Below are 892839 nucleotides of genomic sequence, written 5' to 3'. Positions count from 1 at the left end.
CTGCCGCACCCCCGACCCCGTGCGCAGCGCCGGCGCGGCCGCTACCCGCTTCCGTGAGGCCGGGGTCGAACCCCGGGGTCCGCTCGAAGCCGTGCTGCTCTTCCATCGCCCCGATCCCCGCACCCTCGACTGCCCAGGCGACGAAGAGGCCCTGCTCGTTCCTTACTGGAGCGACGGTCGCTACGCCCTGAACGGGCAGAGCGGCAACCTCTACCGCATCCTGCCCGAGGGCCTCAACTACCTGACCCAGGCGCCCGAACCGTACGCGTGGATCGAGCGGTCGGACGGGGACGGGGGCGGCCTGGAGTTCTTGGTCTTCTACCTGCCCGTACGGCTCGAGCCCGTCCACTGCGCTTCGGAGAGGGTGCGGTGATGCGGCTCCGCACCGCCCTGCTGGGCGCCGTGCTCGGAGCGCTGCTCGCCCCGGCCTCCGCCTTCGGGCCGCCACCGGCGCGCCTGGACGACCTCGCCCGCATCAACGCCGCCGGCCTGCGCCCGGTTTCCGAGGCCTACGTGCTGGGTGAGGCGCAATTCTTCTTGGAAACGACGAGCGTAAGCGAGTTCGTCCGGCTCTACGAAGACGGCCCGGAGCCGGCGGGCGACCGCTTCGCCGGACTCGAGGGCTCGAGCCCGGCCGGCGAAGCCTTTCGTGTCGCCAAACCGCTCCGCGTCGACGCGCCCTTCGGCCCCGACACCCCCATGCCCGCAGACGGTCCGCTGGCCGGCGCCCTCGAGCGCCTGGCGGAGCGCAAACTGCGCGAATGGAAGATCGAGGCGAGCGACCCCGAGCGCGGCCGCTGGCTCGAGCAGATCAAACGGTGGTACTGGCAGGACGCTCTGCGGCAGGCCGGCCCGTGGTTCCTGGTTCCCTTCGTGAACCAAGCCGGCGCGTGCGTGGCCCTGTTCGAATACCCGGCGTGGTGGCACGAGGGCGGGACGAGCTTTTCCCTGACCGCCTGCCCCGAACGGGGCTACCTGACGCGGGCCGCCGCGCAGCGGCTGCTGGAACGCTTCGGTCTAGGCCCCGCGGGCCCGCTGCGGCCGCTGCGCGGCCTGGGCATACCCCGCGGGGGCGTGATGCCGCGCACGTGCTACGAACGCGCGTTTGCCCTCGACCCCGACAAGGGCGTTTGGACCGACGGGCGGTACGCGGTGGACCTGCGCTACGGAACGGCCTACCGCGTCCGGCCCCGCTTCGACCCGGAGCCCGCGGCCGAGCCGCCGGTGGCGGCCCCGCACTACCGCAGTGGAGACGATCCGCTCCGGATCGTCGCGCCCTACGCGCTCGAGCCGCTACTCTGCACCGACGCGGTTCCGGACGCCCCCCTCGAGCCCGTCGCCGCACCCGGCGAGCCGCCGCCGCTCGAAGGCGCCGTCGCCTGGCTGCCGCGCCAAGCAGAAAAGCTGGAAGCCATCACCGAGGAGGACCTCCTGCCCTGGCTGCGCCAGCTGTGGGGTTCGTCGCTCACGATCCAGAACCTGCGCGACGTCGTCCAGGGTGCCGAGAACCGTGCCCGGCTCGACCGCTACGACCCCGAAACGCCCGCGCTCGACGCGCTCGAAGTGTACCCGCTGCTGCGCGTGGGCTCACTGGTGCGCCTGCCCGAACGTCCGCCCGAAAGGGGCCTCGACCGGCTGCTCTCGGACCAGGCCGCCACGAGCCTCCAGCGGCTCTTTGCCCGCTACGGGGTGGAGCTTTCGCATGATCAGGCGCGTGCGCAGGTGTGGACCGCACTGCGCATCCAGACCGGCCCGGAGTTCTACGTTCCGCTGCGCGATCCCGAGAGCGGGCGTTGCCTGGCCCTGCTCGCCGTTCCGGCGCTGCGCGAATCCGAAAGCGTGGGCGGGGGATACGCCCTGATGGAATGCCCCTCGCCGGCCGGACCGCTCGACGAGGAAGAAGCGCGCGCCCGCCTGAGCGAACTGGGAGCCTCCCCGGCCCACCGCCTGGAACTCGTGCGCCTGCCCACCCGTCAGGACGGCCGCTACCGCAGCTGCGACGCGCTCCTCTTCGACGGGCCCTTCTGGAGCGACGGGCGCTGGGCGGTCCACGCCTTCAGCGGCCACGTCTACCGCATCCTGCCGCGGGGCAAGGATTGGCTGCGCGACCCGCCGCCGCCCTACCTGCAGGCGGCCGACGTGGTCATGGACGGCGAGGTGGAAACCTACCTGGGAGCCCTTCTCCCGCTCAGGCTCGAGCCCGAGAACTGCCCCCCGCCAGCGCCGCCTGGGCCGCAGCCAGGCGTGCGGTGAGCACCCGGAAGGGCGAGGCCGAGACGTAGTCGAGCCCCAGCCGCTGGGCCAGGTGCACCGACTGCGCCTCGCCGCCGTGTTCGCCGCAGAGGCCCAGCTTGAGGTTCGGGTTGGCGGCGCGCCCCTCGCGCACCGCGATCTCGAGGAGCCGGCCCACCGCCGCGGCGTCGAGGCGCTCGGTGGGGTCGTGGGCGAAGGTGCGGGCGTCGAGGTAGCGGGGCAGGAAGTGGCCGGCGTCGTCGCGGCTGATGCCGAAGGTGAGCTGGGTCAGGTCGTTGGTGCCGAAGCTGAAGAAGTCGACGAGCGGCGCGATCGCCCCCGCCACCAGCGCCGCGCGCGGGGTCTCGACCATCGTGCCCACGGGCAGCACCAGATCGAACTCGGCGAAGACCTCGCGCACCACCGCGAGCGCCTGCTCCACCTCCTCGGGGGTGGAGACCAGCGGGATCATCAGCTCGGGGCGCGGATCCCTCCCCTGCTCCATGAGCGCGCGGGTGGCGCTGAGGAGCGCGGCCGTCTGCATGCGCAGGATCTCCGGCCGCACCAGCAGGAGCCGCACCCCGCGGAAGCCGAGCATGGGGTTCACCTCGTGCAGCTGGCGCACCTGGGCCAGCACCTTGGCCTCGCCGGGGGCGAGCGCCCCCGCGGCCTCCTTGCGCTCGAGCTCCACCAGCGGCGGCAGGAACTCGTGCAGCGGCGGGTCGAGCAGGCGCACGGTCACCGGCAGGCCGTCCATGGCCTCCAAAAGCCCCATGAAGTCGGCCCGCTGGAAGGCGAAGAGCCGGTCGAGGGCCTCGCGTTCTTCCTTCTCGGTCTCGGCGAGGATCAGCGCCCGCACCCAGGGAATGCGCTCGGGGTCAAAGAACATGTGCTCGGTGCGCACCAACCCGATGCCCTCGGCCCCAAGCTCGCGGGCGCGCCGGGCGTCCGCCGGGGTGTCGGCGTTGGCGCGCACGCCCAGCTCGCGGTGGGGTTCGGCCCACTCGAGCAGCCGCTGCAGGTAGGCGCCGCTGCCCCCTTCGCTTAGGGCGACCTCGCCGGCGAAGACCTTGCCGGTGGTGCCGTCCAGGCTGATCACGTCGCCTTCCTTGAAGCTGCGGTCGCCGAGGCGGAAGCTGCGCTCCTCGAGGTTGAGCGAGAGCGCGGCCACCCCCACCACCGCGGGCACGCCCATGCCCCGGGCCACCACCGCGGCGTGGCTGGTCATGCCGCCGCGGGCGGTGAGGATGCCGCGGGCGATGTACATGCCCGAGATGTCCTCGGGAGTGGTCTCGGGGCGCACCAGGATGACGGGCAGCCCCCGCCCCGCCCAGCTCTCGGCGGTCTCGGCGTCGAGGACGGCGTGGCCCACCGCCGCCCCCGGCGAGGCGGGCAGCCCTTCGGCCACCGGCTCGGGGGCGCGGTCGGGGTCGATCCGCGCCCGCAGCAGGCTGGGGAGGGTGTTGGCGTCGACGCGCGAGAGGGCCTCCTCGCGGGAAATCGCCCCTTCCTCGGCCATCTCCACGGCGATCCGCACCGCGGCCTCGGGGGTGCGCTTGCCGGTGCGTGTCTGCAGCAGGTAGAGGCGGCCGCGCTCGACGGTGAACTCGAAGTCCTGCATGTCGCGGAAGTGGGTCTCGAGCCTTGCGGCCACGTCGGCGATCTCTTCGTAAAGCCCGGGGTCGCTTTCGCGCAGGCGCTCGAGCGGCTGGGGGGTGCGCACGCCCGCGACCACGTCCTCGCCCTGGGCGTTCTTCAGGTACTCGCCGTAGAGGCCGCGCTCACCGGTGGCGGGGTTGCGCGAAAAGCCCACGCCCGTGCCCGAGTCGTCGCCCAGGTTGCCGAAGACCATCGCCTGGACGTTGACCGCCGTCCCCAGGTCGTCGGGGATCTCGTAGAGCCGGCGGTAGGTGCGCGCCCGCGGGTTGTTCCAGCTTTCGAAGACCGCGCGCACCGCGCCCTCGAGCTGCCGCCAGGGATCGTCGGGGAAGGCCTGACCCTGGGCCTCGATATGTTCCTGGTACGCCGCCACCAGCCGCTCGAGGTCGGCCGCGGAGAGGTCCACGTCGCGCTCGGCCCCGGCCAGCACCTTGGCGCGGTCGAGGAGGCGCTCGAAGCCCTCGGCCGCGAGCCCCAGCACCACCTCGCCGTACATCTGCACCAGCCGGCGGTAGCTGTCCCAGGCGAAACGCGGGTTGCCCGACGCCTCGGCCAGCGCCGCCACGCCCGCGCGGGTGAGGCCCAGGTTGAGGATCGTGTCCATCATCCCCGGCATGCTCACCGGCGCGCCCGAGCGCACCGACACCAGCAGCGGCAGGCCGCCGGCGCCCCCGAAGCGCTTCCCGGTCGCCGCCTCCAGCCGCGCGACCTGCTGGCGCACCCCTTCCCACAACCCCTCGGGAAACGCGCCGTGCTCCAGATAGGCGCGGCAGGCCTCGGTGGTCAGCGTGAACCCCGGCGGCACCGGAAAGCCCAGCCGCGTCATCTCGGCCAGCGCGAAGCCCTTGCCGCCCAACAGCTCCTTGCCCAAACCCTCGGTTTCGGTGAACGCGTAGACCCAGCCCATCGTCCCCTCCCGTACCAATGCTCGCCCCTGCCGTCCCTCACGCGCGCGGGCGTGGTTTCATCTTACCCGCAACGAAGCCGCCGCCCCGGTGCGGGGCGGCGGGAAAACGGCCGGAAACGGAGCTACGAGGCCGCGGCGTGCATCTTGCGCTTGGCTTCGATCAGGCGCCGTTCGTCGATGAGGTGCTGCAGGTTGGTGCTGCCCAGCACCTCGCGGATGGCCAGGTCCACGCGCCGCCAGAGCAGCTCGGTGGAGCACTGCCCCTCGTGTTCGCAGCTGCCCGGGTCTTCGATGCAGCCCACGGGCGAGAGCGAACCCTCCATCGTCTCGACGACCTCGAGCGCGTTGATCTCTTCAGGGGGCCGCGCCAGCCGGTAGCCGCCGCGCGCCCCGCGGACGCTGCGGATGAAACCGGCACGCCGCAGCGCCGCCGCGATCTGCTCGAGGTAGTGCTGGCTGATCCCCTGCGCCTCGGCCACCTCCTTGAGCGGCACCGGATCGGGGCCGCGCAGGCCGATCTCCACCAGCGCGCGCAGCCCGTACTGCGCCTTCGTCGATACCCACATACGTACAGTTTAATGTCTTGTATTCCTACTGTAAATAGCGGGTTTACGAGGCCCTGCGAAACACCAGCGCCGCGGCGGTGAAGACGAAGGCCTGCAGCAGCACCACCGTGGCGCCGCTGGGCAGGTCGTAGCCGTACGAGATCAGGAGGCCGGCGAAGACGCTGAAGGTGCCCACGAGGACCGCCCCCACGACCATCCCCAGGAAGGTGCGCGCCCACTGCCGCGCCGCCGCCGCGGGGATGACCAGGAAGGCCGCGACGAGCAGGAGCCCCACGAGCTTCATGGCCACGACCACGACGAGCGCGACCAGGAAGGCGAGCAGGTAGTCGTCGAGGGCGACGGGCACCCGGTCGGCCGCGGCCAGCTCGCGGTCGAAGGTGGCGTAGGCCCAGCGCCCCCACAGCGGCAGGGTCAGGGCGGTGAGGGCGAGCAGCGCCAGGCTGGCCCAGAGGTCGGCCGGGGCGACCGCCAGGATGGAGCCGAAGAGGTAGGTGAAGGCCTCGGCGGTGTACTCGCGCTTCAGGGAAAGGAAGACGATGCCCAGCGCCATGGAGAAGGCGAAGAAGATGCCCACGGCGGTGTCGCCGCGGATGTGGGTGCGCTCGCGCACCCAGGTGATGCCGAGGGCCACCGCCGCGGTGAAGGGCACGGCCACCCAGAGGGGCTCGAGCCCCAGCAGCAACCCCAGCGCCACGCCGCCGAAGGCCGCGTGGGCCAGGCCCGAACCGAGGAAGCTGAGGCCCCGCTGCACCACGAAGGGCCCGTAGTATCCGGCGAGCAGGGCCATGACCAGGCCCGCGAGCAGCGCCCGCTGCATGAAGGGCAGGCTCCACACCTCAAGCACGGCGTTCTCCTTCCAGCGCCATCGAGAACCCGTGCGCGTGCCCCACGTGCCCGAAGGCCTCGCGCAGGCAGCGCTCCGAAAGGGCGCGCTCGGGCGGTCCGAAGCCGATGAGCCGGCGGTTGAGCACGATCACGTGGGTCGCGTGGTGGTAGGCCGCCTCCCAGTCGTGGGTGATCATCAGCAGGGTGGCGCCCGTCTCCCGCTGGTAGTCCTCGAGCAGCCGGTACATGTCGGCCTCGCCCAGCACGTCGATGCCGGTCGCGGGTTCGTCGAGCATCACCAGCTGGGGACGGCGCACGAAGGCCCGGGCCAGGTAGACCCGCTGCAGCTCTCCCCCGCTGAAACGGCTCACGGGGCGGCCGATCAGCTGCCCCGCGCCCACCCGCTCCAGCGCGGCGCGCACCTGCGCGCGTTCCGCGGGCGTGAGCCGGCCCGGCCAGGCGCGCCGCAGGCCGCTGGCCACCAGCTCCTCCGCGAGCGCCGGAAAAGTGCGGTCCAGGGTCTTGAACTGCGGCACGTAACCGATGCGCCGCGGATCGACCCCGTCGGTGGGGCGGCCCAGGACCCGGACCCGGCCGCCGCTCGGGGGAACGAGCCCGAGGAACACCTTGAGCAAGGTGGACTTGCCCGCGCCGTTGGGACCGACGATGGCCACGAAGGCCCCCGCGGGAACCGTCAGGGTGACGTCCTCCAGGGCGAGGTGGTCGCCGAAACGCACCGTCAGGTGCTCGACTTCCACGGCCGGTGGGCCTTTCTGGGGGGTAGCGTTCATGGCGACTCCTGACATTCGGGGCAGAGCCCGTAGACGATCAACGTGTGGCCGCGGACGCGGAAACGGCTGCGCCGGGCCAGCTCGGCTTCGTAGGCGCGCAGCCCGCACTCCTGGAGCGGTTCGACGTGGCCGCAGCGCTCGCAAACGAGCAGGTGCGCATGGTCCAGCACCGCGGCGAAGCGGACCTCCTCGTGCGGGGCGGCGAAGCGGACGATCAGGCCCGCCTCCTCGAGCGCGCGCACCGCCCGGTAGACGGTCGCCTGCCCGATCCCGGCCCGCTGCAGCCGCGCCGCGGCCTCGCGGATCGTGCTGCCGGGGTGGTCGGCGAAATCGCTCCACACCGCAACGCGCTGGGGCGTGCGCCGCAGGCCGCGCTCACGAAACCGCCGCTCGAGACCGGGCACCTCCATACCTGGTAAATCTTATCACTTCACGGCGCGCGCGTAAAGGCTACGGCTCACCCTGCGACGCTGCGGACCGCGGCTACTTCCCCTTCTTGAGCTGCTCGACCACGCTGCGGTCCTCGAGCGTGGAGATGTCGCCCGAGATCTCCTCCTGCCCCGCGGCGATCTGGCGCAGCAGCCGGCGCATGATCTTGCCCGAGCGCGTCTTGGGCAGGGCCGCGGCGAAGCGGATCTCCGCCGGACGGGCGATGGCGCCGATCACCTTGACCACGTGCGCCTTCAGCTCCTCGGCCAGCGCCTCGCTGGGCTCGACGTCGCCCACCGGCGTCACGAAGGCCACGATCGCCTCGCCCTTGATGGGGTCGGGCCGGGCCACCACCGCCGCCTCGGCCACCGCCGGGTGGCTCACCAGGGCGCTTTCAACCTCCATTGTGCCCAGGCGGTGGCCGCTGATGTTGATCACATCGTCCACCCGGCCCAGGATCAGGTAGTAGCCCTCGGCGTCGCGGCGCGCGCCGTCGCCGGTGAAGTACTTGCCCGGGTACTGGCTCCAGTACTGGTTCACGAAGCGCTCCGGATCGCCCCAGACGGTGCGCAGCATGCTGGGCCAGGGCTTGGTGATCACCAGGTAGCCGCCCTGGTCGGGCTCGCGGATGGGGTTCCCCTCGCCGTCCACGATCTCGGGGGCGATGCCGAAGAAGGGCTTGCCGGCAAAGCCGGGTTTCATCCGGTGGGCGCCGGGCAGCGTGGTGATCATGATGCCGCCGGTCTCGGTCTGCCACCAGGTGTCCACGATGGGGCAGCGCTCCTTGCCGATCACCCGGTAGTACCACAGCCAGGCCTCGGGGTTGATGGGCTCGCCCACCGTGCCCAGCAGCCTGAGCGAGTCGAGGCGGTGCTTCATCGGCCACTGCTCGCCCCATCGCATGAAGGCGCGGATGGCCGTGGGCGCGGTGTAGAGGACGGTCACCCCGTGCTTGTCGACGATCTCCCAGAAGCGGTCGGGTTCGGGGTGGTTGGGCGCGCCCTCGTACATCACCACCGTGGCCCCGTTGAGCAGGGGGCCGTAGACGATGTAGGAGTGGCCGGTGATCCAGCCCACGTCGGCGGTGCACCAGTAGGTGTCGTCGTCCTTCAGGTCGAAGACGGTGCGGGCGGTGTGGAAGGTGTAGGTCATGTAGCCGCCGGTGGTGTGGAGCACCCCCTTGGGCTTGCCGGTGGAACCGGAGGTGTAGAGGATGAAGAGCGGGTCCTCGCTGTCCATCGGCTCGGGCGGGGCTTCGCCTTCCACACCCTCGACCAGCTCGTGGTACCAGTGGTCGCGGCCCGGCTCCATGGGCACCTCCTGGCCGGTGCGCCGCACCACGACCACGTGCTTGACGATCCCGGTTTCGCGCACCGCCTCGTCGGCAGCCTCCTTGAGGGGCACGACCTGCCCCCGCCGCCAGCCGCCGTCGGCGGTGATGAGCACCTCGCTGCCGGCGTCCTTGATGCGCTCGGCCAGGGCGCTGGCCGAAAAGCCGCCGAAGACGACCGAGTGCACCGCCCCGATGCGGGCGCAGGCCAGCATGGCGACGGCCGCCTCCGGGATCATCGGCATGTAGAGGGTGACGCGGTCGCCCTTCTTCACCCCCAGACGCCGGAGCACGTTCGCGAAACGGCTCACCTCCCGGTGCAGCTCGTGGTAGGTGAGCGTGCGGGTGTCGCCCGGCTCGCCCTCCCAGACGATCGCGGCCTTGTTGCGCCGCCAAGTCGCCAGGTGCCGGTCGAGGGCGTTGTAGCTCACGTTGGTCTTGCCGCCGGTGAACCACTTGGCGTGGGGCGGGTTCCACTCGAGCACCTTCTGCCAGGGCTCGAACCACTCGAGCTCGCCGGCGATCTCGCCCCAGTAGCCTTCGGGGTCCTCGATCGAGCGCCGGTACTCGGCCTCGTATTCTTCTTCGCTCTTCACCCGGGCCCTCAGGCGAAACGCCTCGGGCGGTTCGAAGCTGCGCGTCTCCTTGAGTACGGCTTCAATGCGATCCTTGTCCACCGCTGGCCCCCTTCCCTAACTTGGGTTTTGAGCCAGCATACGGCCGGCCGCAGACCCGCGTCAAGGACGGCCGAAGCGGCGCTCGAACCAGAAGGCCGCCCCGCGGCGCGCCGCCGCACCGGCGCGGGGGAGGTAGGCGACGTCGCCCGGTTCACGCCGCAGCCAGGTGTACTGGCGCTTGATCAGCCGCCAGACCGCGCGCCGGTCGGCCTCGAGCGCTTCCTCGTAACTCCATTCGCCCCGCAGGTGGCGCACGACCTCCTTGTAGCCGATGGACTGGAGCGCCGTGGGCATCCGCGGGTAGCGCTCGAGCAGGGCCCGCACCTCGTCGATCAGGCCGTGCTCGAACTGCCAGCGCGCCCGCTCCCAGACTTTCTCTTTCAGCGCCGCCCGCTCGGGCCAGAGCACCAGCTTGGCGCAGCGCACCCGGGGCGCGCGCGGCGGGAAGTCGGCCGGCGGCCGTCCCGAGCGCCGGAGCACCTCCAGCGCCCGCACCAGCCGGCGCGGGTTGCCGGCCACCCGCGCCGCGTCGGCCGGGCTCGCGGCCGCCAGCTCGGCCAGCAGCGCCTCCGATCCCCGGCGCTCCAGCTCGGCCCAAATCGCCCGCTGGACCGCCTCGTCGGGCGGCGGGGTGGTGGGCAGCCCCTCGCACAGCCCGCGCAGGTAGTAGACCGTCCCCCCCACCACCAGCGGAATCCGCCCGCGGGCGCGCACCTCGGCGATCGCGCGCTCGGCCGCCTCCACCCAGCGCACCACGTCGTAAGCCTCGTCGGGCCGCGCGACGTCCACCAGGTGGTGGGGCACCCGGGCCCGCTCGGCGGCGGACGGCTTGTCGGTGCCCACGTCCAGCCCCCGGTAGACCATGGTGGCGTCCGCGCTCACGACCTCGAGCGGCCAGCGCTCCGCCAGCCACAGCGCCAGCGACGACTTCCCGCTCGCGCTGGGTCCCGTCAGCACGGGTACGGCGCGGTTCACGCCCCCATCCTAACGGCGCTAGACTGGGGGAAGGAGGCGGCCATGGAACTGGAACGAAGCGACCGCTGGGCGGCCATCGAAAAGCTGATCGAACTCAAGCGGCGTATCGAGGCGCTGGAGTCGCGCTTCGGGGCGGACGCCCTCGCCGACTGGGCTCCGCCCGTCGACGTTCTCGACGAGGGCGAGGCCTACCGAATCCTGGTGGACGTGCCCGGGGTCAAGCCCGAGGACCTCGAGCTGCAGGAAGAGGGGCGCACGATCACGATCGCCGGCGTGCGTCACGAACCCGAGGCGCGCTACGTCACCCGCACCCGCCCGCACGGTTACTTCCGCCGGGCCTTTACGCTGCCCGAGCCGATCGTCGAGGGCGCGGCCGAGGCCAGCCTGAAGCAGGGGGTGCTCGAGATCCGCATCCCCAAGGCGCAGGGGCGCGCGGTGCCCATCGAACCCAGCTAGTCGCGCAGTACGTGGCAGCCGCGGCAGCGCGGCTCGTAGGCCTCCTTGGCCCCGACGAGGATGACCGGGTCCTCGTAACGGGCGGGCTCCCCATCGATCAGGCGCTGCGTGCGCGTCGCCGAGCGGCCGCAACGCACGCAGACGGCGCTCAACTTCTCCACGAACTCGGCCCGAGCCAGAAGCTGGGGCATGGGCCCGAAGGGCTCGCCGCGGAAGTCGAGGTCGAGGCCGGCCACGATCACGCGGATGCCGCGGTCGGCCAGCCGCTCGAGCACTTCCGGCAGCGCGGCGTCGAAGAACTGCGCCTCGTCCACGGCCACGACCTGCAACGGCCCGTTCGCCTCCACCTGCGCCAGCAGTTCGGCGGCGCTGGCCACCGGCTCCGCCTCGACGCGCTGCCCGTCGTGGCTCACCACGTCGCGCTTGTGGTAGCGGTCGTCGAGCCGCGGCTTGAAGACGCGCACCTTCTGCCCGGCGATCATCACCCGCTTGACGCGGCGGATGAGCTCCTCCGACTTTCCCGAAAACATCGGCCCCGCGATCACTTCGATCCAACCGGTTTGATAGGGCAAGAACGGCACGGCCACCTCCGAAATCCGCCCTCCAGCTTACCCCAGCCTCATCCGGGCTTCGGGTATAACGGGGCATGGCGATCCAGAAGGTGCGCGAGGCCCTGACGAACGTCCTCTTCGGCCAGGAGGGCGTGGTGGACGCGCTGCTCGCCGCCGCGGCCAGCGGCGGCCACGTGCTCCTCGAAGGGCTTCCGGGTCTCGGCAAGACGCTGCTTGCCCGCGGCTTCGCCGCCGCCAGCGGCCTCAGCTACCGGCGCATCCAGTTCACCCCCGACCTGCTGCCCGCCGACGTGACCGGCACCGAGGTCTGGCAAGACGGGCGCTTCGAGTTCCGCCCCGGCCCCCTCTTCGCCCAGGTGGTGCTGGCCGACGAGATCAACCGCGCCACCCCCAAGACGCAGTCGGCCCTGCTCGAGGCCATGGAGGAAGGCGCGGTCACCGCCTATGGGGTGCGCCACGAGCTGCCCCGACCCTTCCTGGTGCTGGCCACCCAGAACCCCATCGAACTCGAGGGCACCTACCCCCTGCCCGAGGCCCAGGTGGACCGCTTCATGGCCAAGATCGAGATCACCGCGCCGAAGCGCGCCGTCTGGATGCGCATCCTCAACGAGACGCCGCGCGAACCCGAAGCCGTGGCCGAGCCCGAGGACTTCCTGGAACTGCGCCGCCGCGCGGACGCCGTGCGGGTCGCCTCGACGGGGATGGAGGCCGTCGTCAACCTGGCCCAGCTCGCCTCCGAGGAACCGCGCTTGCGCTTCGGCGTCAGCCCCCGCGGGGCCAAGGCCTGGCTCGCCCTCGCACGCGGCTTCGCGGTGCTCTCCGGCCGCGCCCACGTCGAGTGGGACGACCTGCGCGCCGCCGCCCGGCCGGCGCTCGTCCACCGCCTCTTCCTCACCGAGGAGGCGCGCTTCGAAGGGATCCGTGAGGCCCAGGTCCTCGAAGACCTGCTCGCCAAGGCCCTGCCCAAGTAGCCGTGTTCCGCTACCGCATCCGCACGAGCCTGCGCCGGCCGCTCCCGGGAGGGCGCAAGAGCCGCCGTGCCGGCGAGAGCCTCGACTTCATGGAGCTGCGCGGCTACACCCCGGGCGACGACCCGCGCTTCGTCGACTGGAAGGCCTACGCCCGCACCGGGCGGCTCTACACCCGGGTCTGGGAAGGCGAGGAGCGGGCCCGCTTCACCCTCTGGCTCGACGGCTCGCCCAGCATGGACCTCCACGGCAAGCGCGCCTACGCCCGCGAGGTGGCGCGGGTGCTGCTCGCCGCGGCGCTGCCCGACGAAACCTTCGCGCTCGACGAATCCGGGCCGCGCCGGCTGCGCGAACCCGCCGAACACGCCCGGCTGGCGCCCGATCCCCGTGGGCCGATGGCGGCGCTCGGCGAGCTGAGGCGCGCCCGCGGCCAGCTCGTCCTCGTCACCGACGCCCTCGACGAGGGCGACTGGGCCGGCTTCCTGCGCCAGCTGGCCCCCCGCCGGCCGATCCTTGTCCAGGTGCTCGCCCCCGAGGAGCTGGAACCCCCGCCCCACGAGGCCGAGTGGCGCGACGTCGAAACCGGAACGCGGGTTCGGGTGGACCGCGCCGCGCTCGCGGCCTGGCGGGTAGCGCTGGCCGCGCACCTCCGCGCCCTGCACCGAATGGCCGCGGAGCAGGGCGGCTATGCCCACCTGCGCGTGGGCGAAGCGATCGTGCCCGCGCTCAGGCGGCAGGGGGTGCTGGAGTGGCGCTAGCCGATTCGGGCGAACCCCAGACCACGTCGTAGACGCTGCGCAGCGCCGCGGCCACGATGGGAAGCCCGATCACCGTCGTCAGGAAGCCGCGCAGCGCCTCGGCGAAGAGGAAGCCGTAGAACTGCGGCTCGATCGCCCGGTCCAGATCGAGCTGCAACCCCACCCTGCCGAGCCACGAGGAAGCCAGCAACCACAGCGCGAGCACCGCGAACGCCGCCCAGTAGCCGGGGCGGATCAGGAGGCGGCCGTAGCCGGACGCCGACAGGGCCTCGCCCAGGCGGCCCAGCGCGTTCCGGAACCCGCGGGCGTGAACGGCGGCGTACACCATGGCCGGCAGCAGCAACGCCAGCGCGACCAGGCCGGCGACCTGGTAAGCCAGGTAGACGCCGACCGCGCTCGGGAAAGGCGCGAGCCAGAGCAAGAGCCCCAGCGCCAGCTGGACCGCCAGCAGCGGCAGGCCGGCCCCGAGCGCCGCGCCGACCGCGGCCGGGAACCCCGGTTTGCGGCCGGAGAGCGCCCGCTGCAGCCAGCCCACCACCAGGTAGGCCATCACCGCGACCGCAAACCACCCGACGAAGGTAGCCGTCCAGTTGAGCGGCGACGCCAGGGGCGCCAGCCCGCTCACGTCGGCGGACGAGGTCGAGGCGAGCCAGGACCAGATCATCGGCGTTCGGAGCGCGCGCGAGGCCGCGACAAGGAACCCCGCCAGCGCCAGACCGAAGGCCGCGTACCTCGCGAACGCGAGGGCATACCCCACCGTCCGTTCGAGAACTGCGCCTGCTTGTTTCATGTCCATAGTATACAACAGGAAGGGGTCCAATTTATGAGACACTCCGGTCCCGTTCCAGCGGGTCCTTCCCGGCCGTTCCGGGTCCAGGGAGCGCCGAGATCGAGGCGCTAACCCCGACGGCGCGCGTCCGGGGCGCCTGTGGCCCAGAACCTGCGGTAGACGAACACGAGAACGGCGACGGTCAAAGCCACGCGCAACGGCTCGACCAGGCTTCCAACCAAGACCGGCCCCACCCCGAGCGCCGGAGGAGGGTCGCCCCCCGGGGCCGCGGCAAGGGCCCCGGCCAGTTCCTCGAAGGCCGGGAGCAGCAACGCGGCCGACCAGAAGGGCACGGTCGCCCACGCGTCCATTCTTCTCCCCGCGAACAACCGCCCCCAGAACAGGGCCACGCCCTCACGAAACCCGCGCGCCTCCGCCCGCGCCGGCGCCTCGTAGAGCGCGGCCGCGCTCACGAACAGCACGCCGAGCCAGCGAACGGCCGTTCCGGACAGCCAAAACGCGAGCACGGCGGACAGCGCAGCCCAGACGAGAAAGACGAGGTTCGCCCCGAGGGCCACCCCCAGGTCGGGCCACCACCGGGGCCGGCTCCCGCGAAAGGCCGCCGCGTCGAGGCGCCCTGCGTTCGCGCCGGTGCGTACCCAGAAGACCGTAAGCGCTGCGGTGACCAGGGCGAAGGCCAGCAGGAGCGCCATCAGGATCAGGAAGCGGGCGTCGACGCGGCCGGCCGGCAGCACCCCGAGCTGGAAGTAGACGGAAAGCGCCCCCAACCCGGCCAGCGCTGCCATCCACCCCGGCTGGGAAGCGACGAGCTGCACCGCCAGCGCGAAGACTTCGCGCCACGTCCGGAAAGCGAGGTTCATGTAGTCATTTTAAGCAAAGAATCCGCGGGGGCGCCCCGGCACCACGGAAGTGCGCCCCGGACCCGATCCGGGGCCATGCTGACAGGAAGCCGAAATTACGTTGCCGGTGACGCGCCCACCGCCCAAGCCACGAACCACCCACCACAAGCCGCTTATCTGTATCCCCGAACCTGATCCAGGGTCCAGGCTGCACACAAGCCGGGGTCAAGTTACCTTCGGCGAGCTTACCGCAGGCCACTAGCTACCGGCCACTAGCTACCGGCCACAAGCTGCTCAGCTACCACGCACTAGGTACCACAAACCGCGTATCACGAACGGGGCACCGCACTAAGCCCACTGGTTCTTGTACATCTCCACCACTTCCTTCGTGGTGGTCGCCTCCTCGGGACTCTTGTCGTCGCGGTAACGGACGAAGCGGGGGAACCGCAGGGCCAGGCCGCGGCCTTCCTGGACCGCACCGAAGGCGCAGGTGTGGTTGGGGCTGAGCGTGATCTCCTGGGCCTCGACCTCGATGACCTGGACGGGCTCGAACCAGACGTCGGGCTCGAGCAGCGACCAGACGCGCGGGTGCCGCTCCCCGCGGCGGTAGGGGTCGAGCCGCCGGGGCAGCACCTCGTTCAGGTCCTCGTCGCTGAACCCCGAACCCACCTTGGTGAGGGTCTCGAAGCGGTCTTCATCGGGGTTGTAGGCCGCGGCCAGCAGCGAGCCGTAGGTGCCGGCGCGCCGCCCCCGCCCCAACCAGGCGCCGACGATGACCAGGTCGAGGGTGTCGGAGAGCTTGCCGGCGATGCCGCGCTTGTACTTGACCCACTTGAAGCCGCGCTTGCCGGCTTCGTAGTCGCCGTCGGGCTTCTTGCAGACCAGCCCCTCGCAACCGGCCTCGATGGAGGCGTCGAAGAACTGGACCAGCTCCTCGGTCGTCTCGACGAAGCGCTTGGTGGAAAGCTCGAGCCGCTCGTGGGGGCGGAACCAGCGCTCGAGCCGCTCGCGCCGTTCGCTGTAGGGGCGCTCGATCAAGACCTCGCCGTCCGCGTAGAGCAGCTCGAAGACGAAGCCCTTGATGGGGTACTTCTCCAGAAGCTCGGGCGTCAGGTGCTTAACCTTGCGGTTGAGCACGTTCTGGAATGGGCGCATCTCGCCGGTCACCGGGTCGGTGACCACCGCCTCGGCCTCGAGGATGAAGGGTCCGTGCTGCACCTCGCGCAGCGCCTCCAGCAGGTCGGGGTACTGGTGGGTAATGTTCTCGAGCCGGCGCGAGTAGACCCAGAAGCGCTCGCCGTCGAAGTGCACCTGCACCCGCTCGCCGTCGTACTTGTGCTCGGCGAAGTGGGGGCCCAGCTTCTCCATGATCTGCTCGGGGCCCGGCAGCCGTTCGGCCAGCATCATCCGCACCGGCTTGCCCACCTCGAGCTTCACCTGCCGCAATGCCTCTTCACCCTCCAGGGCCAGCCGCGCCACGTAGGCCAGGTCGGAGGTCAGGTTGTAGGCCCGCTCCAAGAGCGGCTTCTTGGCGCGGTCGCCCAGGAAGGCCAGCGCCAGGGCCTCCAGCACCGTGGCGTCGCCCACCCCCAGGCGCAGCCGCCCGGTCACGGTGCGCAGGATCACCGCCGCCTCCTCGGGGCTGGCCTCGGCGACGAGGCGCGACAGGCGCTCGCGCTTGCGCGCCTGGGAACCGGGACCGGCGTCCTCGGCGATGGCGCGCAGCTCGCCGTAGACGTGCCGCAAGGACAAACCTCCGGCCCTGCGGGGCAGCACCTCGAGCGCATAGGCGCCGATGTCGCCCTTCTCCTTGACGGCCTGGACGGTCTCCGCTTCGTCCCGCCCCAGCGCCAGCGCCAACGCCTTGGCCGCCTCCTTCTCAGCCACGCCGAACTCGAGCCCCTCGAATTCGGGGGCCACCCGACCTTGAAGGAGCAGCACCGCAAGCGGCACCTCCTCGGGCGGAAGCTCGCGGAAGGCTTCGGCCAGCATCTTCACCATGGCGATCCGCGAGCTCGCCCGTTCCACCTCGAGCAGCGTCGCGACGAACCGCTGGAAGGTCATCTTGCGCCTCCTTACCCTCAGTCTAGCGCGGGGGTACTAAACTGAAGTCCTGTGAACGTCCTGGCCATCGACACCGCCACCCCTTACCTGGTCCTCGGCACCCTCGACGCCGAACGCACGCTGCGGCGCGGCCGCCGCCACGCCGAGACGCTGATCGCCGACCTGGAGGCGTTCCTCTCCGGGATCGGGCTCGAGCCGGCGCGGCTCGACCTGATCGTGGTCGGCGAGGGGCCGGGTTCCTACACCGGCATCCGCGTCGCCGTCGCGACGGCGATGGGCCTGGCGCGCGGTCTGGACGTGCCGGTCGTGGGCGCGTCCTCCCTCGCCGCCGCCGCGGCGCGCGCGCGCGGCCGGGTGCGAGCGGCCTTCGAAGCCCGCAACCGCCAGGTTTACACCGCCGCGTACCGCGTCGAGGACCTTCCCGCGGAGCAGGAACCGCCGGCCAGGCTCGCGGCCGGGGCACTGCCCCGAGGCGACGCCTGCCTGCTCTGGAACGCGCCGCCCTCGGGGCGCGCGCTCGCCCGGCTGGGGCTCGCCCGCTGGAACCGCGGGGACGCGCGCCTCGTGCCCGTCTACCTTTGAGACGAAAACTATGCTGCGGTACGTTTTCTAATCCAGGGAGCTGGTAACCTAGGGCCATGCTGTATAAGAAACCCTACCTTTTCCTATTGGCGCTCGTCTTCGCCCTGCTGCCCGCGACCGCGCAGAGCCTGCCGGCGCTCACGCCCCCCGGCGCGACGGCCGGCTTCTATACCCGCAACCTCGCCATCAAGAAGGCGTTCTTCATCGACTTTCAAACCGAGTGGAACCGCCTCGGCTTCTTCGATTCGATCAAGGACCTGGCCGCCCAGGACGGCGAGGTGAACGCCGACGACCTGCAGCTCCTCAGCGAGATCCTCAACGTCGACCTGGTGGGTCGCGAGGGCCTCCTCGTCGTCTACCCCAGCGGCGACTTCTTCGCCCTGGCGCGCCCCTCGGCCAACCGGGTGGACACCCTGATCGCGCTGCTCAACAAGTCGATGGAAAACCCCGAAACCCGAAACGGCTGGAAGCTGGACCGCACCGAAGAAGGCGGCACCGCGGTCTATGCGGGCCACAACGGCGAGCTGATCCTGATCGGCTCCGAAGGCGCGGTGGAGCGCTTCCTGGCCGGTGAGCGCGGCCTGAAGCTCCCGGTGGAGGGCGACCTCGCCTTCTGGGTCGACGCCGAACCGCTCTGGCCCTTGCTCGAAACCCCGGATCTGGGTCTGCCGCCGCAGGTGATCCGCACCCTCAAGACCTTCGGCGGCTTCTCCTGGTCCCTGGAGATCCAGGACGGCGGGGTCTTCACGCGCTCGCGGCTTCCCCTCAACCCCGACCAGGACGCGGAACTGGCCCGCATTCTGATGCCCGCCGACCCGGCCTGGGCGCTCGACGAGCTGCCGCGCGGGGTCGGGGCCAGCAGCTTCGTGCTCGACCTGGCGGCGCTGGGCGACTACCTCACCGGCTACGCTCAGCAGTTCGGTCAGGACCTTCAGCTCGACTTCTCCGCCTTCGGCAACCACCTCGCCATGGTCGACGCCGGAAGCACCGATCCTCAGGAAATGCTGCAGAACCCGATGGGGAACCTGCTGATCGTCCTCGAAACCAGGGACACCCTCACCGCCGAGGTGACGCTCCTGAGCTGGATTCAGATGCTCGCGGGCTTCTCGACGCCCGAGGGCACCGGCGGCTTCACGGTCGAGGCCCTGGAGATCGCGGGGATGCCGGCCAAGAAGATCGGCGTGGGCATGTTGGGAACGCTCTACCTGGTCACCGGCGAGGACCGCCTCTACCTGGCCACCTCCGAACGCGCCGCGCGCCTGCTCGAAAGCCCGGATCGGATCGCCGACGACGCCGCTTACCGCCAGCTCGCCGAAACCTACCTGCCCGACGACTTCCACGGCGTGAGCTACACCAACAACCGCCGGTCGCTCGAGCAGATGGCGCAGATGCTGCCGATGATGATGATGCAGACGATCGACGACCCCGAAGCTCAGGCGCTGGTCTTCGAGCTCACGGACAAGTACGCGCAGTTCCTCAACTTCCTGGCGGAGCGGATCGGCTCGAGCATCAGCTACCAGCAGGTGCAGGACAACGACCTGGTCGGGTTCGGCTTCACGGAGGTGGCTTGGTAGGCTTCGGCCACCCCTACCTGCTGATCCTCCTGCCCCTGGTCCTGGGCTGGATCTACTGGACCTACGCCCGCCGCCGGCCCTTCGTGGTTCCGGCGGCGGGGGTCTGGCTGCTGCAGCGCGCATCGGCGCAGGGGCGGGCGCGGCGCCGGCTGGACCTGCGGCTCGTGTTGCTGCTCCTGGCGGGAGCGGCGATGCTGCTCGCCCTGGCCGCGCCGACGTGGCGTACGGGAAAACCGGAACGGCTCGTCGTCGTCCTCGACGCCAGCGCTTCGATGACCGCCACCGGTGTGGACGAGCGTACGCGTTTCGACCGCGCCCGCCAGCGCGCCGCCGTCTGGCTCGAGGGCGCATCCAAGGCGGTGCTGGTGCGCGCCGGACGGCAGCCGCAAGGCTTCGGTCCCGCCCGCGGGGACGGGCTGCTGGCTGCGCTGGAGACGCTGCGCGCGGGCGACGCCGGGGCCGACCTGGGGCGGGCGGTGGCGCTGGGGCGCGGCCTGCTGCCGGGCGCCGCGGTGCTGGTGATCGGCGACACGCCGCCCCCCGCGGAGCTGCGCGCCGCCTTCCTGGACGTGGCCGCAAACGAGCCCAACGCGGGCCTGACCGCGCTGGGGGCGCGCTTCGCCGCGGTCTACAACGCCGGACCCGGCACCTGGAACGGCCGCCTCAGCAGCTCCGGGCGCAGCTGGGAGCTGCACCTGCCGCCGGGGCGGTTCGCGGCCCTCGACCTCGAGACCACGGAGCCGCGACGAAGCGCCGTGCTGCGCCCCGACGACGCGATGGGGCTGGACCAGAAGGCCTACCTGCTCGAGCGCCCTCCCCGGGTCCGCCTGCAGGTCGATGCGCCCAGCGTGGCGCGCGCACTGGCCGCCCTGGGCGCACGGCGGGCCGGCGTCGCCGACGCCGAGGCCGAGGTGCGGCCGGGGCCGCCCCCGGAAAACCCCGCGCAACGGCCCACCCTCTACCTGGCCTCCGCCGATGCGGCCGCGCCCGACGTCGTCTACGACGTCGACCCCACGCACCCCTTCACGCGCGGGGTCGAGCTGGTGGGCTACCACCTGCCCGCACCCCCGCCGCCTCCGGGCGGCGGCTGGCGCATCCTGGCCACGCGCTCCGACGGGCTGGGGGTGGTCTACGCCCGCGGCGGCGAGCTCTACCTTCCGCGCCCCGAGGCGTTGCGCGACCTGCCCGCCTTCGTCGTGCTGCTGTACAACTGGCTCGAGCCCGTCGGCGCCTCCTACCGACCCCTGGGGTGGAACGGCGTCCTGGAACCGGGGATCCGGGACGGTTTCGCCGTCAACCTCCTCGACTACGCGGAGACCCGGCTGCCGCGTCCCTCGGGGGACCGGCTGGCCCCGGTCGACCGGCGGCGCCCCGTCGCCGCCTGGCTGGCGCTGCTGGCGGCGCTGCTGCTGGTTCTGCAGGCACCGCGGCGAAGGCCAGAGGCGGTAGGCTAGGGGCATGCACTTCCGCTTCCTCGAAGAACCCGACTTCGCCGAGCTGCAGGCGCTGGAGCGCCGCATCTTCCCGGGCCGCCCCGAGGCCTTCTACCGAACCGCCCCTGCGGCGCTGCGCTACTACGCGCGCAGCGGGCACAGCTTCGCGGCCGTCGATGGGGAACGCCTCCTGGGCTTCGTGCTCGCCCAGGCGGTCTGGCAGGGCGACCGCGCCACCGTGCTGGTCACCCGCATCGCCGCCGAAAGCGCCGAGGTCTACGCCGGCCTCCTGCGGGCGCTGATCAAGTCGGCCTACGACGCGAACGCCTACGAGGTGGCCCTCCTGGCCGAGCCCGGCGACCGCCCCGAGCTCGACCGCGCGCTCGCGGACGCGCAGCTCGCCGACAGCGGCCGCCGCCTGCATACCCGGGTGCTGGGCGGCCGCGGAGCCCGGGGGGAGACCGGGGGCGTCCTGGAGTAGGCTTCGCGTAGAATGAACCTATGATGAACCGGATCATGCTGGGCATTCAAGGGGTGCAGAGCGACGACCAGATGGAGAAGGTGGTGGCCGCGCTTGCGCGCCAGAAGGGCGTGCTCAAGACCGAGGTGCAGCAGCTGGGCCAGGTCACGGTCGAGTACGACCCCCACCGCCTCACCGTCATGGACCTGATCCGCGCCGTGCGCGAAGAGGGCTTCCTGGCCGGCATGCTATAGTAAGGGTTGCTGAGCGGGGCGCACCCGGTTCGGTACAACACCACCCCACAAACGAACCACCCGAAGACCGCGTGTTGCACGCGGGAAAGGAGCGCACATGGCGTACAAGGACCTGTTCGGAACGAAAAAGACTCTGGACACCGCAGCGGGCAAGGTGCAGTACTTCGACTTCACCGAGCTGGAGAAGCAGGGGCTCGGAGCGATCAGCAAGCTGCCCTTCTCGATCAAGATCCTGCTCGAAAGCGTACTGCGCAACGCCGGAACCTACGGCGTAAGCGAGGAGGACGTGAAGAACCTGGCGGCCTGGAAACCCGAGCCGGGCGAGATCACCGTGCCGCTGAAGCTGGCGCGGGTCGTGTTGCAAGACTTCACCGGCGTGCCCGCGGTGGTCGACCTGGCCGCGATGCGCAGCGCCATGGAGCGCTTCGGCAAGGATCCAGCCAAGATCAACCCCCAGGTTCGCTCCGACCTGATCATCGACCACTCGGTGCAGATCGATTTCTTCGGCACCTCCTACGCGCTCGCGGCCAACGTGGACAAGGAGTACGAGCGCAACACCGAACGCTACACCCTGCTCAAGTGGGGGCAGACCTCGCTCGACGGCTTCCACGTGGTGCCGCCGGGGCAGGGCATCATCCACCAGGTCAACCTCGAGTACCTGGGGCAGGTGGTCATGCGCCAGCAGGCGGGCGGCGAAACCTACGCCTTCCCCGACAGCCTGGTGGGCACCGACAGCCACACGGTGATGATCAACGGCCTCGGCATCCTCGGCTGGGGCGTCGGCGGCATCGAGGCCGAGGCGGTGATGCTGGGCCAGCCCTACTACATGCTCGCCCCCAAGGTGGTCGGCTTCAAGCTGACCGGTGAGCTGCCCGAGGGCGCCACGGCCACCGACCTGGTCCTCACGATCACCGAAAAGCTGCGCAAGCACGGCGTGGTGGGCAAGTTCGTCGAGTTCTACGGTCCCGGCGTGGGCAAGCTCAGCCTCGCCGACCGCGCCACCATCGCCAACATGGCGCCCGAATACGGCGCCACCATGGGCTTCTTCCCGGTGGACGAGGAGACCCTGACCTACCTGCGCCTCACCGGCCGCCCCGCGGACCTGGTGGACCTGGTGGAACGCTACACCCGCGCCGTGGGCCTCTTCCGCGAGGACGGGGTCGAACCCGAGTTCTCCGAGTACGTGGAACTCGACATGAGCACCGTCGAGCCCAGCCTCGCCGGCCCCAAGCGGCCCCAGGACCGCATTCCCCTGGGGCGGATGAAGACGCAGTTCGCCGAGGACCTGACCAAACCCGCTACCGAGCGCGGTTTCGGCCTCGAAGCGGACGAGCTCGACCGCAAGGTGGAGGTGAAGCGCGAGGACGAGGAGTTCGAGGTGGGGCACGGCTCGGTCGTCATCGCCTCGATCACTAGCTGCACCAACACCTCCAACCCCTCGGTGCTCATCGGCGCCGGCCTGCTCGCCAAGAAGGCCGTCGAGGCGGGGCTTTCCGTCGAGCCTTGGGTCAAGACCAGCCTGGCCCCGGGCAGCCGCGTGGTAACCGACTACCTCGAGGCTTCGGGGCTGATGCCCTTCCTGGAAGCGCTGCGCTTCCACGTGGTGGGCTACGGCTGCACCACCTGCATCGGCAACTCGGGCCCGTTGCCGCCCGACATCGCCGAGGCCATCGAGAAGGGCGACCTGGTGGCGGCGAGCGTCCTCTCGGGCAACCGCAACTTCGAGGGCCGGGTCAACCCCCACGTCAAGGCCAACTACCTGGCGAGCCCCATGCTGGTCGTCGCCTTCGCGCTCGCGGGCCGGGTCGACATCGACCTGAACAACGAACCCCTGGGCCACGACCCCAACGGCCGGCCCGTCTTCCTGCGCGACATCTGGCCCAGCCAGGAGGAGATCCAAAAGACCATTCGCGAGACCCTGGACCCCGAGATGTTCACCCGCGAGTACGCCGGCGTCTTCGAGGGCGACGAGCGCTGGCAGGCCCTGCCCGCGCCGGTCGGGAAGATCTACGCCTGGGATCCCGACTCCACCTACATCCAGGAGCCGCCCTTCTTCCAGGACATGCCGCTCGAGCCCGAGCCGCCGCGCGACATCAAGGGCGCCCGGGTGCTGCTCAAGCTGGGCGACAGCGTGACCACCGACCACATCTCCCCCGCCGGCGCCATCCCCGTGGACTCGCCCGCAGGCCGCTATCTGATCGAGCACGGCGTCGAGCCCAAGGACTTCAACTCCTACGGCTCCCGCCGCGGCAACCACGAGGTGATGATGCGCGGCACCTTCGCCAACATCCGCATCAAGAACCTGATGCTCGACGGCGTCGAGGGCGGCTACACCGTCAAGCTGCCCGAAGGCGAGCGGATGTTCGTCTTCGACGCGGCGATGAAGTACAAGGAAGAGGGCACCCCCCTGATCGTCCTCGGGGGCAAGGAGTACGGCACCGGCTCCAGCCGCGACTGGGCGGCCAAGGGCCCGGCGCTCCTGGGCGTGAAGGCCGTCATCGCCGAGAGCTTCGAGCGCATCCACCGCTCCAACCTGGTGGGGATGGGCGTGCTGCCGCTCGAGTTCACGGACGGCCAGAACGCGGACCGCCTGGGCCTGACCGGCTACGAGACCTACGACATCCTCGGCCTCGAGGAAGGGCTCGAACCCCACAAGATCCTGACCGTGCGCGCCACCCGCGAGGACGGCTCCACCGTCGAGTTCCAGGCCAAGGCCCGCCTGGACAGCGAGGTGGACGTGGACTACTACACCAACGGCGGCATCCTGCAGACGGTGCTGCGCAAGCTGGTGGCCGAGGGCTGACCCGCCCCCGGCCCGCCCGGCGGCCCTCGGGCCGCCGGCTTTCTTTTGTAAGCTGGGGAACGTGATCCTGCGCGCGTCCATGCTGCACGCGGTCGGCGAGGGGCCGCTCGCGGCCCGGCTCGAGGCCCTCGACGACGGCGGCCTCTACCTGGAAGGCGGCCGCATCGCCGACGCGGGCCCCTTCGCGGAGGTGCGCGCGCGCCACCCCGAGGCCCCCGTGCGGCGGCTCGAAGGGGGGCTGCTGCTGCCCGGCTTCGTGGACGCCCACGTCCACTACCCCCAGACCGGCGTCATCGGGGCGCTGGGGCTCGACCTACTCGACTGGCTCGAGCGGGTGACCCTGCCCGCCGAGGCGCGTTTCGCCGACGTCGCCCACGCCCGCCGCGAGGCGCGGACCTTCCTGCAGGCGCTCGTGCGCAGCGGCACCACCCGCGCCCTCGTCTTCGGCAGCCACTTCGCCCCGGCACAGGCCGCGCTCTTCGAGGAAGCGGCGGCGCTGGGCTTTCCGCTCACCAGCGGCCTCGCCACCGGCGACCGCAACCTGCGCGCCGAGCTGCACACCACTCCCGAGCGCGCCTACGAGGAAAACCGGGCGCTCATCGAACGCTTCCATGGAAAGAACGGCCTGCGTTACGCGGTGACGCCCCGCTTCGCCCTCGCCGCCGGCGAGGCGCTGTTGGAGGTGAGCGGGGCGCTGCTGCGGGAGCGGCCCGACCTGCACTTCCAGACCCACCTGAACGAGAACCCCCGCGAGATCGCGGCGGTGGCCCGGCTCTTCCCCGCGGCGCGCGACTACCTTGACGTCTACGACCGCTTCGGGCTGGTGGGGCCGCGGGCGGTCTTCGCCCACGACGTGCACCCGAACCCGCGCGAGCTCGAGCGCCTGGCCGCGGCCGCCGCTTGGGTGGCCCACTGCCCCAGCTCCAACGCCTTCCTGGGCTCGGGCCTCTTCCCCATGCGCGCCCACCTGGAGGCCGGCGTGCGCTTCGCCCTGGGCAGCGACGTGGGAGCCGGGACGCGCTTTTCGCTCCTCGGCGAGGCCATGGACGCCTACAAGACCCAGCGGCTGCGCGAGGACGGCGTGCACCTGCCGGCGGCGGCGCTCCTGTGGCTGGCCACCCGTGCGGGCGTGGCGGCGCTGGGGCAGGCGGACGAGGCCGGCGGCCTGGAAGCGGGCATGAGCGCCGACCTGGTCTGGTTGCGGCCGCCGCCGGGCTCGACGTTCGAAGCGGTGCTGGCCCACGCCGAGAGCGCCGAGCACGCCCTGGGCGCGGCCTTTGCCCTCGCCCGCGAGGACGCCGTGGCCGCGGTCTGGATCCGCGGGCGGCTCGTCTTCGCGCGCGGTATGCTGCAGGCGAAATGAAGACCTACGTCGGCGTCTTCACGGCGCGGCTCGAGACCCCCTGGGTCACGAGCCTGAAGGAGAAGCGCGCGGTCATCCGGCCGGTGATGGAGCGCATCAAGGCGCGCTTCCCGGTCTCGGCGGCGCGCGTCGCCGGTCTGGACGAACACGGCTGGGAACAGGTGGGCTTCAGCGTCGTCGGCGGGGACGCGGAGTGGGTGGACGGGGTGCTCGACGCCGTCGAGCGCTTCCTCTACGCCGCCGGCGAGTACCGCGTGGTCGTGCTCGCGCGCGAGGTCTTGGTGTTCGACGGCACCATGACCCCCGGCGCCGAACGGTAAGCTTGAAGGCATGGCGAATCTGGATCCCGAACTGCGCAAACGGGTGCTCCGCAAGGTTCTCAACGGCGTCTTCGTGATGACGACGCGCCAGGACGAGCGCTACAGCGCCGCGCTGGTGACCTTCGTGACCCAGGTCTCGATCGAACCCCCGCTCTACGCGGTGGGGGTGCGCAAGGACTCGGGGCTGTACGAGATCCTGCAGCTAAGCGGCCGCGCCGTCCTGCATCCGCTGGCGAAGAGCCAGCAGGACCTGGCTCCGGCGTTCTTCAAGGCCACCCGGGTGGAGGACGGTCGGCTCAACGGCCTGCCCTTCCGGATCGAGGACGGCCTGCCGGTGCTGGAGCCGCTGCCCTGGTACTTCGTCCTCGAGACCGAGGGCTGGCACCCCGGCGGCGACCACGCGGTCTGGATCGCCCGGGTCACGGGCGTGGGCGCGAACGACGTACCCGAGGCCGAAGAAGAGCCGCTGTGCATGCGCGACACCCCCTGGAGCTACGGCGGCTGAACGGCGGCGCGGGCCCCGATCGGGGCCCGCGCTTTGCTTGGCGAAAACCCAACCCCTAGACCAGCTCGACGGCCACCGCGGTGGCCCCGCCGGTGCCGTGGCAGAGGGCGGCGAGGCCGCGCCGACCGCCCTTGGCCTTCAGCGCGGTGATCAAGGTGCCGACGATGCGCGCGCCGCTCGCGCCGATGGGGTGGCCCAGGGCGATGGCGCCCCCCAACACGTTCATTTTCTCGTAGGGAAGGCCGAGCATGCGGTGGAAGAGGACGCTGTTGACCGCGAAGGCCTCGTTGTTCTCGATCAGGTCGAAGTCGTCCAGGCTCATGCCCAGCTTGTCCAGCAGCTTCTTCACCGCCGGGACCGGCGCTTCGGGGAAGCGCCAGGTGGGGCCGGCCGCCCAGCTACCGCCGAGGATGCGGGCTACGGGTTTCAGCCCGTGCTTTTCGACCGCGTCGGCGCTGGCGACGAGCAGGGCCGCCGCGCCGTCGGAGATCTGGCTGGAGTTGCCGGCGGTGAGGACGCCGTCCTTGGCGAAGGCAGGGCGCAGGGCCGCGAGCGAGTCGAGGGTCGTCTCCGGGCGAATGCCCTCGTCGGCCTCGAGGGTGAGCGTGCCCTTTCGGGTCTTGAGCTCGAAGGGGGCGATCTCCTGCTTGAAGACGCCCGCCTCGGTGGCCTCGGCCGCGCGCTTGTGCGACTGGTAGGCCACCTCGTCGAGCTCGCCGCGGGTGATCCCGTGCTCGGCGATGAGGCGCTCGGTCTCCTCGCCCATGGCCTCGCCGGTCACCGGATCGGTGAGCCCGTCGTAGAGGAGCAGGTCCTTGACCTCCTCGGGGTGGCCGAGCAGGAACTTGTACCCCCAGCGGGCCCGCGCCGAAAGCGCGAAGGCCGCCTGCGACATCGACTCCATCCCGCCGGCGAGGACCAGGTCGGCCTCGCCCGCGCGGATCGCCATGGCCGCGTTCATCACCGCCATCATGCCGCTCGAGCAGACCATGTCCACCGCGTAACCGTCGACCTGCTCGGGAATGCCCGCGGCCAGGGCCGCCTGACGCGGCAGCAACTGGCCGTGTCCGGCACGCAGGACGTTGCCGAAGACGTAGAGGTCGAGGTCGGCCCCCGAAACCCCGGCGCGTTCGAGCGCCGCTTTCATGGCGTGGGCCCCCAGCTGCGTGGGGGGCGTGTCCTTGAACGCGCCGCCGAAGCGGCCGATCGGGGTCCGCGCCCAGGATGCGATGTACACGTCTTGACTCATGTGCACCTCCGAACCCCATCCTAAACCCGCCCACCCTCCCCTACGCACCCCTGTGGTAGCCTGTGGCCTAGGTCATGGAGCTTCCCCCTGATTTGCAACCGTTCCATTCCATGGTGGCCGCGCTGCATGATGCGGAGGAGGCTTTCGTCGTCCTCAAGATGCACGACGACGACTTCGAGCTCGTTCACGCGAACCGGGCCTTCGTCCAGCGCACCGGCTTCGAGCCCCGCTTCGACCGGCCGCTGCCGGGCGGACGGGTCTACGCCGACCCGGACCACCGCAGCGCCATCGTGGCGCGCCTGCGCTCGGGGAAACGCTGCCAGCTGCGGCTGCCCCTGACCCTGGAGGGGCGGCCGCGCACGGTCCACAGCGTCTTCTTTCCCCTGAAACCGCCCTACTACGCGGGCCTGTTGCGGGAGCTGGCCCCGGAGCAGCAGATGGTGCAGGTCTTCCGCTCGCTCGAGCGGGTCAAGGAGGCGCTGGACCGCACGCCCGCCGAGTTCTACGCCGCGGTGCTGACATCGGCGCTCGAGTCCGTCCCCGGCGCCGACGCCGGCAGCCTCTGGATCCTCCAGGGCGACCGCTTCGTTTGCACCGCCCAGGTGGGGCACACCCCGGAGCTGATCGACTTCTCCGTATCTTTCGAAACCGAGCTGCGCTGGTACGGTCAGGGCGAGGCCGCGATGCGCCAGGGCACGCCCCGGATCATTACCCGACGCACGATCGAGGCGATCAACAGCGAGACGGAGATCGCCTTGCTGAACAGCGAAAGGCCCCTGCAGGCCAACCTGCTCATCCCCATCGTGCGCGGGGGCGAGGTCTACGGCACCTTCAACCTCGACAGCGTCCGCAGCGAAAACGCTTTCACCATCGAGTCGATCGAGGCGGGCCGGCTCTTCGCCGAGGAAATCCTGGGCTTCCTGGAGACCGAACGCCGCGAACAACGGCTGCGCGGACGGCTGGCCCTGCTCGAGCGCATCGTCGAGATCAACCGCATCGCTCGCCGCGCCCGCAGCCAGGGCCAGCTCTACCTGGAGACCCTCACCGCGCTGCGGCGCTACATCGGCTCCAGCCACGTCACCGTCTTTCTGCTCGAAGAAGACGGCCAGGTGCTGCGCGTCGTCGCCTCCACCACGCCCGACCTGACCGCCGGCATGCGCATCCCCCGCGACCGCGGGGCGAGCTGGATCGCGGTCGAGGAGCGGCGCGCGGTGCACATCCCCGACATCTACAAGGACCCGCGCGTCTTCCACTTCGGCGAGCGCCGCCAGGGCCCGGTGGCCCTGCTCGCCGCGCCCCTGATCGACGGCTCGGGCGAGGTGGTGGGGGTGATCAGCGCCAACAGCCGTCCCCACCAGGGGTTCGGGGAGGGCGAGCTCGCCTTCTTCGAGGCCTCCGCCGAGGCCATCGGCATGGCGACGGAGCGGCTCAAGGCCCTGGGCGAGGCCACCCGCCGCGCCGAGGCCTACCGCAAGTTGATCGTGCTCTCCACCGAGATCGAGGTCCTCGAGAACCCCGCCGAGATCGCCGAGCGCGCCCTGCGCACCATCCTCGAGCTCACCCCCTTCGAGGCCGGGGTCTTCTACACCCTCAGGGACGGCGAGCGGCTCGAGCCCGACGTGCTGGTCGGCGACTACCCCTCCCGCTTCCCGCGCATCTACGAGGACCACGCCGTCCGCCTGGGCGAAGGGCTGGTGGGCAGCGCGATCGCCGGCCGCAAGGGCGGCGCCGTCCACGACTACCGCGACTACCCCGGCGCGCTCGAGCCCTTCGTCGAGATCGGCACCCGCAGCATCCTCGTCGAGCCCCTCTGGGTCAAGGGCGTGCCCTACGGCGGGCTCGCGGTCCTCACCTTCGGCCACCCCGCCGCGCCGCCCCCCGAAGCGCGCTACCTGGTGCAGTTGACCGCCCGGCGCATCGAACGCGCCTTCGAGCGCATCGGCCACCTGACCACGCTCAAGGAGGCGCGCGAGGCCATGTTTCGCGCCTTCGGCGTGGCGCTGGAGCGGCGCGACTACGAAACCCGGGGCCACACCGAGCGGGTGGCGCAGCTCTCGACCCGGCTGGCCCGGGCGTTGGGGCTTCGGGGCGGCGAGCTCGAGGCCGTCCGCTGGGGCGCCTACCTCCACGACATCGGCAAGCTGGCCATCCCCGACCGCATCCTGCTCAAGGAAGGGCCCCTAAGCGAGGACGAGTGGGCGCTGATGCGCGAGCACACCGAGATCGGGTTCCAGATGCTCGAGCCGATCCCCTTCCTCCCCGATTCCACACGCAACATCGTCCGCTACCACCACGAGCGCTGGGACGGCAGCGGCTACCCCCGGGGCCTCTCAGGCACCGAGATTCCCCTGGAGGCGCGCCTCTTCGCCGTGGTCGACGTCTTCGACGCGCTCGCCAACGACCGTCCTTACAAGAAGCGCTGGAGCCCCCGCGAGGTCGCGCGCGAGCTGCGCGAGCTTTCGGGCCGCCACCTGGATCCGGTCATCGTCGACCGTTTCCTACAGTTGCACCGTCCGCTCCGCCGCGGCTGACCCCTTGGCCTGGCCCCCGGGCGCGGATATAATTAAATTGACAAGAGACGACGCAGGATTGTTAAAGGGGGGATGAAAATGTCGGCCACGGCACGGAAGTTCACCCGCAAGGTCCTGGCGCTGGCCCGCCTCGAAGGCCAGCACGACTACCTCGAGCGCACGGTCAAACTGATCCCCGACCTGGACGTGGACGCCCTCGTCCTCGTGGGCGATCTCGCCGGCCCCGGGGCGAAGGCGGACGACTACCGCAAAGCCTTCAAGATCCTGGGGCAGGCCCCGGTGCCCAGCTTCTACGTACCCGGGCCGCGCGACGCCCCCGTGGAGGAGTACCTGCGCGAGGCCTACAACATCGAGATCGTCTTCCCCTACCTGCACGGAGTCCACGGCAGCTTTGCCTTCGCCCCGGGCCACGTGGTGATCGCGGGCATGGGCGGCGAGATCGTGGACCGCGACCAGGGGCGCGAGGAGGTGACCCGGCTCGCCTACCCCGCCTGGGAGGTCGAGTACCGCCTCAAGGTGCTGCGCGAGCTCAAGGACTACCAGAAGGTCTTCCTCTTTGCGCGCATGCCTGCCCACAAGGGGCTCCACGAAGCCGGCAGCGAAGAGCTGGCCGAGCTCGTCAAGACGCACAACCCGCGGCTGGTCGTCGCCTACGACCCCGGCTTCACGGGCAGCGTGCTCAAGCACGAATGGCTGGGCAAGAGCCTGGTCGTCGCCCCCGGGTCGCTGGCCGAGGGCGATTTCACCGTCGTCGACCTGCACGAGGCCAAGATCGAGACGGGCAACGTCCGCTAGGCCGAGCGCTCCTCGCGTTCGGGTTCGAGTTCGATCCAGAGGTCGGCGTAGGGCCGCTTCTGGACGAGGCGCACCCGGCCGCGCCGCACCGCCTCCAAGAGCGCGGCGAAGGTCACGGTGCGCTCGCTCCAGGCCTCGAGCCCGAGGTGCGAGAACCAGGCGCGCCCCGCCTTGGCCAGCCGCCGCTGCAGCCAGGCCCAGGCCTCGGCGACCCCGAACCGTTCGACCGCGGGCAGCAACGCCGCCGGACGCACGAAACGGCGGGCGTAGCGGTAGAGCGAGGCCACGGCGATGGGCGCGACGCGCCGGTCGCGCGGCAGCGGGGCCGCGGGAACGGGCCAGACGTAGCTGCGCGCCTGCGCCCGCTCCATCAGGAACCGCACGGCCTCGTCCAGCTCCACGAGGAGGCCGACGAGCGCCTCCCCGTCGCTTTCCGCCTCCTCGTCATCCGCCTCCGCCTCCACCCGCAGCAGGGCGCGCAGCTTTCGCTCCAGCAGCTCCGCCAGGAGCGGAAGCAGCGCGCCGCGCTCTTGCAGCTCCAACGCCGCCACCTGGGCGAGGGCCTGCTCGATCAGGTCGAGCAGCGGCAGGGCGCGCGGCGCCACCCGTCCCGACCGCAACGCCCGTTGCAGCTCCTCCGGCGTGCCGGCGAAGCCCTCGAAGCTCAGGTGGATGGCCATAGCTAGTAGGGTTTGTAGAGCCCGATCTTGACGCGCACCTCGTGCATCGTCTCCTGGGCGATGGCGCGCGCCCGCCGCGCGCCGTCCTCGAGCGCCGCCTCCACCACCTCGGGGTTCTGGCGCAGCTCGGCGGCCCGCTCCTGGATGGGGCCAAGCACCTCCATCATGCGGTCGAAGAGCAGCTTCTTGCAGTCCACGCAGCCGATGCCCGCGGTGCGGCAACCCTCGGCCACGGCCTCTTGCACCTCGGGCGGCGAGAAGTAGGTGTGGTACTTGAAGATCAGGCAGCGGCTCGGGTCGCCCGGGTCGTTGCGGCGCACCCGCGCCGGGTCGGTGGGGGCGGCGCGCAGCTTCTCCCAGATCGACTTGGGCTCTTCCAGCAGCTCGATGGTGTTCCCCACCGACTTGCTCATCTTCGCCGCGCCGTCGATGCCCGGCACCCGCGGCGCCTTGGGGTTGAGCAGCGCCTTCGGCTCGGGGAAGGTGTCGCCGAAGGCGTGGTTGAAGCGGCGGGCGATCTCGCGGGTGAGCTCGAGGTGCTGCAGCTGGTCCTCGCCCACGGGCACGGTGTCGGCCTTGTAGATCAGGATGTCCGCCGCCTGCAGCACCGGGTACATGAGCAGGCCCGCGGGCACCGACTTGAGCTTGGCCGACTTGTCCTTGTACTGGGTCATGCGCGTCAGGTCGCCCACCGGGGTCTGGGTGGTGAAGATCCACGAGAGTTCGGTGTGCTCGGGTACGTGCGACTGCACGAAGAGGGTGATCTTCTCGGGGTCGAGGCCCGCGGCCATGTTGGCCAGCGCCGCTTCGAAGGTGCGCTGCGGCAGCCGCTCGGGGTCGTAGGCGTCGGGGTTGGTGAGGGCGTGGTAGTCGACGATGCAGAAGAGGGCGTCCTTGCCCAGCCGCTCGCCGATCTCGACCCACTGCTTGATCGCGCCCAGGTAGTTGCCGATGTGGATGGCGCCGGTAGGTTGAATGCCCGAGAGCACGCGCTTCATGGCCCGCATTCTAACCCGCCCGCCGCGCGCCGCCCAACGAAACCGGCCCCGCCGGAGCGGGGCCCTTCTGGTGCCGGGAGGGGGACTTGAACCCCCACGCCCTCGCGGGCACATGACCCTGAATCATGCGCGTCTACCAATTCCGCCATCCCGGCGCACGCGCAAGAATCATGGTATCCGCCTCCCTCCGGACTGTCAAGGGAAACGGCGCGCCCGCCGCCGCAAACCGCAGCAAGCACCGCAAGCCCCCAATGCCGGTGCCGGGCGTGGGGTGCGTAGCAAGCAATCCAGGACGCTGGCGTTTAACACTGGAAGCAGCAAATCCAGAAGCTACCGACAGGCTTTCTCAAACCCCCGCCTTTCGCTCTTCCCGTATCCCCGGACGATCGCGGCGCACGGCCCGGGAGAATCCGGGTCCACGCCGAGGAAAGGCCGAGATTCGGCGGCCGCTCACGAAGCAACGAGGCGACAGAGGACGGGCGCCGGAGCCGCAAACCCAACCGCGGTGCAACGGCGCGGCATGGGCCCTGAATCAAGCTCAGGGCGGGCCCTTGCGAAAGCTGGGGTCCATGCCGAACGCAACGTCGAGATTTCATTGTGGTTGACCGCCCTACCACGGGCCTCGGGCCGCGGGCTGCAAGCCTTTTCCACGCGCCAAGAACCTTGCACTAATCGGTTCATCCGCGATCCCCCTTCTAGCCTTCGAGCAGCTGCCGCTCTTCCCGCCGGACCCTTCGTTGTGATATGCTGTTTCGGCCCCTGATGGGGGATCGGTCGTGAAACGAGAAGAGGAGGGCACCCATGAAGCGCACCTGGCAACCCAACCGTCGCAAACGCGCCAAGACCCACGGGTTCCGCGCCCGCATGGCCACGCCGGGCGGCCGCAAGGTCCTGGCTCGGCGCCGCCGCAAAGGCCGCAAACGGCTCACCGTATAACTTCGCTCAAGACCGATGCGGCCTTTCGCCGTCTGCGCAAGGGCCGCACGGGAAGGGCGCGCACGCTGAGCGTGCGCTGGCTGCCTACCCGGAGGGGAGAAGTCCGGGTGGGCATCGTCGTTTCCAAGAAGGTCGGCAACGCCGTGGTGCGCAACCGGGTGCGGCGGCGCCTGCGCGAGATCCTCAGGCGCATGCACCTGCCCTCGGCCGACCTGATGGTCGTCGCCCGCCCCGAAGCGGCCGAGGCCGACTTCCACGAGCTGGCGCGGGACCTGATGCGCGCCCTCGACAAGAGCGGACTGCTCCGCCACCGCCCCGCGAAGGGACGCGCGGCGGGGCGTAGCATGTAGAATCAAGCGTGATGTCACGGCTCCTCATCGGTCTCATTCGTATTTACCAACGCTGGATCTCCCCGTTCAAGCCCAGAACCTGCCGCTTCTACCCCACCTGCTCGCACTACGCCGCCGAAGCGCTCGAGACGCACGGCGTCCTCTACGGCAGCTACCTGGCCACCCGGAGGATCCTGCGCTGTCACCCGCTGCACCCCGGGGGGTACGACCCGGTGCCGCCCAAGAAACCCCGCCTGCGCCTGGACGTCGAGCTGTCCGCGCCCGCAACGGAGGAATCATGAAACGCCTGCTCCTGCTCTTCGTCGTCCTGCTTTCCCCCGCTTTCGCCCTGACCGCCGAGTGGCAGTCGCTCGACACGAACGGCGACGGCAAGCCCGAGCACCTCGCGATCACCAACCTCGCCGACATCGCCTTCAACGACCAGGGCCAGATCGTCGGCTGGTACGTCAAGCAGATCAAGGGCCAGAACTTCAAGGGCAACTACGCCAAGGCCCCGAACCTGGTCAAGCAGGGCCTGCCGCTCCCGGGCACCCTCGTCGGTTACGCCGCCACGGAGGGCGCGGCCGCCGGCTCCGGCTTCAACGGCGACAACGCCCGCTTCTTCGAGGACGCCGGCGAGCTGGTGGCCGAGTTCCGGGCGCCGGGCGCGGTGATGCGTTACCGGATCAACCCCCGCCTCTACTCCCTGAAGCTCGAGGTGGAGCTGGACCGGCCCACGACGCTGATCTGGACGGGGATCAACCGCACCGACAACCCCATCACCAAGCTGCTGCTCGCGGGCAGCGACCAGCCGGTGCCTTCGGGCTCGGGAACCGCGCTCTACGCCGCGGTGCAGACCAAGGCGAACAAGGGCTACGCCTTCGTGCTGCGCGGCAAGGACCCGCTGGAGACGCAGCTGGAGGTGGGCGGGGGCGGCGCGACGGTCCAGGTCGCCCTGCCCGCGGGCACCACCGAGCTGAGCGTCTACGGCGGCCTCAACGAGCTCGTGCGCCTCTACGTCGAGGGGTTCTACGAGCTGCCCGGCCTCTTCAAACCCAACATCTGGGGGCAGCTCTCGCTGGGCCTCCTCTACGTAATGGAGCTGGCCTACAAGTACACCACCAACTGGGGGCTGGCCATCCTGCTGCTCACCGTCTTCGTGCGCCTGCTGCTCTGGCCGTTGATGCACCAGCAGTTCAAGTCCATGGCGGAGATGAACAAGATCAAGCCGCTGATGGACGAGATCAACAAGAAGTACAAGGACGACCCCGAGAAGAAGAACGAGGCGCTGATGAACCTCTACCGGGAACACAAGATCAACCCGGCCGCGGGCTGCCTGCCCATGTTCATCCAGATGCCGATTCTCTTCATGATGTGGCGCGTCATCGCCAACTACGAGTTCGACCAGGGCTTCCTCTGGATTCCGGACCTCTCGCTGCCCGACCCCTTCTACGTCCTCCCGGCCCTCTACGTCCTGGTCATGCTCGCCCAGACGATGCTGATGTCGCACGGCAACAAGGACGCGATGCGCCAGGGCATCATGATGAACCTGATCTTCATCTTCCTGGTGCTCAAGTTCCCCGCCGGGGTGACCCTGTACTGGGTCTTCTCCACCCTGATCGGGCTCGTGCAACAATGGATGATCAACAAGCAGCTGGGGATCGCGACGGCTGCCAGGAGCTGAGCCATGGAAGAGAAAAAGAATCTGGACGACCTGCTCGACGGGCTGGGCATCCACGAGGAAGAAGCCCCGCCCGCGCCGGTGCTCGAGGAAAAGGGCGCCGAAGAGACGGCGAGCGCCCCCCAGAGCCCCAGCGAGGTGGTGGAGCACTTTCTGGTGGGCCTCCTCCTCTACCTCGACCCGAGCTACTCCCTCGACCTGCGGCAGGAGGGGGAGCGCATCCACGTGGAGATCCTCGGGGGCGACGGCGGCCGCATCATCGGCCGCGAAGGGCGCACCCTCAAGGCCCTGGAGACGATCACCAACGCGGTGGTCGCGAAGCACTTCGGCTCCAGCTATCGGGTCAACCTGGACGCCGCCGGGTACCGCAAGCGCCAGGAGGACCGGGCGCGCAAGCGCGCCCTCGAGGCCGCCGACGTGGTGGCCGCGACCGGGGAGCCGCTCGAGCTTCCGCCCATGCGCCCGGCCGAGCGCCGCATCATCCACATGACCCTCAAGGACCACCCCCACGTCACCACCCACTCGGTGGGGCAGGGGGAGGAACGCCACGTCGTCGTGCTGCCCCGCACCGACGAGGTGACGGGCGAGGAGCCGGCCGCGGACGAGGGGGAGGCCCCGACCGAAGCATGACCCGGGCCCAGGCCCTGCGTTACGCCCGCGCCCGCCTCGAGGAGGCGGGTTTTCCCTCGCGGCAGGCCGAGGCCGAGGCGCGGCAGCTGCTCGAGCACGCGACCGGGGCGCAGGGGGCGCGCTTCTGGCGGGAAGCCCGGGCCGCGCTCGAGCCCGCACAGGAGCGGCTACTGGAGGAAGCGCTGGCTCGGCGGGCGGCGGGGGAACCGCTGCAGCTGATCCTGGGCACGGCCGTCTTCTGCGGCCTCGAGCTGGAGGTGCGGCCCGGGGTGCTGGTGCCGCGGCCCGAGACCGAACGCCTGGTCGAGCTGGCGCTCGAGCGGCTGCCCGAAAGCGGCCCGGCCCGGGTGCTCGACGTGGGCACCGGCGGCGGCGCGATCGCCCTGGCCCTCAAGCAGGCGCGCCCGGAACTCGACGTCTACGCCAGCGAGGTGAGCGAAGCCGCCCTCGAACTCGCACGCGCCAACGCCCGACGGCTGGGGCTGGCGGTGACCTTCCTGCATGCCCCGCTGACCGCGGGGCTTTGGGACCTGGACCTGATCGTGAGCAACCCCCCCTACCTGCCCGAGGCCTACCGCGAAGCGGCGCCCCCCGAGCTGGCCTGGGAGGCGGAAACCGCGCTCTACGCCGGCGCCGACGGCCTGGCGGTGGCCCGTCCGCTGCTGGCGGAAGCCGCGGGGGCGCTCGCCGCGGGGGGCTGGCTGCTGCTCGAGCTGGACCCGACGAACGTGCACGTGCTCGCCCGCGAGGCGGAACGGGCGGGCTACGGCGAGGTGGCCGTGCTGCCCGACCTCGCCGGAAGGGCGCGTTTCCTGCGCGCGCGGCGTTAAGGTAGGCGTATGGACGACCTGCTCGCTAGCGCCATCGCCGCCGCCCGCCTGGCCCGCGGCATCCACCTCTACTACCAGGAAAAGGGGTTCGCCGTGGACACCAAGACCGGCCCCACCGACCTGGTCACCCAGGCCGACCGCGAGGCCGAGGCGGCCGTCAAGGCCTTCCTCCTCGAGCGCTACCCCGACCACGCCTTCCTGGGCGAGGAGGGGGGACAGGACCACGAAGCCGCGTACCGCTGGATCGTAGACCCGCTCGACGGCACGGTCAACTTCGCCCACCGCTTCCCCTTCTTCGCCGTCTCCATCGGGCTGGAGGTGCGGGGACGGCTCGAGCTGGGGGTGGTGCTCGACAGCACCCGCGACGAACTCTTCTGGGCGGTGCGCGGCCGGGGGGCTTACCTCAACGGCCGCCCCCTGCGCGTCAGCGCCACCGACCGGCTGATCGGCAGCCTGCTCGCCACCGGCTTTCCCTACGACGTGAGCAAGGACCGTGAGAACCTGGTCTACTTCGAACGGGCGCTCGAGCACGGCCTCACCGTGCGCCGACCGGGCGCGGCGGCGCTCGACCTCTGCTACGTGGCCGCGGGCCGGCTCGACGGCTTCTGGGAGGTCAAGCTCAAGCCCTGGGACGTGGCCGCGGCGGTGGTCATCGTCGAGGAGGCCGGCGGCCGCGTCACCGGGCTCGCCGGCGAACCCTACGCGCTCGGCAACCGCTACATCGTCGCCAGCAACGGCCGCATCCACGCGGAGATGATCGAAGCGTTGTTCACGGAAGCGTCAGGGTAGGGGCTCGATCTCGCGCAGCATCTGGTTGAGCACCCGCGCCAGGATCAGGTGGCCGCGCTTGCCCAGGTGGTAGGCCTGGTCCCCGATGAGGAGGACCGGGGGGTTCCAGGTGATCGGCCCCGGGGCCCAGGGTTCGTTGCGCGCCAGCGCCTGGATGAGCCGCTCGACGCCCGCGGTCTTGAGGACCACCCCCTCGGAACCGCCCAGGCGGTAACGCCGCGGCTCCCAGCGCCACTCGACGAAGAGGATCCCGGCACGGGTTTCCAGCGGCGCGTACAGGCGCCAGATCTGGAGCTCCTCGTCGTTGTGGGGACGTTCCAGGTTCAAGCCTTCCTCCTAAACGAAGTATAACCGGCTTTAGGGAAGCACCTTGCCCGGGTTGAAGCGCCCCCCGGGGTCGAAGGCGCGTTTGATGCGGTGCAGCGCCGCGAGGGTCGCCCCGTCCAAGGCCTCGGCGAGGAAGGCGCGTTTGGTCAGGCCGATGCCGTGCTCGCCGGAGAGCACCCCGCCGTGCTCGAGCGCCACCCGCGCGATCGCGTGGGCGAGTTCGTGCACCCGCTCCTCCGGGGTCGTCTTCGGGTCGAAGAGGATGTTGGGGTGGAGGTTGCCGTCGCCGATGTGTCCGAACTGCGCCAGCGGCAGCCCGTAGGCCTTCCCCAGCTCCTGGATGCGCCGCACCACCGCGGGCAGGCGGCTGCGCGGCACGACGATGTCCTCGTTCATGCGGTGGGGGTGGATCCGCCCCAGCGCCGGGCTGACCGCCCGCCGCGCCTGCCACAGCCGTTCGGCCTCGACGGCATCCGCGGCGCGGTGCACCGCGCCGCCGGCTTCGCGGCAGGCTGCGGCCACCCGCTCCAGCTCCTCCTCGACCACCTCGAGGTCGTCGCCGTCGGTGTCGACGAGCAACAGCGCCGCGGCCTCGGTGGGCAGGCCCAGGTGGAAGGCGTCCTCCACCGCACGGATGCAGGCCGCGTCCATGAACTCGAGCTTCGCGGCCACCACGCCGTCGGCGATGGCCCGGCTGACCGCCTCGGCCGCCGCGCCCACCTCGGGGAAGTGGGCCATCAGGGTGCGGGTGTGGCGCGGTCGGGGCTCGAGGCGCAGCCAGGCGCGGGTGATCAGCGCCAGGGTGCCTTCGGAGCCCACGAGCAGCCCCGCGGCGTCGTAGGCCTCGCGCCAAGAGCGGTGCACCGCCCCCTCGGCGTCCACCCACTCGAGCCCGGCCACGTAGTCCCCGGTCACCCCCTTCTTGAAGCACTGGGGCCCGCCGGCGTTCTCGGCCAGGTTGCCCCCGATCGTGCTCTGCTTGTAGCTCGCGGGATCGGGCGGGTAGTAGAGGCCGTGGGGCCGGGCCGCCTCGCTGATCTCGTGGGTGACGACGCCCGGCTCGACCTCGGCGAGGCGGCGGGCGGCCTCGATGCGCAGCCGCCGCATCCGCGTGAACGCCACCACCACCCCGGGCTCCGTGGGCACCGCGCCTCCGGAAAGGCCGCTCGCGGCCCCGCGGGGGAAGAGCGGCACCCCCTCTTCGTTCGACCAGCGCACCACCCGCGCCACGTCCTCCGCCGTCTGCGGCAGGACCACCGCGAGCGGCACCGCCCCCTCGGCGATGGCGTCGTAACGGTAGAGCACCCGGTCGGGCCGATCGAGCAGGACCTTGTCGGGCCCCAGGTCGGAGACGAGTCGCCCAAGCTGCGGCATACCGCCAGTCTACCGCGCCCGGTATACTCGGGCCATGCGCTACTGGCTGATGAAATCCGAGCCCGAGGCCTATTCGATCGACGACCTCGAGCGAGACGGGCGCGAGATCTGGGACGGCGTGCGCAACTACCAGGCGCGCAACTACCTGCGCGAGATGAAAGAGGGCGACCTGGCCTTCTTCTACCACTCCAACGCCAAGCCCCCGGGCGTGGTGGGGCTGATGCGCATCGTGAAGAGCGGCGTGGTCGACCCCACCCAGTTCGACCCCGAAAGCTGCTACTACGACCCGAAGAGCACCCCGGAAAACCCGCGCTGGCAGACGGTGGAGGTCGAATTCGTGGAGAAGTTCCCGCGCATGGTGCCGCTCGCCGAGCTGCGCGAGCGCTTCACCGCCGAGGAGCTGCCGCTCCTCAAACGCGGCTTCCGCCTCAGCGTGATGCCGGTGGACGCGGCGGTGGCGGAGAATCTGCTCGAGCTCGCGAAAAACCGGACGTGAAGCCATCCCTTCGGTTTGTTATAATGAATAGGTGAGCGAAGGCCTGATTCCGAGCGGCTGCGCCACGGGGTGCAGCCCTCTTCTTGAAACCCACCCGTAAGGAGGAGCATGTCGCAGGTACTGCCCGTAGAAATCACCGAAGAGGTCAAGCAGAGCTTCATCAACTACGCCATGTCGGTCATCGTGAACCGGGCGCTGCCCGACGTTCGCGACGGCCTCAAACCCGTGCAGCGGCGCATCCTCTACGCCATGTACCAAGAGGGGCTGCTGCCCGGACGCAAGCACTCCAAGAGCGCCGGGGTCGTGGGCGAGGTCATCAAGAAGTACCACCCCCACGGCGACCAGGCGGTCTACGACGCCATGGTGCGCCTGGCCCAGGAGTGGAACCTGCGCTACCCGCTCATCGACGGCCAGGGCAACTTCGGCTCCATCGACGGCGACCCCGCGGCCGCCTACCGCTACACCGAGGCGCGGCTCTCCCCGATCGCGCTCGAGCTTTTGCGCGACATCGACAAGGACACCGTCGACTTCGTCGAGAACTTCGACGGCACCGCCGAGGAGCCCACCGTCCTGCCCGCGGGCTTCCCCAACCTGCTCGCCAACGGCTCGACGGGCATCGCCGTGGGGATGGCCACGAGCATCCCGCCCCACAACCTGGGGGAACTGATAAACGCCCTGGCGGCGATGATCGACGACCCCGAGATCACCCTCGACGGGGTGATGCAGCACCTGCCCGGCCCCGACTTCCCCACCGGCGGCCGCCTCAACCGCGTCGGCCTCAAGCGGGCCTACGAGACCGGCAAGGGGTCGCTGCGACTGCGCGCGCGGGTGCGCACCGAGGAGCGCGGCGGGCGCAAGATGCTCGTCGTCACCGAGATCCCCTATCAGGTCAACAAGGCCAGCCTGATCAGCCAGATCGCCAGCCTGGTGCGGGCCAAGAAGCTGGAGGACATCTCGGGCCTGCGCGACGAGTCGGACCGCCAGGGCATGCGCATCGTCATCGAGCTCAAGCGCGGGGCCAACCCCGACGTGGTGCTCAACCAGCTCTTCAAGCAGACGAACCTGCAGACCAGCTTCACGATCAACATGCTCGCGATCGTGAACGGAGAGCCGCGGGTGCTGCCGCTGCTCGCCATGATGCGCGCCTACCTCGACCACCGGCGCGAGGTCGTGGTGCGCCGCACCCGTTTCGACCTCAAGAAGGCCGAGGACCGCGCCCACGTGCTCGAAGGGCTGCTCATCGCCCTCGACCACCTCGACGAGGTCATCGCCCTGATCCGCGCCTCGCGCGACGGCGCCGAGGCCAAGGCGGGGCTGATGCAGCGCTTCGCGCTCAGCGAGGTGCAGGCCCAGGCCATCCTCGACATGCGGCTGCAGCGCCTCACCGGGCTCGAGCGCGAGAAGCTGCAGGCCGAGTACCGCGAGCTGCAGGAGACGATCGCCTACCTGCGGGCCATCCTGGCCGACGAAACGCGGCTGTGGGGCGTGGTCAAGGACGAGCTGCTCGCGATCCGGGAGAAGTTCGCCGACGAGCGCCGCACCCTGATCACCGAGTTCGCCGAGGGCTTCAACCCCGAGGACCTGATCGAGGACGAGCCGATGGTCATCACCATGACGGCCGCCGGCTTCCTCAAACGCACCCCGCTCGAAGACTACCGCGCCCAGGGCCGCGGCGGCATGGGGGCCAAGGCCGGCCGCACCAAGGACGAGGACGAGGCCACCCGCGTCTTCGTCGCCCAGATGCACGACGACCTGCTCTTCTTCACCAACCGCGGCCGCGTCTACCGCGAAAAGGTCTTCGAGCTGCCGGAGGCCCAGCGCACCGCCCGCGGCACCCACGTGAAGAGCTTCCTGCCGCTGGAGGAGGGCGAGGAGATCAAGGCGTTGCTCTCCCTGCGCAGCCTCACCGACCCCGGCTACTTCGTCTTCGCCACCCGCAAGGGCGTGGTCAAGAAGACGGCGATCCGCGACTACCAGAACCTCAACGCCAGCGGCCTCATCGCCATCAACCTGGTCGAGGGCGACGATCTGGTGGACGTCCGCATCGCCGGCAGCGGCGCCCAGGTGGTGATGGCCACCCGTGGCGGCAAGGCCATCCGCTTCCCCCTCGACGAGGTGCGCGCCACCGGCCGCGCCAGCCAGGGGGTGCGCGGCATCCGCCTCAAGGAGGGCGACGAGGTGGTCTCGCTGATCGTCGTCCCCAAGGACTGGGAGGGCGACCTCTTGGCCATCAGCAGCCACGGTTACGGCAAGCGCACGCCGCTCGAGGAGTACCCGCTTCAGGGCCGCGGCGGCCAGGGCGTGATCACCTTCAAGCTCAACGAGAAGGTGGGCCACCTCACCGCCCTGCTGGCCGTGGACGGCGACGAGGACCTGCTCGTGCTCTCGCGCGGCGGCCTGGCCATCCGCACCCGGGTGCGCACGATCTCGCAGTACTCGCGCCCCACGAGCGGCGTCAAGGTGATGAACCTGGCCGCCGGCGACGAGATCGCCTCGGCCTTCGTCATCAAACCGCACGACTGACCCCGGTCCGCCTCCCCGCGCGCCCGCCCGTCCGGCGGGCGCGTTAGACTGCAGGCATGGTGCGTCTGGTCCTGATCACGGTGCCCGACGAGGCCACGGCGCGAAAGCTCGCGCGCAGCCTGGTCGAAGAGCGTCTGGCCGCCTGCGTGAACGTCGTCGGTGGCCTGACCTCGATCTACCGCTGGGAAGGCGAGGTCCACGAGGACGCGGAGCTGCTGCTCCTGGTCAAGACGACCGCCGCCGCGCTGCCCGAGCTGGAAGCGCGGGTGCGGGCGCTGCACCCCTACAGCGTGCCAGAGCTGCTCGCCTTCGCGGTAGAAAGTGGCCTGGATCGCTATTTGTCCTGGGTGAAAGAAAACGTTAAATAAATTAATATCTTTATTTACTTAGTCGTGCGCACGTGCTACCCTGAAGGGGGAGGGAAATGTGACGCAAGGCAGCATCATCGATACGCTGGCGTTCCGCGCCGGGGAGATCATCCTCTATCCCGGCAGCCCCGGCCCGCGGGACCGCATCTACCGCGTCGAGTCCGGCCTGGTCCGCATCCAGAGCGTCGACGACGACGGCAACGCCCTGACCCTGCGCTTCGTGCGTCCCGGCGAGTACTTCGGCGAGGAGGCGCTCTCGGGCGGCGAGCGGCGCTACCACGCGGAAGCGGCGGCGGACACCCGCATTGCCCAGATCCACCCCGAGCGCATGGATCCGCAGGAGACGCTCAACCTCGCGGTCCGGCTCGCCCTCGCCCTGGGGCAGACCTACGACGCCATCCAGCGGCTGGTTTCCCAGCGCCTCAAGAACCGGATCGCGGCGGCGCTGCTCGAGTTCATGGACACGCCGCTGGCCGTCCACGACACCAAGGGCCGCGTGATGATCCACGTTACCCACGACGAGATCGCCTCGGCCGTGGGTTCGGTGCGCGAGACCGTCACCAAGGTGGTCGGCGAGCTGGCCCGCGACGGCCTCATCAAGTCCGGCTACGGCCGGGTGATGCTGCTCGACATCGAGGCCCTCGGCGAGCTTGCGCGCCAGAACGGCTGAGCGGGGGGCCCGGTGCCCAAGACCGACGTCATCATCATCGGAGCGGGGCCGAGCGGTCTGTTCGCGGCCTTCTACGTGGGAATGCGCGACCTCACCGCCCGCATCATCGATCCGATGGCCGAGGTCGGCGGGCAGCTCTCGGCGCTCTACCCGGACAAGTTCATCTACGACATCGCCGGCTTCCCCAAGATCCGCGCCAAGGAGCTGGTGCGCAACCTGGTCGAACAGGTGAAGCCCTTCGACCCCATCTACACCCTGGAGGAGCGCGCCGAGCGGCTCGAGCCGCTGGACGAGGACGGGTTCGCGGTGACCACCTCGAGCGGGCGCACCTACCTGAGCCGCGCGGTGATCATCACCGCCGGGGTGGGGGCGTTCGAACCGCGGCGCATCGAGGCCGAAGGGGTGGCGCGGCTCGAGCACAAGGGGCTGGAGTACGCCGTGCGCGACGCCCGCGCTTACGCGGGCCAGCGCCTGCTCATCATCGGCGGAGGCGACTCCGCCGTGGATTGGGCGTTGACGCTGAAGGACCTGGCGGACCAGGTCACGCTGATCCACCGGCGCGAGACCTTCCGCGCCCACGGCGCCACGGTCAACCGCTTGATCGCCGCCGCCGAGGCGGGCGAGCTTACGATCCTGACCCCCTACGAACTCCAGGCGGTGCTGGGCGAGGAACGGGTGCGCGAGGCGGTCATCGTCGACAAGAAGACCGGCAGGGTACGCAATCTCGACGTGGACGCGGTCCTCGTCCTCACAGGCTACGTCTCCAAGCTGGGCCCGATCGCGCACTGGGGCCTCGAGCTCGAGAAGAACCGCATCAAGGTCGACACCCGCATGGAGACGAACATCCCCGGGGTCTTCGCCGCCGGGGACATCACCACCTACCCGGGCAAGATCCGGCTGATCGCCGTGGGCTTCGGGGAGGCGGCCACCGCCGCCAACCACGCCGCGGCCTTCGCCCACCCGCGCCTGCGCGTCGATCCCGGGCACTCCTCCGACCACCCGCCCGAAGGCCGGCCTTCGGTGGCGCGCTCGAGCCTCGACGACTGAACCGCCGGTCTGGCGTGCCGCGGGCGGTTTGAGGATAGAATCAACGGTGGAGGTGATGCTATGAAGCTGTTGCGCAAAGGAATACTGTTGCTCGCGGCGCTGGCCATGGGTCTGGCTTTCGCCGCGAAACCCGATTTCACGCTCTTCCACTCGAACGACGTCTACGAGATCCAGCCCGTCAAACGGGGCAAGCTAGGCGGAGCCGCCCGGGTGGCCACCCTGATCAAGCAGCTCGACGACGGCAGCCTGATCGTCACGTTCGGGGGCGACGCCTTCAGCCCCTCGATCATGTCGAGCCTGCTCAAGGGCAAGCAGATGGTCGACGTCTTCAACAAGCTGGGCTTCGACTTCGCCGTCTACGGCAACCACGAGTTCGACTTCGGGCCCGCGGTCGCCGAGCAACGCGTGAAGGAGTCCAACTTCCCCTGGCTCAGCTCGAACCTGCTCGACAAGCGCACGGGTGAGCCGCTGGCCGGAGGGGTGCGCTTCGCCATCACCGAGGTGAACGGCGTCAAGGTCGGCTTCATCGGCCTGATCGACGACTGGCTCGAGCTCACCAGCCCCGGCGACAACGCGCAGTACCTCGACTTCGTCACCGTCGGGCGCGACCTCGCCCGCAAGCTGAAGGCCGAAGGCGCCGACGTCGTCGTCGCCCTCACCCACATGGACATGGTCCACGACGAAGAGCTGGCGGCCAAGGTGCCCGAGATCGACCTCATCCTCGGCGGCCACGACCACGGCGGCATGTTCAAGGTCGTGAACGGCACCCTGATCTTCAAGGCCAAGTCCGACTGGCGCGACGTCGGTTACCTCAAGGTCTACAACATCCCCGGCCTCAAGCCCGTCGTCTTCCTCGAGGTCATTCCGGTGACCAACAAGATCCCCGAGGATCCGGCGATGGCCAAGGTCGTGGACGGGTACGTGAAGATCCTCGACGAGAAGCTCAACGTCACCATCGGGGAAACCAAGGTGCCGCTCGACGCCCGGCGCAAGACCGTGCGCACCATGGAGTCGAACATCGGCAACCTGATCGCCGACGCCATGCGCGACTTCGCCCAGGCCGACGTGGCCATCGCCAACGGCGGCGGCATCCGCACCGACAGCATCTACGGCCCCGGTCCGCTGACCCGCAAGGACATCCTCGCCATCCTGCCTTTCGGCAACGTGGTGATCAGCGTCAAGGTCAGCGGCGCCGACCTCAAGGCGGCGCTCGAGAACGGCGTGAGCCAGGTCGAGCGCGTCAAGGGCCGCTTCCCGCAGGTTTCCGGCATCACCTTCACCTACGACCCCGCCGCCGAACCCGGCCAGCGGGTCAAGGAAGTCTACGTGAACGGCCAGCCGCTCGACCCCAACAAGACCTACGTGGTCGCCATCAACGACTACATGGGCCGCGGCGGCGACGGTTACAGCATGTTCAAGGACGCGCCCCGCGTCATCGACGAGCGCTCCGGCCTGCTGCTCGCCAACGTCGTCATGAACTACATCGAGGCGCACTCGCCCGTCGCCCCCAAGGTGGAAGGCCGCATCAAGACGGTCAAGTAACCCCGGCGGCACACCCCGCGAGGGCGGCCGGGTGGCCGCCCTCGTTTTCATGCGGTAGAAGATTTATTTTTATTCATTCTTCATGCAATTTCCTTCTTGCGGGCTGTACCGTATTTTCCTGCCAGCACGCCGGGTTTATTCGTACATCGAGCACCGTCCGGTGATGTTTCGATGCAATATACCCTGCATTGCCGCCATGTTGTAAGGTTCCCGCCCCTTCCCCATTCGCGCCACTTGTGTTTATAATGTTGCCGTATGGGACGGACGAAGAAGGATATCCTCCAAGCGATGGCCGAACACGACGTTCGGTTCCTCCGGCTCCAGTTCACCGACATCCTGGGCAAGAACAAGAACGTCGAGGTGCCGGCGTCGCAGTTTGAAAAGGCCCTGGACGGCGAGATGATGTTCGACGGTTCCTCGATCGAGGGGTTCACCCGCATCGAGGAGTCGGACATGCTCCTCAAGCCCGACTACGACACCTTCGTCATCTTTCCCGACGAGATCGAGGACGCCAGCCGCGGCCGCGTCGCCCGCTTGATCTGCGACGTCACCTACCCCGACGGTACCCCGTTCGAGGGCGACCCCCGCGGCGTCCTCAAGCGCCAGATCGAGCGGCTCCAGAAGCTGGGCTTCGACAGCATGTCGGCCGGCCCCGAGCCCGAGTTCTTCCTCTTCCTGCGCGACGAGGAAGGGCTGCCCACGATCGAGACCCACGACCAGGCGGGCTACTTCGACCTCGCCCCCATCGACAAGGGCGAAGAGGCCCGGCGCGACATGGTCAACGTCCTGGTGGAGATGGGCTTCGAAATCGAGGCCGCGCACCACGAGGTCGCCCCGGGCCAGCACGAGATCGACTTCAAGTACGCCGACGCGCTCAAGACCGCCGACAACATCGCCACCTTCAAGTTCGTGGTCAAGCGGGTGGCGCTCCTGCACGGACTGCACGCCACCTTCATGCCCAAGCCGATCGCCGGCATCAACGGCTCGGGGATGCACACCCACCTCTCGATCTTCAAGAACGGCGAGAACGCCTTCTACGACCCCGAGGCCGAGTACCAGCTCTCGCGCACCGCGCTCAACTTCATCGCCGGCCTGCTGGCGCACGCCCCGGGGATGGTGGCCATCACCAACCCGCTGGTCAACTCCTACAAACGCCTCACGCCCGGTTACGAGGCGCCCACCAACATCGCCTGGTCGGCCTCCAACCGCAGCGCCATGATCCGCATCCCCGCGCGCCGCGGCGTGGGCACGCGGGCCGAGCTGCGCATGCCCGACCCCAGCACCAACCCCTACCTAGCGCTCGCCGTGATGCTCGCGGCCGGCCTCGACGGCATCGAGAAGGACCTGCTGCCCCCGCCCTCGATCCAGCGCAACATCTTCTCGATGACCGTGCGCGAACGCCGCCGTCACAAGATCAAGGAGCTCCCCGGGACCCTGCGCGAAGCCATCGTGGCCCTGGAAAAGGACGAGGTGATCAAGGAAGCGCTCGGCGATCACATCTACCACCACTTCGTCCAGGCCAAGCGGCTGGAGTGGGAGGACTACCGCATCACCGTCCACGACTGGGAGCTGGACCACTACCTGAGCGAGTACTGAACCGCAGATCCGCCCTTGCAAATCCCCCACAGGGTTAACCCCGTGGGGGATTTCCCGTTAACGCACCCCGCGTGCACGTTTTTCGCTACGCAACGCCACGTTTGCTTGAACATTCAGTGGGTTCGCCGCCCCGTTGCCCGTTAAAACTTTCCCGGCCGCTGCGTCCGCTCGCGGTTTTTTCTGCACGCGGCAAGTTGACACCCGCGCGCAATTTGCATATAAAATACGGGTGCGAGTATAAAACACCAACGCTCGCGCAAGACGATTGGACACGCAGGAAAGGGAGGACGTATATGAGGAAAAGCCTTTTAGTAGCCGCGTTACTGCTTATCGCCGGCAGCCTCGGCCTGGCCCAGGTCAAGATCGGGATCAACCTCGAGCTCTCGGGCCGCTTCGCCGCCATCGGCAACCAGACCCTGAACGGGATCAAGGTGGCCAACCTGCAGACCCCCGAGGTGCTCGGGCAGAAGGTCGAACTGGTCATCTGCGACAACGAGACCACCCGCGAGGGCTCGATCGCCTGTGCGCAGCGCTTCGTCAACGAAGGCGTGATCGGCGTCCTGGGCGCGATCTCCAGCTCGATGTCGATCCCCGCCGCGGAGGTTCTGCAGGACGCGGGCATCATCATGATCTCCACCTCCTCCACCAACCCGCAGACCACGCAGATCGGTGACTTCATCTTCCGCATGGCCTACACCGACGACTTCCAGGGCAAGCTCGCCGCCGCCTACGTGGTCAAGGACCTGGGCGCCAAGAAGGTCGCGGTCTTCCGCCAGATCGACGACGACTACTCCTACGGCCTGGCCGGCTTCTTCGACGAAACCGCCAAGAAGCTGGGCGCGAAGACCCTGATCCAGGACTTCGTGGCCAACACCGTCGACTTCACCGCCCAGCTCAACAACATCCGCAGCTTCAAGCCCGACGCCATCTACTACTCGGGCTTCTGCGCCGAGGGCGCGCCCTTCATGAAGCAGCTCCGTGAGCAGGGCTTCACGCAGCAGGTCATCGGCGCCGACGCCTCCGACGACCCGCAGTGCCCCGAGGGCGCCGGCGCGGCGTTCGACGGCTACATCTTCACCGGCTTCGCCACCCCCAACCTGATCGCCGACCCCGCCGCCAAGAAGCGCGCCGAGGCCTTCAAGCAGAAGTACTTCGAGGTCATCAAGAACGCCAAGCCCGGTGACTTCAACGGCTTCGTGCTCGCCGGTGCGGACAGCTACAACGTCCTCGTCGCCGCCATCAAGGCCGCCGGCACCACCGACGTCAAGGCCGTGCGCGACGCCCTCGCCAACATGGAGCACTACCCCGGCGTCTCCGGCGACATCACCTACAAGGGCACCGACGGCACCCCGAAGGACCGCACCATCGGCTTCTACAAGTACGAGGTGAAGAGCGCCAGCGACTGGAAGAAGATCGAGCTCTTCGGTAAGTCGACCGCCGAAGTGCAGTAGTCGCTCGTCGCATTCCGGACCTGGGGCGGGCCTACGCGGCTCGCCCCAGTTAACGCCGGAACTTCGGAGGAACCCTGTGACCGCATCCAAACTCGCCTCGCGTTCAACGTTGTTCACCCTGCTCGCAGGCCTGCTGCTCGTCGTCCTGATCGGATGGCGCATCGCCATGCTGGGCGATTACACCTTCGCGCGCATCGTGCAGGACTTCCTCAACGCGCTCACGCTGGGAAGCCTGTACGCGCTCATCGCCCTGGGCTACACCATGGTCTACGGCATCATCCGCCTGATCAACTTTGCCCACGGCGAGATCTTCATGCTGGGGTCGTACTTCGCCTTCTACGCCATGACCCTGACCCCCATGCACTGGGGCCTGGCCCTGCTCATCACCGTCCTGCTTGGCGGCACCGTTTTGCTCGTCTTGCGCAGCCTTTTTAATCTCGAAGAACCAAAACGAACGGCGGCCCTGGCGCTGCTGATCTTTGCCGGAACCTTCTTCTTGCTGGCCTTCAGGAACATGGGCTGGATCGAGGCGCTGCTGCTCAGCATGCTCGCCACCGGCGTGGCCGGGGTGCTGCTCGAGGCCGTGGCCTACCGCCCGCTGCGCGGCGCCCCCCGCGAGAGCATGCTGATCACCGCCATCGCGGCCAGCTTCTTCCTGCAGAACATGGGCCAGCTGCTCTTCGGCCCGCGCGTGCAGGGGTTCAACGCCGAAACGATCCTCAACCGTCCGCTCAACTTCACCATCGGCGAGGAAACCGTCTACTACACGGGCATCCTCATCGTCGTCCCCACCGTCACCGCGGTGCTGCTCTTCGTGTTGAACCTCTTCGTTTCCCGCACGAAGCTGGGCAAGGCGATGCGAGCGACCGCCCAGGACGCCGAGGTGGCCCAGATGATGGGGGTCAACGTCAACCAGGTCATCGCCCTGACCTTCTTCATCGGCTCGATCCTGGCGGCCGCTGCGGGCGTCATGTACGCCATCCGCTTCGGGCAGATCCACCCGCTCATGGGCCTGATCCCGGGCATCAAGGCGTTCACCGCCGCGGTCATCGGCGGCATCGGGAGCCTGCCCGGCGCCGTGCTCGGCGGTCTCTTGCTCGGCTTTATCGAAATCTATGTGGTGAGCCTGTTCCCCACGCTGTCGGCCTATAAGGACGTCTTCGCCTTCGTGCTCCTCATCCTGATCCTCCTCTTCCGCCCCTCCGGGCTGGTCGGGGAAGACCTCACGGAGAAGGTATGATGCGCAACACTCTGCTCACCCTTGCGACCGTCGGGCTGGCGATCCTGGGCCTGTACCTGCTGACCCAGGCCGAGGGCAGCAGCGGCCTCCTCTCCGCCCTCACCCTCATCTTCATCTGGGGCATCGCCGCCGTCAGCCTCAACCTGATCAACGGTCAGCTCGGCATCCTCTCCCTCGGTCACCACGGCTTCATGCTCATCGGGGGGTACGTCACCGCGCTGCTGATGCTCCCCGAGAAGGAGCGCGCGCCGTTCCGCACCCGCCTGCTCTCCGACTGGGCCCGCAACCACCTGGACCTCGACAAGTGGCTGCGCGGCGCCGGCCTCGACTTCATCGCCAACTCGATCGACCTCAAGTTCGTCGTCGCCCTCTTCCTCGCGGGGCTGGCCGCGGCGGTGGTGGGCGTGATCGTGGGCGCGCCCTCGCTCCGGCTCAAGGGCGACTACCTGGCCATCGTCACCTTCGGCTTCGGCGAGATCATCCGCCTGCTCCCCAACGCCCCCGAGGTCGCCGCCCTGACCAACGGCCCCCTGGGCATCAAGGGCATCCCCGGCGACGCCGGCACGGTCTGGTGGACCTTCTTCGCCTTCCTCTTCGTGCTCTGGTTCCTCTCGCGGCTCAAGTTCTCCTCGTACGGGCGCGCCTTCGAGGGCATCCGCGAGGACGAGATCGCCGCCGAGGCCATGGGCGTGAACCTGGCCTACCACAAGGTGCTGGCCTTCACCATCAGCGCCTTCTTCGCGGGGGTGGCCGGCGGCCTCTACGCCAGCTACCTGCAGTCCGTGGACACCCAGACCTTCAACTTCTTCGTGACCTTCTTCCTGCTCGTGGCCATCAGCCTGGGCGGGCTCGGCTCGATCACCGGCGCGGTGCTGGGGACCGCCATCGTGGTGCTCGTGCGCATCTACGGCGGTTTCCTGGAGCAGCCCTACCCCGCCTACGTCGGCTACCTGGGCGGCGCGGTGGTGATGCTCAGCGCCTTCGCCTTCTCGGCGTACATCCGCAAGGCGCGCCGCCTGCGGCCGGTCGTCGAGACCAAGCACCTGATCTTCGGCGCCCTGGGGGTGGCCCTGTTGTTCGTCACCGTGCTCTTCCGCAACGAACCCTGGATGACGCAGACCGTGCAGTTCTTCGGGTTGCGCAAGATCCTGCTCGCGGTCATCCTGATCCTGATCATGATCTACCGCCGCGAGGGCATCATGGGCCGCGCCGAGTTCTCCTGGAAGCTCATCTTCGGCCCGCGCGAAGACATCCCCACGGAAGAGCAACGCAAGCAGGACGCCTGGCTCTCCAACCCCGACCTGAACCCCGACGCCGCCAAGAAGGAGGACGACGATGCCTCTGCTTGAGCTGCGCAACCTCTACAAGGCCTTCGGCGGCCTCCAGGCCATCAGCAACGTCAGCCTCACCGTCAACGAGGGCGAGATCGTCAGCATCATCGGGCCCAACGGCGCGGGCAAGTCCACCCTCTTCAACCTGATCACCGGGGTGTACCAACCCGACCGCGGCGACATCATCTTCGAAGGGGAGCGGATCAACGGGCTGACCCCGGACAAGGTGACGCGCAAGGGCATCGCCCGCACCTTCCAGAACCTGCGGCTGTTCACCCACCTGACCGTGCTGGAAAACGTATTGATTCCGCAGCACCACCGCCTCAAGTCGGGCTGGCTGGCGGCCGTCCTGCGCACCCCCGCCTACCTCAAGGAAGAAGAAGAGATGCGCAAGGTGGCGCTCGAGAAGCTCTCGTTCTTCGGGCCCCGCCTGATGAGCTTCCGCTTGCACCAGCCCGTTTACGTCCTCTCCTACGCCAACCGCCGCCGCACCGAGATGGCGCGCGCCATGGCGACGGGCGCGAAGCTGCTCCTCCTCGACGAGCCCAGCGCCGGGATGAACCCCAAGGAGACCAAGGAGATCACCCAGATCATCCGCCGTTTTCGCGACGAGGGGGGCTACACCATCGTGCTCGTGGAACACAAGATGAACCTCGTGGGCGAGATCTCCGACCGGGTCGTGGTGCTCGACTACGGCGAAAAGATCGCGGAAGGCGACTACAAGGACGTGGTGAACGATCCCAAGGTGATCGAGGCCTACCTGGGCCGGAGGGAGGAGTGATGCCGGAACCTCTTCTCGAACTCAAGAACGTCAGCGCCTACTACGGCCCCATCCGCGCCTTGAACCAGGTCAACATGGTCCTTTACCCCGGGGAGATGGTCTGCCTGCTCGGTGGCAACGCCTCGGGCAAGAGCACGACCCTCAAGACCATCCTCGGCTTGGTGCAGGTGGGCGAGGGCGAGGTCTACTTCCGCGGCGAGCGCATCGACCCCAAGCCCACCTCGTACCGCATCGAGAAGGGGATGGCCGTGGTGCCCGAGAACCGCCGCGTCTTCCCCAAGATGACGGTGCGCGAAAACCTGGAGATGGGGGCGTACCTGCGCAACGACGCCAAGGGAATCAAGGAAGATCTGGACTACGTCTTCTCGCTCTTCCCGCGGCTGGAGGAACGCCTCGGCCAGATGGCGGGCACGATGTCGGGCGGCGAACAGCAGATGCTCGCCATGGGGCGGGCGCTGATGAGCCGTCCGAAACTCATCCTCATGGACGAACCGTCGATGGGCCTCGCCCCCAAGCTGGTGGAGACGATCTTCAAGATCATCAAGACCGTCAACGAACGCGGCATCACCGTCTTCGTCGTCGAACAGAACGCCAACATCGCGCTTTCGATCGCCGACCGCGGCTACGTGCTGCAGACCGGCGAGGTGGTCTTGGAGGGCCCGGCGCAGGAACTCCTGCACAACGAGGCCATGCGCCGCGCCTACCTGGGCGAGGTCTGACCCGGCCGCGCCCCGCGACCGCCGCCCCTCGGGGCGGCGGTCCTTTATGCGACGGGCCGCCGCCGGAGCCCCTTGCGCGCTTTATCCAGGTGAGAAAGTTGAGTATACTTGCACTGTAGCGAATTTACAGCCGCGCACGCCGCGGACGAAAGGAGCAGCATATGAAGCGATGGATCATAGGACTCTTGGCCCTTAGCCTTGCGTTCGGTGTGGCTTCGGCGCAGACCCTCATTTACGGGCAGAGCGACCTGCCCAAGACCCTGGATTCTTCCGACGCGCAGGACGGGAACTCGCTCCGGGTGGCCTACCAGATCACCGAGACGCTGGTGGCCTTCAAACCGGGCACGGTCGACCCGATCCCCGGTCTGGCGCTTTCCTGGGAAGCCAGCAACAACGCCAAGGAGTGGACCTTCAAGCTGCGCCAGGGCGTCAAGTTCCACGACGGCACCCCCTTCAACGCGGAGGCCGTGAAGTTCAACATCGACCGCTGGAACGACCCGAACAACAAGTACCGCGGGAACAAGCAGTTCGTCCCCTTCACCTGGGTCTTCGGCGGCTTCAAGGGCGACGGCTCGATCATCGACCGCGTGGAGGTCGTCGACGAGTACACCGTCAAGTTCTACCTCACCGACTCGGTGGGCTTCTTCCCCAACATGCTCGGGGCCAGCTACTTCGGCATCGACTCGCCCAAGGCCGTGATGGCCAACCCCGAGAAGTACGGCACCCCCGAGGTGGGCGCGGTGGGGACCGGCCCCTTCAAGTTCGACAAGTGGGTGATCGGTGACAAGGTCGTGCTGAAGCGCAACGACGCCTACTGGGGTGAAAAGGCCAAGGTGGACACCCTCGTCTTCCGCGGCATCCCCGAGCCGGCCTCGCGCCTCGCCGAGCTGAAGGCGGGCGCCATCCACATCGCCAACAACCTCTCGCCCGAGGACAAGGTCACCATCGACGCCGATCCCAACCTCGAGGCCGTGGTCCAGAAGGGCCTGAACATCGGCTACCTGGCCTTCCACCAGAAGAACAAGCCGCTCGACGATATCCGCGTGCGCAAGGCCATCGCCGCTGCGGTGGACTGGGACGCGATCGTCGACGCCTTCTACGCCGGTTTGGGCGAGCGGGCGACCGAGTTCGTGCCGCCGGCCATGTGGGGCCGCGACGGCAACATCCCCGCCTACACCTACAACCCCGACCTGGCCAAGAAGCTGCTGGCCGAGGCGGGCTACCCGAACGGCTTCGAGACCGAGATCTGGTACATGCCGGTGAGCCGCCCCTACTTCCCCGCCCCGCAGCCGATCGCCGAGACGATCGCCACCTACCTGGCGGACGTGGGCATCAAGGCCACCCTCAAGACCGAGGACTGGGGCACCTACCTGTCGGACTACGACCAGGGCAAGTTCCCCATGTACATGCTGGGCTGGAGCCCCGACTACCCCGACCCCGACAACTACCTCTTCACCTTCTTCGGCCCCACCTCGATCAAGACCAACCTCGGTTGTGAAAGCGCCGCCTGCGAAGAGATCGGACAGATGCTCGTCGAAGCGCGCACCGCTCCCGACATGGCGACCCGCAAGGAGCTCTACGCCAAGGTGCAGCGGATGGTGCACGAGCTGACGCTCTCGATCCCCGTGGCCCACAACAACCCGCTGCACGCGGTGCGCAAGGGCGTGTCGGGCTGGGTGCCGAGCCCCCTGGGCAGCTCCGAGAACCTCAACCTGGTCACCGTCAAGTAACGCAACCTCACCGGGGCGCGGCCGCGGCCGCGCCCCCTTCCCTTTGGAGGCTCCGTGACCGCCTACGCCATCCGCCGTTTTTTGAGCCTTATCCCCGTTCTCTTCGGCGTCAGCCTGCTCGTCTTCACCTTCATCCACATGATCCCCGGCGATCCCGCGGTCGTCATGCTGGGCGAACGTGCGACGCCCGAATCGCTCGAAAAACTCAGAAAACAACTCAACCTCGACAAACCCCTCTTTTTCAACTTCGATGCGGCCGTGGAAAAGAAATCCCCCGCCGCACTTTTTGAAAGCCAGTACTTTACCTTCGTCACGCGCATCCTGCACGGCGACCTGGGCCAGTCGATCTTCACCAAGGTGGACGTGGCCACCGAGCTGCGGGCCCGCTTCCCCGCGACGTTCGAGCTTTCGGTGGGCGCGATGCTGATCGCGCTGATGCTGGCGATCCCGGCCGGCATCATGGCCGCGGTGCGCAAGAACAGCTGGCTCGACTTGAGCGTGATGACCGCGGCGCTGGTGGGCATCTCGATGCCGATCTTCTGGCTCGGCCTGCTGCTCATCTACCTCTTCGCCGTGAACCTGCACTGGCTGCCGCCCTCCGGGCGGCTCGACGTGGGCGTGCAACTCACCCCGGTCACTGGTTTTTACGTAATCGACGGGCTGATCACCGGAAACTTCGCGGCCACCCGCAACGCACTGCGCCACCTGATCCTGCCGGCGCTGGCGCTCGGCAGCATCCCCACCGCGGTCATCGCCCGGATGATGCGCGGGGCGATGCTCGAGGTGCTCAGCCAGGACTACATCCGCACCGCCCGTTCCAAGGGGCTCTCGGAACGCGTCGTCATCTGGAAGCACGCCCTGCGCAACGCCATGCTCCCGGTCATCACGGTGATCGGGCTGATGTTCGGGACGCTGCTCACCGGTGCGATCCTGACCGAGACGATCTTCAACTGGCCCGGCATCGGCAAGTGGCTCTACGACGGCATCGGCGCGCGCGACTACCCGATCGTGCAGGGCGGCACGCTCTTCATCGCCACCGTCTACGTCATCATCAACGCCCTCGTGGACCTTTCCTACGGGTTCTTCGACCCGCGGATCCAGTACCAATAGGAGACGCCATGGCAACCTCCGAAGCCTACATGCGCACGCCGACCCAGCAGGCCTGGCGACGCTTCATGCGCTCGAGCTCCGGCAAGGCCGGCCTCTTGATCGTGGGGTTCTTCGTCCTGCTCGCCCTGCTCGCCCCCCTGATCATGCCCTACGACGCGACCAAGGACCGCAACCTGCGCGAACGCCTCAAGCCTCCCTCCGCGGAGCACATCATGGGCACCGACGAGCTGGGGCGCGACATCTTCACCCGCGTCGTCCACGGTTCCCGCATCTCGCTCCGGGTGGGGGTCTTCGCCGTGGGCATCGCCGTCGTCGCCGGCACCTTCCTGGGGCTGCTCGCCGGCTACTTTGGCGGCCGCACCGACATGCTCATCAGCTGGCTCGTCGACATCATGCTCTCCTTCCCGTCGATCCTGCTCGCAATCGCCATCGTGGCCGTCATCGGTCCGGGAATATCCAACGCGATGATCGCGGTGGGGATCGTCCAGATTCCCATCTACGCCCGTCTTACCCGCAGCGTGGTGCTCTCGCTCAAGGAGCAGGACTTCGTCGCCGCCGCGGAAGGGCTCGGGGCGGGGCGGGCGCGCATCATCTTCCGCCACATCCTCCCCAACGGGCTCTCACCGCTGATCGTTCAGGCCACCCTCTCGATCGCGACGGCGATCCTGGATGCGGCGGGCCTGGGCTTCCTGGGGCTGGGCGCGCAGCCGCCGCAGCCCGAATGGGGTTTGATGATCTCCAAGGGTTTCCTCTACTTCACCCGGGCCCCCTGGATCAGCCTCTTCCCCGGCGTGGCCATCATGATCGCGGTGCTGGGGTTCAACCTCCTGGGCGACGGCCTGCGCGACGCCCTCGACCCGCGGACCTCACGTTAAGGCCGCGTTCATGCGACCTAATGCGGAAATAAGAAAGGTACTTTAGACTGTGCGTATGAAGCTCTGGAAACTGTCGCTGGGACTGCTCGCCCTGGGGCTGAGCGCCTGCGTGCCCGTACTGGTGGAAACCGGCCCGCGCTACAGCGTGACCGAGATCGAGTGGCTCACCCCCGAGGCCTCGGAACGCTGGACCTACTTCTTCGGCGATCCGCAGACGGTCTACCTCGACGGGCGACCGCTCGTTCTCGAGCCCGCCCCCGCCCGCGAGCACATCTGGTCGGTTCCCGGAGCCCTGTGGGTGGACGGCCAACCCAACCTGCGCGAGGTCCTCCCACCGCTGCGCCTTCCTGCGCAGACCGTCGAGGCCCTGCCCGGGTTCGACTACGTCGTCGAGACACGGGTGGACCTGGAGGGGGTCTGGCTCTACGACGGCACCTGGTTCCGCCTCGCCGGGAAGTTGAAGGCCGGCAGCCGCATCCGCAGCGACGGCGTCCCCGCCTACCCCGTGCTGCAGGGCTTGGAACGCGCAGAAACCAAGGTGGTCCTCAACGAGGCCCTGGCCCGCTCGGGCAACCGTCCGCTCGTCGTCTACCAGCTCAGCGACGCCGTTTACCCCGACTACCGCTTCGACCCCAAGCCCCGGACCTACCGCAAGGTCAGCCTCGCCGTGCAGTACGGCGTTCCAAAGGAGTTCGTCTTGGGTCCCGTCACCCCGCCGGCGCCCGCCTGGGAGGTCCTGGACAAGGGCCCCTTCAGCGCCTACGCGGACACCCAACCCTACGCGGTCCTGGCCGTCACCGAGAAAACCTTCCTGCAAAAGGTCTGGCCGTTGGCCGCGGGCCGCCGGGTTCCCCAACCGGCGCCCCCCGCGATCGACTTCCGGCGCGACAGCGTGGTCGCCTTCTTCTGGGGCACCAAACCGACCGGCGGCTACGCCCTCAAGGTGCTCCGCGTCCTCTTGAAGGACGACGTGCTCGTCGTGCAGCTGCAGCTGATCCAGCCCAAGCCGGGCAGCCTGGTCACCCAGGCGATCACGAGCCCCTACCTGCTCTTGCGCGTTCAGGGGAAACCGACCAAGGTGCGGTTCCTCGACGAAAAGGGGAACCTACTCAAGGAAGCCCGAGCCGAGTAGCCGACCGACCAGGTAGAGCGAGCCCGTGACCACCACGGGCTCGTCTTCGCGCGCCGACTCCGCAGCGAGCGCCAGGGCCGCGAGGGGGTCGGGTTCGTAGGCATACCCCCCCTGCGATCCGGGCAGGGGCCAGGTGAGCACGGTGCCGCCGGCGCGCGCCGCCAGGAGCTCGAGCATCGGGCCGACGCGCTTGTGCGGGTGGGCGCCGAAGACGAGGCGGTAGCGCCGGGGCAGCTCGGCGGCCAGCGCCCGGGCGGCGGGCGGGTTGTGGGCGCCGTCGAGCAGGACGGGCCGGCCGCGGAAGCGGCGCCGGTCGAGGCGGCCGGGCAGGCGGGCGTTTGCGAGGGCCGCCCGCACCACCGCCTCGCCGAAGCCCAGGAGCCGCAGCGCCGCCCCCGCCAGCGCCGCGTTCTCCCGCTGGAAGGCCCCCGCGAGCGCCGGCGGCGCCGGAAGCGCGAAGAGCGGGTCCTCGGGGTCGTAGACGTGGAGGGGCGCGCTCCGCGCACGGGCGACCTCGCGCAGGACGTCGAGCGCCCGGCCGCGGGCCGCGCTCACCACGGGCGTTCCCGGCCGCACCGCCTCCGCCTTGTCCCGCGCCAGCGCCTCGAGCGAACCGAAGCTTGCCAGGTGGTCCTCGCCCACGTTGGTGAGCACGGTCAGGGCCACCTGCTCGCGGACGAAGGACGTGGCGTCGCTCGCACCCCCCACCCCGGCCTCGAGCGCCGCCCAGGCCACTCTCTCGACCGCGAAGCGCTCGAGGGCGAAGGCGAGCATCCACTCGAAGAAGGCCGGGGGGTCGTCCAGGTCGAGCGCGCGGGCGCGCGCCGCGAATTCGATGAGCGCCTCGCGGCTTGCGGGTGCGCCATCCACCCGTACGCGCTCGCGCGGATCGACGAGGTGGGGGCTGGTGAACGCCCCGGCGCGCACCCCGGCGGCGAGGAAACCCTGCTCCAGGTAGGCGGCCACGCTGCCCTTGCCGTTCGTCCCCACGACGTGCACGAAGCGGGTCCGCGGCAGCGCGCCGCCCAGGCGCGCCCAGGCGGCGCGCAATCGGCGGGCGCCGCGCTCGCGGCCGGCGCGCCGCTGCGCCTCGAGCCAGCGAACCGCCTCGGCGTACACCGCCTACCCCAGCACCAGCGGCAGGGCCGCGCCCTCGGGCTCGGGCAGGGTGAGCGGGTCGCGCCAGCCCACCTCGGCGAGGGCGCGCTTCCAGCCGGCGAAGGACTCGCCCTCTTCCAGTCGCAGCGCCGCCAGCCCCACCTCGGGCCCGCCGCGGGCGATCACCGCCTCGATCCAGGCCCACTTGGCGCTGGTGGAGCGCACCTCGACGCGCGGCCGCAGCTTGCGCAGCTCCTTCTGGATGCGCTTGAGCCGGGCTTCGATCGTCTTGATCCCGGCGAAGCGGTCCCCCCAGTGGGGGGTGTGGCGCTTGGGCACGAAGGGCGAGATGCCCAGCGCCACCGGGGTGATCTCGGCGACCCGGCGGGTGAACGCGATCATCTCGCTAATGTCGTCGTCGGTCTCGGTAGGCAGGCCGATCATCTGGTAGAGCTTGTATCCCTTGAAGCCCAGGTCGCGGGCGATCTCGGCGGCCCTGAGCAGGTGGTCCTCGGTGATCTGCTTCTTGAGGAGGTCGCGCAGACGCTGGCTGGGGCCGTCGGAGGCGATGGTGAAGGTGCGCAGGCCGCCTTCCTTGAGGATGGCGGCGAGTTCGGCGTCCACCCGGTCGGCGCGGATGCTCGAGACCGAAAGCTTGACGCCGCGCTCGAGCAGCGCCCGCCCCACGCGCTTGATGTGGGGGTAGTCGGAGAGCGCCGCGCCCACCAGCCCCACCTTGGCCACGCCCTCGGGCACGACCTCGAGCACCCGCTCGGCGGGGACGTTGCGCGTGGGGCCGTACATCGTCCGCGCCAGGCAGAAGGTGCAGGGCCGCGGACAGCCGCGCTCGGCCTCGACCAGGAAGACGCCGGGAAACTCGGACTCCTCGGCGACGATCTGGGAATAGACGGGCAGCTCGTCGAGGGGCGCGGTGGCCCAGTGGGGTTCGCGGGCGTCGCGGTCCGGGAGGAAGACCCCCGGCATCCCCTCGATCAGGTCCAGGAACTCGGCCTTGCTCGCCGCCTGGCGGTAGGCCTCGGCCAGAAGGGGGACGGTCTGTTCGCCGTCGCCGATCAGGATCGCGTCGGCGAAGGGGGCGAGCGGCCAGGGGTTGGAGCTGGTGAGGGGACCCCCGACGAGGACGACGGGGTCGCGGGCGTCGCGTTCCTCGCGCAGCGGCTCGAGCCCCGCCGCCCGCAGCAGGCGCACGACGTTGACCAGGTCGAGCTCGAAGGCCACGGAGATGCCGAAGACGTGGGCGTCGCCGGCGTAGCGGCCCGACTCGTAGGTGACGAGCCGCCCCGGCGGGGCGAGCTCGGCGTCCTCCAGGAAGGCGCGCTCGGCGGCGAAGTCGGGCTCGGCGTTGAAGAGGCGGTAGACGGTCTGGAAGCCCAGCGAGGCCATGGCCACCGCGTAGGTGTTGGGGTAGGCCACGGTGACGCGGAAGGGGGCGTCCTTGAAGATCGTCCCCCGTTCGCCGGCGAGCCGGTGCTGGATGCGTTTGCGCAGTGCGTCGTTCATAGAAAAAGCCCGCCGCGCAGGCGCGGCCGCTGGGGCGGGAGCGTCGGGGCGTCGGTCACGCAGCGGTTTGGGGTTTGGAGAGGGCCCGCAGGATCAGGTAGAGCACCCCTGCGATGAGCAGCGCGGGGATCAGGAACTTCAGCAAGGCGACGATCAGCGCGGCGACGGCCAGGAACAGCTTGCCCAAGAAGACCATGACCCAGCCCGCGAGCCAGAGCGCCACCAGGACGCCCACGACGATCAGCAGCCCGATCACGATCCACTCGAGCAGGTCCTCCAGGGTGTAGCGGTCCAAGGCGTTCATCCACGTTTAGTCTAGCACACTCAGGGGCACGGCTATTCGAGCGGCCCCACCTCGGCCTCGACGACGCGCAGCAGCTCGCCGCTCCGGATCAGCTCGCGCAGCCGCGAAAGCTCCGGCTTCAGGTAGCGGTCGCGGTCCAGATGGGGCACCTCGGCCCGGATGCGCGCGTAGGCGGCGCGCACCCCCCGGCCGGGCTCGAGCGGGCGGTGGAAGTCGAGCGCCTGCGCCGCCGAGGCCAGCTCGATGGCCAGCACCCAGAGCGCGTTCTCGTAGATCTGCCGCGCCTGCCGGGCGGCCGTCGTGCCCATGGAGACGTGGTCCTCCTGATTGGCGCTGGTGGGGATCGAGTCCACCGAGGCCGGGTGGGCCAGCACCTTGTTCTCGCTCACCAGGCTGGCGGCGGTGTACTGGCTGATCATCAACCCCGAGTGGAGGCCGCCACGTTCGGCCAGGAACGCCGGCAGCCCCGAGAGCGCGGGGTTGAGCATCTGCTCCACCCGCCGCTCGGCGATGTTGGCGAGCTCCGCCAGGGCCACGGCGACCGCGTCGGCCGGCAGCGCCAGCGGCTGGCCGTGGAAGTTGCCGGCGCTGATCACCTCGCCGGTCTCGGGGACGACGAGCGGGTTGTCGGTCACGCTCGCCACCTCCACCTCGAGCGCCCGCTCCAGGTAAGCCAGCGCGTCGCGGCTGGCCCCGTGCACCTGGGGCACCGCCCGCAGCGAGTAGGCGTCCTGCACCTTGTCGCAGTCGGCGTGCGAGGCGGCGATCTCGGAGCCCGCGAGCAGCCGCCGCAGGTTCGCGGCCACGGCCTCGGCGCCCGGGTGGGGCCGGAGCCGGGTGACCCAGACGCCATAGGGACGGTGGCTGGCCTTCAGCGCCTCGACGCTCATCGCCGCGGCCACGTCGGCGGTGCGCGCCAGGATCCGGGCATCGTGCGAGAGCAGCACCAGCACCGCGCTCATCGCCTGGGTGCCGTTGACGAGCGCCAGGCCTTCCTTGGCCTCGAGGACGAGCGGCTCGAGCCCGAGCCGGGCCAGCGCCTCGGCCCCGGAAAGCACCTCGCCCGCGAGCTCGACCTCGCCCTCGCCGATCAGCGGCAGCGCCATGTGCGCCAGCGGCGCCAGGTCGCCCGAGGCGCCCACCGACCCCTGCGAGGGCACGACCGGGTGGGCCCCCGCGGCCAGCAGCGCGAGCAGACGCTCGACCACGAGCGGGCGCACCCCCGAGTAGCCGCGGGCCAGCGAGGCGGCGCGCAGCAGCATCATCGCCCGCACCACCTCGGTCGCAAAGGGCGGCCCCACCCCGATCGCGTGCGAGAGCAGCAGGTTGCGCTGCAGCTCGCGCACCGCATCGGGCTCGATGCGCACCCGCGCGAACTTGCCGAAGCCGGTCGTCACCCCGTAGACGACCGCCCCCGAGGCCAGCGCCCGCTCCACCACCTCGCGGCCCTGCTGCATGCGCGCGCGGGCGGCTTCGGAGAGGGTCCAGGCAAGGTCCCCGCGCGCCGTGGTCACGACCTGATCGAGGGTGGGCGCGGCGTCCAGTTCGGGCACGCCTTAACCTAACATGGAGGGGTGGAGCGCTACCGCACCCACGAGGGCGTCATCGTCGGCCGCCGACCGCTGCCCGGCGGCGACGTGCTGCTGCGCTTCGTCGGCCCCGAAGGGGCGCTCGACGCGGTGGCGCGCAAGGCCCAGCGCCCCGGCGGCCGCAGCGGCCGCCTGATGCTCTTCCACCACGTGCGCTTCCAGGCCTACCACAAACCCGACCGCGACCTGGCCACCCTCACCCAGGCCGAGCTGGTGGGGCGGCTCGAGCGCCTGAGCGAACCCGGCCGCTACGCCGCGGCCGCCTACCTGGGCGAGCTCGCCTACCGGCTCGCCGCCCCCGAGGTGGCCCCGGCCCTCTGGCCCGTCTTCACCAGCGGCCTCCGGGGCGTCGCCCGCCACGGCGAACCCGCGCTGCCGCTCGTCTGGGCCGGCTGGCGCATGCTCGCCGCAGGCGGCCTGGAACCCGGGCTCGAAAGCCGCTGCGGCCACCCGCCCGCCCGGCTGGAGCTCGAGGGCGCGCTCGCCTGTTCCGCCTGCGCCCGAAGCCCGGCGCTGCCGCTGGGCGCGGGCGGCGCGGAGGTCCTCGCCGTGCTGCTGCGCCGCCCCGGACGCGAGGCCATGACCCGGCTGGAAACCGCGGCCTGGCGGCCGTTGCTCGCTGCGCTGCTGGGCTACGTCGCTTACCAGCTCGAGCCCCTGCGCTCCGAAGCCGCGGTGCGCCAGGCCTTCCTGAACGGCGCCTAGGGCCAGATGCGGCCCCGGAACCCCAGCCCCCAACGCCCGCCGCGCAGGCCGTAGGCGAGGTCGAGGCCCCCCTGCACGGGCAGGAAACCGAAGAGCTGGGCCTCCACGCCGGCGCCGACGCCCAGCCCCACGGCCGCGCCCGCGAAGCGCGCGGGCGCGGCCCCCGCGTCCACGAAGCCCCAGAAGCTGGGCTTGACCAGCGCCGTCTCGAGCACCGGCGAACCGTGCGGCGGCGTCCAGGCCAGTTCCAGGTTGAGCACCCCCACCGCCGGCGCGGTCCAGGCGTCGGAGGGGTAGCCGCGCAGCAGGCTGCGCGACCCCAGGCTGAACAGGGCGTCCCGAGGCGCGCCCGCCCCCGCCATGGCGGCGTAGGCGCGTCCGCGCAACTCCCAGCCCCTCCCCAGCGGCCAGCGGGCGCGGGCGTCGAGGTCGACGGCGTCGAAGGACGGCGCCCACCCCCTGGTGTACCCGCCCGAAAGCGCGTAGGCGCCGCGGCGGCGCCACGCCGCCTCCAGCCGCACCCGGCCGCGGATCGGATCCAGGCGCAGGCCGATCTCGGTCTCCGGCAGGCCGTCGTAGCGCAGCGAAGGCTCCACCGACCAGCGCCCCCCGACGTCGCGCGCGAGCGCGATCCCGAGCAGCCAGTCGGGGCGCGGGTTCCAGGCGGCCGAAACCCCCGCCGCGCCCCCGGCCCCCTCCAGGTTGGTGGCGTACCAGGCCTCGACGTGGCCGCGCCCCAGCGGCCCCCCGCTGGCGCGCGCGCCCAGCTTGAAGAGGCTGAGCGCCGGGGTGGCGTCGGGGTGGCGCCCGCTGAGGTACGAGGACGGCGCGAGCCCCACGACCGGCAGCAAGCTGAAGCGGGGCGGCATGCGTTCCACCGCGACGCGGGCCCGCTCGAGCCGCTCCCGCCAGCCGCGGTTGATGGCGCGGTCCGCGTTGGGGTCGCCCGGCGGGCGGAGGGGGATGCCGTGCGCCTCGAGGACGCGGTAGATCTCGGGCAGGCGGGCCCGCGTCGCCGCGTAGCCCTTACCGATGAAGGCGCGCGCCTTGTCGAAGGACATGTACGACTCGAGCGCCAGCCCCGGGTCCACGATGGCGTCGGCCTGCTTCAGGTCCGCTTCGCTGTTGCGGCGGATGATGTCGATGACCAGCTGGGTGACGTTGTCGATCAGGCTCTCGGGCCGGAAGGGAACCTCGCGGGTGACGTTGACGACCAGAACCACCTCGGCGCCCAGCGCCCGCGCCATGCGCACGGGCACCGGCGCCTTGTAGGCGCCGTCGTAGTACCACTCGCCGTCCAACTCCACCGGCTCCATGAGCACCGGCATGGCCATCGAGGCGTGCACCGCGCGCGCCAGCGAACCCGAGGTGAAGAGGTGGGCTTCGCCGGTCCGCAGGTTGGAGGCCACCAGGTAGTAGGGCACGGGCGTCGAACCCACCTGCGCCCCTTCCGTGAGCACGTCCAGCGCCGTTTCCAGGGGCGAGGCGTCGAGGAGCCCCCCGCCTAAGGGGAAGTGAAAGCGCACGACCATGCCGGGGTCGATGCGCACGGCCAGCTCCTCGAGCACCTCGGTCGAGTAACCGGCGGCGTACATGGCGCCGATCACCGAGCCCATCGAGGTGCCCACGATCAGGTCGACGGGCACGCCGGCCTCGTTCAGGGCCCGCAGCACCCCGATGTGGGCCATGCCGCGCGCCGCGCCCCCGCCCAGGATGAGGGCCACTTTGGGCTGGGCCAGCGCGGCCGAGCCGAGCCCAAAGGCGATCACGATTCCAAGCCACAGCGTCCGCATTTCCACGATGCTAACACCCGGGCCTCGGGTCTCACGGTTTTTCGCCGGTCACACGGTGAACCGTTATAATACGGCCCAAGGAGGCCCCGATGCGCCCAAAGCACGCATGGATGCGCGAAACCTACCAAAAGAGCACGGAACGCGTGCCCGAGCGCCCGGTCGCGCACCGCACGCTCTCGAACATCGCCCCCGACCCCATCTACACCCCCGAAGACGTTCAGGGTTTCGACTACGACGAAAAGCTCGGCTACCCCGGCGAGTACCCCTACACCCGCGGCGTCTACGGCTCGATGTACCGTTCCAAGCTGTGGACGATGCGCATGTTCGCCGGCTTCGGCACCGCCGAGCAGACCAACGAGCGCTTCAAGAAGCTCCTTGCCGCCGGTCAGATGGGCCTCTCCACGGCCTTCGACCTGCCCACGCTGATGGGCTACGACTCCGATCACCCGCTCTCGGCGGGCGAGGTGGGCAAGTGCGGCGTGGCCGTGAGCAGCCTCGCCGACATGGAGATCCTCTTCGACGGCATCAACCTCGAAGAGGTCACCACCTCGATGACGATCAACTCACCCGCCAACGCCATCTGGGCGATGTACCTGGCGCTCGCCAAGAAGAAGGGCTACGACTGGAAGAAGCTCGGCGGCACGATCCAGAACGACATCCTCAAGGAGTTCATTGCCCAGAAGGAGTTCATCTTCCCGCCCGAGCCCAGCGTCAAGCTGGTGATCGACACCTTCGAGTGGGGGCCCGAGAACGTACCCCGCTGGAACTTCATCTCGGTCTCGGGCTATCACATCCGGGAGGCCGGGGCGACCGCGGTCCAGGAGCTGGCCTTCACCCTGGCCGACGGCTTCGAGTACGTGGAAAAGGCGCTCGAGCGCGGCCTGGACGTCGACGCCTTCGCCCCCCGCATCAGCTTCTTCTTCGACGTCCACAACGACTTCTTCGAGGAGATCGCCAAGTTCCGCGCCGCCCGTCGCATCTGGGCCACCCAGATGCGCGAGCGCTACGGCGCAAAGGACCCGCGCAGCTGGATGCTGCGCACCCACGCCCAGACCGCCGGGGTCAGCCTCACCGCCCAGCAGCCGCTCAACAACCTCACCCGCGTGGCCATCCAGGCGCTGGCGGCGGTCCTTGGCGGCACCAACAGCCTCCACACCGACGCCTACGACGAGGCCCTGGCCCTGCCCACCGAAGAGGCGGCCACGCTGGCGCTGCGGCAGCAGCAGATCATCGCCTACGAGTCGGGGGTGACCCACACCATCGACCCGCTCGCCGGCAGCTACTACGTGGAGTGGCTGACCGACAAGATCGAGGCCGAGGCCATGCGCTACATCGAGGAGATCCGGCGCTTGGGCGGGGTGGTCCGCGGCATCGAGCAGGGCTACTTCCTGCGCGAGATCGGCGACGCCTCCTACCGCTTCCAGCAGGAGGTCGAGTCGGGCGAGCGCATCATCGTGGGGGTCAACGCCTTCCAGGACGAGAAGGAGATCGAGGTGCCGATCCAGGAGATCGACCCCGAGATCGAACGCATCCAGGCCGAGCGGCTGGCTCGGGTGCGCCGCGAACGCGACCCCGAACGCGTTGAACAGGCGCTCGAGGGGTTGCGCCAGGCCGCCGCAGGTGGCCGGAACACCATGCCCCACTTCGTCGAGGCCGCCCTCGCCTACGCCACCCTGGGCGAGATGATGGACGTGCTGCGCGAGGTCTACGGGGTCTACGAGGAGCCGGTGATGGTCTAGTCGGTACGTGGTACGTGGTGCGTAGTACGTAGTACGTGGTACGTGGTAGCGGGGCTGGCCTGTGGACTGCAGTCAGAAAGCAGGATGTAGGAAGTGGGGTGTGGGAAGTAGGTTGTGTTTTTGAAAGCGCGCGAACGGGTTTGAGTACGGCACATAAGACATGGAGCTTGCTTTCCCTGCTTCCTGCTCCCTACACCCCACATCCCGGCGCAGCTCTAAGCTGCGCCGCAAATAATGCAAAAGCCGGCGGCCGGCTGCAGGCAGCCGGCCGCTTCCACAAGCCACTTGCCACGAGCTACTAGCCGATCTTGTTCCCCTTCTCGTCGTACTTGTAGAACCCCTGCCCGCTCTTGCGGCCCAGCAGACCCGCCTGGACCATCTTCTTGAGCAGCGGCGAGGGGCGGTACTTGCTGTCGCCAAAGCCCTCGTGCAGCACCTCCATGATGGCCAGCACGGTGTCGAGGCCGATGAAGTCGGCGAGCGTCAGCGGGCCCATGGGGTGGTTCATGCCCAGCTTCATCACGGTGTCGATGGCCTCGGGGGTGGCCACGCCCTCCATGACCGCTTGGATGGCCTCGTTGAGCATGGGGATGAGCACGCGGTTGGAGACGAAGCCGGGGTAGTCGTTGACCTCGACCGGCACCTTGCCCATCTTCTCGGCCGTCGCCATGACCACCCGGGTGACCTCGTCCGAGGTCTTGTAGCCGCGGATGACCTCGACGAGCTTCATCAGCGGCACCGGGTTCATGAAGTGCATGCCGATGAAACGCTCGGGGCGGGAGGTGTAGCTGGCCAGCTTGGTGATGGGAATCGAGGAGGTGTTGGAAGCGAAGACGGCCTCAGGCTTCACCACCTTGTCGAGCGTCTGGAAGAGCTTACCCTTGACCGACTCGTTCTCCACGATGGCCTCGACGACCAGGTCGCAGTCCGCGAAGTCGGCGGGGTTGAGCGTCGTCTTGATGCGGGCCAGGGCCTTTTCGGCCTCCTCCTGGGTGATCTTCTCCTTGCGCAGGAAGCGGTCGAGCGACCTTCGGATGGCCTCGAGCCCCTTCTTGAGGCTCAGCTCCTCGACGTCCATTAGCACGACCTCGTAACCCGACTGGGCCGCCACCTGGGCGATGCCCGACCCCATCTGCCCTGCGCCGATCACGCCGATCTTCCGAATCTCCATGGCTTTCCTCCTACTTGAACAAGGGCGGTTCGATGCCCTCGGCTTCCGCCTTGGTGTAGAGGCCGTACTCGATGCCGTCGAAGAGCGCCTGCCAGGTCGCCTGGATCAGGTCGCGGCTGATGCCGATCGTGCTCCAGGTGCGCGCGCCGTCGCTGAAGGTGACCGTGACCCGCGCCCGCAGCTCCTGCTTGCCGCGCGGGTAGAAGGTGCGCACCCGCACGGCGGCGAGCTTGATGCCGCAGACGTAGTCCTCGAGGGGGCCCAGCTCACTGCGCACCTCGCGCAACGCCCCCAGCAGCACTTCGAAGAGCGTGGTCACCGGGCCGGTGCCCTCGGCGGCCACGTACTCGTCGTGCGAGCCCAGCTGGATGCGCAGGCTGGCCTCGACGACCGGTTGGTGCTTGCCCCGGATCACCTCGAAGAGGCGCAGGCGCTCCACCGTCATCGCGGGGTGGAAACGCCCGGTCAGCTTGCCCAGCACCAGCTCGAGGCTGGCCTCGGCATCCTCGTAGGTGTAGCCGGCCTCCTCGAGCCGCAAGAGCTCCTCGCGGATACGCTGGTTGGCGGCCGAGTCGCCCGTCAGGTCCACCCCCAGGCGCTGCGCCAGCGACTCGAGGTAGCTGGCCCGGGCGATGCCGGGCAGCAGCAGCCGGCGCTCGTTGCCCACCGCCTCGGGCGGGATCGGCTCGTAGGTCTCGGGGTCGCTGAGCACGGCGGCGATGTGCGAGTGGGTGCGGTGGGCGAAGACCTTGTACCCCACGAAGGGGTGGTAGTCGAGGTCGCCCACCCCGATCTTGTTGACGATCGCCCGGGTGACCGGCGTCAGGTTCCGAAGCGCTTCGTCGGAGACGACGTCGATCCCCATCTTGAGCTTGAGGATGGGAATCAGCGTGGAAAGGTCGGTCATGCCGGTGCGCGCCCCGTAGCCGCCGATCGTGCCCTGCACGTGCTCGGCGCCCGCCTCCACCGCGGCGATGGCGTTGGCGACGGCGAGGCCCATGTCGTTGTGTCCGTGGAACCCCACCACCACGTCGGGGTGGGCCTCCTTGACCGAGCGGATCCCCTTGGCGACCTCGTGCATCAGCGAAGCCCCTACGGAATCGCCCAGCACCAGGATGTCGGCGCCGCCCTTCACGGCCGCCGCGGCCACCTCGAGCGAGTAGCCGCGGTCGTGCCGGCAGCCGTCGTAGAAGTGCTCGGCCGTGAAGATGACCTCTTTGCCCAGCTCCTTCAGGTAGGCGACGGTCTCGCGCACCATCGCCAGGTTCTCCTCCAGCGTGGTGCGCAGTACCTTCTCCACGTGCAGGCTCCAGGCCTTGCCGTAGATGTGCACGGTGTCGGTCTCGGCCTTGAGCAGCGCCCGCAGGTTCGGGTCACGGTCGGGGTCGGTCTCGGGGCGGCGCGTGGATCCGAAGGCCACGAGCCGGCCCTTCAGGTCCAGTTCGCGGGCGCGCTCGAAGACCTCCAGGTCTTCGGGCCACTGGTAGGGCCAGCCGGCCTCCAGGTAGGGGATCTCGAGCCGATCGAGGAGCTGCAGGATCTCGATCTTGTCCTCAGGGGTGAAGCTCACCCCTTCGGAGAGGGCTCCGTCGCGGAGCAGCGTGTCCAGAATCGTGACCCGTCCCATGCCCTCAGCTTATACCGCGCGAAGCGGGCGCACGTCCTGCGTACTGCGTCACCAGCACCCCCACGATGGCCACCGCACCGCCGACCACGGCCAGCAGGCTGGGCCATTCGCCCAGCCAGACCCAGGCGATGACGATGGCCAGCGCAGGCGAGAGGTAGAGGAAGCTGGTCACCCGCGAAGCCGGCGCGCGGCTGAGGGCGAAGGTCCAGGCGACGTAGGCCAGCGCCCCGGGGCCCACCCCCAGGTAGACGACGCTCCAGGTCGCCGCAGGGGGCGCCGCGGCCAGCTCGGCGGGCAGGCCGGGCAGCAGCGGCAGCATCCAGAGCGTACCCGCCCAGAGGGTGTAGGCGGTCACCTCGAGCGGCGTGTAGCGCCCGTGCAGGGGCTTCTGGAAGACGAAGTAGAGGCTCGTGGAGAAAGCGGCGAGGACGATCCAGAACGCGCCCGGACTGAAGCGCAGTCCGCCCCCCTCCCCCAAGGCGATCAGGGCCACGCCGGCGAAGCCCAGCCCGATGCCCGCCCATCCCAGGGGCGTGAGCCGCTCGCCGAGGAAGAAGACGGCGAGCAGGGCGGTGAAGATCGGGCCCGAGGCGATGAGCAGGCTCGCCGCGCCTGCGCTGACGGTGAGCTCGCCGTAGTTGAGGGCGACGTGGTAGACGGTGATCCCCAGGAAGCCCAGCAGGGCAATGCGGCCCAGGTCAGCGCGCCGGGGCGGCCGGACGCGCGCCAGCGCCGCGTAGACGACCAGGGTGGACGAGGCGACCAGGAAACGGAGCAGCGCCAGGTGCGCGGGACCGTACCCTTCCAGCCCCGCGCGGATGCCCGCGAAGGCCGAGGCCCACAGCACCAGGGTGAACGCAAGGGCGGAGAGGGTGGTGAGGTCCATCTCCGCCCAGTTTAGGCCTCCGCGACGGGACGCGCTAGAAGCGGTAGGAGAGGCTGACCGAGAAGGGGCTGAAGACCGAGAAGTCGCTGCGGTCGGTCACGACCGGCGCCACCAGGAAGACGCTGCCCTCGAACCCCAGGGTCAGGCGGTCGCTGAACACCGTAAGCGGTACGTTAATGCCCAGGGTGCCCCCGGGAAGGACTCCGTAGCGGTTGCAGACGAAGGGGTTGCCGTTCCTCTTGGTGCAAGCGTAGTAGAGCCGCCCGCGCGGTCCCATGTAGGCCGAACCGAACTCGGTGGGAACGGCGAAGTAGTAGGCGCCGTCAAAGGCCGCGCCCATCGTGCTCGTGGTCACCTCCACGTCGGTGTCGGGGATGCCGTCGTTGTTCGTGTCCACGTAGTCCCAGGTGGTGTAGCTGTTGTAGGCCATGTCCAGCGAGGCCCCGAACGAACCCTGCGACCAGGAGAGCCGGCCCGCGGCGCCGGTGTAGCCGCCGTAGAGAACGCCGCGCCAGGGGCCCTGCGCCACCTCGAGCCCCAGCCCTACGGGCCCGGCGCTGATGTAGAAACCGTCCTCGTCGAAGTGGCCGGCGCGCGTGGAGGGCGGGTAGGGCCCCGTGGCCATGCCGCCGCTGTCGTAGATCGGCGCAGGGGTAATGGCTCCGGGGGCGCAGCCGAAGAACAGGAAGACCAGCGAAAACCCCAGGGCGGGAAACCAACGGTGTAGCTTCACGGTCGAGCTCCTTTCTGCAGCGGTTCCGCGGTGCTTCCCAGAAGCGGAATCCTATGGGTATATTCTATCTTATCTTTTTGGGGCGTTCCCACCCATACGACCCGCCAGCTCAAGGGCACCTCGACCACCGCGTCGCCCTGCACGCGGCGGAAGAGCCGTGGCTCAGGACCGTAGGCCAGCCAGTGCTCGCCCGGCGGCAGCCCCAGCTGCAGCTTGACGCTCGCGACGGTCCGCTCCGTGTAGCGGGCGCTCCACTCGATGCGGGGGTGGCGGCACCCGGTCGCGGGAAGGGTGAACGCGCAGGCCAGCAGGTAGCGTCCGCCGTTCCAGAGGCCGAGGCTGACCTCGCTCTGCGGATCCACGTCCAGCTCCCCGCTCCAGCGGGGCGGTTGCAACGCCGTCACGAACGCGCCGTCCACGAACACCCCCACGGTCGCCCGGGCGCTTCCGCGGTAGCTGAGCCGCCCCTCGCGTTTTTGCGAGGGGGTCTGCCAGACCCAGACGCGGAAAGGGCGGGCGACGAAGTTCTGCACCACGGCGATGCGGTCGCCCTTCTGAACCAGGGCCAGCCCCAGGTGGGTGAACTCGGGTTTGAGCAGGTTCTTGCGGTGCGGCGGGCTGCGGAGCCAGTCGTCCACGACCACGCCTGCGGCGTACTCCGGGGTGTAGCCCTCGTAGTAGGCCAGGTTCTCCCCGACGGTGACCTCGAGCACCCCCGCGGCCCACATGCGCTCGGCGGGGCCCAGGCCGTCGGGGTTGACGTGGTCGAAGAAGCCGCGCTCGAGCATGTCGAGCGCGTGCGCGCGGGCCGCGCGGTAGGCGGCGTCGTCCCAGGCGAGCGCGCCGAGGCCGTGCGCCTTGCGGGCCTCGTTGGTGAGCCGGAAGGCTTCGAGCTCGAGCGGTGTCTGCGCCAGCGCCGCTCCCAACAGCACCAGCAGCGCCAGCCACCTAGCCATGGTCTGCGGGCACCAGCCAGTACTCGAGGGCGCGGCTGAAGGGGCGGGCCTCCAGGAGCTCGTTAAGGTGGTAGGGCTCCAGGTGCATCACCCAGCGCCGTACCGTGTCCAGCGCCTCGTACCGCCCGGTGTAGCTGTACCCGAGCCCGAGGTAGAAGAGCCGGCTGAGCGAGGTCTCGCCGGCGAAGACGAGCGAGGTGGCCGTCTTGAGCTTGGCGCGCTCCAGCTCCTCGCCGTCGACCCCGCCCTTCTCGAGGCGCACGAGCTCCTCGCGGATCCGCTCCGAGACCTCCTCCTCGTGGGCGGGGTCCCCCTGCGCGTAGACGAGGTAGACCCCGAGCTCCTCGAACTCGTGGTGGTAGGCCATCGCCGTCTCGGCCAGCCCCGGGTCGACGAGGCGCCAGAAGAGCCGGCCGTTGTCGGGATCGCCCAGGACGTCGGCCAGCACCCGCGCCGCATAGCGCTCTTCGGCGGCGGCCGCGTGCCCCGGCGCCATAAAGGCGGCGTAGGCCTGGCTGGCCTTGTCGTAAGGCGTGCGCAGGCGGCGCGGCTCGGGGGCGAAGCCCGGGTGGTTGCGCGGTGCGGGCCCCTGGGTCCAGCCGCGGGTCATCCGCTCGGCGAGCGCCAGCATCTCGTCCCAGTCCAGGTTGCCCGCGAAGGCGAGCGTCATGTTGTTCGGCACGTAGCGGCGCGCGTGGTAGGCCGCCATCTGCGCCCGGGTCATCGCCTCGATGCTCTCGGTCGTACCCAGCACCGGCTTGGCCAGCGGGTGGCGCCCGAAGTAGGCCTCCTGGGCGCGTTCGTAGAGCACGAAGTGCGGGCGGTCGCGGTAGAGGGCGATCTCCTCGAGGATCACCTTACGCTCGGTCTCGAACTCTTCCTCGCGCAGCGCCGGGCGCATCAGGTCGCTGAGAAGGTCGAGCAACCGGGGCGCGAACTCGGGCAGCACCGCTCCGTAGAAGACGGTGAGCTCTTCGTTGGTGAAGGCGTTGTACTTGGCGCCCATCTCGTCGAACTCGCGGTTGACGTCCCAAGCGCTGCGGCGCTCGGTGCCCTTGAAGACCATGTGCTCGAGAAAGTGGCTCACGCCCTCTTCGCCCGCCAGCTCGTCGCGGCTCCCGGTGCGCACGAAGTAGCCGAGGGCCGTGCTCTTGGCCTCGGGGTTGATCTCGGCGATCACGCGCAGGCCGTTGGGCAGCGTGGCTTCCCGGAACGTCAACAGGCTCATGCCCCCACCTCCACGGTGCCCAGGCTGCCGATCCAGGGGTCGCGGTAGGGCCGCCCTGCGAGGAAGGCGTTGAGGCGCTCGAGGGTGACGTCCATCACCTCGGCCTCCACCTCTTCCAGGCTGCGCGCCCGGTCGAGGATGAAGAGGTCGCGCGCCAGCGCGCCGGCGCGGGCCCGGCTCGACTCGCCCGAGAGCACCAGGTCGGCGCGCACGCCCACCTTGGCGCGGTCCAGCTCCTCCCGGGTCACCCCCTCGGCCAGCCGCTCGATCTCCTCCTCCATGACCTCCAGCGTGGCCTGCGCCCGCTCCGGCATGGTTCCGGCGTAGGCGGTCAGGTAGCCGAAGCCCTTGACCGAACCGGGGCTGGCGCTCACCGCGTAGACGAGGCCGCGCTTTTCGCGCACCTCGGTGAAGAGGCGGCTGCTCATGCCGCCCGAGAGCACGGCGACGGCAAGGCGCGAGGCGTAGAAGTCGTAGTGCCCCGGGGGCACGTCCTTGTAGAAGAGGCCGATCTGCACCTGCTCGGTCTCCTGGTCGATGTGGAAACGGTGCGGCACGGTTAGGCGGACGGCCGGAGGGGCCGGGGCGTCGCCGCTCCAGGCACCGAGGTGCTTCTCGGCGATCCGCAGGACCTCGTCGGGGTCGACCCCGCCCGAGACCGCGAGGACGGAGCCTCCGGCACCGTAACGGCGGCGGTACTCCTCGCGCAGCGCGTCCGGGGTCATCCGCTCGAGCGTCTCCCGCTCGCCCTCGACGGGCTGCCCGTGGGGGCTGGCGAAGGCTTCGCGCCTGAGCCGGCCCAGCAACTTGCGCGGGGGCTGGTCCTCCAGGGCGGCCAGCTCCTGCAACGCCAGGGCGCGCACCGACTCGAAGGCGTCGTCCGGCAGGTGCGGGCGCATCAACAGGTCGGCGTAGAGCTCGAGGGCAGCCGAAAAGCCCTCGGGCAGCAACGAGGCGGAGAAGGTGGTGTACTCCACCCCCGCCCCCGACTGCCGCCGCACGCCCAGCGCGTCGAGCGCGTCGGCGAAGGCGCGGGCCCCTCGGGGCCCGGCCCCCTTCCAGAGCCAGGTCTCCAGCATGCTGGCCGCGCCCAGCCGCTCCTCGGGGTCGCTCGTCGCCCCTACGGGCACCAAGATCGTAAAACTGAGTCCCGGGTTCCAGGGCTGCGGTTCCACCGCCACCCGGAGCCCGTTGTCCAGGGTATGCACAACAGGGGCCGCCACCCGAAGATTATACTTTCCGGTTTTGCCTGATCGGGTTCAGGAACCGACGTTTCCGTGCGGCGGGTAGAATGGCCGCGTGACGCGGCGGGAACTCATCCAGCGGCTGGCGCGGCCGCTCGAGCGCGAGCTGGCCACCGGCTGCCGGGACCGGGTCGTGGCCGGGGGACTGGAAAAGCTCGTCCACAACCTGGCGCGGCCCTTTCCCGAGGTGATCGAGTTGCTCGAGGGTTACGCCGCGCTCGAGCCTGACGCGCGCTGTGCCCGCCTGCGCGAAGCGCTCGCCCGGCTGGGCGTCGCGGCCGCCCCCGCCCGGGCCCCTGCGAAAACCCAAGCCCCCGTGGAGGAGCCGCCGGCGACGGAGCTGGACGCCCCGGTCGACGCAATCCCCCTAGGCCCCGGCGGCCCGCAGAAGATGCGCTCGCTGGGCGTGCGCACCCTGCGCGACCTGCTCTTCTACTATCCCCGCCGCCACGAGGACCGCCGCACCCTCCCCGGCTTCGCCGCCCTGGCCCCGGGCGCCAAGGCCACGGTGGTGGCCACCGTGCTCTCCAAGAGCCAGGTCAAGACGCCGCGCAAGAAGATGCTCATCACCCAGGCGCGCCTCGCCGACGACCGCGGCCACAAGCTCACCGCCGTCTGGTTCAACCAGCCCTGGGTAATGGGGCAGCTGCGCGAAGGCGAGAAGATCGTGGTCACCGGCCGCTACACCGTCCGCGGCCGGGTGCGCAACCTGGCGGTGGAGTACTTCGAGGCCGAGGGCGGCGAGCAGCTCTCCACCGGCCGCATCGTGCCCGTCTACAGCCTGGGCGAGCGGATGAGCCAGGCCTGGCTGCGCCGTAGCGTTTGGCGGGCGCTGGAGGCCATCAAAGAGGTCCCCGATCCCCTGCCGGAAGAACTGCGACAAGAGCTGGGCCTGGCCGACCTCGACTTCGCCCTGCGCCAGATTCACTTTCCCGAAAGCGAGCAGCACCTGGCCCGGGCGCTCGAGCGGCTGAAGTTCGACGAGTTCCTCTTCCTCGAGCTTCGGGTCCTGCTCACCTCGGGCGCCTCGGCGCTGGTGGGCCAGATCTTCGAGGTGCGCGAGGAGGACCTGTGCACCTTCCTCGATGCCCTCCCCTTCGAACCCACCGCCGCCCAGCGGCGGGTGCTGGACGAGATCCTGGCGGACATGCGAAGCGAGCGCCAGATGGCGCGGCTCTTGCAGGGCGACGTGGGATCGGGCAAGACCGCGGTGGCCGCCGCCGCCCTCTACGTCGCCGCCAGGAACCAAAAGCAGGGGGCGCTCATGGCCCCCACCGAGATCCTGGCCAAGCAGCACTTCGCCAACCTGACCCGCTACCTCTGGCCGCTGGGGGTGCGGGTGGAGCTGCTGACCGGCAGCATGAAGGCCGGCGAGAAGAAGCGGGTCTACGCGCGCATCGAATCCGGCGAGGTGGACGTGGTGGTGGGCACCCACGCCCTGATCCAGAAAGAGGTCCGGTTCCGCGAGCTGGGCCTGGCGGTGATCGACGAGGAGCACCGCTTCGGCGTCATGCAGCGCCGCGCCCTGCTGCAGGGCCGGCCCGACGTGCTGGTGATGACGGCCACCCCCATCCCCCGCTCGCTGGCGCTCACCCTCTACGGCGACCTGGAGGTAAGCGTAATCGACGAGATGCCGCCCGGCCGCAAGCCGGTGAAGACGCGGCTCCTCACCCAGAGGAGCCGCAAGGACGCCTACGCCTTCGCCCGCAAACTGATTGGCGAGGGGCACCAGGTCTTCGTCGTCGCCCCGCTGATCGAAGAGTCCGACGCCGAGGTGATGGCCGAGGTGCGCGCGGCCACCGAGCTGGCCGGCGAGGTGGCGGCGATGCTGCCCGAGGCACGGGTGGAGGTGCTGCACGGCCGCATGAAGGCCGAGGAGAAGGACGCGCTGATGGAGCGCTTCCGAAACCGCGACTTCGACGTGCTGGTGAGCACCACCGTCATCGAGGTGGGGGTGGACATCCCCGGGGCCAACCTGATGATCATCGAAAACGCCGAGCGCTTCGGCCTGGCCCAGCTGCACCAGCTGCGCGGCCGCGTGGGCCGCGGCGGCGAGCAGGCCTACTGCATCCTGATCGCCGGCGACACCAGCCGCAAGACGATGCAGCGCCTGCGGGTGATCGAAAAATCGACCGACGGCTTCTACGTCGCCGAGCAGGACCTGAAGCTGCGCGGGCCCGGAGAGCTCCGCGGCACTCGCCAGTCGGGCCTGCCCGACCTGCAGCTGGGCGACCTGACCAGCGACGTGGAGATCATCGAAAGCGCCCGCAGCACGGCCAAGCGCATCCTCGAGGCCGACCCCTACCTGACCGAGCCCGAACACCAGGCCCTCAAACGCGAGCTCCAGCTCCGCGGCGAGGCGGTGGGGCTAAGGGAGATTATCTAGTGCTCGCGTAGGGAGTGGGGTGTAGGAAGCGGGGAGTGGGGCCCTTGCGAGTGGAAAAGTGAACTCTAGGCTTCATCAGCGCCAACAACCCCCCATCCTCCCGAGAGGGAGGGAAAGCCTTCCACCGGCCACCGAAAACAGATGAAGGAACCTTTATTGGTTTCGGATTGAAAAGCAAAGCCAGCGGCGAGACGCCGAGAGTCGGCGCAAGCCTCCCCCTTGGGGGAGATGGCTGCGAAGCAGCCAGAGGGGGGTTGTTTGCTGGGATATCGGATGCGGGGTGTAGGGCCTGGGATGTGGGTTGGTCATGCATCGGCGACCAACTTTTGGGCTTCTACAACGCCAACAACCCCCACCCCGACCCTCCCCGAGGGGGAGGGTGTCTTATTTCGTCGCAACCCAACTGAGGGTTTTAACTGCCGCGAAGGGTCCCGATAAAACACTACATGCTACGAGCCACTAGCTAGGGGCATCGGCCACCACAAACCACGCACAACGAACTACGTACCCCTACAATGGAACCGTGCTCCGGATCCGCCCCGCCACCCCCGACGACGCCGCGGTCCTGGCGCGGTTCCGGGTGCAACTCTTCCGCGAGATGGGACGGCTCGAGGGGGACGAGGCCGAGTTCGCCCACGCCTCGGAAAACTACTTCGCCTGGGCGCTCTCCACCGAGCGTGAGGTCGCCTGGATCGCCGAGGACATGGGCGAGGCGGTGGCGGTGCTGGCGATGACCCTCGAGCCCATGCCGCCCAAACCCGGCCGCCCCCGGCTCGTCGAGGCCTTCATGCACAACGTCTACGTCCTGCCCGACCGCCGCATGCGCGGGCTGGCGGGCCGCCTGACCCGCACGGCCCTGGACTACGCGAAGGCCGAGGGCATCCGGAGGGTGCGGCTCTTCACCTCCGACGACGCCCGCTGGATGTACGAGCGGTTGGGCTTTCGCCCCCACGGCCGCTACCTGGAGTTCAAACCCTGACCGTGCTGAAGCGCCTGCCCCACCCCCACGTGCCCGCCGAGTACTCGCCCGGCAGCCGCCGGCGTGCGGCGGAGCTGCAGCGTTTCCTGGCGCGGCTCCACGACGCGCTCGAGCCGATACGCCCGGTGCCGCCGGTCACCCTCTACGTGCTCGACGAACACGACTGGCGGCGTTTCACCCGCCTCCCCTACGGTTACCCCTTCCAGCGCAGCAAGCCGGGCGAGAACAGCGGCGTCTTCGCACCGCTGCGCTACCCCGACCGGCTGCTCGAGCGCCTGACCCACGTCTTCGCCGAGGCCGCCCGCCGTGGCGGACGGCTGCCCGGGCCGCTGGCGGTCTTTCTGGACCTGATGATCGCCCACGAGTACGCCCACGCGGTGGCGGTGGCCTGGGGGCTGAGGGCGCGGGTGCGCTGGGTGGACGAGTTCTTGGCCAACTACCTCTACATGCTCGCCCTCTACCGCAGCGACCGCGACCTCTACGCCCAGGCGCGCGCCTGGGCCGAGCTGGCGCGCCGGCTCGAGCCCCAGCGCCGCAGCCTCGGGGGCTTCGAGCGCTACCCGCGCCGCCCCCTGGGCGAGCAGCTTTGGTTCCAGGGCGTCTTCACGCTCGAGGCCGCGCGCATGATCGAGGAGAGCGGGGACCGCTTCGTGCGGCGCCTGCTCGAGGCCGCCCCCCTCGCCCGCCGCGACCTGCACCGCAAGCTGCTCGCGGCCGAACCCGGCCTGCGGGCCTTCTTCCGCACCTTCGGCGAGAAGGTAACCTGAGGGCATGGAGCGCGTCTTCGTCACCCGCAGCCTTCCCGGAACCGCACTCGACGAACTGCGCCAGGCCGGCTACCAGGTGGACGTCTGGCCCGAGTTCCTGGCTCCGCCGCGCGCGGTCCTGCTCGAGCGCGTGCGCGGCGCCGCCGGACTGATCACGATGCTCGAGGACCGCGTGGACGCCGAGCTGATGGACGCCGCCGGCCCGGGCCTGAAGGTGATCGCCCAGTACGCCGTGGGCCTCGACAACGTCGACCTGGAAGCCGCCAGAGAGCGCGGCATCGTGGTCACCCACACCCCCGGCGTACTCACCGACGCCACCGCCGACCTGGCCTTCGCGCTGCTCGCGGCCGCCGCCCGCCGGGTCGTCGAGGGGCACGACTACGTCCGCCGGGGCGAGTGGAAGACCTGGCACCCCGAGCTGCTGCTGGGCCCCGAGCTGCACGGCGCGACCGTGGGCGTGGTCGGCTTCGGCCGCATCGGCCAGGCCTTCGCCCGCCGCGCCCGCGGCTTCGAGATGAAGGTGCTCTACACCAGCCGCCGCCCCAAGCCCGAGGCCGAGGCCGCGCTGGCCGCCGAGCGCGTGGAGCTGGACGAGCTGCTGGCACGCGCCGACTTCGTCAGCCTGCACACCCCGCTCACCCCCGAGACGCACCGGTTGATGAACGCCGAGCGGCTGGCGCGGATGAAGGAGGGCGCGGTGCTCGTCAACACCGCCCGCGGCAAGGTGGTGGACACCGAGGCGCTCCTGGACGCGCTCGAGCGCGGGCCCCTCTTCGCCGCCGGGCTCGACGTGACCGACCCCGAGCCGCTGCCGGCGGACCACCCGCTCCTCGGCCACCCCCGGGTGGTGGTCACCCCCCACATCGGCTCGGCCGGGCTGCGCACGCGGAGGCGCATGGCCGAGATGGTGGCCCACGACCTCCGGGCCGTGCTCGAAGGCCGCACCCCCAAGCACGCCGCCGTGCTCCCCTGAGCCGCTTCGCACTCGCTGGAACCGCTTAGGGTAAGATGTCTCCAGGTGTAGGTTTGAAAACCGGTACGCACCTGGGGACGGGAGCGCGGCATGGTCGTTTGGTACGCCCTTATTGGATTTCTCATCGGATGGGTGGTCGAGTGGCTGATCGACGTGGCCTACTGGCGGCCGCGCCTGCGGTCGGCGCGGGCCGAGCTGGAAACCTGCCGGCAGCAGCTGGATGACGAACGGGAGCGCGCCAAACTGCTCCAGGCCAAGATCGAAGCCCTGGAGGAGGAGGCCAAGGGGCTGCGCGCGCGGCTGCAACGGCTCGAGGGCGAACGCGACCGCTACCGTAACGAGCGCGACGCCGCGTTGGCGGAGCTGCGTTCGTTCGCCACCGAGGCCGACCGGCCCGGGGAGGCCGTCTCGCCCGGCGACGACCTGAAGCGGATCGAGGGCATCGGCCCCAAGATCGAGCGCCTGCTCCAGCGCGCCGGGGTGCGCACCTTCGAGGAGCTGGCGGCGACGCCGGTCGCACGCCTGAAGGAGCTGCTCGCGGCGGGAGGACGCCGTTTCCGCCTGGCGGACCCCGGGACCTGGCCGCAGCAGGCGCGGCTGGCTGCCGAGGGGCGCTGGGACGAACTCGCGGCCTACCAGAAGATGCTCAAAGGCGGGCGGGGGCGCTGACGCCGTGCCGGGCCCGAAAGGTCGTCCCGCCGGCCTCGACGCCTTCAAGGCCCTGGTGGTGCTGGCGTGGATCGCCCTGTTGATCGGGAGCCGCCCCCAGCCGCCGGGGCCCACCGTGGACGCCGCGGTGGACCCGAGCGGAATCGTCACCCTAAGCGGCACGGCCCCGCCGGGGCGGCCGGTCCTCGTTACGGTCACGGCCGCCGGGGGTGCGGTCCTGGAGCGCGAGGCCCGCGCCGACGACGCGGGGCGCTGGCTGGCCGCGCTCCCGCTCGCCCCCGGCCCCTACGCAGTGCGCGCGGCCATCGGCCCGAAGGCGTCCGTGCCGCTGCATTTCGTCGTGCCCGAACCGGCGCGGCTTGCGCCGCTGGTAATCGACTCCCCGCCTTCGCCCGCCGCGGGTTCCCTTACCCTCAGCGGCCGCGCCGAACCGGGCCGCGGGCTGCGGGTCTTCCTCGACGGACGGCCCCTCGACCTGCGGCCGCCCTTGGTCAGCGGGGACGACGGACGCTGGAGCCTGCGGCTCGAAGTCGGCGCGGGCGGGCACACGGTCCAGGTGGCCTACGCGGATGCGCCCCAGCGGATCAGCGACCCGTTGCTGCTGGAGGTCCGTGGGGCCGCGACCGCCACGCCCTTCCGGCCCGCGGCGCCCCGAGGGCGCGCCTACGTGGTGCAGGAGGGCGACTGGCTCAGCAAACTGGCCGAGACCTTTTTGGGCGACCCGGGGCGCTACCCGGAGATCCGCGCCGCCACCAACGCCAAGGCGGCGGTGGACGACGCCTTCACCCCCATCGCGGACGAGGGGCGGATCCGCCCCGGGGACCGGATCTGGATCCCCGCGCCCTGAACGTCAGCCTTCCGCGTCGCCGTCCGGCTCGATGCGGTAACGGCAGCAGGTGTCGCCCGCGGTCATGGAGCACTCACGCACCAGCGAAACCCCGAGCAGTTCGCTGAAGAAGTCCATCTCCACCTGGCAGAGCGCCTGGTAGTCCTTGGCCAGCGCCAGCTTGGGGCAGCGGCGCTGCTCGAGCACCAGGCCCGACGCCTCCCTGCGGCTCTCGGCCTGATAGCCGCGCTCGGTCAACCACTCCGCCAGGCGTCGGGCGCGCTCCTCGAGCGACAGGCCCTGGAAGCCCTGGCGCCAGGTTTCCAGCTCCTTCTTGTAGCGGGCGCGCAGCACCCGAACGCCCGCCCCCGGACCGTAGAGCTCCTCGATCTGCTCGAGCATCTCGCGGCACATCCGGGCGTAGGCGGTGGGTTCGTCGATCGCCTCGAACAACCGCAGCGGCCGGCCCCGCCCCTGTACGGGCCGGGTGCTCACCCGCACCAATCCGTCGCGCTTGAGGTCTTCAAGGTGGCGGTAGATCGCCACCTTGGACAAGCCCAGTTCGCCGGCCAGCTCGGCGGCGGAGGCCTTGCGTAGTCGTAGATGTTCGAGGATGCGCTGCTTCGTGGAACCGAGCCTCACGTACCCTACCTCCCCTTGCAGCATCGCACGCCCGCGCTCAGCGACGGTAGGTGCCCATCCATTCCGCCTCCGCCAGCACGGCGCCCTCCATCGCGCGGGCCACCTCCGCGGCCGTGGCGCCCGGCGGCAGATCGAGCGACGGGCGGTCCAGCGCGTAGAGCCGGAAGAAGTACCGGTGCGCCGGACCCGGCGGCGGGCACGGCCCTCCGTACCCAAGGGCGCCGTAGTCGTTGGTCCCCTCGGTCAGCTCGGGACTGCCGCTCGCCCCTTCGGGAAGGGCGTCGAGCGCGGCCGGCAGGTCGTAGACCAGCCAGTGGACGAAGGTGCCCGAAGGGGCGTCGGGGTCCGACATCACCAACGCGAAGCTCGCGGTGCCCGCCGGAGCGCCGGACCAGGACAGGGGCGGGCTGAGGTTCTGCGCCCCTTCGCCGCAGTAGGCGAAGCGGGCCGGCAGGGGTTCGCCGTATCCGAACGCAGGGCTGACCAGTTTCATGGTGGCCTCCTTCCCGAACCAAAGGGATACCGCAGCCGCAACCAAGACGGCGCCAAGGAGCAACGCGAACCCAAAGACGCGTCGTTTGAACACCTTGCACCCATTGTAACCCCGACAGGACATTCTTCCTAGTGATTCCTTGAGAAAATGTGGTAAGCGATCCGTTGCTGGAACCAACTTGGTGCAGGCTCCGCGCGATGACGTCGTCCACGGCTACGAGTTGTGAAAGGAGGAAGTATGCCACGCTGGAGGATGCTAGGGGTATGGATGGGGCTGTTGCTGGGCCTTGGCGGCCTGGCCATGGCCAAACAGTCGGACTCGGCCTGCGTGCAGTGCCATACGGACGTGACGCCGGGGGTGGTGCACCAGTTCCACGAGGGCCGCATGGGCACGAACGCCTACCTGCCGCTGGACTGCAGCACCTGCCACGGCAGCGCCCACACCACCGCCGAGGACTTCGCCAAGGCCACCTTCCCCACGCCCGACACCTGCATGGGCTGCCACGCCGACAAGGTGGAGCAGTTCAGGGCCGGCAAGCACGAGCTGGCGTGGTACGCCATGAAGACCCAGAGCGCCCTGCACGCACAGCCCAGCGCCATCGTGGGCGAGGGGTACCGCGGGTGTTCCGGCTGCCACAAGATCGGGCGCAAGGGCTACATCGGGGCCGAGGCCGGCAACACCGGGCCGCTGAAGTGGGACGGCGGTGAGGAGGCCTCGCAATACCGCTACGGCAACGCCCAGTGCGACGCCTGCCACACCCGCCACAGCTTCAAGAAGACCGAGGCCCAGGACCCGCGGGCGTGCTCGAACTGCCACATGGGCTTCGACCATCCCCAGTGGGAGATGTACATGTCGTCGAAGCACGGCATCACCTGGGACATCGACGGCAACCGCGGCTGGGACCAGGGCGGTCGGGCGCCCACCTGCCAGACCTGCCACATGCCGGGCGGCAACCACAACGTGGAAACGGCCTGGGGGTTCCTGGCGCTGCGGCTCCCCACCAAGGAGAACGTGGAAAAGCTGGCCGCGAGCGTGGACGACGCCGGCCTAAAGGCCAACCTGCAGAAGCTCGCCAAGCTGCTGCCCAGCGGCCACTACATCGACCTCGACGACGACGTGCAGTGGACGCTCGACCGGGCGCTGATCCTCCAGGTCAACGAGATCCTGGACCAGAACTTCCAGCCCACCGAACGCTTCTTCGAGATCGTGGCCCAGGCGCGCGCCGCCCGCGGTCCCGAGGAGTTCAACCGCCTGCGCCTGCAGATGAAGGCCACCTGCCAGCAGTGCCACAGCAAGGAGTACGTGGACGACTTCTTCCTCAACGCCGACAAGATCGTCAAACTCGCCGACCATGAGTTCGCCAAGGCCATCCAGGCCGTGCAGGGGCTCTACCGCGACGGCATCCTCAAGAAGCCGGAAGGCTGGAAGTGGGCCCCCTCGGTGGCGCAGTACTACGAGAACCTGACGCCCATCGAGCTGGACCTCTACCTGATCTACATGGAGTACCGCCAGCGCACCTTCCAGGGGGCCTTCCACATCAGCAACGACTACATGCACTGGTACGGCTGGGCGCCGCTCAAGGAGCACGTCAACCGCATCCTGGCCGAAGCCGAGCGCATGCGCGCCGAGCAGAAGAAGTAACCGCCGCAGGTCCGGGCCCCCCGCGTCCGCGGGGGGCCTTTGTTTACAATGCAGCCAGGAGGGAGAAGATGGCGGTAATGGAATCGCAGATGGTCCCGCTGGGAAGCCCGGCGCCCGGGTTCGACCTGCCCGACGTGGTGAGCGGGCGGAACGTAAGCCTGCACGACTTCACGGGCCGGCCGCTCCTGGTCGCCTTCATGAGCAACCACTGCCCCTACGCCCGCCATATCGAGGCCAAGCTGGCCGAGGTGGCGAACGCCTACGCCGGGCGCGGGGTGGCCACGGTCTGGATCTCGAGCAACGACGTGGAGAACTACCCCGCCGACGCCCCCGAGAAGCTGGCCGAGCAGGCGCGGCGCGTGGGCGCGCGCTTCCCCTACCTCTACGACGCCAGCCAGGAGGTGGCGAAGGCCTACAAGGCCGTGTGCACCCCCGACCTGTTCCTCTACGACGCCGAACACAAGCTCTTCTACCGCGGCCGGTTCGACGCCACCCGACCCGACAAGGGCACGCCCAGCGGCGAGGACCTGATCCGGGCCCTCGACGCGCTGCTGGCCGGTCAGGACCCGCCCGAGCCCCAGCACCCCAGCATGGGCTGCAACATCAAGTGGAAGCCGGGAAACGAACCCGACTACTTCGGCTAGGCGCCCCCATCAGCCCAGCGGCAGCGTGCGCCGCTGCCGCTGGGCTTCCCTGTCCACGAGTTCGTTCTCGCGGTGACCGGCGTGGCCGCGGGTCCAGTGCCAGTGGACCTCGTGGCGCGCCGTCTCCTCGAGCAGCGCCAGCCAGAGGTCCTTGTTCTTCACCGGCTGCCTGCTCGCCGTCTTCCAGCCGTTCTTCTGCCACTTCTCGAGCCAGCCGTCGGTGAAGGCCTTCTTGAGGTACTGCGAGTCGGTGTAGAGGTGCACCTCGCAGGGCTTCTTGAGCGCCCTGAGCGCCATCACCGCGGCGGTCAGCTCCATGCGGTTGTTGGTGGTGTTCGGCTCCGCGCCGCTGATGAGTTTTTCGTGCTTGTTGTACCTGAGCAGCGCCGCCCAACCGCCGCGCCGCTTGTCGTCGGCGGAGCCGTCGGTGAAGACTTCGACGGTGCAGGCCATCACTCCCACTCGATCGTCCCCGGGGGCTTGCTGGTGAGGTCGTAGACGACGCGGCCGATCTCGGGGATCCGCTGCGGAATCTTGCGCGCCACCTCGTCGAGGAAGTCGTGGGGCAGCCGCGCCCAGTCGGCGGTCATGCCGTCGACGCTGGTCACCGCCCGCAGCGCCAGGACGTAGCCGTAGCGGCGCTCGTCCCCGGTCACGCCGACGCTGCGCACGGGGGTGAGCACCGCGAGCGCCTGCCACACCTCGTCGTAGAGGCCGTGGTCCTTGAGGGCGCTGATGAAGAGGTCGTCGGCGCGGCGCAGGATGTCGAGCTTTTCTTCGTCGACCGGCCCCAGGATGCGGATGGCCAGGCCCGGCCCCGGGAAGGGGTGGCGCAGGCGGACGGTGTCGGGCAGGCCCAGCAAGAGTCCCAGCTCGCGCACCTCGTCCTTGAAGAGGTAGCGGAAGGGCTCGAGCAGCTCGAAACCCAGCTCGGCGGGCAGGCCGCCGACGTTGTGGTGGCTCTTGATGTTGGCCGCCCCGGTGCCCCCGGCGCTCTCGATGACGTCGGGGTAGAGGGTGCCCTGGGCCAGGAAGCGGAAGGGCCCGAGCCGCGCCGCCTGTTCCTTGAAGACCTCGACGAACTCGCGGCCGATGATCTTGCGCTTGGCCTCGGGGTCGCCGACCCCTTCGAGGGCCGCGAGGAAGCGTTCGCGCGCGTCCACCGTGACCAGGTTCACGCCGGCGGACGCCAGCGCCCGCTCCACCTCTTCGCGCTCGCCCAGGCGCAACAGGCCGTGGTCCACGAAGACGGCGGTGTGGTCCACCCCGGCGCGGGCCAGCAGCAGGGCCAGGGTGCTCGAGTCCACCCCGCCGCTGACCGCGAGCAGCACCCGCTCGCCGCCGGCCCGGCCGCGCACCTCTTCCAGCGCGGCGTCGAGGGCGTGGTCGGGCGTCCAGTCCCGCCGCACCCCGGCGACGCGCAGGAAGTTCTCGAGGATCGTCATCCCCTTGGGGGTGTGGGCCACCTCCGGGTGGAACTGCACGCCGAAGAAGCGGCCCGCGTCGTCCTGGATCGCCGCGACCGGGTTCTCCTCGGTGGCGGCGACCGCGCGCCAGCCCGGAGGCAGCTCGGTAACGGCGTCGGCGTGGCTCATCCAGACCTGCACCTCGCCCGAGAGCCCCTCGAAGAGCGGGCCCTCGAAGCGGGTCAGCCAGGCCTTGCCGTACTCGGCGCGGCCGCCGCGCTCGACCCGGCCGCCGAAGCGCTGCGCCAGGTACTGCATGCCATAGCAGATGCCCAGCACCGGCACGCCCAGCCCGAAGACGCCCTCGTCGGGCCGCATCGCCGCGGGGTCGAAGACCGAGCTGGGCCCGCCCGAGAGGACGACCGCCTCGGGCGCGTGCGCCCGCACCCGCTCGAGCGGCGCGGGGCCGGGCAGCACCACCGAATAGGCGTGCAGCTCGCGGATGCGGCGCGCGATCAGGTGGGTGTACTGGGAACCGAAGTCGAGGATGACGACGCTCATGGCCCCAGTCTACCCAGCTCAGGGACCCAGGCGGACCGTCACGGTGCGGGCGCTGGGCGGGACGTTCAGCAACTTTTCCTGCGGCAGGTAGCCTTCGGCGCGGATCTGGATGCGGTAGACCCCGGGCGCGTCGAAGTAGACCTTGCCCGGGATGATCGCCAGCACCCGGCCGCGGACCAGCTGCGAGGCCTCGGGCGCGTCGAGCAGCACCAGTTCGGCCCGGCCGTCGGGCGGCTCGACGCGAAACTCGACCGCGTAGCCTTCGGCCGCGCCCGTGGCCGGTGCGCGGCCCTTCCACCGGACGACCGCCACCGCCAGCAGCACGACGAGAACGAGCACGCCGGCACGCAAGAGCCAGCGCCGGTCGCCCGCGGTCGGCGCGCCCCGCGGCTCGATGACCTCGAACGCGGGCTCGCTGACCTCGTCGATGCGCACGACCCGGCTGGGGTCCGTGGGCCGGGGCTCCACGTGGCCCGCCGCTTCCCGCTCCTCGTCCGCGGCGCCGGCTGCGGTTGACGGCGGGGCGCGGTCGGGCTCGGGCGGGAAGAGCGGCGCCTCCTGAGGGGCGGGCTCCGGCGCGGGGGGCTCGGGCGGCGGGGTCGGCGCCGGGGGTTCGGGCGGTTCGGCCTCCTCCGCGGGCGCGGGCGGCGCCTCGGGACGGCCGAGGACGCGCACGGTGCCCGTCTCCGGAGGTTCGAGCGGGGCCTCGGGCTCCTCGTCGGCGTCTTCGGCAAGGGCCTCGAGCTCGGACAGCGAGCGCGGGTCGGCCAGGTACTCGGCGGCCTCGCGCAGGTCCACGGCCCCCTCGGCCAGCTGCTCCATGACGCGGTGGAAGGGCCAGCCCGGCCAGGTGTCGCCCGCCGCCTCGCGCAGCGCCTCGACCAGGGCCGTCTCGTCGGCGGCGCGCACCGGCACCGGCAGGCCCACGCCCTCGATCCAGACCTCGTCGCCCTTGACCCAGAGCCGTTCGGTGTCGAGGCGGCCGTGCTCGAGCCCCAGGGCCTTCATCTCCAGCAGCGCCCCGAGGAGGCGCCGGGTCCAGGCGGTGAGTTCGTGGGGGCTGACCTCGCCGCGCAGCTGCGTCAGCGGCACCGCGCCGAACGGCAGCTCGGCGATCCAGGCGTCGTCCTCGCGCCCCTGCCAGTTGAGGGTGCCCTGGATGCGAAAGCTCGGGGCCGCCCCTTCGAGCGGCCGGTAGACGAGCACCGGGGTGCCCGTCACGGTGTCCTGCCCCTCCCAAATTTCAATCGCGCCTTCGCGGGCGCGGATGCGGTTCAGCAAATACGGACCAATGTGGTTCACGTTTCGATTATACGGAGGGGGCGGTTAGGAACCTGTAAAGGTTTATTACATTTCGTTGACACTGCATTTTTCCACAGCCTATAATCGAGTAGATGAAACAGGCTTCGCCCCAAGACCTCCTCCGCCCGATCCCGATGGGCGGATTTTTGGTATGCGAAAGGAGCCGGGATGCAGTATAAGGTCACGCTATCCACCGAGGAAATCGTCCGTGGATTGAAGCACTACCGCCGCATCGCCAAGCAGGACGTACTGCGCGCCCCCGAGACCCCGAACCCCGAAGTCTTCCGCACGCATGCCGAAGCCCGCCGCGAGGTGTACACCCAGCTGGCCGAACTGGCCGAGAGCAAGGGCCCGGACGCGGTGGTCGAGTACGCGCTCGAGCTCTACCAGTCCTTGCCCTTCGTCACCGGCACCGCCGAGGACGCCTACCCCGAGATCAAGGGCAAGGAAAACGCCCTCGAGAACTTCTTCCTGATGATCGGCCTCGACCCCAAGGTTCGCCGCGAGGCCCGCAAGCAGCGCCGGCCGATGGAGTAGCGCCCGCGATGAGCCTGGAAGAGCTTGCCGCTCAGGCCGCCCACTGCACCGCCTGCCGGCTGCACGAAGGGCGCACCCACGTGGTCTTCGGCGAGGGCGACCCCGACGCCAAGCTGATGATCGTGGGCGAGGGGCCGGGGGCCGACGAGGACGCCCAGGGCCGCCCCTTCGTGGGCCGCGCCGGCCAGCTGCTCGACCGCATCCTCGAGGCCGCGGGCATCCCCCGCTCGAGCGTCTACATCACCAACATCGTCAAGTGCCGCCCTCCGGGCAACCGCAACCCCCTGCCCGACGAGGCCAAGATCTGCAGCTCGCTGTGGCTGCTCAAGCAGATCGAGCTGATCCGGCCGCAGATCATCGTGCCGCTCGGATCGGTGGCCACCCAGTTCTTCCTGGGCGAGAAGCTTCCCATCACCAAGGTGCGCGGGCAGTGGTTCGAGTGGAACGGCATCCAGGTCTTCCCGATGTTCCACCCCGCCTACCTGCTGCGCAACCCCTCGCGCGCCCCGGGCAGCCCCAAGGCGCTGACCTGGAAGGACATCCAGACGGTCAAGCAGACGCTCGACCGGCTCGGCCCCAAACCCGAACGCGAGATCAAGGCCTCCGCCCAGGACCCCCTCTTCTGAGATGAGCGCGCCGGCACGTCTGGGCCTGCTCGTGGTCGCCAACGCGCTGGTGGCCTGGGCCCTCTACGACAACTGGATCAGCCGCGCCTACCACTGGCTGCCCAACACCCTCGCGGCCCTGGCCGTGGCCGCGGTGGCCGTCGTCTATTGGGGCCGCCGCCGTTAGTGGCGGAAGACCCGCAGCCCGGTGAAGACCATGGCCATGCCGGCCGCGTCCGCCGCGGCGATCGAGTCGGCGTCGCGCTTCGAGCCCCCCGGCTGGATGACCGCGCGCACGCCGTAGTCGGCGGCGAGGCGGACCACGTCGTCAAAGGGGAAGAAGGCGTCGGAGGCCATCACCGCGCCGCGGGCGGCCTCGCCAGCCTGCTCGAGCGCGTGCCGCGCAGCGTCGATGCGGCTGGTCTGCCCCATGCCCAGTCCCACCGTCGCTCCGTCCCGCGCCAGCGCGATGGCGTTGGAGCGCAGCGCCCGCACCACCTTCCAGGCGAAGCGCAGGTCGGCCCATTCGGCCTCGCTGGGGGCGCTCCGGGTGACCACGCGCAGCTCCGCCTCCTCCAGCGGCGCCACGTCGGCGTCCTGGACCAGCAGGCCGCCGCGCAACCGCCTTAGGTCCAGGTAGCCGCCCCGCGCCGGCTCGGGCACCCGCAGGAGCCGCAGGTTCTTCTTGCGTGCGAGCCGCTCCAGGGCCTCGGGGGCAAACTCCGGCGCCAGCACCACCTCGAGGAAGATCGGCGCCAGCTTCTCGGCGGTGGCCGCGTCCACGGGGCGGTTGAGGGCGACGATGCCCCCGAAGATGCTCACCGGATCGGCGTCGTGGGCCTTCTGGAAGGCCTCGGCGAGCGTGGGCGCCACGGCCGCGCCGCAGGGGTTCTGGTGCTTCACGGCCACCGCCGCCGGCTCCTCGAAGGCGCTCACCAGGTTCCAGGCGGCCTCGGCGTCGCCGTAGTTGTTGAAGCTCATCGCCTTGCCCGAAAGCTGCTCGGCTTCCAGCAGCGGCCCGGTCTCGCCCCGCACCCGGTAGAGCGCCGCGGCCTGGTGGGGGTTCTCGCCGTATCGCAGGTCCCCGGCCTTGTCGAGGACGAGCAGCCTGCGTTCGGGGAAGGGTCCTTCCAGCCGATCCGAGAACCAGGCGGCGATCGCGGCGTCGTAGGCGGCGGTGTGGGCGAAGGCGCGCGCGGCCAGGCGCTCGCGCAGTCGCGCGGCGGCCTCGGCGTCGTCTGCGGCAAGCGCCGCGAGCACCGCGGGGTAGTCCTCGGGCCGCGCCACGACCCAGACCCGGGGGTGGTTCTTGGCCGCGGCGCGCAGCAGCGTGGGGCCGCCGATGTCGATCTGCTCGAGCGCCTCCGCCGCCCCCGCCCCCGCGGCCACGGTGCGCTCGAAGGGGTAGAGGTTGACGGCGACCAGGTCGAAGGGCGCGACGCCGAGCTCCCGGAGCTCGTCGAGCTGGTCGGCGCGCGCCAGCACCCCGGCGTGCACGTGGGGGTGCAAGGTCTTCACCCGCCCGGCCAGCACCTCGGGGAAACCGGTGACCCGCTCGACCGGCGTGACCGTGAGCCCGGCGTCCATGAGCGCGCGGGCCGTCCCTCCGGTGGAGACCAGCTCGAAGCCCAGCTCCGCGAGCCCCCGCGCGAACTCCAGCAAACCCGTCTTGTCCGATACCGAAAGCAAGGCGCGCATGGGGGCATTCTACCGCCGGCCGGCGCTTTGCATACCTATTCAGAAAGGACCGCGGCGCGGCGCTCGCCCGAGGAGGAGCAGCCCCAGGGCGAGCAGGAAGACCGGGGCCTCGCCCAGGCGCACGTAAGGGGTGCGCCCGTCCAGCAGGGCGTAGGCGCCCGCGAGCACGCCCGGCCGGCCGCGCTCGAGCCTGGCGGTCACGCGGCCGTAGGGGTCCACCACCGCGGTGATGCCGTCGTTGCCCGCGCGCAGGAGCCAGCGGCCCGTCTCCACCGCCCGCAAACGGCCCATGGCGAAGTGCTGCGCCGCGCCGAAGCTGGGGCCGAACCAGGCGTCGTTGCTGACGTTCACCAAAACCCGCGCCCCCTCGCGCACCAGCCTGCGGGCGATTCCGGGAAAGACCGACTCGTAGCAGACGTAGGCGCCGTAGGGCCCCAGGGGCTCGATGCGGGTGCCCGCGACGGTGTCCGCGAGCGGCCCCAGGCCGAAGGCGTCGAAGAAGTAGCCGTAGACCCAGCCCAGAACCGGCCGCCAGGGAAAGAACTCGCCGAAGGGCACCAGGCGGTGCTTGTCGTAGACCGCGCGCACCCCACCGTCCTGCCACCAGACGACCCGGTTGCGGTAGCCCCCCTCGTAGGCGGCGACGCCCGCGACGAGCGCGCGCGGACCCAGCCCGGCCTCGAGCCCGTCCGGCAGCTGCGGCACCGCGGTCTCGGGCCAGACCACCACCCTCGCCTCCGGGTTCGCCGCCAGGCCCGCTCGGGTCAGCTCCAGGTAGCGCCGTCCGGCGTCCAGCCCCTGCACCTTGGCCAGCGGGTCGATCGCACCCTGCACGAGCAGGGCCCGTTCCCCGCCCGCCGCCTGCGGCAGCGGCCACAACCACAACAGCGCCCAGGGCAGAAGCACCAGGTAACGCCCCCGCGCCAACGCGTAGGCCGTAAGCAAGACGACCAGGGTCAGCAGATGCACGCCCCCCAGCGCCGCCAGCATGCGCCCGGGGGCCTCGGTGAGGGCGTAGCCGAGGTCGCCCCAGGGGAAGGCCAGCACCCCCAGGTTGGCGCGCAGGTAGTCGAGGAGCAGCCAGCCCCCCACCAGCGCGAGGCCGCGCCCGCCCAGGAGGTAGACGAGCAGGGCCCAGAAACCCGCCTCGGCCGCGATCATGGGTACGAAGGGCAGGGCCCCGAGCCCGCCGAACATCGCGGTGAAGCTCTGGGGCAGCCAGATCAGGTGCACCCCCCAGAACCCAAGGCCCGCCAGAAAGGCCGCGCGCGTCCGGCGCGGCCCGGTCCAGATCCGCAGCAGCAGGGCGAGCGGCAGCGGCGCGAGCCAGCCCCAGGTGAACGGGGGCAGCGAGAGCGCCAGCGCCGCGCCCAGGAGAAAGGCCGCCATGGACCCAAGCTACCGCCCCTGGGTGAGAATTGCCCGACGCCGGGGTCCGCATCCCGTAAACTAGAGCCATGCGCCTCGGCCTGTTTTCGGACGTCCACGCCAACTTCCCGGCCCTGGAGGCCACGTTGGGGGCGCTGGACGACGAAGGCGTGGACTTCCTCCTCTGCCTCGGCGACGTGGTGGGCTACGGGCCGCACCCGCGCGAGGTGGTCCAGCTCCTGCGCCGGCGCAACATCGTCTGCACGCTCGGCTCCTCCGACGCCAACCTGGCCTTCCCCTTCGCCAAGACCGAGCGCGAGGGGGTGGCCGACGAGATCCTCAACTGGACCCGCGAACAACTAACCGACGAGGAGCTGCACTGGCTGCGCTACCTGCCCGTCACCTACCGCCTCCACACCCCTTTCGGCCGGCTGCGCGGTTTTCACGGCCTTCCCTACCAGCCGGAAAAGCGCTTTCCGCTCTCCAAGCCCACGGCCGAGCTGCTCCCCGTCTTCGAACGGCTGGCGAGCCGCATCGTCGTCACCGGCGGCAGCCACGTGCCCTTCCACCGGCAGGTGGGCGACTACTGGCTGATCGATCCCGGCTCGGTGGGCATGACGCTGGGCGGCGAGCCGGGGGCCGACGCCATGATCCTCACGATCGCGGAGGACGCCGTCGAGGTGGAAACGCTCAAGATCGACTACGACATCGGCCAGACCGTCTTCGACGTGCAGGCCTGGGGGCTTCCGGACGTGGTGGCCCAGGCGATCCGCAACGGCGGCCTAGCCGAAGAGCTCTAGCGCGCGGGCCACGTAGCTGCGCGCGGCCTCGCCCAACGAGCCGAGCGCGCGGGCGGCTTGGTCGGCCCTGCCGGTGCGCGCGGCGGCGGCGGCCGCAGTGGCCCGGACCCGCTCGCTGGGGTCATCCAGCGCCGCGGGCAGGAGGCCCGCGAGCGCCTCCGGGTCGCGGTTGGCGAGGACGATCAGGGCGTTGCGCGCCAGCGACGCCCGGCCGCTGCGAACGAAGGCGCTGCCGGCGTAGCGCCGCGCGAACGCCCGGCTGGAAAGCGAAAAGAAGGCGTTCAGGTCGGGCCAGGCCAGCTCCGGATCGGGAAGGGGATCCGCGGCGCGCGGCCTGCGGTTCCAGGGGCAGACCGTCTGGCAGTCGTCGCAGCCGAAGAGCCAGTCGCCGATGCCGGCCCAGCGTTCCAGGGGAACGAGGCCGCGGTGCTCGATCGTCCAGTAGCTGACGCAGCGGCGGGCGTCCACGACCCCGTCGGCGACGATCGCCCCGGTGGGGCAGCCCGCCACGCAGGCGGCGCAGCGGCCGCAGCGGTTCGGGTGCGGCTGTGCGGGCTCCACCGGCCAGGAGGTGAGGAGCACCGCCAGATGCTGGTAGCTGCCGCCGCTCTGGGTGAGCCACAGGCCGTTGCGCCCGATCCAGCCGCCGCCCGAGGCCGCGGCGTAGGCGCGCTCGAGCACCGGCCCGTAATCCACGTAGCCGCGGCACTGCCCTCCCAGGCGGGCGCAAAGGTCCTCGAGCGCGCACAGGTGGGGCTCGATCCGCAGGTGGTAGTCGCGCACCCAGGCGTAACGCGCCACCCGCCCCAGCCGCAGTCCGCCCGCCGGCCGGGGCGGCTCGGGGTAGGCGTAGGAAAGGCCGAGCACCAGCGCGCCGCGGAACCAGGGGAAGCGGCGCGCGGGATCGATGCGCGCGTGGGGGTCGCGCGCCAGGTAGTCCATGCCGGCGTGCCTTCCCGCCTCGAGCCAGTCCAGGTAGGCGCGGCCCCAGGCCTCGGGCAGGCGCGCCGGAGCGGGGTGCACGTCGAACCCACGCCGACGGGCGGCGTGGGCGAGTTCCTCGAGCGGGTTCATGGGGTCACTGCACGCGGTCGGGGTAGACCTCCGCGTCGGCGTGCGCCACCAGGTTCTTGACGAAGCGCTCGATGGCCAGGCCTTCGATCTTGGCGCGGATCTGCCCCCGCACCTCCTCGTAGGGGAGCACCCGCGCAGGCCGGCGGTCGTTCATGCGAATCACGTGCCAGCCGAACTGGGTCTGGACCGGTTCGGAGACCTGACCGGGCTGCAGCGCGAGGGCGGCCCGCTCAAACTCGGGCACGAAGCGGCCCAGGGCGACGCAGCCCAGGTCGCCTCCGCGCGGGGCGGAGCCCGGGTCCTGGGACACTTCCCGAGCCAACTCGGCGAAGTCGGCGCCGCCCTTGAGCCGGGCGATCACGTCCTCGGCCTCCTCACGGCTGGGCACCAGGATGTGCGCGGTGCAGATCTGCTCGGGCTCGGCGTAGGCCTCCCGGTCGAGCAGGTAGAGCATGCGGGTGGCGGCCTCCGAGATCCGCAGGCGCTGGCGGATCCAGCCGATCATGGCCTTGTAGGCCATGGCGTCGTAGGTCATGCGCCGGTAGGTGGCCACGTCGGGGATGCCGTACTGCTTGAGCGCGGCGAGGAAGGCGGCCTCGCCGGAAAGGCGCTGCTTGGCCTGCTCGACGCGGCGGTCGATCGTGGCCTCGTCGGGTGCGAGACCCAGCCGTTCGGCCGCCTGGACGACGACGGCGTCCTGCACCATGCGCTGGAGGTACTGCTTCTTGAGCGGCGCCAGCTGGGCCCGGGCCTCGTCGCTGAGCGCCGCGCCGCCGGTGCTCTGGCGCAGGAAGAGGTCGAACTGCAGGTCCAAGTCGGCCTGGGTGATGACGTGGTCGCCCACGCGGGCCACCACGGTCTCGGCGGCCGCCAGCGCCGGCGCGGCGAGCAGGGCGAGAATCAGCAGGATCGGAAAGGATCGTTTGTGCATGCGCCCATGCTACCCCATCGGGCGCACGTCGTACTGCGCCCAGGGCTGGGCGGGCAGGCCCGAGCCGATCAGGACCCGCACGATCCGGCTGGCTAGATCCTCGAGGCCCCGGCCCTCGAGGGCCGAGACCGCGACCCCGTCGAGCTGCTCCTCCAGCCGCATGCGGTCGAAGGGGTCGGCGCGGTCGATCTTGTTGACGACGACGAGCCGCGGCGCCTCGAGCCCCATCTCCACGAGCCGATCCTCGACCACGCGGTGGTGTTCGAGGGCGCCGTCCGCGGTCGCGTCCACCACGTGGAGCACCAAGTCGGCCTCGAAGAGCTCCTCGAGGGTGGCGCGGAAGGCCGTCACCAGCGCCGGGGGCATGTCGCGGATGAAGCCCACGGTGTCGGTGAAGAGGACCTCGCCGTAGCCGGGCAGGTAGCCGCGGCGGGTGAGCGGCCGCAGCGTGGCGAAGAGCTTGTTCTCGCCCGCGTCGCCCTTGCGGGTCAGGGCCCGGAGCAGCGTCGTCTTGCCGGCGTTGGTGTAACCGACGATGGCCACGACGGGCACGCGGTTGCGCTTGCGCGACTTGCGCGCCTCGCGGCGCTGCTTGGCGATGCGCTCGATCTCGCGGGTCAGGCGGTGGATGCGCTCGCCGATGCGCCGGCGGTCGACCTCGAGCTTGGTCTCGCCCGGCCCCCGGGTGCCGATGCCGCCGCCCAGGCGGCTGAGCTGCTTGCCCTTACCGACAAGCCGCGGCAGCAGGTAGCGCAGCTGGGCCAGCTCCACCTGGGCCTCGGCCTGGGGGGTGCGGGCGTGCCGCGCGAAGATGTCGAGGATCAGCTGGGTGCGGTCGAGCACCTTGAGCTGGGTCGCTTGCTCGATCGCCCCCGCCTGGGCCGGCGTGAGGTCGACGCCGAAGATCAGGGTGCCCGCGTTCTCGTGGTAGGCCACGCTGGTGAGTTCGTCGAGCTTGCCGCGGCCCACCGCGTAGCGCGGGTCCAGGGTGGGGCGGTAGACCAGCTCCCGGTGCACCACCACGCCCCCCGCGGTGCGCGCCAGCTCGGCCAGCTCGTCGAGGCGCAGTTCGGCCTCGGGGCCCTGCCCCTCGTCGATGCCAACGAGGATGACGCGCTCGCCCGAGCCGTCCTCGAGCTCGCGCAGGTCGGCCCGACGCGCCAGCTCCTCTTCGAGCGCGGCCAGCGCCGCGCCGTAGTCCCACTGCAGGTAGGCGTCCCAGGGGCGCGCGGGGTAGATGCGCCAGTCTTCCTCTTCGGCCTCGGGGGGCACCAGGTGGGCCAGGTGGGCCCGGGTGGGCCGCCCCTCCTCGACGTCGAGGGCGACGATCGAATCGTAGCGGTGCAGGAAGAGGGTGGAGAGGTCGGGGGCGCTCAGGCCGCCGCCGCCCAGGTGGGTGTGCACGATGCGGTAACCCGAGAGCCGCGACTCCAGGTAGGCGTGCTCGGGCACGGGCAGCGCCGCGGCGTCGCCGACGGCGACCGCGCGCATCTGACCGTTGCGGGCGAGCAGCAGGCTGACCGGTCGCCCCACCTCGGCGGAGAGCTGGGCCAGGGTGCGCGCCAGCTCCGCGGTGTAGAGCCGGTTCGCGGGAACCCGCCGGCGGTACAGGTTCCCGAGCTTCTTTTTCAGGGAAGGTTTGAGTCCTTGGACGTTTCCGTAGAGTTTGTTCATGTACGTTTCGCTGCGTCTTTTGCGCAGTTACATTCTACCACGAACTGGACATTCTCCGGCCGCGTGGGTAACGTGGGGCCGTGCGGGGATGGCGCGTGGGGCTCGCCGGGCTGGCGCTCTTGGGGGCGCTGGTGGCGGCCCGCGTGCCCGAGGCCGCGGCCGAACCCCGGCAAGCACTGGTGCTGGGCGCGGCCCAGTACGACGGCGTCCCCTCGCCCGTCTTCCGCGCCCGCCTGGACGCGGCGCTGGAACTCTACCGAAGCGGCCGGGCGGCGCGCATCGTGGTGAGCGGCGGCCGCGCCCCCGGCGACCGCTTCAGCGAGGGGGCGTCGGGCTGCCGCTACCTGGAGGCGCGCGGGGTGCCCGCCGCGGCGCTCGCCTGCGAGACCGAGAGCCACAGCACCTGGGAGAACCTGGTGCGGGCCCGGCCGCTGCTCGAGCCCGGCCCCGTCTGGATCGTCACCGACGAGCCCCACCTGCCGCGCGCGCTGCTGCTGGCGCGCCGGCTCGGCCTCGAGGCGCGCGGCTGGCCGGTGCAGGGGCACTTCTCCACGACCTACCGGTTGCGCGAGCGGCTGCTCTACGCGCTCGCGCGGCTGGGGTTCACCCACTGAGGCTTCAGTCGCCGCCGTTTTCGAGGGATTTGAGGTAGCCCTCGAGCAGGGCCCGGAACTGCTCCTTGAAGAGGTCGCGCTCGCGGCGCAGCACGTCCAGGTCGCGCTGGACCCGTTTCACGTGCTCCACCGCCTCGCGCAGGGTCTGCTCCTTGAGGCTCTGGGCCTCCTTGACGATCAGCTCGGCCTCCCGCTGCGCCTGCTGCTTGACGTCGCGGGCGATGCGCTCGGCGGCCACCACGGCACGCTTGAGCTCCTCCTCGTTCTGGCGGTGTTGCTGGAGGCTCTCCTCCAGCTCGGCCACCTGCTGCTCGAGGCGCTGCTTTTCCTCGACCAGCTCGGCGACGAAGTCGGCCAGCTGCGCCAGGTAGGCGCGCACTTCCTCGACCGCGTAACCGCGCAGGCCGCGCTTGAACTCCTGGTATCGGATGTCGAGCGAGTTGAACTCCATCGCTGACCAGTCTACCCTTCGAAGAGCGCCCGGCCCACCCGCACCAGGGTGGCCCCTTCCTCGACGGCCACCTCAAAGTCGCCGGACATCCCCATCGACAGCTCGGGCAGGCCCAGGTGGCGCGCCATCCGGGCCAGCTCGCGGAAGACCCAGCGCACCTCCTCGGGGTCTTCGGCGAGGGGGGCCATCGTCATCAGCCCCCGCAGCTCCAGGGGTTCCAGCTGGCGCACCGCCTGCACCGCCGCGTCCACCTCGTCCGGATCGAAGCCGTGCTTCTGCGGCTCCCGGGCCACGTTCACCTCGAGCAGGATCCGCGGCCGGTAGCCCTCGCGCTTCGCGCGCGCGGCCAGCGCCTCGGCGAGCCGCAGCGAGTCCACGGAGTGCACCAGCCGGAAGGGGCGCAGGTAGCGCACCTTGTTGCGCTGCAGGGGCCCGATGAAGTGCCACTCGCGCTCGGGCCAGGCGGCGATCTTGGCGCGCGCCTCCTGGATGCGGTTCTCGCCCAGGGGAAAGTCGCCGTAGCGCAGCACCTTGCGTTCGATTTCGGCCAGATCGCGGCCCTTGGTCACGGCCACCAGGCGCACGCTCGCCGGGTCACGCCCGGCGCGCCGGGCCGCGGCCTCGATGCGGGCGAGGACCTCGGGCAGCGGCATGGTTCAGGGCAGCTCGGCGACGATGCCGGTCACGAGCTTGCGGAAGACCGGGCTGCGCTCCTCGGCCACCCGGATCACCTCTTGCTCGTCGGCGTGGTGGGTGCTGTCGGCCAGCGCCATGTCGGTGATCGTCGAGAGCCCCAGCACCCGCGCCCCCAGGTGGCGCAGGGCGATCACCTCGGGCACCGTGGACATCCCGATGGCGTCGGCGTACATCCCGTAGCGGTAGACCCTCAGCTCACTGCGGCTGGCGTAGCTGGGGCCGCTGATGGCCAGGTAGACGCCCTCGCGCAGGCGCACGTCCTGGGCCCGGGCCACCCGCCGCGCCACCTCCAGGTACTCGGGGTCGTAGGCGTCGAAGGTCACGGGGAACCGGGGGCCGAGCCGGGGGTCGTTGGGGCCGCGCAGCGGGTTCTCCCCCATGGCGTTGATGAAGTCCAGGTGGAGCATGAAGTCGCCCGCCTGGAAGTTCGGGTTGAGCCCCCCGGCGGCCGAGGTGACGACGAAGCGCTCGGCGCCCAGGAAGTAGCCGACCCGCACCGGAAAGACCACCTGCTCCATGGGGTAGCCCTCGTAGAAGTGCACCCGGCCCTTGTAGGCCACCACGGGCCGCCCCGCGAGCCGGCCCAGGATCAGCTTGCCCTCGTGGCCCGGCGCGGTCGATACCGGGAAGCCCGGAACCTCGCCGTAGGGGATCTCGGCCACGGTGTCGATCTCGTCCGCGAGCGGGCCCAGGCCCGACCCCAGAACGAGGCCCAGTTCCGGTGAAAAATCGGTGCGCGCGCGCACCGCCTCCACCGCGTTCATGATCGCCTCGTAGCTCACGATATTACGTTACCACACGGGTCTCACGCCCACTTCACCCGTGGCGGTAGCATCAGGGTATGCGACGTTACCTGGTCCTCGTCCTCCTGCTCACCGGCTTCGCCCTGGCCGCCCCCCTCGCCGAGATCCGCATAGAGGGGGCGGACCCGGTGCTCACCGCGCTGGCGCGCGTGGCCCTGCCCGTGGAACCCGGGCAGGACACGGCCTCGATCGACCTCGAGGCCGTGCGCGCCGCACTCATGGAGAGCGGCTACTTCCGTAAGGTTGAGGTCGCCCTCGAGGGCGACGTGCTGCGCGTCCGGCTCGAGCCCAACCCCCCGATCGCAGGGGTGGAGGTGAAGGCCGAGGCCTTCGCCCCCGAGGAACTCGCGCAGCTCCTCGGGGACGAGCTCGCGCTCGGTCCCGGCGCCACCTACAACCCGGTGCGGGCGCGCGAGGGGGCGGACCGGCTGGCCTCGTTCTACCGCGAGCGCGGCTTCCCCTTCGTGCCCGAGGTGACGCTCGAGACCCGCGAGGGCGAGGGCGGCGTGCAGCTGGTCTATACGGTCAAGGAGACGCCGCCGGTCAAGAAGCTGGCGCTCGAAGGGGCGACCGTCTTCCCCGAGTCCGAGCTGCGCGCGGCCTTCAAGCCGCTGCTCGACCACGGAAGCTTCGCCTGGGACCTGTACCGCGCGGCCGTGGACCAGGTGAACCGCACTTACTTCGACGCCGGCTACCGCTTCTCGGGCGTCGACACCCGGCGTTCGCGGCTGGAGGACGGAGTGCTCACCGTCTTCGTGCGCGAGCTCAAGGTCGTGGAGGTGGACGCCTCGGCGCTGGGCGGGGTCCAGCCCCAGGTGCCGCTCGGCCAGGTGCTCAACTACGACCGGCTGCTCGACGAGATCGCCCGGCTGTCGCGGCAGCTCGAGCGAGAGGTCCGGCTGCAGCTCGAGCCCGTCGGCAGCGACGGGGTGCGCGTCGTCCTCACCCCGGGGGCGGTCCGCTACGGCAAGATCCGCGAGGTCCGCATCGAGGGCGCGACCGCGCTGGACCCGGAAACCCTGAAGTCGCTGCTGCGGCTGGAGCCGGGCGACCTCTTCTCGCCCGAGCTGGCCCAGGAGGACTTCCTGAGGATCCAGAAGGCCTACCGGGAGGCGGGGTACGAGATCCGCCCCCAACCCGATTTCGCCTTCAAGGACGGCGTCTACGTGCAGAAGGTACACGAGCTGCGCATCGAAGGCTACCGCCTCGAGTGGCAGGGGGCGCACAACACCCAGGACTTCGTCATCCTCCGCGAACTCCCCCGCCCCGGCGAGCTCTTCTCGGTTCCCGCGATCCGCAAGGGGATCAGCAACCTGCTGCGCTCGGGGCTGCTCGCCGAACCCCCTGCGGTCTCGACCGCCCCCGGAACGGCGCCCGACCGCGTGGTGCTGGTGCTCGGCCTCAAGGAGGCCAAGTCCACCGTCCTGGCGCCCGCAGTGGCCTGGTCCAGCATCGAAGGCTGGAGCGGCCAGGCCACGCTCGAGAGCAAGAACCTTTGGGGCCGCGCCCACCAGGCCAGCCTTAACCTGACCTTCGGCGAGAACGACGCGGGCGACAACCTGACCCTGCGCGCCAGCTACAACATCCCCTGGCTCTGGCTCGACGCGCTCGACTTCCAGCAGGTGCCCACCAGCCTCAGCCTCAGCATCTACACCTACCCCCAGGGCAACCTGCCGCTCGAGGACGCGAACGGGAACGACACCGGCTGGGAGTACACCGAGCGCCGCAGCGGCGGCAAGTTCTCCATCGGCCGCCCCTGGTCGGGCGAGCTCGAGAACCTGAAGGTCTTCGCCAACCTGGACGCGGAGTGGGTCTACCCCAAGCTGGAGGTCTACGACCCCAACAAACCCAGCACCCCCGACGAGGCCACCGCCCGCAGCCTGCTCCCCATCCCCTACCAGAGCTACTCGATCGGGGCCTCGGCCACCTACAGCACGGTCGAAAACCCCCAGTTCCCCAGCCAGGGCTTTACCCTCACCGGATCGCTCGCCTACGGCCTCAACCTGCCCTACGGCGGCGCGCTCAGCCAGTTCGTGCCGGGCTGGGTCAACTTCAAGACCTACACGATCGTCGAGGGCGACCCGCGCCAGGTCTTCGCCCTGCGGGCCTCGGCGGGCGCGGTCCTGGGGGATCCGCCGGCGAGCCGCGTCTTCTTCCTCGGTGGCAACCAGACCGAGATCGCCACCCTGCGCGGCTACAACCCCATGGAGCTCTCCGGCCGCTACCTGCTGGGCAGCTCGCTCGAGTACCGCTATGACTTCAACCTGCAGACCGCGATCAGCCAGACCGTGATCGGCATCCTCTTCGTGGACGTCGGCTCGGTCTGGAACCCCGGCGAGGCGCTCGACCTCAAGACCGGTTTCGGGGCCGGGGTGCAGCTGAACCTGGGTTACGGCTCGGTGCTGCTGCCGGCGCTGCGCTTCGACTACGGCTTCAGCGCCGCCCACCCCAGCGGGGTCTTCCACTTCCGCATCGGCCCCGTCTTCTAGCCTCCCCGCGGCGTACCCCCTTGACTGGGGGTACGCTTTTCGGGCAGGACCAATTTAAACTGTTCTCATGGCCTACGAAGAAGGGCCCGAAGCCTTCGCGGAACGGTTTGCGGAGTACGCGGTCGCGGTGGAGCTCTTGCCCCAGCCCTTCGGCTACCCGCTGCTGGAGGCGGTAACCCCCGTGGGCGTGCTCTACCCCTTCGACCGCGGGGCGCCGCCGTCGCCGAGCGGGCCCGTCGAGCTCGTGCTCCACGCCGTGGTGGCCTCGTTCCGCTACCGCAAGCAGCCCCCGGGCGTCCAGGCCCTCGCGGGCGGCCGCCACCGCCTTTGCGGACGCGTCCAGCGCGAGATCGCACCGGGCTTTTACCTGCTCGACTGCGGCCTGCCGCTGGTGCTGGCCTCGGACGAGCCCCTGGAGACGGGGATGGAGATCGAGGTCACCGCCGAACCGCCCCTGATGGCCTTCCGCAGCGAAGGGGGGCGCGTCTAGGTGCGCTGCTCCCGCTGCGGCGCGCGCAACCCCGAGGGCTTCCGTTTCTGCGGGCACTGCGGCCACCCGCTCAGCCCGGCCCCGCTGCCCCAGCGGCGCTGGGCGACGGCCCTGTTCTTCGACCTCACCAACTTCAGCCGCTACACCAGCGCCCACGACCTCGAGGAAACCCACCGCACCGTCCACCGCCTGCTCGAGCGCGCCCGCGACTGCGTGACCGCGCAGGGGGGCTACGTCGACAAGTTCTTCGGCGACGGCATGCTCGCGGTCTTCGGGCTGCAGAAGAGCCGGGAAAACGAACCCATGCGGGCGCTGCAGGCCGCCGCCTGCATGGTGGAGGCCACCCAGGAGGGCTCGCCGGAGCTGCTGCGCGGCCGCGTGGGGCTGGCCACCGGGCTGGTGCTGCTCGGCCCCCTGGGCAGCGAGCAGGGGCAGCACCAAACCGTGATCGGCAACCCCGTCAACCTGGCCCAGCGCCTGGCGGCGTCGGCCCCCGGCGGCGTCGTCTGGCTCGACCAGGTCACCGCGCAGCTGGTCCCCGAGGCCAACCTCGAACGCCTGAAACCGCGCCTCTTCAAGGGTTTCCGCGAACCGCAACCGGTCTGGGTCTTCCACGGTTGGGGTGCGCGCAACCACCCCCTTTTCGGCCGCGAGCGCGAGCTGGAGCAGGTAACCGCCTGGATCCTGGAAGCCGAGCAGGGCGGCGGCCGGGTCGCGGTCATCTCGGGGCCGATCGGCGCCGGGAAGACCTTTCTCGTCGAAGAGGCCCTGCGCCGCAGGTCGGGCCGGCTGCGCACCCTCCACGTGCCCGACCTCGAGCTGGGGGTCCCCCTGCGCGAGACCCTGCAACAGGTGCTCACGCGCGGGCTGGGGCTGCCCCCCGAGGCGATCCTGGAGCGCCTCCCCCTCGCGGACCTCGACCGGCGGGTCCTCGCCTACGCGCTGGGCCTGGAGCCGGAGCGGCCCGCACCGCCGGAAGACCTGGAAAGCACCCTGGTCCGCAGCTTCCGCCGCATCCTGCAGCACCTCGCCGACGAACGCCCGACCGTCGTGGTGGTGCGCAGCGGGCCGCGCGACCACGTGCTGCTCGAGCGCATGCTCCAGGGGCTGCGCCGCGAGCCGCTGCGCGGCTTGACCGTGCTGGTGCTGCGGCGCTCGCCGGCCTCCGGCGCGGATCTGGTGCTCGGGCCCCTCAAACCCAAGGACGCCGACGCCTACCTGCGCCACCTCAACCCCGAACTCTCGCCCGAAGAGCGCGCGGCGATCTACCGCGAAAGCGGCGGCCTGCCCCTGGCGCTGCGTTTCCTGGCGCTTTCGGGCGACCCCGGCACCTCGGTGATGGCGGCCTACCAGTCGCGCCTGGACACGCTGCAGCCGCTCCACCGCAAGGTCCTGCTCTACGCCGCGCTGGGCCAACCGGGAAGCTGGACGGGCCTGATCCAAGAGCTCCTCGGGGAGGACGCGCGCGACGCCGTGGACGATCTGGTGGCCGACGGGTACCTTCTGGCGGAGCCGGCGGCGCGCGATGACGAGACGATCCTGCGGGTGGCGGATCCGCTCCTGCAGCGCGCGGCCCGCCTCTTCCTCTCGCGCGAGGAACGCCGGCGTCTGCACGAAGCGTACTGGCGCTGGCTCGAACAGCGGCCCGGAGGCCGGCTGGCCGCGCTCGCGGCCGAGCACGCCCTGCTCGCAGGACGGGAACGCGAAGCCGCCCGCGCCTACCTGCGGGCCGGGGACGCGCAGAAGCGCGAGGGCATCTTCCGCGGGGCCGAGCAGCACTACCTGACGGCGCTGCCGCTCTTGCCCGAAGCGGAGCGGTCCGAGGCGCGGCTGCGCCTGGCGGCGCTGCACCTCGAAGGCGGCTCGCCGGAAACGGCCTTGCGCTGGCTCGAGCCGGAAACCTCGGAGGAGGCCGTGCGCCTGACGGGCCTCGCCCAGGCGCGCCTGGGCAGGGTGCGGGAGGCCCGCGTCAACCTGAGCCGCTACCTCAAACTTCGCCGCGGCGACCCGGAGGTGACGCTGGCGCTGCTGGCGCTGGAGCCGGCCGCGGAACGACTGCAGCGGCTGCGCGCCATGAGCATCGACGGCACCGTAGAGCAGCAGGCCGCCTACGAGCGCCTGCTCGCCGAAACGCTGGCGCAGCTGGGCCGGTTGGAGGAGGCCGCCGCGGCGATGCGCACGGCTTACCGCCTCTACCTGCAAAGCCACAACGAAAGCCGTGCGGCGGAGGCCGCCCTCGCGATCAGCGGCTTCGAGTGGATGGCGGAGCGGCTCAACGTCGCCGCGGAATGGGCGGACCGCGCGGTCGAACACGCGCGCAAGGCGCACCCCGGGCTGGCCACCACCGCCTGGAGCGTGCGTGCGGGCCTGTGGCTCGACCAGGGCCGCGCCGGGGCCGCGCGGGCGGCGCTCGATCAGGCGGAGCAGCACCTGGACCACGCCCGCACCCCCGACGAACGCGCCCGCATTCACGCCATCCGCATGCGCTTCCTCATCGAGACCGGCCGCCTGGCCGAGGCCGTCGCCCTGGGTGAGGAGGTCTACCGCTCCGAACCCCATCCCTGGCTGGCCGCCAACCTGGCGCTGGCCTACGCCCTGCGCGGAGGGCGGCGCGGCGAACGGCGCTTCCGCGAGCTGCAACGACGCCACGCCGCCGCGGCCACGCCGCCGGGCCGGCTCCTCTTCGCGCTTTCCGAGGCGCTGCGCACCTGGCGGAACGGCGGCGACCCGGTGCCGATCCTCAAGGCCGCGCGCAAGGAGGCCCGCGCCAGCGGGCCCTACCTGCACTACCTGACCCTGATCCTCTGGGGCCTCTACCTGATGCAGCGCCACCCTCAGAAGGCGCTGGCGCTCGCCCGCCACCTGCAACGGCGCGCCAGCGCCGGAGGCTTCGTCGTCGTCGGGGAGACCGCGCGGTTGCTGCGTGCGGAGGTGGCGCTGGCGCAGGGCGAGCCCATCGAACACCTGTTGCGCTTCGAGGCCTCGCTGGCGGCGCAGGAGACCTGGCGCCGCTCCCTCCTGCTGCAGCTGGAATCGCCCGCCCCCGGACCCGCCCGCGGGCTGGGCGGCTACGGTATCCTGGGGGCGTGGGCCCGCCTGCGTTGGCGCGAGGCCCGAACCCACGGAACCCATGGATCCTCGCGAAGAAATCCGTAGCCGCCTCGACTTCAAGGCCGTCGTCGAGCGCTACGTGCCCTTGAAGCCCGCGGGCAAGGGCCGATGGAAGGGGCTCTGTCCGTTCCACAACGAGAAGACGCCCTCGTTCTACGTCGACGAACAGAAGGGGATGTTCTACTGCTTCGGCTGCAAGGCCGGCGGCGACGCCTTCAAGTTCGTGCAGATGATCGAGGGCGTGGACTTCCGCGAAGCCCTGGAGAAGCTCGCACAGGAGACGGGGGTGGAGCTGCCCGAGCGCGGGCCGGCGCACCGGCCCAGCAAGGACCTGATCGAGGTCAACCGGCTGGCGCTCAGCTACTTCCGCAACCACCTCGAAGGCGCGGCCCTGGCGTACCTGCAGCGGCGCGGCCTCGAAGAGGCGACGATCGAGCGCTACGCCCTGGGTTTCGCCCCGAAACGGTGGGACGGGCTGGTGAACTTCCTGAAGCGGCACGACGTCCCTCTCAAGCTCGGGCTGGAGGCGGGCGTGCTCGCCGAAAAGGACGGACGCGTCTACGACCGCCTGCGCGCGCGGGTGGTCTTCCCCATCCGCGACCCCATGGGCCGCGTCGTCGCCTTCACCGGGCGGGCGCTCTCGGACGAGGATGCGCCCAAGTACCTGAACACTCCAGAAAGCGACGTTTTCAAGAAGAACCGCCTGCTCTACGGCTACCCGGAGGCGCGCAAGAGCATCCGCGATCGCAAGCGCGCGATCGTGGTCGAGGGCCTCTTCGACGTCCTCGCGCTGGCCCAGATGGGCTGGACCGAGACCGTGGCGGTGCTGGGCTCCGCGCTCTCGCCCGAGCAGGCGAAGCTTCTGGAACGCGCCGAGGCCGAACGCCTCTACCTGGCCTTCGACGCCGACGAGGCCGGGCGGCGGGCGACCCTCGCGGGGCTCGACGTCGGGGTGGCCCGCCGCTTCCTCACCTTCGCGGTGCTGCTGCCCGAAGGCCGCGATCCGGGCGATCTGCTCACCGACCCGGGGGGCAAGGCGGCCTTCGCACGGGCGCTCGACGACGCCCTGCCGGAGGTCGAATTCCGTTTCGCCGCGGCCGCCGAGGGCGCGGACCTGAACACGGCCGAGGGCAAGCGCCGGGTGCTCGAGCAGCTGCTGCCGCGCCTGACCGACGCCGAACCCTTCGACCCGGTGGCCGAGGCCCTTAAGGCGGTGATCGTGGACCGCCTGGGGCTCGATCCGCGGGCGCTCGAGGACCTCGTCCATAGCCAGCGCCGGCGCAAGCGCCCGGTCGTGGAGCGCGCCCAGGTGGCGGCGGCGACTCAGGACTCCGGCGACCGCCTGCTCCTCCTCGAGCTGGACGTGATCGCCCAGCTGCTTGCGGTCGAGCCGAACCAGCTCGCGGACTGGGTGCGCTACGTGGAAGACCACACCTGGCCTCCGGACGACGCGTTCCTGGCCGAGTTCATCCGCGTGGCCGAAGAAGAAGGGTACAAGCCCCGGCGCATCCTCGACCGCTTCGCGGGCCGCGGGGAGGGGGGACGGCTCTTCGAGCGGCTGATGCTCTCGGGCAGCGAACACCCCGCCGAGCACAAGGAACACCTCGACAAGAGCCTCGCCCGGCTGCGGGAGGGCTACCTGCGGCGCAAGCGCGCGCGGCTCACGGCGGCGTTGAAGGAAGACCCCGAACGCGCCCTCGAGATCCTCAAGGAGATCCAGGAGCTCGACCACGCCATCGAGGCCGAGCGCCGCCTCTACCGGGCGAACAACGGCGGCTGAGCCCGGCACGCCTCTTTCGAACGGCCCTGGTCCCTGCTTTTTCTTGTTAAAAACCAACCCGGGTTTTCGAGGTCTGAACCCCACGCGCCCCGCCAGAACCGGCGGCACCATTGGCGTCTTTGCCGCGGCCGCGAGCCATCCGCTCCGGTTCGTTCATGGCACCAAGTTGCGGCGGCCAGGTCGTGGCGCATCGGCGCGGCAGGGGCCCGATTGGTCGGCTTCGCCGGGGTGTGGGGTGAATCAGGATGTGGGATGTCGGGTGTGGGATGTGGGAAGATCTCCTTTTGTTATTAATATGCCGTTTACAGCCTCGTCAACGGGCTTTTCGAGAAGGCCCGTCTCCTACACCCCACCTCCTGCTTCCTGATTTTCTCGTATCCCCGGACGAGGCAACCGAAGGTTGCCGAGATCCGGGAGCCTGCCAGGAACTCGATTCAGGGCCTGCCCTGAACTTGATTCAGGGTCCATGCTGGGCAGTAAGTCAAGATTCAGTTGCCGTAGACGGACCAACCACAAGCTACGAACCGCGAGCCACGGGCCACGCCACACAGTCCCGCTACCACGTACTACGTACCACGTACTACGAACTACGCACCCCCTTCACACGATCACCATCGCGTCGCCCAGACTGAAGAAGCGGTAGTCGCGCGCGAGCGCCTCGCGGTAGGCGGCCATCGTGACCTCGTAGCCCGCGAAGGCGGCCACCAGCATCAGCAGGGTGCTGCGCGGCAGGTGGAAGTTCGTCACCAGCCCGCCGACCACCTGGAAGCGGTAGGGCGGGCGAATGAAGAGCCGCGTCTCCCCCGCCCCGGGGCGCACCCCTTCGCCGGGTGCGAAGGCCGCCTCGAGCGTGCGCACCACCGTGGTGCCCACCGCGACGACCCGCCGCCCCTCGGCGAGCGCGCGGTTCACCCGCGCCGCAGCCTCCGCGGGCACCTCGTAGCGCTCCGCGTGCATGCGGTGCTCCTCGATCGCCCCTTTCACCGGCTGGAAGGTGCCCGGCCCCACGTGCAGCACCACCCGCGCCTGCTCCACCCCCATGGCCGCAAGCTCCTCCAACAGCCGCGGGGTGAAGTGGAGTCCGGCCGTGGGCGCGGCCACCGACCCTTCGCGGCGCGCGTAGACCGTCTGGTAGCGCTCGGGGTCCACCGGGCGGTGGATGTAAGGCGGCAGGGGCGTCCGGCCCAGGCGTTCCAGAAGTGGGCGCACCGGCCCGGAGAAGACCAGGAGGCGCAGCCCCTCGTCGTCCACCGCCGCCACCTCGGCCGCAAGCTCTCCGAAACGCACCCGCGCCCCCGGCCGCAGCCGGCGTCCGGGGCGGACCATCGCCCACCAGCGCTCGGGCGCCTCCTCCCGCACGAGCAGCGCCTCGACGCGCGCGCCCCCCTCCTTGACGCCGAAGATCCGCGCCGGAATCACCTTGGTTTCGTTGAAAACGAGCAGGTCACCGGCGCGCAAAAAGCGCGGCAGCTCGAAGAAGCGGGCGTGCGCGCGCACGCCGCGGCCGCGCTCGACCACCATCAGGCGGCTGTGGTCGCGCGGCGAGGCCCCCTCCTGGGCGATGCGTTCTTCGGGCAGGGGGTAGTCGTAGTCCTCGATCCGCCGTCCGGGTTCGCTCACTTGGTGCCGGGGTAATTCTTCTCGCGCTGGGGCATGAAGGGCTCGTCGATCTCGGGCAGGTGGGTGAACTGGTCCACCGCGTCGATGAGCTTTTGCGCCGTCGTCTCCTTGAAGGCGATCACCTCGACGCGGATGCCCTTCTCCATGAGCACCTCGAGGATGTCCACGAAATCGCCGTCGCCCGAGCCCAGCACCACTACGTCGAGCGCGTCCATGAGCCGCACCATGTCGGCGGCGATGCCCATGTCCCAGTTGCCCTCGTAGATGGGCTTGCCCTCGTCGGTGGTGTGGTGCACGCTCAGGTTCATGCGCCGCACCCGGTAGCCCATGGTGGAGAGCTTGTAGATGAAGGGCCAGGCCGAGGTGTCGTTCTCGCGCTCGACCACGTAGGCGGTGGCGCGCACCAGCTGCCGGCCCTGCACCGCACGCTTGAGCAGGCTCTCGAAGTTGACGGTGCGCTCGTAGTAGTCGCGCGCGGAGTGGTAGAGGTTCTGCGTGTCCACGAACAAGCCCACGCGCTGCATGGCGTTCCAGCCCATCGGGTGCTTCATGCCGGCGTCCTCCGTTTCAGGGGGTGGTGCAGGGTGTCCTCGCTGCCGTCGTAGTACTTGTGGCGCACCGTGATGGCCTCGTCCGTCAGGTCGATGATGGCGAAGCTGGGCCGGCCCTTGCCGCGCAGGCGGTTGGTGGTGGCCGTTCCGGCGTTGACGATCAGCATCTCCTCGAAGCGCCAGACCCAGGGCACGTGCTTGTGGCCGTTGAGCACGAGTTCGACCCCGTGGTCGACGAGGACCTTGAGCAGGTCGCCGGCGTCCTGCAGGATGTTGCGCTCGCGGCCGGCGCCCGGCACCGGAAGCAGGTGGTGGTGGGTGACGAAGACCTTCAGGTCGCCCTCCGCCGCCGAATCCAGCGCCTCGTGCAGCCAGGGGTAGATGCTGCGGCCGATCCGGCCCTCGTCGAGGTCGGGCTCGCTCGAGTCGGCGGCCACGATGTGCACGCCCGGCAGGCGCACGACGCGGTAGCGCGAGCCGTAGAGCTCCTCGAAGTGCACGTAGCCGACGTTGCGCGAATCGTGGTTCCCCGGCGTGACCAGCATGGGAACCTCGAAGCGCCCGGTCCAGCGCGCGGCCTCTTCGTACTCGTACGCCAGGCCGCGATCCGTGAGGTCTCCGGAGATCACCAGCAGGTCGGGGCGCTCGCGGTTGACTTCGTCCACGAGCTGCTCCATCAACTGCGGCTGGAAGTACTTGGAGGCCACGTGGATGTCGGAGATGTGGTAGAGGCGCGTCATGGCTACGGGACCATTCTACCCGGCCGCCCTAGCCGGTATTGCGCATCCCCGCGGCGATGCCCAGGATGGTCGACAGCAACGCCCGCGTCGTCGATTCGCGGTCGGGGCTCTCGGGCGGCAGCCGGCGGTAGCGGTAGAGCAGCTCGATCTGCAGGTGGTTGATCGGGTCGAGGTAGGGGTTGCGCAGCTCCAGGCTGCGGGCGAGTCCCGGGGCGTCCGCGAGCAGGGGCCGGCCGCGGGCCTTCTCCAGAGTGGAAAGGGCGGCCTCGTGGGCCCGCTCGATCGCGGAGAAGAAGCGTCCGGCCAGCTCGGGATCGACCAGGCGGAGGTAGCCGCGGGTCACCTCGAGGTCGGTCTTCGCCAACGAGAGCTCCGCGCCCTCGAGCACGCTTCGAAAGAAGGGCCATCCGTCGTGCATCTCGCCGAGGAGGGCCGGGTCGATGGCCGACAGCCCCTCGCCCAGGCCGTACCACCCCGGAAGGTTGGCGCGCACCTGGGTCCAGGCCATGACCCAGGGAATGGCCCGCAGGTCGCGGATTTCCTGAATGCGGCCGTGGCGGTAGACCGGGCGCGAGGCGATCTTGAGCGCGGCGATCTCGCGGATGGGGGTGAGCTGCTCGAAAAAGGCGAGAAAACCCTCCGACCCCAGGAGTTCGCGGTAGACCTGCGCCGAGCGGGCGGCGGCGGCCTCGATGGCCGCGACCCAGGCCGGCTCTGGCGCAAAGGCGGCCTCGGGGCCGTACCCGGCGTCGCGCGCCGCGGCCAGCCAGAGGTGCGCGATCGTCTCTTCCAGGCTGCGCAACGCCAGGTCGGGGTGGGCGTACTTGTCGGCCAGGGCCTCCCCCTGCTCGGTGATGCGGATCTCGCGCCCCACCGTGCCCACCGGCAGCGCCGCGATGGCGCGCCCCGCGGGACCGCCGCCGCGCGCCGTGGAGGTGCCGCGACCGTGAAAGAAGCGGACGCTGACGCCGGCGGCCCGGGCGGCCTCGGCGATGCGCTGCTGGGCGGTGTAAAGGGCCCAGTTGGCCGCGAGGTAACCCGCGTCCTTGTTGGAGTCGGAGTAACCGATCATGACCTCGAGCGCCCCCCGCGCCTCGACCTGGCGGCGGAAGACCGGGTTGGCGAGCAAGCGCTCGACGGTGCGGCCCGCGGCGTCGAGGTCGGCCAGGGTCTCGAAGAGCGGCACCACGTCGAAGGGCGCGCCGCGGTCGGGGCGGTAACGGCCGGCTTCGCGCGCCAGCAGCAACACCTCGAGCAGGTCGGCGGGACTCTTGGTCATGCTCACCACGTAGGCCCCGCGGCCGTCCCAGACCTCGAGCGCGCCCAGCGCCCGCCGCAGGGCCTTCCCCCGAGGGCGGTAGCCCACGGGGGCGAGGGGGCGTGCCGATGCGAGCTCGCCGGTGAGCCAGGCCTCGCGGCGGTCGTCGGACCACTCGGGGTAGTCGTCCGCGAGCCCCGCGGCCGCGACCAGCTCGGCGACGGCCTCGCGGTGCTCGCTCGCCTCCTCGCGCAGGTCCAGGTCCGCGAAGCTGAGCCCGAAGGTGCGCGCCGCCTCTTCGAGGGGCCGCACGCCGCGCGCGGCGAAGGCCGAGAACCCCATCGCCTCGAGCGTCCGCCGCAGCCGCTCGAGGTCGCCGGCGAGCTCGCCGGCGTCGCCGTAGGCGCCGGGCCCCGAACCCAGGGTGTGCTCGAGCCGGTAGTAGACGCCCATGAGGTAGCGCCGGAGCGGCTCGCCCTCGAAGCGGGGCGCGCGCTCGATCAGCGCCAGCGCCCGCTCCGCCGCTTCGCGCAGCTCGCGCGGGACCGGCAGCCGGCGCTCGGAGACCGAAAGGTCGCGGACCAGCTCGTCGAGCTCGCGGCAGAAGTGCTCCACGTAGAGGCGGCGGGCGTGGTCCTGCGCCCAGGCCGTGACCTCGGGGGTGACGGCCGGGTTGCCGTCGCGGTCGCCGCCGATCCAGCTGCGGGTGCGCACCGGACTCTCCGCCTCGAAGCGCTTCCCGAAGGCCTGCTCGAGCGCGGCCTCGATCCGCTCCACCAGGCGCGCTTGCGCCGACCAGAGGCTTTCGGGTAGGTAGTAGAGCGCCCCCTTGACCTCGTCCTCCACGGTGGGCTGGGTGCGGCGCAGCTCCTCGGTGGCCCACAGCAGCTTGACCCGCTCGCGCACCGCCGCCCGGTCGCCGCGCGCGAGCGCGTCGCGCAGGCGCTCGAGGTGGTGGCGCACGGTGCGCCGGCGCGCTTCGGTGGGGTGCGCGGTAAAGGTCAGCCACAGCCGCATCGAGCGCGCCAGGCGCGCGGCCTCCTCCGGCGGAACGCCCCAGGAGGCCAGGGTACGGGCCGCGCGCGCAAACTCGCCTTTGGCGTCGGCGGCCGTGTGCACCCGGTGGTAGGACTCGGCCAGGTTGGCCAGGTAGAAGAAGCTCGTGAACGCCCGCGTCAGCCCTTCGGCGCGGTGGAGGTCGAGGCTGGCGACGAGGCGCACCAGCGCCGCGCGCTCGGCGTCGTCGGGCCGCTGCCGCAGCCGCTTGGTGCGCGCGCGCACCTCCTCGACCAGTTCGTAGAGGCGTTCGCCGCTGACCTCGCGGATCGCCTCCCCCAGCGCCCGGCCCAGCCGGTCCACGTCGCGCCGGAGCGCCTCGGGCAGCGTCACGGCTCCTCCCAGCGGTAGGGGCTGATCGCCTGCACCCGGGGCCCGTCGAAGACGAGCTCGGTGGCCACGAAGAGCGCCGGCCCTTCGGCGCTGCGGAAGGGCTGCGGCCGCGCGGTGAGGAAGCGGTCGAGGAAGGTCTTCACCTCGCCGCCGATGATCGAGCGGTAGGTTCCGGTCATGCCCACGTCGGCCTGGAAGGCCGTACCCCCGGGCAGGAAGCCGGCGTCGAGGGTGGGGACGTGGGTGTGGGTGCCCAGCACCGCGGCCACCCGGCCGTCGAGGTAGAAGCCGAGGGCGTACTTCTCGCTCGTCGCCTCGGCGTGGATCTCCACGATCGCGGCGTCGTGCTCCACCTCCTCGAGGAGGCGATCGACGGTGCGGAAGGGGTCGTCGAGGGCGTCCATGAAGACGCGGCCCATCACCTGGATCACGAGCAGGCGGAACCCGCCGCGTTCGAGCACCCACCAACCCCGCCCGGGCGTTCCCGGCGGGTAGTTGGCCGCGCGCACGATCGGCTCGCGCTCGATCAGGTCGTAGACGTCCTTCTTGTCCCAGGCGTGGTTGCCCAGGGTGATCAGGTCGGCCCCCGCCTCGCGCAGGATGCGGTAGCTCTTCTTGTCCAGCCCCTTGCCGCCGGCGGCGTTCTCGCCGTTGACGATGACCCAGTCGTAGCGGTCGCGCACGTCGGGCAGGTGCATGGCCACGGCCCGGAGCCCGGGCCGCGCCACCACGTCGCCGACGAAGAGTACCCGCATGCGCCGCCTAGACCGCCGCTTCCAGACCGGCCATCAGCAGGCCGATCTGTTCTTCGGTCACCTCGTCCGGGCGCACCTCCCCCACGATCCGCCCCTCGTACATCACCAGGATGCGGTCGGAGAGGCTCATGACCTCGTTGAGGTCGGCCGACACGAGGAGCACCGCCATGCCCTGATCGCGGGCCTCGATGATGTTCTGGTGGATGAACTCGATGGCGCCGATGTCGACGCCGCGGGTCGGCTGCGCGGCCACCAGCAGCTTGGGGTTGCGCGCCAGTTCGCGCCCGACGATGATCTTCTGCGCGTTGCCGCCCGAGTAGCGCCGGCCGATCAGGTGGATGCTGCGCGGCCGCACGTCGAAGCGCTCGACGACCTCTTCGGCGTAGGCGTTGATCACCCCGTCGTTGAAGAAACCCAGGAAGCCCGCGTAGGGTTCGCGGTAGTGGTCGCCGAGGATGATGTTGTAACGGGTGGGGAATTCGAGGATCAAGCCGCGGTCGTTGCGCTCCTCGGGGATGTGGCTCACGCCCCACTCGCGCACCTTGCGGGCGCTGGGGTGCACCGCCTCGCCGTTGTACCGCAGCGTGCCCTTGAAGGGCCGCAGGCCGGTGATCACCTCGACGAGCTCCGTCTGGCCGTTGCCCTCGACGCCGGCGATCCCCACGACCTCGCCGGCGTGCACCCGGAAGGAAACCCCGTCCAGGCGCGGGCGGTGGCCGGCCCCCTCGACCCGCAGGTCTTCGGCCTCGAGCACCACCTCGCCGGGCTCGGCGGGCTTCTTCTGCACGGTCAGGATCACCTCGCGCCCCACCATCATGCGCGCCAGCTCGGCCACGCTGGTCTCGGGGGTGTTCACCGTGCCCACCACCTTGCCGTCGCGGATGACCGTCACCCGGTCGGAAACCTCCATCACCTCGTCGAGCTTGTGGGTGATGAGGATGATGGCGTGGCCCTTCTCGGCGAACTCGCGCAGGAACTTGAACAGCTCCTCCACCTCCTGGGGGGTCAGCACCGCGGTGGGCTCGTCGAGGATGAGGATCTTGGCGTTGCGGTAGAGGGTCTTGAGGATCTCGACGCGCTGCTGCGCGCCTACCGGCAGGTCTTCGATGATCGCGTCGGGGTCGAGGTCGAAGCCCAGCTCCTCGATGAGCTCGACCACGCGCTTGCGGGCAGCGGCGTAGTCGATGGCGGGACCGGTTTTGGGTTCCATGCCCAGAATCACGTTGTCGAGCACGGAGAGCGTGTCCACGAGCATGAAGTGCTGGTGCACCATGCCGATCCCCAGGGCGATGGCGTCCGACGGGGTGTGGACCTCGACGCGCCGCCCGTCGACGAAGATCTCGCCCTCGTCGGGTCGGACCAGCCCGTAGACGATCTTCATCAGCGTGGACTTGCCCGCGCCGTTCTCGCCCACGAGCGCCAGCACCTCGCCCCACTTGACCCCGAGGCTGATGTGGTCGTTGGCGAGCACCAGCGGGTAGCGCTTGGTGATGTTTTTCAGCTCCAACGCGAATTCGCTCACGCACGCAGTATACCAACCGAAGGGGCCGCCCCCGAGGGAGCGGCCCGCGTGGTTTCGCTAAGACTTTAGCGCGAGGAAGGAACCTTGATCTCGCCGCTGAGGATCTTGCGCTTGATGATCTCGAGACGGGTCACGACCGCCTGCGGGATCAGGGCCTTGTTGTACTCGTCGAGGGCGTAGCCCACGCCGTTGTTCTCAAGCCCGAACTCGTGGATGCCGCCGCTGAAGGTGCCGTCCACGACGCTCTTGATGGTGTCGTAGGTGGCCACGTCCACGCGCTTCATCATCGAGGTGAGCACGAAGTTGAGGGTGGCGGGGTTGTTGTCGGTGTCGCCCAGGTAGTTCTGGTTGGCGTCGACGCCGATCAGGAAGATCGGACGCTGGTCCTTACCGCAGGGGTTGCCGGGCACGTTGCGGAAGGGGTCGCGGATGAACTTCTTGCCGCTGATGCACTGGGTCTGCTTGATGTAGTCGAGCACGCCCAGGCCCGAGCCGCCGGCCGCCGCGTAGATGATGTCGGCGCCCTGCGAAACCTGCGCCTGCGCGATCTCCTTCGCCTTGGCCGGGTCGTTCCAGGCGGTGGGGGTGTTGCCCACGTAGTTGATGATGACGTTGCAGTCGATGCCGTCCTCGGCGCAGGCGTACTCCACGCCGGCCTTGTAGCCCTGCTCGAACTTGTGGATCAGCGGGATGTCCATGCCACCCACGAAGCCGACGGTGCCGGTCTGGGTGAGCTTACCGGCGATGTAGCCGACCAGGAACGAACCCTCGTGCTCACGGAAGACCAGGCTGGCCACGTTGGGAAGGTCGACCACCGAGTCGATGATCGCGAAGTTGATGTCGGGGAACTCCTTGGCCACCGCCTCGATCGCGCCCTGGTTGGCGAAACCGACGGCGATGATCAGGTCGAAGTCCTCCTCTGCGAAGTTGCGGATGCCCTGGATCACCTGGCTGGGATCGGAGGGCTCGAAGTCGAACAGCTCGATGCCCAGGTCCTTGGCGGCCTTCTGCGCGCCTTCCCAGGCCGACTGGTTGAAGCTGCGGTCGTTCTTACCGCCCGCGTCGAACGCGATACCCACACGAACCTGCGCCATCGCCAGGCCCATGAAGGCCGCCAATACCATGCCCAACACTGCCCATCGTTTCATACTCGACCTCCTTCAAGGTTTGCGTTCCTATGGCTCATCGCCAGCGCCATTATATGCCAGGGATGCGTGAAGGTCATGTAGGCGGCCGGAGGGGCGGCCTCATCCGGGTCCGAAGCGGCTTCCTATACTGGAAACCGTGACGAGGGAAGAAGCCGCGCGGCGGGTGGCCGAGCTGACCTGGGCCATCCGGCGTCACAACCACCTCTACTACGTGCTCGACCGGCCCGAGATCTCCGACGCCGAGTACGACGCGCTGGTGCGGGAGCTGGCCGAGCTGGAGGCCGCCTTTCCCGAGCTGCGCTCGCCCGCCTCGCCCACGAACCAGGTGGGGGCGGGGGTGCTGGGCGCCAGCTTCGAGCCGGTCACGCACCCGACCCCGCTCTATTCGCTGGACAACGCCTTCGGCCCCGACGAGATCGCCGCCTTCGAGGAGCGCGTCGCCCGGGCGCTGGGAACCGAGCCGCCGCTGGAGTACGCGCTCGAATACAAGATCGACGGCCTCTCGATCAACCTGCTCTACGAAGGCGGCCGCCTCGTCTGGGGCGCCACCCGCGGCAACGGCCGGGTAGGCGAGGAGGTGACCCAGAACCTGCTGACCGTCCGGGACGTCCCCTCGCGGCTCGAGGGCGCCCCCCCGCGACTGGAGGTGCGCGGCGAGGTCTACATGCCGCGGGAGGTCTTCCTGGAGCTCAACCGCGCGCGCGAGGAGGCCGGGGAGCTGCCCTTCAAGAACCCCCGCAACGCCGCCGCCGGCGCGGTGCGGCAGAAGGACCCGCGCATCGCCGCCGAGCGCCGGCTCGCGGCCTACTTCTACGGCGTGGGCGAGGGGGCGGCGGAACTGAGGGCGCGCACGCAGCTCGAGCTGCTCGACCGCCTGGAGGCCCTGGGCCTGCCGGTAGAGCCCCACCGAAGGAGCGCCGTGGGCGCGGCCGGGGTCGAGGAGGCCTACCGGCAGATGCTCGCCCGCCGCGACGCGCTGCCCTTCGAAGCCGACGGGGCGACCGTCAAGGTGAACGACCTGGAGGCGCAGCGCCGCCTGGGTCACACGGCCAAGTCGCCGCGCTGGGCCGTCGCCTACAAGTTCCCGGCCGAGGAAAAGGAAACCCGTATCGAAGAGGTCGTCTTCCAGGTGGGCCGCACCGGCCGCATCACCCCGGTGGCCCACCTGACGCCGGTCCAGCTCGACGGCACCACCGTCAGCCGCGTCACCCTGCACAACAAGGCCTTCATCGAGGAGCTGGACGCCCGCGTGGGCGACGCCGTGCGCCTGCACAAGTCGGGCGGCATCATCCCCGAGATCTTGCGGGTAATCAAGGAAAAGCGAACTGGCAAGGAAGAGCCGATCGTCTTCCCCTATCATTGTCCCGAATGCGGTGCCAATCTAGTGGAAGACGGCAAGATCCACCGCTGCCCCAACCCCCTCTGCCCCGCCAAGGCCTTCCAGCAGCTGCGCCACTGGGCGAGCCGCCGGGCGATGGACGTTCAGGGCCTGGGCGAAAAGCTGATCGAGCAGCTGCTGGAAAAGGGGCTGGTGAAGGACGCCGCCGACCTCTACCGGCTCGGTAAGGAAGACCTGGCCGGCCTGGAGCGGATGGGCGAGAAGAGCGCGGAGAACCTGCTCGTGCAGCTCGAGGAGAGCAAGGGCCGGGGGCTGGAACGCGCCCTCTACGGCCTCGGCATCCCCCAGGTGGGCGAGGCGCTGGCGCGCACCCTTGCCCGGCGCTTCGGGACGATCGAGAAGCTGATGGAGGCCGGCGAGGAGGAGCTGGAGGCCGTGCCCGACGTCGGCCCGGTGACCGCCGCCGAGATCCGCCGGGCGCTCGCCGACGAGCGCATGCGCAGCCTGATCCGGCGGCTAAAGGAAGCCGGGGTCAGCTTCGAAGCCAAACAGGCCCAGCCCGCCGAGCAGCCGCTCGCCGGGCTGACGATCGTCCTCACCGGCGAGCTCAGCCGTCCGCGGAGCGAAGTGAAAGAGGAACTCGAGGCCCTGGGGGCCAAGGTGGCCGGCTCGGTGAGCCGCAAGACCAGCTACGTCGTCGCCGGCCCCGGCGCCGGCAGCAAGCTGAAAAAGGCCCGGGAGTTGGGGGTGCCGGTGCTCGACGAGGCGGGCCTCGCCGCCCTGCTCGCCGAACGGGGCGCGGCCGGGTAGACTGGGGCGCGATGCAGCGGAACCTGATCCTCGCCCTTCTGCTCCTCGCCGCGGTGGGCGCCGCCTGGGCGCTCTGGCCGCGCACGCGTCCGCTCGAGCTCTCGGGGACCGTCCTGAAGAACCCCCGCCCCGCCCCCGAGTTCCGGCTCGAAAGCGCCTCGGGCCCGGTCAGCCTCGCCGACTTCCGCGGCAAGGTCGTCCTCGTCTTCTTCGGCTACGCCCACTGCCCCGACGTCTGCCCCCTGACGCTCAACCACCTGGCCCACATCTACCGCGAGCTGGGTGAACCCGAGCAGCTCCAGGTGCTGGCCATCAGCATCGACCCGGAACGCGACACCCCCGAGGCGATGGACCGCTACGCCAAGATGTTCCACCCCAGCTTCGTCGGCCTCTCGGGGCCGCCCAAGGCGATCGCCAAGGTCGCGGCGGGGTTCTTCGTCTACGTCCGCAGCGACGCCTCCGGCTACATCGACCACACCTCGACGGTGACGCTGATCGACCCCGAGGGCCGCATCCGCGTCCTCTACGGTCAGCAGCTCGTCGAGGACGAGACCGCGATGCTGCGCGACCTGCGCGCCATCCTGGAGCGGAAGGGCCGGTTCTAGTGCGACGGACGGGGCTCGTGCTGCTGGCGTGGCTGGCCGCCGTGGCCGCGGCCCACGCCGGCGACTTCATGGTGGAGAAGCTGCGCATCGTACGGACGCCGGAGGGCGTCTTCCTGGAGGGTCGGATCGTCTACCCCGCCTGGGACGACCCGCTCGAGCTCGAGGTCGTGGCCACCGACCGCGGCGAGGGGGTGCTCGAGGTGCACGAGGGCGACGCCTGGCGGACCGTCCGCGCCGTACCCATCCCCTTCGGGGTCACCAACTTCGGCGCCGCCACCCCGATGCGCATCCGCCTGACCGGCGGCCCCTACCGCCCCGGGGAGCAGGTGCCCGTCACCTTCCTCTTCCCCGCCGGGGCGCTGATGACCGCGCGTGCGGTCGTCGAGGGGCGGCCGAACCACGCCCCCTGGTTCTCGGCCCTGGCGCTGGGGCTGGCGCTCATCGCCTACCTGCGCGTCAAAACCCGAAGGCGCGCAAGATCCGGCTGACCTGGTCGCTTTCGATCAGGAAGCCGTCGTGTCCGTGCGCGCTCGTGATCTCGGCGTATTCGGAGCGCGCCGCGGCGGCCGTGCGCCGCACCTCGGCGGCGGGGTAGAGCAGGTCGCTGTCGATGCCCACGAAGATCGCCGGAGCGCTGAGGCGGGCGAGGGCCGCCTCCAGCCCGCCGCGGCCCCGCCCCACGTCGTGGGCGTCCATCGCCCGCGTGAGCAGCGCATAGCTGGCGGCCGAGAACCGTCGGGTGAACTTCGCGCCCTGATGGTCGAGGTAGCGCTCGGCCTGAACCGGGTCGTCCGCCCAGCGCTGCTCGAAGCCGGCGGGGTGACGGTAGCTGAGCATCGACAGCGCCCGACCCAGCGCCAGGTCGCCGCGGCGCGCCGCGGTGCGCTGCAGGTGCTGCCAGGCGCGCGCCCAGGGGCCCTGCCGCGCGGGCGCGGCGAAGACGGCCAGCGCCTGGGTGCGCTCCGGGAAGGTGAGCGCAAACTCAAGCGCCAGCATGCCGCCCATGCTGCCCCCGACCACGCGCGCCGCCGGCACGCCCAGGTGGTCGAGCAGGGCGGCCTGGGCCCGCACCATGTCGCGCAGCGAAAGCTGGGGGAAGCCGGGGTCTTCGTGCGGCCCGCTCGAGCCGTAGCAGCTCCCGGGCACGTTCATGCTCACCACGAAGTAGCGGCCGGTGTCGAGCGCCCGCCCCGGCCCCACCACCTCGTTCCACCAGCCCCGCGCCCCGAAGGCGCGCTCGTAGGGCGAGAGGGCCGCCAGGGTCTCGGCCGCATAGACGCCGGCGGCGTGGGCCGAACCGGTGAGCGCGTGGAAGACGACGACCGCGTTGTCGCGGGCGGGGCTGAGGGCGCCGTAGGTTTCGTAGCGAAGCTGCAGCGCGGGCAACGAAGCGCCGCCCTCCAATGTGAACCGTCCCAGACGCGCCCGCCGCGGCCGCGGGCGCAGATCCCCCGCGGCCGGTTCCGGAAGCAGCGCCCGCACCTCGTGCTCCCCGATCTCCTCGTAGACGAGCGTCGCCACCCTACCCCTCCAGCGCCGCCGCCAGGTCGGCCTTGAGGTCGTCCGGGTCCTCGAGGCCGACGCTGAGGCGCAGCATCTCCGGCGCCACCCCGGCGGCCTCCAGCGCTTCGGGCGCGAGCTGGGCGTGGGTGGTGGAGGCGGGGTGGATGATCAGGGTGCGGGTGTCCCCCACGTTGGCCAGGTGGCTGACGAGCTCGAGGCGGCCGAGCAGGCGCACCGCCGCGTCGTAGCCGCCGCGGAGGCCAAAGGTGAGCACCGCCCCCGGACGGCCGCCGAAGTAGCGCTGGGCCCGCGCGTAGCTGGGGTGGTCCTCGAGCCCCGGGTAGTTGACCCAGTCCACCTCGGGCCGCGCCCGCAGCCAGTGCGCCAGCTCGAGGGTGTTCTGCACGTGCCGCTCGGCCCGGAGGGCCAGGGTCTCGACGCCGAGCAGGAGCAGGAAGGCGTCGTGGGGGCTGAGCGCCGGCCCCACGTCGCGCAACCCGCCCACCCGGGCCGCGGTGGCCAGCACCGCCGGCTGGAACGCCTCGGTGGGCACCAGGCCGTGGTAGCTGGACTGGGGGGTGTCGAGGAGCGGATAGCGGCCGTTCGCCCAGTCGAAGCGGCCGCCGTCGACCAGCGCGCCGGCGATCGCCGCCCCGTGGCCGCCGATCCACTTGGTGACCGAGTGCAGCACCGCCGCCGCTCCGTGCTCGAGCGGCCGGAAGAGGTAGCCGCCCATCCCGAAGGTGTTGTCCACGAAGACGGCCACCCCCGCTTCCTCGGCGGCCTCGGCGATGGCGTCGAAGTCGGGGACGTGGAGGGCCGGGTTGGCGAGGCTCTCCAGGTACCAGACCCGGGTCCTCCCGTCGGTGAGTGCCAGGAACTCCTCGGGGCGCGCCTCGGGGCTGGTGAAACGGGTCTCGATGCCCAGGCGGGCGAGGGTGACCTTGAACTGGTTGACCGTGCCCCCGTAGAGGCCGGGCAGGCTCACCAGGTTGTCGCCCGCCTGCAGCACCGCGGTGAGCGCCAGGAACTGGGCGGCGTGGCCCGAGGCCACGGCCAGCCCCGCCGCGCCCCCTTCGAGGGCGGCGAGCCGTTCCTCCAGCACCGCCACCGTGGGGTTGCCGATGCGGGTGTAGATGGGCCCCGCCTCCTCGAGCGCGAACAGCCGGGCGGCGTGTTCGGCGCTTTCGAAGACGAAGCTGGTGGACTGGGCCACCGGAACCTGCCGGGGGCCTCCGGGCTCGGGGTCGTAGCCTGCGTGCAGCGCTAGGGTTGCGTACCGGTACTCGGGCATACCTGCTCCTTTCCGGGGAAAGAAAACTCCCCTTTCCGTTCGCTCTCTCGAAGACATCAGGAAAGGGGTTGCCCTTTCCCTTATCTTTCCCGCTCGCGCGGGCCGGAATTGGCACCAAGGCGTGGGTTTCCCCACCGGTTGCCGCGGTTTCACAGGGCCGGTCCCTCCACCGCTCTGGATAAGAGAACGCACCGGATTTTGGCCGCGCTCGGCGCGGTTAGGGCGAAGTCTAGCGGCTGCGGCCGCCGCTGTCAAGCACGTCCGGCGCGGCCCCATCCGGCTCACGCCGGCGGCTGGTATAAAGGGGAACGGCATGGAACGATTCGTCATCGGCATCGCGGGCGGCACCGGCAGCGGCAAGACGACGGTCACCCGCCGGGTGATCGAGGTGGTGGGCAAGGACCGGGTGGCCCTGCTGCAAATGGACAACTACTACAAGAACCAGGACCACCTGACCTTCGAAGAACGCACCCGGATCAACTACGACCACCCCGACGCCTTCGACATGCCCCTGTTGATCGACCACCTGAGCCGGCTGGTGCGCGGCGAGCCGGTCGAGAGCCCGCTCTATTCCTTCGTCGAGCACACCCGCGCGCGCGAGACCAAGCCCGTGGGCCCGGCGCCGGTCGTGGTGCTCGAGGGCATCCTCGCCCTCTACGACGCCGAGCTGCGCCGCCGCATGCACCTCAAGGTCTTCGTCGACGCCGACCCCGACGTGCGCTTCATCCGCCGCCTGCGCCGCGACGTGGACGAGCGCGGACGCAGCCCCGAGTCGGTGATCGAGCAGTACCTGAACTTCGTCCGCCCCATGCACATCGCCTTCGTGGAACCCAGCAAGCGCTTCGCGGACGTGATCATCCCCCACGGCGGGCACAACGAACCGGCGCTCGAGATGCTGACGAGCCGGATCCACCGCATCCTGGGGGCCGCGTGAAGAAGTTCCTGCACCTGCTGATGGCGCTCGCGTTGCTGCCCTCGCTGGCGGCGCTCCACGCCCGCTGGCAGGTGGAGCGCCCCGGCCCGGTGGTGCTCACCCTCGACGGCCAGGCGGTGCGCGAGGAGGCGCGGCTGCGCGGCCTCGACCTGGACGACCTGCTCGACCGCTACCGCGACCTTGGGGTGCGCGGCCTGGGCGTCTACGAGCTGCGCACCCAGGACTGGGTCGAGCGCGGCAAGGCGATCTACGCCGACGGCAACCTGCTGCGGCTCATCCACCCGGGCGGCGGCTTCGAGCCCGGTTGGTTCTACCTCTCGCCGCGGGATCCGGAGGAGCTCGAGCGGATCGCAAAGGCCTGGACGCTGCCCCAGCACCGCGTCGCCTGGCTCGACCGGGTCTGGATCGGCTTCCCCAAGGACGTGCTCACGATGCCCTTGGGGCCGGACCGCGGCTTCATCCTCGAGCGTTACCGCAAGGGCAACTACATCGTCTACCGCCCCTACAACGACCGCCTGCGCAGCTGGCCGCCGCCGCTGCCCGAACCGGTCCAGGCCGTCGTCTTCGCCGGCGAGGAGGTGCTCGGCTACCCCGACCGCCTGGACGCGACGGCGCGGCTGATCACCGTTCCGGTGGGCTTCGTCGAGGGCGCGCAGCAAAAAGGGCTGCTGCGGATCGCGCTGGACCACCCGACGCTGCGCGTCTTCAGCCTGCAGGCCGAGTGGCAGCTCAAGCTCAGCCCTGAGGCCGCCGCCGAAAAGTACCTGCTGGCGGCGCGCGAACGCGGGCACCAGATCCTCTACTTCCGCCCCTGGCCCGACCCCGAGAAGACCGAGCGCTTCATCCGCCGCGTCGAGCAGGGGCTGAAGGCGAGCGGGATCGCGCTGGGCGAACCCGCGCCGCGCACCCTGGAACCCCCGGCCTACGCCCGGTTCGCCTGGGTGGGCGTCCTCGCGGGGCTGGGCCTCTTGGCCCTCGCCTTCCCGCAGCCCCTCGGGGCGCTGCTGGCGCTGGGCCTGCTGCTGGGCGGCTTCGCCTACGCCGGCGGAGCGGCGGGACCGCTGCTCGCGGCCCTCGTCTTCGCCCCGCTGGGCTTCGTGCAGTACCGCCGGGGGCTTGCGGCCTGGCTCGCGGCGCTGGGCTACGCCCTCGTCGGGGCGGCCTTCCTGGCGGCGCTGGGCTCGAACACCCAGACGATCACCGGCCTGGTGCCCTTCAAGGGGGTGCTGCTCACGCTGGTGGTGCCGCCGCTGCTGGTGGCGCTGGCGGGGCTGCCCAAGGACCGCGACCTGCGCGGGCTGATCGCCACGGCCTGGGAACACCGGGTGCGGCTCGGCGAGGTGGCCCTGGCGCTGGTGGCGCTGGTGGCGCTCGCGGTGGTGCTGCTGCGGCGCGGCAACACCGAGTGGGTGCCGGGGCTCGAGCTGCAGCTGCGGGCGCTGCTGCAGGACTGGATGGTGCGCCCCCGCTTCAAGGAGATCTTCGGCCACGCCGTCGCCGTGCTGGCGCTGACCCAGCCCTGGCCCCGCTGGGTGCACGCGGGCCTGCTCGCCTTCGCGGCGCTGGCCGAGGCCTCGATCCTCAACACCTTCAGCCACTACCACTCGCCGCTCTTCGTTTCGCTGGCGCGGACGGTGAACGGGGCGGTGGTGGGGCTGGTCCTCGGGCTCGCGCTGGCCGCGGGCGTCTGGGCGGTGCGCCGATGGTGGTCGCGCTAAGCGGCTACTACGGCTTCGCCAACGCCGGCGACGAGGCGATCCTGCTGGCGCTGGTGCGCGAGGCGCGCCGGCGGGGCGTGGAGCCCGTGGTGCTCTCGGCCGACCCCCAGGCCACCGCGGAACTGCACGGGGTGGAGGCCGTGCCCCGGACGAAGCCCGCGGCGCTCGCCGCCCTCGCCCGCGCCGAGGGGCTGCTCTCGGGCGGGGGCGGGCTGCTTCAGAACAGGACCTCGAACCGCAGCCTCGCCTACTACCTGGGCCTCGTCTACCTGGCCCAGGCCCTGAACAAGCCCACCTGGATCTTCGGCCAGTCGCTGGGGCCGCTCAGCCCCTGGGGCCGCCGCTTCACCGCACCGGCGCTGCGGCGCAGCCGCGCGGTCGTGGTGCGCGACCGCGCCTCGCTGGAGCTAGCCCGCAGTTTGGGCGCACCGCCCGACCGCCTGCGCCTCGGCGCCGACGCGGCGCTCTTGCTCGAGCCGCCGCGCGTGAGCCGCGAGGAGGGGCTGGTCGTCGTCGTCCCCCGCGCCCGGGTGCCGCACGAGGCCAACCTGCGCCTGCGCGAAGTGGCCGAGCGGCTCGCGGCGCTGGGCTACGAGGTGCTGGTGCTGGGCTTCCAGCCGGGTTTCGACGAGCCGGCGCTCGAACTCTTCGACGGCTTCACCCGCGAGCTCAGCGGCGACCCGCGGCGGGTGCTCTACTGGATCGCCCAGGCGGGCTACGTCCTCTCGCTCCGGCTCCACGGCCTCATCCTCGCCGCGGCCGCCGGCACCCCCTACGCCGGCGGCAGCTACGACCCCAAGGTGAAGGCCTTCTGCGAGGAGAGCGGCGCCCCCTACTGGGAGCTGCCCGGCGACCCGGAGGCGATGGTGCGGGTGGCGCTGCACCGCACCGGACCCGACAAGAGCGCCCTGCGCGACCTGCGGGTGCGCGCGGCCGAGGGGTTCAACCACGTCTGGGGGCGGCCGGAACCCGGAACGACGTAAGGGAGGGTGCGCACCCTCCCTTACGGGGTTTTTCGGAGCGTCAGTCGCCGGCGATGCGGGCCCGCAGCGAGAGCGCGTACTCGGCCAGGTGGGCCAGGTTGTCGGCCACCGGCTCGCGCAGCAGGTACTCGCCCGCGCCGCTCTTTTCCAGCAGCAGGAAGGGCGGGCCGGCCAGCGCCTCGAGGACGTTCCAGACCGTCTCGCGGTCCCAGCTGCCCTCGCCCAGGTTGGCGAGCACGTCCTCGGGGAAGAAGACCTGCTGCCGGGTGTACTCGGCGAGCGCCAGCAGCACCGCCGAGAAGGCGGCGCGCTCGCCTACCCAGCGCCGCACCTCGTCGGCCAGGCGGGTGACCGCGTCTGCGTCCACGCGCCCCTCGCGCAGGAGCCGCTCGAGCTCGACCGGCCCCACCGGGAAGAGCTTCTTGAGGGCCACCAGCTGCGAAAGCGCCTCGGGCGAGACGAGCGCCAGGCGCACGCCCCCCAGCTCTTCGGCCGCGGCGGCGAGGCGCGCTTCGGGCACCACCAGGCCGGCGAAGTCGGCGCGGCCGGTGCGCCGGAGCGCCAACAGGTCGGCGGGTTCGCTCTCGCCGAAGCGGCCCAGCGCCAAAGTGTACTCGCGGCGGCCCAGGTAGGCGCGGAAGAGGTCGTGCCCATCGGCCGGCACGTGCTTGAGCTCCAGCGCCTCCAGCGCCTGCACGAACGCGGGCTTGGCGGCCCGCTTCTTCTCGCCCACGTGCGGGGTGACGCGCACCCGTTTGGGCGGCTCCGGGACCGGGTCCGGGCTCTTCGGGGTGCGGGCCTCGACGGGAACGGCGACCTTCTTCTCCGCGGGCGGCCCCGCCTCGACGGGCCGCGCCGCCGGCCGCGGGCGCACCTTGCGCGCCGCGGCGGCCTCCAGGGCCAGCACCTCGCCGTCCAGGGTGAGCCAGATCACGTCGTTCACCTGCAGGCGGCGCTTTTCGAAGTAGGGCTCGAGGCCGTCGAGCACCCCGCGCACCCAGTCCACGGTGCAGTCGAGCCGTTCGCCGTCCTCGTCCTGGCAGGTCACCCGCTCGCGCCCCGAGAGCATCTGGCGCAGCGAAAGCGTGAGGCGGATCGTCCCCGATTGAATGCACGTACTGGTCACCACGTACCTGGCCCGCATCTATACCTCCAGCACCCGCCGCGGCTCGCCGGCGGTGAGGATGTAGTACATCTCCCGCGCCACCGTCCAGGTCGCCTCGACGTCCCCGAGCGCGCGGTGCCGCGCCCCGGTTTCAATGGAAACTTCAAACGCCCTGATCAAATGGTCCAACCCTCTTCGCCTCATTCGCGGCAGTGCGCGCCTGGCCCACTGCACGGTATCGATGACTTCGTTATGTATCTTAACACCCAGGCGGCAGGCGCGCGGGCGCAAAAAGCCCAGGTCGAAGGGGGCGTTCTGGATGACGAGGACCGCGCCCTCCAGGTACGGAAGCGCCTCCTCAAGCGCCGTGTAGACGTCGGGCGCGTCGGCCACGTCGGCGCTGGAGATCCCCGTGAGCCGGGTAATGAACGGCGGAATCGGCGACCCGGGGTTGACCAGACGGGCGAACCGTTCGACGCGGCCGGGCTCGACGCGCATCAGGGCGATCTCGATGATCTCGTTCTCGCTCGGGGAGAGCCCCGTCGTCTCCAGGTCGAGCACCACCAGCGCCTCGCCCTCCTGGGGGAAACCGTAGCGCCACTCCCAGAGCCCCAGGGCGTCTTCCTCCCGAAAGAAACGGCCGTCGAGGACCGGCTCGATGACGCGTTCCAGCTGGGCCGGGGCCGTCGAAGGCATGGCCAGGGCGCGGTAGGCGAGCTCGCGCGCGGGCCGGGGTTCGCCGGCTTCGCGCAGCGCGCGCGCCACCCGGGCGGCCATGCGGTACTCGACGGGCACCATGATCAGTCGAGCGGCGCCGTCTGCCGGTAGGCGCCGTCGGTCGCCCGCTCGAAGAGCGCCGCGAGGTCGAAGAGGCGGTCCTCGGCGAGCGCGGGGGCGATGAGCTGCACCCCCAGCGGCAACCCTTCCTCGAAACCCGCGGGGAGGGAGAGCGCGGGCAGCCCCGCGAGGTTGACCGCGACGGTGTCCACGTCGGAGAGGTACATTTCCAGCGGGTCGTCCAGCTTGGCCCCAAGCCGGAACGCCGGGGTCGGGGTCGTGGGGGTGACGAGCAGGTCCACCTCGTGGAAGGCCTGCGCGAACTCGGCGGCAATGCGGCGGCGCGCCTTGAGGGCGCGGCCGTAGTAGGCGTCGTAGTAACCCGAGGAGAGCGCGAAGGTGCCCATCAGGATGCGGCGCTTGACCTCGGCCCCGAACCCGCGTTCCCGCGTCCGGCGCATCAGCGCCCGCACGTCCCCGGCTTCGGCGCGGGCGCCGTAGTGGACTCCGTCGTAACGGGCCAGGTTGCTGCTCGCCTCGGCGGTGGCCACCAGGTAGTAGGCGGCGAGGGCGTGGCGCAGGCTGGGCAGGCCGACCTCCACGAAGCGCACCCCCTCGGCCTCGAGCACCGCCCGGAAGCGCTCGAGCGCGTCCAGCACCCCGGGGCTGTTCCCCTCCTGCAGGGTTTCGCGGACGACGCCGAGGGTGTAGCCGCGGCCGCGTTCGGGATCGGGCTCGAGGCGCGGCGGCGCCGCCGTCAGGCTGGTGGCGTCGCGGGGGTCGTGGCCCATGAGCACCCGGCTGATCCGCGCGAGGTCGGCCACGCTGCGGGCGAAGGTGCCGACCTGGTCGAGGCTGGAGGCGAAGGCGACGAGGCCGTAACGCGAGATGCGTCCGTAGGTGGGCTTGAAGCCCAGGGTTCCGGTGAAGGCCGCGGGCTGGCGCACCGAGCCCCCGGTGTCGGAGCCGACGGCCACGGGCACGTAACCGGCGGCGACGGCCGCGGCCGAACCCCCCGACGACCCTCCGGGAACGCGCTCGAGGTCCCAGGGGTTGCGGGTGGGGCCGAAATGCGAGTGTTCGGTGGACGAGCCCATGGCGAACTCGTCGAGGTTGGTCTTGCCCACGAGGACCGCGCCGGCGGCGCGCAGGCGCTCCACCGCCGCCGCGTCGTAGGGCGGCACGAAACCTTCGAGGACGCCGGAGGCGCAGGTCGTCTCCAGGCCGCGGGTCGTCAGGTTGTCCTTCACCGCCACGGGCACGCCCGCGAGCGGAAGGTCCTCACCGGCGGCGACGCGGCGCCGCACCGCCTCGGCCTCGGCCTCGGCCTCGGGGTTGAGGGTCAGGAAGGCGTGCACCTGGGCGTCGAAGCGCTCGATGCGCGCGAGCGTCTCGTTCAGGACGTCCCCGGGGTCGAGCTCCCCGGTGCGGACGCGGCGGGCGATCGTTACGGCGTCCATACCGCGCCCATCTTAACCCACGCAACGGCGAACGGCGCGCCGTGCGCGCCGTTCGCGGTCCCGCCGGATCGGGGGCTACCCCGCCGAAAGGGTGTTGATGATCTGGAAGAGCGGGAGGAACATGCCGGCCACGATCGTCCCCACGATGGCGCCCAGGAAGATGATCATGATCGGCTCGATCGCGGCGGTCAGGCTGGCCACGGCCTCGTCGACCTCGCGTTCGTAGAAGTCGGCGATCTTCTGCAGCATGGTGTCGAGGGCGCCCGTCTCCTCACCGATGGCGATCATCGAAGCCACCATCGGCGGGAAGACCTGCGGGTAACGCAGCAGCGTCGAGTGGATGGGCTCGCCCACCTGGATCGCCTCCTTGGTCTCCTCGAGGATGTCTTCGATGATGGCGTTGCCGGCGGTGCCGCGGGTGATGTCCATGGCCTCGATCACGTTGACGCCGCTCGAGACGAGCAGGCCGAAGGTGCGGCTGAAGCGCGCCAGCGCGCTCTTCTTGTTGAGGTTGCCGAAGACGGGCATGCGCAGCTTGATGCGGTCGACGACGCGCCGCCCGCGCTCGGTGCGGTAGTAGGCGCGGTAGGCGAAGCCCACGATCACCGCGACCACGATCAGGTAGAGCGTTCCGTTGCGGAGGATGTCGGAGACGGTGATGAGGAAACGGGTGAGCAGCGGCAGCTCCGAACCCAGGTCGGTGAGGATCTGGGCGAACTGAGGGACGATGCCGGTGAGCAGGAAGTAGGTGACGAGAAGCGCGAAGACGAGGACGATCACCGGGTAGGTCATCGCCGACTTGATCTTGCCGCGCAGCTCGAGGTCCTTTTCCAGGAAGGTGGCCAGGCGGTCGAGGACGCCGTCCAGGGTGCCCGAGGTCTCCCCCGCGCGCACCAGGTTGACGTAGAGGCGGCTGAAGACCTTGTGCTTCGTCAGCGCGTCGCTGAAGCTCGAGCCCCCTTCCACGTCGGTGCGGATCTCCTTGAGAAGCTTCTGGAAGGCCTTGTTCTCGGTCTGCCGCTCGAGGATGGCGATCGCCTGCACGATCGGCAGACCCGCCGAGAGCATGGTGGCCAGCTGGCGGCTGAAGATGGCCACGTCCTTGAGCCCCGGACCGCGCTCGAGGCCGGGGATCTTGATCTCGGCCTGGAGGCCCTTGCCGGGCTCCTTCAGCTCCGAGATGAAGTAGCCCTTCTCGCGCAGGATCTTGGCCGCGGTGCGGATGTCGTCGGCTTCGATCGTCGCGGCGATGGAGCGCCCTTGGCGGTCCTTGGCACGGTAGTGATACAGAGGCATCTTAACCGATAGTATACCTTAGGAAACGACGATGCCGTCCGAGTTTGACCTCAGCCTCCACACCCTTCGCCGCGGCGGCCTGCTCGCCTGGCCGACCGACACCACCTGGGGCCTGCTGGCCCGGGCCGACCGCCCCGAGGCGCTGGCCCGCATCTACCGGGTCAAGGGGCGCGACCCCGCGAAGCCGCTGCAGCTGCTGGTCGCGGACCTGGCCGCGGCGCGCCGGCTGCTGGACCCCGGCTGGGACGCGGCGCCGTTCGAACGCCTCGCCCGGGCGTTCTGGCCCGGGGCGCTCACCCTGGTCGTTCCCGCGGGGCCCGAGGCCCCCGAAGCCTGCGTGCACGAGGGCAAGGTCGGCCTGCGCCTGCCCGCCGACCCCGAGCTGCGGCGGCTGCTCGCGCGGGCAGGGGGTTACGCCGCCGCCACCAGCCTCAACCCCAGCGGCCGCCCGCCGGTCCTGCGCTACCGGGACGCCCTGCGGTACGCTGACTGGGTGGACCGGATTCACCCCGGCGAGGCGGGGGGCACCGAAGCGTCAACCGTGGTCGACCTGACCGTACCGCGCATCCTGCGCGAGGGAGCGGTGCCGGCGGCGGACGTGCGCCGGCTGCTGGAGGGGGCATGAACGCGGCGCTGGCGGAACTGCTGGCCGTCTTCTTCGCCGCCGGCAGGCCGCTTTCGAACCGCGAGCTGGCCCGTGGGCTGGAGCGCGGCGAAGAGGAAATCCGCCGCCTCGTCGGCGAGCTGGGCCGCCTTCTCGAAGACGGCGGCTACGGGGTGGCGCTCGAAGAGGTGGCGGGGGGCTGGCGGCTCATCGTCCACCCCCGCTTCGTCGACCGGGTGCAGCGGGTCCTGCGCCCGCGCGCTCCGCGGCTGAGCCCGGCGGCGCTCGAGGTGCTGGCCATCGTGGCCTACCACCAGCCGATCACCCGCCCCGAGATCGAGGCGATGCGGGGGAAGAGTTCGGACGGGGTGCTCGAGGGGCTGCTCGAGCGCGGCCTCGTCGAGGCCGTGGGCGAAAAACCCGTGGTGGGCCGCCCGCGGCTCTACGCCACCACCCAACGCTTCCTCGAGCTCTTCGGCCTCGCCAGCCTCGACGACCTGCCCCCGCTCGAAGAAGGGCCGGCGCTGCTGCTCCGCGACTGAGGCCCTCGGTTACAATCGCTAACGACATGCGCCTGCGCGTCGACCTGACCCCCAACCCCCCCTACGGCGACGAACCGATCGTGGTCGTGGACGTCCTGCGCGCCACCACCTCGATCGGCCTCCTGCTCGAGCGAGGCGCCCGCGAGGTCTGGGTGACCCGCCACGCCCGCGCGGTGCGCGAGGTCGCGCAACCGGACGACCTGCTCCTGGGCGAGAAGGAGGGGCTGCCGCCCGAGGGGTTCCACCACGGCACCTCGCCCGCCGCCCTCGCGCGGCTGGACGTCGCGGGGCGGCGGGTCTACTACACCAGCGACCACCTGCCGGCCGCTCTGGAGCGCATCGACCGCGGCGAGGGGGTCTGGCTGGGTTCGCTGCGCAACGCCCCGGCGCTCGTGGAGCGGCTGCGCACCCTCGACGCGGAACAGATCACCTTCGTCTGCGCCGGTTTCCGCGGCGCCGAAGCGCTCGACGACGCGCTGGCGGCGGGCCTGATGGTGCGGGCGCTCTCCGCCGGCCGGGAGACCTGCGAACTCGGCGACGCGGCGCGGCTGAGCGCCGCCCTGCTGGGCGCCGCCCCCGACCCGCTCGAGGCGCTGGTCGGCTCGGCCTCGGGCCGTTTCCTGCAAGGGATGGGGTTCGCCGATGACCTCGTCGTCGCCAGCTGGGTGGGGGCCGACCGCAGCCTGCCGGTGCTCCGGGGCACCGCGCGGGGCCGTTTCGGCCGCCTCTACCGCTTCGTTCCGGAACGATGAACGCCACCCGCGTCGAACTGCTCGGCCTGCCCCTGGACCCGGTCACGATGCCCCAGGCCGCGGCCTGGGTGCGCGCGCACCTCGAAGGCTCCCGGCCGGTGCAGGTGGTGACCCTCAACCCCGAGATCGTCGTCCGCAGCCGCCGCGACCCCGAACTGCGGCGGGCGCTGCGCGAGGCGGAGCTCGTGACCCCGGACGGCGTGGGCGTCCTCTGGGCCGCGCGGCGCCTGCTGGGGCTGCGCCTCGCCGAACGGGTGACCGGCATCGACCTCACGCTGCGGCTCTTCGAGGAGCTGGGCCCGCAGCTCAACGTCTTCCTGCTCGGCGGCCGTCCGGGGGTGGCCGAACGCGCCGCGGCCGCCGCGGAGGCGCACGGGGTCCGCGTCGCGGGGACGCACCACGGCTACTTCGATCGCGCGGATCCGGTGATTGAGGCGGTGGCGCGCAGCGGCGCCAACCTGCTGCTCGCGGGGATGGGCGAGCGCCAGGAGACCTTTCTGTGGCGCCACAAGCCGCGGCTCGGGGTTCCGGTGATGATCGGCGTGGGCGGCACCCTCGACGTGCTCGCCGGCGAGGCCCGCCGCACCCCGGTCTGGTCGCGCCGGCTCGGGATCGAGTGGCTGCTGCGCGTCGGGCTCGACCCCAAGCGCTGGCCGCGGGCGCTGCGCCTGCTGCGTTTCGTGATCGAGGTCGAGCGGGCGCGACGTTTGCCCCCTGCGAAAAGGTAAGAGGCTCCCTAAAATGAAAGTGACGTGGCTCACGGATGCCGGATCCTGCTGCTCGGCCCGCCCGAGCTGTGGTGCGGTGGGGCGCGGGTCCACCTGCCCACGGCGCGGGCAACGGCCCTGATCGCCTTCCTGGCGCTCCAGGAAGAGGCCGTGCCCCGCGGCCGCCTGGCGGCGCTGCTCTGGGACGCCCCCGAGGCCACGGCCCGGCACCGGCTGCGCCAGGAGCTCTACCGGCTCCAACGCGGCCCGCTGGGTTCCTTTCTGCAAAGCGACCGCAAAGCCGTGCGGCTGAAGGGGGTCGAGAGCGACGCGGCCCGCTTCCGCGCCGCGCTCGAGCGCGGCGCCTGGCCCGAGGCGCTGCGCCTTTGGCGGGGCCCCTTCATGGACGGCTTCGCGTTGAGCGGCGCCGAGGCCTTCGAGGACTGGCTGGCGCTCGAGCGCGAGGCCTGGACGGACCGCTACGTCCTGGCCTTATCGCGGAGGGCGCTCGAGCTGGAGGCGGAGGGGCGGCTCGAACCGGCGGCGCAGCTGTGGCGGACCGTCGTCGAGGCGGACGCCTTTCACGAAGAGGCCCACCGCCGCCTGCTCTGGCTGCTGGCGCGCTCGGGCCGCTGGCCCGAGGCGGACCGCCTCTACCGCCAGTACCGCGAGCGGCTCGAACGCGAGCTGGGGCTCGAGCCCGACCCCGAAACCGAACGGCTCTACCGCGAACTCGCCGAGCGCAAGACCCCCGCGCGCCCGGCCGCGGCTCCGGTGCCCGAGACCCTGGCCGATCCGCCGCTGGTGGGGCGCGAAGCGCTGTTGCGGGAGCTCCAGCGGCTGCACCCGCAGCCGGTCCTGCTGCTCGGCGAGGCGGGCAGCGGCAAGACGCGCCTCGCCGGCGAGCACCTCGCGCGCCTGGGCGGGCGGCTGATCATCGAACACCCCGCCTCCAGCCGCGCCCTTCCCTTCGCGGGCGTGGCCCGGGCGCTCGACCGCGCCCTGGAGCTGCAGGGCCTTCCCGAACTCGACCCCGTCTGGCTGCGCGAGGCCGGCCGCCTCCTGCCCCACCGCCTCCCCGCCCCCGGCCGACCGCTGCAGGGCGCCGCCGACCGCACCCGCTTCCTCGAGGGCCTGAGCCGGGTGCTCCTGGCTCTGGCCGGTCCGGTGCTCGTCTGGGACGACCTGCAGTGGACCGACCCCGCAGCCGTGGAGCTGCTCGCCTACCTGCTGCCGGCCGCTTCCCGTGCGGGCGTGCAGGCGGTGCTGACCGTGCGCCGCCCCATCCCCCCGGGCCCGGTTGCCGACTGGCTGGAACCCCTGGAGGACGACCTGGCGCGGCTGGAGGTGCCCCCGCTCGACGAGGCCGCGGTACACGAACTGATCCAGCGGCTCGCCCATCAGCGCTACGGCGCCCGCCTCTTCGCCCGCAGGCTGCACTCCGCCACCGGCGGCAACCCCTTCTTCGTCCTCGAGACGCTGCGCCACCTCTTCGCCCGCGGAGAGCTGCGGCTGCGCGGGGAGGGCTGGTCCACTCCTTACGACCGCACGACCGAGGACTACCGCGAACTGCCCATCCCCCGCAGCATCCGCGAAACCCTCTGGGCCCGGCTCCACGCCCTCGACGGTCCCCTGAAGCGGACGCTCGAGCTGGTCTGCGTCGCGCGCAGCCCCGTCGCCCCCGAAACCCTGGCGCAGGTGCTGGGGGTGCCCGAGCTGGAAGCGGCGCGGCACCTCGAAGAATTGCGCGAGCGCCAGCTCACCGTGGACCGTGCGCACGGCTACGCCCCCGCCCACGAGCACCTGCGCGCCCTCGTCCTGGAGACGCTGAACCCCTCGCTGGCCCGCACCTACCACCGCGCCTGGGCCCGCACGCTCGAGGCCCAAGGGCGCCACGCCCAGGCCGCGGAGCACTGGCAGGAGGCAGGCCTCGCGGAGCGCGCGGCCCAGGGCTTCATCGCCGCGGCGCGGCGCGCGCCCCACGACCCGCTTTCGGCCCGCGCCTACTACCTGCGGGCGCTGCACCTCGCCGAAGCCCTCGACCCCCGGCTGCGGCAGGAGCTCGAGCTCGACCTGCTGGAGCTGGACCTGCGGCTCGGCCGGCTGGACGAGGCGGGCCGCGAGCGGCTCGAGCAGCTCGCGGAAACCGTGGGCGCCCGCAGCCGCCTCCTGATCGCCGAGGCCCTGCTGCAGCGCGGCGACTACCCCCGGGCCCTGGCCTCCGCGCGCGCGGGGCTGGCGCGGGCGCTGCGCGAGGGCGACCGCGCCTGCCAGGCGCGCGCGCACTTCCTGCTCGCCTGGATCTACTACCGTCACGGCGACCCGGGAGCCCAGCTGGCGGAGCTGGAGCAGGCGCTCGACGCCTACCTGCAGATCGGGGATCACCAGGGCGCCGCGCGCACGCTGCGCAACCTGGCCGCCCTCTACTTCCGGTTGGGGGAGAAGGAAACCGGCGACGCCCTCCAGGCCCGCGCCCTCGAAGAGGCCCAGGCGGTGGGCGACGGCGTGCTCACCCTGCGCATCCGCGCCGACCGCGCCACCGGCCGCTGGCTGCGGGGCGAGTTCCCCTGGGTCCTGCGCGAAGCGCGGGCGCTGCGGCGGGCGGCGCGCCGGCTGGGCGACTACGGGGGCGAGCTCGACGCCCTCGAGCTCGAGGGCCTGGCGGCGCTGAAGCTCGGCGACCACGCCGGCGCCTACCGCGCCTTCGACGCCGCGGTCAGGCGCGCCGACGAACTGCACCTGGAAAAGGACGCCGCCCTCGCCCGTTCCGAGCGGGCCTGGGCCTCCATCGAGCTGGGATCCTTCGCCGAGGCGGAGTCCGATCTGCGGACGGCCCTCGCGGTGCAGCGCCGCATCGGCGACCAGGCCAAGCTGGGGCACACCTACCACACCTGGGGCTACCTGCACCTGCGCCGCGGCGACCACGAGGAGGCGCTGCGCTGGTTCAGGCGGGCCGCCCGGCACTGGCGCGCCCGCGGCGAACGCGGTCACCTGGCTCGCAGCCTCGCCTACGCGGCGCTGGCGGCCGCGGCGTCGGGGCGGACGCGGCTGGCGCAGCGGCTCAGCGGGGAGGCGCTGCGGGCCAGCCACGACTGGCCGGTCGGGGTGCCCGACCGGCCCCTGATCTGGGCCGTCTACGCGCGCTTTCACGCCCGCGGCGCGCCCTGGTCGCGGAAGGCCTGCGACGAGCTGCGCCGCCTGCGCGCCGGGCTCCGTCCGGCCGCGCGCCGGCGGCTGGCCGCCACCTTCGTCTACCGCACGGTCTGCGACGGGGCGGACTTGTGACGGGCTTGTGACGCAGGCCTCCTAGGCTGGGGCCATGAAGCGTCCGGACCCTCGTTCCCAAGAATGGCGGTTCGAGATCGAAGTCCACAAGGCCCCCGAGGCGCCGATCCGCATCCGCCTGCGCGAAGACGACCGCGGGGAACTGCAGTTCGACTCGTGGGAGGCCCTCTACCGCTACCTGTCCGAGCGCTTTCCCGAGTGGTTGGGGTACCTACGCTAGCCCCGCCCGCACGAGCGCGTAGGCGTAGCCGTCGCCCAGCGCCTTGAGCGAGGCCTCGATCACGTTGGCGCTGGCGCCGACCGTGCTCCAGCGCCCCTCGGAGCCCTTCATCTCGACGAGGACGCGGACCACGCTGGCCGTGCCGGCCTCCTGCCCCTCCAGCACCCGCACCTTGTAGTCGGCCAGCCCCACCGCCTCCAGCTCGGGGAAGAAGTTGAGCAGCGCCTTGCGCAGGGCGTTGTCGAGGGCGCCCACGGGGCCCTGACCCGTCGCCGCGGTGTGGACCGAACGGTCCGCAACGGTAAGCTGCACGGTGGCCTCCGCCTGCCAGCGGCCGTGGGCGTCCCCGCCCGTCCAACTGCGGAAGGCGTCGACGCGGAAGGGCTCGGGGGCGCCGCGCAGCCGGCGCGCCAGCAGGAAGAACGAGGCGTCCGCGCCCTCGAAGGCGTAGCCGTCGCGCTCGAGCGCCTTGACCTCCTCGAGCAGCGGCCCCGCCTCCTCCTTGGCGAGCTCGAGGCCCGCCTCGGCCAGCTTGGCCAGCAGGTTCGAACGCCCCGAGAGGTCGGAGACCAAGAAGCGCCGCCGGTTGCCCACCCGCTCGGGTTCGACGTGTTCGTAGGTGCGCGGGTTCTTGAGCACCGCCGAAACGTGCACGCCGCCCTTGTGCGCGAAGGCGGCGTCGCCCACGTAGGGGGCGCGGCGGTTCGGGGTCTGGTTGGCGCGCTCGTCCACGAAGTGGGCCAGCTCGCGCAGGCCCTCCAGCCGGTCCGCCGCCTTAAGCTCGGCCCCGTACTTGAGCACCAGGGTGGGGATCAGGCTCGTCAGGTTGGCGTTGCCGGCGCGCTCGCCGTAGCCGCCCACGGTGCCTTGCAGGTGCCGCGCGCCGGCGCGCAGCGCCGCCAGGCTGTTGGCCACGGCCAGTTCGGCGTCGTTGTGGGTGTGCACCCCCACGGTGCGCCCGGGAAAACGCCGCACCACCTCCGCCGCCGCCGCGAACACCTCTTCGGGCAGCCGCCCGCCGTTGGTGTCGGCGAGGACCAGCGTGTCCGCGCCCCCCTCGGCGGCCGCCTCCAGCGTGGCCAGGGCGTAGGCGGGGTCCTCGGCGTAGCCGTCGAAAAAGTGCTCGGCGTCGTAGACCACCCGCCGCCCCGCCGCCCGCAGAAAGGCGACCGATTCGCGAATCATCGCCAGGTTGGCCTCGAGGCTCACCCCCAAAGCCTCGCGCGCGTGCAGCGTCCACGACTTCCCGAAGAGCGTCACCACCGGCGTCTCGGCTTCCAGCAGAGCGGCCAGGGAGGGGTCGTCCTCGGGGGCGAGGTCGCGGCGGCGGGTGGCGCCGAAGGCGGTCAGCCGGGCGCCGCCGGGCAGCGTCCGCCCTTTCATCGCCTCGAAGAAGTCGGCGTCGCGCGGATTCGACCCCGGCCAACCGCCCTCGATCAGGTCGACGCCGAAAGCGGCCAGGGCCTCGGCCACGGCGATCTTGTCGCGCACCGAGAGGGTCACGCCCTCGGCCTGGGTGCCGTCGCGCAGGGTGGTGTCGAGAAGCTCGATCCGCGCCCCCGCCAGCGGTTTCGCCTCATTCACAGCCGCTGCGCCCCTCCTTTTGCAGCAGGAGCTCCTGCACCAGCATCAGCGCCGCCGCGCGCGAAAGCGCCGCGTCGCGGGGGTCGTCGAGGTCGCGGGCGAAGCAGCGGAGGACCCGGTGGTAGGCGGCGAAGATGCGCTGGGCGTCGGGCTCGACGGTGGCCCCCAGGCGCGCCTCGGTCTTGAGCACCCAGTCCTCGATCTCGCTCAAACGTGGCGGCATGGCGGTCCTACGGCGCCTCGATCGCTTCGCGCGCGCCCACGCCCGAGACCAGCTTGTTGAGCGCGTCCAGGTAGGCCCGCGCCGACGACTCGACGATGTCGGGGGCGATCCCGCGGCCGGTCACGACGACCGAACCCTGGCGCAGCCGCACCATCACCTCGCCCAGCGCTTCGGTGCCCCCGGTGGTGGCCTCGATGCGGTAGCGCTCGAGCGTCGGGGAAAGCCCCACCGCACGGCTGATCGCCTTGTAGACCGCGTCCACCGGACCGTCGCCGGTGGCCGCCTCGGTCACCTCGTCGTCCGGGGTCTTGACCTTGACCGTGGCCACCGGGGTGAGCGCCAGCCCCGAGTGCACCTGCAGGTCGAGCAGCTTGAACATCTCGGGTGCGCGGGTGCGCTCGTCCTCGACCAGGGCGATCAGGTCTTCGGTGGTGACCTGCTTCTTGCGGTCGGCGATCTCCTTGAAGCGCGCGAACAGCGGCTTCAGCTCCTCGTCGCCGATCTCGTACCCCAGCTCCGCGAGCGCCTTCTTGAAGGCGTGGCGGCCCGAGTGCTTGCCCAGCACCATCACCGCCGCCTCGCGCCCGACGATTTCGGCGTTCATGATCTCGTAGGTCTCGCGCGCCTTGAGGACGCCGTCCTGGTGGATGCCCGACTCGTGCGCGAAGGCGTTGCGCCCCACGATCGCCTTGTTGGGCGGCACCACCATGCCGGTCAGGCGGCTCACCAGCTGGCTGGTGCGGTAGAGCTCGCGGGTGTTCACGCCGGTCTCGGCCTCGAAGAAGTCGCGCCGGGTGTAGAGCGCCATCACCACCTCTTCCAGGCTGGCGTTGCCGGCGCGCTCGCCGATGCCGTTGATGGTGCACTCCACCTGGGTGGCCCCGGCGCGCACCGCCGCCAGGCTGTTGACCACGGCCATGCCCAGGTCGTCGTGGGTGTGGACCGACCAGTCCACCCCGTCGGCCCCCGGGGTGTTCTCGATGATGTAGCCCACCAGCTCGGCGAACTTCCAGGGCACCTGGTAGCCCACGGTGTCCGGGATGTTGATCGTCGTCGCCCCCGCGGCGATCGCCTCGCCGAAGATGCGCACCAAGAAGTCGGGGTCGCTGCGGCCGGCGTCCTCGGCCGAGAACTCCACGTCGTCCACGAAACCGCGTGCGAACTTCACCGCCCAGACGGCCTTCTCCACCACCTCGTCGGGCGTCATGCGCAGCTTCTTCTCCATGTGCACCGGGCTGGTGGCGATGAAGGTGTGGATCCGCCGCCTGGCCGCGGGCTCGATCGCCTCGGCGGCGCGTTCGATGTCGGCCTTGGCCGTGCGCGCCAGCGCCGCGATGGTGGGACCTTCCACCTCCTCGGCGATGCGGCGCACCGCCGCGAAGTCGCCGGGGCTGGCGATCGGGAAGCCGGCCTCGATCACGTCCACGCCCAGACGCGCGAGCTGCTTGGCGATGGCCACCTTCTCGTCGGGGCTCAGGGCCACCCCCGGCGACTGCTCGCCGTCGCGCAGCGTGGTGTCGAAGATCTTAATCCGTCGCATCGCCTACGTCCTCCTCGCTTACGTGGGCCTTGAGGAAGGGCATCATCGCCCGCAGCTTGGGGCCCACCTGTTCGATGGGGTGCTGGGCCCACTTGTGGCGTTTGGCCTCGAGCACCGCCTGGCCGGCCTGGTTCTCCAGCACCCATTCGCGCGCGAACTCGCCCTCCTGGATCTGGCGCAGCACCTCCTTCATGCGCTCCTTGACCTCGGGGCCGATGACGACCGGCCCGCGGGTGTAGTCGCCGTATTCGGCGGTGTTCGAGATCGAGTAGCGCATCCCCGCAAGCCCCGACTCGTACATCAGGTCGACGATCAGCTTGAGCTCGTGGAGCACCTCGAAGTAGGCGATCTCGGGCTTGTACCCCGCTTCGATCAGGGTCTCGAAGCCGTAGGCCACCAGCTGGCTGGCGCCGCCGCAAAGCACCGCCTGCTCGCCGAAGAGGTCGGTCTCGGTCTCCTCGGCGAAGGTGGTGGGGATCACCCCGGCCCGCGTCGCCCCGATGCCCTTGGCGTAGGCCAGCGCCGTGGGCAGCGCCGAACCCGAGGCGTCCTGGTGCACCGCCACGAGCGCCGGCACCCCGCGTCCCGCCTGGTACTCGCTGCGCACCAGGTGCCCGGGGCCCTTGGGGGCCACCATCCAGACGTCCAGGTCGGCCCGCGGCCGGATCTGGCCGAAGTGCACGTTGAAACCGTGCGCGAAGACGAGCGCCGCCCCCTCCTTGAGGTTGGGCTCGACGGCCTCGCGGTAGACCCGGGCCTGCACCTCGTCGGGCAGCAGGATCATGACCACGTCCGCCTGGGCCACGGCCTCGGCTACGGGGGCCACGGCGAGCCCCGCCGCCTCCGCCTGCTTCCAGCGCCGCGAACCCGGACGCAGACCGACGACGACCGGCACCCCCGACTCGTGCAGGTTGAGCGCATGGGCGTGGCCCTGGGACCCGTACCCCAGAACGGCCACCTTCTTGTCGCGAATGAAACCTAGGTCTGCGTCGTGGTCGTAGTAAACGTTCATACCGCCTCCTTTTTCAATCTGGGCTTCAGTATAGCTTCGCCCCTGCTCATGGCGATCGCGCCGGTGCGCATCACCTCGAGCACGCCGTAGGGTTCCAGCCCGGCGATGAACCCCTCGATCTTGCCGGGGTCGCCGGTCACCTCGTAGATCGAGCTCGAGCGCCCCACGTCCACCGGACGGGCGCGGAAGGCCTCGACGATCTCCTTGATCTGCAGCCGCTCCTCCACGCCTTCGGTGCGCACCTTGACCAGCGCCATCTCGCGCTCGACGTGGGGTTCGGTATGGTCGGTCACCTTGATGACCTCGACCAGCTTGTTCAGCTGCTTCTCCACCTGTTCGATCGTGCGGTCGTCCCCGAGCACCACGATCGAGATGCGGGAAAGCCCGGGCAGGTGGGTCTTCCCCACCGCCAGCGACTCGATGTTGAAGCCGCGCCGGGCGAAGAGCGAGGTGATGCGGGTGAGCACCCGCGGATGGTCCTCGACGAGCACGCTCACGATGTGCCTCACGACTGCACCTCCCGGGGGTTTTCGATGATCATGTCCTCGGCGCTTCCGCCCGCGGGGATCATCGGGAAGACGCCTTCCTCGTGGAAGACGCGGAACTCGGCCAGCACCGGTCCGTCGTGGGCCAGCGTCGCCTCCACCGCTTCCTTCAGGTCCTCGCGGCGCTCGACCGTGAAGCCCTTGACGCCGAAGGCCTCGGCCAGTTTGGCGAAGTCGGGGTTCGAGTCCTCGAGGTGCACCTCGGCGTAGCGCCTGTCGTTGAACAGGTCCTGCCACTGGCGCACCATGCCCAGGTATCCGTTGTTGAGCAGCACGGTCTTGACGGGCAGCCGGTACTTGACGAGGGTGGCCAGCTCCTGCAGCGTCATCTGGAAGGAGCCGTCGCCGTCGAAGTTGAGCACCGTGGCCCCGGGGTGGGCCACCTGCACCCCCACGGCCGCGGGCAGGCCGAACCCCATGGTGCCCAGTCCGCCGGAGGTGACGAAGCTGCGCGGACGCTGCGGCCGCCAGAACTGCGCGGCGAACATCTGGTGCTGCCCCACCCCCGTGGTCACGTAGGCGTCGCCGCCGGTGGCCTCCCAGAAGGCGCGGATGACCTCCTGCGAGGAAAGCCGTTCGCGGCGCGGCATGGGCAGCGGGTGCTTGCGCTGCCATTCGCGGATCCGCTCCCACCAGGGCTCGAGCGCCAGCGCCTCCGCGGCCTGGGCCAGCTTCTCCGCCACCCAGCGGGCGTCGCCCACGATGGGGACGTGCGTCTCCACCACCTTCCCGATCTCCGCCGGATCGATGTCCACGTGGATCAAGGTCTTGACGTTGGGAGCGAACTTGGCGATGTTGCCGGTGATGCGGTCGTCGAAGCGCAGGCCGATCGCCAGGATCAGATCGGCGTGCTGGATCGCGCGGTTGGCGGCCACGGTGCCATGCATGCCCGGCATGCCCAGCACCTGTGGATGGTCGCCGGGCAGCACGCCCAGCCCCTTGAGCGTGGTGATCACCGGGATCCCCGACTTCTCGGCGAACCGCCGCAGCGCCTCGGCCGCATTGTGCCCGCCGCCGCCGACCATCATGACCGGACGCTCGGCGTCGCGAAGCGCGGACAACGCCTTCTCCAGCTGGCGGGGGTGCCCCTTGGTCGTGGGCCGGTAGCCCGCGAGCCGCGGCTGCACGTCGAAACTGCCGGTGAACTCTTCGAGCTGAACGTCCTTGGGCACGTCGATCAGCACCGGGCCCGGCCGGCCCGTGGAAGCGATGAGGAAGGCTTCCTTGACGATGCGGGGGATCTCGTTCACGTCCTGCACCAGGTAGTTGTGCTTGGTGATGGGCATGGTCACGCCGGTCACGTCGGCCTCCTGGAAGGCGTCGGTGCCCACGGCCGCCCGGGCCACCTGGCCGGTGATGGCCACGATAGGCACCGAGTCCATGAGGGCGTCGGCCAGCCCGGTGACCAGGTTGAGCGCGCCCGGACCGCTGGTCGCGAAAACGACGCCGGTCCGCCCCGAGCTGCTCGCATAGCCTTCGGCCGCATGGATCGAACCTTGCTCGTGGCGACCCAGGACGTGCTTGAACTCGGGGCGGTCGTACATGGCGTCGTAGATGGGCATGTTCGCCCCGCCCGGCACCCCGAAGATCACCTCCACGCCTTCCCGCGCCAGGGCTTCGAGTATCGCTTCCGCTCCGTTCATTCCTCTTCCCCCTCCTGCCAAACGAACACCCCGCCATGAGCGGCGGGGTGCGGTTTGCTAAAAACGAACAGACGCTACGTCAGCAAGCCACCCCCGCCCCGACCTAGTACTAGGCCGAGCGCGGGGCGGAGAATAATGCTCGCAAACGCATGCATCTTGCCGCGATTGTATGCCCGGCCGCGCGGGCTGTCAAGCGGAGTCGGCGCAGTCGGCTGAATGTGGCGGAAGCGGACCGTGCACTACCGGGAGGCGTTTGGTGCATAGTGCGCGGTGCGTTGTTCGCGGTAGCGGGACTGCGCACCCTGTGGCGTTTAGCTTGTGGCTCGTGGTGGGCCAGTCAGCGGCAGCGAAACCTCGGCTGTTCGTACGGCATGGACCCCGGATCAAGTCCGGGGCAGGCCCTGAATCGAGTTCAGGGCGGGCTCCCGGATCTCCCCCCGGCTATCCGCCTCGGTCGTCCGGGGAACGGGAAAACGGGAGGTAGGAGGTGGGGTGTGGGATGTAGGTTTTTATTCGAAGAAGTTTGCCGACGAGGTCGTGGGGCAGTATGCCGGATACGAAGCTTGATTTTCCTACCTCCCACCCCCTACAACCCACTTCCCGGCGAAGCCGACTATCGGGCCCCATGCCGCGCCCAAACTACGCGGTTCGGTCACTGCGAAATAATGCTCCCTCCCCTGGGGGAGGGTTGGGGTGGGGGTTGTTGGCGCCAACGAAGCCATCGCCCATCATTCGAATCGTGGCCAACCCACATCCCACCCCCGACCCCCTGCATCCTCAAAAAACAACCCCCCTCCGGCCTGCGGCCACCTCCCCCAAGGGGGAGGTTTTCAAGAGTCGTCATCAGACAAAAACGAAGCGCTCACCGTGCTTTCCGCTCTGGATTCCAGCTCGCGCAGGCCAAGGGCCTGCTTGGCTGGAATGACGAATTACTCGCTGCGAAAAACCTCCCTCCCCTGGGGGAGGGCCGGGGTGGGGGTTGTTGGCTCAACGCACGCCAAGCGTCGATCGCCGATGCATAACCGGCCCACCTCCCACCCCCGACAACCCACACCCCGACTCGGCCCTGTTGACGCCGCCCGGGGCCGAACGTATACTCATGCGCAAGATGACGTACGCGCGCGCCCTAACGCTAATTCCGCCTCCACGGGGGTAGGTTGGCGTTTGGACTGCGCTCACCGCCCCCGCCGGGCGGTTTTTCGTTGTCGGAACGAGGAGGACACGTGGCCGGGAAAACGCTCTACGAAAAGGTCTGGGAAGCCCACGAGGTGCGCCGGCTCGCAAGCGGGCAGAGCCAGCTCTTCATCGACCTGCACCTCATCCACGAGGTCACCAGCCCGCAGGCCTTCGGAATGCTGCGGGAACTGGGGCTCGGGGTAGCCATGCCGCACCGCACCTTTGCGACGGTGGACCACATCGTCCCCACCGACGCCCGCAGCGAGCCCTTCGCCGATCCGCTGGCCCAGGCGATGATCGAGGAGTTGCGCAAGAATACCCGCGAGCACGGCATCGAACTCTTCGACGTGGGCAGCGGCAGGCAGGGCATCGTCCACGTGGTGGGACCGGAGCAGGGCCTGACCCAGCCGGGGTTCACCATCGTCTGCGGCGACAGCCACACCTCCACCCACGGCGCCTTTGGGGCCATCGCCTTCGGCATCGGCACCACCCAGGTGCGCGACGTGCTGGCCACCCAAACGGTGGCCATGCCCCGGCTCAAGGTGCGGCGCATCAACGTCAACGGCCGGCTGCGGCCCGGCGTGGGCGCGAAGGACGTGATCCTGCACGTCATCCGCACCCTGGGCGTGGGGGGCGGCCAGGGCTACGCCTACGAGTACGGCGGTGCGGTGATCGACGGGATGACCATGGAAGAACGCATGACCGTCTGCAACATGTCCATCGAGGGCGGGGCCCGCATCGGCTACGTCAACCCCGACGAGACCACCTTCGCCTTCCTGAAAGGCCGCCCCTACGCGCCCGCGGAAGACGAGTGGGAGGCGGCCGTGGCCCACTGGCGCGGCCTGGCCTCCGACCCCGACGCCGAGTACGACGACGTGGTGGAAATCGACGGCTCGCGGATCGCCCCCTACGTCACCTGGGGCATCAACCCCGGGCAGGCGATCACCGTGGAGGAACGGGTGCCGGATCCGGAAGGTGTCCCGGACGAGGAGGCGGCGCTGGTGCGCGAGGCGCTGGAATACATGAAGCTCGAGCCCGGCCGGCCCATCAAGGGGCAGAAGATCGACGTCGCCTTCGTGGGCAGCTGCACCAACGGCCGCCTGAGCGACCTGCGCGAGGCCGCGCGGGTGGTGCGCGCCGCGGGCGGCCGGGTGCCCGCGGGCGTGCGGGCCATCGTCGTGCCCGGCAGCGAGCAGGTGGCCCGCCAGGCCGAGGCCGAGGGGCTCGACCAAATCTTCCGCGACGCCGGCTTCGAGTGGCGCTACGCCGGCTGCAGCATGTGCCTGGCGATGAACCCCGACAAGCTGGTGGGCGACGAGATCTCGATCAGCAGCTCGAACCGCAACTTCAAGGGGCGGCAGGGCTCGCCCCAGGGTCGCACCCTGCTGGCCAGCCCGGCGATGGTCGCCGCAGCGGCCCTGACCGGCGAGGTCGTGGACGTGCGCGAGGTCTTGGGGGTGAAGGCCTGATGGAAGCCATCAAACAAGTACGCGGGCGCGCCGTGGTGATCCCCGGCGACGAGATCGACACCGACCGCATCGTCCCCGCGCGTTTCCTCAAGGCCGTCACCTTCGACGGGCTGGGCGAGGCGCTCTTCTACGACGAGCGCTACGACGAGGCCGGCAACCCCAAGGACCACCCCCTCAACCGCCCCGAGCGCCGGGGGGCGCGCGTCTTGGTGGTGGGGGCCGGCTTCGGCTCCGGCTCCAGCCGCGAGCACGCCCCCCAGGCCATCAAGCGGGCCGGCTTCCAAGCGATCATCGGCGAGAGCTTCGCCGAGATCTTCTTCGGCAACGCCACCCAGATCGGCCTGGTCTGCGTGACCCTCGACCCCGAAGACCTGGGGGTGCTGGCCGAGTGGGTGGAGGCCCATCCCGAGGGCGAGGTGGAGGTGGACCTGGAGGCGCGCGAGGTGCGCTTCGGCGGGCGGGTGGCGCCGCTGGCCATCCGCGAGGCGGCCCGCGAGGCCCTCGTCAGCGGGCGCTGGGACCCGCTGGCCGAGCTGCTGGAGGCGATGGACGAGATCAAGAAGCTTGACGCCGCTCGGCCGGGGCCGGGCAAACGCGGCGGTTACCGCGGCCGGGCCTGAGGCACGGAGAAAGGAAACGTCATGCACAAGATTGCGGTTCTCCCCGGCGACGGCATCGGCCCCGAGGTGACCGGGGCGGCGGTGCGGGTGCTCGAAAAGGTCGCCGACGTCTTCGGCCTGGAGCTGGGCTTCGACTACTTCGACTTCGGCGGCGCGGCCATCGACGCCGCCGGCGAACCCTACCCCGAGGCCACCCGGCGCGGCGTGGCCGCGGCCGACGCGGTGCTCCTGGGCGCGATCGGCGGGCCCAGGTGGGACGGCGTTCCCCGCGAGATCCGCCCCGAGACCGGCCTGCTGGCGCTGCGCAAAGACCAGGGGCTTTTCGCCAACCTGCGCCCGGCACGGGTGCTCGAGGGCCTCGAAGACCTCTCGCCGCTGAAGCCCGAGATCGCCCGCGGGGTGGACGTGCTGATCGTGCGCGAGCTCACGGGCGGCCTCTACTTCGGCGACCCGCGGGGCATGAGCGAGGCCGAGGCCTGGAACACCATGCGGTACTCGAAGCCCGAAGTGGAGCGGGTGGCGCGGGTGGCCTTCGAGGCCGCCGCCAAGCGCCGGAAGAAGCTCACCAGCGTGGAGAAGGCCAACGTGCTCGAGGTGGGCGAGTTCTGGCGCCGCACCGTGGAAGAGGTGGCGGAGGGCTGGCCCGAGGTGGCGCTCGAGCACCAGTACGTGGACGCCATGGCCATGCACCTGGTCACCCACCCCTCCGACTACGACGTGATCGTGACCGGCAACATCTTCGGCGACATCCTCTCGGACCTGGCCTCGGTGCTCCCCGGCTCGTTGGGGCTGCTCCCGTCGGCCTCGCTGGGCGAGGGCACGCCGCTCTTCGAGCCGGTGCACGGATCGGCCCCCGACATCGCCGGCCGCGGCGTGGCCAACCCCACCGCGGCCATCCTTTCGGCGGGAATGCTGGCCACCTACGCGCTGGGGCGGCCCGAGGCGGGCCGGGCGATCGAGCGGGCGGTGGCCGCGGCGCTGGCTCGCGCCCGCACCCCTGACCTGGGCGGGGACGCCTCCACCGCCGCATTCACCGAAGCGGTGCTCGCGAACCTGAGCGGGTAAACTGGAGTATGCCGAGCCTGAGAGGAAGAACCCTGATCCTGACCGGAGCCTCGCGCGGCATCGGCCGGGCCCTGGCGCTGGGGCTGGCCGAGCGCGGGGCCCACCTGGTGCTCACCGCCCGCGGCGAGGAGGCCCTGGCGGAAGTGGCGCGGGAAGTCGAAGCGAAGGGGGTGCAGGTGCGCCACCACGCGGGCGACGTGGCCGCCGCCGAAACCGCCCGCCGGCTGGTGGAGCTGGCGCGCGAGCTGGGCCGCTTCTACGGCTTCGTGCACAACGCCGGGGTGCTGCACGCGGGACCGCTCCTGTGGGAGCTTCCCGAGCGCCACTGGAACGAGGTGCTGGGGGCGAGCCTCACCGGCGCCTACCAGCTCACCCGATTCGCCCTGCCCGACCTGATCGCCGCTGGCGACGGCGTGGCCGTCTACGTCGGCTCGGGCGCGGCCGAGTACAACCTGCCCGGCATCGGCGCCTACGCCATCGCCAAAGCGGCCGAGGAGCACCTGGCGCGTCAGGTCGCAGCCGAAGCCCCGATGGTGGCCAGCTTCGCCTACCGCCCCGGGGTGGTGGACACCGGCATGCAGGAACAGGCCCGCAGCGCCACCGGCGGCGCGGCCGAGCAGCTGCACGAAATCTTTGGCGGTTACAAGGAAAAGGGGGTGCTGATCAGCCCCGAGCAGGCGGCGAACTACCTGGTTCGCGTCCTCGAGGCCGACCCCCACCGCTACACGGGAACGGTCTATGACTGGCGAAAAGAATAAGCGTCTTCGCAGCGACGTCATCAAGAAGGGGCTCGAACGCGCGCCCCACCGCTCGCTTTTGCGCGCCACCGGCGTGATCGAGCGCGAGTCCGACTTCGACAAACCCTTCATCGCGGTGGTCAACAGCTACGTGGACATCGTCCCGGGGCACGCCCACCTGCAGGAGTTCGTGCGCAGCATCAAACGCTACGTCCGCGAGGCCGGCGGGGTGCCCTTCGAGTTCAACACCATCGGCGTGGACGACGGCATCGCCATGGGCCACGAGGGCATGAAGTGGAGCCTGCCCAGCCGCGAGCTGATCGCCGACAGCGTGGAGACGATGCTGCGGGCCCACGCCTTCGACGGGGCGATCTTCATCCCCAACTGCGACAAGATCGTGCCCGGCATGCTGATGGCCGCGGTGCGGGTCAACCTGCCCAGCGTCTTCGTCTCGGGCGGACCGATGAAGGCGGGCTACCTCGACGGCGAGGCGCTGGACCTGATCAGCGTCTTCGAGGGCGTGGGGGCGGTCAAGGAGGGTACGATGAGCCCCGAGCGGCTCGAGCAGATCGAACAGCTCGCCTGCCCCAGCTGCGGGAGCTGCTCGGGCATGTTCACCGCCAACTCGATGAACTGCCTGCTCGAGGCCCTGGGCCTGGCCGTGCCCGGCAACGGCTCGATCCTGGCCACCGACCCGCGGCGCGAGGAGCTGAAGAAGACCGCGGTGAACTGGCTGATGCGCATGGTGGAGGAGGACGTGAAGCCGCTCGACTTCGTGAACGAGCAGAGCTTCGAAAACGCCTTCCGCCTCGACGTGGCCATGGGCGGCTCCACCAACACCGTGCTCCACACCCTGGCCGTGGCCGAGGAGGCGGGCATCCCCTTCGCGCTCGAAAAGCTCGACGCCATCGGCCGCACCACGCCCACGCTGTGCAAGATCGCGCCTTCGAGCGCCTACCACATGGAAGACCTCGACCGCGCCGGCGGCGTCTTCGCCATCCTGGGCGAGCTCGCCCGCGGCGGTTATCTGAACCTGGAGGCGCGCACCGCCAGCGGCCGCACCCTGGGCGAGCAGCTCGCGGAGGGCTACGAGATCCGCGACGAGCGCGTGATCCGCCGGCTGGAAAACCCCTACGACGCCCAGGGGGGGCTGCGGATCCTCTTCGGCAGCCTCGCCCCCGAAGGGGCGGTGGTCAAGACCGCGGGGGTGGTGCCCGAGATGATGCGCCACGAGGGCCCGGCCCGCGTCTTCGACAGCGAAGAGGAGGCCCAAGCGGCCATCGACGCCGGCCGGATCCGGCCGGGCGACGTGGTGGTGGTGCGCTACGAGGGCCCCAAGGGCGGCCCCGGCATGCGCGAGATGCTGGCCCCCACCAGCGCCATCGTCGGCCGCGGCCTGGGCGAGAGCGTGGCCCTGGTCACCGACGGCCGCTTCTCGGGGGGCACCCGGGGCGCCGCGGTGGGCCACGTCAGCCCCGAGGCCGCCGAGGGCGGGCCGATCGGCCTGGTTCAGGAAGGCGACGTCATCGCCCTGGACCTGATCGAAGGGCGGATCGAGCTGCGGGTGGACGAGGCCGAGCTCGCGCGCCGGCGCGCCCGCTTCAAACCCAAGGTCAAACCGGTGAACGGCTCCTGGCTCAAGCGCTACCGGGCGCTCGTCACCAACGCCGCCCACGGCGCGGTGCTGCGCGAACCCGAGTAGCCGCCGCCGTGCGCCGAACCGCAGGGTTGCGTCCCTGCGGTTCATATTTTTTATCCCCTATTGCTGGAAAATTGGTGCGTTGGAGGTGAACGATGCGGAGACTCGCAGGCTTCCTGTTGGCGTTGGCCGTAACGTTCGCACAAGGGCAGACCACCTACAAAGGACTCGTGCTCTCCACCCCCTACCCCGCGCTCACCGTCAAGGCGGGCGAGGTGGTCAACCTTCCCCTGACGCTGAGGAACTACGGCCTCCCACCCCAGCTCACGCGCTTGCGCGTCGAGGGCGCGCCCGCGGGCTGGACGGTCGCCTTCCTGGGCAGCGGAAGGGTGGTCGAGGCCGCTTTCCTGGCGCCCGACGCTACGCAGAACCTCACCCTCCGCGTCGAGGTGCCCAAGGAGGTCGGGGAAGGCCGCTACACGATGACCGTTCTCGCCGAGGGGGCGAGCGCCCGGGCCCGCCTCCCCCTCACCCTCACCGTAGGCAAGGTGCTGCCGCCTTCGCTGCGGCTCGAGGTGGAACTACCCGTGCTCAAGGGCACCCCCAAGACCACCTTCCGCTACCGGGCCACCCTCAAGAACGAATCGGATCAAGACCTTCTCGTCGGCCTCGAGGCCGACGCCCCCCAGGGCTTCGAAGTCGTGTTCAAGCCGCAGTTCTCGGGGCAGGAAGTGACCACACTGCCCATCAAGGCGGGCGAGACCAAGAACGTCGACATCGAGGTGAGCCCGCCCCCGCGGGTGCAGGCGGGCGAATACAAGATCGAGGTGGCCGCGAGGAGCGGAGCCGCCAGGGCGGGCCTGGAGCTGACCGCCGTGATCACCGGACGGCCCGAGCTGAGCCTCACCACCCCCGACGGGCGCCTTTCGGGCCGCGCCTACGCCGGGCGCACGTCGCCCCTGAAGATCGTCGTCAAGAACCGGGGCAGCGCCGAGGCCAAACAGGTGGAGTTCTCCTCGTACGAACCCTCCGGCTGGGAGCTAAGCTTCGAACCCAAACGCATCGACGCGATACCCGCCGGGGAACAGGCCGAGGTCACGGTCAAGATCAAGCCCTCGTCCAAGGCCATCGCCGGCGATTACATGGTCACCCTCACCGCACGCCCGAAGAACGGCACGCCCGAAAACGCCGACTTCCGCATCACGGTGCTGACCTCGACGGTCTGGGGCGTCGTGGGCGTCGGCCTGATCGCGGTGGCCCTGGGGGTCCTGGCGCTGGCGGTGGCGCGCTTCGGAAGGCGATGATGACGGCCATCGAAACCCAAGGCCTCAGCAAACGCTACGGCGACCTGGTCGCCGTCGACGGGCTCGACCTGCACGTCGAACAGGGGGAGGTCTTCGGTCTGCTGGGCCCCAACGGGTCCGGGAAGACGACGACGATCCTGATGCTCCTGGGCCTCACCGAGCCGACCTCGGGCCGCGTGCGGGTGCTGGGGCACGACCCCGTGCGCGAACCGCTCTCGGTCAAGCGGCGGGTCGGCTACCTGCCCGACACCGTGGGCTTCTACGACGACCTCTCGGGCCGGGAGAACCTGCGGTACACCGCGGCGCTCAACGGGATGCGCGGTCCCGGCGTCGACGCGCGCATCGACGAGGCGCTCGACTCGATGGGCCTGACCGACGCCGCCGACCGTCCGGTGCGCACCTACTCCCGGGGGATGAAGCAGCGGCTCGGCCTGGCCGACGTGCTGCTCAAGGAGCCGCAGCTGGTGATCCTCGACGAACCCACCCTGGGCCTCGACCCCCAGGCCGCGCACGAGTTCCTCGGCTTGATCCGTGCGCTGGGGGACCGGGGGCTGACGGTGCTGCTCTCCTCGCACCTGCTCCATCAGGTGCAGACGGTCACCGACCGTGTCGGCCTCTTCCGCAAGGGCCGCATGGCGCTCGTCGGCAGCGTTCCGGAGCTGGCCCGGCAGGTGCTGGGCGGCGCTTACCGGATTCATCTGGAAGCCGAGGGCGAGGACCTCGAGGCCGCCCTCGGCGGCCTGTCCGGCGTGCTGCGGGTGCGGCGCGACGGCGCCCGCTACCTGCTGGAGGCCGAGCGCGACCTGCGCGACGACGCCGCCCGCGCCGTGGTGCGGCGGGGAGGCCGGCTGCTGCGGCTGGATCTGGAAGAGCCCGATCTCGACGAGGTCTACCGCGCCTACTTCGAGGAGGTGTCCCATGGCGACGCGGCGTGAGGGTTCGGCGTTCGCCGGTCTGGGCCCGGTGTTTCTGAAGGAGTTCGCGGACCAGCTTTCGGGGGCCCGCATGCGGCTGCTCGAGCTCCTGATCGTGTTGACCGCGGCGGGGACGATCTACGCCGCCATCCAGACGATCAAGTCCACCGTCGGCGAGGACGTCTTCCTCTTCCTCCGGCTCTTTACCACGGCCAAGGACCCGCTTCCCTCGTTCGTCGCCTTCGCCGGTTTCCTGGTGCCGCTCCTGGCCATCGCGTTGGGTTTCGACGCGGTCAACGGCGAACACCAGCGGCGCACCCTGGGGCGGGTGCTCGCCCAGCCGATCTACCGCGACGCCCTCCTCTTCGGCAAGTACCTGGCGGGGCTCGCGACGCTGGGCCTGGTGCTGCTGGCGACCTGGCTGCTGATCACGGGGCTGGGCGTGCTGCTGACCGGCCTCGCCCCCTCGGGCGAGGAGGTGGCGCGCAGCCTCCTCTACCTGGCGGCGACCCTGGCCTACGGCGGCGTCTGGCTCGCGGTGGCCCTCTTCTTCTCGACGGTGTTCAAAAGCCCCACCACCAGCGCGCTGGCCGCGATCGGCCTCTGGCTCTTCCTCACCGTCTTCTGGGGGATGATCGCGGGGCTGCTCGCGCCGGCGCTGAGCCCCGTACGCTACGGCTTCCAAGAGGAGCTCTACCGGCAGGCGCAGACGGAGCTGATGCTCGCCCGGGTCGCCCCCAACACGCTCTACGCCGAGGCCACCCTGGCGTTGCTGCGGCCCGAGGTGCGCTCGCTCGGCCCCGTGCTTCCGGCGCAGCTCGAGGGCATGGTCCTCGGCACGCCGCTGCCGCTGGGCCAGTCGCTGCTGCTCGTCTGGCCGCAATTCGCCGGCCTCGTTGCGGCGAGCGTCCTCTTCTTCACCCTCGCCTACGTGTTCTTCCAGCGGGCCGAGATCCGGGCCTAGGGGGCCGCGTGCCCCCTAGGCCAACCACTCGGTCTCGTATTCCTTGGTCTTGGGGATCACGCAGATAAACTCGACGGCCTCATCGCCGCGGTTTTCGTACCAGTGGGCCACCCCCGCAGGGATGAAGACGGCGTCGCCGGGGCCGACCTCGCGCTCCTCGCCGTCCAGGCCGATCGTCATCCTGCCTTTCAGCACGAACTGCTCGTGCTCGATCGTCGGGTGACGGTGGGCGGGGATGCGGCCGCCGGGCTCGAGCGTGAAGCGCCGCAGGATGAAATTGGGCGCGCCGTCCTCGGGACCGATCAGTACCTGCAGAAAGGCCCCCTTCCCTTTGGCCACCGGTTTCTTTGGCGCCCCATCGGCGGGGCGCACCAACGCCTGGATCTCCATGGCGTTATTCTATCGCCCAGGCGGAGAGCAGCCGCACCACGTCCTCGTCGCTCACCTGGGGGAAGCGTCGGTAGTAGGCGCCCACGGCGACGAAGTCGGGCGGGGTGCTGAGCGCCACCACCTCGGCCCGGCGGCGCAGGCGTTCCACCGCCTCCGGCGGACCCACGGGCACGGCCACCACCACCCGCGCGGGCGCCTCGGCCAGCACCGCGGTGAGGGCGGCCTCCATGGTGCTGCCGGTGGCGATGCCGTCGTCGGTGAGGACCACGTCGCGGCCCGCGAGGGGCTCCTTGGGGCGCACGGCCCGGTAACGCCGCCGGCGCTCGCGGATCACCTGCATCTGCCGCCCGATCTCGGCCTTGAGGTAGCCCTCGTCGGCGATGCTCGAGGCGTAGGGCTGCAGGAAGACCTGGCCGTCCTCGCCCACGGCCCCAAGCGCGTACTCGGGGTTGCCGGGCGCGCCGATCTTGCGGGCCAGGACCACGTCCATCGTGCCCCCCAGCTCCCGCGCCAGCACGTCGGCCAGCACCACCCCGCCGCGGGGAATGCCCAGCACCACGGGCTTCCGTAGGTTCAGCGGGCGGAGCGCCTCGGCCAGCAACCCCGCGGCTTCCGTCCGGTCTTCGAAAAACAATACCGACATGGCTCACGTTTATTGTACTCCCAACGCTTAGGCTGAAGGCACGAAGGAGGCCGTATGTCGTGGTTCATCCCCCGGGCCGGGTTCCTCGAGCGGCTCAGCGAAGAGGAAAAGATGCGGCTGGGCCAGATCTGCCCGCCCCGCAGCTACCGCAAGGACGAGGCCGTCTTCATGAGCGGCGACGCCTGCGACGAACTGACCGTCGTCCTCGACGGTATGCTCAAGATCGTTCGCCAGGGCCCCTCGGGCAAGGAGCGCATCCTCCACCTCGCGGGGCCGGGCGACATCCTGGGCGCGGAGTTCCTGGAAGACGGCGCCGTCTACAAGGCCGACGCGGTCTGCACTTCGGACGGGGTGGTCACCTGCCCCATCAACCGCGAACAGTTCGTCCAGGTGGCGCGCGAGCTGCCGCGGGTGACCCTCAGCCTCGCGGGCAGCCTGGCGGCGCACCTTTCGCACCTGGAAGACCAGATCGAATCGGCGACCGCGCCGGTGATCGTGCGCCTGGGCCGGGTGCTCACCTGGACCGCGCGCCGTTTCGGAAAGCAGGAACCCGAGGGTTGGGTGCGCATCGAGAGCGAGCTGCGCCAGGAAGACCTCGCCGCCATGTCGGGGAGCACCCGGGTGACGATCACCCACACCCTGGGGCAGCTGCGCGACCTGGGCCTGGTGGAGGGGACCCGCGGACGGTACCGCGTCCGGCTCGAGCCCCTGGAACGCATGATCGAGGACCTGCTCTGGGAGAGCTAAGGGACGGTGCGCCGGGCCTGCCAGCGGTTGAGCCCGCGCAGGGCCGCCATCGTCGCCAGCCCCAGGGCGAACCAGGCCCAGAGCGGCCAGGCCAGCCAGGCGTGCACCCGCGGGTCGTGGGAGATGAGCTGCGCCCCGGCCCAGACGATGACGAGCGAACCCAGGAGGCTCAGCCAGGGCCAGCGGTTGAGCAGTTGCGCGATCGCGGCGGAGCCCAGCATCAGGATGGGAATCGAGAGCATCAGGCCGAAGACCAAGAGCCCCAGGTGCCCCCCCGCCGCCCCCGCCACGGCCAGCACGTTGTCGAGGCTCAGGGTGAAATCGGCGACGATGATCAGCGTCACCGCCTGCCAAAACGAGGCGGCGCTCCCCACCCGGGCCTCTTCTTCCTCGCCGCCCAGCAGCTTGGCGGCGATCCAAAACAACGCCACGCCGCCCAGGGCGCGCAGGAAGGGCACGGAAAGCAGCAACGCCGCCAGGATGGTAAAGGTGACGCGCAGGCCGATGGCGCCGAGCGTGCCCATCAGGATGGCCCGGCGCCGCAGGCGGCCGGGAAGGTCGCGCACGGCCATGCCGATCACCACCGCGTTGTCGCCCGAAAGCACGAGATCGATCAGGACGATGCTGAACAGGCCCAGGAGGGTGGCTTCGGCGGTCATTCCTCGAGCACGAAACGGTCTTCGCGGTCGTGCAGGCGAACCCGTTGGATGATGCGGTGGTCGTGGTCGTTGTTGGTGTCGGAGGTGGCCACCACGGTGACGTAGTCGCGGATGGGGCTGCGGAGCACCTTCTTCGTCAGGGTCTCCTCCACCTGGAAGATGCCGGCGGCGTTGTTCATGCGCACCCGGATCTCGATGGGAATGGCGTCGCCGCGCATGATGATCACCTCGTCCACCGCCAGCGCCGAGATCGAGTGGATGTCGATCGAGCCCAGGCTGAAGGCCTTGCGGCCGCGCCCCTTGGTGATGTCGGTGCCGTCGGCCACCGCGGTCACGCCCGCCTCGATGGTCAGCGGCTCGGGGTGCAGGTCGTGGCTGTAGATGGAGTGCAGCATCAGCGCCCGCAGCTCGATGCGCTGCTCGGGCTTGGGGTAGAGCTCGCCCAGGATGCGGTTCAGGATCGGCAGCGCCAGGGTGACGCCGAAGGCCTCGTGGTGCTCCCGGTGCACCTGGTTGCCGATGTCGTGCAGCATCGTGGAGAGGATGACGACGACGAAGGCGTCCTCGAGGTCCCCGACCCCCGACTCGACGGTGTCGGGGCGCACCCCGGCGTCGACGAGCAGCTGCAGGATGGCCACCGAGGCGGCCCCGGTGAGCAGCGCGTGCACGCGGCCGTGGTCGTTGTACCCCAGCTTGTGCATGGTGATGTAGTTGGCCATGTCCCAGTGGCCGCGCGCCTCCGGGTCCTTGGAAAGCATCTCGTAGGCGGCCAGAGCCTTGGGGTAGGGCTCGAGCCCCTTGCGGATCGACTGGTCCGCCTCGACGTAGAGCCGCGACTTGGGGCTCGCGATGTGGATGATGCGTTCCCTCTGGTCAGACAATGGCGACCTCCATGGGGACCGGCCCCAGAAAGCTCATTCTACCGCTTTTCCCGGCGGACGCGGACTACTCGCCCTTGAACTCGGGCGCCCGTTTTTCCAGGAAGGCCGCGGTGCCCTCGCGCATGTCGTGGGTGGTCACGGTCATGCCGAAGAGGTCGGCCTCGATCTCGAGCGCCTCGGGGAGGGGCACGTCGGCCCCGCGCGCCACCGCTTCCTTGGCCAGCGCCAGCGCCACCGGGCTGTTCTTCATGATCTGCTGCGCCAGCTCGCGGGCCGCGGCCGCCGCGTCGTCGGCCACGCGGTTGACCAGGCCGAGCGCGAGCGCCTCCTCCGCGGGGACGTGGCGACCGGTGAGGATGAGGTCGAAGGCGCGGCCCACGCCCACGAGCCGCGGCAGCCGCTGGGTGCCGCCGAATCCGGGGATGAGGCCCAGGCCCACTTCGGGCAGGCCCAGTTTGGCCTTCTTCGCGGCCACGCGCAGGTCGCAGGCCAGCGCCAGCTCGAGCCCACCGCCGAGCGCGTAGCCGTTGATCGCAGCGATCGTAGGCACCGGCAGCGCGGCGATGTGGTTCATGACCTCCTGACCCGCCAGGGCGAACTCGCGGCCGATAAAGACGTCCTTGAGGGCGTTGATCTCGCTGATGTCGGCCCCCGCCACGAAGGCCTTGCCCTCGCCGGTGAAGACGGCCACCTTGACCTCGGGGTCCTCGGCGATGACCTCGGTCACTTCGGCGATCTCGCGCAGCACGTCCGCCGCCAGGGCGTTGAGCGCTTTGGGTCGGGTGAAGGTCACCCAGGCGATCCCCTCCGCGACCTCGTAGCGCAGGAACTCGAACTCGGGCACTTCCAGCGCGAACGCGGGTACCTCTTCGTGCGAATGGTCGTGTTCGTGAGCCATGCCTACACCTCTCCTTCCAGAAGGACGAGCCCCTCCAGGGCGGTTTCGATCATGCGGTGCACGCCCCGCCGCAGCAGGCTCTCCTCGACGAACTCGGTGTCGCCGATCTGGTTCGAGACCGTCAGCAGCGCCCCGGCGTGGACGCCGCGCATCTTGGCGACGAGGAAGAGGGCCGCGGCCTCCATCTCGAAGGCCATGACGCCGTAGCGGTGCCAGGCGCGCGCGTTCTCGGGGTTGGTGGCGTAGAAGGCGTCCTCGGTGGCGACGAGCCCCACGTGGTAGGGCTCGCCCGAGGCGGCCGCCGCCCGCTCCAGCGCCTTCAAAACCGGCCAGCTGGGGATCGGCGCGTAGGGACGGTTCTCCAGGTACTGGCGGGTGGTGCCGTCGAGCGGCACCGCCCCCTGGACGACGAGCAGGTCGGCCGCCGACAATGCGGGGTCCACCGCGCCGCTGGTGCCGACCCGCACGAGGACGCGGGCGCCCAGCTGCACGAGCTCCTCGGCCACGATCGAAGCCGAGGGGCAGCCCATGCCGGTGGTCTGCACGCTGACCGGCAGCCCCTTGTAGGTGCCGGTGAAGCCGAGCAGCGATCGGTAGGTGTTGTAGGTGGTGACGTCTTCCAGGAAGGTCTCGGCGATGTACTCGGCCCGGCCGGGATCTCCGGGCAGGAGGACGAAGGGGGCGACCTCGCCGGTCTTGGCGCGAACGTGCAGTGGGCTCATACGCCCTTAGGATACACGGGCCGGAAACGCAGCGCCGCGCCCTCGCGGGCGGCGAGCTCGGGCACCAGCGCGAGCGCGTCGATGCGGGCGCAGGCCTCCACATCGGCGGCGAGGCCGACCGCCGCCAGCGCCTCGGCGGCGGCGCTGGCGGCCAGCAAGGGGCGCGGCTCGGGGTGGGCCAGGAAGAGGGCCTGCGCCAGCCTGGCCCCGTCGTCGAGCCGGACCCCGGGCTCGAGGACGCGGAAGCCCGCCACCAGCGCCCCCAGGACGTAGGCGTCGTCAAGCGCCGCCCGCCCCTCACGCCCCGCCGCCACCAGGACCAGGTCGCCTTCCCGGGCGGCGGCCCAGCGCACCGCCGCCCCGGCGTTGACCAGGGCCGCGAGCCCCACCCGCTGTGCGGCTCCGGCCGCGCGCAGCGCCGCCCGGGTGCCGTTCGTCGTCGTCATCACCACCGCACGGCCGCGCACCCGCTCGGGGTCGGCCTCGCGCGGGCTGTTGCCAAGGTCGAAGCCTTCGGGGGGCAGGCCGCCGCGTTCGCCGGCGAGGAGCGCGCCGCGCCGGCGGGCCTCGGCCCGGGCCTGCGCGACCTCCGCGGTAAGCACGAGTTCGCGCGCCCCCGCGGCCAGCAGGAAGGCCGCGGTCGTGGTCGCCCGGATCACGTCCACCACCAGCGCCGTCGCCACCGGCGGCAGCGCCTCGGCCGGCGAGAGGACGGCGCTAAGCCTGCGCGGCATCGCGGAGCGCGCTCAGGTTTTCGGCGACCGTGCCGTCGCCGCCGAAGACGGCCGAACCCGCGACCAGCACGTCGGCCCCCCGCCGCACCAACTCGGCGGCGTTGCCGGGGCCGACCCCGCCGTCCACCTCGATGCGCGCTTCGGGGTTGACGCGGTCGCGCAGCGCGGCCAGCCGCTCGAGCCGCTCGAGGCTGCGGGGGATGAACCTCTGCCCCCCGAAGCCGGGGTTGACGCTCATCAGAAGCGCCAGGTCGAGCTCGCCCAGCACGTCCTCGAACCAGTCGAGGGGCGTGGCGGGGTTCACGGCCAGCCCCGCCCGGGCGCCCGCGGAACGAATCAGCTGCAGCGTCCGGTGGACGTGCGCCGTCGCCTCGACGTGGACGGTCACCACGTCGGCGCCGGCGGCGACGAAGCGCTCGACGTAGCGCTCGGGCTCCACGATCATCAGGTGGACGTCCAGGGGCAGGCGGGTGACCGGGCGCAACGCTTCGACGACGACGAAGCCCATTGTGATGTTGGGCACGAAGCGCCCGTCCATCACGTCGACGTGGATCCAGTCGGCGCCGGCCGCCTCGGCCGCGCGAACCTGGTCGGCCAGACGGGCGAAGTCGGCGGATAGGATGGAAGGTGCGATAAGGGGCATTTCCTACAAATCGTACAGCACGTTCTCGAGGCCTGCCGGATCCCGCACCTCGATCAGGCGCGACTCGAAGGCGACGAGGCCGAGCTCCTGAAACTGCCCGAGGACGCGGGTGGCCGTCTCGCGGCTGGTGCCCGCCAGGTCGGCGAGCTCGCGGTGGGTGAGCGGCATGCTGCGCCCGCGCGGGGTCTCCTCGCCGTAGCGGTGGCGGTAGAGCTTGAGCAGGGCGTAAGCCACCTTGCCTCGCGCCTCTTCGAAGGTGAGCACCTCGACCTCGTGGTTCATCTCGCGCAGGCGGCGGGCGATGATGCGCGCCAGGTTGTGGGCCACCTGCGGGAAGCGCCGCACCAGCCCCCAGTACTCCTCCAGGTAGAGGGCGTGGATGACCGTGTCCTCGACGGCCGTGGCCGTGGCCGAACGGGGCTCGTCGTCCACCAGGCTCATCTCGCCGAAGATCTCGCCGGGGTTCAGGTAGGCGAGCACCTTCTCGCGGCCGTCCAGGTTGCGGTGCGAGATCTTAACCTTGCCGGAGCGGATCAGGTAGAGCGCGTGCCCGGGGTCCCCGGCCTCGAAGACGGTCTGCCGGGGGCGCAGCGCGATCGTGCGGAAGGCCTGCTCGGCGATCTCGTAGCCTTCGGGAGGAACGCCCTCGAACAACGGGGAGCGGCTGATGATGTCGGACACGTCGAGCTTCATTACCCCATAATCTATACGAAACCGGCCCTCCGGGCCTACCCCGGTTTGTGGGTAGGATGGTGGACGTGTGGGCGCTCAAAGCCGAGGGGCTGACCTTTCGCTACGCCGAGCTCGAGCTTTTCGAGGGCCTCGACCTGGAACTGGAGCCGGGCGCGGTGCGGGCGGTTCTGGGGCCCAGCGGCTCCGGCAAGACGACGCTGGTGCACCTGCTCGCGGGCATCCTGCCCCTGCCGTCGGGGCGGTTGTGGTGGGGCGAGGTCGAGGTCAGCCGGCGCAGCGAGGAGGAGCTGGCACGGCTGCGGCGGGACCGGGTGGGCCTGGTCTTCCAGCACCACTACCTGCTGGACGAGCTCACCGCCCTGGAGAACGTGCTGGTGCCCGGCATGATCGCCGGCCGGCCCGACCCCGAACGGGCGCGGCGCCTGATCGAACGGGTCGGCCTGGCGGGGCACGCCCACCAGCGGCCCGACACCCTCTCGGGCGGTGAGCGGCAACGGGTGGCCGTGGCCCGGGCCCTCTACCCACGGCCGCGGGTCGTCCTCGCCGACGAACCCACCGGCGCCCTCGACCGCGCCAACGCCCGCAAGGTCAAGGACCTGTTGCTCGAGCTGGCCGAAGAAAACGGGGCCGCCGTGCTGCTGGCGACCCACGACGAGGCCCTGGTGGAGGGGCTGCCGGCCTGGCGCCTCGAAGACGGGCGCCTGGTGGATGGCTAGAGCAGGGGCAGTTCGCCGGCCGTGAGGATGCCCTCGGCCCCGTTGCCCTGGTGGAAGCCGGCCATGCGCGCGGCCACCTTGCCCCCGGCCCGGTGCACCACGCGCTCGAGCGCGCGCATCGTCCCACCCGAAGCCACGACGTCCATGACCAGGACGATGTTCTTGTTGAGGATGTGCTCGGTGTAGCGGCGGTCGAGCCAAAGGACCTCGCCGGCCCCCAGGGTGAGCGACTCGACCTCCTGGATGATGGGGTCGACCATGTAGGGGCGGCGGCGCTTGCGCACCACGATGTAGTTCAGATCGCGCGCCGCGGCCAGTTCGTGCGCCAGCGGAATCGAGGAGGTTTCGACGGTCACGATCAGGTCGGCGTCGCCGGGCATCTTGGGCTCGAGCTCCCCCATCACCGCACGGACGAACTCGATGTCACCCAGGAAGTCGACGAGCGGGATGCGCACGCCCGGGAAGGGTTCGTGCAGGGGGACGTGCCGGGTCACGCCGCCGATCTGGATGGGGTAGGTGTCCATGGTCACCATGCTCCTCAGGCCTCCTCGGGGCTGAACAGAGGCAGATGGCCTAAGGCGATCACGTCGTCGCGGGGGGTGCCCTCGGTGAAGACGGCCATCACCGCGGCCACCTCGCCGCCGACGCTCTCGATCAGCTCGCGCAACCCCTTGAGGGTGCTGCCGGTCGAGACCACGTCGTCCACGATGGCCACCTTCTTGCCCTTGATCTTGGCGATGTCCGCGCCGTCGAGCACCAGCAGCTGCGGCTTGCCGGTGGTGATCGAGAGCACCTCGCGGGTGACCGGCTGGATCATGTAGGGTTTGGCGGTCTTGCGCGCGACGATGTACGGCAGACCCGTTCGGCGGGAAAGCGCGTGGGCCAGGGGGACCGCTTTGACCTCGGGGGTGACGAGCACCTCGACCTGTTCCGGCAGCCGTTTCGCCATCTCTTCGGCCACCGCTTCGGTCAGTTCGGTGTCCCCGAGCAGGTTGAGCAGGGCGACCGCCACGCCGTCGCCCACCTGCACCACGGGCAGTTCGCGCTTCACCCCGCCGATCTCGATGGGATAGCTCTTCATGGCTTTAGTGTACACCCCGAGCGCTATAATAAGGCCATGGTTAAGGCAAAACTAGAAAACCTGGGGGTCGAAGCCCAGAGCGGAAACGTGGTCGCTCTGCTGCGCGCCGAGACGGGCGAACTGCTGCCGATTTGGATCGGCCCGCTCGAGGCCCAGAACATCGCGGTCGCCCTGGCCGGCGAAAAGCCCCCCAGACCGCTGACGCCGGACCTGCTGCTCTCGGTGCTCGAGATGCTCGGCGGCAAACTCGAGCGCGTCGAGATCACCGAGCTGAAGGACGGCACCTACTTCGCCCGGCTGGTCATCGACCACCGCGGCATCGAATACGAGATCGACGCCCGCCCCTCCGACGCCATGGCGCTGGCCGTGCGCACCGGCGCCGAGATCCTCGTGGACGAGAAGGTGCTGGCGGAGGGGAAGATCGACGAGGCCAACTTCGAGCCCCACGGCCCCACGCCCGAAGCCTGACCCGCCCTCAAACCGCGTTGCTCATCACGTGCACGTGCACGTGGAAGATCTCCTGTCCGCCGCGCTCGCCCACGTGGGCCTGGATCTTGTAGTGCTCGAGCCCCAGGGCCCGGGTGGCCACGCGGTTGACGGTGCGGAAGAGCGCGCCCAGCTTGCGCTCGCCCTCCTCGCTGTCGGGGTAGTCGGAGAGCTTGGGCACGTGCTCGCGCGGCACCACCAGCACGTGCACCCTGGCCTTGGGCCGGATGTCGCGGAAGGCCACGAAGTGTTCGTCTTGGTAGACGATGTCGGCCGGCAGTTCCCCCGCGATGATGCGGCAGAAGACGCAGTCGCTCATGCCCTCGAGTCTACCGGTTCGGCCCGGCGCGCGGCCAGCGTGTAGCCCTCCACCCGCTCGATCACGGCCTGGACCTCCTCGCCCGCAGCGAGCCCTTCGCCACGGAGCTCGACCTCGTAGTAATCGGGGGTGTGACCGTAGGCCACACCCGAACGCACCCGCTCCACCAACACGGCGGTGCGGCGGCCCAGGAGCGGGCGCATGCGCGCCTCGGCCAGCTCCCCGGCCAGGGCGATGAGCTCGTGGGTGCGGCGCTTGCGCTCGGCGTGGGGCACCTGGGGCAGGCGCGCGGCGCGGGTGCCCGGCCGCGGAGTGTAGGTGAAGACGTGCACCCGGCTGGGGTGGACCTCGCGCAGGAAGGCCAGCGTGGCGCGGTGCTCGTCCTCGGTCTCGGTGGGCAGGCCGGCGATCACGTCGGTGGTGAGGGCGAAGCCGGGGATGCGCGCGCGGGCGGCGGCGACCAGCTCACGGTAGTAGGCGGTGTCGTAGCGCCGGCCCATGAGCGCGAGCAGCCGGTCGGCGCCCGTCTGCAGGCTCAGGTGCAGGTGGGGGCGGACGAAGGGGGCGTACCGGCCGATCACCTCGAGCAGCTCCGGACCGGTGTCCTCGGGCTCGATCGAGCTGAGCCTGAGGGGCACGCCGACGGCCGCGAGCTCCTCCAGCAGCCCCGCCACCCCGCGCGGGTGCCCGGCGTACGAGCCCAGCCGCACCCCGGTGAGCACCAGCTCGCGGTAACCCGCCGCCGCCAGGGCCTCGGCCTCCTCCAGCACGCTGCGCCAGTCGCGGTGGCGCTCGCGGCCGCGGGTGCGGGGGATGATGCAGTAGGCGCAGCCGGCGTTGCAGCCGTCCTGGATCTTGACGAAGGCCCGCACCCGGTCCGAGTAGAGCCCCCGCTCGCCCGCGCCCCAGAACTCGTTGGGCGGGGCGGTGACGGGGTCGGCGGGCAGGCCGAAGTGCTCGAGGATGACGCGAGGCAGCTCGGCCTTGCTGCGGTTGGGCACCACCGCGTCGGCCCCCAGCTCGGCGATCTGCTCGGGGGCGAGCTCGGCGTAGCAGCCGGTCACGACCACGAAGGCGTCCGGGTTGGCGCGGCGGGCGCGGCGGATCTCCTTGCGGGCGGTGGACTCGGCGGTCGTGGTCACGCTGCAGGTGTTGATCACCACGAGGTCGGCGCCCTCTTCGAGCGCGACCACCTCGGGCTCGAGCGCCGCCAGCATCCCCACCAGCGCATCCGACTCCACCTGGTTGACCTTGCACCCCAAAGTGCGCACCGCGATCCGCATCCGTACCATTCTGGCCGCCGCCCGGACCTCCGTCAAGGCGCGGGGTTGCATAGGGGGACGGTTGCCTGCATACCCAGGGATTAAGCTGGAGTCATGACCGACCTCGAAATCGCCCAGAAGGCGACTTTGCGTCCGATCCGCGAGATCGCCGGCGCCATCGGCATTCCCGAGGACAAGCTCTTCCACTACGGCCCCTACATGGCCAAGGTCGAAGGCGAGCCGCCCCCCAAGCGAGGGCGGCTCATCCTCGTCACCGCCCTCACGCCCACGCCCGCGGGCGAGGGCAAGACCACCGTCTCCATCGGCCTTACCCAGGGCCTCGGCAAACTTGGCAAAAGGGCCGCGGTGGCCCTGCGCGAACCCAGCCTGGGTCCGGTCTTCGGCGTCAAGGGCGGGGCCACCGGCGGCGGCTACAGCCAGGTGCTCCCCATGGAGGAGATTAACCTCCACTTCACCGGCGACTTCCACGCCGTCACCAGCGCGGTCAACCTGCTGGCGGCGATGGTCGACAACCACATCCACCAGGGCAACGCCCTGGGGATCGAGCCGCGCCGCGTCGAGTACAAGCGCGTCCTCGACATGAACGACCGCGCCCTGCGCCACGTGGTCACCGGGCTGGGCGGGCCCATAAACGGGGTGCCCGCCGAGTCGGGCTTCGAGATCACCGTGGCCTCCGAGGTAATGGCCGTCATGGCCCTGGCCCGCACCGTGCCCGAGCTCAAGGAGCGCCTGGGCCGGATCCGCATCGGCTACACCTTCGACCGCAAGCCCGTCTACGCCTACCAGCTGAAGGCCAACGGCGCCATGACCGCGCTGCTGGTCCAGGCGCTCAAGCCCAACCTGGTGCAGACGCTCGAGGGCCAGCCCGCCTTCGTGCACATGGGCCCCTTCGCCAACATCGCCCACGGCACCAACTCGGTGCGCGCCACCGAGATGGCGCTTGGCTACGCCGACTACGTGGTCACCGAGGCCGGATTCGGCTCCGACCTAGGCGCCGAGAAGTTCTTCAACGTGGTCAGCCGCGCCGCCGGCTTCGCGCCCGAGGCGGTGGTCCTCGTCGCCACCGTTCGCGCGCTGCGCTACCACGGCGGCGCCGACGACTACAACGTCCCCAACCCCGAGGCCGTCAAGCAGGGCCTCGCCAACCTGGCCCAGCACGCGGGCAACATCCGCCAGCATGGCTTCGACCCCGTGATCGCGCTCAACCACTTCGCGAGCGACACCGAAGAAGAAATCGAGCTGGTGCGCGCCTTCGCCCGCGAATACCGCCTGCGCTTCGCCGTGGCCGAGGTCTGGGCCAAGGGCGGCGAGGGCGGCCGGGCGCTGGCCGAGGAGGTGCTGGCGGCGCTCGAGACGCCGGGCCAGCTGCAGCCGCTCTACGACCCGAACGAAGAGCTCAAGGAGAAGATCCGCCGCATCGCCACCGAGGTCTACGGCGCCGCGGGCGTGACCTACACCAAGAAGGCCCGCAACGCGCTGCGCCGCATCGAGCGGGACGGCTGCGACCGGCTGCCCGTGGTCATGGCCAAGACGCCCGCCAGCCTCTCGGACGACCCCAAGCTGCGCGGCCGCCCCGGCGACTTCACCGTGACCGTGACCGATCTCAAGGCCCGCTGCGGAGCGGGGTTCGTGGTGGTCTACATGGGCGACGTGATGACGATGCCGGGCCTGCCCAAGGTGCCCGCGGCCGAGCGGGTGGACGTGACCGAGGACGGCCGGATCGTCGGGCTGTTCTGACGAAGGTGCCTTCCGGGCGCGGGGCCGGGCCCCGCGCCCTGGCTAGCCGGCGCCCAGCTTCACCACGAGGGCGCGCAGCACCGCCTCGCCGGTGTTCTCGAGCGCGTGCGGCACGCCGGCGGCGCAAGGGACCAGCAGATCGGGGCGGACCCGGGCCGACGCTTCGCCGACGTGCACCACGCCCTCGCCCTCCAACACGTAGATGAAGATGTCCACCGGCGCGGTGTGCCTCCGCAGCGTCTCCCCCGGCTTCAGCACCACCATGAGCGCCTGACCCTGCGGGTGGTCGTACACCTTGCGCGCCGGCGCGCCTGTGGCTTCGCTCGCATCGATGATTTCCATGGAGCCCTCCCCCACCAGTATCCCTTACCCGTAGCACGGCCACCAATGCGGGGATAGGAGGTGGGGGGCATGACGGGTACCAAGATTCCGTTGCCGTTGACTGCCCCACCACAAACCACAAGCCACGGGCTACAGGCCATAAACCATGCTGTTACTACGTACTACGTACTCTGCACCACGAACTGATCGGGCGGGCACACGGAGCCGCCCCTGCGGCGTACTGCGTACCGCCTACCGCTCACCGGCCGCCCGCCCCTTAGACCCCAAACGAATCCGTCCGCTGCTTCTCCACCGGCATCCCCACTTCGCCGTGGAAGGCGTCCACCTCGTCGAGGAAGCGTTTGAAGAGGTAGCGCGAGTCGTGGGGGCCGGGGCTGGCCTCGGGGTGGTACTGCACCGAGAAGACGGGGTAGCGCTCGTGGGCCATGCCCTCGAGCGTGCCGTCGTTGAGGTTGACGTGGGTGGGCTTGAACTCCCGCAGGCTGTCCAGGTCCACGGCGTACCCGTGGTTCTGGCTGGTGATTTCGATGCTGCCGTCGAGCAGGTTCTTGACCGGGTGGTTGGCTCCGCGGTGGCCGAACTTCATCTTGAAGGTCCTCCCGCCGGCGGCCAGGGCCAGGAGCTGATGCCCCAGGCAGATCCCGAAGGTGGGCAACAGGCCCATCAGTTTCCACAAGGATTCGTGCGCGTAGGTGGGCATCTCCGGGTCCCCCGGGCCGTTGGAAACGAGCAGACCGTGGGGCTGCAGGGCCATGATCTGGGCCGGCGAGCTCTTCCCCGGAACCACGATCACCTCGGCCCCGTGCGCCGCCAGTTGCTCGACGATGGCGTGCTTGATGCCGAAGTCCATGACCACGATGCGTTTGCCGCTCTTGAGCGTCGGGTAGGCGTAGGGGATGGGCGTGGTCACCTCGGGGGTCATGTCGCGGCCGTCGATGTCGATCCAGGCCCCCGCCTCGAAGGCCAGCCGCTCGATCTCCTCGGGCGTGAAGCGGTGATCGGGACCCGAGAACTGGCTGCCGTGGGCGATGACGCCCTTGATCACCCCGCCCTCGCGGATCTTGCGCACCAGCGCCCGGGTGTCGACGCCGTGAATCCCCACCACGCCGTAGTCCTTCATGAACTCGTCGAGGGTCTGGTGGGCCCGGTGGTTGGAAGCGATGCGGCTGAACTCGCGCGCCACGAAACCGCGCACCCAGGGCCGGTTCGATTGCATGTCGTACACATTGACCCCGTAGTTGCCGATCTGGGGGTAGGTCATGACCACGATCTGGCCGTGGTAGCTGGGATCGGTGAGGATCTCCTGGTAGCCCGTCATCGAGGTGTTGAAAACCACCTCGCCGGGCATCTTGCCGGTGTGGCCGAAGGCGTACCCCTCGTAGAAGGTGCCGTCTTCGAGAACCAGGATGGCGCGTTCGTGCATTGGCTACACGCTACCTTTTCCGTTCACTCCGGACAAGTGCTTGATCAGGGGGATTTCGTGGCAGTTGTCCTGGAAGGGGCAGTCGGCGCATTCGACCCAGACCTTGGGGGGCAGGTCCTCGCGGGGGATGTCCTGGTAGCCGAGCTTGCGAAAGAACCCGTCCTGCAAGGTAAAGGTAAAGACCTTGGGCACGTGCAGGTCGCGCGCCTCGCGCTCGCTGGCGAGCACCAGCCAGCGCCCCAGCCCCTGACCCTGGCGGGCGGGGTGCACCGCCAGGCTTCGGATCTCGGCCAGGTCGGCCCAGAGCACGTGCAGGGCCACGGTGCCGACGATGTGGCCCTCGACGTCCTCGACCACGTAGAAGTCGCGGATGTTCTCGTAGAGCTGGCTGCGGCTGCGCACCAGCATGAACCCCTGTTCGGCCCAGTACTTGATGAGTTCGAAGATCTGGTCCACGTCGCTGAGCCGCGCCTTACGCAGGTTGGTTTCGAGCGTCGGGTCCACCTCGGGCAACTCGGCGGACTTGAGCTCCAGCTTCATCATGACCCGTCCTCCTCCAACTCCTTCTTGGCTTCGGCGATCCGCGCCCGCACCTGCTCGGGCGCGGTGCCGCCGTAGACGTTTCGGCTGCTCACCGACCCCTCGACCGAGAGCAACGCCAGCGCGTCCTCGTCGAACAGTTCGCTGAAGGAACGCAGCTCGTCGAGGTCAAGGTCGTCGAGGTCGCGGCCCTCTTCCTGCAGCTTGCGGACGATCCGACCCACCACCGCGTGCGCCCGGCGGAAGGGCAGGCCCTTCCGGCTCAGGTAGTCGGCCAGGTCGGTGGCCAGGGCGAAGCCGCCCGTCGCCGCCCGCTTCGTAACCTCCGGGTGCCACGTGAGCCCCGGAAGCAGCGCCGCCATAAGCTTGAGGGACGATGTATAAGTATCCACCGCATCGAAGACCGGCTCCTTGTCCTCCTGCAGATCTTTGTTGTAGGCCAGCGGCAGGCCCTTGACCACCGTAAGCAGCGTCACCAGGTCGCCGATCGCCCGCCCCGCCTTGGCGCGGATCAGCTCGGGGATGTCGGGGTTCTTCTTTTGCGGCATGATCGAGCTGCCGGTAGCGAAAGCGTCGGGCAGGGTGACGAAGCCGAACTCGAAGCTCGAGTAGAGCACCAGCTCCTCGGCCAGGCGCGAGAGCGTCAGCTGGCCGATGGCAATCGCGGAAAGCGCCTCCAGTACGAAGTCGCGGCTGGCGACGGCGTCCAGGCTGTTGCGCATCGGCTCCAGGAAGCCCAGTTGCTCGGCGGTGTAGTGGCGGTCGATGGGGAAGCTCGTCCCCGCCAGCGCCGCCGCCCCCAGGGGCGATTCGTCCATGCGGAAGAGGGCGTCGAGCACCCGGGTGGTGTCGCGCGAAAGCATCTCGTAGTAGGCCATGAACCAGTGCGAGAGCAGCACCGGCTGCGCCCGCTGCAGGTGGGTGTAACCGGGCAGGACGACGGGCGGCTCCAGGTGGCGCTCCGCCTCGGCCACCAGCACCCGCGCCAGCTCCTGCTGCGCCTCCACGATCCCCGCCAGCGACCGCCTGAGCCAGAGCCGCAGGTCGGTGGCCACCTGGTCGTTGCGGCTGCGGGCGGTGTGCAGCTTGCCGCCGACCTCGCCCACCAGCTCAGTTAGCCGCGCCTCGACGTTCATGTGCACGTCTTCGTACTCGTCGCGCCAGGGGAAGGCGCCGGCCTCGATTTCTTTTTCGATCCGGTCGAGGCCCGCTAGAATCGCCCGGGCCTCCTCCTCGGTCAGGATGCCCTGCCTGGCCAGCATGCGGGCGTGGGCGCGGCTGCCGTCCAGATCCTCGCGCCAGAGCCGCCGGTCGAAGTCGAGCGAGTTGTTGAACGCCTCGGCCAGCTTGTCGGTCTCGCCGGCGAAGCGACCGCCCCAGAGCTTTTTCGAACCCTCCCCCGCCATCGCTAGCCTTTCTGCGCCCGCGCCCGGGCTTTGAGCCGCAGGGCGTTGAGTTTGATGAAGCCCTCGGCGTCGTGCTGGTCGTAGCCGCCTTCTTCGTCGAAGCTGACCAGCTTCTGGTCGTAGAGGCTGACCGGCGACTTGCGGCCGGCGACGGTCACGCCGCCCTTGTAGAGCTTGAGGCGGGCGGTTCCGGTGACCGACCGGGCCACCTCGTCGAAGAGGGCCTGGAGCGCCTCGCGCTCGGGCGAGAACCAGAAGCCGTTGTAGACGATCTCGGCGTACTTCGGCGAAAGCTGGTCGCACAGGTGCAGCGCCTCGCGGTCGAGCGTCAGGCTCTCCACCGCCCGGCGGCCGTGGTAGAGCAGGGTGCCGCCCGGGGTCTCGTAGACGCCGCGCGATTTCATGCCCACGAAGCGGTTCTCCACCAGGTCCACCCGGCCCACGCCGTGGCGGCCGGCGATCTCGTTGAGCCGGGTCAGCAGCGCCGCCGGCGAGAGCCGCTCGCCGTTCACCGCCACCGCGTCGCCGTTCTCGAACTCGATCTCGACGTATTCGGGCTCGTCGGGCGCCTCCTCCGGGTTCCGGGTGAAGAGGAACATGTCAGCCGGCGGCTCGGCCCAGGGGTCTTCGAGGATGCCGCCCTCGTAGGAAACGTGCAGCATGTTGGCGTCCATCGAGTAGGGCTTGGCGTGGGTCTGGACCACGGGGATGCCGTGCTTCTCGGCGAAGTCGATCATCTCGGTGCGGCCGGTGAACGCCCACTCGCGCCAGGGGGCGATGACCTTGATGTCGGGCTTGAGGGCGTAGGCGGACACCTCGAAGCGCACCTGGTCGTTGCCCTTCCCGGTGGCGCCGTGGCTGATGGCCTCGGCCCCCTCCTGTTCGGCGATCTGCACCAGGTACTTGGCGATCAGGGGTCGGGCGATCGAGGTGCCGAGCAGGTAGTAGCCCTCGTAGAGCGGGGCGGCGCGGAACATGGGAAATACGAAGTCACGCACGAACTCCTCGCGCAGGTCGAGGGCGATGGCCTTGCTCGCACCGGTGGCCAGGGCCTTTTCGCGGGCTTCCTCCACCTCGTCGCCCTGGCCGATGTCGGCCGTGAAAGCGATGACCTCGGCCCCGTATTCCTCGATGAGCCACTTCAGGATGATGCTGGTGTCCAAACCGCCGGAGTAGGCCAAAACAACTTTCATTCACGTCACCTCGATTCACGCCGCGCCCGCAGAAGAAAGGTGGGGCCAAGCCCCACCCAAAGGCGCTTGTCCCCGTTTACACTAGTGCAGTCGTCGAGCGCGGCGCTTCATCTCGTGCATAAGTATACGTGGGGGCCGGCAGCGCGTCAACCGCCGGCTCAGGAAGCCGCTTCCGGGGGCTCAGTCAGTAAAGCGCTGGTAGAGCAGGTTGATCATCGTCGCGGCCTTGAGGTCGCGCTCCGTGACCCCTCCGACGTCGTGGGTGGTGTAGGCCACCCCTACCTTTTTCCAGAGCACGCAGACCGCGTCGGGGTGGTGGTTCTGCTTCTCGGAAAGCAGGAAGATGCGGGTGGCGAAGGCCACCCCGTCGGCGTAGGTGGCGAACTCGAAGACGCGCTCGATCCGCCCGTCGTCGTACCGCCACCCTTCCAACCCCTCGAGGGCGTGGCGAATCTGTTCTTCCGACCAGCGCTTCTCCATGAGCACCATTGTACGCCCCCCGCGCCTGTGCTATACTGCTCGCTGGCATCCTGCAAGGGGGCCCCGCCCCGATCCCCCCTGTGCAGCGAATTCCGCAAGAGCCAATCTGGAGGAGAGGCGTGCACAAGACGTACGTACCCAAAGAAATCGAACCCAAGTGGGTTCTGGTCGATGCCCAGGGGAAAACGCTGGGGCGACTGGCCAGCGAGATCGCCAAGATTCTGCGCGGCAAGCACCGGCCGGAGTACACGCCCAACATGCTCAGCGGCGACTTCGTGGTCGTGATCAACGCCGAGAAGGTGCACCTCACCGGCAACAAGCTGCAGCAGAAGACCTACACCCGCTACTCGGGCTACCCCAGCGGCCTCAAGCGCATCCCGGTGGCGGAGATGCTGAAACGCCACCCCGAACGCGTGCTTCAGCACGCCGTCAAGGGCATGCTGCCCAAGGGCCCGCTGGGCCGCCGCATGCTCAAGAGGCTCAAGATCTACGCCGGCGCGCAGCATCCCCACGCGGCGCAGAAGCCCGAGCCCATCGAGTTGGAGGTTAAGTAATGGCGATCGAACAGTTCTACGGCACCGGTCGTCGCAAGACCGCCGTGGCCCGCGTCTTCCTGCGCCCGGGCAAGGGGCAGATCACCGTCAACGGCCAGCCCTTCGAGGACTACTTCAGCGGGCTGATCAAGGCCGCTTCCGCCCTCGACCCGCTGCGCCACGTGAACAAGGAGGGGCAGTTCGACCTGCTCATCACCGTCAAGGGCAGCGGCAAGTCGGCCCAGGTCGACGCCATCAAGATGGGCATCGCCCGCGCCCTCGTACAGTACGACGACGAGCTGCGCGTAAGCCTCAAGAAGGCCGGCTTCCTCACCCGCGACGCCCGCGAGGTCGAGCGGAAGAAGTACGGCAAGCACAAGGCCCGCAAGGCCCCGCAGTACTCCAAGCGCTAGACCGCTTACGCACACGAAAGGCCGCCCCACCGGGCGGCCTTCGCTTGTGGGCCAGGGCGCCGGGACCTGCGCTCCTGATAGACTGCGTGGGTATGGATCTTTTTCGCGCCATCGTCCTGGGCGTCGTGCAGGGGCTCACGGAGTTTCTTCCGGTCTCGAGCTCCGGCCATCTGGTGCTCGCGGACTACTACCTCTTCGGCGGCCAGGCCCTGCCCCTGTGGGTGGACATCGCCTCGAACACCGGCACCTTCCTGGCGGCGCTCCTGCTGATGCGCCGTGAGATCGCCCAAGCGCTCACCGGCTTTTTCGCGGGGCTGGTGCGGCGGGAAGCCCGGCGGCGCGAGGGGTGGAAGCTGGCGCTGCTCATTCTAGTGGCCAGCCTGCCGGCGCTGATCGTGGGCCTGGCACTCAAGGGCGTCTTCGAAAGCATCAACAACCCCGTCTTCGTCAGCTTCGGGCTCTTCCTGACCGGGTGGATCCTCTGGACGACGCCCCGCGGCGGAGCGAAGGACGTCGTGGGGCGCGTGACCTACAAGGACGCCTTTCTGGGCGGGCTGGCCCAGAGCCTGGCCATCCTGCCCGGCGTCTCCCGCAGCGGCAGCACGATCGCGGCCTTCCTGCACCTGGGCCTCTCGCCGGTCCTGGCCGCCAAGCTGAGCTTCTTGATGTACAGCGTGGCGAGCTTTGGGGTGATGCTGCTGGGCCTGAAGGACGGGCTGCCCGACGGCGTGCACGCGGGACCGGTACTGGCGATGATCGCCGCGGCCTTCGTAAGCGGCTACCTGGCCATGCTCTGGCTCTTCGGCATCCTGCGGCGCGGACAGTTCCGCTGGTTCGCGCCCTACGTCTGGGTGCTGGCCGCCTGGACGCTATTTACCCTGCGCTAGCCGAACGAGCCGCGTCCGTTCGCTTAAGGCGCGCGGCTAGCCGCGCGCCTTAAGCTTCTGTTCCATCTCGACGACGCGCTGCATCGTGCGCAGGACGGCGTCGGGGTTGAGGCTGATGCTGTCGATCCCCTTCTCCACCAGGAAAGCGGCGAACTCGGGGTAGTCGCTGGGCGCCTGGCCGCAGATGCCCACCTTGCGGCGCGGGGCGTGGGCGTGAGCCCGCTCGATCAGGTGGGCGACCGAGCGCTTGACTGCCTCGTTTCGCTCGTCGAAGAGGGCGGCGATGCGGTCGGAGTCGCGGTCCACCCCGAGGGTGAGCTGGGTCAGGTCGTTGGAGCCGATCGAGAAGCCGTCGAAGACGTCGGCATAGGTGTCGGCGAGCCAGATGTTCGAGGGGATCTCGGCCATCACGTAGACCTCGAGCCCGCCCTTGCCCGGCTCGAGCCCGCCTTCCTTCATCACCTCGAGCACCTGCCGGCCCTCCTCGGGGGTGCGGCAGAAGGGCACCATCACCTTGAGGTTCTCGAGGCCCATCACCTCCCGCACCCGCTTGACCGCCGCCAGCTCGAGGAGGAATCCCTCCTTGTAGTCGGGGTGGTAGTAGCGGCTTGCGCCGCGCCAGCCGAGCATCGGGTTTTCCTCGCGGGGCTCGAAGAGCTCGCCGCCGAGGAGGTGCGCGTACTCGTTGGTCTTGAAGTCGGAGAAGCGCAGGATCACCTCACGCGGGTAGAAGGCCGCGGCGATGACGGCGATCCCCTGGGCCAGCTTGTCGATGAAGTACTCCTCCTTGCTTGGGTAACCCCGCGTCAGCTCGTCCACCTGCCGCTTGACGCGGATGGGGAGCTGGTCGTAACGGGTCAGCGCCAGCGGGTGCACCCGGATCCAGGAAGCGAAGATGAACTCCATGCGCGCGAGCCCCACTCCGTCCACCGGATACTGGGCCAGCTTGAAGGCCAGCTCGGGGTTGCCAACGTTGAGCAGGATCCGCGTCCGCTCGGGCTTGGGCAGGGTCTCGGGGTCGACCTCGTGCACCTCGAAGGCGAGCCGGCCCTCGTAGACCCGGCCGTCCTCGCCCTCGGCGCAGGAGACGGTGACCTCCTGCCCGGTCCTGAGGATCCGGGTGGCGTTCTCGGAGCCGACGACCGCGGGAATCCCCAGCTCCCGGGCGACGATGGCGGCGTGCGAGGTGCGGCCGCCGCGGTCGGTGACGATCGCCGCGGCCTCCTTCATGATGGGTTCCCAGTCGGGGTCGGTGATCGTGGTGACCAGCACCTCGCCCGGCTGGAACTCGTCCATCTTGTTGGGGTCGGTGATGACGCGCACCTTGCCGCTGGCGATCTTCTCGCCCACGGCCAGACCGCGGACGAGCACCTTGCCCTTTTCCTTCAGCTCGTAGACGGTGAACTTGAGGCCCTTGCGCTGGCTGTGCACCGTCTCCGGCCGCGCCTGCACGATGAAGAGCTCACCGGAGAGGCCGTCCTTGGCCCATTCGATGTCCATCGGCGTGGGCGCCCCGTGGACCTTGGAGTAATGGTCCTCGATGGCCACGGCCCAGCGGGCGAGCTGCAGCACCTCGTCCGGCTCGAGCGAGAAGCGCTCCCGTTCGTCCCTGGGCGTTGGCTGGTTGCTGAGGCGCTGCTTCTGCTCGTCGTAGACGAGCTTGAACTCCTTGCCCCCCAGCTTCTTCCAAACGAGCGCGTCGAAGCCCTTGCGCAGCGTCGGCTTGTGGACGTAGAACTCGTCGGGGACCACGCGCCCCTGGACGATGTTCTCGCCCAGGCCCCAGATCGAGGTGACCAATACGACGTCGCGGAAGCCGGTCTCGGTGTCGAGGGTGAAGATCACGCCGCTCGAGGCCAGGTCGGAGCGCACCATCTTCTGCACCCCCACCGAGAGGGCCACCTTGAAGTGGTCGAAGCCCATGTCCTCGCGGTAGCTGATGGCGCGGGCGGTGAAAAGGCTGGCGAAGGCGCGGCGCACCGAGAGCAGCAGCTCGGCCTCACCGTGCACCATCAGGTAGGTGTCCTGCTGGCCGGCGAAGCTGGCCGTGGGCAGGTCCTCGGCGGTCGCGCTCGAGCGCACCGCGACGTCCACCTCGTCCGTGCCGTATTTGCGCGAGAGCTCCGCGTAGGCCTCGGCGATCTCCTGGCGCAGGTCTTCGGGACACTCGGCGCGCACGATCATGTTGCGAATGCGCCGGGCGCGCCGGATCAGGTCGGCGGGGTCGGAGCGGTCCCACCCGTCGAGCAGCGCCCGAATCTTGTCCTCGAGCCCGGCTTCGCGCAGGTAGTACCGGTACGCCTCCGCGGTGATGGCGAACCCGTCGGGGACGCGGACCCCCACCTCCCCCAGGGTGCGCAGCATCTCACCCAGCGAGGCGTTCTTGCCCCCAACGAGGGGCACGTCGTGGATGCCCACTTCGGAGAACCACTTGACCCATTTCATCTCGACCTCCACCCTAATTTTAGTAGGGCGCAAGCAAGAATAATGTCCTAAGCCGACTAAAGATCGGCGGGCGCGACCGGGGCGTGCCGCTCCGCGGAACGGTAGGCCGCCAGGACCACCCGCAGGGCCTCGTAACCGTCGCGCCAGGTCACCGGAGGCCGCGTTCCGTTGCGGACGCTGCTCACGAAGGCCTCGAGCATGCCCTGGTTGGGGTCGGGGTGGTAGCCCAGCCATTCGTAGGCCCGCTCCTGACCCCGGCGCCAGACGTGCAGGTGGCCCGCGAAGGCGTCGAGCACGACCGTGCCCTTCTCACCGACGATCTCCATCTTGAGGTGGCCCCAACGCGGGTAACTCGCCGGGCGGCTCCAGCTTGCGTCGATGCTCGCCGGCACGCCGTTTTCCAGCTTGAGCAACAGCAGCCCGGCGGTGTCCACGTCCACCTCGGGGTCGAAGGGGTTGGAGACCTCGGCCACCACCTCGGCCACCTCGACGCCGAAGATCCAGCGGTAGAGGTCGGCCAGGTGGACGGTGTGGTCGATCGTCGCCCCGCCCCCGGCCAGCGCCTTCTCGGCGAACCAGGCGCGGTGACGCTTGGGGTTTTCGCTATGGTTGACGCCCACGACGGCCAGGATCCGGCCGAGCGCCCCCTCCCCCACCATCGCCCGCGCGGCCTGGACGGCCGGCGAGAAGCGCATGGGGAAAGCGGTCATGAAGGTCACCCCGGCCGCCTCCACCGCCGCCTTCATCGCCAAGGCGTCTTCGGTGCGGGTGGCGATGGGCTTCTCGCAGAGCACGTGCGCCCCCGACCGGACCGCGAGCTCTACGAGCTCGCGGTGGCGCGCGTTCTCCGAGGTCACGATCACCGCGTCGGGGTGCTCGGCGAGCAGGTCCTCGTGGGTCCAGAACCAGCGCAGACCGTAGGCCTGGCTGAAGCGGCGGCCGCGCTCGGGGTCGGTATCGGAGAAACCGATCACCTCCACCCCCGAGATGCGCCGCAGGTTTTGCACGTACCCCTCGGCGTGCAGGTGCGCAAAACTCAGGATACCGATCCGCATCAGGCCACCTCCACCACGCGCCCGCTGTCCGCGCTCGCGCGCACCGCGAGCGCCAGCTCGAGCGCCGCCAGCGCGTCCTCCGGAGTCACGTCGAAGGGTTTGCCGCGCCCGAGGGCTTCGAGCGCGTGCCGCAGCTCGAGTTCGTAGGGATCCTCCTCGAGTCCCGCCATCGGCAGCCCCACCTCAGGCGCCGGCTCGTCCGCGGGGAACAGGGTGCCGAGCGGCGGCGACTGGTCCGAACTCCACTCCACCAGGCCGCGATCCCCCGCCAGGTCGAGGGCGGTGCGGAAGTACCCCGCGGGGTAGGCCCAGCCCCCCTCCACGATGGCCATGCGGCCGTCCGCGTAGCCCAGCACGGCCTGGACGTGCTCGAGGACCTCCCCCTCCACAGGCGGACTGCGGCGGGCGAAGACGCGCACCGGGTCACCGAGCAGCCAGCGAACGTAGTCGAGGTCGTGAATCATCAGGTCCACCGGCATGCCCCCCGATTTTTCGGGATCCCGGTACCAGCCGGGCCCCGGCGGAAAGAGCACCCGCTTCAGCCGCACCACCCCGACGCGGCCCAGCTGGCCGCTCTTCGCCAGCTCTGCGGCGCGGCGGTACTGCGGAAAGAAGCGCACCACCATGGCGACGAAGAGCCGACGGCCGCTCTTGCGCGCCGCCTCCAGGATCCGCCTCCCCGACGCCGCGTCGAGCGCCAGCGGTTTTTCCAGGATCACGTCCTTGCCCGCCTCCAGCGCCCGTACGGTCAGCTCCTCGTGCGCGAACGTCGGCGCGGTCACGTCCACCAGGTCCACGCGCAGGAGGAGCTCATCGTAACTTCGAAACGGGTCCACGGTGAACCGGGACACGAATTCGGCCAACTTCTCGGGGTTCGGGTCGTACGCGCCCACCAGCTCCGCGCCGATGCGCCGGTAGGCGTCCGCGTGCACCCGCCCCATGGTTCCCACGCCCACGATGCCAATCTTCACCGCTGCACCTCCTTACTTCACGGCACCCGCGGTCAGCCCGCGGATGAGCTGCTTGGAAAAGAGCATGTACAGGAGCACCGCCGGGATCATGGCCAGGCTGAGCGCCGCCAGCACCGCCTGCCAGTCGTTGAGGAACTGACCCAGGAAGACCTGCGCCCCCAGCACGATCGTCTTGGTCTCTTCCGACGGCGCCAGGATGAGCGGGAACCACAGGTCGTTCCAGACCGGGATCATGCTGATCGCCGCCACCGTGCCCAGCGCCGGCCGCACCAGCGGCAGCACCAGCGTGAAGATGCGGTACTCGCTGGCCCCGTCGATGCGGGCGGCGTCCTTGAAGTCGGGCGGCAGCTGCGCGAAGAAGCGGCTGAGGATGAAGACCGAGAGCGGCAGCCCCATCGCGGTATAGACGAAGATCAGCGCCGCCAGGGTGTTGACCAGGTTCCAGTCGGCCATGAGCCGCAAGATGCCCACCGTACCCAGCCGGATCGGCACCATGATGCCCAGCGCCAGGTAGATGGCCATGAAGGTGTTGAGCTTGAAGGTGTACTCGGCCAGGGCCCAACCCGCCATCGCGCCCAGGAAGACGATGAGCAGCAGCGAGATCACGGTGACGATCAGGCTGTTGAGGAAGTAGTGCTGGAAGTTGGCGATCTCGAACAGGGTCTTGTAGCCGTCCACCGAGAAGGTCGCGGGGGTGGGGGGCTTGAGCGGCTCGCCGAAGATGGCCATCTGGTCCTTGAACGAGTTCATGAAGACGAGCAGGATCGGGAAGAGCACGAGCGCGCTGTAGGCGAGCAGGGTGGCGTGGATGCCGCCCACCTTGAAGAAGCGGAGCCAGCGGTAGCGGGTGCCGGTCATCAGAACTGCACCTCCTCCATGCGCCGCTGCCAGCCGTAGAGGTAGAGGAGCACGCCGGCCAGGATGATGAGCAGCATCATCCCCGCGACCGTCGCCCCCATGTTGGGGTCGCCCGGGCGCAACTGGAAGCCGAAGAAGGTTCGGAAGAAGAAGGTGCCCATGATGTCGGTGGAGAAGTCGGGGCCCGCGAGCGCCCCCTGGGTGGCGTAGATCAGGTCGAAGGCGTTGAAGTTGCCGATGAAGGTGAGGATGGCGACGATGCCCACCGTGGGCACGATCAGGGGGAACTGGATGCGCCAGAAGATGCGCCAGCTGCCGGCGCCGTCCACCTGGGCGGCCTCGATGAGCTCGTGGGGGATGCGGATGAGCGCGGCCAGGAAGAGCATCATGGGAATGCCGATGTTCTGCCAGACCGAGATGAGCGAGAGCGTGATCAGCGCCGAGGACTCGTTGCCCAGGAGGGCGATGGCGACTTCGTTGTCCCCGAGGCCCAGCCGGTCGAGCAGCGGAAACCAGATGCCCCAGGTGGGGCTGAGGATCAGCTTCCAGGCAAAGCCGATCAGCACCACCGAGAGGATGGTGGGGGTGAAGATGATGGTGCGGTAGATCCAGGCCCCGCGGATGTTCGCGGCCAGCAGCACGGCCAGGAAGAGGCCGATCGGGTTTTGCAGCAGCATGTGGATGACGAAGAAGACGACGTTGTTCCAAAACGCGTTCCAAAAGGGTTCGTTCCAAATGGGGTCGGTGAGCAGGCGCACGTAGTTGCCCAGGCCCACGAAGACCTGCCGACCCCCTTCTGCGGTTTGGTAGAGCGAAAACTTCAGCGACGCCAGCATGGGGTAGATCATGAAGACGGTGTAGACGACGACCGCCGGGGCGAGAAAGACGGTGATGTGCCAGGGAAACGGTTTTCGCCTCATGCTCGGGGCTCCGAACCTTCGAAAAGGCGCGGGGAGGCCGAAGCCTCCCCGCCGCGTGGGTCTACTTGCAGTTCAGCTCGCTGGCGAAGTGCTTGTGCGGCCCGTACCAGGAGGCCAGGCGGCACTCCATCCACACCGCCGCTTCCTCCGGCTGCATCTTGCCGTTCAGGATGTTGACCGAGGCGGTCCAGAGGTCGGTCTCGGCGTCGGGCTTCTGGTCCGAGAGCTTGTAGTAGGTCATGCGGAAGGTGCCCTCGCTGGTCTGACGCCAGGAGAGGAACTCGTTGGCGACGGGGTCGCTGATCGTGATGTCGTAGTTGTGGAGCGGGAAGAAGCCGGGCAGGGCGTTGCCGTAGAGCTCGGCGAACTCGCGGGTGGTCAGCCACGAGAGGAACTTCCTGGCCGCCTCCGGGTTCTTGCTCGCGGGGTTGAGCCCCAGGGCGATGTCCTGGTGGTCGCTGATGTAGCTCTTGGTCGCGCCCGCGGGCGGCGGGGCCTTGAAGGCGCCCATGTTGAGCTTGGGGTTCATCTGGCGGAAGACGCCGATGTCCCAAGAACCCGCGGGGTAGATGAAGCCGCGGCCCTGGGTGAAGAGTTGCTGGGCGTCGGAGTAGCTAACGGCCTTGTAGCCGCGCGGCAGGTAGGGCGCCCACTGGGCCAGCGCCTTGTAAGCCTCGAGGAAGCCGTCGGTGTGAAAGCCTTCCTTGCCCTCCAGGAAGGCGCGGCGGCCGGCCTCGCCCCCGTAGTAGTTGGGCGCGATGTTGTGCCAGCCCATGGTGGCGGCCTCCCACTGGTCCTTGGTGCCCATCACCAGCGGCGCCAGCGCCGGGGCCTTCTTCTTCATCCGGGCCAGCAGGTCCATGAACTCTTCGTAGGTCTTAGGCGGCTGGAAGCCGTACTTGTCGAAGAGGTCCTTGTTGTAGAGGAAGCCGTGGATCACCGAGGCCATGGGCACGCAGTAGGTGGTCTTGCCGTCGTCGGTGGTCCAGGCCACCTTGGCGAAGTCGGTAAAGTTCTCCATGCCCGGCAGGTCGTTCAGCGGCGCCAGGTGGCCCTTGTTGAAGAGCTCGAGCGACTTGCCGAAGGGCCGGCAGGTGATCAGGTCGCCCGCGGTGCCCGCCTGCAATTTGCTGTCGAGCACGGCGTTGTATTCGGCCGGCGCGGTGGGCGCGAAGACGACCTCGATGTCCGGATAGTGTTTGTTGAACGCGGGGATGATCACGTCTTTCCAGAGCTTCAGGTCGTCGGTGCGCCAGCTCTCGATGACCAGTTTCTGCGCGAAGGCGCCCCCCAGGAGCGTGGCCGCCAGCAATGCGACGACCGCGAATACCTTGATCCAACGTTTCGACATGTAGAATCTCCTTTCCCCTGCCCGCACTACGGGAGAGCGGTCAATACGAACCGGGCTGGGTTGTTTAACAAAAATCAGCATAGCACGGCAAATCCCGCCGGCCGGGGCATTTTTCCGCCCCTGGACAGACGAATCCCGGCGCACCCCCTGGGCGACGCACCCGGACGGGCGGACCGCCCGCCGCCCCGACCGGCGGGCACCGGAGCATGCGGCGGCCTTGTAGAATACCTGCGGTATGGTCAAGACCCGCATCGCCCCCAGCCCCACCGGTTACCCGCACGTCGGCACCGCCTACATCGGCATCTTCAGCTACGTCTGGGCCCGCAAGAACGGCGGGAAGTTCATCGTGCGCATCGAAGACACCGACCAGAACCGCTACGTCGAGGGGGCCGAGGAGGGCATCTTGCGCGCCCTCAAATGGCTGGGTCTCGACTACGACGAGGGGCCCGACGTGGGCGGACCCAACGGCCCCTACCGCCAGTCGGAGCGGCTCGAGCTCTACCGCCGCTACGCCCAGCAGCTGCTCGACGAGGGGCTGGCCTACCGCGCCTTCGAGACCCCGGAGGAGCTGGCCGCCATCCGCGAGGAGCTGCAAAGGAAGGGCCTGGGCTACGGCTACGACGGCCGCGCCCGCAAGATTCCGCGCGAGGAGGCCGAGGCCCGCGCCACCGCCGGCGAACCCCACGTGATCCGGCTGAAGACGCCGGAGACCGGCGTGACCGTGGTCCACGACGTGCTGCGGGGGAACATCGAGTTCGACAACCGGGAGATCCCCGACGTGGTTCTGCTCAAGTCGGACGGCTTCCCCACCTACCACCTGGCGGTGGTGGTGGACGACCACCTGATGGAGGTCACCGACGTGATCCGCGGCGAGGACTGGCTGGTGAGCACGCCCATCCAGAAGCTGCTCTACCAGGCCTTCGGCTGGGACGAGCCCAAGTGGTACCACCTGCCGCTCTTGCGTGCGCCCGGCGGCGCCAAGCTCTCCAAGCGCACCGGCCACACCAGCATCGACTACTACCGCGAGGCCGGCTACCTGCCCGAGGCCCTGCGCAACTACCTCTCGACGATGGGCTTTTCCATGCCCGACGGGCGCGAGATCTTCACCATGGAGGAGATGATCGAAGCCTTCAGCTGGGACCGCGTCAGCCTGGGTGGGCCCGTCTTCGACGAGGAGAAGCTGCGCTGGATGAACGGCAAGTACATCCGCGAGGTGCTGAGCCTCGAGGAGGTCTGCGAGCGGCTGAAGCCCTTCCTGGAGGCCGCCGGCCTTTCCTGGGAGAGCGACGCCTACCTGTGCCAGGTGGTAGAGGCGATGCGCCCCCGCTTCGAGACGCTGGCCGAGTTCGTGGAGAAGGCGCGCTACTTCTTCACCGAGGACTACCCCTTCGAACCCAAAGCCGAAAAGGAGCTCAAAAAGGGGCTCGAGATTTTGCGCGAGCTGAAGGAGGTGCTCGCGGGGCTTTCCGACTTCGCCCCCGAGCGCACCGAGCCGGCGCTCGTGGGCTACGCCGAAGCGAAGGAGCTGAAGCTGCGCAAGGTGATGCAGCCCTTGCGGGCGGCGATCACCGGCACCCTGGCCACGCCGGGGATGTACGAGCTTTTGGAGATTCTGGGCAAGGAGCGCGTCCTGGCGCGGATCGAGCGTGCCCTGGCGCACGCCGAGGAGCGGGAAGGTAACGCATGAGCTGGTTCGACCGACTGAAGCAGGGGCTCAAGAAGACGAGCCAGACGCTCACCAAGGCGGTCCCCTGGGGCGGCGACCCGGAGGAGGTGCTCGAGGAGCTCGAGTTCGCCCTCATCGCCGCCGACGTGGGGCTCGAGGCCACCCAGGAAATCCTGAAGGAGGTGCGCGAGAGCGGCAAGCGCGACCTGCGCGAAGCGGTCAAGCAGGCGCTGGTGCTGCAGCTCGAGCCCGACGCCCGCCGCGCCAAGCTGCGCAAGCTGGGCTTCAAGCCCGACGCCAAGAAGAGCACCGTCGAGCCGAAGGGGCACGTCGTCCTGATGGTCGGCGTCAACGGCGTGGGCAAGACCACCACCATCGCCAAGCTGGGGCGGTACTACAAGGAGCGGGGCAAGAGCGTCCTCTTCGCCGCCGGCGACACCTTCCGGGCCGCCGGCGGGGCCCAGCTCGAGCTCTGGGGCGAGCGCACCGGCATCCCGGTGATCAGCGCCCCCGAGGGCTCCGACCCGGCCGCCCTGGCCTTCGACGCCGCCAAGGCCCGCGCCGCCCGCGGGATGGACCTGCTCTTCGTGGACACCGCCGGCCGCCTCCACACCAAGCACAACCTGATGGAAGAACTCAAGAAGGTGAAGCGCTCCATCGCTAAGGCCGATCCGGGCGAGCCGGGCGAGGTCTGGCTGGTGCTCGACGCCACCACCGGGCAGAACGGCCTGGAGCAGGCCAAGAAGTTCGACGAGGCGGTCGGGCTCACCGGCGTGATCGTCACCAAGCTCGACGGCACCGCCAAGGGCGGGGTGCTCGTGCCCATCGTGCGCGAGCTGGGGGTGCCCATCAGGTTCATCGGCGTGGGCGAGAGCGCCGAGGACCTGCAACCCTTTGACGCCGGCGAGTACGTGGAGGCGCTGCTGAGCGCGTAGGATGGAGCCATGAGCACGCGCGACCGCAACACGCTGCTGCTGGCCTTCGCCTGGTTGGTGGCCATCGCCGCCACCGCCGGAAGCCTGTACTACTCGCAGATCCGCCACTTCATCCCCTGCGAGCTCTGCTGGTACCAGCGCATCTTCATGTACCCGCTGGTGCTCATCCTGGGCATCGCCACCTTCTACGGCGACGCCCGCATCCGCCGCTACGCCCTGCCGATGGCGCTGGTGGGCGGTTCGATCAGCGTGCTCCACTACGCCGAGCAGAAGATCCCCGGCTTCGCCCCCACCAGCTGCGCCGCCACGCCGATCCCCTGCAACATCGAGTACGTCAACTACTTTGGTTTCGTCACCATCGCCTTCATGGCCCTCACGGCTTTCGTGCTCATCGCACTGGCACTCGCCGCCGTAAGGGAAGAGCGCCCCTGACGGGGCGCCCGCGCAAACCGACCTTTCGCGCTAAACCGCGGTCATCCAGTCGCGCCGCGCCTGGTCCAGCAGCGCGAAGAGTTTCGTCTTGTCGAGCTTGATGCCGCCGGAGAGCTCGAGCCCGCCCCCGTGCTCGTGCGCGTGCCAGTGCAGGTGGGCCCCCGGCGAACGCAGGCTGACGTGCTTCTGCTCGTCGGACGGCTGGGAAACCGAGGCGACGAAGAAGGGCTCGTCGTTCGCGCGCGAGAGCGAGACCGTCATCGTCCGCGTGGGCAGCTCCCAGGGCTTGTGCATGCGGTAGATGAACTCGGGGAAGTCGGCCTCGCGGTCGAAGACGAGGTCGTGCTCCGCTGCGTACTCTTCGAGCCAGCCCATCAGCTGGACCCAGGCGTCGTAGATCGCGTGGCTCATGGGCCCATAATAGCGCAGGGCCCGGGGCGAAAGTCATTGATCTGCGTAGCGCGGGGCGCGCAGTATCAGAGCCGACTTGTGGCCTGGGGCATGTGGAAAATCGGTACGTAGTACGTAGTAGGGGCGGACCAATGTGTCCGCCCGATCAGTTCGTGGCGCGTAGTTCGTAGTGCATGGTAACGGCAAGGCCTGTGGCAAGTAGCCTGCGGCCTGTGGCGGGGCCGTCAACGGCAACGAAACCTCGGCTGTTCGTACAGTATGGACCCCTGCTTTCGCAGGGGCAGGCCCTGAATCAAGTTCAGGGCGGGCACCCGGGTCTCGTTCGCTAATAGCTCGCCCGCCCGGGGATACAGGAAAGGCAGGATGTAGGGGGTGGGGTTTGTTTTTCAGAAGCACACGAACGGGCTTGGACGCAACGCATCAGAACACGATGTTGGGTTTTCCTGCCCCCTACACCCCGCATCCCACACCCCGGCGTAGCCGGCCCATCGGGCCCGTGCCGGGCTCAGAATCCACGGTTAAGTCGTCGTGTACAGGACCGTTGAGACAGCAGCGTAGCGCTCACCATGCTTTAGGCTCTGGATTCCAGCTCGCGCAGGCCAGGGGCCTGCTTGGCTGGAATGACGGGATTGATTGGAATGATAAAGTCGATTCGCAGTGCTCGCGATAACGAATTCATCGGTTCTCGACAAAACGCCCATGGCAAAAACACTCACGACGAAACCTCGTCACCCCAGCGGAAGCTGGGGTCCAGACCGGGTCGTCAAGCCGTGGCCGGTTTTATGTTGTCCGGCTGTTTTCTCGCCCTCCGGCCGGGACGGGGGTTGTTGGTGCGATGTGATACAAACGTCTATCGCCGATGCATGACCGGCCCACGCACCACCCCTACACCCCACATCCCGAATCTCAAGCAACCCGTGTTTCTGGCCTAGGGGCGCAGACCGCGAGGCCGGGTCTTGCATCCGTTTCATCCCCCCTCCGCATAAACTAGGGCCGTGAAGGCGAGCGACCTCCCCCGCCTGCCGTCCCGGCCCGGCGTCTACCTGTGGAAACGGGACGGGCGGGTGATCTACGTGGGCAAGGCCAAGAACCTGCGCGCGCGGGTGAACCACTACGCCCACGGCGAGGACAAGGCCGGGCGCATCTTCGCGGAAGCCGACGCGCTCGAGTTCATCGTCACCCGCGACGAGGTCGAGGCGCTCTTGCTCGAGGCCAACCTGATCAAGGCCCACCGGCCCGAGTTCAACGTCCTGATGAAGGACGACAAGCACTACCCCTTCCTCAAGCTGACGAACGAAACCTTCCCGACGCTCGTCGTCACCCGCCGGGTCGAGGACGACGGCGCCCGCTACTGGGGCCCCTTCCCCGACGCCGGGGCGGTGCGGCGGATCAAGCGGCTGGTGGACCGGGTCTTCCCGCTGCGCAAGAACTCGGGCGTGCCCATGAAGAAACGGCGGCGTCCCTGCCTGAACCACGCCATGGGCCGCTGCCTCGCCCCCTGCGTAGGCCGGGCCGACCCCGAGGCATACGCCCGGGTGGTGCGGCGGGTGGAGCAGCTGCTCGACGGCCGGGTGGACGACCTGCTGGAGGAGCTGGCGGTGCGCATGGAGGAGGCGGCGCGGGCGCAGCACTTCGAGCTGGCCGCCGAGCTGCGCGACCAGATCCGGGCGCTCGAGCGCTTCTTCGCCTCCGGCCAGCAGGCCTACGCCGTCGGGCTGGGCGATCTGGACGCGGTGGGGCTGGCCCGCAGCGGGGCCTACGCCATGGTCCAGCTCTTCCAGATCCGCGGCGGCCGCATGTTGGGGCGCACCAGCCGTTTCGTCGAAAACGCCGGCGAGGCCACGGACGCCGAGGTACTCGAGGCCTTCCTGCGCGACTACTACCTGGTGGCCTCGCCGCTGCCGCCGCTGGTGCTGCTGCCGCTGGCGACCGAGGGGCAGGAGGTCTTCGCCCGGGCGCTGGCGGAGCGCGCCGGGCGCAAGGTGGAATTGCGGGTCCCCAAACGCGGCGAGAAAGTGCGGCTGGTGCAGTTCGCCAGCGAGAACGCCCGCGCCGGGCTCGAGGTGGAGCTGGCGCGGCTGGAGAAGCGCGGCGACCACCCGGCGCTCGCCAGCCTGCAGCGGGCCCTGGGGCTCGCCCGCCGGCCCTGGCGGATCGAAGGCTACGACGTCTCCAACCTCTTCGGAACCGCGGTGGTGGCGGCGATCGCGGTCTTCGAAGGCGGCCGGCCCAAGAAGAGCCAGTACCGGCGGATGCGCATCCGCGGCCTGGCGGGCAAGCCGGACGACTACAAGGCCATGGAGGAGGCCGTCTACCGCCGCTTCACCGGCAGCCTCCAGACCAAGATGGAAAGCCCCGACCTGCTGCTCATCGACGGCGGCTTGGGTCAGGTGCGCGCCGCCCAGAAGGCGCTCGAGCGCGCCGGCGTCAGCCTGCCGCTGGTGGGGCTGGCCAAGCGCGAGGAGGTGCTGGTGCTGCCCAGCGGCGAGCGGGTGATGCGGCCGCTCGACGACCCGGGGCTGCGTCTGCTGATCCACCTGCGCGACGAGACCCACCGTTTCGGCCTCGCCTACAACCGCCAGCTGCGGGGAAAGAAAACGCTGAAGAGCGTCTTCGACGACATTCCCGGCATCGGCCCGGCGCGCAAGAAGGTGCTGCTCGAACGCTTCTCCACCCTGGAAGAGCTGCGGGCCACCCCCCCGGAGCGGCTCGCTGAACTTCCGGGCATGAACCGCCGCGCCGCGGAGGCGGTGCTGCGCCACCTGAACGAGGCCGCCGCCCGCTCCTAGGCGGCTGCTACAATGGGGGCAATGGAACGTCGAATCCGCGTACTCATCGCCAAACCCGGCCTGGACGGGCACGACCGCGGCGCCAAGGTGGTGGCCCGGGCGCTGCGCGACGCCGGGATGGAGGTCATCTACACCGGCCTGCGGCAAACCCCCGAGATGATCGTGAGCGCCGCGCTCCAGGAAGACGTCGACGCCATCGGCCTTTCGGTGCTCTCGGGCGCGCACATGCACTACTTCCGCGAGGTCAAGCGGCTGCTCGACGAGCAGGGCGCGGGGGACGTGCTCCTCTTCGGCGGCGGCATCATCCCCGACGAGGACGTGCCCAAGCTCAAAGAGATCGGGGTGGCCGAGGTCTTCGGCCCCGGAACGCCCACCGGCGAGATCGTCGCGTTCATCCGCAAGGCCACCGAGGCCCGCTGGGCCGCCCAGTAACCTTGGACGTCCTCTACGCCGTGGCCGTGGGCTACCTTCTGGGCAGCCTGCCCTTTGCGGTGTGGTTCGGCTGGATCCAGAAGAAGAACCTGCTCGCCGAGGGCTCGGGCAACCCCGGCGCGATCAACGCCATCCGGGTGCTGGGCGTGGTGCCCGGCCTGATGGTGTTGCTGCTCGACGTCTTCAAGGGGTTCCTGGCCGTCTTCTACGGGGCGCTCCTGGGCGGCACCGCCGGCGCGCTGGCCGGGGGCGTGGCCGCGGTGGCGGGCCACCTTTGCTCGATCTGGATCCGCTGCCGCGGCGGCAAGGGGGTGGCCACCGCCGCTGGCGTCTGGCTGGCCGTGCAACCCGGCGCGGTGTTCGTCCTTGCCCTGGCCTGGGCCGGGGGCTGGCTCCTGAGCCGCGACGCCTACAAGAGCTTCGCCGTGGCGGCGCTCTTCCTGGCGCCGGTGGCCTTCTGGCTCACGGGCGACGCCGAGGTCACGCTCGCGGCGCTGGCCACCGGCGGCCTGCTGTTTTTCGCGCACCTGAAGTATCTACGCGCCTGAGGGCCCCGCGCGCCGCTCGAGCGAGCGGGCGTGCGCCTCCAGCTCCTCCTCGCGCGCCAACCGCGCCCCCAACGCCGAAAGCTCGGCGGCGGCCCGGGCGCTGAGCGCCACCACCGGCACGATCTTGAGGAAGTCGCGCACCGCCAGAGCGCCCGTCCAGCGGGCCGAACCCGAGGTGGGCATCACGTGGCTGGGCCCGGCCAGGTAGTCGCCGATGGCCTCGCCCGAATGCTCCCCCAGGAAGACGCCGCCGGCGTTGTTGACCTGTCCCAGCCAGTCGGTGGGGCGTTCCACCGAAAGGCAGAGGTGCTCGGGGGCGTACAGGTCGGCGAGCTCGAGGGCGCTGCTCAGGTCGCGCACCTGGACCAGCCCGCCGTTCTGCAAGGCCGCGCGCGCGATCTCCGCGCGCGGCAGGGTTTCGAGCTGGCGCTCGAGCTCCGCCGCCACCGCGTCGAGCAGCCCGGCGTCGGGCGAGAGCAGCCAGGGCTCGGCCGCGGGGTCGTGCTCGGCCTGGGCCAGCAGGTCGGCGGCCACGGTGGCGGGGTCGGCGCTGGCGTCGGCGACGATCAGGGTCTCGGTGGGCCCGGCCAGGCCGTCGATGCCGACCACCCCGTAGACCTCCTTCTTGGCGAGCGTGACGAAGAGGTTGCCCGGCCCCACGATCTTGTCCACCCGCGGCACCTGCTCCGTCCCGTAGGCCAGCGCGGCGACGGCCTGGGCCCCGCCCATGGCGAAGAGGCGGTCGGCGCCTGCGGCCCAGGCGGCGGCCATAACCCCCGGGTGCACCGGGGGCGGCGTCGCCACGATCACCTCCTGCACCCCGGCCACGCGCGCGAGCACCACGGTGTGGAGCACCGTCGAGAGCAGCGGCGCGCTGCCTCCGGGCACATAGGCCCCCACGCGGCGGATGGGGCGCACGATCTGCGCCAGCATGCCCCCCGAGGTGGCGGCCAGGAAACCGCCCTTCGGTTCCTTGCGGTGAAACTTCTCCAGGCGCTCGCGGGCGATGCCCAGGGCCTCGCGCAGCTCGGTGCTCAGGTCGTCGTAGGCCTCCCGCCACTCGCGTTTGGGCACCTCGTAGGTGGCGTGGCGGTCGAGCTTCAGGCTCCATTCGTCGAGCGCCTTCTGCCCGCCGGCGGCCACGTCGCCGACGATGCGGCGCACGGCCTCCTCGGCGCTGAGCTCCTCGCCAAAGGCGCTCCGAATGCCCGCACGCACCCGCTCGCTGAGGGCGAACTGCAACCGGCGGGCCGCAAAGCGCCCGCGCACCTCCTTGGCCTCGTACCTGGGGATCTCCACGTTCACCTCCGGCGGCGCCGGCGGCGACCGCCGCGGCGGCGCGACTTCTTCTTCTTTTCGGGGCGCTCTTCGGGTTCGGGCTCGTGCACGACCTCGGTGAGCTCGGCTTCGAAGACGTGCCCGCCCACCTGCTGCGAGAACCGCAGCGGGTAACCCTCGGGGTCGTAGTAGATCAGGCTCACGCCCGGGCGCAGCCGCCAGGCGCGCGCCTGGACCTCGCCCCAGGGCAGCGCGAGCGTCTCCTCGCCCACGCGCTCGGCGTGCACCCGCCCGCCCAAAAGCGGCAGGGTGACCACCGCAGCTTCGCTCTGGCCCAGGGCCAGGATGAGCGAGAGCGGATCGTGGTAATCGACCGTGTAGGGCAGCACGAACTCGGGCTCGCCCCGCGTGACGACGACGCCGTCCTCGCGCAGGAACTCCACCTCGTAGACCTTGTTCTGGCGGCCCTCGACGCGTTCGCTGAACTTCAGGGGCACGCCGCGGGCGTCCATCTCGCTGACCCAGCGCTGTTTGGTGCGCGGCAGCGGCAAGGCCACGTCGGCGGTCAGGGTCATGCGCGCGCCCGAACGGGTGCGCTCGTAGCGGAGCTGCTGCTCCCCCGCTTCGCGTCCGGCGTAGCTGAGTTTGTACTTGAGGAGCACCGGCGCTTTCACCAGCACCATCGTACACCACGCGCCGCGCGCTGCCGGGAAGCGGCCGCGCCGCGCGGTACGGCCGCCGTTCGTCCTACGCTTTTTCGCCGCAAGGTGTCGTTTCCGTGATACGCTGGCGGTGATGATCGCCCTGAACGACGAACAGACGATGGTGCTGGAGATGGTGCGGCGCTTCGCCCGCGAGGAACTGGCCCAGCAGGCCCCTGAGTACGACAAGCGCGGCGAGTACCCCTGGCCCCAGCTGCGCAAGATGGGCGAACTCGGCCTCCTGGGCATGAACACCCCGGAAGCGTGGGGCGGTACCGGCCTCGACGCGGTCACCTGGGCGCTCGTCATGGAGGAGATCGCCGCCGCCGACCCCTCGGTGGCTGTAATCTTTTCGGTAACCTCAGGCCTGCCCCAGTACATGCTGCTCAAGTTCGGCACGGACGAACAAAAGGAAAAGTACCTGCGCCCCCTGGCCGAAGGCCGCTGGATCGGTGCCTTCGCGCTCACCGAAGCCTCGGCGGGCTCCGACCCCAAGGGGCTCAAGAGCACAGCCGAGCGGGTGGACGGCGGCTACCGGCTCTCGGGCGTGAAAAGCTGGATCACCTCCGGCGGCCAGGCGCAGCTCTACGTGATCATGGCGCGCGCGCCCGAGGGGATCACCGCCTTTCTGGTGCCCGCCGGGGCCGAGGGGCTGTCCTTCGGCGAACCCGAGGAGAAGATGGGCCTCCACGCCGCCCACACCACCGAGGTGCGCATGGACGGCGTCTTCGTCCCCGACGAGGACCGTCTTGGCGAGGAGGGCAAGGGGCTCCACTACGCCCTCGCCGGCCTCGACTCGGGGCGGCTGGGCATCGCCGCACAAGCGGTGGGCATCGCCCGCGCGGCCTTCGAGATCGCCCGCGACTACGCGGACGAGCGCGAGCAGTTCGGACGCAGGATCCGCGAGTTCCAGGGGGTCTCGTTCAAGCTGGCGGAGATGGCCACGGCCATCGAGGCGAGCCGGCTGCTGGTTTTGAACGGGGCCATGAAGAAGCAGGCGGGGGCGCGCTTCACCCGCGAGGCCAGCATGGCCAAGCTGATGGCCAGCCGCACCGCCGTCGACGTGACCCGCGAGGCGGTGCAGATCCTCGGCGGCAACGGCTACGCGGTGGACTACCGGGTGGAGCGGTACTACCGCGACGCCAAGATCACCGAGATCTACGAGGGGACCTCGGAGATCCAGAAGATCGTCATCAGCCGCGAGCTCTACCGCTAAGCCGTTTCTCCAACGGCGGCTTCGGCGGCATCATCGGTCACTGCCGGCTCCGACTCGGCGTCCTGAATGGCTCGCACGATCGAAGGCCACAGCCATAGCAACGAAGCCACGATTAGAAGCCCGGAAATGACGTTGAAAATCACGGGGAACGACAGGGTCTTGAGGGCGAATCCCGCCACGACGAGCCCTAGCGGGCCCAGGCCATTCAACAGGACGCCGATCATGCTCAACGCACGCCCCATGAACTCCCTTGGAATCAGCTTGATCGCGAGCGCGTCGAGGTGCACCCCCACGGCCACCGCCCCAAACCCCGAAATCGCCAGTGCAACGACGGCAAGCCAAAGGCTCGTCACCCACGCCAGCACCCCGATGGACAGGCCCATCATCATACTGCCCCCCAAGATAAGCGGGAGCGATCGAGGGCTACGAAACGTTGTGAACACGGCGTATCCCAACAGTTCACCGGCGGTAACCCCGGCAAGGAGCAGTCCGTATCCTTCTGCTCCGCCCCCAAGCGACTTGGCGTACGGCGCCATCATGACGCCTATGGGCGAAAGGATGAAGTTGAGCAGCCCCACCATGAACAGGGCCGCGGCAAGAAGCGGTACGCCGAAAAGCATCTTCGCTGTCGCAGTCAGCGGGTCGATCCATCGCTGCCGCAGCGACGCATGCGGCTGCTCCGCAGCCGACCCGGCCGCATCCCCCTCGCTGGCGGGCGTCGAAGCTGAGACTACGCGGGCCGCTCGTGGCTCCTCGACGAATCGAACGATCAAAGCGGCGATCAGGTAGACCGACGCGGTGATGAGCAACGTCGCCGCCACGCCGAGCACGGCGACCAGCATCCCCCCTAGCGGCATCGAAGCCATGCGCAACAGCTTGGACATCCCCTGGGCCATTGCCGTTCCCTGCGAGTACTGCTCTTTGGTGAGAAGAAGCGGACCTAGGGCATGGTTGGCAGGAGCGAAGAACGATGAAATGAGATTGTCCACCGCCACAATCGCCACTACGAGGCCGAAAGTAAGGTGACCGGAAAGCAGCAGCGCCGCCGCAGTGGCGGGCGCCAGCATGCCAAGCGCATAGCCCATCGAAGCCAGCCCTACTTTGTGGGTGCGGTCGGCAAGCACCCCACCGAACGGAGACGCCGCCATACCAACGATCGACATGGTAAGCGCCACCCAGGCCACCGAATCGTTCCGGCCGGTGGCCTCCAGCGCCCACCACATCAAGGCCACTTCCATCATGTACGAACCCAGCGCACCAAACAGGCGAGCGACGAGGTAGGTGCGGAAATTGGGGTTTTTGAGCGGGTGGTTCACCGGCCACCCTCCAACTCTTCCACCCATGGACTCAGGGCTACGTAGAGCAGAACACCGTCTTCCAGGTCATAGGCTTCGGGAATCTTGTTTAGGCGGCTGCGGAGGTCCACGAGGCTCCGGTACGCCTCGTTGGCCGTCTCGCGGCTCGTTCGCTTCATCACCAGCGTAAAGAAGCCCTGCCCCTTCGTCGCCGCCACCCTCAACATTCCCTGTTCGACGGTCTCCAGCGCCCCTTTCAACCCCGTCGCGGAAAGGGAGGCGGCTTCGTCGGCCAGCCTGTAGACGCGCTCGCGAAAGCCTCCTACATGGCGCACCCCGACCTCCTCGAGAAGGCCGTGGCGCTGCAGATGTGCAAGCTCCTCGTGAATCAACGCCATGGGCAGACGCGTACGCATGGAGAGCTCACGAACGGTCGCAGGGGTTTCCAACAAAGCGCGGATCACCGGCCAGCTCGTCTTCCCGATCGCATCCTGGGAGTGCGTCATTGCATCACCTCCATCATTTCGGTAAGCTCCCCTGCCCCAACGCCGACGGCCGCCATGGCCATCGTCTCGGTTTTCAGGTATTTTTCGGCGATTCCGCGCACGTCGGCGGGCGAAACGCGCCGGTACCTCATGGCCTCACGTGACGGGAAAAATAAGTTGTCATGAAGCCAGTTCATGCCGAGCTTTTGCGATACCTGGGCGGTTTCGGTCTGCTGCAGTAGACTCATCACGAGCCCCTCAACGGCACGGGTCGTATCTTCGCTACTCAAATCCAAATCGGAAATGGAGCGGACGCTGCCAATGAGGACCCGGAAACCATCAAGCAAACGCTCCCTCGCAAGCTCGACATTGAAGAACAGCAAGCCGGCGTTTTCGTAGTGTATGGATCCACCGAATACCTCGTACGCGAGACCGCGCTTTTGCCGCAGGTCCTGGAATATCCGTGACCTCAGTCCGGCACCGGACAGGTAAGCGAGCACTTCGCTGGCAAAGCGGTCCTCCCGGTTCATTCCAGGACCGGGGAAGGCAAGAAGCAACCGCACCCTGGGAGAATCGCCCGGGATTGCAACGAACCGAGGTGCGACCTCCACATACCCTTCGTCGTACAAAGGTTCCCCTTTTTCCAGGTCTCCAAGGCGCTCGACCCCGGCTATGGCACCCTCCCCTACACTCCCCGACACGACGACGCGTATGGAGTCGGCGGCGGTCGCGCGTTCGGCCCAGTCTTTGATCTCCTTGTAGGTTAGTTCGCGCACGGTGGCCTCCTTGCCGAGGATGGGCCGCCCGTAGCCACCGCGGAACAGCGCCTCTTCAACGATGAGGAACGCCTGCTGCGCGGAGTACCGCCGCCGCATCAGCTCGTCGAGGATCACGGGACGCTCGGCTTCAACGTCGGCCTTCCGTATGCGTGCAGGTTCGAGCATCGCTCTGGCGAAGTCCAGCGCCTTTGTAGCAGCTTCGGCGGGAACCACGATCCTGAGCATCAAGAATTCTTTGCCGGTCCATGCGCCCAAAGTGGCCCCCTGATTTTCGAGTGCGCCCCACAGCTTCTTTAGCGCACCACGAAAGTAGGCTGGGTTGACGAGTAAGTGCTCGAGGTAGTGGGTGACGCCGTTGATCGCCTCGCGTTCGTACCTCGGCCCGGCTCGCAAGAAAACGTCCACGTGCGTGACGTGCGCATGGATGCGGGGTGCGAGCAGGTAACCCACCCCGTTGCTGAGGTATCCAGCCGTGTACCGTTCCACAGGGTTATCTTGCGATGGATAAGGTTGACCGGGGGTTGTCGTACTAAGCATAATGAGTCCAACATGGAGCATCCCAAGGTGCGACTGCTCGAGGGAGCACGCAGCATCAAGGTCGAAGCGCCTGTAGAGTACGGCACAGCCCATCTAGCCGACACCTTCCTCATGCGCGCTCCCGAAGGGCACCACCGCGTCTGGATTGAACTTGGTAGGGAAGCTCAGGATCATCCGGTCACCGTCGGGAACGCCTTCTCCGACGCCGTGCAGACGGCGTTGGGGTTACTCCTCCCTTTGGGGATGGAGTGGCAGGTTTTGACCGAGCTTTGGTCCAAACAGGCGCACCTCTTCCGGCCGATGACCATCGCGATCACGGGAGCTGACCGGGCACCCGATTTTGTCGCGCGGCTGATGGACTGCTCCTCGGTAGAGGACCGCTGGTTCCTGGCCGGCGAAAACCTGGATGAGTTTGATTTACAGAAAGCGGAACGTCTCTTACGCGCCAGCGACCTGCATTTGAGCGTAGAAGATTTTTCTCTCACCTTTGTCGAAAAGGTCGGGCAGGAGGTGCTGAATCGGGTAATAGAAGAATCAGAGGGCGTTTTCGAGCGAATATTAATCCGGCTGCACCAAGAAAGCGCCATCCCCGAACCCGTGCGCCCGGGCCCGCGAGGACCGAGGCTGCTGGTACCCCAACCCGTGGCTGTAAATCCAGAAGAGGCCCTTTCGCACCTCCTCGAGAAGGGGTTTTGGAAGGAGGCGCTCGAGATGGCCGCCTCTCATGTCAAGGAAAGGACAGGCGAGGTGCTTGCCGCGGGTGCGGGCTATTACTTCCTCGGGCGCGGTGAATCGTTGCAGCTGTACAAGATCTTGCTGAACCTGATCGAGAGTGGACACGCCGACGAAGAAGTTCTGCTGTGGCTCGTAGGCGCCGCGCAACGTCTGGGCAAGCACGAAGGGCTGCGCGACGCCGTGGAAGCCCACCTCGAAGAATACGAAGCGCCCCGTCTGCGCGCCGTCTATGCGGGCTCTTTGGCTCCCCATGAACTCCGGCTTCGAGAAGCGCGCCGGGCCGCAGCGGCGCGGGAAGACGAGCTGACGCTTTATTTCCTGGGCAGAGAGCTGCGCGACACCGATCTTCTCCTCAAAGCGCTGCGCCTGGCGGAAAAGGACGGGAGCGCGTACGCCGCCATACGGAACGCCAACGCGCTCGGTATAGCCTTCTCCAGGAAAGGCCATTTGTTAGAGGCCCATCATTACAAACGGTACGCTTATACGCTCTTGCAAAGCGAGCACCTAGTCGATCCGATCGCCCGCATCACCAAGGTGAACAGCTACCTTTACTCGGGGTTGCTGCTGGGAAACCCCGAACCGGGGCTTTTCGAAGAGCTGACGGCTTTCGTGAACCAGCACACCCTGGGCGGCTGGTGGCGCGCCGCCATGACCACGCTGATTCAATATTCATGGACGAAGGGCGACCTCGAAGAGGCGCGAAACAAACTGGATCGACTTTGGCACCGAACAGCGAGAAAAGACCGTGCTCTACTCGCACCGTTCGCCGCCCACGCCCTGCGCAGCTGGGGCGAGCCCCGGCGAGCTTTGGACCTGGCCCGCGAGGCCCTCACCTTTTCGCGCGAAGGTGGCGGGTTTGCGCGCGCCCAGGCTGAAACGGCCCTGGGCATCGCACAACTTGGGGAGCAGGAAGAGGCGTCGCTTGAGCACCTGGAAAGGGCGCGCAGTACTTTCTCAAAGATATCGATCGAGCCCCCTTACAAACTCAGGTTTTACCTCGCCGCCGCCCTGCACGCCCTGGGGCAGCGCGAGGAAGCGCGGGGCATCATGCGCGAGGTGTCGCCGCTGACGGCTGCGCTGCACGACAGCGCCCTGCAGCTCTTTATGCCGCCCGAGGCCCTGCCGTTGCTCGGCTGGGGCAGCAAGCTGTCCCTTAACTTTCTGGGCGGTTGCCATGCCACTCTGGAAGGCGCGCCCCTCGAGCTGCGCCTGAGCCATGCGGAAATGCTCGCCCTGCTGGCCTTGCACCCGAGGGGCCTCAGTCTGGGCGAGCTGGCGGCGCAGTACCGCGATTCGGTGAGCCCGAGCACCGTCAAGTCGACCCTTTCGCGGCTGCGCGAAATCGTCCCGCTGGCTTCCAAGCCTTACCGCATCGCCGTCGAATGGGACGCAGACTTCGCGCGCCTCCTGGAACTCGTGCGCAACGGAATGGTGTCCCAGGCCCTGGATTTGTACCAGGGCCCTTTACTACCAAAGAGTGCGGCCCCCGGCATCGAAGAACACCGGACCATCATCGAAGAAACGCTAAGGGCTGCGGTGCTGGACCAAGAAGACGGCCCCCAGGTCTTCAACCTGGCCGAGCGCCTTGGCGACGACCTGGAAGTATGGGAAGCCGCCCGTGACCGCCTGCTTCCCGGCGATTCGCGCAGGGTCATCGCCGAAGCGCAGGTGCGACGCCTGCAGAGGGACTATGGGATTGGTTAGCAGCCCGTCGTCGTGATCATCTGCCAGAACACCACCGAACAACGCGATAGTTATCCATATTGTGTATAGCCATAACCTTCTCACACCACAGCACCCCCTTCACATTGCATCGCAAACTCCTATACCGGTGGACCCGAAGCCTGTAGCTCAAGGTAGTCCTGCGCCAGCCCCCGCAGCGGCGGGCATGGTCGCTTGCCGTCGCGGATACGTACCCACGGACATGCGTTTCCCTCGCACAGCGGCCGGATCGCACAGGTCTGGCAGACCGGGTCGGCGAGCGATCCGTCCAGTATCCACGGGCGCAGACGCTCGCTGTTGAGCAACAAGGAGCCGTCGGCCAGGATTCTCCCCACCTGGTTCTCGGCTTCCTCGAGCGCGACCGTGCACTTGTTGATCCTCCCATCCGCGCGCACGACGAAAGAGTAAGGCAAGGCCGCGTAGCAGACCTTGCTACCCGGCTTCATGTCCAGGTCAAGCCGCACGCCCGCATCCCGCGCCAGGCGGTACAAGCGCAATAAAGCCCGTTCGTCGTCAATGGTTTCCAGGCTGGCGTCGTTCGCACCTCCCCAGCGCCCGACCTTGTGCAAATGAAGCCGGAAACGCCGATCAGGGCCGAATGTGGACGCTAAGCGTTCTATGAACGCCGGCATATGCGTAAGGTTTTCCCGATCAATATTTACTCGAATGGTAACAACGTAATCGAAACGGCTGTCCTTCATGAACTCCAGGTTGTTCCAGATAACCCCGAACGTGCGAAACCCTCCCTTCCCGATCCTCTTTTTGTCGTGCTCCTCCTCGCTGCCGTCCAGTGTGACCTGGTAGTTGCGCAAACCCAGACCGTGCAACTCCTCGAAGCGATCGGGCGTCAAGAGGTAGCCGTTGGTGGTCATGCGCTGCAGGAGCAACACATCGTGCTCTTTGGCCGTGCGCACGAAATAGCGCGTTAGGTCAAGGACGACGTCGTAGGCTGTGAGCGGCTCTCCTCCGAACCACCCGATTTCAAGCGCCTTCAAACCAGGAGCGCGCTTCCGGACCAATCTGCGGATTCCTTGTTGAACCTCAGGGCGCATGCGGCCAAGCTGGAAGTCTTCGTAGCAGTAAACGCAGCGGAAGTTGCAATCCTCCGTGGGAAGAAGGATGAGCTGCAAGTGGTCGTTGCGAAAATGGCGCGCCAGGTGCTGCAGCCGCGCTTTCTGAAGCGCGGCCTCGAACGTAGCCACTTCATCGGTGCTCGCGCTGACAACCCAGCGACCCTTCAACGTGTCGAAGAAACGCGGATCGCCGCCGTCCGAGTTCTTGACCTTGATCAGGTAGGGTTGGGGCTTTGCGCTCATACATCACTTTTTAGGGCTCCGGACGTTGGATGAAGGTTTATGGACGCTCCCTTTTTCTTTCAGCCTCGAAACAACCTGGCCAACACTAGGCTGAGCGCGTGGAGGTTGTTTATGGGAAAAGAGGAAAGGAAGCGCATCCAGATTAGGCCCGAGGACTACACGATCACCAGCGACGGCAAGGTCCTGATCCACAACGAAGAGTTGGCCAAGTACATTGCGGAAAGTCTTTCTGTAGCGGAAAGCGGCGTCAAGAACGCGGAGCCCGCTAACATGGACTTCCTGTGCCCGGTCGTCTTGTAAAGGAGGAATGCGCATGCCGGAAGAAAACACGATTATCATCGAGAACGACAGCGACGTCATCCACGTCCAGCCCGACGGTACGCTCCTGATCAACGACCCTCATCTGGCGGAGGCGCTCGCTGAAGCGCAGTCGCTCGAGGAAGAGGAAGGTTTCGTGCGGTTCGTTCCTAACGTCGGTTGCAATACAAACTGCAACGCCAACTGTTAGCTCAACAGCTGGGACAACAACCGCACGGTTATCACACCGTGCGGTTGCTATGCTGGCTCATGGCAATAGATATTGAGTGAGCCAGTCCACGATCTCCTCAAGCCGCTTCACCCGCCGGTCGGGGCGGCCGGAGCGGGAGAGCTCGTGCCCTTCCTCGGGCACCCGCAGGAAGCGGGCGGGGACGCCGCGGTTCACCAGGGCGGCGAACCAGGTCTCGCCCTGGTCGATGGGGCAGCGGTGGTCCTGCTCGGCGTGGACGACGAGGGTGGGGGTCTTGAGGGCGTGGGCGTGGGCCAGCGGGCTCTTCTGCCAGTAGAGCTCCGGCGCTTCCCACAGGCCCGCCCCCAGCTCGAGCTCGGAAAAGCGAATCCCGATGTCCGAAGCCCCCCAGAAGCTCGTCCAGTTGCAGATCGAGCGCTGGGTGGCCGCGGCCTTGAACTTGTCGGGGTAACGCGCGGTGAGCCAGTTGGTCATGAAGCCGCCGTAAGAGCCGCCGGCCACGCCCAGGCGGTCGCCGTCGAGGCCGAACCGCTCCACGGCGGCGTCGAGGAAGCCCAGCACGTCGGCGGCGTCGGCCTCGCCCCAGCGACCCTTGATCTGGGCGTAGTCCTGACCGTAGCCCACCGAGCCGCGGGGGTTGGCGTAGACGACCGCCAAACCGCGCGACCGCAACAGGTAGAACTCGAAGAGCATTGCCCGGCCGTAGGCGGCGTGGGGACCGCCGTGGACGTAGAGCACCGTCGGGTGCGGCCCCTCGCCTTCGGGCAGGAGCACCCAGCCGTGGACGTCATGGCCCTCGGAGGAGCGCCAGCGGAAAGCCTCGGGCGCGGGCCAGCCCTCCAGGAAATCGGCGTTGGGATCGTGCACCGCCTCGCCTCCGGTGTAGAGGACCGGCGGACGGTGGTAGTCCTCGAGCAGGGTGTGGCGCACCTCCCCCTCGATCACCGCGAAGGCGGCCAGGCTGCCCGGCAGCGGCAGCGGCCCTTCGACCCCGCCGTCCGCGCGCAGGCGGTAGAGGCGCCCCTCGCCCGCCTCGGTGACGCTGAACCAGAAGCCGCCCTCGCCGTCGGGCTCGAGCGCCCGACCGTAGTCGCCGTAGTGCACGTCGGAGACGAGCGAGAGCCCCACGTACAACGCCTCGGGCGTCAGGCGATCGGCCTCGCCGCCCGACCGCGGCAGCCGCCAAACGCCCGGGCTCGCGCCGATGCCCGCGGCCCAGTCGTACCCCACGAAGTAGATCGACCCGCCGTCCTCGGAGAAGACGGGGTCGCTCACGGGGCCGAAACCGCCCCCGATCTCGCGCGCCTCCCCGCCCGGGCGCCAGCGGTACAACCGCTGGATCCAGCGTCGTCGCTCCTCGAAATCCCCGCTCGCGACCAGCACGAGCTCGTCGCCCCGTTCGTCCCAGGCGGCCGCGTCCACGTCGGTGGGCAGCTCGCTGGGTTCGCTCCACCCGCCGTCGCTGCGGCGTACCCGCACCTGGCGGCTGCGCTCGGGAAGCAGTCCGACGCCGTCGAACTTGAAGGGCAACCGGTCGTAGACCCGGGGCGTGCCGGGCTTTGCCGGCGCCTCGTCGCCCCGGGTGAGGACCGCCAGCGCCCCCTCGGGGCCCAGCACGTAGCCTTCCACGCCGGCCTTGAACGAGGTCAGCCGTTCGGCCTCCCCCCCGGCGAGGTCGAGCCGGTACAGCTGCTTGACCTGGTCGTACTTGCGCAGGAAGTAGACGTAGCGCCCCCCGTCCCAGCGGGGGCGGGCCGTGTCCTCCTGGGTGAGCGCGCGGCGTTTACCGTCGCGCTGGAGCCAGAGGCGGGACAGGTAGCGGGGCGGATCGCCTTCCTGCTCCGGCGCTTCGACGGAAGTCTCCAGGAAGAGCGCGCCCCCTCCGGGACCGGGCGTGAGGTCCGAGAGGAAGCGCAGCCGGTGGAAGTCTTGCGGGTTCGGATCGGGCATGCCTCATGCTACTGACCCGCGGGTCAGTAGCGCAAGGTCACCGTGTAGACGAACTCGCGCGCCTCTCCCGGCTTCAGCGTGACCACGTAGCGGTAGCCCTGGGGCGTGCGTTCGGCCCCCGGCGGCAGCTTGAGCACCAGCTCGCGGGCGCTGAAGCCCTCGACCAACTCCACCCGCACCGGCCGGCTCCGCGGGTTGCGGAGCGTGGTGCGAACGCGGTAGGCCTTCTCCTTACGCTCGTCCTTCAACACGTCGATGCGGCGCTCGGCGCGCCCCTCGGGATCGGCGCCCAACCAGACCTGGACCCGGCTCCCCTTGGCGGCGTCCTGCATGTACGCCTGCCCCAGCAAGACGCCGTCCGCGCGCACGTTGACCATCCCGCCCGCGAGCGCCGCGGGCGCGGTAAAGGTGTACCCCCGCGTAAAGGCGATGCGCTCGACGGGGGCGAAGCTCCCTTGGTAGCGCCAGGTGTAGACGGGGTCGAGATCGGCCTTCAAGAAGGGCAGCTCGTTGACCCCGACCTCCAGCGTCGGGGGGTTCTCGAGGACGTAGCGGTAGACCCCGCCGCCGCTACCCGCGTAGCTCGGCATCGGCGCCGCTTCGGCGACGGCGTCCAGGGCCAGGCCGCGCGCCGACTTGGACATAACCGGAGCGCCGCCCGAGCGCAACGGCACCTCCCCGGCCACGAAGGTCAGGCGCTCGAAGGCGAGCGGGCGCCCCAGACGGTTTTCGATCTTGCTCCACCCCACGAAGCGGCCGCGGTCGGCGTCCAGGTCGTAGTAGAGGCTGTACCCCAGGTTGCGGGTCAGGTAGGCGAGCTGCGCCGCCCCCGCGCCTTCGTAGAAGAAGATTACGGCGCCGCCGCGCCAGACGCGCCGGGTCTCCTCCACCCCGAGCAGCCGCACGGTTCCGTCCACCAGCGAACCGGACAGCTCGGCGTCGGGGAACCAGGTCCAGCTCGCGGCGGGAAGCCGGATGGGTTCGTGAATCTCGGCGAATCCGGTGTAGACGAAGGCCTGCTGGGCCGCCGCGAAGCCCAGCCCCAACACCGCCAGGAGGACCGTCCAACTTTTGGTTTTCATAGGACCAGACTAACGCACCCGCCCATGAGAGGCGCTCACGGGCGGGTGCGGCCGGGTGCGGGGCTCAGAAGATGTCGTCGCGGATGCAGGCCTTGTAGTGCCCCGGGGAAACCTCGCGCAGCTCGGGCACGGTCTCGGCGCACTCGGGAATGGCGTAGCGGCAGCGGGTGCGGAAGACGCAGCCCGAAGGCGGGTTGATGGGGCTGGGGATGTCGCCCTCGAGCACGATGCGTTCGCGCTTGATCGTGGGGTCGGGCACCGGCACCGCCGAGAGCAGGGCCTCGGAGTAGGGGTGCTTCGGGTTGGTGTAGAGCTCGTTGGCCGGCGCCATCTCCATGATCTTGCCCAGGTACATCACCGCGATGCGATCGGAAACGTATTCGACGACCGCGAGGTCGTGGGCGATGAAGAGCAGGGTCAGCCCCAGCTCGTCCTTGAGGTCCTGCAGCAGGTTGACGACCTGGGCCTGAATGGAGACGTCGAGCGCGGAAACGGGCTCGTCGGCGACGATGAACTCGGGATCCACCGCGAGGGCGCGGGCGATGCCGATGCGCTGGCGCTGCCCGCCGGAGAACTCGTGGGGGTAGCGGCGCATGTGGTCCGGCGAGAGGCCCACGAGCTTGAGCAGCTCGGCCACCCGGTCGGTACGCTCCTGGGCCGTCTTGACGAGCCGGTGGATGATCAGCGGCTCGGCAATGATGTCGCCCACGGTCATGCGCGGGTTGAGCGAGGCGAACGGGTCCTGGAAGATGATCTGCATGCGGCGGCGGAAGGGCCGCAGCTCGGGCTTGGACAGCCCCACCACGTCGGTGCCGTCGAAGATGACCTCGCCGTCGGTGGGCTCGATGAGGCGCAGGATGGTGCGGCCCACGGTGGTCTTGCCCGAACCCGACTCGCCCACCAGCCCGAGCACTTCGCCGCGGTTGACGTAGAAGCTGACGTCGTTCACCGCTTTGACGTGCCCCACGGTGCGCGAGAGGATACCGCCGCGAATCGGGAACCACTTCTTGAGGTGGTTGACTTCCATGAGGGGCGTGGCGTCCCTGTTCATGCGTGGGCCTCCTCCCTGATCTCCCGCCAGCGCACGCAGCGCACCATGTGCCCGTTACCGGCATCCTCGAGGGGCGGAATCTCCTGGTCGCACACCCCGGGGACCGCGTACTTGCAGCGGGGGTGGAAGGCGCATCCGGGCGGCAGGAAGAGCGGGTTGGGCACGTTCCCGGGGATGGCCTCGAGCCGCTGCTGGTTGACGGCGCTTTCGTCGACGCGCGGCACCGAGTTCAGGAGCCCCATCGTGTAGGGGTGCAGCGGATCCTTGTAGGTGTTGACCACGTCGGCCTCTTCGACCGCCCGGCCCGCGTACATCACCACGACGCGGTCGGCCATTTCGGCCACCACGCCCAGGTCGTGGGTGATGAACATGATCGACATGCCGATCTCTTCCTGCAGCTTCTTCATCAGCTCCAGGATCTGCGCCTGAATCGTGACGTCGAGCGCGGTGGTGGGCTCGTCGGCGATGAGCAGGCTGGGGTTGCAGGAAAGCGCCATCGCGATCATCACGCGCTGGCGCATCCCGCCCGACATCTGGTGCGGGTAGTTCTTCAGGCGCTTGTGGGGTTCGGGAATGCCCACCAGGTCGAGCATGTCGGCGGCCAGCTCGAGCGCTTCCTTCTTGCTCTTGCCCTGGTGCAGCACGATGGCCTCGGCAATCTGATCGCCCACGGTGTAGACGGGGTTGAGCGAGGTCATCGGCTCCTGGAAGATCATGGCGATGTCGTTGCCGCGGATGCGGCGCATCTCGTGTTCGGGCAGCGAGAGCAGCTCCTTGACCTCGCCGTCCTTGCCGCGGAAGTGGATCTCGCCCCCCGCGATCATCCCGGGAGGCATGGGGATCAGGCGCATCATCGCCAGCGCCGAAACCGATTTGCCCGAACCCGACTCCCCTACGACGGCGAGCGTTTCACCTTTATCGATGTGATAGGAAACGCCGTCAACGGCCTTGACGATGCCTTCGTCGGTCTTGAAGTGCACCTTCAGGCCCTTGACCTCTAATAGACGCTTGTCGTTCATCTAAGCTCCTTTGGTCGCTAGTGCTCTGCGCGGGGATCGAGCGCGTCGCGCAAGGCATCTCCTAGATAGTTATACGTCAATATGCTAACAAAGATAAAGAACCCGGGGATAAACAGCCAAGGCCGTTCCTTGATGGCGCTAATGCCGATCTGCTGGGCCTTCGAGAGCAAGAGCCCCCACGAGGAGGAGGGTTCCTGGATGCCCAGGCCAAGGAACGAAAGTCCCGACTCCGCGAGGATGTACCCGGGGATGGCGAGCGAGGCGACGACGATCAGGTAGCCGAGGGTGCCTGGAATGATGTGGCGGAAGAGGATGCGCGCGTCGCCCGCCCCCAGGGCCTTGGCCGCCTGGGCGTATTCCATCTCCCGCAGCTGCAGCACGAAGCCGCGGATGTTGCGCGCCAGGCCGCCCCAGCCCACGAAGGCCAGGATGGTGAGCACGAGCAGGAAGCGCGTCGAGGAGGGCATGTCGTATTGCGCCAGCATGCCCGAGAGGATGATCAGCAGGAAGAGGCCGGGAATCGCCGCGAGGATCTCGGTCGTGCGCATGATCAGGTCGTCCACGTCGACGGCCAGCCGTCCAAAGAGGAACATCCAGACCATGATCCCCAGGAGGCCCCCGAAGACGAGCATGGCCAGGTACCGCTCCAGCCCCTCGCTGATCGAGAGGAAGCCCTGCATCGTGGTGTAGAGCACCGCGGTGGCCGCCCCCCAGAAGGCGTACTGCAGCACCAGGCCGATCAGGAAGATGGGCACCCGCCGTTCGTGCACGGCCTCGCGCCAGCCCTCGGCCAGGGCGCCCCCGCTGAAGAATCCGTTTTGCTGCTCGGCCCCTTCGCTTCCCGCTGCGGCCGCTCGCTTCTGCGGCGGCCGGAAGAGGCCGCGGACGATGTGCACCCGGCTGCCCGCATAGTAGCCGGAGATGCCGCCCATGGTGATGCCGATCAACAGGGCGACGATCGTCGCCAGGATTCCGATCGTCAGGCTGATGCGCGCCCCGAACCAGATGCGGCTGAACATGTCGCGCCCGAAGTCGTCGGTGCCCCAGAGGAAGAGGTAGGCCTTCTCCTCGACCAGCCAGGGACCGCCCATCAGGTGCAGGTCCATGGGGATGAACCCCAGGAACTTGTAGGGGTAGCCCTTCACGAAGAAGTAGATGGTGTACTTCTCCTCGCAGTTCTCCTTGAACTCCAGCTTGAAGGTGCGCGGGTTGCGGCTGCGCTCCACCTTGCAGACGTAGGGGCGGGTCCAGCGGCCGTCCTCGGTCTTGAAGTACACCTTGGTGGGCGGCACGAACTGCAGCTTGCGGAAGCTCTTGGCCTCGGGGTAGGGCCCGACGAAGTCGGCGAAGAGGGCCAGGGAATAGAGCACCAGCAGCACCACGCTCGCCCAGCGGGCGAAGGGGTGGCGCCGGAAGCGCATCCACGCTTTCTGCCAGTAGCTTTGGCTGCGCTCGCCTAAGCCTTCGCGGAGGTTGGTGTCGTGGATATCGGACATCGTAGCTCCTAGCTGTAGCGGATCCGCGGATCCACCCAAGCGAGCAAGAGGTCGGAGAGCAGGTTACCGATCATCAGCAGCACCACCGAGATCGAGATGCTGCCCATGAGGATGTAGACGTCGATGCTGAAGATGGCGTCGAGGATCAGCGGCGTCAGGCCCGGCCAGGCCATCACCACCTCCACGAAGCCAGCGCCCCCGAAGAGTTCCGGCAGCAGGAAGCCGATCGAGGCGATGATGGGGATCACCGCGTTGCGCAGGATGTGCTTGTAGATGACCACGCGCTCCGCCAGCCCCTTGGCCCGCGCGGTGCGCACGTAGTCCTGCATCTTGGTCTCGAGCATCTGGGTGCGCATCACGCGCGTAAGCCCCGCGGTGCCGGCGGTCCCGGCGACGATGACCGGCAGCACCGCGTGCCACATCACGTCGAGCCACTGGCGCCACTTGGGCGCCTGAAAGAAGTCGACGCCGTCGATGTAGAGCGAACGCATCCCCCCGATCGGGAAGATCTCGTGGCCGAAGGTGTCCTTGAGCCAGAGGGCGAAGTAGAGCATCAGGAGGGCGAAGAAGAAGTTGGGCACCGCCAGGCCGAAGAAGGCGAAGCTGGTCCAGAAGCGGTCGCCCCAGGAGTACTGCCTGAGGGCCGAGTAGATCCCGATCGGTATGGAGACGACGTAGATGAAGACGATCGACGAGATCACGAGCACCATCGAGTTGAGGATGCGCGGCTTGAGCACGTGCCATACGTCGGTTTGATAGCTGAGCGAAAGGCCCAGGTAGCCCTTCATAAAACCCGACAGCCACTTGGCGTACTGGACCGTGAACGGCTGGTCCAGGCCGAAGAGGCGCCGGAAGTTCTCGATTTGTGCGCGGTCGTACGAGGGGTCCAGCTCGAGCCGGGTGATGAAGTCGCCCGGGGCCAGCTGGATCACCAGAAAAGCCAAAAAAGTAGCCCCCAGGAAGGTGGGGATCAGGTGCAGAAAGCGGCGGAGGATGTATGCGGTCATGTTTGTAAGCTCTGGAAAGTGGGGCACGGCGCCGGAGCCAAGGGCTCCGGCGCCGTACTTTGGGTTACTTCTTGACGAAGACGGTCTCGATGTAGGGGAACTGCCCGACGATCGAGGTGATCTGGTCCTTCGCGAAGAGGCCGCCCACCTTGTTGAGGCGCGCCGGGTTGTAGGCCGGGGCCACGGTGTAGGTGAGGGGCAGGTTCTCGGCGACGACCTGCTGGAAGCGCACGTAGATCTCGCGGCGCTTCGACTGCTCCAGGGTGGTGGCACCCTGCTTCATCAACTTGTCGATGAGGATCTCGAACGACTGGAAGTCGGGGCCGTAGTTCCACATGTGCAGCGGCCCGTCGAGCTCCCAGACGTTGCGGCTGAAGGCGGGCTCGATGCCGCCGGTCAGACCGATGAGGATGGCGTCGAAGTCGCGGGTGTTGAGGATCTGGCGCACCAGCTCGTTGAAGGCGATCGGGGCGTACTTGACGTTCACGCCGATCTTCTTGGCGTCTTCGGTGAAGAGCTGGGCGATCTTCTCACGGGTGTTGTTGCCCTGGTTGGTGGAGAGGCGGAACTCGAGCGGCCGACCCGAGGCGTCCACGAGGATGCCCTGGGCGTTCTTGTTGCGGAAGCCGATCTCGGCCAGCAGCTCGGCGGCCTTCTCGGGGTTGTACTCGAACTTGGCGACGTCGTCGGTGAAGAACTGCTTCACCGGGATCGAGATCGGGCTCCACTGGGGCTTACCCAGGCCGCCGAGGGCGAGCTCGATCATCGAGTCCTTGTCCATCAGGTGGGCCATCGCCTGACGGAACTTCTTGTTGCGGAAGAGCTGGGCCTTCCAGGGATCGTCGCTGTTCCAGTTGAAGAAGATGAAGTTGGTGCCGGTGGTGACGTCGGCGTTGGGGAAGATGCTGGCGTCGAGCTTGCCGGCGTCGATGCGCTCGATGATCTGAGCCACCTGGTCGGCGTTCGAGGCCGCGAAGAGGTCGAGCTCACCGGCCAGGAACTTGGCCAGCGCCGCGTTCATGTCGGCCACGATGGTGAAGACGTAGCGGTCCAAGTACGGGAGCTGGTTGCCCTTTTCGTCCACGCCCCAGTAGTTGGGGTTCTTCTTGAGGACGACGCGCTCGCCCTGGACGTACTGGTCGAGCATGAAGGGGCCGCCGGAGACGAGCTTGGCGGGGTCGGTGCCCACGTCCCACATCTCCGTGACCTTGCCTTCCTGGTAGGCCTTCTCGAAGACGTGCTTGGGAACGATGTACCAGCCCTGGATCAGCGCCGGGGCGAAGGGCTTGGGGAAGTCGGCCTGGACGGTGTAGTCGTCGATCTTGGTCCAAACGATCGGCGAACCGTCGATCTCGAAGCTCTTGATCGAGTTCGAGCCCACGTCGGGGTCGGCGTGCACCTTGGCGCTGAAGATCACGTCGTCGGCGGTGATGGGCTGGCCGTCCGACCACTTGGCGCCCTCGCGCAGGTGGAAGACGATGGTCAGGCCGTTGTTCTTGACCTCCCAGCTCTTGGCGAGCATGCCCTCGGGCTCGAGGGTGTAGGGGTTGTAGCCGGTCAGCACCGGGAGCATGAGGCCGATCACGTCGGTCGAGGACGTTTCCTTGGCCACGAAGGGGTTGAACGTCTTGGGGTCGGAGGTCGACCAGTCGCGGAAGTCTCCGCCGAACACCGGCGTCTCGTCCGCGTTCGGCGCCTTGAACACTTTGGGCTGGGCCAGGGCCAACGCCCCCAGAGCCAGCACGACCAAGATCCAAATAGGTTTCCTCATTTAGATACCTCCTCTTTCGTGACCCAGTCCGCCTTCGGCGTTTGGCTATCCAGCGGATTTGGGCTTAGTCGCACGTTACCCGTTAGGCAAGGGGCCTGTCAAGAATATACCGCGTATAAAATTCATGAATATCCCGATCGCTAAACGGAAAAGCGGGGCCCGTGGCCCCGCCTTGGTGTGCGGCTGCAGTTACCGGGGGATTTTGTTGATGATGACCGAGAGCACGAGGAAGGCCGCGCCCAGCCAGATCGTCACCCGGTACAGCCCTCCGGTCACGCCCCGGGCGGCGAACAGGTCGGTGGCCCCGCCACCCAGGATGTCGCCCCCGCCCTGCTTGGGCTCCTGGAGGAGCACCACCCAGACCAGCCCCGCCGCAATGGCGAGGTAAAGCAGAATCAACAGCGTGTACAAAATGCCCATTTCGTCCTCCTCGTACCTCTGGTGCCGGGAGCGGGACTCGAACCCGCACGGCCTCGCGGCCGGTAGATTTTGAGTCTACTGCGTCTACCAATTCCGCCATCCCGGCGCGCGTCCGCCCTCTACTATAGGCGCTGGCGTCGGAAGGCGTCAACAAAACCCGGCGCGCGGCTGGAACCCGTCCAGCACCGGCCCGGCCGCCCCCGAGCCGGAACCCGCGGGCGGGGCGGCCGTCTACGCCGGGGCCCCTCCGCCCTCGGGCAACCTGCGCCAGCCCCTGCGGGCCGCAGCGTCCCGCAGCACCCGGTCGGGGTAAACGGCCACGGCCTCGCGCGCCAGCTCGAGCAGCGGCAAATCGCTCGCGGTGTCGCCGTAGGCGCGGTCGGGCGCGCGCCCGCCCAGATGCTCCTGCACCCGCCGCGCCTTAACCGCGGCCACGTTGACCGCGCCCGCAGGGTTCTTGGGGCAGACCCCGTCCACGCAGACGAAGGGCGTGCCCAACGCCTCCACCTCCGGGCCCAGGCGCCTGGCGAACGCCTCCAGCACCGGCTGGAAGGTGCCCGAGGCGAGGACGACCCGCACCCCGCGCTCCAGCCCGGCCCGCAACTCGGCCAGCACGTCCTCGCGCCGCTGCGGCCACAGTTCGTGCTCCACGACCCAGGCGGCCATGGCCTCGACTTCGGCTGCGGTGGCGCCCGCGAACAGGCCCGCGAGGTCCCGCATCCACTTGTTCTGGTACCGGCGCTTGTCGATCAAACCGCCCTTGGCCAGCAGCGCCCCCGGCAGGTGCGCCAGGAAGAAGCGGCGATAGGCGGCGCGGCGTCCGTTTCGCTCGAGCCAGCGCCCCACGCCCTGCCAGGTCTCCCCCGTGGTCAGGGTGCCCTCGACGTCGAAGACCCAGACCTCCTCAGGCACCGGCGATCCTCTCGGGGTGAACCTTGCGCCAGTAGCGCACCAGGCCCGGCACGCTCATCCAGGCGGGGTCGGCGATCTCGTACTCGGCCAGCGTCTCCTCGTCCAGCCCCGCCGCGCGCAGCTCGTCCGCCACCAGTTCCTCGAAGCGCGGGATCATCGCCTCCTCGTCCAGGCCCTCGCGCATCCACCCGAGCACCCGTTCGGCCCAGCGGAACATGCGGTCCTCGAGGTCGTCCAGGTGCGCGGCCACGTCGGCGTAGGCGCCGAAGTGGGTGGGGCGGATCTCCGCCGCCCCGAGGCCGCGCAGGCGGTCCAGCGAGGCCTTCCAGCGCTCCAGGTGGATCTCCGGGGGCGGGAAGGGCGGCACCACCGGCCCCGCGCCGATGCGCACCCCCCCGACGTCGCCCGAGAAGATCACGCCTTCGGTGACCCAGGCGTGGTGGTGCCCCGCATGCCCCGGGGTGTCGAGGGCCAGGAAGCGGGAGGCGCCCACGGCGATCTCCTCGCCGTCCTCCACGGCGCGGACCCGATCCTGGGGCACCGGGCCCGAACGACCCCAAAGCTTTTCCATCTGCTCGCCGTAGATGCGGCTCGCGCTCTCCCAGAGGCGCGTGGGATCGACGAGGTGGGGCGCGCCCCGGGGGTGGACGTAGACGACCGGAGCGCCGTCGTCCACGAGCCGCCAGGCAGCCCCGGCGTGGTCGAGGTGGATGTGGCTCACGAAGACCGCGCGCAGGTCGGCGGGCACGACGCCGTGCTCGACCAGCGCCTCCTTGAGGCGGGGGTAGGTCGACTCGGGCCCGGTCTCGACGAGCACGGGTCCTGCGGAGGTCTCCACCAGGTAGGCCGCGATGGTGTGCGGCCGGCCGAACCGCAGGTCCAGGGTATGAATCATGGCTCTAGTTTAGCGGTCCCGGGGTCAGGAACCGGTCTGCGTGGAGGCCCGCACCACCAGGCGGGGCTCGAAGCGCTGGTGGCGCGGCGGCCCCTCCGAGCCCTGCAGGCGCTCGATGAGCATGCGCGCCGCCGCCCGCCCCATCGTCTCGACAGGCTGCTCGAGGGTGGAAAGCCCGCGCGCCGCCGTCCAGGGCTGGCCGTCGAATCCGAGGACGCGCACCTCGCGGCCCACCTCGAGCCCCAGCCGCTCGGCCGCCTCGACGACGCCCAGCGCCACCACGTCGGCGGCGGCGAAGACGTTGAGGGGCGGCCTGTGCAGTTCGAGGAACCGCTGCAGGGCGATCTGCCCTCCTTCGGCCGAAAGCCGCGTCCGGAAGATGTGGTCTTCCGGCAGGGGCACCCCGACCTGCGCCAGCGCCTCGCGAAAACCGCCAATGCGCGCCGAGAAGACGGTGCTCGCGAACGCCCGGTCCAGCTCCTCTTCGATCTGCACCGCGAAGACCGGTCCACCGAGCGCGAGCAGGTGCTCCGCGGCGAGGCGTCCGCCCAGGGCGTTGTCGAGGTAGGCCGAGTCGTAGGCCTCGCTGCGAGCGTCGACCATGACCACGGGACGGTCGGTGGGGAGCCGGCCGCCGGGGAAGCGCTCGGCAAGGTCGTAACTGGCCACGATCAGGCCGTCGGTGTGGTAGGCCAGCGCCGACGAGTTGAGGAAGCGCTCGAGCCGCTGCTTGGAGAGCAGCGGGAAGAGCGCCAGGTCGTAGCGCTGCTCGCCCAGCTCGGCCTCGATGCCCTCGAGCAGGCGCAGGTAGAACTCGGTGCCCACGAACGGCAGCAGCACCGAGACCGTGTAGCTGCGCCCGCCGGCGATGCGGCGTGCGTGGGGGTTGGGCACGTAGCCCAGCTCCTCCATGACCGCCTGCACCTTCGCGCGGGTCTCGGGCCGCACCGCGGGCGAGTTGTTGATCACCCGGCTCACCGTGCCGATCCCCACCCCCGCGCGTTCGGCCACGTCGGCGATCGTCGGGGCGTTCCTTCCGTTCTTGGGCGTCCTGGAACCGTTTCCCACCGCAGGTTTAGTGTATCCTGGGCCAGGACGCCTGGGGAAGCCCATCATGAACGCCGTCGATCTGCTCTGGATCCTGCTCAGCTACCTCATCGGTTCGATCAGCTGGGGGTTGATCTTTGGCTTCGCCCACGGCCTCGACCTGCGCCGCCGCGACCTTCCCGGGGGTTCGGGCGTCTTCCGCCAGCTCGGTCCCGTCTGGGGCGTGCTCACCGCTCTGCTCGACGCCGCCAAGGGCGCCTTCGTGGCCCTGCTGGCGGCCCAGGCGCCGGAGGGTCTGGCCCCCTGGATGGCGACCGCGGTGGTCGCGGGGCATTGCTGGCCGGTCTACTTCGGTTTCTCGGGAGGCGGCGGGCTCGCCCCCAGCCTGGGCTTCTTCCTCGTCTACCGCCCCCCGGTCACGCTCGCCGCCCTCGCGGTGGTCGCGGCGGTGGCGCTCCTCTACTACCCCTGGTGGCGCAGGCGCGGGGGCGTCCTCGGCATCTACCCGATCCCCTTCGCCGCGCTCTTCGGTTACGCCTACGCGCTCTGGGCATTGCGCGGCGACCCCGCAGGGTTCGGGGCGATGCTGGGGGTCACCGCCGTGGTGCTGGCCCGGGGCCTGCGCCTGCTGCAAGGCCGACGGTGACCATGCGTCTGGTTCGGACGGAAGGCCTCACCTATTCGCTCGGCGACCGCGACCTGCTGCGCGGCGTCGACTTCGAGCTGCGCCACGGCGACCGCGTCGCCCTGGTGGGCCGCAACGGCTCCGGGAAGACGACGCTGCTGCGGCTGCTCTCCGGCGAGCTCGAACCCCACGCCGGGCGGCTGCTCTTCGGCCCGGGAGTCACGCTGGCGCGCACGCGCCAGGAACCCCGCTTCGGCGAGGAAACGGTCGGCGAGGTGCTGCGGCAGGGCTTCGCGCGGCTCGAGCGCATGGAAGCGCGACTGACCGAGCTGGAGGCGCGTCTCGACGACCCCGAGGCCTACGGCGAGTGGGAAACGCTGCACGCCCACTTCGAAGCGGCGGGCGGCTACACCCGCGAGGCCCGCTACCGCGCCGTGCTGAAAGGGCTGCGCTTCGCGGGCCGCGAGGACGAACCCGCCGGCCGGCTCTCCGGCGGCGAAGCGCGGCGGCTGGAGTTGGGGCGGGCGCTCCTGGCCGCCGCCGACGGGCTGCTGCTCGACGAGCCCACCAACCACCTCGACGCCCCGATGCGCGCCTGGCTGGCCGGCTTCCTGGCCGAGCACAAGGGCGGCCTGCTCTTCGTCAGCCACGACCGCTGGTTCATGAACCGCCTGGCCGCGGCGGTGGCCCACCTGGAGCGGGGGCGGCTCGCGGTCTACCCGGGCGACTACGAAGCCTTCCGCACGGCGCGGGCGGAGCGCGAGGCCCAGGCGTTGCGCGTCTGGCAGAACTGGGAGAACCGCCGCCGCGAACTCGAGGCCAGCCTGGAGCAGGCGCGCCGCTGGGCGCACTCGAGCGAGAAGCAGGCGGTGCGCAAGCGGGCGCTGGAGACCCGCTACGAAAAGCTGCTGGCCGAGGAACCGCCCAAACCCGAGCGCGCGGGGCGCAGCGTGCGCATCCGTTTTCCGACCGCGCCCGGACCCGAGCGGGTGCTCGAGGCCGCGGCGCTGGAAAAGCGATTTGGCGGGCGCCGCCTCTTCCGGGTGGAGAACCTTACCGTGCGGCGCGGCGAGCGCATCGCCCTGGTGGGGCCGAACGGCGCGGGCAAGAGCACCCTGCTGCGGATGCTCCTGGGCGAGCTCGGATCCGACGATCCGGCCGGATTCGTGCGCACCGGACCGGGGGTGCGGGTGGGCTACTACGACCAGAAACTGAGCGGTTTCGACGAGAACCTGACCCTCTTCGAGACCCTGCACCGGCTGGTGGGCGACAAGGAGGCCCACAACCTGCTGGGGGCCTGGCTCTTCCCCTACGACGCCCAGTTCAAGAAAGTGGGCGACCTTTCCGGGGGCGAACGCGCGCGGCTGGCCCTCCTCAACCTCGCCCTCGTCGAAGCCAACCTGCTGATCCTCGACGAGCCCACCAACCACCTCGACCTGGAGACAATCGAAGCCCTGGAAGCGGCCCTGGCGCGCTACGAGGGCACGCTGATCGTCGTCAGCCACGACCTCGCCTTTTTGAAGAACCTCGCCACCCGCACCTGGCGGGTGCAAGGCGGCGTGTTCAGCGACACCCCGCGCCCGCCCGACGCTCCCGGCGCCGGGGCCACCCCGGCGGAAACGGCCTCCGCGTCCGCCCCCAAACCCAAGCCGGCCGGCCGGCCCAGGCGCAGGAAGAGCCGCTGGCACACCGAGCGGTTGATCGAGAAACTGGAGGCCGAGATCGAAGACCTGCACGCCCGGCTCGAGGCGCTGCACGCCCGCGCCGCCAAGCCCGGCCTGGGCCCGGACGACTATGCGGCCATCGCCCGCGAGGAAGCGGAGCTGAAGGAAGCGCTGGCCGCACGCGAGGCCGAGTGGGAACGGGCGGTGGAGGAGCTGGAGGCGGGGTGAGGGGTTGGGGCGTAGGGTGTAGGAGGTGGGGTGTGGGCAGGTCATAAATCGTCATTGAGCGTTCGGAGCATACAGCGCCGACAACCCCCACCCCGGCTCTCCCCAAGGGAAGGGCTTTGATCGCGCAGCAACCCAACCGCAGCGTCGTGGCGTGGCCCGGGCCCCGATCGATCGGCCTCGCCGGGATGTGGGACGTGGGAAGTGGGGTGCGGGAACGATTTTTCAAATGACCGCATCGGCCTGGAACTCGTTCGGCCGTACTTTCGGAAACCCTACCTCCTACCTCCCACCTCCCACCCCCTGCTTTCCCGTTGCCGCCGACGGGTCCACCACGGGCCACAGGCCAGGGCTGCTGCCACGCACCACGAACTACGTACCAGGCACCCCCTTCTGTTACCATCGAAGCCATGAAGATGCTTCGTTTCCGCAAAGACGGGCGGGTGCAATGGGGCTGGCTGATGGGCGAGGACCACGTGACCCCCATGCGCAAACTGGACGGCGAGCCCGCCGGCGAGGTCTACCCCATCCGCGAGCTCGAGGTGCTTCCGCCTGCCGAGCCCAGCAAGATCGTCTGCGTGGGCCGCAACTACGCGGACCACATCAAGGAGATGGGGCACGACTTCGGCGAGGACCTGCCGGCCGAACCCGGCCTCTTCCTCAAGGCCCCTAACACCCTGGTGCCCTCGGGGGCCGAGGTGGCCTACCCCGACTGGACCGAAGAGCTCCACTACGAGGGCGAGCTGGCCGCGGTCATCGGACAGACCGCCCGGAACGTGAGCGAGGAGGAGGCGCTTGGCTTCGTGCTGGGCTACACCAACGCCCTCGACCTGACCGCGCGCGACAAGCAGAAGAGCGACCTGCAGTGGATCCGCGCCAAGAGCGCCGACGGCTTCCTGCCGCTGGGTCCGGTGCTGGAGACCGAGCTGGACCCGAACGCCACGGCGGTGCGCACCTGGGTGAACGACGAGCTGCGTCAGGAGGCGAGCACCGAGCGGATGATCTTCCCGGTGGCGCGCGTGATCAGCTACGTGTCGCGGTTCATGACGCTCGAGCCCGGCGACGTCGTTCTCACCGGCACGCCCAGCGGGGTGGGCCCGCTGGCGCGCGGCGACCGCGTCCGCGTCGAGGTCGAAGGGGTGGGGCGGGCGCTCGAGGTAACGATCGTCTAGCCCCGCCTCGTATAGAATGGGCCGCACGATGGAACCTTCCGCCAAGCGCTGGCTTTTCAACCTCCTGGGGTTCGTCTTCCTGGGGCTCGCCGCCCTGGGGGTGGTGCTCCCGGTGCTCCCGACCACCCCGCTGGTGCTGCTGGCGCTCTGGGCCTTCGCCAACGGCTCCGAGCGGATGTACCGCTACGTCTACCACCACCGCTGGTTCGGCGCCGCCGCCCGCGACTGGAAACGGCACAAGGCCATCCCCCGGCGCGGGAAAGTCCTGGCCAGCGTTACCGTGGCGCTCACCGCCTTCTACCTGCTCTTCTTCTCCGAAGCCCCCCGCTGGGCCGCCTGGACTTCGGTGGCGCTGATGGCCTACGGGATGTTCTTCGTGCACACCCGGCCCACGCTCGAGCGCATCAAACCGCGCGCCCAGGAAGCGCCCGAGCGCCGCTAGCCCGCCTCGGCGTACTGCAGCTCGTAGAGCCGCGCGTAGTACCCGCCCGCGGCCAGCAACTCGGCGTGGCTGCCCTCCTCGACGATGCGGCCCTTGCGGAAGACGAGGATGCGGTCCACGCCCTGGATGGTGGAGAGTCGGTGGGCGATGATGATCGAGGTCCGCCCTTCCATGACCCGCGCCATCGCCCGCTGGATCTGGCGCTCGGTCTCGGTGTCCACGCTCGCGGTGGCCTCGTCGAGGATCAGCAAAATGTCGGGGTTGTGCAGCACCGCCCGCGCCAGCGCGATCAACTGCTTCTGCCCGGTGGAGAGCCCGCCGCCGCGCTCGGTGAGCACGGTCTGGTAGCCCTGGGGCAGCTTTTCGATGAAGTCGTGCGCCCCCACGAACTTGCAGACCTCGACCAGGCGTTCCATGGGGATGCGCTCGTCGCCCAGGCGCAGGTTGAACTCGATCGTGCCGGAGAAAAGGAAGGGGTCCTGTAGCACGATGCCGATCGCCCGGCGCAGGTCGCGCTGGCGGTAGTCGCGCACGTCGTGGCCGTCAATCATGACCCGGCCCTTCTGAACGTCGTAGAACCGAGCGATGAGGCTGACGGTGCTCGTCTTGCCAGCCCCGGTGGCCCCCACGAGCGCCACCTTCTCCCCGGGGCGGATGTGGAAGCTGACGTCCCGCAGCACCCACTCGTCCTCGGCCACCTCCTCGCCGGGGGCCTTGTAGGCGAACCAGACGTTCTCGAAGCGGATCTCGCCCCGAAAGCGCTCGACCGGCAGCGCGTCGGGCTTGTCGGTGACCTCTTCCGGGGTGTCGAGGAGGTTGAAGATGCGCTCGGCCGAGGCCATGGCCGCCTGGAAGATGTTGAACTTGTCGGACATGTCCTGGATGGGCTGGAAGAAGTTGCGCACGTAGTCGAGGAAGGCGACGAGCAGGCCGAAGGTGATGGCCCCCTGGATCACCGCCCCGCCCCCGAACCAGACGACCGCGGCCACGGTGGCCTCGCCCAGGAAACTGACGATCGGGTAGAACATCGAGAACCACCAGATGACCAGGATCCAGGCGTCCCGCAGCTCGCGGTTCACCGCGTCGAAACGGCGCTCCTGGCGGTCCTCCTGGGCGAAGAGCTGGGTGGTCTCGACCCCCGAGAGGTTTTCCTGCAGCGCGGCGTTGACCCGCGCCAGCTTGAGCCGCATGAGCCGGTAGGCGTCGCGCATGCCGATGCGGATGCGGGTGGTCACCCACAACAGGAGCGGCATCACCGCGAAGGTGATGAGCGCCATCTTCCAGTTGAGGTAGAGCATGAAGCCCATGATGCCGACGAGCATGAAGAAGTCGGCCAGGAAACCCACCAGCCCGCCGGTGATGAAGTTGTTGATCGCGTCGACGTCGGAGGTGATGCGGGTGAGCAGGCGGCCCACCGGGGTGCGGTCGAAGAAGCCCAGGTGCAGGCGCTGGATCTTCTGGAAGATGTCGCTGCGCAGGTCGAAGAGGACGTGCTGCCCCAGCCAGGCCAGCGCGTAGGTCTGGGTGTAGCGCGCGGCGAAGTCCACGATCCGCACCCCGATGAAGAGGGCGCTCGCCAGCAGCAGGACCCGGTAACGCTCGGCCAGCTCGGTGACCTGGGTGGGCACCAGGGCGTGGTCGATGGCGTACTTGAGGATGAGCGGAAAGACGTTGGCGGTCAGGGTGGTGACGATCAGCGCCACGAGCGCCACCAGCACGACCTTCCAGTAGGGGAAGGTGTAGCGCAGGATGCGGCGGGCCAGGCGCGGATCGAAGGATTTCTTGAAGGCCTCGTCTTCGTGCACTAGCCCACCTCCGCTTCCAGGCGCTGCATCCGCTCGAGCTCGGCGTAGTGCCCCCCGGCGGCGAGGAGCTGCTCGTGGGTGCCCTCCTCGACGATGCGGCCGTCCTCGAGGACCACGATCCAGTCGGCGTGCGCCAGGGTGGAGACGCGGTGGCTGATGAGCACCGTGGTCTGCCGCCCCAGCACCTCGCGCAGGCCCTGGAGGATGCGCGCCTCCGTCTCGGTGTCGACCGCGCTCATGGCGTCGTCGAGGATGAGGATGTCGGGCTTCTTGGCCAGCGCCCGAGCCAACGCCACGCGCTGGCGCTGGCCGCCCGAGAGGGTGACGCCGCGCTCGCCCAACAGCGTCTGGTAGCCGTCGGGGAAGGCCATGATGTCGTCGTGCACGCCCGCCAGCTTGGCGGCCCAGACGACCCGCTCCATGTCCAGCTCGGGCAGCCCGAAGGCGATGTTCTCGGCGATGGTCTCGGAGAAGAGGAAGGGCTCCTGCTGCACCCCGGCCATGCGCCCGCGCAGCACCGCGAGGGGGACGCGTTCGATCGGGTGGCCACCAACGAGGACGCGGCCGCGGGTGGGCTCGAGGATGCGGGGGATCAGGCGCGCGAGCATCGTCTTGCCGCTGCCCGTGCGGCCGGTGACGCCCAGCGTGCGCCCCGCGGGAATCGTGAGGGTGAGGCCCGAGAGCACCTCCCGCCCGCCCAGCTCGAGGTGGACGTCCTCGAAACGGACCTCGGGCGCGTAGCTGCGGATGCTGAAGTCGGTCTGGGGGCCGTCGGCGATCCGGGGCTCGGCCTGGAAGAGCTCGTCCAGGCGCACCCAGCTGGTCAGGCCCCGCTGCCACAGCCCCATCACCCAACCGAGGCCCAGCATCGGCCAGGAGAGCTGCAGCAGGTAGGTGTTGAACTGCACGAACTCGCCCAGCGTCATCTGCTCGCGCACGACCATCCCGCCGCCGAGCCAGAGGACGAGCACCGCCGCCGCCCCCATGAGGAGGCTCATCATCGCGTGCAGCGGCCCCTCCACGCGCGCCAGCGCCAGGCTGCGGGCGATGTACTGCCGGTTTAGCTCCTGAAAGCGCGCGGTCTCCCGGTCCTCGATCGCAAAGCCCTTGACCACGCGGATTCCCGAGAAGTTCTCCTGGGCGAAGGTGCTGATCTTGTCGAAGACCTCCTGGGCCGCCCGGTAGCGCCGGTGAATGAGCGAGAGCAGGTAACGCATCACGAAGAAGACCGGCGGCACGGCCACGAGCATCCAGGCGGCGAGGGTGGCGTTGACCAGGAACATGGCCACCGCGGCCATGACCAGGAACCAGGCGATGCGCCAGCCCATGTTGAGGCCGGGGCCCAGGAACTCGCGCACCGCGTTCAGGTCGGTGTTCAGCTTGTTCATCAGGTCCCCCACGCGCTCGCGGGCGTGGAAGTAGAAGTCGAGGTGGATCAGCTTGTGAAAGAGCGCCCTGCGGATCTCGTACTCGATCTCGCGGCTGGCCACGACGCTGAGGCGGCGCTGCGCCCAGCTGAGCACGGCGATCACGCCCCAGAGGCCGATCAGGCCCGCGGCCCAGTAGACGTAGCCGCCGTCGCCGGAGCCGATGGCGTCGATGGCGCGACGGATGAAGTAGGGGCCGAGGATGACGCCGAACTGCACGAGCAGACCGAAGGTAAGACCGACCGCGTACTTCCAGAGGTAGGGGCGCGCGAAGGGCAGGATGCCGCGCACGAACGAGAGTACTGACCGGTCAGTTTTCACGTCCGCCATTCTACGCCCCTTCCTCGCTTCGGGCTAGCGGGCGGCTTTCTGGATACGCTCGAGCGCCGCCTGAGGGTCCTCGCCGAGGACGTGCACGGCCACGGGCTTGGGCGTGGCCGCCGCGAGCCTGCGCGCCAGCCGCTCTTCGGGCGGGCAGTGGTCGCAGACGACGAGCAGCAGCCCGTCCACGCGGCCGAGCCGGCCCAGGTAGTGCGCCGCACCGGCGAACTCCAGATCGGTGGGCAGGTCGATGTTGAGCCCCGTGCGCGCCCCCTCCTCGCGCAGCCGCTCGGGGCTGGCGTCGGGACGCGCCGGCGTCCACCCCGCGGCCTCGGCGGCCTGCCGCACTTCGGGGTAGAGGCGCTCGTCGCCGAGCAGGTAGGGCATCGCCGCCAGGCCCAGTAGGCGCGCGCCGCGGGGCATGGCGGGGGGCTTGTAGGGTTTCAGCAGCTGGCGGGTGCGGTCGAGGGCGCGGCGGACCTCCTGGGGGTTCTGCACCAGCTCCTGGCCGATGCGCGCCGCCAGGCCCAAAACGCCCTCCGCGAGCTCGGGGGGGACGCGCACCAGCGGCGGCAGGCCGGGGAGGACGCGCTCGAGCATGCTCGCCGGATCCACCGCCCAGGGGCAGGTTCCGGTGCCGCGCGGGCTCTCGCCGACCGCCTCGGGCACGAGGATCGCCTCGGCGCCGCGGGCCTTCAGCTCCAGCACGCGCGCCGCCAGCAGCCGAGCGGGACGGGGCCAGGGCTCCTCGAGCCGCGCCAGCGCCTCGCTGACCGGCAGCCGCGGCTCGAGCAACTCGGCGCCCAGCCCGCGCAGGTAGGCCCGCCAGAAGGGCAGGTACCGCTCGCTCATCCAGGTGTCGACCAATCCTAGGCGCATCGAACCCCCAACCTACCACAAGCCGCGCGTCAGGACACCTCGTCCGGTCGCAGCAACCAGCCTTCGCCGGTCTCCAGGTCCACGTCCACCACGAGCCCCGCGAGCTCCTCGGGAAAGGCTTCGAAGACCTCCGCCAGCACCGGGTGCCAGTGCACCCGCCCGCCCACGGCCTCGGCGAGCGGCCGCGCGGCCTCCGCGCTGGAAAAAGCGTACATGAAGAGCTCGCCGTTCAGCTCGACGGTGGCGTAGCTCACGCCCTCGGCGTCGCCCGTCTGGGCGACGTAGTAGACGCCGTCTTCCTGCAGCTTACGCAGCAGCGCTTCCACGCAGACACCTCCAAAAGGCGCGCAACCAGGCCGCCCCCTGGTCGAGGGAGGCGGGATCCACCCACTCGGCCTCGGTGTGGGCGCCGCCGCCGCGGTAGACCCCGAGCGTGATCGCCGGTACGCCCGCCTCGACCGCCGCGGCCATGTCGGTCGAACCCACGCCCTCCTCGGCGGCGACGCCGGTGGCCGCGGCCGCCTGCAGCGCGCATTCGCGCAGGGCCTCGGTGACCGTCGAACCCGCCGGCCTGCGGCCCAAAAGGGCGATCTCGGCCTGGACCCGCTCGAGCTGGGCCGCCTCCATGGCGCGGGTGCGCACCTCGCGCTCCGCTTCGGCGAGCAGCCCCTCCTCGGTCGCGCGCACGTCCAGCGCCAAGCCGACCTCGCGGGGGATGGCGTTGATGGCCTCGCCGCCCCAGACCCGCGCCACGCTGCGGCTGGCCCGCTCGCAGCAGGGCAGCGCCTGCACCGCGCGGATGAGCCGCCCCAGCGCCCAAGCGGGGTTGGGCGCGCTGCGGTCGCCCCAGGAGTGGCCGCCGGGCCCGGTGAAGCGGACTTCGAAACGCACGGATCCCAGCGCCCGGGTTACGAGGTTGCCCAGGTAGCCGTCCACGGCCACGAAAACCTCGGGGCGGCGCGCCCGCACGAAGGCGCGGGCGCCGCGCAGGTTGCCCAGGCCTTCCTCGCCCACGGTGAAGACGAGCGTCGCCCCCTCGGGAACCCGCGACCAGGCGGTGGCCAACACGGCGACGCCGCTGGAGTTGTCGCCCACGGCCGGTCCCCACCAGCGCTCGGACTCGAAGGTCAGCGGCCGGGGGGTGAGCACCGTGTCGATGTGGGCGGCGAAGGCGACGGGCCCCTCCCCCACCCAGAGGTTCCCCTCTTCGTCACGGATCGGGCGCTCGCCCCGGTCGGAAAAAAACTCGGCCAGGAAGTCGGCCCTGGCCTCGTCCCCGGCCACCGCCCCGAAGCGGCGCAGGAAGTCTTGAGGGGTCATTCCTCGATGTCGGCCAGGCCCTCGCGGATCGCGTACAGCGCAGCCTGGGTGCGGTTGTTGAGGTGCAGCTTCGAGAAGATCTCGGAGAGCCGGTTGCGCACCGTCTTCTCCGAGATGCCGAGCTCGTCGGCGATCTCCTGGTTCGTCGCCCCCTGGGCCAGAAGACGCAGGATCTGCACCTCGCGGTCGGTGAGGTCGGCGTGGTGGGCCTGGGGCAGCACGTCGCGCTTGGCCCGGAAGTCGTGGATGATCTGCTCGGCCAGCTCGGCGTCGAGCAGCACCTCGCCCTCGTTGACGCGGCGCACCGCGTCGACCAGGGCCTCGGCGTCCACGTCCTTGAGCAGGTAGCCGCGCGCGCCGGCCTTGACCGCCTCGAAGACGTAGGCGTCCTGACGGTACATGGTGAGCATGATCACCTTGGCCTCGGGGAACTCCTTGAGGATCTCCTTGGTGGCTTCGACGCCGTCGAGCCCGGGCATCTGGATGTCCATGAGCACGATGTCGGGTCGGGTCTCGAGCGCGGCCCTGAGGGCCTCGCGCCCGCTCGCGGCTTCGCCGATCACCCGCAGGTCCCCCTCGGCCTCGAGCAGCGAGCGCAGGCCCTGGCGGAAGAGGGAGTGGTCGTCGGCTATCAGGATTCGAATCATCCCGTTCATTGTAAAACGAAACGCCCCCGCACGTGCGTGCTAGAATACGCTCGGCCGCCCGAGGTGGCGGAAACTCCACGCCAACGAGGTTCACCGTGACGCATCCCAAATCCGCCTTGAACGCCTACTGCCAGAGCAAGAACCTGCCGCTGCCCAAGTTCGAGACCCGGGGCACCGGGACCGAGGACGACCCCCTCTTCATCAGCGACGTCTCGCTGAACGGCGAACTGCTCGCCACCGGCCAGGGGCGCAGCAAGCGCGAGGCGGAGAAGGTGGCCGCGGAGCTGGCGCTCGAGCTTTTGCGGCGCACCCACGGCGAGCCCCAGACGAAGAACCGCAAACGCCGGCGCAAACCCCGAAGCGGCGGCGGCGAGGGCGAACGCAACGCGGCGGAGCCCGAAACGGCGGCGCCCGTCGAAGCCGCGTCCGGCGGCTGGCCCGTCTACCCCGAGGTGCTGGCCGAAGCGCTGCGCATCGCCGACGCCCGCCTGCCGCAGTCGCTCAAGGGGCGCGACGTGCGCGAGGAGCTGGCGCGCTTCGCCGGCGACGTCTACAAGGCCCTGCTCGAGGAGCTGGGCCAGGAAGCGAGGTAGGACCGGACATGTTTCTGCGCGTAGGCCTGCTGGTGACGTCGGTGGTGCTGATGGTGACCGGCCTCTGGGCCGGTGTGGTGCGGCTCGGCTGGGCGCTGCCCGCGGGCGGCCTCGCCGGACAGCACGGCCCTTTGATGGTGGCCGCCTTCTTCGGAACGCTGATCGCGCTCGAGCGGGCCGTGGGGCTGAACAAGGCCTGGACCTACGTGGGTCCGGTGCTGATGGCGCTAGGCGGCGTGGGCTTCCTGGCGGGGCTGGACCTGCGCTGGGTGCAGCTCGTGCTCACCGCCGGCGCGGCCTTCTACGTCGCCGTGGCCGTCTACATCTACCGGCTGCAACCCGCCGACTTCACCCTGGTCATGGGCCTGGGGGCGCTCGCCCTGCTGCTGGGCGACGTGTTCTGGCTGCGCACGGCCCCGCCGCAGGTGACGAGCCTCTGGTGGATGGCCTTCATCGTCTTCATCGTGGCCGGCGAGCGGCTCGAACTCTCGCGCTTCGTGCCCAAGCCCGCCGCCGCCATCCGCGGCTTCATCGCGGTCACGCTGCTCACCCTCGCGGGGCTGGTCCTGGCCACGCTGGGGATCTTCCACGCCGAACGCTGGGTGGGGCTGGGTTTCCTGCTCCAAGGCGTCTGGCTCCTCAAGTTCGACATCGCCTGGGTCAACCTGAAGCGCGAGGGCGTGCACAAGTTCATGGGGGTGAGCCTGCTCACCGGCTACGTCTGGCTGCTGGTGGGCGGCGCCTGGATGCTGCTCGCGGGCCTGCCGCCGGCCGGCCCGGGGTACGACGGCCCCTTGCACGCCGTCTTCGTGGGCTTCACCTTCGCGATGGTCTTCGGCCACGCCCCCGTCATCTTCCCCGCGGTGCTGCGCCTCAAGATCCGCTTCCATCCCGCCATGTACCTGCCGCTGGCGCTCCTGCACGCGGCGCTTCTCGCGCGCATCCTCGGCGACTACCTGCTGGCGCAGCCGATGCGCCTGTGGGGCGGTCTCCTGAGCGCCGTGGCCGTGGTGCTCTACTTCGGCCTGGCCATGAGCGTGACCCTCTTCGGCAAGGACGAGGCTCAGTAGACGAACTCGCGGATGTCGTAGCGCGCCGCGCGCACGCCCAGCCGGCGCACCGCTTCCGCGAGGCGCGCGGTCTCGGCCTCGATCGCCTCCCAGGGCATGGGCGCGAGCCCGGCCGCCGCGCGCTCGCGAGCGTAGACCGAATCGGGGTGCTCGACGAAGGGCGAGAGGTAGACGAGGTCGCCCCGGTCGAGCGGCATCCGCGCCAGCGCCTCGAGCGTCGCCCGGGCGTGGGCCTCGCGGTAGGCGCGCCCCCCCACCCCCACCATCACGATCAGCCCCACGCTCAGCCCCGCGGCCTTGAGTTCGCGCACGAAGGCCACCAGCTCGGCCGCCGAGCCCGGCTTGTTGAGGAAGGCCAGCAGCTCGTCGAGGCCGGTCTCCATGCCCACGTAGACGCGCTCGAGCCCCAGCCCGGCCAGCTCGCCCCAGTCCGCGGGGTCGTGCCGCTCGCCGCTGTAGAGGTCCACGAAGCCGTAGATCCTGCGTCCGGGGAAGACCTCGCGCACCGCCTCGAAGATGGGCAGCAGGCGCGCGCGCGAAAGCGCCAGGGCGTTGCCGTCGGCCAGGAAGACGCCGCGGCGCAGCAGCAGCTGGCGGCCCAGGAAGCCGCGCACCGCCTCGGCGTGCGCCCTGAGCCGCTCGGGCGTCTTGGCGTGGAAGGGCCGGCCCTGGTAGAAGCTGCAGAAGGTGCACTTGTTCCAGGTGCAGCCCTCGGTGGCCTGGACGACGATGGAGAAGTACTGGTCGGGCGGCAGGATGGCGATGGGCCGGTAGACGGCGGAAAAGCGCTCGCGCTCGGCGGCGAGCCGTTCGGGCGTCCAGGGCAGGATCTCACGCTCCACGCGGGCGGCGCAGTCGGGTTCGAGCAGCTCGGCGGCGCGGCGGGCGTGCGCCTGCACCCGGGCGAAGACCTCGAGCGCCTCCTCCGGGTCCAGCACCCCGCGCTCGCGCGGCCCCCCCGGGGCGCGCCGGCGCCAGTGAAGGGTGCTGTCGAGGGCGCGCTTGTAGAGGATGCCGTCGTCGTAGAAGGTGTAGAGCCGCCCCTCGCGGTCGAAGCTGAGGACGTGCCGGGGGTCGGGGTGGATCAGGGTGGAGGCCTCGCGGCACTCGGCGCGCATACCGACGTATTGTAATCCCAGCCCCAGGCGCGTTTATGATGGTCGGGTGGCCACCTTGAACGTGCCGGGTTACGTCGTGAAGCGCCTCGAAGCGGCCCTGGGCACCCCGCTGCACCCGGCGGCGGAGGGTCAGGAGGCGCGCGTCTTCTTCACCGACGGGCGCGTGATCAAGATCTACGGCCCCCACGAGCGCCACCTGCCCCGGCTGGAGGCGCGCAACCTGGCGCGCGCGGGGCTGGGCGCGTGGGTGGAAGCCGTCTGGAGCGACCACCGGCTCGAGGGGTACGCCGCGCTGGTGCTGCGGCGCTTCCCCGGCCGCCCCTTCACGCCCGAACGCTTCGGGCCGCGGGCGCTCGCCCAGCTCGCGGGTTTCCTGTTGCGGCTGCACCGGCTGCCCGAGCCCGGCCGGACCCGGCTCGAGCCCATCCAGGCGCGCTGGCGGCGCTTCCGCGAGTCGCTCGCGGGCGTGCCCGCGGCGGCGCGGGCGCTGGAGGCGCTGGAACCCCGGCTGCCCCGGCTCGCCGGCGTGCCGCGCGTCTTCGCCCACAACGACCTCTGGGCCGGCAACGTCCTCGTCGCCCGTGACGGGGCGGTGCTGGTCGTGGACTGGAGCCGCGCCGGCGCCGAGGACCCCGCGCGCGACCTCGCCATCCTGACGACCGGCAGCCTGGGGCTGTTGCCGCACGAACGCTGCCTCGAGGCCCTGCGCAAGATCGTGCGCTGCTACCCCGACCCGGGGGGCGTCTGGGAACGGCTGCGGATCTGGATCCCGCTGACCCTGCTCCACGACCTGCACTGGTTCCGCGAGAAGGAACCCGCCGGCTTCGAAGCGGCCCTGGCCGACAAGCTGCCGCGCATCGAACGCGCCTTGCACGCGTTTCCGGCCACCCCGTGGTAGCTTGGGGTAGATGAAGGTAACCACGGTCGACCACCCCCTGGTGCAGCACAAGCTGGCCCTCATCCGCGACAAGAACACCGGCAGCAAGGACTTCCGCGAACTCATGGCGGAGGTCAGCATGCTCATGGCCTACGAGGCCACCCGCGACCTCGAACTCGAGGAGACCGTCGTGGAAACGCCCGTGGCCCCGGCCCGGGTCAAGGTGCTTGCGGGCAAGAAGCTGGCGCTGGTGGCCATCCTGCGCGCGGGGCTGGTGATGGTGGACGGCATCCTGCGCCTCATCCCTGCGGCGCGCGTGGGCCACATCGGCCTCTACCGCGACCCGGAGACGCTCGAGCCCACCCAGTACTACGCCAAGCTGCCGCTCGACATCGCCGAGCGCCGCATCTTCCTCACCGACCCCATGCTCGCCACCGGCGGCTCAGCGGTCCGTGCCCTCGACGTCCTCAAGGAGAAGGGGGCGACCCACATCAAGCTGATGAGCATCATCGCCGCCCCCGAGGGCATCGAGCGGGTCATGAAGGCCCACCCCGACGTGGACATCTGCGTGGCCGCGGTGGACGAGCGCCTCAACGAAAAGGGCTACATCGTCCCCGGTCTGGGCGACGCCGGCGACCGGATTTATGGAACGAAGTGAGTACGTGGTGCGTGGTGCGTAGTACGTAGTCCAAGGCGAACCACGCGCCACGAACCACGAACCGCCCATGCCCGAACTCCTCCTCCGCTACCTGAACGCCCTGGGGATCGCCGATCCCCTGGGCCGCGGCTGGTGGACCGTCGTGCTCACCTTCCTGGTCGCGGCGGCGGTCACCTGGCGCAGCGTGCCGGGGCTGGTGCGCTTCGCGCTCAGGGTCGGCTGGGCCGATCTGCCGGGCGAGCGCCGCCTCAACACCGCGCCGCTGCCGAACGTGGGCGGGCTGGCGGTCTTCGGCGGCGTGGTGCTCGCGCTCATCTTCGCGCTGCTGCTGCGCCCCACCGTGCTCGACGACGTGCTGCTCAAGCTGCTCGTCATCCTCTTCGGCGGCTCGCTGATGGTCCTCCTTGGCTTCATCGACGACCAGTACGAGCTGCCCGCCCTCTTCCGCCTCGCCGTGCAGGTCGCCGTGGCGCTGCTGCTCTACGCCGGAGGCGTGCGCATCGACGCCACCTTCGGCTCGCCCGTCGACCCCGCCTTCTCGCTGGGCCTGACCGTACTCTGGATCGTGGGCATCACCAACGCCGTCAACCTGCTCGACGGGGTGGACGGCCTCGCCGGCGGGGTGAGCCTGATCACCGCGGTCTTCCTGCTCGCCGCCAGCGCCCAGTTCGAGGCCCGCGCCGCGGCCACGTTGCTGCTCGCCGCGGTGGCGGGGGCGGTGCTGGGCTTTTTGCGCCACAACCTCCATCCCAGCCGCATCATCCTCGGCGACGCCGGCGCCTACTTCCTGGGCTACGTGCTCGCCGCCACCGCGATCCTGGGCAACCTCAAGATCAGCACCGTCTGGGCCCTGGTGCCCACGGCGCTCTTCCTGGCCATCCCCATCCTCGACACCACCCAGGTGGTGCTGCGGCGGCTGGCGGTGCGCAAGAACCCGCTGGCCCACCCCGGCAAGGACCACCTGCACCACTGGCTGCTCGCGCGCGGCCTCGACCAGCACCGCGTCGCCGTGGTGCTCTGGGGGCTGACGCTGGCGAGCGGCACCGCGGCCATGCGCGCCCAGGGGATGAGCTGGACCGTCACGCTCACCAGCGCCGCGGGCGCGGCCCTGCTGCTCGCCTTCGCCAGCTGGCGCCGCCGCCGCGCGGCCCGGAGGGGTTCGTGAAGACCGTCACCCTGGCCTTCGGTACCCGGCCCGAAGCCATCAAGATGGCCCCCGTGCACCGCGCCCTCGTCGCCCGCGGCGACCTGCGGGTGCGGGTGCTGCTCACCGGCCAGCACCGCCAGCAACTGGAGCAGGCGCTCGCCGTCTTCGAGGTGCCGGCCGACCGCGACCTCGAGGCGATGACCGAGCGCCAGCGGCTGCCCGACCTCTTCGGACGCATCGTTCCCGCGGCGGCGCGGGCGCTCGTGGAGCTGGAGAGCGACTACGTCCTCGTCCACGGCGACACCCTCACCACCTTCGCGGTCGCCTGGGCCGCGTTCCTGGAGGGCGTGCCCGTGGGCCACGTCGAGGCGGGGCTGCGCAGCGGGCGGCTGGACGAACCCTTCCCCGAGGAGGCCAACCGCCGCCTCACCGACGTCCTCGCCGACCTCGCCCTCGCCCCCACCCCGGGGGCCGCGGAGAACCTGCGCGCCGAGGGCTTCGACGCCGCGCGCGTCGTCGTCACCGGCCAGACGGGCATCGACGCGGTGCGCTTCGCCGCCGGCCGCGGCCGCCCGCCCCGGGGGCTGCCCCCCGGTCCCTATGTGACCGTGACGCTGCACCGGCGCGAGAACTGGCCCCTGCTCGCCGAGCTGGCCGCGGCGCTGGCGCGGGCCGCGCGGGCGCACCCGGAGTTCACCTTCGTCTACCCGGTGCACAAGAATCCGGTGGTGCGCGAGGCGGTGCGGCCGGTGCTCGCGGGCCTGCCCAACTTCGTGCTGCTCGAGCCCCTGGAGTTCTCGGAGATGGCCGCGCTGCTGGCCGCGAGCGCGCTGATCGTCACCGACTCGGGCGGCCTCCAGGAAGAGGGGGCGGCCCTGGGCGTGCCCGTGGTGGTGGCGCGCAACGTCACCGAGCGCCCCGAGGGGGTGGCCGCGGGCATCCTGCGGCTCGCCGGGAACGAACCGGAAGGCTTCGAGCGTACGGTGCGTGCATTGCTGGAGGACGCCGACCTGCGCGCCCGCATGGCCGCCGCCCCCAACCCCTACGGCGACGGCCGCGCGAGCGGCCGCGTGGCCGCGGCGGTGGCCTGGCGCCTGGGGCTGGGGCCGCGGCCCGACGACTGGGCGCCTAGCCCGGGGGCCGGCCCAGACGCTGGGTGATCCGGTCCACGCCGTCGATCTCGGCGGTGACCTCCTGGCCGGGTTCGGGCCAGCGCTCGCACTCGAGCGCCGAGCAGCCCGGGAAGGTGCCGGTGGCCAGCACCGCGCCGGCTTCGAGCGGCTCGCCCAGCGAGGCGTAGGCCACGGCCTCGCCCAGGTCGAAGCGGGGCCCGGCCGCCGCGCCCTCGCAGACGACCTCGCCATCGAGCCGCACCCGTCCCCCAAGCCGTTGCCAGTCGGGCAGCACCTCGTCGGGCGTCACCACCTCGGCGGCGATGCCGGTGGCGAAGTTCTTGGCCTTGACCGGCCCGAAGCCCGAGCGCATCTCGGCGGCCTAGACGTCGCGGGCGGAGTAGTCGTTGATGACGAAGAAACCCCCGATGGCCGCGAGGGCCCGGTCCGGGTCCGCATCGCGCAGCGGCCGCGCCAGCACGAAGCCGAGCTCGAGTTCGTAGTCGAGCGCACGGGTGTAGCCCGGCCAGGGCACCTCGGCCCCCTCGGTGAGGAAGGCCCGGGGGTTGCCGAGGTAGTGGATCGGCCGCCGGTACCACAGCGCCGAGGGCCGCACCTTGGCGTGGGGGCGGCCGGTGACGCGCTCGTAGAGCTGGACGAAGCGGTAGGCCCGGGGCATGAAGCGCTTGAGCCAGCCCTTGGTGGCGCCGATCGCGTGGGCCTCGTAGAGCATGAAGTCGCGAAAGCTCGTCGGCTCGAAGGGCAAGAGCGCCTCCGCGCGCGCCGGCTCCGGGGGCCGGCCCTCCCGCCGGGCGCGGTCCAGCAGCTCCACAGCGCGCGCCCGCACCGCCTCGCCCCCGGCGAGGAAGGCGAGCAGGTCGCGGGCCGCGGCCCCCAGTTCGGCCTCGAAGGGGGCGAGGGGGTACCAGCCGCCCTCGTGCCAGGCGGCCACGCTGGCCTCGCCGTTTTCGAGCCGCAGTCGTTTCAGCCGCATCGCCCACCCCCTAGTCGAGGATGGCCACGACCCGCGCCGGTCCGGCGCTGGCGCGCTCGATCTTGAGCGGGAAGGCGGCGACCTTGAAACCGAAGGGGGGCAGCGCGTCCAGGTTGACCAGCCGCTCGATCTGGGCGTAGGGCAGGTCGGCCTGGTGCGCCGCCCAGAAGACGCCGGGGCGTTTTTCCCGAAGCGCCGCCTCCGCCTGCAGGTCCAAAGGCGCGTCCCAGCTCCAGGCGTCGATGCCCATCACCCGCACGCCCCGGTCGAAGAGCCAGCGGGTGGCCTCGGGGCTGACGCCGGGGCCCATCAGGAAGTAGTCGGGGTGGCCGTAGAAGGCGTCCATGCCGGTGCGCACGAGTACGATGTCGAGCGGCTTGAGGGTGTAGCCGATGCGCTCAAGCTCGGCCTCGAGGTCGGCCACCTCGACCGCCTGTCCGCGCTCGCGGCCCGTCATGTCGAGCACCACGCCGTCCGCGAAGAACCACTCGAGCGGCAACCGGTCCACCGTGGCCGCGGGCTCGCCGGCGATGCGGCTGTTGTAGTGGTAGGGCGCGTCCACGTGGGTGGCGTCGTGGGTGCCAAGCCGGGTGATCGTCTCGACGGCCCACCCCTCGCCGTCGCGCAGCAGCTCGGGCGGCACCCCGAAGAGGGCCTGGATCTGCCCGGCGCCGGCGGTGTGGTCCGCGTACTGGATCTCGGTCCGGAAGAACTCGGGGGTACCTTCGGGGCTGTTCGCGATCGCCGCGGACAAGTCGATGAATCGTGGCATGTTTACCCTCCCCAAGCGGGTTTGAGGGCAGCCTACCACGAAGCGCGGGCCCGGCGCGCCGCCCACGTGCGCACCCCGGCCCAGCCGGCGAAGGCCAGCAGGCCCAGCGCCCCCGCGGCGGCGCGGCCGCCCAGCACGTCCATGAGCCAGCCCGTGAGGTACGAACCCGGGGGCCCGGAACCGAGCAGCGCCAGCATGTAGATCGAGATCACCCTCCCCCGCAGGTCGTCGGGCACCGCGGTCTGGATCAGGGTGTTCGTGCCCACGAGGGTGAGCACCATCCCCAACCCCGCGAGCCCCATCACCGCGGCCACCACCCAGGGACCGAGGGGCAGGAAGAGCAGCAGGTGGGCGGCCACCAGCACGCCCACCCCGTAGTCGATGCGCCGGGGGTTGAAGCCGCGCGCCAGCGCCTGGCCCACCGCGCCCACGAGGGCGCCCGCGCCCATGGCGCTCATGATGCCGCCGTAGCCCTCGGCGCCCAGGCCCAGCACCAACCGCGCGTAGGCGGGCACCAGGGTCTGGAAGTTGATGGCGAAGGTGCCCACCCAGAAGATCAGCACGATCGCCGAGAGCACCTCGGGGGTGCGGCGCACGTAGGCGAGGCCCGCGGCCAGCTGAGCCAGCGGGTTGCCCCGTGCGCCGGCGGCGGCCAGCCCCACCGGCACCACGCTGAGGAAGACGAGCATGGGAAAGAAGGACAGCCCGTTGATCAAGAACGCCCAGCCCATCCCCAGCCGCGCGATCAGCAGGCCGGCGATCGCGGGGCCCGCCAGGCGCGCGACGTTGAAGCTGAAGGAGTTGAGGGCGATCGCACCGGGGTAGCGCTCGCGGCTCGCCAGCTCCACCGTGAAGGCCTGGCGCGTAGGCAGGTCGAAGACGTTGGCCAGCCCGTAGAGGGTGGCGAAGACGAGCACCCAGCCGTAGGTGATCTGGCCCGCGAAGAGCAGCGCCGCCATCGCCAGCGCCAGCGCGGCCATGCTGCCCTGGGTGATGCGCAGCAGGGTGCGGCGCGGCCAGCGGTCGGCCAGCACGCCCGCGGGCAGGCTGAAGAGCAACGAGGGGGCGAACTGCAAGGCCACGACCAGGCCCAGCCGTTCGGCCGAGCCCGTGAGTTCGATCACCAGCCAGGCCTGGGCGGCCGACTGCATCCAGGTGCCCAGTTGGCTGACGAAGAGGCTGATCCAGTAGTTGCGGTAGTGGGGGTCGCGAAGCAGCTCGAGCGCCGACACGCCTCCAGCCTACCGCAAAACTGACCGACCGGTCATTTTTTACGCCAGCTGTAACGCTCGGGTAACGCCCCTGCTTCTAAAGTCTGGGCAGAGGGGTGAGACCATGACGAGGACACGCTGGCTGTTTTTGTTGGCCCTGTTGGCGGCGGGCTGTTCCGCGCCGCAACCCGGCTCGGGCGGCGGCCCTGAACCCAACGTGACGGAACAGTACAAACCCAACGTCCCCGGAGAGGTGCGAACGTTCACGCTTCCCGACGGGAGCCGGTTCACCGCCACCGTGAAGGACGGACTGGTGATCTGGCAGGGCGACATGATCCTTGGCCCGTTGGACGCCTTCGAAGCAAGCCTGGCCCGAGGGGCCTCCCCCCTGGCCAACAGCTGCGACTACCGGGACGACGAATGCGACCGCTGGCCCGGGCGCATCGTTTATTACGAGATCACGAGCAGCAGCACCTCTTTCCGCGACAAAGTCCTCAGGGCTCTGGACCACATCGAGGCCAAGACCAACCTCTCCTTTAGGGAGCGCGATTCGGGCGAGCGCATCGTCTACAACCGCGTCGAGGGCTCCTGCTCCGCCGAGATCGGAAACAACCAGGCGTGGTATTCGGCTGTGCCCGACGTAGACTGCGACGACAGGGGGTTCGGTTGGGGCAGCTTCGTCCACGAAACCCTCCATGCGCTGGGGTTTGCCCACGAACAGGGGCGAGACGATCGTAACGACTTCGTGCGAATCAACTGGGACCGGATCGAAGACGACAAGAAGCACAACTTCGAAAAATCCGACGGCGCGAACTTCTGGATCTTCAACTTCTTCCCCATCGGACCCTACGACTACGATTCCATCATGCACTACCCCTGCCGGGCCTTCGCCAAGCCTGGAGCGGGGCGGACGATCGAACCGCTCGATCCCGCCGTCGGTTGCGACCGGCTGGGTCAGCGCAGCGGGCTGAGCGACGGGGACGTTCTCGGCATCCTCACGATCTACCGTCCCGAACTGTCGATCACCGCCCCGACCACCCCGGTTCCCCGCGATCAACGGCTCTACGTCAGCGCTTTCGGCCGCGACGACCAGGAAACCCGCGCCGTCCTCCCTTACCTGACGTTCACCCTGGACGGAACCCCCATGGACCGGGACCCCGCCTCGACCACAGCCACGTCAAGCCTGCTCGGTCTGACGGCGGGACCGCACACCGTCACCGCAAGCGTCGTGATATCGGGCGAGGTGGTAACGGCGAGCTCGACCACCGTGACCCTGAGCAACGTCCCGCCGACGGTGGCCATCACCCAGCCCGTCAGCACCGGGCCCTACTGCCGGAACGAGACCGTAACGCTGCGGGCCCTGGCGAGCGACGCCGACACCGCCCCCTACTTCGAGTCGGGCAACGTGAACGACCGCATCGACTGGATCTACGACCCCGACCCCACCGACATCCTGGCGGGAATCCAGTTCGCCCCCAACACCGCGACCGCCACGTACACGCTCACGGATACCGGCACGGTGCGCTTCATCGCCCGGGTGGACGACGCCGACGGAACCCAAGCCACGGACAGCATCGACCTGACCGTAGAGGCCTGCACAAACACGCCGCCCCAAGTGGCGATCACCAGCCCCAGCGGCGACCTCAACGTCTGGACGAACGGCAGCGACGAAAACGGACGGTACTACCAGATCGCGCTCGCAGGAACGGCGAGCGACGCCGAAGACGGCCCCCTGACCGGCCAGTGGTACACCAATCGCGGCGACGTCCAGCCGGGCGCGCCCGCGAGCGGAGACCAGCTTCTGGGTGCGGGAAACAACCTGACCGTAAAGCTCTACGCCGAAGGGGGCAAGGCGGTCACCACCCACGTGATCAGCTTCGTCGTGACCGACTCCGACGGCAACACCCGCATCGCCACGGTCCAGATCACCGTCAATCAGCTCATCTGAGCCGCCGCGGGACCGCCCCCGGCCGTTCGGCCGGGGGCGGTCCGTCCGTTCCGGCCCTCAGACCTTCCGCCGCCCCAGCCCCACCGCCAGGGCCAGCAACGCGAATCCGGCCAGGTTGACCTCGAAGATCGGCCAGAACAGGCCCACGCCCGCGGCGCCCAGGAGCAGGCGCTCGTAGAACCGTGCCTCGCGGAACAGGTACCCCTCCAAAGCCGCCGCGAAAGCCCAAAGCCCCAGCAGGCCGCGCAACAGGTCGAAGGCGATCTCCCCGGGCGAACCCACGAACATGATGCCGGGGGCGTAGACCATGAGCAGCGGAATCAGGTAGAGGCCCTTGGCGAACTTCCACGCCTGCACCCCCGCGCGCATGGCGTCGGTGCCCGCGAGGCCCGAGGCGGCGTAGGCCGCGAGCGCCACCGGCGGGGTGACGTTGGAGTCCTGGCTGTACCAGAAGACGATCAGGTGTGCGATGATCAGCGCCACCCCCAGGTCCTGCAGCGCCGGTCCGGCGAGCACGACGAGCACGATGTAGGAGGCCGTGACCGGCAGCCCCATCCCCAGCACCAGGCTGGCGACCGCCACCAGGAGGAGCGCCAGCAGCAGGTGGCCGCCCGAAGCCGAAACGACGAGGTGGCTGAACTTGAGGCCCACCCCGGTCAGGCCCACCACCCCGACGACGATCCCCGCAGCGGCCGTGGCCACGGAGACCGGGATGGCCGCGGTGGCTCCGGCGATCAGGCCTTCGAGCAAGCGGGGCAGGTTGAGCGGGCTGTAGGGGCTGAGGCTGCTCGCGAAGACCATCCCCACCACCAGGTAGAACTGCCAGAGCGCGAAGCCGTGGCTCGGCTGAAAGCCGATGTAGAGCAGGTAGCCCATGGCCGCGAGGTGCAGCGCCAGGTGCACGAGCCGGCCCCCGGGGCTGCCCGGCCGCGGCCGCAGGTTGCTGGCCAGGACGATGGCCAGCACACCAATGAAACCCACCTTCATCGCGCTCACGCCCTTGAAGAGGTAGTAGACGAGGATGAAGAGCGGGATCAGGTAGTGCCACCCCTCAATCAACACCTTGCGCACCGGGGGCAGCTCGCTGGCCGGCAGGCCGCGCATGCCGCGCTTGGCCGCGATCAGGTCCACGAAGAGGTAGACGGTGAGGAAGTAGAGGATCGCGGGGACGATCGAGAGCTTGACGACGGTCAGGTAGGGCGTCTGGGTGTACTCGGCGATCAGGAAGGCCCCCGCCCCCATGATCGGCGGCATAATCTGCCCACCGGTGCTGGCCGCCGCCTCCACGCCCGCGGCTTCCTCGGGCTTGTAGCCCAGCTTCTTCATGAGCGGGATCGTGAAGGCGCCGGTGGTGACCACGTTGGCGATCGCCGAACCCGAGAGGGAGCCCATGAAGGCGCTGGCCACCACGCTCGCCTTCGCCGGGCCCCCGCGGCTCTTGCCGGCGAGGGCGTAGGCCAGGTCGATGAAGAACTTGCCCGCGCCGGTCGCCTCGAGCAGCGAACCGAAGAGGATGAAGATGAAGACGAAGGTCGCGGCCACCCCCAGGGGCACGCCGAAGATCCCTTCGGTCGTCAGGTAGAGCTGCCCCACCAGGCGCTCGGTGCCGTAGCCCTTGTGCGCGAGCACGCCGGGCATGTGCGGACCGTAGTAGGCGTAGGCGATGAAGAGGGCGGCGATGATCGTCATGGGCCAGCCGATGGCGCGGCGGGTGGCCTCGAGGACCAGCACGATGGCCACGATGCCCAGGTAGACGTCGCTCGGCTCCCACCAGCCGAAGCGGTCGATGATCGCGTCGTAGTTGAAGTAGAGGTAGCCGCCGATCGCCAGGCTGGCCGCGACGAGCACGCCGTCCACCAGCCAGCGCAGCGCCGGAGGCCAGCGGCGGCTCACCGGCGTGGAGAGGAAGAGCAGCACCAGGATGAAGGTCAGGTGGATCGAGCGCTGGAAGATCGCGGTCATGGGCGCGTAGCCCGCCGTGTAGATCTGAAAGGCGACGAGCAGCAGCGCGACCACCGCCAAGAGGGCGCCCAGCACGTTCTTGCGGTTTTCAGGTTCACTCACAGCGTACTCCTCGCAACGTGTAGACCCGGGGCAGGGTCAGCACCTCGAAGACCGCCCGCTTGTGCGGGGCCAGGCGGGAGAGGTCGCAGCGCGCGCCGGCGACCGCCACCGTGTGGTGGATCTCGGGGCTGCCGATGCGCAGGGCCATGCCCTCGGCGCGCTCGTGGATGTCGACGATGGCCACGCCGTGGTCGGCCTCGGCCACGGTGCGGCCGCGGCCCGCGATCTCGCCCAGCCCCGCGGCGAACCAGGGGTTGTGGGTCTCCTCGAGCCAGAGCTCGCCGCCCGCCACCCGGAAGACCTCGCGCACGGGGATGGCCGACACCGAGTGCACCCAGCTCAGCTCCACCACGGTCCCCTCCCGTACCGGGAAGAAGAGCGGCCCGACCCCTTCGATGCCCACCTGCAGCACCGTGACCGGCCAGGCCAACCAGAGGAACAACAGCAGGGCCCCCAAGGCGGCGAGCGCAGCGGGGGCCCTGTTCATCGCAGGTCGGTTACTTGGCGGGCTTCAGGTGGTCGGGCACGGTCAGGCCGATTTCCTCGTAGTACTTGATCGCGCCGGGGTGCAGCGGGATCAGGGTGGCCTTCAGCACGTACTCGGGGCTGATCGTCTTGCCCGCGGGGTGGATCTGGCCCAGTTCGTCTACGTGCTCGAAGAGCGCCTTGGTGAGCTGGTAGACGAGCTCGGTGTCCTCGTCGGCGTTCACGAAGAGGACGTTGGGGGTGCCCACGGTCAGGCAGTCGTAGTCGACGCCCTTGTAGGTGCCGGCGGGGATGGTGAACGGCTTGTAGTAGGGGTTCTCCGCCGAGACCTTGGCCTGCTCCTCGGGGGTCATGCAGATGAGGACCATCTGGCGGGTGGTCGCGAGGTCGACCAGCGAACCGGGGCCGAGGCCCACGGACCAGGAGCCGACGTCGATGGTGCCGTCCTTGAGGGCCGAAACCTGCTCGGCGAAGGAGAGGCGGAACTCCTTGAAGTCCTTACCGGGCTTGAAGCCGAGGGTCTCGAGGATGGCCCGGGTCATCACCGCCGTGCCCGAACCGGGGGCGCCGGTGGAGACGCGCTTGCCCTTGATGTCGGCGATCTTCTTGATGCCGGTCTCGGCCACGGTCACGAACTGCCAGGCGTTGGGGTACATGGCCCCGATGGCGAGGATGGGCTGGGGCTTGCCCTTGAACTTGCCCTCCCCCTTGTAGGCCTGCACGACCACGCCGCTGGTGCCCAGCGCCGCCTGGGCCTCTCCGCCCGCCACCAGGCGAACGTTCTCGACCGAGGCGCCGGTCACCTCGGCGCTGGCCTCGACGCCCTGGACGTAGTCGGTCCAGATCTGGGCGATGCCGCCGCCCAGGGGGTAGTAAACGCCACCGGTACCGCCGGTGGCGAGCGAGATGCGCTTGACCTGACCGAAGGCCAGGCCCACGGCTAGCAACAGGGCCAGTACAACGAGTCCACGCGTGAGCTTCATATACACCTCCCGAGTATCCTGTCCGCCTACATCGTACGTATCTTTATGCGGCTTGTCAAAGCCCCGGCGGGGGCGCCGGGCGGACGCCGTTCCCTTGCCAGGCGCGGGGGCTCTCCGTATGCTTGGGGCTAGGAAGCGAGGTTCGTGATGCTCGACTACTACCAGGTCACGGAGTTGTTCAGCCCCGAAGAACGGCAAGTTCAAGCAGCGGCCCGCAAGTTTCTGGACGCCGAGGTCATGCCCCACATCCGCGACTGGTGGGAGCGGGGCGAGTTCCCCCGCCACCTGGTGCGCGCCTTCGGCGAGATGGGCTTCCTGGGCTCGAACCTACCCGAGGAGTACGGGGCGGCGGGCGTCTCGGCCAACGCCTACGGCTTGATCATGTACGAGCTGGAGCGCGTCGACTCGGGCCTGCGCAGCTTCGCCAGCGTCCAGGGCGCTTTGGTCATGTACCCCATCTACGCCTACGGCTCCGAGGAACAGAAGCGGGAATACCTGCCCAAGCTGGCGGCGGGCGAGATCGTCGGCGCCTTCGGCCTCACCGAGCCCGACGGCGGCTCCGACCCCGGCGGCAACATGAAGACCAAGGCCGTGAAGGACGGCGACCACTACGTCCTCAACGGCACCAAGATGTGGATCACCAACGGCTCCATCGCCCAGATCGCCATCGTCTGGGCCAAGGACGAGGAAGGCAAGATCCTGGGCTTCATCGTCCCCACCGACACCCCGGGCTTCTCGGCGCCGGAGATCCACCACAAGATGAGCCTGCGCGCCAGCGTGACCAGCGAGCTGGTGCTCGAGGACGTGCGCGTGCACAAGGACCAGCTGCTCCCGGGGTCGGGGAGCCTGCGGGCGCCGCTCTCCTGCCTCACCCAGGCCCGCTACGGCATCGCCTGGGGGGTGCTGGGGGCGCTCGAGGCCGTCTACACCGAGGCGCTCGAGTTCTCGAAGAGCCGCATCACCTTCGGCCGCCCCATCGCCGCCCGCCAGCTGATCCAGGACAAGCTCGTCTACATGCTGAGCGAACACACCAAGGGGCTGCTGCTCGCCTGGAAGCTGGGCAAGATGAAGGACGCGGGCACCCTCAAGCACACCCACGTCTCCCTGGCCAAGCGCAACAACGTCCGCGTCGCCCTCAAGAGCGCGCGCCTGGCCCGCGAGATCCTGGGCGCCAACGGGATCACCGTCGAGTACCACGCCATCCGCCACATGCTCAACCTGGAGACCGTGGACACCTACGAGGGCACCCACGACATCCACACCCTGATCCTGGGCCGCGACGTCACCGGCGAGAACGCCCTCACCTGAACCCGCCTCGTGAGCGAGGGCGCGGAGCGTGCTCCGCGCCCTCGGGCTTTACACCGGCCCTAACGGACGATCGCGTTCGCCGCCGTGAAGAGGCCGAAGCCCAGCCCGGGCAGCACGCCCAGCAGCACGACGAGCAGCGTCGCCAGCGCGATCCCCACCGGCGTGGAGCCGGAAAGGACGATCTTCTCGGCCTTCTCCGCCTTCGCGAAGAGCGCCGCGCCCAGCAGCTTCAGGTAGTAGTAAGCGGCGATCACCGCGGCGAAGAGCGCCAGGGCCACGAGCAGGTACTGGCCGCCGCGGGCGGCCTCGAGGAAGACCAGGTACTTGCCCCAGAAACCCACCAGCGGCGGCAGGCCTGCGAGCGAGAAGAGGGCGACGGTCCAGCCCAGGCCCAACAGCGGCGAGCGGCCCCAAAGCCCCGCCAGCTCCCCGAGCCGCACGCCCCGGCCGTCGTCGAGCTGCGTCAGCACCGCGAAGGCGAGCCCGGTCGAGAGCGCGTAGGCGAGCAGGTAGTAGCCCATCGCCGGCGCCGGGTCGGGACCGAAGAGGGCGATGGCGATGTAGCCCGCGTGGGCCACCGAGGAGTAGGCGAGCATCCGCTTGGCCTCGCCCTGCACCATCGCGGTGAGGTTGCCCCAGAAGACGGTGAGCAGCACCAGCGCCGCCAGTGCGTAGAAGACGGGGCCCTCGAGCCCCACCGCGGCCAGCACCCGGGCGAAGGCGGCGAAGGCCGCCGCCTTGACCGCGGTCGCCATGAAGAGGGTGACCGGCGCGGGGCTGCCCTGGTAGACGTCCGGCGTCCACCAGTGGAAGGGGACGAGCGCGGTCTTGAAGGCCAGACCCGCGAGCAGCAGCATGACCGCGGCGGCGTAGATCGGCCCCGAGCCCGCGGCCCCCAGCACGAAGCCGCCGGTGGCGCCGAAGTAGAGCGCGATGCCGTAGAGGAAGACGGCCGCGGCCACCGCCCCCAGCAGGAAGTACTTGAGGCTGGCCTCGTAGCTCGCCTCGTCGCGGCGGCTCGCCGCCAGCGCGTAGAGCGGGATCGAAAGGAGCTCGAGCCCCACCACGATCACGCCCAGGTGCGCGGTGCTGGCCATCACGTGGCCGCCCAGGACCGCGAAGGCGACGAGCGCGTAGTACTCGAAGGGAGGCCAGCCCTTGCGCTGGAAGTAGTCGCAGTCGGCGAGAAGCGCCAGCAGGCCGCCCACGATCATCACCAGGGTGAACCCCTGGGCAAAGGGGTCGAGGACGTAGAGCCCTCCATAGGCGGAAAGAGGCTCGCCCCAGCCGAGCGCCAGGCTCACGAGCGCGGCCACGAGGCCCAGCAGCGTGAAGACCTTGGCCGTGCGCGCGGGAGCGAAGAAGCCCACGAAGGTGGCCGCGAGGGCCGTCAGGAAGAGGATCCAGAGCGTGGTCACCGTCCACCTCCGAGCAGGGCGGCCAGCGCCTCGGCCGCGGGCTGGAGCGCCGTCGTGAAGAGCTTGGGGTAGACGCCCATGAAGACGATTGCGAGCGTGGCCAGCGCGCCCCACTGCCATTCGAAGGCGTCCAGGTCGTCCGCGGGCTTGTCAGGGGCGTTGTGGAAGATCTGCTGGTAGGCCCCCAGCGCGTACGCCGCCGCGGCGATGACGGCCAGGAAGCCGACGAAGGTCCAGACGGGGCTGGCCTGCCAGGCGCCGAGCAGGTTCATGAACTCGCCCGGGAAGCCCGAGAGCCCCGGGAGGCCCACCATGGCCAGCACCAGGATCAGCCCCAGCGCCGCCAGCGCCGGCGCCGACTTGGCCAGGCCCGAGGTGGGGCGCAGGTCCAGGGTGCCGAAGCGCCGGTGCAGGCTGCCGGCGAAGAGGAAGAGCGCGCCGGTGTAGACCGCCGAGGCCGCCAGCAGGAAGATCGCCCCCAGCGCCCCCTCCGGGGTGCCGCTGAAGAGGCCCAGCGCCCCCACGCCCATGTGCGAGAGCGCGCCGTAGGCGAGGAGCCGTTTCCAGTCGGTCTGGGCGTAGGCGGTCCAGGCCGCGCCCAGCGCCGTCAGCGCCGCCAGCGCCAGCAGCCAGGGCTGGAAGGCGAGGAAGGCCTCGGGGAAGAGCGGCAGCGCCCAGCGGAAGAGGCCGAACAGGCCCACCTTGTAGAGCGTACCCATCGCGTCGGCCAGCCCCGAGGGGTGGTTCTCGGCGTGGAAGTCGGGCAGCCAGACGTGCAGCGGGAAGAGCGGCGTCTTGACCATGAAGGCGATCAGGAAGGCCGCGAACGCCCACATTCCGGCGGCGCCCGCGAGCGGGTGGGCCACCAGGTCGTCCAGCAGGAAGCTGGGCGCGCCGCCCAGGTAGCGCACGGCCAGGATGCCCGCGAGCATCAGCAGGCTGCCCACCAGGGTGAAGATCGCGAACTTGACGAGCGCCCGCACGCGCCCCACGCCGCCGAAGAGGCCGAGCATGAGCAGGCTGGGAATCAGGGTCGCCTCGAAGAAGACGTAGAAGAGGACGAGGTCGCGCGCGGCCAGGATCCCGAGCAGCCCCGACTCCATGAGCAGGGCCAGCCCCACCATCGCCGGCGGCACGTCGTGGGCCGCCAGCAGGGCGAGGAAGGTCGTGACCACGACCGCGAGCATCAGCACCGCGCCCACGCCGTCCCAGGCCACGGCGTAGTAGACGCCGGCCTCGGCCAGGAGCGGTACCTGGTAGGCCCCGCTCGAGCCCTCCAGGTAGGCGCCGAAGCTCACCAGACCGAGCACCAGGGCCGCGCCCGCCCCCACGAGGCCGAGCGTGCGGGCCTGCCGGGGAAGGACGAGGGCCGCCAAACCGAAGACGAGCGGGAGGAAGATCAGGACGTGGATCATCGCAGCACCCCCCAGACGAGCACGGCCACCAGGCCGAGCACCATGAGCGCGCCGTAGGCGCGCACGTAGCCCGTCTGCACCCTGGAGAGGAGGCCGCCCAGCCACGAACCGACGCCGGCGGCGGCGAGGTAGACGGTGTCGAGGAAGCCGTCAAAGAGCGCGAGCACCAGGGCCAGCTCCTTCAGGGGATTGACGATCAGGACGTTGTACACCCGGTCCACGTAGAAGGCTTGGGTCGACCAGGTCTGGAAGGTGAGGTACCAAGCCGGCAACGTCCAGCGGCGGAAGGCCAGGTAGCCCAGGTAGAGGCCGACCAGCGCCACCACCGCCGAGAGGGCGATCAAGCCCCACTCGAGGCCGAGCGTCATGTGGTGCTTCTCGACGTGGGCCAGTGCCGGGGCCAGGTAGGGTTCCACCAGGTTCCAAAGCGGCTCGGGGAGGGCCAGGAAACCCGCGAAGACCGCGCCCAGGGCGAGCACGTCGTTGGGCACGGTCATCACCGGCGGCGCCTCGTGGGGGTGGCCGCTGCCCTTGTACTCGCCCAGGAAGACGAGCACGTACCAGCGCATCGCGTAGACCGCGGTCAGGAAGGCCACGGCCAGGCCGGCCAGGTAGAAGCCCGTGCCCCCGAAGGGGTAGGTGAGCGTCGCGGTAATGATCGCGTCCTTGGACCAGAACCCGGCGAGCAGCGGGAAGCCGGCGAGCGAGAGCGCGCCCGCGAGGCCGTGCAGGTGGGTGCGCGGCAGGTACTTCTTGAGGCCGCCCATCTTGCGTACGTCCTGCTCGCCGCCGAGGGCGTGGATGACCGAGCCCGAGGCCATGAAGAGGAGGGCCTTGTAAAAAGCGTGGGTCATGACGTGGAAGAGCGCGATCCAGTACGCCCCCACCCCCACGGCCAGGAACATGTAGCCCAGCTGGCTGATCGTCGAGTAGGCGACGATCTTCTTGATGTCCCACTGCCCCAGGGCGGAGAGCGCCCCGTAGGCCGCGGTGACCAGGCCGATGACGGCGATGAAGTAGGAGACGTCCTGCAGGTTGGCGTAGAGGAAGGAACTGCGGGCGATCAGGTAGACGCCGGCGGTGACCATCGTGGCCGCGTGGATCAGGGCGCTGACCGGCGTGGGGCCCGCCATGGCGTCGGGCAACCAGACCATCAGCGGCACCTGGGCGCTCTTGCCCACCGCGCCCACGAAGAGCAGCAAGCCCGCGGTGCCGAGCGCCATCGGCAGCACCGTGCTGCCCTCGATGGCTTCGCGCAGCTCGCCGATCGAGAGGGTGCCGAAGAGGCTGTAGAGCAGGGCCATGCCCAGCAGGAAGCCCAGGTCACCGATGCGGTTGGTGATGAAGGCCTTGCGGGCGCTGTCGGCGTTGACCTTCTCGGTGTACCAGAAGCCGATCAGCAGGAAGCTGGCCAGACCCACGCCCTCCCAGCCGATGAACATCACCGGGTAGCTGCCGGCGAGGACGAGGGTCATCATCATGGCGATGAAGAAGTTGAGGTAGGCGAAGAAGCGGCTGAACCCCGCGTCGCCGTGCATGTAGCCGATCGCGTAGACGTGGATCAGGAAGCCGATGCCCGTAACCACCAGCCCCATGTAGCCCGAAAGCGAGTCGAGGACGAGGCTGAAGGGAATGCCGGGCAGCCAGTCCTTGATCGCCCACTCGGCGCCCCCGGTCAGCACCCCGTAGAGCACCAGCAGGAAGCTGAGCCCCGTAAGCGCCGAGGCGATCACGCCCGGCGCGGGCTCGCGCAGGTGCTTGCCAAAGAGCCCCAGGAAGACGAAGCCCAGGAGCGGCAGGAGAAGGATGAGTAGGAGCAGCATGGTCACCCCCTAAGCTCCGCGAGGTCGTCCACCGAGGTGGAGCTGCGGGCGCGGAAGACCGCGACGATGATGCCGAGGCCCACGGCCACCTCGGCGGCGGCGAGCGCGATGACCACCAGCGCCATCACCTGCCCGTCGAGGTTGCCCGAGGTGCGGGCGAAGGCCACGAAGGCCAGGTTGGCCGCGTTCAGCATCAGCTCGATGGACATGAAGATGAGGATCGCCGTGCGCCGCGCCAGCACGCCGTAGAGGCCGATGGCGAAGAGCAGGGCGGAAAGCAGCAGGTAGTAGCTCACCGGTCCACCTCCTCGAGTTCCCGCTCCCGCTCGAGCACCTGGGGCTTCTTGCGCGCCCCGCGCACCCCGGGCTGCACCAGCACCACCGCGGCCACCGTGGCCGCGAAGAGCAGCACCGCGATGAGCAGCACGACGTAGAGCCAGGGGCCGTAGAGCAGCTGCCCCAGCGGACCCGGCAGCCCCCCGGCCAGCTTGATCTCGGCGAGCGGGTGGACCGGCCCTACGCCCGAGAAGGCGTAGGCCAGGGCCAGGAAGAAGACGGCGGCGAGCGCCGCGGCGATCGGCCGCATCCAGGGCATGCGGCCCGCGCCCACGTCGGCCTTGGCGTCGAAGAGCAGCATGATCACGAAGAGGAAGAGGACCATCACCGCGCCGGCGTAGACGATGATCTGGATCCAACCGAGGAACTGGGCCTCGAGCGCGAAGTAGACGGTGGCCAGCACCAGGAAGTTGCCCACCAGCGCCAGGCCCGCGTGCACCGCGTTCTTGAGGGTGACCGCAGCGAGCGCGCTGGCGATCAGCAGCACCCCGGCGATCAGGTCGAAGGCGCTCACTCGTACTTCACCCCCTCCAGCTCGGGCCGCACGTAGGGGACCTCGAAGCCCAGCTTCAGCGGCTTGCCGGTTACCTGGGCCTCGCGCCGCTGCGGCTTGGAGCCCACGGTGTCCACCAGCAGGTCTTCCTTGCCGTAGACGAAGTCGGAGTAGACGTAGTCGGCCAGCTCGAACTCGTTGCCCAGCACGATCGCCCCGGTGGGGCAGGCCTCCTCGCAAAGCCCGCAGAAGATGCAGCGCAGCATGTTGATCTCGTAGACCTTGGCGTAGCGCTCCCCCGCCGAAACCGGGTTTTCGGGGTCGTTCTCATCGGGCTCCACGTAGATGGCGTAGGCGGGGCAGGCCGCGGCGCAGAGGCTGCAGCCGATGCACTTCTCCAGGCCGTCCGGGTGCCGGGTGAGCACGTGCCGGCCGTGGAACCGCGGCTTCAGGGGCACCGGTGCACTCGGGTAGGGAATGGTCACCGGCTTGGAGAACAGGTGCTTGAGGGTGATCCCCATCGCCTTGGCCAATGCGAACACGCTCATACGGCTCCTCCTTTGCTGGCCACCCAGTAGGCCGTCGCCAGGAACCAGGCGAGCGCCACCGGGAAGAGCACCCCCCAGGCGAAGCGAATCATCACGTCGTACCGGGTGCGGAACCAGCTGGCCCAGATCCACATCACGATGAAGATGAAGACCAGCCACTTGACGAACAACCACAGGATCGGGACCTCCGGCAGGCCGAAGGGGGCGTGCCAACCGCCCAGGAACAGCGTCGGGATCAGGGCCGAGGCCGTGATCCAGTGCAGCAGCTCGGCCATGTAGAAGGCCACGAACTTCATGCTGTTGTACTCGGTGGAGAAGCCGCCCACCAGCTCCTGCTCGGCTTCGACGAAATCGAAAGGGGTGCGCCCCATCTCGGCGAGCGCGGCGATGAAGTAGACGACGAAGGCCGGGAACTGCCAGACGATCAGCCAGCCGTACTGGCCCTGCCAGTCCACGATGTCGCGCAGGCTGAGCGAGCCCACGACGAGCACCGGACCCAGCAGCGCGACGCCCAGCGCCAGCTCGTAGCCCACCAGCCCCGCGGCGGAGCGCATGCCGCCCATCAGGCTGTACTTCGACCCCGAGGCCCAGCCGGAGAGGAAGATGCCGTAGACGGCCAGCTCGGCGACGGCGAAGATGTAGAGGATTCCGACGTCGAGATCGGCGACCCACGGATCGAGGCCGAAGAGGCTGCCTTCGGGCCCCAGCGGGATCACCGCGAAGGCGGCGAGCGCGAAGGTGAAGGAGATGATCGGCGCCAGCCAGTAGACGAAGCGGTCGGCCTTGGCCACCGAGATGTCTTCCTTGAAGATGGCCTTGACCGCGTCGGCGATCGGCTGCAGGAGGCCCAGCGGTCCGACGCGGTTGGGACCGAGGCGGACCTGGAAGCGGGCCAGGCCGCGGCGCATGCCCCAGGTGAGGTAGGCGAAGGCGAAGAGCAGGAGCAGGATCAGGACCAGGCCCTTGATCGCGGCGATCAGGTAGATCATGAGGTTTCACCTCCCTGGGGCACCAGGGCCCGGAAGGGAAGCCGGGCCGCCGGCGTTCCCGCCGGCAGGAAGAACCAGCCCTTGGGCAGTTCGGGGTCGAAGACGAGGCGCGCCCTGAGGGCCCCCTGGGGGGTCTCCACCTCGAGCGTCGCGCCCTCGTCGAGCCCTTCGGCCAGGGCGGTTTCGGGGTGCGCGGCCAGCTCGAGCGCGCCCAGCGCCCGCTGGACCACGGCACCCAGGCGGTGGCGCGCCTTCCACATGCTCGGCCGCAGGTAGAGGTTGCCCTCCATCGGCGCCGGGCGCGGGGCCAGGCTGACGCGCGGACGCCAGAGGGTCCCGTAGGGCTCGAGCTTGTCCAGGTCGATCCGGTAGCGCTCCTGGAAGCGCCTGCGCGCCTGGTGCACGAAGCGCACCGGCGCCTGCACCCCCAGGGCGTCCGCGAAGAGGCCCAGCGCCTGCGTCAGGCCCTCGGCCTCGCCGGCGTCGACGTGGGCGGGTTCGAGCCCCACGAGCCGGCTCTCGACGTTGAGCAGGGTGCCGCGCTTCTCGTAAGGCGTCTTGGCCGGCAGCACCACGTCGGCGTAGCGCCGCAGCACGTCGCTCATGCGCGCGGCGTGGAAGACGCGGAACTCGGTCATCTCGAGCAGCTTCTGCGGGGGCGCCTCGGCGGCGATGAAGGCCGCGCGCGGCCCCTCGTGGCCTCCCGTAGGCCAGACGCCCATGGCCTCGAGCCCGCGGGCGTTGGCCGCCGGGGTCATGGCGAAGACGCCGGCGCCCTGCGACTTGGCGATCTTCTCGGCCAGCTTCGCGGCCTCGGGGTCCATCAGCACCTCGGCGCCCAGGAAGAGGACCCGCTTTTCGGCGGCCAGCCAGCGCTCCGCAGCGCGCCCCACCGCCGCCGGGTCCACGCCCGGCACCTCGGTGGGCTCGCGGCCCGCCAGCGCCGCCTCGAAGGCGGCGAGGAGGGCGACGGCGTGGCCGGGTTCGAAGACGCCCTTGGCCTCGGCCCACTCCATGACCCGCGTGGGGTGCGGCGCGAAGGCGCCCAGGAGCCGGGGGTCGGGCGGGGTGTGCTCGCGGATGGCGAGGTCGGCGATCGGGGTGCCGTGGTTGAAACGCGGCGGCATCGGCACCCCGCGCAGGCGCTTGTGGATCCAGACGTGCGCGATGGGCAGCTCCTCGGTGGGGTCGCCCACCACGAGCAGGTAGTCGGCCTCGAGCACGCTCGCGAAGGAGGCCGCCGGGAAGTTCGAAGCCGGCACCGCGGTGCGTCCCTCGAAGTCGAGGAAGCCGCTCTCCAGCTGCTTCGCGAGCTCGGCCGCGGCCAGCCCCTCCTCCAGGGTGGCGTCGCCGGGAAGCACGACGCCCACGCGTTTCCTGTCGACGCCCTCGAGTCCCTGGCGCATGGCGGCGAGCGCCTCCTCCCAGGTCGCGGGCTCGAGCGAGCCGCCTTTGCGCACCATGGGCCGGGTGATGCGGTCGGTATCGGCCCACTCGTGGCCGAAGCGCGCCGCGTCGGAGATCCAGATGTCGTTCAGCTCAGGGTTCTCACGGGCGCGGATGCGCTCGATGCGGCCGCTGCGGGCGTCGATCCAGATGAACTGGCCCGAGGCGTCGTCGGTGCTCACGCTGGGGGTCTGCTCGAACTCCCAGTTGCGGCCGCGGAAGCGCGCCACCCGGTCGAGCAGCGCCCCCACCGGGCAGATGTCGGTGATGTTGCCGCTGAAGTTGGAGGGCAGCCCCTCGTCGGCGGTGCCGATGAAGGTGTGCACCGCGCGCTCGATGAAGTCGAGCACCTGGTCGCCGGGGATCTCCTCGAAGTAGCGCACGCAGCGCTTGCAGTGGATGCAGCGCTCACGGTCGAGGATGATGAACTCGCTGAGCGGGTGGTGCTTGTCGACGTGGCGCTTGGTGAAGGCGTAGCGGGTGTAGACCGGCTCACCCTCGGGCCCGGTGTAGAACTTCTCGTCGAGCCCGTACTCGTAGGCGCGGTCCTGCAGGTCGCAGGCCCCGCCCTTGTCGCAGGTGGGGCAGTCGAGCGGGTGGTTGGCGAGCGTCAGCTCCACCATCCCCGACTGGGCGTGCCGCACCTCGTCCGACAGGGTGTCGATCACCATGCCCTCGCTGACGGCCAGCGTGCAGCTCGCCATCAGTTTGGGGAACCAGAAGATCTTGACCTCCCCCGACTCGTCGGTGATCCACTCGCCGTCCGGCCCCTTGCGCGGCGCGCCCGCACGCACCAAGCACATCCGGCAGGAGCCGGTGGGGCTCAGGTGGCGTTCGGCGCAGAAGAGGGGCACGTCGTAGCCGGCGTGGAAGATCGCGTCCATCGCCGAGGTGCCGGGGGGGACCTCGACGGTGCGGTCGTTGACCTTGACTTTCGGCATGCTCACCTCCACCTCGGCCCGGACTTCACGGCGCAGGTGCCGTGTTCGATGTGGTGCAGGAACTCGTCGCGGAAGTGCCGCAGCGCCCCGCGAATCGGCCAGACCGCGGCGTCGGCGAGCGGGCAGAAGCTGCGGCCCTCGATCTGGTCGAGCAGGTCCTCCATCGTCTTCAGGTCCTCCTGGGTCGCCTGGCCGCGCTCGAACTTCTCGAAGAGCTGCGGCAGCCAGCCCGAGACCCCTTCGCGGCAGGGGGTGCACTTGCCGCAGGACTCGTGGCCGTAGAAGCGGATCAGGTTCCACATCGCGTCCACGATGCAGACCGACTCGGGGATGAGGACCACCCCGCCCGTGCCCAGCGCCGACTTGGCGGCCACGAGCGACTCGTAGTCCATCGGCAGGTCCAGGTACTCGTCGGTGAAGGGCAGGAGCGGCGTCGAGGAACCGCCGGGGATGAAGGCCTTGATCGGCTCGGTGGGGCCGCCGGCCCAGTCGTAGATGAGCTCGCGGAAGGGGGTGCCCAGCGGCAGCTCGTAGACCCCCGGGCGGCGCGCCGGACCCGAGACCTGGAAGAGCTTCATGCCCTTCGAGCGCTCCGTGCCCATCTGCGCGAACCAGTCGGCGCCGCGCTGCAGGATGTGGACCACGCTGGCCAGCGACTCGATGTTGTTGATCGTCGTCGGCTTGCCGTAGAGGCCCGACTGGGCCGGGAAGGGCGGCTTCATCCGCGGGTTGGCGCGCAGGCCCTCGAGCGAGTTCATGAGCGCCGTCTCCTCGCCGCAGATGTAGGCCCCCGCACCCCGGTGCACGTAGAGGTCGAAGTCGAAGCCGGAACCGAAGAGGTTCTTGCCCAGGTAGCCGCGCTCGTAGGCCTCGCGGATGGCGGCGGTGAGGCGGTCGTAGGCCTTGCGGTACTCGCCGCGGATGTAGACGTAGCCCTTGGTGGCGCGGATGGCGTAGCCGCCAATGATCATGCCCTCGATCAGCTGGTGCGGGTCGTCCTCCATCAGGTAGCGGTCCTTGAAGGAGGCGGGTTCCGACTCGTCGGCGTTGGCGATCAGGTAGTGCTGCTGCCCGTCGTTGGGCATGAAGCTCCACTTCACGCCCGTAGGAAAGCCGGCGCCGCCGCGCCCGCGTAGGCCGCTCTTCTTGACCTCCTCCACCACCTCTTCGGGCTGCTTGCCGGTGAGCACCGCGCGGGCGGTCTCGTAGCCGCCGTGGCCCAGGTAGTAGTCGAGGGTCCAGCTGTTCGGCTTGCCCACGTGGGCGTAGAGGGTGGGGGTGAAGCGCGGATCGTGGCCGCTGGTAATCGGTCCTTCGCTCACGACGCACCCCCTTCCCCGTCGAGCTCGATCGTGGCCTTGCCCATCTTGTCCTCGTCGGGCAGCGTCTTGCGCACCTCGTCGAGCGGCTTGTCCTGCATCAGGCCCTCAAGCAGGGCCTCGAGCCGCGCCTTGGTGACGCGTTCGACGTAGGGTTCGTCCCCCACCTGGATCACCGGGCCGGTGTGGCAGCTGCCCAGGCACTCCACCGCCTGGAGGCTGAAGCGGCCGTCGGGGGTCACCTCGCCGGGGAGGATGCCCAGGCGCTCGGTGAGCGTGTGCCACAGCTCGTCCGCCCCCGCCAGCTTGCAGCTGAGCGTGCGGCAGACCTGGATGTGGTACTTGCCCGTGGGCAGCCCCTGGTAGTAGCTGTAGAAGCTCATCACCCCGGCCACCTCGGTGGCGGTGGTGCCCACCAGCTCGGCGATCTCCTTCATGCGCTCGAAGTCGACGTAGCCCTCGTCCTGCTGCACCCGCCGCAGGAGGGGCATGAGCGCGGAGCGCCGGCGGTCTTCGGGGTACTGCGCGAAGACCTCGGCGAGCCATTCCTGCTTGTCGTCAAAGAAGCCCATGCGTTACCTCCGTTAGCGGTCGATGCCCCCGAGCACCGGGTCGAGGGTGGCGAGGATGGCGATGAAGTCGGCGAACTGGTGCCCCTTGCTGGCGTAGGCCAGCGACTGGATGTTGACGAACTCGGGGGTGCGGATCTTGACGCGGTAGGGCATGCTGCCCCCGTCGGAGACGATGTAGTAGGCGAGCTCGCCGCGCGCCGACTCGGTGGGGACGTAGACCTCGCCCAGCGGGGGGTGGAAGCCCTCGGTGACCAGCTTGAAGTGGAAGATCAGGGCCTCCATGCTGCGGCCGAGCATCTCGCGCGGCGGCAGCGAGAGGTGCGGGTTGGGGTCGCGAATCGGACCGGGTTCCAGCCGCTCGACGGCCTGCTCGATGATCCGGTGCGACTGCCGCATCTCCTCGAGGCGCACGATCATGCGGTCGTAGACGTCGCCGCGCGTGCCCAGGGGCACGTCGAAGTCGTACTTGTCGTAGCCGCCGTAGGGGTGCGCCTTGCGCACGTCGTAGTTGACGCCGCTGGCGCGCAGGCTGCCGCCGGTCAGCCCCAGGTTGATGGCCACCTCCGGAGGAATGACCCCGATGTCGCGGGCGCGCGAGGCGAAGATCGGCGAGCCGTCGAACATCCCCTGGTAGTCGTCCACCTTGGCGAGGAAGCCCGAGAGGAACTTCTTCAGCTCGGGGACGAACTCCTCGGGCACGTCCTCCTTGAGGCCCCCCACGCGCAGGTAGTTGTGGTGGAAGCGCTGGCCGGTGACCCACTCGAAGAGGTCGAGGATGGCCTCGCGCTCGCGGAAGGCGTAGAAGAAGGGGGTCATCGCCCCCAGGTCCAGCAGCCCGGTGGCCACGAAGATCAGGTGGCTGGCGATGCGGCTGAGCTCGTTGAGGATGATGCGGATCGTCTCGGCGCGTTCGGGCACCTGCGCCCCCACCAGCTTCTCCACCGTGAGCGCGTAGGCGAGGTCGTGCGCGAAGGAGTGCACGTAGTCCATACGCGGCGTGTAGGTGAAGTTCTGGGTGTAGGTGCGGTGCTCCATCGTCTTCTCGAAGCCCGAGTGCAGGTAGCCGATGTGGGGCACCAGGTCGACGATCTCCTCGCCGGCGAGCGTGACCACGACGCGGAGCACGCCGTGGGTGGAGGGGTGCTGCGGGCCGACGTTGAGGACCATCAGCTCGCTGCGCAGCTCGCGCGGCTCTTCGCGCGGGGGAACGTCGGTGTGCGGTTTCATGCGTCCTCCCCTTCGGCGGCCTGCGCCCGCCGCACGTCTTCATAGATCTCGGCGTAGCCGCGGCGCGCGCCGCCGCGGCGCCCGGTCAGGCCCGGATCCCCGCCCTTAAGCCCCGCCCGGAACGATGCGGGGTCGATGTAGCGGCCGTCCTTGAACTGGGTGGGCGTCTCCCCCAGGGGGTAGTCCTTGCGCAAGGGGTGGCCTTCCAGGTCCTCGGGGGTCAGGATCTTGCGCAGGTCGGGGTGCCCCTCAAAGCGGATCCCCAGCAGGTCGAAGATCTCGCGTTCGAAGAAGTTGGCGCTGGCGTAGAAGGGGACGGCCGAGGGGAGCACCGGGTCGCGCTCGGGGACCCAGATTCGCGCGAAGAAGCGCGAGCCGTCGCCGTCCTTCCAACCCTTCATCGATACCAGCTCGTGCAGCACGGCGTAGCGCTCGGGCCGGGGCTCGGGGTAGGTGCTGTAGTCGATGCCGATGACGTTGGCCAGGTAGTTGAACCCCAGCTCCTGCATCGCCTGGAAGAAGTCGCCGAGGGCTTCCCGCGGAACGTCCACCCAGACGAGGCCGCGCGCTTCCTCCACGGCGTAGCCGCGCTCCGCGGCGTAGGCTTTGGCACGTTCGAGTCGCACGCTCTACCCCCTCACCCAGGCCTCGATGGGCGGCAGCTTGCGCCCGGCGTCGTCGTAGGCCTGTCCGCGGATCTTCTTCTGCAGCTGCATCACCGCGTAGATGAGCGCCTCGGGCCGCGGCGGGCAGCCGGGCACGTAGACGTCCACCGGGACCACGCTCTCGACCGACTGGACGATCGCGTAGTTGTTGAACATTCCCCCCGAAGCGGCGCAGGCGCCCATGGCGATGACCCACTTGGGGTCGCCCATCTGGTCGTAGACGCGGCGCATGACCGGGGCCATCTTCTTCGAGAGGCGGCCGGCTACGATCATCACGTCGGCCTGGCGCGGGCTGGCGCGGAAGACCTCGGAACCGAAACGGGAGAGGTCGTTGCGGGCGTTGGAGGAGGCCATCATCTCGATGGCGCAGCACGCCAACCCGAAGGTGACGGGCCAAAGCGAGTTGGAGCGGCCCCAGGCCACCAGCTTCTCGAGGGTGGTGAAGAGGATGCCCTCACGCTCGAGCTCCTGCACGTCGCGTTCGAACAGGTCTTTCAATCCCACTTCATCACCCCCTTCTTCCACTCGTAGACGAAGCCCGCGAGCACGATCAGGGTGAACGTCGTCACCGCCCAGAAGCCGGCGATGCCGAGTTTCCCGGCGTTGACGGCGTAGGGCCAGAGGAAGGCCACCTCGACGTCGAAGATGATGAAGAGCATGGCCACCACGTAAAAATGCACCGGTAATCGGTGCACTTCACCGGCCGGGTCGTTGCCCGACTCGTAGGGCATCAGCTTGGTGGGGCTGGGTTTCTTGGGCCCCAGCATCGCCCCCATCGCCAGCATGACCACACCGATCCCGGCGGCGATGCCCAGGTAGATCAGGATGTTGATGTACTCCGTCGTGGCTTGCAACGTATCCCCTCCTTTTGTGCCATCGTTCACTTGACCGGCCCTAGGGGTGAGCGAACGATGAAAAACGCAGTCTTCATAAGTTTAACCCGGTCGCCGGTGGCCCAGGAGGCCCATTCGTCCCGGTCGGTCTGCGGCCTCAGCCTAGCCCTCTCCGGGGACGGGGGCAGCTACGGGCGTCACAATTGCCTAGCGGCCGTCGCGCATGCCGCTCTCCTTCTTGGTGCGGCCGCTGCGGTGCTCGGCCTCTCCGGTCTGCGGCGCGCCCATCCAGACGAGCGCCGTGCCTTCGTGATCGAAGACCACGGAACGCACGCGTTGTTCGAGCAGCTCCGTCCGGGCCTTGCCGCGGGCCTTGCCGCGGGCCTCCTCTTCGTTTTCGGCCGCGACCACGTAGACCGACTCGACGACGGGGCCGGCACCCGAACGCAGGACGTTGGTGACGAGGTAGAGTTTCATGACCGTAGTTTAATGCGCCCCGCGCGGAGGCCGGGCTTCAGCGCCGGGCGCGCAGGACGCGGGCGATCGCGCGGATCAGCAGCCGGTGCTCCACGGCGTGCACCCGCGCCTCGAACCGCTCGAGGGTGTCGCCGGGTTCGATGGGAACCGGCTCGGCGAGGACGACGGGGCCGGCGTCGACCTCGGGCACGACGCGGTGGACCATCACCCCGCCGCTTTCGACCTCGCCGCGGCGGAAGGCCTCGTAGCTGCGGCGGATGGCGTCGGTGCCGGGGAAGGCCCCGGGCAGCGCCGGGTGCAGGTTGATCACCCGCTCGGGGAAGCGGTCGAGGAAGGCCGGGGTGAGGATGCGCATCCAGCCCGCGAGCACCACCAGGTCGGGGCGGGCCGCGGCCACGTAGCGGGCGAGCTCGGCGTCGTAGTCCGCGCGCGGAACGTTCTTCGGCTTTGGCAGGTAGAGCGCGGCCGTACGCGCCCTCTGCGCCCGCTCCAGCGCCGGGCTGGGCTTGTCGGAGACCACCAGCGCCACCCGCGCGGGCAGCTCACCCTCGGCGCAGGCGTCGAGGACGGCCTGCAGGTTCGTGCCCCGGCCGGAGGCGAGCACCACCAGCCGCGCCGGCTCAGCCATCCACGCCCTCCACGGAAACCCCTTCGCCCCGCACCACCACGCCGGCGCGCCGGCCCTCCTCCAGCACCTCGAGGGCCGCCTCCGCCGCGTCGGGATCGTAGACGAGCAGCATCCCCAGGCCCATGTTGAAAACCCGGAACATCTCGCGCGCCTCCACCCCGCCGCGGCGCCGGATCAGGTCGAAGATCGGGGGCTCGGGCCAGCGGCCGCGCTCCAGCCGCGCCCCGAGCCCCGCGGGCAGCGCCCGCGGCAGGTTGCCGTAGACGCCGCCGCCGGTGATGTGGGCGGCCGTCTTGGGCAGGAGTCCCGCGCGCTCGAGCCGCCGCCACTCCGGCAGGTAGCTGCGGTGGGGCTCGAGCAGGGCGTCCGCGACGCTCCGTCCCCCCAGGTCCTCGCGCGGCGCTTCCCAGTCCAGCTCCGCGAGCGCCCGCCGCGCCAGCGAGTAGCCGTTGGTGTGCAGCCCCGAGCTGGGCAGGGCGACCAGCACGTCGCCCGGGCGCACCCGCGCCGGGTCGGGAAGGCGGGCCCGCTCGGCGTAGCCGACGATCGTCCCCGCGAGGTCCAGCGCCCCCTCGCGGTAGACGCCGGGCATCTCCGCGGTCTCGCCGCCGAGGACGGCCAGATCCGCGGCCGCCGCGGCCTCGGCCAGCCCCGCCACCACCTCGAAGGCGACCGCGGGCTCGAGCCGGGCCGCGGCCAGGTAGTCGAGAAAGAAGAGCGGCCGCCCCCCCGCCGCGAGCAGGTCGTCGATGCCGTGGTTCACCAGATCGGCGCCGAGGCCGCGCCAGCGCCCGACCCGGGCGGCGACGAGCGTCTTGGTGCCCACGCCGTCGGTGGAGGCGAGCAGCACCGGGCGCTCCAGCTCCGCGAGCCGACCGGCGTCGAAGGCGCCCGCGAACGCCCCTACCCCCGCGATCACGCCGGGGTGCCGCACCGGGGCGAGCGCCTCCTTGATGCGCCGGGTGGTTTCCTCGGCGGCGTCCAGGTTTACCCCTGCGTCCTCGTACCTCACCCCACCACCTCCGTGCCGATGTCGCGCCGGTAGTGCATGCCCTCGAAGTGCACCCGCCGCACCGCGGCGTAAGCGCGCGTGCGCGCCTGTTCGGGCGTGTCCGCCCGGCCCACGACGGCCAGCACCCGGCCGCCGGCGGTGACCACGCGCCCGCCCGCGCGCTCGGTGCCGGCGTGGAAGACGTGCACCCCGGGCAGGGCCTCCGCCTGCTCGAGCCCTTCGACGGGCAGGCCCTTGGGGTAGGCCCCGGGGTAGCCGGGCGCGGCCAGCACCACGGCCAGCGCCGCCCCCGCGGACCGCAGCGGCGCGGCGTCGGGCCGCCCCTCCACCGCGTCCATGAGCAGGCGGTAGAGGTCGCTTTGCAAGAGCGGCAGCACCGCCTGGGTCTCGGGGTCGCCGAAGCGGGCGTTGAACTCGAGCACCTTCGGGCCGGCGGGGGTGAGCTTGAGCCCGGCGTAGAGCACCCCCAGGTAGGGCGCGCCCCGGGCGGCCAGCGCCGCCAGCGTGGGGGCGATCACCGTGCGCCCCACCTCCTCGAGCAGCCCCGGGGGCAGCGCCACCGGCGCGAGCGCCCCCATGCCCCCGGTATTGGGCCCCAGGCCGCCTTCGTAGATCCGTTTGTAGTCGCGCGCCGGGGGCAGGAGGACGAAGCGCTCGCCCGCGGCCACCGCGAAGACCGAGAGCTCGGGGCCCTCGAGGTAGGCCTCGATCACCACCCGGCGGCCCGCCGCGCCGAACCGCCCCGCAAACAGGCCCTGCACGAAGGCGCGGGCCTCCTCGTAGTCGTCGGTGACGAGCACGCCCTTGCCCGCGGCCAGCCCGCTGGCCTTGACGACCCAGGGCGCGGGCGTCGCCTCCAGGTGCGCCAGCGCCGCCTCCGCGCGGTCGAAGGCGCGCCAGCTCGCTGTGGGCACCCCCGCCTCGTCCATCAGCGCCTTGGCGAAGGCCTTGGAGGCCTCGATGCGCGCCGCCTCGCGCCGGGGCCCGAAGACCGCCAGCCCCGCCTCCGCGAAGCGGTCGACCAGCCCGGCCGCGAGCGGAGCCTCCGGCCCCACCACGGTGAGCGCCACCCCGCGCCGCGCGGCGAACGCCGTCAGCCCCTCCAGGTCGTCTGCGGCCAGGGGCACCCGCTCCATCTCGGCGCGGCCGTCCCCTGCGGGCCCGACCGTGCCGGCGTTGCCGGGGGCCACGTAGACCCGCGTCACCTCGGGGCTCCCGGCCAGCGCCCAGGCGAGCGCGTGCTCGCGCCCGCCGCCGCCCACCACCAGCACCTCGGCCATCCTTACCCCTCCCCTACCAGCGCGTCCTCCTCGGGGGCCGCGGGTTCCACCGCGAGCGGGTACCGTCCGCTGAAGCACGCGTCGCACAGGCCCGTGCGCGTCCCCACCGCCCGCAGCATCCCGGCGTGGCTCAGGTAGGCGAGGCTGTCGGCGCCGACGTGCGCGCGGATCGCCTCGAGCTCGAGCCGGTGGGCGATGAGCTCGTCGTGGGTCGCCATGTCGAGGCCCATGAAGCAGGGATGGCGCACCGGCGGCGAGGCCACCCGCAGGTGCACCTCACGCGCCCCCGCCTCGCGCAGGAGCCGCACCAGCGGCCCCGCGGTGTTGCCGCGAACGATCGAGTCGTCTACGAGCACCACCCGCCGGTCCGCGAGCACGCTGGCGAGCGGGGTGTACTTGAGCCGCACCCCGGTCTTGCGCAGCGCGTCGTCGGGCTCGATGAAAGTGCGGCCGATGTAGCGGTTCTTGATCAGCCCCTCGGCGAAGGGCAGCCCCGCGGCCTCGGCGTAGCCGAGCGCGTGGGCCGTGGCCGAGTCGGGCACCCCCACGACGACGTCGGCGTCCGCGGGGGCCTCGCGCGCCAGCTCGGCCCCGAGCCGCCGGCGCACCGCGTGCACCTCGCGCCCCGCGAGCACGGTGTCGGGACGCGCGAAGTAGACGTACTCGAAGACGCAGAGCGCCCGCGGACGGCCGGCGGCCACCTCGTGGACGCGGTAGCCCTCGCGGTCGATGCGCACGACGCTTCCGGGCTCCACCTCGAAGGCGGGGCGGGCCCCCATCGTAGCGAGGGCGCTCGACTCCGAGGCCGCCGCCCAGCCCCCGCCCTCGAGCTCGCCCACCACCAGCGGGCGGAAGCCCCAGGGGTCGCGCAGCGCGTAGATGGCCTCGCGGGTGAGCAGCACCAGCGCGTAGGCCCCCTCGGCCCGCGCCATCAGCCGGCCGATGCGGGCGATCCAGGGATCCTCCGACCCCTCCGCGGGCAGGGCGAGCAGGCGCAGGATCACCTCGGTGTCGCTGCCGCTGGAGAAGCCGATCCCCGCCTCGAGCAGCTCGCGGCGCAGCGCCCGGGCGTTGGTGAGGTTTCCGTTGTGGGCCACGGCCAGCGGCCCCAGCACCGTCTCGACGAGGTGGGGCTGGGCGTTGCGCAGCTGCGTGGCCCCGGTCGTCGAGTAGCGGTTGTGCCCGATCGCCAGCTCACCGGCGAGCGGGCGCAGGTTGTCTTCGTCGAAGACCTGGGCCACCCGCCCCAGGCCCTTGTGGATGTAGGCCGCGCGCCCGTCGGAACTGGCGATGCCCGCCGCCTCCTGGCCGCGGTGCTGCAGGGCGAAGAGGCCGAAGAAGACGGGCCGCGCCGCCTGCCGTCCGGGCGTGACCGCCCCGGCGACGCCGCACGCCTCGTGCATCCCGCCCAGCCTCACTCCGCCGCACCTCCGCCCAGGGCGGCGTCGGCCCGCTCGAGCTTCTCCCGCTGCGCCGCCTGGTACGACCGCACCGCCTCCGCGAGGCCGGGTTCGGCCAGGGCCAGGATCTTGACCGCGGCCAGCGCAGCGTTCTCGGGATCGAGGACGACGAGCGGCGCCACCCCCGAGGGCATGCGCAGCGACGAGGCCAGGTCGTAGGGCGCCCAGGGTCCGCCGCCCAGCGGCGGACAGGCGATCACGGGGGCGGCCACCTGGGCGTCGGCGAGCCCCGAGAGGGCGTTGGAGCGGCCCGCGATCGTCAGGTAGACGCGCGCGCCGCCGCGGCGTTCGTGTTCGGCGAGCACCTCGAGGAGCCGCGCCGGCGTCTTGTGGGCCGAGGCCACGTGCAGGGACCAGGGCACCCCCAGGCGGTCCAGCAGCGCGGTGGCCCGGCCGGCGTGCTCGGCGTCGGAGGCCGAACCCATGAGGACGATTACGCGCCCCTTAGCCACGAGCCACCCCCAGTTCGGCCAGCGCCCGTTCGACGTTCTCCTGGATGCGCGGCCCGGCCGGCTGGGCCCCGGGTTCGAAGCGGGCGCCGGTGAGCCGCTCGAAGACGCTCACGTAGAGCTCCGCGAGCTCGCGCGCCAGCTCGGGCGCGAGCGGCGGCGGCTCGCCCTCGCCGCGGAAGCCGCGGGCGGCGTACCACAGGCGCAGGTGCTCCTTGTCGTAGTGGACGATCTCCCCGCGCTCGTAGGCGGCGAGGTCCCAGTAACGGCTCGAGTCGGGGGTGTGCACCTCGTCGATCAGCACCAGCTCCCCGTCCGCGAGCCCGAACTCGTACTTGGTGTCGACCAGCACGAGGCCGCCCCGCCGGGCCACCTCCTGGCCGCGCGCAAAGAGCGCCAGGGCCACCTCCTGCACCCGCTCCCAGAGGGCGGGCTCGACCAGGCCGCGCTCGGTCACCTCGGCGGCGGTGAGCCGCTCGTCGTGCTCCCCCGGAGCCGCTTTGGTGGTCGGGGTGATGATCGGCTCGGGCAGCGGGTCGTTCTTGGCCAGCCCCTCGGGCAGCGGCACCCCGTAGGGGGCGCGTTCGCCCTGCTCGTAGAGGTACCACAGCGAGGTGGTCGTGCTGCCGGTGATGTAGCCGCGCACGATCACCTCGACGGGCAGGGGTTCGGCCTCGCGCGCGATCGTCACGTTCGGGTCGGGAACGCTGACGACGTGGTTCGCCACCAGGTCCCGGGTGGCCTCGAACCACCAGGCGGAGAGCTGGTTGAGCACCTGCCCGCGGAAGGGCACCGCCCCCAGCACCCGGTCGAAGGCCGAGATGCGGTCGGTGGCCACGAGCACCCGCAGGTCCCCGGCGCGGTACATGTCGCGCACCTTGCCCGCCTCCCGCGGCCCCAGGCCCTCGAGCCGGGCCTCGAGCAGCGGCTGCTTCCAGGCTTCGTTCCATTCCTCTTCGCTGAACATGCTTCCCTCCCTCATGCGTGTTCCACCAGGCGCCGGAAGAGCGCGAGGCCGTCGAAGCCGCGCTCGCCTCGATGCGAGCGCGGGTGCTGCCAGGGAAAGACGTGGTCTTCGGGGTGGGGCATCAACCCCAGGACATTGCCCGCAGGGTTGCAAAGCCCCGCGACGTGGCCCGCCGAGCCGTTGGGGTCGGCGGGGTAGCCGGGCTCGCCGCCGCCCGGCAGGGCGTAGCGCAGCGCCACCTGACCCGCGGCCTCGAGCCGCGCGAGCACCTTCGCGTCCCGCACGGCCAGCCGGCCCTCGCCGTGGGCCACGGGGACGTAGAGCGGCGCGGAAAGCCCCGCCACGAAGGGGCAGGCGGCCCCCGGCTCGGGCTCGAGCCAGACCCAGCGGGTCTCGAAACGGCCGCTGGCGTTGGGCGCCAGCGTGACCGCGGGCGGCCCCGCCCAGCCCGGCAGGAAGCCGGCCTTCACCAGCGCCTGGAAGCCGTTGCAGATGCCCAGGACCGGTTTGCCGGAGGCGACGAAGGCGTCCACGGCCTCGCCGAAGCGGTCCCGCAGCTCCAGCGCCCAGACCTTGCCCGCCCCCAGGTCGTCGCCATAGGAGAAGCCGCCCGGGAGCAGCAGCAGATCGAAAGCCGCGAGGTCCGCGGGCTCGAGCTCGCTCAGGAGCACCCGCTCCGGCCGCGCCCCCGCGCGCTCCAGGGCGATCCGGGCGTCGCCGTCGCGGTTGGTTCCGGGGGCGAAGAGAACGGCCGCCCGCGGCCGGGCGCGGCGCACCGCCGCCGCGGCGTAGGGCTCGGGCGCGGGACGGATGGGGCGCGGGTCGGGGGCGAGCTCGCCGCGCCAGGCCCGCTCCAGCTCCTCGAGCGGCCAGCGCCAGCCGCCCAGGCGCAGCTCCGGCTCGGGCGTCACCCGGCCCAGCCGGGCGGCGGGCAGGCCCTCGAAGAGAGCGGCGAACGCCGCTTCGTGCTCCGCGTCCACCTCGACCAGGAAGCGCGAGGGCGACTCGGAGAAGAGCAGCTCGGCCTCGCCCAGCGGCTCGATCACCGGCGCGCGCGCCGGATCGAGGTCCAACCCCAGCCGTCCGGCGATCGCCATCTCCGCGGCGGCCAGCGCCAGACCGCCTTCGCTGAGGTCGTGCACGGCCCGCACCCAGCCCGAGCGGATGGCCCGGTGGAGGGCGCGCATCCAGTCCGGCGCGCGCTCGTCGAAGACGGGCAGGCCGCCGGCGGTCTCGGGCAGGCCCGCCAGCGCCCCCGCGTGGCTCCCCGCGAGCGCCCGGCCGGTCGCGCCCACCAGCCAGACGGGGTCGCCGGGCCGCTTGAGGTCGAGGCTCTGCGCCTCGCTCGCCCGCGCGAGCCGCCCCAGGCCCGAGACCACCAGGGTGCCGGGGATGGCGTGGCGCACCCCGCGGCGGTCGGTGTATTCGTTGTTGAGGCTGTCCTTCCCGGAAACGAAGGGGGTGCCGTAACGCAGCGCCGCGTCGTAGAGCCCCTGGGCCGCGCGCACCAGGCTTCCCAGGCGGTCGGGCAGGTCCGGATCGCCCCAGGAAAAGTTGTCGAGCACGGCGATGCGGTCGGGGTCGGCCCCCACGGCGACCAGGTTGCGCACCGCCTCGTCGAGGGCCATGAAGGCCATCAGGTAGGGGTCCACCGGGTAGAGACCGGTCGCGAGCCCCACGGCCAGCGCGGCCGCGGGAGGATCGGCGCCCTGCACCTCCTGGGGCACCAGCACGGCCGCGTCTGCGGGGCCGTGATCGGCCGCGCCCACGAGCGGCCCCTCGGCGGTGCCCCCCTGGACCAGGTGGTCGTAGCGGCGCAGCAGCGGTTCGCGGCTTTTCAGGTTCGGGTGCGCCAGCAGCGCGGGCAGCAGTTCCGGCCCCGGCTCGAAACGGGCGCGCGCCAGCCGCGGCGGCCGCCACTCGGCGCGGCGCTCCCGCCGGGGCCAGCCGCCGTGGACGAAGTCCATGGCCAGGTCGGCCACCGCCCGCCCGCCCGCCTCGACGACGAGGCGGCCGCTCGCTTCGAAGCGGCCGATGCGCACCGCCTCCACCCGGTAGCGCCGGGCCAGCTCGGCCAGGCGCTCCCAGCGGTCCGGGGGCACGGCCAGCACCATGCGCTCCTGGGCCTCGCTGAGCCAGATCTCCCAGGGCTCGAGCCCCGGGTACTTCAGCGGCACCCGCTCGAGCTCGACCCGGACCCCCAGCGCCGCGCCCATCTCGCCCACCGCCGAGGAGAGGCCGCCCGCCCCGCAGTCGGTGATCGCGTGGTAGAGGCCTTCGTCGCGCGCCGCCAGCACCAGGTCGGCCACCTTCTTCTCCTGGATGGGGTCGCCGATCTGCACGCTCGCGCCCGCGACCTCGTGGGTGGTGGCGTCCATGGTGGCGCTCGAGAAGGTGGCCCCGCCGATGCCGTCGCGGCCGGTGCGGCCGCCGACGAGGACCACCCAGTCGCCCGCGCGCGGTTCGGTGGGGTGGCTCCCGCTGGGGAGGACACCCAGGCAGCCCGCGTAGACGAGGGGGTTGGCCGTGTAGCCGGGGTGGAACCAGACCGCGCCGCTCACCGTGGGCACGCCCATCTTGTTGCCGTAGTCCTCGATGCCGTGGGTCACGCCCTCGTAGACGCGCCGGGGGTGGAGCGCCCCCTCTGGCAGGTCCTCCGCCGGCAGGTCCAGCGGCCCGAAGCAGAGCACGTCGGTGACGGCGAGGGGCCGCGCGCTCACCCCCAGCACGTCGCGGATCACCCCGCCCACGCCGGTGCCGGCGCCCCCGAAGGGCTCGAGCGCCGAAGGGTGGTTGTGGGTCTCCACCTTGAAGGCCAGGTCGTAGCCCTCGGCGAAGGCCACGAGGCCGGCGTTGTCCTCGATCGCCGAACGCACCCAGGGGCGGTCGAGCCGGTCGGTCGCCCCCTTGATGTAGGTGCGGAGCAGGCCGTCGATGCGCCGGGTCTCCGCGCCGCTCCGGCTTCCGGGGGGCGGCCCGGTGTAGACGATCGGCGAGCGGAAGGTCTTGTGGGCACAGTGCTCGCTCCAGCTCTGGGCCAGGGTCTCGAGCTCCACGTCGGTAGGCTCGCGCCCCTCGCGCACGAAGTAGGCCTGGATCTGCTTCATCTCGCTCACGTCGAGCGCCAGCCGGCGCGCGCGCGAGAGCGCCGCGAGGCCGGCCTCGTCGAGGTTGCGCAGCGGCAGCCGGCGCGCCTCCATGCGCGCGGGTTCGGCCTCCACGAAACCCGGCCGCGCCGGCGCGGCCACGCTCCAGTGCTCGACGACCGGGTTGGCCAGCGTCCGCGGCGCCAGCTCCGCGAGCCGCGCGGGGTCCAGCCCCTGCACGTAGTAACGCCGGCCCGTGGCCGCCCGCACCCCCGTCAGGCCGCGGGCGGCCAGCACCGCGAGCAGCGTCTCGGCCTCGGCGTCGGTGACCCCCGGGTGGAGGGTCACGTCCACGTAGGTCCAGCCGGGCTCCAGCTCCGGCGGCGCTCCCGCCGGCGCCACCCGCCAGCGCTCGCTCACCGCGTCGGCCAGCACCTCGCGGGCCAGCGCCTCCACCTGCGCGCGGTCCAGCCCCTGCAGGTAAAACAAGCGCGCGCGCCGTACGGCGCGCGCGCCCAGTTCGCGGGCCCGCAGCTCCGCGTCCGCCCCTCCGCGCACCCCCGTCACCTCGACGACGAAGGTCGCCTGCAACTCCTCCCCCTGTGAACGGTTCAATGCGTCACCCTCACCCCGTGTTTTATGGAAAAGTCAGCATTACGAAGAGCACGTCGTCACCCTACGCCCCCGTTATACCAACCCCCGCGGCGCTTGAACACCCCAGGCGGCGGCCTGGAGGCATTCCGGGCGGGAGCCTCAGACCTCGCCCCCCAGCGCCCGGATCGCCCGCAGCCAGGCGTCGCCCTCGGGCCCCATGGGCTCGTGGGTGTGGCGGTGGTCGTACTTCCTCTGGAAGGCCTCGAGGTCGTCCAGGATCCCCTGCAGGCGCGCGCGCAGCAACCCGGCCAGCTCGCCTTCGGGAAGCTCACGCAGATGGCGCAGGCATACGAAGCCCCGCCCCGCTTCGAGCGCCCGCCGCACCGCCGCGAGCGGCAGCCCGCGCAGGCTGTCGAGGTAGCGGCTTTCGGCGGCGGCCTGCACCTCGCAGGCAGGGCAGCGCACCCGTGCGTGGGGGCGTTCCAGCTCGGCTGCGAGGAGGTCCTGCGTGAGAATGGCCAGGGGAAAGGCCGGCGCCTCCAGATCGCGCGCCTCACGCCAGTGGCGACCGCAGAGGCCGCCGCGGCGGCGCCAGTCGTCGCGCAGGGTCGGGTCGTTGATTCCGCCCTCGACGACCCCCTCCAGGTAGCCGCGCGCCGCCTTGCGGGCCAGCGCGCAGACGGGGCAACGGGGCTCGCGCAGCGCCTCGAGGACTTCGTGTTCGCTCAAGTGCACGCCTCAGCTTACGCCCGCGTCCGGCCGTTCCAGGTAGAGCCAGAACTCCCGGTTGCCCTCCTTGCCCGCAAGCGGGCTCTCCGCCTCGCCGCAGAGCGTGAAGCCGAGCGCCCGGGCCGCGGCGCGCACCCGCTCCAGCGCCCGCCGCTGCAACCGGGGGTCGCGCACCACCCCGGTGTGGCTCCCGGGCTCGAGCTCGAACTGGGGTTTGACGAGGACGAGCGCCCGGCCCCCGGGCCGGAGGACGCGCCACAGGTTCGGCAGGATCAGGGTGCTGGAGATGAAGGAAACGTCCATCACCGCGCCGTCCACCGGCTCGGGCAGCGCCAAAGGGCGGCGGGCGTTGACCCCTTCCAGCACCACCACCCGCGCGTCCGCACGCAGGCGCGGATGCAGCTGGCCGTGGCCCACGTCCAGGGCGTAGACCCTGCGGGCCCCGTGCTCGAGCAGCACCTGGGTGAAGCCGCCGGTGCCCGCGCCCACGTCGGCCCAGACCTCGCCTTCGGGGCCGATCCCGAAGGCCGCCAGCGCCCCCAGCAGCTTGTGGGCGGCCCGGCCCACGTAGGGCTCGGGGCCGACGACTTCGATCCGGGCCTCCGGGCCCACCTTGCGGCTGGGTTTGGTCGCCACCGCGCCGTCGACCCGCACCCGGCCGGCGCGGATCAGCTCCTGGGCCTTGGCGCGGCTCTCCACCAGACCGCGCGCGGCCAGGGCCACGTCCAGACGCACCCGCTCAGCCATGCACCCCGACGTCGAGCCGTTCCAGGATCGCCGCCAACGGCACCTCGTCCGACAGCGCCACCTCGTCCTCGACGAGGCGCCACAACCCCGTGCGCAGGTTGCCGCGCAGGCGTCTTCGACCGCCCGGCAGGCGGATCTCCACCTCGCCGAAAGGGGGCTCGAGGGTCACCCCCGGTTCGATGCCGAGCGCCCGCGCCACCTCGCGGCGCGCTTCTTGCATCCGGCTCTCCCAGGTGTCCCACGCCACGTCGATCACCACCCTTGATTATCGCACGCTGCCCGTCCTGCGGATGTCCTGCTATGCTGCGTACCACAGGGGGGCATCATGAAACGAATCCTAAGCGGTGGCTTGCTGGTGCTCGCGCTGGCCTGGGCGCAGGGCGTGGGGCTCGAGCCCGTGGCCACGGGCCTGGACAAACCGCTCTTCCTCACCCAGGAACCGGGCGGCCCGCTCCTCGTGCTCGAGCAGCGGGGGCGCGTCCTGGCGCTCGGGGGCGGGCAGAAGACGCTTTGGCTGGACGTGCGCAAGAAGGTGAGCTGCTGCGGCGAACGCGGGCTGCTGGGCCTCGCCTTCCACCCCGGCTACCCTGAAAACCGCCGCTTCTTCCTCAATTACACCGACCGGCGCGGCCGCACCGTGATCGAGGAGTACCGCGGTGGACGGCCCTACCGGGTATTGCTCACCATCGACCAGCCCTACGCCAACCACAACGGGGGGCACCTCGCCTTCGGCCCCGACGGCTACCTCTACATCGGCACCGGCGACGGCGGCTCCGGGGGCGACCCCCAGGGGAACGCCCAGAACCCCGGGAGCCTGCTCGGCAAGATGCTGCGCATCGACGTGGACCGCGGAAACCCCTACGCCGTCCCCGAGGACAACCCCTTCGTGGCCAACCCCAAGTACCGCCCCGAGATCTGGGCGCTGGGGCTGCGCAACCCCTGGCGCTACAGCTTCGACCGCGAGACCGGCGACCTCTTCATCGCCGACGTGGGGCAGAACAAGTGGGAGGAGGTGGACTACGTCCCCGCGCCGATGAGCACGAGCGGCGGCTGGAACTTCGGCTGGAACGTCATGGAGGGCAACCACTGCTTCAAACCCGCCAAGAACTGCAAGCGCGCGGGCCTGGTGCCGCCCATCCTCGAGTACGGCCACGACCAGGGGTGTTCGATCACCGGCGGCTACGTCTACCGCGGCCGGCGGATCCCCGAGCTGGTGGGGGCCTACCTCTACGGCGACTACTGCAGCGGCAAGATCTGGGCGGCCCGCTGGACCGGGAACCGCTGGGAGAGCCGCCTGCTGCTCCAAACCAAGCTGCGCATCAGCAGCTTCGGCGAGGACGCGGCCGGCGAGGTCTACGTGGTGGACCACGGCGGCGGCGCCGTCTACCGGCTGGTTCCGGCGCGCTGAACCCCTTCGGGCCAGACCCCGCCCGCGGCCTCCCAGCCGCGGGCCATGTCTTCGGGCACGGGGGCGGTGAAGCTCAGGATTTTGCCGCTCTTGGGGTGGGGCACCCGCAGCTCGTAGGCGTGCAGCGCCAGACGGCCGATGAAGGGGGAGGGCTTGCCGTAGAGGGGATCGGCCCAGATGGGGGTGTGCAGGTGCTTGAGGTGCACCCGGATCTGGTGGGTGCGGCCGGTGTGGGGCCGCGCCTCCACCAGGGCCCGCCCCTCCGCCGTGGCGACGACCTCGAAGTCGGTCTCGGCGTAGCGCGCCTTGATGCCGCCGGTGTGCATCTTGAAGCGGTGCACCGGGTGGCGGCCGATCGGCGCGATCACCGTGGTGTTCGCGGGCACCCCCTCGGTGAGCGCGACGTAGCGCTTGAAGACGAAGCGCTGCTTGAAGGCGTCGGCGAGCCGCCGGAGCGCCGCTTCGTGCCGGGCCACGACGATCACCCCGGAGGTCTCCTTGTCGAGCCGGTGCACGATGCCCGGACGCACCGGCTCGCCCCCGGGCTCGACCCAGCGGCCCAAGAGCGCGTTGACGAGCGTGCCGCGCGTCACCCCGGGGGCCGGGTGGGTGACCATGCCCGCGGGCTTGTTGACGACGACCATGTCCTCGTCCTCGTAGAGGATCTCGACGGTCAGGTCCTCGGCCTCGACGCGCGCGGGGGGCTCGGGCGGCACCTCCACCTCGACCCGCTCGCCGGCGAGGCGGCGGGCCGGCTTGGTGACCACCTCGCCGGCCACGCGCACGTGGCCGGCGCTGATCCAGGCCTGCGCGCGGGCGCGGCTCACCCCCAACGCCCGCGCCAGCGCCTGATCCAGACGCTCGCCCTCGGCCTCGAAGACGTGGGATCCCTGCACCCTCACCCGACCATCATAGCCGCCGCGGGTGAGAGCCCCCAAGTAGAATGGGCCAATGCCGCACGTCCTCTCGCCGCACGCCGGCGCGCGACTCGCGGACCCGGAGTTCTGGGCCGAACGCTGGCGGGGGCGGTTCGACCCGGAGGCGCCCGCGGCCTTGAACCCGCGCCTGGTGGAGCGTTCCGGGGCGCTGTGGGACCCGCTCGAGCTGGGGCCGGTGGCGGCCGCGACGCTCGGGGAATGGATCGAGGCGGCCCGGGTCCCCGACGATTGGTGGGCGGTCCTGGACGGCCGCCCCGTGGACGAAGCGGCGCGGGCCGAGACCTACGCGCGGTTGAACCTCGCGGGCCTGCGCCCCTTCAAGGCCGACCGCTACGGGATCACCCTCGGCCGCGCCAACCTGCGCGCCCTGCCCACCGCCGCGCGCGGCCACAAACGAAACGACGAGGAGGGCTTCGACCGCCTGCAGCACACCGCGCTCGAACCGCTCACCCCGCTGGCGCTGCTCCACCCCAGCCGCGACGGGACCTGGTGGTTCGTTCAGGCCCCCGACTACCGCGGCTGGGTCCGCGCCCGCGAGCTGGCCTGGACCGAGCTGCCCGGCGAGATCGCCAATCTGCTGGCGCAGCCGGGGCCGGTCCTGCTCAGCCCCACCGCTGAACTGGAAACCGCCTGCGGTACGACCCCGATGCAGATGGGCAGCCGGCTGCCCGGCCTGCGCGGCGGCATGCTCGCCTACCCCGCCCGGGACGAGCACGGCCAGCTGCTCTGGAGCAAGGCCCGCCTCGTCGGCGACCCCGAGCTCGCCCCCGAACCCCCGGCCCTCACCCCCGCCGCCTTCTTCGCCCGCGCCCTCGCCCCGCTGGGGCGGCCCTACGGCTGGGGCGGCCTCACGCCCGCGGGGCCGGCCCTCGACTGCTCGCGCTTCGTTCAGGACGTCTTCAAGGTCTTCGGTTACCGCCTGCCGCGCGACGCCTCGGCGCAGTGCCGCGCCACCCGCCCCGCGCTCGTCTTCGAGCCCGGCGAACCCCACGCCTCCCGCGCCCGCCGGCTGGCGGAGCTGGAGGGCGGGCCCGCCGTCCTGTGCATGCCCGGCCACGTGATGCTCTACCTGGGCGCGGTCGAGGGCTGCCACCACGCGGTGCACGCCTTCTGGGCCTACAAGCGGCCGGAGAACGGCGGCGAGGCCACCGCCGCGGTGCGCCGGGTCGTGGTCACCAGCCTCGACCTGGGCCGCGGCACCGCCGCCGGCTCACTCCTCGAGCGGCTTACCTCGGTGAACCTGCTCTAGGGCGCGCACCATGCGGTAGAGCGCCTCGTGGCGCGGCAGCGCCCGTCCGTCCGCGCGCGCCCAGGCCAGGAGCGCGCCGGTCAGTTCTTCGATCTCGGTGGGCCGTCCGGCGCGCACGTCGGCGCGCATGCTGCTGGTGTTGGCCGCGGTCGCGGCCAGGACCCGGCGGATCCGCACGAGCAGGGTCTCGGGGTCGGGCAGGGGGCCGCGCGCCGCCAGCACCGGGTGCATCTCCGCCGCGAGGTCGCGCACGGTGGGCCAGAGCTCGGGCTCCAGGAGCCCTCCGTTGGGCACGTCCAGCACCGCGGTGAGCGGGTTGACGACCAGGTTCACCGCCAGCTTCTCGAGCCTGCGCGCCGCCACATCGGGCGTGGCCTCGGCCGGCAGGCCCGCAGCGGTCAGCCGCGCCGCCAGCGGCGCGAAAGCGGGGGGCAGCCAGGTCTCCCCCGCGGCCACCCAGACGGTGCGCTCCGCCTCGCGCGTGGCCGCGGCCGTCGTGGCCCCCTGGTCGGCCGGCACCCGGCCAGAGGCCGCGGCCAAGAGCCGCTCCCGCACCCAGCCGTTTTGCAGGCTGAGCACGCCCTCCGTGGCCACCCGCGCCGCCACCCGCGCGGCCGCCTCGGTGTCGGGACCCTTGACGAGCACGATCGCCCAGCGCGCCGGGGGCGCCTCTTCGGGGCCGAAGGCCGGCACCCGCACGCGCCGGGTTCGGCCCGAGGGGTGCACCAGCTCGAAGCCCCGGGCGAGCGCCGCGGCGCGCCCGGGCGAACGCGCCACCAGCGCCGTGGGCCCCACGTCGCTCAGGCAGGCGGCGAAGACGCGCCCGAGCGCCCCCGGCCCCACCACGGCCACTTCGAACTCAGGATTCCTTGCCGTAGAGCCCCTCCAAAGCGGATTCGTCCATCGCGTAGCCGTGCTCGTCCGCGGGGAACGCCCCCGAACGCACGTCGGCGGCGTAGGCCGCGATCGCGTCGCGGATCAGCGCGCCGCCCTCCAGGTAGCGGCGCACGAACTTGGGCTTGAAGCGGTCGAAGACGCCGATCAGGTCGTGGAAGACGAGGACCTGGCCGTCGGTGGCCGCGCCCGCGCCGATGCCGATCGTCGGCACGCTCAGCTGCTCGGTCACCCGCGCCGCCAGCGGCACCGGGACCATCTCGAGGACCACGCCCCAGACCCCCGCCGCCTCGAGCGCCAGGGCGTCCTCGAGCAGCTTCTTGGCGGCCGCCGGGGTCTTGCCCTGCACCTTGTAGCCGCCCAGCATGCCCGCCGTCTGCGGCGTGAGCCCCACGTGCCCCAGCACCGGCACCCCCGCGCTCACCAGCGCCCGCACCGCTTCGAGCTTGGCGCCTTCGAGCTTCACCGAGTCGGCCCCGCCCTCCTTGACGAGCCGCTCGGCCGCCGCCAGCGCCCGCTCGGGGGTGGCGTCGGCGAGGAAGGGCAGATCGGCGACGAGGTGCACCTCCGGCGCGCCCCGGCGCGCGGCCTTGGTGTGGTGCAGCACCTCCTCGAGGCTCACCGGCACGGTGCTGTCGTACCCCAGCACCACCATCCCCAGCGAGTCGCCGACGAGCAGCACGTCCACGCCCGCTTCGGCGGCCAGCTTGGCCGTCGGGTAGTCGTAGGCCGTGAGCATCACCAGCGATCCCCGGCCTTTGCGGGACTTCAGTTCGGGAATCGTCAACTTGGCCACGCCCGTATTCTACGCGCTGCGTATACTTAGGCCCATGCCCTTCACGCACGACGATCCCCGGGTGGAGGCCTTCGGCCGCAGGGTGGAATCGGCCTTCGCCGGCGAAGGCAGCGGCCACGACTGGTGGCACGTCTGGCGGGTGTGGCGGCTGGCGCGGCGCATCGCCGCGGCCGAAGGCGCCGATCTGCTCCTCGTGGAGCTGGCGGCGCTCGGCCACGACGTCGAGGACCACAAGCTGGGCCGCCCCGAGGGCACCCTCGCGGCCTGGCTCGCCGAGGCCGGCGTGGACGCGGCCACCGCGGAAGCGGTGGTGGCCATCGCCCGCCGCGTCAGCTTCAAGGGCGCCGGCGTGCCCGACGCCATGCCCACGCTCGAGGGCCGGGTGGTGCAGGACGCCGACCGCCTCGACGCCATCGGGGCGATCGGCATCGCCCGCGCCTTCGCCTACGGCGGGGCGAGGGGCCGCCTCCTCTACGACCCCGCCGAGTCCCCCGAGCACCACGCCAGCTTCGAGGCCTACAGGAAGACGAACTCGAGCTCGCTGATGCACTTCTACGAGAAGCTCTTCTTGCTCAAGGACCGGCTGCACACCCCCACGGCGCGGGCGCTGGCCGAAGCGCGCCACGCCTTCATGGAGGCCTTCGTGGCGCGCTTCCTCGACGAGTGGGAGGGCCGCAGTTAGCCGGGGCCGACGATCCGGTAGAGCCCCATCCCCAGGAGCAGGAAGGCGAAGCCCAGCAGGTGGTAACGCTGCAAGAAGGCGGGGGCGCACTCCGGCAACGCCTGGCGCACCAGCCGGTAGCCGATCAGGTTGGCGAGCGAGGCCAGCAGGGTGCCGAACCCGCCCACGCTCACGCCCCAGAGGAGCGCCGGCCAGTCGCGGGTGAAGTCGGCGAGCAGGAGCGCCGCGGGCACGTTGCTGATCAGCTGGCTGAGCAGCGCCGCGCTGAGGAAGACGTGGTGCGGGTGCAGGGGCAGGGGCGCGAGCGCCGCGCGCAGGTTGTCGGTGAGGCCGAAGAAGGCCGCGAAGGTGGCGAGCAGCGCGTAGTCCACGCGCAACGCCGCTCGGTCGAAGAGCGCCACCGCCAGGGGCACGAAGACGGCCAGCCACGCCGGCACCCAGCGCAGCACCACCGGCACGAAGAGGACGAAAAGCACCAGGTAGGCCGCGGCCCCGCGGTCCGGCCCGGCCGCGGCCGCGGCCGGCCGCACCGGGTTTTGGCGGTCCCACAGCCAGGCCAGCGCCAGCAACAGGGGGAGGAAGAAGAGCGAAAACGGCGCGATCGCGCCCACGAAGCGGTCCAGCGGAACGCCGTAGAACCAGTAGAGGAAGAGGTTCTGCGGGTTGCCGACGGGGCTGAGCGCCGAGCCGGCGTTGGCCGCCAGCACCTCGAGCACCGCCAGCGCCTCCAACGCCGCGCCGTGGAGCCGCAGGCTCACGGGGAGCACCGCCAGCAGGGCGACGTCGTTGGTCACGAACATGGAAAGGAAGAAGGTGAGCCCCACGAGGCGCAGCCCCGGCCAGCGGCCGCGCTCGAGCCGGCTCGCCAGCGCCCGCACCGCGCCGTGGCGCTCGAGCCCCTTCGCCAGCACCAGCAGCGCGTAGAGCACGAGCAGCACCTCGGCGTCGGAAGCGTCGTAGCGGGGCAGGCGTCCGAGCAGCAACGAACTGAGGACCAGGCCCAACGCGGCCGTGCCCAAGAGCGCCTCCCGCTTCAGCCAGGCCCGCACTCCTTCAGCCTAGGCCCCGCACCCCCGCGGCGCGAGCGGGCGAACGCCCCATCCCTCAACCCGCCCGGGCCCGCAGCCAGCGCGCCAGCGTCCGCACCTCGCCCGAGCGCCCCGACCAGGTGCGCACCCCCGCCCCCACCCGCACCAGCGCTTCGCGCAGGTAGCGGTCGGTGGCCAGCACGCGTGCGTAGGGCGCGACCGTGGCCGCCATGACCACGTCCAGCAGGTCGCTGGCCCGTTCCTCGCGGGTGCGCTCGAGCGAGCGGAAGGCCACGAGCCGGCCCAGCAGGCCGAAGAAGGGCGCCGCTTCGGCCGCCCGTCCGAGCCCCAGCCGGCGGCGCACCCAGGCGCGCGCCGCGGCCGCCCGCTGGTAGAAGTCGCCTTCGAGATCGAGGTCCAGCAGGCCCCACAAGGGCGCCAGGTCCGCCGGCTCGTCCCAGCTCCCCCGCCGCCACAAGAAGTCCTCGCGGTCGAGCCCGCCCCGCTCCACCTGCCGCCGCGCCACGTCGGGCCAGGGCCGCACCCAAAAGCCCCCGCTGACTTGCGCAAACATCCGCCGGAAAGTGGGCAGCAGGTAGCCTCCGTGCAGCTCCAGCACGTGAAACGGGCTGGGCGGAACGACGACCCGGCCCTCCAGCGCCAAAAGCGCCTCCCAGACCTCCCCGAAGGCCTCCTGGCCCGGCAGCGCCAGCAGGTACTTGGCGATGCGCGAGGCGTAGTTCTGGTCGAGGTAGACGAGCATGGCCCTGTCTCAAGTAAACACCCCCGGCCGCAGCCGGGGGAAGCAGCGCGACGGATAAAGATTACTGCGCCTCGACGGTCAGGGTGAAGACGTCCCGCTCGCCGTCGACGTCGGTAACCACGAAACTCGCCTGGTAAGTGCCGGGTTCGGTGTAGGTGTGGTCGACGGTGAAACCGGCGGGGCACTGGCCCAGGGCGTACTCGACCCGCGGGCTGCCGTCTCCGAAGTCGAGGTAGCAGCCCATCGGATCGCCGTCGGGATCGTACGCCGAGGTCTGGAAGGTGGTGGTGAGCGGCGCCGGACCCACGAGGTTGTACCACTGCATGTACGCCTGGGGCGGGCTGTTGTTCGTGCACTCGACGGTCACCGGTATCTGGTGGCCCCCGGCGGGCGAGTCGGGGTCGTTGGTGAAGAGGAAGACGCTCGTGTTCACGGTCGTCGGGGTGGCCGGGCAGGCGTAGCTGAGCTGGTGGTAGGCCCAGCGCCCCGAGTAGACCGCCGCGGTGGTGGGATCGGGCGCCACCGCGCCGCCGGCGGGAACCAGCGTTCGCAAGAGGCTCGTCACGTCCCCGGTGGTTCCGTTTGGCAGCGCGGCGGGCTGGGGCCGGTTGTAGTAGCGCAGCACGCCGGTGGCGGTGCCGCCCACCTTGCCCTTGAGCAAGACTTCGCTCGGAACGAAGTCCAGATTCGGACTGGCCACGTAGACGGCCAACGACGACACCTGCGACGCATGCGGCAGCGCCTGGCCGATGGGGCCGGTGTAGTGCCGCGCATAGAAGAGGTACCAGCCCACGTCGGCCTTGCCCGGCCGCCAGACCCAGCGGCCCGTCGAGGTCTCGCCCAGCTTGACGAGCGGCGCCGCCCCGAAGCAGTCGGCCGCGTCCGCGCAACGGCCGCCCTGGCGCCAGAACTCGGTGCGCGCGTCCGCGGGGGTGGCCGTGAACTCGATCTGCGGGGTGCGGCTGGTGTCGCCCAGGTCGACGCCGAACGGGTGGGAAGTCTTGAGGGCGCTGGAAACCGCCGGTGGACCCAGGAACGCCTGCGGATCGCCGACGTTGAACAGCTCCGTGCTTCCCAGGTACGTCGCACCGGAGCCGAAGAGTTCGGTCAGGAAGTCGGCGAGCACCCCGTAAAGTTCCAGTTTAAGAAAGCCCCTAAGGCGCCAGCCGAAACCCCAATCCGGCCCCGTATAGCTGGCCCGGCGCACGTCGGCGTCGGTCACGGTCAGGTACAGGGGCAGCTCGCCGACGAACTCGAGGAAGCGGCCGCCCAGCAACGTCACGGTTTCGAAAATCAGCTCGGCGTCGATCGACAGGCCCAGCTCCAGCTCTGCCCAGGGGCCGAGCTCGGTGCGCATCCGGCCAGGGGTGAGGCCAAAACTCGGCCCGCGCAGCCCCACGTCGGTCCCGAAGTCGTCCACGAACCGCCACCCGTCGGCGTCCGTATAGCGAAAACCCACCGCCGCCGAGGCAACGGCCCGGGCCGAGGGCCCGGCGACCTCTACCCCGCCCTCACTGCCCGCCAGGGTGGCGTACAGCCCCACGGCGGGGAAGAGATCCACATTGAGCGTGAGGATCAGGACCGAAACGGTGGGGATGCTGACGTCCCATGAACCCAGAGTGCAGTCGATCGTGGCGTCGCCGGCGCGGTAGGAAATGCGCCCGCCGCTGGCCTCGAGCCCGGCCTCCGAGTGCAATACGAAGGCGGCACGATCGAGGACGGCCTCAAGGCTGAAACCGGGCTCGAGCTCCAGCTCGGTCTCCACCCAGACCTCGAAGACGTGGCCGATGCGCGGCTCCTCGATCTCCACACCGGTGCTCACCCGGCAGGCCGAAAGCGGGACGATCCGCTCGCTGCCGTCCTCGCCGAGGACGCGCAGGAAGCCGCGGCCCCCGGGCGCGACCGTCGCCTCCACGCGGTAGCTCGGGGTGACCGCGCGGTAGCTGAGGCGGCGGAAGATCTGGGTTAGCGCCGCCTTCGAGAGGTCGAGCTCTACGCGATCATCCTGCAACCGCACCGCCTCGATCCGGCCCCACAGCCCGGTGCGGTCGTCGGTGAAGAAGGTCTGCCCCGCCTCGAGCGCCTCGGTTTCGGGGGTGCGCTTCAGCACCGCGCGCGTCCAGCTCATCGTGGACTCGTTCCACTCGGCCTCCCGGACCCAAGCGGGGTCGAGCCGCCGGGCGTAGGGTTGCAGCTCCGCATAGACCGCGTGCGCCCAGGCCTCGGCGCCCTGGTAGCGGGCGCGCAGGCGCACCGTGCCCAGCGCGTCCGTAAGCGCCGTGACCCGCGCCGTCTTGGGACCGGTGGCCTCGACGCGGAAGCGGGCGGGGTCGTCGGAAACGAACTCCACCCGGGCGTCCGGCACCGGCTCGCCGAAGACGTCGTAGACCTCGACCGCGAACTCGCGCGTCTCCCCGGCCCGGGTAAAGACCAGCGCCTGCGCGCCCGTAATCACCAGCCGCGGGCCCAGCGCGCCTCCGGGCCGCACCAGCACCGACACCCGCGCCTCGCCGCCGCCACCCCGCACCACGATCTCGTCGTCGGTGGCGTAGGGGGGCGCGGTGTAGGTGGCGGTGCGCCCGTCCACCTGCAAGCGGCCCTTCGTGGCCGACCACTCGAGGTTTGCGGGGCCGCCCAGGGCCTCGAGCGTCACCCGGCCGCCTGGCTCGACGGCCACCTGACCGGGCTCGACGCGAAGGGGCGCGCCGCCAGGGCCGCCGCACGCCGCCAAGCCCAACAAAACGAGCACCAGAAGCGAAATGCGCATGGCTTCCTCCAATCAGGGGAAGGTTACGAAATGGGGCGTTACACCGGTGTTACACCTCTACGGCGCCAAGCCGCCGCGCGCCTTCCGGGTATCATGGGTCCGTGGAGCTCGACCTCACCCTGCGCCCCGAGCGCCTCGACGACTACGTCGGCCAGGAGCGGCTCAAGGCCAAGCTGGCCGTCTACCTGCAGGCGGCGCGTCAGCGCGGCGAGCCGCTGGACCACCTGCTCCTCTTCGGCCCGCCGGGGCTGGGCAAGACCACGCTGGCCCACGTGATCGCCGCCGAGCTGGGGGTGAACATCCGCGTCACCTCGGGTCCGGCCATCGAAAAACCGGGCGACCTCGCGGCCATCCTCACCAACAGCCTGGAGGAGGGCGACGTCCTCTTCATCGACGAAATCCACCGCCTCAGCCGCACCGCCGAAGAGCACCTCTACCCGGCGATGGAGGACTTCAAGATCGACATCGTCATCGGCCAGGGGCCGGCGGCGCGGACGATCCGGCTCGACCTGCCGCGCTTCACCCTGATCGGGGCCACCACCCGCCCGGGGCTGATCTCGGGCCCCCTCCGGAGCCGCTTCGGCATCGTCGAGCACCTTGAGTTCTACAGCGAAGAGGAGCTGGCCCGGGGGGTGGAGCGCGACGCCCGGCTGATGGGCATCGCCGTCGAACGCGAGGCGGCGCTCGAGATCGGCCGCCGCAGCCGCGGCACCATGCGCGTGGCCAAACGCCTCTTCCGCCGGGTGCGCGACTACGCCGAGGTGGCCGGCGAGGAGGTGGTCTCGCTCGCCCGCACCCGCCAGGCCCTCGACGCGCTGGGGCTCGACGAGCTGGGGCTCGAGGCCCGCGACCGCCGCATCCTGGAGACGATGATCGTCAAGTTCGCGGGCGGCCCGGTGGGGCTCGAGACCCTGGCCACCGCCATGCACGAAGACCCGGCGACGCTGGAGGAGGTGCACGAACCCTACCTGATCCAGCTCGGCCTGATCCAGCGCACCCCGCGCGGGCGCGTGGCCACCGCGCGCGCCTACGAGCACCTGGGCCACCCCCCTCCCGAAGGGCCGCGGGGGCTGTTCGAGGACGCATGATCAAGGGCACGCTCACGGAACTCGACCTCGGCGAGCTGCTCAAGGCGCTGGAGGCCGCCAAGCGCTCGGCGATCGTCACCGTCAAGGCGCGCGAGGGCTGGGGGCGCATCCACCTGAACATCGGCCGCATGGTCTACGCCCGCACCGAGCCGGGGCCGCACCTGGGCGAGTACCTGGTGCGGCTCGGCTACGTGAGCCTCAAGGAGGTGCAGGACCTGGTGCTCTTGCAGCGCAACGAGAATCCGGGCACTCCCCTGGGGCAGCTGGCGCTCAGCCGCAAGATGATCACCGAGCAAGACCTGCGCGAGGCGCTCTTCTACCAGGTCATCGAGGCCATCGCCACCATGCTGGGCTGGAAGGAGGGCACCTTCGTCGCCGAGGGGGCCGACGAGAACGCCTCGCAGGTGCCGCTGCCGCACACCCTCGAGACCCGCGCCGCCGTGCTCGAGGCCGCACGCCGCCTCGACGAGTGGCACCGGGGCAGCGTCGAGCCCGACGAGGTGCTCGTCCTCGCCGGCGACCCCACCCGGCACTCGCTGCCGCGCGAGGCCTGGCAGCTGCTCGAGATCGCCGACGGCGCCCACCGCGCCCGCAGCCTCGCCGTCGAGGCGGGGCTGTCGGAGGAGCACGCCTTCCACCTGCTCTACGAGCTCAAGAGCCGCGGGCTGCTGCGCCCGGCGACGGTCGCCCCCGAGGACCCGCTCGTCCTCATCTGGGCCGAGTCGAGCCTGGTGCGACGGCTGCTCTTCGTGCTGCTCGAGCGCGAACGCTTCCGCACCCTGATCGCCCCAGACGCGCAGGGCGCCCTGCGCATGATCGAGCGCAAGCGCCCCTCGGCGGTCCTGATCGAGGGCGACCAGCTGCCCGAGCGGGTGCGCCAGGTGCGCGCCAGCGCCGCCGGTAAGTACGTGCCGCTCTGGATCGTCAGCGAGCAGCCCCCGCGCGGGCTCTGGGTGCGCAGCAACCGGGTCCAGCACATCCGCAAGCCCTTCGAGGAGGCCGACGTGCTCGAGGCCCTGGCGCCGCTGCGGCGTTCGATCTAGACCCAGAGGTCCACGAGCTCGAAACGGTCCACGTCCACCAGACCGCGATCGGTGAGCTTGAGGTGGGGGATCACCTCGAGCGGCAGGAAGGCCAGCTGCATGAAGGGGTCGCGCGAGCGCGCCCCCAGGCGCTCGCGGGTCCTGCGCAACAGGGCGTCCATCCGGGTATGCACGGCCTCAATGGGCTCGTCGGAGATCAGCCCCGCGATCGGCAGCGGCACCACGGCCAGCACCTCGTCCCCCAGCGCCGCCGCGTAGCCGCCGCCGGCCCGCGCCACCGCCTCCAGGGCGGTGCGCATCGAGGCGTCGTCCATCCCCGCCACCGTGAGGTTGTGGCTGTCGTGGCCCACGCTGCCGGCGATGGCGCCGCGCGCGAGCCCCAGCCCCTGCACGAAGCCGACCGCGCCCCCGCCGCCGTTGCCGTGGCGCTCGAGCACCGCCAGCTTGGCCAGGTCGCGCGCCGGGTCGGCCACGGCCAGGCCGCCCTCGACCCGGGGCTCAAGCCGCGCCTCGTCGGTGATCAGCTGCCCCTCGCGGGCCACGATCACCCGCAGCCGCCCGCCGCGGACGGGCACGGCCAGGTCGAGGCGGGCGAGGTCCACCGCCACGGTGCCGCGCACGGCCGCCTCGTCCGCCCGCGGCGCGTCCGAAAACAGCGCCCGGCCCTTCTCGGCCACCTTGCGGCCGCGGAACCAGACGGCGTGCGCCGCGAACCCCTCCAGGTCGTCGAAGGCCACCAAGTCGGCCCAGCGCCCCGGCGCCACCGCGCCGCGGTCGCGCAGCCCGAAGGCCTCGGCCGCGCTCAGGGTGGCCATGCGCAAAGCCAGCAGCGGGTCCACCCCGCCGGCCACCGCCCGGCGCAGCATGTGGTCCACGTGCCCCTCGCCCAAGAGCTCGGCGGGGTGGCGGTCGTCGGAGCAGAACGCCAGCCGCGGCGCCGTGGCCGGGTTCACCGCCGGGAGCAGGTCTTCGAGGTTGCGCGCCGCGGTGCCCTCGCGCAGGAAGACGTAGAGCCCCGCGGCCACCTTCTCCAGCGCCTCGTCCGGGGCCACCGACTCGTGGTCGGCCCAGGGGCCGGCGGCCACGTAGGCAGCGAGCGTCCTTCCCCGCACCCCCGGGGCGTGGCCGTCGATGGGCCGGCCGCGGAAGGCGAGCAGCTTCTCCACCGCGTCGTCCGCGGCGTTCACCGCTCCGGGCACGTTCATGAACTCGGCGAGGCCGAGCACCCGCGGGTGCTCCAGGAAGGGCAGCAGGTCGGCGGCGGCCAGCCGGGCGCCGCTCGAGGAAAGGTGCGAGGCGGGCACGCAGCTGGGCAGGTTGACGAGGACGTCGAGGGGCAGCCCCTCGCTGGCCTCGAGCAGGTAGCGGATGCCGGCGGCGCCGGCCACGTTGGCGATCTCGTGAGGGTCGCTGACCACCGTGGTGGTGCCGCGCGGCACCACCGCCCGCGCGTACTCCGCGGGGCGCACCATGCTCGACTCCAGGTGCACGTGGGCGTCGATCAGCCCCGGGGCCAGGTAGCGGCCCTCCAGGTCCTCGGTGCGCGGGCCCGAATAGTCGCCCACGCCGGCGATCCGTCCCTCCGCGAGGGCGACGTGCCCCTTGACCACGCGCCCGGTGAAGACGTCGACCACGCGCGCGTTCGCGAGCACCCGATCGGGCTCCACCTCGCCGCGCGCCACCGCTAGCAAACGCCGGTACGCCTGAGAATCCATGGCTAAGTATATCGGGGGCCGGGGTGAGGCCCGTGGGCGCGCCCGCTTTCATTTCCGCCGCCGCCGCTGTGCTAAGGTACGGCCGTGAAGGTGATCTTGCGCACGCCGCACAAGGAAGAACGCGAGCTGGCGGGGCCGATGACGGTGCGCGAACTGCTCGAGCAACTCGACGTGGACCCCGAGGGGGTGATCGTCGCCCGCGGTCGGGAGCTGCTCACCCTCGACGCGCGGGTGGAGGACGGCGACACCGTCGAGGTCATCCGCGCCATCTCCGGGGGCGGGGCGTGAACTGCTCGGTCTGCGGCGCCCCCGCGCAGGTGGAGGTGCGCCGGCGCAACCAGGCCTTTTGCGCGGAGCACTACCGCGCGTGGTTCGTGAATGAGACCCGGCGCAACATCAAACGCCACCGGATGATCCGGCCCGGCGACCGGATACTCGTCGCCGTGAGCGGCGGCAAGGACTCGCTGGTGCTCTGGGACACCCTCGCCCGCCTGGGCCACGCCGCCACCGGCTTTCACATCCAGCTCGGCATCGGCGACTACTCGCAGCGGGCGCTCGAGGCCACCCGCGCCTTCGCCGCCGCGCGCGGGCTCGAGCTGATCGTCGTGGACGTGCGCCAGAGCTTCGGCCTCACCATTCCCCAGCTCGCCCAGGCCACCGGCCGCGCCGCCTGCAGCGGCTGCGGCCTCTCCAAGCGCTACCTGATGAACCGCGTGGCCGAGGAAGAGGGCTTCAACGTCGTGGCCACCGGCCACAACCTCGACGACGAGGCCGCCACCCTGCTGGGCAACGTGAGCCACTGGCAGCTGGACGCGCTGGTGCGCCAGGGGCCGATGCTCGAGGGGCGCGAGGGGCTGGCCCGGCGCATCAAGCCGCTCTACACCTTCACCGAGCGCGAGGTGGCCGCCTACGCCTTCCTCGCCGGCATCGCGTACCAGCACGAGGAGTGCCCCCACGCCGAGGGGGCCAAGAGCCTGCTCTACAAGGACGTGCTGGGTCGGCTCGAGACCCGCATGCCCGGCACCAAGCAGGTCTTCCTCGAGCAGTACCTGAAGAAGGTGCAGCCGGTGCTGAAGGAGGGCCTCGCCGAGGGCGAGGTGGAGCTGCGCCGCTGCGAGCGCTGCGGCCAGGTCACCACCGGCGCGGTCTGCGCCCACTGCAAGCTGTGGGACCGCGCCTACGCGCGCGCCAAGAAACGGCGGCTCCTGCCCGAAGACCGCGGCTTCGACCCGCGGCCCAAGGTGGACCGCCTCAAACCCGCTAACGAAGCCTGACGCCGAAGCGCAGCTGATGGCCCGCGGCCTCCCCCGGCAGCTGGGGCGCGAAGACGCCCTGGTAGCCCAGCGTCCAGGCGAAGCAGCAGTCGTTGAGGGTGAGCTCGAGCCCCGCCCGGCTCACCCGGCCCCGCAGGAGGTCCCAGCCCAGCGAGGGCGCGAGCGTCCAGCCGCCGGCGCAGTCGGGAGCGGCCGGCCGGTAGGCGAGGCGCAGCTCGCTGTAGGCCGGGCTCCAGGCGGTGTCCCAGCCGCGCCGCCAGGCGAGCTCCAGCTCGCCCTCCGCGCGCGCCGCCGCAAGCGTCCAGCGCGCGTCGCCGCCGAGCGGCGCGCCCGCGCCGTCGCGGCGCTGCTCGTAGCGCCACCCGGCCGCTAGCGTCCCCCAGGCGGCGGCGTAGTCCAGGCGGACGGCGAAGGTGCGGTCCTCGCGGGCCACCGCGCCCGCGGCCAGGTCGTAGCGGACGGCGCGGCGGTAGCTCGCCGACGCCCGCAGCGCACGGCCCGCCTCGAAGCCCGCGCCCTCGCGCGCCGTGCGCGCCTCGTAGCCGTAGCGCGGGCGGCCGCGCACGCCGTAGGCCTCGGCCCAGAGGCGCGCCGCCTCCCCGTACCGCAGCTCGGCGCGCCCGCCGCCCCAGACGTAGGGGGCGGCGTCGGGGTAGAGGGCCAGCTGGTAGGGCAGCTCCAGCCGCAACTGCAGCGCCCCGAAGCGGCGGTCGGCGGCCACCAGCCGCCCGCCCGCGCCCGCAGCCAGCCCGGTCTGCTCCTCGTGGGCCAGCCGCGCGAAGGGGCGCAGCTGCAGCAGGCCCAGGTCGAACGACCGCGAAAGCGTGAACGCGGCCACGGACCGGTCCAGCCCCGGCGACCAGCCGATGCGGAAGTCGAGCGGGCCGTCGTTCAGGCGCACGTCGGGTTCGACCCGCGTGCGCCAGGCCGCGCCGTCCCAGGTGCGCGCCGGACGCAGGCCGAAGCGCAGCGTACGGCCGGCGGAGGCGTGCTCGACGGCGAAGCGCACGGCCTCGGTCTTGCCGACCGCCGGCGCGCCGCCCACGCCCTCGGCCAGGAGCGTCAGCCGCGTGCTCCAGCGCCCGAAGGCCTCGTCCGCAGCGGGCAGCGGCAACCCTTCGACGCCGAAGTTCCAGCCCGCGCCGTAGCTCAGGCGCAGCGGAAAACGCAGGTCGAGCGGCCGGTCCAGCTCGAGGCGCAACCGCTCGGGGCGCGCCACGGCGGCGCCGTAGAGCCGGAACGTGCCCTGCTGCAGGACGAGCTCGTCTTCCTGGAAGCGGAAGACGGCGCGGCGGGCGGCGAGCTCCAGTGCGCTGCCGCACTTGCAGGGGGTGCTCCGCACCTCCTCGGCCACGAAGACCTCGCCCTCGAGCCGTCCGCGCGCGGCCCGGAAGCGGTAGCGCGGGGTGCGGGCGTCGAGCGCCTCAAGCGCGAGCCGCCCGCCCGCGAAGCGCGCCCGCTCGGCCCGCACCACCGCGTCGCCGCGCTCGAAGACGGCCGCCTCGAGCACCAGCGCCTCCCCCTCCCCCACCAAGCGCGGAGCGCGAAAGGCCCACCCCGCGAAGCTCCCGGAAACCGCCTCGGCGCGCAGCGCCCCCGCGGCGCGGTCGTAGACGATCCGCGCCGCGGTCATCGCCGCGCCGCCCGCCTCCAGGCAGGCGCCCTCAGAAAACGTCAGGACGTCGCCGTCGAGCTCGAACTGCGCGCCCCCCAGCACCGCCGGGGGGCGTTCCAGCTCGAGCACCACGTCGGCGTCCGCGCAGGGCCCCGCCCAGGCCAGGCCCGCCGCGAGGAAGAGCCCCAGGAAGGCGCGCCGCGGGTTCACGCCGCCATTCTACGGGTTCGCCGCCGCCCGGGCCCGCTGAGCGAAGGCCAGCAGCCGCGCGCCCACCTCGGGCGCAACCTTGCTGCTCGCCCGCACCGCGCCGGTCTCGGCGTCGAACCTGAGGTAGAGCGGCTTCTCGGGGTTCTTGCCCGAAAGCGTCACCCCCAGCGCCGCGTCGCGGTAGCGGTAAGGCGCGAGCAAGAGCGCCTCGCCGCTGCGGTAGTCGCTGACCATCGCCCGCGCCTCCAGCTCGGGGCTCATCGCCCGCACCCCGTCCTCGAGCACGGCCACCCCGTCGCCGAGGAAGATCCAGGCGCGCCGCGCCTCCAGCGCCTTGACCTGGGGGGTGTCGAGGACGACGCCGCCCTCGAGGAGCACCCGGTCCTCGGGCAGCTCGTAGCGCAGCTGTTCGGCCGCGAAGCGCACCTTCCCCGCCTCGCTCTTGGCCTTGCGCGCGAGCACGTAGACGTCCTCCTTGTACTCGACGTACTCGGCGTCGATGCTCAGGTCGTTGGCGTTGTCGCGGATTACGCCGCCCTGGGGCAGCGTCGTCACCCCGGTGGCCAGGTCGAAGACCTGGTCGCCGTAGGGCTCGATCGAGAGCGCGGCGAACCTGGCCGCGGCCAGCAGGACCAACAACGGGAAGAGCAGCCCGGCGCGTTTCATGGCCCCAGCCTACCGGGCGGCCGCGTGAAGGGCGTGAAACCAAGGTAAAGCCGGGCCGAAGCCCGGCTCGGACGACGTTCACGCGGGGTCAGACGAGGCCGGCGATCGCCGTTTGCAGCCAGTCGAGCACCGGCTGCGGCCAGACCCCCAGGGCCACCACGGCCAGCGCCAACAGCACCACCAGGCTGAGGGCGGTGGGCGAGAAGTCCAGGGCGGGCGCCCCCTCCGCCGGCGCGTCCAGGAAGACCGCGGCCAGCACCCGGAAGTAGAAGTAGTAGCCGAAGACGACCATCACCACGGCCACCACCAGCGCCGCCCACGCCCCCGCCTGCGCCAGCGCCGCGAAGACGTAGATCTTGGCGAGGAAGCCCGCGAGCAGCGGCACCCCCGCCAGGGAAAGCACGAAGACGGCGACGAGCACGCCCACGAGGGCGTTGCGGCGGCCCAGCCCTTTCCAGGCCTCGAGCGTGGAGGGCAGCCCCCCGGCCTCGAGCGCCTCGAGCACGAAGAATAGGCCCAGGCTGGTGACGATGTAGGCGACCAGGTAGTAGCCCACCGCGGTGAAGCCGGTCAACGAGGCGGTGGAGAGCGCCAGGCCGAGAAAACCCATGTGCACGATGGTGGAGTAGGCGAGGAGCCGCTTCAGGTCGGTCTGCAAGAGCGCCCAGAGGCTGCCGAGCACCACCGAGACCAGGGCGAGGCCGCCGATCCAGCCGGCCACCACCGAACCCGCGCCGCCGAAGGCGCGGGCGAGCAGGACCGCCAGCCCCAGCGCCAGCGCGGTCTTGGGCGCGGTGCTGAGGAAGCCGGCCATCAGCGGGAAGGAACCCTGGTAGGCGTCGGGCGCCCAGGCGTGGAAGGGCACCCAGGCGAGTTTGAATCCCAACCCCACGAGCATCAGCGCCAGACCGCCCAGGGCCAGCCCGCTGGTCTGGTAGGCGAGGCCGGCGGCGATGCCGCCGTAACCCAGGCTGCCCGTTTCGGCGTAGACGAGGGCCATGCCGAAGAGCAGCAGCGCCGAGCCCACGGAGCCCAGCATCATGTACTTGGCCGCGGCCTCGGTGCCGAAGCGGCGCTCGCGGTCGTAGCCCACGAGCACGTAGGTCGCGTAGGCGGAGAGCTCGAGCGCCAGGTAGAAGATCAGCAGGTGCGCCGAGCCCACGAGCAGAATCCCGCCGAGCACCCCCCACATCACCAGCGCGTGCACCTCGCCGCTGCCCAGGGCGAAACCGCCCCCGCGGATCGTCGCCCCGGCGGCGACGAGCAGCCCCACCAGGCTGAGGAGGACGATCGACGCGGCCGTGAGCGGCCCCAGGGTGACGGCCCCGAAGAGCACCCCCGACTCCTGGCCCGCGAGCAGGCCCAGGAGCAGGGCGACGCCGAAGACGGTGCCGCTGATCGCCCCGATGGCCGCGGGGCGGTCGTCGAAGTTGGGGGCCAGGAGGGCCAGCACCAGCCCCCCGAAGGCGAGCAGAACGATGACCGCGAGCGTCATTTCAGCACCTCCTGCACCAGGGTGAGCAGGGGCTGGACCCCCGCGTCGATCCAGGGCGTGAGCGCCGCCGGAACCAGGCCGAGGAGCACCGCGAGGAAGACGAGCGGCGCCGCCGCGGCCACCTCGACGGGGTTCAGGTCGTCGAGCGCCCCCTCGGCCTTGCCCAGGAGCACCCGCTGGATCGTCCACAGCATGGCGCCGGCGAGGATGACGATCCCGAAGACCGCGACCCAGACGTAGGGCCGGGTCACGTCGGCCAGGAAGCCGCCCCAGAGGCTCTGGAACTCACCCAAAAAGCCCGCCAGGCCGGGGAGGCCAAGCCCCCCGAGGAGGGCCAGCCAGAGGACGCCGCCGAGGATGGGCGCGGCGTTGTAGACGCCCTTCATCGCCGCGATCTCGCGGGTGTGGGTGCGGTCGGCCAGCAGGCCGACCATCAGAAACATCAGGCCGGTGATCACGCCGTGGGCCACCATCTGGTAGACCGCGCCGTGCAACCCCACCGCGGTCATCGAGGCGATGCCCAGCAGCACGTAACCCATGTGGTTCACCGAGGAGTTGGCGATCAGGCGCTTGAGGTCGCGCTGGGCCAGGGTGACGTAGGCGCCGTAGACGATGGAGACGAGGGCGACCGCGGCGAGCAGGTTCGCGAAGCGCTCGAGCTCGCCCGGGAAGAGCGCCAGGTTGAAGCGGATGAGGCCGTAGCCGCCCATCTTGAGGAGCAGCCCCGCCAGGAAGATCGAGCCCGCGGTGGGGGCCTGGGTGTGCGCGTGCGGCAGCCAGGTGTGCAGCGGCACCGCCGGCAGCTTGATGAGGAAGGCGAGGGCGAAGCCCCAGAAGAGCCAGCCCGCCGCCGGCAAGAGCGCCAGGTAGCCGGCTGCGCTCACCAGGTCCAGGTAGTCGAAGCTGACCTTGCCCAGCGCCGGCGCGGCCAGGTAGGCCGTGGCCAGCATCGCCGCCAGCATGAAGACCGAGCCCACCAGCGAGTAGATCAGGAACTTGACCGCCGCGTAGCGCCGCTGCTCGTAGCCCCACAGCGCGATCATGAAGTACATCGGCACCAGCACGAGCTCGAAGAAGACGAAGAAGACGATCAGGTCCAGCGCCGCGAAGACGCCCACCAAGGCGCCCTGCAAGAGCAGCATCAGGGCGAAGAAGCCCTTCTCGGTCTTGCGCCAGCTGGCGAGCACGCTCACCGCGGTGAGCAGCGGGGTGAGGGCCACGAAGGGCAGGCTCAGCCCGTCGAGGCCCACGTGGAAGCTGGACCCCACGAGCGGCAGCCAGGCAAGCTTGAACTCGCTGACGAAGCCGCCGAACGAAACCGGGTAGGCCACGTAGACCCCGAGGCTCGCGATCAGCGTGAAGAGCGCGACGCCCAGAGCGGTGCGCTTCGCCGCCTCGGCCCGCGGGTCGTCGAGCAGGCCCACGAAAGCCGCGGCCACGATGGGAAGGAAGATCAGGATCAGGGTCACCGCACACCTCCCACGTAGAGCGCCAGCGCGCCCAGCAGCATGTAGAGCGCGTAGACCGCGAAGCGGCCGCTTTGCAGGTGGCGCAGGAAGGACGAGGCCACCAGGCTCAGGTAGCCGACCAGGTCGACCAAGGCGTCCACCACGTAGCGATCGAAGAGCTCGAGCGCGTAGGTGGGCGCCTGCGCCAGCGCGCCCAGCACCCGGTAGTAGAACTCGTCGAGGTAGAGCCGGCGCTGCAGCGCCGCGGTGAGCCAGACCGGCGCGCGCTGGCGCAGCGGGTCGGCGGCGTACCAGTAGACCGCCAGCCCCGCGCCCGCCAGGGCGACGAGCGTCCCGGTCACGTACCCGCCCATCAGCTTGGCCGCGGGCAGCAGCTCGGGCGCCTCACCCCAGTAGAGGAGGGTGAGCAGGCCGTAGCCGAAGACCGGGCTGCCCCAGAACCCCACGACCAGGCTCAGCACCGCCAGGGCCAGCAGCGCGGTGATCATCTCGGCGCCCGACTCATGGGGGTGGTGCCCCTCGGGCGGGCTGGGGTCGGGCTCCGCCTCGCCGGCGCCCAGGTTGAGCCAGGGCGCGCCCTGGGTCCAGGCCGCCGCCTTCCAGGGGCTCGGCATCGCCGGCTTGTGGAAGGCGATCACGATCATGCGGGTGGTGTAGAAGGCGGTGAAGAAGGCCGCGGTGAGCCCCACCAGCCAGAGGAAGCGGGCGTGCTCCTCGGCGGCGTGGAGGATCAGGTCCTTCGACCAGAAGCCGGCGAAGGGCGGGATCCCCATCAGCGCCAGCGCCCCGACGAGGAAGGTCCAGTAGGTCCAGGGCATGTACTTCTTGAGCCGGTCCATCTCGAAGATGTCCTGGGTCTTCGCCCCGTGGATCATCGAACCGGAGCCGAGGAACAAGAGCGCCTTGAAGAAGGCGTGGGCCAGCAGGTGGAACATCGCCGCCGCCCAGCCGAAGACGCCCAGCCCCAGGAACATGTAGCCGAGCTGGCTGACCGTGGACCAGGCCAGGATCTTCTTCACGTCGGCGAAGGCCGGCGCCAGCACCGCGGCGAAGAGCGCGGTGAGCGCGCCCACCCAGGCCACCACCCAGAGCACCTCGCCGTGGATGAGCAGCGGGTAGAAGCGGCCGGTCAGGTAGACGCCCGCGGCCACCATCGTCGCCGCGTGGATCATCGCGCTGACCGGCGTGGGGCCCTCCATGGCGTCCAGAAGCCAGACGTGCAGCGGGAACTGGGCGCTCTTGCCCATCGCCGCCACGAAGACGAGCAGGCCCACCGCCGCCGCGGCGCCGGTCCCGATCAGGGCCAGGGTCTGCTCGCTCGCCAGGTCGGCGAGGTCGAAGTTGCCGACGAGCAGATAAAGCCAGAAGAGGCCGAGCATGAAGCCCAGGTCGGCCAGTTTGGTGGTGATGAAGGCCTTCTTCTGCGCCTGCCGGGCGGTCTTCTTCTTGTAGAGGAAGCCGATCAGCAGGTAGCTCATCAGCCCCATGACCTCCCAGGCGAGGAGCGAGTGGAAGAAGTTGCCCGCCAGCACGAAGGCCAGCATGGCGGCGCTGAAGAGCTGCAGGTAGGCGAAGAAGGTGGGGTAGCGCTCCTCGCCGTGCATGTAGCCGATCGAGAAGAGGTGGATGAAGAGCGAGGCCAGCGCCACCATCGCGGTGACGACCGCGGCCAGCGCGTCGATGTAGATGACGAGGGGAATGCCGGCCTCGCCGCGGATGGCCAGCCAGGTCCACTCGAGCCGGAAGGGGAAGTCGGGCGAGCCCGCCTTGGCCAGGGCCTCCTCGTTGTTGCCGCCCAGCAGCGCGGCGAGGTCCCATCCCGGCGCGGCGAGGATCACGTCCCGCAAAAGCCCCAGCGAGAGCACCGCCACGACGGCCATCACCGCGGTGGCGATCCAGCCCGAGCTCCGACCCGGCAGCGAGCGCCCGAAGAGGACGAGCAGCACGAACCCCAGCGCGGGCAGCAGCGGAATCCAGTAGCTTAGTTCAACGTAGCTCACGTTCGCCTCCTTATCCGCGCATCTCGCCGATGGCGTCGTCGGTGACGGCGCCGTGGGTGCGGTAGACGTTCAAGAGGATCGCGAAGCCGATGGAAAGCTCGGCCGCGGCCACCACGATGATGAAGAGCGCGAAGACCTGCCCCGCAAAGAGGCTGGGGTCGCGGAAGGCGGCCACGCTGGCGAAGGCCAGGGCCGCGGCGTTGAGCAGGATCTCGACCGACATCAGCACCGCGATCAGGTTGCGGCGCGTGAGCACGCCGTAGAACCCGATGGCCATCAGGAGGCCGGAAAGCAGGAGGAAGTGTCCGAGCGTCACCATCAGCCGGCCCTCCTCCGGGCGAGAACGATCGCGCCCACCATGGCGAGCAGCAGCAGCACCGAGGCCACCTCGAAGGGCAGCAGCGCCGCCTGCAGCAGGTTGACGCCCAGCGCCTCGGGGCTGACCGGGGTGATCTGGCCGTCCCCGTGGCCGACGTTGCCCTTGAAGAAGACGAGGGCCGCGGCGGCGGCCAGCAGGCCGGCGACGATCTGCCAGCTCCGCGGTCCCGCGCTCGCGCGCGACTGGGTCATCATGATGATAAACAACGTCATAATCGGGATCGCCGAGGCGTTGACCATGAACTGGATGGCCGCCAGCGCCGGCGAGCCCAGGAGCAGGTAGAGCCCCGCGATCAGGAAGAAGGTGATCGCCAGGCTCAGGGCGGCGCGCACCATGCTGGCCGTCGTGACCGCAAGGATCGCGAAGACGAGCACGAAGGCCGCCAGGGCGTAGAACGCGGTCAGGCTCACGAGTCCACCTCCTCGGCCGGTTTCAGGATCTCGGCCAGGCCCCCGGGCTGCATCTCCGGCGGCGCCTTCTCGATGCGTCCGTCCTCGGTGCGGATCTCCACGCCGAACTTGGGGCTGTACCACTGCCGCGCCCGGCGCGCCTGCTCGTGCAGGAAGTCGACGTCCGCCTTGAGCGTCTGCAGGTCGTAGGTGGACATCTCGAAGTCCTGGATCGTCACGATCGAGCTGACCGGGCAGGCCTCCACGCAGGCGGCGCAGTACATGCAGTTGACCAGGTCGATGTCGAAGCGGTCGATGAGGAAGCCCTTGCCCTCGGGGTTGCGGTGGCGCTCGATGGTGATCACCTGCGCCGGACAGGCGCGCTCGCACTGCAGGCAGACGATGCAGCGCTCCGAGCCGTCCTCGTTCTCCACGAGCGCCAGCGACTGCACCGAGACCGGGGGCAGGTCGGGCTTGACGTAGGGGTAGAACTCGGTGGGCGCCTCCTCGTAGACGCGCTTGTGCACCGTGGCCATCCCGGTACCGATGGCCTTCACGGCTTGCCAGACTTCTTGAAGCAGGCTCATCTTACCTCCAGATCAGGCGCAGGTAGGCCGCCAGTACCAGTCCAAAGAGGGCCAGGGGGATCATCGCCTTCCAGGCGAACTCCATGAGTTGGTCGTCGCGGTAGCGCGGCAGGGTGGCGCGGATCCAGAGGAAGATCCAGACCCAGACCGCGGTCTTGGCGGTGAAGTAGAGGCTCTCGAGCGCGCCCGCCGCCAGGCTGCCGGGCTCGAGCCCGAAGAGCGGTCCGTGCCAGCCGCCGAAGAAGAAGACGACGATCAACGCCGGCAGCAGGAAGAGCTCGACGAACTCCGCCAGGAAGAAGAACGCGAAGCTCATGCCCGAGTACTCCACGTTGTAACCGGCGATCAGCTCGGACTCGGCCTCGGGGAAGTCGAAGGGGATGTGCTTGAGCTCGGCCAGGCTGGCGATCACGTAGAGCACGAAGGGCAGCGCCAGCGGCAGGAAGTTCCAAAGCCCCAGCTGGGCGTCCACGATGCCGCCCAGGGAGAGCGTGCCGCTCCAGACGGCGACGGTCAGGAAGACGAGGGCCAGCGGGATCTCGTAGCTGACCATCTGCGCGCCGGCGCGCAGCGCGCCGATCAGGGCCCACTTGTTGCCCGAGGAGACGCCGCCCAGGAGCACCCCGTAGGCGCTGAGGGTGGAGACCGCGATCAGGTAGATGAGCCCCACGTTGGTGTCGGCCAGCACCCAGCCGGAGGCGAAGGGGATGACGGCGAACATGGCGAAGCTGGCCACGAAGGTGATCGCGGGCGCGAGCCGGAAGGTGAGGACGTCGGCGGCTGCGGGGACGAAGTCCTCCTTGGCCAGCAGCTTGAGCGCGTCGAAGACGGTCTGGATGCCGCCGGCGGGGCCGTAGTGCATGGGGCCGTAGCGTTCCTGCACCTTGCCCAGGTACTTGCGCAGCAGCAGGATGAGGAGCAACGCGATGACCGCCGAGAGCAGGAAGAGCAGCACCACCTGCAGGGTGCGCATCAGCACGAAGCCCCAGCCGCTGTCCCAGCCCAGCGCTCCGAACAGCGCCGGCACGCCGGCGTAGGTGCCGATGACGATTAGCCAAAAGACGAAGACGTACGCGGAATAGACCGTGCGTTCAAGCCAGGGCCGGCTCTTCTGGGGGTCGTACCCGAGCAGGCGCGGGCGGAAGTGCCGGTCTTCGGGAATGGGGATCTGGCTCACCGGTGCACCTCCTATCGGTCGATCTCCCCGAAGACGGGGTCGAGGGACGCCAGGATCGCGATGGCGTCGGAGAACTTGGCGCCCACGAAGAGGTCGGGGACGATCTGCAGGTTCGAGAAGGCCGCCCCCCGGTGCTTGACCCGGTAGGGCTTGTCGGTGCCGTCGGAGACGACGAGCACGCCCAGCTCACCGCGGCTGTTCTCGACCGCGCGGTAGCGCTCGCCCGCCGGGGGCTTGATGCGGGCCGGCGCCTTGCCCTTGTAGGGCCCGGTCTTGGGGGTGAGCTCCACCAGCTGCCGCAGGATGCGGATCGACTGGTACATCTCCTGGAACCGCACCCAGAAGCGGGCGTAGGTGTCGCCGTCCGGCGAGGTGGGAATCTCGAACTCGACGTCGGGGTAGGCGTCGTAGGGGAAGGCCTTGCGCACGTCGTAGGCCACCCCGCTGGCGCGCAGCACCGGGCCGCTGACGCCGCGGGCGATGGCGCGTTCCTTGCTGAGCACGCCCACGCCGATCGTGCGCGCGTGCACCACCGGGCTCTCGAGCACCAGGTGCTCGTAGTCCACCATGCGCCGCTCCATGTGGTCGAGGAAGTCGGCCACGTCCTTGAAGAAGTCGGGGTGGACGTCGCGGCGGACGCCGCCGAAGGTGTAGTAGTTGGGCAGCATGCGCGCGCCCGCGGTCTTCTCGACGATCCCCAGGATGATCTCGCGGTCCCAGAAGGTGTAGAGGAAGGGCGAGATCGCACCCAGGTCGAGCATCGCCGTCCCCATCCAGACCAGGTGGCTGGCGAGGCGGTAGAGCTCGAAGAACATGGTGCGGATCTTCTTGGCCCGGTCGGGCACCTCGATGCCCAGCATGTCCTCCACCGCCAGCACGAAGGGCAGCTCGTTCTGCGTGCCCGAGACGTAGTCCATGCGGTCGGTGTAGGCGATCACCATCGGGTAGGTGCGGGCCTCTTCGATCTTCTCGTGGTTGCGGTGCAGGTAGCCGATGTGCGGGACCGCGCGGGTGATGCGCTCGCCCTCGAGCCCCAGGACCACCCGCAGCACGCCGTGGGTGGCCGGGTGCTGCGGCCCCATGTTGACGATCATCTCGTCGCTGCGGCCGGGCACCGGTTCCAGGCTCATCGTGCTCACGAGGCCTCACCTCCTTCGTTCGCCTCGCCCGTTTCCTCGGGTTCGGGCGGCGGGGGCGGCGCCCAGGGTTCGGGGTCGGGCCAGGGTTTCGGCTCCCAGCCGGGCACGGGGTAGCCGCCGGTGTCGTAGCGCTTCAGCAGGGGGTGCAGCGCCCACTCGTCCTCGAGGAGGATGCGCCGCAGGTCGGGATGCCCCTCGAAGCGGAGGCCCAGCATGTCGTAGGCCTCGCGCTCGTACCACTCGACGCCCGGCCAGAGGTCGGTCACCGAGGGCACGACGGGGTTGTCGTAGGGCACGTCGGTGCGCACCGTCACCTTGGCCAGGTCCTTCATCCGCGTCAGCTGCAGGGTGACGCGCAGACCGTAGCCCATGTCGATGCCGCTGATCGCGCGGGGGAAGTCGTACCCCTCGGCCGCGAGCCGCTCGCACAGCGCCCGGTAGTCCTCGGGGTGGACCGTGTAGACGTCCTCGTCGTAGAGGCGTTCCTGCTTCATCCTCGCTTCCACGGCCACCTCCTAGAGCACCGGCAGACGCCCGTCCTTGCCGGGTTCGGCCAGGACGTCGTAGTCGGTGGGAATCGCACGGGGCTTCTTGTAACGCAGCTCGCGGTCGGCGATCTTGTCGCGCAGCAACAAGAGCGCCTGCAACAGCGCCTCGGGCCGCGGCGGGCAGCCGGGGATGTAGACGTCCACCGGCACGATCTTGTCCACCCCTTCGACGACCGAGTAGCCCTGGCGGAAGGGCCCGCCCTGGTTGGCGCAGGCGCCCATCGAGATGACCCACTTGGGCTCGGCCATCTGGTCGTAGAGGCGGCGCAGGCGTTTCGCCAGCTTCTTGTTGACCGTGCCGGAGACGATCATCACGTCGGCCTGCCGCGGGGTGTTGCGGAAGAACATCCCGAAGCGGTCGGCGTCGATCTTCGGATCCCAGGTGGCCATCATCTCGATGGCGCAGCAGGCGATGCCGAAGGTGAGCGGCCACATGCTGCGGCTGCGCGCCATGTTGATCAGGTCGTCCAGCGTTCCCAAGATGATGTCGCGCGGTCGTTCGTCCGAACCTAGTAGACCCACTTGAGCACCCCCCTCCGCCAGGCGTACACCAGCCCCATCGCCAGGATGCCGATGAAGACCACCGCCTCGAAGAAGCCCAGCCAGCCCAGCTTGTCGTACGCCACCGCCCACGGGAAGAGCAGCGCGGCCTCGACGTCGAAGAGCAGGAAGAGCAGCGCGAAGATGTAGTAGTTCACGTTGAACCGTAGGTTGACGTCGCCGATGGGTATCTCCCCGGACTCGTAGGCGTCGAGCTTGCCCGGCGGTTTCGGGCGCACCCCGACCAGCAAGCGGGCGATCCCGATCGTCACGAAGACGATGGCAAGGCCGACGAGGAAGAAGACGATCGCGGTGATCCCCGCCTGCAGTTCCGTTAGGTAGTCCACGGCTTGCCCCCTTTCCGCTCCGGATCGGAGCACACTCCGCCATTCTTACACTTCTCAGGCGCTAGCGGCTAGGGACGCGTTTACCATCGAATCTGGAACCGCTGCGTTCTCACCCGCGTTCTGGCTATAATCGCGGGAGATGCGCGCCCTCGCCCTCCTCTTACTGGCGCTGTCCAGCCTCGCCTGGGCCGGCCCCGACTGGATGCGTTGGGCGGCCCACAACGAGGAGGGGTTCACCCGTTTCGTCTTCGAGCTGCCGCTCGGCACCGCCTACGCGACCGAGCGCAGCGGCGCGTTGGTGCGGGTGCGGCTGGGGTTGAACGTGGAGGCCCCCGAGACGCTGCGCACCGACGACCCCGCCGTCGAGCGGGTGGAATTGCAGCCCTCCGCGGAGGGCACCGAGGTGCGCCTCTACCTGCGCCCCGGAGCGACGGCGAAGAAACCCTTCGTGCTCGAGGGCCCCGAAGGCCGCTTCCGGCTGGTGATCGACGTGCTGCAACCCGAGGCGGGCGGCACCGCGCCGCCGCCCAAACCGCAGCCGCTGGCGCCGGTGGTGGTCATCGATCCGGGCCACGGCGGACCCGATCCTGGAACCGTCGGCTACGTGAAGGAAAAGGTCGTCACCCTCGACATCGCGCTGCGCGTGAAGAAGATCCTGGAGGCGAAGGGGATCGAGGTGGTGCTCACCCGCGACGGCGACTACGACCTCGCCCCCAAGTCCGTCAAGGACTTCGACGAGCGCAAGCTGCTCGACCTCAACCAGCGGGCCAAGATGACGAACGGCAACCGCAACCTCTTCGTCTCCATCCACGTCAACTCGGCCGAACGCCCCGCCCGCGGCATCGAGGTCTACTACCTGGGCAAAACCCTGGACCCGCGCACCCTGGCGCTGGCCATCGCCGAGAACGGCGGCGGGGAGCTCGGTGAAAAGCTCACCCAGAAGGCCGAGAGCACGGCCGAGGCGGCGCTCGCGGACCTGATCGCCCAGGGGAACCTGCAGTTCTCGGCCCGGCTGGCGGACGACATCCTCGAACAGCTGATCGCGCGCACCGGCACCAAGAACCGCGGGGTGCACTCAGCCCCCTTCTACGTGCTGCGCTACGCCCGCATCCCCGCGGTGCTCGTGGAGGTGGGCTTCGCCAACCACCCCACCGAGGGCCGCCTGCTCGCCCGCGCGGACTACCGCCAGAAGCTGGCCGAGGGCATCGCCGCGGGCATCCTCGAGATGCTCGGCAACGGCGCCTACGCCGCCGCCGGCCGCTAACGGCGGCGTGTAGCATGGAGGCATGGACACCGAGCTCGCCAAGTACATCGACCACACCCTGCTAAAACCCACGGCCACGCCGGCCGATATCGAACGCCTCTGCCGCGAGGCCGACGAGCACTACTTCTACGCCGTCTGCGTCAACCCCGCCTTCGTGCCCGCCGCCAAGAAGGCCCTGGGGGCGAGCCCCGTGCGCGTCGCGGCGGTGATCGGCTTTCCCCTGGGCGCGAACGCGTCCCAGATCAAGGCCGCCGAGGCGGCGCTCGCCGTGAGCCAGGGCGCCGACGAGCTCGACATGGTCATCCCCGTGGGCCGGGCGCTCGCAGGCGACTGGGACGCGGTCGCCGCCGACGTGCGGGCGGTGCGCGAGGCCGCCCCGGGCGCGGTCCTCAAGGTGATCCTCGAGACCGGCTACCTCGACGAGGCACAGATCCGCCGGTCCGCCGAGGCGGCGCTCGCCGGCGGGGCCGACTTCCTCAAGACCTCGACCGGGTTCGGGCCCCGCGGGGCCAGCATCGAAGACGTCCGGCTGCTGGCCGAGGTGGCCGGCGGCCGGGCCAAGGTCAAGGCCGCCGGCGGCATCCGCACCCGCGAGGACGCCTGGAAGATGATCGAGGCGGGCGCGAGCCGCCTGGGAACCTCGAGCGGCGTGGCGCTGGTCGAGGGCGGGGAGAGCCGGGGCTATTAAGCCGCCGCCGCGTCCCAAGCCCAAACCCGCCTGGCTGGGGTACGCCCTCCTCGTCTTGCTGGCGGGGATCGCGCTGTGGCAACAGCGCAGCGGCTACACCAACCCGCCGCCGCCGGGCGAGGTGCGGCCGCAGGTCTACTTCCTGCCCGAGGACGAGGAACGGGCCGTCGAGGCGCTGGGCCGCGCCCTGGCCCGCAGCGAACGCACCGTCGACCTGGCCCTTCTGACCCTGAACGACACCCGCCTCGGCTACCTGCTGGCGCAGACCGCCGCCCGCGGCGTGCGGGTCCGGATCTTCAGCGAGCGCGAGCACCGCGAGGACACGTTGACCACACTGCTCGCGGGCTCCCGCGGACAGACCGCGGGCCGGCCCCGGGTGCGCCGGGACGAAGCCTACGCCCAGGTGCGGCGCACCTCCGAAAACTGCGAGCGGCTCGCGGGCGTGGACCTCTGCTACGACGACCGCCCGGGGCTGATGCACGACAAATTCGCGGTCCTCGACGCCCGGGAGGTGTGGACGGGGAGCACCAACTGGAGCTACAACGGCCTGCACAAGAACGACAACGACCTGCTCGTCCTCACCGGCGAACCGGCGGCGCGCCTCTACCACGCGGCCTTCGCCGCGCTTTGGCGGCGCAAGCCCCGACCCCCGGCGCCGGCGACGCTGGAGCTCGACGGCGGCGGCCGCCTGAGCGTCTTCTTCAGCCCCGGCTACGGGGAGGCGGCCCTCGAGCGGATCGTGCGCGAACTCGACGCCGCCGAGCGCGAGGTCTGGGTGGCCGCCTTCGTGCTCACCCATCCGCGCGTCCTGGAAGCACTGAACGCCGCGGCGCGGCGCGGGGTCGAGGTGCGGGTGCTGCTCGAGCGCCGCAACCTGCCCGATTCGCGCGAGGAGGCGCTGGGCCCCCGGGTGGAGGTGCGCGAGGACGCCAACCCCGCGGCCATGCACCTGAAGACGATCGTCATCGACGAACGCACCGTCGTCACCGGTTCGTTCAACTTCACGCGCTCCGCGGTCAGCCGCAACGACGAGAACCTGCTGGTTCTCACCCACCCTCAGCTCGCGCGGCGGTACAAAGAAAAGGTATGGCAAGCGTGGCGACGAGCCGGCCCGTGATCGTGCTGGCCTCCGGCAGCCCGCGGCGGCGCGAACTGCTGGCGCGGCTGGGCCTGCCGCACCGGGTGGCGCCGCCCCGGGTGGACGAGTCGGTCGCCCCCGGCGAAGACCCCGCCGACGCCGCCCGCCGCCTGGCCCAGCTCAAGGCGCGCAACGCCTCCGGGGCGTGGGTGGTGGCCGCCGACACCGTCGTCGCGGTCGACGGCCGGGTCCTAGGCAAACCGCGGGACCCGGCCGAGAACCGCAGATTCCTGGAGCTGCTTTCTGGACGCGACCACTGGGTGCACACCGGCCTGGCCCTGCGGGCCCCGACCGGGGAGACGGCGCTGGTCAGCAGCACCCGGGTGCGCTTCCGCGACCTCGCGGACTGGGAGATCGAGGCCTACGCCGCCAGCGGCGAAGGCCTCGACAAAGCCGGCGGCTACGGCATCCAGGAAAAGGGCATGGTCCTGGTCGAGGCGGTCGAGGGCGACTTCTTCACGGTGATGGGACTGCCCGTCGCCCGGCTGTGGCAGGCGCTGGCCCGGCTCGGCTACCCGCTCACGGAGGTCTGGGATGCTTAGGCTCGTCTACCTGGGGTACGTGCTGCTGGCGCTGGCGCTCTCGGCGCTGACCGCGAACTTCGCGCCCCAGCTCCCGGGCGAGGTCTCGGCGCGGATCGCGCCGCTGTTCGGCCTCGGCCACCGCGCCGCGCAGAACCTGCGCGCTGCGGCGACCACGCTGCTCGACCGCCGCAACCTGCGGCACGAGAACCGCCTGCTGGCCGAGGAGGTCGCCTGGCTCAAGGAGAGCAACCTCGAGCTCAAGGTCGAGCTCGAGCGCCTGCGCCGGGCGCTGGCGGTGCGCGAGGCCCAGGCCCCGGGCGTGGTGGCCATCGCCCCGGTCATCACCGAGGACACCTCGGGCCTCTACCGGCGCCTCATCCTGGGCCTCGGCGAGGCCGACGGGCTTTCGGTCGGCATGCCGGTGACCAGCCCCAACGGGCTGGTGGGGGTGATCATCGAGACCACCCCCCACCGCGCGGTGGTCCGCACCGTGGTGGACCCCGAATCCCGCGTCGGGGTGCGCCCCGAGGGCAACCCCGGCCGCGGCATCGCCGTGGGCGAGCCGCCGGCGGGGCTGCGCGTCGAGCTGCCGGTGGAGACGCAGATCGCCGTCGGCGACCTGCTCGTCACCGGTTCGCTGCAAGGGCTCTTCCCCGAGGGCATCCCCGTGGCGCGGGTCACGCGCATCCTCCCGCGCGCGCCCGGGGCGCTGCGCAAGGTGGTGCGCGCCGAGCCGCTCGTCAAGTTCGGCCTGCTCGAAGAAGTGGTGGTGTTGGGGAAGCTATGAACGCGCTCGTGCTGGTCTTCTTCTCGCTGGTTCTGCAGGCCCTGCTCTCGGGGTTGCTGCCCGACCGGGTCAGCCCCCCGGACCTCTGGTTCCTGCTGGCGGTGGTGCTGGCGAGCCGCCAGAACCCCTACGCCGGCCTCGCCACCGCCTTTGGCCTGGGCCTCCTCCAGGACCTCAGCTCGGCCGGCTACCTGGGCTTCCACGCCCTGGGGCTCACCACCGCCGCCTACGCTTTCTACGGCCTGCGGGGCTGGCTCCACTGGGAGGAACCGGCGGCGCGGATGGTCGTCCTGGCCCTCGCCTTCCTCGCCAAGTGGGGCGGCTTCCTGATCCTGGTCTACTGGATGCGCTACACCACGCTGCCGGCGAGCACCTGGGTGCAGGTCTTCGCCCCGGAGCTGGTCCTCACCCTGCTCGTCGCCCCCTTCTACCTGCGGCTCGCGGAAGCGCTCCTCGGTCCGGGGGAAGAGGCCTATGCCTGAACGGGTCCGGCTGCTGCTCGCCCTGGTCTACTTCGTCCTCCTGCTCCTCGTGGGGCGGCTGGTGCAGCTGCAGGTCTTCGAGCACGGCAAGTACGCCACCCTGGCCAAGGGCAACCACCAGCGCACGGAGACGATCCCCGCTCCGCGGGGGCGCATCTTTGACCGCAACGGCACCCCCATCGCCGCCAACCGCATCGCCGTGGACCTCTACTACCGCGGCGGCCCGGTGCGCTTCGCCTCGCGGATCCTGACGATCCTGGGGCTCGAGCGCCTGCCCGAGGTCCCCGAGGGCGAGGAAGAGGTCGTGCTCGCGGCCAACCTGCCCGACGAATGGGTGCCCACGCTCGCGGAGCTGACCGCGGGCCAGCCCAACCTGCGCCTGGAAGAGCGCATCGAGCGTTACTACCCCAACCCCATCGCGGGCCCGGTGATCGGCTACGTGCAGGGGCCCACCGCCGCGGACCTGAAGCGCGGTTACGAGCGCGGCGACCTGGTGGGTCGGGCCGGGCTGGAAGCGGCGCTCGAGGAGACGCTGCGCGGCCGGCGCGGGCTCAAGCTCGTCGAGGTCGACGTCCGCGGCGAGGTGCTGCGGGAACAGGTGCTCGCCCCGCCGGTGCCCGGCCGCGACGTGCGCCTGACCCTCGACCTCAACCTGCAGCGCGCCGCCGAGCGGGCGCTGGCCGAGGCGCTCGACGACCTGAACGCCGGCCGCAAGAAGCTGGGCCTGCCCCCCGACCCCGTGGCCCGGGGGGCGATCGTGGCCGTGGACCCCACGACCGGCGAGGTGCTGGCCATGGCCACCGCCCCCGCCTACGACCCCAACCTGTTCACGCGGCGCCCCACCCCGGCCTCGGAGATCCGCGCCCTGCAAAACGACCCCGCCCTGCCGCTGCTCAACCGCGCGGTCCAGGCCTACACGCCGGGTTCGACCTTCAAGCCCGTTACCGCCAGCGCCCTGCTGGAGGCGGGGCTGGTGAACCCCGCCACCACCTTCCGCTGCCTTCCCTCGATCCGCTTCGGCGGGCAGACGCGCCGCAACTGGTCGCCGCGGGACATGGGACCGATGAAGGTCACGGACGCGCTGGCCTACAGCTGCAACACCTGGTTCTACCAGGCGGTGATCGAGGCGGGCCCCGTGGAGACCGTGGACGTGATCGCCGATCGGGCCCGCGCCCTGGGCCTGGGGGCGCCGACGGGGCTCGAAATCGCCGAGAAGCGCGGCCTGGTGCCGGACAGGGCCTGGAAGCGGGAACGCTTCGGCGAACCCTGGTACCCGGGCGAGACCCTCTCGGTGGCCATCGGTCAGGGCGCGGTGCTGGCCACGCCGGTGCAGGTCGCGCGCATGCTTGCGCTGGTGGCCACCGCGGGGCGCACCCCGCCGCTCCACCTGGTGCAGGGGGCCGCGCCCGCACCCGCGCGCGTGCGCGGACGTTACTGGCGGGTGGTGCAGGAGGGCCTGCGCGAGACCGTGACCGAGGGCACCGCCTCGTTCCGGCTCAAGGACTTCCCGGTGCCAACAGCCGGGAAAACCGGGACCGCCGAGACCCCCGGCAAGAAGGCCGGCTACGAGCACGCCTGGTACATGGGCTACGGGCCCTACCCCATAGACGGCGGCAGCCCCTACCCGCCCCTGGCGGTGGTCGCCTTCTTCGAGAACGCCGGGGAGGGCAGCCGCGTCGCCCTGCCGGCGGTCAAGAAGGTCATGGCCGCCTACTGGAAGGTGCCGGCCCCGGTCGCCCGCACGTCCGGCCCGTGACATACTGAACAGCATGCGACTGCGTGCCACGCTGGGCGCCCTGGCCCTCCGCCTCGACGGAAACGAGACCCCCGAAGAACTCTCCGCCGCCCTGGCCGAGGCCCCCGAGATGCCGCTGGAGGTCGAGGTCGCCGGCCCCACCCCGGGCTCCGTGGTGCAGGCGCTGCTCGAGGCCGCCGCGGCGCGGAACCTCGAGGTCCGCTTCCGCCCTCCGCGCGGCGAGCGCAGGGTGCCGCACACCGAGGTGGTGGACCACACCCTGCGCAGCGGCCAGCGCATCGCTTCGGCGGGGACGGTGGTCGTGTTGGGCGACGTCAACCCGGGGGCCGAGGTGGTGGCGGGGGGCGACGTGATCGTCGTGGGGAAGCTGCGCGGCCTCGCCCACGCCGGAGCCGAGGGCAACGAGCAGGCGACGATCTGGGCGCTCGAGCTGGCCGCCAAACAGCTGCGCATCGCCGGTCACGTCGCCGTGGCGCCCGAAGACGCCCCCGCACCCGCGGGCCCCGAACGCGCCCGCGTCGAGGAGGGGCAGATCGTCATCGAGCCCTGGGGCCGCCGGCGCGGCGCCTGAACCAAAGAAAAACGCCCGCAGGGGGCGTGTGGGGTTTCGGGAACCGCGCCTTACTTCTTGCGGCGCGGGCGGTACTTGCCGTACGTACCCTTGGCGATCTTGCCCTTGCGGGTCTTGCGGTCTCCACGGCCCATGGTCGCCTCCTAAGCCTGCAGGCCGCCGAGGATTCGGTGCAGCCGCTTCATCAGGCGGGACTTCTTGCGGGCGGCGGTGCGGGCGTGCAGGGTCGAGCCCTTGGCCGCCTTGTCGATCAGGCTCTCGGCCACGCGCAGGTAGCGCAGAGCGCGCTCCTTGTCGCCGTTTTCCGCGGCCTGTACGGCCTTCTTGCTGAACGTCTTGATCATCGACTTCTTCGCCTTGTTTCGCGCGCGCCGCTTGAGCGACTGGCGGTGGCGTTTCATCGCCGAAGGGGTACGTGCGCTGCTGTTCGCCATATTCCTCCTCTATGCCCCGTGGGGCAAGCCAACCGCAAGTTTACCACAGCGTCCGGCGGGCTGCCAAGCGCCGGGCTCAGTAGGCCTGGAAGCGCGTCGAGACCCAGTCGTAGCGCACCGTGCCCTCGGCCTCCTGGGTCTTGACGTGGACGGTGTAGAACCCGTCCTCGACCTTGTACTTGATCTGATCGCGGAAGCTGCCCTTGTACACCTTGACCTTACCCAGCCGGCGGCCCTGATGCGTCAGCCAGACCGCAACGCGGCCCTTCTTGAGGTTGCCCTCGAGCTTGATCTTGACCGCGTCCGAACCCCCCGCGACCCGCAACCCGTAGCTCATCTCGGCGCTGTGGTTCAGGTAGTAGACCGGGGTGAACGGCGGGATACCGAGGGCCAGGCCGTAGTTCAGGCCATAGAGGTAGACCCCTCCCAAGAGCGCTCCAAGAATCAGCAGGTTCCGCCACATATCGCCTCCCCATGGGCCAAAGCAGCCGTTGATGGTTAGAGTATACTCTGAAGGTCATGGAGCCCGAAGAAGCCCTCGCCCTCTTGCGTCGCGGCACCGCCGAGATCATCACCGAAGCCGACCTGAAGCAGAAGCTGGCCTCCGGACGCCCCCTGCGGATCAAGCTGGGGGTGGACCCGACCCGTCCCGACCTGCACCTCGGCCACGCGGTCGTGCTGCGCAAGATGCGCCAGTTCCAGGAGCTGGGGCACAAGGTGATCCTGCTCATCGGCGACTTCACCGGCATGATCGGCGACCCCAGCGGCCGCAGCAAGACGCGGCCGCCGCTCACCCTGGAGGAGACCCGCGAAAACGCCCGGAGCTACGTCGAGCAGGCGCGCAAGATCCTGCGCCAGGAGCCCGAGGTCTTCGAGCTGCGCTACAACTCCGAGTGGCTCGCGAAGCTCACCTTCGAGGAGGTGATCCGCATCGCGGCGCAGATGACGGTGGCGCAGATGCTCGAGCGCGAGGACTTCAAGAAGCGCTACACCGAGGGCGTGCCCATCGGCATCCACGAGTTCCTCTACCCCCTCGCCCAGGGGTACGACTCGGTGGCGCTCGAGGCCGACGTCGAGATGGGCGGCACCGACCAGAAGTTCAACCTACTCGTGGGCCGCGACCTGCAGAAGTTCTACGGCCAGGAGCCCCAGGTGCTCGTCATCATGCCCCTGCTCGTGGGCCTTGACGGCGTGGAGAAGATGTCGAAGAGCCTGGACAACTACGTCGGGGTCAGCGAGGAGCCCGCGGTGATGTTCAAGAAGCTGATGCGCGTGCCCGACGCGGTGCTGGCCGACTACTTCCGCCTGCTCACCGACCTGGAGCCCGAGGAGGTCGAGGCGGTCATCGAGAAGGGCGGCATGGTGGGGGCCCACCGGGTGCTCGCCCGCCTGCTCACCGCCGCCTACGCCCAGGACGTCATCCCCGCCTGGCTGGACCGCGCCTTCTACGAGCGCCTTGGCTACCGGTTCGACGAAGCCGGGCGCGACGAGGCGCCCCGCGACCCGCAGGAGGCGGAGCTGGCCCGCACCGTCGCCCAGGCGGAGGCGCGCTACGACGAGGTCGCCAAGGGCGGCGTCCCCGACGACATCCCCACCGTCGCGATCGACCCTTCCGAGCTCAAGGACGGGGCCATCTGGGTCGCGCGGCTGTTCACCCTCGCGGGGCTGACCCAGTCGAACGGCGAGGCCCGCCGCCTCATCCAGAACCGCGGCCTGCGCCTCGACGGCGAGGTGATCACCGATCCGCAGCTGCAGGTCACCCTCGACCGGCCCCGGATCCTTCGCCGCGGGAAGGACAAGTTCGTGCGGGTCGTGCTCGAACCCTGACGCCGCAAGGTTGCCTAGAATGGGGGCATGCGCCCCGTACTGCACGTGGCCGCCTGGACCTGGGCGGCGCTGCTGCTCGCGACGGTGCCCTATGCGCTCTACCCCGTCGCCCTCGTCTACGGCGCGGGCGTGGCCGAGCTCGCGCGCCGCTACGGCGCCAGGATCGCCTTCTGGGCGAGCCTGGCCGCCAACCCCTACGCGTGGCTGGCGGCCTTCCTGGGCGTCGTGGGCTTCCTCGGTCCCGCGGACGACATGAACCTGGGGCCGGCGATCGGGGCCCTGAGCCTGCTCTTCCTGCTGCTGGGCGCCGCGGCCCTGGCCGTCATGGCGTGGTCGCGGCGACCCGTCTGGGCGGCGGGGGCGGCGCTGCTTTGGGCCGTCTTCTGGCCGGGCGAGGCGCTGTTCTTCGGCCCCGGGGCGTGGCTGACCCTGCCCTTGGGCGCGGGCCTGGCCTACCTGGCCTGGCCCTGGCGCGGCGCGGCCCGCCCCTGAGGGGGCCCCGCCCACCGCCCAAAACGACAGGCCCCCGCGGGCCCGTTCCGGTGATTCAGCCGCTCCGGCTTCCGCCCACGGTGCGCAGGCTCTCGAGCGGGCGCAACGGCGTTTCGTGGCCGGTGGCGTAGAGCACCCCCAGCTCGGCCACCAGCCGGATCCGCGGCAACGGGAAGCGCGGCGGGCCGAAGACGGCCTTTCCCGCCTGCACGGGGTCGAAGGCTCCGAAATGGCACTTGCAGCCAAAGAAGGGGTGGTCGGAGCGGTAGTTGTAGAGGATGGCCCCGGCCTCGGTGTTCCTCACGTAGTCCACGGTGCAGCCCTGATGGGTGCAGATGCGCGACCAGGCGGCGTAGTGGCGGCCTTCGACGGTGAGCCCGCCGGGAACGGGACCGGGGAGGCGCAGCACGGTGCAGGGCAGCTTTCCGGCCGTCAACGGGTATTCGAAGTACTTGAACGACCAGACCTCGTCCAGCTCGGCCAGCTCCGCGATCTCGACCCGTTCGCCGTCCTTCCACTGGGGCTGGGCGTTGGGGCCCGACTTGAGGAACTGGATCTTGACGGTGCGCCAGCCGAACCAACCGAAGAAGGTGGCGGCGACCGACGAGGGCACGATCCAGACCAGGTCGCGGCGGCTCAGCTTCACGGCTACAACCCCTTGAGGTAGTCCAGAAGCGCCTGCAGCTCGGCCTCGCTCATGGGGATGGCCGGCATGCTGCCGGTGCCCTTGTTCACGATCTCGGCCACGGCGCCGTCGACCCGCAGCACCGGGTTCCCCACCAGGCGGGGGCCGATGCCGCCCTCGCCGTTCTGCCCGTGGCAGGCCGCGCACTTGACCTCGTAGACGACGTTTCCGGCGGGAACCTGGCCCCGATCGACCGCAGCCTTGGCCTCCTGCTGGGCGCGCGCCTGGGCGATGAGGGCGTTCACCCGTTCGGCGTCCGGCCCGCCGACGGCGAGGTAACGCTCCCAGACGCTGATGGCCTCGTCGAAGCGGCCCAGCATCGAGTAGGCGTTGCCCAAAAAGAGCAGCGCCTCGGTGTCGTTCGGGTCCACCCCGACGACGACCTGGAGGACCTGGGCCGCGTCCTCCGGGAACCCCGACATGAAGAAGAGGATCCCCATCCGCTTCCAGGCGGTCAGGTTCTTGCTGTCCAGGTCGAGCACCCGCTTGTACGCCTCGGCGGCGGCGTTGTAGTCGGCCACCTCCCAGGCCGCGTTCCCGTAAGCGAGCCAGCTTTCCGCGTCGTCGTTGCGCTCGGCCCGGGTCTTGAGGCGGTTGAGCTCGGCCAGCTTGGCGCGGTCGACCGTGCGCTCGCCGCTGATCAGGTTCGAGGTGGTGATCGTCTCGCCCGGCGCCCGCGGCAGGGTGTAGCGCAGCAGCACCCCGCCCACGAAGACGAGGAAGGCGGTCGTCACCATCAGGGCCACCCAGGAAACGCGGCGCGCGCCGGGAACGGCCGGCCGGCCTTCGAGCTCCGCAAGCCGGCGCTCGAGCTGCACGATGCGGCCCAGGGTGCGCTTGCGTTCGCTGCCCTCGAGCTCGCGCGCTTCCTGCTTCAGCGCCTCGATCTCGGCCCGCAGCTCCTCGGGCAGGGGGTCGGAGGGAAAGGGTTCGGGCTCGCGCGCCAGCGGCAGGGTGGCGTAGACGGCGGCCAGGAGCACCAACAACGCAACAACGGTCCAGAACAGGATCATGACGGGGCGCCTCCTTCGTCATCGCGCCCGAGCTCGGCTTCGGCCCGGGCCAGCTCCTCTTCGCTGACGCCTTCGAGTTCCGCAGCGCGCCGCGACGTGGCGCGCAGGTAGCTGTAGAGACCGAAGCCGAAGATGCCCAGCCCGATCACCGGGGCCAGCCACACCACCAGCCCCAGCCCGCGCTTGGGGGGCTCGTAGAGGATCCACTCGGTGTAGCGGTCCACGAAGTACTGAATGATCTCGTCCTCGGTCTTGCCCTCGGCCAGCATCTCGGCGATCTGCCGCCGCATCTCCTCGGTGACCCCGGCGTTCGACTCGGCCGCGCTCTCCCCGCGGCACACCGGGCAGCGCAGCTTCTTGGCGATCTCGAAGACCTTGGGCGGCAGGTCGGGGGGCGGTTCGTTGCCCACCGTCTGCGCGCCCGCGAGCCCCAGCGCCAGAACCAAGACCCACAGCCAGCGTCTCACGGCAACACCTCACGAATCATGGACTCGAGCTTTTCGGCGCTGATCGTGCCGGCGAAGCGCTCGAGCACCCGCCCCTCGACCGAGATGGCGAAGGTCTCGGGCACGCCGTACATGCCGTAGTCGATGCCCACCTTCCCCCGGGGGTCGTAGACGTTGGGGAAGCTGATGCCGAACTGCTCGATGAACTTCTCGGCCGCGTCCAGCTCGTCCTGGGTGTTGACCCCGACGAAGAGCACCTGGTCCTTCCAGCGGCGCCAGGTGGCCTCCAGGATCGGCGCCTCCTCGTAGCAGGCGGGGTAGCACCAGCTGGCCCAGAAGTTGAGGATGATCGGCTTCTTGCCCAGGTAGTCGCTCAGGTCGAGCCGCTCGCCCCAGGCCTCGCGCGAACTGGGCAGCAGCTCCAGGTCGAACGCGGGCGCCGGCCGGCCCGCCAGGGCCGACGGCAGCTCGCTGCGCTCGTCCTTGGTCTGCATGCCCCACCAGAACAACGCCCCAATGGCGAGGGCCAGCAGCACTCCGAAAAGGGCCCTCATGCGCCCACCTCCCCGGCGGCGGCCGCCCGCGCCGCGCGGCGGGCGGGCCAGAGGATCATCGCGGTGCCGAGCGCCATGAGGACCGCCGAGACCCATAGCCAGAGGACCAGCGGCGTCACGACCAGCCGCAGCGTCACCCACTGGGCGTTCTCCTGGTCGAAGGCCTGCAGCACCAGGTAGTAGTCCTTGCCCAGGGTGTAGGCCACCGAGGGCGAGGCGAACGGGGTTCGCGACGTGGGGTAGTAGTTCAGCCGCGGCTGACGCGTGCCCATGCCGCTGATCTCCACGTCGGCGATCACCGAGTAGCGGTGCGGGTCCTCGACGGCGCGAAGGGCGTGCACCGTGATGGTGCGGCCGGCCACCTGCCAGGACTCACCGATCTGCAGCGTTTTCTGGACGTCCAGCCGGTAGCTCTGGCTGAAGGCGATGGCCAGCGCCGAGAGCGCCACCGCGAAGTGCACGAGGTAGCCCCCGTAGCGCCTCCGCGTCCAGGCCAGCGACCCCATGCCGGCGCGCACGCCTCCGAGGGCGCGCGACTTGCGCGCGATCGGGCTGGCGATCAGCCACCCCAGGGCGACGAGGTTGAAGAGGAAGAGTCCGACGGTCAGGCTCACCCACAGGGTCCAGCCCAGGGCGAGCCCCGCGGCGGTGCCCAGCACCAGCGAGACCGCCATCCAGGCGATGACGCGCAGCGTCTCGGGGTCGGCCTTGCGCCAGGGCAGCAGCGGACCGAGGGCCATCAGCACGAGCATGGCGTAGCCCAGGGGCACGAAGAGCTGGTTGAAGAACGGCGCCCCCACCGAGACCTTGGCGCCGTTGAAGGCTTCCACCAGGAGCGGGAAGAGGGTGCCCAGGATCACCACGAAGGCCATCACCACGAAGACGAGGGCGCCGAAGAGCAGCAGCCCCTCGCGGCTCCAGACGTTCACGCTGCCGACGTCGCGCACCTCGCTGGAAACGCGCCCGAGCAGGGAAAAGCCCACGGCCAGGATGACGAGCAGGAAGCCCAGGAAGATCGGCCCCACCGGGCCGCCCGCGAAGGCGTGCACCGACTCGATCACGCCGGAGCGCGTGAGGAAGGTGCCGAAGACGGTCCCGGCGAAGGCCAGGGTCACCAGGGCGAAGTTCCAGCTGCGAAACAGCCCCCGGCGCTCCTGCACCATCGCGGTGTGCACGAAGGCGGTGGCCAACAGCCAGGGGATGAACGAGGCGTTCTCCACCGGATCCCAGGCCCAGTAGCCGCCCCATCCCAGCACCTCGTAGCTCCACCAACCTCCGGCGAAGATGGCGGCGGTGAGGAAGCCCCAGGCGAAGATCAACCACCACTTGGTTTCGCTGACCCAGGTCTGGTAGCGGCGGGTCACCATGGCGGCGACCGCGTAGGCGAAGGGCACGGAGAGGCCCACGAAGCCCAGGTACATCAGGATGGGGTGGACGGCCATCATCCAGTGGTTCTGCAAGAGCGGGTTGGGCCCCGGGCCGTCGGCCGGCGGGTTGGGCACCGGGGTGAAGGGGTTGATGACGAAGAGGACGTTGACGAGGAAGAAGAGCTGGATAACGAAGAGCGTGCCCAGGGCCACCGGGCTCGTCCAGTAATCGCGCATCTTGCGCCCGGCGAGCCAGGTGTAGAGGGTCTGCAAGAGCGCCCAGAGCAGGATCGACCCCTCGAGCGCCGCCCAGAGGGTGGCGAACTTCACCCAGGTGGGGCTCGCGGTGGTGTGGTTGCGCGCGGTGTAGAGGATGGAGAAGTCGTCAGTGAGCAGCGCCCACTCGAGCGCGCCGAAGGCGACGAAGGTGCCCAGGAAGGCCAGCAGCGCGCTGCGGCGCGCCACCCGCACGTAACGGGCGTCGCGCAGGAACCAGGAAAAAACGACGGCCACGAGGCCCGCCACGCTGAAGAAGACCGCCAGGACGAGTCCGATGTTGCCCAGAATGCTGGGGTTCACTTGGCCTCCTCGATCAGCTTGCGCACCTCTTCGGGGGTGTAGCCCCCTTCCGGCGGCGCCTGGTAGGTTTCGGAGTGCTTGATGAGCAGGTTCTCGCCCTTGAACACCTTGCCGTCGAAACGCCCCTCAACGACGACGCCCTGGTTGTCCTTGAAGAGCTCCGGCGGGGTGCCCTCGTGCTGCACGGGGATGTCCACCACGCCGTCGGTGACGACGAAGTCGAGCTCGAGCGTCTTGGGGTCGTAGCGGATCGTCCCCTCCTTAACCAGGCCGCCGAGGCGGATGCGCTTGCCCTCGTAGCGCGCCGGGTTCTCGGCGTACTCGCTGGGAAGCACGTAGTAGACCAGGCTGTTGCCCAGGCCCCCGAAGGCCAGGTAGGCAATCGCGGCCACGACGATCAGGAAACCGATCAGGTACTTAGTCTTCACCGCCCACCTCCGAGCGCCGCCAGAGCAAGTAGGCCGTGTAGCCGAAGAGCACCGCGTAGGTCGCGACGTAGACCGCGGTGACGTAGATGCCGAGGCTCGAGCTATTCATCCCACTCCTCCCGGGCCGCCGCGCGTGCGGCGATCCGACCCTTGATGCGCAGGAAGGCCAGGTAGAAGAGGGTGATGGCCAGGAGGTTCACCAACATGGCCACCACCATGGACCCGTCCATGTGCGTCTTGCGGTTGATGACGTCGAAAGTGGCCGTCTGGTGGATGCTGCGCCACCAGTAGACCGACATGTAGTTGATGGGGATGTTGACCACGCCCAAGATCGCCGCCGCGGCGGCGGCCTTGGCGCGGAACTCGGGGTCTTCGATCGCGTGCCGCAGCAGGAAGTACCCCACGTAGAAGGCGGTCAGGATGGCGCTCGTGGTGAGGCGCGGCTCCCAGGTCCAGAAGACCCCCCAGGTGGGCCGGGCCCACATCATGCCGCCGAACAGCGTCAACAGCATGAAGAGCAGACCGATCTCGGCGCTGGCGGCCGAGAGCCGGTCGTAGGCCGCGTCCTGCTTCCACAGGTAGAGGACGGCGTAGACCATGGCCACGAAGAAGGCCAGGTAGGCCACCCAGGCCGCGCCCACGTGCACGTAGAGGATGCGGATGAGGTACCCCTGCTGTACGTCCGGCGGGGCCTTGAACGCAAGGTACTGCCCCACCGCGAAGACGACCAGCGCCAGGGTCAGCAACGCGCGCGAAGCAGAATCGAGCCTGGAAGTTTTCTCGGCGTGGTTCACGCGTACATTCTCCTTCCCCTTCAGGTGAAAACGGTGACGGTGCCCGACCTTTCTCGCGCCCCAACCTATCACACCGAGGATGAAGGGGTTTGCAGCAAAAGATGAGAACCTGACGGCATCAACCTGGATTGGATATTTAGTAAATGAATAATTGTACTTGGTATATACATTTACACCTTTCGTTCAGGACGGCATTTTTCGCTGATTTTGCCCAGCACTTTTCGGGACAAATGACCTGATCCAACTTTTATGATGTGCATTAGAAACCCAACGTGTCCGGACGGAACCGGGCGCAGAAAGGCTGGTGCGCATGAGACGACTGGTATGGACGGCCGTGGCCGTGCTCCTGGCGTTGGCCTGGGCGCAAGCGCCCGAGAAGGTCAGCCCCGAAGCGGCGGCCCAGAAAGGATGCCTGAGCTGCCACGAGGGGATCGAGGCCATCGTGCCCGAGGGCAGCGGCATGATGGCCCAGATCAAGGCCTTCGGGGCCATGGCCGGGGATCCGGCGGGCTGCGTGGTCTGCCACGGCGGCAACCCTCAGGGGCTGACGGCCGAGGAGGCCCACGCCGGCGCCCCCGAGGCGCTCGCGGCCCGCGGACCCCAGACCTTCTACCCCGACCCGGGCTCGATCTGGATCGCCGATCGCACCTGCGGGCAGTGCCACCCGGGCTACGACTACCGCCTCAACCTGGCGCTGATGCAGACCGAGGCCGGCAAGATCCAGGGCAACCTGCACACCTGGGGCTTCCCCGAGACCTGGGACGGCAAGACGCCCTACGGCAACTACGACGTCAAGGACACCGACGGACCCGTGCCGCAGGTGGGGACCGAGGCCTACAAGAAGTACATGGCCCAGCTGATCGAGATGTACCCCCAGGCCTTCCCCGGCGAGCTGAAGCAGATCCCCGAGGCCAGCCCCGAAGAGGTTCAGGCCGACCCCAAGCTGGCCGCGCTCACCTACCAGCGCCACGACTGCCAGCGCTGCCACGTGGGCGTCAACGGCCGTGAGAAGCGCGGCGACTACCGCGGCATGGGCTGCTCGTCCTGCCACGTCCTCTACGGCGACGAGGGGTTCTACGAAGGCGGCGACCCCACGATCAAACGGGACGAACGGGGGCATCCGCTCAAGCACCGCATCGTGGGCACCCGCGAGATCGGCGGGATCCACGAGGGCGCGAGCGGCGGCATCCCCACCGCGACCTGCAACTCCTGCCACAACCGCGGCAAGCGCATCGGCGTGACCTTCCAGGGGCTGATGGAGTTCCCCTACGGCACGCCCTACAACGCCAAGGGCGGCAAGCAGCCCAAGCTGCACACCAAGAAGTACCTCTTCATCGCCGACGACGTGCACCACCGCGGCGAACCCGGCAAGGGCGGCATGCTCTGCCAGGACTGCCACACCACGATCGACATGCACGGCGACGGCAACATCTTCGCCACCACGCTGGCCCAGGTGGAGATCGAGTGCGAGGACTGCCACGGCACCCCCGAGAAGTTCCCCTGGGAGCTGCCGCTCGGCCAGGGTGAGGAATTCGGTCGCGACATCGGCAACGCCCCGCGCGGCCTCGCCGACGCGCCGCTGCCCGAGACCGCGGCCTTCGCCACCCTCTACCCCAAGGAGGACGGCTACCTGCTCACCGCCCGCGGCAACCCCTTCGGCAACGTGGTCAAGAAGGGCGACAAGGTGATCTTGCACTCGGCCTCGGGCGCCGACTTCGAGGTGCCCGTGCTCAAGGCCATCAACCAGGCCGACGCCTGGGTCTCTCAGGACGCCAAGGTGGCCATGGTCTCGGTGGCCAAGCACGCCGAAAACCTGGAGTGCTACGCCTGCCACGCCTCCTGGGTGCCGCAGTGCTACGGCTGCCACGTGAAGGTGGACTACTCCGGCGGCAGCAGCGGCACCGACTGGATCAAGTCGGGCAGCGCCGTGGACGAGCACGGCATGACCGCCGAGTCGGCGATCGGCTCGAGCGGCATCAAGTCGCCCGGCAAGATCTCCGAGTCGCGCTCCTACCTGCGCTGGGAAGACCCGGTCCTGGGCATCAACGGTGAGGGACGCGTCACCCCGCTCATGCCCGGCTGCCAGGTGGTCTACACCGTCATCGACACCGAGGGCGAGACGATCGCGCACAACGTGATCGCCCGCTCGCCCGACGAGGCCGCCCAGCTGGGTCAGGACCTGGTCCCGCTCGCCATCGACATGGCGCCGGCGCAGCCGCACTCGGCGCTGCCCGAAGCGCGCCGCTGCGAGAGCTGCCACGACAACCCCAAAGCGCTGGGCTACGGCATCGACGGCGGCATCTACCAAAACCGCTACGCCGAGGACATCATCACCGACCTCACCGACCCGCGCACCGGCGAACCGCTGGCCAAGAACTACCAGGTGCAGATCCCGGCCATCCCCGACCTGACCTTCGACTGGTCGCGGATCGTCGACCCCGAGACCGGCAAGCAGGTCGCCACCGTGGGCACCCACTGGCCGCTCTCGCGCTCGCTCCCCGCCGAGATGCGCGAGAACATGAACCGCAGCGGCCTCTGCATGGGCTGCCACAAGGAGATGACCAACGAGAAGGTCTGGAGCGCGGTCAGCACGCCCGGAACCCTCAGCAACGCCGAGCACCTCGACCTGATGCACAAGATGCTGCTCAAGTACTACGAGGATGCCAAGAAGGGCCAGTAGACCCACCGTCCTGCGCCGCGTGGGCTGGAGACGACCTCCAGCCCACGCCTCCTCTTCGCGCGTTCAATTGTGCACCAGGAGACGAATCATGCCCAGGCACCTTTCCGTGCTGCTCTTCGCCCTCGCCCTGACCCCCCTTATCGGCGGTTGCAAGCCGACGAAGGCCGAACGGGCGGCCGCACCCCCGCCGGCCGCCGCCGAAACCGACGCGGCTCCGGCGCCCCCGCCGGCGCTGCCGCCGGGCGCCAAGGCCGGACCCCTCGACCTCTCGCAGATCGGCCCCCACGACGAGGCCTACGCCCACGAGAGCCTGAGCCCCGACGAATGGGCAAGCGTGGCGCTGATGTACCAGTCCAAGGGCCGGTTCGGCGAAGCCCTGGCCACCCTCGACCAGGCGATCGCCCGCCACCCCGAAAACGCCCACCTCTACGCGGTGCGCGGGGCGCTCTGGCTGCAGCTCGAGGAGTACGCCAAGGCGCTCGCCGACCTGGAGCGCTCGCTCGAGCTGGCCGAAGATCCCGGAGTCCGGGTGAACTACGCCGAGGCGCTGCGCCGCTTCGACCGCAAATCCGACGCGCTGGCCAGCCTGGACCGGGCGCTCGCGACCAACCCCGACTACCTGCCGGCGCTGTTCAACCGCGGTGTGCTCCGCTTCGAGCTGGGCGACGAAGCCGGGGCCCTGGCCGACTTCGACCGCGCCATCGCCATCGACCCCGCGGCCGCCGCCCCCTACTTCAACCGCGCCGCGGTGCGCTGGGCGCTGGGCCAGAAGGAAGCGGCGATCGCCGACCTGGACGCCTTCATCGAACGCGCCCCGGTGGGCACGTGGAAGGAGACCGCGCGCGACCTGCGCGCGTCCTGGCAGGAACAGCTGGAGGCGAAGCGATGAACCCGCGCGGCCGCCTCCTGGTATCCTTCGCCGTCCTCCTGGCCGGATGGGCGCTCGCGGCCGCCCCCGCGCCCCGCGGCTTCGGCGAGCTGCTCGAGGAGGCCGGCATGGCCTACGAGCTGCCCGCGGGCTACGCCCCCGCCCCCGTCGAGTTCAACCCGGTGCTCCCCTACCAGTACCGCGTCGTCTCGACCGACGGGCAGGTGGAGATCCGCTACGTCGTCTTTCCGCTCGACCGCGTCGAGATCGACTACGACGACCCCCACGCGAGCGCCCCGGAGCCCGACCACCTCTTTACCCTGCTCTTCCCCGGCATCCTCACCGAGATCTCCGGCTGGGGCCGCTACAAGTCCCGGGAATACCCCGAGGACGAGGCGCTCCGGCTCTTCCGGGCCGACTGGGCGGCGGTGGCGGTGCTCGAGGTGATTCCCGAGTACAGCCCCGAGCGCCGTCAGGCGCTGGTGGTGGCGCTGCACCGCAACGGCCACGCCGACGCCTACCAGATCTTCCTGGGCCGCGACGTCAAGCGGCTCGGCGAGGAGGCCAAGCGGGTGCAGGCGGCGCTGCGTTTCAGGGAGTGAAGCGCGCCCGTAGGAACGCACGCCGCCCGCGGGCGGCGTGCGTTTTGGTTCAACCCTCGATGACCCCGGGAAAGAGGAGCACGCAGAGCGTCAGGTAGACGACGTCGAAGACGCCGAGGAGCTTCCACCAGCTCACGATCTCGGCGAACTCGGCGCCGAAGGCGATGCCCAGCGTGGCCTTGACCGCCGCGAGCACCACCGGCAGGATCATGGGAAAGACGAGCAGGTAGAGCAGCACGTCGCGCGCCCGCAGGCGCACGGTCAGGCCGGCGTAGAAGGCGGCGATCACGGTGTAACCGGTGCCCCCGAGCACCAGGGTGACGAAAAGCTGGGGCCAGGCCGCCAGCGGCAGGTAGAACCAGGCGGCGACGAGCACCAGCAGGAACGCCCCCATCACGATCATCAGAAGCCACAGGAAGAGCAGCTTGCCCACGTAGATCCACTCGCGGCTGCCCGGGGTGAGCAGCAGGTCGTCGAGGGTCTCGTTCTCCACCTCCAGCGCCCAGGCGCGGCTCGCCAGCATGCTGCCGGCGAAAGCGAGGGCGACCCAGAGCACCCCGGGGCCCGCCCGACGCAGGTTGGCCTCGTCGGGGCCGAAGGCGATTCCCATGATGAAAAGGACGACCGCGATGAACGAAAAGGCCGAGAGCAGCCCCGCCCGCCCGCGCCACTCCAGGCGCAGGTCGCGCAGCGCCAGCACCAGGGCCCTCACGCCTTCCCCTCCATCGCGAAGCTGCGGGTCGCCACCTCGGCCGCGAAGCCGTGGTCGTGGGTCGCCAGCACCACCGCGCCCTCGCGGGCGACCTCGCCGATGACGCGCACCAGCTCCTCGCGCCCCCCGGTGTCGAGCGCCGTCTCCGGCTCGTCCAGCAAGAGGAGCCGCGGGCGGGCCAGCAGGGTCCGCGCCAGCGCCAACCTCTTGCGCATCCCGCTGGAGTACGCCGCCACCGTGCGCCCCTCCGGCAGCCCCACCCGCGCCATCGCCTCGAGCGCCTGGGTGCGCGAGATGGGCTTGCCCGCGAGCGCCAGCGCCTGCTCCAGGTTCTCCTCGCCGCTCAGGTGCCGGTAGAAGGCGGGCGGGTTGGCCACCAGCGCGATGCGTCCGCGCTCGGCCTCCAGCGCCCGCGCCGGCTTTCCGAAAAGCCGCACCGTGCCCCGCTGGGGGCGGATCAGCGTGGCGATCACCCGCAGCAGCGTGGTCTTGCCCACGCCGTTGGGCCCCAGCAACGCGACCACCTCGCCGCGCTCGACCGCCAGCGAGAGGTCACGGAGCACCCACTGACGGCCGAACCGTTTCCAGACGTTCTGAACCTCGACGAAGGGGTCTGCCACCGTTCGCTAGAGCCTTTCGAACAGCCACTCGGGCGTGAAGCGGATGAAGAAGTTGTTGAGCCGCTGAAAGGCGTCGGTGATCATCAAGAACCCGACGAAGATCAGGATGGCTCCGGCCACCCGCTCGACCCAGAGCGAGATCCGTCCACTCTTGCGGACGATCACGGCCACGCGGTCGGCGAAGAGGGCGACGAGGAAGAAGGGAACGGCCAGGCCGAGCACGTAGGCCACCAGGTAGACGAGGCCCCCGAACCCCTCCATGGCCGTCAGCGTGAGGATGCCGCCCAGGATGGGGCCGATGCAGGGCAGCCAAGCCGTGGCCAGCGCCGCGCCCATCAGGAACGCGCCCCAGGGGCGGGAGGTGTCCCCGGTGTAGCTGACGCCGCGCATCTGCGCCAGAAAGGGGAGCTTGAGGCCCAGCATGTAGAGCCCGAAGAAGATGAGCAGCACGCCGCCCACCTTGGCCAGGATGGGCTTGTAGTCCTGCAACAGGCTGCCGAGGACGGTGAAGGGCAGGCCCAGCAGGATGAAGATGATGCCGAAGCCGAGGATGAAGAAGAGCGCGTTCTTCACCGGGCGGCCCTGGTCGCCGCCGAGGTAGGCCAGGTAGGTGGGGACCAGGGGCAGCACGCAAGGTGAGAGGAACGACAGCATGCCCGCGAGGAAGGCCGCGGCGATCGAGAGCTCCATGAGCCTATTCTTTCACTCTTTGATGAGGAAGGCCAACCGGGCGTAGGTGGGAGGTGGGGTGTAGGAAGTAGGACGTGGGTCGTCAGCAATCGAAAACCTGGCGTTTGGCTCTTGCATCGCCAGCGACCCCACCCCGGACCTCCCCCAGGGAAGGGGGCAAAAAGGTGGCCGCCCAAGGTCAAAACAGTTAGGTTCTGAGCGGCACCGAGCCTCCCTTCTGGGACGGGGGCCGCAGGCCGGAGGGAGGTTGTTTAACTGGATCAGAACGTGAGGTCGTTTGCTGGTCAGGCCGTTAATCCAAGACGAGACGTTTGGGCCTTGCATCGCCAACAACCCCCACCCCAACCCTCCCCAAGGGGAGGGAGCATTGCTTTGCGGCGACATAACCGTGGATTTTGGGCGCGGCATGGGCCCCGATTGGTCGGCTTCGCCGGGGCGTGGAGGCTAGGAAGTAGGAAAGCCTGGTCTAGTGTTTTGATGTGCCGTGCTCGACTTCGTGTTCACACTTTCTAAAACAAACCCTACCTCCTACACCCCACTTCCTGCTTCCTGCATTTATCCGTTTCCCCGGGCGAGGCGGCACTTTGCTGCCGAGACCCGGGAGCCCGCCCTGAACTCGATTCAGGGTCCATGCTGCAGGCAACGCCGACGTTTCGTTGCGGTTGGCGACCCAACCGCAAGCTACAGGCTACTAATTACAGGCCATAAACCATGCTGTTACCACGTACTACGAACCACGCACTGCGCAGCGATCGGGCGGGCACACGGGCCCGCCCCTACAAACACTCCATACACGCACTACGTACTACGTACTACGCACTACGTACTCATTCACTAAACGCGTCCACCGCCCCGTAGAAGGCCCGGAAGAAGGCCTCGGGCTCGTCGATCCAGGCGTAGTGGCCGGCGCGGGGGATCAGCTCCAGGTGCGCCCCGGTCAGGTCGGCGAGGCGCTCGGTCTGGTGCGGATGGCTGGTGCCGTCCCGCTCGCCCGCGATCACGGCGACCTCCACCGGGTATTCGAGCAGGTGGCCGCTGTAGTCCAGCTCCCAGAGGCCGTTGGTGCGGAACGCCGCTTCCACCCCCTCGCTGCCGGCGAGCGGCAGCCCTTCGACGATCCACTCCAGGTGGGCGCGGCCGTGCTCGGAGGGGAAGCTGAGGCGGTCGAAGAGCGGCTTGGGGCCGACGGCGGAGAAGGCCTCCTCCACGGCCTGGGTGGGGTCCTCGGGGGGTTCGCCGGTGCTGAAGGCCGCGCGCCAGAGCGCACGCGCCAGCTCGGGAAAGTGAATCCAGGGCCCGAGGGCCACAACCCCGGCGACCAGCTCGGGGTACCGGCGGCCGTACTCGAGCGCCGCGAGCGCGCCGAAGCCGTGGCCCACGGGTACCCAGCGGTCCACGGCCAGCCAGCTGCGCACCGCCTCGAGGTCGTCGACCAGGGCGTCGACGGTGAAGTAGCGGGGCTCGAGCGGCAGCTCGGGACTGCGGCCGCCCCCCCGCTGGTCCAGGTAGACGACCCGGTACTCGGCGAGCTCCTCCTCCCAGGCGGCGCGGTAGGGGTAACTGGAACCGCCCGGTCCGCCGTGGAGCACGACGAGGACCGGCGCGTCCTCCGGCCCCGTGTCCTCGACGTAGATCTCGGCCTCGTGCGTCGGTACGATGACGATCTCCTCACGCATCGCGGCATCCCTCCTCGACGAGCTCGAACGTCCAGGCGCGCACCTCCGCGAGCCGCGTTCCCGCTTCGATCGCCTCGGGCCCCACCGCCTCCAGCACCAACAGGTAGCGGTCGTCGGAGGCGAGCAGCCGGTAGGGGTGGGGCTGACCCGCGGCGAAGGCCCGGAGGGCCTCGGCCGATTTGGACTCCAGAAACAAGACCTTCATTTGATAGGCGCCCCGGGGGACGAGCCCCCGGGGCGGATCGGACTAGCCTTCGGCCCCGGCTTCGGCGCCGGCGCCGGGCAGAACCTGGGTTGCGACCACCTCTTCGGCGGCCTTGCGGGCCTCCTTGAGGCGCTCGAGGGTGCGCTCGTCCACCACCTGGGTGCGGCGCACGAAGTCGGTGCCCGTGCCCGCGGGGATGAGCTTGCCGAGGATGACGTTCTCCTTGAGGCCGATGAGCTCGTCCTTCTTGCCCCAGATCGCCGCCTCGGTGAGCACGTGGGTGGTGTGCTGGAAGCTGGCCGCGGAGAGCCAGGAGCGGGTGTTGAGCGCGCTCTTGGTCACGCCCATGAGGAGCGGCTTCCAGCTCGCGGGCATCTTGCCCTCTTCCATCAGCGCTTCGTTGACGCGCTCCACCTCCCAGCGCTCCAGCACCTGCCCTTCGAGCAGCTTGGACTCGCCGGGGTCGGTGACCTCGACGTACTTGAGCATCTGGCGCACGATCACCTCGATGTGCTTGTCGTGCACCTTCACGCCCTGGGCGCGGTAGACGCGCTGGATCTCGCTCACCAGGTAGCGCTGCACCGCCTCGGGGCCCTGGGCCTCGAGCAACTGGTGCGGGTCCACCGCGCCGCGGGTGAGCGGGGTGCCGGCGGTGACGTGGTCGCCCGAACGCACGGTAAGGCGGGCGGCCTTGTCGATCTTGTACTCCTTCTTGAATTCACCGCTGACCACCCGCACCAGCAGCTTGTCGTCGGTCTCCTCGACCTCGACCTCGCCGTCGATCTCGGCGATGATCGCTTTGACCTTGGGCCGGCGCGCTTCGAAGAGCTCGATCACGCGCGGCAGACCCAGGGTGATGTCGGAGCCGGTGGCCACGCCGCCGGTGTGGAAGGTGCGCATCGTCAGCTGCGTGCCCGGCTCGCCGATCGACTCGGCCGCGACCACGCCCACGGTCTCGCCGATCGAGACCGGCTGGGCCATGGAGAGGTCGTAGCCGTAGCACTTGCGGCAGACGCCGTACTCGGTGCGGCAGGTGAGCGGGCTGTAGACCGGCACGGCCTCCAGCTCGCCGGCGCGCGCCGCGGCGACGAGGGCGTCCACGTCCTCGCGGCTGAGCATCTGGCCCTCGGCGAAGCTGCGGCCGCCGGCCTCGAAGTCGCGGGCGACGGTGCGGCCGTAGAGGGTCTGCTCGATCTCGCCCTCGCGGCGCAGGCTGCGCTCGCCGGTGGCCGAGGTCTGGAAGAGGGGCACCTCCATGAAGTCGGTGGTGCCGCAGTCCTCCTCGCGCACTACGATCTCGTGGGCCACGTCGACCAGCTTGCGGGTCAGGTAGCCCGAGTCGGCGGTGCGGAGCGCGGTGTCGGCCCCGCCCTTGCGGGCGCCGTGCGTGGAGATGAAGTACTCGAGCACGGTCAGCCCTTCGCGGAAGTTGGCCCGCACCGGGACCTCCATGATCTCGCCCGAAGGCTTGGCCATGAGGCCGCGCATCCCGCCGAGCTGGCGGATCTGGGTGCGGTTACCGCGGGCGCCCGACTGGGCCATCACGTAGAGCGGGTTGAAGGGGTACTTCTCCTCGAAGTTCTTGAAGAGCGCCTCGGTCACCTTCTCGGTCACGTCGGCCCAGAGCTTGATGATCTGGCGGCGGCGCTCCTCGTCGGTGAGCAGACCCTGCTTGTAGGCGTTCTCGATCTTGTCGAGGGCCTCGTCGGCCTCGCGCAGGTACTGCTCCTTCTCGGGCGGGATGATCACGTCGTCGATGCCGATCGTGATCCCCGAGGAGGTGGAGAAGTGGAAGCCCTCGGCCTTGAGCACGTCGAGCAGGCGCGCGGTCTTCTCGATGCCGAGCAGCAGGAAGGAGCGGTAGACGAGGTCGCGCAGCGAGTTCTTCTCCTGCGCCACGTCGTAGTTGAGCAGCTCCTCGGGCACTTCGGCCTCGGGGTCGCCGTCCTTGATGGCCTCGATGACCATGCGCACGAAGAGGGCGCGGCCGGGGCTGGTGACCCGGACCTCGTCGCCCACGCGGATGCTGACCACGTCTTGCAGGTCGATCAGGCCGTGCTGCACGGCGACGATGGCCTCGTCTACGCTGGCGAAGACGTACTTGTAGCGGCCGACGGTGGTCTCTTCGCCGGCGATCTTGATGGGGGCGTTCAGGGCGATCTCGCCCTTGTCGTAGGCCTCGATGGCCTCGACCGGGGTGGCGAACTCACGGCCCGCGCCCTTCTTCTCCCGACGCAGCTGGGTGATGTAGTAGAGGCCCAGGATGATGTCGCGGCTGGGCTTGGCGATCGGCTCGCCCGAGGCGGGGCTGAGGAGGTTGTGGGCGCTCAGCATCTGCACCCGGGCCTCGGCCTGGGCGTAGCTCGAAAGCGGCACGTGCACGGCCATCTGGTCGCCGTCGAAGTCGGCGTTGAAGGCCTCGCAGACGAGCGGGTGCAGCTGGATCGACTGGCCCTCGACGAGCACCGGCTGGAAGGCCTGGATGCCGAGACGGTGCAGCGTGGGGGCGCGGTTGAGGAGGACCACCTTGCCGTGGATCACCTCTTCCAGCGCGTCCCAGACCTCGTCCTTGATGTCGCGGTGGCGTTCCAGCATCCGCCGCGCCTGCTTGATGTTGGCGGCGATGCCCTTCTCCTCCATGCGGCGCAGCAGGAAGGGCTTGAAGAGCTCGAGCGCCATCCGCTTGGGCAGGCCCGTCTGGTGCAGCTTGAGCTGCGGCCCCACGACGATCACCGAGCGGCCCGAGTAGTCCACGCGCTTGCCCAGCAGGTTCTGGCGGAAGCGGCCCTGCTTGCCCGAGAGGATGTCGGTGAGCGAGCGCAGCGCCCGGTCGGAACCGGGGTTGGTGACGGGGCTGCCGCGGCGGCCGTTGTCGATGAGGGCGTCCACCGCCTCCTGGAGCATCCGCTTCTCGTTGCGGATGATCATCTCCGGCGCCCCCTGGCTCATCAGCTTCTTGAGGCGGTTGTTGCGGTTGATGAGGCGGCGGTAGAGGTCGTTGAGGTCGCTGGTGGCGAAGCGGCCGCCGTCGACCTGGACCATCGGGCGCAGGTCGGGCGGCAGCACCGGCACCGCCTCCAGCACCATCCACTCGGGGCGGTTGCCCGAGGCCTTGAAGGCGCGGACGATCTCCAGGCGCTTGCGGGCGCGGCTGCGCTTGTGGCGGCTGGGGCCCAGCATCTCCTCTTCCAGCTCGGCCTCGAGCTGGTCCAGGTCGAGCTCGCTGAGCAGCACCTGCACGGCCTCGGCGCCCATGCGCGCGTCGATGTCGTAGCTCTCGATGACGCGCACCACCTGGCGCACCAGGTCCACTTCGACGCGGCCGTAGATCTCGCTCGTTACCTTGCCGCCGTCGGCGAGCACGTCGCCCGGGGCGATGCGGTCGCCGGTGGTGACCTCGACGTCGTCCTCGAAGGGGTAGAGGCGGGCCTTCATCACCACGATCGAGGCGGGCTCGTGCAGGTGCACGATCCCGTCGGCCTCGGCGTGGACCTCCTCCTCGGGGTCGATGGCGCCCACCAGCTTGTCGCCCTTGAGCACCTCGGCGCCCTCGCCCACGAGGACGTGCATGTGGGGCTCGAGCCGGTAGTCCTGCACCCGGGCCCATTCCACGGTCATGGAGAGGTAGACGAGGTCGCCTTCTTCCTCGGCCTCGAGCTCAGTCACCTTGACCCCGCGGGGCAGGCGCACCGCCCCCGGCTCGGCCGCGGCGATGGGGTCGCCGGCGCTCACCAGCTCACCGTGCCCCACCTTGAGGGCGAAACCCACGGGCACCAGGTAGACGGCCACCACTTCGTCGCTCTCGGGGTCGCGCAGGCGCACCAACGCCCCCTCGTCCCACTCGAGCACCTCGGCCACGCCCGCGGCCTCGCTCTCGAAGACGAAGGGGTCGGCCAGTTCGGCGATGGGCTCGCCCGCCTCGTAGCGGTCGGCCTCGATCCAGGCCTCCCGCGGCAGCACCAGGTGGGCGCGCTCGCGCTCGACGTACTCCACCGAGATGCGGCGGGGGAAGCGGAAGAGCGCCACCCCGTCCATCTTGCTGACCACGCCCGGGGCCAGCTCCTGGCCCTTGGTCACGTAGTCGCCGTCCTTGATCAGGGCGTCGGTACCCAGGGGGATGGCGTAGGTCTCCTGACGGCCGAACTTGAGCTCGCGGTACTGCTCGTCGCTGAGGAGCTCGCCGCGCTTGATGGGCACGCCCTCGAGCATCGCCCCGCCGGGATCGATGACGATGTACTTGGCGAAGTAGAGCACCTGCTCCAGCTCGCCCGCCGTCAGGTCGAGCAGGGTGCCGATCTTGCTGGGCACGTCCTTGACGTACCAGATGTGGGCCGCCGGGGTGGCCAGCTCGATGTGGCCCATGCGGTAGCGGCGCACGATCGACTTGGTGACCTCGACGCCGCAGCGTTCGCAGACCTTGCCCTCGAAGCGCTGGCGCTTGTACTTGCCGCAGGCGCACTCGTAGTCCTTGACCGGACCGAAGATGCGCTCGTCGAAGAGGCCGTCGCGCTCGGGCTTGAGCGTGCGGTAGTTGATCGTCTCCGGCTTCTCGACCTCGCCGTACGACCAGGCGTGGATCTTCTCCGGGCTGGCCAGGGCGATCCGTACTTTCTTGAGTTCTCTCTTCATCAGCCCTCCCTAGCGGCGCGAGGCCAATCCTTCAAAGATGTCGATGACCCGCTCGTTCTCGTCGAGCGTCTCCACGTCGAGGCCCAGGGCCTGCAACTCCTTGACGAGCACCCGGAACGATTCGGGCACGCTCGGCGTGGGCACGTCCTGCCCCTTGACGATCGCCTCGTAGGCGGCGTTGCGGCCCTCGATGTCGTCGGACTTCAAGGTCAGCATCTCCTGCAGCGTGAAGGCGGCGCCGTAGGCCTCGAGCGCCCAGACCTCCATCTCGCCGAAGCGCTGGCCGCCGAACTGCGCCTTGCCGCCCAGCGGCTGCTGGGTGATGAGCGAGTAGGGGCCGGTGGAGCGGGCGTGCATCTTGTCCTCGACCATGTGGTAGAGCTTCATGATGTACTGGATGCCGATCACGATCGGGCCCTCGATGGGCTGTCCGGTGCGGCCGTCGTAGAGGACCGCCTTGCCCTGTTTGAACAGCGCCTTGAGCTGCTCGCGGGGCTCGAGATCCTCGGGCACCACGCCCATCTTGGCGGCGCGCGCCATCACCTCCAGCTCGCGCCGGTCCAGCCCCACGCCGTGTTTCTCGCGCTCGGCCCAGCGCTGCTCGAAGGCTTGGTCGAGGAGCTCCTTGATCTCCTCCTCGCTGGCGCCGTCGAAGACCGGGGTGATGAACTCCATGCCCAGCTCGTAGGCCGCGAGTCCCAGGTGGATCTCCAGGATCTGGCCCAGGTTCATGCGGCTGGGCACGCCCAGGGGGTTGAGGACGATGTCCACCGGGGTGCCGTCGGGCAGGTGGGGCATGTCCTCGGGGGGCAGGATCTTGGAGACCACGCCCTTGTTCCCGTGGCGGTTGGCCAGCTTGTCGCCCACCTGAAGCTTGCGCTTCTGGGCCACGTAGACGCGCACCACCTCGCGCACGCCCGGCTTGAGCTCGACGCCCGGGTCGCCGCGGCGCAGGCGCAGGGTGCGCACCACGATGCCGCCCTCGCCCGGGGGCACGCGCAGGCTGGTGTCCTTCACGTCGCGCGCCTTCTCCCCGAAGATCGAGCGCAAGAGCCGCTCTTCGGGGCTGGGCTCGGTCTCGCCCTTGAAGCTGGTGCGGCCCACCAGGATGTCGCCGGCCTTGACCTCGGCGCCCACGCGCACGATGCCGTCCTCGTCGAGGTCGCGCAGCGCCGCCTCGCCCAGGTTGGGGATGTCGCGGGTGATCTTCTCGGGGCCCAGCTTGGTGTCGCGGGCCTCGATCTCGTAGCGTTCGATGTGGATCGAGGTGTAGTGGTCGCGCCGCAGCAGGTTCTCGCTGATGATGATGGCGTCTTCGAAGTTGTAGCCGTCGAAGGGCATGATGGCCACGAGCACGTTCTGCCCCAGCGCCAGCCGGCCGTGGTCGGCCGCGGGCCCGTCGGCCAGCAGGTCGCCCTTCTTGATCTTGTCGCCCACGTTCACGCGCGGGCGCTGGTCGATCGTCGTGCCCTGGTTCGAGCGCACGAAGCGGCGCAGCTTGTACTCGCGCAGGTTCTTGTTCTTCTGCTCGATGACGATGGTGTCGCCGTCCACGTACTTGACCACGCCGTCGACGTCGGAGTAGACGCTGGTGAGCGAGTCGCGGATGACCCGGTCCTCGATCCCGGTGCCCACCGCGGGCGCCTCGGCCCGGATCACCGGAACCGCCTGGGCCTGCATGTTCGAACCCATCAGCGCGCGGTTGGCGTCGTCGTGCTCGAGGAAGGGGATCAGGTTGGTGTTGACCGAGAAGACCTGCTTGGGGCTCACGTCCATGAACTCGACCTCGGACGCGTCCACGATCTCGGGCTCACCCTTGCGGCGCGCGACCACCCGGTCGGTGGCGATGCGGCCGTTCTCGTCGACCGGGGTGTTGGCCTGGGCGATGGTGTACTTGTCCTCCTCGGTCGCGGTCATGTAGACCACGTCCTTGGGGTTCATGCTGACCACGCCCTTCTTGACCTTGCGGTAGGGGGTCATCACGAAGCCCAGGTCGTTGATCAGCCCGTAGGCGGCCAGCGAGTTGATGAGGCCGATGTTCGCGCCTTCCGGCGTCTCGATCGGGCAGATGCGGCCGTAGTGGGTGCGGTGCACGTCGCGCACGTCGAAGCCGGCGCGCTCGCGGGTGAGGCCTCCGGGGCCGAGCGCCGAGATGCGGCGCTTGTGGCGCATCTCGTCGAGGGGGTTGGTCTGCCCCTTGAACTGCGAAAGCTGGCTGCGTCCGAAGAACTCGCGGATGGCGGCGGCCAACGGACGGTTGTTGATCAGCTTGGCCGGCGTCGCCGCTTCGGGGTTGCCCATGATCATGCGCTCGCGCACCCCGCGGGCCATGCGCCCCAGGCCGATGCGGAACTGGTCGGCGAGCAGCTCGCCTACCGTGCGGATGCGACGGTTGCCGAGGTGGTCGATGTCGTCGGCCTCGTAACCCTCTTCGCCGCTGGAGAGCGCGAGCAGGTACTTGATCGTGGCCAGCAGGGCGTAGTCCTTGAACTCCCCGTCCTCGAAGCCCAGGATGGTGCGGCTGGGCAGCTTGATGCCCAGCTTCTCCTCCACCTTGTAGCGGCCCGGCTCGCCCAGGTCGTAGCGGCGGGGGTCGGCGAGCAGCGAGACGAGGTAGGAGGTCGCCTTGTCCTTCTTCGGCGGGTCGCCCGGGCGCAGGATGGTGAAGAGCCTGAGCAGCGCCTCGGACGGGCTCATTTCCAAAATCGACTCGTCCAAAACCCCCGTCAGCAGCTCCGGGAAGGCGCCGAGCTCTTTCTTGAGGCTGACGGCGTCGTGCCCCAGGACCCGGAGCAGCAGGATGACGGGGAACTTTCTCTTGTTGACGCGCATCAAGAGCGCGCCCGAGGAGTCGAACTCGAGGTCGATCCAGGGGCCGCGCTTGGGCAGCGGGATGACGGCAGCGACGAAACGGTCGGCGCGGTTCGGATCCGGGGTGAAGTAGACGCCCGGGGAGCGGTGGATCTGGCTGACGATGACGCGGTCGGCCCCGTTGATGATGAAGGAGCCGTCGTCGGTCATCAGCGGCAGGTCGCCGAGGAAGACCTCGTCCTCCTTGATGAGGCCGGAGTCGCGGTGGATCAGCTGCAGGCGGGCGTAGAGCGGCGCCTGGTACGTGAGGTCCTTTTCGCGGCAGTCGTCGGGCCCGAACTTGGGCTCGCCCAGACGGTACTCGAGGAAGTCGAGCACCAGACCGCCGCGCCCCTTCTCGCTCTCCTCGACCGGGAAGACCTCCTTGAAGGCGGCCTGCAGGCCGAAGTTTTCCCGCTTGCTCGGGGCCACTTCCAGCTGCAGGGCCTTGCGGAAGGAGTCCACCTGGATCTGGGTCAGCGGGGGGAGGGGGATGACTTCTTTGATGCTGCCGAACCGCTTTGTTTTCCTCATGCGCTCACCTCTGGCAGGGCCACAGCGCCCTCCCGTCGCCCGCACCCGCGGGTGCAGGGGCGAAAAGGCCGAATCGTGCTCGCTTGCTGGGCATCCGCTGCTGTCTTCATCTTACACGGAAGGGTGGGGAGCCCCGGATCCGGGCCCTTGCCCGGATCCGGCGTTCCCCTAAGTCGCACACCCGGTGGGACGGCTACCGGCGTAGGCGCGCCGCCAGCCGAGGCACGCTACTTCAGTTCGACGACGGCGCCGACTTCCTCGAGCTTCTTCTTGAGCTCCTCGGCCTCTTCCTTGGAGACGCCTTCCTTGATGGCGCCGCCCTTCTCGACGAGCTCCTTGGCCTCCTTGAGGCCCAGGCCGGTGATCGCGCGGACCTCCTTGATGACCTTGAGCTTCTGGCCGCCGGCCTCCTTGAGGACCACGTCGAACTCGGTCTTCTCCTCGGCCGCGCCGCCTTCGGCACCGCCGGCGGCGGCCACCGCGGCCACGGCCACGGGAGCGGCCGCTTCCACGCCCCACTCGTCCTTGATGCGGTCGATCAGCTGCTTGAGTTCGAGCACCGTCGCGCCGTTCAACTGCTCCATGATCGCGTCTACGTCCAAAGCCATCTTCATTCCTCCTTTAACGTGCGGCTACGCCGCTTCTTGTTTGCTTACGTACGCGTCCAGCAGGCCCACGAACTCGCGCTGCGCGCCCTCGAGCACGCCCACGAGTTCCGACATCGGCGCCTGCAGCACGCCCACCAGTTCCGCCCGCAGCTCGTCGAGCGTCGGCAGCTCGGCGATGGCCTTGACTTCCTCGGGCGCCAGCTTCTGGCCCTGCAGGAAGCCCGCCTTGATCTGCGGGATCTCCTTGGAGTTCTCCTTGGCGAACTGCACCAGGGCCTTGGCCACGGCCACCGGCTCGTCGTAGATCACCACCGCGCTGGGTCCCTTGAGCACCTCGTCCACCTCGGGCAGCTCTAGGTCGCGGACGGCGATCCGGATCAGGGTGTTCTTGGCCACGAAGATGCGGCCGCCGGCCTGGGTGACCTGGCGCCGCAGCTGGAACTCTTCGTTGGCGTCGAGACCCTGGTAGTTCACCAGGAAGAACGAGCCGTTCGTCTGCTGGAGCATCTCCTTGAGGCGTCCCAGCAGTTGCACGTTGCGTTCACTCGGCACGTTCTCCTCCTGCCTGTCAGGGGTGGGGGTCCCCCGAACCGGTTGCTTCGAAACGCTCCCCCTCGCGCCTCGGCGGGATGTTTAAGGCCTGCGGCCCCCCGCGGTCTTCAGCGTCCTGCTCTGGCGCGGACGAGTCCGCACCGGGGTGCCGAATAGTGAGTGTATACCCGAGCGGCCATTGGGAAAAGAGGTCTGGCTCACAATTGCCGCGGCCGCTCAGCTGTGCGGATCCACCTTGATCGAGGGACCCATGGTGGTGGTGAGGTAGACGCTCTTCAGGTAGGTGCCCTTGGCCCCTTCGGGCTTGGCCTGCTCGACGGCCTTGATGAAGGCGCGCACGTTGTCGGCGATCTTCTCGGGCTCGAAGCTGGCCTTGCCCACGGGGGCGTGCACCACGCCGGTCTTGTCGTTGCGGAACTCGATGCGGCCGGCCTTGATCTGCTTCACGATCTCGCCGATGTTGAAGCCCACGGTCCCCGCCTTGGGGTTGGGCAGCAGGCCGCGGGGACCCAGGATGCGGCCCAGCTTGGAGCCCACCGCACCCATCATGTCGGGCGTGGCCACGACGGCGTCGAAGTCCATCCAGCCGTCCAGGATCTTCTGCACCATCTCCTCGCCGCCCACGTAGTCGGCCCCGGCCTCTTCGGCCTCCTTGATCTTCTCGCCCTTGGCGATGGCCAGCACCCGCACCTGTTTTCCGGTGCCGTGGGGCAGCGCCACGGTGGAGCGGACGTTCTGGTCCGACTTGCGCGGGTCGATGCCCAGCTTGATGTGGGCCTCCACCGACTCGTCGAAGCGGGCCGAGGCCAGTTCCTTCACGGCCTTGGCCGCCTCGTCGATGGTGTAGACCTTGTTCGGGTCGATCTTCTCGAGGAGCGCGCGGTAACGCTTGCCGTGCTTAGGCATCGGGCATCCCCTCCACTTCCACGCCCATCGAGCGGGCGGAGCCGGCGATCTGGCGGGCGGCGGCCTCGAGCGAGCCGGCGTTGAGGTCCTTCATCTTCTGCTCGGCGATCTTCAGGCAGTCGTCCCAGGTGATCTTGCCCACCACCTCGCGGCTGGGGTTGGACGCGCCCTTGGTGATGCCCGCGGCCTTGCGGATCAGGTAGGAGGCCGGGGGCGTCTTGGTGATGAAGGTGAACGAGCGGTCGGCGTAGATGGTGATCTCCACCGGGACGATGGCGTCGCCCATGTTCGCCGTGGCCGCGTTGAAGGCCTTGCAAAACTCCATGATGTTGGCGCCGTGCTGGCCCAACGCCGGGCCGACGGGCGGGGCCGGGGTGGCCTTGCCCGCAGGCAGCTGCAACTTCACCAAACCGATGACCTTTTTCATGTTTCCTCCTCAGCTCCCCCGAAGTTCGGGGTACGAACGCTGCTTCAGGCGCGCACCACCTGGGAGAAGTCCAGCTCCACAGGCGTTTCGCGACCGAAGATCGAAACCAGGACCTTGACCTTGTTGCGCTCGGGGTTGATCTCGCTGACCACGCCGGTGAAGTCGGCGAAGGGTCCGCTGACCACCCGCACCACGTCGCCTTCCTTGAAGGTGACCTGGGGCTTGGGGCTTTCCTTGCGGCCCGCCAGCCCGCTCACCTCAAGGATGCGCTGCACCTCGTCGGGGGTGAGCGGGACCGGGCGGTACTTGCCGCCCTCGCTGGTGCCCACCACGCCGGTCACGCCCGGGGTGTTGCGCACCACCTCCCAGGCTTCGTTGGGGTCCTCGGGGTTGTCGCCCAGGTCCATCTGCACGAAGACGTAGCCCGGGAAGAGCTTGCGGTAGACCGTCTCCTTCTTGCCGCCTTCGCGGTGCTCGACGATCTCTTCGGTCGGGATCAGGACCTGGAAGATCTTGTCCTGCATGCCCAAGGCGCGGGCACGCTTTTCAAGGTTTTCCTTGACCTTGTCCTCGTAACCGACGTAGGTGTGGACCGCGTACCATTCGATGCTCATTGCAGGATTCTTTGCATGACCGCGCCGAAGGCCATATCGTAGATCCAGAAGATCGTCATCGAGAACAGCGTGAACAGCAGCACCGCCTCGGTCGACTGGATGATCTCGTCCCGGCTCGGCCAGCTGACCCGCGCCAGTTCGGCCCGGGCCTCGCGGAAGTAGGTGATGATCTTACCCATCGCTACGCCTTGACTTCCTTGTGCACGGTGTGCTTGCGGCACCAGGGGCAGTACTTCTTGATCTCCAGCTTGCCCGTGGTGTTGCGGCGGTTCTTTTCGGTCGCGTAGTTGCGCCGCTTGCACTCGGTGCACTCCAACAATACCTTAATGCGTACGTCGCTCGCCATCTCGGTCCTCTTCCTTTACGCGCGGCAGCGTAGGGGAGGTGCAGGCCTCCCCTACGCCACGGGCCGCGGTGTTACTCCAGAATCTTGGTCACGACCCCAGCGCCCACGGTGCGGCCGCCTTCGCGGATGGCGAAGCGGAGGCCTTCTTCCAGGGCGATGGGCTTGATGAGTTCGACGGAGAACTCGACGTTGTCGCCGGGCATGACCATCTCGACGCCCTCGGGGAGGGTGACGACGCCGGTGACGTCGGTGGTGCGGAAGTAGAACTGGGGGCGGTAGCCGGTGAAGAAGCCGGTGTGGCGGCCGCCCTCCTCCTTCTTGAGGATGTAGACCGAGGCCTCGAACTTGGTGTGGGGGGTGATGGAGCCGGGCTTGGCGATGACCTGGCCGCGCTCGATCTCGTCGCGGGCGACGCCGCGCAGGAGGGCGCCGACGTTGTCGCCGGCGATGGCCTCGTTGAGGATCTTGCGGTGCATCTCCAGGCCGGTGACGACGGTCTTGTGGGTGGGGCGCAGGCCGACGATCTCGACCTCCTCGCCCACGGTGATCTTGCCGCGCTCGACGCGGCCGGTGGCGACGGTGCCGCGGCCGGTGATGGTGAAGACGTCCTCGACGGGCATCAGGAAGGGCTTGTCGACGTCGCGCTCGGGGGTGGGGATGTACTCGTCGATGGCGTCGAGGAGCTCCCAGATCTTGTCCACCCACTCGTTCTCGCCGCGCTGGGTGTTGGGGTTGGCCTGGAGGGCCTCGAGGGCCTTGAGGGCGGAGCCGGCGATGACGGGGACGTCGTCACCGGGGAACTCGTAGTCGCTGAGGAGCTCGCGCACCTCCATCTCGACGAGCTCGAGGAGCTCGGGGTCGTCGACCATGTCGGTCTTGTTCATGAAGACGACGATGTAGGGCACGCCCACCTGACGGGCGAGCAGGATGTGCTCGCGGGTCTGGGGCATGGGGCCGTCGGCGGCGGAGACGACCAGGATGGCGCCGTCCATCTGGGCCGCGCCGGTGATCATGTTCTTGACGTAGTCGGCGTGGCCGGGGCAGTCGACGTGGGAGTAGTGGCGCTTCTCGGTCTCGTACTCCACGTGGGCGGTGTTGATGGTGATGCCGCGGGCCTTCTCCTCGGGGGCCTTGTCGATCTCCTCGTAGCTGGCCACCTCGACGTTGGGGTTGGCGGCGGCGGCGGCGAAGGTGATCGCCGCGGTGAGGGTGGTCTTGCCGTGGTCGACGTGACCGATGGTGCCCACGTTGACGTGGGGCTTGGTTCGTTCGAATACACCTTTGGCCATGGTTTCCTCCTTGCAGTCGGAACCGGCCCGTTTGCGCCGAAGCCCAAACGGGCGCGGTCCGAACCTCCTTTGGAGCTCGCGGCCGGACTTGAACCGGCGACCTCACCCTTACCAAGGGTGTGCTCTACCTGCTGAGCTACGCGAGCACGCCTGGAGCGGGAGACGGGACTCGAACCCGCGACCCTCGGCTTGGGAAGCCGATGCTCTACCAACTGAGCTACTCCCGCAGGTGGTGGGCAGGGCTGGATTCGAACCAGCGAAGGCATACGCCAACGGTTTTACAGACCGTCCCCTTTGGCCACTTGGGTACCTGCCCACGGACGTTTTCCTGGAGCCACCCAGGGGAGTCGAACCCCCAACCGCCCGATTACAAGTCGGGTGCTCTGCCAGTTGAGCTAGGGTGGCACCCTGGGCGCTCGAAAGCAGGGGATGGAACCCTGCCCGAGGGACTAGGCTATCATACCCCCAAAGGGGTGTCAAGCCGCGTGGGAGCGGGATTTTCTCGACCCAGAGCCGCCGTTCCGACCCCATCCTCGCCGACCCGACGGCGAGGGGCTGGCCCCGATCGCCCCGCACCGTAAAAGCAACGGCCGGGCCGCGCTTCGGTCGGGTCGCTCAACCGAACCTCCTCGAGAAGCGTTCGCTCAGCCTCCCCAAGAGCCGCTTTACGAGGCCCTTGCGAACCGGGGGCAGCGCCTCGGTGCGGGCGCGTACGGGCAGGGCCATGCCGAGCTGGCGCAGCTTGTGCAGGTAGAAGCGAACGTCGTCCAGTAGGATGCCCGCGCGCTCGGAAATCTCGCGCGCCGACGCGCCGGTGATGAGCAGCACCCGGGCGCGGTCAAGGAACTGGGCGATGCGCCGGTCCTCTACGGGCTCCAGGCGGACCAGGCGGAACAGGGTGTCGGGGTGGGCGAGGACGTCGCGGGCCTCGTTGAACTCGTCGTTGAAGGTCGCGGCCGCCACCAGCAGGCTCTGAATGGGCACGCCGACGACGACGGAAGGACCCCGGGGGCGAACCCCCGGGTGGAACTCGAACGCCCCCTTGCGCGCCTGCATCAGCCTGGCGACGGCGCTGCGCAGCTGCAGGGCGTCGACGGGCTTGCCCGCGACGTGCAGGCAGCAGAGGGTGCCTTTGCGGACGTACAGGGTGGCGGCGGGCTGCCCGGGAACGTTGAAGATCTCGAGCGCCCCCTCCTGCGTCGCCAGCAGCGGCAGCAGGTCGGCCAGCGAGATGTGTTCGAGGTTCCCAAAGACGGCCACGCGCTTTCCTCCGGGGCAGGTGCATTTTACAAGATTTCCGGTTGCGCGTGCGCCTGCGTTCATTTTGTTTAGGGTGGGGCGCTCCATGGCCGGCGCAGCCGTAAAAAAAGCAACCCCCTGGCTTCAGGGGGTTGCAGAGGCGGCCGGGCCTACGCCTGGGCGGCAGGCTGGGTCTTCTTCCGGCGCGCGCGGGCGCGCTTGGCGCGCTTGGCCCGGGCCTCGAGCTCGGCAAGTCCGCCCACCAGCGCCAGGTCCAGCGCCTGGTCGAGGTTCTCGACGAAGTGGAAGGTCATGTCGCGCTGCAGGTTGCGCGGGATGTCGCGCAGGTCGGGCTCGTTCTGCTTCGGCAGGATGACCTCGCGGATGCCTGCGCGGCGCGCGCCCAGCACCTTCTCGCGCACCCCGCCGATGGGCAGCACCCGGCCGGTCAGGGTGATCTCGCCGGTCATGGCCACGTCGTGGCGCACCGGCACCTCGGTGAGGGCGCTCACCAGGGCGCTACTGATGGCGATGCCGGCCGAGGGGCCCTCCTTGGGGATGGCGCCGGCGGGCACGTGGATGTGGATGTCGGACTTCTCGAACTTCTCGAGCTCGATCCCGAAGCGCTCGGCGTTCTTCTTGGCGTAGGTGAGCGCCGCCCGCGCCGACTCCTTCATCACGTCGCCCAGCTGGCCGGTGAGGATGAGCTGGCCCTTGCCGGGCATGATGCTCACCTCGACGAACATGATGTCGCCGCCGACCGGCGTGTAGTACATGCCGGTGGCCACGCCCACCTGGGGCTCGCGCGCCTCGGCCTCGGGGGTGTAGCGCGGCGGGCCCAGGTACTTCTCGAGGTCGCGCTCGGTGATGCGCACCCGCTTCTTGCCCTCCTCGAGGATGCGGCGGGCCGCCTTGCGCAGCAGGCTGCCGATCTCGCGTTCGAGGTTGCGCACCCCGGCCTCGCGGGTGTAGTGGGTGATGAGCCGCATCAGCGCCGCCTCGGTGATGTGGACCTGACCCTTGCTCAGGCCGTTTTCCTCGAGCTGCCGCGGCAGCAGGAAGCGGCGGGCGATCTCCAGCTTCTCCTGCTCGATGTAGGAGGTGAACTCGATCAGCTCCATGCGGTCCATTAGCGGCGCCGGAATGAGCTGCGGGAAGTTGGCCGTGCCAATGAAGAGGACCTCGGAGAGGTCGAAGGGCACGCCCAGGTAGTGGTCGGTGAACTCCTTGTTCTGGGCGGGGTCGAGCACCTCCAAAAGCGCCGCCGCCGGATCGCCCTGGAAGCTCTGCCCCATCTTGTCGACCTCGTCGAGGAGGAAGACGGGGTTCTTGCTGCCTGCCTGCCGCAGACCCTGGATGATCCGGCCGGGCATGGCGCCGATGTAGGTGCGCCGGTGGCCGCGGATGTCGGACTCGTCGCGCACGCCGCCAAGGCTGACGCGCACGTACTTGCGCCCCAGCGCCCGCGCGATGGACTTGGCGATCGAGGTCTTGCCCACGCCCGGAGGGCCGACGAAGAGCAGGATCGGGCCCTTGTTGACCTCCTCGGCCGGGATCTCGCCGCGCTTGGCCCGCTCGTAGCGGAGCTTGCGCACGGCCAGGTACTCGAGCACCCGGTCCTTGACCTTTTCCAGGCCGTAATGGTCCTCGTCGAGGATCTGCTTGGCGCGCTCGATGTCGAGGTTGTCCTCGGTGCGGGTGTTCCAGGGCAGGTTGACGATCCAGTCGAGGTAGGTGCGGATCACCGCCGCCTCCGCCGAGTCGGGGTGCATCCGCGCCAGGCGGCCGAGTTCGCGGTCCACCTCCTTGCGCACGTTCTCGGGCAGGTTCAGCTCCTCGATGCGCTGGCGCAGCTCCTCGACCTCCTCCTCGCCCTCCTCGCCGTGGAGCTCCTTCTGGATGACCTTCATCTGTTCGCGCAGGAAGTACTCGCGCTGGTTGCGGTCGATCTCCTCCTTGACCTGCTGCTGGATGCGGCGCTGGGTCTCGATCAGCTCGAGCTCGGCGTCGAGCAGCACCAGCACCCGGCGCAGGCGCTCGGCGACGTTGGCCATCTCGAGGATCTTCTGCTTGTCCTCGAGCTTGAAGTCCATGTGGAAGGCGATGTAGTCGGCGAGCTGGCTCGGGTCCTCCAGCTTCTGGATGTACTGGGCCACGTCGGGGCTCAGGTACTTGCCCTCCTTGAGGATGGCGGCGAAGCGCTCCTGCACCTCGCGGAAGAGGGCGCGCACCTCGACCTCGTCGCCAGGCACGTCCTGGATGGGCTCGACCTCGGCGGTCAGGTAACCCTCGGCGCCCTCGTAACGCCGCACGCGGGCGCGGGCGAAGGCCTGCACCAACATCTGCACCGAACCGTCGGGGTTCTTGCGCATGCGCAGGATGTTGGCGAGCGTGCCCACGCTGTACAGGTCGTCGGCCTCGGGCGACTCGACCTCCTTGTCGCGCTGGCTGACGATCAACACGACCCGCTCGCCGTTCAACGCGGCGTCGATGGCGCGCACCGAGACGGGGCGGCCCGCGTCGATGGGCATGACCATCGTCGGAAAGATGACGGAGCCGCGAACGGGGACGACGGGAACGCGTTCGGGAATCTGCATCTCGGACCTCCTTTCGTCCGTGGTTTCGCTGGTTTCTAGGTCCGCCCCTTGGGGGTCGGCCTGAAGGGTTGAAGGCTGTTCGTGTTCAAAATCGCTCATAAGTTTAGTCTACCCTTGTCAAATTTTACCGCAATTTTATTCTCAGGTCTAGTGATTTTCAATCGCGGTTGCAGGCCAGGAAGTCGTCCAGCCAGCGGGTGAAGGCCTGCGCCTGCATGGGGCGGGCGATTCCGAACCCCTGCACCCAGTCGCACTCCGTTCGCCGCAGCCACTCCAGCTGGCGCACGTCCTCGACGCCCTCGATGGTGATCTGCAGCCCCAGGTTGCCGCCCAGGGCGAAGATCGAACGCAGCACCGCCTCGGTGCGCGGGTTCTTGCCGATGTCGCGGGTGAAGGCGCGGTCGACCTTGAGGATGTCGACGGCGAGGTAGGCCAGGTAGGCGAGCGAGGAGTATCCGGTCCCGAAGTCGTCGACCGCGATCCGCACGCCGAGCTCGCGCAGGTGGGTGAGGGGGCCGCGGGTGTGCTCGACGTCGGCGATGATGCGCTCGGTAATCTCCAGCGTCAAGCGCTCTGGAGGGTAGGCGGTCGACTGCAGCAGCTCCTCGAGGCTGGCCGTGAAGGCGGGGTCGAGGATGCTCTCGGGCGAGACGTTGACCGAGAGCCGGGGCGCCGCCTCCCCCCAGCGCTCGAGCCATCGCAGCCCCTCGTCGAGAGCCATGCGCAGCACCCGGGCGTCGAGCTTGACCGCCAGGCCGTACTGCTCCGCCAGGGGCACGAACTCGGCCGGGGAGATCTGTTCGCCGGTGCGGGGGTCGCGCCAGCGCAACAGCGCCTCGGCGGCGACGACGTACCGCCCCTCGGGGTTGACGACGGGCTGGAAGTGCAGGTACAGCTCCCCGCCCTCTCCGTCCTCCATGGCCCTCCGCAACGCCTCGACGCGCGCCCGCCGCTCCGCGGCCTTTTCCTGCAGGCCCGCCTCGTACTCGTAGACCTCGCGCTTGCTCTCCTTGGCGACGGCCAGGGCCATGTCGGCCCGGCGCAGCAGGGTTTCGGCGTCGGAGCCGAAGGTGCGGAACCGCACCATGCCCGCGCGTGCCGAGAGCCGGATCCGGTGTTCGCCCAGCGGCGTGGAGGCGCTCAGGTGCTCGAGCGCCTGCTCCAGCAGGGCCCGCGGATCGTCGCCGACCAGCACGACCACGAACTCGTCGCCGCCCCAGCGCGCGGCCCATACCCCGACGGGCGCGAGCGCCTGGAGGCGCGAGCCCACATAGCGCAGCAGACGGTCGCCGGTCTCGTGACCCCAGGTGTCGTTGACCTCGCCGAAGTCCACCAGGTCGAGGAAGGCCACGGCCCCCGAGACCTCGGCGTTCGAGAGCAGGTACGACAGGTGCCGGTAGAGGGCGCGGCGGTTGGGCAGGCCGGTGAGGTCGTCGTGGTAGGCCTTGAACTCGAGGTCGTCCATCACCTTGCGGTAGCGGAGCACCTGACCCATCAGCTGGGCGACCTGCTGCACGAAGCGAACGGTGTTCTCGTCCATTCGCCGGGGATCCTTGAAGCCGATGCCGAGCACCCCGTAGGGCGCCCGGCGCCCCGGGATCGGTACGCTCAGGGTGCTGCGGATGCCCCATTCGAGCAGGCGCTCGGGCACCGGGAAGCGGCGCTCGTTGCGCAGGTCGTGCGCGACCACCACCTCGTTGAGCTTCTGGGTGAAGCCGGCCTGGGAACGGTCGAGTTCGAAGGTGGTTCCCACGGGGACCCGTTTCCCGGCGCGCACGACCATCCTGCGGTTCTCGGGATCGTGCTCCATGATGGAGACGTAGTCGGGCTCGAGGATGCGGTCGAGCACCTCGACCACCTTCTCGAAGAAGCGCTCGGGCTGGGTCGTCTCCCAGGCCTGGCTGCCCAGGTCGTAGAGCGCCCGCTGCCGCTCGGCGTTCATGCGCGACCACTGCTCGTGCCGGGCCTTCTCCTCCACGTCCATCAGGTAGCCCAGGTAGACCTCGGGGTCGCCTGCGGCCCTGCGTCCGTGCAGCGCGATCCAGTGGTACTCGCCCGACTCCAGACGGAAGCGCACGCGCGTCTGGTCGCCGCCCGCCTGGCGCAGCAGCGCGAAGTGGCGGCGGAAAAGGCCGCGGTCCTCCGGGTGCACCCGCTCGACGAGGTGCTCGGGGGTGTGCCCCAAGATTTCTTCCGCGTCCAGCCCCAGGACGTTGCGGGCGTTGGGCGAGAGGTAGCCGATGCGCTGCGTGGGCCCTTCGAGGCGGTAGAGCACCCAAGGACCCGAACGCAGCAGTTCGTCGAGGAAGACCGACGACTCCATCGTCGCCTGCTCGAGCTCCTTTTCGTGGGTGACGTCGGTCATTACCCCCAGGTAGTACCGCCGGCCGGGGGCCGCCTCGAACAGGGTCACGGTGTCGCGGATCCAGCGCCAGTCCCCGGCCTTGTGCCGCATGCGGTAGCTGATCTCGACCGAAGCTCCGGGGGCCAGCCGCGCCAGCGCCTGCATGACCTTGGCGCGGTCGTCGGGATGAAGGCTCGCGTACCAGGCGTCGGGACGCCCCACCCACTCGGCGGCGGTGTACCCCAGCATGGACTCGATGGCTCCGGCGGCGAAGAGGGTGGTGCCCTGCTCGTCGGCCAGGGCCTGATAGACGACGACCGGAAGCCTCCGGGAAAGGATCGCCCACTCGCCCGGGGTCAGGTGAAAGGGGGGCAGCAACCGCCTGCGGAAGCGCCACCAGAGGTTACGAACGAACTCGAAGCTCCTGCCCACCACACCTCCCATCCGAGCATGGCCGCACGGTGGATTTACGCCTATTGTAGCCCATAATTACGTTCACATCGTGCAGTTTCCAAACAATGTAACCCAAGGAACACGGTAGCGAACCCTTACACTAACCCAAATCTACCCCTGCTTCACGTCAGCAAAGGGTCAAATCCGTCGCCGGGCGCCGCGCCGGGGTGTGATATGCTACCTGCCGGCATGAACCGTCCCCTGAAAGTCTTTACCGGGAAGTCGAACCCTGCGCTCGCGCGCGAGATCGCCCACCACCTGGAACTGCCGCTGGGCCGCAGCAGCACCGAGAAGTTCGCGAACGACAACCTCTTCGTCCGCTTCGAGGAGTCGCTGCGCGAGGCCGACGTCTTCATCGTGCAATCGCTCACGCCCCCGGTGCAGGACCACCTCTTCGAACTGTTGATGATGATCGACGCCGCCAAGGGGGCGAGTGCGCACCGGGTGACCGCGGTGATCCCCTACTTCTCCTACGCCCGCAGCGACAAGAAGGACGAGCCGCGCATCTCGGTGGCCGCGCGGCTGGTGGCCGACCTGCTGCAGACCGCGGGCGCCGACCGGGTGCTCACCATGACGCTGCACTCGCCCCAGGTGCACGGCTTCTTCAAGGTGCCCATGGACCACCTCTCGGCCGAGATGGTGATCGCCAACCACTTCGTAACCCAGATCGAGGACCTGGAGCACGCCGTGGTGGTGGCCCCCGACGCCGGCGACATCAAGCGCGCCAGCGCGCTGGCGCGCAGGCTGGGCACGCCGCTCGCCTTCATCGACAAGCAGCGCCTCTCCGACACCGAGGTGGAGGCGCGCGGCCTGGTGGGCGACGTGAAGAGCAAGATCGCCCTGGTGATCGACGACGAGGTCTCGACCGCGGGCTCGCTCGTCAAGGCCGCCGAAACCGTGCTGGACGCCGGCGCGCGCGAGGTCTACGCCGCGGTGACCCACGGGGTCTACGTGGGCCCGGCGCTCGAGCGCATCGCGAAGAGCCCCATCAAGACGGTCGCCGCCACCGACACCTGCGCCCCGCCCGATCCCCTACCCGAAAAGCTGCGGGTGATGAAGGTGGCCCCGCTCTTCGCCGAGGCCATCGACCGCATCCACCGGGGCGAGTCCATCTCGGCGCTGTTCAACTAGCCATGGCCGTCAAGGAACGCCTCTACCTGGAAGGCGTGCCGCTCATCCTGGCCCTGCCCGAGCGGCCCCGGGGCTGGGTGCTGTTCCTGCACGGCGCGGGCGGCTCCAAGGAGCGCACCGCCCGCCTGGCCGCGCCCTTCCACGCCCGCGGCCTCGCCACCGTCCACCCCGACGCGCCGCTGCACGGCGAGCGGGCCGAGGACCGCTGGCGCTTCGACCCGAAAGACCGCGAAAACTACCTCGAGGGCGTGGTGCGGGCGATCGCCGCCCAGACCGCGGAGCTGCCCCGCCTGGCCGCGGCCCTGGCCGCGCGTTCCGAGCTCGCCGGCCTGCCGCTGCTGGCCGCGGGCGCGAGCATGGGCGGCTACGTCTGGCACGAGCTGATCTCGCGCGGGCTGCTGCGTCCGCAGGCGGCGGCGATCCTGATCTCCAGCGGCTTCCCGCTCGACGCCCCGCCCGACTTCGTAAAGGCCCACCCCGAGTGGGCCGAGGCCTACGAAAACCCGCCCGTCACCCGCGCCGCCGCCTACCCGCCCACGCCCATCCTGCACCTGCACGGCGCGCGCGACCCGGTGGTGCCGCCGACGCGGATGGAAGAGACGGTGGCCGCCCTGCGCGCCGCCTACAAGGAACGCGACGGACGCCTGGCCCGGATCGTCTTCGAGGGCGTGGGGCACGAGCTGCCCGAGGTCATGCTGGAGCAGGCCGCCGGGTGGCTGGCCTACTGGAGCCGCTGATGCTCTACCTGGGCACCTCGGGCTGGCCGAGCGAGGGCGACTGGGCGGGGCTCTCGCCCCGGCAGCGCCGCCGGCGCTACTTCGAGCGCTTCAACTCGATCGAGCTGACCCAGACCTACCGCCGCGTGCCCGACTGGGACGTGGTCGGCCGCTGGCGCGCCTACGCGCCGCGGGGCTTCGTCTACTCCTGGGTCGCGCCCCGCTACCTGACCTACCGCCCCGGCGGCGCGGAGCGCCGCGGCCTGCGCCGCTTCCTGCGCCGCCACAAACGGCTGGGCCGCGCCCGCGGCGGGGTGCGCTTCGCGGTGCCAACCGGTACCGACCCGGCGGCTTTCGGCGAGTGGCTGGCTCTGCTCGCGGAGCTCGAGCTCCCCGGCGACTACGCTTTCGAGGTCGAAGAGAAGCTCGGCGAGCTGCTGGAACCCTACGGCTGGACCGCGGTGAACCGGCCCGGCGCTTGGCAGTACACGCTCGACCGCCCGCCGCTGCCGAACCTACCCGGCTACGCCTACTTCAGCTCACTCGCCGCCGCCCTCCGCCACCAGCGCGAAGTAACGGCCGAGCGCGGCTAGCGCCGCCTGGGCGCTGGCCTCCTGGCGGGTGAGCGCGCCGCCGGTGAAGACGCCCATCGCCCCCAGCGCCCGTGCCTCGGGGCCGTAACGGGCCTCGATGAGCTCGCCCAGACTCTCCCCCGCCCTTAGCGCCGCCAGCCAGTCGGCCGGAAGCCGCACCCCGGGGCTGCGCCCAAGCGCGCTGCGCGCGCCGTCGTCCACCGCGGCCACGTTGACGACCCAGCCCCCTTCCAGGTCCACCCCGCCCTCGATGCCCACGCCCAGCGCGGCCCCCAGCGCCGCGCGCGCCGCCCGGGCGCGCGCCAGCGCCCCGGCCACGGTCTCGGCCTCGCTCAGGGGCTGGGCGGCCACGCCGCTCGGCACCTCCACCGGGCGCGGCTCGACGTCGAGCCCCAGGCGCTCGAGCGCCCACCGAAGAGCCAGCACCTTGACCGCGTTCGTGCTCCCCAGGGCGATTTCCACGCCCCCCAGTCTACCGGCCGGGCGCAGCGACAAGACCCCAGCGCATCACTCGGGGCCCGAACGGCTGGCTGGGCCAGGATATGGGGTGTGGGAAGTGGGAAGTGGGAAGTGGGAACACCGAGTTTCGTGTTCGTTATCCCGCCACCGAACTCCTTCATAGGCCATTCGAAAATATAACCGCCTTCCCCACCTCTCACCCCACCCCCTACCTCCTGCTTTTCCCATGTCCCCGGTGAAGGCGGCACAGCTGCCGGGACCCGGGAGCCTCCGGGACCCACGCCGCGCGAATGACCGAGATTTCATTGCCGAAAAGCAAGCCGGTAGGGGAGGGTTTCAAACCCTCCCATACCGTTACCGGACGTTCGAGCGAGGTTGGCGCGCATTCGCCGTAACCGACCGCAGTTACGTCGCTACGGGCGGACACGCAGTTCACCCCTACAGCACACCACGTACTACGTACTACGTACTACGTACTACGTACTACGTACTACGTACCACCTACACCCACCCACGCCCCCAGCACCTCGGCCACCTCCTCCGCCCGCTCGAGCGCCAGCGCCCGGGCGCGCACCTCGGCCGGGGCCGCGCTCAGGTAGGCCTTTAGGTGCCCGCGAAAGGCGCGCAGCGCCCAGACCTCGCCGCGGTCCGCGTACCACGCCAGGTGGAGGCTCAGGTGCTCCCGGGCCGCCGCGCGCCGCGCGGCGGCGTCCACCCGCTCGCGGCGCACCTCGGCGAAGAACCACGGCCGCCCCAGCGCGCCCCGCGCCACGGCCGCGCCCACCCCCAGGCCGCGGCGGGCGCGGTAGTCTTCCACGCTGCGCACGTCGCCCGTCCCCACCACGGGAATCCGCACCGCCCGCGCCACCTCGCGCACCGCGTCCCAGTCGGCCCGGCCCCCGTAGCGCTGCTGCGCCGTGCGCCCGTGCACGCGCAGCAGCGCCGCCCCGGCCTGCTCAAGCGCCCGGGCCACCTCCACCGCGTTCGCCCGCGAAAACCCGAGCCGCAGTTTCACGCTCACCGGCAGGCCGGTCGCTTCGCGCACTCCGGCCACCATGCGTGCCGCCCGCGCGGGGTCGTCCATCAGCGCCGCCCCCGCGCCCCGCGCCGTCACCTTGGGCATGGGGCAGCCCATGTTCAGGTCGATGGCGCGGGGGCCCACCCGCTCCCGTACCCGGGCCGCGGCCCGGGCGACCTCGCCCGGGTCCGCGCCCGCGAGCTGCACCACCCGCGAACGCTCCTCGGGGTGGAGCCGCAAGAGCCGCCACCCCTCCACCGACTCCTGCAGCAGCGAGCCCGCCATGACCATCTCCCCCACCGCCCACAGCGCCCCGAAGCGCTCGCTGACGAGCCGGAAGGGCGCGTCGGTGAGGCTGGCCATGGGGGCGAGCACCGCCCCGTCATCGTTTGGGGAGAGCGGCCATTCGCGCACCCGTCGATTCTACGGGCTGCGTTGACCTTTCGTTGAGGCCTCCGGCGTTATGCTTTGCGGGTATGCAGGAGGACTTGCACCATGCCGTTTAGCCGCCAAAACGCCCCGCACACCTTCCACGGCCTTCTCTTCGTCGCGCTATTTTCGCTCGCTGCCTTTCAGATCAGCGCCTGGCCTCCGGTCGCCGCACTGCGGCTCAGTCCGCTGATCGTCGGCATCGTCCTGGGCATGTTCTACGCAAACACCCTGCGGGGCCACCTGCCCGCAACCTGGGTGCCGGGCATCCAGTTCTCCGCCAAGACGCTGCTGCGCCTTGCCGTGGTGCTCTACGGTTTTCGCATTACCTTCCAGCAAATCGCCCAGGTGGGGGCTCCGGGCCTGATTGTGTCGACCTTCATGCTCGCCACCACCTTTCTGATCGGCGCCTTCGTGGGGGTGCGGCTGCTGCGTATGGACCGGGACACCACCCTGCTGACCGCTTCGGGTTCCTCGGTCTGCGGCGCGGCGGCGGTGCTGGCCACCGAGGCCACGCTCGACGCCAAACCCTACAAGAGCGCGGTGGCGGTGGGCACCGTCGTTCTTTTCGGCACCCTTTCGATGTTCCTCTACCCCCTGCTGTTTCGCGCCGGCGTGCTGCAGATGGACCCCGCCGCCTACGGGCTCTACGTCGGGGCCACGGTTCACGAGGTGGCGCAGGTCGTGGGCGCCGGCAGCGCGGTGAGCCCGGCCGCCACGGACAGCGCCGTCATCGTCAAGATGACCCGGGTGATGCTGCTGGTGCCGCTGCTGCTGATGCTGGGCGTGGCCGTGAGGAGCCGCGGCCGGGTGAAGGTGCCTTGGTTCGCGGTCTACTTCGTGGGCGTGGCGGCGTTCCACTCGCTGCACTGGCTGCCGGACGCCTGGGTGCGCGAGATCAACGTACTCGACACCTTCCTGCTCACCATGGCCATGACCGCGCTGGGCATGGAAACGGGACTGGACAAGTTCCGCCAGGCCGGCGCGAAGCCCTTGCTGCTGGCGGGCGCGATGTACGTCTGGCTGCTGGGCGGGGGCTACCTGCTGGTGCACTGGCTCGCGGGCCGCTTCACGATCTAGCGCCCCCTCGGGAAGGCTTCGAGGGGGCGGCTCGTGGCCGCCCCCTCGCTGCGTTCGGTCCGCGTCAGGGGCGGTGGCGCAGGTAGCGCCACCCCAGCGGCTCGAGCGGCACCTGTTTGCGGTAGGTCCGCCGGGTCTGCACGTCCTGCCAGGCGCCCGGGGGCAGCGGCGCGGTCTGGGGCTCCGTGGAGTTGTTGAAAAGCGCCAGCACCTCTCCGGGGCCGGGCTCGCCGCGGTAGAAACCGAGAAGCGGCCCCTCGCCCAGGTAGGCGCGCCAGACGGCGGTATCGAAGGCGGGCAGGCTTTCCTTCAACGTCGCCAGCCCGCGGTAGAAGGCCTGCATCTCGGCGTCGCAGCGCTCCCACTGCAGGGGGTAGCGCTGCTTGTCGTAGGGGTCCTTCTCGCCCACGAAGGCGCACTCGTCGCCCTGGAAGTGCACCGGCACGCCGGGCAGCGTGTAGAGGATCGCCGTCGCCAGACGCTGCCGCGCCAACCCCTCGGGCGAGGGCTGCTGGCCGAACTTTCCTCCGCCCAGGTCGGTGAGCAGGCGGCTGGTGTCGTGCGAGTCGATGAGGTTGAAGCCCATGTCGGTCGCCGCCTCCGGCAGCACCGCGTAGACCTGGCTCATCTCCCGCAGCGCGCGCTTGCCGTTGGCGAACGCCGCCGGCTTGCCCTTGGCGTACTTGAGGATCGCGCCGCGGCCCAGGGCGTAGTTCATCAGGCTGTCGAACTCGTCCCCCTCGAGCCAGCTGGCGTCGGCCTGCCAGATCTCGGCCACCAGGTAGGCCTCGGGGTTGACCTTCTTGAGCTCGCGCCGCATCTCGGCGAAGAAGCCGTGGGCGTCGATGAGGTCGCCCGGAACGTCCACCCGAACGCCGTCGAAGCCGAAGCGGATCCAGTACTTCGCCACCTCGAGCAGGTACCGCCGCACCGCGGGGTTGCCGGTGTTCAGTTTGGGCAGGCTGCCGATGTTCCACCAGGCCTCGTAGGCGCTGGCGTCGCCCGGCTCGAAGGGCCACTTCTTGATGAAGTACCAGTTCCAGTAGGGCGAGTTGGGGCCGCGCCTCACCACGTCGCGGAAGGCCCAGAAACCCAGCCCGGTGTGATTGGGCACGAAGTCGAAGAGCACCTTGATGCCGCGGGCGTGGGCCCCGTCGAGGAGGACCCGCAGCACGGCCTTGTCGCCGAACTTGGGCGAGACCTTGAGGTAGTCGTGGGTGTCGTAGCCATGGGCCGATCCCGAGTCGAAGACGGGGTTCAGGTAGACGAGCCCCACCCCCTGACGGGCCAGGTAGTCGAGCTTTTGGATCACGCCGGTAAGGTCGCCGCCGAAGTACTGGTGGCAGCAGAGCTGCGGCGTGACCGGTCCGTTCCAGGGCGAGAGGAAGGGCTTGTTCTCGGGGTCGAGCCGCCGCCACCGGGCGTTGAAGATGTACTCGTCGCTGGCCAGCGCCAGCTCATCGTTGCCCGGCTCGCCGTTCCTGAAACGCTCCGGGAAGATCTGGTAGCCCACCCGCTCGCCCACCCAGTCGAGGCCGCGGAAGGCCTGCCCGCCGTAGGTAAAGGGGCCGAAGGTGGCCTCGCGCCCGTCCGTTTGGACCACGTGGATGCGGTAGCTCGTAGGCGCGTCGGGCAGGCTGACGCGCCAGAACGCCCGCCCCCGTGCCTCGAGCTGCGGGTACATCTCGTAGCGCGCGTCCCCGGCGATCAGCTCCGCGCTCGCTACGCTGCCCGCCCCGGCCGAAAAACGCACGGCCAGCCGGCCGTCGGCCACCGAGAGGTAGCGCGCCTGGGCGGGGTCGTGCTCGAAGGCGAGCTCCACCGGTCCGCTGGCCTTCTTGACGACCGGAGCTTCCACGATGCGCACCGCGTTCTGGCCGCCGAAACCGTCGTCGGTGCAGCCGTCGGCGGTCGGGTCGACCATGGGACGGCCGAAGGTGGGGTCGTCGCACATGTCCTTCGGCCACTGGCCGTTGATGAAGAACTTGTAGGTGTATTCGCCCGGGTCGAGGTCGAGGGTCACCGCCCAGGAACCGTCGGGCTGGGGCTGCATCGGCGTTTCGCCCCAGTTGTTGAAGCTGCCGCGCAGGCTGACCGAGTCCACCGCCAGCCCCGGCGGCGGCGTGTACTTGAAGGTCACCTTGACGGCCAGGGCCAGACCCAGAACCAGCACCAGCAAGAACGTGATGAGTTTACGCATCCCCTCCTCCTTCCAGCGGCTCGAGCACCAGCATGCCCCGCCACTCCAACTCGCCTTCCACTTCCCGTTCCGCAACGAGCTCGCGCGCCCGCGGCAGGCGCCAGCGCACCGGCTCGGGCGCGGCCAGCACCCACAGCTCGCGCCCGCGGTAGCGCCGCCGGTAGGCCAGCGCCCCCTCGGGCCCCGCGAGCGGCAAGAGCCCCCCGCGGCGCAGCTCCACGCGCTCCCGGCGCAGCCGCACCAGCCGCCGCACCCAGCCGCGCACGTCCTCGTTCCAGCGCTCCGGCTCCCAGGGGAAGGTACCGCGGTTCAGCGGGTCGCCGCGCCATTCGTCGTACGGGTTGGCCTGGTCGAGGCCGATCTCGTCGCCGTAGTAGATGCCGGGCGCGCCGGGGAACGTCAGCAGCACCCCGAAGAGCAGCTTCAGCTTCTCCACGTCGCCCCGCAACCGCCACAACGGCCGGGGCACGTCGTGGGAGCCGATCAGGGTGTACATCGCCTGGCGCACCCCCAGCGGCAGGGCGGCGTAGTGGTCCCACAGCGCCCGCCAGACCTCGGCCGCGCCGGTGCGCACCGGATGGCCGTACCAGTCGCGCCCGCCCAGCCACTCGAGCAGCGGATTGGCGAAGCCGGCGTAGTGCATCGCCCCGTCGAGGGTGTGCGCGCGCAAGTAGGGTACGGTGTCGAAGGCCAGCTCGCCGAAGACGTAGGCCCCGGGGTCCTCGGCCCGGGCCGCCTCCTTGATGGCCCGCAGCACCCGGGCGTTGCCCCGGTCGGTGGCCCCCTCGCCGATCTGCTGGGCCACGTCGAGCCGCCAGCCGTCGGCGCCGGCGCGGATCCAGTAGCGCACCACCGCGTCGGGTCCGGTGACGAAGTAGCGCCAGACCAGCTCGCTGGCGTAGTTCAGCTTGGGCAGCGTCGGCACCCCGAAGAAGGCGGCGTAGTGGCCGCCCGGAAGGAAGGTGAAGGCCTCGCGCCAGGGCGAGTGGGGGCTCTCTAGCGCCTCCTGGAAGCCGAAGAAGCGGTCGCCGGTGTGGTTGAAGACGCCGTCGAGCACCAGCTTCATGCCGCGCCGGTGCAGGCCTTCGACGAGGGCGTCGAAGGCCGCCCGGCCGCCCAGGTGGGGGTCGATCTGGTGGTAGTCCTCGGTGTCGTAGCGGTGGCTCGAAGGGCTCTTGAAGATGGGCGTCAGGTAAAGGCCACCGACGCCCAGATCGTCCAGGTAGTCGAGCGCCTCGACCACGCCCCAGAGGTCGCCGCCGTAGAACTCGCGCGCGCCCTGCGCCGGATCGGGCGGCGCGCCCCAGGGTTTGGCCACGATCGGCTTGCCCTGGTACTTCCACTCGCCCGAACGCGGGCTTAGCTCGGGCCGGCCGTTTCGGAACCGGTCGGGAAAGATCTGGTAGAAGACCCGCCCCGCGGCCCAGTCGGGCACGCCCGGGGCGGTAAGCAGGTGGAAGAAGCGGTCGTAGCGCGGCAGCGCGCCCTCGTCGCCGTGGCTGCCGAAGAAGCGGCCCTCCAGGAAGAAGGCGTAGCGCAGCACCGGCTCCACCACCGGCACCCGCGCCTCCAGCCCGCCGGCGACCGGGGTCAGCTCGAGCCGCACCAGCTCGCCGTGGTGCAGGTAGACGAGCTGCCCGCGGCGGGCCGCGGTGCGCACGCGAAGGCGCACCTCGCCCCCCAGCTCGGGCACCAGGGGGTCGATGCAGTCGGGGTCGTGGTCGTGGTAGTTCATTCCTTGACCGCGCCGGCGGTGTAACCGGAGACAAAGTACTGCTGGAAGCCGTAAAAGATGAGCAGGATGGGCAGCGAGCCGAGCACGCTGGCGGCGGCGAACAGCCCCCACTTGGTCGAGAACTGGCCGGTGGTGAAGCTGTAGAGCCCCAGGCCCACCGTCCACTTGTCCACGCCGGTGAGCACCAGGTTGGCCATAATGAACTCGGAGTAGGTGCCCACGAACTGGAGCAGGAAGATGAAGACGAACATCGGCGCCGAAAGCGGCAGCACGATGCGGGTGAAGGCCTGCCAGCGGGTGGCGCCGTCGATGTAGGCCGCCTCCTCCAGGCTGCGCCCCAGGCTTTCGACGTAGCCCTTGTAGACCCAGCTTCCAAAGCTGATGATCCCGCCCGAATAGGCGAGCAAGAGGCCGGTGAAGGTGTTCAGCAGGTCGAGCCAGCTGAGCAGGTAGTAGATGGCCACCAGCGCCAGGAAGCCGGGGAACATCTGGATGAAGATGAAGGTGAGCAGCGTCGGGTAGCGCCCCGGGAAGTCGAAGCGGGCAAAGGCGTAACCGGCCGTGGCCGTCAGGGCGATGGCCAGAAGGCCGCTCGAGCCCGAGACCAGCAGGGTGTTGCGCACCCAGAGCAGGAACTTGCTCTCGGTGCCGGTGCCGGTGAACTGGTCGGGGCTGAGGAAGACGACGAGCACGAAGAGCGCCGCCGCGAAGCCGAAGAGTGCGCGGCCGTGCCACACTTTGAGCGCCTCGCCGCCGCGCCGCCGGGCCGCCGCGGCGAGCCCCAGCGCCGCCAGCAAGAGGGCCAGCGCGAGCGCCAGCACCCCCCACTGCCAGGGGTAGATCACCACCCCGTCGACCAGCTTGGCGTAGTTCGCCCAGCTGACCTGATCGAGTGCCGGCAGCACCTTGGCCCGCACCAAGAGCCAGCTGCTCTCCACCTTGCGGAAGCTGAAGAGGTTGTTGCGGGGGTCGAGCGAGGCGCTGACCACCTGCATCACCGGATAGTAGACGAGGACGACCAGGGTCCAGAGGAAGAGGTGGGTGAGCGCCTGACCGAAGAGCGGCCCGACCGGCCGCCGCCGGCCGGTGAGGTAGTTGCCCACTTTGATGACGGCCCAGCTGTAGACGAAGAGGAAGACGACCGCCGCGGCGTAACCCGCCAGCACGTAGCGCCAGCCGCCGGGGACGAAGACCGCCCCAAAGGCGGGTTTGGGCTGCACCCGCCCGGCCAGCTCGATGCCGAGACCCCAGGTGTAGGCTCCCAGCTCGGCGAGGCCCAGGGTCCAGAGCACGAGCTGCAGGCCGCCCGGCCGTCCGATCCAGCTCCGGACCCCCAGGCCCAGAACCAGCACCGCGAGGGCGAAGCCCAGGGCCAGCCCCCAGTCGCCGCGCTCGAAGCCGTAGATCAGGAAGCTGTCGGGGCGCAGGCCGCGGGCCGCGAAGAACGCCCACTGCGCCGCCAGGTAGGCGAGCAGCAGGCCCGCGAAGGCCCCCCAGGCGCGCCGGCTCACCGCCGTCCCTCCTCACGCAGGGCGCCGCTCACGCGGAAGTTGACCAGGCTGATGCCCACGGTAAGCACGAAGATGACCAGGCTGATCGCCGCCCCCAGGCCGTAGGCCGACTGCCCCTCGGAGCGAAAGGCCGTCTTGTAGGCCCAGGAGATGAGGATGTCCGTCGCCTGGGCGGTGGAGAGCTGCCCCTCGGTGGCGGGCCCGCCGCCGGTGAGCAGGTAGATGACGTTGAAGTTGTTGAAGTTGAAGGCGAAGGAAGCCAGCAGGATGGGGACGAAGGCGGTCTTGAGGAGCGGCAGGGTGATGTACTGGAAAGCGTCGAGCGCGTTGGCCCCGTCGACCTTGGCCGCCTCGTAGAGCTCGTCGGGGATCGTCGAAAGCGCCCCCAGCGTGGCCGTCATCATGTAGGGGAAGCCCAGCCAGAGGTTGACGAGCAGCACCGAGACCTTGGCCCAGAGCGGGTCGAGCAGCCAGGGGATCGGGTAGACGCCCAAGAGCCCCAGGAGCCGGTTGATGGCGCCGAACTGTTTGTTGAGCAGCGCCACCCACATCTGGATGGTGATCACGCCCGGAAGCGCCCAGGAAATGATGAGCAGCGTCCGGTAGAGGTTGCGCAGTTTGAGGTCCTTGTTGTTCAGCAGCACGCCCAGCAGCAGGCCCACCAGCGCGGTCGAGAGCACCGTGAACGCGGCGAAGACCACGTTCCAGACGAAGACCGGCCAGAGCGCCTTCGAGGCGTTCTTGAAGATGAAAACGAAGTTCTTGAAACCGATGAAGTGGTAGGCGTTGACCCGGTAGGCGTAGCGGGGGGCGAACGCCGGCGTACGGTCGAGGGTGAGGGTGGAGCCCGCCTCGGCGATCACCCGGAAGCGCGCCCGGTGGCCATCGCCCACGAGCTCGAGCCGTTCGTCCACGCAGCTCTCGCCGCAGCCGAGCGCCCGGAGCGGGTCGGCGGCGAGGGTGATGCGGGCCCCCTCCACCTGGGCGACCGCCGTCTCGGTCGCGCGGTCGGGAAAACCGTTCCGGGCCCCCGAGTAGTCGGTGAAGGCCAGGTAGACGGTCAGCACGATCGGGTAGACGGTGAAGACGAGCAGGAAGACGATCGCCGGCAGCAGGTAGTACCAGTCGGTGAGGAAGGGGAAGGTGCGGCCCAGGAGGAAGAGGACGGGAAGAAAAAAGGCCACCGAGGTGACCAGGATCCACCAGTTGGGCACGCCTTCGGGCCGGCCTGCTGCCATGGCGGCGGACTCGAGCGCGAAGAAGGTCGCCGCGCCCGCGGCGAAGGCGATCACCATCGCACCCCCCAAGAGGGCGACGGCGATCAAGAAACCACGAAGTCCCGGAGGATGACGGTACAAGGAAGACCCCAGAGGGGGCGGCCCGGAGGCCGCCCCCGCGTTCGCTTACTCGCCCTTGATGGCCTTGGTGATCTCGGCGACCATGTCGTCGATGATCTTCTTCACGTCCGAATCGGGCTTCTGGGTGATGAGCGCGAGCGCGTTCCCCCAGGGGCCCCAGACCTTGCCCATCGCCGGGATGTTGGGCATGGGGTCGCCCATGGCGATGGTGGTCGAGAAGCCCTTGACCACGGGATCGTCCTTAAGCTGCTCGAGGGCGCCGAGCGAGACCGGAATGCGGCCGCCGGCCTTGTTGAAGGCCACCTGGTTGGCGGGGTTGACGAGCGCCTTGGCGAAGTTCACCGCGGCGATCTTGTTCTTCGAGTAGGCGTTCACGACCACGCCCTGCACGCCCACGAAGGGACCCCAGGCGTCGCCGCCGGGAGGCGCGGGCAGCGGCGCGATGCCGAAGTTGAGCCCGGCCTTCTTGTAGTCGCCCAGCGCCCAGGGGCCGTTGAGGATCATGGCCAGCACGCCGTCCTTGAAGGCGCCGTCGGCCACGCCGTAGTCCACGCCCTCGGGGATCAGCTCGTACTTGTAGCGCAGGTCCTTGATGAACTGGCCCGCCTTGTAGCCCGGCTCGCCGCCGAGGCCCAGGTCGCCCGGGTTGAGGCTGCCGTCGGGATTCTTACCGAAGACGTAGGCCCCGTAGGCCTTGAACCAACCGTAGTTGAAGTAGGGGTTGCCGAGGTCGTAGAGGAAGCCGAAGGTGTCGCCGGTGGTGTACTTCTTCGCGAGGGCCAGGAACTCGTCCCAGGTCGCCGGCGGGGTCTGGACCAGGTCCTTGTTGTAGATCAGGGCCACCGACTCGGCGTTCATCGGCAGGCCGAAGAGCTTGCCGCCGTAGCTGAAGGCGTCCACGGCCACCGGCATCAGCCCCGAGAGGTAGTCCTGGGTGGCGTACTTGCCCACGGGCTCGAGCACCCCGGCCGCCGCCATCTCGCCCACCCAGTCGTGGGGCACGGTGACCACCAGGTCGGCCGCCTCGCCCTGGGGGGCGCCCAGGATGAACTTCTGCTTGATGTCGCCGAAGGGCACCTCGACGACCTGGACCTTGACGCCGGTCGCCTTCTCGTAGCGCTGAGCCTGATCCTTCAGGAACTCGAGCTCGGGCCCACCGAAGTGCGTCCAGACGGTGATCTGTCCCGCAGCCATGGCCATGCCCATCAGCAGCACCAGGGCTGCCATCCAGAGTTTCTTCATACGACCACCTCCTTACGCTCCACCTTGCGATGGTAGCGCTACCACTCAGCGCGAACGGGGGACGTTCAAGCTTCGTTTCCACCGTTTCCCGCGCCTGGTTCTATCTTACCGGTTTGAACCGAGTCCACGTCAAGACGGCCCCCTCCCCGGCAGGAAAACCTCGGTGCGGTGCGCCGCCGCGGCCGGGAAGGGTTCGCCGCGCAGGAAGCGGTCCGCGTAGAGCTCCGCGAGCTCGCGGTAGCGGCCTCCGGGCCCGTCCGCGAGCCCGTACAGGGCGGCCACCGCCGCCGCGTCGGCAAGCCGGGCGAGCGCCGTCTTGGCCGTCCAGACGGCCGCTTCGGGCTCCGCCGCGGCCAGCTCGGCGAGGGTGCGGCGGGCCGCGGCCAGCGCGGCCTCCGCGCCGGGCTCGCTTCGCCGGGCCAGCCGCTCCTCGAGCCAGGCGAGGAAGGGTTCGTGGGCCCGTTTCTTTTGCATGGCCTCGAGCAGGTCGAGGGCCTGGACGTTGCTCGGCCCCTCCCAGATCGGGGTGATCAGCGCCTCGCGGTGCCAGCGCGCCACCGCGTACTCCTCTAAAAAGCCCAACCCCCCGAAGAGCTCCATCGCCAGCCGGGTGATCGCGGCGGCGTGGTCGGCGGTGCGGTTCTTGGCCAGGTGCGAGAGGAAGCGGGCGAAGTGGTAGCGCTCGGTGTAGGGCGGGCGGTCGGCCCAGGCGCGGTCGAAGGCGTCGACGGCGGCGAAGGCGAGGGCCAGCCCGCCGGCCTGACGCACCGCCAGCTCGAGCAGGTCGTGCCGCACCAGCGGCCACGCCGCCAGCGGCCGTCCGAAGGCCTCGCGCCGCTGCACCCGTTCGCGCACCTCCAAAATCGCCTTGCCCGCGATCCCCATCGCGGCGACGGCGTTGGCCAGCCGCGAAACCGTCAGGGTCTCGAGGGTGTAGTAGATGCCCTCCTCGGCACGGCCGATCAGGTAGGCCTCGCTGCCCTCGAGCTCGACCTCGCCCGAGGGCACCGCACGGGTGCCGCTCTTGACCTTGAGCCGGCGCACCGTGAAGTTGAGGGTCCCGTCCGCGCGCAGCCGCGGCACCAGGAAGAGCGCCAGCCCCTTGGGCCCCGCGGGCGCCCCCTCGGGCCGGGCCGTGGCCACGGCCACGTCGGCCAGGCCCGCGCCCGAGGCGAAGTACTTGTCGCCGGCGAACAGCCGCCAAACCCCGCCTTCGCGCCGGGCGACGGTGCGGTTCGCCCCCAGGTCGCTGCCGCCCTGGATCTCGGTCATCCAGGTGGCGCCCCAGGCGTCCCCGTAGAGGACGCGCTCCTTCCAGGCGCCCAGGTCGGGGGCGTACTTGTGCAGGGGGTAGGCCACCTGGTGGGTGATCGTGAGGATGCAGTAGAGGCCGGGGTCGGCGAGCAGGTAGCCGAGGGCGAAGTGGTGGTGCCAGCTGCCCCCTTCGTAGGGCGGGCGCACGATCGGGCGCAGGCGCTCGAGCACCTGCCGCTGCACCGGGGCCAGCCGCACCCGGTCGACGCGCCGGCCGTCGAGGTCGTGCATCACCAGCACCGGCTCCGCCCCCTGGTCCACGTGGTAGGCCGCCTCGTAGACCTCGCGCCCCATGAACGCGCCCCAGTCGGCGAGCTCCGCCTCGCGGTCCCGGGCTTCGGGCCAGAAATGCGCCAGCACCGCGCGCAGGTCGGGGTCTTCGAGGTAGTGGTTCTTGCCGTAGGCGTACGAGAGGTGTTCCATGCGCCTCCTCCGAGCATGCTTGGTTCCTTCTCAGTTTACGGCCGCGGTATGATGCGCACGTGGAAGCCCTGCAGCCCTACATCGGCCAGATCACCTTCGGCGGTCTCGCCGGCTTCGTGGCCGGCTACGCCCTCAAGAAGGTGGGCAAGCTGACCGCGCTGGTGCTCGGCCTCTTCTTCATCGGCCTGCAGGTGATGGCCTACTACGGCTTCGTGGAGATCGACTGGACCCGCATCCAGGCGAGCGTGGATCCCCTCCTGGGGCAGGAGCAGCTGCGTTCGGCCTGGCAGCGGCTGCTCGACGTGCTCACCTACAACGCCCCCTTCGCCGGGGGTTTCGCCGCCGGGATGGTCTGGGGGCTGCGGCGCGGTTAGGCGTCCGCGTACGGGGCGACGTTCAGGTACTTGAGGCCCGAGTCGGCCGAGAGCGTGACCACGCGCTTGTCGGGGCCCAGACGCTGGGCGAGCCGCAACGCGGCCCAGAGGTTGGCCATGGAGCTGAGGCCGAGGAGCAGTCCCTCCTCGCGCCAAAGCCGCCGGCCCAGCTCGAAGGCGGGGTCCCGCGGCACCGGCCAGACCTCGTCGACGAGGCTCAGGTCCAGGTTCTCGGGAACGAACCCCGGCCCCATCCCCTGAAAGGCGTGCCCCTCGAGCGGCCCGCCGGCGATCGCCTGATGGGTGGCGGGCTCGAGCGCCACCACGAGCAGATCGGGGTTCTTGGCCTTCAGGTAGCGGGCGCAGCCGGAGATCGTGCCCCCGGTGCCCGTCCCCCAGACGAGCGCGTCCACCCGTCCCTGCGTCTGACGCCAGATCTCGGGCCCGGTGCCGCGTTCGTGGGCGCGGGGGTTGTCGGGGTTGGCGAACTGGTCGGCCCACCAGGCCCCGTTCTCCTCCGCGATCCGGCGCGCCCGCTCGCGGGCGCCGCGCATGCCCTCGGCCGAGGGCACGAACTCCAGCTCGGCGCCGTAGGCCCGCAGGATGGCCCGCCGCTCGGGCGAGAGGCCCTCGGTGGAGACGTTGAGGTAGCGGTAGCCGCGGGCGGCGGCGATCATGGCGAGGCCGATCCCGGTGTTCCCGGAGGTGGCCTCGACGATCCACTGGCCGCTTCCGGGCCGCAGTTCGCCGCGTTCCTCGGCGCCGCGGACCATCCCCCAGGCGGCGCGGTCCTTGATCGAGCCCCCGGGGTTCGCCCCCTCCAGCTTGACCCAGACCTCGGCCCCACCCTCGGTGAGCCGCCGCAACCGCACCATCGGTGTGTTCCCGATCGCGTGCTCGAGCTCCATGACCCTACCCTGGCAGATGTGGCCCTAGCAAAAGTAAGCGCATTTACGATTCCCTCACCGACCTCGGTTAGGCTGAGAAGACTTCGGTAAAACCGAAGGGAGGAACGCATGAACGCAAGCAAAGACAAAGTGGTCACGATCGCCTACACCCTCACCGTCGACGGCGAGACGGTGGACCAGGGCGAGCTGGCCTACATCCACGGACACCAGCAGATCATCCCCGGCCTCGAGAAGGAGATCGAGGGCCGCGCAGCAGGCGAGTCGTTCGAGGTGACCGTAGCCCCCGAGGAGGCCTACGGCGAACGCAACGAGGAAGGCGTGCAGGTCGTACCCCGCTCGGCCTTCCCCGACGACGCCAAGGTCGAGGTGGGCGAGCAGTTCTACGCCCAGGACGACCAGGGCAACCCTCTGCCCCTCACCGTCACCAAGGTCGAGGGCGAGGACGTCACCGTCGACTTCAACCACCCCCTCGCCGGCAAGACCCTGAACTTCGCGGTCGAGGTCAAGGAAGTGCGCGACGCCACCCCCGAAGAGCTGGCGCACGGCCACGTCCACGGTTCCGGCGGCCACCACCACTAAGCCCCCGCAACACCAAGACCCCCGGCCGCGGCCGGGGGTTTTCGCCTGGGACGAGGGGCTACTCGTTGCCGCTGAAGATCCAGTCCGTGGCCTTCTTCTGGGCGTGGCAACCGATGCAGCCGCCCACCTTGCCGCTCGCCTGGACGGCCCCGTCGGGCGCGTACTTGGCCCAGAACCAGTCGCCGCCCTCGGGGTTGAAGCCGGCGATCTTCTGCATCACCGTGACCGCCGCGAGCTCGCCGCCCGGCGTGTAGTTCTCTTTGACGATGATCGCGCCCTCGGGCAGCGGGAACGTCTTCGCCGAGAGTGCGTCGAAGGCGATGTCGTTGGTGAAGGTGCGCAGGATCGCGCCGTGGGGCGCGCCCCCGGGGTACTTGCCTGTGGGTTCGCCGGGGATGTAGTGCCAGCCCAGCGTGTACCCCTGGCTCTGCAGGAACTTCCAAAGCGCCTCGGCGGTGCCGCCCATCTGCGCCGCCGCGCCCAACGTCAATGCCGCTATGACCACCAGCCACCATCGTTTCATTGGATCCCTCCGCCTCTGAGCCTAGGGGGGACGGCCGGTCCGGGATGTATCGCAGGCGACACGGGCCTCATTCTTGACCGCTGAAGATCCAGTCCGAGGCCTTCTTCTGGGCGTGGCAGCCGACACAGAGCGCCGGCTTCCCCTCGAAGAGCACCCCGCCTTCGGGCGTGAAGTAGCCCCAGAACCAGTCGCCGCCCTCGGGGTTGTACCCCTTCACCTTGCGCATCACCGCCAGGTTGTAGAGCCGCCCCTGTGCGTCGTAGTTCTCCTTGACGATCACCGCCCCGTCGGGCAGCGGAAAGCGCTTCTGGGCGAGCGCCTCGAAGGCGACGTCGTTCGCGAAGATCTGCTGAATCGCGCCGTGAGGTGGGCCGCCCGCGTGCTTGCCCGCGGGCTCGCCGGGAACGTGCTGCCAGCGTTCGGCGAAGTTCTGGTCGAGAAGCCAGCTCCAGAGCTCCGCTGCCGTAGGGTTCGTCTGCGCCGCGGCCGCGAGCGCCAGGGCCGCGGCCAGCACCGTCGTCCATCGTTTCATGGTTCCCTCCCGGCCCCAGCCTAGCCGCCAACCCTCACGAAACCGTCACGGCGGCGCGGCGTAGAATGCGGGCATGCAACCGGTCAGCACCTTCTCCCTCGTCGCCCGCGACCCCGAGACCGGCGACCTCGGCGTCGCCGTCGCCAGCAAGTTCCTGGCCGTGGGCGCGGTCGTGCCTGCAGCCCGCGCCGGCGTCGGCGCCGTGGCCACCCAGTCCTACGCCAACACCAGCTACGGGCCCCGGGGCCTTGCGGTCCTCGAACTCGGGGGATCGCCCGAGGACGCCCACCGCATCTTCGCGGCAACCGATCCCGGCCACGCCCAGCGGCAGTACGGGATCGTCTCCGCCGGCGGCGCGGCCTTCACCTTCACCGGCGACGCCTGCCACCCCTGGGCGGGCGGGCGCGCGGGCGAGAACTACGCCGCGCAGGGCAACCTGCTCACCGGCCCTGAGGTGGTGGAGGCGCTGGAGGCGACCTTCCTCGAGCGCACCGACCTCCCCTTCCCCGAGCGGCTCACGGCCGCCCTGCTGGCCGCCGACCGCGCCGGCGGCGACCAGCGCGGGCGCCAGTCGGCGGCGCTGTTGGTGGTGGGCGAGGGCAAGGGCTACGGCGGCTTCAACGACCGCTGGATCGACCTGCGGGTCGACGACCACCCCGACCCGGTGCCCGAGCTGGAGCGGCTCCTGGGCATCCACCGGCTGCTCTTCAACCCCGCCCGCAACGCCCGGCCGCTCTCGGACGAGGAGATCCGCTGGATCCAGGCCGCCGCGGCCCGCCTGGAGCTCTACGCCGGACCCATTGACGGAACGTGGAGCGAGGCGGTCGAAGCGGCGCTCAAGGCCCTGCTGGGGCGCGAGAACCTGGAGGAGCGCTACACGGGCGGACCCCGGCTCGAAGAAGAGGTGTTCGCGGCCCTGCGCGAAGCTTATGGCGAAGCCTGAACCCGTCCCCGGGGCCGGCGGCCTCGTCTTCAACGCCGCGGGTGAGGTGCTGCTGATCCGCGACCGCATGGGGTTCTGGGTCTTCCCCAAAGGGCACGTGGAGGAGGGGGAGACGCTCGAGGCCGCGGCCGTGCGCGAGGTGCGCGAGGAGGCCGGCGTCGAGGCCCGGGTGGAGGCCGCTTTGGGGGTGACCCGGTACACCAACGACCGCGGCGTGGCGCGCGAGGTGCATTGGTTCCGGATGCGGGGCGAGGGCCCGGTGCGGCTCGAGCCGGGCCTCACCGGCGCCGGCTTCTTCGACCCCGAGGAGGCCGCGCTGCGGCTGGCCTTCGCCGAGGACGCGGCGCTCCTGCGCCGGGCGCTCGGGCGCGGCTAGGCGCCGCGTCCGAACGCTTCGTTCACCCCACCCCCGTCGCCGCGTTCGGCTTCCCCCGTCCCCCCAGCGAAAGTTGGGGCCAGGACCCGGCCGGGGGTCGGGGTTTGAGGCACGGGTCGAAGACGGGAAGTTGAAACCTCCCCCTTTGGGGAGGTCTGGCTGGGGGTTTTGGCCCTGCAAGAGCCGCCGGAGGTCCGGGGTCGTTCGCTGCTCGGCCACCCCCTGCCACGCGCCGCCGCGAACCGCCCCTTCCGAGGGGGACGCCGAATGGAAGGTTGCCGCTAGGCGTCCTGCTCGAGCAGCGCCAGCACCTCGCGCACGCTCAACCCCCGGGGCACCTCGCGCCGGTGCGCCGGCGGCTCGTGTCCGGGCCCGTGGTGGTGCCCGTGGCCGGGTCCGTGGCCGAACTGGGCCCCCACCCAGAGGTCGCAGTCGGCGAGAAGTTGCTTCATCAGGCGGGGCTTGCCCCCGCCTTCGAGGGCCTTGTAGGGGTTGTCGCGCAGTTCGATGCGCTGCCAGGCCCCGTCCTTGCGGTCGTAGATCGCAAAGAAAGGCGCATGGCCGTAGGGGCCGGGGAAGGTGTCGGTGGCGTTGGGCAGAACGGCGATCGCAATGCGCATGGTTTCACCTCCCCGGCAGTATAGAACGGGGAGGTGAGCCGCGCCTCAGACCACGCGCACCTTACGCCGGTGGTAACCCGTCGCGCCGTCGGGGAGCGGCGGCCTCGGGGTCGGGTCCTGGGTGCGCCCCTCGCCGTCGACGGCCCGCACGGTTACCGCGTACGTCCCCGGTTCGGCCTTCCAGAGGTAGCGCCAAAGCGTCCAGGTGATGCGGCTGGAACCGGGTTTCAATTCCGCAGCTTGCCAGCTGCGGCCGTCGTCGAAGGAGACCTCCACGGCGCGGACGCCCCGCCGCCCCGCGAAGGCGACGCCGCCGATGGCCACCCGGCCGTCTCCGGTGGGCGTGGCCACGCCGGTGTCGATGCGGCTCATCGTGCGCACCACCGCGCGGTCGCTCCAGCCGCGCTTCTGCCAGTAGCCCCGGTAGTCCTCGCCGGCGAGCTCGATGCGGGTGAGCCACTTGACGTTCTTCATGCCGTAGATGCCCGGCACCAGCAGCCGCGCGGGGAAGCCGTGGTCGGGCGTGAGCGGTTCGCCGTTTTGCAGGTAGGCGAGGATCGTCTCCTCGTAGAGCGCGGCGTCGAGCGGGAAGGAGTCGCTGTAGTTGTCGGCGGCGCGCAGCACCAGCTCGGTGGCCTCGGGGCGCACCCCGGCGCGCTCGAGCAGGTCGCGCAGGCGCACCCCGGTCCAGACGCTGTTGCCCACGAGCCTGCCCCCGACGGGGTTGGAGATGCAGATCAGGGTGCTGGGCCGCTCCACCGCCGGCAGGGCCTTCAGGTCCTCGAGGGTGAGCGTCAGCGGGGTCTCGACGAGCCCCCCGATCTCGAAGCGCCAGCGGTCCGCGCGCAGACGCGGGTTCACGACGTTCTTGGAAACCTGGTAGTGGTCCTCGGTCGGGGTGATCTCGGGGGAAAGCCCGCGGATCCGCCCCCAGAGGTCGCCGGCGGCGCGCGCCAGCCGCAGGGGCCCGGCGGCGGCCGCGGCCAGCAGCGCCAGCCCCTTTAGGCTCCGGCGGCGGCCCGCGTCGGTGGCCGGCCGGGGCGCCGCACCCCCGAGCAGCAGGGCGAAGAGCGCGGCAAGCCCCGCCGCGGCGAGCAGCGCGGGCCCCGGCGGGTAGGCGTAGTTGTCGGGCGCGAGGCCGAAGAAGCCCGCGCCGGCCAGGGGCAGCAGCACCCCGCCGGTGCCGGCGAGCGCCAGGCCCAGCGCCGCCGCCAGGCGCAGCGGCCACGGGCGCTGCGCGGCCCAGAGCGCGAACAGCGCGCCGACGCCGGCGACGATCAGGTAGCTGGCGGCGAGCAGGGCGTACTTGGCGTAGGCGTCCAGCCCCCAGGGCAGCGCGTGCACCAGGTTGAAGATCCAGGGCACGCCCAGGAGGTGGCCCAGCCAGGCGAAGAGCAGCTCGGGCGGGGCCGCCAGCCCGAGGCGGAACTGCAGGATCCCGGCGGCGAGCGTCGCCGCGGCCAGCGCCAGGTAGAAACGCGGCATGCGGAGGGGGTTCGGGGTTGCCTTCATGCGCCCAGCCTAGCGGCGAAGGGTCACGAAACCTTCACGCCCGCGTGAAGCGCACGGCCTCGTCGCCGCGGAAGACGTGCACGTGGACGCCTGCGGCGTGGAGCAGACCGCGCCGCTCCTGGAGGCGGGCCATGCCGTCGGTGCGGCCCCAGATGGGGCGGCCCTTCTCGCCCGGGCGCAGGAAGAAGCCTTCGGGGAAGGCGAGCAGGTGCACCCGCGCCGCCCGCGCCCGCGCCGCCAGGGCCCCCTCGATCAGCTCGGGCGGGGCGTCCTGGGTGAACACGACCAGGTTCACCCCCGGCGGCGGCAGCGGCGGCGCGCCCCCCGCCCTCGCCGGCTCGAGCCGGGCCAGGGCGGCGAGCATCCCCCGCAGCGCCTCGAGGCCGCGTGCGGGAGGGCGTTCGAACCCCGGCCAGGCCAGGCCCACGGCGAGGCCCAGGTCCATCAGCCGCACGGCCAGGCTGGCGGCCAGCTCGGCCATGTGGTCGATGTAGACCTCGCCGCCGCGAACGTCGATGTAGATCCAGACGCCCGTGGCGCGCACCCAGGCGAACTCGCGCACCATCGGGCGGCCCTGGCGGGCCGTCGCCTTCCAGTGCATCCGCCGGAGCGCGTCGCCCGGCCGGTACTCGCGCGTGCCCCGGTAGCGCCCCGCGTCCTCGAGGCCGAGCTCGGGCGACTCGGGCCCCTCGGCGAGCAGCGTCAGCGCCAGCTGCGGCGGCAGCTGCTCCCAGATGCGGGGGTAGACGAAGAGGCGCTCCCGCGGACCCTCGAGGCGCACCTCGCGCTCGTAGATCCCCAGGAAGTCGCGTACGAAGAGGCGCGCGCCGGGAAGCTCGTACTCGCCGCGGCGCCGCGGCTGGAGGGTGGCCTCGAGCCGCAGCCGCACGCGCCCCCAGCCGAGGCCCGCGACCTGCCGACCGCGGAAACCCAGCCGCGTCGCGGGCGACCACTCGACCCGCCAGTAGGCCGGCAGGGGCAGGACGAAGCCCACCTCCAGCTCGAGCGGGCGCTCGCGGCCGGCCGCGCCGTAGGGCCGGGCGGTGCGCACCCGCTGCCGGCCGGGGGCGAGGCCGGGCAGCGCCACCCAGAGCGCCGCGGCGGCGAACGCAAGCAGCAGCAGGGCGAGGCTCAACCCAGCTCCTCGGCGGGAACGGCCACGGCCTTCAGGGCCCGCTCGATCACCTCGGCCGCGGTCACCCCCTCGATGCGCACCTCGGGCCGCACGATGATCCGGTGCGCGAGCACCGGGCCGGCGGCCTGCTTGACGTCGTCGGGAAGGACGTAGTCCCGCCCCGCCAGCGCCGCCAGCGCCATCGCCGTGCGCTGCAACGCCAGCGCCGCGCGCGGGCTCGCCCCCAGGGCCACGTCGGGGTCGACGCGGGTCGCGCGCACCAAGTCGACGACGTAACGGACCAGCTCGGGCTCCATCCGCAAGCCCGCCAGCGCCTCCTGCATCGAGCGCACCTCGGCCGCGTCGGAAACGGGCTCGAGCGCCTCGATGGGGTGGCGCGCGCGCAGGCGTTCGAGCATCCGCACCTCCTCCTCGGCGTCCGGGTAACCCAGCCGCAACCGCAGCAGGAAGCGGTCGAGCTGGGCCTCGGGGAGCGGGAAGGTGCCGTCCATCTCGATGGGGTTCTGGGTGGCGACGACGAAGAAGGGGGCCTCGAGCGGACGGGTCTCGCCGTCGACGGTCACCTGCCCCTCGGCCATCGCCTCCAAGAGCGCCGACTGCGTCTTGGGGGTGGCGCGGTTGATCTCGTCGGCGAGCAGCACCTGGGTGAAGACGGGGCCGGGCACGAAGCGGAAGGCTCCGTCCTGCCAGACGTTGACCCCGGTCAGGTCGCTGGGGAGGAGGTCGGGGGTGAACTGCACCCGTTTGAAGCCGAGGCCCAAACTGACCGCCAGCGCCCGCGCCAGCGTGGTCTTCCCGGTCCCGGGAACGTCCTCGAGCAGCACGTGCCCCCCGGCCAGGACGCCGGCCAGCATCAGCCGCAGCGCCTCCTCCTGCCCCACCATCACCCGTTCGACGTTCTGCGCGACCCGCGCGTACCAAGTCTCGATCACGTTTCCTCCCCTTTCTCCAGCTCCGCCTCGATCCGCCGCAACCAGGCCTCGGCCGCGGCCGCCTCGGCCTCGTCGGCCAGCCCGCCGTAACGCACCGGTTCGTAGAGCCGCGTCAGCCCCCAGACCGCCTCCGCCAGCGCCGGCTCGCGCACGGCGATCCGGTGCGCGTACTCGTGCGGCGTCTCGCTCGCCTGCCGCGGCAGGCGCGGGCGCATCGCGAGCAGGAAGGTCCGGTAAGCGGCCCGCACCCGGCCCGCGTGCCGCTCGGTCCGCGGGCGTGGGCCCGCGCCGCCCGCCGGCGCGTCCGCCGCTTCGGAAGCGCGGCCCCGCAGGAGCCGCCACAGTACGAAGGCGAGCCCCGCGATCAGCACCGCGAGCGCGAGCGTGCCCAGGGCCAGCGCCCCGCCCAGCACCCGGCCCGGCCAGCGGGGCGCGGCGGGCGGCGGCTCCGCGGGCTCCGCCCCGCCGGACACGGCGGGGGCCGTCACGGGAACGGGGCGCGGGGCGAAGGCGCCCGCGCCCACGCCCTCGCCCCCGTAGAGGAAGCCGTACCAGGCCATCCAGAAGAGCAGCGATACCAGGACCAGCGCGGCCAGTACGAGCATCCGGGGCGCGAACCCGAAACGCCGCCCGCCCGGACGCAGCAGGATCCAGACGATCCGGGCGAGGACGAGCAGGAGCAGGAACGAGGCCACCGCCGCGAGCACCGCGGCGTAGCGGCTCAGCGCGTCCACCCAGCCGGGCAGCGCCGCGCCGGCCGCCGGCGCGGGGGCGCGGGCGGCGCCGCCCGCGAGGCCGGGCGCGGCCGGCGGCGGCTCGGGCGCCGGGGATTCCAGCGCCGCCCAGGGCGGCGCCGGGGGCGGGGCGGCGCGGGGCGCAGCGAGCGGCGTCCACCCCGAAAGGCCCGCCAGGGCGGCCAGGGCCAGGGCGGCCAGGACCGCGGCGGCGAGCGCCCGCGGCGCGATCCTGAAGGCAGCGCCGCGCTCGAGGTACTGCGCGCGCAGGTACCAGAAGTTCCAGTAGGCCCAGGCGGCCAGACCCAGGCCCACCACCCCCGCCTCGGGCCGCAGCAGGAACGCCCAGGCGAAGAGCGGGACCACCGCCCAGCGGCTCCCGCGCTGCGCCAGGCCGGCGGCGTAGGCCCAGACCAGCAGCCCCGAGGTCAGCCGCCCCGCGAGCTGCAGCCGCAACGTCAGGTCGCCGAAGGCCTCGGGGCTGAGCTCGAGCCCCCAGAACAGGTAGAGGGCGAAGAGCGGAGCGCCCCACACGAGCTCCCCCTGCCAACGCGCCAGCAGGAGCCACGCCAGCAGGTACGCCAGCGCCCCGGGCCAGAGGCGCGGTTCGAGCGCGACGAGCCAGAAGACGGCGGCGACCGGGAGCAGGGCCTTCACCCCGTCAGTATAAGAAGATTCCCAATTAGAACGCGCTAAACTGGGGAGGATGCCCGAGCCGACGAACCGCTTCTCCGCCGACGAAGCCCTCGCCCGCCTGCGCGAAGGGCACCGACGCTTCCTGCAGCGGCTGCACAGCGACGCGGCGCCCGCCTCCCTGTCGCTGCCGCGGGCGCACCGCCCCGTAGCCGCGGTGGTGGGCTGCGCCGACGCCCGGGTGGCCCCTGAGACCCTCTTCGACGCCCCCCTCGGCGAGCTCTTCGTGGTCCGCAGCGCCGGCCAGATGGCGGGTGCGGCCGGGGTCGCCAGCCTCGAGTTCGCCGTCGGCAGCCTCGGGGTGCCGCTCGTCGTGGTGCTGGGGCACACCCAGTGCGGCGCCCTCAAGGCCGCCGTCGAGGGCGGCGCCGGACTGCCCGAACAGCTGGCCCGGCTGGTGCGCGAACTGCGCGCCGGCCTTCCTCCCGACGTCGGCGACGCCGACGCGGCGGCCCCTCTGCAGGTGCGGCGGGTCCTGAGCGACCTCCTGGCCGCTTCCCCGCTGCTGGCGCAGGAGGCCGCAGCCGGCCGGCTGCGGCTGGAAGGCGCCGTCTACGACGTGACGAACGGCGACCTGCGCTGGCTTTGAGGCGTCAGTCCTGCAGCTTTTCCAGGTGCTCCTTGAGCAGGGTGCGCACGTCGCCGCCGTAGCGCACCCGGTCGGCCGGGACCTCGTCCGAGAGCACCTCGGGCACCCCGTCCTGGACCTCCAGCTCGTCGCGGGCGTTTTCCAGTTCCTCGCTGTAGCTGTAGGCAAGCTCCACCGAGAGCACGCCCTCCACGCCCTCGATCGTGCGGTAGACGGCCATCTCCGCCGCGGTGTCCTCGGCCTCGATCACGACGACCAGCTTGCTCTCGCCGTCGTGGGTGTAAACCTCGGCCCACGGCGCGGCCTCCAGCACTTCCAGAACCTGTGCGAACCGCTCGGGGTTCACGCGCACCACCAGTCCCGATACGTTCATTCTCGCCACCTCCAGCACCACACCCGTCCTTGCTCGCTGGCGAGGATCAGGCAGTCTTCGTTCCAGAACATCAGCCGGTCCACGCCGTTGAAGCCGCCGCGGAGCAGCAGCTCGCGCCGCGCCACCAGGTCGACGACGCGCAGGGTTCCGGTCTCGTCGTAGGTGTAGGCCGCCAGCCGCTCTTCGGGGTCGAGGGCGACGGCGTAGACGAAGAAACGGGCGCGCAGCGCCAGGGAGGCCCCGCCGGAGAGGTCCAGGGCCGCGCCCTTGCGGTCGCGTCCGCCCGAGAGCACCCAGCGCCCCCCCAAATCCAGCGACAGCACCTTGTCGCGGTGCTGAGCGCTCTGCAGCACGACCCGGCCCGAGTCCAGGTCCACGAGGGTCACCAGTCCGCCCTCGTCGCCGATCGCCAGGCGGCGGCCGTGCTTGTCGGCGGCGCCCACGGCGCTGCGCGTGACCTGCACGCGGCGACGCACCTCGCCCGTAGGGCCGACCCAGACGACCTCGCCGTCGAGGAGCACGAGCACGTAGCCGTCGGGATCGTCGAACCAGGCGGCCACCACCGGCAGCTCGAGCGCCTCGGAAACGACCACCCGGGGCCGCTCGCCCGGGCGGAAGCGCTCGACGACCCGGAAGCCGCTCGAACCCTCGCGCACCCACAGCAACACGCCGTCCCGCACGTCCAAGGCGTAGAGCTTGGGCTGCCCGGTCCCGGTCACGCGTTCGACCGGCGCGAGCCGCCACACCTCCTCCAGGGCGTCGGTTTCGGGGAGGTAGCGCAGCACCCGGCCGTCCTCGGTCCCCAGGTAGACGGCGTCCGGTCCGGCCGTCCAGGCGCTCACGGCGGCGTGCAGCTGCGCCGCCAGGCCCAGGCCGCCCAGCGCCGTCCCCAGCACCAGCAGGGCTATCCGGACCACGCCACCGCCTCCACGGGGCAGGCGGGCACGCACAACCCGCATCCGGTGCAGGCTTCGTTGATCCGCGGCCGCATCATCCCCTCAAAGGTTACCGCGTCTTCCGGGCAGGCCTGCTTGCAGGCCACGCAGACCACCCCGCGGTGGGCCAGGCAGGCGCCGGTTTCGATCCACACCTGCGCCAGCGGCGACCGCCCCGGCCCTTCCAGCACCCCTTCCGGGCAGGCGTCCAGGCAGGCGCGGCAGAAGGTGCAGCCCGCCCGTTGAAAGTCGAGGAACGGGCGTCCCGCGGCGTCGCGCACGAGCACGCCCGTCTCCTCCTCACAGGCCGTTACGCAGGGCCCGCTGCAGTTCAGACAGGGGGAAAAGTCGGTCTCCGTCGTGGTGTAGGGCGGGAGGACGCGCCTCCCCGACTTGGGTGCGAGCCGGGCCAGGAAGGCGCGCCGCTTCACGCTACTGAACCCCCTCGTTCCACTGCTGGTCCAGGTTGGACTTGTTCTTGAGCTCGGGGTTGCGGAACTCGGGCTGGAACTCGTTGGGCACCGGGGGCTGCACGTCGGCCTGCGGCGTGTGGCACTGGGTGCAGGCGTAGCGGGCAGGGTCGACGGGGACCTTCTTGCCCTCGCTGTCCGAGAAGAGGTCCATCTTGATGTGGGTCGGCGGCAGCGGCGTGGCCCCGACGTTCTCGGCGACGCCCGGCAGGTGGCAGCTCAGGCAGGCGTTGTTGCCCAGGGTGATGGGCACCAGGCCCTCGATGGAGTGCGGGATCTGCGGGGGAGCGTTCTCGTAGGCGCGCGGCAGGCGCTCGGCGCTGCCCGGGGCCGGCGCGTTGGTGGTGGGCACCGGCAGCTCCTCGCTCCCCGACGTCAGCAGGTCGCTGCTGCGGATGCCGGCCCCCGTCGATTCGGCGGACGGGGTCGCCGCTTCCGCGGGCGCGTTCGCCGTGGACGCCGGCTGCTCCACGGCGGTCGCCGTCGCTGGCGGCGCGGGCGAGGTTTTCTTGGCGGTGGCGTCGTAGACCAAGAAGGCCAGCACCGCCACCACGAAAAGACCCAACAACAAGACCATCGCTTTCATTTCCTTCATTTTGACCATCCTCCACTCAGGCTCACGAACAGGGCGTCGTCGTCGCAGACCTCGACGCAGCGGAAGCAGTTGGTGCACTCGGGGTTGTTGACCGTGCCGTCGTGCTTGCCGATCAGGTTCAGCACGTGGGGTTCGGGGCAGGCGTTGAAGCAAAGCCCGCACAGGGTGCAGCTGTCCTTCTCGTGGCGCACGCGCACCCTGCGGAAGCGCGAGGTGAGGCTGTAGAACGCGCCCAGCGGGCAGATGTGGCCGCAGTAGCCGTGGCGCACCACGAAGAGGTCGAAGAGGAAGATCGCGAGCAGCAGCGCCCACCCCATGCCCATGCCGAAGGCGACGCCGCGCGACGCCGCGGCGATCGGGCTCACGAACTCGAAGACCGGCAGCGAGAGCAGCAGGCTCAGCACCAGCACCATCGCGAGCACGACGTAGCGCAGGTTGCGGTTGAGGTACATCAGCGGCGGCTCGCGAAAGCCCAGGCGGTTCCGCACCCACTCGGCCAGGTCGGTGATCAGGTTCACCGGACAGACCCAGGAACAGAACGCCCGGCCGATCAGCGCATAGGCCACGAGCACGATCAACGCCCCCACGAGCACCTGGCCGGCGAGCGCGCCGCCCGCGAGCAGGAGCTGCAGCACCGCCAGCGGATCGGCGAGCGGCACCGTGTTCAGGATCCGCGAGCTGCTCAGGTCGCCCACGAGCAGGCTCCAGCCCCAGGCGTTGGCGCCGAAGAAGAGCAGCAAGATGCCCAGCTGCAACGTACGCCGCAGGATGAGGAAGCGGTAGTGGTCGTAGACGTAGCGCAGCCTAGATTTCATTCTCGGGCACCTCCGGCGTGAAGTTGGGTGCGGGCAGGTCGTAGTGTTCGCCGGCCTTGCCCAGCGCCACGTCGCGCGGCAGCACGAGGATCGAGGCCTTCTCGGTCACGCAGGCGTGCTCGCACAGGCCGCACCCGGTGCAGTAGTCGGCGTCGACGACGGGCACCAGCATGGCGTGCTTGCCCGTGCGCGGGTTGCGCCGGGTGTCGACGAAGATGGCGTCGCCGATGTAAGGGCAGGCGCGCACGCAGGCGTCGCAGCGCAGGCCGCGCGCGGCGATGCAGTTGTTGTAGTCGACGACGGCCACCCCCATGCGCGAACGGCTGACGTCGAGCTCGCCCTCTTCGTCGGTGAGGCCCAGCAGGTCGAGCGCGCCCGTGGGGCAGGCCGCCGCGCAGGGGATGTCCTCGCAGAGGTAGCAGGGCACCTCGCGCGGCTTGAAGTAGGGCGTGCCCACGGGCACGTCGTCGCCGTAAGCCCCCAGCCGCAGCGTGTCGTAGGGACAGTCGCTGACGCAGAGGCCGCAACGGATGCAGGTCGCCAGGAAGTCGTCCTCGGGCAGGGCGCCGGGGGGCCTGAGCACCAGGTCCGCCTGTGCGTTCTCGTGCACGAAACCCGCCCAGAAGGCGCCGCCCACCGCGGTAAGGGTCACCCCTTGCAGCGTGCGGAAGATCATGCGGCGGCGGGTTTTGTCGACCTCGTGCACCCTAACCTCCCTAGGCGGGGTAGACCTTCACCGCCGCCTTCTTGTAGTCGGTTTGCTTGGAGATGGGGCAGCGCTGATCGTTGGTGACCTTGTTGATGAGCACGCGCTCGTCGAACCAGGGCACGAAGATCAGCCCCTTGGGCGGGCGGTTGCGGCCGCGCGTGGAGGCGCGCGCCTTGACCTTGCCGCGGCGGCTCTCCACCCAGACGAACTGCCCGTCCTTCACCCCGATCTTCTTGGCGTCCTCGGGGTTCATGTACACGAGCGCCTCGGGCACGGCGCGGTAGAGCTCGGGCACGCGCATCGTCATCGTGCCGGAGTGCCAGTGCTCGAGCACGCGGCCCGTGACCAGCCAGAAGGGGTAGCGGTCGTCGGGCATCTCGGGGGGATCCATGTAGGGGCGGAAGAAGATCTTGGCGCGGTTGGTCAGGTCGACCGAGGTGCCCGCCTCGGGCCCGAAGAGGTTGCCCTTGGGGATCTTCTTCTTGGCCTTGCCGTAGAAGGCGAACTCGCCGCCGGGGTTGGCCTTGCGCGCGAAGGGGTCGTACTTGGTGTTGAAGCGCCAGGGGGTCTCCTTGCCGTCGACCACCGGCCAGCGGAGGCCGCGCACGCGGTGGTAGGTGTCGAAGTCGGCGAGGTCGTGCCCGGTGCCCAGCGTGAACTGGCGGTACTCCTCCCAAAGCGCCTTCTGCACGAAGAAGCCGTAGCCCTTGAAAGGCTTGCCCTCGGCGTCCTGGATGGCGCGGCCGTCGCCCACGGCCTCGGTGTTGAGGAAGCCTTCGCCGATGGGGTCGGGCCAGGCGAACTTGCGCAGCTCGGGGTGGTTGAAAAGGACGTCGAAGAGGGTCTGCTCGGGGTCGTACCCCATGGCCTTGGCCTTGTCGAGCACGTCGGGGAGCACGGTGCCGTCGGGCAGCTTGTGCTCCTTCCAGACCTCCTTCAGCTTGAAGAACTTGGAGAACTCCATGTACTGCCAGATGTCGGGCATGGCCATGCCCGGCGGGGTGACCTGCTGACGCCAGTGCTGGGTGCGGCGCTCGGAGTTGCCGTAGGCGCCCCACTTCTCGTAGATCATCGCCGTGGGCAGGATCAGGTCGGCCACCTTGGTCGAAATGCCCGGGTAGACCTCGGAGACGACGATGAAGTTGTCCATCTCGCGGGCGGCCTTGACCCAGTGGTTGGCGTTGGCGGTGTTCTGCCAGGGGTTGTTGACGTGCACCCAGGCCCACTTGATCTTGCCGTCCTCGAGGTCGCGCATGATCTGCACGAAGTTGGCCCCCACCTTGGGGTTGATCGTCCCCTCGGGAACGCGCCAGATCTTTTCGGCGATCTCGCGGTGCTTGGGGTTGGCCACGACCATGTCCGAGGGCAGGCGGTGGGCGAAGGTGCCGACCTCACGCGCGGTGCCGCAGGCGGAGGGCTGGCCGGTGAGGCTGAAGGCGCCCGAGCCCGGCTTGGCGTGCTTGCCGAGGAGCAGGTGGATGGCGTAGACCTGCTCGTTGACCCAGGTGCCGCGGGTGTGCTGGTTGAAGCCCATCGTCCAGAAGCTGACCACCTTGCGGCCCTGCTCGACGAAGATCTGCACGAGCTCCTGGAGCTTCTTCTTGAAGCTCTCGAGCGGCTCGTCGGGGTCGCCCTTGGCCAGCTCGGCGACGAAGTCGAGGGTGTAGGGCTCGAGTGCCTTCTTGAGGTCTTCGAAGGCGATCTGCCAGTGCGCGCCCGCAGCGGCGCGGTGCTTCATCTCCAGCTTGTCGCCCGGCTTCAGCCCCAGGAAGGCGAGCGCCTTGGCCTCGGCCTCGGAGACCGTCTTGGCCAGCTCCTTCTGCATCGTCTCGCGCTCTTTGTCCGAGTACTTCGGGTGGTTCGGATCCGAGCGCATGCCGTAGCCGATGTCGACGTAGCCGGTGGCGTAGGTGGTGTACTTGTCGACGAAGTCGCGGTCGATGGCGTCGGGGTGGTTGTAGAGGATCTCGCGCAGGATGTAGTTCTGGATGGCCAGGTCGGTGTGGGGCTTGAAGATGATGGCCAGGTCCGCCATGTCGGCGTTCATGTGCTGGTAGGTCGAGAGCACGGCGACCTTGACCCGGTCGGGCGCCGACAGCTTGCGGTCGATCACCCGCGCCCAGAGGACCGGGTGGTTCTCCGCCATGTTCGAACCCCAGAGCACGAAGCTGTCGGTGAGCTCGATGTCGTCGTAGCAGCCGGCGGGCTCGTCGATGCCGAAGGTCTGGATGAAGGCGGCGACGGCGCTGGCCATGCAGTGGCGGGCGTTGGGGTCGATGTTGTTGGAACGGAACCCCGCCTTGATGAGCTTGCTGGCGGCGAAGCCCTCCTGGATGGTGTACTGGCCCGAACCGAAGAAGGCGATCCCGGTGGGGCCCAACTCGCCGTAGGCCTTCTTGAATTGATCGGCCATGACCTCGAAGGCCTTCTTCCAGGAGACCGGCTTGAACTCGCCCTTCTTGTCGAACTCGCCCTTACTGTTGACGCGCAGCAGGGGGCGGGTGAGGCGGTCCTTGCCGTACATGATCTTCGCCAGGAAGTAGCCCTTGATGCAGTTCAGGCCGCGGTTCACCGGGGCCAGCGGGTCCCCCTTAACCGCAACGATGCGGTCGTTCTTGGTGGCCACCATGACCCCGCAGCCGGTCCCGCAGAAGCGGCAGACGGCCTTGTCCCAGCGCCAGTCCTTCTCGGCCTCGTTCGTTCCTCCCTGCGCGACCGAGAGCCCCGCAGCCGCGGCCGCGGCACTGGCCGCCGCGGCCTTGAGCAGGCTGCGTCGGTCGGTGGAGAGGGCTTCGTGTTTCTTCTTCGGCTTCGACGATTCCATACCCTTGCCTCCCTTGGTGTCAAGTGTTCCACCCTGACGATGCCATGAGGTCGGGGGGCCATATAGGGACATTTAACCTAGGGGCTCAGCCTAAGCCTTGGCGGTACGTCGATGGCCCGCTCGATCCTTCCCCTCCAGCTTAAGCACCCGGACCGGGACCAAAGACCGTACGCGCGGGACGTTCCAGGAAGCGCAGGATGTACTATGGTATAAAACAATCCGCCTGAGGAGGCACGATGCGGTTCTTTGTGATCGGGGACGTCTCGGTAGACCTAATGTATTTCGTGGACGCGATGCCCGGCCCCGGAGAGGAAACGCCCGCCCAGCGGGCGCTGATCAAGCCGGGGGGCGCCGCGGCCACCGTGGCCGCCAACCTGGCGAGCCTGGGCCACAAGGTTGCGCTGGCCGCACGCGTGGGGACGGGCCCCTTTCGCGAAGCCGCACTGGTGAACCTCAAACGGGTCGGCGTGGACCTGAGCCATCTCCAGGAGGACGAGGAGCGGCCGACCTCGAGCATCCTCGTCTTCGTCATCGCCGGCGGCGAGCGCACCATGGTCTCGAGCGCCAGCGCCAGCCGCCACCTCGACGCCGCCGCCTTCAAGGCGCGCGCCCTCGACCAGGTGGACGCAGTGGTGGTCTCCGCCTACGCGCTGGCGGGCGGCCCCAGCCGCGAATACACCCTCAAGGTGCTGGCCGCCGCGACGAAACGGCGGCTTCCCATCTTCGCGGACCTGGGCACCGGAGCCATCCGCGCCGCGGGCGAGCACCTGCTCGAAGACCTCAGGGGCGTGGACTACCTGCTCATGAACCAGCACGAACTCGCGGCGCTCACCGGCGAGGCCTCGATCAGCGGCGGCGTGCAGCGGCTGCGCGCCTACGGCATCGAGCGCGCCGTCGTCAAGCTGGGGGCCCTGGGGTCGATGGTCGTCACCCCGGAAACCGAAGCCCTCGTGGAACCCCACGTGGTGGACGACGTCATCGACTCCACCGGAGCCGGCGACGCCTACACCGCGGCCTTCGCCGCGACGGTGATGGAGGGGCGCGACCTGCTCGAGGCCGCCCGCCGCGCCAACGTCGCCGGGGCGCTGGTGGCCACCCACGTGGGCGCCCAGGGCTACCTGGTGAGACCCGAGGACCTGGAGCTCGCGGCTTCCTCGAAGTAGCGCCTGAGGGCGTGCAGGAAGGCCAGCCCGGCGCGGCTGCTCTTCTCGGGGTGGAACTGCGGCGCCACCACGTTCCCCTTCAGGTAGAGCGCGGTGAACGGCGTCCCCTCGTAGCGGGCGAGCCCGACGCTGCCCTCGGTGACCGGCGCGTAGTAGGAGTGGACGAAGTAGAAGTGGCGGCCGTCGAAGTCCGCGAAGGGTCCCTCCTCCACCTCGAGCGTGTTCCAGCCCATGTGGGGCACCTTACGCGCGCGGAAACGGCGCACGGTGCCGGAAACGAAGCCGAGTCCGGGAACGCCCGGGGCCTCCTCGGACCCCTCGAAGAGGAGCTGCAACCCTACGCAGATGCCCAGGAAGGGCCGGCCGGCGGCGAGGTGTTCGCGCACCGCCGCCTCGAAACCCGAAGCCCGGAAGTTGCCGGCGACCTGGGCGAAGTGCCCCTGCCCCGGGAGCACCAGCAGCTCGGCGGCAGCGGCGTCGCGGGGGTCGTCGCCGACGCGCACGTCGTAGCCCGCGGCCTCCAGCGCCTTGGCGGCGCTGCGCAGGTTTCCAGATCCGTAGTCGATGACCAGGGTGCGCATAAACCGGCCGGCTAGAGCACGCCCTTGCTGCTGGGCAGGTCGTCGCGGGTCACGCGCGTGGCCGCGTGGAGCGCGCGCGCCAGGGCCTTGAAGGAAGCCTCGATGACGTGGTGCGCCTCGCGCCCGGCGAGCACGCGCAGGTGCAGGGTGAGCCCGGCGTGGTTGACCAGCCCGCGCAGGAACTCGCGCAGGTGGTAGACGTTGACCCCGCCGGCCGCGCCCTCGACGCCCGCCGACTCGGGCGCGAAGGCCAGGTAAGGGCGGCCCGAGAAGTCGAGCACGACGTGCACCAGCGTCTCGTCCATGGGGGCGAAGGCGCTGGCGTAACGCTCGAGACCGACGCGGTCGCCGAGGGCGCGCTCCAGCGCCATGCCGAGGGCGATGCCGACGTCTTCGACGAGGTGGTGCACGTCCACCTCGAGGTCGCCGCGGGCGTCGAGGTCGAGCCGGAAACGCCCGTGGCGGACGAGCTGCTCGAGCATGTGGTCGAGGAAGGGCAGGCCGCTGGCGATCTTCCCGCCCGTGGGCCCGTCGAGGTCCAGCGTCAGGCGCACCTCGGTCTCGCGCGTGATCCGTTCAATCTTCGCTTGCCGCATCCGCGATCTCCTTCTCCTCCTTGGCCAGTTCGAAGGCCGCCTGCAGGAAGGCGTCGTTCTCGACGGGGGTGCCGATCGTCACCCGGATCGTCCCTTCGAGGCCGGGAATGTGGTCCTGCCGCCGCACCAGGATGCCCCGCTTCAGGAGCCCCTCGAAGGCGGCCTGGGCGTCGGGCGTGCGCACGAGCAGGAAGTTGGTGTGGCTGGGGTAGGCCGTCCAGGTGGGGTGGGCCTTCAGCTCCAGGTAGACGCGCTCGCGTTCGCGCCGCACCTTCTCCACGGCCTCGGTAACGTAGCCGGGGTGCTCCAGGGCGAGCTCGACGGCGAGCGCGGTGGGCGCGGGTACGCCGAAGGGCGGCAGCAGGTGGCGCACCACCCGGGCCACCTCCTCGGAGGCGAGCAGGTAGCCGGCGCGCGCCCCGGCCAGCCCCCACGCCTTGGAGAAGGTGCGCAGCACCCCCAGGTGCGGCTGGCCGAGGGCCTGCCGCTTGAGGTCGGCGGGGGCGAACTGGTAGTAGGCCTCGTCGAGGATCATCAGCCAGTCGTGCTGGGCGGCGGCCTCGCAGAGGACCTGGACCCGGTCCTGCATGAAGAAGTGCCCGGTGGGGGTGTGGGGGTTGGGCAGGAAGAACACCCCCTGGGGCTCCTCCTCGGCCAGGGCCGCGAGCAGCGCCTCGACGGGCAGCGCGAACCCCTCCTCGAGGGGGACGGCGCGGTAGGGGGTGCCGAGCAGCTCGGCGGCGTGCTTGTAGAGGGCGAACGAGGGGTGCACGTCCAGGACGCGTTGGGAGGCGGCGACGAGGGCGGTGATGATCGTGTTGGAGCCGGGCCCCACCACCACCCCCGCCTCGGGCCAGCCTTCGAAGTCGGCGATGCGCTCGGCCAGGCTCTCGGCGTGCATCTCCGGGTAACGGTTCAGGGGCAGGGCCTCGAGCCGCGCCGCCAGCTCGGCCTTCAGCTCGGGCGGCAGGCCGTAGGGACTCTCGTTCTGGTCCAGCTTGATCAGGGCCTGCCGGGCGGTGTAGGGGTAGTCGGGCAGGGCGAGCAGGTGGGGCTTGAAGGCCTTCACGTCCCCGATTGTACCCCAGGGCCGCAGGCGGGTCGAACCGGCGCCGACGGCCGCGTCAGGCGCAGCAGGCCATCCACGCCCAGGCGGCGAGGGCGCCGGGGAGGAGCGCCAGCGCCAGCGCGAAGCCCATCCGCGGGTGCCCCAGGTAGCCCAGCGTCGCCTTGACGGCGTTGTTGACCAGGGTGGCGAGCAGGATCGCCCGCACCGCCAGCCCCGCCTCGAGCCCGCCCTGGGTGAAGAGGCGCGCCATGCTCAGGGTGATGGCGTCCAGGTCCTGCAGCCCCGAGAGCGCGGCCACCGCGTAGACCCCGGCGGCGCCCAGCCAGATCCCGGCGGCGTAGGCCGCCAGCTTGATCAGGGCGTACAGCCCCCCGAAGAGCAGCGCCGCGCCCAGGCCCAGCGGATTCTTCAGCTCGAAGCCGCCGCCGCCCCCGGCGCCGCGCGCCAGCAGGAGGCAGGCGGCCAGGTTGACCAGCGCCCACAGGGCCAGCGCCGGGGCCAGCGCCTCGAGCAACGCCGGCGCGAACAGCGCCACCCAGACGAGCACGCGCAGGTACATCAGCACCGTCGCCAGCCCCGCGGCGACGGCCCAGGTGCGCCACGACGCCGGGTGCTCGCGCGCCCGGGCCGCCATGGACACGGTCACCGCGGTCGAGGAGACCAGCCCCCCGGCGAGCGCCGCGGCGTAGAGGCCGCGCTCGCGCCACAGGCGCGTGAGCACGAACCCTGCGAAGTTCGCCGCGGCGACGAGCAGCACCATCAGCCACACCTCGCGCGGCCGCAGCACCCCGCCCGGACCGTAGCCCCCCTCGGGCAGCAGCGGCCAGACCACGCCCCACAGCAGAGCCAGCAGCACCGCCGCCTCGAGGGTCTCCTCGCCGATCTGCGCCGACCAGCGGTGCAGGCGCTCGCGGTAGGTGAGCAGGCCCAGCGTCACCAACCCCCCGAAAAGGGCCGCGGTCGCCTGCCCTTCGCCCGCGAGCAGGCCCAGCAGGTAGACGACGAGCGCCGCCACCTCGCTGGTGGCCCCGGGGGCGCGGGTCAGCGACCACAGCGCCAGCGCCCCCACCACCAGAAATCCGGTCAGCGCCAGCGCGCCGGAACCCAGCACCCCCACGAGCCCCCCCAGCAGACCGATCAACGCGAAGGTGCGCACGCCGCCCAGCGCCCCCGTCTCGCGCTCGCGCTTGGCGCGTTCGCGTTCGAGCCCTACCGCGAACCCGACCAGCGTGGCCAGGGCCAGCCCCGTCAAAGAGCTTTCCATTGCCCTCAGTCTGCACCCGCGCCGCCCCCCGCGGCAACGGTCGTCCGCCCCCGCCGCGGGCTGGGTAGACTGGGGGCGATGCGCATCGGACTGCTCGCCTACGGCGGCCTCGGCGGCAGCGGTACGGTCGCCGCGGAACTGGCCATGGGCCTGGCCGCGCGCGGGCACGTCGTCGTGCTCGTCTCCAGCCGCCGCCCTTTCCGCCTCGACGCGGCGAGCGGCGTGCGCTTCGTCCCGGTGCGCGCCCCGGACCACGCCGTGCTTCCGGGCTCGCTCTACGGCCTGGCCGCGGCTGGGGCGCTGCGCACGGCCGCGCGCGAGCACGCCCTCGAGGTCGTGCACACCCACTACGCCGTCCCCCACGCCGCCAGCGCCCGTCTGGCGGAGCTCGACCTGCCGGTACTGCACACGCTGCACGGCACCGACGTGAACCAGCTGGGCCTCGACCCCGCCTTTCGCGAGGTGACCGCGCGGGCGCTGGCCCGCGGGCGGGTCACCGCGGTCTCGCGCTCGCTCGCCGAACAGGCGCGCGTCGTCTTCGGGGTCACGGCCGAGGTCGTGCCCAACTTCGTCGACGCCGACCGCTTTCGCCCCCGCCCCGACCGCAAGGCGCGCTACGTGGAGGCCGGGGAGGCCATGATCGTGCACGCCTCCAACTTCCGCCCCATCAAGCGCACCCCCGACCTGGTGCGCGCCTTCGCCCACCTGCTGCGGCGCGGGGTGCGGGCGCGGCTGGTCTTTCTCGGCGAGGGGCCCGAGCGACCGGAGGCCGCCCGGGTGGCGCGCGAGCTGGGCGTGCGCGAGCGCGTCCGCTTCCTCCCGCCCACGCCCCACCCCGAGGAGGTGATCGGGGCGGCCGACCTGTTCTGGCTGCACTCCCAGGAGGAGTCCTTCGGTCTGGCGGCGCTCGAGGCGCTGGCGTCGGGGGTGCCCGTGGTGGCCGCGCGCGTGGGCGGCCTCAGCGAGGTCGTGCGCGACGGCGAGACCGGCCGGCTCGTCGAGCTGGGGGACGTCTACGGTCAGGCGCGGGTCAGCGCCGAGCTGCTGGCCAACCCCGACCGCCTCGCCGCGATGCGCCGGGCCGCGCGCGCCGACGCCCGCCGCCGCTTCGACCCCGGGGCCGTCGTCGACCGCTACCTGGAGCTGTACCGCGCCGGCTAGACGGTGGGTTCGGGCATGGCCGTGACCGGCCGCGCCTCCTCCCGCGCCGGCGTGCCCTCGCGGGCGCCGGGGTCGGCGGCGATCGGCAGGGCCGCGGGCTCGAGCACGACCTCGAAGTCCGACCGTTCCGGAAGGACCTCGCCGTCCGCTTGGATCGGCACCGGCCGGTCGAAGCGCAAGCGAAAGCGCACCCCGGAGCGGTGGCCGATCCGGGGGTGGCCGAGGTGGCGCCCCGCGAGCAGCCGCGGCAGGATGCCCAGCACCCCCAGGCGGGTGAAGGCGCCCGCCCAGACGAGCTCGAGCCGCCCGTCGTCGGGCCGCGCCATCGGGGCGATAGGAAAGCCCCCGCCGTAGGTGGCGCTGTTCATCACCGCGGCGAGCAGCATCGGGCCCGCGTAGACCTCCTCGCGGTCGACCTCGACGCGCACCTCGGGCAGCGCCAGCCCGCGCAGCTCCGCGGCCAGCGCCCAGAGGTAGCGCGGCAGGCCCCGCAGGTAGCGGGGCGCGGCGAAGGCGCGGCGCGCCACCGCGGCGTCGAGTCCGGCGGTGGCGCTGGAGGCGAAGGGTTCCCCGTCGACGACCCCGCGGTCGTACCGCACGATCCCGCCCCAGAGCGCGGTGGCCAGGGCCCGCTCGAGCCCGACGCGGCGCAGCCCCGCCATGCGCGCGATGTCGTTGCCCGAACCCACGGGCACCAGCCCCAGCACCTGGCCAGGGCCCAGGGCCCGCACCACCTCGTGGGCGGTGCCGTCGCCGCCCACGGCCACCACCCGCGCGTCCGGCGGGGCCCGTCGGGTCAGCTCGCTGGCGTGGCCCGGGCCTTCGGTGACCCAGACGGGCGCCTCGGGCGCCCAGCGGCGCACCCAGGCCTGGATGCGCGCCAGCTGCCCCCCGACCCGGCCGCGCCCGGCCGCGGGGTTCACGATGATGACCGCGGGGTCCATTCGCCCATTTTATACGCCGTGGGATAATGCCCCCATGGGTATGCTGGCGCGCTTCCTGGACGGCGCCCCGCCGCCGACGCGGCTTTGGCTCACGCGTGCGGGGCCGGTGGAGAACCCGCACGGCGTGCTCTACAGCCATCCGGGCCTCCCGCTCGCCCTCGAGGGGTTGCGCGCCTTCGAGGCGCTGGCCGAGCGCCTGGCGGAACACGCCCCGGCGCACGTCTACGCCCCCGACAGCCGTGCCGAAGCCGAGGCGGCGCGGCTCCTGGCCGAGCGGCTGGGAGCGCCCTACACCCTCGAGCCCGCGCTGCGCGAACGCGCCTGGGGCACCTGGGAGGGGCTGGACTTCGCGACGGTGCGCCGGCGCTGGCCCGAGCTCGTGGAGCGCTGGAAGCGCGACGAGGCGGGCTTCGCCCCGCCGGGGGGCGAGAGCCTCGAGGACGTGCGCCGGCGCGCGCGGCCGTTGCTCGAGGAGCTCCGCGACCGCCACCCCGGCGAGGCCGTGCTGATCGTGGGCAACTGCACCGTCAACCGCATCGCCCTCCAGCTGGCCCTCCCCTTCCTGCCGCTCGCGCAAGGCCTGCGCTTCGAGCAAAACTACGCCGAGCTCACCGAGCTGCGCTTCTACGGTGCGGACGGCGTGCTGGCGCGCCTGAACGGCTGAGCGCGGTGCTACAATCAAGGCAACCATGGTACGGCCGGTGCGCCCCGAAGACCTGAGCGGTCTGCTCGCGCTGCTGCGCTGGATGGACGCCGACCCCGCGCGGCGGGTGCTCGCGCCCGAAGCCCGCAGCGAGGACGAGCTCTGGTGGGCCGCCGACGAAGGGTGGGTCCTGGAGCTGGGCGAGCGGCTCGCCGGCTACGCCGCGCTCTACCCCTTCCGCCAGGGCGGCGCCCTCGAGGGGCCGCTGGTGCAGGACGCCGACCCCGCGCCCCTCCTCGAACGCGCCGACCGCGAAGCGGTGGCCCGCGGCTGGCACACCCTCTACGCCTTCCCGCACGAGGCCAACCAAAGCCTGCGCGCGGCGCTGCAGACGTGGGGCTACGCCCCGGTGCACACCTCCTACTTCTTCACCACGCCCCCGCGCGACCTCGCCTACCCCCCGCCCGAAGGGGTGCGCATCGCGCGCGTGGAGAACCTGGACCCGGAAGTCTACTGCGAGCTGTACCGCAGGAGCGAGGACGCCTGGAGCCTGCGCCTGGGCTGGTCGGCGCTCGAGCTGATCGAGCACTTCCAGCGCCCCGACGTGCACCTGTGGTACGCCTTCGAAGGGGACCGCCCGGTGGGGCTGGTGGAGCTGGAGACGACCCCCGACACCGCCGAGATCGCCTACCTGGGCGTCGTTCCCGAGGCCCGGGGGCGCGGCGTGGGGCGGGCGCTGCTGGCCGCGGCGGCGGACCGCGCCTTCGACGGCGGGGCCCGCGAGCTCAAGGTACGCGCCCACGATCACGAGAAGGCGGCCATCGCCCTCTACGAACGGTTGGGGTTCAAACTCGCCGACGCCGTCGTGACCTACGCCAAAGAACTAGGCTGAGCGCGCCCAGGGCGAGGGCGAGCGCGAGGGCCCGCTCCGGGAACCAGCGGCGGTAGACGATGCGCACCGGGAAGGGCTGCCCCAGTCGGGCCTGCCAAACGTAGGTGCGCCCCTCCACGCGGGTGGCGTTGCTGCTGAGGGCGGGCCAAGGGGCCTCGACCTTAAAGACGAAGGGCAGTCCCAACGCCCGCACGAACGACGGCAGCTCGGCGATCCGGCCCACGTCGAGGGTCCCGGCGAGGGCGTAGTCCTCGAAGACGACCCAGCTGGTGCGCGAGAAGACCAGGCCGCTGCGGTCGGCGTAGGCGAAGCGGCCCGGCAGCCAACCGCTGAACCGGTCCCAGCCCGCCAGCTTGAGCGGCTGCACCGCGCTGAGGCGGGTGGCCGAGAGGCGCACGTCGCGAAAACCGCCCAAACGCAGCTCTTCGGCGATCCGCCCCCCCTGCCCCGAGAGCGCGTCGCCCTCGAGCCGCAGCTTGAGGTCGATCGAGCCGTCGGGGTGCCAGGTCAGCTTGGCCTCGGTCTCAAGGCAACCAGAGAGCGCCGTCGCGAGTGCTAAGGCGAGAATCAAGAGGAGGGGCTTTCGTCCGGTCCGCATGCTGTTACCGTTATATGCCAGGAAAATGAGCCCTTTCCAGGGTCATGGCCGTGGGGTCGCCGCGTACGCATGTCCCAAGTCGGGGGTTCGAAGAACCGTTGTGGCGGCTTGGGTCATCGCGATGCCGCTTTTGCCCGACCCCATCTTTGAGCGCACCCCCCCGCAGCGCCCGTGCGGCGTGGGCCGTTGGATTGGCTCATGCTCGGTCCGCAACCAGGCTCCTGAAGGGCCTGGGGGTCGCCGCGTTGAGGCTCCTTGCCATCCCGGCCTCGGCATTTACCGGGAAGGCCGGCGCTTCGACCTCCTCCTGCGCATCTGTCATGTTGGCCCGCTCGCCTTCACGACCGGCAAGGGGCTCTGGATTCTCAAAGGCGTCAAGGGTTAGAGGAATCCACGCCCCGGCTTCACCTGCTAGGCTGAACCTATGCGCAACCTCGACGCCCACGAGGACTACAAGGTCGACGAACGGCAGCTGCACCGGGACCTCACCGGGTTGGTGGGCAGCTTCCCCGCCCCCCGCGAGGCCTACCCCGCCCCCTACGGGGTGGTCGGCTTCGGGGAGGCCTGGTGGCCCGCGGAGCTGGCCCACCTCTGGATCCCCCGGCTGATGACCGAGGGCGGCACCCAGTTCGTGCTGCAGGGCGGGCTCGACCTGGGGGCGGCCGCCGGTGCGGTGGCCGCGGCCGAGGCCAGCGGCGCGCGGGTGGTGCGCGTGGGCTTCGGCGACGCGGTGGACGTGCCGGTGGAGCCCCACCCGCTCAGCCCTTACCGCTACCTGCGCTTCCTGCAGGAGGCCACGGGCGAGGCCGAGGCGGGAACCCGTGTGGATCGCGCCCTCGAAGCGCTGGCCGCGGGGCTGGCGCCCGAGGTGCCCACCGAGGACAACCCCGCCAAGTTCTTCGCCTGGAACCTGATCGAACGCATCCCCGTCTGGGTGGTCTCCGAGCGCTACCGCGGGCTGGCGGCCGCGCTGCAGCAGACCTTCGCCCGCATCGCCGGCAGCCTCTCCATCGCCCCGCCGCCGGGAAGCCTCGAGTTCTTCATCACCGCGCTGGAGGCGCGGCACGAGCAGGGCGACCCGCTGGCCGCGGTGGTGGTGGGCGAGGACGAGCGCACCCGCCTGGCCGTCGAGATCCTGGAAACGCGAGTGGACACCGTGCTCGAGCTTCCCGAACCCCCGGCCGAGGGGCTGATCCCCGAGATGATGGCCGCCTGGTACTTCGTCGCCTGGGCTTCGTACTACCTGGCCATCCTCTACGGCCGCAACCCCGCCGACGCCGAGGTGCTGGCGCGGTTGCGCGAAGAGGCGTGAAACCGCCGCCCTTTCCCCGCCCTGTGGACCTCGCGGCGGCGGGCGCATTGCAACGGGAGCTGACCGCCCGCGTCGAACTCGCCGGGAGCTGGGCGGGGGTGCGGCGGCTGGCCGCGCTCGACGCCTCGATCCGCCGGGGCGGCCCCCTGGTGGCCGCGGCGGTGCTGTGGGACGTGGCGGCCGGGCGGGTGCTGGCCGTCGGGGTCGCCCGCGTAGCGGCGGACGAGGTCTTCCCCTACGTGCCCGGCTACCTCTCCTTCCGCGAGGCGCCGGTCTACCTGGCCGCGCTCGAGGCTCTGGGGGCCGAGCCGGACGCGCTGCTGGTGGACGGCCAGGGCATCGCCCACCCCCGCGGCCTGGGCATCGCCGCCCATCTGGGGGTGCACACCGGGCTCTCCAGCCTGGGCGTCGCCAAGAGCCGCCTCTTCGGCGAGCCCGTGGGCGCCCTCGCCGAGGAAGCCGGCGCCGCCGTGCCGCTCTGCGCCGAGAACGCCCCCGTCGGCACCCCCTGCGTCCGGGGGCGGCAGGTGGGCTGGGTGGTGCGCACCCGGACGCGGGTGAAGCCCGTCTACGTCTCCCCGGGGCACCGCATCGGCATGAACGAGGCACTCGCGGCCGTGCTCGCCCTGCCGCGAAAGACGAAGCTGCCCGAGCCCCTGCGCCAGGCCCACCTCTGGGCGGGCCGGGCGCGGCGGCTGGGCCTGGTCGGCCGCCAGGATATCGGGTAAAACGAATTGTGGCCCGGTCGCGTCCGAACCTCGTCTACCGCACGGTCAAACGGATCGTGCGCGGCTTGCTGCGCCTCCTCTACCGCATCGAGGTGGAAGGGGCGGACCGCGTCCCCCCCGAGGGGCCCGTCGTCATCGCCGCCAACCACCACTCCTTCATCGATCCGCTGGTGATCGGGGTGGTCCTGCCCCGCCCCATCGCCTTCATCGCCCGCGGCGACCTCTTCCGCATCCCCGGTCTGGGCTGGCTGCTGCGCAAGCTCTACGCCATCCCGGTGGAACGCGGCTCCGGCGACCTGGCGGCCGTCAAGGCCGCCATCCGGGCGCTGCGCGCCGGCATGGCGTTCGGAATCTTTCCTGAAGGCCGGCGCAGCCGCAGCGGCCACCTGGAACCCTTCAAGACGGGCGCCGCGGCGATTGCGCTGCGCACCGGAGCCCGTGTCCTGCCGGTGGCCATCGTCGGCACCCGCGAGGTCTGGCCTCCGGGGCGCAGGCCGCGCCTGGGGGGCAGGATACGCGTCGTCATCGGCGATCCCATCGATCTGGGCGGGGCCGAGGGCCGGCTCGACAAGGCCCACCTGGAAGCGGCGACGCGCCAAATTGAGGCCGCGGTGGCCCGGTTGCTGCCCAAGGATTACTTACCGGAAGGATACTTGAAAAAAACAACCTTACAGCAAGAAACGCCAGAAAACGCGGACCAGGCTTGAATTTTGGGGGCGAGGCGTGGTATAGTCCGTAAGGAAAGCAATATTCAAGGAGGTGTACGTATGGCAAACAAGAAGAAGACGGTTACGAAATCGGATCTGGTCAACCACGTCGCCGAGATCACCGGGCTGAAGAAGAAGGACGCGAAGGCCTGCATCGATACCTTCCTCGACGAGATCGCCACCTTCCTCGACCGCGACTACAAGGTGCAGCTCACCGGCTTCGGGACCTTCGAGGTGCGCAAGCGCAAGGCCCGCACCGGCGTGAAGCCCGGCACCACCGAGAAGATCAAGATCCCCGCCTCCAAGTACCCGGCCTTCAAACCCGGCAAGGCGCTGAAGGAAAAAGTCCGCGTATAAAGACCGTACGCGAAAAAGCAGGCCCGCGGGCCTGCTTTTTCTTGGTTGGGGCCGCGTTCAACTGGCCGCTTCGGCGGGCACGCCGGCGCCCAGGCGTTGCTCGAGCACCCGCCGCTGCTCGGCGAAGGTGCCCCAGTGGGCCTGGCCGTCGATCACGGTGATCGGGGCCACGCGCACCCCGTAGTTGCGTACGGCCTCGTCGGCGACCTCGGGGCGGCTCAGGTCCCGCTCCTCGTAGGCCACGCCGCGCGCCTCTAGCCAGGCCTTCACCGCCGCACAGTCGGGGCAGCCGGGGCTGGTGTAGAGCAGCACCCGGGCCCCGGTGGCCGCGGCGCGCGGCGTGGGGGCCGCGGGGGCCGCCTCGTCCGCGAACTGCGGCGGCTGGAAGTAACGGAGGCGCAGCGAGTTCGTGAGCACCAGGATGCTCGAGAGGCTCATCGCGCCCGCGGCCAGCGCCGGCTGCAGGAGCAGGCCGGTGAAGGGGTAGAAGACCCCCGCGGCGACCGGGATCAGGGCGGTGTTGTAGCCGAAGGCCCAGAAGAAGTTCCAGTAGATCGTGGACAGCGTCTTCTTGGCCAGCGCCCGGGCGCGCACCACGGCGCGCAGGTCGCCCTGCATCAGCACCACGTCGCCGGCCTCGACCGCGATGTCGGTGCCGGTGCCGATGGCCACGCCCACGTCGGCCCCTGCGAGCGCCGGGGCGTCGTTGATCCCGTCGCCCACGAAGGCGACGCGCTGCCCCTTCGCCTGCAGGTCGCGCACCACCTGGGCCTTGTCCGCGGGCAGCACCTCGCTGATCACCTCGTCGATGCCGACCTCCCGGGCCACCGCGCGGGCGGTGCGCTCCGAGTCACCGGTCAGCATGACCACGTGCAGCCCCTCGCGGCGCAGGGCCGCGACGGCCTCCTGGCTGCCCTCCTTGACCGGGTCGCTGACCGCGATCAGGCCGGCGATCTCGCCATCGGTCGCCACGTAGATCACGGTGCGGCCGGCGTCCTCGAGCCGGGCCTGCTCCGCCGCGAAGCGGGCGGTGTCCAGGCCCAGACGCTCCATGTACCGGGCCGCACCCACGGCGACCTCGCGCCCGGCGACGCGGGCGCGGGCTCCGAATCCGGGGACGGCCTCGAAGTCGCTGGCCTCGGGCAGCGTCAGCCCTTCGGCGCGCTCGCGAACGGCCTGGGCGATGGGGTGTTCGCTCAGGCTCTCCACCGCGGCCGCCAGGGTGAGCAGGTCGTCCTCACGCCACCCCGGAGCGGTCCGCAGGTCGGTCAGCTCGGGCCGGCCCTTGGTGATCGTCCCCGTCTTGTCGAGCACCACCGTGCCGATGCGCGCGAGCCCCTCGATGGCCACGCCCTTGCGGAAGAGTACGCCCATCTGGGCGCCGCGGCCGCTGGAGACCATGATGGCCGTGGGCGTCGCCAGGCCCATGGCGCAGGGGCAGGCGATGAGCAGCACGCTCACCGAGGCGATGAAGGCGTAGTTGAGCCGGGGTTCGGGCCCCACCAACATCCAGACCGCGAAGGTGACGACCGAGACGACGAGGACGATGGGCACGAAGACCGCGGCGATGCGGTCGGCCAGCTCCTGCACCGGCGGCTTGGACTGCTGGGCCTCCTCGACCATACGGATGATCTGCGAGAGCACGGTGTCCGCGCCGACCCGCGTCGCCCGGAAGAGCAGGCTGCCGTTCTGGTTGACCGTACCGCCCACCACCGCGTCGCCGGCGCGCTTGAGCACCGGCACCGGCTCGCCGGTGAGCATCGACTCGTCCACGTACCCCTCACCCTCGACGACCTCGCCGTCGGTGGGGATGCGCTCGCCCGGGCGCACCCGGATCAGGTCGCCGGGCACCACGGCCTCGATGGGCAGCTCGATCTCCTGCCCGTCGCGCACCACCCGGGCCTTCTTGGCTCCCAGCTCCATCAGTTTGCGGATGGCCTCCGAGGTGCGCCCCTTGGCCACGGCCTCCAGGTACTTGCCCAGGAGGATCAGCGTGACGATCACGCCCGCGGCTTCAAAGTAGGTGTGCGCCGTGCCCTCGGGGAACAACCCCGGGGCGATCAGCGCCAGCACCGAGTAGAGGTAGGCCGCCGAGGTGCCGAACATCACCAGGGTGTTCATGCCCGGGCTCTTGTGGCGCAGCTCGGCGACGCCGCCGCGGAAGAAGCGCCGGCCGGCGTAGAAGATGACCGGCGTCGCCAGCACGAACTCCAGCCAGCGCCAGAGCTGCTTGGGTGCGAGCGCCTCCATCCAGTCGCCCAAGGCGGGCACGACGAAGGGGCCCATGCTGATGATGACCAGCGGAACGGTCAGCAGCGTGGCCAGCCGCAGGTCGCGCACGAAACCGGCCAGGGTCGCGTCCGTGGTCGGGGCCGCCTCGTCCTCCTCATGGCTCACCGGGGTGTACCCTGCTTCGCGGATCTCGGCCTCGATGCGCGCGAGGGTGACGGTGTCGGGCAGGTAGCGCACGGTGGCCTTCTCGGTGGCCAGGTTGACCGTGGCCTCGAGCACGCCGTCGAGTTTCGAAAGGGCGCGCTCCACGCGCGAGACGCAGCTCGCGCAGGTCATGCCCTCGATGCCGATCGTCGCGGTTTCCACGCGCGGGGTGTACCCCGCCTCGCGGACCGCCTCGAGTAGGGGCTCGAGCTCGGCCTCCGGCTCCAGGACCAGGGTCGCCTTCTCGGTGGCCAGGTTGACGCTGGCCTTGCGGACGCCGGGCTGCTGCGCCAGGGCCTTTTCCACGCGGGTCACGCAACTCGCGCAGGTCATGCCCTCGATGCCAATGGTTACGCTTCGTTCACTCATGCCTCACCCCTCCCGGTAAGTATACACCCACCCCTCCCGGGGTGGGGTTGAACGGTCGAGCGCTTGGGGCCGTTTCGCAAGGCTACTCGTCTTCCCCGAGGAAGGGGCCGTGCCAGCTGTGCACCCAGACCTCGCCCGTGTAGGCGTTGATCGAGAGCATGCCCTCGATGCCGTCGCGGCCGAAGTCGAAGGTGTAGTAGCCCGAGAAGGCCTGCTCCTCCATGATCCGCGCGCCCGGCAGGAAGCCGTCCAGGAAGTTCTCGGCCAGCTGCTTCGCGGCCTCCAGGTCGTAGCGCGCCGGCACGCCCCAGCCCGCGGGCCCGCGGTTCCACATCATGTTGGGGCCGGGTTCGGGGTAGACCGCGCCGGTGTAGCGGTCGACCAGCACCTCACCCAGGCCGCGGCCGTCCTTGTCCACGATCTGGGCGTAGTAGTTCTGCGAGAAGGCCATGAGGTCGCGGACCTGCGCCCCCGGGGCGAAGCGGTCCACGAAGGACTGCAGCCGCGCCTTGGCTTCGTCCTCGGCCAGCGGGCGTGCGTCGGGCAGGTAGACGCCGCCCATCATCATGCCGCCCATGCCGTAGCCCCCCATGCCCATGCCCATGCCGTAGCCGGGTCCGCCCCAGGGCGAGGCGTCGCCGTAACCGCCCATCATGCCGTAACCGCCGCTGCCGTAGCCGTAGCCCGAACCCTGCGGGTAGCCGTAGCCGCCCATCATGCCCTGCGCGAAGACCAGAGCCAGCGCCGTGAGTCCGAGTACCGCCGTGAGGATGTAGGTCGTTTTTTTCATCTCATCCACCTCCACGGGCATTGTGGAGGCGGCGTGTAAAGCTTGGGTAAAGCCCCGGCCTCAGTCGCAGTCGCCCGGCAACCGGCCGGCGAGCGTCCAGGAGACCCCGGAGCCGCTGAGGCGGCCGGAAAGCCGCCACCAGCCGTCGGTGGGGGGGCGGGCGTCGGGGCGCAGGCCGAGCGGCACCGAACGCCAGCTGCCGCGTTCGTAGCAGGCCACCAGCACCGGGGTGGTTTCGCCGGCCGCGGGCAGCAGCTTGAAGAGGTCGCGCCCCGCCGAGCCCGAGAGCCAGGCGCGGATCCAGCCGCCCTCGAGGCCGATCACCTGAGCCGGGCCCAGGTAGTAGGCCCAGGCCGTCGGGTACTTGATCTCGATCTCGGTGACGAGGATGCGGCTGCCCTGGGCCTCGCCCTTGACCTCGAGCCGCATGCCCGGCGCCAGGTAGGGCAGCCAGGGGTCGTCTCCGACGAGCTCGCGGTTGCCCACGATGGTGCGCTCGCCCGACCAGCGGACCTGCCCGTAGAAGCTGTACTGGCGGTCGTAGGTCTCGTGCCCGTCGTCTTCGTGGCCGTCGTCGCTGCCCGACCCGTCTTCGTGGCCGTCGTCGGATCCGTCGTCGTCGTGGCCGCCGCCACCGCCGTCGTCGCCGCCGTCGTCGTCATCGTCGTTCAGAACGGGCCCCGCGGCGTCCGTCTGCGGCCCGGCGTCGGCGGCGTACGCAGGGGCCGCCGCGTCGGGCGCGCCGGCGGCCAGCGCCCCGCCGGGCAGCAGGCGCGCCAGCAACAGTGCGGCGGCGAGGGCGCGCATCCACCTAGGCATCGGCGTCCTCCACGAGCGGCAGGCGCAGCCAGGCGCGGAGCCCCGGCCGCGCCGGCTCGAAGCCGAGGCGGCCGCGCATGGCACGGGCCGCCTGCTTGGAAAGCGAAAGCCCCAGGCCGGTGCCCGCGACGCGGGTGTGAAAGCGCACGAAGGGGTCGGCCAGGCGCTCGAGCTGGTCCTCGGCGACGCCGTCGCCGTGGTCGCGCACGCTGAGGACGGCCTCGCCCCCCTCGGCGGCCAGGCGGACCTCCACCGGTCCCTCGCTGTACTTGAGCGCGTTGTCGATCAGGTTGCCGACGGCGCGCCTGAGGAGCTCTTCGTCGCCCACGACCCAGACCTCCTCGTCGGGCAGGTCGAGGCGCACGCGCCGTGCGGCCTCGCCCAGGCCCCCGACCAGCGAGCGCAGCACCGCGCCCGCGGGCAGGGGCTCGAGCGTCACCTGGGGCTCGCGGCTCAGCGTCAGCAGCCCTTCCAGGATGCCGCGCATCCGCTCGATCGCCTTGCGCGCCTCCGGCAGCGCCCGCTCCTGAGGGGTGAGCCCCGCTTCCAGGGCCTCGAGCTGCGCCTGCATCGTGGCCAGCGGGGTGCGCAGCTCGTGCGAAGCGTAGCGGGTGAAGGCGCGCTCGCGCTCCAGCGCTTCGCGCACCGCGTAGACCATCCGGTTGAAGCTGCGCGCCAGGCGCGAGAGTTCGTCGCCGCCCGGCGGCGGGGGCACCGGGTCGGGAAAGCGCATCGACGAGAGCGCGTCGGCCGCGTCGGAGAGCTGGCCGATGGGGCGGGCGATGCGCCCCGCGAGCCACCAGCCCAGGCCGCTGGCGAGCAGGACGACGAGCGGAAGGCTCACCAGGCCCGCCCGCAGCTGCCCCGCCAGCGCCTTGCGGTACTCGCCCACGTAGGCCACCACCTCGAGCACGTAACCGTCCTGCAGGGGCTTCTCCGTCCAGACCCAGTTCGGGTCCTGCGCCTCGGGCAGCACCCCGCCTTCGATGTAGATGACGTTGCCCTTGCGCACGCGGAAGCCCAGCGAACCGCCGGCGCTCACCCAGGGCCAGTCGGAGCCCGCGAGCGCCGGCCGCCCCTGCTGGAAGACCAGGGTGCCGGCCACCGCCCCCGACCAGACCTCGAGGTCGCGCTGGATGTCCTCGCGCAACAGCTCCGAGAAGCTGAGGTAGCCGACCACGAAGTGCAGCCCCGCAGCCACCGCGGCGATGGCCGCGGTGCCCAGAGCGATGCGCAGCCTCAGGCTCACGGTTCCAACCCCAGCCGGTACCCGCCGGCCACCGTCTGCACCACCTCGGGGCCCAGCTTGGTGCGCAGGCGGTGCACGTAGACACGCACGATCTTGAGCCCCGAGTCGGTGCCCGGGAAGAGGCGCTCGAGCAGCTCCTCGGCGCTGTAGACCCGGTCCGGGTGGAGCGAGAAGAGCTCGATGAGCGCGAACTCGCGCCCCGAGAGGGCGACCTCGCGCCCCTGCCAGTGCACCTTGCGCGCCGCGTAGTCCACGCGCAGGGGCCCGCGCTCGAAGAAGCTGCGGCGCACCGATCCCTGCCGCCTGAGCAGCGCCCGGACCCGCGCGGCCAGCTCCTCGAGGCTGAAGGGCTTGGTCAGGTAGTCGTCGCCGCCCAGGTCGAGGCCGCGCACCCGGTCCTCCACCGCGTCGCGCGCGGTGATGAAGAGCACCGGGCCGTCGAACCCCGCTTCGCGCAGCTCGCTGGCGAACTCGAAGCCCGCGTCCACGCCTTCGGGCAACATCACGTCGAGGATCACCAGGTCGGGCTCGGCGTCGTAGAGCGCCTCACGGGCCGCCTCGATGGAATCGGCCTCGTCGACGTCGTACCCCATGCTGCGCACGTAGGCCGCCATCGGCTCGCGCAGCGACGCCTCGTCCTCGACCAGCAGGATCCTCATCCGACCTCCTCGGCCTCCTCTTCACGCGCGTAGAGCGCCAGCCCGCCCAGCGCGGCCAGCCCCGTCAGGCCCAGCGGCGCCAGCGGCGGCGGCGCGGCCTCTCCGTCCTCTCCGTCCTCGCCCTCGTCGTCATCGTACCGCGCGGCCGTGTAAGCGGCCCCCTCCGATTCGCCGGCCTCCTCCCAGTGCAGGGCGGTGCCCACGAGCCCGAAGAGGCCCACGACCAAGAAACCCACCAGCCAGCCGACCCGTAGCCGGGGCACGAGGAGCGCCAGCAGCGCGATCAGCGCTCCGGCCGCGCTGGCGAGCACGCCCAGGATCTGGGTCTCCTCGGTGTGCCCGGTCATCAGCAGCTCGAGCGCGAGCATGCCGAAGCTGCCGGCGATCCAGAGCATCACCAGTGCGGGAAAACGCTTGCGCAACCAGTTCACGGCTAGTCCCCCCTCCAGGCCTTGAGGTCGAGGCCGTGGCAGTAGGCGCAGAAGTTGTTCGGCAACGTGGTGTTGAACGCCTGCTCGTTCTCGGGGTCACGCAACAGCTTCATCTGATCATGATAGAACGCCTGCGCCTGCCGGGTCTCCTCCGGCGTGATCGCCTCGGCGCCGCGGTGGCAGCTGCTGCAGTTCGCGGCCGCGCGGCCGTCCTCGGCCCCCTCGCCGTGCCAGGGAACGAAGTCCTGCCCGTGGTCTTTGGGCGCGTGGCAGCGGCTGCAGCTCTCGTCGCCGCTGCGGCCGAAGGCGGTGAAGATGCGCGCGTCCACCGGCGGGCGGGCCCCTTCCATCTTCGCGGTCACGTCGAGGACGGTCCGCTCCCCGTCGTGGCAGGTCGAACAGAACCGCCCCTGGGAGGCCTCGGCGTGGGGCTCGAGCGCGGGGTCGGGGGCGCGGCTGGGCCAGCTCACGGCCTCGTCCAGGCTGGCGTGGCAGGCCTCGCAGGCGGCGCCCTTGGCCCCCAACGCCGCGAAGTGGCGCTCGTGGCTGAAGACGACGCGGCGCGCGTCCTGATGGACGAAGGTCTTCTCGATGTCCAGCGGCGGCCGCCAGTCCTTCTTGATCTCGAAGCGGCCGTTCTTCACCTCGACGAACTGACCGGGCACGACGCGGCCCTCGAGCCCCGCCGGCAGCGGCGAGCCGTCGGAGAGGCCCAGCGCCTGCGTCTCGGGGTCCACGGTCACCCAGAGGTAGCGCCCGCCTTCGGCCAGCACCAGGCCGAGGAGCAGGAGCAACGCGAGCCAGCTCCAGCGGGGCAGCGTCATTGCGGCACCCCCTCACCGTAGACCCACACCTTGACCAGGTCCCGCACCTTGAAGCCCATCATGCTGGGCCGCTTCATCCCCCAGTCGGTGATCCTCGTCTCGAAGTAGCCCGCGAAGTAGAGCCGGCCGTCCGCCTTCTGCACGAGCTTGCCGGGAATCTCCAGCGGCAACGTGACGCCGTGCATCGAAAGCCGGCCCTCCAGGACGATCTCGTCGGCCGCCGCCCCGGGGCGCACGCCCTCGAGCTCGAAGCAGGCCTCCGGGTAGACGTCGGTCTCGAACATGGTGCGGGTGTGCTTGTCGCGCAGCGGCTCGCCCGAGTCCCAGGCCGCCAGGTCGACGCAGACGCGGCCCGAGGCGGTCTGCTGCTCCGGGTCCCAGGTCAGCGCGCCGCTGACCGCGGTGTTCTCCCCTTTGAACGCGCCGATCGGGCCCTTGGCTTCGTAGACGATGTGGCCGCTGACGTCGTAGGCGTTCGCCGCCAGCACCGGCGCGAAGGCCACAATCAGCAGGAACCACCAAGCTTTCGTTCGCATCTCCACTCCCTCCCCCAACACAAACGTTCCTTCCCTTACAAAGCCTAGGGTCGCGGCGTTAACGCCAGGTAAACGCCGCCGCGGGGTCCACAGGACCCCGCGGCGGCGCGGAAAGCAGGTGCACGATGGTGTCGGCTCAGTTGCTGCGCTCGATCTTGACGGCCAGGAAGTCGCCGTTCTCGTCGACGTTCCCCTTCACCTCGACGCGGTCGCCCTCGCCGAGCTGGTTCCAGAAGTCGGCGGCGGAGACGTAGGCGTCAAAGACCTCGTAGACGGTGGCGTCGTTCACGACCACGGTGTAGCCGCCGAGCTGGAAGGTCATCACCGCGGCGTCCACGCCGGCGGCCGCACCCTCGAGCTCATGGTAGCCCTCGTGGCCCTCGCCGTCCGAGGCGCCGCCCTTGACCTCGATCTTGGTGGCGTAGAAGCGGCCGTCGGCGTCGGTGGCGTCGCCGTACTTGACCTCGACCCAGTCGCCGACCTGCACCTGATCGAAGCTGAGCGGGCCGTCGGGGTCGTCCTGCTTGACGATGGTGTTGGCGTCGGCCCAGAAGGTCTGGCCCGCCACGGTGATCCACATCGCGGCCGTGTCGATGGCCTCGACCGGCCCCTTGACCTCGCCGTAGCTCGAGCCCTCGCCGCCGTCCTCGTACTTGACCTCCACCTTGGTGGCGTGGATCAGTGCGGGATCGTCGGCGTCAAAGGTGCCCTTCACCTCGACGTAAGCGCCCTCGGCGAGCGTGCCCTCGAGGGTGGCGCTGCCGTAGTCGACCAGGAAGCCGCCGAGCTCGAAGGTCATGGCCGCCTCGTCCAGGTTGACCACCGGACCGTAGAGCTCCGCCTTGTCGCCGTCGTGGTCCATCCCCGCGTCCCCGGACTTGAACTCCACCTTGGTGGCGGTGATCGTCATCGCCGCGGTGTCGATCTGGCCCTTGACCTCGACGAACGCGCCCTCGGCCGGGGTGCCCTCGACGGTGGCTCCGCTGTAATCCACCGCATAGGCCCCCAGATCGAAGGTCATCGCGGTCGTGTCGAGGTTGGTCGCGGTGCCCTTGACCTCCACCTGCCCGTATTCGGGGTCGCTGGAGCTCACCAGCTTGCGCTCGATCCGGGTGGCCAGCACCGAGCCGTCGGCCTGGCGGGTGCCCGAGACCTCGACGTAGTCGCCCGGCTGCAGATCGGCGAGGGCCAGCGTGGTGTAGGTGTCGTCGGGGTTCTCCTCGTAGATGCGGGTGAGCGCGTCCACGCTCACGGTCTGCCCGACCAGGGTGAGCAGGGAGGCGGCGACGTCGACGCTCTCGATCGGACCCTTGACCTCGATCTGCACGTCCACCGACTGCACCCGGGTGGTGCCGCCCTGGCTCACACCCTGGGCGTAGATGAACATGCCGGGCCGCACGCTCGTCTGCACGGCGTCGCCGTTGACGGTGACGCTGGCCGACGAAAGGTCGAGCGCCTGACCCGAAAGCGTGGGGTTGGCGTCCGTGCCACCCACCACACCCGCGAGGGTGACCGACGTGGCGGTGTTCGCGCCGGGCTGGGTGCCGCAGGCGGCGAGCACCAACAACGTGGTGAGTGCGAGTAAACCTTGTACTCCTTTGATCCTCATCTTGAACCTCCAGGCTACAGCCTGGGGCGGCGAGGTTAACAGGAGGTAAACGAGGCCCGACCCGGCGGCCGCCGGGTCGGGTGCGCACGGGAGGGTGCGGGGTTCAGCGCTTCACGAAGACGAGGGCGCCGCCGCTGGCGCGCCAGGCGTTCATGCCCCCGGGCACGTCGTAGACGCGCGTGTACCCCATCTCCACCAGGGTCCTCGCGGCCATCCGGCTCATCGCCCCGCTGCGGCAGTAGAGCACGATGGGCGTCGCTTTGTCCTGGGGGAGCCGGTCCGCGAACTCGGGCAGCCGGTTGTAGGGGAGGACCAGGTCGGTGCCCGGGATCTCCCCCGCATAGGGAACGTGCACGTTGAGAAGGACGAAGCCGCGCTCCTCCTCGGGCGTCTCCAGCAGCTTGCCGAGGGTGCCCACGGTGATCTCGGCGTAGCCGCCCGCCGGCACCTCAGGAAGGGCCGCCGCCCCGGTGTTCCGGCCCGCCACCACCCACACGGCGAGGCCGAGCACGCCGAGGACCAGCGCGGCCACCACCCAGCGGCTCACGACGACGCCTCCAGCTCACGCTTCAGCTCTTCGAGTTCGGCCTCGACCGCGGGGTCGGCCAGCTCCTCCAGCTGCGCGGCCAGCTCGTCTTCGCCGTCCAGCTCGAGGAGGGCCTGATGGCGGTCTTCCATCTGGGCCACCCGCTCGGCCATCTCGGCGAAGGCCTCGGCCGCGGGGTGCGCCTCCAGGCGGGCGCTCACCCGTCGCACCGACTCGGCCGCCTGCACGCTCTTCTGGCGGGCGCTGAGCTGCTTCAGCTGGGCGCGCGCCTCGGTGATCTTCGCTTCCAGCGCCGCCAGCCGCTGCCGCAGGCGCGCCACAATCTGCTCCTGCTCCTGCGCCTGGGCGTTCAGGTCGTCGGCGAGGGCGCGCGCCTGCCGCGCCCGCTTGAGCGCCTCGCGCGCCAGCTCCTCCTGCCCCTCGGCCAGGGCGCGCTTGGCCTTGTCGCGCCACACCGTCTCCATCTCCAGGTAGCCGGCGGCCTCGCGCTGCATCCCGCGCACCTCGGCCATCACCCCGGCGACCTCGCTCTTGGCGGATCGGTAGGCCGACTTCATGTCTTCCAGCGCCTGGCGCAGCACCTTCTCCGGATCTTCGGCCCGGCGCAGCAGGTCGTTCAGGTTGGCGCGGATCAACCGGCTCATGCGGTCCAACAGGCTCATCGCATACCTCCTTCGTTCAGCTCGATCTCCAGCTCGTCGCGGCTCTTCATGCCGTGGTACTCCGTAAAGTCGTCGCTCATGGGGTTGAAGGCGAGCATGATCCCGATCTCGTGACCCAGCCCTTTGGCCAGGTCGACGTCGAAGCGGTCGCCCGTCGTCAGCTTGCGGCTCCACTCGACGTAGGTCACCCCGCCCACCTCGCGGCCGGCGGCGCTCAGGAAGTCGCTCGTCCCCCCCAGGGCGGTATCGGCGGCGGGTTTGCCGGGCTCGGGGACGTAGCCGTCCTCGACCACGACCTTGCCGTCCACCACGGCCAGCATCCAGAGGTCGGACTCGAGCATGGCGGGGTGGGCGTGCCCCGGCTCGCCGGCCCCGGGACCCTCGATGCTCTCGAAACCGAGCCCCAGCCAGCCGGTGCTGGGCGCGCTCAGCGCGGCGTAGAAGACGCCGTCCACCACCGACCAGTAGAGCCGCATGCCGGTGTCGGTCTGCAGGAACTGGGCGTACTCCCCTTCGGCCACGATGCCGTCGACCTTGGGGGTGGAGGCCGCCCAGGCCAGCCCCGCAATGAGCAGGAACGGTAAGATTCGCTTCACGACGCCCCTCCTTGCTTTCCCTTCTCCAAACGCTCCAGCGTCTGCGCGATGCGCGCCTCCGCCTTGCGGGCCTCGAGCTCGCTGCGGGCCGCCTCCAGCCGCTCCAGCAGCTCCTCGAGCCGCTCCCGTTCGCGCCGGATCGCCTCCAGACGCTCCTGGATCTCTTGCTTCTCGGTAAAGAGCTCGTGGGCGTCCATGCCCTGCTCGTCGAGCGCCTCCTCGGCGCGGCTTTCCAACTTGTCGAGGCGCGCCTGGAGCCGCGCCCCCTCTCCGGCGAGGCCGGAGATGCGGTTGCGCAGCGCCACCACCTCGTCCGCGAGCGCCCGCAGCTCCGCGGCTAGACCCGGCTCGGAGCGCGTCTCCACCCGCTCGCCCCGGGCCAGCCGCTCGATCGCGGCGGCGTCCAGGACGCCGCGCTCGAGTCCGTCCTTGTAGTCGAGGTAGGTGTCGCGGTCGATCTGCCCCGCGGCGTAGAGCGCCGCGAGCCGGGCCGCCGGGTCGGCGGCCTGCGGCCGCGGAGCGGGTTCCGCGGGGAGGGCGATCCCGTGGTGCCGGCGTTTGCTGGATCCGCATCCCATGGTCAGACCTCCAGGTCGCGCGCCTGCTGACGGTAGGTCGAGCTGTCGATCTCGCCGGCCGCGTAGCGGCGGCGCAGGACTTCCAGGGCGTCTTCGCTGGGGGCCTTGCGGCCCTCCAGCATCGGCCCGCCGGAGCTGATTCGCCAGAGCGCCCACAGCGCCACCAGCATCAGGAGAAAGAAGAAGATCATCATCACGCCACCTCCAGCTCGTCCACGACCTCACGGAGCGCGGCCTCCACCGTCTGCGCCAGCCGTTCGAGCGTCGGGTTCCGCTCGCCGGTGGCGAGGACGAAGGCCTCCTCGGGGCGCAGGAAGGCCACCTCGACGGCGCCCTCCGGAAGTTCGCGCAGGGCGACGGCGCAGGGAAGCACCGCCCCTACCCCGCGCTCGGCCTCGAGGGCCTCGTAGGCCAGCCCGGGGTTGCAAACCCCCAGGCGAACGTAGGGTTCGATCTTCTTGCCGATCTTCTGCTGGAGCACCTCGTGGAACGCGATGCGGCTGAGCACGCCGAAGCCGCGCTGCGCCAACCGGCGTACCAGCTCGGTCTCGACGTCCTCGAAGCGGCCTTGAATGTTTTTTCTAAACGCTGCCATGTCGTCTACCTCCAAGTGCATTGAACGCGCCGCGTGTAAAGCTTCGGTAAAGGTACCCCGCCCCCGTAGAGGGGTCAGGCCAGCTTGGCCCGGCGCAGGGCGATGGCGTTGAGCGAAACGACCACGGTCGAGAGGCTCATGAAGATCGCCCCCACGGCCGGGTTGAGTAGGATGCCCCAGCCGTAGGCCACGCCGGCCGCCAGCGGGATGGCCACCACGTTGTACCCCGTGGCCCAGACGAGGTTCTCGACCATCTTGCGGTAGGTGGCGCGGGCCAGCTTGAGCGCCAGCACCACGTCGAGGGGGTCGTTCTCCACCAGGACCAGGTCCGCCGACTCGATGGCCACGTTGGTTCCGGCGCCGATGGCGACGCCCAGATCGGCCTCCACCAGCGCGGGGGCGTCGTTGATGCCGTCCCCCACGAAGGCGACGTGGCCGAGCTGCTTGAGCTCGCGGACGATGCGCGCCTTGTCCTGGGGCATGACGCGGGCGTAGTAGCGGCGGATGCCCAGGTCCCCCGCGACGGTGCGGGCCACGGCCTCGGCGTCGCCGGTGATCATCACCGGCTCCACGCCCATCTCGAGCAGACGGGCCACCGCGGTGCGGGCGCTGTCGCGCACCCGGTCCGCGAGCGCCAGCGCCCCGAGGACGCGCCCCTCCTCGAAGACGACGATCAGGCTCTCGCCGCGCTCCTCGGCGGTGGTCACGGCCGCGCGCACCGGATCGAGCGCGAGCCCGAACTCGTCGGTCCACTCGGGCCGGCCCACGTAGACCTTGCGGCCGTCGATCGTGCCCACGACGCCCTGTCCGGGGACGGCCTGGACCTCAACGGCCGCGGGCAGTTGGACGCCGCGCTCCTCGGCGGCCTCGACGATCGCGTCGGCGAGCGGGTGGGAGCTCTGCCGCTCGATCGCGGCCGCCAGGGCCAGCAGCTCGTCCTCCGTGATCGCGGCCGCGGCCACCCGGCTCACCGCGAAGCGGCCTTCGGTGAGGGTGCCGGTCTTGTCGAAGGCCACGACGCGGATGTCGCGGGCGCGCTCGAAGGCCTCGCGGTTGCGCACCAGCACGCCGTTCTTGGCAGCCAGCGCGGTGGCGTTGACGTTGACCAGCGGGATGGCCAGACCCAGCGCGTGGGGGCAGGCGATGACCAGCGTGGTCACGGCAACGCCCAGGGCGAAGTCGAACGGCTGCCCCAGGGCGAGCCAGACCCCGAAGGCCCCGCCGCCCACCACGACGGCGACGTAGAAGAGCCACGAAGCGGCGCGGTCGGCGAGGGCCTGGAAACGGCTGCGCGCCTGCTGCGCCTCCTTGACCAAGCGCATGATCTGGGAGAGGGTGGTGGCCTCGCCGGTGCGGGTCACCTTCACCTGGATCACACCGTCGTTGTTGATGGCGGCGGCGACCACCTCGTCGCCCGCCTGCTTCTCCACCGGCTTCGACTCGCCGGTGAGGAAGGCCTCGTTCAGCGTCGTGCGCCCCGAGACGATGACGCCGTCGGCGGGCACCTGCTCCCCGGGCAGCACCATGATGACGTCGCCCTCGCGCAGCTCGCTCACCGGGACGTCCTCGACCTTCTCCCCCACCACCCGGTGCGCGGTGGTGGGCATCAGCTTGGCCAGCGCCTCGAGCGCCCCCTGGGCCTGCTGCACGCTCTTCATCTCGATCCAGTGGCCGAGCAGCATCACGTCGATCAGCGTCGCGAGCTCCCAGTAGAAGGGTTTGCCGGGGAAGCCAAAGGAGACCGCCAGGCTGTAGGCGTAGGCCACGCTGATGGCCAGGGCGATCAGGCTCATCATCCCCGGGACGCGGTGGCGGAACTCGCGCACCGCCCCCTCGAGGAAGGGGCCCCCGCCGTAGAAGTAGAGGATCGAACCCAGCACCGGGCCGACCCAGCGCCCCCAGGCCACGTCCCAGGCGGTGTAACCCAGCCAGGCCTGCAGCTGCGGGGAGAAGTAGAGGATGGGGACGGTGAGCGCCAGGCTCAGCCAGAACCGGCGGCGGAACATCTCGGGGTCGTGCCCCGCGTGCTTGTCGTGCCCGCCGTGGCCGTCGTGCTCGCCGTGGCCCTCGTGGCCGGACCGAGCGCCGTGGCCTTCGTGCCCGGCGTGCCCGTCGTGGCCCGCCTCGCCATGGCCTTCGTGACCTTCGTGGCCGGCGGGTTCGTCTTTGTGCTGCGCGTGCGCGTGCTTCTCGTGCGCCGCATGCGCCGCGTCGTCGTGTTTGTGGTCCTTCATCGTGCCTCCTTTGCGCTGCACCCACCCCTGGGGGGGTGGGTTGCGGGGATCGTCTTTAGCCTACTCCAGGCCCCTGAGAAACCTCTAACGTACCTTGGCTTCGGGGCCGCGGCCGCGGTAGGCGTCGATGAAGACGGCCGCCGCTGCGGGATCGAAGGGTTCGAGGACCAGCTTCTTCTGCCAGGCGGTCAGCACCACCTTGCGGCCCAGGCCCTCCATGGGCGCGACGACGATCCCGTCCATCGGCCCGTCGAAGGTGCGCGCCCACGCCTTCAGCAGCCTGAGGGTGCCGGGGTCGGCGGCGTCGTAGTAGACGACGACGTTCCCGTGCTCGAGGTTGTGCACCAGCCGCTCCACGGACTGGGGCTTGGTGTAGAAGCCCGGCGGCAGGTCGTAGGGGCTGTGGGGCCCCGAGGTGGGGGTGGGCTCGCCGTAGCGGAAACGGGCCCCGGGCTGCAGGTGCGCCGAGCCCAGCGAGGGTTGCTCCTCCACCGCCAGCTCGCGCCCCTGCCCCTCGGCCAGGTAGCGGTCGAAGCCGGCGGCCGTGGCGCGCCCCTGCCACAGGGTGTAACCGCCCCACGCCGCCAGGGCCGCCAGCGCGATCGGAAACCAGGGCAGGCCGCGCCGGCGCGGCAGGACCGCCGCGCCGGCCCGGCGCGCCTTGCGGCTGCGGTCTTTCTTGGATTTCTTGCCCATCACGCCCCCTCCTCGAAACGAACGATGCCCATCATGCCCAGGTCCTCGTGCTCGAGGATGTGGCAGTGGTAGACGGCGTTGCCGGGAAAGTCCTCGAAGGCGACCCGGAACCGCACCGACTGCCGCACCGGCACCAGCACGGTGTCCTTCCAGGCGCGCAGCCGCTCGCGGCGCCCGCCGCGGGAGACGATCTGGAAGGGGTTGGTGTGCAGGTGGAAGGGGTGGTCGAGGACGCCCATGTTGGCGATCTCCCACTCCTCGACGGTCCCCAGCCGCACCGGGGTGTCGATCCGGCCCGGGTTGAAGACCTGGCCGTTGATGGTGAAGACCATCCCCCGGCCCGGCTGCATGCTGTGCCCCAGGACGAAACGTCGGCGGCGCACCGGCGCGCCCAGCTCGGGTACCCGGCCGGTGCGTTCGGGCAGGGGAAGCGGGGTCTTCCGCCGCCCCGCATAGACCAGGTGGGCGAGCGGCCGCGGGCGGGTGTCGCCCCCCGCGCCGCCCATCATGCCCCCGCCCATGCCCATGCCACCGTTCCCGCGGTTGTAGGGCAGGGCCCAGAGGGTGTAGCGCCCGGGCTCGCGTTCGCCGCGCACCAGCACCTCGGCGCGTTCGCCCGGGGCGAGCAACAGCTCGTCCAGCTCGTAGGGTTCCTCGAGCGCGCCGCCGTCGGTGGCGATCAGGTAGAGCGGGTGGTCTTCGAGCTTCAAACGGTAGAAGCGCGCCGTCGAAGCGTTGAGCAGGCGCAGGCGCAGCAGGCCGTCCCGCTCGACCGTCCATTCGGGCTCCACCTCGCCGTTCACCGTCACCAGCGAGCCCTCGCGGCCGCGCACGAACTCCATGGGGCTGGGCGGCGGCACCCGCCCGCCGGCGACCTCGAAGTCCTTGAGGACGGCGAACTGCTCGCGCGCCGCCGCCACCTCCGGGATGCGGTCGAGTTCGCCCCGCACCACGAAGAGGCCGGCCATCCCCAAAAAGACCTGCTTGGCCACCAGCCCGTGCAGGTGCGGGTGGTACCAGAACGTGCCCGCCGGATGGTTCTCGGGAATCTTGAAACGGTAGGTCAGCCGCTCGCCCGCGGGGATCTCCAGGAAGATGTTGTCGGCGTTCCCGGTCGGCGGCACGTGCAGGCCGTGAAAGTGCAGGTTCGTGGGCTCCGGCAGGGCGTTGCTGAACCGGAGCGTGACCTCGTCTCCGGGCCGCACCTCGATGCGGGGCCCCGGCACCCGGCCGCCGTAGCTGAAGAGGCGGGCGCTCCGCCCCGCAAGGCGGGTGGGCCCGAACCGGGCCTCGAGGTCCACCTCGATCGCACCCCCCCGGCTCACCAAGACGTCGGGGTCGGGGGCCCGGGTCTGGGCCCGGGCCGGGAGGCCCAGGCCCAGGCCGGCGAGGCCGGCACTCATGGCCAGGAAGGTTCTGCGGCTGTGTTTAGCTTTCGTCACTAGGCGTCTCCTTTAACGGTACGTCGGTCACGCAGGTGGGGCTGTTGGCGAAGGTCGTGAGGGTCTTCCGGGCCTCCAGGCCGCCATAGCGCGCGGTGAAGGCGTAGCGCTGCCCGCGCGGCAGCCAGAGCTCGACGAAACCGTTGGGCAGCAGCGTGACCTCGCCCTCCTGCACGACCCGGCCGCCCTCGTCCTCTACCCGGATCCACACCTTCTCGCCCGCCAGCTCCCCCTGGCAGCTCGACATGAAGTGCACCTCGCAGCGGTGGGTGAAGCTGACGTAGGGCGCCACGGCCACGACCATGCGGTCGTCCGGCAGGGGCACCTTCACCTCACGGCTCTCGCTGAGGCGGAAGACGACCGCCTCGGGGGTCACGTAGCTCTGCACCCCCTTGCCTTCCTGCTTCCAGGCGTTGGCGAGCGCCATCGCCTCCTCGGCGTCCGCGCCGGCGAGCGCACTTGCGAAGGGGTCCTGATCCTTGGGGCCGAACGTCCACCAGACCAGCACCAGGCCGGCCACCAGCAACGCGATTGCGGTATATCGTTTCATGTCGGACAGGTTAGGGAAGGATTGTTAAGCTTTTGCAAAGGGCAGGGTGAAGCAGAACTCGGCGCCCTCGCCGGGGCGGGAGCGCAGCTCGATCTGCCCACCCATGGCCTCGACCAGCCCCTTCGAGACCGTGAGCCCCACCCCGCTGCCGCCGGAACCGCGGCTGCGGGCGGCGTCGAGCCGGAAGAAGCGCTCGAAGATGCGCTGCTGGTAGGCCTCGGGGATTCCCGGACCGGTGTCCCGCACGCAGAAGCGGGCGAAGCCGCCCTGGGGCTCGAGCCGGAGGATGACCGTGCCCCCCTCGGGGGTGTGGCGCAGGGCGTTCGAGAGCAGGTTGGCGAGCACCTGGTCGGTGCGGCCGGCGTCGGCCCGCACCGGCGGCAACCCCTCCGCGGGCAGCTCGAGCCGCAGCTCCACCCCCGCAGAGGCGAAGACGCTGGCGAAGCGGTCGTGCGCGGCGCGGACCAGCACTGCGGGGTCGTGGGGCGCCAGCTCCAGCTCGACCGAGCCCGCCTCGACCCGGGAAACCAGGGAAAGGTCCTCGACGAGGCGGCGCATCGCCGCCACCTCGCGGTTGATCGCGCGCGCCACCGCCTCCGGCGGCATCACCCCGTCGGCCGCCGCCTCGGCGTAGCCCTGCAGCGCCGCCAGCGGGGTGCGCAGCTCGTGGGCCACGTTTCCGATCAGCTCGACCCGGCTCTGCTCCACCCGGTCGAGCGCCTCGGCCAGGTTGTTGAAGTGCACGGCCAGCTCGGCGAGCTCGTCGCGGCCCTCGACGGGGAGGCGGAGCCGGTAGTCGCCGCTCGCCATGCGGCGGCTGCCCGAGGCCAGCAGGTTGGCGGTGCGGGCCAGCCGGCGGCTGACCCAGTAGGCGGTCACCGCCGCCAGCAGCGCCGAGAGCGGCAGCGAAACCAGCAGCGCCGAGGTGAGCGTGGCCGAAAGCCCGTTTTCCAGGTCGATCCGCAGGCTCTCGGCCATCGGCCCCATCCCCATCATCTGCACCATGTGCACCATGCGGGCCACGTGCTCGGCGAAGAAACGCGGCGCAAAGAACTCGACCAGCACGAAGACCGCCGCCTCGGCGATGATCACGACGAGCAGGTGGCTGAGGAACAGCTTGGGGAAGAGCTTCATTCCGTCTCTTTGAAACGATACCCCACGCCGCGCACCGTCTCGATGAAACGGGGCCGGTCGGGCTCGTCGCCCAGGCGCTTGCGCAGCGAGGCGACGTGCACGTCCACCACGCGCTCGACCCCGAAGAAGTCGCTGCCCCAGACGCGCTCCAGGAGCCGCTCGCGACTGAAGACCATGCCCGGGTGCTGCGCCAGCGTGAGCAGCAGGTCGAACTCGAGCTTGGAGAGCTCCACCGGCCGCCCCGCGAGGTAGACCTCGCGGCTCCCCGGCACGATCTCCAGATCGCCGTAGACGAGGCGGTCGTGGATGCCGGAACGTCTGAGCAGGGCGCGCACCCGCGCCACCAGCTCACGCGGGCTGAAGGGCTTGGTCACGTAGTCGTCGGCGCCCTCTTCGAAGCCGCGCACCCGCTCCTCCTCCTCGCCGCGCGCCGTCAGCATCAGGATGGGCAGTTCGGGGAAGTCGCGCCGCAGGTGCCGCGCCACCTCCAGCCCGTCCATCTCGGGCAGCATCAGGTCGAGGACCACCAGGTCGGCGGCGGGGGCGAGCGCCAGAGCGCTCACCCCGTCGGCCGCCTCGCTGAGTTCGTAGCCCTCGTGGCTCAGGTAGGCCCGGAGGATCTCCCGGATCGCCGGGTCGTCGTCCACGATCAGGATCTTGGCCAAACCTTACTCCTCCAGGTCGCGCTTCATGCGTTCGTAGGTCTCCTTGTCGATCTCACCCCGCGCGTAGCGCTTGCGCAAGAGCTCGAGGGCCGCGTCCTGCTTGCTGGAGCTTCCGCCCTGGAAACCCCCCTGGCCGGCGATCTTCACCAGGGTGTAGATCCCCCAGGCGATCAGCGCGAACCAGAGCAGACCCCAGAGGAAGCCCCAACCGCCCATGCCGTATCCAGGTCCCCACCATCCCATCATGCCTCATCACCTCCTGGATCAAGGGTGGACCCATAAGGTAAAGCTTCTGTAAAGCCTCACTCGAGGGGCACCAGCTCGATGCGCCAGGCCTCGCGGGTGCCCGAGACCAGCACGGCCAGGAAGCGCACGCGCACGTCCTCGCGGCCCAGCAGGTAGAGGGCGCTCTTCCTCATGCGCTCGAGCTTCCAGGGGCGGATGCTCTCGAGCGGCGTGCCGTAGCGGCCCGAGGCCCGCTGCTTGACCTCAGCGAAGACCGGCACGCCCTCGTGCTCCATCCAGAGGTCGATCTCGCCGTAGGGGGTGCGGCGGTTGCGCGCCACCAGGGCGTACCCGCGCGCGAGCAGGTGTTCGAGCGCGGCGTCCTCGGCCCAGCGGCCTTTCACGGGATCAGATTTCCAGGCGTTCGGCGTCGGCCCAGAAGCCTTCGAGGTCGTAGTAGTCGCGCGCCTCGGGGCTCATGATGTGCACCAGCACCGGCCCGTAGCTGAGCAGCCACCAGCGGCTCGAGGGCCCCTCGACCGCGTCGGGGCGGATGCCCCCTTCGCGCAGCTTCTCCTGGACGTGGTCCTGCAGCGCCTGCAGGTGCGGCTGGCTGGTGCCGGTGGCGATCACGAAGTAGTCGAGCGAGTCCGAGACCTTGCGCAGGTCCAGCGCCACCACGTTCTCGGCCTTCTTGTCTTCCAGGGCTTGGGTGATCTTGGTGATCAGTTCTACCGCATCGATCGTCTTCACCATTCGTCCTTAGGGTACCAGATCGCGGCCCAGCACGATGACCACGTCGGCGTCGTAGTAGAGGCGGAAGCGCGAGACGAGCGGCAGGTGCACGGCCTCGGCGTAGTAACCGCCGGCCTCGAGCGCGGTGTCCACCAGCACCTTGCTGGCCTCCTGCAGGCGGATCCGGCGCACCTCGGGCGCGGGCAGCGCCAGCCGCTCGAGCCCCCGCGCGTAGGCCGCGCCCAGCCCCGCGCCGCTGCCGTCGAGAACGAGGACCCGCGCGTCGGGCGGCGGCACCGAGGGCCGGGCGTCGATGCCCAGGAAGGCCGCCAGGAAGGAGCGCCGCATCGCGTCGTCGAAGACCAGGTAGACCCCCTCCTCGCGGGTGGGCAGGGTGGCCGTCTTCAGCTCCAGCCCCCGCAGGCCCGGAAGCAGCGCCAGCACCTGGCCCACGTCGACGTCGGTCTCCATGTCGGCCCAGAAGTCGCGCACCATGCCCGGCACCCGCGGCCAGTTGGCGGGGCTGAGGGCGCGCTTCAGCACCTGCAGCACCACCTCCTTGATGCGGTCGAGGCGGCTCAGGTCATCGCCCACCCAGCCGCGGAAGCGCATGTAGCCCACGGCCTCCTGGCCGTCCAGGTGCTGCCGCCCCGCGGGAATGTGGATGTGCAGGTTCGCGGCGTTGTCGTCGTAGTTCATTTCGTCGGGCAGGTAGACGGTCACGCCCCCCACCGCGTCCACGGCGCGGGCGGCCAGGTCGAGGGTAATCACCGCGTAGTGGTCCACGGGAAGCCCGAGCACCTGCTCCACCGCCTGCGCCAGCCCCCGGGCCCCCTCGAAGCCGTAGACCGCGTTGATCTTGCCCTTGTACCCATTGAACTCCACGTAGGTGTCGCGGGGGATGGCCACCACCCAGGCGCGGTTCCCCAGGAGGCGCACGTAGAAGATGGTGTCGGTGCGGCTGCCAGGACCGCAGGGGGTGGCGGGGCCGCAGTACTCGATGTCGCGCGCCGCCAGCACCAGGCTCAGCTCGGGCGCGCCCCCCGCCCCCTGGCGGGTCAGGCTGCGGCTCGCGTGCGGCCAGACGACGATTAGGACGGCCAGCGCGACGAGGGTGAGGCCCAGCAGGATCAGGCGTCTACGCGTGCGCTTCGGCATACGCCTTCAGTGTACGGGGGTGGATGGGAATCCCCTTAGCCTTCAGGTAGGCCACCTTGCGCGCCACCGCCTCGGCGTAGGCCCCCTCCAGGTCGCCCGCGAGGGCGCGCCGGCGCAGGTCCTCGTTGACCCCACGGCCCGGCTCGCTGACGTCGGCCACGTAGACGGCCATGCCGATGGGGTTCGCGGGCGAGACGCCCCATACGTGGCCCTCGATGGCCTCGAGCACCTCCGGATCGCTCACCCCCCACTCCGCCGCGATCTTGCGGCCGGCGCAGCCGTGCAGGGCGCGGGGGTGGGCGGCCTCGACCTCGTTCTCGGGCGGGCAGAGGGCGAGCAGCTCCTCCTCGGGCAACTCACGGGCGACGTCGTGCAGGATGCCGGCCAGCCAGGCGCGCTCCCCGTCGGCGCCGGCGGCCTCGGCGAGCTGCCGGGCCAGGTCGGCGACGCGGACGATGTGCGCCCAGCGCTCCGGGGAAACCCGCCGGCGAACGCGTTCAGCGAGCTTCTCGGTAAAGTCGGTGCTTGGCAATGTAGACCTCCACCTCGTAGGGGACCAGGTAGCGCACCGACCGCCCCTCGGCGATGCGGCGGCGGATCTCGGTGCTGGAGATGTCGTAGCCGGGAATCTCGATCGGCCGCACCCGCTCGCGGAAGAAGGGGTCGATCCGGCTCAGGTCGTAGCCGGGCCGGCTCACGGCCACCATCTGCGCGAGTTCGACGAGCGCCTCGGGCTCGCGCCAGGTCGCCAGGTCGCGGTAGGCGTCGGCCCCGGTGATGAAGAAGAGCTCGGCCCCCGGCCAGCGCCGCGCCGCACGGCGCAGCGTCTCCACGGTGAAGGTGGGGCCGGGGTGGTCGAGCTCGAGCCGGCTCGTGCGGAACCGCGGGTCCAGGATCGTCGCCAGCACCACCATCTCGTGGCGCGCCTCGGCCGGGGCCACCGGCCGTTTGTGCGGGGGACGGGCGGCGGTGACGAAGTGGACCTCGTCCAGCTCGAGGCGATCGGCCGACTCGCTGGCGGCGAGCAGGTGCCCCATGTGCACCGGATCGAAGCTGCCGCCGAAAAGTCCTATGCGCATCTAGCCCTCCGGGATGTACTCGAACTCGAGGTCGCCGATCCGCACGGTGTCGCCGGCGCGCACGCCGCGCGCCTTCAGCGCCGGCTCCACGCCGCGCCGGCGGAACTCGCCCTGCAGCCACTCCGCGGCCTCGAAGAGCTCGCCGCGGATGCGTCCGATCAGCTGCTCCAGCTCGGGCGCGTGCACCTCGAAGACGCCCTCCTCGACCTCACGCACCTCGAGCGCGGGCACTTCCTCGCGCACCCGCGGGCCCGGAGGGGTGGTCGGCTGGGGCGCCGCCGGAAGCAGCTGGAAGAGGGCCTGCTTCAGTTCGTCCAGGCCCGCCCCCGTCACCGCCGAGGTGGGCACCACCGCGAGTCCTTCGGCCGCGAGCGCGTGCACCCGCTCACGAACGGCGGCCTCGTCCAGCAGGTCGACCTTGTTGAGCGCCACCAGGCTGGGGCGCCGGAGCAGGTCGGGGTCGTAGGCGCCCACCTCGCGCCGCAGCGCCGCGAGCGCGGCCCGCGGCTCGCGGGTGGCGTCGAGGACGTAGAGCAACAGGCGGGTGCGCGAGATGTGGCGCAGGAAGTCGAGGCCCAGCCCCCTGCCCTCGGAGGCGCCCTCGATGATGCCGGGGATGTCGGCCAGGGTGAAGCGCTCCAGTTCGCCCTCGACCACGCCCAGGTTGGGGCTGAGGGTGGTGAAGGGGTAGTCGGCCACCTTGGGGCGGGCGCGGGTCAGCGCCGCCAGCAGGCTCGACTTGCCGGCGTTGGGGTAGCCCACCAGGCCCACGTCGGCGATCAGGCGCAGCTCGAGCCGCAACCGGCGCTTTTCGCCCGGCAGCCCCCCCAGGGCGAAGCGCGGCGCCTGGCGCGTGGCGGTGGCGAAGTGGGCGTTGCCGAGCCCGCCCTCGCCGCCGCGGGCGACGAGGGCGGTCTGCCCCTCCTCCACCAGGTCGGCGAGCAGCTCGCCGGTGTCGGCGTCGTAGACACGGGTGCCCAGGGGCACCTCGATGACCAGGTCCTTGCCGGCGCGGCCGTCCATGCCCTTGCCCTTGCCGTGCTGGCCGCGCTCGGCCTTGTAGGTGCGCTTGGAGAGCTTGGCCAGCGAGTCGACGCCGGAACCCGCCTTCAGGTAGACGCTGCCGCCGCGGCCGCCGTCGCCGCCGTCGGGGCCGCCCTTGGGAATGTACTTTTCGCGGAAGAAGCTGACGACACCGTCGCCTCCGTGACCGGCGGCGACGGTGATCTCGAGCGTATCGCGGAACATTTTATAGGCCCGGGGCTTCCCGGGCGGGGCCTAACCCTCGAGCGGACGAACCGAGACGTAGCGCCCCAGGCGGCCCTTGTCCTGGAACTCCACCACCCCGTCCACGAGGGCGAAGAGGGTGAAGTCGCGGCCCAGGCCCACGTTCTTGCCGGGCTTGAACTTGGTGCCGCGCTGACGCACGATGATGTTCCCCGCCTTCACGACCTGGCCGCCGAAGCGCTTCACGCCCAGGCGCTTCGACTGCGAGTCGCGACCGTTCTTGGTGGAACCGAGTCCTTTTTTGTGTGCCATGGTCTACTCCTCGGCCTGCGCTTCGTCGTCCTTCTTCTTGCGCGCCGCCCGCAGGCGGATCTTCTCGACCCGCAGCTCGGTGAACCACTGACGGTGGCCCTTCTTGCGGCGGTAGTTGGTCTTGGCCTTGAACTTGGCGACGGTGATCTTCTTGCCGCGCTCGGTGCGCAGCACCTCGGCCACGACCTTCGCGCCCTTGACGGTGGGGTTGCCCACCTTGACCTTGTCGCCGCCGACCATCAGCACGTCGAACTCCACCTTCTCGCCCGGCTGGGCGTCCAGCTTTTCGACGCGCAGGATCGCACCCTCTTCGGCGCGGTACTGTTTGCCACCGGTCTTGATGATCGCGTACATGAATGCGTCCTCCAAAAGGCCAGAAGGCCTGCCGACTTTCCATTGTAGCGGGCGGACCCCCTTTAATCAAGGAGCCCGGCCGCCCGAGTAAAAACCGGGGCCTGAGCCCCGGGTTCTGGTGGAGCCGAGGGGATTCGAACCCCTGACCTCCTCAATGCCATTGAGGCGCGCTCCCAACTGCGCCACGGCCCCAAGCAAGGGATAATCTACCCGCGGGGGCGCGGTTTGTCAAGGACGGGCGGGGTTCGGCAGACCCGCGGGCCTGACCGTTCGTGCCGCGAGCAGCTCGCTTCTCGCTGGATGCCCTTGCCCACGACCGCAGACGATCGTGAAGGTCCTGCCATGTACTTTGCAATGCAAAGTACTTTACATTGTCATCACTTTGGGCTAGACTCGCGTCGGAGGTCGATCGTGGAAACCATTCTTGGCGCGGGCGGGCCCGTCGGGCGCGCCCTCGCAGCCGAACTCGAGAAGCAGGGCCGGCCGCTGCGCCTCGTTCGCCGAAACCCGGGGGCGGAAAGGCCGGGCGTGGAGGCGCGGACGGCCGACCTGACCGACCCCGAGGCCACCGAGCGCGCCGTCGCGGGCAGTACGGTCTGCTACCTGACCGTGGGCCTCCCCTACCGCGCCGCGGTCTGGGCGCGCGACTGGCCACGCGTAATGGAAAACGTGATCCGCGCCTGCGGCCGCCACGAAGCCCGCCTCGTCTTCTTCGACAACGTCTACATGTACGACCCGGACCACCTGAGCCGCATGACCGAGGCCACGCCGGTGCGGCCGGTGAGCCGCAAGGGGCGGGTGCGTGCCCGCGTCGCCCGGATGGTGCAGGAGGCGATGCAGCGGGGCGAGATCGAAGCCCTTATCGCCCGCAGCGCCGACTTCTTCGGCTACGGAAAGCCCTGGAGCGGGGTGCTCAACTTCCTGGCCTTCGAACCCTTGAGCCGCGGCCGGAAGGCGATCTGGTTCGCCTCGGCCGACCGGCCCCACAACTTCACCTACCTGCCCGACGCGGCCCGCGCACTCGCGCTACTGGGCGCGAGCGACGCGGCGTACGGCGAGGTCTGGCACCTGCCGAGCGGCGAGGCCCGCACCGGCCGCGCCTGGGTGGAGGGCGTGGCCGCGGCGCTCGGCATCCGACCGGGGCTGCAGGTGATCACGCCGGCGATGGCGCGGCTCGCCGGGCTGTTCCAGCCCCTGGTGCGCGAGACGGTGGAGATGCTCTACCAGTACGACCGTCCTTACGTGTTCGACAGCGCCAAGATCGCCGCCCGTTTCGGGCTCGAGCCCACCCCGGCGGACGCCGCGCTGGCCGAGGTGGCCCGCCGCGACTACGGGGTCGGGAGGTGAGCCGGCGCGCCGCGGGCTTCACGGCCATACGGGAGGTGCTGCCTTGGCTGCTGGCGCCGCCTTTCTTCTTCCTGCTCGCGCTCGCCGGCGCTTCGGTCCTCGCGGGCTTGTCCGGCGCCCGGGATCCGGAGGCCGTGACCGCCGCGGTGGAGGGCTCGCTGCCGCAGGTGCTGCTCGTGGTGCAGCTGGGGATGCTGGGCCTGGTGCTGCTCGTGCTCCGTCGCGGCGGCTGGCGGGCGCTCGGCTGGAAGCCGCTCCGTCCCGGTCGTGCGACCGTAGAGATCGCCGTCGGCGTCGCCGCGGGCGCGGCCCTCGGCCTGCTCTACCCGGTGGGGCTCGAGCCCCTGCACCTCTTCCTGCAACGCACCTTCGGCGACTACGTTCCCCCGGGCGGGGTGCAGGCCGCGTTCGGGCCTGGAGCGGCGGTCTTCTTCGCGGCCAACGTGCTGCTCGCGCCCTTCGCCGAGGAAAGCCTCTACCGCGGCTTCGCCCTCGAGCGGCTGCAGATGCGGCTGGCGCCCGGCACGGCGGTGGGCCTGAGCGCGGTCTTCTTCGGGTTGCTGCACTGGGCCGGCGGGTTCTGGTACATGGTGCTCACCGGTGGCGTGCTGGGCACGCTCTTCGGTGCGTTCTTCCTCTGGAGGGGGAGCGTGCTGGCGCCGTTCTTCGCGCACCTGACGTTGAACCTGCTGGAGTTCGCCTACCTGGCGCTCTGAGGCGTGCCCGCCTTGACAAACCCCCGGTGGCTGGGTAGATTAACCTTTGCTTGGGCCCGTAGCTCAGTTGGATAGAGCGGCTGACTACGGATCAGCAGGTCAGGGGTTCGAATCCTCTCGGGCCCGCCAAAGCTTCGGAGCGCTCCCGGCCGGGAGCGCTCCTTCGCGTTGCGGGCTCAGGCGAAGTTGCGCTCGAGCAGCTCCCGCGGGGGCACGGGCCGCGAGAGCACGTAGCCCTGCACCTCGCGAACGCCGGCGGCGCGCACCCGCTCGAGCGCCTCGTCCGACTCCACCCCCTCGGCCACCACCACCAGCCCCATGTCCAGCCCCATCGCGACGATGCCGCGCACCGCGGGCACGCCGCGTTCGTTGTGCGTGGTCAGCAGCTCCACGAAACTGCGGTCGAGCTTGAGCACCTGGATCGGCAGGGTGACCAGGCGGCCCAGGTTGGAAAAGCCCGAGCCAAAGTCGTCGAGCGCGAGCCGCACCCCCAACCGGCCCAGCTCCTCGAGCACGGCCCAGGGGGTGTCGTCGTGCGCGATCACCTCCTCGGTGACCTCCAGCTCGAGCACCTCGGGGCCGAGGCCGTGCTCCTCCAGCGTCGCCTGCACGAGGTCCAGCAGCTCGGGCACCAGCAGCGCCGGCGGTACGTTCACCCCGACCCGCACTCCGGCGGGGATGCAGTCGCGGTGCGCGGCGTAGAACCCGAGCGCCTCCGTGAGGACGAAGCGGGTGAGGTCCATCATCCAGCCGCGTTCGGCGGCGATCGCGAAAACCTCGAGTGGCGAAACCGGACCCGCGGGCCCGTGGAAGCGCAGCAGCGCCTCGAAGGCGGAAACGCGCCGCCGATCCACGTCGTAGCGCGGCTGGAAGTGCAAAGAGAAACCCGGCAGGTCCGGACTGCGCAGCGCCGCCTCGATGGCGCTTTCGAGGCGCAGCCGCCGCTTGAAGCGTTCGCGCAAGCCGGGCGCGACGAAGACCACCCGCTTCTGGGTCTTCGAGTCGTACAGCGCAAGGTCGGCCGAACGCAGCAGCTCTTCGGGCTCCTGGGCGTCGTCGGGAAAGAAGGCGACCCCGATCGAGACCCCCGCGTAGGGCATCTTCGCCATCGCCTCGCGGATGCGCTCGAGCGCGAAACCGGCCCCCTCGATGGTGGTGTTCTGCAGCAGCAGGGCGAACTCGTCGCCCCCGATGCGGGCCACCACGTCGCTGGCCCGCAGGTGCTCCTTCATGACCCGCGCCGCCTCCCGCAGCAGGCGGTCGCCGGCGAGGTGGCCGAAGCGGTCGTTGTAGAGCTTGAAGTCGTCCATGTCGACCATGGCCACCGCCAGGTTCCAGCGCTCCCGGGCCGCGAGCGGCAGCGCGGTGCGCAGGTGTTCCATGAAGCCGCGCCGGTTGAGCAGGCCCGTCAACGGGTCGTGGAACGAGAGGTAGCGCAGCCGCTCCTGCGAGAGCAGCCGCGCGATCGCCGCAGCGATCAGCTCCGCCGCCATCCCGTAGGCCCAGTTGGCCAGGCGCCGGTCTTCGGGGGCGCGCTCGAGGCGCACGAGCAGGGCGCCCTCGAAGGGGAGCGCGGGCGTGGCCTGGACGCGCAGCGGGAAGAGCCCGACGGCGCCGTCCCAGGTGGCCTCGGTGGGCGCCTCGCCCGCCTCCAGGGCGCGGGCGAGGCGCCCGGCCGGGTCGGGCGACACCCCGCCCACGAGGATGCGGTGCACCCCTTCCAGCTCCTTGGGAAAACCCCGGCCCTGGGGACGCCAGAGCACCGCCAGTTCGAGCGGCGCCAGCGGGCCCAGCGCCTGCATCTCGCTCGCCAGCACCCGCTTGAGGTCGTCCAGGGCGTCGCTCTTCAGCAGCTCCTTGGAAAGGTGGAGCAGGCGCTCCTCGAGGTCCGAACGTTGGTGCTGCTGGCGCTCGAGCAGCAGGCCCCGGTGAATGGCCGAACCCAGGGCCGCGCCGGCGAGCGTGAGCACCTGATAGAGCTCCTGCGGGGGTTCGAACCCGTGGGGGAAGGCGAGGTTGGCGATTCCCAGACGCTCGCCCCCGGCGAGCAGCGGGATGCTCAGGTGGCGGCCCAAGCCGCCCGAGAGCGTGCGGCGTTCCGCCTCGGAAAGGCGCTCGCCGGCCTCGGCGACCCGCTGCAACCGCTCGCACTCCACGAACTGCCCGGTGGTCTTGAGGCGGCCGCTCACGAAGAGCTGCTGGCAGGTGCAGCCGCCCGAGGTCAGCACCGACCGATCGTCCGCTTCCAGGCCCGGCGGCAGGTTGCGCGCGGCGACCAGGCGGAAGCCCTCGGCCTCCTCGATCACCATCCAGCCGGTTTCCAGATGGGCCAGGCGCAGCAGGAACTCCAGGCCCAGGTCCGCGATCTCCTCCAACGTCTTGGCTCGATTCAGCTTCACCGACATGTCCAGAAGGTGCCTCCACGCTTGCGGGGTTACCGGGCGAGGCATCAACCGCCACCCTGGATCCGGCACGCGGACGAAGGTACCCTCGGACGCACGCTGCACGTACCTGGGACCCGGTTGTACGGGGGGTTGGGTGTCGTTTCTGGAGCCTCTTCCATCAAGTAACCTTTTTGCAATTACCGTATTTCGGTGATACTAACACAACTCAGCATCGCGCACGCAACCCCTTCCGGAGGGGCCGCGGCGCGCGGCCGGTCGCTCAGAAGAGCAGGTCGCTCCACGCCTGCATGGCCAGGGTGTAACCGAAACGGTCCCCCTCCACGAACCCCTGGGCGAGCAGGCGCCGAAGCGCCAGGGGGAAGAGCTCCTCCGGTGCGGCGCGGGTCATCCGCGGGGCGGCGTGCAGGAACTTTCCGGCCTCGTCGAAGAGGCGGACGCGCGGCAGGCGGCGCGAGGCGTGCTCGAGCGCCCGCAGCAGCGCGCCCTCGTAGAGCGGCAGGTCCGCCGATCCCCGGTGGAACATCAGCGAACGCACGCCCTGCCGCATCATCTCCACGTAGCCGACCGGCCCCTCCCAGCTTCGCACCGCGTCGTGGAGGCGGTACTCGAGCCGCGCCAGCCCCAAACGGCGCAGGTTCAGGGCCAGGTCGACGACCGGGGCCGAGGGGTGCTGCCGCACAAGCACGGGATCGAAGAGCGCGAGGCGCTTGAGGTGGCCGGCCCGCACGGCGAGCAGGTGGGCGATCAGGGTCTCGGGGTAGACCCAGGCGGCGCGCTCGGGGGCCGGGCGCGCCCGCCCGCCCATCCCGATCCGCACCGGCCAGAACCACGGCGCCATGGCGTTGCCCTTGCCGACGCCCAGCACCACCGTATCGGCGGAGGCGCGCAGCAACGCCACGATCTCGGCCAGTTCGGCGGCCGAGAGGCGCGCCGAAGCGGGGGCGAAGACGTAGACGTCGTCGGGCTGGGACCGCGTCAGCGCGTAGCGCAGCAGCAGGCGCAGGGCCACCACCGGGCCGCGCGGCCGCGGCGAGGTCAAGAGGTCGACGTTCGGGGCCAGCGCCCGCGCCGACATCCGCGGCAGCGGCGCGTCGAGGGCGACCACCGAGCCCAGCGAGGCGGCGCTGGCGTGCGCGGTAAGGGCCGGCAGGCCCGAGAGGTCCTGGTGGGCGTAGAGGAGGAGAAAGCCGCGCATTGCTATCGATCCTACTTTATTTTGGCGAAATAAACGTAAGGTTAACACCTTGTAGCCGACGCACGGTTGCGCTACCAATCGTCTCGACCGGGTCTAATTAGCACGAATACCGCTTACGAAGTCTTCTTATAAAGGGTCGAATCCAACATTTTTGTTCCAGTTACTGTTTTTATTAAGCGAAGGACCGCTAGGGGGCGGCGTCCGACCCGAAGCCGTCTTCGGGGGGCGCGATCCTCACGCCCAGGGTGTAGGTGACCGAGAGGCGGCGGCCCTCGTCGTCCAGGCGGTTGATCTCGATGCCCTTGACCCAGAGGGGGCGGTCCATCGCCCGCACCACCTCGAGCATCGCGTAGGCCTCCTGGAAGCCGCCTTCGACGATGAGCAGGCCGTCTTCGATGCCGGGGTTGACCTCCCGCACCTCGAGCCCCAGCTCCAGGGCGCGGTCGATCAGCTCGCGGTAGACCTCGGGCAGCTGCGCGGGGTCGAGGGGCGCGGCGCGCTTGGGCAGCGTCTCGGGCACCCGGAGCAGCTCTTCGAAGCGCGCGCGCAGCCGCCCCTCCTCGAGCTGCGCCTGACGCAACTCCCAGGCGGTCAGCCCCAAAAGCGCCACGGCGGCGAAGAAGACGAGCGCGGGCAGCCAGGCGTACCAGCGGCTTCCGTTCATCGGCCCATCACCTTACCCGGGAGCTCGAAGAGCGGCAGGTAGAGGGCGAGTGCCACGAAGAGGACGATCACGCCCAGGACCACCGTCATGACCGGCTCGATCATGCCGGAGAGCCGCTTCGTGGTGTGGTCCACCTCGCGTTCGAGGTGGTGCCCCACCTGGTCGAGCATGCGGTCGAGCTCGCCCGACTCCTCGCCGATGCTCACCATGCGGGTGAACATGGGGACGAAGACCTCGGGCTCGTGCGAGAGCGCCTGCGAGAGCGACTCGCCCTTGGCGATGCGGTCCTGCACCTCGTCGATCAGCGCGGCGACGTAGCGGTTGCCGGCCAGGTCGCGCGCGGCGTCGAGGGCCGCCAGGATGTTGATGCCGCTGGCGTAGAGGGTGGCCAGGGTGCGGGCAAAACGGGCGAGCCCGCTCTTGTGTGCGATCGGCCCGAAGACGGGCAGCCCCAGGAGCGCGCGGTCGATGAGGTAGCCGCCGGTGGGGGTGGCGCGCCACCGCCGGAAGGCCCAGACCAGAAGGACGGCGCCGAGGAGAATGAGCGGCGCGTAGCGGCGGACGGCGTCGGAAACGGCGAGCAGCGCCAGGGTGATCCCCGGGAGCTCGGCGCCGGCGCCGGCGTAGAGCTTCTGAAAGACGGGCACGACCACCACGAGCAGCGCCACCACCGCGAGGAGCACAATCGTGATCGCGAAGAACGGATAGGTGAGCGCCGAACGGATCTTCTGCTGCAGCTCGAAGGCGTCGTCCAGGTAGCGCGCGACGCGGCGCAGCGTCTCCTCGAGGGAGCCGCTCAGCTCGGCCGCGGCGACCATGCGCACCACGATCGGGGGGAAGGCCTCGGGGAACTCCCCCATGGCCTCGGCCAGCCCCGCGCCCCCCTCGACCCGGCTGCGCACCTGCTGGGCGGCGTGGCGCAACGTGGGGTGGGGGCTTTGCAGGCTGAGGGTGTGCAGCGCCTGCACCAGGCTCACCCCCGCCCCGATCAGGGTGGCGAACTGTTCCATGAAGAGCACCAGATCGCCGCTGCCCGGCCTCCGGTGGCGGCGGCGGCGTCCGGCGGGCGCCAGGCGCAGCGGGAAGAGGCCCATCTCGCGCAGGCGGCGGCGGGCCTCCTGCAGGTTCTCGGCCTCGATCACGCCCTCGGCGGTGCGGGTTCCGCTCTCGTCGCTGGCCAGGTAGAGGTAGCGCATCTAGGCCTCCAGCATCCCCAACACCCGCATCAGCTCCTCGACGGTGGTCTGCCCCTCGCGCACCTGCAGCAGGCCGATCTCCCGCAGGGTGCGGTGCTCGATCTTCTCGGCGTACGCCCGCAGCGCCGGCTCCCCCTCGCCCTCGCCCACGATGCGCAGGCTCTCGCGGTCGAAGGCGAAGACCTCGTAGAGGCCCAGCCGCCCGGTGTACCCGGTGTTGCGGCAGTAGCTGCAGCCCTGGCCGCGCCGCTCCTTGGGGGGCGCCTCGCCGCTCAGGAACCAGCGCTCCTCCTCGGTGAGCGGCCGCCACTCGCCGCACTGGGGGCAGACCCGGCGCACCAGACGCTGGGCGACGATGCCGCGCAGGGTCGACGCCAGCAGGTAGCGCTCGGCGCCCATCTCGATCAGGCGGCTGACCGCCGAAAGGGCGTCGTTGGCGTGGAGGGTGGCGAGGACGAAATGCCCGGTCAGGGCCGCGCGCAACGCGGTGTCCAGGGTCTCGGTGTCGCGCACCTCGCCCACCAGGATGACGTCGGGGTCGAGGCGCAGCGCCGCCCGCAGCACCTGGGCGAAGCCGAGCCCGATGCGTGGCTGCACCGGGATCTGGTTGACGCCCTCGAGCGGGAACTCGACGGGGTCCTCGATGGTGATGAAGTTGCGCTGGGGGGTGTAGATGTGCTCGAGCGCGGCGTAGAGCGTCGTCGTCTTCCCCGAGCCCGTGGGGCCGGTGACGAAGAGGATGCCGTGGGGGCTGCGCACCAGCTTGCTGAACTTCTCCAGCTCCGGACGGAACATCCCCAGCTGCTCGAGCCCGAGGCGGACGGCCGTGGGGTAGATGATGCGCAAGACGACCTGCTCGCCCCAGAGCGTGCCCACGCTGGCGATCCGCACCTCGTGGCGCTTGCCTTCGTAGACGAAGGAGAAGTGCCCGTCCTGGGGGCGGCGGCGCTCGGCGATGTCGAGCCCGGCCAGGATCTTGAACCGCGCCACCACCGCCGGAGCCTCGTCCTTGGAAAGGCGCCGGAGCTCCTGCAACACCCCGTCGACGCGCATGCGCACGACGAGCTGGTGTTCCGCCGGGTCCAGGTGCAGGTCCGACGCCCCCGCGGCGATCGCGTCGCGCAGCAGGGCGTCGGCGGTGCGCACCGCGGGGGAAGCCTCCGGTTCGGGCAGGGCCTCCTCCAGGGGCGCGGGGTTGGCGGGCCGCGCCTCCTCGATCGTGGCGCGGCCGAGCGCCCGGTTCAGGGCGTGCAGGATCTCGGAGTCCGAGGCGAGCTGGGGAACGATCTCGCGCCCGGTCATGTAGCGCAGCTCGTCGATCAGCTTGAGGTCGCCGGGGTTGGCCATGGCCACGTAGAGCCGGTGCCCGTCGAGGCGGTAGGGGAAGACCAGGTGCTTGCGGGCGAAGCGGTCGTCGACGAGCGCCACCGCCTCGGGGTCGGCCTCGACCTGGCCGAGGTGGACGACCTCGGCCTGCTGCTGCGTGGCCAGCGCCCGCACCAGGTCCTCCTCCTTGAGGTAGCCGCGGCGCAGCAGGACCTGACCGAGGCGTTCCCCGGTGCGCGCCTGTTCCCGGAGCGCGTCTTGGAGCTGTTCCTCGGTGATGTAGCCGCGGCGCAGGAGCAGTTCGCCCAGCTTACTGCGGTAGCTCAAGGCTCACCTCCCAGGCGAAGTCCTCGCCCTCTTCGTCCCACTGGGTCCAGGCGGGCGGGGCCTCGAGCCGGCGCGCCAGCACCTGGGGGGCGCGCGGGTCGAGCGCGTGCCCGCGAAGCACCAGCTTGAACTCGTCGACCTGGATGCCGTCGAGCCAGGTCCCCTCGGGCAGCGCGCCGCTCACCCGCTCCAGCAGCCCGGTGGTCACGCCCTCGGGCAGGGGCTCCTGCTCTTCGGGGCGAACTGCCTCGAGCCGGGCGATGTCCCGCCGCAGGCCCTCGTTGATCGACCGCTGCCCCTGCAGCTGAGCGTTCAGCACCGCGTAGCCAGAGACGCCCAGCGCAAGCCAGAACGAAGACCACAGCAGCGCCCGCTGGGCCTCGCGCGGCAGCCCCTCCCCCAGCCGGCGCCGCCGCGGACGCAGGTCGAGGCCGGGCGGCTCCCGGCGCCAGGCGGCGGCCTTCAGCACCCCCGGCTGGGCCGACTGCACGACCTCTTGCGCGGGAAGCCCCTCGGGGGCGGGGGGCGGCTCGGGAAGCCCGAACAGCCAGGCCGCCTCCACCGGCTCGTAGCGGCCGAAGAGCTGGAGCGAGCGCACGACCTCGTCGACCAGCGCCTGCCCGCCCTCGGCCAGGGGGTGGGCGAGCTGGCGAAAGTCGGTGAGCCGGCCCTGCTCGAAGAGCGCCATGCTGTTGGTCAACGTCTCCAACACGATCCAGCTCTCGCGGCCTTCGAACTGCGACCGCGAGGCCCGCCAGATCGCAAGCGGCAGGGGCTCGAGCCGGCGGGGGCGCAGGCGCCGGGTCAGCGCGGCCACGGCCTGCGCCGGCATCGCCGCGAAGAGGACGCGGCGGCGGTGTTCGTCGACGGTGTCCAGCAGTTCGTAGTCGATCGTGAGGTCGTGCTGACCCCAGAACGGGCTGCGTTCGGCCTCGGCCAGCACCGCCTCGGCCAGCGGAAAGCCCTCGAGAACGGGAAAGAGCGCGGTCCGTAGCAGCAGGAACTCGCTGGAAAGGCCCAGGTAGAGGGGGCCCCGCACGCGCTGCGCCCGCAAGAACCCCCGCACCTCCGCGACCAGGTGTTCGTAGTCGGGTTCGCCGCCGCTGATCACGCCCTCGAGGGGGTGCTCGATCAGCTCGGTCGTGTAGAGGAACAGCGTACGCGCGGTGCAATAGAGCTCAGCCATGCGATGGACCCATTTTACCGGAGTGCGGCGGCCGCGCGGGTGACCGCGTAGACCTCGGGCAGGGAGGCGTCCCCGGGCAGGCGGGTGAAGCGGAGCCGGACCGCCGGACCCGTGACCTCGAAGCGCCCCGCGTACCCGTTCAGGGTCGTCAGGGCCGCGAAGGCGTCTGAGCGGCAGCTGCGGCTCGCCTCGGCCCGCTCGAGCCGGCCCGCCCGGAAGCGGTAGCACACCCGGCGGCCGTCGTTGCGGCGCAGGACGAGCTCCCCGCGCACCACCCGACCGTCCACCGCGCGGTGCACGTCGTCGAGGAAGGCCCTGCGCACCGCCAGGTGGTCGCCCTGAACGGCGAAGGCCTGCTGCGCCTGCTGCCACATCCGCACCGAGGGCACGAAGAGCATCGCCGCCATCAGCGCCACGATCGCGGCGAGCAGGCCCGCGACGGCCAGCTCCACCAGGGTGAACCCGCCCGCCCGCCTCACCGCGTCACCCCCACGGTGGCGGCGAGGACCCGGCCCGCGCCGTCGAGGAGGACGACCTCGACGGCGCGCCCCCCGCCCGGAAGCGGGCGCACGACGCAACGAAACGCGCCCAGCTCCGGGTAGTCGGCGGCGCGAAGGCCGGGGCAGGGGCGCTCCTGCGACGGCGGCGCGGGCAGCCGCCGAACGGCTTCGGCGGCGTTCTCGAGCGCGGCGAGCTGCGCCCCCAGGCGCTGCGCCTCACGGGCGCTGCGCTCGACGCCCAGCAGGGCCGCGGTCACCGCGGCCCCCCCCAGGGCCAGCACCACGAGGGCGACGGTGACCTCGACCAGGGTGAAACCGCGACGCCGCCTCATCGCAACGCCTCCTGCTGCAGGACGTTGCCGCGGGAATCGGTAACGACCCGGTAGTAGACCGCGACCCGCTCGCCTTCGTTCAGCGGGCCGCCCGCGGTGCGTGCGGCGACGCACCAGCGGCCGAGGCCGCGGCGCGAGCGCAGTGGGAGCAGCGCGTACTCGCCGAGCACCTCGCCGCCCGCCCGCACCTCGCGAAAGCGCCAGTCGCGGCTCGTCGGCGAGGGGCAGCGCAGCCGCACCGACCGCCCCGGCGGGCGCCGGACGGCTTCGGCGAGGGCCAGCGCCGCCAGGTCGTTGGCCTGGCGCTCGGCCACGGCCACCCGGAGCGCGCGCAGCTGCCCCCGACCCATAAGGGTCAAGGGCCCGGCTACGAAGAGCAGGGCCAGTACCAAGAGTGCGAGGGGCAGGATCGATCCGCGGTTTCGCAAAGCGCCTCCCGGCGAAACGGAACCGGGGGGCGCAGGGCCCCCCGGTGCGTCGTGGCTAGCGGAAGTTGATGACGTAGGCCCTGCTGTTGTTCGTGTAGGTTCGCGCGTTCGAGTTGTACACCCGCACGCTGGAGGCGGGGTTGCCCGAGCAGCGGATCTGCAGGTTGGGGTCGCGCACGCCCACCGCGGTGTTGGAGCCGGTCCTGCGGATCTCCTCAATGGAGCTCAGCAGCTGGGTGCAGGTCGGCTTGGTGCCGCGGTTCTGGGCGAGGTAGATCGAGTAGGCCGAGCGCACCGCGTCGGCGGTGGCCTGCACCTGGGCGTCCACCGCGGTCTCGGTGGTGCTCAGGAAACGGGGCACGGCGATCGCGGCGAGGACGCCGATGATCACGATCACGACAGCCAGCTCGACCAGAGTGAAACCTTTGTTCTTCTTGCTTCCCTTCATCTCTCATTCCCCCTTGGTTCCGCTTGCGCGGTTTGGTCTTACACCTTGATGGTAGACAGCGGGAAACCGCCTGGGTACCCCTAACTGAGGGCCCCCGTTTGGGGGGATAGAAAAGTGTAGTTTTGGGACGGCTACACCCAAGCGATAACGCCGGGGGCCCGCCGGGGGCCCCGTAGAATGGGGCATGCTCGTCTTCTTTGGCTTCGTCCTGGGCGCGGTCATCGGGTCCTTTCTCAACGTCGTCATCTACCGCCTGCCCAAAGGGGAATCCGTCGTTCATCCGCCCAGCCGCTGCCCCGTCTGCGGCCACCGGCTGGGGGCGCTGGACATGGTGCCGATCCTCAGCTGGCTCGTGTTCCGGGGCCGCTGCCGCTACTGCGGCGCGCCCGTGAGCGCGCGCTACCCGCTGGTGGAGGGGCTGACCGGGGGGCTGTTCGCCCTGGCCGCCTGGCTGCACCCCGCCCCCGACGCCGGACTGGCGCTGGTCTGGGCCTTCACGGCGCTCCTGATCGCACTTTCGTTCATCGACATCGACCACTACATCCTCCCCGACGGCCTCACCTACGGCGGGCTGGCGCTCGGCCTCGTCGGCGCGGCGGTGTGGGGTTTTCCGGTGGGCTGGGGCGCCGCTTGGTCGGGGGCGCTCGCCGCGGCGGGGCTGCTGGCGCTGATCGGCGGTTACGCCAACCTGGTGCTGCGGCGCGGGGCCAGCGGACGGCCGGGCTTCCCGGTGGGGCTCGAGCACGTCTACCTGGCCGCGGCCGTGGGCGCCTGGGCCGGCTGGGGCTGGGGGGTGGCCGCCGCGGCGGCGGTGGTGGCCCTCAACTTGGCACTGCGCCGCCCGCTGCCCCTGCACGACGCGCTTACCCTGACGGCGGCGCTTCTGGGCGCGGTCGTGGCCAGCTACGGCGCGCTTCCCTTGAGCGTGCTGGAAAGCGTGTGGAACCTGCTCCTCGCCGCCGGGGTGGTGGCGCTCGCCGGCGGGCTCTACTGGGCCCTCGTGCCCGAGGAAGAAGAGGACGAGGAAGACGAAGAGCCCGTGGCCATGGGCTTTGGCGACGTCAAGCTGGCGGGGATGCTGGGGGCCTGGCTGGGCTTCGGGCCCTTCCTGGTGGCGCTGGGGGCGGCCGTCTTCGCGGGGGCGGTGCTGGGGCTGCTCTTCCGCCGGCGCAAGCTGCCCTTCGGGCCCTACCTGGCCCTGGGCGGCTGGATCGCGCTGTGGTGGGGGGCGGGCTGGGTGCGGGCCTACCTCGCCTACCTGGGGTTAAGCTAAGCCCGTGGAGAAGCTGCTCGAGGTGATGCGACGGCTGCGGGCGCCGGACGGCTGCCCCTGGGACCGCCAGCAGACGCACGAGAGCCTGCGCCCCTACCTGCTCGAGGAGGCGGCCGAGGCGGTGGACGCGATCGCGGAGGGCGACCCCGCGAAGATGGCCGAGGAGCTGGGCGACGTGCTGCTGCAGGTGGCCTTCCACAGCGTCATCGGCGAGGAGGAGGGCACCTTCGGCTACGACGACGTGGAGCGCGCCATCGTGGACAAGCTGATCGAGCGCCACCCCCACGTCTTCGGGGACCGCGAGCTCCACACCCCCGAAGAGGTGCTGGCCAACTGGGAAAAGCAAAAGGAAGAGAAGCGGGGCCCCCAGGCCCCTTGCGAGAAGGTGCCCAGGAGCCTGCCCGCGCTGGCGCGCGGCTACGAGCTGGCGCGCAAGCTGGAGCTGCCCGCGAGCCGCGCCGCGGCCCGGCGGGCGCTCGAGCGCGGCGACCTGACGGAAGCGCTGTGGGAGGTGGTCAAGCTATTCGCGGCCGCGAAGGAAAACCCGGAGGTTGCCCTCAGGGCGAAGCTCTCCGAACTCTGCTCGAACGCGCCGTAGCCGCGCCCCCGCCCGATCTGGCCGCCCCCCCGGGGTTCCGGCCCGCGGCGGTGCTGGTCGCCTTCACGCCCGACGGCCAGCTGCTGCTCACCGTCCGCACCCCGAACCTCCCCAGCCACGCCGGCCAGATCGCCTTCCCCGGGGGCAGCCTCGAGCCCGGGGAGACGCCCGAGGAGGCGGCGCTGCGCGAAGCCTGGGAGGAGGTGGCGCTCGAGCCCGCCCTGGCCGAGCTCCTGGGGCAGCTGCCGGCGGTGACGAGCCCCCACGGCTTCCACGTGCGCCCGGTCCTGGCCTGGCTGCGGGAACGCCCGCAGCTCACCCCCAACCCCGCGGAGGTGGCCGAGGTGCTCTGGGTCCCGCTGGACGAGCTGGCGCGCGCGCCCGCCTGGAGCGAGTGGCGCGAACGCGGAGGGCTGCGGCGCCGGGTCTGGCACTACCCCTGGCGCGGCCGCGACGTCTGGGGGCTGACCGCCAACGTGCTGCACGACCTGTTCGCAAAGGTGTGCGGGGGCGGGGACCGAACCCCCGCGCGCGGCTAGACTACGTACGGGAGGTGCCCCATGAAGGTCGGTATTCTGATCGAAGAGCTCTTCGACGAACGCGAGTTCATCTACCCCTTCTACCGCGTGCAGGAAAGCGGGCTCGATCCCGTGGTCATCGGCCCCGAGTCGCGGGGGTACAAGGCCAAGAGCGGCTGGATGGCCCGCGCCACGGCCGCGGCCTCCGAGGTGAAGGCGTCCGACCTGGCCGGCCTCGTCATCCCCGGCGGCTACGCCCCCGACCGGCTGCGGCGCAGCGAGGCGGTGCTCGAGCTGGTGCGCGCCGTCGACGACGCCGGGAAACCCCTGGCCGCCATCTGCCACGCCGGCTGGGTGCTGATCAGCGCCGGCGTGATCAAGGGCCGGCGCCTAACCGGCTACCGCTCGATCAAGGACGACCTGACGAACGCCGGCGCACAGTACGTGGACGAACCCGTGGTGATCAGCGGCAACCTGATCACCAGCCGCGGGCCCGGCGACCTGCCCGCCTGGGCGAAGGCGTTCGTCGAGGCCGTGAAACAATATTCGTAAACTGTTACTTGACATTCTCTAAACCTTCGGTTTACACTAGCTAAGAACCGGAGGTGAACGTGGCTGTACTCGTTGCAGAAGGCCTCGACAAAACCTTTCGCAGCCGGGGCAAGACCACCCGGGCCGTCGACGGGGTGCACCTGCGCGTGGACCGCGGGGAGGTGCTGGCGTTTCTGGGCCCCAACGGCGCCGGGAAGACGACCACGATCAAGATGATCGCCGGCCTGATCCGGCCCGATGCCGGTTCGGTGCGGGTGGCGGGGCGCGACCCGCACCGCGACCCCTGGGCGCTGCGGCAGCTGGGGGCCGTACTCGAGGGCAACCGCAACGTCTACTGGCGGCTCACGCCCCTCGAGAACCTCGAGTACTTCGGCGTGCTCAAGGGGCTTCCGGCGGCGGTCGCGCGCCGCCGGGGGAAGGCGCTGCTCGAGCGCTTCGAGCTGACCCACAAACAGAACGCCCTGACCCAGCAGCTCTCCCGCGGCATGCAGCAGAAGCTGGCCATCGCGGTCAGCCTCATTCACGAGCCGGCGCTGCTGCTCCTCGACGAACCTACGCTGGGCCTCGACGTGGAGGCCGCCGAGACCGTCAAACAGCTCATTCGCGAGCTCGCCGACGACGGTCAGGCGATCGTGCTCACCACCCACCAGCTCGACGTGGCTCAGCAGCTCTCGCACCGGGTGGCCATCATCCGCGAGGGGCGCATCGTCGCCGAAGACCGCACGGCCACCCTGCTCGCCCGCTTTTCCGGCGATCAGTACGAGATCGAGGTGGAGGGCGAGCTGGACGAAGCGCGTCGCGGCCGCCTCGCCGAGCTGGGCGCCCAACCCCTGAACGGCCGCATCGTCTTCGTCGGATCGCCCGAGGGGCTCTGGGCGGTTCTCGAAGCGCTGCGCCCGCTGCCCATCCTGCGGGTGGAGAAGGACCGCGCCGACCTTACCGAGGTCTTCCTGAAACTCATTCGGGAGGAAACGCATGCTTAGGGTGATCGCCGTCGAGTTCAAACGCAGCCTGCTGATGCTGCGGCGCTACCCCATGGAGATGGTGGGGCAGCTGATCGTGATCACGATGATCTTCTACGGCCTCTTCCTGGGGGCGCAGTACATCGCCGGCCCCACGGCGCAGTTCGGGGACCGCCTGGACGCGCTGGTCGTGGGTTACGTCCTCTGGACGCTGGCCCTCTTCGCCATCGGCGACCTCAGCTGGGGGCTGATGAACGAGGCGCGCGAGGGCACCCTCGAGCAGGTCTTCCTCAGCCCCTTCGGCCCCGGGCGCGTCTACATGGCCCGCAACGTCGCCGGGCTGCTCCTCACCCTCGGCCTCAACCTGAGCATCCTGGGGTTGATCATGCTCCTCACCGGCGTGCGGCTCGACTTCTCCTGGTCGGCGCTGGCGCCGCTGGCCGCGGTGCTCCTCGGCGCCTACGGGCTGGGCTTCCTGCTCGGCGCGCTCGCGCTCCTCTTCAAGCGCATCCAGGCCTTCCTCAACCTGTTCCAGTTCGTGTTGATGTTCCTGATCATGACCCCGTTCGAGCAGCTGCACGGCCTCTTCCGCTTCGCCGGCTACCTGCTGCCCATGACCACCGGGGCGGGGCAGCTGCGGGCGCTGATGGCGCGCGGCGAGGCCTTCGACCCGGTCGTCTTCGGCCTGGGCCTGCTGAACGGTTTCGTCTACCTGATCGTGGGGCTCTGGGTCTTCGGACGCGCCGTGCGCGCGGCCAAGGAGCGTGGGTTGCTGGGGGGATACTGAAACCGGCCGATCCTGGCGGCGCTACCGCAACCGCATGCTTGGGTTCGACGCTTCACCCAACCAGACGCACGGAGAACCGCTATGCCTCAAACCCTTGCGCTGCCAGAGTTTAGACCACCTGCAAATCCAAGAGGGAAGTTGCGACGGCGAGGTCTACATCTCGGTATCGTTCTCGCAGGCTGACTTCTCGGATCCTTTGGTGAACACCTCGCGGGGCAACGCCAAGCGGATAGCAAGGTAGACGGCGATGCCAAAGGTCGGCTTCCAGCAAGCCCAAAAGGAGCGTCACCAACGTCAAGAGCGAGGCATCCAGGGGATCACCTCCCAAACGAACGCTCATAGCCGCATCACCTGCCGGCAACCGTAGTGGAACGCGTAGCCCAGGGCGTTGATGACTCAAGCATTACTGCTTATCCAAAACAACTTTTGGCTTCGGCACAAACAATTGCGGCGGAATTGTACGCCTGCACGTCACGCATTGCAGGACGCTCACCCCGCGGCCAAAGACCTGGCCCCTATCCCTTTATTCACGGCGCAACCTCTGGTTCCTTCTGCTTTTCTCGAACCGAATTCGGAACTCCAAGCCAGCAACAGCCTTTTGCATGCCACTCGTTTTCGGTTCGTGTCTCCGTGTAGGAATACCCATTTTCACACGTATACCTGCAGGTAACCTCCCTTTCTTCCTCAACCATGTATGCCCATATACACGGCAGTGCCCACATGCACGCGTCAAGTCCCGTTTCATGCCATGAGCTAGTTGTGCACTCGCGATGGATCACAACATCGCATTGGCTATTTGATTGTGCGGTAGGCATATTATCATCCCGGAGAAATAAATTAAAGTCTAAGTAATAGGCATTGCTACCGACACAATACGCACCTGAAAGAGTTTTGCTTTCCCCAGTCGTTGCTTCTGCCAGAAAGATGCCGGCGACGATAGCAAGTACTGCGATTATTTGTACGCGACGAAGCCTCATCTCATCAGCCTCACATTCTGAGCGGGTGTGGTCGTATTCAAACAATGCCCTAGCGCTACCTGATCTTTTCCGAACACTTGACTTCTTGAAGAAAAGCTCATCGTGCATATACCGCAACATCCAACCACGGCCCCTCTTTCCTCATACTGCGTGGCTGTCTTTACGTAAATATGCCCAGGTTCGGAATAAACGTCACACTCTCCCAACAACACAAATCCGGGTTCTTACACAAAGGCTACTCCCCCTCTAGCCAGTTGTCAAGGTGTTACAGATTTTAGCATAGTAGCTTTGCTTGTATTGTATCCACTGTGTATCTTTCGTGGACTTCTTCAGCTGCTGGACCCTGCTAAATTAGTAGGCTTGGGGATTTCCGGAACTTATTGTACCTGGTCCAAACGTGGCAAAAAGTCTGGCCGACCGAGCGCAAGAAGGACCCCCTCGTCGAGAAGGCGGCAATGAAAGGGGGTACACCCTGTGGGCCGGAACGCGCAGCGCAGGATTCATCCTTCGCGTCTTCATGAGAACGGTCTGATGCCTGGATGAAGAAAGGGATTGGGAACTCGATCCTGGCTGCCGAGGCCCGCGCCCGACTCGGTTGAGGCTTGGCGGGATTCCGTACTTTGCGGTAAGGAAACCACGCCAACGACCAACCCGGCCCGTTTGATCGAACCGGCCCTAGCCAAGGTCGCCAGCAAGTGGCGGCCATCCTACCCAAGCCCGTCCGCGTAGCGCTGGGCGTGTCGCTGAGGGACAGGATGGATTTTTCCATCGAGAACGGCGCCGAATCCGTTTAGCCAGGGAGCGGGGGCTGCTGGGGGATAGTGAGTGGATCCTACCCCGGCGCTTTCAGCCAAGAACCGGCCGCGGCACCCGCCGCGGCCGGTTCCCCGTGCCGTGCGTCTCTAGGAACGCGCGGCCGGTTCGCGCACGGTGAGCAGGTCCTGCGTCGTCGCCCAGACTGCCTCGGGGGTGTTCCACTCGGGCAGGTCGGCCAGCGGGGGGTGCAGCACCGCCTGAACCAGGCCCACGACCGCAGCGGCCAGTTCGTGCGCCTCCAAGTCCGCCCGGACGCGGCCCTGGGCCTGCGCGGCGCGGATGCGCTCGTTCAGCCTTTCCCAGGCGCGAAGAAAGGCGCGGTGCACGTCGTCCTGAGCTTCCTCGGGCAGGGCGACGAGAAAGCCGTCCGAGAACAGCAGGCGCACCTCGGGGTCTTCCTTGAGGATGCGCACCCGGCCCATGACAAAGGCTTCGATCCACGCCCAGGGCGGCAGGTCGTCCGGGGGCGTGGCCCGCTCGAGCCGGTCCAGCAGCTCGTCGGCCATCGCCCGCAGGATCGCGGCCTTCGAGGGGAAGTGGCGGAAGAGCGCACCCGGCGTCACGCCGATCTTGCGCGCGATCTTTTCCGTGCGCAGGGAAGAAATACCGTACCTGCGGCAGAGCTCGAGCCCCGCCTGCACGATCTGCTTCCGGCGTTCGGAGGTGGGGAGCCGCATCGCCTTGCGCATCGTCGTCCTCCTCGCCATCCTACCAACCGTACGAGGGGAGGGGCCCAGCCCCTCCCCTCGCCTTCCCTCGCCCCTAGGTCGACGTCTTCATGGTGGGGCTGTAGGCGGCCCAGAGCGCGACCACAAAGATGGCCACGGCCAGGATCCACATGTTCCACGCGGCCGAGCCCAGGGAAGTGTACTTGACGAACCAGGGCGTGAAGAACCCGATCAAGGCCGCCAGGGCGTTGACCCAGTCTTCCCAGACGCCGCGGTCGGAAAGCGCCCACACGGCCAGGATGAGCACCACGCCACCGATGATCCAAGCGCTCCAGGCCGCGCCCGCGTTACCCGTAAACCCGAAGATCCAGGGCGAGAGGAAGAGCCAGCCGCCGAGTACCACGTTCACCCACTCCAGCGTGTTCTTCATGACCTTCACCTCCTCGTTCGTCTTAAGTATATAACTACTTACTTACATATGTCAAGCAGGCGGGTTCGCCGGCGGATCAAAGAACCCGCGCGGTATCCGCGAAGCGGCTTGCGCACGCCGTCGTCTTCGCGCGGCGCGCCGGTCTTCTGCTCAGCACCGAACCGCCGGGTGCCCTCCAGCCCTTTCGCGAGCGCCGGGCGAACCGCAAGGCAGACCACGAGGTCGACGGACAGGACGACCGGCAGCACCGGCAGCCCAATCAACGCGTCCATCACGCCGCTCGAAAAATCGATGTTGACGAACCCCCACAACCCAGGCTGGGCAGTGCTTCACCCTACCCAGAGCAGCCCTTGTGCCGAAGAAGAGGCCGTCAAAGCCGGGGCGGCGCCTCCCGCACCAGCGCCGCGAAGTAGCGGGTTCCGGCCAGGAGCTGCTCGACCTCGATGTACTCGTGCTCGGTGTGGGCCAGTGTGGGGTCGCCGGGGCCGAAGCCGACCGTGGGAATGTCGCAACACCTCTAGAATCGGCTTGCCTAGAAGTACGTCGCGGCCTGCGGAGACACGACCTTGATGAATGCTGCTTCGCTGATAGGCCCAAAGGCGATACGCCTGCTTGCCAACTGCATTTAAGTCGGTACCCAGCGGGACCGCCGCGCCCCGGACATCCAGGAACGCGGCGGTCATGAGCGCGCCCAACCAGCTCCCTTTGTTACAACCATTCGACCAGAGCCACAGTTCGGCGCATGAAAATTAAGGGGTTTCACAAAAGCTCGCGCAACAACTCCCGCAAATCCGCCAAGGTCAAGGGCCTAGGCCCGTCCAATATCCACTGCCACGACGTCGCCGGAGGTTGGTCCGTGTGGGTGTAGACGGCCACCTCCAGCCCGGCTTCGTCGAGCCAACAGATTTTTTCGAGGCGCTGTCCAGCAACGGTTTGGTGGATCACGACAGGGTGAACCCGGTAGCCGGCCACCTGCTGCGGCGCAAGCACCCTGGCCGCTACTTCGTACGCCTCACGCCTGAGTAAACCCTGCTCGCCGTAGCTGAGCACCTCTCCTGACGCTTCGACCTCCTGCCCTGCTTCGACCCGCAGGGGCCATCGAGGAAGCGGGGGCTCGTACACCACTCGCGTAGGGGCCGCTTGCACGCGCGCCTTCTCGGGAACGGCGGTTGACGCCGTCCGGCGCAGGCTTTCCGTAACCCTCCACCAGCCATTATTCGGCACGAGTTGCTCTGTATAGCCCATTGCCAAAAGGCCGCCTTCCCCACCATCCTCCGGCCGGATGGACCCCCTAAGGGAAATGATCCGCCCCGCCCCCTCCAGACCTGATTCAAGCAAGAGCCGCTTGGAGCGTACTTGTGCAAACGCTTCAAACAGAATCTTGTAGTGGTGCTTCCACGCTACGCTGACCACCGACATCGCTCCACCCCCTTTGCTAACCAAGAGCCGTGCGAGACAGACGGGGCCGGTTCACGACGCGCGATGTGAAGGCGCGAATTGGCAAAGCAAAGGGCAGGCCATTGGCAACATTAGGCCCCCAAACAGTCGGCGGCCTTGGTGCAGGCATCATCGCCCCGAACGCCCCTTGGTGGTTCTATTCTTGGGCGCGAATCCAAGTATGTCAAGTTTCAATACGAGTAAGGGTTGCGTGGCTTTCTTTGGTTGCAGCTACTGGACTACCCGCGCTCCCTGGCTTGACCAACGACCTCGAGTATAGGGGGCCTGTCGCGCCAGTGCGGCGTAGAAACTCGCCCCGGCCCGCAGCTGCTCAACCTCGATCTACTAGCGTTCGGTTTGGGCTAAGGTGGGGTCGCCGGGGCCGGTGCCAACGGTGAGCTGGCCGGCGGCGTGGGTGTTGCAGTCGTTGGCGGTGAAGATGCAGCCGTAACCTCTGCTCAGATAGAACCCCGCTGCCAGAAGTACCTATGACGTCGATTTGGACCGGGTGGCGGGTGCGCAGTCCATAGAGCCACCATAAGCGGAACCGAGCCGCTCGCTAGCCGAACATGCAGGCTTGGTAGCGCAGCGGGAATTAACGCCGGAGCGCTTTGTACGCATAGAGCGCCCCCCATATCCCCGCCAATTCAATGATGTAGATCACGGTAGCAAAAAAGAAAGAAACATTATAAAAGAAAATGTAATTGACAACCAACCACAGGATGGATAGATAAAATCCCCCCTTAGCCAAGCCTCGGTTATACTTGCAGCTTGATGAGCCTACCAGCGTCATTCCAACGACCACAGCGTACAACTCTATGGGTATGTCGGGAGGAATCCGCATAAGGATCTTGAACCAATACACCATCAACACCAAGAAGCTCAACTCCAGTGCATCGTACAGATCCGAGCCTGTATCGTGTGATTGAGTTCTTTCTTCGTCCACGTATATCACCTACGGTATTCTGTCTAAAATTAATAATACACCGCGGGGCCGAAGTAACCTTCCCTACGGGTTTCGCACCGTTGGTAAAAGGTGTTCCACTCGTCCCATTCGTGGTAGTAATGAGGCTTGTAGCCAATTTGCCCATCGTAATCTCGCACGCCGTATGGATGTGTTACAATTTCGCCACAACTGAGATAGGACCCTCCGCCAACTAAGCCGACCCTGATTGCCTCCTTCAACTTGGTGATCGCTGCCTTAACCGAATTGTTAATTACAGTTGATTCTACGATTCCATCTACAAGAGCACCGACTTCCCACCAATATACGTAAGAGCGTCCCCAGACACGACTTAGCACAATGCTTTGTGCAACCTAGAATACGCACGACGTGTTATGCATGATATTCTTTCTAAGTATGATCATATATTTGGGCCGACTGTCCAGTCGGCCCATGGTAGGGATCTGTTCTACTCTATCCGATTACGAACAAAAAGACGCATTCACGCGTTTAATCATCAGAGCGCCCACTGCGATTGCGCTCTGCCCCCAGTGCAAGCCGCACGGCAACGTATACCACCACACCAATCGGCAAGGCGGCCATTATCAACCAGAAGAACGCCGCTACAAGCCCTACCAAAACCTCCAATGGGCTTCCTGTTAGGTCTACATTCATAGCTACCCCTATCCTACCGGAACACGTCTGTAGTCGCTTTTAGCAGCCGTTATTGCTCACGAAGCACTTACAGGGTATATCTTAATACAACCATGCGTGAAAGATTATGTCCTTTGTATTCTGTTCAAATGTTAGGGTTTTAGTTCGCGGCTCTGACTGTCAGAGGTGTGGCGACTGCTGGACCAGCACCTTGTAGTAACGGGTACCGGCCAGGAGCTGCTCGACTTCGATGTACTCGTGCTCGGTGTGGGCCAGGGTGGGGTCGCCGGGGCCGAAACCGACCGTGGGCAGGCCGGCGGCGTGGGTGTAGCGGCCGTCGGTGGCGAAAGCCCAGAGGCCGGGGCGGGGGCCGGGACCGAGGACGCGCCGGCGCACCGCTTCCATCTGCCGCACCAGCGGATGGTCGGGGTCGGTGCGCACACCGGGGGTGTTCTCCAGTTCGCCGTGCTCCCACAGCGGCGGCACCTCGATTTCGACCTTCATGCCCCGGGTCAGCTGCGCGAGCAACGCGCGCATCTCCTCCGGAGTCTCCCCCGTCGTGCGCCAGTCGAGGATCAGCGTCACCTTCCCGGGCGTCCGGTTGGCGCTAGTGGTGTCGGCGCGCAGGATCGTGGGGGTGATCGACGAGGCCCCCAGCACGGGGTCGCGGTGCCGCTGCGCCACGGCCAGGCGCTCGAGGAAGCGGGCCAGGGCAAAACTGGGGTTGTCGGCGCTGCGCGAAAGGGCGGCGTGGTGGGGGCTCCCTTCGAACACGAGGCGCACCCGGGCCACCCCGCGGTGGCCGTAGATCACCTGCAGGGTCGAGGGCTCAGCGATCACCGCCGCGGCCACCCGGTCCTTCAGCTCGGGCACCAGCCCCGCTGCGCCGGCCCCGCCCAGCTCTTCCTGAACCGTGCTGGCCACCCAGACGTCGCGCGGCGGCGGGCCGGCCGCGCGCGCCGCGGCCGCGCCGTAGACGGTGGCGGCGAGCGGACCCTTGATGTCCACCGCACCGCGGCCCCAGAGCCGCCCCGCTTCGTCGACGTGACCCGAAAAGGGCGGATGGGGCCAGTTGGCCTCGTCGCCGACGTCCACGTGGTCGAGGTGGGTGAGCAGCAGCCAGCCGGGGCCCTCCTCCCGGCCGCGGATGCGGCCGACGGCGTTGCCGGCGGCGTCCACGTAGGCCTCGTCGTAGCCAAGGGCCTGCATCTCGGCCACGACCAGCGCGGCCAGCTCGGCCTCGCCCTTCGAAGGGCTGGGTGTTTGCACCAGACGGCGGGTGAAGTCCACGACGGGTTCGTACACGTCAGGTCGCCCTTCTGCGCGGGTCGAAGGCGTCGCGCATCCAGTCGCCGATCAGGTTGGTGGCCAGCACCAGCGTGGCGAGCACCAACCCGGGCAGCACGGTGGTCCACCAGACGCCCGAGTAGATGTAGTCGAGGCCGCGCTGGATCATCAGCCCGATCGCCGGGGTCTCGATGGAGACACCCACGCCCAGGAACGAGAGGGTGGCTTCGAGCAGGATCACCCGCGGCACGTCCACCGACATCTGCACCAGGATGACCGAGAGCACGTTGGGCAGGATGTGGCGGAACATGATGCGGCCGCGGCTCATCCCCAGCGCCTCGGCCGCGAGCACGTACTCGCGCTCCTTTTCGCTGAGGACCGCCCCCCGCACCAGCCGGGCGTAGTTGGCCCAGCCCACCACTCCGATAACGAGGATCAGCTTGAGCACGCTGCCGCCGCCGGTGAGCGCCAGCACCACGAGCGCCACCAGGAAGGTGGGCACAGCCAGCTGGATGTCCGCCAGCCGCATGATCAGCTCGCCCAGGCGGCCTCCGGCGTAGCCGGCGAGCAGCCCCAGCGGGGTGCCGATGGCCACGCTGAGGAGCACCGCCGCGAACCCCACGGCCAGGCTGACCCGCAGCCCGAAGAGCAGGATCGAGAGCACGTCGCGCCCCTGCTCGTCGGTGCCCAGCGGGTAGGCCGGCTCGCCGCCCGGCACCCAGGCCGGGGGCATCTGCGAGATCATCAGGTCGCCCTGCATGGGGTCGTGGGGCGCCAGGTAGGGGGCGAAGACGGCGGCCAGCACGAAGGCCAGCAGCACGAAGATGGGGAACCAGGGCAGCTTCTTAGGCATAGCGAACCCTCGGATCGATGATCGCGTAGAAGAGGTCGACGATCAGGTTGACGACCGCGAAGAGCACCGCGACGACGATGATGAAGGCGATGATCACCGGCCGGTCGTCGGAGTAGAGGGCGTCGAGCGCCAGGCGGTTCATGCCGGGGATGGCGAAGATCTTCTCGGTCACGACCGCGCCCGCCATCAGGTGGCCGAACTGCAGCCCGGCGACGGTGATGAAGGGAATAAGGGCGTTGCGCAGGGCGTGCTTGTAGACCACCACGCGCTCGGCCAGCCCCTTGGCCCGGGCGGTGCGGATGAAGTCCTGGTTCAGCACGTCAAGCATCGTCGAGCGCACCATGCGCAAGAAGAGGGCGATGCGGTAGAGCGAGAGGGTGAAGGCGGGCATCAGGTAGTGCTTCCAGCTGGAAAGCCCCGACGAGGGCAGCCAGCCCAGGTTGACCGAGAAGATGAGGATCAGCATGATGCCGATCCAGAAGGTGGGCGCCGAGATGCCCAGCACCGAGAGAAAGCGGAGCGTGCGGTCGGTGAGGGTGTCGGCGCGAATGGCCGCGCCCACCCCCATGGGCAGACCGAGGAAGACCGCGATCAAGAGCGCCGCGAGGACCAGTTTGAGCGTGGTGGGGAATCGCTGCAGGATCAGCCGCAGCGCCGGCTCGCCCGAGAGGAAGGAGATGCCCAGGTCCCCCTGGGCGAGGTGCCCCATGAAGCGCAGGTACTGAACGTAGACGGGCCGGTCCAGGCCGTAGGCCTTGCGCAGCTCCTCGACCTGGGCCGCGCTCATGTCCGGCGGCGCGAGGTTCTCCATCGGGTCGCCGGTGAGCTGCAACCCCAGGAAGATGAGGGTGGCGACGACGAAGACGGCGAAGACGGTTTGTGCGGTGCGAACGAACAGATAACGCAGCATGGAAGGGGGCCGCCCATGAACCCGGCGGCCGGGCCCCACCGGGGCCCGGCCGCGAGGGGGCTATTGCTTCTTGGCCTCGAAAGCGTGCAGGTACTCATCGGGCCGCGGCGAGAACTCGATGCCCTTCGCCACGCCGGCGATCACGTTTTCGTAGTGCAGCGGAATGTAGGCCACGTCCTGCACCATAGCGATCTCCATGGCCTGCTGCAGGAGCGCGTCACGCTCGGTGGGGTCGAAGGTGCTGGCCGCCTTCTCGATCAGCGCGTCGACCTCGGGGTTGTGGTAGCGCTGGCGGTTGAAGCGGCCGTAAAGGCCCTCGGCGTCCTTGGAGTGGAACATCGAGAGCATGGTGTTGATCGAGTCCATCGAGCCCCAACCGGCGATGTAGAGGGTGAAGTGCCCCTTGGTCATGTTGGGGAAGAAGACCTTCTTGGGCACCGCGTTCACTTCGGCCTTGATACCGATCTTGCGCAGCATGCTGGCCATGGCCTGGGCGATCTGGGCGTCGTTGAGGTAGCGGTCGTTGGGGGCGTCGATGCGCAGCTCGAAGGGGACGCGTTTGCCGTCCTTGGTGGGCAGCTCGAGCCAGCCGTCGCCGTCCTTGTCGCCGTAGCCCAGATCCTCGAGGATCTTGCGCGCGCCCTCGGGATCGTAGGGGAAGCGCTTGATCTTGGGCGAGTAGCCCTCGTGCACCGGGGCCAGGAACTGCTGGGCCACGGTCGCCGCCCCGCCCATGATCTTCTTGACGATGGCTTCCTCGTCGATCGCCATGTAGACGGCCTTGCGCGCAGCGGGATCGAGGAAGGGGTTCTTAGCGCCTTCGGGCAGCCCCTCGGAGCCGTACTCGCGCCAGTAGTCCATGGCCACGTAGATGATGCGCACGCCCGGGGTCTGCTTGACGGTGGCGCGGCCCGATTTTTCTACGCGGGCGAAGTCCTGCGGCAGCACCTTCTCGGCGATGTCGATCTCACCCGAGAGCAGGCCGGCCACGCGGGTCGCCCCCTGAGGGATGTTCTTGAGCACCACCTTGGCGAAGTCGGGCTTCGGGCCCCAGTAGTCCTCGAAACGCTCGAGGGTCAGGTGGTCGGCGTTGAGCCAGTCCACGAACTTGTAGGGGCCGGTGCCGATGGGGTGCTTCTGGAACCCCTCCTCCCCGACCTTCTCCATGTAGGCCTTGGGAATCACCGCGGCGTGGTCCAGGTGCGCGGGAAGGAGCGGATCGGGCACCTTGGTCTTGATCTCCACGGTGAGCTCGTCCAGCGCCCGGGCCGAGACGACCTTGCCCACGTAGGCCTTCATCTGCGACTTGGGGTGGGTGGCCGCCCGCATGATCGAGTAGGCCACGTCCTCGGCGGTCATCGGGGTGCCGTCGTGGAACTTGACGCCGCTGCGCACCTTGAGGATCCAGGTGTTGGGGTCCGTGTTCTCGATCGAGGTGGCGAGCACCGGCACCACCTTGCCCTCACGGTCGTAGAAGAAGGGGGTTTCGAAGATGTGGTGCTGCCAGGCGAGGGTGGTGGTCTCGTTGCGCAGGTGCGGGTCGAGGGTCACGGCCCCGCCCTGGTAGGCCACCACGAGCTGGTCTCCGCCCGCAAATGCGAGCGCGAACACGAATGCTAGTGCGATCCCAATACGTTTCATACACCGACCTCCCGTTCTCGTTTCCGCCGCCACCGGCGGCGTGGTTAGGGCTTCGCCTTACAGCTTAACGTACCGCCGGCGCGTCCGGGTGGACTCGTTTCGAGCTGGCCCGCTCCTTAGAGCTCGTAGAGCGCTCCGAAACGATCGTTCAGGTAACGAACCAGCGCGTCGGTGGACGGCGCCGCACCCGTCGCCCGCTCGACGAGCTGCCGCGGCGGGAAGCGCCGGCCGTGCCGGTGGACGCGGTCCCGCAGCCACTCGAGCAGCGGGGCGAACGCCCCGCGGGCGAAGGCTTCCTCCAGATCGCCCAGGTCGCGCCGCGCCGCTTCGAAGAGCTGGGCGGCGTAGACGTTGCCCAGGGTGTAACTGGGGAAGTAGCCGAACATGCCGCCCGACCAGTGCACGTCCTGCATCACCCCGTCCTTGAAGTTCGGCGGGGTGACGCCGAGGTAGTCACGGTACTTGGCGTTCCAGGCCTCGGGCAGGTCGTCCACCTCGAGCTCCCCCCGGAAGAGCGCCAGCTCGAGCTCGAAACGGATCAGGATGTGCAGGTTGTAGGTCACCTCGTCGGCCTCGACCCGGATCAGGCTGGGCCGCACGGCGTTGACCACGCGGTGGAAGTCCTCGAGGCCCACGTCCGCCAGCGCCGCGAAGCGGGGTTGCAGCTTCGGGTAGTAGAAGCGCCAGAAGCCCAGGCTGCGACCCACCAGGTTCTCCCACATCCGCGACTGGGACTCGTGTACGCCCATGCTGACCGCCTGGCCCATGGGGGTGCCCCAGTGCTCCGCGGGAAGCCCCTGCTCGTACATGGCGTGCCCCGCCTCGTGCACGCTGCCGAAGAAGGCGGCATTGAAGTAGTCGGGGTAGTAGCGGGTGGTGATGCGCACGTCGCCGGGCCCGACGGAAAGCTCGAAGGGGTGGGCCGTGGGGTCGATGCGCCCCCCCTCGAGGTCGTAACCCAGGAGGCCGGTGACCTCGTAGGCGACCGCCCGCTGGACTTCCACGGGGAAGTTGCGGTGGAGCACCTCGACCGGAGGCCGGACCTCCGAGCCGCGGATGCGCTCGAGCAAGGCACGCGTCGCCCGCCCCAGCTCCGCGAACATGGTCTGCAGCCGCGCGGCGCGCTCGCCCGGCTCGTAATCCTCGAGCAGCGCGTCGTAGGGCTCGGTCTCGTACCCCACGGCCTCGGCGTATTCGCGTTGCAGGTCGAGGACCCGCTTGAGGTAGGGCTGGAACCCGGCCCAGTCGTCGGCCTCGCGCAGCGACTCCCAGGCGCTCTCGCCCTCGCTCTGGGCCTGGGCCAGGGCGACGGCCAGGTCGTCGGGCACGCGCACGGCGCGTTCGTAGTCGCGCCGCCACTCGCGCACGTTCGCAGCCTCGGGGCTCTCGGGGTCGGCGACCAGGTCGCTGCCCTCGATGGCGTCCAGCCACTCGCCGATGCGGGGATCGGTTCGCCGCTTGTGCAGCAGGCGCGCCAGCGCCGCGAACTGTCGGGCGCGGTGGGCGTGCCCCTTTTGGGGAATGTAGGTGCGCTGGTCCCAACCGGCCAGCGCCCCCAGACTCTGGTAGTAGGCGGTGTCGATCTGGAAGGTTCGCAGGGCTTCGTAGGCTTGTTCGGGTTTCACGGTATCACGCGTCCTTTTCCTTGGGCCGGAGGGCTTCGTCGCCGCCTTCGAGCGCCGCCGCGAGGGCCGCCTCCGGCTCCCGTCCGCGGCTGACCCCCGCAAGGAAGCGGCCGTAGGCCTCGTCCGGGTGGAGCCCGGCGGGCAGGGCCCGGTCCTGCTCGTCGAAGAGGGTCATCCGCCGCACCTTGCCGGGCGCGAAGAGCAACACGGTGTTCGCCCACTGGAAGAGCTCGCCGGGGCGCAGCTGCAAGGCCTCCAGCGCCTCGGCGTCGACCTTCATGTACGCCAGCGGCAGGAAAGGCCTGAGCACCTCCTCGAGGTCGGCGCGCAACGCCCAGCGGGCGCTCCGTAGGTCCAGGCTGAGGGCCAGCCCCTGGTGCAGCCCTTCGCGGAAGACTTCGGCGGCGGTGGTGCGCGCCGGGTCCATGCCGAAGGCCCAGGCGCCGGCGTGGAGCACCCGCCCGCCTTCGAAGAAGCTCTCGGAAGGCGGCTCCAGGTGCGCGTCCGCGGCCCGGTAAGCCACGGGCGGGTCGCCCCCGATCCAAAGGCTGGTGGGGCGCTCGCCGTCTTCCTGCAGCGCCCATTCCAGTTCGTGGTTCTGTCCGATGCGCCGGATGCTGCGTCCGTATCCGTCGCGCCCCACGCGCCCCAAGAAACGCGTGCGCGCGCCGGCGGCGCGCGCGGCCAGGGCCTGGCGCAGCAGCGGCCCGCCCAGCGCCACCTCCAGGCAGGCCTCTCCGGAGTTCGTCAGCTCTGCGTAGAGTTCACCAAACACCAGCAGCATCTCGCCCTCGCCTTCGTGCGGGCTCGGCCCGTACCTAAAGACTACGACGCGGGCGGGCTACCACTCCACCCAGGCCTCCCCGGCCTGCAGCTCCACGCGGAAGCGGCCGTCCTCGTACTCGAACGGGGCGCTGGCGCGCCGGGGTTCGTCCGCCCCCACCAGCTCGAGCCAGGCGCGCCCGTCGGTCACGGGCTCCTGGGTCACGAGCAGCCGCGAGCCGTCGTAGCGCCCGGTCAGGCGCACCCGCAGCCCCGCGCCGTCGCCCTCGCCTTCGTCCAGGTAGGCCGCGCCGAGCACGTGCGCCGCTGGCGCCACCCGCCAGATGAGCGGGTCCCAGTGCGCCTGCGCGGGCGGCTCGGGAACACTGAGCGGCAGCGCGCTGCCCACCCGCTGCCACAGGGGGATGCGGTCCAGCGGCGCCTCGGCCACCACCCACGCCGGTCCCGCCTGCTCGGCTCCGGTCCAGAAGTCGCGCCAACCGCCCTCGGGAAGGTAGACGAGGCGGCGGCGCGCCCCGGGCTGCAGGACGGGCGCCGCCAGCAGGTCGGGCCCCAGCAGGAACTGGTCGTGGACGGCCGCGGCCTCGGGGTCGTTCGGAAAGTGGTAGAAGAGCGGGCGCATCAGCGGCTGCCCCGTGCGCACGGCCTCCTCGGCCAGGGTGTAGAGGTAGGGCAGGAGGCGGTAGCGGAAACGGATGGCCTCGCGCACGTGGCCCAGCCAGGGCTCGCCGAAGGCCCAGGGCTCCTGGCGGCGGCTCGTCTTGGCCGAGTGGTTGCGCATGAAGGGGTAGAAGGCCCCGAGCCAGGTCCAGCGGGCCAGCAGCTCGCCGTCGGCGTCGCCGCGGAAGCCGCCGATGTCGGCCCCGCAGAAGGCGACGCCCGAAAGCCCCAGGTTGAGCAGCATGGGCACGCTCATGGCCATGTGCTCCCAGTAGCTGCCGTTGTCGCCGGTCCATACCCAGGCGTAGTGCTGGATGCCCGAAAAACCCGAACGGGTGAGGACGAAGGGGCGCCGCCCCTCGCGCAGGTGCGCAAGCCCCTCATGGGTGGCCCGGCTCATCAGCAGGCCGTAGAGGTTGTGCACCTCGGCGTGCAGCCGCTCGCCATGCCGGGCGTCGGAGGGCAGCGTCTTGCCGATGCCGAAGACCTCGTCGCCCTCGACCGCGAAGGCGGCGGGCTCGTTCATGTCGTTCCAGATGCCGGCGACGCCGGCCTCGACGAGCGGCCGGTGCTGCTCGCCCCACCAGCGGCGCACCTCGGGCCGGGAAAAGTCGGGCCAGACCGCCGGCTTGGGCCAAACCTCGCCCACCAGCTCCTCCTCGCGGCGGTTCTTCACGAAGGCGTCGAGCTTTCTTCCGCTCTCGTAGACGGAATAGCCCGCTTCCTTCTTGACGCCCGGGTCGACGATGGTCACGACCCGCACGCCCTTTTCGGCCAGCTCGCGCACCAGCCGCGGCGGGTCCGGGAAGCGGTGGGGCGAGAAGGTGAAGACCTTGTAGCCGTCCATGTAGTCGATGTCGAGCCAGAGCGCGCTCAGGGGAATCTCGTGGCGCTCGAACTTCCGGACGACCTCGCGCACCGAATCTTCGTCGGGATAGCTCCAGCGGCACTGGTGGTAGCCGAGCGCCCACAAGGGCGGCAGGCCGGGCCGGCCCACCAGCGCGGTGAAGCGCTCGAGCACCGCCGCCGGCTCGGGACCCGGCACCAGCCAGAGGTCGAAGGTGGGCCCCTCCACCGCGATGCGGCTGCGGCCGGGCTCGCGAAAGGCCAGGTCGAAGGCGCTCTTCCAGCTCTCGTCGAGGAAGAGCCCCCGGGCCTGCCCCTCGTCGAAGGCGATCAGGAAGGGGTGGGCCTGGTAGAGGGGGTCGTCCTTCGGCTGCTGCTCGAAGGCGTCGGCGGTCCAGTTGAGCCAGCGCCGCCCCTTCTTGTCGAGGAAACCGGTGCGCTCGCCCAGGCCGAAGTAGCGCCGGCCGTCGCGCTCCTGCAGGTGCAGCGCGTAACCCCCGCCCAAAGCGTGGCCGTCTTCGGTCTCGCGCACCGCCCCCACGCCCGCCACCGCCTCGGCCACGGCGGCGGCGTCGGTGGTCCAGGTGGGCAGCTCGTCGACCTGGAGGTCCGCCAGGGCGAGCCCCGCCCAGTCCAACCCGAAGGGCGCGAGGCGCAGGTGCAGCTCGGCCGCGCCCGCGCGCAGGCGCAGGCCCGCGGCCTCGGGCTCCGCCTCGATGGGCACGGCCTCGGGCCGCCGGACGACCCAGCTACCCTTCCCGGCGTCGCGGGACCGGTGCCAGACCAACAGCCGCCAGTAACCCCCCGCGTAGGCCTCGAGCCGCGCCTGCGACTGCGCCCCCTCCAGCCAGAGCACGCCGTCTTCCAACCGGTAGCCGTCGAAGTTCACGCTCCGCATACCTCGCCCCCTCTCGCTTCCAGCTCCTTACGTGTCGGCGGGTCGGCCCCGACGCGCTCGAGCGTCAGCCCCGCCACCCGGCAGGCGAAGACCAAGGCCGCAGTGAGCCCCGCCCGGTCCAGCGGCGCGCCGCCGAAGACCCCGGCGGCCTCCGCCCAGGCGAGGAGGCCCGCGGTGAAGGCGTCGCCGGCGCCCACCGTGTCCACCACCCGCACCCGCGGGGGCGGTACGTGCACCTCGTGCGCTCCGCAAAACCCCACCGCGCCGCCCGCCCCCAGGGTGAGCACCACCCAGGGCACCGCCGCGCGCAGCCGCGCCAGGGCGGCGTCCCGGTCCTCGCCCGCGGCCAGCCAATCCAGGTCCGCGGCACTCAGCTTGACCAGGTCGAAGCGGTCCAGCCGTTCCCAGAAGACCCCGCGGAACGCCGCGGGCGTCAGGCCGGGACGAACGTTGGGATCGAAGCTCACGAAGGCGCCTTCCAGGCGCTCGAGCCACCCCCACACCTCGTCCGCCGCCGGCGGCAAGGCCGCCGCCAGCGAACCGGCGTGCACCGCGCGTACGCCCTCTCCGGCCTGCGGCCAGCCCGCGGCCTCGAACGCCGTGCCCCGCAGGTAGAAGCGGTAGCGCGCCTCTTCCGCCGCCCCCGCCTCCACCCGCGCGAGCGGCGTGGGGTCTTCGCTGAAGGGCCCGGCCGCCTCCACCCCGGCCGCACGCAATCGGTCTCGGATCCAGCGGCCCCAGCCGTCGCGGGAAAGCCCGCCGTAGAAACGGGCGGGAACGCCCAGCCGCCCCAGCCCCAGGGCCACGTTGGCCGGCGAGCCGCCGGCACGCGCCCGCCACAGCCCCGGCCGCTCGGCCGGCAGCAGGTCGACCAGCGCCTCGCCCAGAACCGCGATCATCCCTTGACCGCCCCCGCCGTCAGACCCGAGACCAGCCTTTGCTGGAAGACGAGCACCAGCACGATCAACGGCACGGTGACGATCACCGAAGCCGCCATGATCTGCGCCCAGGGCAGCTCGTACTGGCTGGCGCCGCTGAAAAAAGCGATGGCCACGGGAACAGTACGGGCGCTGTCGTCGACCGTGAAGGTCAGCGCGAAGAGGAACTCGTTCCACGCCCCGATGAACGCCAGCAGGCCCGCCGTGACCAAGCCGGGGGCCATCAACGGAAGCAACACCTTCCACAGCACCTGCCAGGGAGTGGCCCCATCAACGAAGGCCGACTCCTCCAGCTCGCGCGGGATGTCCCGCACGAAGCTCGTCAGCACCCAGATGGTGAACGGCAGGGTAAAGATCGTGTAGGAGAAGATCAGCGCCCACCAGGTGTTGTACAACCCCATCGACCGGACGAGGATGTACATTCCCCCGAGGACGCTTATCTGCGGAAACATCGAGACCGAGAGGATCGCGTAGAAGACCGTTCTCTTTCCCAAGAACCGGAAACGGCCCAGGGCGTAGGCGGCGGTGGAGCCGATGAAGAGCGAGAGCAGCGTGGTCACGCCGGCCACGACCGTGGAATTGAACAGGTTGCGGCCGAAGGGCTGCTGGGTGAAGACGTCGACGTAGTTGCGCCAGCGGGGGTGTTCGGGCCAGTACAGCACCGGGGTCGCGAAGAGCTCGGAAGGGCTCTTGAGCGAGCTGACCACGGCCCAGTAGAAGGGGAACATCATGTAGACGAAGATGACGAGGAGCAGGGCGTAGAAAAGGAACGTTACGATCGGCGATTTCCTTCCCATGCGGCACCTCAGTCCAGCTCCACCCGCAGGCTCACCAGGTAGGCCGCGGCGAAGAGGGCGATGATGAGGAAGATGCCCATGGACACGGCCGAGCCGTAACCGAGGGCGCCGAAGTCGACGAGCTGCTGCCGGGCGTAGACCGACATGCTCATGGTGGTGGGGTTGGTGCCGGTCATCACGTAGATCACGTCGAAGACGCGCAGGGCGTCGAGGGTGCGGAAGATGAGCGCCACCAGCAGCGCCGGCTTGAGCAGCGGCAGGGTGATGCGCCAGAACTGCTGCCAGGGGCTGGCCCCGTCCACGGTCGAGGCTTCGTAGAGCTCGCGCGGGATCGACTGCAACCCGGCAAGCAGCAAGAGCGCCATGAAGGGCGTCGTCTTCCAGACGTCCACGGCGATGATGCCGGAGAGCGCCAGGTGGGGGTCGGCCAGCCAGGCCAGCGGTTCGCTGATCAGGTGGGCGCGCATCAGAAGGTCGTTGACCACGCCGTAGACGTCGTTGTACATCCAGCGCCACATCTGGGCGCTAACCACGGTGGGGATCGCCCAGGGGACCAGCATCGCCGTGCGCATCAGGCCGCGCCCGGTGAAGTTGGCGTTCACGACCAGGGCGATGCCCAGGCCCAGGACGGTCTCGAGGGCGACGGAGACCACCGTGAAGACCGCGGTGTTCTTCAGGCTGATCCACCAGTAGGGGTCGGCGAGCAGGTAGCGGTAGTTTTCGAGCCCCACCCATTCGGGCTGCAGCGGAAACTGCAGGATGCTGACTTGATAGAAACTCAGTTGAAACGTCCGCCACAGGGGGTAGGCGGCCACCACGAGCAGCACCAGCAGGCTGGGCAGCAGGAAGAGCCAGGCGGTGCGGGTGCGGCGGGCGGCGAGTCGGCTGCGCTGGGCCACGACGGTCTCCAAGAAGGAGCCCCGCCGGCCGCGGCCGGCGGGGCCGAGGGGTCTACCAACCCTTGCCTTTGATGCGCTTGAGCTGCTGTTCGAGCATCCGCAGCGAGGTGGCCGCGTCGATCTGCCCGACGAGCACGTTGTGCACCGCGGTCCAGAAGGCGCTCGAGACCTGGTTGTACTTCTGCTTGGTCTGGGCGCTGGGGCGCGGCACCGCGTTCACGAAGACGTCGTAGAGCCGCCCCATGAACGGCATCGCGGTCAAGACGTCATTGTCCTTGTAGAGCGCGGGGCGCGTGGGCAGGTAGCTGCCCTCGATGGCGCGGCGCTTCTGCTCGTCGTATCCGGTCAGGTAGACGATCAGGTCCACGGCTTCCTTGGGGTGCTTGCTGAAGCGCGAGACCGCCAGCTGCCAACCGCCCAGCGTGGCCGCGTGCTGGCCGTTGGGCCCGCCCTTGGGCAGCACGGTGACGTCGAACTTGCCTTTGATGGGGCTGTCGGCGCTGTTGCCCAGCGAGTAGGCGTAGGGCCAGTTGCGCATGAAGGCGGCGTTGCCGGCCTGCCAGACGCCGCGGGCCTCCTCCTCCTGGTAGCTGGTCACGCCCGGGGGCGCGATCGTGCCCACCCAGCGGGCCGCGGTGTCGATGGCCTTGGCCGCGTTCGGGTTGTTGACGGTGATGTTTCCGTCCTTGTCGACGATCGTGCCGCCGCGGTAGGAGAAGATCCACTCGAGCGCGTCGCAGGTCAGCCCCTCGTAGGCCTTGCCCTGGAAAACGAAGCCCCAGAAGCTGCCGTTGCCGGCCTTGCGCTCGCCGGCCTGGATCTTGGCGGCCATCTGTTCCAGCTCCTCCCAGGTGGTGGGCGGCGCGGAGTAGCCGTACTTGGCGAGCAGGTCGGTGCGGTAGTAGAGCAGCCCCGCGTCGGTGAACCAGGGCAGCCCCACCAGGCGGCCGTCCACGGTGTTGGCCGCGACGATGCGCGGGAAGAACTCTTTCACGAGGTCCGGGGAGACGTATTCGCGCAGGTCGATGAAGAAGTCCGCGAGGATCCCCGGCCAGATGACGTCGATCATGTACACGTCGACATCGGACGACCCCGCAGCGAGCTGTTGTTGGTACAGGGCCAGCCGGTCGGTCGTCGACTTCGGCGAGGGCAGCACCTTGACCGAATTGCCGGTCTTCGCGGCCCAGGCTTCGGCGCCGCTCTTGCAGAAGTCGTACCCCTTGCCTACCGCGCCGCAGGAGACGGTGATCGTCACCCCCTGCGCGCTGGTAACGCTTCCAAACAGCACCAACAGCAACACGTAAGCGAGCAACCTGATAGCTTTCATTCGCCACCTCCGTGATTGTTACTGCGGCCCCAATTATACAAATTCGAAGGCGTTGATAAGGTAACGTTCCAACATTTTGTACTCCGACCAAGCACCGTGGTTGAAATCGAATACGTAGCCGCTCCTCGTTGGCGTATAATTTCGCTATGTCCGGCCCCTCCGAAGCGCCCGCGGTCGAGGCTTCCGCGCTGACCCATCCGGGGCGAAAACGCACCACCAACCAGGATGCGGTGGGCCAGAAGCTGACCGATCGCGGAGGGGTCTTCGTCGTGGCCGACGGCATGGGCGGGCACCGGACGGGCGAGTTGGCCTCCAAGCTGGCCGTCAAGAACATCCTCGAAGTCACCGAGGAGGACACCCCCTCCCCCACCCTGCTGCTCGAAGCCTTCGAAGAGGCCAACGACGCGATCTACATGGCGGGGCAGCGCCCCGAGTCGCGCGGCATGGGCACCACGGCCACCGCGCTGGCGCTGGACCTGCCCTACGCGCTCATCGCCCACGTGGGGGACTCGCGGGCCTACCTGCTGCGCGACGGGGTGCTCACCCAGCTGACCCAGGACCACTCCTGGGTGGCCGAGCGGCTGCGCCAGGGCCTGCTCACCCCCACCGAAGCCCGCAACCACCGCTGGCGCAACGTCATCACCAACGCCCTGGGGTCGTTTCCCGAGGCGCGGGTGGACCTGATCGGCCTCAAGGTGCAGCCCGGCGACCGTTTCCTGATCTGCAGCGACGGGCTCTCGGGGGTCCTCGAGGACGCGGTGCTCCAGGAGGTGCTCGAGTCCATGCCCCCCGACGCCGCCGCCGAACGGCTGGTGAAGCTCGCCAACGAGTGGGGCGGACCCGACAACATCTCCGTCGTCGCCGTGGTCGTGCACCGCATCCCCGAGGACCGCGCGCCCCCGCCCTGGGCCCTCCCGCTCGAGGGCGGCGAACCCGTCGTGCTCGCCATGGGGCAGGAAGACGAAAGCGTGCACACCCAGGTGATCGAGCCCGGGCGGCCGCGCAGCTTCTGGCACCGCTGGCGCGACCTCATCTTCCTGATCGTCTATGTGGCGCTGTTGCTCTTCGTTCTGCTGTTTAATAACAGGTAGGAGGTGCCTATGCAGCGCGTGCAAACCGAACGGGCCCCCGCGGCCATCGGGCCGTACAGCCAGGCCGTCAGGTCGGGCGGCATGGTCTTCGTTTCCGGGCAGATCCCCCTGACCCCCGCCGGCGAGCTGGTGGACGGAGGCATCGAGGCCCAGACCGAGCAGGTGCTCCGCAACCTGGCGGCGGTGCTCGAGGCCGCCGGAAGCAGCCTGGACCGCGTCGTCCAGGTGAGCGCCTTTCTGGCCGACATGAACGACTTCGCCCGTTTCAACGAGGTCTACGCCCGGCACTTCCGCGAACCCTATCCGGCGCGCGCCGTCGTCGAGGTGGCCCGCCTGCCACGAGACGTACGGGTTGAAGTGGCCTGCATCGCCGAAGGAGGAGAACAGTGAAGATCCTGCACCCCACCGATTTTTCCGAAGCGTCCATGAAGGCCCTCGAGGTGGTGCGCCAGCTCAAGAAGCCGCTCGGCGCGCAGCTGATCCTGCTCCACACCCTCGAACCCACGCCGCAGATGCCCATCTACGGCGACTACTGGACCGAACGCCTGGGCGAAGTGATGCAGCAGGCGCAGCACGAGGCGCTCGAAGAGGCGCGCAAGCACCTGCAGACCCTCGACCCCGACGCCGAGCACCACCTCGAGGTGGGGCATCCGCTGCGGGTGATCCTCAAGTACGCCAAGGAAAAGGACGTGGACCTCATCGCCATGGGCACCCACGGCGCCGACACCCTGCTCGAGCGCATCCTGGGATCGATCACCGAGCGCGTCATCGAGGTGTCGGGCAAGCCGGTGATGGCCACGCGCGCGGGCATCGAGGTCCGGCCCTTCAAGCACTTCCTGGTCAGCACCGCGCTGGCCGATCCCTCGAGGCGGGCGCTCGAGTTCGCCAAGAAGATCGCCGACGCCGTGGGCGCGCGCATCACCCTGATGCACTCCGTCGAGCCCATCGCCGAGCCGCCGATCCCCATCCACATGCCCGACCCGCGCTACATCGAGGAGCGGCAGGCCCTGATCGAACAGCTCGCCAAGCAGCTGCACGAGTTCGCCGCCCCCTACGGGGCGCGCCCCCTGCTTAAAGAGGCCAAACCGGTCGACGCCATCTGCCAGGTTGTGGCCGAGGAGGACATCGACGCCGTCTTCATCGGTAAGAGCCGGCAGAGCCGCTTCATGGGCTCGGTCACCCGCGAGGTCCTCGAGCGCGCGCAGGTGCCCGTCTTCGTGCATCCGTAGATGGACGTCGTACGCGCCTTTCACGAAAGGGACCGGCGCGCCCTGGCGCGCGCGCTGACCTGGGTCGAGTCGGGCCTGCCCGAAGGCGAGGCGCTGCTCAAGGCGGCGCGCGGCCAGGGGCACGCCAAGGTGGTGGGCCTCACCGGCAGCCCCGGCGCCGGCAAGAGCACGCTGGCCGACCGCCTCATCGAGGCCGTGCGCGGCCGCGGCGAAACCGTGGCCGTGCTCGCCGTGGACCCCAGTTCGCCCTTCACCGGCGGCGCCATCCTGGGCGACCGCATCCGCATGATGCGCCACCACAAGGACGAAGGCGTCTTCATCCGTTCGATGGCGAGCCGCGGCTCGCTGGGCGGGTTGGCGGGGGCCACCGTCGCGGCGCTCGCGCTGCTCGAGGCCTTCGGCTTCGACTGGGTCTTCCTCGAGACCGTGGGCGTGGGCCAGAGCGAGGTGGACATCGCCCGGGTGGCCGACACCACGGTGCTGGTGCTCACCCCCGCCGCCGGCGACGCGGTGCAGGCCTTCAAGGCCGGGGTGATGGAGATCGCCGACTTGATCGTGGTCAACAAGTTCGACCTGCCCGGCGGCGAGCGGGTGGTCCAGGAGCTCAAGGCTACCCTCGAGTTCGCCCCGCCCCGCCCCGCGGGCTGGCAGGTGCCGGTGCTCACCACCGTGGCCCAGTCGGGCCAGGGAACCGAGGAGCTGCTCGAGGCCATCGAGGCCCACCACGAACACCTCGAGCGGCACGGCCTGCTCGAACCCCACCGCATCGAGCGCGCCCGCTTCGAGATCGCCAGCGTCATCCAGGCCCTGGGCCAGGAGAGCGCCCGCAAGAGCGACGCGCTGGTGCGCGAGGTGGCCGCGGGCCGGCTCAGCCCCCGCGAGGCCGCGGGCCGGCTAGTGGCGCACGCGCTCGAGGCGCCGGACCAGGGTGGCGAGTCCTGAGCTGACCTCGACGGGGTATTCGGGCTTGGGGTCTTCGGCGATGACCCGCAGGTCCTCGGGCAGCCGCGCCAGCCAGCCGCGCACACGCGCGCGCACCTCGACCAGCGGCTCGGGCGCGGCCAGGCGCCGGCCGTCCTTCATGCGCGGCGCGAGCAGGGGCGCGCCCGCCGGCTCCTCGCCTTCGAGCCCCAGCACGTCCCGCACCGCGTCTTCGCCCCAACGCCGCCAGACCTGCTTGCGCCCCGGCCAAGTGCGCTTGCCGGGGCTCTTCTTCAGCTGGGGTCCGGCCGCGTCCTCCACCAGCTTGTAGACGCCGCCCAGCGCCGGCAGGTCGTAGCTGGTGCCCAGGCGCGTGCCCACCCCGTAGCCGTCGGCCACGCCCCCCGCGGCCAGGAAGGCCTGGATGCGGTATTCGTCGAGGTCGCCCGAGATCAGGATCTTCACCTCGGGGAAACCGGCCTCGTCGAAGAGCCGGCGCACCCTGCGGGTGAGCGTGGGCAGGTCGCCCGAGTCGATGCGCACCCCGGCGAGGGCCCGCCCCTCGGCCCGCAGCTCGCGCGCCACCTCCAGCGCCCGGCGTGCCCCTTCGAGGGTGTCGTAGGTGTCGATGAGCAGCACCGGGGCCGGGTGGTCGGCGGCGAAGGCGCGAAAGGCCTCGAGCTCGCTGGGAAAGCTCATCACGTAGGCGTGGGCCATCGTGCCCACCACCGGCAGGCCCAGCCGCCGGCCCGCCTCGACGTTCGAGGTGCCGTCGAGGCCCGCCAGGTAGCTGGCGTAGGCCACCCCCAGCGCCGCCTCGGGGCCGTGATCCCGGCGGGGGCTGAAGTCGACCACGCTGGCCTCGAACCCCGCGGCGAGCCGCACCCGCGCCGCTTTGGAGGCGATCAGGGTGTGGAAGTTGACCACGTTGAGCAGGTAGGTCTCGACGATCTGTGCCTCGATGCGGGGGGCCCGCACGTAGAGGATCGGTTCCCCCGGGAAGACCAGCTCGCCCTCGCGCACCGCCCAGACCTCCCCGGAAAATCGGAAGGTCGCCAGGTAGTCCAGGAAGGCCTCGGAGAAGACGCCCAGCGAGCGCAGGTAGGCGCGGTCCTCCTCACCGAAACGAAGCCGCTCCAGGTAGTCGAGCGCGGCCTCCACGCCGGCGGCCACCAAGAAGCGGCGGCCCGGCACCGGCGGGCGCACGAAGAGGTCGAAGACGGCCGGCTCGTTCCTCCCGCGGCGCAGGTAGGAGTCGGCCATGGTGAGCTCGTAGAGGTCGACGGTCAGCGGGTGGCTTGTTTGCATCGCTTCCTCCAGCGCTCGAGCGCGGCGCGGAAAACGCGCCGCTCGTTTTCGAAGGCGAGCAGCCGCTCCGCCTCCTCGACGGGGAACCAACGCACCTGGCGCACCTCCTCCACCTGCGGGCGCAGCTCACCCCCCTCGTAGCGCATCAGGAAGTAGTGCACCCGCTTGTTGACCTCCACGCCCTCGTCGTCGTGGGCCATGAAGTAGTAGCGCACCCGCTCGATGGGGTCGAGCACCTTGACGTTGACGCCCGTCTCCTCCTTCACCTCGCGGCGCGCGGTCTGCCAGTAGCGCTCGCCCGGCTCGACCCGCCCCTTGGGCAGGCTCCAGCGCCGGCGCTTGCCCTTGGCGGGCATGATCAGCAGCACCCGGGGCTTGCGGCAGCCCCGAAAGACGACGCCACCGGCCGAGGTGACCTTGCGCTTCAGCTTGGCCTTGGGTCCCCGGTGCGCGGTTCGCTTGCTCGTCTTCGGTGTACGCCCCTCGGCCATGCCCCTATCACACCATGAAGCCGCTCCTATCACAAACGTCCGCGAACCGGCGCCGGCGGATCCGGGGCACGGGTCGGAATAACCACGTTGGTTGGAACCATACCGTATACTAATCCTGAAGGCACGACGAACAAACGTCGACCGCGAACCCCATCCCCATCCCCACCCGCCCGGAGCCGCCTGCCCGAGCCGCCTTCGACGGAGGTGAACCGGATGATACGGCTGGTAGCGAACGCGTACGAGATCCTGATCGAAATCATGATGTGGGTCGTCCTGATCCTGGGGGCGCTGCAGGGTTACGCCGTCGGGCCGAGCTTCCTTGGGCTGGTGTTCGGGCTCCTGCTCGCCCTGCTCTTCGACGTCGTCGTCTTTGGCACACTGGTGATCCTGCTGGAGATCCGCAACGACCTCCGGAAGATCGCGCAGCGCACCGCCCCGACCCTTTGACGGTTGCGCGCCCGCGAAGGCCCGCCCCGACCCCAATCGGGGTCACCGGGGTCAGCAAAAGAAAGCGGACGGGGGGTTGCCCCGTCCCTACCTGGTGGGCCGTGTAGGACTCGAACCTACGACCAACCGATTAAAAGTCGGTTGCTCTACCAAACTGAGCTAACGGCCCGTTTGGCTCCAAAATTATAAGAGCGCGTCCGCTGCGTGTCAAACGCGTTCTCCGCCGCTTCCCGCAGCCGCACCCGCCGGTCGGGCCGCGGGGGTGTTAGCCTTGATGTCGTGGCCTGGCTCTGGGTAATCCTCGGTGTGGCCCTGCTCTACTTCGGGGGCGAGCTGCTGGTGCGCCACGCGGTGGCGCTGGCGCGACGGATCGGCATGAGTCCGCTCGTGGTCGGCCTCACCGTCGTGGCCTTCGGCACCAGCGCCCCCGAGCTGGCGGCCACGCTGGCCGCCGCCCTAGGCGGGAACCCCCAGGTGGCCTACGGCAACGTGGTGGGCTCGAACATCGCCAACCTCTCGCTGGTGCTGGGGCTGGCGGCCTTGGTGCACCCCCTGCGCACCAAAGCCCGCTTCATCCGCCGGGAAATGCCGTTCCTGCTGATCGTCAGCCTGGTGCTCTACTTCGTGATCGCCGACGGCTGGATCGGCCGCGTCGAAGGCGTCCTGCTCTTCGCGGGGCTGCTCGCCTACCTGACCTACCTACTGCGGGAAAAGGAAGAGGTTCCCGACGTCGAGGCCGAATTCGCCGCCGAGTACGCCCGCACCGGTCCCGCGGCCTGGATCTCGCTGCTCGGCATCGCCGCAGGGGTGGCGCTCCTCACCGTGGGGGCCTCGGCGCTGGTGGAGGGCGCGGCCACGCTGGCGCGCGCCTGGGGCGTTTCCGACCGGGTGGTGGGCCTGACCGTCGTGGCCCTGGGTACGAGCCTGCCCGAGCTGGCCAGCGCGCTCGTGGCCGCGCGCAAGGGGGAGTCGGAACTCGTGCTCGGGAACCTCGTGGGATCCAACATCTTCAACGTCTTCGCCATCCTCGGCATTACCGCCATGGTGCGGCCCATCCAGCCCGACGGCCCCGGCATCGTGGTGGACCTCTCGGTGATGCTCGGCCTGGTGCTGCTCGCCTGGCCCTTCCTCTACACCGGTCTGCGGCTGGGGCGCCGCGAAGGCGCGGTGCTGCTGCTCGTCTACCTCGTCTACGTTCGCTACCTCTTTGCGGCATGAACGTCGTCGAGCTGGCCCGGCAGGCCTCGCTCGCGGGCGGGGCGCTGCTCCTCTTCCTCGAGACCGCCGCCCTCTTCGGCCTCTTCGTGCCCGGGGGCGACAGCCTGGTGCTGGCGCTGGGGGCGCTGGCCAGCACCGGTGCGGTGGACCCGCTCCCGCTGTGGCTGGCGCTGGCGGCGGCGACCACGCTGGGGCAGTGGGCGGGGTACTTCTGGGGGCGCAAGCTGGGGCCGGGGCTGGAACGGCGCGTCGACCCCGACCGGCTTCGCCGCGCCCGGCGCTTCCTGGGCCGCTTCGGCGCTTGGGCGGTGCTTCTCGCCCCCTGGTTGCCGGTGGTGCGCACCCTCACCCCGTTCCTGATGGGCGCGGCCCGCCTGCCGGCGCCCGCCTACCTCCTGGTCTCGGCCCTCGCCGCCTGGATCTGGACCGGAAGCCTGACGGCCGTCGGCTACCTGGCCGCCGCCTGGGTGTTGCGCTTTCTCGCCGGCTGAGGCGCAAAACGGGGTTTTGTCCCTTGAAAATCGCGGTATAAAAGGGTAGGCCCACGCGGGCCGGGAGGCGACGATGCGCGATTTACGGGTTCACGGCATTCACCCCAAGGGTCAGGTTTTCTGGGACACCCCCACCCCCGTGCTGGTCGAGCACGCGCTGGCCAGACAGCAGGGCCAGCTCGCCCACAAGGGCCCGCTCGTGGTCGACACCACCCCCTACACCGGACGCAGTCCGCGGGACAAGTTCATCGTCCGCGAACCCAGCAGCGACGCGGACATCTGGTGGGGCGAGGTCAACCAGCCCTTCGCGCCCGAGGCCTTCGACGACCTGTACGAACGCGTGGCGGCGCACCTTTCGGAGCGCGACCTCTACGTACAGGACCTCTACGCCGGCGCCAACCCCAAGCACCGCCTGGCCGTGCGGGTGATCACCGAGAGCCCCTGGCACGCTCACTTCGCCCGCAACATGTTCATCCTGCCGCGGCGCTTCCAGCGCGACGACGAGATCGAACCCTTCATGCCCGAGTTCACGGTGGTGCACGCGCCCAGCTTCAAGGCGGTGCCCGAGCGCGACGGCACCCGCAGCGAGGTCTTCGTGCTCGTGCATTTCGCCAAGCGCATCGTGCTCATCGGCGGCACCCACTACGGCGGGGAGATCAAGAAGTCGATCTTCTCGGTGCTCAACTACCTGATGCCCAAGCAGGGCGTGCTCTCGATGCACTGCTCAGCCAACCTGGGCCGCCGCGGCGACGCCGCGATCTTCTTCGGCCTCTCGGGCACGGGCAAGACCACCCTCTCCACCGATCCCGACCGCCCTTTGATCGGCGACGACGAACACGGCTGGTCGGAAGAAGGCGTCTTCAACTTCGAAGGCGGCTGCTACGCGAAGGTGATTAACCTCACCCCCGAATCCGAGCCGCTCGTCTACCGGGCCACGATGATGTTCGAAAGCATCCTCGAGAACGTCGTGGTGAACCCGAGCAGCCGCAGGCCCGAGTTCGACGACGGTTCCAAGACCGAGAACACCCGCTCCTCCTACCCGCTCGCCCACCTGGACAACGTCGTCACCAGCAGCATGGGGCCCCACCCCGAGAACATCTTCTTCCTCTCGGCCGACGCCTTCGGCGTGCTGCCGCCGATCGCGCGGCTCACCCCGGAGCAGGCGATGTACTACTTCATCAGCGGCTACACCGCCAAGGTAGCCGGCACCGAACGCGGCGTCACCGAGCCCGTGGCCACCTTCTCGGCCTGCTTCGGCGCGCCCTTCCTGCCGCTGCACCCGGCGCGCTACGCCGAGATGCTGCGCGACCGGATCCAGAAGTTCGGCCCCCGCGTCTGGATGGTAAACACCGGCTGGACCGGCGGGCCCTACGGCGTGGGCAAGCGGATGGCGCTCGCGCACACCCGGGCGCTCCTCAGCGCGGCGCTCGAGGGCAAGCTCGACGACGTTCCCTACGTCGAAGACCCGATCTTCGGCTTCCAGGTCCCCACCGAGGCCCCTGGGGTGCCCCACGAACTGCTCGTCCCCAAACAAACCTGGCCCGATCCTGGAGCCTACGACGAGGCCGCCCGCAAGCTGGCCCGGATGTTCCAGGAAAACTTCGCCAAGTACGCCGACGGCGCCGGCGAAGAGGTGCGAAACGCCGGACCGCGGGTCTGAGGCGCCCTTTTCAGATAAGGGCCGGGCGGGGTAAGATGGCGCCAATAGGGACGTTTGCCCTAGGCCCAGTGCTCAAAATGGGCGTGGAGACTCCATGGAGGCCCGAAAGAATATGAAACCGCTCGCGTTTGCCCGTTATGCGTGGGGCTTGCTCGTCTATACCCTGGGCGTCATCGTCTGGGGCGCCTACGTCCGCGCCACCGGCTCGGGCGACGGCTGCGGCCAGCACTGGCCCACCTGCCAAGGTGCGATCCTGCCCGAGATCGAACACGTCAAGACGATCATCGAGTTTTCCCATCGCATCAGCAGCGGCCTGGCGCTCCTGGGCGTGATCCTGCTCTTCTTCTGGGGGCGGCGCATCTTCGCCAAGGACCACCCCGCCTACTTCGGGGTCACCTTCACGCTGTGGGCCATGATCGTCGAAACCCTGGCGGGGGGCGGCCTCGTCCTCTTCCAGCTGGTGGCCTACAACGATTCGGTGGCGCGCGTCGTCATCATGGCCGTGCACCTGCTGATCACCCTCACCCTGCTGGGGGCGATGGCGCTGACCGCCTACTGGGCGTCGGGGGGGCCGCCGCTGCGCATCCGCAACCAGGGGGCCGTGGGCTGGGCCCTGGGGATCGCCGTGCTCGCTTTCTTCACCCTCGCCGCGAGCGGCGCGGTGACCGCGCTGGCCGACACCCTCTTCCGCGCGCCCAGCTTTTGGGAGGGCGTGAAGCAGGACCTCTCCCCCACGGCCCACTTCCTCGTGCAACTGCGGGTGCTGCACCCGCTGATCGCGGTCTCGGTGGGCATCTACATCCTGCTGATGACCGGCGTGGTCAGCCGCCTGCGCCCCTCGCCGCGGGTGCGGCAGCTCGGGGTCGTGCTGGTCACCCTCTTCGGCGTCCAGATCCTGATCGGGCTCTGGAACATGTTCTCGAACACCCCCGTCGCGCTGCAGATGCTCCACCTGCTCAGCGCCGACGCCGTCTGGATCGCCTTCGTGCTCTTCGCCGCGGCCGCGCTGGCGAGCGGCATCCAGGCCGCCGAACAAACCGAGGTGCACCAGCCTTCGCCCCACGAGGGCGGGGCGCGCGCCTCGGTGCGCCACTACATCGCGCTGACCAAGCCGCGCATCATCAGCCTGCTGCTCTTCACCGCGCTGGCGGGCCTCTTCATCGCCGCCGGCGGCTGGCCCGGCTGGAAGCTGCTGCTGGTCGTGCTGCTGGGCGGGTACGCCTCGGCGGGCGCCGCCAACGCCATCAACATGGTCATCGACCGCGACATCGACGCCAAGATGGAGCGCACCCGGGGCCGGCCCACGGTGCAGAACCGGATCTCGTCGGCCGACGCCCTCAAGTTCGCCTTCCTGCTTGCCGCCTTCGCCTTCGTGGTGCTCTGGTGGGGGGCCAACCTGCTGGCGGCGACGCTCTCGCTCGCGGGGCTGATGCACTACGTCCTGATCTACACCCTCTACCTCAAGCGCCGCAGCTGGAGCAACATCGTCATCGGCGGCGCGGCCGGCGCCTTCCCGCCGCTGGTGGGCTGGGCCGCGGTCACCGGCGACCTCAACCTGCTCGCCTGGTACCTGTTCGCGATCGTCTTCTTCTGGACCCCGGTGCACTTCTGGGCCCTGGCCCTGCTGATCAAGGACGACTACGCCCGGGTGGGCGTCCCCATGCTGCCTGTCGTCCTCGGCGACCGGGTCACGGTGATCCAGATCGCGCTCTACGCGGTGCTGACGGCGGTGATCTCGATCATGCCGCTGACGCTGGGGCAGATGGGCTGGATCTACGCCGCCTCCGCGGGCTTCCTGAACCTGGTGCTGCTCGCCCAGAGCCTGATGCTCTACCTGCACCCCCAGCGCCCCCAGGCGCGCCGCCTGTTCTTCTACTCGATGTCCTACCTGGCGCTGCTGTTCCTGGCCATGGCCGTGGACCGCAGCGTACACTTCTAGCGTGAAGCGAACGCTCGTCCACGGTTTACCGCCGCTCGCGCTGAACCTGGCCTGGGCCCACCAGGCCACCACCTTCTCGGACGACCCCACCGGTACCGAGAGCGGCCGCCTGTTGCTGTGGGTGGCCGTCTTCGCCGTGGTGTCGGTGGCCATCATCCTTGGCGCGCTCCTCTACGGCCGCAAGCGCGCCAGCCGGGGCGGCGACGCCCTGGACGCGGTGTGGTTCGCGGTCCCCATCATCCTCGTCGCGGTGGTGGGCATCCTGGGCGTCCAGAGTGCGATCCAGCTCTTCTCGACCGGCGGCAAGCCCGCCTTCGGCGTCAAGGTGACGGCGCACCGCTACTGGTGGGACTTCGACTACGCCGGCACCCCGGTACGGCTCAGCAACGAGCTGGTGCTCCCCGCGGGGGCGACCGTCGAGCTGCGCTTCACCTCGACCGACGCCTTTCACGCCCTCAGCGTGCCCGAGGTGGGGCTGAAGGCCTCGGCCATACCCGGCCAGAACACCCGCGCCACGGTCCGCTTCAAGAAGCCGGGGAACTACCCCGGCCTGTGCACCGAGCAGTGCGGCCTCGGCGCCAGACAGCACCGGATGCGGGTGCTCGTGCTCGAGCCCGAAACCTTCGACCGCTTCCTGACCGCGGCTTCGAACTTCACCCCGCCGCCCCCGGCAACCCCGGAGCTGCGGCGCGGCGCCGAACTTTTCGGATCGCTCTGCGCTTCCTGCCACACCGTGCGCGGCACCGAGGCGGCGGGCACCGCGGGACCGGACCTGACCCTGTTCGGCAACCGCACCACCCTGGGCGCGGCCTCGCTGCCCAACACCCCCGTCAACCTGCGCACCTGGATCCGCGCCGCACCCGACCTGAAGCCGGACGTGCGCATGCCCGCCTTCGCCCAGCTCTCGGACGACGACCTGAACGCCCTCGTCGCCTACCTGGAAAGCCTGCGCGTCGAAGGCTTCGACTTTACGGCACTGCCCCAACCCTGAAACCTGGACCCGGGCAAAGGTAATGCCATACCCATTTGGGGTATGGCATCGCCATGAGAAATGCGGTAGGCTGGTACGCAGTTTTATGAGGGCTTTTGTCCCTATATGGCGAGTTAGCCACGGAGGAGAACGACCATGCCGCGAATGCTATTAAGCGTGGGCTACCTGTCGCTGGCGGGTGCCGCCTTGGCGCACAACGTCACGATTCTCTCGGACGCCCCGGTAAACCAGGAGATCACCGGCCTGCTCTGGTGGGTGCTGATCTTCGCCGTCATCATCTTCGGCGTCGTCGCCGGAGCGCTGGCCTACACGATCTGGAAGTTCCGCGCCAAGCCGGGCGACGACGAGCTCCCGCCCCAGGTGCACGGCAACGACCGCATGGAGATCATCTGGACGGCCATCCCGCTGCTCATCGTGATGGTGCTCTTCGTCCTCACCGCGCAGACGCTGGTGAAGATCAAGCGTCCGGTGGCGGGCTCGCTGCCGATCGAGGCCACGGGCTGGCAGTTCTGGTGGGACTTCCAGTACCCCGACGAGGGGCTGCGCACCGCCGGGGAACTGGTCATCCCGGTCGGCCAGCCCATCGAGGTCAAGATCACCTCGGGCGACGTCATCCACTCGTTCTGGCCCCCCAGCCTGACCGGCAAGGCCGACGCGGTGCCCGGGGAAGACAACTACCTGCGCTTCATGGCCACCAAGCCGGGGAACTACTACGGCTACTGCGCCGAGCTCTGCGGGGCCTCGCACGCGAACATGCGCTTCCGCATCCTCGCGCTCGAGCGCGAGGACTACACGCGCTTCATCGAGGCCTTCAAGGCCTACGAGGCCCCCGCGCCCGCGAACGAACGGGTGGCCCGGGGCCAGCAGCTCTTCAACGCCCAGTGCGCCGCCTGCCACGCCGTCAAGGGCACGCCCGCCCGCGGCGTTATCGGACCCGACCTCTCCCTCTTCGGCATGCGCACGACGCTGGGGTCGGGCGTATGGGACAACACCCCGGAGAACCTCAAGCGCTGGATCCAGGATTCGTCGGCGATGAAGCCAAGTTCGAAGATGCCCCCCTTCACCCAGCTCTCGGACGCCGACCTTGAGGCGCTCGCGGCCTACCTCTACTCGCTCAAGCTGGACGGCTTCGACTTCGCCCAGCTGCCGCGCTATTAAAGGAGACGATGATGGCTGTACAAGCTCCCGAGGCCCGCACCGCCCGCCCCTCTTGGGGTGCGGTGATCTGGGACCTGCTCACCACCGTCGATCATAAGAAGATCGGCCTGATGTACGCCTTCGTGGCCTTCCTCTCGTTCGCCATCTCGGGCGTGCTCGCCCTGCTCTTCCGCATCCAGCTCTGGGACCCCGACAACCAGTTCCTGACCGGCAGCGCCTTCAACCAGATGATCACGGTGCACGGCGCGATGATGCTCTTCTTCTTCATCCTGCAGGCCGGGCTCGCCGGTTTCGGCAACTTCCTGGTCCCGCTCATGCTGGGCGAGCGCGACGTCGCCCTACCGCGCATCAACGCCTTCTCCTTCTGGAGCTTCCTCTTCGCCATCGTGCTGGTCGTCGTCTCGCTCTTCTTCGGCGACGTGCCCCAGGCGGGCTGGACCTTCTACTACCCGCTCTCCACCTCGCTGGGTTCGGCCTTCTACATGGCGGCCATCCTGCTCCTCGGGATCTCCTCGCTGCTCAGCAACGCCAACTTCGTGGCCACGATCTACAACCTGCGCATGAAGGGGATGAGCCTGTGGAAGATGCCCATGTACGTCTGGAGCGTCTTCGCCGCGAGCATCCTCAACCTCTTCACCCTCGCGGGGCTCACCGCCGCCACCCTGGTCACGCTGCTCGACGTCAAGCTGGGGCTGAGCCTCTTCAACCCGGATCTGCGCGGCGACCCCATCCTCTTCCAGCAGTTCTTCTGGTTCTACTCGCACCCCACGGTCTACGTGATGCTGCTGCCCTACCTGGGCATCCTCGCGGAGATCTCCTCGACGTTCGCGCGCAAACCGCTCTTCGGTTACAAGGCCATGGTCTACGCGCAGATGGGCATCGTGCTGCTGGGCATGCTCGTCTGGGCGCACCACATGTTCACCGTGGGCCAGTCGGCCATCTTCCAGATCGCCTTCGCCTTTACCACCGCGCTGATCGCCGTGCCTACGGGCGTGAAGATCTTCAACCTGCTGGGCACGCTCTGGGGCGGCAAGCTCGTGATGAAGACGCCGCTCTACTGGGTGCTGGGCTTCATCTTCAACTTCCTGATCGGCGGCATCACCGGGGTGATGCTCTCGATGGTGCCCTTCGACTACCACGCCCAGGACTCCTACTTCGTGGTGGCCCACTTCCACAACGTGCTCATGGCGGGCTCGGGCTTCGGCGCCTTCGCGGGGCTCTACTACTGGTGGCCCAAGTTCACCGGCCGCATGTACGACGAGCGGCTGGGCAAGCTGCACTTCTGGCTCTTCCTGGTGGGCTACCTGCTCGTCTTCATGCCCCAGTACGTGATGGGCTTCCTGGGCATGCCGCGCCGCTACTACACCTACCCGGCCGACGTGACCGGGCTGGTCACGCTCAACCAGATCTCGACGATCGGCGCGGTCGTGCTCACCATTGGCGGCCTCGTCTGGCTCTGGGCGATGTACAAGAGCCTGAAGAGCGGCCCCAAGGCCCCGGCCAACCCCTGGGGCGGCTGGACGCTCGAGTGGGCCACCAGCTCACCGCCGCCGGCGCACAACTTCGACGTCAAGTTCCCCGAGAAGATCGACTCCGAGCGCCCCCTCTACGACTGGGAGCGCGAGGGCCTGAAGCCCGAACCGGTGGACCCGAAGACGATCCACCTCCCCAACTCCTCGTTCTGGCCCGTCTTCACCTCCACGGCGCTCTTCGTAATGTTCTTCGGCATGGCCGCCTTCGACTGGCCCAACGGCTGGATGCTCGCGGGCGCCCTGCTGACGCTGGTGGGGCTGGTGGGCTGGGCGCTCGAGCCCGAGTACAGCCACCCGGTGGAACACCACACCGTCACCGGCAAGAGCCAGGGCTGGATGGGCATGGCCTGGTTCATCACCTCCGAGATCGGGCTCTTCGCCATCCTCATTGCGGGCTACCTCTACCTGCGGCTGAGTGGGTTCGCCGTTCCGCCCGAGGAACGCCCCGCGCTCTGGCTGGCGCTCGTAAACACCTTCTTCCTGGTCTCCTCCAGCTTCGTGGTGCACTCGGCCCATCACGACCTGAAGCACGGCAAGGCCAGCCCCTTCAAGCTGGGCCTCCTGATCACGATCGTGCTGGGGGTCGTCTTCCTGGGCGTCCAGGGGTACGAGTTCGTGCTGGCGCACCAGCACCTCCCCTGGACCGAGGACCTGTGGATGGCCGCCTTCTTCATCATCGTCGGCCTGCACGGCCTGCACGTGCTCATCGGCGCCACCGGCCTGAGCCTCGCCTACCTGCAGGCGCTCTTCGGCAAGGCCGACGCCAGGAACCACGCGACGCTGGAGGCCGCCGGAATGTACTGGCACCTGGTGGATGCCGTCTGGCTCTTCATCGTCGTGCTCTTCTACGTCTGGTAGGCCGCCGCGCCTTCCTCCAGCCCCCGCCGCGGCGGGGGCTTAAACTGTGGGTATGGTCTCCAACGCGGTGCGGGCGCTGGTGTGGCTGCTCTTTCTGGTGGGCGGCGGTTGGCTCGGAGTCTGGCTCGACCTGCGCCTCTGGCCCGCCTGGTGGCACGACCCCATCTGGCACCTCGCCAGCGCGCTCGCGGGCTTTGGGGTGTTCCGGATCGTGCTGACCGTCAGCCGCGTCACCGGCCGCTGGCTGGCGCGCTGCGGGCGGGTGGGCGAGCTGCCCCGAATGCAGACCAACCGGCTCGTGACGGTGGGCCCCTACGCCTGCATGCGCCACCCCATGCACCTGGGGCTGATGCTCTTTCCCCTGGCCTTCGCGCTCGTCCTGGGCTCGCCGGCCTTCGTGCTCTTCGTCTGGCCGCTCGAGGCGCTGGCGATCGTGCTGCTCGTCCACCTCGTCGAGGAACGCGAGGCGCGCCTGAAGTTCGGCGCCGACTACGCCGCCTACGCGCGCCGGGTGCCAGCGTTCAACCTTGCGCCCTCCTGCCTGGCGAAGCTGCTGCAAGACCCGCCGGAACGCCCCGACTGCACGAACACCCTCCGGATCGCCCAAGAGTGACCGCCCGGTCAGTCAGGGCTATACTGGTTAGGGGGAGGTGCGCATGAACTACCGCAAACTAGGGCAGTACGGCATTAAGGTATCGGAGATCTCGCTGGGGGCCTGGGTCACCTACGGCAACCAGGTGAAGGACCTCGAGACGATCAAGCAGATCACCAAGCTGGCCTACGACGCCGGCGTCAACTTCTTCGACAACGCCGACGTCTACGCAATGGGCGCGGCCGAAGAACTGATGGGCGAGGTGCTGAAGGACTACCCGCGGCACACCCTGGTGATGAGCTCCAAGGTCTTCTGGCCCACCTCGGAAGACGCCAACGGCCGCGGCCTGGGGCGCAAGCACGTGCACGAGTCCATCGACCGCAGCCTGAAGCGGCTGCAGACCGACTACCTGGACCTCTACTTCGCCCACCGCTACGACCCCGAGACGCCCATGGAGGAGATCGTCACCGCTTTTTCCGACCTGGTGAAGGCGGGCAAGATCCTCTACTGGGGCACCAGCGAGTGGCCGGCGGCGCGGATCGCCGAGGCGGTGACCTTTGCGCGCGCCAACGGGCTGGCCGCGCCGGTGGTGGAGCAGCCGCAGTATTCGCTGGTCTACCGCGACCGGGTGGAAAAGGAGATCCTCCCCGAGGCCGAACGCTTCGGCATGGGGCTGGTGGTGTGGAGCCCGCTGGGGCAGGGGGTGCTCACGGGCAAGTACGACGAAGGCCTGCCCGAGGGCTCGCGCCTGGCGCAGTACGAGCAGTTCCGCGAGCGGCTGCTCACCGAGGAGAACCGCGAGCGCGTCAAGAAGCTGAAAGCCGTGGCCGACGAGCTGGGCGTGACCCGCACCCAGCTGGCGCTGGCCTGGGTGCTGCGGAAGGGGCAGGTCTCGAGCGCCATCACCGGCGCCCGCACCCCCGAGCAGCTGCAGGAAAGCCTGGGCGCGGTCGAAGTGAAGCTGACCCCGGAGATCATCGAGAAGATCGACGCCATCTTCCCGCCGGGTCCGGACTGCTACGCCTGAACGGAGCCTTTTCGTGCGGCGGGGCCCCCGGCCCCGCCGCCCACTTTGTGCCGTAGCGCTAGACTGAGGGCATGTTCGAGGGCGCCGGCGTGCTCGTTACCGGAGCGGCCCGCGGCATCGGCCGCGCGATTGCCGAAGCCTTCGCCCGCGAAAGGGCGCGGCTGGCGCTCGTGGACGTGGACCCGGCGGGCGAAGCGGTGGCGCGCGAGCTGGGGGCAACCTTCGTGCAGGCCGACTTGGCCGACGAGGCGGCGCGCGAGCGCGCCTTCGCAAGGGCGCGGGAAGCGCTGGGCGAGGTAAGCGTGCTCGTAAACAACGCCGCCATCTCCGCGCCGGGCTCGGCATTGACCGTGCGCCTGGACGACTGGCGGCGGGTGCTCGAGGTCAACCTCACCGCCCCGATGCACCTTTCGGCCCTCTTCGCCCGCGCCCTGCCCCGGGGCCGCGGCGGGGCCATCGTGCAGGTGGCCAGCGTGCAGGGACTCTTTGCCGAGCAGGAGAACGCCGCCTACAACGCCTCCAAGGGCGGCCTCGTCAACCTCACCCGTTCGCTGGCGCTCGACTTGGCGCCCCTGGGTGTCCGCGTGAACGCGGTGGCCCCGGGCGCCATCGCCACCGAAGGGGTGCTCGAGGCCATCGCCCGCGCGCCCGACCCCGAGGCCACCCGGCGCGACTGGGAAGACCTGCACGCCCTCAGGCGGCTGGGTCGGCCCGAGGAGGTGGCCGAGGCCGTGCTCTTTCTGGCCTCGCCCAAGGCCTCGTTCATCACCGGGGCGGTGCTGCCGGTGGACGGCGGCATGACCGCGAGCTTCATGATGGCGGGGCGGCCGGTCTAGGGGGCGGCGTGGCCCGGCGCGAGGTCTGGGGGCTGGCGGGGCGCCGGGTTGAGGTCAAGAACCTGGACAAGGTCTTCTGGCCCGAGCACGGCTACACCAAGGGCGACCTGCTGCGCTACTACCGCGAGGTGGCGCCGGTGATGCTGCCCTACCTGCGGGGCCGGCCGCTCACGCTGGTGATGTGCCCCGACGGCATCGCCGCCGGCTGCTACTACCGGCGCAAGCGGCCCGACTACGCGCCCGACTGGATGCCCTACGTGCCCTACAACCCCAGGACCAAGACGGGGCAGGTGCCCTTGATCCTGGTGGAAGACGAGGCGCAGCTGATCTGGCTGGCCAACCAGGCAGCGGTGGAGTTCCACGTCTGGGCCAGCCCCGCCCGCGACCTCGCCCACCCCAGCTGGCTGGTGCTCGACCTGGACCCGGGCAACGCCACCGGATTCGGCGCGGTGCTGGAGGCGGCGCGCTTCGTGCGCAAGGAGCTCGAGGAACTCGGGCTCGTCGGCTGGCCCAAGACGAGCGGCGGAAGGGGGCTGCACCTGCTGGTGCCGCTCGAGCCCGGCCGCTACTCCCACGCCGAGGTGCGGGCCTGGGCCAAGGCCTTCGCTGCCAGGCTCGCCGAGCGTTCGGGCGGCCTCCTGCGGCTTCCCCACGGAGCCACGCACCGCGGCAGCGGCGTCTTCGTCGACTACGCCCAGAACGGCTACGGCCGCAACACCGCCGCGCCCTACAGCCTGCGCGCCAGGCCCGGCGCGCCGGTGAGCACGCCGCTGGGGTGGGACGAGGTGGAAGCGGGCGGCTTCCAGCCCGCCGACTTCAACCTGGAAACCGTGCCCGAGCGGCTTCGCCGAAGCGGGGACCTCCTGCACGGCCTGCAGGAACACCGCCAGCGGCTTGCTGACCTTTGAACCGCGCGGCTGCTTGATAGAATGCCTTTCGACTCCACCAAGGAAGTTTTTCAGAAGGGGAGGGAATCGTGACGACTAAACGCGAACGAACCTGGGCCGTGGTTCTCTGGGCCGCGGTGCTGATCGGCCTGCCTTTGCTCCAACTCCTCATCCTGTACGCGACGCCTTCGGTAAACGAGTTCGCCGTCTCCAGAGTCTCCGAGATGCTGCGCGGAAGCGAAGACGGCCTCTTCTTCGCGCTGCTCTTCTTGGGTCTCGGCTGGATGCTGCGCCAGGGCGCCGGCTACCTGGCCTTCCAGTCCATGCAAATCTTCCTGCTCGTAGCCGTGTACAACTTCCTGCAGGGCGTTTTGCAAAAGGTGCTGTACCTCGTTTTCGTTACGAAGCCGCCCTCGACCTTTGGCTTCGAAAACCTCGTGACCCTGTCCAGCTACTGGGCCTTCGGCGGGGTGACGATTATTGTCGGGCTGCTGATGCTCTGGGGCCTGGCGCTCGTCCTCCGCGGTTCGGACGCGGGGGTTCCCCTGCTCGGTCGGGCGGCGCGCTCGCTCCTCGACCTCTTCGAGCCGCAGCCCGCGGCCTGAGGCCGATCGACCGGAGATCGCGGTGCGGTGCCGTCAACCGGCGGCTCGAACACGGCGCCCGAAATACAGCGCCCCCAAACCCACCACGGCGTAGATCGCGAGCAGTGCAATGAGCTCGTCCGGGCGGTGGACCGCCAGGTAGCCCAGCAGCGTCGCGGCCACCACGAGGACCAGAACGAATCCGGGCGCGGCCAGCCACGGGTTCACCCCGATCGCGCCCCTGAGGCGCCACCCGGCGAGCGCCACCAGGAGCACCACCAAGAGGAAGGTCAGGCTGGAGAACTCGGCGATCAGCGAGAGCGAACCCAACACCGCGAACGCTCCGGCCGCCACGGCCAGCGCCACCACGCCCAGCCAGGGCACCCCGCGGGCGTCCCGCGCGGCGAAGACCCGGGGCAGGCTGCCTTCCTGCGCCATCTCGGCCACCATGCGGCTCGCGCCGAAGAGCGTCGAGTTGATGGCCGAGCTGGTGGCGAGCAGGGCGGAAAGCGCGATCAGGTAGCGGCCGGCCTGCCCCAGGACGGGCTCGGCCACCTTGGCGAGGGCGTAGTCGCTCGCCGCGCGGATTTCACCGAGCGACAGCGAGCCCACGGCCACGACGGCCAGCAGCACGTAGACGGCCGCGGTGACCAGGATGCTGCCGTAGATTCCGAAGGGCAGGTCCCGCTCCGGGTCCCGGGTCTCCTTGACCGCGTTGGCCACGAGCTCGAACCCCTCGAAGGCGACGAAGATCACCGCCGCCCCCAGGAAGACCGCGGTCACCCCCTGGTCGAAGACCGGGAGGAAACGCCCGTAGTCGGCCCGGAACAGGCCGATGAGGGCGAAGAGGCCGAGGATGATCAGCTTGGTGTAGACCATCAGGTCTTCCGTCGTTCCGCTCGCCCGCACGCCCTCGAGGTTGACCAGCACGAAGAAGGCCAGCACCCCCAGGGCCAGGAAGATGCGCAGCGGCCGCAGGCCGGGCTCGCCCAGCAGATCGGCCCCGTAGGCGGCGAAGGTGTACGCGTAGAGCGCCAGCGTGCCCACGTACATGGCCAGGAGGATCCAACCCGCGAGCGCGGGCAGCGCCGGAACGCGGGGCCAGGCCCCCCGCAGGTAGGTGAAGACCCCGCCGTCGTCGCGAAAGTGCAGCGCAAGGCGCACGAAGAAGTAACCGGCGACCAGTGCGACCACCGCCCCGACCAGAAACGCGAAGGGGGCGCCGTTGCCGGAGAGGGTCACGGTGATGCCGAGAACCGAGAAGATCCCGCCCCCGATCATGCCCCCCACGCCGATGGCAAGGAGCTCTTTCTTGCCGAGTTTTTCGCCGGGGGCAAGCTTTCGCGTAGGGTGGCGCATGGAACCATGTTAGCCCACCACCCGGGGGAGGGACGGCCCGGTGCGTCGGCCCTCGCCCCGTCCGGCCCCGGCCTCGATCCGGGATCGCCGGCGCATCGCCCGCCGGCTGCGCCGGGCTCACGACAGCGCGAACAAGCCGACCAGGACCACGAAGAGGCCAAGGCCGAGTTTGACCTTCCCCCGCTGCGTAACGTGCAGCCGGGAAAGTTCCCTGAGCACCGTGCGGCTGCCGCTCGCGCCGACGAGCAGCAGGAGGGGCAGGACGAACGCGAGGTTGTAGGTGAGCAGAAGGCCGTACGCGTACGGCTTCGACGGAAGGCTTCCGATGAGCGAGGCCACCGCCAGGTACATCGCGCCGCCGCAGGGGATGGTGCAGGTTCCGATCAACACCCCGCCCACGAACGCCGCCGCAACGGTGGTCCTGCGCCCCCACTTCCTGGCAAGCCCGTGCAGGCCGGCCGGCATCGTCAGCCGGATAGGCGAATGGGGCTGGAAATACTCCCACACCATGGTCAGGCCCAAGAGCACCGCCAGCAGGGCCGCAATCCGGGTGAAGACGTGGGTGTTGCCGAAGACCCGCAGGCTGGTGACCTCGATGAAGCCTGCGCCAAGGACGAAGTAGAGCAGAAAGATGCCGAGGATGTAAGCCCCGGCGACGGACCACACGTACAGGTGGGCCCGCCAGGCCTCGCCCACCCGCGCCGCGCGCTCCACCACGGCCATCAACGCCCCGATGAAGAGGAGCAACGTGGTGATCGCGCAGGGGTTGAGGCCGTCGGCGAAGCCCGCGACCCCGGAAAGCCCGAAGGCGAGCAGGGGGTGGGCCTCGAGCCAGACGACGCCGGGCATGCCGAAGGGCCGGGCGACCGCCAGGTAGACCCCGGCGGCGAAAAGCAGCAACAGCCCCGCAGCCCCAAGCCACAGCCGCCCGCGCCCCGCGCTCCCCTTACGTGCGCTCTTCCGTGTGCCCATCCGATTCCACCCCGTCCATCACGAGGACCCCCGACGCCGCCGGCCTCACAGGACCACGAGCTTGCCCTGCATGAAGGGGTTGTCCTTGCCGCCGCAGCAGATGTCGCAGTAAAACAGGTACTCGCCGGCTCGTTCGGGAACGAAGGTAAAGGTGAGCGTCCCCTTGGGGGGCACCCGCTTTTCGATTCCCAGCGCTTCGACGACGAAGTTGTGCCAGCCGCCGCCGTCCGTGTGGAACCGGTTGTCGAGGTTGACGATTTCGACGGTCACGGGCTCTCCGCGCTTGACCCGGACCTCGGTGGGCTGCCATCCCGACATGCTGATGCGCAAGACGACTTGGGACGTCGCACCCGAGGCCGAACGCGCGGCCGTTCTGAGGTAGGGCAGGGCGAACAGGTACAGCGCCACCCCCAAGACCGCCAACACGACGAAGACGCCCAGCTGGCGCCCCAACGCTTGCCCGCCCTGCCGAGAAGTCTTTTTCTCGCTCATCGCGCTCCTCCCTTCGGGTTTGTGGTGGCAAACTACTCCGGCCGTGTTAAGGAACGGTAAAGCGGGCGGCGCTGTTCGTTTGTCGCGGTGGAGGGCCGCGGGCCTCGCCGGCGCCCGCCTGCGACGTCCGGTTTTCGGCTTGGCCGCGCTCCGAACGGGGGCAAGGCCGCCCTAGGGCGCTGCAGGCCCGCAGCCGGTCTCGACGGCGAGCCGCTCGATCAGCGCCCGGTCGCTCTTGTAGCTGAGGCGCGCGGCCGCCTCGTCCAGCGGCACCCAGGCGGTACCGCTGACCTCGCGGTCGTGCTCGCCCACCTTGCCGCGCGGGCGCATGAGGAACCAGTCCACCCGCTTCTTGACCTTCCTTCCCTCGCGCACGAACCAGTAGGTGCTGGGCTCGAGCCTGCGCACGATCTCGGCGGCGTAGCCCGTCTCCTCGCGCACCTCGCGCAGCGCCGCCTCCTCGGGCCGCTCGCCGGGCTCGATGAGCCCCTTGGGCAGCGTCCAGACGGGTTCGCCCTTCAGGTTGGTGGTGCGGATGAGCAGCACCCGGCAGGCGTCGTCCAGCAGCACGCCCCCGGCGGAGTGCTCGAAGACGACCCGGCTCATGCGCCCTCCAGCATTTCCCGGAAGGCGAGGGCGTTGTCCGGCGCGGCGGCTTCGGGGTCGTTGTTGAAGTAGGCGTAGACGACCCCCGCCGCACCCGCGCGCACCCGCCGCGTCCACACGGCCAGCTCTTCGTCCGTGTAGCGGTACCGGTACCAGGCGGTGCGCCCGTGGAACCGCAGGTAGGCGCGGCCCGCCGTCTCCACGTAGTCGTCGGGCAGGTCGGGGGCGCTTACGCTCACGAAGACCGCGCCCGCGGCGTCCAGCGCGCGGTAGACCTCCTCGCGCCACCAGCTGGGGTGGCGGAACTCGAGCGCGTTGTCGAAGCCCGCGTCGAGCGGCGCGAGCACGCGCTCCAGGTTCTCGGGGCTGTAGTGCAGGCTGGGCGGCAGCTGGAAGAGCACCGCCCCCAGGCGGTCCCCCAGCGTGCGCAGCACCGCGTAGAGCTTGGTCACGCTGGCGGGCTCGCCCATGCGCTCGATGTGGGTGATGCGGCGCGGCGCCTTGACGGTAAAGCGGAACCGCTCGGGCGCTTTCTTCAGCCAGCGCTTCACCGTGGCCTCGGTGGGGAAGCGGTAGAAGGTGCTGTTCATCTCCACGGTGTCGAAACGCTGGGCGTAGAACTCGAACCAGCGGCTGGGCGGGGCGTCCTCGGGGTAGAAGCGGCCGCGCCAGCCCCAGTAGAAGTACCCGGAACAGCCCACCCAGACCCGTTTTTCCATACCTTTAGTTTAGGGCGTATGCTGGGGGACAAATGGTGAACCGCCTCATCCAAACCCTGACGGCAGACAAGGTCAGCACCCGCCCCTCCGACCTCGAGGCCCACGGCCGCGACGAGGGCTACCCCGAAACCGCCCTGCCCGAGGCGGTGGTCTTCGCCGAGAGCCCCGAAGACGTGAGCCGGACCCTGCGCCTCGCCCGCGAGCACGGCTACGCGGTCATCCCCTTCGGCGCGGGCACGAGCATCGAGGGGGCGCTCGTTCCGGTGAAACCCACGATCAGCCTCGACCTCGGCCGCATGAACCGGATCCTGGAGGTGCGCCCGGGCGACTTCCTGGCCGTGGTCGAGGCCGGGGTCACGCGCAAGCAGCTGAACGAGCGGCTCCGCCACGAGGGGCTCTTCTTTCCGGTGGACCCGGGGGCCGACGCCTCGCTGGGCGGAATGGCGGCCACCAACGCCTCGGGCACCACCACGGTGCGCTACGGCGGGATGCGCCGGAACGTGCTGGCGCTGGAGGCGGTGATGGCGGACGGTGAGGTGGTGCGCTTCGGCCGGCCGGTGCAGAAGAGCTCGAGCGGCTACGACCTCAAGGACCTGCTCATCGGCAGCGAGGGCACGCTGGCGGTCATCACCAAGCTGTGGCTCCGGCTCTCCCCCCTGCCCGCCGAGGTGCACACCGTGCGCGTCTACTTCGAGGACGTGGGGGCCGCGGCCGAGGGGGCCTTCGCGCTCATGGGCGCGGGGCTGCCGGTGGCGCGGCTGGAGCTGGTGGACGAACGCGCCATCGCCGCGGTGAACCGCCACCTGGGCCGCAACTACCCCGAGCGGCCGATGCTGCTGGTGGAGTTCCACTCCTCGACCCCCGAGGCCGTCCAGGCCGAGAGCGCCTTCGCCGAGGAGCTCTTGCGCGAAGCCGGGGCCACCGGCTTCGACGCCGCCCGCACCGCCGAGGAACGCACCGCCCAGTGGGAGGCGCGCCACCAGGCCTACTGGGCGCTGGTCCACACCTTCCCCGGGCGGCACTACATGATCACCGACACCGCGGTGCCGCTCTCCGAGATGCCGGGTATGGTGCGCTACGCCCAAGAGCTGATGGACGAGCTGGGGCTCGAGGGCAACATCCTGGGCCACGTGGGCGACGGCAACTTTCACACCATCGTGGCCGCCCGCCCCGGGGACGAGTACGCCCGGGCCGAGGCCTTTAGCGCCCGGCTGGTGGAGCGGGCGCTTGAGCTGGGGGGCACGGCCACCGGCGAGCACGGCGTGGGCCTGCGCAAGCGCAAGTACATGGCGCGCGAACACGGCCCGGCGCTGGCGTGGATGCGCCGCATCAAGGCCGCCCTCGACCCCGAAGGGGTGCTCAACCCGGGCAAGGTGCTGCCCGACACCGAGGCCGGGTAGCCGTGACCGGACTCACGACGTTGCCACCCAGCCGTGCGGTGAGGCTGCCTTTACGGCGCGACGGACCACGGCTACCAGACCGGGGCCAAAAAGGAAAGTAGTCGTGAAGCGGCTGGCGGAACCGTTCGCCAAGCGCGGGATGTAGGTTGGCCACGATTCGAAAGAAGGGCGTTTGGCTTTGCCAGCGCCAACAACGCCCACCCCGGCCCTCCCCCAGGGGAGGGAGGTTAGTTTTGCGGCGACCAAACCGTGGGGCAATGGCGCGGCATGGGGCCCCGGATCAGGTCTGGGGCAGGCCCGGCTCGCGGGCTTCGCCGGGATGTGGGGTGTTGGGTGTGGGATGTGGGAAAAGCGCTTTTTCATCATTAACGTGCTGACCCGGAGCTCGTTGGCGGGGTTCTTGAAAAACCTACCTCCCACACCCCACCCCCTACTTCCTGCCTTTCCCGTATCCCCGGACGAGGCGGCATTATGCCGCCGAGATCCGGGAGCCTGCCCTGAACTTGATTCAGGACCATGCCAGGAGAGAAGCCGAGATTCGGTTGCCGCTGGCTGGCCCACCACAGGCTACAAGCTACGGGCCACAGGCCAGCCCCGCTACCACGCACCACGTACCACGTACCACGTACCACGCACCGCCCTCACCACGGCCCCAGCTCCAACCGCCACCACCAGCCGCCGTCCCAGCCCGCGCGCACGCCCAGCGGCAGCGGAACCATGTAAAAGAGCACCGTATCCGCGTAGATTCCCAGATCGGCGCCGTAACCCAGCGCGCCCGCGGCCGGGTCGTAACGTCCGTGCACCCCGGGGGCGAGGGTGACGCGCTCGAGCGCCAGCCAGCCGTCGGGGGTGCGCCAGCGCGGGAGGGTCCAGTAGCGCAGCCGCGCCTCCAGCGCCGCGGCGTCGCCCACCGCACCCGCCCCCACGGGCACCGGCGTGCCCGTTCCGCCCGCAAAACGGGCCTCGAGCGCCAGGTCCCGCCCGCCCCACTTCCAGGCCGCACCGGCAAGGCCCCAGACGGAACCCGGCCCCCCATAGACGCCGCCGTAACCGCCGCCGGTGAGGTAACCCCAGGCGTCGCGCCCTTCGCGTCCCGCGCGCACGAACCCGCCGTAGCTCAGCCGCCAGCCCGCCGCCGCGCTCCAGACGGGCCCGGCCTCGAAGCGGGCCCGCCAGTTCCAGCGGTCCCAAAAGCCGGTGCTCGCGAGCCCCGGCACCACCCCGAAGACGACCTCGCCCCGGGAGGGCCAGGCCCCGCCGCGGAGCGTGAACCCCAGGGGCGCGGTGCGCCCGACCAGGTCGACGCCCGCTCCGGCGCCGGCCTCCACGTAGGCGTAGGCCCCGTAGGAGGTTCCTGCGAGCGTCGGGTCGTACCCGAGCGCCGCCCGGTAGCTGTAGACCCGCGAGTCGTCGAGGCCGTAGACGCTGAGCTCCAGACCCAGGTAGGGCGGGTTCGCGGCGACGCTGAAGTTCGTGGGCAGCCAGCCGTAGGGTTTCAAGCTGGACCAGGGCCGGTAGGAGGCGCGTTCCAGGGGGCGTTCGGGCGCCCGCCAGTTCGCGGGCATCGTTTCCGAGCACGCCTCGCCGCCCGGCGCCGCGTTCGGAGCCGCGGCGCGCACGGGCTCGCCCAGCGGCGCCAGCGGGTAGATGCCGTAGCCCTGACCGCGCAACTCGGCCACCACGTAGGCGCCCTGATGCGCGGCGGCCCCCACGATTCCGCCCAGGGTGGCGCTGAGCCGGGTCACCCGTCCTTCCGGCATCTCCATCCGGTACAGGTCGAAGACCCCGCCCTCGTCGCCGAGGAAGAGCAGGGCGCCGTCGCCGTCCCACGTGGGTTGGAGGTGCTGGTAGCGGTCCCGCCGGTAACCCGTTCCCAGCTCCGCGCCCCCGCCCGCGCAGGGATCGGGCGCGCGTGCGGGCGGCACGACGTCCAGCGGGCCGGCCGCCAGGTAGCGCAGCCGGCCGCCCTCGAGCAGGGCCACGTCCACCACCCCGCCGTGGGCCACGGCCAGGGCCACCCGCCCGCCGGGGCTCAACGCCAGGCCGACCAGGTGCTCGCCGCCCGGCGCCCGCCACACCTCCTCCACCCGTCCCGCGCACCAGCGCCCAAGCGCGGCGGCTTCGCCCGCCCGGTCGCGCACGAAGTAGACGCAACCTTCGGGGCCGGGGGCCGCCAGTCGGGCGTGGCGCCCCCGGGTAAGGCGGGTCTCTCGGCCGGTGGCGACGTCGAGAGCGAACACGTCGCTGGCCACGCCGTCGCCCTCGCGGAAGTAGCGGCTGTAGATCAGGATGCTTTCGTCGCCCCACCAGAGCCGCTGCGGGTGGACCGGGGCCAGCCGCCGCGCCCCGGAGCCGTCGCGCGCGGCCACCCACACGCCGCTGCGCCGAACGAACGCGAGCCGGCGGCCGTCGGGGCTCAGCACCGGGTCCCTGCCGCTTACGACGGTCTCGCCGCGCGGCAGCGCCGCCTCGGCGTAGGCCGCGGTCCGCCGGCGCTCGCGTTCCACCCAGTCATGCCACTCGTCCGCGAGTGCGCGGCCGTTCGCCCGCCTCCAGGCTTCGGCAAACGAAGGCGGGGCCACGAGGCCGGTGTTGTATTCACGCAAAGCGTTCAGCACCGCATCCCAACCGCGACGCTCGATCAGGTCCTGCACGAAACGCACCCCGAGCAGGTACCGGGTCAGCCCCCGGGGCCAGGCGTCGTAGGTGTATAGGCTCATGTCGGCCAGGTCGGGGAAGCGGTCCTCCTCGAGCAACGCGTTGATCAACCCCTGGGTGAAGGCCCAGTCGAGCCGTCCGCCGGGGGTAAAGCGCGACTCCATGAAGGTGGCCAGCCCCTCCACGAACCACGCCGGCGGCATCGGCGCCGAGAGCTCGGTCGCCAACCCCAGCCGCAGCGGCGGCTGGCCGCCCGGCCGTTCGCGAAAGCTAAGCTGGCGGGTGTGGGTCAGCTCGTGCACCAGCAGCAGGTAGCTGACGCTGGGGCTGCGCAGGTCGACGACCGCGCCCGCGGGCACCGGGGCGAGGAGCTCCACCGTGCGCCGCGGCACCGTGGTGGCGTAGGCGTTGAAGACGTCGACGGTATCGTTGATGCGCAGCACCACCGGCCCCTCGCGCGCCCCGAACAGCGGTTCCAGCAGGTCCAACGCCGCCTCCGCCTCGCGCGCCACCCGTTCGGCGTAGGCGGCCAGCTCCGGTCGGGGGTAGAGCACCCGGACCCGCTCACTCGTCACCTGCCCCCACCCGGCCCCCAGCGCGACGGCCAGCATCCAGCCCAGCAGCACCAGCCTTTTCATGCACTCAGTTTACCTTTCACGACTTCCACACCGCGGCAGGGATAATGGGGACGTGAACGGACGTTTCGCCCGACGCTTCAATCTGCGCGGACCCCTGGCCTGGGCGGTCTTCATCGTGGCCGCGTTGCTGGGCCTCGTGCTCACCGTTTGGGTGCTGGTCACCGCCTTCGTCTACATCGCCATCCTGGCGCTGGCGGGCTGGGTCTACTACACCTGGCTGCGCCTTAAGTACCGCAACCGCCGGCTCCCGCCCGGCTACTGAACCTTCCAGCAATCGAGCCGAGCCGCACTGAGTCGCCGTAGTCCGGCGCATGCAAACGCTAGGCGCAGCAAGAAAGCCGTTTGACGTCGGTGTCCAGGGCTTGGGCGACCAACCGAACCCCCTCGGCAAGGGTCAGGTAGGGGTGGTAGGTCTCGATCAGCTCGCGGTAGCCGAGCCCCAGGCGCACGGCCAGCGCCCCCTCGGCAATCATGTCGCCCGCTTCCGGCGCCAGCAGCTGCAGCCCCAGCACCCGGCCCTCTGCGTCCACGACGATCTTGAAGCGACCGCGGGTGTCGAAGGCGGCCAGCGCCCGGGGCAGGTCGGCCAGGTCGAGGGTCGCGGTGCGAACACCCTCGCCGTACCGCGCCCGCGCTTCGGCCTCGCTCAGGCCCACGGCGGCGAGCGCCGGGTCGGTGAAGGTGACGCGGGGAACGGCGGCGAGGTCGAGGGTGGCGCCCGCCCCCAGGGCGTTCTGCGCCGCCACCCTCCCCGACTGGGCCGCGACGTAGACGAACTGGGGCAAGCCCGCCACGTCACCCGCGGCAAAGACGTGCGGATTGGAGGTGCGGAGGGCCGTGTCCACGCGGACAAAGCCGCCGGCGTCGAGCTCGACGCCGGCGGCCTCGAGCCCCAGCCCCCGGGTGCGCGCGCGGCGGCCGGTGGCCACGAGCACCCGCTCGCCCTCGTAGACTCCCCCGGTCGTGCGCACCTCTCCCCCCTCGATCCGCTCCACCCGGACTCCGGTAACGACCTGCAGGCCTTCCTTTTCCAGGTAGCCCCGCAGCAGGGTGGTCAGTTCCTCGTCCTCGCCCGGCAGGATGCGGTCTTGGGCTTCAAGGACGACGATCCGGCTCCCCAGCCGCCGGTAGGCCTGGGCCAGCTCCAGCCCAACCGCACCGGCGCCGACGACGACCAGACTTTCGGGGCGTTCGCGGGCGGTGGTGGCGTCCAGGTAGGTCCAGATCCGGCCCCCCTCCAGCCCGGGAACGGTGGGCAGAACCGGCTCCGCACCGGTGGCCACCAGGTAGGCGTGGGCGGCGACCGGTTCGCCGTCCACCTCCAGGCGGTCGGGCGCGGTGAAGCGGGCGTGCCCCTGCTTGAGGACCACCCCCGCGGCCTCGAGCACCTCGCGGTACTTGCGCTTGCGCAGATCGCTTACCAGCGCGTCGCGCGCGCGGGCCACCCCCGCGAAGTCCACCTCCGCCCCCCGGGCTTCGACGCCGGGAAAGCCTGCGTTGCGGGCCCGCTCGGCGGCCTCGCCGGCCCTGAGCAGCGTCTTGGAGGGTACGCAGCCCACGTTGACGCAGGTCCCGCCCAGGGTGCCGGACTCGACGACCCACACCCGCGCGCCCCGACCCGCGGCCTCCAGCGCCGCCGCCACCCCCGCCGAACCGCTGCCGATCACCACCAGGTCGGGGCTCGTGGACTCGTTTTTCACGGCCGCCGCCGGTCCGCCCGCTTCTTCCAACCGGGCCTCGTAGCCGGCCGCCCGCACTGCGGCGATCAGGTCCCCGGGGTCGGCGTCGCCCCAGACCTCGGCCCGCGCCGCCTCGTAGTCGACGGCCACCTTGCGCACCCCGGGCACGGCCTCGAGCGCCCGGCCCACGGCCTCGGCGCAACCCGCGCAGGTCATGCCGAAGAGCTTAAGTCGGATCATCCCCCACCTCCCGGGTTCAGCCTAGACCCTGGACCGCGGTCCAGGGTCAAGCCTCAGGCGGGCGGGTCGAGGTAGACGCAGGCGTCCGCGCCGTCGCAGGCGGGGTCGGGGTGGGCGCGCGCCCAGGCAAGCCGCTCGGCCAGCTCCCGCCGCAGGGCCTCGAGCTCGCGCATCCGCTCTTCCAGGGCGGCGAGCTTGCCCTCAAGCAGGGCGCGCACGTGAGCGCAGGGCGGCTGCCCCTCCTCCATCACCTCCAGCAATCCGGCCACCTCGCGGAGGGTGAAGCCCAGGGCCCCCGCCCGCCGGATGAAGTCCAGGCGCCGCAGGGCCGCCTCGTCGTAGAGGCGGTAGCCCGCCGTGCTGCGCGCCGCCGGCCGCAGGAGGCCGCGGCGCTCGTAGAAGCGCAGCGTGTCCACCGAGACGCCGGCGGCGCGCGCCAGTTCGCCGATCCGCAGCATGCCCCAGTCTAGGACGCGCGGGGTGAAGGCCGGTGAGGAGTGCCTAGGGCAGGCCCAGCGCGGCGATGCGCGACCGCACCCAGTCGAGGGCGCTCGACCCCGGGTAGGTGATGCCGTTGTGGTCCTCGTCGGCGACGTAGGTCCAGACGTTCCAGTACCCCGCGTCCAGGCGGATGTTGTCGGTGTAGTCGAAGACCAGGCTGGTGTTCCCCTCCGGCTGCACGTCCGCGGCCAGGAGGCGGGCCGACTGCACCTCGAGGTTGTAGGTCGCGCCGGGGTAGGCCACGTCCTTGGCGCTGTAGTACGAGGTCCACCACCAGTACTTCTCGATGGGCTCGACGTCGCAGCTCTCGGACAGGTCCACCGGCCAGGGGTTGCCGTAGCGGGCGTAGAAATCGTCGAAGTACGGGCGGTTGTCGCCTTCCCAGAGCGCGCAGATGCCGTCGAGGTCGATCAGGTAGTCGGCGGTCCAGCCGGGGTGGGCGCGCAGCAGGTTGTGGGTCCAGTTGGTGCCGTGGGAATGGCCCAGAAGCACCCGCCGGCTGCCGGGCCAGTTGCGCCGCACCCAGTCGAAGTCGGCCTCGAGCTGCAGGAAACCGTACTCGTAGGCGCCGCTGATCGAGGAGTAGTGGTTGTAGAGGTGCGAGCTGTAGGTGAGCACGAGGACGCTCCGGCCCAGGTCGCGGAACGCCTGGGCCACCGCCTGGGCGGTGCCGCGCTCGGTCAGGTAGTCGTAGTTGCCTGTGGGTGCGCCGTCGCAGGGCACGCCGCAACGGCCGGAGACGGCGAAGAGCACCACGTCGGGCACGGCGAGGGCCAGGCCGGCTTCCCCGGCGACGCGCGGTTCGGGGGCGTAGGCCGGCTTGCCCGCCGCCGGCCCGGTGCAGGCGGAAAGCACGAGCAGGGCGAACAACGCAACGAATCCGATAAGCTTTTTCATAGCACCTCCCAAACGGTTTACGTCGTTATATCATCTTTGTTTTTTCCATGCACGCGAGCGTATACTCTTAGCGATGACGCGCACCGGCCTACCCCCCGCCTGAGGGAGCCCTACGGGTCCGCTCCCTCCCCTGCTGCGGGAGGGTTTTTTAGGCTTCACCGGAGGAACGATGAGCAAATACAACCCCCACGCGATCGAACCCAAATGGCAGCGTTTCTGGGAAGAGCGCGGCCTGATGAAGGCCCGCGAGGAAGGGGCGAAGTACTACGTCCTGGAGATGTTCCCCTACCCTTCGGGCGACCTGCACATGGGCCACCTCAAGAACTACACCATGGGCGACGCCCTGGCCCGCTTCAAGAAGCAGCAGGGGTACAGCGTGCTCCACCCCATGGGGTGGGACGCCTTCGGCCTGCCGGCCGAGAACGCCGCCCTCAAGTTCGGCAAGCACCCGGCCGACTGGACCTTCGACAACATCGCCAAGGCCAAGGAATCGCTGAACCTGATGGGGATCCTCTACGACTGGGACCGCGAGGTGACCACCTGCACCCCCGACTACTACCGCTGGAACCAGTGGATCTTCATCAAGATGTACGAGGCGGGGCTGGTCTACCGCGCCGGCGGGTTGGTGAACTGGTGCCCCAAGTGCCAGACGGTGCTGGCCAACGAGCAGGTCGTCGAGGGGCGCTGCTGGCGCCACGAGGACACCCTGGTCGAGAAGAAGAACCTGGAGCAGTGGTACCTGAAGATCACCGCCTACGCCGACCGGCTGCTCGACGACCTGGACAAGCTGGAGCACTGGCCCGAGAAGGTGAAGGCGATGCAGCGCGCCTGGATCGGGCGCAGCGAGGGGGCCACGGTGAAGTTCGCGCTCGAGGGCCGGGACGAGGCGCTCGAGGTCTTCACCACCCGGCCCGACACCCTCTTCGGGGCCACCTTCATGGTCATCGCCCCTGAACACCCGCTGACGCTCGAGCTCGCCACCCCCGAGCGCCGCGCCGAGGTGGAAGAATACGTCCGCGCCTCGCAGCTCAAGAGCGAGATCGAACGCCAGACCGAAGACCGGGAGAAGACCGGCGTCTTCACCGGCGCCTACGCCATAAATCCGGTGAACGGCCGGAAGGTGCCCATCTGGACCGCCGACTACGTGCTCTACGGCTACGGCACCGGGGCCATCATGGCGGTGCCGGCCCACGACCAGCGCGACTTCGAGTTCGCCCGCAAGTTCGGGCTCGAGATCGTCCCGGTCGTCAAGCCCGAGGGCGAGGACCTGCCCGAGCCGCTCGAGGCCGCCTACGAGGGCCCCGGCGTCATGATCAACTCGGGCGAGTTCACGGGCCTGCCCAGCGAGGAGGGCAAGAAGAAGATCACCGAGTGGCTCGCCGCGAAGGGGCTGGGCGAGGCCACGGTCACCTACCGGCTGCGCGACTGGCTGATCAGCCGCCAGCGTTACTGGGGCACGCCCATCCCGATGATTCACTGCGAGAACTGCGGCGTGGTTCCGGTCCCCGAGGACCAGCTGCCGGTCGAGCTGCCCGAGATCAAGGACGTCGAGCAGATCCGGCCCCAGGGCAAGAGCCCGCTCGAGGCCCACCCCGAGTTCATCCGCACCACCTGCCCCAAGTGCGGCGGCCCGGCGCGGCGCGACGCCGACACCATGGACACCTTCTTCGACTCGTCGTGGTACTACCTGCGCTACACCGACGCCCACAACGAGCGCCGGCCCTTCGCGCGCGACAAGGCCGACTACTGGATGCCCGTCGACCAGTACATCGGCGGCATCGAGCACGCGGTGCTGCACCTCCTCTATTCGCGCTTCTTCACCAAGTTCTTCCACGACCAGAAGATGGTCGCGGTGGACGAGCCCTTCGAACGCCTCTTCACCCAGGGCATGGTCATGGGCTGGACCGACTACGGCCCCGTCCAGGTCGAGGGCGAGCGCGTGCGCCTGAGCGAGGAGGCGCGCATCCGCCTGGAGCTGGAGACCTCCGAGCTGAGCCGGGACGACGTGAAGAAGATGGGCGCCGAGCTGCGCGAGGGCGAGGACGGCCACCTCCACTTCTGGAAGCCGGCGGTGATGAGCAAGTCACTGGGCAACGGCGTGATGGTCGGTCCCTTCGTGCGCGAGCAGGGCGCCGACATCGCCCGCGTGACCATCCTCTTCGCCGCCCCGCCGGAGAAGGAGATGGTCTGGACCGAGGAGGGCGTGCAGGGCGCCTGGCGGTTCTTGAACCGCGTCTGGCGGCGGGTGGTGGAGGACGAAGAAGCCCTGCGCCAGGCCCCCGAGGCCTTCGACCCCGCCCGGCTCGAGGGCGCGGACAAGACCCTCTACCGCAAGCTCAACCAGACGATCAAGAAGGTCACCGAGGACGTCGAGGGCCTGCGCTTCAACACCGCCATCGCCGCGCTCATGGAGATGCTCAACGCGCTCTACGACTTCCGCAAGACGAGCGAGGCGAACGCGGTCTACAAGAACGCGGTGCTGGGCTACCTGCAGCTCCTGGCCCCCTTCGCCCCCCACATCGCCGAGGAGCTGTGGCACCGCTTCAACGAGAACTCGGTCTTCGACGCCCGCTGGCCGACCTACGACGAGGCCGCCCTGGCCGCCGACACCCTCACCCTGGTGGTGCAGGTGAACGGCAAGGTGCGGGCGCGGATCGAGGTGCCCGCTGAGATCGACAAGGACGAGGCGATCGCCCGCGCCAAGGCGCACGAAAACGTCCGCCGCCACCTCGAGGGCAAGCAGCTCGTCAAGGAGATCTACGTTCCCGGAAAGCTCGTCAACCTCGTGGCCAAGGGCTGAAGGGCCCGATCCCGCACCCCCCGCGGCCGGCCGCGGGGGGTGCTTCACATGCCCCGCAAATGCGGCGGCGGACATCTGTGCTACAATGAAGCGCGCTGCGGGAAAGCTGTGGTGGCCAAATTGGTAAGTCTCATCGCCCAGCCCCCGTGCGTTGCCCGAAAGGGCAGGAGTAAAGGAGCAGTAATGGAAAAAGGTAAAGTGAAGTGGTTCAACGCGGAAAAAGGCTATGGTTTCATTGAGCGCGAAGGTGGCAGCGACGTGTTCGTGCACTTCAGCGCCATCAACTCCTCGGGTTTCCGCACCCTCAACGAAGGCGACGTCGTGGAGTTCGAAGTGGAAGATGGCCCCAAGGGCCCCTCGGCCGCGAACGTGACCGTGGTGGAGTCCGCGGGCTACTAGCCTGAACCCGCAACCGACCAAAGGCGCCTGCGGGCGCCTTTGTTTTTGGGCCCTCCGTGCCCTCGGGGCGGGGCGCGGTAGGATGGAAGCAAACCGTCCGCGCCCGGCGCACCGGGAACGCCCGGTCGCCGGCCTCGGGGAGGGAGGGCCGCGGGGTGCACGCAGCCAGGCAGGTGCGAAGGGACGACCGCCGTTGAGCGGGCAGGGGCGGCCTTGGGCCGCGCTGCTGCTGGCGGCCCTTCTGGCCTACCCGGGCCCCGTGCGGGCCCAGGACGGCCCCTGGATGGGCTTCTTCCCCTCGCCCGCCCGCATCGAGTGGTCCAGCCTGCTCGCCACCCTGCGCGGCATCGGACGCCACGCCGACGCCGTGCTGCTCCAGCGCAACGTCCCCTGGGAGGCGTTCGAGCGCGGCCCCGAGGCCGACTCGCGCCGCTTCGCCGACCTGGCCAACCTGGTGCGGCTGAGCCGCGAGCAGGGGCTCGAGCCCATCTTCGTGGTCGACGCCCTCAACGGCCTCGACCGCCGCGCCTTTCAGGGGGTGCCCGCGGCCTGGGGGCCGCCCAGCTTCGCGGACCCGCGCATCCGCCGGGCCTTCAAGAACTTCGCCGTGCGGATCGCACGCACGTACCGCCCCCGCTACCTGGGCCTGGGCTCGGAGGTCAACACCTACATGACCGCCCATCCGGAGGACGCGCCCCACCTGGTCTCGCTCTACCTGGAGACCTACGCGGCGGTCAAGCGCGCCTCGCCCGCCACCCGCGTCTTCACCACCTTCCAGTGGGACGAGCTGCGGGCCGCCCCCGGAGGTCCCGACTGGAGCCTGATCGAGGCCTTCGAGCCCCGGCTCGACCTCTGGGTGATCTCCTCCTACCCCTGCCTCTGGCTCGGCGGCCGCGCCCCGGGGGCGGGGTACTACGCCCCGCTCGCCCGGCGCACCGACCGTCCGCTCGCGCTGGGCGAGGGCGGCTGCGCCTCCCGCGGCTCGGGGCGCCGGCCCGGCTCGGACCAAAACCAGATCGCCTACCTGAACGCCGTCGCCGACCAGCTGGGCCCGCGGCTCGCGTTCTGGATCTACCTGCTCTACAACGACCTGGACCTGGAGGCCTACCGGGAGGCGATCGGCAGCGACCGCGACCTGCAAACCCTGGGGATGTTCACCCGCATGGGCCTGACCGACGCGGACGGGCGGCCCAAGCCCGCGCTGCAGACCTGGGACCGGATCCGCCGCCGGCTCCGGACCTCGCCGCAATAAGGAGGAGGCATGCAACCCTACGCGCAGGAATTCCGGCGGTACAAGCGAATGCTCGAAGAGGCGGTGGCCCAGCTCGACGACGAGGCGCTGTTCACCCGCCTGGGCCCCGGCGAGAACGCGGTGGCCGACCTATGGAAGCACCTCTCGGGCAACCTGCGCTCCCGTTTCACGAACTTCCTCAGCGAGGACGGCGAGAAGCCCTGGCGCGAACGCGAGGCCGAGTTCGACGCCTCCGGAGCGAGCCGGAGCGAGCTGGAGCACGCCTGGCGCGAGGCGTGGGCGATCGTGGAACGGGAGGCGCTGGCGCTCGGCGAGGCGGACCGCACCCGGCGGGTCACGATCCGCGGCGTAGGCTTCAGCGTCGAGGAGGCGCTGGCGCGGTCGCTGGCGCACCTGGCCTACCACGTCGGCCAGATCGTGCTGCTGGGGCGGCACCTGAAGGGGCCTGCGTGGCGCTTCCTGACGATCCCGCCCGGCCAGAGCGCCCGCTACAACCAAAACCCCGACAAGGAGCGGGGATGAACTTCCGGAAGCGGTGCAGATTCGGCAGCGCGCGGCGCCGCTGCGGGGTAGGCTGAGGAGGACGATGAACCGGGGCACCCTCTACGTACGCAACCGCTACAACCGTCAGATCGAGTACACCGGCCCGCTGACGACCGACCTCGACCGGGAAGCCCGCCTCCCCGAGGCCGTGCGCCGCTGGGTGCTCGAGGCCCGAAGGCGGTACGAGCACCTCGACGAGGAGCGCTTCCTGCGCTACCTGGCCGTCGCCCTGCCCACCTCGATGGAGCTGCTCATGCAGGGCTACCTCGTCAGCGTCGACCCCGACCGGAAGGCGCCGCACGCGGAGGCCTTGAACGAAGCCGGAGCCGACTAGTGGACCGCGACGAACGCGCCCGGCTGGAAGCGGAGCTGGCGGACCACCCCGCCGCCCTCGACGCCTGGCGCGCGCTGGCGCCCTCGCACCAAGCGGAGTGGCTGCGCTACGTGGCCGAGGCCAAGCGCGCCGAGACCCGGGCGCGGCGGCGGCGCAAGGTGCGGGCGGCAATGGCGGCCCGCTCCACCGCGGACCGCGGTCGGGCAGAATGAAGGCATGGACCTGCACCACGTAGGCATCGCCACCCCGGAACCGGAGGCCATGCTCGAGCGCTACCGGGCGCTCGGCTACACACTCGAAGCCGAAGAAAAACTGCCGCAGCAGGGCGTCCACGCCTTCATGCTGGTCAGCGGAGGCCACCGCCTCGAACTGCTCGTCCCGCTGGGCCCCGAGACCCCCGTGGGCCGCTTCCTGGAGCGCCGCGGACCCGGCCTGCACCACCTGGCCTTCGCCACCCCCGACCTGGAGCGCACGCTCGCCGAACTCGCCGCCGCGGGCGCCCCCCTGATCGACGAGGAGCCGCGCCGCGGCTTCGGGGGGCACCGGGTGGCCTTCGTGCATCCGCGCTGGTACGGGGGCGTGCTCGTCGAGTTCGTCGAGGCGGGGGCTTGAACCGGTTCTTCCTGCTGCTCGCCCTCGCCTGGGCGGCGCTGATCTTCGCCGCCTCCAGCCAGCCCGGCAGCAGCGTCGGCCTGCCGCCGCCCTGGGACAAGCTGGCCCACCTGATCACCTACGCGGTGCTCGCAGGCCTGCTGCGCGCCGGCGGCCTGCCGCCGGCGCCGGCGCTCGCCGCGGCCGCGCTCTACGGCCTCAGCGACGAGTGGCACCAGTCGTTCGTCCCCGGGCGCGACGCCAGCCTGGCCGACTGGGCGGCCGACGTGTCGGGGGCCGTGCTCGCTTTGTGGCTTTTTCATCGGAAAAAGTAGTCTTACTTAAACCGGGTATATTCCTTGCACTTTTTTACAACTTTTTCCGCAGCGGTTGCTACCATGGGTCATGGACAAAAACCGCACCCTAAACCCTCCCCTTCCGGAATCTTCCTCCACGGGCTCCGGATCGGCTCCGACGACGGGTGCCTTCCCCGCCACGGCGCCCTACCGCCCCAGCGGCTCCGCCTGGAAGTCCGCGCTCGCCCTGCTCCTCGTGGGCGGCACGCTGACCGCCTGCGGCGGTCTGGGGGCGCGCGCCAAGTACCGCGGCCCCTTCGGGCGGTACGAGGCCGCGCACCTGCTGCGCCGGGCCGCGGCCCGCGGCAACGCCGACGAGGCCGACGACCTGGCCGCGATGGGGCTCGAGCGCGCCGTCGACGCCCTGCTCGACACCCCCGACCTGCCCACCGAGCAGGAGCCCGCGTACTTCGACGACGCCAACTACGTGCACGAGTGGGTGAACCACTGGCTCACGACCCGGACGCCGCTGGCGGAGCGCCTGACCCTCTTCTGGCACGGGCACTTCACGACCGAGGCCTCCAAGACCGGGGCCTGGAACACCTACCACAAGATCAACAAGCTGCGCGAGCTCAGCCTCTCCTCGTTCCGCGACCTCCTCTACATGATCGCCGAGGATCCGGCGATGCTCATCTACCTCGACAACGACGACAGCACCAAGGAGCACCCCAACGAGAACTGGGCCCGGGAGCTGATGGAGCTGTTCACCCTGGGCGAGGGGCACTACACCGAAAAGGACATCCAGGAAATCGCCCGCGCCTTCACCGGCTGGCGCGTCAGCTACGAAGACGGCCACCACTACTTCCTCTTCTACGGCGAGGTGCACGACTTCGAACCCAAGACCATCCTCGGTCGGCGGGTGCACAACACCTTCAACCCGCTCTTCGAGGGCTACGAGGTCCTCGACATCCTCCTCGCCAAGGACCAGACCTACCGCTTCGTCGCCGGTAAACTCCTCAAGTACTTCTTCCATCCCGAACCCACCCAGGAGATGGTCAACGTCGGCGCCGACGTGCTAAAGGGCGGCACCGTGCGCGACTTCCTCAAGTGGCTCTTCATGCATCCCGAGTTCTACGCCGAGGGCACCCGCAACGCCCTCGTCAAGAGCCCCCTCGAGTACGCGGTGGGCCTCCTCTACGCCGCCGGCAAGCGGGAGGTGCCCATGGACAGCGACCTTTCCTACTGGCTGCGCGCCCGCCTGGACCAGGACCCCTACAACCCGCCCGACGTCTCGGGCTGGCCGCTGGCCAACACCGACTGGCTCCCCGACGCCTCGTTGCTGCAGCGCCTCAAGTTCATCGACTTCGCCACCCAGCCCCCCGACGGCGGACCCCCGCCGGGGCCCATCGACTACTCAGTCTTCATGGACGGAGCCGTCAACCCGCTCAGCCTGGTTGCGCCCGAGGCGCAGCTGCTCTAGGAGGGAACATGAACCGCCGGAGTTTCATCAAACGCAGCCTGTTCACGCTCGCCGCCACCGGGATGGTGCCCTCGCTGTTCAGCCGCACCGCCCTGGCCGCGGGGGGCAACGGCAAGATCCTGGTGCTCTACCACCTCTTCGGGGGCAACGACGCGGTCAACACCCTGATCCCCTACAACCAGCCCGAGTACGCGGCCTACCGCCCCGACATCGCCATCCCCGCTGCGGACGTCCTCGACCTCGGCGCTCCGGGGATGACCCTGGGGCTGCACCCCGCCATGCAGCCCATGGTGGACAACCTCTGGAACAACGGCCAGCTGGCCCTGATCAGCCAGGTGGGCTACCCCAACCATAACCGCAGCCACTTCGTCTCCACCGCCATCTGGAACACCGGAGACCCCGAGCGCCCCAACAAGACCGGATGGCTCGGGGGCTACATCGACGAGCAGAACGACCCCTTCTGCGCGACCAACTTCGGCTCCACCCTGCCCCGCGCGCTCCGCGGCGTGCACACGTCGGGGCTGAGCATCGAGAGCATCGGCGGCTTCGGCCTGGGGAGCAGCGACTGGGAGCAGCAGCTGCAAAGCGAGCTGCAGCGCCAGATCCAGCAGACCCGCAGCGGCACCGCCGAAGAGGTGCGCCGCGCCATGGACCACATGCTCCGCAGCGTGGACAAGGTGCGCGGGGCCCAGGCCGCGGAGTTCGCCCCGGCCACGACCTTCCCCAACAGCAGCTACGGCCGCCGCTTCCGCGACATCGCCCGCCTGATCAAGTACGACTTCCCCTCCCAGGTCTACTACGCTTCTTCAGGCGGCTTCGACACCCACTCGGGCCAGGGCGGGGTCCAGGGCACCCAGGCCAACCTGCTGGCGGGCCTGTCGGAAGCGCTCTCGGCCTTCCGCCAGGAGATGATCCTCCAGGGCAAGTGGAACGACGTGATGGTCATGGTCTTCAGCGAGTTCGGCCGCCGCGCCAAGCAGAACGCCTCGGCGGGCACCGACCACGGCAAGGGCGGGGTAATGTTCGTCAGCGGGGGCGCCGTCCAGGGCGGCGTCTACGGCGGCGAGCCCAACCTCGCCGAGGAGGCCCTCGACAAGGGGGACCTGCCGGTGAGGGTCGACTTCCGCAGCGTCTACGCCGCGGGGGCGCAGTTCATCGGGGCCAACCCCGCGGAACTGGTCGGCCCCGAGTTCACCCCCATCAACCTGGTCTGAGGGAACGCGCTCAAAAGGGGCCGCCCCGCGCGCACGCGGGGCGGTCTTCCTGCATTGGCGACTACTTCAAGCCGGCCAGTTTGTAGTTCAGGTCGATGTAGCTCTTCCACTGCTCGGGCACGTCTTCCTCGGGGAAGATGGCCGAGACCGGGCAGGCGGGAACACAGGCGCCGCAGTCGATGCATTCCTCGGGGTGGATGTACAGCATGTCGTACTCGGCGGGCGCCTCGTAAATGCACTCGACGGGGCAGACCTCGACGCAGGCCTTGTCTTTGACGCCAACACAGGGTTCACAGATGATATGGGCCATACCGCACCTCCTTTCGGCGGCCCACCGCGGGCGCGCCTGGGTCTATTGTAAACGATGGCCCGTGACGGATAGCCCTAAACCGTGAGGCGGCCGAACCCCATCAACTGAAAGAAGCGCTCGCGGGTGATCACGCCCAGCACCTCGCCGTCTTGCACCACGAAGACGACGGGGCTCTTCCAGAAGAGCGCCGAGAGCTCGCTCACGGCGACGTCGGCGGGCACCACCGGGGCCTGCTCCCAGGGGACCATGTGGTCTTCGAGCCCGAGTACGCCCTGGGGCTCGCCGGCCTCGGTGAGCACGGCCAGTCGGCCCTCGAACGACTCCACCTGCTCGATCGTGGGCAGCGGGCGGGCCACCTTGCCGGCCGAGGGCGGGGCCACCAGGCCCGCGGTGAGCAGGGTGGTGCAGGGGACCCGGACGGCGCGCTTGGCCGCCCAGAGACCGAAGGTGAAGGCGAAGACGAAGGCGATCCCCTCGAGCACGCCCCACACGTTGAAGCCCTCCCAGCCGAAACGCCCCTGACCCTTAAACAGGGCGTGCAACACGAAGGCCACCAGCAGCCCCGCGGCCAGCGCCGCGAGGTAGGCGATGGCCCCCGCCCAGCGCAGTTCACGAACCGTTCGCACGCGCATCCTCCCCCTCGAACCAGCGAATGTCCTCTTCACTGTCGGCGTCCACGCCCACCTCGGCGTGGGTCGTGACCAGGGCCCGCATCGGCATCCCGAACAGCTGTTCGGCCCGCCGCTCCACGTCGGCGATGGCGAGCCGGCCCAGGAGCAGCTTGAGCAGCACGCCCCAGCCCACGGTTCCCGCGAGCGCCAGCGGCTTCTTGCGCAAGGCGACGATCTTGCGCGCCATCGGCAGCGCCCGCACAAAGAGGGCCTTGTCGAGCAGGATCAGGTTCCCCCCGGTGAAGACCCCGTCGCGGAGCCGGGCGTAGGTGCGGCGCATGCCCGGCCAGCGGGCCTCGACCGCGGCTTTGGGGACGATCGGGTAGACGAGCGCGGCCTCGGGGGCGCGCTCGAGCAGGTCCCGCACGGCCTCGGGCGTGATGAAGGGGTTGTCGCCGCTGGCGACGATCACCCGCGGGCTGCGGGCCTCGGCCAGCCCCGACTCCAGGTTGGCCAACAGGCTGCCCTGATCGGGCAGCACCGCGTCGGGCGCGGGCGTGAGCCCCTGCGCGGGCACGGGCCCGACGTAGACGATGCGGTCCACTTCCGGGGTGGCCCTCAGGGCCTCGAGCGTGAACTCCACCATCGGCCGGCCGCGCACGGGCGCCAGGGTCTTGCTCGGCACCCCGTACCGGGCCGCCAGGGGGTCTTCGGGCGAACCGCCCGCGAGCACGATCGCGTCCACAAAGCCTACGATAACACCCCCGCCGCGCGGCCCGCGCGGCGGGGGTGGAGGCGCGGAGGGTCAGCGGATGCGCTGCAGCCGCACCACGAACTTGTGGTAGCCTCCCGGATCGAGGCGCACCGTCTCCACGTAGACGTGGTACCCCGGGGCGAGGACGACGAGTTCGCGGTTGCCCGGCGAGACCTTGGCGACCAGGCGGCCGTTCTTGGTCTTGCCCAGGAAGTAGCCGTCGAGGAAGACCTGGGCGTCGACGTTGACGCTGATGTCGAGGGTCGCCTTCGCCGCGGTCAGGCGGGCGTAGACCCGCGTGGTCGCACCGGGATCGACGCGGACCCGGGCCCGGTAGCTCGTGTAGCCGTCCATGCGGACCTCGACGTCGTGCATCCCGGCGTCGAGCTCCATCAGCAGGCGCGTGCGTCCGCGGTAGACGCCGTCCACGTAGACCTCGGCACCGTCGGGGGTGGAGGTCACCTCGAGCGTGCCCGTGCGCACGACGGCCACCAGCCGCGGGCTCAGGCGGGTGGTCTGTCCGGCGCGCACCTGGACGCGGGCGCGGTAGGGCTCGTAGCCCTCGAGGCGAAGCTCCACGTCGTGCGTTCCCTCGTCCAGCGCCAGCTGGACCGGGGTGCGGCCGACCGGATCGCCGTCGACATAGACCTGGGCCCCCTGCGGCGAGGAGTCGACGAACAGCGTTCCGGTCCGCACCGTGCGCACCAGCCGCGGGCTCAGGCGGGTGGTCTGTCCGGCGCGCACCTGGACGCGGGCGCGGTAGGGCTCGTAGCCCTCGAGGCGAAGCTCCACGTCGTGCATGCCCGGCCGCAGCTCGAGCACCAGCGGCGTACGGCCGCGGTAGGCGCCGTCGATGAAGACCTTGGCGCCGCCGGGGCTGGACTCGACCGCCAGGGTGCCCGTCGCCGGAGGCGGCGGCGCGCGGCGCCCCACGTAGTAGCGGATCGCGTCGGTGGCCCACTCGCGGTTGGGCACGGGGCGCACGATGATCGAAAGCGTCTGCGAGAGGTTGCGCAGGCCCCTCAGGTTCACGCGCCCGCTCTTCACGTCGGCAATCTCGCCGAGCGAGAGCGGCCGCAGCGAGGCCAGCGCCAGTACGTAGTTTTCGCCTTCGGGGCCGGTAATGGTGAACTCGTAACGCGCGCCCTTGGGCGGGTAGGTGCGGGCCTCGCCGGCGCGCAGGCGGTTGTTGCGGTCGTAGGCGTTCGGCAGGATCAGGTCGACGCTGCCGTCGGCGTTGACGTTGAACAGGTAGACGTAGGCGTCGCGGTTCACCTCGACGCCGATGCGGATAGGCTCACCGATCTTGTATACGGCGTTGCCGCTCCGTCCCGGGTCCTTGTCCACCCAGACGGTGACGGTGAGGTCGCCCGGGGTGGGGTTGACGATGATGCCCTGGGGCGAGATCGTCGCCTGGGCCATCGCCGCCCCGGCCAGCGACCAAAGCAGCAGGGATAGCCATCTGCGCATATGCTTCACCTCCGCCTTCAGCCTACCCCGCGCCCTCACGAGAAGATGTAAACGAGGTGTAATAAACTTTAATTTTTCTCTCTTGCGGCGTTTAGGCTTCCCGAACCGCGCCCATCTGGCGGAAACGGCGGTAGCGGTCCTCGAGCAGCTCCTCGGGGGTGAGCCGCTCGAGCTCCGCGAGCTCCTCGGCCAGCGCCTCCGCCAGGGCCTGCATGGCGCGCTCGGGGTGGCGGTGCGCCCCGCCGCCCGGCTCCGGGATCACCCGGTCGACCACCCCGAGCTCGCGCAGGTCGTGCGCGGTCAGCTTGAGGGCGTCGGCCGCCTGTTCCGCCTGCGCGGCGTCGCGCCAGAGGATGGCGGCGCACGACTCGGGACTGATGACCGAGTACCAGGCGTTCTCCATGATGAGCACGCGGTTGCCCACGGCGATGGCGAGCGCCCCGCCCGAGCCCCCCTCGCCCAGGATGACCGCGACGGCCGGGACCCTGAGCCGGCCCATGCGCTGGATCGACTGGGCGATGACCCAGGCCTGGCCGCGCTCCTCGGCGGAGACCCCCGGGTAGGCGCCCGGGGTGTCGATCAGGCTGACGAAGGGGAAACCGAAGCGGTCGGCCAGGTCCATCATCCGCATGGCCTTGCGGTACCCCTCGGGGTGGGGCATGCCGAAGTTGCGGTGGATGTTCTCCTTGGTCGTCTTGCCCTTCTGGTGGCCCACGACGACGACGCTGCGCCCGCGGAAGCGCGCCAGGCCGCCGACGATGGCGGGGTCGTCCGCGAAGGCGCGGTCGCCGTGCAGCTCGACGAAGTCCTCGAAGACGTGCTGGACGATGTCGAGGGTGGTGGGCCGGCCGGGGGCGCGGGCCAGCTGCACCCGCTGCCAGCGGCTCAGGTTGGCGAAGGTCTCCTTCTGCAGCCGCTCGAGCTTCTGCTCCAGCAGCGCGATCTCGTCGCTCAGGTCGACGCCCTTCTCCTGGGCGTACTCCCGCAGCTCGCGGATGCGCGATTCCAGTTCGAGGATCGGCTGTTCAAACTCAAGCGCCATCGGCCTGGGCTCCTTCGGGGTGCAGGAGGCGGAGGATCCGCGCCAGCGTGGCCTTCAGCTCGGACCTTGGCACCACCCGGTCGAGCAGGCCGTGCTGGAGAAGGAACTCGGAACGCTGGAAGCCCTCGGGGAGGTCCTGGCGGATCGTCTGCTTGATGACGCGCGGCCCGGCGAAGCCGATGAGCGCGCCCGGTTCGGCGAGGACGACGTCGGCCAGGGTGGCGAAGCTGGCCGTCACTCCTCCGGTCGTGGGGTCGGTAAGGATGGAGACGTACGGCAGGCGGCGCTCCCAAAGGCGGTCCAGCGCCATCGTGGTCTTGGCCATCTGCATCAGCGAGAGCGCGGCCTCCTGCATGCGCGCCCCGCCCGAGGCGGCGACGATCACCAGGGCGCGGCCCTCGGACGCGGCCCGTTCGGCGCCGCGCGCGATCTCCTCGCCGACGACCGAGCCCATCGAGCCCCCGGCGAAGGCGTAGTCCATGGCCAGCAGCACCGCCGGCACGCGGCCCACGGTGCAGGTGCCGCCGTAGATGGCGTCGGGGCGGCCCGTCTTCTGCTGGTAGCGGGCCAGGCGCTCGGCGTAGGGCTCGGTGTCGCGAAAACGCAGCGGGTCCTCCGGCAGGACGTGCCCCGTCGTCGGCTCGAAGCTGCCCTCGTCGGCCAGCAGACGCACCCGCTCCACCACGTCCATGCGGAAGTGGTACCCGCACTCGGGGCAGACCATCAGGTTGGCCTCGAGGTCCTTCTTGTAGATCTGCGCCTCGCAGGCGGGGCACTTGAGCCAGAGCTCGGGTACGTCGCGTCCGCCTCCCCGCGTCCGGCGGCGGCGGAACAGCCGGTCCAGGGCCATTAATCCTCCTTAGCGGGTGGCTGCTTGCCCTTGGGCGGGGTCTCCGAGGTGATCGTCGGAGGGAGCTGCTTGCCGTCGCCGGTCACGCTGCGTCCGACGAAGGTCGCGCCCGCCTCGATGTCGAGCGCCTTGGCCACGACGTCGCCCTCCACGCGGGCGCGTTTGGTCAGGGTCAGTTTGCCGTCGGCGATGATCTTGGCCCGCACCTCGCCGTTGACCAGGATGTTGCGCGCCCGCACCTCTTCGCCCTCGATGCGGCCGCCCGGGGCGATCTCCAGATCGCCGTCGATGAGCAGGGAGCCGAGGATCACGCCGTCCACGCGGACAGGGCCCTTGGCCTTGAGGTCGCCGTGGATCTGCGTGCCCGAGGCGACGAAGGTGGGGGCCTGGGAGGAACCGCCCGGCTTGGGTTGGGGGGAGGGTTTGCGACCGAACATAGTGTGTAGTTTACCGGTTTGCGTAGCTGGGGGCCTTGAGGTAGGGGACCGGGTTGACGGCCTTGCCCCAGACGTAGACGGAGTAGTGGACGTGGGGGCCGCTGGAACGGCCGGTGCTGCCCACCTTGCCGATCACCTGACCGCGCTCGACGGTCTGCCCGCGCTTGACCAGGATCTTGGACATGTGCCCGTAGAGGGTGCGGTAACCGTAGCCGTGGTCGATCTTGACGTAGCGGCCGAAGATGTTCGACCAGCCGGCCTCGATCACCTTGCCCGGAGCGGTGGCGTAGATCGGGGTGCCGTACCAGGCGGGCAGGTCGAGGCCGTCGTGGAACTCGTAACCGCGGCCGAAGGGGTTGCGGCGGGTGCCGAAGCCGGAGGCGATGTAGGTCTCGACCTTGAGGGGGTAGCCCACGGGCCGCGCCGCTTCCTTGGCCAGGGTCTCCTGCAGGGCCGGCTCGACCTCGCCGTTGAGGTCGCTCAGCAGCGTCTTGAGCCGGTCGGCGGTGAGGTTGTAGAGGTCCTCGGCGGACAGCGGCCGGCCGCCGCCGCCCTGGCCCTCGGAGGCGGGAGTGCGCCCGTTCACCGGCGTCAGCTCGAGCTTGGGCAGGCCGGCGCGTTCGCGCAGGCGGTTGATCTCGGACTCGAGGGTGTCCAGCTCCTCGAGCATCTTCGCCGCCTGACCCGCCAGGTTCTCGTTGCGGTTGCGCTCGGCCGCGAGCTCGAGGCCCAGCTGCCGCGCCTGTTCGGAGAGGAGCTCGAGGCGCTGCTCGGTGTCGCGCAGGGCGCTCACCTTGTAGTAGGCATAGCCGCTGGCCGCGGTCCAGGCCACGAGGATCAGGGCGGCCAGCAGGAGCGCCAGGGGCCGAAAGGAGACCACCAGGGGCTCGCGGCCCGTTCGGGTGATCAGGATGGTGTAACGCTCGTTTACCCGCCTCTTCATACCGCCCGTTTCTCCTTTGGTGGCGCGGGGACGCACGTAAAAGCGAGGAATCATGCGACGACTTCCAGGATCAACGGGGGAACGCCCGCGCGTTGCCCAATCCGGTAGGCCTCCTTCAATCGTTGCGACGATTCCTCTAGTCCGCGCCCCGCGCGATGAAATACCGTAGCCAGTATATCACCCTCGGCCACGCGGTCGCCAACCTTCTTGGCGAGCCGCACCCCCACGCCGTGGTCGATCGCGTCGCCCTTGCGCTCACGGCCGCCCCCCAGCCGCAGCACCGCCAGCCCCACCTTGTAGGCGTCGAGTTCGGTGACGACGCCGGCCGCCTCGGCGCGCAGCTCGAAGACGTCGGGGGCCAGCTCGAGCCGCTCGGGTTCGTCCACCACGCGCGCGTCGCCGCCCTGGGCGGCCACGAAGGCGCGCAGCTTGTCGAGCGCCGCGCCGCTCTTCCAGACCGCTTCGGCCCGGCCCGGGTCCTCGCCCGCGGCCTCCAGCGCCTCGCGCGCCAGCGCCAGCGAAAGCTCGGTCAGGTCGTCCGGGCCCTCGCCCCGCAGGGTGGCGATGGCCTCGCGCACCTCGATGGCGTTGCCCACCGCACGGCCCAGGGGCTCGTCCATCTGGCTGAGCACCGCCCGCACCTCGCGGCCGGCGTGGCGGCCGATGTCCACCATCAACCGCGCCAGCTCGCGGGCGTGCTCCAGGTCCTTCATGAAGGCCCCCTTGCCCACCTTGACGTCCAGGGTGATGATGCGGGCGCCGGCGGCCAGCTTCTTCGACATGATCGAGCTGGCGATCAGCGGGATCGAGGGCACCGTGCCCGTCACGTCGCGCAGGGCGTACATCTTGCCGTCGGCGGGGGCCAGGTTCTTCGACTGGCCGGCGATGACCAGCCCCACCTCGCGCGCCTGACGCAGGAAGGTCTCGTCGGAGAGTTCGGCCCGCCAGCCGGGGATGCTCTCCAGCTTGTCGATCGTGCCGCCGGTGTGGGCGAGGCCGCGGCCGCTCATCTTGGCCACGACCAGCCCCGCAGCGGCCAGGATGGGGGCGACCACCAGCGTGGTCTTGTCGCCCACGCCGCCGGAGGAGTGCTTGTCCACCGTCTTGCCCAGGCCGCCGAGGTCGAGCACCTCGCCCGAGCGGGCCATGGCCAGCGTCAGCTCGGCGGTCTCGTGCGGGGTCATGCCCTGAAAGTAGACGGCCATCAGCCAGGCGGCCATCTGGTAGTCGGGCACCGCCCCCTCCACGTAGGCCGCGATCCACTTCTGCAGTTCCGCCGGAGAATGCTCCCCGCCGTCCCGCTTTTTCTCGATGAACTCCACGGCGTGCATACCGGTCAGCATAATCCGCGATCGTGAGGAACGACACCCCGAAACGGGGGCGCGGACCCCTTGCCAAAGGCCGGCGCGCGGTGGAGAATGAGAACGAGGGAACAATCGATCTGCGAACATGGTCCGCTCGAGCCCCGTTCTCGTGCCCGGTTCTCTACTGGAGGTGAGCCATGAAAAGGTTGCTCGCTGTACCGGCCGTGCTCGTCATCGCGGCCCTGTTCGGGTTGACCGGCTGCAACCAGCAACAAGGAACGGTGGTCACGGTCAAGCTCCTCAACCAGTGGGGCACGCCGGCGACGGCGACCGTGATCTACCAAGTGGGCAACGGCGAATGGAAGCTCGCCGCCCGGCAGGACTACGGGGTCTACTCCTTCGTGGTGCCCCCTGGCGAGACCCGCTACGGCGTCTCGGCCAACTGCATCCCCTCGGTCCTCGGGCTGGACACGATCGGCTTCTTCGGCACCTACCAGCTGACGACGAACGACGCCACCGAGGTCGTCTTCCCCTGCCTGAACCTTAGCGACCAGCAGATGACCGAAATGACGGTGACCTGGGACGCCACCGCGCTGTCGGGCGACCGCATCCGCGCGTTCGACGCCCTAAGCCGCAGGAGCACCTCGATCTCGCCGTTCACCTTCAGCACGCTCGTCGGCAACCAGCAACCCTTCCTGTTCCTGGCCTACAGCACCACGAGCAACTTCGCGGACCTGAAGGGCGTCGTCTTCGAGCGCCTGGACGTGACCGGGGCCAACCCCTCGCACAGCGTCACCTTCGGCGCCGGCGACGCCGCCGTCCTGGGCGCGGTCAGCGGTCCGGCCACGCCCGCCGGGTTCAACGACTGCAACCTCGACGTCTACTTCCAGACCTCCGACGGGCTGCTCGCGGACGATCTGGGTGAAGCCAGCGGCAACCCCTGCAGCGGGGCGTACGCCAAGATCCCCGGAACCGCGAGCGGCGACGTCTACGTGATGACGGCGAGCTACGACCACGCCAGCGACAACCGCGCCCTGGTGACGATGAGCTTCCCCGAGGCCACCGGTCTCGGCGACGTCACCCTGCCGGCGCTGCCCTCGCCCTGGCCCGCGGGTTACAGCGTCACCGCCGCAGCGCTGCCCACCTTCACGCTCGACCACCCCGACGGCGACGCCATCGGCTACATGATCCTCTACGGCGGAAACGGCTACTTCTGGACGGTCTACGTCAGCGCCGACTGGCTCGCGGGCGCGACCGACTACACCCTGCCCGACCTCTCCTCCGCCCCCGACTTCGGCGGCGTCGTGCCGCTGAGCGGCGAGGACATGGGCTGGCAGGTGGCGGCGCTCTTCTCGGACCACCCCATGGGCGACTGGCTCGCCAGCCAGCGCTGGATCGGCATGGGCGGGCCCATCATGGCGCCGCTCATCCCCGGCGCCACGCTGCAGGCGGCGAGCGATACGGGCACCTTCACCGTGCCCTAGGCGCGTCGGAATGGAGAAGCGCCCCGGTCCCGGGGCGCTTTTCTTCGTGTCCGGCGACGTCAGGCGCGGCCGCTCGAGCCGAAGAGGTCCATGCGCGCCTCAACCACTTTGCGCATCTCCTCGCGCGCGGGGCCGAGGATCTTGCGCGGGTCGAAGACCTTGGGCTCGGCGTTCAGGACTTCGCGCACCCGGGTGGCGAAGGCCAGGCGCAGGTCGGTGTCGGTGTTGATCTTGGCGATGCCCTCGGCGATGGCCTTCTGGATGTCCTCCGGGGCGATGCCGTGGGCGTCGCCGATCTCGCCGCCGGCGGCGCGGAAGCGCTGCACCAGCTCCTGGGGCACCCCGCTCGCCCCGTGCAGCACCAGCGGGTAGTCGTCGCCCAGCAGACCGGCGATCTCGACCAGGCGGGCGTGGTCGATGAACGGCTTGCCCTTGCCCTTGTAGGGACCGTGCGAGGTGCCGATGGCCACCGCCAGGAAGTCGATCCCGGTCTGCTCGACGAAGACCTGGGCCTCGCGCGGGTTGGTGAGCAGGGCGTCCTTCTCGTCCACGGCCACGTGCTCCTCGATGCCCGCGAGCCGCCCCAGCTCGGCCTCGACGCTGACGCCCACGGCGTGGGCCGCCTCGACGACGCGCCGGGTCTCCCGGACGTTGGTCTCGAAGTCTTCCCCCGACTTGTCGATCATCACCGAGGTGAAGCCGTAGCGCAGCGCCCGCAGCACCGTTTCGTACGACGAGCCGTGGTCCAGGTGCACCGCCACCGGCACGGAGGCGTCGCGGGCGGCCTCGCGCACCATCGTGGTGAGCTCGCGTCCGCCGTACTTGAGCGCCCCCTCGGAAAGCGCGAGGATCACGGGGCTGCGCTTGGCCTCGGCCGCCTCCAGGATCGCCTGGGTGATCTCCATGTTGTTGGTGTTGAAGGCGCCGACGCCGTAGCCTTGCTTGCGGGCTTGGGACAGGATCTCCAGACCGGTTACGAGCATGCCTACCTCCCGCCCTGATTGTAAGGCACGGGTCAGTCGGTGAAGCTCTGTCCGGTCATCTGGGTGAGCAGCAGCTTGAACTCGTGCGGGCTGGTGGCGAAGTCCTGCGCGTCCTCCAGGGAGATGACGCCTTCCTTGTAGAGCTCGACCAGGTGCTGATCGAAGGTGTGCATGCCGCGCACGTTGTCCTCCATCAGCGCCTCCTTAATCTGCGGCGTCTTGGCCTCGTCCTTGATGTACTCGCGGATCAGCGGCGTGGCCACGAGCACCTCGTGGGCGAGCGCCCGGCCGCGGCCGTCGGCGCGCGGCAGCAGGCGCTGGGAAACGATGCCGAGGAGCGACTCGGCCAGCAGGATGCGGATCTGCTGGTGCTCGTGCAGCGGGAAGAAGTCGATGATGCGGTTGATCGTGCGGATCGAATCGAGGGTGTGCAAGGTCGAGAAGACCAGGTGGCCCGTCTGGGCGGCGGTGATCGCGGCCTCCACGGTCTCGCGGTCGCGCATCTCGCCGATCAGGATCACGTCGGGGTCCTGGCGCATCGAGTACTTGAGGCCCGACTGGAAGGAGTCGGTGTCGACGCCCACCTCGCGCTGCACCACCAGGCTCTTCTTGTTCTTGTGCAGGTACTCGATCGGATCCTCGATGGTGATGATGTTCTTGGGGTAGTGGGCGTTGATGTGATCGATCAGCGCCGCCAGGGTGGTGGACTTACCGGAGCCCGTGGGGCCGGTGATGAGGACGAGGCCGCGCTCCTGCCCGCCGAAATGTTCCATGATCGGGCGCGGCAGCCCCAAAGCCTCGAAGCTGGGAATGGCGTCGGAGATGACGCGCATCACCAGGCCCATGGAGCCGCGCTGACGCAGGAGGTTGCAGCGGAACCGGGCGACGCCGGGGATCGTGTAGGCGAAGTCCATCTCCTTCTGGTACTCGAACATCTCCCACTGCTCGGGGGTGAGCAGCACCTTGATGATCTGCTCCACCTCGGCGGGGCTGAGCTCCTTGGGGCTGAAGGGCTTGAGCTTACCGTCGATGCGCACCGTCGGCGGCGCCCCCGCCTGCAGGTGGATGTCGGAGGCGCGCTGCGCCACCATCGCCTTCAGCATGTCCACGATCGTCACGGGTTCCAAACCTCCATGTTGTCAATCAAGCGTACCGTAGGGAAGCGGCCGGCCACAATGGCCCGGGCTCCCGGTACCCATTCTTGCAAAGGCTCGAGCGTCTCCGGGTGCACCACGGCCAGGTAGTCGGGGGCGAACTCGGGCACCTCGGCCAGGACGCGCGCCCCCGCCCGCTCCGCCTCCCGGGGCGAGGCCCCGGCGGCGGCGGCCTCGCGCACGGCCAAAAGCGCCCGGTAGAGCACGGTGGCCTTCGGGCGCTCTTCGGGCGTCAGGTAGACGTTGCGGCTCGAGCGCGCCAGCCCGTCGGGTTCGCGCACGATGGGCACCGGCACGATCTCGACGCCCAGGTCGAGGTCGGCGGTGAAGCGGCGCACCACCTGCAGCTGCTGGTAGTCCTTCTCGCCGAAGTAGGCCCGGTCGGGCCGAACGAGGTTGAACAGCTTGGTCACCACCGTGGCCACGCCGTCGAAGTGGCCGGGCCGGCGCTCGCCCTCCCAGCGCTCGGTGAGCGGGCCGCCGACGTGCACGGTGGTGGCGAAACCGGGCGGGTACATCGTCGCGGGATCGGGGTGGAAGATCCAGTCGGCCCCCGCCTCCTCGGCCAGGCGGGCGTCGCGCTCGAGGTCGCGCGGGTAGGTTTCGTAGTCCTCCCCCGCACCGAACTGGAGCGGGTTGACGAAGATCGAGACCGCGGTCTCGGCGTTCTCCGCCGCCGAGCGGCGAATCAGCTCCAGGTGCCCTTCGTGCAGGTAGCCCATCGTGGGCACCAGGCCGCGGGGCCTAGGCCCGGTCCGTGGCAGGTCTTCCGGTTTCCGGAGGATCCTCACGGGACTCAGTATATTTCATGCGGTACATCGCCGCGTCCGCCCGGGCCAGCAGGGTCTCCAGGCTCGAGCCCTCGTGGGGGCGCCAGGTGACGACGCCGTGGTCCCCGGCGAGGCGGACCCGGCCCATCGACGTGGCGATCGGCTCCTCGAAGACGCGCCGGATCCGCCCGGCCAGCGAGCCCGCGGGACCGGCCACCAGGAACTCGTCGCCGCCGTAACGGATCACCAGGTCCTGCGGCCGCACCCCCGCGAGCAGGCGGCGCGCCAAGGCCTGCAGCACCTCGTCCCCTCCGGCGTGGCCGTAGGCGTCGTTGATGCGCTTGAACCCCTTGAGGTCGATGAAGGCCAGGTCGAAGGGCTCGCGGCGGCGCACCCACTCCGCCAGGCGCTCGAGCCCCGCCCCCCGGTGCAGCACCTGGGTGAGGGGATCGAGCAGGCTTTGGCGACGCTCGCCCATCAGCGTCAGCGAGGTCACCACGAAGAGGAGGACGCCCATCGTGTGCACCCCGAGGTAGGCGCCGTACCCCGGGCCCCCGAGCCCGCCCAGGGCGAGCACGCCCCAACCCAGGGTCGCGAGCAGCACCAGCAGCCGCACCTCGCCGTAGCGGGCGTTCATCGTCACCATGGCGAAGAGCCAGAGGTAGACCAGGATCACCAGGGGGCTCTCGGAGCGCCCGCCGAGTTGCAGGATCGCGAGCACCATCGAGAGGTCGAAGACCAGGTTGAACCAGTCGAGCCAGACCCCCGCGCGCACGCTCGCCTTCCAGATGAAGAAGAGGTGGGCGACGGCCACCGCGGTGAGCCCCAGGTAGACGCGCGGGTCCATGGGGATGACGCGCGTCAGCACCAGCAGCCCCACGAACACGCTGACGATGGCGCGCGAGACGATGCCGGCACGCCACCTGCGGGTTCCCGACCGTTGCAGCATCCTCCTCACCCTACCCGCACACCGCTGCCGTAACTACCCCTTTTTGAGGGGGAGCAGGCGGCCCAAAAGCCGCGCCGCGTAGGCGTGGGTCTCCTCGACCCGGTCCCAGCGCACCCCCGCGGGAACGTCGCTGGGCCAGTGCCAGTTGGGCGGCACCCCGCCTTCGAGCCGGATCAGCGTGAGCACGGTGCGCCGCCGGCGGGCGAAGGGCAGGGTGTCGAAGTAGGCGAGCCGGTAGGCGACCGGCCGCGCCCCCTCGAGGCCGCGCGCGGCCTCGAGCAACGGCCCCCGGTAGGGGTAGTAGGCGAGCATCCCCTCGCCGGTGGCGTAGTGGAGCTCGCCCGCGCCCACATTGTCCACGTTGAGCACCAGGGCGTCCGGCGGCACCCGGCCCGAGCGCAGCAGCCGCTCGGCGCCCGCCGCCCCGGTTTCCTCGGCGCCGGTGAGCGCCAGCAGCACCCGCCAGCCCGCGGGCGGGCGCCGCGCCAGGTCCAAAAAGAGCCGGACGGCCACGGCCACGCCGCTGGCGTTGTCGTTGGCGCCGTTCACGTACGGCGCGGTCCGCTCGCGCCAGGCGAGCAGGCCCGCCTGCGCCAGGAAGTAGACCCCCAGCGCCGCCCCGGCCGGCCCGCCCCACCGCGCGGCGGGAACGGCGAGCGCCGCCAGCACGGCGTTGAGCAGAAAGGTGGCGCGGAAGCCCCGCACCCGCTTGGGGTCGTAGGTCCAGTAGGTCTTGGCGGTGTCGTAGTGGGCCATCAGCACCAGCGTGCGCGGCCCCTCGCCCGCTTCGGCGAGGACGTTCTGCGAGGTGGCCCGGGCGAAGAGCGCCTGCCAGGGCCGCGGCCAGCCGGAAAAGTAGGCCCAGAAACCGTAGAAGCCCAGCGCCGCCAGCCAAACCCAGCCGAGCAGCCCCCCAAGGCCCAGCGCCAGCGAGACCGCCAGCACCTCGGGCCCCCAGCTCGCGGGCGCGCGGAAGCGCTGCACCTCGGGGGCGAACCCATGGGCTTCCAGGTAGGCGGCCAGCCACTCCGCAGCCTCGCGCTCGAGCCGCGTACCCGTCCCCCGGTGCTCGAAGGCCACCAGGCCCTGCCAGACCTCGCGCATGCCCCCAGCCTACCGCGCGTGAAGTATGCTGAGCCGCGTGGGAAAGAAGAAGAAGCTGAAGAAGCTCTACCAGCGTCAGCTCGAAGAAGCCAGGAAGCCCACCCTGGGCAAGATGCTGCGCCTCTTCCTCAAGACCTTCCTGCTCTTTTCGGCCCTGCTGATCCTGATGAGCGTGGGCATCGCCTCGGGGCTGGCGGTGCTGAAGAGCTGGTGGGCCCAGCTCATCGTCTACGCCGGGGCCTACATCCTCTTCCAGCCCTGGCTGATGCGCGAGTTCCGCCCCCCGCCGCCCAAAGAGCTGAAGTAGAGGGTTCGCCGGGGTCCGCCGTCCCTCTATAATCGGGGGAAGATGCTCGACTTCACCCAGAAGATTACGGGAACCGGCCTCACCTTCGACGACGTGCTGCTGCTGCCCGGCTACTCGGAGGTGCTGCCCGCCGAGGTGGACACCCGCACGCGCCTCACCCGCGCGCTCGCGCTCAACCTGCCCCTGCTCTCCGCCGCCATGGACACGGTCACCGAGGCCAAGATGGCCATCGCCATGGCCCGCGAGGGCGGGATCGGGGTGATCCACAAGAACCTCGACCCCCGGACCCAGGCCGACCACGTGCGCCGCGTCAAGCGCAGCGAGGCGGGGATGATCACCGACCCCATCACCCTGCCACCCAACGCCACCCTGGAAGACGCCGACCGGCTCATGGGCGAGTACAAGATCGGCGGCCTGCCCGTGGTGGACTTCCACGGCCAGCTGCTGGGCCTGGTCACCAACCGCGACATCCGCTTCGAAACCGACCTTTCCAAACCCGTCTCCGAGGTGATGACCCCGCGCGAGCGGCTCATCACGGGGCCGCCGGGCATGACCCTCGACGAGGCCGAGGCGGTGCTGCGCAAGCACAAGATCGAGAAGCTGCCCCTCGTGGACGACTCCGGCAAGCTGCGCGGCCTGCTCACCCTCAAGGACCTGGTCAAACGGCGTCAGTTCCCGCGCGCCGCCAAGGACGCCCACGGCCGGCTCCTCGTCGCCGCCGCGGTGGGTACCGGCGCCGACCTGGCCGAGCGCGCCGGCCTGCTGGTGGAGGCCGAGGTGGACGTGCTCGTGCTCGACAGCGCCCACGGCCATTCCAAGGGGATCCTGGACGCGCTTAGGTACTTGAAGGCAACCTACGGCGAGCGGGTGCAGCTCATCGCCGGCAACATCGCCACCGGCGAGGGGGCGCGGGCGCTCGCCGAGGCCGGCGCCGACGCGGTCAAGGTGGGCATCGGCCCCGGCTCCATCTGCACCACCCGGGTGGTGACCGGGGTGGGGGTGCCGCAGATCACCGCGGTGATGGAGGCCGTGGCCGCACTGGCGGGGACGGACGTGCCGGTGATCGCCGACGGCGGCGTCAAGCAGACCGGCGACGTGGCCAAGGCGCTGGCCGCGGGCGCGCATACGGTGATGCTGGGGAGCATGCTCGCGGGCACCTACGAGGCCCCGGGCGAGGAGATCATCAAGGACGGGCGGCGCTACAAGATCTACCGCGGCATGGGCTCGCTGGGGGCGATGAAGCGGGGATCTTCGGACCGCTACTTCCAGACCGAAGCCAAGAAGCTGGTCCCCGAGGGCATCGAAGGCATGGTGCCCTACAAGGGCCCGGTGGGCGACGTGCTCTACCAGATCGTCGGGGGGCTGCGCGCGGCCATGGGCTACACCGGCAGCCCCGACATCGAGGCGCTGCGCACCAAGGCCCGCTTTGTGCAGATCACGATGGCCGGCCTGATCGAAAGCCACCCGCACGACGTGACCGTGACCAAGGAAGCGCCGAATTATTCAAGATAAAAAGTGCGTGGTACGTGGTGCGTAGTACGTGGTGCTTTACCCGATATCAGGAACTACGCACCACGCACCTTTTCTTCCACCGACTTCACCTTGGCCTCTAGCCGGCCCATGGGGCCGGCGCGCACGTCGAACTTGGCGGTGGCGTAGACGCGGTTGCAGTCTTCCGCCAGCACCGCGTAGGCCCGGTTCAAGAGCTCGGTCGCCTCGGCCATCGTCTCGGTCTCGACGATCGTGCCCATCGCGGTCAGCTGGTGGGGGTGGCCGCTCTGGCGCACCACCCGCAGCACCCGCGCCACGTAGGCGCTCACGCTCTCGCCCTTGTCGGTGGGGAATACGGCGAACTCCATGAGGACCGACATCACCCCTCCTTTCCGGCCTCTTCGGCCCAGGTCTGCAGGGGCTCGGGCTTCTTCAGGCCCCGGGGGTGGAAACCCAGCTCGAGCACCTGCTCCCCCTTCGAACCGTAGCGAAAGACGGTTATCCCCTTGAGGCCGAGCCGCCAGGCCTCCAGGTAGATCCGCTCGACCTCCTCGGGCGTGGCCTCGGGCCGCAGGTTGATCGTCTTGGAAACCGCGTTGTCCACGTGGGCCTGCCAGGCCGCCTGCATCTTCAGGTGGTCCTCGGGGCGCACCTCGAGCGCCGAACGGAAGACCCGCCGTACCTCCTCGGGCACCCCCGGCACCCCTTCGAGCGTCCCGGTCGCGGCCGCCTCGCGCACCACCCGCCGCCAGTCGGCGCCGTGCTCCTCCATCATCCGCACGAAGAGCGGGTTCACCTCGGGCAGCGCCTCGCCCCCAAGGACCCCCTCGCGGGTGTAGGCGACCGCGAAGAGGGGCTCGATCGAGGGGGTGGTGCCGGCGATGATGCTGATCGTCCCGGTGGGGGCGATCGAGAGCAGGGTGGCGTGGCGCCGCGGCCGCTCGGGATCGCGCGCGTAGGGCAGGTTGGGGAAGGCGCCGCGCTCGCGCGCCAACACCGCGCTGGCGGCCTCGGCCTCGGCGCGGAGGAAGGCGGCGACCTCGCCGGCGAGGCGGCGGGCGGCCTCTGAGTCGTAGGGAAGGCCGAGCCGGATCAGCATCTCCGCCCAGCCCATCACCCCGAGCCCGATCTTGCGGTTCCGCTCGGCCATGAGCGCGAAGGGGGTGGCCGGATAGCGGTTGACGCGGATCACGTCGTCGAGAAAGCGCACGGCCAGGTGCACGAGCTCGCGCAGCCCCGCCCAGTCGACCTCGCCCCCGCGCACCCGGCGGGCCAGGTTCAGCGAACCCAGGTTGCAGCTCTCGTAGGGCAGAAGCGGCACCTCGCCGCAGGGGTTGGTGGCGCGGATCGGCCCCAGGCCGGGCAGAGGGTTGTGCCGGTTGATCGTGGAGAGGAAGACCATCCCGGGGGTCGCCCCCGGCCCAGGCGGCCTCGGCGATGCGGCGGAAGAGCGCCCGCGCCGACACCCGCCGCACCTCGCGGCGGTCCCGTGGGTTGACGAGTGCCCAGTCCGCGTCCGCCTCGACCGCCTCGAGGAAGGCGTCCTCCGCCCCCACCGAAAGGTTGAAGTTGCGCAGGACCCCCGGGCGGCGCTTGGCGCCCACGAAGGCCTCGACGTCGGGGTGGTCGGCGTCGAGGATGCCCATGTTGGCGCCGCGGCGCTTGCCCCCCTGGCGCATCTCCTCGGTGGCGCGGTCGAAGACCCGCAGGAACGAGAGCGGGCCCGAGGCGCGGCCGCCGGTGCGGGTGACGCGGTCGCCCTCGGGGCGAACGGCCGAGAAGTTGAAGCCGGTGCCGCCTCCGGACTGGTGCACCAGGGCCGTTTCGTGCAGGGTCTGGAAGATCGCGTCGACGGCGTCGTCGATCGGCAGCACAAAGCAGGCCGAGAGCTGGCCCAGCGGGGTGCCCGCGTTCATCAGCGTGGGCGAGTTGGGCAGGAAGTCCAGCCCCGCCATGGCGGCTTCGAAGCGCTCGGCCCAGGCTTCGGCGTCCTTGCGGCTGCCGTAGTCGAGCTCGGCCGCGGCGACGGCGCGCGCGACCCGGCGGAAGAGGGCCGCGGCGTCCTCGACGGGCCGGCCCTCGGCGTCGCGCAGGAAGTAGCGCGCGCGCAGCACCCGCAGGGCGTGGGGGGTGAGGTCGGGCACGGCTACTCCTCGAAGAGGGCGTCGAAGGCACGCTTCGCGCCGCCCGGGGTGGCGCGGCGGTAGAGCTCGCCCTTCTGCTCGAGCTTGCCCTCGGCCAGCAGGGTCGCGAGCGCCCGCTCGAGCTCCAGCCGCGAAAGCTCCTCCCCCGCCTCGTCGAGCCAGCGGACGATCTCGCGCTCCCCCGCCCAGCCCAGCTTCTCGACCGCGGTCAGCACCCAGCCCTTGGCGTCCATGCCTTCATTCTAGGCGTAGCGCGCGCTCTGCAACCGCCACAGCTCGGCGTACTCGCCGCCCCCAGCCAGCAGCTCGTCGTGGCCGCCCGACTCGACCAACCGGCCCGTTTTGAAGACGAAGATGCGCCCGGCGCTGCGTACCGAGGCCAGGCGGTGGCTCACCAACAGCGCCGTGCGCCCCCGGGCCAGCTCGGCGAAGCGGGAAAAGAGCGCCGCCTCGCTGCGCGGGTCGAGGGCGGCGGTGGGCTCGTCGAAGATAAGCAGGTCGGCCTTGCGGAAAAAGGCCCGCGCCAGCGCCACCTTCTGCCACTCGCCGCCCGAAAGCTCGGTGCCGCCAAAGGCCTTGCCGAGCGGGGTGGCCGGGCCTGCCGGCAGCCTGCGCGCCAGCGCCGCCGCGCCCGCCTGCGCCAGCGCCGGTTCGATGGGCGCTTGCGAATCGAGGTCGGCGATGCGGACGTTTTCCGCGAGGCTGAGCGCGTAGCGCCCGAAGCTCTGGAAGACGGCCGAGACCCGCCGCCGCCAGGCGGCCAGGTCGAGCTCGCGCAGGTCCACCCCGTCCACCAGAATCCGCCCCTCGCTGGGGTCGTAGTAGCGCAAAAGCAGCTTGACCAGCGTGGTCTTGCCGGCGCCGTTCTCGCCCACCAACGCCGACAGGACGCCGGGCTCGAGCCTGAGCGAGACTTGCTCGAGCGCCGCCCGCCCGTCGGGGTAGCTAAAGGAAACGTCTTCGAAGACCACCTCGGGCGGCCCGGGCTCCAGACGAAGCCGGCCGCCGGCGATGCGCGGTTTGGTTTCCAGAAAGGCCCGCAGCTCGTCCATGTAGTAAAGCGAGCGCTCGAGCATGCCCAGCGCGTCTACCAGCAGCACCAGCTCGGCCTGCAGCCGCTGCAGCGCCGCGGTCACCTCGACCACGCCACCCACCCCCACGCCGCCCTTCAGCACGCTCCAGAACGTCCACCCCAGCCCCAGGGCGCTGGGCAGGAAGTAGACGCCGGACACCGCCACCTCGCGCCGCCGCACCGCGCGGCCGCGCGCGTGCAACACGCGAAAGTTGCGCTCATAAAAGCGCGTCCAGAAGCCGCCGCTGGCGAACAGCCGCGTTTCCGCCGCCAGCTCGGGGCTGAGCGCCACCCCGGTGGCGTAGTCCATGCGCCGCGCCTCGGGGCTGGTGCCGACGACCGTCTCCCAGACGAGCCGCTGCAGCCGCACCCCGGCGAGGGCGTAGGGCAGCGTCGAGAGCAACAACGCCGGCGGGTAGACCCAGCCCCAGCGGGCCACCAGCGCCAGCAGCGGCAGCGCCGTCAGGCCCGCGAGCAGCACCTGGCCCAGGAAGATGGAAAGGTTCATCGGCGCGTAGCTGGCCTCGCGCCGCAGTCGCTCGACCCGCTCGTAGAACTCCGCGTTTTCGAAGGGCTCGAGCCCCTCGAAGGCGTTCATCTTCTCCATCAGCGCCCGGTTGACCCGGGCGGTGAGCCGCTCGTTGAGGTTGCCCTCCACCATGCCCGCAAGCGGACCCAAAAGCCACTCGGCGAGCAGCGCTCCCAGCCAGACGCCGCCCCAGCGGGCGAGCGCCGCGCCGTCGCCAGTCGCGGCCGCCGCGGCCAGCCGCCCCACCGCCAGCACAACCGCCGCGGGCACCAGCGCCCGCAGGACGAGCAGTCCCCAAAACCCCAACGCCAGCGTTGGGGCAGCGCGCAGGACGAAACCCAGCGCAAAAGCCATGCTTTGAAAACGGGAAAGCATTGCGCCTCCTTTTCGTGTCCGTGAACGAACAGTCCGAACCTCGCGCCCACCAGGGGCGCGCCAACGAAAAAGGAGGCGCCTAAAGGATCATCTTGTTCGTATTCTAGGAAGCCTTGCCCGCCGCGTCAACGACGAGGAGGCCGTGACCGCCCGCAAGCTCGACGCCCACACCGCCTTCGGCCAGGTTGCGCAAGCCGTGCCCGCTGCCCAGTGGCAGCTCGGCGTCTTCCAACTCCCAGCGTCCGCCGCGGAGGGTCAGTCCCTGCAAGTCGGAAAGCGGCACCACGCTAAAGGGCGTGCCCGGCTCCAGGTCCAGCTCGAGCCCCGGCGGCACCAGCGCAAAGGCCCAGGTGGGGCCGCTGGAAAGCGCGGTGCGCACGCCACGGCGGGCCAAGGCCACGGCCAGCATCAGGTTGCCCAGCTCGTGGTCCAGCTCGCCGCCCAGGCCGCCGGCGAAGAGCAGGCTCTTTGGCCCGGCTTTTAGCGCCGCCTGGGCCGCCAGCTCGGCGTCGGTGGCGTCCTTGTCTCGCGGGTACTCCATCCGCGGCAGGTGGGCCCAGCGGGTCAGGTCTTCCAGGTTCACCGAGTCGAAGTCGCCCACCCAGAGCGCCGGCTCCACCCCCAGCGCCCCGGCGTGGCGCACCCCGCCGTCGGCGGCGATGACCAGCCGCGCCTTGCCGGCCGCTTCGACCAGCTCGGGCGTGGCCTCGAGCGGCCCGCCGAGCAAAATCAAAACGTCGGGGGCAAACTTCACGGCCGCACCTCCACCGCCCGCTCCGGGTCGATCGCGATGCGCAGGCTGGCGCCCTCGGCCGGCGCCTCGGCCGCCGGGCCTTCCCAGTAGAGCCGCACCCCGCGCGCCTCCAGCCAGACGCCCACCCGCGGCCCGTAGAAGAGCCGCTCGGCCGCGCGGGCCTCGATCTCGCCCGCGCCCGGGCGCAGCGCCCCGGGCAGCAGCACCAGCGGCCCGCCGGGCAGGCCCAGGGCCGCGGCCTCCTCGGGCGTCAGCACGTTCTTGTGGCCCAAGAACCGCGCCGTCCAGACGTCGGCCGGCTGCTCGAAGACCGCCTCGGGCGCGCCCTGCTGCACCAGCCGGCCGCTTTTGACGATGGCCACCCGCTGCGAGAGAACAAAGGCTTCGGTCTGGTCGTGGGTCACGAAGACCGCGGTCACCTCCTCGCCAGCGAGCACCCGGCGCAGCTCGAGCAAGAGGCGCTCGCGCAGCCTGAGATCGAGCGCCCCCAACGGCTCGTCGAGCAGCAAAACTTCGGGCTCCGGCGCCAGCGCCCGCGCCAGCGCCACCCGCTGCCGCTCGCCGCCGGAAAGCTGCTCCGGCTTCTTGCGGGCGTGGGCCTCGAGGCCCATCCTGGCCAGCAGCTCGCCCACCCGCCGGCGGATGCGCGCCCGATCCCAGCCGCGCTCTTCGAGGCCGAAGGCCACGTTCCTCTCGACCGTCAGGTGAGGAAAGAGGGCGTATTCCTGGAAAACGAAGCCCACCCCGCGCCGCTCCGGCGGCAGGTCGGTCACGTCGCGCCCGCCAAGGAAGACCCGGCCGGCGCTCGGCCGCTCCAGCCCCGCGGCCACCCGCAGCGCGCTCGACTTGCCCGAGCCGCTGGGGCCCAGGAGGGCCAGCGCCTCGCCCCGGGCCACCTCCAGGTCGAGCGCGAGCTCGAAGCCCGGATAGCGCACCACCACCCCCCGCCACGCCAGCACCTAGCCCACCTCCCCGCCGCGACCCAGGCCCCAGAAGACCCCACCGGCCAAGAGCCCCAGCACCACCGAAAGCGCCATCGCTTCCTGGTAGTTCACGATACCCGGCTTGCCCAGCCGCTCGTAGATGGCCACCGTCAGGGTGGCCCATTCGGGCCGCGCCAGCACCAGCGTCGCCCCGAACTCGCCGATGGTCACCGCTGCCGCCAGCGCCGCCGCCGCGCCCAGCGCCGGGCGCAAGAGCGGCAGCTCCACCCGCCCCAGCACCCGCCAGGGCCCGGCCCCCAGCGTGCGCGCCGCCTCCGCCAGACCCGGCGGCAGCCGGCGCATGGCCGCCAGCACGGTGCGGGCGAAGAGCGGGTAGGCGATCAGGGCGTAGGCCATGACGAGGAGCACCAGCGAGGCCCTGAGGCCCGGGTAGGCCAGCAGGTAGCCGACCGCCAGGCTGACCGGGCTGACCAAAAGCGGCAGGAAGCCCAGCAGGTCGAGCGTCCGGGCTCCCTTCCAGACGCCGTAGGCGTAGGCGAAACCCAGCGGCGCGGCGACGAGGAGCGCCAGCAGGGTAAAGCGCAGGGTGTTGTAAATAGCATGAGCGGCGGTGGGGGCAAAGTAGCTGGCCTGCGGCCGGGCGAGCGCCGCCCAGCCGGCCAGGGTGAACCCTTCGGGCCCCCAGAAGCTCCTCAGCACCAGCGCCCACAGCGGCGCGTAGAGCAGCGCGAAAAAGCCGGCCACCAGCGCGAAGGCCGCCCAGCCGCCCGCCCCGCCGAGCCGCGGCGGCGGGGCCGGGGCGGCGGCGCGCACCGCCAGCCGCCGCTGGGCGTAGAGGTAGCCCAGGCTGACGAGCGCCAGCACCGCGGTCTGCAGCAGAATCAGCGCCGCCGCCTCGCCGAAGGCCAGCCGCTGCAAGAGGGCGCGGTAGATCTCCACCTCCAGCGTCGCGTAGCGCGGCCCGCCCAAAATGAGCGGCAGGCCGAAGCTCGAAAAGCTGTAGACGAAGGTCAGCCCCGCCCCGGCGGCCAGCGCCCCGGCGGCCAGCGGCAGCTCGACCCGCCAGAAGCTGCGCCAGGAGCCGGCCCCCAGCGTGCGGGCCGCCTCCACCAGCCGCCCGCTGCCGCCCAGAACGCCCAGCACCAGCCGCAACGTCATCCCCAGGTTGTAGAGCAGGCTGCCCCAGAAGAGGATCCAGGGCGTCTCGCTCAGGTCGAGGCCCAAAAGCCCCCGCGGCCCCGCCCAGGCCAAGAGGCCGGTGGCCACCACCAGCGTCGGCAGTACGAAGGGAACCATGGAGAGCGCCACCAGCGCGTCGCGACCGGGGAAGCGGTAGCGCAGCAGGTAGACCAGCGGCACGGCGAAGAGGGCGACGAGCAGGCTCGAGCCCGCCCCGAAGGCCAGGCTCCAGCCGAGCCGGCCGCGCAGGTAGGGGTCGGCCAGCACCGCGCTCAGGCCGTACTCGATCCCGCGGCCGACGACCAGCCCCAACGGCCAGAAGAGCGCCACGGCCAGAAAGGCCAGGACGAAGAGGGTGGCGGGGCGGGAGATCATAAGAAGAAGGATGTGGGGGGGAGGGTGTGGGAGGTGGGAAAAGCAAAGGGAACGGCCAAAATCCGAACCGGCGCGGACGGGAACTCAACCCCGCCGCTGCTCGCCAGCACTACCCACCTCCTACACCCCACCTCCTACCTCCTGTTTCTCATCACCTCTTCCGCGCTCTGGCCGCGGACGACGACCGCTTCCCACTCGCCAATCCAGCGCTCGCGGTTCTTGGCGATGGCGTCGGGGCTCAGCTCGGCCGGCTCGAGCGGCCGCTCGGCGAACTTGAAGACGTCCGGGAGGGCCGCGTCGCGCCGCACCGGCCAGACCCACATGTTGAGCGGAATGTCCTCCTGCACCGGCTTCGAGAGCAGCCAGTCGACGAACTTCTCGGCGGCGGCGCGGTGTTTGGTTCCCTTGAGGATGCCCACGAACTCGACCTGCAAGAAGCTCGCCCCCGGCCAGAGCAGGTTGCCGGTGGGCGGCTCGCGGTAGGCCCCTTCCGAGAAGTAGACCTCGGCCGCCGGGCTGGTGGTGTAGCTGACCACCAGCGGGCGGTCGCCGCCGTAGCGGGTGAAGTGGGCGAAGTAGGCCTCGCTCCAGCCCGGGGCCACCTTGACGCCGCCGTCGCGCAGCGCCTCCCAGAACTTCAGGTAGCCGTCCTCGCCCAGCGAGGCGACCGTGGCCAGCAGGAAGGCCAGCCCCGGCGAGCTGGTGGCCGGGTTTTCGACGACCAGCAGCTTGGCGTACTCGGGTTTGGCCAGGTCCTCCCAGCTCCCGGGCAGCGGCCGGTCCTTGAAGTATTCCTTGTCGTAGTTGAGGGCCACGTAGCCGTAGTCCACCGGCAGCGCCGTCAGCGTGGGGTCGAGCAGGAAACGGCTCTGGACCGCGCCGATCTGGGGCGTCGAGTAGCGCTCCAGGATCCCCGCCTCGAGCGCGCGCGAGAGGAAGGTGTTGTCGATGCCGTAGATGACGTCGGCGATCGGCGCGCCCTTGCTGAGAATCGCCTTGTTGAGCGTCTCGCCGGCGTCGCCGCCCTCGATGAAGCGCAGCTTGATGCCGGTCTGTTGCTCGAAGCTGGCGATGACGTCCTTGGAGAGCGCGAAGCTCGAGTGCGTCAGCACCGTGAGCGTCTCCGCCAGCGCCAGACCGAAGACCAGGGGAACGAGGACCAGCAGTTTCTTCCACATAAAAACCCCTCCTTGTCACGCGGGAGGGGAAGGATGGGGCCTTGGCCCGTCACCTTCCCTACGCCGGCATTACCCGGTTCAGGTTCCAAGGGTGTCTCTCAGCCCGGTGGGGCACCCCCGGTGACGCCTCCAGTATAGCGCCGTTTGCGCGGCCCGGTCGCGGGCGAAGCCGGTTCACCCGGACGCCGCAACGCTCGGGTATCCTGTACTCATGCTCTACTACCTCATCGGCGCGGTCGTGCTCGTCGGCTTGCTTTGGTTCGTGACGAACACGACGGCCCGGGCCATCGAACACCTGCGCGAGGGCACGGCGCTGCGCCGCGACCTGCCCGCGCCCACCGGGGCCTTCGCGCCCGCTCACGCCGCCGTGGACGCCTTGGCCCGCAGCCGCGGCTACCAGGCCGCGGGCCTCACGCGGGTGCTGGCCTACCCTGAGCTGGTCGGCGCCTCCGACGAGGAAAAGCTATGGGAAGACATGGGCGCCTGGCTGGATCGCGCGCACCGGCGCATGCTGGTCGCGCAGTTCGTCCAGGGCCGGACCTTCCACCACTTCATCACCCTCTACCGCAACCCCACGGACGGACGGGAGGTGATGGTCAACACCACCGACCTGCCCGCCGAGTTCTTCCTGCCGCAGCCGCCGAACCACTACGTGCAGGCCTTCCCCGGCCGGTCGCTGGACGAGCTGCTCGCGCTGCACGAGCAGGCCGAGGCCTGGCTGGAGGGCCGGGGCGAGTATGAACGCGTGCTCGAGACCCTGCCGCTCGAAGTGCTGGACCGGCTCACCCGGGAACGCGCGGGCTACGTGACCCGGCTGCCGCTGTGGAAACCCAGGCTGCTGTGGTGGCAGCTGACGAAGGGGCGCTACCTGAACAAGCCGGTGAGCGCGCTCTACGGGTAACCGCGCCCCCTCGGCCGACGGCGCCTCGTCCCCGCCGCCGGGGCTCAGCCGTCCACCGGCGTAGGCTGGCCTTCCTCGTTGATGGCCACGTAGACGAGCTCACCACGGGTCGCCAGCACCCGGGTCGCCTCGCCGCCCCCGAAGCGCTCCTTGAAGACGTCCACCTGGACGGTCAGCGAGGTGCGGCCCACCCGCGCCACCCGGGCCACCACCTCGAGCAGGTCGCCGGCGCGGATGGGCACCTCGAACTCCACGCGCCCCACGGCCACGGTGACGACCGGCTTCTTGGCGCGGCGCGCGGCCGCGTACGACCCCACCTTGTCCATCAGCCCCAGCACGAAGCCGCCGAAGGCGTTGCCCAGCGGGTTGGTGTGTTCGGGAAAGACCATCTCGAGGGTGCGGGCTTCGCTTTCCATGCCCCCAAGCTACCAAAGCCCCGCGATAGGCACGGGGACCCAGGTCGGCACCACCCGCACCGCCCCTGCGCGAACCGGGGTGAGCAGGCGGCCGTCGCGGGTGCGCGCCCCGTACCCCAGGAACCAGCCCTCCTCGTCCAGCAGGGCGTAGAAGTAACCGGGTCGGGCGGGCGGAAGCTCCAGTTCGCGCGGCTCCGCCCCCTGCAGGTGCCGCAGCAAGCGCAGGCTGCGCAGCCGCCGGCGCTCGGCGGCCGCCTTGGCGCGCACCCCCGGCGGCACGGGAAGGGCCCGCACCTCCAGGTCACGGCGCCAGGCGAACGCTTCGTACAGGGCCGCGTCGTCCAGGACGCCCACCTGCGCCGCCCCCAGAACCTCGACCTGCTGGTAGCGGAAACGGCGGGCCTGCGCCCCCGTGACCCAGCCGTCGGTGTCGGCGACCCAGACCTCCCCGGCCGTACGCGCCAGCCGCGCGGACGCCGCCAGCAACCAGGCCTCGGCGCCGAGCGGCTGCACCCGGCCCACGAGCAGCCGCCGCCACGGGCGTACGCCGGTGCGGTCCCAGCGGAAGAGCGTCACCGTACCCGGGAGGCTGCCCTGCCCCACGTCCAGGTCGAGCAGGTGCGCGCGTCCGAAACGCCGGGCCGCGCGCGCGGCCAGCGCCCGAGCAAGGGTGGACTTGCCTCGGTCGGTGGGCCCTACGAGCACGAGGTTCACGCCCGCCTCCCCACCCCACGCTAGCAGGGCTCAGGGCAGGGGGTCCATGCGGCGGGCCACGCCGTCGTCGTAGGCCTGCCAGAGCCAGACCGCGTCGGCCAAGGCGCCCACCGGGGCGGCCGCGGTCACCGGGGTCTGGCGCTCGAGCACCGCCCCCGCGGCGTCGAGCGCCACGAGCCCGCCCGCGGCCTCGGTGGCGAAGACGGGCCCGTCGGTCACCGGAGCGGCCGCCAGCGGCCCGGCAAAGGTGTGGAACAGGACCGGCCCGGTGTCGTCGAGGCGGGTCAGGCAGCCGCCCGCGTCGTGGATCCAGACCGCGCTGGTGCGGCTGCGGCCGGCGTAGGCGCCGCAAAGGTCGTAGGTCACCGTCGGGGCGGGGTCGAGGGCGGCGTTGCCCCCGTCGAGGCGCACGCCCCAGAGGTAGAGGTCCACGTCGGCGGCGAGGGGCGGATCGGAGCCGCTGGCCTCGCGTTTCAAGGGGTAGAGGACGATCTGGCCGACGCCCGCGGGCACGGTGAAGGTCACCGCCACGCGCGACCAGCTGCCCGCCGTAAGCGCGGCGGCGTAGTCGGTCTCGGGCACGATGGGGTTGCCGGACCCGTCGCTGACGGCGTAGTAGGCCTCGCTCCCGGCCCCCGGATAGGCCCAGAAGCTGAAGGTGTAGGTCTCCCCTTCCTTGACGTCGACGGTCTGCCCCAGCGCGTAACCCTCCACGCCGGCCGTGACCTGCTCGGCGGTGGTGCTGCCGTCGGGCGCCGCGAGCGCGTCGGCGGTGATCGTCACCCCGCTGGCCGACCAGCTGGCGGCGTCCAGCGAAGCGGGGTCCTGCACCGGGTTGAGCGTGAAGTCGCGTCCGACGAGCCGCGTCCCCGCCACCAGCCAGAGCCGGCCCCAGCCGCCCGTGGCGTCCGCGGGGGCGACCTCGAGGCGTTCGTAGGTCACCGGCGCCGCGGCCGCGCTGTGGGCGTAGGCCAGGATGCGGGTGGGCGTGACGACGTAGACGTAGTTGCTGTCCGTGGCCAGACCGACGATCGATTCCCCCACGTCCAGCGACCAGGGGCCCGTGCCCGCGGCGCGGAGGACGCTGCCGGAGGCGAAGTAGGCGGATCCCGCACGAACGCCGACGGGGGTGCCCGGTTCCCAAACGGGGACCAGGCCCGTAAGGTCGGCGCCGATGTAGTACACCCCCTGGGTGGTGCGGAAGTAGAGGATGCCCTGATCGTTCCACAGCTCCAGCACCTGCCCCGAGACGGCCCGCTGGGCGAGCGCCAGCGTGTCGCTGTCCACCCGGGCGACCCAGCCGTCGCCGCCCCAGTAGACTCCGCTGCCTAGCACCACCGGACCCGCCGTGGGCACGCCGGGGAGCGCGACCTCGTCGCGCACGCCGAAGGGCAGGCTCAGGTCGAAACTGGCCTGTGCCTCACCCGAGAACGCCAGGGTGTCGACGGCCAGCGCGCGCACCGTGTGCACGCCGTTGGCCTGCAGCCCCGGATCCCAGCTCCAGGTGTAGGGGGCCTCGGTGTCGGTGGCCACCAGGTTGCCGTCGAGGTAGAACTCCACCCGGTCGAGGGTGCCGTCGTCGGTCACGTTCGCGGTCACGGTCACGGGGGCGGCGGTGGGCTTGGCCGGTACGTCCAGGCCGACCTGGGGCGGCCGCGAGGTCTGCAGGGTGAAGCTCGTCGAGCCCCGGCGCAGGCCGTACTCGTCCTGCCAGTAAAGGCGCGGGGCGTACTCCCCGGAAACCGCATCCGCGGGCACCTGCACCGTAACGGTGACGCTCTGACTGCCTCCGCTGGCGAGCGTCATCTGGGAGGGGCTCACCGAGACCACCGCGTTGCCGTTCTGATCGCCGCTGAGCAACGCGATGCCCTCGAAGCCGTTGCGCGACCGCACGGTGGCGCTGAAGCTCGTGCTGTCGCCCGGCACCAGCCGCACCAGCGCCGGCAGGTTCTGGTACTCGACGTAGGCCGAAGCGTTCCAGGGGACGTTGAGGGTGACCGCGTGGGTGGGTCCGTTCACCCACGTGCCGTCGAGCTTCATGGCGCGCACGAGCAGGTCGTGCGGCCCGTTGTAAAGCGTGGGGTCGAGGATCAACTCGCGCACGAAGTGGCTGTTTCCGTCCACGTACCAGGAATCGAGGATGCCCTTGTCGAGGAACTGCACGTCCATGCGCACGTACTGCCCGGGATCGGCCAGGTCCACGACCACGTTGAAGCGGGGTTCGGTGATCACCGCGCCGTCGGCGGGCTCCACCAGGGTGATGCCGCCGTCGGGCGGGGGCGGGGTGCCCTGGGTGTAGGTCAGGGTCACCCGCGTCGTCTGGCCCTCGAGCACCTCCACGTCGGTCGCCGGGGGATCGACGTAGCCGTCCAGGGGCAGGCCGTCGACGGTGTAGGTGCCCACGGGAAGCTCGAGGACCGTGCTGCCGTTCACGGTGCCGCTGAAGATCGTTTGCGCGCCCTGGTTCACCAGCACGTCGGCTGCGGCCACGCCCTCGAGGACGAGCTCGAGCTGCCCCTTGACGACCGGAAGGCCGACCTCGACCTCGAAGGGGCGGCGCACCCGCCAGTCGCCCAGGGAGGCCTCGAGGGTGTAGCCGTAGGTGCCTTCGGCCGACTGCGGCGGCAGCACCACGCTCGTCTGGCCGGGCACCATCAGCGGCTCCCGGGCCACGAGGGCCCCGGACGGGTCACGAAACTCGAGGGCCGCCGGACACCCAAAACGTACGCCGCTGTCGATGCGGACGGGTACCGAGATGTACCGATCGGGCTCGGCGGCCACTGGACTCGCGAGCACGAGCTGCGGAGGGTCCGGGGTGTAGTCGAAGGTGGCGCTGCGTTCCAGGGTCAGCTGGACCCCTCCGCTGCTGACGACCTGAGCCGAGACCTTGAGCAGGTTCGAGCCGTAGCACATGAGCCCTTCCAGGGGCAGGGTGTAGGTTCCGGCCGCGAGCGGGCCGTTCAGGGCCCCGGCCCCGCGGCCGTTGATTTGATACTGGATCGACAATATTTTTTCCACGCCCTCGATCTTGACGGTGGCGTTGGGCACGGTCACGACCAGCGAGGTGATGGCGGCGCGGCGCGTCGTACCGCAAGCCGTCAGCAACAGCACGACCGCAGCGAGAAGGGCAAGATGGAGGGTTCGTTTCATAGTTCAGAAAAAAGAGAGCGGCCCCCGGACCGCACGGCGGTCCGGGGGCCCGAGAGGGCTAGAAGGGAGGCTGGATGGACACGGTCTCCACGACGCTGTAGGGCATCAGCGGAGCCTGCGTGTCGGGGTTGGCGTAGTCCACGGTCGCCGTCGCCGAGTTGTTGCCTACGGCGTTGGCGTGCGCGAGGACCACGAAGAAGGCGGTGTCACCCGGAGCCAGGTCGAAGGGGGTGAAGCTCAGGCTCGAGGCGTTGAAGCCGGCCACCGTGGTGTGGCTGCTGAGGCCGCCGGTGATCGTGGCGTTGGCGTTGTCGAGGTTGATGACCAGCGAAACGCCCTCAGCGGTACCGTCGCCGGTGTTCTGGATCTGGTAGAGGTAGACGAAGTCGTCGCCGCGCTGAACCTGGCTGTTGAAGAGGTATCCTTCGTAGTTGCCGATGTTGTTCAGCTCGACCCAGGGGTCGGTGGGCTCGATCACGAAGACCCAGTCACAGTCGAACACCAGGTTGGGCCGCACCGGAATGGACGGCATGCCGATGGCCGCGGCGTCCACGCCTTCGTACGGCAGGCGGCAGTTGTTGGTGAACTGGTTCATGTTGGCCGCGGTCGCCCCGGCAACGTTGACGTGGATACCCGACAGGTTGTTGTCGAGCACCAGCGAGGTGCTGGCCACGTCACCGCCGCCCATCAGCGGAATCGTCGCCCAGAACATGCTCTTGTCCGCGAAGCCGAGGAAGTCGCCCGGCGCCGCGTTGGGAGCGAAGGTCTGGTCGGGGTTCACGCCGTCGTCGTCCACGAGGGTGATCGGGTTGGTGGTGTTGAAGTCGAGGCCGATCAGGAAGCCGTCGCCGACCACCACGTCACGCCCGTAGGGGTTGTCGCGCGAGCTGCCGTCGAACTCGGCCGGGTACTTCGCCATCAGCGAGGCGTACTCGGGCCGGTCGAGGTTGTAGAGGGTGATGTCGAAGAAGGCGTCCATGCCGATCTGGAACGGCAGATCCTGGGCGTTCGTGAGGGTCTTGTCGATGTCGAAGACCGGACGGACGGCCCAGACGATGGCCTGTTCTTCGTTGTACCAGCCGTTGAAGTCCACGACGGCCTGGAAGCCACCCTCGGCTTCGGGGGCGCCGGTGAACCAGCTGGCGGTCACGTCGCGCTGCTGCGCGCCGTTCACCACGAAGTACGGGTCTTCGTAGCAGTACTCGCCGTCGTCGTCGTAGCCGAACATGAAGGGCACGGCGTAGAACTCGGCGGCCGCGAGATCCTCAGGATCCACGCAGAAGCCGGGCTTCTGACGCACGTAGATCTGGAAGGTGACCGTGATCGACTCGCCGGGGTCGAGCTGCTTGAACTTCGGCTCGAAGGCGCCGGCGGTCTGGTAGTTCCAGGTCACCACGTGGTTGGTGGCGTCGTAGGTGCCGCCTGCGGGGTTGAGCGTGGATTCGATCACGCCCAGCTCGGCGGGCAGCTGGTCGGCGATGCTCACGTCGTAGACCGGGGCGTTGCCCTCGTTGGTCGCGGTCAGGGTCACCGTGGCGGTGAAGACCGAGTTCGCGGGCACCGCGTTGGCCGGGTCGAGCGTGTGCTCGGGGCCGTACCAGGTCAGGACGTGGTGGTCGATCTGCTTGTCGATCTTGAGGTAGCTGCCGATCCAGGTCTTGGTGACCGTGTAGTCCTTGAGATCGAACTCGTAGAGGGTCTGCCCGTAGGGCTGCACGATGACCAGCGTGGCCTTCACGGTCGCGCTGATGGGCAGGTCCTCGAGGCCGATGTCGTCGTTCGGCTGCAGGCCGATGTTGGTGTCGAAGTCGTTGCAGACCGTGGGCGAGATCACATCATCACAGCCTACGAAGTGAACGTTTTCGGCCCCGTCGACGATCTCGTAGCGGACGTAGAAGTTACCGCCGTAGAAGTCCTTCCAGAACCGGCCGTCGATGCGGAACTGCGGCTGCTTGGAGAAGACGGCGGTGTCGATCCAGAAGGTGTTGGGGAAGTCTTCCCATTCGGGCGGATAGGGATCGAAGATGTTGACCCGCTCGAAGCTCGCGCCGACGCGCTGATCGGTGGGAATCGGCTTGTCGCCGTCGAAGCCGGCCCAGAGGTGCGCGATGTTGTAGAAGTAGAACTTGAACTCCTCGAGCACGTTGGTGTCGTCGGAGTTCTCGGCGGCCGCGGTGATCTTGGCGATGCCGTAGTCCCAGTCGTACGCTTCGCTGCCGAAGGTCGCGTACAGGGTGAACTTGACCATGCCCTGCGCGTCGGTCATCAGGCCGTCGCGGAAGCCCATGGCCGCGTAGTCGCCCTCGGCGGCGCAGCCGCGGATGATGGCGATGCGGTCGTCCATCCAGGTGCCGTCGGCGATGTTGACCACGACGGGCACGTAGGCGGCCGGATCACCGTTCTCGTCGAGCGCCTGCAGGGTCACGCAGACGGGTTCCTCGGTCTGCGAGGCGTAGATCATCACGTCCTTGTTGATGTTCCGCTCCGGCAAGCCGGGCAGATCCACGCCCATCACGTCGGTGACCGAAACCACCTGCAGCGAGCGCGCGATGCCGGGTTCGCCTTCGACCGCTACCGGCTTGTACTCGAGCTTGGCGGTGACCTGGGAGCCCCCGTCGAGCACGACGAGCATCGGCGAGGGGTCGATCATGCCGCTAATGGGCATGCCGTCCAGGGTGTAGGTCCCGGGACCGAGCTCGAGCGTCTTTTCGCCCGCAACGGTGCCCTGGAAGAGCACTTCCTGCCCCTTGGCCAAAACAACGTCCGCCGCGGAAACGCCGTCAACGGCGATCTTCAACACGGCGGTCTGAGGCGGCGGGGGCACGTTCGGATTCGTGCCGTTGTTGCCCTGCGGCTGCGAGCACGCCGCGAGCACGAACACCAATCCCAATACCCACAACCACAACCTTGCTTGCTTTTGCATGTGTACCTCCAATAGGCCGAAAATGATGGGTGCTGCCGATGAAAATAGCTTGAAGTCGTATACGGATCGCAGACGGTATGCCTAGGACCTGTACTGCCGCTACCTCAGTCTCACCACCTCCCCCCTCTCGTTATTCATTGCATCCTCATCCTATGCAAGAACTTCTCAGAATACAAGAACATTTACCGTTAACATCGGCGTTAAACAAACGTTAAGTCTCTCATTATACGTGAACCCAAGCACATTTCCGGAAAAAGACGTCGACGATCGCACAGGCGATTTGACACCGCAACCCTCAGGTAACGTGTTGCGCCGGCGCGAAGAGGCAGGGTACCGAACCGGTGCGGGGTTCCCTGAACGCCGGGTTGCTTGCCGACACGTTGTGTAGGTACGAAAGGACCGGTGCCGCGCGTCTGCGGTGCTCGTAGGGGGGGTCATTGCAGCGGGCAGGCTGGCCGCCGAAGCCGGGCAGCCCGGCCTCCGCCTCGGATCATCCCGGATGCGGTCGCCGGCCTCCTCCACAGGCCACAGGCCGATCCGCGGGATGAACCGGTCACACAATAGGGCTTCTGTTACAATTTGACAAACCTGCGTCGAGAATCAGCTTCCACCGATTGTCGGCCGAAAGGAGCGGTATGACCACGGTTCCCAGACATTTCTACGTTTGGATTTTGGCGCTCTTCCCCGCCCTTCTGGCGGCCTGCGGCTCACCCCCGCCCCCCGCCGACACCACCCCGCCCCGGCTGGTGAGCCACACTCCGGCCGACGGGGCCACCGGGGTGGACCTGCACGCCCCCCTCCTTCTGACCTTCAACGAGGCCATCGCTCCTGACAGCGTAACCTCCGCCAGCGTCAAACTCAGTAGCGGCGGCGCCAGCCTGAACTACGCGTACACCCTCAGCTCCGACAAGAAGACGCTTACGCTTACGCTTACTTCCTTCCCCGCCGCCAGCCCGGCGCCGGTGACGGTAGAACTGCAGAACGTCAGCGACCTCGCCGGAAACCTGCTGGCGGCCACCTCGTTTGGTTTCGAAAGCGCTGACGTGACCGCACCCGAACTGCAAAGCCACGTGCCTTCCGACGGCGCGACCGGGGTCCTGCTGGCCGATGAGATCGTGCTGGTCTTCAGCGAGGCCGTGGACCCGGCCTCCGTCACGCCGGCGACAGTGGCGGTCCGCGACGGCGCGACCAGCCTTGGCTACACCGCCTCGTTCAACGCCGAGCAGACGGAAGTCCGGCTCGCACTACAAAGCGCTCCAGCCAGCCTCCCCACCCGCCTGGACGTGGCTGTGAGCGGCGTCAAGGACGCGGCGGGCAACCCCAGCGCCGCCGCCGGCTTTGGCTTCGACACCGCCGCCGAGTGGGCCGCGATAGGCAACCAGCTGGACGAGGTTGCGAGCAAGTACTCCCAGCACCCCATGATCGCCGCGGGCACCGACGGCTCCGTTGTGGTGACGTTCACCGAGCCCAACAACTACGGCGGCATCAACGTCTTCACTAAACGCTGGAACGCGCTAGCAGAGAGCTGGGAGCTTCTGGGAACAGGCCCGGTGGACGGCGCCCCCACCAGCAGCAACTTCAACTACGCCGCCATGACGCTGGACGGAGCCGACCGGCCGCTGGTGGCTTACACCAACGGCAACGACGGCATGACCGTCAAGCGCTGGGTCTGGGACGATGCGCAGCACAGCAGCGGCAGCTGGCAGCAGCTCGGCGGCACGATCGCCGAGGCCGCCGGTGCACAGGACATCGGCGTGGCGACCGGAGCCGACGGCACCGTAGCCGTGATCTGGTGGAACCAGGTAAGCGGCCAATACCACATCCAGCTGGCCGTCTGGAACGACACCAACACCAGCTGGGACCCGCTTGGCGCCGCCTACTCGCAGGGGGCTTCCTCACAAGCCTCTCCGGTCGTCGTGGATTCCAGCGGTGCGGTTTACTACGCCAAGCCCGTGGCCGGTGGGGTGGCGGTCAACCGCTGGGACGGGGCCAGCTGGCAGCAGCTTGGTGCGGCCGTCAACCACCAAGACACCGCCCCTGACTCATCGCGGTACAAACTCGCCCTCGGCCCCGGCGACGAGCTCTACCTTGCCAGCAACTGGGACAGCGGCACCCACGTGGACCGCTGGAACGCCGTCGCCGGGCAGTGGGACGCGCTTGGCGGCGCCATAACCACCGAAGCCGGCGCAACCACCAGGCCGCTGGCCCTGGCAACGGATGCGCAGGGCGTACCGCTGCTGGTCCTTTATCAGGATCTGGCAAGCGGCCAAGGCGGCTGGGTGATGCGCTGGAACGACGTCGAAACCAGCTGGGACACGGTCGGCGGGAAAGCCTTTTCGTTGGGCAACGCCGACACCTGGCGGCGGGCTTCCCTGGCCGTGGACGGCCACGACCTGCCGCTAATCAGCTGGCACCAGGAAGCCGGCAGCGGCGCCCACGTACTGGTGGAGCTCTACAACGGACTGGCCCGGTGAGCGGCTTGCGGCCGGGCCGTTGGACACCCGCCGGGCACGGTCGCTTCGTTTCGTAACCCGGGGGCCGTCGGCTCAGACAGCCCGGACAGCCTACGCCGGTGCGGACCGGTCGCAGCTTCGTACCCTGGGCGGTTCGCCAGGTAGCCCCCTCGCACGAGGGGGTTTTCCTGGTCCCCGCACCATGGCCGAAAGGTATGCCCAAAATACTTGATATTACCTATATCAAGTGTTATGCTTATGTACGGTCATAGGAGGAAGTCATGAACCTGGAGAAATGGACCGCACAATCCCGCGAAGCTCTGGCGCAGGCCCAGGTGCTGGCGCGTGAACTGGGGCATCAGCAGATCGACCTGCCCCATATGGTCGTGGTCTTGTTCCGCGACCCGTCCGGCCTGCCGTCCCGGCTGCTCGAGCGCGCCGGACGCGACCCCAAGGAAGCCGTTGAGGCCGCCAACAAAGAGCTGGCGGGCCTGCCCAAGGTGCAGGGCGCCGAGGGCGGGCAGTACCTTTCGCAGCGGCTCGACCGCGTGCTGAAGCGCGCCGAGCAGCTGGCCGAAGCCCAGGGCGACAAGTTCGTCGCCCTCGACATCCTGCTGCTGGCCGTCGCCGAGGAAAACTTCCCCGGCCTGCCGCCGGCGGACGAACTGAAGAAGATCATCGACGAGGTAAGGGGAGGAAGAACCGTGGAAAGCGAACATGGCGAGGGCACGTTCGAGGCCCTGGCGCAGTACGGCATCGACCTGACCGAGCTGGCCGAACAGGGCAAGCTGGACCCGGTCATCGGACGCGACGAAGAGATCCGCCGCACGATCCAGATCTTGCTGCGGCGCACCAAGAACAACCCGGTGCTCATCGGTGAACCGGGCGTGGGCAAGACGGCGATCGTGGAGGGTTTGGCCCAGCGGATCGTCAGCGGCGACGTGCCCGAAGGGCTCAAGGAAAAACGCATCATCGCCCTGCAGATGGGCTCGCTGCTCGCCGGCGCCAAGTACCGCGGCGAGTTCGAGGAACGCCTCAAGGCGGTCATCGCCGAAGCGACGGCCAGCGAGGGCCGGATCATCCTCTTCATCGACGAGCTGCACACCATCGTCGGCGCCGGCAAGGCCGAGGGCGCGGTGGACGCCGGCAACATGCTCAAGCCGGCGCTGGCCCGCGGCGAGCTGCGCCTGATCGGGGCGACGACGCTCGACGAGTACCGCGAGATCGAGAAGGACGCCGCCCTCGAGCGCCGCTTCCAGCCGGTGCTGGTGGACGAGCCCTCGGTGGAGGACACGATCAGCATCCTCCGCGGCATCAAGGAGAAGTACGAGGTCCACCACGGCGTGCGCATCTCCGACCCGGCGATCGTGGCGGCGGCGACCCTCAGCCACCGCTACATCTCCGACCGGCGCCTGCCCGACAAGGCCATCGACCTGATCGACGAGGCGGCGGCGCGGCTGCGGATGCAGCTGGAGAGCCAGCCCGAGGAGATCGACCAGCTCGAGCGCAAGAAGCTGCAGCTGGAAATTGAGCGTGAAGCGCTCAAGAAAGAGACCGATCCCGACTCCAAGGCGCGGCTCGAGGAGATCGAGAAGGAGATCGCCGAACTGACCGAGAAGATCGAGGCCATGAAGGCCGAGTGGCAGGCCGAGGTCGAGATCCTGAACGAGCTGCGCGAGAAGCAGAAGGAGCTCGACGAACTGCGCACCCAGATCGAGCTGGCCCAACGCAACTACGACCTCAACAAGGCCGCCGAGCTGCAGTACGGGGTGCTGCCCAAGCTGGAAGAGGAGGTCAACCGGCTCTCCGAGAAGCTGAAGGACGCCAAGTACGTCCGCCTCGAGGTGACCGAAGAGGACATCGCCGAGGTGGTCAGCCGCTGGACCGGCATCCCGGTGGCCAAGCTGCTCGAGGGCGAGCGCGAGAAGCTGTTGCGCCTCGAGGACGAGCTGCACAAGCGCGTGGTGGGCCAGGACGAGGCCATCCAGTCGGTGGCCGACGCCATCCGCCGCGCCCGCGCCGGCCTGAAGGACCCGAACCGGCCCATCGGCTCGTTCATGTTCCTCGGCCCCACCGGCGTGGGCAAGACCGAGCTGGCCAAGACCCTGGCCGAAACCCTCTTCGACACCGAGGAGGCGATGATCCGGATCGACATGACCGAGTACATGGAGAAGCACTCGGTCGCCCGGCTGATCGGCGCGCCTCCGGGCTACGTCGGCTACGAGGAAGGCGGTCAGCTCACCGAGGCGGTGCGGCGCAAGCCCTACAGCGTCATCCTCTTCGACGAGATCGAGAAGGCCCACCCCGACGTCTTCAACATCCTGCTGCAGATCCTCGACGACGGCCGCCTCACCGACAGCCACGGCCGGGTGGTGGACTTCCGCAACACCGTCATCATCATGACCTCGAACATGGGCAGCCACCTGATCCTCGACGGCATCAAGGAGGGCCTGCCCTACGAGCGCATCCAGGAGCGGGTCTTCGCCGTCCTCCAGGAACACTTCCGGCCCGAGTTCCTCAACCGCCTGGACGACATCATCGTCTTCAAGCCGCTCACGCGTGAGCAGATCATCGAGATCGTCGAGATCCAGGTGGCCGGACTCAAGCAGCGCCTGGCGGAGCGGCGGATCACCCTCGAGCTCACCGACGAGGCGAAGCGCTGGCTCGGCGAGCGCGGCTACGACCCGGTCTTCGGCGCCCGGCCGCTCAAACGGGTCATCCAGAAGGAGCTGGAGACCCCGCTGGCCAAGGAGATCCTCGCGGGCAACGTGCGCGAAGGCGACACCGTCCTCGTCAAGGTGGGCGAGCGCGGTCTGGTCTTCGAGACCACCCACCCCGTCGAGGCCTGAGGAATCGATCTCCGCAACGACCCCCCGCCGCAGCGGGGGGTCGTTCGTCGAAGCCGCCGAAGCGGGGTCAGCTGCACCCTGAAGGCCCCTCGTAGTACTCGGGAGGCTCGAGGATCAGCTCGAGCAGGAACCGGGCGGGTCCCTCCGCAACCCGCAAGTGCAGGATTCCCGTCCGGGTGGGCCAGTACTCCAGCTCGAGCCGCCCCGCAGCCGGCACCACGAGCGGGCCCTTGTCCATAAAGCGGGCGGCGAAGGCCCGTTCTGGAGAACTCAGCTCCGCCTCCTGGTCGAAGAACAGCCGGGCCGGCACGTTCGTTTGATTGAGCAGGACCAGGGTATAGGGTTGGTCGGTGGGCACGTGCAGCCGGGGCGGATCGGGCCCCCCGGCGGCAAACCGTATCTCGATGGGAGCTCCCGCAAGGGCGAGGCCCGCGAACAACAGCGTCCAGACCATCAGGCGTTTCATGAAACGGGGGCGGGGACGCGCGTCCCCGCCCCGTTACCTCCCTCTAAGAGTTGCCGAACAGCGCACGTGCCGCTTCCTCCACGGCGGTCGCTTGCGAATTCCGGCCCGCCCCGCCCACACCGACGCGCTTGATCTTGACGAGCTTGACGTAGGTCCCGCCGTAGGCCGAATCGCCGGCGATGGGATCGGTGAGGCAGACGTCCTTGAGGTAGGGGTCCACGGCCATCGCCGGGTTGGGCACCAAGCCCCGGCTCCGGGTGGAATCGCCCGGCACGGTCGTACCGTCGATCTCGACGTCGCTGGACCCGTAAGCCCAATGCCCGTAATGCCAGGAGATGGCCACGGAACCGGGACGAATCCCCTGGCTGACCCGCACCTTGCCCTCGACGCGCTCGCGCCGACCGGGCGCCACCTCGAAAACCCCCTCGAAATCGGGGGAGCGCACCTGCACCACGTCACCGTCCCGGAGACCAAGTCGCTCGGCGTCCTTGGCGCTGACGTGCACGAAGTTTTCGGGCTGGATCGCCTGTTGGGCGGCGTAGTTGCCCGAGGTGCGCGACTGGCCACCGTAGATCTCCTTGTAGGTGAAGAGCTTCAAATCGTATTCGGAGGGGAATTCGATCTCCGTGCCGTCGAAACCGGTCATCCGCTCGAACCGGGGCACGCCGGAGAGGCGCTTCGCGGTCACCGAGTGCACCCCCGTGCCGACGGGCTCGGCGTAAAGGTTCATCAGCTTGGACCAGGTGTGGGCCACGAACTCGCCGTCCGGCGCGTAGGCCTTGTCCCAGGCCTCGAACCGGCCGCCACGGTTCAGCACCGTCACCACCTGGCGCCACACGCCGCCGCCGACGGCCCTGCGCCACTTGTTCTCGTCGAAGACGGCCTTGGGAAGGTGACGCCGCGCCTTACGCAGCAATTCGACCTCGGCGTCCGGCGCCGCGGGGACCGGCGGATCCTGCATCGCCACGTTGGCGACCATCTTGAGGTAATAGTCCTCGGGGCGGTTGAAGTCCCAACTGGTGGCGAAGCCGTCTTTGCCGTAACCGGGCGCACGCAGCTTCTTGGCGATGGCCAGCATCACCGACTCCATGCTGATGGGCATCGCCTCCCCGTCGATCTCGACGATCTCGGGTACCGGAGCCGCGGCCGGCTGACGCAACTTCCAGCTCTTTACCTTGATCGCCGGACTGAACCCCTCGAAGGCCCAACGCTCCAGGTAGGTCAGATCCGGGAAGACGTAGTCGGCATACATGCTCGTCTCCCCAATGACGATGTCGTCGGCAATATAGAGCGGAATCTTGTCGGGATCTTTCAGCATGTCGATCTGCAGGTGGCCGGCCGGGGTCGCGAGCACCGGGGTACCCTTGTGCAACCAGAGGATCTTGATCGGGTACGGATAACCCGACGCCGCAGAGGGCACGATTTCTTGGTAGACGTCGTCGGTAAAGGGGAACCAGGGCCGCTTGGCGGGGTAGCCGTCGCGCTTGAAGAGGGTGCTGGTCTCGTAGGGGCCGCTCGCCTCGCGGTTGCTCTTGACGCCGAACGGGGTGAGGGCACCGGTGTGCATCTTCTTGAGGTCGAAGACGCCGCCCATGGCGTTGTACTTGCCGCCGCCGACGACCAAGCCGCCCTTGTGATCGATGTTGCCGATGAGCAGGTTCAGATGGATGATCGCTTGCGCGGCGTAGTACCCGTAGGTGAACTTGATGGGGCCGCGGTAGAAGTCGATCGCCGCCCGCTTGCCGTGGCTGGTGAACTCACGGGCCAGGTCGACGATGGTCGCCTTCTCCAGGCCGGCCTCCCGGGCGTAGAAGTCGAGGTCATGCTTGAAGACTTCCTCCTTCAACACCAGGAAGGCGGACTTGGCGGGCAAGCCGCCGATCCTGGTGTCGACTTCGAGGTCTCCCGTCACCGGTTGTTCGGTGTCGTACGGATCCACCGCCACCGGCCGGCCGGAGGCGAGAACCACGAACTCACCTTCTCCACCCAGACCAAGCTCGCTGGCGCGAATGAAACGGCCGGTCTCGGGATTGACGAGCCAAGTCGCGTTGCTCCAGCTCTTCTCGCCGTCGGCGGTCGCCGCCGCCTTGTTGGCGTTCCTCAGGAAGGCGGCATCGTAACGCCGGTTTTCGATGATCCAGCGGATCATACCGAGCGCCAGGGCCAGGTCGCCGCCCGGCTTGACCGGAATCCACCAGCCGTGCGCCGCCGACTTGGAAAGGCGGGGGTCGATCACGGCGTACTTGAGCTTGCCGTCGGTGGACGCCTGGGTGACCTGCGGCGTCATCGGCGGGGGTCCGAAGTTGGCTTCGGCGAAACCGGTACCCCAGAAGATCACGAACTCGGCGCCCTCGAAGTCGGGCTTCATGTGATCCTTGCCCTTCTTCCAGCTGTATTTGCCGAGTTTTTCGACCCACTGAGCGGTGGCGTACTTGTAGGCGACGTGGTGGGCCTGCTCGCAGATGGTGGTGTGGGCGTACCAATTGATCGAGCCCAGGCCGCCAAAGGTAAACCGCTTGGCATATTCCTTGCGCCCGTGCTCGATGCGACCGGCCATGAAGACGAACTGATTGTTCTTGGGACCGAGGTCGGGGTGGTCCGGGTCGATGAGCAGGTCCAGGTGGGCGCTGTGCTTCCGCTTGAACTCCTGGACCGTCATCCGGCCGGCGCGAATCGCGGCGACGTCGGCGGCCAATTCTTTGGCGAGCCGGGCGTCCTGGAGCTTGAAGACGTCCTTGAAACCCGGGTAGACCCGATCGTCACCAATGTCGGCGAAGAGTTTGCCGCCGCTCACGATCTCGTCGATGGCCTGGTCGAACGGGATCGCCTTCCATTTGCCGCTACCCCGGGGGCCGGCGCGTTTGAGCACCTTACGAATTCGGTAGGGGTCGTACTGCGTCTGCACCCCGGCCTGCCCCTTGGGGCAGATCGAACCGTCCACCTTCGCCGCTTGCCGGGGCGAGGTGGCGTAGTCGAGTTGCGGCTGCATGTTGCCCGGGCTGAAGGGGTTCCCGTCGATCTTGGAAACCACACCGTCCTGCAGCTTGATCTTCAAGGTGCACTCGGTATGGCATTGCAGGCAAAGACCGTAGATGATGTTCTCCGGCTCCACCAGCGGGTAAGTACCCTCGCCCTGGGCCATGGCGCGGTTCATCAGCCGGAGCCCCTCGGCGCCCAGCAGCGCGCCGGCCCCGGAAACCGCACCCGCTTTCAAAAGATCCCTGCGGTTGACTTTCATTTCATGCCACCTCCTTGTCGGTTACGAGCGCCAACCAGCGGTAGCCGATGTAGAAGAGCGCGATCCCCATGGCGATCACGCCGAAGAAGATCTGCCATTCGAAGACCGAGGGCAGGTAGTCGAAGCTCAGACGGTTCACCGGGGGAACGGGGTCGGTGTAGCTGCGCTCGAGCCCCCTGAGCTCGGGGAAGACGAGTCCGGGGATGACCAAGTTCAGGCGCACCGCGAAGAAGGTCACGGTAATCAACAGGCTGGCCAGGGCGATTCCCCAAGGCTTCCGGTACCCCACCAGCAGGACCAGCGGAACCAACACGCCAAGCAGCACGTGCACGATCCAGAAGTTCCACCAGAACGGGCCGAAAAGGACGTACATGAGCTTGTCGTACTCGGCGCCGATGCCGTACCACATCGGGATGGAGTACTCGGCCCACTCGAGCAGCGCATCGAGCAGCAGCAGGCCCAGCACCACCTTGCCCAGGTAGGTCACCGTTTCCCGCCAGGCGGGGGAGCGGTTGGGCCAGAAGTACGCGACCACCACGGTCATCAACGCCCCGCCCGAGAGCAGCGCGCCGGTGAGGAAAAGAATTGGGTAGATCGGCGTATGCCAAAGGTCACGGGCGATGACGGTGGCGAAGAGGGCGCCAACCCCGCCGTGAAACGCAACCGCCAGCGGAATGCCGACCCCGCCCAACCAGGTGAGGTAACGCTGGTAGCGCGCCTTGAGCCCGGTGTCGCTGACGGCGTCCTTTCGGATCGCGTAGTAGAGCTCGACCACAAGCAGAATGAAGTAGGCCGTGTACAACCAGACCATCCAAGCCATCATGGAGTGGAAGTTGGGGCGGGTGAAGACGTAGAAGAAGCGTTCGAGGTGCCCCAGGTCGAACCAGATCGTGACCAGCGCCATAAGCAGGGTGACGATCGCCGTGAACAGCGAAAGCTTGGCGATGCGCTCGAGCTGCCTCACCCCGAAAACGTAGACCAGGCTGGAAAGCAGGAAAGCGCCGGCGGAAAGCCCGATGAAGTAGATGTAGGCCGCCACCCAGTGCCCCCAGGGCACGTACGAACTGTAGTCCGCCAGCCGGTGGCCGTAGAGGAACCGATCGATCAGGCCCCACCCACCGAACACGGCTAGGGCCAGCCAGGCTACCCAGCCCACCACCGACAACCATCCGTAAGGGTATTTCTTCTGTACCATGACCGCCTCCTCTAGACCAGGTAGTAGACCTTCGGCTCCGTACCCAGCTCTTCTTTGAGCCGAACGGCGTTGTTGCGCGCGATCAGCTCGGAAACCAGCGATTCGGGATCGTTGAAGTCGCCAAAAAAGGTGGCGCGGCCGATGCAGGTGGTCGCGCACATGGGCAGTACGCCTTTCTCGACGCGGTGAATGCAGAAGGTGCACTTGCGGGCATTGCCCACCGGGCTTTGCGGGATTATGCCCTCGCCACGCTCCCAGGTCTCTCCGTATTCGAAGTTGGGCAGCTCCTCGTAGATGCGACCCGTCTCCAGCGCCAGCGGACCGTCCTTTCCGGCAGCGGCGGCGTCGGTCCAGTTTTCGCCGAAATCGAAGGTGCGGGCACTGTAAGGGCAGGCGGTGATGCAGTAACGGCAGCCAATGCAAGCGTCGTAGTCGATCTCGACGATGCCGTCCTTGCGCTTCCAGGTCGCTCCCACTGGACATACGGGCACGCACGGCGGTTTGTCGCACTGCATGCAGGGCCGCGGCAGGAACCTGCGGTCCACGTTCGGATACTCGCCGACCTCCATGTCGATGACGGGGCGGTAAACCACGCCGGGCGGAAGCTTGTTCTCCATCACGCACCCTACGGTGCAGGCATGGCAGCCCACGCACTTGCGGGTGTCGATGACCATACCCCACCTGCGCTGATCGATTGGTTTCGTAAGCGCCCGTTGCAGGTCGCGCTGCATGCGCAGCAGCACGTCCTCCTGGGCCTCCGCACCAATCTTGAAGGGCGGTGGCGGCGTCGGTTCGACACCGCTGTCGGGACGCTGCGCCTCGACCTTCGCCCCGCCAAGCACCATGCCGGCGAAAACGGCAGAGGCCACCTTCTCTAAAAAATCGCGTCGGTCCTCGTGGTTGGCCATAGCTTTCCCCCTTTCTTGCCCTCACCCTAGGCGGGGTCACGGACGCGCGGGTCCGTCGGCTTCCCACGTTGCCTGGGAGGTTTGTCCCAGTCGATTTGTGGTTCAAACTCCTACATCGCGGCAGGACGTCCCTCCCGGTGACGATTCCACGGGTCGGCTAGGATAGAGGAAAGATGCGCCGAATCGCTGTTCTCTTCCTGCTGGTCCTGGCGGGGTGCTCTCCGCAACTCCCGAGCGTCCGGCTGGGAGAGCTCGATCCCTCCGTTCCCGAGGTGCGCGTTCCCGACAGCGGGGAGGCGCTGGTCGTGGCGGTGGCTGGGATGCTCTCGCCCCGGGCTTCGGAACCCTACCGCCGCCTCGCCGGCGCGCTGGCCGAAAAACTAGGGCGCGACGTGGTGGTCCTTCAGCGCCGCACCTACTCCGACGTGCTCGAGCTGCTGCGGGAGGGCACGGCGCAGGTGGGGTTCCTCTGCACGCTGGCGGCAGGGAAAGGCGTTTCCGAAGGCTACCTGCGCGCCGTCGCCGCCGGGGTCCCCTATGAATACGCCCCCTACCGCTCGGTGATCCTCACCCGCACCGCGATGCAGGTGCAAAGGCTTGAGGACCTGGCGAATCACCGCTTCGCCTTCGTGGACCCGCTTTCCAACACCGGTTTCGCCTGGCCACAGCGGTTCTTCCGGAACCGGGGCGTGGACGCCCGTACCTTTTTCTCGCAAACCGTCTTCACCTATTCACACGACCGTTCCATTCGCGCGTTGCTCGACGGGTTCGTCGACGCCGCAGCGGTTGATGGAATCGTGTACTTCGGCCTCCTCAAAGAAGACCCTGGGCTCGGGCGGGAGTTGCGGGTGTTCTGGGAAAGCCCCGAGGATCCACCCCCGCCTTTGGTCGTACGCTCCGATCTACCTGAAACGCAGGTGCGCGGCCTGCTCGCAGCCCTCACCTCGCTCGACAACAGCCTGTTGAGCCCCCTGCACATCGCCCGGTTCACACCCACGGACTCTGCACCCTACCGGCGGGTCTGGGCGCAGTTCCTGGAGGAGCAACATGCCGCGCCGTAACGTCAGCCTGCGCACCAAGCTCCTAGGGATCGTCGCGGTTACCTTTGCCATCGTAGGGGGCGGCCTGTGGCTTTCCGCTTACGTCATCCTCAGCGATCAGGCCAACCATGCGCTCGACGCTCGCATCGAAGGCCTGTCGAAGAGCCTGGCCGGCGAGCTCACCGACTACGTGCTGATGAACGACCTCTACACGGTGCGGCGCATCCTCAAACGCGCCCAACGGCAGCATCCCGACTTGGCCTACGCCTACCTGCTGAGCCCCGGCGGCAGCCTGCTTACCCATACCTTCGACGGGGGTTTCCCGAACACGCTCCTCGAACTGGGGCAGCGGGAACGAATCGCCAGTGAAGCGGGTACGGTGCGGCAGCGGCAGGTCAAACTGCTCGGAGGGCAGGCAGGCAGCCTCTGGCTCGGCGTATACGAAAACGTCGCGCTGAACGGCGTGCGCCGCACCCTGGCCAACCTTGCCCTGGCCCTGCTTCTGGGGGGTCTTGCCGCCGCGCTGGTAGCGGGGCGCATGACCAAGGCTTTTCTCGCACCGGTACGCGGCATGGTCGCCGCGGTGGAGAGCCTGGAAAACGGCAAGCGCGCGCGGGTCCCGGTGCCGAACGACGAGCTGGGCGTCCTTGGGAGGGCCCTGGAGCGATTCTCCGAAACCGCCCGGCGGAGGTCGCTCGAGCTGAGGACCCTCAACCTGCTGGGTCAGCGCCTCAACAAAACGCTGGACCCCCAGGAGATGCTCCGGGCCACCCTGAACACGCTGGTGGAAACCCGCTGGTTTTCCTGCGCCGAGGCCTTGAGTCCCGCAACCGAGAGAGGCTCCCTCCTACGCGTGGGGTGTAAGGTTCCGCCCTCGGAGTGCCCGGCGCTGCGGCAACTGCAATTGGGCCGGCCCGTTGAGGGCTTCCAAACGCTCGGGATCAACGACGAGGTCGTGCTCGCGCTCTCGGGAGGCACGGCCAGCGAAGCTTTCTTGGCGGCGGTGGCCGACTACCTCAGGAACGGGCTCGAGCGGGCGCGGGTGCACGAACACATTCGGGAAAAGGAGCTGGAACGCCGCCGTCTGCTCCAGGCGGTACTCAGGGCACAGGAGGAGGAACGAGGACGCATAGCCAAAGACCTGCACGATCAGGTAGGGCAGTCGCTGACCGCCCTCAGGCTGGGACTCGAGGCGCTGGAACCGGCGCCGCCAACGCTGCATGCCCTAAAGCACCTCGTGGAGACGACGCTTTCCGACGTGCGCCGCATCGGCCGAGAGTTGCGCCCCGCAGCCCTCGACGAGCTGGGCCTTGAAGCCGCCCTTAAGCGGATGGTCCAGGAGATGACCGACTTCGCGGAAATCGAGAGCGATGTCTTCGTGCATTGCAGCCACCCGCTGCCGCCCGAACTCGAGACTGTGCTCTACCGGGTCGCCCAAGAAGCGCTCACCAACGTCGTCCGCCACGCCCGCGCGCGGCACGTTTCGGTGCTGCTCAAGGAACACAACCGCCACGTCCAGCTGGTTGTCGAAGACGACGGGATAGGCTTCGATCCCCGGCGGGTGGGCGAGAGCAGCAGCGGCCTGATCGGCATGCGTGAACGCATCGAGCTGGCCGGGGGTGAACTGGTCGTTGAAAGCACGGAGGGCAAGGGGACGTCGGTCTACGCCCGTGTCCCCCTCCCGGCGGAGGTCAGGGCATGATTCGGGTTTTTCTCGTCGACGACCACCCGGTGGTGCGCGCCGGAGTTCGGTACATCCTCGAGCGCTCCGGGGAAGTTACGGTCGTAGGCGAAGCGATCTCGGGCGAGGAAGCGCTAGACAAACTCACCAAAGCGGACAGCGAAGCCGACATCGCCATCCTCGACCTTTCCCTCCCCGGCATCGACGGCATCGCCTGTGCCCGCCGACTGAAGGAAGTTCGCCCCAACCTCAAGCTTCTCGCCCTTTCCATGCACGAGGAGGCCGAATACGCCGAGCGTTTCCTCGCCGCGGGCGGATCCGGCTACCTAGGCAAGAGCAGCATCGAGTACGAACTGATGGACGCGGTCAAGGCCCTGGCCCGCGGCGAGCATTACGTACCTCAGGATCTGCTCTACGCCATGATCCAGCACCGGCAGGAAAAGCCCGAGCCTACGCCCGAGGTCCTCACGGAACGCGAGCGCTCTGTGGTGCGGGGGATCGCCATGGGGATGACCTACAAGCAGATTGCCGCCGACCTGGAGTTGAGCGAGAAAACGGTGGCAACGTACCGGGAGCGGGCCGCCTCGAAACTGGGCCTAAGCTCCAGGGCTGCACTGACACGCTGGGCCCTTGAGGTGGGCCTCCTCGACGGGGACTGATCGCTCCCCATCGACCCAAGAACCCAGGCTTCGGCACCCGTCTCATGGGTTTCCTACATCGCAAGGAGATCGCAACAAACCGGGAGTGCAGGTGACAAGAAACGTTCCCGGCGCTTCCCGCCTCTCGCAGTTTGGTTGTGGATCGCGGTGGCGGGGCGCAAACTGCGGAAGCCACGACGGGCCTCAAGTTGAACACCGCCTTCGGGCTTCACGCCAACGGACAACGCGAACTGAGCCAACCTTGCCGTCCACCATCGAGACGGCCGTCCCAACCGCAGGTTCGACCCAGGACAGCAGCCCGACGAAGAGCTCTCCCACACGGGCCACGCTGACTTGATGAGCGTGGTCCGGTCTTCGAGGCCACCACCCCGTCGAGGCCTGATCCCGCAAACCTTCCGCCGACCCCGGAGCCGGGCTCCGGGGTTTTTGCCAACGCGCCCCGAGGGGCCGGCCTGCGCCTGCGGTAGAGTTTGGGCATGCACGCCGGCCGCTTCGTCATCACCGGCCTTCCCGGCACCGAGCTGCCCGCCGAACTGGCCGCCCTCTGGCGGCGCTACCGGGTGGGCGGGGTCATCCTCTTCCGCCACAACGTCGCCGGGCCCGAGCAGCTCCGGCGGCTGGTGGCCGATCTGCTGGAGGTCCTGGGACCCGAAGCCCTGATCAGCGTCGATCAGGAGGGCGGCGCGGTGCTGCGCCTGCCCTTCCTCCCCAGCCCCCCGCCGGGGATGAGCCTGGGCGCGGCGGACGACCCCGAACTGGCCCGCGCCGTGGGTGCGGCCACCGCTCGCGGGCTCGCCGCCTACGGCTTCAACCTCAACTTCGCGCCGGTGCTCGACCTCAACACCAACCCGGCGAACCCGGTGATCGCCGAGCGCTCCTTCGGGGCGGACCCCGAGCGCGCCAGCGAGCTGGCGCTCGCCTGGCACGAGGGGCACGTGCAAGAGGGCGTGGCCACGACGGGCAAGCACTTCCCCGGCCACGGCGACACCACGGTGGACTCGCACCTGGGCCTGCCGGTGGTGGAAAAGCCCCTCGCCGATCTGCGGCGGCTCGAGCTCGTGCCCTTCGCCCGTGCGGCGGGCCGCCTCCCGGCCCTTATGACCGCCCACATCGTCTACCCCGAGCTCGACGGCGAGCTGCCGGCGACGCTCTCGCGGCGGATCCTCACCGGTCTGTTGCGCGAGGAAATGGGCTACGACGGCGTCGTCGTCAGCGACGCGCTCAACATGCGCGCCATCGCGGACCGCTGGGGCGCGCCCGAGGCGGCGGTGCGTTCGCTCGCCGCCGGGGCCGACCTGGTGATGCCGCTGGGCGGCCTCGAGCTGCAGGCGGCGACGCTGGCGCGCATTCAGACCGCGCTCGACGCCGGCGAACTCGATCGGGGGCAGATGGAGGCCAGCGCCGGGCGCGTCGCCGCCTTGGCCCGCGCCTTCCCGGCCGGGCTGGGGGACTACGGTGAAGCGCAGCGGACCGCCGACCGCCGCCTCTTCGCAGCGGCCTGGACCCGCGGCCTGACCGCGGTGGGCGACCCCGCCCCGCCGCCGGAGGACGCCTGCCTGCGGGTGGTGGCCCAGGCGCGCCCGAGCGGCGACGGCGTTTCCGAGGCCGGCGCCAGCGGGGCCGAGCTGGCCAGGCTGCTGGAGGGTTACTGGAGGGTCGAACCCGTCTTCGTGGGCGACGTCGCCGAGGTTCCGGGGCTGGAGGTCGCGACGGACGGCTGTTTCAAGCTGCTCATCTCCAACAGCCGCCGCCTGTATCCGGCGGCTGGCTGGCGCTGGCGGCCCGATTTGCACGTGGCCCTGTGGAACCCCTTCGCCGCCGCGCGGGTGCCCGCCCCGGCGCTCGTCAGCTACGGTTTCCGCGCCGAAGCGCTCGAGGCGGTGCTCGCCTGGCTGCGCGGCGAGGTCCCGGCCCGCGGCCGTATGCCCGCGCCGCTCTTCGGTCCGGGGGCGTAGCACGGCTCCCCGTAGGGGCGTCCCGCCGAAGCAGCGTAATCGCGGCGACCCCGGTCGCCGTTCCGTCGAGACCCTGATCTCGTCGTGCGCCCCAGGTTGGCGCGTTCTTCGCGTCGCCCGCGAGACCCCTGAATCAAGTTCAGGGCAGGCCCTGGATCTCGCTGCGCTCGTCCGGGGTGACGAAATGAAAGGTTGCGCACACGTAGCAGAAGGTGAAAGGACAGAACGCGCTGAAACTAACTCCCGTCGTTCCGGACAAGCAGGTCGTAAGACCTGCGTAATCCCGGATCAAGTCCGGCACAGGTCCGGAACCTCGCAGAGCACGCTGAAGGAACCAAGCGCATTAAGCCCAGCCCGGGACAGGTCTGGAACCTCGACGCCAGCTCATGAGTTACCAAACGCCTTCGGTAGCGGCAACGGCGAGACCCTGAATCTCGTCCGGGGTGACGCGGGGGGGTTCGTCCGGACAGCTGCGGCCAGCTCGGGCACTCTAAGACTGCGTGGTTCCGGCCAAGCGGGCCGCAAGTCAGATATACATCGGGCCGCACAGGCCCCGTGGCCGAAGGGCTCCTCCAGCCCGGCCGCCTGCGGTATCGTGTTCCCGTGAACCGCACCCTCGTCATCGCGCACCGCGGCGCGCGCAGCCTCGCACCCGAAAACACGCTGGCGGCCGCAGAAAAGGGCCTCGAGGCCGGAGCCGACCTGTGGGAGACCGACGTGGGCGTGACCGCGGACGGCGTGCTCATCCTCTTCCACGACGACAGCCTGAAGCGCACCACCAACGCCCCCGAGGTCTACCCCGACCGCGCCCCCTGGACCTTCACCGAGTTCACCTTCGCCGAGATCGAACGCCTTGACGCCGGCAGCTGGTTCGACCGCGACGACCCCTTCGGCCAGATCGCCGCCGGCCGGGTAAGCCCCGCCGACCAGGCCGCCTACGTGGGCCTCAAGGTGCCCACGGTGGAGGAGGCGCTCGCCTTCACCCGCGACCACGACTGGACCGTGAACATCGAGCTGAAGCGGCTGCCGGCGCCGCTCGAGGACTTTCCCATCGTGCCCCGCTTCTTCGAGGTGATGGACCGGGTGGGCATCGCCCCCGAGCGGGTGCGGCTCTCCTCGTTCGAGCACCGCTGGCTCGAGGAGGCACGCGCCCTGCGGCCCGAGGTGGAGGTGCAGGCCCTGGTCGGCTACTACCGCGACCGGCCCATCGACTGGGACGCGGTGGCGGACTACCCGACGGTCAACGCCCGCGCGGCGCTGACGCCGCCGGAGAAGGTGCGCGAGCTGGTGGCGGCGGGCAAGAAGGTCAACCTCTTCACCGTCAACGACACAGGCGAAGCCAGAGCCTACATCGAGGCCGGCGCGAGCGGCCTCTTCACCGACTTCCCGCAGGACCTGGTGCCGCTGGCCCGCGCCACGGCCGGAAAGGAAACGCCATGACCCTGAACTTCCTGATCGTCAACGGTTACCCGCGCGCAAGCCGGGATAACTTCGACCGCTCCGACGTCGCTCACCCCCACGACCTTTACCGGCGGCTGCTCGACCGCTACGCGCCCGGCTCGGAGTCGCAGGTCTTCTTCATCGCCGACGTGGAGAACCCGCTGCCCAGCCTGGACGAGGTGCGCGGCTTCCACGGCGTCATCTGGACCGGGTCCGACCAGACCATCTACCGCACCCACGAGGAAAAGGTCGCCCGGCAGATCGCCTTCGCCCGCCGCGCCTTCGAGGCCGGCGTGCCCCAGTTCGGCAGCTGCTGGGGGGCGCAGATGGCGGCGGTGGCCGCCGGCGGCCGGGTGGAGGCCAACCCCAAAGGGCGCGAGTGGGGCTTCGCGCCGCGCATCGAGCTGACCGCCGCGGGCCGCGAGCACCCGCTCACCGCGGGGAAGCCGCCGGTCTTCCAGGGCATCGAGATGCACCTCGACCACGTGACCGAGCTGCCCGCGGGCGCCGAGCTGCTGGCCACCGGCGAGCACACCCGCGTGCAGGCGCTGGCGGTGGAGCACGAAAACGGCGCCTACTGGGCCACCCAGTACCACCCCGAGTTCGACCTCTGGGAGAACGCCCGCCTGATCGCCGCCCGCGCCGGGGCGCTGGTGAAGGAAGGCTTCTTCGAAAACGAGGAAGACGTGCTGCGCTACGCCGCGGAGATGAAGGCGCTGTTCCAGAACCCGAACGACGAGGCCCTGCGCCGCAAGCTGGGGGTGGACGAGACCCTGCTGGACGACCGGATCCGCCAGCTCGAGTTCGCCAACTGGCTCGAGCACCTGGTGCGGCCATCGGCTTCCTGAGCGATCCGCCGCCCGGCCGGCGGATCGCCTTCGGCGCGCCACCCCCCAGGCGGCTCAAGTCACGCGGCCGAGGACCGCAAAGCGCCCTATCCCTCCCTGCGCTCGGACGTCATCTGCCCGGCGATCGCCTGAGCGAGCCGATCAACCCACGGTCGCCCATCCTCCTCCAGCACGGTGCGAATGGCGGCGACTACAGCGCGGCGTACGATCTCGTAGGCAAGCCATATCAAGAATAAGTAAACGATTATGCTCAGTAGGACCGCGACGATCTCCGTTCCCAACCTCCTTTCCTTTTTCGAGCGCGGCCCTGGCGCACGCAGCTACCGCAGCTGCGGCCGCTCGCCCGGCCGGGGATCGACACCTCCGGACGACCGGCAGGGCTCCTACAACTCCGATAGCCAGCGCTCGCGCTCTTCGGCGAGCAGCGCCCTGACTCCCACGCGGACCACCGCGTAGGTCACCAGGCCATTCAGGATGAGCAGGGCAAGGACGTACACGGCCTCAGCCCTGACGTTCGGCGTCCGCGGCCACCGCCTTGCGAACGATCTCCACCAGCTCTTCCCGGTTGGCCTCGAGGAACTGCTGCAGCGCCGAGCGCACGGCCCAGCGAATAAGCGCGAAAAAGGCCCAGATCAGGACTCCCCATAGCGCGAGCACGATAAGAAACTCTCCGATTCCCAGGTTCATGCTTCCTCCCTCCTCGAAGTCCACGCCGCCCACTCGGTCGGGGCGCCTGCTTCCCACCAAAAGGTCCGAACGAAAGCCAACGCGAGCCGCTCGCTTCCCGGCTCCGGCGCCTGCCCCTGGGCCACGTCGAGGCGCTGGAGCCAGCGGAGCCACCACTAAATCAGGGCCAGCCCCAGCGCCCACCCGGCGGCCGCGGCCGGAGCGGCGAAGAAAAGCGCCGGACCCGGTTCCATACGTATTCCTCCTTGGAACAAGGATAAACCAATAACGCACCCCGGGTCGTTTTCCGTGGAAAGGCCGTTTAACGCGCTTGTTTGAGGACTTCGGCGTCGTCGCCCATGAGCACGTCCACGCCCAGGCCGGCGAGCTCGCGGGCTGTGCTGGCGTCGTTGACGGTCCAGGTGGCCACCCCCATGCCCTTTTTGTGCCAGCGGGCCACCCGGGCGGGGGTGACGAGCTGCCAGTGCGGGTGCACCGCCTCGATGCCCAGCAGCTCGGCCATGCGGCCGGTGTCGTAGACGCGGAAGAGGTAGCCCAGAGGGATCTCTGGGCGGTGGTCGCGCACCTTGAAGAGGGCCGCGGGGTCGTAGGAGGAGATCCAGACGCGGTGCCGACCCGGCCAGCCGGCCACCGCATCGGCGAGCTCGTGGGCGCGCCCGTCTTCGAGCCCGGGAATGCTCTTGAGCTCGAGGTTGAGGAGGAAGTCGGGGTAGGGCTCGAGCAGTTCGAAGAGCTGCTCGAGCGTCATCATCTCGGGGCGCTGCTCGATCAGCTCGGCGTAGGTCATGTCCGAGATCAACCGCAACCCCACGACGAAGTCGTGGTGGATGACCAGCACCCCGTCCTTGGTGCGCTGCACGTCGGTCTCGATCCCGTCGAGACCGGCGTCCACCGCCGCCAGGAAGGCGGCCCGGGTGTTGCCGTCGGCGAGCGTCGGCAGGCCGCGGTGCCCCAGGAGGACGGGGCGCCGGCGGTTCGCGAAGGGCAGCGTCGGCATGCTACTTTTCCTGGCTGAGCGCGAAGCCGCGGCTGAACTGTTCCTGCAGCAGCAGGAAGACGACCAGGGCGGGAAGCAGGGCGATGATCGCCCCCGCCATGACGATGCCCCAGTTGGTGGCGTCCTGCCCGCTCGTCATCATGCGCAGGCCCACCTGCACCACCTGGCGGTCGCCCTCGCGGATGATGATCAGCGGCCAGAGGTACTGGTTCCACATGTAGACGAACTGGATCACGGCCATCGCCGCCACCACGTTGAGCGACATGGGCAGCAGGATGGCCCAGGCGAAGCGCAGCGGCCCCGCGCCGTCGATCTTGGCGGCGTCGACGAGGCTGGTGGGGATCTGCAGGAACTGCTGCCGGAAGAGGAAGGTGCCCGTCGCCGAGGCCAGGAAGGGCACGATCAGCGCCGCGTAGGAGTTGGACCAGCCCAGCTTGGTGACCAGGTCGAAGAGCGCGACGATCATGATCTCCGTGGGCATCATCAGCGTCAGCAGGATGAAGGTGAAGACCGCCCCCTTGAGCGGGAAACGGAAGTAGACCAGGGCGAGCGCCGCCATGAACGAGATGATCGTCTTCCCGACGGTGACGGCGATGGCGATGTAGAAGGAGTTCTTCATGTAGACGCCCAGATGGAACTGGTTCCAGGCGATCGAGTAGTTCTCGAGCATCGCGGTGCCGAAGGTGAAGCGGGGCGGGTAACTGAAGATCTGCGCCGGGGTCTGGGTCGAGAAGATGAACGCCAGCAGGATGGGCGCCGCCACCACCAGCACCGAGAAGATCAGCAGCACGTGAACGATCAGGTTGCTCAGGCGTTTGCGCTTCACGCTAGCCTCCGTAGTGGACCCGGCCCTCGCCGACGCGGAACTGGAGGATGGTCAGGAAGACGACGGCGATGAAGAGGATCACCGACTGCGCCGCCGCCATGCCGGTCTTGTAGTACTCGAAGCCGTCGCGGTAGATGTTGAAGATGAGGATGTTCGTCGCGTTGCTGGGCCCGCCCTTGGTGAGCAGGTCGACGAAGGGGAAGGCCTCGAAGAAGGCGTAGATGGTGTTGATAATGAGCAGGAAGAAGGTCATGGGGCTGAGCAGCGGGAAGGTCACCCGCCAGAACCGCTGCCAGGGGGTGGCCCCGTCGATGAGCGCGGCCTCGAGCACCTCCCCAGGGAGGTTCTGCAGCCCGGCGATGTAGAAGACGACGTTGTACCCCACGTTCTTCCACACGGCCACGAAGACCAGCAGGCCCATGGCCAGCGTGGGGTTCGTCAACCAGTCGGGGGCGATGCCGAGCGTGATCGTGAGCAGGTAGTTCACGATCCCCGACTGGGGGTTGAACATGAAGAGGAAGATCACGCCCGCGACGGCGGGGCTGAGCGCGTAAGGCCAGATCAGGAGCAGCCGGTAGATGCGCCAGCCGGAAACCTTCTGGTTGGCCAGGACGCTGAGCGCGAGCCCCACCGCCATCGAGAAGATGACGACGAAGAAGGCGAAGATCACCGTGTTCTTGAAGATCTGCAGGTACTCGGGGTCGGTGAACAGGATCTTGTAGTTTTCGATCCCGACGAAACTCTTGGAAAGCCCCAAAAACGCCACCTGGTAAAGCGAGAGCACGAAGGTCTCGATGGTGGGGTAGTAGAGAAAGAGGATCAGGATGACGAAGGAAGGAAGCAGCAGAACCCAGGGCAACCAACGGCTTTTGTAGGCGGCGTGCGTGTCCATTTGATACGTTCCCTGTTGTGTCCCTTAAACAAAAGAAGGTGGGGCCCGGCGCGATCGCGCCGGGCCCGACGGGGTTACTTCTTGACCGAAGCGTTGTAGCGCTTGAGCGCCTGGTCGGCCTGCGCGTCGGCCTCGGAGAGGGCCTTGGCGATGTCCTTGCCCTGGAAGATCTCCTGGACCATGTTCTCGATGATCGTGCGGATCTCAGGGAAGGGACCGATCAGCGCGCCCTGGGTGGCGCGGTTGGCCTTCGACTGCAGCAGCTGATCGAACGCGGCGCGGTAGGCGGGGTTGCGCTCGAACCAGTTCTGCCACTCGAGCACCTTCACCGAGGTGTTCAGCACCGGGAAGTAACCCGTGCCCTTGTGCCAGCGCACCATGTTCTCGGTGTTGGTGAACCACAGCAGGAAGGTGAGGGCCGCTTCCTGCTCCTTCTGCGGGTGCCCCTTGGTCAGCCACAGCGAGGCGCCGCCGACGACGGTACCGTTGCGCTCGACGCCGTCGGGCACGGGGAGGAAGCCGGTGCCCAGCTCGAAGCCGTTCTCGAAGGAGGCGTTCTGCATGAAGGTCACGTCGGAGGTCGAGGTGATCTCCATGGCCGCCTGCTGGCTCACGAAGAGCTGGTTGGCGCCGTCCCAGTCCTCGGGCTTACCGGTGTAGGTGTAGTAGCCCTTGTCGTAGAGGCCCTTCCACCACTTCATGATCCGCTTCATGGCCTCGGAGTCGATGTAGACGTCGGTGGCGCGGGCGGCGCGGCCGTTCTCGTTGTTGGCGAGCAGCGCGCCCTGCTCGGCGATCCACTGCTCGACGAACCACGAGTGCAGCGGCCAGGTGATGCACTTGGGCGCGGCCTTGCTGGCGATGATCTTCTCGCAGGCCTGGGCCACCTCGTTGAAGGTCTTGGGCGGGTTCTCGGGGTCGAGCCCGGCCTTCTTGAAGATGTCCTTGTTGTAGTAGAGGATCGGGTTCGAGGAGTTCCAGGGGATCGAGTTGAACTTACCGCCGATGCGGTAGTAGTTCGCCACCGGTTTGATGTAGTCGTCGAGCTGGAACTTCAGGTCGGCGGGAACGTAGTTCTCGATGGGGACGAAGATGCCCGAGTCGAGGGCGAGCTGGCTGCCGACCTCGAAGATCTGGACGATGTGCGGCGCGTTGCCCTGCTTGGCCGCCAAAATGGCCGCGTTCAGCGTGTCGCGGTAGCTGCCCTTGTATTCGACCTTGACCTCAATGCCGGGGTGGGTGTAGTTGAAGTCCTCGACTGCGCGCTGGATGAAGGCCGTACGCCCGCCACCGAAAGCGTGCCAGAAGGTGATCTGCACCTTTTCGGCCGCAAACGCAAAGCCGAGGAGCGCCGAGAGACCGACTACCGTTGCTAATCGCTTCATAATGCTACCTCCTTTTCTTGCGAGACTCAGTATACCGCGTCCCGAAGGCCAACATAAAGCCCCTGCGTCATCCGAACGTCATTCCCGGCGCCCTCCAGAGCAGGGCGGCGAGGAGGAAGACCAGCTCGGTGGTCTCGACCGCGGCGCCGTAAACGTCCCCCGTGAGCCCGCCCCCCAGGCGGCGGGAGGACCAGAACGCGAACCCCAACGTCCACGCGCCCGCGGCGGCGGCCGGGCCGGGCGCCAGCAGCACGAGGGGGGCGGCGAAGAGCAGCCCCCAACCCCACGACCCGCCGCGTGCGCTTGCGCCCAGGCCGCCGGGGCGCGCCGAAGGGAAGAAGCCGAGCAGCGGCAGGATCCAGGTGCGCGCGGCCACCGGCGCCAGCGCCAGCGCCCAGAGGCCCGGGCCCGCGGCGATCGCCTGCCACTTGAGGATCAGGAAGACCGCGCCCACCCCCAGGGCAAAGCTGCCGTGGTGCACGTCCGCCAGTATCCGCAGGCGCTCTGCGGGGGCGCGGGGCGCGAGGAGCGCGTCGGCGCTGTCGAGCAAGCCGTCGAAGTGGAGCATCCCCGTGACCGCCAGCCACGCGGCGAGCACCAGCGCCGCCGCCAGCCCCGGGGACCACGCCTGCGCCAGCGCGGCTGTCGCCACGAGGACCGCGCCCACGACCCAGCCGACGAGGGGGTACCAGGCGACGGAGCGGCGCAGCTCCCCCGCAGTTGCGCCCTCCGCGCGCGGAACCGGAAGCGTGGTCAAGAAACCCAGGGCGAACCAGAAGGGTCGCAGGCGCTTCATCACCCCACGATACCGGCCTAGCCCTCGCTCACCCCGGCCTCGTCGAAGGTGGCCATGCCCGCGAGCACCGCGGCCGCGGCCCGCAGCACCGGGAAGGCGAGCACCGCGCCGGTGCCCTCGCCCAGGCGCAACTCCAGGTCGAGCAGGGGCTCGAGCCCCAGCGCCTCCAGCTGCCGTGCGTGCCCCGGCTCCACCGAACGGTGGCCGGCGAAGAGGTAGTCCTTCAGGTTGGGCTCGAGCCGGGCGGCGAGGAGCGCCCCCGCGGTGACGGGGAACCCGTCGGTGACGACGGGCAGGCCCGCGGCGGCCGCGGCCAGGAAGACGCCGGCGGCCGCGACGATCTCGAGCCCGCCCAGCTGGGCCGCGACGTCGAGGGGGTCGGCCTTCGCCAGGTCGCCAAGCTCGGCGGCGGCGCGCGCGAGCGCCCGCTCCACCACCGCCAGCTTGCGGGCGTAGGCCGCATCGTCCACCCCGGTGCCGCGGCCGGTCACCTCGGACGCGGGAAGCCCCAGCAGGGCGGCGGTCAGGGCGGCGGCGGCCGTGGTGTTGCCGATGCCCATGTCGCCCGCGGCCAGGAGGGTGGCCCCCTCGCTGACCGCCCGGCGGGCGGCGTTCTCCCCCGCCTGCAACGCGGCCATGGCCTCGGCCGGGCTCATGGCGGGCTCGCGGACGAGGTTGCCCGTGCCCGGGCGCACCCGCGCCGGGATCAGGCGCTCGTGGGCCGGGAACTCGGGGCCGTTCACCCCCACGTCGAGGACGTAGACCTCGGCCCCGGCCGCCCGGGCGATCTGGTTGATGGCCGCGCCCCCGGCCAGGAAGTTCAGCACCATCTGCGGGGTCACCTCGGCGGGGTAGGCCGAGACGCCCTCGGCGGTCACGCCGTGGTCGGCGGCGGCCACCACCACCGCGCCCGGCCCCAGCCGGGGCCTTTCGGTGCGCTGGATGGCCGCGAGGCGGACGCCCGCCTCCTCGAGCCGCCCCAGGGAGCCGGGGGGCTTGGTGAGGCGGTCCTGACGGGCGCGGGCACGATCGAGAAATTCGCGGTCGACGGGAGGTACGCGGCTCATGGCTCCAAGATACCGCCGCGCCCTCTCCGGCGCCTCATCGGTTTATACTCGCCACAAGAAACCCAGGATCGAGGAGGACGTCCATGGCACGGAACGAAGTCTTTCTGGACACCGGCGCCCTCGAAGTGCTGCACAAGCTGACCGAGGGCGAGTTCACCGCCCCCGCGCTCGCCGACGCCACGGGCCGCGCCCTCGCCCGCATCGTGCGCGACCTCGACCGCCTCGAGCGCCACGGCCTCGTCCAGGTCGTGGGCCAGAAGGGCGAGCACAAGGTCTACAAGGCGACGGGCCGCTCCGCGAGCGCGACGGTGGATACGGCCAAGCACCTGCTGGAGCACCTCAAGACGGGCGTGGACAAGATCGCCCGGGGCAAGGCCGAGGGCACGATGAGCGCGGTCTTCTTCCGCACCACCGAAGAACGGGCCAAGGAGGTCTTCGAGCTGATCCGGCAGCTTCGCGAACGCCTGGCCGCGCTGGAAGCGGAGGAAGAACCGGAGACGGGCCCGCTGGTCACCGTCTTCTTCGGCGGCTGGAAGGAGTAACTAGACCGCCGGCCGGGTCACCCGACCCGCCACCGCGGCGCGCCGGGCGCCGGTGGTGTGGGGCAGCACGTTGGGCAGCCCCAGCCAGCGCAGGTAGCCCAGAACCGCGAAGGCCAAAGCCTCGCGCGCCAGGGGGTCGTGGCCCACCTCGTCGAAGGTGCGCACGGGCACCGGCAGGCCGGCGCGGAGGCCGGCCATCAGGGTGCGGTTCCTGGCGCCGCCGCCGGCGACCCAGACCTCGTCGAGCCCCCGGGGCAGGACGAAGTCGCGGTAGGCGGCCACGACGGTGCGCACGGTGAAGGCGGTGACCGTGGCCACCAGGTCGGCGCCCTCGAGGCGGTCGGTGAAGGCCAGGCGCTCGAGCCGCCAGACTTCGCGCCCGGTCGACTTGGGCGGGGGGCGGCGCAGGTAGGCGTGGTTGAACCAGACCTCCACCAACGCCTCGTCCACCCGCCCCTCGGCGGCGATCCGGCCGCCCGCGTCGTAGCGCTCGCCCATGCGCGCCGCCGCCTCGTCGATCAGGCAGTTGCCGGGGCCGGTGTCGAAGGCGAGCACCCCCGCGGGGTCGCGGCCGGGCAGGTAGGTGAGGTTCGAGATGCCCCCCAGGTTGTGGACGCTGCGGCGCACCCCCTCCTCGCCGTAGAGGAGCAGGTCGGGATAGGGCACGAGCGGCGCGCCCTCGCCGCCGGCGGCCAGGTCGGCGGGGCGGAAGTCGTGCACCACCGGAACCCCCAGCGCCTCGGCCAGCCAGCTGGGCTCGCCCAGCTGCCAGGTGACGCCGGGCGGTTCGTGCCAGACGGTCTGCCCCGCGAGCGCCGCCAGCTCGGCGCGCCCCCGGAAGGGCGCGGCCGCCTCGGCGTAGAAGCGGCCGAGGTCGTGGTGCAGCCAGGCGAGGTCGCGCGGACCCAGCACCCGGTCCTGCTGGGCCTGGCGCACCCGCGCGAAGAGGCCCTCGGGGTAGGGGGCGCTCCGGCGCTCGAGCAGCTCCCAGCGCAGCCGGGGCGGCCGCCCCTCGAGCCGCACCAGCGCGAGGTCCGCGCCGTCGGCGCTGGTGCCGCTCATGACGCCCAGTACGATCACGGCTCGGCGCGCAGTTCGGCGACGAAGTCGTAACGGTCGCCGCGGTAGTGGCTGCGGGTGAACTCGAGCGGACGGCCCCCGGAGAGGAAGCTGACGCGCTGGATGTAGAGCACCGGGTCCCCGGGGGCCAGCCCGAGCAGGCGCGCCTCCTCCTCGGGCGCGGCGACCGCGCGCAGCCGCTGCAGCGCCCGCACCGGCCGCAGGCCGCGCGCCTTGAGGTAGGCGTAGAGCGAGTCGCCCACGGCCTCGGGGTCGGGGACGAACTCGGCCGGCAGCACCGCCGACTCGATGGCCATGGGCAGGCCGTCGGCGGTGCGGACGCGGGTGATCCGCGCCACCGAGGCCCCGGGCGAGAGGGAGAGCGCCAGCGCCTCCTCCGGCGTGGCCTGGCCCAGCACCCGCCGCACCTGGCGCGAGCCCGGCTCCATGCCGCGGGCGCGCATGTCCTGGCTGAAGCCGCTGAGGAACGAGAGCGGCTGCTCGAAGCGGCGGGCCACGAAGGTGCCCGAGCCCTGGCGGCGCACGAGCACCCCCTCGGCCACCAGGCTGTCGAAGGCCTTGCGCACGGTGAGGCGCGAGACGCCCAGCAGCTCGGAGAGCAGCCGCTCGGCCGGGAGTGCACCGCCGGGCTCGAGCTGCCCCGAGCGGATCATGCGCAACACGTGCTCCCGCAGCTGCTGGTAGAGCGGCAGGCCGCCCCCGTCGTCGAGCTGCAGGCGCATCCAGATCTCGTGGTTGGGTTTGGGGCCTGGCATGGTCCCGAGTATACCACTCGCATACCATTCGCCTTGCCCCGCCCCTACCCGCGCGGTATACTCCGCCCAAAGATGAACGCCGCGCCGAACCAAGCCACCCTCGAACGGATGCTTACCGCAGCCGCACCGATTCTGGAAGCGGCCCTCGCCAAGGGCGGGGTGCCGGGGGCGGCGCTGGGCGTGGTGTCGGCCAGCGGAGACCGCGCAGCGGTCCACCTGGGCCGGGCCCAGATCGAGCCCGAGCCGCGCCCCCTCGAGGCGGACGCCTGGTTCGACCTGGCCAGCCTCACCAAGGTGCTCTTCACGCTGCCGGAGGTTATGAAGCTGGTGGAGGAAGGCCGGCTCGACCTCGACGACCCCCTCAAGCAGCACCTGCCCGAAGCCGGCTGGCTGCAGGAAGACCCGGCGCTGGCGCGCATCACCGTCCGCCAGTTGCTGGCCCACCAGGCGGGCCTGCCCGCCTGGGTCCCCCTCTACACCTGGGGCTGCGATGCGGCCACCCTGAAGGCGCGGCTTCTGCAAGAGCGCTGGCGGCTGGGCGAACCGGTCTACTCCGACGTCGGCTTCATGCTGCTCGGCCTCCTGCTGGAGCGGCTGCGCGGCCGCGAGTTGAAAGACTTCGAGCTGCCCGCAGGCCTCACCTTCGCGCCCGACCCCGACCGCAGCGTCGCCACCGAGCGCTGCCCCTGGCGCGGGCGCGTGCTGGTGGGCGAGGTCCACGACGAAAACGCCTTCGCCCTGGGCGGCGCGGCGGGCCACGCCGGGCTGTTCGGCACCCTGGACGGGGTGCTCGACCGCGCCCACGCCTGGCTCACGGGAACCGAGCTCTCCCCCTCGGCCCACGCGGCCGCCGTCGAACCCCACAGCGAAGAACGCCTGCTCGGCTGGGCGCGCCGTCACCCCGGCTGGTCCGGCGGCCGCCTGGCCAGCCCCTTGGCCTACGGCCACACCGGCTTCACCGGAACCGGCGTCTGGATCGACCCAGAGCGCGGCTACGCCTGGGCGCTGCTCACCAACCGCGTCCACCCCAGCCGCCACCGCGAGAACCCCCTGCCCGAACTGCGCCGCGCCGTGGCGGGCGCGCTCGCCGGCGCCTGGAGGCCCACGTGACCACCGAAGACGTCGCCCTGCGCTTCCGCGGCCTCGACACCTGGCCCGACGCCGAGGTGCTCGAGGCCCTGCTCGAACGCAACTTCGCCGCGCTGGCCGCGGTGCGCCCGGCCCTGCCCGCGCTCGAGCGCGCCGCCCGGGGCGCGGCCGAGCGGCTGGGGCGGGGCTCCGGGCGGCTGCTCTACACCGGCGCCGGAACCTCGGGGCGGCTGGCCGCGCTCGACGCGGTGGAGCTGCCGCCGACCTTCGGCTGGCCCCACGAGCGCCTGGGCTACCTGCTCGCCGGCGGCGAGGGGGCGCTGGTGCGCTCGGCCGAAGCCGCCGAGGACGTGGCCGAAGAGGCCGAGCGCCGGGTGCGCGAAGCCGGGCTGGGGCCCGGGGACGTGCTCGTGGGGGTGGCCGCGAGCGGCCGCACCCCCTTCACCGTCGCCGCGGTGCGCACCGCCCGCAGCCTGGGTGCGTTCACCGTGGGCCTCGCCAACAACCCGCGCACGCCGTTGCTCGAGGCGGCCGAGGTGGGCGTGTTGCTCGAGACCGGCCCCGAGGTCCTCGCCGGCTCCACGCGGCTGGCCGCGGGCACCGCGCAGAAGGTGGCGCTCAACCTCTTCTCGACGCTGCTGATGATCCGTCTCGGACGCGTCTACTCGAACCTGATGGTCGGCGTCCAGGCCTCCAACGAGAAGCTCGTCCGGCGGGCGGTGCGCATCGTCACCGAGATCGCCGGGGTGGACGAAGCCCGCGCCCGTACGCTGCTCGAACGGGCCGGCGGCGACGTGCGCCTGGCCGTGCTGCTCGAGCGCGAACCCGACCCCGAAGCCGCGCTCCGGCGCCTCGCGGCCGCGGGCGGCAACCTGCGGGAGGCCCTGTCGTGAACCGACGCTTGCTCGCCCTGCTGATGCTCTTCTCGCTCGCCCTCGCCGCCCACCCGGGGCAGTTCATGGTCCTCTCCTTCCGGGGCGCCGAGCCGCCCACCGGGCTGATCGAACGCTACCGCCCCGCGGGGGTGATCCTCTTCCCCTCGAACCTGGCGGACGATCCGGTGGGTACCGTGCGCGAGCTGCGCCGGCGCTACCCCGAACTGCTCGTCCTCATCGATCAGGAGGGCGGCCCCTTCTTCAGCTACCGCGCCCCCGGCGTGCCCCGCTTCCCCGCGGCCATGGCCCTGGCGGCCGCGAACGACCCCGAGCTCACCCGCGCGGTCGGCCGCGCCATCGGCCAGGAGGTCGCCTACCTGGGCGCGAACGTGGACCTGGCCCCGGTGCTCGACGTCAACGTCAACCCCAGGAACCCGATCATCGGTCTGCGCAGCTTCGGCGCCGACCCCGAGGCGGTGATCCGGCACGGGCTGGCCTTCGCCCGGGGGCTCGAGGAGGCCGGGGTGCTCTGGACGGCCAAACACTTCCCCGGCCACGGCGACACCCACACCGACTCCCACACCGGGCTGCCGATCGTGGACAAGCCGCGCGCGGAGATCGAGCGGGTGGAGCTCGCCCCCTTCCGGGCGGCCGTGCGCGCCGGCGTTCCCGTCATCATGACCGCCCACATCCTCTACCCCGCCCTCGACCCCGACGCCCCGGCCACCCTCTCCCGCAAGATCCTCACCGGCCTCCTGCGGGAGGAGATGGGCTACGACGGGTTGATCGTCACCGACGACATGGGCATGCGCGCCATCTCGGGCCGCTGGGGCGCGGGCGAGGCCGCGGTGCGGGCGGTGCTGGCCGGAGCCGACCTGGTGCTGGTGGGCCGCGGCGGCGGCACCGCCGAGGCGGTCTACGCGGCCCTGGAAGAAGCGCTCGCGAGCGGCCGGATCACGCCGCAGCGTGCCGCGGCCAGCGAGCGCCGGCTGCAAGCGGCGCGGAGCCGGCTGCGTCCGCCCGCCCCCGAGCCCGACTGGAAGGCGCTCGAGGCGCTCAACCTGAAGGCCGCGCGCGCCGGCGTCACCTGGCTTTCCGGCGAACTGCCCGTCCCCGGGGCGGGCACGCTGGTGATCGCCCCCCGGGTGCGCGCCACCTGGGGCGCCGAACCCAGCCTGGCCGAGCTGGCCCCCAAGTATCTGCCCGGGGCGCACTACCAGGTCGTGGGCGAGGCGCCTTCAGGAAACGACATCGCGACGGCCGTGGAGCGCGCGAAGAAGTTCGACCGCGTCGTCCTCGGCACCTACCACTGGCTGGGCCGGCTGCCCGAGGAGCAGGTCTGGCTCTACGAAGCGCTGGTGAACACCGGAAAACCCGTCTACGTCGTCGCGCTGGGCAACCCCGACGACTACACCTACCTGGACCCCGCGCCCGCGGGGTACCTGGTCACCTACGGCTACCGCGCGGCCCAGGTGCGCGCCGCGTTGGAAGCGCTGTCCGGGAGCTTCGTCCCCGGCGGCAGGCTACCGGTACCGGTGGGGCCCTTCCCCATCGGATCGGGAATCGGGAGGTAAGACTATGAAGCGTTGGATCCTCAAACTGGGAGCCCTGGCCCTCGTGCTGACGATGGGCCTGGGCGCAGCCAAGACCACCAAGGTCACCGTGGCCGGGTGGGGCGGCGAGTCGGAGATCGCCCTCTACAAGGAACTCTTCAAGAAGTTCGAGGCCGAGCACCCGAACATCAAGGTCGAGCTGCTGCACATCCCCTCGCGCGACTACTGGACCAAGCTGACCGCGATGTTCGCCGCCGGCAAGGCGCCCGACCTCTTCTTCACCAACAACATCAACTTCCCCGCCCTGGCGGCCAAGGGCGTGGCCCGGCCGCTCGAGCCCTTCATCAAGAAGGACAACTACGACACCGGTATCTTCTACAAAGGCATCCTCGATGCCTTCCGCTTCGAGGGCAAGCTCTACGCCCTGCCGCGCGACATCTCCAACATGGTCGTCTACTACAACCGCGACCTGCTGCGCGAGGCGGGCCTGCCCGACCCCGACCCCGACTGGACCTGGGACGACTTCCTGCGCTACGCGAAGGCGCTGACCAAGGAAGAGGGCGGCAAGCGCACCCAGTGGGGCGTGAGCTTCTACACCTACTTCCTCTTCTGGGAGCCCTGGGTCTGGTCCAACGGCGGCCGCTGGTACAGCCCCGACCACTCCAAGTTCCTGCTCAACAGCCCCGCCTCGGTCGAGGGTCTGCAGTTCTACGTGGACCTGCGCTGGAAGCACCACGTCGCCCCCACCCCCGCCGAGGCCGCCGACCGCAGCGCCTACAGCCTCTTCCTGGGCGGCAAGACGGGCATGATCGTCGACGGCCGCTGGCGCGTGCCCAGCCTCAAGAAGAAGGCCAAGTTCGACTGGGACATCGTCCCCTTCCCCCGCGGCAAGGCCGGGAGCATCGTCGACATCGACGGCTCCGGCTGGGCCATCTCGCGGCAGAGCCGCAATCCCGACGCCGCCTGGGAGGTGCTCAAGTTCCTGGCCGGGCCCGAAGGCAGCCTCGCCTTCACCAAGGGCGGCCTGATCATCCCCGCGATCGGCTTCGACCCCAACAACCCCCAGGCCACGAACGCCATCCTCAAGGCCTTCTTCCAGCCGCCGCCGCCGCGCCACCAGCAGTACTTCCTCACCGTCAACAAGGACGCGGTGCCCACCGAGACCTTCGAGCGCTGGAGCGAGGCGCTGAACCTCATCTCCAAGGCGCTGGGACCGGTATGGGAAGGCAAGGAGGACGTGCAGACCGCCCTCGACAAGGTCGCGCCGGCGGTGCAGAAGATCCTCGACGAAGTTCAGGCCGAGCGCGCGAAGCGCAAGTAACCTTTTTCGGGCCGCGGGGGCGCGCCCCCGCGGCCTTTCCAACACGGGAAGTCCTTTTTCGAAATGTCCAGCTACCGCCGCTTTCCCTGGCTCTTCATCCTGCCCAGCCTGGTGGGCTTCTTCGCCTTCAACGCCGGGCCGATCCTGATCTCGCTCGTCCTCTCGTTCACCGAGTGGGACGTCTTCGACCCCCTCAACCTCGGCGCCGTCACAGACAGCTGGGTGGGGCTCGAGAACTACCGCGAGATGGCGCGCGACCCGGTGCTCCACAAGGCCTTCTGGAACACCCTCTACTACGTGCTGGTGGCGGTGCCGCTGGAAATCTTCATCTCGCTCTTGGTGGCCCTGGGGCTGAACCGCGATTTTCCCGGGGTCAAGATCGTGCGCACCCTCTACCTGCTGCCCACGGTGACCAGCGTGGTGGCCGTGGGCCTGTTGTGGCGCTGGGTGCTGAACCCCTACGTGGGCCCGGTCAACCTCTTCCTGCGCTGGATTGGCCAGCAGCTCGAGGCCCTCTTCGGTTTCTTCGGCCTCACCGCCCCCGGGGCGGTCCACTGGCTGGCCACCGAGGGCCCCGGCTGGCTCTCCGACGAGCGCTGGGCCATGCCCGGCATCATCCTCGCCGCCGTCTGGGCGGGGATCGGCTTCCGCATGCTCATCTTCCTGGCGGGCCTGCAGAACATCGACAAGACCTACTACGAGGCCGCGTCGCTCGACGGCGCCGGCCCCTGGCAGCAGTTCTGGAACGTCACCCTGCCGCTGCTCTCGCCCACCGTCTTCCTCAACACCCTGCTGGCGCTGATCGGCGGCTTCCAGGTCTTCGGGCTGATCTACGTGATGACCGGCGGCGGGCCCCTCGACGCCACCAACGTGCTGCTCTTCTACCTCTACCAGAAGGCCTTCGGCATCTTCCCGCCCGACATGGGCTACGCCTCGGCGATCGCCTGGCTGCTCTTCGCCTTCCTCTTCGCCCTCACCGTGGTGCAGTGGCAGCTGCGCAAGCGCTGGGTCTGGGAGGAGGCATGAAGGGCAGGAAGTGGGGAGTGGGAGGCAGAAGGTGGGCAAGGAGCGAAACCCTTTCAGAAAGGCGTTCTTCCACCAAGGGCGTGCGGGAGGTCAGGTGTGAGTAAGCAAAGGCAACGAATTACCGACGCCGTCATCTTCGTGGTGCTGCTGCTGGGCGGCCTGACCATGCTCGTGCCCTTCCTGTGGATGATCTCGACGAGCTTCAAGGAGCCGGGATCGCTCTTCGACCTGCCCATCCAGCTCTGGCCCGAGAAGCTGCACTGGGAGAACTACCAGCGGGTGCTCACCGCGGTACCCTTCGCGCGCTGGTACTTCAACTCGCTGGTGCTGGCGCTGGGCCTCACCTTCCTGAACCTCACCAGCGGCGCGCTCGCCGGTTACGCCTTCGCGCGCTTTAGCTGGAAGGGCAAGGACGTGATGTTCCTCTTCTCGCTGATCACGTTGATGATCCCGGCCCACGTGCTGATCATCCCGCTCTTCATCATCATGAGCCGGCTCGGCTGGATCGACACCTACTACGCCCTCGTCCTGCCGGGCCTCTTCGACGCCTTCGCCATCTTCCTGATGCGCCAGAACTTCATCTCGCTGCCCCGGGAGCTGGAGGAGGCCGCGCTCATCGACGGGGCCACCCCCTGGCAGATCTACTGGAAGATCGCGCTGCCGCTCGCGGCCCCGGCGCTGGCCACGCTGGGCACCTTCACCTTCCTGGGCGGCTGGAACGCCTTCCTCTGGCCGCTGATCGCCACCAACTCCATCGAGATGCGCCCGCTCACCGTGGGCCTGGCGGTCTTCAACACCCAGTTCACCACCGAGTGGACGGTGCTCATGGCCGGCCTCTCGCTGGCGACGATCCCGCCCATCATCGTCTTCCTGGCCGCGCAGAAGTACTTCATCCGCGGGCTGACGCTGGGCAGCCTGAAGGGTTGACCGCCGTTTCGCTGCGCGGGCGGCCCCGCGGGCCGAACGTCCGGAACCGGGACACATGTCCCGGCACCGTATGAGAATCTGTTCATAGGAGGACAACATGATGAGGAACGGGGTGCTGGTCATCGCACTGGTTGCCGGTCTGGGCCTGGCGTGGGCTTCCGACGCCGGGAAAACCGCCTACGACACCTACTGCGCCGCCTGTCACCAGGTGACCGGCGAAGGCGTCAAGGGGGTTTTCACGCCGCTGGCCGGAGAGGTCTACGAGTACATCGAGAAGGGCGAAAAGGGGCGGAAGTTCCTCATTCACGTGGTGCTCTTCGGCCTCCAGGGGAAGATTACCGCCATGGGGGTCACCTACGACGGCTTCATGCCGCCGCTCGCGCAGATCAGCGACGCCGAGATCGCGGCCATCCTCAACTACACCCTCACCGCCTGGGGCAACGCCGAGCACCTGCCCAAGGACTTCAAGCCCTACACCGCGGAGGAGGTGGCCAAGGAGCGCGGCCTCAAGCTGACGCCGCAACAGGTCTACCTGGAGTGGAAGGCCCTGGTCGAAGAGAAGGAATAACGGCCGGCGCCTGCCCGCGTCCTCCCGCGCGCCGCTTCACGACGAACGGCGCGCGGGGATTACTTTTGCGTAGAGGTAGCCGTCGGCCGGCTCTGGGCCCAGGTTGGGGAAGGTGAAGTAGCGGCGCATGCGGCCTTCGCGCTCGAACCCCGCTTTTTCGAGGACGCGCTGCGACCCGGTGTTGTCCACGTGGCAGGTGGCGAAGACGCGCCAGGCGCCGTTCTCGAGCAGCCAGCCGCTGACGGCCCGCACCGCCTCGGGCATGTAGCCGCGGCCCCAGGCGGCGCGCGCCAGGGCGTAGCTGAGCTCGTAGCCGTAGGTCTCCTTGCGCACGCCCAGCGTGCCCAGCGGCGCCCGATCGGAGCGGCGCTCGAGCACGTAGAGGCAGCCCTGCTTTTCCAGCGACAGGTCGCCGCCGTGACGGGCCCAGGCGGCCATGAAACTGCTCAGCATCGCCCGGACGCGCTCGGGCTCCTCGACGGGCCGGAAGCTGAGGTAGCGCACGACGCCGGGATCGGAGAACAACCCCTCGAGGAAGTCCTGGTCGTCCGTTCGCGGGGTGCGCAAGCGCAGCCGCTCGGTCTCGAGCTCGCGGGGCAGGCGCATCCTCCCCAGCCTACCCGAGCGGCAACTCCCGCCCCGCCACCACTAGGCGCACCTCGTCCGCCGCCGCGGCCACGGTGCGGTTGGCCCAGCCCAGCAGGTCGCGGTAGCGCCGGGCCAGGGCGTTCTCCGGCACGATGCCCATCCCCACCTCGTTGCTGACGACGACGAGCGTCCTGCCGCTTTCGCGCCAGGCGGCGAGCAGCGCTTCCACGCCCTCTCGCACCGCCGCCTCGCCGCCCTCTAGCAGCAGGTTGCTGACCAGCAGGGTCAGGCAGTCGAGCACGACGACGTCGTGTTTCGCGCGCCCCAGCGCCGCCGCCGCGTCGCGGGGTTCTTCGATCGTCTCCCAGGCGGCGGGCCGCTCGGCCCGGTGGGCCGCCGCCCGCGCCGCCATCTCCTCGTCGCCGGGGGAGGCGGTGGCGACGAAGCTGACCGCCCCGCCCCCCAGCGCCCGCGCCCGGGCCAGCGCCGCGGCGCTCTTTCCCGCCCGCGCCCCACCCAGGTAGAGGACGAGGCGCGGAATCCGGGGCGGGTCCGGGGGCGCGACCGGCCCCGCGCGCCCCGCAGGCTTTCGGTGCGAAAACGTCATATTTTCGATGCGCTCCATGTCCAGATGTTCCTCCAGCGCGTCCGCCAGCCGGTCGAACTCGCGCTCCAGGCCCGCCGCCGCACGGCCGAAGAGCGCCCGCTGCACCGCCGGGTCCTCGAAGAGGCCGTGCAGGTAGACGCCCAGCACGTTGCCCCGGGCGAAGCCCAGCCCGCTGGCCAACGCCTCGCGGGTCCCGCCGCCGGCGCGGCTGTTGCCGTGGTGGATCTCGTAGCCCCAGGCCTCCAGGCCGCTGAGCGCCGCCCAGTAGCCCTCCAGCTCCGCAAAACGGCCGCGGCTGCGGCGCACCGTCTTGCCGGGGTCCATCGTCGTCTCGAGCTCCAAGAGCCCGAGCCCCTGCGCCGCGCCCTCCACCCCCTCGGGGTCGTGCACCGCGCGGCCCAAAAGCTGCAGCCCGCCGCAGACGCCCAGCAGCGGTCGGCCCGAGGCCGCGTAGTCGCGCAGCGCCCGCGCCATCCCGCTCGACGCCAGCCATTCGGCGCTGGCGGCGGTGTGCTTGGAGCCGGGCAGGATCACCAGCTCGGCCTCCGCCAGCGCGGCCGGCTCGCGCACCAGCTCCACCCGGGCCAGCTCCGCAAGCGGCCAGAACTCGTCGAGGTTCGAGGCGTAGGGGTAGGCGACGATGGCGACGCGCGGCCCCGCGCCCCCCGCGGCCGTGCCCAAGAGCGGCGCGTCCTCGTCGGGGAGGCGGTGGCGCAGGTAGGGTAGCACCCCCAGCGTGGGCACCTCGGTCCAGCGCTCGAGCTGCTCGGGCGCGGGCGCGAGCAGCGCGGCGTCGCCGCGGAACTTGTTGAGCACGAAGCCCCGCACCAGCGCACGCTCCTCGGCCGCGAGCAGGCTCCAGGTGCCCCAGAGGTGGGCGAAGGCGCCGCCGCGGTCGATATCGGCCACCAGCAGCACCGCCGCGCCCGCCTCGCGGGCGACGGCCATGTTGACGAGGTCGCCGGCGCGCAGGTTGACCTCGGCGGGGCTGCCCGCCCCCTCGGCGAGCACCAGCTCGTACTCTTCGCGCAGCGCCCGCAGGCTCTCCCGCACCACCGGCCACAGCCGCGGCTTGCGCTCGTTCCAGGACGTGCGCGAGAGCGCGGGGTCGTGCCGGCCCAGCACCACCACCTGACTACGGGTCTCGGCCTCGGGCTTGAGCAGCACCGGGTTCATCCGCACCTCCGGCGTCGCTCCGGCCGCCAGCGCCTGCAGGTACTGGGCGCTGCCCATCTCGCCGCCCGCGGCCACGCGGGCGTGGTTCGACATGTTCTGCGCCTTGAAGGGGGCCGTCCGCACGCCCCGGCGGGCGAACCAGCGCGCCAGCGCGGTCACCAGCAGGCTCTTCCCCGCACCCGAGGTGGCCCCCTGGACCATCAGCACCGGGGCTAGTCTTCGCGCCATACCTCCACCAAACGCCGGGCCGGCCACTCGTAGACGTAGACCGTGGTGTGGGGAACGATCTGCAGGTCCCCGGAGAGCCACAAGAGCGCGCGCATCACCCCGGCGTGGCTGAAGATCAGGTGCCGCCCCGCCGGCAGCGCGTCCACGAAGGCGGTCACCCGCTCGAGCACCTCCAGCGTCGCCTCGCCGCCGGGGGCGCGAAAGCGCTCGAAGCCCATCATCGCCTCCTGCGTCGCCGGATCCAGGCTCTCCCAGCGCCGACCCTCGAGCCGGCCGAAGTGGATCTCGCGCAACTCGGGCACCCTTTCGGGCACGAAGCCCGCCAGCTCGGCCGTCTTCCAGGCCCGCACCAAGTCGCTCGCCCAGACGGCGTCGAAGCGTTCGCCCGCCAGTTGCGGCCGCAACCCCGCGGCCTGCGCGCGCCCCAGCGGCGTCAGCGGCACGTCGGTCCAGCCGCCCAGCCGGTGCTCGCGGTTCCAGATGTTCTCGCCGTGGCGGATCAAGAACAGGGTCTTCATTCTTCCTTGCCTCCCGGCGGAGCCACCAGGCGCACGCCAAAGTAAGGCGGTTCACGACGGGTGTGAGGCCGGCAGAGCTCGCTCACACCCACGCGCCCGGCCAGGTAACGGGCGATCTCCTGCTTGACCGGGTTGGGCGCGGCCGCGCCGGCGCGCACCTTGCAGTCGTAGACCACGAGGCCCAAGAGCACGTCGGCCAGCTGCACGTAGAGGGTGGCGTTGGAATCGAGCATCAAAGCGTTCAGCACCCGCGGGTGGCGGCGCACCTCGCGCTCGAAGTAGCGCTGCGACTCGCGCGGCTTGGTCACGTGGTCGGCGATGACCACGCCGTAGGCGCCGTCGGCCAGGGCGCTGTCCACGAGCCGGCGGGTGTAGCCGATCTGCGCCTCCCAGAGGCCGCCGTAGTTGCGTCCGGGGTCGAAGCCGGGCTGGCGTTTGTCGAGCACCTGGGCCTTGAAGCCGAGCCCCGGCACGCCGAAGAAGAGGTCCACCAGCTCGCGGTAGACCCAGGCGCTCCTCCGCCCGATGCGGGCGAACTTGAACTCGAAGCGCGGGTGCACGCGGCCGCGCGCCTGTTGCAGGAGCGCGTGCAGCTCGGCCGAAAGCGCGGCGGTGTCGGCGGTGCGCAACAGCCCCAGACCGAAGAAGGGCTGGCGCCGGTCGCGGCTGAGCACGCCGGTTTCGTCGATGAACAAAAAGTGCAGGGGCTCCATGCCTGGTCCTGATGATACCGCCCGGCTCATCCGCGCTCCTCCAGGGCGGCGGCGAGCGCCGCCAGCGCCGCCGGCGGCTGGGCCGAAAGCCGCGCCCATTCGGGCAGGCCCTTGTCGAAGAGCGGACGTACCCGCAGCCCACGCGCGCGCAAGAAGGCGGCCGCTTCCTCGCCCAACCGCGCCATGACGAAGTTGGCCGCGCCCTCCTGCACCTCGTAGCCGCGTTCGCGCAGGAGGGCGGCCAGCCGGCACCGCCAGGCGAAGAGGGTGGGGAGGGTGCCGCGCAGCCAGGTGCGCGCCGCGACCCCCGCCTGGGCGCGCAAGAAGGCGACCTCGGCCGCGCCGATGACCCACGAGGGGGCCGCCTCCGCGAGCCGCGCCGCCGGCTCCGCCGCCGGGGCGACCAGGTAGCCGGCGCGCACGCCGGTGAGGCCGTGGGCCTTGTTGGGTGCGAAGAGCCGGAAGGCCGCGGCCGCGGCCGCGACCGGCCGCTCGCTGAGGGGGGCGTAGGCCAGGTCCAGTACCAGCCAAGCGCCCGAGCGCTCGGCCCGCCGCGCCGCCTCGCGCACGAAGGCGCGGTCGTGGAGCTCGCCGGTGGGGTTGTTTGGCTGGGCCAGAAAGGCCACCGCCGCCCCCTCCAACAGGTCCAAAAACTCCCCGGGCGAACGCGCCGTCCGGTGCCGCACCCCGGCCGCGCGGGCCGCGCGGGCGTACTCGCCGAAGGTGGGCTCGAGCGTCAGCACCGGCCCGCGGCGCAGCCGCACCAGGCGGTGGATCAGCTCGCTTGCCCCCGCTCCCACCACCACGCTTCCCGCAGGAACGCGGTGATGGGCCGCCAGGTGCTCCCGTAGCGCCCCGTAACGCGGGTCGGGGTAACGGGAAAGGTCGGCGGCGCGCACCGCCGCCAGCACCGCCGGGTTCGGCCCCAGGGCGTTGGCGTTGCTGGAGAAGTCGTAGCGGGGCTCGGGGCCGCCGTCGGGCCCGCCGTGGAAGGTCACAGCCCCCACCTCCCCCAGCTCAGCAGGGCGGCCAGCGCGTAGACCGCGACCGCCACCCGCCGCACCCGCACCAGCGCCCGCCGCAGGTCGGCGGGTTCGGGCGCGCGGCCGGAAGGGTGGAGCACGTAGGCGCCCCGCTTCTCGAGCCGCACCCCCAGCGCCAGGGCCAGCGCCCCCATCGGCCAGCCGGCGTTGGGCGAGGGGGTGCGGCCGGCCTCGCGGCGCAGCGCCGCGAGGCCCCGCGGGGCCAGCAGCAAGCCGGTCAGGCGCGCGGGAATCCAGTTCAGCAGGTCGTCGGCCCGGGCCGCCAGCCACCCCCAGCGCCGGTAGCGGGGCGTGCGGTAGCCCCAGACCGCGTCGGCGGTGTTGGCGTAGCGGTAGAGCCAGGCCCCCGGAAGGCCGAAGAGGACGAAGTAGAAGAGCGGAGCCACCAAGCTGTCGGAAAGGTTCTCGGCCAGGGTCTCCAAGGCCGCCATGCGCACCCCGGCCGCATCGAGTCCCCGAGTGTCGCGGCTCACCAGCCGCGCAAGCCGCGCGCGGGCTTCGTCCAGATCGCGCGAAAGCGCCGCCTCCACCGCGGCCACCTCGCCCGTGAGCATCTGCAGCGAGAAGGCCGGCCACAGCAGCAGGCCGGCCAGCAGCGCGCGGCCGGGCGCTTCGAGCGCGCTCACACCCCACCACGCCAGCGAGGAAAGCGCGAGCACCGCCGCCGCCCCCGCGAGCCAGGCCAGCGCGCCCGCGCCCGCGCCCGCGCGCCAGAAGCACTCGAGCCCCGCCAGCAGCCGCCCGATCCCCACCACCGGGTGCAGCCGCGCGGGCGGTTCGCGAAAGACGGCGTCGAGGAGGGCGGCGAGCAGGACGGCCAACTCACACCCCCGCGCGCGCGGCGGCCGCCTCGACGAAGCGCCGGGCCAGCTCGGGCGCCGCCGGGAAGTAGAGGTGGGTGTAGCTGGCGTGCACCCGGCCGTCCGAGTAGCCCTCGCGCTCGGTCCCGTCCACCCGCCGCCAGGCCGCGGGCTCCACCGCGGGGCGGGTGGAGTAGTGGAAGGCGTGCCCCTTGGCGCGCCAGCCGCGCCGGGCCACCGGACCGTCGGCCAGCGCCTCGACGTGACGGTAGCCCAGGGTGGGGCGGTTTTGCATGCGCGCCGCGCCGGGCACCAGGCCGACCATCGCATAGCGCCCCTCGGGGGTCTCGAGGGCCTCGGAGAGGTACATCAGGCCGCCGCACTCGGCGTAGACCGGCCCCGGGAAGCGGCGCAGCGCCGCCAGCGCGCCCCGGTTCGCGGCCAGCTCGCGCGCGTAGAGCTCGGGATACCCCCCACCGATCCAGACCGCGCCCGCGTCCTCGGGCGGCCCCTCGTCCGCGAGCGGGCTGAAGGGCACGAGCTCCGCGCCCAGCTGCTCGAGCAGCTCGAGCGCCTCGGGGTAGTAAAAGCTGAAGGCGGCGTCCCGGGCCACCGCGATCCGCGCCCGCAGGGGCCGGCGCCCTTCGGGCAAACGATGCGGGGGAAGCTCGAGCGCCGGCGCCGCCTGCGCCAGCCGCCACAGCGCCTCCACGTCGAGCGTGCCCGCCGCCCGGGCCCAGGCTTCGGGTTCGAGCGAACGCTCGCCGGCCGGCACCAGGCCCAGGTGCCGCTCGGGCAGCGCGAACGCGGGGTCGCGCGGCAGGTAGCCCAGCAGCGGCACCCCCACGGGCTCGAGCGCCTCGGTCAGGATCTCCGCGTGCCGCGCCGAGCCCACCCGGTTGGCCACCACCCCTGCCAGCCACAGGCGCGGGTCGTGGTCGCGAAACCCCCGCACCAGCGCGGCGATGGAGCCGGCCATCGCCCGCGCGTCCACCACCAGCACCACCGGCGCGTCCAGCCAGCGCGCCGCCTGGGCGGTGGAGCCCTCGCGCCCCAGGGCGTCGCGCCCGTCGAAGAGCCCCATCACCCCTTCCACCAGCGCGCCCTCCGCACCCGCCGATCCGCGCCGGAAGACCTCGAGCAGCTCGGGCCGGTCGAGGAACCAGCCGTCGAGGTTGCGCGGCGTCCGCCCCGCCGCCCGGCCCAGGTGGGTAGGATCGATGTAGTCGGGGCCCGCCTTGAAGGGCTGCACGACCCGGCCCCGCGCCCGCCAGGCCGCCAGCAAGACCGCCGCCACCGTCGTTTTTCCCGAACCCGACGACGGCGCGGCGATCACCAGACGCGGCAGCTTCACGACTCCAAGAACGCGTCGAGCGCGGCGTTGAAGCGCTCGGGATGGCTCAGGTAGGGAAAGTGGCCCACGGCCCCAAGGTCGCGCACGAAGGCCTCCGGGTAGCGCGCCTTCAGGTCGGCGCGCGCCCGCGGCGGGATGAGCGGATCGTTCGCGGCCTCGAAGACGGCGTGGGGCATGCGCGGCTCGGGGAGCGCGAAGGTTTCGAAAACGGCCCGCGAACGGGCCAGGACGTCGGCCTTGCGCATCCGGCGGGTGTACTGTTCCTCCAGGTAGTAGGCGAGCAGCGCATCGCCGCCGGCAGCCGGCACCAGCTTTCGCCGGGCGTTGTGCAGCATCGCCCCCAGCACCAGCCGCTCGGGCAGCCAGCGGGCGAGCGCCGCCATGCGGCGGCCCTTCAGGATCTCGGGATGACCCGGTGGAAAGGTGTTGGCGAAGACGGCCCGCTCCACCCGCTCCGGGCGGCGGGCCGCCAGGTACTGGGCCAGCAGGCCGCCGAGCGAGGTGCCGACCACCACCGCGCTCGGCGCGCCCGCCGCGTCGAGCACCGCCCAAACGCCGCCCGCCAGCCCCTCCAGCGACCCGGTCGCCGGGTAGGTGGGGGCCACCACCCGCCAGCGCTCCGCGTAGGCCTCGAGCTGCTGGAACCAGATGTCGCCGGCGCCGGCCATGCCGTGCAGGAAGAGGAGGGTGCGCCGTCCTTCGCCCAGTGCGTAGTAACGCCAGACCCGACCATCCTGCTCCAGCGAACGCAGCCGGTGGCGACGCCGAAACGCCCGCAAGGCCTCGATCCGCCGGTCCATACCCCAGCCTAATGCTCCATGCCCTTTTGCGCCGGCACGCCGGCGTCGTAGGCGTGCTTGATCTTCTTCATCTCGGTCACGGTGTCGGCCAGCGCCACGAGCTGCGCCGGGGCGTCGCGGCCGGTGAGCACCACGTGCACGTGCCGCGGCCGGGCGCGCAGGGTTTCCACGACTTCGGTCACGGGAATCCAGCCGAACCGAAGCGGGTAGGTCACCTCGTCGAGAACGACCAGGTCCCAGTCCCCCGAGGCGATGGCCGCCGCCGCCCGCTGCCAGCCCGCCCGCGCCAGCTCCGCGGACTTCTCCAGATCGCGCGAGCGCCAGCTGAACCCGTCGCCCAACCCTTCGATGGGCACGCCCAGCTTCTCGAGCGCCCGGTGCTCGCCGAAGGCGGCGCGCTCGTGCTTCATGAACTGAAAGATGCGCGGCCGGAAGCCGCGGCCCAGCGCGCGCAGCACCAGGCCCAGGGCCGCGGTCGTCTTGCCCTTGCCGTCGCCGGTGTAGACGAGCACCAGCCCGCGGCGCTCGCCTTTAGGCCGTTCCTTGTTCATCGTCCGCTCCCTCCACCCACACGTAGTAGGGCGTCTCCACCCACTCAGGCGCCCCCTCGGGGTAGATGGCCACGCCCCCCACGCGCACGGTGCGCCCTTCGATCTCGAAGTCCAGGGTGTCGTCCGTCGTGGTGTAGACGACCGTCTCGCCCGGCGGCAGGCCGTGGCGCAACAAGAGCGGCCCGAAGCGGTTCGTGCCCGCCCGGGTGCAGGCGCGCACCTTCTCCGAGCGCACCACGGCCACGTAGCGCGCGAGCCGCGGCCCGCTCTCGCTGACCAGCCGGCGCACCTCGCCCAGGTCCACGACCAGCAGGTTCCCGGTGGCCCTCAGGCTTCCCTTCATTCCTCCACCTCCGCCCAGCGCGGCAGCACCGCCACCCGGCCCTCGCCGCGCAGGACGCGGACGTCCCCCGCGTACACCCGGCGGAACGCCGCCCCCGTGATCACCTGCTCCGGGGTTCCGGCGTCGGCGACCCGGCCGCCCTCGAGCAGCACCGCCCGGCGCGCCGCGAGCGCGTGGTTGGGGTCGTGAAAGACGCTCGCGACCCCGATGCCCTCGGCGGCGAGCCGCCCCAGCAACCTGAGCAGGGCCGCCTGGTGGTGCAGGTCGAGGTGGTTGGTGGGTTCGTCGAGGAGCAGGTAGCGGGGGCGCTGCGCCAGGGCCCGGGCGAGCAAGACCCGCTGCCGCTCCCCTCCGGAGAGGGCGGCCAGGGGCCGGTCCGCCAGCGCGGCCGTTTCCGTGACCCGCATGGCCCAGGCCACCGCGGCCTCGTCCTCCGGGCCCTCGCGGCTCCACAACCCCAGGTGGGGCAGGCGGCCGAGGCGGACCACCTCCTCGGCGGTGAGCCCCGGCGGGTAGGGGCCGTTTTGGGGAAGGTAGGCGATCCGGCGGCCGCGCGCGGCCGCGCTCCAGGCGTGCAGGGCGCGCCCGTCCAGGCGGACCTCGCCGGCGCTGGGGCGCAGCAGGCCCAGCAGCAGCGCAAGCAGCGTCGTCTTGCCCGATCCGTTGGGCCCCAGCACCGCGAGCCAGGTTCCGGGCTCGAGCCGCAGCTCCACCCCCGCCAGCACCCGCGGCCCCTGCGGGTAGCCGAAGTGCAGGCCCCGCGCCTCAAGCACGCTGCCTCCTGAGCAGGTAGAGGAAGAAGGGGCCGCCGAGCAGCGTCGTCACCACGCCCACCGGCAGCTCGGCCGGCCGCACCAGCATCCGCGCCAGCAGGTCGGCCAGCACCAAGAGCACCGCCCCGCCGAGCGCGCTCGCGGGCACGAGCGCCCGGTAGTCCTCGCCCGCGAACCGGCGCATCGTGTGGGGAACGATCAACCCCACGAACCCGACGATGCCGACCTGGGCCACCGCGGCCGCCGTGGCCAGCGTCGCCCCCAGGATCAGGCCCAGTTTGATCCAGGCGAGCGGCAACCCCAGCGTGTGGGCCACCGCGTCGCCCAGCTGCAGCGCGTTGAGCGCACGCCCGAAGAAGAAGAGCGGCAGGAGCGCGACCGCCAGGTACGCCGCGAGCCGGTGCACGTCGGGCCAGCCGCTGAAGGCCAGGTTGCCCAGGGTGTAGCTGAAGACGGCGCGCACCCGGTCGGCGTCGAGCATCATCAGGTAGGTGGTGAGGCCGATCAGCACGCTGCCCACGACCACCCCCGCGAGGATCAGGTTGTACCGCCGCGCCACCCCGCCGGCGAGGACGACGGCCAGCGCCACCGCGCCCACCGCGCCCGCGAAGGCGAAGAGGGGCACGCTCGCGGGCCAGCGTTCGGCGACGCTGTGGGCGTAGGCGCTCGAGAGCGATCCGGTAAGGGTGAGCGCCACCGTGGCCCCGAAGGCCGCCCCCGAAGCCGCGCCCATCAGGTAGGGGTCGGCGAGGGGGTTGCGGAACAACCCCTGGTAGACGGCTCCCGAAACGCCAAGCGCCGCCCCCACCAGGACCGCCATGAGCACCCGCGGCAGCCGGATCTGCCAGACGATGGGGTCGACCGCCCGACCCGTCAGGCCGTCGGCGAGCGCGGTGAGCACCCGGTCCGGCCCCAGCGGCACCGCACCCACCATCACCCCCAGCACCACGGCCAGGGCGAGGGCGCCGAGCAGGAGCAGCCAGCCGAGCGTGCGCACGTTTCGCCTACTCGCCTAGCAGGCCGGGGTGGAAGCAGTCGATAAGCACCCGGAGCCCCTCGGCGACCCGGGGGCCGGGGCGGTGAACCACGTCGGTCTGCTCCTTGGTCAGTTCGCAGACGCGGCCGTCCTTCACCGCCTGAACGGCCGCCCAGCCCGGCCGCTCGGCGATCTTGGCCGCGGTCACGCCGTAGGGCGCGTCGCCCAGCACGATCACCTCGGGGTTCTTCTCCACCACCAGCTCGGGGCTGATCTTGGGGAAGAGGCCCAGCTCGGCGGGGATCACGTTCACCCCGCGCGCCTTGGCGATGAGCACGCCGATGAAGGAGCCGGGGCCCACGGTGTAGGGGGTGGCGTCGATCTCGTAGTAGACCGTCGGGCGGTCGGCCGCCTTGGCCGCCTGCGATTCCAGCGCGTAGACCTCCCGGTTGATGCGGGCGACGAGCGCCTCGGCCTCCGCCTCGCGGTTCACGAGCTCGCCGAGGGTGCGGGCGGTGCGGAAGATGTCCTCGAAGGTCTGGGTGTTGACCGCGTAGACGGTGAGGCCCAGCTGCTCCAGGGCCTCGGTGAGCTTGCCGTACTTGCTGGTGACCACCAGGTCGGGTTCGAAGCTGGCGATGAGCTCGACGTTGGGGTTGTACAGCCCCCCGGCCTTGGGCTTGTCCGCCACCTCGGGGGGCCAGTTGGAGTAGTCGTCGGTGGCCACGATCCGGTCGCAGGCGCCCACGGCGCAGAGCGTCTCGGTGGCCGAGGGCAGCATCACCACGATGCGCTGGGGCTCGGCGGGGATCGTGACCGTGCGCCCCAGGTCGTCGGTGACGACGAGCGGGTAGGACGTGGCCAGGGCCAGGCTTGCGAGGAGGGCCAACAGGAAGACGAGCTTTTTCATACAACCACCTCCGTACCTCGGCCCCTTGCTCGGGAGGTGGGGGAAAGAAAACACCCTGCGCGCGGCAGGGTTCAGGGTCATGTGCATGACGCCCCCTAACCGCCCCCTTCCGCGAGAGGTGCCCCGTGGGGTGCGGGGCTTCCCTGGCAGGTGTTCGGGCTCGTGCTCCTCTGGGGGAGCCATGACCGTTGCGGGACAGCGCCGGACTCTCACCGGACTTCCCCACTTTAAGCCTGGGCTACGCGCGCCAGGCACCAGGGACCTCGAGGCCGAGTTGTCACCCCTTGCGGGGCTAGCCTTACGCTACCACGAAACCGCCCGGTCGGCCCCGGCGGCGACGGTAGAATGGCTTCGTGACCCCTACGGCCTACGCGCTTTGGTTCGTCGTTCTCCTGCTGCTCCTCTGGCTCGCCTGGACCTACAACCGCCTGGTGGCGGCGCGCAACGCGGTCAAGGAGGGCTGGTCGGGCATCGACGTGCAGCTCAAGCGCCGGCACGACCTGGTGCCGATGCTCGTCGACGCCGTGGGGGCCTACGCCCGGCACGAGCGGGGGCTGCTCGAGCGCGTGGCGCGGCTGCGCAGCCGCAACGTGCCCGACCTGGAGGAGGAGGCCGAGCTGAGCCACGAGCTCGAACGGCTGCTCGCGGTGGCCGAGGCCTACCCCGAGCTGAAGGCGAGCGCGAACTTCCTCAGCCTGCAGCGGCAGCTCGTCGAGGTGGAGGAGGCACTGCAGCTGGCGCGGCGCTACTACAACGGGGCCGTGCGGATCTACAACACCCTGCTCGAGTCGTTTCCCACCCTCCTCGTCGCCCGCCGCTTCGGCTTCACCCCGGCGCGCTACTTCGAACTGCCGCTGGCCACCGAAGCCCGGGCGCCGGAGGTGAAGTGGTAGCCCGGCTCCTGCCCCTGCTGCTGGTCACCCTGTTCGGCCTCGCGGGCGCCCGCGAGGCGATCCTCGACTTCCGGGCCGAGCTGGAGCTCTTGCCCGGCGGCCATCTCGCGGTGACCGAGGACCTGACCGTGCGCATCGAGCACGACCGCATCCGCCGGGGCATCTACCGCGACCTGCTGAAGCGGCCCGTGGCGGCCTGGGGGGCGGCGTCCGCGACCGCCGTGCGCTACACGATCGAAGGCGCCCGGCTCGACGGCGCGCCGATCCCCTGGCGGGTCCAGACCTCGGCCCAGGGCCTGCGCGTCTACCTGGGATCCCCGGACGCCCTCGCCCCGCTGGGGGTGCACCGCTACACCCTGCGCTACCGCGCCAAACACGCCGCCGTCGCCCGTGCCGGCCGGGGCGCGCTCGAGTGGAACGTGACCGGCAACGAATGGAGCTTCCCGATCGAGCGCACGGGCGTGCGCCTCGTCCTGCCTCCGGGCCTCGACCCCTACGCCGTGGAGGCGCGGGCCTTCTACGGGCCCCTGGGTTCGCGCGCCTCGTCCCCCCTGCGCCCCGAGGCGGAGGCGCTCGTCTTCCGCCTCGACGCCCCGCTGCCGCCGGGGTCGGGGCTTACCCTCTACGCCGCCTGGCCGCTGGCGGCCCTGCCCGTCGACGAGGCCCCGCTCGACCCCCTGGTGGCGGGGCTCGGCCTCGTCCTGGCCGCCCTCGTCCTCTTCGAGGTCTGGGCCTGGCGGCGCGTGGGCCGCGACCCCGGCGGCGCCCCGGTGATTCCCCGGTTCCGGCCGCCCGAAGGCGTGAGCGCGGCGCTGGCCGCCTACCTGCAAGACCGCAGCCTCACGCCCCGGGCCTTCGCCGCGGCGGTGGCCGAGCTGGCGGCGCGGGGCTTCCTCGAGGTTTCCGGGGGTTCCGAACCCCGCCTCGTCCGCACCGCCAAGCCGACCGACGAACGCCTACCGCGCGAGCTGCGCGCCCTGCTGGAGGCGCTGGTGCCCGCGCGGCGGCCGCAGCTCGCGCTCGACCGCGCGCACGCGGAGACGCTGCAAGAGGCCCGCTCCGGACTGGGCCGCAACCTGGCGCGGCGTGCCGCGCCCTACCTGCGCCCCAACCACGCCGCGGCGCTGGCGGGCGCGGGGGCGGTCACGCTGGTCCTCGCGGCGCTGGCGGGCCACCTCGCCGGCGAGTTCGGCGTCGCCGTCTTCGCGGGGGCGGCCGTGCTGTTCTACCTGCTCTTCGCCGCCGCGGCGCTGCACGCCGCGGCGCTGGCCTGGGAGCGCTACCGGCTCGTGCCGGGGGTGAGCCCCCTGGCCGAGCTGCTGCGGGCCGGCGGGAGCCTGCTCTTCGTCTTCGGGGTGCCGCTCCTGGGCGGCCTCTTCCTGGGCCTCTTCGCCGGTATGGCCGCAGGGCTGCTGGCGGCGGGGCTGGTGCTCGTGGGGGCGTTCGGCCTCTACCTGATGCCCGCGCTCACGCCCGAGGGGGCCGCGGTCTGGCGGCAGCTGCTGGGGCTGGCGCGCTACCTGGGCACCACCGACGCCGCCGAGCTGCGCCGCATCGAGGCGCCCGAGGACACCCCGGAGACGCTGCGCGCCCTCTACCCCTACGCCGTCGCCCTGGGCGTGGAGAGCGCCTTCGCCCGCCGGCTCGAGCGCTACCTGAGCGTCCACCCCGAGGCGGCCCCGCGGACGCTGCTCTGGAGCCCCAGCGAGGACGGGGCGCCCCGCGCTGGCTTCGCCGGGTTCAGCACCGGCGTGTCGCGGGCGCTGCAAACGGCCTACGCGCGGGTCGGTTCCGCCTCCGGCTCGGGCTCCGGCAGCTTCTCCGGTGGCTTCTCGGGCGGCGGCGGAGGCGGCGGGGGCGGCGGCGGGTGGTAAAACGATTACAAGATGGTGCGCATTCCTTCCCTCCCGGGCGTCGGCGCCGCGCTGACGCCGGCCTTGATCGTCCCCGCCTTCGCGCAGGGCGCTCCGGCCGCCGGCCCGGTCACGGGCCTCCTGGCCGCGGCGCTGCTCCTGCTCGCCGCCGGGCTGTTCGCCGTTCGCAAAGACCCGCGCGACCCGGCCGCGCCGGTGATCCCCCGCTTCCGGCCGCCCGAAGGCGTGAGCGCGGCGCTGGCCGCTTACCTGGGCGACCGCAGCGTGACCGCGCGCGTCTTCGCCGCGGCGGTGGCCGAGCTGGCGGCGCGGGGTTTCGTGAACGTGGTGGGCGGCCCCAAGCCGCGCATCGACCGGGCGCCAGGTCCGCCGGAGACGAGTCCGCCGCTCGAGCTGCGCGCCCTGCTGGAGGCCCTGGTGCCCCGGCGGCGTCCGCAGATCGAACTCGGCCGCGAAAACGGGGAAACCCTGCTCCTGGCCCGCAGCGAGCTGGGGCGCAACCTGGCCAAGGCCGCGGCCCCCTACCTGCGCCCGAACGGGGCGGCGGTCGGCGCCGTCACCGTCCTGGCGTCGCTCGCCCTCGCCCTGGCCGCGCGGCTCGCCTACGGCCACGCCGACGCGGCGCTGCTGGCCGGCTTCTTCACCCTCGGCTACGTCTTCTTCGGCGCTCAGGCGCTGCAGGCCGCCGCCCTGGGCTGGGAACGCCACCGGCGGGTGCCCGGCCTCGCCCGGCCCCGCGAACTGGCGCGCGCCGGGGCCGGCCTGCTCCTCGTGCTGCTCGCGGCCCTGCTGGGGGGCCTGGGGCTGGGCCTCGCCGCCGGCGCTCCCGCCGGCGCGCTCGCCACGGCGCTGCTGCTGGTCGCGGCGTGGGGCGCCCGCTCGCTGCCCGCCCTCACCCGCGAAGGCGCCGAGGCCTGGCGGCACCTGGAGGGGCTGGCGCGCTACCTGGGCACCACCGACGCCGCCGAGCTGCGCCGCATCGAGGCGCCCGAGGACACCCCGGAGACGCTGCGCGCCCTCTACCCCTACGCCGTCGCCCTGGGCGTGGAGAGCGCCTTCGCCCGCCGGCTCGAGCGCTACCTGAGCGTCCACCCCGAGGAGGTCCAGGCGGCGATGCTGTGGGACACCACAGCGGAGAGCTACCCGCGCATGGTGGGCCTCTACACCTACAGCCTGGGGGTCTCCCGCGCGCTGCACAACGCCTACCAACAGGCCGGCGCCTACACCCCCGAGCTCCCCGGCGGCCGGTAGAATCGGGGAACATGCGCAAGACCGCCGCGACCCTCGCGCTGGCCGCCGCCCTCTGGACCGGCTGCACCTCCGGACAGGCGCCGGACGGCGGGGGCTGGACGGCGGTCGCGCCCGCGCCGCTGCCGCCCGGGCAGAACGTCCTGAACCCCGGCCGCGGCTTCTTCACCACCGACGTCGACCTCTTCCACCCCGACGCCGAGGTCTACGCCTCGGTGCGGGCCCGCGGCCACACCCTGGCCTACCCCTACGAAACCTGGCTGCCGGCGGACCGCGACCTGACGGAAGGCGAACTCGCCACCCTGCAGCACGGTTTCGACCTGGTGCGCACCAGCGGCTTCAAGCTGATCCTGCGCTTCCGCTACAGCGAAAACGGCGACGCCGACTGGGGCCGGATCCAACGCCACCTCGAGCAGCTTCTCCCGATCGTGCGGCGCAACGCCGACGTGATCGCGGTGATGCAGGCGGGCTTCCTGGGCCGCTGGGGCGAGTGGCACTGCTGGGAAGCGACCGAGGTCTGCCACGAGGGCGCGGCCGAGAAGGCCTACGTGCTGGAACGGCTGCTGGACGCGCTGGCCGGCACCGACGTGCCGGTGGCGGTGCGCTACCCGGCGGACAAGGCGCGCTACCTGGGCGACGTGGACTTCAGCGGCGACGGCGACGCGCCGCCCCCGCCCGACCCGGTTTCCGGGTTTGCCGACGAACTTCCGGCGGCCCGGCGGAAGCGCGCCCGCATCGCCCACCTGAACGACTGCTTCCTCTCGAGCGCGAACGACGTGGGCACCTACCCGAACCATCCGCCCGAGCGCATCGCAGAGTGGCGCGGCTTCACCTACGCCGAGAACGCCTTCCTGGTCTTCGGCGGCGAGACCTGCGAGGCCGAAGACCGCGACGACCCCGCCCGCGCCCGGGGCGCGCGGGCGCTGGCCGAGCTGGAGCGGGCCCACCTGGACTACCTCAACGCCGACTACCACCCCGGCATGCTCGATCGCTGGCGGCAGGACAGGATCTACGACGAAGTCGCCGCGCGCATGGGCTACCGGCTGGTCGTCGAGGAGGCGGCCTGGACCGCGCCGGCGGCGGGGGAAGGCTGGAAGTTCCGGATGAGCGTGCGCAACGACGGCTTTTCGCGCCTCAAGCGGCGCTACGACGTGGCGCTCGTGTTGCGGCAGGGCGACCGGACCGTGGAGCGGCCGCTCGGCTTCGACCTGCGCCGGGTGGCCCCAGGAGAGCGCCTGACCTTCGCCGCCGAGGGCCTCACGGCCCCGCCTGCGGGCGCCTGGCGCCTGGGCGTGGCCGTGCGCGACCCGGCGCTGCCGGACCGCGCCGAATACGCGATTCGCTTCGCCAACGACCTCGACTACGACGGCGTCAACTGGCTGGGAAGGCTGGAAGTGCGCTAGCGAGGTGCTTCGTGACCCGTGACGACCTGCCCGTGACCCTCGCCGACGTGCTGGCCGCCCGGCGGCGGATCGCCCCCTACCTGCGGCCGACGCCCACCCACCGCTACCCTTCGCTGGACCGGGAGCTGGGGCTCGAGGTCTGGGTCAAGCACGAGAACCACCAGCCCGTGGGCGCGTTCAAGGTGCGCGGCGGGGTCAACCTGATCGCCCGCATGCCCTCCAAGCAGCAGGCGGCGGGGGTGATCGCCGCCAGCACCGGCAACCACGGCCAGTCGGTGGCCTTCGCCGCCCGCCTCTTCGGGGTGCGGGCCATCGTAGCGGTGCCCGAGGGGGCCAACCCCACCAAGGTGCAGGCGATGCGCGACCTGGGGGCCGAGGTGGTCTTTCACGGCAAAAACTACGACGACGCCCGGCTCTGGGTGGAAGAGGAGGCGGCGCGGCGCGGCTACCGCTACATCCACAGCGGCAACGAACCCGACCTGATCGCGGGGGTCGGCACCCTCACCTTCGAGATGCTGGAGGCGCAGCCCGAGCTGGACGTCCTCTTCGTGCCCGTCGGGGGCGGCAGCGGGGCGGCGGGGGCGACGATCGTGGCCAAGGCGCTGCGGCCGGGAATGCGCGTCGTCGGCGTTCAGGCGGAAGGCGCGCCCGCGGCCTACCTGAGCTGGAAGCAGGGGCGGCCGGTGGAAGCGCCCGCACGCACCTTCGCCGAGGGGCTGGCCACCGGAACCCCCTTCGAGCTTCCCCAGCGCATCCTGCGGGCGCTGCTCGACGACTTCGTGCTCGTCAGCGACGCCGAGATCCAGGCGGCGGTGCGGCTCTACCTCGAACACACCCGCAACCTGGCCGAGGGCGCGGGTGCGGCCGCGCTGGCGGCCGCACGGAAGCACGCGGACGGGCTGCGCGGCCGGCGCGTGGGCGTCGTGCTGAGCGGAGGAAACCTCAGCCCCGAGCAGCTGCGTGAGGTGCTGGGGTGCGCTTGACACCCCGCCGGCGGCTCGATACCATGAATCTTGCGCGCTACGCGCCGGGATGGCGGAATTGGTAGACGCGCTAGCTTGAGGGGCTAGTGGCCGCTTAGGCCGTAGGGGTTCAAGTCCCCTTCCCGGCACCAACCCTCCCCTGCTTCGGCAGGGCCGCGCCCCGCCTCCGGGCGGGGTCTTGCTTTATTCAGGGTTTCTGCATACGCGTGCTAGACTGGAGAATACGCAGGCGCACGATGGAAACGGTCACGATCACCCCCACCGTCCTCTGGCAGCAGCTCGAGCCCAAGCTCGACTACCTGCCCGAGGAGGCGCGCGTGCGCGTGCGCGAAGCCCTGGACTTCGCCTACCGGGCCCACGAGGGCCAGTTCCGCCGGTCGGGGGAGCCCTACATCACCCACCCCGTGGCCGTTACCGAGATCCTCGCCGAGCTGCAGATGGATCCGGACTCCCTCATCGCCGGGCTGCTGCACGACACCGTCGAGGACGTGGAGTCGGTGAGCTTCGAGACGATCCGCCAGCGCTTCGGTGAGGACGTGGCCCGCATCGTCGAGGGCGAGACCAAGGTCTCCAAGCTCTCCAAGATGGCGACGAGCGTCGAGGACCAGCAGGCCGAGAACCTGCGGCAGATGTTCATCGCCATGACCCGCGACCTGCGCATCATCATCGTCAAGCTCGCCGACCGCACCCACAACATGCGCACCCTCGAGTTCATGCCGCCCGAGAAGCAGCGGCGGATCAGCAAGGAGACGCTCGAGATCTTCGCGCCCATGGCCCACCGCCTGGGCATCGGGCAGATCAAGCTGGAGCTCGAGGACCTGGCCTTCCGCTACCTGCACCCCGAAGAGTACGCCGCGCTGGTGGAGCGGCTGGCCCACCACAGCCAGGCGCACCGCGAGGTGGTGGACAACGCCAAGGGCGCGCTCGAGCACGCCCTCGAGAACGACTACGTGCTCGGCCTCTCGGTCGACGGCTTCTCGGTCTCGGGCCGGACCAAGCACCTCTTCTCGATCTGGAAGAAGATGCAGCGCGAGGAGAAGACGCTCGAGCAGATCTACGACCTGCTGGCCCTGCGCGTCATCCTCGACCCCAAACCGGTGGCCAGCCCCGAAGAGGCCGCCTCCCGCGAAAAACAGGTTTGCTACCACGTCCTGGGATTGGTCCACGCGCTCTGGCCGCCCATCCCCGGCCGCGTCAAGGACTACATCGCCCAGCCCAAGCCCAACGGCTACCAGTCGCTGCACACCACCGTCATCACCCCGGGCGGTCTGCCGCTCGAGGTGCAGATCCGCACCCGGGAGATGCACCGCGTCGCCGAGTACGGCGTCGCCGCCCACTGGCTCTACAAGGAAGGGCTCACCGACCCCAACCAGCTAAAGCGGCGGGTGAAGTGGATCGAGCTGCTCCAGGAGTGGCAGCGCGACTTCACCACCAGCCGCGACTTCGTCGAGGCCGTACAGCACGACCTGCTCTCGGGCCGCGTCTTCGTCTTCACCCCCAAGGGGCGGGTCATCGACCTGCCCAAGGGGTCCACCCCGGTGGACTTCGCCTACCACATCCACACCGAGGTGGGGCACCGCATGATCGGGGCCAAGGTGGGCGGCAAGATCGTGCCGCTCAGCTATGAGCTGAGGAACGGCGACATCGTCGAGATCCTCACCTCCAAGAGCTCGCCCGGGCCCAGCAAGGATTGGCTCAACTTCGCCCACTCCCGCTCGGCCCGCCAGAAGATCCGCCACTTCTTCCGCGCCGCCGAGCGCGACGAACTGCTCGCCAAGGGCCAGCGCACCCTGGAGAAGTACTTCAAGCGCCGGGGGCTGCGCCTCCCGAGCGAAGCGGAGCTGGAGCGCGCCGCCGAGAAGCTGAACGTGCCGAAGAGCCCCGAAGACGTCTACCTGGCGCTCGCACAAAGCCGGGTCACGCCCCATCAGATCGCCCGCATCCTCGTTCCGGGCGAGCTGCGCGAGAAGCCCAAACCGGCGCCCAAGACCCCGCCGCGCCCCAGCGGCATCCTGCTCGAAGGGCACCTCCAAGCCCCCATCAAGCTGGCCAGCTGCTGCAAACCGGTGCGCGGCGACGTCATTCTGGGCTACGTCACCCGCGGCCGCGGCGTCACCGTCCACCGCGCCGACTGCCCCAACATGCAGCGGCTGCTGCGCACCGAGCCCGAGCGCTGCATCGCTGCCAGCTGGGACACCGGCAAGACCGGCCACTTCGTCGTCGAGATCCACCTCGAAGCCTCCGACCGCCCCGGCCTGCTGCGCGACGTGATGGACGTCTTCGCCGGCCTCGGCAAGAGCGTGCTGGGGGCCGACACCCAGGTGAGCGGCCACGTGGCGCGGATGCGCATCCGGCTCGAGGTCAAGGACGAAGAAGAACTCATGCGCTACAAGCAGGCCCTGCGCGAGATCCCCGACGTGCGCGTCGTCCGCCGCGGCTGATGGACCCGAAACAACTGCTCTTCTACGCCGCCGGACCCGCACTCGGCGCGGTGCTGGGCGGGGTGACCGTGGCCCTGGGCTGGCTCCGTCCGCGAGCCGGGCTGGCCGCCGCGCTCGTGGGCGCGCTCGCCTGGTGGGCCGGCGGACCGGGCACCGCCGCCGCGCTCTTGCTCTTCGTGGCCCTCGGCAGCCTGGCTGCGCGGGGGAATCCGCGCTCGCGCGACCGCGGGGGCCGCGAACCCCTGCAGGTGCTCGCCAACGGCCTGCCCGCGGGGTTGGGCGGGGTGCTGCTGGGCCCCGTCTTCTTCTACGGGGCGGTGGCCGCGGCGCTGGCCGACACCCTGGCCAGCGAGCTCGGGGGCCGCGCCCCCTGGGCCTGGCGCCCCGGCCGCGGCCGGGTGCCGAGCGGCACCAACGCCGCCGTCAGCCTGCCGGGCACGCTGGCGCTCGTGCTGGGCGCGGCGCTGGTGGCGCTTCCCTTCGGCGGCGAGCACCGCGCCGCGGTCTTCGCTGCCGGCGTCTTGGGCGCCGTGCTCGACACCCTGACCGGCCCCCTGGAAGAACGCCTGGGCGGGTGGACGAACGACGTCAACAACGCCGTGGCCACCGCCGCCGCGGGCCTGCTCGCCTGGATGCTGGCCTAAGGGGCGGGCGACCTTCCACCGGCGGAGGCGAAGCAGGGCGTGGGGTGTAGGGGGTGGGAGGTGGGTTGGCCACGATCCAGATGGCGGACGTTTGGCTTCGTCAGTGCCAACAACCCCCTCCCCGACCCTCCCCAAGGGGAGGGAGTTTTCATTTCGCGGCGGCTCAACCGTGGATTCCGGGTGCGGCATGGGCCCGATGGGTCGGCTTCGCCGGGGTGTGGGATGAATCAGGATGTGGGATGTCGGGTGTGGGATGTGGGGAGATCTCCTTTCGTTATTAATATGCCGTTTACAGCCTCGTCAACGGGCTTTTCGAGAAGGCCCGTCTCCTCACCCCACCTCCTGCTTCCTGATTTTCTCGTATCCCCGGACGAGGCGACCGAAGGTTGCCGAGATCCGGGAGCCTGCCCTGAACTCGATTCAGGGCCTGCCCTGAACTTGATTCAGGGCCTGCCCTGAACTTGATTCAGGGTCCATGCTGGGGGAAGCCGAGATTCAGTTGCCGTTGACGGGCCCGCTACAGGCCACAGACCGCAAGCCGGGCGGACACGCAGGTCCGACCCTACGACGTACTACGGACCTGCACCGACGACCATCGCAAACCGACCTCCTACATCCCACCTCCTACATCCCACTGCCCACCTTTACCACCCACACCTGCCGCGTGCGCGGGCCATCGAACTCGGCCAGGAAGACCTGCTGCCAGGTCCCCAGCGCCAGCCGACCTCCGCTCACGGGCAGCAGCTGGGCGTGGCCCACCAGCGCGGTCTTGAGGTGGGCGTCGCTGTTGCCCTCGGCGTGGCGGTCGGCGGGGTGGCGGTGCGGGACCAGCTCGGCCAGCCGCGCCAGCAGGTCGTGGGCCACGTCGGGGTCGGCCCCCTCCTGCACCACCACGCCCGCGGTGGTGTGCGGCGAGTAGACGAGCACCGCGCCCTCGGTGAGGCCCAGCGCACGCACGGCCGCCTCGACCTGGGCGGTGATCTTCACCATCTGGTTGCGGGAGCGGGTACGCACCTCGAAGCGTTCCATACCCGCACTCTAGCGCGGGCGGATGCCCCGGCGGGCCTGCCGTAGAATGGGCCGCATGAACCTGGTCGTCATTGGGCTCGTTCTCGTCCTGCTCAGCGCGCTGATGGCGCTGTTCTCGCGGCGCTGGTCGTCGCCCGCGGTGCTGGGGGTGGTCACCGGCCTGGCGCTGGCCGCCTTCGGCCTCTGGCCCGGCGGCTCCGAGGAGCCGGTGGGCACGGTGCTCGCCTCCGACCGCGCCCCCGCCGCGGCCATGGAGGCGGCCGCACCGGAAACGGGCGTTCCCGAGGACGCGGCAGTGGCCAAGGAGGACGCGCCCGGGGCGGCCCCGCCCATTCCCGAACACCTGATCCCGGGCCGCGCCGGAGCCTGGGTGGGCGAGCTCGAGCGCCTGGTCCAAGAACCCAACCGCTTCCCCCTGGCCCAGTCGGGCGCCGCCCCCGAAGGCGCGCCCAACGAGGGCGACCGCATCTACGAGTACGTGGACCTGAACCTCGCGGACCGCACCCTGCAGACCGTCTTCCTCTCCAAGCACCCCACCGATCCAGAAACCTGGATGGTGCACCTCGAACCCGGCGCTCAGGGCCCCCCGATCCAGCCCGAGGAGCTGGGCAAGGTGCGCATCCTGGGCGAGGGCGGCAACTTCCTCGTCTTCAAGATCGAAGACGGGCCCCTCGCCGGGAACTACCTCGTCTGGGCCACCGGCGGCCACCGCGGCGGCGGCGAGGCCGTACGCGTTTACAGCCCCCGCTTCCTCGAACGCGAGCAGGGGCTGGCGCAGCAGATCGCCCGGGCGGCCGGCGAGTAGCTAGAGCGGCCGGCCCAGGACCGCCCAGGGGCGGCCGGCGATCCGGGTGAGGAAAAGGGTGAGGGTCGGGCCGCCGCGGGCGAGGGCGGCCTTCAGCTTCTTTTCGAGCACCGCGGGCTCGATGGGGCTGCGGCGGCGCTTCACCTCCACCGCGCCGGCGCCGTGGGCGGCCAGCCAGGCGGCGACCGCTTTCTGCCGGAAGGGGCCGTGCTCGAGCACCCGCCAGCCGCGCGCCAACGGCGTGCTCCGGGGGGCGTCCGCGCTCAGGTAGGCCACCTGCGGGTCGAGCTGCCAGGCGTCCAGCTCGGCCGCGAGCCGCCGCACCAGACCGGCGCGTATCACCGCGGGGTCGGGCTCGTAGAGGCAGGCCCCCACCGGACCGGTCCGCTCGGGGCCCTCGGGGCCCGAGAGCCGGACCCCCGCGGGCAGCACCGCCGCCCAGGGCTCGGGCGCCGCCAGCTCGCCGAAACCGGCCAGCGCCTCCTTCAGCTCGCCCGCGAGCGAGACGAAGCCCAGACCCGCCCGCGCGGGAAGTTCGGCCTTGTCGAGCGCCGGGGCCAGCTTGACGGCCACCGCCGGCAGGCGGCCTGAGAGCCGCTCGAGGTCGGAAAGCGGCGGCTCCATCGCGTCGAGGCGCACGGTCCGGCGCCCGCCGCTGCGCCGCGCCGGGTCGGCGAAGGCCGCTTCCACGTCCAGTTCGAGCGTCCGCCAGTCGGCGCGCACCACCCGCAAGCGGTCCGCCAGGCCCAAAGCGGCGGCGTTGTGCTCCAGCAGCGCCGCCCGCACCGGGTCGCGCTCGACGGCCAGCACCCGTTTGCCCACCAGCGCCAGCGCCAGCGCGTCGCCGCCGATCCCCGCGCCCAGGTCGGCGACCCGCGCGTAGGGAGCGAAGACATGCTCCGCCCGCCAGCGCGCCATCGGTCCAGCGCTCGCCTGCTCGAGCGCCTCGGCCTCGAAGAGCAGGGCGTCCGCCTGGGGGAACTTCGCCCGCGCCTTGCGCCGCAGGCGCACCTGGTCGTAGAGCCAGGCCGCCTCGTCCGCGCTCCAGCGCTTGCGCAGCGCGGCAAGGGTGGTCAGGGGGTCGAGCGGCCCTTCGGCCAGCGCCGCCAGCTCGGCCTGGGCGGCCGGGCCGGAGAGGAAGCGCACGGCCTCGGGGGTGAGCCTTCGCACCCCCTCAGTATGCCCGGCGCGCGCGGGCTAGCCCAGCTCGAGCTCGACCGTCGCGGCCGGCGCCTCGAACCCCGCCGCCTTGTGGCTGCCGTCGCAGAACGGCTTGTTCTGCGAGTGGCCGCAGCGGCAGAGCGCCACCTGCGCTTTTTCGATGACCTCGCCGTCAATGGCGGCGCGTCCGCCCGTGGGCACCAGGTAGGGCCCGTCCTTCGTCGCGGTGATCTTCATCTCTTTCCCTCCCGCCTCCAGCCTAGCGCCGCGGGCCGCGGACCACCGTCGCCCGCGCTACCTTCCGGTAAGGTGAGGGCGTGGAGCCCGCCTACACCGCGCTGCACCTGACGCTCGCCTTCCTGATGGGGCTGGCGCTCGCCGGGGCGCTGGCCGCCTGGCGCGGTTCGGTCTGGACGCGGCGCGAACGGGCGCTGGTGCGCGAGCTCGAACGGGCGCGCGCCGAGCTGGAGGCCGAACGGACCAAGAACGCCTGGATCGAAGGGGCCAAGGGCGAGCTCGCCGACGCCTTCGTCGCCCTCTCGCACCGCAACCTGGAGCAAAGCGCCCGCAGCCTGGCCGAGCGCAGCGCCGAGCTTCTGGGCCGTCTGGAAGACCAGCTGGGCGGGCGGCTCAGCACCCACAAGGCCGAGCTCGCGGGGCTCGTGGGGCCGTTGCGCGAGCACCTGGCGCGGCTGGAGGCGCAGGTGCGGGCCCTGGAGGAGAAGCGCGAGGGCGCCTACGGCCGCCTCGCCGAGCAGCTGCGCACCCTTGCCGAGCAGCAGCGGACGCTGGAGCGGGCGACGACGACGCTGGGTCAGGCGCTCCGGAGCTCGAGCGCGCGCGGCCAGTGGGGCGAGCTGCAGCTGCGCCGCGTCGTCGAACTCGCGGGGATGACGGCCCACGTGGACTTCGACGTCCAGGTGCACACCCCCGCGGGCCGGCCCGACCTGGTCGTGCGCCTGCCCGGGGGCGCGGTGCTGCCGGTGGACGCCAAGGCCCCGCTGGCCGCCTACCTGGCCGCGCTCGAGGCCGCGGGCGACGCGGAGCGCGCCGCCAAGCTGAGCGAGCACGCCCGGGCGCTGCGGGCGCGCATCAAGGAGCTGGCCGCCAAGGCCTACTGGAAGGCCTTCGACCCCGCCCCCGACCTGGTCGTCGTCTTCGTGCCCAGCGAGGCCGCGCTGGCCGCGGCCTTCGAGTCCGACGGCCGCCTGCTCGACGACGCCCTCGCCCAGAAGGTGCTGCCCGCCGGGCCGGTCACCCTGGTGGCCTTGCTCAAGGCGGTGGCCTACGGCTGGCAGCAGCAGGCCCTCAGCGAGAACGCCCGGCGCATCGCCGACTCGGGGCGGGTGCTGATCGAGCGCCTGGACACCCTCACCGCCGCGCTCGCCGAGGTGGGGCGAGGGCTCGAGAAGAGCGTGACCGCCTACAACCGCGCCGTGGGCAGCTTCCAAAGCCGCCTGGCCCCGGCGCTCCGGCGCTTTCGCGCCGACCTGGGCGAGGACGAGGGCCCCGAGCCCGAGCCGCTGGACCGCGCGCTCCGGCCGCCGCCCGGGGAAGAAGGACCGGGGGGCTGAACCCCCCGGTCCCCTGCGCCTCCGGCTAGCGCCGCAGCAGCGCGGCGAGCGACAGGCCGTAGACCAGGTGGGCCAGGGCGAAGATCCAGCCCGGCAGGTTCTGGGCGAGCAGCGGGGCGGCGGCGCCCTGAACCAGCGCGGCCACCGCCCAGACGCCCAGCCCGTAGACGATCCCCGCGGCGGGGGTGCTGGCGGCGGGCCGCACGATCCAGGCGTACAGGGCCCCCAGCAGCGCGCCGGTCGCCATGTGCAGCATCAGGCCCAACAGCACCGGGAACGCCCCGTTCAGGGCGGCCTCCCCCAGCAGCGCGCTGGCGATCAGGCGCAGGGGCTCGACGAAGCCCAGGCCTACGGCGAGGCCGAGCATCATCGTCAGCGCCCCCATGGGGATCGCGGCGACGAGGCCCGCGATCAGGCCGCGTACGGTTCGGTGGGTCGGGGTCGTGGCGTTGGTCATGTCCTTCCTCCTCCCCTCCACCCTGCGCCCTGCGCCGGGCCGGCGACGTCGTCCAGCCGACAGCGCAGCCTGCGTGCTAGGCTGGGGCCGATGATCGCGCGCTACCAGACCCCGGAGATGGCGGCCCTGTGGTCGCCCGAACACCGCTTCCGCGTCTGGGCCGAGGTCGAGCGCCTGGCGCTGGAGGCCTGGGAAGGCCTGGGGGCCGTCCCCGCGGGCGTGGCCGAGAAGCTGGCGCGGGCCCTGCCCGCCGGCGACTTCGAACCCGAGTTCAGCGAGCGGGTGGCGGCGATCGAGGCCGAGACCCACCACGACGTGGTCGCCTTCGTGCGCGCCCTGGCGGAGCGCAGCGGCGACGCGGCGGTGCGGCGCTACCTCCACTACGGCCTCACCAGCTCCGACGTGGTGGACACCGCCCAGAACCGGCTGCTCGCCGAGGCGCTGGACCTCGTCCTGGCCGAGCTGGAAGGGCTCCTCGCGGCGCTCGCCGACCTCGCCGTGCGCTACAAGCGCACCCCCGCCGTGGGCCGCACCCACGGGGTGCACGCCGAGCCGACGGCCTTCGGCCTGCGCTTCCTGAGCTTCTACGCCGCGGGGCTGCGCGACCGCGAACGCCTTCGCCGCGCCCGCGAGGCCATCGCCACCGCGGTGGTGAGCGGCTCGGTGGGCAACTACGCCCACACCCCGCCCGAGGTGGAGGCCTACGTGGCCGAACGCCTGGGCCTCGTACCCGAGCCGGTGAGTACCCAGGTGGCCCCGCGCGACCGACACGCCGAGGTGCTGGCGGCGCTCGCGGTCTTCGGCGCCAACCTCGAGCGCGCCGCCGTCGAGCTGCGCCACCTCGCCCGCACCGAGGTGCTCGAGGTCAGCGAGCCCTTCCGTACGGGGCAGACGGGCTCGAGCTCGATGCCCCACAAGAAGAACCCGGTGGCGCTCGAGAACGTCTCCGGCCTCGCCCGCCTGCTCAAGTCGAACCTGCAGGCCGCCCTCGAGAACGTGGCCCTGTGGCACGAACGCGACATCAGCCACTCCTCGGTGGAGCGGGTGATCCTGCCCGATTCCACCACCCTGGCCCACTACCTCACCCGCCGCCTCACCCGGGTGCTGCGGGGGCTGGTGGTGCACGAGGACCGCATCCAGCGGAACCTCGCGCTCACCCGCGGCCTCGTCTACAGCCAGCGGGTGCTGAACCTGCTCATCGAGAAGGGGCTGGAGCGCGACCGCGCCTACCGCCTGGTGCAGCGAAACGCCATGAAGTGCTGGGAGGAGGGGCGCGACCTGGCCGAGCTGCTGGCCGCCGACCCGGAAAACCCGCTCACCCCCGAGGAGCTGGCCGCGGCCTTCGACCCCGCCCACTACCTGCGGCACGTGGACACGATCTACGCCCGCTTCGGGTTGTAAAATAATCCAAAGCCGCCTTCGGTAGACCGCCGCACCGGACGTCCCCTACGTGCCGGTCGGGCCGTGTTTACCCTCAACGGGCGCCCGCCCCGAGGCGCGGCGGGGCGGGGCCGCCCCGGCAGGCCGCGCAGGGCTCAAGCGAGGTGAAGCATGAAGGCGATGACCTTTGACTTCTGGGGAACCTTGATGGTCGAGGGGCCGAACTACGCCGCTCAGGTGCTGCCCGAGCGTTACGAGATCCTGCTGGCCGCCAGCGACGAGGCCGGCGTGCCCGCGGGCGAGGCCGAGGTGCGCGACGCCTGGAGCCAGGCGACCCGCAAGTTTAACGACGCCTGGCGCGCCGGGGTCTTCATGGCCCTCGAGGACCGGGTGGCCTACGCCTTCAAGCTGCTGGGCGTGCGCTACGACCCCGACCTCGTGCGCCGCACCGCCCGGGCGCTGGCCGAGACCGGGCGCGACGCCGACCTGGTCGTCCGCCCCGGGGTGCACGAGGCGCTGCCCGAGCTGGCGCGCCACTACAAGCTGGCCATCGTCTCCGACACCGGGGTCTCGGGCGGGGCGATGCTGCGCCATTACCTCGACCGCGAGGGGCTGCTCCCCTACTTCTCCGCCTTCTCCTTTTCCGACGAGACGCGGGTCTTCAAACCCGACCCGCGCGCCTTCCTGACCGCCCTCGAGGCGCTGGGGGTGGAGCCCTCAGCGGCGCTGCACACCGGCGACCACCCGCGCACCGACATCGCCGGCGCCCGCCGCACCGGGTACCGGCACGCGGTGCTCTTCGGGGATGACCACGCCGGCGAGCCCGGGCCCGAGCCCACGGCCCGCATCCGCGATCACCGCGAGCTGCTGGAACTCGTCAAGGCGCTCGAGCCCGCCCCCTAGCCGAACGGCGTTTCTTTACCGAACCGCAGGGGCTTGTGACGCTCTTGTGACGCTTCGCCGCTAGCCTCAAGCTGGAGGTGAAGCGCGATGAAATGGAAGCTTCTTGCCCTCGCGGTCCTGGCGGCCGCGCTGCTCGCCGCCTGCGGGGCCCCCAAGGTGGCGACGGTGCAGATAACGGGCGTCGTCGTGAACTCGAACGGCCTGCCGGTGCCGGGGATCCGCGTGCTCGTGCCCGGACAGTCGGTGGTCACCACCGACGGCAGCGGCCGCTTTTCGTTCGACGGGATCACCACGCCCTACACCCTGATCGTGGAACAGAAGAGCAACGACTTTGTTGTCTACCAGGGTCTCACGCGCACCGATCCCTACGTCTTCGTGAACGACAGCACGGGGTCGTACAGCGCGGACGTGAGCGGGGACGTCCAAAGCACGACGTCGGGCGACACCGTCGGCGTGCAGGTCGTCTCGGACCACGCCCTGGGCTACACCAGCGTGACGGCGCCCGGCAGCACGACCAGCTACAGCCTCAACGTCAAGCTCCTTCAGCCCGTAGCCAGCGCCGCCGTCTACGCGCTCGAGTGGAGCGAGGACGCGAACGGGAACGCGCAGGACTTCGCGGGGTACGGCACCCACGCAGACCTCAACCTGGCGACCGGTGACAACCTGGCGAACGTGGACGTCCTGCTCACCCCCATCTCCGGCACCCACGACCTCACCGTCACCACCGACATCCCCACGGGGCTGAACCCCTCGATCCAGGCCGCGGGCGTCCGCTTCGCCGCTCCGGACGTCTGGGGGCTTGCCATCGTCACCTACCAGGACACCAGCCCTGCCGGCGCCCAGTTCACCGTGCGCAGCCCCACCCTCGCCGCCGCCCGGACGGTGCTCTACGCCGCCGCCTCGGGCGGCAGCCAGCTGTTCAGCGTCCGCTGGACGGGCGTCCCGACCTCCGCGACCGCGCACACCCTGGCCCTCTACGATCCCGTCGCCCTTCTCGAGCCCAGCGACGGGGCCAGCATCGCCGCCGACGCGCCCTTCCGCTGGCAGCCCCCGGACGGGGCGATCACGATGCTCGCCTTCAGCGGCGACCTCAACCTCACCGTCTACACCGCGGGGAGCGAGTTCGTGCTGCCCGACCTGAGCCCCTTCGGCGCGAGCTACGGCACCAACCCCTACACCTGGCAGGTGGTCGCCTTCCGCCTCGACGGACTGCTCGAGGGCGACCTCGACCAGCTGACGGCCGCGGGCCAGACCCCGCCCATGCTTATCCTGTTGGCCACCTTCTTCGGCGCCCCGCTGAGCGAGAGCGGCTACATGGTCAGCAGCGACCCGTACGGCTTCTCGCTGCAGTAGACGCCGGCATCCCCCATGACGGCGCGCCGCCCCCGGGGCGGCGCGTCAAACGATGCGGCCCTCTTCGTCCAGCGGCGGGTAGGGCAGCCCCTGCCGCCGCAGCACCGCGGCCTCGCGCGGGTAGGCCCACTCGAAGAGGGTGCGTCGGTAGGTCTCGGGGTCGAGCCGCGGCCGCGCGTAGAGGCCGGCGGCGAGCCGCTGGCACTGCGCCTCGAAGAGGATCACCGCGGCGGCCACCGAAACGTTGAGGCTCTGGACCATGCCCATCATGGGGATGATGACGTCGGCGTCGGCGAGCTCGGCGGCGCGCGGGCTCACCCCCCACTTCTCCGCGCCCAGGAGCACCGCCGAGGGGCGGGTGTAGTCGACCTCGCGGTAGTCCACCGCGCGCTCCGAGAGGTTGGCGGCGTAGACGGTGAAGCCCCGCCCCTTCAGGTGTTCGAGGGCCGCCTCGACGTTCGGGTGCACCCGCAGGTAGACCCACTTCTCGCTGCCGCCGGAGGTGTCGTGGAAGGTCGGCACCCCACCGGTGGGGTTGACCGCGTGGGCCTCGTAGACGCCCACCGCGTCGGCGGTGCGCAGGATGGCCGAGAGGTTGTGGGGCTTGTGGACGTTCTCCATCAGGACCGTCAGGTCGGGCTGGCGCTTGTCCAGCACGTCCCTGAGGCGGCGGTAGCGCTCGGGCGTCACGAGGGCATTCTACCGGGGGTCGGCCCCGCCGCCGGCCCGCGCCGCCTCGCGGAGGCGCTCGATCAAGGGCCAGAGAACGGCGCGCTTGAGCTTGAGGGCGCTCCGGTTCACGACCAGGCGGGCGCTCGAGTGCGCCAGCACCTCCACCTCGACGAGGCCGGCGGCGCGGATCGTGCTGCCGGTCTGCACCACGTCCACCACCGCGTCGGCCAGGCCCGTGAGCACCGCCAGCTCGACGTTGCCCGAGAGCTTGACCACGTCGGCCACCAGGCCCCGCGAGCGCAGCCAGGCCTGGGTAAACCGCGGGTACTTGCTCGCCACCCGCCGCACCGGGGCCCCGTCGCCCGGCCGGCGGATGAGCGAGAGCCGGCAGGCGCCGAACCCCAGGTCCACCGGTTCGTAGAGGTCGCGCCCGGCCTCGAGCAGCACGTCGCGCCCGGCCACGCCCACGTCGGCGATCCCCAGGTCGACGTAGGTGGGCACGTCGCCGCCGCGCAGCTCGAGCACGGCCACCCCCTCCCCTGCGTGCCACAGCTCGCGTTCGCCGGCGGCCGCGGGCAGCGGGTAGCCCGCGCGCGCGAAGATGCGGTAGGCGTCCTGCATCATCCGCCCCTTGGGCAGGGCCACCACCCAGTCGAAGCTGGAGAAGGTCACGGCCGCACCTCGCCTTCGGGGCCGGCGATGCGGGGGATCCCGCGGGCGTGGGCGTAGGCCCGGAGTTCGTCCAGGTCGTCGGTCCAGGCGAGCTCCACCACGAGGCCCTGCGCGCGCAGGGCGCGGGCCGTGGCCGCGTCCAGCGCCAGCGCGTCCGGCACCGGCGCGGCCGCGGGCCGCCCGGCGGCCTCGAGCACGCGCTCGAGCCCCAACGCGAACCCGGCGGCGAAGGGCACCCCCGCGCCGTCGTAGCGGCCGCCGCCGAGGAGGGGCAGGCCGAAGTCGGGGGTGTAGGCGCGGAAGTGGATGCCCGAGTAGTAGTCGTAGGCCCGGGCCATGCCCAGGTCGAAGAGCGGCTCGACCCCCGCGGGCAAGAGCGCCAGCACCTCCTCGAGCCAGTCGAGGTCGATGCGCGCCCGCTCGCTCACCGCGTGCCGCCGCGCCGCCGCCAGCACCTCGCGCCCTCCGAAGAGGTCGGGCAACGCCAGAAGCGCCTCCGCCAGCGCCCCGCGCACCCCGTAGCGCTCGAGCCGCTCGGCCAGCTCCGGGGTGTTCTTGCGGTCGATGGCGGCGTGGAGCCGCCGCACCGGTTCCGGCTCCAGGCCGGTGGCGTCGAGCAGGTCGGCCACGAAGGCGGGGAGGCCCACCTCGATGCGCGCCCCCGCGAGCCCCGCCGCCGCCAGCGCCTCGGCCGCGAGCGCGATCAACTCGGCGTCGATCCGGGGCGAGGAGGCCCCGAAGACCTCGACGCCCACCTGCGCGAACTCGCGCATGCGCCCCAGCCCCACCTCGCTGTCGCGCAGCCACAGCCGCCCGGCGTACTGCAGCCGCTGGGGCGCCGGCCCCAGGTCCTGCGTCTGCGCCATCCGCACCAGCGCGGTGGTGAACTCCGAGCGCAGCGCCAGCACCCGGCCGCTCTTGTCCACCAGCTTGAAGGCGCGCTCCGCCAGCGGATGGGCGGGGTCGAAGATTTCCAGCGCCGGCAGCTCCACGGGCGCGTAGCCCCAGGCGGCGAAGAGCTCGCGCCAGCGCGCCGTCAGCTGCAGCCGCGCCTGCGCCTCGGGCGGCAGGTAGTAGCGGGTCCCTTCGGGGATCACGTTGCGGGCCTCCTCGCGCGCGTCACGCTCCACAGTATAGGGGGAGCTCTGCGTCCCATACGAGGCCCGCAGGCTCGACGCGCGCCCGCACCGCCCGCGCCCAGAGGCCGGCCTCGAGCGCCCGGCAGAGCGCGCGGCCGAAGGCGGGGTCGACCGGGCAGGGGGCGAACCGCTCGGCGTCGGCCCGCAGCACCGCGAAGACGAGCGCCCCCCGGTGCCGGACGAGCAGCTGCAGGTGCCGCAGGGCCCGCGCCGAGGGGGCGTCGGGGAAGCAGGCGCCGCCCGCTTCCACGTGGGTGACCGACTTGAGCTCCAAGAGCCGCTCGCGCCCCGCTTCGTCGCGGACGAGGGCGTCGAGCCGGCTCCCCTCCACCCGCGGCTGGGCGGAGACGAACCCCCAGCCCCAGCGCTCGAGCAGCCGCGGCAGCCCCGCCTCGGCGTACGCCGAGTCGAGCAGCGCCCAGACCGCCCCGTCCCGCGCCAGCAGCACCCGCCCCTCGGTGCGCCCGCCCGAGCGCGGCAGGTAGCGCAGCCGCGCCTCCGGCGCCAGCCAGGCGAGCCGGCCGGTGTTGGGCAGGTGCAGCCGCAGCTCCCGGCCCTCGCTCCGGGCCCGCACCACGAAGCGGTTCTCCCGCCGAATCAGGCGGGCCTCGAGGCTCTCGGGAAAACGCACGTCCAACCCCACCCCATCAGCCTATACCCGCCGTTGACAGCGGCCCCGCCCCGGGGTACAATCACTACAACCCAGAGGTAGTGGGACTACACAATGGGAACGAACGCAAGGGTACTCTCACGCATCAACAGCTTCTACGACAAGCTCTCGCCCTCGGAACGGCGGGTGGCCGACTACGTGCGCGAGCACCCGGAACAGGTCATCCACATGCCGCTGGCCAAGCTGGCCCAGCAGGCGGGGGTGAGCGACCCCTCGGTGCTGCGCTTCTGCCGCGCCATCGGCTACCGCGGCTACCTCGACTTCAAGGTGGCCCTCACCCAGGACCTGGCCTCGCCGGTGCAGTTCATCCACGAGACCGTCGACCCCTCCGACGGCCCCCGCGAGATCGCGCAGAAGGTCTTCGCCGCCGCCAACCGGGCGCTGCTGGAGACCCTGCAGAGCCTCGACACGGCCGGCATCGAACGCGTCGTCGACCTCATCGACGGCGCCAAGCGCACCCTGATCATCGGCGTGGGCACCTCCGCACCCATCGCCCAAACCTTCTACAACCGCCTCTTCCGCCTGGGCCTGCCCGTCTGGATCCAGACCGACTCCTACCTGCAGCTCATGCACGCCGCCCTCCTGGGGCCGGACGACGTGGTGGTCGGCATCTCCCAGACCGGGGCCTCGACCGACCCCGTGCTCACGCTCGAGGAGGCCAAGAAGCACGGGGCCGCCACCGTGGCCATCACCGGCTCGCTCTCGTCGCCCATCACCCAGCAGGCCGACGTCACCCTCTACTCCAGCTACCACGAACTGCGCCCGGAAGCCGCCTCGTCGCGCATCGCCCAGATCGCCATCGTCGAGACGATCTACGTCGCGCTGAGCATGCGCCGCCTCAAGACCGCCGACTCCGACGAGCGGCGCATCTGGGAGGCCCTGTCCCGAAAGACCCTGTGAGCACGGAGGGAGGTGAGAGCGCGACCAACCGCACCGGACCGTTCGGCCTGAAATCCCTTTTGCATTCACCGCACCCCCGCGGTGCGACCGAAGGAGTGGTTCCAAATGGGTAAACCCGACCTCAGCCGCCGTAAATTCATGATCCAAAGCGCCCTCGCCTCGATGGGCATCGTCGCCGGCCCTGCCTTCCTGCAGACCGTGCGCGCCGCCGAAGGCAAGAACCGGCCCCTCAAGGCCGCCTTCTCCAACGCCGGCCTCCAGGCCACCTGGTGCGCCCAGGGCAAGGACACCGTCGAGCAGTGGGGCGAGTGGCTGGGCGTGGAGATCCACTGGTACGACGGGCAGCTCGACGTCGCCAAGCAGCGCGCCGCCGTGGACGCCATGGCCGCCAAGGACTGGGACTTCGTCGCCATTCAGTCGCTCTCGATCGGCTCGCTGGTGGAGCCGGTGCAGAAGATGATCGACAAGGGCATCCCGGTCATCGCCATGGACACCATGCTCGCCCCCTGGGGCAAGATCAAGCAGCACACCTTCATCGCCCCCGACAACGTCTGGATGGCCGAGCAGGTTACGCAGGCTCTGGTGGACGCCATCGGCGGCAAGGGCAACATCGTCATGACCCAGGGCTCGCTGGGCCACACCGGGGCCCAGGGGCGGGCGCAGGGCTTTTACAACGTGGTCAAGCGCTACCCCGATATCAAGGTGATCGACGAGTCGCCCGCCGACTGGGACGTGGCCAAGGTGGCGCAGCTTTGGGAGAACCTCCTCAACCGCTACAAGAAGATCGACGCCGCCTTCTTCCACAACGACGACATGGCGCTGGCCGCCTACCACGTGATCAAGAACGCCGGCCGCGAGAACGAGATCGTCCTCGGCGGCATCGACGGCATGCCCCCCGCGGTCCAGGCGGTGCTCGACGGCAAGCTGCACGCCACCGCCCGCAACTCCTCGGCGCGCATCCACTGGGGCGCGCTGGTCGCGGGGTACTACGCGGCCATGCTCAAGGAGCAACCGGGCAAGGACATCCCCGAGTTCATCCTCGCCGACGGCCCCGCCATCCTGCCCCCGAGCAAGGAGAAGACCGACAAGCCCTGGCTGCTCAAGGGCTACGGCATCGGCGCCGGCCCCGGCCTGCTCTGGCAGGAGAAGCACTTCCTGGCCTAGCCTCCCCGGCCCCCGGCCCCGCGGGGCCGGGGGCGCCTCCCCGACATGGAAACGACCGCACCCCTGCTCGAGCTCCACCACGTCGCCAAGCGCTTCGGCGGCATCCAGGCCCTTTCGGACATCGACTTCGACGTGCGCCGCGGCGAGGTGCACGCCCTCGTCGGCGAGAACGGCGCGGGCAAGTCCACGATGATGAAGATCCTCGCCGGCGTCATCCCCGACTACGAGGGGGAGATGGTCTGGCAGGGCCGGACGGTGCGGCTCAAGAACCCGCGCCACGCCCTCGACCTGGGCATCGCCATGATCCACCAGGAGTTGAGCGTGATGCCCGAGCTGACCGTCGCCGAGAACATCTTCCTGGGGCGTCAGCCGCTCTCCGGCGGGGTGGTGGACTGGCCGCGGATCTTCCGCGAGGCCGAGGCCATCCTGGCCGAGCTGGGTTTCGCGCACGTGAACGTCCGCGAGCCGCTCGAGCGCTACCCGCTGGGCGTGCACCAGCTCACCGAGATCGCCCGCGCCCTCACCTCGGGGGCCGAGCTGATCATCATGGACGAGCCCACCAGCGCCCTCAGCCCCATGGAGACCCGCCACCTGCTCGAGCTGACGCGCAACCTGGCGCGCGCCGGCAAGGCCGTGGTCTACATCTCCCATTTTCTCGAGGAGGTCACCTGGGTGGCCGACCGGGTCACGGTGCTGCGCGACGGGCGCAAGATCGCCACGCTCGAGGCCGGGGCCACCGACAAACAAGAACTCGTCCGGCTCATGCTGGGCAAGGAGGCCGCCTTCTTCGAAGAGTCCTACATGGGCGGCCGCACCGTCGTCGACCGCCACGCCGCCTCGGAGCCGGTGCTCGTCGTGGAGGGCCTGACGCGGCCGCGCACCTTCACCGACGTTCGCCTCGAGCTCCATCCCGGGGAGATCCTGGGCCTTTACGGCCTGATCGGCTCGGGCCACTTCGAGCTGGGCGAGGCGGTGTACGGCCTGCTCAAGCCCGCCGCGGGCCGGATCCTCCTGGAAGGACGGCCGGTCGGCGTCGGACCGCGGCGGGCCATCGACCGCGGCGTCGCCTACGTGCCCCCTTCCCGGCGCACCGGGCTGTTTTTGGAGAAACCAATTTACCAAAACGTAACCCTGCCCTGGCTGGCGCAGATCTCCGGGCTGGTGCCGCAGATCCCCCGCGAGGTCGCCGTGACCGACGAGGTGATCCGCCGCGTCGGCGTGCGCCCGCCCGATCCGCTCAAGGAGGTCGTCTTCCTCAGCGGCGGCAACCAGCAGAAGGTGGCCATCGCCCGCTGGCTGGTGGAACCCCCGAAGGTCTTCGTCGTCAGCGAGCCCACGCGCGGCATGGACGTCGGGGCCAAGGAAGAGGTGATGAAGATCCTGCGTGAACTCAGCCAGGCCGGCGTGGGCGTGCTGCTCATCTCCTCGGAACCCGAGACGGTGCTGGCCGCGAGCGAGCGCATTTTGGTGATGGCCAAGGGCCGCATCGTGCGCGAGTTCGTGGGCGAGACCGTGACCAAGGAACAGCTGCTGCACGCCGCCGCCGGCGAGCTGGCCGAAGCGAGGTAACGCCATGGCAAACGAACCCCACGACTCCCCCAACCCCTCCGGCCGCTGGCGGACCTTTCTGGCCAAGAGCCGCGAGTTCGCCCCGGTCTGGACGCTGCTGGCGCTGATCCTGTTCTTCTCGGTCTACTCCGACAGCTTCCTCACGCTGGAGAACGCCGCCAACATCCTCAACCAGGTCGCGCTGCTGGCCATCATGGGCACGGGCATCACCTTCGTGCTGCTCACCGCCCAGATCGACCTCTCGGTCTCCTACATGGCCACCTTCGCCGGGGTGGTGGCGGCCTACTACACCGCCGGCCACCTGCCCCAGCCCTGGCCCATCGTCGCGGCGCTGCTGGCCGCGGGCGCGCTGGGCTGGATCAACGGCGTGGGCACCGCACGGCTCGGCATCCCCTCGTTCATGGTCACCCTGGCCATGTCGCTCATCGCCTCGGGCCTCAGCCTCTACCTGACGCGCGGCCGCATCCTCTTCGACCTGCCGCCGCTCTCGGAGACCCTGGGCAGCGGCCGCATCCTCGGGGTCAAGTGGCTGGTCATCGTCGCCGCGCTCACCCTCCTGGTCGGCCACCTGGTGCTCAAGTACACCCGCTTCGGCCGGTACGTCTACATGACCGGCGCCAACCCCAAGGCCGCCGAGCTGGCCGGGGTGAACACCCGGGGCGTGGTCACCGCGGTGATGGTCATCGGGGCGCTCACCGCCGGCCTCGCCGGCGTGGTGGGCATCGGCCGCCTCGGCAGCGCCACCCCCACCGCCTTCGACGGCATGCTCATCGACGCCATCGGCGCGGTGGTGCTCGGCGGCACCTCGCTCTTCGGGGGCGTGGGCGGCATCCCCCAGACGATCGTGGGGCTCTTGATCCTGGGGGTGCTGCGCAACGGCCTCGACCAGGTTTCGGTGGACATCTACATGAAGACCCTGATCACCGGCGTCATCTTGCTCGCGGCGCTGGTGTTCAACATCCTCTTCGCGGGCAGAAAGGAAGCATGAGGTGAACGTAGGCGGCGAGCACTACCGCACGATCTGGCTCAAACCCGGCGACGACCGGGTGGTGCAGATCATCGACCAGCGGCCCCTACCCCACGCGTTCGTGATCGAAGACCTGGCGAGCAGCGACGCCATGGCCCGGGCGATCAAGGAAATGCACCTGCGCGGCGCCGGGCTGATCGGCGCGGCCGCCGGCTGGGGCATGTACCTGGCGGCGCTCGAGGCCCCGCAGGCTTCGATGGAAGCCTTCCTGGGCTACCTGCAGGCGGCAGGCGAGAAGCTCAAGAAGACCCGCCCCACCGCGGTCAACCTCGAGTGGGCCGTGGACCGCCAGCTGCGCGAGATCACCGGCCGCGCCCGGACCCCCGCGGAAGGGGTGCGGGTCGCGCACGACACCGCCCAGGCCATCGCCGACGAGGACGCCGAGTTCTGCCGCCGCATCGGCGAGCACGGGGTGAAGATCATCGAGGAGATCTACGAGAAGAAGGGCGATACCGTCCACATCCTCACCCACTGCAACGCCGGCTGGCTCGCCTTCGTGGACTACGGCACCGCCACCGCGCCCATGTACGAGGCGCAGAAGCGCGGCATCCCCATCCACGTCTGGGTGGACGAGACCCGGCCCCGCAACCAGGGCGCGCGGCTGACGGCCTGGGAACTGGTGCAGCAGGGCGTGCCCCACACCGTGGTGGCCGACAACGTGGGCGGGCACCTGATGCAGCACGGCCTGGTGGACCTGGTGATCACAGGCGCCGACCGGGTGACCCGCTGCGGCGACGTGGCCAACAAGATCGGCACCTACCTCAAGGCCCTGGCCGCCGCCGACAACGGCGTACCCTTCTACGTGGCGCTGCCCAGCAGCACCCTCGACTGGTCGATCTGCGACGGCGTCGCCGAGATCCCCATCGAGCAGCGCGGCGAGGAGGAGGTCAAGTACATCCAGGGGCTCTCCGACGGCGAGGTCAAGCGCGTCCTCCTCACCCCGCCCGAAAGCCCCGCCGCCAACTACGGCTTCGACGTCACCCCGGCCCGGCTGGTGAAAGGCCTCATCACCGAGCGCGGCATCGCCGCCGCCAGCGAAGCGGGCCTGCTCGAGCTCTACCCCGAAAGGAGGTAACCGTGGCCTACCAACCGCTCACCCCCGAAACGCTCCTCGACTACCTGAAGGGCCGGCCGGCGCTGGCCGGGATCCTGCCGCCGGACGAGACCTACGACGTCCAGGAGGTCGGGGACGGCAACCTCAACCTGGTCTTCGTGGTCCAGAGCCGCGAGAACCCGGTGCACACCCTGGTGGTCAAGCAGGCGCTCCCCTACCTGCGCGTCGTCGGCGAGGACTGGCCGCTCACCCGCGACCGCGTCATCTACGAGACCGAGGCGCTCAAGCTCCACAACAAGTACGCCCCCGGGCTGGCGCCACAGGTCTACGACCACGACTACGAGATGTCCACGCTGATGATGGAGAACCTGAACCGCCACGAGATCATGCGCAAGCCGCTGGTCCGTCGGGTCAAGTTCCCGAACTTCGCCGAGGACATCGCCACCTTCCTAGCGAACACCCTCTTCCACACCTCCGACCTCTACCTGAAGGGTGAGGAGAAGAAGGCGCTCGTGGAGCGCTTCATGAACCCCCATCTGCGCAAGCTGCAGGAGGACTTCGTCTACACCAACCCCTTCAAAGAATCGCCCGAGAACAACTGGAACCCGCTGCTCGACGACCTGGTGCAGGAGGTCCGCCGCGACGGCGAGCTCAAGGAGCGCGTGGCCTGGCTGAAGGAAGGCTACATGAACCATGCGCAGTCGCTGATCCACGCCGACCTGCACACCGGCTCAATCATGATCAACCAGGAAGAGACCCGGGTCATCGACCCCGAGTTCGCCTTCGTGGGGCCGGCGGGGTACGACGTGGCCGCGGTGCTGCAGAACCTGATGCTCAGCTACGCCTCCCACTACGCCCACACCCCCGACCCGGAAGAGCGCGCCGACTACCAGGCCTGGCTCATGGAGACGATGAAGCAGATCTGGGAGCGGTTCGCCCAGAAGTTCGAGAACCTCTGGGTCGCGCACCCCGAGGGCGACCTCATGCCCGCGGACTACTGGGACTACCCGGGCGGCGAAGCCGACTTCGCCCGCTTCCGCAAGGACTACCTCGCCGGCATCTTCCGCGACATGGTGGGCATCGCCGGCACCAAGGCGCTCCGGCGCATGATGGGCATCGTCAGCGTCTGGGACATCTCCAGCATCGAGGATCCGGAAAAGCGCGCCGTGGCCGAGCGCTTCGCCATCCAGGTGGGGCGCCGCTGGATCAAGGAGATGGACGAGATCGCGAACATCGACCGGTTCCTCGACGTCATGCGGGAGGAGGCGGAAAGGGTTCATGCCTGAGACCCTGCTTTCGGTGGGCGTGCTCGCGGCCGACCTGGGGCGGCTGGCCGAGGAGCTGGCGCGGCTCGAGGAAGCCGGGGCGGACTGGATCCACCTCGACGTGATGGACGGCGTCTTCGCCCCGCAGATCCTGGGCGACGTCGCCCTCTTCAGGGCGGTGCGCCGCCTTACCAGCCTGCCGCTGGACGTGCACCTGATGGTGCAAAACCCCGAGCGGCACGTGGCCGCCTTCGAGGGGGCGGACTGGATCACCGTCCACGCCGAGGCGGGGCCGCACCTGCACCGGGCGGTGGCCGAGGCCAAGCGCGTGGGAGCCAGGGCGGGCGTGGCCCTGAACCCCGGGACCCACATCAGCGGCGTGGTGGCGCTGGTCGACGAAATCGACCTCGTCCTCTTCGTGGCCGTGGACCCGGGCTTCCCGGGCGGCGGCTTCGTTCGCGGTACGCTGCGCAAGGTCGCGCAGCTGCGCCGGAAGCTCGACGACCTGGGGGTGAGCGGCGTCCGCATCGGCGTCGACGGCGGCATCGATCTGACCAACGCGGCCGAGGTCGCCGCCAGCGGCGCCGACGTGGTGGTTTCGGGCTCGGCGGTCTTCAAGGGCGCCGGACCCGAGGAGAACATCCAAGCGTTCCATACGGCCTTCGGACGGAAAGGATAGGAGGAAGGACATGCGAGAACTCAACATGGACTGGGGCATGAAGAACCGCTACCACAGCGTCTTCAACGAAAAGAGCGGGCGCACCATCTTCTTCGCGGTGGACCACGGCTACTTCATGGGGCCGACGACGGGCCTCGAAGACATGTACAAGGCCATCCACCCGGCGATCGACTACGCCGACGCCCTCATGCTCACCCGCGGAGCCCTGCGCAACGCCGTGGATCCCAAGCTGAAGAAGCCCATCTCGCTGCGCGTCTCCAGCGGCACCAGCATCCTCAACGAGGACCTGCTGCACGAGGGCATCTCGGTGGGCATCGAGGAGGCCGTGCGCATGAACGCCGCCTTCGTGGCCTTCTCGGTGATGGTGGGCACGCCGGCGAGTGAGCGCGACACCATCCTGGAATTCTCCAAGATGGTGGACGCCGCCGAGCGCTACGGCATCCCCACCCTGGGCGTGGTGGCCGTGGGCCGCGGCCTCGACCGCGACGCCCGCTACCTCAGCCTCGCCACCCGCATGGTTGGCGAGCTGGGCGCGCGCCTGGTGAAAACCTACTACTGCGAGAACTTCGAACGCGTCATCGAGACCAGCCTGGTCCCGGTGGTCATCGCCGGCGGCAAGAAGATCCCCGAGCGCGACGCGCTGCAGATGGCCCGCGACGCCCTCGACGCCGGCGCCATCGGCGTGGACATGGGCCGCAACGTCTTCCAGGCCGACGACCCGGTGGCGATGATGCGGGCGCTGGCCAAGCTGGTGCACGAAGACGGCAGCGTCGAGGACGCCTACGCCTACTACCAGGAGCTCAAGGGCAACTAGCGACCGCGCCGGGGGCGGCCCGCCCCCGGCCGCGAAGGAGGCCGCCGTGCGCGTAGCCATGTACTACAACAACCACGACGTGCGCCTGGAGGAGCAGCCGGTCCCCGAGATCGGGCCCGGCGAGGTGCTCATCAAGATCGTCGCCAGCGGCATCTGCGGCTCCGACGTGATGGAGTGGTACCGCATCAAGAAGGCGCCGCTGGTGCTGGGGCACGAGATCGCCGGCGACATCGTGGCCGTCGGCGAGGGCGTGACCGGGTTCCAGCCCGGCGACCGCGTGACCGCCACCCACCACGTGCCCTGCGGCCGCTGCGAATACTGCCAGCGCGGCCAGCACTCGCTTTGCCCCCTGATCAGCAACACCACGTACGACCCGGGGGGCTTCGCCGAGTACGTGAGGGTGCCCGCGATCAACGTCGAGACCCGGGGGGTGCTCAAGCTGCCCGACTCGGTGAGCTACGAGGAGGGCAGCTTCACCGAGCCCTTGGGTTGCGTGGTGCGGGGCCTGCGGGTGATGGGGTTCGAGCCCGCGCGCAGCGTGCTGGTGCTGGGGAGCGGGCTCTCAGGCCAGCTCGTCATCCGCACCGCCCGCGCCTACGGCGCCGGGAAGATCATCGCCACCGACATCAACGACTTCCGGCTCGAGATGGCGCGCAGGTCGGGGGCCGAGGTGGCCCTCCACGCCACCCGCGAGGACGTGGTGCAGCGGGTGCTCGAGGAAACGAACGGCGAGGGCGTGGACTACGTCATCCCCACCGCCGCCGCGCCGGCGCTCTTCGACCAAGCCATGCAGACGGTCAGGAAGGGCGGCACCGTGCTGCTCTACGGCATCATGGCCCCGGGCACCAAGGTGGCGTTCGACGTCTTCCCCTTCTGGAAGAAGCAGGTCAAGCTGCTCTCCACCTACGCCGCCGCGCCGCGCGACCTGGCCGAGGCGCTGGAGCTGATCCGGGCCCGGCGGGTGCCGGTGGAGGACCTGATCACCCACCGTCTGCCGCTCGCCGAGACGCAGAAGGGCTTCGAGCTGACCGCCGCCGGCGGCGACTCGATGAAGGTCATCATCGAACCCCAGCGCTGAGCGCCCACCGTCCCTACCCGCGCGCCGCCGAAACTCGGCGGCGCGCGGGCGTGAGGGCGGGCTCAGTACTCTTCGATGTACAGCTCGCCGGGTTCGCGGCCCTTGGCCTTGCGGTAGCCGGCGTTGGTCTCCAGCCAGGCCGCGACGTTTTCGACCATCTTCGGGTTACCGCAGAGGTAGACGTGGGTCCGCTCGGGATCGAGCGCGATCCCGCTCGCCTTCTCGATCTCGCCCGACGCCAGCATCTCTTCGATCCACATGCGGTGGCCGTTCCAGGTGGCGTCGGCGTCGGTGAGCGTCGGGAGGTAGTGGAAGTTGGGAAAGGCGTTGCGCAGGAAGGCCAGCTCGGCGTAGTACCCCAGGTCGCGCTGGTGCGAGGCCCCCTGAACCACCACCATGCGGCTCTGGGGCCGCTCGGCGACGTGGGAGCGCAGGAAGCTGATGAACGGGGTGATGCCGGTGCCGGTGGCGATCATGAGGATGTCCTGCTCGGGTGGGACGTCGGAAAGCCGGAAGCTGCCGACGATGCGGTCGCCCACGAAGAGGCGGTCGCCCACCTCGAGGGCGAAGAGGCGCGGGGTTAGCTGACCCGACTTCACCTGGGTGATGTAGAACTCGAACTCGCGCGTCTCGTGGCGCGCGGAGGCGATCGAGTAGGCCCGGCGGATCAGCTTGTCGGGCGGCGCCGGCTTGAACTCGTCGTCGGAGTTGGCCGAGCGCGGCTCGAAACCGAAACGGCCCAGGGTGGTGTACTGCCCCGCCGAAAACTCGGCGCGAGGTTCGTCGGTGACCGCCCGCAGGATCATCAGGTTGGGGGTGACCATGATCTTGCTGACGACGGTCGCGTTGTACTGGGTCTCGCGCAGCTGTTCGGGTGTGCTCATCGCTTCGCTTCCTTTGCTGGGCGCCGCCGCGCCCGCGCCATTATACGCAGGCCCCGCCCGGGACGCACAAGGAAAGCCCCCGGAACCGGGGGCTCTTCTGGAGCGGGAGACGGGACTCGAACCCGCGACCCCAACCTTGGCAAGGTTGTGCTCTACCAACTGAGCTACTCCCGCGTGCACCAGGCGCTCAGCAAGAAAGATGGTACAACAGGAGCGGTTTTTCTGCAAGCGGCGGTCGGCCCACAGGACGACGCCCAGAGGCAGGATCTTAGCGGGGGCCGAATGAGGTCCAGGGTCGGCGCGCCCGGATTTTACATGCTAGAACGTGCCGGTACGGACCGTTTTAGGCTCGAATAGACCTTGACAATCTGGTTTTTTCGAGGGTTTAGGTGCGCCCGAGACGGCCGGTCCATTATCCACCCCGATGCTTATCGCATATTTCGCATTTTTTGCCCCGAAAAACGGCCAAAAGGGCCTTAGAATTTTCCATATATCCGGTCAAGTGGCGCGAACGCCGTCGTAGACGGGGCCGAGAATCGCCCTGTCGCAAAAAGAAAAGCCCCGTAAGGGGATGAACCGTTGCCGCCCTTCCCGCGGGAAGGGCGGTTCCTTTTGCTGGCTTTCCAGCCCACAACCGCACCAAACGCGGGTTTTCGCGCGCTAGGCGGCCGGTGCGGAACGGGGGCTCAGGGCTCTTGGTCCCGGAGCTTCGTTTCCCACTCCCCGGTCGCCGGGTTCAACCGCGGAACCTTCGCGCCTCCACTCCAGACCGCGCGGCGCCGGCCGCCGGGTCAAACCGGACGCCGGTCCCACGTGCGGGCCAGGGCCTCGGCCAGGGCCAGGTCTTCGGGGAAGGTGACCTTGAACATGCGGCGGTCACCGGGAACCAGCTCGACGGGGTAGCCCAGCGCCCGCACCAGCTGGGCCTCGTCGGTGGCCAGCAGGCCCCGGGCGCGGGCGAGCTGGTGGGCCTCGGCGAGCAGCTCGCGGAAGAAGGCCTGGGGGGTCTGCACCAGCGCGTAGCGGCCGCGGTCGAGCGCGGGCCCGTAGCGGCCCTCCTCGGGCTCGATCAGGGTGTCGGGCACCGGCACCACCGGCACCGCCGCCCCACCCGCGGCGACGGCCTGCAGCAGCCGGTCCACGACCGCGGGAACCACGAAGGGGCGGGCCGCGTCGTGCACGAGCACCACGTCGCCCCGGGCCCCCTGGAGCAGCCGCGCCACGCTCTCCTGGCGCTCCTCCCCGCCCTCGAGAAAGCGGACGTTGGCCGGCGCCGCAGGCGGCTCGGCCTCGGGCGGCAGGGCCACGCGCACCTCGTCGGCCCAGGCGAAGGCTTCGAGCACCCATTCGAGCAGGGTGCGGCCCCCCACCCGCACGAAGGCCTTGGGGCCGCGCCCCAGCCGCGTGCCCTGGCCGGCGGCGGGGACGAGGACGGAGACGGTCGTGGACGGGGGCACCCTAACCTCCCCAGCGCGCCCCGTCGCCCTCGAGGCCCAGATGGTCGAGGATGCGTTGGGAAACGAAGCCAAGCAGGTCTTCGATCGTCTCGGGCCGGTGGTAGAAGCCGGGGCTCGCCGGGAGGACCACGGCGCCCGCCCGGGCCAGCTTGAGCAGAGCCTCGAGCGTCACCTCCGGCAGGGGCGCCTCCCGCGGCACCACCACGAGGGGCCGCCGCTCCTTGAGGTGCACGTAGGCGGCCCGGAGCAGCAGGTTGTCGGCGATGCCGGCGGCCAGTTTGCCCACGGTGGTGGCGCTCGCCGGCACCACGACCATGCCGGCGGTGGGGAAGCTGCCCGAGGCCGGGGCCGCGCCCAGGTCGTCGGGATCGTAGACCACGTCGGCGTGCGCCGCCAGCTCCGCGGGGTCGCCCCCTTCCCGGGCGTAGACCCGGAGCGCCCCGCGGCTGACGATGAGGTGGACCTCGACGCCCTCACGAACCGCGAGCTGACCCAGCAGGTTGCGGGCGTAGGGCATCCCCGACGCTCCGCTGACCCCCACGACGATGCGCTTCACCCTTGCAGCATACAAAAGCCGCGGCCGGGTGGCCGCGGCTCGGGAGGGGCGAAGGCTACTTCGGCGGGGTCCAGGGCTCACCCGAGAAGAAGCCGCGCGTCAGCTTGGCCACCACGCCGCCCAACAGCACCAGCGCGATCAGGTTGGGGATGGCCATGAGGCCGTTCATGGTGTCGGAAAGCTTGATCAGCGTGGTGAAGCTGCCCAGGCCGCCCACGAAGGCCATGACCACGTAGGCCAGCCGGTAGGGCCAGCGAATGCCCTCGCCGAAGAGGAAGGTCGCCGACTCTTCGCCGTAGAAGGCCCAGGAGATCAGGGTGGTGAAGGCGAAGAGCGCCAGCGCCACGGCCAGCAGCGCCTGGGCGGAGACGATGCCGCCGAAGCCCTGGCCCAGCACCTCGTACGGGGTGCCGCCGGCCATCCAGGCGCCGGTGGAGAGAACGACGAGCGCGGTGAAGGTGTTGATCACGATGCTGTCGACGAAGACCTCCATCACCCCCCAGAACCCCTGCCGCACCGGGTGGTCCACCTGGGCCTGGGCGTGGGCGATGGCCGCGGAGCCGAGCCCGGCCTCGTTGGAGAAGATGCCGCGGCCCACGCCGGCCTTGATCATCTCGATCGTGGCCACCCCCACGGCGCCGCCGAAACCGGCCTGGAGGCTGAAAGCGCTCTCGAAGATCGAGCGCAGCGCCGGCCAGATCCCCGCGGCGTTGAGGGCCAGCACCGCGACCGCGAGGATCAGGTAGAAGAGGATCATCAGCGGCACCAGGGCCTGGGCGAAGTAGGCGATGCGCCGCACCCCGCCCGCGAGCACCACCGCCACCACCAGGCCGGCCAGCAGGCCGGTCCAGGCGGGGGCGATGTGGAGCTGGGTCTCGAGGGTGCCGGCGATCGCGCTCACCTGCACCACGTTGCCGATGCCGAACGCCGCCACCGCGGCGAAGACGGCGAATAGGCCGCCGAGCCAGGGGAGGCCCAGCCCGCGGGCGATGTAGTACATGGGACCGCCCGAGACCGACCCGTCGGCGAACTGGCGGCGGAAGTGCACGGCCAGGGTGGCCTCGGCGAACTTGGTCGCCATGCCCACCAGCGCGGCGATCCACATCCAGAAGATGGCGCCGGGGCCGCCGGCCAGGATGGCCGCGGTCACGCCCACGATGTTGCCGATGCCGATCGTGGCCCCCATGGCGATCATGGTGGCCTGGAAGGGCGAGATCTCCCCGCCGCTGCCGAGGGTGCGCTCGCGGATGGCGCCCAGGGTCTCCCGGAAGATGACGCCGATGCGGGCGAACTGGATGAAGCCCGAACGGATGGTCAGGTAGAGGCCGACCGCCAGGAAGACGAGCATCATCTCGAAGCCCCACACCCAGCCGTTGATCTGGTTGATCCACTCCATTACGTTCATCGTCCCCTCCCCTCAGCCGACCGTGGTCAGCTCGGGTTGTACGCTCAGTTTGATACCGCGCCCCGCGCGCAGCTTGCGCAGGTCCTTGTCGTGCAGCATGATCCGCCCCGGGATGTCGGCCCGGGGGCGCACCTGAAAGAAGGCCTCCTGCCCCCGCGGCGACCGGACGCGCACGCCGAAGGGGTGCGGCAGCAGCTTCTGCCACTCGCGGTGGAGGGCCTCGTCGACGTAGGCCACCCCGGTCTCCTTGCCGTAGAAGCTAAGGGCGACCAGCTCCTCGCCGCGCATCTCGCTGGGAGTGCGCAGCTCCAGCACCCCCTCGCCCAGCATCCGGTCCAGGGCCTCGGCCACCTCGACCGGCGGCGCCTCGGCCTCCTCGAGGATGCGCGCGATGGAACGCCCTTCGACCAGCCCCAGCACCTGGAGCATCACCGGCGTCAGCTTCATCTCGCCGCTCTTGCGCGAAAGCGCCAGCTCCACCTGCCAGTCGCCGGGAAGGTGCACGAGCCCCGACCAGCGGTCGCCCACCGCGAGCATCCGCGCGAGCGCCGCCTCCAGGGGCAGGTTGAGGTTGGGCTCGGACGGCAGCGGAATCGTGTCGTCGAAGACGAACGGGGCGCGCGGCAGCCCCGCCAGGAGCTCCAGCGCCGCCCAGCCGCGCCGCGCCCCCGCGCGCGCCGCGTAGAGGCCGCCCTCCTTGAGGGCGACCCGTCCTTCGAGCCAAGGGGGCTGCACGACCAAGACCCCGCTGCGGCCCGCGGCGGCCAGGGTTTGGATGAGGGTACCCAGAGGGAATTCTGAGAGGTTGCCTTTGAGCACGTTGCCTCCGAGAACGAACGTCGCGTACAGCTCCCTTTAGATTAACACTAACTTTACATGGAACTCTCACCCCGTCGGGCTTCGCGGGGGATAATGGGGGCGTGAACCCGGTACTGCTCATCCACGGCTTCACCTCGCACCCGACGCGGGTCTGGGGTCCCCTGCCCGAAATCCTCGAGGAACGCGGCTTCGCGGTGCGTTTCGTCACCCTCGCGGGGCACGGCACCCGCCCCGAGGACCTGCGGGGGGTGCGCGCCGACGACTGGCTCCGCCAGGTGCGGGACGCCGCTGCGGACCTCGAGGACTACGCGCTCGTCGGCCTCTCGATGGGGGCCCTGCTGGCGGCGGCGCTGGCCGCGGAGCGGCCGCCGCGCGCGCTGGTGGCCGCGGTTCCCGCCCTGGGGCTCGGGAACCCGCTGGTTCCCCTGGTGCCCTACCTGACCTGGCTGCTGCCGCGCCTGCCCGGCACCGACTCGATCGAGGACCCGGAGCTGAAGGCGCAAAACCCCAACTACCCGCACTTCCCCAGCCCGGCGCTGGTGGAGCTGCTCGCGCTCGTCCGCCGCACGCCGGCCTGGTTGCGGTCGGTGCGCGCGCCGGCCCTGGTGGTGCGGGCGGAGGGGGACAAGGTCATCGCACGCACGGCGGTGCGCCGCTACCTCGAGGGGCTGGCGTCGGAGGACAAGGAGCTCGTCACCGTGCGCGGCGGCCACGACTTCCTGCTCGACCGCCACGCCCGCGAGGGGGCGGAGCGGATCGCCGGCTGGCTCGCGCAGCGGGCCTAGCTCATCCCGCGCTGAATGTACTGTTCGAGCTGCTCGATGTGGAACTTCTGCTCGTCCATGATCGACTTGACCACGTCGCCGATCGAGATGAAGCCGACCAGCCGGCCCTCCTCGAGCACCGGCAGGTGACGCACCCGCTTGTCGGTCATCAGGGCCATGCACTGCCAGTCCGTGGTCTCGGGGGTGATGTAGAGGACGTGGGTGCTCATGATCTCGCTCACGGGAATGTCCTTGGAGGCCTTCCCGCGCAGGATCACCTTGCGCGCGTAGTCGCGCTCCGAGAACAGGCCCACGATCTGGCCCGAGGCGTCCACGACCGGCAGCGCCCCCACGTTGTACTCGGCCATCTTTTCCAGCGCCTCGAAGACGGTGACGTCGGGAGCCACCGTGTAGACCTCGTGCCCCTTCTTGTCCAGCATCTGGCGTACCGTTGCCATGACGGCCTCCTTTTCCCCGGTGGGGTCTGTGGCTCTCATTGTAGCGCGGGGTATCCTGAAGGGGTATGGTCCGCCACGCAATCCTGCAACTGAAGCCCGAGAAGGGCCGGATCGGGCGCAACCTCGAGCACCTGCAGCAGGCCCTCCTGGGCCTCAGGGACGAAGGCGTCGACGTGGCCGTCGTGCCCGAGGCCTACCCCACGGGCTACTTCCTGCAGGGGGGCGTGCGCGAGCTGGCGCTCGAGGCCGCCGAGCTGGAAGACCGGCTCGGCCGCTGGCACGCCGCGCACTACCGGGAGCCGCTCGACCTGGTGATCGGCTTCTACGAGCGCGACGGCGGCAGCTACTACAACGCCGCGGCCTACCTGGAGCTGGGCGGGCGCGGGCTGGTGCACCTGCACCGCAAGATCTTCCTGCCCACCTACGGCGTCTTCGACGAGGAGCGCTTCCTCGACCGCGGCCACGAGCTGGCCAGCTTCGCCACCCGCTTCGGCCGCGCGGCCCTGCTGATCTGCGAGGACTTCTGGCACACCGTCACCGCGACCACGGTCGCGCTGCAGGGGGCCGAGATCATCTACGTGCCCTCGGCTTCGCCCGCCCGCGGCTTCGGCGGCGACGCCCCCGCCAACGTGGAGCGCTGGGCGACGCTGGCCCGGGCGGTCTCCGGCGAGCACGGCCTCTACGTGGCGCTCGCCAGCCTGGTGGGCAGCGAGGCGGGCAAGCTGATGAGCGGCGGCAGCCTGATCGCCGGACCCGAGGGCGAGGTGCTGGCGCGGGCGCCCGAGTTCGAGGAGGCCGTCCTCCTCGCCGACGTCGACCCGGGGCGCATCCCCCCGGTGCGCTACGACAACCCCATGCTCGCCGACCTCAAGGCCGGCCTGCCCCTCCTCTTCCCCGAACTGCGCCGGCTGGTGGAGGAGCTATGAAGATCGTCCGCGGGACCCCCAACCACGAGGTGCTCGACCTCAACTACCCGCTGGTGGCCGCCGCCCTGGAACGCTTCATCCGCGAGGAACTGGCCCAGCGGGGCTACGCGAAGGCGGTGGTGGCCGCGAGCGGCGGCGTCGACTCGTCGGTCACGCTGGCGCTGGCGGCGCGGGCCCTGGGCCCGGAGAACGTCCACGCCCTCAGCCTGCCCCACCGCGACTCCTCCCCGGAGTCGGTCGCCCACGCGCGGCTGGCGGCCGAGCGCTTCGGGGTGGCGCTCGAGACCGTGGACATCACCCCCATGGTCGAGGGCTACGCCGCGCAGACGCCGGACCTCACCCCCCGACGCAAGGGCAACGTCATGGCGCGGGCGCGCATGATCGTCACCTTTGACAAGTCGGAGCAGTACCGCGCCCTGCCGCTGGGCACCGGCAACAAGACCGAACGCCTCTTCGGCTACTTCACCTGGCACGCCGACGACAGCCCCCCGGTCAACCCCCTGGGCGACCTCTACAAGACCCAGGTCTGGGGGCTGGCCGAACACCTGGGGGTGCCCGACGAGATCGTGCGCAAGGCCCCCACGGCCGACCTGGAACCGGGCCAGACCGACGAGGCCGACCTGGGCGTGCGCTACCGCCGCGCCGACGTGATCCTCGAGCACTACCTCAAGGGCTACCCCGACGCCTACATCGTCGGCCTCGGCTACACCCCCGAGGAGGTGGCCCTGGTCAAGCGCCGGGTCAACCGCACCCACTACAAGCGCCATCTGCCCGCGGTGGCCCTGATCTCGAGCACCGCGATCGGCGAGTTCTACCTGAGACCGCTGGATTTTCGCCTCGAGGACTGAACAAACGTCCCTCCCCGGACGTGCTAGCTTGAGCGCGTAGGACGCACCCGTACCGTGGAGGGCACATGGCCAAGGACGAAATCATCGGTGTGGTGACCGACCCCGGCAGCAGCCTCACCCCGGAGGCCGCGCGCCGCAAGGGGGTGCTGCTGCTCGATCCTACGGCCCCCCTCGAACCCCAGTACCGCCGCCTGCTCGAACACTTCGACCGGCTGCTCTCGCTGCACGCCTCGCCGGAGCTCTGCCCCATGCACGACGCGGCCGCCGAGGCGGCCGAGGGGCTGGCCGACCGGGTGCGTGTCGTCGACACCCGCCTGGGCTCCGCCGGCCTGGGGGCGGCGGCGCTGCGCGCGGCGGAGTGGATCGCCCACGGCGCCGACGAGAAGGAGACGCTGCGGGAGGTCGAACGCCTGGCCCGCGAGGGGCGCTTCTTCCTCCTCACCCACGACCTCAGCCAGCTGGTCGAGAACCGCATGCTGCCGCCGCTGGTGGGCCGTTTCGGCCAGGCCCTGGGGCACTGGGCGCTGATCGGCCTGGAAAAGGGGCGCTTCCAGGCGCCGCGCCCGGTGCGCGACGCCAAGCTGCTGTCCACGATCGCCGGCCTGCTGAAACGCCGCTACGGACCGGTGCGGCTGCGGGTGCGCGCCACCTTCGGCGACCTGCCCGAGGAGGTGCGCGGCCGCCTCAAGGAGGCGCTGGCCCGCGAACTGCACCTGGAGGCCGGCACCCTCGCCCCCATGGACCCGGTCGCGCGGATGCGCGTGGGCGACCACGCCCTCGCCGTCTTCGCCTACCCCGTCTGAGCCGCAACGGCGCGGCCGGCCCCGGCGCGCCGGGGCCGGCCGTTCGCGGTCCCGCTTAGGAGGGCCGGACCGGGGTTACCGCGGCTTCGTTCTCCTCGCCGGTGCGGATCCGCACCACCCGCTCGACGGGCAGGACGAAGATCTTGCCGTCGCCCACCTCGCCGGTGCGCGCCGCGGCCAGGATGGCCTGGATCGTCGGCTCCACGAAGGCCTCGGAGACGCCGATCTCGAGCTTCACCTTGTCGTAGAGCCCCATCTTCACCGTCGTCCCGCGGTAGGTCTCCACCCGCTCGGTCCCCCCGCCGTGGCCCTGGACGCGGCTGATCGTCAGGCCGCGCACCTCGGCCTTGAACAGGGCCTCGAGCACGTCGTTGAGTTTCTCCGGCCGGATGATGGCCACGATCATCTTCATGCCGCACCTCCCGCACGCTCGCCGTCGAGCACCAGGATCGCCCCCTCGGTGGTGGGGTAGGCCTCCTCACCGTGCTGCACGGCGTCGAGCCCCACGGCTTCCTCGCGCTGGGTCGCCCGGAGGGGGAGGACCAGCCCCACCAGCTTGAAGATCACGAAGGAGGCCGCCGCGCTGAGGAGGACCGCCGCGACGACGGCGACGATCTGCACCCCGACCTGCGCCGCGTTCCCCTCGAGCAGCCCGGGGGTGCCGCCCCAGGCCTCGGACGCGAAGACGCCGGTCAGCACCGCCCCGGTGATGCCGCCGATCCCGTGGGCCCCGAAGACGTCGAGCGAGTCGTCCAGGCCCAGCCGCGGCCGCGCCAGGATGAAGAAGAAGCTGGGGAAGGCGGCCAGGGCCCCCAGCCAGATCGCCCCCAGCGGCCCCACAAAGCCGGCCGCGGGGGTGACGGCGACGAGCCCCACCACCGCCGCGGTGGCCGCGCCCACCGCGGTCGCGCGGCCGTGGCGCCAGAGCTCGAGCAGCATCCATACCGACATCGTCGCCGCCGGCGCCAGGAAGGTGTTGGTGAAGGCCAAAGCGGCGCTGCCGTTCGCCCCGTAGGCGCTGCCGCCGTTGAAGCCGAACCAGCCGAACCACAACAGCCCCGCGCCCAGGAGCACGAAGGGGATGTTGTGGGGCAGGAAGGCGAGCCGGCCGAAGTCCTTGCGCGCCCCCAGGACGGCCACGCCCACGACGCCGGCGATGGCGGCGTTGATGTGGACCACCGTTCCCCCGGCGAAGTCGAGGGCGCCCAGGTCCTTGAGGAACGCCGACCCCGCCGGCCCCCAGACCCAGTGCGCCAGCACCGCGTAGTCGAAGACGGTCCAGAGCGCGATGAAGAGCAGCCACGCGGGAAAGCGCATCCGCCCCACCAGCGAACCCGAGATCAGCGCGGCGGTGATCACCGCGAAGGTGCCCTGGAAGGCCACGTCTAGGAGGGCGGGCATCTCGCCGGAAAGGTCGAGGCCGTTCAGGAAGGCCATCGAGAGGTCGCCCACGAACTTGTTCCCGGTGCCGTAAGCGATCGAGTAGCCGAAGAGGGCCCAGACCAGGGTGACGAAACCCAGGGCGCCGAAGCTCATCATCATGGTGTTGAGCACGTTCTTCTGGCGCACCAGGCCGCCGTAGAAGAAGGCCAGGGCCGGCGTCATCAGCAGCACGAGCGCCGTGGAGACGAGCATCCAGGCCGTGGTGCCGGTGTCGGTGTCCCCTGCGGCCAGGGCCGCGCCCGGCAGCAGGAACAGGAATAGGGTCCCGAGTCGCATCATCATCCAGACTTCCTCCCTCCGGCCGCAGGCCGGTCAGTCCGAGTGTAGCGAGTGGAAATACGCTTTGTCAAGTATTCTTGTATCTTTATGCAATCTTCACCGGGTACATTAGGCAACCCATCGCGATATCCTGCATTTTGTTCTTCGATATAGTGACGCTAGGTCATTTTCCCTTGCGCATCTTGCACACGGGCGGGCCTGCGGTATCGTGGTTCCGTGACCGAAGCGGAGGTCTACCAAGCGCTGCTCGAGGGCCCCAACGAGCGCCGGGTGCTGCTCGGCGCCCAGGTCGCGCCCGAGGCCCTCGCCCGTTACGCCGCGGGCCTCGCCAACCGCGACGGCGGGGTGATCCTCCTGGGGGCCCGGCCCTCGGGGGGCGTGGAGGACGCGGGCGGGCTCGAGCCCCTGCAGCTCAGCCACGCCCTCTTCGAGCTCACCGCCGGCGCGGTCCTCCCGCACGTGGAGCGCGTCGAGACCGCCGAAGGGGTGGTCTGGGCGCTGCACGTGGCCAAGAGCCCCTACGTGGTCTCGGCCGGCGCCGGCCCCGCCCCCTACTGGGACGGCGCGCGCCTCGTCGCCGCGCCCGCCGGGGACGCGGCCGCCGCCCCGCCCGACCCCACCGCCCGGCCCCTCCCCGAAGCCGGCCTCGACGACCTCGACCCCGCGGAGCTGGCGCGGATCGAGGACCGCCTGCGCGAACGCGGCAGCCCCCTCGCCGAGGCCCCGCCGCTCGAACGGCTGCAGGCGCTGGGCATGGCGCGCGAGGTCGACGGCCGCTGGGTGCCCAGCGTGACCGGGTTGCTGCTCGCGGGCCGGCCGGCGGCGCTCGCGCGCCTGCTGCCGCAGGCCGAGGTGAGCTACTACCGCCACGAGGACGACGACGTCGACTACGCCTTTCGCGAGGACCTGCTGCGCCCCATCCCCGCGGCGCTCGAACGGCTGCGCGAGCTGATCCAGGGCCGCAACCGCTTCCACCCGCTTACCGTGGGCCTCTTCCGCCTCGAGGTCTGGGACTTCGACGTCGAGGTCTACCGCGAGGGCTTGCTCAACGCCTTCGTGCACCGCGACTGGACGGCCCACGCCACGGTGCAGGTGCACCACCACCCCGACCGTCTGGAGATCGCCAACCCCGGGGGCCTTCCGGCGGGAATGACGCCGGAGAACATCCTGCGCCACCCCCCGCACCGCCGCAACCCGGCGCTGGCGGCGGCGCTGGCGCGGCTCGGCTACGTCGAGCGCGCCGGACAGGGGGTGGACAAGATGTACCGGCTGATGCTGCGCTACGGCAAGGAGCCCCCCGAGTACCGCGCCTGGCCCCACGCCGTCACCCTGGTGCTGCACAACCCCGGCTTCGACGCCGAGTTCGTCCGCTGGGTCTCCGAGGCCCAGAACCGCCAGGGCAGCTTCACCCTCGACTACCTGATCGTCGCCGCGGCGCTGCGCCGCGGCCCCCGCCCCACCGCCGAGCTGGCGCGGGCGCTGGCGCTGGAGCCGCCGCAGACCCGCAAGCTGCTCGCGCGCATGGAGGCGGCGGGGCTGATCGTCCCCGAGGGCCAGGGGCGCGGGCGGCGCTGGCGCCTGGCCCCCCTGCCCCGATAGACTTCGGGCATGCCTAGCGAAGAACGCCTGCAACGTTACGCCGATCTGGCCCTCCGCGTCGGACTCAACCTCCAGGAGGGCCAGCCCCTCGTCCTCAGCGGCTCCGCCGAGTCGCGACCGCTGCTGCGCGCCCTGGCCCGCGGCGCCTACCGGTTGGGGGCGCGGGCCGTCGTGGTCGACCTGCACGACCCCGTCCTCGGCCGCATCGGCCTCGAGGAGGTGCGGGAGGCCTACCTCGACGAGGTCCCCGACTGGTTCGTGCAGGCCCGGGTGCGCGCCGTCGACGCGGGCGCGGCCCTGCTCAGCCTGACCGACGAGGACCCCTTCCTGCTCCGCGGCGTCGACCCCGCGCGCCTGGCGCGGCGCATGCAGGCCGCGGCGCGGGTGCGCCGCCCTTACCTCGAACGCGTCGGCGCCCACAAGGTCAACTGGCTGGCGCTGGGTGCGGCGACGCCCGCCTGGGCGCGGGCGGTCTTCCCCGAACCGGAACCCGAGGAAGCGACCGAACGCCTCTGGGAAGCGATCTTCGCCACCGTCCGCTTGGACCGCCCCGACCCCGAGGCCGCCTGGCGCGACCACGTCGCCGGCCTCGAAGCGCGGGCGGCGGCGCTGAACCGAGCGCGCTTCGCCGCCCTGATCTTCGAGGGGCCCGGTACCGAACTGCGCGTCGGCCTCGCCGAACGCCACGTCTGGAAGAGCGCGGTGGCCAAGGCCCAGAACGGCGTGCGCTTCGTGCCCAACCTGCCCACCGAGGAGGTCTTCACCGCCCCCGACCCCGAACGGGTCGAGGGCGTGGTCACGTGCACCCGCCCGCTCAACATCGGCGGCACCCTGGTCGAGGGGCTGCGCGTCACCTTCGCCGGGGGGCGCGCGGTCGAGCTCGAGGCGGCGCGCGGCCTCGAGGCGGTGCGGGCGGTCCTCGAGACCGACGCGGCGGCGCGGCGGCTGGGCGAGGTGGCGCTGGTGGAGACCCCCAACCCCGTCTTCGACACCGGGCGGCTCTTCCTGAACACCCTCTACGACGAGAACGCTTCCAGCCACCTCGCCTTCGGCCGCGCCTACCCCGACACCCTAGGCCTCACGGAGGGCGACGACGCCGCGCTCACCGCCGCCGGCGGCAACGCCAGCACGGTGCACCTCGACTGGATGATCGGCTCCCCCGAGGTGGACGTCTGGGGCGAGCGCGCGGACGGCACCCGGGTGCCGCTCTTGGAGCGGGGGCGCTGGGTGGACGCGGCGCGGTAGGCGCGTTCGCGCGGGGGTAAAATGAAGCCGTGACGGAGCGTCAGCGGAGGCTGCTACACCTGCTCACCCGCGCCTACATCGAGACCGGCAAGCCGGTGCCTTCGCGCTGGCTCGCCGAACGGCTCGGGGTGAGCCCGGCGACGGTGCGCTACGACCTCGCCGACCTGGAGGCCGCGGGGCTGATCGAGAAGCCCCACGCCTCGGCGGGGCGGGTGCCGACGCGCCAGGGGTTCCGCCAGTACGCGCTGGCGCAGCTCCCGCCCGAACCGCTGCCGCACGACACCGTGGAGCGGCTCGCCCGCGTGCTCACCGGCTCGGGCAGCCGCTGGCCCCAGCTCGCCGCCCAGATGGCCACCCGGCTCGGGGGCTACCCGGTCGTCGTCCGCCTGAGCGAACCCGGCCCGCCGCGGGTGCTGCAGGTGCACCTCTCCAACCTGGGCGGAGGGCAGCTCCTGGCCGTGGCCGTGCTCGAAGGCGGCCGGGTGCTCGAGGGGGTGGTCCCCTTCGACCTCGACGGCGACGACTTCCTGGAGCAGGCGGAGCGCTGGCTGCGCGGCCCCTACCCGCTCGCCGAACTGGGGCGCCGCAGCGCCCCCACGCCCCAGCTCGCCGAGCTGGCGCGCAAGCTCACCAGCGCCTTCGCCGGGCCGGGGTCGGAGCGCTACCTCGAGGGGCTCGGCGCCATGCTCGCGCAACCGGAGGCGCAGGACCCCGAGTTCGTGCGCCGCGCCCTCGATCTGCTCGAGCAACTGCCCACGGGCCCCATCACCCCGGCGCGCCGGCTCAACGTCCGCGTCGGCGACGTGGAAGGCCTCAGCCTGGTGCAGGCGGGGTTCCAGCGGGGCGGGCGCGCCGGCGAGCTGACCCTGATCGGTCCGCTGCGCATGCGCTACCGCGAGGCGCTCTCGGTGGCCGAGAGCCTGAGCCGCGCCCTGGAAGGAGAAACCGTTCATGCGCGTTAACGTACGCCTTTTCGCCCACTACCGCGAAGCGGCCGGAACCGGCCGCCTCGAGCTCGACCTGCCCGAGGGCAGCACCGTCGCCGACGCCAAGGCCGCGGTGGAGGCGGCCGTGCCCGGCCTCGACCTCTCCGGGGGCATGGCCGCGCTCGGCGAGGAGCTGGTGAAGCCCGACACCCCCCTGCGCGAAGGCGCCGAACTCGCCTTCCTGCCGCCGGTCTCCGGCGGCGGCGGGGACGACCGCACCGGGCTGACCGAGGAGCCGCTCGAGCCCCTGATCGGCGAGCTCGTCGCCTGGGCCACCGCGCCCCCCTACGGCGCGGTGGTCAGCTTCGTGGGCACGACCCGCTCACCCAACAAGGGCCGCGAGGTGCGCTACCTCACCTACGAGGCCTACGAGAGCATGGCCGAGGCCACCCTGGCCCGCATCGCGGGCGAAATGCGGGCGCGCTGGCCGCTCGGGCGCGTGGCCATCGTGCACCGGCTGGGGCGCGTGAACCCCGCGGAGGCCTCGATCGTGATCGTCGTCTCCTCGCCCCACCGCCCCGAGGCCTTCGAAGCCGCCCGTTACGCGCTCGAGCGCGTCAAGCTGATCCTGCCGGTCTGGAAGAAGGAGCACCTGGAAGGCGGCGAGGTCTGGGTCGAGGGCGGCGCGGCCGAAGGGTACCGGCTCTAGACCCAATCGAGTTGGACATTTCCTCTATAATGCGTGAGTAAGGAGGCGTATGCCGCAAATCGAACGCCTCGTGGTCGAGGCCCTCACCGAGTACGCGTCGCCGGTTGCGGCGCAAAATATCATGAACCGGGCGCTTCGCCGGGCCGGCGTCAACCCCGACGCCATGGGCCCGGAGGCCTGGGTGCGCTTCGTGCGCGGCCCGCTGCTCGCCGAGCTGCAGCAGGTCTTCCCCATCCAGGAGCCCACGGGCGCGCTGCGGCGGGTGCTGCGCGGCCTGGAGGAGGCCGCAGCGGCCCGGCCCCAGCCCGCCGCGCCGGCGCCGGCGCCGGCCGCCGCCGGCGACCGCAACACCCTGATCCTTCCGCGTCGCGAGGTCGACCTGGACCGCGCGGAGGCCCGCGAAGGCTTGGTCAACGAGCTGGCCCGCGAAGAGGGCGTCAGCGGGGTGCTGCTGCAAGGCCCCTCCTACCAGGAGGCCCGGCTCCCCGGGGTGGAGGACCTGGCCCCCATCCTTGGGGTGGTGCACAGCCTCCTGCAAAAGCAAAAACCGTATAAACTATTTTATAGCGTTTTCCAGGAGGGTCAGGTGCTCGTGCGCCCCCTCGGACCTGCACTGGTCGCCCTCGTGGCCAAGCGCGAGGCCAACCTCGGCAGGTTGCTGCACGTATTAAACAGCTACGAGGCCAAAGGAGGTCAACCATGAACCACACCCGTTGGATCGTTCTAGTCTTTCTCTTCGCGGTCGCTTGGGCGATGCCGCTCCCCCAGCTCTACGACCAGCTGGCCCCCAAACTGGAGACGGCGCGCACCGAGCTGCTGCGCGATCCTACCGCCAGCCTGCAGGCGCTCGACGACGCGCTCAACATTTTCCGCAGCGGCGCCGAGAACGTCCCCGAGGCGTTGAGTGAGGGTGTGGTCCAGGCGTTGAACAACGCCCGCATCGCCGTGTCGCGCAAGAGCAAGGCCGACCTCGAAGGCCAGCTCTGGGTCGTGCGCGGCTCCCTGGGCAAGCTGATGTACGAGGCCATGTTCCAGGCCGTCTACAAGGGCAACACCGACGAAGCCCTGGCGCTGCTCGACCGGCTCATCGAGATCACCGCGCGCACCCCCGACCTCAAGACCAAGGCGGTGCCGCTCATCCAGGCCGGCGACATCGAGGGGTTGCGCACCCTCTTCGAGCGCGCCTATGCCGAGGCGATGTACAAGTCGCTGCAGCTCGCCCAGCAGAAGAAGCAGCGCGCCTCGGCCTACGCCCTGACGGCCAAGGCCTACGGCCTCTACCTCGTGGTGCAGGACTCGCCCCGGGTCGACAACCTGGCGCGCGACTACGTGGACGCGCTCGCCAAGCTGGTCGCCGGCGACGAGGCCGGCTTCAAGCAGCAAACCGACCGGCTGATCGCCGCGGCGCAACGCTTCTTCCGCGCGGCCGGCCCCGCCGCGGCGGCCGCACCCGCCGCCCCCGCGCAGGCCCCCGCGCCCGCGCCCGCCGTCGAGGCCGCGCCCCAGCCCACCGCACCGCAAACGCAGCCGGCCCCCGCGCCCGCGCCTGCGCCGGCGCCGGCGCCCGCCGCGCCCGCGCAGGCCCCCGCCCCTGCGGCCGCCGCCGCGGGCAAGCCCAAGATCCAGGCGCAGGTCCTCGTCTCGCCCATCGAGCAGCTCAACCAGGACATGACCTTCCTGATCGGCGACAAGAAGAAGGCGGAGAAGGTCGCGCGCTCGATGGCGCAGGTCGGGATCTACAGCTACACCGACTGGCGCAACAGCCTCTACATCACCAAGGGCCTGCTGGCTACCGCCCAGGCGTACGTCTCCGTGGGCCGCGCCCAGGACGCCCGCAGGTACATGGAGTACGCCCGCAACCGCTACGTCTACGAGATCTATCCGCTCGTCGAGGCCATCGACCCCAAGGCGGCGAAGGTGACGCTGGCGATGTTCGAGCAGCAGATGGGCGGCGTGGGTCTGCGCACCTCGGACCTCACGGTGCTCAACGCCCAGCTGGAAAACGTGGCCGACATCGTGCTGGAGCGGCCGCTGGGCCCCTGGCACGACTTCACGGTCTCGCTGCAGCGCGCGACCTTCGGCCTTCCCCGCGCGGTCTTCTTCATCCTCGTCGGCATGCTCGCCCTCTTCCCGCTCTACCTGATCTACCTGACCTTCGGCGGCCGCAACATCTACTGGCGCCTCATGGGCCTCGCCTTCTTCTTCCTGCTGCTGCCGGGCATCATCGAAGGCCTCAGCTACCTCGGCGACATCCTCGCCACTTACGGGGGGGTGCCGCAGCTCTTCGTGCTCGACAACCTCTCGATCCTGCAGAACATCGTGGCGCAGCTGGCCTGGGGGGCGTTGATCTTCCTCGTCGTCGTCTTCGCCACCTGGGGGCTGCGCGGCATCGCCATCCAGTTCGGCCTCATCCAGGACCGCCGTCAGGCGGCCACCACCGTGCAGACCTCGGCCGACATGACCGGGGAACGCAACCCCACGCTCACCAGCGAAACGATCGTGGAGTGGGACGAAGAGTTCTAGCTCCACCCGGAGGTAAACCGACGCCGTGCCCCTACTGAGCCGACTCCAAGAAGCCCTGGAACCCCACCTGGGGGCCCGCACCCAGGCCGTCCTCAAGGAGGGCCTGGCCCGGCTGGGGCTCGAGCCCGGAGCGCTCGACCCCGACCGCGCCGCGATCCTGCTCAAACGCTTCGTCTACCGCGAGCTGCAAGGGCAGATGGACGCCGCGAGCGCGCGCAAGGTCGTCGAGGAGACGCTGCGCGCCCTCGCCCAGGAAACGCCCGCGGCGCGGACGCCGGACCCCGCCCGCCGCGACCCCAAGCGGGCGCTGCAGCAGGCCGTCTCGCGCTTCAAGCTCTACTTCGAGTGGCCCGAGGTGCAGCGCCTGCGCAGCCTGGCCGCGCTCGTCGAGGCCAGCGAGAGCGAGGGCGAGTCCACCGAGGAGCTGCTCAAGGAGGCGCTCGCCCAGATCGACCTGCTCGAGGAAAAGCTGCAGAACGCCCTGTTGCGGCAGGCGCGCGACATCTCGGACCTCGAAGACGCCCTCGAACGCGTGAAGAACATCGGGGGGCCCAAGCCCCGCCGGCTGCGCTCGCTGCTCAAGCAGATCAAGGAGGCACAGCAGCAAGAGACCCTGGCCACCGCCGAGGTGGAGCGCGCCCGCAAGCTCGCCGCCGACCTGCGCAAGCTCGTCGAGTCGTCGGTGGTGCAAAACCCCACCCTCGTCCCCGAAATGGCGCCCGAGGCCGCGGGCGACGCGGGCGTGATCGCGCTGGAGGACGAAGAGGTCCCCGAGCTGGTCGCGGGCGAGGGGGAGGGCGAGGAGTTCGAGATCCTCATCGACTTCGAGAACCTCGAGCCCGAGGTGGCCGACCGCATCCGCGAGATCGACCTGGCCGAGGAGCGGCGCCGCCTGGAGCGGCTCAAGGAGCAGTACGCGGCCGTCCTCGCGGCCGAGCGCGTCGCGCCGCTGCTGGAGGCGGTCGAAGCGGCGCTCGCCGCCGGCGAGCTCGCGGGCGAGCGCCTGGACGAACTGCAGCGCGCGCTCGAGGAGGCCTTCAAGGACGCGGTGGCCGAGGCGCGCGCACGCTACGAGTGGCTTTCCGAGCGGCTTCGCAGCCTCGAGCTCGAGGACGCCGAGTTGGGCAGCCAGCGCGCCCGAACCCAGCTGGAACTCATCAAGGAAAGCCTCGAGATGGGCGTGCTCCCGGGCGACCTGGAGCAGGCGGAGCGCCAGGTGAAGGCCCTGGAGGAGGCCCTCGCGGCCAAGAAGCAGGAGAGCGCGCGGCAGAGCCGGCTGCTCGAGGAGGCGCGCAGCCTGGTCGAGCACGCCCGCGAGGCGCTCCCCGAAGACGAGCTGCCCGAGCTCGCGGGCTTCCGCGAGCGGCTGGCGCTCCTGGAAACCGGGCTCGAGGCCGGCGAGGTCGACGAGGCCCTGCTGGGCCGCCTCAAGGCCGAGCTTCCCGAACTGCTGAGCCAGCTGGCGCAGGCGGGCGAGGCCGCCCGCGCGCTGCGCGCGCGGCTGCTGGCCGAGCTGGACGCCCTGCCCGACCTGGAACCGCTGGCGCGCACCCGCGACAGCCTTCGGGTGCGCCTCGAAGAGGGGGCGGCGGCCGGCGTCGAGGACGAGGTGGCCGCCCTGGCGGCGGAGGCGCGGCGGCTCACGCAGGCGCGCCTGGACGAGCTGGCGGCACGCCTCGAGGCCTTCGGGCTGGCCACCGGCAGCGTCGACGAGGCCCGCGCCGAGCTCGAGGCCGGTCGTTTCCCCGACCTGAGCGCGCTCGAGGGCCGGGTCGAACAACAGATCGCCGAGGCCCAGGGGCACCTACGCCAGGAGCTGCGTTCGCTGCGCGCCTCGGCCGAGCGCCTCAAGGAGCTCGGCGGCGACAAGCTGCTCGAGGCCGTCGCCGAGGCCGAGGCCGCTTTGGAGACGGGGCTCCCCGACCTCGCCCCCCTCAAGGAGCGCCTGCACGCCCTGCTCGAGCGCCGCGAGGCCTGGCGCCAGGAGCTGGACCGCCGCTACCGCACGCTGCGCGAACGCTTCGAGGCCGCCCGGGCCGTGGGCGGCGAGACCGCCTACCGGGCGCTGACGCTGCTCGACTTCCTTGAGAAAGGGGCGCGGCGCATCGAGCGTCTGGGGACGAGCGGCCTCGCCGAGATGGAGCGCTCGCTGGGGGAGGCGGAGCAGCTGGTCACCCAGCTCGAGCAGGAGTTCGCCGCCGCCCGGGAGGTGGCCGAACAGCTTTCGGGCGCCGACCTGGACGACCTACTGGGCGTCTTCGAGGCCCCCGCCGAGGCCGAAGCTCCGCAGGCCGAAGCTCCGCAGCCCGAACCCGAACCTCCGGCCGCGGGCGAGGGGGCCGAGGACGCGCTCGCGCCCTTCCGCATGCGCGGGGTGACCTGGGTGGGCTGGCTCGAGGAGGCCCCGCCCGCCGACCTGGACGTCGCCCGGGTGCGCGACCTGCTCACCGAGCTCGACCACCTGCGCCAGGAGGTCGGCGCGCAGCAGGTGCGGCTGGCCGTCCTCACCCTGCCCGGCCACGCCTTCCTGCTGGCGCCGTACGCGGGGCGCCACCTGGTCATCCTCGCCGAGAAGGCGCAACTCTCCCGGCTCGTCACCCTGATCCACCGGAGTCTTTCCGCCACGCCTTGATCCGGCTGCACGACGAAGACGCCACCGCCCGCCTGGCGCACGCGCTCGCCCGGCGCTTGCCGCCCGGCGCGGTGGTGCTGCTGTCCGGCCCCATGGGCGCGGGGAAGACGACCCTCGTCCGCCACCTCGCCCGCGCTCTGGGTTTTCGGGGCCGGGTCACCAGCCCCACCTACACCCTGATGCACACCTACCCCACGCCCGCGGGAACGCTGCTGCACGTCGACGTCTACCGCCTGCCCGACCCCCGGTCGCTGTGGGACCTGGGGCTCGAGGACGCGATGGCGGGGGCGCGCCTCACCCTGATCGAGTGGGGGCGGCCCCAGGACTTCGACGCCGACGTGCTCGTGGAGCTCGAGCCCGAAGCACGGGCGCGCCGGGCGCGCCTTGAGGCGCTGCGGCCGGAGCTGGAACCGCTGCTCGCGGAGATCGCCCGGGAAGCGGCCGCGGACGACGAACCGGCCTAGCCCGCGGCCGCCGTCACCGCCGCGCAGACGGCCTCCTGCACCAGGGCCGAGAGCGCCGCCAGCGGCGCTGCGGCGCCGCGGCCGGTGCTGAGCACGAAGACGGCGTCGCCGTCCCAGGGGGTGTGCGAAGGGCGGATCACGCGGCCCAGCGCCGCCTGGCCCGCCTCCGCGAGCATCCGGGCTTCGCGCTTGTCGAGCGGCGCAGGGGTGGCCAGGGCCACCAGGGTGGTGTGCTCGGCGGGGCGCGGCTCGGCGCGCATCCAGGCCTCGCGGTCCCCGTGCCCGGCGACCAGCCGGCCGCCTGGGTCGTAGACGTCGCCCACGGGGTTGACCACGGCGAGCGCCCCCACGCGCAGGTCCCGCCAGCGCGCCAGCGCGCTGCCCAGCCCCGTGGGCACGGGGGCCTTGTACTTGCCGGCGGTGGCTCCGGCGCCGGCCCCAACGGGCCCGGACGTCACCGGGTCCGCGCTCGCGGACGCGGCGGCCGCGTAGCCCTCCCGCGGCCCCGGCCACACCGGCTCTCCCACCAGCAGGTCGTAGATCACCGCGGCCGGAACGATCGGCACCGGGCCCATGCGCGTGGGGTGGCCTACGCCGCGCTCGTGAAGAAAGCGCACCACGCCATCGGCCGCGGCCAGCCCGAAGGCGGAACCGCCGGTGAAGACGAGGGCGTGCACCCGCTCCACGCGTTTCTCGGGGGCGAGCAGCGCCGCTTCGCGGGTGCCCGGCGAGGGTCCGGCGAAGCTCGCGGAGGCCACGCAGCCCTCGTCGGGGCAGAGGATCACGGTCACGCCGGTGCGGGCGACCGGGTCGCTCCAGTGGCCGACCCGCAGCCCCGCGACGGCCGTGAGGCTGGCGTTCACGCCCCCAGCTTACTCTGGAAAGAGCGGCACCTCGAAGCGGGCCGGAGCCGCCAGCACGTCGACCCGCAGCCCGTGCACCGCCGCCGGGCTCGAGCGCGCCCCCGAGGCGTCCAACAGGGCCACGCGGCCGGTCACCACCTCGGCGCGCCCTTCGGGCCCGACGACGACCGCCGCCCCGCGCTCGAGCCCCACGCCCAGCAGGTCGGGCCGGCCGATCACGACCTCGCTGAGCCGATGGAAGGCTCCGGCGCCCTCGAAGGCCTCCTGGACGGCGAGGCCGGGCAGCAGGCCCAGCCCGTAGCGCACCGCGGGCGTCTCCCCGCGGCCCAGCGGCACGGCGCTGCCCAGCAGCGGCGAGGCCTCGAGCGCGGCCGCCACCACGCCCCCGCGCAGGTGCACCTGCGCCAGCGCGTTCACCAGCCGCGTCCCCGTGATCAGCTCCAGCAGGCGCTCGCCCTGCTCGTCGACCAGCAGCACCAGCGGGGCCTCGGCCACCTGCCCGGCGATCCGGGCGTCCATGGCCTGCTCGCGCCGCGACAGCGCCAGCACCCCGGTGTGCCGGGCCCCGTGGGTGTGAAAGATCTCGCGCCAGGCCTCGACGAGCGGCAGCATGGCCTTGGGCGTCACGAAGAGCACCACGCCCCCGGCCATCTCCAGAAGCCGTTCCTCGACGGCCCGGGTCTCGCCCCGCAGAGGATCCGCATGCCCCAGCAACGCGAACCATCCGCTTCTGCGCATCGTCGGCCTCCTGCCCCCTATTCTAGCCCAACCGTATAATGCAGTAAATAGTGTATTTTTATACGGCTTAACACCGATTTCTCATGCATAAACCGTGTACCTATGCTAGAGTGAAGTACGTGACCACCGAAGCCCGGAGCGTCCCCAACAAGCGCGACATCATCCTCGAGGCCACGATCCGGGTACTCCGCGAACGGGGTCTGTCCGGGCTCAAGGTCGAGGAGGTGGCCAGGCAGGCCGAGGTGGGCAAGGGTACGGTCTACCTCTACTTCGAGGACAAACAGGACCTGCTCAAGGCGCTGGTGGAGTACCACACGCAGCGTTTTTACGCCGACGCCGCCGAGATCACCGCGTCCGAGCGGCCCTTTCGCGAGCGGCTGGAGCGGCTGCTCGCACGGCGGCTCGCCTTCGTCGACGAGTGGCGCGGCCTCTGGGCCGCGGTCGCGCGCGAGGCCAACCCCAAGGGGCAGAAGGCTTGGCTGACCGGTCTGCACCAGCACTACCAGGGGATCCTCGAGCGCTTCGTCGCCAGCGGCATCGCCAGCGGGGAGCTGCGCCCCGACCTCGACGTCGAGCTCACCGCCGCCGCACTGGCCGCCTTCGGCTGCAGTCCTCAGCTCGATTTCCCTCGCGAGCCCTACATCCAGCAGCTCGCCGAGGTCTTCATGAAAGGAGTTTGCGCGTGAAAGAGTACCGTCCCGGAGACAAGGTAGTGCTGCCCCCCTACGGCGTGGGCGTCGTGGCCGGCATCGCCCAGCGGACCGTGGCCGGCATCGGCCGATCCTACTATCAGGTCGAGTTCCCCGGCTCGCGTTCCAAGGCGTTCGTACCGGTCGAGTCGCCCCAGCAGGTGGGCCTGAGGCCCGCGCTGACGCGGGACGAGGTGCCCCAGATCCTCGAGCACCTCAAACACGGCCAGCTCCCGCTGCCCAAGCAGTGGGCCGCGCGGCACCGCCGGGTCACCGAGATCCTCTCCGAGGGCAACCCGCACCGCATCGCCATCCTGGCCGGGCAGCTGCGGCGCTGGGACGCCGAGCGCGGCCTGCCCGACCTGGACCGCCAGGCGTTCCGCCGCGCCATCAACCTGCTCGCCGAGGAGGTGGCCCAGGCGCTCGAGATTACGGTCAGCGAGACCCGCGTCGTCTTCGAAGAGGCCTGGGGCGAAGAGCTCAACTGATCCGTCCGCACCGCGGACCCGGCCCCGCCCGCACACGGCGGGGCTTATCTTTTCTCTAGCCGCTTGCCGGTCTCTGGATTGACACGCGTTAGCTCGTTATATAGACTGGGTCAACCCAATGAGCCACCGCGACCCGACCTCGGAGACCCATGAACCCTACCGCCCGGCTGCCCCTGACGCTCGCGCTAACGCTCACGCTCGTGCTGTTGGGCGCCTGCGGCGCCGCCGGTACGGACGCGGATCCCGGGCCCGACCCACCGCCCGCACCCACCCCGCCGCCCACGATCTACGTCGACCCCGGGATCGACGCCGACGCCTGCGACGACTACGACCCCGCCGCGCGCCGCTGTGGCTCCGGTGAGGAGCGCGCCTACCGCACCCTCGCCGCCGCGGCCGCCGCGGCCGTGGCCGGGGACGTCGTCGCACTCCGCGGCGGCACCTACCGCGAGGCCCTGCGCCCCGCGAACTCCGGGCGTGCGGACGCGCCGATCGTCTTCCGCAACCACGAAGGCGAGCGCCCGGTCCTCACGGGCGAGGCCCTGAGCCCCGCCATCGAGATCTCCGGCCGCAGCTACCTGGTGATCGAGGGGCTGACCGTCGAAGGGGTGCGCCGCTGGCTGTACGCCCGCGACGCACACCGCAACGTGCTGCGCGGCAACACCTTCCGCCGCGCCCTCGATCCCTACGGAAGCTCGAAGACGGGCCTCTTCTTCGAGCGCGCCCACTTCAACCGCCTGCTGGGCAACCGGTTCGAAGACTCGACCCAGGACCACCTGGTGCTCATCGACTCCGATCGCAACCTGGTCGAGGGCAACGTCTTCCGCGCAGCCGACCACGCCTTGTGGGCGATCAAGTGCGGCGACTTCAACGTCCTGCGGAACAACGACTTCCACAACGCCGATCAGAAGATCGGCGAGATCTACGACTGCGACGGGGTCGGCTTCGACAAGGACGTCACGGCCGTGAACGCCACCCGCCGCAACCTGGTCGAGGGCAACGTCTTCGCCTACACCCCCTCGAGCGGCGACGCCTCGCCCTACGCGGGCATCCAGCTCGCCGCCCAGCAGACTTTGGTGCGCTTCAACCTCTTCCACGACACCACCGGCCCCGGCCTCCAGATGGCCCTCTACGGCGGGGAGGCGACGCACAACACCGGGAACCGCGTCGTGCACAACGTCTTCTTTCGCACCGACTACGCCGGGGTGGAGCTCTCCGGCAACACCCGCTACACCTTCGGGGACAACGTCTTCAAGAACAACGTCTTCTACCGCAGCCGCTTCGTGGCCAACGACACCCGCTGGAGCTGGTACACCGACGTGCTCGACGGCCGACCCGTGCAGATCAAGACGGGACGGACCGACGGCTTCCTCTTCGAGGCCAACCTGATCGCCTACGACGGAGGCGACGACCCCTACCTGGTGGTCCACGGGGTGACCTCCGCGCGTTCGGCGCCGCGCACCGTGGGCGCGTGGCAGGACGCGCTGCCCGGGCGCTTCCGCGGCAACCTCACCGCGGCGCCGCGCTTCCGCGACGCCGAAGGGCTCGACTTCACCCCCGCGCCGGACAGCCCCCTCGTCGACGCCGGCGCCTTCCTGACGCAGGCCGTCGGCAGCGGTCGCGGCACCGCCCTGCCCGTCGACGACGCCGGGTACTTCTACGACGGCTACGGCCTCCCGGGCGAACGCGGCGACGTGATCCAGCTGCAGGGCTCCGACCTGCGGGCCCGCGTCGTCGCCATCGACGACGAGGCCAACGTCCTGCACCTGGACCGCGAGCTGGACTGGCAGGACGGCCAGGGGGTGGCGTACGCCTATGCGGGCACGGCCCCGGACATCGGCGGGTACGCGCCGTGAAGCCGTTCGCCACCGCCCGTTCGGCAGCGCCGGCCAACCGCGGCCGGCACCCTGGAGGTCGCGCATGATTGCACGCATTCGGATGGCTCCTTTGCTCGCCCTCGCCCTGCTCGTGGCCTGCGACCCGGCCGCGCGCACGCCGCCCGGCCCCGGAGGCGGGTCGCCCCCGGAAAGCGGCGCTTTCGAACCCCCCATCGGCATCCCGCCCCCCGAGTTCGGGATCGTCGAGAAACTCGAGGACTACTACACCCGCCCCGACCCCTGGGACGAGGAAACCCCCGGCTGGTACTACGTGCAGCACGACCACCCCAGCGCCAGCGACGCCCGTATTTACGGCACCCCCGCCGCCCCCAGGGCGACGATCCCAGACCCCATCCCCGCGGGCTCGGTGGTGGTGCTGGCGGGCGCTTACGCCTTCGCCCCGACCGGCTACGACTCGATCCTGGCCGAAGGCACGGCCGAAGCGCCGGTCTTCATCGTGGGCGAAGAGGGCGCGGTCGTGACCCGGAAGTGGCGGATCCAGTCGACGTACCTGATCGTCGATGGGCTCGAGTTCACCGGCGGGGGCAGGATCGAGATCCGCTACCCCTCCCACCACGTCGCCTTCCGCAACGGCGAGCACCACAACACCGTAGGCAAGTTCGGCGGCGGCGGCGCTTCGCCGGCTGAGTACATTCACGACATCGTGATCTACAACAACAAGATCCACTCGCAAGAGGGCTGGAACGAGGGTACCGAAGACAAGGACAACCACGGCATAAAGTTCGGTCCCTACACCGAGGACGTATGGATCCTCGACAACGTGGGTTACCACAACGCCGGCGACTTCATCCAGGTCGGCGACTGGGGCGACGGCAGCACCGAAGCGCTCAACCGCGCCCGCCGGTTCTACATCGGCCGCAACGTGGCCTACGCCAACCGCCAGAGCGCCCTCGGCATCAAGCAGGCGACCGACGTGATCGTTTCCCAGAACGTCTTCTACGACAACAAGAAGATCCAGAGCAACGTCGGGGGCCAGGCGGGCATCTACTTCCTGTACGGACCCGAGCGCATCTGGCTGATCTACAACCGCATCTACGACTCCAACTCGGGCATCACCGGCGGCAGCAACAGCGGCGGCACGGGGCAGGAACAGTACCTCATCGGCAACGTGATCTACGACATCGCCGCCGCCCCTGACGACGACAAGCCCCCGGGATCCGCGTGGGGCGCTGCGGCCATCCGCCTTAACGGCGGTCAGAACCGCTACGTCGTGGACAACACGATCTGGAACGTCGACGGCGGAATCTACAGCCCGAGCAACCGACCGCTTTACGTTCACGGCAACGTGGTCGCCGGCGTTCGCGGAGGGCACCACCTCGTCATCGACACCAAAGAGGGCGCGAACCTGAGCCGCATCGAGGGCAACCTCTTCTTCCAGCCGGAAGGGTCGCCGACCTTTCGTATGGGTTCCTCCACGGTCTACACCGGCGTCTCCGCTTTCGAAGCCGCCTGGCCCGCCCGTGTGCGCCATAATCTGGAAGCCGACCCGCGTTTTACCGACATCACCGCGCGCGACTTTCGGCCCCAATCCGGCTCGCCAGCCATAGACTCGGGAAGCGAGCACGACGTCTACCAGCGGTTCTTCGACCTCTACGGCCTCGACATCCGCCGCGACGCGGCGGGCACCCCCAGGCCCCAGGGAGCCGCCTGGGACCGGGGGGCGTACGAACGCCCGCAGTAGCGCGGGCAGGAAAGGAGAAGATGGCTTTGCGCGCAACCCGCAAACGGTACCCCACGATCTTCCTCGCCTTCGCCCTGGCCCTGCTGGCCGCCTGCAACCCGGCCAAGGAGAACCCCCCACCCGGCGGCTCCCAGCCGCCCCCCGGCGCCTGGGTGGCGCCCGCGGGGGTGCCCGACCCCGAGTTCGGGATCGTCGAGAAACTCGAGGACTACTACACCCGCCCCGACCCCTGGGACGAGGAAACCCCCGGCTGGTACTACGTCGACCAGTATCACCCCGACGCCAGCGACGCCCGTACCTACGGCACCCCCGCGGCCCCCCGCGCCACCCTGCCCGATCCCATCCCCGCGGGCTCGGTGGTGGAGGTCCACGGCCGCTACGACTACGCCCCCACCGGCTACGACGTGGTGCAGGCCGAGGGCACGGCCGAAGCGCCGGTCTTCATCGTGGGCGACGAGCCCAGCGGCAGCGGACCGGCGCTGGTGACGCGCAAGTGGGTCGTCAAGTCGAGCTACACGATCCTCGAAGGCTTCGAGTTCACGGACTTCGGCAAGGTGACCTTCAACTACCCCTCGCACCACGTCGCCCTGCGCAACAGCGAGTTGCACGACATGGCCGGAAAGATCGGCGGCGGCGGCCGCTCCGACGCCGAGCGGGTGCGCCACATCGTGATCTACAACAACAAGATCCACTCGCAGGACGGCTGGGATCAGAATCCGGACGTCGACCTCGACAACCACGGCATCAAGTTCGGGTCCTACACCGAGGACGTCTGGGTGCTCGACAACGTGGGGTACCACAACGGCGGCAGCTTCATTCAGATCGGCGATTGGGGCGACGGCAGCACCGAAGCGCTCAACCGCTCCCGCCGCTTCTACGTGGCCCGCAACGACCTCTACGCCAACCGTCAGTCGCCGATCGGCATCAAGCAGGCGACCGACGTCATCATCTCCGAGAACGTCCTCCACGACAACCAGAAGATCCAGAGCAACGCCGCCGGCCAGTCGGGGGTCGTCTTCCAGTACGGGCCCGAGCGCGTCTGGATCCTCTTCAACCGCATCTACAATTCCAACTCGGGCATCACCGCCGGCAGCAACAGCGGCGGCACCGGACAGGAGCAGTACATCATCGGGAACGTGATCTACGACATCGCCGTTCCGCCCGACTTCACCTACAACCCCAACACCGGCTGGGCCCCCGCAGCCATCATGCTGGCCGGAGGGCGGAACCGCCACATCGTGGACAACACGATCTGGAACGTCGACGGCGGCATCCACTCCCCGGGCGGCGACGGCAGCCTGCAGATCCACGGCAACCTCGTCGCCAACGTCCGGCAGGGGCGGCACGTCTTCGTCGAACTCGGCAACGCGGTCAGCGCGAGCCGGATCACGGGCAACGTCTTCTTCCAGGCCGGCGGCGCACCCACCTTCCGGCTCGGATCGACCGCCTTCACCGGCGTCGCCGAGCTGGACGCCGCGGCTCAGGCCTCGGGCAACCTCGAGGCCGATCCCCTGCTCGCCGACCCCGCGGCCGGAGACCTGAGGCCCCAGGCCGCCTCCCCCCTCGTCGACTCGGGGAGCGAAAACGACGTCTACCAGCGGTTCTTCGACCTCTACGGCCTCGACATCCGCCGCGACGCGGCGGGCACCCCCAGGCCCCAGGGAGCCGCCTGGGACCGGGGGGCGTACGAGTACGTCCGCTGACACCCTCCTCGACGCGCCGCCCCGGGGGACCGTCACCCCCGGGGCGGCGGCTGGAAGGCGGGCCGCACCCCCGCGCCGAGACCCATTTCGCTCCATCGATTGACAAGCGGGGGTTTCGTTCCCTAGACTGGGACCACCACCCCAAACCAACGGGTTGGTTACAAGGAAAGGAGACGGTATGAACCTTAGAACGTGGCTCTTGGCTCTTGCTTTGTCGTTAGGGGTTTTGGTGGCGTGTTCCACGCCCCCGAACCAAGCGGGCACACCTGATCTCTCCGTTTCGGCCGAATCGGTCGCCCCCATCTACGGGCAGGACGCCGAAGCCGCGATTCCGGGGCAGTACATTGTGGTCTTCAAGAAAGGCGCCGCCGCGCCGGTATTGCAGCAGCTTCAATCGGGCAACGTATCGGGACTGGGTGTATCGGATCAAGACGTTCAACTGTTGTACGTATACTCGACTGCGCTTCCCGGCTTCGCGGCCGTGTTGAGCGACGCTGCGCTCGTGCAGCTCGCCAGGGATCCGCGGGTGGCCTACATCGAGGCGGATCAGCGCATCACCCTCTCCGCCACCCAAAGCGGGGCCACCTGGGGGCTCGACCGCATCGATCAGCGGGACCTCCCGCTCGACGGGAACTACAGCTACACCGCCACCGGTGCGGGCGTGCACGCCTACATCATCGACACCGGCATCCGCACGACCCACCAGGAGTTCTCCGGCCGCATCGGTAACGGCTACACCGCCATCAGCGACGGGCTTGGCGTCGAGGACGGCAACGGGCACGGCACCCACGTGGCCGGCACCGTCGGCGGCAGCACCTACGGCGTGGCCAAGTCGGTGACGCTCCACCCCGTGCGCGTTCTCGACGCGAACGGCTCGGGCACGACCTCCGGCGTCATCGCCGGCGTGGACTGGGTGGCGGCCAACCACCAGAGCCCGGCCGTCGCCAACATGAGCCTGGGCGGTTCGGCCAGCCAGTCGCTGGACGACGCCGTGCGCAACGCCATCGCTTCGGGCGTGACCTTCGCGGTCGCCGCCGGCAACGAAAACACCGACGCCTGCACGAAGTCGCCGGCGCGGGTGGCCGAGGCGCTCACCGTGGCCGCCAGCGACTCGAGCGACGTGCGCGCCTCCTTCTCGAACTTCGGCTCCTGCGTCGACCTCTTCGCCCCGGGCGTCTCCATCACCTCCGCCTGGAACACCTCGGACACCGCCACCAACACGATCAGCGGCACCTCGATGGCCACCCCCCACGTGGCCGGTGTGGCCGCGCTCTACCTGGAGACCGACCCCGGCGCCTCGCCGAGCACCGTCAAGCAGGCGATCCTCGACTCCGCCAGCGCCGGTCGCATCAGCGACGTCGCCGGCTCGCCCAACCTGCTGCTCTTCAGCGGCCTCACCCCCGAGACCGGCGGGGGCGGGGGTGGCGGCGGCAGCACCGCGCCCTGCACCGGCTGCGAGTACTACAGCGGCACCCTGACGGGCTCCGGCGATTACGACTACCAGCCGAACGGCAGCTACTTCTACGCTCCTGCGGGGGTGCACAAGGGCTGGCTCGAAGGGGCCGCCGGCACCGACTTCGACCTCAAGCTCTGGAAGTGGACCGGTTGGGGTTGGCGCACCGTCGCCAGCTCGACCAGCTACACCTCGAGCGAGCAGGTGACCTACAGCGGCACCGCCGGCTACTACGTCTGGCGCATTGAGTCCTACAGCGGCTCGGGCAGCTACGACTTCTGGATGGAACGACCGTAACCACGGCTCCCCGCGACCCCCGGCAGCCGCCGGGGGTCGCCTTCATGCGGTAGCCTGGTGCGGAGGTCCCGCCGTGCCCTACCTGGTCAAGCTGGTCGTCAGCGCTCTGCTCATCGTTCTCGCTTCGGAAGTCGCAAAACGGAGCACGCTGCTGGGTGCGCTTCTGGCTTCCATACCGCTCGTTTCGGTGCTGGCCATGGTCTGGCTCTACCTGGAGACCCGCGACGCGGAGCGCATCGCGGCCTTCGCCCAGGACGTCTTCTGGCTGGTGCTGCCCTCGCTGGCGCTCTTTCTGGCGCTGCCCTGGCTGCTGCGCGCGGGGGTGCACTTCTTCGCGGCGCTGGGCCTGGGCCTCGTCCTCACCGCACTGGCGTACGCGGGCACCCTCGCCCTGCTGCGGCGTTTCGACGTTCCCTAACAAAGACCCGCCCCCTTGGGGGCGGGCGTTTTCTGGCTCCGCGGGCAGGACTCGAACCTGCGACCAATCGGTTAACAGCCGACCGCTCTACCAGCTGAGCTACCGCGGACCGCGGCGCCAGGCAAGGGCTACTATATCAAATCGCGCCGCCTTTGACAACGCGTCCTGGAGGGGGCTACGGGGCGTAGATCCAGGCGCGCGAGCGGGGCAGCTCCACCCGCCCCCGTTCGTCGGGCTTGGCCAGCAGCACCTGGTGCACGGCCAGGTGGCCGGCGGCGAACTGATAAGCGGAGACGCTCATGTAAAGCCGCCACAAACGGGCGCGCGCCTCGCCCACCTCGGCGGCCGCTTCCGCGAAGCGCGCGTTCAGACGCCGCACCCAGTGGCGCAGGGTGACGGCGTAGTGTTCGCGCCAGTCCTCCACGTCGCGCACCTCGAACCCCGCCGCTTCGGCGGCCTGGAGGTGCGTCCACAGCGGCAGGATCTCGCCGTCGGGGAAGACGTAGCGGCGCAGGAACTCGCCGGAGGCCAGCTCGCCGGAAAAACGGCTGGGCACCGGGCCGCGGGTGATCACGTGGTGCAGCATCAGCCCGCCCGGCTCCAGATTGGCGTAGGCGATGCGGAAGTAGTCGGGCAGCCGCTCGCGGCCGACGTGCTCGGCCATCCCTACCGAGGCGATCTTGTCGAAGCGTCCGCGCACCTCGCGGTAGTCTTCGGGGCGAACCTCCACGCGGCCCTCGAGCCCCAGACGGCGAACCCGATCGCGGACGAAGCGCACCTGCTGTTCGGCCACGGTGACCCCGACCGCGTGAACGCCGTAGCGCTCGGCGGCGAAGAGGACGAGCCCGCCCCAGCCGGCGCCGATGTCGAGCAGGCGCTCGCCCGGGGCCAACCGCAGCTTACGCGCGATGTGCTCGAGCTTCTTTTCCTGCGCGGCGTCCAGGTCCTCGTCGCCCTCGGGGAAGTAGGCGCAGGAATAGACCATGCGCCGGTCCAGCCACAGGCGGTAGAAGGCGTTGGAAACGTCGTAGTGGTGTCGGATGGCCGCCCGGTCGCGCGGCTTGGAGTGCGTGCGCCCGCGCAGGCGCGCGGCCAGTCCAAGGTCGCGCAGCCCCGCGCGCAGCCCCCGCACCTCGCGCAGCAGCCCGATCCAGTGACGCGGGCTCAAGCGGGCGGCGTGCCGCTCGAGCGCCTCCAGCACCGCCTCCAGGTCGCCTTCGACGTCGAGGGAACCCTCGAGGTAGGCCTCCCCCAGCGCCAGATCCAACGGGGGATCGAGCAGCCGCGCCAGCACCTCGGGACGGCGCAGCACCACGTCGGCGCGCGCGCTCGCGCCCGGGCTCGGCGGCAGGTACGTCCCGTCCCAGAACTTCACGCCGAAGGGGCGCTCGCCCTCGAACAGGCGTTCGACGAGCCTCCGGGCCGCTTCTTGCAAGCGGTCGCTTCGGGGTACGGTTTCGGCCATGGCCTCCTCCCCTCTGCACGACGTTCTGCTGAACACCTCATTCTACTCCTCCGCCCGCGCCGGGACCAGCGCGCCCGGGGGCCGGCGTTATAGTGAAGGGGCTATGAAAGCCGTGGACATTATGACCGCAAACCCCCTCACCGCCACGAAGGGCGAGACCCTCTGGGTGGCGGCCGAGCGGATGTCGGCCCACCACTACGGGGGCCTTCCGGTGGTGGACGAAACGGGCGTGTACCTGGGCGTCCTGGAGATGGACGACCTGCTGCCCAAACCGGAGAACATTCCGGGCGCACCGGACGTGATCGCGCTGCAGCTCTTCGACAAGTGGGTGGACGAGCACTCGATCCACGACTTCGTCCAGATCTACAAGGAAAAACGCGTCGAGGAGGTGATGCGCACCGAAGTGCCGGTACTGAAGCCCGGCGACCCCCTGCGCGTCGTGCTCGACAAGCTGATCGAGAACCTCTACCGCCGCATGCCGGTCGTCGACGAAGGGGGGCGCCTCGTCGGCATCATCACCCGGGGCGACCTGCTCATGCTGCTGATGGGGAGAAAGTAAACGATGAACCCGATCTTCGTACCCCTCGCCGGGCAGGTGACCGAGGGCGGAATGGCCCAGGCCGAGGCGGTGGAAAAAGCCCTTTCCGCCCACCTCTTCGAGATCTTCATCCTCATCCTGGCCACCCAGGTGGTGGGCTGGATCTTTCAGAAGATCAAGCAGCCGGTGGTCATCGGCGAGCTGCTGGCCGGCGTGATCGTGGGGCCGGCCCTGCTGGGCTGGGTCGTCGAGGGCAGCCTGATCGAGTTCATCGCCGAGCTCGGGGCCATCTTCCTGCTCTTCATGGTCGGCCTGGAAACGCGGATGCACGACATCCTCAAGGTGGGCAAGGAGGCCTTCGTCGTCGCGGTGGTGGGGGCGATCCTGCCCTTCTTCGGCGGGTACTACTTCGGCCTCTACATCGGTTTCAACCAGGTGGCCGCCCTCTTCTTGGGCGCGGCGCTGGTGGCGACGAGCGTGGGCATCACCGCGCGGGTGATGCAGGAGCTGGAGGTGCTCTCGCGCCCCTACAGCCGCATCATCCTGGGCGCGGCGGTGATCGACGACATCGAGGGGCTGATCGTGCTCGCCATCGTCTCGGGCATCGCCACGACCGGCGCGGTCGAGACCTCCGGCATCGTGCGCCTGGTGCTCATCTCCTTCGCCTTCGTGGGCGCGGCCATGGCCCTGGTGCCCTTCGTGCGCCGGATCCCGCTCGACCGTCTGCCCTTCCAGTCCCCCCTGGGGGTGGCCATCGCCTTCGGCATGGGCATGGCCACGCTCGCCTCGTTCATCGGGTTGGCGCCCATCGTGGGGGCCTTCATGGCGGGCATGGTGATGGCGGAGCTGCGCGAGGAACACGAGCTGGAACCGCCGATCCACGCCATCGAGTCGTTCCTCGCCCCCATCTTCTTCGCCTACATGGGCGTGCAGCTCGACCTGGCGGCGCTCACCAGCCGCGAGGTGCTGATCGCCGGCGTGGTCATCAGCCTGATCGCGATCGCCGGCAAGCTGGTCTCCATGTTCGGCGCCCTCTCCCAGGGCCTCCGGCAGGCGCTGGTGGTGGGCGTGGGCATGGTGCCGCGCGGCGAGGTGGGGCTGATCGTGGCCTCGATCGGGCTCTCGGCCGGGGCGGTCGACGAAAAGGAGTTCGCGATCGTGATCTTCATGGTCGTGGTGACCACGATCATCGCGCCGCTCTCGCTGCGCCCGCTCATCGCCTGGGCCGACCCCGAAGTGCCGCTGACCGAAGAAACCGCCTGATCCGCGCTATACTGACCCCTAAGGTGAAAACGTTCGCCTTGGGGGTCTTGCTCGTTCTGGGCGGCGCGCTGGCCGGAAGCTACCGGGTCCAGCCCGGCGACACCCTTTGGCGCATCGCCGTGAGCCACGACGTCGACCTCACCGTCCTGCTGCTGCTCAACCCCGAGGCGGCGGGTGGGCTGCAGGCCGGGGCGGTGCTGCGCCTGCCCGAACGCCACCGGGTCGCAAAGGGCGAGACGCTGTGGCGCATCGCCCGCCGCTACGGCACCGACGTGGCCACCTTGAAACGCCTCAACGGCCTAGCGGGCGACGCGCTGGCCGTGGGGCAGGAGCTCTGGGTCCCCCCCGCCCCTGCGGCCCCGCCCGCTGCGCCCGAACCCGCGCAGCCGCCCGTGGATCCGGGGCGGCTCGAGCGCATCGCCTCGGCCTATCTGGGCGCCCCTTACCGCTGGGGCGCCACCGGCCCTGACGCCTTCGACTGCTCGGGCTACGTGGGCCGCGTCTACGGCGAGCTGGGCGTCGCCCTCCCCCGCTCCACCCGCGACCTCTGGGCCCGGCTCGAGCCCGCCTCCGACCTGCGGCCCGGGGACCTCGTCTTCTTCAGCTTCGGCGGGCGCGGCGTGGACCACGTGGGCATCTACCTGGGGAACGACCGCTTCATCCACGCCAACAGCGTAAAGAACCGGGTAATGATCGAGCGGTTCAGCGCCCCCTGGTACCGCAAGGTCTACCTGGGCGCGCGGCGCGTCACCCCGGCCAAACGAACCAGTCTTCGCTGAAGCGGCCGTCCTCCTGGACGACCTCCCCGTCCGCGATCAGCGCCCCGCCGCGGCGCAGGTCGACGATCAGGTCCCAGTGGATGGCCGAGCGGTTGGTTCCTCCGGTGGCGGCGTAGGCCTGCCCAAGCGCCAGGTGCACCGTGCCCCCGATCTTCTCGTCCAGCAGCACCAACCCGGTGCCCCTTTCCAGACCGGAGTTCGTGCCGATGCCCAGCTCGCCCACGCCGCGCGCGCCCGCGTCGGTGGCCAGCATGGCCTGCAGGTAGGCGTCCCCCTCCTCGGCCGAAGCCTCGACGACCCGCCCCGCCTCGAAGACGAGCCGCACGCCGCGCACCCAGCGGCCGCCGGCGAGGATGGGCAGGTCGAAGCGCACCTCCCCCTCCACGCTGTCCTCGAGCGGCGCGGTGTAGACCTCGCCGCTGGGGAAGTTGCTGCGCCCGTCGGAGTTGACCCAGCGGCGCCCCTCCACCCGCATCCGCAGGTCGGTGCCCTCGGCGCGGATGCGCAGCTCGCGCACGCCCTCGAGCCGCCGGATCAGGCGGGCCTGCGCCTCCGAGAGCGCCCGCCAGGCGGCCGCGGGATCGGGCCGGTCGAGGAAGAAGGCGCGGCGAACGAGGCGGCGGTAGGCGGGCTGGCTCATCCCTGCCATGGCCGCCAGACCGGCCGTGGGCCAGAGGGTGAGCGTGCGGCGCCCGTGCGGCGGCCGCAACGCCCCCCAGGCCTTGCGGTGTCGGGCCAACCGCTCGCCGTCGACCCCTGCGGCGGCGAAGGGATCGGAGGGCGAGAGGACGCGCACGAAGGCGTCGCTGGCGGCGACGAGCGCCCGCTCCGCCTCGGGCACCCGCTCCAGCCACGCCCCGGCGCGCTCGAGGAACTCCGCATCTTCGCCGGGGTAGGCCATCCGCAGCAGCGGGTAGGCCCCGCGCGCGAGCGCCTCGCGGTGGAGCTCCCGCAGCAGGGGCCAGGCTTCCATCTCGGCCTGGATCAGCAGCGTCTCGCCGGCCTCCACCGGCCGGCTGTAGTCCAAGATCAGGCGTGCCAGTTCCCGTTCCATACCCCAGGGTACGTGCTGCAGGCGCGCGCGGCTAGAACTGGGCTATGATAGGGGGAACATAGGGAGATCCGAGATGACGGAACCGAAGATTACACCCCTGGCCAGGCGGCTCGCCGAAGAAAACGGCATCGACTGGCACAACCTCGAGGGCACGGGCCCCGACGGGACCATTGTGGAGCGCGACATTCTGGCCTTCCTCGCCAAGGTGATGGCCGGCGAAGTGGAGCTCCCCCCCGAACCGACCGACGCGGCCCCTCCGGAGGCCGTTCCCGACATCAGCCAGGTCCAGGAGGTGCTGGCGCGCGAGGGCGTGGACATCGGCGACCTCGTCCCCGAAACCCCCGTCGAACCTCCGGCGCCGGTCGAGGCGGCGCCTACCGCGGAAGAAGTCTTCGTCGAGGAGGAGACCTTCTTCGAGGTCGACTTCGAGGAAGAGGTCGCGGAGGTCGCGGAGGTCGCGGAAACCCCCGCCTCCGAGCGCGAGCCCGCGGGCGCGACCGGCCTGGACGAGGAGGGCTGGACCGTGGTCGAGCCCGAGGCCGAGGCGGCCTCGCCCTGGCTCGAACCCGAACCCGAGGAGGCTGCTCCCTCCGAGGAGGCTCCGGGCTGGGAGGAACCGGTCGAGACCGCCGCCGAGGAGCCCGCCTTCGAATGGGAGGCGCCCGAACCCGGGCCCGCGGAGGAGATCGCCGCGGCGCCGGAACCCGCCGCCGAACCCGAGCCCTTCGCGGGCGTCGACTTCGGCGAACCCGCCCCGGAGGCGGCGGCCGCAACGGAGGAACCGGAGGCCGTCGAGCCCCTGGACGAAGCCAAACCCCTGGAGGAAGAGGCCGCCGAGGCCGCGTGGCCGATGGAGCCCGAAGAGGCCTTCGCCGAAGCGCCCGAGCCGGAACCGTCGGCGGCCGAGCCGGAGCCCGAAGCCTCCGAACTGGAGGCCGCGGAACCCGAAACCGCGCCCGCGGAAGCCGAGCCGGAACCCCCCGCCGCACCCCCTCCCCCGACCGAGCCGGCCGTGGAAGAACCGGCCTTCGCCGCCCCCGCGGAGGAGGAAGCGGCCTCCGCGGCGGCCGTCGCCTTCCCGCCGGCGTTCCGCCGCGCCGTCGACCTGGCCGCCGCCGAACGCGCGCGCGCCGACCTTTCCGCCGCCTGGCGGCGCGAGGTTCCGCTCGAGCTGCTGCTCTTCCGGGCCGCCGACCGCGCCCTGGCGGAGCTGGAGGTGCCGTTGCGCCCGGTGCTGGGCCGCCTCGAGGGCGAAACGGCGCGGACCCTGGCCGTGCAGCCGGCGCTGGGCCTGCGCGACCTCTTCGATCAGATGCTGGCCGCCGAAGAGGGGGGCGAAGGGCTGGTCGTCCTGGACCTGAGCGAAACCCCCTACGCCGAGGTGATCCTCCCCGGCCAGGTGCTCCTCGCCCTGGGCCGCGCCGGGCTCCCGGAAGACCTGGGGCTGCTCTCGATCAGCGGCGAGCTGCCTACCGACCGCACCCGCTTCCTCGAACGCGTGGCCTTCTACCTGGAGCGGCCCATCCTGCTGGCCTGACCGGCACCCCGGACTCCCTGCCCCCGGCCCCGCGGCCGGGGGTTTGTTCGGGCGGTTCGTAGTGCGCAGTTCGTGGTACGTGGTGCGTCGTGCAAAACGGAAGCCTGTAGCCGTGGCCTGTAGCCTGTGGCGTTTTTCTTCGCCACGAGAAAAAAGCCACTGGCTCGGTCGCAGAGCAATAGAACTCCTCCTTGGGGAGGGCCGGGGTGGGGGTCGTTGGCGATGCCTGAGCCAAAAGCCCGTCGCCTATACATGGCCAGCCCACACCCCACCCCCTACACCCCACACCCCAACTCACCTCCGCCGCCGGCGCTTCTTGCGGCTCGGCGGCGTGGCCTGGGGCAGCGCCACGCCCTTCAGCTGCGCCTCCAGGGCGCGGAGCTGGTCGCGCAGCTCGGCGGCCCGCTCGAAGTCGAGGTCCTGCGAGGCCGACCACATGGCCAGCTCCAGGTCGGCGATCTGCCGCTTCAGCTCCTCCTCGTCGACCGCCGCCGCCGGCTCGGGGGCCTCTTCGAAGTCCTCGGGCTTGACCATGCGGCGCACGCTCTTGTCGATGGTGCGGGGGGTGATGTTGTGCTCGCGGTTGTAGGCCTCCTGAACCGCGCGCCGCCGGTTCGTCTCCTCGACCGCGGCCTTCATCGCCTCGGAGACCTCTTCGGCGTAGAGGTAAACCTCGCCGCCGGCGTTGCGCGCCGCCCGGCCGATCGTCTGGATGAGGCTGCGCTCGCTGCGCAGGAAGCCGGTCTTGTCGGCGTCGAGGATAGCCACCAGGCTCACCTCGGGCAGGTCGAGCCCCTCGCGCAGCAGGTTGATGCCCACGAGCACGTCGAAGTGGCCCAGGCGCAGGTCGCGCAACAGCGCCTGGCGCTCGAAGGCGTCGAGCTCGTGGTGCATGTAGCGGGCGCGCAGGCCGTGCTCGCTCAGGTAGGCCGTCAGGTCCTCGGCCATGCGCTTGGTCAACACGGTCACGAGCACGCGCTCGTCCCTGGCGGCCCGCTCCTTGATCGCCGCCATCAGGTCCTCCATCTGCCCCTCGGCGGGCTTGACGGTCACCTTCGGGTCGAGGAGGCCGGTGGGGCGGATGATCTGCTCGACGACCTGGCCCGACATTTCCAGCTCCTCCGGGCCCGGCGTCGCCGAGACGAAGACCATCTGGCCGGTGCGCTCCAGAAACTCGTCCAGCTTGAGGGGGCGGTTGTCCAGCGCCGAGGGCAGGCGGAAGCCGTACTCGACGAGCACCTTCTTGCGGGCGTAGTCGCCGTTGTACATGCCGCGGATCTGGGGCACGGTGACGTGCGACTCGTCGATGAAGGTCACGAAGTCTTCGGGGAAGTAGTCGAGCAGCGTGTAGGGCGGCTCGCCGGGGGCGCGGCCGGAGAGGTGGCGGGCGTAGTTCTCGATGCCGGGGCAGTGGCCCATGAGGCGCAAAAGCTCCAGGTCGTAGAGGGTGCGCTCGCGCAGGCGCTGGGCCTCGAGCAGCTTGCCCGCCTTCTCGAACTCGGCCACCCGCGCCTTCAGCTCGGCCTCGATGGCCTGGATCGCCGGGCGCAGGCGCTCTTCCGGGGTGGCGTAGTGGGTCGCGGGCATGAGCATCAGGGTGTCCAGCTCAGCGCCGCGCTCGCCGCTGATGGGGTGGACGGTGTGGATGCGGTCGATCTCGTCGCCCCAGAGCTCGATGCGCACCGGTTCGGTCCCGTAGGCGGGCCAGACCTCGATCACCTCGCCCTTGGCGCGGAAGCGCCCGGGCTGCAGATCGATGTCGTTGCGGTCGTAGGAGAGCTCCACCAGCCGCTCCAGAATCTCCTCGCGCCGCATGACCTGGCCCACCCGCAGCACCAGGTGCATGGCGTAGTAGTCCTCGGGGCTGCCCAGGCCGTAGATGGCGCTCACCGAGGCCACCACGATCACGTCGCGGCGGGTGAGCAGGCTCTGGGTGGTGGAGTGGCGCAGGCGCTCGATCTCGGGGTTGATGCTGGCGTCCTTCTCGATGAAGAGGTCGCGGCCGGGCACGTAGGCCTCGGGCTGGTAGTAGTCGTAGTAGCTGATGAAGTACTCGACCGCGTTCTCGGGGAAGAGCTCGCGGAATTCGGCCGCCAGCTGCGCGGCCAGCACCTTGTTGGGCGCCATCACCAGCGTGGGGCGGCCCAGGGCTTCGATCACCTTGGCCATCGTCACCGTCTTGCCGGTGCCGGTGGCGCCGAGCAGCGTCTGGTAGCGCAACCCCGACGCGAAACCCTCTACGAGCTGGCGAATCGCCTTCGGCTGGTCGCCCCTTGGCTCGGGGCCGCGGTAGACGAAGTTCGCTGGGGTCTGGTCTGCGTGGAGGGTGCTGCGGGTCGTGGACATGCTCAGGGACCGAGGCGGTTCAGCTCGTCGCGGGCCGGGCCGTATCCGGGGTAGCTGCGCAGCAGGAAGCGCAGCGTGCTGCGGGCCTCCTTCACCCGGCCCAGGCGCTCGAGGGCGCGCGCCTGCCAGTAGATGGCCTGGGGCTTGAGCGGGCTCTCGCTCCCCAGTTCCAGCTGAGCGCGGCGGAGGAGGGCGAGCGCCTGCTCCGGCGAGGTGGCGAGCAGCGTCAGGCCCTGGAGGAAGAGGGCGCTGGCCCCCGAGCCGCTGCGCTCGGCCTTGCCGAAACCAAGCCGGGCGCGCTCCGCATCCCCCTGGGCCAGGCCGACCGCGCCCCAGAGGAGGGCGTACTCGGGCCGGGGCGACAGGGCGACGGCGCTGCGCAGCGCCGCCCAGGCGGCGGGCCAGTTGGCCCGGGCGCTCTCGATGCGGCCCTTCTGCCAGTAGTAGGCCGCGTCGTCGAGGCCCGCTTCCCGGGCGCGCTCGAGCCAGTGCTGGGCCCGGTCCAGGTCGCCCTCGAACAGGTAGACGTCGCTGAGCAAGCGGGCCGCGGCGACGGGGTGGTCGGCGATCTGCTTCTCCAGGGCGATCTCGGCCAGGGCGTACTCGCCGCTGCGAATCAGCTGCTCGGCGTAGCTGAGGGGCTCTTCGGCCGCGACCGGCGAGGCCAGCAACAGCCCGAGCAGCGCCAACAGCGTGATCCGCACCCGGTTCATCGGCCCCATTATGGCACCGCAAAATGAGAACCCCCGCCCGGGGGCGGGGGTTCGGCGTGCGAGTTCGGGATTAGAACTCGACGGAGTAGCTGACCTTGAAGGCCTGGCCGTGGGTGGTGTTGCCGCCGTTGTTGACGATGGCGTCGATGTAGGCGAACTGCATGCCTTCGTAGGTCCACTCGAAGAAGTAGCCGGTGAGGCTGCCGTTCGTGGTGCCGGTCGAGGACCAGACGCGGTCGTCGGCAGGGTTGAACGGATCGAGCAGCTGGGTGTCGGCAAGCAGCACGCTGGCGACGTTGGTGGCGGTGTAGCTGGCGTAGCCGCCCTTGAGGCTCGAGCCGAAGATGAAGTCGCCGAGCTCGAGGCCCACGCCGTACTTCATTTCCGAGGTCGTGCCGGTGGTGCGGCTGACGAAGTCACCCGTCAGGGTCGGCTTGAAGACCACGCCGAGCTCGCCCACCTTGACCTGCGCACCGTACTTGATGGTGGAGGTGCCGGGGGTGGGGGCGTGGTAGCGGAACATCGGGTGGATGCCCACGACACCGAAGTTGGCGTCGAAGTCACCGTAGACCCAGATGTGGCTGTTGCCGCTGACGGTGTACTTCTTGTACTTGGCGGTCAGGTTGAGGCCGCCGATCAGGGCGTTCTCGCTGCCGCCGTCGTGGGTCAGGCTGGCGCCGTAGGCCGACTCGCCCTCGGTGGTGGGCAGCGGGCCGTCCACCGCCGTACCGCCAAGGGTGGCCGAGCTGTAGAAGGCCTCGAGGGTGAAGCCCTTCATCGGGCCGATGGCGGCGCTACCGCCGTAGGTCACCTCGTCGTTGGTCGGGTCGGTGGCGTCGGCGTTGTAGTAGTCGTAGTTGCCCTTGAGGGTGATGACGCCCAGGCCGGCCTCGGCCGCCGCACCGTACTTGTCGATCTGCGAGGTGGCGGTGCCGGCGAAGTCGGTCTGGTGGTCGTAGTAACCGCTGACGCTGAACGCGCCCAGCTCGGCCGCGGCGTCGAAGCCGTAGCCCTTCTGGTCGTTACCGAAGGGGGCGCCGTTGATGGTGTTGCCGTTGGCGTCCTGGCTCTGGTAACCGGCGGTGTCCACGTCCTGAGAGACACCGGCGAAGTTCGGGTCGATGGCGCGGTAGTTGGCGTTGGCCTTGAACTTGCCGTCGCCCAGGTTCAGCCCGCCCTTGAAGTACATGACGCTGGCGGCGGTGCCGTCGTTGCTCATGTCGTACTCGCCCTCGAGGCTGAGGGGGCCGAAGCTGGCGGTGGCGTGACCACCGTAGACGGTGTTCGAGTAGGCGGGGCCGTAGACGTCGGCGGCTTCCTGCACGGCGTAGGCGGCGATCGAGAAGTTCTCGAAGCTCTTGCCGGCCATCACGCCGCGGTAGTAGCGGTTGTCGGCGTTGACGGTGTCGGCGTCGCCGGTCGAGCCGTACACGCCGGTGATGTCGAGGATGCCCTTGTACTCGACGACGTAGCCGGTGCCGCGGCTGTAGTAGTCGTTGTCAAAGACGTACTCGGTGAAGTGGGCCTTCGGCTGGCGCGCCAGGGTGATCATCAGCGGGTCGTTGCCCACGGTGAAGCTGGTGCGCACGCCGGTGATGTCCCAGAAGCCGCCGGTGGTGCCGGTGTAGCTGCCGCCGCTGACGTTCCAGGTGCCGTTGATCTCGATGCCCTTGATCGTCAGGCCCGCGGCGTCCACTTCGTAGGCGTTAGGGAAGAGCAGCTGAAGGGTCAGGCTCGAGCTCCAGGTGCCTTCCTGCTGGAAGCCGGCGCCCAGGTCCGCCTTGGCCGCCACGTCGCCGGTGTCGCTGGTGGCTTCGCCGGTGCTGAAGGCGGTGCCGAAGAGGCGGTCGGCGTCGAAGTCCTCGAGGCCGCCGTCGAGCACGCGGTAGACCGAGTACTCACCCGAGATGCTGCCCGAGACGGTGAACTGGTAGAACTTCAGGCCGTCCACCTGGTCCTGCAGGTCGCCCACGTTGGCTTCGAGGGCGCTGACCTTGTTCGAGACGTTGACCAGGTCGCCGCGGATGGCGGTGACGTAGTCACGCACCGACTGCACGTCGTCCTTGGTGGCGACGCCCGAGAGGTCGGTCATGCCCGAGGCCTTCTCCAGGGCGGTGACGCGGTCCTGGAGGCTGAGGACGTCCTGGTTGAGCAGCACGGCCAGCTCGTTGAGGGCCTTGATGCTGTCGGCGTTGGCCGAGGCCTGCGCGCCCACGGCGTCCACCTTGCCCTCGAGGGCCTGCACCTGCGCCAGCGCGGTGTCGGCGGCGATGGCCGCGGCTTCCACGCGATCGGCGAGGTCCTTGAGCGCGGCGCCGCTGGCGCCTTCACCCGAGGGCATGCCCTTGAGCTCGGCGATCATCTTCTCGAGGCGGGCCACGTCGCTCTTGGAAGCGGCGTTGTCCTCGAGCGCGCTCACGCGTACGCCCAGGGAAGCCAGTTCGGCAGCGAGCTCCTGAACCGCGTTGCGGAGGGCGGTGATGGTTTCCTGATCCATCGCGCCCATCTGGCCCGGCTCCAGCTTCTGGAGCAGGCGGTAGATGATCATGGCCGCCTGATAACGGGTCAGGTTCTCGTTACCACGGAAGGTCCCGTCGGGGAACCCGAGAATGATCCCCTCGGCCGCGATCTTCTCCACGGCTTCCTTGGCCCAGTGCCCGGCGGGAACGTCCGAGAACTGCGCCGAAGCGAAGCCCATGGAGAGCACGGTCAGGAGACCGGCCAACAAGATGACTGCTTTCTTCATACCTACACCTCCTAAGGTGTTTGCCAAAAGCGCGCGGGAGGTGTACGGCTCGGGGCGAGTTGCCGTGTTTCCTCTCCCGAATCAAGGCGTCGCCCGCGCGGGAGCCCCCGTTCACCCGTGACCCCGCGAGCGGGGTTAAGCACGACCGTAACGGGGTGCATCCAACACGCATCCTAATGGCGCGCTCATGCCGCTGTCAAGCGAATTTTCTTCATGCACGGGCGCGCCGACGGTATACTTTGGGGGCGGCGCAGGCCGGCCGTGGAAAGGGGGTGGGGCAGCAGGTTTTCGGGGAGCGCAGGGAGTGCGTGCAGCACGCACTTTACGAGGTGGTGGACCCCCACGGGGGATAACCGGCGCGCCGCCGGGAAAGATCGAACGGTTCCGCGGATGCCACCAGGGCCGGCCCGGCCCTCCCGACCCAAGAGGAAGCCGAAGGGGAAAGCCCACGCCGCGAGGCGGGGACAACCCGAGGCGGGGCGCGTGCACGAAATCGAACGGGAACGCGACTGCAAAAGCGGGAAAAACATCACGTGAAGACGTTCCCAGCCTTGGGCTGGGCAAGGAGGACGCATGTGCGGCATCGTAGGCTACGTAGGCTTTAAGAACGCCACCGACGTGTTGATCGACGGGCTTAGGCGGCTCGAGTACCGCGGCTACGACTCGGCCGGCGTGGCCGTGAAGACGAACGGGCGGCTGGAGGTGCGCAAGAAGGCGGGCAAGCTGGCGCGGCTGGTGGAGGTGCTGGAGGAGGATCCCCTTTCGGGCCACCTGGGCGTGGGCCACACCCGCTGGGCCACCCACGGCCCGCCCACCGACGAGAACGCCCACCCCCACCCGGTGGAGGACGGTTCGCTCGTCGTCATCCACAACGGCATCATCGAGAACTATCTGCCCCTCAAGGAGCGGCTGCTCGCCGAGGGGCACGTCTTCAAGAGCGACACCGACAGCGAGGTGCTGGCGCACCTGATCGAGAGCCACTACCAAGGCGACCTGGAAGCGGCGGTGCGCGCGGCGCTGGCCGAGGCCGAGGGGGCCTACGCCCTGGTGGTGGCCCACAAGGACCACGACGAGCTGGTGGTGGCCCGCACCGTCAGCCCGCTGGTGATCGGACTGGGCGAGGGCGAGAACTTCGTGGCCTCCGACGTGCCCGCGCTCCTGCCGTACACCCGCCGGGTCGTCTTCCTGCACGACGGCGACATGGCCGTCGTCGGCAAGGACGGCGTGCGGGTGATGGACCTCGCGGGCAATCCGGTGGCGCGCGAGGCCAGCGAGGTGGACTGGGACGTGGAGGCGGCCGAGAAGGGCGGCTACCCCCACTACATGCTCAAAGAGATCTACGAGCAGCCCTGGGTGCTGGAGAACACCCTGGGCGGCCGCCTGCACGAAGAAGAGGCGAACGTCGAGCTGGGGCTCGACCTTGACCTCGCCCGCTTCGACCGGGTGCACGTCATCGCCTGCGGCACCGCCTTCTACGCCGGCTGGGTGGGCAAGTACCTGATCGAGGAGCTGGCGCGGCTGCCGGTGGAGGTGGACGTGGCCAGCGAGTACCGCTACCGCAACCCGGTGGTGGACGAGCGCACGCTGGCCGTCGTGATCAGCCAGTCGGGCGAGACGATCGACACCCTCGAGGCCCTGCGCGAGGCCAAGCGCCGCGGGGCGGCCAGCCTGGGCGTGATCAACGTCAAGGGCTCCTCGATCACCCGCGAGACCGACGCCACCCTCTACATCCACGCCGGTCCCGAGATCGGGGTGGCCTCGACCAAGGCCTACGTCGCCATGCTGGCGGCGATGGAGATGCTGGCCATCGCCCTGGGGCGGGCGCGCGGCACCCTCGACGCCGGGACGGCCCGGCGGCTCTTGGGCGAGCTGCGCAAGCTGCCGCGCCTCGTCGAGGAGACCCTGGAGCGCCGGCCGATCGTGGCCCACGTGGCCGAGAAGTACCACCAGGCCACCGACTTTTTGTTCCTGGGGCGGCACGTGCAGTCGCCCACCGCCTACGAGGGGGCGCTGAAGCTCAAGGAGATCAGCTACATCCACGCCGAGGCCTACCCCGCCGGAGAGATGAAGCACGGCCCCATCGCCCTCATCGACCCGCGCCTGCCCGTCGTGGTGCTGGCCACCCAGGGCCCGCTCTACGAAAAGACGCTTTCCAACATCCAGGAGGTGGCCGCACGCGGCGGCCGCGTCATCGCCCTGGCCAGCGACGGCGACGAAGGCATCCGCCAGCACGCCGAGGACGTGATCTACGTGCCCGAGGTGCACCCGCTGCTGGCCCCGATCGTCAGCGTGGTGCCGCTGCAGCTCTTGGCCTACGAAACCGCGGTGCTGCTGGGCCGCGACGTGGACCAGCCGCGCAACCTGGCGAAGAGCGTGACCGTCGAATGAAGCGCATCGCGCCCGTGGCCCGCAAGCGCCCCCTCAAGCAGGGCTGAGGCTGCCTCCACCTTGGCGACGCCCGCTGTGGCCTCCAGGCGGGCGTCGGCCGCGCTACGCCCACTTTCTCCTTGCTCCGCCGAGACGGCCATGCCGTGCCGGGCCCCGCTCCAGCGCGACCCTACCGTCATCGCCCATACGCCCGCCGCCCACCCGGCAGGAAGTGCGGGGCAACGGCATGTGAACTGTTGCAGATAGTCAGGGCCGCTTTGCTATCATGTCTTCATGTTTACGCAACAACGAAAACTGGCATTGGGCGTCGCCCTGTTGCTCGTGAGCGTTGTAGCAGCTGGCTGCGTCACCACGACACCGGTTACGCAAACCGACACCCAGGTCAGCTCTCCCTTGGACCGTCCGGCCCCTCCCATCTTCGGGGGTGAGGGGAAAGGCAACACCGTTAGCGGCTGGGTGCATCACCTCTTCAATCCCGCCCCCTCCGACAGAGACGCCGTGTGCCGTAAGGCCTACGAGGATGGGCAAGCGGACGCGTACGACAACCCCTTCCCCTACGTCAGCGTCAAGTTGCAGGGCGGTGGATCGATCACCTTCTCACCGGTCTTGGACCAGATTTACACGACCTGCTTTCTGGCGGGCCTGGACGGTGAACCCCGGCCGCTCAACCCACCCACCCCGCCTGCCTTCATATCGATCGAAGACCCGCTCTTCATCCAACCCGGGGACGCATCGCAGGTGTTGTGGCGGCTGACGAGCACGACGGGCGGTCCCGAGGGAGGCGAGCCGGTCAACTACCGCATCACCTTCGCCTTTCATAGCGGCACCAAGGTCCGGCTCGTAACCCTACCGCCGCCGGCGAACACCGAGGTCCATGCGGTACCCACCTTCGACGCGGTCGACGACTTACCCAACTTCCTCTCCGGTGTCTACTACTACGGCGCCTACGGAGGCCTAGGAGACGCGGAGGTGTCGATCGGTATGAACTTCCTGGATATGAGCCGGGAGCTGAAACGAATCATCCTACGCGCCGATGCATTCCAGATCATCGTCACGCGCGGATTCGGAGCCGAGTCCCTGGACATCGCCGAGGAAGCCTATCCGGACCTTTGAAGACCGCACGCCGCCGCGCCGGCGCAGCGGCGTGCCAGCTACGGCTGGATGTGGAGGTCGTCGCCGTCGATGTCGGCGAAGGTGTTGCTCGTGAGGATGTCCGAGTTGTAGGCCGTCTCGGGGGCCACGGAGACGCCGTGGCCGGAGGAGTGCTGGATCGTACTGTTCTTGATCTCGATCCACTGGCTCGAGGCGTTGCCCGAACTGTAAACGGTGACGTTGGCCTTCAGGTCGGGGTCGGTTTCCGCACCGCCGTACTCGACGACGACGTAGTGCAGCAGGTTGTCGTGGCTGTCGGTGTCGTTGAAGATGAGCCCGTACCAGTAGCCCTTTTGAGGCTGGAGCGCGGTGAAGGTGATCGGCTCGGTCACGGTGCCCACGGCCTTGAGGGCCGAGTTGCTGCCGTAGGCCCACAGCGAGGCGTCCTGTTCGAAGACGAGCGTGGCGCCCGGGGCGATGGTCAGCACCTGGCCGCTGTCCGTCGCGGGCGCCCCCATCACCCGGTAGGGCACGTTGAGCCGCTGCCAGGTCTGCGTCTGGACGTAACCGTAATCGCCCGAGAAGCGGACGTAGTCGTAACCCGCGTCGTTTCCGGTGAAGTCGTTGCTGGCGTCCAGGAAACCCACCTCGTTGGCGTACATGATGACCGGGAAACCGGCGTTTTGGGTCACGGTGTTGTGGGCGAAGTCGCCGTCGCGCAGGTCGTCGCCGCCGATGATCACGTCGGTGCTCATGCGCAGACCGCTGCCCGCGCTCTCGCGGATCAGCGAGTAGGTCATCTTGAGCCGGCTGCGGCTTTCCAGGTCGAGCGCCGCGCGGTAGTTGCCGTAGGCCCCGCCGTCCCAGCGCTGGTCCGCACCGGCGTACTCGATCTCGACGTACTTGAGTTCGTTGTCGAAGCTGTTGGCGTCGGCATCGAAGACGATGCCCTTCCAGTAGCCGCGCACCTTGGACGCCCCGGTGAAGAGGATCTTGGCGCCGGCGGTCCCGACCGCTACCAGGGCGCCGTGGCCGCTCACGTAGAGGCCGGTGTCCTGAGCGAACTCGAGCGTGGTGCCGGGTTCGATCACCAGCTTTCCGGGCTCCTCGACGTAGAGGTCCCCGGTCACCCGGTAGGGGTTGCAGGCCGAGGGCGTGAGCGTAACCTGGGCGTCGATCGTGCCGCTCAGGTTGCAGCCCGTTACGCCGCCGCCACCGCCGCCGCCTCCGGGCCCGCAGGCGGCGAGCGCCAGCAGCGCGAGGGTCAGTGCCGTGGTCTTGAGCTTCATGCCGCACCTCCACCGTGAGGGTAGGCCGGCCTGCGTCACAACCGCGTCACAAAACGCCGCGCGCCGCCCTCGGGCGGCGCGCGGTCCAAGAAGGAAAGTGTCAGGCGCTCACGCGGCGGCGCTTACCGCGCGGCCGCTCGTTGCGCCGCGCCGGGGCCGGGGCGGCCTTGACCTTGGCGGCCGGGCGCGCCCGCAGGCCCTGAACCGCGTCCAGCCGGTCCAGCTCGCCGGCGCGAACGTCGGCGTAGGCGACGCCGCCGGCGAGCTGGATGCGTCCGATGTCGGAAAAGCCGGCGCGCTTGAGCACGGCCACGACCTTGCCGGCCGAAAGCTGCGGGGCCTCCAGCTCCAAGGTGCGCCAACCCTCGTCGCCGGTCAGCAGGCTGCGCGGCTTCGGCGCGCCCCCCAGGAGCATGGCCAGCAGACCCGCGAGCGACTCGACGTCCTCGCGCTCGATCCAGGCCTGGGCGACCTCGCGCCAAACGGCGCGGTCTTCCTCGGACTGCGCGGCGGCGCGGCGCAGCAACCCGGCGATCTTGGCCTGCTGCACCTCCTCGGGGGCGGGGGCGCGGCCGTGCTCGAACTTGCGCCCGACGGCGCGCTCGAGCTGCCCCAGCTCGCGGCGCTCGCGGCTCGAGTGAAAGATGATCACGGTGCCGCTGCGGCCGGCACGGCCGGTACGGCCGGAGCGGTGCTGGTAGGACTCGGCCCGCTCGGGGAGGCGGAGGTGGACGACCAGGTCCACCTCGGGGATGTCGAGGCCGCGCGCGGCCACGTCGGTGGCGACGAGCACGCCCACCTGGCCGCTGCGGAAACGGCCGACGGAGCGCTCGCGCTGGGTCTGGTTGAGGTCGCCGTGCACCGCTTCGGCGGCGTGCCCGCGGGCGGTGAGCGCCCGGGCCACCTCGTCGGCCTCCTTCTTGGTGCGGGTGAAGACGATGGCGCGCTCGGGTCCGTGCGCATGCAGCAGGTCCGAGAGCGCGCTCATGCGCGCGGAGGGCGAGGCCTCGATGGCGATCTCGCGGTAGCTGACCTCCTCGTCCTGAACGACGTTGACGACGGTCGGCTCCTTCAGGTGACGGCCCACCAGCCGCTTGGCCCAGCCGGGAAGGGTGGCCGAGAACATCAGGGTCTGGCGCTCTGCGGGCGTAGCCCCGAGCAGGGTCTCCACGGCCTCTTCGAAGCCCATCGAGAGCATCTCGTCGGCCTCGTCGAGGACGGCGATGCGCACCTGCGCGAGGTCGAGCACCCCACGGTTGAGGTAGTCGATGGCGCGGCCGGGCGTGGCCACCACGACGTCGGCGCCGCGCTTCAGCGCCGCCGCCTGGCTGCCGTAGCCGGTACCGCCGTAGACGGTGACGATCCGCAGGTGCGGCGCCACCCACTCCAGCTCGCCCGCGACCTGCAGCGCGAGCTCGCGCGTGGGCGCGAGGACCAGCGCCCGGGGAGGGCGGCCGGGCGTGCGCGAGGGCTCGAGCCGCTCGGCTATGGGCAGCGCGAAGGCCAGCGTCTTGCCGGTGCCGGTGCGCGCCAGGCCGAGCACGTCGCCCCCCGCGAGTGCGGCGGGTAGGGCCTCGTTCTGGATGGGGGTGGGGGTGGCGATGCCTTTTTCTTCGAGCGCGGCCAAGGCCTGCTCGCTGAGTCCGAGTTCTCTAAACATGCTGTTCCTTTCCGGGGCCCCGCCCATGCCCCGTCCAGGAACCTCGGGTGGGTTTTGCCCGCAAACTTGTTAATTTTATACCTTTCAGGAGCGTAAGTCAAGCCTCCGTATAATCAGGACGTGACGCGCGCGGTCCGCCTCCCCCTCGCCCAGCTCGCCGCCGGCGGACGGTTCGAGCTGCCCGGCTGGCCGGGGCTGGAGGTGCGCCGGCTGACCGCGGCGGAGGCGCGCGGCGAGGGCCGCGCGCTCTACCTGCTCGTCGCGGGGGAGCTGCTCGTCGACCTGCCCGACGGACGCTACCTGCACCTGCGGCCCGGCGAGGCGGCCGAGGTGGACGGCGCCCACGCGCTGAGTCCGATCGAGGAAGCGGTGGTGCTCGAGTGGAAGCCCTCCTCCTAGGGGCCGCCCTGGGCCTGAGCGCGGGCCTCAGCCCCGGCCCCCTGCTCGCCCTGGTGCTGCGCGAAGCGGTGCGGAAGGGCGCCCGCGCAGGCATGCTGGCGGCCACGGCGCCGCTCCTCAGCGACAGCTGGGTGGTGGCGCTCGCCTGGTGGGCGGGCGGCGCGCTCCCCGCCGCGGCGCTCGGCGCCTTGCAGCTGCTCGGCGGACTCTACCTGCTGCGCCTCGGCTACGCGGGCCTGCGGCCCGCGCCCGCCGCCCCGGCCGAACCCGCTCCCGCCGCCGAAAGCCTGCGCGCCGCCGTCGTCATGAACCTGACGAACCCGCACATGTACCTCTTCTGGTTCCTGGTGGGGGCGCCGCTGCTGCACCGGCTGGGCGCGGGCGCCTGGGGGTTCCTGCTGGGTTTCTACCTGACGATCGTCGGCAGCAAGGCCGTGCTGGCCTGGCTGGCGGCGCGCATGCACCGCAGCACGGTGCAGCACGCGCTGGTGCGGCTGGGCGACCTCGCCCTGCTGGGGCTGGGCCTCTACCTGATCGCGACGGCCTGGATCAGTCGTGGCTCGACTTGAGGGTGTCCCAGGGGAACTCGTCGAGGGGGTAGAAACGGTCGGCCTGCTGGGCGAGCCGGTAGGAGGAAAGCGCGTGGAAGGTGGCGTTCTCGACCTGCATCCCCATGTCCTGGATCACCCGCACCACCTCGGCGAAGTCGCCGTCGCCGCTGACCAGCACCCCCACGTCGTAGGCGCGGGCGTAGGCGAGCCGCAGCATGTCGACGGCGATCTGGATGTCCACGCCCTTCTCCACGAAGGTGTCGCCGCGACGCTCGAGCCGCCCCAGGCGGACCGAAACGTAGGGCACGCGTTTGAGGTAGTTGAGGAAGCTCTGGTGCGCCCGGCTGGCGGCGTCCTCGGTGGGCAGGGGTGCGTTGTAGTAGTAGGCCCTGAGCAGCTTGCGGCCGGCGACCAGGGTCTCGATGAACTTCACGAAGTCGAGCCGGTACTCCGAACCCAGCGTGGAAACCAAACCTTTATAAAGGTTGCTGCCATCGATAAATATGGCTACGCGTTCCATACCGCCCCCTAACTTGATAACCCGCGCGGCCCGGGCCGCATATCGGGGATCCCCTCCTTACTCTACCGTGTTTTGCGAATGAGTTTCGTGGGCAGGCCGGCGGCACGTTTGGTCGCAACGGCGCGGTCAGGAAGGGTTAGCGGCTGGCGCTCAGGCGGTAGGAGGTCAGCACGGTGTGGGGGTAGTAGTAGGCGAGGATCTCGCGGTAGTTCCAGCCGCGCTTGGCGAAGCCCCGGGCGCCCCACTGGCTCATCCCCACGCCGTGGCCGGAGCCGCGGCCGCTGAACGTCCAGCCGGAGAGGGTGGCCAGGGTTGAGGGAAGGCCCAGCGCCCGCAGGAAGCGGGCCGACTTGGGCGTCCCCAGAACGATGCGCGCGTTCGTCCCCACGACTTCCAGGCGGGTGATGCGGCCGCTCGGCCCCTTGTCCAGCACCTTCAGCGACTGCACCGCGCCGGGGCTGTAGCCCAGGTCCTGCAGCACCCGCTGCACCTGGCGCCCGCTGACCTGCACGCGCCAGCGCTTGGCCAGGGACCAGGGGTCGTCGCGGGCCTGCAAGTAGGGGATGGAGCCGCCCCAGACCTCCTCGGCGGCGGCCGTGGTTCCGCCCGAATCGGCGTGGTAGACGGCGGAGATGGGCTCGCCGCGGTAGGCGAGGATGCGCCCCGCGGTGGCGCGCACCGCCTCGGTGTGGCGGGGGGTCTCGGCGTCGAGGCCGAGGTAGACCTGGCAGCGGGCGGTGTCGCAGAGGTCGTAGTAGGGGTTGGACCCCAGGCGGCTGAGCGTGTAGGTGCGCGCCAGGATGGCCTGGGCCCGCAGCACCTCGAAGGGAAAGGAAGCGGGCACCTCGCCGGGAAGGACGCCCTGGAGGTAGTCCTCGAGTCCGATGCGGTTGATCAGGAGCAGCCGCCCGTCCTGCCAGACGACGCGCAGGAAGCCGCGGTAACGGCGGCCCGAGACGGCGAAGGCCCCCTCGCGCGGCACGAAGGAAAGGAGGTTGCCCATGTAGCCGCTGGCGGGGCAGGGAGGGTCGTCGCAGACGAGCTCGATACCGCGATCGCTGGCGAGCAGGCGGTAGACGCGCGGCCCCCCGTCGTCGGCGATGCGTCCGGCCCAGTTCCAGAGGCTGTGGGCGCCCTCGAGTTCAACCACGGCCAGCCCGGTCTCCTCGAGCAGCACCCGCACCGGCGGCGACTGGGCCGCGGCGCCCAGGACGAGCGCGAAAAGGATAGCGAGGAGGCCGCGTTTCATACGAACTCAGTCTAGCGCAGCCCTCAGGCCTCGAGGGTCACGTGGCCGCGCGCCGGGGCCTTGCAGAGGCGCTCGAGCACGTCGGGGCCGTGTTTGAGCAGGAAGCCCAGGAAGCCGTAGACCCGCTCCTGCGGCCGTCCGAGGGGGCGCAGGTGGGTGAGCAGGCGCCGGAACTGGTCGCGCACGATCCGTTTCTGCTGCAACTCGGCCGCGAGCAGCTTGCCGCGCAGGCGCTCGATCTCGCCCTCGAGCCGCCGCTGGCTGCGCTCGAAGGCGCCGATCAGCGTGGGGTCGAGCGCGGGCAGCGCGGCGAGCATGCGGCTGAACTCGTCCTCCACGCGCCGCAGCCCCCGTTCCAGCTCGGCCGCGGCGGTGCTCGTGCGCGCCAGCGCCTCCAGCATCGCCTCCTCGGGGGCCTCGAGGAAGGCCCAGGGGTTGAGGGTGTACTTCTCCAGGATCCGGCGCACCGGGGGCTCGAGCACCAGCCCGTGCATGCGGTCGATGACCGCCGGGGGCTCGAGGCCGTGCAGCCGGTAGACCCCGGCGAGCTGGGCCACGTAGGCCATCTCCCCCGGGCCCACGACCAGGCCCGCGGTGGGAACGACCGCGTCCTGCACCACCGGCCGGAGGCCCGCCGCGGGGGTGATCCGGGCGGGGTCGCTATGCAGGATCGCCTTCAGGTCCGCGAGGCGGTAGCTGCGCACGCCGTCGGAGAACACCCCGTCGTCGTAGTAGAGGAGCCGGCGCCGGCCGTCCTCGCCTTCCAGGAAGACGTTGGTCGCGCCCGCCGGCCGCCCCAGCGAAGGGGGGATGCCCAGCGACTTGAGCGCCTCCCCGGCGGCGTTGATCGCCATCGACGAGGCCAGCGGGTCTTCGAGCTCGCGCTCCATCGCGGGGGCGAAGAGGGGCGCCAGTTCGGGGGCCATGGGGTCGAGGGGCACGACCCCGTGCGGCCCCAGGAAGGCGAGCAGCAACCGGGCGAAGGCCTCGGCGTAGGTCCATTCGCCCTCGAGGGCGCGTTCGATCCGCTTGCGCACGCCGGCGTCGCCGCCGAAGGCCTCGAGGAATTCACGCACGCGGTCGCGGTAGGGCGCGAAGGGGACGCGGGCCACCGGGACCGCCGGGGGAAGTTCGAGGGCGAGCTCACGGATCCGCTCGTCGGCGTCGAGGAAGTGCACCCGACTCACCTCGGCGGTGTCGTGGTCCTGGCTCGCCACCCAGAAGAGCCCGACCACGGGACGCTCGGCGTCGTCGTAGGCGTAGGCGAGCTTCAGCGCGGAGTGGGCCTTGTAGAGGGTGAAGGCCGGGCCCGTCAGCAACCCCGCCTGCTGGCCGGTGATCACGACGCGGCTTTCGGGATGCGCGAGCCGGCGGGCGGCCGCGAGGCTCGACTCGGGCGCCCCCAGACGCTGCAGGTAGGCCTCGACGGCCGCGGCCAGCTCGGCCCGCGGGGCCGCGCGCTCCGCGGCGATGCGCGCGGGCAGGTCCTCGGGCCCGAACGGCAGGAAACTGCGCAAGCGTCCTTGCAAGAAGGCCGAACGTACCTTACTCACGATCCTCCCCCAGCCCCGAGGCCAGCCGGCGGACGGCCTCGGGGTCCAACACCACCACCCGGCGGTAGTTGATCTCCAGCAGGTCGCGCAGGGCCAGCGCGCCCAGCGCCCGCGTCACCGTATCACGTCCGGTGCCCAGACGGTGGCTCATCTGTTCGTGGCTCAGCGGCACCTCCAACCCCTCGCGCCCGGGGCGCATCTGCTCGACGAGCAGCGCCGCCAGGCGCGGCAGCACCTCGTGGTAGCGCCGCTCGCGGTAGCGGTCCTGGGCCGCGTGCAAGCGCCGGACGATCCGCTCGAGCAACCAGCGGCGCACCTCGGCCGACCGCCAGGCCGCCAGCAGGCCCGGCCGCGGCAGCCGCAGGACCCGCGCAGGCGTCAGCGCCTCGGCGTGGTGGGCGTAGCGCCCCTCCTCCTCCAGCGCCTCTTCCCCGAAGAGTTCGCCGGGGTCGAGCACCAGCGTCGTCACCTCGCGTCCCTTGGGGCTGAGGCGGTAGAGCCGCACCCAGCCCGAGGCCACCAGGTAGAGCGCCGCGGCGGGCTCCCCCTCGGCGAAGACCTCGCGGCCCGCGCGCAAGGACAGCGGCTCGAGCGCGTCCGCCAGGGCTTCAGGGAGGTCCACGGGCTCTTCCGGGCGCATCCTCATCAGTCTAACCGAGCCCCCGGCCGGGACATCTGAAACTGGATACCGCGCATTCCCTGCCGTTTACTTAACTTGAGTGTTTAGGAATGAGGAGTATACCATGAGCGAATCGCGTCATCAGGTCCTGATCATCGGCGGCGGAACCGCGGGCATCACCACCGCGGCCCGCCTGACCCGCTCCGGCAAGAAGCTGGACATCGCGGTCATCGAACCGTCGGACAAACACTTCTACCAACCCTTATGGACGCTCGTGGGCGCCGGGATCGTACCCAAGGAGATCACCGTCCGCAAGGAGGCGTCGGTGATGCCCAAGGGGGTGACCTGGATCCGCGACGCCGTGGTCGAGATCGACCCCGACGCGAACCAGGTGCGCACCGCCGGCGGACGGACCATCGGCTACGACTACCTGGTCGTGGCCCCCGGCATCCAGTACGACTGGGACGCCGTGAAAGGGCTGCGGGAAACCCTGGGCAAGAACGGCGTGGTCAGCAACTACACCTTCGAAACCGCCGAGAAGACCTGGGAGGCCATGAAGAACTTCGAGGGGGGCACCGCGATCTTCACCAACCCCCTGGGCCAGGTCAAGTGCGGCGGCGCGCCGCAGAAGGTGATGTACCTCGCCGACGACTACTGGCGCCGCAGCGGCGTTCGCGGCAAGACCAAGATGATCGGCGCCTTCGCCGGCACCGTCATGCTGGGCGTGCCCGAGATCAACAAGAGCCTCGAGCGGATCGTGCAGCAGCGCGGCATCGAGATGCGCTTCTACCACAACCTGGTCGAGGTGCGCACCAGCCCCAGGAAAGAGGCCGTCTTCGACGTGCGCGACCCCAAGACCGGCGAGACCACCCATCAGGAGGTGATCCCCTTCGACTTCCTGCACGCGACCCCGCCCATGAAGGCCCCCGACTTCGTAGCAGGCAGCCCGCTCGCCGTGCCCGAGGGGCCCCACAAGGGCTACGTCGACGTCGACATCCACACCCTCCAGCACAAGCGCTACCCCAACGTCTTCTCCCTCGGCGACGCCGCCGCCCTGCCCACCGCCAAGACCGGCGCGGCGGTGCGCAAGCAGGCACCCAAGCTCGTCAAGAACCTGCTCGCGGTCATGGAGGGCAAGCCCGCCGAGGCCAAGTACGACGGCTACTCCTCCTGCCCCATCGTGACCGCGCGCGGCCGCGTGCTCCTGGGCGAGTTCCTCTACGACAACAAGTACAAGCCCACCTTCGTCTTCCTCGACCAAACCAAGGAACGCTGGGACATGTGGCTGCTCAAGCGCTACGTGCTGCCGCCCCTCTACTGGTACGGCATGCTCAAGGGCCTGGCCTGATCCGCGTCGCCTCCTTTCCGAAGGAACCGCCGCCCCTCGGGGCGGCGGTTCCTTCAGCAGCAGAAAAGGGGGTTCGGGTTCGGAGGAACGAGGCCGCGCGCCTCGGCCCGGGCGAAGAGCTCGCGCACCGCGGCCTCGCCCTCGGCGCCCACGTCGAGGGAGAAGTCGTTGACGTAGGTGCGGATGTGGGCCCGCGTCACCGCGTCCGAGAGCTCGTCGGCGTAGCGGCGCACGTAACCCATGGGCTCGTCCGGGTGGGCGTAGGCGTAGGCGAGGCTCGCCCGCACCGCCTCGTTCACCTCACGGATCCGCGCCGCACCCAGGTCGCGCCGCGCCAGGATCGCCCCCAGGGGCAGGGGCAGGCCGGTCTCCCCTTCCCACCACTCGCCCAGGTCGAGGAGCTTCTCGAGGCCGTGTTCGGGGTAGGTGAAGCGCGACTCGTGGATGATCAGCCCCGCGTCCACCTCGCCCGCGGCCACCGCGGGCATGATGCGGTCGTAGCGCAGCTCCACCGGCTCGAAGGCGCCCTCGCCCAGAAGCAGCGAAAGCAGCAGGAAGGCGGTGGTGTAGCGGCCCGGGTGGGCGATGCGCGCCCCCTCGAGCGGCCGCGGCCCGCGGGCCACCACCAAGGGCCCCACCCCCCGGCCCAGCGCCCCGCCGGCGCGCAGGGCCACGTAGCCCTCGCGCAGGTGGCCGTAGGCGGCGTAGCTGATCTTGGTGAGCTCGAGCCGCCCCTCGAAGGCCCAGCGGTTGAGCGTCTCCACGTCCTCCAGCACCTCCTCCACCGGCTCGGGCGCGGGCACCTTGCCGTGGATCAGGGCATAGAAGATGAAGGTGTCGTTGGGGCAGAGCGAGTAGCCCAGCTTCATGCCCCCAGGCTACCCGAAGCCGCTATCCTGGAGGCATGAACGAAAACGAGCCGCGCGGCCCCGTCTACCTGAGCGAGGAGCGGATCCAGGCCCGGGTGGCCGAGCTGGCCGCCGAGATCACCCGCGACTACGCCGGCAGGACCCCACACCTGATCGCCGTGCTGAACGGCGCGTTCGTCTTCATGGCCGACCTGGTGCGCCGGATCGAGCTCCCCCTCACCCTCGACTTCATGGCCGTGGCCAGCTACCAGGGCACCGAGAGCTCGGGCGAGGTGGAGCTGATCAAGGACCTCGGCCAGCCCATCGGCGGGCGCGACGTGATCGTGGTGGAGGACATCGTGGACACCGGCATCACCCTCGAGTACCTGCTCGACTACCTGCACGCGCGCAAGCCCGCGAGCCTGCGCGTCGCGGCGCTGCTCTCCAAGCCGGCGCGCCGCCTGCGCGAGGTGCCGGTGGACTACCTGGGCTTCGAGATCGAAAACGCCTACGTCTACGGCTACGGCCTCGACCGCGACCAGCTCGACCGCAACCTGCCCTACATCACCTCGCTTCCGGCCGATTAATCCGTCTTCGGGCCGGCGAAGGCGGGGACGGGACCACGGCGCCAAGATTCCCGATCCGGGCGCTTTGCGGCTCGTCGGGGATGACGGGGGGTGGGGGTAGGAAACTTAAAATGCGCAAGCTTACGCCACTGCCGGTCCTGGTCCGGACGTCGGGGTGCATGCGCCATGTTTCGCCCCCTCTACGAAGTGTCCGCCCAAACTGCGCACTACGCCCCACACGCTACGTATCGCCCCTTCCCCGCCATTCCGGACGAGGGGGCCACGTGGCCCGCGGGATCCGGAATCTTACTTGGTCATAGACACAGCGCCGATCGCTTCGAGTACAGAAGGCGACGGCCGCACCGGTTCGTTGGCGTACGCAGCACCGATAAGATCCCCGATCTCGCCGCTCCGCGCCTCGTCGGGGATGACGAAAGAAAGAAGGCGAGTGGGAAGCCGCAACAAACCTCTGGCTCGAGGGCGCAAGGGCACGCTACGATGTTTCCACCAAGCCACAGGCCACTGGCCCTCGTCTTTCCCCAGGGGAAGGTGCCACCGGCGGCGCACCCTGCCTTATGATGGCCCCGGTGCCTGCGCACCGGGGGGATCATGAAGACCTACCGCTACCTCGACCTCATCACCGCGGCCTTCGTGGCCGTGCTCATCATCTCGAACGTCGCGGCCACCAAGGTGGTCGTGCTCGGCCCCTTCACCTTCGACGGGGGCACGCTGCTCTTCCCGCTGGCCTACATCTTCGGCGACGTGCTCACCGAGGTCTACGGCTACGCCCGCAGCCGCCGGGTGATCTGGACCGGCTTCGCGCTGCTGGCGCTGGCGAGCCTCACCTTCAGCGCGGTCGCGGCGCTGCCCGCGCTCGCGGACCCCGAGGTCGCCCCCTTCGCCCGGGCCTTCGACCTGCTCTTCGGCCTGGTGCCGCGGATCGTGCTGGGCAGCCTGCTTGCCTACTGGGCCGGCGAGTTCGCCAACAGCTACGTCCTCGCCAGGATGAAGGTCCTGAGCCGCGGCCGCTTCTTCGGCGCGCGGGCGCTGGGCTCGACGCTGGTGGGCCAGGCGGTGGACACCGGCCTCTTCCTGCTCGTCGCTTTCGCCGGGGTCTACCCCCCCTACGTGCTGGGGCTGATGTTCGCAAGCAACTACGTCTTCAAGGTGGGCGTCGAGGTCGTCTTCCTGCCGCTCACCTACGCGGTGGTGGGTGCGCTCAAGCGCGCCGAGAACGAGGACTACTTCGACACCCACACCGACTTCAACCCCTTCCGCCTCGGGGGGTAGACTGCGCTCATGCACATCGTGGAGCGCGACGAAGACCTGCGCTGGATCCTGGGCAGCGCCTACACCGTGGCCGTGCTGGGGGCGCACCCCGACCCGAAGCGCCCCGCGCACTACGTGCCGGCCTACCTGCGTGAGCACGGCTACCGGGTGCTGCCGGTGAACCCGAGGTACGCCGGCCAAGAGCTCTTCGGCGAGCGGGTGCGGGCCCGGCTCGACGAGATCGACGAGCCCGTGGACGTGGTGGACGTCTTCCGCGCCGCAGACAAGCTGGAGGGGCACCTCGAGGAGATCCTGGCGATGGAACCGCCGCCGGGGGTGGTCTGGCTGCAGCTGGGGATCAAGAACGACGCCTTCGCCGAGGAGCTGACCGACGCCGGCATTACCGTGGTCCAGGACCGCTGCATGCTGGCGGAGCACCGCCGTTTGATGTGAGGGGGCCGGCCATGGAAGTCGAAACCGTCCACGACCCGCCCATGGAACGCCTGGAAGCGACGGGCGTCTTCGGCCGGACGGTCCGGATCCGGGAGGCGAGCGGGTTTCTCCGGACCTGCGGCGGCAAGGCGACCGGCTGCTTCTCCGAGGGCAGGGGCGCCGTCACCCCCCGCGCCGGTCGAGGGGCCGGCGGCGGCCTGGCCACCTTTCCCCGGGGAGCGCGCCGCATTCGGAAGGCGCTCCGGCCGGTGCGCAAGCACTGCACCCTTGCGTAGGGCGATGCTCGTTCTGACCCTTCTGCTCGCCGGCTGCGCCGCGCCGCCGGCGAACCGGGTGCTGCCGCAGCGCTCGCCCGACGGCCGCTACGTCTTCGACTTCGACCGGGGCGTGCCGCTAATCCGGGAGGGCCGCCGGGCGGTCGTGCGCGACGAGGACGCCCCCTTCCGCAAGGGCCCCGACCTCTACTGGCTGTGGGACGAAGCCGACCGGCTGTGGCTCTACCGCGCTTCGGACGGCGCGGTGGGGTACTACGCCCGGGGCGCGGAGGGCTGGCGGCGGCACGTCTGGACCGGCGCACGCTCCGAGCGCCCCGAGCGCGACCTGCTGCCCCCGCCGGGGCTCTACCCGCCATGCCCGAGCCGCGAATGACCCCCGCGCTGCGGCGGGCGCTGCTCGCCTGGTACGACGCCGAGCGGCGCGCGCTGCCCTGGCGCGGCACGCGCGACCCCTACCGGATCCTGCTCAGCGAGGTGCTCTTGCAGCAAACCCGGGTCGAGCAGGCCCTGCCCTACTACCGTCGCTTCCTCGAGCGCTTTCCCACGCTGGAAGCGCTGGCGGCGGCGGACGAGGAGGCGGTGTTGGCCGCGTGGCAGGGCGCGGGCTACTACGCCCGGGCGCGCAACCTGCTCAGGCTCGCGCGCGAGGTGGCCCGCGCGGGCTGGCCGCGGGACCGCGCGGGGCTCTTGCAGCTGCCGGGCGTGGGGCCCTACACCGCCGCGGCGGTGGCGAGCATCGCTTTCGGCGAGCCGGTGGCGGCGGTGGACGGCAACGTGCGGCGGGTGCTGGCGCGGGTGCACGCCGAGCCGGAGCCGGGCGCGGCCTGGCTCGGGCGGGCGGCCGCGGACTGGCTCGAGCCCGCGCGCCCCGGCGACTGGAACCAGGCGCTGATGGAGCTGGGCGCCCGCGTCTGCACGCCGCGGAACCCGGACTGCGCCGCCTGCCCGCTCGCCGGGATCTGCCGGGGGCGGGCCGCCCCGGAGCGCTACCCCGCGCCGCGCAAGCGGCGCGCACGCACCGAGGAGCGCTGGGCGCTGGTGCTGCAAGCCCCCGGCGGGGTGGTGCTCGAGCACCGCTCCACCGGCCAGCTCGCCGGGCTGTGGGGCGTGCCGATGGGCCCGGGCGCGGCGCCGCCCGCGGTGGCGCTCGCGCGCTACCGGGCCCGGGCGGTGGAGCCTGCGGGCACGGTGCGGCACGCCTTCAGCCACCGCCGCCTGGTCGTGCACGTCTTTCGCGGCCGCGCCCCCGAAGGCGGGGTGGCCCCCGGTGCCCGGCCGCTCGCCGAGCTGGACCGCAAGCTACTGCGCGCCGCCGGGCTCGAGGGCGCGGCCGAGGGCGAGGCCTGAGGCCGCCCGCGCGGCGGGCGGCGCGTGGCCCGCGGCCACCCGCCCGGTGGCGTAGAGGCCGGCGAAGCGGCTCAGCCGGCCGCTTGCCGCGTCCCACTCCCCGGGAGCGAAACGCTGGAAACGCACCGCGTAGGCGGGCGCGCCGTCCGCGGCGGCCACCTCGTAGCCGTCGGGCACGAAGGCGAAGCCAAGGCCCTGGAGGTGCTCGTAGAGGTCGGGGTAGGCCGCCTCCCCCAGCCGCCCCGCGGCCTCCTCGAGCGCCCCCGCCGAGAGCCGGGCGCCCAGGAAACTGCCCACCGCCAGCACCACCGCCCCGGCGCGGAGGTCGAAACCCTCCCAGGTGCGCACCCCGGCGGCGCGGCCCTCCTCGAGCAGGAGCGCCACCACCGAAGACTGCAAAAGGTGGAGGTTCTCAAGGCCCTCGAGCGCGTACTTGGCCCGCCGGTGCAGCGTCCAGAGGTCGCCGCTCGCGGCCTCGGCCAGCAGGCTGCCCGCGGGCGCCGCGCCTTCGGGCGGCACCTCGGGCCGGTAGACGCTGTCGAGGCTGTCGGTCACCAGGCCCACGGCGAACCCCCGGCGCGCCAGCGCCCAGGCGGCCTCGCTGCCGCTCGGCCCCGCCCCCACCACGAGCACGTCGTAGCCGCTCACGACTCCGCCCCGCCCAGCATCGGCGCCCCGCGCTCGAGGCGGAAGGCCAGGTAGCCCTCGCCCGGGGCGTGCAGCATCAACAGGTGCTCTTCGGGCGCGGCGAGCCAGAGGAAGAGCGGCAGCTTGGTGCGCGGCCAGCCCCGCTGGTAGCGCTCGCCCTCGAAGGTGTAGGCCATGAAGATCTTCTCGTCGTCGTCGGCGTACCCCGGCTCGTAGAGGACGACCAGGTCGCCCTCGCCCGCCTCGGCGCGCTCCATGACCTCCCACAGCCAGATCTGCGCCTCCACCGGGGTGAGGAAGACCCCGGCCGCTTCGCCCAGCCAGGCGTAGGCGGCGTTCGGCAGGCCGGGAAAGGAGACGAAGACGCCCTCGGCCCCGTGCACCAGCTCGACCACCTCGTTGGCGTAACGGGCCCCGCCCGCGCTCTCGCGCACGAAGCCGGCGAGGAGGCCGTGGCGCTCTTCCAGCTCGCCCGGGGTGAGCCCCAGCTCCAGGGCCTCGATCAGGACCCGGTAGTTGCCCAGCTCGCGCGCCCGCTTCACGGCTTGTCCCCCACGTGCACCGCGGCGATGCCGGCGGTGAGCAGGCGCCAGCGCACCCCGGCGAAGCCGGCCGCGCGCATCATCTCGGCGAGCCGCTCGGGCCGCGGAAAGCGCTCCACCGAGTTCGGAAGGTAGCGGTAGGCCTCGGGGCGGCCCGAGATCACGCCGCCGATCCAGGGCAGCACCCCGTTGAAGTAGAACCGGTAGGCCCGACCCAGAAGCCCCTCGGGGGGCGGCGGGAACTCGAGGATCACCGCCCGTCCGCCGGGGGCCAGCACCCGGTAGAACTCGGCCAGACCGCGTTCGTAGTCGGCGAAGTTGCGAAAGCCGAAGGCGACGGTGACCGCGTCGAAGCTCGCGTCCGCGAAGGGCAGCGCCAGGGCGTCGGCCTCCACGAAGCGCACGTCCAGCCCCGCCCGCTCGGCCTTGGCGCGCGCGAGCTCGAGCATCTGGGGGGTGAAGTCGCCCCCCACCACCTCGGCTTCGGGGCGCGCCCGCTTGAGCAGCAGGGCCACGTCGCCGGTGCCGGTGGCCACGTCGAGGATGCGGCGGGGAGCCTTTTCGGTGGCCAGGCGCACCGCCAGCCGCCGCCAGCGCTGGTCCACCCCGCCCGAGAGCAGACGGTTGAGCAGGTCGTAGCGCGGCGCGATCTCACCGAACATCGCGCGCACCTTGCGGGCCTTGGCCTCGGTCTCGTTCATCGGGCCCATCCTACCGCGCCGAGCGGGGCTCACCCGCCCGGGGGCATGCGTTACAATCGGGGGCGTGAACCGCGTTTGGTTAGCCCTCACCTCCGCCGTTTTCCTGCTCCTGCTCGCCGTCAGCCCCTGGGCGATCGCGATGCGGGCCTTCGGGGGGAAAGGGGTGCTCGTCACCCTCTGGGGCACGGTCGACCTCTACGGCCGGGCCAAGGCGCTGCCCGACGTCAGCTGGCTGGGTTACTTCACCGTCTTCTGGGTGGCCCTGGCCCTGGTGGCGGCGGTGGCGGCGTTCCTCCCCCAGGCGCGCACCCGCGCCCGCATCTACTTCGCGCTCGGACTCGTGGGCGTGGCCGTCTTCGCACTGGAAGCCTACCTCTTCTACCACGCCGTCTGGGCGGTCAACGACGCGGCCCTGGCCGAAGGCGCCCGCAGGCCCCCGCTCAAGCGCTACAGCCTCTCGCTGGGGGCCTACGCGAGCTTCCTCTACAGCCTCTTCCTGCTCGCGGTGGGGCGGCTGCAGCTCCCCGGAGGCCGGGCGCTCTTGGTGCGCTGGCGCGGGGTCATCGTTCCGGCGGTGAGCATGCTGCTCGCCATGGTGGCCGGCGCGGTCGTGGTCTGGATCCTCAAGGACGTCAAGATGCCCGAGGGCAGCGGCACCCTCGCCTACCTCGCGGCCAAGCTGGACCTCGTCACCTACACCTTCCAGCTCCTCTTCGGGCCGCTGCTCACCGCCTCCGGCTGGTTCCAGAGCCTGCTCATCGCCACGCCGCTCATCTTCACCGGCCTGGCGGTGGCCTTCGGCTTCCAGGCGGGGCTGTTCAACATCGGCGCCCCCGGGCAGCTGACCATCGGCGCCATCATGACGATGCTCGTGGGCGTGCACCTGGCGAACGCCCACTGGTTCGCGGGCCTGCCCGACGGGGTGGCGCGGGCGATCTTCCTGCCGCTCAGCATCCTCGCCGCCGCCGCGGGCGGGGCGCTTTGGGGCGCGATTCCGGGCTGGCTCAAGGCGCGCTTCGGGGCGCACGAGGTGATCAACACGATCATGATGAACTACATCGCCGCCTCGATCTTCCTCTTCATGATCGCCTCCAACGAGTACACCTTCTTCGGCAAGTGGACGCTCCACATGCCCTTCAAGTTCCCCGGCTACGAGGCCCGCAGCTACGAGGTGGCCGAGTCGGCCCGCATTCCGCTGATGGTCAACCTCTTCGGCTTCCAGCAGGACGCCTCGGGCGCCTGGACGGGCGCGCTCAGCTGGGCGCTGCCGCTGGCGCTGGTGGCGATGATCGTCGTTTACGTGCTCACGGCGCGGCTCGAGCTGGGCAAGCGGCTGCTCGCCGCTCTGGGCGCGGGCGTGGCCGGCTACTTCGTGGGCGGCTTCCTGCCCGGCATCCCCATGGAGCTCTCGCCCAAGCTGGCGTCGGTGCGCCTCAACGGCGCCTTCGTGATCGCCGCCTTCGCCGTGGCCTTCTACAACTACTACATGTGGCGCACCCGCGACGGCTACGAGCTGCGCGCGGTCGGGCTCGCCCCCAAGGCGGCCGAGTACGGCGGGGTGAGCATCGCCAAGAAGACGATCCTGGCCATGGCGATCTCCGGCGCCCTCGCCGGACTGGCGGCCACCCACTACGTCCTCGGGGGCGGCATCGACGAGTACCGACTCAAGCAGTCGCTGCCCACCAACGTGGGCTTCGACGGCATCGCCGTGGCGCTTTTGGGTCAGAACACCCCGATCGGGGTCTTCCTCTCGGCGCTGCTCTTCGGGGTGCTGCTCACCGGCGGGCTGCAGCTCGACCTGCAGCTCGGCATCAGCCGCGAACTGGTGATGATGCTGCAGGCGCTGATCGTGCTCTTCATCGCCGCCGGCGGCTTCCTGCCGCGCTACTTCACCGATCCGATCCTCGCGGCCCAGGCCGAAGAAGGCGTGCAGGGGGTGATCTGAGATGAGCCTCGAAAGCCTCCTCACCGCGGCCTTCCTGGTGCCGCTCCTGCAGACGACGCTGCGCTCCACCACCACCCTGCTGCTCACCGCCCTGGGCGGGATGTTCAGCGAGCGCAGCGGCGTGGTCAACATCGCGCTCGAGGGCATGATCATCTTCGGCGCGCTCACCGCCGCCGTCAGCGCCCAGCTGATGGAGGCCCCTTACCTGGCCGAGAACCCCGGCGCCCGCATCTGGTGGATCCCCTGGGTGGCCGTGCTGCTCGCCATGGTCGTGGGCGCCTTCATCGGCTGGATCCACGCGGTCGTCTCGATCAAGTACAAGGCCGACCAGATCATCAGCGGCACCGCCATCAACCTGCTCGCCGCGGGCCTGCCCTCGCTCGTCCTCGCCTACTTCTACGACAACACCACGGCCTCGAAGGAGCTCGTCAACCGGCTCCCCGAGTGGCTGGGCTTCAGCCCGCTCGTCTACCTGGCCTTCGCGCTGGTGCCGATCACCTGGTACGTGATGTTCAAGACCCCCTGGGGCCTGCGGCTGCGCAGCGTGGGCGAGCACCCCGAAGCCGCCGACACCATGGGGATCAACGTCTTCCGCACCCGCTACACCGCGGTCATCCTCTCGGGGGTGCTGGCGGGGCTCGCCGGCGCCTTCCTCTCGATCGGCGTCCTCAACCAGTTCGTGCGCAACATGTCCGCCGGTCAGGGCTTCATCGCCCTGGCGGCGCTAATCTTCGGCAAGTGGCACCCCATCGGGGTGCTGGGGGCGACGCTGCTCTTCGGCTTCGCCAAGGCGCTGGCCATCCAGCTGGGCGGCGGCGACATCATGCCGCCGACGGTGATCGAGGCCTTCCCCTTCGTGATCACCATGCTGGTGCTGGCCGGCTTCGTGGGCACCTCGCGGCCGCCCAAGGCGATCGGCAAACCCTACGAAAAGTAACCGCGGCCCGAGCGGACGCCGCCCCTGCAGGGGCGGCGTCATTCGTGGGTGCGGAAGCGGGTCCCCAGGGCCCCCAGCCGCACCTCGAGGCGGCTGCCGTCGTCGAACCAGACCTCCAGGTGGCGCCGGTTCAGGCGGAACCGTTCGATCCGGGGCACCAGCCCGGGGGCGGCGCCGCCCGCTTCGGGCGCCCAGGCCTGCACCCAGCGGGTGTGGGGGTCGTGGCGAAAGTGCAGAAAGCTGCCGTCGGCGAGGAGCAGCTGCGCCTCGAAGAAGCCGCGGCCCACCTTGAGCCGGCGCGCCTGCCGGCGCACCCTTTCGGCCCACACGGCTAGCGCTTCCCGAGCACCCGCGTCTCGGACGCCGGGTAGCCGTACCGGTAGCGCCCGAAGTAGAGCAGCGCCCGCACCCGCGCCGGATCGAGGGCCTCGGCGGTGAAGGCCGCGGGGTCCTCCCAGACGCCGCGGAGCCGCCCCACGAAGAGGGTGTGGTCGCCGGCCGGCCACGCCGCCGTCTTCTCGAGCTCGTAGGCGGCGTAGAATCCGCCGAGCAGCGGCACGTCGAGGGCGCGGCCGCGCACCACCTCGAGGCCGAAGGCCGCCACCTTGTCGACCTCGCAGCCGCTCACCGAGCCGAGCCGCTGCACGCGCTCCGCCTGCTCGTAGGGGTGGAAGGTCACGCTGAACGCCGACGCGGCCTCGAGCAGGCCGTGGGTGAAGCGCTTGGGGCTCACGCTCACGCCGAACAGCGGCGGATCGAAGGAGAGCCCCACGTTCCAGACCGCGGGCATGAAGTTCACCCGCCCCTCGGCCTCGACCCCGATGACCGCGGCGATGGCCGGATAGAAGTGGTTGAAGTGACGCGGTTTTTCCTCGACCCGTTGAAACTCCACGGTTACCCCTCCTTGTCGCGGGGGCGCAGGTCCTCCTTGGGCGCCGTGATCACGCCCCCGCCCTCGGTGTAGAGGTCCACGGTCCCGGCGAGCGGGTTGAGCTTGATCACCTTGCCGCAGACGCCCGCCGAGGTGCAGACCTTGGCGTTCTTCTTGGGCATGTCCGCCAGCAGCTCCTTGTAGTGGGGGTGCTCGTAGGCGAGGCAGCAGAGCAGCCGGCCGCAGGGCCCGCTGATCTTCTCGGGGCTCAGCGGCAGCTGCTGGTCGCGCGCCATGCGGATCGTGGCCGGCGCGAACTGCTGCATCCAGGTGCTGCAGCAGCTCTCCAGGCCGCACATGCCCAGCGTGCCCAGGAAGGCCGTCTGGTCGCGCGGCCCCTTGGCCACGAACTCGACCCGGGCGCCGGCGTGGCGGGCGATCTCGCGCACCACGCCCCCGAGGTTGACCCGGTTCTCGGCCGAGTAGTAGACGACGACGTGCCCCCCGTCGAGGGTGTAGTTGCAGCCGAGCACCTTGACCTGGGGCAGCTTGGCGCGCAGGCGCGCCTTCAGCCACCACTTCAGGCTCTCCTCCTGCTCGCGCAGGCGGTGGGCGCGGTCCAGGTCGCCGGCGTCGGCGACGCGCACGACTTCTCCGAAGGGCTTGTTCGCCTCCCGCGGCGTGGCGCGCACCTCGCCCAGCTCGAGCCCCCGGGGGGTGCGCGTCACCACCTTGGCCCCCACGGCCGGGGCCTCCCCCTTGAAACGCATTTCGTAGAGTTTGGGTTCCCTACCGTGAAACAGTCGAACCCGAACGCAGTTCGGCATAAAGCCTCCTCAGGGTCAGGGCCAGCCGGGTGTAGACCAGGTCGGCGGCCACGTAGGCTTCGAGCGCCTCGCGCGCCTCCAGCAGCGCCTCGAGCGCCTGCCGGCGCGCGGCGGGGGGCCAGACCTCGAGCGCCCGGGCCACGAAGACCCAGGGGTCGAAGGGGCCCTCGGCGAGCCGGCGCAGCACCTCGGTCTGCGCCAGCAGCTCGGACGGCTCCCCGGCCAACGCCTGGATCCACGCCTCGGCGGCGCTCGCCGCCTCGGCCAGACCCGCCGGATCGGCCAGGGCGGCCTTCAACCGGCCCACCGCACCCTCACTGTACCGCAGCGCCGCTTCGTCGCCGGTGAGGCGGCGCAGCTCGTCTTCGGGCAGCGGCCCGAACCCCACGGTCAGGCTGCGGCTCGCCAGCGTGGGAAGCACCGCCTCGCGGCTGGGGGCGATCAGGATCAGGTAGGCATGCGCGGGCGGCTCCTCCAGCATCTTGAGCAGGGCGTTGCCCGCCGGCTCGCCGAGCAGGTGCGCGGAGTCCACCACCCCCACCTTGGCGCGGTGGCGGGGCGCGGTCGCGAGCCACTCGAGCAGGCTCTCTTCTTCCGAGCCGGCGCGGGGGGCGATCTGATCCAGGTGGATCTGGGGCCGGCGCGCCGTCTGCCCCGTCTTGGTCAGGGTGCGCGGGGCGACCTCGAACAGGTCGGGGTGGTGCTGCAGGCGGCAGGAGGCGCAGGCGCCGCAGGGCGGGAAGCCGCGCTCGCAGTTGAGGCCGTAGGCGAACCAGCGCGCCACGGTGCGGCGCCCCACGCCCTCGGGCCCCACGAAGAGCAGGCTCTGCGCCGGCTTGCGCGCCAGGAAGCGCCGCTGCCGCTCGTGCCCGATCACCTGGGTCACGGCCTACCTGCCCTTCTTGAGCCGCTGATGCAGCGCGGGCGGGAAGCCCACCTCCTCGACCCGCCGCGCCACCGCTTCGATCTCGTAGGCGACCCGGTAGGCGCGCACCGTCCCCGCCTCTTCGTCCCAAACCGCGTAGCCGGCGAGAGGCACGCCGTCACGCGGCTGGCCCACCGAGCCGGGGTTGACCATCGCCCGCGCCTTGGGGCCCACCTTGAGCAGGTTCTCGGGCTCGGTGAAGGGCTTGTAACGCACCCAGGGGCCTTTCGGGCCGTCCAGGGCGGTGAAGGCTCCGGCCAGGTGGGTGTGGCCGTGGAAGATCCAGCGGGCGGCGGTGCAGCCGAAGGCCGCCCGCGCCAGGTCGAGGTCGTCGACGTAGAGGAAGGGGTCGCAGGGGCTGCCGTGCACCGCCATCCAGCCCTCGCCCTCGCGGGTCCAGGGCAGGGCGGCCAGCCAGGCCCGGTTCTCCTCGCTCAGGTGTTCGCTCTGCCAGCGCAGGATCTCGAAGACGTACCCCTCGCCCTCGAGCACGTCCTGGGTCAGCATCCAGGCGTCGTGGTTGCCCATCACCCCCTCGGCGCCGAGCGCCCGCAGACGGTCGATCACGGCGTCGCCGTCGGGGTAGTACCCGACCGCGTCGCCCAGGAAGAGCACGCGCTCGAACTCGTGACGGCGGGCGTGCTCGAGCACCGCCTCCAAAGCCGCCAGGTTGCCGTGGATGTCGGAAAGCAACAGGGTGGGCACGTATAGAAGAATAGCACGCGTGCGGTAAGCTGATTTCATGCCGGGACCGCTGCTGGACGCCATTACGACCGACCTGGAGGTGTTTTCCCGGTACACCCGCGCCCGGGTGGACGCCTTCGGCACCGTGCTGGCCACCTTCGAGGGGGCGCACGGCGGCGCCACCCTGCTCGTCTGGACGCCGCGCGAGCTCGCCGCCGAGGTGCTGCGGCGGCTGCCCTCCGCCTACCGCGGCCGCATCGTACTGGGGCTCGACGCCTCGGGCGGGGACCTGCTGCCCTTCGAACACGCCCTCGAGGGCTCGGGGGCCGAGGCGGTGCTGCTCGTCCGCGAAGAGCCGGGCCTGCACCACGCCGGGGGCGGCTGGAAGCTGGCGCGGCTGGACGACGAGCCCGCCCGCGTGCCGCTGGATCACGCGGCGCCGCCGATCGAGGAGGAGCGCACCGCCCCCACGGGGCTGCGCTACCGCGAGCGGCGCTTCTACCCCGGATGGTCCTCGCCGGCGCTCGACGGCTCGCGCCCGGGCAGCCCCGCGCCCCAGGGCCACGCGGCGGCGGCGCGGGGGCTCGGGGTCTACGCCGCGGGTCTGCTAGACTTGGAAGAGGCTTGGACGCCGCTTTTCGAGCGCCTGCGGGCGCTCCCGTGAGGGAGGGAACATGGACTGGTTGATCTACGTTGCGGTCTTCGTGGTGGGGGCCCTGGTGGTCACGGGCGTCTTCTACCTGACCTTCAACCCCCGCATGCTCGCCACCGAATCGGGCGAGGTGGACCTGGTGTTGATCGGGCGCACCCTGCTGATGATCGTCCTGACTTCGGTCGCCGTCGCGGCCATGCTAATGCTGGGGCGGTACTACGTCTACACCCCGCCGGCCATCGGCGGCCCCTGAGCCGGCCGGCCCCTAACCCAGATAGGCGAGGTCGGCTTCGATCTCGCCTTTGGTGTAGTTCAGCACGGGCTCGAGCTCCGGAGGGAAGGCGCGCTCGAAGGTCTCCAGGCAGGGGAGGACCTCCTTCTCCAGGAAGCCGCGCTCCCAGGCGCGCCGGGTCTCGCCCCCCCGCGCCGCCGAGGCCGCCATCTGCTCCATCTTCTGCACGAAGCAGACCCGCGGCACCCCGCCGGTGGCGCGGCAGATCAGGCTGTCGTGGCCCGGGCAGTGCGCCAGCGCCCGTTCGAACGCCGCCGCCAGGTCCGCGCGGCCGATGAGCGCCACGCCCAGCGGCCCTCCGAACAGGGCCGCCAGGCGCTTGTAGCGCGAGCTGCGCAGATGGCGGATACGGCTTTCGTTCTTCATTAACCCGAGCCTACGCCGGTCGGCACGGTGACCTGGAGGGACAATCCGCCCCGGACCGCTTCACTTCTTGGCCATTTTATCCATAACGGCCTCGATTTCCTCCATTTCCCGGCGCAGGTGGGCCAGCGTCCGCGGCAGGAGGCGCAGCAGGAGGAAGAGCAGACCGAGGGCCTGCTGGATCTCGGGATCGTTCAGCTGCGAGAACAACCCCACGGGCCCCACCCGGGGCGGGTTCTTGACCACCTCCGGCGACAACGTCTCGCCCGCGGCCTTGCGCGCGGCCTCCACGAGCATCCCCAGCGCCGTAGGGTCGATCTCGGCGAGCACCTCGGTCAGGTTGGCGAGGTGGGCCAGCATGCGCAGGTTCTTGGGCTCCATCAGCAGGCTGAGGTTGCGCATCAGGGTCTCGGAGGCGTCGCCCGCGAGCTGGAGCACCCCGCTCTTGTCGATCTTCTCCAACGCCTCGGCGGCGTGCTCGAGGGCGTCGGCCTGATCGAGGAAGCGGTCGAGGATCGTGAGCAGGCGCAGGTTCTTGGGCTCCATCAGCAGGCCCATGTTCTGCACCAGCGTGGGCCCCGCCTTGAGGTCGGCCAGGAACGCGATCCCGCTGTCCTCCAGGATGCGTTCGATGCGCTCGAGCCTTTCTTCTACCTTGGCCATGGCTGCCTCCTAAAAGAGGGTGGCGAAGAACATCGACTCGAAGAGCATCTTGGCGATGCGCACCGAGCGGCCGCGGGCCATCACGCCGCAGGACGGCATGCCCCGCCCGGCCAGCATGTCGGTGAAGTCGCACTCGGGCAGCACCGCGTCGTCGCCGAAGTCCATGATGCACATCGCCACCGGGTTGAAGGGCTCGCCGATGTAGGCGCCCCGCAGGTCCGCGGCGATCACCCCGGCCACGTACTCGCCCTGGTAGTGGACCACCACGCCCGCGGGGGGCAGGTTCAGCCCCGGGTTCACGGTGTCGCCGATGACGAAGATGTTCTCGTACTGCAGGGAGCGGAAGGTGTCGGGGCTCACCTCGGGGAAGCCGTTCGGGCCGGCGAGCGGGGACTCCCGCACCACCTTGTTGGGGGCGAAGGGGGGCACCAGGATCAGGCGGTCGTACTCGAGGGTGCGGCCGTCGGCCGCCTTGACGACCCCGTCGCCGCCCTCGGTCAGCTCGAAGCTGCCGTGGAACTCCACCCCCTTGCGGTCGAGGATCTTCGAGATCGCGTGCGAGATCACCGGCCCCATGCCCGCCAGCGGCGCCGGGTTCATGTGGAAGATGGCGATGCTCGAGCGGTCCCGCAGCCCCTTCACACGCAGCGCGAAGTCGAGCTGGCCGGCCACCTCGAAGGGCGCGGGCGGGCAGGGGTAGTAGGGCGAGGAGACCCCCACGACCCAGCGCTCGCCCTTGGTCTCCTTGAGCCAGGCCCGCAACGCCAGCGCCCCCTCCTCGCTCCAGGGCGCCTGGGCCCCCTCCACCGGATAGGCCAGGGGCTCGGCGCCCAGCGAGACCACCAGGTAGTCGTAGGTGAGCTCGCCGCGTTCGGTCTGGACCGCGTTGCGGTCGGGCTGGAGCTCCTGCACCTCGGCCTGGAGGAAATGGATGCCCTTCTTCTGCAGCGCGACCAGCGGCCGGCGGATCTGTTCGATCTCGCGCAGGCCGAAGGCCACCCACGGATAGGCGGCGATGAAGGTGTGCTCGGCGTTGCGATCGACGACGGTCACCTCGACCTGATCCCCCAGGATCTCAACGAGCTTGTTCGCGGTGATCACGCCGCCTGATCCACCACCCAAGATCAGCACTTTCTTGCGCATACCTACCTCCACGGTTCCGACTTGTGGTTCGCCCGTATTCTGTACCCCGTACCCCTGCGCGCGACAGTGTCAAATGCCCCCAGAGCCCATCAGGACGGCGGTTTCCTAGGTTTTGGAACGCGTGACATTTGCACCTGCGCACCCCGGCGGCGGGAAGGTTAAATGGGTGCAAGACGCGCTGAGGGAAGGAGGGTCCGTGAACCCGCTCCACCACGTCGCACGATGGGCCGTCAACCAAAAGCTCGGCCGGCTGCGCTGGGAGGCGCCGGGACGGCTCGCGGACGGGGTGCGCCCCAGCCGCTCGTTCCTCTACATCCACGTACCCTTTTGCGAGTCGATCTGCCCCTTCTGCATGTTCAACGCCCACAAGCTCGACCGCCGCTCGAGCCAGGTGCAGGACTACTTCGAGGCGCTAAAGCGCGAGCTGCTCATGTACGAGGCCGCCGGCTTCGACTTCGGCGCGGCCTACGTCGGCGGCGGCACCCCGGCGCTGGTGCACGAGGAGCTGGCCCGCTTCCTCGAGTTCGTGCGCGGCCGCTTCGACCTCACCGAGGTTTCGGTGGAGGCCAACCCGCGCATCCCGGACGCCGCGGTGCAGTCGCTGGCGGCCGCGGGCGTGGACCGGCTCTCGGTGGGCGTGCAGAGCTTCGACGACGGCATGCTCGAGCGCCTGGGGCGGCTCGAGGCCTACGGCTCGGGCGCCGAGATCCGCGAACGGGTGAACCGGCTCTTGGGCCGGTTCCGCATCGTCAACGTCGACTTCATCTTCAACCTTCCGAACCACGACCCCGAGGTGCTGGCGCGCGACCTGCAGATCGCGGTGGACGACGGCATCGACCAGCTCACCACCTACCCGCTGATGGAGGCCCAGCAGAACCGTGGCTACGTGGACCGTCAGGGCCGCATCAGCTACGACCTCGAGGCCTACCTCTACAAGAGGGTGATCCTGCCGACGCTGCGCGAGCACTACACCCCGGTGAGCTCCTGGTGCTTCTCCCGCAAGGACAAGCCCGAGGTCGACATGCTCGACGAGTACGTGGTCGACTACTTCGACTACGTGGGCATCGGCACCGGCTCGATGAGCCTGCACGACGGGCGGGTGAGCGTCAACGCCTACACCCTGCCGCTCTACCAGCGGCTCGTCGCCCAGGGCAGGCTGCCGGTGGTGCTCGAGTCGGCGCCGCTGGCGCGGCGCGACTACATGCTCTACTACCTGATGATGGCCCTCTTCGGCCGGCGGGTGGACTGCAAGAAGTTCGAGGCGATCTTCGGCGTGCCCCTGAGGCGCGCCCTCTGGCCCGAGTGCACGGCGCTGCGCGCCATGGGCCTGGTCTACGCCCGCGGCGACCACATCTACACCAACGAGCGGGGGATGTACGTCTTCCTGATGATCCTGCGCGAGTTCTTCACCCACGTCAACCGCTTCCGCAGCCTCGCGCGCGAGGCCTCGCACAGGCTCGAGCGCCAGCCCGCCGCCCCCAAGCTGAGCTTCGAGCCGGTGCTCGACTAGAGGGCCCGCAGGTCCTCGAAGAGCAGCCAGCCCACCCCCGCCGGCGTCGCCTCCAGCACGGGCGCCAGCCGTTCCTGCAGGGCCGCCACCCAGGGGTGGAGCGCGTTCGGGTCCCGGTCCGTGAGCACGAGCGCGGTCAGCTGGTAGAAGCGCTGGGAGGCCGTGGGGGTGCCGTCGTCGAAGAAGGCGAAGGGCGGGCGGATGGGGTCGACCAGCAGCACGGCGTCGGCCTCCCCCAGGTCCAGCGTCGCGGGGAGCTCGAGCTGCGGGTCCCACGCCCGCTCCTGGGGAACCCAGAGGTAGCCCTGCAGGAGCCGGACCGCCCGCTCGCTCACGGCCTGGCGGCGGAGGCCGGCAGCGTCAGGCCCCGGCGCAGCAGCTCGCGCACGAACGGCGCCGGCTCCTGGAAACGGTGGGTCATCAGCCCCAGCTCCGCGGCCGCGGCGATGTTCCCCTCGTGGTCGTCGACGAAGAGCACCTCGCCCGCCGGCAGCCCCATGCGCTCGAGGGCCAGCTCGAAGGCGCGCGCGTCCGGCTTCTTGACGCCCTCCTCGTTGGAGAAGAAGACGGCGTCGAAGCGGTCGAAACCTTCTCCCGCGCGCAGGTAGTCGGAGATCACCGGGTAGTTGTTGGAAAGCAGCCCCACCGTCACCTCGGCAGGAATGGCCGCGAGCAGCTCGTACATCTCGGGCCGCGGCGCCACCGAAGCCAGGAAGAGGGCCTCGAAGTCGTCGTAAGGCGCCTCCACGCCCAGCGCCTGCGCAAAGTAGGCCCAGAAGCGCGGCAGGCTCCACTCGCCGAGCTCGAGCCGCTGCACCTCGGCGAAGTAGGCGTCGGCCACGCGCTCGCGGGGCAGGTCGAAGCGGCGGGCGGTGTTCGCGACGACGCGGCCGTCGAAGGTCCCCACGGTGAAGACCCCGCCCCAGTCGAAGAGGATGCCCCTCGGTTTCATGGGAAGGAGTTTACCGCATGTTCGCCGCCGCGGGGAGGCGAACGGCGGCCCGCCCCTTCAACCCTTGACCACGATCACCGGCCGCAGCCGCGCCACCCGGCGCCCCAGGCCCGCCCCCTCGACGACCTGCACCACCTCGGCCACGTCCTTGTAAGCCTCGGGGGCCTCCTCGGCCACGGTGCGGCGGCTGGTCGCCCGCAGCTCGATGCCCGCGGCGGCCAGCTCCCGCACCAGGTCGCGCCCCTTCACCTGCTTCTTCGAGCGCGCCCGGCTGAGCACCCGACCGGCGCCGTGGCAGCTCGAGCCGAAGCTCTTTTCCATCGCCCCCTCGGTGCCCACGAGGACGTAGGAGTACCGCCCCATGTCGCCCGGCACCAGCACCGGCTGCCCCACGGCGGCGTAGGCCGGGGGCAGGTCGGGCGCGCCGGGGCCGAAGGCGCGGGTCGCCCCCTTGCGGTGAACCAGCACCTGGCGGCCGCCGTGGGTCTCGAACTTGGCGTTGTTGTGGGCCAGGTCGTAGACGACCCGCAGCGCGTGCTCGCGCGGGGCGAAGCCGGCGGCCTCGAAGGCCTCGCGCACGTAGTGGGTGATGAGCTGGCGGTTGGCGAAAGCGTAGTTGGCGGCGGCGGCCATCGCCCCCAGGTAGGCCCGCCCCTCGGGGCTCTCGATGGGGGCGGCGGCGAGCTGCCGGTCCACCAGCTCGATGCCGTACTTGGGGGCGACCTGCAGGAACTTCTGCACGTGGTCCTGGCAGACCTGGTGGCCCAGCCCCCGGGAGCCGGTGTGAATGAGGACGGTCACCTGCCCCTCCGCGAGGCCGAAGGCCGCGGCGGCCTCGGGGTCGTAGACCTGCTCTACGTACTGCACCTCCAGGAAGTGGTTGCCCGAACCCAGGGTGCCGAGCTGCGGCAGGCCCCGCTCGTAGGCGCGCTCGGAGACGCGGCCGGGGTCGGCGCCCTCGAGCCGCCCGCCGGACTCGATGAACTCGAGGTCTGCCGGCTCGCCCCAGCCCTGCCGCACCACCCAGCCGGCCCCCTCCTCGAGCACCCGCGCCAGGCTGCGCCGGTTCAGCTTCACGTCGCGCCGCTTCGAGCCCACCCCCGCGGGGACGCGCTCGTAGAGGCGGTCGGCCAGCCAGGCCTTGCGCGGCTCCAGGTCGCGCCGCTCGAGTCCGCTGGCCAGCAGCCGCACCCCGCAGTTGATGTCGAACCCCACCCCGCCGGGGCTCACCACCCCGCCGGCGGCGGGGTCGAAGGCGGCCACCCCGCCGATGGGAAAGCCGTAGCCCCAGTGGATGTCGGGCATGGCCAGCGCCGGCTCCACGATGCCCGGCAGGGTGGCCACGTTCATGAGCTGCACCAGCGACGCGTAGCCCTCGCTCTCCAGGTGGGCAAGGATGCGCTTCGAGGCGAAGAAGACGGCGTCGGCGCGCATCTTCCCCTTCCGCGGGATGCGGAAGGTGTAGCGGTCCTCCTGCACGAACGATACGTCCACGGTCCGCCTCCTCTCAGACGTCCAGAATCACCCGCGCCCGAAAGCGCCCGTCCGCCCCCTCCACGACCAGGCCGTGGTAGGTGGCGGCCTTGACCTCGCCAGCGAAGCGGTCCTGCACCTCCTCGAAGAGCAGCAGGTCCAGCTCGGCCTCGAGCCGCTGCCCTTCCGGAACCTTCCCCAGCCGCACCCGCGTGCGCACCGGAACCTCACCCCGGGTCTGCACCCGGTAGATCAGCTCGTCGAGCCAGCGCACCATCAGCGTCTCCAGGTCGGGCGCCGTGAGCGCGAGCCGCTCGGTGCGGCGGCCCCGCCGCGGCAAACCACCCTCGAAGAGCACGCGCAGCAGCGCGTCGGCGGCAGCTTCGAAGACGCCGGCGAGGGAGTCGGCCTCCACCTCGAAGCCCACGTCCGCGGTGTGCTCGAGCATGCGCAGACGCGCCATCAATCCAGCCCTTCCCGCCCCTCCCCTTCGTAACCAACCAGGTGGAAGGTCTCCTCCAGCAACCGCGGCGCGGCCGCGTTCATGATCTTCAGCACCGAAAGCGCCTGGGTGCGGTACTGCGCCATGGCCTTGAGCTTGGCCGCGAGCGCTCCGTGGTCGAGCGCGACCCGGTGCGTCGGCGGCTTCCACCCCTCCCGGAAACCCGGATAGGGCCGCGGCGGCGCGTAGTAGTAGAGCTTTACCGGCCCGTAGCGCGCGAGCGCCTCCACCACCCAGCGGTGGGTGGCCACGTGGTCCGGGTGCCGGTTGAGCCCGTTCGGCGGAAAGGTGACGACGCGCTCGGGCGCAAGCGCCTCGAAGCGCTTCACGAGCAGGTCCACGATCTCGGGGTGCTCCGCCACGCCCTGGTCGGGAAAGCCGTGCACCTCCAGGTGCCCCACCCGCAGGATCGCCGCCGAGCGACGCAGTTCCTCCTCGCGCACCCGGGGCAGCTCCTCGCGGCTGCACAACCCCAGGTCCTTGCCCCGGTCGCCACGGGTGAGGGTGATCAAGCCCGTGCCCCAGCCGCGCCCGGCGGCCTCGTAGAGCACCCCGCCCGCCCCGAAGACCTCGTCGTCGGGGTGGGGCACCACCAGCAGCAGTTCCACACCCCTATCCTAGCGCAGCCCCCGGCAAAGCCCGGCGCGGCGGTTGACAGCCTTCCCCGCATTTGCTATCTTGAGTCTTGCGCCCAGCGGGTGCGGGGATCTTGAAAGCACGGATCAGGGAAGGCGAAGAACGCAGGCCAGACGAGGGTAAACCCCACAGCGGTCTGCGTAAATTCAGCCTGCAGCACACCTAAAAGCAAGCGCGCGGGCGCGGGGGTTCACCCCTTCGCAACGCCCGCGACGCCATGCGCAAACCCGCAGAGTTTCTGCGGATCTTCTCTTCGAGTGTTAGGCCTCAGGGCCTAGGACTGTGATGGAGAGTTTGATCCTGGCTCAGGGTGAACGCTGGCGGCGTGCCTAAGACATGCAAGTCGTGCGAAGCTTGCCCGGAGTCTTCGGACACTGGGTAAGCTTAGCGGCGGACGGGTGCGTAACACGTAGGTGACCTACCCGGAAGACGGGGACAACCCGGGGAAACCCGGGCTAATCCCCGATGTGGACCCGCCCCTTGGGGCGTGTCTAAAGGGCTTCGGCCGCTTCCGGATGGGCCTGCGGCCCATCAGCTTGTTGGTGAGGTAAAAGCTCACCAAGGCGACGACGGGTAGCCGGTCTGAGAGGATGGCCGGCCACAGGGGCACTGAGACACGGGCCCCACTCCTACGGGAGGCAGCAGTTAGGAATCTTCCGCAATGGACGCAAGTCTGACGGAGCGACGCCGCTTGCGGGATGAAGCCCTTCGGGGTGTAAACCGCTGAACAGGGGACGAAAACCCCGCAAGGGGAATGACGGTACCCTGCTAATAGCACCGGCCAACTCCGTGCCAGCAGCCGCGGTAACACGGAGGGTGCGAGCGTTACCCGGATTTACTGGGCGTAAAGGGCGTGTAGGCGGCCCGTTAAGTCCGGTGTCAAAGCCCACGGCTCAACCGTGGAAAGGCGCCGGATACTGGCGGGCTAGACGGACGGAGGGGGTAGCGGAATTCCCGGAGTAGCGGTGAAATGCGTAGATACCGGGAGGAACGCCGATAGCGAAGGCAGCTACCTGGACGTCCCGTGACGCTGAGGCGCGAAAGCGTGGGGAGCAAACCGGATTAGATACCCGGGTAGTCCACGCCCTAAACGATGAGTGCTGGGTGTCGGGCTTTGGCTCGGCGCCGTAGCTAACGCGTTAAGCACTCCGCCTGGGGAGTACGGCCGCAAGGCTGAAACTCAAAGGAATTGACGGGGGCCCGCACAAGCGGTGGAGCATGTGGTTTAATTCGAAGCAACGCGAAGAACCTTACCAGGCCTTGACATGCCGGGAACCCCCTGGAAACAGGGGGGTGCCCTTCGGGGAGCCCGGACACAGGTGCTGCATGGCCGTCGTCAGCTCGTGTCGTGAGATGTTGGGTTAAGTCCCGCAACGAGCGCAACCCCTGTCGCTAGTTGCCAGCGGTTCGGCCGGGCACTCTAGCGAGACTGCCCGGGAAACCGGGAGGAAGGCGGGGATGACGTCTGGTCAGCATGGCCCTTACGGCCTGGGCGACACACGTGCTACAATGGCCGGCCCAAAGCGCAGCGACCCGGCGACGGGAAGCGAATCGCAAAAAGCCGGTCTCAGTTCGGATTGCAGTCTGCAACTCGACTGCATGAAGGCGGAATCGCTAGTAATCGCGGATCAGCCATGCCGCGGTGAATACGTTCCCGGGCCTTGTACACACCGCCCGTCAAGCCATGGGAGTGGGTTCCACCTGAAGTCGCCGGGAGCCCGTCAGTGGGCAGGCGCCGAGGGTGGGGCTCATGACTGGGGCTAAGTCGTAACAAGGTAGCTGTACCGGAAGGTGCGGCTGGATCACCTCCTTTCTAAGGAGTTCTCGTTCCGCAAGGAACCACTTCTTACCAAGCTGCAAGCGAGCCTGCCCTGATCCGTGCTTTCACCCCCCGCGCCCTGGCGCACCTGCCCCCGGCTTCGGCCGGGGGTTTTTGTTTGGGAGGTAGGAGGTGGGGTGTGGGAGGTAGGTTTTGCTACAGGTGCCGGTGCGTAGTACCTGGTACTTGGTGCGTACTTTGTGGTGCGTAGTTCGTGGTGCGCAGTACGTAGTGCGTCGTAGGGGCGGACCCGCGGGTCCGCCCGTGATGTCAGGAGCATGGCCGACAACGGCCAAGTCCGACAACCCCACCCAAACGCTCATCAACGGTAGGGGAGGGTTTGAAACCCTCCCCTACGCCCCCGGCCTTTCAGGAACGAAATTTCGGATTACCGCCCAGCGTAGACCCCTGCTTTCGCAGGGGCCTGCCCCGGATCAAGTCCGGGCCGGGCCCTGAATCAAGCTCAGGCGGGCTCCCGGGTCTCCCACGGCTATTAATCTCGGTCGTCCGGGGGACACAAGAAAAGCGGGAGGCAGGGGGTGGGGTGTGGGGCGCAGGTTTTTGTTCGAAGAAGCCTGCCGAGGGGGTCGCGGGCAGTACGCCGGATGCGAAACTCGATTTTTCCCACCTCCCACTCCCTACATCCCACACCCCGGCGATGCATGACCGGCCTGCATCCCGCTTCCCAGTTCCGAGATCCCAGGCCTTCAGATGCATTTCGCCAGCGGCGGTGTTCCCGAAAAGAGTCCAAGGGGTCCCGTTCACTGGCGACTCACCCGGACGGGAGCAGTTCGACCCTCCTGCTCATGCCGGAGCGGCGACGCCGAGATCTTCTAGGGCCTCGGCCGCCGAGCGATAGGGCGCCCCCGGGCAGGCCCCCGGATCGAGGGCCTCCATCAGGTTCTCGGCTTCGCGGCGGTTGTGCGCGCGCAGCTCGGGCAACCCCAGTGCCGTGCGCAGCAAGCGGCAGGCGCGCCGCGGGTCCCCCTGCGCCAGCTCCAGCCGCGCCCAGACGACCAGGCCGCGGGCCACCTCGGCCGCCTCCCCCACCCTCCACGCCGCCGCCAGGCCTTGCCGCAGGTGCCGTTCGGCCTCCACCCACCGCTGCAGGTGCGCCGAGGTGAGGCCGAGGTTGATCTGGCAGCTCGCCTCGAGCACCCGCTCGCGGGAGCGCCGGCTCCCCTCGAGCGCCGCCTCGAACCGGCCCAGCGCGTCCACGTACCTGCCGGAGGCCAGCGCCAGCTGCCCCAGGTTGTAGAGCAGGAAGGGTTCGATCTGCCCCAAGCCCAGACGCCGCGCCCGGCGCAGCCCCTGGTTCAGCATGCGCTCCGCCTCGTCGCTCCGGCCCATGACCCGCAGGAGGTTGCCCAGGTTGTTGTACGTCTTGGCCATGTCGGCCTCGTGGCCGTGCGCCTCCTGGGTGGCCAGCGCCTCCAGGAAGAGCCGGCGCGCCGCCTCGTGGTCGCCCATGGAAAAAACCGCGATGGCCCGGTTCTGAAGCGCCGCCGTACGGGCCCAGGGATCCGCGCCTTCCCGGGCGAGCGCCGCCGCCCGGCCCCAGTGCTCGGCGGCGGCCGCGAAGTCGCCGCGGCGGTAGGCCAGCATCCCCCGGTTCTGCTCGAGGCGGGCGTTGCGGGCCGGATCCGCCCCCACGGCGACGCCTTCCATCAGCCGTTCTGCGGCCTCGAGGTCGCCCAGGCGGATCCACAACCAGGCGGCGGCCAGGGCGAAGGGGGCGCGCAACCCGCCGTCCTCGGCCCGGGCGAGCACGGCCTCGAACCAGCGCCGCCCCTCCTCGAACCGTCCCTGGCGGTCGAAGAAACGGAGCAGCGGCTCGGCGAGCGGAGCCAGGCGGTCGTGCCAGCCCCAAGCCGCGGCCCGCTCCCAGGCGGCCCGCAGGTTGGCGTGGTCGTTGCGCATCAGCGCCAACGTGGGCTCGTCCCCACGGTTGAGCCCCTGCACGTGGCGCAACAACCGGTCGAGGTAGTGGCGCGCGTGCGCCGCGCGCACCTCGGCCTCCTCCCCCGGCCGCCTCGCGAGCCGGCGCAGGGCCAGCTGCCGCAGCAGCGGATGCAGGCCGAGCCGCCCGTTGCGGGCCCAGACCATGGCGCGGTCGCTCAGGACCGCCAGCGTGCCGACGTCAGCACCCAGCACTTCCGTGGCGGCCTCGGCGTCGAAGCCGCCCTCGAAAACCCCCAGCCCCGGGAAGACCCTTCGGGCAGCGGAAGGCAGCTGTTCGTAGGCCTCTTCGAGGAGGGTCTCGAGGTCGCCCTCGCCGTTGCGCGGGCGCGGCAGGTGCGGGGGCGAAAAGCGCCGCGCCAGCTCCTCGGCCGGGAACAGGTCGGCCCAGGACGCGGCCAGCTCGATGGCCAGGGGGTGGCCCTGCCAGACCCGGCAGAGCTCTTCGACGGCGGCGGTGCCCTCCCCCAGCGCGGCGTGCACCCTGCGGGCGCGCTCAAGGAAGAGAGCGACCGCCGGCGACGGCTCCCCGGGGACTTCGGGATCGACGCTCAGCCCGTCGAGGTGGAGGCAGCGCTCCTCGGCCGCCCCCAGGCGCACCCGGCTGGTCGCGAGCAGGTGCAGGTTCGGGCAGCGGACGACGAGGCGGGCCAGCTCGCCGGCCTGGTCGTGGAAGCGCTCGATACCGTCCAGAACGATGCAGACCGATCTACGGTCGATGCGGGCGGCGAGATCTTCCCACCCCAGTCGGCGCGGGTCGGGGGTCAGCTTGAGGGCCTCGGCGATGCGCGCGGGGAGGTCGGCGTCGGCGTCAGCGTCGAGCTCCACCCAGACCACCCCGTCGGCGAAGTAACACCTGCGGCAGAAGCGCTGCGCCGCCTCGATGGCCGTGCGGGTCTTCCCCACGCCCGCCAAACCGACGAGGGTGACCCAGCGCTGCCCCTCGCGCACCAGCAGCCGCTCGATCGCCTCGAGCTCTTCGCGCCGCCCCAGGTGGCGGGTGACGGGCCGGGGAACCCGACAGGGAACGGGCTCGGCGCGCCCGTGCTCGCGAACAAAGTCGTCGAGCAGCGGGCTGCCGCTCTTGCGGAGGAGCTCCACCGTGGTGGCCGGGTCGCTCAGCCCCCAGGCGCGCTCCAGGGCGTACGCGGCCTCGGCGTGCGCGCGGGCGCGGTCGAACGCCCCCCGGTGGAGCGCCTGATGGCCCAGCTCCAAGTGGGCACGGGCGACCCAGACGGCCACCCGCTCGCGCATCTGGAAGACCCACTCCTCGAGCTCGTGCCCCAGGCGCAGGTCCAGCCCTTCGGCGAAGGCCCCGCCGTAGAGGCGGACGGCCCGCGCCCACTCGCCGCGGGCCACCGCGTCGATCAGCTCGTCCACGTCCGTGGGGAGCGGCGTGTACAACCGGCGGCCGTGCGTGCGCACCGCGCCGGGATGCGCCTTGTTCAGCTGGGTCAGCGCCACCGAGAGGCTGCCCAGCGGCCGCTTGGCCTCGGGCCAGAACAGCTCAGCGAGGAAGCGGCGCTCGCGCGAGCCCTCCAGGGCCAGGTAGGCGAGCAGCAGCAGGGGCTTGGGGCGGGTGAAGCGGACCCCCTCGAGTTCAAGGCTGCCAAGCAGGCGTAGGCGCATCGCTGCAGGACCCCCGTTAAGACGTTGTTAAGGGCATTGTGGCTAAGGTCGTGGGCAAATGCAAGCTTATAAGCGTTCCTACACCTTCGGTCCTTTGCTCCTCCTCGGGCTCGTCTCGCTCCTCGCGGCCTGCCAGGGAGCGACGGCCCCCCAGTCCACGCTCGAACTCAGCTTCTCGGGCAGCGGCAGCGGCAAGGTGCGGATCACGCCCCCGGACGTCGAGTTCACGGCGGGGACGACGCAAAGCTACGCGGCGGGCACCCAGGTCACCCTGACCGCGACGCCCGACGCCGGATCCACCTTCCTGGGCTGGAGCGGCGACTGCAGCGGCAGCGGAAGCTGCGTCCTGACCCTGGACACGGACAAGCGCGTGACCGCTTCGTTCAGCACCCAGGCCAGCGGCGCACTCACGGTCTACGGCCCCGGCGATTTCAACGGAAACACCCTCACCGTCCAGCTCCCCGGCCTGCAACCCGCCGACTACGTGGCCCTGATCCCCGTCTACGCCGGCCAGGACAGCAGCGGCACCGACCCCGACGGCATCCAGTACGCCATCACCACTCAGAACGTCGCGACCGCCTCCCTGGGCCAGGCGGCGGACGCCGGGCCCGCCGGGCCTCGGGTGCCCTCGGACGCCGCGGCGTTGCAGGCGAGCCGCGCCTTCGTCGCCGAGGCCCGGAGCGCTGGAATCGAACCCCTGAACCGGCAGGTGGGCGCGCAGGGGTTCAGCGACAACTGCCCCGGCCCCTACCAGGCGGGGGTGACGCAGTGCGACTTCTGGGTCTTCACCGACGTCAGCACCTCGCCCCCCACCCAGGCGCTGATCAACGCCACCGTGCAGTACGTCAGCGCCAGTGCGGTGTGGTTCGTCGAAGACGGGCTTACGGGGGACGACGTGCTCAGCGCCAGCGAGCTCGGCGCGCTCGCGAACACCTTCGAGACCGCCGTTTGGCCCACCATCGGCACGACCTTCGGCAACGCCGCCGACTTCGACGGCAACGGGAAGATCTTCATCGTCCTCAGCCCCAAGGTCGGCAACGCCGGCCTCTTCGGCTACGTCTACTCGGCGGACCTCTACCTCGACAGCGGCTCGGCGCCGCGCAGCAACGAAGGCGACATCTTCTACGCCACGACGCCCGGCCCGCCGATCAACCTCTACTCCTGGACGCGCGACGCCTTCCTTAACGTCGCCCTGCCGGGGACGATGGCGCACGAGCTGAAGCACCTCGTCGCGATGGGCTACCGGGTGGCGGCCGGGTTCCCGCTGGAGGAGATCTGGATCGAGGAACCCTCGGCGGAGGTCGCCAAGGAGCTGAGCGGCTTCGGAACCGCCCAGGGGCGGATCCAGTCGCGCGCCAGCGACGCCCTGGCCAACCCCGAGGCGTTCCGCATCGTCCACGCGACGCGCCCCTCCGGCGCCGAGGGCCGCGCCATCTACGGCTTCAACTTCCTCCTGATGTGGCGGGCCCACGAAAAGGTCGGCGCCTCGCTGTGGAAACCCTGGGTCCAGAGCAACCTCGTCGGCATCGCCAACTTCGAGGCGGCTACCGGCCAGAGCTTCGCCGACGCCCTCGTCGACTGGGCGCTGACGCTGCTCTTCGACGACACCGCCCGGCTCGCCGGCTACGAGTACCAGAACCTCGCGCTGCGCGACGGCAGCTGGCAGACGCTCTACTACCAACCCCTGGCCGCGGTGAGCAACCGCACCCTGCGCTCGATGGCGTTCTACGTCGGGCGCGGTACCGGCGCAGACGCCACCGTCACGCTGAGCGTCAGCGATCCCTCGCGGATGCGGGTGGCCGTGGTGCGGTTCGCGGGCCCGCTCCCCTACTAGGAGGCGGCGTGATCCGACGAATCGTGTGTGCGCTTGCCCTGGGGCTGCTGCCCGCACTCGCCACGACCTACCGGCCCGTGACCGTAGCCGACGCCGTTCAGGGGCGCGTGGAGGCCGGCTACGTAAAGGTTTCCGGCCGCTTCCTGGCCTCGGGAGCGTACCAGGGGCTCGTCCGCGGCGTCGTCGCGGGCGCCCGCTTCGCGCTCCCCGTCGAGGGGCAGGTGTTCGACTACCGGCCGCAGCCGGGCGCCTTCCTGGAGGTCTGGGGCGAGCTCGTGCGCGGCCCCGACGGCTGGATGCTTCGTTTCCACAACGCCCGCCCGCCCGGCGAAGCCCGCGGCCCCCGGCCCGTGGGCGACCCCCGCCCCGGCGAGGTCCTGAAGGTGTGGTTGCGCGTGTATTCCGCAGGGGGCGTCGCCGCCCGAACGATCGGGCGGAGCGAGGACGGGCGGTCGTTCTATTTGCGCAACTACACCGGGGGCCCCGGGGTGCACTGCCTCGTGGGCCGTCTGCTAGAGGCCGACGTCTTCGAGGTCACGAAGGCGTGCGCGGACGAATGAGGAGGTCGAAAATGCACGCGTTCCACCCACCGCACCGGCGGCTCTGGCGCGGCGTCTGGCTGCTGGTGCTCCTGTTCGCCGTGGCGGGTTGCGGCGGCGCCCGCCCGCCCGCCAACGTCATCGGCCACCTGGGACCGGCCGGAGGCTGGCTCGAGGGCCCCGACGGGATCGCGGTCTCGCTGGTGGAAGGCGCGATCGAAACCTCGATCGCGGTCGTCCTCGAGTCCGCACCGCAGCCGACCCTGCCCCTTCCCACAGGCGTCCAGCCCGTGGGCGACGCCTACCGCATCGCCGCCGACCGGGACGTTCCCGCGAGCGAACCCTTCGTTCTGGTCGTTCCCCTCCCCGAGGGCGCGGACCCCACCGGCCTGGCCCTCGCGGTCTACCACCCCGGCGGCGCCCCGCACGCGCCCGACCCCATGTGGTTCCGCATTCCGGGGACGCCCACGACGGAACTTGGCGCCTTCCTGGTCCAGCTTCCCTCGCTCCCGCAGGAGGGGCTGGTCTTCCTTCCGGTGCGCGACGGCGCCGCCGAGCTGCCCGCGGCCGCAGACGGGGGCGTGCGTCCGGCCGACGGCCTGGGCAGCGCCTGGCTTCCCCGCGGCAAGGCGATCGTCACCCCCAAGGGCGCATTCAACAGCACCGCAGTCGCCGCCTTCGAGTCGGCGATGAACGAGATCCTCAATCTCTACCGCCGCTCCAAGCTGCGGCCGCCGCTGCTGCAGGTGGTGGGCGCGAAACCGATCGTCCAGGGCCGGGGAACGCCCGTCCGCATGGACTACACGAACGCCAGCTACGGCTTCTACATGATGCCGAGCGGCACCGGCGCGTGCGGCGCGAACGTCCTGGGCTTCTACGATCCTCGCGCCCGCATCATGGTCGTCTGCGCTCCCACTGACGGTTCGATGTCGGCGCTGATGAAGCGCACCCTCATCCACGAAATCTTCCACGCGGTACAGGGGCGCTACGGCAGGAGCGCCTTCTGGTGGGCGGAGAGCACCGCGGCGCTCTCGGAAAACTCGATCCAGGACGCGGCCTTCCAGCCGCTGCTGACGCCGGACTACAGCGCCCGCAGTGACTGGATTCCGCTTCCCTACTTCGGCCGCAAGGCCCATTACCGCAGCCAGGACTTCTGGTACCACGTGCTCAGGGAGCGCGGGCTGGCCTTTGACGCGGCCATGGACGCCTACATGCGCCACCCCATGACGGTCGCGGGTGCGAACGATGCGCTGGGGGGGAAGCTGGCCGACGAGTACTGGCACTGGTTCAAGGACCAGACCTACGTCAAGGGCGCGGCGACCGCCCGCCCCGCGCCGGGCTGCCGGCCCGACCCCAACACCGCGATCAACGTGGCGCAGCTGAACGCCAACACCACCTCCGAGACCTTCGTGGACCACAGCTACAAGCGGTACGTCTTCTCGGGCGCCGTCTTCCGCTACAAGCTGCCGAACACCGAGCCCTTCCCCGTCACCTGGAGGCTTTGGTTCACGATCTCCGGCGACCCCCTCACGCCGAACGACCGCAACGCCGTCGACACCCAGGCCTGGAGCTGCAGCTGGCAGACGGGCCCCGTGGAGATCCGGGTGCCCCCCGGGCAGACCCTCGAAAGCGGCGCCCTGGCCGCCAACGTCGACCTGGGCGCGGCCGCAGACGACGAGGCGACCCTGGTGGGGGGCGGGAAGCCCTACCGGCTGCACGCCAAACCCCTGCGCGGCAAGGTGGCGCTCGACGGGCCGACGGGGGGGCTGAGCGTGACCGTGACCGAGCTCAGCACCCTTGGTTCGATGAGCTTCGCCCTGACCGAAACCTCGCCGGGGAGCGGCACCTACCTGATCGGCCTGCCCGTGGGCCGCTACGACATCCGCGCGAGCGGCAGCGGCGGCTACACGGCCACGTACCGCAACGTGGCGGTCCAGGAAGGCGCCACCGTGACCCCGGCTCCCGAAAACCCGCCGGGCCGCGAGGTCGTCTTCCTGGGGCGGTCGTCGGGCGGTCCGTTGAACCTCTACCTCTGGGACCTCGATCGGGGAACGGTGCGCGCCCTGACCTCGTTCGCCGACGATACCTGGGCCGACCCCGCGACGCAGGCCGTGTCCTTCGCGGCCGTGCGCACCGCGGCGGGGGACCTGGTGGCCGTGATGCTCCAGGATCCGGGCTCGAGCGGCACCGAGGTGCTCTACCGCCTCAGCCTCGCCGACGCCCAGGCCGTCCCCGTGGCCAACCTGCCCGGGAGCTACCAGCTCAGCTACGTCAACCTGAGCTTCCAGGAAGGCGGCACCCTGCCCGCGGCGCTTCGCTACTTCGACGACACCCTCGGGACCCAGCAGCTGCAGATGATCGACCTGCAAACCGGCGAGGTCGTCTGGACCGCGGACGTGAGCGGGTACGCCACGCAGTGCAGCTGGCGCCCCGGCCGCAGCGTCTGGGCCGGAGGGTACCTGCTGGGCTGTGGAAACATGAATCCTGACTCGAGCTGGACGGCCCTGGTCGCCGCCGTTCCCTCGCCGCTGGGCGGTTACCAGGGCACCCTCGCGCGCAACCCCGCCTTCATGCAGTTCGAAGGCCCCGCCGACTTCGGCGGCATCGAATTCGGCAACTCGATGATCTTCGTGGAGCGCGCCCTCTACCCCGACTTCTCGGAGGCCACCGGATTCGTCGTCGACGCCAACACCACGACCAGCACCTTCGTCGCACTGCCCGGAGAAACCCCCTACGGCTGCAGCCCGGCACCCAAGCTCATGCAGGTGGCCTGCCTGCGCACGGGCGGGGTGGTCGTGCACACCGTCGACGGCACCGGCGCCGTCACCCAGACCGAGAGCTTCGCCCTGCCCGGGGGGTACACCATCGACACCGGCCAGCTGGACGCAATCGACTTCGTGGAGCCGCTCGAGCGCTGAACGCCCCGCAACGAGCGACGCGGGGGCGGGCCCGCCCCCGCGTCGCGTTTGGCGCACCTAGCTCGAGGGTTGCTCGGGGCCCTTCCACAGCAGGCGGCCGCAGCTGGGGCAGCGCACCACCTGCTGCCCCTGGTAGACCCGCTGGGCCACGTGGGTGGGCAGCTGCACGCTGCAGGCGCTGCAGCGGTAGACGCCCCCCTTGGCGTAGACGAGCGCCACCCCCACGCCCTTGCGGGCGCGGCGGATGGCCTGGTACTCGCGCAACAGGTTCTTGGGGATGCTGGCCGCCATCTCCTCGCGCTTGGCCAGCTTCTCCTGGTACTCGGCCTCAAGCTGGGCGACGCGCTCGGCGTTCTTGGCCTCGAGCGCGTCGAGCTCGGGCTTCATCTCGGCCATTTCGGCCTCGAGCGCCTGGATCTGCTCGGCCAGGTTTTCCATCTCCTCGAGGATGGGCATGGTCAGTTCGGTGAGCTCGTCGATGCGGGTCGAAAGTTGTTGGATGCGGTTTTCGAACTGGGTCTGCTCGCGCACGCTCGAGGACTGCATCTGCTCGTCCTCGGCCTGCTTGCGCTTGGCGGTGAGGTCTTTGATCTCCAGGTCGTTCTGCTTGTACTCGCGCTGCAGGGTTAGGTAGCGCTCCTTGAGCTGGCCCAGCCGCGCCGACAACTCAGCCCACTTCTCGCGGGCCTCGATCAGCTCGGGCGGCAACAGTTCCTGCTGTTCCTTGATTTTATCAAGCTCTTGGTCGCGCTCCTGAAGGGTGTACAAGTCGGCAAGGGCACCCGCAATATTCACGTCCTCCATCATAACACCCCGGCGGGCTCAGGCGTTTCGCCGGTTAGGGCAGTCGTCCGCCAGCACGCAGGCGTCGCACTTCGGCTTGCGCGCGGTGCAGACGTAGCGGCCGTGGAGGATGAGGGCGTGGTGCACAAAGACCCACTTCTCCCGGGGAAAGAGCGCTTCCAGCTCGGCCCCGATCTTCTCCGGGGTCCGGGCGCGCGAGAGGCAGAGCCGGTGCGCCAGCCGCGCCAGGTGGGTGTCCACGGCGATGCCCGGCACCCCGAAGGCCGCGCCCAGCACCACCGTGGCCGTCTTCCAGCCCACGCCGGGCAGCGCCATCAACGCCTCCTTGTCGCGCGGGACCTCGCCGCCGTGCTCCTCCACGAGCTTGCGCGCCAGCGCCACCAGGTTGCGCGCCTTGGTGCGAAACAGCCCGATGCGGCGGATGAAGGGCTCCACCTCCCCGGGGGTAGCCGCCGCCAGCGCCTCGGGGGTGGGAAAGCGCGCGAAGAGGGCGGGGGTGGCCTCGTTGACCGACTTGTCGGTGGCCTGGGCGCTGAGCACGGTGGCCACGAGTAGCTGGAAGGGGTTCTCGTGGCGCAGCTCGGTGCGCGCCTGGGGGTAGGCGGCCTCCAGCTTCTTCAGGATGCGCAGGGCGCGCTCGCGCTTTTTGGTTTTGGACTCGCGCGGGCAACGCAGCTTCGCGGGCGCCATGGGGCCGATTATACTGGCCGCATGCCCCGCCCCAAGCGCGGCCTGATCGTGCGCGAGCCCTACGCCGGATGGATCGTCGACGGCGTGAAGACCTGGGAGATCCGCAAGCACCCCACGCGCGTTCGCGGCCCCATCGGCATCGTCAGCGGCGGCCGCCTCATCGGGCAGGTGGACGTGGTGGGGGTGGAAGGGCCCTTCGGTGCGGAAGAGCTTTCGGCCTTCGAAGACCGCCACCGCGCGGGCGCGTTCCTGGAGGCCTACGCCCAGGGCAGGCCGCTGTGGGCCTGGGTGCTGGAAAACCCCCGGCGCTACCCCGAGCCCCTGCCCGTGCCGCCGCGCCGGGGGCGGATGCTGTGGGTGGACCTCGACGGGGTTCAGTGGCCCGGCTCGGACCAGACCGAGCCGTAGCCGACGTAGACGATGCGGTCGGGCTCGAGCGCGGCGCGCACCTCCTCCCGGTGGCTGCTGACCACCAGGGTGATCCCCGCCTCGCGCGCGAGGCGGGCCAGCGCCCGGGCGAGCCGGCGCGCGTTCGGACCGTCGAGGTGGGCGGCGAACTCGTCGACGAGCAGCAGGTCGGGGCGTCCGGCGAGGAGCAGCGCCAGCAGGAAGCGTTCGCGCTGCCCGGTGGAGAGCTGGTCCGGCAATGCGCGCCAGAGGACCGCGTCGGCCAGTCCCATCCGCCCCAGCAGCTCCGCCGCGGCCGGCACGTCCTGAAGCCGGCGCGCCACCCGCTCGAGCAGCACCTCGTCCCCCGGAGCGGGCTCGGCGACGCCGGGCAGGTAGGCTTCGACCCGCCCCTCGGGCACGTCCACCCAGCCGGCGTCGGGCATCTCGTCCCAGAGCAGGCGCAGGAGCGTCGTCTTCCCCGCCCCGCTGACGCCCCACAACAACTGCACCGTTCCCGGTTCGATGCGCAGCTTGACGCCGCGCAACACCCGGCGCTCGATGCGGCGGCGGCGCACCCCGAAGGCCTCGAGCAGCCCCCGCACCTCGGGCGCCAGGTCCTCCAGGTCCAGGTCGCTGGCGTACGCCTTGTCCACCCCGTGGAAGACCACGGGGCCGGCGAGCCCGCGCACCCGGCCGTAGCGCGGGCGGTAGAGCCGCCCGCGATGCTCGACGGCGTAGGGATCGGACTGCAGGAAGCGGCGCATGCGGCGCGCCGCCGCGTCGGTGAGCGGGTAGGCGAGGACGGGCCGCCCGGAGGCGGTGTCCCACAGGTAGCGGAACCCCGCGTTCTCGAAGAAGGGGTGGTAGCGGGCCATCTGCGCGACCGTGCACACCAGCTCCTTGTCGCGCCGCCCGTCGGGAACGCCGCGCTCCACCGCCCACTCGAGCCCCAGGCGCACGATCCGCGCGCCCAGGCCGTCCGAGCGGTAATCCGGGTGCACGACCACGCGCGCGATTCGCGCGGCCGCCACCCGCACCCGGTCGATCGCCCGCTGCGCCGCTTCTTCCCAGGGCCGCCCCTCGGGCAGCAGGTCCTTGACGTCGAAGGTGGGGTGGAACCAGTCTGCAGGAAAGACCTCTTCACGGATCCGCCGCTCGACCCCGCCGGGGGTGCGCCGGTGCATCGCCGGCAACGGCGGGTCGAGCCGCAGGTAGGCCACGATGGCCGGCTCGAAGGGCTTGCGCTCGGCGAGCTCCATGACCAGGAAACGGCTCGCCGGGGTGGAGCCGCGGATGTCGAGCAGCCGCCCCTCGCCCTGCCGGCAACGCGGCTTGGCGGACGCCCGCACCCGGCGGCCGTCCGGGCAGCGCCACACCGCCACGGTCTCGTGGTCCGAGGCGTAGTGGTACTGCTCCAGCTCGGCGATCGCCTCGTAGTCCTGCTCGAACCGCGCCTCGCGCACGCGCAGGGCGTAGCCGTAGAGCGTGCGGGCGTAGACGCCGGAGCGCGCGTGCTCGACCTCGCGCTCGAAAGGGGGCCAGTGCACCCGTCCCGCCCGCTCGAGGACGTAGTCTTCCGCGTCGAGCAGGTTGCCCGCGGCCCCGCCCCGAATCCGCAGCTGCACCTCCTCGCCCTCGCGCAGCCAGCGCGCCGCGTCGCCGCTCATCCGCAACGTGGGCCCGCCGACGAGGTCCACCTCGCCGAACCAGCGCCAGTAGACGCGCCGCGCCGCGATGCGGTAGTTCATGCGTCCAGCCTACCGCGGGGGCGGGAGGCCGCGGCGTGGATCAGTAGGCCTTGGCGAAGAGGACCCGCTTGCCGTAGGCGCTGGGCCGACCGCAGCGGACGCAGACCCCCTCCTCTTCGGGAAAGTCGAAGGGGATCAGGCGGGTGGTGGCCTTGGTCTCCTCCTGGATGGCCTTCTCGCAAACGGCCTCGCCGCAGTGGAAGGCGGCGGCGAAACCGCGCTCCACCTGCGCCTTGAAGGCGTCGTAGTCGTCCACCCGGCGCACCCCGGCCTCGCGGAAGGCGAGCGCGCGCTCGTAGAGGGCCCGGTGGAAGCCCTCGAGCCGCTCGGGCAGGAGCCCCGGCAGGTCGCGCAGGCCGATGAACTCCTTCTCGCCGCCCAGCCGGCTCTTGAGGACCGCGTGGCCGGCCTCGACGTCGCGGGGCCCGATCTCGATCCGCAAGGGCACGCCCTTGAGCTCCCACTCGTTGAACTTGTAACCGGGGCTGTACTGGTCGCGGTCGTCCAGGTGAACGCGCACGCCGGCGGCGCGGATCTCGCGCACGAGCTCGCGCGCGGCCTCGAGCACCACCTCGCGGGTGTTCTTGCGGTAGATGGGGACGACGACCACCTGAATCGGGGCCAGCCTGGGCGGCAGGATCAGGCCCTGGTCGTCGCCGTGGGCCATGATGATCGCCCCGATCATGCGGGTGGAAAGCCCCCAGGAGGTGGTCCAGACGTACTTTTCCTCCAGGTCCTGGTCCTGGAAGGTGATCTCGAAGGCCCTGGCGAAGTTCTGCCCCAGGAAGTGGCTGGTGCCGGCCTGGAGCGCCTTGCCGTCGCGCATCATCGCCTCGATGGTGGTGGTGTAGACGGCGCCGGCGAACTTCTCCTTCTCGGTCTTCATCCCCTCCCACACGGGAATGGCGGCGTAGTCGCGGGCCAGCTGGGCGTAGACGCCCAGCATCCGCCGGGTCTCCTCCTCGGCCTCCTCGCGGGTGGCGTGGGCGGTGTGGCCCTCCTGCCAGAGGAACTCGGTGGTCCGCAGAAAGGGCCGCGGCCGCTTCTCCCAGCGCACCACGTTGGCCCACTGGTTCATCAGCACCGGCAGGTCGCGCCAGCTGCTGATCCACTTCGACCACATGTAGCCGATCACCGTCTCGCTGGTCGGCCGCACCGCCAGCGGTTCCTCCAGCTCCTCGCCGCCGGCGTGGGTGACCACCGCCAGCTCGGGAGCGAAACCCTCGACGTGCTCGGCTTCCTTTTGGAGGAAGCTCATGGGGATGAAGAGCGGGAAGTAGGCGTTCTCGTGCCCGGTCTCCTTGATCATCCGGTCGAGCTCGCGCTGCAGGTTCTCCCACAGCGCGTAGCCGTAAGGGCGCATGACCATCGTGCCGCGCACCGGGCCGTAGTCCACCAGCTCGGCCTTCTGGATGACGTCGATGTACCACTCACTGAAGTCCTGCGATTGCGGCGTGACGCCTTGCTCCTTCGCCATAGGGCCTATCCTAACCCGCCGGGGCGAGACGGGCGCGGCTCCCTTGCGCGCCGGAGGTCACGGCCGCGCGCGCAGGCGCACCCGCACCGGGTTGTGGTCGGAGCTGGCGAAGCCCAGGTCCTCGGTGCGCACCTCCTGCACCTCGACGTTGGGGCTCACCAGGAAGCCGTCGATCACGGTCACGTAGTTCTCGCCCGGGCGCCATGGGCGGCTCACGGAGCGGTTGGTGGGCGTACGGGCGTCGTAGGCCCAGGTCCAGCCCGCGGGCGTCCAGTCCTCCGGGAAGGGCAGGTAGAACCCGGGGCGCGGCTCGCTGTGGGCGAAGGCCGCGTCCGGGTCCACCCCGGGCAGGATCAGGTTCCAGTCGCCGCCCACGACCACGTAGTTGCCTCTCGCGTACTCGCGGGTCATGACCTCCTTGATGTAGCCGAGCTGCTGCTCGCGCAGCTGGCCGGCGTCGAAGGCCGAGTTGTGGGTGTTGATCACCACCCAGTCGCGCCCGTCCGCGGCCGGGTAACGGGTGAGGACGAAGGCGCGGTCGAGCTGCACCAGCTGCACCAGGAAGCCGTAGCGGCCGGGGAGGGCGTGGCGCTCGGCGGCGGCGGGGCGCCAGCGCGACAGCGTCATCAACCCCGACTTGACCCGGCCCATCGGCCGGGCCACGGGCACCGGAACGAAAGCGACGTCGTAGTTCTTGGCCAGGACGAAGGCGTAGTCGGGGAGCGCCCGGGCCAACGCCAGCGCTTCGTTGATGCCGTAGCTGCGGCGGGAAGCCAGGTCCACCTCCTGGATCAGCACCACGTCAGCGGGGCGGTCCTTGAGGTGGGCAGCGATGCCCGCAAGGTAGCGCTCCACCTCGGCGCGGCCGGGCCAGCCGTGGGTTCCCCCGTCGAGAAAGAAGTCCTGCTCGGCGCCCAAGCCGGCGTAACCGATGTTCCAGGTCAGGAGGCTCAGGCCGGCGGGCGCACCGAAGCTTCCCTGCCCCTGAACCGCGAGCGGTTCCACGGGCTGCGGCCGGTAGTCGGTGATCCAGAGCCAGCCCACGAGGCCGGCGAAGGCCAGGGCCGCGAGCAGCACCAGGCCGAAGAGGGCTGCGAAGAAACGCCGGAGGATCGTCATGCCCCCATGCTACGCCGGACGGAAGCGGCCACCGCCGCCCCGGACCCAGACGAAGCCCAGGACCGTTAACAAGGCCCCCAGGGCCATCAGCGGGAAGAGGGCGCCCAGCCCTAGCGCCGCGGCGACCGCACCGCCCACGGGCGGCCCCACCAGGCCGCCCAGGTCCCAACTGGCGGTGAAGAGGCTGAAGGCCGAACCCCGCAGCTCCGGCCGGGCGGCGCGGGTGACGGCCACGATGTTCGCGGGCAGGTAGAGCCCCGCCCCGGCACCCATGAAGAAGCCGGCGGCGAAGGCGAACGGCGGCAGCGGCAGCGCCCAGAGCAGGAACAGGCCCAGCGTGGCGCTCACGAAGCCGGCGAGCGCTACCCACCCGGCTTCGAAGCGGTCGGCCAGGTACCCGGCGGGAAGGCGGAAGAAGACCGAAACCAGGCTGTAGAAGGCGAGGAAGGCGCCCACCCAGGCGGCCCGGAAACCGGCCTCGCTGAGGACGAGCGGGTAGAAGGTCTGCAGGGTGGCGAAGACGGCGGCGAAACCGGTGTTGGCCAGCGTGGGCGCGAGGATGCCCCGATCGCGCAGGACCGCGCCGAAGTTGGCCCACCAGGGGTTGGCGGAGGGCGCATCCAGCGTCTCGGGTACGCCCCAGACGAAAAAGGGGATCCAGACGAGCTGCACCCCGAGCACGAGCAACCACACCGCCGTGAACCCGTAGAGGTCCACCACGAAGCCGCCCAGGGCGGTGCCGCTCATCACCCCGATGCCCAGGATCAGGTTACGGGTGCCCATCACCCGGCCCACCACGTGCTCGGGCACCAGGTCGCTGGTGATGGCGAGCGAGCTGGGGGCGAAGAGGGCCATCGCCGCGCCCTGGAGAAAGCGCCCGACCAGCACGGCGGCGAGGGGCCCCAGGTAGAAGAGGCCCGAAAGCGCCCCCAGGCCCAGACCGATCAGGCTCGGCTTCTTGCGGCTCCAACCGTCGGAGGCCCAGCCCCCGAACGGCCGCAGCGCCAGCCCCGCGAGCGGCATCAGCGCCACCGCCCAGCCGATCCAGGCCGCCCCAAGGCCCTGGGCCTTGAGGTAGAGGGGCAGCGTGGGCACGGTCAGGCCGTAGGCCAGGAAGAAGAGGAAGGTGGCGAGGTGCAGGTTCCATACGGCGCGCACCCTTCCAGCTTACCCCGAAACTGACCCACCGGTCAGCCTTCGCCGAGGCAGAATGGAAGGGTGACCGCCCGCCAGGCCGCGGCCCTCGCCGCCTTCGGCCGCCGCCCGGGCTTCCGCGTGCGGTTGCAGATCGTGGACGGCCGGCCCGCGGTGGTGGCCCGCTTCCCGGAAGCGGGCTTTCCCGTGGAGGTCTTCGCCTAGGCGCGGCCGGCGCGCGCCCAGCGGGCGGTTCGGCACCTGCGGGTGGAGGCCCGCTTGCTCGAGCTCCACGGCGAGCCGCTGCGCCGCTGCGTGCGCGCGCTCAAGGCCCGGGGCGTCAAGACCGAGCCCGCCTTCGCCCGCTGCCTGGGGCTCGCCGGCGACCCCTACCTGGCCCTGCTGGGGCTGGGACGCGCCACCGACGCGGAGCTCGCGCGCCTCCGCTTCCGGCCGGAGCGCGGGGCGAAGCAGGCGGGCCTGTCCGGCCGCGGATCCGCAGCAAGCGACCGCGGACGGCGCCCCGCGGCTTTATAGTGCTGGAGATGGACGCCACCACCCAGACCGCCCTGGCTACGCTGGCCTTTACCGCAGGTTTCCTCTGGGTCGCCGCCCGCGCCCGCGGCTGCCGCCACCCCCGCTGCACCCTGGGGCTGGGCTTCGCCCTGGTGCTCCTGGTGCTGGTCCTCGTGGCCCTGGTCACGTTCGCGGTGGCCTCCGGCCGGATCGCCCCCTCCGAACTGCCCCTCTGGGTCACGAAAGGGTTGGGTTCGCTGCTGGGCCTTTCGGTCGCCGTGGCCGCGGTGAGCTACCTGGGGGCGCTGTTGCGGAGCGAGGAAGGCGGCCAGCCGCCGCGGCCGCAGGGCTAGGGCCGCAGCGGGCGGGCGCGCCAGGCCTTCCAGACCTCGAACGCCGGCCGCGGTCGCCCCGCGCCGTCCTCGAGCCCGTCGTCCTTCCAGATGAGCAGGGCCGGATCGTCGAAGCCGTGCTCCCTGAGGAAGGCGTAGCCCTCGTCGTAGTCGCGCACCTCCCACCAGACCACGAAGCGCGCGCCGAGGCGCTCCAGGTCGCCGAGGAGCCGCTGGACGTGGGCGGCCTGCAGGCCGGGCGTGGCGCGAATGTCGAAGCCGTAGGCGGGGACGACCAGGTCCTCGGCGGCAAAGCCGGTCCCGCTCACGGTCAGGGGTTTTTCGGGGTCGAGCGCCGCCCAGACGTCGAGCCAGCTCTCCGGGGGCGGGCCTTCGGCGCGGCCGCGGCGCGCCGCCTCGGGGGTGACGTAGGGGTAGGTCGAGAGGGCGATCAGGTCGGTGTGGAGCAGCAGCCGCCGGGTCACCTCGAGCCGGTCGGCGCGGCTCACCTCCCAGCTGTCGGTCTGGAAGGTGAGGAAGACGGTGAGGTCCGGGAACTCGCGCTTCAGCGCGGCGTAGACCTCGCGGCAGAAGGCCAGGAACTCGGTGAATCGGGGGTCTTGGGGGTGTAGGCGGCGTTGGCCTCGATGCCGTAGGCGGGCAGGTCGGGCTCGAGCGTTCGCACCAGCCGCCGGTGGTGGTTCAGGTAGGCGGCGATCACTTCGGGGTCGTCGAAGCCGCGCCCCGCCCAGTCGGGCGGCTGGGCGCACGCCGCCGCCAGGAGCAGGGTCGCCAGGAACGCGATCCGGGCCCGGACGTCCCCATTTTCGCACCCTTTCCTTCTTCGTGTGGCGGTCCCGACCGCCCTTCCACCGGGGGCGTAGAATGATAGCAGGGGAAAACCGATGCCCGACGGGAGGGCAACGTGAACCGCGACCTCTTCGGGGTGGTGGCCTTTGCCGCGGCCGCGAGCGCCAGCTACCTCTGGCTGGCGCTGTGCGCGGGGCGGTGCCGCGACGCCGGCTGCGTGAACCGCGCGGGGCGCTGGCTCGGGATCCTCGCCTTCGGCTGGATTGCCGCGCTCGTCGCCTGCTTGGTCTGGGGGCGGCTGACGCAGCAGGGTCCGTTTGCGCCCGGGGTCTTCCGAACCCCGCTGGAGCGCTGGCTCGCCTGGATGGTGGCGGCCTCGTTGCTCACGGCCGCCGCGGCCTACCTGCGGGCGGTGGCCCGCTGGGGGGAATAGCGCTTAACCTCTGGGTATGTTCCAGGCTATCGTCTTCGTAACCATTTGGAGCCTGCTGTTCTGGCGGCTGGGCCGGCGGATTCGCACCGCAAAATGCGGCCGCGAACTCGCGCGCACGGGGTACGCGCTCTTCGCGCTGGCGCTGGGGGGCACCGTCCTGATGGCCTTCGGCGCCGCCATCGATGCCGGTCCCGCAAGGCCCCTCACCGCGGGCGAACGGTTGCTGATCGCGGGGGCGGCGCTGTTCCTGCCGGTGAGCGGCGGGTCGGCGATGCAGGCCTACCTGAAACGCGCCGCGGGGTGCGACGGTTGACGGGAAAGGCCCCCGGGCGCGCCCGGGGGCCGGCGCCGCCGCCGACTAACGGCCCTTGCCGTTCACCTCGCGCTGGTGCGGCAGCGGGATGTACTGCACGCTCGGCTTGCCTCCGCGCGGCTGCGGGTAGAGCTCCATCAACTCGTACACCTCGGGCGGCATCTCGGTGCTCACCGGCAGGCCGAACCCCCGCGCCTGGGCGACGTCGATGGGGTAGTCGTGGGTCCAGGTGCCCTGGCTGAGCAGGCTGGCCACGTCCTCGACGCGGTCGTCGGGGATCGTGTTCTTGAGCAGCCCCATCACGGTCTCCTTGACCTGCTTCAGCGCCTTCTTGGACACGTCGGCGAGGATCAGGGTCTCGTCGTCGATGTCGGCGATCTCCTTCATCTCCAGCACCTTGACGATCGAGGCCGCGGGCTTGTTGCCGAGCTGCGGGTCCACCGGCCCCAGGACGGCGTTCTCGTCCATGACGATCTCGTCGGCGCCCAGGGCGATCAGCGTGCCGCCGGACATGGCGTAGTGGGGCACGAAGACGGTTACTTTCGCGGGGTGGCGCTTGAGGGCCTCGGCGATCTGCTCGGCCGCCAGCACCAGCCCGCCGGGCGTGTGCAGGATCAGGTCGATGGGCACGTGCTTGTCGGTCATGCGGATGGCCCTGAGCACCTGTTCGGAGTCGTCGATGTCGATGAAACGCGCCAGGGGGATGCCGAGCAGGCTGATGGCCTCCTGGCGGTGGATCAGGGTGATCACCCGGCTCTTGCGCTTCTTCTCGAGCGCCGCCATCTTGCGGGCGCGCGCGGCGAAGAGGGCCTGCTGCTGAAAGTAGGGGCTCATCATCGAAAAAATGATGAAGAGCCAGAACAGTTGGCTGATCCAGTCGCTGCTGTTCACCTATGCACCTCCTAGAAACCGTACATGCCGTGCCAGAAAGGCTCGGCCTTGTATTCGCGCCGGGGCCGGGAGAGGTAGGTGAGCAGGTAACCCACGATGAACCCGCCCACGTGCGCCCACCAGGCCACGCCCGGCAGGCCCAGGGCCCCGTAGAGGACCTGGATGAGCACCCAGTAGCCGATGAAGAAGGCGGCCGGGAACCAGAAGAAGATCGGGGGCAGCGGCCAGATCAGGGTCAGGATCCAGGCCGTGGGGAAGAGCAGGAAGTACGCCCCCAAGACCCCGGAGATCGCCCCCGAGGCGCCGATCATGGGCACGGTGCTGCCGGGGAGGAAGAGGGCCTCGACGAGCGCGGCGCCAATGCCCGCCAGCAGGTAGACCAGCAGGTAGCGTCCGCCGCCCAGGCGCGCCTCCACCGCCGGGCCGAAGATCCAGAGGAACCACATGTTGCCCAGGATGTGCTCGAAGCCCCCGTGCAGGAACATGCTGGTGAAGATGCGCCCGAACTCGCCCGCCGGGTCGGCGAAGAAGAACTTGGGCACGAAGCCGTAGGCGTTTACCGCCCAGCGAAAGCCCTCGGGGCCCAGGCTCAGCTGCCAGAAGAAGACGAGGACGTTGGCGGCGATGAGCAGGCGCGTCACGAGCGCGGGGCCGTGGTGCCGGATCGAGTCGCGGATGGGAAACACGGATCAGCCCTCCTTCCTCAGGTTCGCCCAGCCCAGGCTGCGCCGGGTCTCGGGATCGTAGAAGATCCTCCGCGGCAGCGGCCGGGCGCGGAAACGGCGCTCGAGCGCGCGGTCCGCCGCCGCCGAGCGCGCGAAGGCCAGGAAACGCCCGCCCTCGGGCTCCGGCGTCCAGAAGCCCACGCGCAGCGGCCAGAACGTCCCCTCGCCCTCGCGGGCCTCGAGCGAACGGTACAGCGGCGCCGACTCGGGGAGGATCCGCGTCAGCTCCGCGGCCTCGGCCGAGGCCAGCGCCGCCCGGTAGCGCCGCGCCGCCGCGGCCAGCCAGGTTTCCAGTTCGGGCTGCAAGACGTCGGGCGCCTCCGCGCGCCCCTCGAAGAGCTCCAGCTCGAGCTCGCCCTCCACCCGCCCTGCGGCGGTGTCCACCACCAGGACGCGCCGCCGCGCCGGCTCCGCCAGGGGCAGGTCGGCCGGCGCGAGCGCCTCCAGCTCGGGCTGGCGCGCCAGCAGCGCCTCCAACATCGCCGCCGCCAGCTCGCCGGCGCTGCCCTTGAAGGCGTGCTGGGTGAAACGGCGCATCTCGGCCGCGAAGGCCTCGTCGCGCTCGATGGCGTAGGAGAGCGCCGCGGTCAGCAGGGCCTCGCGCAGGGCGGCCCCGGGCAGGTACGCCGCCCCGTCGCGCCGGGGGAAGCCTTCGGGGCCGGCGGCCAGGGGGGCGAGGGTCTCGAGTACGAACACGCCTAGACCTGCTTGAGGAAGACTTCGGGGAACTCGAAGAGCACCCGGTCGCGGGCGTAGTCGGGGCCTTCCTGGTAGGCCACGGAGACGTAGCCGGCGGCCTCGAGGCCGCGGTAGATCTCCTGGGCGGTGGCGTGGTCCACGCCGAGCTGCCGCTCGAAGAACTCCAAGGCCTCTTCCACGGCCTCGTCGCTGGCGCCCACGAAGGCGCCCCACTCGCCCTTGACCATGCGCGCCAGGGCGGCCATCGAGACCGGCTTGCTGGTGAAGACCCAGCGCGGGCTCGTACCGGGAAGGTGGTGGGCGTGCCCCTCCTTCTCGAGCTCGCTGGCCCAGCGCACGGCCTCCGCGTGCCCCATCCCCGTCTTCATGAAAAGGGTCACCAGCGCGTCGCGCTCCCCCACCAGCCCCTGGGGGTAGGTCCGCGCCAGGTACCGGGCCAGTTCGGTTACGTCGCCCCGCTCGAGCAGCTGTTTCACCTGATCCAGGTCCACCATAACGGCCTCCTTTACTCCAACTCTACGAGACCGTGCACGTCCTCGCCGGGATTCATGGCCTCCGCGGCCTCGAGCAGCAGCAGGCCCGCCTCGTTGATCGAATTGCGCCCCACGAAGCCGGCCGCCCGGGCGGCCTCGAGCGCGTCCTCGAAGACGTCGCGGGGCAGCCCGCTGTACTCGATGGCCTCGCTAAGGTTGCGCGGCAGGACGCGCACCCGCTTCTCCTTGACGTAGAGGCTGCCCACGGCCCGCAAGGCCTCGACGACCCGGAAGATCAGCGGGTTCACCGGGTTGCCGAAGCCCTCGGGCACCCCCGCGAGCGCGCGGTCGAGCCGCTCGCCGGCGCGGGTCTCGACGACGTTGCCGTCGGGCAGGCGGTCGATCAGGTGGCGCGCCTCCAGCTTTTCGAGCGCCCAGCGGATGCGCTCGCGGTCGAGCTTGCCCTCGAGCGCGGCGTAGACCTCGTCCACGCTCATGCCGCGGGCGGGGACGGCGTGGAAGACCATCAGCTCGTAGCGCGAGAGGTGCGGCAGGCGCTCGGCGTGCTCCGCCAGCTGGGCGTAGAGGAGGCCCGAGCGCGTGGGTTCGGCGCTGCCCACGAGCCCTTGCTCGCGGGCCTCCCGCCACCACGCGTGGCCCGGCGCCGAGAAGGTCTTGCGCGTCATGGTGACGGCCTTGACCGCGGTGGCGCTCACGTCGCGGCGGTTCGCCCGCTGATCGTCGAGGACCAGCTCGCCCCAGTCCGTCAGGTAGAAGACCTCGCGGCCCTTCTCGTCCTCGCCGGTCTCGAGGAGGCCGAAGGACTCCAGGCTCAACAGGGCCTCGCGCAGGTCGAAGTTGTCGTCGTACCAGCGCGCCAGATCCGCCGCGGTCTGGAAGCGTTCGGCGATGAGGCGCTGCTTTTCGGGCATCGCGTCGAGCTTGCGCCCGTACTTTTCGACGAGCGCCTTGTACTCGGCCGCCTTGCGGTCGATCATCGCCCGCCGGAGCACCTCGAAGCTCGGGCGCTCCTCGGGGTTCGTCTCGCTGGCCTTCTGCCAAAGCGCCGCGATCTGCTCGAGCACCTCGGCCTCCTCGGCCTCGAGCGCGAAGCTCCACACGTCCTCGCGCACGCCGCCCTGCCACAGCCGCAAGGCCTCGAGCGCCCACTCGCCGGCCGGCAGCAACTCGCCCGCGGGGCCCACGTAGCCCAGGGCCTGCAGCGTGGCCAGCCCCGCCTCGGTGGCCTCACCGGCGTCGACGTAGTCGGCCAGGGCCCAGAGGATGTCGGCGGTGAGCACGTCGCCCTCGCCCCAGCCGCCGGTGGCCAGCGCCTTCTTGACCGCCTGACCCAGCGCGGTGAAGGCGAAGACGTCGGAGTCGGGCAGCGAGTAGGCGACGAGGCGCATGGCCTCGAGCCGCTGCTCGTCGTGCGCGGGGGTGGGCAGCTCGCTCGCCGGCGCCGGGCCCAGCGGCAGCTTGCGCACCACCTCGGCCAGCGCCGCGTCGATCTCGAGGCCCGGCTCGGCGGCGCGGTAGATCTCCAGCACCTTGCGGCCGGCGGTGGAAAGGGTCAGGTACTCCTTCTTGGTGGCGCGTTCGCGCACGCGCACGGCCAACCCCCGCTCCATCAGGGCGTCCGCGGCCAGCGGCCCCACCCGCCCCGCGCGCTCGGCGGCGTCGAGCATGGCGATCACCTCGCTGCCGATCCAGCGCCAGCCCTCGGGCCAGGCCTCGGGGCGGGCGAGGCCGCGCCCCTCGAGCACCACGAGCTCGCCCTCCGCCTCCTCTTCGGCTTCAGAGCGGGCGTCGGGGCCCTGTCGGTAGAGGTCGCGGAGCAACAGCGCCAGCTCGCGGCCGAAGTAGGTGGGCACGATCCGCACCGGTGTGCTGAAACGCGCCAGGCCCGCGAGCTCCAACTCCACGAAGGTCGGTTCGTCCACCTCCTCGAGCGGGGTGTAGGGCTTGTTGGCCTGCTCGTCCGCGAGCAGGCGTTCGAGCGCCTGCGCGTGTTCCTTTTTTATCACCATCTTGTGCTCCTCCTATCCTTCAGTCTAGTCCGGCCGGGCGCGGCGCCGCGCGCCAAGCCGGCCCCACACGGGCAACCTCGATACCGCAACATTATTGATTGCACATCACGGCGAATATGTCAACGTAATGACTTATGCTTCTTGACATGAATAGACTATAGTCCAGGCGCCGCCGCCTCCGGTACCGCCCTTTGCCGTGGGTTCAGGTTTCTTCGTCGAAGAAGAGCTCGGCCTTGATCTCGCGTTCCTCTTCCAGGTTGCCGCCCAGCGCCGCCCCGAGCACGCCGATCGTCGCGGTGAAGACGGCGTAGCGCAGCAGGTGCTCGGCCGTGGGCGCGAGGCCCATCCAGGCTTCGAGCAGCGCCCGGGGCAGGACCCAGGCCCCGGCGAGCGAGAGCAGGAGCAGGCCCAGCCACAGGGAGAGCATCCCCAGCCCCAGCGTCCCCAGCAGCACCAGGCGGGTGCGGGCCAGCTGCTCGCGCCAGGCGTGCTCGCGGCCGAGGCGGCCCAGGTCCTGGCCCGAGAAGATGAAGACCGCGGCGGCCACGATGCTGAGTGCCGCCAGGCCCAGCACCGCCCGCCAGGAAAGGTGCGCCCCCAGCGCCCAGGCGTCCGAGGTGAGCAGGAAGTAGACGACGCTGACCGCCGCCGCGGCGCTGAGCCGGCCCAGGTAGATCGGCATCCGCCAGGGGCGGTAGCCCCAGATGGCCGAGAGGATCTCGCGCGGGTCCTTGGCGAAGGTGCGGCCGTAGAAGCTGAGCGCGCCCCAACGCACGCGCACGTCCTCGAGGCGGGTGCGGGCCACCTCCTCGAGCTGGCGCCGCGCCTGTTCGCGCTGCGCCTCGGGAAAGGGCGCGAGCGCGAGGTCCTCGGGGCTCTCAACCGGGCGCATGGGCCCCGACCCGGCGTGGTCCAACCCCCAGAGGTGGCCGAGCAGGTGAAGCGCCAACGCCGCCAGGCGGCCGGCGAGCCGGGTCCCCGAGCCCAGCCGGCTGCTCGAGGCGACCGCCGCCTCCAGCGCCGAGCTGGGCACGCCCAGGGTGCTGGGTCCGTGCCGCGAGATCAGCTCGTTGGGCACGACGACGAGGACGTAGTCCCAGTGCCGGTGCAGCTTTTCCGCCACGCCGACCTCGAGCAGGTCGACGGGGTCGAGGGCGCCGCGGGGCATGAAGGCGCGGCGCTCGGAGGTCTCGATCCGCCAGGCGAACTCGGGAAAGGCGGCGCTCAGGTGGTCGTGCAGCCGCTTGCGGGCGGCGTCGTAGGCGGCCAGCACCTCGGGGTCGCGCAGGTCGGCGCCCAGCACCCACCCCAGCACCACCTCGGGGCGGCGGTCAGGAATGGGCCTCCTCCTCCCCTCCGGGATGGCGGGGCGGCGGCCAACGAACCGCCAGGGTGCGGGCGAGCATCAGCAGCAGGATGCCCGCCGTCCACCAGACCACCTCGAGGCCCTGGTAGTCGTGGGCGTAGAGCTTGATGATCAGCTCCCGCAGCAGGAAGATGGCGCCGGCGTCGAGAAGGACGTGAATGCGCACCCGCTGCCACTCGAAGTAGTCCACGAAGGTGCGCACCAGTTCGATGACGACGAGCAGCGTCAGCGCGTCGGTGATCAGCGTCTGGAAGGCCTCGGGGGTGGTGCCGGGGCCCAGGGTGTGCCCCAGGTTGGCCAGCACCCGCCACACCCCCACGAACATGCCCAGCACGAGCACCACGATGGCCAGGTTGAAGGCCACCTGGATGCTCAGCTTGTACAGCCGCGTCACCGGCCCTTGCATCGTCCTAGCAACCGCTGGGTTCGGCCAGTTCGTACTCGCCCTTGTTCTCCAGGTCGGTGATCAGGGGTTTGGCCCGGGCCTCGAGCGCGGCCGCGGCGCGCTCGGCCAGGGTGTTGAGCGCGAGCTTGTGAAAGCCGGTGAAGGCCACGTCCACCTTCCCGTCCGCGAAGTAATGGACGGTGGGGACGTGGGTGGCGCCGAAGGCCTCGAGCACCGCGCACCCCTCGGCGACGACCGGGTACCCCTCAAGGTAGTTGCCCAGGTAACCCTTCACGTAGCGCTCGGTGGCCTCGCGGTCGGCGCTGGAGACGAGCCAGACGGGCAGGTCGGGCAGCATCTCCTGCAGCTTGCGCAGGAAGCCGACCACGTTGCGGCTGGCGGCGACGTCGGGGTGGACGAAGGCCAGAACCAGCGCGGCCGGAGGCGCGGCGAGGTCGAGCTCGCGTCCGTCCAGGGCGGTGAGCTTGAGGTGGGGCGGTTCGGCTCCTTTGGGCAGTACGTTCATTCGGGCCTCCTTTAGAGCATGCGGCGTTTCCACAGGCGTGCGGGCTCGAGCCCCAGGGCCTCCAGGGCCGCTTCGGGAAGGTAGGAGCCCTCGGCGTCCAGCACCTCGACGTCGAGGGCGCCCACGGTGCGGGCCACCCCGAAGGCCTGCTCCAAGAGGCGCAGGGCGTGCTCGGGAGTTTGGTAACCGGGGTCGAGCACGAGCCGGTCCACCACGGCGACCGGACCGTCGTCGTAGAGGCCCCGCCGCAACCACAAGGTCACCGCGCCCACGACCCGGCCGTCGTCCTCGAGCACGACCAGCGTGGTGCCCTCGCCCCCCAGGAAACGCAGCAGCTGGGCGTTCAGTTCGCCCACCAGCTCCGGCTCCAGCCGCCTCCCCACGATCCCCTCGAGCAGGCGACGCAGGTCGGCGGCGTCCCGCGGTTCTCCCGCCCGCACGCGCATACCAAGGCGATTATACGCGGCCGCCGGGGGACGGCCGTCCGTCTCATGAGGCCTTGCGCAACGCATGCCAAACTGGAAAGGATGCGCGTCGTCGTGATCAGCGGCCTCTCCGGCGCCGGCAAGAGCACGGCCCTGGCCCACCTGGAAGACCTGGGCTACTTTGCGGTGGACAACCTGCCGCCCGCGCTCTGGGCCGAGCTGGTCGCGACGCTGAAGGCCGCAGGGGTGCGGCGGGTCGCGCTCGGGATCGACGTGCGCGCCCGCGCCTTCCTGGACGCCGCGCCGTCCGCGATCGACGCCCTCGCCTCCGGCGCGGAGCCGGTCCTCGTCTTCCTCGAGGCCCGGCCCGAGGTCCTGCTGGCGCGCTACAACCTCACCCGGCGGGCCCACCCCCTCCGCGGCGGGCACCTGCTGCGCGAGATCGAGGCCGAACGCAGGCTGCTGGCCCCCCTGCGCGGCCGCGCCGACTGGATCCTCGACACCAGCGAAACCGGTCCGGGCGAGCTGGGCCAGCGGCTGGCCCAGCTGCTCGGCGAGGAGCGCCCCTTCGTGCTGCGCCTGATCTCCTTCGGCTACAAGTGGGGGCCGCCCCAGGTGGCCGACCTGCTGCTCGACGTGCGCGCCCTGCCCAACCCCCACTGGGAGGAAGCGCTCCGCCCGCGCACCGGCACGGACCCCGAGGTCGCCGCCTACGTCTTCACGGGGGAGGCCGAACCCTACTACCGCACCCTGCGCGAGGCCGCGCGCCGCGCCGCCGAGGCGGCCCGCGCCGCGGGGCGCAGCGGCTACACCGTCGCCGTGGGCTGCACCGGCGGGCGCCACCGCTCGGTGGCCGTCGTCGAGCGGCTGGCGCGCGAACTGGGCGAAGACTTCGAGGTCGAACGGGAGCACCGCGATGTGGGCAAAGAGGGCTAGGCGGCTGCTCGGCTTCCTGCGCTGGCTGCGGCCGGGCATGGGGGTCAAGCGCTACGTCCTGGTCGCCGCGGCGGGCATGCTGCTGATGTTCCTGGGCGTGGCCCAGCTGAGCTGGCAGGGCGTCTTCCTCGACTGGGTGCTCGACTTCGTGCTCTTCACCCGCAACCTGGGCCTGCCGCTTTGGCTCTCGGGCACGGTCTCCTTCCTCGTGGGGCTCGGGGTGTTCAGCCTGGGCATCCGCGCCATGAACCGCTCGATCCTCTCGGCCGTCACCGACCCCGACGAACTTCCCGAACGCATCTGGAAGAAGCGGCGGCTCGAGGCCGGCCCCCGCGTCGTCGCCCTGGGCGGCGGAACCGGGCTTTCCAACCTGCTCGGCGGCCTCAAGACGCGCACGGCCAACCTGACCGGCGTGGTCGCGGTCACCGACGACGGCGGCTCCACCGGCCGCCTGCGCAGGAGCTTCGACGTGCCCGCGGTGGGCGACCTGACCGACTGCCTGGCCGCGCTCAGCGAGGTGGAGCGGATGCCCGAGCTGATGAAGTACCGCTTCCAGCGCGGCGAGGGGCTTTCGGGGCACACCTTCGGCAACCTCTTCCTGGTCAGCCTCTTCGAACTCACCGGCGACTTCGCCGAGGCCGTACGCATGGCCGACCGGGTGCTGGCGCTCTCGGGCGCGGTCTACCCCTCGACCCCCCACCCCGCGCGCCTCGTCGCCGAGCTGGTCAGCGGCGAGCGGGTGGAGGGGGAGTCGCGCATCCGCGAGACGCCGGGCCGGGTGCGGAAGGTCTGGCTCGAGCCCGAGAGCCCCCCGGTGATGCCCGAGGTGCTGCGGGCGCTGGCGCGGGCCCAGCTGATCGTCCTGGGGCCCGGCAGCCTCTTCACCTCGGTCATCCCCAGCTTCCTCCCCCCCGACCTGCGCCGGGCGATCGCCGAGAGCCCCGCCCGGCTGGTCTACGTGACGAACGTCATGACCGAGCCCGGCGAGACCGACGGCATGGACGCCTACGCCCACTACAAGGCGGTGGCCGAGCACCTGGGCCGCCGGCCCGACGCGGTGCTCGTGCACACCGCCCCGCTCGAGCCCGGAGCCCTCGCGCGCTACGCCGAAGAGGGGCAGTACCCCGTCGCCTACGACCCCGCCCCCTTCGACGCCGACGGCGTGCGCGTCGTCGAGGGCGACTTCGCCCACGCCGGCGCCTTCGTGCGCCACGACCCCGAAAAGCTGACGGCCCGACTTCTGGAGTGTGTACGGTGAACTGGTTCGTTCTCGCGCTACTGCTGCTTACCGACCCGGTCGGCGACGACCACGGCGCCGGCCTCGACTACCCCCGCGCCGCCGTCTACCAGCAGGTCGGCGCCGCCGACCTGACCGGCTTCAAGATGAAACGGGTGGAGGGGCGCTGGCGGCTCGGCGTGCGCCTCGCCCGCTACCCCGACCCCGCCGGCGCGCCGCTGGGGTTCTCGCTGGCCGTCGTGGCCGTCTACCTCGACACCGAACCCGGCGGTGAGGAAGCGCTGCCGGGCGCCGGTCTGCGCACCCCCGCGGACGGCGGCTGGGAAGAGGCCTACCTGATCAGCGGCTGGGGGGCGGAACGGCGCACGCCGGATGGCGCCGCCGCCCCCGTGCGCGCCTGGCGCGAGGGCGACTGGATCTGGGTCCAGACCGACCTGATCCGCCGGCCCCGCGCCTACGTGGCCGCCGGACTCTACGACCCCTTCGAACCCTGGGGCTTCCGCCGCGCCCTGCCCGGCGGCGGCGTCTGGTACCTGGACGGCCCCGCGGACGCGCCGCGCGCGCTCGACGTGATCGCCCCCGACCAGGCGCAGGTCTGGAGCTCGGGCGTGCTGCCGCCCGCACGCAAGCGCTTCCCCTGGCGCTCGCTCTTCGCCGGCGCGCTGGGGCTCGCCGGTGCGGGGCTCGTGGGGTACGCCTGGCGCAGACGGTAGGATGAGGACGATGAAGTTCGTCCTGGTTCTGCACGCCCACATGCCCTACGTTCGGGCCCACGGGGCCTGGCCCTTCGGCGAGGAGACCCTCTACGAGGTCATGGCCGAGACCTACCTGCCCCTGGCGCGGGCGCTCGACCGCCTCTGGGCGGACGGGGTGCCGGCGCCGCTCTCGATCGGCCTCACCCCCATCTTGGTCGAACAGCTCGCCGACGCGGACGTGCAGCAGGGGTTCGTGCGCTATGCGAAGGACCGCCTGGAGCGCGCCCGGAGCGACCTGGAGCGCTACCGCGGCGGCGACCTGGAGCCCTCGGCCGCCTTCCAGCTGCGCTTCTGGGAGGGCACCCTGGCGGACTTCGAGGCGCTGGCGGGCGACCTGCCCGGCGCCTTCCGGCGGGCCCAGGCGCGGGGGCAGATCGAGCTCGTGACCTCGAGCGCCACCCACGGCTACTCCCCGCTTCTCGGATACCCCGAGGCCCTGACCGCCCAGGTGCGCACCGGGGTGCACACCTACCGCCGCCATTTCCGCGCCGACCCGCTGGGGTACTGGCTGCCCGAGATGGCCTACCGCCCCCCGGGGCTGTGGACCCCGCCGGTGCCCGGACCGCCGGCGGGCATGCGCCCGGGCGTGGACGAGTTCCTGATGGACGCGGGGCTGCGCTACGCCTTCACCGACGCCGCGTTGGTCGAGGGGGGCGAGCCCGCGGGGCCCTACGGCCGCTCGAACGAGGAGGGCGAGGGCGAGCGCGTCCACCGGGTGCTCGAGCTGCCCTCGGGCCTGCGCATGCTCGCCCGCAGCCGCGCGACCTCGCTGGTCGTCTGGAGCGCCGACTACGGCTACCCCGGCGACCCCGTCTACCGCGAGTTCCACCGCAAGGACCCCGAGTCGGGGCTGCACCACTGGCGCGTCACCTCGCGCCAGACCGATCTGGGCGGCAAGGCCCCCTACGACCCCGAGGCCGCCTTCGAGCGCGTGCGCGTGCACGCGGGCCACTTCGTCGCCCTGCTCGAGGACCTGGCCCGCCGGCACCCCGCTGGGGTGACGACGGCCGCTTACGACGCCGAACTCTTCGGCCACTGGTGGTTCGAAGGGGTGGCCTGGCTGGAGCAGGTCTACCGCACCCTCGCCTCCCGCCCCCTGGAGGCCGTGACCGCGCGCGTGGCCGTGCAGGAGCCCGCCCTGGCGCTCACCCTCCCCGAAGGCTCCTGGGGCGAGGGGGGCGACCACCGCGTCTGGCTTAACGAACGGACCCGCGACTACTGGCGCACCGTCTACCAGGCCGAGGCCGAGATGATCCTGGCCGCGCGCGGGTGCCGCGAGGAGCGGGTGCGCACCCTGCGGCAGATGATGCGCGAGCTGCTGCTGCTCGAAGCCTCGGACTGGCCCTTCCTGATCCACACCGGCCAGGCCGCCGACTACGCCCGCGAGCGCTACCGCGAACACGCCCGCGCCTTCTTCGCGCTGGCCGAGGCCCTGCGCGCCGGCCGCACCCCCGAGGAGCTCGAAAGCCTCGAGGCCCGCGACAACCCCTTCCCCGAGGCCAACCCGCGCCTCTACCTGCCCCGGGAAACCTGACCGTGCGCCGTTTTCTGGCCCTGGCCCTGCTCTTCGGCCTGGCGCTGGCCCAGGTGCCGGCGGCGTGGCTGGGCCTCGAGGTGCACGAACAGGAGGGGGCGGTGGTCTTTCGCAAGGGCGCGCTCGCCTTCAGCTACGTGCCCGGCCTGGGCTGGACCGCGCCGCTCGACCCGGCGCTGCCGCCGCCCCGCGGCCCCGGCTACCGCCTCGACGAACGGGTGCTGCGCGCGGCGGGGCTGGTCCCCGAGACGCTGCCCACGGCGCGGCTGCGCCACCGCCTGGCCAAGGACCGCCTGCGCCTCGTCCTCGACCTGCCGCCCGGGCCCGCCCCCGAGCTGCCCCGCGCCGAGGGCGCGAGCCCCGGCTGGTTCACCTTCTTCGTGCCCTACTTCGTGCCCAACCCGCCCGCGCTGGAGGGGCTAACGTTCCGCTACTCGGAGCGCGGCACCGAGATCCGCTTCCTCGCCCCCGAAGACCGCGTCTACCGCTGGCGCACCTTCGAGCTGGGCGCCCCGGCGCGCTTCGTGATGGACGCCTACTTCGTGCCTCCGCCCCGGGTCCAGCGTGTCGCCCCCGGCTTCGAACTGCGCCGCGAGTACGTCTGGACGCCGGAGCCGCTGGAGCTGGTGCGCCTCGTCGCCGCTCCCGGAGCCTGGCGGATGCGCCCGGTGGGCACGCCGGGCCGGCGCGCCAAGCTGAACGCGCTCGCCCCCGGCGCCCTGGCCGTGCTCAACGGCGGCTACTACGACCCCAAGACGGCCACCCCCATCGGGCTGTGGGTGGTCGACGGGGTGCCGCGGAGCCTGCCCTACGGCCGCAGCGCCCTGATGTGGGACGGCGGCCTGCCCCAGGCGGCGGTGCCGAAGTTCGAGGCCTGGGTCGAGACCGGCTCCGGCGAACGTTACCGCGTGGGCCTCAACCGCTGGCCCGCCCGCCTCACCGCCCACACGCTGCCGGGGCGCGTCGGCCGCAGGGGCGAGAACGTGATCGTGGTGGAGGGCGACCGGGTCGTCCACACCTACCCCGCGCCGGTCGACCTCGAACCCGGACGCTGGGCGCTCAGCTACCCGGCCGGCGACGCCGACTGGACCGGGCGGCTGCGCCCCGGGAACCGGCTCTCGCTCTACGTCAACCTCGACCCGCCGGTGCGCTACGCGCTCGAGGCGGGCCCCCTGCTCGTCCAGGCCGGCCGCCTCGCCTACCACCCCGCGGCCGAGGGCTTCGCCGCGGACGCCCCGCAGATCACGAAGGTCACCTACCAGGCGGCCGTCGCCTGGACCCGCGAGGGCGAGCTGTGGTTCGTGACCAGCGGCAAGACCACGCCCGGCGTCCTCGCCGAGCGGCTGCGGGCGCTGGGGGCCTGGGGCGCGATCCGCATGGACAGCGGCGGCTCGGCCCAGCTCTACCTGCAGGGCGCGCTCGTCTTCCCCGAGCGCGAGCGCCCGGTGGTGAGCGGTCTGGCGCTGTGGCCCCGTTAGCCGCGGCGGGGCTGGGTATACTCGGCTCATGAGCGTCAAGCCCGACTGGTGGATCCGGCGGATGGCCCGGGAAGAGGGGATGATCGAACCCTTCGAGGAGAACCTGGTGCGGGAAGGGGTGATCTCCTACGGGGTCAGCTCGTTCGGCTACGACCTGCGCGCCGCCCCCGAGTGGAAGGTCTTCACCAACGCCTACGGTGCGGTCGTCGACCCCAAGGCCTTCGACCCCCAGAGCTTCGTCGAGATCGAGGGGGACGCGGTGCTGATCCCGCCCAACTCCTTCGCCCTCACCCGCTCGGTCGAGTACATCCGCATGCCCGAGAACGTGATCGCCATCGCGCTGGGCAAGTCCACCTACGCCCGCTGCGGCATCGTGGCCAACGTCACCCCGCTCGAGCCGGGCTGGGAAGGGCACGTGACGCTCGAGATCTCCAACACCACCCCGCTGCCCGCCCGCGTCTACGCCGGCGAGGGCATCGTGCAAATCCTCTTCTTCGAGGGGGAGAAGCCCGAAACCACCTACAAGAGCCGCCGCGGCAAGTACCAGGGCCAGCGGGGCATCACCCTGCCGAAGATATGAAGCGCGCGCTCTTCCTGCCGACGCTCGTGCTGCTCGCCCTGGTCGGGACGGGCTGCGCCCAGTCCCAGGGGCCGGCGTCCGTGACCCTCTACGTCGCCGGCGACATCGCCACCTGCTGGTCCGACGCCGACGAGGCCACGGCCGCGCTGATCGAACGCCTGGCCCCCGAGGGCGCGACCTGGTACGTCCTCGCCCTGGGTGACCTCGCCTACTCCGCCGGCACCGACGCCCAGTTCCGGGACTGCTACGCCCCCTCCTGGGGGCGCTTCAAGAACCGCACGCTGCCGGTGCCGGGCAACCACGAGTACTACAGCGGCGGGGGCGGGTACTTCCGCTACTGGGGCGCGCGGGCCGCGCCGACCGACGGCTGGTACGCGACACGGCTCGCGGGCTGGCGGCTCTACGCCTTGAACAGCAACTGCGACTGGGTCGGGGGCTGCGGGGAGGGCTCGCCCCAGTACGCCTGGCTCGAGGCCCGGCTGCGCCAGGAGCCCGAGGGCTGCGCGCTCGCCTTCGCCCACTACCCGCGCTACAGCTCCGGCCGCCACGGCGACCTTCCCGGAATGGACGCGCTGTGGGACCTGCTCCACCGCTACCGCGCCGAGCTGTACCTGGCGGGGCACGACCACGACTACGAGCGCTTCGCCCCCCGCGACGCCGCCGGCGCCCACGACCCCGAAGGAGGTCTGGTGCAGTTCGTCGTAGGAACCGGGGGCGCGGGCCTGCGCCGCGTCGACGCCCCGGGCCCGCTCAGCCGGGCGTTCGTGGACGACGCGCACGGGGTGCTCGAGCTCACGCTGGAGCCGGGCGCCTACGCCTGGCGCTTCGTGACCACCGACGGCGATGTGCGCGACGCGGGGCGGGCGAGCTGCCGCTAGCCCACCGCCCCTTCATTTCCCCGCGGTATCCTGCCGGTATGCGCACGACCCTCGTCCTCGCCCTGGCCCTGGCCCTCGGCCTGGGGCTTTCGGGCTGCAAACCCAAGAAATCCGAGAGCGCGGCGGGCGGGACCGCCCCCGCGGCCGCGCAGAAAGCAGGCGCCATGGAAACCCTGGACTACCTGAGCGAAACCCCGGTCCGCAGCTTCGACAAACCCGAGGTCGTTACCGACCACAAGAAGTACGACTACTACGCCGAGATCGAGACCAGCAAGGGCAAGATCGTCATCGACCTGCTCGAGGACAGCGCCCCCAACACCGTCAACTCCTTCGTCTTCCTGGCGCTGCACCGCTTCTTCGACGGCCTCAGGTGGCACCGCGTCGTCCCCGGCTTCGTGGCCCAGACCGGCGACCCCACCGGAAGGGGTTCCGGCGGGCCCGGCTACCGCTTCGGCCTGGAGATCGACCCCGCGCTCAGCTACGACGCCGCCGGCTGGGTGGGCATGGCCCGCACCGCCGACCCCAACACCAACGGCAGCCAGTTCTTCATCACCCTGGGCCCCGCGCCGCACCTGACCGGCGGCTACACGATCTTCGGCAAGGTGACCGCGGGCCAGGACGTGGTGGAGAAGCTCACCCAGCAGGACACCATCAAGACCGTCCGGATCCTGAGGAAGCCCAAGCCTTGAAGCCGACGATCGTCTTCGACCTCGACGGCACCCTGGTGGACTCGCTCGCGGACATCACCGCGAGCTTCCACCACGTGCTGCGCGAAGCCGGGCTGCCGCTGCCCACCGATGCGGAGATGGCCGACTTGATCGGCCGCCCCCTGGCCGAGATGTTCCGCCGGGCCGCCCCCGGCGCCGACGCCGAGGCGCTGGCCGAGGCCTACCGCGCCCACTACCGCGCCCACATGGCCGACCAAAGCCGCCCCTACCCGGGCGTGCCCGAGCTGCTCGACGAGCTGCGCGGGCGCGGCTTCGCGCTCGCGGTGGCCACCACCAAGCGCAGCGGCACCGCCCGTCGGCTCGCCGAGGCCGTGGGGCTGCTGCCGTTGCTCGACCACGTTCAGGGCACCGACGGGCTGCCGTCCAAGCCCGCGCCCGACGTGGTGCTGGCGGCGCTCGCGGCGGTGAACGGCCGCGGCGTCTGCATGGTGGGCGACACCACCCACGACGTCCTGGCGGGGAAGGCGGCGGGGCTGTGCACCTACGCGGTCAGCTGGGGCACCCACCCGCCCGAGGTGCTGGCCGCCGCCGAACCCGACCACCTGGAGCCCGACCTGAGCCGGCTGCCGCGGTTGCTCGAGGCGCTCGCCGCGCGCTGAGCGGTTGACCCTAACCCGGCCGCGGCGGCACGATGGCGGCCTCGAGGCCCAGCTCTTCGAGCAGGTCCTTGAAGGTGCCCAGGTTTACGAGCGCCTGGCCGCGCGGGGTGTTGTGGAAGACCACCCAGGCCTCCCGCAGCTCCCCGGCGCGTTCGGCCAGGGCGCGGACGTAGGGGCGCAGCTCCTCGGGGGTGTAGAGGTAGTCGTAGCGCTCCTCGCGCTCCTCGTGGTCCCACCACTTCGCGGCGTTGCGCCCCATCAGGCGCAGGTAGGCGACCGGGGCCGTCGCCACCAGGCCGCTTTGCGGCAGGCCCGCGAGCGGCGGGTAGTCGGCGCTCACCCAGACGAGGCCCAGCTCGCGGAAGGCGTTCCAGACCGGATCGCGGGCCCAGCTGTCGTGACGCAGCTCCACGGCGAGGGTGTGCCCCTCGAAGCGGCGGGCCACCTCGAGCAGGTAGCGCCGGTTCTTGGGGGTGCGGTGGAAGCCGTAGGGGAACTGGGCCACGAAGGGCCCGAGCACGCCCGCCTCGGCGAGGGGCCGCGTCGCCTCGAAGAGGCGGGCGTAGACCCCGTCCGTCGCATCGCGTGCGTGGGTGACCGAGCGGTGCACCTTGACCGCGAAGCGCACCCGCCCGCCCGAGCGCTCGAGCATCCCCGCGAAGGTCCTGGCCGTGGGCACGTGGTAGAAGCTGGCGTTCACCTCCACCGCGTTGAAGTGGCGGGCGTAGTGCCACAGGTAGTCGCTCGGCTTTAGCCCCGGCGGGTAGAAGACCCCTTTCCAGTAGGGGTAGCTGAAGCCGCCGGTTCCCAGGTAGAGCTCCATGCCCCAGCCTACCCGCAAGCCGCGGCCTTCAGCCGGCGAAGTGGCAGAACGACCCGGCACGGGGTATGCTGGGTCCAGTAGGGGGTATGGGTATATGTCGATGCGCACGACCGACCTGGGCGACGAGACCGTAGACAGCATCATCAAGCGTCTGCGCCGCATCGAAGGGCAGGTGCGCGGCCTGCAGAAGATGGTGGGCGAAGGCCGCCCCTGCGACGAGGTGCTGACGCAGATGACGGCGACCAAGAAAGCCATGGAGTCGGCCGCCAACCTGATCCTCAAGGAGTTCCTGACGCTCTGCGCCACCGACGTGGCCGAGGGCGACCCCGCGAGCCCCGAGGAGATCGCCAACGTGCTGCGCAAGTTCGTCTGAGCCCGCGCACGCGAAAACGCCGGCCCGCGCGCGGGCCGGCGTGGTCTTGTGGGGCGGCTTAGAGGAGCAGGTCGAAGACCCGCTCGAGCCGCTCCCAGTGTTCGGTCTGGGGGTTCTTGACGTCCGGGTCCAGCTCGCGGATCACGCGCGCCGCCGCGACCACCAGGGCGCCCGCCAGCTTGGGAAGCAGCGCCCGTACGTCGTCGCTGACCTCCAGGTCCAGCGGCGGCAGGCCCGCGAGGTGGTCGAGGACGGGCTCGAGCTCGGGGGCGACGTCCATCTGCTCGAACTCGCGGATCGTCTCCTGCAACCCCTTGGTGACGGGCAGGTCGGGTTCGTAGATGACGTCGCGGGCGTTGTACTTGGCGTTGCGCTCGGCGACGACGAGCAGGTCGTAGATCTTCTTGCCCAGGAAGTCGGACAGGCGCTTGAGGTCGTCCTTGTCCACGTCCAGCGACGCCGCGATCCGGAAGAGCCGCTCGAACTGGGGCGCGCGCATGATCACGGGCACCACCTCCCACCCCGCTTCAGGACTCGACCTCGACCTGGATCTTGCGCGGCTTGGTCTCCTCCGCGCGCGGAACGGTCAGGTAGAGCACGCCGTTCTTGAACTTGGCGGCCACCTTGCCCAGGTCGTAGACCGCGGGGATCGAGAAGCTGCGCACGAAGGTGCCGTACGGCCCCTCGACCCGGTGGTAGGCCACGTTCTCCTGCTTCTCGAAGGGCCGTTCGGCCTTGACCGTCAGGGTCTCCTCCTCGGCCGTGACCTCGACCTTGTCGGGTTCGATGCCGGGCAGGTAGACCGCGAAGTGGAGTCCGTGCTCGTCCTCCCAGACGTCCACCAGGGGCGCCAGGGTCTGTTCGCCGCGCGCCCCCCGGCCCATGCCCAGACCGCGGCCCAGCCGCTCCTGCAGTTCCTCGATTTCCTTGAACGGATCCCAACGCATCATGGTTGCACCTCCATCCGTGTTCACCAGCGTTTGAGCCCCGCAAGACCGCCGAACTCGCGTTCGAGGCGGTCCGCGTTGTCTCCGCGAACGAACTCCACGCGCGCCCCGAAGAGGCCGGCGAGCTCGACCAGCGTCTCGGCCAGGTCGGCCTCCTCCGCCGCGCCCGGGCAGACGGCCTCGGCGCGTTCACGCGCCAGCGCGGCGTAGCCGGTGTCGGGGCAGCGCCAGACCTTGCCCTGCGGGTGCCAGGGCATGACGAGCACGTAGACCCGCCCCTCCTGCAGGGCCTCGAGCACGTTCTCGGTGCCCCAGACGCCCTCTTCGCGGATGCGGTCGAGCAGCTCGGCCTCCTTCCGGCGCTCCACCTCTTCGATGGCCGCCTCGGTGAGCGCCAGCACCTCGCTGGCGTCCACCTTGCTGCCCCCGGCGGGCATGGGCAGGTGGGCCACCACCCGCTCGCGCACGGCGCGCGGGAGCAGCTCTTCGAAGTAGCGGGTCTCCTCGGGCACCCCCATCAGCATCAGCCGCTCGGCCCCCAGCCGCTCGAGCCAGCGCTCCAGCTCCCCGGCGAGCTGCCGGTAGAAGCGGTGGGTCCAGGCCAGCACCCGGCGGTCGAAGCGGTCGCGGCCCATTCCGCCGCGCGCCGTGGTGCCGAGCGCGCCCGGACCCATGGGGGTGGCGGGCTTCGACTCCGAGAGCTTGCGCCAGGTCTCGGGCGCGACCGCCCGGAAGGCGTCGGCCACCTCGCGCACGTCGTTCAGGTAGACCTCGAAGAGCCGCCAGCGCTCCTCGTCGAGCAGGACCACGGCGTAGCGTTCGTACTCGTCGAGCGCCAGCACCAGGGGCAGCACGTAGGGCTCGCCCCAGCGCGCCAGCACCTCGCCGTGGGGCAGGTTCACCACCGGCAGGTCGACGTTCAGGTCGTAGATCTCGATCTCGTCCTCGGTGGCGAAGACCGCGCGGGTGCGGCCGCGGATCACGTCGTGCTCGAGCCGGTCGAGCACCCGGTCCCGCACCTTCGCGGGAACGCCCAGGGCCGCCATCGTGTCCTTGGCGCGGATCACGAAGGGCTTGCGCTTCCCGGACGCCGAGTAGTCGAGCACGTCGCGGCTGGCGGGGTTGGTGGCCAGGTAGAGCGAGAGGACGGGTCCGGAACGCAGCCCGATCTCGTTCCTCAGCTTTTGGATGGCCTCTTTGGAGATCACGGCCGCCTCCTTTCTATGCGCCTCCGGCGTGCGACTCCATGCGCGTCACCACGTCCAGCAGGTCGCGGTAGTTCTCTTCTTCCTCGTGCTGGATCCGCGTCAGCAGCTCCCGCAGCTCGGGGTCGTCGGCGCCGTAGGCTTCTTCGAGGTAGCGCACCTGGTCGGCCTTTTCGGACTCGAAGGCCTCGAGCACCTCCCGCCAGGTGGGCGCCGCGGGCAGCCGGGGCGGCGGGGGCGGCGTGCCGCCCCGTTCGCGGATCTTGGCGCGCAACCACTCCGCGTGCTTGCGCTCGCGCGCGGCGATGCGCCTCAGCACCTTGCGCAGGTGCTCGTACGGCAGACCTTCGGCCGCCGCCTCCACCAGGGCGGCGTCGTGCAGCTCGTCCGCGTAACGCTCGGCCAGCACCTCGAGCAGGCGGTCCTTCTGCTTCGGGGTCATGCGTCGCAACCACTGCGCCCACACGGCTCTCGCCCCCTTTCGCTACCTGTAACATATCATTTGATATTACTCATGTCAATCTTAATGTGCGTCGAATTGTACGTATCCTGCGGTCGGCGGGGCCGCGGCGGGAGTAGAATGCGGGCATGGACCTCCTCCCCCACCTCAAGGAACTGAGCCGCACCACGCCCAGCAAGATCCTCTTCGTCGTGCTCGACGGGGTGGGCGGGCTGCCCCGCGAGCCGGGCGGGCCCACGGAGCTGGCCGCGGCCCGCACCCCCAACCTCGACGCCCTGGCCGAAAAGGCCAACCTGGGGCGAGTCACCCTGGTGGCCCCCGGCTTCGCGCCCGGCTCCGGGCCCGGCCACCTGAGCCTCTTCGGCTACGACCCCTTCCGCTACGAGGTCGGGCGCGGCGTCCTCTCGGCGCTGGGGCTGGGCATCGAGCTGGGGCCCGACGACGTCGCGGTGCGCGGCAACTTCGCCACCTTGAACCCCGACGGCACCATCGCCGACCGCCGCGCCGGCCGCCCCCCCACCGAGGAAAACCGGCGGGTGCTCGCCAAGCTGAGGGAGCGCATCCGCGAGATCGACGGCGTCAGGATCGAGCTCCACACCGAGTCGGAGCACCGCTTCGTGCTGGTGCTGCGGGGCGTGGGGCTGGGCGACCGGGTCCACGACACCGACCCCCAGAAGACCGGGGTGCCGCCGCTCGCGGCCCGTCCGCACGACGAAAGCGACGAGCCCAGCGCCAAGACGGCCGACGTGCTCAACAAGTTCAGCGCGCTGGCGCGGCAGGCGCTCGCGGACGAGCCCAGGATCAACGGGGTGCTGCTTCGCGGCGTCTCCAAGCGCCCGGTCTGGCCCACCCTGGGCGAGATCACCGGGCTCACCCCCGCGGCGGTCGCCAGCTACCCGATGTACCGCGGGGTGGCCTCGCTGGTGGGGATGACCGCGCTGGAGGTCGAGGTGGGCGAGGACCCCGACGCCCCCGAAGGCAAGCTCGCGGCCCTGAAGGCCCACTGGGAAGCCTTCGACTACTTCTACCTGCACTTCAAGAAGACCGACTCCACCGGCGAGGACGGCGACTTCGACGCGAAGGTGCACAAGATCGAGGCCTTCGACGCCCTGCTGCCCGAGCTGCTGGCGCTGGAGCCCGAGGTGATCGCCATCACCGGCGACCACTCCACGCCCAGCGTGATGAAGGCGCACTCCTGGCACCCGGTGCCCTTCCTGCTCTACGGCCCCAACCTGCGCGCCGACGCGGCCCGCCGCTTCACCGAGGACGAGGCGGCAGGGGGCGCGCTCGGCGACCTGCACGGCACCCACGTGCTGCCGCTCCTGCTGGCGCACGCGGGCAAGCTGCAAAAGTTCGGGGCCTAGGGGCGCGGCGGCGGGCCGGCGCCCTGCACCTCGGGTTTGCCGATGATCGGCGGGAGCGGCACCGCGGGCTCGAGCCCCGGGGGGCCGACCAGGAAGACGTCGCCCCAGGGGCGGTAGACGCTCTCGAAAACGTCCTCGTAGACGCGGCCGTCGGCGTAGTAGACCTTGCGCCGCACCACCGCGGTCAGTCCTTCGGCGGCCCAGTCGATCTGCTTGCGGTAACCGGGCTCGAGGGTCTCGTCCACGACCTCGCGCGGCTCGAGCGGCGGCTTGCGGTCGCGGATGAACGGCCCCTCCCACTCGACGCTGCGGTCGGCGGTGCCGAAGAGGCGAACGTAGAGCTTGTACCCCCGCACCTGGGCCAGCACCAGGACGTCGCCGGGGGTGTCGTTGGTGAACCGGAGGTCGCGCCAGGGTTGGTAGATCGTGGCGTCCAGCCCCACGGGTCGGTAGTAGCGCAGCTGGTAGCTGTGCGGGTAACGCTCGGTCACCGGCAGCCCGGCGAAGAAGGCGGCGCGGAAGGTGGTGGTGGAGACCTGGCAGATGCCGCCGCCCACCCCCTTCTCGGTGGCGTCGCCGACGATGACCAGCGACTCCACGTAGCCGTGCTCCTCGTCGATCGCGCCCACGGCGCGGTTGAAGGAGAACTCGGCGCCGCGGGGAATCCAGGTGCCGCTCAGGTGCGCCGCCCCGGTGCGGATGTTGTGGATGCGCGCCGGGCTCGAGCCCCAAAACCCGGTCACCCCCTCGCCGATCAGCTCGCGCACGCCGCGGGCGTACCATTCGGTCACGCTCGGCTCGGGCTCGATCGCCTCGACGGGGATCACGAACTGGGTCCTGCCCAGGAAGGCGGCGTCGCGGTAGGCCACCACGGCGGCCTCGACGTCCATGCGGTAACCTCGGCGCTGCAGCGCCACCCAGCCGCGCTCCGGATCGTAGACCCAGCGGGCGGGCCGGGCCTCGCGGCGCACCACCTCGGCGAGGGCCCGCACCTCTTCGATGCCGTTCACGGGGTAGACCTTGGTGCCCACGTACGTGCGCAGTTCGCCGTTCACGATCTCGTGGTCGCGGATCACCCAAACAGCGTTGACCTGGGCCAGCGCCGGAACGGCAAGCAAAAATACTCCCAAAATCTTCCAAATTTCACGCATTCCAAGATCCCCGCAGTCTTCCCATCCTACTCTAAGGCCGTCCGGGGCGCCGTTCATACCCCCGTTTGAGGGAAGAATTGCGTAACCATGGGCGTTTAGAATGGTCGGGATGGCTCCCTGCACCCCTCTGCGTCCGCGCCTCGCCCTCTGGATCGTCCTGCTGATCCTGCTCGGGGTGCCGGTGCTGGGGCAGGGGGTGCAGGTCGAGCGGGCCTCCCCCGAGGTCAAGAAGGCCGCGCCGGGCGCGACCGTCACCCACGTCTTCGTCCTGCACGGCTCCGGCCGCGTGCGGCTGCGCCTCGCCTCCGAACACGGCTGGCCGCTGCTAGCCCGCGAACGCACGATCGCGCTCGAAGCCGGGCGGCCCTACTACTTCCCGGTCACGCTGCGCGTGCCCGAAGGCGTTCCCGCCGGAACCCGCGACCGCCTGCGCCTCCAGGCCGACGGCGCTTCCGCCGACGCCTTCACCGAGGTGGCCTACGCTCCCGGGCTCGAGGCGCGCTGGCCGGCGGAGGTGGCCTACCTCCCGCCCTTCGGGCGCTTCGCGCTGGAGGTGGCGAACACCGGCAACGGCGCCGACGTCGTCCTCGTGCGCCTGCTCACCCTGCAGGGGGTGCCCGTCTACCAGGCGCGCCTTCCCCTCGAACCCGGCGAGCGGCGCGAGCTGCGCGTGACCGTGGCCGAGCCGCGGGTGCTGCGGGTGGTCGTGCGGCTCGAGCGCGGCGGGCTCGAGCGCGAGGGGTACCTCGCCGTCCAGCCGGCGCGCGCCAAGAGCGACGGCCCCTTCCAGCTGCTGGGTCGCCTGGGCGCCGCCTACCGCTACCCCGGCGACCTCTCGTTCTCCTTGGGCGCGGCCGGACCGCTTTCCGACTTCACCCACTTCAGCCTCGGCGCGGGCTACGCCCTGGGCAGCCAGCCCGCGGGCAGCCTGGGCCTGAGCTGGCAGGGGGGCTACCTGAGCGCCGCCTTCGGCCCCAGCTACGGGCTGGCCCTGGGGCTGTTCGAGGGCGCGGTCAGCACCCAGATCGCGCTCAGCGGGCCCGTCTGGCGGGGCAGCATGAACTTCGACGTCAGCGGGCGCGGCTACGGGTTCGGCGCGTCCGCGCTCCTCGACGAGGATCCGAGCCTGCGCCTGCGCGCGGACCTCGCCACCGGGGAGGGCGAGGCGGCGGCCTTCCGGCCCGGCACCCTTACGGCCTCCTTGACGCTGCGGCCCTTCCGCCCCCAACTGAATGGCGAACTCGCCTACGGTTTCAGCTACCGCGACTGGCCGGTGCGGCTGCAGGGCGGCTTCACGGGGGAACCGGCCGCCCCCGTCGAGTTCCGCTTCAGCGCGGACGTCAACCCCGAGCCCTTCAGCGTGGGGGGGCGCCTCGCCTGGACCGGCCTGGGCGTCGACGACTGGGGGCTGGCGGCGGCAAGCAGCAGCGAGCGGCTCGAGCTCGACCTGCCGCTCGCGGTCACCTTCGGCGCGGCGGCCGGCCCCGACCGCCTGAGCGCCTTCGCCCGCACGCGGCTCGACCTGCCCGCCCCCTGGAGCGACCTCGGCGCCGAAGCCCGCGTCGAGCACCGCGCGGGGCGCACGTCGTTCACGATCTCCGGGGGCAGCGAGGCCAGCGCCGCGGAGGGCCTGGCGCTGTTCGCGCTGAACGGCCGGCTCGGTTGGCCGCTCGAGGAGAACGAACTGCAGCTGGGCCTGCGTCTGGGGGGCAGCGAGCTGCGCACCCGCGCCGACCTGGCCTGGTCGCCCTGGAAACCCGACCTGAAAACCGCCCTGGCGTTCGAGGCGCCCGCCGGAGGCGCGCTGCTGCAGGCCCGCGTCGACCGCGAGTGGTACAGCGGCCGCACCACCCTGGGCCTCGGGGCGCAGATGCCGCTGGTGCTCGAGGTGCCGCCCGCCGTGACCCGCCTCTTCGGCGGCCGCAACGTGGGCGTCGTCACCGGCGAGGTCGTGGTCGAGGGCCCCGCCCGGCTGCGCGAAGGCCTCGTCGTGCGCGCCGGCGACCGCGAAACCCGCACCGACGCCGAAGGGCGCTTCCGGCTGGAACTGCCCCCGGGAACCTACACCATCGAGGTCGACCCCGCCCGGCTGCCGGCCGTGCTGGTGCCCGTGCGCGCCCAGGTCCGCGTCGAAGTGCGGCGGAAGCAGAGCGTCTCCGTTCGCCTCGTGCTCGCGGCGCGCAGCGTCCTCGAGGGCCGGGTGCGCGTCGTCGCCGAACCCGGCCGCGAGCTTCCGCCCCGCCGCTTCGCGGTCGCCATCGAAGACGCTTTGGGGCGTCGGATATCGCTCTTCACCGAGCCCGGCGGCGCGTTCACGGTGCCCGCGCTCGCGCCAGGGCGCTACACCGTGCGCCTGCTCGAAGACCTGCTTCCTGAGGGTTGGGAGGCCTTGGTCCCGCCGGCCACCGTCCTGCTGCGTCCCGGCGAGACGGGGCGGGTGGAGCTGGCCGTCCGCCCCCCAGAGCGCAAGGTCTACACCGGCGGCAAGGTGCAGATCCTCGAGGTCCGGCCCGAAGCCGACCGGGTTCCGCCGGGGGCCGCACCCCTCCTTGAAGCGCGCCTCCAGGGCGAACCCGGCCGGGTCGTCGTGACCCTGCAGGGCCGCATCGTCGGCGTCCTGCTGCCGGCTGCGGAGGAAGAGGGTATCTGGCGCGGTCGGGTGCACGTTCCCACTGACACCGAAGGATCGCTGGCGCTGCAGGTGGAAGCCCTGAACGGCGCGCTCGCGCGCTTCCCCTTCTTCCTGAGCGTCAGCCCCGACGCCCCCTGGGGGGTGGCGCGGTCGCTCCCGGTGGCGCGCCCCGGCCAGACCCTGGAGGTCGCGGTGCACTGGTACGCCCCGGTGGAGGCGAGCTGGCTCGAGGTCGCAGGGGAGCGCGTCGAACTGACCGGCCAGGGGGCCGACTGGGCCGGGAAGCTCGTCGTGCCCGCGGACGCGGCGGCGCGCTGGAGCTATGCGGCCAAGGCGCGGCTGGCCTCCGGCGAGCTGGTGGAGCTGGAGAAGTTCGTCTTGATCCGGAAGAACTAGGGCGCGTAGGGTTTCAGCTCGGGCGTCTCGAACGCGCCGCCGCGGACGCCGAGCGTCGCGGCCGTCCTGCGCACGAAGAGGCCGGGCGTGAGCGTGAGCTGCGCGCTGCCGGTCTCGTTGCCGTGCAACACCAGCCGCGCCGGCAGCACCCAGGTAAAGACCGCGGTCCAGCAACGGTCGTTGTACAGGCTGCGGCAGGTGGGGTAGCGGCGGTTGAAGTTTCGTACGTCCGAGATCTGCGGGGCGCCGAAGGAGATCGTCTGCGAAGCCTGCCAGGCGTTCCAGGAACCCGTGAGCGGCGGCACGCCGGCCGGCGGCGTGGTGAAGGGGCTGAGGAACTGCCCGTCCACCCGCCCCAGATCGCCGCGGGCGTCGACCTGCAGGGCGTACGCGCGCTCGATCAGGCGCACGAGCGGATCCGTGCCGTAGGTGCGGTCGTCGGCGCGGCGGCGGCCCCAGAACTTGACGGTCAGGACCGTGGCGTAGACCGGGTCGCCGGTGTTGGGGTCGGTGCCGTAGACGACGACCGGAGGCGCGGCCGGGCAGCCGGCGGGGAGCGTGAGGTTGCCCACCGTCGCCCCGCCCGCGGGCGTCGCCCCCGGCTCCAGCAGGCCAGCGCACATCAGCTCGAGGGCGCTGGGGTTGAAGTTCAGGGTGCTTGGGTCGAAGCGGTTGTCCTGGTCCACGTTGTAGTACCAGACCTGAGCCGAACCCAGACCGGCCAGGACGAGCAACAGCGCCGCGAAGCCGCGCCTCACCGGAGCGCCACCTCCCCGTAGAGCGGCGGGCCGCCGTAACCCCCGGCCGGGCCTTGGGGCTGGATCTCGATCTGGGCGAGGATCGCGTCTTCCGGAAGGTCCTCGGGGAGGGCCAGCCGGTAGCGCACCAACCCCTCGCGCAGCAGCACCCGCTCGGGCAGCGCGACCCGCCGCGCCACCTCGCCCGCCGTGTCGACGAAGCGCAGCTCCCCGTTGAGGCGCAGGTAGACGTTGCCGGTGTTCACCACGTCGGCGACCAGGTAGCGCTTCCCGGAGCCTTCGTCGGCCACGACCGTGACGCCTTGCAGCTCGGCGGCGGGCTGCTCGGTGCCCTGGACGGTGACGTAGACGACGGCCAGCGCCCGGGTGCGCATCAGCGCCACGATGCCCTTCCGCTCGACGGGCCGCGGCTCGGTCGTAAAGGCCAGCGCCGCCCGATAGCTGCCGGAAAGCTCCGGACTCGCCGGAACGCTGACGGTAAAGCGCACCTCGTGGGTGGCGTCGCGCTCGAGCGTGAAGGGATCCAGTGCGGTGCGCAGCCACGCTGCGGCGCTGTAAGGCAAAGATCCCGGGGGAAGCGTCTTCACGCCACCGTCGGGATCGATCAGCCAATCCACGAGGCTTACCTCGATGACCTGATCGGGGGTGTTGCGGCTGAACAGGGCCACCGTCTGGGTGGTGGAATCGCCGGGGGCCAGCACCAGTTCGTAGCGCGGCGGCGCTACGCCGATCCCCGACTGCGCCAACGCCGAAACCAGCAACCAAAGCAGAAGAACCCCCGGCGACCAGTTCCGGGGGTTCGAGAGGTTCCTAAACACCGTTCCAGTATACCCAAGGGGGAATGTGGGCATTACGGAGCGGAAGCGGTGTAGGTAACGAGGGTGGTGACGGCGCTGGTGGTGGCCGCGGGGGCCGTGGGGTCGACGTCGGCAGCGAAGGTGAGCGGGATGGCGTACACGCCGGCGTACTGGGTGTACAGGCCATCGTTATGGGTGGCCAGACCGGCTGCGGTGCCGGTAGGAATGTTGGTGAAGGCAATGCCGGACGCGTCACCGAAATCGGGGGCCACCTTGTAGGTCACGCCGGAAGGAAGGCTGTCGGCCAAGACGGTCACCGAGTAGGTGGACGAGTTGGTGATGACCAGCAGCGAGCCGTCGGCGCTCCCCAGACCGTTCCAGTTCACGGTGTAGCCGCTGGTGGAAACGCTGGTGGGACCGAACTCGCAGCTGCCTAGCGAGCTAGGGTTCGTGGGAGCGCTGTTCTGCGCGGTAACGCTCAGCGACGAGGTGACGAGGCTGCCGATGCAGCTCTGCAGGTTGGCCTTGGACGCCTGGCCCGCAGCCCCCGCGTACACCACGGTTCCGGTCGTGGTGGCGGTGAAGTCGAAGTCCACCGAGCTGGTGTTGGTGTAGACGTAGGCGTAGACGGGGAAGCTGAAGTTCCAGTTCTGCTGCGCTTGGGCCATCGCCCCAACGCTCAGGAGCGCACCGGCCAACACCAAGAGTCTGATCGCGTTCTTCATCGTCGTATCTCCTCCTTGTAGGGGTTTGGTCGGTCGCGCCACTGGCTCGCCGCTCGTCCCTTGGCGCCCGTATAGGGACCTGGCGGGTCATCGCCTCCAACTACACATCCCAGGCTAGGCAAGCCGCCCCGGCTTGCCTACCCCCAAATGGGGGCACCCAAGCGGGGGTGGGGGCCTTCGTTGCACCTCATCGGAACGGGTTCAACGAGGGCCGGTTTCCTATCACCCGTTTGGGGGTGTTCCCGGCCGCCCCGGAGCGCTAGGCTAAGGGTACGAGGGTCCGCCAGCGGGGCGGGCGCTCGCGAGCCGCGAGACGGCTCAAATCTTGGAGGCGATGAACCGTGTGTCCCCAATCTGGGCACCAAGGGGCACGGGGAGCCAGTGGTGCAACCGGCCAAGAAGATGATTACGTTTTCGACGATCACTTCCCCCCATCGAGCACGACCGGTTGCATTCCACCCACAGAGGAGTGGTGGGAATGCAGAAGAAGATATGGATTGCGGCGTTGACGCTGGTTCTGGGCCTGGCCTGGGCGGGCGGCAACACGACGAATTTCGTGGTGCGGATGCCCGAAATTCTGTGGCTCGAAATCAACGGCCAGCCAACGGAACAGGTACCCGTCCGCGTGGAAGACGGCAGGGTTTCGCCGGGCGTGCTGCACGTCCGCGTGGTGGGCAACACCGCCTGGCGCCTCACCGTGACGGCCACTCCGCTCGCCGGGCCGCTTACGCTGCCGCCCGAGCGGTTGGTGCTCGCGGGGCAGACGCTTTCGTCCCTCGAGCGCACCGTGCGCGAGGGCGTGGGCAGCGCCCGCTTCGACCTGAACCTGGGGGTCCGGCTCGAGCCCGGTGAACCTGCGGGCCCCTACGAAGGCCTGCTCACCTTCGTGCTCTACCGGCTCTAGCGCTACTCGTACCCGAGCTCGCGCAGCGCTTCCGGGTCCTTGCGCCAGTTGGGGTAGACCTTGACCTCGAGGTCGAGGAAGACCGGGCGGTTCAGGAAGAGCTCGAGCTGCTTGCGCGCCGCCCGCCCCAGCTCTTTCAGCATGCGTCCCCCCTTCCCGATCAGGATCGGCTTGTGCGCCTCGCGCTCCACGTAGAGGACGGCGTGGGCGTAGAGGGTGCCGTTCTCGCGCTCGGCCACCTCCTCCACCTTGACCGCGACCGCATAGGGGATCTCCTGGCGCAGCCGCTTCATCACCTCTTCGCGGATCGTCTCGGCGATCCAGTCCTCGATGGGCTGGTCGCTCTTGGCGTGGTCCGGGGGGTAGAAGAAGGGCCCTACGGGCAGCAGGGCCAGGATCTCGGCCCGCAGCTTGGCCACGTCGCGTTCGGACAGGGCGCTGATCTTGCGCACCTCGGCCCCGGGCAGCAGCGCCGCGTAGGCCGCGAGCGCCTCGTCGGGGTACTTGGCGGCGTCGGCCTTGTTGCCCACGAGCAGCACCGGCTTCTTCCCTACGAGCGGCTCCAGGGTGCGGGCCACCAGCTCGTCTTCGGGGGTGGGCGGGTGGCGCAGGTCCACGAGCCAGAGAACGACGTCCACGTCCGAAAGCGCCTCGGTGACCTGGCGGTTGATGTAGTCGCCCAGGGCGTCGGCGGGCTTGTGCAGCCCCGGGGTATCCACGAAGACGATCTGGCGGTTTCCTTCGGTGTAGATGCCGCGCACGCTCTTGCGGGTGGTCTGGGGCTTGGGGCTGATGGGGGCCACCTTGACGCCCAACATCTGGTTGAGCAGGGTGCTCTTGCCTACGTTGGGCTTGCCCAGGATGGCCACGAACCCGGAGTGCGTGCGTTCGGTCGCTTCGTTCATCGCCCCCAGTATAGGCGCGGGCGGTAAGCGGGCTTGCATTCGCCCCGAAAGCGTGTTGCTATAATGTGCAACACGCTGGAAGGGGGCGCTATGAAGCTCATCGACAACTACGGCCGCGTGCTCCGGGACCTGCGCATCTCCATCACCCCGCGCTGCAACTACCACTGCGTCTACTGCCACCCGCTGGGCATGGAGATGAGCGACCCCCCCGGAACCGTGACCACCGACGACGTGCGCCACTTCCTGCGCGCGGCCGCGAGTCTGGGCATGGACGCGGTGCGCTTCACCGGCGGCGAGCCGCTGGTGCGGCGCGAACTGCCCGAGATGATCGAGGCCGCGGCCACCACCCCGGGCGTGCGCGACGTGGCCGTGACCACCAACGGCACCCTCTTCCGCCGCCGCCACCGCGAGTTGCTGGACGCGGGGCTGTCGCGCGTCAACATCTCGATCGACGCGGTGAACCCCGACGTCTTCCGCAACCTGACCCGCGGCGGCGAGATCGCCCAGGTGTGGGACGCCATCGAGCTGGCGCTCGAGCTGGAGCTCCACCCCGTCAAGCTGAACGCGGTGGTGATCGGAGGCGTCAACGACCAGGAGGTGGGCGACCTGGCGGCCCTCTCGGTGGACCGCCCGCTGCACGTCCGCTTCATCGAGTACATGCACCTCAACAACGCCCCCTTCGACGAGTACCAGCGGCAGTTCGTCTCCGGGGCCGAGACGCGGCGGCGCATCGAGGAGCGCTTCGGCCCCCTCGAGGAGGTGCCCACCGACCCCAGCTCGCCCGCCCGGGTCTGGCGGATCGCCGGCAGCCAGGGCACCATCGGCTTCATCAACTCGGTCTCCGAACCCTTCTGCACGAACTGCACCCGCCTGCGCCTGACCTCGGACAAGAAGATCCGCCCCTGCCTGCTCACCGACCTGGAGCTCGACATCGCCTGGGCGTTCGAAGCCGACGATCCGGTGGCCGCGCTTCAGGAGGCCCTGCTGGCCGCCGCGGGCAAGAAGCCGCGGCAGGGCTCGACGCTGCCCACCGTGCGCGAACGGGTGATGCTGGGCATCGGGGGCTAGCTACTCTTCTTCCATGTAGCTCTTGAGCACGGTGTCGATCACCACCAGCAGCACGCTCACCACGTTGGCCGCGAGTGCGCCCCAGGCGAGCGAGACCGCCTCGGCGGGGTTCCCGGCGTAGAAGAAGTAGAGCGCCGGGATCAGGTGCAGGTCGGCCACCAGGCCCGTGGCCATCAGCTCGGCCGAGAGCACCCTCCCCTCACCCACCTTGAGCAGCGTGGCCGCCAGGTTGGTGACCACGGTAACGAAGAGCTCGACGCCGTTGGGGAAGACCACGAAGCTGACGTTCGTCGTCAGCGCCATCAACACGAAGAAGTCGGTCAGCAGTTTACGGGAGCTCACGTTCCACCTCCAGGCGCTCGCGCAGCTTCTCCAGCCGCTCGGCGCGTCCGAACAGGATCAGGGCGCAGCCCGGCTGCACCTCGCGTTCGTCGTCGAGTTCCAGCTCCAGCCGGCCCCCGGGCAGCCGCAACGCCACCACGTTGGCCCGCAGCTCCCGCCGCAGCTCACCCACGCGCCGGCCCGCCCAGGGGTGCCCTTCCTCGATGCGCACCTCGAGCAGGTCCACGTCGGTCTCCTCCCCGAAGGCCAGCCGGTCGAAGAGGCCCTGCAGGTAGCTGGACTCGGGGTGGAACAGGTAGGCCGCCAGCCGGCCCGCGACCATGCGGCCGGGAAAGAAGGCGCGGTTCGCGCCCAGCTCCTCCAGGCGCTCGACGTCGTCGGGCGAGGAGGCGAAGGAGTAGATGGCGAACTCCTCGGGCTCGGGGCGCAGCAGCCGCGCCACCGCGATGATCGAGATGTTGCGGGCGTCGTCGCCCAGGTTGACCACCATCCCCTCGGCGCGGCGGATGCCCGCGGCCAGCAGCGTCTCCTGTTCGAACGGGGCCTCGGGTAGGTAGTAGGGCAGGCGCGACTCGGCGATGCGCGCCAGCCCCTCCTGGGTGTCGTCGAGGACGACGAAGGGCACCTTGCGGCGCTCGAGCAGCCGCGCCAGCTCGGCCGTCACCTCGTCGAACCCGGCGAGGATGTAGTGCCCCTCCAGCTTGTCGATGGCGTTCATCATGGAAAGCCTCCTCCAAAGGTGCTGCAGTTCTTCCTTGAAGATCACGCGCGCGATGACGGTGATCGTGCTGGTGAAAACCCCTACCCCGCCGAGCGCCAGGAAGGTGGTGAAGATGCGCCCGGCGCGGGTGTCGGCCCCCTGCACCACCTCGCCGAAACCGATGGTGCCGATGGTGATCACGGTCATGTAGAAGCTGTTGATGAAGTCGCCGCCGGAAAGCACCATGTACCCCAGCGTGCCCACGGCCAGCGTGAAGTGGAGGATCACCAGGGGGATCGAGAGTTCCCGCAGGATCTCGAAGAGGCGCCGCTCGTAACGCTCGCGCAGGCGGGTGCGGCGGCGGCGCTTCCGTCGTCGCATGAACGGATTCTACCCGGTGCCGGGGCGCCCAGCCCGGCGCCCGCCCCGCGGCCGCGCGGAGCGGGGCTAGTCGAGCAGGGCCGCGATGCGGCGTCCGGCCTCGGCGAGCACCTCGGGCGGCTGCACCAGGGCGAAGCGGACGTAACCGTGCCCGCCGGGGCCGAAGCCGCGGCCCGGCGCCAGCGCCACCCCGGCGTGCTCGACCGCGCGCAGGGCGAAGCGCACGTCGTCCATGCCCTCGGGCAGCTTGAGCCAGAGGTACATGCTCGCCTTGGGGCGGCTGACCGGCACACCGCAGCCCTGCATGGCCTCCACCAGGGCGTCGCGGCGGCTGCGGAAGACCTGCACGTCGCGCAGCACCCGGTCGGGGGGGAGCCGCAGCGCGGCGATGCCCATCCGCTGGATGCCCAGGTACTGGTTGAAGTCCACCGGGGCCTTGGCCGCCTCCAAAGCGGCGATGGCCTCGGCGTTGCCCAGGGCGAAGCCCAGCCGGAAACCGCCCATGTGGAAGCTCTTGGAAAAGCTGAAGAGCTCGACGGTGCGCTCGAGCGCCCCCTCGAGCACCAGCGGACTGACGGCCTCCCCTTCGTAGACCATGTCGATGTAGGGGTTGTCGTGCACGATCAGCAGGTCGTGCGCCTCGGCGAAGGCGAGGGCGCGCGCCCAGAAGGCGCGGTCCGCGAGCGCCGCGGTGGGGTTGTTGGGGTAGTTGAGCACGATCACCCGGGCCCGCTCGAGCACCCCCGGGTCCAGTTCCTCGAAGACCGGAAGCAGGTCCTCGCCCAGCTTCAGGGGCACGGCCTCGAGCCCCGCCAGCGCCGCGGCGCCCCAGTAGCTGGGGTAGGCCACCTCGGGAATCAGCACCGCGTCGCCGGGGTCGGCCACCGCGAGGAGCAGGTGCGCCAGGCCTTCCTGACTGCCGATCAGGCTGAGCGCCTGGGTGGAGGGGTCGAGCTCCAGGCCGAACCGGCCCGCGTACCAGCGGGTCGCCTCCTCCAGAAAGCGCATCGTGCAGCTCTTGAGGCAGTACCCCCAGGTGGCGGGGTCGCGCGCCGCGCTCTCCAGCTCGGCGATCAGTTCGCCCGGTACCGGGAGGTCGGAGGCGCCGATGGAAAGGTCGATGACGCGCTTGCCCTGGGCGCGCGCGGCGCTCTTGGCGCGGTCCATCAAGAGGAAAACGGACTCGGGCATCGCCCGAACCCGCTGGCTGGCCCAACGGTTGGGTGACGTCATGCGCCCTATTTTATACGGGCTAGGTGTGTTCGTGGCCCCCCGGCACGCTGCGCCCGCTCACCTGCTCGACCGCGTGAGGCAGGATTTCGAGCAGCGCCTCCACCGACTCGCGGGCCCCCTTGGGGCTGCCCGGCAGGTTGATGATCAGCGTCGAGCCGCGCACCCCCGCGACCCCGCGCGAGAGCGCGGCCATCGGGGTCTTCTTCACCCCTTCGCTGCGCACCAGCTCGGCGAGGCCCGGCACCTGCCGGTCCACCACCTCCAGGGTGGCCTCGGGCGTGTGGTCGCGCAGCGCCAGCCCCGTGCCGCCGTTGGTAAGGATCAGGTCGAGGCTGTCGCGGTCGGCCCACAGACGCAGCACCCGGCGGATCTGGGCCACCTCGTCGGGCACGACCTCGTAGGCGACCACCTCGTAGGGCCCGCTCGCGAGCGCCTCGCGGATCGCCTGGTGGGTCGTGTCGGCCCGCTCCCCGCGGGAGCTGCGGTCCGATACCGTTAAAATTCCTACGCGAATTGCCATGTCTTACTCATAGTACAGCATCCGACGGCATCGGGGGCTATCCCAGAAGCGGCGCGATGCGCGCGAGCGCCTCGGCGGCGGCCTCGTCGGGGAGGTCGCGGTGGGCGACGAAGCGCACCCGCTCGGGCCCCAGCGCGTTGATCAGCACGCCCGCTTCCCGGAGCCGGGCGGCGAAGCCGGGGGCGTCCTCCACGCGCGCGAAGACCATGTTGGTCTGCACCGACTTCAGGTCCACGTCGAGGCCCAGCCGCACCAGCCCCTCGGCCAGCTCCCGCGCCAGCGCGTGGTCCCGGGCGAGCGCCTTCGGGCCCTCGGTCAGGGCGATCAGCCCGGCGGCGGCCAGCACCCCCGCCTGTCGCATCCCTCCTCCAAGCATCTTGCGGTAGCGTCGGATCTCGCCCTCGAGCTCCGCGGGACCCAGGAGCAGGCTCCCCACCGGGGCGCCCAAGCCCTTGGAAAGGCAGATCGAAACGGTGTCGAAGCCGGCGGCGACCTCGCGGCCCTCCACCCCAAGCGCCACCGCGGCGTTGAAGAGCCGCGCCCCGTCCAGGTGCACCGGCAGCCCCGCCGCGCGCGCCACCGCCTGCACCGCCCGCTGCACCTCGAGCGGCACCACCGTGCCCCCTGCGGTGTTGTGGGTGTTCTCGAGCGCGATCAAGCCGGTGGGGGCCTGGTGGGGCGAGGTGTGGACGGCGCGGCGCACCTCCTCGGGGTCGGGCACGCCGTAGGGCGAGGGAACGAAGCGCGGCGAGGCGCCCGAGAGGTTGGCCATCGCCCCGGGCTCGAACTCGTAGACGTGGGCCCCCTCGGTCAGGATGACCTCCTGGCCGCGGCGGGTGTGCACGAGCAGCGCCACCTGGTTGGTCATCGTCCCCGAAGGCATGTAGACGGCCCGCTCGAAGCCGAGCATCTCGGCGGCCAGGGCCTCGAGCCGGTTCACCGTCGGGTCTTCGCGGTAGACGTCGTCGCCCACCTCGGCCTCGGCCATCGCCCTGCGCATGGCCGGGCTGGGGCGGGTCACGGTATCGGAACGGAAGTCGAGGATCCTCATGCGTCCATCGTACCCAAGGCGCCCTGCGCCTCCACCCAGCGCGCGAGCGCGAACAGCGCGGCGTCGCGGCCGGGGGCGGCGGCCAGCATCAGGCCCAGGCCGGGGGCGAGGGGCAGGCTCACCGCCGGGCCGGCGTAGAAGTTGAAGAGCATCGTGTAGGCGAGCACCCGGTCGTTGGCCCGGAAGAAGGCCTCCTCGGAGGCCTCCACCTCGGCCAGGAGCGGCGGCGGCACCGGCGCGGTGGGCAGGACCAGGGCGTCCGTGCCCCGCAGTCCGGCCCAGAACGCGGGCACCCGCCGGGCGCGTTCGCGCCTGAGCTGCACGTGGTGGACGCTCGGGCGCTCGGCCACGGCCAGCACCCGCCGCACCACCCGCGGGTCCATGGCCGCCCCGTGCTCGGCGATCAGGCCGCGCCAGCGCGCGTAGGCCTCGTGCGCCGCCAGCGCGCCGTAGCGGCGGTAGAGGTCGTAGACCTCCGCGAGGCCGGGAAGCGGCCGCCGCTCGAGCCTTGCGCCCGCCGCCTCGAGCCGCGCGAGCGCGCGCTCGAAGGCGCCCTGCACCTCGGGCCGCGCCCGCTCGAGGAGGTCGGCGGGAACGAGCAGCCGCGGCGGGCCGGAGGGCCGGGCAAGCGGCCGGTGGGGTTCGCCCGCGAGGGCGAGGAAGAAGGCCCAGGCGTCCTCGACGCGGCGCGCGAGCGGACCCACGGTGTCGAGGCTCACCGCCAGCGGCGTCACCCCGCGGGTGGAGATCCGGCCCCAGCTGGGTTTGAAGCCCACGAGGCCGTTGAAGGCCGCGGGGATGCGGACCGAGCCGCCGGTGTCGGTGCCCACGGCCAGCGGCACGAGGCCGCGCGCCACCGCGACCGCCGAGCCCGAGGACGACCCGCCCGGCACCCAGTCGGGGTTCAGGGCGTTTTGGGGCGTGCCGAAGTGGGGGTTCAGGCCGAGGCCCGAGAAGGCGAGCTCGTTGAGCTGGCTCTTGCCCACGACGACCGCGCCCGCCCGCTGGAGGTTCCGCACCGCGGGGGCGTCGCTGGCCGCCGGCGGGCGCAGCCGCGCGAGCACCGCGGAACCGGCCGCGGTGACCGTTCCGGTGACGTCCAGGAGGTCCTTTACGAGGACGGGCACGCCGTCGACAGGCCCCAGCGGCCGCCCGGCGGCGTAGCGCTCCGCGCTCTTGTGCGCGGCGGCCAGGGCGCGCCTTTCGGTTCGCGCCGCCACCGCCGGACCGGGCTCGAGCCGCTCGAGGACGCGCTCGGTCTCGCGAACGGGGTCGCGGACGCCGCGGGCGTAGTCCCGCACGAGGTCGGCGGCGGTCTCCACGGCCCCAGTCTACCGGGCGGTGTTAGGGTGGAGGGGTGGAAGTCTGGCTCGTGCGCCACGGCGTCACCGCCCACAACCAAAACGGCATCTGGCAGGGGCAGCGCGACGTGCCCCTGGCCCCCGAGGGTCGGGCGCAGGCGCGGCGGCTCGCCGAGCGGCTGGCGCGGCTGGACCTCACCTGGACGACGCTCCACGCCTCCGACCTCAGCCGCGCGCTCGAGACCGCGCGCATCGTCGCGGAGCGCCTGGGCCTCGGCGTGCGCCCCGACCGGCGGCTGCGCGAGGTCTGCGTGGGCGAGCTGGCCGGCCTCACCCGCCCGGAGGTGCAGGCCCGCTTCGCGGACTACGTGGCCCGCTCGCAGGAGGACCCCTGGCACACCCGCTTTCCCGGCGGCGAGACCCTGGCCGAGCTCTACGACCGCGTCTGGGCCTTCTTGAACGAGCTCGGCGATGGGCGGCACCTAGTCGTCTCCCACGGCGGGGCGATCCGCGCCGCGGTGCTGGGGGTGCTGGAGGCGCAAAGCGCGGTGCCCTGGCGCATCCGGCTCGAGAACACCTCGATCACCCGGCTGCACTTCCCCGAAGGGGCGGCGGGTGGGGGCTTCGTGCACACCGTCGGCGACGCGGCCCACCTGGAAGCCGGCTGGGACCTGGACGGTTGAACCGTGCCGCTGGGGCTCAACCTGCTCGCTATCTTCGCCTTCGCGGTCAAGGGGCTGGCGGGGTTCGGCCCCGCCCTCTTCATCGTGCCGGTGCTCGGCCTCTTCTGGCCCCTGCGCCAGGTGGTGCCCTACACCGCCTTCCTGCTCTTCCTCGCCAACCTGCCCATGCTCTGGCTGGTGCGCAGGGGGCTCGCGCCCCGGCGCGACCTGCCCGCCGCGGCCGCCTACGCGCTGGGGCTGGTGCTGGGCACCCGCCTGCTCGTCGCGCTTCCGGAAGCCCGGCTCAAGTTCGCCCTGGGGCTGGTGCTGCTCGTCTTCGCGCTGTGGAGCCTGGTGCGGCTGCCCAGCCCCGAGACCGCGCCGCCCGCGGACGTCGCCGAGCTGGTCCGGCTCGGTCTGGTGATGCTCTCGGGCGGCCTCATCGTGGGGGCGCTGGGGGCGGGGGCGCTGCCGCTCTTCGTCTACCTGCCGCTCCGCTACCCGCCTGCGGCGATGCGCGCCCTCTTCACCAGCGCCTTCGGCCTGGGGACGCTCGCCTGGACGCTGGCCAACTGGCAGGCGGGGCTGCTGACCTGGCCGCTGGCGCGGCTGGCTTTGCTGACGCTTCCGGGGACGCTCGCGGGCCTCTTCCTGGGCGCATGGCTCTTCGAGCGGCTGCCCCGGCGGGGGCAGGTGCGGCTCGTCTCGTTGCTGCTCGTTCCGGTGGCGTTGCGGTTGATGGGGGTCTTCTAGCGCCGCCGCTTCAGGGCCTCGAGCCGGCGCACGTCCTCCTGGATCAGGTCGTCGCGCCAGGCCAGGCTCTCGACGTGGTGGCGCAGCTCGTGGAGCAGGGTCTCCCAGGTCTCCGCCTCCCAGTCGAAGCCGGGGTCGTGGCGGGCGATCTCGGCGAAGGAGCCGTAGTAGAGCGCAATGTGGCGGCCCAGGTGTACGTGCCCGGCGAAGACCGAAGGCGGGCCGGGGTCGGTGTACTCGCCGAGCCGCACCACCCCGGGCAGGCCGCTGGGGTCCTCTTTGAGCTGCGGCAGCACGTGCACCCCCTGCAGCTCGACCTTGAACTCCTCGGGGATCTCGTCCCAGAGCCGGGTCACCAGATCCACGAACGCCTCGTAGGTCACGCTTCCAGGTTACCGGAGGCGCGCCTGAGAAGTACGCTGGGGGCATGGCGACGGTGCGCCTGGTGGCGGGCAAGGGCGGTGTGGGCAAGACCACGGTGGCTAGCGCCCTGGCGCTCCACGCGGCCGGGCGCGGCGAGCGGGTGCTGCTCGTCTCCACCGACCCCACCGGGGCGCTGGGGCAGATCTTCCCGGGCGTGGGCGACGAGGTGCGCGAGGTCGCGCCGGGGCTCGAGGTCGTCGAGCTGACGCGGCGCGCGGTGCTGGCACGCTGGCGCGAACGTTTCGGCGAGGAGGTCTACCGGGTGCTCCGCAGCCTGCTGCCGGTGGAGCGCGACGTCCTCGACTACCTCGAGGGCGTGCCCGGCCTCGAGGAGGAGTTCCTGCTCAGCTACCTGCTCGACGCCCTCGACTCGGGGCGCTACGACCGGGTCGTCTGGGACGCCGCCCCCACCGCGGGCACGCTGGCGCTTTTGGAGGCCCAGGCGCTGTTCTACGACCACCTCACCCAGGCCCACCGCCTCTACCTGAAGCTGCAGGGCTACCTGAAGGGCGCCGACCCCACCCCGCTGATCGAAGGCTGGCGCGCACTTACCGGCCGCATCCTGGCGATGCTGCGTGAGCGCACGCGCGCCTGGGTGGTGGCCCAGCCCGAGCGGTTGCCGGTGGTGCAGGGGCTCGAGCTGATGGCGGCGCTGGACCGCTTCGGGATCGCACTGGAACGCGCGGTGCTGAACCGGGTGCTGCCCGAAGACGCCTGCCCCGGCTGCGCCTTCTACGAGGCCAAGGCGCGCGAGCAGCGCCGCTGGGCGCGGCGCTGGCGCGAGGAAAGCCCGGTTCCCGTGCGCGAGCTTCCGGAGTTCGCCGCGGCCCCGCTGGAGCCGCGCGCCCTCGAGGCGGTGGCGCGGCGGCTCGTGGCGGAACCCGAGGGCGATCCGCGCGCCTGACGAACCCGCCGCGCCGCCCCGGCCGCGGCGCCCCGCGGGCGCCCACGAGAAAAACGCCCGGGCGGTCGCCCGGGCGCCCAACGGTTGCGGCGTCACTTCATCAAGCCCGGCAGCCAGAGGCTGAGCTCGGGGAAGAAGATGAGCAACACCAGCACGAAGAGGAGCACCGAGTAGAAGGGGATCACCCCGCGCACCACCTCGCCCAGCGGGGCGCGGGTGATGCCCGAGATGACGAAGAGGTTGAGCCCCACCGGCGGCGTGATCATGGCGAGCTCCATGCTGATCGTCATCACCACGGCGAAGTGGATCAGGTCGATGCCCACGGTCTCCAGGATCGGCTGGAGCACCGGCAGCGTGATCAGGATGATCGAAACGGCCTCGAGGAACATGCCCAGGATGATGAACATGCCCGAGGTGACGGCGAAGACCGCGTAACGGCCCATCCCCGTGGCGGCGATCCACTCCGCGGTCAGCTGCGGCACCTGCTTCTGCGTCATGTAGAGCGAGAAGAGCATGGCCGCGGCCACGATGAGGTAGATCATCGAGGTGATGCTCACGCTCTCGCGCACGATCTCGATCCAGTCGCGCCAGGTGGTCTCGCGGTAGATGAAGAGGCTCACGAGCACCGCGTAGAAGAGGGCGATCACCGACGACTCGGTCGGGGTGGCGATGCCGCTGTAGATCGTGCCCATGATCAGGAAGGGCAGGAAGGCCCCCGGCAACGCCACGAAGAGCGCCCGCCAGCGCTCGGACCAGCCCGCCCGGGGCAGCCGGCCGTAGTCGTTCTTGATGGCGTACCAGATGGCAAAGACGATGAGGCTGCCCCCCAGCAGGAGGCCGGGAATGATGCCGGCGATGAAGAGCTTGCCAATGGACTGGTCGGTGGTGATCCCGTAGATGATCATCGTGATGCTGGGCGGGATCAGGATGCCCAGCGTGCCCGAGGTGGCCACCAAGCCCATGGCGTAGCGCTTGGAGTAGCCGTTCTGGATCATGGCGGGGATGGTCACCGACCCGATCGCGGCCGCGGTGGCGGGCGAGGAACCCGAGATGGCCGCGAAGATCATCGAGGAGACGACGACGACCACCGAAAGGCCGCCGGGAAGGTGCCCCACCCAGGCGCGCACCGCTTCCACCAGGTACTTGGCGATGCCCCCGCGGGCCATCACCACCCCGGTGAAGACGAAGCCGGGGATGGCGAGGAGGGCGAAGGAGTTGATGCCCTCGAACATGCGCGAGGCCGCTTGCAGGATGTTGAAGTCGCCCTGGATCCAGAACGTGATCAGGCTCGCAACGGCGAGCGAAACGCCGATGGGCACGCGCACGAGCAGCAGGACGACGAAGGTGCCGAACAGGATGGTCATCGCAAGGCCCACGCTCATACGCCCGCCACCTCCTCGTGAATCGGCTCGCGCCCGCGCAGCACGTCGAACAGGTTGATGGCGAACTGCAGGGCAAAGAGCAGGAAGCCCAGGGGAATGATCAGCTGCAGGATCCACTCGGGGATGTCGGTGTAGATCGACTTGAGGCCCAGCGTCTTGAGGAAGACAACGAGCTTCCAGCCCGTGACGGACATGAAGGCGGCGAAGACCAGGCCGATGAAGTTGGCCAGCAGGTCCATGCCGTGCTTGACGCGATCGCTAACCGCCGTGTAGAGCAGGTCCACGCCGATGTGGCGCCGTTCGCGAAGGGCCACCGAAAAACCAAACATCGCCCCCCAGGCCACGAAGACGCGGGCGAACTCATCGGCCCAGCCCAGCGGGTTGTTGAACACGTAACGGGTGACGACGCTGATCATGACCACGGAGAGGCCTGCGGTGAGGTACACGGCCGAGAGCACGTCTTCGATCGCGGCGATCGCCGCTTTGAGGAGGGGCCACCGTTCCGCCAGCCAGGCCAGGGCGAGCATCGTGGCGGTGACGACCGCGGTCCAGGCCATGAGTTCGGGCGTGCTTACCATGCTCCACCTCCTGGATGGAGCGCCGGGGGGCGGGCCCCCCGGCGTGCATTCCAACGACCTAGGGACCGCGGACTACTTGAGGGCCTTGATGGCGTTGATCAGGTCCCAGCCCACCTTGGGTCCGTACTCGTCGTAGACCGGCTTCATGGCCGCTTCCATGGCCGCGCGGTCTTCGTCGGTGAGCTTGACGACCTCCATGAGCTCGCTCAGCTTGGCCAGCGCGTCGGCGTTCAGCTTGACGGCCTCCTCGAAGGCCACGTCGTTGGCGTGGGCGATGCCGTCCATGAAGATCTTCTTCTGCTCGGGGTCGAGGCTGTTCAGGAAGATCTTGTTGGTGATCACCACGTAGTCGAGGCGGCCGTGGCCCGTGAGCGAGAGGTACTTCTGGACTTCGTAGTAGCGCTGGGTGTAGATGTTCGACAGGGTGTTCTCCTGGCCGTCCACCACGCCCTGCTGCAGCGCCTGGTAGACCTCGGAGAAGGCCAGGGGCACGGCGGTGGCGCCCAGCGCCTTCATCTGCGCCTCGAGCACGCCCGAGGTCTGGGTGCGGAACTTGAGCCCCTTGAAGTCCGCGGGCCGGCGCAGCGGCTTGTTGGCGGTGAAGTGCTTGAAGCCGTTGGGCCAGAAGCCCAGACCCACGAGGCCGGCTTTCTCGAGGCTGGTGAGCAGCTTCTGCGCCGCGTCCGACTGGGTGAACTTCTTGAAGTGGTCGTTGTCGCGGAACAGGTAGGGCATGTCCACGAACTGGAAGGCCGGGTTGTAGCCCTTGAGTTTGGTGGCCGAGGGTACGAGCAGCTGGATGTTGTTGAAAATAAGCGCGTTCAGGCCTTCGGCGTTATCTTTATACAGCTGGCTCGAGGGGTAGAGCTCGACCTTCATGGCCCCGCCCGACGCCTTCTCCACGTACTCTTTGAAGGCCTGGGCCGCCTTGCCCTTGGGCGTGTTCAACGTGGTGACGAAGGAGAACTTGATGGTGACGGGCTTGACCGCCAGCGCCATGGGCGCCAGCGCGGCCAGGGCGAGGGCTCCTACCAGGATGCTGATTCGCTTGAACATGTGCTTCACCTCCGCTGCAAAAGTTATACCTACACGAGGTATTCTACGTATATTCCGCACCGGGGCTCAAGGGCATTTGGCCCACGTTTTTCCGATGGGGGCGGTAAATTCCGTAGAATTTAGGTAACCCAAATCACATTCCCGCGTTCCCGCGGTTCGGCTAGACTGGGCAGCATGACCCCTGGCGCCGCGGCGCTCCTACGCCTCGCCCTGTGGGCCCTGCCCCTGGTGCTGGGCTACCTCGCCGGCCGAAGCTGGGGGCGGTTTCGCGTCATGGGGGGGCTTCTCCTGGGGGCCCTGGCGGTCGGCGCTCTGGTCAAACCCTTCCCCCTGGGATGGGTTCTGATCGTGCTCGGGTTCCTTGGGGGCGTGCCCCTGGGGCGAAGGTAGGGCGGGCTACCCGGGCTTGGCGCGGGTGTGCACATAATGTTGCCGTGAACGTACTGGGTATTTCCGGAAGCCTGCGCGCGGCCAGCACCGCGCGCGCCGCGCTGGCGCTGGCGCTCGAAGGTGCCGCCGCGGCCGGCACCAAAACCGAGCTGCTCGACCTGCGCGAACTCGACCTGCCCCTCTACGACGAGGACGAAACGCGCTACACCCCCGCCCAGCGCGCGGCCACAGCCCGCCTGCAGGAGGCCGCGGAGGCGGCCGACGCCTTTTTGTTCGCTTCGCCCGAATACCACGGCGGCCTGAGCGGGGTACTCAAGAACGCGATCGATCACCTCGCCGGCCGCCACTTCCGCGGCAAGGCGGCCGGGATCGTCGCGGTGGCCGGCGGGCGCGTGGCTCCGGTGAGCACAGCGTTGATGCTGCGCACGGTGCTGCGCCAGCTCGGAGCCTACACCATCCCCCAGCAGGTGCTGCTCCCCGAGGCGGAGAAGCTGTTCGACGCCGACGGAAACCTCGCGGACGAAGAGCTGGCCCGGAGGCTCGAGGACCTCGGGGCCCAGGTGGTGCGGCTGGCGCGGGCGCTGGCTCACTCGAGCTGAGTCCGTACCCTGCGCGCCAGCAGGTAGACCCCGACCACGAAGAGCCCGGCCGCCTCCGCGGCGAGCGCTGCCAGCAAAGCAGATTCACCGGTGCGCAACACCTCGCTGGCCAGGGTGACCGGGTTCGCCAGCACCAGCGCCCGCACCCAGGGGGCCAGGCGGTCCAGGGGCACGTAGACGCTGCTGACGTACTACAAGATCGCACTTGTCAGGATGGTCAGGATCGACATCTTGGTGATGTCCCGCACCACAATCGACAGCGCCGCCAGCAGGCCGCTGGTGGCGAAGGTGAGCAGGAGCAGCACCAGCGCGGTTTCGAAGCTAATCAAGGCCGCGCTGCGCAAGATCCCGACCGCCGCGAAGACCAGCGTTGCCGCTGCCACGAGCAGGCCCATGGTCACGCCCATCACCAGCTTGACCGCCACAACTTGCCGCACCGAGAGCGGCAGGCTGAGCCAGTAGCGCAGCGACTGGTGGGAAAGGCCGAGCACCACGGTGATGGTGCCCAGCGAGGCCGCGGTGACGGTGGAAAAGGGAATCCAGCCAAGCACGAAAAAGCGCTGCGCCGCCGCACCGCCGAAGGCGTCGAAACCCCGCGAGACCATGAACAGCCCCAGCGTGGCCGAGAAGACGTACGGCAGCCAGAGCTCCCAGCGCCGCAGGGCGCTCCCCGCCTCGTAGAGGGCGACGGTGCTCAGCTCGCGCAGCGGCATCGCGAACCTACGCCCCCTCCGAAACCCCGAGCACCCGCACATCGTGCTCCACGAGCAGCTTGAGCAGCTCGGGCAGCGCCGCCTGGTTGTCGCGGGTTTCCAGCTTCAGTCGGCAGCGCTCGAAGAGGGCGTCCATCGAGATCTGCGCCCCTCCCGCCGCTGCACTCTCCATCCCAGTCTCGTCGGCGTCATCTACGAAGACGACCCCTTTGAAAAGCTCCGGCGGGATGCCGAGCCGCTCTAGAACCTCGGGGTTGGGCTCGACCTCGTAGCCGATGACCGGTTTGATGGCCTTGATCTTCGGGTCCAGCTCCGGCTTCCAGGTGCTCAGCTCGAGCACAAGCTTCTGCACTTCTCCCGCCATGCGCGCACTCCTTTCCTTGAGTTCGTCGAAGTCGATCACCCGGTCGGCTGCGGGCAGCAGCTCCGTGTCGTGGGTTACGAGCACCACCGTGGCCTCCTGCCGGCGCAAGCGCTCGAGCTCCTCCCCGAGCAATTCGATCCCCTCGCGGTCCAGGCCGGCGGTGGGCTCGTCCAGAAAATAGACCTCGGCGTCCTGCGCCAGCGCCTTCACCAGCTCGGCCCGCTTCTGCTGGCCGCCCGACATGTGAAAGGGCGTGGCCTCGAGCGGCACCTCGAACCGCCGCACCAGCTCCGCCATGCGCTTTTTGGGGATCCGGAAGAGCGCCGCGTGCAGGCCCAGGGTGCGCCGCACCGGATAGCCGCCGTCGAGTGAAAGATCCTGGAAAGCCACGGCCACCTGGCGACGCACCGATGGGTAGCGGTAGGGGTCGCGCCCCATTAGCCGCACCCGCCCCGCGTCGGGCCGCAGCACGCCGATCATGGTTTGCAGCAGGGTGCTCTTGCCGCTGCCGTTTCGGCCCACGATGGCCACCTGCTCGCCCTTTTCGATGGCGAGCGAAACCGGGTGCCGCCAAGCGCGGCGTTTGACCAGCTGCCAAACCTCGACCGTCACGGTTCACGCCCTTCAATACTAGCGTTATCAGACCCATTCTACACCTTACGTCTCCAAGTCTGGCCGCTCCGCCGCGAAATCCAGCTCTTCAATGGCCAGTGGTCCCGCCCGCTCGTGTACCCCGCGCCAACCAAACCAGAACCACCACGGCCACCGTGGCCGCGCCCAGAGCGGAGATGGTCGTATCCGCCTCCAGTCGGTCAATCAGCCACGGCGCGACGGCAAAGCCAAGGGGCGTGAGCAACATGGCCAAAGTATTGACCGCGGCGAAGGCGCGGCCCAGCAACGCTTCGGGCAGTTTGGCCTGCAAGTAGGCGATGAAGATCGTGCCGCCGACGTTGGCCATGGCGTCGTTGAGGGCGCCGAAGGCCGCCGCCGGCGGCAGCGAGCGGCTGCGGCCCAGCCCCACCAACGCCAGGCCCTGGACGAAGCCGGCGGCGAAGATCAGCTTTTCGCTCGAGCGCAGAACGACCGTCGCCAGGGCCAGGTTGGAAACCGTCATGCCCAGGTTCATGGCCGAAAGCAACAAAGCGTAGGCTCCGGCCCCGCCCAAACTGGCGGCGTACAGGGGCGCGGCCACCTGAAAGGCGGCGGCGAACAGGTTGGTGGCCGCAAAGAAAAGCACAATGAACACAATCTTTGGCGTTCGGATCAGGTAGGCAAAACCCGCCCATACGAAGCGCAGGTCGAGCGCTTCTTCGGCGCCGCTTCGCGGACGTGAAGGCAGACCCAGCAAAAGGCCGCCATACACCACCGCCAGCGCGGCGGCGAAAAGCAGCGCGCCGGCAGGGCCAAGAACAGAGAAGAGCGCTGCCCCCATTAGCGGCCCGGCAAAGTGGGCGGCGTCGTCGGCCAGGCTCAGCTGGGCGTTGATCCTGGCCAGTTCCTCGGGGGGAAACAGCGCGGAAACGAGAACGTAGCCGGCGGAACCGAACAGGCTTCCCAGGATCGAGAGCGCCAAGTTGCCGGCCACGAATACGGCCGGGCCCGCCCAAAAAGCCAGGGCCGCGGCCATCGTCAGCAAGACCAGGGCGTTCGCGAATGCGCCGGCGAGCAAGGCGCGCCGGGGCTCTACCCGGTCGGCCAGGCTGCCGCCGACCAGGTTGAGCAGCAAGGAGGGCAGCATCCCGGCCAGCAGCGTTCCCCCCAGGGCCGCGGCCCCGTAGCGGCTGGAGGCCCAGGCGAGCGTGAAGTTCACCAGGGCGCCCGAAAGGCCGCCCAATCCGTAGACGAACCACAGCAAAACGCGGTTGCGCATCATCTTTTGCTCCTTCGGTGATGGTCGCGGTCCAAGGCGACCTCTCTTTTCTTGTCGGGTTTACGTGGAAAAAACGACAGGCCCGCAGCGACCCACGCTGGGGCGTAACGCTAGAGCCGGCCCGGGTTCGCAGTTGCAAACAAAAGGCGGGTTCTAACGCGGCAGGGTCTTATGGCGCATCCTGGGCATCTTGGACGTTACCTTTCGGAGCCAGTTTAACATCACCCGTACCGCGCTGGGCGGAGGCGGGTGACGGACCCGCGCTTCATTTGCTAGACTAAGGGGCCATGGACGCACGTGAACTGAAGCAGAAACTCGACGCCCTCCGGGGGTATCTTTGACATCGCCGGCAAGAAGGCGCGGCTCGAGGAACTCGAAAAAGAACTAGGCCAGGAAGGCCTCTGGGACGACCCGGCGGCGGCGCAAAAGTTAACCCAGGAAGCGGCGCGGCTGAAGAAGGTGGTCGAGGAGTACGAGCAGCTCTCGGGCGACTTGGAGAGCCTGATCGAGCTGTGGGACGAGGCCTCGCCCGAGGAGCGGGAAAGCCTCGAGCCCGAGCTGGAAGAGGCCGCGAAGAAGCTCGAGGACCTCTACCATCAAACCCTGCTCGGCTTCGAGCACGCCGAGAAGAACGCCATCCTGACGATCAAGCCCGGCGCCGGCGGCACCGAGGCCATGGACTGGGCCGAGATGCTGCTGCGGATGTACACCCGCTGGGCCGAGCGCCACGGGTTCAAGGTGGAGCTGGTGGACGTGACCCCGGGCCCCGAGGCCGGCATCGACTCCGCCGAGCTGATCGTGCGCGGCGAGAACGCCTACGGCTTGCTCTCGGCCGAGCGCGGCGTGCACCGGCTGGTGCGCCCCAGCCCCTTCGACTCCACCGGCCGCCGCCACACCAGCTTCGCCTCGGTGGAGGTGAGCCCCGAGGTGGACGACACCGTGGAGATCGAGATCAAGCCCGAGGACCTGCGCATCGACGTCTTTCGCGCCCAGGGCCACGGCGGCCAGGGGGTGAACACCACCGACAGCGCGGTGCGCATCGTCCACCTGCCCACCGGCATCATCGTCACCAGCCAGGCCACCCGCAGCCAGCACAAGAACAAGGAGCTGGCCATGAAGGTGCTGAAGAGCCGCCTCTTCGAGCGCGAGTGGCAGAAGCGCCAGGAGGAGATGGCCAAGCTGCGCGGCGAGCAGAAGGCGATTGAGTGGGGCAGCCAGATCCGCAGCTACGTCCTCGACAAGCAGTACGTCAAGGACCACCGCACCGGCCTGATGCGCCACGACCCCGACAAGGTGCTCGACGGCGACCTGGACGACCTGATCTGGGCCGGGCTCGAGTGGCGCGCGGGGCTGCGGCAGGCGGAGCCGCACGAGGTCGACGACCAAATCCCAAACCGCTAACCCTAGCCGGCCCCGAACGCGGCTGGCGCGTTCGGGGCCGTGTGCCGCTCCGCAGCAAGAGCTCGTCGCAACGGGGCCGCTCGCAAAGCGAACGGTTCAGCGTTTCGAGGCCTCCGTAACCGGCCGTTCGTGCGTCAGCAGGATCAGCACTGAGGCCAGAGCCAACAACAACGCCACAAGGAAGTTAAGCGTCGCGGGAGACAGGAAGTGCAGAGCAAGAAGGCTCAGTGGGGTCAGCACCAGCGCGACGAGGGCCAGCGACCCTCTGCCCAACCTCAGCGCCGGCAGGTAGAGCAACAGGACTGCGAAAGGCAGCAGGGGCCCGAACGGACCCGGCGTGCCCGATTCGAAAATGCCCCAACCAACGATCAGCGCCAACACGGCAACAACCACCGGCACTCCAGGAAAGACGCCGGACAGGTTCGCGCCCGCCCTGTCCCGGTCCCCCACGAGAGCAGCAAGCACCCGAGGCGCTAAGAGGGCCACGATCGCGAGGGCGCACAGGAACGCCACCAGCCACCAATCTGACGTGTTCACAAGCCCCACCTTCCCCTAGCAGTTCGCTGCAACCCAATCGCTTACTTGCTCTTGGCAAGAGTCTACCTGATCGGACCAGTAGTCCACAGCATCAACAGCGTCGTAAAATGCGTCCCTCGCAGCAAAGTAAGCGACCGTCAAGCCTGCGCACGGGCCACACATACCCACCACACCGGCAGCGCAGGCTGAACACGCAGCCCACATGGCTGCAGCAGCCACTTCGTAGGCGTCCAGCGCATCGTACATGCGATCCACGGCTGCGTTGAGGTTGTCGACGGCAGAAAGGAGCGCACTATACATCGGTGCATCCGCGGCACTGCACAAGAGGGAAATGGCGCTATCCTCGCGTATGCCGTGAATTAGGGCTGCAACTCCGGGATTCAGCGGGGCGACCTTCGCAGAGCTTAATGCCTGCACTACAGTCTGAAGAATTCTTGTCGACTGATCGCTCGTACGCACCACTTCCGGCTCGTGTGTTTGCAAGTTTGTAACGATTGATATAGTATTATAATCAAGATTTAAAATCTCAGCGCTCGTCTTCGTCGAATCATATCCAATAATCAAGGCTCCCTTTGCCTCGCCTCGAAACACGTCTACGTGCAGATAGGTGTTACCCTGGTCTCCGACGGGTACACGCACCGCAAAGCTGTTGGGGTCATCGCTGGGCGATTTTACCTCTGCATCGTCCCATTGCAGGCTCAAGCCAGCGTGCGACAACGCCGTCTCAACGTCTGTAACGTACCTTTTGGCGACCTGCAGCGGAGCTGCCTCTTCCGAGTACGCGCGGTCAGAAGAAACGTTGCAGGCAACAAGAAATCCCAGCATTACAACAAACAAGCCTAAGCTTCTCATGCTCCACCTCCTCAGGTGTATTCGTTGAGAGATTGATAGCTTGGCAACGCTAGGTTGGGAGGATTATACGCCCCCCCCCCCCCGCCCATTGTCAATATCTCTTCCAAACTTGCCACGCTGGCCTTAGCAGGCAGCGCCTTTATAGTCAAATGAACACCCCTTATCCGACAAGGTGCTCGACGGCGACCTGGACGACCTCATCTGGGCCGGGCTCGAGTGGCGCGCGGGGCTGCGCCGGGCGGAACCGGTGGCGGAGGCGGAGGAGGACTAACCGCCGGGTGGCGGCCGGGCGACCGGGTGCTTCGGGAACCCGCAGCGAGGATCGCCAACCCGGTGGGGGCTGTCCTCCGGCCCCCTCCCCCGCGCCTACCAATCGAGCGGCTTCAGGTCCGGGCCGAAGAAGCCGCCGGTGGGGCTGTCCGGGCCCAGGGTGGCCAGCCAGACGATGGGTTCGGCCCCTTCCTCGGGGCGGCCGGGCGCTTCGGGTCCGCCCATGCGGGTGCGGATCCAGCCGGGGTGCACGGCGTTGACGCGCACGCCGCGGGGCGCGAGCTCGGCGGCAAGGACCCGGGTGACCATGTTCAGCGCCGCCTTGGAGCTGCGGTAGGCCAGGTAACCGGGACCCGCCGAGGCGAGCTGGCCCATGACCGAGGAGACGTTGACGACGTTGCCGCCCTGGCGCACGAGCAACGGGGCGAAGGCCTGGGTGACGCGCAGGGGGCCGAAAGTGTTGACCTCGTAGGTCGCCCGCACGGCCTCGATGGGAAGCTCGAGCCCCGGCAGGCGGCGGTCTTCGTCCAGGAGCACGCCGGCGTTGTTGACCAGGGCGTCGAGGCGGCCCAGGCGCTCCTCCAGAGCCTGGAAGGCCGCCGCTACGCTGGCGTCGGAGGTGACGTCCAGCTCGAGCGGCCAGACCTCCAACCCCTCGGCAACCAGCCGGCCCGCGGCCTCCTCGGCGGCCGCGAGGCGGCGCGCCGCCAGCGCCACCCGGTAGCCGCGCCGTGCGAGCCGGCGCACCACCTCGAAGCCGATGCCGCGGTTCGAACCCGTGACCAGCGCGACCTTGGTTTCCATAGGGTCAGTCTAGCGCTACTGGGGCGCGGCCATGTCGAGGGCCCAGTAGGCTCCGCTACGGCCCAGCCCCGCGTCGCGGTAGGTGGGGCTCATCAGCGCCTCGCAATGGCCCGCGGTGCTGTCGAGCCAGCCCTGGAGCACCGCCTGCGGCGACGGGTAGCCCACGGCGATGTTCTCGGCGATCGCCGAAGCCAGGTAGCCGACGTCGAGGATGCGCTCGCCGGGGGTCGCGCCCACGGCGAAGTGGACGGCGCCCACCGGGGTGGTGTGGCTGAGCACCCCCGCAGCGTCCATGTCCTCGGCGTGCCACTGGGCGGCGCGGTTCAGCAGCTCGTCCTCGCGCAGCGGGTCCACCGGGGGCATGAAGTGATCGCCGCCTTGCTTGCAGGTGGTGCCCGTGGCGCGCACGGCGTTGATCCGATCGAGCAGCTCCCGCAGCTCCGGGGCCAGGGGCGGCGGCGCGCTGCAAGCGGTCAGCGCGGCCAACAGCAGGAAGGCACCCAGGAGCTTGCGCATCGTGCCTGCAGTCTACCCGGCCGGGCGCAGGCGAACTTGGACGCCGTGAAAGACGGCCTGCCGCCCCCGGTCGGTAAGGCGCTCGGGGGTCAGGGCGTTGGCGGGCTCGCCGTCCGGGGCCGCGTCCGCGGGCCAGGTGCCCTCCATCACCAGCACCCCCGGCTGGGTGCGGTCGGTGACGCGCAGCCGCCGCTTCACCCGGCCGGCCTCGCTTTCGAGCCAGACGTAGACCCCGCTCGAGAGCCCCTCGCGCGCGGCGTCGTCGGGGTGGAGCCAGACCTCCGGCTCGCCCCCCTCGGCCGCGCGCAGGCGCTCGAGCGGGGCGTAAATGGTGCCCAAAAAGTGGTGCGCCGGCGGGGTCATGAGCAGGTAGGGGAAGGCGTCCGTGGTCTCGGGAACGACCACCGCGGGCGGCGGGCCGAAGCGCACCCGGCCGCCGGGGGTGTTCGCGCCCTCGGCGTGGGGCGCGAAGGGGCGGGGCAGGTTCAGCTTGAGCGAGCCCGCGGCGCGCAGCTTCTCGAAGCTGACGTTCGCCAGGTAGGGGTGGTCGGCGCCGTCCAGTGCGATCCGCGCCGCCTCCTCGGCGCTCCAGTAGAGCTCGGGGGCCTCGAGCCCCAGCCGCCGCGCCAGCTCGGCGAAGACCCAGGTGTTGGGCCGCGCCTCGCCCGCGGGCTCCATGACCGCATCGTTCCAATGCAGCCAGTAGGTGCCGTAGCTGGTGTAGAGGTCGGGGTGCTCCAGAAAGGTGGTCGCCGGCAGCAGCCAGTCGGCGTAGCGGGCCGTCTCGCTGAGGGCGTTTTCGAGCACCACCGTGAACAGGTCCTCGCGCGCCAGGCCCGCCCGCACCCGCGCCGAGTCGGGGGTGCTGACCGCGGGGTTGGCGTTGAAGACGAAGAGCATCCGAATCGGCGGGTCCCAGCGGGTGAGGGCGCTGGCGAACTCGCTTTGGTTGACCGTGCGCACGCCGGGGTCGGGGCGGAAGTAGCCCGCCTGTCCGCTCGCGCGCCGGAGCCAGTACTCGCCCTCGAGCCGCTCGCTGGCGAGCCGGAAACCGCCGCTGGTGCTGAGCAGCGCCCCGCCCGCCGGGTGCTTCCAGGCGCCGGTGAGCGCCGGCAGCAGGATCACCGCCCGCAGCGCGTCCGCGCCTCCCGGCTGCCGGGTCATCCCGTAGCCGACGCGGACGAAGCCGGGCCGGGCGCGGCCGAAGCGGCGCGCCAGCTCGAGAACGTCAGCGGGCTCGAGGCCGGTCACCTCCGCCGCCCGCTCGGGCGTCCAGGCCGCGGCCGCGGCGCGGAAGGCCTCCACCCCCTCGGCGTGGTCGTTCAGGTAGCCCCAGTCCACCAGCCCTTCCTCGAAGAGCACCCGCGCCACCGCGTAGGCGAGCGCGGCGTCGGTCCCGGGGCGGATCTTCAGGTGGCGGTCGGCGAAGCGGGCGGTGCGGTTTTCGTAGGGGTCGACGTGCCAGATCTCGGCCCCGTTCCTGCGCGCCTCCTTGAGGAAAGGCACCAGGTGGGTGTTGGTCGAAAGCGGGTTCGTCCCCCAGAGCACGATGAACCCGGCCCCGCCCACGTTCTCGGGGTCGGTGCCGGTCTTGTGCGGGCCGTAGGCCATCTCCCAGGCCTCGCCGCCGGCGCTGGCGCAGATCGTCTCGTCGAGCTCGCAGGCGCCGATGGCGCGAAAGAAGGCCACCGGCCGCCGCCCCTCGTTCAGCCCGGTCGTGCCGGCGTAGTGGTAGCGGGCCACCGCCTGGCCGCCGTGCGCGTCGAGAACCCGCTTTAGCCTTTCGGCGATCTCGTCCAGCGCTTCGTCCCAGCTGGCGCGCTCGAAGCGGCCCGTGCCCTTGGGCCCCGCCCGGCGCATGGGGTAGAGCGGCCGGTCCGGGTGGTGCTGACGCTCGCCCCAGCGGTTCGTCTTGACGCAGGCGAAGCCGCGGGTGGTGGGGTGGTCGGGATCGCCGGCGACCCGGACGACCCGCCCCTCCTCCACGGTCACGAGCAGGCGGCAGCGGTCGGGGCAGTCGAGCGGGCAGGTGACGCGGTGCGGCATGGGGGCATTCTACCCGCCCGCCCCGCCATGAAGGGGCGCGCCCGCGACCGCGGGCGCGCCGGTGGTGCAACCGTCTAGAAGCTGTACTCGAGCTCGGTGCGCAGCTCGCTGTTGTTCCGCCACACCCCGAAACGGGTGGCGTCGGCGCCGTAGAAGAAGGCCGCGCTCAGGCGTCCGGTCACGCCGTCCGCGAAGGCGTACTCGAGCCCCGGCCGCACCAAGCCCGAGCCGTCGGAGATCGTGTGCAGCCACGCCCCCTGGAGGGTGAGGCGCTCGTCGTACTCGTAGCGGGCCATCAACCCCAGCGTCTGGGTCCAGGCGTCCGCGGCGGGCGCGTCGGCCTTGGCCCAGCGCAGGTCGTAGGCAAGCACCGTGGTGGGCCCGCCGCTCCAGGCGTACTCGAGGGCCAGCCCGCCCTCGGCGTAGGGGTTCTGGACGTTGGGGTCCGCCCCGTCGGGGTCGGCGGTGAGGGCGTAGGCCGCCTCGCCGCGCAGCACCAGCCCTTCGGCGACGCCGGGGATCGAGAAGGCCAGCGCGAAGTCCGCCCCCACGAGCGTGCGGCGGTCGTACCCCATCACCAGGCGGAAGGGGCCGGCGGGCTGGGCCGGATCGACCGGCTCGACGCCCTGCGGGCTCGGGAAGGGGAAGTAGCCGTAGACGACCTGGCCGCCCAGGTCGAGCCCCTCGAGCACATCGAGGCTCGCCGTCGCCCGCAGGCCGAAGGTGCCGCTGGCCAGCTCGGCAGGGGGCTCCTCCACCCGGACCTGGGTGACGCCGGGCGGCAGCGTCTGGGGCGGCGCCCATTCGCCCGCGGGGGGCGTGCTGGGGGTGAAGAGGGGGATCCAGACGGCCTCGAGCTGGTAGCGCCCCTCGGCGTCGGGGTAGGCCGTCGCGTGGACCATGCCCACCGGCAGCTTCGCCTGGTCCAGCGGGCTGCTGAGGTCGCGCGGGTTGAGCACGTCGAGGGGGCTCAGCAGGTCGAGGCGGCCCCAGGCGACGACCTCGCGCCCCACGCTCAGGTCCACGCTCGGCAGGAAGAGGGTGGCGTAGGCCTCGCCCAGCCCGAACTCGGGGGAACGCGTGCGCGCGTCGTAGGCGAAGCGCAGCTCGGCGGTGAAGGCGGCGTCGCCCTGGTCGTAGCGCACCCCCAGGTCGAAACGGGTGCGGTCGAGCGTGAGGGCCAGGTCCTGGGTGCGCAGGCCGAAGCCCGTCTGAAAGCTTCCGGAGAACTCGGGCTGGGCCAGGGCCAGCGCGGCCGTGAGGGCCAGGAAGAGGGTGAACGAGCGGGTCAGTTTCATCGTGATCCTCCCGCTAGCGCTTCTTCATGAAGCGCTCGGTAAAGACGGCGTCGTCGATGGGAACGTCGATCTGGAGGTCCTTCTGCTCGAGCACGGTCTTGTGTCCGCTGGTCACGTTCTCCATCTCCAGCAGCGTGGGAATCAGGTACTTGCCGTCCGCGAACGGCTTGACCTCGCGGTTGGTCAGCACCTTGTAGAGCTTGCCCTTCTTGTAGAACTCGATGCGGCGGGGCACGAAGGTGTCCGCGGGCACCCAGGCGATCTGCTTGGAGTAGCTGCTGTCCACGCCCGGCTTGGGGGTCGACTCGACCACGTAGACCTCCACGCCATCCTCGTTCTCGGTGCGCAGCAGTTCGTGGGTGTAGTCCTCGATGTCCAGGCCGCTCAGGTTGGAGATGTCGTCGTAGCTGAAGTCCGAACCCATGAACGAGCCCTTCTTCTGGCTGCCGGCGATGCGGCGCACCCGCTTGAGGGCGGGCAGGTAGAGCTTCATCTCCTCCTTGCCGCCCTTCTTGATCGTCAAGAAGGCCGTGCCCTTCACGTCGGCCGGGGCCACGAACTTGATCAGCATCATCTCCCCGTCCTCGGTGCGCTTGCTCCAGACCCGGATCTCGCGGGTGAGCACCTTGCCCTGCTTGCCGATCAGCTGCATGACCATCGTGCCCTCCATCGAGGCCGGGCTGGGGTGGGCGTCGACCTTCCGCATCACCTCCTCGCCGCTGATCGCGAGCGCCAGGGAAGCCGAAAGAAGCAGTGCCGCCGTGAGTACCTTACGCATCCTGAACCACCTCGTGCTTTCTGTCCTTGCGGACGAAGACCAACAACGCTGCGGGCAGCGCCGTGAGCGCAAAGAGTGCGGTCGCGCTGACGGTGAAGCCCATGAGCTTGGCGAAGGTTTGGATGGGCGCGAAGCCCGAGAAGAGCAGGGCCATGAAGCCGCCGCCGATGGCCAGGGCGGTGAAGAAGACCGCGCGGCCGGAGACGTAGACGCTTTCGCGCGCGGCCTCGGCCGAGGAGCGGCCCTTGCGCAGCTCCTCCAGGTAGCGGACGATGATGTGCACCGAGTAGTCGCCCACGCCGATGGCGATGGCGCCGATCAGGGCGGTCGCGGTGTCGAGCGGGATCCCGAACAGCCCCATCAGGCCGAACTGGCCCGACACCGTGAGCACGAGGGGCACGATGCTCACCAGGCCCACGATCCACGAGCGCAGCAGCCAGGCGTTGAAGAAGGCCACCAACACGAGCGCCAGCCCCAACGAGACGTACTGGTCGTGCAGGATCAGGCGCATCGTCTCGAGCATCAGCACCGTGCTCCCGGTGGTGTTCACCGCGGACGCGTGGGGGCCGATGATCGCCTCGGCGTCGGCCTGAATGCGGTCCACCAGGTCCTGCATCGCCCCCGAGGGCAGCGAGCGCACCTGCACCGTGACCTGGGCCGTGGTCGCCGCCTCGTCCATGAACTGGGCCAGGTCCTCGGGGTCGCCCGACATCTGGTAGAGCAGGATCTCCTGGGCCACGCCCTCGCGGCTGTCGGGCAGGCCGTACGCCCCCGTCAGGGCCTTGTGCAGCTCGCGGATCACGTCGGCGATCGAGGCCGCCGAGCCCACCTCGGGGTAGGCCTGGACCTTCTGTTCAAAGCGGTAGATGGCCCCCAGGAGCGCCGGATCCTTGAGGTCGCCGTCGACGATCAGGATGACGTTGTCCGACCCGCCGAAGACGCGGTCCACCAGCTCAGTGGCCTGGCGCGGCGCGGCGCTCTTCGGGAAGTAGGAGAGGAAGCTGGTCTCCGCCTGGATGCGGGGGATGAAGACGAGCATCGCCCCCAGGAAGAGCAGCGCGGCCACGAGCACGCCCTTGCGGGCGCCCAGGAGCCAGCCCCCCAGGCCGCGCATGGCGCGGCTGATCGCGTCGGGGCGTTCGGGATCCATGATCCGGCGGGGGTTCTTCAGCAGGACCAGGATCGAGGGCACGAGCAGCGAGGAGGCCAGGAAGGCGGCGAGCACCCCGAAGGCGGCGAGCAGCCCGAACGACTTGATCTGGGGGATGCTCGAGGTGAAGAGCGCCGCCAGCCCCGCCCCCGCGGCCAGCGCGGAGACGAGCACGCCCAGCCCCGTCTCCCGGGTCGCCAGCAGCACGGACTCGCGGCGGGACGCGCCCGCGGCCAGCTCGTGGTAGAAGCGGTTGAGCACGTGCAGGGTGAACGAGCTGCCCACGGCCAGCACCACGACCGGCAGGATGGAGCTGATCATCCCCAGCTTGAAGCCGAGCCAGCCCCCGAGCCCCAGCGCCCAGACCAGCGCCACCAGCACGGTGAGCAGCGGCAGCAGCACCCCGCGCTGGCTGCGGAAGTTGACGAAGAAGACGAGGCCGATGATCCCGATCGCGAGCAGCAGCTGCCGCGGGATGTCGCGCGCCATCGTGTCGAGGATGTACCCCGAGAGCGCGGGGGTCCCCGCCAGGTGCACGGGCCCGTCCCAGGTGGCCGCCAGGGCCGCGCCGATCTCGTGGTTGAGCCGCTTCATGTCGGCGGCGGGGTCCACCTCGACGATCACCGCCGCGTAGCGGCCGTCCGCGCTGACCAGGCGGCCGGCGTAGAGCGGGTGCCCTTCCACGTAGGCGCGGATGCCGGCGACGTCGGCCTCGTCGAGCGTCTCGGGGAGCAGGTCCTCGACGAGCAGGAAGCCGTCGTCCTCCTCCATGCGCTTGGCGTTCGCCAGGCTGGTGACGCGCTGGACGCCCTCGACGGCGGCGACGGCGTCGGTGGCGGCGCGCAGCTGCTCGAGCGCCGCCGGGGTCCAGACCTCGCCCTCGAGCGCGGCGAGCTCCATCTCGCCGCCGCCGAAGGTCTCGCGCGCCTGGTCGAGCAGCAGCTTGGCGGGCAGGTCGGGCGGCACCAGCGACTCCGGCGAGTTGTCCAGCTCCAGCCCCCGCAGCCCGGCCCCGAAGGCCGCGCTCAGAACGAGGAAGAGCCCGATCACCCGCCAAGGGTGCCGGATGGCCATCTGACTAAGTAGATGCACGTTGGGTTACGCCCCTTTCATAGGACAAGGTATCTAACACGTTTACAGACTGTATACTTTGCTATACACTGTGTCAAGCCTCCGCGCACGGGGGCGCGGGGAGTCTGCCATAATGGGGGCGTCGATGAACACGGAGACGGCCAGCCTTCAGGAAAAACGGCGCGAGAAGCGGATCCGCGAGATCCTCAGCGCCGCCCTCGACGTGTTCACCGAGAAGGGCTACCCCAAGACGACGATGGACGACATCGCGGAGCGGGCGCTACTCACCCGCCCCGCGCTCTACAAGTACTTCGGCGACAAGCAATCGATTCTCAAGGCGCTGGTGGAGTGGAAGATGGAGGAGCTGATCGCCGAGTTCGAGGCGATCGCCGGCGAGGGGCCCGAGGGCTTCGAGCCGCAGCTGCGGCGGCTGGTGCGTTCGGCCATCGCCTTCCAGAAGCAGAACCGCGGCGCCTTCCACGCGCTGCTGACCGCCAACTCGCTGCCCAGCCTGACCAAGGACGAGCGCTTCGTGGCGCTCAAGAACCGGCTGGTGGGGGTCGTCGCCGGGATCCTGCAGGCGGGCATCGACGCCGGCGAGGTGCGGCCCGAACCCGCGCACGACCTGGCCGAGCTCTTCCTCTCGCTGCTCTTCCACCCCGCCGCCAAGGGCTTCGTGGAACCCGACAACGAGGACGCCTACGACGGGCGGCTGATCGAGCGGGTCTTCCTCTACGGCGTGGCCGCGCGCTAGCGCTCGAGCCGTTTCCAGAACCCGGCGATCCGCTCGGGATCGAGCCGCGCGGTGAGGTTGCGCGGCGGCAGCGGCTCTTCGTACATGAAGCGCGGCAGCGGGGCCACCTCGGGCTGGCCGGCGGCGCGGTTGAAGGCGAGCTCCAGGGCCAGCACCTCGCGGCCTAGCCGGTCGAAGGCGGCCGCGTCCGGCTCCTCGTCCAGGCCCGCGGCCAGCGCCGCGGCGCGCACGGCGGCGTCCTTCTGCGCGTAGGTGACGCTGCCCCCGAAGATGCACAGCCCCAGCGCGTCCGAAGCCGCGGCGTTCACCTGGGCGGCGAAGCTCAGGTCCATCAGCTCTTCGAGGCTGCGCTCGCCGGGGTTTTCGCGGGGGACGTTGCCCGCGGTATGGTCCGCCCCCTGCGGCGTCGTCATGTAGGTCACGCCGGTGCCCTCGACGACGCGCGGGTCGTAGGCGCTGATGCCCTGGTCGCGCACCACCGGGACGCGCGCGTGCCCGAGCGCGCGGCCGAGCCGCGCGGCCCCCGCCGCGTAGCGCCGCCCCTCCTCCGTGCCCGCGAGCAGGGCGCGGTAGACGTCCTCGACGAAGTCCAGGTCGGCCCAGGGGCCCAGGCCCGCGTCCATGGCCACCCCCAGGGCGGCGCCGAACTCGATGGTGTCGACGCCCAGGTCATTGGCCCAGCGGTTCATCCGGGCCACGGCGTCGAGGTCGTCGAAGCCCAGGTTGCTGCCCACCAGACCCAGGGTCTCGTACTCGAGCGGGCTGACCACCACCTTTCCCCAGGCGTCGGGCACCTTGTTGGAGCAGCGGATCACGCAGCCCGGCATGCAGGCGTGCGCCGTGGCCCCCTCGCCGTCGCGCTCCAGGATGAGCCGCCGGAGCGCCTCGCCGCCGAGCGGGTTCTCCCCCTCGGCCAGGCGGCCGCGCGAGAAGTTTTTCACCGGCAGGCCGCCGAACATGTTCTGGAAGTCGCCCATCCCCGCGGTGCCCACGCTGGTGTAGCGCTTGATGCCGTCGCTCGCGAGCAGCGCCCGCGCGTAGGCGCGCATGGCGTCCTTGAAGGCGGCGTCGCCGGCGAAGGCGGGGGACGCGCCCTCTTCCACGACGATCGCCTTGACGCGCTTGGCGCCGAAGACGGCGCCCACGCCGCCGCGGGCCGCGAGCCGACCCGGCTGGCCGTCGGTGTCGGTGACGGCGAGGCCGGCCAGCAGCCCTCCGTACTCGGCCACCGGTCCGACGAGGGCCAGACTGGCGGCCGCGGGAAAGTCGTTCCACAGGTGCTCGGCGGCCGCGTAGTTGCCCAGCCCCAGGTAGGGCGCGGCGTCCGCGAAGCGCACCCCGTCCGGGCCCAGCACCAGCACCACCCAGTCCGGAGCCGCACCCACGAGGGTGAGCCCGGCGACGCCGATCCGCCCCAACGCGTAGGCGAGCGTGCCCCCCGAGTTGGCCTCCTTGACACCCCCGGTCAGCGGACTGCGGGTGCCCACGCTGAGGCGGTTGGCGTTGGAGTAGCTGGAGCCGGCGAAGGGGCCGGCGGCGAGCACGACGGGGTTGTCCGGAGCAAGCGGGTCCGCGCCGGCCGCCCCGAGGCGCTGCAGCTCATGCACCGTGCGCCAGCGCCCCCCGCGCAGCACCTCCTCCGGCCCGAGCCGGCGCTCGGTCAGCGAACGGCGGTTCAGGTCGACGGTCCACCAACGACGGGTCATACCTGCATTTTAGCGACGGCGCCGACGAACCATCCGGCGGTCCGCCATCGTTTATATTGGTTCCTATGTTGCACGGGTTGCCTGGAGGGCCGTTGCGGTGCGGGGCCGCCGATGAATAACCGCGCCTCCGTATGGTTGCGCCCAGGCCGGGAGGCTTCCTCCAGGTCGCGCATCCAGGCCCTGGAGGCCCTGCTGCTGGTGGGTATCGGGGTTGCGGCGTTGCGCGCGGCGGGCCAGAACCCCCTGCAGCTGGGGCTGGGGTGGCTGATGGCGGCGGGCGGCCTCGACGCGCTCGTGGGTCTGGCGCGCGCCCGCTGGAAGCCCGCGCTGGAGCTGCGAGGGGCGCGGCTCTGCCGCGGCAGGGACTGCCGCGACCTGGGTGCGGTGCGCGGGGTGGCCCTGTCCTGGTACGACCCGTACCTGCTGCGCCCCGACCTGCTCGCCGAACTGCGGATCGTGCTCGACTGGGGCGGCGACCGCTGGATCGTGCCGCTGACGCACGACAACTGGGACGTGCTCTGGGAGGCCCTGCGGGAAAAGCGCCCCAAGATGCTTCCCTGGTGGTGCACGGAGGCGGTGCACGAGGCGCTGGCGCAGACGCACGAGGTGCCCTACCACGTCCCCCTGCAGGTCAGCACCGACGTCGAAGACCCGCCCAAGTGGGTGCTCTGGCTGAGCGGGGGCGTGGCTTTTCTTGCGGGCCTAGTGCTCAACGATTTCACGAGCGCGCGCTGGGGGACGGCGATCCCCGATCCTGCGGTCTACGGGGCCGGCGGCCTCGCGGCGCAGCTCGCCAACCGCAAGTTCAAGAAGATCCGCGTGGCGGTGCGCCCGCGTCGGGAGCGCGCGCCGTGAATCCGCACACCCCCGGACGCAGCTGCGCCCGTGCGGAACGCCCCGTCCCCCGGCCGCCGGTGCGCCTGGGGCGGGCGGTGCTGGGGCTCGCCCTCGTTGGGCTGGGGCTGCGCTTCCTGGCCCTGGGGATGACCCCGTTTCTCGTTCCCGCGGCAATCGTCCTGGGCGGCGCGCTGCTCGTCTACGAAACGCTGCGCGTCAGAAAGCCGCTCGTCTACGAGGTCTCGCCGCTCTGGATCTCCCGCGGGAGCGACGCGCGCCGGCTGGCCGCGCTGCGGGCGGTGCGGCTCGATTGGTACCGGGCCGCCTCCTGGCAACCCTGGCGGCCGGCGCTGCTCCTGGAGCTGGCGCGCGAAACCTGGCCGCTGGACCTAGGGCTCGAGGGCTGGTACGACGTCTGGGACTGCCTGCGCGAGCTGCGGCCCGAACTTGAGCTGCCCGACTGGCGCCGCCACCCGGGGGTGCTGAAGCTGCTCGCCCAGCGCCGCCGCCACGGGGTGCGGCTGCCGCCGGGGGTCGTCGTGCACGAGCCCAGCATAGCCGCCATGAGCGTCACGGCCGGCCTGGCCGTAGCCTTCGCTGAGCTCTTCGTCCTGCCCGCGCTCGGCCCCGCGGCCGCTTCCTGGGAGCCGCTGATCTTCAGCGGGGTGGCGGGTCTGGCCGTCTGGCTCTACACCCGCCTGGATCCGCCCAGGCTCAACCACGTCCCTCCGCCCAAGAACCGTTCCCGCTCCCCGAACCCCGGAAGCGGTCGCATGTAAAATAACTCCAACCCATGCTGGCCCGCGCCCGCTCCTTCACCCTGCACGGCCTCGACGCCCTGCCCGTCGTGGTCGAGGCCGATGTCTCGCCCGGCTTTCCCGGCTTCACGGTGGTGGGGCTGCCCGACGCGGCGGTGAACGAATCGCGCGACCGGGTGCGCGCCGCGCTCAAGAACAGCGGTTTTCCCTACCCGCAGATGCGGATCGTGGTCAACCTGGCCCCGGCCGAGCTGCGCAAGGAGGGGCCGCTGTACGACCTGCCGATCGCCCTGGCACTGCTGGCGGCCCAGGGGGTGGTCCCGGCGGAGAGACTGGAGGGCTGGGCGGTGGCCGGCGAGCTGGCGCTCGACGGCGAGCTCAGGCCCATCAGCGGGGCCATCAACCTGGCGCTGGGGGCGCTGGAGAACGAGCAGACGCGGCTGCTGCTGCCGCCGGGCTCGGCCGAGGAGGCGAGCGTGATCGAGGGGCTCGAGGTCTACGCCCCGCGCACGCTGAGCGAGGCGGTGGCCTTTCTGCTGGGCGACCGGGAGCTCGAGCCGTCGCGGCCGCCCGACCCGGCGGAGGCGCTGGACGAGCTGCTCGACCTCGCCGACGTCAAGGGGCAGGCCAAGGCCAAGCGCGCGGTGGAGATCGCCGCCGCCGGCTTCCACCACCTGCTGATGGTGGGCACCCCCGGCTCGGGCAAGACGATGCTGGCCCGGCGGCTGCCCTACCTGCTGCCGGCGCTGGGGCGCGAAGAGGCGCTGGAGGTGACGCGCATCCACGCCGCCGCCGGCCGCCTGATGCGGGGCCTGGTGCAGCGGCCGCCGTTCCGCAGCCCCCACCACACCACCTCCGACGCCGGCCTGATCGGCGGCGGGGCGGTGCCCAAGCCGGGCGAGATCAGCCTGGCCCACCGCGGGGTGCTCTTCCTCGACGAGCTGCCCGAGTTTCCCCGGCGCACCCTCGAAGTGCTCCGGCAGCCGCTCGAGGACGGGGTGGTGACGGTGAGCCGCGCCAAGGCGAGCCTGACCTTCCCCGCGCGCTTCCTGCTGGTCGCGGCCATGAACCCCTGCCCCTGCGGCTGGTACGGCGACCCCGAGCGGGCCTGCACCTGCTCGCTCACCGCCCGCCGGCGCTACACCGGCCGCATCTCCGGTCCGCTGCTCGACCGCTTCGACCTCGTCGTCGGCGTGCCCCGCCTGACCGCGGCCGAGCTTTCCCGCGCCCCCGAGGGCGAACCCACCGCGGCCGTACGCGAACGGGTGCTGGCGGCGCGCGATCGGATGAAGGCGCGCCAGGGAAGGCCCAACGGCGAGCTGGTGGGGCGGGAGCTGGCGGCGGCCCTCCGGCTCGACGAGGGCGCACGGGGGCTGCTGGCCGCGGCCGCCCGCAAGCTCCAGCTCACCGGCCGCAGCTACGACAAGGTGCAGCGGGTGGCGCGCACCGTCGCCGACCTGGCGGGCTCGGAGGCCGTGACGGAAGCGCACGTGGCCGAGGCCCTCGTCTACCGCGAAGAACTGAACTGAACCAGACAGCGCCGCAGCAACCCGCTATAATCGAGAGGAATCGTCGAGCGGGGTGAAGCACTACATGGAGCTTAGCGGCAATCTCAAAGAGCTGGACTTCGCGCAGCTCGTCGCGCTGATCGCGAACATGGAGGGCGTGCTCGAGCTCTGGAACCTGCCGCGCCGCCGCTCCGCTCAGCTCTTCATCAAGCGCAAGAAGCTACGCTGCGTGCGCATGAACGGGGCCTTCCTCGACCCCCTGCAGGCCAAGGCGCTGATGGCCGAGCTGGCCGCGGGCACCCAGGCGGCCTTCGAGTTCACGGCCAAGCCCTTCCGCACCCCTTGCGACCCGCCGCTCAACTGGCCGCTCGACAAGCTGCTGCTCACCGTCTTCACCCAGTACGACGAACGCCTGCGCTACCTCGACCGGCTGCCCGACCCCGACCGGCGGTTCCGGCTGACGGCGCTCGCCAACCCCGACGGCAGCCTCTTCCTGCGCGCCGCCGGCCCGCTTCTGCTGCGCGACGAAGGCGCCACCGCGCGCGAGATCGCCCACGATCTGCGGCTCCCGCTCGACCAGGTCCGCTACTACCTGCACAAGCTCCTGCAGCGCGACAAGGTGGAACCCGCCAAGTAAGCTGAACCCATGCGCCCCCTCGTCCTGGGCAGCGCCGGCTCGCAACCCACCCCCAAGGCGGGATGCGGTTGCCGGTTGTGCGCCCTCGCCCGGCGCGAAGGCGGCCGCGCGGTGCGCACCGGCCCCAGCCTCTACCTGCCCGAGGCGGACCTGCTGATCGACACGCCCGAGGAGGCCAACCAGCAGCTCACCGGCCACGACCTCGCCCCGCGCCGCGTCGCCTGGACCCACGCCCACCCCGACCACGCCGCGGGCCTGCGGGTGGTGCAGTTCCTGGCGCAGGCCTCGGGAAGGCCGGTCGAGGGCTGGCTGCCGCGCCCCCTCTACCCGGTGCTGGCCGAGCGTTACCCGCTCGATCACCTCGTAGACGCCGGCTACCTGGAACTTCACCTGGTGCCTCCGGGCCGCCCCTTCGAGCTCGGCGGGATCCGCGTCACGCCGCTCGCGCACGCGTTCGAGGAACCCGTCTTCGCCTACCTCTTCGAAACCGACCGCGTGCGCGGCCTCTACGCCCCCGACCACCTGCGCAGCCTGCCGCTGCCCGAGGGGCCGCTGGACTGGGCCGTGGTGCAGATGCCCATCCCGCCCCTGGACGCCCTCCCCTTCGAGCTCCCCCCCGAGCACGAGGCCTGGCGGACCTTCTACACCTTCGACGAGGCCCTCGAGGTCTGGCGCGGGCGCGCCCGCCGCCTGGTCTTCACCCACGTCTACGAGAGCGTGCGCATGACCCCCGAGGAACTGGACGCGGTGGCGGCCCGGGCGGGGGAGTGGGTGCGTTTTGCTCACGACGGGATGGAGGTCGCCCCGGAACCGGCCCGCGACGAGGCGGCGCGGCTCGAAGCCTTCCGCGCCGAACAGGCCCGCATCGAGGCGGCCTACGCGGACGACCCCAAGCGCATGCGCGCCGAGCTGCGCCGGCTGTGGCAGCGGTTCAAGCCCCGAAGCTAGAAGTCCCCGTGCGCTAGGTCGTTGAAGCGCACGTGGGCGGCGTGAAACTGCAGCTCGACCGTGCCCACCGGACCGTTGCGCTGCTTGCCGATGATGATCTCGGCGATGCCCGCCTTCTCGGAGTGCTCGTTGTAGTAGTCGTCGCGGTAGATGAAGAGAACCAGGTCGGCGTCCTGCTCGATCGAGCCCGACTCGCGCAGGTCGCTGAGCATGGGGCGCTTGTTGGGGCGGCTCTCCACCGCGCGGCTGAGCTGGCTGAGGGCCACCACCGGCACCTCCAGCTCGCGCGCCAGGCCCTTGAGGCCGCGGCTGATCGCGGCGATCTCCTGCTGGCGGTTCTCGCCGCTGCGGGTGGACTGGCCGCCGCTCATCAGCTGCATGTAGTCGATGACGATCAGGCCCACCTTGTGGTGCACCGCGAGCCGGCGCGCCCGCGCCCGCAGCTCCATCAGGGTGAGGCCCGGGGTGTCGTCGATGAAGACCGGCGCCTCGTAGATTCGGCCCGCGGCGGTGACGAGCCGCTCGTAGTCGCGGTCGGAGAGCTGCGCCTGACGGATGCGGTTCATGTCCACCCGCGCCTCGCTCGAGAGCATGCGCAGCACCAGGTCGATCGCGGGCATCTCCAGGGAGAAGAGCGCCACCGGGGTGCCGTCGCGCAGGGCCACGTTCTGGGCGATGGTGAGCGCGAAGGCCGTCTTGCCCATCGAGGGGCGGGCGGCGATGATGTTGAGGCTGCCGGGGCCCAGCCCGCCGATCATGCGGTCCAGGTCGGCGAACCCGGTGGCTAGCATGTCGCCGGCGGCCCCGTGCTCGCGCAGCCGGGCGATGCGCTCGTGGGCCTCGGTGACGAGTTCGCGCATCTCCTGAAAGTCGTGCCGGGGGCCGTGGGTGGCCACGTCGAGGATGAGCTTGCCCGCCTGGTCGACGATCTCCTCCACGCTGCCGGCCTCGTCGTAGGCCAGCCGCATCACCTCGCCGGCGGCGGCGATGAGGCGCCGCAGCACCGCCTTCTCGGCGACAATGCGGGCGTAGTGCTCGGCGTAGGCGGCGGTGGGGGTGGCCTCGCTGAGCCCCACCAGGTAGGTGAGGCCGCCCACCTCGTCGAGCTCGCCCGCCTTCTTGAGTTCTTCCGAGAGGGTGACCAGGTCCACCGGCTCGCTACGGGTGCGCAACGCCTCCATGGCCCGCCAGATCTTGCGGTGAGCCTCCTTGTAGAAGACGTCGGGCGTGATCAAGCCTTCGATGCGGTCGATGGCCTCGTTGTCCACGAGGGCCGAGCCCAGCACGCTGGCCTCGGCTTCCAGGTTGTGAGGGGGGATACGCCCCGTGGGCAGGCTTCTCGCCGGTTCGGCCATGATATCGAGCTCCCGATACGTCCCCCTAAAGGGACCTTATGCTACCAGCGACCGGGCCGCGGGTGGTGAAAACGAACGCGGCTGCAGTAGGATAGCCGCAGGCGGCGCGCCCCGGCAGCGCCGGCCCGCCGCCCCCGGAACCCTGCCCCCAACCTGCACCCGGGACGAGGAGCGCACGTGAACCGACGCTGGAACCCCACCCTTCGCCGTGCGGCCAGGGCCCTGGCCATCGTTTCCGGGCTGTGGCTGCTCGCCGCCTGCACGAACCCGTTCCAACCCGACCCCGTCATCTGGGAGGTCGAACCGGACGCGCTGCTGTTTCGCGGTCCCGCGGGCGTCACCGCCCCCACCGCCTCCTTCGTCCTGCGCAACGCGGGCCGCTCCGCCGCCGACTTTCGCGTCGAGCCGAGCAGCGACTGGATCCTCGTCGAACCGGGAGCGGGCCGACTCGCCCCCGGCGCTTCGGCTGCGCTGCGCGTCGGCGTGAGCGGCTGCAGCGGCGCGGAACTGCGCGCCGGCCTGATCGTGGTTACCGGGCCGGGGGCGCGCGCCACGGTACGCGTGGTGCACGAATGCACCAGCGACAACGCCCCGCCGACCGCGGTGCTCACGGCCTCGCCGCAGCAGGGGGCGCCCCCGCTGAGCGTCGTCTTCCGCGTCGAAAGCTCCGACCCCGACGGCGACGCGCTTGACTGCGAACTCGACTTCGGCGACGGCGGCCCGCCGGTGCGCGTCTGCGGAGGCGAGACGGCGCACAGCTACCTCGAACCCGGTGCGTACACCGCGGTACTGACCGTAAGCGACGGCGTCACCGACACCCAGGCGGCCCGGACGATCACGGTGGGCGCCGCCGATGCGCCCACCTGGGTGGCGGAACCCGCCCGGCTGACCTTCGACGCCACCGTTGGCGGCGCCGCCCCAGATCCTCAGAACCTGCGCCTCCGCAACGCCGGGGGCGCCGCGGGGTCGTTCACGGCGACCGCCGACCGCGCCTGGATCACGGTGAACCCGTCGTCCGGAACGCTGGATCCCGCATCGGAAACGCAGCTCGCCGTCCGCGTCGCCGCCTGTGAAGCGGCCGGCAGCGAGAGCGCCCGCCTGACCCTCGCGGGCGGCGGCGCCCGGACCGAGGTGACGGTGGTGCGCAACTGCGCGTCGCCGCAGAACCGGCCCCCCACCGCCGCCCTCGCCGCCGACCCGACCACGGGCGCCCCGCCCCTGACCGTGCGCTTCACCACCGCCGCCTCCGATCCCGACGGCGACGCGCTGACCTGCAGCCTCGCGTTCGGGGACGGCGCCTCGGCCGCGCTCGCGTGCGGCACCGCCGTCGGCCACACCTACGCCGACGCCGGCCGTTACACCGCGGTGCTGACCGTCCGCGACGGGCAGGGAGGTACCGCCCGGGCCGAACAGACGATCGAGGCGGCGGCGCCCAACCGTCCGCCCTCGGCCACGCTTACCGTCGACCCGGCCTCGGGCACCGCCCCGCTGAGCGTTACCTTCGGGCTCACGAGCTCCGACCCCGACGGCGACGCGCTGACCTGCGCCCTCGACTTCGGCGACGGGCAGAGCCAGGCGCTCTGCAGCGGGAGCGTCGCCCACACCTACGAACAGCCCGGCACCTACCGGGCCGTCTTCACGGTCGAGGACGGCCGCGGCGGCCGCAGTTCGGCGGAGGCGCTCGTGCGCGTCGCCGCGCCCTCCAACCCGGGGGCCTTCGACATCCGGATCCTTTTCGTCGAAGAACCCGCCGACCCCGACGTGCGCGCCGCCTTCGAAAACGCCGCCGCGCGCTGGGAACAGGTCCTCACCGGCGACCTGAGCGACGTCCAGGTGAACGTTCCCGCGGGGGCCTGCCTGGACCGCAACCCCGGCTACCAGGGGACGATCGACGATCTCCTGATCGTGGCCGACGTGGTGCCCATCGACGGAGCTTACGGCATCCTGGGCAGCGCCGGGCCCTGCTACGTGCGCGGCGACGCCGGCCAGCCGGACTACTACCTGCCCTTCTTCGGGGTCATGCAGTTCGACTCGGCCGATCTGGACCGCATGAAGCAGAACGGCACCCTCGAGGTCGTGATCCTGCACGAGATGGGCCACGTGCTCGGGATCGGCACCCTCTGGGAGGCGGGGCCGTTCGCCTTCCTGAACCACAACGCCGCCAACTGCCAGGACGCCAGCGACGTGACCTACGACGGCCCCGCGGCCATGGACGCCTGGCATGCGCTCGGGGCGGTGGGTGAGGTGCACGTGGAGAACACCGGGGGTGCGGGAACCAAGTGCGGCCACTGGCGCGAGGCCACCTTCGACACCGAGCTGATGACGGGGTGGATCGACGGCGCCGTCGCGCCCCTGAGCCGGGTGACCGTCGGCAGCCTGGACGACCTGGGGTACGCGGTGAACTACGCAGCAGCCGACGGCTACGCCCTGCCCAGCGGCGACCTGGCCCAGTTGGCGGGCGGGGAGCGGCTCGAGGAGGTCCTGATTCTGCCCCAGCCCCCGACCCCCTAGCCCGGGCGGCGGACGCCGCGCACGACGAAAGAACCGCCGCCCCACGGGGCGGCGGTTCGGTACGGCGGGCGAAAGGCTCAGCCGCCGTTTTCTTCGCTCTCGACCACGACCTTGAGCTGGATGGGCACCTCGGGGTGTGGCTTGTAGACCAGCTCGTAGCTGCCCAGCTCCTTGATGGGCTTGGCCAGCTGCAGGCGCTTGGGGTCGATGGTGATCTCGTGCTGCTTCTCGAGCGCCTCGGCGATGTCGCGGCTCGTGACCGAGCCGTAGATCTTCGTCTCGCCCGCCTTGACCTTGAGGGTCAGGGTAAGCGGCTCGAGGATCTCCTTGAGGCGCTCGGCCTCGGCCTTGCGCTCGGCGGCCTTCTTGGCCTGGGCGCGGATCTTGGCCTCGAGCGCCTTGAGGTTGGCCTCGGTGGCGAGGGCCGCGAGCCCGCGCGGCAGCAGGTAGTTGCGGGCGTAGCCCGGTTTGACGTTGACGACCTGGCCCACGTCACCGAGTTTTTCCACGGGTTCGAGCAGGATGACTTTCACGGGGGCCTCCTACTTACGGACCAGCTTCTCGGTGAAGGGGATGATCGCCAGGATGCGGGCGCGCTTGATCGTGGTGGCGAGGCGACGCTGGTGCTTGGCGCACACGCCGGTGCGGCGACGCGGCAGGATCTTGCCGGTCTCCGAGATGAAGCGCTTCAGCATCTTGGCGTCCTTGTAATCGGTAATCTCCAGTTCGCCGGTGCAGAACTGGCATACCTTGGGTTTGCGGAACCTGCGGGGTCCGCGGGGTCTTCTGCTGCTCAAAACGGTAAATCCTCCTCCGGTGGGAAGTCTTCGAGGCCTTCGTCGATATCCACCCCGCCCGTCTGGGCCTGCTTGGCAGGGGCACCGGTCCCACCACTACGTCCGGGGCCACGTGCGAGGCGTTCCAGCCGGTTGGCTTCCACCCGCGTGGTGAAGCGGCGCTCTCCGGTCTGCGTCGTCCACGAGTCGTTGACCAGGCGTCCCATGACGAAAAGGCCGCCGCCCTTCTTCAGGCCGGCGGCCCACTCGGCGAGTTCGCGCCAGGCCTGCACGTCGAAGAAGTGCGTCTTTTCCTGCTCGCTGCCGCGCGAGACGTAGCGCTCGTTCACCGCCAGGCCGATGCGGATGACCGCCGTTCCCTGGGGGGTGTAGCGCAGCTCGGGGTCGCGGGTCAGGTTGCCGATCAGGACCACCTCGTTGAGCCCTTCGCGCAGGCGCTCCTGGCCACGGGCGTCGGAGACGGTCTGCTCGTCCCCCTTGTCCGCCCGGTCGAGCACCTCGATGCGGTCCACGCGCACGTCCACCGCGCTGCGGCGGCCGCCTTCGGCCTCCCAGCTGCGGTAGTCGAGGCGGCCGTCCACCAGCACCGGGGTGCCGGCGGTAAGCTGCTCGACCAGCATCTCGGCGTAGCGCCCGAACATCTTGACCCGGTGGTACCAGGCCAGCTCGCGCTCTTCGCCCGTCTCGGTGGTGACGCGGTCGTTGCCGGCCACGGTCACCTCGAGCACCGCCAGACCGCCCGGGGTGTAGCGCATCTCCGGGGTCTGGGTCACGGTCCCGATCAGCAGGATTCGGTTCAAACCTTTCGCCATAGGAACATTCTAGCTTAAGCTAGCCCTTCTTGGTCTTCCACTCGGGTCGGTCGCGCACGATGAGCACACGCCGCACGTTGTCGCGGATGCGCAACTCGGCTTCCAGGGGCGCGGCTTCGCCCGCCTCCATCTCGACCGTGTAGAAGATGTAGTAACCTTCCGGGTCCTTCTCGATGGGGTAGGCGAGGCGGCGGTTGCCCCACTCGTCGATCGCTTTCACCTCGGCCTTGTGCTTGTCCAGCGCCGCCTGGATCATGTCCTTCTCCAGCTGGAGCTGGGTGGGCTCGAGGTTGGGGTTCAGGATGATCCCCACGTCGTACTGTGGCATGTTCACCCCCTTTCGCTCGTGGGCTGGCCCGACTCGGGCCGCAAGGTTTGATTATAGCAGCTCCCCGCCCGGTCCGGGCGGGGAGCTGGACCGCGCCGCTCAGGGCAGGTCGCGCGCGCCCAGGTCGCTCGCGTCGGGCCGCGGCTCGGCCTGGAGGTGGCGCCGGTACTGGTAGTCGATCGGGGGCAGGCCCTCGGGCAGGGGCTGGGCTTGGTCGCGGACCAGCGGGGTGTCCACCGGCTCGAGGGTCGCCGGGTCGAGGGGAACCGGAGCGCCGGCGACGTCGAGCAGGTTCTCCACTCCGGTCACCGTGGGCGCGCCCGCCGCCCCGGCGTAGTAGCACTCCGAAGCCGCCCCGTCCATCTGCCAGTCGTCCGAGAGCCAGTTCACGCCGAAGTGGATCGTGCCCTGGTTGTTGTCGTCCAGGCAGAAGTACGAGGCCTCGCCGCTCTCGCCCGTGAAGTAGACGATGTTGTTGAACATCTCCACCGTCTCCAGCGAGCGCGAGGGGGCGTCGCGGTTGCCCAGGTAGAAGAGGCGGAAGCGCCAGGCGTCGTCGCGGTCCTGCAGGACGAGCACGGTGTTGCCGTAGAAGTAGAGGGTGCCGTTGTGGGAAAGCGCGGGGTCGTTGTCGCTGCCGTAGTGAACGAGGTTGCCGGACTTGGTCGTGCTGCCGACGTGGCGGAAGAAGTTGCCGTAGACGTAGCTCTTGCGGTAGGCGGCCTCGGCCTCCTGCACCTTGGCGAGGCGGTCGGGGTCGAGGCCAGGGCAGTTGTCGACGCTGTCGCAGCCCAGTTCCCGCAGGTACTCGGAGACGAGATACCAGGGCGCGGCGTCCTCCACCTCGACCAGGTCGAGGGTGCGCGCGCTCCCGGAGTCGAACCAGTTGTAGCGGATCACCGATCCGGCCACGCGCTCCTTGAGGGTGACGCCGTCCGAGCCGGGGTCGTTGGGGCCGAAGCGGTTGTACTGGTAGACGACGCCGATGGCCTGGATGTAGACGCCGTGCTCGAGGTAGCTGCCGGCCTGGCCATGGCCGTGCAGGTAGTTCCCCTCGATGAGCAGGTTGCGGGTGAGGTGGGCCTCGTTGTAGCCCTGCGACATCGTGAAGATGCCGTTGCCGCAGTTCTCCAGTTCGTTGCCGCGGATGACCACGTCGTCGGCGGCCTGGATGCGGATGCAGGCGGCGCCGTCCTCGTAGTTGTCCGTAGAGCCGTCCATGCGGGTGTAGGTGAAGGTGTTCTTGGCGTTGCGGATGTGCAGGCCCTCGATGACGACGTGGTGGACCTTGAGGTCGTAGTCGCGGTTCCAGATCAGGACCATCGCCAGCCCTTCCATGGGGGCGTAGCTGCCGTAGGCGCCGGCGTCGTCGGGGTCGTTCACCGCCCCGTCGCCGTCGAGGATCGGCCGTTCGCCGTTCGGGCCGGGCACGCCGCAGACGCGCAGGGGTTCGGCCTCGCTGCCGTCGGTGCGGATCACGATCTTCTCGCGGTAGGGCTCGTCGCGGTAGAAGATGCGCACGGTGTCGCCTGGGCCGAGGGCGTCCCAGGGGACGTCGTGGAGCGAGGTGTAGGGCTGGCCGGGGCCGACGGCGTAGTCCTGGCCGCTGCCGGTGTGCTCGCAGACGACGGGGTTGTAGGGCGGAGGGTTGGTTCCGCCGCCGTTGCCGTCATCGCCGCCGCCGCCATTGCCGCCGCCGTTGCCGCCGCCGAAGGGTTGGCAGGCGGCAAGCAGCAGGAGCGCGGCGGCCGCCAGGATCGATCGCATCTTCCAAGGTTTGTTTGGCATGTGTCCTCCCCTACTATACGTAAGTAGGGGCATTCTACCATGTTTCGTTATTATTTTATTTAACTATTACCTTAACAATGTTCTGGTATCACAAGCGTGAAAATATCGTGCGCATCTCGTCGAGAACGGCCGCCAGGCGGGCCTCGTCGACCGGCTTCCCGGGGGCGAAGTACTCGGCGGGGTCGACGGCGGTGCGCAGCAGTTTGAGCTGCCAGGTGTGGGCCGGGGGGAGGGCGCGCTCGACGCGCTCGAACTGGTCCAGGATGGCGGGGTCGATGAAGTGGGCGATCGAGGGCACCTCGTGGTCCATGAAGACGTGGGAGCCGTCCTCGGCGCGGGTGTAGCCGCGCACCAGGTAGTCGATGACGACCACGTCGGTGTCAAAGAAGCGGAAGATCTCGTCGAGCGAACGCAGCGGGCTGATCTCGCCGCAGGTGGAGAGCTCGATGTCCACGCGGAAGCCCAGGATCCCTTCGGGGTGGGCGAAGTCGGGGTAGGTGTGGGCGGCGATGTGGCTCTTGTCGAGGTGCATGCGCACCGAGGACGCCCAGGCGGGCGCCGCCCCCGAGCCCGCCTCGTCGGAGAGCAGCAGCAGGGCGCTGGCGCCGTAGGGCTCGTAGTCCTGCTCGCTGGCGGAAAGCACCTCGGCGTCGATGATCTCGGCGATGCGCTCGAGCAGCCCGCGGATGCGCGCGGCCGCGTAGCGCTCGTTCAGGTAGGCGGCGTAGCTCTTGCGGTCGGCCTCGTCCTGGGCCACCACGAAGTCGTAGAAGCTGAAGCTGAGCAGCTTGCGAAGGTTGTTGAAGCCGCTGAGTTTGAGTTTGCTCACGCCGCCCCCTGCAACAGCGCCTGCAGGCGGGCCGGCAGGGCGAAGGCGGCGGCGAGCGCCTCGGGCCCGGTGTGGGCGAGCTCGAGCCCGCGCTCGTGCGCGCGCAGCTCGAAGAGCGCACGGTGCTCGGCGTAACCGCCGGGGATCAGGTCCGCCGCCCCCGCGAGAACGAACCCCCAGAGGCTGTAGAAGCTGGGAACGTTCATTCCGTAGCTCACCACCCGGCCGAAGACCGAGCCCAGCGCCCCCCGCACCCGGCGGTGACCGGCGACCTGGGCGGGGGTGAGCGGGCCGGCCTGGGTGGCGAGCACCGCCCCCGGGGCGAGCGCCGCGGCGAGTTTGCGGTAGAACTCGGGGCCGTACAGTTCGGCGGCGGGGGACGAAGCCTCGCTGGCGTCGATGAGGTCGCCCACCACCACGTCGAAGCCGCCCGGGGTGTGGTCGAGGTAGGCCACGATGTCCTCGTGCCGCAGCTCGAGCCGCGGATCGTCCCAGGCCCCTTCGGCCCAGTCGGGGATCAGGCGCTTGCAGAGACCGACGAACTCCTCGTCCAGGTCGACCATCACCACCTCGGTCACGGTGGGGTGGCGCAGCACCTCGCGCAGCGTCGCCCCCTCGCCGCCGCCCATGATGAGGACCCGCTTCGGGGCCGGGTGGGCCAGCATCGCGGGGTGCACGAGGGCCTCGTGGTACAGCCCCTCGTCGGCCTCGCACGACTGCAGGTCGCCGTCGAGGGCGACGCAGACGCCGTGCACCTTGCTGCGGAAAAACAAGTAGTGCTGCCATGCGGTGCGCCCCACGGCGAGCACTTCTTCGATGGAATGCCGGACCTGGTCGCTGGCGTTGAGGTCTTGCCTGAGCTCGAGCATTTCACCTCCCGTGAGCCCTTGCGGGCCCCGTCTCACCGCCCACTCTACAAAATGCGGCCCGCGGCCGCCGCGGACGTCCGCCCCCGCCGCGGCGTAAGATGGAGCGATGCACGCGCCCATCCTGCGCCTCGACCCCTCGCTGGAAACCGCGCTGGCCTCGGGTCACCCCTGGATCTACCGCAACCACCTTCCCCCCCACCGGCTCGAGACCGGCGACTGGGTCCGCCTGGTCGCGGGCCGGGCGGAGGCCGTGGGCGTCTACGACGCCGCGGGTCAGGTGGCCGTTCGCCTCTTCGCCCGCGAGCGCGTGCCCGCCGCCGCCGACCTGGCCGCGCGGGTGGAGGAGGCGCGGGCGCTGCGCCGCCGGTGGGTGCCGCCCGAAACCGACGCCTACCGGCTCCTCTTCGGCGAGGGCGACTTCCTGCCGGGGCTGGTGGCCGACCGCTACGGGCGCTTCCTGGTGGTCAAGGCCTACAGCGAAGGCGTGCGCCGGGCGGTGCTGCCCGCGGTGGTGAAGGCGCTGGGGCGGGCGCTGAGGCCCCGGGGCATCGTCCTGCGGAACGCCGAGGGGCTCGAGCCCCTCTACGGCGAACCGCCTCCGCCCAAGCTGACCGTGCGCGAGCGCGGCCTGCGCTTCGTCGCCGACCTGCACCGCGGCCAGAAGACCGGCCTCTTCCTCGACCAGCGCGAGAACCGCCAGAAGGTGCGCGAGCTCGCCGCCGGGGCACGGGTGCTCAACCTCTTCGCCTACAACGGCGGCTTCTCGGTCTACGCCCTCGCCGGGGGGGCGGCCTTCGCCCGCAGCGTGGACGTCAGCGAAGGCGCGCTCGCCGACGCCCGCGAGAACGCGCGGCTGAACGGACTGGCGGAGCGGCACGAGGCCGTGCGGGCCGACGTCTTCGAGTTCCTGAACGCCCACGAGGAGACCTACGACCTCGTCGTCCTCGACCCGCCGGCGCTGGCGAAGAAGCGCGCGCAGCTGCGCTCGGCGCTGCGGGCCTACGTCCGGCTGGGCGCGGGCGCGATGCGGCGGGTGCGCCCGGGCGGCCTGCTGGCCGCGGCCAGCTGCACCGCCCAGGTGAGCCCGACCGCCTTTCGCGAGGCGCTCGCCGAGGCGGCGCGGCGCGCCGGGGTGCGCACCCAGATCGTGCACGAGGCCGGCCACGCCCCCGACCACCCGCTCCGGCCCGAGTTCCCCGAGGGGCGCTACCTGAAGTTCGCCGTGCTGCGGGTGCTGGAGCCCATCGGGTAAGCTGCTAGGTGTTCCGCCCTCGGCGGCCCGTCCTATGGAAGCCCTCAGCGAAATCCTCGTCCTCGTCGGCGGCTTTTTCATCCTGGCGCTCGCGGCCAACACGATCGGGCAGTACGTCACCCGTTACAACCTGCCGCTGATCAGCGGCTTCCTCTTCGCGGGCATCCTGATCGGGCCCTACGTGCTGGGCATGATCACCCCCGAGGAGCTCGAACGCCTGCGCTTCGTCGACGAGATGGCCCTGGCCTTCATCGCCTTCGCCGCCGGGGCCGAGCTCTACCTGGGCGAGGTGCGGCCGCGGCTGCGCCCCATCGCGGTCATGACCGCGGTGCAGACCTTCACCATCGCGCTCGTGGGCGCCTGGGCGGCCTACCACCTCTTCGGCTTCATCCCCGACCTGGGCGAGCCCGCGCGCCGCGCGGTCGCCCTGATGACCGGGGTGGTGCTGGTGGCCCGCTCGCCCTCCTCCACCATCGCCATCATCAACGAGCTGCGCGCCAAGGGGCCCTTCACCCAGCTCGTGCTGGGGGTCACGGTCGTGACCGACGTGGTCGTCATCGTCCTCTTCACCCTGGCCTACGAGCTGGCCCTCGTCTGGGTGCACGACCGGCCGTTGGGCCTGGGCTTCCTGCTGCTGCTGGCGGTGGAGATCGCCGCCTCGGTGGCGCTGGGCTACCTGCTCGCCGCCTTCTTCCGGCGCCTCATGGCCACGCGGCTGCACGCCTGGCTCAAGGGCGCGGTCGTGCTCGCCGCGGGCTACGGTATCTTCGCGGTGAGCCACGTGCTGCGTGCGACGAGCGACCGCTTCCTGCACGCCCCGGTGACGCTCGAGCCCCTGCTCATCGGCATGATTGCGAGCTTCCTGCTCGTCAACTACACCGGCTTCCGCGACGAGTTCTCCAAGATCCTCGAGGACCTGGGCCCCGCGGTCTACATCGCCTTCTTCACCCTCACCGGCGCGGGGCTGGCCCTCGACGTGCTGGGCCGCGCCTGGCCCATCGCCCTCGCCCTCTTCGCCGCGCGCATGGTCGGCATCTTCTCCGGCTCCTTCCTGGGCGCGCTGCTCGCGCGCGAACCCCTGCGCCACGCCGCCTACTCGGGCCTCGCCTTCGTGACCCAGGCGGGGGTGGCCCTGGGGCTCACCAAGAAGGTAGCCGACGAGTTCACCGGCTTCGGCGAGCCCTTTGCCGCGGTGATCGTGGGGCTGATCGTGCTCAACCAGCTCGTGGGGCCGCCGCTGTTCAAGTGGTCGCTCCTGGCCGTGGGCGAGGCCCACCCCCGGGGGCACGCCGCCTTCGACGGCGTGCGCGACGTCATCCTCTTCGGCGACGACGACCAAACACTCACCCTCGCCCGCCGCCTCACCGCCGACGGCTGGCAGGTGCGGCTGGCCACGCCCGACCCCGAACGCGCCGGCGAGCTGGCGGCGGCGGGGTTTCCCGTCATGCCCTACCGCGAGCTCGACGAGGCGACGCTCGCGGCGCTCGAGGCCGAGGGGGCCGACGCCGTCGTCTGCCTGCTCTCCGACGCCGAGAACCACCGCATCTGCGAGACCTTCTACGAGAAGTACGGCACCGAGAGCCTGGTGGTGCGCCTGGCCGACCGCAGCTGGGCCCCGCGTTTCCAGGAGCTGGGGGCCCTGGTCGTCGACCCCAACATGGCCACGCTGAGCCTGCTGGAGCAGTTCGTGCGCGCCCCCCAGGCGGCGAGCCTGCTGTTGGGGCTGGAAAAGGGCAAGCAGGTCGTCGACATCGAGCTGCGCGACCCGACCCTGCACGGGGCGCTGCTGCGCGAGCTGCGGCTGCCGCCCGACACCCTGGTGCTGGCCATCCACCGCGACGGCCAGGCCATCGTCACCCACGGCTACACCCAGCTGCGCCTGGGCGACAAGGTAACCGTGATGGGCAGCCCCGAGAGCCTGCGCGAGGTCGAGCTCAAGTTCGCCGCGGCGGGAACGGGGCGTTCGGCCTGACGGGGCCGGTATAATCGCCCCATAGATGCGCGTCTGCTTCTTCGTCACCTGCCTGGCCGACCAGTTCTTCGCGGAAGCCGCCGCCGACGCGGTGCGGCTCTTGCGGGCGCTGGGCGTGGAGGTCCGCTTTCCCCGCGCGCAGACCTGCTGCGGCCAGCCCGCCTTCAACGCCGGGCACTGGGGCGAGGCCCGCAGGATGGCCGCCCACACCCAGGACGTCTTCGAGGGGTGTGACTACGTGGTGCTGCCCTCGGGCTCGTGCACCACGATGCTGCGCGCCTACAGCCCCCGCCTCTTCGAGGGCGACCGCCCCCGCTACGACACGGCGCTGGACCTGGCGGAGCGCAGCTACGAGCTGGTGGAGTTCCTGGTGCGGGTGCTGAACGTCGGAAGCGTGGGCCGGGGGCTCGCGGGCCAGCGGGTGGCCTACCACCACGGCTGCCACGTCAGCCGCGAGCTGGGCATAAAGGAGGAGCCGGTGCGCCTGCTGGAGGCGGCCGGGGCCGAGGTCGTGCCCTGGGAGGCCGACCAGGAGTGCTGCGGCTTCGGCGGCGTCTTCTCGGTCAAGAACGCGCCCGTCAGCCTGGCCATGGCCGACCGTAAGCTCGACACCCTGCCCGAGGTGGACGCGCTCACCTCGGCCGACGGCGCCTGCCTGCTGCACCTGGCCGGACGCGCGAAGAAGCGCGGGCTGAAGGTGCCGGTGCGGCACGTCGCCAGCCTGCTTTGGGAGGCCCACCATGGCGGCTGAGGGGTACAAGGCGGCGGCCCGGCGCACCCTTGAGCGCACGCCCGAGGTGCGCGAGGCCGTCACCCGCGCCACCCTCCACTTCGACGCGAACCGCGCCCGCGCCTACGGCGAGGTCGAGGCCGAGGCCTGGCGCGACTGGGCCGCGGCGACGAAGCGCCACACCCTGAGCCGGCTCGACCGCTACCTGCTCGAGGCCGAACGCCGCCTCACCGCCCGCGGGGCCGAGGTCCACTGGGCCGAGGACGCCGAGGACGCGCAGCAGATCCTGCGCGAGCTGGCCGAGCGCTACGGCGTGCGGCGGGTGGTCAAGGGCAAGAGCATGCTCAGCGAGGAGCTGGGGGTGAACCGACTGCTGGAGCGGTTGGGGGTCGAGGTCTTCGAGACCGACCTGGGCGAGTACATCATCCAGCTCGCGGGCGAGCCCCCCAGCCACATCGTCGGCCCGGCGATCCACAAGGGGCTCGAGGAGATCCGCGCCCTCTTCCACGAGCACCTGGGCACGCCGCCCGACGCCGGCCCCGAGTCGCTCGCCGCCGCCGCCCGCCGGGTGCTGCGCGAGGCCTTCCTGACCGCCGACATGGGCATCAGCGGCGCCAACTTCGTGGTGGCGGAGACGGGCACGGTGGTGCTGGTGGAGAACGAGGGCAACATCCGCCTCACCACCAGCGCGCCGCGGGTGCACGTGGCGCTCGTGGGCATCGAGAAGCTGCTGCCGCGCGCGTGCGACCTGGAGGTCTTCCTGCAGCTGTTGGCGCGCGCCGCCACCGGCCAGAAGATCGGCACCTTCGTGAGCCTGATCAACGGCCCGCGCCGACCCGAAGAGCCCGACGGGCCCGAGCACCTGCACGTCGTCTTCGTGGACAACGGCCGCACCAGCGTCCTCGCCGACCGCGAGATGCACGAGGCGCTCGCCTGCATCCGCTGCGGCGCCTGCCTCAACGCCTGCCCCGTCTACCGCCAGACCGGCGGCCACGCTTACGGCCAGGTCTACTCCGGGCCTATCGGCATCGTGCTCACCCCCGGCCTCAAGGACCCCCGCCTGGCCGAGGACCTCGGCTACGCCTGCAGCCTCTGCACCGCCTGCGCCGACGTCTGCCCGGTGAAGATCCCCCTGCCCAAGCAGATCCTCGCCTGGCGGGTGCGCAGCGCAAAGCACGCGCCCGCCGCCGAGCGGCTCGCCTTCGCGGGCTACGCCGAGGTGATGACGCGGCCGCGCTTCTACCGGCTTTCGGGCAAGCTGCTCCGGATCGCCGCGCCCCTCACCGGCGCGCCCTGGCTGCCCGTCCTGGGCGCCTGGGCCGCGGGCCACGGGGCGATCGAGCCCAGCCCCAAGAGCTTCCGCGAGATCTGGGAGGAGGAACTGGACGGTGCCTGACGCCAAGCGCCGCATCCTCCGCCGCGTGCGCCGCGCCCTCGAGGGCCGCTGGCCGGTCGAGGCGCCCACCGGCCCCTGGCGCCCCGCCGCCGAGGCCGCGAGCGCGGTGGAGCGCTTCCTCGCCCACGCAGAGGCCAGCGGCGTGGAGGTACGGCGTTTCGAAAGCCCCGCCGCCGCCCGCGCCTGGCTTGCGGACTGGGCCGCGGGCTTCCAAAGCGCGGCGGTGAGCCCGCGCGTGCCCGCGCCGCTTGCCCCGGCGCTGCCCACCGCCCCGCCCGAGGAGGCCGGGCTGGGCGTGAGCCGCGCCCTCGCGGCCGTGGCCGACACCGGCAGCGTGCTGCTTTCGAGCGCCGAGGGGCGAAGGCTGCAGCTCCTGCCCCCGGCGCACCTGGTCTGGGTGGACGAGGCCGAGGTGGTCCAGCACCTGGGCGAGGCGCTGGGGCGGCTCGCAGACGACCCGCCCAGCGCCCTGGCGCTGCACTCGGGCCCCAGCAAGTCGGCCGACATCGGCCAGATCATGGTGCAGGGGGTGCACGGCCCCGGGCGGCTGGTCGTGGCGGTGGTGCGCGGCCTGGCGGAGCTGGAGGCCGGCCCCGCGGAGCCGCCCCCCACGCGCGAGGCCCCTTCTCACACCCCCGAGGCCACACCCCCCGCGGGGCTCGACTGGGCGGCCGTGCGCGCGCTCGAGGGACGCCGCCTCGCCACCAAGCGCGGCGACGCCTTCACCGTGGAGAAGGTCACCGAGAACACCGCGGTGGTGCGGGTGGGCTCGAGCAACAAGACCTACACCCTGCGCCGCCACTGCCTGGAAAAGGCCGCCCGCCTGGCCGCATCCGGCACCCCCATCCCCGGCCCGGTGGCCTACCGCAAGCTCGCCTGCAACGAAGCCCCCGCCTACGCCTGGGCCGTCCTGCGCGCCCTCGGCCGCGTCTGACCGTGCGCCTCGACTGGCGGACCTACACCCTCGAGCTGGCCCACCCCTTCCGCATCGCCCACGGCACCAGCTGGACGCGGACCGCCGTCTTCGTGGACCTGGAGGGCGGCCTCGGCGAGGCCGCGGTGGTGCCCTACCACGGCGAAAGCGTGGAGGCGGTGACCGCCTACCTGGAACGGGCCCGCGCCCGGCTCGAGGGCGCGCCCGCCAGCCTGCAGGGCAGGCTCGCGCGCCTGCCCGCCGGGGGCTCGCGGGCGGCGCGGGCGGCGCTGGAGATGGCGCTCTTCGACCTCTGGGGCCGGGCGCTGGGCGCGCCGCTGTGGCGGCTCTTCGGCCTCGATCCGGACCGCGCCCCGCCCACCTCGTTCACCGTCGCCATGGGCGACCCCAACGAGATGGCCGGCCTGGCCCGCGCCGCGAAGATGCCCGTTCTCAAGCTCAAGGTGGGCTCGGAGGACGACCTGGCGCGGCTCGAGGCGGTGCGCGCCGCCCGCCCCGACGCCCGAATCCGCGTCGACGCCAACGGCGGCTGGACGCCCGAGACCGCGCGCCGCCTCCTCCCCGAGCTGGTGCGCCTGGGCGTCGAGTTCCTGGAACAGCCCCTCCCGCCCGAAGAACGCGCGGCCTACGCCGAGCTGAAAGGGAGCCTCCCCCTCTTCGCCGACGAACCCATCAAGACCGTGCGCGACGTGGTGGAGTGGGCCCCCTACGTGGATGGGGTGGTGATCAAGCTGGCCAAGAGCGGCGGCCTCGCGCCGGCGCGGGCGATGATCGAGACCGCCCGCGGCCTCGGCCTGCAGGTGATGCTGGGCTGCATGGTCGAGACCCGGCTGGCCGTGGGCGCGGCCGCCCACCTGGCGCCGCTGGCCGACCACGCCGACCTCGACGGCCCGTTGCTGATAAAGAACGACCCCTTCACGGGCCTGGACTACGACGGCCCCCGCCTCGTCGGGCCCACAGGCCCCGGGCTCGGCGTCCGGCCGCGAACTTAGGAAAACCTTCACGGGCAAGGCTAAGATGAGGGCATGAAGCGCGTTCTCGTCCTGCTCACCCTCCTCGCCGGCCTGGCGCTGGCCGAGCGTCCCCTGGCCGTGGCCACGATCCCCCCGTACGCCGCGCTCGCCCGCGCGGTGCTGGGGGACGGCTGGCAGGTGGAAAGCCTGGTGCCACCCGGCGCCAACCCGCACGTCTTCAGCCCCACCCCCGCCGACGTGAAGAAGGTGGCCCGGGCGCGGCTCGTGATCCTGAACGGGCTGGACCTCGACGAGTGGATGATCGACAAGCTGGTGCGCCCCAACAACCTGCAGGCGAGGGTCTACCGCGCCGAGGACTCGACCAGGCCCCTGGTGCGGCCGCTGCCATCGGGCGCGCCCGACCCCCACGTCTGGACCGACCCAATCGCCATGACCTTCGTGGTCCGGGACCTGGCCCGCGTCGCCGGAGAGCTCGACCCCGAGAACGCCGCGGCCTATCAGGAGCGCGCCCGCGCCTACGAACGCGCGCTCACCGAGCTCGACCGGACGATCCGCGTTCGGCTGGCCGCGGCGCCCACGAACCGCTTCGTGGCCTTCAAGAACCCCTTCACCTACCTGGTGGCCCGGTACGGCCTCGAGCGCGTCTATCTGATCACCCCCAACCCCGCGGCCCAGCCCAGCCCCCGCGAGCTGGCCGAGGCGGCGAAGGTGCTCGCACGTAGCGGCCTTGGTTACCTGGTCGCGCCGCTGCAGCTCGAAGGCGAGGCCGAGCGCGTGGCCCGCACCCTGGGCGTGAAGCCGGCGCTCCTCGACCTGCTGGGCCAGACGGGCGACGACTACCTGGCCGTCTGGGAGGCCAACGGGCGCATCCTGGCCCGGGCGCTGGGCGCAGAGGAATGAAGCGGCCGCGCACCCTGGGCGAGCTGAAGGCGAGCGGCTGGCCGCTCGAGCGGCTCTCGCGCAGCGTCCGCGACGAGGCGCGGGACAACCTGGCGGCCAAGCTGCGCACCGGCGAGCCGCTCTTCCCCGGCGTCTACGGCTACGAGGAAACCGTCGTTCCCGCGCTGGTGCGGGCGGTGCTGGCGCGGCAGCACTTCATTCTGCTGGGGCTCCGGGGGCAGGCCAAGACCCGAATCCTGCGCAGCCTGGTGCGCCTGCTCGACCCCGAGCTGCCGGCCCTCGACACCCCGCTGCGCGACAACCCGCTGAAGCCGGTCAGCCCCGAGGGGCGGCGGCTGCTCGCCGAAGCGGGGGACGACGCCCCCCTCGTCTGGCTCGCCCCCGAGGACCGCTACGTGGAGAAGCTGGCCACCCCCGACGTGACGGTCGCCGACCTGATCGGCGAGCTCGACCCCATCAAGGCGGCGCGCCGCGGCGAGGGGCTCGGCGACCTGGAGGCGGTGCACTACGGCCTGATTCCCCGCGCCAACCGCGGCGTCTTCGCCCTCAACGAGCTGCCCGACCTGCCGGCCCGGGTGCAGGTGGCGCTGTTCAACGTGCTCGAGGAGGGCGACGTCCAGGTGCGCGGCTTCCCGCTGCGGCTGCCGCTCGACGTCTGGCTCGTTTTCAGCGCCAACCCCGAGGACTACACCGCCCGCGGGCGCATCGTCACGCCGCTCAAGGACCGCATCGACGCCGAGATCCGCACCCACTACCCCCGCAGCCTGGCCGCGGGGATGCGCATCACCCGCGCCGAGGCGCGCCTGCCCGAAGGCGTGCGCATCCCCGACTTCGTGGCCCGCGCGGTGGAGCGGGTGGCCTTCCTGGCCCGCCGCGACCCGCGCGTGGATCCGGCGAGCGGCGTCAGCCAGCGCCTGGCCATCGCGCTGCTCGAGCAGGTGGCCGCGGGGGCCGAGGCCCGCGCCCTGACCCACGGCGAGGCCCCGCTGGCGCGGCCGCGCGACGTCTACGGCGGCCTGGCGGCGATCACCGGCAAGCTCGAGCTCGAGTACGAGGGCGAGCTCGTGGGGGCCGAGGCCCTGGCGCGGGAGCTGATCGCCCGCGCCTTCGCCGAGGAGTGGGGCGAACGGCCGGGGCTCGAGGCCGTGGCCGCCTGGTTCGAGGAGGGGGGCAGCCTGGAGCTGCCCGACGCGGCGGAGGCCGCCTGGGCGCGCGTCCGGGAGGTGGCCCCGCTCGCGGAGCTCGCCGCGCCGCACGCGTCGAGTGCGGCCGAGGGGGTCGCCTGGGCCGAGTTCGCCCTGGAGGCGCTGGTGGGCCGGGGCGCGCTCACGCGCGCCGAGGCAGGGTACCGCATGGCGCCTCCGCCCGAGGCGGCGGGCGGCCGGGAGACGCTGCCCCCCTGAGGCGGGCTAGCCGAGGTTGCGTTTGAGGAGGTTGATCAGCTCGGAGAGCTGCTGGCTGAGCTCGCGGTTCTGCTCGACCAGCGTTTCCAGCTTGGCCTCGAGCTTGCCCTCGGAGGCCTGCTGCTCTTCCTGGGCCCGCCGCGAGACCTCGATGGGAATGGCCTTGAAGAGCAGCGAGGTGTTGCCGCAGATCGGGCAGATCAGCCCCGCGGGGGCGACCGAAGGGCCGTAGAAGATGCGGGTGGAGTCCTGGGGGCAGAGCAGGTACTTCTGCCCGCCCGCCTCGCCCAGGTAGACGCGCTCGGCGAGTTCGTGCGCCTCTTCGGAGGCGAAACCCACGTAGTAGTCGCCGCCGATCTCGACGTAGCCTTCGGGGAGGACCTCCCGCGTGGGCACGAGCTCCGACTTCAGCCCGCTGGGGGGCGAGATCCAGGCGAGGCCGTTCCACTTGAGGTGGCGCAGGTGGCGTCGCCCCTGGTGGTCCTCGACCTCGATGATGAGGGTGACCTCCGGGTCCTTGGGGTAGTAGAAGAAGCGCACCGCCCGCACGCCCTCCAGGCCTTCCTGCGGCGGCAGGGTGTACGAGAGCGGCCCCTGGCCGCGCTCGGGGTAACCGACCATCCGCTCCAGGTCCTGCCGCGTCAGGCCGGGGGTGCGCTCGTCCCCTTCGAGCAGCAGGCGCACTTTCCGGAAGGCGCGTTCCAAACCCGGGTCGGCTTGCATACCTCCAGTCTACCGCAAAAAGGCCGGCCCCCAGGGGCCGGCCTGCACCGCTCGGGTTCGGAGGCCTAGTTGGCGCCTTCGCCCGCAGGCTGCGCCTCGGCGGGCGCCGGCGTCTCCGGCGCGCCCTGGTCGGGGGCCTGCTGGGTCGCGGGCTCCTCGGTCTTGGGCGCGAGGCTGCCGAGCACGTCGACGATGTTGTTCTCCACACCGGCCTGCTGCTTCAGCTGGTCGATCCACTCGGCGGCCAGCTTGGCCCGCTTGGCGGCCAGCGCCAGCTGCTCGGCCTCGGCCTTGACGGCCTCGAAGGGCTTCTTGACCTCGGCCTTCTTGTCTTTGACGAGGACGACCATGTAGGTCTTCTGGTTGTCCTGGCCGGGCAGCTCGACGACCTCGGAGACGCCCCAGTCGCCGGCGCGGGCGTAGTCGGCGTCGGTGGCGAAGACCAGCTGCTCGACAACCGGCGGCAGGCCGCTGCCGGGGTTGACCGTGCCCAGGTCGCTCACCTGGCCGCCCAGCCCCTTGGCCAGCTCCTCGAGGGGGTCGCCGGCGATCAGTTTTTCGCGGAACTTGTCGGCGGTCTCCTTGTCCTTGAAGCTGACCGTCTTGACGGTGGCCGACGCCGGGATGCTGAAGCGCGCGGGGTTCTCCTCGTAGTACGCGCGCACCTCGTCCGGGGTCACCGTGACGTCCTTCGTCTTCCAAAGCTGCACGTCCTGGGCCTTCTGGGCGCGGGTGCCGATGAAGGGCTCGCCCGAAGCCTCGGCCTGCTGCAGCAGCAGCTCCTCGGTGATCAGCTGGTCCGTCGCGGCCGGGAAGAAGAAGGAGACGGCCAGTTCGCCTAGGCCCTGCTGGATCAACTGGGGCACCTGCTGGTCGGAGAAGACCACCTGGATGACGTCGGCCAGCTTGATCGTCTTGTCCCCCACCTTGGCCACGTCGGGGTTCTTGTACTCGTAGGGGATCTGCTCCTCGGTGAACTTGACCACGGCGCGGTCGCGCACCTCGCGGATGTAGTTCTCCACCGCCCCGTTCTGCTTGACCGAGAGGGCGTCGCTCTTCACCCGGTCGGCCACCTCTTCGTAGGGGACGTCGCCGCCGGGCAGGAACTCCTCGACCTTGACGATGTAGTAGCGGCCCCCGGTCTCGATGACCTCGGTCATGCCGCCGCTCTTCAGCTGGAAGACGGCGTCGGCCACGGGGGTGGGGAAGACGAGGCGGGTGACGGGGCCGGGTTCGCTCGAGCCCGGCTCGGCGCCCACCGCGCCGCCCTGCTCCGCGCCCACCTTGGAGTACTGCCGCGCCAGCTCGGCGAAGTCGGCGCCGCCGATCAGCTGCTTGTAGACCTGGTCGGCGGTGGCCTGGTCGTCGAGGACGATCTGGCGCGCCTTGACGCGGTCCTCGGCGGCGTACTCGCCCTTGTGCAGCTCGTAGTAGAAGCGGGCCTCCTCGTCCGTCAGCTTGACCTTCTTGCGCAGCTCGTCGATGCGCTTCTGGATGCGCAGCTGGGTGCGGATCTCGTCGCGCAGCTGGCTGTCGGTGTAGCCGATGGACTGCAGGAAGCGGTCGTAGCCCTCGCGGTCCGTGACCCCCAGGCGCTCGCGCAGCTGGTCCACCTGCTGCTTGACCTCGGAACTGGAGACGCGGATGCGGGCGGCGTCCTGCCGCAGCGCCTCGAGGGTGATGACCTGTTCCAGGAAGTAGGTGTCGATCAGCGGCCGCAGCACCCCGGTGGGGTTGAGGGTGAAGAGCGGGTTCGTCTGCGCTTTGCGCATCAACTCCAGCTCGTTGATGGGCTGGCCGTTCACGTAGAGGATGGGCCGGCCCTCCTGCTGCGGGTTCCCCTGCGGGGTGAAGAGGAAGATGGTGCCGATGGCAAAGGCCGCAGCCAGAATGCCGAAGATGATGGTGATGGCGCGTTTACTTATTTTCACTTGACGTCCTCCTTCGGGCGGTGCTAGATTGCTGGGTGCGAGTGCGCCCGTAGCTCAGTTGGATAGAGCGTCGGCCTCCGGAGCCGAAGGCCACAGGTTCGAATCCTGTCGGGCGCACCACTTTTTTCTTTATAGCGGCCCAGCTTGAGTCCTGGGTGAACCCGACGCACAAACCGGATTGTAGCACGCGGCGTAGGCGGCCCCAGGCGCCCGCCGGCGTAGAATGAGGGCAGGAGGTGTCCCATGATCAAGCGTCTGCTCCTCGCCACCGACGGCTCCACCCCCGCGCTGGGCGCCGAGCGGCTGGCGGGCTACCTGGCTTACGAGCTGGAAGCGGTGCTCGAGGCCCTGTACGTGCGGGACATCCGGCTGATCCGCATGCCCGAGCTGATGGACTGGGGCGCGATCAGCATGCCCATGCCCGTCTACCACGAAGAGATGGAGAAGGTGCTGACCGCGCGCGCCGAGGCGGTGCTGGAGCGGGTGCGCCAGGAAACCGAGCAGGCGGGCGTGAAGGTCGAGCCGACGGTGCGCACCGGGGTGCCCTACCAGGTCATCGTCGAGGAGGCGCGCACCGCCGACCTGGTGGTGCTGGGCCGCGCCGGCGAGGCCAGCGGCCACGAGGCCACCGGGCTGGGCTCGACGACGGAGCGGGTGGTGCGCACCTCGCCCACGCCGGTGCTGGTGGCCCCGCTCGAGCCGGTGCGGCCCGACCGGCTGCTCCTCGCCTACGACGGTTCCGACCCCGCGACCCGGGCGCTGCACCTGGCCGCGGAGCTGGCCGCCGGGCTGGCGCTGCCCGTCGTGGTACTGACCGTGGACGACGACGCCATGCGCGCCGAGGCGCTGGCCGCCGAGGCCGTCGCCTACCTGGCCGAACGCGGGGCCAGCGCGAGCGCCCAGACCGCCGCCGGCGACCCCGACGAACGCATCCTGGAAGCCGAGGCGCCCACCGACCTGCTGGTGATGGGGGCCTTCGGCAAGGGGCTGATCCGCACGCTGCTGCTGGGTTCGACCGCCGAGCTGGTGCTGCGGCGGGCGGTGGGGCCCGTCCTGGTCGTCCGCTGAAATGTTTTTCTACGAATACCTCTTCGTCCGCGCCTCGCTGGTCTACCTGATCTACACGGCGCTTTTGGGCTTCCTCTTCTACCTCGAGCCTGGCTGGATGGCCTACCTGCGCAGCTCGCACGTGCACGCGGGGCTGGTGGGCTTCTTCCTCAACATGGTCTTCGGGGTGGCCTACTGGATGATGCCGCGTCCGGGCCAGCTGAAGCAGCCGGGCCTGGAGGCGGCCACCTTCTACGCCCTCAACACCGGCCTGGTGCTGCGCCTGGTCGTCGAGCCCTTCGCGCTCGCCCAGCGCTCGGAGACGTTGCAGGCGCTGCTCGTCCTCGGCGCGCTGCTCCAGTTCGCGGCGGTGCTGCTCTTCGCCTACGCCATGCAGCGGCGCGTCGTTACTAATGAAATGCTTTGGAAACTGCGTAAGATGAGGGAAGCGAGGCAGAACCATGGCGACACCCCCAAGGACTGAACGACCGGTTTGGACCCAGGCGCTCGACCTGCCGCCCCTGCCCGAGGCGCAGATGCGCGAGCAGCTGGCCTTCGTGGGCCTGGACGAAACGGCCAAGCGCCAGATGTACCTCGACGGCGAGCCGCTGCTGCGTCACGCCGCCGACTGGGTGGCCGCGGCCTACGACCACCTCTCGCGCTTCGCCCCCACGGCCAAGGCGCTGGGGTGGGAGGGGCGCGTCCCCGAAGACGAGCTCTACCTGCGCCGCACCTTCTTCTCGGGCTGGATCGGCCGCACCATCGGCGTGGACACCTCGGACGAGTTCGCCCGCTACCTCTTCCACGCCGGCCGCGTGCACGCCGGCTACGGCCCCGACCGCCGCTTCGTGCCGCCCGAGTGGGTCAGCCTCTCGCTGACGCTGATCCTGCGCATGTTCAGCACCGTCGTCCCCGCCGAGCGGCTGGGCTTGTGGACCAGCTACCTGGGCGTGCAGCAGGAAGTGATGCGCGCCGGCTTCGAGGCCGCGCTCGAACTCGAGAAGGGCCGCACCGTGGTCAAGGTGGACGCTTTGGGGCTGGCACTGCCCGCGCTGCCCGAACCGCTGGAGGTGCGCATCCCCCAGGGCGGTACGGTGCTGGACGCCGTCCTCAAGGTGCTCGCCTTCCGCCCGGAACTGCGCGACATCGCGCTCGAACCCGTGCAGGACGCCGAGGAGCACGCCGGCTGGATGGAAGAGGTGACCCGCTGGCGCTTCAAGCCGCGCTGGGCGTTGCTCAAGAACGGCCGCGACGTGGCCTACCTGGAGGGGCTGGCCACCCGGCTGAAGACCGGTGACACCCTCACCTTCCTGCCTCCCGGGCGCTGACCGCGACCGCGAACGACGCCCCGCCGTACGGCGGGGCGTCGGTTTTCGCCGGCGCGAAGGTTACCAGCCCGTGCGGATGCCCAAGGCGGTGAGGAGGGCGACCAGCCAGCCGAAGAACATCTGGCTCCACCCGACGTGCCGGGCCGTGACGGGGGGGCGTTCGAGCATGTAGACCGCGTAGACCGCGAGCGCCAGCACCGCCCACATCCCCAGCCAGGGGCTCACGCCCCAGACGGCCCCGAGGAAGAGGACGAAGACGCCCAGCACCGCGGTGGCGAAGGTGGAGATCTTGCTCACCGGCTTGCCGTAGGCGCGGCGCACCTGGGCGCGGGCGTAGCGGATGGCCACGAGGCCGCGCATGGCCAGCACCAACCAGGCCCCCCAGGCGAGGCGCGCGTCGCCGCCGGCGGCGAGGATGATCGCCGTGGCGACGCCGCCCATGGCGAGCGATCCCGAGAGCTCGCCGATCAAAGTGCGCCCCTTGCCCAAGGCGTCGTAGACCACCTGCACCACCACCAGCGGAAGCGCGGCGAGGAGCGGCGCGACGAAGGCCCGGTCGCCCGCGTACCAGGCGAGGAGCAGCCCCGCGAGCGCCAGCCCCCCGTAGAGCAGCGCGAAGAAGAGGGCCAGCCGGGTGCGCGGGTAGACGTGGCCGCGGCGCAGGTCGCCGGCGGCCAGCTTGGTGGGGTGGCGGGCGAAGAAGCTGGCCAGCGCCATCAGCCCCAGCCCCCAGCCCGCGGCGCTGGGGGCGACGAGGAGGCCCAGGATCACGGGCTCGAGCGTGAAGCCCCAGCCCCCGTGCTCGTTGGGAACGGCGAGGCTCTTCAGGGTGGCGGTGGGAACGGGTCGGGTCGCCATCTCGGGGACAGTCAACCACAAGCGCGCGCTAAATAAATGAGACGGGGCCCCGCGGGGCCCCGTCACCGCCCGGGTCCGGACTACTCACCCACGACCTCGCCGACGAAGGCCTCGAAGGCCGCCTCGAAGTTCTGCAGGAAGACCGCGAGCGCCCCCTCGAGGTTCACGCCCCCCGCGAGGTCGAGGTCGCTCTCGATCACGGGGTCGCGCTCATCGTCGAGGTAGACCTTGGCGAAGCGGTAGCTGTAGTTCCAGTCGTTGACGGCCTCGAGCGGGACCTTGCCCTCGGTGGAGAAGCCCGCGTAGAGCTGCAGGCTTTCGTAACCGGGCCGGTCGGGGTCGTCGTCGTAGAAGAAGAGCAGGGCCTTGTAGCCGCCCGCGATCTCCAGGTGAAAGAGCGGCATGCCCTCGCCGTCCTTGTCGAGGCTGAAGTTGTAGCCCCGCGCGGCGAGCCAGGCGGCCACCTGGGGGGCGTCGGTGCTGGTGACGACCGCGCCGGTCTGGGCCAGGGCCGGCAGGGCGAGCAGGAGGGCCGAGAGCGCGAGGGGTCGCAAGAGGCGGGTCATGGTTCGGTCATTCTACCTTCGCCCCGTCGCCAAAGACGACGTCGAGGACCCAGGAGACGATGGAGAGCAGCAGGGCGCCCCAGAAAGCGCCGGCGAAGCCCACCACCTCGAGCGCCGTCGCCTGGGCGACGAGCAACAACACCAGGGCGTTCACCACCAGGGTGAACAGCCCCAGGGTGAGCAGGTTGAGCGGCAGGGTGAAGAGCAGGAGCAGCGGCCTTACCAGGGCGTTGGCGAGGCCCAGCACCAAACCGGCGACCAGGTAGTCGGCGAGGGTGCTGCCGGGGGCGAAGTTCACGCCGCCGTAGAGCTGGGCCACCACCCACAACGCCAGGGTGTTCAGGATCCAGCGAATGAGGAAGTTGCGCATACCCCAGTTTAGCCCGGGGGTTGAGCCCGGGGGGCAGGGAGGCGCATACTGGTGTTAGTATGCGCTTACACACCAGCTCCACCGACGAACGGCTGCTCGAGGCCGCGCTCGAGCTGCTGGCCGAGCGCGGCTACAAGGGGGCGACCACGCGCCGCATCGCCGAGCGCGCGGGGGTGGCCGAGGTGACGCTCTTCCGCCGCTTCGGCTCCAAGGCACGGCTGCTGGCCGAGGCGGTGCGGCGCGCGGGGGCGGCCTTCGAGGAGGTGGCGGCCCGCCCCAGCGGCGACCTGCGCGCCGACCTGCACGCCCTCGCCGGGCGCTACCTGGGGCAGCTGAAGCGCGGGGGCGCGCTCATCTTCGTGATGGCCGGCGAGGCCTCGCGCGAGCCGGAGCTGCGCCGGGCGCTCGAGGAGGCGCTGGCCGGCCGGCTCGCGACCGTGCTCGCCTTCTTCGAGCACTACCAGCGGCGGGGCGACCTGCGCCCGGCCCCGCCGGGCTCGCTGATCCACGCCTTCTTCGGCCCCCTGATCGCCGCCTCGCTCTTCGGGGTGGCGCTCGAGGGGGCGCCCGGCCTCGACGTCGAGGCCCACGTCGAGGGCTTCCTCGGGGGGTGGGCCGCGTGAGCGGGGATCGGGCCAAGGTGCAGGCCCAGGAGCTCGAGCGCCGCTTCGGCCACCTGCTCGCCGTGACCGGGGTGAGCTTCGAGGTCTACGAGGGCGAGGTCTTCGGGCTGCTGGGCCCCAACGGCGCGGGCAAGACCACGCTGGTGCGCATGCTCAGCGGGGTGCTCGCCCCCACGACCGGCGACGCCCGCGTGGACGGGGCCAGCGTGGTGCGCGAACCCGAGCGCGTCAAGGCGCGCATCGGCTACGCCACCCAGGAGGCGAGCGTCTACCCCTTCCTCACGGTGCGCGAGAACCTGGAGTTCCGCGCGGCCATGTACCTGGAGGGCCGGGCCGCCCGCACGGCCGTGGAGGACGCGCTGGAACGCTTCGACCTGGGCGGGGTGGCCGGCCGGCGCGCCGGCGAGCTCTCGGGCGGCTGGCGGCAGCGGCTCTCCATCGCCCAGGCGGTGGTGCACCGGCCGCGGGTGGCCTTCCTCGACGAGCCCACCACCGGCCTCGACCCGCTGGCGCGGCGGGCCGTCTGGGACCTGGTCTACGCCGAGGCCGCGCGCGGGATGAGCGCGCTCGTGACCACGCACTACATGGACGAGGCCGAGCGCTGCCACCGCGTGGGGCTGATCTACCGGGGGCGGCTGGTGGCGCTGGGCACGCCCCAGGCGCTGAAGGAGCAGGTGCGCGCGCGCTACCGCTTCTACCGGGTGCCGGGGGCGGACCCCGGGGCCTGGCGCGGCCGCTCCGGGGTGGTCGACGCCTGGCAGCGCGGAGGGTCGACCCGGATCGTGCTCGAGCCCGACGCTCCCCGGCCCGAGGGTGCGGTCGAGGAGGAACCGACGATGGAGGACGTCTTCGTCCTGAAGATCCGCGAGGAGGACGCCCATGCGCTGGTCTAGGGTGCGGGCGGTGGCCAAGAAGGAAATGCTCGAGCTGCGGCGCGACCCCATCCTGCTGCGGGTCATCGTCGTGCTGCCGGTGGCCATGCTGCTGCTCTTCGGCTACGCGGTGAACTTCAACCTGAAGCACATCCCGATCGCCGTCTGGGACCGGGCGGACGACCGCATCGCCCAGACCCTGGTGCGCGAGCTGGGCCGGGACGGCAAGTTCGACGTCGTCGCCCGGGTGGACGCCGAGGCGGAGCTGGTGCGCCTCATCGACCGCCAGACCGCGCGCGTGGGCCTCGAGATCCCGCCCCGGCTGGTCGAGCGGATCCGCGCCGGCCAGGGCGTGAAGTTGCGCGCCCTCGTCGACGGCTCCGACCCCACCTTCGCCTTCCAGGCCCAGGTGGGGCTGCAGAAGGCGATCGGCCGGCTGAACGCCCGCCTGATCGCCGCCCGCATGCTCGCGGGCGAGGCCCAGCCGCTGCCTCTCGAGCTCGAGACCGAGCTGCTCTACAACCCCGAGGGCAACACCGCCGCCTTCATGGTGCCGGGGATCGTGGGCATCATCCTCACCCAGATCGCCGTCATCCTCACCGGGCTGGCCATCGTTCGCGAGAAGGAGACGCGCATGCTCGAGTCGCTCATCGCCACCCCGGTGCGCCCCGGCGAGCTCGTAATCGGCAAGGTGCTGCCCTACCTGGCCATCGCTTTCGCCGACACCCTGCTCGTCCTCTGGGTGGGCTACGTCGTCTTCGCGGTGCCGATGCGGGGCAGCCTGGCGCTGCTGCTCCTGCTGATCTTCCTCTTCGTGCTCGGCTCGCTGGCCGTGGGGATCGTCGTCTCGGCGCGGGCCCGCACCCAGATCCAGGCGATCTTCGGCACCCTCGTCTACTACCTGCCCTCGATCTTCCTCTCCGGCCTCTTCTTCCCCATCGAGGGGATGCCGCGGGTGCTGCAGGCGGTCACCTACCTGATCCCGCTGCGCTACTTCCTCGAGGCGGCCCGCGGGGTGATGCTGCGCGGCGTCGGCCTCGACGTGCTCTACGCCCCCTTCGCGGCCCTCGTCGTCTTCACGGTCCTGATGCTGGGGCTGGCCACCTTGAGCTTCCGCAAACGCCTGCTTTAAGCGGCGCTCACCGATCGCCGGTATAAAGGAGGAAGTATGAAGAAACTCTGGTTTCCCATCCTGCTGCTGCTCGCGCCGTTCGCCTGGGCCCAGTCGCTCGAGTTCGGCGTCTGGGCGGGGGGTCCGGGCCTTTCGGTCGGCCCTACGGTCAACCTCAACCTGCCCAAGGGCGACTGGACCTTCGACGCCTACCTGCGCGCCTACCTGCCCAACACCGACGAGATCTCGTTCGGCCTGGGGGCGCGCCGCGCCTTCGAGGCCGGCCCCGCGGGCCGCGGCGAGGTCGGCGCGCGCGGCTTCATCGGCATGGACGCCCACTACTGGGTCGAGGGGTTCGGAAGCGTGGCGCTGGGCAAGGCCGCGTTCGACCTCAGCGTCGGCCACACCTACAACCGCACCCCCAGCCACTTCTGGCCCCTGCAGGGCGAGACCCTGGGCACCTACGCCCGCCTGGGCGGCAAGTTTCGCATCGACCGTCACCTGACGCTGCTCGCCCGCGGCTACTTTTACCGCGGCGGCGGCCAGGCCGAGGCGGCGCTCGCCTGGCGGGTGGACCGCCAGACCTTCACCCTGGGGGCCGGCGGCGTGGACCGGGCCAGCAACGCCTACGCGGTGCTCGGCTACCGGACGCCCTACGCCGGCGCGGTGGTGGAGGGCCGGCTGCGCCTGGGGACCCTCAACGAGTTCCGCCTCGACTACGCCGACCGCAGCTACAAGGCGCACCTGACGCTCGCCTATCCGGCGCGGGCCCAGGCGGGGGTGGCCTGGGACGCCTGGGCGCTCGACGCCGAAGTGGACCAGGCCGGCTACGAGTTCTACCTGCGCTACACCCTGCCGCTGGAGGGCCTGTGATGCGTCGGGGGCTGGCGTTGCTCGTCCTGCTCGGCCTGCCGGCCCTCGCCGTGAGCGCCGAGGCCCTGTTCGACCAGGTGGCGCAGGTGCTCGACCAGGGACCCTGGGAGGCGCGCCTGCAGGGGCGGATCGTCACCCCGGGCGGCGACGCCCAGGAGGCCGACCTGATCGTCAAGACGCTGCCGGCGGAGCAGATCGTGCGCATCGAGTTCCAAAAGCCCGACGCGCTCGCCGACAACTACGTGGTGATCACCCCCGACAAGGTGTACAACTACCTCTTCCTCACCAACCAGGTCGTCGTCTACCCCCGCGCCAAGGCGCGCATCGAGGGCCTGGGCTTCGACCTCTCGCGAATGGGCGACCTGCGCAAGCTGGGCGAGGAAGGCGAGGTCGTCTGGGACGCCCCCCAGGAGGTCCGCTTCAAGAAACGGCCCGCCTGGCACGTCGTCGGCCGCGCCCCCGATCCCGACGCCTCGGGGTTCGCCCGCGTCGAGGTCTGGATCGACCGCGAGGCGAAGCGGCCGCTGCGCACGGCCTTCTACGACGCCGAGGGGCGGGCGCTCTCCGACCTGGAGTGGACGGCGTTCCGGACCACCCGCTTCACCGCGGACGACCTGGTGGCCTTCCCCCCCGACGCCGAGTGGATCGAGAAGAAGTAGACGGGCCATGCGGCGGGGCGCCCCCGCGGGGGCGCCCCGTCCGCCGGGTGCGGCTAGGAAGCCGCGCCGTGGCTGCGCAGCGGGAACATCCGCTGCGCTTCTTCGTGCACCATCCGCTGCACCAGCGCCGGAGGCATGCCCACCACGTTCTGCAGCGCTTCCTGCCAGGCCACCTCGTAGCCGTAGCTGATGATCGCGCCCAGGGTAGCGGCCAGCCGCACGAAGGCCTCGGTGACGGCGTCGGCGTTCTCGTGGCCCCGGAACTTCTTCATCACGTAGAGCACCATGTAGTCGAGCATGGCCAGCATCATCGGGTTGCTGACCTGACGCACGACGTGCACCGGCCCCACGAAGGCGAGCCACGCGAAGAACTCGTCGTCGTGCGGCCCCTCGACGATGCGCCGGAAGAAGTCGACCTGGGTGGCCTCGCGTTCGGGCCGCTCCCCCTCCTCGAAGACGGCGCGGGTGGGCTCGTGGGCGAAGAGGACGTCGTAGAAGCTGGTCACGTACTCCTCGGCGAGGGGCAGGATCAGGTCGCGGTGGGCGCGGATGACCTCGGCGTCCTCAGGGCGGAAGCGGGTCTCGGGCGGCATGTCGCCGATGGCGCGCTGGGCGATCGCGTGAAAGTCCATGGCCGGCCTCCTAGAGCACCTGCGCCAGGCGGGTGGCGAACTCGCGGGCCTCCAGGTGGATGAGGCCCAGGTTGGCGCCCGCGGGCGCGGCGAGGGCGAGCACGCCCTTGTCGCCGGCGGCGTAGACGACGAAGTAGCCCTGGTTGCCCCGCACGATCGTCTCCTCGAGGCTGCCCAGCTCGGTGGTCTGGCTGATGCGCTTGCCCAGGCCCAGGGCGGTCGCGGCCATGGCCGCGACCCGGGGCGCGTCGGCGGAGTCGTGGACGATCGGCAGGCCGTCGGTGGAGGCCACCACGACGCTGCGCAGCTCGGGGAGGGCCTGCTTGAGTTCGCGAAGGATCTGTTGCAGCTGTTCTTGTTTGGTCATCGTTCGTTTCTCCTTGGTTGGTCTCTCCGGGGAACCCGGTAGATTCGGTGGGAAGGCCGCTCAGAGCATGAGCTCCAAGAGGCGCAGGAGGGGTCCGACCGCGCTCGCGGGTTCGGTGGCGTTCAGGCCCACGACGCGCTCCGGCGGCTGCCCCAGGTAGAGGGCGACCTCGTCGGGGCCCCAGACCGGGGGCCGGTCCTGACGGGTCACGCCCACGACGTAGGGGACGGGCCGCTGGGAGAGCAGGTAGTCGAGCTGGCGGCGGGCCTGGGGGAAGTCCTGGGGGCGGTCGCCGCGGACGAGCAGCACCAACCCCAGGGCCCCCTCGGTGAGCACGTCCCACATGAAGTCGAAGCGCTCCTGGCCGGGGGTGCCGAAGAGGTAAAGCAGCTGGTCGTCGAGCCGCAGGGTGCCGTAGTCCATGGCCACCGTGGTGAGGTCCTTGCCGATGGCCTCGCTGGCGCGGGCGTCGGTGTCGACGATCTCGGTCTCCGAGAGGGTGCGGATGAGCGTGCTCTTGCCCGCGCCCACCGGCCCCGAGACCACGACCTTTAGTGGTTCCACGCCTGCCGGTCTCCGAAGAAGCGCCGCCGCAGCGAGCCCAGCAGCCGCGCCGCCGCCGAGGACCTGCGTTCCTGGCCGCCGCGGGCGCGCACCGGTGCGAGCAGCTCGAGCTGCCGCAGCTTGAGCATGTAGTAGCGGGCGTGTTCGAGCGGCATCCCCAGCCGCCGGGCCAGCTCGCGCGCCGAGGCCCCGCGGCGCAACAACGCCGCGGCGCGCTGCCAGAAGTCCGAGAGCCGGGCGTCCTCCGGCGCGCGCTCGGCGGTCAGCGCGAAGACGGTGTCCGGGTGGGGCAGGCTGCGCTCAAGGCCCTCGATCTCGTCCTGCACGGTCACCGTGGCGAGGAGCAGCCGATCCAGGGGCCAGCCCAGCGGCCGGTCGCAGCGGCGGGTGCGGGCGCCGGGGGCGAACTCGAAGCTGCCGCGCCGGGCGGCGACCAGGTGGCCGACGATGCCGCGCGCCTGCAGCGGCTCGGCCGGCCGGCCGCCGACGTAGAGGCACTGCAGCAGGCCGCCGCTGAAGTAGAGGGTGACCCGCGGGTGCTGCTCGAGGTTGAAAATCTCCAGGGCGCCGTCCTGCACCGACAAGAGCGGCAGCAGGTCCCCCAGGGACATGTGGTTCAGGTTTCCGAAAATGGCCATGCTTCCCCCTTCGCGGCCTGGGGCCGCGGACGAGGCCGGTCGCGCCACTGGCTCCCCGTCTTCCAGGCGCCCGCGTTGCGGAAGACGGTTCACTGCCTCCTGCTCTTCAAGATATAAAAGATTTACGACCTTGCCATCCCCCGTTTGGGGGATGAATAGTAACGCTCAGAAACGGTAAAAACGCGGTTAAAAAACCGTGGGGTTTTCGCGCTTGAGCTCGAGCAGGCGGTAGCCCACGCCCACCATCGTCTCGATGAAGTGGGGGTTGCGGGGGTCGTCGCCCAGCTTCTTGCGCAGCATGTTGATGTAGACGTCGACGACCCGGTCGGTGCCGTCGAAGGTCAGGCCCCAGACGGCCTCGAGCAGCTCGCTGCGGCTCCACACCCGGCCCGGGGCGCTCGCCAGCGTGCGCAGGAGGGCGAACTCGGTCTTGGAAAGCTTGAGCTCGCGCCCCTCGAGGGTGGCGCGGTAGCCCTCGCTGTCGAGCTCGAGCGGGCCCACGCGGATCCGCGGGCTGCCGTAGCTGCGGCGCAGCAGCGCCTGAACCCGGGCGGTGAACTCGAGCACGGAGAAGGGCTTGGTCATGTAGTCGTCGGCCCCGATCTCGAGGCAGTAGACCTTGGTGTGTTCGTCGTCCTTGGCCGTCAGCACCAGCACCGGCAGGCGGGGGCGCAGCGCGCGGGCGCGGCGGAGCAGCTCCACCCCGTCCACGTCGGGGAGGCCGAGGTCGAGCGCCAGCAGGTCGGCCTTGGGCAGGTAGCGCATGGATTCGACGCCGCTGGTCGCCCAGTAGATGCTGTGGCCCTTCTGCTCGAGGGCAAGGCGCAACAGCTGGGCCACCTGGGGATCGTCTTCGATCAGCAGAATCTTCGGCATACCTTACAGGCGATTATACGACCCGGAAGGTTGGGGCGTAAGGTTGGCCCTAGTTGCAGAACGGGTTGCACTGCTGCGGCGGGGGCGGCGGGGGTTCGGGCTCGGGCTTGGGTTCGGGGCGCGGCGGCGGGGGCGGTGGGGCGGGCTTCGGCGCCGGCTTCTGGAAGAGCGGGCAGCCGGGCTCGGCGTAGGCCTTGCCGGCGCCGTCCAGGGCGCGGCGCAGCAGTTCGGCGGCGTCGGCGTCGTCGGGCCGCCCCGCAAGCCAAGTGCAGGCGGCGGTCTCGGCCGCGTCGTAGCGGCCCAGCTTCAGGTAGGCGCGGATCAGCCCCAGGGTGGCCTCGCGGCTCAGCTCCTGCCGGCTCCGCGCCCGCCGGTAGTAGGCCGCAGCCCCCTCGAGGTCGCCCTGCGCCTCCAGCGCCTCCGCCAGGGGCAGGAGCACGCGCGCCTCGTAGCCGGGCTCCAGCTGCAGCGCCCGTTCCAGGGCCTCGCGGGCGGCGGCCCCCTTGCCCAGCCTCAGCGAGGCCAGGCCGTACTCGAGCCAGGCCGCGGGCTGGGCGGGGTCCCGCTCCAGCGCCCGCGCCAGCAGCTCGGCGGCCGCGGCGTAGTCGCCGGCGACGAAGCTCTGGTGGCCGCGGTAGAAGGAGCCGCGTTCCTCGTAGGGCCGCGCCGGGGAGGGCGCGCCCGCGAGCCCCAGGTCGTCGAGCGCCTGCACTTGCACGGTCAGGCTGCGGTCCTGCTGCGGCTCGTAGACCCAGGGGGCGGCGTCGACCTCGGCGACCTGCACCGGGACGCCGCCGGCGAGCAGCGTGATCCGGTAGCGCACCGCCCCCTCCACGGGCAGCCAGCGCAGCTCGAGCCGCCCGTCGTCCAGGGTGCGCAGCCGCACCTGCGGGGCCGCGAGCAGGCGGCGTTTCTCCACGCCGTCGGCGCTCACCACCGCCCCCTCGCCCGGCGCCAGCTCCCCCTGGAAGCCAGGGGCGGCGAGGGCGAGCCGCCCGTCGTAGAGGCTGATGCGGTCAACCTCGCCGCTCTGGGCGAGGAAGTCGGTTCCCCGGGGGGTCAGCCGCGCGCGGTTCAGGTTCAGGTCGAGCCGCGGCGCGGCACCGTCGCGGCGCACGGCCACGCCGCCCGCGGGCAGCCGCACCGCGGCGCTGAGGGCGCCGCCCCAGAGGCTGCGGCGGGCGCTGACCTGGGCGCGGCTGCCGGGGTCGAAGCGCAGCCGCGCCGAGCCCAGCCGCACCGTTCCGCCCTGCGGCAGCGCCCGCTCCTGGACGAGCGCGACCCGGCCCTGCGGGGTGTCGGCCTCCACCGGAACGGGAAAGAGGGGGAAGCGGGCCAGGATCAGCCCCGCGACCGCGGTCAGCACGAGCACCCGCAGGCCCAACCCCGCGCCGCCGCGCCGGCCGGGCAGGAGCCGCGGCAGCTCGACCCGGAAGCGGCTGCCGCGGCCGGCCTGGCTCTCCACCCGCACCTCGCCGCCGTGGGCCTCGACGACCCGCTTGACGATGGCCAGCCCCAGGCCGCTCCCCTCCTTCTTGGTGTCGGCGCGCTGGAAGGGCTCGAAGATCCGCTCCAGATCGCCGGCGGCGATGCCGGGGCCGGTGTCCTCGACCTGGAGGCCCACCCGGGTGCCGTCCGCGACGGCGCGCAGGACGACGCGCCCCCCTTCCGGGGTGTACTTGACGGCGTTGAGGGCCAGGTTGAGGAGGGCCTGCAGCAACCAGCGGCGGTCGCCCAGGAGCTCGGCGTCGCCGCGCAGGGGCACCACCCGCAGGTGCACCCCCGAGGCCAGGGCCACGGGCTCGACTTCCCCCGCCAGCTCCTCGAGCAGGCCGTTCAGCGAAAGCCGCTCCGCCTTGAGGCGCACGCCCTCCTGCTCCAGCGCGACGAGCTGCAGCGAGTCGTTGACCAGGGCGTGCATCCGCTGGGCGCTGGTGTGGGCCGTCTCGATCAGCTTGTGGACCTCGGCCTCGAGGCCGCGCTGGGTGAGCAGCTCGAGGCTGCCGAGGACCGCGAAGAGGGGGTTCTTGATCTCGTGCGCGAGGACGCTGAGCATGCGGGCGCTGCGCGACGACTGGTCCTCGATGGCCAGCAGCTCGCCGCGCAGGTCGCCGATCGTGGCGTGGGCGCGAATCAGCGTGCGCAGCAGTTCCTCGAGCGCCGGCGGGTGCCCGTCGGGCCACCAGACCCGCACCTCGGCCTCGACCAAACGCGGCGCCTCCTGGGGCGGCGGATCGGGAAAGCGGAGGTCCTCGACCGCCACCGCCGCGCGGCGGCTGACGTGTTCGCGCAGCGCCCGGTAGAGCGCGTGCGGGAAGTTGGGCTGGCCCAGGTGGGGGCGCAGGGCGCGAAGGATCTCGGCGAGGGTCTGAACGGTCACCCGCGGCATGGAACCATGTTACGGGGCCGGTGTCGAAAAGTTGTTAAGGCGACGCAGCCCGCAGGCGGTAACCCACGCCGCGCACCGTCTCGATCTGGGCGCCGCAGGGGCCGAGGCGGCGGCGCAGGTTCTTGACGTGGGCGTCGACGGTGCGGGTGTCCACGTAGGCCTCGCCCAGCTGGTCGAGGAGCTCGTGCCGCGAGAGCGCGCGGCCCTCGGCCTGCGCCAGCGCCGCCAGCAGCCGCAGCTGCGTGGGGCTGAGCGCGACCGGTTCGTCGCCGCAGCGGGCCTCGAAGGCGTCGAGATCCACCGCGATCGCGCCCACGCGGTAGATCCGGGCGGCCCGCGCTCCGCCGCCGACGCGCCGCAGCACCGCGCGCACCCGCGCCACCACCTCGCGGGGGCTGAAGGGCTTGGTGATGTAGTCGTCGGCGCCCAGCTCGAGCCCCACCAGCCGGTCCACCTCCTCGGCCTTGGCCGTGACCATCAGGATGGGCACGTCCGACTGAGCGCGGATGGTGCGGGCCACCTCGAGCCCCCCGATCTCGGGGAGCATCAGGTCGAGCAGGATCAGGTCGGGCCGGAAGGCGCGCCACAGCTCGAGCGCGCGCTTGCCGGTGGCCGCGCGCTCGGTCACGAACCCCTCGGCCCGCAGGTAGCGCTCGAGCACGTCGGCGATGCGGGCCTCGTCTTCGACGACCAGAATGCGCTTTTCGGCCATGGCTTCCATTTTACGCTCCATCCCCGGCGCCCGCACGCGGGCGCCGGGGCGCTCGTCGGGGCTAGCGGTTGCCGCCCGCGGGGTTGGTGGCGTGCATGACCTCCTCGACCTTGGTCAGGAGTTCGTGCACCTGTTCCGGGGTGAGCTGCAGCGCGCGCACCCGCGCCACGTCCTCGGGGGTGTAGGCGGCCGCGGTCGCCTGCGTTCCCGGGCGTTTCCAGCTGGCCTGCTCGAGGATCCAGTTCAGCAGGGCGGCCACTTCCTCGTCGTCCAGGACGGGCGCGTAACCCGGCATGAAGCCGTCGTAGGTGTAACCGCGCTGCACGAGCTCGCCCTTGAGGCCGAAGAGGGTGGTGGCGATCACGAACTCCCGGCCGTCGTCGAAGGTGGAGAGGTTCTTGATCGGACCGCCGATGAACGGGTAGGTGCCGGGGATGCCCTCGCCATCGGCCTGGTGGCAGGCCTGGCAGTACTGGGTGTAGAGCGCCTCCCCGTCCGCCGCGAACGCGAAACCCAGGGCCAGCGCGAGGAGCAGAACCGTCGCCGTCAACTTCTTCATCGTCGTTCACCTCCGCCGCCATCCTGACGCGGGGGCGGTGAACGGTGGGCGAAGGCGAGGTGAACGTTTCGTGAACTAGGAGGCTTCGCCGAAGGGCAGCTCCGCCGGAGGCAGGGCCTCGCTGATCGCGTAGCCCTGCAGGTAGTGGACGCCCACGTGCTGCAGCCACTCGCGCTGGGTCTCGGTCTCGACCCCTTCGGCCAGCACGTCGATGCCCAGCTGGCTCGCCAGCGCCACGATCATGCGCACGATGCCGGCGTCCTTGGTGCGGAAGGGCACGCCGCTGATGAAGGCGCGGTCGATCTTGATCAGGTCGATGGGGAAGTCGGAGAGGTAGCTGAGCGAGGAGTAGCCCTGACCGAAGTCGTCGAGCGCCAGCTGCACCCCCAGCTCCTTGAGGTGCCCCAGCACCCGCTTCGTCTGCTCGGGGTCGCGCGAGGCCTGGGTCTCGGTGACCTCGATCAAGAGCCGCTCGGGCTCCACCTGCTCCTCCTTGAAGAGCTGCTCGAGGAAGCCCAGGAAGCCGGGGTCCAGAAGCGAGGCGTACCCCACGTTGACGCTGACCCAGACCGGCGGTTCCGCCCCGCGCCAGCGGGCGATCTGACGCACCGCCTGGGTGAGGATCTGGCGGTCGAAGCCGGTGGCCAGCCCCGCCTCCTCGATCAGGGGCAGGAACTCCTCGGGGAAGATCTGGCCGCGGGTCGGGTGCTCCCAGCGGACCAGCGCCTCGAGGCCGCGCATCTCGCCCTGCACGTTCTGGATGGGCTGGTAGTAGAGGATCAGGCTGCCCGACTGCATGGCGGTGCGCAGGTCGGTCTCGAGCTGGAAGCGCTCGTGGGTGTAGACGTTGAGGTGGGGCGAGTAGAACTGCAGGTGCACCTTGTCGTCCTTGGCGCGGTACATGGCGATGTCGGCGTGGCGCAGCAGCTGCTCGAAGGTCTCGCCGTCGGTGGGGTAGAGGGCGATGCCGGCGCTGCCGGAGACGTGGATGTGGTGACCCTCGACGTTGAAGGGGGGGCGCAGGGCCTGGATGAGGCGCTGGGCCAGTTCGAGCACCCCCTCCTGGTCGTCGCGCCGCGCCAGCAGCCCGAACTCGTCGCCGCCGAGGCGGGCCAGCACGTCGCCGGGGCCGGTCTGCTCCTCGAGGCGGCGCGCCACCTGCACCAGCAGGGCGTCGCCGATGTCGTGCCCCAGGGTGTCGTTGACGTTCTTGAAGCGGTCCAGGTCGATGTAGACGAAGGCGAAGCCGCCCCCGCCCCCGAGCTCGCGGATCGCCTCCTCGACGCGCTCGCGCAGCATGCGCCGGTTGGCCAGCCCGGTCAGGGCGTCGTAGTAGGCCATGTGCTCGATCTGGGCCTCGTAGACCTTGTGCTCGGTGATGTCGCGGGCGCTCACCAGGATGCCGCGCACCGCCGGGTTGGCGAGCAGGTTGCGGCCGCGCACCTCGAGCCAGCGGGTCTCGCCCGAGGCCGAGCGGATGCGGAAGGTGACGTGAATGGGCCGCGAGGGGTCCTCCAGCGCCGCGCGCAGGGAGCGCTCCGCGGCGGGCCGGTCGTCGGGGTGGATGCTCTCGCCCACGGTCAGGCCCACGAGGTCGCGCACCTTGTGCCCCAGGACCGCCTCCACCGCAGGGCTGATGTAGCGGATGCGCATCTCCTCGTCGAGCACCGCGGTGATGTCCGAGGTGTTCTGCAGGATCGTGCGGAAGCGCTCCTCGCTGCGGGCGAGGGCCTGCTCGAGGCGGCGGGCCTCGGTGACGTCGCGCATGAACCAGACGCGCCCCCCGGTCTCGCCGCCGTCGAGCGGCGCCGAGGAGGCCTGGAGGATGCGTCCGTCCTTGAGCCGCAGCTCGATGTGGACGTTGCGGTCGGGGCGCTCGTGCAGCTCCAGCAGCACCTCGGCGAAGCGCTTGGGGTTCTTGGTGCGGCGGGTCAGCACCGAGAGCCCCGCGCTCCCCTCGGCGGAGAGCTCCTCGGCGCTCAGCCCCCAGATCTCCAGGAAGCGCCTGTTGTAGAAGAGCGGGCGCCACTGGGCGTCCACGGCCAGGATGCCGTCGCCCGCGGCTTCGTTGATGCGCTCGAGCAGCGAACGCTGCACCGAGAGCTCCCGGGTGCGCTCGACGCGCTCGATGCCTGCGGCCAGCGAGGCCGCGGCGGTGCGCAGCACCCGGATCATCTCGTGGCCGAAGCGCCGGTTGGTCTCGGTGAGCTCGAAGCCCGCGAAGCCCCAGAAGGCCCCGCCGATGAGCAGCGGCAGCAGCAGGATCGAGCCCACGCCGCTGGCCTCGAGCATCAGCCGCTCCTCCCCCGGGAGCTGCGCGACCGGGCCCGCGATCACCTGGCCGTGCTCGAGCTCGCGAAACCAGCGCGCGAAGCGCGGGTCGTTCTCCACCAGCTCGCCCGAGAGGGGACTGTCGATCCGGGTCTTGAGCACGTCGCGCACCCACTCCACCTGCAGCGAGGCGCGGCGGCGGCCGGTCTCGGGGTGGTCCTCCACCTTGTACAGGTAGGCGCGCTCCGCCCCCAGGCTCATGGCCAGGGTGGCCATGGCCTTGTTGAGCGGCCACGCCAGGTCGTCCTTGGCCGCCAGCATGGTGCGGGTGGCGTCGGAAACGCCCTTGAGCAGGCGTTCCTGGCGCCGCAGGGTCTGTTCGGCCAGCTTGTAGGGGGTCACCTCGAAGGCCTCGAGGCGCAGACCCTCGGTCCGCGGCTCCACGAAGACGCGCAGCCAGACGAGGCGGCCCGCCGCGTGCACCGCCCGCAGCTCCAGGGTCGTGGCCTCGCCGGTCTCGAGGACCTGCTCCTGCACCTTCTCCCAGAGGGGGCGGTCCTCGGGGTAGATCAGCCCGGCGAAGGGCTCGCCGTGCACCTCCTCGGTCACCCAGCCCAACAGGGCCTCGAGGTTGCGGGAGCGCACCAGGCGCCCCCGCTCGTCCACGCTCAGTTCCAGCGCCCGGCTGCTCGCCCGCGGCCGGGGCGCCACCACGGCCCAGACGATCAGGGCGAGGCCCAACCCGGTCGCAGCCCAGCCCGCGCCCCCGCCCAAAGCGAGGCCCAGCGCGGTGAACGCGAGGCCCAGGCCCGTCAGCAACGCCGAACGTCGCTTGCGCCACGTTCCCGCCAGCCCCACGATGAGCGCGGCCGATACGAAGAGGAGAATCCAGCTCAGATTCGGTTCCATAAATACGCGCTCCGTGGTGTTCAAGACACCAGTATACGCGTATTTTAGCGGCCCGCGGCCTCGCGGTGGTATAACCGGTGCGTGCTGCTCGTGCCCGCCGAACTGCCCTTCCCCGTAGACCCCGAGGCCCTCTACGGCCGCGCCGGCCCCTGGGTGCTGGAAATCGGCTTCGGGGACGGGCGTTTCCTGGTGGAGCTCGCCCGCCTCCACCCCGAGTGGAACCTGCTCGGCGCCGAGGTGGCCCCGGCGAGCGTGAGCCGGGCGCTGCGCCGGCTGAAACGCGAAGGCGTGGCCCAGGCGCGCCTCTTCCGCGGCGACGCCCGCTTCCTCTTGCGCAACCTGGTGGGTCCGCGGGCGCTCGAGCGCGTCTACGTAAACTTTCCCGACCCCTGGCCCAAGAAGAAGCACGCAAGCCGGCGCCTTTTGCAGGTGCCCTTCTTCCGTCTGCTCTCGACCCGGCTGGCCGCGGGCGGGGCGCTGCGGCTCACCACCGACCACCCCGAGTACTTCGACTTCGCCACCGCCGAAGCGCGCGCCAGCGGCCTCTTCGAGGTGCGGCCGGGCCCGCCCCCGCCCGAGACCCTGCGCACCAAGTACGCTCGGAAGTGGCTCGATCAGTCGAGGCCCATCTTTCACGCCGCCTTCGTCAAGACCGCCGAGGCCGACGAGGCCTTCCCCCCGATCCGGAGGTACCCCGTGCCCCACGCCCTGATGCAAGGAACCCTGCCCCCCGCCGAAGCCTTCACCAAGCAGGTCGAGACCGCCCCCGAGGCCAACGTGGTGCTGCTCGAGGCCTGGCAGGCGGCCGGTGGCCTGGTGGTGCTCGCCCGCGTCGAGGAGCCCGAGCTCGCCCAGGAGGTGCTGCTCGAGGCCCGGCCCAGCAGCAAGGGGGTCTACGTGGGCCTCCGGCCCAGCTGCAGCCCGCTGGTCACCGCGGGGGTCAAGCGGGCCGTGGGCCTGCTGGTGCGCTGGCTCGAGGGGCGGGGGCTCGAGACCGTCCAGCGCAGCTACTGACCCCGCGCCCGCCGCCACGCCCACGCGGACGCGGCGGCGACGGCGGCGAGGCCCCAGAGCAACCCCGGGTGTCCCACCCCGCCCAACCCGCCGCCAAGCAGGGCCCCCGCGGCCATGGCGAGCGCCGTCGCGGCGGTCATCGCCGCACTCACGCCCGCGAGCTCGGCGGCCCCGAGTCGGGCCTGGAGCTCCGCAAGCCCCAAGGTCTGCACCAGCGCCAGGCCCAGGCCCAGCACGCCGGCCGCGGCGATCACGCCCGCCGGCGCGGGCAGGCTCAGGCCCGTGAGGCCCAGCGCGAGCGCGACGAACCCCGCGAGGCCGGCGCGCCCAGGGTGGCGTGCCCAAGGCCCGCCAGCGAGGGCCGCGGCCAGCAGCATCCCGCCCGAGAGCGCGCCGTTGTAGGCCCCGAGCGCCACCGCGCCCAGACCCCGAGCCTCGAGCCAGGGCGGCAGCCGCACCTGCAGGTAGCCGAGCGCCACCACCGCCGCGAGCAGGGCCAGCGCGTAAGGCGCCAGCGCGCGCAGCGCCCCGGCGGGGGCGGCGGCGCGCTGTCGATCGAAACGCGGGGGCGCCCAGCCCGCCAGGCCGAACGCCCGCAGAGCGAACAGCGCCGCCGCCAGACCCAAATCGGCGCTGAGCCCCGCCCGGCCGGCCAGCCACCCCGCGAGCGGCCCCAGCACCGCGGGAAGCCCGAGCCCCACGCCCGCGAGCGCGGCGTTGGCCCGCATGCGCACCGGCTCCGCCTCCCCGCCCGCGACCACGGGGCCCACCACCCCTTCCCAGGCGTTCGCCGTCCCCAGCACTAGGTAGAGCCCGAGCGCCAGCGGTCCGTCTGGCCCCGCACCCCACGCGCCCAATGCGCACGCCCCCGCCGCTGCCAGGCTCGCGAGCATCAGCCACGCCGCGGGCGCCCGCCCCAGCCAGCGCCCCACCAGCGGGGCCGCGAGCCGGGGCGCCAACCCCACCACCACCCCAGCGGCAAGCCAGCCCTCGCCCGCCCGCAGCGCTAGGAAGGGGGCGGCCACCACTCCGAGCGTCCAGCCCGCGACCTGCAGGGCGTACCCCGCAAGGTAGCGGCGAAACCCGGGACTGAGGCCAAACACGCCCCCAAGCTAGGCGGTCGGAGATGTAAAAACCAGGGGTCGTTTTTTACATAAACGCGCTAGACTGCACCCATGGCCCCGCTGCCCCAGCCCCGCCGCCTGGAGCCCTCGGACCCCGCCGCCCGCGCGCTCGCTAGCGAGAAGGCGCGGCGCGCGCTGGCCCCCTTCCTGAACCGCAGCCGCGGCCTGGCGGAGGCCGCCCGCGCCGCCGGGCTCAGCCGCCAGGCCCTGCGCTACTGGGTGCGCAAGTTCGAGCGGCTGGGGCTGCTCGAGCGCACGCACGGGGGCGCGCGGCCCCGCTGGCGCGCGGCCGCCCCCGCCTTCTTGCTGCCCTTCGCCGCCGACCCGGCCAGCGCCGGCCTGCGGGAGTGGCTCGAGCACCGCCTCGCCCCGGAGTACGAGGCCCTGCTCGACGCCGCCGCGCGCCGACTGGAAGAGCTGAAGCTCGACCACCTGCTTTTCTACGCCGAGGAAGGCGAACCCGTTACCCGCCCCGCCGACGCCCGGGGCCGGGTGGGCCGCGAAAGCGGGCTGCTCGATGGCTTTTCCGGCACGTTGGAGCTCTCGGATGCCGACGCCGCCCGGCTGCGCCTTGAACTCGCGGCGCTTTGGGCCCGCTACGCCAGAAATCAGGGCCGCGGCCGACGCCTGCGCGTCTACGCCTACTTGGTGGACGAACCCCCGGGCAGCGGCCGGTGAAGAGGGCCGGTCCGAACCCCCGCACGGGTCTGTGCTCCCGCGCCCTACAATGAGGTATGCCCCTCGACCCGACCGCACCCGACCTGGACACCTACCAGAAGAAGTCGCGCAAGACCTGGAGCCTGATCCACACCGACCACCCCATCACCTACCCCACCCTGGGCCTGGTCAACGAGGCCGGTGAGCTGGCCGGCAAGGTCAAGAAGATCTTCCGCGACAAGGGCGGGGTGATCGGCCCCGCCGACCGCGAGGCCCTCAAGTACGAGCTGGGCGACGTGCTGTGGTACCTGGCCCAGATCGCCACCGAGCTGGACCTGAGCCTGCGCGAGGTGGCCGAGGCCAACCTGGAGAAGCTCTTCGACCGGCTCGAGCGCGGCGCCATCCAGGGCGAGGGCGACCACCGCTAGGAGGCCCCATGAGCTACGACCTCAAAGACGTCAAGATGCCGGTGCTCACCGGCCGGGCGCTGCGCACCTTCGCCGCCGCCCTCGACGGCCGCGTCACCGGCCCGGCCCTGGTGAAGAAGCTGATGGCCGACGCCGGCGTGCCCCGGCTGGCCGAACTGAAGGATCTGCCCGCCCCGCTCTTCCTGCCGCTCGCGCCCGCGCCCGAACCGGCGCCCGCGGCCCGCGAGCCGAAACCGCGCCTCGCCTCGCGCCTGGTGGCCATCTTCCGCCGCGAACCGGCCCCCGAGCCCCCGCCCGAGCCGCCCGCCGGACCGGCTCCGTTTCATAGCGCGGCCGACTTCGTCGCCGCCTACAAGAGCGGCAAGACCACACCCGAGGAGGTGGCCGAGCGTTTCCTCGCCGCCTACGCCGAGCTCAACCCGCAGATCCACGCTTTCATCGCCGTGAACCCCGACGACGTGCGCGCCCAGGCCGCCGCCTCGGCGATGCGCTGGCGTCGCGGCGAGCCGCTGGGGCCGCTCGACGGCGTGCCCGTGGCCGTCAAGGACGAGCTCGACGTCGTCGGCTACCCCACCACCGTCGGCACCGCCTTCCTAAGGGACGTGGCCTCGGAAGACGCCACCGCGGTCGCCCGCCTGCGCGCCGCCGGGGCGGTGATCGTCGGCAAGGCCAACATGCACGAGCTGGGGGCCAACCCCACCGGCCACAACCCCCACCACGGCCACGCCAAGAACCCCTACGACCCGGCCCGCGACACCGGCGGCAGCTCCTCGGGCTCGGCCGCGGCCGTCGCCAGCGGCCTGGTGCCCCTGGCCCTGGGGGCCGACGCCGGCGGCTCCATCCGCGTGCCAGCGGCGCTCACCGGGGTCTATGGCCTCAAGGCCACCTTCGGCGGCGTCAGCGAGCACGGGGCCTACCCCGTCTGCTGGAGCGTGGCCCACGTGGGTCCGCTGGGCGCCAGCGCCTACGACGTGGCCCTGGCCCACCGCCTGATCGCCGGGCCCGATCCCAAAGACCCCCACACCGCCTCGGCCCCGGTGCCCGAAGCGCCCGACTGGAACCGCGAAGACCTCTCGGGCCTCAAGGTCGGCGTCTGGCCCGCCTGGTTCGACCACGCCGAGCCGGGCGTGGTCGAGGCGGCCCGCGCCGCGCTCGCGCGCATGGAGGAGGCGGGGGCCGAGATCGTCGAGTTCGAGCTGCCCGGCCTCGACGACGCCCGCGTCGCCCACGCGGTGACGGTGCTGGTGGAGATGGGGCGCAGCTTCCAGCGCACCCAGGAGCACTGGCGCGCGCTGGCCCCGGCCACCCGCATCAACCTGAAGATCGGCCAGAGCGCCGCCGGCGCCGACTACGTGGCCGCCCAGCAGGTGCGTGCGCGCATGGTGGCGGCGCTCGACGAGGTGCTCGGGCGGGTGGACCTGATCGCCACCCCCACCACCGCCGTTCCCGCGCCGCTCATCCCCAAGGCCGCCGAATCCGACGGGATAAGCGACCTGGGCACGGTCACCCAGCTGATGCGCTTCATCTTCCTGACCAACCTGACCGGCCACCCCTCGCTCTCGCTGCCGGCGGGGTACACCGTCGAAGGTCTGCCGGTTGGCCTGCAGCTCATCGGCCGCGCCTGGGGCGAGCGGACGCTAATGGAAGCGGCGGGAGTGCTCGAGCGCGCCGGCGAGCGCCGGCGGCCGCAGGTCTTCGTGGACCTGCTGGGCTGACCGCCGGGCCCTCACTCGGGCAACGGTGCGGCGCGTTCGCCGCGCGGAGGTGCGCATGCCCAAGGTCACCCTGGTCATCCCCAGCTACTGGTCGCGGCCGCGGCCCGAGGTCTGGCGTCCGGGGGACGCCGTTTACGACCATCCCACGCCGCTGGACGCGGAAGGCACGCTGCTCAGGACGCTCGAGAGCCTAAACGTGCTCGCGCGGCGGGACTTCGAGGTGGTCGTGCTCGCGGTCCCGACCGCCGCGGAGATCGCGCCAGCGGTGGAGGCGCGGGTGGGCGCGATCGTCCGCCGTGCGGCGGCGACCCTGGACCTGCCGCTGCACACCTTCGGCCCTTCGCACCTGGAGCGGCTGCGCCGCTTCCTCGAGGGTGCGGGAATGGGCCGGCTCAACGACCTGATCTCCCTGCGCGGCTACGCCAACGTGCGCAACCTCTGCGTCCTCGTCCCCCACCTGCGGGGCCGCGACGCGGCCGTGCTCATCGACGACGACGAGGTCTTCGAAGACCCCGCCTTCCTGGACAAGGCGCTCGAGGTCCTCGGCCGCCGTATCGACGGAACGCCCGTCTACGCCGTGGCCGGCTACTACCGGCAGCCGGACGGCGGCTTCCTCGTTCCCGAACCCACCGAGGCGTGGGCGCGGGCCTGGGGACAGATCGAACGGATGAACGCGGCCTTCGAGGCCTTCATCGGCCGCCCGCCGCGCTACAAGGTCACGCCCTTCGCCTTCGGCGGCAACCTGGTGCTCCACCGCGAGCTCTTCACCCGGGTGCCCTTCGACCCCGGGGTGCGGCGCGGGGAGGACATCGACTACGTGATCAACGCCCGCATCTTCGGCTTCAAGGTCTTCCTCGACCGCACCCTCGCCGTCCGGCACCTGCCCCCGCCCAAGACCCACCCGGCCTGGCGGCGCCTGCGCGAGGACGTGCTCCGCTTCGTCTACGAGCGGGAAAAGATTCGCGGCCAGACCGACCGGCCCGGTACCGTCCGGGTGCGCGCCGAGGACTTCGACCCCTACCCCGGGGCCTTCTTGAAGGACGACCTGGAGCTCAAGGCCGAGCGGGCCGCGCGGGCGCTCGCGGAGGCCTACCGGCGGGAGGGCGACCCCGAAGGCGCGCGCGAGGCGCTGCGCACGCTCGAGCTGATGCGTGCCGCCCTGGAGGACCCGGGCGACCCTTTCGACGACCTCGTGCGGCTCCAGCGGCGCTGGGCGGGGTTGATGGAAGCGCTCGCACACCCCGAGCTGCGCCGCGGACTTGCGCCCGTCCTCTCCTGGGCGTAGCCCTGTAGAATGGGTCCCATGAATCAAAAGGGGCGCTGGGGCCACCTCGTCCTTGTGGCGTTGGCCCTGCACGGTTGCGCGGTGGCGAAGGGGCCGGCCGGACCCGCCCTCCTCCTCGGCGTCCACGCCGCCGAGACCCGCACCGCCGCCGGGTACGCGGCCAAGCTGGACCGGGCCGCGGCGCTGGGGCTGGGGGCGGTGCGGGTTCCGGTGGACTGGGCGCAGCTGGAGCCCGACGAGGCCGGGGTCTTCGACCCCGCCTACCTGGAGGAGTTGAAGCGCCGCGTCGCGGACGCCCACGCGCGCGGGCTCGGAGTCGTGATCCTGTTCGCCCAAAGCCCCGCGTGGGCCAGCGGCCGCCCCGAAGACCCTGCCTACCCGCCCGCGCCCGAGCACCGCGCCGACTACGCCCGGGCGCTGGTGCGGCTGGCTGACGAGCTGCAAGCTGCCGGACCGGTGCGCGCCTGGGAGGTGTGGAACGAGCCGAACAGCACCGAGTTCTGGCCGGCCTACGCCGGCCGCGAACGCGCGGGCAGCTTCGTGCTGGTGCCGCTCGAGGCCGCGGCCGAATACGCCGCGCTCTTGCGCGAGGCCTACGCCGCCATGAAGCGGGCCCACCCCCAGGCGGTGGTGCTGGGCGGTTCGCTGGCCGCGGCCGACGTCGCCTACCTGGAGGCGTTGTGGCGGGCCTTCGGCGCGGACGTGCCCATGGACGCCCTGGCGCTGCACCCCTACACCCGCCCCGACGAGCGCAAAGGGCCCCACCGCGGCTATGCCCAGTACCCCGACCAGTGCAACGAGGAGATCGACGACCTCTCGCCGCCCTGGTGCTTCGAGCGGGGGCTCGAGCTGGTGCGCGACTTCTTGCGGTCCAAGGGCTTCGACCGGCCGCTGTGGCTCACCGAGTTCGGGGTCTCGAGCGCCGACGCCTGGGGCGACGCGGGCAGCGAGGCGGAGCAGGCCAAACACCTGGAGATCGCGCTGAGCATTCTGGACCGCCGCGCCGGGCCGGACGATCTCAACGTCGCCGCCGCGATCTGGTACCGCCTCGACGACGAAGGCGAAGACCTCTTCGGCCTCTACCGCGAAGACGGCACCCTCAAACCCGCGGGCGAGCGGCTGCGCGAGCGCGCGGGGCCCTAGCGGGCGCGGGTCCGTTCGTCGCATCGGGTGCGCGGCACGTCGTCTTTGCGTAGGGGGCGGACCCGTGTCTCCGTCGAATCGGTGCATGGTTTATGGGGCGTTGTAGGGGTGGGCCTGTATGCCCGCCCAACCTGTACGTGGTTCGTGGTGCGTAGTTCGTGGTAACTGCATTGCCTGCAGCTCGTGGCTTATGGTTGGGCAGTCAGCGGCAAAGAAATCTCGGTTGTTTATGCAGCATGGACCCCGGATCTCCCTCTGGCTTCAAGCCCCGGTCGTCCGGGGATACGTTTTTTGGTTATGCGAAAGATAAAAAAGTGGTTCGTGTCCCCGGCCAAGCGGGCCACTTTGACCCGTGCGAGCCGGGGCCTGTCCTGAACTAGACTCAGGGTCCATGCCGCGCCATTTCGCCACGGTTCGGGTGACGCGAAAATAGTCTCCCTCCCCCGGGGGAGGGCCGGGGTGGGGGTTGTTGACGGTGCAAAAGCCCGAAAGTCAGCCGCCGATACACGGCCAGCCCACACCCAACTTCCCACACCCCCGGCTAAACCCCCTCCGGCTGCTTCGCAACCCCCGCCCCAAGGGGAGGGCTTAACACCGGCTGTTTGGTTTCCGACGAATCGCCCACTGTGCTTCAGGCTCGGGCTCCAGCGCACAGGCTTGCAGCCTGCTTGGCTGGAATGACGAAAGGGGAGTTTATTCTCCATCCGACCCGCTGTTTTTCAGGCAATGAATTCGTCATGCGAAAAAGGCTTGTTTCTTCTTTGAGAAGGCCTTGTTTTTTCGACGAATTTAGGTTGCCCCCGTTGCCACGACAAGATTCGTCACCCCAGCGAAAGCTGGGGTCCAGACCGGGTCCCCAATCCGTGACCCGTTTTGCTCTACGCCGGCTTCCCCTCACTTGAGGGAGGTGGGGGTGGACTTTGGCGGATGGCTGTGGCTGTTTTTACGCCCAATGTAGAGCAGGTGGTCGCTGGCGCCCAGGAGCGCCGGGTCCCGGCCCAGGCGGTAGTTCAGGTCCACCCACCGCGCCCAAGCCTCGCCGGTGAGGGCGTTGACCTTTTCCTCGTGCCCGGCCACCACCCCCTCGCAGCCGACCAACCCCAGCGTGGCGAACCCCTGCGCCTCCATGAAGGGCGCGATCTCGTCCGGGTGCGCGAAGTAGGCCGCGGTGAAGCCCTCCCCGGAGTCGTGCACCCCCGTGCGCCAGAGGCGCTCGACGTAGTCCCGTTGCTCGAGCAGCCCTCCGGGCTCGCGCGCCGCCAGGTCGCGCAGAGGGGCGAAGCGGGTGATGAAGGCGGCGAAGATCACGCCGCCCGGCCGCAAGCGCCGCCGCGCCTCCAGGACCGCGCGCCGGCGCGCCGTTTCCGTGAGCAGGTGGTAGAGCGGGCCCATCAAGAGGACCGCGTCGTAGGCGGCGTCGGGAAGGCGGCTGAGGTCAAGGGCGTTGGCCTGGACCACGCCTTCGAGCCCCACGCCGGCCTCTTCCGCCTTGCGGCGGGCCAGCTCCAGATTGGCCGCGGCCAGGTCCACCAGCGTAACCCGGTGGCCCCGGCGGCTCAGCTCGATGGCGTAGCGTCCGGGCCCGCCGCCCACGTCGAGCACCGCGGCCGGGGGTGGGGGCAGGTGGTCCTCAAGCGCCCGCAAGGTCACCGCGAACTCGGTGCGGTGGCGCTCCAGGCGCGCCCACTCGGCCTCAGCGTTCGCGTCGTAGAAGGCCTGGACCGAGCGCGTCTCGAAGGCGTCGTTCTCCGGCTCGTGCGCCATAGCGCCCCCAGCTTACGCCGCGGCGGCTACCCCGAACGCACCGCCCGGCGCGCCGCTTCCAGCCGCCGCGCGATCGAGGGGTGGTCGTGCAGCCAGAACTCCACCCACTCCGGCGGCTCGGGGTCGGCCAGGTTCTGCCGGGCCAGGGTGACGAAGGTGCGCTCAAAGGCCTCCAGGTTGGGCACCAGCTCGAGGGCGTAGCGGTCGGCCGCGAACTCGCGCGAACGCATGAAGGCGTTCATCGCCACCTGCGCCACCAGCATCCAAAGGTTCAGCACCAGCAGGAGCAGCGGCAGCGTCGCCGGGTCGCCGGCCCCGGCGAGCCCCCAGCGGCCGGCCGTCCAGGCGAGCGCCGCGTGCGCCAGCGCGATGCCGACCACGAAGAGCAGGCCGTAAAGGCCCAGCATCCAGGGCCAGTCCTTGTGGGCGCGGTGGCCCAGCTCGTGGGCGACCACCACCTCGAGCCCCTCGGGCCCGATCTCCTCGAGCAGGGTGTCGAAGACCATCACCTCGAGCCGGCCCCCCTTGGGCACGAGCGCGGCGTTGCCGCGCGCGGTCTTCTCCCCCGCCCGCAGCACGCTCACGCCCCCGTAGGCGAAACCCGCCTTCTCGAAGACGCGCGCCAGGCGGGCGGAGAGCTCCTCGTCCTCGAGGGGCTCGGCTTTGAACTGGGCCCGGACCATCAGCGGCTGCGCCAGGTAGAGGCCCAGCACCAACAGCACCACCACCCCCGCCAGCGCCGGCAGCCAGGCCGTGGGCCAGGCGCGGAAGACCAGGTAGACGCCCCAGAAGAAGAGGCCGAAGAGCACGGTGGAGAGAAGGCCTTGCTTGAGGTAGTCGAGCAGCCAGCCGGAAAGCGTCTGACGGTTCGTTCCCAGCAGCTGCTCCACCCGGTAGCCGAAGTACCACGCCAGCGGCAGGGTGAAGACGCTTTGCAGCGCCATCAGCGCCAGCACCACCAGCAGCGCCCCGAAAGCGCCCCCGCCCCCCAGGGCGTCGCGCAGTGCCGCGGCCCAGCCGGTGGGCAGCATGACGAGCGCGAAGAGCGCCACGCCGGCGACCTGGGCCAGCAGGCCCCAGACGCGCACCTTCTGCTGCCAGCGGGCCTTGCGCAGCCCCTCCTCGCCCAACGCCTCGTAGATCCGTGCGAGCACCGTCTCCGCCACGTCGCCTCCTAAGGGTTCAGGTGCCGGGTCAGGAAGGCCTCGGCCCTGCGGAAGAAGTCGAGCCGGTTCTCCGCCTTCAGGAAGCCGTGGCCCTCGTCGGGGTACTCCACGTACTCCACCGGCTTGCCCTTTTCCCTCAGCGCCTCGACGATCTGCAGGCTCTCGGCGCGCTTGACCCGGGGGTCGTTGGCGCCCTGGCCGATGAGCAGGGGCGCGCGGATCCGATCGGCGTGGAAGAGGGGCGAGACCTCGCGCAGGAGGTCGGCGTCGTGCTCGGGATGGCCCATGCGGGTGTAGAAGAGCGCGATCATCGGCTTCCAGTAGGGCGGCACGGTCTCGAGCAGGGTAAACAGGTTCGAAGGCCCCACGATGTCGACGCCCGCGGCGTAGAGTTCGGGGGTGAAGGCCAGCCCCGCCAGGGTGGCGTAGCCGCCGTAGGAACCGCCCATGATGGCCACCCGCCGGGGATCGGCGATCCCCTGTTCCACCAGCCAGCGCACGGCGTCGCTCAGGTCGTCCTGCATGGCCCGGCCCCACTGCTTGTTCCCGGCGTTGAGCAAGGCCTTGCCGTAGCCGGTGGAGCCGCGGAAGTTGGGCTGGAGCACGGCGAATCCGCGGTTGGCGAGCCACTGGGCCCAGGGGTCGAAGCCCCAGGTGTCGCGGTGCCAGGGTCCGCCGTGGGGCAGGATGACCGCGGGCAGGTTGCGCGGTTCGCGGCCCGGCGGCAGCGTCAGGTAGCCCTCGATCTCGAGGCCGTCCTTGGCGCGGTAGCGGACCGTTCGCCTCGGGGCCAGGGTGTAGGCGGCGAGCGCCGGGAGCACGTCGCCCAGGAGCTCGAGTTCGCGGGTTTCGCGGTCGTAGATCCAGTAGCGGGGGCTGCGGTGATCCAGCTCCTCGCGTACCGCCCAGACGCGGTTCGCCAGGTCGCGGTTGGCGATGTAGACGTCGCCTTCCAGCTCCGCGAGCCGCGCGAAGTCGGGCTCGAGCGCCGGATCGAGGACGATCCAGCCGAGCCGGTCGCGCATCACCGCCACCGCCTCGGGGCGTTCGGCGCGGGGGTGGAAGAGCAGGCCCTCGTTGTCGGGCAGGTCGTACCCCGGATCCTCGGCCAGCACCCGCTCCTCGCCGGTCGCGAGGTCCACGGCCAGCAGCGCCGCGGTCTCGCGGCCGACGGAGGAGGACATGTAGAGGGTGCGGCCCCGCACCTCGAGGGGCCAGGTGCTCAGACCGTCCTCGAAGCCCCAGCGCCGCAGCGGCCGCCAGGCGTCGCCCTCGCGCACGAAGAGCTCGCCTCCGCCGTCGTCGGTGGGGCGGAAGGCGGCGCGCACCCGCAGGCGCTCGTCGGCCAGGAAGCCCACGTAGCCGGGGTTTTCGAGGACGCGCACGCGCTCGCCCGTGCGGGCGTTCACCCGCCAGACGTCGTGCAACGCCGGGTCGCGGTCGTTGAGCAGCACCAGCAGCTCGTCGGGAAAGTCGGGGTGGGCCTTCAGGATGCGCGCCTGCACCCCTTCGCCCGGCGTGAGCAGCCGCGGCGCGCCGCCTTCGGGGTCCTGGGCGTAGAGGCGCCAGTTCTCGTCGCCGCCCTCGTCCTGCATGTAGACGAGGAGGCCGGAGGGCAGCCAGCCGTAAGCGACGATCCCGCGGCCGCGGTCGGCGGTGACGCGGCGGCGCGCGCCGGTCGCCAGGTCCTGCACCCACAGGTTCTTCACCCCCTCCCAGGGGGCGATGAAGGCGACGCTCCGGCCGTCGGGGGCGACCTGCACCTGACCCAGCTCGGGATCGCCGAAGAGGACTTCGAGGGGAATCTTCTTTACAGACATACCCCAGTTTAGCGCAGCCATCCGTAGGGGTTGCATGGTGTACTAGTGTTGTAGTACACTCGGGGCGTGGAGGTGAGGTACTTGTGGCACATCGAACCCGAGAAGGGACCGATCTACGCCCAGATCGCCGCGGAGGTGAAGCGCATGCTGGCCCGCGGTGAGCTCGCCCCCGGGGGCAAGCTGCCCTCGGCGCGGACGCTGGCCGAGGAGGCGCGGGTCAACCCCAACACCGTGGTGCACGCCTACGCCGAGCTCGAGCGCGAGGGCATCACCGAGACCCGCCGCGGCCTGGGCACCTTCGTGCGCGAGGACGTGGACGTCGAGGCGATCCGCCGGCGCGAGCTGGAGGCGGCGGCGCGCGCCTACCTGCGCACCGTACGGGCGCTGGGCATGGACCTGAACGCGGCCCGCGAGGTCCTGGAGGAGGTGGGCGATGCACCTTAGGCTCGATCGTGTGACCCGGCGCTTCGGCGGCACCGTCGCGGTCGACGAACTCTCGCTCGAGCTTCCGACCGGCGGCGTGGTGGGGCTGCTGGGCACCAACGGCGCGGGCAAGTCCACGACGCTCAAGCTGATGGCCGGGCTGCTCTACCCCGACGCCGGCGAGGTGCGGCTGGACGGCGCCCCGCCGCGGCGGGTGCGGGGCGAGATCGCCTTCCTGCCCGAACGGGGGCAGATGTACGAGTGGCTCGACCCCAAGGGCGCGGTGGGCCTGTTCGGGAGCCTCTACCCCGACTTCCGCCCCGCGCGTTTCCTCGAGCTGCTCGACCAGCTCGAGGTGCCGCGCCGCAGCCTGGCGCAGCTGTCCAAGGGGCAGCGGGCGCGCTTCCTGCTCGCGGCCACGCTGGCCCGCAAGGTGCGGCTCTACCTGCTCGACGAACCCCTGGGCGGGGTGGACCTGATCACCCGCGACCGCATCCTGGCGGCGCTGGTGAGCGAGTGGCGCGAAGACGCCACCTACGTGCTCTCCACCCACGAGGTGGCCGAGGCCGAGGGCATCTTCGACCGCGCCGTCTTCATGAAGGAGGGGCGGGTGGTCCTCAACGCCTCGGCCGAGGAGCTGCGCGAACGCGGTCAGAGCGTGGCCCAGGCCTTCCGGGAGGTGCTGGCGTGAACCTCTTCACCCTGGAACTGCGCAAACACCGGCTGCTGATCGCCGGCCTCGCCCTGCTCCTGCTCGTCTGGGTGGCCTGGCTCGCCCGCGGGGTGACCGGCGGCGACCCCCTGCTCACCCTGGGGCTGGCGCTGAGCTCGCTGCTGGCCATCGCCCCCTTCGGCGTGCTCGTGCCGATCGTGCTGGCGCGGGCTCTCGCCGGCGAGGCGGCCGGGCCCCTGGCCTTCCTGCTCGCCAGCCCCCGCAGCGGCCGGGCGCACGCAGCGGCGCGCTTCGGCGTCGGCTTCGCCGTCCTCGGCGTCTACTACGCCGTGCTCGTGGCCACGGTCCACTGGGTGGCCGCGGCGGCCGGGGTCCGCTACGAGGCCTGGCTGCCGCTCGCGGTCTGGGTCTACACGATCGCCGGCTGGGCGGCGCCGCTGCTGGCGCTGGGGCTGGTCTACGGCCTTTTGGTCAGCGCCTACCGCCCCGGCCGCGGCGGGCAGATCGTCGCCGTGGCCGCCAGCGCCGGAGTGCTGGCGGGGTGGTCGTGGCTGGGCCGCTTCGCCCTCGAGCGCTTGGGTTTCCTGCCCCAGCTGCCCCTGCCCCAGGTCGTCCTGCCGGAAAAGGTCGGCCGCTTCCTCGGCGTCGCCGGCGGCCCCCTGGACCTGAAGGCGGCGCTCGAGCCGCTGGTGCAGGGCGTCCCCACCGCGCCGGTCTGGGTGGGGCTCTTCGTGACCCTGGCGCTGCTCGCGGTGGCGGCGCGGCTTTGGGAGGAGGCGGAGTGGGCATGAGCTACGAACTCTACCTGTACCTGCCGATCGCGCTCTTCTACCTGGCGCTGCTGGCGCTGGCCCTCTGGGGGGCCTGGCTGGGCTGGACCCGCAGCAAAAGCCCCACCGCGCGCGGCTTCGTGGCGGCCATGTCGCTGCTCTGGGCGGGGTTCACGCTCACGGGTGCGGCCCAGACCTACCGCCAGATCCAGAGCGTCGGCCTCGAAGGGCTGATGACGGGCGAGCTCGAGGCCCCGCTCACCGGCGGCTACCGCAGCTGCGTCCTCTGCTACGAGGGGCCCGCGGGCCGGGTCTACGTGGTGGCCGCCTCGCGCATCGAGGGCGCGCGCTACCACCTGACGGGATCGGAGCCCGTCCGCTACAGCCTGCGCTTCAAGAGCGGCGAGGTCTTCGCGGACGGCCGCGCATTGGAGCCGGGCTGCCGCGCGGGCGAGGCGGCCCCCGGAACGAACTTCGTCGTCCGCCGGGCGACCGGGTTCCGGCTCGAGGTCGGCGACGCCGCCGGCTGCGACTGAGCCCGCCGCCCCGGCTGCCCCCTCCGGCGCGCCGGAGGGGGTTTAGCATGGGGGTATGCTCCAGGTGGACTTTTCGAACCTCGACGCCTCCCGTATCGGCCCCGACCAGGGGGTGGAGTGGTCCCGCGAACTCGAGGCGGCCGCGCCGCGGCTCGAAGCCGCGCGCGACGCGCTCTGGGAGCGGGCCGGCGACCCCGCGGCGATGCTCGGCTGGGTGCACCTCCCCGAGGCCACCGACGTGCTGCGCAGCGTGCAGCGCTTCGCGCTGGCGCAGGAGGGGGTGCGCGACGTGCTGGTGCTGGGCATCGGCGGCTCGGCCCTGGGGGCCAAGGCCCTGGACGCCGCGCTGGGCGGCTCGGGGGCGCGCCTCCACTTCGTCGACAACGTCGAGCCCGAACCGGTGGCGGCGCTGCTCGACCGCCTGGACCCGGCCGCCACCCTGGTCAACGTGATCAGCAAGTCGGGAACCACCGCCGAAACCATGGCGGCCTTCCTGATCGCGCTGGACTGGCTGCGCCGGGCGCTGGGCCCGCGCTGGAAGGACCGGGTCGTCGTCACCACCGACCCCGAGCGCGGGGTGCTGCGCCCCTACGCCGAGCGCCACGGCCTGGTCGCCTTCGAGATCCCGCCCGACGTGGGCGGCCGCTTCAGCGTCTTCAGCCCCGTGGGGCTCCTCCCCCTGGCACTCGCCGGGGTGGACGTCGCCGGCCTGCTCGCGGGCGCGCGCATGGCGGGCGCGCTCGCGCGCGCCGACGCCGCCGGCAACCTGCCCGCGCAGACGGCGCTCGCTCAGTACCTGGCCTGGCGCAAGGGCCAGCGCATCAGCGTGCTCATGCCCTACTCGACGCGGCTCGCGCTCCTGCCCGCGTGGTTCGTGCAGCTCCACGCCGAGAGCCTGGGCAAGGCCTACGACCGCTCCGGGAGCCGCGTCCACGTGGGCCCCACCCCGCTGGCCGCGGTGGGCGCCACCGACCAGCACGCCCAGGTGCAGCTCTTCCGCGAGGGGCCCTTCGACAAGCTCGTCGTCTTCGTGCGCCACCAGCAAGCCGACCGCGACCTGACCCTGCCGGCCGAGGAGGGCCTGGAGGAGCTCGGCTACCTCTTCGGCAAGAGCCTCTTCCAGCTCCTGCGCGCCGAGGCCGCGGCCACCGCCCACGCGCTGGCCGAGGCGCGCCGCCCCAACTACACGATCGTCCTTGAGCAGATCGACGCCTACCACCTGGGCTGGCTGCTGCAGCACCTGATGTGGCAGACCGCCTTTTTGGGCGAACTCTTCGACGTCAACGCCTTCGACCAGCCGGGGGTGGAGCTGGGCAAGCGCTACACCTACGCCCTCTTGGGGCGGCCCGGTTACGAGGAGCTGGCCGCGGAGCTGGCGCGCGCGGGGGTGGAGCCGTGACCGAGGCGGGGCTGGCCGCCAGCGCCGCGGCGCTGGCGGCGGGCTATCTGGGCGCCTCGTTGCAGCTCGTTTGGCGGCAGAGCCGGCCGCGGCGCGAGGCCACCGGGCTCTCGCCCGCCCTTTACGGGCTGGACTTCGCCGAGGTCAGGGTAAAAAGCCGCGACGGCCTCGAGCTGGCGGCCTGGTGGGTGCCCGGCGGGCGCGAGCGCAAGGCGGCGCTCCTGGTCCACGGCCTCAACGCCAGCAAGGGCAGCCCTTACGTGTTGCCGGCGCTGCCCGTCTACGCCCAGCTGGGGTTCGGGGTGCTGCTCGTGGACCTGCGCGCCCACGGCGCCTCCCCGGGCGGGCGCACCACGCTGGGGGCGCTCGAGCTGCGCGACGTGCTGGGCGGGCTCGACTGGCTGGCCCAGCGCGGCTACCCCCGCGAGGCTGTGGTGCTGCACGGCTGGAGCATGGGGGCGTCCACGGTGCTGCGGGTGGCCGCGGGCGAGTCCGTGCGCGCGGTGGTGGCCGACTCGGGCTACGCGCGGCTGAGCCGCCTGCTGCGCCAGCGCATGGGCCCCTGGCTCTACCCCGGGGCGGCGCTGGCGAGCCGCTGGCTGCTGGGGGTGAACCCCGCCGCCGTGGCCCCGGAGGCGGCGGCGGCGCGCCTGCGCGCGGCGGGCACGCCCCTCTTCCTGCTGCACGGCAACGCCGACCGCACCGTGCCCTACGACCACGCCCTGCGGCTGCACGCGGCCTACCCCGAGGCCCGGCTGTGGACCCTCGAGGGCTTCCCCCACGTCTCCGCCTGGCGCCACCCCGAGTACGCCGCCCGCCTGCACGCGTTCCTTTCCGGTCTAGGAGGTCGCTGGTGAAACTGCGTTTTCGCGAAGACGGACCGATCGTGATCGACCTGCCCGAAGGCAGCCGCTTCGTCCTCGACGGGGTGGAGCACACCCTCGAACGGCCGAAGCTGGCGCTGTGCCGCTGCGGCGGCTCGGCGAAGAAACCCTTCTGCGACGGCACCCACAAGCGCACGGGCTTCCGCGCCCCGCCGGGGCGGCTCGAGGTCGAGGGCTAGCCGAGCTCCTTGACGAGGCGCAGGTGCTCGAGCACCCGCCCCGTGTAGGGCTTCCAGAACGGCGAGCGCCAGCGGGCGTAGACCCGGAAGCCGAACCGCTCGTAGAGCGCGAGCGCCGCCGTGTTGCGCTCGGTCGTGGCGAGCTGGACCCCCGGCACCCCGCGCGCCCGCAGGCAGTCGAGGAAGCGCGCCATCAGGGCCGAGCCCACGCCGCGGCCGCGCGCCTCGGGCAGCGCGTTGATGTGCAGCTCGGCGGGGTAGCGGCCGGCGGGAGCGCGCTCCCCGTGCTGCCGCAGCGACCGCCAGAGGTAGGGGAGGTCGCGCAGGAAGCTCGGGTAGCGCCCCCGCAGCAGCCCCCCCAGCAGCACCCGCACGAGCCGCGTCCGCGCCCAGCGGGGCAGCGCCCCGGGGTCGCAGGCGCCGATCACGTAGGCGACGATCCGGCCGTCCGCCTCGGCCACGAAGTTGCAGCAGCCCGCCTCGAGGTAGGGCCGCACGAAGACGTCGGCCCACAACGCCTCGTCGGGGAAGAAGCGCCCGATGGGCGCGCCCAGCAGCCCGGTCCGGTGCGAGACGCGGCCCACGGCCGCGAGGTCGGAGGGGGTGGCGGCTCGGATCCGCAGGGGCTCGGGGGGCATGAGATCGTCCTGCCTTAGTATAGGTCCGTGAACCCGACGCCCCGCTGGCTCTGGCTCGCCGCGCTCGTGGTCGTCTTCGTCGGCGTCAGCGAGGCGCTGCGGCTTTGGTGGCGGCTCGACCTGCTCGAGCGGCTGCTGGCGACGGCGCTGGCCCTCAGCGTCTGGGCCTTCATCAACGGCCGCTGGATCTTCGCCCACTACCACGCCCTGCGGGCCTCGCTGATCAGCCGGCGCCTGCCGCCGCTGGCGGGGCTGGCGGCGGACGACCGCCTCCTCGTCCTCGCGCCCCACCCCGACGACGAGGTGCTCGCCGCGGCCGGCCAGATCCTGCAGGCGCGGGAGGCCGGGGCGCGGGTGCGGGTGGTCTGGCTCACCGCCGGCGACGCCTTCGACCTGGCCTCGGGGCGGCCGGCGCCAAAGCCCGAGGCCATGCGGGCGCTGGCGCTCCGCCGCATGGAGGAGGCGCGCGCGGCCACGGCGCTGCTGGGGCTCGAGGAGGCGGACCGGGTCTTCCTGGGCTACCCCGACCAGGGGCTGCTGCGCCTCTTCCTCACCCACTACTACCTCCCCTACACCAGCCCCCACACCCGCCTCTCCGAGGTGGCCTACCCGGGCAGCCTGCGCCCGGGCGCCCGCTACACCGGCCGCGACCTCGAGACCGACCTGGAGACGGTGCTGCGCGGCTTCGCGCCCACCCGGGTGCTCGTGCCCAGCCCCCTGGACGCCCACCCCGACCACCAGGCGGCGGCGTACTTCGCGATGCGGGTCATGGGCAAGCTGGGCTGGGAGGAGCGGCTGCGCTACTACATCGTCCACGGCGGCTACGAGTACCCCCTGCCCAAAGGGCTGCACCCGCGGCTGCCGCTCTACCCGGCGCCCCGCGGGCGGCGGCTGCCCTGGCGCAAGCTCGAGCTCGACGACGCGGCGCTCGCGCGCAAGCTCGCGGCCACCCGCGCCCACGCCTCGCAGCTGCGGCTGATCGGGAACTTCATGCTCGCCTTCGTGCGCCGCACCGAACTGGCCAGCCCCCTGCCCATACCGGCGCGGGTCGTCCCCGAGGACCTGGGCCTCGAGGAGGTCTAGCGGGGCAGCAGCGGCTCCAGGTAGGCGAGCGCCGGGCGCCACTCGAACTCGTAGACGCTGCCCGAGGGGGTGGTGAACTCGAGCAGGTCGGGGCCGGGCACCCGCACCTTGCGCAGCGTGAGCAGCCCTTCGGGCTCGAGCAGCTCGACGGTGGCGGTGGTGTAGTTGGGGGCGTCGTTGGGCTTGTCCTCGAGCTCCTCGGGGTCCATCGTCGGGTAACCGGGGGCCTCGAGCCGCGCCAGCGCCTCGGCCAGCTCGATCGCGAGCAGGCGCAGGCGCTCCTCGGCGGTGCCGTCGGAGAGCACGAGCTCGATGGTTTCCCCCTTGCGCGCAGCGGAGAGTCCCTTGGGCATGGCCACCTCCTCATTGAATATTATACGCTCAACTTTTATTACTGTATACGTGCAACCTCAGGCCCCCGCGCACCCGATAGAATGCGTAACGATGCGCTACGGAACTCTGCTCCTGCTCCTCGCGCTGCTCCTCGGCGGCTGCAAGGGCGGCGCCAGCTACACCGTGGTGCGCACCGGCGGCTGGGACGGACCGCCGCCCGCGCCCCGGGGCGAGGTGCTGCTCACCCTCATCACCCCCGACGGCCGCAGCTACGACCTCGACCGCGCCGGACTCGAACGGCTGACCTGGGTGCGGCGCACCACCCGGCACCACCCCCACGAGACCGACCCCCCCTCCACCTTCGAGGGGGTGCTGCTGGAACAGATCATCCGCGAGCTGAACCTCGACACCGAGGGGCTGGTGGTGCGCTTCGTCGCCCTCGACGACTACCGCATCGACCGGCCCTGGGCGGAGCTGGCGCCGCTCGAGCCGATCCTCGCCCTGGTGCAGGACGGCCGCCCGCTGACCCTGGAGAACTACGGTCCGGTGCGGGTGATCTTCCCCTACGACCGGCTGAAGCCCGACCCCACCCGGTACAATGCCCTGTGGGTGTGGCAGGTCCGCGTCGTCGAATTCCACTACTGAGCCCCAGCCTGCTGGCGGCGGGCCTGATCGTCGCCTTGCTGCTGCTCGCCGCGCTGCTCTTTTACGAACAATCGCGGCTGGAGTCGGCGATCACGAACGCCCGCGCCGCCAACTCCGCCTACCAGTACTCCCAGCTCGAACGCGACCTGCTCAAGGCGGCGCTGATCTGCAGCCGCGGCGGCATCGACCCGGTGCGCGCCACCAACCTGGAACAGCGCGCCCGCCTGGCCGTCCACAGCTTCAGCTTCCCGCTCCTCGCCCCCGAGAGCCGGCGCACCCTGGAACGGCTGCTGGCGCGGCTGGAGGCCGAGTCGGCGCGCGCCTGGCCTTGCGAACGGCTCGAGGCCTGGGCCGACCGGGTGCACCCCATCGTCATCGAGGCCACCGAGGTCTCCAGCACGGTGCGCTCGAACCTGCTGGTGCAGCTGCGCGCCTACCGCCGCGACACCCTGTTCGGCTTCGTGATCGTCCTGCTCTTCGCGGCCGCCTACCTGTACTACCAGGCGCGCCAGGTGCTGGGCCAGCGCCGACGCATCGCCGACCTGGAGAGCGAAGGGGCCTTCAAGACCCGGCTCCTGGGCATGGTGGCCCACGAGCTGCGCACCCCCATCGCCACGATCGTGGGGTTCAGCGAACTGCTCGACGACCCGGGGGCCGACCACCGGCGCTACCTGAAGCGCATTCAGAACGCCGCCCGGCGCCTGGGCCAGACGCTGGCCACCTTCCTGGACCTCTACCGGCTGGAGTCGGGGCAGCGCCTCGAGCTCGAACGGCGGCCGGTGCGGCTGGGGGCGCTGATCGCGGAGGCCGCGGAGATGCTGCAGATCCAGTTCCCGGGCCGCTTCCGGCTCGAGCCCGAGGACGGCGAGGTCGTCGTCGTGGGCGACGAGGGCCGCCTCTTCTCGACGGCGCTCAACCTGCTCACCAACGCCGCCAAGTACGGCCCCGAGGGCGAGCCGGTGCGCATCCGCCTCGCCTGCAAGAACGGCACCGCGCGCGTCGAGGTCTACGACGGCGGCCCCCCGCTGGAACCCGAGGAGGCCGAGGCGATCTTCCAGCCCTGGACGCGCCTCGCCCGCCACCGCGGGCGCGAGGGGCACGGCCTGGGGCTGGCGGTGGCGCGCGAGGTCATCGCCCAGCACGGCGGGCGCATCGGCTGGGAGGCGCGCCCTCCGGGGCAGGTCTTCTGGTTCGAACTCCCCTGCGAAAACGCTAGTCCGTGAGCAGCTCCGCGCTCTGCAGGCGCTCGAGCAGCTCGAGCGGGCTGAAGGGTTTGCTGAGGTAGAGGTCGGCCCCCGCCTCGCGGGCGCGGCGGGCGTACTCCTCGCCCTCGAGCGCGGTCAGCACCACGACCAGCGTCTCCTCGTGCCCGGCCACCCGGCGGATGCGGCGGACGACCTCGAACCCGTCGGCGCGGCTGCCGAAGAGCATCACGTCGACGATCACCACCTGGGGGTCGTGCCGCTCCAGCAGCGCCTCGATGGCGTCGCCGCTGCGCTCGGCGTGCACCTCGAAGCCCGCGGGGGTCAGGGTGGCCTCGAGCAGCGCGACCATGTCGGGCTCGTCCTCGATGAGCAGCACCTTCACTCCTGCACCTCCTCGAGCCACAGGCGGTTGGCCCAGAGGGCTTCGAGCGGCATGGCCACGAAGGCCTCGACGAGCTCGGGGTCGAAGGCGCCGCCGGCCTGCTGCTCCAGCCAGGCGGTCGTGCCCGCGAGGGTGTAGGCGGGGTCGCGGCCGTAGCCGTGCATCCGGTAGTCGAAGCCGTTGGCCACCGCGATGATGCGGGCGCCCAGCGGGATCGCCGCGCCGGCCAGCCCGTCGGGGAAGCCGGCGCCGTCCCAGCGCTCGTGGTGGTGGCGCACCCAGGGGATCCAGCCGCGGAAGGCGGCCACGTGCTCGAGCAGCGAGGCCCCCAGCTGGGGGTGGGTGGCGAGCAGCTCGCGGCCCTCGTCGTCCTCGCCCACCCAGGAGGCGATCACCCGGTCGGGCAGCGCCAGCTTGCCCACGTCGTGGGCCCGGGCCGCCGCCCCCAGGGCCGCGGGCTCGAGCGGCCGGCCCAGGGCGTCGTTGAGGCGCAGCGCCCAGAAGGCCACGCGCCGCGCATGGCCGCGCGCCGCGGGGGCCTTGAGCTCGACCAGGGTCACCAGCACGGAAAGGAAGTCGTCCTGCGAGGCGCGGATCTCCCGGTAGGCCCGGGCCAGGTCCTGCGCGTACTCCATCAGCTGGCGTTGGTAGAGTCGTCCGGTCGCCACGTCCACCTCGTAAAGTTTAGACTAGCACCCGCCCCGCCCAAGCGAGGGTCATCCGGACGACTAACCGCGCCGCCAGGGGGGCGCGGCGGGCGCGAAGAGGCCGTAGCGCAGCGCCGCCCAGCCCCAAACGAAGCCCCCCAGGTGCGCCCAGAAGGCGACGTTCGACCCGCCCAGGAGGGCGTAGAAGAACTGCAGCAACGCCCAGTAGCCCAGGTAGAAGGCCGCGGGCAGGTAGAAGGTGAGGGGGAGGATGATCCAGACCAGCGTCAGGATCTGGGCGCGCGGAAAGAGGACGAAATACGCGCCCAGCACGGCCGAGATCGATCCGGAAGCCCCGATCATGGGGCTGGTGGACCCGGGGTCGAAGACCCCCTGGGCCAGGGCCGCCAGCGCGCCCCCCAGCAGGTAGAAGATCAGGAAGCGGAAGCGCCCCAGGCGGTCCTCCACGTTGTCCCCGAAGACCCAGAGGAACCAGAGGTTGCCGAGGATGTGGCTGAAACCGCCGTGCAGGAACTGGCTGGTGACGAGCCGGTACCCCTCGCCCAGGGGATCGGCCCAGAAAAGCCGGGGCACGAAGCCGTAGGTGTAGATCATCGCCTCGCGGGCGGCGGGGCTGGCCAGCAGTTCGACGAGGAAGACGGCCGCGTTCAACGCCACCAGCGCCTTGACCACGAGGGGCGGGCGCAGCGGGCGGTTGATGTCGGCCAGCGGGAACATACCCCGAGCTTACCCCGGGTGTAGGCTTAGGGGTATGAAGATCCTCGTCACCAACGACGACGGCATATTCTCTCCGGGCATCAAGGCGCTGGCCCGGGCCATGAGCGCGCTGGGCGAGGTCTACGTGGTGGCCCCCGACGTGGAGCAGTCGGCGGTGGGCCACGGCATCACCGTGCGCCGGCCGCTGCGCTTCAAGCACACCGCGGCGGCGGGGCTGGACCCGATCCCGGCCTACCGCGTGGACGGCACCCCCGCCGACTGCGTGGTCCTGGGGGTGCACCTGCTGGGCCGGCCCGACCTGGTCGTCAGCGGCATCAACATCGGGGTGAACCTGGGCCTCGACCTCACCCACTCGGGCACGGTGGCCGGGGCGATCGAGGGCACCTCGATCGGGATCCCCTCCATCGCCTTCAGCCTCGACGTGGGCAGCCGCAACGGGATGGACTTCGAACCCGGCGCCGCCGAGGCGGTGCGCATCGCCCGCTGGGTGGCCGAGCACGGCCTGCCCGAGAAGGTGTTCCTGAACGTCAACTTCCCGGTGAACGCGCCCAGGGGGGTGCGCATCACCGAGCTCTCGACCCACCACTACGAGGACACGGTCGTCGAACGCGTGGACCCGAACGGCGTGCCCTACTACTGGATCGCGGGCAAGCCCACGGGCAGCGAGGACCCGGGAACCGACCTCTGGGCGGTGCGCGACGGGTACACCTCGATCACCCCCATCAGCCTCGACCTCGCGGAGCACGGCTTCATGCCCGCGCTGCGCGCGGCCTTCGAGGGCTAGTCGAGCTCGAGCGGCGGGGGCTCCTCCTCGGGCCCGTGCAGGCTCACCGCCGCGCCCTCGAAGAGCTTGAACTTTTCGCGCAGGGAACCGCCGCGAATGGCGATCTCCACCAGCCCCGACGAGCCCAGGTAGGCCACGGCCTCGCCTTCGGGCACGTCGGCGAAGGTGGTGCGGAACGGGATGCGCCGGCCCGCCAGGTGCACGGCCTCGGGCCGCTGCGACGGCCGCAGGTTGCTGATGGCGTTGCCGAAGCGGTCGAAGGCGATCACCTCTCCTTCGCGCCCCGCCGCCGTGGCCAGGGGCAGGCGCACCAGCTCCCCCACGTCGAGCCGCGGCCCCAGCGCGTCCGGCGGCTGCCCCAGCGCCAAGTGCGCGGCCGCGGGGGCGAAGAGGTCGCGGCCGTGAAAGGTGGGGCTCACGGGTCCGGGGGCGAAGCGCCGGGGCTCGAGCACCCAGGCCGCGCGGGGCGGGTCGAGCTCGGCGGCCAGCGTGAGCAGCCCGTTGTCGGGCAGCACGTACCACAGGCGCTCGCCGCGCACGGCCAGGGCCCGGCGGTCCGAGCCCACCCCCGGGTCCACCACCGCGAGCACCACGCCCCCCTCCGCGAGGTGGGGCACGGCCGCATAAAGCTGCAGCGCGGCGTGGCGCAGGTCCCCCGGCGGCAGGTCGTGGGCCAGGTCCACCACCCGCACCCCGGGGGCGCGGCGCACCAGCACCGCCCGCACCACCCCTGCGAAGACGTCGGCGGTGCCGAAGTCGGACAGGAAGTAGACGGTCATCTCAGAAGAAGGCGCGCGCCCAGGGCACGTACCCCGCGCCGAGGAGCAGCACGCCCAAAACGAGCCAGCCCACCATCACCGGCAGCAGGCCGCGCATCCGCAGGTAGATCAGCATTGCGCCGGCGGCCACGACCCACCACAGCAGCACCGGGGCCAGCAGGAAGAGGCCGGCCACCAGCACCGCGAAGACCGGGGCCAGCCCGGCGCCGTAGCGGGCCTGCAGCGCCGCCGGCAGGCGCACCCGCAGCAGCGGCTCGGCCAGCGCCAGCGCCGCCAGCGCCAGCGCCCCCAGGGGCAGCAGCGGGTTGAAGGGCACCGGGCCCAGCCAGGCGGTGCGGCCGCTCAACCAGGCGTAGCCGAGCACCAACGCGAGCAGCAGCACCCCCACCCAGAGGCCTTCGAGCCAGCTCTCGCGCCGACCCAGCGGGGAGGCCGCACCCTCCTCGGCGGGGCGCAACGCACCCCAGCCCAGCGCCCCCGCCACCAGCGCGGCGACGAGGAAGAAGACCGGCCGCACCACCTGCGCCTGCACCGGGGTGAAGGCCGCGAGCCAGTTGTGGTACAGGTACCAGCCCAGCCCCACGGCCGCCGCGGCGCCCAGCAGCCAGGCGAGCAACAGCGCCCCGTAGACGCGGCCCACGCCCCAGGCGTGGTCGGTGCGCACCTCCAGGGTGCTGATGGGTTCGATGCGGCTCTCGCCGTAAAGGTGGAGCCCCACGAGCAGCACCAGCCCGAGCAGCCACAGCCAGCCGGCGCGCAGCAGCTCGGCCACCAGGTTGACCCGCCCCGAGAGCTGGTCCAGGGTCAGGCCGCCGCGCCGGGTGTCGCCCATGCCGTAGTAGACGCGCGCCAACGTGGCCAGCGCCTCGGTGTAGCGGGGGTCGGCGCTGGAGAGCTCCGCGAGCGCCCGCTCCAGCGTCTGGGCCGCCTCGGGAAGCTCGCCCGCGGTCCAGAGCAGCCGCCCCTTGAGCACGAGCAGGTCGGGCCCCTCCACCTGGCCCAGCTCCTCGAGCGCCGCGGTCGGCCGCCCCATCCGTTCGAGCAGCCGCGCCGCGTCGACGCGGGCGCGGGCCTCGCCCAGCACCGCCGCCTCGCGGTAGGCCTCGAGCGCGTCCGTGAAGCGGCCCACCGCCTCGTAGGCCCGCCCCTTGACCCACGCGGCTTCGGGCCCGGGGACGAACTCGACCAGGCCCAGCGCCTCGGCGGGCCGGCCCTTGGCCAGCAGGTAGCGCGCCTCCAGGGTGCGCGTCACCAGGTCGTCGGGGGCGAGGCGCTTGAGGCGCTCGAGCAGGTCGCCGGCGTCCTCGAGGTTGCCCTCGTCCAGGTGCACCCGCACGAGCAGCTTCAGCGCGGGCACGTACTCGGGGTCGGCCACGAGCGCGAGCTCGCAGGCGGCGCGCGCCCCCGCCAGCACCTGCTCGTCGTAGAGGGTGCGGCATTGCGCGTAATACTCCGCCGGACCGGGGTTGAACTGAGCCCAGGCGAGGGTCAGCAACAACCCCGCAAATCCTAATATCCAACGCATACCTAAACTCTAGCACGGGCCTTCTCCGGTTCCGGGTAGCCGTCTTGCTACAATGGGACCGTTCAAACCCTGGAGGTGTCTATGAAAAAGTTTCTGGCCCTAGTTGCGCTCCTCTTCGCCATCGCCTGGGCGAACCCCGCCACCCTCATCGACGAAGGCCGCTTCCAGCAGGCCTACGAGGAGGCCCTGGCGCAGGGCACGGCCACGGCCTACGCCCTCGCCGCCAAGGCCGCCAGCTACTACGCAGGGTACGTGGCCTCCACGGGCAAGGACAAGGAGGCCTGGTTCTCCAAGGCCGAGGCGGCGGCCAAGAAGGCCATCGCCGCCGACCCCGGCTACCCCGAGGGCTACTTCGAGCTCGCGCGCGCCCAGGGCCGCCTCTCGCAGTACCGCGGCATCCTCGCCAGCCTCAACCTGGCCAGCTCGGTGCGCGACAACCTCAAGAAGGCCCTCGAGCTCGACCCCAAGCACGACAGCGCGCTGGTGGCGCTGGCGCTTTGGAACCTCGAGCTCGCCCAGAAGGGCGTGGGCTGGATGTACGGGGCGAGCATCAAGCGGGTCGAGCCGCTGTTCCAGGAGGCCATCGCGCTCAACCCCACCGCGATCGCGCACCGCCTCGAATACGGCGGCGCCCTGATCCGGCTCAAGAAGCCGGAGCGGGCGCGGGAACAGCTCGAAAAGGCGCTGGAGCTCCCGGCGCGCACCTGGGTGGACCGGGCCGATCAGGAAAAGGCGCGGGCCCTGCTGGAAAGCCTAAAGTAGCGCTCAGCGGCCGAGGCGCTCGAGCCGGCCCGCGACCCGCAGCACCCGGTCGAGGCTGAGCTCGGGCACCTCGGCGAAGCTGCTCAGGTAGCCGCGCACGAAGGCGCCCGCCTCGGTGGGCACCCCGGCGCGTCCGCAGACGATCGCCGCCACCGACCCCGCCTCGAAGCGGCCGCTGATCGCGTCGGGGGGCGGGCGGTCCTCCAGGTCACACCCCTCACACCCACCGAGGTGGCCCAGGAAGAAGCGGGCCAGCTCGTAGACGAGCGTCGCGTAGCGCGCGGCGTCGTCCGCCTCCTCCAGCTGGATGACGAACCGCCCCTCCCCCCGGCGCAGCCGCCCCGGGGGTTCGGGGCCGAAGAGCGGCCCCGTCACCTCCACCCCCAGGGCGCGCACCCGCAGCGTCAAGGCCTCGAGCGCCGCGCGCACGTCCGCGGCGGCCGGCGGCGGCTCCGGCGGCGGCGGCCCCTCGGTCTCGGCCACGTCGAAGACGAAGCGCAGCGGACCGCCGGGGTGCAGGAGCAGCGCCGGCTGGGCGTCCGCGCGCACCCGGCGCCCCAGCGTCCGCCACTCGGCGGCCGTCCGCACCTGGGTGGCCCCGGGTTTTTGCAGGTGCAAGAGGGCGGCGTTGTAGGGGGAGAGGTCGCGCATGCGGATCACGAAGTCGAGCAGCGCGCCGAAGGCCGGGCTCGAGCGGTAGCGCTCGGCCAGCCGGCCCAACTGGTCGAAGGCGCGCAGCTCGGCCAGGCGCTCGGCCTCGTCCTCGCGCGGCGCCGGGTTCCACTCGGGAAACAACGGGTCCTGGTGCACGGCGGCGGGTCCTCCCGCCTATTCTACGCCCGCCGCGCGCCGCAGCTCGGCCTCTTCGGGCCAGCGCCCCGCCGCCAGCGCCCGCGCCAGCGCTGCGCTCATCCGCCCCGCGGCGTCGCGCACCCGCCGCCACTCGGCCAGCTCCCGGCCCGACGGGTCGGGCAGGCCCACGTGCAGCCGCCGCGTGCGCGCCGGGTAGGCGGGGCAGGCCTCCGCGGCAGCGTCGCAGACGGTGAGCACCAGGTCGAAGTCCCAGGGGTCGGGCAGCTCGTCCAGCGCCTTGGAGCGGTGGCCCGTGAGGTCCACGCCCACCTCGGCCATCACCCGCACCGCCTCGGGCTTGACCCGGGTGCGCTCGGTGCCCGCCGACCAGACCTCGGCCGCCACCCCCGCCTCGGCCAAGTGGCGCCGCAACCAGCCCTCCATCATCTGGCTGCGGGCGGAGTTGTGGGTGCAGAGCACGAGCAGGCGCAGGGCGGGCTTCACGCCCTCATCATCGCAGAACCGCGTCAGGGGAGTTTCACGAAATGGAAAGGACGGCCGCAGCCGTCCGGGTTCTGGAGCCAGCGGCCGGATTTGAACCGGCGACCTACCGCTTACGAGGCGGTTGCTCTACCGCTGAGCTACGCTGGCGCGCAGCAAGCCTAAGTATAGGCAATCCCGCCGCCGGCTGTCCAGAAAAAGGGCCGGGCGTCGCCCGGCCCTATGCACATCGCACAAAAGGCTACTTCGGTTCGTTGGGCCAGGGGCCCTTGATCCCCGGCGCCGCCCACTCCATGGTCTCGAGCTCGTGCTTGGTGAGCCGCAGCCCCGCGGGCACGCGCAGCTTGCCCTGGCGGTCCTCGATCGGCCCCTGGAAGGGGTCGAAGGCCAGCTCCACGTCGCTCATCAGCGCCAGCTCCTTCATCACCAGGTCGTAGACGCTGATCTCGCCGAAGACGGGGTGGTCCACCTTCTTGGCCTTGAGCGCGCCCGCGAACTTGGGGTTCACCGGCTCGCCGTACTCGCCGCCCAGCTCCACCGCGCCCTGGGGCAGGAGCCACCAGTAGTCCACGTCCTGCAGGTTTTTACTGGTATAGACGCCGGCGTAGACCTTGGCCAGGAAGTCGATGTAGATCTTCTCCCAGTGCACCAGCTGCCCGCTCACCACCTGATCCGGCGCGAAGCGCTTCATCGGCGAGTAGTGGCTGAAGCTGGGCAGGCCCTTCTTGGCCGCCACCTGGATCACCGTGGGGGTGTCCTCGGTAAAGGCGAAGACGTCGGCCCCCTCGGCGATCAGCGCCTCGGTCGCCTCCTTGGCGGCGGCGGGGTTGTACCACTCGTAGATCCAGCGCACCAGCACCTCGGCGTCGGGGTTGACGGCGCGCACCCCCAGCGCGAAGGCGCTGATGTGGCGCTTCAGCTCGGGGATGGGGAAGGCGCCCACGTAACCGACCTTGCCCGACTTGGTCAGCGCCCCGGCCATCAGGCCGTTGAGGTAGTAGAGCTGGTAGAAGTCGGCCATGTAGGTGGCCACGTTGGGGGCGCGCTTGAACCCGGTGGCGTGCGCGAAGATCACGTCCGGATGCTTTTTGGCCGCGGCCAGGACGCTGTCCATGTAACCGAAGCTGGTGGCGAAGATCACCTCGCAACCCTGCTTCACGAGCCGGTCGATGTAGGCCTCCGCCTGCGCCTCGGGCACGCTTTCCACGTACTGCGTCTCCAGCCAGGGGAGCGCCTTCTCCGCCGCGATCCGCCCCTGGTCGTGGGCGTGGCTCCAGCCGTAGTCGCCCACCGGCCCCACGTAGATCCAGCACGCCTTGAGCTTGTCCCCCTGGGCAAAGCCGAACGCGCCCAGGAGCACCACCAACAACGCCAAGAACCCTTTCCGCATAGACCTTCCTCCCCTGCTACCTTCGTTCCCCACGTACGTAGGGGATTCCCAGCGCCTCGGGGGCCCCCGACGGACCCCGCCTGAGGGCGCTCAGGGACAGGACCACCACCACGAACAGGTAGGGCATTGCCTTGAGGAACTCGGGCGACACCACCGCCTGCAAGCGGTAGGAGAGGTGGTAGAGCGCGCCGAACAAGAGCGCCGCGCCCACCGCCTTGAGCGGGTGCCAGGCCGCGAAGATCGCGAGCGCCACCGCGATCCAGCCCAGCCCCGAGGTGATGCCGTCGGCCCAGCTGGGCCGGTAGGCCAGCGAAAGAAAGGCCCCGGCGAGGCCCGCCATCGCCCCGCCGAAGACGACCGCGCCGTAGCGCACCGCGTAGACGTTGATCCCCATCGCGTCCACGGTCTCGGGGTTCTCGCCGGCGCTGCGCAGGACCAGGCCGCCGAAGGTGTGGCGCAGGAAGAACCACAGCCCCACGGCCAGCGCCAGCGCCGCCGCGACGAAGCCGGCCTCGGGGAGGGGGTGGGCCAGCGGCGCGCCCTCGTAGGGCTTGCCCAGCAGCCCCGAGAGCCCAAGGCCCAGCATGGTGAGCGCCAGGCCCGCCACGTACTGGTTGGCGCGCAGCGTGATCGAGGCGACGGCGAAGGGCAGCGCGATGAACGCCCCCACCAGCACCGCCGCGAGCAGCCCCAGGTAGGGGTTGCCGCTCGACTGCGCGACCGCGAAGGCGGCCAGCGCCCCCACGGCCATCATTCCCTCGACCCCCAGGTTGACGACCCCGCTGCGCTCGGCGTAGATCTCGCCCAGACCCGCGAGCAGGATCGGCGTCCCGAAGGCGAGCGCCCGCACCAGCGTGGTCCAGATCCAGTCCTCCATCAACGCTCCTTTCGCGCCGGGGCCCAGCGCACCCGGTAGTAGAGCAGGCGTTCGGTCGAGATCAGGAAGAAGAGGATCAGCCCGTTGAAGACGTCGGTAACCCGGAAGGGCATCTGCAGCGCGATCTTCATCGCGTCGCCGCTGGCGAAGACGAGGCCCATGAAGAGTGCGGTGAGCACCGCGCCCAGGGGGTTCCCCCGCGCCAGCCAGGCGACGATGATCGCGGTGTAGCCGTAGCCCAGCGAGATCTGGTAGGCCCCCAGCAGGCGGCCGTGCACCCCCGCCACCTCGCCCACGCCGGCCAGGCCCGCGAGCCCCCCGGAGGCGAGGGCCACCCCGAAGATGACCCAGAAGACGGGCATGCGGGCGTAGCGGGCGGCCTCGGGGTTGTCGCCGGTGACCCGCACGGGGTAGCCCCACACGGTGCGCGCGAGCACGAACCAAGCCGCCACCGCGAGCAGCAGCGCCAGCAGCAGCGTGGGCCAGTGCACGTAGGTGCCGGGGAGGAGCGGCAGCATCGCCGCCTCCGGGAAGCGGTCGGTGTAGGCGAAACCGAAGGCGGTGAGTCCGCGCCAGGGTCCGTGGATCAACCACTCCACCAGGTAGACCGCGACGTAGTTGAGCATCAGGGTGGTGAGCACGTCGTTCACGCCCAGGCGCAGCTTGAGCAGCGCCGGCACCGCCGCCCAGAGCCCGCCCGCGGCGAAGCCCGCCAGGAACATCGCCGGCAGCTTGAGCGCGTCGGGCAGCGGCACGAAGAGGGCCACCCCGGCGGCGGCCACCGCGCCGAGCAGGAGCTGCCCCTCGGCGCCAATGTTCCAGAACTGGCCGCGGAAGGCAAGGACCAGCCCCACGCCCGCGAGCAGCAGCGGAATCGCCCGGCGCACCCCTTCGGCGAAACCGCTGGGGCTCAGCAGGGTCTCGGTGAAGATCGTGCGGTAGGCCACCCAGGGGCTTACCCCGTAGGCCCAGAAGACCAGCCCCGCGGCCAGGAAGGCGAGCACCAGCGCCGCCGTGGAGACGGCGAGCACCCGCCCCGGCGGGGCGACGAGGTCCTTCTCGATCAGGAAGGGGCCGACCCGCCTCACGCCTCCACCCCCGCCATCCAAAGCCCGATGCGCTCACGGTCGGCCGCCTCCGCGGGCACCTCGCCCACGATGCGGCCCCCTTGGATTACGGCCACCCGGTCCGCGAGGGCGAGGACCTCGTCGAGGTCCTCGGAGACGAGCAGCACCGCCGCCCCGCCGCGGCTCTGCTCGATGAGCAGCTCGTGGACCAGCTCGGTCGCCCCCACGTCGAGGCCGTAGGTGGGGTGGACCGCGACGATCAGGGGCGGCTCCCCGTGGAGCTCGCGCGCGAGGATCAGCTTCTGCAGGTTGCCCCCGGAGAGCAGCCGCGCCGGCGTGTGGGGGTCGGGAGGGTCGATACGGTAGCGCGCGACCTGCTCGCGGGCGAAGGCGTAGACGGCGCGGCGGTCGATCAGCGGCCCGCGCGCGAAGGGGGGCCGGGCGTAGTCGTGCAGGATCAGGTTCTCGGCCAGGTCGAGGCCGCCGGCCACCCCCTGGCGGCGGCGGTCTTCGGGGATGTGGGCGATGCGCGCGCGTTGGCGGCTCCAGGGCGCCCGGCCGAGCACCCGCGCCTCGCCGCGCTCGGGGCGGCGCAGCCCCGTCACCACCTCGACGAGCTCGCGCTGGCCGCTGCCGGCCACGCCGGCCAGGCCCAGGATCTCGCCGGCGCGCACCCGCAGGTCGACGCCGCGCAACGCGGGCAGGCCGCGGTCGCTCGCGGCGTGCACCTCGGTGAGCTCGAGCACCACCTCCCCGGGCTGCGCCGGCGGCTTGCGGCGCTCGAAGCTGACCTGCCGCCCCACCATCATCCGCGCCAGCTCGGCCTTGTCGGCCTCCTCACGCGCGATCGTCCCCACCAGCCGCCCCTTGCGCAGCACGCTGATGCGGTCGGCCACCTCGAGCACCTCGTCGAGCTTGTGGCTGATGAAGATCACCGCCTCCCCCTCGGCGCGCATGCGGCGGATCACCTTGAACAGCTCGCGCGCCTCCTGGGGGGTGAGAACCGAGGTGGGCTCGTCGAGGACGAGCAGCCTCGCCCCCTGCAGCAGCGCGCGCACGATCTCCACCCGCTGCTTCTCGCCCTCGGAAAGCTGCCAGACGGGGGCGTGGGGGTCGAAGCGGAAGCCGTAGTGCCGCGTCAGCTCGGCGATGCGGGACTCGAGCCCGCGGGTGGGAAAGAGGAAGCCCCGGGGCATGCCCAGGGCCAGGTTCTCGAGCACCGTGTGCGCCCGCACCAGGAGCGGGTGCTGCGGCACCAGCCCGATCCCCAGGCGGATGGCCTCCTGGGGGGAGCGGATCCGCACCGGCCGCCCCTGCCAAAAAATCTCCCCCGCGTCGGGGGGGTAGAGGCCGTAGAGGAGGCTGACCAGGGTCGTCTTCCCGGCCCCGTTCTCGCCGAGCAGGGCGTGCACCTCCCCCGGACGCACCTCCAGGCTGACGCCGTCCACGGCTACCACGCCCGGAAAGCGCTTGGTAACGTGTTTTAGCGTGAGCAACGCGTTCGGCTCCGTCATAGGGGGCCACCGGCAGCGCCGGATGGCTTAATTATTCCCGCGGCCCCGGAACGCGTCAACCCGTCGCGGCACCTTGCAGCCGCTCCCGATACGCTAGCGGCGGCGCGGGGTCGGGGTGCCGCCGGGCACGCTGCTCCCCGCGCCCACGCCGGCCAGGCGGGTAAACTCCTTGGGGTCGACGGCGCGCGAGAGCGCGGTCTCGTAGGAGAGCACCTTGCGCCGGTAGAGGTCGGCCAGGTGGGCGTCCATCGTGATCATGCCGAACTGCCCGCCGGTCTGGATCACGCTGGTGAGCTGGTGGCTCTTGCCCTCGCGGATCAGCGCCCGCACCGCCGGGGTGGCCACCATCAGCTCGTAGGCGAGCACGCGGCCGTCGCCGAAGGCCTTGGGCAGCAGCTGCTGGGTGAGCACGGCCACCAGGTTGTTGGAAAGCTGCACCCGCACCTGCTCCTGCTGGTTCTGCGGGAAGACGTCGATGATGCGGTCGATCGTCTCGGGCGCCGAGTTGGTGTGCAGGGTGCCCATGACCAGGTGGCCGGTCTCCGCGGCGGTGATCGCGGCCGAGATCGTGTCGTAGTCGCGCATCTCGCCGACCAGGATCACGTCGGGCGCCTGGCGCAGCACGCTGCGCAGCGCCTCGTGGAAGCCCTGGGTGTCCGTGCCCACCTCGCGCTGGTTGATGATCGACATCTTGTGCTTGTGGAAGAACTCGATCGGGTCCTCGATGGTGACGATGTGGGCCCGGCGGTTCTCGTTGATGTAGTCGAGCATCGCCGCCAGCGTGGTCGACTTGCCCGAACCCGTGGGCCCGGTCACCAGCAGCAGCCCGCGGGGGCTGAGCGCCAGCTCGCCGATGTTCTTGGGCAGGCCCAGCTCGTCGAAGGACTTGATCACCGTCGGCACCACGCGCAACACCCCGCCCACGGAGCCGCGCTGAAAAAAGACGTTGACGCGGAAGCGGCCGCTGCCCGGAAGGCTGAAGGAGAAGTCGAGCTCCTTCGACTCCTCGAACTGCCGCTGCTGCTTCTCGTCCATCAGCGCGTACATCAGCTTGCGGGTGTCCTGGGGGGTGAGCGGCTCGTACTCGGTGGGGTGGAACTCGCCGTCGATCTTGACCATCGGCGGCAGCGCCACCGTGATGACCAGGTCGGAGGCCTCCCGCTCCACCGACAGCTTGAGAAGATCGACGATGTCCGGAACCTTCTGCATCCTTGCCTCCCTTACTCGATCGTGCGGGCCATGACCTCTTCCAGCGTGGTGATGCCCTGCATGGCCTTGTAGATGCCGTCCTCGCGCAGCGTCTTCATCCCCTTGCTGCGTGCGAGTTCCTTGATCTCGGTGGCCGACTTGCCCTCGACGATGGCCCGGCGGATCTCGTCGTCGATGACCATCAGTTCGTGGATGGCGTAGCGCCCCTTGTAGCCGGTGCCGTTGCAGCGCTCGCAGCCGACGCCGCGGTAGAGGGTGACGTCCTTGAACTCCTTCTCGTCGAGGTTGAGGCGCCGCAGCACCGAGGGGTCGGGCTCGACCTCGACCTTGCAGTGGTCGCAGACCTTGCGCACCAGGCGCTGGGCCAGCACGCCGATCAGCGAGGCCGAGATGTTGAAGAGCTCGACGCCCATCTCGTCGAGGCGGGTGATCGCGCCGGCGGCGTCGTTGGTGTGCAGGGTGGCGATGACCAGGTGGCCGGTGAGCGCGGCCTCGGTGGCGATCTGCGCGGTCTCCGAGTCGCGGATCTCACCGACCATGATGATGTCCGGATCCTGGCGCAGGAAGGCGCGCAGGGCGCGGGCGAAGTCGAGGCCCGCGGCCATGTTCACCTGGGTCTGGTTGATGCCGGGGATCTCGTACTCCACCGGGTCCTCGATCGTGGTCGTGTTCTTGTCGGGGGTGGCCACCCGCTTGAGGATCGAGAAGGTAGTGAACGACTTACCCGAACCGGTGGGGCCGGTGATCAGGAAGATGCCGTAGGGCTTGCTGATGACCTCCTGGAAGCGCTCGAAGACGTCGGGGGCGAAGCCCAATCCCTCGATCTCGGGGATCTCGGTGGCCTTGCGCAAGAGGCGCATCACCGACTTCTCGCCGTAGACCGTGGGCAGCGTGGAAAGGCGCAGGTCGAGGTCGATGCTGCGGTCCTTGAAGCGCACGCGGCCGTCCTGGGGCAGGCGGCGCTCGGCGATGTCGAGGTTGCCCATGATCTTGATGCGGCTGGCGATGGCCGGGGCCGCGCCCTTGGGCAGGCGCATGTACTCGCGCAGCGCGCCGTCGATGCGGATGCGCACGATCACGTCGGCCTCGCGCGGCTCGATGTGGATGTCCGAGGCGTCCTGCAGGTAGGCCTCGCGGATGATGGTGTTGACGAGCCGCACCACCGCGTTGTCGTCGAGGTCGGTGGAGACCTCCTCTTCCTCGCGGTGCTTGTGGGCGAACTCCTTGGTCAGCTCGTCGAGGTCGCCGCTCGAGCCGTAGAAGCGCTCGATCAGCTTGACGATCTGCTCCTCGGCGGCCACCGCGGGGATGATCTCGCGCTTGGTGAAGACCCGCAGGTCGTCGATCGCCCAGATGTTGCGCGGGTCCTTCATCAGCACCACCAGGGCGTCGCCTTCGAGGTGGTGCGGGAAGACCGTGTAGCGGCGCACCGTATTCTCGCCCACCAGGTGCAGCACGCTGGGGTCGGGCGGGTTCTCCACGGGGTCAATGTAGTCGTAGCCCAGCTGGATGGCCAGGCTCTGGGCCAGCATCTCGGGGTTGATCTTGCCCGACTGGACCAGGGTGTCCTCGAGGCGGCCGCCGCCGGCGCGCTGCTTCTTGAGGGCTTCTTCCACGTCCTCGGCGGAGACGTAGCCGAGCTCGACGAGAACCTCGCCCAGCGGCCGCGCCTTGCCCAGGCGCTCCTGGACCTTGAGCGCCTGCCGCAGGCTGTCGCGGTCGAGCTTGCCGTCCTGGACGAGCGACTCGCCCAGGCGGCCCGAGCCCGGGTAGGCGCGGGCGAAGAGCTTTTCCCACTCCTCGGGCAGGGTGAGGACGAACTTCACCCGCTTGCCCAGCAGGCTCTCGACGGCCTGCTTGTGGCGCAGGTCGGAGACGACGACGCGCACGCTCTTGCGCCCCTGCTGGACGGGGATCGCGTGGTAGCGCAGCGCGTCGGTGCGCAGGAAGAGGTTGGCGGTGTCGCGGTCGACCTCGACCTTGTCGGTGCTCGGTAGGAACTCGGCCCCTTCCTGCTCGGCCAGGGCCTGGTAGAGGTCGATCTCCTGGATCAGCCCCTTGCCGACGAGGATGCGGCCCAGCAGCTCGCCGGTCTGCTCCTGCTCGACCAGGGCCTGCTCGAGCGCCTCCCGCTGGATCAGCCCCTTCTGCAACAGCAGCTCGCCCAGGCGCATCTCGTGCTCCTGGATCGGCGAGGGGGGCGGCGGGGTCTCGAGCCCCAGCTCGGGGTAGTTGACCGCCAGCGCGTACTCGAACGAGGGCCGGAGCACCTGGTAGGGCTCGACGAGCATCTCGGTGAGGTCCTCCACCTCGTCGACGCGCAGGGTGTCGAGGGGGTTGGTGAAGGCGACGCGCAGGGTGTCGCCCTCGAGGGCGAAGGGGATGGCCTCGAGCTCCCGCGCCTTTTCCGCGGGCAGCTTGGCCCGCGCCTCGGGCGGGATCTCCACCTCGTGCAGGTTGACCAGAGGAATCCCGAAGGCTTCTTCGATCACCTGGGCCATGCGCTGCTCCGAGAGCAGCCCCATGTCCACGATCACCTCGGCCAACGAGCCCCCGATTTCGCGGTGCCGTTCCAGGGCACGCTGCAAATCCTCGTCCTTCAAGTGGCCGAGTTCAATAAGTGCGGCGCCGAGCCGCTTATCGCCAATCGTCAATACGCTCATCGGTTTCCTCCAGCCGAATCCGGGCTACACGCCTTCGCCTTGGCTCAAGTATAGTCGCCCGCTCCTGCTGCGTTCGTTTATTATTCACCGGATTCCGAGCGCTGTGCACCCCCGTTTTGGGGGCCTGGAACTCGCTCCAGGATGCGGCGTTCGAGGGCCCGCACCCAGCGCGTGTGCGGCAGCCCCTTCTTCGGCTCGATCGGCTCGACGAGCACGGAATAGGCCCCGATCAGGTTGGCGCCCAGCACGTCGGTGAAGAGCTGGTCGCCGGCCACGGCCACCTCGCGCGGCGCGAGGCCCATCCGCCGCACCGCCCGGCGTAGGCTCCAGGGGAAGGGCTTGCCCGCGAGGCCCCAGCCCTCCAACCCCAGCGACCGCGCCCAGGCGCGGGTGCGCCCCGGCTTGGCGTTGGAGACGATGAAGACGGGGATCCCCGCCTCGGCGAGCGCGCGGTTCCACGCGGCCAGCTCGCCCTCCGCCGGCGGGCGGACGCCGTAGGGCACCAGGGTGTTGTCCAGGTCCACCACGAGGCCGCGAAGCCCTCGCGCCGCCAACCACTCGGGGGTGAGCTCGGTCACGCGCCGCACGCGCGCCTTGGGCCACAAAAGCCGCATCGGCCCCAGCCTACCCCGGGCGCGGGGGCACCTGGATGAGGCCCCACATGCGCCCGCTCGCCGCCCCGTCGCGGCGGTAGGAGAAGAGCGCCGGGTCGCGGTAGGTGTCGCGCCCCGAGAAGGCGAGGTGCTCGAGCCCGATCCCCAGCGCCAGCGCCTGCCGGCGGATCGCGGTGGGCAGGTCGAGCCGCGCCCGCCCCGGCTCGGGGTCGGGGAGCACGGCGTCCTCGTAGCCCGCCGCGGCGAAGCGCTCCGCCAGCTCCGCCGAAACCTGGTAGCTGGGCCCGGCGATGCCCGGGCCCACGGCCAGGCGCAGCCGCGCCGGATCGGCGCCCAGCTCCGCCAGCCGCTCCACCCCCACGGCCAGGATGTTCCCCAGCACCCCGCGCCAGCCCGCGTGCAGCGCCGCCACCGCCCCGACGGCGGGGTCCTCCAGCAGGAGCGGGTAGCAGTCGGCCACGCTCACGGCGAGCACGAGCCCCGGCTCGGCGCTCACCAGCCCGTCGCCCTCCCACACTCCGGGCCCCTGCACCGCGTGCACGGCGGTGCCGTGCACCTGGCTGAGCCGCGCCAGCGGCGCGCCGCCGAAGGCGGCCCGCACCCGGCGGCGGTTCTCGGCCACGGCCGCAGGGTCGTCGCCGGTGGCGGTCGAGAGGTTGAGCGCCGCGTAGGGCCCGGTGCTCACGCCCCCGGCGCGGGTGGTGAAGCCGTGGGGCGCGGCAAGCAGGTCCAAGCGCAGGAGGTTCACGGCTGCTTGGGCGTCCAGCGGTCCGCGTCGCGCGCTTCGTACTTGGCCAGCGCCGCCAAGAAGGCCTCCTCCAGGTCGATGCCGTGGCTGTTGGCCATGCTGATGAGGACGAAGAGCAGGTCGGCCAGCTCCTCGGCCAGCTCGCCCGCGGCCTCGCCCGGCTTGGGCGTCTTGCCGTGGGCGTGGGCCAGCACCCGCGCCACCTCGCCGGTCTCCTCGGTGAGCCGCGCCAGCATGAGGAGCGGCGGGAAGTACCCCTCCTCGAAGCGGCCGATCCAGGCGTCCACGCGCCGTTGGGCTTCCTTCAGGGTCAGGCTCACTTCCGCACCAGCTCCGTAAGCGGCGCCGCGGCGTAGCGGGCCATCAGCTCCACGGTGTGCTCGACGTCGCCCAGGTCGATCATCTCGGAAGGCGAGTGCATGTAGCGGTTGGGCACGCTCACCACCGCGGCGGGCACGCCCTCGCGGGTGACGGCGATCTCGTCGGCGTCGGTGCCCGACCAGCGGCCGTGGGCCTCGAGCACGTAGGGGATCCCGTGCTCCGCGGCCAGCGCCCGCAGCCGCGCCAGCACCCCCGGGTGGGCGTAGGGCCCCACGGCCAGGCTGGGCCCCTTGCCCAGGGCCACCTCGCCGTGCCGCTTGGGGTCCACCCCGGGCTGCCGGCTGCAGTGGGTCACGTCCACCACCAGCGCGGTGTCGGGCTCGAGCCGGAAGGCGGCGGTGCGCGCGCCCCAGGCCCCGATCTCCTCCTGCACCGTGGCCACGGCCACCACCTCGGCCTCGCCGCCCAGCTCCTGGGCCCGGCGCAGCGCCTCGAGCGCCACGAAGGCGCCGATGCGGTTGTCGATGGCGCGGCTCACCACCCGCCGCCCCATCAGGTAGCGCAGCGGCTGGTCGATCACGCCCACGCTGCCCACCTCGAGCGCCTCCAGCGCCTCCTTCTTGTCCGCGGCGCCGACGTCGATCCAGACGTCCTTCAGCTTCACCGCCTTGCCGCGCTCGTCGGGCTCTAGGGCGTGGATGGGCTTGCGCCCCACCACGCCCAGCACCTGCCCCTTCCTGCCTAGAAAGCGCACCCGCTGGCCCACGAGCACCTGCGGGTCCCAGCCCCCCAGGGGTTCGACGTAGACGAAGCCCTCGTCGGAGACGTGGGTGACGATCAGGCCGATCTCGTCGATGTGCCCGGCCAGCATGATGCGCGGGCTCCCGCCGGGGCGGATGCGGGCGTAGCTGTTGCCGTGGGCGTCGCGCCAGACCTCGTCGGCGAAGGTCTCGGCCTCGCGCACCCAGACGCGCGCGGCCTCGTCCTCGAAGCCGCTCGGCCCCACCGCGCCCAGGAGTTCTTCGAAGAAGTTGAGGTTCAGTTCCGGTTTCATCGCCCCCAGTATAGGCAGGTAAGCTGAGCGTATGAAAAAGGCGCTGGCGCTGATCGCGCACGACAAGAAGAAGGCCGACTTGATCGCCTTCGCCAAGGACCACCGCGAGCTGCTGGCGCGCTTTCCGCTCGTCGCCACCGGCACCACCGGGAAGATGCTCGCCCAGAAGGCGGGGCTCGAGGTCGAGCGGGTGCAGTCGGGGCCGCTCGGAGGCGACCTCCAGATCGGCGCCCGCATCGCCGAGGACCGCATCCTCGCGGTGATCTTCTTCCGCGACCCCCTCACCGCCCAGCCCCACGAACCCGACGTGAGCGCATTGATGCGCATCTGCGACGTGCACGACGTGCCGCTGGCCACCAACCTGGCCGCGGCCGAGGCGGTGGTGGCGTGGCTCGAGGAGATGAGCTGAGCGCGCCGGCGCCGGCTTCTTGTGCAAGGCTTCCCGTGCTTTTCTGAACCGTTCGCAGCGCAAACGAAGGGTAGACTGGGAAGGGGCCCGCCCCCAGAACGACGATGGAGACTGCCGAGATCGTCGGCGTCGGCAGCGAGCTGATTCGCGGCGAGACGCTCGACACCAACACCGCCGAAGTCGCCCGGAGCCTGCGCCCCTACGCGCTCGAGGTCTGGCGCACGCTGCGCGTCGCCGACGACCCCGCGCGCCTGGCGCAGACCGCGCGCGAACTCTGGCCGGGCGCGCGCCTGCTCGTCTTCCTGGGCGGCCTCGGGCCCACCCCCGACGACGTGACCACCGAGGCGGTGGCCCGGGGGCTGGGGCTCGAGCTCGCCGAGGACCCGGCCATGGTGCGCACGATCGAGGACCGCTTCGCGCGCATGGGCCGCACCATGACGCGGATCAACGTCAAACAGGCCGTCAAGCCGCGGGCCGCCGTCTGGCTGGCCAACCCCCGCGGCACCGCCCCCGGCTGGTGGCTGCGCGAAGGCGGCCGCGACCTGGTGGCCCTACCGGGTCCGCCGGCCGAGTGGCGGCCGATGTGGGCCGGGCTGCTGCCGCGGCTGGGGCTGCCGCAAAGCGGCGCCGTGCGCCGCGAGCTCAAGACCTTCGGCCTGGGCGAATCCCAGATCATGGCGCGCCTCGCGGACCTCTGGGACGCGGGGGTGACGAGCGGCATCTACGCCCACGCCGACGGCGTGCACCTGAGCGCCGAGGGCGCGCCCGCGGCCGTGGAGCGGTGGATGAACGAGGTTTCCCGGCGGCTGGCCGGGCACGTCTGGGGCTACGACGAGGACACCCTGCCCGGCCAGGTCCTCGCGCGGCTGCGCGAGCAGGGGGCCACGCTCGCCACCATGGAGTCCCTCACCGGCGGGCTGCTGGCCGCGTTGGTGACCGAGGTTCCCGGGGCCAGCCGGAACTATTTGGGCGGCATGGTATCCTATTCTATGGGCGCAAAGGCCCGTTTTGGCGTGCCTACCGACACCCTCACGGCCCACGGGGCCGTTTCCGCCGAGACCGCTTCGGCCATGGCCGAAGCCGCGCGGCGCGAACTGAACGCGACCTACGGCCTGGCCACCACCGGGGTGGCCGGCCCCGACGAGTTGGAAGGGCACCCGGTCGGCACCGTCTACGTCGGGCTGGCCGGACCGGACGGCACCCAAACGAAGCGTTACCGCTTTCCCCCGCTGGGACGCGAGGCCGTGCGCCTGCGCGCCGCCTACGCGGCCCTGGCGCTGTTTTGGAGCCACCGCCGATGAGACTCTTCTACGCGATCTTCCCTCCCCGCACCGTTCAGCGCACGCTGGCCGAGGCGCAGCGGATGCTGCGCGGCAACTGGAAGCCGGTGCGGGAAGACCAGATCCACCTCACCCTGGGCTTTTTAGGCGACGTCCCCGAGTCCGAGCTCGCGCGGGTGCGCGCCGCGGGCCGCGAGGCCGCCCGGGCGAGCGGCCCCTTCACCGCCCGGGTTCGGGGGACCGGCTTCTTCCCCAACGAGGGGCGGCCGCGCGTCTGGTTCGCCCGCGCCGAGGGCGACGGCTTCGAGCCCCTGGCGCTGGCGCTGCGCCGGACGCTGCCCGAGTTTCTGGAAGACGAACGGGCCTACAAGGCCCACCTGACCCTGGCCCGCCGCAAGGGGCCCGCCCCGCGGCCAGGGCCGGTGGTCTTCGACCTCGAGTTTCCCGTGGAGGCCTTCGCGCTGGTCGAGAGCCGGCTCACGCCGAAGGGCCCCCAGTACACGGTTTTGGACACCTTTGCCCTAAAGGAGCGTGACGAACGTGGAAAACAACGAACGGCAAAAGGCCTTGCAAAGCACCCTCAAGCAGATTGAAAAGCGCTTTGGCACCGGCGCGATCATGCGCCTGGGCGAGCGTCCGCGCCAGGAGGTGGAGGTCATCCCCACCGGCAGCCTGGCCCTCGACCTGGCCCTGGGCATCGGCGGCATCCCCCGCGGCCGCATCATCGAGATCTACGGCCCCGAGTCGGGCGGCAAGACCACCCTGGCGCTGCACATCGTGGCCCAGGCGCAGAAGGCCGGCGGCGTGGCCGCCTTCGTGGACGCCGAGCACGCCCTCGACCCCGTCTACGCGCGGCAGCTGGGCGTGGACGTGGACAACCTGCTGCTCAGCCAGCCCGACACCGGCGAGCAGGCGCTCGAGATCGTGGAGCTTCTGGTGCGCTCGGGCGCGGTGGACGTGATCGTGGTCGACTCGGTGGCCGCGCTCGTGCCCCGCGCCGAGATCGAGGGCGAGATGGGCGACGCCCACGTGGGCCTGCAGGCGCGGCTGATGAGCCAGGCGCTGCGCAAGCTGACCGGCGTGCTCTCGAAGAGCAACACCTCGGCCATCTTCATCAACCAGATCCGCGAGAAGGTGGGGGTGATGTACGGCAACCCCGAGGTGACCACCGGCGGGCGGGCGCTCAAGTTCTACAGCTCGATCCGCCTCGACGTGCGCCGCAAGGGCCAGCCGATCAAGAAGGGCGACCAGCCCATCGCCAACGTGGTGCGCGTCAAGGTGACCAAGAACAAGCTCGCCCCACCCTTCCGCGAGGCCGAGCTGGAGCTCTACTTCGGCCGCGGCATCGACCCGGTGGCCGACCTGGTCACCGTCGCCGTGGACCGGGGGGTGATCGAGAAGTCGGGGTCCTGGTTCTCCTACGGCGAGGTCCGCCTGGGCCAGGGCAAGGAGAAGGCCGCCGACTACCTGCGCGCGAACCCCGAGATGATCGAAGAGATCCGCGCCAAGGTGCTGGGTCTGGAAACCGCCGAAGAAGCCGAAGCCTAGGAGGAGGGCCGCCATGGAAACCATCGTCATCGTTGTCCTCACCGCCCTCCTCGCCGGCGGCGCCGCCCTGCTGATCGGCCGCCGCAGCGGCGGCGGCGCCGGGGGCGCGCCGCTGATCGAAGAGATCGAGAAACTGCGCCAGACCGCCGAGGAGGAGCGCAGCCGGCTCGAGGCCGAGCGCCGCCGCCTCGTCGAGGAGACCCAGCGCGAGGTCGAGCAACTGCGCCAGAGCGCCCGCGAAGAGGCCGCCCGCCTCAGCGAGCAGGCCCGCCGCGAGCTGGAAGAGGCCCGCGCCGAGGCGCGGCAGCTGCGCGAACGCGCCGAGGCCGAGGCCGACCGCCTGCGCGCCAAGCTCGAGGCCGAGATGAAGGAGCGCCTGGCCGAGGAACGCCAGCGCCTCGAGGCCGACCTGGCGCGCGACCGCGAGCGCATCGAGCGCGACCTCGAGGCCATCCGCCGCGAGCGCGAGGAGCTGAAGCGCCAGGACGAGCGCCTGGCCCGCCGCGGCGAGCAGCTGGACGCCCGCGCGGCGCGGCTGGACGAGCTGGAGGAGAAGCTGAACGCCGAGGAACGGCAGCTGGTGCAGCGCGCCGAGGCGCTGGACCGGCGCGAGCGCGAGATCGAGCTCAAGCTCGAGGAGATCGCCGGCCTCACCCGCGAGGAGGCGCGCCGGCAGCTGCTGGCCCGGCTCGACGAGGAGCTGGAGGAGGAGAAGGCCATCCACGTCAAGGCGGCGATGGAGCGGGCCCGCATGGAGGCCAAGAAGCAGGCCGCCCACCTGATCGCCCAGGCGGTCCAGCGCCAGGCCTCGGAGACGGCCGCGCAGCTGGCGGTGAGCGTGGTGCCCATCCCCTCCGACGCCATGAAGGGCCGCATCATCGGCCGCGAGGGGCGCAACATCCGCACCTTCGAGTCGCTGACCGGCGTCGACCTGATCATCGACGACACCCCCGAGGCGGTCATCCTCAGCTCCTTCAACCCGGTGCGCCGCGAGATCGCCAAGATGGCGCTCGAGCAGCTGGTCACCGACGGCCGCATCCACCCCAGCCGCATCGAGGAGGTGGTGGAGAAGGCCAAGGAGGAGATGAAGCACTACCTCTACGAGCGCGGCGAGGAGGCGGCACTCGAGGCCGGCGTGGTGGGGCTCAAACCCGGCCTGGTCCAGCTCCTCGGCCGGCTGCACTTCCGCAGCAGCTACGGCCAGAACGTGCTTAAGCACTCGATCCAGGTGGCCCACCTCTCGGGCATCCTGGCCGCCGAGCTGGGCCTCGACGTCAACCTGGCCCGCCGCGCCGGCCTGATGCATGACATCGGCAAGAGCGTGGACCGCGAGATCGAGGGCACCCACGTGGACATCGGCATCGCCCTGGCCAAGCGCTTCGGCGAGCCGCCCGAGGTGCTCGACGCCATCGCCCACCACCACGACCCCGAGAACGCCGAGACCACCTACGCCGTGCTGGTGGCCGCCGCCGACGCCATCAGCGCCGCCCGCCCGGGCGCCCGCCGCGAAAGCATGGAGGACTACATCAAGCGGCTGGAGCAGCTCGAGCAGATCGCCACCAGCTTCCCCGGCGTGGAGCAGGCCTTCGCCGTCCAGGCCGGCCGCGAGGTGCGGGTGCTGGTCAAGCCCGGCAAGGTGAACGACGCCAAGGCCACCCTGCTGGCCCGCGAGATCGCCCAGCGCATCGAGCGCGACATGGACTACCCGGGTCAGGTGCAGGTGACCGTGGTGCGGGAGACCCGGGCGGTGGACTACGCCAAATAGACTTCAACGCTTTACCGACAACACCGGCCCCGCGGGGCCGGTGTTGTCCTTTCAAACGCGGGCCCGGGCATCGCTCGGTCGCCTCTGCCCGCGAAAAACGGCCGCAGCGCGATTCTCGCGGCGCACTTGCTTCACCCGACGCCGGCGTCTTTGTAGCGCTCCGCCTGCAACCGCCACAGCTCGGCGTACTCGCCGCTCTTGGCCAGCAGCTCGTCGTGCGTCCCGTCTTCGACCAGGCGGCCGGCCTTGAGCACCAGGATCCGGTCGGCCTCGCGCACCGAGGCCAGGCGGTGGGTGACGAGCAGCGCCGTGCGGCCGCGGGCCAGACGGACGAAGTCCGAAAAGATGCGGTGCTCGGCGCGGGCGTCGAGGGCGGCGGTGGGCTCGTCGAGGACCAGCACCTCCGCCTCGCGAAAGAGCGCCCGGGCGATGGCCAGCCGCTGCCACTCGCCGCCCGAAAGCTCGCGGCCGCCGAAGGCGCGGCCTAGCGGCGTATCCAGACCCTGGGGCAGCCGGCCCAGCACCTCCCCGAGCCCTGCATTCCGCAGCGCCGCTTCTAGCGCCTCCGCGTCGTCCAGCCGCGCCAGGTCCGCCAGGCCCACGTTCTCGCCCAAAGTGAAGGCGTAGCGGCCGAAGCGCTGAAAGACCGCACCCACCTCCCGGCGCCACGCCGCCAGGTCGAGCTCGCGCAGGTCCACACCGCCGACCAGGATCCGGCCCTCGCTGGGGTCGTAGAAGCGCAACAGCAGCTTGATCAGCGTGGTCTTGCCGGCGCCGTTCTCGCCCACCAGGGCCACGGTCTGGCCGTAGGGGACGCGAAAGCTCACGCCCTCGAGCGCCCGCCGGCCGCCCGGGTAGACGAAGCCGACGTCTTCGAAGGCGATCTCCGGCCGCTCGGGCACGGGCCGGGGGCGGGCGGGCGGCCGCACCCGCGGCGCGGCCTCGAGGAAGCGGAAGAGGTGGCCGAAGAAGAGCGAGCGCTCGAAGAGGTAGCCCAGCGACTCGACCGCCCCCTGGGCGCTGGCCTGCAGGCGGGCGATGCCCTGGAGCACCAGCACCACCACGCCCACGCTGAGCGCGCCGGCGGCCGCCGCCTGCACCGTCCATCCGAGCGAGAGCCCGGCGGCCAGGTAGAAGAGCGCGAGCGGGGCCAGCGAACGCCAGAGCGCCTCGCGGCGCACCCGCTGCATGCGCGCGAAGACGCGCCCGAAGCGCCGGCGGTAGCGGTCCGCCAGCCAGTCCGTGAGGTTCCATAACCGCACCTCGGCGGCGTGCTCGAGCCCCAGGGCCACCCGCCCGTGGTAGTTCATCGCCCGAGCGTCGGGGCTCGCGCCGACCACCGCGCGGTAGCTGGCCTCGCGCTGGGCCACCAGCGAGCGCGCCAGCGGCAGCGCCGCCGCCAGCAGCACGAGCGGCATCCACGGCGCGTAGGCCCCGAGCAGCAGCGCCAGCGCCCCCAGCGTGACCGCGTCGCGGGTGAGGAAGACCAGGTTGACGATCAGGTTGAGCGGGTAGCTGCGCGCGCCCTGGCGCAGGACCTCGAGGTCGTCGTGGTAGGCCGGGTCCTCGAGGACGCCCAGGCCCGCGAGCTCACCGGATTTCTTGATGAGGCGCAGGTTGACGGCGGCGGTGAAGCGGTCGGCCAGCTCGCCGCGCAGCATGCGGTCGAAGGGGCCGAGCAGCCCGCCCAAAAGCTGCACCCCCGCCCAGGCGCCGACCCAGAGGAGCGGGTCGGGGCCGCCCTCCACCAACCCGTCCACCACCCGCCGGCTGATGGCGATGGCCGCCACCGGCAGCGTCCCCTGGAGCACCAGCAGCAGCGCCAGCAGGCTCACACCCCACGGGCTCACACCCCAAAGCCAGCTAAGGGCGCGCAACACGCGCGCGACGGTCGCGCGCGCTCCCGGGGGTTCGGCGGGTTGCGGCGTCACCAGGATTCCAGAATACCGCGCCCTCCCGGCAACCCGTCCGGGGCGTGGTAGGCTCGGCGCGAAAGGCTTCATGACGCCCACCGCGCTGGTCCTCATCACCCTTTCGGTCGTGGCCCACGCCGGCTGGAACTTCTTCAGCAAGACCCGGCCCAGCCTGGCCTTCTTCGCCGTCTCGGTGCTGGCCTCGATGGCCGCGCTGGCGCCGCTGGCCGCTCTCGACCGCACCCTGCTGCCGGCGGTGCCGGCCGCGGTGTGGGGGTTGGTGGCGGCGACCGGCCTCTTCCAGACCGTCTACTTCACCGGCCTCGCCGGGGCCTACCGCCACGGAGAGCTGTCCGTCGTCTATCCGGTGCTGCGCGCCCTGCCGGTGCTGGGGGTGACCGCGCTCAGCCTGCTGCTGGGCCAGGGGGCGCCCATCGCGCCGCCGGCCCTCGCGGGCATCGCCCTGGTGGCGCTGGGCTGCTTGCTGCTCCCGCTCGAGCGCTTCGCCGTCCCCCGGCCGCGCGACTACGCCGGCCCGGCGCTGTGGCTGGCGCTCGTCGCCGCCGCGGGCACGACCGGCTACACCCTGATCGACGACGCCGCCCAGCGCTTCCTGCGCGGCGAACTCCCCGGCCTCGGCCCTTTGCGGGTCACCGCCTTCTACGTGGTGCTGCAGACCTACAGCACCGGCCTCTGGATGGCGCTGGCGTTGCTCGCCTGGCCGGCCGAGCGGCGGCGGCTGCGGGCGCTGGGCGGTCGCGGGGCCCTGGCGGCCGGCCTGACGGGGTTGGTGATCACCGGTGCCTACGCCCTGGTGCTGGCCGCGATGGCCTTCGTGAGCAACGTCGGTTACGTGGCCGCCTTCCGGCAGCTGAGCATCCTGCTGGGCGCGGCGCTGGGGATGGCGTTGCTGGGCGAGCGCCCCCACGGCCCCAAGCTGCTGGGCCTGGCCGCGGTGACGGCGGGCCTGGTGCTGGTGGCCCTATACTGAGGCCCATGCGCCCCCGCCCGGCGTTGCTCTTCGTGGTCGACGGCCTGCGCCCCGACGCCCTCGACCCACGGCGCACCCCGACGATCTGGCGGCTGATGAACGGCGGCGCCCACACCCTGAACGGCCGGACGGTGGTTCCTTCCGCCACCCTGCCGGCCCACACCTCGCTGTTCTACGGCGTGGGCCCCGACCGCCACGGCGTGACCACCAACACCTGGAGCCCGCCGGTGCGCCCCACCCCCAGCCTGTTCACGGTGCTGCGCGCCGCGGGGCTGCGCGCCGGCAGCTTCTACAACTGGGAGGAATTGCGCGACATGGCCCCGCCGGGGCAGCTGGAAACCTCCGTCTTCCTGAGCGCGCCCGACGCGCGCGTGGCCGAAGAGGCCCGGCGGCACCTGGGCGGGCTCGACTTCGCCTTCGTCTACTTCGGCGAAACCGACTTGGTGGGCCACCGGGAGGGCTGGATGTCGCGGGGCTACCTGGGGGCGGTCGCCCGCGCCGACGGGCTGATCGCGCGGGTGCTCGACGCCGCGGGCGACGGCGCTGCGGTCGTCGTGACCAGCGACCACGGGGGCCACGGCCGCACCCACGGCAGCGACCGCCCCGAAGACGTGACCGTGCCCCTCGTGCTCCACGGTCCCGGCGCTCCGGAGCGGCTTCCCGAGCCCGCGGGCATCCTCGACGTCGCCCCCACGCTGACCGCGCTCCTGGGCGTCCCCGCCCCCGGCGACTGGGAGGGCCGGTCCCTGCTCCAGGGGCCGTGACCGGCCGCCCCCGCGGGGCGCGGTCCATTTCGCGCCGCGGCCGCTCGCGGCGCATCGCTGATGCACGTCCACAAATTTTTTCAAGGTACAATAGCAACGAACATGTCCGCGAAAGCGCCCTACGCGTCCGCCAATCCTCTGGAACGTTTTCTGGAGGCTTCCTACTGGCTCACGGTGGCCGCGGCGCTGGGCGTGGCCTTCCTGCTGCAGCTCGCCCGCGGCACCTTCACCGACTTCTTCATCGACGCGCTGATCGCCGTCTGGAGCCTGGGGCTCTACTTCTTCCCGGCCCGCCGCCCCTTCTGGCGGCGCTTCGTCCACACCCTCGGCCTCCTCCCCCTCTTCGCCTACTACGTGGCCCAGAACCCCACGCTGATTCCCCCGGACTTCAAGAGCGAGGCCTATGCGGTGCTGGCGATCTTCCCCATCAACGTCGCCGCCCTGACGCTAGGCCTGCCCGGCGCCCTGGCGGCGCTGGCGGTGGCCGCGGCGATGGCGCTGCTCTACTTCCGCTGGCCCGATCCCGCCGAGCTGTTCGCGATGGCCTGGCTGCTTTCGGCGCTGCTGGGGGCGAGCTACCACGAGCTGCTGCGGCGGCTGGAAACCTACCACGAACGGCTGCACTACCAGGCGCTGCGCGACGCCCTCACCGGCCTGGGGAACCGCCGCGCCATGGAGGAGGACTTCGCCCGCATGCAGGGCCTGGCCCAGCGCACCGGCCGGCGCCTCGTGCTGACGCTGTGGGACCTCGACGACCTGAAGGGCATCAACGACCGCCACGGGCACCAGGCGGGGGATCAGGCGCTGCGCGACCTGGCCGACGCGCTGCGCCAATCCACCCGGCGCGGCGACGGGGTCTACCGCACCGGGGGCGACGAGTTCGCGGGGCTGCACCTGGACCTCAAGGACCCGGACGCCCTCTTCGAGCGCGTCCGCGAACACTTCCCCGAGGTCTCGGTGGGCTGGATCGACGCCACCACCGACGAGTTCGAGGCCGCCTTCCGCGCCGCCGACGAACGCCTCTACCGGGAGAAGGCCCGCCGCAACCACCACCCCGGCTGAGGCCGCGCGCATCCGGGTATCCCCCGGCAACGCAACTTACGATGTTATCAATATATATTCCGGCATGCGATAGAGAACGCTCCCAGCGGCACTTTTTCCGTGTGCGTTTTCGCCGTTGGCCCGCTTGCGTTGGTGTTATATTTGACGCGTAAGTGCGAACGTTTGAAGTACAGCGCCGGCTCATCGGCACCCTCCTCGAACCGCTTCCCCTTGAAGAACGGCTGGCAAGGGCGCTGGCCCAGCTCTGCCGCAACCCCTGGCCGGGGCTGGCCCCGCGGGCGGCCGTCTTCTTGCAGGAGGGGGGACGGCTGCGGCTGGCGGCCGCCTACGGGCTCGAGCCCGAGGAGCGCGCCCGCTGCGACGCCGCCGGGCCCGGTTCCTGCGCCTGCGGCCCCGACCCCGAGAGCGGGGCGCGGCAGGGGCACGCCACCTTCCCCATCCCCGCCGGCAACGCGCCCGTGGGCGTGCTCCACCTCTGCCTCGCCCCCGGGGAGGAGCTGGGCGCGGCGACCCGCGGCTTCCTCGAGGAAACGGCCCGGCTCGTGGGGCTGGTGGTGCGGCACGAGCAGACGGCCCGGGCGCACCGCCGCGCCGACCGGGCGCGCCGGGTGCTGCTGCGGGCGCTCGAGGCCGCGCTGGGGGCGGAGAGCTGGTCCGGCTTCGCCCGTTCCCTGACGGAGACCCTGGTGGACGCCGGCGGGTACCCGCTGGCGGCGGTGTGGACGCGCGGCCGCGGCGCGGCCCTCGACTTCGTGGCCGGGGCCGGCGACGCCCTGGAGTACGCGCGCAGCATCAAGGTCACCCTCGACGACGCGCCCACCGGCCGCGGTCCGGGCGGCCGCGCGCTGAAGGAAGGGCGGCCCGTCGTCCTGCAGAACGCCCTGGAGGACCCCACCTTCGCCCCCTGGCGCCCCACGGCCGAACGCTACGGCCTGCGGGCCAACGCCGCCTTCCCGTTCGCGGTGGAGGGGCGGCCCGTCGGGGTCCTCTCGGTCTACGCCGGCGAGGCCGACGCCTTCGAGGGCGAAGAGCTGGAGATGCTCGAGCGGGTCGCCCAGCTGCTGGGCGAGGTCAAGGTCCGCCTCGAGACCGGAGAGCGGCTCGAGCTCTTCCGGGCCGTCATCGAGCAGATCCCCGAGTCCATCCTGATCACGGACACCGAGGGCCGCATCGAGTTCGCGAACCGCACCTTCGTCGCCGAGACCGGCTACGCCCTCGAGGAGGTCCTGGGCCGCAACCCCCGGATCCTCAAATCGAACCGCCACAGCCCGTCGTTCTATCGCAGCCTCTGGCAGGCGCTCAAGGCGGGGCGCACCTTCCGCGCCACCTTCGTCAACCGTCGCAAGACCGGCGAACTCTACCCCTCCGACCGTCTGATCGCGCCGGTGCGGGCCCGCGGCAAGGAGTACTACGTCGCCTTCGGCCGCGACACCGGCGCGGAGGAGCGCACCAAGGCCGAGCTGACCGCGGTCCTCGACGCCCTGCCGCAGCCGGTGATCATGGTGGACCTCGCCGGCCGGCTGCTGCGGTTCAACCGCGCCGCCGCCCGGGTGTTCGAGCTCAAGGACGAACACCGCGGGCGCCCGGTCCCGCTCCTCCACCCCCAGGGACCCGAGGGCTTCCTGAAGCGGCTCGAGCAGCTGCGTCGGGGCGGCGAGGTGCCTCCGCTGCACTTCCAGTGGCAGGGGCGGAGCTTTCGCGTCCACCCCCAGCCGGTCCGCGGACTGGGCCAGGAACCCGCGGGGGTCGTCGCCGTCTTCGTCGACGTCACCGACCTGGAGAAGGAGGCCGCCTTCCGCCACGCGCTGTTGCGGTTGATGCAGCACGTCGTCGAGGCCGAGGACCCCTACAAGCTGGTCCTCGACTTCGCGCTCGAACAGGTGCCCGGCGCCGACGCCGGCAGCCTGATGATCCGCGAGGAAAGCGGCGACCTGCTCTTCGTCGCCCTCCGCGGCCACCCGCCCGACCTGCTGCACCAGCGGCTGCCCAGCCACGCGCAGTGGCCCATCCCCAAGAACAAGGTGGGCATCTTCCGGCTCTCCGCCGAGGCGCACCGGCGCAGCAAGGCCCGCCACCCCAAGCTCTACGCCGCCGCGAACACCGCCGAGATCCGCGAGGTGCTCTACGTGCCCATCGCCCTGGAAGGGCAGGAGGAGCTCGTCCTCAACCTCGACGCCTTCCGCACGAACGCCTTCAGCGAGCGCGACCTCGAGCGCATGGACCTGCTCGCGGGGGCGCTGGGCTTCTTCCTGGGCTGGAAGAAGCAGAAGGACCAGGCGGCCTACCTGGCCTACCACGACGCCCTCACCGGCCTCCCCAACCGCCGCTTCTTCGTGGAGCTGGGGTCCAAGCTGATCGCCCGCGCCGACCGCGGCGAGCCCGCGGCGCTGCTGATGGTGGACGTGGACCGGCTCAAGACCTACAACGACACCCTCGGCCACCCCGCGGGCGACGTCCTGCTCAAGGAGGTGGCCCGGCGGCTCAAGGCGGCGCTCTTCGACGGCGACGTGGTGCTGCGCCTGGGGGGCGACGAGTTCGCCGCGGTCCTCCGGGGCTGCGACGCCGGCGGCGCCGAGAAGGCGACCCGGCGAATCCTCGAGGCCATGGCCGCCCCGGTCCAGGTCGAGGGGCGGGTGCTGCAGCCCTCGATCACCCTGGGCGTCGCGGTGGCGCCCGGCGACGGCACCAGCCTGCCCGAGCTGCTGCACAAGGCCGACCTGGCGCTGCTCCGGGCCCGCGAGGAAGGGCGCGCCCTCGCCTTCTTCGACGCCGAGCTGGAGGCCGCCCGCAGCGCCGAGCGGGAACTGGAGATCGAGCTCAAGTCGGCGCTGACCGGCGGCGGCCTCGACCTGGTCGTCCAGCCGATCCTCGACCTGCGCGACGGCAGCTACGCTCACTTCGAGGTCCTCCTGCGCTGGAAGGAGCCGCCCGCGCGGTTCATCGCGCTGGCGGAGCGCGTGGGGCTCGGCCCCGCCCTCGACGCCTACGTCCTCGACCGGGCGGAGGCGCTGGCCCGCCGGCTGGGCAAGCCCGTCTTCGTCAACCTGCTGCCCTCCACGCTGGCCGTGGGCGTGCCGCAGCGGCCCGACCCCCGCTGGGTGGGGTTCGAGGTCACCGAGCACGGCGTCCTCAAGCCCGAAGCCCACGCCCACGCCCGCGAGCTCGCGGCCGAGGGCTTCGCGCTGGCGCTCGACGACTTCGGTACGGGCTACGCCAGTTTGAACCTGCTCTACGACTTTCCCCTGCACCTGATCAAGCTCGACCGCGGCCTCATCCTGCGGGCCCTCGAGCAGGACGACGCCAAGGCCCGGGCGCTGCTCGAGGGCCTGGTGCCCGCCATGTCGGGCATGGGGCTCGAGGTCCTGGCCGAAGGGGTGGAGGACGAGCGCCACCTCGCCTACCTGGCCTCGATCGGGGTGCGCTACGCCCAGGGCTACGGCATCGCCCGCCCGGCCCCGCCCGAAAACTTTTCCGGCTAACCAGGACCGGCGGAAGGCGATGGCGCGGCCATCCGGGTGTCGCCGCGGCTTATGCGCCGGGGCCACAACCGCCGGCTCGTCATGGGCCGCACCGTTCCACCTGCAACCGCCACAGCTTGGCGCGCGTCCCGCCCTCGACCAAACGGCTGACGCGCAGCGCCAGAATCCGGTTGGCGTCGCCCACCGCGGCCAGGCAATGGCTGATGAAGAGCGCGGCACGGTCCCGAGCCAGCCGGCTGTGATCGCGCACCGCAACAAAGACGTACGACCAGCCGGGCGAGCGATTCCGATCCTTCTGGTCCCGCGTCACCCGGTGCTTGGGCCTTCGAAACCGGCCGAGCTTCTTGGTGTCCAAGCGCAGGGGACCCGGGAGCCTCAACCCCAAAGCGCTGGGGCGGGGCTTGGGCCCCAAAACGAAGAGTCGGTTGAGCCCCCGGCCTTAAGACGCTCCCGCCGTGCTCCCGGAGACCCAACCCTACGGGCGCTGGCATGGAGGCCCAGCGTTGCCGGCGAAGCAGGATGCCCGCTCCCGGACCTTATCAGGGGTGCGCTCGGGGCTTCGACTTGACCTAGTTTGTCCTGGAGGCCAGCTTCCCCCTCCCTTTTGGTAGCGCAAAGGCCGCTTGTAGGTGGGTTTTAAGCTTGCCCCTTGCGCTTTGGCCGCCCCCCTCACCGGCAGGCCTTCGATGATGCGAAACGCAAGGTTGAACCTTTCCTCGAACACAAGCCGCACGTTCTTGTGTGTGTTCGCAGGAGCCTGTACCCGCGCAGACGGGGACCCCCCGCGCTTGGAGCTATGCCTTCACGGCTACCGGAGTGCGGGCTCTAGTAAACAAGGTGTTGGGAGGTTGCGGCAAGCAAACATACAGCAAAAGTTGTGCCCTTAACTGCAGCATTACAACTGAAGCCTGCGCTACTATTCCTACTAAATCCATCCGCTATGGTGGGTTTTGGCAGCAAAAAAGGCTTTTTCAGCGAGTAATTAAGGAGGCAAGTAATGGGAAGACTATTTGCGATATTGCTCACCCTTGTAGCGCTGGCCTTCGCAGCTCAAAGCGGCAACTCGCCCAATAAGGCCGCTCCAGAGCAAATGAAGGCCACGGCCGCAAAGCTTGGATTGCCCAAAGGCACCATCCAGCTCACTCCCTGTGTTCCCGGCATGGGAGAACACTGGGCCAATCCGGAAAGCCTTCCTTTCGGACCCATCTATGGGGTTGTGGGGGACGAAGTGGTCTTCGTGGAGATCATGATCTCCCAGGAAGACTTTAGAGCCGGCAAGTCCTGGACAGGCGTTCTCATGCCGGCAAAAGGTTCTGCCGTGGATCATGTAGATATAGAGTTCGAACCCGAGGGGCACGAGGGTTACGAGATCCCCCACTACGACATACACGCTTACTTCGTTTCTCACGTGAACCACGCCGGGTTCTGCCCTCCCGCGTAGACGAAACACTCAGCTTGCCCGGGCCGGGCACTCGGTGAAAAACCCAAACCAATGTTGGAACAGCCACGCTGCCGTCACCATGCCCGGCCAATGTCTCTTAGTTGCCCGTCTCGCTTTTTCGCCTGAACCCGATCCCGCCACCATAATGGCGTTGACGACGCCACCGGGGGCACAGCAAAGACCCGGGGGTGGGCATGTTTCCGGCCGAACACCGCACGCCGCCCGCCAAGACCCTTCGGCCCGTCGCTTCGGGCGACGCCGGCGGCGCTACGACCGGGACCGCGCCGTCCGGGTCGCCTACGGCGACGCGGCCGTGGGGCAGCGGCTCGAGCCCTTCGACGACTGGACGGCCTACGCTGAACCGCTGGACGCGGGCCGCTGGGCGGTGGACTTCGCCGCCGGGGGCAAGACGGTGCTTAGCGTGCTGGTGGACCTGCCTGGCGGACGGGTGCTCGCCGTGGAAGCGCCGTAGGGCCCGTCGGACCCTCCCGGGGGCGTCAGCGCAGGCTCAGGGGCTCGAGCCACCAGCCCTCGGGCCCCACGTGCACCCGGGCCACCAGCTGCACGGCCCCGGCGGGCGCGCCGATCCGCACGCCGCCCGGCGGCAGGTAGGCGATGCGGGTGCCGTCGCAAAAGCTGCCGTCGGAACGGGTGCGCATCCGGTTGCCGGCCGGCAGGGGCAGGCCCTCGCAGACCGGCGGAACCTCGGGGGAGAACCAGCTCCAGGCGTAGCCGACGAGCACCACCTCGCGGCCTGCGTAGGCGGCCGGATCGGCCTCGATGCGGTTCAGGGTCGTGGCGCTCTGGGCGGGTGCCACAGCCGCAGCCAGCAGCAGGCCCAGGAGCGCAAGCCGCACGCGCCTCACCGCTACGGCGCCAGCGGTTCGCCGAACTCGACGCGGTTGCCGAGGGGGTCGGTGTAGGCCACCGTGCGGAAGCCGAAGTCCTGGTCCACGGGGGCGGTCTGGGGCTCGAGCCCCCGCTCCGCCAGCCGCCGCACCAGGGCGTCTACGTTGTCGACGGTGAAGAAGAGCCCCACACCCCGGGTCTCCGGGTCGTCCGGCCCGGCTTGGTGCAGGGCCAGCTTGGCGGGGCCGGTGTCGAACTCCACCCACTCCGGGTATTCGGCGCCCGCCCGGAACCCCACGGCGTCCTTGTAGAACGCCTTTAGCGGCCCCAGATCGCGCGCGAAGAGGATGGTGAAACCCAGCTTCATGGCGGCCTCCTTTCGGTTGGAGTCAGTATACCGCGGCTCTAAAAGTCAAAATTAATTACCGTTCATGGGTTTGTTGCAAGCTACAAGCCGCCAACCACAAGCTGCTTTTGTTTCCCCGGGCGAACGAGCCCTGCAGCGAGCGAGACCCGGGGGCTTGTCCTGAACCAGATTCAGCGCCTGCCCCCGCGAAAGCAGGGGCCGTGCTGTACGAATAGCCGAGATTTCGTTGCCGTTAACGGCGCTACTTCAGGCCACGGGCTACGGGCCATAAACCATGCTGTTACTACACACCACGAACCGATCGGGCGGACACATTGGTCCGCCCCTACGACGTACCACGCGCCACGTACCACGAACCGCGGGCCACAAGGCGCGCTAAACCTCCACCCCGATCTTCTCCGCCAGCAGCTTGCGCACCAAGTCGGGGCGGGCGGTGCCGCGGGTGGCCTTCATCACCTGGCCCAGGAGGGCGTTGATGGCCTTGGCCTTGCCGCCCTTGATCTGCTCGACCACGGCAGGGTTGTTCGCAATGACCTCGTCCACGATCTTCGCCAGCGCTCCCTCGTCGCTCACCGCCTCGAGCCCCCGCTCCTTCACCAATCGGGCCGGGTCGGCCCCCTCCATCACCTCCGGCAGCAACTCCTTGGCCACACGGCTGGTGATCTTGCCTTCGTCCGCCAGCTTCACGAGGGCCGCCAGGTGCTCGGGGGTGAGGCCGGTCTCGGCCACGGTCTTCTCGCCGGCCGCCAAGAACCCGCGCACGTCGGCGTTGAGCCAGTTGGCCAGCGCCTGGGCCGGGGCCCCGGCCGCGAGCGCCGCGTCGAAGAGGCCCGAGAGCTCGCGGTCGTAGGCCAGGATCTCGGCGTCGTAGGCCTTCACGCCGGCCTCCCGGTAGCGCCGCATCTTCTCGGCCGGCAGCTCGGGCATGGCCGCGCGCACGCGCTCGAGCCACTCTTTTGTAACGTGCAGCATGGGAATGTCGGGCTCGGGCATGTAGCGGTAGTCGGCCTCGCCCTCCTTGGTGCGCATCAGGTAGGTGCGGCCGGCGTTCTCGTCCCACCCCAGGGTGGCCTGCTCGATCTGGCCGCCCTTCTTCAAGATCTTCGTTTGCCGCTCGATCTCGTACTCGAGCGCCTTCTGCACGCTCCTGAACGAGTTGAGGTTCTTGATCTCCACCTTGGTGCCCAGCGGCTCGCCCGGCCGGCGCACGCTCACGTTCACGTCGGCCCGCATCTTGCCCTCTTCGGGGTTGGCGTCGGAGATGCCCAGGGTCTGGGCGATGGCCCGCAGGTGGTTCAAAAAGAGCCGCGCCTGCTCCGGGCTCTTGATGTCGGGCTCGGTCACCAGCTCGATCAGCGGGCTGCCGGCGCGGTTGAAGTCGAGCAGGGTGTGGGCCTCGCCGGCAGGGTGCAGGCTCTTGCCGGCGTCTTCTTCCAGGTGAACCCGGGTGATGCCGATGCGCTCGCCGGCCACCTCGAGGACGCCGCGGGCGCCGATGGGCCGGTCGTACTGGCTGATCTGGTAGTTCTTGGGCATGTCGGGGTAGAAGTAGTGCTTGCGGTGGAACTGGGTCCACTCGGGCACCTCGCAGCCGAGCGCCAGGGCAAACATGATGCCGTAGTCGACGGCCTGGGCATTGGGCACCGGCAGCACCCCCGGCAACCCCAGGCAGACCGGGCAGACGTGGGTGTTGGGCGCGGCGCCGAAGTAGTCGGCGCTGCACGAGCAGAACATCTTGGTCTTGGTCTTGAGGTGGAGGTGGACTTCCAGCCCGATCACCGGCTCGTACATAGCCCCGATTATACGGCGGGGACCATAAAAAAGAGCCCGTTCACCGGGCCTCCTAAGTATCAATATACCATGGTATGCGCTATGCAGCAAGGTTATGCATTTTGTCCGTCCTGGACGTGCTTTCTCCGCCCCGAAACCCCGGTCACACTCCCCTAAGGCGGGCGGGTTATGGTGGGTTCCATGGACGCCACCCTCACCCCCGAACGCTGGACCCTCGAAGACCTGTTTGGCGGACCGCAGTCGCCCGGGTTCAAGCGGGCGCTCGAAGAGCTCGACCAAAAAGCCGCGGCGCTGCAGGCCGTGCGCGACGAGCTGAAGCCCGGCCTGCCCCCGGAGCGCTTTCTCGAGATCGTGCGCCAGGTTGAGGAGCTGGCCGACCTGATGCACCGCGCCTACGCCGCCGCGGGGCTGTGGTTCTACGAGGACACCCAAAACCCCGAGGCCCAGGCGCTGCTCGCGCAGATGCGCCAGAAGTCGGCGGAGATCGAGAACCAGACGCTCTTCTTCGAGCTCTGGTTCAAGGACCTGCCCGACGAAGAGGCCGACCGCCTCGTCCAGGCCGCCGGGGAGCGCTACCGCTACTGGCTCGAGCAGATGCGGGCCTGGAAGCCCTACACCCTCAGCGAGGGCGAGGAAAAGATCGTCAACCTTAAGAACGCCACCGGCCGCAGCGCCCTCGACACCCTCTACGACACCATCACCAGTCGCTACAAGTTCACCCTCGAGGTCGACGGCGAGACCAAGACCCTGACCCGCGGCGAGCTGATGGTCTACGCCCGCGACCCCCGGCCTGAGGTGCGCGCCGCCGCCTACCGCGAGCTCTACCGGGTCTACGCGGAGGACGCCCCGGTGCTGGCGCAGATCTACCAGAACATCGTCAGCGACTGGAAGAACGAGTACTTGGAGGTGCGCGGCTTCAAAAGCGCCATCGCCGTGCGCAACAAGATCAACGACCTGCCCGACGCGGTGGTGGAGACGCTGCTCGAGGTCAGCCGCCGGAACGCCCCCCTCTTCCAGCGCTACTTCCGCCTCAAGGCGCGGGTGCTGGGGATGGAGCGGCTGCGCCGCTACGACGTCTACGCCCCGGTCACCAAGGCCGAGAAGCGCTACGGCTACGCCGAGGCGCGCCGGATGGTGGACGAGGCCTTCGCCGCCTTCGACCCCCGCTTCGCCGAGCTGGCCGCGCGCGTCTTCGAGCGCCGCCACGTCGACGCCGAGGTGCGCGAGGGCAAGGCCGGGGGCGCCTTCTGCTGGACGCCCGCGCCGGGCACGGTGCCCTGGGTGCTGCTCAACTACCAGGGCCGCCCCGACGACGTGAGCACCATGGCCCACGAGCTGGGGCACGCCGTGCACGGCATGCTCGCCGGCGAGCACCCGGTCTTCACCTTCCACGCCCCCATGCCCCTGGCCGAGACGGCCTCGACCTTCGCCGAGATGCTGCTGGTGGACCACCTCCTGGCCACCGAGTCCGACGCCGAGGTGCGGCGCCAGGTCCTCTTCGACCAGATGGACGGCAACTACGCCACCATCCTGCGCCAGGCCTACTTCGCCCTCTTCGAGATCGAGGCGCACCGGCGGATCCCCGAGGGGGCGACGGCCGACGAGCTGAAGGCCGCCTACCGCGCGAACCTGGAAGAACAGTTCGCCGATGCCGTGGAGCTGTCGGACGAGTTCGACTGGGAGTGGATCAGCATCCCCCACATCTACGGCACGCCCTTCTACGTCTACGCCTACGCCTTCGGCCAGCTCCTGGTGCTGGCGCTCTACAAGCGCTACCGGGAGGAGGGCGAGGCCTTCAAGCCGCGGCTGTTCCGCATTCTCGAGGCCGGCGGCAGCGTCGCTCCGGCGGAGCTGCTGGCGCGCGAGGGCTTCGACGTCACCGCCGCGGCGTTCTGGCAGGGCGGCTTCGACGTGATCGCCGAACTGCTGGCGAAGCTGGAAGAAGAAAGCGGAGCGTAGGGGCAGCCCCGGAGCGCACTGCCCGATTGACCGTGGGGGCCGGTCGGCGCACCCGTGCCTGGTTTGCGGCGCACCTCAGGCTCCGACCCACGCGCCCACCCAGGAGTGCGGGTTGTAGGGGCGGGCCGGCGTGCCCGCCCGCGGTGTTGCGGGATCGCCAGGATGCGACGACCTGGTCAAGGTCGTAGGACAAGTCCCGGATCGAGCCCGGCGCGGGCCACCAGTGCTCACCCGCCTTACAGGCTCGTCCCGGGCCACGGGTTTGCTAAGGCACCTACGAGACCCCGGGTCGCGCGCCCTTCGGGCGCTTGCCCGGGGCGACGAAGCAGGGGGCGGGGAAAACAGACGCAGACCCGGACGGGCCCCCAACGACTACCCGACCTTGGCTTCTCGCACGGCATGGACCCCGGCCTCAGCCCTGAATAAACTCGCTCACCCGGGGAAGCGCTTGTGAGTTGCAGGAAGGTGCATCAGTCGCTTCCCCGGTCACGCCGGCAAAGCCTACGCGAGCCGGGGCCTGCCCTGAACCAGATTCCGGTGCCGTGGCGCGCGGCTCGTGGCCCGGGAAAGGTGACGGGCCCGTCGGCGGCACTGAAACTTCGGGCTTCTCTTCCGGCACGAACCCCGTTTTCGCAGGGCCGGGCGATACGAAGCAGGATGTGCCCGCACTTCGCTGACCGCGCCCCACGCGAAAGGGCCGGGCTTGCGCCCGGCCCCGGTTCACGAAAGGCGGATCAGGCCTCTTCCAGCTCGCCGGCTTCGCCCTTGGGGGCCTTGCCCCAGTAGGAGACGATGATCAGGTAGCTGGTCAGGTAGGTGGCTAGGGTGCCCACGATGATGATCGTCCACAGCTGCAGGTTGGAGAAGCCGAACTCCTGCTTCCAGCCCGCCAGCGAGGTGGTCAGCATGAACGCGATCAGCGCGAAGGTCACGCTGGTGCGCACCGGGTGGCGGGTGGGCAGCTCCATGTAGCGCTGTTTGGTCTTGCGGGTGTCCAGGAAGGGCAGCAGCACCGCCGCGATGCCCAGCAGGCCGGGCACCAGCACGCCCCCGATGAACTCGGAGTTGATGGCGGCGCCGAAGGGCAGCGGGATCTTGAGGTCGCCCGGGATGATCTGCAGGATGCCGTAGATCCAGAGGAAGTACCAGTCGGGCTTCACCGCCGGCGTGGAGGCCGTGGGCGGGCCGAAGGCCTCGACCGGGTGGGCGATGTAGGTGCCGGCGATGAAGAAGACGACGGCCAGGTAGAGCAGGAAGAGGACGCCCATCATGAAACCCTGCTGGGGCATCATGGGCACGCCCAGGATCTTGCCCGGGGCCACCTTCTCGGCGTAGGCCGGCTGGGTGTGCTTCTGCTTGATCATGATCAGCATGTGCGCGCCGATCAGGGCCATGAGCAGGAGCGGGAACCAGAGCACGTGCAGCGAGTAGACGCGCGGAATCGAGTGCAGCGTCGGGTACTCGCCGCCGAAGATCAGCTGGGAGATCCACTCGCCGATGTAGGGCATCGAGGCGCCGATGCCGTAGCCAATCTGGGTCGCGGTCACGCTGAAGGCGTCGAAGGGGAGAGAGTAGCCGGTGAAGGCGGTGACGACGCTCAGGCCCAGGAGGGCGAGGCCGAGCAGCCAGTTGATCTCGCGCGGCTTCTTGTAGGCGCCCGAGACGAGGATGCGCAGCATGTGCAGGAAGGCCGCCGCGATCATCACGTTCGCCGACCAGTGGTGCACACTGCGCAGCACGGCCCCGAAGGGCAGCGAGTCGATGTAGAGGATCGAGGCGTAGGCGGCGGGCAGCTCGCGGCCCATGTACTTGATCAGCCGGCTCGAGGGCTCGTAGTTGAAGGTGAGGAAGATGCCGGTGAGCACCAGGGTGATGAAGGCGAACATGGTGATCTCGCCCAGGAAGAAGGAGTGGTGCACCGGGAACGCCTTGCGCAGGAACTTCTTGTTCAATCGGGACAAGCTGAGTCGTTCATCCAACCAACGGTACATGATCCCCTCCTAGACGGCGCAGCTTCCCCCTTGGGGCTCGAGGCCGGCCACCACGCCGACCGGGCTGGTGAATCCGCCGGCGCAGACGGGCTTGTTGCCCTCCGTCTGGATCGGCAGCGCGGGCAGCGGCCGCGGCGGCGGACCGCCGACGACCTTGGCCCCCTGGCGCGGATCGTAGATGCCCTTGTGGCAGGGGCAGAGCAGGTCGCCCTTGTCGGCCACCCAGTCGCTCACGGTGCAGCCCAGGTGGGTGCAGATGGCCGAGTAGGCGACGGTGCCGTCGGCCGCGTACTCGGCCGTCTCGGGGCTGAGTTCGGCCGGGTCGAGGCGGATGAGCAGCACCATGTTGTTGCGCTCGCCGTTCTTGATCACGCCGGTCTTGGGGTCCTTGGGGAAGGCCAGCACGAAGGGGCCGCCCTTGGGCAGGTCGTCAAAGGTGATCTCCTCGCCCTTCTTGTCCCCCTCGGCGAAGACGAAGACGTCGCCCTTCTTGGGTGGTTCGGTCTCGGGCGTCACTTCCTTCTTGGGCTTGAGCGCCCCGATGGGCACCAGCATGGAGATCGCGCCCAGACCCAGGCCCACCCCGACGGTGGCGCCCACGATGGCACGACGGGTGGTGTCGGTTTTCTTGCTCATTACCAGGGCACCTCCGAGTGTTCGTCTTCGACCAGCACCTCGTCGTCGACGAAGAACTTCTTGTAGACCACGAGCAGCAGCGTCATCACCAGCAGGATCGCCGCAGCCAGCTGCCCCATGAACGACGACTTGACCGGGCCCTCGGTCAGCCCGTAGAGGACCGCGTTCACGAAGAGGCCCGAAAGCCCCACGAGCAGGAGCGCCAGCACGAAGACGACGACCATCGGGGCCGCGCCCCCTTCCGCCTCCTCGCGTCCGGGACGCAGCTCGCCGCCCTCGAGCCAGGCGGAGACGTACCCGATCGCCCCCCAGAGGAAGAAGACGATCCCGAAGGTGATCAGGCCCAGCTGACCGACCGAGAGCTCTTCAGGCTGGTGGCCGGCCAAACGGGCGATGTGCAACCCGTCCAGGTAGGCCATGTACCACAGGGCCACCCCGAACAGGATGCCGAAGAACGGTAGAACCGTGTCGTTGCGGTACATTTCCCCTCCCTATCGCTTGGCGGCGACCTCGTCCGGCGAGACCGGACCGAAGTCGTTGCCCCAGCTGTTGCGGATGTAGGTCGCGATCGCCGCGATCTGCTGGTCGTCGTACTGCCCGGCGAAGCCCGGCATGGGCACCTTGCCGTTGAGGATGCGGTCGATGACCAGGTCCTTGTCGGCCAGGTTCTTGTTGCCGGCCAGGGCCGGGAAGGTGGCGACGCCCGCGCCGTTCGGCTGGTGGCAGCCCGCACAGCTGGCCAGGTAGAGGTTCTCGCCCTCGCTCATCACCGCCGGGTCCACCGCGGCCGCGGCGGCCGGGGCGGGAGCGGCCTCCTCCTTGGGCGCCTCGGCCGCGCCGCCGCCCAGCGAACCCAGGTAGGCGCGCAGGTCGGCGATCTCCTGATCCGAAAGCTGGGCGAAGGGGGGCATGGCGCCGAGGCCGTTCTTGACGATGCTCGCGAACTGGTCGGCGTTCTCGACGATCGGCGCGCCCGCGAGCGCCGGCCCGAACCCGCCCTCGGCGTTGGCGCCGTGGCAGCTCGCGCACTGGGCGGCGTAGACCGCCTTGCCCGCAGCCGCGTCGCCCGCGCCTGCAGGGGCGGCCGCGGCCTCCTCCACCGGGGCGGCTCCGGTTTCCTTCACGATCTCCTTGGCGCTGGGCGCGAAGGCAAAGTAGAACCAGACGAGCCCCAGCACCAGCACGGCGCTCAGCACCGCGCCGACGATCGAAAGACCGCCGCCGGTCTTCGGCGCCGCGTAGTCGCCGGTGACGACCTCGAACTCGACGGGGCCGCGCACCTGCTGGCCGTCGTCGAGGCCGTCGATGAAGGGGCTGGGCAGGTTGTCGACCTCGAAGTCGATGACTTCTTCCTCGACCTGACCGCCTTTAAAGGTGGTCACGACCCTGAGGGTGTGGGGTCCGTCGGGGATCTGGCGGGTGTCCAGGGTGACCTTGAACGGAGGGCTGGTGAGCACCTGTAGGGGCTCTTTGGACTCGTCCAGGAAGACCTCGATCCGCTCGATGTTCTGATTCATACGTCTCCTCGCCTCCTCGTGAACCGTGGTTTTTTTCGCCGCCTACAACGCGGCACCCGCGTCCTTGCTATTGTAGCCCAGCAAGGCGCGGGAGGGGCCCACGTTCAGGGGCCACCCTATCGGCGCAGGCTTAGGTCAAATGTCCCAGGCCGCGTGCAGCGCCCGCAGGCTGTTTTTCACGCCCTCAACGCCTCCGGTGACCTCCAGCGCCGCCGTGCCCGCGAACCCCGCGAGCGCCTCCTTGAACGCCGGGTAGGGCAGGCTCCCCGCCCCCACCGGCAGGTGGGCGTCGCGGTCGCCCAGGTTGTCGTGCAGGTGCAGGTGCAGCAGCGGCGCCCGCGAGGCCTGCATGGCCTCCAGGTAGGCGCGGATCTGCGCCTCGCCCCCCTGCACGTAGGCGTGGGGCAGGTCGAGGGTGTAGCCGAAGCCCTCCCCCGCACCCTCGACGAGGCGGACGAGCTCGGCGGGCTCCTCGAGCAGGTCGTGGCGGTCGAGGGCCAGGTTCTCCACGGCCACGGGCACCGGGGGCGGGCCCAGGCGCTCGAGCGCCCGGGCGAGCCGCTCCTTCGCCGCCTCGATCAGGACCGGGTGGCGCAGCGGGATCTGCCCCGTGTGCAGCACCCCCACCTGCGCCCCGACGGTCTCGGCGAACTCGAGCGCCCGCTGCATCCGCTCCAGGCTGGTCGCCCACGCCGCCTCCACCACAGAGGCCAGGTTCAGGTCCACGAAGGGGAGGTGGACGGTGAAGCCCACCCCCGCGGCCCGACCCATCTCGCGCAGCTCGCGCGCGCCCGGCAGCTGCGGGAACATCTCCTGCAGGTCCACGCTCAGCTCAAGGTCGAGCCCCAGCTCCGCGGCGAGCGCGAAGGCCTCGCGCGGGTCCACCAGGCCGGCGGTGACCGCCGAAAACCCGAGCCTCACCGGACCTCCAGAGCCTTCTTCTGGGCCTCTTCGAGCGCCTGCCGCGGGTCCGTGCGCCCCTTGAGCGCCTTCTCCAGCGCCTCGTCCAGGTAGTCGCGCCAGACCGCGAACTGCGGCACCCGCGGCCGCGGCACCGCGCGCGCGATCTGTTCGAAGGCCACCTTGCGGTAGGGGTTCTCGGCGTAGAAGTCCTCGAGCAGCGGCAGCACCGACCGGCGCAGGGGCACGTAGTAGCTGGCGTGGATCCACTCGACGAGGTTCTCGGGCTGCATCAGGAACTTCCAGAAGGCGAAGGCGCCCGCGGCTTCCTCGTCGGAGGCGCTCTTCAGCACCACCAGCTCGGCGCCGCCCATGGGCACCTTGCCGCCGGGCTCGTGGGGCACCGGGGCCACCCCCAGCTCGAAGGCGAAGGAGTACTTCTCGGCCGCCGGCCAGTTGGCGATCGAGGCGAAGACCATCATCCCCTTGGTGCGCACGAAGTCGAGCTGCGCGAACTGCGACTCGGCCAGGTTGCGCGGGATCGCGGCCTTCTTGTCGACCAGGCGGCGCAGCATCGCGAGCGCGTCCACCGCCTCGGGGCTCGCGAAGTTGGGCCGGCCGTCCGCGGTGACCAGGCTGCCGCCGCGGCTCGTGACCATGGCCTCGAAGATCCAGGAGTCGAGGATGGCGATGAACCCCTTGCTGCGCCGGGTGGTCAGCTTGAGGGCGTCGTCCTCGAAGGTCTTCCAGTCGCCGGGCACCGGCAGGCGCAGGGTGCGCAGGGCGTCGGCGTTGTAGAAGAGCACCGGCGTGGAGGTGTTGAAGGGCAGACCGTAGCGCACCCCGTCGACCACGCCGTAGTTCCAGGGGGCTGCGTAGAAGTCGGCCACGAACTCGGGGTCCAGGCCGGCGGTGAAGGCGTCGAGCGGCCGCACCGTCCCCTCGGCCACGAGGCGCGGGAAGAAGGCGATCTCGGCCTGGTAGAGGACCGGGGCGCTGCCGGTGCGCAGCGCCGCGATCAGCTTGGTCTCGGCCTCGCGGTAGTCGCCCACGTAACGGGGAACGACCCGGTAGTCCGACTGCGCGGCGTTGAAGCGCTCGGCGAAGCGGTCGATCGCCTCGCCGGCGGGGCCGTCCATCGAGTGCCAGAACGTCACGTTCACCTGCGCCAGCACCGGCGCCAGGGCGAACAGGGCTAGGATCCACCAACGTTTCATAGCTCCACCTTAACCTTTCAAGCTTCCCTCGAAGGTCTCCACGATCTTGCGTTCGAAAAGCAGGTACACCCCCGCGAGCGGCAGCGTGCCCAGCAGCGCCGCCGCCGAGAGCAGGCCCCAGTCCGAAGGGTACCTGCGCACCAGGTCGGCCATCCACACCTGCAACGTCCACCAGGTCTCCGAGGTCATCACCCGCGGGTAGAGGACCAGGTTCCAGTGGGCCGCGAACGAAAGCACCCCGGCGGTGACCAAATGCCCGGCCATCATAGGCAGGAGCACCCGCACGAGCACCACCCCCTCGCCGGCGCCGTCGATTCGCGCCGCCTCCACCACCTGCCAGGGCACGCTCCTGAGGCCCTGGTAGAGAAGGAAGACCACGAAGGGGCTGGCGGCGAAGGGCCAGACGAGCGCCCAGGGGCTGCCCAGCAGGTGGGTGCCGGCGAGCACGCCGTAGAGCGGCACCAGCAGCATCTCCGCCGGCACCGCGAGCAGGAAGAGGTAGAGGCCCAACAGCGGCGCCCCCTCGCGCAGCGCGTAGGCCGCGGGGAAGCCGGTGGCGAGCGCCAGCAGCGTGGCCAGCCCGCTCACCCCCAGGCTGTAGACGAGCCGGCCCCAGAAGCCCTCGGGGGCCAGGGCGCGGAAGTTTTCGAGGCTGAAGCCCAGCCGGGTGATCTCGCCGGCGTAGACGAGCTCGGGCGGCAAGAAGGCGGCGTAGGCCATCCAGAGGAAGGGCAGGGCCACGGCGAAGACGAGCAGGGCCACGAAGAGGTGGCGCGCGAGGTTCTTCACTAGCGTTCCTCCATGAACCGCGCCTGGGCGTAGGCCAAGCCCAGCGTGAGCAGGAGCAGCACGATCGTCGCCGCGGCCGCGTAGCCGAGGCGGTACTGCTCGAACCCCACCTCGTAGATGAAGTAGCCCAGCACCCGGGTGCCCCCGAAGGGGCCGCCGCGGGTGAGCAAGAAGACGGCCACGTAGGACTGCAGCGTGAGGATCGTGCCCACGACGAGCAAAAAGGTGACCGCGGGGCGCAACAGCGGCAGCGTCACGTAGCGCACCGCCTGGCGCGGCGTGGCCCCGTCCACCCAGGCGGCCTCCAGCAGCGAACGGGGGATCCCCTTGAGGCTCGCCGAGACCACGAGCACGCCGTAGCCCAGGTAACGCCAGAGGGTGAAGGCCACCACCAGCAAGAGCGCCCAGAAGGGCTCGCGGTCCCAGGCGGGCACGACCAGCCAGGCCGCAAGCGGGCTGTCCTCGGGCACCAGGGCGTAGAGGAGGGTCTGCAGCGCGCCGTACTCGGGCGAAAGCAGCGTGTACCAGCTTACCGCGGCGGCCGAGAGGGTGACCAGGCCCGGGAGGAACAAGAGCCCCTTCACCCAACGCTCGTAGGGCTGGCCCTCGAGCGCGAAGGCCACGAGCAGCGAGAGCAGCAGGAAGCTGGGCAGGGTGACGAGCGCGAAGACCAGCGTGACCCGCAGGCTGTGCCAGAAGGCGGGGTCGGCCAGGAGCTCGCGGTAGTTGGCCAGCCCCACCGCCTCGGGGGCCGAGAGGCCCGACCAGTCCCAGGTGGAAAAGCGCACCACCTCGACGAAGGGGTAGAGGCCAAAGACGACCAGCACCACCAGCGAGGGTGCCAGCCCCAGCCACGCGGGTTTGGGCCTCAGCCTCATGCCGGGCGGGTTACCAGAGGAAGAGCAGGCTCGCGCGGAAGAGGTCGCGGTCGTTCGTGGCCAGCTCGAGCGCCACGGGGTCGTGGTAGAGCCTGAGCCCCAGCCCGTAGCTGAACAGCGAAGCGGCCAGGCTGCCCTTAGGGAAGTAGCCCACCCCCAGGCGGCCGCTGAGCGCGCCCTCCACCGGCCCCAGCGGCGGCAGATCCCAGCTGAAGCCGCCGCCCAGGTAGCCCCCGAAGGCGCCCGGATCGGCGTAGCGCAGCTCGCCGAAGGCGCCCACGGCCATGAACTGTCCGCCCACGCTCAGGCTGGGCAGGACCAGGAGCTTCCCGGTGGCGCTCACGCCCAGGCTCGGGTAGCGCACCTCCAGGTCCAGGCCGGTGTCGAGGCCCATGGGGGCCGCGGGCAGCTGCACGCCGAGCGTGAAGACGCCCGCACCCGGGTGGGCGTAGCCCAGCCCCGCGCTGTTCTCGGGGTAGGCGGGGGTGCTGGCCAGCGCCAGGCCCGCTAGCGTCCATACCAGGATCCACAGTCGTTTCATACGCTCCTCCTTTTGGGTTCCATCCTACACGGACGGCGCGCGACCACCGGGTTGCGCTATACTTTCGTAAACGCAAGGCAAGATCCAAAGGAGGGCCTCATGCCCACGGACGTGCTGTTTGCGGTGGTCTTCATCAACCTGGCGCTCGTCTTCTACACGGTCGGCGTCTGGTGGGAGCGCCTCTCGGGGACGCTGCGCCCGGCCCACCTGGCCTTCTTCTGGGCGGGGTTCGCGTGCGACAGCATCGGCACCGAAGCGATGCGGCGGATCATGGGCGGGCGCTTCGAGCTGAACCTGCACGGCGTCACCGGCCTGACCGCGCTCGCGCTCATGTTCGTGCACGCGCTCTGGGCCAGCTGGGTGCTGGCCCGCGGCGACGAGGAAGCCAAGCACCGCTTCCACCGCTTCAGCGTCCTCGTCTGGACGATCTGGCTGGTGCCCTACTTCACGGGGTACCTGCTCTCGATGCGGGGCTAGGGGCGCGCAGCGCGAACCGAAGCGTAGCGGGCGCCAAGGGCGTTCGTCCGCCAGGCTTTCTCTTTGCCCCGGCCCCGCCGCTGGCGAAGCGCTCGCCTGCCCGAACGACCACGCCGGCCCGGTTTGTGTGTGGGCCCCTGTGGCCGGGCTAGACTGGAGCATGCAGCTCCAGCTGATCCGCAACGCCACCCTGCGCCTCACGCTCGCCGGAAAGACCCTGCTCTACGACCCCATGCTGGGGCTCGCGGGCAGCCTGCCCTCGTACGCCGGCGTCGCCACCAACCCGCTGGCCGACCTGCCGCTGCCCCCCGAAGAGGTGCTGGCCGGGGTGGAGGGGGTGATTGTTTCGCACCTGCACGGCGATCACTTCGACAGGACCGCGCGCGAGCTGCTGCCGCGCGAGCTGCCCGTTCTGGCCCAGCCGGAGGACGCGCCGCGGCTGAGGGCGTGGGGCTTCGAGGGCGTTCTGGCGCTCGAAGACTCCGCGAGTTGGCAGGGGCTGGAAGCGATCCGGCTGCCCGCCCGGCACGGCTCGAGCCCGGAGGTGCTGGCCGACATGGGACCGGTTGCGGGCTACCTCCTGCGCGCGCCGGGCGAGCCGAGCATATATTTGGCCGGCGACACCGTCTGGTACCCCGAGCTCGCGGCGGCCGCGGCCCCGCTCGCGCCCGACGTGGTCGTCACCCATTCCGGCGGCGCCGTTTGGGGCGAGGGGCGGGAGCTCATCCTGATGGACGACGCCCAGACCGCCGCCGCCTGCCCCGGACGCTTCGCCGTGCCGGAGGATGGGGAAGAAGTTGCGACTACGTAGTTGACTAGTGTTTCGTCCTTGTCTACAAATAACTGCCGAGCCTTGACTTAGATGTTGGGCGAGAAGTTGTGGGGAGGCGCGGCACGACCGCTAAACAAGGGAAATATTTGGCCGGGTAGGGGCACGAAAAGCTGGCTGGGAAGGTCGATTATAAGCCTTGCACCTCCACCAACCCCCACCAGACTCCCACCTAAGGGTATATTTGCGGCAGTTGGATCATGGGGTTTTGGACGCTGCGCAGGCTTAGGCTAGAGGGTGCCCGCACTCTTGGCTGGAAGGGCAAAATATGCAATCTCTACCCCAGTTGGCAAAGGTTGATAGGCAAAGGGCCTTGTGCTAGTGTCGTTCACTGACAAATTTTCCACTTTTGATTTGACAGTTTAGGTTGAGGAATAAATAAAACATCCATGTTGGTAAAGGTTGGCCATAAATTTATTAATTATCATAATTACAATAGGTAGTTATTTTTGGCATTTTTTAAGATAACCTTCGAGTCTATCAACTGTTTTCCCAATTTCCCATGCCTCTTTTCCCGTAAGCCACACACCTAGCTCGTGATTGACTGTTAAGCCACCATATGTGAAGTTGGCCGAGCCAAGAATGGCATGTTCCCGATTGACCACGAGTGCTTTAATATGCAACAATCCACCGCATTCAGAGGGAGCCTGAACCAGAACCCCTTCTTCTTCCAAAACCATGAGCGTTTGGCGAACCCCGGGCTCGTGCTCTCGGGGGGGACGGGTAATCACGGTCATTCTGGCGCCTGCCCGGTAATTCTTGAACAGTAAGCCTTCTAAAACCGGACCAAATGAACGGTCGAATCCGTAAGAAACAATTTGGATTTCCTTAATTGGGAGCCCGAGAACCTCCCGGATAGAAGAATCAAAGGACCGCATGCCGTTACCAACAAGCGCCTCTCCGGTGGCAAGCAAACTCTTAACAGGCATATTCTATTTTTCTAACAATAATCTTCTATCCAGCCAAAGGTTTCGATGGCGACAGCTGGTTTCGGAAACAAGAAGACAAGCGTAGCATGCTGCACCGATCGGGCTCTCGGAGTGAAACTCATTTTCCCAGCACAATGGGTCGGAAGAACACACCTCAGCCCCGGCCACCGCTTTTTCTATAAGTTCTTTAATTTTATCTGCCAGGGCAATGAGTCCGCCGAGGGTTCCGTCCGTCCCCGAGCTGGTTGTGTAAAGAAGTATGGCGCCACGAACCTGTTCCGGATTCTCGCTCAAGGCATCAAAATCCAGGTAGATCCTCTCGCTTATAGAAGCCAGGCTGTAGCCGGAGTCAACGGCGAGTACTCTAAGGAGCAAGTGTGAAAAAGTATGCCACCACACAAAAACTGGGTGAAAGCGGTGCACATCCTGATCCAGAACGTTTCCCGATTGTTTCAGCGCTTCTTTGAAAAGCTCCATCCATTTTGCCCAGCGCTGATTTTGAAATATTAAGGCTTTATCCGTCGTGATGAACAGGCCCTCCCCAAGACTTTCATAGGCTGGGTACCACTTTTTTTCACCGTCCGCGCCGGGCGGCCACATAGCACCCATGTCCACCAGTTCTCCGACCACCCCCGAGGGGTCTCCGGTGCTCCCTACGGCCCGGCGGTAGCCTATTTGCACCGTTACCGTGTGAAGCCGTTGCAAGGGGGCAACGACAAACCCGACCCCGCCCGGACCTGGAATCTCCCTCCTGACCCCAGACGGATCCATCTCGATAAGCGTTGTGGCCCCGGAGCGGGCTCCACGTTTCCTCTGGAGTGGTGGAATTCCCTCGTCCATACCACGTAGCAGTTTGCGAAACTCATTCTGCCAGGCATCCTGCGGGCTGGACGGGCGGTGGTAGCCTAGAACGCGCTCAATCGCACCAGCCAGTGCACCGGGATCTTCAGCCAGCTTCCTCAGGTCCTCAAGGTCCCAACCCCGGCGCGTAGATTCTGCTCTCTCCAGAAACATTTCGAAGACTTCCTGCAGCCTCTCACCCTCCTCAGGCGCAGGAGCGGGCAGCCCGTTTTCCCTGGTTACTTGTAGCTTTTCCTGCGCTCCCCTGAGCAAACCCGCCACTCTGAGCGTGTGTATGAGTTCATCCTTCTCTAGCTGGAGCATCCGGTATTCGCCCGCTTCCATAGGGGGGACTGTAAGGAAGGTCTGCACCTCTGGAATGCGAAGGTTAACGGCCTGGCGTTGAATCATGCGCATTTTCTGATCGCAGTTGCGCGGTCTTACGGCCCCCGCCCCGGGTTCCTCATTTTCCGGAAACCTTCCGGTACATTCGTGCTCGCCGTAATAGGCCCTGGAGAGCGGTGCCTCCTTGCCGCAAACCGGGCATACGACGTAGGTTTGTGCAAGGCGCGACCCGCGATGTTCCCAGCGATAGTATTCCTGAACTTCGTCGTGGGGCCAGGAGCGTCCGTGAACGAGGCGGGACCAGTGAACTTCATCCAGATGCCCCGCGGGGCACGCCATGACAAAGCGGATGGCCTGCTCCCGGGAACCCGCACGCTGTTCCTGTGTACATTCCGGACAGCCCCGGGCATGAAGGATCCAGTGTTCGGTACAGAGCTTCCATACTGGAAACGATTGCGTTTTCCATGCGGCTTCGGGGGGGAGAAGGAAGGCTGCGGCAGGCGTTTCCGCATCAGAGCCGGTGCCGACGTAAGGAACCTCAACCTCTAACTCATGGGGATTTATCCCCCCCTGGAACAGGCCGGTATCGGTCGATAGCACGATCCGGGGACCCCCCGGAGTCTCGACAATCGCTCCGGGTCCCAGCTGTAGAATGAAATTCGAAAGGCGAACGTTCTGCTTCTTTCTGCTCATAGCATGAAACCCCTCAATACTCGATCCCGATAGTTTCCTCTATATCCCTGAGCGACTGGGGCGCATTTTCGAAAACAACTGGCAGCCCCTCCCGCCTGTGCAGGGGGTCACCGAGGACGACTGGTTTTTCCGCCTTTCCGTATTCAACATAAACGAGATCTTGACGGCGCTTCGCGATTTGCTGCCAGCGATCCAGTCCGGAATTTAGCAATTCCTCCACCCTCTCTGAGTCCGGGCGGCGCGCTGTCGGTTGGCGCCGGCCGCGACCTCGCAGGGCTTCAACGATTGCGGTTAAATAGGCGGAACTCCTGCTAGCAGCAATGGCCGTGGCCCCGGAATCAGGCCCCCAGTCCGCTGCCGTGTTGGAGCCGTTCCTGAGCATGGCCACCATCACGGGCCCGGCTGCCCGATGCAGCGCCGCGGGCGCAAAGGGCATTACCGTGATGGGCTCCACGTGGCGGTAGACCTGCCTGTGGTAACCCACGAAGAACTCGTAATGGCTGAGGTCCCGGGGACGGCTCGGGCGGAGAAGAGACACCACCAGGCCTGCTCGATTTCTTCCTACGCGGCCTGCCGCCTGAATGTAGGAAGCAGTGGTTTTGGGCTGTCCGTGAATGACCATGAGCGAAAGCTGGGGCAGGTCAATACCCGTTCCGAACATGGAGGTTGTAAGCAATGCGTCCGGCCGCTCGGATTCTCCCGCGAGACGGTCGAGAATGTCGGGAAGGTCCGTTGAATCGATCCGCCCGGAAAGCTCTTCAATTGACTCGGAATAAAACGGTCTAGCTTTTGTGCTGGTAAGTTGTTCCAGAAACTGCAGATGCTCCGGAATGTCCTGGCGCGTGAGGGCCCTTCCGCCGGCAAGCTCGCGAATCGCGTTAAAGTAGCCGACAAGAGTATGAAAATACTTGTAATCGCCGTCCTCCCTGCCGTTCCAAACAGCCTGCAAAAGCACGGCCCATACCCGATAAATTGGCTTGAGCGTCCCCGCGCCGGGTGCTGCAATACCCACGTAAAGCTGTCCTGGACGGGACTCATAGAGCGGGTGCGCCTCACCCCCACGAACGAAGAATCGATCGTTCGCGTCAAACCCGGGAGGGGGAAAGAGCGCGATACGGCGGTCGAAAACGGCCTTTACCTGACTGCCCGCTTCCCGGATGGTGGCCGAGGACGCGACATACTTTGGTTGGAAACCTTCAAAGTCCTCAGCGATGAGGTTTTCGACAGCGGTTTCGTACAGGCCCACAAGGCTTCCAAGGGGCCCCTCCACCAGATGCAGCTCGTCTTGGAGGATAAGTTCAGGTGGGGGTAGCGGTTCGCAGGCATCCCCAAGCTTATATATGTTATCTTGACGCGTTGCCGGGCCCTGGTAGCCGGACCACGGGTGATAAAAATTGACTTTTCCAAACAAATGGGAGGTTTTGGGCTCGTATGCCATCCGGGCAAACTTGTCTACCGTGCCCACCAAAAGTGAAGGGGGGTGCGCATAGACTTGATCGTCAACGGTTAGGGCGGGTATGGGAATGCGAACGGCGCCGAGACTGTTTGTGTTGGGAGCGACCCACGGATCAATGACACGCCTGAACACACAGCGCAAAGGAGTCCCCGTTTCTGGATGAACGTTTCCAACCCCATTCAGCCTTGGGTTACCGCCAGAGCCTGTTGTCCCGTTTACGTGGAAATCGAGGTCATCCCGAGGGGCCGTTTCCCACCAGATCCCCCCCTCCCCGATTTCGCCCAGAGGGCAGGTAGGGGAGGGGCACCAGATCTCGAAGTCCTCGAGCTGAGGGCCCTCCTTGCCTCGCCGGTAACGGGGAAAATAGCCCGGTCGAGAAGCCGCGAAAGGCGCAAGATCATATGCGTAAGCTGGCCCCGATTTCCACCAGCTGTCGATGTCCTGCCGGGTCAGGGCCCGGTCCGTTTCAATGTGCACCGTCAGAATTTCAAACCCTGAGGGAAGAGGTGTAACATCCAGGATCGACGCTTTGAATCCGTCCGGGTTCCCCAGCAGCCAACCCTCTCCGGGGCCACCATCCTCCGTCCCCTTCTCCCGGCGTACTACGAGGTGTAGCAAGTGTTCACCTGGTCCTAACCCGCCCGATGGCACAGCCAAGAGTGCCCCGCAGGCGGGACAGCCAGTGACCTGAGCTGGCTCGCCCCCTCCGCTAGCCTTTCCCGCAAGGACATCCAGTGCGCCGGGAATGCTGCGCTGTGCCTCGTTGTTCCAGGTTCCCTTAAGTTTATTCGGTGTGATGGCCCCGCCAACCCAGATACCGGCGGAGAACCGTTCCGTGCCCCACGGGAAGTCTTCGTCAGGAGCCCCTTCCGGCCTCCACCCCGGCTTCCCCGCCCCGGGATCCCGCAGCACCCTGAGGTACTCGCAGGAGGTGATAACCTTGAGTGCCCGGCGAAACTGCTGGAGCGTGAGAAGTCTGAGCGTGTAGCGGGAGATTACGGCGGTCCCCCCGCCAGAACCGCACTTTCCATTCCTCCCGTGAATCCGCCGGCGGTAGGCAAGCACGAAGGCTACCAGCGCAAGATACGCCTCAGTTTTCCCCCCGCCTGTGGGGACCCAGAGCACGTCGCAAACGTCGCGATCGGGCGAGTCTGGCCGGGCAGCCGATTCTATCGCGGCAAGCAGAAAGGCCAGCTGGAACGGTCTCCACGTGAATTCGCGGCTGTCCCAACGAGCCTGTAGCCAGAGCGCACGGTTGGCAAAGGCAAAGGCCATGCGCGCATCCATTTCGTCGTGCAGTAACTCGAGACCGCGCTCCATCCGCTTTAAAGTGTCATGTAATTCTTTTATAATACGCTTAACGGCGTTGCCTTTTAGATTCCTCGCGGCGGATTCCTGTTTCTCTATCCAGTCCCGGAACCCGCGCACTAGCGGCTCCAGGTGATGGGCGATCCTGTCCGGATCCGCGCTTGATGAAAGGGTTTTCGGGTCGAACTCCGGCTCCGGATCACCGCCTACCCATGTCCAGTCCGGGGCAGACAGCGCGTACATGGGGATGAATTCGGTACGTAAGTCCGGTGCCGTGAATCGCTCTAATAAATCCGGGGACAGGGCATATGCATCGGCCCAAGTAGCCATCCATTGCTCGCCACCCGGCGCTTCCCGTTCGGGATCAACCTCTTTCCAGGTTGCCGAACATAGCAGGCCGCGAGCAAGAACCGGTAGATTGCGGTAACCGAAATCCAGCATGGCCTGCTCGTCCTCTGAAACAGGAGCCTGATTGGCGTTTCCTAATGGAATCAATACACCTTCGAGAACGCGAATACGCAAGGAGGGCTGGAAGACGCACCGTTCCTCGATTTCGCCCTCCTCCTTTACCACCACCCGGACCTGAATAAAAGCCCGGACACGGCCGCCGGCATTTTTCACCCGAACATGAAGTTGCAAATCTCCCGCATCGAAGAGGCGATTTTGATCGAGAGTGAGACGCTCGATATGCCGGTAGTTCGGGTATCGCTGCCATACCTTTCCCGCCCCACTTCCTTCATGAAGGAGGTAACGCCCCCAGGTCAGCAAAACTTCGATCTCCGGTTGCTTTCCATCCGGAACCTCCAGTTCGAAGGCAATACCAAAAACGGAAGGGCGGCTTGCCGGGTGCAGGGCGGGAAGAGGCACAGGTGGAGGAGCGACCTCTCCGTCTTCTTGGTCTTCTTCCGAGGTGCCCTGCTCACCCTCAAGCCTGACGGCCTCGGAATCCGGATCCGCCGGCCCCTGCCTGTCCCAGGATTCCGGAGGCTCCAGCACCCCCGTTAAATACAGGTTCAGCGGACTCGCAAGTTCCGCATCAATCTTCTCCTCCGGACCGTCTAGCGGGCCGAGAACCTGGCGGACAAGATCTTCAACAAGCATTTTTCTAAAGCCCATTTCCGCCTCCCTTATGACATATACGGATCAGGGGGCACCTGTCGCACGCCGGATTCCGGGGTGTGCAGACCGTCGCCGCCAGATCCAGCAGAGCGTATATATAAAGACGCGCCTGCCCCTTCGGAACCAACGACTCTATCAGATCACGGTACTCACGCTTCTTTCGCGATGACTCCTTAATCTCTAGGCCGAACACCCTTCCGAGCACGCGAAGAGTGTTTGTGTCTACAGCAGGTGCAGGAAGGTCATACAGTGCCGCAAGAATGGCAGCGGCGGTGTAGGTGCCCACCCCCTCGATCGAGGTTAGCTCTTTCATTGAAGGGGGCAACAGGCCGCCGAATTGCTCCTTAATTATTCGTGCTGCATTTTGCAGTAAATTTGCCCTCCGGTGCAGACCTAGGGGGCGTATGATTTCCAGCAACCCGGACGGGTCCGCCCCGGCAAGTTCCTCAAACCCCGGGTATTTACGCACCAACTCTTCGTACGCTGGAACCACCTGCTCCGCCCGGGTACGCTGAAGCAAGAATTCCGCCACGAAGATACGGTAAGGGTCACGCGTTCCGCGCCATGGAAAATCGCGCAGGTTTTTCTCCCCCCAGCGCAGCAGTGCGTTGGTTATCTCGCGACCTCTAACTTCCACAACGGCAGTGTTCACATCTCTTCCTCGAGGATTTCACGTATAGCGCGCGCAGCAATCCTTGAAAACACGGGACTTACGGCGTCCGCAACCATCTGATAGCGAGTTTTCATGGAAGCCCCCTCAGGGAATCTAAAGGTGCGGTCAAACCCTATCAGGGCCATGGCCTCCCTGACAGAAATAACGCGCAGGGGGACCCCGTGGCCGTTCCCGACCCAGGGGGGGAGGGTATAGGTTTTCATCACATTCCCGAAAGAGGGCGCAGGTTTTTCGGGATCAAGCCTGTACCAGCCATATCTATTTGAGCGGTACTTGTCCTCGTACCGGTTGATGGTTCTAAAGTTAGGCCAGTGATGATCAGGCGCCTCCCCATATCCCAGCCTTACGTAATCAGCAAGAACGTCCCCTGCTGTTCTTGGTCGGGAACGGCGGCGCTCTTCATCGAGTTTCCTTAAAAAGCTCCGGGCGTGGTTCACCCGCTTCCCCCGGCGGAAACCGACCGCAAAGAAGCGTACCCGCGAGGTGGGGGCTCCATACTCCGAATACCGGACCCGGGTCTCCTCAACCCAGTAATGCCGCTTCAGAGAGGTGATCTTTTTCCGAAAGCCAGGGTCGCTGGCTATAGGCAGAACGTTTTCCATCAAGAACACTTCTGGCTTGAGGGCCGTCACGGCATTCAGGAATTTAATCATTAACACGTAATCCGGGTGTGCCGGCCCAAAAAGGTGGCGGCGGCGATTCACGTTACTCCACGGTCGGCAGGAAGGCCCCCCCACCAACACCAATGGCTCTTCCCGTACCCGGGGGACTAGGTTCTGAATCTGATAATCTCGGAGGTCGGTGACGATAACCTTGCCAATGCCGTTTAACTCAAAGATGTCCGGGGAAAGGGGATTGATGTCCAGCCCTGTAACATGAAAACCCTCTTGCGAGAATCCCCACGAGATTCCACCCATCCCGGCGTAAAGGTCAATGACTCTCATAACCTCAGAAACCTTCTTTTAGTATAAGCACACGAAACGGGCAATTCGGGCTTTGCACTGCCGCACTCCATAAGGGCGCTTGCTCCAAGCCTGCGGGCACCGCAAACAGCCAGCGGGTATGTATTTTGAAGTATCTAAGCCTTGGTGCGAAAAAGCAAAATGGTCACCGCGGCTCCTTCCCCCGCTCCACCCGCTTCCGCTGGCCGGGGTCGAGAATGGCCTTGCGCAAGCGCAGGCTCTTGGGCGTGACTTCGAGCAGCTCATCGGGGGCCAGGAACTCGAGCGCCTCCTCCAGCGTCATCTTGCGCGGCGGGATCAGCTTGATGTTCTCGTCGGAGCCGGCGGCGCGGACGTTGGTGAGCTTCTTGTTCTTGGTCACGTTGACGTTCATGTCGCCCTCGCGGGCGTTCTCGCCCACGATCATCCCCACGTAGACCTCGGTCCCGGGCTCGATGAAGAAGGTCACCCGCTCTTGCAGCTTGAACAGTGAGTAGGCGAAGGCCACCCCGTTCTCCATCGAGACCGCGCTTCCGGTGGTGCGGGTCTTGAGCTCGCCGGCGTAGGGGCCGTAGCCGTGGAAGGTGTGGCTCATCAGGCCCTCGCCGCCGGTCAGGCTGAGCAGCTGGCTGCGGAAGCCGAACAGCGCCCGCGCCGGCACCACGTACTCGGCGCGGATGCGGCCGCCCGCGGGCTCCATCTGCTGCATCTCGGCCTTGCGCTGGCCCAGGTTCTCCATCACCCCGCCGAACTTGGCCTCGGGCACGTCGACGACCAGGTACTCGTAGGGCTCCAGCTTCTGGCCGTCCTCGTACTTGAAGAGCACCTGCGGCTGGCCGACGGTGAACTCGTAGCCCTCGCGCCGCATCTGTTCGAAGAGGATCGCCAGGTGCATCTCGCCGCGGCCGTGCAGCTCGAAGGTGTCGGGGCGGGGCTCGACCAGCCGCAGGGCGACGTTGGTCTCCAGCTCGCGGTAGAGCCGCTCGGCGATCTGGCGGCTGGTCACGTACTTGCCCTCGCGGCCGGCGAAGGGCGAGGTGTTGGGGGTCAGGGTGATGGCCACCGTCGGCTCGTCGACGACCAGCCGCGGCAGCGGCTCGGGGTGGAGTTTGTGGGTGACGGTGTCGCCGATCTGCACCCCCTCCATGCCCGCCAGCGCCACGATGTCGCCGGTCAGGACCTCGGTCGTCTCCAGGCGGCTGAGGCCCTGGTGGGTGAAGGCGGCGGTCACCTTGACCTTGCGCGGCTCGCCGGCCGCGCCCACGATGACCACCGTCTCGCCCTTGCTGACCGTGCCCCGGTGCACCTTGCCGATGGCGATCTTGCCCAGGTAGCTGGAGTAGTCCAGGTTGGCCACCCTGAGCTGAAAGGGGCCTTCCTCCACCCGCGGCTCGGGGATGTGTTCCAGGATGGTCTCGAAAAGCGGGGTGAGGTCTTCGGGCTTTTCGCCCTCGCGCCAGGCCTGGCCCTCGCGGCCGATGGCGTAGAGGTAGGGAAAATTGGCCTGCTCGTCGCTCGCCCCCAGCTCGACCATCAGGTCGAAGGTCTCGTTCAACACCTCTTCGGGCCGGGCCTCGGGCTTGTCGACCTTGTTGAGCACCACGATGGGCAAAAGGCCGGCCTCGAGCGCCTTCTGCAGCACGAACCGCGTCTGCGGCATGGGCCCCTCGGCGGCGTCGACCAGAAGCAGCACGCCGTCGACCATCGAGAGGGCCCGCTCGACCTCGCCGCCGAAGTCGGCGTGGCCGGGGGTGTCGACGATGTTGATCTTGACGCCGTTCCAGACCACGGCGGTGTTCTTGGCCAGGATGGTGATCCCGCGCTCGCGCTCGAGCTCGCCGGTGTCCATGATCAGCTCGTCGTCTTCGTGGCCCCGCTCCAGCGCGTGGGCCTGTTTCAGCATCGCGTCGACCAGGGTGGTCTTCCCGTGGTCGACGTGGGCAATGATGGCAAGGTTGCGGAGTTCCATAAAACAACGCATCTTAACAGATCGCGGCCGCCTTGCCCAGCGGGACGTCAGTCGCCCTCGCCGACGGGCTCGCCGCGCACGATCGCCGCCAGGTCGCCGGGGGCGACGCCCGTGCGGCCGCTCAGGGCGAGCAGGTTGTCCGCGGGCTGCGCGCCCACCCCCGCCTGCGCCAGACGCCGCAGCGCCGCCTCCAGGGGCACCCCCTCCTGCGCCGCCAGGTCGGCCACGCTCAGCCGGCCGTAACCGCCCGACCCGGCGCCTTCGGCTTCGGCGTGGGCCTCCTCCGCGCTCACCACGGTGAAGCCCCGCTCGGCGCCCCAACGCTCCCAGACCGCGTTCATCCCCTCGCTCCAGGCCATCACCTGGCGCACCGGCGTCCACCCGTAGACCGCGGCCAGGGTGACGAGCAGCAGGACCAGGGTCGCCCCGGCGGCCTCGCGGCGCACCCGGGCGGCCGCGGCCGCCCGGCGCCGCAGGTAGGCGAGGATCGAGCGAAGGTTGTACTTCAGGTGCAGCCCCACGAGCGCCAGGAAGACGAAGCCGAAGACGGTGTGCAGCGCCTCCCACTGCTCCTTCGCCAGCCACAGGAGCCGCCAGTCCACGGTCTTGGCCACCCGCCCCGAGGGGGCCAGGTAGAGCACCACCCCCGAGACCGCCAGCCAAGTGGCCGCGCCCAGGAGCACCAGGGTGACCCAGGCCCGCCACTGAAACGCCCGCCTGCGCGCCGCCGGTCCCCGCCTCGCTGCCGTTTGCATGGGTCGCCTCCTTCGCCCGCAGGCTAGGCCGGCGGCTGTGAACGAACGGGGAAGGCCCGGTGAACGTTCTAGGAACGCAGCAGGGCCGCTACCTCTTCGGTGCTCAGGTCGCGCCAGTTCCGGTAGGCGTCGGCGACGGCGAAGGGCGGCCCGGAGCGCAGGTTGGCGACCCAGACCCGGTCGGCCTCCGCGGCCACGCGCCGGGCCGCCTCCCCGGAGGCCGTGGGGACGGCCACCTCCACCCGCTCCGCCCCGCGGGCGCGCGCCTCGCGCACGGCCACGAGCATCGACGCGCCCGAGGCGAGGCCGTCGTCGGTGAGCAGGACCGGGCGTCCGGCGAGCCGCGGCGGCGGCCGGTCGCCCCGCAGCCGGCGGACGCGCTCGGCCAGGGCCCGCCGCTCCCGGAGCACCACGGCCCGCACGACGTCCTCGCCCAGGAACCGGGCCGCCTCGGGGTCCACGAGCAGCGCGCCGCCCTCGCCCACCGCGCCGAAGCCGGCCTCGGGGTTGTCGGGGAAGTGCAGCTTGCGCACGAAGATCAGGTCCAGGGGGAGCTCCAGGCCGCGGGCCAGCTCGAGCCCCACGGGCACGCCCCCGGCGGGCACGGCCAGCACGATCCCGCGCTCGGCGCCCTTCCACTCGGGCTCGAGCCAGCGCGCCAGCACCCGCCCGGCGTCCGCCCGGTCCTCGAAGACCCGGGTCCGCCCCTGCAGCTCGGGCAGCGTGCGCACCTCGCCCATGGCTCCAGCTTCAGGATAGAACGAAGAAAAGCCCCCGCGCGCGGCGGGGGCTCGGGTTCGGGAGGGGCTCAGCCTTCGCTCTCGCCCGCCGGCTCCGCCGGCGCTTCCTCCTCGAGGCCCAGGTCGGCGAGGAGGTCGCCGTAGAGGTCGCCCAGCTTGACGCTGGTGTTGCTCTCGCCGCCGACGAAGGAGCCCAGGTCGGCCCCCTGCGCGGTGGCGATGCCGGGCAGCTCGCGCTCGCGGCGCGGACCGCGGGGACCGCCGCGCTTGGGCCCGCCCTTGGCCTTCTTCTGGCGGGGACGGCGCTTCTTCTCCTGCTCCTCGTCTTCGGTGGGCACCGGGGGCGGCAGCAGGCGCTTGCGCGAGAGCGAGACGCGCTGGTCGGTGGCGTCGATGTTGAGGACGACCACCTCCAGCTCCTCGCCCTTCTTGAACTTCTCGGCGGGGTTGTCGATGTGCTCGTAGTCGAGCTCGGAGATGTGGACCAGGCCCTCGATGCCGTCCTCGATCTCGACGAAGACGCCGAAGTCGGTCACGCCGGTGATCTTGCCCTTGACCACGGTGCCCGGGGGGTACTTCTCGGGCAGCTCCTTCCAGGGGTCGGGCAGGGTCTGGCGCAGGCCCAGGCTGAGGCGGCGCTGCTCGGGGTCGATGCGCAGCACCACGGCCTCGACCTCCTCGCCCTCCTTGAGGACCTCGGAGGGGTGGCGCGGCCGCTTGGTCCAGCTCATCTCGGTGATGTGGATCAGGCCCTCGAGCCCCGGCTCGATCTCGACGAAGGCCCCGAAGGGGGTGAGGCCCACGACCTTGCCCTTGATGCGCTGGCCCACCTCGTACTTCTCGGCGGCGGTCTGCCAGGGGTCGGGGGTGAGCGCCTTGATGCTCAGGTTGACGCGCTCGCGCTCCTTGTCGACCGAGAGCACCTTGGCCTTGACCTCGTCGCCCACCTTGACGACCTCGCGGGGGTGCTCGAAACGGCCCCAGGAGAGCTCGCTGCGGTGGATCAGGCCGTCGATCGCGCCCAGGTTGACGAAGGCGCCGAAGTCGGTCACCTCGACGACCTTCCCCTCCACCTCGGCGCCGGGCTCGAGGCCTTCCAGCACCTCGGCGCGCTTCTTCTTCTGGTCCTCCTCGAGCAGCACCCGTCGCGAGAGGATGACCCGGCCCTTCTTGCGGTTGATCTCGGTGATCTTGACGGGGATCGTCTGCCCCACGAACTCGTCGAGCTCGGCCACCCGCTTGATGTCGACCTGCGACGCGGGAATGAAGGCGCGCACGCCCTCCAGGTAGGCCACCAGGCCGCCGCGCACCTTCTCGCGCACGGTCACCTCGACGGGTTCGCCCTTCTCGGCCAGCTCCACGATCTTGCGCCAGGCCTTGTCGGCCTCGGCGCGCTTCTTGGAGAGGATGATGACGTTATTGGGAAGGTCGACGCGCACCACGTAGACCTCGACCTCGTCCCCGGGCTTGAGCATCTTCTTGAGCTCTTCCTCGGAGAGGGGTTCTTCGGTCAGCTGGTTGAACGGGATGATGCCTTCGACCTTTGCGCCTACGTCGACCGCCACCCCTTCGCTGCCCACGAAGACGACGCGGCCCGTCAGCACCTGGCCGCGGCGCACCTTGGCGCCCAGCCGGCTCTCGGCCTCCTGGAGCGCTTGCTCCATCGTCATCTCGGCCGCAGGTTCGGGCGCCGGCTCGGCCGCGGGGGCCTCGGGCGCGGGCGCGGCTTCGGCAGGCTCGGCCGCGGCCGCTTCCGCCTCGGGAGCCTTCGCCTCGGCCTCGCGGACCTGGGCTTCGGGGGCTTGGGTTTCGGGGGTTTCGGTTCCGGCCTCCGCCGGGGTCTTGGGTTCCTTGTCTTCCATCCGCCTGTATCCTCCTGTGCGCCGCCCGGAGGCGGCCGCGTCGCGTCAAGTCCCCCAGAGGGTGCTCCCCCTTTAGCGCACGGCGCTTGGATTTGGTGAACCCGGGGTCTTGGGCGACGCTTGGCCCCTGTGGGGCATACCAACCCTTTATAGCACATCCCGGCCGGGAGGGCCACTCCCGCCCGGGGGTTGTAGGCTGGGTCCGAGGAGCGCGCATGCACAGGCCCGAGACCGAGACCGCCTTCCTGGTCGTCGACCAGGGCGGGCACGCCAGCCGCGCCATCGTCTTCGACGCCCGCGGACGGCCGCTCGCCGCGGCGGCGCGCGCGATCCGCGCCCGCCGGCCCGACGAGCTGCGGGCCGAGTACGACGGCGCGGCGCTCTGGGCGCAGGTCGCCGCGGCGGTGCGCGAAGCGCTCGCCGCCGCTCCCGGCCCGCTCGCCGCGGCCGGCCTGGCCACCCAGCGCTCGAACGTGGCCTGCTGGGACCGGCACAGCGGCGAACCGCTGGGCCCGGTGATCAGCTGGCAGGACCGCCGTGCCTGGCGCGCGGTGGAGGCGCTGCGCGCGCGCGAGGCCTGGATCCACGAGCGCACCGGCCTCTTCCTGACGCCCCACTACGGCGCCAGCAAGCTGCGCTGGTGCCTGGAACGCCTGCCCGAGGTGCGCCGGGCTCACGAGGAGGGCCGGCTGGGCTTCGGGCCCATGGCCGCCTGGCTCGCGGGGCGGCTGGCGGGCGGGGCGGCCCGCGCCGCCGACGTGGTGAACGCCAGCCGCACCCAGCTTGTGGCCCTGGAAACGCGCGACTGGGACGAGGAGCTTTTGCGCCTCTTCGGCGTGCCGCGGGACCCGCTGCCGCCGGTGGTGCCCAACGCCTGGGGCTACGGATCGCTGGAGGCCGCGCCGGAGGTGCCGCTGGCGCTCGTCACCGGCGATCAGAACGCCGCCCTCTTCGCCTACGGCGAGCTGGACGAGGCCACGGCCTACGTCAACGCCGGCACCGGCACCTTCGTGCTGCGGACCACCGGCAGCCGGCGGGTGCGGGCCGGGCGGCTGCTCTCCGGGGTGCTGCACGAAGGCGGGGGGCGGGTGGAGTACGTGCTCGAGGGCACGGTCAACGGCGCCGGCTCGGCGCTGGCCTGGTTCGAGCGAACCTACGGGGTGGAGGACCTGACGGGCCGGCTGGAGGGCTGGCTGGCGCAGGTGCCGGTGAGCCCGCTCGTCTTCCTGAACGGCGTTTCCGGGCTGGGGTCGCCCTTCTGGCGGGCGCGCTTCCCGGTGCGCTTCGAGGGGGAGGGCGGCCTGGCCGAGAAGGCGGCGGCCGTGGTGGAGAGCATCGTCTTCATGCTGGCCGTCAACCTGGAGGAGCAGGCCCGCTACCTGCCCGCGCCGCGGCGCGTCCGCCTTACCGGCGGCTTGGCGAACCTGGACGGGCTGGCCCAAAGGCTCGCCGACCTGACGGGGCTCGTGGTGGAGCGGCCCCCGGAGCTCGAGGCGACGGCCCGGGGGGCGGCCTTCCTGCTCGCCGGCCGGCCGGCGGACTGGGAACCGGGCGGCGCGCCCGACGTCTTCGAGCCGCGCGCGAACCCGGGGCTCGAGGCGAACTACGCCCGCTGGCGGGCGGCGGTGGAACGGGAGCTGGGGCGCTGAGGGCGGCGGCCGCGACCGGCCGGCGGCTCTGGACTGCTTTGCGTAGATTGCGTCGTTTGCGCGGAACGAAGCCGTGGACCTGCTCTACACCCCCGAGGAGATCGCCCGGGCGCTCCAGGCGGGCCCCGAGGCCGTGCGCCTCCGGCTGCGCCGCGGCGAGGCGGGGCCCGCCGGCGGCGTGGGCCTGCGGGTGGCGCTCGAGCGCCCCCTGGGGTGGGGCTGGTGGACGTGAATCCTACCTGGAGGAGGCGCTGGGCTGACCCGTGGACCCGACCATCCAGGGTACGCTGCGCAGGACCCTGCGGCGCGGGGTCGAGGAGGCCCTGGTTCGTGTCCAGGCGGGACCCCCGGCTCTTCCTCGCCGGCATCCTCGAGGCCATCGAAAAGGTCGAGCGCTACACGCGCGGCCTTGCCCGCGAGGAGTTGTGGAACGACGACCTCGTGGCCGGCGCGGTGGTGCGCAACCCGGAAATCGTCGGCGAGGCCGCCCGTCACGTTCCCGAGGGCCTGCGCGCGGCCCACCCCGAGATCGACCGGCGGCGGGTGGTGGGGCTAGGTAACGTCGTGGGGCACGAACGCTTCGCCGTCGACCTGGACGTGGTCCATGGGCACCTTCCCCAGCTGAAACGGGCGGCGCGGGCCATGCTCGAAGCCGGCCCGCAGAGCCGGCCCCTGCGGCTCAGGCGCGCGAGCGGTAGATGAGGGAAAGCAGGCCGTAGGAGACCGCGAACCCCACCAGGAAGCCCAGCAGCAGCGCCGGGGCGGTGAGGGGGTCTTCGCCCCCGCGGAGCGCGAAGAAGGTGCCCACCGTGCCGCCGGCGGCGCCGAAGAGCGCGACCGTGGCCCGCTGTTTCGCGTTCATGCCCTCCAGTTTACCGCGTCCCGCCCCAGCCGGGTTTTGTAGGTCCTCCAGACGGGGCGGCGGCGCGGTGCTAGAATGCAAAGGAAGAAAAACGAAAGAGGTTGCCATGAACCGCAAACGGAAGCGGGTCTCCCCGCTCACCGAGCAGCGCCGGCGCCTGATCCTGGAGCGGGTGCGGGCGTGGGGTGAGGTGCGCACCTCGGAGCTCGCGGGGCTGTTCGGCGTCTCGGCGATGACGATCCGCAACGACCTGAACGCCCTCAGCGAGGCCGGGGCGCTCAAGCGCACCCACGGCGGCGCCGTCTCCAACGAACCGATCGCCCGCGAGCCCTCGTACAAAGACAAGGAAACGCAACGCAGCGCCGAGAAGGCGCGGATCGGCCGGGCGGCCGCGGCGGAGCTGGAGGAGGGCGCGGTGGTCTTCGTCGGCAACGGGACGACGACGATGCAGCTCGTGCGCCACCTGCCCCGCTTCGAGCGGCTGGCCGTCTTCACCAACGCCCTCAACCACGCGGGGGCGCTGCTGGAACGCCCGGGGGTGAGCGTCTACGTGGTGGGGGGGTACCTGCGCGGCGTCTCCTACGGCATGGTGGGCGGCCTGGCGCGGCGGGCGCTCGAGGGCGTCTTCTTCGACGCCGCCTTCGTGGGGGTGAACGGCGTCTCGCTCGAGCACGGCTTCACTCTGCCCTCGCTGGAGGAGGCCGAGGTGATGGCCGAGGTGGTGCGCCGCGCCCGCCGCACCTTGGTGCTGGCCGACCACAGCAAGTTCGGCGTCGTCACCCACGCGCGCGTCGCCGACCTGGGCGGCGTGGACGCGGTGATCACCGACCGGCCGCCGCCCGCCGAGTTCGTGAGCGCGTTCGGCGAGCTGGACGTGCGCCTCACGGTAGCGGAAGGGGGTGAGAGCGAAGGCGAAGGAACGTGGCTCGAGGACACGGCCTGACCGGCTAAAGGAAAGGGGAGGTGCAGTTCATGAAACAAGGCATGCGATTCGGCCTGGCGGCCCTGCTGGCGCTTTCGCTCTTCGGCACGGCCCTGGCCAAGAAGGTGGAGATCACCTGGTGGCACGCGATGAGCGGCTCGCGGCTGAAGGTGGTCGAGGCGATCGTCGACGAATTCAACGCCACCCATCCGGACATTCAGCTGAACGCCCTCTACACCGGCAAGTACGCCGAGACCCTGACCAAGTACGTGGCCGCCTACCGCACCGGCACCGCGCCCAACCTCGTCCAGGTCTACGAGGTGGGCACGCAGACGATGCTCGACAGCGGCGCGATCGTGCCCGTGTACAAGATTCCGGGCATGCTCGGCGAGGAGTGGGACTGGGCCCAGTACGTGATCCCGATCACCAACTACTACTCCACCGACGGCAACCTCTGGTCCATGCCCTTCAACTCCTCCACCGCGATGCTCTACTACAACAAGGACCTCTTCAAGAAGGCGGGGCTTGACCCCAACAAGCCCCCGCGGACCTGGAAGGAGGTCGAGGAGTACGGCAAGAAGCTGGTGGAGAGCGGCGTGGTGGACCACGCGCTCTCGTTCGGCTGGCCCGGCTGGGTCTTCGAGCAGATGTTCGCCTACCACAACCAGCTCTTCGCCGACCACGAGAACGGCCGCAAGGGGCGCGCCGAGAAGGTGCTCTTCAACGGGCCCTTCGGGCAGATGGTGCTCGAGACCTGGACCCGGCTGGCGAAGGAAAAGGTCTTCCTCTACGGCGGGCCCGAGTACTCGGCCAACACCGCCTTCGTGGGCGGCCAGATCGCCATGCTGATCCAGTCGACCTCGTCGCTGGCGGGCATCACCAAGGGCGCCGACTTCCAGGTGGGCACCACCTTCCTGCCCCGCTTCGAGGGCTACCCGCGCGGCAACTCGGTGATCGGCGGCGGCAGCCTCTGGGTCACCAAGGGGCAGAGCAAGGAGGAGCTGGCGGCGGTCTGGGAGTTCCTCAAGTTCCTGGCCCGCGAGGACGTGGCCGTGCAGTGGCACAAGGGCACGGGCTACTTCCCCACCGTGAACAACGCGGTGCAGGCGCTCCTCAATGAGGGCTGGTTCAGCAAGGACCAGAACTACCTCACCGCCTTCCTGCAGATCCTCTCGGGCCGCCGCGACACCCCGGCGGCCACCGGCGTGCGCCTGGGGCCCTTCGTGCAGATCCGCGAGCTCGAGCGGGCGGCCATCGAGAAGGCCGTCTCCGGCAAGCTGACCCCCAAGCAGGCCCTCGACGAAGCCGCGGCCAAGGCCAACCAGCTGCTGGCGCAGTACAACAAGCTGCACTAGCCCGCCCCGGAGCGCGGGGGCGGCCGCCCCCGCGCTCCCTCCCAAGGAGCCGCCCATGATCGAGGAACGCTTTCCCGGTCACCCCTACCTGCCCTACCTGCTCGTCCTCCCCTCGCTCGCGGTCATCGTCGTCTTCCTGATCTACCCCTTCGCCCAGAGCGTTTGGGGCTCGTTCTTCATCACCTCGTTCTTCGGCGACAAGAAGCTGTTCGTGGGGCTCGAGAACTACCTCGAGCTCTTCCGTTCCCCCGACTACCTGCAAAGCGTGGTGGTGACCCTCTACTTCTCGGCCTTCGTGGTCGTCCTGGGCCTCGCGGCTTCCTTGGGCATCGCGCTGCTGCTCAACCAGCGCATCGGCGGTCTGGGCATCTACCAGATCGCCCTGGTCTGGACCTACTCGATCTCGCCCGCGGTGGCGGGGGTCATCTGGGCGCTCCTCTTCGCCCCGGCCACGGGGCTGATTCCCTGGCTCGTGGGGCTGGTGGCGCCCGGCTACACCCTCAACTGGATGACCAACGGCAGCCTGGCCCTGCTGGTGGTCTCGCTCGCGGCCACCTGGAAGATGCTCGGCTACAACATCGTCTTCTTCCTCGCCGGACTGCAGAACATCCCCGAAGAGCTCATCGACGCCGCGCGGGTGGACGGCGCCGGCCCCTGGCTCAGCTTCCGCTACATCACCCTGCCGATGTTGAGCCCCACGACGACCTTTCTGCTCTTCATGAACATGCTCTACGCCTTCTTCCAGGTCTTCGGGCTGATCGACATCATGACCCAGGGCGGCCCCGGCGACGCCACCAACCTGCTCGTTTACAACCTCTACCGCGACGCCTTCATCCACCTGAATTCGGGCCGCGCCAACGCCCAGTCGGTGATTATCTTTGTCGTCATCGCCGTCGCCGCCATGGTGCAGCTGCGCGCCGCCACCAAGAAGGCGGTCTACGCCCGCTAGGGAGGACGCCATGAGCCGCCACGCCCGCCTGAGCCTGCTCACCCACGCCGCGCTGATCGCGCTGGTGGTCGTGCTCGCCTTTCCGGTCTACTACGCGCTGGTCACGAGCACCCTCAGCTTCCGCGAGGCCTACCAGTACCCGCCGCGGCTGCTGCCCGGCACCGAGTTCCTGAGCAACCTGCACGAAGCCTGGGTGCGCGCCAACTTCGGCCGGCTCTTCTTCAACAGCACCGTGATCTCGTTGGTGGTGGCCTTCGTGAAGATCGTGCTCTCGCTGCTGGCCGCCTTCGCCTACACCCACTTCCGCTTCCGCGGCGCGGGCTTCCTCTTCGCGCTCAGCATGATCACCCAGATGCTGCCGCTGCCCGTGCGCATCCTGCCCACCTACGAGCTGATGGACGCCTTCCACTGGATCGACACCTACTACGCCCTCACCGTGCCCTTCTTCGCCAGCACCACCGGCATCCTGCTCTTCCGCCAGTTCTTCCTCACCGTCCCGCGCGAGCTCTCCGACGCCGCGCGGGTGGACGGCGCCGGGCCGATGCGCTACTTCTGGCAGATCCTGGTGCCGCTTTCCCGCACCAACATCGCCGCCTTATTCGTGATCGAGTTCATCTTCATGTGGAGCCAGTACCTCTGGCCGCTGATCGTGACCAACTCGGCCGACATGCGGGTGGTCCAGATCGGGCTGAAGATGCTGATCGCCAGCGAGCAGATCGCCCCGGAGTGGAACGTGATCATGGCCGGAACGGTGATCGCCATGGTGCCGCCCTTGGTGGTGCTGATCGCGCTGCGCAAGAGCTTCGCCCAGGGCATCGCCATGCAGTCGGAGAAATAGATGGGCATCCAGGGCTACCTCCTCGACCTCGACGGCACCGTCTACCTGGGCGAGCGGCTGATCCCGGGGGCCGACCGGGCCATCGCCGAGCTGCGCCGGCGGGGGCGGAGGATCGTCTTCCTCTCGAACAAGCCGCTGCACTCGCGCGCCGACTACGCCGAGAAGCTGACCCGGCTGGGCGTGCGGGCGAGCGAGGACGACGTGATCCACTCCTCCTACGTGATGGCGCGCTACCTGGCGCGCGAGCGGCCGGGGGCGCGCGTCTACGCCATCGGCGAGCCGCCGCTGCTCGCCGAGCTGGAGGCCGCGGGGCTCGAGCTTTCAGGCGACCCCGAACGCATCGAGTTCGTGGTGGCCGCCTTCGACCGCACCTGCACCTGGGACAAGCTCAACACCGCCTTCCAGGCCATCCGCCGGGGGGCGCGCTTCGTGGCCACCAACCCCGACCCCACCTGCCCGGTCGAGGGGGGCGAGATCCCCGACGCCGCAGCCGTGATCGCCGCGCTCGAGGCGACGACGGGGAAGAAGGTGGAGGCGGTGGTGGGCAAGCCCTCGCCCCACACCGTGCGGGCGGCGCTCGAGCGCCTGGAGCTGCCGGCCGACCGGGTAGCCATGGTGGGCGACCGCCTGGGCACGGACATCCTGATGGCCCGCCGCGCGGGGCTCGTGGGCATCCTCACCCTCAGCGGCGTCACCCGGCCCGAGGAGCTCGACTGGGCCGACGTGAAGCCGGATTACGTGATCGCGAGCCTGGCCGAGCTGCCGGATCTGGACGCGCGGCTCGCCCGGGACTAGCCGGCCATAGGCATGAGCGCTATCGGCTCAGGTTTTTGAGCGTACCAATTCCATAAATTACTCTTTTCTGGCGGATCCTCCGCCCGGACCTGGTAGGGCCGTCGTTATCGGCCGGGATGTCCGGCGCGTTGTAATCTGATTTACACTTTACCCCACAAAAGAAACTTCGGTCACAGAATTTTCCCATGCTTCGATTTCCGGGCCGGTTCGTCTCATGCCCCTCAGGTGCATATATCACAAGATCACACTATCGGTACGTATACATTGGGAACCTGGAGGTAGGGATATGAGAAAAGCAGCAGCGTTGTTGGCCCTCGGCTTAGGCTTCTTGCTCGCCGCCTGCAGTGGCGGGGGCGCCCCCGGAAACGGCGGCAACGGCGGGGGCGGCGACGTCACCGTGACGGTAACCGCCACGGGCGCAAGCGCCGCCGCCTACCGCGCTGGCGGCGGGAGCTGGCAGGTGCCGTCCGACCCCACGAGCTTCACCTTCACGGTCACGGCGGGCGGCGCCTACGACGTGGTCGTGCGTTGCGGGGACAACGTGAGCGTACTCAGCCTGACCACCGACGACCTGAACGCGCTCGACGCCTCGTGCAGCGCGGCCCCGCCCGCCACGATCTCCTTCAATGTCAGCTACGACGCTTCCGGCGTCACGGGCGCGGCCGTCGTCGAGATCGTCCACAAGGCTTCGGGGTTCGGGGGCCAGGTCAGCAACAACCTGACCGGGACCTTCAGCGTCAGCGACGGGGTCGAGGGGCAGCAGGACCTCGTGATCCTGGTTTACGACAGCAACATCCCGCCCAATCTGCTCGCGGCCAAAATGTACACGGTTACGGCGACCGACGGGGCCGCTTTCGACTTCACCGGGGCCGGGGACGCCATCACCGACAGCGACGCCCCGACCATGGCCAACCTGCCGGATTTCAGCGCCCAGGTGCCCGCCGGCTGGGCCGGCCTCTGGCGCGTTACGGCGGTCACGCCCAACGGCACCCTGGTCAGCCCCTACGGGGCGATCCCCACCAGCAGCGGCGGCCCCTACCCGGAGCTCGGCTTCGCCGACCGCAACGTCTTCATGGTCGCCGCAGAGAACCCGCCCTATGGAATCGGAAGCTTTTTCGTCCGGGCTTCCGGTGCGCCGACGATCTCCCTGCCCGCCCCCATCGACCCCAGCGTCAGCGGCTCGCCGGTGAGCGTCGCGAACCTCACCGTCGGCGCGAACCTGCTGGCCTACACCATCAACGTCGAATGGGGCACGGCCGTCGTCGTGAACGTGGTGATCAGCAAGGCCTATCTGGGCAGCGCCACCGGGTACTCCTTGCCCGACCTGACCGCGTTGAGCGGCTTCGCGGACACGCTGCCCGCGATCGGCGACACCGTGAACGTCACGGTGACCGCCGTGGAGTCCAACCGCACGATCGCGGAGCTGGCGAACCTCGGGGACACGGGCATGTTCTTCCTCCCCGACGGCAGCGACCTCATGATCTCCGAGAAGACCGTCAGCTACGGCCTTTGAACCACTCCCACGCGAAAGGGGCCCGCTGCAGCGGGCCCCTTTCGCTTAGCGCGGTTGGTTAGTCGTCGTGGTCGTCGCCGTGGTCGCCGTCGTCGCTACCGCGGTCGCTGTCGTGGTCGCTGTCGTGGTCGTCGTCCGACATGCTCCCGTCCGAGCGATCGTGGTCACTGTCGCGGTCGCTGTCGTAGCTGCCGTCGTGGCTGCGGTCGCCGTCCGAGCCGTCGTGCTCGTAGTCGCCGCGGCTCTGGCCGTGGTCGTCGTCTTCGTAGGAGCCGTCCTCCGAGCCGTGGCCGAGGGCGGCGCGGATCAGGTGCTCGAGCTTCACCGGTCGGCCGTCGATCGTTACGTAGGCGTCGGGCGAGGAGTCGCCGCTCGCGATCCACTCCACGGGGCCTTCGAAGACGGTCTGCCCCTGGGCGTCCGTGAGCTTGACGCTCGCGGCCTGCCGGAAGACGGCGTCGTCCGCCTTGTTCGGGAAGGTGTCGCTCCAAACGACGTTGCCGTCCGCGTCGTAGAGGAAGACGGCCGTCGCCTGAAGGGCGATCTGCGGCGGGACGTCGTCCGCGCTCTGGGAGCCTGGGGCCTGGGTGCCGATGGCCAGGGCCGCGCCCACCAGCAGAAGGGCGGCGGCGATCAGGGGGATGTGTACGCGTGTCCGTTTCATGACGCCCTTAGGGTGCACCCCGGGAGTAAACGCCAGGCAAACGCCGCGTTAATCCCGCGTTTATCACCCGAAAGCTCCGCGCGCCCGGGCTAGGATGGGGGCATGCCGAAGCGCTGTTCCCTTTTCGCCACGTTCGCCCTGCTCCTCTTCGTCCTCCTCGCGGTTCTGGCCGCACTGGCCACGGGCCGGACCGACGCGCTCCTCGCATACCTGGGTTCGGGGGTGCGGCCGCTCGCACTCGCGGCCCTCGCCTGGATCGCCGCGGTGCTGGGCTGCCGCCTCGGGCGCGCCTCGCGCCGGACGTGAGCCCATCAGCCATCTCATCGCCGCCGGAGCTAGCTTGAAACCATGCGTCTAGCGGGGGTCCTGATCGCGGCCGCGTTGCTGCTCGCCGCCTGCGGCACCAGCGAGGGCGGCGCCGGCGAGCCGCTGCGCATCACCGTGCGCTCGGCGCCCCCCGCGTACATCGGCGAGCGCTACGAGGCCAAGTTTCCCGCCTCGGGCGGCGTCCGCCCTTACCGCTACGAGCTCGAGGGCAAGCTGCCCCAGGGCCTGAACTTCACGAACGGCCGCCTCAGCGGCATCCCCCGCGAAAAGGGCAGCTTCAAGGTCACCGTGGTGGTCACCGACGCCGCCCTGTCCAGCCGCAGCGCCTCCTTCACGCTCGCGGTCAAGGACCCGCCCCCGCCCGCGCTCCGGATCAAGATTCCCGAGTCCGAGACCGACGCCCCCTTCATCGCCGTCTTCACCCTCAGCGAGCGGCCCGCCAGCGCCCTGCGCCTGCGCCTTACGGCCAAGGACCTGAAGCCCGACCTCGACAGCTTCAAGGCCGCGCCCGAGTTGCTCTACGTGCTGCGCTACGACGCCGAGAAGCAGACCCTCGACCTCGACGGCGCCTTCACCAAGACCTTCAAGGGCGGCGAGGTCTTCCGGCTCAAGTTCGAACCCACCCGCAAGCTGCGCCCGCGGGTGCAGGCCCAGACCCAGTTCTTCGACGCCAAGGGGGAGCCCTACACCAAGTCGCCGCCCAAGCGCCCCGCCGACCAGGGCCGCTACGCCTTCGAGGACCTGCGCGCGCTGGCGGCGGCCTGGGGCCGGAAGCCCGCGGCGCAGAAGGGCGAGCCCGCCCCGCCCGCCGCCGGCGCCCCCACCAAGGCGGAGCCGTCCGCCCCCGAGTCCGCCGGGGGCGCGGGGACGGCTCCGGAACCCGGTGCCGAAACCGCCCCGGAGGGCGGCGCGGCTCCCGCGCCCGAGGCCAAGGCGCCCCCCGCGGGCGCAGAGGGGGAGGCCGCGCCCAAGTTCGACCCCGACCTCAACGGCGACGGTGCGGTGAACGCCGCAGACCTGGAGCTGCTGCGCAAGGACTACGCCTTCAACCCCGGCGGCCGCCTCACCCCGCCCTCCGTACCCAAGGCCCCCGCGCCCGGCGCCCAGCCCGCGCCCGAGGACCGGCCTTCGGAAAACCCCACCCCGCCGGCTTCGAACCCCGGGCCCTGACGCCCGCGGTCCCGCTGGAAAATCCCCTCCGGGCTTGTTTAGAATGAAAGTATGAAGCCTATCCTGACCGTGCGGGTGGGTCGCGCATGAATCCGGGCCTCTGGGCCGCCGCGACCACGGGCGTGCTCATCGCGATCATCGGTCCCGTGAACGCGGCGCTGCAGGCGCGCCTGGGCACCTGGGGGATGGTCGCGGTGGTCCACCTCCTGGGCCTGGCCGTCGGGGTCCTGGGGCTGCTGCTCTTCGAGCGCGGCCCCGCGGCCGTGCGCCTCGACGGCACGCTGCGCTTCCTGATGCTTGCCGGGGTGGTGCTGGCGCTGGCCGTGCTGGCCTGGGCCTTCCGCGCCGCACCCGGCGAAGGGATCCCCGCCTTCGCCTACCTGGGCGGGGTCCTGGGGGCGCTCGTCGTCGTGGGCACGATCGTGGCCATCCAGCACCTGGGGGTGCTCGCCGCGCTGGTGGCCATCGTCTCCAGCCAGCTGATCGCCGCGGCCCTCATCGACCAGTTCGGCCTCTTCGAACTTCCCATGATCGCGCTGACGCCCACGCGGGCGCTGGGTCTGCTGCTGGTGCTGGCGGGGGTCTTCATGGTGGCCCGCGAAGGATGAACCCGCACGCGCGCGCGAGGCGGCTGGCCGCGGGCGAGGCGCCCGTCTACGTGGCCACCCGGCTCTACGATCCCTCGGGGCGCTATTTGGGGGCCCGGCTCGAGCGCGGCTGCGTGCGCGGCCTGCGCGCCGGGTTGAACGCGCTGGGGCTCGAGGGGCGCGAGCCCCTTACCTTCCTGCCCTTCCGCGACTCCAACAGCGCCCTCCAGGGCGTGCCCGCGGACGGGTTCAGCCGCGCCATCTACGACCTGGACCGCGACCACATCGAGCGTGGCTTCGCCCTGCTGGCCCCGCTCGGCGATCTCCAGGCCGACAGCGGCGTCGCCTTCGAGGTGGGCTACGCCGCCGGCGTGGGCACGCCCGCGGTGCTGCTCTGGCTCAACTTCTTCGTGCTGCGCTACGACGGCACCGAGGAGGTGCTGACCGCGCCACCGCTGCTCGGCCGGCTCGCCGCCCGAATCGAGAACCTGGGCCGTTTCGACCTGAGCCTGCGCTTCGACGGCCGCGAGGACTACCTGCGCCGGACGGCCGCCGCCCTCGACGAGGCCGAGGCCGCGGTGGCCGGCCTCTGCCGGGAGCTGGTGCTCCGCCCCCACGACCCGCCGCCCCCGTCCGCGGCGGCGCCCGAGGCCGGACGCGTGCACCTGGAGTTCGGGGGCGGCCAGTTCGAGGTGCAGCGTTGCTGGGCGGCGCGGATGCGAACCGAGCTGGAGCGCGCCGGGTTCGCGGTCTCGGTCTCGCGGCGCTACGAGGGCGCGGGCCCGCTGCGCGAGCGGGCCGCGGCCGACCTGGAGGCCGCCGCCGCCAGCGAGCTGGTGGTCACGCTCGCCGACGGGCCCGACGTGGACGGCGAGACCGCGGCGCTGCAGGGCTACGTCCGCGGCCTGGGGCGCAAGGTGCTGCTCTACTCGAGCGGCCGCCGCCGCATCTACACCGGCCCCGAGTACGACAACCGCCACAACCTGATGCTCCTCTACTCGGCCGACCGCACCGTGCACCGCCTCGACGAGGTGGCCCCCGCGGTGCGCGCGCTGTTGGGTTAGGCGAGCCCCACGGCCTCCAGCAGCGCGGCCGCCTCGGCCGCTCTCAGCGGCCGCGCCTGACCGGGCTCGAGCCCGCCCAGCTCGAGCGGGCCGAAGCGCTCGCGCCGCAGGTAGGCGACCGGCGCGCCCAGCGCCGCGAACATCCGCCGCACCTGCCGGTGCTTCCCCTCGTAGAGGGTCACCCGCGCCGCGCGCGGGCCCAGCGCCTCCAGCTCGGCGGGGGCGAAGTCCAGCACCCCCTCGGCGAAGCGCCGCGCCGCGTCCTCGGGCAGCTCGGAGGCCAGTTCGGCGAAGTAGACCTTGGCCACCTTCCAGCGGGGATGGGTGAGGCGGTGCAGCAGCTCGCCGTGGTTGGTGAGCAGCAGAAGCCCCTCGGTGTCGCGGTCGAGCCGGCCCACGGGGCGGAGATCGTCGCGCCACAGCGCGTCCGGGAGCAGGTCGAGGACGGTCGTCTCGCGCTCCGAGCGGGTGGCCGTGAGCACCCCCGCGGGCTTGTGGAGCAGCACGTAGAAGTGGCGCGCGTAGCGCACGGGTTCGCCGCGCACCTCGATCCGCGCGGCCTCGGGGTCGAGCTTGTAGCCGCGGTCGCGCACCACCGCGCCGTCCACCCGCACCGCGCCGGCGCGGATGAGTTTGCCCACCTCCTTGCGGGTGCCCAGGCCCAGGTGGGCGAGCACCCGGTCGAGCCGCTCCTCCATGCCTCAAGCTTATAAGCTGGGGTATGGCGCGCCACCTGCTCTACGTGCAGACCGAGGCCTCGCGCATGCCCTCGGTGCTGGGGGTGATGGAGGACCAGGACGTGCACCCGCTGGTGCTGCGCTCGAGCGAGGACCAGATCTACCTGGTCGTGCCCGTCGACACCGCCGAGGCCGACCAGCTCCTCACCCTGCTCAAGCCGGTTCTCGGCCCCGACGACTGGATGGCGCTCGACACCCCGGCCTGGACCTTTCCCGAACCCGAAGCCGCCGAGCGCGAGGAGCCCACCCCCGCCGAGGAGCTGGAGAGCGACCTCGACCAGGCGGCGCGGCTGACCCCCTGGTTCGCCTTCCTCACCGTCGCCTCGGCCACGATCGCCTTCGCCGGCCTGGTGCGCGACGATCCGCTGCTGGTGCTGGCCAGCATGATCATCGCCCCGCTGATGGGGCCGCTGATGGCCCTGGGCTTCGGCCTGCTCTGGCGCCACCGCCGGCTCACGCTGCAGGCCGGCCTGACCGCCGCGGCCGGGGCGGGGCTCGCCTGGGCGGCGGCCTGGCTGCTGGCGCGCGCCTTCCTCGCCGCCCAGCCCATCGAGCCGGGCACGCAGCTGGTGGCCCGCAGCGCCCCCAACCTCTTCGACCTGGCGCTGGCGCTGGTCACCGGTGCGGTGGGGGCCTACTCCTACATCCGCGGGCAGGGGCAGACCCTGGTGGGCGTGATGGTGGCCATCGCGCTGCTGCCCCCGCTCGTCGCCTCCGGGGTGTTCAGCGCCATCGGCTGGCCCGGGCCCGCCACCGGCGCCTTCTACCTGGCGCTGGTGAACGCGGCCGCGCTGCTCTTCACCGCGGCCGTGGGGTACGCGGTGCGCTTCCGCCTCACCGTACGCCGCCTCTGGCCGCTGGCGTTGCTGCTGGGGGCGCTGGCGCTGCTCTTGTGGTGGTCTTCGCGCGCCGGCTTCTGGACGGTGCACCCGGTCTAGTCGTCCAGGGTGAAGGTGACCTCGCGGCCGTCCGCGAGCCGCAAGCCCGCACGGGTGGGGCGGTCGCGAAAGGGGCCGATCACCTCGCCCTCGGGCGTGAGCCGCACGCTCCGGCCCGGGCGGGGCACGTAGGCGTAGTAAAGAATCGGAAAGTTGCGGCCCAGCCCGCGCGCCCGGTACCGGGCCCGGTGGTCGCGCACGATCCGGCGCACCTCGTCCAGGGCGTCGGGCCGGTCGGGGAAACCCCGCGGAAGCTCGATCACGCGGCTGCCGTGGGTCAACGCCTTGATGAAGACCGGCATGCGGCACTCGGGGTCCAGAACCGCTTCGATGAGGGGGGTTTGGAAAAGACTTTCGCTCATCATCCGTCCTTTCTGCGCCCCTGGGCTCGCAGCAAAACGCGCCCGGCAGGACCGAGCGAGCGCAGAAAAGCGCGGCTTTTCCGCTCGCTTTAGCTGCACTTCTAACGCGCCCGCAAGCTGAGCCTCAAATCGGCGCGTTTACTTTTTACCAACCGGGGTCCCGGCCGTCAAACGGGTGCGGGGCATGGAACTTGAACGGAGGAGTTTCAGGATACCCGCTAAACTGGAACCATGTCCTGGTTGGCCCTGGCGCTTACCCCCGGCGTGGGGCCGGCGCGCTTCCTCAAGGTCTTCGCGGAGGGCGAGGATGGCCTGGAGCGGGTGGGCGAGCTGCTGGGCGTCGAGCTGGAGCGCGCCTACCGGCGGGTGCTCGATGCGGGCGGGGCCGAACGCGTGAAGGAGCGGGCGGCGGTGCTGGGCGTGCGGCCGGTGGGCCTGTGGGAGGCCGACTACCCGCCCACGCTGCGCCACCTCGCCGACCCCCCGCCGCTCGTCTACCTGAAGGGCGGCTGGAGCGGCGGCCGTCCGGCGGTCGCGGTGGTGGGCAGCCGCAAGGCCCAGCCCTGGGCGCTCGACTTCAGCGAGCGGCTCGCCCGCAGTTTGGCCGGGTCCGGCGTGGCCGTGGTCAGCGGGCTGGCGCGGGGCGTGGACACCGCCGCCCACCGGGGCGCGCTCGCCGGCGGGGGGCCGACGCTCGCGGTGCTGGGGAGCGGAGTGGACGTCGTCTACCCGCCCGAGAACGCCGAGCTGGCCGGGCGGGTGACCCTGATGAGCGAGCTGCCGCTGGGCAGCGGGCCCAGCGCCGGCAGCTTTCCCCGCCGCAACCGGCTCATCGCCGCGCTGGCCGACGCGGTGGTGATCGTGCAGGCGCCCGAGAAGTCGGGGGCTTTGATCACCGCGGCGCTGGCCGCCGAGCTGGGGCGCGAGGTGCTGGCGGTTCCGGGCCGGCCCTCCGACTGGGCCAGCCGCGGCAGCAACCGGCTGCTCGCCGACGGCGCGGCGGTGGTGCAGGCGCCGGAGGACGTGCTCGAGGCCCTGGGAATCGGCGGGGCCGCGCCGCGCCCTGACCGGCCGGAACCCGAAGGGGCCGCGGGGGCGCTCTGGGAGGCGCTGCGCCGCCGCGGCGAGGCCCTGCCCGACGACCTGGCGCTCGACCTGAACCTGGGGGCGGCCGAGGTGTTGGGGCTGCTGACCCAGCTCGAGCTCTCGGGGCACGTGCGGGCGCTGCCGGGCGGGCGCTACGAGGCCGTGGGGTAGGCTGGGGCATGTTCCACGACCTGCCCGAGGCCCTGCGCGCACGCATGGCCGAGCTGGAGGCCATCGACGCCCGCGACCGCACGGACGGCACGCCCCACCGCCGGCGCCTGCGGCAGGTCCCGCCCGAGACCGGGCGTTTCCTGGCGCTCCTCGCCGCGGCCGCGCCCGCGGGGGCGATCGTCGAGGTGGGCACCAGTGCGGGGTACTCCACGCTCTGGCTCGCCCTGGCCGCCCGGGCCAGCGGCCGCACGGTGACGACCTTCGAGGTCCTCCCCGAAAAAGTCGCCCTGGCGCGCGAGACCTTCGCCCGCGCGGGCGTGGAGGACGTGGTGCGGCTGGTGGAGGGGGACGCCCGCGACCGCGTCGCGGGCCTGGACGCCGTGGGCTTCGCCTTCCTCGACGCCGAGAAGGGCGCCTACCCGGCGCTCTACGAGGCGCTGCTGCCGCGCCTCGTCCCCGGCGGCCTGCTGGCCGCCGACAACGTGCTGAGCCATGCGGAGGCGCTCGGTCCCTTCGTGGACCGCGTGCTCGGCGACCGTCGCGTCGACGCGGTGGTCGTGCCCATCGGGAAAGGCGTCCTGCTGGCCCGCCGGCCGGGCGCCCGCGCGACTGCAGGCGGAGCCGAACCCCCCGCCGCAGGTGCGGGAAAGGCTTAGTACAATGCACCCGTGAGCCTGCGCGTCTACCTTGCCAAGCCCCGCGGCTTCTGCGCCGGCGTGGTCATGGCCATCCGCGCCGTGGAGAAGGCCGCCGAGGAACTTGCGGAGGAGGGCGACCTGGTCGTCTACCACTCGATCGTGCACAACGACGTGGTGGTGAACCGGTTGCGCGAGCAGCGCGGGGTCCACTTCGTCGAAGACCTCGCCGAGATCGCCGACCTGGAACGCCGCCACAAGCTGGCGCGGACCGTGGTCTTCTCGGCCCACGGCATCCCGCCCCAGGTGCGCGAGCAGGTGCGCGCCATGGGCTGGGGCTACATCGACGCCACCTGCCCGCTGGTGACCAAGGTGCACACCGAGGCCCGCCGCTACGCCGAGATGGGCTACACCGTGCTGCTCATCGGCGACTCGGCCGACCATCAGGAGGTCAAGGGCACCTACGGCGAAGCGCCCGAGCACACCGTGCTGGTGGCCGTGCACACCCACGTGGGGCGCGACCCGCGCCTCGCCGACCCCCGCACCGTCGAGGTGCCCGACCCCGACCGCGTCGTCGTCCTTACCCAGACGACGCTGAGCGTCGACGACACCGACCGGACGATCGAGATCCTAAAAGCGCGCTTCCCCAACCTGGTGCTCCCCAGCCGCGACGACCTCTGCTACGCCACCAAGAACCGCCAGGACCAGGTCAAGCGCATCGCGCCGCACGTGGACCTCTTCTTGGTGTTGACGAGCTCCTATTCCTCCAACGGCATGCGGCTCTACGAGATCGCCCGCAACATGACGCGCGCCGAACGCATCGACACCGCCGCCGACCTGCGGCCCGAATGGTTCGAGGGCGTGGGCGCGGTGGGCATCACCTCGGCGGCCAGCACCCCCGAGGACCTGGTGCAGGACGTGCTCGCCTACCTGCGCCGGCTCTTCCCCGACCTGGAGGTCGTCGAGGAGGGCGAGTGGGAGCGGATCCGCTTCCGTGAGCCCGCCCGGGTCGCCCCGGGTGTGGGTGGGGTGTGAGATGAGCGGCCACCGGCTCGCGCTGGCGCCGATGATGGAGCGCACGGACCGGCACTTCCGGTTCCTGATGCGGCTCGTCTCCCGCCGCACCCGGCTCTACAGCGAGATGGTGGTCGACCGCACCCTGATCCACGGCGACCCGCCACGGCATCTGGACTTCCACCCCGCCGAGCACCCCGTCGCCCTGCAGCTCGGCTCGGCCGATCCGCGGCTGGCGGCCCGGGCGGTGGCCGTTACTCGACCCTGGGGCTACGACGAGGTGAACCTGAACGTCGGCTGCCCCTCGCCGCGGGTGCAGGCGGGCGGCTTCGGGGTGGTGCTCATGCGCCGGCCCGAGCGGGTGGCCGAGATCGTACGGGCCGTGCATCAGGAAACCGGCGTGCGGATGACGGTCAAGCACCGCGTGGGCCTGGACGAAGACGACGATTACGCCTTCCTGGCGCGCTTCGTGGAGGTCGTGGCCGCCGCGGGCGTGCAGGTCTTCGTCGTGCACGCCCGCAAGGCCTGGACCGAGGGGCTGGACCCGAAGGCCAACCGCACGGTGCCCCCGCTCGAGCACGCCAAGGTCTACCGCCTGAAGCGCGACTTTCCCGAGCTCACGATCGTGACCAACGGCGGGGTCGCCGACCCCGAGGAGGCCCGCGCCCACCTGGAGCACGTGGACGGGGTGATGGTGGGCCGGGCGATGTGGGACCGCCCCTGGCGCTGGGCCTCGGCCGACCGGGTGCTCTGGGGCGACGCCCGCGTCCCCGACCGCCGCACGGTGCTCGAACGCTACGAGGCCTACCTGCACGAACGGCTCGCCGAGGGGGTGCCGCTGCGGGCGCTGGTGCGGCCGCTCTTCAACCTCTTCAAGGGCGAACCCGGCGGCCGACGCTGGCGCCGGACGCTCGACGCGGCGCTGCGGGCGGGCCGCCCGCCGGCCGGCGGCCTGGCGGCGCAAGCGCCCCTGGAGGTCGGGGCGTGAAGGCCCAGGACGCGCGCTCCCTCGGGCTGGCGCGCTGGAGCGTGGCCGTCGGCCTCGGGGTCTTCGGGATCAAGTGGCTGGCCTGGGAGCTGACCGGCTCCGTGGCCATCTACTCGGACGCGCTCGAGTCGATCGTCAACATCGTCGCCGCGGTGGGCGCGCTCGTGGCCCTGGCCGTCGCCGTCCGCCCCGCCGACGCCACCCACCCCTTCGGCCACACCAAGGCCGAGTACTTCTCGGCGGTGGCCGAGGGGGCGCTGATCCTCTTCGCCGCCTTCGAGATGCTGCGGGCCGCCTGGGGCCGCTTCCTGCACCCGCAGCCCTTCACCGAGCCGGCGCTGGGGCTGGGGCTCGTGGCCCTGGCCGGGGGCATCACCGCCGGCTGGGCCTTCCTGCTCCTGGCCCAGGGGCGGCGCGTGCGCTCCCCGGCGCTGGTGGCCGACGCCCAGCACCTGCTCACCGACGTGGCCTCCACCGTGGGCGTGCTCTTCGGGGCGAGCCTCGCCTGGCAGCTGGGGTGGTGGTGGCTCGACCCCCTGGTGGCCGCGGGGGTGGCCCTCAACATCCTGGTCGTCGGCCTGCGGCTGGTCCGCCGCTCGGTGGGCGGGCTGATGGACGAAGCGCTGCCGCCGGACCAGGTCGCGCGCATCCAGCGGACGATCGAGAAGAACCTCGACGGCGCCCTCGAGTACCACGACCTGCGCACCCGCGCCAGCGGCCCCCGCGCCTTCGTGGAGTTCCACCTGGTGGTGCCCGCCACCATGACCGTCGAGGAGGCGCACGCGATCACCGACCGGCTCGAGCGCGCCCTGGAAGAGGCCCTCCCCGGGGCCGAGACGGTGATCCACGTCGAGCCCGAGAGCGAGGCCAAGCACGGCGGCTGGCGCGCCTGAGCCCCCGCCGCCGGGACAAACGTACCGTCCCCGGCGCATTTTTTTCTATATAACCGTTTACCCGGTGTGATAAAATTTGTTCGTTAGGAAAAGGAGGTCGCTATGAAGCGGTTCTGGAAGAGCGGTGTTCTCGCTGCGGCCCTGGCGTTGTTCGGCGGGGCCTTCGCCTTTAGCCCCGGCAACGTGGAGTGCATCGCCCCGGCCAACCCCGGCGGCGGCTGGGACTTCACCTGCCGCACCGGGGGCAAGCTGCTCTACGACCTGGGAATCGTCCCCCGGCCGGTCAAGGTGACGAACATGCCCGGCGGCGGGGGCGGCGTGGCCTTCGCCCACGTGGTGACCCAGCGCAAGGGCGACGCCAACCTGCTCGTCGCGGCCTCGCCGGCCACCACCCTGCGGCTGGCCCAGGGCAAGTACGGCAACTTCACCGCCAGCGACGTGCGCTGGCTGGCCGCCATCGGCGCCGATTTCGGCGTGATCGCGGTCAAGGCCGACGCCCCCTGGAAGACCCTCGACGACCTGATCGCCGACCTGCGCAAGGACCCGACCAAGATCGCCATCGGCGGCGGCAGCGCCGTGGGCGGGCAGGACCACATGAAGGTGCTGCTGCTGGCCAAGGCCGCGGGGAT

Annotated in this window: 870 protein-coding genes, 14 tRNA genes, 1 rRNA gene, 3 pseudogenes and 5 riboswitches (2 of these 893 running past the window's edge); of the genes and pseudogenes, 369 read left to right on the top strand and 519 right to left on the bottom strand. The window is 70.3% G+C overall.

Going from position 1 to position 892839, the window contains the following annotated elements:
* Both OCEPR_RS04675 and OCEPR_RS04670 read left to right on the top strand, forming a co-directional pair.
* Positions 1–373: the end of a hypothetical protein gene (locus OCEPR_RS04675; RefSeq protein WP_013457557.1), read on the top strand. Its footprint begins 1502 nt before the window's first position; only the last 373 of its 1875 coding nucleotides appear in the window; its start codon lies off the left edge, out of view; it ends in the stop codon at positions 371–373.
* Complete coding sequence (locus tag OCEPR_RS04670; RefSeq protein WP_013457556.1) at positions 373–2253, top strand: hypothetical protein; 1881 nt, start codon at positions 373–375, stop codon at positions 2251–2253. Before OCEPR_RS04675 ends, OCEPR_RS04670 begins: the two co-directional genes overlap by 1 nt.
* Here the strand turns inward: OCEPR_RS04670 and ppdK are convergent.
* From ppdK to miaA, 7 genes are all read right to left on the bottom strand, one after another.
* Complete coding sequence (ppdK, locus tag OCEPR_RS04665) at positions 2189–4798, bottom strand: pyruvate, phosphate dikinase (RefSeq protein ID WP_013457555.1); 2610 nt, start codon at positions 4796–4798, stop codon at positions 2189–2191. The genes OCEPR_RS04670 and ppdK overlap by 65 nt on opposite strands.
* 122 nt (positions 4799–4920) lie before the next feature.
* Positions 4921–5364 (bottom strand): RrF2 family transcriptional regulator, encoded by a 444-nt coding sequence (locus OCEPR_RS04660; protein WP_013457554.1) that lies wholly within the window; start codon positions 5362–5364, stop codon positions 4921–4923.
* A 43-nt stretch (positions 5365–5407) separates the two neighbouring features.
* Entirely contained in the window at positions 5408–6208 is an 801-nt protein-coding gene (locus OCEPR_RS04655) for a metal ABC transporter permease (protein WP_013457553.1), read from the bottom strand.
* Complete coding sequence (locus tag OCEPR_RS04650) at positions 6201–6980, bottom strand: metal ABC transporter ATP-binding protein (protein ID WP_013457552.1); 780 nt, start codon at positions 6978–6980, stop codon at positions 6201–6203. Before OCEPR_RS04650 ends, OCEPR_RS04655 begins: the two co-directional genes overlap by 8 nt.
* Complete coding sequence (locus tag OCEPR_RS04645) at positions 6977–7390, bottom strand: Fur family transcriptional regulator (protein ID WP_013457551.1); 414 nt, start codon at positions 7388–7390, stop codon at positions 6977–6979. The genes OCEPR_RS04650 and OCEPR_RS04645 overlap by 4 nt, the downstream gene beginning before the upstream one ends.
* A gap of 73 nt (positions 7391–7463) precedes the next feature.
* Positions 7464–9416 carry an acetate--CoA ligase gene (gene acs, locus OCEPR_RS04640; protein WP_013457550.1) on the bottom strand — a complete coding sequence of 651 codons (1953 nt, stop codon included), beginning with the start codon at positions 9414–9416 and terminating at the stop codon, positions 7464–7466.
* A 60-nt stretch (positions 9417–9476) separates the two neighbouring features.
* A complete protein-coding gene (miaA, locus tag OCEPR_RS04635; RefSeq protein ID WP_013457549.1) occupies positions 9477–10391 on the bottom strand; it encodes a tRNA (adenosine(37)-N6)-dimethylallyltransferase MiaA in 915 nt (304 codons plus the stop codon).
* A 42-nt stretch (positions 10392–10433) separates the two neighbouring features.
* Between miaA and OCEPR_RS04630 the strand changes: the two genes are divergently transcribed.
* The gene (locus OCEPR_RS04630) at positions 10434–10847 is read left to right on the top strand and encodes an Hsp20/alpha crystallin family protein (RefSeq protein ID WP_013457548.1); all 414 of its coding nucleotides are present in this window, start codon (positions 10434–10436) and stop codon (positions 10845–10847) included.
* Here the strand turns inward: OCEPR_RS04630 and OCEPR_RS04625 are convergent.
* Positions 10844–11428, bottom strand: coding sequence for a thymidine kinase (locus tag OCEPR_RS04625; protein ID WP_013457547.1), 585 nt, complete (start codon positions 11426–11428; stop codon positions 10844–10846). The two genes, OCEPR_RS04630 and OCEPR_RS04625, sit on opposite strands and share 4 nt — an antisense overlap.
* Positions 11429–11493: 65 nt before the next feature.
* On the opposite strand from OCEPR_RS04625, the gene OCEPR_RS04620 reads away from it, so the two are divergent.
* Positions 11494–12390, top strand: coding sequence for an AAA family ATPase (locus tag OCEPR_RS04620; RefSeq protein WP_013457546.1), 897 nt, complete (start codon positions 11494–11496; stop codon positions 12388–12390).
* 2 nt (positions 12391–12392) lie between these two features.
* Positions 12393–13145, top strand: a complete 753-nt coding sequence (locus tag OCEPR_RS04615) for a DUF58 domain-containing protein (RefSeq protein ID WP_013457545.1) — start codon at positions 12393–12395, stop codon at positions 13143–13145.
* Here OCEPR_RS04615 and OCEPR_RS04610 read toward each other — a convergent pair.
* From OCEPR_RS04610 to OCEPR_RS04600, 3 genes are all read right to left on the bottom strand, one after another.
* The gene (locus OCEPR_RS04610) at positions 13114–13935 is read right to left on the bottom strand and encodes a hypothetical protein (RefSeq protein WP_041554023.1); all 822 of its coding nucleotides are present in this window, start codon (positions 13933–13935) and stop codon (positions 13114–13116) included. The genes OCEPR_RS04615 and OCEPR_RS04610 overlap by 32 nt on opposite strands.
* A 107-nt stretch (positions 13936–14042) precedes the next feature.
* Positions 14043–14795 (bottom strand): hypothetical protein, encoded by a 753-nt coding sequence (locus OCEPR_RS04605; RefSeq protein WP_013457543.1) that lies wholly within the window; start codon positions 14793–14795, stop codon positions 14043–14045.
* 327 nt (positions 14796–15122) lie between these two features.
* The gene (locus tag OCEPR_RS04600; RefSeq protein WP_013457542.1) at positions 15123–16838 is read right to left on the bottom strand and encodes an ATP-dependent DNA ligase; all 1716 of its coding nucleotides are present in this window, start codon (positions 16836–16838) and stop codon (positions 15123–15125) included.
* A 51-nt stretch (positions 16839–16889) separates the two neighbouring features.
* Here OCEPR_RS04600 and tsaB point away from each other — a divergent pair, with 51 nt between their 5' ends.
* From tsaB to OCEPR_RS04555, 9 genes are all read left to right on the top strand, one after another.
* Complete coding sequence (tsaB, locus tag OCEPR_RS04595) at positions 16890–17420, top strand: tRNA (adenosine(37)-N6)-threonylcarbamoyltransferase complex dimerization subunit type 1 TsaB (protein WP_013457541.1); 531 nt, start codon at positions 16890–16892, stop codon at positions 17418–17420.
* Between the two features lie 56 nt (positions 17421–17476).
* Positions 17477–18994 carry a hypothetical protein gene (locus OCEPR_RS12800; RefSeq protein ID WP_013457540.1) on the top strand — a complete coding sequence of 506 codons (1518 nt, stop codon included), beginning with the start codon at positions 17477–17479 and terminating at the stop codon, positions 18992–18994.
* Entirely contained in the window at positions 18988–20448 is a 1461-nt protein-coding gene (locus OCEPR_RS04585) for a vWA domain-containing protein (RefSeq protein ID WP_013457539.1), read from the top strand. Before OCEPR_RS12800 ends, OCEPR_RS04585 begins: the two co-directional genes overlap by 7 nt.
* A gap of 4 nt (positions 20449–20452) precedes the next feature.
* A complete protein-coding gene (locus OCEPR_RS04580; RefSeq protein WP_013457538.1) occupies positions 20453–20908 on the top strand; it encodes a DUF1999 domain-containing protein in 456 nt (151 codons plus the stop codon).
* 20 nt (positions 20909–20928) lie between these two features.
* Positions 20929–21141: a heavy-metal-associated domain-containing protein gene (locus OCEPR_RS04575; protein ID WP_013457537.1), complete on the top strand. Its 213-nt coding sequence runs from the start codon at positions 20929–20931 to the stop codon at positions 21139–21141.
* 97 nt (positions 21142–21238) lie between these two features.
* Positions 21239–23944, top strand: a complete 2706-nt coding sequence (acnA, locus tag OCEPR_RS04570; protein WP_013457536.1) for an aconitate hydratase AcnA — start codon at positions 21239–21241, stop codon at positions 23942–23944.
* A gap of 61 nt (positions 23945–24005) precedes the next feature.
* Positions 24006–25307 (top strand): guanine deaminase, encoded by a 1302-nt coding sequence (gene guaD, locus OCEPR_RS04565; RefSeq protein ID WP_245544471.1) that lies wholly within the window; start codon positions 24006–24008, stop codon positions 25305–25307.
* A complete protein-coding gene (locus OCEPR_RS04560) occupies positions 25304–25627 on the top strand; it encodes a DUF503 domain-containing protein (RefSeq protein WP_013457534.1) in 324 nt (107 codons plus the stop codon). Before guaD ends, OCEPR_RS04560 begins: the two co-directional genes overlap by 4 nt.
* A gap of 10 nt (positions 25628–25637) precedes the next feature.
* Positions 25638–26132: a flavin reductase family protein gene (locus tag OCEPR_RS04555; RefSeq protein ID WP_013457533.1), complete on the top strand. Its 495-nt coding sequence runs from the start codon at positions 25638–25640 to the stop codon at positions 26130–26132.
* Between the two features lie 55 nt (positions 26133–26187).
* Here OCEPR_RS04555 and OCEPR_RS04550 read toward each other — a convergent pair whose 3' ends face one another.
* Positions 26188–27381, bottom strand: coding sequence for a thiolase family protein (locus OCEPR_RS04550; protein WP_013457532.1), 1194 nt, complete (start codon positions 27379–27381; stop codon positions 26188–26190).
* Positions 27382–27455: 74 nt separating this feature from the next.
* Here OCEPR_RS04550 and OCEPR_RS04545 point away from each other — a divergent pair, with 74 nt between their 5' ends.
* Together OCEPR_RS04545 and OCEPR_RS04540 are read left to right on the top strand one after the other, a co-directional pair.
* Positions 27456–29912, top strand: coding sequence for an HD domain-containing phosphohydrolase (locus tag OCEPR_RS04545; protein ID WP_083804250.1), 2457 nt, complete (start codon positions 27456–27458; stop codon positions 29910–29912).
* 78 nt (positions 29913–29990) lie between these two features.
* Positions 29991–30707, top strand: coding sequence for a metallophosphoesterase (locus OCEPR_RS04540; protein ID WP_013457530.1), 717 nt, complete (start codon positions 29991–29993; stop codon positions 30705–30707).
* Here the strand turns inward: OCEPR_RS04540 and OCEPR_RS04535 are convergent.
* The 3 genes from OCEPR_RS04535 to OCEPR_RS04525 form a co-directional block, all read right to left on the bottom strand.
* Positions 30704–31387, bottom strand: a complete 684-nt coding sequence (locus OCEPR_RS04535; RefSeq protein ID WP_013457529.1) for a hypothetical protein — start codon at positions 31385–31387, stop codon at positions 30704–30706. The two genes, OCEPR_RS04540 and OCEPR_RS04535, sit on opposite strands and share 4 nt — an antisense overlap.
* Positions 31388–31389: 2 nt before the next feature.
* On the bottom strand, positions 31390–32385 hold the full coding sequence (trpS, locus tag OCEPR_RS04530; protein ID WP_041554020.1) for a tryptophan--tRNA ligase: 996 nt from the start codon (positions 32383–32385) through the stop codon (positions 31390–31392).
* A 68-nt stretch (positions 32386–32453) separates the two neighbouring features.
* Positions 32454–32540: transfer RNA gene (locus OCEPR_RS04525), tRNA-Leu, on the bottom strand.
* A 646-nt stretch (positions 32541–33186) separates the two neighbouring features.
* Between OCEPR_RS04525 and rpmH the strand changes: the two genes are divergently transcribed.
* From rpmH to OCEPR_RS04490, 7 genes are read left to right on the top strand one after another with little or no spacing between them, the layout of a single operon-like run.
* On the top strand, positions 33187–33321 hold the full coding sequence (gene rpmH, locus OCEPR_RS04520; protein WP_013457527.1) for a 50S ribosomal protein L34: 135 nt from the start codon (positions 33187–33189) through the stop codon (positions 33319–33321).
* Positions 33318–33671: a ribonuclease P protein component gene (gene rnpA / locus OCEPR_RS04515; RefSeq protein WP_013457526.1), complete on the top strand. Its 354-nt coding sequence runs from the start codon at positions 33318–33320 to the stop codon at positions 33669–33671. The genes rpmH and rnpA overlap by 4 nt, the downstream gene beginning before the upstream one ends.
* An 11-nt stretch (positions 33672–33682) precedes the next feature.
* Positions 33683–33952, top strand: coding sequence for a membrane protein insertion efficiency factor YidD (gene yidD, locus OCEPR_RS04510; RefSeq protein ID WP_013457525.1), 270 nt, complete (start codon positions 33683–33685; stop codon positions 33950–33952).
* Positions 33949–35334 carry a YidC/Oxa1 family membrane protein insertase gene (locus OCEPR_RS04505; RefSeq protein WP_013457524.1) on the top strand — a complete coding sequence of 462 codons (1386 nt, stop codon included), beginning with the start codon at positions 33949–33951 and terminating at the stop codon, positions 35332–35334. Before yidD ends, OCEPR_RS04505 begins: the two co-directional genes overlap by 4 nt.
* Positions 35335–35337: 3 nt before the next feature.
* Entirely contained in the window at positions 35338–35961 is a 624-nt protein-coding gene (locus OCEPR_RS04500; RefSeq protein ID WP_013457523.1) for a Jag family protein, read from the top strand.
* Positions 35958–36791 carry a peptide chain release factor N(5)-glutamine methyltransferase gene (gene prmC / locus OCEPR_RS04495; RefSeq protein ID WP_013457522.1) on the top strand — a complete coding sequence of 278 codons (834 nt, stop codon included), beginning with the start codon at positions 35958–35960 and terminating at the stop codon, positions 36789–36791. Before OCEPR_RS04500 ends, prmC begins: the two co-directional genes overlap by 4 nt.
* Positions 36792–36800: 9 nt before the next feature.
* Positions 36801–37580 carry an inositol monophosphatase family protein gene (locus OCEPR_RS04490; protein WP_013457521.1) on the top strand — a complete coding sequence of 260 codons (780 nt, stop codon included), beginning with the start codon at positions 36801–36803 and terminating at the stop codon, positions 37578–37580.
* On the opposite strand, the gene OCEPR_RS04485 is transcribed toward OCEPR_RS04490, so the two are convergent.
* On the bottom strand, positions 37572–37907 hold the full coding sequence (locus OCEPR_RS04485) for a hypothetical protein (protein WP_013457520.1): 336 nt from the start codon (positions 37905–37907) through the stop codon (positions 37572–37574). The two genes, OCEPR_RS04490 and OCEPR_RS04485, sit on opposite strands and share 9 nt — an antisense overlap.
* A gap of 30 nt (positions 37908–37937) precedes the next feature.
* Positions 37938–39281 carry an FAD-binding oxidoreductase gene (locus tag OCEPR_RS04480; RefSeq protein WP_013457519.1) on the bottom strand — a complete coding sequence of 448 codons (1344 nt, stop codon included), beginning with the start codon at positions 39279–39281 and terminating at the stop codon, positions 37938–37940.
* A 34-nt stretch (positions 39282–39315) separates the two neighbouring features.
* On the opposite strand from OCEPR_RS04480, the gene OCEPR_RS04475 reads away from it, so the two are divergent.
* The 16 genes from OCEPR_RS04475 to OCEPR_RS04400 all read left to right on the top strand — a co-directional run bounded on the left by OCEPR_RS04475 (position 39316) and on the right by OCEPR_RS04400 (position 57892).
* Entirely contained in the window at positions 39316–39777 is a 462-nt protein-coding gene (locus OCEPR_RS04475) for an EVE domain-containing protein (protein WP_013457518.1), read from the top strand.
* Positions 39778–39885: 108 nt separating this feature from the next.
* Complete coding sequence (gene gyrA, locus OCEPR_RS04470) at positions 39886–42300, top strand: DNA gyrase subunit A (RefSeq protein ID WP_013457517.1); 2415 nt, start codon at positions 39886–39888, stop codon at positions 42298–42300.
* 56 nt (positions 42301–42356) lie between these two features.
* Positions 42357–42668, top strand: a complete 312-nt coding sequence (gene cutA / locus OCEPR_RS04465) for a divalent-cation tolerance protein CutA (RefSeq protein ID WP_013457516.1) — start codon at positions 42357–42359, stop codon at positions 42666–42668.
* Positions 42669–42726: 58 nt separating this feature from the next.
* Entirely contained in the window at positions 42727–43338 is a 612-nt protein-coding gene (locus OCEPR_RS04460; RefSeq protein ID WP_013457515.1) for a helix-turn-helix domain-containing protein, read from the top strand.
* A gap of 12 nt (positions 43339–43350) precedes the next feature.
* Positions 43351–44385: an NAD(P)/FAD-dependent oxidoreductase gene (locus tag OCEPR_RS04455; protein WP_013457514.1), complete on the top strand. Its 1035-nt coding sequence runs from the start codon at positions 43351–43353 to the stop codon at positions 44383–44385.
* 60 nt (positions 44386–44445) lie between these two features.
* Positions 44446–45927: a bifunctional metallophosphatase/5'-nucleotidase gene (locus OCEPR_RS04450; protein ID WP_013457513.1), complete on the top strand. Its 1482-nt coding sequence runs from the start codon at positions 44446–44448 to the stop codon at positions 45925–45927.
* 255 nt (positions 45928–46182) lie between these two features.
* Positions 46183–47523, top strand: a complete 1341-nt coding sequence (glnA, locus tag OCEPR_RS04445) for a type I glutamate--ammonia ligase (RefSeq protein ID WP_013457512.1) — start codon at positions 46183–46185, stop codon at positions 47521–47523.
* A gap of 293 nt (positions 47524–47816) precedes the next feature.
* The gene (locus OCEPR_RS04440) at positions 47817–48974 is read left to right on the top strand and encodes an ABC transporter substrate-binding protein (protein ID WP_013457511.1); all 1158 of its coding nucleotides are present in this window, start codon (positions 47817–47819) and stop codon (positions 48972–48974) included.
* A gap of 76 nt (positions 48975–49050) precedes the next feature.
* Complete coding sequence (locus OCEPR_RS04435) at positions 49051–50214, top strand: branched-chain amino acid ABC transporter permease (RefSeq protein ID WP_013457510.1); 1164 nt, start codon at positions 49051–49053, stop codon at positions 50212–50214.
* Complete coding sequence (locus OCEPR_RS04430; RefSeq protein ID WP_148229265.1) at positions 50211–51563, top strand: branched-chain amino acid ABC transporter permease; 1353 nt, start codon at positions 50211–50213, stop codon at positions 51561–51563. The genes OCEPR_RS04435 and OCEPR_RS04430 overlap by 4 nt, the downstream gene beginning before the upstream one ends.
* Positions 51550–52326: an ABC transporter ATP-binding protein gene (locus OCEPR_RS04425; protein ID WP_013457508.1), complete on the top strand. Its 777-nt coding sequence runs from the start codon at positions 51550–51552 to the stop codon at positions 52324–52326. Before OCEPR_RS04430 ends, OCEPR_RS04425 begins: the two co-directional genes overlap by 14 nt.
* Positions 52326–53045 carry an ABC transporter ATP-binding protein gene (locus OCEPR_RS04420; protein WP_013457507.1) on the top strand — a complete coding sequence of 240 codons (720 nt, stop codon included), beginning with the start codon at positions 52326–52328 and terminating at the stop codon, positions 53043–53045. The genes OCEPR_RS04425 and OCEPR_RS04420 overlap by 1 nt, the downstream gene beginning before the upstream one ends.
* Positions 53046–53206: 161 nt before the next feature.
* The gene (locus tag OCEPR_RS04415) at positions 53207–54775 is read left to right on the top strand and encodes an ABC transporter substrate-binding protein (protein WP_013457506.1); all 1569 of its coding nucleotides are present in this window, start codon (positions 53207–53209) and stop codon (positions 54773–54775) included.
* Positions 54776–54829: 54 nt separating this feature from the next.
* A complete protein-coding gene (locus OCEPR_RS04410; protein ID WP_013457505.1) occupies positions 54830–55885 on the top strand; it encodes an ABC transporter permease in 1056 nt (351 codons plus the stop codon).
* A 29-nt stretch (positions 55886–55914) separates the two neighbouring features.
* Positions 55915–56760 carry an ABC transporter permease gene (locus OCEPR_RS04405; RefSeq protein WP_041554591.1) on the top strand — a complete coding sequence of 282 codons (846 nt, stop codon included), beginning with the start codon at positions 55915–55917 and terminating at the stop codon, positions 56758–56760.
* Between the two features lie 55 nt (positions 56761–56815).
* Positions 56816–57892: a protease complex subunit PrcB family protein gene (locus OCEPR_RS04400; RefSeq protein WP_013457503.1), complete on the top strand. Its 1077-nt coding sequence runs from the start codon at positions 56816–56818 to the stop codon at positions 57890–57892.
* Here the strand turns inward: OCEPR_RS04400 and OCEPR_RS04395 are convergent.
* The 4 genes from OCEPR_RS04395 to hutH are packed head-to-tail and all read right to left on the bottom strand — an operon-like array spanning position 57866 to position 62368.
* The gene (locus OCEPR_RS04395; RefSeq protein WP_013457502.1) at positions 57866–59011 is read right to left on the bottom strand and encodes a bifunctional folylpolyglutamate synthase/dihydrofolate synthase; all 1146 of its coding nucleotides are present in this window, start codon (positions 59009–59011) and stop codon (positions 57866–57868) included. The two genes, OCEPR_RS04400 and OCEPR_RS04395, sit on opposite strands and share 27 nt — an antisense overlap.
* A 3-nt stretch (positions 59012–59014) precedes the next feature.
* On the bottom strand, positions 59015–60511 hold the full coding sequence (locus OCEPR_RS04390; RefSeq protein WP_013457501.1) for a B12-binding domain-containing radical SAM protein: 1497 nt from the start codon (positions 60509–60511) through the stop codon (positions 59015–59017).
* Positions 60512–60566: 55 nt separating this feature from the next.
* Positions 60567–60815, bottom strand: a complete 249-nt coding sequence (locus tag OCEPR_RS04385) for a DUF502 domain-containing protein (protein ID WP_013457500.1) — start codon at positions 60813–60815, stop codon at positions 60567–60569.
* Between the two features lie 32 nt (positions 60816–60847).
* Complete coding sequence (hutH, locus tag OCEPR_RS04380; RefSeq protein ID WP_013457499.1) at positions 60848–62368, bottom strand: histidine ammonia-lyase; 1521 nt, start codon at positions 62366–62368, stop codon at positions 60848–60850.
* 21 nt (positions 62369–62389) lie between these two features.
* Between hutH and recO the strand changes: the two genes are divergently transcribed.
* Positions 62390–63109: a DNA repair protein RecO gene (gene recO, locus OCEPR_RS04375; protein WP_013457498.1), complete on the top strand. Its 720-nt coding sequence runs from the start codon at positions 62390–62392 to the stop codon at positions 63107–63109.
* Here the strand turns inward: recO and OCEPR_RS04370 are convergent.
* The gene (locus tag OCEPR_RS04370) at positions 63106–64902 is read right to left on the bottom strand and encodes a patatin-like phospholipase family protein (RefSeq protein WP_013457497.1); all 1797 of its coding nucleotides are present in this window, start codon (positions 64900–64902) and stop codon (positions 63106–63108) included. The genes recO and OCEPR_RS04370 overlap by 4 nt on opposite strands.
* 89 nt (positions 64903–64991) lie before the next feature.
* Between OCEPR_RS04370 and OCEPR_RS04365 the strand changes: the two genes are divergently transcribed.
* A complete protein-coding gene (locus tag OCEPR_RS04365) occupies positions 64992–66641 on the top strand; it encodes an acyl-CoA mutase large subunit family protein (RefSeq protein ID WP_013457496.1) in 1650 nt (549 codons plus the stop codon).
* A 298-nt stretch (positions 66642–66939) separates the two neighbouring features.
* Here the strand turns inward: OCEPR_RS04365 and OCEPR_RS04360 are convergent, their stop codons facing one another.
* The 7 genes from OCEPR_RS04360 to OCEPR_RS04330 are packed head-to-tail and all read right to left on the bottom strand — an operon-like array spanning position 66940 to position 74465.
* On the bottom strand, positions 66940–67812 hold the full coding sequence (locus tag OCEPR_RS04360) for a 3-hydroxyacyl-CoA dehydrogenase family protein (protein ID WP_013457495.1): 873 nt from the start codon (positions 67810–67812) through the stop codon (positions 66940–66942).
* 10 nt (positions 67813–67822) lie between these two features.
* Positions 67823–69439: a citramalate synthase gene (gene cimA, locus OCEPR_RS04355; RefSeq protein WP_013457494.1), complete on the bottom strand. Its 1617-nt coding sequence runs from the start codon at positions 69437–69439 to the stop codon at positions 67823–67825.
* A gap of 4 nt (positions 69440–69443) precedes the next feature.
* The gene (locus OCEPR_RS04350) at positions 69444–70325 is read right to left on the bottom strand and encodes a DMT family transporter (RefSeq protein ID WP_013457493.1); all 882 of its coding nucleotides are present in this window, start codon (positions 70323–70325) and stop codon (positions 69444–69446) included.
* A 34-nt stretch (positions 70326–70359) separates the two neighbouring features.
* Positions 70360–71058 carry a hypothetical protein gene (locus tag OCEPR_RS04345; RefSeq protein ID WP_013457492.1) on the bottom strand — a complete coding sequence of 233 codons (699 nt, stop codon included), beginning with the start codon at positions 71056–71058 and terminating at the stop codon, positions 70360–70362.
* Positions 71055–72014, bottom strand: coding sequence for a CAP domain-containing protein (locus tag OCEPR_RS04340; RefSeq protein WP_013457491.1), 960 nt, complete (start codon positions 72012–72014; stop codon positions 71055–71057). The genes OCEPR_RS04345 and OCEPR_RS04340 overlap by 4 nt, the downstream gene beginning before the upstream one ends.
* Positions 72007–73242 (bottom strand): M16 family metallopeptidase, encoded by a 1236-nt coding sequence (locus OCEPR_RS04335; protein ID WP_013457490.1) that lies wholly within the window; start codon positions 73240–73242, stop codon positions 72007–72009. The genes OCEPR_RS04340 and OCEPR_RS04335 overlap by 8 nt, the downstream gene beginning before the upstream one ends.
* Positions 73239–74465: a M16 family metallopeptidase gene (locus OCEPR_RS04330; protein ID WP_148229264.1), complete on the bottom strand. Its 1227-nt coding sequence runs from the start codon at positions 74463–74465 to the stop codon at positions 73239–73241. The genes OCEPR_RS04335 and OCEPR_RS04330 overlap by 4 nt, the downstream gene beginning before the upstream one ends.
* A gap of 76 nt (positions 74466–74541) precedes the next feature.
* On the opposite strand from OCEPR_RS04330, the gene recG reads away from it, so the two are divergent.
* From recG to OCEPR_RS12990, 6 genes are all read left to right on the top strand, one after another.
* Positions 74542–76872 carry an ATP-dependent DNA helicase RecG gene (gene recG, locus OCEPR_RS04325; protein WP_013457488.1) on the top strand — a complete coding sequence of 777 codons (2331 nt, stop codon included), beginning with the start codon at positions 74542–74544 and terminating at the stop codon, positions 76870–76872.
* 523 nt (positions 76873–77395) lie between these two features.
* Positions 77396–77851 (top strand): GNAT family N-acetyltransferase, encoded by a 456-nt coding sequence (locus OCEPR_RS04320; protein ID WP_013457487.1) that lies wholly within the window; start codon positions 77396–77398, stop codon positions 77849–77851.
* Between the two features lie 2 nt (positions 77852–77853).
* Positions 77854–78618 (top strand): hypothetical protein, encoded by a 765-nt coding sequence (locus OCEPR_RS04315; protein WP_013457486.1) that lies wholly within the window; start codon positions 77854–77856, stop codon positions 78616–78618.
* 4 nt (positions 78619–78622) lie between these two features.
* Positions 78623–79591, top strand: coding sequence for a 2-hydroxyacid dehydrogenase (locus OCEPR_RS04310; protein WP_013457485.1), 969 nt, complete (start codon positions 78623–78625; stop codon positions 79589–79591).
* 90 nt (positions 79592–79681) lie between these two features.
* Positions 79682–80260, top strand: a complete 579-nt coding sequence (locus tag OCEPR_RS12255) for a helix-hairpin-helix domain-containing protein (RefSeq protein WP_013457484.1) — start codon at positions 79682–79684, stop codon at positions 80258–80260.
* A gap of 4 nt (positions 80261–80264) precedes the next feature.
* A complete protein-coding gene (locus tag OCEPR_RS12990) occupies positions 80265–81107 on the top strand; it encodes a LysM peptidoglycan-binding domain-containing protein (RefSeq protein ID WP_013457483.1) in 843 nt (280 codons plus the stop codon).
* Between the two features lie 3 nt (positions 81108–81110).
* Here the strand turns inward: OCEPR_RS12990 and OCEPR_RS04295 are convergent, their stop codons facing one another.
* Both OCEPR_RS04295 and OCEPR_RS04290 read right to left on the bottom strand, forming a co-directional pair.
* Positions 81111–81728, bottom strand: coding sequence for a helix-turn-helix transcriptional regulator (locus tag OCEPR_RS04295; protein ID WP_013457482.1), 618 nt, complete (start codon positions 81726–81728; stop codon positions 81111–81113).
* A 37-nt stretch (positions 81729–81765) separates the two neighbouring features.
* Positions 81766–82221 carry a YbhB/YbcL family Raf kinase inhibitor-like protein gene (locus tag OCEPR_RS04290; RefSeq protein WP_013457481.1) on the bottom strand — a complete coding sequence of 152 codons (456 nt, stop codon included), beginning with the start codon at positions 82219–82221 and terminating at the stop codon, positions 81766–81768.
* A 237-nt stretch (positions 82222–82458) separates the two neighbouring features.
* On the opposite strand from OCEPR_RS04290, the gene OCEPR_RS12250 reads away from it, so the two are divergent.
* The gene (locus OCEPR_RS12250) at positions 82459–83862 is read left to right on the top strand and encodes a multiheme c-type cytochrome (RefSeq protein ID WP_013457480.1); all 1404 of its coding nucleotides are present in this window, start codon (positions 82459–82461) and stop codon (positions 83860–83862) included.
* A 68-nt stretch (positions 83863–83930) separates the two neighbouring features.
* Entirely contained in the window at positions 83931–84506 is a 576-nt protein-coding gene (locus tag OCEPR_RS04280) for a thioredoxin family protein (protein WP_013457479.1), read from the top strand.
* A gap of 9 nt (positions 84507–84515) precedes the next feature.
* Here the strand turns inward: OCEPR_RS04280 and rnhA are convergent, their stop codons facing one another.
* From rnhA to OCEPR_RS04265, 3 genes are read right to left on the bottom strand one after another with little or no spacing between them, the layout of a single operon-like run.
* On the bottom strand, positions 84516–84959 hold the full coding sequence (gene rnhA / locus OCEPR_RS04275; RefSeq protein WP_013457478.1) for a ribonuclease HI: 444 nt from the start codon (positions 84957–84959) through the stop codon (positions 84516–84518).
* The gene (guaA, locus tag OCEPR_RS04270; protein ID WP_013457477.1) at positions 84959–86473 is read right to left on the bottom strand and encodes a glutamine-hydrolyzing GMP synthase; all 1515 of its coding nucleotides are present in this window, start codon (positions 86471–86473) and stop codon (positions 84959–84961) included. Before guaA ends, rnhA begins: the two co-directional genes overlap by 1 nt.
* An 18-nt stretch (positions 86474–86491) precedes the next feature.
* Positions 86492–87775 carry a peptidase associated/transthyretin-like domain-containing protein gene (locus OCEPR_RS04265; RefSeq protein ID WP_013457476.1) on the bottom strand — a complete coding sequence of 428 codons (1284 nt, stop codon included), beginning with the start codon at positions 87773–87775 and terminating at the stop codon, positions 86492–86494.
* Positions 87776–87943: 168 nt separating this feature from the next.
* Here OCEPR_RS04265 and OCEPR_RS04260 point away from each other — a divergent pair, with 168 nt between their 5' ends.
* Genes OCEPR_RS04260 through OCEPR_RS12985 form a run of 3 tightly spaced genes read left to right on the top strand, consistent with a single transcriptional unit; the run spans position 87944 to position 89104 of the window.
* A complete protein-coding gene (locus OCEPR_RS04260) occupies positions 87944–88312 on the top strand; it encodes a hypothetical protein (protein ID WP_013457475.1) in 369 nt (122 codons plus the stop codon).
* A gap of 8 nt (positions 88313–88320) precedes the next feature.
* Positions 88321–88938 (top strand): uracil-DNA glycosylase, encoded by a 618-nt coding sequence (locus OCEPR_RS04255; RefSeq protein WP_013457474.1) that lies wholly within the window; start codon positions 88321–88323, stop codon positions 88936–88938.
* 1 nt (position 88939) lies between these two features.
* Complete coding sequence (locus tag OCEPR_RS12985; RefSeq protein ID WP_013457473.1) at positions 88940–89104, top strand: hypothetical protein; 165 nt, start codon at positions 88940–88942, stop codon at positions 89102–89104.
* On the opposite strand, the gene purH is transcribed toward OCEPR_RS12985, so the two are convergent.
* Both purH and lnt read right to left on the bottom strand, forming a co-directional pair.
* Complete coding sequence (purH, locus tag OCEPR_RS04250) at positions 89101–90615, bottom strand: bifunctional phosphoribosylaminoimidazolecarboxamide formyltransferase/IMP cyclohydrolase (RefSeq protein ID WP_013457472.1); 1515 nt, start codon at positions 90613–90615, stop codon at positions 89101–89103. The genes OCEPR_RS12985 and purH overlap by 4 nt on opposite strands.
* 39 nt (positions 90616–90654) lie before the next feature.
* Positions 90655–92004, bottom strand: coding sequence for an apolipoprotein N-acyltransferase (lnt, locus tag OCEPR_RS04245; protein ID WP_013457471.1), 1350 nt, complete (start codon positions 92002–92004; stop codon positions 90655–90657).
* A 68-nt stretch (positions 92005–92072) separates the two neighbouring features.
* Between lnt and OCEPR_RS04240 the strand changes: the two genes are divergently transcribed.
* Positions 92073–92783, top strand: a complete 711-nt coding sequence (locus OCEPR_RS04240; protein ID WP_013457470.1) for a metallophosphoesterase family protein — start codon at positions 92073–92075, stop codon at positions 92781–92783.
* On the opposite strand, the gene queG is transcribed toward OCEPR_RS04240, so the two are convergent.
* Genes queG through hflX form a run of 3 tightly spaced genes read right to left on the bottom strand, consistent with a single transcriptional unit; the run spans position 92766 to position 96462 of the window.
* A complete protein-coding gene (queG, locus tag OCEPR_RS04235) occupies positions 92766–93857 on the bottom strand; it encodes a tRNA epoxyqueuosine(34) reductase QueG (RefSeq protein WP_013457469.1) in 1092 nt (363 codons plus the stop codon). The two genes, OCEPR_RS04240 and queG, sit on opposite strands and share 18 nt — an antisense overlap.
* Positions 93858–93861: 4 nt before the next feature.
* Complete coding sequence (locus OCEPR_RS04230; RefSeq protein WP_013457468.1) at positions 93862–94788, bottom strand: peptidylprolyl isomerase; 927 nt, start codon at positions 94786–94788, stop codon at positions 93862–93864.
* Positions 94789–94797: 9 nt separating this feature from the next.
* Positions 94798–96462, bottom strand: coding sequence for a GTPase HflX (gene hflX, locus OCEPR_RS04225; protein ID WP_013457467.1), 1665 nt, complete (start codon positions 96460–96462; stop codon positions 94798–94800).
* An 80-nt stretch (positions 96463–96542) separates the two neighbouring features.
* On the opposite strand from hflX, the gene OCEPR_RS04220 reads away from it, so the two are divergent.
* Positions 96543–97076: a YdcF family protein gene (locus OCEPR_RS04220; protein WP_148229262.1), complete on the top strand. Its 534-nt coding sequence runs from the start codon at positions 96543–96545 to the stop codon at positions 97074–97076.
* Positions 97077–97080: 4 nt separating this feature from the next.
* On the opposite strand, the gene OCEPR_RS04215 is transcribed toward OCEPR_RS04220, so the two are convergent.
* The 3 genes from OCEPR_RS04215 to OCEPR_RS04205 are packed head-to-tail and all read right to left on the bottom strand — an operon-like array spanning position 97081 to position 98987.
* Complete coding sequence (locus tag OCEPR_RS04215; protein ID WP_013457465.1) at positions 97081–97527, bottom strand: DivIVA domain-containing protein; 447 nt, start codon at positions 97525–97527, stop codon at positions 97081–97083.
* Between the two features lie 11 nt (positions 97528–97538).
* Positions 97539–98180 carry a YggS family pyridoxal phosphate-dependent enzyme gene (locus OCEPR_RS04210; RefSeq protein ID WP_013457464.1) on the bottom strand — a complete coding sequence of 214 codons (642 nt, stop codon included), beginning with the start codon at positions 98178–98180 and terminating at the stop codon, positions 97539–97541.
* Positions 98181–98183: 3 nt separating this feature from the next.
* Positions 98184–98987 (bottom strand): purine-nucleoside phosphorylase, encoded by an 804-nt coding sequence (locus OCEPR_RS04205; protein ID WP_041554575.1) that lies wholly within the window; start codon positions 98985–98987, stop codon positions 98184–98186.
* 77 nt (positions 98988–99064) lie between these two features.
* Between OCEPR_RS04205 and OCEPR_RS04200 the strand changes: the two genes are divergently transcribed.
* From OCEPR_RS04200 to dnaG, 4 genes are all read left to right on the top strand, one after another.
* Positions 99065–101515, top strand: coding sequence for a BamA/OMP85 family outer membrane protein (locus OCEPR_RS04200; protein ID WP_013457462.1), 2451 nt, complete (start codon positions 99065–99067; stop codon positions 101513–101515).
* Positions 101516–101582: 67 nt separating this feature from the next.
* Positions 101583–102005, top strand: coding sequence for a hypothetical protein (locus OCEPR_RS04195; protein WP_013457461.1), 423 nt, complete (start codon positions 101583–101585; stop codon positions 102003–102005).
* Positions 102006–105161: an adenylate/guanylate cyclase domain-containing protein gene (locus tag OCEPR_RS04190; protein ID WP_013457460.1), complete on the top strand. Its 3156-nt coding sequence runs from the start codon at positions 102006–102008 to the stop codon at positions 105159–105161.
* Positions 105136–106896 carry a DNA primase gene (dnaG, locus tag OCEPR_RS04185; RefSeq protein ID WP_013457459.1) on the top strand — a complete coding sequence of 587 codons (1761 nt, stop codon included), beginning with the start codon at positions 105136–105138 and terminating at the stop codon, positions 106894–106896. The genes OCEPR_RS04190 and dnaG overlap by 26 nt, the downstream gene beginning before the upstream one ends.
* 600 nt (positions 106897–107496) lie before the next feature.
* Here the strand turns inward: dnaG and queA are convergent.
* The 7 genes from queA to OCEPR_RS04150 all read right to left on the bottom strand — a co-directional run bounded on the left by queA (position 107497) and on the right by OCEPR_RS04150 (position 115879).
* Positions 107497–108516 (bottom strand): tRNA preQ1(34) S-adenosylmethionine ribosyltransferase-isomerase QueA, encoded by a 1020-nt coding sequence (gene queA, locus OCEPR_RS04180; protein WP_013457458.1) that lies wholly within the window; start codon positions 108514–108516, stop codon positions 107497–107499.
* Positions 108513–109067, bottom strand: a complete 555-nt coding sequence (locus tag OCEPR_RS04175; protein ID WP_013457457.1) for a LabA-like NYN domain-containing protein — start codon at positions 109065–109067, stop codon at positions 108513–108515. Before OCEPR_RS04175 ends, queA begins: the two co-directional genes overlap by 4 nt.
* Entirely contained in the window at positions 109064–109807 is a 744-nt protein-coding gene (locus OCEPR_RS04170; RefSeq protein WP_013457456.1) for a metallophosphoesterase family protein, read from the bottom strand. The genes OCEPR_RS04175 and OCEPR_RS04170 overlap by 4 nt, the downstream gene beginning before the upstream one ends.
* Positions 109808–109835: 28 nt before the next feature.
* The gene (locus OCEPR_RS04165) at positions 109836–112454 is read right to left on the bottom strand and encodes a phosphoenolpyruvate carboxylase (RefSeq protein ID WP_013457455.1); all 2619 of its coding nucleotides are present in this window, start codon (positions 112452–112454) and stop codon (positions 109836–109838) included.
* Positions 112451–113209 (bottom strand): TIGR00282 family metallophosphoesterase, encoded by a 759-nt coding sequence (locus OCEPR_RS04160; RefSeq protein WP_013457454.1) that lies wholly within the window; start codon positions 113207–113209, stop codon positions 112451–112453. The genes OCEPR_RS04165 and OCEPR_RS04160 overlap by 4 nt, the downstream gene beginning before the upstream one ends.
* A 7-nt stretch (positions 113210–113216) precedes the next feature.
* Positions 113217–114731 carry an ABC transporter ATP-binding protein gene (locus tag OCEPR_RS04155; RefSeq protein WP_013457453.1) on the bottom strand — a complete coding sequence of 505 codons (1515 nt, stop codon included), beginning with the start codon at positions 114729–114731 and terminating at the stop codon, positions 113217–113219.
* Between the two features lie 65 nt (positions 114732–114796).
* A complete protein-coding gene (locus OCEPR_RS04150; protein ID WP_013457452.1) occupies positions 114797–115879 on the bottom strand; it encodes a BMP family lipoprotein in 1083 nt (360 codons plus the stop codon).
* A 136-nt stretch (positions 115880–116015) separates the two neighbouring features.
* Between OCEPR_RS04150 and ligA the strand changes: the two genes are divergently transcribed.
* From ligA to OCEPR_RS04135, 3 genes are read left to right on the top strand one after another with little or no spacing between them, the layout of a single operon-like run.
* Positions 116016–118028, top strand: a complete 2013-nt coding sequence (gene ligA / locus OCEPR_RS04145) for an NAD-dependent DNA ligase LigA (protein WP_013457451.1) — start codon at positions 116016–116018, stop codon at positions 118026–118028.
* An 11-nt stretch (positions 118029–118039) separates the two neighbouring features.
* On the top strand, positions 118040–118633 hold the full coding sequence (locus OCEPR_RS04140) for an SCO family protein (protein WP_013457450.1): 594 nt from the start codon (positions 118040–118042) through the stop codon (positions 118631–118633).
* Positions 118633–119121, top strand: coding sequence for a hypothetical protein (locus tag OCEPR_RS04135; RefSeq protein WP_013457449.1), 489 nt, complete (start codon positions 118633–118635; stop codon positions 119119–119121). Before OCEPR_RS04140 ends, OCEPR_RS04135 begins: the two co-directional genes overlap by 1 nt.
* Here OCEPR_RS04135 and OCEPR_RS04130 read toward each other — a convergent pair.
* Complete coding sequence (locus OCEPR_RS04130; protein ID WP_013457448.1) at positions 119090–120154, bottom strand: homoserine O-acetyltransferase family protein; 1065 nt, start codon at positions 120152–120154, stop codon at positions 119090–119092. The genes OCEPR_RS04135 and OCEPR_RS04130 overlap by 32 nt on opposite strands.
* A gap of 1 nt (position 120155) precedes the next feature.
* A complete protein-coding gene (locus tag OCEPR_RS04125; RefSeq protein ID WP_013457447.1) occupies positions 120156–121430 on the bottom strand; it encodes an O-acetylhomoserine aminocarboxypropyltransferase/cysteine synthase family protein in 1275 nt (424 codons plus the stop codon).
* Positions 121431–121507: 77 nt separating this feature from the next.
* A riboswitch (SAM riboswitch) is annotated at positions 121508–121615 on the bottom strand.
* A gap of 128 nt (positions 121616–121743) precedes the next feature.
* Here OCEPR_RS04125 and udk point away from each other — a divergent pair.
* Genes udk through csaB form a run of 3 tightly spaced genes read left to right on the top strand, consistent with a single transcriptional unit; the run spans position 121744 to position 125065 of the window.
* Positions 121744–122364 carry a uridine kinase gene (udk, locus tag OCEPR_RS04120; RefSeq protein ID WP_013457446.1) on the top strand — a complete coding sequence of 207 codons (621 nt, stop codon included), beginning with the start codon at positions 121744–121746 and terminating at the stop codon, positions 122362–122364.
* The gene (locus OCEPR_RS04115) at positions 122361–124082 is read left to right on the top strand and encodes a DUF5693 family protein (RefSeq protein ID WP_013457445.1); all 1722 of its coding nucleotides are present in this window, start codon (positions 122361–122363) and stop codon (positions 124080–124082) included. The genes udk and OCEPR_RS04115 overlap by 4 nt, the downstream gene beginning before the upstream one ends.
* Entirely contained in the window at positions 124067–125065 is a 999-nt protein-coding gene (gene csaB, locus OCEPR_RS04110; protein ID WP_013457444.1) for a polysaccharide pyruvyl transferase CsaB, read from the top strand. Before OCEPR_RS04115 ends, csaB begins: the two co-directional genes overlap by 16 nt.
* 40 nt (positions 125066–125105) lie before the next feature.
* Here csaB and OCEPR_RS04105 read toward each other — a convergent pair whose 3' ends face one another.
* From OCEPR_RS04105 to pilC, 4 genes are all read right to left on the bottom strand, one after another.
* Positions 125106–126209, bottom strand: coding sequence for a hypothetical protein (locus tag OCEPR_RS04105; protein WP_013457443.1), 1104 nt, complete (start codon positions 126207–126209; stop codon positions 125106–125108).
* A complete protein-coding gene (locus OCEPR_RS04100; RefSeq protein WP_013457442.1) occupies positions 126210–126968 on the bottom strand; it encodes a 3'-5' exonuclease in 759 nt (252 codons plus the stop codon).
* Positions 126969–126970: 2 nt separating this feature from the next.
* Complete coding sequence (gatA, locus tag OCEPR_RS04095; protein ID WP_013457441.1) at positions 126971–128407, bottom strand: Asp-tRNA(Asn)/Glu-tRNA(Gln) amidotransferase subunit GatA; 1437 nt, start codon at positions 128405–128407, stop codon at positions 126971–126973.
* 75 nt (positions 128408–128482) lie between these two features.
* The gene (gene pilC, locus OCEPR_RS04090; protein ID WP_013457440.1) at positions 128483–129703 is read right to left on the bottom strand and encodes a type IV pilus assembly protein PilC; all 1221 of its coding nucleotides are present in this window, start codon (positions 129701–129703) and stop codon (positions 128483–128485) included.
* A gap of 31 nt (positions 129704–129734) precedes the next feature.
* Between pilC and OCEPR_RS04085 the strand changes: the two genes are divergently transcribed.
* From OCEPR_RS04085 to OCEPR_RS04060, 6 genes are read left to right on the top strand one after another with little or no spacing between them, the layout of a single operon-like run.
* Positions 129735–130328: an L-threonylcarbamoyladenylate synthase gene (locus OCEPR_RS04085; protein ID WP_013457439.1), complete on the top strand. Its 594-nt coding sequence runs from the start codon at positions 129735–129737 to the stop codon at positions 130326–130328.
* On the top strand, positions 130325–130849 hold the full coding sequence (gene scpB, locus OCEPR_RS04080) for an SMC-Scp complex subunit ScpB (protein ID WP_013457438.1): 525 nt from the start codon (positions 130325–130327) through the stop codon (positions 130847–130849). Before OCEPR_RS04085 ends, scpB begins: the two co-directional genes overlap by 4 nt.
* A gap of 26 nt (positions 130850–130875) precedes the next feature.
* Positions 130876–131601, top strand: coding sequence for a 2-phosphosulfolactate phosphatase (locus OCEPR_RS04075; protein ID WP_013457437.1), 726 nt, complete (start codon positions 130876–130878; stop codon positions 131599–131601).
* Positions 131598–132329, top strand: coding sequence for a WecB/TagA/CpsF family glycosyltransferase (locus tag OCEPR_RS04070; protein WP_013457436.1), 732 nt, complete (start codon positions 131598–131600; stop codon positions 132327–132329). Before OCEPR_RS04075 ends, OCEPR_RS04070 begins: the two co-directional genes overlap by 4 nt.
* A 24-nt stretch (positions 132330–132353) precedes the next feature.
* Positions 132354–135593 carry an ATP-binding protein gene (locus OCEPR_RS13185; RefSeq protein WP_013457435.1) on the top strand — a complete coding sequence of 1080 codons (3240 nt, stop codon included), beginning with the start codon at positions 132354–132356 and terminating at the stop codon, positions 135591–135593.
* Positions 135594–135627: 34 nt separating this feature from the next.
* Positions 135628–135813: a hypothetical protein gene (locus OCEPR_RS04060; RefSeq protein ID WP_013457434.1), complete on the top strand. Its 186-nt coding sequence runs from the start codon at positions 135628–135630 to the stop codon at positions 135811–135813.
* Here OCEPR_RS04060 and cimA (OCEPR_RS04055) read toward each other — a convergent pair.
* The 6 genes from cimA (OCEPR_RS04055) to ilvB are packed head-to-tail and all read right to left on the bottom strand — an operon-like array spanning position 135805 to position 142360.
* Entirely contained in the window at positions 135805–137397 is a 1593-nt protein-coding gene (cimA, locus tag OCEPR_RS04055; RefSeq protein WP_013457433.1) for a citramalate synthase, read from the bottom strand. The genes OCEPR_RS04060 and cimA (OCEPR_RS04055) overlap by 9 nt on opposite strands.
* Positions 137390–137620, bottom strand: coding sequence for a hypothetical protein (locus OCEPR_RS04050; protein ID WP_013457432.1), 231 nt, complete (start codon positions 137618–137620; stop codon positions 137390–137392). The genes cimA (OCEPR_RS04055) and OCEPR_RS04050 overlap by 8 nt, the downstream gene beginning before the upstream one ends.
* A 7-nt stretch (positions 137621–137627) precedes the next feature.
* On the bottom strand, positions 137628–139160 hold the full coding sequence (locus tag OCEPR_RS04045; protein WP_013457431.1) for a 2-isopropylmalate synthase: 1533 nt from the start codon (positions 139158–139160) through the stop codon (positions 137628–137630).
* Positions 139147–140172 (bottom strand): ketol-acid reductoisomerase, encoded by a 1026-nt coding sequence (ilvC, locus tag OCEPR_RS04040; RefSeq protein WP_013457430.1) that lies wholly within the window; start codon positions 140170–140172, stop codon positions 139147–139149. Before ilvC ends, OCEPR_RS04045 begins: the two co-directional genes overlap by 14 nt.
* Positions 140169–140681 (bottom strand): acetolactate synthase small subunit, encoded by a 513-nt coding sequence (ilvN, locus tag OCEPR_RS04035; protein WP_013457429.1) that lies wholly within the window; start codon positions 140679–140681, stop codon positions 140169–140171. The genes ilvC and ilvN overlap by 4 nt, the downstream gene beginning before the upstream one ends.
* Complete coding sequence (ilvB, locus tag OCEPR_RS04030) at positions 140678–142360, bottom strand: biosynthetic-type acetolactate synthase large subunit (protein WP_013457428.1); 1683 nt, start codon at positions 142358–142360, stop codon at positions 140678–140680. The genes ilvN and ilvB overlap by 4 nt, the downstream gene beginning before the upstream one ends.
* Positions 142361–143583: 1223 nt before the next feature.
* Between ilvB and leuC the strand changes: the two genes are divergently transcribed.
* The 8 genes from leuC to OCEPR_RS03990 all read left to right on the top strand — a co-directional run bounded on the left by leuC (position 143584) and on the right by OCEPR_RS03990 (position 152248).
* A complete protein-coding gene (leuC, locus tag OCEPR_RS04025; RefSeq protein WP_013457426.1) occupies positions 143584–145005 on the top strand; it encodes a 3-isopropylmalate dehydratase large subunit in 1422 nt (473 codons plus the stop codon).
* Positions 145002–145625 (top strand): 3-isopropylmalate dehydratase small subunit, encoded by a 624-nt coding sequence (gene leuD, locus OCEPR_RS04020; RefSeq protein WP_049773576.1) that lies wholly within the window; start codon positions 145002–145004, stop codon positions 145623–145625. The genes leuC and leuD overlap by 4 nt, the downstream gene beginning before the upstream one ends.
* 21 nt (positions 145626–145646) lie before the next feature.
* A complete protein-coding gene (gene leuB, locus OCEPR_RS04015; protein WP_013457424.1) occupies positions 145647–146690 on the top strand; it encodes a 3-isopropylmalate dehydrogenase in 1044 nt (347 codons plus the stop codon).
* An 8-nt stretch (positions 146691–146698) separates the two neighbouring features.
* Positions 146699–147448, top strand: a complete 750-nt coding sequence (locus OCEPR_RS04010) for an SDR family NAD(P)-dependent oxidoreductase (protein WP_013457423.1) — start codon at positions 146699–146701, stop codon at positions 147446–147448.
* Positions 147429–149129: a dihydroxy-acid dehydratase gene (gene ilvD / locus OCEPR_RS04005; protein WP_013457422.1), complete on the top strand. Its 1701-nt coding sequence runs from the start codon at positions 147429–147431 to the stop codon at positions 149127–149129. Before OCEPR_RS04010 ends, ilvD begins: the two co-directional genes overlap by 20 nt.
* Positions 149130–149221: 92 nt before the next feature.
* Positions 149222–150370: a COG1470 family protein gene (locus OCEPR_RS04000; RefSeq protein WP_013457421.1), complete on the top strand. Its 1149-nt coding sequence runs from the start codon at positions 149222–149224 to the stop codon at positions 150368–150370.
* Positions 150370–151305: an ABC transporter ATP-binding protein gene (locus OCEPR_RS03995; protein WP_041554006.1), complete on the top strand. Its 936-nt coding sequence runs from the start codon at positions 150370–150372 to the stop codon at positions 151303–151305. The genes OCEPR_RS04000 and OCEPR_RS03995 overlap by 1 nt, the downstream gene beginning before the upstream one ends.
* Positions 151289–152248 (top strand): ABC transporter permease, encoded by a 960-nt coding sequence (locus OCEPR_RS03990; protein WP_013457419.1) that lies wholly within the window; start codon positions 151289–151291, stop codon positions 152246–152248. Before OCEPR_RS03995 ends, OCEPR_RS03990 begins: the two co-directional genes overlap by 17 nt.
* 15 nt (positions 152249–152263) lie before the next feature.
* On the opposite strand, the gene OCEPR_RS03985 is transcribed toward OCEPR_RS03990, so the two are convergent.
* Positions 152264–152638 carry a cupin domain-containing protein gene (locus OCEPR_RS03985; RefSeq protein ID WP_013457418.1) on the bottom strand — a complete coding sequence of 125 codons (375 nt, stop codon included), beginning with the start codon at positions 152636–152638 and terminating at the stop codon, positions 152264–152266.
* Between the two features lie 4 nt (positions 152639–152642).
* Positions 152643–153281: a phosphoribosyltransferase gene (locus OCEPR_RS03980; RefSeq protein ID WP_013457417.1), complete on the bottom strand. Its 639-nt coding sequence runs from the start codon at positions 153279–153281 to the stop codon at positions 152643–152645.
* A 54-nt stretch (positions 153282–153335) separates the two neighbouring features.
* Between OCEPR_RS03980 and OCEPR_RS03975 the strand changes: the two genes are divergently transcribed.
* Positions 153336–154028 (top strand): Crp/Fnr family transcriptional regulator, encoded by a 693-nt coding sequence (locus OCEPR_RS03975; protein ID WP_013457416.1) that lies wholly within the window; start codon positions 153336–153338, stop codon positions 154026–154028.
* On the opposite strand, the gene OCEPR_RS12785 is transcribed toward OCEPR_RS03975, so the two are convergent.
* The 7 genes from OCEPR_RS12785 to OCEPR_RS03940 all read right to left on the bottom strand — a co-directional run bounded on the left by OCEPR_RS12785 (position 154025) and on the right by OCEPR_RS03940 (position 159258).
* Positions 154025–154687: a TerC family protein gene (locus OCEPR_RS12785; protein WP_013457415.1), complete on the bottom strand. Its 663-nt coding sequence runs from the start codon at positions 154685–154687 to the stop codon at positions 154025–154027. The genes OCEPR_RS03975 and OCEPR_RS12785 overlap by 4 nt on opposite strands.
* Positions 154684–155568 carry a phosphohydrolase gene (locus tag OCEPR_RS12780; RefSeq protein ID WP_013457414.1) on the bottom strand — a complete coding sequence of 295 codons (885 nt, stop codon included), beginning with the start codon at positions 155566–155568 and terminating at the stop codon, positions 154684–154686. The genes OCEPR_RS12785 and OCEPR_RS12780 overlap by 4 nt, the downstream gene beginning before the upstream one ends.
* A gap of 64 nt (positions 155569–155632) precedes the next feature.
* Positions 155633–156466, bottom strand: coding sequence for an enoyl-CoA hydratase/isomerase family protein (locus tag OCEPR_RS03960; RefSeq protein WP_013457413.1), 834 nt, complete (start codon positions 156464–156466; stop codon positions 155633–155635).
* Between the two features lie 2 nt (positions 156467–156468).
* Positions 156469–157188: a phosphorylase family protein gene (locus OCEPR_RS03955; protein ID WP_013457412.1), complete on the bottom strand. Its 720-nt coding sequence runs from the start codon at positions 157186–157188 to the stop codon at positions 156469–156471.
* Entirely contained in the window at positions 157185–157922 is a 738-nt protein-coding gene (locus OCEPR_RS03950) for a 2-phosphosulfolactate phosphatase (RefSeq protein ID WP_013457411.1), read from the bottom strand. The genes OCEPR_RS03955 and OCEPR_RS03950 overlap by 4 nt, the downstream gene beginning before the upstream one ends.
* Positions 157906–158565 carry a ribulose-phosphate 3-epimerase gene (rpe, locus tag OCEPR_RS03945; protein WP_013457410.1) on the bottom strand — a complete coding sequence of 220 codons (660 nt, stop codon included), beginning with the start codon at positions 158563–158565 and terminating at the stop codon, positions 157906–157908. Before rpe ends, OCEPR_RS03950 begins: the two co-directional genes overlap by 17 nt.
* A 3-nt stretch (positions 158566–158568) precedes the next feature.
* Positions 158569–159258: a Crp/Fnr family transcriptional regulator gene (locus OCEPR_RS03940; RefSeq protein ID WP_013457409.1), complete on the bottom strand. Its 690-nt coding sequence runs from the start codon at positions 159256–159258 to the stop codon at positions 158569–158571.
* 56 nt (positions 159259–159314) lie between these two features.
* Here OCEPR_RS03940 and OCEPR_RS03935 point away from each other — a divergent pair, with 56 nt between their 5' ends.
* Positions 159315–159974 carry an ABC transporter ATP-binding protein gene (locus tag OCEPR_RS03935; RefSeq protein WP_013457408.1) on the top strand — a complete coding sequence of 220 codons (660 nt, stop codon included), beginning with the start codon at positions 159315–159317 and terminating at the stop codon, positions 159972–159974.
* On the opposite strand, the gene OCEPR_RS03930 is transcribed toward OCEPR_RS03935, so the two are convergent.
* Positions 159971–160498, bottom strand: coding sequence for a phosphoribosyltransferase family protein (locus OCEPR_RS03930; protein WP_041554001.1), 528 nt, complete (start codon positions 160496–160498; stop codon positions 159971–159973). The two genes, OCEPR_RS03935 and OCEPR_RS03930, sit on opposite strands and share 4 nt — an antisense overlap.
* 14 nt (positions 160499–160512) lie before the next feature.
* Positions 160513–161055 carry a phosphoribosyltransferase family protein gene (locus tag OCEPR_RS03925; protein ID WP_013457406.1) on the bottom strand — a complete coding sequence of 181 codons (543 nt, stop codon included), beginning with the start codon at positions 161053–161055 and terminating at the stop codon, positions 160513–160515.
* Between the two features lie 36 nt (positions 161056–161091).
* Between OCEPR_RS03925 and OCEPR_RS03920 the strand changes: the two genes are divergently transcribed.
* Positions 161092–161523 (top strand): bifunctional nuclease family protein, encoded by a 432-nt coding sequence (locus tag OCEPR_RS03920; protein WP_013457405.1) that lies wholly within the window; start codon positions 161092–161094, stop codon positions 161521–161523.
* 7 nt (positions 161524–161530) lie between these two features.
* On the opposite strand, the gene OCEPR_RS03915 is transcribed toward OCEPR_RS03920, so the two are convergent.
* Positions 161531–161860 (bottom strand): HIT domain-containing protein, encoded by a 330-nt coding sequence (locus OCEPR_RS03915; RefSeq protein WP_013457404.1) that lies wholly within the window; start codon positions 161858–161860, stop codon positions 161531–161533.
* Complete coding sequence (locus OCEPR_RS03910) at positions 161857–163143, bottom strand: MiaB/RimO family radical SAM methylthiotransferase (RefSeq protein WP_049773496.1); 1287 nt, start codon at positions 163141–163143, stop codon at positions 161857–161859. Before OCEPR_RS03910 ends, OCEPR_RS03915 begins: the two co-directional genes overlap by 4 nt.
* 93 nt (positions 163144–163236) lie before the next feature.
* On the opposite strand from OCEPR_RS03910, the gene OCEPR_RS03905 reads away from it, so the two are divergent.
* Positions 163237–164880, top strand: a complete 1644-nt coding sequence (locus OCEPR_RS03905) for a formate--tetrahydrofolate ligase (RefSeq protein WP_013457402.1) — start codon at positions 163237–163239, stop codon at positions 164878–164880.
* Positions 164881–164922: 42 nt separating this feature from the next.
* Here OCEPR_RS03905 and OCEPR_RS03900 read toward each other — a convergent pair whose 3' ends face one another.
* The 6 genes from OCEPR_RS03900 to OCEPR_RS03875 form a co-directional block, all read right to left on the bottom strand.
* The gene (locus tag OCEPR_RS03900) at positions 164923–165222 is read right to left on the bottom strand and encodes a cupin domain-containing protein (RefSeq protein WP_013457401.1); all 300 of its coding nucleotides are present in this window, start codon (positions 165220–165222) and stop codon (positions 164923–164925) included.
* Positions 165223–165478: 256 nt separating this feature from the next.
* Positions 165479–166645, bottom strand: coding sequence for a glutamine-hydrolyzing carbamoyl-phosphate synthase small subunit (gene carA / locus OCEPR_RS03895; protein ID WP_013457400.1), 1167 nt, complete (start codon positions 166643–166645; stop codon positions 165479–165481).
* Positions 166646–166648: 3 nt separating this feature from the next.
* The gene (locus OCEPR_RS03890) at positions 166649–167188 is read right to left on the bottom strand and encodes an N-acetyltransferase (protein WP_013457399.1); all 540 of its coding nucleotides are present in this window, start codon (positions 167186–167188) and stop codon (positions 166649–166651) included.
* On the bottom strand, positions 167185–168591 hold the full coding sequence (gene argH, locus OCEPR_RS03885) for an argininosuccinate lyase (protein ID WP_013457398.1): 1407 nt from the start codon (positions 168589–168591) through the stop codon (positions 167185–167187). Before argH ends, OCEPR_RS03890 begins: the two co-directional genes overlap by 4 nt.
* Before the next feature lie 2 nt (positions 168592–168593).
* A complete protein-coding gene (locus OCEPR_RS03880; RefSeq protein WP_013457397.1) occupies positions 168594–169784 on the bottom strand; it encodes an argininosuccinate synthase in 1191 nt (396 codons plus the stop codon).
* Positions 169785–169964: 180 nt separating this feature from the next.
* Positions 169965–170264 (bottom strand): 4a-hydroxytetrahydrobiopterin dehydratase, encoded by a 300-nt coding sequence (locus OCEPR_RS03875; RefSeq protein ID WP_041553999.1) that lies wholly within the window; start codon positions 170262–170264, stop codon positions 169965–169967.
* Positions 170265–170383: 119 nt separating this feature from the next.
* On the opposite strand from OCEPR_RS03875, the gene rplM reads away from it, so the two are divergent.
* The 3 genes from rplM to OCEPR_RS03860 all read left to right on the top strand — a co-directional run bounded on the left by rplM (position 170384) and on the right by OCEPR_RS03860 (position 172097).
* Positions 170384–170818 carry a 50S ribosomal protein L13 gene (gene rplM, locus OCEPR_RS03870; protein WP_013457395.1) on the top strand — a complete coding sequence of 145 codons (435 nt, stop codon included), beginning with the start codon at positions 170384–170386 and terminating at the stop codon, positions 170816–170818.
* Between the two features lie 5 nt (positions 170819–170823).
* Positions 170824–171210 (top strand): 30S ribosomal protein S9, encoded by a 387-nt coding sequence (rpsI, locus tag OCEPR_RS03865; protein WP_041554559.1) that lies wholly within the window; start codon positions 170824–170826, stop codon positions 171208–171210.
* Between the two features lie 92 nt (positions 171211–171302).
* Positions 171303–172097, top strand: a complete 795-nt coding sequence (locus tag OCEPR_RS03860; protein WP_013457393.1) for an undecaprenyl-diphosphate phosphatase — start codon at positions 171303–171305, stop codon at positions 172095–172097.
* A gap of 36 nt (positions 172098–172133) precedes the next feature.
* Here OCEPR_RS03860 and ppsA read toward each other — a convergent pair whose 3' ends face one another.
* The 6 genes from ppsA to OCEPR_RS03830 all read right to left on the bottom strand — a co-directional run bounded on the left by ppsA (position 172134) and on the right by OCEPR_RS03830 (position 179697).
* Positions 172134–174542: a phosphoenolpyruvate synthase gene (gene ppsA / locus OCEPR_RS03855; protein ID WP_013457392.1), complete on the bottom strand. Its 2409-nt coding sequence runs from the start codon at positions 174540–174542 to the stop codon at positions 172134–172136.
* A 56-nt stretch (positions 174543–174598) separates the two neighbouring features.
* Positions 174599–175597 (bottom strand): Gfo/Idh/MocA family protein, encoded by a 999-nt coding sequence (locus OCEPR_RS03850; RefSeq protein WP_013457391.1) that lies wholly within the window; start codon positions 175595–175597, stop codon positions 174599–174601.
* Positions 175597–176568, bottom strand: coding sequence for a Gfo/Idh/MocA family protein (locus OCEPR_RS03845; RefSeq protein ID WP_013457390.1), 972 nt, complete (start codon positions 176566–176568; stop codon positions 175597–175599). Before OCEPR_RS03845 ends, OCEPR_RS03850 begins: the two co-directional genes overlap by 1 nt.
* A 12-nt stretch (positions 176569–176580) precedes the next feature.
* Positions 176581–177426, bottom strand: coding sequence for a carbohydrate ABC transporter permease (locus tag OCEPR_RS03840; RefSeq protein ID WP_013457389.1), 846 nt, complete (start codon positions 177424–177426; stop codon positions 176581–176583).
* Positions 177426–178346 carry a carbohydrate ABC transporter permease gene (locus OCEPR_RS03835; protein ID WP_013457388.1) on the bottom strand — a complete coding sequence of 307 codons (921 nt, stop codon included), beginning with the start codon at positions 178344–178346 and terminating at the stop codon, positions 177426–177428. Before OCEPR_RS03835 ends, OCEPR_RS03840 begins: the two co-directional genes overlap by 1 nt.
* A 61-nt stretch (positions 178347–178407) precedes the next feature.
* On the bottom strand, positions 178408–179697 hold the full coding sequence (locus OCEPR_RS03830; RefSeq protein ID WP_013457387.1) for an ABC transporter substrate-binding protein: 1290 nt from the start codon (positions 179695–179697) through the stop codon (positions 178408–178410).
* Positions 179698–179932: 235 nt separating this feature from the next.
* Here OCEPR_RS03830 and gltX point away from each other — a divergent pair, with 235 nt between their 5' ends.
* The 3 genes from gltX to OCEPR_RS03815 are packed head-to-tail and all read left to right on the top strand — an operon-like array spanning position 179933 to position 182730.
* Positions 179933–181384 carry a glutamate--tRNA ligase gene (gltX, locus tag OCEPR_RS03825; protein ID WP_013457386.1) on the top strand — a complete coding sequence of 484 codons (1452 nt, stop codon included), beginning with the start codon at positions 179933–179935 and terminating at the stop codon, positions 181382–181384.
* Complete coding sequence (gene ftsY / locus OCEPR_RS03820) at positions 181381–182298, top strand: signal recognition particle-docking protein FtsY (protein WP_013457385.1); 918 nt, start codon at positions 181381–181383, stop codon at positions 182296–182298. Before gltX ends, ftsY begins: the two co-directional genes overlap by 4 nt.
* 9 nt (positions 182299–182307) lie before the next feature.
* Complete coding sequence (locus tag OCEPR_RS03815; RefSeq protein WP_013457384.1) at positions 182308–182730, top strand: disulfide oxidoreductase; 423 nt, start codon at positions 182308–182310, stop codon at positions 182728–182730.
* A 30-nt stretch (positions 182731–182760) separates the two neighbouring features.
* Here the strand turns inward: OCEPR_RS03815 and OCEPR_RS03810 are convergent, their stop codons facing one another.
* Complete coding sequence (locus OCEPR_RS03810) at positions 182761–183141, bottom strand: NADH-quinone oxidoreductase subunit 15 (protein ID WP_013457383.1); 381 nt, start codon at positions 183139–183141, stop codon at positions 182761–182763.
* Positions 183142–184136: 995 nt separating this feature from the next.
* Between OCEPR_RS03810 and uvrC the strand changes: the two genes are divergently transcribed.
* Genes uvrC through OCEPR_RS03795 form a run of 3 tightly spaced genes read left to right on the top strand, consistent with a single transcriptional unit; the run spans position 184137 to position 186910 of the window.
* Positions 184137–185930 carry an excinuclease ABC subunit UvrC gene (uvrC, locus tag OCEPR_RS03805; RefSeq protein WP_013457382.1) on the top strand — a complete coding sequence of 598 codons (1794 nt, stop codon included), beginning with the start codon at positions 184137–184139 and terminating at the stop codon, positions 185928–185930.
* Positions 185931–185942: 12 nt separating this feature from the next.
* Positions 185943–186362, top strand: a complete 420-nt coding sequence (locus OCEPR_RS03800; RefSeq protein WP_013457381.1) for a cobalamin B12-binding domain-containing protein — start codon at positions 185943–185945, stop codon at positions 186360–186362.
* Positions 186363–186364: 2 nt separating this feature from the next.
* Positions 186365–186910, top strand: a complete 546-nt coding sequence (locus tag OCEPR_RS03795) for a glycerol-3-phosphate acyltransferase (RefSeq protein WP_013457380.1) — start codon at positions 186365–186367, stop codon at positions 186908–186910.
* Here OCEPR_RS03795 and hisD read toward each other — a convergent pair.
* Positions 186899–188209: a histidinol dehydrogenase gene (gene hisD, locus OCEPR_RS03790; protein WP_013457379.1), complete on the bottom strand. Its 1311-nt coding sequence runs from the start codon at positions 188207–188209 to the stop codon at positions 186899–186901. The genes OCEPR_RS03795 and hisD overlap by 12 nt on opposite strands.
* A 2-nt stretch (positions 188210–188211) precedes the next feature.
* Positions 188212–188871, bottom strand: a complete 660-nt coding sequence (locus OCEPR_RS03785) for a DUF3108 domain-containing protein (RefSeq protein WP_013457378.1) — start codon at positions 188869–188871, stop codon at positions 188212–188214.
* Positions 188872–188986: 115 nt separating this feature from the next.
* Here OCEPR_RS03785 and OCEPR_RS03780 point away from each other — a divergent pair, with 115 nt between their 5' ends.
* The gene (locus tag OCEPR_RS03780) at positions 188987–190105 is read left to right on the top strand and encodes an acyl-CoA dehydrogenase family protein (RefSeq protein WP_041554550.1); all 1119 of its coding nucleotides are present in this window, start codon (positions 188987–188989) and stop codon (positions 190103–190105) included.
* On the opposite strand, the gene OCEPR_RS03775 is transcribed toward OCEPR_RS03780, so the two are convergent.
* The 3 genes from OCEPR_RS03775 to OCEPR_RS03765 are packed head-to-tail and all read right to left on the bottom strand — an operon-like array spanning position 190102 to position 193150.
* Entirely contained in the window at positions 190102–191421 is a 1320-nt protein-coding gene (locus tag OCEPR_RS03775; RefSeq protein WP_013457376.1) for an MFS transporter, read from the bottom strand. The two genes, OCEPR_RS03780 and OCEPR_RS03775, sit on opposite strands and share 4 nt — an antisense overlap.
* Positions 191418–191906 (bottom strand): hypothetical protein, encoded by a 489-nt coding sequence (locus OCEPR_RS03770; protein WP_013457375.1) that lies wholly within the window; start codon positions 191904–191906, stop codon positions 191418–191420. The genes OCEPR_RS03775 and OCEPR_RS03770 overlap by 4 nt, the downstream gene beginning before the upstream one ends.
* Entirely contained in the window at positions 191903–193150 is a 1248-nt protein-coding gene (locus tag OCEPR_RS03765) for a M16 family metallopeptidase (RefSeq protein WP_013457374.1), read from the bottom strand. Before OCEPR_RS03765 ends, OCEPR_RS03770 begins: the two co-directional genes overlap by 4 nt.
* Before the next feature lie 63 nt (positions 193151–193213).
* Between OCEPR_RS03765 and OCEPR_RS12775 the strand changes: the two genes are divergently transcribed.
* Positions 193214–195640: an ATP-binding protein gene (locus OCEPR_RS12775; protein ID WP_013457373.1), complete on the top strand. Its 2427-nt coding sequence runs from the start codon at positions 193214–193216 to the stop codon at positions 195638–195640.
* 119 nt (positions 195641–195759) lie between these two features.
* Here the strand turns inward: OCEPR_RS12775 and OCEPR_RS03755 are convergent, their stop codons facing one another.
* Complete coding sequence (locus OCEPR_RS03755) at positions 195760–196974, bottom strand: radical SAM/SPASM domain-containing protein (RefSeq protein ID WP_013457372.1); 1215 nt, start codon at positions 196972–196974, stop codon at positions 195760–195762.
* Between the two features lie 111 nt (positions 196975–197085).
* On the opposite strand from OCEPR_RS03755, the gene OCEPR_RS03750 reads away from it, so the two are divergent.
* Entirely contained in the window at positions 197086–197274 is a 189-nt protein-coding gene (locus OCEPR_RS03750) for a hypothetical protein (RefSeq protein WP_013457371.1), read from the top strand.
* A gap of 13 nt (positions 197275–197287) precedes the next feature.
* A complete protein-coding gene (locus tag OCEPR_RS03745) occupies positions 197288–197482 on the top strand; it encodes a hypothetical protein (protein WP_013457370.1) in 195 nt (64 codons plus the stop codon).
* 57 nt (positions 197483–197539) lie between these two features.
* Here the strand turns inward: OCEPR_RS03745 and OCEPR_RS03740 are convergent, their stop codons facing one another.
* The 12 genes from OCEPR_RS03740 to OCEPR_RS03685 all read right to left on the bottom strand — a co-directional run bounded on the left by OCEPR_RS03740 (position 197540) and on the right by OCEPR_RS03685 (position 210153).
* Positions 197540–199432: a S9 family peptidase gene (locus tag OCEPR_RS03740; protein WP_013457369.1), complete on the bottom strand. Its 1893-nt coding sequence runs from the start codon at positions 199430–199432 to the stop codon at positions 197540–197542.
* Positions 199433–199455: 23 nt separating this feature from the next.
* A complete protein-coding gene (locus OCEPR_RS03735) occupies positions 199456–200514 on the bottom strand; it encodes a hypothetical protein (RefSeq protein WP_013457368.1) in 1059 nt (352 codons plus the stop codon).
* 64 nt (positions 200515–200578) lie between these two features.
* Complete coding sequence (locus OCEPR_RS03730) at positions 200579–201565, bottom strand: ABC transporter ATP-binding protein (RefSeq protein ID WP_013457367.1); 987 nt, start codon at positions 201563–201565, stop codon at positions 200579–200581.
* Entirely contained in the window at positions 201562–202584 is a 1023-nt protein-coding gene (locus OCEPR_RS03725; RefSeq protein WP_013457366.1) for an ABC transporter ATP-binding protein, read from the bottom strand. The genes OCEPR_RS03730 and OCEPR_RS03725 overlap by 4 nt, the downstream gene beginning before the upstream one ends.
* Before the next feature lie 17 nt (positions 202585–202601).
* Complete coding sequence (locus OCEPR_RS03720) at positions 202602–204080, bottom strand: ABC transporter permease (protein ID WP_013457365.1); 1479 nt, start codon at positions 204078–204080, stop codon at positions 202602–202604.
* A gap of 8 nt (positions 204081–204088) precedes the next feature.
* Positions 204089–205087, bottom strand: coding sequence for an ABC transporter permease (locus tag OCEPR_RS03715; protein WP_013457364.1), 999 nt, complete (start codon positions 205085–205087; stop codon positions 204089–204091).
* Positions 205088–205151: 64 nt separating this feature from the next.
* Complete coding sequence (locus OCEPR_RS03710; RefSeq protein WP_013457363.1) at positions 205152–206858, bottom strand: ABC transporter substrate-binding protein; 1707 nt, start codon at positions 206856–206858, stop codon at positions 205152–205154.
* Positions 206859–207047: 189 nt separating this feature from the next.
* Positions 207048–207278 (bottom strand): preprotein translocase subunit SecG, encoded by a 231-nt coding sequence (gene secG, locus OCEPR_RS03705; RefSeq protein ID WP_013457362.1) that lies wholly within the window; start codon positions 207276–207278, stop codon positions 207048–207050.
* Between the two features lie 19 nt (positions 207279–207297).
* A tRNA-Leu gene (locus OCEPR_RS03700) sits at positions 207298–207384 on the bottom strand.
* A gap of 125 nt (positions 207385–207509) precedes the next feature.
* A complete protein-coding gene (locus OCEPR_RS03695) occupies positions 207510–208190 on the bottom strand; it encodes an HAD family hydrolase (protein ID WP_013457361.1) in 681 nt (226 codons plus the stop codon).
* The gene (locus tag OCEPR_RS03690) at positions 208183–209085 is read right to left on the bottom strand and encodes an MBL fold metallo-hydrolase (RefSeq protein ID WP_013457360.1); all 903 of its coding nucleotides are present in this window, start codon (positions 209083–209085) and stop codon (positions 208183–208185) included. The genes OCEPR_RS03695 and OCEPR_RS03690 overlap by 8 nt, the downstream gene beginning before the upstream one ends.
* Before the next feature lie 24 nt (positions 209086–209109).
* Positions 209110–210153, bottom strand: coding sequence for a LacI family DNA-binding transcriptional regulator (locus OCEPR_RS03685; protein ID WP_013457359.1), 1044 nt, complete (start codon positions 210151–210153; stop codon positions 209110–209112).
* A gap of 46 nt (positions 210154–210199) precedes the next feature.
* Here OCEPR_RS03685 and OCEPR_RS03680 point away from each other — a divergent pair, with 46 nt between their 5' ends.
* The 4 genes from OCEPR_RS03680 (at position 210200) to OCEPR_RS03665 (ending at position 214260) form a co-directional block, all read left to right on the top strand.
* Positions 210200–210778, top strand: coding sequence for a glycerol-3-phosphate acyltransferase (locus OCEPR_RS03680; protein WP_013457358.1), 579 nt, complete (start codon positions 210200–210202; stop codon positions 210776–210778).
* Between the two features lie 2 nt (positions 210779–210780).
* Positions 210781–212649, top strand: a complete 1869-nt coding sequence (gene abc-f, locus OCEPR_RS03675) for a ribosomal protection-like ABC-F family protein (protein ID WP_013457357.1) — start codon at positions 210781–210783, stop codon at positions 212647–212649.
* A gap of 407 nt (positions 212650–213056) precedes the next feature.
* Entirely contained in the window at positions 213057–213818 is a 762-nt protein-coding gene (locus OCEPR_RS03670) for a fumarylacetoacetate hydrolase family protein (RefSeq protein ID WP_013457356.1), read from the top strand.
* Positions 213819–213846: 28 nt separating this feature from the next.
* Entirely contained in the window at positions 213847–214260 is a 414-nt protein-coding gene (locus tag OCEPR_RS03665) for a YbaN family protein (RefSeq protein WP_049773494.1), read from the top strand.
* Here the strand turns inward: OCEPR_RS03665 and OCEPR_RS03660 are convergent.
* From OCEPR_RS03660 to OCEPR_RS03635, 6 genes are read right to left on the bottom strand one after another with little or no spacing between them, the layout of a single operon-like run.
* Positions 214257–216065, bottom strand: a complete 1809-nt coding sequence (locus OCEPR_RS03660) for an ABC transporter ATP-binding protein (RefSeq protein ID WP_013457354.1) — start codon at positions 216063–216065, stop codon at positions 214257–214259. The genes OCEPR_RS03665 and OCEPR_RS03660 overlap by 4 nt on opposite strands.
* Complete coding sequence (locus OCEPR_RS03655; RefSeq protein ID WP_013457353.1) at positions 216065–217822, bottom strand: ABC transporter ATP-binding protein; 1758 nt, start codon at positions 217820–217822, stop codon at positions 216065–216067. Before OCEPR_RS03655 ends, OCEPR_RS03660 begins: the two co-directional genes overlap by 1 nt.
* A gap of 24 nt (positions 217823–217846) precedes the next feature.
* Positions 217847–218692 (bottom strand): hypothetical protein, encoded by an 846-nt coding sequence (locus OCEPR_RS03650; protein ID WP_013457352.1) that lies wholly within the window; start codon positions 218690–218692, stop codon positions 217847–217849.
* Positions 218693–218721: 29 nt separating this feature from the next.
* The gene (locus OCEPR_RS03645; RefSeq protein ID WP_013457351.1) at positions 218722–219018 is read right to left on the bottom strand and encodes a hypothetical protein; all 297 of its coding nucleotides are present in this window, start codon (positions 219016–219018) and stop codon (positions 218722–218724) included.
* Complete coding sequence (locus OCEPR_RS03640) at positions 218999–220012, bottom strand: M20/M25/M40 family metallo-hydrolase (RefSeq protein ID WP_013457350.1); 1014 nt, start codon at positions 220010–220012, stop codon at positions 218999–219001. Before OCEPR_RS03640 ends, OCEPR_RS03645 begins: the two co-directional genes overlap by 20 nt.
* Entirely contained in the window at positions 220009–220659 is a 651-nt protein-coding gene (locus tag OCEPR_RS03635) for a response regulator transcription factor (RefSeq protein WP_041553991.1), read from the bottom strand. The genes OCEPR_RS03640 and OCEPR_RS03635 overlap by 4 nt, the downstream gene beginning before the upstream one ends.
* Before the next feature lie 95 nt (positions 220660–220754).
* On the opposite strand from OCEPR_RS03635, the gene OCEPR_RS03630 reads away from it, so the two are divergent.
* Complete coding sequence (locus tag OCEPR_RS03630) at positions 220755–221252, top strand: putative dsRNA-binding protein (RefSeq protein ID WP_013457348.1); 498 nt, start codon at positions 220755–220757, stop codon at positions 221250–221252.
* Between the two features lie 8 nt (positions 221253–221260).
* Positions 221261–222322 carry a hypothetical protein gene (locus tag OCEPR_RS03625; RefSeq protein WP_013457347.1) on the top strand — a complete coding sequence of 354 codons (1062 nt, stop codon included), beginning with the start codon at positions 221261–221263 and terminating at the stop codon, positions 222320–222322.
* On the opposite strand, the gene OCEPR_RS03620 is transcribed toward OCEPR_RS03625, so the two are convergent.
* Complete coding sequence (locus tag OCEPR_RS03620; protein ID WP_013457346.1) at positions 222316–223440, bottom strand: radical SAM protein; 1125 nt, start codon at positions 223438–223440, stop codon at positions 222316–222318. The two genes, OCEPR_RS03625 and OCEPR_RS03620, sit on opposite strands and share 7 nt — an antisense overlap.
* 46 nt (positions 223441–223486) lie before the next feature.
* Here OCEPR_RS03620 and OCEPR_RS03615 point away from each other — a divergent pair, with 46 nt between their 5' ends.
* From OCEPR_RS03615 to wecB, 4 genes are all read left to right on the top strand, one after another.
* The gene (locus OCEPR_RS03615) at positions 223487–224338 is read left to right on the top strand and encodes a phosphotransferase (RefSeq protein WP_049773492.1); all 852 of its coding nucleotides are present in this window, start codon (positions 223487–223489) and stop codon (positions 224336–224338) included.
* Positions 224339–224348: 10 nt separating this feature from the next.
* Entirely contained in the window at positions 224349–224975 is a 627-nt protein-coding gene (gene upp, locus OCEPR_RS03610) for a uracil phosphoribosyltransferase (RefSeq protein ID WP_013457344.1), read from the top strand.
* 67 nt (positions 224976–225042) lie between these two features.
* A complete protein-coding gene (locus OCEPR_RS03605; RefSeq protein ID WP_013457343.1) occupies positions 225043–226140 on the top strand; it encodes an MraY family glycosyltransferase in 1098 nt (365 codons plus the stop codon).
* The gene (gene wecB, locus OCEPR_RS03600; protein WP_013457342.1) at positions 226137–227282 is read left to right on the top strand and encodes a non-hydrolyzing UDP-N-acetylglucosamine 2-epimerase; all 1146 of its coding nucleotides are present in this window, start codon (positions 226137–226139) and stop codon (positions 227280–227282) included. The genes OCEPR_RS03605 and wecB overlap by 4 nt, the downstream gene beginning before the upstream one ends.
* Here wecB and OCEPR_RS13145 read toward each other — a convergent pair.
* The 3 genes and pseudogenes from OCEPR_RS13145 to OCEPR_RS03585 all read right to left on the bottom strand — a co-directional run bounded on the left by OCEPR_RS13145 (position 227251) and on the right by OCEPR_RS03585 (position 230232).
* Positions 227251–227967, bottom strand: a pseudogene (locus OCEPR_RS13145) (fumarylacetoacetate hydrolase family protein). The gene wecB and the pseudogene OCEPR_RS13145 sit on opposite strands and share 32 nt — an antisense overlap.
* 271 nt (positions 227968–228238) lie before the next feature.
* Positions 228239–229000 (bottom strand): cyclase family protein, encoded by a 762-nt coding sequence (locus tag OCEPR_RS03590; RefSeq protein WP_013457341.1) that lies wholly within the window; start codon positions 228998–229000, stop codon positions 228239–228241.
* A 32-nt stretch (positions 229001–229032) separates the two neighbouring features.
* Positions 229033–230232, bottom strand: a complete 1200-nt coding sequence (locus tag OCEPR_RS03585) for an MFS transporter (RefSeq protein WP_013457340.1) — start codon at positions 230230–230232, stop codon at positions 229033–229035.
* Between the two features lie 103 nt (positions 230233–230335).
* On the opposite strand from OCEPR_RS03585, the gene OCEPR_RS12230 reads away from it, so the two are divergent.
* Entirely contained in the window at positions 230336–232159 is a 1824-nt protein-coding gene (locus tag OCEPR_RS12230; RefSeq protein WP_013457339.1) for a M12 family metallopeptidase, read from the top strand.
* 57 nt (positions 232160–232216) lie between these two features.
* Here OCEPR_RS12230 and OCEPR_RS03575 read toward each other — a convergent pair whose 3' ends face one another.
* The 3 genes from OCEPR_RS03575 to OCEPR_RS03565 are packed head-to-tail and all read right to left on the bottom strand — an operon-like array spanning position 232217 to position 235692.
* Positions 232217–234223, bottom strand: a complete 2007-nt coding sequence (locus tag OCEPR_RS03575; RefSeq protein ID WP_013457338.1) for a TRAP transporter permease — start codon at positions 234221–234223, stop codon at positions 232217–232219.
* A complete protein-coding gene (locus OCEPR_RS12225; RefSeq protein ID WP_013457337.1) occupies positions 234216–234710 on the bottom strand; it encodes a DUF1850 domain-containing protein in 495 nt (164 codons plus the stop codon). The genes OCEPR_RS03575 and OCEPR_RS12225 overlap by 8 nt, the downstream gene beginning before the upstream one ends.
* A 10-nt stretch (positions 234711–234720) precedes the next feature.
* A complete protein-coding gene (locus OCEPR_RS03565; protein WP_013457336.1) occupies positions 234721–235692 on the bottom strand; it encodes a TAXI family TRAP transporter solute-binding subunit in 972 nt (323 codons plus the stop codon).
* A gap of 147 nt (positions 235693–235839) precedes the next feature.
* Between OCEPR_RS03565 and OCEPR_RS03560 the strand changes: the two genes are divergently transcribed.
* Positions 235840–237000: an acyl-CoA dehydrogenase family protein gene (locus OCEPR_RS03560; RefSeq protein WP_013457335.1), complete on the top strand. Its 1161-nt coding sequence runs from the start codon at positions 235840–235842 to the stop codon at positions 236998–237000.
* 59 nt (positions 237001–237059) lie between these two features.
* Here the strand turns inward: OCEPR_RS03560 and OCEPR_RS03555 are convergent, their stop codons facing one another.
* From OCEPR_RS03555 to OCEPR_RS03435, 25 genes are all read right to left on the bottom strand, one after another.
* Complete coding sequence (locus OCEPR_RS03555; RefSeq protein WP_013457334.1) at positions 237060–238418, bottom strand: NADH-quinone oxidoreductase subunit N; 1359 nt, start codon at positions 238416–238418, stop codon at positions 237060–237062.
* Positions 238415–239833 carry a complex I subunit 4 family protein gene (locus OCEPR_RS03550; protein WP_013457333.1) on the bottom strand — a complete coding sequence of 473 codons (1419 nt, stop codon included), beginning with the start codon at positions 239831–239833 and terminating at the stop codon, positions 238415–238417. The genes OCEPR_RS03555 and OCEPR_RS03550 overlap by 4 nt, the downstream gene beginning before the upstream one ends.
* Positions 239830–241656, bottom strand: a complete 1827-nt coding sequence (nuoL, locus tag OCEPR_RS03545) for an NADH-quinone oxidoreductase subunit L (protein WP_013457332.1) — start codon at positions 241654–241656, stop codon at positions 239830–239832. The genes OCEPR_RS03550 and nuoL overlap by 4 nt, the downstream gene beginning before the upstream one ends.
* Before the next feature lie 2 nt (positions 241657–241658).
* On the bottom strand, positions 241659–241952 hold the full coding sequence (gene nuoK / locus OCEPR_RS03540) for an NADH-quinone oxidoreductase subunit NuoK (RefSeq protein ID WP_013457331.1): 294 nt from the start codon (positions 241950–241952) through the stop codon (positions 241659–241661).
* Positions 241949–242506 (bottom strand): NADH-quinone oxidoreductase subunit J family protein, encoded by a 558-nt coding sequence (locus tag OCEPR_RS03535; RefSeq protein ID WP_013457330.1) that lies wholly within the window; start codon positions 242504–242506, stop codon positions 241949–241951. Before OCEPR_RS03535 ends, nuoK (OCEPR_RS03540) begins: the two co-directional genes overlap by 4 nt.
* Positions 242503–243033: an NADH-quinone oxidoreductase subunit NuoI gene (gene nuoI, locus OCEPR_RS03530; RefSeq protein ID WP_013457329.1), complete on the bottom strand. Its 531-nt coding sequence runs from the start codon at positions 243031–243033 to the stop codon at positions 242503–242505. Before nuoI ends, OCEPR_RS03535 begins: the two co-directional genes overlap by 4 nt.
* Complete coding sequence (locus OCEPR_RS03525) at positions 243030–244022, bottom strand: complex I subunit 1/NuoH family protein (protein WP_013457328.1); 993 nt, start codon at positions 244020–244022, stop codon at positions 243030–243032. Before OCEPR_RS03525 ends, nuoI begins: the two co-directional genes overlap by 4 nt.
* Positions 244019–246409 (bottom strand): molybdopterin-dependent oxidoreductase, encoded by a 2391-nt coding sequence (locus OCEPR_RS03520; protein ID WP_013457327.1) that lies wholly within the window; start codon positions 246407–246409, stop codon positions 244019–244021. The genes OCEPR_RS03525 and OCEPR_RS03520 overlap by 4 nt, the downstream gene beginning before the upstream one ends.
* 2 nt (positions 246410–246411) lie before the next feature.
* Positions 246412–247731: an NADH-quinone oxidoreductase subunit NuoF gene (nuoF, locus tag OCEPR_RS03515; RefSeq protein WP_013457326.1), complete on the bottom strand. Its 1320-nt coding sequence runs from the start codon at positions 247729–247731 to the stop codon at positions 246412–246414.
* Positions 247728–248300: an NADH-quinone oxidoreductase subunit NuoE family protein gene (locus OCEPR_RS03510; protein ID WP_013457325.1), complete on the bottom strand. Its 573-nt coding sequence runs from the start codon at positions 248298–248300 to the stop codon at positions 247728–247730. The genes nuoF and OCEPR_RS03510 overlap by 4 nt, the downstream gene beginning before the upstream one ends.
* A gap of 12 nt (positions 248301–248312) precedes the next feature.
* Positions 248313–249527 carry an NADH dehydrogenase (quinone) subunit D gene (gene nuoD / locus OCEPR_RS03505; protein ID WP_013457324.1) on the bottom strand — a complete coding sequence of 405 codons (1215 nt, stop codon included), beginning with the start codon at positions 249525–249527 and terminating at the stop codon, positions 248313–248315.
* Positions 249524–250153: an NADH-quinone oxidoreductase subunit C gene (locus tag OCEPR_RS03500; RefSeq protein WP_013457323.1), complete on the bottom strand. Its 630-nt coding sequence runs from the start codon at positions 250151–250153 to the stop codon at positions 249524–249526. The genes nuoD and OCEPR_RS03500 overlap by 4 nt, the downstream gene beginning before the upstream one ends.
* A 3-nt stretch (positions 250154–250156) precedes the next feature.
* The gene (locus tag OCEPR_RS03495) at positions 250157–250696 is read right to left on the bottom strand and encodes a NuoB/complex I 20 kDa subunit family protein (RefSeq protein ID WP_013457322.1); all 540 of its coding nucleotides are present in this window, start codon (positions 250694–250696) and stop codon (positions 250157–250159) included.
* A complete protein-coding gene (locus OCEPR_RS03490) occupies positions 250687–251046 on the bottom strand; it encodes an NADH-quinone oxidoreductase subunit A (RefSeq protein WP_013457321.1) in 360 nt (119 codons plus the stop codon). Before OCEPR_RS03490 ends, OCEPR_RS03495 begins: the two co-directional genes overlap by 10 nt.
* A gap of 186 nt (positions 251047–251232) precedes the next feature.
* Positions 251233–251502, bottom strand: coding sequence for a hypothetical protein (locus OCEPR_RS03485; protein ID WP_013457320.1), 270 nt, complete (start codon positions 251500–251502; stop codon positions 251233–251235).
* Between the two features lie 37 nt (positions 251503–251539).
* Positions 251540–252130 carry a phosphoribosylglycinamide formyltransferase gene (gene purN, locus OCEPR_RS03480; RefSeq protein WP_013457319.1) on the bottom strand — a complete coding sequence of 197 codons (591 nt, stop codon included), beginning with the start codon at positions 252128–252130 and terminating at the stop codon, positions 251540–251542.
* Positions 252123–253142 (bottom strand): phosphoribosylformylglycinamidine cyclo-ligase, encoded by a 1020-nt coding sequence (gene purM / locus OCEPR_RS03475; RefSeq protein ID WP_013457318.1) that lies wholly within the window; start codon positions 253140–253142, stop codon positions 252123–252125. Before purM ends, purN begins: the two co-directional genes overlap by 8 nt.
* Positions 253139–254422 carry a phosphoribosylamine--glycine ligase gene (gene purD / locus OCEPR_RS03470; protein ID WP_013457317.1) on the bottom strand — a complete coding sequence of 428 codons (1284 nt, stop codon included), beginning with the start codon at positions 254420–254422 and terminating at the stop codon, positions 253139–253141. Before purD ends, purM begins: the two co-directional genes overlap by 4 nt.
* Before the next feature lie 2 nt (positions 254423–254424).
* Complete coding sequence (gene purF, locus OCEPR_RS03465) at positions 254425–255840, bottom strand: amidophosphoribosyltransferase (protein WP_013457316.1); 1416 nt, start codon at positions 255838–255840, stop codon at positions 254425–254427.
* Positions 255837–256334: an AIR carboxylase family protein gene (locus tag OCEPR_RS03460; RefSeq protein ID WP_013457315.1), complete on the bottom strand. Its 498-nt coding sequence runs from the start codon at positions 256332–256334 to the stop codon at positions 255837–255839. Before OCEPR_RS03460 ends, purF begins: the two co-directional genes overlap by 4 nt.
* The gene (locus OCEPR_RS03455; RefSeq protein WP_013457314.1) at positions 256327–257298 is read right to left on the bottom strand and encodes a phosphoribosylaminoimidazolesuccinocarboxamide synthase; all 972 of its coding nucleotides are present in this window, start codon (positions 257296–257298) and stop codon (positions 256327–256329) included. Before OCEPR_RS03455 ends, OCEPR_RS03460 begins: the two co-directional genes overlap by 8 nt.
* An 11-nt stretch (positions 257299–257309) precedes the next feature.
* Positions 257310–260999 carry a phosphoribosylformylglycinamidine synthase I gene (gene purQ, locus OCEPR_RS03450; protein WP_013457313.1) on the bottom strand — a complete coding sequence of 1230 codons (3690 nt, stop codon included), beginning with the start codon at positions 260997–260999 and terminating at the stop codon, positions 257310–257312.
* 138 nt (positions 261000–261137) lie between these two features.
* The gene (locus tag OCEPR_RS03445; protein WP_148229259.1) at positions 261138–261707 is read right to left on the bottom strand and encodes a hypothetical protein; all 570 of its coding nucleotides are present in this window, start codon (positions 261705–261707) and stop codon (positions 261138–261140) included.
* Between the two features lie 9 nt (positions 261708–261716).
* Positions 261717–262442 (bottom strand): TlyA family RNA methyltransferase, encoded by a 726-nt coding sequence (locus tag OCEPR_RS03440; RefSeq protein ID WP_041554527.1) that lies wholly within the window; start codon positions 262440–262442, stop codon positions 261717–261719.
* A 4-nt stretch (positions 262443–262446) separates the two neighbouring features.
* Positions 262447–262710: a hypothetical protein gene (locus OCEPR_RS03435; protein WP_148229258.1), complete on the bottom strand. Its 264-nt coding sequence runs from the start codon at positions 262708–262710 to the stop codon at positions 262447–262449.
* A gap of 69 nt (positions 262711–262779) precedes the next feature.
* Between OCEPR_RS03435 and OCEPR_RS03430 the strand changes: the two genes are divergently transcribed.
* Entirely contained in the window at positions 262780–263862 is a 1083-nt protein-coding gene (locus OCEPR_RS03430; RefSeq protein WP_013457309.1) for a PQQ-dependent sugar dehydrogenase, read from the top strand.
* Here OCEPR_RS03430 and OCEPR_RS03425 read toward each other — a convergent pair.
* Complete coding sequence (locus OCEPR_RS03425) at positions 263838–264758, bottom strand: RluA family pseudouridine synthase (protein ID WP_013457308.1); 921 nt, start codon at positions 264756–264758, stop codon at positions 263838–263840. The two genes, OCEPR_RS03430 and OCEPR_RS03425, sit on opposite strands and share 25 nt — an antisense overlap.
* 55 nt (positions 264759–264813) lie before the next feature.
* Here OCEPR_RS03425 and OCEPR_RS03420 point away from each other — a divergent pair, with 55 nt between their 5' ends.
* A complete protein-coding gene (locus OCEPR_RS03420) occupies positions 264814–266049 on the top strand; it encodes an SH3 domain-containing protein (RefSeq protein WP_013457307.1) in 1236 nt (411 codons plus the stop codon).
* Here the strand turns inward: OCEPR_RS03420 and OCEPR_RS03415 are convergent.
* Positions 266011–266901, bottom strand: coding sequence for a ketopantoate reductase family protein (locus OCEPR_RS03415; protein ID WP_013457306.1), 891 nt, complete (start codon positions 266899–266901; stop codon positions 266011–266013). The genes OCEPR_RS03420 and OCEPR_RS03415 overlap by 39 nt on opposite strands.
* 7 nt (positions 266902–266908) lie before the next feature.
* Complete coding sequence (panB, locus tag OCEPR_RS03410) at positions 266909–267739, bottom strand: 3-methyl-2-oxobutanoate hydroxymethyltransferase (protein WP_013457305.1); 831 nt, start codon at positions 267737–267739, stop codon at positions 266909–266911.
* A gap of 34 nt (positions 267740–267773) precedes the next feature.
* On the opposite strand from panB, the gene OCEPR_RS03405 reads away from it, so the two are divergent.
* Positions 267774–268421, top strand: a complete 648-nt coding sequence (locus OCEPR_RS03405; protein ID WP_013457304.1) for an HD domain-containing protein — start codon at positions 267774–267776, stop codon at positions 268419–268421.
* Here OCEPR_RS03405 and OCEPR_RS03400 read toward each other — a convergent pair.
* From OCEPR_RS03400 to OCEPR_RS03390, 3 genes are all read right to left on the bottom strand, one after another.
* Positions 268418–269470 carry an SLC13 family permease gene (locus tag OCEPR_RS03400; protein ID WP_013457303.1) on the bottom strand — a complete coding sequence of 351 codons (1053 nt, stop codon included), beginning with the start codon at positions 269468–269470 and terminating at the stop codon, positions 268418–268420. The two genes, OCEPR_RS03405 and OCEPR_RS03400, sit on opposite strands and share 4 nt — an antisense overlap.
* 55 nt (positions 269471–269525) lie before the next feature.
* A complete protein-coding gene (locus OCEPR_RS03395; protein ID WP_013457302.1) occupies positions 269526–270212 on the bottom strand; it encodes a hypothetical protein in 687 nt (228 codons plus the stop codon).
* Between the two features lie 61 nt (positions 270213–270273).
* Positions 270274–272979 (bottom strand): PKD domain-containing protein, encoded by a 2706-nt coding sequence (locus OCEPR_RS03390; RefSeq protein ID WP_013457301.1) that lies wholly within the window; start codon positions 272977–272979, stop codon positions 270274–270276.
* A 101-nt stretch (positions 272980–273080) separates the two neighbouring features.
* Between OCEPR_RS03390 and ruvB the strand changes: the two genes are divergently transcribed.
* Entirely contained in the window at positions 273081–274067 is a 987-nt protein-coding gene (ruvB, locus tag OCEPR_RS03385) for a Holliday junction branch migration DNA helicase RuvB (RefSeq protein WP_013457300.1), read from the top strand.
* A complete protein-coding gene (locus OCEPR_RS03380) occupies positions 274064–275110 on the top strand; it encodes a DUF4388 domain-containing protein (RefSeq protein WP_013457299.1) in 1047 nt (348 codons plus the stop codon). The genes ruvB and OCEPR_RS03380 overlap by 4 nt, the downstream gene beginning before the upstream one ends.
* Here the strand turns inward: OCEPR_RS03380 and ade are convergent.
* Complete coding sequence (gene ade, locus OCEPR_RS03375; RefSeq protein WP_013457298.1) at positions 275107–276825, bottom strand: adenine deaminase; 1719 nt, start codon at positions 276823–276825, stop codon at positions 275107–275109. The two genes, OCEPR_RS03380 and ade, sit on opposite strands and share 4 nt — an antisense overlap.
* An 84-nt stretch (positions 276826–276909) precedes the next feature.
* Here ade and thiS point away from each other — a divergent pair, with 84 nt between their 5' ends.
* Together thiS and OCEPR_RS03365 are read left to right on the top strand one after the other, a co-directional pair.
* Positions 276910–277113, top strand: coding sequence for a sulfur carrier protein ThiS (gene thiS, locus OCEPR_RS03370; RefSeq protein ID WP_013457297.1), 204 nt, complete (start codon positions 276910–276912; stop codon positions 277111–277113).
* A complete protein-coding gene (locus OCEPR_RS03365) occupies positions 277110–278099 on the top strand; it encodes a TIGR00269 family protein (protein WP_013457296.1) in 990 nt (329 codons plus the stop codon). Before thiS ends, OCEPR_RS03365 begins: the two co-directional genes overlap by 4 nt.
* Here OCEPR_RS03365 and OCEPR_RS03360 read toward each other — a convergent pair.
* The 13 genes from OCEPR_RS03360 to OCEPR_RS13120 all read right to left on the bottom strand — a co-directional run bounded on the left by OCEPR_RS03360 (position 278086) and on the right by OCEPR_RS13120 (position 290660).
* Positions 278086–279924, bottom strand: coding sequence for a hypothetical protein (locus OCEPR_RS03360; RefSeq protein WP_013457295.1), 1839 nt, complete (start codon positions 279922–279924; stop codon positions 278086–278088). The two genes, OCEPR_RS03365 and OCEPR_RS03360, sit on opposite strands and share 14 nt — an antisense overlap.
* A 9-nt stretch (positions 279925–279933) precedes the next feature.
* Complete coding sequence (locus OCEPR_RS03355; RefSeq protein ID WP_013457294.1) at positions 279934–280590, bottom strand: hypothetical protein; 657 nt, start codon at positions 280588–280590, stop codon at positions 279934–279936.
* An 88-nt stretch (positions 280591–280678) separates the two neighbouring features.
* Entirely contained in the window at positions 280679–282085 is a 1407-nt protein-coding gene (locus OCEPR_RS03350) for an NADH-quinone oxidoreductase subunit N (RefSeq protein ID WP_013457293.1), read from the bottom strand.
* Positions 282082–283554, bottom strand: coding sequence for a complex I subunit 4 family protein (locus tag OCEPR_RS03345; protein ID WP_013457292.1), 1473 nt, complete (start codon positions 283552–283554; stop codon positions 282082–282084). The genes OCEPR_RS03350 and OCEPR_RS03345 overlap by 4 nt, the downstream gene beginning before the upstream one ends.
* Positions 283551–285554 (bottom strand): NADH-quinone oxidoreductase subunit 5 family protein, encoded by a 2004-nt coding sequence (locus tag OCEPR_RS03340; protein WP_013457291.1) that lies wholly within the window; start codon positions 285552–285554, stop codon positions 283551–283553. Before OCEPR_RS03340 ends, OCEPR_RS03345 begins: the two co-directional genes overlap by 4 nt.
* A 10-nt stretch (positions 285555–285564) precedes the next feature.
* Entirely contained in the window at positions 285565–285873 is a 309-nt protein-coding gene (gene nuoK / locus OCEPR_RS03335) for an NADH-quinone oxidoreductase subunit NuoK (RefSeq protein WP_013457290.1), read from the bottom strand.
* Positions 285873–286343 carry an NADH-quinone oxidoreductase subunit J family protein gene (locus OCEPR_RS03330; protein ID WP_013457289.1) on the bottom strand — a complete coding sequence of 157 codons (471 nt, stop codon included), beginning with the start codon at positions 286341–286343 and terminating at the stop codon, positions 285873–285875. Before OCEPR_RS03330 ends, nuoK (OCEPR_RS03335) begins: the two co-directional genes overlap by 1 nt.
* Positions 286340–286909, bottom strand: coding sequence for a 4Fe-4S dicluster domain-containing protein (locus OCEPR_RS12220; RefSeq protein WP_013457288.1), 570 nt, complete (start codon positions 286907–286909; stop codon positions 286340–286342). Before OCEPR_RS12220 ends, OCEPR_RS03330 begins: the two co-directional genes overlap by 4 nt.
* Position 286910: 1 nt before the next feature.
* Positions 286911–288086: an NADH-quinone oxidoreductase subunit NuoH gene (nuoH, locus tag OCEPR_RS03320; protein WP_013457287.1), complete on the bottom strand. Its 1176-nt coding sequence runs from the start codon at positions 288084–288086 to the stop codon at positions 286911–286913.
* 11 nt (positions 288087–288097) lie between these two features.
* On the bottom strand, positions 288098–289216 hold the full coding sequence (locus OCEPR_RS03315) for an NADH-quinone oxidoreductase subunit D (protein ID WP_041554510.1): 1119 nt from the start codon (positions 289214–289216) through the stop codon (positions 288098–288100).
* A 5-nt stretch (positions 289217–289221) separates the two neighbouring features.
* The gene (locus OCEPR_RS12215) at positions 289222–289731 is read right to left on the bottom strand and encodes an NADH-quinone oxidoreductase subunit C (RefSeq protein WP_013457285.1); all 510 of its coding nucleotides are present in this window, start codon (positions 289729–289731) and stop codon (positions 289222–289224) included.
* 9 nt (positions 289732–289740) lie between these two features.
* Positions 289741–290295 (bottom strand): NADH-quinone oxidoreductase subunit B, encoded by a 555-nt coding sequence (locus tag OCEPR_RS13125; RefSeq protein WP_013457284.1) that lies wholly within the window; start codon positions 290293–290295, stop codon positions 289741–289743.
* Positions 290283–290660, bottom strand: coding sequence for an NADH-quinone oxidoreductase subunit A (locus tag OCEPR_RS13120; RefSeq protein WP_013457283.1), 378 nt, complete (start codon positions 290658–290660; stop codon positions 290283–290285). The genes OCEPR_RS13125 and OCEPR_RS13120 overlap by 13 nt, the downstream gene beginning before the upstream one ends.
* 139 nt (positions 290661–290799) lie before the next feature.
* On the opposite strand from OCEPR_RS13120, the gene OCEPR_RS03295 reads away from it, so the two are divergent.
* From OCEPR_RS03295 to minC, 8 genes are read left to right on the top strand one after another with little or no spacing between them, the layout of a single operon-like run.
* Positions 290800–291924, top strand: a complete 1125-nt coding sequence (locus OCEPR_RS03295) for an N-acetylmuramoyl-L-alanine amidase family protein (RefSeq protein ID WP_013457282.1) — start codon at positions 290800–290802, stop codon at positions 291922–291924.
* 22 nt (positions 291925–291946) lie between these two features.
* Positions 291947–292612: a deoxyribose-phosphate aldolase gene (deoC, locus tag OCEPR_RS03290; protein ID WP_013457281.1), complete on the top strand. Its 666-nt coding sequence runs from the start codon at positions 291947–291949 to the stop codon at positions 292610–292612.
* Positions 292613–292667: 55 nt separating this feature from the next.
* Positions 292668–293729 (top strand): phospholipase D-like domain-containing protein, encoded by a 1062-nt coding sequence (locus OCEPR_RS03285; RefSeq protein WP_013457280.1) that lies wholly within the window; start codon positions 292668–292670, stop codon positions 293727–293729.
* The gene (locus OCEPR_RS03280; protein WP_041554504.1) at positions 293708–294292 is read left to right on the top strand and encodes a Maf family protein; all 585 of its coding nucleotides are present in this window, start codon (positions 293708–293710) and stop codon (positions 294290–294292) included. Before OCEPR_RS03285 ends, OCEPR_RS03280 begins: the two co-directional genes overlap by 22 nt.
* Positions 294285–295061, top strand: coding sequence for a rod shape-determining protein MreC (gene mreC, locus OCEPR_RS03275; protein WP_013457278.1), 777 nt, complete (start codon positions 294285–294287; stop codon positions 295059–295061). Before OCEPR_RS03280 ends, mreC begins: the two co-directional genes overlap by 8 nt.
* Positions 295058–295543, top strand: coding sequence for a rod shape-determining protein MreD (gene mreD, locus OCEPR_RS03270; protein WP_013457277.1), 486 nt, complete (start codon positions 295058–295060; stop codon positions 295541–295543). Before mreC ends, mreD begins: the two co-directional genes overlap by 4 nt.
* A complete protein-coding gene (locus OCEPR_RS03265) occupies positions 295536–297299 on the top strand; it encodes a penicillin-binding transpeptidase domain-containing protein (RefSeq protein WP_013457276.1) in 1764 nt (587 codons plus the stop codon). The genes mreD and OCEPR_RS03265 overlap by 8 nt, the downstream gene beginning before the upstream one ends.
* A gap of 13 nt (positions 297300–297312) precedes the next feature.
* The gene (minC, locus tag OCEPR_RS03260) at positions 297313–297870 is read left to right on the top strand and encodes a septum site-determining protein MinC (RefSeq protein ID WP_013457275.1); all 558 of its coding nucleotides are present in this window, start codon (positions 297313–297315) and stop codon (positions 297868–297870) included.
* A 50-nt stretch (positions 297871–297920) separates the two neighbouring features.
* Here minC and OCEPR_RS13220 read toward each other — a convergent pair whose 3' ends face one another.
* The 3 genes from OCEPR_RS13220 to OCEPR_RS03245 all read right to left on the bottom strand — a co-directional run bounded on the left by OCEPR_RS13220 (position 297921) and on the right by OCEPR_RS03245 (position 298767).
* Positions 297921–298004: a 30S ribosomal protein THX gene (locus OCEPR_RS13220; protein WP_041553975.1), complete on the bottom strand. Its 84-nt coding sequence runs from the start codon at positions 298002–298004 to the stop codon at positions 297921–297923.
* A 9-nt stretch (positions 298005–298013) separates the two neighbouring features.
* Positions 298014–298304 carry a 30S ribosomal protein S20 gene (rpsT, locus tag OCEPR_RS03250; RefSeq protein ID WP_013457274.1) on the bottom strand — a complete coding sequence of 97 codons (291 nt, stop codon included), beginning with the start codon at positions 298302–298304 and terminating at the stop codon, positions 298014–298016.
* A gap of 76 nt (positions 298305–298380) precedes the next feature.
* The gene (locus OCEPR_RS03245) at positions 298381–298767 is read right to left on the bottom strand and encodes a hypothetical protein (RefSeq protein WP_013457273.1); all 387 of its coding nucleotides are present in this window, start codon (positions 298765–298767) and stop codon (positions 298381–298383) included.
* Positions 298768–298823: 56 nt separating this feature from the next.
* On the opposite strand from OCEPR_RS03245, the gene tyrS reads away from it, so the two are divergent.
* Both tyrS and OCEPR_RS03235 read left to right on the top strand, forming a co-directional pair.
* Positions 298824–300131 (top strand): tyrosine--tRNA ligase, encoded by a 1308-nt coding sequence (tyrS, locus tag OCEPR_RS03240; RefSeq protein WP_013457272.1) that lies wholly within the window; start codon positions 298824–298826, stop codon positions 300129–300131.
* A 27-nt stretch (positions 300132–300158) separates the two neighbouring features.
* A complete protein-coding gene (locus tag OCEPR_RS03235) occupies positions 300159–300623 on the top strand; it encodes a hypothetical protein (RefSeq protein WP_013457271.1) in 465 nt (154 codons plus the stop codon).
* 55 nt (positions 300624–300678) lie between these two features.
* On the opposite strand, the gene OCEPR_RS03230 is transcribed toward OCEPR_RS03235, so the two are convergent.
* The 7 genes from OCEPR_RS03230 to ccsA form a co-directional block, all read right to left on the bottom strand.
* Positions 300679–301263 (bottom strand): QcrA and Rieske domain-containing protein, encoded by a 585-nt coding sequence (locus OCEPR_RS03230; RefSeq protein WP_041554502.1) that lies wholly within the window; start codon positions 301261–301263, stop codon positions 300679–300681.
* A gap of 8 nt (positions 301264–301271) precedes the next feature.
* Entirely contained in the window at positions 301272–302321 is a 1050-nt protein-coding gene (locus tag OCEPR_RS03225) for a tetratricopeptide repeat protein (RefSeq protein WP_013457269.1), read from the bottom strand.
* The gene (locus OCEPR_RS03220) at positions 302318–302788 is read right to left on the bottom strand and encodes a cytochrome c-type biogenesis protein (protein WP_013457268.1); all 471 of its coding nucleotides are present in this window, start codon (positions 302786–302788) and stop codon (positions 302318–302320) included. The genes OCEPR_RS03225 and OCEPR_RS03220 overlap by 4 nt, the downstream gene beginning before the upstream one ends.
* On the bottom strand, positions 302785–303321 hold the full coding sequence (locus OCEPR_RS03215; RefSeq protein ID WP_013457267.1) for a TlpA family protein disulfide reductase: 537 nt from the start codon (positions 303319–303321) through the stop codon (positions 302785–302787). The genes OCEPR_RS03220 and OCEPR_RS03215 overlap by 4 nt, the downstream gene beginning before the upstream one ends.
* Complete coding sequence (locus OCEPR_RS03210; RefSeq protein ID WP_013457266.1) at positions 303318–305267, bottom strand: heme lyase CcmF/NrfE family subunit; 1950 nt, start codon at positions 305265–305267, stop codon at positions 303318–303320. The genes OCEPR_RS03215 and OCEPR_RS03210 overlap by 4 nt, the downstream gene beginning before the upstream one ends.
* Positions 305264–305695 carry a cytochrome c maturation protein CcmE gene (ccmE, locus tag OCEPR_RS03205; RefSeq protein ID WP_013457265.1) on the bottom strand — a complete coding sequence of 144 codons (432 nt, stop codon included), beginning with the start codon at positions 305693–305695 and terminating at the stop codon, positions 305264–305266. The genes OCEPR_RS03210 and ccmE overlap by 4 nt, the downstream gene beginning before the upstream one ends.
* Before the next feature lie 101 nt (positions 305696–305796).
* Entirely contained in the window at positions 305797–306489 is a 693-nt protein-coding gene (ccsA, locus tag OCEPR_RS03200; protein WP_013457263.1) for a cytochrome c biogenesis protein CcsA, read from the bottom strand.
* Between the two features lie 310 nt (positions 306490–306799).
* Here ccsA and OCEPR_RS03195 point away from each other — a divergent pair, with 310 nt between their 5' ends.
* The 3 genes from OCEPR_RS03195 (at position 306800) to OCEPR_RS03185 (ending at position 310639) form a co-directional block, all read left to right on the top strand.
* Positions 306800–309169, top strand: coding sequence for a hypothetical protein (locus OCEPR_RS03195; RefSeq protein ID WP_013457262.1), 2370 nt, complete (start codon positions 306800–306802; stop codon positions 309167–309169).
* Positions 309170–309257: 88 nt separating this feature from the next.
* Positions 309258–310058 (top strand): tetratricopeptide repeat protein, encoded by an 801-nt coding sequence (locus tag OCEPR_RS03190; protein ID WP_013457261.1) that lies wholly within the window; start codon positions 309258–309260, stop codon positions 310056–310058.
* Positions 310055–310639, top strand: a complete 585-nt coding sequence (locus OCEPR_RS03185) for a hypothetical protein (protein WP_013457260.1) — start codon at positions 310055–310057, stop codon at positions 310637–310639. The genes OCEPR_RS03190 and OCEPR_RS03185 overlap by 4 nt, the downstream gene beginning before the upstream one ends.
* 49 nt (positions 310640–310688) lie before the next feature.
* On the opposite strand, the gene OCEPR_RS03180 is transcribed toward OCEPR_RS03185, so the two are convergent.
* From OCEPR_RS03180 to OCEPR_RS03075, 22 genes are all read right to left on the bottom strand, one after another.
* Positions 310689–311351: a heme exporter protein CcmB gene (locus OCEPR_RS03180; RefSeq protein WP_013457259.1), complete on the bottom strand. Its 663-nt coding sequence runs from the start codon at positions 311349–311351 to the stop codon at positions 310689–310691.
* A complete protein-coding gene (locus OCEPR_RS03175; protein WP_013457258.1) occupies positions 311348–311971 on the bottom strand; it encodes an ABC transporter ATP-binding protein in 624 nt (207 codons plus the stop codon). The genes OCEPR_RS03180 and OCEPR_RS03175 overlap by 4 nt, the downstream gene beginning before the upstream one ends.
* Before the next feature lie 6 nt (positions 311972–311977).
* Positions 311978–312661 (bottom strand): cytochrome c biogenesis CcdA family protein, encoded by a 684-nt coding sequence (locus OCEPR_RS03170; protein ID WP_013457257.1) that lies wholly within the window; start codon positions 312659–312661, stop codon positions 311978–311980.
* Positions 312662–313488: 827 nt separating this feature from the next.
* Positions 313489–314337: an alpha/beta fold hydrolase gene (locus tag OCEPR_RS03165; RefSeq protein WP_013457256.1), complete on the bottom strand. Its 849-nt coding sequence runs from the start codon at positions 314335–314337 to the stop codon at positions 313489–313491.
* The gene (locus tag OCEPR_RS03160) at positions 314330–314542 is read right to left on the bottom strand and encodes a hypothetical protein (protein ID WP_013457255.1); all 213 of its coding nucleotides are present in this window, start codon (positions 314540–314542) and stop codon (positions 314330–314332) included. Before OCEPR_RS03160 ends, OCEPR_RS03165 begins: the two co-directional genes overlap by 8 nt.
* A 42-nt stretch (positions 314543–314584) precedes the next feature.
* On the bottom strand, positions 314585–319171 hold the full coding sequence (locus tag OCEPR_RS03155; RefSeq protein ID WP_013457254.1) for a DNA-directed RNA polymerase subunit beta': 4587 nt from the start codon (positions 319169–319171) through the stop codon (positions 314585–314587).
* 9 nt (positions 319172–319180) lie between these two features.
* Positions 319181–322555 (bottom strand): DNA-directed RNA polymerase subunit beta, encoded by a 3375-nt coding sequence (rpoB, locus tag OCEPR_RS03150; protein WP_013457253.1) that lies wholly within the window; start codon positions 322553–322555, stop codon positions 319181–319183.
* A gap of 227 nt (positions 322556–322782) precedes the next feature.
* Positions 322783–323163 carry a 50S ribosomal protein L7/L12 gene (gene rplL / locus OCEPR_RS03145; protein WP_013457252.1) on the bottom strand — a complete coding sequence of 127 codons (381 nt, stop codon included), beginning with the start codon at positions 323161–323163 and terminating at the stop codon, positions 322783–322785.
* Positions 323164–323187: 24 nt separating this feature from the next.
* A complete protein-coding gene (rplJ, locus tag OCEPR_RS03140) occupies positions 323188–323715 on the bottom strand; it encodes a 50S ribosomal protein L10 (RefSeq protein WP_013457251.1) in 528 nt (175 codons plus the stop codon).
* Between the two features lie 216 nt (positions 323716–323931).
* The gene (rplA, locus tag OCEPR_RS03135) at positions 323932–324621 is read right to left on the bottom strand and encodes a 50S ribosomal protein L1 (protein ID WP_013457250.1); all 690 of its coding nucleotides are present in this window, start codon (positions 324619–324621) and stop codon (positions 323932–323934) included.
* Positions 324614–325048 (bottom strand): 50S ribosomal protein L11, encoded by a 435-nt coding sequence (rplK, locus tag OCEPR_RS03130; protein ID WP_013457249.1) that lies wholly within the window; start codon positions 325046–325048, stop codon positions 324614–324616. Before rplK ends, rplA begins: the two co-directional genes overlap by 8 nt.
* Before the next feature lie 44 nt (positions 325049–325092).
* Positions 325093–325662 (bottom strand): transcription termination/antitermination protein NusG, encoded by a 570-nt coding sequence (nusG, locus tag OCEPR_RS03125; RefSeq protein ID WP_013457248.1) that lies wholly within the window; start codon positions 325660–325662, stop codon positions 325093–325095.
* Positions 325659–325841 (bottom strand): preprotein translocase subunit SecE, encoded by a 183-nt coding sequence (gene secE, locus OCEPR_RS03120; protein WP_013457247.1) that lies wholly within the window; start codon positions 325839–325841, stop codon positions 325659–325661. The genes nusG and secE overlap by 4 nt, the downstream gene beginning before the upstream one ends.
* Positions 325842–325843: 2 nt before the next feature.
* Positions 325844–326008: a 50S ribosomal protein L33 gene (gene rpmG, locus OCEPR_RS03115; protein ID WP_013457246.1), complete on the bottom strand. Its 165-nt coding sequence runs from the start codon at positions 326006–326008 to the stop codon at positions 325844–325846.
* Between the two features lie 71 nt (positions 326009–326079).
* A complete protein-coding gene (gene tuf / locus OCEPR_RS03110; protein WP_013457245.1) occupies positions 326080–327297 on the bottom strand; it encodes an elongation factor Tu in 1218 nt (405 codons plus the stop codon).
* A 70-nt stretch (positions 327298–327367) separates the two neighbouring features.
* Positions 327368–327443, bottom strand: a tRNA-Thr gene (locus tag OCEPR_RS03105).
* Between the two features lie 5 nt (positions 327444–327448).
* A tRNA-Gly gene (locus OCEPR_RS03100) sits at positions 327449–327524 on the bottom strand.
* 3 nt (positions 327525–327527) lie between these two features.
* Positions 327528–327613, bottom strand: a tRNA-Tyr gene (locus tag OCEPR_RS03095).
* 13 nt (positions 327614–327626) lie between these two features.
* A tRNA-Thr gene (locus OCEPR_RS03090) sits at positions 327627–327702 on the bottom strand.
* A gap of 210 nt (positions 327703–327912) precedes the next feature.
* Entirely contained in the window at positions 327913–328557 is a 645-nt protein-coding gene (locus OCEPR_RS03085; protein ID WP_013457244.1) for a DUF4388 domain-containing protein, read from the bottom strand.
* Positions 328558–328706: 149 nt separating this feature from the next.
* Positions 328707–331133: an endopeptidase La gene (lon, locus tag OCEPR_RS03080; RefSeq protein WP_013457243.1), complete on the bottom strand. Its 2427-nt coding sequence runs from the start codon at positions 331131–331133 to the stop codon at positions 328707–328709.
* Positions 331134–331290: 157 nt separating this feature from the next.
* Positions 331291–333909, bottom strand: coding sequence for a sensor domain-containing protein (locus OCEPR_RS03075; protein WP_013457242.1), 2619 nt, complete (start codon positions 333907–333909; stop codon positions 331291–331293).
* 210 nt (positions 333910–334119) lie between these two features.
* On the opposite strand from OCEPR_RS03075, the gene OCEPR_RS03070 reads away from it, so the two are divergent.
* From OCEPR_RS03070 to OCEPR_RS03060, 3 genes are read left to right on the top strand one after another with little or no spacing between them, the layout of a single operon-like run.
* Positions 334120–335061 (top strand): ribose-phosphate diphosphokinase, encoded by a 942-nt coding sequence (locus tag OCEPR_RS03070; RefSeq protein ID WP_013457241.1) that lies wholly within the window; start codon positions 334120–334122, stop codon positions 335059–335061.
* 2 nt (positions 335062–335063) lie between these two features.
* Positions 335064–335798, top strand: coding sequence for an alpha/beta hydrolase (locus tag OCEPR_RS03065; protein WP_013457240.1), 735 nt, complete (start codon positions 335064–335066; stop codon positions 335796–335798).
* Positions 335774–336370 (top strand): DUF72 domain-containing protein, encoded by a 597-nt coding sequence (locus OCEPR_RS03060; protein WP_049773483.1) that lies wholly within the window; start codon positions 335774–335776, stop codon positions 336368–336370. Before OCEPR_RS03065 ends, OCEPR_RS03060 begins: the two co-directional genes overlap by 25 nt.
* On the opposite strand, the gene OCEPR_RS03055 is transcribed toward OCEPR_RS03060, so the two are convergent.
* Complete coding sequence (locus OCEPR_RS03055; RefSeq protein WP_013457238.1) at positions 336317–336832, bottom strand: inosine/xanthosine triphosphatase; 516 nt, start codon at positions 336830–336832, stop codon at positions 336317–336319. The two genes, OCEPR_RS03060 and OCEPR_RS03055, sit on opposite strands and share 54 nt — an antisense overlap.
* Before the next feature lie 487 nt (positions 336833–337319).
* Positions 337320–338261 carry a tRNA dihydrouridine synthase gene (locus OCEPR_RS03050; RefSeq protein WP_013457237.1) on the bottom strand — a complete coding sequence of 314 codons (942 nt, stop codon included), beginning with the start codon at positions 338259–338261 and terminating at the stop codon, positions 337320–337322.
* An 81-nt stretch (positions 338262–338342) separates the two neighbouring features.
* Here OCEPR_RS03050 and OCEPR_RS03045 point away from each other — a divergent pair, with 81 nt between their 5' ends.
* On the top strand, positions 338343–339356 hold the full coding sequence (locus OCEPR_RS03045; RefSeq protein WP_013457236.1) for a YeiH family protein: 1014 nt from the start codon (positions 338343–338345) through the stop codon (positions 339354–339356).
* A 64-nt stretch (positions 339357–339420) separates the two neighbouring features.
* Here OCEPR_RS03045 and OCEPR_RS03040 read toward each other — a convergent pair whose 3' ends face one another.
* From OCEPR_RS03040 to OCEPR_RS03015, 6 genes are all read right to left on the bottom strand, one after another.
* Complete coding sequence (locus OCEPR_RS03040; RefSeq protein WP_013457235.1) at positions 339421–341556, bottom strand: alpha-amylase family glycosyl hydrolase; 2136 nt, start codon at positions 341554–341556, stop codon at positions 339421–339423.
* Positions 341549–343291, bottom strand: a complete 1743-nt coding sequence (locus OCEPR_RS03035; RefSeq protein ID WP_013457234.1) for a glycoside hydrolase family 13 protein — start codon at positions 343289–343291, stop codon at positions 341549–341551. Before OCEPR_RS03035 ends, OCEPR_RS03040 begins: the two co-directional genes overlap by 8 nt.
* A complete protein-coding gene (locus OCEPR_RS03030) occupies positions 343288–344571 on the bottom strand; it encodes a sugar ABC transporter permease (protein WP_425357642.1) in 1284 nt (427 codons plus the stop codon). The genes OCEPR_RS03035 and OCEPR_RS03030 overlap by 4 nt, the downstream gene beginning before the upstream one ends.
* A 227-nt stretch (positions 344572–344798) precedes the next feature.
* Positions 344799–346097, bottom strand: a complete 1299-nt coding sequence (locus OCEPR_RS03025) for an ABC transporter permease subunit (RefSeq protein ID WP_013457232.1) — start codon at positions 346095–346097, stop codon at positions 344799–344801.
* Between the two features lie 108 nt (positions 346098–346205).
* On the bottom strand, positions 346206–347402 hold the full coding sequence (locus OCEPR_RS03020) for a sugar ABC transporter substrate-binding protein (protein WP_013457231.1): 1197 nt from the start codon (positions 347400–347402) through the stop codon (positions 346206–346208).
* A 129-nt stretch (positions 347403–347531) separates the two neighbouring features.
* On the bottom strand, positions 347532–349139 hold the full coding sequence (locus OCEPR_RS03015) for an acyl-CoA dehydrogenase family protein (protein ID WP_013457230.1): 1608 nt from the start codon (positions 349137–349139) through the stop codon (positions 347532–347534).
* Between the two features lie 59 nt (positions 349140–349198).
* On the opposite strand from OCEPR_RS03015, the gene OCEPR_RS03010 reads away from it, so the two are divergent.
* On the top strand, positions 349199–349513 hold the full coding sequence (locus OCEPR_RS03010; protein ID WP_013457229.1) for an FUN14 domain-containing protein: 315 nt from the start codon (positions 349199–349201) through the stop codon (positions 349511–349513).
* Here the strand turns inward: OCEPR_RS03010 and cysK are convergent.
* Entirely contained in the window at positions 349510–350421 is a 912-nt protein-coding gene (gene cysK / locus OCEPR_RS03005; RefSeq protein ID WP_013457228.1) for a cysteine synthase A, read from the bottom strand. The two genes, OCEPR_RS03010 and cysK, sit on opposite strands and share 4 nt — an antisense overlap.
* A gap of 108 nt (positions 350422–350529) precedes the next feature.
* Here cysK and OCEPR_RS03000 point away from each other — a divergent pair, with 108 nt between their 5' ends.
* Positions 350530–351000, top strand: coding sequence for an FKBP-type peptidyl-prolyl cis-trans isomerase (locus tag OCEPR_RS03000; RefSeq protein WP_013457227.1), 471 nt, complete (start codon positions 350530–350532; stop codon positions 350998–351000).
* 58 nt (positions 351001–351058) lie between these two features.
* Here the strand turns inward: OCEPR_RS03000 and OCEPR_RS02995 are convergent, their stop codons facing one another.
* The gene (locus OCEPR_RS02995; protein WP_013457226.1) at positions 351059–351523 is read right to left on the bottom strand and encodes a cytochrome P460 family protein; all 465 of its coding nucleotides are present in this window, start codon (positions 351521–351523) and stop codon (positions 351059–351061) included.
* A 67-nt stretch (positions 351524–351590) separates the two neighbouring features.
* The gene (locus OCEPR_RS02990) at positions 351591–352055 is read right to left on the bottom strand and encodes a cytochrome P460 family protein (protein ID WP_013457225.1); all 465 of its coding nucleotides are present in this window, start codon (positions 352053–352055) and stop codon (positions 351591–351593) included.
* A gap of 73 nt (positions 352056–352128) precedes the next feature.
* On the opposite strand from OCEPR_RS02990, the gene OCEPR_RS02985 reads away from it, so the two are divergent.
* A complete protein-coding gene (locus OCEPR_RS02985; RefSeq protein ID WP_013457224.1) occupies positions 352129–352998 on the top strand; it encodes a DUF1028 domain-containing protein in 870 nt (289 codons plus the stop codon).
* Entirely contained in the window at positions 352985–353374 is a 390-nt protein-coding gene (locus OCEPR_RS02980; protein ID WP_013457223.1) for an NUDIX hydrolase, read from the top strand. Before OCEPR_RS02985 ends, OCEPR_RS02980 begins: the two co-directional genes overlap by 14 nt.
* Positions 353375–353655: 281 nt before the next feature.
* Here the strand turns inward: OCEPR_RS02980 and OCEPR_RS02975 are convergent, their stop codons facing one another.
* The 5 genes from OCEPR_RS02975 to OCEPR_RS12210 are packed head-to-tail and all read right to left on the bottom strand — an operon-like array spanning position 353656 to position 358964.
* A complete protein-coding gene (locus tag OCEPR_RS02975; protein ID WP_013457222.1) occupies positions 353656–353994 on the bottom strand; it encodes a NifB/NifX family molybdenum-iron cluster-binding protein in 339 nt (112 codons plus the stop codon).
* A gap of 45 nt (positions 353995–354039) precedes the next feature.
* A complete protein-coding gene (locus tag OCEPR_RS02970) occupies positions 354040–355506 on the bottom strand; it encodes a sulfite oxidase (protein ID WP_013457221.1) in 1467 nt (488 codons plus the stop codon).
* Positions 355507–355540: 34 nt separating this feature from the next.
* Positions 355541–356641: a DUF58 domain-containing protein gene (locus OCEPR_RS02965; protein WP_013457220.1), complete on the bottom strand. Its 1101-nt coding sequence runs from the start codon at positions 356639–356641 to the stop codon at positions 355541–355543.
* Complete coding sequence (locus tag OCEPR_RS02960) at positions 356638–357573, bottom strand: AAA family ATPase (protein ID WP_013457219.1); 936 nt, start codon at positions 357571–357573, stop codon at positions 356638–356640. Before OCEPR_RS02960 ends, OCEPR_RS02965 begins: the two co-directional genes overlap by 4 nt.
* A complete protein-coding gene (locus OCEPR_RS12210) occupies positions 357570–358964 on the bottom strand; it encodes a DUF4129 domain-containing protein (protein ID WP_013457218.1) in 1395 nt (464 codons plus the stop codon). The genes OCEPR_RS02960 and OCEPR_RS12210 overlap by 4 nt, the downstream gene beginning before the upstream one ends.
* A 49-nt stretch (positions 358965–359013) precedes the next feature.
* Between OCEPR_RS12210 and OCEPR_RS02950 the strand changes: the two genes are divergently transcribed.
* Positions 359014–359589, top strand: coding sequence for a carbonic anhydrase (locus OCEPR_RS02950; protein WP_013457217.1), 576 nt, complete (start codon positions 359014–359016; stop codon positions 359587–359589).
* 4 nt (positions 359590–359593) lie between these two features.
* On the opposite strand, the gene OCEPR_RS12205 is transcribed toward OCEPR_RS02950, so the two are convergent.
* Genes OCEPR_RS12205 through napA form a run of 7 tightly spaced genes read right to left on the bottom strand, consistent with a single transcriptional unit; the run spans position 359594 to position 366310 of the window.
* The gene (locus OCEPR_RS12205) at positions 359594–359962 is read right to left on the bottom strand and encodes a chaperone NapD (RefSeq protein ID WP_013457216.1); all 369 of its coding nucleotides are present in this window, start codon (positions 359960–359962) and stop codon (positions 359594–359596) included.
* On the bottom strand, positions 359959–360879 hold the full coding sequence (locus tag OCEPR_RS02940) for a hypothetical protein (protein WP_013457215.1): 921 nt from the start codon (positions 360877–360879) through the stop codon (positions 359959–359961). The genes OCEPR_RS12205 and OCEPR_RS02940 overlap by 4 nt, the downstream gene beginning before the upstream one ends.
* Positions 360867–361328, bottom strand: a complete 462-nt coding sequence (locus OCEPR_RS02935) for a 4Fe-4S binding protein (protein ID WP_013457214.1) — start codon at positions 361326–361328, stop codon at positions 360867–360869. Before OCEPR_RS02935 ends, OCEPR_RS02940 begins: the two co-directional genes overlap by 13 nt.
* Position 361329: 1 nt before the next feature.
* On the bottom strand, positions 361330–361953 hold the full coding sequence (locus tag OCEPR_RS12200; RefSeq protein WP_222829122.1) for a nitrate reductase cytochrome c-type subunit: 624 nt from the start codon (positions 361951–361953) through the stop codon (positions 361330–361332).
* Positions 361954–361958: 5 nt separating this feature from the next.
* The gene (gene napH / locus OCEPR_RS02925) at positions 361959–362777 is read right to left on the bottom strand and encodes a quinol dehydrogenase ferredoxin subunit NapH (protein ID WP_013457212.1); all 819 of its coding nucleotides are present in this window, start codon (positions 362775–362777) and stop codon (positions 361959–361961) included.
* Complete coding sequence (gene napG, locus OCEPR_RS02920; protein ID WP_013457211.1) at positions 362767–363483, bottom strand: ferredoxin-type protein NapG; 717 nt, start codon at positions 363481–363483, stop codon at positions 362767–362769. Before napG ends, napH begins: the two co-directional genes overlap by 11 nt.
* Before the next feature lie 10 nt (positions 363484–363493).
* The gene (napA, locus tag OCEPR_RS02915) at positions 363494–366310 is read right to left on the bottom strand and encodes a nitrate reductase catalytic subunit NapA (protein ID WP_013457210.1); all 2817 of its coding nucleotides are present in this window, start codon (positions 366308–366310) and stop codon (positions 363494–363496) included.
* A 236-nt stretch (positions 366311–366546) separates the two neighbouring features.
* Here napA and OCEPR_RS02910 point away from each other — a divergent pair, with 236 nt between their 5' ends.
* On the top strand, positions 366547–367473 hold the full coding sequence (locus tag OCEPR_RS02910) for a carbohydrate kinase family protein (protein WP_013457209.1): 927 nt from the start codon (positions 366547–366549) through the stop codon (positions 367471–367473).
* Here the strand turns inward: OCEPR_RS02910 and hisH are convergent.
* From hisH to OCEPR_RS02890, 4 genes are read right to left on the bottom strand one after another with little or no spacing between them, the layout of a single operon-like run.
* The gene (gene hisH / locus OCEPR_RS02905) at positions 367425–368054 is read right to left on the bottom strand and encodes an imidazole glycerol phosphate synthase subunit HisH (protein ID WP_013457208.1); all 630 of its coding nucleotides are present in this window, start codon (positions 368052–368054) and stop codon (positions 367425–367427) included. The two genes, OCEPR_RS02910 and hisH, sit on opposite strands and share 49 nt — an antisense overlap.
* 11 nt (positions 368055–368065) lie before the next feature.
* On the bottom strand, positions 368066–368650 hold the full coding sequence (gene hisB / locus OCEPR_RS02900; protein WP_013457207.1) for an imidazoleglycerol-phosphate dehydratase HisB: 585 nt from the start codon (positions 368648–368650) through the stop codon (positions 368066–368068).
* Complete coding sequence (locus OCEPR_RS02895; protein ID WP_013457206.1) at positions 368631–369719, bottom strand: pyridoxal phosphate-dependent aminotransferase; 1089 nt, start codon at positions 369717–369719, stop codon at positions 368631–368633. Before OCEPR_RS02895 ends, hisB begins: the two co-directional genes overlap by 20 nt.
* 55 nt (positions 369720–369774) lie before the next feature.
* Positions 369775–370983: an MgtC/SapB family protein gene (locus OCEPR_RS02890; protein WP_013457205.1), complete on the bottom strand. Its 1209-nt coding sequence runs from the start codon at positions 370981–370983 to the stop codon at positions 369775–369777.
* 78 nt (positions 370984–371061) lie between these two features.
* On the opposite strand from OCEPR_RS02890, the gene bshA reads away from it, so the two are divergent.
* Positions 371062–372144, top strand: coding sequence for an N-acetyl-alpha-D-glucosaminyl L-malate synthase BshA (bshA, locus tag OCEPR_RS02885; RefSeq protein ID WP_013457204.1), 1083 nt, complete (start codon positions 371062–371064; stop codon positions 372142–372144).
* Here bshA and OCEPR_RS02880 read toward each other — a convergent pair.
* Positions 372141–373088, bottom strand: a complete 948-nt coding sequence (locus tag OCEPR_RS02880; protein ID WP_013457203.1) for a diacylglycerol/lipid kinase family protein — start codon at positions 373086–373088, stop codon at positions 372141–372143. The two genes, bshA and OCEPR_RS02880, sit on opposite strands and share 4 nt — an antisense overlap.
* A gap of 34 nt (positions 373089–373122) precedes the next feature.
* On the opposite strand from OCEPR_RS02880, the gene OCEPR_RS02875 reads away from it, so the two are divergent.
* Both OCEPR_RS02875 and OCEPR_RS02870 read left to right on the top strand, forming a co-directional pair.
* On the top strand, positions 373123–373752 hold the full coding sequence (locus OCEPR_RS02875; RefSeq protein ID WP_013457202.1) for a histidine phosphatase family protein: 630 nt from the start codon (positions 373123–373125) through the stop codon (positions 373750–373752).
* Between the two features lie 25 nt (positions 373753–373777).
* Positions 373778–374623 carry a GNAT family N-acetyltransferase gene (locus tag OCEPR_RS02870; protein WP_013457201.1) on the top strand — a complete coding sequence of 282 codons (846 nt, stop codon included), beginning with the start codon at positions 373778–373780 and terminating at the stop codon, positions 374621–374623.
* Here the strand turns inward: OCEPR_RS02870 and OCEPR_RS02865 are convergent.
* Positions 374577–375221, bottom strand: a complete 645-nt coding sequence (locus OCEPR_RS02865; RefSeq protein WP_013457200.1) for a hypothetical protein — start codon at positions 375219–375221, stop codon at positions 374577–374579. The genes OCEPR_RS02870 and OCEPR_RS02865 overlap by 47 nt on opposite strands.
* A gap of 424 nt (positions 375222–375645) precedes the next feature.
* Here OCEPR_RS02865 and OCEPR_RS02860 point away from each other — a divergent pair, with 424 nt between their 5' ends.
* Genes OCEPR_RS02860 through OCEPR_RS02845 form a run of 4 tightly spaced genes read left to right on the top strand, consistent with a single transcriptional unit; the run spans position 375646 to position 378325 of the window.
* The gene (locus tag OCEPR_RS02860) at positions 375646–376533 is read left to right on the top strand and encodes an SIS domain-containing protein (protein ID WP_013457199.1); all 888 of its coding nucleotides are present in this window, start codon (positions 375646–375648) and stop codon (positions 376531–376533) included.
* On the top strand, positions 376530–377261 hold the full coding sequence (locus OCEPR_RS02855) for an endonuclease V (RefSeq protein WP_013457198.1): 732 nt from the start codon (positions 376530–376532) through the stop codon (positions 377259–377261). The genes OCEPR_RS02860 and OCEPR_RS02855 overlap by 4 nt, the downstream gene beginning before the upstream one ends.
* Before the next feature lie 8 nt (positions 377262–377269).
* Positions 377270–377968, top strand: coding sequence for a lysophospholipid acyltransferase family protein (locus tag OCEPR_RS02850; protein ID WP_013457197.1), 699 nt, complete (start codon positions 377270–377272; stop codon positions 377966–377968).
* 60 nt (positions 377969–378028) lie between these two features.
* Entirely contained in the window at positions 378029–378325 is a 297-nt protein-coding gene (locus tag OCEPR_RS02845; RefSeq protein ID WP_013457196.1) for an HU family DNA-binding protein, read from the top strand.
* Between the two features lie 57 nt (positions 378326–378382).
* Here OCEPR_RS02845 and OCEPR_RS02835 read toward each other — a convergent pair whose 3' ends face one another.
* From OCEPR_RS02835 to OCEPR_RS02685, 31 genes are all read right to left on the bottom strand, one after another.
* Positions 378383–381130, bottom strand: coding sequence for a heavy metal translocating P-type ATPase (locus tag OCEPR_RS02835; RefSeq protein ID WP_013457195.1), 2748 nt, complete (start codon positions 381128–381130; stop codon positions 378383–378385).
* 82 nt (positions 381131–381212) lie between these two features.
* Positions 381213–381920: a hypothetical protein gene (locus OCEPR_RS02830; protein WP_013457194.1), complete on the bottom strand. Its 708-nt coding sequence runs from the start codon at positions 381918–381920 to the stop codon at positions 381213–381215.
* A 60-nt stretch (positions 381921–381980) separates the two neighbouring features.
* Positions 381981–382739, bottom strand: a complete 759-nt coding sequence (locus tag OCEPR_RS12195) for a hypothetical protein (RefSeq protein ID WP_013457193.1) — start codon at positions 382737–382739, stop codon at positions 381981–381983.
* Positions 382732–383988, bottom strand: a complete 1257-nt coding sequence (locus tag OCEPR_RS02820; protein ID WP_013457192.1) for a sensor histidine kinase — start codon at positions 383986–383988, stop codon at positions 382732–382734. Before OCEPR_RS02820 ends, OCEPR_RS12195 begins: the two co-directional genes overlap by 8 nt.
* On the bottom strand, positions 383985–384647 hold the full coding sequence (locus tag OCEPR_RS02815) for a response regulator transcription factor (protein ID WP_013457191.1): 663 nt from the start codon (positions 384645–384647) through the stop codon (positions 383985–383987). The genes OCEPR_RS02820 and OCEPR_RS02815 overlap by 4 nt, the downstream gene beginning before the upstream one ends.
* Positions 384644–385078: a hypothetical protein gene (locus tag OCEPR_RS02810; RefSeq protein WP_013457190.1), complete on the bottom strand. Its 435-nt coding sequence runs from the start codon at positions 385076–385078 to the stop codon at positions 384644–384646. Before OCEPR_RS02810 ends, OCEPR_RS02815 begins: the two co-directional genes overlap by 4 nt.
* 2 nt (positions 385079–385080) lie before the next feature.
* A complete protein-coding gene (locus OCEPR_RS02805; protein WP_013457189.1) occupies positions 385081–385902 on the bottom strand; it encodes a cytochrome c3 family protein in 822 nt (273 codons plus the stop codon).
* Entirely contained in the window at positions 385899–386438 is a 540-nt protein-coding gene (locus OCEPR_RS02800; RefSeq protein ID WP_013457188.1) for a YceI family protein, read from the bottom strand. Before OCEPR_RS02800 ends, OCEPR_RS02805 begins: the two co-directional genes overlap by 4 nt.
* A gap of 136 nt (positions 386439–386574) precedes the next feature.
* Positions 386575–388047: a DUF5666 domain-containing protein gene (locus OCEPR_RS02795; RefSeq protein WP_013457187.1), complete on the bottom strand. Its 1473-nt coding sequence runs from the start codon at positions 388045–388047 to the stop codon at positions 386575–386577.
* 103 nt (positions 388048–388150) lie between these two features.
* Complete coding sequence (locus tag OCEPR_RS02790) at positions 388151–388594, bottom strand: rhodanese-like domain-containing protein (RefSeq protein ID WP_013457186.1); 444 nt, start codon at positions 388592–388594, stop codon at positions 388151–388153.
* Positions 388591–389256, bottom strand: coding sequence for a PspA/IM30 family protein (locus OCEPR_RS02785; RefSeq protein ID WP_013457185.1), 666 nt, complete (start codon positions 389254–389256; stop codon positions 388591–388593). Before OCEPR_RS02785 ends, OCEPR_RS02790 begins: the two co-directional genes overlap by 4 nt.
* On the bottom strand, positions 389253–389852 hold the full coding sequence (locus tag OCEPR_RS02780) for a DOMON domain-containing protein (protein ID WP_013457184.1): 600 nt from the start codon (positions 389850–389852) through the stop codon (positions 389253–389255). Before OCEPR_RS02780 ends, OCEPR_RS02785 begins: the two co-directional genes overlap by 4 nt.
* Complete coding sequence (locus tag OCEPR_RS02775; RefSeq protein ID WP_013457183.1) at positions 389849–390430, bottom strand: hypothetical protein; 582 nt, start codon at positions 390428–390430, stop codon at positions 389849–389851. The genes OCEPR_RS02780 and OCEPR_RS02775 overlap by 4 nt, the downstream gene beginning before the upstream one ends.
* A gap of 2 nt (positions 390431–390432) precedes the next feature.
* Positions 390433–390627 (bottom strand): SHOCT domain-containing protein, encoded by a 195-nt coding sequence (locus tag OCEPR_RS02770; RefSeq protein ID WP_148229255.1) that lies wholly within the window; start codon positions 390625–390627, stop codon positions 390433–390435.
* A complete protein-coding gene (locus OCEPR_RS02765; protein ID WP_013457181.1) occupies positions 390624–391025 on the bottom strand; it encodes a DUF302 domain-containing protein in 402 nt (133 codons plus the stop codon). Before OCEPR_RS02765 ends, OCEPR_RS02770 begins: the two co-directional genes overlap by 4 nt.
* Positions 391026–391099: 74 nt before the next feature.
* Positions 391100–393259, bottom strand: coding sequence for a copper-translocating P-type ATPase (locus tag OCEPR_RS02760; protein ID WP_013457180.1), 2160 nt, complete (start codon positions 393257–393259; stop codon positions 391100–391102).
* An 84-nt stretch (positions 393260–393343) separates the two neighbouring features.
* Positions 393344–393955, bottom strand: a complete 612-nt coding sequence (locus OCEPR_RS02755) for a thioredoxin-like domain-containing protein (RefSeq protein WP_013457179.1) — start codon at positions 393953–393955, stop codon at positions 393344–393346.
* Positions 393955–395397 carry a multicopper oxidase family protein gene (locus OCEPR_RS02750; RefSeq protein WP_013457178.1) on the bottom strand — a complete coding sequence of 481 codons (1443 nt, stop codon included), beginning with the start codon at positions 395395–395397 and terminating at the stop codon, positions 393955–393957. The genes OCEPR_RS02755 and OCEPR_RS02750 overlap by 1 nt, the downstream gene beginning before the upstream one ends.
* Positions 395384–395947, bottom strand: a complete 564-nt coding sequence (locus OCEPR_RS02745) for a CueP family metal-binding protein (protein WP_013457177.1) — start codon at positions 395945–395947, stop codon at positions 395384–395386. Before OCEPR_RS02745 ends, OCEPR_RS02750 begins: the two co-directional genes overlap by 14 nt.
* 24 nt (positions 395948–395971) lie before the next feature.
* A complete protein-coding gene (locus OCEPR_RS02740; protein WP_013457176.1) occupies positions 395972–397081 on the bottom strand; it encodes a sensor histidine kinase in 1110 nt (369 codons plus the stop codon).
* Positions 397078–397746, bottom strand: a complete 669-nt coding sequence (locus OCEPR_RS02735) for a response regulator transcription factor (RefSeq protein WP_013457175.1) — start codon at positions 397744–397746, stop codon at positions 397078–397080. Before OCEPR_RS02735 ends, OCEPR_RS02740 begins: the two co-directional genes overlap by 4 nt.
* 3 nt (positions 397747–397749) lie before the next feature.
* Positions 397750–397992 carry an SHOCT domain-containing protein gene (locus OCEPR_RS02730; RefSeq protein ID WP_013457174.1) on the bottom strand — a complete coding sequence of 81 codons (243 nt, stop codon included), beginning with the start codon at positions 397990–397992 and terminating at the stop codon, positions 397750–397752.
* 56 nt (positions 397993–398048) lie between these two features.
* Entirely contained in the window at positions 398049–398375 is a 327-nt protein-coding gene (locus tag OCEPR_RS02725) for a YraN family protein (protein ID WP_013457173.1), read from the bottom strand.
* Positions 398376–398379: 4 nt separating this feature from the next.
* The gene (rsfS, locus tag OCEPR_RS02720; RefSeq protein ID WP_013457172.1) at positions 398380–398727 is read right to left on the bottom strand and encodes a ribosome silencing factor; all 348 of its coding nucleotides are present in this window, start codon (positions 398725–398727) and stop codon (positions 398380–398382) included.
* Positions 398728–398733: 6 nt separating this feature from the next.
* Positions 398734–399864 carry an LCP family protein gene (locus OCEPR_RS02715; RefSeq protein ID WP_013457171.1) on the bottom strand — a complete coding sequence of 377 codons (1131 nt, stop codon included), beginning with the start codon at positions 399862–399864 and terminating at the stop codon, positions 398734–398736.
* Positions 399845–400396: a bis(5'-nucleosyl)-tetraphosphatase (symmetrical) YqeK gene (gene yqeK / locus OCEPR_RS02710; protein ID WP_013457170.1), complete on the bottom strand. Its 552-nt coding sequence runs from the start codon at positions 400394–400396 to the stop codon at positions 399845–399847. Before yqeK ends, OCEPR_RS02715 begins: the two co-directional genes overlap by 20 nt.
* Entirely contained in the window at positions 400362–400943 is a 582-nt protein-coding gene (gene nadD, locus OCEPR_RS02705) for a nicotinate-nucleotide adenylyltransferase (protein WP_013457169.1), read from the bottom strand. The genes yqeK and nadD overlap by 35 nt, the downstream gene beginning before the upstream one ends.
* On the bottom strand, positions 400944–402191 hold the full coding sequence (gene obgE, locus OCEPR_RS02700) for a GTPase ObgE (RefSeq protein WP_013457168.1): 1248 nt from the start codon (positions 402189–402191) through the stop codon (positions 400944–400946).
* A 30-nt stretch (positions 402192–402221) separates the two neighbouring features.
* The gene (rpmA, locus tag OCEPR_RS02695) at positions 402222–402482 is read right to left on the bottom strand and encodes a 50S ribosomal protein L27 (RefSeq protein WP_013457167.1); all 261 of its coding nucleotides are present in this window, start codon (positions 402480–402482) and stop codon (positions 402222–402224) included.
* A gap of 3 nt (positions 402483–402485) precedes the next feature.
* The gene (rplU, locus tag OCEPR_RS02690; RefSeq protein WP_013457166.1) at positions 402486–402836 is read right to left on the bottom strand and encodes a 50S ribosomal protein L21; all 351 of its coding nucleotides are present in this window, start codon (positions 402834–402836) and stop codon (positions 402486–402488) included.
* A 116-nt stretch (positions 402837–402952) separates the two neighbouring features.
* Positions 402953–403028 (bottom strand) — tRNA-Ala (locus OCEPR_RS02685).
* A gap of 219 nt (positions 403029–403247) precedes the next feature.
* On the opposite strand from OCEPR_RS02685, the gene OCEPR_RS02680 reads away from it, so the two are divergent.
* From OCEPR_RS02680 to OCEPR_RS02670, 3 genes are all read left to right on the top strand, one after another.
* The gene (locus OCEPR_RS02680; RefSeq protein WP_013457165.1) at positions 403248–404183 is read left to right on the top strand and encodes an NAD-dependent epimerase/dehydratase family protein; all 936 of its coding nucleotides are present in this window, start codon (positions 403248–403250) and stop codon (positions 404181–404183) included.
* A complete protein-coding gene (locus OCEPR_RS02675) occupies positions 404180–404899 on the top strand; it encodes a CPBP family intramembrane glutamic endopeptidase (RefSeq protein WP_013457164.1) in 720 nt (239 codons plus the stop codon). The genes OCEPR_RS02680 and OCEPR_RS02675 overlap by 4 nt, the downstream gene beginning before the upstream one ends.
* Before the next feature lie 52 nt (positions 404900–404951).
* A tRNA-Arg gene (locus OCEPR_RS02670) sits at positions 404952–405028 on the top strand.
* Positions 405029–405075: 47 nt separating this feature from the next.
* On the opposite strand, the gene OCEPR_RS02665 is transcribed toward OCEPR_RS02670, so the two are convergent.
* From OCEPR_RS02665 to OCEPR_RS02620, 10 genes are all read right to left on the bottom strand, one after another.
* On the bottom strand, positions 405076–407304 hold the full coding sequence (locus tag OCEPR_RS02665; RefSeq protein ID WP_013457163.1) for a bifunctional diguanylate cyclase/phosphodiesterase: 2229 nt from the start codon (positions 407302–407304) through the stop codon (positions 405076–405078).
* Positions 407305–407563: 259 nt separating this feature from the next.
* Complete coding sequence (locus OCEPR_RS02660; protein WP_013457162.1) at positions 407564–408499, bottom strand: hypothetical protein; 936 nt, start codon at positions 408497–408499, stop codon at positions 407564–407566.
* 187 nt (positions 408500–408686) lie between these two features.
* Positions 408687–409163 (bottom strand): hypothetical protein, encoded by a 477-nt coding sequence (locus OCEPR_RS02655; RefSeq protein WP_013457161.1) that lies wholly within the window; start codon positions 409161–409163, stop codon positions 408687–408689.
* Positions 409160–410359, bottom strand: a complete 1200-nt coding sequence (locus tag OCEPR_RS02650; RefSeq protein ID WP_013457160.1) for a type II secretion system F family protein — start codon at positions 410357–410359, stop codon at positions 409160–409162. The genes OCEPR_RS02655 and OCEPR_RS02650 overlap by 4 nt, the downstream gene beginning before the upstream one ends.
* Positions 410360–412012, bottom strand: a complete 1653-nt coding sequence (locus tag OCEPR_RS02645) for a GspE/PulE family protein (protein ID WP_013457159.1) — start codon at positions 412010–412012, stop codon at positions 410360–410362.
* Positions 411996–413198 (bottom strand): PilN domain-containing protein, encoded by a 1203-nt coding sequence (locus OCEPR_RS02640; RefSeq protein ID WP_013457158.1) that lies wholly within the window; start codon positions 413196–413198, stop codon positions 411996–411998. Before OCEPR_RS02640 ends, OCEPR_RS02645 begins: the two co-directional genes overlap by 17 nt.
* A 14-nt stretch (positions 413199–413212) precedes the next feature.
* Positions 413213–413677: a prepilin-type N-terminal cleavage/methylation domain-containing protein gene (locus OCEPR_RS02635; protein WP_013457157.1), complete on the bottom strand. Its 465-nt coding sequence runs from the start codon at positions 413675–413677 to the stop codon at positions 413213–413215.
* Complete coding sequence (locus OCEPR_RS02630; protein WP_013457156.1) at positions 413674–414030, bottom strand: type II secretion system protein; 357 nt, start codon at positions 414028–414030, stop codon at positions 413674–413676. The genes OCEPR_RS02635 and OCEPR_RS02630 overlap by 4 nt, the downstream gene beginning before the upstream one ends.
* Positions 414027–414458 (bottom strand): hypothetical protein, encoded by a 432-nt coding sequence (locus OCEPR_RS02625; RefSeq protein ID WP_013457155.1) that lies wholly within the window; start codon positions 414456–414458, stop codon positions 414027–414029. Before OCEPR_RS02625 ends, OCEPR_RS02630 begins: the two co-directional genes overlap by 4 nt.
* Positions 414459–414513: 55 nt before the next feature.
* Positions 414514–414906: a type II secretion system protein gene (locus OCEPR_RS02620; RefSeq protein WP_013457154.1), complete on the bottom strand. Its 393-nt coding sequence runs from the start codon at positions 414904–414906 to the stop codon at positions 414514–414516.
* 184 nt (positions 414907–415090) lie between these two features.
* On the opposite strand from OCEPR_RS02620, the gene OCEPR_RS02615 reads away from it, so the two are divergent.
* Genes OCEPR_RS02615 through OCEPR_RS02590 form a run of 6 tightly spaced genes read left to right on the top strand, consistent with a single transcriptional unit; the run spans position 415091 to position 419596 of the window.
* Positions 415091–416179, top strand: coding sequence for a prepilin peptidase (locus tag OCEPR_RS02615; RefSeq protein WP_013457153.1), 1089 nt, complete (start codon positions 415091–415093; stop codon positions 416177–416179).
* 4 nt (positions 416180–416183) lie between these two features.
* Positions 416184–416777 (top strand): MazG family protein, encoded by a 594-nt coding sequence (locus tag OCEPR_RS02610; RefSeq protein ID WP_013457152.1) that lies wholly within the window; start codon positions 416184–416186, stop codon positions 416775–416777.
* A gap of 17 nt (positions 416778–416794) precedes the next feature.
* The gene (locus OCEPR_RS02605; RefSeq protein ID WP_049773569.1) at positions 416795–417316 is read left to right on the top strand and encodes an NUDIX hydrolase; all 522 of its coding nucleotides are present in this window, start codon (positions 416795–416797) and stop codon (positions 417314–417316) included.
* A 21-nt stretch (positions 417317–417337) separates the two neighbouring features.
* The gene (locus OCEPR_RS02600; RefSeq protein ID WP_013457150.1) at positions 417338–417847 is read left to right on the top strand and encodes a type 1 glutamine amidotransferase domain-containing protein; all 510 of its coding nucleotides are present in this window, start codon (positions 417338–417340) and stop codon (positions 417845–417847) included.
* Positions 417848–417906: 59 nt separating this feature from the next.
* On the top strand, positions 417907–418830 hold the full coding sequence (locus OCEPR_RS02595) for an ABC transporter ATP-binding protein (RefSeq protein WP_013457149.1): 924 nt from the start codon (positions 417907–417909) through the stop codon (positions 418828–418830).
* Positions 418823–419596 (top strand): ABC transporter permease, encoded by a 774-nt coding sequence (locus OCEPR_RS02590; protein ID WP_013457148.1) that lies wholly within the window; start codon positions 418823–418825, stop codon positions 419594–419596. The genes OCEPR_RS02595 and OCEPR_RS02590 overlap by 8 nt, the downstream gene beginning before the upstream one ends.
* Before the next feature lie 1879 nt (positions 419597–421475).
* On the opposite strand, the gene OCEPR_RS12190 is transcribed toward OCEPR_RS02590, so the two are convergent.
* The 17 genes from OCEPR_RS12190 to OCEPR_RS02510 all read right to left on the bottom strand — a co-directional run bounded on the left by OCEPR_RS12190 (position 421476) and on the right by OCEPR_RS02510 (position 438985).
* Positions 421476–422078: a TetR/AcrR family transcriptional regulator gene (locus OCEPR_RS12190; RefSeq protein ID WP_013457147.1), complete on the bottom strand. Its 603-nt coding sequence runs from the start codon at positions 422076–422078 to the stop codon at positions 421476–421478.
* 73 nt (positions 422079–422151) lie between these two features.
* Positions 422152–422487, bottom strand: a complete 336-nt coding sequence (locus OCEPR_RS02580) for an SPW repeat protein (protein ID WP_013457146.1) — start codon at positions 422485–422487, stop codon at positions 422152–422154.
* Positions 422488–422525: 38 nt separating this feature from the next.
* The gene (locus tag OCEPR_RS02575) at positions 422526–422759 is read right to left on the bottom strand and encodes a hypothetical protein (protein WP_013457145.1); all 234 of its coding nucleotides are present in this window, start codon (positions 422757–422759) and stop codon (positions 422526–422528) included.
* A 98-nt stretch (positions 422760–422857) separates the two neighbouring features.
* Positions 422858–422992: a M20/M25/M40 family metallo-hydrolase gene (locus OCEPR_RS13215; RefSeq protein WP_148229316.1), complete on the bottom strand. Its 135-nt coding sequence runs from the start codon at positions 422990–422992 to the stop codon at positions 422858–422860.
* 254 nt (positions 422993–423246) lie between these two features.
* On the bottom strand, positions 423247–423906 hold the full coding sequence (locus tag OCEPR_RS12755) for a hypothetical protein (protein ID WP_148229254.1): 660 nt from the start codon (positions 423904–423906) through the stop codon (positions 423247–423249).
* Between the two features lie 613 nt (positions 423907–424519).
* Positions 424520–424870: a hypothetical protein gene (locus OCEPR_RS02565; RefSeq protein ID WP_148229253.1), complete on the bottom strand. Its 351-nt coding sequence runs from the start codon at positions 424868–424870 to the stop codon at positions 424520–424522.
* An 831-nt stretch (positions 424871–425701) separates the two neighbouring features.
* The gene (locus OCEPR_RS02560; RefSeq protein ID WP_013457144.1) at positions 425702–426826 is read right to left on the bottom strand and encodes a M20 family metallopeptidase; all 1125 of its coding nucleotides are present in this window, start codon (positions 426824–426826) and stop codon (positions 425702–425704) included.
* Position 426827: 1 nt separating this feature from the next.
* Complete coding sequence (locus tag OCEPR_RS02555) at positions 426828–427661, bottom strand: ABC transporter permease (protein ID WP_013457143.1); 834 nt, start codon at positions 427659–427661, stop codon at positions 426828–426830.
* Positions 427654–428571 carry an ABC transporter permease gene (locus tag OCEPR_RS02550; RefSeq protein ID WP_013457142.1) on the bottom strand — a complete coding sequence of 306 codons (918 nt, stop codon included), beginning with the start codon at positions 428569–428571 and terminating at the stop codon, positions 427654–427656. The genes OCEPR_RS02555 and OCEPR_RS02550 overlap by 8 nt, the downstream gene beginning before the upstream one ends.
* A gap of 60 nt (positions 428572–428631) precedes the next feature.
* Positions 428632–430212 carry an ABC transporter substrate-binding protein gene (locus OCEPR_RS02545; RefSeq protein ID WP_013457141.1) on the bottom strand — a complete coding sequence of 527 codons (1581 nt, stop codon included), beginning with the start codon at positions 430210–430212 and terminating at the stop codon, positions 428632–428634.
* A 116-nt stretch (positions 430213–430328) separates the two neighbouring features.
* On the bottom strand, positions 430329–431837 hold the full coding sequence (locus OCEPR_RS02540; protein WP_013457140.1) for a carboxypeptidase M32: 1509 nt from the start codon (positions 431835–431837) through the stop codon (positions 430329–430331).
* Positions 431838–431841: 4 nt separating this feature from the next.
* On the bottom strand, positions 431842–432621 hold the full coding sequence (locus tag OCEPR_RS02535; protein WP_013457139.1) for a carbohydrate kinase family protein: 780 nt from the start codon (positions 432619–432621) through the stop codon (positions 431842–431844).
* 57 nt (positions 432622–432678) lie between these two features.
* A complete protein-coding gene (locus tag OCEPR_RS02530; RefSeq protein WP_013457138.1) occupies positions 432679–435024 on the bottom strand; it encodes a glycoside hydrolase family 31 protein in 2346 nt (781 codons plus the stop codon).
* Positions 435012–435923: a PfkB family carbohydrate kinase gene (locus OCEPR_RS02525; RefSeq protein ID WP_013457137.1), complete on the bottom strand. Its 912-nt coding sequence runs from the start codon at positions 435921–435923 to the stop codon at positions 435012–435014. The genes OCEPR_RS02530 and OCEPR_RS02525 overlap by 13 nt, the downstream gene beginning before the upstream one ends.
* On the bottom strand, positions 435920–436759 hold the full coding sequence (locus tag OCEPR_RS02520; RefSeq protein WP_013457136.1) for a carbohydrate ABC transporter permease: 840 nt from the start codon (positions 436757–436759) through the stop codon (positions 435920–435922). Before OCEPR_RS02520 ends, OCEPR_RS02525 begins: the two co-directional genes overlap by 4 nt.
* Positions 436760–436767: 8 nt before the next feature.
* Positions 436768–437658 (bottom strand): carbohydrate ABC transporter permease, encoded by an 891-nt coding sequence (locus OCEPR_RS02515; RefSeq protein ID WP_013457135.1) that lies wholly within the window; start codon positions 437656–437658, stop codon positions 436768–436770.
* A 52-nt stretch (positions 437659–437710) separates the two neighbouring features.
* Positions 437711–438985, bottom strand: a complete 1275-nt coding sequence (locus OCEPR_RS02510) for an ABC transporter substrate-binding protein (protein WP_013457134.1) — start codon at positions 438983–438985, stop codon at positions 437711–437713.
* Between the two features lie 146 nt (positions 438986–439131).
* On the opposite strand from OCEPR_RS02510, the gene OCEPR_RS02505 reads away from it, so the two are divergent.
* Genes OCEPR_RS02505 through meaB form a run of 4 tightly spaced genes read left to right on the top strand, consistent with a single transcriptional unit; the run spans position 439132 to position 442247 of the window.
* Positions 439132–440076 carry a PP2C family protein-serine/threonine phosphatase gene (locus tag OCEPR_RS02505; protein ID WP_013457133.1) on the top strand — a complete coding sequence of 315 codons (945 nt, stop codon included), beginning with the start codon at positions 439132–439134 and terminating at the stop codon, positions 440074–440076.
* Between the two features lie 9 nt (positions 440077–440085).
* A complete protein-coding gene (locus OCEPR_RS02500; protein WP_013457132.1) occupies positions 440086–440466 on the top strand; it encodes a RidA family protein in 381 nt (126 codons plus the stop codon).
* Positions 440463–441305, top strand: a complete 843-nt coding sequence (locus OCEPR_RS02495) for a universal stress protein (protein ID WP_013457131.1) — start codon at positions 440463–440465, stop codon at positions 441303–441305. Before OCEPR_RS02500 ends, OCEPR_RS02495 begins: the two co-directional genes overlap by 4 nt.
* On the top strand, positions 441306–442247 hold the full coding sequence (meaB, locus tag OCEPR_RS02490; RefSeq protein WP_013457130.1) for a methylmalonyl Co-A mutase-associated GTPase MeaB: 942 nt from the start codon (positions 441306–441308) through the stop codon (positions 442245–442247).
* On the opposite strand, the gene OCEPR_RS02485 is transcribed toward meaB, so the two are convergent.
* Positions 442200–443534 (bottom strand): nicotinate phosphoribosyltransferase, encoded by a 1335-nt coding sequence (locus OCEPR_RS02485; protein ID WP_013457129.1) that lies wholly within the window; start codon positions 443532–443534, stop codon positions 442200–442202. The two genes, meaB and OCEPR_RS02485, sit on opposite strands and share 48 nt — an antisense overlap.
* Positions 443513–444025 (bottom strand): NUDIX hydrolase, encoded by a 513-nt coding sequence (locus OCEPR_RS02480; RefSeq protein ID WP_013457128.1) that lies wholly within the window; start codon positions 444023–444025, stop codon positions 443513–443515. The genes OCEPR_RS02485 and OCEPR_RS02480 overlap by 22 nt, the downstream gene beginning before the upstream one ends.
* A 213-nt stretch (positions 444026–444238) precedes the next feature.
* On the opposite strand from OCEPR_RS02480, the gene OCEPR_RS02475 reads away from it, so the two are divergent.
* The gene (locus OCEPR_RS02475; protein ID WP_013457127.1) at positions 444239–444472 is read left to right on the top strand and encodes a hypothetical protein; all 234 of its coding nucleotides are present in this window, start codon (positions 444239–444241) and stop codon (positions 444470–444472) included.
* Between the two features lie 92 nt (positions 444473–444564).
* Here the strand turns inward: OCEPR_RS02475 and OCEPR_RS02470 are convergent.
* Positions 444565–444641, bottom strand: a tRNA-Lys gene (locus OCEPR_RS02470).
* Positions 444642–444751: 110 nt separating this feature from the next.
* On the opposite strand from OCEPR_RS02470, the gene OCEPR_RS02465 reads away from it, so the two are divergent.
* The 12 genes from OCEPR_RS02465 (at position 444752) to OCEPR_RS02410 (ending at position 458266) form a co-directional block, all read left to right on the top strand.
* A complete protein-coding gene (locus OCEPR_RS02465; protein WP_013457126.1) occupies positions 444752–445690 on the top strand; it encodes a calcium/sodium antiporter in 939 nt (312 codons plus the stop codon).
* Complete coding sequence (locus OCEPR_RS02460) at positions 445687–446181, top strand: DedA family protein (RefSeq protein ID WP_013457125.1); 495 nt, start codon at positions 445687–445689, stop codon at positions 446179–446181. Before OCEPR_RS02465 ends, OCEPR_RS02460 begins: the two co-directional genes overlap by 4 nt.
* A 73-nt stretch (positions 446182–446254) precedes the next feature.
* Positions 446255–447841: a phosphoenolpyruvate carboxykinase (ATP) gene (gene pckA, locus OCEPR_RS02455; protein WP_013457124.1), complete on the top strand. Its 1587-nt coding sequence runs from the start codon at positions 446255–446257 to the stop codon at positions 447839–447841.
* Between the two features lie 112 nt (positions 447842–447953).
* Positions 447954–449780: a heme o synthase gene (locus OCEPR_RS02450; protein WP_013457123.1), complete on the top strand. Its 1827-nt coding sequence runs from the start codon at positions 447954–447956 to the stop codon at positions 449778–449780.
* Position 449781: 1 nt separating this feature from the next.
* Positions 449782–450771 (top strand): c-type cytochrome, encoded by a 990-nt coding sequence (locus OCEPR_RS02445; RefSeq protein ID WP_013457122.1) that lies wholly within the window; start codon positions 449782–449784, stop codon positions 450769–450771.
* 135 nt (positions 450772–450906) lie between these two features.
* The gene (coxB, locus tag OCEPR_RS02440) at positions 450907–451929 is read left to right on the top strand and encodes a cytochrome c oxidase subunit II (RefSeq protein ID WP_013457121.1); all 1023 of its coding nucleotides are present in this window, start codon (positions 450907–450909) and stop codon (positions 451927–451929) included.
* An 11-nt stretch (positions 451930–451940) separates the two neighbouring features.
* Positions 451941–454319, top strand: a complete 2379-nt coding sequence (locus OCEPR_RS02435; RefSeq protein WP_013457120.1) for a cbb3-type cytochrome c oxidase subunit I — start codon at positions 451941–451943, stop codon at positions 454317–454319.
* Positions 454320–454371: 52 nt separating this feature from the next.
* Positions 454372–454932 (top strand): methyltransferase family protein, encoded by a 561-nt coding sequence (locus OCEPR_RS02430; RefSeq protein ID WP_013457119.1) that lies wholly within the window; start codon positions 454372–454374, stop codon positions 454930–454932.
* A 43-nt stretch (positions 454933–454975) separates the two neighbouring features.
* Entirely contained in the window at positions 454976–455938 is a 963-nt protein-coding gene (locus OCEPR_RS02425; RefSeq protein WP_013457118.1) for an aldo/keto reductase family protein, read from the top strand.
* 71 nt (positions 455939–456009) lie between these two features.
* On the top strand, positions 456010–456774 hold the full coding sequence (locus OCEPR_RS02420; RefSeq protein ID WP_013457117.1) for an SDR family NAD(P)-dependent oxidoreductase: 765 nt from the start codon (positions 456010–456012) through the stop codon (positions 456772–456774).
* Positions 456775–456782: 8 nt separating this feature from the next.
* Positions 456783–457682 carry a non-homologous end-joining DNA ligase gene (gene ligD, locus OCEPR_RS02415; protein ID WP_013457116.1) on the top strand — a complete coding sequence of 300 codons (900 nt, stop codon included), beginning with the start codon at positions 456783–456785 and terminating at the stop codon, positions 457680–457682.
* A gap of 68 nt (positions 457683–457750) precedes the next feature.
* Positions 457751–458266, top strand: a complete 516-nt coding sequence (locus OCEPR_RS02410; RefSeq protein WP_013457115.1) for a hypothetical protein — start codon at positions 457751–457753, stop codon at positions 458264–458266.
* A gap of 33 nt (positions 458267–458299) precedes the next feature.
* Here the strand turns inward: OCEPR_RS02410 and OCEPR_RS02405 are convergent, their stop codons facing one another.
* From OCEPR_RS02405 to OCEPR_RS02385, 5 genes are all read right to left on the bottom strand, one after another.
* Positions 458300–459604 (bottom strand): APC family permease, encoded by a 1305-nt coding sequence (locus OCEPR_RS02405; protein ID WP_013457114.1) that lies wholly within the window; start codon positions 459602–459604, stop codon positions 458300–458302.
* A 117-nt stretch (positions 459605–459721) separates the two neighbouring features.
* Positions 459722–460576, bottom strand: a complete 855-nt coding sequence (locus OCEPR_RS02400) for a cytochrome c biogenesis protein CcdA (RefSeq protein WP_013457113.1) — start codon at positions 460574–460576, stop codon at positions 459722–459724.
* Positions 460577–460621: 45 nt separating this feature from the next.
* Positions 460622–461068 (bottom strand): cupredoxin domain-containing protein, encoded by a 447-nt coding sequence (locus OCEPR_RS02395; protein WP_013457112.1) that lies wholly within the window; start codon positions 461066–461068, stop codon positions 460622–460624.
* A gap of 171 nt (positions 461069–461239) precedes the next feature.
* Entirely contained in the window at positions 461240–461674 is a 435-nt protein-coding gene (locus OCEPR_RS02390) for an NUDIX hydrolase (RefSeq protein WP_013457111.1), read from the bottom strand.
* Entirely contained in the window at positions 461671–462393 is a 723-nt protein-coding gene (locus OCEPR_RS02385) for a DUF72 domain-containing protein (RefSeq protein ID WP_013457110.1), read from the bottom strand. Before OCEPR_RS02385 ends, OCEPR_RS02390 begins: the two co-directional genes overlap by 4 nt.
* A 32-nt stretch (positions 462394–462425) precedes the next feature.
* Here OCEPR_RS02385 and OCEPR_RS02380 point away from each other — a divergent pair, with 32 nt between their 5' ends.
* The gene (locus OCEPR_RS02380; protein ID WP_013457109.1) at positions 462426–463793 is read left to right on the top strand and encodes an FAD-binding oxidoreductase; all 1368 of its coding nucleotides are present in this window, start codon (positions 462426–462428) and stop codon (positions 463791–463793) included.
* A gap of 641 nt (positions 463794–464434) precedes the next feature.
* On the opposite strand, the gene OCEPR_RS02375 is transcribed toward OCEPR_RS02380, so the two are convergent.
* Positions 464435–467089, bottom strand: coding sequence for a gluzincin family metallopeptidase (locus OCEPR_RS02375; RefSeq protein ID WP_013457108.1), 2655 nt, complete (start codon positions 467087–467089; stop codon positions 464435–464437).
* A 52-nt stretch (positions 467090–467141) separates the two neighbouring features.
* On the opposite strand from OCEPR_RS02375, the gene OCEPR_RS02370 reads away from it, so the two are divergent.
* Positions 467142–467351, top strand: coding sequence for a hypothetical protein (locus tag OCEPR_RS02370; RefSeq protein WP_013457107.1), 210 nt, complete (start codon positions 467142–467144; stop codon positions 467349–467351).
* A 58-nt stretch (positions 467352–467409) separates the two neighbouring features.
* Here the strand turns inward: OCEPR_RS02370 and merA are convergent, their stop codons facing one another.
* From merA to OCEPR_RS02355, 3 genes are read right to left on the bottom strand one after another with little or no spacing between them, the layout of a single operon-like run.
* Entirely contained in the window at positions 467410–469008 is a 1599-nt protein-coding gene (gene merA / locus OCEPR_RS02365) for a mercury(II) reductase (RefSeq protein WP_013457106.1), read from the bottom strand.
* A gap of 53 nt (positions 469009–469061) precedes the next feature.
* Entirely contained in the window at positions 469062–469466 is a 405-nt protein-coding gene (locus tag OCEPR_RS02360) for a heavy metal-responsive transcriptional regulator (RefSeq protein WP_013457105.1), read from the bottom strand.
* 43 nt (positions 469467–469509) lie between these two features.
* Positions 469510–470406 carry a histidine phosphatase family protein gene (locus tag OCEPR_RS02355; protein ID WP_013457104.1) on the bottom strand — a complete coding sequence of 299 codons (897 nt, stop codon included), beginning with the start codon at positions 470404–470406 and terminating at the stop codon, positions 469510–469512.
* A gap of 169 nt (positions 470407–470575) precedes the next feature.
* Between OCEPR_RS02355 and leuS the strand changes: the two genes are divergently transcribed.
* From leuS to OCEPR_RS02305, 10 genes are all read left to right on the top strand, one after another.
* The gene (leuS, locus tag OCEPR_RS02350) at positions 470576–473206 is read left to right on the top strand and encodes a leucine--tRNA ligase (RefSeq protein ID WP_013457103.1); all 2631 of its coding nucleotides are present in this window, start codon (positions 470576–470578) and stop codon (positions 473204–473206) included.
* 183 nt (positions 473207–473389) lie between these two features.
* On the top strand, positions 473390–473605 hold the full coding sequence (locus tag OCEPR_RS02345; RefSeq protein WP_013457102.1) for a cold-shock protein: 216 nt from the start codon (positions 473390–473392) through the stop codon (positions 473603–473605).
* Between the two features lie 193 nt (positions 473606–473798).
* On the top strand, positions 473799–474857 hold the full coding sequence (locus tag OCEPR_RS02340; protein WP_013457101.1) for a hypothetical protein: 1059 nt from the start codon (positions 473799–473801) through the stop codon (positions 474855–474857).
* A gap of 9 nt (positions 474858–474866) precedes the next feature.
* Positions 474867–475379 (top strand): DUF1572 family protein, encoded by a 513-nt coding sequence (locus OCEPR_RS02335; protein ID WP_013457100.1) that lies wholly within the window; start codon positions 474867–474869, stop codon positions 475377–475379.
* A gap of 64 nt (positions 475380–475443) precedes the next feature.
* On the top strand, positions 475444–475734 hold the full coding sequence (locus OCEPR_RS12750; RefSeq protein ID WP_013457099.1) for a hypothetical protein: 291 nt from the start codon (positions 475444–475446) through the stop codon (positions 475732–475734).
* Entirely contained in the window at positions 475734–475946 is a 213-nt protein-coding gene (locus OCEPR_RS12745; protein WP_013457098.1) for a YdeI/OmpD-associated family protein, read from the top strand. Before OCEPR_RS12750 ends, OCEPR_RS12745 begins: the two co-directional genes overlap by 1 nt.
* A gap of 4 nt (positions 475947–475950) precedes the next feature.
* A complete protein-coding gene (mce, locus tag OCEPR_RS02320; protein WP_013457097.1) occupies positions 475951–476346 on the top strand; it encodes a methylmalonyl-CoA epimerase in 396 nt (131 codons plus the stop codon).
* Positions 476343–476660 (top strand): VanZ family protein, encoded by a 318-nt coding sequence (locus OCEPR_RS02315; protein WP_013457096.1) that lies wholly within the window; start codon positions 476343–476345, stop codon positions 476658–476660. Before mce ends, OCEPR_RS02315 begins: the two co-directional genes overlap by 4 nt.
* Positions 476661–476730: 70 nt before the next feature.
* On the top strand, positions 476731–478101 hold the full coding sequence (locus OCEPR_RS02310) for a DUF1800 domain-containing protein (RefSeq protein ID WP_013457095.1): 1371 nt from the start codon (positions 476731–476733) through the stop codon (positions 478099–478101).
* 8 nt (positions 478102–478109) lie between these two features.
* The gene (locus OCEPR_RS02305) at positions 478110–479315 is read left to right on the top strand and encodes a DUF1501 domain-containing protein (RefSeq protein WP_013457094.1); all 1206 of its coding nucleotides are present in this window, start codon (positions 478110–478112) and stop codon (positions 479313–479315) included.
* A gap of 61 nt (positions 479316–479376) precedes the next feature.
* Here OCEPR_RS02305 and OCEPR_RS02300 read toward each other — a convergent pair whose 3' ends face one another.
* The 9 genes from OCEPR_RS02300 to OCEPR_RS02260 form a co-directional block, all read right to left on the bottom strand.
* On the bottom strand, positions 479377–479625 hold the full coding sequence (locus OCEPR_RS02300) for a ferredoxin (protein WP_013457093.1): 249 nt from the start codon (positions 479623–479625) through the stop codon (positions 479377–479379).
* Positions 479626–479699: 74 nt separating this feature from the next.
* On the bottom strand, positions 479700–480251 hold the full coding sequence (locus OCEPR_RS02295) for a CBS domain-containing protein (RefSeq protein ID WP_013457092.1): 552 nt from the start codon (positions 480249–480251) through the stop codon (positions 479700–479702).
* Positions 480235–480981 carry a molybdenum cofactor guanylyltransferase gene (mobA, locus tag OCEPR_RS02290; protein WP_013457091.1) on the bottom strand — a complete coding sequence of 249 codons (747 nt, stop codon included), beginning with the start codon at positions 480979–480981 and terminating at the stop codon, positions 480235–480237. Before mobA ends, OCEPR_RS02295 begins: the two co-directional genes overlap by 17 nt.
* A gap of 60 nt (positions 480982–481041) precedes the next feature.
* Positions 481042–482460, bottom strand: coding sequence for a PEGA domain-containing protein (locus OCEPR_RS02285; protein WP_013457090.1), 1419 nt, complete (start codon positions 482458–482460; stop codon positions 481042–481044).
* A 91-nt stretch (positions 482461–482551) separates the two neighbouring features.
* Complete coding sequence (locus OCEPR_RS02280; RefSeq protein WP_013457089.1) at positions 482552–483502, bottom strand: acetyl-CoA carboxylase carboxyltransferase subunit alpha; 951 nt, start codon at positions 483500–483502, stop codon at positions 482552–482554.
* Positions 483492–484352, bottom strand: coding sequence for an acetyl-CoA carboxylase, carboxyltransferase subunit beta (gene accD, locus OCEPR_RS02275; RefSeq protein WP_013457088.1), 861 nt, complete (start codon positions 484350–484352; stop codon positions 483492–483494). The genes OCEPR_RS02280 and accD overlap by 11 nt, the downstream gene beginning before the upstream one ends.
* On the bottom strand, positions 484352–484789 hold the full coding sequence (locus OCEPR_RS02270) for a bactofilin family protein (RefSeq protein ID WP_013457087.1): 438 nt from the start codon (positions 484787–484789) through the stop codon (positions 484352–484354). Before OCEPR_RS02270 ends, accD begins: the two co-directional genes overlap by 1 nt.
* 10 nt (positions 484790–484799) lie before the next feature.
* The gene (locus tag OCEPR_RS02265) at positions 484800–485732 is read right to left on the bottom strand and encodes a M23 family metallopeptidase (RefSeq protein ID WP_013457086.1); all 933 of its coding nucleotides are present in this window, start codon (positions 485730–485732) and stop codon (positions 484800–484802) included.
* A gap of 50 nt (positions 485733–485782) precedes the next feature.
* Positions 485783–487063, bottom strand: coding sequence for a thymidine phosphorylase (locus tag OCEPR_RS02260; RefSeq protein ID WP_041553938.1), 1281 nt, complete (start codon positions 487061–487063; stop codon positions 485783–485785).
* A 170-nt stretch (positions 487064–487233) separates the two neighbouring features.
* On the opposite strand from OCEPR_RS02260, the gene OCEPR_RS02255 reads away from it, so the two are divergent.
* Positions 487234–488520, top strand: coding sequence for a hypothetical protein (locus tag OCEPR_RS02255; RefSeq protein WP_013457084.1), 1287 nt, complete (start codon positions 487234–487236; stop codon positions 488518–488520).
* A 59-nt stretch (positions 488521–488579) separates the two neighbouring features.
* Here OCEPR_RS02255 and fba read toward each other — a convergent pair whose 3' ends face one another.
* Genes fba through OCEPR_RS02230 form a run of 5 tightly spaced genes read right to left on the bottom strand, consistent with a single transcriptional unit; the run spans position 488580 to position 493480 of the window.
* Positions 488580–489503: a class II fructose-1,6-bisphosphate aldolase gene (gene fba, locus OCEPR_RS02250; protein WP_013457083.1), complete on the bottom strand. Its 924-nt coding sequence runs from the start codon at positions 489501–489503 to the stop codon at positions 488580–488582.
* A 32-nt stretch (positions 489504–489535) separates the two neighbouring features.
* Positions 489536–490606: a type IV pilus twitching motility protein PilT gene (locus tag OCEPR_RS02245; RefSeq protein ID WP_049773567.1), complete on the bottom strand. Its 1071-nt coding sequence runs from the start codon at positions 490604–490606 to the stop codon at positions 489536–489538.
* Positions 490607–490617: 11 nt separating this feature from the next.
* Positions 490618–491448 carry a pantoate--beta-alanine ligase gene (gene panC, locus OCEPR_RS02240; RefSeq protein WP_013457081.1) on the bottom strand — a complete coding sequence of 277 codons (831 nt, stop codon included), beginning with the start codon at positions 491446–491448 and terminating at the stop codon, positions 490618–490620.
* Positions 491402–492376, bottom strand: coding sequence for a GGDEF domain-containing protein (locus OCEPR_RS12185; protein WP_013457080.1), 975 nt, complete (start codon positions 492374–492376; stop codon positions 491402–491404). The genes panC and OCEPR_RS12185 overlap by 47 nt, the downstream gene beginning before the upstream one ends.
* A 33-nt stretch (positions 492377–492409) precedes the next feature.
* Positions 492410–493480, bottom strand: a complete 1071-nt coding sequence (locus OCEPR_RS02230; protein WP_013457079.1) for a M28 family peptidase — start codon at positions 493478–493480, stop codon at positions 492410–492412.
* A gap of 37 nt (positions 493481–493517) precedes the next feature.
* Here OCEPR_RS02230 and OCEPR_RS02225 point away from each other — a divergent pair, with 37 nt between their 5' ends.
* Both OCEPR_RS02225 and guaB read left to right on the top strand, forming a co-directional pair.
* Positions 493518–493787: a hypothetical protein gene (locus OCEPR_RS02225; protein WP_147147014.1), complete on the top strand. Its 270-nt coding sequence runs from the start codon at positions 493518–493520 to the stop codon at positions 493785–493787.
* Positions 493788–493829: 42 nt separating this feature from the next.
* Complete coding sequence (guaB, locus tag OCEPR_RS02220; protein WP_013457077.1) at positions 493830–495299, top strand: IMP dehydrogenase; 1470 nt, start codon at positions 493830–493832, stop codon at positions 495297–495299.
* A 53-nt stretch (positions 495300–495352) separates the two neighbouring features.
* Here guaB and OCEPR_RS02215 read toward each other — a convergent pair whose 3' ends face one another.
* The 9 genes and pseudogenes from OCEPR_RS02215 to OCEPR_RS02180 all read right to left on the bottom strand — a co-directional run bounded on the left by OCEPR_RS02215 (position 495353) and on the right by OCEPR_RS02180 (position 503828).
* Complete coding sequence (locus OCEPR_RS02215) at positions 495353–495658, bottom strand: MTH1187 family thiamine-binding protein (protein ID WP_013457076.1); 306 nt, start codon at positions 495656–495658, stop codon at positions 495353–495355.
* The gene (locus tag OCEPR_RS13110) at positions 495658–496680 is read right to left on the bottom strand and encodes a vitamin B12-dependent ribonucleotide reductase (RefSeq protein ID WP_222829121.1); all 1023 of its coding nucleotides are present in this window, start codon (positions 496678–496680) and stop codon (positions 495658–495660) included. The genes OCEPR_RS02215 and OCEPR_RS13110 overlap by 1 nt, the downstream gene beginning before the upstream one ends.
* 73 nt (positions 496681–496753) lie before the next feature.
* A pseudogene (locus OCEPR_RS13210) lies at positions 496754–497392 on the bottom strand (ribonucleotide reductase N-terminal alpha domain-containing protein); the annotation flags it as partial.
* A 32-nt stretch (positions 497393–497424) separates the two neighbouring features.
* Positions 497425–497655 (bottom strand): hypothetical protein, encoded by a 231-nt coding sequence (locus OCEPR_RS02205; RefSeq protein WP_013457075.1) that lies wholly within the window; start codon positions 497653–497655, stop codon positions 497425–497427.
* A 9-nt stretch (positions 497656–497664) separates the two neighbouring features.
* Positions 497665–499377, bottom strand: coding sequence for an ABC transporter ATP-binding protein (locus tag OCEPR_RS02200; RefSeq protein WP_245544468.1), 1713 nt, complete (start codon positions 499375–499377; stop codon positions 497665–497667).
* A 124-nt stretch (positions 499378–499501) separates the two neighbouring features.
* Complete coding sequence (locus tag OCEPR_RS02195) at positions 499502–500152, bottom strand: thiamine diphosphokinase (RefSeq protein WP_013457073.1); 651 nt, start codon at positions 500150–500152, stop codon at positions 499502–499504.
* Positions 500149–501111 carry an ABC transporter ATP-binding protein gene (locus tag OCEPR_RS13205; protein ID WP_013457072.1) on the bottom strand — a complete coding sequence of 321 codons (963 nt, stop codon included), beginning with the start codon at positions 501109–501111 and terminating at the stop codon, positions 500149–500151. The genes OCEPR_RS02195 and OCEPR_RS13205 overlap by 4 nt, the downstream gene beginning before the upstream one ends.
* Positions 501112–502650: an ABC transporter permease gene (locus OCEPR_RS02185; RefSeq protein WP_013457071.1), complete on the bottom strand. Its 1539-nt coding sequence runs from the start codon at positions 502648–502650 to the stop codon at positions 501112–501114.
* A 134-nt stretch (positions 502651–502784) separates the two neighbouring features.
* On the bottom strand, positions 502785–503828 hold the full coding sequence (locus OCEPR_RS02180) for a thiamine ABC transporter substrate-binding protein (protein ID WP_013457070.1): 1044 nt from the start codon (positions 503826–503828) through the stop codon (positions 502785–502787).
* Positions 503829–503865: 37 nt separating this feature from the next.
* A riboswitch (TPP riboswitch) is annotated at positions 503866–503957 on the bottom strand.
* Between the two features lie 82 nt (positions 503958–504039).
* Between OCEPR_RS02180 and OCEPR_RS02175 the strand changes: the two genes are divergently transcribed.
* Positions 504040–504729, top strand: coding sequence for a hypothetical protein (locus OCEPR_RS02175; RefSeq protein WP_013457069.1), 690 nt, complete (start codon positions 504040–504042; stop codon positions 504727–504729).
* A 44-nt stretch (positions 504730–504773) separates the two neighbouring features.
* Here the strand turns inward: OCEPR_RS02175 and OCEPR_RS02170 are convergent, their stop codons facing one another.
* From OCEPR_RS02170 to OCEPR_RS02155, 4 genes are read right to left on the bottom strand one after another with little or no spacing between them, the layout of a single operon-like run.
* Positions 504774–505145, bottom strand: a complete 372-nt coding sequence (locus OCEPR_RS02170) for an acyl-CoA thioesterase (RefSeq protein WP_013457068.1) — start codon at positions 505143–505145, stop codon at positions 504774–504776.
* A gap of 9 nt (positions 505146–505154) precedes the next feature.
* The gene (locus OCEPR_RS02165) at positions 505155–505859 is read right to left on the bottom strand and encodes a Clp1/GlmU family protein (RefSeq protein WP_013457067.1); all 705 of its coding nucleotides are present in this window, start codon (positions 505857–505859) and stop codon (positions 505155–505157) included.
* A gap of 30 nt (positions 505860–505889) precedes the next feature.
* A complete protein-coding gene (locus OCEPR_RS02160; protein WP_013457066.1) occupies positions 505890–509009 on the bottom strand; it encodes a phage head spike fiber domain-containing protein in 3120 nt (1039 codons plus the stop codon).
* Between the two features lie 58 nt (positions 509010–509067).
* Positions 509068–511932: a DUF11 domain-containing protein gene (locus tag OCEPR_RS02155; RefSeq protein ID WP_013457065.1), complete on the bottom strand. Its 2865-nt coding sequence runs from the start codon at positions 511930–511932 to the stop codon at positions 509068–509070.
* A gap of 635 nt (positions 511933–512567) precedes the next feature.
* Between OCEPR_RS02155 and OCEPR_RS02150 the strand changes: the two genes are divergently transcribed.
* Positions 512568–514406: an Ig-like domain-containing domain gene (locus OCEPR_RS02150; RefSeq protein WP_013457064.1), complete on the top strand. Its 1839-nt coding sequence runs from the start codon at positions 512568–512570 to the stop codon at positions 514404–514406.
* A 260-nt stretch (positions 514407–514666) separates the two neighbouring features.
* Positions 514667–517234 carry an ATP-dependent chaperone ClpB gene (gene clpB, locus OCEPR_RS02145; protein WP_013457063.1) on the top strand — a complete coding sequence of 856 codons (2568 nt, stop codon included), beginning with the start codon at positions 514667–514669 and terminating at the stop codon, positions 517232–517234.
* Between the two features lie 67 nt (positions 517235–517301).
* On the opposite strand, the gene OCEPR_RS02140 is transcribed toward clpB, so the two are convergent.
* Genes OCEPR_RS02140 through OCEPR_RS02125 form a run of 4 tightly spaced genes read right to left on the bottom strand, consistent with a single transcriptional unit; the run spans position 517302 to position 523041 of the window.
* Positions 517302–517700 (bottom strand): cupredoxin domain-containing protein, encoded by a 399-nt coding sequence (locus tag OCEPR_RS02140; RefSeq protein ID WP_148229252.1) that lies wholly within the window; start codon positions 517698–517700, stop codon positions 517302–517304.
* 43 nt (positions 517701–517743) lie between these two features.
* Entirely contained in the window at positions 517744–520938 is a 3195-nt protein-coding gene (locus tag OCEPR_RS02135; protein WP_013457062.1) for a molybdopterin-dependent oxidoreductase, read from the bottom strand.
* 1 nt (position 520939) lies between these two features.
* On the bottom strand, positions 520940–522133 hold the full coding sequence (nrfD, locus tag OCEPR_RS02130; protein ID WP_013457061.1) for an NrfD/PsrC family molybdoenzyme membrane anchor subunit: 1194 nt from the start codon (positions 522131–522133) through the stop codon (positions 520940–520942).
* Positions 522134–522144: 11 nt separating this feature from the next.
* Positions 522145–523041 carry a 4Fe-4S dicluster domain-containing protein gene (locus OCEPR_RS02125; RefSeq protein ID WP_013457060.1) on the bottom strand — a complete coding sequence of 299 codons (897 nt, stop codon included), beginning with the start codon at positions 523039–523041 and terminating at the stop codon, positions 522145–522147.
* A gap of 173 nt (positions 523042–523214) precedes the next feature.
* On the opposite strand from OCEPR_RS02125, the gene OCEPR_RS02120 reads away from it, so the two are divergent.
* The 6 genes from OCEPR_RS02120 to OCEPR_RS02095 all read left to right on the top strand — a co-directional run bounded on the left by OCEPR_RS02120 (position 523215) and on the right by OCEPR_RS02095 (position 530664).
* Positions 523215–524102, top strand: coding sequence for a PhnD/SsuA/transferrin family substrate-binding protein (locus OCEPR_RS02120; protein WP_013457059.1), 888 nt, complete (start codon positions 523215–523217; stop codon positions 524100–524102).
* Entirely contained in the window at positions 524089–525783 is a 1695-nt protein-coding gene (locus OCEPR_RS12180; protein WP_013457058.1) for a sensor histidine kinase, read from the top strand. The genes OCEPR_RS02120 and OCEPR_RS12180 overlap by 14 nt, the downstream gene beginning before the upstream one ends.
* Positions 525780–526421, top strand: coding sequence for a response regulator (locus OCEPR_RS02110; protein WP_013457057.1), 642 nt, complete (start codon positions 525780–525782; stop codon positions 526419–526421). Before OCEPR_RS12180 ends, OCEPR_RS02110 begins: the two co-directional genes overlap by 4 nt.
* A 476-nt stretch (positions 526422–526897) precedes the next feature.
* Positions 526898–528376 (top strand): beta-N-acetylhexosaminidase, encoded by a 1479-nt coding sequence (nagZ, locus tag OCEPR_RS02105; protein ID WP_013457056.1) that lies wholly within the window; start codon positions 526898–526900, stop codon positions 528374–528376.
* A 603-nt stretch (positions 528377–528979) separates the two neighbouring features.
* Positions 528980–529816, top strand: a complete 837-nt coding sequence (locus OCEPR_RS02100) for a glycerophosphodiester phosphodiesterase (protein ID WP_049773473.1) — start codon at positions 528980–528982, stop codon at positions 529814–529816.
* Positions 529813–530664: a type 1 glutamine amidotransferase gene (locus OCEPR_RS02095; protein ID WP_013457054.1), complete on the top strand. Its 852-nt coding sequence runs from the start codon at positions 529813–529815 to the stop codon at positions 530662–530664. The genes OCEPR_RS02100 and OCEPR_RS02095 overlap by 4 nt, the downstream gene beginning before the upstream one ends.
* Positions 530665–531165: 501 nt before the next feature.
* Here OCEPR_RS02095 and OCEPR_RS02085 read toward each other — a convergent pair.
* From OCEPR_RS02085 to cobT, 7 genes are all read right to left on the bottom strand, one after another.
* The gene (locus tag OCEPR_RS02085) at positions 531166–531351 is read right to left on the bottom strand and encodes a hypothetical protein (RefSeq protein WP_013457052.1); all 186 of its coding nucleotides are present in this window, start codon (positions 531349–531351) and stop codon (positions 531166–531168) included.
* 301 nt (positions 531352–531652) lie between these two features.
* Positions 531653–532348, bottom strand: coding sequence for a glycerophosphodiester phosphodiesterase (locus OCEPR_RS02080; RefSeq protein ID WP_013457051.1), 696 nt, complete (start codon positions 532346–532348; stop codon positions 531653–531655).
* Position 532349: 1 nt separating this feature from the next.
* Positions 532350–533174: a carbohydrate ABC transporter permease gene (locus OCEPR_RS02075; RefSeq protein WP_013457050.1), complete on the bottom strand. Its 825-nt coding sequence runs from the start codon at positions 533172–533174 to the stop codon at positions 532350–532352.
* Position 533175: 1 nt separating this feature from the next.
* Positions 533176–534033: a carbohydrate ABC transporter permease gene (locus tag OCEPR_RS02070; protein WP_245544467.1), complete on the bottom strand. Its 858-nt coding sequence runs from the start codon at positions 534031–534033 to the stop codon at positions 533176–533178.
* Between the two features lie 107 nt (positions 534034–534140).
* The gene (locus tag OCEPR_RS02065) at positions 534141–535451 is read right to left on the bottom strand and encodes an ABC transporter substrate-binding protein (RefSeq protein WP_013457048.1); all 1311 of its coding nucleotides are present in this window, start codon (positions 535449–535451) and stop codon (positions 534141–534143) included.
* Positions 535452–535518: 67 nt separating this feature from the next.
* Positions 535519–536247 carry an adenosylcobinamide-GDP ribazoletransferase gene (locus tag OCEPR_RS02060; protein WP_013457047.1) on the bottom strand — a complete coding sequence of 243 codons (729 nt, stop codon included), beginning with the start codon at positions 536245–536247 and terminating at the stop codon, positions 535519–535521.
* Between the two features lie 17 nt (positions 536248–536264).
* Positions 536265–537314 (bottom strand): nicotinate-nucleotide--dimethylbenzimidazole phosphoribosyltransferase, encoded by a 1050-nt coding sequence (cobT, locus tag OCEPR_RS02055; protein WP_013457046.1) that lies wholly within the window; start codon positions 537312–537314, stop codon positions 536265–536267.
* Positions 537315–537397: 83 nt separating this feature from the next.
* Between cobT and OCEPR_RS02050 the strand changes: the two genes are divergently transcribed.
* Positions 537398–537856 carry a helix-turn-helix domain-containing protein gene (locus OCEPR_RS02050; RefSeq protein ID WP_013457045.1) on the top strand — a complete coding sequence of 153 codons (459 nt, stop codon included), beginning with the start codon at positions 537398–537400 and terminating at the stop codon, positions 537854–537856.
* Here the strand turns inward: OCEPR_RS02050 and OCEPR_RS02045 are convergent, their stop codons facing one another.
* On the bottom strand, positions 537857–538936 hold the full coding sequence (locus OCEPR_RS02045) for an anhydro-N-acetylmuramic acid kinase (RefSeq protein WP_013457044.1): 1080 nt from the start codon (positions 538934–538936) through the stop codon (positions 537857–537859).
* Complete coding sequence (locus OCEPR_RS02040; RefSeq protein WP_013457043.1) at positions 538933–539691, bottom strand: GntR family transcriptional regulator; 759 nt, start codon at positions 539689–539691, stop codon at positions 538933–538935. Before OCEPR_RS02040 ends, OCEPR_RS02045 begins: the two co-directional genes overlap by 4 nt.
* A gap of 72 nt (positions 539692–539763) precedes the next feature.
* Here OCEPR_RS02040 and OCEPR_RS02035 point away from each other — a divergent pair, with 72 nt between their 5' ends.
* The 7 genes from OCEPR_RS02035 (at position 539764) to OCEPR_RS02005 (ending at position 547050) form a co-directional block, all read left to right on the top strand.
* On the top strand, positions 539764–540801 hold the full coding sequence (locus OCEPR_RS02035) for a serine hydrolase domain-containing protein (protein WP_013457042.1): 1038 nt from the start codon (positions 539764–539766) through the stop codon (positions 540799–540801).
* Entirely contained in the window at positions 540798–541673 is an 876-nt protein-coding gene (locus tag OCEPR_RS02030) for an N-acetylmuramic acid 6-phosphate etherase (protein WP_013457041.1), read from the top strand. Before OCEPR_RS02035 ends, OCEPR_RS02030 begins: the two co-directional genes overlap by 4 nt.
* Positions 541670–543229, top strand: coding sequence for a glycoside hydrolase family 3 protein (locus OCEPR_RS02025; RefSeq protein WP_013457040.1), 1560 nt, complete (start codon positions 541670–541672; stop codon positions 543227–543229). The genes OCEPR_RS02030 and OCEPR_RS02025 overlap by 4 nt, the downstream gene beginning before the upstream one ends.
* Before the next feature lie 4 nt (positions 543230–543233).
* The gene (locus tag OCEPR_RS02020) at positions 543234–544529 is read left to right on the top strand and encodes an ABC transporter substrate-binding protein (RefSeq protein ID WP_013457039.1); all 1296 of its coding nucleotides are present in this window, start codon (positions 543234–543236) and stop codon (positions 544527–544529) included.
* Between the two features lie 63 nt (positions 544530–544592).
* Positions 544593–545555, top strand: a complete 963-nt coding sequence (locus tag OCEPR_RS02015; protein ID WP_013457038.1) for a carbohydrate ABC transporter permease — start codon at positions 544593–544595, stop codon at positions 545553–545555.
* Between the two features lie 96 nt (positions 545556–545651).
* Entirely contained in the window at positions 545652–546482 is an 831-nt protein-coding gene (locus OCEPR_RS02010) for a carbohydrate ABC transporter permease (RefSeq protein ID WP_013457037.1), read from the top strand.
* 97 nt (positions 546483–546579) lie between these two features.
* Entirely contained in the window at positions 546580–547050 is a 471-nt protein-coding gene (locus tag OCEPR_RS02005) for a c-type cytochrome (RefSeq protein WP_013457036.1), read from the top strand.
* A 36-nt stretch (positions 547051–547086) separates the two neighbouring features.
* Here the strand turns inward: OCEPR_RS02005 and OCEPR_RS12175 are convergent, their stop codons facing one another.
* The 13 genes from OCEPR_RS12175 to OCEPR_RS01940 are packed head-to-tail and all read right to left on the bottom strand — an operon-like array spanning position 547087 to position 558430.
* A complete protein-coding gene (locus OCEPR_RS12175; RefSeq protein WP_013457035.1) occupies positions 547087–547656 on the bottom strand; it encodes a GNAT family N-acetyltransferase in 570 nt (189 codons plus the stop codon).
* 10 nt (positions 547657–547666) lie between these two features.
* Positions 547667–549649 (bottom strand): cobyric acid synthase, encoded by a 1983-nt coding sequence (locus tag OCEPR_RS01995; protein ID WP_013457034.1) that lies wholly within the window; start codon positions 549647–549649, stop codon positions 547667–547669.
* Entirely contained in the window at positions 549634–550167 is a 534-nt protein-coding gene (locus tag OCEPR_RS01990) for a histidine phosphatase family protein (RefSeq protein WP_013457033.1), read from the bottom strand. Before OCEPR_RS01990 ends, OCEPR_RS01995 begins: the two co-directional genes overlap by 16 nt.
* The gene (locus tag OCEPR_RS01985; protein ID WP_013457032.1) at positions 550164–550880 is read right to left on the bottom strand and encodes a DUF3800 domain-containing protein; all 717 of its coding nucleotides are present in this window, start codon (positions 550878–550880) and stop codon (positions 550164–550166) included. Before OCEPR_RS01985 ends, OCEPR_RS01990 begins: the two co-directional genes overlap by 4 nt.
* Positions 550881–550906: 26 nt before the next feature.
* Positions 550907–551878 carry a pyridoxal phosphate-dependent aminotransferase gene (locus OCEPR_RS01980; RefSeq protein ID WP_013457031.1) on the bottom strand — a complete coding sequence of 324 codons (972 nt, stop codon included), beginning with the start codon at positions 551876–551878 and terminating at the stop codon, positions 550907–550909.
* The gene (gene cbiB, locus OCEPR_RS01975) at positions 551875–552744 is read right to left on the bottom strand and encodes an adenosylcobinamide-phosphate synthase CbiB (RefSeq protein WP_013457030.1); all 870 of its coding nucleotides are present in this window, start codon (positions 552742–552744) and stop codon (positions 551875–551877) included. The genes OCEPR_RS01980 and cbiB overlap by 4 nt, the downstream gene beginning before the upstream one ends.
* Position 552745: 1 nt before the next feature.
* Positions 552746–554077 (bottom strand): cobyrinic acid a,c-diamide synthase CobB, encoded by a 1332-nt coding sequence (locus OCEPR_RS01970; RefSeq protein ID WP_013457029.1) that lies wholly within the window; start codon positions 554075–554077, stop codon positions 552746–552748.
* A complete protein-coding gene (locus tag OCEPR_RS01965) occupies positions 554074–554877 on the bottom strand; it encodes an alpha/beta fold hydrolase (protein WP_013457028.1) in 804 nt (267 codons plus the stop codon). The genes OCEPR_RS01970 and OCEPR_RS01965 overlap by 4 nt, the downstream gene beginning before the upstream one ends.
* A gap of 8 nt (positions 554878–554885) precedes the next feature.
* Positions 554886–555428, bottom strand: coding sequence for a cob(I)yrinic acid a,c-diamide adenosyltransferase (cobO, locus tag OCEPR_RS01960; RefSeq protein ID WP_013457027.1), 543 nt, complete (start codon positions 555426–555428; stop codon positions 554886–554888).
* The gene (locus OCEPR_RS01955) at positions 555409–555771 is read right to left on the bottom strand and encodes a hypothetical protein (RefSeq protein ID WP_013457026.1); all 363 of its coding nucleotides are present in this window, start codon (positions 555769–555771) and stop codon (positions 555409–555411) included. Before OCEPR_RS01955 ends, cobO begins: the two co-directional genes overlap by 20 nt.
* Positions 555768–556544: an ABC transporter ATP-binding protein gene (locus OCEPR_RS01950; protein ID WP_013457025.1), complete on the bottom strand. Its 777-nt coding sequence runs from the start codon at positions 556542–556544 to the stop codon at positions 555768–555770. Before OCEPR_RS01950 ends, OCEPR_RS01955 begins: the two co-directional genes overlap by 4 nt.
* On the bottom strand, positions 556537–557541 hold the full coding sequence (locus OCEPR_RS01945; protein ID WP_013457024.1) for a FecCD family ABC transporter permease: 1005 nt from the start codon (positions 557539–557541) through the stop codon (positions 556537–556539). Before OCEPR_RS01945 ends, OCEPR_RS01950 begins: the two co-directional genes overlap by 8 nt.
* 7 nt (positions 557542–557548) lie before the next feature.
* Positions 557549–558430 (bottom strand): ABC transporter substrate-binding protein, encoded by an 882-nt coding sequence (locus OCEPR_RS01940; RefSeq protein ID WP_013457023.1) that lies wholly within the window; start codon positions 558428–558430, stop codon positions 557549–557551.
* A gap of 128 nt (positions 558431–558558) precedes the next feature.
* Positions 558559–558704: riboswitch (cobalamin riboswitch) on the bottom strand.
* Positions 558705–558783: 79 nt separating this feature from the next.
* Between OCEPR_RS01940 and OCEPR_RS01935 the strand changes: the two genes are divergently transcribed.
* The 8 genes from OCEPR_RS01935 (at position 558784) to OCEPR_RS01900 (ending at position 567916) form a co-directional block, all read left to right on the top strand.
* Positions 558784–559323, top strand: a complete 540-nt coding sequence (locus OCEPR_RS01935; RefSeq protein ID WP_013457022.1) for a LemA family protein — start codon at positions 558784–558786, stop codon at positions 559321–559323.
* Complete coding sequence (locus OCEPR_RS12975) at positions 559317–561197, top strand: DUF2207 family protein (RefSeq protein WP_013457021.1); 1881 nt, start codon at positions 559317–559319, stop codon at positions 561195–561197. The genes OCEPR_RS01935 and OCEPR_RS12975 overlap by 7 nt, the downstream gene beginning before the upstream one ends.
* Positions 561198–561209: 12 nt before the next feature.
* Positions 561210–562448, top strand: coding sequence for a DUF2207 family protein (locus OCEPR_RS01925; RefSeq protein WP_013457020.1), 1239 nt, complete (start codon positions 561210–561212; stop codon positions 562446–562448).
* Positions 562449–562459: 11 nt separating this feature from the next.
* Positions 562460–563848: a DUF4832 domain-containing protein gene (locus tag OCEPR_RS01920; RefSeq protein ID WP_013457019.1), complete on the top strand. Its 1389-nt coding sequence runs from the start codon at positions 562460–562462 to the stop codon at positions 563846–563848.
* An 11-nt stretch (positions 563849–563859) separates the two neighbouring features.
* Positions 563860–564831 (top strand): threonine ammonia-lyase, encoded by a 972-nt coding sequence (locus OCEPR_RS01915; RefSeq protein WP_013457018.1) that lies wholly within the window; start codon positions 563860–563862, stop codon positions 564829–564831.
* Positions 564832–564874: 43 nt separating this feature from the next.
* Positions 564875–564962: transfer RNA gene (locus OCEPR_RS01910), tRNA-Leu, on the top strand.
* Positions 564963–565067: 105 nt separating this feature from the next.
* Complete coding sequence (locus tag OCEPR_RS01905) at positions 565068–567272, top strand: RelA/SpoT family protein (protein ID WP_013457017.1); 2205 nt, start codon at positions 565068–565070, stop codon at positions 567270–567272.
* On the top strand, positions 567272–567916 hold the full coding sequence (locus tag OCEPR_RS01900) for a DUF92 domain-containing protein (protein WP_013457016.1): 645 nt from the start codon (positions 567272–567274) through the stop codon (positions 567914–567916). Before OCEPR_RS01905 ends, OCEPR_RS01900 begins: the two co-directional genes overlap by 1 nt.
* A 624-nt stretch (positions 567917–568540) precedes the next feature.
* Here the strand turns inward: OCEPR_RS01900 and OCEPR_RS01895 are convergent.
* Entirely contained in the window at positions 568541–568945 is a 405-nt protein-coding gene (locus tag OCEPR_RS01895) for a secondary thiamine-phosphate synthase enzyme YjbQ (protein WP_013457015.1), read from the bottom strand.
* Positions 568946–569000: 55 nt separating this feature from the next.
* Here OCEPR_RS01895 and OCEPR_RS01890 point away from each other — a divergent pair, with 55 nt between their 5' ends.
* Entirely contained in the window at positions 569001–569750 is a 750-nt protein-coding gene (locus OCEPR_RS01890) for a hypothetical protein (RefSeq protein WP_041553909.1), read from the top strand.
* On the opposite strand, the gene OCEPR_RS01885 is transcribed toward OCEPR_RS01890, so the two are convergent.
* Together OCEPR_RS01885 and OCEPR_RS01880 are read right to left on the bottom strand one after the other, a co-directional pair.
* Entirely contained in the window at positions 569751–570920 is a 1170-nt protein-coding gene (locus OCEPR_RS01885) for a class I SAM-dependent methyltransferase (RefSeq protein ID WP_013457013.1), read from the bottom strand.
* A gap of 27 nt (positions 570921–570947) precedes the next feature.
* Entirely contained in the window at positions 570948–571148 is a 201-nt protein-coding gene (locus OCEPR_RS01880; RefSeq protein ID WP_013457012.1) for a CDGSH iron-sulfur domain-containing protein, read from the bottom strand.
* Between the two features lie 80 nt (positions 571149–571228).
* On the opposite strand from OCEPR_RS01880, the gene OCEPR_RS01875 reads away from it, so the two are divergent.
* Complete coding sequence (locus OCEPR_RS01875; protein WP_013457011.1) at positions 571229–572485, top strand: DNA recombination protein RmuC; 1257 nt, start codon at positions 571229–571231, stop codon at positions 572483–572485.
* Between the two features lie 25 nt (positions 572486–572510).
* On the opposite strand, the gene OCEPR_RS01870 is transcribed toward OCEPR_RS01875, so the two are convergent.
* A complete protein-coding gene (locus OCEPR_RS01870; protein ID WP_013457010.1) occupies positions 572511–572942 on the bottom strand; it encodes a hypothetical protein in 432 nt (143 codons plus the stop codon).
* Between the two features lie 90 nt (positions 572943–573032).
* Between OCEPR_RS01870 and purB the strand changes: the two genes are divergently transcribed.
* From purB to OCEPR_RS01855, 3 genes are all read left to right on the top strand, one after another.
* Positions 573033–574343 (top strand): adenylosuccinate lyase, encoded by a 1311-nt coding sequence (purB, locus tag OCEPR_RS01865; RefSeq protein WP_013457009.1) that lies wholly within the window; start codon positions 573033–573035, stop codon positions 574341–574343.
* A gap of 150 nt (positions 574344–574493) precedes the next feature.
* The gene (locus tag OCEPR_RS01860) at positions 574494–575225 is read left to right on the top strand and encodes an HAD family hydrolase (RefSeq protein WP_013457008.1); all 732 of its coding nucleotides are present in this window, start codon (positions 574494–574496) and stop codon (positions 575223–575225) included.
* Between the two features lie 87 nt (positions 575226–575312).
* Positions 575313–576578 carry a carboxypeptidase-like regulatory domain-containing protein gene (locus OCEPR_RS01855; RefSeq protein ID WP_013457007.1) on the top strand — a complete coding sequence of 422 codons (1266 nt, stop codon included), beginning with the start codon at positions 575313–575315 and terminating at the stop codon, positions 576576–576578.
* 45 nt (positions 576579–576623) lie between these two features.
* Here OCEPR_RS01855 and trmH read toward each other — a convergent pair whose 3' ends face one another.
* The 4 genes from trmH to OCEPR_RS01835 are packed head-to-tail and all read right to left on the bottom strand — an operon-like array spanning position 576624 to position 579704.
* On the bottom strand, positions 576624–577268 hold the full coding sequence (gene trmH, locus OCEPR_RS01850) for a tRNA (guanosine(18)-2'-O)-methyltransferase TrmH (protein ID WP_013457006.1): 645 nt from the start codon (positions 577266–577268) through the stop codon (positions 576624–576626).
* Positions 577269–577277: 9 nt separating this feature from the next.
* The gene (gene hisG / locus OCEPR_RS01845; RefSeq protein ID WP_013457005.1) at positions 577278–577922 is read right to left on the bottom strand and encodes an ATP phosphoribosyltransferase; all 645 of its coding nucleotides are present in this window, start codon (positions 577920–577922) and stop codon (positions 577278–577280) included.
* Positions 577919–579019, bottom strand: a complete 1101-nt coding sequence (locus OCEPR_RS01840) for an ATP phosphoribosyltransferase regulatory subunit (protein WP_041554401.1) — start codon at positions 579017–579019, stop codon at positions 577919–577921. Before OCEPR_RS01840 ends, hisG begins: the two co-directional genes overlap by 4 nt.
* A 22-nt stretch (positions 579020–579041) precedes the next feature.
* On the bottom strand, positions 579042–579704 hold the full coding sequence (locus tag OCEPR_RS01835; RefSeq protein ID WP_013457003.1) for a DNA/RNA nuclease SfsA: 663 nt from the start codon (positions 579702–579704) through the stop codon (positions 579042–579044).
* A gap of 81 nt (positions 579705–579785) precedes the next feature.
* Here OCEPR_RS01835 and OCEPR_RS01830 point away from each other — a divergent pair, with 81 nt between their 5' ends.
* The 9 genes from OCEPR_RS01830 (at position 579786) to OCEPR_RS01790 (ending at position 589281) form a co-directional block, all read left to right on the top strand.
* Positions 579786–580631 carry a MurR/RpiR family transcriptional regulator gene (locus tag OCEPR_RS01830; protein ID WP_013457002.1) on the top strand — a complete coding sequence of 282 codons (846 nt, stop codon included), beginning with the start codon at positions 579786–579788 and terminating at the stop codon, positions 580629–580631.
* Positions 580632–580736: 105 nt separating this feature from the next.
* Positions 580737–581795: a sugar ABC transporter substrate-binding protein gene (locus OCEPR_RS01825; protein WP_013457001.1), complete on the top strand. Its 1059-nt coding sequence runs from the start codon at positions 580737–580739 to the stop codon at positions 581793–581795.
* A 45-nt stretch (positions 581796–581840) separates the two neighbouring features.
* Entirely contained in the window at positions 581841–583364 is a 1524-nt protein-coding gene (locus tag OCEPR_RS01820) for a sugar ABC transporter ATP-binding protein (RefSeq protein ID WP_013457000.1), read from the top strand.
* A gap of 4 nt (positions 583365–583368) precedes the next feature.
* Entirely contained in the window at positions 583369–584352 is a 984-nt protein-coding gene (locus tag OCEPR_RS01815; protein ID WP_013456999.1) for an ABC transporter permease, read from the top strand.
* A gap of 1 nt (position 584353) precedes the next feature.
* Complete coding sequence (gene mtnA / locus OCEPR_RS01810) at positions 584354–585466, top strand: S-methyl-5-thioribose-1-phosphate isomerase (protein ID WP_013456998.1); 1113 nt, start codon at positions 584354–584356, stop codon at positions 585464–585466.
* 2 nt (positions 585467–585468) lie between these two features.
* Positions 585469–586731, top strand: coding sequence for an S-methyl-5-thioribose kinase (mtnK, locus tag OCEPR_RS01805; RefSeq protein ID WP_013456997.1), 1263 nt, complete (start codon positions 585469–585471; stop codon positions 586729–586731).
* Positions 586724–587389 carry a ribulose-phosphate 3-epimerase gene (locus OCEPR_RS01800; RefSeq protein ID WP_013456996.1) on the top strand — a complete coding sequence of 222 codons (666 nt, stop codon included), beginning with the start codon at positions 586724–586726 and terminating at the stop codon, positions 587387–587389. The genes mtnK and OCEPR_RS01800 overlap by 8 nt, the downstream gene beginning before the upstream one ends.
* A gap of 10 nt (positions 587390–587399) precedes the next feature.
* Complete coding sequence (lsrF, locus tag OCEPR_RS01795) at positions 587400–588203, top strand: 3-hydroxy-5-phosphonooxypentane-2,4-dione thiolase (protein ID WP_013456995.1); 804 nt, start codon at positions 587400–587402, stop codon at positions 588201–588203.
* A gap of 46 nt (positions 588204–588249) precedes the next feature.
* Positions 588250–589281: a zinc-dependent dehydrogenase gene (locus OCEPR_RS01790; protein WP_013456994.1), complete on the top strand. Its 1032-nt coding sequence runs from the start codon at positions 588250–588252 to the stop codon at positions 589279–589281.
* Positions 589282–589343: 62 nt separating this feature from the next.
* Here the strand turns inward: OCEPR_RS01790 and OCEPR_RS01785 are convergent, their stop codons facing one another.
* The 6 genes from OCEPR_RS01785 to OCEPR_RS01760 all read right to left on the bottom strand — a co-directional run bounded on the left by OCEPR_RS01785 (position 589344) and on the right by OCEPR_RS01760 (position 594402).
* The gene (locus OCEPR_RS01785; RefSeq protein WP_013456993.1) at positions 589344–590165 is read right to left on the bottom strand and encodes a ferredoxin--NADP reductase; all 822 of its coding nucleotides are present in this window, start codon (positions 590163–590165) and stop codon (positions 589344–589346) included.
* Positions 590166–590263: 98 nt separating this feature from the next.
* Positions 590264–590339, bottom strand: a tRNA-Gly gene (locus tag OCEPR_RS01780).
* A gap of 617 nt (positions 590340–590956) precedes the next feature.
* Entirely contained in the window at positions 590957–591622 is a 666-nt protein-coding gene (gene ispD / locus OCEPR_RS01775) for a 2-C-methyl-D-erythritol 4-phosphate cytidylyltransferase (protein ID WP_013456992.1), read from the bottom strand.
* Position 591623: 1 nt separating this feature from the next.
* Positions 591624–592178, bottom strand: coding sequence for a UbiX family flavin prenyltransferase (locus tag OCEPR_RS01770; protein WP_013456991.1), 555 nt, complete (start codon positions 592176–592178; stop codon positions 591624–591626).
* 55 nt (positions 592179–592233) lie between these two features.
* The gene (locus OCEPR_RS01765) at positions 592234–593583 is read right to left on the bottom strand and encodes an alanine/glycine:cation symporter family protein (protein WP_013456990.1); all 1350 of its coding nucleotides are present in this window, start codon (positions 593581–593583) and stop codon (positions 592234–592236) included.
* Between the two features lie 12 nt (positions 593584–593595).
* Positions 593596–594402: a DUF4388 domain-containing protein gene (locus OCEPR_RS01760; RefSeq protein WP_013456989.1), complete on the bottom strand. Its 807-nt coding sequence runs from the start codon at positions 594400–594402 to the stop codon at positions 593596–593598.
* Between the two features lie 101 nt (positions 594403–594503).
* Here OCEPR_RS01760 and OCEPR_RS01755 point away from each other — a divergent pair, with 101 nt between their 5' ends.
* Positions 594504–595187, top strand: coding sequence for an alpha/beta hydrolase (locus OCEPR_RS01755; RefSeq protein WP_013456988.1), 684 nt, complete (start codon positions 594504–594506; stop codon positions 595185–595187).
* On the opposite strand, the gene OCEPR_RS01750 is transcribed toward OCEPR_RS01755, so the two are convergent.
* On the bottom strand, positions 595184–595624 hold the full coding sequence (locus OCEPR_RS01750; protein ID WP_013456987.1) for a CBS domain-containing protein: 441 nt from the start codon (positions 595622–595624) through the stop codon (positions 595184–595186). The genes OCEPR_RS01755 and OCEPR_RS01750 overlap by 4 nt on opposite strands.
* A 65-nt stretch (positions 595625–595689) precedes the next feature.
* Here OCEPR_RS01750 and OCEPR_RS01745 point away from each other — a divergent pair, with 65 nt between their 5' ends.
* The 3 genes from OCEPR_RS01745 to OCEPR_RS12170 all read left to right on the top strand — a co-directional run bounded on the left by OCEPR_RS01745 (position 595690) and on the right by OCEPR_RS12170 (position 598201).
* Complete coding sequence (locus OCEPR_RS01745; RefSeq protein ID WP_013456986.1) at positions 595690–596550, top strand: nitrilase-related carbon-nitrogen hydrolase; 861 nt, start codon at positions 595690–595692, stop codon at positions 596548–596550.
* Entirely contained in the window at positions 596547–597398 is an 852-nt protein-coding gene (locus OCEPR_RS01740) for an NAD+ synthase (protein WP_013456985.1), read from the top strand. Before OCEPR_RS01745 ends, OCEPR_RS01740 begins: the two co-directional genes overlap by 4 nt.
* Before the next feature lie 65 nt (positions 597399–597463).
* A complete protein-coding gene (locus OCEPR_RS12170) occupies positions 597464–598201 on the top strand; it encodes a DegV family protein (RefSeq protein ID WP_013456984.1) in 738 nt (245 codons plus the stop codon).
* 55 nt (positions 598202–598256) lie between these two features.
* Here OCEPR_RS12170 and OCEPR_RS01730 read toward each other — a convergent pair whose 3' ends face one another.
* Positions 598257–598613: a P-II family nitrogen regulator gene (locus OCEPR_RS01730; RefSeq protein ID WP_013456983.1), complete on the bottom strand. Its 357-nt coding sequence runs from the start codon at positions 598611–598613 to the stop codon at positions 598257–598259.
* On the bottom strand, positions 598610–599926 hold the full coding sequence (locus OCEPR_RS01725; protein ID WP_013456982.1) for an ammonium transporter: 1317 nt from the start codon (positions 599924–599926) through the stop codon (positions 598610–598612). The genes OCEPR_RS01730 and OCEPR_RS01725 overlap by 4 nt, the downstream gene beginning before the upstream one ends.
* A gap of 213 nt (positions 599927–600139) precedes the next feature.
* Here OCEPR_RS01725 and OCEPR_RS01720 point away from each other — a divergent pair, with 213 nt between their 5' ends.
* Genes OCEPR_RS01720 through tsaE form a run of 8 tightly spaced genes read left to right on the top strand, consistent with a single transcriptional unit; the run spans position 600140 to position 610021 of the window.
* The gene (locus tag OCEPR_RS01720; RefSeq protein WP_013456981.1) at positions 600140–601522 is read left to right on the top strand and encodes an ATP-binding protein; all 1383 of its coding nucleotides are present in this window, start codon (positions 600140–600142) and stop codon (positions 601520–601522) included.
* Between the two features lie 9 nt (positions 601523–601531).
* Positions 601532–602767 (top strand): aminopeptidase, encoded by a 1236-nt coding sequence (locus OCEPR_RS01715; protein WP_013456980.1) that lies wholly within the window; start codon positions 601532–601534, stop codon positions 602765–602767.
* A gap of 29 nt (positions 602768–602796) precedes the next feature.
* Positions 602797–603729, top strand: a complete 933-nt coding sequence (locus OCEPR_RS01710) for a DeoR family transcriptional regulator (protein WP_013456979.1) — start codon at positions 602797–602799, stop codon at positions 603727–603729.
* Positions 603719–604402, top strand: a complete 684-nt coding sequence (locus OCEPR_RS01705) for a molybdenum cofactor biosynthesis protein (protein WP_013456978.1) — start codon at positions 603719–603721, stop codon at positions 604400–604402. The genes OCEPR_RS01710 and OCEPR_RS01705 overlap by 11 nt, the downstream gene beginning before the upstream one ends.
* A gap of 49 nt (positions 604403–604451) precedes the next feature.
* Positions 604452–605105: a hypothetical protein gene (locus OCEPR_RS01700; RefSeq protein WP_013456977.1), complete on the top strand. Its 654-nt coding sequence runs from the start codon at positions 604452–604454 to the stop codon at positions 605103–605105.
* Positions 605102–606925 carry a hypothetical protein gene (locus OCEPR_RS01695; RefSeq protein ID WP_013456976.1) on the top strand — a complete coding sequence of 608 codons (1824 nt, stop codon included), beginning with the start codon at positions 605102–605104 and terminating at the stop codon, positions 606923–606925. The genes OCEPR_RS01700 and OCEPR_RS01695 overlap by 4 nt, the downstream gene beginning before the upstream one ends.
* A gap of 25 nt (positions 606926–606950) precedes the next feature.
* Positions 606951–609557, top strand: coding sequence for a coiled-coil domain-containing protein (locus tag OCEPR_RS01690; RefSeq protein WP_013456975.1), 2607 nt, complete (start codon positions 606951–606953; stop codon positions 609555–609557).
* Positions 609554–610021, top strand: a complete 468-nt coding sequence (tsaE, locus tag OCEPR_RS01685) for a tRNA (adenosine(37)-N6)-threonylcarbamoyltransferase complex ATPase subunit type 1 TsaE (RefSeq protein WP_013456974.1) — start codon at positions 609554–609556, stop codon at positions 610019–610021. The genes OCEPR_RS01690 and tsaE overlap by 4 nt, the downstream gene beginning before the upstream one ends.
* Here the strand turns inward: tsaE and OCEPR_RS01680 are convergent.
* Positions 610018–610884, bottom strand: coding sequence for a P1 family peptidase (locus tag OCEPR_RS01680; protein WP_013456973.1), 867 nt, complete (start codon positions 610882–610884; stop codon positions 610018–610020). The genes tsaE and OCEPR_RS01680 overlap by 4 nt on opposite strands.
* Positions 610885–610893: 9 nt before the next feature.
* Positions 610894–611622: a cyanophycinase gene (locus OCEPR_RS01675; protein WP_013456972.1), complete on the bottom strand. Its 729-nt coding sequence runs from the start codon at positions 611620–611622 to the stop codon at positions 610894–610896.
* 83 nt (positions 611623–611705) lie between these two features.
* Between OCEPR_RS01675 and OCEPR_RS01670 the strand changes: the two genes are divergently transcribed.
* The 7 genes from OCEPR_RS01670 to OCEPR_RS01640 all read left to right on the top strand — a co-directional run bounded on the left by OCEPR_RS01670 (position 611706) and on the right by OCEPR_RS01640 (position 620246).
* Positions 611706–612308, top strand: a complete 603-nt coding sequence (locus OCEPR_RS01670) for a TetR/AcrR family transcriptional regulator (protein WP_013456971.1) — start codon at positions 611706–611708, stop codon at positions 612306–612308.
* Positions 612305–612799, top strand: coding sequence for a CarD family transcriptional regulator (locus OCEPR_RS01665; protein WP_013456970.1), 495 nt, complete (start codon positions 612305–612307; stop codon positions 612797–612799). The genes OCEPR_RS01670 and OCEPR_RS01665 overlap by 4 nt, the downstream gene beginning before the upstream one ends.
* Before the next feature lie 149 nt (positions 612800–612948).
* A complete protein-coding gene (locus tag OCEPR_RS01660; RefSeq protein WP_013456969.1) occupies positions 612949–614652 on the top strand; it encodes a right-handed parallel beta-helix repeat-containing protein in 1704 nt (567 codons plus the stop codon).
* 64 nt (positions 614653–614716) lie between these two features.
* The gene (locus OCEPR_RS01655; protein WP_013456968.1) at positions 614717–616375 is read left to right on the top strand and encodes a choice-of-anchor Q domain-containing protein; all 1659 of its coding nucleotides are present in this window, start codon (positions 614717–614719) and stop codon (positions 616373–616375) included.
* Positions 616376–616395: 20 nt separating this feature from the next.
* On the top strand, positions 616396–618078 hold the full coding sequence (locus OCEPR_RS01650; RefSeq protein ID WP_013456967.1) for a right-handed parallel beta-helix repeat-containing protein: 1683 nt from the start codon (positions 616396–616398) through the stop codon (positions 618076–618078).
* Between the two features lie 178 nt (positions 618079–618256).
* Positions 618257–619828: a S8 family peptidase gene (locus OCEPR_RS01645; RefSeq protein ID WP_013456966.1), complete on the top strand. Its 1572-nt coding sequence runs from the start codon at positions 618257–618259 to the stop codon at positions 619826–619828.
* 73 nt (positions 619829–619901) lie between these two features.
* Positions 619902–620246: a DUF3147 family protein gene (locus OCEPR_RS01640; protein ID WP_013456965.1), complete on the top strand. Its 345-nt coding sequence runs from the start codon at positions 619902–619904 to the stop codon at positions 620244–620246.
* Positions 620247–620279: 33 nt separating this feature from the next.
* Here the strand turns inward: OCEPR_RS01640 and OCEPR_RS01635 are convergent.
* Together OCEPR_RS01635 and OCEPR_RS01630 are read right to left on the bottom strand one after the other, a co-directional pair.
* Positions 620280–620355 (bottom strand) — tRNA-Asn (locus tag OCEPR_RS01635).
* Between the two features lie 66 nt (positions 620356–620421).
* Positions 620422–621711 carry an SAM-dependent methyltransferase gene (locus OCEPR_RS01630; protein ID WP_013456964.1) on the bottom strand — a complete coding sequence of 430 codons (1290 nt, stop codon included), beginning with the start codon at positions 621709–621711 and terminating at the stop codon, positions 620422–620424.
* Positions 621712–621814: 103 nt separating this feature from the next.
* Here OCEPR_RS01630 and OCEPR_RS01625 point away from each other — a divergent pair, with 103 nt between their 5' ends.
* From OCEPR_RS01625 to OCEPR_RS01615, 3 genes are read left to right on the top strand one after another with little or no spacing between them, the layout of a single operon-like run.
* Positions 621815–622270: a CBS domain-containing protein gene (locus OCEPR_RS01625; RefSeq protein ID WP_013456963.1), complete on the top strand. Its 456-nt coding sequence runs from the start codon at positions 621815–621817 to the stop codon at positions 622268–622270.
* A 51-nt stretch (positions 622271–622321) separates the two neighbouring features.
* Entirely contained in the window at positions 622322–623512 is a 1191-nt protein-coding gene (locus OCEPR_RS01620) for a cation:proton antiporter (protein ID WP_041554389.1), read from the top strand.
* A 23-nt stretch (positions 623513–623535) separates the two neighbouring features.
* Entirely contained in the window at positions 623536–624291 is a 756-nt protein-coding gene (locus OCEPR_RS01615) for a LysM peptidoglycan-binding domain-containing C40 family peptidase (protein WP_013456961.1), read from the top strand.
* On the opposite strand, the gene OCEPR_RS01610 is transcribed toward OCEPR_RS01615, so the two are convergent.
* The gene (locus OCEPR_RS01610; RefSeq protein ID WP_013456960.1) at positions 624260–625345 is read right to left on the bottom strand and encodes an aminopeptidase; all 1086 of its coding nucleotides are present in this window, start codon (positions 625343–625345) and stop codon (positions 624260–624262) included. The two genes, OCEPR_RS01615 and OCEPR_RS01610, sit on opposite strands and share 32 nt — an antisense overlap.
* A gap of 73 nt (positions 625346–625418) precedes the next feature.
* Between OCEPR_RS01610 and OCEPR_RS13095 the strand changes: the two genes are divergently transcribed.
* Positions 625419–626882 carry an E3 binding domain-containing protein gene (locus tag OCEPR_RS13095; protein ID WP_013456959.1) on the top strand — a complete coding sequence of 488 codons (1464 nt, stop codon included), beginning with the start codon at positions 625419–625421 and terminating at the stop codon, positions 626880–626882.
* Positions 626883–627176: 294 nt separating this feature from the next.
* Here the strand turns inward: OCEPR_RS13095 and uvrB are convergent, their stop codons facing one another.
* The 3 genes from uvrB to OCEPR_RS01590 all read right to left on the bottom strand — a co-directional run bounded on the left by uvrB (position 627177) and on the right by OCEPR_RS01590 (position 632687).
* Positions 627177–629228 (bottom strand): excinuclease ABC subunit UvrB, encoded by a 2052-nt coding sequence (gene uvrB / locus OCEPR_RS01600; protein WP_013456958.1) that lies wholly within the window; start codon positions 629226–629228, stop codon positions 627177–627179.
* 2 nt (positions 629229–629230) lie between these two features.
* Complete coding sequence (locus tag OCEPR_RS01595) at positions 629231–629941, bottom strand: tetratricopeptide repeat protein (RefSeq protein WP_013456957.1); 711 nt, start codon at positions 629939–629941, stop codon at positions 629231–629233.
* Between the two features lie 70 nt (positions 629942–630011).
* Positions 630012–632687 (bottom strand): S-layer homology domain-containing protein, encoded by a 2676-nt coding sequence (locus tag OCEPR_RS01590; protein ID WP_013456956.1) that lies wholly within the window; start codon positions 632685–632687, stop codon positions 630012–630014.
* Positions 632688–633260: 573 nt separating this feature from the next.
* Here OCEPR_RS01590 and glmS point away from each other — a divergent pair.
* Both glmS and OCEPR_RS01580 read left to right on the top strand, forming a co-directional pair.
* Entirely contained in the window at positions 633261–635075 is a 1815-nt protein-coding gene (gene glmS, locus OCEPR_RS01585) for a glutamine--fructose-6-phosphate transaminase (isomerizing) (protein WP_013456955.1), read from the top strand.
* Between the two features lie 273 nt (positions 635076–635348).
* Positions 635349–636188, top strand: a complete 840-nt coding sequence (locus OCEPR_RS01580) for a hypothetical protein (protein ID WP_013456954.1) — start codon at positions 635349–635351, stop codon at positions 636186–636188.
* 38 nt (positions 636189–636226) lie between these two features.
* Here the strand turns inward: OCEPR_RS01580 and OCEPR_RS01575 are convergent, their stop codons facing one another.
* Together OCEPR_RS01575 and OCEPR_RS01570 are read right to left on the bottom strand one after the other, a co-directional pair.
* The gene (locus OCEPR_RS01575) at positions 636227–637456 is read right to left on the bottom strand and encodes a hypothetical protein (protein ID WP_013456953.1); all 1230 of its coding nucleotides are present in this window, start codon (positions 637454–637456) and stop codon (positions 636227–636229) included.
* A 100-nt stretch (positions 637457–637556) separates the two neighbouring features.
* Positions 637557–639116, bottom strand: coding sequence for a DEAD/DEAH box helicase (locus OCEPR_RS01570; protein ID WP_245544466.1), 1560 nt, complete (start codon positions 639114–639116; stop codon positions 637557–637559).
* 120 nt (positions 639117–639236) lie between these two features.
* Here OCEPR_RS01570 and OCEPR_RS01565 point away from each other — a divergent pair, with 120 nt between their 5' ends.
* Both OCEPR_RS01565 and OCEPR_RS01560 read left to right on the top strand, forming a co-directional pair.
* Positions 639237–639515 carry a hypothetical protein gene (locus OCEPR_RS01565; protein WP_013456951.1) on the top strand — a complete coding sequence of 93 codons (279 nt, stop codon included), beginning with the start codon at positions 639237–639239 and terminating at the stop codon, positions 639513–639515.
* A complete protein-coding gene (locus tag OCEPR_RS01560; RefSeq protein ID WP_013456950.1) occupies positions 639497–640084 on the top strand; it encodes a LysE family transporter in 588 nt (195 codons plus the stop codon). Before OCEPR_RS01565 ends, OCEPR_RS01560 begins: the two co-directional genes overlap by 19 nt.
* On the opposite strand, the gene OCEPR_RS01555 is transcribed toward OCEPR_RS01560, so the two are convergent.
* The 4 genes from OCEPR_RS01555 to OCEPR_RS01540 form a co-directional block, all read right to left on the bottom strand.
* Positions 640065–640586, bottom strand: coding sequence for a LabA-like NYN domain-containing protein (locus OCEPR_RS01555; RefSeq protein WP_013456949.1), 522 nt, complete (start codon positions 640584–640586; stop codon positions 640065–640067). The genes OCEPR_RS01560 and OCEPR_RS01555 overlap by 20 nt on opposite strands.
* Before the next feature lie 136 nt (positions 640587–640722).
* Positions 640723–641835 (bottom strand): SpoIID/LytB domain-containing protein, encoded by a 1113-nt coding sequence (locus OCEPR_RS01550; RefSeq protein ID WP_013456948.1) that lies wholly within the window; start codon positions 641833–641835, stop codon positions 640723–640725.
* 23 nt (positions 641836–641858) lie between these two features.
* A complete protein-coding gene (gene bshC, locus OCEPR_RS01545; RefSeq protein ID WP_013456947.1) occupies positions 641859–643388 on the bottom strand; it encodes a bacillithiol biosynthesis cysteine-adding enzyme BshC in 1530 nt (509 codons plus the stop codon).
* Positions 643381–644028, bottom strand: a complete 648-nt coding sequence (locus OCEPR_RS01540) for a Crp/Fnr family transcriptional regulator (RefSeq protein ID WP_013456946.1) — start codon at positions 644026–644028, stop codon at positions 643381–643383. Before OCEPR_RS01540 ends, bshC begins: the two co-directional genes overlap by 8 nt.
* Before the next feature lie 103 nt (positions 644029–644131).
* Here OCEPR_RS01540 and OCEPR_RS01535 point away from each other — a divergent pair, with 103 nt between their 5' ends.
* Entirely contained in the window at positions 644132–645355 is a 1224-nt protein-coding gene (locus OCEPR_RS01535; protein ID WP_013456945.1) for an NAD(P)/FAD-dependent oxidoreductase, read from the top strand.
* Positions 645356–645408: 53 nt separating this feature from the next.
* Here OCEPR_RS01535 and OCEPR_RS01530 read toward each other — a convergent pair whose 3' ends face one another.
* Positions 645409–646224 (bottom strand): menaquinone biosynthesis family protein, encoded by an 816-nt coding sequence (locus tag OCEPR_RS01530; protein ID WP_013456944.1) that lies wholly within the window; start codon positions 646222–646224, stop codon positions 645409–645411.
* A gap of 35 nt (positions 646225–646259) precedes the next feature.
* Here OCEPR_RS01530 and hpt point away from each other — a divergent pair, with 35 nt between their 5' ends.
* The 6 genes from hpt (at position 646260) to OCEPR_RS01505 (ending at position 650113) form a co-directional block, all read left to right on the top strand.
* A complete protein-coding gene (hpt, locus tag OCEPR_RS01525; protein ID WP_013456943.1) occupies positions 646260–646790 on the top strand; it encodes a hypoxanthine phosphoribosyltransferase in 531 nt (176 codons plus the stop codon).
* A gap of 588 nt (positions 646791–647378) precedes the next feature.
* Positions 647379–648059 carry a queuosine precursor transporter gene (locus OCEPR_RS01520; protein ID WP_013456942.1) on the top strand — a complete coding sequence of 227 codons (681 nt, stop codon included), beginning with the start codon at positions 647379–647381 and terminating at the stop codon, positions 648057–648059.
* Positions 648060–648068: 9 nt separating this feature from the next.
* Positions 648069–648491, top strand: a complete 423-nt coding sequence (locus tag OCEPR_RS01515; protein WP_013456941.1) for a CoA-binding protein — start codon at positions 648069–648071, stop codon at positions 648489–648491.
* 11 nt (positions 648492–648502) lie between these two features.
* On the top strand, positions 648503–648766 hold the full coding sequence (locus OCEPR_RS01510; RefSeq protein WP_013456940.1) for a hypothetical protein: 264 nt from the start codon (positions 648503–648505) through the stop codon (positions 648764–648766).
* A gap of 4 nt (positions 648767–648770) precedes the next feature.
* The gene (locus OCEPR_RS12165; RefSeq protein WP_013456939.1) at positions 648771–649139 is read left to right on the top strand and encodes a hypothetical protein; all 369 of its coding nucleotides are present in this window, start codon (positions 648771–648773) and stop codon (positions 649137–649139) included.
* Positions 649136–650113 carry an A/G-specific adenine glycosylase gene (locus OCEPR_RS01505; RefSeq protein WP_013456938.1) on the top strand — a complete coding sequence of 326 codons (978 nt, stop codon included), beginning with the start codon at positions 649136–649138 and terminating at the stop codon, positions 650111–650113. Before OCEPR_RS12165 ends, OCEPR_RS01505 begins: the two co-directional genes overlap by 4 nt.
* On the opposite strand, the gene OCEPR_RS01500 is transcribed toward OCEPR_RS01505, so the two are convergent.
* From OCEPR_RS01500 to ubiE, 3 genes are read right to left on the bottom strand one after another with little or no spacing between them, the layout of a single operon-like run.
* On the bottom strand, positions 650066–650761 hold the full coding sequence (locus OCEPR_RS01500) for an FAD-dependent oxidoreductase (RefSeq protein ID WP_013456937.1): 696 nt from the start codon (positions 650759–650761) through the stop codon (positions 650066–650068). The genes OCEPR_RS01505 and OCEPR_RS01500 overlap by 48 nt on opposite strands.
* Positions 650758–651303 (bottom strand): hypothetical protein, encoded by a 546-nt coding sequence (locus OCEPR_RS01495; RefSeq protein ID WP_013456936.1) that lies wholly within the window; start codon positions 651301–651303, stop codon positions 650758–650760. Before OCEPR_RS01495 ends, OCEPR_RS01500 begins: the two co-directional genes overlap by 4 nt.
* Positions 651300–652004, bottom strand: a complete 705-nt coding sequence (gene ubiE, locus OCEPR_RS01490) for a bifunctional demethylmenaquinone methyltransferase/2-methoxy-6-polyprenyl-1,4-benzoquinol methylase UbiE (protein ID WP_013456935.1) — start codon at positions 652002–652004, stop codon at positions 651300–651302. Before ubiE ends, OCEPR_RS01495 begins: the two co-directional genes overlap by 4 nt.
* Before the next feature lie 64 nt (positions 652005–652068).
* Between ubiE and OCEPR_RS01485 the strand changes: the two genes are divergently transcribed.
* Both OCEPR_RS01485 and OCEPR_RS01480 read left to right on the top strand, forming a co-directional pair.
* Positions 652069–653949: an ABC transporter permease gene (locus OCEPR_RS01485; RefSeq protein WP_013456934.1), complete on the top strand. Its 1881-nt coding sequence runs from the start codon at positions 652069–652071 to the stop codon at positions 653947–653949.
* A gap of 1 nt (position 653950) precedes the next feature.
* A complete protein-coding gene (locus tag OCEPR_RS01480) occupies positions 653951–654886 on the top strand; it encodes an ABC transporter permease (RefSeq protein WP_013456933.1) in 936 nt (311 codons plus the stop codon).
* A 38-nt stretch (positions 654887–654924) separates the two neighbouring features.
* Here OCEPR_RS01480 and OCEPR_RS01475 read toward each other — a convergent pair whose 3' ends face one another.
* Genes OCEPR_RS01475 through OCEPR_RS01455 form a run of 5 tightly spaced genes read right to left on the bottom strand, consistent with a single transcriptional unit; the run spans position 654925 to position 658214 of the window.
* A complete protein-coding gene (locus tag OCEPR_RS01475) occupies positions 654925–655215 on the bottom strand; it encodes a hypothetical protein (RefSeq protein ID WP_013456932.1) in 291 nt (96 codons plus the stop codon).
* Between the two features lie 2 nt (positions 655216–655217).
* Positions 655218–655778, bottom strand: coding sequence for a flavin reductase family protein (locus OCEPR_RS01470; protein WP_013456931.1), 561 nt, complete (start codon positions 655776–655778; stop codon positions 655218–655220).
* A 2-nt stretch (positions 655779–655780) separates the two neighbouring features.
* A complete protein-coding gene (locus tag OCEPR_RS01465) occupies positions 655781–656584 on the bottom strand; it encodes a PSP1 domain-containing protein (protein WP_013456930.1) in 804 nt (267 codons plus the stop codon).
* On the bottom strand, positions 656547–657470 hold the full coding sequence (locus tag OCEPR_RS01460) for a DNA polymerase III subunit (protein WP_013456929.1): 924 nt from the start codon (positions 657468–657470) through the stop codon (positions 656547–656549). The genes OCEPR_RS01465 and OCEPR_RS01460 overlap by 38 nt, the downstream gene beginning before the upstream one ends.
* Before the next feature lie 3 nt (positions 657471–657473).
* Positions 657474–658214 (bottom strand): metallophosphoesterase family protein, encoded by a 741-nt coding sequence (locus OCEPR_RS01455; protein ID WP_013456928.1) that lies wholly within the window; start codon positions 658212–658214, stop codon positions 657474–657476.
* Between the two features lie 37 nt (positions 658215–658251).
* On the opposite strand from OCEPR_RS01455, the gene OCEPR_RS12160 reads away from it, so the two are divergent.
* Positions 658252–658857, top strand: coding sequence for a hypothetical protein (locus OCEPR_RS12160; protein WP_013456927.1), 606 nt, complete (start codon positions 658252–658254; stop codon positions 658855–658857).
* Between the two features lie 10 nt (positions 658858–658867).
* Positions 658868–659098 (top strand): hypothetical protein, encoded by a 231-nt coding sequence (locus OCEPR_RS01445; protein WP_013456926.1) that lies wholly within the window; start codon positions 658868–658870, stop codon positions 659096–659098.
* Positions 659099–659110: 12 nt separating this feature from the next.
* Here OCEPR_RS01445 and OCEPR_RS01440 read toward each other — a convergent pair whose 3' ends face one another.
* From OCEPR_RS01440 to OCEPR_RS01430, 3 genes are read right to left on the bottom strand one after another with little or no spacing between them, the layout of a single operon-like run.
* Positions 659111–659503, bottom strand: a complete 393-nt coding sequence (locus tag OCEPR_RS01440; RefSeq protein ID WP_013456925.1) for a hypothetical protein — start codon at positions 659501–659503, stop codon at positions 659111–659113.
* Between the two features lie 60 nt (positions 659504–659563).
* On the bottom strand, positions 659564–660163 hold the full coding sequence (locus tag OCEPR_RS01435) for a DUF1641 domain-containing protein (protein ID WP_013456924.1): 600 nt from the start codon (positions 660161–660163) through the stop codon (positions 659564–659566).
* Between the two features lie 9 nt (positions 660164–660172).
* Positions 660173–661306, bottom strand: a complete 1134-nt coding sequence (locus tag OCEPR_RS01430) for an NAD(P)/FAD-dependent oxidoreductase (protein WP_013456923.1) — start codon at positions 661304–661306, stop codon at positions 660173–660175.
* 196 nt (positions 661307–661502) lie between these two features.
* On the opposite strand from OCEPR_RS01430, the gene OCEPR_RS01425 reads away from it, so the two are divergent.
* Positions 661503–662816 (top strand): coproporphyrinogen III oxidase family protein, encoded by a 1314-nt coding sequence (locus OCEPR_RS01425; RefSeq protein WP_013456922.1) that lies wholly within the window; start codon positions 661503–661505, stop codon positions 662814–662816.
* Here the strand turns inward: OCEPR_RS01425 and OCEPR_RS01420 are convergent.
* From OCEPR_RS01420 to OCEPR_RS01400, 5 genes are all read right to left on the bottom strand, one after another.
* Positions 662813–663151 (bottom strand): DUF3208 domain-containing protein, encoded by a 339-nt coding sequence (locus tag OCEPR_RS01420; protein ID WP_013456921.1) that lies wholly within the window; start codon positions 663149–663151, stop codon positions 662813–662815. The two genes, OCEPR_RS01425 and OCEPR_RS01420, sit on opposite strands and share 4 nt — an antisense overlap.
* Positions 663148–663768, bottom strand: a complete 621-nt coding sequence (locus OCEPR_RS01415; RefSeq protein ID WP_013456920.1) for an HAD family hydrolase — start codon at positions 663766–663768, stop codon at positions 663148–663150. Before OCEPR_RS01415 ends, OCEPR_RS01420 begins: the two co-directional genes overlap by 4 nt.
* A 57-nt stretch (positions 663769–663825) precedes the next feature.
* Positions 663826–665202 carry an RtcB family protein gene (locus tag OCEPR_RS01410; RefSeq protein WP_049773563.1) on the bottom strand — a complete coding sequence of 459 codons (1377 nt, stop codon included), beginning with the start codon at positions 665200–665202 and terminating at the stop codon, positions 663826–663828.
* A 73-nt stretch (positions 665203–665275) separates the two neighbouring features.
* The gene (locus OCEPR_RS01405; RefSeq protein ID WP_013456918.1) at positions 665276–665704 is read right to left on the bottom strand and encodes an archease; all 429 of its coding nucleotides are present in this window, start codon (positions 665702–665704) and stop codon (positions 665276–665278) included.
* Entirely contained in the window at positions 665704–666351 is a 648-nt protein-coding gene (locus OCEPR_RS01400) for a PIG-L deacetylase family protein (protein ID WP_013456917.1), read from the bottom strand. The genes OCEPR_RS01405 and OCEPR_RS01400 overlap by 1 nt, the downstream gene beginning before the upstream one ends.
* A 310-nt stretch (positions 666352–666661) precedes the next feature.
* On the opposite strand from OCEPR_RS01400, the gene OCEPR_RS01395 reads away from it, so the two are divergent.
* Positions 666662–668192: ribosomal RNA gene (locus OCEPR_RS01395) — 16S ribosomal RNA — on the top strand.
* A gap of 810 nt (positions 668193–669002) precedes the next feature.
* Here OCEPR_RS01395 and OCEPR_RS01390 read toward each other — a convergent pair.
* The gene (locus OCEPR_RS01390) at positions 669003–671786 is read right to left on the bottom strand and encodes an ATP-binding protein (protein ID WP_013456916.1); all 2784 of its coding nucleotides are present in this window, start codon (positions 671784–671786) and stop codon (positions 669003–669005) included.
* A 58-nt stretch (positions 671787–671844) separates the two neighbouring features.
* On the opposite strand from OCEPR_RS01390, the gene OCEPR_RS01385 reads away from it, so the two are divergent.
* Genes OCEPR_RS01385 through OCEPR_RS01375 form a run of 3 tightly spaced genes read left to right on the top strand, consistent with a single transcriptional unit; the run spans position 671845 to position 677077 of the window.
* Positions 671845–673620 (top strand): InlB B-repeat-containing protein, encoded by a 1776-nt coding sequence (locus tag OCEPR_RS01385; protein ID WP_013456915.1) that lies wholly within the window; start codon positions 671845–671847, stop codon positions 673618–673620.
* Positions 673621–673628: 8 nt separating this feature from the next.
* Positions 673629–674180 carry a hypothetical protein gene (locus OCEPR_RS01380; RefSeq protein ID WP_013456914.1) on the top strand — a complete coding sequence of 184 codons (552 nt, stop codon included), beginning with the start codon at positions 673629–673631 and terminating at the stop codon, positions 674178–674180.
* Between the two features lie 11 nt (positions 674181–674191).
* Complete coding sequence (locus tag OCEPR_RS01375; protein WP_013456913.1) at positions 674192–677077, top strand: carboxypeptidase-like regulatory domain-containing protein; 2886 nt, start codon at positions 674192–674194, stop codon at positions 677075–677077.
* A 57-nt stretch (positions 677078–677134) separates the two neighbouring features.
* On the opposite strand, the gene OCEPR_RS01370 is transcribed toward OCEPR_RS01375, so the two are convergent.
* Entirely contained in the window at positions 677135–677881 is a 747-nt protein-coding gene (locus OCEPR_RS01370) for a zinc ribbon domain-containing protein (RefSeq protein ID WP_041554370.1), read from the bottom strand.
* Positions 677882–677899: 18 nt separating this feature from the next.
* Positions 677900–678571: an endonuclease III gene (gene nth, locus OCEPR_RS01365; RefSeq protein WP_013456911.1), complete on the bottom strand. Its 672-nt coding sequence runs from the start codon at positions 678569–678571 to the stop codon at positions 677900–677902.
* Positions 678572–678592: 21 nt separating this feature from the next.
* Here nth and OCEPR_RS01360 point away from each other — a divergent pair, with 21 nt between their 5' ends.
* The gene (locus tag OCEPR_RS01360) at positions 678593–678979 is read left to right on the top strand and encodes an ASCH domain-containing protein (RefSeq protein ID WP_013456910.1); all 387 of its coding nucleotides are present in this window, start codon (positions 678593–678595) and stop codon (positions 678977–678979) included.
* Here the strand turns inward: OCEPR_RS01360 and OCEPR_RS01355 are convergent.
* Genes OCEPR_RS01355 through OCEPR_RS01340 form a run of 4 tightly spaced genes read right to left on the bottom strand, consistent with a single transcriptional unit; the run spans position 678946 to position 684463 of the window.
* Positions 678946–680709 (bottom strand): GNAT family N-acetyltransferase, encoded by a 1764-nt coding sequence (locus OCEPR_RS01355; protein ID WP_013456909.1) that lies wholly within the window; start codon positions 680707–680709, stop codon positions 678946–678948. The two genes, OCEPR_RS01360 and OCEPR_RS01355, sit on opposite strands and share 34 nt — an antisense overlap.
* 40 nt (positions 680710–680749) lie before the next feature.
* Positions 680750–682186 carry a proline--tRNA ligase gene (gene proS, locus OCEPR_RS01350; RefSeq protein WP_013456908.1) on the bottom strand — a complete coding sequence of 479 codons (1437 nt, stop codon included), beginning with the start codon at positions 682184–682186 and terminating at the stop codon, positions 680750–680752.
* Between the two features lie 57 nt (positions 682187–682243).
* The gene (locus OCEPR_RS01345; RefSeq protein WP_013456907.1) at positions 682244–683305 is read right to left on the bottom strand and encodes an endonuclease/exonuclease/phosphatase family protein; all 1062 of its coding nucleotides are present in this window, start codon (positions 683303–683305) and stop codon (positions 682244–682246) included.
* Between the two features lie 9 nt (positions 683306–683314).
* Entirely contained in the window at positions 683315–684463 is a 1149-nt protein-coding gene (locus tag OCEPR_RS01340; protein ID WP_013456906.1) for an MFS transporter, read from the bottom strand.
* A gap of 60 nt (positions 684464–684523) precedes the next feature.
* Between OCEPR_RS01340 and OCEPR_RS12970 the strand changes: the two genes are divergently transcribed.
* From OCEPR_RS12970 to OCEPR_RS01330, 3 genes and pseudogenes are all read left to right on the top strand, one after another.
* Positions 684524–684664, top strand: coding sequence for a hypothetical protein (locus OCEPR_RS12970; RefSeq protein ID WP_187288500.1), 141 nt, complete (start codon positions 684524–684526; stop codon positions 684662–684664).
* A gap of 18 nt (positions 684665–684682) precedes the next feature.
* Positions 684683–684976 (top strand): annotated as a pseudogene (locus OCEPR_RS12155) (DUF4269 domain-containing protein); the annotation flags it as partial.
* 8 nt (positions 684977–684984) lie between these two features.
* Positions 684985–685308 (top strand): hypothetical protein, encoded by a 324-nt coding sequence (locus OCEPR_RS01330; protein ID WP_013456905.1) that lies wholly within the window; start codon positions 684985–684987, stop codon positions 685306–685308.
* On the opposite strand, the gene OCEPR_RS01325 is transcribed toward OCEPR_RS01330, so the two are convergent.
* Complete coding sequence (locus tag OCEPR_RS01325; RefSeq protein WP_041553892.1) at positions 685305–685796, bottom strand: hypothetical protein; 492 nt, start codon at positions 685794–685796, stop codon at positions 685305–685307. The genes OCEPR_RS01330 and OCEPR_RS01325 overlap by 4 nt on opposite strands.
* Positions 685797–685852: 56 nt before the next feature.
* A complete protein-coding gene (locus tag OCEPR_RS12965) occupies positions 685853–686008 on the bottom strand; it encodes a hypothetical protein (protein WP_187288499.1) in 156 nt (51 codons plus the stop codon).
* A gap of 204 nt (positions 686009–686212) precedes the next feature.
* Here OCEPR_RS12965 and OCEPR_RS01320 point away from each other — a divergent pair, with 204 nt between their 5' ends.
* Together OCEPR_RS01320 and OCEPR_RS01315 are read left to right on the top strand one after the other, a co-directional pair.
* Positions 686213–686530 (top strand): hypothetical protein, encoded by a 318-nt coding sequence (locus OCEPR_RS01320; protein WP_013456904.1) that lies wholly within the window; start codon positions 686213–686215, stop codon positions 686528–686530.
* Between the two features lie 16 nt (positions 686531–686546).
* The gene (locus OCEPR_RS01315; RefSeq protein ID WP_013456903.1) at positions 686547–686843 is read left to right on the top strand and encodes a hypothetical protein; all 297 of its coding nucleotides are present in this window, start codon (positions 686547–686549) and stop codon (positions 686841–686843) included.
* Between the two features lie 45 nt (positions 686844–686888).
* On the opposite strand, the gene OCEPR_RS01310 is transcribed toward OCEPR_RS01315, so the two are convergent.
* From OCEPR_RS01310 to OCEPR_RS01270, 9 genes are all read right to left on the bottom strand, one after another.
* On the bottom strand, positions 686889–687734 hold the full coding sequence (locus OCEPR_RS01310; protein WP_013456902.1) for an SDH family Clp fold serine proteinase: 846 nt from the start codon (positions 687732–687734) through the stop codon (positions 686889–686891).
* Positions 687735–687745: 11 nt separating this feature from the next.
* Positions 687746–688420 carry a rhomboid family intramembrane serine protease gene (locus OCEPR_RS01305; protein WP_013456901.1) on the bottom strand — a complete coding sequence of 225 codons (675 nt, stop codon included), beginning with the start codon at positions 688418–688420 and terminating at the stop codon, positions 687746–687748.
* 3 nt (positions 688421–688423) lie between these two features.
* Positions 688424–689155, bottom strand: coding sequence for a hypothetical protein (locus tag OCEPR_RS01300; protein ID WP_013456900.1), 732 nt, complete (start codon positions 689153–689155; stop codon positions 688424–688426).
* 2 nt (positions 689156–689157) lie between these two features.
* On the bottom strand, positions 689158–689652 hold the full coding sequence (locus OCEPR_RS12960; RefSeq protein ID WP_013456899.1) for a hypothetical protein: 495 nt from the start codon (positions 689650–689652) through the stop codon (positions 689158–689160).
* Between the two features lie 11 nt (positions 689653–689663).
* On the bottom strand, positions 689664–691661 hold the full coding sequence (locus tag OCEPR_RS01290; RefSeq protein WP_013456898.1) for a DUF505 domain-containing protein: 1998 nt from the start codon (positions 691659–691661) through the stop codon (positions 689664–689666).
* A gap of 202 nt (positions 691662–691863) precedes the next feature.
* Positions 691864–692976, bottom strand: a complete 1113-nt coding sequence (locus tag OCEPR_RS01285) for a hypothetical protein (RefSeq protein ID WP_187288498.1) — start codon at positions 692974–692976, stop codon at positions 691864–691866.
* A 16-nt stretch (positions 692977–692992) separates the two neighbouring features.
* Positions 692993–693421, bottom strand: coding sequence for a phosphate-starvation-inducible PsiE family protein (locus OCEPR_RS01280; RefSeq protein WP_187288497.1), 429 nt, complete (start codon positions 693419–693421; stop codon positions 692993–692995).
* A 16-nt stretch (positions 693422–693437) separates the two neighbouring features.
* A complete protein-coding gene (locus OCEPR_RS01275) occupies positions 693438–693938 on the bottom strand; it encodes a hypothetical protein (protein ID WP_013456895.1) in 501 nt (166 codons plus the stop codon).
* An 11-nt stretch (positions 693939–693949) separates the two neighbouring features.
* Positions 693950–694384, bottom strand: coding sequence for a GNAT family N-acetyltransferase (locus OCEPR_RS01270; RefSeq protein WP_013456894.1), 435 nt, complete (start codon positions 694382–694384; stop codon positions 693950–693952).
* 81 nt (positions 694385–694465) lie between these two features.
* Here OCEPR_RS01270 and rapZ point away from each other — a divergent pair, with 81 nt between their 5' ends.
* Genes rapZ through OCEPR_RS01225 form a run of 9 tightly spaced genes read left to right on the top strand, consistent with a single transcriptional unit; the run spans position 694466 to position 703088 of the window.
* Positions 694466–695299 (top strand): RNase adapter RapZ, encoded by an 834-nt coding sequence (gene rapZ, locus OCEPR_RS01265; protein ID WP_013456893.1) that lies wholly within the window; start codon positions 694466–694468, stop codon positions 695297–695299.
* Positions 695280–696557 (top strand): gluconeogenesis factor YvcK family protein, encoded by a 1278-nt coding sequence (locus OCEPR_RS01260; RefSeq protein ID WP_013456892.1) that lies wholly within the window; start codon positions 695280–695282, stop codon positions 696555–696557. Before rapZ ends, OCEPR_RS01260 begins: the two co-directional genes overlap by 20 nt.
* Positions 696554–697249 carry a glucodextranase DOMON-like domain-containing protein gene (locus OCEPR_RS01255; protein ID WP_013456891.1) on the top strand — a complete coding sequence of 232 codons (696 nt, stop codon included), beginning with the start codon at positions 696554–696556 and terminating at the stop codon, positions 697247–697249. Before OCEPR_RS01260 ends, OCEPR_RS01255 begins: the two co-directional genes overlap by 4 nt.
* Positions 697250–697259: 10 nt before the next feature.
* Entirely contained in the window at positions 697260–698825 is a 1566-nt protein-coding gene (locus tag OCEPR_RS01250; protein ID WP_013456890.1) for a 1,4-alpha-glucan branching protein, read from the top strand.
* A gap of 2 nt (positions 698826–698827) precedes the next feature.
* Complete coding sequence (locus tag OCEPR_RS01245) at positions 698828–700303, top strand: phosphodiester glycosidase family protein (protein ID WP_013456889.1); 1476 nt, start codon at positions 698828–698830, stop codon at positions 700301–700303.
* 28 nt (positions 700304–700331) lie between these two features.
* Positions 700332–700883, top strand: a complete 552-nt coding sequence (gene dcd / locus OCEPR_RS01240; protein WP_013456888.1) for a dCTP deaminase — start codon at positions 700332–700334, stop codon at positions 700881–700883.
* The gene (locus tag OCEPR_RS01235; protein WP_013456887.1) at positions 700880–701761 is read left to right on the top strand and encodes a metallophosphoesterase family protein; all 882 of its coding nucleotides are present in this window, start codon (positions 700880–700882) and stop codon (positions 701759–701761) included. The genes dcd and OCEPR_RS01235 overlap by 4 nt, the downstream gene beginning before the upstream one ends.
* Positions 701762–701799: 38 nt before the next feature.
* Positions 701800–702450: a peptidylprolyl isomerase gene (locus tag OCEPR_RS01230; protein WP_013456886.1), complete on the top strand. Its 651-nt coding sequence runs from the start codon at positions 701800–701802 to the stop codon at positions 702448–702450.
* Positions 702447–703088 carry an HAD family hydrolase gene (locus OCEPR_RS01225; protein ID WP_013456885.1) on the top strand — a complete coding sequence of 214 codons (642 nt, stop codon included), beginning with the start codon at positions 702447–702449 and terminating at the stop codon, positions 703086–703088. The genes OCEPR_RS01230 and OCEPR_RS01225 overlap by 4 nt, the downstream gene beginning before the upstream one ends.
* Positions 703089–703098: 10 nt before the next feature.
* Here OCEPR_RS01225 and OCEPR_RS01220 read toward each other — a convergent pair whose 3' ends face one another.
* Positions 703099–703911, bottom strand: coding sequence for a DUF72 domain-containing protein (locus OCEPR_RS01220; RefSeq protein ID WP_013456884.1), 813 nt, complete (start codon positions 703909–703911; stop codon positions 703099–703101).
* A gap of 100 nt (positions 703912–704011) precedes the next feature.
* On the opposite strand from OCEPR_RS01220, the gene OCEPR_RS01215 reads away from it, so the two are divergent.
* The gene (locus OCEPR_RS01215; protein ID WP_041554360.1) at positions 704012–704284 is read left to right on the top strand and encodes a metal-sensitive transcriptional regulator; all 273 of its coding nucleotides are present in this window, start codon (positions 704012–704014) and stop codon (positions 704282–704284) included.
* 58 nt (positions 704285–704342) lie between these two features.
* On the opposite strand, the gene OCEPR_RS01210 is transcribed toward OCEPR_RS01215, so the two are convergent.
* The 4 genes from OCEPR_RS01210 to OCEPR_RS01195 are packed head-to-tail and all read right to left on the bottom strand — an operon-like array spanning position 704343 to position 706878.
* Positions 704343–704783: a DUF1931 family protein gene (locus OCEPR_RS01210; RefSeq protein WP_245544490.1), complete on the bottom strand. Its 441-nt coding sequence runs from the start codon at positions 704781–704783 to the stop codon at positions 704343–704345.
* Between the two features lie 28 nt (positions 704784–704811).
* On the bottom strand, positions 704812–705234 hold the full coding sequence (locus tag OCEPR_RS01205; RefSeq protein ID WP_013456881.1) for an Hsp20/alpha crystallin family protein: 423 nt from the start codon (positions 705232–705234) through the stop codon (positions 704812–704814).
* A gap of 20 nt (positions 705235–705254) precedes the next feature.
* Complete coding sequence (locus OCEPR_RS01200; RefSeq protein ID WP_013456880.1) at positions 705255–706439, bottom strand: VLRF1 family aeRF1-type release factor; 1185 nt, start codon at positions 706437–706439, stop codon at positions 705255–705257.
* Between the two features lie 13 nt (positions 706440–706452).
* The gene (locus tag OCEPR_RS01195; RefSeq protein WP_041554358.1) at positions 706453–706878 is read right to left on the bottom strand and encodes a ferritin-like domain-containing protein; all 426 of its coding nucleotides are present in this window, start codon (positions 706876–706878) and stop codon (positions 706453–706455) included.
* A gap of 146 nt (positions 706879–707024) precedes the next feature.
* On the opposite strand from OCEPR_RS01195, the gene OCEPR_RS01190 reads away from it, so the two are divergent.
* On the top strand, positions 707025–708260 hold the full coding sequence (locus OCEPR_RS01190) for a 2,3-bisphosphoglycerate-independent phosphoglycerate mutase (protein WP_013456878.1): 1236 nt from the start codon (positions 707025–707027) through the stop codon (positions 708258–708260).
* Here the strand turns inward: OCEPR_RS01190 and OCEPR_RS01185 are convergent.
* On the bottom strand, positions 708257–709411 hold the full coding sequence (locus OCEPR_RS01185) for a VanW family protein (protein ID WP_013456877.1): 1155 nt from the start codon (positions 709409–709411) through the stop codon (positions 708257–708259). The two genes, OCEPR_RS01190 and OCEPR_RS01185, sit on opposite strands and share 4 nt — an antisense overlap.
* Positions 709412–709520: 109 nt before the next feature.
* Between OCEPR_RS01185 and OCEPR_RS01180 the strand changes: the two genes are divergently transcribed.
* Positions 709521–712439: a carboxypeptidase-like regulatory domain-containing protein gene (locus OCEPR_RS01180; RefSeq protein WP_041553888.1), complete on the top strand. Its 2919-nt coding sequence runs from the start codon at positions 709521–709523 to the stop codon at positions 712437–712439.
* Here the strand turns inward: OCEPR_RS01180 and OCEPR_RS12725 are convergent.
* Genes OCEPR_RS12725 through OCEPR_RS01165 form a run of 3 tightly spaced genes read right to left on the bottom strand, consistent with a single transcriptional unit; the run spans position 712436 to position 714719 of the window.
* Positions 712436–713197 (bottom strand): hypothetical protein, encoded by a 762-nt coding sequence (locus OCEPR_RS12725; RefSeq protein WP_013456875.1) that lies wholly within the window; start codon positions 713195–713197, stop codon positions 712436–712438. The genes OCEPR_RS01180 and OCEPR_RS12725 overlap by 4 nt on opposite strands.
* On the bottom strand, positions 713194–714015 hold the full coding sequence (locus OCEPR_RS01170; protein WP_041553883.1) for a hypothetical protein: 822 nt from the start codon (positions 714013–714015) through the stop codon (positions 713194–713196). The genes OCEPR_RS12725 and OCEPR_RS01170 overlap by 4 nt, the downstream gene beginning before the upstream one ends.
* A 32-nt stretch (positions 714016–714047) precedes the next feature.
* A complete protein-coding gene (locus tag OCEPR_RS01165; RefSeq protein ID WP_013456873.1) occupies positions 714048–714719 on the bottom strand; it encodes a hypothetical protein in 672 nt (223 codons plus the stop codon).
* A gap of 318 nt (positions 714720–715037) precedes the next feature.
* A riboswitch (cyclic di-GMP riboswitch) is annotated at positions 715038–715124 on the top strand.
* 73 nt (positions 715125–715197) lie between these two features.
* On the opposite strand from OCEPR_RS01165, the gene OCEPR_RS01160 reads away from it, so the two are divergent.
* Positions 715198–715623, top strand: coding sequence for a hypothetical protein (locus tag OCEPR_RS01160; RefSeq protein WP_013456872.1), 426 nt, complete (start codon positions 715198–715200; stop codon positions 715621–715623).
* 2 nt (positions 715624–715625) lie between these two features.
* Here the strand turns inward: OCEPR_RS01160 and era are convergent, their stop codons facing one another.
* Positions 715626–716528, bottom strand: a complete 903-nt coding sequence (gene era / locus OCEPR_RS01155) for a GTPase Era (RefSeq protein WP_013456871.1) — start codon at positions 716526–716528, stop codon at positions 715626–715628.
* A gap of 90 nt (positions 716529–716618) precedes the next feature.
* On the opposite strand from era, the gene moaA reads away from it, so the two are divergent.
* Positions 716619–717596 carry a GTP 3',8-cyclase MoaA gene (gene moaA / locus OCEPR_RS01150; RefSeq protein ID WP_013456870.1) on the top strand — a complete coding sequence of 326 codons (978 nt, stop codon included), beginning with the start codon at positions 716619–716621 and terminating at the stop codon, positions 717594–717596.
* On the opposite strand, the gene OCEPR_RS01145 is transcribed toward moaA, so the two are convergent.
* From OCEPR_RS01145 to OCEPR_RS01120, 6 genes are all read right to left on the bottom strand, one after another.
* Positions 717597–717938 carry a DUF6394 family protein gene (locus tag OCEPR_RS01145; RefSeq protein WP_013456869.1) on the bottom strand — a complete coding sequence of 114 codons (342 nt, stop codon included), beginning with the start codon at positions 717936–717938 and terminating at the stop codon, positions 717597–717599. It lies immediately after the preceding gene.
* The gene (locus OCEPR_RS01140; protein ID WP_013456868.1) at positions 717925–719019 is read right to left on the bottom strand and encodes a potassium channel family protein; all 1095 of its coding nucleotides are present in this window, start codon (positions 719017–719019) and stop codon (positions 717925–717927) included. Before OCEPR_RS01140 ends, OCEPR_RS01145 begins: the two co-directional genes overlap by 14 nt.
* Positions 719020–719085: 66 nt before the next feature.
* Complete coding sequence (locus OCEPR_RS01135) at positions 719086–720252, bottom strand: aminotransferase class I/II-fold pyridoxal phosphate-dependent enzyme (protein ID WP_148229250.1); 1167 nt, start codon at positions 720250–720252, stop codon at positions 719086–719088.
* A gap of 19 nt (positions 720253–720271) precedes the next feature.
* A complete protein-coding gene (locus OCEPR_RS01130) occupies positions 720272–720772 on the bottom strand; it encodes a MogA/MoaB family molybdenum cofactor biosynthesis protein (RefSeq protein WP_013456866.1) in 501 nt (166 codons plus the stop codon).
* A gap of 37 nt (positions 720773–720809) precedes the next feature.
* Positions 720810–721823 carry a threonine aldolase family protein gene (locus OCEPR_RS01125; RefSeq protein ID WP_013456865.1) on the bottom strand — a complete coding sequence of 338 codons (1014 nt, stop codon included), beginning with the start codon at positions 721821–721823 and terminating at the stop codon, positions 720810–720812.
* Complete coding sequence (locus OCEPR_RS01120) at positions 721820–723145, bottom strand: amidase (RefSeq protein WP_013456864.1); 1326 nt, start codon at positions 723143–723145, stop codon at positions 721820–721822. The genes OCEPR_RS01125 and OCEPR_RS01120 overlap by 4 nt, the downstream gene beginning before the upstream one ends.
* 35 nt (positions 723146–723180) lie before the next feature.
* On the opposite strand from OCEPR_RS01120, the gene OCEPR_RS01115 reads away from it, so the two are divergent.
* A complete protein-coding gene (locus OCEPR_RS01115; protein WP_013456863.1) occupies positions 723181–723807 on the top strand; it encodes a histidine phosphatase family protein in 627 nt (208 codons plus the stop codon).
* A 3-nt stretch (positions 723808–723810) separates the two neighbouring features.
* Positions 723811–724539 carry a sulfite exporter TauE/SafE family protein gene (locus tag OCEPR_RS01110; RefSeq protein ID WP_013456862.1) on the top strand — a complete coding sequence of 243 codons (729 nt, stop codon included), beginning with the start codon at positions 723811–723813 and terminating at the stop codon, positions 724537–724539.
* On the opposite strand, the gene OCEPR_RS01105 is transcribed toward OCEPR_RS01110, so the two are convergent.
* The gene (locus OCEPR_RS01105; RefSeq protein ID WP_013456861.1) at positions 724536–724922 is read right to left on the bottom strand and encodes a metallopeptidase family protein; all 387 of its coding nucleotides are present in this window, start codon (positions 724920–724922) and stop codon (positions 724536–724538) included. The two genes, OCEPR_RS01110 and OCEPR_RS01105, sit on opposite strands and share 4 nt — an antisense overlap.
* A 44-nt stretch (positions 724923–724966) precedes the next feature.
* On the opposite strand from OCEPR_RS01105, the gene OCEPR_RS01100 reads away from it, so the two are divergent.
* Complete coding sequence (locus OCEPR_RS01100; RefSeq protein WP_013456860.1) at positions 724967–725866, top strand: ArsA family ATPase; 900 nt, start codon at positions 724967–724969, stop codon at positions 725864–725866.
* 92 nt (positions 725867–725958) lie between these two features.
* Here OCEPR_RS01100 and OCEPR_RS01095 read toward each other — a convergent pair whose 3' ends face one another.
* From OCEPR_RS01095 to OCEPR_RS01085, 3 genes are all read right to left on the bottom strand, one after another.
* Positions 725959–727248 (bottom strand): TRAP transporter large permease, encoded by a 1290-nt coding sequence (locus tag OCEPR_RS01095; protein WP_013456859.1) that lies wholly within the window; start codon positions 727246–727248, stop codon positions 725959–725961.
* Positions 727245–727826: a TRAP transporter small permease gene (locus OCEPR_RS01090; RefSeq protein WP_013456858.1), complete on the bottom strand. Its 582-nt coding sequence runs from the start codon at positions 727824–727826 to the stop codon at positions 727245–727247. Before OCEPR_RS01090 ends, OCEPR_RS01095 begins: the two co-directional genes overlap by 4 nt.
* A 72-nt stretch (positions 727827–727898) precedes the next feature.
* Positions 727899–728882 (bottom strand): TRAP transporter substrate-binding protein, encoded by a 984-nt coding sequence (locus OCEPR_RS01085; RefSeq protein WP_013456857.1) that lies wholly within the window; start codon positions 728880–728882, stop codon positions 727899–727901.
* A gap of 174 nt (positions 728883–729056) precedes the next feature.
* Between OCEPR_RS01085 and OCEPR_RS01080 the strand changes: the two genes are divergently transcribed.
* Together OCEPR_RS01080 and OCEPR_RS01075 are read left to right on the top strand one after the other, a co-directional pair.
* Entirely contained in the window at positions 729057–729272 is a 216-nt protein-coding gene (locus OCEPR_RS01080) for a hypothetical protein (protein WP_013456856.1), read from the top strand.
* Positions 729273–729316: 44 nt separating this feature from the next.
* Complete coding sequence (locus tag OCEPR_RS01075; RefSeq protein WP_013456855.1) at positions 729317–729871, top strand: NADPH-dependent FMN reductase; 555 nt, start codon at positions 729317–729319, stop codon at positions 729869–729871.
* On the opposite strand, the gene OCEPR_RS01070 is transcribed toward OCEPR_RS01075, so the two are convergent.
* The 4 genes from OCEPR_RS01070 to OCEPR_RS01055 all read right to left on the bottom strand — a co-directional run bounded on the left by OCEPR_RS01070 (position 729859) and on the right by OCEPR_RS01055 (position 732821).
* Positions 729859–730044, bottom strand: coding sequence for a hypothetical protein (locus OCEPR_RS01070; RefSeq protein WP_013456854.1), 186 nt, complete (start codon positions 730042–730044; stop codon positions 729859–729861). The two genes, OCEPR_RS01075 and OCEPR_RS01070, sit on opposite strands and share 13 nt — an antisense overlap.
* Positions 730045–730062: 18 nt before the next feature.
* Positions 730063–730584 (bottom strand): hypothetical protein, encoded by a 522-nt coding sequence (locus tag OCEPR_RS01065; RefSeq protein WP_013456853.1) that lies wholly within the window; start codon positions 730582–730584, stop codon positions 730063–730065.
* 7 nt (positions 730585–730591) lie between these two features.
* Positions 730592–731560: an ATP-binding cassette domain-containing protein gene (locus tag OCEPR_RS12150; protein ID WP_013456852.1), complete on the bottom strand. Its 969-nt coding sequence runs from the start codon at positions 731558–731560 to the stop codon at positions 730592–730594.
* Positions 731561–731648: 88 nt separating this feature from the next.
* A complete protein-coding gene (locus OCEPR_RS01055; protein WP_013456851.1) occupies positions 731649–732821 on the bottom strand; it encodes an MFS transporter in 1173 nt (390 codons plus the stop codon).
* Between the two features lie 284 nt (positions 732822–733105).
* Between OCEPR_RS01055 and prfB the strand changes: the two genes are divergently transcribed.
* Positions 733106–734219 (top strand): peptide chain release factor 2 gene (gene prfB, locus OCEPR_RS01050; RefSeq protein ID WP_148229249.1). Its coding sequence is split into 2 segments (ribosomal slippage): positions 733106–733156 and positions 733158–734219, totalling 1113 coding nucleotides; the frame shifts between segments, so codons are not numbered across the junction.
* Positions 734220–734315: 96 nt separating this feature from the next.
* On the opposite strand, the gene OCEPR_RS01045 is transcribed toward prfB, so the two are convergent.
* From OCEPR_RS01045 to OCEPR_RS01015, 8 genes are all read right to left on the bottom strand, one after another.
* The gene (locus OCEPR_RS01045) at positions 734316–734756 is read right to left on the bottom strand and encodes a hypothetical protein (RefSeq protein WP_013456849.1); all 441 of its coding nucleotides are present in this window, start codon (positions 734754–734756) and stop codon (positions 734316–734318) included.
* 15 nt (positions 734757–734771) lie between these two features.
* Complete coding sequence (locus tag OCEPR_RS12720; protein WP_013456848.1) at positions 734772–735608, bottom strand: hypothetical protein; 837 nt, start codon at positions 735606–735608, stop codon at positions 734772–734774.
* A gap of 366 nt (positions 735609–735974) precedes the next feature.
* Positions 735975–736682, bottom strand: coding sequence for an SDR family NAD(P)-dependent oxidoreductase (locus OCEPR_RS01040; protein WP_013456847.1), 708 nt, complete (start codon positions 736680–736682; stop codon positions 735975–735977).
* 15 nt (positions 736683–736697) lie between these two features.
* Entirely contained in the window at positions 736698–737198 is a 501-nt protein-coding gene (locus OCEPR_RS01035; protein WP_013456846.1) for a CAP domain-containing protein, read from the bottom strand.
* 12 nt (positions 737199–737210) lie between these two features.
* Positions 737211–739244, bottom strand: coding sequence for a molybdopterin-containing oxidoreductase family protein (locus tag OCEPR_RS01030; protein WP_013456845.1), 2034 nt, complete (start codon positions 739242–739244; stop codon positions 737211–737213).
* Between the two features lie 74 nt (positions 739245–739318).
* Positions 739319–740542 (bottom strand): hypothetical protein, encoded by a 1224-nt coding sequence (locus OCEPR_RS01025; RefSeq protein WP_013456844.1) that lies wholly within the window; start codon positions 740540–740542, stop codon positions 739319–739321.
* A 13-nt stretch (positions 740543–740555) separates the two neighbouring features.
* Positions 740556–741320, bottom strand: a complete 765-nt coding sequence (locus OCEPR_RS01020) for an outer membrane lipoprotein-sorting protein (RefSeq protein WP_013456843.1) — start codon at positions 741318–741320, stop codon at positions 740556–740558.
* Complete coding sequence (locus tag OCEPR_RS01015; protein WP_013456842.1) at positions 741313–743544, bottom strand: efflux RND transporter permease subunit; 2232 nt, start codon at positions 743542–743544, stop codon at positions 741313–741315. Before OCEPR_RS01015 ends, OCEPR_RS01020 begins: the two co-directional genes overlap by 8 nt.
* Before the next feature lie 142 nt (positions 743545–743686).
* On the opposite strand from OCEPR_RS01015, the gene OCEPR_RS12145 reads away from it, so the two are divergent.
* A complete protein-coding gene (locus tag OCEPR_RS12145; protein ID WP_049773458.1) occupies positions 743687–744295 on the top strand; it encodes a TetR/AcrR family transcriptional regulator in 609 nt (202 codons plus the stop codon).
* Here OCEPR_RS12145 and OCEPR_RS01005 read toward each other — a convergent pair.
* Positions 744292–746001, bottom strand: coding sequence for an aldehyde ferredoxin oxidoreductase N-terminal domain-containing protein (locus OCEPR_RS01005; RefSeq protein ID WP_013456840.1), 1710 nt, complete (start codon positions 745999–746001; stop codon positions 744292–744294). The two genes, OCEPR_RS12145 and OCEPR_RS01005, sit on opposite strands and share 4 nt — an antisense overlap.
* Before the next feature lie 111 nt (positions 746002–746112).
* On the opposite strand from OCEPR_RS01005, the gene OCEPR_RS01000 reads away from it, so the two are divergent.
* The 5 genes from OCEPR_RS01000 (at position 746113) to OCEPR_RS00980 (ending at position 750689) form a co-directional block, all read left to right on the top strand.
* Positions 746113–746856, top strand: a complete 744-nt coding sequence (locus OCEPR_RS01000) for a hypothetical protein (protein ID WP_013456839.1) — start codon at positions 746113–746115, stop codon at positions 746854–746856.
* Positions 746853–747617, top strand: coding sequence for a hypothetical protein (locus OCEPR_RS00995; protein WP_013456838.1), 765 nt, complete (start codon positions 746853–746855; stop codon positions 747615–747617). Before OCEPR_RS01000 ends, OCEPR_RS00995 begins: the two co-directional genes overlap by 4 nt.
* A gap of 14 nt (positions 747618–747631) precedes the next feature.
* Positions 747632–749125, top strand: coding sequence for a YifB family Mg chelatase-like AAA ATPase (locus tag OCEPR_RS00990; RefSeq protein ID WP_013456837.1), 1494 nt, complete (start codon positions 747632–747634; stop codon positions 749123–749125).
* A gap of 64 nt (positions 749126–749189) precedes the next feature.
* Positions 749190–749741, top strand: a complete 552-nt coding sequence (locus OCEPR_RS00985) for a DUF4388 domain-containing protein (RefSeq protein WP_013456836.1) — start codon at positions 749190–749192, stop codon at positions 749739–749741.
* Positions 749742–749750: 9 nt separating this feature from the next.
* Positions 749751–750689, top strand: a complete 939-nt coding sequence (locus tag OCEPR_RS00980) for an MBL fold metallo-hydrolase (protein ID WP_013456835.1) — start codon at positions 749751–749753, stop codon at positions 750687–750689.
* Here OCEPR_RS00980 and dnaB read toward each other — a convergent pair.
* Positions 750686–752044 (bottom strand): replicative DNA helicase, encoded by a 1359-nt coding sequence (gene dnaB / locus OCEPR_RS00975; protein ID WP_013456834.1) that lies wholly within the window; start codon positions 752042–752044, stop codon positions 750686–750688. The genes OCEPR_RS00980 and dnaB overlap by 4 nt on opposite strands.
* Before the next feature lie 177 nt (positions 752045–752221).
* On the opposite strand from dnaB, the gene OCEPR_RS12140 reads away from it, so the two are divergent.
* The gene (locus OCEPR_RS12140; protein WP_013456833.1) at positions 752222–754555 is read left to right on the top strand and encodes a PKD domain-containing protein; all 2334 of its coding nucleotides are present in this window, start codon (positions 752222–752224) and stop codon (positions 754553–754555) included.
* A 77-nt stretch (positions 754556–754632) separates the two neighbouring features.
* On the opposite strand, the gene rplI is transcribed toward OCEPR_RS12140, so the two are convergent.
* The 7 genes from rplI to OCEPR_RS00930 all read right to left on the bottom strand — a co-directional run bounded on the left by rplI (position 754633) and on the right by OCEPR_RS00930 (position 759978).
* Positions 754633–755088: a 50S ribosomal protein L9 gene (gene rplI / locus OCEPR_RS00965; RefSeq protein ID WP_013456832.1), complete on the bottom strand. Its 456-nt coding sequence runs from the start codon at positions 755086–755088 to the stop codon at positions 754633–754635.
* A 9-nt stretch (positions 755089–755097) separates the two neighbouring features.
* A complete protein-coding gene (rpsR, locus tag OCEPR_RS00960) occupies positions 755098–755352 on the bottom strand; it encodes a 30S ribosomal protein S18 (RefSeq protein WP_013456831.1) in 255 nt (84 codons plus the stop codon).
* Positions 755349–756164 (bottom strand): single-stranded DNA-binding protein, encoded by an 816-nt coding sequence (locus tag OCEPR_RS00955; RefSeq protein WP_013456830.1) that lies wholly within the window; start codon positions 756162–756164, stop codon positions 755349–755351. Before OCEPR_RS00955 ends, rpsR begins: the two co-directional genes overlap by 4 nt.
* A 19-nt stretch (positions 756165–756183) precedes the next feature.
* Complete coding sequence (gene rpsF / locus OCEPR_RS00950; protein WP_013456829.1) at positions 756184–756492, bottom strand: 30S ribosomal protein S6; 309 nt, start codon at positions 756490–756492, stop codon at positions 756184–756186.
* 99 nt (positions 756493–756591) lie between these two features.
* Positions 756592–758280, bottom strand: a complete 1689-nt coding sequence (locus OCEPR_RS00945; RefSeq protein WP_013456828.1) for a right-handed parallel beta-helix repeat-containing protein — start codon at positions 758278–758280, stop codon at positions 756592–756594.
* Between the two features lie 88 nt (positions 758281–758368).
* On the bottom strand, positions 758369–759109 hold the full coding sequence (locus OCEPR_RS00935; RefSeq protein ID WP_013456827.1) for an S-adenosylmethionine decarboxylase: 741 nt from the start codon (positions 759107–759109) through the stop codon (positions 758369–758371).
* Positions 759106–759978 (bottom strand): spermine/spermidine synthase domain-containing protein, encoded by an 873-nt coding sequence (locus OCEPR_RS00930; protein ID WP_013456826.1) that lies wholly within the window; start codon positions 759976–759978, stop codon positions 759106–759108. The genes OCEPR_RS00935 and OCEPR_RS00930 overlap by 4 nt, the downstream gene beginning before the upstream one ends.
* A gap of 106 nt (positions 759979–760084) precedes the next feature.
* Between OCEPR_RS00930 and OCEPR_RS00925 the strand changes: the two genes are divergently transcribed.
* The 8 genes from OCEPR_RS00925 to OCEPR_RS00890 are packed head-to-tail and all read left to right on the top strand — an operon-like array spanning position 760085 to position 769539.
* Complete coding sequence (locus OCEPR_RS00925) at positions 760085–761230, top strand: class I SAM-dependent rRNA methyltransferase (RefSeq protein WP_013456825.1); 1146 nt, start codon at positions 760085–760087, stop codon at positions 761228–761230.
* Between the two features lie 34 nt (positions 761231–761264).
* On the top strand, positions 761265–763202 hold the full coding sequence (locus OCEPR_RS00920; protein WP_013456824.1) for a monovalent cation:proton antiporter family protein: 1938 nt from the start codon (positions 761265–761267) through the stop codon (positions 763200–763202).
* Between the two features lie 25 nt (positions 763203–763227).
* On the top strand, positions 763228–763953 hold the full coding sequence (locus OCEPR_RS00915) for a (Fe-S)-binding protein (RefSeq protein WP_013456823.1): 726 nt from the start codon (positions 763228–763230) through the stop codon (positions 763951–763953).
* Positions 763943–765328: a LutB/LldF family L-lactate oxidation iron-sulfur protein gene (locus OCEPR_RS00910; protein WP_013456822.1), complete on the top strand. Its 1386-nt coding sequence runs from the start codon at positions 763943–763945 to the stop codon at positions 765326–765328. Before OCEPR_RS00915 ends, OCEPR_RS00910 begins: the two co-directional genes overlap by 11 nt.
* Positions 765321–766262, top strand: coding sequence for a LutC/YkgG family protein (locus OCEPR_RS13195; RefSeq protein WP_013456821.1), 942 nt, complete (start codon positions 765321–765323; stop codon positions 766260–766262). The genes OCEPR_RS00910 and OCEPR_RS13195 overlap by 8 nt, the downstream gene beginning before the upstream one ends.
* A gap of 2 nt (positions 766263–766264) precedes the next feature.
* Positions 766265–767254, top strand: coding sequence for a dipeptide epimerase (locus tag OCEPR_RS00900; protein ID WP_013456820.1), 990 nt, complete (start codon positions 766265–766267; stop codon positions 767252–767254).
* Between the two features lie 33 nt (positions 767255–767287).
* Complete coding sequence (locus tag OCEPR_RS00895) at positions 767288–768136, top strand: metal ABC transporter substrate-binding protein (RefSeq protein WP_013456819.1); 849 nt, start codon at positions 767288–767290, stop codon at positions 768134–768136.
* Positions 768133–769539, top strand: coding sequence for a sigma 54-interacting transcriptional regulator (locus tag OCEPR_RS00890; RefSeq protein WP_013456818.1), 1407 nt, complete (start codon positions 768133–768135; stop codon positions 769537–769539). Before OCEPR_RS00895 ends, OCEPR_RS00890 begins: the two co-directional genes overlap by 4 nt.
* Before the next feature lie 6 nt (positions 769540–769545).
* Here the strand turns inward: OCEPR_RS00890 and OCEPR_RS00885 are convergent, their stop codons facing one another.
* Together OCEPR_RS00885 and OCEPR_RS00880 are read right to left on the bottom strand one after the other, a co-directional pair.
* A complete protein-coding gene (locus OCEPR_RS00885; protein WP_013456817.1) occupies positions 769546–770262 on the bottom strand; it encodes a hypothetical protein in 717 nt (238 codons plus the stop codon).
* A gap of 65 nt (positions 770263–770327) precedes the next feature.
* Positions 770328–772193 carry a peptidyl-prolyl cis-trans isomerase gene (locus OCEPR_RS00880; RefSeq protein WP_013456816.1) on the bottom strand — a complete coding sequence of 622 codons (1866 nt, stop codon included), beginning with the start codon at positions 772191–772193 and terminating at the stop codon, positions 770328–770330.
* Between the two features lie 43 nt (positions 772194–772236).
* Between OCEPR_RS00880 and OCEPR_RS00875 the strand changes: the two genes are divergently transcribed.
* From OCEPR_RS00875 to OCEPR_RS00860, 4 genes are all read left to right on the top strand, one after another.
* Positions 772237–772313 (top strand) — tRNA-Arg (locus OCEPR_RS00875).
* A gap of 123 nt (positions 772314–772436) precedes the next feature.
* Positions 772437–773261 (top strand): universal stress protein, encoded by an 825-nt coding sequence (locus OCEPR_RS00870; RefSeq protein WP_013456815.1) that lies wholly within the window; start codon positions 772437–772439, stop codon positions 773259–773261.
* Position 773262: 1 nt separating this feature from the next.
* Complete coding sequence (locus OCEPR_RS00865; RefSeq protein ID WP_013456814.1) at positions 773263–773724, top strand: hypothetical protein; 462 nt, start codon at positions 773263–773265, stop codon at positions 773722–773724.
* Positions 773702–774568, top strand: a complete 867-nt coding sequence (locus OCEPR_RS00860) for a protoglobin domain-containing protein (protein WP_013456813.1) — start codon at positions 773702–773704, stop codon at positions 774566–774568. The genes OCEPR_RS00865 and OCEPR_RS00860 overlap by 23 nt, the downstream gene beginning before the upstream one ends.
* A gap of 60 nt (positions 774569–774628) precedes the next feature.
* Here OCEPR_RS00860 and OCEPR_RS00855 read toward each other — a convergent pair whose 3' ends face one another.
* The 3 genes from OCEPR_RS00855 to OCEPR_RS00845 all read right to left on the bottom strand — a co-directional run bounded on the left by OCEPR_RS00855 (position 774629) and on the right by OCEPR_RS00845 (position 776362).
* Entirely contained in the window at positions 774629–775426 is a 798-nt protein-coding gene (locus tag OCEPR_RS00855; protein WP_041553859.1) for a YwiC-like family protein, read from the bottom strand.
* An 80-nt stretch (positions 775427–775506) separates the two neighbouring features.
* Positions 775507–775992: a YbjN domain-containing protein gene (locus OCEPR_RS00850; protein WP_013456811.1), complete on the bottom strand. Its 486-nt coding sequence runs from the start codon at positions 775990–775992 to the stop codon at positions 775507–775509.
* A 7-nt stretch (positions 775993–775999) separates the two neighbouring features.
* Positions 776000–776362: a phage holin family protein gene (locus OCEPR_RS00845; RefSeq protein ID WP_013456810.1), complete on the bottom strand. Its 363-nt coding sequence runs from the start codon at positions 776360–776362 to the stop codon at positions 776000–776002.
* Positions 776363–776421: 59 nt separating this feature from the next.
* On the opposite strand from OCEPR_RS00845, the gene OCEPR_RS00840 reads away from it, so the two are divergent.
* The 5 genes from OCEPR_RS00840 to OCEPR_RS00820 are packed head-to-tail and all read left to right on the top strand — an operon-like array spanning position 776422 to position 780500.
* Complete coding sequence (locus OCEPR_RS00840) at positions 776422–776985, top strand: TetR/AcrR family transcriptional regulator (RefSeq protein WP_013456809.1); 564 nt, start codon at positions 776422–776424, stop codon at positions 776983–776985.
* Positions 776982–777878 (top strand): ABC transporter ATP-binding protein, encoded by an 897-nt coding sequence (locus tag OCEPR_RS00835; protein WP_013456808.1) that lies wholly within the window; start codon positions 776982–776984, stop codon positions 777876–777878. Before OCEPR_RS00840 ends, OCEPR_RS00835 begins: the two co-directional genes overlap by 4 nt.
* The gene (locus OCEPR_RS00830) at positions 777865–778989 is read left to right on the top strand and encodes an ABC transporter permease (RefSeq protein WP_013456807.1); all 1125 of its coding nucleotides are present in this window, start codon (positions 777865–777867) and stop codon (positions 778987–778989) included. Before OCEPR_RS00835 ends, OCEPR_RS00830 begins: the two co-directional genes overlap by 14 nt.
* A gap of 36 nt (positions 778990–779025) precedes the next feature.
* Positions 779026–779841: a hypothetical protein gene (locus tag OCEPR_RS00825; protein WP_013456806.1), complete on the top strand. Its 816-nt coding sequence runs from the start codon at positions 779026–779028 to the stop codon at positions 779839–779841.
* Positions 779841–780500 (top strand): outer membrane lipoprotein carrier protein LolA, encoded by a 660-nt coding sequence (locus OCEPR_RS00820; RefSeq protein WP_013456805.1) that lies wholly within the window; start codon positions 779841–779843, stop codon positions 780498–780500. Before OCEPR_RS00825 ends, OCEPR_RS00820 begins: the two co-directional genes overlap by 1 nt.
* Before the next feature lie 53 nt (positions 780501–780553).
* Here the strand turns inward: OCEPR_RS00820 and OCEPR_RS00815 are convergent, their stop codons facing one another.
* The 9 genes from OCEPR_RS00815 to OCEPR_RS12130 all read right to left on the bottom strand — a co-directional run bounded on the left by OCEPR_RS00815 (position 780554) and on the right by OCEPR_RS12130 (position 790417).
* A complete protein-coding gene (locus OCEPR_RS00815) occupies positions 780554–781132 on the bottom strand; it encodes a protoglobin domain-containing protein (RefSeq protein WP_013456804.1) in 579 nt (192 codons plus the stop codon).
* A gap of 10 nt (positions 781133–781142) precedes the next feature.
* The gene (locus OCEPR_RS00810) at positions 781143–781499 is read right to left on the bottom strand and encodes a roadblock/LC7 domain-containing protein (RefSeq protein WP_013456803.1); all 357 of its coding nucleotides are present in this window, start codon (positions 781497–781499) and stop codon (positions 781143–781145) included.
* 60 nt (positions 781500–781559) lie between these two features.
* On the bottom strand, positions 781560–782063 hold the full coding sequence (locus tag OCEPR_RS00805; RefSeq protein ID WP_013456802.1) for a GTP-binding protein: 504 nt from the start codon (positions 782061–782063) through the stop codon (positions 781560–781562).
* Positions 782051–782701 (bottom strand): DUF4388 domain-containing protein, encoded by a 651-nt coding sequence (locus OCEPR_RS12715; RefSeq protein WP_013456801.1) that lies wholly within the window; start codon positions 782699–782701, stop codon positions 782051–782053. The genes OCEPR_RS00805 and OCEPR_RS12715 overlap by 13 nt, the downstream gene beginning before the upstream one ends.
* A gap of 24 nt (positions 782702–782725) precedes the next feature.
* A riboswitch (cyclic di-GMP riboswitch) is annotated at positions 782726–782810 on the bottom strand.
* Positions 782811–782887: 77 nt separating this feature from the next.
* On the bottom strand, positions 782888–783577 hold the full coding sequence (locus OCEPR_RS00795; protein WP_013456800.1) for a response regulator transcription factor: 690 nt from the start codon (positions 783575–783577) through the stop codon (positions 782888–782890).
* 49 nt (positions 783578–783626) lie between these two features.
* Positions 783627–785966: an ATP-binding protein gene (locus OCEPR_RS12135; protein WP_013456799.1), complete on the bottom strand. Its 2340-nt coding sequence runs from the start codon at positions 785964–785966 to the stop codon at positions 783627–783629.
* Positions 785967–786000: 34 nt separating this feature from the next.
* A complete protein-coding gene (locus tag OCEPR_RS00785; protein ID WP_013456798.1) occupies positions 786001–786687 on the bottom strand; it encodes a response regulator transcription factor in 687 nt (228 codons plus the stop codon).
* A 52-nt stretch (positions 786688–786739) separates the two neighbouring features.
* A complete protein-coding gene (locus tag OCEPR_RS00780) occupies positions 786740–787237 on the bottom strand; it encodes a c-type cytochrome (RefSeq protein ID WP_013456797.1) in 498 nt (165 codons plus the stop codon).
* A gap of 75 nt (positions 787238–787312) precedes the next feature.
* Positions 787313–790417, bottom strand: coding sequence for a sensor domain-containing protein (locus OCEPR_RS12130; RefSeq protein ID WP_013456796.1), 3105 nt, complete (start codon positions 790415–790417; stop codon positions 787313–787315).
* Between the two features lie 81 nt (positions 790418–790498).
* Here OCEPR_RS12130 and trmB point away from each other — a divergent pair, with 81 nt between their 5' ends.
* A complete protein-coding gene (gene trmB / locus OCEPR_RS00770) occupies positions 790499–791431 on the top strand; it encodes a tRNA (guanosine(46)-N7)-methyltransferase TrmB (RefSeq protein ID WP_013456795.1) in 933 nt (310 codons plus the stop codon).
* On the opposite strand, the gene OCEPR_RS00765 is transcribed toward trmB, so the two are convergent.
* Positions 791425–792534: a hypothetical protein gene (locus OCEPR_RS00765; RefSeq protein ID WP_013456794.1), complete on the bottom strand. Its 1110-nt coding sequence runs from the start codon at positions 792532–792534 to the stop codon at positions 791425–791427. The genes trmB and OCEPR_RS00765 overlap by 7 nt on opposite strands.
* Positions 792535–792606: 72 nt before the next feature.
* Between OCEPR_RS00765 and OCEPR_RS00760 the strand changes: the two genes are divergently transcribed.
* From OCEPR_RS00760 to OCEPR_RS00740, 5 genes are read left to right on the top strand one after another with little or no spacing between them, the layout of a single operon-like run.
* Positions 792607–793233 (top strand): MerR family transcriptional regulator, encoded by a 627-nt coding sequence (locus tag OCEPR_RS00760; RefSeq protein ID WP_013456793.1) that lies wholly within the window; start codon positions 792607–792609, stop codon positions 793231–793233.
* A gap of 56 nt (positions 793234–793289) precedes the next feature.
* A complete protein-coding gene (locus OCEPR_RS00755; protein WP_013456792.1) occupies positions 793290–793640 on the top strand; it encodes a nucleoside triphosphate pyrophosphohydrolase family protein in 351 nt (116 codons plus the stop codon).
* Positions 793641–793648: 8 nt separating this feature from the next.
* A complete protein-coding gene (locus OCEPR_RS00750; protein WP_013456791.1) occupies positions 793649–795355 on the top strand; it encodes an amidase in 1707 nt (568 codons plus the stop codon).
* 55 nt (positions 795356–795410) lie between these two features.
* Positions 795411–796640, top strand: coding sequence for a glycosyltransferase (locus OCEPR_RS00745; RefSeq protein ID WP_013456790.1), 1230 nt, complete (start codon positions 795411–795413; stop codon positions 796638–796640).
* An 18-nt stretch (positions 796641–796658) separates the two neighbouring features.
* Positions 796659–797783 carry a cellulase family glycosylhydrolase gene (locus OCEPR_RS00740; RefSeq protein ID WP_041553856.1) on the top strand — a complete coding sequence of 375 codons (1125 nt, stop codon included), beginning with the start codon at positions 796659–796661 and terminating at the stop codon, positions 797781–797783.
* Positions 797784–798677: 894 nt separating this feature from the next.
* Here OCEPR_RS00740 and OCEPR_RS00735 read toward each other — a convergent pair.
* From OCEPR_RS00735 to OCEPR_RS00725, 3 genes are read right to left on the bottom strand one after another with little or no spacing between them, the layout of a single operon-like run.
* Entirely contained in the window at positions 798678–799547 is an 870-nt protein-coding gene (locus OCEPR_RS00735; protein ID WP_013456788.1) for a class I SAM-dependent methyltransferase, read from the bottom strand.
* 26 nt (positions 799548–799573) lie between these two features.
* Positions 799574–800713, bottom strand: coding sequence for a M48 family metalloprotease (locus OCEPR_RS00730; protein ID WP_013456787.1), 1140 nt, complete (start codon positions 800711–800713; stop codon positions 799574–799576).
* Positions 800714–800721: 8 nt separating this feature from the next.
* Complete coding sequence (locus tag OCEPR_RS00725; RefSeq protein WP_013456786.1) at positions 800722–802533, bottom strand: S9 family peptidase; 1812 nt, start codon at positions 802531–802533, stop codon at positions 800722–800724.
* 66 nt (positions 802534–802599) lie between these two features.
* On the opposite strand from OCEPR_RS00725, the gene OCEPR_RS00720 reads away from it, so the two are divergent.
* Genes OCEPR_RS00720 through OCEPR_RS00690 form a run of 7 tightly spaced genes read left to right on the top strand, consistent with a single transcriptional unit; the run spans position 802600 to position 807397 of the window.
* Positions 802600–802977, top strand: coding sequence for a GntR family transcriptional regulator (locus OCEPR_RS00720; RefSeq protein ID WP_245544463.1), 378 nt, complete (start codon positions 802600–802602; stop codon positions 802975–802977).
* On the top strand, positions 802967–803647 hold the full coding sequence (locus OCEPR_RS00715) for an ABC transporter ATP-binding protein (protein ID WP_013456784.1): 681 nt from the start codon (positions 802967–802969) through the stop codon (positions 803645–803647). Before OCEPR_RS00720 ends, OCEPR_RS00715 begins: the two co-directional genes overlap by 11 nt.
* Positions 803644–804420 (top strand): hypothetical protein, encoded by a 777-nt coding sequence (locus OCEPR_RS00710; RefSeq protein ID WP_013456783.1) that lies wholly within the window; start codon positions 803644–803646, stop codon positions 804418–804420. The genes OCEPR_RS00715 and OCEPR_RS00710 overlap by 4 nt, the downstream gene beginning before the upstream one ends.
* Entirely contained in the window at positions 804417–804935 is a 519-nt protein-coding gene (locus OCEPR_RS00705) for a hypothetical protein (protein WP_013456782.1), read from the top strand. The genes OCEPR_RS00710 and OCEPR_RS00705 overlap by 4 nt, the downstream gene beginning before the upstream one ends.
* A 55-nt stretch (positions 804936–804990) precedes the next feature.
* The gene (locus tag OCEPR_RS00700; protein ID WP_013456781.1) at positions 804991–806334 is read left to right on the top strand and encodes a hypothetical protein; all 1344 of its coding nucleotides are present in this window, start codon (positions 804991–804993) and stop codon (positions 806332–806334) included.
* Complete coding sequence (locus OCEPR_RS00695) at positions 806331–807191, top strand: alpha/beta hydrolase (protein ID WP_013456780.1); 861 nt, start codon at positions 806331–806333, stop codon at positions 807189–807191. The genes OCEPR_RS00700 and OCEPR_RS00695 overlap by 4 nt, the downstream gene beginning before the upstream one ends.
* Positions 807188–807397: a CDGSH iron-sulfur domain-containing protein gene (locus OCEPR_RS00690; RefSeq protein WP_013456779.1), complete on the top strand. Its 210-nt coding sequence runs from the start codon at positions 807188–807190 to the stop codon at positions 807395–807397. The genes OCEPR_RS00695 and OCEPR_RS00690 overlap by 4 nt, the downstream gene beginning before the upstream one ends.
* Here OCEPR_RS00690 and OCEPR_RS00685 read toward each other — a convergent pair.
* Positions 807394–808035 carry a GNAT family N-acetyltransferase gene (locus OCEPR_RS00685; protein WP_013456778.1) on the bottom strand — a complete coding sequence of 214 codons (642 nt, stop codon included), beginning with the start codon at positions 808033–808035 and terminating at the stop codon, positions 807394–807396. The genes OCEPR_RS00690 and OCEPR_RS00685 overlap by 4 nt on opposite strands.
* A gap of 27 nt (positions 808036–808062) precedes the next feature.
* On the opposite strand from OCEPR_RS00685, the gene OCEPR_RS00680 reads away from it, so the two are divergent.
* Entirely contained in the window at positions 808063–809118 is a 1056-nt protein-coding gene (locus tag OCEPR_RS00680) for a PIG-L deacetylase family protein (RefSeq protein WP_013456777.1), read from the top strand.
* Here OCEPR_RS00680 and OCEPR_RS00675 read toward each other — a convergent pair.
* Positions 809115–809471, bottom strand: coding sequence for a hypothetical protein (locus tag OCEPR_RS00675; RefSeq protein WP_013456776.1), 357 nt, complete (start codon positions 809469–809471; stop codon positions 809115–809117). The two genes, OCEPR_RS00680 and OCEPR_RS00675, sit on opposite strands and share 4 nt — an antisense overlap.
* A gap of 91 nt (positions 809472–809562) precedes the next feature.
* On the opposite strand from OCEPR_RS00675, the gene OCEPR_RS12710 reads away from it, so the two are divergent.
* Positions 809563–810096: a putative pterin-binding protein gene (locus OCEPR_RS12710; protein ID WP_013456775.1), complete on the top strand. Its 534-nt coding sequence runs from the start codon at positions 809563–809565 to the stop codon at positions 810094–810096.
* Positions 810063–811319, top strand: a complete 1257-nt coding sequence (locus OCEPR_RS00665) for a sensor histidine kinase (RefSeq protein ID WP_148229243.1) — start codon at positions 810063–810065, stop codon at positions 811317–811319. Before OCEPR_RS12710 ends, OCEPR_RS00665 begins: the two co-directional genes overlap by 34 nt.
* Here OCEPR_RS00665 and OCEPR_RS00660 read toward each other — a convergent pair.
* The 3 genes from OCEPR_RS00660 to OCEPR_RS00650 are packed head-to-tail and all read right to left on the bottom strand — an operon-like array spanning position 811309 to position 813068.
* The gene (locus tag OCEPR_RS00660) at positions 811309–811683 is read right to left on the bottom strand and encodes a response regulator transcription factor (RefSeq protein WP_013456773.1); all 375 of its coding nucleotides are present in this window, start codon (positions 811681–811683) and stop codon (positions 811309–811311) included. The genes OCEPR_RS00665 and OCEPR_RS00660 overlap by 11 nt on opposite strands.
* The gene (locus OCEPR_RS12125; protein ID WP_049773452.1) at positions 811680–812357 is read right to left on the bottom strand and encodes an HD-GYP domain-containing protein; all 678 of its coding nucleotides are present in this window, start codon (positions 812355–812357) and stop codon (positions 811680–811682) included. Before OCEPR_RS12125 ends, OCEPR_RS00660 begins: the two co-directional genes overlap by 4 nt.
* Positions 812358–812411: 54 nt before the next feature.
* The gene (locus OCEPR_RS00650) at positions 812412–813068 is read right to left on the bottom strand and encodes a rhomboid family intramembrane serine protease (protein WP_013456771.1); all 657 of its coding nucleotides are present in this window, start codon (positions 813066–813068) and stop codon (positions 812412–812414) included.
* 34 nt (positions 813069–813102) lie between these two features.
* Between OCEPR_RS00650 and surE the strand changes: the two genes are divergently transcribed.
* Positions 813103–813852 carry a 5'/3'-nucleotidase SurE gene (gene surE, locus OCEPR_RS00645; RefSeq protein ID WP_013456770.1) on the top strand — a complete coding sequence of 250 codons (750 nt, stop codon included), beginning with the start codon at positions 813103–813105 and terminating at the stop codon, positions 813850–813852.
* On the opposite strand, the gene OCEPR_RS00640 is transcribed toward surE, so the two are convergent.
* Together OCEPR_RS00640 and OCEPR_RS00635 are read right to left on the bottom strand one after the other, a co-directional pair.
* Positions 813849–814631 (bottom strand): SAM hydrolase/SAM-dependent halogenase family protein, encoded by a 783-nt coding sequence (locus tag OCEPR_RS00640; protein WP_013456769.1) that lies wholly within the window; start codon positions 814629–814631, stop codon positions 813849–813851. The two genes, surE and OCEPR_RS00640, sit on opposite strands and share 4 nt — an antisense overlap.
* A 1-nt stretch (position 814632) precedes the next feature.
* Entirely contained in the window at positions 814633–816156 is a 1524-nt protein-coding gene (locus OCEPR_RS00635) for a tetratricopeptide repeat protein (RefSeq protein WP_013456768.1), read from the bottom strand.
* 81 nt (positions 816157–816237) lie between these two features.
* Between OCEPR_RS00635 and OCEPR_RS00630 the strand changes: the two genes are divergently transcribed.
* On the top strand, positions 816238–816918 hold the full coding sequence (locus OCEPR_RS00630) for a hypothetical protein (protein WP_013456767.1): 681 nt from the start codon (positions 816238–816240) through the stop codon (positions 816916–816918).
* A 3-nt stretch (positions 816919–816921) separates the two neighbouring features.
* Here the strand turns inward: OCEPR_RS00630 and OCEPR_RS00625 are convergent, their stop codons facing one another.
* From OCEPR_RS00625 to OCEPR_RS00565, 13 genes are all read right to left on the bottom strand, one after another.
* Positions 816922–817728, bottom strand: a complete 807-nt coding sequence (locus tag OCEPR_RS00625; RefSeq protein WP_013456766.1) for a hypothetical protein — start codon at positions 817726–817728, stop codon at positions 816922–816924.
* Positions 817729–817746: 18 nt separating this feature from the next.
* A complete protein-coding gene (locus OCEPR_RS00620; RefSeq protein WP_041554322.1) occupies positions 817747–818202 on the bottom strand; it encodes an arsenate reductase ArsC in 456 nt (151 codons plus the stop codon).
* A gap of 84 nt (positions 818203–818286) precedes the next feature.
* Positions 818287–818361: transfer RNA gene (locus OCEPR_RS00615), tRNA-Thr, on the bottom strand.
* A 91-nt stretch (positions 818362–818452) separates the two neighbouring features.
* Positions 818453–819601, bottom strand: a complete 1149-nt coding sequence (locus OCEPR_RS00610; RefSeq protein WP_013456764.1) for a BMP family ABC transporter substrate-binding protein — start codon at positions 819599–819601, stop codon at positions 818453–818455.
* 16 nt (positions 819602–819617) lie between these two features.
* Positions 819618–820478, bottom strand: coding sequence for an ABC transporter permease (locus OCEPR_RS00605; protein ID WP_013456763.1), 861 nt, complete (start codon positions 820476–820478; stop codon positions 819618–819620).
* Positions 820478–821566 (bottom strand): ABC transporter permease, encoded by a 1089-nt coding sequence (locus OCEPR_RS00600; RefSeq protein ID WP_013456762.1) that lies wholly within the window; start codon positions 821564–821566, stop codon positions 820478–820480. The genes OCEPR_RS00605 and OCEPR_RS00600 overlap by 1 nt, the downstream gene beginning before the upstream one ends.
* Positions 821563–823059: an ABC transporter ATP-binding protein gene (locus OCEPR_RS00595; RefSeq protein WP_013456761.1), complete on the bottom strand. Its 1497-nt coding sequence runs from the start codon at positions 823057–823059 to the stop codon at positions 821563–821565. The genes OCEPR_RS00600 and OCEPR_RS00595 overlap by 4 nt, the downstream gene beginning before the upstream one ends.
* 93 nt (positions 823060–823152) lie before the next feature.
* Positions 823153–824268, bottom strand: coding sequence for a type IV pilus twitching motility protein PilT (locus OCEPR_RS00590; RefSeq protein WP_013456760.1), 1116 nt, complete (start codon positions 824266–824268; stop codon positions 823153–823155).
* 11 nt (positions 824269–824279) lie between these two features.
* Positions 824280–826931 (bottom strand): type II/IV secretion system protein, encoded by a 2652-nt coding sequence (locus tag OCEPR_RS00585; protein WP_013456759.1) that lies wholly within the window; start codon positions 826929–826931, stop codon positions 824280–824282.
* 80 nt (positions 826932–827011) lie between these two features.
* A complete protein-coding gene (locus tag OCEPR_RS00580; protein WP_013456758.1) occupies positions 827012–827545 on the bottom strand; it encodes a YqeG family HAD IIIA-type phosphatase in 534 nt (177 codons plus the stop codon).
* A 10-nt stretch (positions 827546–827555) separates the two neighbouring features.
* Positions 827556–828293, bottom strand: coding sequence for a peptidoglycan editing factor PgeF (gene pgeF / locus OCEPR_RS00575; protein WP_013456757.1), 738 nt, complete (start codon positions 828291–828293; stop codon positions 827556–827558).
* Positions 828290–828613 (bottom strand): nucleotide pyrophosphohydrolase, encoded by a 324-nt coding sequence (locus tag OCEPR_RS00570; RefSeq protein WP_013456756.1) that lies wholly within the window; start codon positions 828611–828613, stop codon positions 828290–828292. The genes pgeF and OCEPR_RS00570 overlap by 4 nt, the downstream gene beginning before the upstream one ends.
* Positions 828610–829668, bottom strand: coding sequence for a M42 family metallopeptidase (locus tag OCEPR_RS00565; RefSeq protein WP_013456755.1), 1059 nt, complete (start codon positions 829666–829668; stop codon positions 828610–828612). Before OCEPR_RS00565 ends, OCEPR_RS00570 begins: the two co-directional genes overlap by 4 nt.
* Positions 829669–829699: 31 nt before the next feature.
* On the opposite strand from OCEPR_RS00565, the gene mgsA reads away from it, so the two are divergent.
* The 5 genes from mgsA to rny all read left to right on the top strand — a co-directional run bounded on the left by mgsA (position 829700) and on the right by rny (position 834670).
* Entirely contained in the window at positions 829700–830077 is a 378-nt protein-coding gene (mgsA, locus tag OCEPR_RS00560; RefSeq protein ID WP_013456754.1) for a methylglyoxal synthase, read from the top strand.
* A gap of 104 nt (positions 830078–830181) precedes the next feature.
* The gene (locus tag OCEPR_RS00555; protein ID WP_013456753.1) at positions 830182–831378 is read left to right on the top strand and encodes a CinA family nicotinamide mononucleotide deamidase-related protein; all 1197 of its coding nucleotides are present in this window, start codon (positions 830182–830184) and stop codon (positions 831376–831378) included.
* The gene (thpR, locus tag OCEPR_RS00550; RefSeq protein ID WP_013456752.1) at positions 831375–831950 is read left to right on the top strand and encodes an RNA 2',3'-cyclic phosphodiesterase; all 576 of its coding nucleotides are present in this window, start codon (positions 831375–831377) and stop codon (positions 831948–831950) included. Before OCEPR_RS00555 ends, thpR begins: the two co-directional genes overlap by 4 nt.
* Complete coding sequence (recA, locus tag OCEPR_RS00545; protein ID WP_013456751.1) at positions 831898–832905, top strand: recombinase RecA; 1008 nt, start codon at positions 831898–831900, stop codon at positions 832903–832905. Before thpR ends, recA begins: the two co-directional genes overlap by 53 nt.
* Before the next feature lie 13 nt (positions 832906–832918).
* On the top strand, positions 832919–834670 hold the full coding sequence (rny, locus tag OCEPR_RS00540) for a ribonuclease Y (protein WP_013456750.1): 1752 nt from the start codon (positions 832919–832921) through the stop codon (positions 834668–834670).
* A 131-nt stretch (positions 834671–834801) separates the two neighbouring features.
* Here the strand turns inward: rny and OCEPR_RS00535 are convergent, their stop codons facing one another.
* Positions 834802–836520, bottom strand: coding sequence for an ABC transporter ATP-binding protein (locus tag OCEPR_RS00535; protein WP_148229242.1), 1719 nt, complete (start codon positions 836518–836520; stop codon positions 834802–834804).
* Between the two features lie 151 nt (positions 836521–836671).
* Between OCEPR_RS00535 and OCEPR_RS00530 the strand changes: the two genes are divergently transcribed.
* From OCEPR_RS00530 to OCEPR_RS12115, 4 genes are all read left to right on the top strand, one after another.
* Positions 836672–837574, top strand: a complete 903-nt coding sequence (locus OCEPR_RS00530) for an EamA family transporter (RefSeq protein ID WP_013456748.1) — start codon at positions 836672–836674, stop codon at positions 837572–837574.
* A 5-nt stretch (positions 837575–837579) separates the two neighbouring features.
* Positions 837580–838338 (top strand): alkaline phosphatase family protein, encoded by a 759-nt coding sequence (locus OCEPR_RS00525; protein ID WP_013456747.1) that lies wholly within the window; start codon positions 837580–837582, stop codon positions 838336–838338.
* A 102-nt stretch (positions 838339–838440) separates the two neighbouring features.
* On the top strand, positions 838441–839400 hold the full coding sequence (locus OCEPR_RS12120; protein ID WP_013456746.1) for a GGDEF domain-containing protein: 960 nt from the start codon (positions 838441–838443) through the stop codon (positions 839398–839400).
* 152 nt (positions 839401–839552) lie between these two features.
* On the top strand, positions 839553–842879 hold the full coding sequence (locus tag OCEPR_RS12115; protein ID WP_013456745.1) for a bifunctional diguanylate cyclase/phosphodiesterase: 3327 nt from the start codon (positions 839553–839555) through the stop codon (positions 842877–842879).
* A 79-nt stretch (positions 842880–842958) separates the two neighbouring features.
* On the opposite strand, the gene OCEPR_RS12110 is transcribed toward OCEPR_RS12115, so the two are convergent.
* A complete protein-coding gene (locus OCEPR_RS12110) occupies positions 842959–843234 on the bottom strand; it encodes an ABC transporter ATP-binding protein/permease (RefSeq protein WP_049773449.1) in 276 nt (91 codons plus the stop codon).
* A gap of 642 nt (positions 843235–843876) precedes the next feature.
* Between OCEPR_RS12110 and OCEPR_RS00505 the strand changes: the two genes are divergently transcribed.
* Positions 843877–844320, top strand: a complete 444-nt coding sequence (locus OCEPR_RS00505) for a DUF5602 domain-containing protein (protein ID WP_013456744.1) — start codon at positions 843877–843879, stop codon at positions 844318–844320.
* Positions 844321–844633: 313 nt separating this feature from the next.
* A complete protein-coding gene (locus OCEPR_RS12955) occupies positions 844634–844792 on the top strand; it encodes a hypothetical protein (RefSeq protein ID WP_013456743.1) in 159 nt (52 codons plus the stop codon).
* A gap of 25 nt (positions 844793–844817) precedes the next feature.
* Here OCEPR_RS12955 and OCEPR_RS00500 read toward each other — a convergent pair whose 3' ends face one another.
* From OCEPR_RS00500 to gatB, 3 genes are all read right to left on the bottom strand, one after another.
* A complete protein-coding gene (locus OCEPR_RS00500; RefSeq protein ID WP_013456742.1) occupies positions 844818–845177 on the bottom strand; it encodes a hypothetical protein in 360 nt (119 codons plus the stop codon).
* A gap of 11 nt (positions 845178–845188) precedes the next feature.
* On the bottom strand, positions 845189–845536 hold the full coding sequence (locus tag OCEPR_RS00495) for a VOC family protein (RefSeq protein ID WP_013456741.1): 348 nt from the start codon (positions 845534–845536) through the stop codon (positions 845189–845191).
* A 375-nt stretch (positions 845537–845911) separates the two neighbouring features.
* The gene (gatB, locus tag OCEPR_RS00490) at positions 845912–847327 is read right to left on the bottom strand and encodes an Asp-tRNA(Asn)/Glu-tRNA(Gln) amidotransferase subunit GatB (protein WP_013456740.1); all 1416 of its coding nucleotides are present in this window, start codon (positions 847325–847327) and stop codon (positions 845912–845914) included.
* Between the two features lie 180 nt (positions 847328–847507).
* Here gatB and OCEPR_RS00485 point away from each other — a divergent pair, with 180 nt between their 5' ends.
* Positions 847508–849286 carry a M3 family oligoendopeptidase gene (locus tag OCEPR_RS00485; RefSeq protein ID WP_041553848.1) on the top strand — a complete coding sequence of 593 codons (1779 nt, stop codon included), beginning with the start codon at positions 847508–847510 and terminating at the stop codon, positions 849284–849286.
* Between the two features lie 734 nt (positions 849287–850020).
* Here OCEPR_RS00485 and OCEPR_RS00480 read toward each other — a convergent pair.
* From OCEPR_RS00480 to OCEPR_RS00435, 9 genes are all read right to left on the bottom strand, one after another.
* A complete protein-coding gene (locus OCEPR_RS00480; protein ID WP_013456738.1) occupies positions 850021–851277 on the bottom strand; it encodes a cytochrome b in 1257 nt (418 codons plus the stop codon).
* A gap of 9 nt (positions 851278–851286) precedes the next feature.
* Positions 851287–851913: a QcrA and Rieske domain-containing protein gene (locus OCEPR_RS00475; protein ID WP_013456737.1), complete on the bottom strand. Its 627-nt coding sequence runs from the start codon at positions 851911–851913 to the stop codon at positions 851287–851289.
* On the bottom strand, positions 851913–852395 hold the full coding sequence (locus OCEPR_RS00470; RefSeq protein WP_013456736.1) for a DUF7318 family protein: 483 nt from the start codon (positions 852393–852395) through the stop codon (positions 851913–851915). Before OCEPR_RS00470 ends, OCEPR_RS00475 begins: the two co-directional genes overlap by 1 nt.
* A 9-nt stretch (positions 852396–852404) precedes the next feature.
* Entirely contained in the window at positions 852405–853430 is a 1026-nt protein-coding gene (locus OCEPR_RS00460; RefSeq protein ID WP_013456735.1) for a c-type cytochrome, read from the bottom strand.
* A gap of 135 nt (positions 853431–853565) precedes the next feature.
* Entirely contained in the window at positions 853566–854351 is a 786-nt protein-coding gene (locus OCEPR_RS00455; protein ID WP_013456734.1) for a sugar phosphate isomerase/epimerase family protein, read from the bottom strand.
* Positions 854348–855547 carry an ABC transporter substrate-binding protein gene (locus OCEPR_RS00450; RefSeq protein ID WP_013456733.1) on the bottom strand — a complete coding sequence of 400 codons (1200 nt, stop codon included), beginning with the start codon at positions 855545–855547 and terminating at the stop codon, positions 854348–854350. Before OCEPR_RS00450 ends, OCEPR_RS00455 begins: the two co-directional genes overlap by 4 nt.
* Positions 855548–855556: 9 nt before the next feature.
* Positions 855557–856336 carry a carbohydrate ABC transporter permease gene (locus tag OCEPR_RS00445; protein WP_013456732.1) on the bottom strand — a complete coding sequence of 260 codons (780 nt, stop codon included), beginning with the start codon at positions 856334–856336 and terminating at the stop codon, positions 855557–855559.
* Entirely contained in the window at positions 856336–857208 is an 873-nt protein-coding gene (locus OCEPR_RS00440; protein WP_041554303.1) for a carbohydrate ABC transporter permease, read from the bottom strand. Before OCEPR_RS00440 ends, OCEPR_RS00445 begins: the two co-directional genes overlap by 1 nt.
* A gap of 16 nt (positions 857209–857224) precedes the next feature.
* Positions 857225–857755: a hypothetical protein gene (locus OCEPR_RS00435; RefSeq protein WP_013456730.1), complete on the bottom strand. Its 531-nt coding sequence runs from the start codon at positions 857753–857755 to the stop codon at positions 857225–857227.
* Positions 857756–857854: 99 nt separating this feature from the next.
* Between OCEPR_RS00435 and OCEPR_RS00430 the strand changes: the two genes are divergently transcribed.
* Positions 857855–858232 carry an HsmA family protein gene (locus OCEPR_RS00430; RefSeq protein ID WP_013456729.1) on the top strand — a complete coding sequence of 126 codons (378 nt, stop codon included), beginning with the start codon at positions 857855–857857 and terminating at the stop codon, positions 858230–858232.
* A gap of 160 nt (positions 858233–858392) precedes the next feature.
* Entirely contained in the window at positions 858393–859043 is a 651-nt protein-coding gene (locus tag OCEPR_RS00425; RefSeq protein WP_013456728.1) for an MBL fold metallo-hydrolase, read from the top strand.
* Positions 859044–859504: 461 nt separating this feature from the next.
* On the opposite strand, the gene OCEPR_RS12470 is transcribed toward OCEPR_RS00425, so the two are convergent.
* The 9 genes from OCEPR_RS12470 to OCEPR_RS00395 form a co-directional block, all read right to left on the bottom strand.
* Complete coding sequence (locus tag OCEPR_RS12470) at positions 859505–859990, bottom strand: phospholipase D-like domain-containing protein (protein ID WP_013456727.1); 486 nt, start codon at positions 859988–859990, stop codon at positions 859505–859507.
* Positions 859991–859993: 3 nt separating this feature from the next.
* A complete protein-coding gene (gene drmB, locus OCEPR_RS13090; RefSeq protein WP_013456726.1) occupies positions 859994–861868 on the bottom strand; it encodes a DUF1998 domain-containing protein in 1875 nt (624 codons plus the stop codon).
* A gap of 13 nt (positions 861869–861881) precedes the next feature.
* Positions 861882–865748: a DISARM system helicase DrmA gene (gene drmA, locus OCEPR_RS12460; RefSeq protein WP_013456725.1), complete on the bottom strand. Its 3867-nt coding sequence runs from the start codon at positions 865746–865748 to the stop codon at positions 861882–861884.
* On the bottom strand, positions 865738–866403 hold the full coding sequence (locus OCEPR_RS12455; protein ID WP_083804192.1) for an HhH-GPD family protein: 666 nt from the start codon (positions 866401–866403) through the stop codon (positions 865738–865740). The genes drmA and OCEPR_RS12455 overlap by 11 nt, the downstream gene beginning before the upstream one ends.
* Positions 866400–867368, bottom strand: coding sequence for a DNA cytosine methyltransferase (locus OCEPR_RS12450; protein ID WP_013456723.1), 969 nt, complete (start codon positions 867366–867368; stop codon positions 866400–866402). The genes OCEPR_RS12455 and OCEPR_RS12450 overlap by 4 nt, the downstream gene beginning before the upstream one ends.
* Positions 867369–867531: 163 nt before the next feature.
* Positions 867532–869334 carry a translational GTPase TypA gene (gene typA / locus OCEPR_RS00410; RefSeq protein WP_013456722.1) on the bottom strand — a complete coding sequence of 601 codons (1803 nt, stop codon included), beginning with the start codon at positions 869332–869334 and terminating at the stop codon, positions 867532–867534.
* Positions 869335–869381: 47 nt separating this feature from the next.
* Entirely contained in the window at positions 869382–870089 is a 708-nt protein-coding gene (locus tag OCEPR_RS12100; RefSeq protein ID WP_013456721.1) for a DUF4405 domain-containing protein, read from the bottom strand.
* Positions 870090–870157: 68 nt separating this feature from the next.
* Positions 870158–870829, bottom strand: coding sequence for a phosphoribosyltransferase (locus OCEPR_RS00400; protein ID WP_013456720.1), 672 nt, complete (start codon positions 870827–870829; stop codon positions 870158–870160).
* Positions 870830–870897: 68 nt separating this feature from the next.
* Entirely contained in the window at positions 870898–872499 is a 1602-nt protein-coding gene (locus tag OCEPR_RS00395; RefSeq protein ID WP_049773558.1) for a 30S ribosomal protein S1, read from the bottom strand.
* Positions 872500–872906: 407 nt separating this feature from the next.
* Between OCEPR_RS00395 and OCEPR_RS00390 the strand changes: the two genes are divergently transcribed.
* The 3 genes from OCEPR_RS00390 to OCEPR_RS00385 all read left to right on the top strand — a co-directional run bounded on the left by OCEPR_RS00390 (position 872907) and on the right by OCEPR_RS00385 (position 875042).
* Entirely contained in the window at positions 872907–874340 is a 1434-nt protein-coding gene (locus OCEPR_RS00390; protein WP_013456718.1) for an FGGY family carbohydrate kinase, read from the top strand.
* Positions 874341–874413: 73 nt separating this feature from the next.
* The gene (locus OCEPR_RS12945; RefSeq protein WP_013456717.1) at positions 874414–874572 is read left to right on the top strand and encodes a hypothetical protein; all 159 of its coding nucleotides are present in this window, start codon (positions 874414–874416) and stop codon (positions 874570–874572) included.
* A gap of 98 nt (positions 874573–874670) precedes the next feature.
* Positions 874671–875042, top strand: coding sequence for a HepT-like ribonuclease domain-containing protein (locus OCEPR_RS00385; protein WP_013456716.1), 372 nt, complete (start codon positions 874671–874673; stop codon positions 875040–875042).
* Here OCEPR_RS00385 and OCEPR_RS00380 read toward each other — a convergent pair.
* Positions 875020–875202 (bottom strand): hypothetical protein, encoded by a 183-nt coding sequence (locus OCEPR_RS00380; protein ID WP_013456715.1) that lies wholly within the window; start codon positions 875200–875202, stop codon positions 875020–875022. The genes OCEPR_RS00385 and OCEPR_RS00380 overlap by 23 nt on opposite strands.
* 106 nt (positions 875203–875308) lie before the next feature.
* Here OCEPR_RS00380 and OCEPR_RS00375 point away from each other — a divergent pair, with 106 nt between their 5' ends.
* The 6 genes from OCEPR_RS00375 to OCEPR_RS00350 all read left to right on the top strand — a co-directional run bounded on the left by OCEPR_RS00375 (position 875309) and on the right by OCEPR_RS00350 (position 881574).
* Positions 875309–876145, top strand: coding sequence for a DeoR/GlpR family DNA-binding transcription regulator (locus OCEPR_RS00375; protein ID WP_013456714.1), 837 nt, complete (start codon positions 875309–875311; stop codon positions 876143–876145).
* A 29-nt stretch (positions 876146–876174) separates the two neighbouring features.
* Entirely contained in the window at positions 876175–877479 is a 1305-nt protein-coding gene (locus OCEPR_RS00370) for an ABC transporter substrate-binding protein (RefSeq protein WP_013456713.1), read from the top strand.
* A 55-nt stretch (positions 877480–877534) separates the two neighbouring features.
* Positions 877535–878428, top strand: a complete 894-nt coding sequence (locus OCEPR_RS00365) for a carbohydrate ABC transporter permease (protein WP_013456712.1) — start codon at positions 877535–877537, stop codon at positions 878426–878428.
* A 10-nt stretch (positions 878429–878438) separates the two neighbouring features.
* On the top strand, positions 878439–879266 hold the full coding sequence (locus OCEPR_RS12705) for a carbohydrate ABC transporter permease (RefSeq protein ID WP_013456711.1): 828 nt from the start codon (positions 878439–878441) through the stop codon (positions 879264–879266).
* Positions 879267–880061: an HAD-IIA family hydrolase gene (locus OCEPR_RS12700; protein WP_013456710.1), complete on the top strand. Its 795-nt coding sequence runs from the start codon at positions 879267–879269 to the stop codon at positions 880059–880061.
* 286 nt (positions 880062–880347) lie between these two features.
* Positions 880348–881574 carry a hypothetical protein gene (locus OCEPR_RS00350; protein ID WP_013456709.1) on the top strand — a complete coding sequence of 409 codons (1227 nt, stop codon included), beginning with the start codon at positions 880348–880350 and terminating at the stop codon, positions 881572–881574.
* 58 nt (positions 881575–881632) lie between these two features.
* Here the strand turns inward: OCEPR_RS00350 and OCEPR_RS00345 are convergent, their stop codons facing one another.
* Positions 881633–882238, bottom strand: coding sequence for a hypothetical protein (locus tag OCEPR_RS00345; protein WP_013456708.1), 606 nt, complete (start codon positions 882236–882238; stop codon positions 881633–881635).
* Positions 882239–882340: 102 nt separating this feature from the next.
* Here OCEPR_RS00345 and OCEPR_RS00340 point away from each other — a divergent pair, with 102 nt between their 5' ends.
* The 4 genes from OCEPR_RS00340 to OCEPR_RS00325 all read left to right on the top strand — a co-directional run bounded on the left by OCEPR_RS00340 (position 882341) and on the right by OCEPR_RS00325 (position 885386).
* Entirely contained in the window at positions 882341–882544 is a 204-nt protein-coding gene (locus tag OCEPR_RS00340) for a hypothetical protein (RefSeq protein WP_013456707.1), read from the top strand.
* A gap of 42 nt (positions 882545–882586) precedes the next feature.
* Entirely contained in the window at positions 882587–883735 is a 1149-nt protein-coding gene (locus OCEPR_RS00335; protein WP_013456706.1) for a putative Ig domain-containing protein, read from the top strand.
* Between the two features lie 86 nt (positions 883736–883821).
* Positions 883822–884343, top strand: coding sequence for a DMT family transporter (locus tag OCEPR_RS12095; protein WP_013456705.1), 522 nt, complete (start codon positions 883822–883824; stop codon positions 884341–884343).
* A complete protein-coding gene (locus OCEPR_RS00325) occupies positions 884340–885386 on the top strand; it encodes a nucleoside 2-deoxyribosyltransferase (protein ID WP_013456704.1) in 1047 nt (348 codons plus the stop codon). The genes OCEPR_RS12095 and OCEPR_RS00325 overlap by 4 nt, the downstream gene beginning before the upstream one ends.
* Here the strand turns inward: OCEPR_RS00325 and OCEPR_RS00320 are convergent.
* Complete coding sequence (locus OCEPR_RS00320) at positions 885383–886084, bottom strand: pseudouridine synthase (RefSeq protein WP_013456703.1); 702 nt, start codon at positions 886082–886084, stop codon at positions 885383–885385. The genes OCEPR_RS00325 and OCEPR_RS00320 overlap by 4 nt on opposite strands.
* 23 nt (positions 886085–886107) lie before the next feature.
* Here OCEPR_RS00320 and OCEPR_RS12090 point away from each other — a divergent pair, with 23 nt between their 5' ends.
* Positions 886108–887061, top strand: coding sequence for a TIGR00341 family protein (locus tag OCEPR_RS12090; RefSeq protein WP_013456702.1), 954 nt, complete (start codon positions 886108–886110; stop codon positions 887059–887061).
* On the opposite strand, the gene OCEPR_RS00310 is transcribed toward OCEPR_RS12090, so the two are convergent.
* Entirely contained in the window at positions 887058–887423 is a 366-nt protein-coding gene (locus OCEPR_RS00310) for a hypothetical protein (protein ID WP_013456701.1), read from the bottom strand. The two genes, OCEPR_RS12090 and OCEPR_RS00310, sit on opposite strands and share 4 nt — an antisense overlap.
* Positions 887424–887654: 231 nt before the next feature.
* Between OCEPR_RS00310 and dprA the strand changes: the two genes are divergently transcribed.
* The 6 genes from dprA to OCEPR_RS00280 form a co-directional block, all read left to right on the top strand.
* Positions 887655–888680: a DNA-processing protein DprA gene (gene dprA / locus OCEPR_RS00305; protein WP_013456700.1), complete on the top strand. Its 1026-nt coding sequence runs from the start codon at positions 887655–887657 to the stop codon at positions 888678–888680.
* Between the two features lie 8 nt (positions 888681–888688).
* Positions 888689–889336, top strand: coding sequence for an O-methyltransferase (locus OCEPR_RS00300; RefSeq protein ID WP_013456699.1), 648 nt, complete (start codon positions 888689–888691; stop codon positions 889334–889336).
* 12 nt (positions 889337–889348) lie between these two features.
* A complete protein-coding gene (gene ispH / locus OCEPR_RS00295; protein ID WP_013456698.1) occupies positions 889349–890350 on the top strand; it encodes a 4-hydroxy-3-methylbut-2-enyl diphosphate reductase in 1002 nt (333 codons plus the stop codon).
* Position 890351: 1 nt separating this feature from the next.
* Complete coding sequence (gene dusA / locus OCEPR_RS00290; RefSeq protein WP_013456697.1) at positions 890352–891317, top strand: tRNA dihydrouridine(20/20a) synthase DusA; 966 nt, start codon at positions 890352–890354, stop codon at positions 891315–891317.
* On the top strand, positions 891314–892210 hold the full coding sequence (locus OCEPR_RS00285) for a cation diffusion facilitator family transporter (RefSeq protein WP_013456696.1): 897 nt from the start codon (positions 891314–891316) through the stop codon (positions 892208–892210). The genes dusA and OCEPR_RS00285 overlap by 4 nt, the downstream gene beginning before the upstream one ends.
* A 102-nt stretch (positions 892211–892312) precedes the next feature.
* Positions 892313–892839, top strand: partial view of a Bug family tripartite tricarboxylate transporter substrate binding protein gene (locus OCEPR_RS00280; RefSeq protein WP_013456695.1) — the 5' portion only. 448 nt of this gene lie beyond the right edge of the window; only the first 527 of its 975 coding nucleotides appear in the window; the start codon lies at positions 892313–892315; the stop codon falls past the right edge of the window.

The sequence above is a fragment of the Oceanithermus profundus DSM 14977 genome (assembly GCF_000183745.1).
Lineage (GTDB): Bacteria > Deinococcota > Deinococci > Deinococcales > Marinithermaceae > Oceanithermus > Oceanithermus profundus.
Note: the sequence above shows the minus strand (reverse complement) of the source record. Positions and strands in the feature narration are given on the sequence as shown.

Bases quoted from the DNA above. Each gene is read 5' to 3' on its own strand.
- OCEPR_RS04670 (WP_013457556.1), top strand. From the start codon at position 373: ATGCGGCTCCGCACCGCCCTGCTGGGCGCCGTGCTCGGAGCGCTGCTC.
- ppdK (WP_013457555.1), bottom strand. From the start codon at position 4,798: ATGGGCTGGGTCTACGCGTTCACCGAAACCGAGGGTTTGGGCAAGGAG.
- OCEPR_RS04660 (WP_013457554.1), bottom strand. From the start codon at position 5,364: ATGTGGGTATCGACGAAGGCGCAGTACGGGCTGCGCGCGCTGGTGGAG.
- OCEPR_RS04650 (WP_013457552.1), bottom strand. From the start codon at position 6,980: ATGAACGCTACCCCCCAGAAAGGCCCACCGGCCGTGGAAGTCGAGCAC.
- OCEPR_RS04645 (WP_013457551.1), bottom strand. From the start codon at position 7,390: ATGGAGGTGCCCGGTCTCGAGCGGCGGTTTCGTGAGCGCGGCCTGCGG.
- OCEPR_RS04630 (WP_013457548.1), top strand. From the start codon at position 10,434: ATGGAACTGGAACGAAGCGACCGCTGGGCGGCCATCGAAAAGCTGATC.
- OCEPR_RS04620 (WP_013457546.1), top strand. From the start codon at position 11,494: ATGGCGATCCAGAAGGTGCGCGAGGCCCTGACGAACGTCCTCTTCGGC.
- OCEPR_RS04610 (WP_041554023.1), bottom strand. From the start codon at position 13,935: ATGAAACAAGCAGGCGCAGTTCTCGAACGGACGGTGGGGTATGCCCTC.
- OCEPR_RS04605 (WP_013457543.1), bottom strand. From the start codon at position 14,795: ATGAACCTCGCTTTCCGGACGTGGCGCGAAGTCTTCGCGCTGGCGGTG.
- OCEPR_RS04600 (WP_013457542.1), bottom strand. From the start codon at position 16,838: ATGACCTTCCAGCGGTTCGTCGCGACGCTGCTCGAGGTGGAACGGGCG.
- OCEPR_RS12800 (WP_013457540.1), top strand. From the start codon at position 17,477: ATGCTGTATAAGAAACCCTACCTTTTCCTATTGGCGCTCGTCTTCGCC.
- OCEPR_RS04580 (WP_013457538.1), top strand. From the start codon at position 20,453: ATGCACTTCCGCTTCCTCGAAGAACCCGACTTCGCCGAGCTGCAGGCG.
- OCEPR_RS04575 (WP_013457537.1), top strand. From the start codon at position 20,929: ATGATGAACCGGATCATGCTGGGCATTCAAGGGGTGCAGAGCGACGAC.
- acnA (WP_013457536.1), top strand. From the start codon at position 21,239: ATGGCGTACAAGGACCTGTTCGGAACGAAAAAGACTCTGGACACCGCA.
- OCEPR_RS04560 (WP_013457534.1), top strand. From the start codon at position 25,304: ATGAAGACCTACGTCGGCGTCTTCACGGCGCGGCTCGAGACCCCCTGG.
- OCEPR_RS04555 (WP_013457533.1), top strand. From the start codon at position 25,638: ATGGCGAATCTGGATCCCGAACTGCGCAAACGGGTGCTCCGCAAGGTT.
- OCEPR_RS04550 (WP_013457532.1), bottom strand. From the start codon at position 27,381: ATGAGTCAAGACGTGTACATCGCATCCTGGGCGCGGACCCCGATCGGC.
- OCEPR_RS04545 (WP_083804250.1), top strand. From the start codon at position 27,456: ATGGAGCTTCCCCCTGATTTGCAACCGTTCCATTCCATGGTGGCCGCG.
- OCEPR_RS04540 (WP_013457530.1), top strand. From the start codon at position 29,991: ATGTCGGCCACGGCACGGAAGTTCACCCGCAAGGTCCTGGCGCTGGCC.
- OCEPR_RS04535 (WP_013457529.1), bottom strand. From the start codon at position 31,387: ATGGCCATCCACCTGAGCTTCGAGGGCTTCGCCGGCACGCCGGAGGAG.
- trpS (WP_041554020.1), bottom strand. From the start codon at position 32,385: ATGAAGCGCGTGCTCTCGGGCATTCAACCTACCGGCGCCATCCACATC.
- rpmH (WP_013457527.1), top strand. From the start codon at position 33,187: ATGAAGCGCACCTGGCAACCCAACCGTCGCAAACGCGCCAAGACCCAC.
- yidD (WP_013457525.1), top strand. From the start codon at position 33,683: ATGTCACGGCTCCTCATCGGTCTCATTCGTATTTACCAACGCTGGATC.
- OCEPR_RS04505 (WP_013457524.1), top strand. From the start codon at position 33,949: ATGAAACGCCTGCTCCTGCTCTTCGTCGTCCTGCTTTCCCCCGCTTTC.
- OCEPR_RS04500 (WP_013457523.1), top strand. From the start codon at position 35,338: ATGGAAGAGAAAAAGAATCTGGACGACCTGCTCGACGGGCTGGGCATC.
- prmC (WP_013457522.1), top strand. From the start codon at position 35,958: ATGACCCGGGCCCAGGCCCTGCGTTACGCCCGCGCCCGCCTCGAGGAG.
- OCEPR_RS04490 (WP_013457521.1), top strand. From the start codon at position 36,801: ATGGACGACCTGCTCGCTAGCGCCATCGCCGCCGCCCGCCTGGCCCGC.
- OCEPR_RS04480 (WP_013457519.1), bottom strand. From the start codon at position 39,281: ATGCCGCAGCTTGGGCGACTCGTCTCCGACCTGGGGCCCGACAAGGTC.
- OCEPR_RS04475 (WP_013457518.1), top strand. From the start codon at position 39,316: ATGCGCTACTGGCTGATGAAATCCGAGCCCGAGGCCTATTCGATCGAC.
- gyrA (WP_013457517.1), top strand. From the start codon at position 39,886: ATGTCGCAGGTACTGCCCGTAGAAATCACCGAAGAGGTCAAGCAGAGC.
- cutA (WP_013457516.1), top strand. From the start codon at position 42,357: ATGGTGCGTCTGGTCCTGATCACGGTGCCCGACGAGGCCACGGCGCGA.
- OCEPR_RS04450 (WP_013457513.1), top strand. From the start codon at position 44,446: ATGAAGCTGTTGCGCAAAGGAATACTGTTGCTCGCGGCGCTGGCCATG.
- glnA (WP_013457512.1), top strand. From the start codon at position 46,183: ATGGGACGGACGAAGAAGGATATCCTCCAAGCGATGGCCGAACACGAC.
- OCEPR_RS04440 (WP_013457511.1), top strand. From the start codon at position 47,817: ATGAGGAAAAGCCTTTTAGTAGCCGCGTTACTGCTTATCGCCGGCAGC.
- OCEPR_RS04430 (WP_148229265.1), top strand. From the start codon at position 50,211: ATGATGCGCAACACTCTGCTCACCCTTGCGACCGTCGGGCTGGCGATC.
- OCEPR_RS04425 (WP_013457508.1), top strand. From the start codon at position 51,550: ATGCCTCTGCTTGAGCTGCGCAACCTCTACAAGGCCTTCGGCGGCCTC.
- OCEPR_RS04420 (WP_013457507.1), top strand. From the start codon at position 52,326: ATGCCGGAACCTCTTCTCGAACTCAAGAACGTCAGCGCCTACTACGGC.
- OCEPR_RS04415 (WP_013457506.1), top strand. From the start codon at position 53,207: ATGAAGCGATGGATCATAGGACTCTTGGCCCTTAGCCTTGCGTTCGGT.
- OCEPR_RS04405 (WP_041554591.1), top strand. From the start codon at position 55,915: ATGCGCACGCCGACCCAGCAGGCCTGGCGACGCTTCATGCGCTCGAGC.
- OCEPR_RS04400 (WP_013457503.1), top strand. From the start codon at position 56,816: ATGAAGCTCTGGAAACTGTCGCTGGGACTGCTCGCCCTGGGGCTGAGC.
- OCEPR_RS04390 (WP_013457501.1), bottom strand. From the start codon at position 60,511: ATGAACGACGCACTGCGCAAACGCATCCAGCACCGGCTCGCCGGCGAA.
- OCEPR_RS04385 (WP_013457500.1), bottom strand. From the start codon at position 60,815: ATGAACGCCTTGGACCGCTACACCCTGGAGGACCTGCTCGAGTGGATC.
- OCEPR_RS04370 (WP_013457497.1), bottom strand. From the start codon at position 64,902: ATGCGGACGCTGTGGCTTGGAATCGTGATCGCCTTTGGGCTCGGCTCG.
- OCEPR_RS04365 (WP_013457496.1), top strand. From the start codon at position 64,992: ATGCGCCCAAAGCACGCATGGATGCGCGAAACCTACCAAAAGAGCACG.
- OCEPR_RS04360 (WP_013457495.1), bottom strand. From the start codon at position 67,812: ATGGAGATTCGGAAGATCGGCGTGATCGGCGCAGGGCAGATGGGGTCG.
- cimA (WP_013457494.1), bottom strand. From the start codon at position 69,439: ATGGGACGGGTCACGATTCTGGACACGCTGCTCCGCGACGGAGCCCTC.
- OCEPR_RS04350 (WP_013457493.1), bottom strand. From the start codon at position 70,325: ATGGACCTCACCACCCTCTCCGCCCTTGCGTTCACCCTGGTGCTGTGG.
- OCEPR_RS04340 (WP_013457491.1), bottom strand. From the start codon at position 72,014: ATGGCTAGGTGGCTGGCGCTGCTGGTGCTGTTGGGAGCGGCGCTGGCG.
- OCEPR_RS04335 (WP_013457490.1), bottom strand. From the start codon at position 73,242: ATGAGCCTGTTGACGTTCCGGGAAGCCACGCTGCCCAACGGCCTGCGC.
- OCEPR_RS04310 (WP_013457485.1), top strand. From the start codon at position 78,623: ATGGAGCGCGTCTTCGTCACCCGCAGCCTTCCCGGAACCGCACTCGAC.
- OCEPR_RS12255 (WP_013457484.1), top strand. From the start codon at position 79,682: ATGGTCGTTTGGTACGCCCTTATTGGATTTCTCATCGGATGGGTGGTC.
- OCEPR_RS04290 (WP_013457481.1), bottom strand. From the start codon at position 82,221: ATGAAACTGGTCAGCCCTGCGTTCGGATACGGCGAACCCCTGCCGGCC.
- OCEPR_RS12250 (WP_013457480.1), top strand. From the start codon at position 82,459: ATGCCACGCTGGAGGATGCTAGGGGTATGGATGGGGCTGTTGCTGGGC.
- OCEPR_RS04280 (WP_013457479.1), top strand. From the start codon at position 83,931: ATGGCGGTAATGGAATCGCAGATGGTCCCGCTGGGAAGCCCGGCGCCC.
- rnhA (WP_013457478.1), bottom strand. From the start codon at position 84,959: ATGGCCTGCACCGTCGAAGTCTTCACCGACGGCTCCGCCGACGACAAG.
- guaA (WP_013457477.1), bottom strand. From the start codon at position 86,473: ATGAGCGTCGTCATCCTCGACTTCGGTTCCCAGTACACCCACCTGATC.
- OCEPR_RS04260 (WP_013457475.1), top strand. From the start codon at position 87,944: ATGCAGTATAAGGTCACGCTATCCACCGAGGAAATCGTCCGTGGATTG.
- OCEPR_RS04255 (WP_013457474.1), top strand. From the start codon at position 88,321: ATGAGCCTGGAAGAGCTTGCCGCTCAGGCCGCCCACTGCACCGCCTGC.
- OCEPR_RS12985 (WP_013457473.1), top strand. From the start codon at position 88,940: ATGAGCGCGCCGGCACGTCTGGGCCTGCTCGTGGTCGCCAACGCGCTG.
- purH (WP_013457472.1), bottom strand. From the start codon at position 90,615: ATGCGCGCCTTGCTTTCGGTATCGGACAAGACGGGTTTGCTGGAGTTC.
- lnt (WP_013457471.1), bottom strand. From the start codon at position 92,004: ATGGCGGCCTTTCTCCTGGGCGCGGCGCTGGCGCTCTCGCTGCCCCCG.
- OCEPR_RS04240 (WP_013457470.1), top strand. From the start codon at position 92,073: ATGCGCCTCGGCCTGTTTTCGGACGTCCACGCCAACTTCCCGGCCCTG.
- queG (WP_013457469.1), bottom strand. From the start codon at position 93,857: ATGAACCCGCTCGAGGAACTCGCCCACGCCGCCCGTCGGCGTGGGTTC.
- OCEPR_RS04230 (WP_013457468.1), bottom strand. From the start codon at position 94,788: ATGCACAAACGATCCTTTCCGATCCTGCTGATTCTCGCCCTGCTCGCC.
- hflX (WP_013457467.1), bottom strand. From the start codon at position 96,462: ATGAACAAACTCTACGGAAACGTCCAAGGACTCAAACCTTCCCTGAAA.
- OCEPR_RS04215 (WP_013457465.1), bottom strand. From the start codon at position 97,527: ATGGAGTTCAACTCGCTCGACATCCGATACCAGGAGTTCAAGCGCGGC.
- OCEPR_RS04210 (WP_013457464.1), bottom strand. From the start codon at position 98,180: ATGCCGCTGCCCGAGGTCCTCGCCCGCATCGAGGCCGCGGCCCGGCGC.
- OCEPR_RS04205 (WP_041554575.1), bottom strand. From the start codon at position 98,987: ATGAACGCGGTGGAGGCGGTGCGCGCGCGCACCGATTTTTCACCGGAA.
- OCEPR_RS04200 (WP_013457462.1), top strand. From the start codon at position 99,065: ATGCGACGTTACCTGGTCCTCGTCCTCCTGCTCACCGGCTTCGCCCTG.
- OCEPR_RS04195 (WP_013457461.1), top strand. From the start codon at position 101,583: ATGGCCTACGAAGAAGGGCCCGAAGCCTTCGCGGAACGGTTTGCGGAG.
- dnaG (WP_013457459.1), top strand. From the start codon at position 105,136: ATGGATCCTCGCGAAGAAATCCGTAGCCGCCTCGACTTCAAGGCCGTC.
- OCEPR_RS04175 (WP_013457457.1), bottom strand. From the start codon at position 109,067: ATGAAGCACCCGATGGGCTGGAACGCCATGCAGCGCGTGGGCTTGTTC.
- OCEPR_RS04170 (WP_013457456.1), bottom strand. From the start codon at position 109,807: ATGACGCGCCTCTACCACATCTCCGACATCCACGTGGCCTCCAAGTAC.
- OCEPR_RS04160 (WP_013457454.1), bottom strand. From the start codon at position 113,209: ATGCGGGTACTCTTCGTCGGCGACGTGGTGGCGCGGCCCGGGCTCCGG.
- OCEPR_RS04150 (WP_013457452.1), bottom strand. From the start codon at position 115,879: ATGAAACGATGGGCAGTGTTGGGCATGGTATTGGCGGCCTTCATGGGC.
- OCEPR_RS04140 (WP_013457450.1), top strand. From the start codon at position 118,040: ATGCAGCGGAACCTGATCCTCGCCCTTCTGCTCCTCGCCGCGGTGGGC.
- OCEPR_RS04125 (WP_013457447.1), bottom strand. From the start codon at position 121,430: ATGCCCGAGTACCGGTACGCAACCCTAGCGCTGCACGCAGGCTACGAC.
- udk (WP_013457446.1), top strand. From the start codon at position 121,744: ATGGAACGATTCGTCATCGGCATCGCGGGCGGCACCGGCAGCGGCAAG.
- csaB (WP_013457444.1), top strand. From the start codon at position 124,067: ATGGTGGTCGCGCTAAGCGGCTACTACGGCTTCGCCAACGCCGGCGAC.
- OCEPR_RS04105 (WP_013457443.1), bottom strand. From the start codon at position 126,209: ATGCGGGCCAGGTACGTGGTGACCAGTACGTGCATTCAATCGGGGACG.
- OCEPR_RS04100 (WP_013457442.1), bottom strand. From the start codon at position 126,968: ATGGTGCCCGTCGAGTACCGCATGGCCGCCCGGGTGGCGCGCGCGCTG.
- gatA (WP_013457441.1), bottom strand. From the start codon at position 128,407: ATGGACGCCGTAACGATCGCCCGCCGCGTCCGCACCGGGGAGCTCGAC.
- pilC (WP_013457440.1), bottom strand. From the start codon at position 129,703: ATGCCTCTGTATCACTACCGTGCCAAGGACCGCCAAGGGCGCTCCATC.
- OCEPR_RS04085 (WP_013457439.1), top strand. From the start codon at position 129,735: ATGCCGTCCGAGTTTGACCTCAGCCTCCACACCCTTCGCCGCGGCGGC.
- scpB (WP_013457438.1), top strand. From the start codon at position 130,325: ATGAACGCGGCGCTGGCGGAACTGCTGGCCGTCTTCTTCGCCGCCGGC.
- OCEPR_RS04075 (WP_013457437.1), top strand. From the start codon at position 130,876: ATGCGCCTGCGCGTCGACCTGACCCCCAACCCCCCCTACGGCGACGAA.
- OCEPR_RS04070 (WP_013457436.1), top strand. From the start codon at position 131,598: ATGAACGCCACCCGCGTCGAACTGCTCGGCCTGCCCCTGGACCCGGTC.
- OCEPR_RS04060 (WP_013457434.1), top strand. From the start codon at position 135,628: ATGAAGCGTCCGGACCCTCGTTCCCAAGAATGGCGGTTCGAGATCGAA.
- OCEPR_RS04050 (WP_013457432.1), bottom strand. From the start codon at position 137,620: ATGCCGCCACGTTTGAGCGAGATCGAGGACTGGGTGCTCAAGACCGAG.
- OCEPR_RS04045 (WP_013457431.1), bottom strand. From the start codon at position 139,160: ATGCGACGGATTAAGATCTTCGACACCACGCTGCGCGACGGCGAGCAG.
- ilvC (WP_013457430.1), bottom strand. From the start codon at position 140,172: ATGAACGTTTACTACGACCACGACGCAGACCTAGGTTTCATTCGCGAC.
- ilvB (WP_013457428.1), bottom strand. From the start codon at position 142,360: ATGAACGGAGCGGAAGCGATACTCGAAGCCCTGGCGCGGGAAGGCGTG.
- leuB (WP_013457424.1), top strand. From the start codon at position 145,647: ATGCACAAGATTGCGGTTCTCCCCGGCGACGGCATCGGCCCCGAGGTG.
- OCEPR_RS04010 (WP_013457423.1), top strand. From the start codon at position 146,699: ATGCCGAGCCTGAGAGGAAGAACCCTGATCCTGACCGGAGCCTCGCGC.
- ilvD (WP_013457422.1), top strand. From the start codon at position 147,429: ATGACTGGCGAAAAGAATAAGCGTCTTCGCAGCGACGTCATCAAGAAG.
- OCEPR_RS04000 (WP_013457421.1), top strand. From the start codon at position 149,222: ATGCGGAGACTCGCAGGCTTCCTGTTGGCGTTGGCCGTAACGTTCGCA.
- OCEPR_RS03995 (WP_041554006.1), top strand. From the start codon at position 150,370: ATGACGGCCATCGAAACCCAAGGCCTCAGCAAACGCTACGGCGACCTG.
- OCEPR_RS03990 (WP_013457419.1), top strand. From the start codon at position 151,289: ATGGCGACGCGGCGTGAGGGTTCGGCGTTCGCCGGTCTGGGCCCGGTG.
- OCEPR_RS03985 (WP_013457418.1), bottom strand. From the start codon at position 152,638: ATGGAGATCCAGGCGTTGGTGCGCCCCGCCGATGGGGCGCCAAAGAAA.
- OCEPR_RS03980 (WP_013457417.1), bottom strand. From the start codon at position 153,281: ATGTCGGTATTGTTTTTCGAAGACCGGACGGAAGCCGCGGGGTTGCTG.
- OCEPR_RS03975 (WP_013457416.1), top strand. From the start codon at position 153,336: ATGTCGTGGTTCATCCCCCGGGCCGGGTTCCTCGAGCGGCTCAGCGAA.
- OCEPR_RS12785 (WP_013457415.1), bottom strand. From the start codon at position 154,687: ATGACCGCCGAAGCCACCCTCCTGGGCCTGTTCAGCATCGTCCTGATC.
- OCEPR_RS03960 (WP_013457413.1), bottom strand. From the start codon at position 156,466: ATGGCTCACGAACACGACCATTCGCACGAAGAGGTACCCGCGTTCGCG.
- OCEPR_RS03955 (WP_013457412.1), bottom strand. From the start codon at position 157,188: ATGAGCCCACTGCACGTTCGCGCCAAGACCGGCGAGGTCGCCCCCTTC.
- OCEPR_RS03950 (WP_013457411.1), bottom strand. From the start codon at position 157,922: ATGCCGCGCAGGCTTAGCGCCGTCCTCTCGCCGGCCGAGGCGCTGCCG.
- rpe (WP_013457410.1), bottom strand. From the start codon at position 158,565: ATGCCCCTTATCGCACCTTCCATCCTATCCGCCGACTTCGCCCGTCTG.
- OCEPR_RS03940 (WP_013457409.1), bottom strand. From the start codon at position 159,258: ATGAAGCTCGACGTGTCCGACATCATCAGCCGCTCCCCGTTGTTCGAG.
- OCEPR_RS03935 (WP_013457408.1), top strand. From the start codon at position 159,315: ATGGTGGACGTGTGGGCGCTCAAAGCCGAGGGGCTGACCTTTCGCTAC.
- OCEPR_RS03930 (WP_041554001.1), bottom strand. From the start codon at position 160,498: ATGGACACCTACCCCATCCAGATCGGCGGCGTGACCCGGCACGTCCCC.
- OCEPR_RS03925 (WP_013457406.1), bottom strand. From the start codon at position 161,055: ATGAAGAGCTATCCCATCGAGATCGGCGGGGTGAAGCGCGAACTGCCC.
- OCEPR_RS03920 (WP_013457405.1), top strand. From the start codon at position 161,092: ATGGTTAAGGCAAAACTAGAAAACCTGGGGGTCGAAGCCCAGAGCGGA.
- OCEPR_RS03915 (WP_013457404.1), bottom strand. From the start codon at position 161,860: ATGAGCGACTGCGTCTTCTGCCGCATCATCGCGGGGGAACTGCCGGCC.
- OCEPR_RS03910 (WP_049773496.1), bottom strand. From the start codon at position 163,143: ATGCGGATCGCGGTGCGCACTTTGGGGTGCAAGGTCAACCAGGTGGAG.
- OCEPR_RS03905 (WP_013457402.1), top strand. From the start codon at position 163,237: ATGACCGACCTCGAAATCGCCCAGAAGGCGACTTTGCGTCCGATCCGC.
- OCEPR_RS03900 (WP_013457401.1), bottom strand. From the start codon at position 165,222: ATGGAAATCATCGATGCGAGCGAAGCCACAGGCGCGCCGGCGCGCAAG.
- carA (WP_013457400.1), bottom strand. From the start codon at position 166,645: ATGCACGAACGCGCCATCCTGGTTCTCGAAGACGGCACCTTCTACGAG.
- OCEPR_RS03890 (WP_013457399.1), bottom strand. From the start codon at position 167,188: ATGATGAAGCTGGAGCTCAAGTCCGCCGAGTTGCCCGAGGTGGACCCG.
- argH (WP_013457398.1), bottom strand. From the start codon at position 168,591: ATGGCGGGGGAGGGTTCGAAAAAGCTCTGGGGCGGTCGCTTCGCCGGC.
- OCEPR_RS03880 (WP_013457397.1), bottom strand. From the start codon at position 169,784: ATGAAAGTTGTTTTGGCCTACTCCGGCGGTTTGGACACCAGCATCATC.
- OCEPR_RS03875 (WP_041553999.1), bottom strand. From the start codon at position 170,264: ATGGAGAAGCGCTGGTCGGAAGAACAGATTCGCCACGCCCTCGAGGGG.
- OCEPR_RS03860 (WP_013457393.1), top strand. From the start codon at position 171,303: ATGGATCTTTTTCGCGCCATCGTCCTGGGCGTCGTGCAGGGGCTCACG.
- ppsA (WP_013457392.1), bottom strand. From the start codon at position 174,542: ATGAAATGGGTCAAGTGGTTCTCCGAAGTGGGCATCCACGACGTGCCC.
- OCEPR_RS03850 (WP_013457391.1), bottom strand. From the start codon at position 175,597: ATGCGGATCGGTATCCTGAGTTTTGCGCACCTGCACGCCGAGGGGTAC.
- OCEPR_RS03840 (WP_013457389.1), bottom strand. From the start codon at position 177,426: ATGACCGGCACCCGCTACCGCTGGCTCCGCTTCTTCAAGGTGGGCGGC.
- OCEPR_RS03835 (WP_013457388.1), bottom strand. From the start codon at position 178,346: ATGAGGCGAAAACCGTTTCCCTGGCACATCACCGTCTTTCTCGCCCCG.
- OCEPR_RS03830 (WP_013457387.1), bottom strand. From the start codon at position 179,697: ATGTCGAAACGTTGGATCAAGGTATTCGCGGTCGTCGCATTGCTGGCG.
- gltX (WP_013457386.1), top strand. From the start codon at position 179,933: ATGGTCAAGACCCGCATCGCCCCCAGCCCCACCGGTTACCCGCACGTC.
- ftsY (WP_013457385.1), top strand. From the start codon at position 181,381: ATGAGCTGGTTCGACCGACTGAAGCAGGGGCTCAAGAAGACGAGCCAG.
- OCEPR_RS03815 (WP_013457384.1), top strand. From the start codon at position 182,308: ATGAGCACGCGCGACCGCAACACGCTGCTGCTGGCCTTCGCCTGGTTG.
- OCEPR_RS03810 (WP_013457383.1), bottom strand. From the start codon at position 183,141: ATGAGCCACGCGATCTACGACGCCTGGGTCCAGCTGATGGGCTGGCTC.
- OCEPR_RS03800 (WP_013457381.1), top strand. From the start codon at position 185,943: ATGGGGGCAATGGAACGTCGAATCCGCGTACTCATCGCCAAACCCGGC.
- OCEPR_RS03785 (WP_013457378.1), bottom strand. From the start codon at position 188,871: ATGGTGCTGGTGAAAGCGCCGGTGCTCCTCAAGTACAAACTCAGCTAC.
- OCEPR_RS03770 (WP_013457375.1), bottom strand. From the start codon at position 191,906: ATGACGCACTCCCAGGATGCGATCGGGAAGACGAGCTGGCCGGTGATC.
- OCEPR_RS12775 (WP_013457373.1), top strand. From the start codon at position 193,214: ATGGAGCATCCCAAGGTGCGACTGCTCGAGGGAGCACGCAGCATCAAG.
- OCEPR_RS03755 (WP_013457372.1), bottom strand. From the start codon at position 196,974: ATGAGCGCAAAGCCCCAACCCTACCTGATCAAGGTCAAGAACTCGGAC.
- OCEPR_RS03750 (WP_013457371.1), top strand. From the start codon at position 197,086: ATGGGAAAAGAGGAAAGGAAGCGCATCCAGATTAGGCCCGAGGACTAC.
- OCEPR_RS03745 (WP_013457370.1), top strand. From the start codon at position 197,288: ATGCCGGAAGAAAACACGATTATCATCGAGAACGACAGCGACGTCATC.
- OCEPR_RS03740 (WP_013457369.1), bottom strand. From the start codon at position 199,432: ATGCCCGATCCGAACCCGCAAGACTTCCACCGGCTGCGCTTCCTCTCG.
- OCEPR_RS03735 (WP_013457368.1), bottom strand. From the start codon at position 200,514: ATGAAAACCAAAAGTTGGACGGTCCTCCTGGCGGTGTTGGGGCTGGGC.
- OCEPR_RS03730 (WP_013457367.1), bottom strand. From the start codon at position 201,565: ATGAACAGGGACGCCACGCCCCTCATGGAAGTCAACCACCTCAAGAAG.
- OCEPR_RS03725 (WP_013457366.1), bottom strand. From the start codon at position 202,584: ATGAACGACAAGCGTCTATTAGAGGTCAAGGGCCTGAAGGTGCACTTC.
- OCEPR_RS03720 (WP_013457365.1), bottom strand. From the start codon at position 204,080: ATGTCCGATATCCACGACACCAACCTCCGCGAAGGCTTAGGCGAGCGC.
- OCEPR_RS03715 (WP_013457364.1), bottom strand. From the start codon at position 205,087: ATGACCGCATACATCCTCCGCCGCTTTCTGCACCTGATCCCCACCTTC.
- OCEPR_RS03710 (WP_013457363.1), bottom strand. From the start codon at position 206,858: ATGAGGAAACCTATTTGGATCTTGGTCGTGCTGGCTCTGGGGGCGTTG.
- secG (WP_013457362.1), bottom strand. From the start codon at position 207,278: ATGGGCATTTTGTACACGCTGTTGATTCTGCTTTACCTCGCCATTGCG.
- OCEPR_RS03690 (WP_013457360.1), bottom strand. From the start codon at position 209,085: ATGATTCATACCCTGGACCTGCGGTTCGGCCGGCCGCACACCATCGCG.
- OCEPR_RS03680 (WP_013457358.1), top strand. From the start codon at position 210,200: ATGAACGCCGTCGATCTGCTCTGGATCCTGCTCAGCTACCTCATCGGT.
- abc-f (WP_013457357.1), top strand. From the start codon at position 210,781: ATGCGTCTGGTTCGGACGGAAGGCCTCACCTATTCGCTCGGCGACCGC.
- OCEPR_RS03670 (WP_013457356.1), top strand. From the start codon at position 213,057: ATGAAGATGCTTCGTTTCCGCAAAGACGGGCGGGTGCAATGGGGCTGG.
- OCEPR_RS03665 (WP_049773494.1), top strand. From the start codon at position 213,847: ATGGAACCTTCCGCCAAGCGCTGGCTTTTCAACCTCCTGGGGTTCGTC.
- OCEPR_RS03655 (WP_013457353.1), bottom strand. From the start codon at position 217,822: ATGGCGGACGTGAAAACTGACCGGTCAGTACTCTCGTTCGTGCGCGGC.
- OCEPR_RS03650 (WP_013457352.1), bottom strand. From the start codon at position 218,692: ATGCGCCTAGGATTGGTCGACACCTGGATGAGCGAGCGGTACCTGCCC.
- OCEPR_RS03640 (WP_013457350.1), bottom strand. From the start codon at position 220,012: ATGACCCCTCAAGACTTCCTGCGCCGCTTCGGGGCGGTGGCCGGGGAC.
- OCEPR_RS03635 (WP_041553991.1), bottom strand. From the start codon at position 220,659: ATGATTCGAATCCTGATAGCCGACGACCACTCCCTCTTCCGCCAGGGC.
- OCEPR_RS03625 (WP_013457347.1), top strand. From the start codon at position 221,261: ATGTTTCTGCGCGTAGGCCTGCTGGTGACGTCGGTGGTGCTGATGGTG.
- OCEPR_RS03620 (WP_013457346.1), bottom strand. From the start codon at position 223,440: ATGCGCGCCGAGTGCCGCGAGGCCTCCACCCTGATCCACCCCGACCCC.
- upp (WP_013457344.1), top strand. From the start codon at position 224,349: ATGAAGGTAACCACGGTCGACCACCCCCTGGTGCAGCACAAGCTGGCC.
- OCEPR_RS03605 (WP_013457343.1), top strand. From the start codon at position 225,043: ATGCCCGAACTCCTCCTCCGCTACCTGAACGCCCTGGGGATCGCCGAT.
- OCEPR_RS03590 (WP_013457341.1), bottom strand. From the start codon at position 229,000: ATGCCACGATTCATCGACTTGTCCGCGGCGATCGCGAACAGCCCCGAA.
- OCEPR_RS12230 (WP_013457339.1), top strand. From the start codon at position 230,336: ATGACGAGGACACGCTGGCTGTTTTTGTTGGCCCTGTTGGCGGCGGGC.
- OCEPR_RS12225 (WP_013457337.1), bottom strand. From the start codon at position 234,710: ATGAACAGGGCCCCCGCTGCGCTCGCCGCCTTGGGGGCCCTGCTGTTG.
- OCEPR_RS03565 (WP_013457336.1), bottom strand. From the start codon at position 235,692: ATGAAGCTCACGCGTGGACTCGTTGTACTGGCCCTGTTGCTAGCCGTG.
- OCEPR_RS03560 (WP_013457335.1), top strand. From the start codon at position 235,840: ATGCTCGACTACTACCAGGTCACGGAGTTGTTCAGCCCCGAAGAACGG.
- OCEPR_RS03550 (WP_013457333.1), bottom strand. From the start codon at position 239,833: ATGATCCACGTCCTGATCTTCCTCCCGCTCGTCTTCGGTTTGGCGGCC.
- nuoL (WP_013457332.1), bottom strand. From the start codon at position 241,656: ATGCTGCTCCTACTCATCCTTCTCCTGCCGCTCCTGGGCTTCGTCTTC.
- nuoI (WP_013457329.1), bottom strand. From the start codon at position 243,033: ATGAGCGTGTTCGCATTGGCCAAGGCGATGGGGATCACCCTCAAGCAC.
- OCEPR_RS03525 (WP_013457328.1), bottom strand. From the start codon at position 244,022: ATGATCTACCTGATCGCCGCGATCAAGGGCCTGGTCCTGATCCTGCTC.
- OCEPR_RS03520 (WP_013457327.1), bottom strand. From the start codon at position 246,409: ATGCCGAAAGTCAAGGTCAACGACCGCACCGTCGAGGTCCCCCCCGGC.
- OCEPR_RS03510 (WP_013457325.1), bottom strand. From the start codon at position 248,300: ATGGGCTTCTTTGACGACAAGCAGGAATGGCTCGCCGAGGTCTTCGCG.
- nuoD (WP_013457324.1), bottom strand. From the start codon at position 249,527: ATGAAACCGCACACCGACGTTCCCCCGCGCGAAGAGCCGCGCGAGCTG.
- OCEPR_RS03485 (WP_013457320.1), bottom strand. From the start codon at position 251,502: ATGAAACTCTACCTCGTCACCAACGTCCTGCGTTCGGGTGCCGGCCCC.
- purN (WP_013457319.1), bottom strand. From the start codon at position 252,130: ATGGCTGAGCCGGCGCGGCTGGTGGTGCTCGCCTCCGGCCGGGGCACG.
- purD (WP_013457317.1), bottom strand. From the start codon at position 254,422: ATGGCCGAGGTGCTGGTGGTGGGCGGCGGCGGGCGCGAGCACGCGCTC.
- OCEPR_RS03455 (WP_013457314.1), bottom strand. From the start codon at position 257,298: ATGTTCAGCGAAGAGGAATGGAACGAAGCCTGGAAGCAGCCGCTGCTC.
- OCEPR_RS03430 (WP_013457309.1), top strand. From the start codon at position 262,780: ATGAAACGAATCCTAAGCGGTGGCTTGCTGGTGCTCGCGCTGGCCTGG.
- OCEPR_RS03420 (WP_013457307.1), top strand. From the start codon at position 264,814: ATGCCGCACGTCCTCTCGCCGCACGCCGGCGCGCGACTCGCGGACCCG.
- OCEPR_RS03405 (WP_013457304.1), top strand. From the start codon at position 267,774: ATGCCCTTCACGCACGACGATCCCCGGGTGGAGGCCTTCGGCCGCAGG.
- OCEPR_RS03395 (WP_013457302.1), bottom strand. From the start codon at position 270,212: ATGCTCGTCTACCTCGACCAGAACTACGCCTCGCGCATCGCCAAGTAC.
- OCEPR_RS03390 (WP_013457301.1), bottom strand. From the start codon at position 272,979: ATGCGCATTTCGCTTCTGGTGCTCGTTTTGTTGGGCTTGGCGGCGTGC.
- OCEPR_RS03380 (WP_013457299.1), top strand. From the start codon at position 274,064: ATGATCAAGGGCACGCTCACGGAACTCGACCTCGGCGAGCTGCTCAAG.
- ade (WP_013457298.1), bottom strand. From the start codon at position 276,825: ATGGATTCTCAGGCGTACCGGCGTTTGCTAGCGGTGGCGCGCGGCGAG.
- OCEPR_RS03355 (WP_013457294.1), bottom strand. From the start codon at position 280,590: ATGAAACGCGCCGGGCTGCTCTTCCCGTTGTTGGTCCTGCTGGCCGCG.
- OCEPR_RS03350 (WP_013457293.1), bottom strand. From the start codon at position 282,085: ATGACGCTCGCGGTCATCGTTCTGCTCGCCTTCGGGGGGCTGGTGCTG.
- nuoK (WP_013457290.1), bottom strand. From the start codon at position 285,873: ATGGTGACGCTCGGACACTTCCTCCTGCTTTCCGGCCTCCTGATGGCC.
- OCEPR_RS12220 (WP_013457288.1), bottom strand. From the start codon at position 286,909: ATGAGCCTGCTTCAAGAAGTCTGGCAAGCCGTGAAGGCCATCGGTACC.
- OCEPR_RS03315 (WP_041554510.1), bottom strand. From the start codon at position 289,216: ATGAGCCTGGAACCGGTGCCCGGCCGCAGCGACGAGATGATCGTCAAC.
- OCEPR_RS03295 (WP_013457282.1), top strand. From the start codon at position 290,800: ATGCGCGCCCTCGCCCTCCTCTTACTGGCGCTGTCCAGCCTCGCCTGG.
- deoC (WP_013457281.1), top strand. From the start codon at position 291,947: ATGGACACCGAGCTCGCCAAGTACATCGACCACACCCTGCTAAAACCC.
- mreC (WP_013457278.1), top strand. From the start codon at position 294,285: ATGCTTAGGCTCGTCTACCTGGGGTACGTGCTGCTGGCGCTGGCGCTC.
- mreD (WP_013457277.1), top strand. From the start codon at position 295,058: ATGAACGCGCTCGTGCTGGTCTTCTTCTCGCTGGTTCTGCAGGCCCTG.
- OCEPR_RS03265 (WP_013457276.1), top strand. From the start codon at position 295,536: ATGCCTGAACGGGTCCGGCTGCTGCTCGCCCTGGTCTACTTCGTCCTC.
- minC (WP_013457275.1), top strand. From the start codon at position 297,313: ATGCGACTGCGTGCCACGCTGGGCGCCCTGGCCCTCCGCCTCGACGGA.
- OCEPR_RS13220 (WP_041553975.1), bottom strand. From the start codon at position 298,004: ATGGGCCGTGGAGACCGCAAGACCCGCAAGGGCAAGATCGCCAAGGGT.
- rpsT (WP_013457274.1), bottom strand. From the start codon at position 298,304: ATGGCGAACAGCAGCGCACGTACCCCTTCGGCGATGAAACGCCACCGC.
- OCEPR_RS03245 (WP_013457273.1), bottom strand. From the start codon at position 298,767: ATGTGGCGGAACCTGCTGATTCTTGGAGCGCTCTTGGGAGGGGTCTAC.
- tyrS (WP_013457272.1), top strand. From the start codon at position 298,824: ATGGAGCCCGAAGAAGCCCTCGCCCTCTTGCGTCGCGGCACCGCCGAG.
- OCEPR_RS03235 (WP_013457271.1), top strand. From the start codon at position 300,159: ATGCGCCCCGTACTGCACGTGGCCGCCTGGACCTGGGCGGCGCTGCTG.
- OCEPR_RS03225 (WP_013457269.1), bottom strand. From the start codon at position 302,321: ATGATCCTGTTCTGGACCGTTGTTGCGTTGTTGGTGCTCCTGGCCGCC.
- OCEPR_RS03215 (WP_013457267.1), bottom strand. From the start codon at position 303,321: ATGAGGGCCCTTTTCGGAGTGCTGCTGGCCCTCGCCATTGGGGCGTTG.
- OCEPR_RS03195 (WP_013457262.1), top strand. From the start codon at position 306,800: ATGAGACGACTGGTATGGACGGCCGTGGCCGTGCTCCTGGCGTTGGCC.
- OCEPR_RS03190 (WP_013457261.1), top strand. From the start codon at position 309,258: ATGCCCAGGCACCTTTCCGTGCTGCTCTTCGCCCTCGCCCTGACCCCC.
- OCEPR_RS03185 (WP_013457260.1), top strand. From the start codon at position 310,055: ATGAACCCGCGCGGCCGCCTCCTGGTATCCTTCGCCGTCCTCCTGGCC.
- OCEPR_RS03170 (WP_013457257.1), bottom strand. From the start codon at position 312,661: ATGGAGCTCTCGATCGCCGCGGCCTTCCTCGCGGGCATGCTGTCGTTC.
- OCEPR_RS03165 (WP_013457256.1), bottom strand. From the start codon at position 314,337: ATGCGTGAGGAGATCGTCATCGTACCGACGCACGAGGCCGAGATCTAC.
- OCEPR_RS03160 (WP_013457255.1), bottom strand. From the start codon at position 314,542: ATGAAGGTCTTGTTTCTGGAGTCCAAATCGGCCGAGGCCCTCCGGGCC.
- OCEPR_RS03155 (WP_013457254.1), bottom strand. From the start codon at position 319,171: ATGAAGAGAGAACTCAAGAAAGTACGGATCGCCCTGGCCAGCCCGGAG.
- rpoB (WP_013457253.1), bottom strand. From the start codon at position 322,555: ATGAGGAAAACAAAGCGGTTCGGCAGCATCAAAGAAGTCATCCCCCTC.
- rplL (WP_013457252.1), bottom strand. From the start codon at position 323,163: ATGGCTTTGGACGTAGACGCGATCATGGAGCAGTTGAACGGCGCGACG.
- rplA (WP_013457250.1), bottom strand. From the start codon at position 324,621: ATGCCTAAGCACGGCAAGCGTTACCGCGCGCTCCTCGAGAAGATCGAC.
- rplK (WP_013457249.1), bottom strand. From the start codon at position 325,048: ATGAAAAAGGTCATCGGTTTGGTGAAGTTGCAGCTGCCTGCGGGCAAG.
- nusG (WP_013457248.1), bottom strand. From the start codon at position 325,662: ATGAGCATCGAATGGTACGCGGTCCACACCTACGTCGGTTACGAGGAC.
- secE (WP_013457247.1), bottom strand. From the start codon at position 325,841: ATGGGTAAGATCATCACCTACTTCCGCGAGGCCCGGGCCGAACTGGCG.
- rpmG (WP_013457246.1), bottom strand. From the start codon at position 326,008: ATGGCGAGCGACGTACGCATTAAGGTATTGTTGGAGTGCACCGAGTGC.
- tuf (WP_013457245.1), bottom strand. From the start codon at position 327,297: ATGGCCAAAGGTGTATTCGAACGAACCAAGCCCCACGTCAACGTGGGC.
- lon (WP_013457243.1), bottom strand. From the start codon at position 331,133: ATGCAGATTCCCGAACGCGTTCCCGTCGTCCCCGTTCGCGGCTCCGTC.
- OCEPR_RS03070 (WP_013457241.1), top strand. From the start codon at position 334,120: ATGAACCGTCCCCTGAAAGTCTTTACCGGGAAGTCGAACCCTGCGCTC.
- OCEPR_RS03065 (WP_013457240.1), top strand. From the start codon at position 335,064: ATGGCCGTCAAGGAACGCCTCTACCTGGAAGGCGTGCCGCTCATCCTG.
- OCEPR_RS03045 (WP_013457236.1), top strand. From the start codon at position 338,343: ATGCCGTTTAGCCGCCAAAACGCCCCGCACACCTTCCACGGCCTTCTC.
- OCEPR_RS03040 (WP_013457235.1), bottom strand. From the start codon at position 341,556: ATGCGTAAACTCATCACGTTCTTGCTGGTGCTGGTTCTGGGTCTGGCC.
- OCEPR_RS03035 (WP_013457234.1), bottom strand. From the start codon at position 343,291: ATGAACTACCACGACCACGACCCCGACTGCATCGACCCCCTGGTGCCC.
- OCEPR_RS03025 (WP_013457232.1), bottom strand. From the start codon at position 346,097: ATGGTGATCGCCTTCGCCGCGGGCGCGGCGACCTTCTTCGCGCTCGAG.
- OCEPR_RS03020 (WP_013457231.1), bottom strand. From the start codon at position 347,402: ATGAAGAAACTCTGGATGGCAGCCCTGGTGCTGCTGATGGGCATGGCC.
- OCEPR_RS03015 (WP_013457230.1), bottom strand. From the start codon at position 349,139: ATGGAACACCTCTCGTACGCCTACGGCAAGAACCACTACCTCGAAGAC.
- cysK (WP_013457228.1), bottom strand. From the start codon at position 350,421: ATGGAGCTCGAGCACGCGATCGGGAACACACCGATGGTGCGGTTGCGG.
- OCEPR_RS03000 (WP_013457227.1), top strand. From the start codon at position 350,530: ATGAACGCAAGCAAAGACAAAGTGGTCACGATCGCCTACACCCTCACC.
- OCEPR_RS02995 (WP_013457226.1), bottom strand. From the start codon at position 351,523: ATGAAACGATGGTGGCTGGTGGTCATAGCGGCATTGACGTTGGGCGCG.
- OCEPR_RS02990 (WP_013457225.1), bottom strand. From the start codon at position 352,055: ATGAAACGATGGACGACGGTGCTGGCCGCGGCCCTGGCGCTCGCGGCC.
- OCEPR_RS02985 (WP_013457224.1), top strand. From the start codon at position 352,129: ATGCAACCGGTCAGCACCTTCTCCCTCGTCGCCCGCGACCCCGAGACC.
- OCEPR_RS02980 (WP_013457223.1), top strand. From the start codon at position 352,985: ATGGCGAAGCCTGAACCCGTCCCCGGGGCCGGCGGCCTCGTCTTCAAC.
- OCEPR_RS02975 (WP_013457222.1), bottom strand. From the start codon at position 353,994: ATGCGCATTGCGATCGCCGTTCTGCCCAACGCCACCGACACCTTCCCC.
- OCEPR_RS02970 (WP_013457221.1), bottom strand. From the start codon at position 355,506: ATGAAGGCAACCCCGAACCCCCTCCGCATGCCGCGTTTCTACCTGGCG.
- OCEPR_RS02950 (WP_013457217.1), top strand. From the start codon at position 359,014: ATGCCCGAGCCGACGAACCGCTTCTCCGCCGACGAAGCCCTCGCCCGC.
- OCEPR_RS12205 (WP_013457216.1), bottom strand. From the start codon at position 359,962: ATGAACGTATCGGGACTGGTGGTGCGCGTGAACCCCGAGCGGTTCGCA.
- OCEPR_RS12200 (WP_222829122.1), bottom strand. From the start codon at position 361,953: ATGAAAGCGATGGTCTTGTTGTTGGGTCTTTTCGTGGTGGCGGTGCTG.
- napH (WP_013457212.1), bottom strand. From the start codon at position 362,777: ATGAAATCTAGGCTGCGCTACGTCTACGACCACTACCGCTTCCTCATC.
- napA (WP_013457210.1), bottom strand. From the start codon at position 366,310: ATGGAATCGTCGAAGCCGAAGAAGAAACACGAAGCCCTCTCCACCGAC.
- OCEPR_RS02910 (WP_013457209.1), top strand. From the start codon at position 366,547: ATGCGGTTCTTTGTGATCGGGGACGTCTCGGTAGACCTAATGTATTTC.
- hisH (WP_013457208.1), bottom strand. From the start codon at position 368,054: ATGCGCACCCTGGTCATCGACTACGGATCTGGAAACCTGCGCAGCGCC.
- hisB (WP_013457207.1), bottom strand. From the start codon at position 368,650: ATGCGGCAAGCGAAGATTGAACGGATCACGCGCGAGACCGAGGTGCGC.
- OCEPR_RS02890 (WP_013457205.1), bottom strand. From the start codon at position 370,983: ATGGAAAGCTCTTTGACGGGGCTGGCCCTGGCCACGCTGGTCGGGTTC.
- bshA (WP_013457204.1), top strand. From the start codon at position 371,062: ATGCGCATCGGACTGCTCGCCTACGGCGGCCTCGGCGGCAGCGGTACG.
- OCEPR_RS02880 (WP_013457203.1), bottom strand. From the start codon at position 373,088: ATGGACCCCGCGGTCATCATCGTGAACCCCGCGGCCGGGCGCGGCCGG.
- OCEPR_RS02875 (WP_013457202.1), top strand. From the start codon at position 373,123: ATGGGTATGCTGGCGCGCTTCCTGGACGGCGCCCCGCCGCCGACGCGG.
- OCEPR_RS02870 (WP_013457201.1), top strand. From the start codon at position 373,778: ATGGTACGGCCGGTGCGCCCCGAAGACCTGAGCGGTCTGCTCGCGCTG.
- OCEPR_RS02865 (WP_013457200.1), bottom strand. From the start codon at position 375,221: ATGCGGACCGGACGAAAGCCCCTCCTCTTGATTCTCGCCTTAGCACTC.
- OCEPR_RS02860 (WP_013457199.1), top strand. From the start codon at position 375,646: ATGCGCAACCTCGACGCCCACGAGGACTACAAGGTCGACGAACGGCAG.
- OCEPR_RS02845 (WP_013457196.1), top strand. From the start codon at position 378,029: ATGGCAAACAAGAAGAAGACGGTTACGAAATCGGATCTGGTCAACCAC.
- OCEPR_RS02835 (WP_013457195.1), bottom strand. From the start codon at position 381,130: ATGAGTGAACGAAGCGTAACCATTGGCATCGAGGGCATGACCTGCGCG.
- OCEPR_RS02830 (WP_013457194.1), bottom strand. From the start codon at position 381,920: ATGAAAAAAACGACCTACATCCTCACGGCGGTACTCGGACTCACGGCG.
- OCEPR_RS12195 (WP_013457193.1), bottom strand. From the start codon at position 382,739: ATGCCTAGGTGGATGCGCGCCCTCGCCGCCGCACTGTTGCTGGCGCGC.
- OCEPR_RS02815 (WP_013457191.1), bottom strand. From the start codon at position 384,647: ATGAGGATCCTGCTGGTCGAGGACGAGGCGTCGCTGCGCGAGCCGATG.
- OCEPR_RS02805 (WP_013457189.1), bottom strand. From the start codon at position 385,902: ATGACGCTGCCCCGCTGGAGCTGGCTCGCGTTGCTCCTGCTCCTCGGC.
- OCEPR_RS02800 (WP_013457188.1), bottom strand. From the start codon at position 386,438: ATGCGAACGAAAGCTTGGTGGTTCCTGCTGATTGTGGCCTTCGCGCCG.
- OCEPR_RS02795 (WP_013457187.1), bottom strand. From the start codon at position 388,047: ATGAGGATCAAAGGAGTACAAGGTTTACTCGCACTCACCACGTTGTTG.
- OCEPR_RS02785 (WP_013457185.1), bottom strand. From the start codon at position 389,256: ATGAGCCTGTTGGACCGCATGAGCCGGTTGATCCGCGCCAACCTGAAC.
- OCEPR_RS02775 (WP_013457183.1), bottom strand. From the start codon at position 390,430: ATGGGATGCGGATCCAGCAAACGCCGGCACCACGGGATCGCCCTCCCC.
- OCEPR_RS02765 (WP_013457181.1), bottom strand. From the start codon at position 391,025: ATGGCAGCGTTTAGAAAAAACATTCAAGGCCGCTTCGAGGACGTCGAG.
- OCEPR_RS02760 (WP_013457180.1), bottom strand. From the start codon at position 393,259: ATGAAGGACCACAAACACGACGACGCGGCGCATGCGGCGCACGAGAAG.
- OCEPR_RS02755 (WP_013457179.1), bottom strand. From the start codon at position 393,955: ATGGGCAAGAAATCCAAGAAAGACCGCAGCCGCAAGGCGCGCCGGGCC.
- OCEPR_RS02745 (WP_013457177.1), bottom strand. From the start codon at position 395,947: ATGAAACGATATACCGCAATCGCGTTGCTGGTGGCCGGCCTGGTGCTG.
- OCEPR_RS02740 (WP_013457176.1), bottom strand. From the start codon at position 397,081: ATGAAGCTCTTCCCCAAGCTGTTCCTCAGCCACCTGCTCGTCGTGATC.
- OCEPR_RS02730 (WP_013457174.1), bottom strand. From the start codon at position 397,992: ATGATGGGATGGTGGGGACCTGGATACGGCATGGGCGGTTGGGGCTTC.
- rsfS (WP_013457172.1), bottom strand. From the start codon at position 398,727: ATGGTGAAGACGATCGATGCGGTAGAACTGATCACCAAGATCACCCAA.
- OCEPR_RS02715 (WP_013457171.1), bottom strand. From the start codon at position 399,864: ATGCCGAAGCGCACGCGTAGACGCCTGATCCTGCTGGGCCTCACCCTC.
- nadD (WP_013457169.1), bottom strand. From the start codon at position 400,943: ATGCGCATAGGACTTTTCGGCGGCAGCTTCGATCCGGTGCACATGGGG.
- obgE (WP_013457168.1), bottom strand. From the start codon at position 402,191: ATGTTCCGCGATACGCTCGAGATCACCGTCGCCGCCGGTCACGGAGGC.
- rpmA (WP_013457167.1), bottom strand. From the start codon at position 402,482: ATGGCACACAAAAAAGGACTCGGTTCCACCAAGAACGGTCGCGACTCG.
- rplU (WP_013457166.1), bottom strand. From the start codon at position 402,836: ATGTACGCGATCATCAAGACCGGTGGCAAACAGTACCGCGCCGAAGAG.
- OCEPR_RS02665 (WP_013457163.1), bottom strand. From the start codon at position 407,304: ATGTCGGTGAAGCTGAATCGAGCCAAGACGTTGGAGGAGATCGCGGAC.
- OCEPR_RS02660 (WP_013457162.1), bottom strand. From the start codon at position 408,499: ATGCGCGGCTTTCTCCTCCTCTACGCCCACCAGGACCTCTCGGGCCTG.
- OCEPR_RS02655 (WP_013457161.1), bottom strand. From the start codon at position 409,163: ATGAACGGAAGCCGCTGGTACGCCTGGCTGCCCGCGCTCGTCTTCTTC.
- OCEPR_RS02650 (WP_013457160.1), bottom strand. From the start codon at position 410,359: ATGCGCTACCTCTACCTGGCCAGCGACGAGAGCGGAACCCGCACCGCC.
- OCEPR_RS02640 (WP_013457158.1), bottom strand. From the start codon at position 413,198: ATGGCTGAGCTCTATTGCACCGCGCGTACGCTGTTCCTCTACACGACC.
- OCEPR_RS02630 (WP_013457156.1), bottom strand. From the start codon at position 414,030: ATGAGGCGGCGTCGCGGTTTCACCCTGGTCGAGGTCACCGTCGCCCTC.
- OCEPR_RS02620 (WP_013457154.1), bottom strand. From the start codon at position 414,906: ATGAAGGGAAGCAAGAAGAACAAAGGTTTCACTCTGGTCGAGCTGGCT.
- OCEPR_RS02615 (WP_013457153.1), top strand. From the start codon at position 415,091: ATGCTCGTCTTCTTTGGCTTCGTCCTGGGCGCGGTCATCGGGTCCTTT.
- OCEPR_RS02600 (WP_013457150.1), top strand. From the start codon at position 417,338: ATGAAGGTCGGTATTCTGATCGAAGAGCTCTTCGACGAACGCGAGTTC.
- OCEPR_RS02590 (WP_013457148.1), top strand. From the start codon at position 418,823: ATGCTTAGGGTGATCGCCGTCGAGTTCAAACGCAGCCTGCTGATGCTG.
- OCEPR_RS12190 (WP_013457147.1), bottom strand. From the start codon at position 422,078: ATGCGCAAGGCGATGCGGCTCCCCACCTCCGAACGCCGGAAGCAGATC.
- OCEPR_RS02580 (WP_013457146.1), bottom strand. From the start codon at position 422,487: ATGAAGAACACGCTGGAGTGGGTGAACGTGGTACTCGGCGGCTGGCTC.
- OCEPR_RS02575 (WP_013457145.1), bottom strand. From the start codon at position 422,759: ATGGACGCGTTGATTGGGCTGCCGGTGCTGCCGGTCGTCCTGTCCGTC.
- OCEPR_RS12755 (WP_148229254.1), bottom strand. From the start codon at position 423,906: ATGTCGGTGGTCAGCGTAGCGTGGAAGCACCACTACAAGATTCTGTTT.
- OCEPR_RS02555 (WP_013457143.1), bottom strand. From the start codon at position 427,661: ATGCCTAAGAAGCTGCCCTGGTTCCCCATCTTCGTGCTGCTGGCCTTC.
- OCEPR_RS02550 (WP_013457142.1), bottom strand. From the start codon at position 428,571: ATGCTGCGTTATCTGTTCGTTCGCACCGCACAAACCGTCTTCGCCGTC.
- OCEPR_RS02545 (WP_013457141.1), bottom strand. From the start codon at position 430,212: ATGAAACGTATTGGGATCGCACTAGCATTCGTGTTCGCGCTCGCATTT.
- OCEPR_RS02535 (WP_013457139.1), bottom strand. From the start codon at position 432,621: ATGCTGCTGGTGTTTGGTGAACTCTACGCAGAGCTGACGAACTCCGGA.
- OCEPR_RS02530 (WP_013457138.1), bottom strand. From the start codon at position 435,024: ATGCGGAGCGTGAACTTCGACGGCTACCGGTTGGAAGACGGCGTGCTC.
- OCEPR_RS02525 (WP_013457137.1), bottom strand. From the start codon at position 435,923: ATGATCGCGGTTCTGGGCGAGGCGCTGGTCGACCTGCTGCCGGCCGAG.
- OCEPR_RS02520 (WP_013457136.1), bottom strand. From the start codon at position 436,759: ATGGGAAGGAAATCGCCGATCGTAACGTTCCTTTTCTACGCCCTGCTC.
- OCEPR_RS02510 (WP_013457134.1), bottom strand. From the start codon at position 438,985: ATGAAAGCTATCAGGTTGCTCGCTTACGTGTTGCTGTTGGTGCTGTTT.
- OCEPR_RS02505 (WP_013457133.1), top strand. From the start codon at position 439,132: ATGTCCGGCCCCTCCGAAGCGCCCGCGGTCGAGGCTTCCGCGCTGACC.
- OCEPR_RS02500 (WP_013457132.1), top strand. From the start codon at position 440,086: ATGCAGCGCGTGCAAACCGAACGGGCCCCCGCGGCCATCGGGCCGTAC.
- meaB (WP_013457130.1), top strand. From the start codon at position 441,306: ATGGACGTCGTACGCGCCTTTCACGAAAGGGACCGGCGCGCCCTGGCG.
- OCEPR_RS02485 (WP_013457129.1), bottom strand. From the start codon at position 443,534: ATGCAAACAAGCCACCCGCTGACCGTCGACCTCTACGAGCTCACCATG.
- OCEPR_RS02480 (WP_013457128.1), bottom strand. From the start codon at position 444,025: ATGGCCGAGGGGCGTACACCGAAGACGAGCAAGCGAACCGCGCACCGG.
- OCEPR_RS02475 (WP_013457127.1), top strand. From the start codon at position 444,239: ATGATACGGCTGGTAGCGAACGCGTACGAGATCCTGATCGAAATCATG.
- OCEPR_RS02460 (WP_013457125.1), top strand. From the start codon at position 445,687: ATGAACGTCGTCGAGCTGGCCCGGCAGGCCTCGCTCGCGGGCGGGGCG.
- pckA (WP_013457124.1), top strand. From the start codon at position 446,255: ATGCGCGATTTACGGGTTCACGGCATTCACCCCAAGGGTCAGGTTTTC.
- OCEPR_RS02450 (WP_013457123.1), top strand. From the start codon at position 447,954: ATGAAACCGCTCGCGTTTGCCCGTTATGCGTGGGGCTTGCTCGTCTAT.
- coxB (WP_013457121.1), top strand. From the start codon at position 450,907: ATGCCGCGAATGCTATTAAGCGTGGGCTACCTGTCGCTGGCGGGTGCC.
- OCEPR_RS02435 (WP_013457120.1), top strand. From the start codon at position 451,941: ATGGCTGTACAAGCTCCCGAGGCCCGCACCGCCCGCCCCTCTTGGGGT.
- OCEPR_RS02430 (WP_013457119.1), top strand. From the start codon at position 454,372: ATGGTCTCCAACGCGGTGCGGGCGCTGGTGTGGCTGCTCTTTCTGGTG.
- OCEPR_RS02425 (WP_013457118.1), top strand. From the start codon at position 454,976: ATGAACTACCGCAAACTAGGGCAGTACGGCATTAAGGTATCGGAGATC.
- OCEPR_RS02420 (WP_013457117.1), top strand. From the start codon at position 456,010: ATGTTCGAGGGCGCCGGCGTGCTCGTTACCGGAGCGGCCCGCGGCATC.
- OCEPR_RS02405 (WP_013457114.1), bottom strand. From the start codon at position 459,604: ATGCGCCACCCTACGCGAAAGCTTGCCCCCGGCGAAAAACTCGGCAAG.
- OCEPR_RS02400 (WP_013457113.1), bottom strand. From the start codon at position 460,576: ATGGGCACACGGAAGAGCGCACGTAAGGGGAGCGCGGGGCGCGGGCGG.
- OCEPR_RS02395 (WP_013457112.1), bottom strand. From the start codon at position 461,068: ATGAGCGAGAAAAAGACTTCTCGGCAGGGCGGGCAAGCGTTGGGGCGC.
- OCEPR_RS02390 (WP_013457111.1), bottom strand. From the start codon at position 461,674: ATGAGCCGGGTCGTCTTCGAGCACTCCGCCGGGGGCGTGCTGCTGGAC.
- OCEPR_RS02385 (WP_013457110.1), bottom strand. From the start codon at position 462,393: ATGGAAAAACGGGTCTGGGTGGGCTGTTCCGGGTACTTCTACTGGGGC.
- OCEPR_RS02380 (WP_013457109.1), top strand. From the start codon at position 462,426: ATGGTGAACCGCCTCATCCAAACCCTGACGGCAGACAAGGTCAGCACC.
- OCEPR_RS02375 (WP_013457108.1), bottom strand. From the start codon at position 467,089: ATGAAAAGGCTGGTGCTGCTGGGCTGGATGCTGGCCGTCGCGCTGGGG.
- merA (WP_013457106.1), bottom strand. From the start codon at position 469,008: ATGATCCGACTTAAGCTCTTCGGCATGACCTGCGCGGGTTGCGCCGAG.
- OCEPR_RS02360 (WP_013457105.1), bottom strand. From the start codon at position 469,466: ATGCTGCGGATCGGCGAACTGGCGCGCGCCGCCGGCGTCTCGGTGGAC.
- OCEPR_RS02355 (WP_013457104.1), bottom strand. From the start codon at position 470,406: ATGAAAAAGCTTATCGGATTCGTTGCGTTGTTCGCCCTGCTCGTGCTT.
- leuS (WP_013457103.1), top strand. From the start codon at position 470,576: ATGAGCAAATACAACCCCCACGCGATCGAACCCAAATGGCAGCGTTTC.
- OCEPR_RS02345 (WP_013457102.1), top strand. From the start codon at position 473,390: ATGGAAAAAGGTAAAGTGAAGTGGTTCAACGCGGAAAAAGGCTATGGT.
- OCEPR_RS02335 (WP_013457100.1), top strand. From the start codon at position 474,867: ATGCAACCCTACGCGCAGGAATTCCGGCGGTACAAGCGAATGCTCGAA.
- OCEPR_RS12750 (WP_013457099.1), top strand. From the start codon at position 475,444: ATGAACCGGGGCACCCTCTACGTACGCAACCGCTACAACCGTCAGATC.
- mce (WP_013457097.1), top strand. From the start codon at position 475,951: ATGGACCTGCACCACGTAGGCATCGCCACCCCGGAACCGGAGGCCATG.
- OCEPR_RS02310 (WP_013457095.1), top strand. From the start codon at position 476,731: ATGGACAAAAACCGCACCCTAAACCCTCCCCTTCCGGAATCTTCCTCC.
- OCEPR_RS02305 (WP_013457094.1), top strand. From the start codon at position 478,110: ATGAACCGCCGGAGTTTCATCAAACGCAGCCTGTTCACGCTCGCCGCC.
- OCEPR_RS02300 (WP_013457093.1), bottom strand. From the start codon at position 479,625: ATGGCCCATATCATCTGTGAACCCTGTGTTGGCGTCAAAGACAAGGCC.
- OCEPR_RS02285 (WP_013457090.1), bottom strand. From the start codon at position 482,460: ATGCGCAGATGGCTATCCCTGCTGCTTTGGTCGCTGGCCGGGGCGGCG.
- OCEPR_RS02280 (WP_013457089.1), bottom strand. From the start codon at position 483,502: ATGGCGCTTGAGTTTGAACAGCCGATCCTCGAACTGGAATCGCGCATC.
- accD (WP_013457088.1), bottom strand. From the start codon at position 484,352: ATGGCCCTGGACCGGCTGTTCCGCCGCCGCCGGACGCGGGGAGGCGGA.
- OCEPR_RS02270 (WP_013457087.1), bottom strand. From the start codon at position 484,789: ATGTTCGGTCGCAAACCCTCCCCCCAACCCAAGCCGGGCGGTTCCTCC.
- OCEPR_RS02265 (WP_013457086.1), bottom strand. From the start codon at position 485,732: ATGAAGAGGCGGGTAAACGAGCGTTACACCATCCTGATCACCCGAACG.
- OCEPR_RS02260 (WP_041553938.1), bottom strand. From the start codon at position 487,063: ATGCACGCCGTGGAGTTCATCGAGAAAAAGCGGGACGGCGGGGAGCAT.
- OCEPR_RS02255 (WP_013457084.1), top strand. From the start codon at position 487,234: ATGAAAAGGTTGCTCGCTGTACCGGCCGTGCTCGTCATCGCGGCCCTG.
- fba (WP_013457083.1), bottom strand. From the start codon at position 489,503: ATGCTCGTAACCGGTCTGGAGATCCTGTCCCAAGCCCGCAAGCAAGGC.
- OCEPR_RS02245 (WP_049773567.1), bottom strand. From the start codon at position 490,606: ATGCTGAAGGCGATGGTGGCGCAGCGCGCCTCCGACATCCACCTGCAG.
- OCEPR_RS12185 (WP_013457080.1), bottom strand. From the start codon at position 492,376: ATGCTGCAACGGTCGGGAACCCGCAGGTGGCGTGCCGGCATCGTCTCG.
- OCEPR_RS02230 (WP_013457079.1), bottom strand. From the start codon at position 493,480: ATGCGCGAGGTCTGGCAGGGCCTGGTGGCCTTCGAGCACCGGGGGACG.
- guaB (WP_013457077.1), top strand. From the start codon at position 493,830: ATGCTCGACTTCACCCAGAAGATTACGGGAACCGGCCTCACCTTCGAC.
- OCEPR_RS02215 (WP_013457076.1), bottom strand. From the start codon at position 495,658: ATGTCGGTCCTCATGGAGTTCGCCGTATTCCCCACCGACAAGGGCGAG.
- OCEPR_RS13110 (WP_222829121.1), bottom strand. From the start codon at position 496,680: ATGGTCTTCCTCTCCACGATCAACCGGCACAACCCTCTGCCCGGCCTG.
- OCEPR_RS02205 (WP_013457075.1), bottom strand. From the start codon at position 497,655: ATGGACGCCAAGGGCTGGGTGCTGACCGCGGTCGAGAAGCTGGGCTGG.
- OCEPR_RS02200 (WP_245544468.1), bottom strand. From the start codon at position 499,377: ATGGCTTTTGCGCTGGGTTTCGTCCTGCGCGCTGCCCCAACGCTGGCG.
- OCEPR_RS02185 (WP_013457071.1), bottom strand. From the start codon at position 502,650: ATGATCTCCCGCCCCGCCACCCTCTTCGTCCTGGCCTTTCTGGCCGTG.
- OCEPR_RS02180 (WP_013457070.1), bottom strand. From the start codon at position 503,828: ATGTGGAAGAAACTGCTGGTCCTCGTTCCCCTGGTCTTCGGTCTGGCG.
- OCEPR_RS02175 (WP_013457069.1), top strand. From the start codon at position 504,040: ATGCTCTACTACCTCATCGGCGCGGTCGTGCTCGTCGGCTTGCTTTGG.
- OCEPR_RS02170 (WP_013457068.1), bottom strand. From the start codon at position 505,145: ATGGAAAGCGAAGCCCGCACCCTCGAGATGGTCTTTCCCGAACACACC.
- OCEPR_RS02160 (WP_013457066.1), bottom strand. From the start codon at position 509,009: ATGAAACGAACCCTCCATCTTGCCCTTCTCGCTGCGGTCGTGCTGTTG.
- OCEPR_RS02155 (WP_013457065.1), bottom strand. From the start codon at position 511,932: ATGCAAAAGCAAGCAAGGTTGTGGTTGTGGGTATTGGGATTGGTGTTC.
- OCEPR_RS02150 (WP_013457064.1), top strand. From the start codon at position 512,568: ATGACCACGGTTCCCAGACATTTCTACGTTTGGATTTTGGCGCTCTTC.
- clpB (WP_013457063.1), top strand. From the start codon at position 514,667: ATGAACCTGGAGAAATGGACCGCACAATCCCGCGAAGCTCTGGCGCAG.
- OCEPR_RS02140 (WP_148229252.1), bottom strand. From the start codon at position 517,700: ATGAAACGCCTGATGGTCTGGACGCTGTTGTTCGCGGGCCTCGCCCTT.
- OCEPR_RS02135 (WP_013457062.1), bottom strand. From the start codon at position 520,938: ATGAAAGTCAACCGCAGGGATCTTTTGAAAGCGGGTGCGGTTTCCGGG.
- nrfD (WP_013457061.1), bottom strand. From the start codon at position 522,133: ATGGTACAGAAGAAATACCCTTACGGATGGTTGTCGGTGGTGGGCTGG.
- OCEPR_RS02125 (WP_013457060.1), bottom strand. From the start codon at position 523,041: ATGGCCAACCACGAGGACCGACGCGATTTTTTAGAGAAGGTGGCCTCT.
- OCEPR_RS02120 (WP_013457059.1), top strand. From the start codon at position 523,215: ATGCGCCGAATCGCTGTTCTCTTCCTGCTGGTCCTGGCGGGGTGCTCT.
- OCEPR_RS12180 (WP_013457058.1), top strand. From the start codon at position 524,089: ATGCCGCGCCGTAACGTCAGCCTGCGCACCAAGCTCCTAGGGATCGTC.
- OCEPR_RS02110 (WP_013457057.1), top strand. From the start codon at position 525,780: ATGATTCGGGTTTTTCTCGTCGACGACCACCCGGTGGTGCGCGCCGGA.
- nagZ (WP_013457056.1), top strand. From the start codon at position 526,898: ATGCACGCCGGCCGCTTCGTCATCACCGGCCTTCCCGGCACCGAGCTG.
- OCEPR_RS02095 (WP_013457054.1), top strand. From the start codon at position 529,813: ATGACCCTGAACTTCCTGATCGTCAACGGTTACCCGCGCGCAAGCCGG.
- OCEPR_RS02085 (WP_013457052.1), bottom strand. From the start codon at position 531,351: ATGAACCTGGGAATCGGAGAGTTTCTTATCGTGCTCGCGCTATGGGGA.
- OCEPR_RS02080 (WP_013457051.1), bottom strand. From the start codon at position 532,348: ATGCCGACGCTGCCCTTCGCGAACCGCCGGCGCCCCGTCCTCCTGGGG.
- OCEPR_RS02065 (WP_013457048.1), bottom strand. From the start codon at position 535,451: ATGAAGCGATTAGCAACGGTAGTCGGTCTCTCGGCGCTCCTCGGCTTT.
- OCEPR_RS02060 (WP_013457047.1), bottom strand. From the start codon at position 536,247: ATGAAGCGCCTGCGACCCTTCTGGTTCGCCCTGGGTTTCTTGACCACG.
- cobT (WP_013457046.1), bottom strand. From the start codon at position 537,314: ATGAGCCGCGTACCTCCCGTCGACCGCGAATTTCTCGATCGTGCCCGC.
- OCEPR_RS02050 (WP_013457045.1), top strand. From the start codon at position 537,398: ATGGCACGGAACGAAGTCTTTCTGGACACCGGCGCCCTCGAAGTGCTG.
- OCEPR_RS02040 (WP_013457043.1), bottom strand. From the start codon at position 539,691: ATGCCAGGCCCCAAACCCAACCACGAGATCTGGATGCGCCTGCAGCTC.
- OCEPR_RS02035 (WP_013457042.1), top strand. From the start codon at position 539,764: ATGAACGCCGCGCCGAACCAAGCCACCCTCGAACGGATGCTTACCGCA.
- OCEPR_RS02020 (WP_013457039.1), top strand. From the start codon at position 543,234: ATGAAGCGTTGGATCCTCAAACTGGGAGCCCTGGCCCTCGTGCTGACG.
- OCEPR_RS02015 (WP_013457038.1), top strand. From the start codon at position 544,593: ATGTCCAGCTACCGCCGCTTTCCCTGGCTCTTCATCCTGCCCAGCCTG.
- OCEPR_RS02005 (WP_013457036.1), top strand. From the start codon at position 546,580: ATGATGAGGAACGGGGTGCTGGTCATCGCACTGGTTGCCGGTCTGGGC.
- OCEPR_RS12175 (WP_013457035.1), bottom strand. From the start codon at position 547,656: ATGCGCCTGCCCCGCGAGCTCGAGACCGAGCGGCTGCGCTTGCGCACC.
- OCEPR_RS01995 (WP_013457034.1), bottom strand. From the start codon at position 549,649: ATGGCGCGAAGACTAGCCCCGGTGCTGATGGTCCAGGGGGCCACCTCG.
- OCEPR_RS01990 (WP_013457033.1), bottom strand. From the start codon at position 550,167: ATGAAGACCCTGTTCTTGATCCGCCACGGCGAGAACATCTGGAACCGC.
- OCEPR_RS01985 (WP_013457032.1), bottom strand. From the start codon at position 550,880: ATGGAGCCCCTGCACTTTTTGTTCATCGACGAAACCGGCGTGCTCAGC.
- OCEPR_RS01965 (WP_013457028.1), bottom strand. From the start codon at position 554,877: ATGGACCGGCGGATCGAGGCCTTGCGGGCGTTTCGGCGTCGCCACCGG.
- cobO (WP_013457027.1), bottom strand. From the start codon at position 555,428: ATGAACAAGGAACGGCCTAAAGGCGAGCGCCGCGGGCTGGTGCTCGTC.
- OCEPR_RS01955 (WP_013457026.1), bottom strand. From the start codon at position 555,771: ATGAAGGGAAGCCTGAGGGCCACCGGGAACCTGCTGGTCGTGGACCTG.
- OCEPR_RS01940 (WP_013457023.1), bottom strand. From the start codon at position 558,430: ATGAAAAAGCTCGTCTTCCTGTTGGCCCTCCTCGCAAGCCTGGCCCTG.
- OCEPR_RS01925 (WP_013457020.1), top strand. From the start codon at position 561,210: ATGGTGCGCATTCCTTCCCTCCCGGGCGTCGGCGCCGCGCTGACGCCG.
- OCEPR_RS01920 (WP_013457019.1), top strand. From the start codon at position 562,460: ATGCGCAAGACCGCCGCGACCCTCGCGCTGGCCGCCGCCCTCTGGACC.
- OCEPR_RS01905 (WP_013457017.1), top strand. From the start codon at position 565,068: ATGGAAACGGTCACGATCACCCCCACCGTCCTCTGGCAGCAGCTCGAG.
- OCEPR_RS01900 (WP_013457016.1), top strand. From the start codon at position 567,272: ATGGACCCGAAACAACTGCTCTTCTACGCCGCCGGACCCGCACTCGGC.
- OCEPR_RS01895 (WP_013457015.1), bottom strand. From the start codon at position 568,945: ATGGAACGCTTCGAGGTGCGTACCCGCTCCCGCAACCAGATGGTGAAG.
- OCEPR_RS01890 (WP_041553909.1), top strand. From the start codon at position 569,001: ATGAACCTGGTCGTCATTGGGCTCGTTCTCGTCCTGCTCAGCGCGCTG.
- OCEPR_RS01880 (WP_013457012.1), bottom strand. From the start codon at position 571,148: ATGAAGATCACCGCGACGAAGGACGGGCCCTACCTGGTGCCCACGGGC.
- OCEPR_RS01870 (WP_013457010.1), bottom strand. From the start codon at position 572,942: ATGACCAACGCCACGACCCCGACCCACCGAACCGTACGCGGCCTGATC.
- purB (WP_013457009.1), top strand. From the start codon at position 573,033: ATGATCGCGCGCTACCAGACCCCGGAGATGGCGGCCCTGTGGTCGCCC.
- OCEPR_RS01860 (WP_013457008.1), top strand. From the start codon at position 574,494: ATGAAGGCGATGACCTTTGACTTCTGGGGAACCTTGATGGTCGAGGGG.
- OCEPR_RS01855 (WP_013457007.1), top strand. From the start codon at position 575,313: ATGAAATGGAAGCTTCTTGCCCTCGCGGTCCTGGCGGCCGCGCTGCTC.
- OCEPR_RS01830 (WP_013457002.1), top strand. From the start codon at position 579,786: ATGGGAACGAACGCAAGGGTACTCTCACGCATCAACAGCTTCTACGAC.
- OCEPR_RS01825 (WP_013457001.1), top strand. From the start codon at position 580,737: ATGGGTAAACCCGACCTCAGCCGCCGTAAATTCATGATCCAAAGCGCC.
- OCEPR_RS01820 (WP_013457000.1), top strand. From the start codon at position 581,841: ATGGAAACGACCGCACCCCTGCTCGAGCTCCACCACGTCGCCAAGCGC.
- OCEPR_RS01815 (WP_013456999.1), top strand. From the start codon at position 583,369: ATGGCAAACGAACCCCACGACTCCCCCAACCCCTCCGGCCGCTGGCGG.
- OCEPR_RS01800 (WP_013456996.1), top strand. From the start codon at position 586,724: ATGCCTGAGACCCTGCTTTCGGTGGGCGTGCTCGCGGCCGACCTGGGG.
- lsrF (WP_013456995.1), top strand. From the start codon at position 587,400: ATGCGAGAACTCAACATGGACTGGGGCATGAAGAACCGCTACCACAGC.
- OCEPR_RS01785 (WP_013456993.1), bottom strand. From the start codon at position 590,165: ATGAGCACACCCGAACAGCTGCGCGAGACCCAGTACAACGCGACCGTC.
- OCEPR_RS01765 (WP_013456990.1), bottom strand. From the start codon at position 593,583: ATGAACGTAATGGAGTGGATCAACCAGATCAACGGCTGGGTGTGGGGC.
- OCEPR_RS01750 (WP_013456987.1), bottom strand. From the start codon at position 595,624: ATGGCAACGGTACGCCAGATGCTGGACAAGAAGGGGCACGAGGTCTAC.
- OCEPR_RS01745 (WP_013456986.1), top strand. From the start codon at position 595,690: ATGGTCCGCCACGCAATCCTGCAACTGAAGCCCGAGAAGGGCCGGATC.
- OCEPR_RS01740 (WP_013456985.1), top strand. From the start codon at position 596,547: ATGAAGATCGTCCGCGGGACCCCCAACCACGAGGTGCTCGACCTCAAC.
- OCEPR_RS12170 (WP_013456984.1), top strand. From the start codon at position 597,464: ATGGCCAAGGACGAAATCATCGGTGTGGTGACCGACCCCGGCAGCAGC.
- OCEPR_RS01730 (WP_013456983.1), bottom strand. From the start codon at position 598,613: ATGAAGATGATCGTGGCCATCATCCGGCCGGAGAAACTCAACGACGTG.
- OCEPR_RS01725 (WP_013456982.1), bottom strand. From the start codon at position 599,926: ATGATGATGCGACTCGGGACCCTATTCCTGTTCCTGCTGCCGGGCGCG.
- OCEPR_RS01715 (WP_013456980.1), top strand. From the start codon at position 601,532: ATGCCTAGCGAAGAACGCCTGCAACGTTACGCCGATCTGGCCCTCCGC.
- OCEPR_RS01705 (WP_013456978.1), top strand. From the start codon at position 603,719: ATGCGCGTTAACGTACGCCTTTTCGCCCACTACCGCGAAGCGGCCGGA.
- OCEPR_RS01700 (WP_013456977.1), top strand. From the start codon at position 604,452: ATGCCGCAAATCGAACGCCTCGTGGTCGAGGCCCTCACCGAGTACGCG.
- OCEPR_RS01695 (WP_013456976.1), top strand. From the start codon at position 605,102: ATGAACCACACCCGTTGGATCGTTCTAGTCTTTCTCTTCGCGGTCGCT.
- OCEPR_RS01675 (WP_013456972.1), bottom strand. From the start codon at position 611,622: ATGCGCAGAAGCGGATGGTTCGCGTTGCTGGGGCATGCGGATCCTCTG.
- OCEPR_RS01670 (WP_013456971.1), top strand. From the start codon at position 611,706: ATGCATAAACCGTGTACCTATGCTAGAGTGAAGTACGTGACCACCGAA.
- OCEPR_RS01660 (WP_013456969.1), top strand. From the start codon at position 612,949: ATGAACCCTACCGCCCGGCTGCCCCTGACGCTCGCGCTAACGCTCACG.
- OCEPR_RS01655 (WP_013456968.1), top strand. From the start codon at position 614,717: ATGATTGCACGCATTCGGATGGCTCCTTTGCTCGCCCTCGCCCTGCTC.
- OCEPR_RS01650 (WP_013456967.1), top strand. From the start codon at position 616,396: ATGGCTTTGCGCGCAACCCGCAAACGGTACCCCACGATCTTCCTCGCC.
- OCEPR_RS01645 (WP_013456966.1), top strand. From the start codon at position 618,257: ATGAACCTTAGAACGTGGCTCTTGGCTCTTGCTTTGTCGTTAGGGGTT.
- OCEPR_RS01630 (WP_013456964.1), bottom strand. From the start codon at position 621,711: ATGGCCGAAACCGTACCCCGAAGCGACCGCTTGCAAGAAGCGGCCCGG.
- OCEPR_RS01625 (WP_013456963.1), top strand. From the start codon at position 621,815: ATGAAAGCCGTGGACATTATGACCGCAAACCCCCTCACCGCCACGAAG.
- OCEPR_RS01620 (WP_041554389.1), top strand. From the start codon at position 622,322: ATGGCCCAGGCCGAGGCGGTGGAAAAAGCCCTTTCCGCCCACCTCTTC.
- OCEPR_RS01610 (WP_013456960.1), bottom strand. From the start codon at position 625,345: ATGGAACGGGAACTGGCACGCCTGATCTTGGACTACAGCCGGCCGGTG.
- OCEPR_RS13095 (WP_013456959.1), top strand. From the start codon at position 625,419: ATGACGGAACCGAAGATTACACCCCTGGCCAGGCGGCTCGCCGAAGAA.
- uvrB (WP_013456958.1), bottom strand. From the start codon at position 629,228: ATGTCCACGACCCGCAGCACCCTCCACGCAGACCAGACCCCAGCGAAC.
- OCEPR_RS01595 (WP_013456957.1), bottom strand. From the start codon at position 629,941: ATGAACCGGGTGCGGATCACGCTGTTGGCGCTGCTCGGGCTGTTGCTG.
- OCEPR_RS01590 (WP_013456956.1), bottom strand. From the start codon at position 632,687: ATGAAGAAAGCAGTCATCTTGTTGGCCGGTCTCCTGACCGTGCTCTCC.
- glmS (WP_013456955.1), top strand. From the start codon at position 633,261: ATGTGCGGCATCGTAGGCTACGTAGGCTTTAAGAACGCCACCGACGTG.
- OCEPR_RS01580 (WP_013456954.1), top strand. From the start codon at position 635,349: ATGTTTACGCAACAACGAAAACTGGCATTGGGCGTCGCCCTGTTGCTC.
- OCEPR_RS01575 (WP_013456953.1), bottom strand. From the start codon at position 637,456: ATGAAGCTCAAGACCACGGCACTGACCCTCGCGCTGCTGGCGCTCGCC.
- OCEPR_RS01570 (WP_245544466.1), bottom strand. From the start codon at position 639,116: ATGTTTAGAGAACTCGGACTCAGCGAGCAGGCCTTGGCCGCGCTCGAA.
- OCEPR_RS01555 (WP_013456949.1), bottom strand. From the start codon at position 640,586: ATGGAACGCGTAGCCATATTTATCGATGGCAGCAACCTTTATAAAGGT.
- OCEPR_RS01550 (WP_013456948.1), bottom strand. From the start codon at position 641,835: ATGAAACGCGGCCTCCTCGCTATCCTTTTCGCGCTCGTCCTGGGCGCC.
- OCEPR_RS01540 (WP_013456946.1), bottom strand. From the start codon at position 644,028: ATGCGCCCGGAAGAGCCCGTGGACCTCCCTGAAGCCCTGGCGGACGCG.
- OCEPR_RS01535 (WP_013456945.1), top strand. From the start codon at position 644,132: ATGAGCGAATCGCGTCATCAGGTCCTGATCATCGGCGGCGGAACCGCG.
- OCEPR_RS01530 (WP_013456944.1), bottom strand. From the start codon at position 646,224: ATGAAGCTGGGCTACTCGCTCTGCCCCAACGACACCTTCATCTTCTAT.
- hpt (WP_013456943.1), top strand. From the start codon at position 646,260: ATGAACGAAAACGAGCCGCGCGGCCCCGTCTACCTGAGCGAGGAGCGG.
- OCEPR_RS01520 (WP_013456942.1), top strand. From the start codon at position 647,379: ATGAAGACCTACCGCTACCTCGACCTCATCACCGCGGCCTTCGTGGCC.
- OCEPR_RS01515 (WP_013456941.1), top strand. From the start codon at position 648,069: ATGCACATCGTGGAGCGCGACGAAGACCTGCGCTGGATCCTGGGCAGC.
- OCEPR_RS01510 (WP_013456940.1), top strand. From the start codon at position 648,503: ATGGAAGTCGAAACCGTCCACGACCCGCCCATGGAACGCCTGGAAGCG.
- OCEPR_RS12165 (WP_013456939.1), top strand. From the start codon at position 648,771: ATGCTCGTTCTGACCCTTCTGCTCGCCGGCTGCGCCGCGCCGCCGGCG.
- OCEPR_RS01505 (WP_013456938.1), top strand. From the start codon at position 649,136: ATGACCCCCGCGCTGCGGCGGGCGCTGCTCGCCTGGTACGACGCCGAG.
- ubiE (WP_013456935.1), bottom strand. From the start codon at position 652,004: ATGAACGAGACCGAGGCCAAGGCCCGCAAGGTGCGCGCGATGTTCGGT.
- OCEPR_RS01480 (WP_013456933.1), top strand. From the start codon at position 653,951: ATGAGCCTCGAAAGCCTCCTCACCGCGGCCTTCCTGGTGCCGCTCCTG.
- OCEPR_RS01465 (WP_013456930.1), bottom strand. From the start codon at position 656,584: ATGCCGAACTGCGTTCGGGTTCGACTGTTTCACGGTAGGGAACCCAAA.
- OCEPR_RS12160 (WP_013456927.1), top strand. From the start codon at position 658,252: ATGCCGGGACCGCTGCTGGACGCCATTACGACCGACCTGGAGGTGTTT.
- OCEPR_RS01445 (WP_013456926.1), top strand. From the start codon at position 658,868: ATGGACTGGTTGATCTACGTTGCGGTCTTCGTGGTGGGGGCCCTGGTG.
- OCEPR_RS01440 (WP_013456925.1), bottom strand. From the start codon at position 659,503: ATGAAGAACGAAAGCCGTATCCGCCATCTGCGCAGCTCGCGCTACAAG.
- OCEPR_RS01435 (WP_013456924.1), bottom strand. From the start codon at position 660,163: ATGGCCAAGGTAGAAGAAAGGCTCGAGCGCATCGAACGCATCCTGGAG.
- OCEPR_RS01430 (WP_013456923.1), bottom strand. From the start codon at position 661,306: ATGCGCAAGAAAGTGCTGATCTTGGGTGGTGGATCAGGCGGCGTGATC.
- OCEPR_RS01415 (WP_013456920.1), bottom strand. From the start codon at position 663,768: ATGAAACCGAGGGGCATCCTCTTCGACTGGGGCGGGGTCTTCACCGTG.
- OCEPR_RS01410 (WP_049773563.1), bottom strand. From the start codon at position 665,202: ATGCGCGCCGACGCCGTCTTCTTCGCCTCGAAGCGCATCCTTGCCCAC.
- OCEPR_RS01405 (WP_013456918.1), bottom strand. From the start codon at position 665,704: ATGGCGCGTCTGCGCATGCTCGAGCACACCGCGGACGTGGGCTTCGAG.
- OCEPR_RS01390 (WP_013456916.1), bottom strand. From the start codon at position 671,786: ATGCGCCTACGCCTGCTTGGCAGCCTTGAACTCGAGGGGGTCCGCTTC.
- OCEPR_RS01385 (WP_013456915.1), top strand. From the start codon at position 671,845: ATGCAAGCTTATAAGCGTTCCTACACCTTCGGTCCTTTGCTCCTCCTC.
- OCEPR_RS01375 (WP_013456913.1), top strand. From the start codon at position 674,192: ATGCACGCGTTCCACCCACCGCACCGGCGGCTCTGGCGCGGCGTCTGG.
- OCEPR_RS01370 (WP_041554370.1), bottom strand. From the start codon at position 677,881: ATGGAGGACGTGAATATTGCGGGTGCCCTTGCCGACTTGTACACCCTT.
- nth (WP_013456911.1), bottom strand. From the start codon at position 678,571: ATGGCGCCCGCGAAGCTGCGTTGCCCGCGCGAGTCCAAAACCAAAAAG.
- OCEPR_RS01360 (WP_013456910.1), top strand. From the start codon at position 678,593: ATGCCCCGCCCCAAGCGCGGCCTGATCGTGCGCGAGCCCTACGCCGGA.
- OCEPR_RS01355 (WP_013456909.1), bottom strand. From the start codon at position 680,709: ATGAACTACCGCATCGCGGCGCGGCGCGTCTACTGGCGCTGGTTCGGC.
- proS (WP_013456908.1), bottom strand. From the start codon at position 682,186: ATGGCGAAGGAGCAAGGCGTCACGCCGCAATCGCAGGACTTCAGTGAG.
- OCEPR_RS01345 (WP_013456907.1), bottom strand. From the start codon at position 683,305: ATGACGATCCTCCGGCGTTTCTTCGCAGCCCTCTTCGGCCTGGTGCTG.
- OCEPR_RS01330 (WP_013456905.1), top strand. From the start codon at position 684,985: ATGGACGCCACCACCCAGACCGCCCTGGCTACGCTGGCCTTTACCGCA.
- OCEPR_RS01315 (WP_013456903.1), top strand. From the start codon at position 686,547: ATGTTCCAGGCTATCGTCTTCGTAACCATTTGGAGCCTGCTGTTCTGG.
- OCEPR_RS12960 (WP_013456899.1), bottom strand. From the start codon at position 689,652: ATGGTGGACCTGGATCAGGTGAAACAGCTGCTCGAGCGGGGCGACGTA.
- OCEPR_RS01290 (WP_013456898.1), bottom strand. From the start codon at position 691,661: ATGGTGATAAAAAAGGAACACGCGCAGGCGCTCGAACGCCTGCTCGCG.
- OCEPR_RS01275 (WP_013456895.1), bottom strand. From the start codon at position 693,938: ATGAACGTACTGCCCAAAGGAGCCGAACCGCCCCACCTCAAGCTCACC.
- OCEPR_RS01270 (WP_013456894.1), bottom strand. From the start codon at position 694,384: ATGCGCGTGCGGGCGGGAGAACCGCGGGACGCCGCCGACCTGCGTCGC.
- rapZ (WP_013456893.1), top strand. From the start codon at position 694,466: ATGCGCGTCGTCGTGATCAGCGGCCTCTCCGGCGCCGGCAAGAGCACG.
- OCEPR_RS01260 (WP_013456892.1), top strand. From the start codon at position 695,280: ATGTGGGCAAAGAGGGCTAGGCGGCTGCTCGGCTTCCTGCGCTGGCTG.
- OCEPR_RS01250 (WP_013456890.1), top strand. From the start codon at position 697,260: ATGAAGTTCGTCCTGGTTCTGCACGCCCACATGCCCTACGTTCGGGCC.
- dcd (WP_013456888.1), top strand. From the start codon at position 700,332: ATGAGCGTCAAGCCCGACTGGTGGATCCGGCGGATGGCCCGGGAAGAG.
- OCEPR_RS01235 (WP_013456887.1), top strand. From the start codon at position 700,880: ATGAAGCGCGCGCTCTTCCTGCCGACGCTCGTGCTGCTCGCCCTGGTC.
- OCEPR_RS01230 (WP_013456886.1), top strand. From the start codon at position 701,800: ATGCGCACGACCCTCGTCCTCGCCCTGGCCCTGGCCCTCGGCCTGGGG.
- OCEPR_RS01220 (WP_013456884.1), bottom strand. From the start codon at position 703,911: ATGGAGCTCTACCTGGGAACCGGCGGCTTCAGCTACCCCTACTGGAAA.
- OCEPR_RS01215 (WP_041554360.1), top strand. From the start codon at position 704,012: ATGCGCACGACCGACCTGGGCGACGAGACCGTAGACAGCATCATCAAG.
- OCEPR_RS01210 (WP_245544490.1), bottom strand. From the start codon at position 704,783: ATGCGCGCGCCCCAGTTCGAGCGGCTCTTCCGGATCGCGGCGTCGCTG.
- OCEPR_RS01205 (WP_013456881.1), bottom strand. From the start codon at position 705,234: ATGATGCGTTGGGATCCGTTCAAGGAAATCGAGGAACTGCAGGAGCGG.
- OCEPR_RS01195 (WP_041554358.1), bottom strand. From the start codon at position 706,878: ATGACCCCGAAGCAGAAGGACCGCCTGCTCGAGGTGCTGGCCGAGCGT.
- OCEPR_RS01190 (WP_013456878.1), top strand. From the start codon at position 707,025: ATGGACCTCCTCCCCCACCTCAAGGAACTGAGCCGCACCACGCCCAGC.
- OCEPR_RS01185 (WP_013456877.1), bottom strand. From the start codon at position 709,411: ATGCGTGAAATTTGGAAGATTTTGGGAGTATTTTTGCTTGCCGTTCCG.
- OCEPR_RS01180 (WP_041553888.1), top strand. From the start codon at position 709,521: ATGGCTCCCTGCACCCCTCTGCGTCCGCGCCTCGCCCTCTGGATCGTC.
- OCEPR_RS01165 (WP_013456873.1), bottom strand. From the start codon at position 714,719: ATGAAGAACGCGATCAGACTCTTGGTGTTGGCCGGTGCGCTCCTGAGC.
- OCEPR_RS01160 (WP_013456872.1), top strand. From the start codon at position 715,198: ATGCAGAAGAAGATATGGATTGCGGCGTTGACGCTGGTTCTGGGCCTG.
- era (WP_013456871.1), bottom strand. From the start codon at position 716,528: ATGAACGAAGCGACCGAACGCACGCACTCCGGGTTCGTGGCCATCCTG.
- moaA (WP_013456870.1), top strand. From the start codon at position 716,619: ATGAAGCTCATCGACAACTACGGCCGCGTGCTCCGGGACCTGCGCATC.
- OCEPR_RS01140 (WP_013456868.1), bottom strand. From the start codon at position 719,019: ATGCGACGACGGAAGCGCCGCCGCCGCACCCGCCTGCGCGAGCGTTAC.
- OCEPR_RS01135 (WP_148229250.1), bottom strand. From the start codon at position 720,252: ATGACGTCACCCAACCGTTGGGCCAGCCAGCGGGTTCGGGCGATGCCC.
- OCEPR_RS01130 (WP_013456866.1), bottom strand. From the start codon at position 720,772: ATGGCAATTCGCGTAGGAATTTTAACGGTATCGGACCGCAGCTCCCGC.
- OCEPR_RS01125 (WP_013456865.1), bottom strand. From the start codon at position 721,823: ATGAGGATCCTCGACTTCCGTTCCGATACCGTGACCCGCCCCAGCCCG.
- OCEPR_RS01100 (WP_013456860.1), top strand. From the start codon at position 724,967: ATGGCGACGGTGCGCCTGGTGGCGGGCAAGGGCGGTGTGGGCAAGACC.
- OCEPR_RS01095 (WP_013456859.1), bottom strand. From the start codon at position 727,248: ATGAGCGTGGGCCTTGCGATGACCATCCTGTTCGGCACCTTCGTCGTC.
- OCEPR_RS01090 (WP_013456858.1), bottom strand. From the start codon at position 727,826: ATGGTAAGCACGCCCGAACTCATGGCCTGGACCGCGGTCGTCACCGCC.
- OCEPR_RS01085 (WP_013456857.1), bottom strand. From the start codon at position 728,882: ATGTTCAAGCGAATCAGCATCCTGGTAGGAGCCCTCGCCCTGGCCGCG.
- OCEPR_RS01080 (WP_013456856.1), top strand. From the start codon at position 729,057: ATGACCCCTGGCGCCGCGGCGCTCCTACGCCTCGCCCTGTGGGCCCTG.
- OCEPR_RS01065 (WP_013456853.1), bottom strand. From the start codon at position 730,584: ATGCCGCTGCGCGAGCTGAGCACCGTCGCCCTCTACGAGGCGGGGAGC.
- OCEPR_RS01055 (WP_013456851.1), bottom strand. From the start codon at position 732,821: ATGATGCGCAACCGCGTTTTGCTGTGGTTCGTCTACGGATTGGGCGGC.
- OCEPR_RS12720 (WP_013456848.1), bottom strand. From the start codon at position 735,608: ATGAGAAGCTTAGGCTTGTTTGTTGTAATGCTGGGATTTCTTGTTGCC.
- OCEPR_RS01040 (WP_013456847.1), bottom strand. From the start codon at position 736,682: ATGGAAACCAAGGTCGCGCTGGTCACGGGTTCGAACCGCGGCATCGGC.
- OCEPR_RS01035 (WP_013456846.1), bottom strand. From the start codon at position 737,198: ATGCGCAAGCTCCTGGGTGCCTTCCTGCTGTTGGCCGCGCTGACCGCT.
- OCEPR_RS01030 (WP_013456845.1), bottom strand. From the start codon at position 739,244: ATGCCGCACCGCGTCACCTGCCCGCTCGACTGCCCCGACCGCTGCCGC.
- OCEPR_RS01025 (WP_013456844.1), bottom strand. From the start codon at position 740,542: ATGAAACTGACCCGCTCGTTCACCCTCTTCCTGGCCCTCACGGCCGCG.
- OCEPR_RS01020 (WP_013456843.1), bottom strand. From the start codon at position 741,320: ATGCGTAAGGTACTCACGGCGGCACTGCTTCTTTCGGCTTCCCTGGCG.
- OCEPR_RS01015 (WP_013456842.1), bottom strand. From the start codon at position 743,544: ATGGCCATCCGGCACCCTTGGCGGGTGATCGGGCTCTTCCTCGTTCTG.
- OCEPR_RS12145 (WP_049773458.1), top strand. From the start codon at position 743,687: ATGAACACGGAGACGGCCAGCCTTCAGGAAAAACGGCGCGAGAAGCGG.
- OCEPR_RS01005 (WP_013456840.1), bottom strand. From the start codon at position 746,001: ATGACCCGTCGTTGGTGGACCGTCGACCTGAACCGCCGTTCGCTGACC.
- OCEPR_RS01000 (WP_013456839.1), top strand. From the start codon at position 746,113: ATGAATAACCGCGCCTCCGTATGGTTGCGCCCAGGCCGGGAGGCTTCC.
- OCEPR_RS00990 (WP_013456837.1), top strand. From the start codon at position 747,632: ATGCTGGCCCGCGCCCGCTCCTTCACCCTGCACGGCCTCGACGCCCTG.
- OCEPR_RS00985 (WP_013456836.1), top strand. From the start codon at position 749,190: ATGGAGCTTAGCGGCAATCTCAAAGAGCTGGACTTCGCGCAGCTCGTC.
- OCEPR_RS00980 (WP_013456835.1), top strand. From the start codon at position 749,751: ATGCGCCCCCTCGTCCTGGGCAGCGCCGGCTCGCAACCCACCCCCAAG.
- dnaB (WP_013456834.1), bottom strand. From the start codon at position 752,044: ATGGCCGAACCGGCGAGAAGCCTGCCCACGGGGCGTATCCCCCCTCAC.
- OCEPR_RS00955 (WP_013456830.1), bottom strand. From the start codon at position 756,164: ATGGCGAAAGGTTTGAACCGAATCCTGCTGATCGGGACCGTGACCCAG.
- rpsF (WP_013456829.1), bottom strand. From the start codon at position 756,492: ATGCCACAGTACGACGTGGGGATCATCCTGAACCCCAACCTCGAGCCC.
- OCEPR_RS00945 (WP_013456828.1), bottom strand. From the start codon at position 758,280: ATGCCAAACAAACCTTGGAAGATGCGATCGATCCTGGCGGCCGCCGCG.
- OCEPR_RS00930 (WP_013456826.1), bottom strand. From the start codon at position 759,978: ATGCTCGAGCTCAGGCAAGACCTCAACGCCAGCGACCAGGTCCGGCAT.
- OCEPR_RS00925 (WP_013456825.1), top strand. From the start codon at position 760,085: ATGCACGCGCCCATCCTGCGCCTCGACCCCTCGCTGGAAACCGCGCTG.
- OCEPR_RS00920 (WP_013456824.1), top strand. From the start codon at position 761,265: ATGGAAGCCCTCAGCGAAATCCTCGTCCTCGTCGGCGGCTTTTTCATC.
- OCEPR_RS00915 (WP_013456823.1), top strand. From the start codon at position 763,228: ATGCGCGTCTGCTTCTTCGTCACCTGCCTGGCCGACCAGTTCTTCGCG.
- OCEPR_RS00910 (WP_013456822.1), top strand. From the start codon at position 763,943: ATGGCGGCTGAGGGGTACAAGGCGGCGGCCCGGCGCACCCTTGAGCGC.
- OCEPR_RS00895 (WP_013456819.1), top strand. From the start codon at position 767,288: ATGAAGCGCGTTCTCGTCCTGCTCACCCTCCTCGCCGGCCTGGCGCTG.
- OCEPR_RS00890 (WP_013456818.1), top strand. From the start codon at position 768,133: ATGAAGCGGCCGCGCACCCTGGGCGAGCTGAAGGCGAGCGGCTGGCCG.
- OCEPR_RS00885 (WP_013456817.1), bottom strand. From the start codon at position 770,262: ATGCAAGCCGACCCGGGTTTGGAACGCGCCTTCCGGAAAGTGCGCCTG.
- OCEPR_RS00870 (WP_013456815.1), top strand. From the start codon at position 772,437: ATGATCAAGCGTCTGCTCCTCGCCACCGACGGCTCCACCCCCGCGCTG.
- OCEPR_RS00865 (WP_013456814.1), top strand. From the start codon at position 773,263: ATGTTTTTCTACGAATACCTCTTCGTCCGCGCCTCGCTGGTCTACCTG.
- OCEPR_RS00860 (WP_013456813.1), top strand. From the start codon at position 773,702: ATGGCGACACCCCCAAGGACTGAACGACCGGTTTGGACCCAGGCGCTC.
- OCEPR_RS00855 (WP_041553859.1), bottom strand. From the start codon at position 775,426: ATGGCGACCCGACCCGTTCCCACCGCCACCCTGAAGAGCCTCGCCGTT.
- OCEPR_RS00850 (WP_013456811.1), bottom strand. From the start codon at position 775,992: ATGACCCGCCTCTTGCGACCCCTCGCGCTCTCGGCCCTCCTGCTCGCC.
- OCEPR_RS00845 (WP_013456810.1), bottom strand. From the start codon at position 776,362: ATGCGCAACTTCCTCATTCGCTGGATCCTGAACACCCTGGCGTTGTGG.
- OCEPR_RS00840 (WP_013456809.1), top strand. From the start codon at position 776,422: ATGCGCTTACACACCAGCTCCACCGACGAACGGCTGCTCGAGGCCGCG.
- OCEPR_RS00830 (WP_013456807.1), top strand. From the start codon at position 777,865: ATGCGCTGGTCTAGGGTGCGGGCGGTGGCCAAGAAGGAAATGCTCGAG.
- OCEPR_RS00825 (WP_013456806.1), top strand. From the start codon at position 779,026: ATGAAGAAACTCTGGTTTCCCATCCTGCTGCTGCTCGCGCCGTTCGCC.
- OCEPR_RS00820 (WP_013456805.1), top strand. From the start codon at position 779,841: ATGCGTCGGGGGCTGGCGTTGCTCGTCCTGCTCGGCCTGCCGGCCCTC.
- OCEPR_RS00815 (WP_013456804.1), bottom strand. From the start codon at position 781,132: ATGGACTTTCACGCGATCGCCCAGCGCGCCATCGGCGACATGCCGCCC.
- OCEPR_RS00810 (WP_013456803.1), bottom strand. From the start codon at position 781,499: ATGACCAAACAAGAACAGCTGCAACAGATCCTTCGCGAACTCAAGCAG.
- OCEPR_RS12715 (WP_013456801.1), bottom strand. From the start codon at position 782,701: ATGGCCATTTTCGGAAACCTGAACCACATGTCCCTGGGGGACCTGCTG.
- OCEPR_RS00795 (WP_013456800.1), bottom strand. From the start codon at position 783,577: ATGCCGAAGATTCTGCTGATCGAAGACGATCCCCAGGTGGCCCAGCTG.
- OCEPR_RS12135 (WP_013456799.1), bottom strand. From the start codon at position 785,966: ATGCCGCGGGTGACCGTTCAGACCCTCGCCGAGATCCTTCGCGCCCTG.
- OCEPR_RS00785 (WP_013456798.1), bottom strand. From the start codon at position 786,687: ATGGAAGCCATGGCCGAAAAGCGCATTCTGGTCGTCGAAGACGAGGCC.
- OCEPR_RS00780 (WP_013456797.1), bottom strand. From the start codon at position 787,237: ATGAAGAAGTTGACGGCGACGGTTCTGCTCCTCGCGCTGGCCCTGGGT.
- OCEPR_RS12130 (WP_013456796.1), bottom strand. From the start codon at position 790,417: ATGGAACCGAATCTGAGCTGGATTCTCCTCTTCGTATCGGCCGCGCTC.
- OCEPR_RS00760 (WP_013456793.1), top strand. From the start codon at position 792,607: ATGGCCCCGCTGCCCCAGCCCCGCCGCCTGGAGCCCTCGGACCCCGCC.
- OCEPR_RS00755 (WP_013456792.1), top strand. From the start codon at position 793,290: ATGCCCCTCGACCCGACCGCACCCGACCTGGACACCTACCAGAAGAAG.
- OCEPR_RS00750 (WP_013456791.1), top strand. From the start codon at position 793,649: ATGAGCTACGACCTCAAAGACGTCAAGATGCCGGTGCTCACCGGCCGG.
- OCEPR_RS00745 (WP_013456790.1), top strand. From the start codon at position 795,411: ATGCCCAAGGTCACCCTGGTCATCCCCAGCTACTGGTCGCGGCCGCGG.
- OCEPR_RS00740 (WP_041553856.1), top strand. From the start codon at position 796,659: ATGAATCAAAAGGGGCGCTGGGGCCACCTCGTCCTTGTGGCGTTGGCC.
- OCEPR_RS00735 (WP_013456788.1), bottom strand. From the start codon at position 799,547: ATGGCGCACGAGCCGGAGAACGACGCCTTCGAGACGCGCTCGGTCCAG.
- OCEPR_RS00725 (WP_013456786.1), bottom strand. From the start codon at position 802,533: ATGTCTGTAAAGAAGATTCCCCTCGAAGTCCTCTTCGGCGATCCCGAG.
- OCEPR_RS00715 (WP_013456784.1), top strand. From the start codon at position 802,967: ATGCACCTTAGGCTCGATCGTGTGACCCGGCGCTTCGGCGGCACCGTC.
- OCEPR_RS00705 (WP_013456782.1), top strand. From the start codon at position 804,417: ATGAGCTACGAACTCTACCTGTACCTGCCGATCGCGCTCTTCTACCTG.
- OCEPR_RS00700 (WP_013456781.1), top strand. From the start codon at position 804,991: ATGCTCCAGGTGGACTTTTCGAACCTCGACGCCTCCCGTATCGGCCCC.
- OCEPR_RS00685 (WP_013456778.1), bottom strand. From the start codon at position 808,035: ATGCCCCCCGAGCCCCTGCGGATCCGAGCCGCCACCCCCTCCGACCTC.
- OCEPR_RS00675 (WP_013456776.1), bottom strand. From the start codon at position 809,471: ATGCCCAAGGGACTCTCCGCTGCGCGCAAGGGGGAAACCATCGAGCTC.
- OCEPR_RS12710 (WP_013456775.1), top strand. From the start codon at position 809,563: ATGCGCTACGGAACTCTGCTCCTGCTCCTCGCGCTGCTCCTCGGCGGC.
- OCEPR_RS00650 (WP_013456771.1), bottom strand. From the start codon at position 813,068: ATGTTCCCGCTGGCCGACATCAACCGCCCGCTGCGCCCGCCCCTCGTG.
- surE (WP_013456770.1), top strand. From the start codon at position 813,103: ATGAAGATCCTCGTCACCAACGACGACGGCATATTCTCTCCGGGCATC.
- OCEPR_RS00640 (WP_013456769.1), bottom strand. From the start codon at position 814,631: ATGACCGTCTACTTCCTGTCCGACTTCGGCACCGCCGACGTCTTCGCA.
- OCEPR_RS00635 (WP_013456768.1), bottom strand. From the start codon at position 816,156: ATGCGTTGGATATTAGGATTTGCGGGGTTGTTGCTGACCCTCGCCTGG.
- OCEPR_RS00630 (WP_013456767.1), top strand. From the start codon at position 816,238: ATGAAAAAGTTTCTGGCCCTAGTTGCGCTCCTCTTCGCCATCGCCTGG.
- OCEPR_RS00610 (WP_013456764.1), bottom strand. From the start codon at position 819,601: ATGCGGAAAGGGTTCTTGGCGTTGTTGGTGGTGCTCCTGGGCGCGTTC.
- OCEPR_RS00605 (WP_013456763.1), bottom strand. From the start codon at position 820,478: ATGGAGGACTGGATCTGGACCACGCTGGTGCGGGCGCTCGCCTTCGGG.
- OCEPR_RS00595 (WP_013456761.1), bottom strand. From the start codon at position 823,059: ATGACGGAGCCGAACGCGTTGCTCACGCTAAAACACGTTACCAAGCGC.
- OCEPR_RS00590 (WP_013456760.1), bottom strand. From the start codon at position 824,268: ATGCAGAAGGTTCCGGACATCGTCGATCTTCTCAAGCTGTCGGTGGAG.
- OCEPR_RS00585 (WP_013456759.1), bottom strand. From the start codon at position 826,931: ATGAGCGTATTGACGATTGGCGATAAGCGGCTCGGCGCCGCACTTATT.
- OCEPR_RS00580 (WP_013456758.1), bottom strand. From the start codon at position 827,545: ATGCGGCTTTTGTGGCCCAAGGCGCGCGTGCGGCGCGTGACCGAGCTC.
- OCEPR_RS00565 (WP_013456755.1), bottom strand. From the start codon at position 829,668: ATGAAACCGGAACTGAACCTCAACTTCTTCGAAGAACTCCTGGGCGCG.
- mgsA (WP_013456754.1), top strand. From the start codon at position 829,700: ATGAAAAAGGCGCTGGCGCTGATCGCGCACGACAAGAAGAAGGCCGAC.
- OCEPR_RS00555 (WP_013456753.1), top strand. From the start codon at position 830,182: ATGGAGACTGCCGAGATCGTCGGCGTCGGCAGCGAGCTGATTCGCGGC.
- thpR (WP_013456752.1), top strand. From the start codon at position 831,375: ATGAGACTCTTCTACGCGATCTTCCCTCCCCGCACCGTTCAGCGCACG.
- rny (WP_013456750.1), top strand. From the start codon at position 832,919: ATGGAAACCATCGTCATCGTTGTCCTCACCGCCCTCCTCGCCGGCGGC.
- OCEPR_RS00530 (WP_013456748.1), top strand. From the start codon at position 836,672: ATGACGCCCACCGCGCTGGTCCTCATCACCCTTTCGGTCGTGGCCCAC.
- OCEPR_RS00525 (WP_013456747.1), top strand. From the start codon at position 837,580: ATGCGCCCCCGCCCGGCGTTGCTCTTCGTGGTCGACGGCCTGCGCCCC.
- OCEPR_RS12120 (WP_013456746.1), top strand. From the start codon at position 838,441: ATGTCCGCGAAAGCGCCCTACGCGTCCGCCAATCCTCTGGAACGTTTT.
- OCEPR_RS00505 (WP_013456744.1), top strand. From the start codon at position 843,877: ATGGGAAGACTATTTGCGATATTGCTCACCCTTGTAGCGCTGGCCTTC.
- OCEPR_RS00495 (WP_013456741.1), bottom strand. From the start codon at position 845,536: ATGAAGCTGGGTTTCACCATCCTCTTCGCGCGCGATCTGGGGCCGCTA.
- gatB (WP_013456740.1), bottom strand. From the start codon at position 847,327: ATGTACGAGCCGGTGATCGGGCTGGAAGTCCACCTCCACCTCAAGACC.
- OCEPR_RS00485 (WP_041553848.1), top strand. From the start codon at position 847,508: ATGGACGCCACCCTCACCCCCGAACGCTGGACCCTCGAAGACCTGTTT.
- OCEPR_RS00480 (WP_013456738.1), bottom strand. From the start codon at position 851,277: ATGTACCGTTGGTTGGATGAACGACTCAGCTTGTCCCGATTGAACAAG.
- OCEPR_RS00475 (WP_013456737.1), bottom strand. From the start codon at position 851,913: ATGAGCAAGAAAACCGACACCACCCGTCGTGCCATCGTGGGCGCCACC.
- OCEPR_RS00470 (WP_013456736.1), bottom strand. From the start codon at position 852,395: ATGTACCGCAACGACACGGTTCTACCGTTCTTCGGCATCCTGTTCGGG.
- OCEPR_RS00460 (WP_013456735.1), bottom strand. From the start codon at position 853,430: ATGAATCAGAACATCGAGCGGATCGAGGTCTTCCTGGACGAGTCCAAA.
- OCEPR_RS00450 (WP_013456733.1), bottom strand. From the start codon at position 855,547: ATGAAACGTTGGTGGATCCTAGCCCTGTTCGCCCTGGCGCCGGTGCTG.
- OCEPR_RS00435 (WP_013456730.1), bottom strand. From the start codon at position 857,755: ATGAAACGACTGTGGATCCTGGTATGGACGCTAGCGGGCCTGGCGCTG.
- OCEPR_RS00430 (WP_013456729.1), top strand. From the start codon at position 857,855: ATGCCCACGGACGTGCTGTTTGCGGTGGTCTTCATCAACCTGGCGCTC.
- OCEPR_RS00425 (WP_013456728.1), top strand. From the start codon at position 858,393: ATGCAGCTCCAGCTGATCCGCAACGCCACCCTGCGCCTCACGCTCGCC.
- OCEPR_RS12470 (WP_013456727.1), bottom strand. From the start codon at position 859,990: ATGCCTGTTAAGAGTTTGCTTGCCACCGGAGAGGCGCTTGTTGGTAAC.
- drmB (WP_013456726.1), bottom strand. From the start codon at position 861,868: ATGAGCAGAAAGAAGCAGAACGTTCGCCTTTCGAATTTCATTCTACAG.
- drmA (WP_013456725.1), bottom strand. From the start codon at position 865,748: ATGGGCTTTAGAAAAATGCTTGTTGAAGATCTTGTCCGCCAGGTTCTC.
- OCEPR_RS12450 (WP_013456723.1), bottom strand. From the start codon at position 867,368: ATGAGAGTCATTGACCTTTACGCCGGGATGGGTGGAATCTCGTGGGGA.
- typA (WP_013456722.1), bottom strand. From the start codon at position 869,334: ATGGAACTCCGCAACCTTGCCATCATTGCCCACGTCGACCACGGGAAG.
- OCEPR_RS12100 (WP_013456721.1), bottom strand. From the start codon at position 870,089: ATGCAAACGGCAGCGAGGCGGGGACCGGCGGCGCGCAGGCGGGCGTTT.
- OCEPR_RS00400 (WP_013456720.1), bottom strand. From the start codon at position 870,829: ATGGGCGAGGTGCGCACGCTGCCCGAGCTGCAGGGGCGGACCCGGGTC.
- OCEPR_RS00395 (WP_049773558.1), bottom strand. From the start codon at position 872,499: ATGACGATGGAGCAAGCGCTCCAGGAGGCCGAGAGCCGGCTGGGCGCC.
- OCEPR_RS00390 (WP_013456718.1), top strand. From the start codon at position 872,907: ATGCACAGGCCCGAGACCGAGACCGCCTTCCTGGTCGTCGACCAGGGC.
- OCEPR_RS00380 (WP_013456715.1), bottom strand. From the start codon at position 875,202: ATGAACGCGAAACAGCGGGCCACGGTCGCGCTCTTCGGCGCCGCCGGC.
- OCEPR_RS00375 (WP_013456714.1), top strand. From the start codon at position 875,309: ATGAACCGCAAACGGAAGCGGGTCTCCCCGCTCACCGAGCAGCGCCGG.
- OCEPR_RS00370 (WP_013456713.1), top strand. From the start codon at position 876,175: ATGAAACAAGGCATGCGATTCGGCCTGGCGGCCCTGCTGGCGCTTTCG.
- OCEPR_RS00365 (WP_013456712.1), top strand. From the start codon at position 877,535: ATGATCGAGGAACGCTTTCCCGGTCACCCCTACCTGCCCTACCTGCTC.
- OCEPR_RS12705 (WP_013456711.1), top strand. From the start codon at position 878,439: ATGAGCCGCCACGCCCGCCTGAGCCTGCTCACCCACGCCGCGCTGATC.
- OCEPR_RS12700 (WP_013456710.1), top strand. From the start codon at position 879,267: ATGGGCATCCAGGGCTACCTCCTCGACCTCGACGGCACCGTCTACCTG.
- OCEPR_RS00350 (WP_013456709.1), top strand. From the start codon at position 880,348: ATGAGAAAAGCAGCAGCGTTGTTGGCCCTCGGCTTAGGCTTCTTGCTC.
- OCEPR_RS00345 (WP_013456708.1), bottom strand. From the start codon at position 882,238: ATGAAACGGACACGCGTACACATCCCCCTGATCGCCGCCGCCCTTCTG.
- OCEPR_RS00340 (WP_013456707.1), top strand. From the start codon at position 882,341: ATGCCGAAGCGCTGTTCCCTTTTCGCCACGTTCGCCCTGCTCCTCTTC.
- OCEPR_RS00335 (WP_013456706.1), top strand. From the start codon at position 882,587: ATGCGTCTAGCGGGGGTCCTGATCGCGGCCGCGTTGCTGCTCGCCGCC.
- OCEPR_RS12095 (WP_013456705.1), top strand. From the start codon at position 883,822: ATGAATCCGGGCCTCTGGGCCGCCGCGACCACGGGCGTGCTCATCGCG.
- OCEPR_RS00325 (WP_013456704.1), top strand. From the start codon at position 884,340: ATGAACCCGCACGCGCGCGCGAGGCGGCTGGCCGCGGGCGAGGCGCCC.
- OCEPR_RS00320 (WP_013456703.1), bottom strand. From the start codon at position 886,084: ATGGAGGAGCGGCTCGACCGGGTGCTCGCCCACCTGGGCCTGGGCACC.
- OCEPR_RS12090 (WP_013456702.1), top strand. From the start codon at position 886,108: ATGGCGCGCCACCTGCTCTACGTGCAGACCGAGGCCTCGCGCATGCCC.
- OCEPR_RS00310 (WP_013456701.1), bottom strand. From the start codon at position 887,423: ATGAGCGAAAGTCTTTTCCAAACCCCCCTCATCGAAGCGGTTCTGGAC.
- dprA (WP_013456700.1), top strand. From the start codon at position 887,655: ATGTCCTGGTTGGCCCTGGCGCTTACCCCCGGCGTGGGGCCGGCGCGC.
- OCEPR_RS00300 (WP_013456699.1), top strand. From the start codon at position 888,689: ATGTTCCACGACCTGCCCGAGGCCCTGCGCGCACGCATGGCCGAGCTG.
- dusA (WP_013456697.1), top strand. From the start codon at position 890,352: ATGAGCGGCCACCGGCTCGCGCTGGCGCCGATGATGGAGCGCACGGAC.